The 922746-nt window shown below is 74.9% G+C and carries 834 protein-coding genes and 10 pseudogenes (1 of these 844 running past the window's edge); 376 read left to right on the top strand and 468 right to left on the bottom strand.

Annotated elements, in window-relative coordinates; genetic code table 11:
• The 6 genes from HOP40_RS25015 to HOP40_RS24990 all read right to left on the bottom strand — a co-directional run.
• On the bottom strand, positions 1-1090 hold the 5' portion of the coding sequence (locus HOP40_RS25015; protein WP_172169107.1) for a DEAD/DEAH box helicase. The gene continues 1691 nt to the left of window position 1, outside the view; the window shows 1090 of its 2781 coding nt (coding positions 1-1090); the start codon lies at positions 1088-1090; its stop codon lies beyond the left edge, outside the window.
• A gap of 70 nt (positions 1091-1160) precedes the next feature.
• Positions 1161-2204: a twin-arginine translocase subunit TatC gene (gene tatC, locus HOP40_RS25010; RefSeq protein WP_240157259.1), complete on the bottom strand. Its 1044-nt coding sequence runs from the start codon at positions 2202-2204 to the stop codon at positions 1161-1163.
• A 9-nt stretch (positions 2205-2213) separates the two neighbouring features.
• Entirely contained in the window at positions 2214-2522 is a 309-nt protein-coding gene (tatA, locus tag HOP40_RS25005; RefSeq protein WP_172162605.1) for a Sec-independent protein translocase subunit TatA, read from the bottom strand.
• 97 nt (positions 2523-2619) lie between these two features.
• Positions 2620-2796, bottom strand: coding sequence for a hypothetical protein (locus HOP40_RS25000; protein ID WP_172162602.1), 177 nt, complete (start codon positions 2794-2796; stop codon positions 2620-2622).
• Between the two features lie 2 nt (positions 2797-2798).
• A complete protein-coding gene (locus tag HOP40_RS24995; protein WP_172162599.1) occupies positions 2799-3758 on the bottom strand; it encodes a helix-turn-helix transcriptional regulator in 960 nt (319 codons plus the stop codon).
• Positions 3755-4735, bottom strand: coding sequence for a helix-turn-helix transcriptional regulator (locus tag HOP40_RS24990; protein ID WP_172162596.1), 981 nt, complete (start codon positions 4733-4735; stop codon positions 3755-3757). The genes HOP40_RS24995 and HOP40_RS24990 overlap by 4 nt, the downstream gene beginning before the upstream one ends.
• A gap of 86 nt (positions 4736-4821) precedes the next feature.
• Between HOP40_RS24990 and HOP40_RS24985 the strand changes: the two genes are divergently transcribed.
• Positions 4822-5055: a hypothetical protein gene (locus HOP40_RS24985; RefSeq protein ID WP_172162593.1), complete on the top strand. Its 234-nt coding sequence runs from the start codon at positions 4822-4824 to the stop codon at positions 5053-5055.
• A 650-nt stretch (positions 5056-5705) separates the two neighbouring features.
• Here the strand turns inward: HOP40_RS24985 and pafA are convergent.
• Positions 5706-7067 (bottom strand): Pup--protein ligase, encoded by a 1362-nt coding sequence (pafA, locus tag HOP40_RS24980; RefSeq protein WP_172162590.1) that lies wholly within the window; start codon positions 7065-7067, stop codon positions 5706-5708.
• A gap of 255 nt (positions 7068-7322) precedes the next feature.
• Here pafA and HOP40_RS24975 point away from each other — a divergent pair, with 255 nt between their 5' ends.
• Genes HOP40_RS24975 through HOP40_RS24965 form a run of 3 tightly spaced genes read left to right on the top strand, consistent with a single transcriptional unit; the run spans position 7323 to position 10728 of the window.
• Complete coding sequence (locus HOP40_RS24975; protein WP_172162587.1) at positions 7323-8756, top strand: bifunctional phosphatase PAP2/diacylglycerol kinase family protein; 1434 nt, start codon at positions 7323-7325, stop codon at positions 8754-8756.
• Between the two features lie 32 nt (positions 8757-8788).
• A complete protein-coding gene (locus HOP40_RS24970; protein WP_172162584.1) occupies positions 8789-10033 on the top strand; it encodes an alpha/beta fold hydrolase in 1245 nt (414 codons plus the stop codon).
• The gene (locus tag HOP40_RS24965) at positions 10030-10728 is read left to right on the top strand and encodes an RraA family protein (RefSeq protein ID WP_172162581.1); all 699 of its coding nucleotides are present in this window, start codon (positions 10030-10032) and stop codon (positions 10726-10728) included. The genes HOP40_RS24970 and HOP40_RS24965 overlap by 4 nt, the downstream gene beginning before the upstream one ends.
• A gap of 39 nt (positions 10729-10767) precedes the next feature.
• Here HOP40_RS24965 and prcA read toward each other — a convergent pair whose 3' ends face one another.
• From prcA to dop, 4 genes are all read right to left on the bottom strand, one after another.
• Positions 10768-11565: a proteasome subunit alpha gene (gene prcA, locus HOP40_RS24960; protein ID WP_172162578.1), complete on the bottom strand. Its 798-nt coding sequence runs from the start codon at positions 11563-11565 to the stop codon at positions 10768-10770.
• Between the two features lie 4 nt (positions 11566-11569).
• Positions 11570-12421, bottom strand: a complete 852-nt coding sequence (gene prcB / locus HOP40_RS24955; protein ID WP_172162576.1) for a proteasome subunit beta — start codon at positions 12419-12421, stop codon at positions 11570-11572.
• 83 nt (positions 12422-12504) lie between these two features.
• Complete coding sequence (locus HOP40_RS24950; RefSeq protein ID WP_172162574.1) at positions 12505-12702, bottom strand: ubiquitin-like protein Pup; 198 nt, start codon at positions 12700-12702, stop codon at positions 12505-12507.
• Positions 12703-12809: 107 nt separating this feature from the next.
• Positions 12810-14309 carry a depupylase/deamidase Dop gene (gene dop, locus HOP40_RS24945; protein ID WP_172169101.1) on the bottom strand — a complete coding sequence of 500 codons (1500 nt, stop codon included), beginning with the start codon at positions 14307-14309 and terminating at the stop codon, positions 12810-12812.
• Between the two features lie 171 nt (positions 14310-14480).
• Between dop and HOP40_RS24940 the strand changes: the two genes are divergently transcribed.
• Positions 14481-15548 (top strand): NAD(P)-dependent alcohol dehydrogenase, encoded by a 1068-nt coding sequence (locus tag HOP40_RS24940; RefSeq protein WP_172162572.1) that lies wholly within the window; start codon positions 14481-14483, stop codon positions 15546-15548.
• 54 nt (positions 15549-15602) lie between these two features.
• Here the strand turns inward: HOP40_RS24940 and HOP40_RS24935 are convergent, their stop codons facing one another.
• The gene (locus tag HOP40_RS24935; protein ID WP_172162570.1) at positions 15603-16127 is read right to left on the bottom strand and encodes a MarR family winged helix-turn-helix transcriptional regulator; all 525 of its coding nucleotides are present in this window, start codon (positions 16125-16127) and stop codon (positions 15603-15605) included.
• Positions 16128-16212: 85 nt separating this feature from the next.
• On the opposite strand from HOP40_RS24935, the gene HOP40_RS24930 reads away from it, so the two are divergent.
• A complete protein-coding gene (locus tag HOP40_RS24930) occupies positions 16213-16773 on the top strand; it encodes a YceI family protein (RefSeq protein ID WP_172162568.1) in 561 nt (186 codons plus the stop codon).
• 80 nt (positions 16774-16853) lie between these two features.
• A complete protein-coding gene (locus HOP40_RS24925) occupies positions 16854-17540 on the top strand; it encodes a helix-turn-helix domain-containing protein (RefSeq protein ID WP_172162566.1) in 687 nt (228 codons plus the stop codon).
• On the opposite strand, the gene HOP40_RS24920 is transcribed toward HOP40_RS24925, so the two are convergent.
• Positions 17525-17929 (bottom strand): VOC family protein, encoded by a 405-nt coding sequence (locus tag HOP40_RS24920; protein ID WP_205346902.1) that lies wholly within the window; start codon positions 17927-17929, stop codon positions 17525-17527. The two genes, HOP40_RS24925 and HOP40_RS24920, sit on opposite strands and share 16 nt — an antisense overlap.
• A 58-nt stretch (positions 17930-17987) precedes the next feature.
• A complete protein-coding gene (locus tag HOP40_RS24915) occupies positions 17988-18344 on the bottom strand; it encodes a YchJ family protein (RefSeq protein WP_240157258.1) in 357 nt (118 codons plus the stop codon).
• Between the two features lie 44 nt (positions 18345-18388).
• Between HOP40_RS24915 and HOP40_RS24910 the strand changes: the two genes are divergently transcribed.
• On the top strand, positions 18389-18844 hold the full coding sequence (locus HOP40_RS24910; protein ID WP_240157257.1) for a protein-tyrosine phosphatase family protein: 456 nt from the start codon (positions 18389-18391) through the stop codon (positions 18842-18844).
• A gap of 93 nt (positions 18845-18937) precedes the next feature.
• Here the strand turns inward: HOP40_RS24910 and arc are convergent, their stop codons facing one another.
• From arc to HOP40_RS24895, 3 genes are all read right to left on the bottom strand, one after another.
• Positions 18938-20698, bottom strand: a complete 1761-nt coding sequence (arc, locus tag HOP40_RS24905) for a proteasome ATPase (protein WP_240157256.1) — start codon at positions 20696-20698, stop codon at positions 18938-18940.
• A 217-nt stretch (positions 20699-20915) separates the two neighbouring features.
• Complete coding sequence (locus tag HOP40_RS24900; RefSeq protein WP_172169092.1) at positions 20916-21782, bottom strand: tRNA (adenine-N1)-methyltransferase; 867 nt, start codon at positions 21780-21782, stop codon at positions 20916-20918.
• Positions 21783-21838: 56 nt separating this feature from the next.
• Entirely contained in the window at positions 21839-22357 is a 519-nt protein-coding gene (locus HOP40_RS24895) for a hypothetical protein (protein WP_172162559.1), read from the bottom strand.
• Positions 22358-22423: 66 nt separating this feature from the next.
• Here HOP40_RS24895 and HOP40_RS24890 point away from each other — a divergent pair, with 66 nt between their 5' ends.
• A complete protein-coding gene (locus HOP40_RS24890) occupies positions 22424-23269 on the top strand; it encodes a RecB family exonuclease (protein WP_172162556.1) in 846 nt (281 codons plus the stop codon).
• 23 nt (positions 23270-23292) lie between these two features.
• Positions 23293-24087: a thioesterase family protein gene (locus tag HOP40_RS24885; RefSeq protein WP_172162553.1), complete on the top strand. Its 795-nt coding sequence runs from the start codon at positions 23293-23295 to the stop codon at positions 24085-24087.
• 599 nt (positions 24088-24686) lie between these two features.
• Here the strand turns inward: HOP40_RS24885 and hisG are convergent.
• From hisG to metH, 4 genes are all read right to left on the bottom strand, one after another.
• A complete protein-coding gene (gene hisG / locus HOP40_RS24880) occupies positions 24687-25571 on the bottom strand; it encodes an ATP phosphoribosyltransferase (RefSeq protein WP_172162550.1) in 885 nt (294 codons plus the stop codon).
• Positions 25572-25597: 26 nt separating this feature from the next.
• Entirely contained in the window at positions 25598-25861 is a 264-nt protein-coding gene (locus HOP40_RS24875; RefSeq protein WP_172162547.1) for a phosphoribosyl-ATP diphosphatase, read from the bottom strand.
• Positions 25862-25984: 123 nt separating this feature from the next.
• Positions 25985-26707, bottom strand: a complete 723-nt coding sequence (locus HOP40_RS24870) for an HAD family hydrolase (protein WP_275691312.1) — start codon at positions 26705-26707, stop codon at positions 25985-25987.
• Between the two features lie 16 nt (positions 26708-26723).
• Positions 26724-30260 carry a methionine synthase gene (gene metH / locus HOP40_RS24865; RefSeq protein ID WP_172169089.1) on the bottom strand — a complete coding sequence of 1179 codons (3537 nt, stop codon included), beginning with the start codon at positions 30258-30260 and terminating at the stop codon, positions 26724-26726.
• Positions 30261-30374: 114 nt separating this feature from the next.
• On the opposite strand from metH, the gene HOP40_RS24860 reads away from it, so the two are divergent.
• Together HOP40_RS24860 and HOP40_RS24855 are read left to right on the top strand one after the other, a co-directional pair.
• Positions 30375-31250 carry a PAC2 family protein gene (locus HOP40_RS24860; protein WP_172162544.1) on the top strand — a complete coding sequence of 292 codons (876 nt, stop codon included), beginning with the start codon at positions 30375-30377 and terminating at the stop codon, positions 31248-31250.
• Entirely contained in the window at positions 31247-32416 is a 1170-nt protein-coding gene (locus HOP40_RS24855; RefSeq protein WP_205347373.1) for an MFS transporter, read from the top strand. The genes HOP40_RS24860 and HOP40_RS24855 overlap by 4 nt, the downstream gene beginning before the upstream one ends.
• On the opposite strand, the gene HOP40_RS24850 is transcribed toward HOP40_RS24855, so the two are convergent.
• Entirely contained in the window at positions 32394-32786 is a 393-nt protein-coding gene (locus HOP40_RS24850; protein WP_172162542.1) for a pilus assembly protein CpaE, read from the bottom strand. The genes HOP40_RS24855 and HOP40_RS24850 overlap by 23 nt on opposite strands.
• Complete coding sequence (locus HOP40_RS24845; RefSeq protein WP_172162540.1) at positions 32783-33142, bottom strand: DUF2237 family protein; 360 nt, start codon at positions 33140-33142, stop codon at positions 32783-32785. The genes HOP40_RS24850 and HOP40_RS24845 overlap by 4 nt, the downstream gene beginning before the upstream one ends.
• A 34-nt stretch (positions 33143-33176) precedes the next feature.
• Here HOP40_RS24845 and HOP40_RS24840 point away from each other — a divergent pair, with 34 nt between their 5' ends.
• Positions 33177-33374, top strand: a complete 198-nt coding sequence (locus tag HOP40_RS24840; RefSeq protein WP_172162538.1) for a hypothetical protein — start codon at positions 33177-33179, stop codon at positions 33372-33374.
• Positions 33375-33380: 6 nt separating this feature from the next.
• Here HOP40_RS24840 and mshC read toward each other — a convergent pair whose 3' ends face one another.
• The 3 genes from mshC to HOP40_RS24825 are packed head-to-tail and all read right to left on the bottom strand — an operon-like array spanning position 33381 to position 35039.
• The gene (mshC, locus tag HOP40_RS24835) at positions 33381-34634 is read right to left on the bottom strand and encodes a cysteine--1-D-myo-inosityl 2-amino-2-deoxy-alpha-D-glucopyranoside ligase (protein ID WP_172162536.1); all 1254 of its coding nucleotides are present in this window, start codon (positions 34632-34634) and stop codon (positions 33381-33383) included.
• A gap of 21 nt (positions 34635-34655) precedes the next feature.
• Entirely contained in the window at positions 34656-34811 is a 156-nt protein-coding gene (locus HOP40_RS24830; RefSeq protein ID WP_172162534.1) for a hypothetical protein, read from the bottom strand.
• A gap of 24 nt (positions 34812-34835) precedes the next feature.
• Positions 34836-35039: a hypothetical protein gene (locus HOP40_RS24825; RefSeq protein ID WP_172162532.1), complete on the bottom strand. Its 204-nt coding sequence runs from the start codon at positions 35037-35039 to the stop codon at positions 34836-34838.
• A gap of 62 nt (positions 35040-35101) precedes the next feature.
• On the opposite strand from HOP40_RS24825, the gene HOP40_RS24820 reads away from it, so the two are divergent.
• Together HOP40_RS24820 and HOP40_RS24815 are read left to right on the top strand one after the other, a co-directional pair.
• Entirely contained in the window at positions 35102-35578 is a 477-nt protein-coding gene (locus HOP40_RS24820) for a helix-turn-helix transcriptional regulator (RefSeq protein WP_172162529.1), read from the top strand.
• A complete protein-coding gene (locus HOP40_RS24815; RefSeq protein ID WP_172162527.1) occupies positions 35575-36003 on the top strand; it encodes a VOC family protein in 429 nt (142 codons plus the stop codon). The genes HOP40_RS24820 and HOP40_RS24815 overlap by 4 nt, the downstream gene beginning before the upstream one ends.
• A gap of 16 nt (positions 36004-36019) precedes the next feature.
• Here the strand turns inward: HOP40_RS24815 and HOP40_RS24810 are convergent, their stop codons facing one another.
• The 3 genes from HOP40_RS24810 to HOP40_RS24800 are packed head-to-tail and all read right to left on the bottom strand — an operon-like array spanning position 36020 to position 39432.
• Positions 36020-37966, bottom strand: coding sequence for a vWA domain-containing protein (locus HOP40_RS24810; protein ID WP_172162525.1), 1947 nt, complete (start codon positions 37964-37966; stop codon positions 36020-36022).
• A 9-nt stretch (positions 37967-37975) separates the two neighbouring features.
• A complete protein-coding gene (locus tag HOP40_RS24805) occupies positions 37976-38875 on the bottom strand; it encodes an alpha/beta fold hydrolase (RefSeq protein ID WP_172162523.1) in 900 nt (299 codons plus the stop codon).
• Positions 38872-39432: a TetR/AcrR family transcriptional regulator gene (locus HOP40_RS24800; RefSeq protein WP_172162521.1), complete on the bottom strand. Its 561-nt coding sequence runs from the start codon at positions 39430-39432 to the stop codon at positions 38872-38874. Before HOP40_RS24800 ends, HOP40_RS24805 begins: the two co-directional genes overlap by 4 nt.
• Positions 39433-39528: 96 nt before the next feature.
• On the opposite strand from HOP40_RS24800, the gene HOP40_RS24795 reads away from it, so the two are divergent.
• Together HOP40_RS24795 and HOP40_RS24790 are read left to right on the top strand one after the other, a co-directional pair.
• Complete coding sequence (locus HOP40_RS24795; protein ID WP_172162519.1) at positions 39529-40449, top strand: LLM class flavin-dependent oxidoreductase; 921 nt, start codon at positions 39529-39531, stop codon at positions 40447-40449.
• Between the two features lie 257 nt (positions 40450-40706).
• Positions 40707-41378 carry a pentapeptide repeat-containing protein gene (locus tag HOP40_RS24790; protein ID WP_172162517.1) on the top strand — a complete coding sequence of 224 codons (672 nt, stop codon included), beginning with the start codon at positions 40707-40709 and terminating at the stop codon, positions 41376-41378.
• 74 nt (positions 41379-41452) lie between these two features.
• Here the strand turns inward: HOP40_RS24790 and HOP40_RS24785 are convergent, their stop codons facing one another.
• Positions 41453-42868, bottom strand: coding sequence for an ATP-binding protein (locus HOP40_RS24785; RefSeq protein ID WP_172162515.1), 1416 nt, complete (start codon positions 42866-42868; stop codon positions 41453-41455).
• A 182-nt stretch (positions 42869-43050) separates the two neighbouring features.
• Between HOP40_RS24785 and HOP40_RS24780 the strand changes: the two genes are divergently transcribed.
• The 3 genes from HOP40_RS24780 (at position 43051) to HOP40_RS24770 (ending at position 46537) form a co-directional block, all read left to right on the top strand.
• Complete coding sequence (locus HOP40_RS24780; RefSeq protein WP_172162512.1) at positions 43051-44019, top strand: zinc-binding dehydrogenase; 969 nt, start codon at positions 43051-43053, stop codon at positions 44017-44019.
• A gap of 47 nt (positions 44020-44066) precedes the next feature.
• A complete protein-coding gene (locus HOP40_RS24775) occupies positions 44067-45401 on the top strand; it encodes an MFS transporter (RefSeq protein WP_172162509.1) in 1335 nt (444 codons plus the stop codon).
• A 95-nt stretch (positions 45402-45496) separates the two neighbouring features.
• Positions 45497-46537 (top strand): acyl-CoA desaturase, encoded by a 1041-nt coding sequence (locus HOP40_RS24770; protein WP_172162506.1) that lies wholly within the window; start codon positions 45497-45499, stop codon positions 46535-46537.
• Here the strand turns inward: HOP40_RS24770 and HOP40_RS24765 are convergent.
• The 5 genes from HOP40_RS24765 to HOP40_RS24745 form a co-directional block, all read right to left on the bottom strand.
• The gene (locus HOP40_RS24765) at positions 46534-47424 is read right to left on the bottom strand and encodes a M56 family metallopeptidase (protein WP_172169084.1); all 891 of its coding nucleotides are present in this window, start codon (positions 47422-47424) and stop codon (positions 46534-46536) included. The two genes, HOP40_RS24770 and HOP40_RS24765, sit on opposite strands and share 4 nt — an antisense overlap.
• A 44-nt stretch (positions 47425-47468) precedes the next feature.
• Positions 47469-47810 carry a BlaI/MecI/CopY family transcriptional regulator gene (locus tag HOP40_RS24760; protein WP_172162503.1) on the bottom strand — a complete coding sequence of 114 codons (342 nt, stop codon included), beginning with the start codon at positions 47808-47810 and terminating at the stop codon, positions 47469-47471.
• A gap of 32 nt (positions 47811-47842) precedes the next feature.
• The gene (locus HOP40_RS24755; RefSeq protein WP_172162500.1) at positions 47843-48547 is read right to left on the bottom strand and encodes a L,D-transpeptidase; all 705 of its coding nucleotides are present in this window, start codon (positions 48545-48547) and stop codon (positions 47843-47845) included.
• Between the two features lie 77 nt (positions 48548-48624).
• Positions 48625-49350, bottom strand: a complete 726-nt coding sequence (locus tag HOP40_RS24750) for an enoyl-CoA hydratase (protein ID WP_172162497.1) — start codon at positions 49348-49350, stop codon at positions 48625-48627.
• A gap of 10 nt (positions 49351-49360) precedes the next feature.
• A complete protein-coding gene (locus tag HOP40_RS24745; protein WP_172162494.1) occupies positions 49361-49705 on the bottom strand; it encodes a hypothetical protein in 345 nt (114 codons plus the stop codon).
• 34 nt (positions 49706-49739) lie between these two features.
• Between HOP40_RS24745 and HOP40_RS24740 the strand changes: the two genes are divergently transcribed.
• Positions 49740-51212, top strand: coding sequence for an MFS transporter (locus HOP40_RS24740; protein WP_172162491.1), 1473 nt, complete (start codon positions 49740-49742; stop codon positions 51210-51212).
• Positions 51213-51222: 10 nt separating this feature from the next.
• Here the strand turns inward: HOP40_RS24740 and HOP40_RS24735 are convergent, their stop codons facing one another.
• Positions 51223-52062, bottom strand: a complete 840-nt coding sequence (locus HOP40_RS24735) for an LLM class F420-dependent oxidoreductase (protein WP_172162488.1) — start codon at positions 52060-52062, stop codon at positions 51223-51225.
• 119 nt (positions 52063-52181) lie between these two features.
• Between HOP40_RS24735 and HOP40_RS24730 the strand changes: the two genes are divergently transcribed.
• Together HOP40_RS24730 and HOP40_RS24725 are read left to right on the top strand one after the other, a co-directional pair.
• Positions 52182-53711 carry an FAD-dependent oxidoreductase gene (locus tag HOP40_RS24730; RefSeq protein WP_172162486.1) on the top strand — a complete coding sequence of 510 codons (1530 nt, stop codon included), beginning with the start codon at positions 52182-52184 and terminating at the stop codon, positions 53709-53711.
• 31 nt (positions 53712-53742) lie between these two features.
• A complete protein-coding gene (locus HOP40_RS24725) occupies positions 53743-55332 on the top strand; it encodes a bifunctional 3'-5' exonuclease/DNA polymerase (RefSeq protein ID WP_172162483.1) in 1590 nt (529 codons plus the stop codon).
• Positions 55333-55352: 20 nt separating this feature from the next.
• On the opposite strand, the gene HOP40_RS24720 is transcribed toward HOP40_RS24725, so the two are convergent.
• Positions 55353-56264: an SGNH/GDSL hydrolase family protein gene (locus HOP40_RS24720; protein WP_172162480.1), complete on the bottom strand. Its 912-nt coding sequence runs from the start codon at positions 56262-56264 to the stop codon at positions 55353-55355.
• A 101-nt stretch (positions 56265-56365) separates the two neighbouring features.
• Here HOP40_RS24720 and HOP40_RS24715 point away from each other — a divergent pair, with 101 nt between their 5' ends.
• Positions 56366-57523: a cobalamin-independent methionine synthase II family protein gene (locus HOP40_RS24715; protein ID WP_172162477.1), complete on the top strand. Its 1158-nt coding sequence runs from the start codon at positions 56366-56368 to the stop codon at positions 57521-57523.
• A gap of 44 nt (positions 57524-57567) precedes the next feature.
• On the top strand, positions 57568-58035 hold the full coding sequence (locus HOP40_RS24710; protein ID WP_172162474.1) for a cupin domain-containing protein: 468 nt from the start codon (positions 57568-57570) through the stop codon (positions 58033-58035).
• A gap of 17 nt (positions 58036-58052) precedes the next feature.
• Here the strand turns inward: HOP40_RS24710 and HOP40_RS24705 are convergent, their stop codons facing one another.
• The gene (locus HOP40_RS24705; protein WP_172162471.1) at positions 58053-59279 is read right to left on the bottom strand and encodes an alpha/beta fold hydrolase; all 1227 of its coding nucleotides are present in this window, start codon (positions 59277-59279) and stop codon (positions 58053-58055) included.
• A 31-nt stretch (positions 59280-59310) separates the two neighbouring features.
• Here HOP40_RS24705 and HOP40_RS24700 point away from each other — a divergent pair, with 31 nt between their 5' ends.
• From HOP40_RS24700 to HOP40_RS24690, 3 genes are all read left to right on the top strand, one after another.
• Entirely contained in the window at positions 59311-59766 is a 456-nt protein-coding gene (locus tag HOP40_RS24700; protein ID WP_172162468.1) for a pyridoxamine 5'-phosphate oxidase family protein, read from the top strand.
• A 16-nt stretch (positions 59767-59782) separates the two neighbouring features.
• Positions 59783-60685, top strand: coding sequence for a beta-keto acid cleavage family enzyme (locus HOP40_RS24695; RefSeq protein WP_172162465.1), 903 nt, complete (start codon positions 59783-59785; stop codon positions 60683-60685).
• A 717-nt stretch (positions 60686-61402) separates the two neighbouring features.
• On the top strand, positions 61403-61789 hold the full coding sequence (locus tag HOP40_RS24690; RefSeq protein ID WP_172162462.1) for a cupin domain-containing protein: 387 nt from the start codon (positions 61403-61405) through the stop codon (positions 61787-61789).
• 26 nt (positions 61790-61815) lie between these two features.
• Here the strand turns inward: HOP40_RS24690 and HOP40_RS24685 are convergent, their stop codons facing one another.
• Genes HOP40_RS24685 through HOP40_RS24670 form a run of 4 tightly spaced genes read right to left on the bottom strand, consistent with a single transcriptional unit; the run spans position 61816 to position 64935 of the window.
• The gene (locus HOP40_RS24685; protein ID WP_172162459.1) at positions 61816-62391 is read right to left on the bottom strand and encodes a Fic/DOC family protein; all 576 of its coding nucleotides are present in this window, start codon (positions 62389-62391) and stop codon (positions 61816-61818) included.
• Entirely contained in the window at positions 62388-62711 is a 324-nt protein-coding gene (locus tag HOP40_RS24680) for an antitoxin VbhA family protein (RefSeq protein ID WP_172162456.1), read from the bottom strand. The genes HOP40_RS24685 and HOP40_RS24680 overlap by 4 nt, the downstream gene beginning before the upstream one ends.
• A gap of 47 nt (positions 62712-62758) precedes the next feature.
• Positions 62759-63766 carry an acyl-CoA dehydrogenase family protein gene (locus tag HOP40_RS24675; protein WP_172162453.1) on the bottom strand — a complete coding sequence of 336 codons (1008 nt, stop codon included), beginning with the start codon at positions 63764-63766 and terminating at the stop codon, positions 62759-62761.
• The gene (locus HOP40_RS24670; RefSeq protein WP_240157252.1) at positions 63766-64935 is read right to left on the bottom strand and encodes an acyl-CoA dehydrogenase family protein; all 1170 of its coding nucleotides are present in this window, start codon (positions 64933-64935) and stop codon (positions 63766-63768) included. Before HOP40_RS24670 ends, HOP40_RS24675 begins: the two co-directional genes overlap by 1 nt.
• A gap of 85 nt (positions 64936-65020) precedes the next feature.
• On the opposite strand from HOP40_RS24670, the gene HOP40_RS24665 reads away from it, so the two are divergent.
• The 6 genes from HOP40_RS24665 to HOP40_RS24640 are packed head-to-tail and all read left to right on the top strand — an operon-like array spanning position 65021 to position 69588.
• Positions 65021-66493: an NAD-dependent succinate-semialdehyde dehydrogenase gene (locus HOP40_RS24665; RefSeq protein ID WP_172162447.1), complete on the top strand. Its 1473-nt coding sequence runs from the start codon at positions 65021-65023 to the stop codon at positions 66491-66493.
• A 59-nt stretch (positions 66494-66552) separates the two neighbouring features.
• Entirely contained in the window at positions 66553-66912 is a 360-nt protein-coding gene (locus HOP40_RS24660; RefSeq protein WP_172162444.1) for a VOC family protein, read from the top strand.
• Between the two features lie 54 nt (positions 66913-66966).
• Positions 66967-67719 carry an energy-coupling factor ABC transporter permease gene (locus HOP40_RS24655; protein ID WP_205346901.1) on the top strand — a complete coding sequence of 251 codons (753 nt, stop codon included), beginning with the start codon at positions 66967-66969 and terminating at the stop codon, positions 67717-67719.
• Positions 67716-68057 carry a PDGLE domain-containing protein gene (locus HOP40_RS24650; protein WP_172162441.1) on the top strand — a complete coding sequence of 114 codons (342 nt, stop codon included), beginning with the start codon at positions 67716-67718 and terminating at the stop codon, positions 68055-68057. Before HOP40_RS24655 ends, HOP40_RS24650 begins: the two co-directional genes overlap by 4 nt.
• Complete coding sequence (gene cbiQ / locus HOP40_RS24645) at positions 68057-68821, top strand: cobalt ECF transporter T component CbiQ (RefSeq protein WP_172162438.1); 765 nt, start codon at positions 68057-68059, stop codon at positions 68819-68821. Before HOP40_RS24650 ends, cbiQ begins: the two co-directional genes overlap by 1 nt.
• Complete coding sequence (locus HOP40_RS24640; RefSeq protein ID WP_240157251.1) at positions 68818-69588, top strand: energy-coupling factor ABC transporter ATP-binding protein; 771 nt, start codon at positions 68818-68820, stop codon at positions 69586-69588. Before cbiQ ends, HOP40_RS24640 begins: the two co-directional genes overlap by 4 nt.
• Here the strand turns inward: HOP40_RS24640 and HOP40_RS24635 are convergent.
• From HOP40_RS24635 to HOP40_RS24620, 4 genes are read right to left on the bottom strand one after another with little or no spacing between them, the layout of a single operon-like run.
• Complete coding sequence (locus HOP40_RS24635) at positions 69551-70252, bottom strand: class I SAM-dependent methyltransferase (RefSeq protein WP_172162435.1); 702 nt, start codon at positions 70250-70252, stop codon at positions 69551-69553. The genes HOP40_RS24640 and HOP40_RS24635 overlap by 38 nt on opposite strands.
• Positions 70249-71613 (bottom strand): SPFH domain-containing protein, encoded by a 1365-nt coding sequence (locus tag HOP40_RS24630; RefSeq protein ID WP_172162432.1) that lies wholly within the window; start codon positions 71611-71613, stop codon positions 70249-70251. Before HOP40_RS24630 ends, HOP40_RS24635 begins: the two co-directional genes overlap by 4 nt.
• Positions 71614-71646: 33 nt before the next feature.
• Positions 71647-72081 (bottom strand): NfeD family protein, encoded by a 435-nt coding sequence (locus tag HOP40_RS24625; protein ID WP_172162429.1) that lies wholly within the window; start codon positions 72079-72081, stop codon positions 71647-71649.
• A 44-nt stretch (positions 72082-72125) separates the two neighbouring features.
• Positions 72126-72935, bottom strand: a complete 810-nt coding sequence (locus HOP40_RS24620; RefSeq protein WP_172162427.1) for a DUF3097 family protein — start codon at positions 72933-72935, stop codon at positions 72126-72128.
• A gap of 141 nt (positions 72936-73076) precedes the next feature.
• Here HOP40_RS24620 and HOP40_RS24615 point away from each other — a divergent pair, with 141 nt between their 5' ends.
• The 3 genes from HOP40_RS24615 (at position 73077) to HOP40_RS24605 (ending at position 76591) form a co-directional block, all read left to right on the top strand.
• Complete coding sequence (locus HOP40_RS24615; protein WP_172162425.1) at positions 73077-73874, top strand: hypothetical protein; 798 nt, start codon at positions 73077-73079, stop codon at positions 73872-73874.
• A gap of 945 nt (positions 73875-74819) precedes the next feature.
• Entirely contained in the window at positions 74820-75794 is a 975-nt protein-coding gene (locus HOP40_RS24610; RefSeq protein ID WP_172162423.1) for an RNA polymerase subunit sigma-70, read from the top strand.
• A gap of 2 nt (positions 75795-75796) precedes the next feature.
• The gene (locus HOP40_RS24605; protein WP_172162421.1) at positions 75797-76591 is read left to right on the top strand and encodes a GyrI-like domain-containing protein; all 795 of its coding nucleotides are present in this window, start codon (positions 75797-75799) and stop codon (positions 76589-76591) included.
• 42 nt (positions 76592-76633) lie between these two features.
• Here HOP40_RS24605 and HOP40_RS24600 read toward each other — a convergent pair whose 3' ends face one another.
• On the bottom strand, positions 76634-77704 hold the full coding sequence (locus HOP40_RS24600) for a coiled-coil domain-containing protein (RefSeq protein ID WP_172162419.1): 1071 nt from the start codon (positions 77702-77704) through the stop codon (positions 76634-76636).
• 111 nt (positions 77705-77815) lie between these two features.
• Between HOP40_RS24600 and HOP40_RS24595 the strand changes: the two genes are divergently transcribed.
• A complete protein-coding gene (locus HOP40_RS24595) occupies positions 77816-78994 on the top strand; it encodes a tyrosine-type recombinase/integrase (protein ID WP_240157250.1) in 1179 nt (392 codons plus the stop codon).
• 10 nt (positions 78995-79004) lie between these two features.
• Positions 79005-79415, top strand: coding sequence for a tRNA (N6-threonylcarbamoyladenosine(37)-N6)-methyltransferase TrmO (gene tsaA / locus HOP40_RS24590; RefSeq protein WP_172162415.1), 411 nt, complete (start codon positions 79005-79007; stop codon positions 79413-79415).
• A gap of 10 nt (positions 79416-79425) precedes the next feature.
• On the opposite strand, the gene HOP40_RS24585 is transcribed toward tsaA, so the two are convergent.
• Together HOP40_RS24585 and HOP40_RS24580 are read right to left on the bottom strand one after the other, a co-directional pair.
• Entirely contained in the window at positions 79426-79854 is a 429-nt protein-coding gene (locus HOP40_RS24585; RefSeq protein ID WP_205346900.1) for an anthrone oxygenase family protein, read from the bottom strand.
• Positions 79851-80693, bottom strand: a complete 843-nt coding sequence (locus HOP40_RS24580) for an NAD(P)H-binding protein (protein WP_172162411.1) — start codon at positions 80691-80693, stop codon at positions 79851-79853. Before HOP40_RS24580 ends, HOP40_RS24585 begins: the two co-directional genes overlap by 4 nt.
• 135 nt (positions 80694-80828) lie before the next feature.
• Here HOP40_RS24580 and HOP40_RS36495 point away from each other — a divergent pair, with 135 nt between their 5' ends.
• Complete coding sequence (locus HOP40_RS36495) at positions 80829-81785, top strand: AraC family transcriptional regulator (RefSeq protein WP_275691311.1); 957 nt, start codon at positions 80829-80831, stop codon at positions 81783-81785.
• Here the strand turns inward: HOP40_RS36495 and HOP40_RS24570 are convergent.
• On the bottom strand, positions 81772-83784 hold the full coding sequence (locus HOP40_RS24570) for a SpoIIE family protein phosphatase (protein WP_172162407.1): 2013 nt from the start codon (positions 83782-83784) through the stop codon (positions 81772-81774). The two genes, HOP40_RS36495 and HOP40_RS24570, sit on opposite strands and share 14 nt — an antisense overlap.
• Before the next feature lie 160 nt (positions 83785-83944).
• Here HOP40_RS24570 and HOP40_RS24565 point away from each other — a divergent pair, with 160 nt between their 5' ends.
• Both HOP40_RS24565 and HOP40_RS24560 read left to right on the top strand, forming a co-directional pair.
• A complete protein-coding gene (locus HOP40_RS24565; RefSeq protein WP_172162405.1) occupies positions 83945-84283 on the top strand; it encodes an ArsR/SmtB family transcription factor in 339 nt (112 codons plus the stop codon).
• On the top strand, positions 84280-84900 hold the full coding sequence (locus HOP40_RS24560; protein ID WP_172162403.1) for an SRPBCC family protein: 621 nt from the start codon (positions 84280-84282) through the stop codon (positions 84898-84900). The genes HOP40_RS24565 and HOP40_RS24560 overlap by 4 nt, the downstream gene beginning before the upstream one ends.
• Here HOP40_RS24560 and HOP40_RS24555 read toward each other — a convergent pair.
• Positions 84888-85937, bottom strand: coding sequence for a ferrochelatase (locus tag HOP40_RS24555; protein ID WP_172162401.1), 1050 nt, complete (start codon positions 85935-85937; stop codon positions 84888-84890). The two genes, HOP40_RS24560 and HOP40_RS24555, sit on opposite strands and share 13 nt — an antisense overlap.
• Before the next feature lie 38 nt (positions 85938-85975).
• Here HOP40_RS24555 and HOP40_RS24550 point away from each other — a divergent pair, with 38 nt between their 5' ends.
• Positions 85976-86398, top strand: coding sequence for an MmcQ/YjbR family DNA-binding protein (locus HOP40_RS24550; RefSeq protein ID WP_172162399.1), 423 nt, complete (start codon positions 85976-85978; stop codon positions 86396-86398).
• A 7-nt stretch (positions 86399-86405) separates the two neighbouring features.
• On the opposite strand, the gene fabI is transcribed toward HOP40_RS24550, so the two are convergent.
• From fabI to HOP40_RS24535, 3 genes are read right to left on the bottom strand one after another with little or no spacing between them, the layout of a single operon-like run.
• Positions 86406-87173: an enoyl-ACP reductase FabI gene (gene fabI / locus HOP40_RS24545; protein WP_172162397.1), complete on the bottom strand. Its 768-nt coding sequence runs from the start codon at positions 87171-87173 to the stop codon at positions 86406-86408.
• Positions 87174-87183: 10 nt separating this feature from the next.
• Entirely contained in the window at positions 87184-87894 is a 711-nt protein-coding gene (fabG, locus tag HOP40_RS24540) for a 3-oxoacyl-ACP reductase FabG (protein WP_172162395.1), read from the bottom strand.
• A gap of 10 nt (positions 87895-87904) precedes the next feature.
• Positions 87905-88771, bottom strand: a complete 867-nt coding sequence (locus tag HOP40_RS24535; RefSeq protein ID WP_172162393.1) for an alpha/beta fold hydrolase — start codon at positions 88769-88771, stop codon at positions 87905-87907.
• A 69-nt stretch (positions 88772-88840) separates the two neighbouring features.
• Between HOP40_RS24535 and HOP40_RS24530 the strand changes: the two genes are divergently transcribed.
• Entirely contained in the window at positions 88841-89449 is a 609-nt protein-coding gene (locus tag HOP40_RS24530) for a winged helix-turn-helix transcriptional regulator (protein WP_205346899.1), read from the top strand.
• 4 nt (positions 89450-89453) lie between these two features.
• Here HOP40_RS24530 and HOP40_RS24525 read toward each other — a convergent pair whose 3' ends face one another.
• From HOP40_RS24525 to HOP40_RS24515, 3 genes are read right to left on the bottom strand one after another with little or no spacing between them, the layout of a single operon-like run.
• Entirely contained in the window at positions 89454-90446 is a 993-nt protein-coding gene (locus HOP40_RS24525) for a VWA domain-containing protein (RefSeq protein WP_172162391.1), read from the bottom strand.
• Positions 90447-91328, bottom strand: coding sequence for a DUF58 domain-containing protein (locus HOP40_RS24520; RefSeq protein ID WP_172169072.1), 882 nt, complete (start codon positions 91326-91328; stop codon positions 90447-90449).
• Between the two features lie 59 nt (positions 91329-91387).
• Positions 91388-92410 carry an AAA family ATPase gene (locus tag HOP40_RS24515; RefSeq protein ID WP_172162389.1) on the bottom strand — a complete coding sequence of 341 codons (1023 nt, stop codon included), beginning with the start codon at positions 92408-92410 and terminating at the stop codon, positions 91388-91390.
• A gap of 138 nt (positions 92411-92548) precedes the next feature.
• Between HOP40_RS24515 and HOP40_RS24510 the strand changes: the two genes are divergently transcribed.
• Positions 92549-93346 carry a sugar phosphate nucleotidyltransferase gene (locus tag HOP40_RS24510; protein WP_172162387.1) on the top strand — a complete coding sequence of 266 codons (798 nt, stop codon included), beginning with the start codon at positions 92549-92551 and terminating at the stop codon, positions 93344-93346.
• 21 nt (positions 93347-93367) lie between these two features.
• On the opposite strand, the gene HOP40_RS24505 is transcribed toward HOP40_RS24510, so the two are convergent.
• Positions 93368-94660 (bottom strand): C40 family peptidase, encoded by a 1293-nt coding sequence (locus HOP40_RS24505; RefSeq protein ID WP_172162385.1) that lies wholly within the window; start codon positions 94658-94660, stop codon positions 93368-93370.
• A gap of 238 nt (positions 94661-94898) precedes the next feature.
• On the opposite strand from HOP40_RS24505, the gene HOP40_RS24500 reads away from it, so the two are divergent.
• A complete protein-coding gene (locus HOP40_RS24500) occupies positions 94899-97733 on the top strand; it encodes an aconitate hydratase (RefSeq protein ID WP_172162383.1) in 2835 nt (944 codons plus the stop codon).
• Between the two features lie 266 nt (positions 97734-97999).
• Positions 98000-98710 (top strand): sulfite exporter TauE/SafE family protein, encoded by a 711-nt coding sequence (locus tag HOP40_RS24495; protein ID WP_172162381.1) that lies wholly within the window; start codon positions 98000-98002, stop codon positions 98708-98710.
• Between the two features lie 19 nt (positions 98711-98729).
• Here HOP40_RS24495 and HOP40_RS24490 read toward each other — a convergent pair whose 3' ends face one another.
• Positions 98730-99728, bottom strand: coding sequence for a TetR/AcrR family transcriptional regulator C-terminal domain-containing protein (locus HOP40_RS24490; RefSeq protein ID WP_172162379.1), 999 nt, complete (start codon positions 99726-99728; stop codon positions 98730-98732).
• A gap of 113 nt (positions 99729-99841) precedes the next feature.
• Here HOP40_RS24490 and HOP40_RS24485 point away from each other — a divergent pair, with 113 nt between their 5' ends.
• Positions 99842-101041, top strand: coding sequence for an FAD-dependent monooxygenase (locus HOP40_RS24485; protein ID WP_172162377.1), 1200 nt, complete (start codon positions 99842-99844; stop codon positions 101039-101041).
• On the opposite strand, the gene HOP40_RS24480 is transcribed toward HOP40_RS24485, so the two are convergent.
• The 5 genes from HOP40_RS24480 to egtA are packed head-to-tail and all read right to left on the bottom strand — an operon-like array spanning position 101034 to position 106011.
• Entirely contained in the window at positions 101034-101504 is a 471-nt protein-coding gene (locus tag HOP40_RS24480) for a cupin domain-containing protein (protein ID WP_240157249.1), read from the bottom strand. The genes HOP40_RS24485 and HOP40_RS24480 overlap by 8 nt on opposite strands.
• A gap of 34 nt (positions 101505-101538) precedes the next feature.
• Positions 101539-102513 carry an L-histidine N(alpha)-methyltransferase gene (gene egtD, locus HOP40_RS24475; RefSeq protein WP_172162375.1) on the bottom strand — a complete coding sequence of 325 codons (975 nt, stop codon included), beginning with the start codon at positions 102511-102513 and terminating at the stop codon, positions 101539-101541.
• Positions 102510-103283 (bottom strand): ergothioneine biosynthesis protein EgtC, encoded by a 774-nt coding sequence (gene egtC / locus HOP40_RS24470; protein WP_172162373.1) that lies wholly within the window; start codon positions 103281-103283, stop codon positions 102510-102512. The genes egtD and egtC overlap by 4 nt, the downstream gene beginning before the upstream one ends.
• A 2-nt stretch (positions 103284-103285) precedes the next feature.
• Complete coding sequence (gene egtB / locus HOP40_RS24465) at positions 103286-104659, bottom strand: ergothioneine biosynthesis protein EgtB (protein ID WP_172162371.1); 1374 nt, start codon at positions 104657-104659, stop codon at positions 103286-103288.
• Positions 104656-106011, bottom strand: a complete 1356-nt coding sequence (gene egtA, locus HOP40_RS24460) for an ergothioneine biosynthesis glutamate--cysteine ligase EgtA (RefSeq protein WP_172162369.1) — start codon at positions 106009-106011, stop codon at positions 104656-104658. The genes egtB and egtA overlap by 4 nt, the downstream gene beginning before the upstream one ends.
• A gap of 123 nt (positions 106012-106134) precedes the next feature.
• Here egtA and HOP40_RS24455 point away from each other — a divergent pair, with 123 nt between their 5' ends.
• Positions 106135-106710: a TetR/AcrR family transcriptional regulator gene (locus HOP40_RS24455; protein ID WP_172162367.1), complete on the top strand. Its 576-nt coding sequence runs from the start codon at positions 106135-106137 to the stop codon at positions 106708-106710.
• A 7-nt stretch (positions 106711-106717) separates the two neighbouring features.
• On the opposite strand, the gene HOP40_RS24450 is transcribed toward HOP40_RS24455, so the two are convergent.
• The 4 genes from HOP40_RS24450 to HOP40_RS24435 all read right to left on the bottom strand — a co-directional run bounded on the left by HOP40_RS24450 (position 106718) and on the right by HOP40_RS24435 (position 111869).
• A complete protein-coding gene (locus HOP40_RS24450) occupies positions 106718-108655 on the bottom strand; it encodes an ABC transporter ATP-binding protein (RefSeq protein ID WP_420821827.1) in 1938 nt (645 codons plus the stop codon).
• 275 nt (positions 108656-108930) lie between these two features.
• Positions 108931-109722, bottom strand: a complete 792-nt coding sequence (locus tag HOP40_RS24445; RefSeq protein WP_172162365.1) for an enoyl-CoA hydratase/isomerase family protein — start codon at positions 109720-109722, stop codon at positions 108931-108933.
• A gap of 25 nt (positions 109723-109747) precedes the next feature.
• A complete protein-coding gene (locus HOP40_RS36645) occupies positions 109748-109957 on the bottom strand; it encodes a helix-turn-helix domain-containing protein (protein ID WP_141276274.1) in 210 nt (69 codons plus the stop codon).
• A gap of 289 nt (positions 109958-110246) precedes the next feature.
• Positions 110247-111869 (bottom strand): ABC-F family ATP-binding cassette domain-containing protein, encoded by a 1623-nt coding sequence (locus tag HOP40_RS24435; protein WP_172162363.1) that lies wholly within the window; start codon positions 111867-111869, stop codon positions 110247-110249.
• A gap of 124 nt (positions 111870-111993) precedes the next feature.
• On the opposite strand from HOP40_RS24435, the gene HOP40_RS24430 reads away from it, so the two are divergent.
• Positions 111994-112773 carry an SDR family oxidoreductase gene (locus HOP40_RS24430; protein WP_172162361.1) on the top strand — a complete coding sequence of 260 codons (780 nt, stop codon included), beginning with the start codon at positions 111994-111996 and terminating at the stop codon, positions 112771-112773.
• 6 nt (positions 112774-112779) lie between these two features.
• Here HOP40_RS24430 and HOP40_RS24425 read toward each other — a convergent pair whose 3' ends face one another.
• A complete protein-coding gene (locus HOP40_RS24425; RefSeq protein ID WP_205346898.1) occupies positions 112780-114189 on the bottom strand; it encodes a deoxyguanosinetriphosphate triphosphohydrolase family protein in 1410 nt (469 codons plus the stop codon).
• 56 nt (positions 114190-114245) lie between these two features.
• Between HOP40_RS24425 and HOP40_RS24420 the strand changes: the two genes are divergently transcribed.
• The 17 genes from HOP40_RS24420 (at position 114246) to HOP40_RS24340 (ending at position 136989) form a co-directional block, all read left to right on the top strand.
• The gene (locus tag HOP40_RS24420; RefSeq protein ID WP_172162359.1) at positions 114246-115475 is read left to right on the top strand and encodes a lycopene cyclase family protein; all 1230 of its coding nucleotides are present in this window, start codon (positions 114246-114248) and stop codon (positions 115473-115475) included.
• An 84-nt stretch (positions 115476-115559) separates the two neighbouring features.
• The gene (locus HOP40_RS24415) at positions 115560-116009 is read left to right on the top strand and encodes a universal stress protein (RefSeq protein WP_172162357.1); all 450 of its coding nucleotides are present in this window, start codon (positions 115560-115562) and stop codon (positions 116007-116009) included.
• 3 nt (positions 116010-116012) lie between these two features.
• Positions 116013-117065, top strand: a complete 1053-nt coding sequence (locus HOP40_RS24410; RefSeq protein ID WP_240157248.1) for an adenylate/guanylate cyclase domain-containing protein — start codon at positions 116013-116015, stop codon at positions 117063-117065.
• Between the two features lie 50 nt (positions 117066-117115).
• The gene (locus HOP40_RS24405; RefSeq protein ID WP_172162355.1) at positions 117116-117943 is read left to right on the top strand and encodes an arylamine N-acetyltransferase family protein; all 828 of its coding nucleotides are present in this window, start codon (positions 117116-117118) and stop codon (positions 117941-117943) included.
• A gap of 189 nt (positions 117944-118132) precedes the next feature.
• Positions 118133-119566: an MFS transporter gene (locus HOP40_RS24400; RefSeq protein WP_205346897.1), complete on the top strand. Its 1434-nt coding sequence runs from the start codon at positions 118133-118135 to the stop codon at positions 119564-119566.
• Positions 119567-119656: 90 nt separating this feature from the next.
• A complete protein-coding gene (locus tag HOP40_RS24395; RefSeq protein WP_172162353.1) occupies positions 119657-120508 on the top strand; it encodes an NTP transferase domain-containing protein in 852 nt (283 codons plus the stop codon).
• A 19-nt stretch (positions 120509-120527) separates the two neighbouring features.
• The gene (locus HOP40_RS24390) at positions 120528-122342 is read left to right on the top strand and encodes an aldehyde ferredoxin oxidoreductase family protein (RefSeq protein WP_172162351.1); all 1815 of its coding nucleotides are present in this window, start codon (positions 120528-120530) and stop codon (positions 122340-122342) included.
• 73 nt (positions 122343-122415) lie between these two features.
• Positions 122416-125352 carry a formate dehydrogenase subunit alpha gene (gene fdhF / locus HOP40_RS24385; RefSeq protein WP_172162350.1) on the top strand — a complete coding sequence of 979 codons (2937 nt, stop codon included), beginning with the start codon at positions 122416-122418 and terminating at the stop codon, positions 125350-125352.
• Positions 125353-127089, top strand: coding sequence for an NAD(P)H-dependent oxidoreductase subunit E (locus tag HOP40_RS24380; protein ID WP_205346896.1), 1737 nt, complete (start codon positions 125353-125355; stop codon positions 127087-127089).
• 13 nt (positions 127090-127102) lie between these two features.
• A complete protein-coding gene (locus HOP40_RS24375) occupies positions 127103-128338 on the top strand; it encodes a molybdopterin molybdotransferase MoeA (protein ID WP_205346895.1) in 1236 nt (411 codons plus the stop codon).
• Positions 128339-128373: 35 nt separating this feature from the next.
• A complete protein-coding gene (locus tag HOP40_RS24370) occupies positions 128374-130287 on the top strand; it encodes a molybdopterin biosynthesis protein (protein ID WP_172162348.1) in 1914 nt (637 codons plus the stop codon).
• Entirely contained in the window at positions 130287-131108 is an 822-nt protein-coding gene (gene fdhD, locus HOP40_RS24365; protein ID WP_172162346.1) for a formate dehydrogenase accessory sulfurtransferase FdhD, read from the top strand. Before HOP40_RS24370 ends, fdhD begins: the two co-directional genes overlap by 1 nt.
• Positions 131109-131182: 74 nt before the next feature.
• Positions 131183-132214 (top strand): LacI family DNA-binding transcriptional regulator, encoded by a 1032-nt coding sequence (locus HOP40_RS24360; protein ID WP_172162344.1) that lies wholly within the window; start codon positions 131183-131185, stop codon positions 132212-132214.
• A 146-nt stretch (positions 132215-132360) separates the two neighbouring features.
• Positions 132361-133683 (top strand): ABC transporter substrate-binding protein, encoded by a 1323-nt coding sequence (locus tag HOP40_RS24355; protein WP_172162342.1) that lies wholly within the window; start codon positions 132361-132363, stop codon positions 133681-133683.
• 5 nt (positions 133684-133688) lie between these two features.
• Positions 133689-134657: a carbohydrate ABC transporter permease gene (locus HOP40_RS24350; RefSeq protein ID WP_240157247.1), complete on the top strand. Its 969-nt coding sequence runs from the start codon at positions 133689-133691 to the stop codon at positions 134655-134657.
• On the top strand, positions 134654-135541 hold the full coding sequence (locus tag HOP40_RS24345; RefSeq protein WP_240157246.1) for a carbohydrate ABC transporter permease: 888 nt from the start codon (positions 134654-134656) through the stop codon (positions 135539-135541). Before HOP40_RS24350 ends, HOP40_RS24345 begins: the two co-directional genes overlap by 4 nt.
• Entirely contained in the window at positions 135538-136989 is a 1452-nt protein-coding gene (locus HOP40_RS24340) for a GH1 family beta-glucosidase (RefSeq protein ID WP_172162340.1), read from the top strand. The genes HOP40_RS24345 and HOP40_RS24340 overlap by 4 nt, the downstream gene beginning before the upstream one ends.
• Positions 136990-138030: 1041 nt before the next feature.
• Here the strand turns inward: HOP40_RS24340 and HOP40_RS24335 are convergent.
• The 8 genes from HOP40_RS24335 to HOP40_RS24300 form a co-directional block, all read right to left on the bottom strand.
• Positions 138031-138981: an LLM class flavin-dependent oxidoreductase gene (locus HOP40_RS24335; protein WP_240157244.1), complete on the bottom strand. Its 951-nt coding sequence runs from the start codon at positions 138979-138981 to the stop codon at positions 138031-138033.
• 15 nt (positions 138982-138996) lie between these two features.
• Positions 138997-139344: a metal-sulfur cluster assembly factor gene (locus tag HOP40_RS24330; protein WP_172169042.1), complete on the bottom strand. Its 348-nt coding sequence runs from the start codon at positions 139342-139344 to the stop codon at positions 138997-138999.
• Positions 139345-139382: 38 nt separating this feature from the next.
• On the bottom strand, positions 139383-139826 hold the full coding sequence (gene sufU / locus HOP40_RS24325) for a Fe-S cluster assembly sulfur transfer protein SufU (RefSeq protein WP_172162338.1): 444 nt from the start codon (positions 139824-139826) through the stop codon (positions 139383-139385).
• A gap of 1 nt (position 139827) precedes the next feature.
• Positions 139828-141090 carry a cysteine desulfurase gene (locus tag HOP40_RS24320; protein WP_172162336.1) on the bottom strand — a complete coding sequence of 421 codons (1263 nt, stop codon included), beginning with the start codon at positions 141088-141090 and terminating at the stop codon, positions 139828-139830.
• Between the two features lie 14 nt (positions 141091-141104).
• Positions 141105-141866, bottom strand: a complete 762-nt coding sequence (gene sufC, locus HOP40_RS24315; protein ID WP_172162334.1) for a Fe-S cluster assembly ATPase SufC — start codon at positions 141864-141866, stop codon at positions 141105-141107.
• 25 nt (positions 141867-141891) lie between these two features.
• Entirely contained in the window at positions 141892-143004 is a 1113-nt protein-coding gene (gene sufD, locus HOP40_RS24310; RefSeq protein ID WP_240157828.1) for a Fe-S cluster assembly protein SufD, read from the bottom strand.
• A 65-nt stretch (positions 143005-143069) separates the two neighbouring features.
• The gene (sufB, locus tag HOP40_RS24305; RefSeq protein WP_172162330.1) at positions 143070-144497 is read right to left on the bottom strand and encodes a Fe-S cluster assembly protein SufB; all 1428 of its coding nucleotides are present in this window, start codon (positions 144495-144497) and stop codon (positions 143070-143072) included.
• Positions 144494-145246: a helix-turn-helix transcriptional regulator gene (locus tag HOP40_RS24300; RefSeq protein ID WP_420821767.1), complete on the bottom strand. Its 753-nt coding sequence runs from the start codon at positions 145244-145246 to the stop codon at positions 144494-144496. Before HOP40_RS24300 ends, sufB begins: the two co-directional genes overlap by 4 nt.
• A 94-nt stretch (positions 145247-145340) precedes the next feature.
• On the opposite strand from HOP40_RS24300, the gene mptB reads away from it, so the two are divergent.
• The 7 genes from mptB to HOP40_RS24265 all read left to right on the top strand — a co-directional run bounded on the left by mptB (position 145341) and on the right by HOP40_RS24265 (position 153765).
• Complete coding sequence (gene mptB, locus HOP40_RS24295) at positions 145341-146942, top strand: polyprenol phosphomannose-dependent alpha 1,6 mannosyltransferase MptB (protein ID WP_172162328.1); 1602 nt, start codon at positions 145341-145343, stop codon at positions 146940-146942.
• A gap of 9 nt (positions 146943-146951) precedes the next feature.
• The gene (locus HOP40_RS24290; protein WP_172162327.1) at positions 146952-147875 is read left to right on the top strand and encodes an ABC transporter ATP-binding protein; all 924 of its coding nucleotides are present in this window, start codon (positions 146952-146954) and stop codon (positions 147873-147875) included.
• The gene (locus HOP40_RS24285; protein WP_172162325.1) at positions 147872-148675 is read left to right on the top strand and encodes an ABC transporter permease; all 804 of its coding nucleotides are present in this window, start codon (positions 147872-147874) and stop codon (positions 148673-148675) included. The genes HOP40_RS24290 and HOP40_RS24285 overlap by 4 nt, the downstream gene beginning before the upstream one ends.
• Before the next feature lie 145 nt (positions 148676-148820).
• Positions 148821-149735 carry a type IV toxin-antitoxin system AbiEi family antitoxin domain-containing protein gene (locus HOP40_RS24280; RefSeq protein ID WP_172162323.1) on the top strand — a complete coding sequence of 305 codons (915 nt, stop codon included), beginning with the start codon at positions 148821-148823 and terminating at the stop codon, positions 149733-149735.
• A gap of 112 nt (positions 149736-149847) precedes the next feature.
• Positions 149848-150798, top strand: coding sequence for a COX15/CtaA family protein (locus tag HOP40_RS24275; RefSeq protein ID WP_338053032.1), 951 nt, complete (start codon positions 149848-149850; stop codon positions 150796-150798).
• 7 nt (positions 150799-150805) lie between these two features.
• Positions 150806-151777, top strand: a complete 972-nt coding sequence (locus HOP40_RS24270) for a quinone oxidoreductase family protein (protein ID WP_172162321.1) — start codon at positions 150806-150808, stop codon at positions 151775-151777.
• A complete protein-coding gene (locus tag HOP40_RS24265) occupies positions 151774-153765 on the top strand; it encodes a S9 family peptidase (protein WP_172162319.1) in 1992 nt (663 codons plus the stop codon). The genes HOP40_RS24270 and HOP40_RS24265 overlap by 4 nt, the downstream gene beginning before the upstream one ends.
• Here the strand turns inward: HOP40_RS24265 and HOP40_RS24260 are convergent.
• Positions 153754-154368, bottom strand: coding sequence for a DUF305 domain-containing protein (locus HOP40_RS24260; protein WP_172162317.1), 615 nt, complete (start codon positions 154366-154368; stop codon positions 153754-153756). The genes HOP40_RS24265 and HOP40_RS24260 overlap by 12 nt on opposite strands.
• A gap of 124 nt (positions 154369-154492) precedes the next feature.
• Here HOP40_RS24260 and HOP40_RS24255 point away from each other — a divergent pair, with 124 nt between their 5' ends.
• From HOP40_RS24255 to HOP40_RS24240, 4 genes are all read left to right on the top strand, one after another.
• A complete protein-coding gene (locus HOP40_RS24255; RefSeq protein ID WP_172162315.1) occupies positions 154493-155905 on the top strand; it encodes an LVIVD repeat-containing protein in 1413 nt (470 codons plus the stop codon).
• Between the two features lie 61 nt (positions 155906-155966).
• Complete coding sequence (fdhA, locus tag HOP40_RS24250) at positions 155967-157184, top strand: formaldehyde dehydrogenase, glutathione-independent (RefSeq protein WP_172162313.1); 1218 nt, start codon at positions 155967-155969, stop codon at positions 157182-157184.
• A gap of 154 nt (positions 157185-157338) precedes the next feature.
• Positions 157339-158064, top strand: coding sequence for a hypothetical protein (locus tag HOP40_RS24245; protein WP_172162311.1), 726 nt, complete (start codon positions 157339-157341; stop codon positions 158062-158064).
• Complete coding sequence (locus HOP40_RS24240; RefSeq protein WP_172162309.1) at positions 158061-158234, top strand: hypothetical protein; 174 nt, start codon at positions 158061-158063, stop codon at positions 158232-158234. Before HOP40_RS24245 ends, HOP40_RS24240 begins: the two co-directional genes overlap by 4 nt.
• 82 nt (positions 158235-158316) lie before the next feature.
• Here HOP40_RS24240 and HOP40_RS24235 read toward each other — a convergent pair whose 3' ends face one another.
• Positions 158317-159207 carry a heme o synthase gene (locus HOP40_RS24235; protein ID WP_172162307.1) on the bottom strand — a complete coding sequence of 297 codons (891 nt, stop codon included), beginning with the start codon at positions 159205-159207 and terminating at the stop codon, positions 158317-158319.
• Positions 159208-159482: 275 nt separating this feature from the next.
• On the opposite strand from HOP40_RS24235, the gene tkt reads away from it, so the two are divergent.
• Genes tkt through HOP40_RS24200 form a run of 7 tightly spaced genes read left to right on the top strand, consistent with a single transcriptional unit; the run spans position 159483 to position 167808 of the window.
• A complete protein-coding gene (gene tkt / locus HOP40_RS24230) occupies positions 159483-161588 on the top strand; it encodes a transketolase (RefSeq protein ID WP_172162305.1) in 2106 nt (701 codons plus the stop codon).
• A 9-nt stretch (positions 161589-161597) separates the two neighbouring features.
• Positions 161598-162710, top strand: coding sequence for a transaldolase (gene tal / locus HOP40_RS24225; protein WP_172162303.1), 1113 nt, complete (start codon positions 161598-161600; stop codon positions 162708-162710).
• Positions 162711-162721: 11 nt separating this feature from the next.
• Positions 162722-164023 carry a hypothetical protein gene (locus tag HOP40_RS24220; protein ID WP_172162301.1) on the top strand — a complete coding sequence of 434 codons (1302 nt, stop codon included), beginning with the start codon at positions 162722-162724 and terminating at the stop codon, positions 164021-164023.
• A gap of 39 nt (positions 164024-164062) precedes the next feature.
• A complete protein-coding gene (zwf, locus tag HOP40_RS24215) occupies positions 164063-165610 on the top strand; it encodes a glucose-6-phosphate dehydrogenase (RefSeq protein WP_172162299.1) in 1548 nt (515 codons plus the stop codon).
• Between the two features lie 16 nt (positions 165611-165626).
• Positions 165627-166589: a glucose-6-phosphate dehydrogenase assembly protein OpcA gene (gene opcA, locus HOP40_RS24210; protein ID WP_172162297.1), complete on the top strand. Its 963-nt coding sequence runs from the start codon at positions 165627-165629 to the stop codon at positions 166587-166589.
• The gene (gene pgl, locus HOP40_RS24205) at positions 166586-167365 is read left to right on the top strand and encodes a 6-phosphogluconolactonase (RefSeq protein WP_172169033.1); all 780 of its coding nucleotides are present in this window, start codon (positions 166586-166588) and stop codon (positions 167363-167365) included. Before opcA ends, pgl begins: the two co-directional genes overlap by 4 nt.
• Positions 167362-167808, top strand: a complete 447-nt coding sequence (locus HOP40_RS24200; protein WP_172162295.1) for a hypothetical protein — start codon at positions 167362-167364, stop codon at positions 167806-167808. Before pgl ends, HOP40_RS24200 begins: the two co-directional genes overlap by 4 nt.
• Here the strand turns inward: HOP40_RS24200 and HOP40_RS24195 are convergent.
• Together HOP40_RS24195 and HOP40_RS24190 are read right to left on the bottom strand one after the other, a co-directional pair.
• On the bottom strand, positions 167769-168446 hold the full coding sequence (locus HOP40_RS24195; RefSeq protein WP_172162293.1) for a response regulator transcription factor: 678 nt from the start codon (positions 168444-168446) through the stop codon (positions 167769-167771). The genes HOP40_RS24200 and HOP40_RS24195 overlap by 40 nt on opposite strands.
• Complete coding sequence (locus HOP40_RS24190; protein WP_172162291.1) at positions 168443-169597, bottom strand: sensor histidine kinase; 1155 nt, start codon at positions 169595-169597, stop codon at positions 168443-168445. The genes HOP40_RS24195 and HOP40_RS24190 overlap by 4 nt, the downstream gene beginning before the upstream one ends.
• A gap of 195 nt (positions 169598-169792) precedes the next feature.
• Between HOP40_RS24190 and HOP40_RS24185 the strand changes: the two genes are divergently transcribed.
• Complete coding sequence (locus HOP40_RS24185) at positions 169793-170248, top strand: DUF1707 SHOCT-like domain-containing protein (protein WP_172162289.1); 456 nt, start codon at positions 169793-169795, stop codon at positions 170246-170248.
• A gap of 19 nt (positions 170249-170267) precedes the next feature.
• On the opposite strand, the gene HOP40_RS24180 is transcribed toward HOP40_RS24185, so the two are convergent.
• The gene (locus HOP40_RS24180) at positions 170268-170765 is read right to left on the bottom strand and encodes an Lrp/AsnC family transcriptional regulator (protein WP_172162287.1); all 498 of its coding nucleotides are present in this window, start codon (positions 170763-170765) and stop codon (positions 170268-170270) included.
• A gap of 62 nt (positions 170766-170827) precedes the next feature.
• Between HOP40_RS24180 and HOP40_RS24175 the strand changes: the two genes are divergently transcribed.
• Complete coding sequence (locus HOP40_RS24175) at positions 170828-171220, top strand: rhodanese-like domain-containing protein (RefSeq protein ID WP_172162285.1); 393 nt, start codon at positions 170828-170830, stop codon at positions 171218-171220.
• Between the two features lie 11 nt (positions 171221-171231).
• On the opposite strand, the gene HOP40_RS24170 is transcribed toward HOP40_RS24175, so the two are convergent.
• Positions 171232-172491, bottom strand: coding sequence for a TrpB-like pyridoxal phosphate-dependent enzyme (locus HOP40_RS24170; RefSeq protein WP_172162283.1), 1260 nt, complete (start codon positions 172489-172491; stop codon positions 171232-171234).
• Between the two features lie 34 nt (positions 172492-172525).
• Here HOP40_RS24170 and HOP40_RS24165 point away from each other — a divergent pair, with 34 nt between their 5' ends.
• Together HOP40_RS24165 and HOP40_RS24160 are read left to right on the top strand one after the other, a co-directional pair.
• Positions 172526-173023, top strand: a complete 498-nt coding sequence (locus HOP40_RS24165; RefSeq protein WP_275691309.1) for a glutathione peroxidase — start codon at positions 172526-172528, stop codon at positions 173021-173023.
• On the top strand, positions 173020-173520 hold the full coding sequence (locus tag HOP40_RS24160; RefSeq protein WP_172162281.1) for a hypothetical protein: 501 nt from the start codon (positions 173020-173022) through the stop codon (positions 173518-173520). The genes HOP40_RS24165 and HOP40_RS24160 overlap by 4 nt, the downstream gene beginning before the upstream one ends.
• A gap of 21 nt (positions 173521-173541) precedes the next feature.
• On the opposite strand, the gene HOP40_RS24155 is transcribed toward HOP40_RS24160, so the two are convergent.
• The 5 genes from HOP40_RS24155 to gap form a co-directional block, all read right to left on the bottom strand.
• A complete protein-coding gene (locus HOP40_RS24155) occupies positions 173542-173883 on the bottom strand; it encodes an RNA polymerase-binding protein RbpA (RefSeq protein WP_172162279.1) in 342 nt (113 codons plus the stop codon).
• 10 nt (positions 173884-173893) lie between these two features.
• Positions 173894-174130, bottom strand: a complete 237-nt coding sequence (gene secG / locus HOP40_RS24150) for a preprotein translocase subunit SecG (protein WP_172162277.1) — start codon at positions 174128-174130, stop codon at positions 173894-173896.
• A 94-nt stretch (positions 174131-174224) separates the two neighbouring features.
• Positions 174225-175010: a triose-phosphate isomerase gene (tpiA, locus tag HOP40_RS24145; protein ID WP_172162275.1), complete on the bottom strand. Its 786-nt coding sequence runs from the start codon at positions 175008-175010 to the stop codon at positions 174225-174227.
• Positions 175011-175012: 2 nt separating this feature from the next.
• Positions 175013-176203, bottom strand: a complete 1191-nt coding sequence (locus HOP40_RS24140) for a phosphoglycerate kinase (RefSeq protein WP_172162273.1) — start codon at positions 176201-176203, stop codon at positions 175013-175015.
• Complete coding sequence (gene gap / locus HOP40_RS24135) at positions 176200-177213, bottom strand: type I glyceraldehyde-3-phosphate dehydrogenase (protein WP_172162271.1); 1014 nt, start codon at positions 177211-177213, stop codon at positions 176200-176202. Before gap ends, HOP40_RS24140 begins: the two co-directional genes overlap by 4 nt.
• 184 nt (positions 177214-177397) lie before the next feature.
• Between gap and ppdK the strand changes: the two genes are divergently transcribed.
• Positions 177398-180214: a pyruvate, phosphate dikinase gene (gene ppdK, locus HOP40_RS24130; RefSeq protein ID WP_172162261.1), complete on the top strand. Its 2817-nt coding sequence runs from the start codon at positions 177398-177400 to the stop codon at positions 180212-180214.
• A 629-nt stretch (positions 180215-180843) separates the two neighbouring features.
• Here the strand turns inward: ppdK and whiA are convergent.
• From whiA to uvrC, 4 genes are read right to left on the bottom strand one after another with little or no spacing between them, the layout of a single operon-like run.
• A complete protein-coding gene (whiA, locus tag HOP40_RS24125) occupies positions 180844-181827 on the bottom strand; it encodes a DNA-binding protein WhiA (protein ID WP_172162259.1) in 984 nt (327 codons plus the stop codon).
• 1 nt (position 181828) lies between these two features.
• The gene (locus HOP40_RS24120; protein WP_172169027.1) at positions 181829-182809 is read right to left on the bottom strand and encodes a gluconeogenesis factor YvcK family protein; all 981 of its coding nucleotides are present in this window, start codon (positions 182807-182809) and stop codon (positions 181829-181831) included.
• Positions 182810-182829: 20 nt separating this feature from the next.
• Positions 182830-183726, bottom strand: coding sequence for an RNase adapter RapZ (rapZ, locus tag HOP40_RS24115; protein WP_172162257.1), 897 nt, complete (start codon positions 183724-183726; stop codon positions 182830-182832).
• Positions 183723-185723 (bottom strand): excinuclease ABC subunit UvrC, encoded by a 2001-nt coding sequence (gene uvrC, locus HOP40_RS24110; RefSeq protein WP_172162255.1) that lies wholly within the window; start codon positions 185721-185723, stop codon positions 183723-183725. The genes rapZ and uvrC overlap by 4 nt, the downstream gene beginning before the upstream one ends.
• Positions 185724-185879: 156 nt before the next feature.
• On the opposite strand from uvrC, the gene HOP40_RS24105 reads away from it, so the two are divergent.
• A complete protein-coding gene (locus HOP40_RS24105) occupies positions 185880-187196 on the top strand; it encodes a proprotein convertase P-domain-containing protein (protein ID WP_172162253.1) in 1317 nt (438 codons plus the stop codon).
• A 70-nt stretch (positions 187197-187266) separates the two neighbouring features.
• Positions 187267-187992, top strand: a complete 726-nt coding sequence (locus tag HOP40_RS24100; protein ID WP_172162251.1) for a DUF2786 domain-containing protein — start codon at positions 187267-187269, stop codon at positions 187990-187992.
• Positions 187993-188005: 13 nt separating this feature from the next.
• On the opposite strand, the gene HOP40_RS36065 is transcribed toward HOP40_RS24100, so the two are convergent.
• The 13 genes and pseudogenes from HOP40_RS36065 to HOP40_RS24035 form a co-directional block, all read right to left on the bottom strand.
• Positions 188006-188377: an HAD family hydrolase gene (locus HOP40_RS36065; RefSeq protein ID WP_172162249.1), complete on the bottom strand. Its 372-nt coding sequence runs from the start codon at positions 188375-188377 to the stop codon at positions 188006-188008.
• A 396-nt stretch (positions 188378-188773) separates the two neighbouring features.
• Positions 188774-189790, bottom strand: a complete 1017-nt coding sequence (locus HOP40_RS24090) for a beta/alpha barrel domain-containing protein (RefSeq protein WP_172162247.1) — start codon at positions 189788-189790, stop codon at positions 188774-188776.
• Between the two features lie 74 nt (positions 189791-189864).
• Entirely contained in the window at positions 189865-190734 is an 870-nt protein-coding gene (locus HOP40_RS24085) for a crotonase/enoyl-CoA hydratase family protein (protein ID WP_172162245.1), read from the bottom strand.
• Between the two features lie 13 nt (positions 190735-190747).
• Complete coding sequence (locus HOP40_RS24080; protein WP_172162243.1) at positions 190748-191197, bottom strand: PH domain-containing protein; 450 nt, start codon at positions 191195-191197, stop codon at positions 190748-190750.
• Positions 191194-191676 carry a 6,7-dimethyl-8-ribityllumazine synthase gene (gene ribH, locus HOP40_RS24075; protein ID WP_172162241.1) on the bottom strand — a complete coding sequence of 161 codons (483 nt, stop codon included), beginning with the start codon at positions 191674-191676 and terminating at the stop codon, positions 191194-191196. Before ribH ends, HOP40_RS24080 begins: the two co-directional genes overlap by 4 nt.
• Positions 191673-192911 carry a bifunctional 3,4-dihydroxy-2-butanone-4-phosphate synthase/GTP cyclohydrolase II gene (locus HOP40_RS24070; protein WP_240157825.1) on the bottom strand — a complete coding sequence of 413 codons (1239 nt, stop codon included), beginning with the start codon at positions 192909-192911 and terminating at the stop codon, positions 191673-191675. Before HOP40_RS24070 ends, ribH begins: the two co-directional genes overlap by 4 nt.
• 62 nt (positions 192912-192973) lie before the next feature.
• Positions 192974-193591 carry a riboflavin synthase gene (locus HOP40_RS24065; protein ID WP_172162237.1) on the bottom strand — a complete coding sequence of 206 codons (618 nt, stop codon included), beginning with the start codon at positions 193589-193591 and terminating at the stop codon, positions 192974-192976.
• 77 nt (positions 193592-193668) lie between these two features.
• The gene (rpe, locus tag HOP40_RS24060) at positions 193669-194352 is read right to left on the bottom strand and encodes a ribulose-phosphate 3-epimerase (RefSeq protein ID WP_172169024.1); all 684 of its coding nucleotides are present in this window, start codon (positions 194350-194352) and stop codon (positions 193669-193671) included.
• A gap of 44 nt (positions 194353-194396) precedes the next feature.
• Positions 194397-194954, bottom strand: a pseudogene (locus HOP40_RS24055) (alpha/beta fold hydrolase); the annotation flags it as partial.
• Between the two features lie 33 nt (positions 194955-194987).
• The gene (locus HOP40_RS24050) at positions 194988-196412 is read right to left on the bottom strand and encodes an RsmB/NOP family class I SAM-dependent RNA methyltransferase (protein WP_172162232.1); all 1425 of its coding nucleotides are present in this window, start codon (positions 196410-196412) and stop codon (positions 194988-194990) included.
• 73 nt (positions 196413-196485) lie between these two features.
• On the bottom strand, positions 196486-197412 hold the full coding sequence (fmt, locus tag HOP40_RS24045; protein ID WP_172169021.1) for a methionyl-tRNA formyltransferase: 927 nt from the start codon (positions 197410-197412) through the stop codon (positions 196486-196488).
• Positions 197413-197417: 5 nt separating this feature from the next.
• Complete coding sequence (def, locus tag HOP40_RS24040; protein ID WP_172162230.1) at positions 197418-197966, bottom strand: peptide deformylase; 549 nt, start codon at positions 197964-197966, stop codon at positions 197418-197420.
• 49 nt (positions 197967-198015) lie between these two features.
• Positions 198016-200058, bottom strand: coding sequence for a primosomal protein N' (locus HOP40_RS24035; RefSeq protein WP_172162228.1), 2043 nt, complete (start codon positions 200056-200058; stop codon positions 198016-198018).
• Between the two features lie 1348 nt (positions 200059-201406).
• Between HOP40_RS24035 and eat the strand changes: the two genes are divergently transcribed.
• The 3 genes from eat to eutC are packed head-to-tail and all read left to right on the top strand — an operon-like array spanning position 201407 to position 204923.
• Complete coding sequence (gene eat / locus HOP40_RS24030) at positions 201407-202831, top strand: ethanolamine permease (RefSeq protein WP_172162226.1); 1425 nt, start codon at positions 201407-201409, stop codon at positions 202829-202831.
• Positions 202828-204201 (top strand): ethanolamine ammonia-lyase subunit EutB, encoded by a 1374-nt coding sequence (locus tag HOP40_RS24025; RefSeq protein WP_172162224.1) that lies wholly within the window; start codon positions 202828-202830, stop codon positions 204199-204201. Before eat ends, HOP40_RS24025 begins: the two co-directional genes overlap by 4 nt.
• Positions 204198-204923 carry an ethanolamine ammonia-lyase subunit EutC gene (gene eutC / locus HOP40_RS24020; protein WP_172162222.1) on the top strand — a complete coding sequence of 242 codons (726 nt, stop codon included), beginning with the start codon at positions 204198-204200 and terminating at the stop codon, positions 204921-204923. Before HOP40_RS24025 ends, eutC begins: the two co-directional genes overlap by 4 nt.
• 25 nt (positions 204924-204948) lie before the next feature.
• Here the strand turns inward: eutC and metK (HOP40_RS24015) are convergent, their stop codons facing one another.
• On the bottom strand, positions 204949-206148 hold the full coding sequence (gene metK, locus HOP40_RS24015) for a methionine adenosyltransferase (protein WP_172169018.1): 1200 nt from the start codon (positions 206146-206148) through the stop codon (positions 204949-204951).
• Positions 206149-206379: 231 nt separating this feature from the next.
• On the opposite strand from metK (HOP40_RS24015), the gene HOP40_RS24010 reads away from it, so the two are divergent.
• Complete coding sequence (locus HOP40_RS24010; protein ID WP_172162220.1) at positions 206380-206919, top strand: SH3 domain-containing protein; 540 nt, start codon at positions 206380-206382, stop codon at positions 206917-206919.
• A 101-nt stretch (positions 206920-207020) separates the two neighbouring features.
• On the opposite strand, the gene coaBC is transcribed toward HOP40_RS24010, so the two are convergent.
• Genes coaBC through mihF form a run of 4 tightly spaced genes read right to left on the bottom strand, consistent with a single transcriptional unit; the run spans position 207021 to position 209444 of the window.
• Positions 207021-208238, bottom strand: a complete 1218-nt coding sequence (gene coaBC, locus HOP40_RS24005; protein WP_172162218.1) for a bifunctional phosphopantothenoylcysteine decarboxylase/phosphopantothenate--cysteine ligase CoaBC — start codon at positions 208236-208238, stop codon at positions 207021-207023.
• Positions 208238-208513, bottom strand: a complete 276-nt coding sequence (gene rpoZ / locus HOP40_RS24000) for a DNA-directed RNA polymerase subunit omega (RefSeq protein WP_141276300.1) — start codon at positions 208511-208513, stop codon at positions 208238-208240. The genes coaBC and rpoZ overlap by 1 nt, the downstream gene beginning before the upstream one ends.
• Positions 208514-208515: 2 nt before the next feature.
• The gene (gene gmk, locus HOP40_RS23995; RefSeq protein WP_205346893.1) at positions 208516-209127 is read right to left on the bottom strand and encodes a guanylate kinase; all 612 of its coding nucleotides are present in this window, start codon (positions 209125-209127) and stop codon (positions 208516-208518) included.
• A 5-nt stretch (positions 209128-209132) separates the two neighbouring features.
• Positions 209133-209444, bottom strand: a complete 312-nt coding sequence (gene mihF, locus HOP40_RS23990; RefSeq protein WP_172162216.1) for an integration host factor, actinobacterial type — start codon at positions 209442-209444, stop codon at positions 209133-209135.
• Between the two features lie 549 nt (positions 209445-209993).
• Between mihF and HOP40_RS23985 the strand changes: the two genes are divergently transcribed.
• Genes HOP40_RS23985 through HOP40_RS23965 form a run of 5 tightly spaced genes read left to right on the top strand, consistent with a single transcriptional unit; the run spans position 209994 to position 218793 of the window.
• Positions 209994-210743 carry an ABC transporter ATP-binding protein gene (locus HOP40_RS23985; protein ID WP_240157243.1) on the top strand — a complete coding sequence of 250 codons (750 nt, stop codon included), beginning with the start codon at positions 209994-209996 and terminating at the stop codon, positions 210741-210743.
• 3 nt (positions 210744-210746) lie between these two features.
• A complete protein-coding gene (locus HOP40_RS23980) occupies positions 210747-213164 on the top strand; it encodes an ABC transporter permease (RefSeq protein WP_172162214.1) in 2418 nt (805 codons plus the stop codon).
• A gap of 4 nt (positions 213165-213168) precedes the next feature.
• Positions 213169-215556 (top strand): ABC transporter permease, encoded by a 2388-nt coding sequence (locus HOP40_RS23975; protein ID WP_172162212.1) that lies wholly within the window; start codon positions 213169-213171, stop codon positions 215554-215556.
• 13 nt (positions 215557-215569) lie between these two features.
• A complete protein-coding gene (locus HOP40_RS23970; protein WP_172162210.1) occupies positions 215570-217360 on the top strand; it encodes a sensor histidine kinase in 1791 nt (596 codons plus the stop codon).
• Entirely contained in the window at positions 217357-218793 is a 1437-nt protein-coding gene (locus tag HOP40_RS23965) for a phytoene desaturase family protein (protein ID WP_172162208.1), read from the top strand. Before HOP40_RS23970 ends, HOP40_RS23965 begins: the two co-directional genes overlap by 4 nt.
• Here the strand turns inward: HOP40_RS23965 and HOP40_RS23960 are convergent.
• Positions 218780-219154, bottom strand: a complete 375-nt coding sequence (locus tag HOP40_RS23960; protein ID WP_240157242.1) for a response regulator — start codon at positions 219152-219154, stop codon at positions 218780-218782. The genes HOP40_RS23965 and HOP40_RS23960 overlap by 14 nt on opposite strands.
• 53 nt (positions 219155-219207) lie before the next feature.
• The gene (locus HOP40_RS23955; protein ID WP_205347362.1) at positions 219208-219876 is read right to left on the bottom strand and encodes a response regulator transcription factor; all 669 of its coding nucleotides are present in this window, start codon (positions 219874-219876) and stop codon (positions 219208-219210) included.
• Positions 219877-219964: 88 nt separating this feature from the next.
• Between HOP40_RS23955 and HOP40_RS23950 the strand changes: the two genes are divergently transcribed.
• Positions 219965-221191: a serine hydrolase domain-containing protein gene (locus HOP40_RS23950; RefSeq protein ID WP_172162202.1), complete on the top strand. Its 1227-nt coding sequence runs from the start codon at positions 219965-219967 to the stop codon at positions 221189-221191.
• A gap of 4 nt (positions 221192-221195) precedes the next feature.
• On the opposite strand, the gene pyrF is transcribed toward HOP40_RS23950, so the two are convergent.
• The 6 genes from pyrF to pyrR are packed head-to-tail and all read right to left on the bottom strand — an operon-like array spanning position 221196 to position 229293.
• Positions 221196-222005 (bottom strand): orotidine-5'-phosphate decarboxylase, encoded by an 810-nt coding sequence (gene pyrF, locus HOP40_RS23945; RefSeq protein WP_172162200.1) that lies wholly within the window; start codon positions 222003-222005, stop codon positions 221196-221198.
• Positions 222002-225328 (bottom strand): carbamoyl-phosphate synthase large subunit, encoded by a 3327-nt coding sequence (carB, locus tag HOP40_RS23940; RefSeq protein WP_172162198.1) that lies wholly within the window; start codon positions 225326-225328, stop codon positions 222002-222004. The genes pyrF and carB overlap by 4 nt, the downstream gene beginning before the upstream one ends.
• The gene (gene carA, locus HOP40_RS23935) at positions 225328-226437 is read right to left on the bottom strand and encodes a glutamine-hydrolyzing carbamoyl-phosphate synthase small subunit (protein ID WP_172162187.1); all 1110 of its coding nucleotides are present in this window, start codon (positions 226435-226437) and stop codon (positions 225328-225330) included. Before carA ends, carB begins: the two co-directional genes overlap by 1 nt.
• The gene (locus tag HOP40_RS23930) at positions 226434-227726 is read right to left on the bottom strand and encodes a dihydroorotase (RefSeq protein ID WP_172162176.1); all 1293 of its coding nucleotides are present in this window, start codon (positions 227724-227726) and stop codon (positions 226434-226436) included. The genes carA and HOP40_RS23930 overlap by 4 nt, the downstream gene beginning before the upstream one ends.
• Positions 227723-228676, bottom strand: a complete 954-nt coding sequence (locus HOP40_RS23925) for an aspartate carbamoyltransferase catalytic subunit (protein ID WP_172162174.1) — start codon at positions 228674-228676, stop codon at positions 227723-227725. Before HOP40_RS23925 ends, HOP40_RS23930 begins: the two co-directional genes overlap by 4 nt.
• Positions 228673-229293: a bifunctional pyr operon transcriptional regulator/uracil phosphoribosyltransferase PyrR gene (gene pyrR / locus HOP40_RS23920; protein WP_275691307.1), complete on the bottom strand. Its 621-nt coding sequence runs from the start codon at positions 229291-229293 to the stop codon at positions 228673-228675. The genes HOP40_RS23925 and pyrR overlap by 4 nt, the downstream gene beginning before the upstream one ends.
• Positions 229294-229785: 492 nt before the next feature.
• Between pyrR and bldD the strand changes: the two genes are divergently transcribed.
• The gene (bldD, locus tag HOP40_RS23915) at positions 229786-230268 is read left to right on the top strand and encodes a transcriptional regulator BldD (protein ID WP_172162172.1); all 483 of its coding nucleotides are present in this window, start codon (positions 229786-229788) and stop codon (positions 230266-230268) included.
• Positions 230269-230363: 95 nt separating this feature from the next.
• Here bldD and HOP40_RS23910 read toward each other — a convergent pair whose 3' ends face one another.
• From HOP40_RS23910 to HOP40_RS23895, 4 genes are all read right to left on the bottom strand, one after another.
• The gene (locus HOP40_RS23910) at positions 230364-231539 is read right to left on the bottom strand and encodes an MFS transporter (protein ID WP_172162170.1); all 1176 of its coding nucleotides are present in this window, start codon (positions 231537-231539) and stop codon (positions 230364-230366) included.
• A 149-nt stretch (positions 231540-231688) separates the two neighbouring features.
• Positions 231689-232108, bottom strand: a complete 420-nt coding sequence (nusB, locus tag HOP40_RS23905; protein WP_172169004.1) for a transcription antitermination factor NusB — start codon at positions 232106-232108, stop codon at positions 231689-231691.
• 19 nt (positions 232109-232127) lie between these two features.
• On the bottom strand, positions 232128-232691 hold the full coding sequence (gene efp / locus HOP40_RS23900; RefSeq protein ID WP_172162168.1) for an elongation factor P: 564 nt from the start codon (positions 232689-232691) through the stop codon (positions 232128-232130).
• Positions 232692-232808: 117 nt separating this feature from the next.
• Positions 232809-233885: a M24 family metallopeptidase gene (locus tag HOP40_RS23895; protein WP_172162166.1), complete on the bottom strand. Its 1077-nt coding sequence runs from the start codon at positions 233883-233885 to the stop codon at positions 232809-232811.
• 47 nt (positions 233886-233932) lie between these two features.
• Between HOP40_RS23895 and HOP40_RS23890 the strand changes: the two genes are divergently transcribed.
• On the top strand, positions 233933-234154 hold the full coding sequence (locus tag HOP40_RS23890) for a DUF6458 family protein (protein WP_172162164.1): 222 nt from the start codon (positions 233933-233935) through the stop codon (positions 234152-234154).
• A gap of 83 nt (positions 234155-234237) precedes the next feature.
• On the opposite strand, the gene aroQ is transcribed toward HOP40_RS23890, so the two are convergent.
• From aroQ to HOP40_RS23875, 3 genes are read right to left on the bottom strand one after another with little or no spacing between them, the layout of a single operon-like run.
• A complete protein-coding gene (aroQ, locus tag HOP40_RS23885) occupies positions 234238-234669 on the bottom strand; it encodes a type II 3-dehydroquinate dehydratase (protein WP_172162162.1) in 432 nt (143 codons plus the stop codon).
• Positions 234666-235739, bottom strand: coding sequence for a 3-dehydroquinate synthase (aroB, locus tag HOP40_RS23880; protein ID WP_172162160.1), 1074 nt, complete (start codon positions 235737-235739; stop codon positions 234666-234668). Before aroB ends, aroQ begins: the two co-directional genes overlap by 4 nt.
• A gap of 57 nt (positions 235740-235796) precedes the next feature.
• Positions 235797-236429, bottom strand: coding sequence for a shikimate kinase (locus HOP40_RS23875; RefSeq protein ID WP_172162158.1), 633 nt, complete (start codon positions 236427-236429; stop codon positions 235797-235799).
• A gap of 331 nt (positions 236430-236760) precedes the next feature.
• Between HOP40_RS23875 and HOP40_RS23870 the strand changes: the two genes are divergently transcribed.
• Positions 236761-237024, top strand: coding sequence for a hypothetical protein (locus tag HOP40_RS23870; RefSeq protein WP_172162156.1), 264 nt, complete (start codon positions 236761-236763; stop codon positions 237022-237024).
• A gap of 345 nt (positions 237025-237369) precedes the next feature.
• Here HOP40_RS23870 and aroC read toward each other — a convergent pair whose 3' ends face one another.
• Positions 237370-238542: a chorismate synthase gene (gene aroC, locus HOP40_RS23865; protein WP_172162154.1), complete on the bottom strand. Its 1173-nt coding sequence runs from the start codon at positions 238540-238542 to the stop codon at positions 237370-237372.
• Positions 238543-238574: 32 nt separating this feature from the next.
• Positions 238575-239270 (bottom strand): prepilin peptidase, encoded by a 696-nt coding sequence (locus HOP40_RS23860; protein WP_240157241.1) that lies wholly within the window; start codon positions 239268-239270, stop codon positions 238575-238577.
• A gap of 464 nt (positions 239271-239734) precedes the next feature.
• Here HOP40_RS23860 and HOP40_RS23855 point away from each other — a divergent pair, with 464 nt between their 5' ends.
• Entirely contained in the window at positions 239735-240163 is a 429-nt protein-coding gene (locus HOP40_RS23855) for a PPOX class F420-dependent oxidoreductase (RefSeq protein WP_172162146.1), read from the top strand.
• Positions 240148-241017 carry a spermidine synthase gene (locus tag HOP40_RS23850; RefSeq protein ID WP_172168998.1) on the top strand — a complete coding sequence of 290 codons (870 nt, stop codon included), beginning with the start codon at positions 240148-240150 and terminating at the stop codon, positions 241015-241017. Before HOP40_RS23855 ends, HOP40_RS23850 begins: the two co-directional genes overlap by 16 nt.
• A gap of 46 nt (positions 241018-241063) precedes the next feature.
• Here the strand turns inward: HOP40_RS23850 and HOP40_RS23845 are convergent, their stop codons facing one another.
• The 6 genes from HOP40_RS23845 to shbA all read right to left on the bottom strand — a co-directional run bounded on the left by HOP40_RS23845 (position 241064) and on the right by shbA (position 247107).
• On the bottom strand, positions 241064-242305 hold the full coding sequence (locus HOP40_RS23845; RefSeq protein WP_172162144.1) for an endolytic transglycosylase MltG: 1242 nt from the start codon (positions 242303-242305) through the stop codon (positions 241064-241066).
• A gap of 214 nt (positions 242306-242519) precedes the next feature.
• A complete protein-coding gene (gene ruvX / locus HOP40_RS23840) occupies positions 242520-242960 on the bottom strand; it encodes a Holliday junction resolvase RuvX (protein ID WP_172162142.1) in 441 nt (146 codons plus the stop codon).
• Between the two features lie 19 nt (positions 242961-242979).
• Complete coding sequence (gene alaS / locus HOP40_RS23835; RefSeq protein WP_172162140.1) at positions 242980-245625, bottom strand: alanine--tRNA ligase; 2646 nt, start codon at positions 245623-245625, stop codon at positions 242980-242982.
• Positions 245626-245672: 47 nt separating this feature from the next.
• Complete coding sequence (locus HOP40_RS23830; RefSeq protein WP_172162138.1) at positions 245673-245984, bottom strand: hypothetical protein; 312 nt, start codon at positions 245982-245984, stop codon at positions 245673-245675.
• Positions 245981-246391, bottom strand: coding sequence for a DUF948 domain-containing protein (locus HOP40_RS23825; RefSeq protein ID WP_172162136.1), 411 nt, complete (start codon positions 246389-246391; stop codon positions 245981-245983). The genes HOP40_RS23830 and HOP40_RS23825 overlap by 4 nt, the downstream gene beginning before the upstream one ends.
• A gap of 134 nt (positions 246392-246525) precedes the next feature.
• Positions 246526-247107, bottom strand: a complete 582-nt coding sequence (gene shbA, locus HOP40_RS23820; RefSeq protein WP_240157823.1) for an RNA polymerase sigma factor ShbA — start codon at positions 247105-247107, stop codon at positions 246526-246528.
• Positions 247108-247498: 391 nt separating this feature from the next.
• On the opposite strand from shbA, the gene HOP40_RS23815 reads away from it, so the two are divergent.
• The 4 genes from HOP40_RS23815 (at position 247499) to HOP40_RS23800 (ending at position 251703) form a co-directional block, all read left to right on the top strand.
• Positions 247499-248191 carry a TetR/AcrR family transcriptional regulator gene (locus HOP40_RS23815; protein ID WP_172162132.1) on the top strand — a complete coding sequence of 231 codons (693 nt, stop codon included), beginning with the start codon at positions 247499-247501 and terminating at the stop codon, positions 248189-248191.
• Between the two features lie 133 nt (positions 248192-248324).
• Positions 248325-249419 (top strand): DNRLRE domain-containing protein, encoded by a 1095-nt coding sequence (locus HOP40_RS23810; protein ID WP_172162129.1) that lies wholly within the window; start codon positions 248325-248327, stop codon positions 249417-249419.
• A 47-nt stretch (positions 249420-249466) separates the two neighbouring features.
• Positions 249467-250687, top strand: a complete 1221-nt coding sequence (locus HOP40_RS23805) for an arginine deiminase (protein ID WP_172162127.1) — start codon at positions 249467-249469, stop codon at positions 250685-250687.
• Positions 250684-251703 carry a DUF4185 domain-containing protein gene (locus HOP40_RS23800; RefSeq protein WP_172162125.1) on the top strand — a complete coding sequence of 340 codons (1020 nt, stop codon included), beginning with the start codon at positions 250684-250686 and terminating at the stop codon, positions 251701-251703. The genes HOP40_RS23805 and HOP40_RS23800 overlap by 4 nt, the downstream gene beginning before the upstream one ends.
• 15 nt (positions 251704-251718) lie before the next feature.
• Here the strand turns inward: HOP40_RS23800 and HOP40_RS23795 are convergent, their stop codons facing one another.
• Positions 251719-252144, bottom strand: coding sequence for a MarR family winged helix-turn-helix transcriptional regulator (locus HOP40_RS23795; RefSeq protein WP_172162123.1), 426 nt, complete (start codon positions 252142-252144; stop codon positions 251719-251721).
• A gap of 51 nt (positions 252145-252195) precedes the next feature.
• Here HOP40_RS23795 and HOP40_RS23790 point away from each other — a divergent pair, with 51 nt between their 5' ends.
• Positions 252196-252789 carry a TIGR03086 family metal-binding protein gene (locus HOP40_RS23790; protein WP_172162121.1) on the top strand — a complete coding sequence of 198 codons (594 nt, stop codon included), beginning with the start codon at positions 252196-252198 and terminating at the stop codon, positions 252787-252789.
• On the opposite strand, the gene HOP40_RS23785 is transcribed toward HOP40_RS23790, so the two are convergent.
• Complete coding sequence (locus tag HOP40_RS23785) at positions 252770-254092, bottom strand: replication-associated recombination protein A (protein WP_240157822.1); 1323 nt, start codon at positions 254090-254092, stop codon at positions 252770-252772. The genes HOP40_RS23790 and HOP40_RS23785 overlap by 20 nt on opposite strands.
• A gap of 1260 nt (positions 254093-255352) precedes the next feature.
• Here HOP40_RS23785 and HOP40_RS23780 point away from each other — a divergent pair.
• The 4 genes from HOP40_RS23780 to HOP40_RS23765 all read left to right on the top strand — a co-directional run bounded on the left by HOP40_RS23780 (position 255353) and on the right by HOP40_RS23765 (position 258419).
• On the top strand, positions 255353-256501 hold the full coding sequence (locus HOP40_RS23780) for an aminotransferase-like domain-containing protein (protein WP_205346891.1): 1149 nt from the start codon (positions 255353-255355) through the stop codon (positions 256499-256501).
• 9 nt (positions 256502-256510) lie between these two features.
• On the top strand, positions 256511-257002 hold the full coding sequence (locus tag HOP40_RS23775; RefSeq protein ID WP_172162119.1) for an Lrp/AsnC family transcriptional regulator: 492 nt from the start codon (positions 256511-256513) through the stop codon (positions 257000-257002).
• Positions 256999-258153, top strand: a complete 1155-nt coding sequence (locus HOP40_RS23770; protein ID WP_172162117.1) for an aminotransferase class I/II-fold pyridoxal phosphate-dependent enzyme — start codon at positions 256999-257001, stop codon at positions 258151-258153. Before HOP40_RS23775 ends, HOP40_RS23770 begins: the two co-directional genes overlap by 4 nt.
• A gap of 74 nt (positions 258154-258227) precedes the next feature.
• The gene (locus HOP40_RS23765) at positions 258228-258419 is read left to right on the top strand and encodes a hypothetical protein (RefSeq protein WP_172162115.1); all 192 of its coding nucleotides are present in this window, start codon (positions 258228-258230) and stop codon (positions 258417-258419) included.
• A gap of 57 nt (positions 258420-258476) precedes the next feature.
• Here the strand turns inward: HOP40_RS23765 and HOP40_RS23760 are convergent, their stop codons facing one another.
• Positions 258477-259481 carry a LacI family DNA-binding transcriptional regulator gene (locus HOP40_RS23760; protein ID WP_172162113.1) on the bottom strand — a complete coding sequence of 335 codons (1005 nt, stop codon included), beginning with the start codon at positions 259479-259481 and terminating at the stop codon, positions 258477-258479.
• A 357-nt stretch (positions 259482-259838) separates the two neighbouring features.
• Between HOP40_RS23760 and HOP40_RS23755 the strand changes: the two genes are divergently transcribed.
• The 4 genes from HOP40_RS23755 to HOP40_RS23740 are packed head-to-tail and all read left to right on the top strand — an operon-like array spanning position 259839 to position 264180.
• The gene (locus HOP40_RS23755; protein WP_172162111.1) at positions 259839-261134 is read left to right on the top strand and encodes an extracellular solute-binding protein; all 1296 of its coding nucleotides are present in this window, start codon (positions 259839-259841) and stop codon (positions 261132-261134) included.
• The gene (locus HOP40_RS23750; protein ID WP_275691306.1) at positions 261131-262096 is read left to right on the top strand and encodes a carbohydrate ABC transporter permease; all 966 of its coding nucleotides are present in this window, start codon (positions 261131-261133) and stop codon (positions 262094-262096) included. Before HOP40_RS23755 ends, HOP40_RS23750 begins: the two co-directional genes overlap by 4 nt.
• On the top strand, positions 262097-262930 hold the full coding sequence (locus tag HOP40_RS23745) for a carbohydrate ABC transporter permease (protein WP_172162101.1): 834 nt from the start codon (positions 262097-262099) through the stop codon (positions 262928-262930). It begins immediately after the preceding gene.
• Between the two features lie 8 nt (positions 262931-262938).
• Entirely contained in the window at positions 262939-264180 is a 1242-nt protein-coding gene (locus tag HOP40_RS23740; protein WP_172162099.1) for an ABC transporter ATP-binding protein, read from the top strand.
• A gap of 81 nt (positions 264181-264261) precedes the next feature.
• On the opposite strand, the gene HOP40_RS23735 is transcribed toward HOP40_RS23740, so the two are convergent.
• The 4 genes from HOP40_RS23735 to HOP40_RS23720 form a co-directional block, all read right to left on the bottom strand.
• On the bottom strand, positions 264262-265455 hold the full coding sequence (locus tag HOP40_RS23735; RefSeq protein WP_240157240.1) for a protein kinase family protein: 1194 nt from the start codon (positions 265453-265455) through the stop codon (positions 264262-264264).
• A gap of 10 nt (positions 265456-265465) precedes the next feature.
• The gene (locus HOP40_RS23730) at positions 265466-266410 is read right to left on the bottom strand and encodes a DUF389 domain-containing protein (protein WP_172162097.1); all 945 of its coding nucleotides are present in this window, start codon (positions 266408-266410) and stop codon (positions 265466-265468) included.
• Positions 266411-266414: 4 nt separating this feature from the next.
• A complete protein-coding gene (gene aspS, locus HOP40_RS23725) occupies positions 266415-268205 on the bottom strand; it encodes an aspartate--tRNA ligase (RefSeq protein WP_172162095.1) in 1791 nt (596 codons plus the stop codon).
• 1328 nt (positions 268206-269533) lie between these two features.
• Positions 269534-271546 carry an intein-containing Rv2578c family radical SAM protein gene (locus HOP40_RS23720; RefSeq protein ID WP_172162093.1) on the bottom strand — a complete coding sequence of 671 codons (2013 nt, stop codon included), beginning with the start codon at positions 271544-271546 and terminating at the stop codon, positions 269534-269536.
• Between the two features lie 95 nt (positions 271547-271641).
• Between HOP40_RS23720 and HOP40_RS23715 the strand changes: the two genes are divergently transcribed.
• The 3 genes from HOP40_RS23715 to HOP40_RS23705 are packed head-to-tail and all read left to right on the top strand — an operon-like array spanning position 271642 to position 275086.
• Positions 271642-272175, top strand: a complete 534-nt coding sequence (locus tag HOP40_RS23715; protein ID WP_172162091.1) for a gluconokinase — start codon at positions 271642-271644, stop codon at positions 272173-272175.
• Positions 272175-273584 carry a GntP family permease gene (locus HOP40_RS23710; RefSeq protein ID WP_172162089.1) on the top strand — a complete coding sequence of 470 codons (1410 nt, stop codon included), beginning with the start codon at positions 272175-272177 and terminating at the stop codon, positions 273582-273584. Before HOP40_RS23715 ends, HOP40_RS23710 begins: the two co-directional genes overlap by 1 nt.
• Positions 273585-273634: 50 nt before the next feature.
• Positions 273635-275086 (top strand): YibE/F family protein, encoded by a 1452-nt coding sequence (locus tag HOP40_RS23705; RefSeq protein ID WP_172162087.1) that lies wholly within the window; start codon positions 273635-273637, stop codon positions 275084-275086.
• Here HOP40_RS23705 and HOP40_RS23700 read toward each other — a convergent pair.
• The 3 genes from HOP40_RS23700 to HOP40_RS23690 are packed head-to-tail and all read right to left on the bottom strand — an operon-like array spanning position 275083 to position 277611.
• Entirely contained in the window at positions 275083-275655 is a 573-nt protein-coding gene (locus HOP40_RS23700) for a class I SAM-dependent methyltransferase (protein ID WP_240157239.1), read from the bottom strand. The genes HOP40_RS23705 and HOP40_RS23700 overlap by 4 nt on opposite strands.
• Positions 275648-276913 carry a histidine--tRNA ligase gene (gene hisS, locus HOP40_RS23695; RefSeq protein ID WP_172162085.1) on the bottom strand — a complete coding sequence of 422 codons (1266 nt, stop codon included), beginning with the start codon at positions 276911-276913 and terminating at the stop codon, positions 275648-275650. The genes HOP40_RS23700 and hisS overlap by 8 nt, the downstream gene beginning before the upstream one ends.
• Positions 276910-277611 (bottom strand): MBL fold metallo-hydrolase, encoded by a 702-nt coding sequence (locus HOP40_RS23690; protein WP_172162083.1) that lies wholly within the window; start codon positions 277609-277611, stop codon positions 276910-276912. Before HOP40_RS23690 ends, hisS begins: the two co-directional genes overlap by 4 nt.
• 67 nt (positions 277612-277678) lie before the next feature.
• Here HOP40_RS23690 and HOP40_RS23685 point away from each other — a divergent pair, with 67 nt between their 5' ends.
• Together HOP40_RS23685 and HOP40_RS23680 are read left to right on the top strand one after the other, a co-directional pair.
• Positions 277679-278500: a peptidylprolyl isomerase gene (locus tag HOP40_RS23685; protein ID WP_172162074.1), complete on the top strand. Its 822-nt coding sequence runs from the start codon at positions 277679-277681 to the stop codon at positions 278498-278500.
• A gap of 43 nt (positions 278501-278543) precedes the next feature.
• Complete coding sequence (locus tag HOP40_RS23680) at positions 278544-280127, top strand: carboxylesterase/lipase family protein (protein WP_172162072.1); 1584 nt, start codon at positions 278544-278546, stop codon at positions 280125-280127.
• A gap of 16 nt (positions 280128-280143) precedes the next feature.
• Here HOP40_RS23680 and HOP40_RS23675 read toward each other — a convergent pair whose 3' ends face one another.
• The 8 genes from HOP40_RS23675 to ruvC all read right to left on the bottom strand — a co-directional run bounded on the left by HOP40_RS23675 (position 280144) and on the right by ruvC (position 288913).
• Entirely contained in the window at positions 280144-282459 is a 2316-nt protein-coding gene (locus HOP40_RS23675) for a RelA/SpoT family protein (RefSeq protein WP_240157238.1), read from the bottom strand.
• Positions 282460-282485: 26 nt separating this feature from the next.
• Positions 282486-283034, bottom strand: coding sequence for an adenine phosphoribosyltransferase (locus tag HOP40_RS23670; RefSeq protein WP_240157237.1), 549 nt, complete (start codon positions 283032-283034; stop codon positions 282486-282488).
• Entirely contained in the window at positions 283031-284233 is a 1203-nt protein-coding gene (gene secF / locus HOP40_RS23665) for a protein translocase subunit SecF (RefSeq protein ID WP_172162070.1), read from the bottom strand. The genes HOP40_RS23670 and secF overlap by 4 nt, the downstream gene beginning before the upstream one ends.
• Position 284234: 1 nt before the next feature.
• A complete protein-coding gene (gene secD / locus HOP40_RS23660; protein WP_172162068.1) occupies positions 284235-286031 on the bottom strand; it encodes a protein translocase subunit SecD in 1797 nt (598 codons plus the stop codon).
• Between the two features lie 64 nt (positions 286032-286095).
• A complete protein-coding gene (gene yajC / locus HOP40_RS23655) occupies positions 286096-286512 on the bottom strand; it encodes a preprotein translocase subunit YajC (protein ID WP_172162065.1) in 417 nt (138 codons plus the stop codon).
• 54 nt (positions 286513-286566) lie between these two features.
• Complete coding sequence (gene ruvB / locus HOP40_RS23650; RefSeq protein ID WP_172162063.1) at positions 286567-287592, bottom strand: Holliday junction branch migration DNA helicase RuvB; 1026 nt, start codon at positions 287590-287592, stop codon at positions 286567-286569.
• Complete coding sequence (gene ruvA, locus HOP40_RS23645) at positions 287585-288184, bottom strand: Holliday junction branch migration protein RuvA (RefSeq protein ID WP_172162061.1); 600 nt, start codon at positions 288182-288184, stop codon at positions 287585-287587. Before ruvA ends, ruvB begins: the two co-directional genes overlap by 8 nt.
• Positions 288185-288346: 162 nt before the next feature.
• A complete protein-coding gene (gene ruvC, locus HOP40_RS23640) occupies positions 288347-288913 on the bottom strand; it encodes a crossover junction endodeoxyribonuclease RuvC (protein ID WP_172162059.1) in 567 nt (188 codons plus the stop codon).
• A 158-nt stretch (positions 288914-289071) separates the two neighbouring features.
• Between ruvC and HOP40_RS23635 the strand changes: the two genes are divergently transcribed.
• Together HOP40_RS23635 and HOP40_RS23630 are read left to right on the top strand one after the other, a co-directional pair.
• Positions 289072-290100, top strand: a complete 1029-nt coding sequence (locus HOP40_RS23635; protein WP_172162057.1) for an NAD(P)-dependent alcohol dehydrogenase — start codon at positions 289072-289074, stop codon at positions 290098-290100.
• Between the two features lie 55 nt (positions 290101-290155).
• The gene (locus HOP40_RS23630; protein WP_172162055.1) at positions 290156-293584 is read left to right on the top strand and encodes an ATP-binding protein; all 3429 of its coding nucleotides are present in this window, start codon (positions 290156-290158) and stop codon (positions 293582-293584) included.
• A 40-nt stretch (positions 293585-293624) separates the two neighbouring features.
• Here HOP40_RS23630 and HOP40_RS35555 read toward each other — a convergent pair whose 3' ends face one another.
• Positions 293625-293846, bottom strand: coding sequence for a hypothetical protein (locus HOP40_RS35555; protein WP_205346890.1), 222 nt, complete (start codon positions 293844-293846; stop codon positions 293625-293627).
• A gap of 159 nt (positions 293847-294005) precedes the next feature.
• Between HOP40_RS35555 and HOP40_RS23620 the strand changes: the two genes are divergently transcribed.
• Positions 294006-294575, top strand: a complete 570-nt coding sequence (locus HOP40_RS23620; RefSeq protein WP_240157236.1) for a class I SAM-dependent methyltransferase — start codon at positions 294006-294008, stop codon at positions 294573-294575.
• On the opposite strand, the gene HOP40_RS23615 is transcribed toward HOP40_RS23620, so the two are convergent.
• Entirely contained in the window at positions 294572-295156 is a 585-nt protein-coding gene (locus HOP40_RS23615; RefSeq protein WP_172162053.1) for a P-loop NTPase family protein, read from the bottom strand. The two genes, HOP40_RS23620 and HOP40_RS23615, sit on opposite strands and share 4 nt — an antisense overlap.
• Before the next feature lie 19 nt (positions 295157-295175).
• Between HOP40_RS23615 and HOP40_RS23610 the strand changes: the two genes are divergently transcribed.
• Complete coding sequence (locus HOP40_RS23610) at positions 295176-295715, top strand: MOSC domain-containing protein (protein WP_240157235.1); 540 nt, start codon at positions 295176-295178, stop codon at positions 295713-295715.
• On the opposite strand, the gene HOP40_RS23605 is transcribed toward HOP40_RS23610, so the two are convergent.
• The gene (locus HOP40_RS23605) at positions 295683-297203 is read right to left on the bottom strand and encodes a helix-turn-helix transcriptional regulator (protein ID WP_172162049.1); all 1521 of its coding nucleotides are present in this window, start codon (positions 297201-297203) and stop codon (positions 295683-295685) included. The two genes, HOP40_RS23610 and HOP40_RS23605, sit on opposite strands and share 33 nt — an antisense overlap.
• Positions 297173-298462, bottom strand: coding sequence for an AAA family ATPase (locus tag HOP40_RS23600; RefSeq protein WP_172162047.1), 1290 nt, complete (start codon positions 298460-298462; stop codon positions 297173-297175). The genes HOP40_RS23605 and HOP40_RS23600 overlap by 31 nt, the downstream gene beginning before the upstream one ends.
• Positions 298463-298605: 143 nt before the next feature.
• Between HOP40_RS23600 and HOP40_RS23595 the strand changes: the two genes are divergently transcribed.
• From HOP40_RS23595 to HOP40_RS23570, 6 genes are all read left to right on the top strand, one after another.
• A complete protein-coding gene (locus HOP40_RS23595; protein ID WP_172162045.1) occupies positions 298606-299520 on the top strand; it encodes an SCO6745 family protein in 915 nt (304 codons plus the stop codon).
• A gap of 70 nt (positions 299521-299590) precedes the next feature.
• Entirely contained in the window at positions 299591-300619 is a 1029-nt protein-coding gene (locus HOP40_RS23590; protein ID WP_172162043.1) for a trypsin-like serine peptidase, read from the top strand.
• A gap of 4 nt (positions 300620-300623) precedes the next feature.
• Positions 300624-300893, top strand: a complete 270-nt coding sequence (locus HOP40_RS23585; RefSeq protein ID WP_172162041.1) for a hypothetical protein — start codon at positions 300624-300626, stop codon at positions 300891-300893.
• A gap of 30 nt (positions 300894-300923) precedes the next feature.
• Positions 300924-301778 (top strand): hypothetical protein, encoded by an 855-nt coding sequence (locus HOP40_RS23580; RefSeq protein WP_172162039.1) that lies wholly within the window; start codon positions 300924-300926, stop codon positions 301776-301778.
• A 128-nt stretch (positions 301779-301906) separates the two neighbouring features.
• On the top strand, positions 301907-302341 hold the full coding sequence (locus HOP40_RS23575) for an ester cyclase (RefSeq protein ID WP_172162037.1): 435 nt from the start codon (positions 301907-301909) through the stop codon (positions 302339-302341).
• A gap of 1 nt (position 302342) precedes the next feature.
• Positions 302343-302822 (top strand): hypothetical protein, encoded by a 480-nt coding sequence (locus HOP40_RS23570; RefSeq protein WP_172162035.1) that lies wholly within the window; start codon positions 302343-302345, stop codon positions 302820-302822.
• A 44-nt stretch (positions 302823-302866) separates the two neighbouring features.
• Here the strand turns inward: HOP40_RS23570 and polA are convergent, their stop codons facing one another.
• The 3 genes from polA to HOP40_RS23555 form a co-directional block, all read right to left on the bottom strand.
• Complete coding sequence (gene polA / locus HOP40_RS23565; RefSeq protein WP_172162034.1) at positions 302867-305644, bottom strand: DNA polymerase I; 2778 nt, start codon at positions 305642-305644, stop codon at positions 302867-302869.
• A gap of 66 nt (positions 305645-305710) precedes the next feature.
• A complete protein-coding gene (locus HOP40_RS23560; RefSeq protein ID WP_172162033.1) occupies positions 305711-306538 on the bottom strand; it encodes a hypothetical protein in 828 nt (275 codons plus the stop codon).
• 75 nt (positions 306539-306613) lie between these two features.
• Positions 306614-307180 (bottom strand): GNAT family N-acetyltransferase, encoded by a 567-nt coding sequence (locus tag HOP40_RS23555; RefSeq protein ID WP_172162032.1) that lies wholly within the window; start codon positions 307178-307180, stop codon positions 306614-306616.
• A gap of 158 nt (positions 307181-307338) precedes the next feature.
• On the opposite strand from HOP40_RS23555, the gene HOP40_RS23550 reads away from it, so the two are divergent.
• The 7 genes from HOP40_RS23550 to HOP40_RS23520 all read left to right on the top strand — a co-directional run bounded on the left by HOP40_RS23550 (position 307339) and on the right by HOP40_RS23520 (position 313692).
• Complete coding sequence (locus HOP40_RS23550) at positions 307339-307914, top strand: TerD family protein (RefSeq protein ID WP_172162031.1); 576 nt, start codon at positions 307339-307341, stop codon at positions 307912-307914.
• 16 nt (positions 307915-307930) lie between these two features.
• On the top strand, positions 307931-308632 hold the full coding sequence (locus tag HOP40_RS23545; RefSeq protein WP_172162030.1) for a TerD family protein: 702 nt from the start codon (positions 307931-307933) through the stop codon (positions 308630-308632).
• A gap of 63 nt (positions 308633-308695) precedes the next feature.
• Positions 308696-309859, top strand: coding sequence for an HpcH/HpaI aldolase/citrate lyase family protein (locus tag HOP40_RS23540; RefSeq protein WP_172162029.1), 1164 nt, complete (start codon positions 308696-308698; stop codon positions 309857-309859).
• A 43-nt stretch (positions 309860-309902) separates the two neighbouring features.
• The gene (locus HOP40_RS23535; RefSeq protein WP_172162028.1) at positions 309903-311216 is read left to right on the top strand and encodes a phosphoribosyltransferase family protein; all 1314 of its coding nucleotides are present in this window, start codon (positions 309903-309905) and stop codon (positions 311214-311216) included.
• Positions 311213-312355: a cysteine protease StiP family protein gene (locus HOP40_RS23530; RefSeq protein WP_172162027.1), complete on the top strand. Its 1143-nt coding sequence runs from the start codon at positions 311213-311215 to the stop codon at positions 312353-312355. Before HOP40_RS23535 ends, HOP40_RS23530 begins: the two co-directional genes overlap by 4 nt.
• A complete protein-coding gene (locus HOP40_RS23525) occupies positions 312352-313206 on the top strand; it encodes an HAD family hydrolase (protein ID WP_172162026.1) in 855 nt (284 codons plus the stop codon). Before HOP40_RS23530 ends, HOP40_RS23525 begins: the two co-directional genes overlap by 4 nt.
• 30 nt (positions 313207-313236) lie before the next feature.
• Positions 313237-313692, top strand: a complete 456-nt coding sequence (locus HOP40_RS23520) for a tellurite resistance TerB family protein (protein WP_172162025.1) — start codon at positions 313237-313239, stop codon at positions 313690-313692.
• Positions 313693-313753: 61 nt separating this feature from the next.
• Here HOP40_RS23520 and HOP40_RS23515 read toward each other — a convergent pair whose 3' ends face one another.
• From HOP40_RS23515 to HOP40_RS23500, 4 genes are all read right to left on the bottom strand, one after another.
• Positions 313754-314332 carry a TerD family protein gene (locus HOP40_RS23515; protein ID WP_172162023.1) on the bottom strand — a complete coding sequence of 193 codons (579 nt, stop codon included), beginning with the start codon at positions 314330-314332 and terminating at the stop codon, positions 313754-313756.
• Complete coding sequence (locus HOP40_RS23510) at positions 314329-315480, bottom strand: DUF475 domain-containing protein (protein ID WP_172162021.1); 1152 nt, start codon at positions 315478-315480, stop codon at positions 314329-314331. The genes HOP40_RS23515 and HOP40_RS23510 overlap by 4 nt, the downstream gene beginning before the upstream one ends.
• A 153-nt stretch (positions 315481-315633) precedes the next feature.
• Positions 315634-317646: an Ig-like domain repeat protein gene (locus HOP40_RS23505; protein WP_172162019.1), complete on the bottom strand. Its 2013-nt coding sequence runs from the start codon at positions 317644-317646 to the stop codon at positions 315634-315636.
• A complete protein-coding gene (locus HOP40_RS23500; protein WP_172162017.1) occupies positions 317643-319325 on the bottom strand; it encodes an Hsp70 family protein in 1683 nt (560 codons plus the stop codon). The genes HOP40_RS23505 and HOP40_RS23500 overlap by 4 nt, the downstream gene beginning before the upstream one ends.
• 29 nt (positions 319326-319354) lie before the next feature.
• Here HOP40_RS23500 and HOP40_RS23495 point away from each other — a divergent pair, with 29 nt between their 5' ends.
• Positions 319355-319801, top strand: coding sequence for a nucleotide exchange factor GrpE (locus HOP40_RS23495; RefSeq protein WP_172162015.1), 447 nt, complete (start codon positions 319355-319357; stop codon positions 319799-319801).
• Between the two features lie 60 nt (positions 319802-319861).
• On the opposite strand, the gene HOP40_RS23490 is transcribed toward HOP40_RS23495, so the two are convergent.
• From HOP40_RS23490 to HOP40_RS23465, 6 genes are read right to left on the bottom strand one after another with little or no spacing between them, the layout of a single operon-like run.
• On the bottom strand, positions 319862-320614 hold the full coding sequence (locus HOP40_RS23490; RefSeq protein ID WP_172162013.1) for a YebC/PmpR family DNA-binding transcriptional regulator: 753 nt from the start codon (positions 320612-320614) through the stop codon (positions 319862-319864).
• 31 nt (positions 320615-320645) lie between these two features.
• On the bottom strand, positions 320646-321770 hold the full coding sequence (locus HOP40_RS23485) for an MSMEG_0565 family glycosyltransferase (protein WP_172162011.1): 1125 nt from the start codon (positions 321768-321770) through the stop codon (positions 320646-320648).
• Positions 321757-322575, bottom strand: a complete 819-nt coding sequence (locus HOP40_RS23480) for a carbon-nitrogen hydrolase family protein (RefSeq protein ID WP_172168971.1) — start codon at positions 322573-322575, stop codon at positions 321757-321759. The genes HOP40_RS23485 and HOP40_RS23480 overlap by 14 nt, the downstream gene beginning before the upstream one ends.
• Positions 322576-322591: 16 nt before the next feature.
• A complete protein-coding gene (locus tag HOP40_RS23475; protein WP_172162009.1) occupies positions 322592-324025 on the bottom strand; it encodes an MSMEG_0567/sll0787 family protein in 1434 nt (477 codons plus the stop codon).
• Positions 324022-325095, bottom strand: coding sequence for an MSMEG_0568 family radical SAM protein (locus tag HOP40_RS23470; RefSeq protein WP_240157234.1), 1074 nt, complete (start codon positions 325093-325095; stop codon positions 324022-324024). Before HOP40_RS23470 ends, HOP40_RS23475 begins: the two co-directional genes overlap by 4 nt.
• 10 nt (positions 325096-325105) lie before the next feature.
• Positions 325106-325627, bottom strand: a complete 522-nt coding sequence (locus HOP40_RS23465) for an MSMEG_0572/Sll0783 family nitrogen starvation response protein (protein ID WP_172162007.1) — start codon at positions 325625-325627, stop codon at positions 325106-325108.
• A gap of 571 nt (positions 325628-326198) precedes the next feature.
• Between HOP40_RS23465 and HOP40_RS23460 the strand changes: the two genes are divergently transcribed.
• Entirely contained in the window at positions 326199-327161 is a 963-nt protein-coding gene (locus tag HOP40_RS23460; RefSeq protein ID WP_172162005.1) for a hypothetical protein, read from the top strand.
• Positions 327162-327657: 496 nt separating this feature from the next.
• Here HOP40_RS23460 and pdxT read toward each other — a convergent pair whose 3' ends face one another.
• Positions 327658-328302 carry a pyridoxal 5'-phosphate synthase glutaminase subunit PdxT gene (pdxT, locus tag HOP40_RS23455; protein WP_172168965.1) on the bottom strand — a complete coding sequence of 215 codons (645 nt, stop codon included), beginning with the start codon at positions 328300-328302 and terminating at the stop codon, positions 327658-327660.
• Positions 328303-328350: 48 nt separating this feature from the next.
• Positions 328351-329745: an NAD-dependent malic enzyme gene (locus tag HOP40_RS23450; protein ID WP_172162003.1), complete on the bottom strand. Its 1395-nt coding sequence runs from the start codon at positions 329743-329745 to the stop codon at positions 328351-328353.
• Between the two features lie 132 nt (positions 329746-329877).
• Here HOP40_RS23450 and HOP40_RS23445 point away from each other — a divergent pair, with 132 nt between their 5' ends.
• Together HOP40_RS23445 and HOP40_RS23440 are read left to right on the top strand one after the other, a co-directional pair.
• Positions 329878-331983 (top strand): elongation factor G-like protein EF-G2, encoded by a 2106-nt coding sequence (locus HOP40_RS23445; RefSeq protein WP_172162001.1) that lies wholly within the window; start codon positions 329878-329880, stop codon positions 331981-331983.
• A gap of 61 nt (positions 331984-332044) precedes the next feature.
• Complete coding sequence (locus HOP40_RS23440) at positions 332045-333229, top strand: MFS transporter (protein ID WP_205346889.1); 1185 nt, start codon at positions 332045-332047, stop codon at positions 333227-333229.
• Here HOP40_RS23440 and HOP40_RS23435 read toward each other — a convergent pair.
• From HOP40_RS23435 to HOP40_RS23425, 3 genes are read right to left on the bottom strand one after another with little or no spacing between them, the layout of a single operon-like run.
• Positions 333198-334598 carry an SDR family oxidoreductase gene (locus tag HOP40_RS23435; RefSeq protein WP_240157232.1) on the bottom strand — a complete coding sequence of 467 codons (1401 nt, stop codon included), beginning with the start codon at positions 334596-334598 and terminating at the stop codon, positions 333198-333200. The genes HOP40_RS23440 and HOP40_RS23435 overlap by 32 nt on opposite strands.
• A 26-nt stretch (positions 334599-334624) precedes the next feature.
• On the bottom strand, positions 334625-334933 hold the full coding sequence (locus tag HOP40_RS23430) for an AzlD domain-containing protein (RefSeq protein ID WP_172161997.1): 309 nt from the start codon (positions 334931-334933) through the stop codon (positions 334625-334627).
• Positions 334934-334946: 13 nt separating this feature from the next.
• Entirely contained in the window at positions 334947-335630 is a 684-nt protein-coding gene (locus HOP40_RS23425; protein ID WP_172161996.1) for an AzlC family ABC transporter permease, read from the bottom strand.
• Between the two features lie 53 nt (positions 335631-335683).
• Between HOP40_RS23425 and HOP40_RS23420 the strand changes: the two genes are divergently transcribed.
• Positions 335684-336238 (top strand): helix-turn-helix domain-containing protein, encoded by a 555-nt coding sequence (locus tag HOP40_RS23420; protein ID WP_172161994.1) that lies wholly within the window; start codon positions 335684-335686, stop codon positions 336236-336238.
• Positions 336239-337185: 947 nt separating this feature from the next.
• Here HOP40_RS23420 and HOP40_RS36485 read toward each other — a convergent pair.
• The 12 genes from HOP40_RS36485 to HOP40_RS23360 all read right to left on the bottom strand — a co-directional run bounded on the left by HOP40_RS36485 (position 337186) and on the right by HOP40_RS23360 (position 349718).
• Positions 337186-338844, bottom strand: a complete 1659-nt coding sequence (locus HOP40_RS36485; protein ID WP_172161992.1) for a glycoside hydrolase family 16 protein — start codon at positions 338842-338844, stop codon at positions 337186-337188.
• A 130-nt stretch (positions 338845-338974) separates the two neighbouring features.
• Positions 338975-339907 (bottom strand): pyridoxal 5'-phosphate synthase lyase subunit PdxS, encoded by a 933-nt coding sequence (gene pdxS, locus HOP40_RS23410; protein ID WP_275691305.1) that lies wholly within the window; start codon positions 339905-339907, stop codon positions 338975-338977.
• Positions 339908-339931: 24 nt separating this feature from the next.
• The gene (locus HOP40_RS23405; RefSeq protein ID WP_240157231.1) at positions 339932-340459 is read right to left on the bottom strand and encodes an NUDIX hydrolase; all 528 of its coding nucleotides are present in this window, start codon (positions 340457-340459) and stop codon (positions 339932-339934) included.
• 46 nt (positions 340460-340505) lie between these two features.
• Positions 340506-341612, bottom strand: coding sequence for a glycosyltransferase family 4 protein (locus tag HOP40_RS23400; protein WP_172168956.1), 1107 nt, complete (start codon positions 341610-341612; stop codon positions 340506-340508).
• Between the two features lie 5 nt (positions 341613-341617).
• Complete coding sequence (locus HOP40_RS23395; protein WP_172161991.1) at positions 341618-342508, bottom strand: phosphatidylinositol mannoside acyltransferase; 891 nt, start codon at positions 342506-342508, stop codon at positions 341618-341620.
• Complete coding sequence (gene pgsA / locus HOP40_RS23390; protein WP_172161990.1) at positions 342505-343128, bottom strand: phosphatidylinositol phosphate synthase; 624 nt, start codon at positions 343126-343128, stop codon at positions 342505-342507. Before pgsA ends, HOP40_RS23395 begins: the two co-directional genes overlap by 4 nt.
• A gap of 36 nt (positions 343129-343164) precedes the next feature.
• Entirely contained in the window at positions 343165-343737 is a 573-nt protein-coding gene (locus HOP40_RS23385; protein WP_172161989.1) for an HIT family protein, read from the bottom strand.
• 11 nt (positions 343738-343748) lie between these two features.
• Positions 343749-345827 carry a threonine--tRNA ligase gene (thrS, locus tag HOP40_RS23380; RefSeq protein WP_172161988.1) on the bottom strand — a complete coding sequence of 693 codons (2079 nt, stop codon included), beginning with the start codon at positions 345825-345827 and terminating at the stop codon, positions 343749-343751.
• A gap of 104 nt (positions 345828-345931) precedes the next feature.
• Positions 345932-347323, bottom strand: coding sequence for a hypothetical protein (locus HOP40_RS23375; protein WP_172161987.1), 1392 nt, complete (start codon positions 347321-347323; stop codon positions 345932-345934).
• Between the two features lie 140 nt (positions 347324-347463).
• Entirely contained in the window at positions 347464-348378 is a 915-nt protein-coding gene (locus HOP40_RS23370; protein WP_205346888.1) for a roadblock/LC7 domain-containing protein, read from the bottom strand.
• 40 nt (positions 348379-348418) lie between these two features.
• On the bottom strand, positions 348419-348859 hold the full coding sequence (locus HOP40_RS23365) for a hypothetical protein (RefSeq protein ID WP_172161985.1): 441 nt from the start codon (positions 348857-348859) through the stop codon (positions 348419-348421).
• 148 nt (positions 348860-349007) lie between these two features.
• Positions 349008-349718, bottom strand: coding sequence for a hypothetical protein (locus HOP40_RS23360; protein WP_172161984.1), 711 nt, complete (start codon positions 349716-349718; stop codon positions 349008-349010).
• 259 nt (positions 349719-349977) lie between these two features.
• Here HOP40_RS23360 and HOP40_RS23355 point away from each other — a divergent pair, with 259 nt between their 5' ends.
• Positions 349978-350988, top strand: coding sequence for an LLM class flavin-dependent oxidoreductase (locus tag HOP40_RS23355; RefSeq protein ID WP_240157230.1), 1011 nt, complete (start codon positions 349978-349980; stop codon positions 350986-350988).
• Positions 350985-351356: a nuclear transport factor 2 family protein gene (locus HOP40_RS23350; RefSeq protein ID WP_172161983.1), complete on the top strand. Its 372-nt coding sequence runs from the start codon at positions 350985-350987 to the stop codon at positions 351354-351356. The genes HOP40_RS23355 and HOP40_RS23350 overlap by 4 nt, the downstream gene beginning before the upstream one ends.
• 7 nt (positions 351357-351363) lie before the next feature.
• Here HOP40_RS23350 and HOP40_RS23345 read toward each other — a convergent pair whose 3' ends face one another.
• Positions 351364-351612, bottom strand: a complete 249-nt coding sequence (locus HOP40_RS23345) for a hypothetical protein (protein ID WP_172161982.1) — start codon at positions 351610-351612, stop codon at positions 351364-351366.
• 53 nt (positions 351613-351665) lie between these two features.
• Positions 351666-352880: an alpha/beta hydrolase gene (locus HOP40_RS23340; protein ID WP_172161981.1), complete on the bottom strand. Its 1215-nt coding sequence runs from the start codon at positions 352878-352880 to the stop codon at positions 351666-351668.
• A 263-nt stretch (positions 352881-353143) separates the two neighbouring features.
• Here HOP40_RS23340 and HOP40_RS23335 point away from each other — a divergent pair, with 263 nt between their 5' ends.
• From HOP40_RS23335 to HOP40_RS23325, 3 genes are all read left to right on the top strand, one after another.
• On the top strand, positions 353144-355477 hold the full coding sequence (locus HOP40_RS23335; protein WP_240157229.1) for a transglycosylase domain-containing protein: 2334 nt from the start codon (positions 353144-353146) through the stop codon (positions 355475-355477).
• 1327 nt (positions 355478-356804) lie between these two features.
• Positions 356805-357017: a hypothetical protein gene (locus HOP40_RS23330; RefSeq protein WP_172161979.1), complete on the top strand. Its 213-nt coding sequence runs from the start codon at positions 356805-356807 to the stop codon at positions 357015-357017.
• Positions 357018-357045: 28 nt separating this feature from the next.
• On the top strand, positions 357046-358191 hold the full coding sequence (locus HOP40_RS23325; protein WP_172161977.1) for a DUF3500 domain-containing protein: 1146 nt from the start codon (positions 357046-357048) through the stop codon (positions 358189-358191).
• On the opposite strand, the gene HOP40_RS23320 is transcribed toward HOP40_RS23325, so the two are convergent.
• Together HOP40_RS23320 and HOP40_RS23315 are read right to left on the bottom strand one after the other, a co-directional pair.
• Positions 358188-358829, bottom strand: a complete 642-nt coding sequence (locus HOP40_RS23320) for a nucleoside/nucleotide kinase family protein (protein WP_172161975.1) — start codon at positions 358827-358829, stop codon at positions 358188-358190. The two genes, HOP40_RS23325 and HOP40_RS23320, sit on opposite strands and share 4 nt — an antisense overlap.
• The gene (locus HOP40_RS23315) at positions 358826-361177 is read right to left on the bottom strand and encodes a SpoIIE family protein phosphatase (protein ID WP_172161973.1); all 2352 of its coding nucleotides are present in this window, start codon (positions 361175-361177) and stop codon (positions 358826-358828) included. The genes HOP40_RS23320 and HOP40_RS23315 overlap by 4 nt, the downstream gene beginning before the upstream one ends.
• A 36-nt stretch (positions 361178-361213) precedes the next feature.
• On the opposite strand from HOP40_RS23315, the gene HOP40_RS23310 reads away from it, so the two are divergent.
• Positions 361214-361615, top strand: coding sequence for an MmcQ/YjbR family DNA-binding protein (locus HOP40_RS23310; protein WP_172161971.1), 402 nt, complete (start codon positions 361214-361216; stop codon positions 361613-361615).
• A 24-nt stretch (positions 361616-361639) separates the two neighbouring features.
• Positions 361640-362401 (top strand): alpha/beta fold hydrolase, encoded by a 762-nt coding sequence (locus HOP40_RS23305; protein ID WP_172161969.1) that lies wholly within the window; start codon positions 361640-361642, stop codon positions 362399-362401.
• Positions 362402-362406: 5 nt separating this feature from the next.
• Here the strand turns inward: HOP40_RS23305 and HOP40_RS23300 are convergent, their stop codons facing one another.
• The 3 genes from HOP40_RS23300 to HOP40_RS23290 are packed head-to-tail and all read right to left on the bottom strand — an operon-like array spanning position 362407 to position 364802.
• On the bottom strand, positions 362407-362841 hold the full coding sequence (locus HOP40_RS23300; RefSeq protein WP_172161967.1) for a TIGR03668 family PPOX class F420-dependent oxidoreductase: 435 nt from the start codon (positions 362839-362841) through the stop codon (positions 362407-362409).
• Complete coding sequence (locus tag HOP40_RS23295; RefSeq protein WP_172161965.1) at positions 362842-363723, bottom strand: SMP-30/gluconolactonase/LRE family protein; 882 nt, start codon at positions 363721-363723, stop codon at positions 362842-362844.
• Positions 363720-364802: a dipeptidase gene (locus HOP40_RS23290; RefSeq protein ID WP_172161963.1), complete on the bottom strand. Its 1083-nt coding sequence runs from the start codon at positions 364800-364802 to the stop codon at positions 363720-363722. The genes HOP40_RS23295 and HOP40_RS23290 overlap by 4 nt, the downstream gene beginning before the upstream one ends.
• 73 nt (positions 364803-364875) lie before the next feature.
• Between HOP40_RS23290 and HOP40_RS23285 the strand changes: the two genes are divergently transcribed.
• From HOP40_RS23285 to HOP40_RS23270, 4 genes are read left to right on the top strand one after another with little or no spacing between them, the layout of a single operon-like run.
• Positions 364876-365853, top strand: a complete 978-nt coding sequence (locus tag HOP40_RS23285; RefSeq protein ID WP_172161961.1) for a pirin family protein — start codon at positions 364876-364878, stop codon at positions 365851-365853.
• Positions 365846-366178: a GNAT family N-acetyltransferase gene (locus tag HOP40_RS23280; protein ID WP_172161959.1), complete on the top strand. Its 333-nt coding sequence runs from the start codon at positions 365846-365848 to the stop codon at positions 366176-366178. The genes HOP40_RS23285 and HOP40_RS23280 overlap by 8 nt, the downstream gene beginning before the upstream one ends.
• Before the next feature lie 37 nt (positions 366179-366215).
• Positions 366216-369284: a DEAD/DEAH box helicase gene (locus tag HOP40_RS23275; protein ID WP_172161957.1), complete on the top strand. Its 3069-nt coding sequence runs from the start codon at positions 366216-366218 to the stop codon at positions 369282-369284.
• Positions 369277-370107 carry an SWIM zinc finger family protein gene (locus HOP40_RS23270; protein WP_172161955.1) on the top strand — a complete coding sequence of 277 codons (831 nt, stop codon included), beginning with the start codon at positions 369277-369279 and terminating at the stop codon, positions 370105-370107. Before HOP40_RS23275 ends, HOP40_RS23270 begins: the two co-directional genes overlap by 8 nt.
• Here the strand turns inward: HOP40_RS23270 and HOP40_RS23265 are convergent.
• Positions 370074-370397: a DUF3817 domain-containing protein gene (locus HOP40_RS23265; RefSeq protein ID WP_240157227.1), complete on the bottom strand. Its 324-nt coding sequence runs from the start codon at positions 370395-370397 to the stop codon at positions 370074-370076. The two genes, HOP40_RS23270 and HOP40_RS23265, sit on opposite strands and share 34 nt — an antisense overlap.
• A gap of 460 nt (positions 370398-370857) precedes the next feature.
• Between HOP40_RS23265 and HOP40_RS23260 the strand changes: the two genes are divergently transcribed.
• The 3 genes from HOP40_RS23260 to HOP40_RS23250 all read left to right on the top strand — a co-directional run bounded on the left by HOP40_RS23260 (position 370858) and on the right by HOP40_RS23250 (position 373369).
• Entirely contained in the window at positions 370858-371058 is a 201-nt protein-coding gene (locus HOP40_RS23260; protein WP_172161951.1) for a hypothetical protein, read from the top strand.
• A 227-nt stretch (positions 371059-371285) separates the two neighbouring features.
• Positions 371286-372191, top strand: coding sequence for a TIGR03854 family LLM class F420-dependent oxidoreductase (locus HOP40_RS23255; protein ID WP_172161949.1), 906 nt, complete (start codon positions 371286-371288; stop codon positions 372189-372191).
• Complete coding sequence (locus HOP40_RS23250) at positions 372188-373369, top strand: trans-sulfuration enzyme family protein (RefSeq protein ID WP_172161947.1); 1182 nt, start codon at positions 372188-372190, stop codon at positions 373367-373369. The genes HOP40_RS23255 and HOP40_RS23250 overlap by 4 nt, the downstream gene beginning before the upstream one ends.
• On the opposite strand, the gene HOP40_RS23245 is transcribed toward HOP40_RS23250, so the two are convergent.
• Positions 373362-374906, bottom strand: a complete 1545-nt coding sequence (locus HOP40_RS23245; RefSeq protein WP_172168947.1) for an acyl--CoA ligase family protein — start codon at positions 374904-374906, stop codon at positions 373362-373364. The genes HOP40_RS23250 and HOP40_RS23245 overlap by 8 nt on opposite strands.
• A gap of 105 nt (positions 374907-375011) precedes the next feature.
• Here HOP40_RS23245 and HOP40_RS23240 point away from each other — a divergent pair, with 105 nt between their 5' ends.
• Together HOP40_RS23240 and HOP40_RS23235 are read left to right on the top strand one after the other, a co-directional pair.
• A complete protein-coding gene (locus tag HOP40_RS23240) occupies positions 375012-375665 on the top strand; it encodes a maleylpyruvate isomerase family mycothiol-dependent enzyme (RefSeq protein WP_172168944.1) in 654 nt (217 codons plus the stop codon).
• A gap of 22 nt (positions 375666-375687) precedes the next feature.
• A complete protein-coding gene (locus HOP40_RS23235) occupies positions 375688-376974 on the top strand; it encodes an acyl-CoA dehydrogenase family protein (RefSeq protein ID WP_172161945.1) in 1287 nt (428 codons plus the stop codon).
• An 83-nt stretch (positions 376975-377057) separates the two neighbouring features.
• On the opposite strand, the gene HOP40_RS23230 is transcribed toward HOP40_RS23235, so the two are convergent.
• Positions 377058-377228, bottom strand: coding sequence for a hypothetical protein (locus HOP40_RS23230; RefSeq protein WP_172161943.1), 171 nt, complete (start codon positions 377226-377228; stop codon positions 377058-377060).
• 17 nt (positions 377229-377245) lie between these two features.
• Between HOP40_RS23230 and HOP40_RS23225 the strand changes: the two genes are divergently transcribed.
• Entirely contained in the window at positions 377246-378004 is a 759-nt protein-coding gene (locus HOP40_RS23225) for a hypothetical protein (protein WP_240157226.1), read from the top strand.
• Here HOP40_RS23225 and HOP40_RS23220 read toward each other — a convergent pair.
• Positions 377985-378452, bottom strand: coding sequence for a MarR family winged helix-turn-helix transcriptional regulator (locus HOP40_RS23220; RefSeq protein WP_240157225.1), 468 nt, complete (start codon positions 378450-378452; stop codon positions 377985-377987). The genes HOP40_RS23225 and HOP40_RS23220 overlap by 20 nt on opposite strands.
• Positions 378453-378597: 145 nt before the next feature.
• Here HOP40_RS23220 and HOP40_RS23215 point away from each other — a divergent pair, with 145 nt between their 5' ends.
• Entirely contained in the window at positions 378598-378939 is a 342-nt protein-coding gene (locus HOP40_RS23215) for a histone-like nucleoid-structuring protein Lsr2 (protein WP_172161939.1), read from the top strand.
• Positions 378940-378948: 9 nt separating this feature from the next.
• Here HOP40_RS23215 and HOP40_RS23210 read toward each other — a convergent pair whose 3' ends face one another.
• Genes HOP40_RS23210 through HOP40_RS23200 form a run of 3 tightly spaced genes read right to left on the bottom strand, consistent with a single transcriptional unit; the run spans position 378949 to position 381997 of the window.
• Positions 378949-379488: a GNAT family N-acetyltransferase gene (locus tag HOP40_RS23210; RefSeq protein ID WP_240157224.1), complete on the bottom strand. Its 540-nt coding sequence runs from the start codon at positions 379486-379488 to the stop codon at positions 378949-378951.
• Positions 379489-379526: 38 nt separating this feature from the next.
• The gene (locus HOP40_RS23205) at positions 379527-380825 is read right to left on the bottom strand and encodes a hypothetical protein (RefSeq protein ID WP_172161937.1); all 1299 of its coding nucleotides are present in this window, start codon (positions 380823-380825) and stop codon (positions 379527-379529) included.
• A gap of 17 nt (positions 380826-380842) precedes the next feature.
• Complete coding sequence (locus tag HOP40_RS23200) at positions 380843-381997, bottom strand: MFS transporter (RefSeq protein ID WP_172161935.1); 1155 nt, start codon at positions 381995-381997, stop codon at positions 380843-380845.
• 99 nt (positions 381998-382096) lie between these two features.
• On the opposite strand from HOP40_RS23200, the gene HOP40_RS23195 reads away from it, so the two are divergent.
• Both HOP40_RS23195 and HOP40_RS23190 read left to right on the top strand, forming a co-directional pair.
• Positions 382097-383650, top strand: coding sequence for a long-chain-fatty-acid--CoA ligase (locus HOP40_RS23195; RefSeq protein WP_240157223.1), 1554 nt, complete (start codon positions 382097-382099; stop codon positions 383648-383650).
• Between the two features lie 18 nt (positions 383651-383668).
• Positions 383669-385090 (top strand): pyridoxal-dependent decarboxylase, encoded by a 1422-nt coding sequence (locus HOP40_RS23190; protein ID WP_172161933.1) that lies wholly within the window; start codon positions 383669-383671, stop codon positions 385088-385090.
• Here the strand turns inward: HOP40_RS23190 and HOP40_RS23185 are convergent.
• The 7 genes from HOP40_RS23185 to HOP40_RS23155 all read right to left on the bottom strand — a co-directional run bounded on the left by HOP40_RS23185 (position 385077) and on the right by HOP40_RS23155 (position 392287).
• Positions 385077-386036 carry an esterase/lipase family protein gene (locus tag HOP40_RS23185; RefSeq protein ID WP_172161931.1) on the bottom strand — a complete coding sequence of 320 codons (960 nt, stop codon included), beginning with the start codon at positions 386034-386036 and terminating at the stop codon, positions 385077-385079. The two genes, HOP40_RS23190 and HOP40_RS23185, sit on opposite strands and share 14 nt — an antisense overlap.
• Before the next feature lie 42 nt (positions 386037-386078).
• On the bottom strand, positions 386079-386510 hold the full coding sequence (locus tag HOP40_RS23180; RefSeq protein WP_172161929.1) for an ATP-binding protein: 432 nt from the start codon (positions 386508-386510) through the stop codon (positions 386079-386081).
• Positions 386511-386583: 73 nt separating this feature from the next.
• Positions 386584-387465 carry an NAD-dependent epimerase/dehydratase family protein gene (locus HOP40_RS23175; protein WP_172161927.1) on the bottom strand — a complete coding sequence of 294 codons (882 nt, stop codon included), beginning with the start codon at positions 387463-387465 and terminating at the stop codon, positions 386584-386586.
• Entirely contained in the window at positions 387465-389009 is a 1545-nt protein-coding gene (locus HOP40_RS23170) for a class I adenylate-forming enzyme family protein (protein ID WP_240157222.1), read from the bottom strand. The genes HOP40_RS23175 and HOP40_RS23170 overlap by 1 nt, the downstream gene beginning before the upstream one ends.
• A 340-nt stretch (positions 389010-389349) precedes the next feature.
• Complete coding sequence (locus tag HOP40_RS23165; protein WP_240157221.1) at positions 389350-390459, bottom strand: cytochrome P450; 1110 nt, start codon at positions 390457-390459, stop codon at positions 389350-389352.
• A gap of 101 nt (positions 390460-390560) precedes the next feature.
• Positions 390561-391292 (bottom strand): glycosyltransferase, encoded by a 732-nt coding sequence (locus tag HOP40_RS23160; protein ID WP_172161925.1) that lies wholly within the window; start codon positions 391290-391292, stop codon positions 390561-390563.
• Positions 391289-392287 carry a 3-oxoacyl-ACP synthase III family protein gene (locus HOP40_RS23155; protein ID WP_172161923.1) on the bottom strand — a complete coding sequence of 333 codons (999 nt, stop codon included), beginning with the start codon at positions 392285-392287 and terminating at the stop codon, positions 391289-391291. The genes HOP40_RS23160 and HOP40_RS23155 overlap by 4 nt, the downstream gene beginning before the upstream one ends.
• A gap of 155 nt (positions 392288-392442) precedes the next feature.
• Between HOP40_RS23155 and HOP40_RS23150 the strand changes: the two genes are divergently transcribed.
• Genes HOP40_RS23150 through HOP40_RS23135 form a run of 4 tightly spaced genes read left to right on the top strand, consistent with a single transcriptional unit; the run spans position 392443 to position 395495 of the window.
• Positions 392443-393405, top strand: a complete 963-nt coding sequence (locus tag HOP40_RS23150; RefSeq protein WP_172161921.1) for an iron-siderophore ABC transporter substrate-binding protein — start codon at positions 392443-392445, stop codon at positions 393403-393405.
• Between the two features lie 49 nt (positions 393406-393454).
• Positions 393455-394078 (top strand): AIM24 family protein, encoded by a 624-nt coding sequence (locus HOP40_RS23145; protein WP_205346887.1) that lies wholly within the window; start codon positions 393455-393457, stop codon positions 394076-394078.
• Positions 394079-394089: 11 nt separating this feature from the next.
• The gene (locus HOP40_RS23140) at positions 394090-394737 is read left to right on the top strand and encodes an AIM24 family protein (RefSeq protein ID WP_172161919.1); all 648 of its coding nucleotides are present in this window, start codon (positions 394090-394092) and stop codon (positions 394735-394737) included.
• Positions 394734-395495 carry an AIM24 family protein gene (locus HOP40_RS23135; RefSeq protein WP_205346886.1) on the top strand — a complete coding sequence of 254 codons (762 nt, stop codon included), beginning with the start codon at positions 394734-394736 and terminating at the stop codon, positions 395493-395495. Before HOP40_RS23140 ends, HOP40_RS23135 begins: the two co-directional genes overlap by 4 nt.
• A gap of 19 nt (positions 395496-395514) precedes the next feature.
• On the opposite strand, the gene HOP40_RS23130 is transcribed toward HOP40_RS23135, so the two are convergent.
• Both HOP40_RS23130 and HOP40_RS23125 read right to left on the bottom strand, forming a co-directional pair.
• Complete coding sequence (locus HOP40_RS23130; RefSeq protein ID WP_205346885.1) at positions 395515-397485, bottom strand: alpha-amylase family protein; 1971 nt, start codon at positions 397483-397485, stop codon at positions 395515-395517.
• A gap of 45 nt (positions 397486-397530) precedes the next feature.
• The gene (locus HOP40_RS23125) at positions 397531-398340 is read right to left on the bottom strand and encodes an intradiol ring-cleavage dioxygenase (RefSeq protein ID WP_172161915.1); all 810 of its coding nucleotides are present in this window, start codon (positions 398338-398340) and stop codon (positions 397531-397533) included.
• Between the two features lie 86 nt (positions 398341-398426).
• On the opposite strand from HOP40_RS23125, the gene HOP40_RS23120 reads away from it, so the two are divergent.
• Together HOP40_RS23120 and HOP40_RS23115 are read left to right on the top strand one after the other, a co-directional pair.
• On the top strand, positions 398427-399323 hold the full coding sequence (locus tag HOP40_RS23120; protein ID WP_172161913.1) for a hypothetical protein: 897 nt from the start codon (positions 398427-398429) through the stop codon (positions 399321-399323).
• A gap of 70 nt (positions 399324-399393) precedes the next feature.
• Positions 399394-400368 (top strand): DUF892 family protein, encoded by a 975-nt coding sequence (locus HOP40_RS23115; RefSeq protein ID WP_172161911.1) that lies wholly within the window; start codon positions 399394-399396, stop codon positions 400366-400368.
• A gap of 79 nt (positions 400369-400447) precedes the next feature.
• Here the strand turns inward: HOP40_RS23115 and HOP40_RS23110 are convergent, their stop codons facing one another.
• Entirely contained in the window at positions 400448-400810 is a 363-nt protein-coding gene (locus HOP40_RS23110; protein ID WP_172161909.1) for a hypothetical protein, read from the bottom strand.
• Positions 400811-400862: 52 nt separating this feature from the next.
• On the opposite strand from HOP40_RS23110, the gene hrpB reads away from it, so the two are divergent.
• The 3 genes from hrpB to HOP40_RS23095 all read left to right on the top strand — a co-directional run bounded on the left by hrpB (position 400863) and on the right by HOP40_RS23095 (position 405323).
• A complete protein-coding gene (hrpB, locus tag HOP40_RS23105) occupies positions 400863-403361 on the top strand; it encodes an ATP-dependent helicase HrpB (RefSeq protein ID WP_172161907.1) in 2499 nt (832 codons plus the stop codon).
• A gap of 118 nt (positions 403362-403479) precedes the next feature.
• On the top strand, positions 403480-403884 hold the full coding sequence (locus HOP40_RS23100) for a DUF6319 family protein (RefSeq protein ID WP_172161905.1): 405 nt from the start codon (positions 403480-403482) through the stop codon (positions 403882-403884).
• Positions 403885-403895: 11 nt separating this feature from the next.
• Complete coding sequence (locus HOP40_RS23095; protein ID WP_172161903.1) at positions 403896-405323, top strand: SDR family NAD(P)-dependent oxidoreductase; 1428 nt, start codon at positions 403896-403898, stop codon at positions 405321-405323.
• 18 nt (positions 405324-405341) lie between these two features.
• Here the strand turns inward: HOP40_RS23095 and glgX are convergent, their stop codons facing one another.
• From glgX to HOP40_RS23080, 3 genes are all read right to left on the bottom strand, one after another.
• Positions 405342-407450 carry a glycogen debranching protein GlgX gene (gene glgX / locus HOP40_RS23090; protein WP_172161901.1) on the bottom strand — a complete coding sequence of 703 codons (2109 nt, stop codon included), beginning with the start codon at positions 407448-407450 and terminating at the stop codon, positions 405342-405344.
• A 37-nt stretch (positions 407451-407487) separates the two neighbouring features.
• The gene (locus HOP40_RS23085; RefSeq protein ID WP_172161899.1) at positions 407488-407799 is read right to left on the bottom strand and encodes a Rieske (2Fe-2S) protein; all 312 of its coding nucleotides are present in this window, start codon (positions 407797-407799) and stop codon (positions 407488-407490) included.
• Between the two features lie 65 nt (positions 407800-407864).
• Positions 407865-408593 carry a DUF4333 domain-containing protein gene (locus HOP40_RS23080; protein ID WP_172161897.1) on the bottom strand — a complete coding sequence of 243 codons (729 nt, stop codon included), beginning with the start codon at positions 408591-408593 and terminating at the stop codon, positions 407865-407867.
• 125 nt (positions 408594-408718) lie between these two features.
• Here HOP40_RS23080 and HOP40_RS23075 point away from each other — a divergent pair, with 125 nt between their 5' ends.
• Positions 408719-409525 (top strand): metallophosphoesterase, encoded by an 807-nt coding sequence (locus tag HOP40_RS23075; protein ID WP_172161895.1) that lies wholly within the window; start codon positions 408719-408721, stop codon positions 409523-409525.
• Here HOP40_RS23075 and HOP40_RS23070 read toward each other — a convergent pair whose 3' ends face one another.
• Positions 409526-410659, bottom strand: coding sequence for a CaiB/BaiF CoA transferase family protein (locus tag HOP40_RS23070; RefSeq protein ID WP_172161893.1), 1134 nt, complete (start codon positions 410657-410659; stop codon positions 409526-409528). It lies immediately after the preceding gene.
• Positions 410660-410731: 72 nt separating this feature from the next.
• Between HOP40_RS23070 and HOP40_RS23065 the strand changes: the two genes are divergently transcribed.
• Both HOP40_RS23065 and HOP40_RS23060 read left to right on the top strand, forming a co-directional pair.
• Complete coding sequence (locus tag HOP40_RS23065; protein WP_172161891.1) at positions 410732-411580, top strand: (2Fe-2S)-binding protein; 849 nt, start codon at positions 410732-410734, stop codon at positions 411578-411580.
• Positions 411581-411770: 190 nt separating this feature from the next.
• Positions 411771-412568: a siderophore-interacting protein gene (locus HOP40_RS23060; protein WP_172161889.1), complete on the top strand. Its 798-nt coding sequence runs from the start codon at positions 411771-411773 to the stop codon at positions 412566-412568.
• A 3-nt stretch (positions 412569-412571) separates the two neighbouring features.
• Here the strand turns inward: HOP40_RS23060 and HOP40_RS23055 are convergent, their stop codons facing one another.
• Positions 412572-415406, bottom strand: coding sequence for an HAD-IB family hydrolase (locus HOP40_RS23055; protein WP_172161887.1), 2835 nt, complete (start codon positions 415404-415406; stop codon positions 412572-412574).
• Complete coding sequence (locus HOP40_RS23050; protein ID WP_172161885.1) at positions 415393-417696, bottom strand: glycerol-3-phosphate 1-O-acyltransferase; 2304 nt, start codon at positions 417694-417696, stop codon at positions 415393-415395. The genes HOP40_RS23055 and HOP40_RS23050 overlap by 14 nt, the downstream gene beginning before the upstream one ends.
• Positions 417697-418006: 310 nt before the next feature.
• Between HOP40_RS23050 and HOP40_RS23045 the strand changes: the two genes are divergently transcribed.
• From HOP40_RS23045 to HOP40_RS23005, 9 genes are all read left to right on the top strand, one after another.
• Positions 418007-419704, top strand: coding sequence for an HNH endonuclease signature motif containing protein (locus HOP40_RS23045; RefSeq protein ID WP_172161883.1), 1698 nt, complete (start codon positions 418007-418009; stop codon positions 419702-419704).
• Positions 419705-419980: 276 nt separating this feature from the next.
• Positions 419981-421087: a glycosyltransferase gene (locus HOP40_RS23040; RefSeq protein ID WP_172161881.1), complete on the top strand. Its 1107-nt coding sequence runs from the start codon at positions 419981-419983 to the stop codon at positions 421085-421087.
• On the top strand, positions 421084-422463 hold the full coding sequence (locus HOP40_RS23035) for a GNAT family N-acetyltransferase (RefSeq protein WP_172161879.1): 1380 nt from the start codon (positions 421084-421086) through the stop codon (positions 422461-422463). The genes HOP40_RS23040 and HOP40_RS23035 overlap by 4 nt, the downstream gene beginning before the upstream one ends.
• 63 nt (positions 422464-422526) lie before the next feature.
• Positions 422527-423381 (top strand): tryptophan 2,3-dioxygenase, encoded by an 855-nt coding sequence (locus HOP40_RS23030; protein ID WP_172161877.1) that lies wholly within the window; start codon positions 422527-422529, stop codon positions 423379-423381.
• Positions 423378-424607, top strand: coding sequence for a kynureninase (kynU, locus tag HOP40_RS23025; protein ID WP_172161875.1), 1230 nt, complete (start codon positions 423378-423380; stop codon positions 424605-424607). Before HOP40_RS23030 ends, kynU begins: the two co-directional genes overlap by 4 nt.
• Before the next feature lie 37 nt (positions 424608-424644).
• Positions 424645-425610, top strand: a complete 966-nt coding sequence (locus HOP40_RS23020; protein WP_172161873.1) for a TIGR03885 family FMN-dependent LLM class oxidoreductase — start codon at positions 424645-424647, stop codon at positions 425608-425610.
• Positions 425607-427304, top strand: coding sequence for an alpha-amylase family protein (locus HOP40_RS23015; protein ID WP_240157219.1), 1698 nt, complete (start codon positions 425607-425609; stop codon positions 427302-427304). Before HOP40_RS23020 ends, HOP40_RS23015 begins: the two co-directional genes overlap by 4 nt.
• Positions 427305-427336: 32 nt before the next feature.
• A complete protein-coding gene (locus HOP40_RS23010) occupies positions 427337-428137 on the top strand; it encodes an SDR family NAD(P)-dependent oxidoreductase (protein WP_172161871.1) in 801 nt (266 codons plus the stop codon).
• Positions 428134-428907, top strand: a complete 774-nt coding sequence (locus HOP40_RS23005; RefSeq protein ID WP_240157218.1) for a 5-formyltetrahydrofolate cyclo-ligase — start codon at positions 428134-428136, stop codon at positions 428905-428907. The genes HOP40_RS23010 and HOP40_RS23005 overlap by 4 nt, the downstream gene beginning before the upstream one ends.
• A 10-nt stretch (positions 428908-428917) precedes the next feature.
• Here HOP40_RS23005 and HOP40_RS23000 read toward each other — a convergent pair whose 3' ends face one another.
• Positions 428918-429703 carry a DUF3152 domain-containing protein gene (locus HOP40_RS23000; protein WP_240157217.1) on the bottom strand — a complete coding sequence of 262 codons (786 nt, stop codon included), beginning with the start codon at positions 429701-429703 and terminating at the stop codon, positions 428918-428920.
• A 106-nt stretch (positions 429704-429809) separates the two neighbouring features.
• Here HOP40_RS23000 and HOP40_RS22995 point away from each other — a divergent pair, with 106 nt between their 5' ends.
• Positions 429810-430442: a TVP38/TMEM64 family protein gene (locus tag HOP40_RS22995; RefSeq protein WP_172161869.1), complete on the top strand. Its 633-nt coding sequence runs from the start codon at positions 429810-429812 to the stop codon at positions 430440-430442.
• 20 nt (positions 430443-430462) lie between these two features.
• On the opposite strand, the gene HOP40_RS22990 is transcribed toward HOP40_RS22995, so the two are convergent.
• Positions 430463-430666 (bottom strand): hypothetical protein, encoded by a 204-nt coding sequence (locus HOP40_RS22990; protein ID WP_172161867.1) that lies wholly within the window; start codon positions 430664-430666, stop codon positions 430463-430465.
• Positions 430667-430683: 17 nt separating this feature from the next.
• On the opposite strand from HOP40_RS22990, the gene HOP40_RS22985 reads away from it, so the two are divergent.
• Complete coding sequence (locus HOP40_RS22985; protein WP_172161865.1) at positions 430684-430923, top strand: hypothetical protein; 240 nt, start codon at positions 430684-430686, stop codon at positions 430921-430923.
• Positions 430924-430927: 4 nt separating this feature from the next.
• On the opposite strand, the gene HOP40_RS22980 is transcribed toward HOP40_RS22985, so the two are convergent.
• The 3 genes from HOP40_RS22980 to HOP40_RS36055 all read right to left on the bottom strand — a co-directional run bounded on the left by HOP40_RS22980 (position 430928) and on the right by HOP40_RS36055 (position 435258).
• Positions 430928-431266 (bottom strand): hypothetical protein, encoded by a 339-nt coding sequence (locus HOP40_RS22980; RefSeq protein ID WP_172161863.1) that lies wholly within the window; start codon positions 431264-431266, stop codon positions 430928-430930.
• 23 nt (positions 431267-431289) lie between these two features.
• Positions 431290-432696: a MocR-like pyridoxine biosynthesis transcription factor PdxR gene (pdxR, locus tag HOP40_RS22975; protein WP_240157216.1), complete on the bottom strand. Its 1407-nt coding sequence runs from the start codon at positions 432694-432696 to the stop codon at positions 431290-431292.
• Between the two features lie 900 nt (positions 432697-433596).
• The gene (locus HOP40_RS36055) at positions 433597-435258 is read right to left on the bottom strand and encodes a glycoside hydrolase family 13 protein (RefSeq protein WP_172161861.1); all 1662 of its coding nucleotides are present in this window, start codon (positions 435256-435258) and stop codon (positions 433597-433599) included.
• Positions 435259-435357: 99 nt separating this feature from the next.
• Here HOP40_RS36055 and HOP40_RS22960 point away from each other — a divergent pair, with 99 nt between their 5' ends.
• Positions 435358-436497: an ROK family transcriptional regulator gene (locus HOP40_RS22960; RefSeq protein WP_172161859.1), complete on the top strand. Its 1140-nt coding sequence runs from the start codon at positions 435358-435360 to the stop codon at positions 436495-436497.
• A gap of 11 nt (positions 436498-436508) precedes the next feature.
• Here the strand turns inward: HOP40_RS22960 and HOP40_RS22955 are convergent, their stop codons facing one another.
• The gene (locus HOP40_RS22955; protein ID WP_172161857.1) at positions 436509-437879 is read right to left on the bottom strand and encodes a tetratricopeptide repeat protein; all 1371 of its coding nucleotides are present in this window, start codon (positions 437877-437879) and stop codon (positions 436509-436511) included.
• An 83-nt stretch (positions 437880-437962) separates the two neighbouring features.
• A complete protein-coding gene (locus tag HOP40_RS36050; RefSeq protein ID WP_240157215.1) occupies positions 437963-438298 on the bottom strand; it encodes a hypothetical protein in 336 nt (111 codons plus the stop codon).
• Between the two features lie 106 nt (positions 438299-438404).
• Here HOP40_RS36050 and HOP40_RS36045 point away from each other — a divergent pair, with 106 nt between their 5' ends.
• The 5 genes from HOP40_RS36045 (at position 438405) to HOP40_RS22930 (ending at position 443569) form a co-directional block, all read left to right on the top strand.
• Positions 438405-438614 carry a DUF397 domain-containing protein gene (locus tag HOP40_RS36045; protein WP_226370405.1) on the top strand — a complete coding sequence of 70 codons (210 nt, stop codon included), beginning with the start codon at positions 438405-438407 and terminating at the stop codon, positions 438612-438614.
• A gap of 21 nt (positions 438615-438635) precedes the next feature.
• Positions 438636-439517, top strand: a complete 882-nt coding sequence (locus tag HOP40_RS22945; RefSeq protein WP_205346883.1) for a helix-turn-helix domain-containing protein — start codon at positions 438636-438638, stop codon at positions 439515-439517.
• A gap of 2 nt (positions 439518-439519) precedes the next feature.
• The gene (locus HOP40_RS22940) at positions 439520-440440 is read left to right on the top strand and encodes an RluA family pseudouridine synthase (RefSeq protein ID WP_172168914.1); all 921 of its coding nucleotides are present in this window, start codon (positions 439520-439522) and stop codon (positions 440438-440440) included.
• Positions 440437-441027, top strand: coding sequence for an LURP-one-related family protein (locus HOP40_RS22935; RefSeq protein WP_172161851.1), 591 nt, complete (start codon positions 440437-440439; stop codon positions 441025-441027). The genes HOP40_RS22940 and HOP40_RS22935 overlap by 4 nt, the downstream gene beginning before the upstream one ends.
• Before the next feature lie 184 nt (positions 441028-441211).
• Positions 441212-443569, top strand: a complete 2358-nt coding sequence (locus HOP40_RS22930) for a putative bifunctional diguanylate cyclase/phosphodiesterase (RefSeq protein WP_172161849.1) — start codon at positions 441212-441214, stop codon at positions 443567-443569.
• Positions 443570-443576: 7 nt separating this feature from the next.
• Here HOP40_RS22930 and HOP40_RS22925 read toward each other — a convergent pair whose 3' ends face one another.
• From HOP40_RS22925 to HOP40_RS22915, 3 genes are read right to left on the bottom strand one after another with little or no spacing between them, the layout of a single operon-like run.
• Entirely contained in the window at positions 443577-444197 is a 621-nt protein-coding gene (locus HOP40_RS22925) for an L-threonylcarbamoyladenylate synthase (protein WP_172161847.1), read from the bottom strand.
• 9 nt (positions 444198-444206) lie between these two features.
• Entirely contained in the window at positions 444207-444830 is a 624-nt protein-coding gene (locus tag HOP40_RS22920; protein ID WP_240157214.1) for an alpha/beta hydrolase, read from the bottom strand.
• Positions 444827-445771, bottom strand: coding sequence for a ring-cleaving dioxygenase (locus HOP40_RS22915; RefSeq protein ID WP_172161845.1), 945 nt, complete (start codon positions 445769-445771; stop codon positions 444827-444829). Before HOP40_RS22915 ends, HOP40_RS22920 begins: the two co-directional genes overlap by 4 nt.
• Before the next feature lie 84 nt (positions 445772-445855).
• Between HOP40_RS22915 and HOP40_RS22910 the strand changes: the two genes are divergently transcribed.
• Positions 445856-446515: a M50 family metallopeptidase gene (locus HOP40_RS22910; RefSeq protein ID WP_172161843.1), complete on the top strand. Its 660-nt coding sequence runs from the start codon at positions 445856-445858 to the stop codon at positions 446513-446515.
• A gap of 9 nt (positions 446516-446524) precedes the next feature.
• Here the strand turns inward: HOP40_RS22910 and HOP40_RS22905 are convergent, their stop codons facing one another.
• From HOP40_RS22905 to HOP40_RS22885, 5 genes are all read right to left on the bottom strand, one after another.
• Positions 446525-447529, bottom strand: coding sequence for a sugar phosphate isomerase/epimerase family protein (locus HOP40_RS22905; protein ID WP_172161841.1), 1005 nt, complete (start codon positions 447527-447529; stop codon positions 446525-446527).
• Positions 447529-448683, bottom strand: coding sequence for a Gfo/Idh/MocA family protein (locus HOP40_RS22900; protein ID WP_172161839.1), 1155 nt, complete (start codon positions 448681-448683; stop codon positions 447529-447531). The genes HOP40_RS22905 and HOP40_RS22900 overlap by 1 nt, the downstream gene beginning before the upstream one ends.
• Positions 448680-449735 (bottom strand): substrate-binding domain-containing protein, encoded by a 1056-nt coding sequence (locus tag HOP40_RS22895; RefSeq protein ID WP_172161837.1) that lies wholly within the window; start codon positions 449733-449735, stop codon positions 448680-448682. The genes HOP40_RS22900 and HOP40_RS22895 overlap by 4 nt, the downstream gene beginning before the upstream one ends.
• A 91-nt stretch (positions 449736-449826) precedes the next feature.
• Positions 449827-450864: an ABC transporter permease gene (locus HOP40_RS22890; RefSeq protein WP_172161835.1), complete on the bottom strand. Its 1038-nt coding sequence runs from the start codon at positions 450862-450864 to the stop codon at positions 449827-449829.
• Positions 450857-452356, bottom strand: a complete 1500-nt coding sequence (locus tag HOP40_RS22885; RefSeq protein ID WP_172168908.1) for a sugar ABC transporter ATP-binding protein — start codon at positions 452354-452356, stop codon at positions 450857-450859. Before HOP40_RS22885 ends, HOP40_RS22890 begins: the two co-directional genes overlap by 8 nt.
• A 98-nt stretch (positions 452357-452454) precedes the next feature.
• On the opposite strand from HOP40_RS22885, the gene HOP40_RS22880 reads away from it, so the two are divergent.
• On the top strand, positions 452455-453678 hold the full coding sequence (locus HOP40_RS22880) for an ROK family protein (RefSeq protein ID WP_172161833.1): 1224 nt from the start codon (positions 452455-452457) through the stop codon (positions 453676-453678).
• A 55-nt stretch (positions 453679-453733) separates the two neighbouring features.
• Here the strand turns inward: HOP40_RS22880 and HOP40_RS22875 are convergent, their stop codons facing one another.
• From HOP40_RS22875 to HOP40_RS22855, 5 genes are all read right to left on the bottom strand, one after another.
• Positions 453734-454753 carry a Pecanex-like protein 1 gene (locus HOP40_RS22875; protein WP_172161831.1) on the bottom strand — a complete coding sequence of 340 codons (1020 nt, stop codon included), beginning with the start codon at positions 454751-454753 and terminating at the stop codon, positions 453734-453736.
• 108 nt (positions 454754-454861) lie between these two features.
• The gene (locus tag HOP40_RS22870) at positions 454862-455866 is read right to left on the bottom strand and encodes a DUF4142 domain-containing protein (protein WP_172161829.1); all 1005 of its coding nucleotides are present in this window, start codon (positions 455864-455866) and stop codon (positions 454862-454864) included.
• A 62-nt stretch (positions 455867-455928) separates the two neighbouring features.
• Positions 455929-457257, bottom strand: coding sequence for a ferredoxin reductase family protein (locus tag HOP40_RS22865; RefSeq protein ID WP_172161827.1), 1329 nt, complete (start codon positions 457255-457257; stop codon positions 455929-455931).
• A gap of 277 nt (positions 457258-457534) precedes the next feature.
• Positions 457535-458818: an MFS transporter gene (locus HOP40_RS22860; RefSeq protein WP_172161825.1), complete on the bottom strand. Its 1284-nt coding sequence runs from the start codon at positions 458816-458818 to the stop codon at positions 457535-457537.
• A gap of 59 nt (positions 458819-458877) precedes the next feature.
• Positions 458878-459579 (bottom strand): dienelactone hydrolase family protein, encoded by a 702-nt coding sequence (locus HOP40_RS22855; protein WP_172161823.1) that lies wholly within the window; start codon positions 459577-459579, stop codon positions 458878-458880.
• A gap of 251 nt (positions 459580-459830) precedes the next feature.
• Here HOP40_RS22855 and HOP40_RS22850 point away from each other — a divergent pair, with 251 nt between their 5' ends.
• From HOP40_RS22850 to HOP40_RS22840, 3 genes are read left to right on the top strand one after another with little or no spacing between them, the layout of a single operon-like run.
• Positions 459831-460577 carry a hypothetical protein gene (locus HOP40_RS22850; protein ID WP_172161821.1) on the top strand — a complete coding sequence of 249 codons (747 nt, stop codon included), beginning with the start codon at positions 459831-459833 and terminating at the stop codon, positions 460575-460577.
• Positions 460578-460637: 60 nt separating this feature from the next.
• Entirely contained in the window at positions 460638-462173 is a 1536-nt protein-coding gene (locus HOP40_RS22845) for a glycosyltransferase (RefSeq protein ID WP_240157213.1), read from the top strand.
• Complete coding sequence (locus tag HOP40_RS22840) at positions 462170-463819, top strand: phospholipid carrier-dependent glycosyltransferase (RefSeq protein ID WP_172161819.1); 1650 nt, start codon at positions 462170-462172, stop codon at positions 463817-463819. The genes HOP40_RS22845 and HOP40_RS22840 overlap by 4 nt, the downstream gene beginning before the upstream one ends.
• Before the next feature lie 22 nt (positions 463820-463841).
• Here HOP40_RS22840 and HOP40_RS22835 read toward each other — a convergent pair whose 3' ends face one another.
• The 8 genes from HOP40_RS22835 to HOP40_RS22800 all read right to left on the bottom strand — a co-directional run bounded on the left by HOP40_RS22835 (position 463842) and on the right by HOP40_RS22800 (position 474726).
• Positions 463842-464585 (bottom strand): SDR family oxidoreductase, encoded by a 744-nt coding sequence (locus tag HOP40_RS22835; protein WP_172161817.1) that lies wholly within the window; start codon positions 464583-464585, stop codon positions 463842-463844.
• 66 nt (positions 464586-464651) lie between these two features.
• Positions 464652-466043, bottom strand: coding sequence for an MFS transporter (locus HOP40_RS22830; RefSeq protein WP_172161815.1), 1392 nt, complete (start codon positions 466041-466043; stop codon positions 464652-464654).
• A 331-nt stretch (positions 466044-466374) separates the two neighbouring features.
• Positions 466375-466839: a DIP1984 family protein gene (locus tag HOP40_RS22825; protein WP_172161813.1), complete on the bottom strand. Its 465-nt coding sequence runs from the start codon at positions 466837-466839 to the stop codon at positions 466375-466377.
• Between the two features lie 45 nt (positions 466840-466884).
• Positions 466885-468849 (bottom strand): ATP-dependent Clp protease ATP-binding subunit, encoded by a 1965-nt coding sequence (locus HOP40_RS22820; RefSeq protein ID WP_172161811.1) that lies wholly within the window; start codon positions 468847-468849, stop codon positions 466885-466887.
• 1078 nt (positions 468850-469927) lie between these two features.
• Positions 469928-470335 (bottom strand): VOC family protein, encoded by a 408-nt coding sequence (locus HOP40_RS22815; RefSeq protein WP_172161809.1) that lies wholly within the window; start codon positions 470333-470335, stop codon positions 469928-469930.
• Between the two features lie 13 nt (positions 470336-470348).
• Complete coding sequence (locus HOP40_RS22810) at positions 470349-472376, bottom strand: ABC transporter ATP-binding protein (protein WP_172161806.1); 2028 nt, start codon at positions 472374-472376, stop codon at positions 470349-470351.
• Complete coding sequence (locus tag HOP40_RS22805) at positions 472373-474106, bottom strand: ABC transporter ATP-binding protein (protein ID WP_172161804.1); 1734 nt, start codon at positions 474104-474106, stop codon at positions 472373-472375. The genes HOP40_RS22810 and HOP40_RS22805 overlap by 4 nt, the downstream gene beginning before the upstream one ends.
• Positions 474100-474726, bottom strand: a complete 627-nt coding sequence (locus tag HOP40_RS22800; RefSeq protein WP_172161802.1) for a TetR/AcrR family transcriptional regulator — start codon at positions 474724-474726, stop codon at positions 474100-474102. The genes HOP40_RS22805 and HOP40_RS22800 overlap by 7 nt, the downstream gene beginning before the upstream one ends.
• A 171-nt stretch (positions 474727-474897) precedes the next feature.
• Here HOP40_RS22800 and HOP40_RS22795 point away from each other — a divergent pair, with 171 nt between their 5' ends.
• The 6 genes from HOP40_RS22795 (at position 474898) to HOP40_RS22770 (ending at position 480919) form a co-directional block, all read left to right on the top strand.
• Complete coding sequence (locus HOP40_RS22795) at positions 474898-476223, top strand: MFS transporter (RefSeq protein WP_172161800.1); 1326 nt, start codon at positions 474898-474900, stop codon at positions 476221-476223.
• A complete protein-coding gene (locus HOP40_RS22790; RefSeq protein ID WP_172161799.1) occupies positions 476220-477263 on the top strand; it encodes an aromatic ring-hydroxylating oxygenase subunit alpha in 1044 nt (347 codons plus the stop codon). The genes HOP40_RS22795 and HOP40_RS22790 overlap by 4 nt, the downstream gene beginning before the upstream one ends.
• Positions 477263-477445: a hypothetical protein gene (locus HOP40_RS22785; protein WP_172161797.1), complete on the top strand. Its 183-nt coding sequence runs from the start codon at positions 477263-477265 to the stop codon at positions 477443-477445. The genes HOP40_RS22790 and HOP40_RS22785 overlap by 1 nt, the downstream gene beginning before the upstream one ends.
• On the top strand, positions 477442-478350 hold the full coding sequence (locus HOP40_RS22780) for a PDR/VanB family oxidoreductase (protein WP_172161795.1): 909 nt from the start codon (positions 477442-477444) through the stop codon (positions 478348-478350). Before HOP40_RS22785 ends, HOP40_RS22780 begins: the two co-directional genes overlap by 4 nt.
• 27 nt (positions 478351-478377) lie before the next feature.
• On the top strand, positions 478378-479115 hold the full coding sequence (locus HOP40_RS22775; RefSeq protein ID WP_240157212.1) for an IclR family transcriptional regulator: 738 nt from the start codon (positions 478378-478380) through the stop codon (positions 479113-479115).
• Between the two features lie 277 nt (positions 479116-479392).
• The gene (locus HOP40_RS22770; protein ID WP_172161793.1) at positions 479393-480919 is read left to right on the top strand and encodes a hypothetical protein; all 1527 of its coding nucleotides are present in this window, start codon (positions 479393-479395) and stop codon (positions 480917-480919) included.
• A 50-nt stretch (positions 480920-480969) separates the two neighbouring features.
• Here HOP40_RS22770 and HOP40_RS22765 read toward each other — a convergent pair whose 3' ends face one another.
• Positions 480970-482724, bottom strand: a complete 1755-nt coding sequence (locus HOP40_RS22765) for an acyclic terpene utilization AtuA family protein (RefSeq protein WP_205346882.1) — start codon at positions 482722-482724, stop codon at positions 480970-480972.
• On the opposite strand from HOP40_RS22765, the gene dinB reads away from it, so the two are divergent.
• Positions 482725-483942 carry a DNA polymerase IV gene (gene dinB, locus HOP40_RS22760; RefSeq protein ID WP_172168899.1) on the top strand — a complete coding sequence of 406 codons (1218 nt, stop codon included), beginning with the start codon at positions 482725-482727 and terminating at the stop codon, positions 483940-483942.
• 150 nt (positions 483943-484092) lie between these two features.
• Here the strand turns inward: dinB and HOP40_RS22755 are convergent, their stop codons facing one another.
• Positions 484093-484503 carry a PaaI family thioesterase gene (locus tag HOP40_RS22755; RefSeq protein WP_172161789.1) on the bottom strand — a complete coding sequence of 137 codons (411 nt, stop codon included), beginning with the start codon at positions 484501-484503 and terminating at the stop codon, positions 484093-484095.
• A gap of 1359 nt (positions 484504-485862) precedes the next feature.
• Here HOP40_RS22755 and treS point away from each other — a divergent pair.
• From treS to HOP40_RS22735, 5 genes and pseudogenes are all read left to right on the top strand, one after another.
• The gene (gene treS, locus HOP40_RS22750; protein WP_172161787.1) at positions 485863-488085 is read left to right on the top strand and encodes a maltose alpha-D-glucosyltransferase; all 2223 of its coding nucleotides are present in this window, start codon (positions 485863-485865) and stop codon (positions 488083-488085) included.
• 27 nt (positions 488086-488112) lie between these two features.
• Positions 488113-489372: an MFS transporter gene (locus HOP40_RS22745; RefSeq protein ID WP_205346880.1), complete on the top strand. Its 1260-nt coding sequence runs from the start codon at positions 488113-488115 to the stop codon at positions 489370-489372.
• Between the two features lie 44 nt (positions 489373-489416).
• Positions 489417-494342, top strand: coding sequence for a SpoIIE family protein phosphatase (locus tag HOP40_RS22740; RefSeq protein WP_172161783.1), 4926 nt, complete (start codon positions 489417-489419; stop codon positions 494340-494342).
• Between the two features lie 43 nt (positions 494343-494385).
• A pseudogene (locus HOP40_RS36845) lies at positions 494386-494538 on the top strand (alpha/beta hydrolase); the annotation flags it as partial.
• A gap of 113 nt (positions 494539-494651) precedes the next feature.
• A pseudogene (locus HOP40_RS22735) lies at positions 494652-495266 on the top strand (alpha/beta fold hydrolase); the annotation flags it as partial.
• A gap of 3 nt (positions 495267-495269) precedes the next feature.
• On the opposite strand, the gene HOP40_RS22730 reads toward HOP40_RS22735, so the two are convergent.
• From HOP40_RS22730 to HOP40_RS22705, 6 genes are all read right to left on the bottom strand, one after another.
• Positions 495270-496034, bottom strand: coding sequence for a crotonase/enoyl-CoA hydratase family protein (locus tag HOP40_RS22730; RefSeq protein WP_172161781.1), 765 nt, complete (start codon positions 496032-496034; stop codon positions 495270-495272).
• 1314 nt (positions 496035-497348) lie between these two features.
• On the bottom strand, positions 497349-498110 hold the full coding sequence (locus tag HOP40_RS22725; RefSeq protein ID WP_172161779.1) for a 3-hydroxyacyl-CoA dehydrogenase: 762 nt from the start codon (positions 498108-498110) through the stop codon (positions 497349-497351).
• A 67-nt stretch (positions 498111-498177) separates the two neighbouring features.
• Positions 498178-500145, bottom strand: a complete 1968-nt coding sequence (locus HOP40_RS22720; RefSeq protein ID WP_172168880.1) for an ATP-binding protein — start codon at positions 500143-500145, stop codon at positions 498178-498180.
• A gap of 23 nt (positions 500146-500168) precedes the next feature.
• A complete protein-coding gene (locus HOP40_RS22715; protein WP_172161777.1) occupies positions 500169-501767 on the bottom strand; it encodes an acyl-CoA carboxylase subunit beta in 1599 nt (532 codons plus the stop codon).
• A 2-nt stretch (positions 501768-501769) separates the two neighbouring features.
• Complete coding sequence (locus HOP40_RS22710) at positions 501770-503377, bottom strand: AMP-binding protein (protein ID WP_172161775.1); 1608 nt, start codon at positions 503375-503377, stop codon at positions 501770-501772.
• Positions 503378-503388: 11 nt separating this feature from the next.
• On the bottom strand, positions 503389-504540 hold the full coding sequence (locus HOP40_RS22705) for an acyl-CoA dehydrogenase family protein (protein ID WP_172161773.1): 1152 nt from the start codon (positions 504538-504540) through the stop codon (positions 503389-503391).
• 72 nt (positions 504541-504612) lie between these two features.
• Between HOP40_RS22705 and HOP40_RS22700 the strand changes: the two genes are divergently transcribed.
• The 4 genes from HOP40_RS22700 to HOP40_RS22685 all read left to right on the top strand — a co-directional run bounded on the left by HOP40_RS22700 (position 504613) and on the right by HOP40_RS22685 (position 510117).
• Complete coding sequence (locus tag HOP40_RS22700; RefSeq protein ID WP_172161771.1) at positions 504613-505215, top strand: TetR/AcrR family transcriptional regulator; 603 nt, start codon at positions 504613-504615, stop codon at positions 505213-505215.
• Between the two features lie 74 nt (positions 505216-505289).
• Positions 505290-506834, top strand: a complete 1545-nt coding sequence (locus HOP40_RS22695) for an acyl-CoA synthetase (RefSeq protein ID WP_172161769.1) — start codon at positions 505290-505292, stop codon at positions 506832-506834.
• 5 nt (positions 506835-506839) lie between these two features.
• Entirely contained in the window at positions 506840-507853 is a 1014-nt protein-coding gene (locus tag HOP40_RS22690) for a TIGR03617 family F420-dependent LLM class oxidoreductase (RefSeq protein WP_240157211.1), read from the top strand.
• Between the two features lie 71 nt (positions 507854-507924).
• The gene (locus HOP40_RS22685; protein ID WP_172161767.1) at positions 507925-510117 is read left to right on the top strand and encodes a glycoside hydrolase family 3 C-terminal domain-containing protein; all 2193 of its coding nucleotides are present in this window, start codon (positions 507925-507927) and stop codon (positions 510115-510117) included.
• Here the strand turns inward: HOP40_RS22685 and HOP40_RS22680 are convergent.
• Complete coding sequence (locus HOP40_RS22680) at positions 510098-510586, bottom strand: SRPBCC family protein (RefSeq protein WP_172161765.1); 489 nt, start codon at positions 510584-510586, stop codon at positions 510098-510100. The genes HOP40_RS22685 and HOP40_RS22680 overlap by 20 nt on opposite strands.
• 25 nt (positions 510587-510611) lie before the next feature.
• On the opposite strand from HOP40_RS22680, the gene HOP40_RS22675 reads away from it, so the two are divergent.
• The 3 genes from HOP40_RS22675 to HOP40_RS22665 all read left to right on the top strand — a co-directional run bounded on the left by HOP40_RS22675 (position 510612) and on the right by HOP40_RS22665 (position 512667).
• Positions 510612-511412, top strand: coding sequence for an IclR family transcriptional regulator (locus tag HOP40_RS22675; RefSeq protein ID WP_338053031.1), 801 nt, complete (start codon positions 510612-510614; stop codon positions 511410-511412).
• A 65-nt stretch (positions 511413-511477) separates the two neighbouring features.
• The gene (locus HOP40_RS22670; RefSeq protein ID WP_172161763.1) at positions 511478-512056 is read left to right on the top strand and encodes an MSMEG_1061 family FMN-dependent PPOX-type flavoprotein; all 579 of its coding nucleotides are present in this window, start codon (positions 511478-511480) and stop codon (positions 512054-512056) included.
• 47 nt (positions 512057-512103) lie between these two features.
• Positions 512104-512667, top strand: coding sequence for a hypothetical protein (locus tag HOP40_RS22665; protein ID WP_172161761.1), 564 nt, complete (start codon positions 512104-512106; stop codon positions 512665-512667).
• 23 nt (positions 512668-512690) lie between these two features.
• On the opposite strand, the gene HOP40_RS22660 is transcribed toward HOP40_RS22665, so the two are convergent.
• A complete protein-coding gene (locus HOP40_RS22660; protein WP_172161759.1) occupies positions 512691-513113 on the bottom strand; it encodes a pyridoxamine 5'-phosphate oxidase family protein in 423 nt (140 codons plus the stop codon).
• An 80-nt stretch (positions 513114-513193) separates the two neighbouring features.
• On the opposite strand from HOP40_RS22660, the gene HOP40_RS22655 reads away from it, so the two are divergent.
• On the top strand, positions 513194-514123 hold the full coding sequence (locus HOP40_RS22655; RefSeq protein ID WP_172161757.1) for an AraC family transcriptional regulator: 930 nt from the start codon (positions 513194-513196) through the stop codon (positions 514121-514123).
• Positions 514124-514127: 4 nt separating this feature from the next.
• Here the strand turns inward: HOP40_RS22655 and HOP40_RS22650 are convergent, their stop codons facing one another.
• Positions 514128-515774: an AMP-binding protein gene (locus HOP40_RS22650; protein ID WP_172161755.1), complete on the bottom strand. Its 1647-nt coding sequence runs from the start codon at positions 515772-515774 to the stop codon at positions 514128-514130.
• A gap of 144 nt (positions 515775-515918) precedes the next feature.
• Between HOP40_RS22650 and HOP40_RS22645 the strand changes: the two genes are divergently transcribed.
• Positions 515919-516719 carry an enoyl-CoA hydratase-related protein gene (locus tag HOP40_RS22645; protein ID WP_205346878.1) on the top strand — a complete coding sequence of 267 codons (801 nt, stop codon included), beginning with the start codon at positions 515919-515921 and terminating at the stop codon, positions 516717-516719.
• 8 nt (positions 516720-516727) lie between these two features.
• Here HOP40_RS22645 and HOP40_RS22640 read toward each other — a convergent pair whose 3' ends face one another.
• Genes HOP40_RS22640 through HOP40_RS22605 form a run of 8 tightly spaced genes read right to left on the bottom strand, consistent with a single transcriptional unit; the run spans position 516728 to position 524391 of the window.
• Positions 516728-517549: an enoyl-CoA hydratase/isomerase family protein gene (locus HOP40_RS22640; RefSeq protein ID WP_172161753.1), complete on the bottom strand. Its 822-nt coding sequence runs from the start codon at positions 517547-517549 to the stop codon at positions 516728-516730.
• Positions 517531-518622 (bottom strand): LLM class flavin-dependent oxidoreductase, encoded by a 1092-nt coding sequence (locus tag HOP40_RS22635; RefSeq protein WP_205346877.1) that lies wholly within the window; start codon positions 518620-518622, stop codon positions 517531-517533. Before HOP40_RS22635 ends, HOP40_RS22640 begins: the two co-directional genes overlap by 19 nt.
• Entirely contained in the window at positions 518619-519389 is a 771-nt protein-coding gene (locus tag HOP40_RS22630; RefSeq protein WP_172161751.1) for an enoyl-CoA hydratase-related protein, read from the bottom strand. The genes HOP40_RS22635 and HOP40_RS22630 overlap by 4 nt, the downstream gene beginning before the upstream one ends.
• Entirely contained in the window at positions 519386-520138 is a 753-nt protein-coding gene (locus HOP40_RS22625; protein ID WP_172161749.1) for an SDR family NAD(P)-dependent oxidoreductase, read from the bottom strand. The genes HOP40_RS22630 and HOP40_RS22625 overlap by 4 nt, the downstream gene beginning before the upstream one ends.
• Positions 520135-521352: an acetyl-CoA hydrolase/transferase family protein gene (locus HOP40_RS22620; RefSeq protein WP_172161747.1), complete on the bottom strand. Its 1218-nt coding sequence runs from the start codon at positions 521350-521352 to the stop codon at positions 520135-520137. The genes HOP40_RS22625 and HOP40_RS22620 overlap by 4 nt, the downstream gene beginning before the upstream one ends.
• A gap of 36 nt (positions 521353-521388) precedes the next feature.
• Complete coding sequence (locus HOP40_RS22615; protein WP_172161745.1) at positions 521389-522156, bottom strand: SDR family NAD(P)-dependent oxidoreductase; 768 nt, start codon at positions 522154-522156, stop codon at positions 521389-521391.
• Positions 522156-523322, bottom strand: a complete 1167-nt coding sequence (locus HOP40_RS22610; RefSeq protein ID WP_172161743.1) for an acyl-CoA dehydrogenase family protein — start codon at positions 523320-523322, stop codon at positions 522156-522158. The genes HOP40_RS22615 and HOP40_RS22610 overlap by 1 nt, the downstream gene beginning before the upstream one ends.
• A gap of 28 nt (positions 523323-523350) precedes the next feature.
• Positions 523351-524391: an acyl-CoA dehydrogenase family protein gene (locus HOP40_RS22605; RefSeq protein WP_172161741.1), complete on the bottom strand. Its 1041-nt coding sequence runs from the start codon at positions 524389-524391 to the stop codon at positions 523351-523353.
• Between the two features lie 72 nt (positions 524392-524463).
• Here HOP40_RS22605 and HOP40_RS22600 point away from each other — a divergent pair, with 72 nt between their 5' ends.
• Positions 524464-525222 (top strand): FadR/GntR family transcriptional regulator, encoded by a 759-nt coding sequence (locus HOP40_RS22600; RefSeq protein WP_205346876.1) that lies wholly within the window; start codon positions 524464-524466, stop codon positions 525220-525222.
• A 20-nt stretch (positions 525223-525242) separates the two neighbouring features.
• Here the strand turns inward: HOP40_RS22600 and HOP40_RS22595 are convergent, their stop codons facing one another.
• Positions 525243-526433: an acyl-CoA dehydrogenase family protein gene (locus HOP40_RS22595; RefSeq protein WP_172161739.1), complete on the bottom strand. Its 1191-nt coding sequence runs from the start codon at positions 526431-526433 to the stop codon at positions 525243-525245.
• A gap of 370 nt (positions 526434-526803) precedes the next feature.
• Here HOP40_RS22595 and HOP40_RS22590 point away from each other — a divergent pair, with 370 nt between their 5' ends.
• Positions 526804-527004 carry a DUF7455 domain-containing protein gene (locus tag HOP40_RS22590; RefSeq protein WP_172161737.1) on the top strand — a complete coding sequence of 67 codons (201 nt, stop codon included), beginning with the start codon at positions 526804-526806 and terminating at the stop codon, positions 527002-527004.
• A gap of 56 nt (positions 527005-527060) precedes the next feature.
• Positions 527061-527288, top strand: a complete 228-nt coding sequence (locus tag HOP40_RS22585) for a hypothetical protein (protein ID WP_172161735.1) — start codon at positions 527061-527063, stop codon at positions 527286-527288.
• A gap of 34 nt (positions 527289-527322) precedes the next feature.
• On the opposite strand, the gene HOP40_RS22580 is transcribed toward HOP40_RS22585, so the two are convergent.
• Entirely contained in the window at positions 527323-528549 is a 1227-nt protein-coding gene (locus HOP40_RS22580; RefSeq protein WP_172161733.1) for an AI-2E family transporter, read from the bottom strand.
• Positions 528550-528738: 189 nt separating this feature from the next.
• On the opposite strand from HOP40_RS22580, the gene HOP40_RS22575 reads away from it, so the two are divergent.
• Together HOP40_RS22575 and HOP40_RS22570 are read left to right on the top strand one after the other, a co-directional pair.
• Entirely contained in the window at positions 528739-529179 is a 441-nt protein-coding gene (locus HOP40_RS22575) for an STAS domain-containing protein (protein WP_172161731.1), read from the top strand.
• A gap of 45 nt (positions 529180-529224) precedes the next feature.
• Positions 529225-529710: an ATP-binding protein gene (locus HOP40_RS22570; protein WP_172161729.1), complete on the top strand. Its 486-nt coding sequence runs from the start codon at positions 529225-529227 to the stop codon at positions 529708-529710.
• A 19-nt stretch (positions 529711-529729) separates the two neighbouring features.
• On the opposite strand, the gene HOP40_RS22565 is transcribed toward HOP40_RS22570, so the two are convergent.
• The 4 genes from HOP40_RS22565 to HOP40_RS22550 all read right to left on the bottom strand — a co-directional run bounded on the left by HOP40_RS22565 (position 529730) and on the right by HOP40_RS22550 (position 532041).
• Positions 529730-530677: a TIGR03557 family F420-dependent LLM class oxidoreductase gene (locus tag HOP40_RS22565; protein WP_172161727.1), complete on the bottom strand. Its 948-nt coding sequence runs from the start codon at positions 530675-530677 to the stop codon at positions 529730-529732.
• Between the two features lie 41 nt (positions 530678-530718).
• Positions 530719-531252: an STAS domain-containing protein gene (locus HOP40_RS22560; RefSeq protein WP_172161725.1), complete on the bottom strand. Its 534-nt coding sequence runs from the start codon at positions 531250-531252 to the stop codon at positions 530719-530721.
• Positions 531253-531346: 94 nt separating this feature from the next.
• Positions 531347-531628: a DUF3618 domain-containing protein gene (locus HOP40_RS22555; RefSeq protein WP_172161723.1), complete on the bottom strand. Its 282-nt coding sequence runs from the start codon at positions 531626-531628 to the stop codon at positions 531347-531349.
• Positions 531625-532041: a phage holin family protein gene (locus HOP40_RS22550; protein WP_172161721.1), complete on the bottom strand. Its 417-nt coding sequence runs from the start codon at positions 532039-532041 to the stop codon at positions 531625-531627. The genes HOP40_RS22555 and HOP40_RS22550 overlap by 4 nt, the downstream gene beginning before the upstream one ends.
• Positions 532042-532219: 178 nt before the next feature.
• On the opposite strand from HOP40_RS22550, the gene HOP40_RS22545 reads away from it, so the two are divergent.
• From HOP40_RS22545 to HOP40_RS22460, 19 genes are all read left to right on the top strand, one after another.
• Positions 532220-533755 carry a GMC family oxidoreductase gene (locus tag HOP40_RS22545; RefSeq protein ID WP_172161719.1) on the top strand — a complete coding sequence of 512 codons (1536 nt, stop codon included), beginning with the start codon at positions 532220-532222 and terminating at the stop codon, positions 533753-533755.
• 130 nt (positions 533756-533885) lie between these two features.
• Positions 533886-534827: a PDR/VanB family oxidoreductase gene (locus tag HOP40_RS22540; RefSeq protein ID WP_172161717.1), complete on the top strand. Its 942-nt coding sequence runs from the start codon at positions 533886-533888 to the stop codon at positions 534825-534827.
• Positions 534828-534844: 17 nt separating this feature from the next.
• Positions 534845-536056, top strand: coding sequence for a Rieske 2Fe-2S domain-containing protein (locus tag HOP40_RS22535; RefSeq protein ID WP_205346875.1), 1212 nt, complete (start codon positions 534845-534847; stop codon positions 536054-536056).
• Positions 536056-536850: an alpha/beta fold hydrolase gene (locus tag HOP40_RS22530; protein ID WP_172161715.1), complete on the top strand. Its 795-nt coding sequence runs from the start codon at positions 536056-536058 to the stop codon at positions 536848-536850. The genes HOP40_RS22535 and HOP40_RS22530 overlap by 1 nt, the downstream gene beginning before the upstream one ends.
• Positions 536851-536853: 3 nt before the next feature.
• Positions 536854-536976 (top strand): hypothetical protein, encoded by a 123-nt coding sequence (locus HOP40_RS36480; protein ID WP_275691303.1) that lies wholly within the window; start codon positions 536854-536856, stop codon positions 536974-536976.
• The gene (locus HOP40_RS22525) at positions 536973-538298 is read left to right on the top strand and encodes a M20 family metallopeptidase (RefSeq protein ID WP_172161713.1); all 1326 of its coding nucleotides are present in this window, start codon (positions 536973-536975) and stop codon (positions 538296-538298) included. Before HOP40_RS36480 ends, HOP40_RS22525 begins: the two co-directional genes overlap by 4 nt.
• Positions 538298-539269, top strand: a complete 972-nt coding sequence (locus tag HOP40_RS22520; RefSeq protein ID WP_172161711.1) for a DODA-type extradiol aromatic ring-opening family dioxygenase — start codon at positions 538298-538300, stop codon at positions 539267-539269. Before HOP40_RS22525 ends, HOP40_RS22520 begins: the two co-directional genes overlap by 1 nt.
• The gene (locus HOP40_RS22515; protein ID WP_172161709.1) at positions 539266-540108 is read left to right on the top strand and encodes an alpha/beta fold hydrolase; all 843 of its coding nucleotides are present in this window, start codon (positions 539266-539268) and stop codon (positions 540106-540108) included. The genes HOP40_RS22520 and HOP40_RS22515 overlap by 4 nt, the downstream gene beginning before the upstream one ends.
• Positions 540109-540119: 11 nt before the next feature.
• On the top strand, positions 540120-541124 hold the full coding sequence (locus tag HOP40_RS22510; RefSeq protein WP_172161707.1) for an LLM class flavin-dependent oxidoreductase: 1005 nt from the start codon (positions 540120-540122) through the stop codon (positions 541122-541124).
• A gap of 4 nt (positions 541125-541128) precedes the next feature.
• Complete coding sequence (locus HOP40_RS22505; protein ID WP_172161705.1) at positions 541129-542508, top strand: MmgE/PrpD family protein; 1380 nt, start codon at positions 541129-541131, stop codon at positions 542506-542508.
• The gene (locus tag HOP40_RS22500; RefSeq protein WP_172161703.1) at positions 542472-543164 is read left to right on the top strand and encodes a TetR/AcrR family transcriptional regulator; all 693 of its coding nucleotides are present in this window, start codon (positions 542472-542474) and stop codon (positions 543162-543164) included. Before HOP40_RS22505 ends, HOP40_RS22500 begins: the two co-directional genes overlap by 37 nt.
• 46 nt (positions 543165-543210) lie before the next feature.
• Complete coding sequence (locus HOP40_RS22495) at positions 543211-543684, top strand: (2Fe-2S)-binding protein (RefSeq protein WP_172161701.1); 474 nt, start codon at positions 543211-543213, stop codon at positions 543682-543684.
• Positions 543681-547106 carry a molybdopterin cofactor-binding domain-containing protein gene (locus HOP40_RS22490; RefSeq protein WP_172161699.1) on the top strand — a complete coding sequence of 1142 codons (3426 nt, stop codon included), beginning with the start codon at positions 543681-543683 and terminating at the stop codon, positions 547104-547106. Before HOP40_RS22495 ends, HOP40_RS22490 begins: the two co-directional genes overlap by 4 nt.
• 117 nt (positions 547107-547223) lie before the next feature.
• Positions 547224-548057 carry an ABC transporter ATP-binding protein gene (locus HOP40_RS22485; protein ID WP_172161697.1) on the top strand — a complete coding sequence of 278 codons (834 nt, stop codon included), beginning with the start codon at positions 547224-547226 and terminating at the stop codon, positions 548055-548057.
• A 32-nt stretch (positions 548058-548089) separates the two neighbouring features.
• Positions 548090-549079: an ABC transporter substrate-binding protein gene (locus HOP40_RS22480; protein WP_172161695.1), complete on the top strand. Its 990-nt coding sequence runs from the start codon at positions 548090-548092 to the stop codon at positions 549077-549079.
• A complete protein-coding gene (locus HOP40_RS22475; protein ID WP_172161694.1) occupies positions 549076-549885 on the top strand; it encodes an ABC transporter permease in 810 nt (269 codons plus the stop codon). The genes HOP40_RS22480 and HOP40_RS22475 overlap by 4 nt, the downstream gene beginning before the upstream one ends.
• On the top strand, positions 549885-550670 hold the full coding sequence (locus HOP40_RS22470) for an ABC transporter permease (protein WP_172161692.1): 786 nt from the start codon (positions 549885-549887) through the stop codon (positions 550668-550670). The genes HOP40_RS22475 and HOP40_RS22470 overlap by 1 nt, the downstream gene beginning before the upstream one ends.
• Before the next feature lie 1379 nt (positions 550671-552049).
• Positions 552050-554191, top strand: coding sequence for a molybdopterin-containing oxidoreductase family protein (locus HOP40_RS22465; protein ID WP_172161690.1), 2142 nt, complete (start codon positions 552050-552052; stop codon positions 554189-554191).
• Between the two features lie 5 nt (positions 554192-554196).
• Positions 554197-555432 carry a molybdopterin molybdotransferase MoeA gene (locus HOP40_RS22460; protein WP_240157210.1) on the top strand — a complete coding sequence of 412 codons (1236 nt, stop codon included), beginning with the start codon at positions 554197-554199 and terminating at the stop codon, positions 555430-555432.
• A gap of 22 nt (positions 555433-555454) precedes the next feature.
• Here HOP40_RS22460 and HOP40_RS22455 read toward each other — a convergent pair whose 3' ends face one another.
• Entirely contained in the window at positions 555455-556396 is a 942-nt protein-coding gene (locus tag HOP40_RS22455) for an AraC-like ligand-binding domain-containing protein (RefSeq protein ID WP_172161688.1), read from the bottom strand.
• A gap of 78 nt (positions 556397-556474) precedes the next feature.
• Between HOP40_RS22455 and HOP40_RS22450 the strand changes: the two genes are divergently transcribed.
• A complete protein-coding gene (locus tag HOP40_RS22450) occupies positions 556475-557248 on the top strand; it encodes an enoyl-CoA hydratase-related protein (RefSeq protein ID WP_172161686.1) in 774 nt (257 codons plus the stop codon).
• On the opposite strand, the gene HOP40_RS22445 is transcribed toward HOP40_RS22450, so the two are convergent.
• The 3 genes from HOP40_RS22445 to HOP40_RS22435 all read right to left on the bottom strand — a co-directional run bounded on the left by HOP40_RS22445 (position 557245) and on the right by HOP40_RS22435 (position 561695).
• Positions 557245-558219 carry an NADPH:quinone oxidoreductase family protein gene (locus tag HOP40_RS22445; protein WP_172161684.1) on the bottom strand — a complete coding sequence of 325 codons (975 nt, stop codon included), beginning with the start codon at positions 558217-558219 and terminating at the stop codon, positions 557245-557247. The two genes, HOP40_RS22450 and HOP40_RS22445, sit on opposite strands and share 4 nt — an antisense overlap.
• Before the next feature lie 102 nt (positions 558220-558321).
• Complete coding sequence (locus HOP40_RS22440) at positions 558322-559995, bottom strand: GTPase (protein ID WP_172161682.1); 1674 nt, start codon at positions 559993-559995, stop codon at positions 558322-558324.
• Positions 559992-561695, bottom strand: a complete 1704-nt coding sequence (locus tag HOP40_RS22435; RefSeq protein WP_172161680.1) for a dynamin family protein — start codon at positions 561693-561695, stop codon at positions 559992-559994. The genes HOP40_RS22440 and HOP40_RS22435 overlap by 4 nt, the downstream gene beginning before the upstream one ends.
• 975 nt (positions 561696-562670) lie before the next feature.
• Here HOP40_RS22435 and HOP40_RS22430 point away from each other — a divergent pair.
• From HOP40_RS22430 to HOP40_RS22380, 11 genes are all read left to right on the top strand, one after another.
• On the top strand, positions 562671-563687 hold the full coding sequence (locus HOP40_RS22430; RefSeq protein WP_205346874.1) for a LacI family DNA-binding transcriptional regulator: 1017 nt from the start codon (positions 562671-562673) through the stop codon (positions 563685-563687).
• Between the two features lie 532 nt (positions 563688-564219).
• Positions 564220-565920, top strand: coding sequence for a ribulokinase (araB, locus tag HOP40_RS22425; RefSeq protein WP_172161678.1), 1701 nt, complete (start codon positions 564220-564222; stop codon positions 565918-565920).
• Positions 565917-566630: an L-ribulose-5-phosphate 4-epimerase gene (locus HOP40_RS22420; protein WP_205346873.1), complete on the top strand. Its 714-nt coding sequence runs from the start codon at positions 565917-565919 to the stop codon at positions 566628-566630. The genes araB and HOP40_RS22420 overlap by 4 nt, the downstream gene beginning before the upstream one ends.
• The gene (gene araA, locus HOP40_RS22415; protein WP_172161676.1) at positions 566627-568117 is read left to right on the top strand and encodes an L-arabinose isomerase; all 1491 of its coding nucleotides are present in this window, start codon (positions 566627-566629) and stop codon (positions 568115-568117) included. Before HOP40_RS22420 ends, araA begins: the two co-directional genes overlap by 4 nt.
• 175 nt (positions 568118-568292) lie before the next feature.
• The gene (locus HOP40_RS22410; RefSeq protein WP_172161674.1) at positions 568293-569303 is read left to right on the top strand and encodes an ABC transporter substrate-binding protein; all 1011 of its coding nucleotides are present in this window, start codon (positions 568293-568295) and stop codon (positions 569301-569303) included.
• Positions 569304-569374: 71 nt separating this feature from the next.
• A complete protein-coding gene (locus HOP40_RS22405) occupies positions 569375-570913 on the top strand; it encodes a sugar ABC transporter ATP-binding protein (protein WP_172161672.1) in 1539 nt (512 codons plus the stop codon).
• 28 nt (positions 570914-570941) lie between these two features.
• On the top strand, positions 570942-572009 hold the full coding sequence (locus HOP40_RS22400) for an ABC transporter permease (protein WP_172168843.1): 1068 nt from the start codon (positions 570942-570944) through the stop codon (positions 572007-572009).
• 65 nt (positions 572010-572074) lie between these two features.
• Positions 572075-573025, top strand: coding sequence for a galactofuranose ABC transporter, permease protein YjfF (gene yjfF, locus HOP40_RS22395; protein ID WP_240157817.1), 951 nt, complete (start codon positions 572075-572077; stop codon positions 573023-573025).
• The gene (locus tag HOP40_RS22390; RefSeq protein WP_205346872.1) at positions 573022-574038 is read left to right on the top strand and encodes a LacI family DNA-binding transcriptional regulator; all 1017 of its coding nucleotides are present in this window, start codon (positions 573022-573024) and stop codon (positions 574036-574038) included. The genes yjfF and HOP40_RS22390 overlap by 4 nt, the downstream gene beginning before the upstream one ends.
• Entirely contained in the window at positions 574035-575036 is a 1002-nt protein-coding gene (locus HOP40_RS22385) for an aldose epimerase family protein (RefSeq protein WP_172161668.1), read from the top strand. The genes HOP40_RS22390 and HOP40_RS22385 overlap by 4 nt, the downstream gene beginning before the upstream one ends.
• Positions 575037-575124: 88 nt before the next feature.
• The gene (locus tag HOP40_RS22380) at positions 575125-576207 is read left to right on the top strand and encodes an NAD-dependent epimerase/dehydratase family protein (RefSeq protein WP_172161666.1); all 1083 of its coding nucleotides are present in this window, start codon (positions 575125-575127) and stop codon (positions 576205-576207) included.
• Positions 576208-576211: 4 nt separating this feature from the next.
• On the opposite strand, the gene HOP40_RS22375 is transcribed toward HOP40_RS22380, so the two are convergent.
• Together HOP40_RS22375 and HOP40_RS22370 are read right to left on the bottom strand one after the other, a co-directional pair.
• Positions 576212-577255 carry a type III polyketide synthase gene (locus tag HOP40_RS22375; RefSeq protein ID WP_172161664.1) on the bottom strand — a complete coding sequence of 348 codons (1044 nt, stop codon included), beginning with the start codon at positions 577253-577255 and terminating at the stop codon, positions 576212-576214.
• Positions 577252-577986, bottom strand: coding sequence for a methyltransferase domain-containing protein (locus HOP40_RS22370; protein ID WP_240157209.1), 735 nt, complete (start codon positions 577984-577986; stop codon positions 577252-577254). Before HOP40_RS22370 ends, HOP40_RS22375 begins: the two co-directional genes overlap by 4 nt.
• A 26-nt stretch (positions 577987-578012) precedes the next feature.
• Here HOP40_RS22370 and HOP40_RS22365 point away from each other — a divergent pair, with 26 nt between their 5' ends.
• Positions 578013-578867 (top strand): UbiA family prenyltransferase, encoded by an 855-nt coding sequence (locus HOP40_RS22365; RefSeq protein WP_172161663.1) that lies wholly within the window; start codon positions 578013-578015, stop codon positions 578865-578867.
• Position 578868: 1 nt separating this feature from the next.
• On the opposite strand, the gene HOP40_RS22360 is transcribed toward HOP40_RS22365, so the two are convergent.
• On the bottom strand, positions 578869-579996 hold the full coding sequence (locus HOP40_RS22360; RefSeq protein ID WP_205346871.1) for a geranylgeranyl reductase family protein: 1128 nt from the start codon (positions 579994-579996) through the stop codon (positions 578869-578871).
• An 85-nt stretch (positions 579997-580081) separates the two neighbouring features.
• Between HOP40_RS22360 and HOP40_RS22355 the strand changes: the two genes are divergently transcribed.
• Both HOP40_RS22355 and HOP40_RS22350 read left to right on the top strand, forming a co-directional pair.
• Positions 580082-581521 (top strand): bifunctional 3-(3-hydroxy-phenyl)propionate/3-hydroxycinnamic acid hydroxylase, encoded by a 1440-nt coding sequence (locus HOP40_RS22355; RefSeq protein WP_172161661.1) that lies wholly within the window; start codon positions 580082-580084, stop codon positions 581519-581521.
• A 47-nt stretch (positions 581522-581568) separates the two neighbouring features.
• Positions 581569-582240, top strand: coding sequence for an HAD family hydrolase (locus HOP40_RS22350; protein WP_205346869.1), 672 nt, complete (start codon positions 581569-581571; stop codon positions 582238-582240).
• A gap of 1 nt (position 582241) precedes the next feature.
• On the opposite strand, the gene HOP40_RS22345 is transcribed toward HOP40_RS22350, so the two are convergent.
• Entirely contained in the window at positions 582242-582451 is a 210-nt protein-coding gene (locus HOP40_RS22345; RefSeq protein WP_172161659.1) for a hypothetical protein, read from the bottom strand.
• A 60-nt stretch (positions 582452-582511) separates the two neighbouring features.
• Between HOP40_RS22345 and HOP40_RS22340 the strand changes: the two genes are divergently transcribed.
• From HOP40_RS22340 to HOP40_RS22330, 3 genes are all read left to right on the top strand, one after another.
• Complete coding sequence (locus HOP40_RS22340) at positions 582512-583408, top strand: PfkB family carbohydrate kinase (RefSeq protein ID WP_172161657.1); 897 nt, start codon at positions 582512-582514, stop codon at positions 583406-583408.
• 465 nt (positions 583409-583873) lie between these two features.
• Positions 583874-584731: a thermonuclease family protein gene (locus HOP40_RS22335; RefSeq protein ID WP_172161655.1), complete on the top strand. Its 858-nt coding sequence runs from the start codon at positions 583874-583876 to the stop codon at positions 584729-584731.
• A 92-nt stretch (positions 584732-584823) separates the two neighbouring features.
• Positions 584824-585336 (top strand): hypothetical protein, encoded by a 513-nt coding sequence (locus tag HOP40_RS22330; RefSeq protein WP_172161653.1) that lies wholly within the window; start codon positions 584824-584826, stop codon positions 585334-585336.
• A gap of 256 nt (positions 585337-585592) precedes the next feature.
• Here HOP40_RS22330 and HOP40_RS22325 read toward each other — a convergent pair whose 3' ends face one another.
• On the bottom strand, positions 585593-587932 hold the full coding sequence (locus HOP40_RS22325) for a molybdopterin-dependent oxidoreductase (RefSeq protein ID WP_240157208.1): 2340 nt from the start codon (positions 587930-587932) through the stop codon (positions 585593-585595).
• Between the two features lie 59 nt (positions 587933-587991).
• Between HOP40_RS22325 and HOP40_RS22320 the strand changes: the two genes are divergently transcribed.
• Positions 587992-588597, top strand: coding sequence for a class I SAM-dependent methyltransferase (locus HOP40_RS22320; RefSeq protein WP_172161651.1), 606 nt, complete (start codon positions 587992-587994; stop codon positions 588595-588597).
• Between the two features lie 5 nt (positions 588598-588602).
• Here the strand turns inward: HOP40_RS22320 and HOP40_RS22315 are convergent, their stop codons facing one another.
• From HOP40_RS22315 to HOP40_RS22290, 6 genes are all read right to left on the bottom strand, one after another.
• Positions 588603-589193, bottom strand: coding sequence for a TetR/AcrR family transcriptional regulator (locus HOP40_RS22315; RefSeq protein WP_172161649.1), 591 nt, complete (start codon positions 589191-589193; stop codon positions 588603-588605).
• Positions 589190-590755 (bottom strand): class I adenylate-forming enzyme family protein, encoded by a 1566-nt coding sequence (locus HOP40_RS22310; protein WP_172161647.1) that lies wholly within the window; start codon positions 590753-590755, stop codon positions 589190-589192. The genes HOP40_RS22315 and HOP40_RS22310 overlap by 4 nt, the downstream gene beginning before the upstream one ends.
• A gap of 69 nt (positions 590756-590824) precedes the next feature.
• Positions 590825-591895 (bottom strand): C45 family autoproteolytic acyltransferase/hydrolase, encoded by a 1071-nt coding sequence (locus HOP40_RS22305; protein WP_172161645.1) that lies wholly within the window; start codon positions 591893-591895, stop codon positions 590825-590827.
• A 1-nt stretch (position 591896) separates the two neighbouring features.
• Entirely contained in the window at positions 591897-593096 is a 1200-nt protein-coding gene (locus tag HOP40_RS22300) for a cupin domain-containing protein (protein WP_240157207.1), read from the bottom strand.
• 59 nt (positions 593097-593155) lie between these two features.
• Positions 593156-594154, bottom strand: coding sequence for a nuclear transport factor 2 family protein (locus HOP40_RS22295; protein ID WP_172161643.1), 999 nt, complete (start codon positions 594152-594154; stop codon positions 593156-593158).
• A 72-nt stretch (positions 594155-594226) separates the two neighbouring features.
• Entirely contained in the window at positions 594227-595222 is a 996-nt protein-coding gene (locus HOP40_RS22290; protein WP_172161641.1) for a LacI family DNA-binding transcriptional regulator, read from the bottom strand.
• 122 nt (positions 595223-595344) lie between these two features.
• Here HOP40_RS22290 and HOP40_RS22285 point away from each other — a divergent pair, with 122 nt between their 5' ends.
• Entirely contained in the window at positions 595345-596100 is a 756-nt protein-coding gene (locus HOP40_RS22285) for an SDR family NAD(P)-dependent oxidoreductase (RefSeq protein ID WP_172161639.1), read from the top strand.
• A complete protein-coding gene (locus HOP40_RS22280) occupies positions 596097-596846 on the top strand; it encodes an HpcH/HpaI aldolase family protein (protein WP_205346868.1) in 750 nt (249 codons plus the stop codon). The genes HOP40_RS22285 and HOP40_RS22280 overlap by 4 nt, the downstream gene beginning before the upstream one ends.
• Here the strand turns inward: HOP40_RS22280 and HOP40_RS22275 are convergent.
• From HOP40_RS22275 to HOP40_RS22170, 22 genes are all read right to left on the bottom strand, one after another.
• On the bottom strand, positions 596803-597525 hold the full coding sequence (locus tag HOP40_RS22275) for an alpha/beta fold hydrolase (protein WP_172161637.1): 723 nt from the start codon (positions 597523-597525) through the stop codon (positions 596803-596805). The genes HOP40_RS22280 and HOP40_RS22275 overlap by 44 nt on opposite strands.
• A 2-nt stretch (positions 597526-597527) precedes the next feature.
• Positions 597528-598418, bottom strand: coding sequence for a carbohydrate ABC transporter permease (locus HOP40_RS22270; RefSeq protein WP_172161635.1), 891 nt, complete (start codon positions 598416-598418; stop codon positions 597528-597530).
• Positions 598415-599284, bottom strand: a complete 870-nt coding sequence (locus HOP40_RS22265) for a carbohydrate ABC transporter permease (protein WP_172161633.1) — start codon at positions 599282-599284, stop codon at positions 598415-598417. The genes HOP40_RS22270 and HOP40_RS22265 overlap by 4 nt, the downstream gene beginning before the upstream one ends.
• A 63-nt stretch (positions 599285-599347) precedes the next feature.
• A complete protein-coding gene (locus HOP40_RS22260) occupies positions 599348-600661 on the bottom strand; it encodes an ABC transporter substrate-binding protein (RefSeq protein ID WP_172161631.1) in 1314 nt (437 codons plus the stop codon).
• A 43-nt stretch (positions 600662-600704) separates the two neighbouring features.
• Positions 600705-602033 (bottom strand): histidinol dehydrogenase, encoded by a 1329-nt coding sequence (gene hisD / locus HOP40_RS22255; protein ID WP_172161629.1) that lies wholly within the window; start codon positions 602031-602033, stop codon positions 600705-600707.
• A gap of 52 nt (positions 602034-602085) precedes the next feature.
• Entirely contained in the window at positions 602086-603282 is a 1197-nt protein-coding gene (locus tag HOP40_RS22250; RefSeq protein WP_172161627.1) for a cytochrome P450, read from the bottom strand.
• Positions 603279-604235: a 4-hydroxy-tetrahydrodipicolinate synthase gene (gene dapA / locus HOP40_RS22245; RefSeq protein ID WP_172161625.1), complete on the bottom strand. Its 957-nt coding sequence runs from the start codon at positions 604233-604235 to the stop codon at positions 603279-603281. The genes HOP40_RS22250 and dapA overlap by 4 nt, the downstream gene beginning before the upstream one ends.
• Positions 604232-605164, bottom strand: a complete 933-nt coding sequence (locus HOP40_RS22240; RefSeq protein ID WP_172161623.1) for an ornithine cyclodeaminase family protein — start codon at positions 605162-605164, stop codon at positions 604232-604234. The genes dapA and HOP40_RS22240 overlap by 4 nt, the downstream gene beginning before the upstream one ends.
• Before the next feature lie 5 nt (positions 605165-605169).
• The gene (locus tag HOP40_RS22235) at positions 605170-606030 is read right to left on the bottom strand and encodes a fumarylacetoacetate hydrolase family protein (RefSeq protein WP_172161621.1); all 861 of its coding nucleotides are present in this window, start codon (positions 606028-606030) and stop codon (positions 605170-605172) included.
• Entirely contained in the window at positions 606027-607157 is a 1131-nt protein-coding gene (locus HOP40_RS22230; protein WP_172161619.1) for an LLM class flavin-dependent oxidoreductase, read from the bottom strand. Before HOP40_RS22230 ends, HOP40_RS22235 begins: the two co-directional genes overlap by 4 nt.
• 203 nt (positions 607158-607360) lie before the next feature.
• Entirely contained in the window at positions 607361-607735 is a 375-nt protein-coding gene (locus HOP40_RS22225) for a hypothetical protein (protein ID WP_172161617.1), read from the bottom strand.
• Between the two features lie 86 nt (positions 607736-607821).
• Complete coding sequence (locus HOP40_RS22220) at positions 607822-608919, bottom strand: glycerate kinase (RefSeq protein WP_172161615.1); 1098 nt, start codon at positions 608917-608919, stop codon at positions 607822-607824.
• Positions 608916-610703 carry a glyoxylate carboligase gene (gene gcl / locus HOP40_RS22215; protein WP_172161613.1) on the bottom strand — a complete coding sequence of 596 codons (1788 nt, stop codon included), beginning with the start codon at positions 610701-610703 and terminating at the stop codon, positions 608916-608918. The genes HOP40_RS22220 and gcl overlap by 4 nt, the downstream gene beginning before the upstream one ends.
• Positions 610700-611575, bottom strand: coding sequence for a 2-hydroxy-3-oxopropionate reductase (locus tag HOP40_RS22210; RefSeq protein WP_172161611.1), 876 nt, complete (start codon positions 611573-611575; stop codon positions 610700-610702). Before HOP40_RS22210 ends, gcl begins: the two co-directional genes overlap by 4 nt.
• Entirely contained in the window at positions 611572-612372 is an 801-nt protein-coding gene (locus HOP40_RS22205) for a hydroxypyruvate isomerase family protein (RefSeq protein WP_172161609.1), read from the bottom strand. Before HOP40_RS22205 ends, HOP40_RS22210 begins: the two co-directional genes overlap by 4 nt.
• A gap of 104 nt (positions 612373-612476) precedes the next feature.
• Positions 612477-613481, bottom strand: a complete 1005-nt coding sequence (alc, locus tag HOP40_RS22200) for an allantoicase (protein WP_172161607.1) — start codon at positions 613479-613481, stop codon at positions 612477-612479.
• Positions 613478-614791, bottom strand: a complete 1314-nt coding sequence (gene allB / locus HOP40_RS22195; protein ID WP_172161605.1) for an allantoinase AllB — start codon at positions 614789-614791, stop codon at positions 613478-613480. The genes alc and allB overlap by 4 nt, the downstream gene beginning before the upstream one ends.
• A gap of 72 nt (positions 614792-614863) precedes the next feature.
• Positions 614864-615241 (bottom strand): allophanate hydrolase-related protein, encoded by a 378-nt coding sequence (locus HOP40_RS22190; RefSeq protein ID WP_172161603.1) that lies wholly within the window; start codon positions 615239-615241, stop codon positions 614864-614866.
• A gap of 2 nt (positions 615242-615243) precedes the next feature.
• The gene (pucD, locus tag HOP40_RS22185) at positions 615244-617559 is read right to left on the bottom strand and encodes a xanthine dehydrogenase subunit D (RefSeq protein WP_172161601.1); all 2316 of its coding nucleotides are present in this window, start codon (positions 617557-617559) and stop codon (positions 615244-615246) included.
• On the bottom strand, positions 617556-618935 hold the full coding sequence (locus tag HOP40_RS22180) for an 8-oxoguanine deaminase (protein ID WP_240157206.1): 1380 nt from the start codon (positions 618933-618935) through the stop codon (positions 617556-617558). Before HOP40_RS22180 ends, pucD begins: the two co-directional genes overlap by 4 nt.
• Complete coding sequence (locus HOP40_RS22175) at positions 618932-619396, bottom strand: (2Fe-2S)-binding protein (protein WP_172161599.1); 465 nt, start codon at positions 619394-619396, stop codon at positions 618932-618934. The genes HOP40_RS22180 and HOP40_RS22175 overlap by 4 nt, the downstream gene beginning before the upstream one ends.
• Positions 619393-620262 (bottom strand): FAD binding domain-containing protein, encoded by an 870-nt coding sequence (locus HOP40_RS22170; RefSeq protein ID WP_172161597.1) that lies wholly within the window; start codon positions 620260-620262, stop codon positions 619393-619395. The genes HOP40_RS22175 and HOP40_RS22170 overlap by 4 nt, the downstream gene beginning before the upstream one ends.
• 93 nt (positions 620263-620355) lie before the next feature.
• Here HOP40_RS22170 and HOP40_RS22165 point away from each other — a divergent pair, with 93 nt between their 5' ends.
• A complete protein-coding gene (locus tag HOP40_RS22165) occupies positions 620356-621885 on the top strand; it encodes a PucR family transcriptional regulator (RefSeq protein ID WP_172161595.1) in 1530 nt (509 codons plus the stop codon).
• Between the two features lie 35 nt (positions 621886-621920).
• Here the strand turns inward: HOP40_RS22165 and HOP40_RS22160 are convergent, their stop codons facing one another.
• From HOP40_RS22160 to uraD (HOP40_RS22130), 8 genes are all read right to left on the bottom strand, one after another.
• Positions 621921-622781 (bottom strand): SDR family oxidoreductase, encoded by an 861-nt coding sequence (locus HOP40_RS22160; protein ID WP_172161593.1) that lies wholly within the window; start codon positions 622779-622781, stop codon positions 621921-621923.
• Complete coding sequence (locus HOP40_RS36640) at positions 622778-623437, bottom strand: BBE domain-containing protein (RefSeq protein ID WP_338053030.1); 660 nt, start codon at positions 623435-623437, stop codon at positions 622778-622780. Before HOP40_RS36640 ends, HOP40_RS22160 begins: the two co-directional genes overlap by 4 nt.
• Positions 623437-624021 (bottom strand): FAD-binding oxidoreductase, encoded by a 585-nt coding sequence (locus HOP40_RS36635; protein ID WP_338053029.1) that lies wholly within the window; start codon positions 624019-624021, stop codon positions 623437-623439. The genes HOP40_RS36640 and HOP40_RS36635 overlap by 1 nt, the downstream gene beginning before the upstream one ends.
• Positions 624022-624092: 71 nt before the next feature.
• Positions 624093-627062: an ATP-binding protein gene (locus HOP40_RS22150; protein WP_172161592.1), complete on the bottom strand. Its 2970-nt coding sequence runs from the start codon at positions 627060-627062 to the stop codon at positions 624093-624095.
• Between the two features lie 136 nt (positions 627063-627198).
• Positions 627199-628044, bottom strand: coding sequence for a factor-independent urate hydroxylase (gene pucL / locus HOP40_RS22145; protein ID WP_172161590.1), 846 nt, complete (start codon positions 628042-628044; stop codon positions 627199-627201).
• Positions 628045-628048: 4 nt separating this feature from the next.
• Complete coding sequence (uraH, locus tag HOP40_RS22140; RefSeq protein ID WP_172161588.1) at positions 628049-628366, bottom strand: hydroxyisourate hydrolase; 318 nt, start codon at positions 628364-628366, stop codon at positions 628049-628051.
• Positions 628363-628857 (bottom strand): 2-oxo-4-hydroxy-4-carboxy-5-ureidoimidazoline decarboxylase, encoded by a 495-nt coding sequence (gene uraD, locus HOP40_RS22135; protein ID WP_172161586.1) that lies wholly within the window; start codon positions 628855-628857, stop codon positions 628363-628365. Before uraD (HOP40_RS22135) ends, uraH begins: the two co-directional genes overlap by 4 nt.
• Complete coding sequence (uraD, locus tag HOP40_RS22130) at positions 628854-630785, bottom strand: 2-oxo-4-hydroxy-4-carboxy-5-ureidoimidazoline decarboxylase (RefSeq protein WP_240157205.1); 1932 nt, start codon at positions 630783-630785, stop codon at positions 628854-628856. The genes uraD (HOP40_RS22135) and uraD (HOP40_RS22130) overlap by 4 nt, the downstream gene beginning before the upstream one ends.
• A gap of 73 nt (positions 630786-630858) precedes the next feature.
• Between uraD (HOP40_RS22130) and HOP40_RS36840 the strand changes: the two are divergent.
• From HOP40_RS36840 to HOP40_RS22110, 5 genes and pseudogenes are all read left to right on the top strand, one after another.
• Positions 630859-631512: pseudogene (locus HOP40_RS36840) on the top strand (MEDS domain-containing protein); the annotation flags it as partial.
• A gap of 424 nt (positions 631513-631936) precedes the next feature.
• Positions 631937-632725: a hypothetical protein gene (locus HOP40_RS36040; protein ID WP_240157204.1), complete on the top strand. Its 789-nt coding sequence runs from the start codon at positions 631937-631939 to the stop codon at positions 632723-632725.
• Between the two features lie 44 nt (positions 632726-632769).
• Positions 632770-633144, top strand: a complete 375-nt coding sequence (locus HOP40_RS22120) for a VOC family protein (protein ID WP_172161584.1) — start codon at positions 632770-632772, stop codon at positions 633142-633144.
• A gap of 79 nt (positions 633145-633223) precedes the next feature.
• The gene (locus HOP40_RS22115) at positions 633224-633922 is read left to right on the top strand and encodes a CHRD domain-containing protein (RefSeq protein WP_172161582.1); all 699 of its coding nucleotides are present in this window, start codon (positions 633224-633226) and stop codon (positions 633920-633922) included.
• Positions 633923-633953: 31 nt separating this feature from the next.
• A complete protein-coding gene (locus HOP40_RS22110) occupies positions 633954-634502 on the top strand; it encodes a class F sortase (RefSeq protein ID WP_240157203.1) in 549 nt (182 codons plus the stop codon).
• Here HOP40_RS22110 and HOP40_RS22105 read toward each other — a convergent pair.
• Both HOP40_RS22105 and HOP40_RS22100 read right to left on the bottom strand, forming a co-directional pair.
• Complete coding sequence (locus HOP40_RS22105; RefSeq protein WP_172161578.1) at positions 634499-635161, bottom strand: anti-sigma factor family protein; 663 nt, start codon at positions 635159-635161, stop codon at positions 634499-634501. The two genes, HOP40_RS22110 and HOP40_RS22105, sit on opposite strands and share 4 nt — an antisense overlap.
• Complete coding sequence (locus HOP40_RS22100) at positions 635158-635694, bottom strand: sigma-70 family RNA polymerase sigma factor (RefSeq protein ID WP_172161576.1); 537 nt, start codon at positions 635692-635694, stop codon at positions 635158-635160. Before HOP40_RS22100 ends, HOP40_RS22105 begins: the two co-directional genes overlap by 4 nt.
• 161 nt (positions 635695-635855) lie before the next feature.
• Between HOP40_RS22100 and HOP40_RS22095 the strand changes: the two are divergent.
• Together HOP40_RS22095 and HOP40_RS22090 are read left to right on the top strand one after the other, a co-directional pair.
• Positions 635856-636269: pseudogene (locus tag HOP40_RS22095) on the top strand (VOC family protein).
• 953 nt (positions 636270-637222) lie between these two features.
• Positions 637223-638437 carry an HNH endonuclease gene (locus tag HOP40_RS22090; RefSeq protein WP_172161574.1) on the top strand — a complete coding sequence of 405 codons (1215 nt, stop codon included), beginning with the start codon at positions 637223-637225 and terminating at the stop codon, positions 638435-638437.
• A 753-nt stretch (positions 638438-639190) separates the two neighbouring features.
• Here HOP40_RS22090 and HOP40_RS22085 read toward each other — a convergent pair.
• Positions 639191-639541, bottom strand: coding sequence for a PRC-barrel domain-containing protein (locus tag HOP40_RS22085; RefSeq protein WP_172161572.1), 351 nt, complete (start codon positions 639539-639541; stop codon positions 639191-639193).
• Between the two features lie 152 nt (positions 639542-639693).
• Here HOP40_RS22085 and HOP40_RS22080 point away from each other — a divergent pair, with 152 nt between their 5' ends.
• Complete coding sequence (locus HOP40_RS22080) at positions 639694-640065, top strand: STAS domain-containing protein (RefSeq protein ID WP_172161570.1); 372 nt, start codon at positions 639694-639696, stop codon at positions 640063-640065.
• Between the two features lie 6 nt (positions 640066-640071).
• Here the strand turns inward: HOP40_RS22080 and HOP40_RS22075 are convergent, their stop codons facing one another.
• Genes HOP40_RS22075 through HOP40_RS22035 form a run of 9 tightly spaced genes read right to left on the bottom strand, consistent with a single transcriptional unit; the run spans position 640072 to position 649417 of the window.
• Positions 640072-640515: a hypothetical protein gene (locus tag HOP40_RS22075; protein WP_172161568.1), complete on the bottom strand. Its 444-nt coding sequence runs from the start codon at positions 640513-640515 to the stop codon at positions 640072-640074.
• Positions 640516-640552: 37 nt separating this feature from the next.
• Positions 640553-642073 (bottom strand): AMP-binding protein, encoded by a 1521-nt coding sequence (locus HOP40_RS22070; RefSeq protein ID WP_172161566.1) that lies wholly within the window; start codon positions 642071-642073, stop codon positions 640553-640555.
• Positions 642074-643003, bottom strand: a complete 930-nt coding sequence (locus HOP40_RS22065; RefSeq protein WP_172161564.1) for a fumarylacetoacetate hydrolase family protein — start codon at positions 643001-643003, stop codon at positions 642074-642076. It abuts the gene before it with no gap.
• Entirely contained in the window at positions 643003-643986 is a 984-nt protein-coding gene (locus HOP40_RS22060; protein WP_240157202.1) for an MBL fold metallo-hydrolase, read from the bottom strand. The genes HOP40_RS22065 and HOP40_RS22060 overlap by 1 nt, the downstream gene beginning before the upstream one ends.
• Positions 643983-644999 (bottom strand): ABC transporter ATP-binding protein, encoded by a 1017-nt coding sequence (locus HOP40_RS22055; protein ID WP_172161562.1) that lies wholly within the window; start codon positions 644997-644999, stop codon positions 643983-643985. The genes HOP40_RS22060 and HOP40_RS22055 overlap by 4 nt, the downstream gene beginning before the upstream one ends.
• Positions 644996-645982, bottom strand: a complete 987-nt coding sequence (locus tag HOP40_RS22050) for an ABC transporter ATP-binding protein (RefSeq protein ID WP_172161560.1) — start codon at positions 645980-645982, stop codon at positions 644996-644998. Before HOP40_RS22050 ends, HOP40_RS22055 begins: the two co-directional genes overlap by 4 nt.
• Positions 645979-646866 (bottom strand): ABC transporter permease, encoded by an 888-nt coding sequence (locus HOP40_RS22045; RefSeq protein WP_172161558.1) that lies wholly within the window; start codon positions 646864-646866, stop codon positions 645979-645981. The genes HOP40_RS22050 and HOP40_RS22045 overlap by 4 nt, the downstream gene beginning before the upstream one ends.
• A complete protein-coding gene (locus HOP40_RS22040) occupies positions 646863-647810 on the bottom strand; it encodes an ABC transporter permease (protein ID WP_172161556.1) in 948 nt (315 codons plus the stop codon). Before HOP40_RS22040 ends, HOP40_RS22045 begins: the two co-directional genes overlap by 4 nt.
• 2 nt (positions 647811-647812) lie before the next feature.
• Positions 647813-649417: an ABC transporter substrate-binding protein gene (locus tag HOP40_RS22035; RefSeq protein ID WP_172161554.1), complete on the bottom strand. Its 1605-nt coding sequence runs from the start codon at positions 649415-649417 to the stop codon at positions 647813-647815.
• 178 nt (positions 649418-649595) lie between these two features.
• Here HOP40_RS22035 and HOP40_RS22030 point away from each other — a divergent pair, with 178 nt between their 5' ends.
• From HOP40_RS22030 to HOP40_RS22020, 3 genes are read left to right on the top strand one after another with little or no spacing between them, the layout of a single operon-like run.
• Positions 649596-650582: an AsnC family transcriptional regulator gene (locus tag HOP40_RS22030; RefSeq protein ID WP_205346867.1), complete on the top strand. Its 987-nt coding sequence runs from the start codon at positions 649596-649598 to the stop codon at positions 650580-650582.
• A gap of 17 nt (positions 650583-650599) precedes the next feature.
• Positions 650600-651658, top strand: coding sequence for a DUF2855 family protein (locus tag HOP40_RS22025; protein WP_172161550.1), 1059 nt, complete (start codon positions 650600-650602; stop codon positions 651656-651658).
• 45 nt (positions 651659-651703) lie between these two features.
• Positions 651704-652723, top strand: coding sequence for an LLM class flavin-dependent oxidoreductase (locus tag HOP40_RS22020; protein WP_172161548.1), 1020 nt, complete (start codon positions 651704-651706; stop codon positions 652721-652723).
• On the opposite strand, the gene HOP40_RS22015 is transcribed toward HOP40_RS22020, so the two are convergent.
• Entirely contained in the window at positions 652689-653654 is a 966-nt protein-coding gene (locus HOP40_RS22015; RefSeq protein ID WP_172161546.1) for a ketopantoate reductase family protein, read from the bottom strand. The genes HOP40_RS22020 and HOP40_RS22015 overlap by 35 nt on opposite strands.
• Before the next feature lie 146 nt (positions 653655-653800).
• Between HOP40_RS22015 and HOP40_RS22010 the strand changes: the two genes are divergently transcribed.
• Genes HOP40_RS22010 through HOP40_RS22000 form a run of 3 tightly spaced genes read left to right on the top strand, consistent with a single transcriptional unit; the run spans position 653801 to position 656024 of the window.
• Positions 653801-654496, top strand: coding sequence for a ThuA domain-containing protein (locus HOP40_RS22010; RefSeq protein WP_172161544.1), 696 nt, complete (start codon positions 653801-653803; stop codon positions 654494-654496).
• A 3-nt stretch (positions 654497-654499) separates the two neighbouring features.
• Entirely contained in the window at positions 654500-655264 is a 765-nt protein-coding gene (locus HOP40_RS22005) for a sugar phosphate isomerase/epimerase family protein (RefSeq protein WP_172161542.1), read from the top strand.
• A 1-nt stretch (position 655265) separates the two neighbouring features.
• A complete protein-coding gene (locus HOP40_RS22000; RefSeq protein WP_240157201.1) occupies positions 655266-656024 on the top strand; it encodes an SDR family NAD(P)-dependent oxidoreductase in 759 nt (252 codons plus the stop codon).
• A 30-nt stretch (positions 656025-656054) separates the two neighbouring features.
• Here the strand turns inward: HOP40_RS22000 and HOP40_RS21995 are convergent, their stop codons facing one another.
• Both HOP40_RS21995 and HOP40_RS21990 read right to left on the bottom strand, forming a co-directional pair.
• Entirely contained in the window at positions 656055-656945 is an 891-nt protein-coding gene (locus tag HOP40_RS21995) for a TrmB family transcriptional regulator (RefSeq protein WP_172161540.1), read from the bottom strand.
• 20 nt (positions 656946-656965) lie between these two features.
• Positions 656966-657778, bottom strand: coding sequence for an SDR family NAD(P)-dependent oxidoreductase (locus HOP40_RS21990; protein ID WP_205346866.1), 813 nt, complete (start codon positions 657776-657778; stop codon positions 656966-656968).
• A 173-nt stretch (positions 657779-657951) separates the two neighbouring features.
• On the opposite strand from HOP40_RS21990, the gene HOP40_RS21985 reads away from it, so the two are divergent.
• Entirely contained in the window at positions 657952-659307 is a 1356-nt protein-coding gene (locus HOP40_RS21985; RefSeq protein ID WP_172161538.1) for a metal-dependent hydrolase family protein, read from the top strand.
• Positions 659300-660310 (top strand): amidohydrolase family protein, encoded by a 1011-nt coding sequence (locus tag HOP40_RS21980; protein WP_172161536.1) that lies wholly within the window; start codon positions 659300-659302, stop codon positions 660308-660310. The genes HOP40_RS21985 and HOP40_RS21980 overlap by 8 nt, the downstream gene beginning before the upstream one ends.
• A gap of 4 nt (positions 660311-660314) precedes the next feature.
• On the opposite strand, the gene HOP40_RS21975 is transcribed toward HOP40_RS21980, so the two are convergent.
• The 5 genes from HOP40_RS21975 to HOP40_RS21955 all read right to left on the bottom strand — a co-directional run bounded on the left by HOP40_RS21975 (position 660315) and on the right by HOP40_RS21955 (position 665304).
• On the bottom strand, positions 660315-660539 hold the full coding sequence (locus tag HOP40_RS21975) for a ferredoxin (protein WP_172161535.1): 225 nt from the start codon (positions 660537-660539) through the stop codon (positions 660315-660317).
• Positions 660536-661732 (bottom strand): cytochrome P450, encoded by a 1197-nt coding sequence (locus HOP40_RS21970; RefSeq protein WP_172161533.1) that lies wholly within the window; start codon positions 661730-661732, stop codon positions 660536-660538. Before HOP40_RS21970 ends, HOP40_RS21975 begins: the two co-directional genes overlap by 4 nt.
• Before the next feature lie 77 nt (positions 661733-661809).
• The gene (locus tag HOP40_RS21965) at positions 661810-662826 is read right to left on the bottom strand and encodes a Gfo/Idh/MocA family protein (protein ID WP_172161531.1); all 1017 of its coding nucleotides are present in this window, start codon (positions 662824-662826) and stop codon (positions 661810-661812) included.
• On the bottom strand, positions 662823-663839 hold the full coding sequence (locus HOP40_RS21960; protein ID WP_172161529.1) for an LLM class flavin-dependent oxidoreductase: 1017 nt from the start codon (positions 663837-663839) through the stop codon (positions 662823-662825). The genes HOP40_RS21965 and HOP40_RS21960 overlap by 4 nt, the downstream gene beginning before the upstream one ends.
• Before the next feature lie 10 nt (positions 663840-663849).
• Positions 663850-665304, bottom strand: a complete 1455-nt coding sequence (locus tag HOP40_RS21955) for an FAD-dependent oxidoreductase (protein ID WP_240157200.1) — start codon at positions 665302-665304, stop codon at positions 663850-663852.
• 174 nt (positions 665305-665478) lie between these two features.
• On the opposite strand from HOP40_RS21955, the gene HOP40_RS21950 reads away from it, so the two are divergent.
• The 4 genes from HOP40_RS21950 to HOP40_RS21935 all read left to right on the top strand — a co-directional run bounded on the left by HOP40_RS21950 (position 665479) and on the right by HOP40_RS21935 (position 670518).
• Positions 665479-666690 (top strand): cytochrome P450, encoded by a 1212-nt coding sequence (locus HOP40_RS21950; RefSeq protein ID WP_172161527.1) that lies wholly within the window; start codon positions 665479-665481, stop codon positions 666688-666690.
• Positions 666691-666811: 121 nt separating this feature from the next.
• A complete protein-coding gene (locus HOP40_RS21945) occupies positions 666812-669151 on the top strand; it encodes a xanthine dehydrogenase family protein molybdopterin-binding subunit (RefSeq protein ID WP_240157199.1) in 2340 nt (779 codons plus the stop codon).
• Between the two features lie 7 nt (positions 669152-669158).
• On the top strand, positions 669159-669674 hold the full coding sequence (locus tag HOP40_RS21940; RefSeq protein ID WP_172161523.1) for a (2Fe-2S)-binding protein: 516 nt from the start codon (positions 669159-669161) through the stop codon (positions 669672-669674).
• Position 669675: 1 nt separating this feature from the next.
• Entirely contained in the window at positions 669676-670518 is an 843-nt protein-coding gene (locus HOP40_RS21935; RefSeq protein WP_172161521.1) for an SDR family NAD(P)-dependent oxidoreductase, read from the top strand.
• A 19-nt stretch (positions 670519-670537) separates the two neighbouring features.
• Here the strand turns inward: HOP40_RS21935 and HOP40_RS21930 are convergent, their stop codons facing one another.
• Complete coding sequence (locus HOP40_RS21930; RefSeq protein ID WP_240157198.1) at positions 670538-671266, bottom strand: SDR family oxidoreductase; 729 nt, start codon at positions 671264-671266, stop codon at positions 670538-670540.
• 153 nt (positions 671267-671419) lie between these two features.
• Between HOP40_RS21930 and HOP40_RS21925 the strand changes: the two genes are divergently transcribed.
• Both HOP40_RS21925 and HOP40_RS21920 read left to right on the top strand, forming a co-directional pair.
• Positions 671420-672403 (top strand): AraC-like ligand-binding domain-containing protein, encoded by a 984-nt coding sequence (locus HOP40_RS21925; protein ID WP_172161517.1) that lies wholly within the window; start codon positions 671420-671422, stop codon positions 672401-672403.
• Positions 672404-672462: 59 nt separating this feature from the next.
• Positions 672463-673182 (top strand): SDR family NAD(P)-dependent oxidoreductase, encoded by a 720-nt coding sequence (locus HOP40_RS21920; protein WP_172161515.1) that lies wholly within the window; start codon positions 672463-672465, stop codon positions 673180-673182.
• A gap of 24 nt (positions 673183-673206) precedes the next feature.
• On the opposite strand, the gene HOP40_RS21915 is transcribed toward HOP40_RS21920, so the two are convergent.
• Both HOP40_RS21915 and HOP40_RS21910 read right to left on the bottom strand, forming a co-directional pair.
• Positions 673207-674304, bottom strand: coding sequence for a sensor histidine kinase (locus tag HOP40_RS21915; RefSeq protein WP_172161513.1), 1098 nt, complete (start codon positions 674302-674304; stop codon positions 673207-673209).
• Positions 674283-674987 carry a response regulator transcription factor gene (locus HOP40_RS21910; RefSeq protein WP_172161511.1) on the bottom strand — a complete coding sequence of 235 codons (705 nt, stop codon included), beginning with the start codon at positions 674985-674987 and terminating at the stop codon, positions 674283-674285. The genes HOP40_RS21915 and HOP40_RS21910 overlap by 22 nt, the downstream gene beginning before the upstream one ends.
• 111 nt (positions 674988-675098) lie before the next feature.
• Here HOP40_RS21910 and HOP40_RS21905 point away from each other — a divergent pair, with 111 nt between their 5' ends.
• Positions 675099-675767 (top strand): VanZ family protein, encoded by a 669-nt coding sequence (locus HOP40_RS21905; RefSeq protein WP_172161509.1) that lies wholly within the window; start codon positions 675099-675101, stop codon positions 675765-675767.
• Here HOP40_RS21905 and HOP40_RS21900 read toward each other — a convergent pair.
• The 4 genes from HOP40_RS21900 to HOP40_RS21885 are packed head-to-tail and all read right to left on the bottom strand — an operon-like array spanning position 675743 to position 680759.
• Positions 675743-676690 carry a MarR family winged helix-turn-helix transcriptional regulator gene (locus HOP40_RS21900; RefSeq protein ID WP_172161507.1) on the bottom strand — a complete coding sequence of 316 codons (948 nt, stop codon included), beginning with the start codon at positions 676688-676690 and terminating at the stop codon, positions 675743-675745. The two genes, HOP40_RS21905 and HOP40_RS21900, sit on opposite strands and share 25 nt — an antisense overlap.
• Positions 676691-676744: 54 nt before the next feature.
• Positions 676745-677695, bottom strand: coding sequence for an NADP-dependent oxidoreductase (locus HOP40_RS21895; RefSeq protein ID WP_172161505.1), 951 nt, complete (start codon positions 677693-677695; stop codon positions 676745-676747).
• Positions 677695-679335: a CocE/NonD family hydrolase gene (locus HOP40_RS21890; protein ID WP_172161503.1), complete on the bottom strand. Its 1641-nt coding sequence runs from the start codon at positions 679333-679335 to the stop codon at positions 677695-677697. Before HOP40_RS21890 ends, HOP40_RS21895 begins: the two co-directional genes overlap by 1 nt.
• Positions 679336-679388: 53 nt before the next feature.
• A complete protein-coding gene (locus HOP40_RS21885; RefSeq protein ID WP_172161501.1) occupies positions 679389-680759 on the bottom strand; it encodes an MFS transporter in 1371 nt (456 codons plus the stop codon).
• Between the two features lie 279 nt (positions 680760-681038).
• Between HOP40_RS21885 and HOP40_RS21880 the strand changes: the two genes are divergently transcribed.
• The 8 genes from HOP40_RS21880 to HOP40_RS21845 are packed head-to-tail and all read left to right on the top strand — an operon-like array spanning position 681039 to position 689024.
• Positions 681039-682256 (top strand): cytochrome P450, encoded by a 1218-nt coding sequence (locus HOP40_RS21880; RefSeq protein ID WP_172161499.1) that lies wholly within the window; start codon positions 681039-681041, stop codon positions 682254-682256.
• A 34-nt stretch (positions 682257-682290) separates the two neighbouring features.
• Positions 682291-682485 (top strand): ferredoxin, encoded by a 195-nt coding sequence (locus tag HOP40_RS21875; protein ID WP_172161497.1) that lies wholly within the window; start codon positions 682291-682293, stop codon positions 682483-682485.
• 1 nt (position 682486) lies between these two features.
• On the top strand, positions 682487-683677 hold the full coding sequence (locus tag HOP40_RS21870; protein ID WP_172161495.1) for an NAD(P)/FAD-dependent oxidoreductase: 1191 nt from the start codon (positions 682487-682489) through the stop codon (positions 683675-683677).
• A gap of 27 nt (positions 683678-683704) precedes the next feature.
• Complete coding sequence (locus HOP40_RS21865; protein ID WP_172161493.1) at positions 683705-684748, top strand: cupin domain-containing protein; 1044 nt, start codon at positions 683705-683707, stop codon at positions 684746-684748.
• Positions 684745-685953 carry an FAD-dependent monooxygenase gene (locus HOP40_RS21860; protein WP_172161491.1) on the top strand — a complete coding sequence of 403 codons (1209 nt, stop codon included), beginning with the start codon at positions 684745-684747 and terminating at the stop codon, positions 685951-685953. Before HOP40_RS21865 ends, HOP40_RS21860 begins: the two co-directional genes overlap by 4 nt.
• A gap of 13 nt (positions 685954-685966) precedes the next feature.
• On the top strand, positions 685967-686884 hold the full coding sequence (locus tag HOP40_RS21855; protein ID WP_240157197.1) for a fumarylacetoacetate hydrolase family protein: 918 nt from the start codon (positions 685967-685969) through the stop codon (positions 686882-686884).
• Positions 686881-688074: a CaiB/BaiF CoA transferase family protein gene (locus tag HOP40_RS21850; protein ID WP_172161489.1), complete on the top strand. Its 1194-nt coding sequence runs from the start codon at positions 686881-686883 to the stop codon at positions 688072-688074. The genes HOP40_RS21855 and HOP40_RS21850 overlap by 4 nt, the downstream gene beginning before the upstream one ends.
• Complete coding sequence (locus HOP40_RS21845; RefSeq protein ID WP_172161487.1) at positions 688071-689024, top strand: beta/alpha barrel domain-containing protein; 954 nt, start codon at positions 688071-688073, stop codon at positions 689022-689024. Before HOP40_RS21850 ends, HOP40_RS21845 begins: the two co-directional genes overlap by 4 nt.
• A 758-nt stretch (positions 689025-689782) precedes the next feature.
• Here HOP40_RS21845 and HOP40_RS21840 read toward each other — a convergent pair.
• The 11 genes from HOP40_RS21840 to HOP40_RS21790 all read right to left on the bottom strand — a co-directional run bounded on the left by HOP40_RS21840 (position 689783) and on the right by HOP40_RS21790 (position 700038).
• Positions 689783-690553 carry an alpha/beta hydrolase gene (locus tag HOP40_RS21840; RefSeq protein ID WP_172161485.1) on the bottom strand — a complete coding sequence of 257 codons (771 nt, stop codon included), beginning with the start codon at positions 690551-690553 and terminating at the stop codon, positions 689783-689785.
• Between the two features lie 77 nt (positions 690554-690630).
• Positions 690631-691239: a TetR/AcrR family transcriptional regulator gene (locus HOP40_RS21835; RefSeq protein WP_172161483.1), complete on the bottom strand. Its 609-nt coding sequence runs from the start codon at positions 691237-691239 to the stop codon at positions 690631-690633.
• 93 nt (positions 691240-691332) lie between these two features.
• Positions 691333-691788: a universal stress protein gene (locus tag HOP40_RS21830; RefSeq protein WP_172161481.1), complete on the bottom strand. Its 456-nt coding sequence runs from the start codon at positions 691786-691788 to the stop codon at positions 691333-691335.
• A 3-nt stretch (positions 691789-691791) separates the two neighbouring features.
• Positions 691792-693246: an APC family permease gene (locus HOP40_RS21825; protein ID WP_172161479.1), complete on the bottom strand. Its 1455-nt coding sequence runs from the start codon at positions 693244-693246 to the stop codon at positions 691792-691794.
• A gap of 115 nt (positions 693247-693361) precedes the next feature.
• Positions 693362-694486, bottom strand: a complete 1125-nt coding sequence (locus HOP40_RS21820; protein WP_205346865.1) for an alpha/beta hydrolase family protein — start codon at positions 694484-694486, stop codon at positions 693362-693364.
• Positions 694479-695657 carry a homogentisate 1,2-dioxygenase gene (locus HOP40_RS21815; RefSeq protein ID WP_172161477.1) on the bottom strand — a complete coding sequence of 393 codons (1179 nt, stop codon included), beginning with the start codon at positions 695655-695657 and terminating at the stop codon, positions 694479-694481. The genes HOP40_RS21820 and HOP40_RS21815 overlap by 8 nt, the downstream gene beginning before the upstream one ends.
• A 1-nt stretch (position 695658) precedes the next feature.
• Positions 695659-696195, bottom strand: coding sequence for a cupin domain-containing protein (locus tag HOP40_RS21810; RefSeq protein ID WP_172161475.1), 537 nt, complete (start codon positions 696193-696195; stop codon positions 695659-695661).
• Positions 696188-697249, bottom strand: a complete 1062-nt coding sequence (locus tag HOP40_RS21805) for an LLM class flavin-dependent oxidoreductase (RefSeq protein WP_172161473.1) — start codon at positions 697247-697249, stop codon at positions 696188-696190. The genes HOP40_RS21810 and HOP40_RS21805 overlap by 8 nt, the downstream gene beginning before the upstream one ends.
• Positions 697250-697308: 59 nt before the next feature.
• A complete protein-coding gene (locus HOP40_RS21800) occupies positions 697309-698544 on the bottom strand; it encodes an NAD(P)/FAD-dependent oxidoreductase (protein WP_172161471.1) in 1236 nt (411 codons plus the stop codon).
• Positions 698541-698858: a 2Fe-2S iron-sulfur cluster-binding protein gene (locus HOP40_RS21795; protein WP_172161469.1), complete on the bottom strand. Its 318-nt coding sequence runs from the start codon at positions 698856-698858 to the stop codon at positions 698541-698543. Before HOP40_RS21795 ends, HOP40_RS21800 begins: the two co-directional genes overlap by 4 nt.
• A 1-nt stretch (position 698859) precedes the next feature.
• The gene (locus HOP40_RS21790) at positions 698860-700038 is read right to left on the bottom strand and encodes a cytochrome P450 (RefSeq protein ID WP_172161467.1); all 1179 of its coding nucleotides are present in this window, start codon (positions 700036-700038) and stop codon (positions 698860-698862) included.
• 70 nt (positions 700039-700108) lie between these two features.
• Between HOP40_RS21790 and HOP40_RS21785 the strand changes: the two genes are divergently transcribed.
• Positions 700109-701011: a LysR substrate-binding domain-containing protein gene (locus HOP40_RS21785; protein ID WP_172161465.1), complete on the top strand. Its 903-nt coding sequence runs from the start codon at positions 700109-700111 to the stop codon at positions 701009-701011.
• A 10-nt stretch (positions 701012-701021) separates the two neighbouring features.
• Here the strand turns inward: HOP40_RS21785 and HOP40_RS21780 are convergent, their stop codons facing one another.
• From HOP40_RS21780 to HOP40_RS21700, 17 genes are all read right to left on the bottom strand, one after another.
• On the bottom strand, positions 701022-701612 hold the full coding sequence (locus HOP40_RS21780) for a carboxymuconolactone decarboxylase family protein (RefSeq protein ID WP_172161463.1): 591 nt from the start codon (positions 701610-701612) through the stop codon (positions 701022-701024).
• Positions 701609-702598, bottom strand: coding sequence for an MBL fold metallo-hydrolase (locus HOP40_RS21775; RefSeq protein WP_172161461.1), 990 nt, complete (start codon positions 702596-702598; stop codon positions 701609-701611). The genes HOP40_RS21780 and HOP40_RS21775 overlap by 4 nt, the downstream gene beginning before the upstream one ends.
• Positions 702595-704040 (bottom strand): flavin-containing monooxygenase, encoded by a 1446-nt coding sequence (locus tag HOP40_RS21770; protein WP_172161459.1) that lies wholly within the window; start codon positions 704038-704040, stop codon positions 702595-702597. Before HOP40_RS21770 ends, HOP40_RS21775 begins: the two co-directional genes overlap by 4 nt.
• A 54-nt stretch (positions 704041-704094) precedes the next feature.
• Positions 704095-704520 carry a carboxymuconolactone decarboxylase family protein gene (locus HOP40_RS21765; protein WP_240157196.1) on the bottom strand — a complete coding sequence of 142 codons (426 nt, stop codon included), beginning with the start codon at positions 704518-704520 and terminating at the stop codon, positions 704095-704097.
• A 3-nt stretch (positions 704521-704523) separates the two neighbouring features.
• Complete coding sequence (locus tag HOP40_RS21760) at positions 704524-705621, bottom strand: ABC transporter ATP-binding protein (protein ID WP_172161457.1); 1098 nt, start codon at positions 705619-705621, stop codon at positions 704524-704526.
• A complete protein-coding gene (locus HOP40_RS21755) occupies positions 705618-706514 on the bottom strand; it encodes an ABC transporter permease (RefSeq protein WP_172161455.1) in 897 nt (298 codons plus the stop codon). Before HOP40_RS21755 ends, HOP40_RS21760 begins: the two co-directional genes overlap by 4 nt.
• On the bottom strand, positions 706511-707458 hold the full coding sequence (locus HOP40_RS21750; protein WP_172161453.1) for an ABC transporter permease: 948 nt from the start codon (positions 707456-707458) through the stop codon (positions 706511-706513). The genes HOP40_RS21755 and HOP40_RS21750 overlap by 4 nt, the downstream gene beginning before the upstream one ends.
• A gap of 28 nt (positions 707459-707486) precedes the next feature.
• Positions 707487-709013: an ABC transporter substrate-binding protein gene (locus HOP40_RS21745; protein WP_172161451.1), complete on the bottom strand. Its 1527-nt coding sequence runs from the start codon at positions 709011-709013 to the stop codon at positions 707487-707489.
• Between the two features lie 95 nt (positions 709014-709108).
• Complete coding sequence (locus HOP40_RS21740; RefSeq protein ID WP_172161449.1) at positions 709109-710164, bottom strand: ABC transporter ATP-binding protein; 1056 nt, start codon at positions 710162-710164, stop codon at positions 709109-709111.
• 178 nt (positions 710165-710342) lie between these two features.
• Positions 710343-711203 (bottom strand): formyltetrahydrofolate deformylase, encoded by an 861-nt coding sequence (purU, locus tag HOP40_RS21735; protein ID WP_172161447.1) that lies wholly within the window; start codon positions 711201-711203, stop codon positions 710343-710345.
• Positions 711200-712129 carry a bifunctional 5,10-methylenetetrahydrofolate dehydrogenase/5,10-methenyltetrahydrofolate cyclohydrolase gene (locus HOP40_RS21730; RefSeq protein WP_172161445.1) on the bottom strand — a complete coding sequence of 310 codons (930 nt, stop codon included), beginning with the start codon at positions 712127-712129 and terminating at the stop codon, positions 711200-711202. The genes purU and HOP40_RS21730 overlap by 4 nt, the downstream gene beginning before the upstream one ends.
• Positions 712129-713004, bottom strand: coding sequence for a methylenetetrahydrofolate reductase (locus HOP40_RS21725; RefSeq protein ID WP_172161443.1), 876 nt, complete (start codon positions 713002-713004; stop codon positions 712129-712131). The genes HOP40_RS21730 and HOP40_RS21725 overlap by 1 nt, the downstream gene beginning before the upstream one ends.
• Positions 713001-713951: a carbohydrate kinase family protein gene (locus HOP40_RS21720; RefSeq protein ID WP_172168793.1), complete on the bottom strand. Its 951-nt coding sequence runs from the start codon at positions 713949-713951 to the stop codon at positions 713001-713003. The genes HOP40_RS21725 and HOP40_RS21720 overlap by 4 nt, the downstream gene beginning before the upstream one ends.
• A gap of 89 nt (positions 713952-714040) precedes the next feature.
• Positions 714041-715276, bottom strand: coding sequence for a methionine adenosyltransferase (gene metK, locus HOP40_RS21715; protein ID WP_172161442.1), 1236 nt, complete (start codon positions 715274-715276; stop codon positions 714041-714043).
• Positions 715273-716382, bottom strand: a complete 1110-nt coding sequence (locus tag HOP40_RS21710; protein ID WP_172161440.1) for a hypothetical protein — start codon at positions 716380-716382, stop codon at positions 715273-715275. Before HOP40_RS21710 ends, metK (HOP40_RS21715) begins: the two co-directional genes overlap by 4 nt.
• A 1-nt stretch (position 716383) precedes the next feature.
• Positions 716384-717904 carry a hypothetical protein gene (locus HOP40_RS21705; RefSeq protein ID WP_172161438.1) on the bottom strand — a complete coding sequence of 507 codons (1521 nt, stop codon included), beginning with the start codon at positions 717902-717904 and terminating at the stop codon, positions 716384-716386.
• Positions 717905-718043: 139 nt separating this feature from the next.
• Positions 718044-718979 carry a LysR substrate-binding domain-containing protein gene (locus HOP40_RS21700; RefSeq protein ID WP_172161436.1) on the bottom strand — a complete coding sequence of 312 codons (936 nt, stop codon included), beginning with the start codon at positions 718977-718979 and terminating at the stop codon, positions 718044-718046.
• 191 nt (positions 718980-719170) lie between these two features.
• On the opposite strand from HOP40_RS21700, the gene HOP40_RS21695 reads away from it, so the two are divergent.
• The 6 genes from HOP40_RS21695 to HOP40_RS21670 are packed head-to-tail and all read left to right on the top strand — an operon-like array spanning position 719171 to position 726649.
• The gene (locus HOP40_RS21695; RefSeq protein ID WP_172161434.1) at positions 719171-721450 is read left to right on the top strand and encodes a CaiB/BaiF CoA-transferase family protein; all 2280 of its coding nucleotides are present in this window, start codon (positions 719171-719173) and stop codon (positions 721448-721450) included.
• Positions 721451-721497: 47 nt separating this feature from the next.
• Positions 721498-722763 (top strand): amidohydrolase family protein, encoded by a 1266-nt coding sequence (locus HOP40_RS21690; RefSeq protein WP_172161432.1) that lies wholly within the window; start codon positions 721498-721500, stop codon positions 722761-722763.
• Positions 722760-723779, top strand: a complete 1020-nt coding sequence (locus tag HOP40_RS21685; RefSeq protein WP_172161430.1) for a peptidyl-alpha-hydroxyglycine alpha-amidating lyase family protein — start codon at positions 722760-722762, stop codon at positions 723777-723779. The genes HOP40_RS21690 and HOP40_RS21685 overlap by 4 nt, the downstream gene beginning before the upstream one ends.
• Before the next feature lie 36 nt (positions 723780-723815).
• Entirely contained in the window at positions 723816-725033 is a 1218-nt protein-coding gene (locus HOP40_RS21680) for an epoxyalkane--coenzyme M transferase (RefSeq protein ID WP_172161428.1), read from the top strand.
• A gap of 8 nt (positions 725034-725041) precedes the next feature.
• Positions 725042-725773, top strand: coding sequence for an SDR family NAD(P)-dependent oxidoreductase (locus HOP40_RS21675; protein ID WP_205346864.1), 732 nt, complete (start codon positions 725042-725044; stop codon positions 725771-725773).
• A gap of 12 nt (positions 725774-725785) precedes the next feature.
• Positions 725786-726649: a bifunctional 5,10-methylenetetrahydrofolate dehydrogenase/5,10-methenyltetrahydrofolate cyclohydrolase gene (locus HOP40_RS21670; RefSeq protein WP_172161426.1), complete on the top strand. Its 864-nt coding sequence runs from the start codon at positions 725786-725788 to the stop codon at positions 726647-726649.
• Between the two features lie 40 nt (positions 726650-726689).
• Here HOP40_RS21670 and HOP40_RS36035 read toward each other — a convergent pair whose 3' ends face one another.
• The 8 genes from HOP40_RS36035 to HOP40_RS21630 are packed head-to-tail and all read right to left on the bottom strand — an operon-like array spanning position 726690 to position 732577.
• The gene (locus HOP40_RS36035) at positions 726690-727484 is read right to left on the bottom strand and encodes a carboxymuconolactone decarboxylase family protein (protein WP_172161424.1); all 795 of its coding nucleotides are present in this window, start codon (positions 727482-727484) and stop codon (positions 726690-726692) included.
• A 36-nt stretch (positions 727485-727520) separates the two neighbouring features.
• Positions 727521-728228, bottom strand: coding sequence for a GntR family transcriptional regulator (locus tag HOP40_RS21660; protein WP_240157195.1), 708 nt, complete (start codon positions 728226-728228; stop codon positions 727521-727523).
• Positions 728229-728230: 2 nt separating this feature from the next.
• On the bottom strand, positions 728231-729127 hold the full coding sequence (locus tag HOP40_RS21655) for an NAD(P)-dependent oxidoreductase (RefSeq protein ID WP_172161420.1): 897 nt from the start codon (positions 729125-729127) through the stop codon (positions 728231-728233).
• Positions 729120-729551: a carboxymuconolactone decarboxylase family protein gene (locus HOP40_RS21650; protein WP_172161418.1), complete on the bottom strand. Its 432-nt coding sequence runs from the start codon at positions 729549-729551 to the stop codon at positions 729120-729122. Before HOP40_RS21650 ends, HOP40_RS21655 begins: the two co-directional genes overlap by 8 nt.
• On the bottom strand, positions 729548-729976 hold the full coding sequence (locus HOP40_RS21645) for a cupin domain-containing protein (RefSeq protein WP_172161416.1): 429 nt from the start codon (positions 729974-729976) through the stop codon (positions 729548-729550). The genes HOP40_RS21650 and HOP40_RS21645 overlap by 4 nt, the downstream gene beginning before the upstream one ends.
• Positions 729973-730890 carry an NAD(P)-dependent oxidoreductase gene (locus HOP40_RS21640; RefSeq protein WP_172161414.1) on the bottom strand — a complete coding sequence of 306 codons (918 nt, stop codon included), beginning with the start codon at positions 730888-730890 and terminating at the stop codon, positions 729973-729975. The genes HOP40_RS21645 and HOP40_RS21640 overlap by 4 nt, the downstream gene beginning before the upstream one ends.
• On the bottom strand, positions 730887-731741 hold the full coding sequence (locus HOP40_RS21635; RefSeq protein WP_172161412.1) for an SDR family NAD(P)-dependent oxidoreductase: 855 nt from the start codon (positions 731739-731741) through the stop codon (positions 730887-730889). Before HOP40_RS21635 ends, HOP40_RS21640 begins: the two co-directional genes overlap by 4 nt.
• Positions 731738-732577: an N-acyl homoserine lactonase family protein gene (locus HOP40_RS21630; RefSeq protein WP_172161410.1), complete on the bottom strand. Its 840-nt coding sequence runs from the start codon at positions 732575-732577 to the stop codon at positions 731738-731740. The genes HOP40_RS21635 and HOP40_RS21630 overlap by 4 nt, the downstream gene beginning before the upstream one ends.
• 167 nt (positions 732578-732744) lie before the next feature.
• Between HOP40_RS21630 and HOP40_RS21625 the strand changes: the two genes are divergently transcribed.
• The 3 genes from HOP40_RS21625 (at position 732745) to HOP40_RS21615 (ending at position 735405) form a co-directional block, all read left to right on the top strand.
• Positions 732745-733632 (top strand): HTD2 family dehydratase, encoded by an 888-nt coding sequence (locus HOP40_RS21625; RefSeq protein WP_172161408.1) that lies wholly within the window; start codon positions 732745-732747, stop codon positions 733630-733632.
• Complete coding sequence (locus tag HOP40_RS21620) at positions 733629-734447, top strand: HpcH/HpaI aldolase/citrate lyase family protein (RefSeq protein WP_240157194.1); 819 nt, start codon at positions 733629-733631, stop codon at positions 734445-734447. Before HOP40_RS21625 ends, HOP40_RS21620 begins: the two co-directional genes overlap by 4 nt.
• Before the next feature lie 64 nt (positions 734448-734511).
• Entirely contained in the window at positions 734512-735405 is an 894-nt protein-coding gene (locus HOP40_RS21615) for a LysR family transcriptional regulator (RefSeq protein ID WP_172168787.1), read from the top strand.
• Between the two features lie 445 nt (positions 735406-735850).
• Here HOP40_RS21615 and HOP40_RS21610 read toward each other — a convergent pair whose 3' ends face one another.
• A complete protein-coding gene (locus tag HOP40_RS21610) occupies positions 735851-736621 on the bottom strand; it encodes an SDR family oxidoreductase (protein ID WP_172161404.1) in 771 nt (256 codons plus the stop codon).
• A 101-nt stretch (positions 736622-736722) separates the two neighbouring features.
• Between HOP40_RS21610 and HOP40_RS21605 the strand changes: the two genes are divergently transcribed.
• Entirely contained in the window at positions 736723-737553 is an 831-nt protein-coding gene (locus tag HOP40_RS21605) for a helix-turn-helix transcriptional regulator (protein ID WP_172161402.1), read from the top strand.
• A gap of 408 nt (positions 737554-737961) precedes the next feature.
• On the opposite strand, the gene HOP40_RS21600 is transcribed toward HOP40_RS21605, so the two are convergent.
• Genes HOP40_RS21600 through HOP40_RS21560 form a run of 9 tightly spaced genes read right to left on the bottom strand, consistent with a single transcriptional unit; the run spans position 737962 to position 749203 of the window.
• Complete coding sequence (locus tag HOP40_RS21600; RefSeq protein ID WP_172161400.1) at positions 737962-738276, bottom strand: hypothetical protein; 315 nt, start codon at positions 738274-738276, stop codon at positions 737962-737964.
• The gene (locus HOP40_RS21595) at positions 738273-740273 is read right to left on the bottom strand and encodes a hydantoinase B/oxoprolinase family protein (protein ID WP_172161398.1); all 2001 of its coding nucleotides are present in this window, start codon (positions 740271-740273) and stop codon (positions 738273-738275) included. Before HOP40_RS21595 ends, HOP40_RS21600 begins: the two co-directional genes overlap by 4 nt.
• Positions 740274-740275: 2 nt before the next feature.
• Positions 740276-742375 carry a hydantoinase/oxoprolinase family protein gene (locus tag HOP40_RS21590; protein WP_172161396.1) on the bottom strand — a complete coding sequence of 700 codons (2100 nt, stop codon included), beginning with the start codon at positions 742373-742375 and terminating at the stop codon, positions 740276-740278.
• 34 nt (positions 742376-742409) lie between these two features.
• Complete coding sequence (locus HOP40_RS21585) at positions 742410-743222, bottom strand: SDR family NAD(P)-dependent oxidoreductase (RefSeq protein ID WP_240157193.1); 813 nt, start codon at positions 743220-743222, stop codon at positions 742410-742412.
• Between the two features lie 20 nt (positions 743223-743242).
• Positions 743243-744235 (bottom strand): TIGR03617 family F420-dependent LLM class oxidoreductase, encoded by a 993-nt coding sequence (locus HOP40_RS21580; RefSeq protein WP_172161392.1) that lies wholly within the window; start codon positions 744233-744235, stop codon positions 743243-743245.
• Positions 744236-744245: 10 nt separating this feature from the next.
• Entirely contained in the window at positions 744246-745823 is a 1578-nt protein-coding gene (locus HOP40_RS21575; RefSeq protein WP_172161390.1) for an AMP-binding protein, read from the bottom strand.
• On the bottom strand, positions 745820-747166 hold the full coding sequence (locus HOP40_RS21570) for an MFS transporter (RefSeq protein ID WP_172161388.1): 1347 nt from the start codon (positions 747164-747166) through the stop codon (positions 745820-745822). The genes HOP40_RS21575 and HOP40_RS21570 overlap by 4 nt, the downstream gene beginning before the upstream one ends.
• Before the next feature lie 28 nt (positions 747167-747194).
• The gene (locus HOP40_RS21565; RefSeq protein ID WP_205346862.1) at positions 747195-748013 is read right to left on the bottom strand and encodes an enoyl-CoA hydratase/isomerase family protein; all 819 of its coding nucleotides are present in this window, start codon (positions 748011-748013) and stop codon (positions 747195-747197) included.
• Complete coding sequence (locus HOP40_RS21560) at positions 748010-749203, bottom strand: thiolase family protein (protein WP_172161386.1); 1194 nt, start codon at positions 749201-749203, stop codon at positions 748010-748012. The genes HOP40_RS21565 and HOP40_RS21560 overlap by 4 nt, the downstream gene beginning before the upstream one ends.
• 199 nt (positions 749204-749402) lie before the next feature.
• Between HOP40_RS21560 and HOP40_RS21555 the strand changes: the two genes are divergently transcribed.
• Complete coding sequence (locus HOP40_RS21555) at positions 749403-750074, top strand: TetR/AcrR family transcriptional regulator (RefSeq protein ID WP_172161384.1); 672 nt, start codon at positions 749403-749405, stop codon at positions 750072-750074.
• Between the two features lie 11 nt (positions 750075-750085).
• Here the strand turns inward: HOP40_RS21555 and HOP40_RS21550 are convergent, their stop codons facing one another.
• The 10 genes and pseudogenes from HOP40_RS21550 to HOP40_RS21505 form a co-directional block, all read right to left on the bottom strand.
• A complete protein-coding gene (locus tag HOP40_RS21550; RefSeq protein ID WP_172161382.1) occupies positions 750086-750877 on the bottom strand; it encodes a crotonase/enoyl-CoA hydratase family protein in 792 nt (263 codons plus the stop codon).
• Positions 750867-752021, bottom strand: coding sequence for an acetyl-CoA C-acyltransferase (locus HOP40_RS21545; RefSeq protein WP_205346861.1), 1155 nt, complete (start codon positions 752019-752021; stop codon positions 750867-750869). The genes HOP40_RS21550 and HOP40_RS21545 overlap by 11 nt, the downstream gene beginning before the upstream one ends.
• Positions 752018-752775, bottom strand: a pseudogene (gene fabG, locus HOP40_RS21540) (3-oxoacyl-ACP reductase FabG). The gene HOP40_RS21545 and the pseudogene fabG (HOP40_RS21540) overlap by 4 nt, the downstream one beginning before the upstream one ends.
• A gap of 55 nt (positions 752776-752830) precedes the next feature.
• Positions 752831-753868, bottom strand: coding sequence for a phosphotransferase family protein (locus tag HOP40_RS21535; protein WP_172161380.1), 1038 nt, complete (start codon positions 753866-753868; stop codon positions 752831-752833).
• Positions 753861-754667 carry an SDR family oxidoreductase gene (locus HOP40_RS21530; RefSeq protein ID WP_172161378.1) on the bottom strand — a complete coding sequence of 269 codons (807 nt, stop codon included), beginning with the start codon at positions 754665-754667 and terminating at the stop codon, positions 753861-753863. The genes HOP40_RS21535 and HOP40_RS21530 overlap by 8 nt, the downstream gene beginning before the upstream one ends.
• A 1-nt stretch (position 754668) precedes the next feature.
• Complete coding sequence (locus tag HOP40_RS21525; protein ID WP_172161376.1) at positions 754669-755886, bottom strand: acyl-CoA dehydrogenase family protein; 1218 nt, start codon at positions 755884-755886, stop codon at positions 754669-754671.
• 14 nt (positions 755887-755900) lie between these two features.
• Positions 755901-759752, bottom strand: coding sequence for an aldehyde dehydrogenase family protein (locus HOP40_RS36630; RefSeq protein ID WP_338053028.1), 3852 nt, complete (start codon positions 759750-759752; stop codon positions 755901-755903).
• 129 nt (positions 759753-759881) lie between these two features.
• Entirely contained in the window at positions 759882-760166 is a 285-nt protein-coding gene (locus HOP40_RS35540; RefSeq protein WP_205346858.1) for an AMP-binding enzyme, read from the bottom strand.
• A 223-nt stretch (positions 760167-760389) separates the two neighbouring features.
• A pseudogene (locus HOP40_RS36835) lies at positions 760390-761406 on the bottom strand (AMP-binding protein); the annotation flags it as partial.
• Complete coding sequence (locus HOP40_RS21505; RefSeq protein ID WP_172161374.1) at positions 761403-762398, bottom strand: acrylyl-CoA reductase family protein; 996 nt, start codon at positions 762396-762398, stop codon at positions 761403-761405. The pseudogene HOP40_RS36835 and the gene HOP40_RS21505, both read right to left, overlap by 4 nt.
• Before the next feature lie 133 nt (positions 762399-762531).
• Between HOP40_RS21505 and HOP40_RS21500 the strand changes: the two genes are divergently transcribed.
• Together HOP40_RS21500 and HOP40_RS21495 are read left to right on the top strand one after the other, a co-directional pair.
• The gene (locus HOP40_RS21500) at positions 762532-763428 is read left to right on the top strand and encodes an SDR family NAD(P)-dependent oxidoreductase (RefSeq protein WP_172161372.1); all 897 of its coding nucleotides are present in this window, start codon (positions 762532-762534) and stop codon (positions 763426-763428) included.
• Positions 763429-763437: 9 nt separating this feature from the next.
• On the top strand, positions 763438-764178 hold the full coding sequence (locus HOP40_RS21495) for an alpha/beta fold hydrolase (RefSeq protein ID WP_172161370.1): 741 nt from the start codon (positions 763438-763440) through the stop codon (positions 764176-764178).
• A 7-nt stretch (positions 764179-764185) separates the two neighbouring features.
• On the opposite strand, the gene HOP40_RS36015 is transcribed toward HOP40_RS21495, so the two are convergent.
• From HOP40_RS36015 to HOP40_RS21475, 4 genes are all read right to left on the bottom strand, one after another.
• Positions 764186-764923 carry a helix-turn-helix transcriptional regulator gene (locus HOP40_RS36015; RefSeq protein ID WP_172161368.1) on the bottom strand — a complete coding sequence of 246 codons (738 nt, stop codon included), beginning with the start codon at positions 764921-764923 and terminating at the stop codon, positions 764186-764188.
• A 100-nt stretch (positions 764924-765023) separates the two neighbouring features.
• Positions 765024-765833 (bottom strand): enoyl-CoA hydratase-related protein, encoded by an 810-nt coding sequence (locus HOP40_RS21485; protein ID WP_172161366.1) that lies wholly within the window; start codon positions 765831-765833, stop codon positions 765024-765026.
• Between the two features lie 15 nt (positions 765834-765848).
• Positions 765849-766685 carry a class II aldolase/adducin family protein gene (locus tag HOP40_RS21480; RefSeq protein ID WP_240157191.1) on the bottom strand — a complete coding sequence of 279 codons (837 nt, stop codon included), beginning with the start codon at positions 766683-766685 and terminating at the stop codon, positions 765849-765851.
• A 27-nt stretch (positions 766686-766712) separates the two neighbouring features.
• Positions 766713-767801: a sugar ABC transporter substrate-binding protein gene (locus HOP40_RS21475; RefSeq protein ID WP_172161364.1), complete on the bottom strand. Its 1089-nt coding sequence runs from the start codon at positions 767799-767801 to the stop codon at positions 766713-766715.
• An 878-nt stretch (positions 767802-768679) separates the two neighbouring features.
• On the opposite strand from HOP40_RS21475, the pseudogene HOP40_RS36830 reads away from it, so the two are divergent.
• The 5 genes and pseudogenes from HOP40_RS36830 to HOP40_RS21460 all read left to right on the top strand — a co-directional run.
• Positions 768680-768781, top strand: a pseudogene (locus tag HOP40_RS36830) (ABC transporter permease subunit); the annotation flags it as partial.
• Between the two features lie 4 nt (positions 768782-768785).
• Positions 768786-769067, top strand: a complete 282-nt coding sequence (locus HOP40_RS36005; RefSeq protein ID WP_240157189.1) for an ABC transporter permease — start codon at positions 768786-768788, stop codon at positions 769065-769067.
• Positions 769064-770590: a sugar ABC transporter ATP-binding protein gene (locus HOP40_RS21470; protein ID WP_240157188.1), complete on the top strand. Its 1527-nt coding sequence runs from the start codon at positions 769064-769066 to the stop codon at positions 770588-770590. Before HOP40_RS36005 ends, HOP40_RS21470 begins: the two co-directional genes overlap by 4 nt.
• A gap of 152 nt (positions 770591-770742) precedes the next feature.
• Positions 770743-772392 carry a flavin-containing monooxygenase gene (locus HOP40_RS21465; protein ID WP_172161354.1) on the top strand — a complete coding sequence of 550 codons (1650 nt, stop codon included), beginning with the start codon at positions 770743-770745 and terminating at the stop codon, positions 772390-772392.
• Positions 772393-772633: 241 nt separating this feature from the next.
• On the top strand, positions 772634-774877 hold the full coding sequence (locus tag HOP40_RS21460) for an ATP-binding protein (RefSeq protein WP_172161352.1): 2244 nt from the start codon (positions 772634-772636) through the stop codon (positions 774875-774877).
• 93 nt (positions 774878-774970) lie between these two features.
• On the opposite strand, the gene HOP40_RS21455 is transcribed toward HOP40_RS21460, so the two are convergent.
• From HOP40_RS21455 to HOP40_RS21430, 6 genes are all read right to left on the bottom strand, one after another.
• Entirely contained in the window at positions 774971-775372 is a 402-nt protein-coding gene (locus HOP40_RS21455; RefSeq protein WP_172161350.1) for a nuclear transport factor 2 family protein, read from the bottom strand.
• A 269-nt stretch (positions 775373-775641) separates the two neighbouring features.
• Positions 775642-776091: a DUF6640 family protein gene (locus tag HOP40_RS21450; RefSeq protein WP_172161337.1), complete on the bottom strand. Its 450-nt coding sequence runs from the start codon at positions 776089-776091 to the stop codon at positions 775642-775644.
• Positions 776088-776696, bottom strand: coding sequence for a TetR family transcriptional regulator (locus HOP40_RS21445; protein WP_172161335.1), 609 nt, complete (start codon positions 776694-776696; stop codon positions 776088-776090). Before HOP40_RS21445 ends, HOP40_RS21450 begins: the two co-directional genes overlap by 4 nt.
• Before the next feature lie 44 nt (positions 776697-776740).
• Positions 776741-777661 (bottom strand): NADP-dependent oxidoreductase, encoded by a 921-nt coding sequence (locus HOP40_RS21440; protein ID WP_172161333.1) that lies wholly within the window; start codon positions 777659-777661, stop codon positions 776741-776743.
• The gene (locus tag HOP40_RS21435; protein WP_172161331.1) at positions 777658-778056 is read right to left on the bottom strand and encodes a nuclear transport factor 2 family protein; all 399 of its coding nucleotides are present in this window, start codon (positions 778054-778056) and stop codon (positions 777658-777660) included. Before HOP40_RS21435 ends, HOP40_RS21440 begins: the two co-directional genes overlap by 4 nt.
• 242 nt (positions 778057-778298) lie before the next feature.
• Positions 778299-779087: a helix-turn-helix domain-containing protein gene (locus tag HOP40_RS21430; protein ID WP_205346857.1), complete on the bottom strand. Its 789-nt coding sequence runs from the start codon at positions 779085-779087 to the stop codon at positions 778299-778301.
• Positions 779088-779248: 161 nt separating this feature from the next.
• On the opposite strand from HOP40_RS21430, the gene HOP40_RS21425 reads away from it, so the two are divergent.
• A complete protein-coding gene (locus HOP40_RS21425) occupies positions 779249-780004 on the top strand; it encodes an SDR family NAD(P)-dependent oxidoreductase (protein ID WP_172161329.1) in 756 nt (251 codons plus the stop codon).
• Positions 780005-780326: 322 nt separating this feature from the next.
• Positions 780327-780503 (top strand): hypothetical protein, encoded by a 177-nt coding sequence (locus tag HOP40_RS36000; RefSeq protein ID WP_240157187.1) that lies wholly within the window; start codon positions 780327-780329, stop codon positions 780501-780503.
• Between the two features lie 39 nt (positions 780504-780542).
• On the opposite strand, the gene HOP40_RS21415 is transcribed toward HOP40_RS36000, so the two are convergent.
• The gene (locus tag HOP40_RS21415) at positions 780543-781688 is read right to left on the bottom strand and encodes a thiolase C-terminal domain-containing protein (protein WP_172168768.1); all 1146 of its coding nucleotides are present in this window, start codon (positions 781686-781688) and stop codon (positions 780543-780545) included.
• A gap of 2 nt (positions 781689-781690) precedes the next feature.
• Positions 781691-782101: a Zn-ribbon domain-containing OB-fold protein gene (locus tag HOP40_RS21410; RefSeq protein WP_172161327.1), complete on the bottom strand. Its 411-nt coding sequence runs from the start codon at positions 782099-782101 to the stop codon at positions 781691-781693.
• 195 nt (positions 782102-782296) lie between these two features.
• On the opposite strand from HOP40_RS21410, the gene HOP40_RS21405 reads away from it, so the two are divergent.
• The 10 genes from HOP40_RS21405 (at position 782297) to HOP40_RS21360 (ending at position 794576) form a co-directional block, all read left to right on the top strand.
• Entirely contained in the window at positions 782297-783229 is a 933-nt protein-coding gene (locus HOP40_RS21405) for an SDR family NAD(P)-dependent oxidoreductase (protein ID WP_172161318.1), read from the top strand.
• A gap of 9 nt (positions 783230-783238) precedes the next feature.
• Complete coding sequence (locus HOP40_RS21400) at positions 783239-783442, top strand: ferredoxin (protein WP_172161315.1); 204 nt, start codon at positions 783239-783241, stop codon at positions 783440-783442.
• 2 nt (positions 783443-783444) lie between these two features.
• Positions 783445-784284, top strand: coding sequence for a MaoC family dehydratase (locus tag HOP40_RS21395; RefSeq protein WP_172161313.1), 840 nt, complete (start codon positions 783445-783447; stop codon positions 784282-784284).
• Entirely contained in the window at positions 784281-786575 is a 2295-nt protein-coding gene (locus HOP40_RS21390; RefSeq protein WP_172161311.1) for a CaiB/BaiF CoA-transferase family protein, read from the top strand. The genes HOP40_RS21395 and HOP40_RS21390 overlap by 4 nt, the downstream gene beginning before the upstream one ends.
• 67 nt (positions 786576-786642) lie before the next feature.
• The gene (locus HOP40_RS21385; protein WP_240157186.1) at positions 786643-787872 is read left to right on the top strand and encodes an NAD(P)/FAD-dependent oxidoreductase; all 1230 of its coding nucleotides are present in this window, start codon (positions 786643-786645) and stop codon (positions 787870-787872) included.
• Positions 787873-787906: 34 nt separating this feature from the next.
• Positions 787907-789121 (top strand): MFS transporter, encoded by a 1215-nt coding sequence (locus HOP40_RS21380; protein WP_172161307.1) that lies wholly within the window; start codon positions 787907-787909, stop codon positions 789119-789121.
• Between the two features lie 157 nt (positions 789122-789278).
• On the top strand, positions 789279-790568 hold the full coding sequence (locus HOP40_RS21375; RefSeq protein ID WP_172161305.1) for a cytochrome P450: 1290 nt from the start codon (positions 789279-789281) through the stop codon (positions 790566-790568).
• Positions 790568-791653 (top strand): NAD(P)-dependent alcohol dehydrogenase, encoded by a 1086-nt coding sequence (locus HOP40_RS21370; protein WP_172161303.1) that lies wholly within the window; start codon positions 790568-790570, stop codon positions 791651-791653. Before HOP40_RS21375 ends, HOP40_RS21370 begins: the two co-directional genes overlap by 1 nt.
• 16 nt (positions 791654-791669) lie before the next feature.
• A complete protein-coding gene (locus tag HOP40_RS21365) occupies positions 791670-793106 on the top strand; it encodes an aldehyde dehydrogenase family protein (RefSeq protein WP_172161301.1) in 1437 nt (478 codons plus the stop codon).
• Between the two features lie 93 nt (positions 793107-793199).
• Positions 793200-794576 carry an MFS transporter gene (locus HOP40_RS21360; RefSeq protein ID WP_172161299.1) on the top strand — a complete coding sequence of 459 codons (1377 nt, stop codon included), beginning with the start codon at positions 793200-793202 and terminating at the stop codon, positions 794574-794576.
• Positions 794577-794598: 22 nt separating this feature from the next.
• On the opposite strand, the gene HOP40_RS21355 is transcribed toward HOP40_RS21360, so the two are convergent.
• On the bottom strand, positions 794599-795258 hold the full coding sequence (locus tag HOP40_RS21355; RefSeq protein ID WP_172161297.1) for a GntR family transcriptional regulator: 660 nt from the start codon (positions 795256-795258) through the stop codon (positions 794599-794601).
• A gap of 111 nt (positions 795259-795369) precedes the next feature.
• Between HOP40_RS21355 and HOP40_RS21350 the strand changes: the two genes are divergently transcribed.
• Together HOP40_RS21350 and HOP40_RS21345 are read left to right on the top strand one after the other, a co-directional pair.
• Positions 795370-795939, top strand: coding sequence for a TetR/AcrR family transcriptional regulator (locus tag HOP40_RS21350; protein WP_172161295.1), 570 nt, complete (start codon positions 795370-795372; stop codon positions 795937-795939).
• A 297-nt stretch (positions 795940-796236) separates the two neighbouring features.
• On the top strand, positions 796237-796896 hold the full coding sequence (locus HOP40_RS21345) for a peroxiredoxin (RefSeq protein ID WP_172161293.1): 660 nt from the start codon (positions 796237-796239) through the stop codon (positions 796894-796896).
• 56 nt (positions 796897-796952) lie between these two features.
• Here HOP40_RS21345 and HOP40_RS21340 read toward each other — a convergent pair whose 3' ends face one another.
• The 10 genes from HOP40_RS21340 to HOP40_RS21295 all read right to left on the bottom strand — a co-directional run bounded on the left by HOP40_RS21340 (position 796953) and on the right by HOP40_RS21295 (position 806025).
• Entirely contained in the window at positions 796953-797537 is a 585-nt protein-coding gene (locus HOP40_RS21340; protein WP_172161291.1) for an NADPH-dependent FMN reductase, read from the bottom strand.
• Between the two features lie 21 nt (positions 797538-797558).
• The gene (locus tag HOP40_RS21335; RefSeq protein WP_172161289.1) at positions 797559-798875 is read right to left on the bottom strand and encodes an MFS transporter; all 1317 of its coding nucleotides are present in this window, start codon (positions 798873-798875) and stop codon (positions 797559-797561) included.
• 26 nt (positions 798876-798901) lie between these two features.
• Complete coding sequence (locus tag HOP40_RS21330) at positions 798902-799927, bottom strand: amidohydrolase family protein (protein ID WP_172161287.1); 1026 nt, start codon at positions 799925-799927, stop codon at positions 798902-798904.
• An 82-nt stretch (positions 799928-800009) separates the two neighbouring features.
• Positions 800010-800504, bottom strand: a complete 495-nt coding sequence (locus HOP40_RS21325; protein WP_172161285.1) for a nuclear transport factor 2 family protein — start codon at positions 800502-800504, stop codon at positions 800010-800012.
• Between the two features lie 11 nt (positions 800505-800515).
• A complete protein-coding gene (locus HOP40_RS21320) occupies positions 800516-801346 on the bottom strand; it encodes a beta-keto acid cleavage family enzyme (protein ID WP_172161283.1) in 831 nt (276 codons plus the stop codon).
• The gene (locus HOP40_RS21315; RefSeq protein ID WP_172161281.1) at positions 801343-802377 is read right to left on the bottom strand and encodes a homogentisate 1,2-dioxygenase; all 1035 of its coding nucleotides are present in this window, start codon (positions 802375-802377) and stop codon (positions 801343-801345) included. Before HOP40_RS21315 ends, HOP40_RS21320 begins: the two co-directional genes overlap by 4 nt.
• A gap of 35 nt (positions 802378-802412) precedes the next feature.
• The gene (locus HOP40_RS21310) at positions 802413-803657 is read right to left on the bottom strand and encodes a cytochrome P450 (RefSeq protein WP_172161279.1); all 1245 of its coding nucleotides are present in this window, start codon (positions 803655-803657) and stop codon (positions 802413-802415) included.
• Between the two features lie 196 nt (positions 803658-803853).
• On the bottom strand, positions 803854-804264 hold the full coding sequence (locus HOP40_RS21305; protein ID WP_172161269.1) for a nuclear transport factor 2 family protein: 411 nt from the start codon (positions 804262-804264) through the stop codon (positions 803854-803856).
• A 160-nt stretch (positions 804265-804424) separates the two neighbouring features.
• The gene (locus tag HOP40_RS21300) at positions 804425-805087 is read right to left on the bottom strand and encodes an MBL fold metallo-hydrolase (protein ID WP_172161267.1); all 663 of its coding nucleotides are present in this window, start codon (positions 805085-805087) and stop codon (positions 804425-804427) included.
• An 8-nt stretch (positions 805088-805095) separates the two neighbouring features.
• Positions 805096-806025 carry an NAD-dependent epimerase/dehydratase family protein gene (locus HOP40_RS21295; RefSeq protein WP_172161265.1) on the bottom strand — a complete coding sequence of 310 codons (930 nt, stop codon included), beginning with the start codon at positions 806023-806025 and terminating at the stop codon, positions 805096-805098.
• A gap of 85 nt (positions 806026-806110) precedes the next feature.
• Between HOP40_RS21295 and HOP40_RS21290 the strand changes: the two genes are divergently transcribed.
• The 5 genes from HOP40_RS21290 to HOP40_RS21270 all read left to right on the top strand — a co-directional run bounded on the left by HOP40_RS21290 (position 806111) and on the right by HOP40_RS21270 (position 812378).
• Positions 806111-806734, top strand: coding sequence for a TetR/AcrR family transcriptional regulator (locus HOP40_RS21290; RefSeq protein WP_172161263.1), 624 nt, complete (start codon positions 806111-806113; stop codon positions 806732-806734).
• 79 nt (positions 806735-806813) lie between these two features.
• Entirely contained in the window at positions 806814-807368 is a 555-nt protein-coding gene (locus tag HOP40_RS21285; RefSeq protein ID WP_420821766.1) for a 2Fe-2S iron-sulfur cluster-binding protein, read from the top strand.
• Entirely contained in the window at positions 807365-808351 is a 987-nt protein-coding gene (locus HOP40_RS21280) for an FAD binding domain-containing protein (RefSeq protein WP_172161258.1), read from the top strand. The genes HOP40_RS21285 and HOP40_RS21280 overlap by 4 nt, the downstream gene beginning before the upstream one ends.
• Positions 808348-810636 (top strand): xanthine dehydrogenase family protein molybdopterin-binding subunit, encoded by a 2289-nt coding sequence (locus tag HOP40_RS21275; RefSeq protein WP_172161256.1) that lies wholly within the window; start codon positions 808348-808350, stop codon positions 810634-810636. Before HOP40_RS21280 ends, HOP40_RS21275 begins: the two co-directional genes overlap by 4 nt.
• 56 nt (positions 810637-810692) lie before the next feature.
• Positions 810693-812378, top strand: a complete 1686-nt coding sequence (locus HOP40_RS21270; RefSeq protein ID WP_172161254.1) for a CocE/NonD family hydrolase — start codon at positions 810693-810695, stop codon at positions 812376-812378.
• Here HOP40_RS21270 and HOP40_RS21265 read toward each other — a convergent pair.
• The 5 genes from HOP40_RS21265 to HOP40_RS21245 form a co-directional block, all read right to left on the bottom strand.
• On the bottom strand, positions 812365-812862 hold the full coding sequence (locus HOP40_RS21265; protein ID WP_240157185.1) for a MarR family winged helix-turn-helix transcriptional regulator: 498 nt from the start codon (positions 812860-812862) through the stop codon (positions 812365-812367). The two genes, HOP40_RS21270 and HOP40_RS21265, sit on opposite strands and share 14 nt — an antisense overlap.
• Entirely contained in the window at positions 812859-813806 is a 948-nt protein-coding gene (locus tag HOP40_RS21260) for a LysR family transcriptional regulator (protein ID WP_172161252.1), read from the bottom strand. Before HOP40_RS21260 ends, HOP40_RS21265 begins: the two co-directional genes overlap by 4 nt.
• Before the next feature lie 149 nt (positions 813807-813955).
• Complete coding sequence (locus HOP40_RS21255) at positions 813956-815314, bottom strand: MFS transporter (protein WP_172161250.1); 1359 nt, start codon at positions 815312-815314, stop codon at positions 813956-813958.
• Positions 815311-816237 carry an NAD(P)-dependent oxidoreductase gene (locus tag HOP40_RS21250; RefSeq protein WP_172161248.1) on the bottom strand — a complete coding sequence of 309 codons (927 nt, stop codon included), beginning with the start codon at positions 816235-816237 and terminating at the stop codon, positions 815311-815313. Before HOP40_RS21250 ends, HOP40_RS21255 begins: the two co-directional genes overlap by 4 nt.
• Positions 816238-816382: 145 nt before the next feature.
• Positions 816383-817294, bottom strand: coding sequence for a LysR family transcriptional regulator (locus HOP40_RS21245; RefSeq protein WP_172161246.1), 912 nt, complete (start codon positions 817292-817294; stop codon positions 816383-816385).
• A 132-nt stretch (positions 817295-817426) separates the two neighbouring features.
• Here HOP40_RS21245 and HOP40_RS21240 point away from each other — a divergent pair, with 132 nt between their 5' ends.
• Both HOP40_RS21240 and HOP40_RS21235 read left to right on the top strand, forming a co-directional pair.
• A complete protein-coding gene (locus tag HOP40_RS21240) occupies positions 817427-818650 on the top strand; it encodes a CaiB/BaiF CoA transferase family protein (RefSeq protein ID WP_172161244.1) in 1224 nt (407 codons plus the stop codon).
• Positions 818647-820149: an aldehyde dehydrogenase family protein gene (locus HOP40_RS21235; protein WP_172161242.1), complete on the top strand. Its 1503-nt coding sequence runs from the start codon at positions 818647-818649 to the stop codon at positions 820147-820149. The genes HOP40_RS21240 and HOP40_RS21235 overlap by 4 nt, the downstream gene beginning before the upstream one ends.
• Positions 820150-820212: 63 nt before the next feature.
• Here the strand turns inward: HOP40_RS21235 and HOP40_RS21230 are convergent, their stop codons facing one another.
• From HOP40_RS21230 to HOP40_RS21220, 3 genes are read right to left on the bottom strand one after another with little or no spacing between them, the layout of a single operon-like run.
• A complete protein-coding gene (locus HOP40_RS21230; protein ID WP_172161240.1) occupies positions 820213-821223 on the bottom strand; it encodes a VOC family protein in 1011 nt (336 codons plus the stop codon).
• Between the two features lie 13 nt (positions 821224-821236).
• On the bottom strand, positions 821237-822439 hold the full coding sequence (locus tag HOP40_RS21225; RefSeq protein ID WP_240157184.1) for an FAD-dependent monooxygenase: 1203 nt from the start codon (positions 822437-822439) through the stop codon (positions 821237-821239).
• Complete coding sequence (locus tag HOP40_RS21220; RefSeq protein WP_172161238.1) at positions 822436-823776, bottom strand: MFS transporter; 1341 nt, start codon at positions 823774-823776, stop codon at positions 822436-822438. The genes HOP40_RS21225 and HOP40_RS21220 overlap by 4 nt, the downstream gene beginning before the upstream one ends.
• Before the next feature lie 152 nt (positions 823777-823928).
• Between HOP40_RS21220 and HOP40_RS21215 the strand changes: the two genes are divergently transcribed.
• A complete protein-coding gene (locus tag HOP40_RS21215) occupies positions 823929-824705 on the top strand; it encodes an IclR family transcriptional regulator (protein WP_172161236.1) in 777 nt (258 codons plus the stop codon).
• A gap of 146 nt (positions 824706-824851) precedes the next feature.
• A complete protein-coding gene (locus HOP40_RS21210) occupies positions 824852-825571 on the top strand; it encodes an IclR family transcriptional regulator (RefSeq protein WP_240157183.1) in 720 nt (239 codons plus the stop codon).
• Positions 825572-825611: 40 nt separating this feature from the next.
• On the opposite strand, the pseudogene HOP40_RS21205 reads toward HOP40_RS21210, so the two are convergent.
• The 3 genes and pseudogenes from HOP40_RS21205 to HOP40_RS21195 all read right to left on the bottom strand — a co-directional run.
• Positions 825612-826280: pseudogene (locus HOP40_RS21205) on the bottom strand (dihydrolipoamide acetyltransferase family protein); the annotation flags it as partial.
• Positions 826281-826471: 191 nt separating this feature from the next.
• Positions 826472-827257, bottom strand: coding sequence for an SDR family oxidoreductase (locus HOP40_RS21200; RefSeq protein WP_172161232.1), 786 nt, complete (start codon positions 827255-827257; stop codon positions 826472-826474).
• Positions 827258-827259: 2 nt separating this feature from the next.
• A complete protein-coding gene (locus HOP40_RS21195; protein ID WP_172161230.1) occupies positions 827260-827619 on the bottom strand; it encodes a nuclear transport factor 2 family protein in 360 nt (119 codons plus the stop codon).
• A 78-nt stretch (positions 827620-827697) separates the two neighbouring features.
• On the opposite strand from HOP40_RS21195, the gene HOP40_RS21190 reads away from it, so the two are divergent.
• Positions 827698-828492, top strand: a complete 795-nt coding sequence (locus HOP40_RS21190; protein WP_172161228.1) for a MerR family transcriptional regulator — start codon at positions 827698-827700, stop codon at positions 828490-828492.
• Between the two features lie 53 nt (positions 828493-828545).
• Here HOP40_RS21190 and HOP40_RS21185 read toward each other — a convergent pair whose 3' ends face one another.
• Complete coding sequence (locus HOP40_RS21185) at positions 828546-829148, bottom strand: TetR/AcrR family transcriptional regulator (protein WP_172161226.1); 603 nt, start codon at positions 829146-829148, stop codon at positions 828546-828548.
• Between the two features lie 234 nt (positions 829149-829382).
• Between HOP40_RS21185 and HOP40_RS21180 the strand changes: the two genes are divergently transcribed.
• The 8 genes from HOP40_RS21180 to HOP40_RS21145 all read left to right on the top strand — a co-directional run bounded on the left by HOP40_RS21180 (position 829383) and on the right by HOP40_RS21145 (position 836196).
• Positions 829383-830831, top strand: coding sequence for an APC family permease (locus HOP40_RS21180; protein WP_172161224.1), 1449 nt, complete (start codon positions 829383-829385; stop codon positions 830829-830831).
• A 39-nt stretch (positions 830832-830870) separates the two neighbouring features.
• Positions 830871-832205: a flavin monoamine oxidase family protein gene (locus HOP40_RS21175; protein ID WP_172161222.1), complete on the top strand. Its 1335-nt coding sequence runs from the start codon at positions 830871-830873 to the stop codon at positions 832203-832205.
• A 14-nt stretch (positions 832206-832219) separates the two neighbouring features.
• Positions 832220-832525, top strand: a complete 306-nt coding sequence (locus tag HOP40_RS21170) for a hypothetical protein (protein WP_172161220.1) — start codon at positions 832220-832222, stop codon at positions 832523-832525.
• Positions 832526-832761: 236 nt separating this feature from the next.
• Positions 832762-834219, top strand: coding sequence for an MFS transporter (locus HOP40_RS21165; RefSeq protein ID WP_240157182.1), 1458 nt, complete (start codon positions 832762-832764; stop codon positions 834217-834219).
• Positions 834220-834325: 106 nt separating this feature from the next.
• Complete coding sequence (locus HOP40_RS21160) at positions 834326-835219, top strand: helix-turn-helix domain-containing protein (protein WP_172161216.1); 894 nt, start codon at positions 834326-834328, stop codon at positions 835217-835219.
• Between the two features lie 97 nt (positions 835220-835316).
• A complete protein-coding gene (locus HOP40_RS21155) occupies positions 835317-835490 on the top strand; it encodes a hypothetical protein (protein ID WP_420821765.1) in 174 nt (57 codons plus the stop codon).
• 88 nt (positions 835491-835578) lie between these two features.
• A complete protein-coding gene (locus HOP40_RS21150) occupies positions 835579-835752 on the top strand; it encodes a hypothetical protein (RefSeq protein WP_172161214.1) in 174 nt (57 codons plus the stop codon).
• Between the two features lie 234 nt (positions 835753-835986).
• Positions 835987-836196 (top strand): dodecin family protein, encoded by a 210-nt coding sequence (locus HOP40_RS21145; RefSeq protein ID WP_172168760.1) that lies wholly within the window; start codon positions 835987-835989, stop codon positions 836194-836196.
• Positions 836197-836351: 155 nt separating this feature from the next.
• Here HOP40_RS21145 and HOP40_RS21140 read toward each other — a convergent pair whose 3' ends face one another.
• A complete protein-coding gene (locus HOP40_RS21140) occupies positions 836352-837023 on the bottom strand; it encodes a haloacid dehalogenase type II (RefSeq protein ID WP_172161212.1) in 672 nt (223 codons plus the stop codon).
• Positions 837024-837461: 438 nt separating this feature from the next.
• Here HOP40_RS21140 and HOP40_RS21135 point away from each other — a divergent pair, with 438 nt between their 5' ends.
• Positions 837462-839189, top strand: coding sequence for a flavin-containing monooxygenase (locus tag HOP40_RS21135; RefSeq protein WP_172161210.1), 1728 nt, complete (start codon positions 837462-837464; stop codon positions 839187-839189).
• Positions 839190-839394: 205 nt separating this feature from the next.
• Positions 839395-840330 (top strand): alpha/beta hydrolase, encoded by a 936-nt coding sequence (locus HOP40_RS21130; RefSeq protein ID WP_172161208.1) that lies wholly within the window; start codon positions 839395-839397, stop codon positions 840328-840330.
• A 96-nt stretch (positions 840331-840426) separates the two neighbouring features.
• On the opposite strand, the gene HOP40_RS21125 is transcribed toward HOP40_RS21130, so the two are convergent.
• From HOP40_RS21125 to HOP40_RS21115, 3 genes and pseudogenes are all read right to left on the bottom strand, one after another.
• Positions 840427-841368: a PDR/VanB family oxidoreductase gene (locus tag HOP40_RS21125; protein WP_172161206.1), complete on the bottom strand. Its 942-nt coding sequence runs from the start codon at positions 841366-841368 to the stop codon at positions 840427-840429.
• 4 nt (positions 841369-841372) lie between these two features.
• Complete coding sequence (locus HOP40_RS21120; protein WP_240157181.1) at positions 841373-841858, bottom strand: MOSC domain-containing protein; 486 nt, start codon at positions 841856-841858, stop codon at positions 841373-841375.
• 235 nt (positions 841859-842093) lie between these two features.
• A pseudogene (locus HOP40_RS21115) lies at positions 842094-844469 on the bottom strand (arylsulfatase).
• A gap of 199 nt (positions 844470-844668) precedes the next feature.
• Between HOP40_RS21115 and HOP40_RS21110 the strand changes: the two are divergent.
• Positions 844669-845601: an HAD family hydrolase gene (locus tag HOP40_RS21110; RefSeq protein WP_172161204.1), complete on the top strand. Its 933-nt coding sequence runs from the start codon at positions 844669-844671 to the stop codon at positions 845599-845601.
• 39 nt (positions 845602-845640) lie between these two features.
• Here HOP40_RS21110 and HOP40_RS21105 read toward each other — a convergent pair whose 3' ends face one another.
• Positions 845641-846504, bottom strand: coding sequence for an MIP/aquaporin family protein (locus tag HOP40_RS21105; protein ID WP_172161202.1), 864 nt, complete (start codon positions 846502-846504; stop codon positions 845641-845643).
• A gap of 172 nt (positions 846505-846676) precedes the next feature.
• On the opposite strand from HOP40_RS21105, the gene HOP40_RS21100 reads away from it, so the two are divergent.
• Both HOP40_RS21100 and HOP40_RS21095 read left to right on the top strand, forming a co-directional pair.
• Positions 846677-846856 carry a hypothetical protein gene (locus HOP40_RS21100; protein WP_172161200.1) on the top strand — a complete coding sequence of 60 codons (180 nt, stop codon included), beginning with the start codon at positions 846677-846679 and terminating at the stop codon, positions 846854-846856.
• A gap of 88 nt (positions 846857-846944) precedes the next feature.
• Positions 846945-849296: an arylsulfatase gene (locus HOP40_RS21095; protein ID WP_172161198.1), complete on the top strand. Its 2352-nt coding sequence runs from the start codon at positions 846945-846947 to the stop codon at positions 849294-849296.
• Positions 849297-849308: 12 nt separating this feature from the next.
• On the opposite strand, the gene HOP40_RS21090 is transcribed toward HOP40_RS21095, so the two are convergent.
• Positions 849309-849671 carry a hypothetical protein gene (locus HOP40_RS21090; RefSeq protein WP_172161196.1) on the bottom strand — a complete coding sequence of 121 codons (363 nt, stop codon included), beginning with the start codon at positions 849669-849671 and terminating at the stop codon, positions 849309-849311.
• A gap of 410 nt (positions 849672-850081) precedes the next feature.
• Here HOP40_RS21090 and HOP40_RS21085 point away from each other — a divergent pair, with 410 nt between their 5' ends.
• The 5 genes from HOP40_RS21085 to HOP40_RS21065 are packed head-to-tail and all read left to right on the top strand — an operon-like array spanning position 850082 to position 855757.
• Entirely contained in the window at positions 850082-851776 is a 1695-nt protein-coding gene (locus HOP40_RS21085; RefSeq protein ID WP_172161194.1) for a SulP family inorganic anion transporter, read from the top strand.
• Between the two features lie 34 nt (positions 851777-851810).
• Positions 851811-852767: a formylglycine-generating enzyme family protein gene (locus HOP40_RS21080; protein ID WP_172161192.1), complete on the top strand. Its 957-nt coding sequence runs from the start codon at positions 851811-851813 to the stop codon at positions 852765-852767.
• The gene (locus HOP40_RS21075; protein ID WP_172161190.1) at positions 852764-853201 is read left to right on the top strand and encodes a hypothetical protein; all 438 of its coding nucleotides are present in this window, start codon (positions 852764-852766) and stop codon (positions 853199-853201) included. The genes HOP40_RS21080 and HOP40_RS21075 overlap by 4 nt, the downstream gene beginning before the upstream one ends.
• A gap of 13 nt (positions 853202-853214) precedes the next feature.
• A complete protein-coding gene (locus HOP40_RS21070; RefSeq protein ID WP_240157180.1) occupies positions 853215-854438 on the top strand; it encodes a cation:proton antiporter domain-containing protein in 1224 nt (407 codons plus the stop codon).
• Entirely contained in the window at positions 854438-855757 is a 1320-nt protein-coding gene (locus tag HOP40_RS21065; protein ID WP_172161186.1) for a DUF2254 domain-containing protein, read from the top strand. The genes HOP40_RS21070 and HOP40_RS21065 overlap by 1 nt, the downstream gene beginning before the upstream one ends.
• A 112-nt stretch (positions 855758-855869) precedes the next feature.
• Here HOP40_RS21065 and HOP40_RS21060 read toward each other — a convergent pair whose 3' ends face one another.
• The gene (locus tag HOP40_RS21060) at positions 855870-856316 is read right to left on the bottom strand and encodes a DUF7144 family membrane protein (protein WP_205346855.1); all 447 of its coding nucleotides are present in this window, start codon (positions 856314-856316) and stop codon (positions 855870-855872) included.
• A 52-nt stretch (positions 856317-856368) separates the two neighbouring features.
• Positions 856369-857550, bottom strand: coding sequence for an AI-2E family transporter (locus tag HOP40_RS21055; protein WP_240157179.1), 1182 nt, complete (start codon positions 857548-857550; stop codon positions 856369-856371).
• 180 nt (positions 857551-857730) lie between these two features.
• On the opposite strand from HOP40_RS21055, the gene HOP40_RS21050 reads away from it, so the two are divergent.
• Entirely contained in the window at positions 857731-858012 is a 282-nt protein-coding gene (locus tag HOP40_RS21050; RefSeq protein ID WP_172161184.1) for a hypothetical protein, read from the top strand.
• A 9-nt stretch (positions 858013-858021) separates the two neighbouring features.
• Here HOP40_RS21050 and HOP40_RS21045 read toward each other — a convergent pair whose 3' ends face one another.
• The gene (locus HOP40_RS21045; protein ID WP_172161182.1) at positions 858022-860532 is read right to left on the bottom strand and encodes a MalT transcriptional regulator family protein; all 2511 of its coding nucleotides are present in this window, start codon (positions 860530-860532) and stop codon (positions 858022-858024) included.
• A 169-nt stretch (positions 860533-860701) separates the two neighbouring features.
• Entirely contained in the window at positions 860702-863329 is a 2628-nt protein-coding gene (locus HOP40_RS36475; protein WP_172161180.1) for a winged helix-turn-helix domain-containing protein, read from the bottom strand.
• Positions 863330-863424: 95 nt separating this feature from the next.
• Between HOP40_RS36475 and HOP40_RS21035 the strand changes: the two genes are divergently transcribed.
• The 4 genes from HOP40_RS21035 (at position 863425) to HOP40_RS21020 (ending at position 867671) form a co-directional block, all read left to right on the top strand.
• Positions 863425-863673 carry a hypothetical protein gene (locus tag HOP40_RS21035; RefSeq protein ID WP_172161178.1) on the top strand — a complete coding sequence of 83 codons (249 nt, stop codon included), beginning with the start codon at positions 863425-863427 and terminating at the stop codon, positions 863671-863673.
• Between the two features lie 582 nt (positions 863674-864255).
• Entirely contained in the window at positions 864256-864417 is a 162-nt protein-coding gene (locus tag HOP40_RS21030) for a hypothetical protein (RefSeq protein ID WP_172161176.1), read from the top strand.
• A gap of 58 nt (positions 864418-864475) precedes the next feature.
• Entirely contained in the window at positions 864476-864736 is a 261-nt protein-coding gene (locus HOP40_RS21025; protein ID WP_172161174.1) for a hypothetical protein, read from the top strand.
• Between the two features lie 340 nt (positions 864737-865076).
• On the top strand, positions 865077-867671 hold the full coding sequence (locus HOP40_RS21020; RefSeq protein WP_172161172.1) for a winged helix-turn-helix domain-containing protein: 2595 nt from the start codon (positions 865077-865079) through the stop codon (positions 867669-867671).
• A gap of 157 nt (positions 867672-867828) precedes the next feature.
• Here HOP40_RS21020 and HOP40_RS21015 read toward each other — a convergent pair whose 3' ends face one another.
• Positions 867829-868146 (bottom strand): amphi-Trp domain-containing protein, encoded by a 318-nt coding sequence (locus HOP40_RS21015; RefSeq protein WP_172161170.1) that lies wholly within the window; start codon positions 868144-868146, stop codon positions 867829-867831.
• A gap of 502 nt (positions 868147-868648) precedes the next feature.
• On the opposite strand from HOP40_RS21015, the gene HOP40_RS21010 reads away from it, so the two are divergent.
• Together HOP40_RS21010 and HOP40_RS21005 are read left to right on the top strand one after the other, a co-directional pair.
• Positions 868649-869191: a hypothetical protein gene (locus HOP40_RS21010; RefSeq protein WP_172161168.1), complete on the top strand. Its 543-nt coding sequence runs from the start codon at positions 868649-868651 to the stop codon at positions 869189-869191.
• A 279-nt stretch (positions 869192-869470) separates the two neighbouring features.
• Positions 869471-871054 (top strand): phospholipase D family protein, encoded by a 1584-nt coding sequence (locus HOP40_RS21005; protein ID WP_172161166.1) that lies wholly within the window; start codon positions 869471-869473, stop codon positions 871052-871054.
• 67 nt (positions 871055-871121) lie between these two features.
• Here the strand turns inward: HOP40_RS21005 and HOP40_RS21000 are convergent, their stop codons facing one another.
• The 3 genes from HOP40_RS21000 to HOP40_RS36470 all read right to left on the bottom strand — a co-directional run bounded on the left by HOP40_RS21000 (position 871122) and on the right by HOP40_RS36470 (position 873545).
• Positions 871122-871325, bottom strand: a complete 204-nt coding sequence (locus tag HOP40_RS21000; protein WP_172161165.1) for a BAR domain-containing protein — start codon at positions 871323-871325, stop codon at positions 871122-871124.
• A 583-nt stretch (positions 871326-871908) separates the two neighbouring features.
• The gene (locus HOP40_RS20995) at positions 871909-873255 is read right to left on the bottom strand and encodes a hypothetical protein (RefSeq protein WP_172161163.1); all 1347 of its coding nucleotides are present in this window, start codon (positions 873253-873255) and stop codon (positions 871909-871911) included.
• A 161-nt stretch (positions 873256-873416) separates the two neighbouring features.
• The gene (locus tag HOP40_RS36470) at positions 873417-873545 is read right to left on the bottom strand and encodes a hypothetical protein (RefSeq protein ID WP_275691302.1); all 129 of its coding nucleotides are present in this window, start codon (positions 873543-873545) and stop codon (positions 873417-873419) included.
• A 97-nt stretch (positions 873546-873642) separates the two neighbouring features.
• Here HOP40_RS36470 and HOP40_RS20990 point away from each other — a divergent pair, with 97 nt between their 5' ends.
• Together HOP40_RS20990 and HOP40_RS20985 are read left to right on the top strand one after the other, a co-directional pair.
• Positions 873643-875067, top strand: a complete 1425-nt coding sequence (locus tag HOP40_RS20990; RefSeq protein ID WP_172161161.1) for a diacylglycerol/lipid kinase family protein — start codon at positions 873643-873645, stop codon at positions 875065-875067.
• A gap of 10 nt (positions 875068-875077) precedes the next feature.
• Positions 875078-875635 (top strand): potassium channel family protein, encoded by a 558-nt coding sequence (locus HOP40_RS20985; RefSeq protein ID WP_172161159.1) that lies wholly within the window; start codon positions 875078-875080, stop codon positions 875633-875635.
• A 392-nt stretch (positions 875636-876027) separates the two neighbouring features.
• Here HOP40_RS20985 and HOP40_RS20980 read toward each other — a convergent pair whose 3' ends face one another.
• Positions 876028-876486, bottom strand: coding sequence for a DUF7144 family membrane protein (locus HOP40_RS20980; protein ID WP_205346854.1), 459 nt, complete (start codon positions 876484-876486; stop codon positions 876028-876030).
• A 288-nt stretch (positions 876487-876774) separates the two neighbouring features.
• On the opposite strand from HOP40_RS20980, the gene HOP40_RS20975 reads away from it, so the two are divergent.
• Both HOP40_RS20975 and HOP40_RS20970 read left to right on the top strand, forming a co-directional pair.
• The gene (locus HOP40_RS20975) at positions 876775-877074 is read left to right on the top strand and encodes a DUF3040 domain-containing protein (RefSeq protein ID WP_172161157.1); all 300 of its coding nucleotides are present in this window, start codon (positions 876775-876777) and stop codon (positions 877072-877074) included.
• Between the two features lie 551 nt (positions 877075-877625).
• Positions 877626-878201, top strand: a complete 576-nt coding sequence (locus tag HOP40_RS20970) for a class I SAM-dependent methyltransferase (RefSeq protein ID WP_172161155.1) — start codon at positions 877626-877628, stop codon at positions 878199-878201.
• Positions 878202-878381: 180 nt separating this feature from the next.
• Here the strand turns inward: HOP40_RS20970 and HOP40_RS20965 are convergent, their stop codons facing one another.
• The 21 genes from HOP40_RS20965 to HOP40_RS20865 form a co-directional block, all read right to left on the bottom strand.
• Positions 878382-881204: a DUF6519 domain-containing protein gene (locus tag HOP40_RS20965; RefSeq protein ID WP_172161153.1), complete on the bottom strand. Its 2823-nt coding sequence runs from the start codon at positions 881202-881204 to the stop codon at positions 878382-878384.
• 15 nt (positions 881205-881219) lie between these two features.
• Positions 881220-883727, bottom strand: coding sequence for a hypothetical protein (locus HOP40_RS20960; RefSeq protein ID WP_172161151.1), 2508 nt, complete (start codon positions 883725-883727; stop codon positions 881220-881222).
• On the bottom strand, positions 883724-886417 hold the full coding sequence (locus HOP40_RS20955) for a baseplate J/gp47 family protein (RefSeq protein ID WP_172161149.1): 2694 nt from the start codon (positions 886415-886417) through the stop codon (positions 883724-883726). Before HOP40_RS20955 ends, HOP40_RS20960 begins: the two co-directional genes overlap by 4 nt.
• Positions 886414-888846: a baseplate J/gp47 family protein gene (locus HOP40_RS20950; RefSeq protein ID WP_172161147.1), complete on the bottom strand. Its 2433-nt coding sequence runs from the start codon at positions 888844-888846 to the stop codon at positions 886414-886416. The genes HOP40_RS20955 and HOP40_RS20950 overlap by 4 nt, the downstream gene beginning before the upstream one ends.
• Positions 888843-889232 carry a GPW/gp25 family protein gene (locus HOP40_RS20945; RefSeq protein ID WP_205346853.1) on the bottom strand — a complete coding sequence of 130 codons (390 nt, stop codon included), beginning with the start codon at positions 889230-889232 and terminating at the stop codon, positions 888843-888845. The genes HOP40_RS20950 and HOP40_RS20945 overlap by 4 nt, the downstream gene beginning before the upstream one ends.
• Positions 889229-889567 carry a hypothetical protein gene (locus tag HOP40_RS20940; RefSeq protein WP_172161145.1) on the bottom strand — a complete coding sequence of 113 codons (339 nt, stop codon included), beginning with the start codon at positions 889565-889567 and terminating at the stop codon, positions 889229-889231. Before HOP40_RS20940 ends, HOP40_RS20945 begins: the two co-directional genes overlap by 4 nt.
• Complete coding sequence (locus HOP40_RS20935; RefSeq protein WP_172161143.1) at positions 889564-890091, bottom strand: phage baseplate assembly protein V; 528 nt, start codon at positions 890089-890091, stop codon at positions 889564-889566. The genes HOP40_RS20940 and HOP40_RS20935 overlap by 4 nt, the downstream gene beginning before the upstream one ends.
• On the bottom strand, positions 890088-891212 hold the full coding sequence (locus tag HOP40_RS20930) for a hypothetical protein (protein WP_172161141.1): 1125 nt from the start codon (positions 891210-891212) through the stop codon (positions 890088-890090). The genes HOP40_RS20935 and HOP40_RS20930 overlap by 4 nt, the downstream gene beginning before the upstream one ends.
• Positions 891209-891565, bottom strand: a complete 357-nt coding sequence (locus HOP40_RS20925; protein WP_240157178.1) for a LysM peptidoglycan-binding domain-containing protein — start codon at positions 891563-891565, stop codon at positions 891209-891211. The genes HOP40_RS20930 and HOP40_RS20925 overlap by 4 nt, the downstream gene beginning before the upstream one ends.
• A complete protein-coding gene (locus tag HOP40_RS20920; protein WP_172161139.1) occupies positions 891562-892221 on the bottom strand; it encodes a hypothetical protein in 660 nt (219 codons plus the stop codon). Before HOP40_RS20920 ends, HOP40_RS20925 begins: the two co-directional genes overlap by 4 nt.
• Positions 892218-897479, bottom strand: coding sequence for an eCIS core domain-containing protein (locus tag HOP40_RS20915; RefSeq protein ID WP_172161137.1), 5262 nt, complete (start codon positions 897477-897479; stop codon positions 892218-892220). Before HOP40_RS20915 ends, HOP40_RS20920 begins: the two co-directional genes overlap by 4 nt.
• On the bottom strand, positions 897476-898384 hold the full coding sequence (locus HOP40_RS20910) for an eCIS core domain-containing protein (RefSeq protein ID WP_172161135.1): 909 nt from the start codon (positions 898382-898384) through the stop codon (positions 897476-897478). Before HOP40_RS20910 ends, HOP40_RS20915 begins: the two co-directional genes overlap by 4 nt.
• A complete protein-coding gene (locus tag HOP40_RS20905) occupies positions 898381-898596 on the bottom strand; it encodes a hypothetical protein (RefSeq protein ID WP_172161133.1) in 216 nt (71 codons plus the stop codon). Before HOP40_RS20905 ends, HOP40_RS20910 begins: the two co-directional genes overlap by 4 nt.
• Positions 898593-900473 carry an ATP-binding protein gene (locus HOP40_RS20900; protein WP_172161131.1) on the bottom strand — a complete coding sequence of 627 codons (1881 nt, stop codon included), beginning with the start codon at positions 900471-900473 and terminating at the stop codon, positions 898593-898595. The genes HOP40_RS20905 and HOP40_RS20900 overlap by 4 nt, the downstream gene beginning before the upstream one ends.
• Positions 900473-901657: a Pvc16 family protein gene (locus HOP40_RS20895; protein ID WP_172161129.1), complete on the bottom strand. Its 1185-nt coding sequence runs from the start codon at positions 901655-901657 to the stop codon at positions 900473-900475. Before HOP40_RS20895 ends, HOP40_RS20900 begins: the two co-directional genes overlap by 1 nt.
• Positions 901658-902330: 673 nt before the next feature.
• Positions 902331-903083: a hypothetical protein gene (locus HOP40_RS20890; RefSeq protein WP_172161127.1), complete on the bottom strand. Its 753-nt coding sequence runs from the start codon at positions 903081-903083 to the stop codon at positions 902331-902333.
• A gap of 4 nt (positions 903084-903087) precedes the next feature.
• The gene (locus tag HOP40_RS20885; protein WP_172161125.1) at positions 903088-903612 is read right to left on the bottom strand and encodes a phage tail protein; all 525 of its coding nucleotides are present in this window, start codon (positions 903610-903612) and stop codon (positions 903088-903090) included.
• 1 nt (position 903613) lies between these two features.
• Positions 903614-905251, bottom strand: a complete 1638-nt coding sequence (locus HOP40_RS20880; protein ID WP_205346852.1) for a phage tail sheath family protein — start codon at positions 905249-905251, stop codon at positions 903614-903616.
• A gap of 88 nt (positions 905252-905339) precedes the next feature.
• The gene (locus tag HOP40_RS20875; RefSeq protein WP_172161121.1) at positions 905340-907418 is read right to left on the bottom strand and encodes a glycosyltransferase family 4 protein; all 2079 of its coding nucleotides are present in this window, start codon (positions 907416-907418) and stop codon (positions 905340-905342) included.
• A 139-nt stretch (positions 907419-907557) separates the two neighbouring features.
• On the bottom strand, positions 907558-908169 hold the full coding sequence (locus HOP40_RS20870) for a hypothetical protein (protein WP_172161119.1): 612 nt from the start codon (positions 908167-908169) through the stop codon (positions 907558-907560).
• Positions 908170-908180: 11 nt separating this feature from the next.
• Positions 908181-908840: a class I SAM-dependent methyltransferase gene (locus tag HOP40_RS20865; RefSeq protein WP_172161117.1), complete on the bottom strand. Its 660-nt coding sequence runs from the start codon at positions 908838-908840 to the stop codon at positions 908181-908183.
• Positions 908841-909122: 282 nt separating this feature from the next.
• Between HOP40_RS20865 and HOP40_RS20860 the strand changes: the two genes are divergently transcribed.
• The 4 genes from HOP40_RS20860 to HOP40_RS20845 are packed head-to-tail and all read left to right on the top strand — an operon-like array spanning position 909123 to position 918197.
• Positions 909123-909875: a hypothetical protein gene (locus HOP40_RS20860; RefSeq protein ID WP_172161115.1), complete on the top strand. Its 753-nt coding sequence runs from the start codon at positions 909123-909125 to the stop codon at positions 909873-909875.
• Positions 909872-911959 (top strand): CHAT domain-containing protein, encoded by a 2088-nt coding sequence (locus tag HOP40_RS20855; protein WP_172161113.1) that lies wholly within the window; start codon positions 909872-909874, stop codon positions 911957-911959. The genes HOP40_RS20860 and HOP40_RS20855 overlap by 4 nt, the downstream gene beginning before the upstream one ends.
• Positions 911956-916974 carry a hypothetical protein gene (locus HOP40_RS20850; protein ID WP_172161111.1) on the top strand — a complete coding sequence of 1673 codons (5019 nt, stop codon included), beginning with the start codon at positions 911956-911958 and terminating at the stop codon, positions 916972-916974. Before HOP40_RS20855 ends, HOP40_RS20850 begins: the two co-directional genes overlap by 4 nt.
• The gene (locus HOP40_RS20845; RefSeq protein ID WP_172161109.1) at positions 916971-918197 is read left to right on the top strand and encodes a hypothetical protein; all 1227 of its coding nucleotides are present in this window, start codon (positions 916971-916973) and stop codon (positions 918195-918197) included. Before HOP40_RS20850 ends, HOP40_RS20845 begins: the two co-directional genes overlap by 4 nt.
• 100 nt (positions 918198-918297) lie before the next feature.
• Here HOP40_RS20845 and HOP40_RS20840 read toward each other — a convergent pair whose 3' ends face one another.
• The gene (locus HOP40_RS20840; protein WP_205346851.1) at positions 918298-918825 is read right to left on the bottom strand and encodes a helix-turn-helix domain-containing protein; all 528 of its coding nucleotides are present in this window, start codon (positions 918823-918825) and stop codon (positions 918298-918300) included.
• A 1193-nt stretch (positions 918826-920018) separates the two neighbouring features.
• Here HOP40_RS20840 and HOP40_RS20835 point away from each other — a divergent pair.
• Positions 920019-921184 (top strand): IS3 family transposase gene (locus tag HOP40_RS20835; RefSeq protein WP_172168739.1). Its coding sequence is split into 2 segments (ribosomal slippage): positions 920019-920295 and positions 920295-921184, totalling 1167 coding nucleotides; the frame shifts between segments, so codons are not numbered across the junction.
• Positions 921185-922746: the final 1562 nt, after the last annotated feature.

The raw sequence follows: 922746 nt of genomic DNA, 5'->3' as shown, positions 1-922746 counted from the left end.
GCGCCTCGCGCCACTCCCAGTAGCCCAGCACGGCCAGGTCGGCCTGGGGCAGCTCGGAGGTGTGCTCGTCGACGATGCGGCGGATCTCGGCGACGTCGTCGTCGGTGGTGAGGCGCAGGCCCGAGCGCAGGCACTGCCCGACGGCGGCGTCGCAGCCCGCGCGGCTGAAGACGAAGGTGATGGCCGGGAGCAGGCCGTCGCGGTCGAGGCGGTCGATCACCGTCGTGCGCGACGGCGGCCGGAACCGGCTCTGCGAGCGGCCCCCGCCCCCGCCCGGGCCGCGGGGCGAGCGGCCGCGCCCGCGGTCCCACACCGCGCTGGAGCGCTCCAGGTCGCGGGTGTGGCGCACGAGGTCGGGATCGACCTGCAGCTCGCCGGACTCGTCCTCGCCCGCGAACAGGTCGAGCAGCCGGTTGCCCACCATCATGTGCTGCCACAGCGGGACCGGGCGGTGCTCGTCGACGACGACGGTGGTGTCGCCGCGGACGGTCACCAGCCAGTCGCCGAACTCCTCGGCGTTGCTGACCGTCGCCGACAGCGACACCAGCGCGACGTGCTCGGGGAGCTGGAGGATGACCTCCTCCCACACGGCGCCGCGGAAGCGGTCGGCCAGGTAGTGCACCTCGTCCATGACGACGTAGCCGAGGTGCTCGAGCTGCCGGCTGCCCGCGTAGATCATGTTGCGGAGCACCTCGGTGGTCATGACGACCACCTGCGCATCGCCGTTGATCACGGTGTCGCCGGTGAGCAGGCCGACGGCGTCGGCGCCGTGGCGGGCGACGAGGTCGGCGTACTTCTGGTTGCTCAGCGCCTTGATCGGCGTGGTGTAGAAGCACTTCTGCCCGCGGGCGAGCGCGAGGTGGACGGCGAACTCGCCCACGACGGTCTTCCCCGCGCCGGTGGGCGCGCAGACGAGCACGCCGTGCCCGTCCTCCAGCGCCGAGCAGGCGCTGCGCTGGAACCCGTCCAGCTCGAAGGGAAGACCTGAGACGAACTCCGTCAGGTTCGGACGTGCGGCCCGGCTCCGGGCGGCGGCGTAGGCCTCCGCGGGAGCAGGCGTGCTGCTGGCCACCGCTCCACACTCGCACATCCGGCGGCGGATCACCGGACGCACCCCCGCCGGCGTCCCGCCCGCCCCCGTGGACGGGCGGGACGCGCGGTCAGGTCACGTCGTCGAGGCTCCGGGAGGACTCGACCCGGGAGGGCTCGATGCGGGAGGGCTCGATCCGGGCCGGTGCGGTGATCGTGCCGGGCCCCTCGATGGCGCTGGGGGCCTCGGCCCCGCCCGACGCCCCGACCGGGCTGGGCCGGGTGTCGATCGGGCTCGGCGAGGTGTCGATCGGCGAGGGCGCGTCGGGGTCCCAGTCGTCCCAGCCCTCGGCCGCGCGCCGCTTGGCCTTGCGCCGGTCGTTGATGCGGGCGACCTGGATGGCGACCTCGAACAGGATCACCAGCCCGAGGGACAGCGAGATCATCGAGATCGGGTCCTGGCCCGGCGTGGCGATCGCGGCGAACACGAACAGGCCGAACACCAGCCCGCGCCGCGAGGACGCCAGCTTCTCGTAGGTGATGACGCCCGCGAAGTTGAGCATCACGACCAGCAGCGGGATCTCGAAGCTCACCCCGAAGATCAGCAGCAGCCCGATGACGAAGTTGAAGTACTGCTCGCCCGACAGCGCGGTGGTCTGCACCCCGTCGGCGATCGCGAGCAGGAAGCTCAGGCCCTGCGCGACGACGTAGTACGCCAGCACCGCACCGCCGACGAACAGCACCGCGGCGACCGCGACGAAGGTCAGCGCGTAGCGGCGCTCCTTGACGTACAGGCCGGGGGTGATGAAGCCCCACAGCTGGTAGAGCCACACCGGGCAGGCCAGGACGACGCCGGCGGTGATGCCGACGCGCAGGCGCAGGTTGAACTGGTCGAACGGCCCGGTGGCCAGCAGCGTGCAGGTACCGTCCTGGGTGAACTCGGCGCGCTGGCCCGCGGGGATGGAGCAGTACGGGTCGGTGAGGAGCTCACCCAGGCTCGGGAAGCCGAAGAACGCGACCCCGAACCAGATGTAGCCGAAGACCGTGGTCACGGCGATCGCGACCAGCGAGATCGTCAGCCGGTTGCGCAGCTCGTAGAGGTGCTCGACGAGCGACATCGTGCCGTCGGCGTTGCGGGGCTTGCGCCCCGTCCGACGCAGGGAGAACCTGGCCACCGGCGTGGGCTACTGGCCGGGGCTGGAGTGGCCCTGCCCGGCGGCCGGCGTCGTCTCCTGCTGCTGCTGCGGAGCCGGCGCGGGCGGGGCGGCCGCGGTGGGCGGCAGCGGCGCGGGGGGCGGCGTGGCCGCGGGCGGAGCGGGCTGGGCGGGGGCGTCCTTCGACGCGCCGTCGTCCTTGAGGCCCTTCATCTCACCCTTGAACACGCGCGCGGACTGTCCGATCGAGCGGGCCATGTCCGGGAGTCGCTTGGCGCCGAAGAGCAGCACCAGAACGCCGATCAGGATCACGAATTCCCAGCCGCCGAGGCTCGGCATGGAGTCGTCCTTCCGCCGTGGTCAGTACGTGACGCAGTCTACGCCGGTCGGGGGAACGGCCCGGGAGCGGACCGCCGCTGCGCCGCAGAACGCACGGTCAGGACCGCTTCGCGGCGCCCCGGCCGACGGCGGGGAGCGCGGCGCGGCCGCGCGCGATCCCGGTGCTCAGCTCGTCGACCGCGCGGGAGAACCGGCGCACGCGCGGCAGCACCGCCAGGAGCACCGCGGCCAGCAGGACCAGCCCGATCCCCGCCACCACCCAGGCCACCACCATGGTCACTCCCCGATCCCGTCCAGGTCCAGCGCCTCCCGGGCCCGCCGCGCGACCGCGTCGGCGAGCTCCGGCGGGTCGAGGACCCGGGCCCCGCCACCCAACCCCAGCACCAGCCGCACGAGCCAGGCGGGGTCGGCGTAGCGCAGCACGACCCGCAGCCGCCCGCCCTCGACCTCCCGCGCCTCCTCCACCGGGTAGTACTCCGAGACCCACAGCGCGCCCGGCTCGAGCAGCAGCACCGCGGCCGGGTGGTCGGGCCGGGCCCGGAACGCGCCCTCGGACACGTCGGACGGCTCGGCGTCCGGAGGCGGCTCCGCGGGCTCGTCGAGCACCGCGACGTCCTCGACGCGGTCGAGCCGGAACAGCCGTACGCCCTCGGCGCGGCGGCACCACGCCTCGAGGTAGCCGCGGCCCTCGACGATCAGCAGCCGCATCGGGTCGACCACGCGCTGCGACACCGCGTCGCGCCCCGCGGTGTAGTAGACGATCTGCAGCGCCCGCCCGCCCTCCAGGGCCTGTCGCACGGCGGCGGTGGTGGTCTCCTCCTCGTGCGACAGGTCGACGGCGACCGATGCGAGCCCGGCGTCACCGACGGCCCGCTCGATCTTCGCGGTCGCCCGGCGCACCGCTCCCGTGTCGACGACGCCGGGTTGCTCTCCCAGCGTCCGCAGCGCCACGAGCAGGGCCGTCGCCTCGGCCGTGGTGAGGCGCAGCGGGCGGCGCATGCCGGCGTCCTCGGTGACGGTGACGGTGTCGCCGGCGAACGAGAGGTCGACCAGGTCGCCGGGGCCGTAGCCGGGCAGCCCGCACATCCACAGCAGCTCCAGGTCGCGGCGCAGCTGCCGCTCGGTGACGCCGAAGTCGGCCGCCACCTCGCTGACCAGCACGCCCGGCCGCGCCAGCAGGTAGGGCACGAGCGAGAGCAGCCGCGGCAGCCGCTCGGTGACCCCTCCGGTACTCACGGCGTGCTCACCGGATCGGCCGCGGCCGCCCACGTCGCCCGCACCCGCTCGGCGAGGTCGGGCGGGTCCAGGACGGCGATGTCGGGGCCGTGCCCGGCCAGCCAGCGCGCCACCATCGCCGGGTCGCGCAGGTCGAGCTCCAGCTCGTCGCCGGGGCGCCCGCGGTGCGTGCGCGGGCCGAGCACCCGGGCCAGCCGGCGCAGGCCCTGCGCCCGCCCCGCGGCCACCCAGACCCGCGCGACGCCCGTGACCGGCGGCAGGTCGGTGCCGCGCCGGACCAGCGCCGTCAGGTCGACGCCCTCGGGGGCCCGGACCGCACCGGCCGGCCCGGTGGCCGTGACCGTGCCGCTGATCCGCGACACCCGGAACGAGCGGACGTCGTCGCGGTCGCGGTCGTGGCCGACCAGGTACCAGCGGCCCCGCCAGGACACCACGCCCCACGGCTCGACGTGCCGGCGCACGACCTCGCCGCCGGGGCCGCCGCGGCGGTGGTCGAACGTGACCGCCCGCCCGGCCTGCACAGCCGCCAGCAGCGGCGCGAACGCCGGGTCCCCGGCCCGCACCCGCGGCTGGATCCGCCCGGAGTCCTCGTCGACCTCCACGCCCGCCGCCCGCAGCTTCACCAGCGCGCCCCGCGCGGCCCCGGCCAGCTGCGGGGAGTCCCACAGCCGGGCGGCCAGCGCGACGGCCGCGGCCTCGTCGGGCTCGAGGTCGATCTCGCCCAGCTCGTAGTCCTGGCGGGCGATGCGGTAGCCGTCGGCGGTGTCGAACGTGGAGCGCCGCCCGGTCTCCAGCGGCACCCCCAGCTCGCGCAGCTCGGCCTTGTCGCGCTCGAACATCCGGAAGAACGCGTCGTCGCCGGGCGCGTCGGCGTAGCCCGGCACGATCGCCCGGATCCGCTCCGCCGTCAGGAACTGGCGGGTGGACAGCAGGCACAGCACGAGGTTGACCAGCCGCTCGGCCCGCGAGGAGGACACGCGCGCCATCGTAGGACCTGTCTCATCCTGCGACAGCCGAACGGCCGGTCTTGACCTCGTCCGTGCGGACGCGGAAGCTCGCCGCCATGAGCGAGCCGGAGACGTTCAACCCGTGGACGATCGTCAACCTGGTCTTCACCCACCTCGCCGAGGCCGGCCTGCACCCGGTGCTGGGCGAGGCGGGCGATCCGGCCATCCCGGCCACGGCGCTGCTGCGGGCCCTGGGCATCGAGCCGGGGCGCAACGACGAGACCGTCGCCTCGGCCTCGGTGCAGGACGAGCTGGCCCAGATCCGGGAGCGGATGTTCGGCGAGGCCTGAGGCCTCCCCGGCGCGGCCCGGGCGCCGTGCGGCCCGGGCGCCGTGCGGGCGCCACCGGCGAGCAGCCGGGTGATCACCGAGACCGCACCACCACGGTCCCGCGGACGACCCTCAGGTCACATTCCCGGTGATCACCACCGGCGAGCGGCCGGTGATCACCAAGGCTGCACCACCACGGTCTCGCCAACGACCCTCGCGTCACACTCCCGACGATCACCGGCCGAGCAGACCGGCGCCTGCCCCACGCCCTGTGATCGCCGAGACCGCGCCACCACGGTCCCGGGGACGACCCTCAGGTCACATTCCCGGTGATGCCACCGGTGAACAGCCGGGTGATCACCAGGACCGCACCACCACGGTCCCACGGACGACCCTGGCGTCGCACTCCCGACGATCACCAGCCGAGCGGATCGACGCCCGCCCCCACGACCCGTGATCACCGAGACCGCACCACCACGGTCCCGCCGACGACCCTCAGGTCACATCCCCGCTGATCACCACCGGCGAGCAGCCAGCGTGATCACCAGGACCGCACCACCACGGTCCCCCGGGCGACCCTGGCGTCACACTCCCGACGATCACCAGGCGCGCAGCTGCCTCAGCGCGGACTCCCGATCGCGCCGCCAGGGCGGAAGCGCCGGAGCGAGCTGCTAGAGCGACGCGATCAGGCGGTCCACCCGCTCGTCGACGCTGCGGAACGGGTCCTTGCACAGCACGGTGCGCTGCGCCTGGTCGTTGAGCTTGAGGTGCACCCAGTCGACGGTGAAGTCGCGGCCCGCGGCCTGCGCGGCGGCGATGAAGTCACCGCGCAGCTTCGCCCGCGTGGTCTGCGGCGGGGTGTCCTTGGCCGCCTCGATCTCCCCGTCGTCGGTGACGCGCTCGACCATCCCCTTGCGCTGCAGCAGGTCGAACAGCCCGCGCCCGCGCCGGATGTCGTGGTAGGCGAGGTCGAGCTGGGCGACGCGGGCGCTGGCCATGTCGAGGTCGTTGCGCTCGCGGTAGCGCTCGACGAGGCGGTGCTTGATGGCCCAGTCGATCTCGCGGTCGATCAGCGAGAGGTTCTGGCTCTCCACGGCGTCCAGCGTGCGACCCCACAGCTCGACGACGCGCGTCATGGCCGGGTCCTCGCTGCCGCGCGCGGCCAGGTGCTCGACGGCCCGGGCGTGGTACTCGCGCTGGATGTCCAGGGCGCTGGCCTCGCGGCCCCCGGCCAGGCGCACGGTGCGCCGCCCGGTGAGGTCGTGGCTGATCTCGCGGATGGCCCGGATCGGGTTGTCCAGGGTGAAGTCGCGGAACTGGACGCCCGCCTCGATCATCTCCAGCACCAGCGTGGCCGAGCCGACCTTGAGCATCGTGGTGGTCTCGGACATGTTCGAGTCGCCGACGATCACGTGCAGGCGGCGGTAGCGCTCGGCGTCGGCGTGCGGCTCGTCGCGGGTGTTGATGATCGGGCGCGAGCGGGTGGTGGCGCTGGAGACGCCCTCCCAGATGTGCTCGGCGCGCTGGGAGAGGCAGTAGACGGCCCCGCGCGGGGTCTGCAGCACCTTGCCCGCGCCGCAGATCAGCTGGCGCGTGACGAGGAAGGGCAGCAGGACGTCGGCGATGCGGGAGAACTCCCCCGCCCGCGCGACGAGGTAGTTCTCGTGGCAGCCGTAGGAGTTGCCCGCGGAGTCGGTGTTGTTCTTGAACAGGTAGATGTCGCCGCCGATGCCCTCGTCGACCAGCCGGCGCTCGGCGTCGACGAGCAGGTCCTCGAGGATCCGCTCCCCCGCCTTGTCGTGGCTGACGAGCTGGGCGAGCGAGTCGCACTCGGCCGTGGCGTACTCGGGGTGGGACCCGACGTCGAGGTAGAGCCGCGCGCCGTTGCGCAGGAAGACGTTCGACGAGCGCCCCCACGAGACGACGCGGCGGAACAGGTAGCGCGCCACCTCGTCCGGGGAGAGACGTCGCTGGCCGTGGAAGGTGCAGGTGACCCCGAACTCGGTCTCCACACCGTAGATCCGCCGCTGCATCCCCCCAGCGTAGGCGGAAGAGGGCCCCTCCTGTCACGCCTGTGACGCACGGGTTCCCGGCGTGGCGCCCGCCCCGGCGGCCGCACCGCCGGTGACCTGCGACGCGTGGCGCCGCGCGGCGGCGCACTCCCGCCCCGCCGTAGGGTCGGGCCGGTGAGAAGTCGGGTACGGCGCAGCAGGGGCCGAGTCAGCGACCTGGACCGCGCGATCTCCCGCGCCGTGTCGGGGCTGCCGCCCAGCCCCGTCGACGATGCGATGAAGACCGCTTCGCTCGCCGCGAACCACAGCCTGCTGTGGTTCGCCGTGGCCGGGCTGCTGGCCGCGCGCCGCGGGTCGAGCCGCAAGGCCGCGCTGCGCGGGGTGTTCGCGATCGCCGCGGCGAGCAGCACGGCCAACGCCGTGCTCAAGCCGCTGCTGCCGCGCCGCCGCCCGGCCGCCTCCGAGCTCCCGGCGTACCAGACGCTCGACGATCCCCCCACGTCGTCGTCGTTCCCGTCCGGGCACGCCGCGTCCGCCGCCGCGTTCGCCACGGCCGTCGCGATGGAGAGCCCCCGGCTGGGGCTGGCGGTCGCGCCGCTGGCCGCGACCGTCGCGTACTCCCGGGTGCACGTGGGCGTCCATTGGGCCTCCGACGTCGTGTCGGGCGCCGCGCTGGGCGCGGGCCTCGCGCTGCTGTCGCGGCGCTGGTGGCCGGTGCGGCTCACCGACGAGGCCCGCGCCCGCCCGCTCGACACCGTGCCGGTGCTGCGCGACGGCGAGGGCCTGGTGATGGTGTCCAACCAGCGCTCGGGCGACCCCGAGCACGACCCGGCCGACGACCTGGAGGCCGCGTTCCCGAAGGCCGTCGTCGTGCGCGCGCGGCCCGACCGCGACCTCGACGAGCAGCTCGACGAGGCCGTGGAGGTCGCCGGCAGCTCCGTGCGGGCCGTCGGCGCTGCCGGGGGCGACGGCACCGTCGCGGCCGCGGCGGCCGTGGCCGGGCGGCGGCACCTGCCGTTCGTCGTCGTCCCGACCGGCACGCTCAACCACTTCGCCCGCGACGTCGGCGTCTACGACCTGCAGGAGGCCGTCGACGCCACCGCGGCGGGCGAGGCCGTGGCCGTCGACCTCGCCCTGGTCGAGGTGCATCCCGGCGCCACCTCAGACGCCGTGATCCGCACCCGCTGCTTCCTCAACACCGCGAGCCTGGGTTCCTACCCCGACCTGGTGCGCCTGCGCGAGGCGTGGCAGCCGCGGTGGGGCAAGTGGCCGGCGTTCGCCGCGGCGCTGGTGGTCGTGCTGCGCCGCGCCGAGCCGGTGGCCGTGCGGATCGAGGGCCGCTGGACGAAGGTCTGGTTCTTGTTCGTCGGCAACGGCCCGTACCACCCGCGCGGAATGGTCCCGGCCTGGCGCCCGACGCTCGACTCGGGCCTGCTCGACGTCCGCTGGCTGCGCGCCGACATCCGGTTCTCCCGGCTGCGCGCGGTGGCCGCCCTGCTGTTCGGGGCGCTGGGGCACAGCCGCGTCTACGGGCAGCGCGAGGTCGCCGAGTTCGACGTCGAGCTGTCGGTGCCGGGGATGCTGGCCACCGACGGCGAGGTCGTCGAGGAGTCGGGGCGCTACACGTTCCGCGTGGCGCCGCAGCCGATCGAGGTCTACCGGCGGCGCGAGGAGAACTGGACGGGCCGCGACCGCCCGTTCCTCCCGTAGCCCGCACGGGCCCGGCCCGGTAGACACGGGGCATGCGCGTCACCGGACTGGACCACCTCGTGCTCGTCTCCCCCGACCCCGAGCGGCTGATCGCCTGGTACGTCGGCGTCCTCGGGCTCGTCCCGGTCCGCCTGGAGCAGTGGCGCGCGGGCGAGGTGCCGTTCGCCTCGCTGCGGGTGGACGCCTCGACGATCATCGACGTGCAGGCCGGCGAGCGCAGCGGCACCAACGTCGACCACCTGGCCCTGGTGGTCGACGCCGACCTCGACGCGCTCGCGGCCGAGCACGGCGCCCCCGCCCCGCGCAGCCTGTTCGGCGCCCGCGGGCAGGGCCGCGGGATCTACCTGCGCGACCCCGACGGCACCGGCGTCGAGCTGCGCACCTACGCGCCCGCGGCCGCCCCGGCGACGTTCGCCGCCCCCGTCGACGGGTTCCGCACCGCCTACGACGACCACACCGGCCCCGGCCCGGTCGTCGTCCTGCTGCACGGCTGGCCCGGCGACCGCCACGACTTCCGAGAGGTGGTCCCGCGGCTCACCGGGTCCTGCCGCGTCGTGGTGCCCGACCTGCGCGGGTTCGGCGCCACCGAGCGCCCCGACGGCGCCGGACCGGACGCCTACGCCGCCGCCGCGCAGGCCCGCAGCGTCGCCGCGCTCGTCGAGGAGCTCGGGGCCGGGCCGGTCGTCCTCGGCGGGTACGACGTCGGGTCGCGCGCCGCGCAGGAGCTGGCCCGGGCCCGCCCCGACCTGGTGCGGGCCCTGGTGGTCTCCCCGCCCGTGCCGGGCGCGGGGGCGCGGGTGCTCTCCCCCGAGGCGCAGCGCGAGTTCTGGTACCAGCACCTGCACCGGCTCCCGCTGGTCGAGGAGCTGCTCGACGGGAACCCGGCCGCCGTCCGCGGCTACCTCGGCCACATCTGGTCGCACTGGTCGGGCCCCGCGTTCACCCCGGACGCCGCCGAGCTCGACCGGCTCGCCGACGCCTACGGGCGGCCGGGGGCGTTCGTCGCCTCGGTGAACTGGTACCGGGCCGGTGGGGGCACGGTCGCGCGGTCGCTGGCCGAGCAGGCCCCCTCCCCCGGCGACCGTCTCGCCGTCCCGACGACCGTCCTGTGGCCCGAGCACGACCCGCTGTTCCCGCGGGAGTGGTCCGACCGCCTCGGCGAGTTCTTCGCCGACGTCGACCTGCGCCCGCTCGACGGCGTCGGCCACTTCACCCCGCTGGAGGCCGCGCCGGCGTTCGCTGCGGCCCTCCTCGAGCGCGTGCGGGAGTCGGCGTGAGCAGGTCGCACCCGCAGCAGTGGGCCGTGAACCCGTCCGGGGAGCGGCCCGACCCCGCCGACGTCGCCGCCCTGCGGGAGTTCGCCACCACCCAGATCGCCGACTGCGGCGGCCCGGTCGGGGTCGTCGGGCCCCCGCTGCGCCGGCTCGCGGGTGGCCCGGAGGTCTGCGGCACCGCCGTGACGGTCTGGACGAAGCCCGGCGACATCCTGTTCGTGCTCAAGGCACCCGACCTGATCGGTGCGGGCGACGTGCTCGTCATCGACGGCGGCGGCCGCGAGGACGCCGCCGTGATCGGCGACATCGTGGGCCGCACGGTCCACGACCTGGGCTGCAGCGGGCTGGTCGTCGACGGGGCGGTGCGCGACGTCGACGGCCTCGACGAGATCGGCCTGCCGGTCTTCGCCCGCGGCGTCCACCCCGCCACCGGCTCCAACCAGGGCCCGGGCGCGATCAACGTGCCCGTCCAGTGCGGCGGCGTGGCCGTGCACCCCGGCGACGTCGTGCGGGCCGACTCCAGCGGGATCGTGGTCGTGCCCCGCGCCGAGCTGGCCGCGGTGCTGGAGCTGACGCGCGCCGTGGCCGCCCGCGAGGAGGCCTGGCGGGCCGCCGTGGCGGGCGGGCAGACGCTGGCCGCGGCCACCGGGATCGACGCGCTGATCGCCCGGCGCGGCGCGGAGCCGCCCCTGCCCTGACGGTCAGGCCGGGTCAGGTCAGGGGCGCGGCGGGGCGGATCAGGAGCCGCCGCCCTCGGGGACCACCGGGTTCTCGTCGCCGCCCACGTCGTCGGAGTCGGCGGGCGCGGCGTCGACGGTGCGGTTGGCCTCGGGCAGCAGCTCGCGCAGCGCGGAGCCCGTGATGCGGCGGAACGAGCGGCGCGGGCGGCCGCGGTCGAGGACCGCCACCTCCAGCGCGCGGACGCTGAGCACCGTGGGCTGCGCGGTGCCGTTGGCCGCGGTGGAGCTGCTGGTCTGCAGCGCCTCCACGGCGCAGCCGATCGCCTCGGTGACGGCCAGGCCCGCCTGGTAGGTCTCCTTGAGCTTCGCGCTGATCGGCTCGGTGGTGCCGCCCATGACCACGAACTGCGGCTCGTCGGTGATCGAGCCGTCGTAGGTGATGCGGTAGAGCTGGTCGGCGTCGGGCGTGGCGCCGACCTCGGCCAGGCACAGCTCCACCTCGTAGGGCTTCTGCTGCTCGACGAACGAGGTGCCCAGGATCTGCGCGTAGGTGTTGGCCAGCATGCGGCCGGTGACGTCGCGGCGGTCGTAGGTGTAGCCGCGGACATCGGCCATCCGGACGCCGGCGTTGCGCAGCGTCTCGAACTCGTTGTAGCGCCCGACCGCGGCGAACCCGATGCGGTCGTAGATCTCGGAGACCTTGTGCAGGGCGGTGGACCGGTTCTCCGCGACGAACAGCACGCCGTCGGTGAAGGTGAGCACGACGACGCTGCGGCCGCGGGCGATGCCCTTGCGGGCGAGCTCCGAGCGGTCGCGCAGGAGCTGGTCGACCGACGAGTAGAACGGCATGGTCATGGCGTCAGCCTCCGGGGTTCTCGGTGCGGCCGGCGACGACCTGGGCGACGACCTCGGCGATCTCGGCCTCCGGGCGGCGGATCGCGCCCTCCGGGCCGGTGATCGACACGACGATCGGGTAGAGCCTGCGGGTGAGGTCGGGGCCTCCGGTGGCCGAGTCGTCGTCGGCGGCGTCGTAGAGCGCCTCGATCGCCGTGCGGACGGTGGTGGGGAGGTCGGCGTCGACGCGGTGGCGCTTCTTGAGCGCCGACTTCGCGAACACCGAGCCCGAGCCGACGGCGTGGTAGCCCAGCAGCTCGTCGTAGCGGCCGCCGGTGGCGTCGTAGGTGACGATCCGCCCGGCCTTCGACGGGTCGGGCGCCTCGATGTCGTAGCCCGCGAACAGCGGCACGACGACGAAGCCCTGCATCGCCGCGCCGAGGTTGGCGCGGACCATCGCGGCGAGCTTGTTGGCCTTGCCGTCGAGGGAGAGCGTGGTGCCCTCGATCTTCTCGTAGTGCTCGAGCTCGACGGTGAACAGCCGCACCATCTCCAGCGCGATGCCCGCGGAGCCGGCGATGCCGACCGCGGAGTGCGCGTCGGTGACGAAGACCTTCTCGATGTCGCGCTGGGCGATCACGTTGCCCTGGGTGGCGCGGCGGTCACCGGCGATCACGACGCCGCCGTCGAACACCAGCGCGACGATCGTGGTGCCGTGCGGGACCTCCAGCGCGCCGGGCGCACCGTGCGCCGGCACCGCGGAGGGGAGCAGGTGCGGGGCGTGGGCGGTGACGAAGTCGGTGAACGAGGACGGGCCGGGCGCGAGGTACGCGTCCAGCCCGACAGGGGCGCGACGCCCCGGATCGGGGAACGACATGGTCAGGTCTGCGCCTCTCCTCGTGCGGGGTACTGCTCGTGCGGTGTTTCAGGTGCGGTGTGGGAGGGAGAGCGCCGGAGCGACTACTCCCCGCCCTTCTGGACGTAGGCGCGGACGAAGTCCTCCGCGTTCTCCTCCAGCACGTCGTCGATCTCGTCGAGGATGGTGTCGACGTCCTCGCCGAGCTTCTCGCGACGCTCCTGGCCCGCCGCGGCGCCGTCGGCACCCTCGTCGTCGTCCCCGCCCCCGCCGCCCTGACGCTTCGTCTGCTCCTGCGACATGACGCCTCCTGTCGATAGGTCGTGCTGGATCAACCCTAACCCAGCGGACCGACGAAAGTCCGTGACCGACGCCGTGACGATCTCCCGCCCGGGCCGCGGCGGTGCGGTCAGCCCCGGGTGAGCGCCTCGACGAGCTCCTCGGCGGTCCGCGAGTTGTCGATCAGCTCGCCGACGTGGCTGCGGGTGCCGCGCAGCGGCTCCAGCGTCGGGATGCGCACCAGCGACTCCCGGCCCAGGTCGAAGATGACCGAGTCCCACGACGCCGCGGCGACCTCGGCCGGGTAGCGCTCCAGGCAGCGGCCCCGGAAGTAGGCGCGGGTGTCCTCGGGCGGCGCGGTCATCGCCGCGGTGACGTCGTCCTCGGACACCAGGCGCTTGATCGAGCCGCGCGTCGCGAGCCGGTTGTAGAGGCCCTTCGCCATCCGGACGTCGGTGTACTGCAGGTCGACCAGGTGCAGGCGCGGGGCGTCCCAGGTGAGGCCGTCGCGCTCGCGGTAGCCCTCCAGCAGGCGCAGCTTGGCCGTCCAGTCCAGGCGGTCGGCGGTGCTCATCGGGTCGCGCGAGAGGTCGTCGAGGACCTCGCCCCAGATCTGCATGACCTCGGCCGTGGCGTCGTCGAGGTCGTCGCCCAGCGTCGTCTCGAGGTGCTTGCGCGCCTTCTCGTGGTAGGCGTGCTGGACGTCGAGACCGGTCATCTTCCGGCCGTCGGCGAGGTCGACCGTGGTCTTCAGCGACGGGTCGTGGCTGATCCGGTGCACCGAGCGGACGGGCTCGGCCAGGCGCAGCTCGTCGAACCGGACGCCCTTCTCGATCATGTCGAGCACGATCGCGGCGGTGCCGACCTTGAGCAGCGTGGAGTACTCGCTCATGTTGGCGTCGCCGATGATGACGTGCAGGCGGCGGTACTTGTCGGCGTCGGCGTGCGGCTCGTCGCGTGTGTTGATGATGCCGCGCTTGAGCGTGGTCTCCAGGCCGACCTCGACCTCGATGTAGTCGCTGCGCTGCGCGAGCTGGTAGCCCGCCTCGTCGCCCGAGGCGCCCCGGCCCACCCGGCCGGCGCCGCACACGACTTGGCGCGTCACGAAGAACGGCGTCAGGCCCGACACGATCGACGGGAACGTCGTGGAGCGCGCCATCAGGTAGTTCTCGTGGGCGCCGTAGCTCGCGCCCTTGCCGTCGACGTTGTTCTTGTAGAGCTGGATGCGCGGGGCGCCGGGCACGGTGGCGGCGCGCATCGCGGCCTCCTCCATCACCCGCTCCCCCGCCTTGTCCCACACCACGACGTCGCGCGGGGTGGTGACCTCCGGCGTCGAGAACTCGGGGTGGGCGTGGTCGACGTAGAGGCGCGCGCCGTTGGTCAGGATGACGTTGGCGGCGCCGAGGTCGTCGAGCTCGGAGTCGACCGGGCTGTGCATCGTGGGCGCGGAGAGGTCGAACCCGCGGGCGTCGCGCAGCGGCGACTCGACCTCGTAGTCCCAGCGGGCGCGGCGCGAGCGCGGGATGTCGGCGGCCGCGGCGTAGGCCAGCACCACCTGCGTGGAGGTGATCACGGGGTTCGCCGTGGGGTCGCCGGGGACCGAGATGCCGTACTCGATCTCGGTGCCCATGATCCGTCGGGCCGTCACGGGCGGGCCTGCAGCGCACTCATGCTCCGAGCCTAACCGGCGGGCCGCCCCCGGGCCCTCCGTCCCCGGTCCGGCACCGTCTCACGATGAGACCGGCGTCACATCGTGATGCGTGCATGATCGGCGTTCCGCGACCTGGAAGGTGCAGCCACGATGCCGGAGACGATGAAGTCCTTCGTGATCAAGCGAGTCGGGGAGACGGAGGTCGTCGAGAAGCCGATCCCCGAGCCGGGTCCGGAGGAGGCCATCGTCCGCACCACCGCGGCGCTGATCTGCACCTCCGACGTCCACACCGTCAAGGGCGCGCTGCCCGTGCCGGACGGCCGCACGCTCGGCCACGAGTCCGTCGGCGTCATCCACAAGCTGGGCTCGGCCGTCACCGGCTTCGAGGAGGGCCAGCGCGTCGTCGTCTGCGCCGTCACCCCCTGCTACCGCTGTTCGGCGTGCCAGCGCGGCTTCACCAGCCAGTGCGGCGGGGCGCTGGGCGGCTACAAGTACACCGTCCAGATGGACGGCAACATGGCCGAGTACTTCGTCGTCCCGGCGGCGGCGGCCAACCTCACGCCGATCCCCGAGGCGATCAGCGACGAGCAGGCCGCCTACTGCTGCGACATGCTCACCACCGGCTTCATGGGCGTCGAGCACTGCTACCTGCAGTTCGGCGAGACCGTGGCGATCTTCGCGCAGGGCCCGGTCGGGCTGTCGGCCACGATCGGCGCGCAGCTGATGGGCGCCGGCCGGATCATCGCCGTGGAGTCCCGCGCCGACCGGCAGGCGCTGGCCAAGCGCTTCGGCGCCACCGACATCGTCGACTTCACCAAGGGCGACCCGGTCGAGCAGATCATGGACCTCACCGGCGGCGAGGGCACCGACGCCGCCATCGAGGCGTTCGGCTTCCCGGACACCTTCGAGGCGTGCCTGCGCGTCACCAAGGCGGGCGGCCGGGTGTCCAACATCGGCTACCACGGCGAGAACCCCAACCCGCTGCAGCTCCCGCTCGACGCGTTCGGCCTCGGCATGAACGACAAGGCCGTGCACACCGGCCTGTGCCCGGGCGGCAGCGAGCGGATGAAGCGCCTGCTGCGCCTGCTGGAGTCCGGCCGCATCGACCCGACGCCGATGACGACGCACACGTTCGGCTTCGACCGCATCTCCGAGGCCTTCGAGATGATGACGACGAAGGCCGACGGCATCGTGAAGCCGCTGATCACCTTCTCCTGACCGCTCCCACCACCCCGCGACCGGTGCCGCTGCTGCGGCGCCGGTCGCGGTGCGTCAGGGGCCGGTCGCGGGGTCGTCGGTGCCCGCGTCCGTCGCGCGGTCCCCCACCGCGGGCCACAGCGGCCCCTCGGCCAGGTGCGCCGCGAGCCGCTCGCTGATCGTGCGCAGGGTGGCCTGCTCCTCGGGGCTGAGCAGGTCGAACAGCGCCGACCGCACCTCCTCGACGTGCCCCGGCGCCGCGGCCCGCAGCCGCTCCCACCCGGCCTCGGTGAGCTCCGCGAGCTGCCCGCGCTTGTCGGTCGGGTGCGGGCGCCTGCGGACGAGCCCGGCCTCCTCCATCCGCGTGACGGCGTGCGAGAGCCGGCTGCGCGACGACGTCGACGACGTGGCGAGCGTGCTCATCCGCAGCACGCCGTCGGGTGCCTCGGACAGCCGCACGAGGATCTCGTAGTAGGCGTGGGGCAGGCCGGTGCCCTGCTGGAGCTGCCGCTCGATGCGGTCCCACAGCAGGCGGCTCGCGGTCAGGAAGCTGCGCCAGGTGCGCTGCTCGTCCTCGGTGAGCCAACGGGTGTCGTCCATCACACTCCCGGAATAGTTGAACCCTCAACACCCTTCCGCTAGTGTCCCTCTCAACACCTGAGCGTTCAACTAACGGAGGATCCCGATGACCACCACGCAGACCCAGATCCCGAACTACATCGCGGGCACCTGGGACATCGACCCCGTGCACTCCGACGTCTCGTTCACGGTCCGCCACATGATGGTGAGCAAGGTACGCGGGCGCTTCGGCGGGTTCTCCGGCGAGATCGTGACGGGCCCGGACGTCACCGGATCGAGCGTGCGCGCCGAGATCGACGCGACCTCCATCGACACCGGCAACGACCAGCGCGACGGCCACATCCGCTCGGCCGACTTCTTCGCCGTCGAGAACCACCCCACCTGGACCTTCGTCTCCACCGCCGTCCGCCCCGACGGTGACGACCTGGCCGTCGACGGCGAGCTGACCATCAAGGGCGTCACCCGCCCGGTCACCCTGTCGCTCGAGGTCAACGGCTTCGGCCCGGACGCCTACGGCGGCACGCGCGCCGGCTTCACCGGCACGACCACCATCAACCGCAGCGACTTCGGCGTCGACATCTCGATGCCGCTCGACGGCGGCGGCGTCGTCGTCAGCGAGAAGGTGCAGATCACCCTGGAGATCCAGGGCGTGCTGCGCACCGCCTGATCCGACTCCCCCCGCGGACGGCCCCCGGCACCTCGCCGGGGGCCGTCGCGCGTCCGGGGTCCGCGTGGCACGGTGGCCGGGTGGGATACCGCGAGTTCCCGGTGCCGCTGGGCGGGCTGGCCGAGTGCGGCTGGTCGGCGTCGTCCGGGCCGGCGCCGGCGGTGCACGCCGTGCTCCCCGACGGCGCCATGGACTTCGTGTGGACCGGCGCCGACCTGCTCGTCGCGGGTCCGGACACCGCCCCGCACCCCGCCGGCCGCGAGCCGGGCGCCGTCGCCACCGGCCTGCGGTTCCGCCCCGGCGCGCTGCCCGCGCTGCTCGGGGTGCCGGCCGACGCGCTGCTCGACCGGCGCGTCCCGCTGGCCGATCTGCTCCCCCGCCCCGCCGGGCGCGCGGTGGCCCGGATCGAGGCCGGGGAGCCCGTCCTCGACGCCCTGCTCGGGATCGTCGCCGACCTGCCCGGCGCGCCGCCGGACCGCGCGCTGGGCGTGGTCGTGCGCCACGCGGCCGCGGGGGCGGGCGCCGCGGCCACCGCCGAGGCGCTGGGGTGGACCCCCCGGACGCTGCACCGGCGCGCGCTCGCCGCGTTCGGCTACGGCCCCGCCGTGCTGCGCCGCGTCCTGCGCTTCCGCCGCGCGGTCGACCTGCTGCACGCGGGCGTCGCACCCGCGGAGGTCGCGGTGCGCGCCGGGTACGCCGACCAGCCGCACCTGAGCCGGGAGGTGCGGGCGCTCGCGGGCCGCTCCCCCGGTCAGTTCGGCGCGTAGAGGTCCACGGTGGTGCCGTCCGGGTCCCGCAGGCTCGCGTAGCGCTGCCCCCACGGGGCGTCGAACGGCTCCAGCTCGCCGGCGTGGCCCGCCGCGACCATCTCGGCGTGCAGGGCGTCGACCGAGGCCGGGTCCGGGAGCCGGAACGCCAGGCCGACGCGTCCGCCGCCGGTGGGCGGCGTCCAGTCCGGGTCGAGCGAGCGCGCGACGTCCTCGGTGTCGAACATCAGCCGCATCCCGCCGCCCAGCTCGGCCTCCACGTGCGGCCCGCCCTCCGTGCCGTCGGGCACGGCGACGCCCAGCCCGCGGTAGAACGCGAGCGTGGCGGCCATGTCGGACACGACGATCCCGATGGCGTCCATCCGGGCCGTGATCTGCACCTTCTCCATGGGCGCCGACGCTAGCGCCGCCCGCTCCGGCCCGTCGTGAACGGATCGGACACAGCCGTCACGCGGGCCCGACGTAGAGCCAGCGGCCGCCGGCGCGCCGGAACCGGCTGTCCTCGGCCACGACCCCGCCGTCGTGGTGGGCGCGGAAGCGCACGGTGCCCGTCGACTCCAGCAGCCCGCCGCCGGTGCGGTCGAGGACCTCCAAGTGCGTCCAGCGCGTCGCCGGGTCCACGTCGACGCGACGCGGGCGGGTGGCCGGGTCCCAGGTCTCGCGCAGGTAGGCGGCGTCGCCGACGGCGAAGGCGCTGAACCGCGAGCGCATCAGCGCCTCGGCCGTGGGCGCGGCCGCACCGGCGTGGTAGCGCCCGCAGCACGCGGGGTAGGTCGCCGGGAGTCCGCAGGGGCAGGGCTGCACGGGCCCAGTCTCTCCCGCGTGCGCCGGGGTGCAGGATGCCGGGCGTGCCCGTACCCCCGACGCCCCCGCTCCCCGGTGTGGTCGTGCTCCCCGACGGGACGCGCGTGCGCGGCCGCGGCCGCCGCGAGCTGCCCGGCGACCCGCCGCCGGACTTCGGCCTCTACCTGCACCGCCGCCGCACCCTGCTCGGCCGCGAGCGGTGGACGCCGGACTGGCCCGCGGAGTGGGTCGACTGGCCCGACTTCCGCGTGCCGCGCGACCCCGGTCGCGCCGCCGCCGCGATCGAGCACGCCCTCGGACTCGCCCGCGCGGGGCGCCGCGTCGAGGTGGCGTGCGGCGGCGGCACCGGCCGCACGGGCACCGTGCTGGCCTGCATGGCGGTGCTGGCCGGGCACCCGGTCGCCGACGCCGTGGCGTGGACGCGCGCGCACTACCGGCCGCGCGCGGTCGAGACGGCGGCGCAGCGGCGCTGGGTGGAGTGGTTCGCCGCGCGGCGCTGACCCTCCCGGTGGCCCCGGGAACGCCGACGGGGCCGGTCGACGTGCGACCGGCCCCGCCTCCGTGGCGTGCCCCTTACAGGTACTGAGCCTCTCCTACAGGTACTGGCCGGTGTTCGACGCCGTGTCGATCGCGCGGCTGCTCGCGTCGTTCTTGCCGGTGACGAGCGTGCGGATGTAGACGATCCGCTCGCCCTTCTTGCCCGAGATCCGCGCCCAGTCGTCCGGGTTGGTCGTGTTGGGCAGGTCCTCGTTCTCGGCGAACTCGTCGACGATCGCGTCGAGCAGGTGCTGGACCCGCAGGCCCTGCTGCCCCGACTCGAGCACCGCCTTGATGGCCGACTTCTTCGACCGGTCGACGATGTTCTGGATCATGGCGCCGGAGTTGAAGTCCTTGAAGTACAGGGTCTCCTTGTCACCGTTGGCGTAGGTGACCTCCAGGAACCGGTTCTCCTCCGTCTCGTCGTACATCCGCTCGACGATCCGCTCGATCATCGCGTCGATGCACGCCTTGCGGTTGCCGCCGAACTCCGCGATGTCGTCGGGGTGGATCGGCAGCGTGTCGGTGAGGTACTTGGAGAAGATGTCCTGGGCCGCCTCGGCGTCCGGACGCTCGATCTTGATCTTCACGTCGAGCCGGCCCGGCCGCAGGATCGCCGGGTCGATCATGTCCTCGCGGTTGGAGGCGCCGATGACGATGACGTTCTCCAGGCCCTCGACGCCGTCGATCTCGGCGAGGAGCTGGGGCACGATCGTCGTCTCGACGTCGGAGGACACGCCCGACCCGCGGGTGCGGAAGATGGAGTCCATCTCGTCGAAGAACACGATCACCGGGGTGCCGGCGCTCGCCTTCTCCCGGGCGCGCTGGAAGATCAGCCGGATGTGCCTCTCGGTCTCGCCGACGAACTTGTTGAGCAGCTCCGGGCCCTTGATGTTGAGGAAGAACGCGCGGCCCTCGTTGGGGTCGTCGCCGCGCTGGGCCGCGATCTTCTTGGCCAGCGAGTTGGCGACGGCCTTCGCGATGAGGGTCTTGCCGCAGCCGGGAGGCCCGTAGAGCAGCACGCCCTTGGGCGGGCGCAGCTCGTACTGGGTGAACAGCTCGGCGTGCAGGAACGGCAGCTCGACGGCGTCGCGGATCTGCTCGATCTGCCGGAACAGGCCACCGATGTCGGAGTAGTCGACGTCGGGCACCTCCTCCAGGACGAGGTCCTCGACCTCGGCCTTCGGCACGCGCTCGTAGGCGTACCCGGCCTTGGTGTCGACGAGCAGGGAGTCGCCCGGCTTGAGGTGCACGAAGTCGGGGACCGACTCGTCGAACAGGGGCGCGGCGAGCCACACCACCCGCTCCTCGTCGGCGTGCCCGACCACCAGCGCGCGGCCGGCGAGGCCGTCGGCGGTGGGCTCGGCGAGCACCTCGCGCAGGCCGCAGACCTCGCCGATGCGCTCGAAGTCGCCCGCCTCGACGACGGTGAGCGCCTCGTTGAGGCGCACGGTCTGGCCGCTCTTCAGCTCCTCGGTGCTGACCGCCGGGGACACCGCGACGCGCATCCGGCGCCCCGAGGTGAACACGTCGACGGTCTCGTCCGGGAAGCGAGCCAGGAAGACGCCGTAGCCGCTCGGCGGCTGCGCGAGCCGGTCGACCTCCTCGCGGAGGGCGATCAGCTGGCCCCGGGCCTCCTTGAGCGTCTCGGTCAGCTTCTCGTTGCGGGCGGAGAGCTGCGAGAGCCGGCTGGCCGACTCGGCGAGCCGCTGCTCCAGGACGCGGGCCTGGCGGGGCGACTCGGTGAGCTTGCGCCGGAGTAGGGCGACCTCTTCTTCGAGGAAGCGGATCTGGGCAGTGGCCTCGTCAGGACTCATGTCCCCGTGGTCACCTGGGTTGTGTCTGCCGGTTCCGTCGTAGGGGTTCACGGCATCCTCCCTCCGTGTTCCGTTTCCATACGATACCTGGCCACTCTGACACACGCGGTGCGGCGAATCGGTGATCCATCACTCACGCGGACGGCACCTTGACGGTGACGGCTCGTCCGGGCTCCGTGACGACGCTGCCGCCACCCGGCCCAGCGCAGGCGACCGGTCAGCGGGTGGAGGTGGGGCGGCGCTGCGGCCGGGGTGGCGCGACGCCGTCGGCCAGTCGACGGGCCGTGACCAGGAACGCGGTGTGGCCCTGCATCCGGTGCTCGGGGCGCACCGCCAGCCCGACGACGTGCCAGGCCCTGACCAGGGTCTCCCAGGCCTCGGGCTCGGTCCAGCACTGCTGCTCGCGCAGCGCCTCGGTGAGCCGGGAGAGCTGGGTGGTGGTGGCGACGTAGCCGACGAGCACGCCGCCGGGCACCAGCGCCCGCGCGACGGTGTCGAGGTGCTCCCAGGGGGCGAGCATGTCGAGCACGACGCGGTCGACCTCCCCGTCCTCGACGGCGGCGTGGGCCGCGAGGTCGGCCACCGTCAAGGACCAATGGGGTGGGATGCCGCCGAAGAAGCGCCGCACGTTGCGCTCGGCGTGCTCGGCGTGGTCCTCGCGGATCTCGTAGGACACCACCTTTCCGGTGGGGCCCACGGCCTGCAGCAGGGAGCAGGTGAGCGCGCCGGAGCCCGCGCCGGCCTCCAGGACCCGCGCCCCGGGGAACACGTCGCCCCACATGAGGATCTGCGCGGCGTCCTTCGGGTAGATGACCTGCGCGCCGCGCGGCATCGAGAGCACGTAGTCGGCCAGGCGCGGGCGCAGGGCGAGGTACGGGGTGCCGACCGGGGAGAGGACGAGGCTGCCCTCGGGGTGGCCGATGAGGTCGTCGTGGGCGATCCCGCCGCGGTGCGTGTGGTACTGCGCGCCCGCCTCCAGCGTGATCGTGTAGTGGCGGCCCTTGGGGTCGGTGAGCTGGACGCGGTCGCCCGCGCGGAACGGGCCGCCGCGGGTGGGGAGGTGCTGCTCGCCCGCCCCGTTCACGGGCGCGACGGGGGCCGGGGCCTGCTCGGCGGGGGCGGGGGCCTGCTGCTCGGTGCTCACGCGGTGCCGGCCAGGCGCCACTGGCCGTCGATGAACTGGAGGGCGGCGCCGTCGGTGCGCTCCTGGCCCTGCCGCTCGGAGGTCCAGCGGATGGTGGCGTTCAGGCCGGTGATGGTGACGTCCTGGACCCTCGTGCTGGTCACCGCCTCGATCGCCGTGTCGGCCGCGCCGGGCTGGCCGAACACGGCGGCGAGGGCCTCCTCGCACGTGACGACCTGTCCCCCGCCGCCCTGCACGGCCGCGACGAGCTGCACGGAGGTCTCCGGGGCGGTGAGCGAGCAGGCGGTCGGCCAGTCCTGCGTGGCCAGCGCCGTCTGGTAGGCGCCCAGGGCGGCTGCGACGGCCGCCTCCTCGGGCCCGACCGCGCCCGGGGCGGGTGTCGTCGTCGGGGCTCCGGTGGCCGCCGTGGGGGCGGCCGACGTCGGCGACGCGGGGGCCCCGGTGCCGCCCGCGGTGCACGCGGCCAGCGCGGCCACGAGGACGGCGGCGGCCGCGGCGGTTCGGATGGTCTTCATCGCGGCTCAACCTACGGGTGGGCGACCCCGGGGGACTGTCGGGGTCCTCGCCTACCCTCGGCAGCCGTGACCCGCCGTCCCGCCCTCTCCCCGTCCCGGGCGGGCGACTTCAAGCAGTGCCCGCTGCTCTACCGCTTCCGCGCGATCGACCGGCTCCCCGAGCGGCCCACGCGGGCGCAGGTCCGGGGCACGCTGGTGCACGTCGTGCTGGAGCGGCTGTTCGACCTGCCCGCGGCCGAGCGGGTCCCCTCGGCCGCTCACGCCCTGGTCGCCCCGTGCTGGGCGCAGCTGCAGGTCGAGGACCCGGAGCTGGTCGGCGCCCTGTTCGACGGCGGCGGGGACGACCCCGAGCTCGCCGGCTGGCTGGCGTCCGCCGGGCCCCTGCTCGACGCCTACTTCCGGCTGGAGGACCCGCGGCGCCTCGAGCCGCAGGCGCGGGAGCTGCTGGTCGAGACGGAGGTGGCGTCGGGCCTGCTGCTGCGCGGCTACCTCGACCGGCTCGACGTCGCCCCCGGCGGGGAGCTGCGCGTCGTCGACTACAAGACCGGCGCCGCGCCGCACCCGGTCGCCGAGGCGCGGGCGCTGTTCCAGATGAAGTTCTACGCCCTCGCGCTGCTGCACCTGCGCGGCGTCGTCCCCACCCAGCTGCGGCTGCTCTACCTGGCCGACGGCGAGTCGCTCACCTACGAGCCCGACGAGGAGGAGCTGCGCCGCTTCGAGCGCACCCTCGACGCCCTCTGGGACGCGGTGCTCACCGCGGGCGAGAGCGGCGACTTCCGCCCCAACCCCGGCCGGATGTGCGACTGGTGCAGCCACCGCGCACTGTGCCCGGCCTGGGACGGCACTCCCCCGCCCTACCCCGGCTGGCCGTCCGAGCCCGTCGAGGAGACCCTCCTCGACCGGACCGACTGAGTCCGTCGGGCAGGATCCGGGGCGTGCCCGACCTCGAACCCTTCTACCGCCCCCTCGACGGCCCCGACGGCGAGCGGTTTCACGCGACCTCCTCCACCACCGGCCCGTGGTTCGCCGACGCCCAGCACGGCGGGCCGCCCTCGGCGCTGCTGATCCGGGCGTTCGAGCGGTGCGAGCCGCGCCCGGGGACGCAGCTCGCGCGCGTCACCGTCGAGGTGCTGGGGAGGATCCCGGCGGGCGACGTCGAGGTGCGGGCCGCGGTGGAGCGGCCCGGGCGCGCCATCGAGATGCTGTCGGCCGAGATGACCGCGGGTGGGCGGCCCGTGCTCAAGGCCCGGGCCTGGCGCCTCGCGGTGGGCGACACCGGCGCGGTCGAGTCGGGCGCCGAGCCGCCGCTCCCGACGCCCGACGCGGTCCCGACCCTGCCCGGGCGGGCCGACGGCTGGCTGCCCGGCTACGTCGACGCCGTCGAGTGGCGCTGGGTGTCGAGCGGCTGGGCGCTGCAGGGACCGGGCGAGGTGTGGGGCCGGCTACGGGTGCCGCTCGTCGAGGGCGAGGAGTCGTCGCCGCTGCAGCGCGTGGCCGTGGTCGGCGACAGCTCCAACGGCATCGGCTCGCCGCTGGACATGCGCCGCTGGCTCTACGTCAACACCGAGCTGACCATCCACGTCCACCGCACGCCCGTCGGTGGGTGGACCGGGGTGCGGGCGAGCTCGGTGATCGGCCCCACCGGCCTGGGCACGGCCACGGGCATGATCTTCGACGCCACCGGGCACGTCGGCCGCACGACCCAGAACCTGGTCGTCCGGCCGCGCTGACGCCGGCCGCCCAGGCGCCCACCTGCGTTCCGCGGAACGCACGAACCGTGCACCGACCGACCTCCCGCGCACGTCCGGACGGGCGCACGTGGTCAGTGGGTGCGTAGTTGGGGGCCGGGCGCGTCGGCACGGCATCCACTCCCCCGGCAACCCGAGCGAGCTGGTGCGTTCCGCGGAGCGCAGGAGGTCGAGCGGGCCCGGACCCTGGTCCGAGGGTGGGCCGGCCCGCAGGCCACCGACGCGCTCGGCCGAGGACTCGCCGCGTTCCGCGGAGGAACGCACGAACCGCGCACCCATCGGCTTCTCGAGCACGTCCGGCGATGCGCGGGTGGCCGGCAGGTGCGCAGTTCGGGGGCCGGGCCCGTCAGCAGCAGGTCTTCCGCAACCGGCGCCACGTGCGCGTTCCGCGGAACGCACCTGGTCGAGCTGGGCCGACCCCCAGGCACCATCCGCTCGGCGGAGGACCCGCCGCGTTCCGCGGAACGCACGGGCCAGCCCCCCGCGCACGTGCGGCGGGCGGTGCGCGTGAAGCCAGTAGGTGCGCGGTTCGGGGTCGATCCGCGTTCCGCGGAACGCAGGCGGCGCAGTGAGCGGGTGCCTCAGCCGCGCCCGTCGATCGCCCGGCAGGAGCGGATCTCGGAGGCCAGGATGGCGCGGGCGCCGAGCTGGGCGAGCTGGTCCATCACCCGGTTCACCTCGCGCTTGGTCACCATCGACCGCACCGCCGACCAGCCCTTGTCCGTCAGCGGGGAGACGGTCGGGGCCTGGAGCCCGGGGCTGATCTTCTTGGCGCGGTCGAGCAGCTCGTCGCGGCAGTCGTAGTCGAGCATCAGGTACTGGCGGGCGTAGACGACGCCGCGCAGCCGCTCGATGAACACGATCTTCTCGGCCTTGACGTCGACCGACTCCTCGCGGTCGGGCCGCGGCTCGCGCTCGATCAGCGTGGCCTCGGACTGCGCGATGGCGTCGCCGATGACCTGCAGGTTGTGCTGGCGCAGGGTGCGCCCGGAGGACACGACGTCGGCGATGGCGTCGGCCAGGCCGAGCTGCACCGAGATCTCCACCGCGCCGTCGAGCTTGACGATCTCCGACCGCACCCGGTTGCGGGCCAGGTGCGAGCGCACCAGCCGCGGGTAGGACGTGGCGATCGTCTTGCCCTCGAGGTCGGAGAGCTGGTGGATGTCGCCGTCGACGGGGGCGGCGTAGCGGAACTTCGACTGGCCGAAGCCCAGCTGCAGCACGGTCTGCACCTGGCTGCCGGACTCCTCCATGAGGTCGGCACCGGTGACGCCCAGGTGCAGGTCGCCGGACCCGACGTAGGTGGCGATGTCCTTCGGGCGCAGGTAGAAGAACTCGATCTCGTTCTCGTCGTCCTGCATCGACAGGTCGCGGGAGTCCGAGCGCTGGCGGTAGCCGGCCTCGCGCATCATCGTGGCGGCGGGCTCGGCCAGGGTGCCCTTGTTCGGGAGTGCGACGCGGAGCATGAGCGGGGTCCTTACGGATATCGGCCTTACAGGAACTTGTAGACGTCTTCGAGCGTGATGCCGCGGCCGATCATGAGCACCTGCACGCGGTAGAGCAGCTGGGAGATCTCCTCGGCGAGGGCGTCGTCGGCCTCGTGCTCGGCGGCCAGCCACACCTCGCCCGCCTCCTCCAGCACCTTCTTGCCCTGGGCGTGGACCCCGGCCGCGAGCGCCTCCACCGTGCCCGATCCCTCGGGCCTGGTCGTGGCCTTCTCCGTCAGCTCGGCGTAGAGCTCGTCGAAGGTCTTCACCGGGTTCCACCTCTCACGTAACCAGTGTCATGTGTCGTGCACGACGGGATGCGGTCCCCTCGGGTCACTGCTGCGCCCGGCCGTTCCCGTGCGCCGGGCGGCTGCCCGGCCGGGGCTACGGTCTCACGCGGCGTTCCTGGCCCGTACCCGGGTGTAGTCGGCGCGCAGCCCCTCGGCGGTGAGCCCGACGAGCGTGTCGCGCTGCACGCGCGACGGTCCCGCCGGCACGGGCACCTCGCACGGCACGACCAGCACCGCGGCCCCGGCGCGCTCGGCGGCCAGCGCGCCGGTCGGCGAGTCCTCGACGGCGAGGCAGTCGGCGGCGTCGACCCCGAGCAGGGAGGCGGCCCGCAGGTACGGGTCGGGATCGGGCTTGCCGCGCGGCACCTCGTCGCCGCACACCGACACGTCGAAGTGCTCGCGGCCGATGCCCTCCAGCGCGAGCTCGGTGAGCTCGCGCCCGGTGTTGGTGACGAGCGCGGTCGGCCAGCCGGCCGCGCGGACGGTGCGCAGCGCCTCCTGCGCCCCCGGCCGCCACTCCAGGCCCTCGCGGAACAGCTCGGCGGTGCGGCGCAGGATCATCCGCTCGGCCTCGGCCATCCGCGCGGGGTCGTGCGGCAGGCCGAGGTCGTCGAACACGAGCACCAGGGTCCGGGCCATGTTCGAGCCGATGATCGCCGTGCGGGCGGCGGCGCTGAGCTCCCCGCCCAGGGCCCGGGCGGTGTCGGCGAGCGAGACCGTCCAGACCTTCTCGGAGTCGACGAGCGTGCCGTCCATGTCCCACAGGACGGCGGCCGGCGCCGGTCGTGAGCGGGAACCGTGGCCCTGGCCACGATCGCCGCTCACGGGCGGCGGAGCCGCACTACCCGGCATTGAAGTACTTCGCCTCCGGGTGGTGGGCCACCATCGCGTCCGTCGACTGCTCGGGGTGCAGCTGCAGCTCCTCCGACAGCTCCACGCCGATCCGGCCGGGCTGCAGCAGGTCGACGAGCTTGGTGCGGTCCTCGAGGTTGGGGCACGCGCCGTAGCCCAGTGAGTAGCGGGCGCCGCGGAAGCCGAGCTTGAAGAACTCCTCGACGTCCTCGGGGTCCTCCGCCGCCACGGCCTCACCGGACGGGAACGTCAGCTCCTCGCGGATGCGCCGGTGCCACAGCTCGGCGAGGGCCTCGGTGAGCTGCACGCCCAGGCCGTGGACCTCCAGGTAGTCGCGGTAGGCGTCCTTCGCGAACAGCTCGTTGGCGTAGTCGGCGATCGGCTGCCCCATGGTGACCAGGTGCAGCGGCAGCACGTCGACCTCGCCGCGCTCGACGGCGAGCGAGCGCGGCCGCCAGAAGTCGGCCAGGCACAGGTGCCGGTCGCGGCGCTGGCGCGGGAACTCCAGCCGGTAGCGCTCCGGCGCGTCCGGCCGCGCGTCGGTCAGGACCACCAGCGCGTCGCCCTCCGACACCGCCGGGAAGTACCCGTAGACGACGGCGGCGTGCGCGAGCACGCCCTCCGTGGCGAGCCGGTCGAGCCAGTACCGCATCCGCGGCCGGCCCTCGGTCTCCACGAGCTCCTCGTAGCTGGGCCCGTCGCCCTTCTTGGAGCCGCGCAGCCCCCACTGCCCCAGGAACAGGGCGCGCTCGTCGACCATCCCGGAGTACTCGGCCAGCGAGATGCCCTTGACGACCCGCGTGCCCCAGAACGGCGGCGTCGGGATCGCGTTGTCGACCGTGACGTTCGAGCGGTCGGGCACCGGCCCCGCCACGGCGGCCTCGGCGGCCCGGCGCTTGGCCGCGACCCGCTGCGACTTCTCGTGCCGCGCCTTGCGCTCGGCCTTCGCGGCCTCCTCCTCCGGCGTGGTCTCGGGGACCTCGCCGCGGCGGCGCGCCATCGTGGCGTCCATCAGGCGCAGGCCCTCGAAGGCGTCGCGGGCGTAGGAGACCCGGCCCTCGTAGACCTCCTGCAGGTCGTTCTCCACGTAGGAGCGGGTGAGCGCGGCGCCGCCGAGCAGCACCGGCAGCTTCGCCGCGGCCCCGCGGGAGTTCATCTCCTGCAGGTTCTCCTTCATGATCACCGTGGACTTCACGAGCAGCCCCGACATCCCGACGGCGTCGGCGCGGTGCTCCTCGGCGGCGCTCAGGATCGTCGAGATGGGCTGCTTGATGCCCAGGTTGACCACGGTGTAGCCGTTGTTGGTGAGGATGATGTCGACGAGGTTCTTGCCGATGTCGTGGACGTCGCCCTTGACGGTGGCGAGCACGATCGTGCCCTTGCCGGTGTCGTCCTCGGCCTTCTCCATGTGCGGCTCGAGGAACGCCACCGCCGTCTTCATCACCTCGGCGCTGGCCAGCACGAACGGCAGCTGCATCTGGCCGGAGCCGAACAGCTCGCCGACGGTCTTCATGCCCGACAGCAGGGTGTCGTTGATGATCTCCAGGGCCGGCCGGGACTCCAGCGCCTCGGTGAGGTCGGCGTCGAGGCCCTCGCGCTCGCCGTCGACGATGCGCCGCTCCAGGCGCTCGAACAGCGGCAGCCCGGCCAGCTCCTCCGCGCGGCTGGCCCGGGCCGAGGACGCCGAGACGCCCTCGAACAGCTCCATGAAGCGGTTGAGCGGGTCGTAGCCCTCGCGGCGCCGGTCGTAGACGAGGTCGAGCGCGACGGACCGCTGCTCGTCGTCGATCTTGGCCATCGGCAGGATCTTGGCCGCCGACACGATCGCGGTGTCGAGCCCGGCGTTGACGCACTCGTGCAGGAACACCGAGTTCAGGACCTGGCGGGCGGCGGCGTTGAGGCCGAAGGAGACGTTCGAGACGCCCAGGGTGGTCTGCACGTCGGGCCAGCGCCGCTTGAGCTCGCGGATGGCCTCGATGGTCTCGAGCGCGTCGCGGCGCACCTCCTCCTGCCCGGTGGTGATCGGGAAGGTGAGCGTGTCGACGACGATGTCCTGCACGTGCATGCCGTGGTGGGTGGTGAGGTCGCGGATGAGCCGGTCGGCCACCCGGACCTTCCACTCCGCGGTGCGCGCCTGGCCCTCCTCGTCGATGCACAGCGCGACGACCGCCGCACCGTGCTCCCGGACGAGCTCCATCGCCTTCTGGAAGCGGGACTCCGGGCCGTCGCCGTCCTCGTAGTTGACCGAGTTGATGATCGAGCGCCCGCCCAGGCGCTCCAGGCCGGCCCGGAGGACGTCGGGCTCGGTGGAGTCGAGCATCACCGGCAGCGTCGACGCCGTGGCCAGCCGCCCGGCCAGCTCCGACATGTCGGCGACGCCGTCGCGGCCGACGTAGTCGATGCACAGGTCGATCATGTGCGCGCCCTCGCGGGTCTGGTCGCGCGCGATCCCGACGCAGGTCTCCCAGTCCTCCTCGAGCATGGCCTCGCGGAACTTCTTGGAGCCGTTGGCGTTGGTCCGCTCGCCGATCATCAGCACCGAGGTGTCCTGGCGGAACGGCACCGAGGCGTAGAGCGAGCTCAGGCCGGGCTCGGGGCGCGGGTTGCGGGTGGGCGGGGTGAGGTCGCGGACGGCGTCGGCGAACGCCGTGACGTGCGCCGGGGTGGTGCCGCAGCAGCCGCCGACGAGCTGCAGCCCGTAGTCGCGGACGAACGTGGCGAGGGCCTCGGCGAGCCCGTCGGGGTCGAGCGGGTACTCCGCGCCGTTCGGGCCGAGCACCGGCAGGCCGGCGTTGGGCATGACCGACAGCGGGATGCGCGAGTGCTTCGACAGCGTGCGCAGGTGCTCGCTCATCTCGGCCGGGCCGGTGGAGCAGTTGAGGCCGATGAGGTCGATGCCCAGCGGCTCGAGCGCGGTGAGCGCGGCCCCGATCTCCGAGCCCAGCAGCATCGTGCCGGTGGTCTCCATGGCGACCTGGGTGACGATCGGGATGCGGCGGCCCTCGGCCGCCATCGCCCGCTTCATGCCCAGCACGGCCGCCTTGACCTGCAGCAGGTCCTGGCAGGTCTCGATGACGATCGCGTCGGCGCCGCCCTCGAGCATGCCGCGACCGCACTCGGTGTAGGCGTCGCGCAGGCTCGCGAACGTGGCGTGGCCCAGCGTCGGCAGCTTGGTGCCCGGGCCCACCGAGCCCAGGACGAAGCGCGGGCGGTCGGGCGTGGCCGTCTCGTCGGCGACCTCGCGCGCGAGCCGCGTGCCCTTCAGCGCGAGCTCGTGGATGCGGTCGGCGATGTCGTAGTCGGCCAGGTTGGGCAGGTTGGCCCCGAACGTGTTCGTCTCGACGGCGTCGGCGCCGGCCTCGAAGTAGGCGCGGTGGATGTGCCGCACGACGTCGGGGCGGGTGTCGTTGAGGATCTCGTTGCACCCCTCGAGGCCCGCGAAGTCGTCGAGGGTCAGGTCGGCGGCCTGCAGCATGGTGCCCATGGCGCCGTCGGCGACGACGACGCGCTGGTCGAGCACGTCCATCAGGGTGGTGTCGAACGGCGACTGGTTCACTGCGGGGGACTCGGGCGGCACGGGTACCACGTTAACCGTCGTGGGGGTGGCGTACCGAGGGGCGCTCGGCCGTACGCTGGGGCGATGACCGATCCCGACCCGGCATCCGACCTGCCCCGCCTCGTCGACCCGGTGATGATCGCCGCGTTCGAGGGCTGGAACGACGCGGGTGAGGCCGCGAGCACCGCCCTCGAGCACCTCGAGCTCAGCTGGGACGCCACGCCGCTGGCCTCGATCGACCCCGAGGACTACTACGACTTCCAGGTCACGCGCCCGCACGTCCGCTACACCGACGGCGTCACGCGCAAGATCGAGTGGATGACCACCCGGCTCTCGGTGGCCACGCTGCCCGGCACCGAGCGGCACGTCGTCCTCGTCAACGGCATCGAGCCGAACCTGCGCTGGCGGTCGTTCTGCTCCGAGCTGCTCGGCCACGTCGAGCGCCTGGGCGTGACCAAGGTCATCACCCTGGGCGCGCTGCTCACCGACATCCCGCACACCCGGCCCACCACCGTGAGCGGCATCTCCTACGACGTCGACTCGGCGAAGCGGATGCAGGTCGAGCAGTCCACCTACCAGGGCGCCACCGGCATCGTGGGCGTGTTCCAGAACGCCTGCGTGGAGGCCGGCGTGCCGGCCATGTCGTTCTGGGCCGCCGTGCCGCACTACGTCTCGCAGGCCCGCGTGCCCAAGGCGGCCGTGGCGCTGCTGCACCGCATCGAGGAGGTCCTCGACGTCGAGGTGCCCCTCGGGGGGCTGCCCGAGCAGGCCGAGGAGTGGGAGCGCACCGTCTCGGAGATGGCCGAGGCCGACGACGAGGTGCGCGAGTACGTCCGCCAGCTCGAGGAGCAGGCCGAGGCCGAGGACACCGACGTGCTGCCCGAGGCCGACGGCGACGCCATCGCCGCCGACTTCGAGCGCTACCTGCGTCGCCGTGGCAGCGGGGGCGCGGGCAGCTGAACACCGCAGGGGCCCGGACCGGGCTGGCCCGGTCCGGTCTCTACGCGGGCGCGTTCCTCGGGCCCTTCGGCGGCGGTGTCACCGTCGCGATGCTCCCCGAGCTGGGTGCGGCGTTCGGCGTCAGCGCGGCCACCGCGGCCTCGTCGGTCACGGCCTACCTGCTGCCCTTCGCCGCGGCGATGCTGTTCTCGGGCACGCTCGGCGAGCGCTGGGGGCGGCGGCGCACGGTCGTGGTCGCCTACGCGGCGTACGTCGTCGCCTCGCTGGCCTGCGTGCTCGCCCCGACCTGGGAGCTGTTCCTCGCCGGACGGGTGCTGCAGGGGCTCGCGAACGCGTTCACCACTCCCCTGCTGCTGGCGGCGCTCGCCGGGTCGGCCGCCCCGGAGCGGCTGGGCCGCGCGCTGGGGTGGTTCGGGTCGCTGCAGGCCGCGGGCCAGACCTCGGCGCCGCTGCTGGGCGGGATCGCCGCCGAGCTCGACTGGCGGCTGGCCTTCGGCGGCGTCGCCGCCGTCGCGGTGCTGCTGGGACTGGCCGGGATCCCGCCGTCGGAGCGCCGGGCCGGGGCGCGCCCCGCGCTGCGCGCGGCGTGGCGGCCCGCCGTGCTGCGGGCGGGGCTCGTGGCGGCCGTCGGGTGGGGCTGCCTGGCCGGGCTGAACTTCCTGGTCGCGCTGCGCCTGGAGGAGGCGTTCGGGCTGGGGTCGGGCCCGCGCGGGCTGGTGCTGACCGGGCTCGGCGTGGCCGGGCTGCTCACGGCGCGGATCGTGGGCGGGGCGGTCGACCGCATCGGCCCGCGGCGCGCGGTCCTGGCCGGCGCGGCGACCGGCGTCGTCGTCGTCGTCGGGGTGGGCACGGCGCCCGCCGTGTGGATGGTCGCGGCGGTGTGGGCGCTGGGCGGGGTGGCCACGCAGCTCGTGCTCGTCGGCGTCAACGCGCTGGTGCTGCGCGATACGGGCGGCAACGCGGGCGGCTCGATGTCCGTGGTGCAGGCGCTGCGGTTCGGCGGCGGTGCGCTGGCCCCGCCCGCCCTCACCCCGCTCTACGCCGCCGACCCGCTCACGGCGTTCCTGCTGCCGGCGGCGCTGCTGGCGGCGGTGGTGCCGGTGGCGCTCCCCCGGTCCCGCGAGGCTCCGCCCGGGGACGGGCCTACGCCCCGAGCAGGCGCGTGAGCAGGGCGCGGGCGTAGGCGCGCTCGGCGTCGACGTCGACCTCCCGGTGGCCGTCGGCCAGCTGCACCGCCCAGCCGTCGCCGACCGGCTCCAGCCGCGCGAACGCCCGCCCCAGCGCCGCCCGGAGCTGCCCCTCGTGCGGCAGCCAGACCACGTCGTCGGCCTCGACGCTGTCCAGCGCCCACTCGGTCGTGCCGTTGAAGCGCAGGACGCGGCCGCCGGGGCCCTCGTGCACGTCGATGGTGAGCTCGCTGACGACGAACACGTGCTCGTCCATGTCGCGGCCGTCGATGACGAACCGGTCGCCCGACGCCGGCGACCACGGCAGCCCGGCGGCCCGCAGCCGCTGCGCCAGCTCGAGGGTGATCACGGCGCCGCGTGCCTCTTCAGGTCGGCGAGGTCGATCCACTCCAGCGTGCGGGCGTGCGTGGCCTCCAGCACGACCGGGGGCGCCGCGCCCGCCTCCAGCGCCTCGGCCCAGCGCGACGCGCACAGGCACCAGCGGTCGCCGGGACGCAGGCCGGCGAACCCGTGCTCGGGTCGGGGCGTCGACAGGTCGTTGCCCGCGGCGGCGCTGAACGCCAGGAACTCCGCGGTGACCTGCGCGCAGACGGTGTGGACGCCGGAGTCCTCGCCGCCGGTGTCGCAGCAGCCCGTGCGGTAGAAGCCGGTCATCGGGTCGGTGCCGCAGACCGCGAGGTCGCCGCCGAGCACGTTGTGGGCCATGTGCGACATGCAACCAGAACGGGTAGGCCCCGGCATGACCGACGATCGCCGAGACGAGCCGACCGACGACCAGGGCCACGACCGGGGCCCCGACCCCGACGCCCCCCTCGACCCGAACACGCCGGACCTCGACCTGGACGTCCCGGTGCCGGCCTCCCCCGCGGAGACCACTCCGGAGACCACCCCGGAGAACGAGGACGCCGACTCCGACGCTCCGGAGCCGCCGGACTGACACCGCCTACAGGCGCACCCCGAGGAGCGCGTCGAGAGCATCGCGGACCAGGGCGGGCGCGTCGCCGTCGGTGCCGCGCCGCTCCAGCGCCCGGGCCGCCCACGCGTCGACGGCGGCCAGGGCGCGGGGCGTGTCGAGGTCGTCGGCCAGGTGCGTGCGCAGCTGCGTGAGCAGCTCGTCGGCGGGCGGGCCCGCGGGCAGGGCGGCCGCCTCGCGCCAGCGGGCCAGCCGCGCGTTCGCCTCGTCGAGCAGCCCGGCGGTCCAGGCCCGGTCGGTGCGGTAGTGCCCGGCCAGCAGGGCGATCCGGATCGCGTTCGGGTCGACGTTCTCGGCGCGCAGCTTGGAGACGAAGACCAGGTTGCCGCGCGACTTCGACATCTTCTCGCCGTCGAGGCCGATCATCCCGGTGTGCGTGTAGTGCCGGGCGAACGGGTGCACGCCGGTGAACGCCTCGGCGTGGGCGGCACCGCACTCGTGGTGCGGGAAGATCAGGTCCGAGCCGCCGCCGTTGAGGTCGATCTGCGGGCCGAGGCGGTTGAGCGCGATCGCGGCGCACTCGACGTGCCAGCCCGGGCGCCCGGGGCCCAGGTCCCCGCCTCCATTGTCACTGGCCCAGGACGGCTCGCCCTCGCGGGCCATCCGCCACAGCAGGGGGTCGAGCGGGCTGCGCTTGCCGGGCCGCTCCGGGTCGCCGCCGCGCTCGGCGGAGAACCGCAGCATCGTCTCCTCGTCGTAGTTCGACTCGTAGCCGAAGTGCCCGGTGACCGCGGAGTCGAAGTAGACGTCGGGGAACTCGGCGTCCGGGACGCGGTAGGCCGCGCCCGACGCGAGCAGCTTCCCGACGAGCTCGGAGATCTCGCCCATCGCCTCGACCGCGCCGATGTAGTGCCGCGGCGGGAGGACGCGCAGCGCCTCCATGTCCTCGCGGAACAGCGCCGTCTCGCGCATGCCGAGGACGACCCAGTCGTCCTGGTCGCGGGCCGCGCGCTCGAGCAGCGGGTCGTCGATGTCGGTGACGTTCTGGACGTAGTGCACGTCGTGCCCGAGGTCGCGCCACAGGCGGTTGACCAGGTCGAACGCCAGGTAGGTGGCGGCGTGCCCGAGGTGCGTGGCGTCGTAGGGGGTGATGCCGCAGACGTACATCAGCGCCTCGCGCCCGGGGGCGGTGGGCCGCACGCGCCCGGTGGACGTGTCGTACAGGCGCAGGGGCGGGCCCTCACCGGGCAGGCGCGGGACGTCGACGGAGGCCCAGGTGTGCATGACAGACAACCTACGCGGGGCTCACCACCACTCGGGTGCGAGCTTCGCCTCGATGTCCCGGACGTGGCTGCGGGTGCACGGCGGGCAGAGCCAGCGCGTGCGCCCGCCGTCGTGCTCGCAGGACCAGGTGGGGTCCTCGCCCTCGCGCACGGCGCCGCACAGGTCGCACGTCGGCACGGGTCCTCCTCGGGCTGGTCGCGATCAGTTGTCGGGTGCGCTCGACGTGCTGGTGGCCGGCGCCTCGTTCGTCGACCCCTCCTCGGGGTCGCTGTCGCCGCCCGAGCCGCCCTGCTCGCTCGTGCCGCCACCCGCACCGCCGGGCGCACACGATCCCGCACCGGTCAGCACCAGCGCCATCCCGGCCGCTCCCGCGACCAGCACCCTCTTCCACCGCGCGATCTCCATGCCGGCCGCGTACCCGCCGGCGGGGGCTCCATGCGGGCGGGCGGCCGTCGTACCCTCGCGCCATGGTGGCTCGCACGGTCGCGGTGGACCTGCTCCCGCACCTGCGCCGGGCCCACGACCACATCGACCGGCACTCCGCGGCCCCGCTGGACCTCACCCGGCTGGCGGCCGTCGCCGGTGTGTCGAAGTTCCACTTCGTGCGCTGCTTCGAGGCCACCTACGGCGAGACGCCGATGCGGTACCTCTCCCGCCGGCGCATCGAGCGCGCCCAGGACCTGCTGCGCACGGCCAACCTCACCGTCACCGAGGTGTGCATGGCCGTGGGGTTCAGCAGCCTCGGGTCGTTCTCGGCGCGGTTCCGCGCGGTCGTCGGCGAGACCCCGACGGCGTACCGCGACCGGTGGGCGGCGCGCGGCGTCGGCCGGGTCCCGGGCTGCTGGCTGTTCATGCGCGGCGTGCTGGACCCGCGCGGCACGACGGAGCCGAGCAATCCCGGAGAAGCGTCCGGCACCGCCCCGGTCCTACCGTCGTCCCCATGATCACCAACGTCTCCCTGGTCACCGTCTACTGCCTCGACCAGCAGGAGGCCCACGACTTCTACGTCGACCTCCTCGGGTTCGAGACCCGCACGGACGTCACGATGGGCGAGGGCTTCCGCTGGCTGACCATCGGCCACCCCGCGCAGCCCGAGCTCGAGGTCACGCTGATGACGCCCGGCCCGCCGCTCGACGACACCGCCGCCGCCCTGGTCCGCTCCCAGCTCGCCAAGGGCGGGATCGGCGGGCTCGGCCTCCACGTCGACGACTGCCGCAAGACCTACGAGGATCTCAGCGCGCGGGGCGTGACGTTCCTGCAGGAACCCGCGGACCGCCCCTACGGCGTGGAGGCGGTCATGCGGGACAACAGCGGCAACTGGCTGGTGCTGGTCGAGCCGAAGGCGTTCACGCCCGAGGACTTCGCCTGACCGGGGCGCGCCCCGGTCAGCGGCGGGTCCGCAGGTAGTCGGCCACCACCTCGGCGCCCAGGCCGTCGAGGGTCGGCGCGACCACGCGTCCGCCGCACCGCTTCGCGACGCCGTCGAGGAACGCGGCGAGCCGCGGGTCGTCGCCCAGGACGAAGAACGTGAACGCCGCCCGCAGGCCGGTGAGCCGGTCGACCTCGGCGATGGTGGCGCGCAGGGTCTCCGGGCTCGTCGGGTAGTCGAAGGCGGCGTGGCCGCCGGGCTCCAGGTGCGCGGTCGGCTCCCCGTCGGTGACGACGAGGACGACGGGCTGCGCGTCGGGGTTGCGGCGCAGGTGCTGCCCGGCCAGGAGCAGCGCGTGGTGCAGGTTCGTGCCCTGCTCGTACGCGCCGTCGAGCCCGACCAGCTCGCCGAGCTCCACCGACCGCGCGTGCCGCCCGAACGTGATCAGCTTGAGGTCGTCGCCGCGGAACCGGGTGGAGATGAGCTGGTGCAGGGCCAGCGCGGTGCGCTTCATCGGCACCCAGCGCCCGTCCTGCACCATCGACCAGGACGTGTCGACGCACAGCGCCACGCACGCGCGGGTCTTCTGCTCGGTCTCGACGATCTCCACGTCGGTGACGTCGAGGCTCCTCGGGTCGCCGCCGGCGCGTCGGAGCTGGGCGTTGAGCAGCGTCCGCGGCACGTTCCACGCCTCGGTGTCGCCGAACGCCCACGGACGCGTGGCGCCGGTGGCCTCCCCCGCGGCGCCGGAGCGGTGGGTGTCGCGCTCGCCGCGGCGGGCGCCGATCCGGTCGACGACCTCGCGCAGGGCCGACTCCCCCAGCCGCCGCAGCGCCTTGGGCGAGAGCTGCAGCGAGCCGTCGGCGGCGCGCTCGAACAGGCCCTGGCGCTGCAGCTCGCGCTCCAGGTCGGCCAGCGCGCGGGCGTCGACGCGGGCCTCGTCGCCGAGGTGGCGCCCGAGCGACTCGAGGTCGATGTCCTCCAGCCGGGCACCCGGGTAGCTCTGCGACAGCTGCTCGGCCAGGGCGTCGAGCTGCCCGAGCTCCTCCATCGCGCGGGTGGCCTCGCCCATGCCCATCGGGTTGTCGCCGCGGAAGCGGCCCTGCCCGTCCCAGTCCTCGCCGGGGCGCAGGCCCTGCAGCTGGGCGTCGAGCTGGGCCATCGCCTGCGCGAGCCGCGGGTCGCCGAACGCCTGCTGCGAGAGCTCCATCAGCTCGGCCCGCTGCTCGGCGGTCATCGAGTTGAGCATCCGCTGGGCGGCCGCCGCGCGCTGCGCGAGCGTGTCGATCAGCTCCTCGGTGGTCTGCGGGTCCTCCGGGAAGAAATCGCCGTGCTGCTCCATGAACTGCCGGAACTGCTCGGTGGTGTCCTGGCCGGCGGCGTGGTTCGCGAGCAGGTCGTTGAGGGCGTCGAGCATCTCCCGGATGCGCTCGACGTCCTGCGGCGTCGCGTTCTCCATCGCCTGCTTCATGCCCTGGAAGCGCTGGTCGAGCATCTCGCGCCCGAGCAGGTCGCGGATCTCCTCGTAGGCCTCGCGCGCGTCGGGGCTCTGCCAGTCGTACTCGGCGAGCTCGCGGACGGCGCCGCCGGTGTCGGACGGGAGCGCGTCGAGCTGCATCTCGCGGAACCGGGCGTCGTCGGAGTCCTGGCGGCCCAGCGAGTCGCGCTCGGCGTCGAGGGCGCGCTGCAGCAGCTCGCGGACCTCCTGCAGCGTGCCGTCGAGGCGGTTCTCGCGCTGCAGGCGGCTGCGGCGCTGCCAGATCTCGCGGGTCAGCTCGTCGAGGCCGCGGCGGTTGTCCGCGCCGCGGCGCAGCAGCTCCTGCAGGGCCGTGCGCGGGGAGGATCCCTCCATCACGTCGCGGCCGATCTCGTCCATCGCCGCGCGGAGGTCGAACGGCGGGGCCAGGGGGTCGGGGCCGTCGACGTAGGGGCCGTACTGGTAACCGGGGCGGCGTCGTGTCACCCCTCCACGCTACGTCCGCGGAGCCCGGTCCTGCTCGTCGTCGGGACCGAGGAAGCGCTCGACCTCCTCCAGGAACCGCTCGGGCCGCTCGACCTGCACCCAGTGGCCGCAGTCGTCGAGCAGGACGGCCCGGGCGTGCGGCATCGCGGCGGCGGCGCGGAGCGAGTCGGCGGGGGCGACGAGCCGGTCGTCGCGGCCGTGCAGGAACAGCGCGGGCGCCGTGATCTCCCCGACGCGCGCGCTCAGGTCGTCGCGCATCCGCCACCGCCCGACCGTGGCCTGGTTGTAGCGCAGGTACCCCAGGCCACCGCGGCGGGCCTCCCGCGCCATCTCCTCGACGACCGCGGGCGGCAGCCGCGCGGGGTCGTGCACCATCGCGCGCACGGCGGCGCGGGTGAAGCGGCCGGCGAGCCGCGCGGCCGGGAGCAGCACGGCGTCGGGCAGGCGGCAGGCGAGCCACGCCAGCGGGTGCAGGAACCGGCCGCCGGCGTGGGCGGCGAGCCCGCCGGGGGCAACGAGGACGAGCCCGGCGACGGCGGCGGGGTGGCGCAGGGCGACGTGGAGCACGACGTGGCCGCCCATCGACACCCCGAACCACACCGCCGGCCCCTCTCCCCCGACGGCCGCGACGACAGCGGCGGCGAGGTCGGCCATCGCGGCGGGCGACCCGTCGACCGGGATGCCCTCGGTGCGGCCGGAGCCGGGCAGGTCGAGGGCCAGGACCGGGCGGGTGCGGGCCAGCGCGTCGAACACGCCATGCCAGGAGATCCCGGCGTTGTCGGGCCCGCCGCCGTGCACCAGGACCAGAGGGACGCCGCTGTCGGGACCGCCCCGCAGCAACCGGACCCGCCCGCCGGCGTGCGCGACGTGCTCCACCCGCGCGCCCGGGGGCACGAGCGGGCCGGTCATGCGGGGAGCCGCAGCCCGCTGAGGAGCAGGTCGATCATCCGGCGGGCCCGGTAGTCGGGCAGGGACTCGACGCCGATGCAGAGGTTGCCGATGCCCAGCATCAGGTCGTAGGCGCGCACGTCGTCGCGGGTGTGACCGGCGGCGGAGGAGGCGGCGAGCAGGCGGTCGAGCACGGGCATCAGGCGCTCGACGAACTCGGCGTGCAGGCTCTCGAACCCCGCCTGGTCGGAGTGCAGCGCCGCGGCCAGGCCGTGCTTGGTGATGAGGAAGTCGGCGAACCGGTCGACCCAGGCCCGCAGCACGTCGTAGGGCGTGCCGACGGTGGGCGGGTCCTCGGCGGCGAGCCCGTCGAGCTGGTGGCGGAAGACGGCGACGACGAGGTCGGCCCGCGTCGGGAAGTGCCGGTAGACGGTGCCCATGCCCAGCCCGGCCTCGGCGGCGATCTCCCGCACCGGCGCGTCGACGCCCGCGCGGACGAACACTGCGGCGGCCGCGTCGAGCAGCACCTGCTCGTTGCGGCGCACGTCGGAGCGCCGCGCGCGGCCGGCAGCGGTCATCGGGCCCCCCTCGTGGCGAAACGGAACAACGCTCCGTACGCTGATGCGGAACGCTGCTCCGCATCGCGATCGTGTCACCGGGAAGGTACCCACACCATGAGCGCTCCGACGGCCCGCCGCCCCGCCTTCGGGATCATGACCCCGCCGTCGCAGGTCTCCTACGACGACCTCCTGCGCGTCTGGCGCGAGGCCGACGCCCTCCCGCAGATCGAGCACGCCTGGCTCTACGACCACCTCATGCCGCTGGGCGGCGACCCGCTCGGGCCCACGCTCGAGGGCTGGACGCTGCTCTCCGCGCTCGCCGCGCAGACCGAGCGGCTGCGCCTGGGGCTGCTGGTCACGAGCAACCGGTTCCGGCCCCCGGCGGTGCTCGCGAAGATCGCCGCGACCGTCGACGTCGTCTCGGGCGGGCGTCTGGAATTCGGCATCGGCGCGGGCTCGCGGCCCGACGTGCCGATGGCCCGGCGCGAGTACGCGGCGCACGGGCTGCCCTTCCACGACGCCGCGCAGGCCGTCGCGAGCCTGGCCGAGGCGTGCACGATCGTCCGCCGGCTGTGGACGGAGACCGAACCGTTCGACTTCGCGGGCGAGCACCACCGGCTGACCGGGGCCTTCTGCAGCCCCAAGCCCGTGCAGCGGCCGGGCCCGCCGATCATGATCGGCGGACGGGCCACCCCGACGCTGCGCGTGGTCGCCGAGCACGCCGACGCCTGGAACATGCCCGGGGGCACGGTCGCCGAGGCGGTCGAGCGCAGTGCCCGGCTCGACCGGCTGTGCGCCGACATCGGCCGCGACCCGGCGGAGGTCCGGCGGTCGTTCGTCCTGTTCCCCGCCCCCGACGACCGGCCGGCGGGCACCCGCGACACCGTCCGCGCGGCGATCGAGGGCGGCTTCGACCACATCGTGCTCGGGCTGCACGCCCCCTACCCGGACGCGGTCGTGCGCCGGCTCGTCGACGACGTCGTGGAGCCGGTGCTGTCTGCGGCGGGACCCGGGCGCGTGGTTCCGGTGCCGTGAGGTGCGGCGGTCGGCGATCATGCCGGTGCGGGCGCGAGGGTGGTGATCGTCGGGAGTGCGACGCCACGGTCGCGCGGAGGACCGCAGCGGTGCGGTTCCGCTGATCACGCCGTGGTGATCAGCAGGAGTGTGCCGTCAGCGTCCTCGCGACGACTGCAGCGGTGCGGTCTCGGCGATCACGGGCTGGTGGCGGGTGCCGGCGGCGCCGGGACCGGCATCCGCCCGGGTGGGTCGGGCCCTCGGTAGGGTCGGGCACCATGGCGCGGACGAGGCGGGCACGACCGGTGAAGCTCGTCCCGGACCCGCCGGAGACGCCGACGCGCTTCGATCCGGCGCCTGCGGTCGTCGAGCACGAGACGGTGTGGGACGGCATCGACGCGGGCGCGGACGTCGAGGTGCCGGCGCACGTCGCCGACCTCGACCTGCGCGAGTGCCGCTGGACCGGCGCCGACCTCCGCGGCCGCGAGTTCACCGGGCTGCGCGCCCGCGACACCCGGTTCGTGCACTGCGATCTCTCGGGCGCCGTCCTCGACGACGCCGTCCTGCGCCGCGTCACGTTCACCGACTGCCGGCTCACCGGGGCGTCCTTCGCCGGCGCCCAGCTCGACGACGTGCGGATCACCGACTGCAGCGCCGACCTCACCGCGTTCCGGATGGCCCGGGCCACGGCCGTGCTGGTGGAGGGCACCTCGCTGCACGGCGCCGACCTCTACTCGCTGACGGCCGTCGACTGCGCGTTCCTGCGCTGCGACCTCGGCGAGGCGTCGTTCCACGAGGCCCGGATGGCCGGCACGCGGCTGCACGGCTCGACGCTCGACGACGTCCGCGGGGCGATGTCGCTGGCCGGCACGCGGATCAGCGCCGACCAGCTCGTCCCGCTCGGGGTGGCGCTGCTCGGGGTGCTGGGCGTCGAGGTGACCGACGGCTAGATGCAGCTCCGCTGCTCGTGAGTGGCGATCGTGGTCAGGGCCACGATCGCCGCTCACAGGCGGCGCCAGCCGCACTACCGGTAGCTCACCGAGTCGTCGTCGGCGGTGTCCTTGGCCAGGCGGCGGGTCAGGAACAGCAGCTCCAGCGCCAGCTCCGCCGCGCTCGCCATCGGGCCGGGCTGCTCGGTGCCGCCCGCGTCGAGGCGCTTGGCGATCTCGGTGAGCGCGTCCACGTCCGGCAGGGCGGCCACGACCTCGGCCGCGGGCACCCGCTCCCCCGTGCGGACCGGGGAGGAGGCGACGGCCTCGGCCAGCGGGTTGAGGTCGATGCCCCGCAGGCGGGCGCGGGCGGTGTCGGCCGTGGCCCGGCGCAGCAGGTGCTCCAGGTGCTCGGTCTCCCGGCCCTCCTCGCCCGAGGCGAACTCGAGCTTGCCGCGCAGCACGGCGGGCACCGACTCCAGGTCGACCGGACGCGCGACGGCGTCGGCCTCGCCGGTGATCGCGGCCCGGCGCAGCGCAGCGGCCGCGACGGTCTCGGCGGCGGCCACGGAGAACCGCGCCGACACCCCGGAGCCCTGGTCGACCGCGCTCGACTCGCGCAGCGCGCGCGTGAACCGGGCGACGACCTCCAGCAGGTGCCGGGGCACGTCCGCGACGAGGTGCGCCTCCTGCTCCACCAGCGTGATCTCGTCGGTGAGCTCGAGGGGGTAGTGCGTGCGGACCTCGGCCCCGAAGCGGTCCTTGAGCGGGGTGATGATCCGCCCGCGGTTGGTGTAGTCCTCGGGGTTGGCGCTCGCGACCAGCAGGATGTCGAGCGGCAGGCGCAGCGTGTAGCCGCGCACCTGGATGTCGCGCTCCTCCATCACGTTGAGCAGCGACACCTGGATCCGCTCGGCCAGGTCGGGCAGCTCGTTGATCGTGACGACGCCGCGGTGCGCGCGGGGCACGAGCCCGTAGTGGATGGTCTCGGGGTCGCCCAGCGAGCGGCCCTCCGACACCTTGACGGGGTCGATGTCGCCGATCAGGTCGGCCACCGCGGTGTCGGGCGTGGCCAGCTTCTCGGTGTAGCGCTCGGACCGGTGGCGCCAGGTGACGGGCAGGTCGTCGCCGAGCTCGGCGGCGCGGCGGATCGACGCCGGCGTGATCGGGTCGTAGGGGTGCTCGCCCAGCTCGGAGCCCTCGAGGACCGGGGTCCACTCGTCGAGGAGGTTCGTGATCGAGCGGAGCAGGCGCGTCTTGCCCTGCCCGCGCTCGCCCAGCAGGACGACGTCGTGACCGGCGATCAGCGCGCGCTCCAGCTGCGGGAGCACCGTCGACTCGAACCCGACGATGCCGGGCCACGGGTCGCGGCCCGCGCGCAGGGCGGCGACCAGGTTGGCGCGGATCTCGTCCTTGACGCCGCGCAGCTCGTGGCCCGACGCCCGCAGGGCGCCGAGGGTGCGGGGAAGATCCGTGGGGGGAAGATCCGTGGGGGGAAGATCATGGGGCACGTCTCCACGCTACGCCCGCGGCTGCGAACCGGCGCGCGCTCCGCCGAACGCGAGCGGGCCTTGGCCGAGCCCCGGCAGGACGTACCGGGGCGGCGCCTCCCGCCGACGAGCGGCGCGCTTGACCTCGACCGCGGTCGAGGTCCTAGCGTCGTTCCCGCAGGTCGACGGCAGGAGGCGGCACCATGAAGGCGATCCGGCAGCACGCGTTCGGCGACGCGGACGTGCTCGTGTGGGAGGAGGTGCCCGACCCCGTGCCGGGTCGGGGGCAGGTGCTGGTGCGGGTGGCCGCGGCGGGCGTGCACCTGCTCGACACGACGATCCGGTCCGGCGCGGGCGGCGGGCCGTTCCCCGTGCCCGACCTGCCGATGACGCCGGGGCGGGAGGTGGCGGGCACGGTCGTGGACGTCGGCCCGGACGTCGGCGACGCGTGGCGGGGACGGTCGGTCGTCGCGCACCTGGGGATGGCGAGCGGCGGCTACGCGGAGCTGGCGCTCGCACCGGCGGCCGCGCTGCACGACGTACCCGACGGGCTGGCGCCCGAGGCGGCCGTCGCCCTGATCGGCACCGGCCGGACTGCGGTCGGGGTGCTCGCGCTGGCCGCGGTCACCGAGGACGACGTCGTGCTGGTCCCGGCCGCGGCGGGCGGGCTCGGCGCGCTGCTCGTACAGGCCGCCCGGCACGCCGGGGCGACGGTGGTCGGGATGGCAGGCGGCCCCGCGAAGGTCGAGCGGGTGCGGGCGCTGGGCGCCGACGTCGCGCTGGACTACCGGGAGCCGGGCTGGGCCGACCTCGTGCCGCGGCGTCCCACCCTGGTCCTCGACGGCGTCGGCGGCGAGGTCGGGCGCACCGCGCTGGAGCTGCTCGACGTGGGCGGGCGGCTGGTGATGTTCGGGTACTCGGCGGGCAGCCCGACGGCGTTCACGAGCGCCGACGTCGTGTCGCGCGGGCTCACCGTCTCGTGGGTGACGGGCCCGCGGATGCTGCGCACGTACGGCGGGCTGCGCGGCCTGGAGACGCGGTCGCTGGCCGAGGGCGCCGCCGGGCGGCTCGTGCCGCTGGTGCACCCGCCCTTCGCGCTGGCCGACGCGGCGGGGGCGCACCGGGCGCTGGAGGCGCGGGCCACCGCCGGGAAGGTGGTCCTCGTGCCCTGAGGCGCACGGCCGGGAATGCCCGGGCTGGAGGATCGTTGGCATAGGACATGCACTCACCCGGGCGCACCGCCGTCCTGCTCGGCCTGCTGTTCGGGCTCGCCGGCACCTCGACGTCCGCCGTGACCGTCGCGCTGCCGCAGCTCTCGGCGGAGCTGGGGGTCACCGCGGCCACGGCCGCCTGGATCGTCAGCGGCTACACCGTCGCCCTCGCCGTCGCGACGCCGATGCACGGCCGCCTCGCGGACATGGCCGGCATCCGGCTCCCGCTGGTCATCGGAGTGGCGCTGATGAGCGTCGGCGCCGTGGGCGCCGCGCTCGCGCCGAACTTCGGGATCCTCATGGTGGCCCGCGTCCTGCAGGGCGCCGGGGCCGCGTCGGTCGCGGTGCTGGGCACGGCGCTGATCAGCGCCCGGTGGAGCGGCGAGGCGCGGGGGGCCGCGCTCGGGCGCGTCGCCGGGGTCGCGGGCACGCTCAGTGCGCTGGGCCCGCTGCTGGGCGGGGCGCTGGAGGCGCTGGGCGGGTGGCGCTGGTCGGTGGCGCTGCCGGTCGTCGGGCTGCTGGCGATCCCGGCGCTGTGGCGCGGGGCGCCCACGGGCGGCAGCGGCGAGTCGGTCGACAAGATCGGGGCGCTGCTCGTCGCGCTGGCCGCGTCCGGGCTGGTCCTGCTCATCCAGTCGCCGTCGGCCGGGGTCGTCGCCGGCACGGTGGGCGCGGTGCTGCTCGCGATCGGAGCGCCCGCCGTCGTGTGGTGGGTCCGCCGGCGCCCCGACGGGTTCCTCCCCCGCGCCATCGTCACCAACGTCACGGTGCTGCGCAGCGCGTTCGCCGCGGCCGCGGTGCCCGCCAGCTGGTTCGCGCTGCTGCTCGGGGTGCCGCTCGCCGCCGCCTCGTGGGGCTGGACCCCCCTGGCCACGGGCACCCTGCTGCTCCCCGCGGCCGTCGTCGGGTTCTTCTCCCCGCCGGTGGCCCGCCGCCTGCTCTCCCGGCTCGGCGGGCGCCGCACGATCGCGCTGGCCTGCCCCACCGCGGTGGTCGCGCTGCTGGTCGCGGCCCTGGGCGGGGTGCTGGAGTCGCCGTGGCTGCTCGCGCTGGCCGTCGTGCTGGTGACGGTCGCGTTCGGCATCGGGCAGCCGGCGATGATCTCCTCGGTCGGTGCGGCCGTCCCGGGCGCGCAGCGGGGCGTCGCACTGGGCATCGCCACCCTGGTCTTCCTCACCGGGGCCAGCGTCGGCGCTGCCCTGGTCGGCGGGCTGAGCACCGTCCTCGGCGTGCCGGCGGCGTTCCTGCTGCTGGTGGCCCTGCCGCTGCTCGGGATCGGGGCCCTGCTCGTGGGCGGCCCGGACCGGGTGGAGCCGGTGGAGGCGGTGCCGGCGGGGCGGTGATCACCGGAACCGCAGCAGCGGGTGGGGTTGTCCCCCGCTCGGCGGACGGGTGAGCCGGATGGCGTGCCCGGTCCGGGGGCCCCAGGCTCGGGGACATGACCACCGACGAGCCGGCGCGAGCCGGTACGCGCACCGCCAGCGACTTCGCCCTGCTGTCGAGGCGGATCAGCGCCGCGGGCCTGCTCGACCCCGCGCCCACCCACTACGTCGGGCGCGCGCTCGTCCTGGCCTCCGTGGCCGCCGCCACCGTCACGGCGTTCGTGCTGCTCGGCAGCTCCTGGTGGCAGCTGGCCGTCGCGGCCGTGGCCGCCGCCGTCTACGGCCAGATCGCGCTGCTCGCCCACGACATCGCCCACCGCCAGGTCTTCCGCTCGCGCACGGTGTCGGCGTGGGCGGGGCGGCTGGTCGGCAACCTCGGCATCGGCATGGCCTACGGCTGGTGGATGCAGAAGCACACCCGCCACCACGCCGACCCCAACCACATCGGCCGCGACCCCGACGTCGCGCCGGGCTCGCTCGCCTTCACCACCGACCAGGCGCGCGCCAGCCACGGCCCGGCCCGGTTCCTCGTCCGCCACCAGGACGCGCTCTTCTTCCCCGTGCTGACCCTGTCCGGGCTCGACCTGCGCCGTGCCGGGATCGCCGGCCTGCTGCGGGGCCGGATGCCCCTGCGCCGCACCGAGCTCGCCCTGGTCGCGACGCACATCACCGCCTACCTGACGGCGCTGTTCGTCCTGCTGCCGCCCGGGCTCGCCGTCGCGTTCCTCGCCGTCCACCAGTGCCTGTTCGGGGTGTACCTCGGCTCGATCTTCGCCCCCAACCACAAGGGCATGGAGATGCCGACCGAGCGGATGGACTTCCTGCGCAAGCAGGTCCTGACCTCGCGCAACGTCCGGGGCGGCCGGCTGACCGACGGCCTGCTGCACGTCGCGATGGGCGGGCTCAACCACCAGATCGAGCACCACCTGTTCCCCTCGATGCCGACCCCGCACCAGCGGCGGGCCCGGGTCGTCGTGCGGGAGTTCTGCGCCGAGGTCGGCGTGCCCTACCACGAGACGACCCTGCTGGGCTCCTGGGCGGAGATGCTCGCGGCGCTGCGGGCGGCGGCCGCCCCCCTGCGCCGCGTGCCGGCCTAACCGAGCAGCAGCAGGGCCGTGGGCACCGCGACGAGCGCGACGGCGGCCAGCCGCACGAGCACCTGCACGGCCAGCGGCAGCGGCGGGGGCGGGTCGGTGATCCGCCGCAGCCGCCGGTCCAGCGCGGTGGTGAACGAGCTCAGCGCGGCCGCGGGGGCCGCCCCGCCCATCGTCCGCAGCGCTCCGACCAGCTCGCCCGACCGCTTCCCCGACGCCGCGACGTCGTCGGCCCGCATCTCGATGAGCGCCGCCACCGCGATCTGCGCGCACACCATCCCCCGCACGAACGGCGCCGTCGCCCCCCAGGCGACGAACGGCAGCACGACGAGGTCGTGGCGCTCGCGCAGGTGGGCGCGCTCGTGGGCGAGGACGGCGCGGACGCCGGCGGGGTCGAGGGCGTCGAGGACGCCGACCGAGAGCACCAGCCGCGACCGCAGCCCGGGCAGGCAGTAGGCGACGGGCACGGGGTGGTCGAGCACGCGGGCGCCGGGCGCGGCGGGCCACGGGGTGCCCAGCACGTCGAGCAGGTCGCGGTGGCGGCGCCGGGCCCGCAGCGTGCGCACGGTGATCGCGGCGAGCACACCCAGCAGGCGCAGCACGAGCAGGAGCGCGAGGACCAGGGCCAGCAGGTGGGGGACCCCGAGCCGCGACCAGGCCGACCCGTCCAGCGCGCGGACCGCCGCGGGCAGCGTGGGGCCGAGCGGCGCCAGCCCGTAGACGACGCCCGCGCCGATCAGCGACAGACCGCCCGCGAGCCCGACGGACTGCCACAGCAGGAGCGCGCCGACGGGGTCGCGCACGGGCCAGTGCGCGCGGGACAGCGACCGGCTGACGGGCTCGGCGAGCAGGACGCCCAGGGCGAGCAGCGCGAGCGCGGTCAGCTCCATCACCGGAGCAGTCTCCCAGGGGTGCCCGGCCGGGGCGATCGGACTCAGTCGAGCAGGTCGCGGAGGGCGGCCCGCTCGTCCTCCGGGATGGACCCGAGGAAGCGGGCGAGGACGGCGCCGCGGTCGGGCGCGGCGTCGAGCGCGTCGCGCATGAGCTCGGCGACGTGGTCCTCGCGGCTGGCGACGGCGTGGTAGCGGTGGGCCCGGCCCTCCCGCTCGCGGGTGACGAGCCCCTTGCGCTCCAGCCGCCCCAGGACGGTGAGGACCGTGGTGGTGGCGAGGTCGCGGGCGGCGAGCGCGTCCTGGACGTCACGGGCCGTGAGCGGCGCCGCCGCCGCCCAGAGGGTCTCCATCACGGCACGTTCCAGCTCACCCAAACTCGGCACACCACCATTCTACCCCCGGTAGAAGGCATCCCCTAACGGATCTGGACCTGGTCCCCGACCTGCAGGTAGTCGAACCAGGCCACGGCGTTCTCGTGGCTGAGCTTCACGCAGCCCGCGGAGCTCGTGTCCTGCGCGCCCTCGTGGAACGCGATGCCGCCCTCGGCGAAGAACACCGCGTACGGCATCTGCGTGAGGTACTCGCGGCTCGTCCACTGCTCGGCCTTCCACTCCACCGCGAACGTCCCGCGCGGGGTGGGGTCGATCTCGTCGCCGATCATCACCGGGACCGGGCCGCGGGCGATCACCCCGTCCCTGATCAGCCAGGACGTGCGGCCGGCGAGGTCGACGCAGGCCCGGGCGGTCACCGTGCACGGCGTGCCGGGCACGAGCGCGGCCGGCGCGGGAGCGCGGACGGGCATCGAGGCGTGCACGGCCTCGCGCTCCCGGGACGGCGCCGTCGTCGGTGCCGGTTCCTCGGTCGGGGTCGGCTCGGGCGTCGCGACCGGCGTGGTCGCGCCGGCCGTGGGCTGCGCGGGCTCCTCGCGCGCGGCCCGGGGGGCGGGCTCGGCCGGCAGGGCGGGCACGGCGCGCGGCGCCGCCTGCGACAGCGGGACGGCCACCGGGCTCTCGTCGGCCGTGCCGACGCCGAGACCGACACCGACCAGCACCGTGCTCAGGACAGCCGCCAGCACCGCCCCGATCGCCACGCGACGGGCGCTCTGCGGTTGTGCAGCCACGTTCCCCTGCCCCTTCCGGACATGCTTCTCACATCAACGACCGCATCCCCTGTAGGTGACGACGAGTGGCGCAGCACTCACCGTCCGTGGAAGACCGCCGGTCGCTTCTCCAGGCGGGCGGCCTGCCCCTCGCGCCGGTCGTCGCTGCTCCAGCACGCTTCGAAGGCCGCGACGAGCTCGGCGTCGTCGTCGGCGAGGTCCGCCCGGTCGAGTGCCAGCAGGTTGTAGCGCAGCGTGAGCGGGGCCAGGGTCGCCATCTCCGCGGCCCAGGCCAGCGCCTCGGCGCGGTCGCCGAGGCGGTCGACGAGCCCGCGGGCGTGCGCGAGGTCGGCGCCGACGGTGTCGCAGGCGACCAGGATCGCGCGCGCGGTGCCACCGCCGCCGAGGCGGGCCAGGCGGCGGACCGTCCACGGGTCGACGGCCAGGCCGATCCGGGCCGTCGGCACGCCGAACACCGCGCCGGGGGCGGCGATGCGCAGGTCGCAGGCGATGGCGAGCTGCGTCCCCGCCCCGATCGCCGGGCCGTTGACGGCGGCCACCACCGGGACCGGCGCCTCGTCGACCGTGCGCAGGGCGGCGTGCAGGGCGTCGCGGAAGCCGTCGGTGTAGACCTCGCCGAAGTCGGCGCCCGAGCAGAAGCTGCTGCCCGACCCGGTGACGACGATCGCGCGCACGCCGTCGGCGAGCAGGCCGCCGACGGCCTCGACGATCCGGTGGCACTGGGCGACGTCCAGGGCGTTGCGCCGGTCGGGTCGGTCCAGCTCGAGCAGGCCCACGGCGTCCGCGGTCGACACGTTGATCACGACCGCGAGGTTACGGGTAGCCCCGGGTCGGCTCGGGCCCGAGTGCGGCGCACAGCGCGCGGGCGCGCGCGGGCAGGAAGTCGGCCGGGCGGTCCGGGCCCAGTGCGGCCGCCTCGGCGACGAGCGCGCGCAGCTCCGTGTACTGCTGCGTGGACAGGCCCCGCTGCTGGTAGTCGTCGAAGCCCTGGTCCGGGGCCTCGCCGAGGTCCTGCGGGGCCCAGTAGAGCAGCGCCGACGCGCACTGCTCGACCGGGTCCGGCGGCGGCGGCGCGGGAGCCGGGGCGGGCGGCGCGGCGCAGGACACCGCGAGCAGCAGGAGCGGGGCGGCCCGGGCCACGGCGGGGTTGATCGTCATGACCGGACCAGGCTAGCCGCCGTAGGCTCCGGAGATGACCACCGCGGGCGGGCTCCGGATGGGTACGACGGCCGGGCGCTGGGTGCTGTTCACCACCGTCCTGGGCTCGGGGCTGGCGCTCATCGACGGCACCGTCGTCAACGTGGCGCTGGAGTCGATCGGCTCCGAGTTCGACGCGCAGTTCACCGCGCTGCAGTGGACCGTCAACGCCTACACCCTCACCCTCGCCGCGCTGATCCTGCTCGGCGGGTCGCTGGGCGACCGGTTCGGGCGGCGGCGGGTGTTCCTGGTCGGCGTGGTGTGGTTCGCGCTGGCCTCGCTGCTGTGCGGGCTGGCGCCCGACGTCGGCACGCTGATCGCGGCCCGCGCGCTGCAGGGCGTCGGCGGGGCCCTGCTGACGCCGGGCAGCCTCGCCCTGATCTCGGCGTCGTTCCACGGGCCGGACCGGGCCGCGGCCGTCGGCGCCTGGTCCGGGCTGGGCGGGATCGCCGGCGCGATCGGGCCGTTCCTGGGCGGCTGGCTCGTCGAGTGGTCGTGGCGGGCGGTGTTCCTCATCAACCTGCCGCTGGCCGCGCTGATCGTCGTCGTCGCGCTCAAGCACGTGCCGGAGAGCCGTGACCCGGAGTCCGCGCCCGGGCTCGACGTGTCCGGCACGGTGCTCGCCGTGCTCGCGCTCGGGGCGCTCACGTACTCGCTGACCGGGCTCGGGGAGTCCGGGCCGACGCCCGTTCTCGTCACCGGGCTCGTGGTGGGCGTGCTGGCGCTGGCCGCGTTCGTCGTGGTGGAACGGCGGTCGAAGCACCCGCTGGTGCCGCCGACGCTGTTCGCGAACCGGACCTTCAGCGCCGCCAACGCCGTGACGCTGCTGATCTACGGCGCGCTGGGCGTGGTGTTCCTGCTGCTCGTCCTGCAGCTGCAGACCGTCGCCGGGTTCACCCCGCTCGCGGCGGGCACGTCGCTGCTGCCGGTCACCGCCGTCATGCTGGTGTTCTCCGCCCGCGCGGGCGCGCTGGCCGGGCGGATCGGGCCACGGCTGCCGCTCACGGTCGGCCCCCTGGTCAGCGCGTGCGGGCTGCTGCTCATGCTGCGGGTCGGCGCCGACGCCACCTGGCTGCTGCACGTGCTGCCCGCCGTGCTGGTGTTCGGTGCCGGCCTGGCGCTCACCGTCGCCCCGCTGACGGCGACGGTCCTCGACGCCGCGCCCGACCGCTACGCGGGCTCCGCGTCGGGGGTCAACAACGCGGTCGCGCGCGCGGCCGGGCTGCTGTCGGTCGCCGTCGTGCCGGGACTGGCCGGGATCTCCGGCGCCGACTACACCGACCCCGCGGCCTTCGACTCCGGTTTCCGCACCGCGATGACGATCGGCGCCGGGCTGCTCGCCCTCGCCTCGGTCACGGCGTTCGCGCTGGTCCGGCGGTCGGCACCGGCGGAGCCCGTCGAGCGGGTGCGGATCGAGGAGTGCGCGCACTGCGGCGTCACCGGGCCGCAGGTGCACCCGACCCGGTGACGCCCGGGCGTCAGGAGAGCTCCAACGCCTCCGCGAGGGCCCGCATCGGGGGCAGCGGCTCGGCGAAGCCCTCGGTGAGGACCTGCGCGCACACGTGGTCGGCGCCGGCGTCGACGTGCTCGGCCAGCCGGGCCGCGACCGCACCGGCGTCGCCGTGCGCGACGAGGGCGTCGATGAGGCGGTCGCTGCCGCCGTCGGCGATGTCGTCCTCGGTCCAGCCCAGGCGCAGCAGGTTCGAGGTGTAGTTGCGCAGGCCCAGGTAGGGCTTGTGGACGAACGGGCGGCCGGTGGCGCGGGCGCGCTGCGGGTCGGTGTCGACGACGACCTTGTGCTCGGGGGCGAGCAGCACGCCCGCACCGAGGATCTCCCGCGCCTCGCGGGTGTGCTCGGGCGTCGTCAGGTACGGGTGGGCGCCCGCGGTCCGCTCGGCGGAGAGCTTCAGCACCTTCGGGCCCAGCGCGGCGAGCGCGCGGCCCTGCACCGGCACGTCGGCGGTGTCGAGGGCGTCGAGGTAGTCGACGATCGTGGCGTAGGGGCGGGTGTAGTCGCTGGTGGCCTCGGGGTGGCCGATGCCGACGCCGAGCAGGAAGCGGCCGGGGTGGCGGGCCTCGATGCGGTGGTAGGACGCCGCCACCTCCTCGGCCGGGGTCTTCCACATGTTCACGATGCCGGTGGCCACGGCGATGCCGTCGGTGGCGTCGAGCAGCGACTCGGCCAGCGCGAGGTCCCCGAGCGGGGACCCGCCGATCCAGATCGCACCGAAGCCGAGGGCCTCGATCTCCCGTGCCAGGTCGGGGGTGAGCCCGCCCGCGTGCCGCCAGATGCCGTACGTACCGAGTGCGACCGTCATGCTCGGCGCAACCCGGCCCGCGCGCCCCGCATTCCGCCCCGGCGCCGCCTGCCGTCGTGAGGACGTCGTGGGGACGTCGTCCGCGGGCGGCTGTCGGGGGCCCCGCATAGGGTCGGGGGGTGAACGAACTGCTCTCCCGCGCCGCCCCCCTGCGCATGCGTCCCCGCGTCCTGGTGCCGGCCGACCCGCGCCGTCCCCGCGGGGCCCCGGTGGGCACGGAGGCCGTCGTCGTCGGCGGCGGGATCGCCGGGATCAGCGCCGCCGTCGTGCTCGCCGAGCGGGGCGTCGCCGTCACGCTGGTGGAGGCGGCCGACACCCTGGGCGGGCGCCTGGGCGCCTGGCCGCACACGCTGCCCGACGGCACCGAGCAGGTCGTCGAGCACGGGTTCCACGCCTTCTTCCGGCACTACTACACCTGGCGCGCGATGCTGCGCCGCATCGACCCGGAGCTGTCGTTCCTGCGCCCGGTCGGCGGCTACCCGGTGATCTCGCGCGAGTGGCCCGCGGAGGACCTCACGGGCCTGCCCGGCTCGCCGCCACTCAACCTCGTCGCGCTGTTCGCCCGCTCCCCCAGCCTCGGCCTGCGCGACCTGCTGAGCTCGAACCAGTCGCTGGCCGCGCAGCTGCTGGCCTACGACCGCGCCCGCACCACCGCCCGGTTCGACGAGATGCCGGCGGCGGAGTTCCTCGCGTCGCTGGGGATGTCCGACCGCGCGCAGGCGATGCTGTTCGAGGCGTTCGCCCGCTCGTTCTTCGCCGACCCGGGCGCGCTCTCGGCCGCCGAGCTGATCGCGATGTTCCACTACTACTTCCTCGGCAACCCCGAGGGCATCGGCTTCGACGCCCCCGACACCGACCACCTCACCTGCATCTGGGCCCCGTTCCGGACCTACCTGGAGTCGCTGGGCGCCGAGGTCCTCACCGGCAGCCGGGTCAGCGCGATCACCCCCGTCGACCGGCACCTCTGGCAGGTCGAGATCGACGCCGCGCCCTCGCTGCGCACCCGCCACCTCGTGCTGGCCACCGACCCGGGCGCGCTGCGCGACCTGGTCGCCGGCTCCCCCGACACGCGCGTCGCCGCGCCGAAGCTGGCCCGCAAGGCCGCGGCCATCGAGGTCGCGCCGCCGTTCGCGGTCACGCGGCTGTGGCTCGACCGCGACGTCGCCGCGGAGCGGGCCACGTTCAACGCCGTCAGCCGCGAGCCCACGCTCGACTCCGTCACGATCTACTCGCGGCTCGAGCGCCCGTCGGCGGAGTGGGCGGCGCGCACCGGCGGGTCGGTCGTCGAGCTGCACTCCTACGCCTGCGACGCCCCCGACGTCGACGCCGCCACCGCCCGCATGCGCGCCGAGCTGGCCGCGCTGTGGCCGGAGACGGCCGCGGCGGAGGTCGTGCACGTGGCGCAGCGCATGGAGGCCACCGCGCCCACGTGGCCGCCGGGCGGCGCGGGCACCCGGCCCGCCGTCACCGGCGACGCGCGGGGCGTCCGGATCGCGGGCGACCACGTCGACTCGCCGTTCCTCACCGGCCTCATGGAGCGCGCGTCGCTCACCGGGGTGCTCGCGGCCAACGACATCCTCGACGAGGTCGGCGCCGGGCCGGAGGAGATCCTCGGGGTCCCGCAGCGCGGGTTGCTGGCGCGGCGATGACCTCCCCCAGGACGGCGATGACCTCCCCGGGATGAGGATCGCGCTCGACCCCGGCCCGCGCGACGGCCCGGTGCGGGTGCGGCGCCTGACCGACGACGGCACCCCGCTGGCCGGGGCCAAGGTGCTGCCCGGCCTCGCCGCCGTCGCCGACCTGGAACGGGAGCACGCCCCGCGCTGGGTGCTGGCCCGCCCGCGCACCTACCGGCGGCTGCTCGCGGCGGGCGTGCGGGTCGGGCGGGCGCACGACGTCGAGCTGGTGGAGGGGCTGCTGGTGGCGGCGGCCGGGCGGTACGGGGAGCCGCACGGGCTCGCTGCGGCCGCGGCCCGTCTGGCCGGGCGGGCACCCGATCCCGACCCTCCGCTCGACGCCGACGGGGACGAGGTCTCCCCCGGGCTGTTCGACACCGGGCCCGCCCGCGACGAGCTCGCCGACGTCGTCGCCGTGCACGCGGCGCAGGTCCGGGCGCTCACCGACCCGCGGATGCGCCTGCTGGCCGCCGCGGAGTCGGCCGGCGCGCTGGTCGCCGAGGAGATGACGGCGCACGGGCTGCCGTGGAGCGCGGCCGCGCACGACGCCCTGCTCACCGAGCTGCTGGGCCCGCGCCCGGTCCTCGGCGGCCGCCCGCCGGCGCTGGCCGCGCTCGCCGCGGAGGTCGACGCCGCGTTCGGGCGCCCGGTCAACTCCGACTCCCCTGCCGAGCTGCTGCGCGCCTTCGCCCGCGCCGGCCACGAGCTGACCACCACCCGCGCGTGGGAGCTGCGCCGCGTCGCGCACCCGGCCGTCGCGCCGCTGCTGGCCTACAAGGAGCTCGCGCGGCTGCACGCCGCGCACGGCTGGAGCTGGCTGGCCACCTGGGTGCGCGACGGGCGGTTCCGGCCCGAGTACGTCGTCGGCGGGGTCGTCACGGGGCGCTGGGCCACCCGCGGCGGCGGGGCGCTGCAGATCCCCCGGACGCTGCGCGGCGCGGTGCGGGCCGACCCGGGGTGGCGGCTCGTCGTCGCCGACGCGGCGCAGCTGGAGCCCCGCGTGCTCGCGGCCCTGTCGGGCGACCACGCCCTGGCCCCCGACGCCGACGACCTCTACGCCGCGCTGGCCGCCCGCGAGTTCGGCGGCGACCGCGGCCAGGCCAAGCTCGCGCTGCTCTCGGCGATGTACGGGGCGAGCGCCGGGCAGGCGGGCGAGCTCGTCGCGCGGCTGCGGCGCCGCTACCCGGCCGCGATGGCCTACGTCGACGGCGCCGCACGCGACGGGGAGGCGGGCCGGCTCGTGCGCTCGCACCTCGGCCGCACCTGCCCGCCGGCCCGCCCCGGCGACGAGGAGCCCGCCCGGGCCCGCGCCCGCGGCCGCTTCACCCGCAACTTCGTCGTGCAGGCCACCGCGGCGGAGTGGGCGCTCGTGCTGCTCGCCGAGCTGCGCCTGCTGCTGCGCGGCGGCCCGGCCGAGCTGGTGTTCTTCCAGCACGACGAGGTCCTGCTGCACTGCCCCGCCGAGGTCGCGACCGACGTCGTCGACGCGATCGCCACGGCCGCCGACACCGCCCGGCGCCGCCTGTTCGGCGACACCCCCGTCCGCTTCCCGCTGCAGTCGCGGGTGGTGGGCAGCTACGACGAACCGGCGTGAGCGCTCAGTGCTGGGCGGGTTCAGTCCTGGGCGGCGGTCAGCACGTCCTGGGCCATCGACAGCATGCCCAGGGCGTTGGGGTGCACCGGCGCGGCGGGGGCCGTCGGGACGAGACCCTCGATCCACTTCGTGCCCGGAGGGGTGCACACGTCGTGGCCGACGAAGCGGTCGTAGGTGTCGACGTAGGCGACCCCGGCCGCGTCGGCCTGCTCGGCCAGCATGGCGTTGAGCGCCTTCTCCGTCTCGCGCAGGTAGGCCACGTCGCCCGGGCTGAACGGCACGACGGGGAAGCAGCCGGGGCCCTCGTCGGGCAGGATCGCCGGGTAGCCGACGACGAACACGTCAGCGGCCGGGGCGCGCTCGGCGATCGCCGCGAGCGCGGCGGCCACGTCGGGCGCGGTCTCCTCGATCCGCTCCTGCAGCTGGTCCTCGCCGTCGGGACCGGTGAAGAAGTCGCGGCAGGCCGCGCCCAGCGGCTCGCGGGGCGAGCGCACCGCGCACTCGGAGATGATCGTGGCGAACCCGATGTCGTTGCCGCCGATGGAGAGCGTGACGCCCGTGGTGCCCGCGACCAGCGCGTCGAGCTGCGCCGGGTTCGTGCCCGCCGACGTGGCCTGCGGGGCGAAGAGGTCCTCGGTGGTGGCGCCGCTGCAGCTGACGTCGCGGAAGTCCGGGACGCGCCCGGTCGCGGCCACGACCGACGGGTAGTTGCGGGTGGAGCGCAGGCAGCCCGGCGGGGTGCCCTTCTGCTGCGGGATGAGCGGCCCGGCGGCGTAGGAGTCGCCCAGCGCCACGTAGGAGTCGAACAGCGGGGCCGACGCGAACGGGCTCTCGGCCGGGGCGGCGCCCGCCGGCGTCGCCAGGACGACGCCGAGCGCGAGGACCGTGCCCGGCAGCAGGAGCTTGGCGATCCGGACGGGACTCAGGCGCATCACAACCGGTCGAACGACCGGCGACCGTCCCGGTTACGCGTTCCCCCCTCACGAACGCGGCCCTGTCCCCGCGGCCGCCGCGCTCCTAGCGTCCCGGGACCATGCAGCGCAGCAGCGACCGGATCCTCACCACCCACGTCGGCAGCCTCGCCCGGCCCCGTGACCTGCTCGAGGTCATGCGGGAGAAGGAGCACGGCCGCCCCTACGACGCCGACGGCTACACCAAGCGCGTCACGACCGCCGTCGCGGAGGTGGTGGACCGGCAGGTCGACGCCGGCATCGACGTCGTCACCGACGGGGAGATGGGCAAGGTCAGCTTCCTGACCTACGTCAAGGACCGGCTCTCCGGGTTCGCCGCCGACTCCGGCGAGAAGCTGATGCCGCCGTCGTGGCAGGTCGAGATCGACGCGTTCCCCGAGTACTACGCCGGCTACCTCGGCAAGTACACCGAGCAGGTCAGCCCGATGACGACGATGGTCTGCACCGGCCCGGTCACCTACGTCGGCCAGGAGCAGCTGCAGACCGACATCGCCAACCTGCGCGCCGCCGTCGAGGGGCAGCAGGTGGTCGAGGCGTTCCTGCCCTCCACGAGCCCGAGCGGCTTCGGCCGCAACGAGCACTACGGCTCGCACGGGGAGTACCTGGAGGCCGTCGCCGAGGCGCTGCGCGAGGAGTACCTCGGGATCGTCGACGCCGGGTTCCTGCTGCAGGTCGACGACCCGTGGCTGATCGAGTACCTGTCGGAGAACCCGGAGACGACGCCCGAGCAGCGCCGCGCCGACGCCGAGCAGCACGTCGAGATCCTCTCCCACGCCCTGCGCGGCATCCCGCGCGAGAAGATCCGGCTGCACACCTGCTACGGCCTCAACCACGGGCCGCGCGTGCACGACATCGACCTGCGCGACGTCGCGCCGCTGATGCTGAGGATCCCGGCCGGGGCGTACTCGTTCGAGGTCGCGAACCCCCGCCACCAGCACGAGTGGAAGATCTGGCGCGACATCCCGCTGGAGGACGGCCAGATCCTCATCCCCGGCCTGCTCGGGCACGCCACCAACTACGTCGAGCACCCGGAGCTGATCGCCGACCAGATCGAGCAGTACGCCGGGATCGTCGGGCGCGAGAACGTCATCGCCGGGGCCGACTGCGGCTTCTCCTCCCGCGCCAGCTTCTCCCCCGAGGTGCACCCGACCGTCGTGTGGGAGAAGTTCCGGGCGCTGGCGGAGGGGGCGCGGATCGCGTCGGCGCGCCTCTGGTCGTGACGTCCTGCCCGTAACGGAGCCGTCACCGCGGGCGAGTCCCCCGCATGACCGATCTGCAGCCGGTGGTCGTCGGGCCGGACGAGGGCGACACCGTGTTCCTGGTCGGTGACGCGTACACGACGCTGCTCACCGGCGCGCAGACCGGCGGGGCCTTCACGATGCTGGAGGCGGTGGTCAACCCCGACGCGGGGCCGCCGCCGCACGCCCACCTCGACGAGGAGGAGACGTTCCTCCTCCTCGACGGGACGATGACCTTCACCGTCGACGGCGTCACCCACGACGCGCGGCCGGGCACCGTCGTGCTCGTGCCGCGCGGGGTGGTGCACAGCTACCGCAACGTCGGCGACGGCCCCGCCCGCATGCTGTTCCTCTACAGCCCGCCCGGCATGGAGGCGATGTTCCCCGAGATCGGGCGCGCCGCCGTCCGCGGTGCGGCGCCGCCACCGCTCGACCCGGCCGACCTCACCGCGATGGCCCGGGTGGCGGCGAAGTACCGGTTCATCTTCGCCTGAGCCCGGGCCGGCCCCCGTCAGCGGCGGCCGCGGACCAGGTCGAGCAGGTGGTCCAGGACCGCTCCGCCGTCGGCGCGCAGGGCGTTGTGCTCGTACTCGCTGGTGACCCACGGGCGCAGGCCGCGGACCTGCGCGGCGGTCTCCAGCGAGAACGCGCTCTCGACGTAGAGGTCCTCGACGTAGACCGCGGCGGCCGCGGGCACCTCGTTGCCGGCGAGCACCGCGGCGTCGTAGAGGCGGGGCCAGGGGTGCGCGGCGAGCAGCTCCGCCACCTCGGCGAACGGGCGGAGCGCGCCGAGCTCGTCGAACATCCACGGGTAGACGTGCTCGCCGGTGAGCAGCGCCCGGTCCTCGGCGTACTCCGGCGGCATCGTGCGCTGCGCCGACCAGTCCGTGACGTGGCCGTCGGAGTAGCTCGACTCGTGCAGCACCGCGTAGATCGGGTTGCGCGCGAAGCCGATGGTCTCGGCGTCGTGGGCGAAGGCCGGCGACTGCGGGTCGAGCTCGAGGAGCGCGTGCAGGAGCTCGGGGCCCTCGCTGCGGCCCAGCAGGTTGCCGGCCTGGCGCAGGCGGGCGAGCGAGAGGCGGTCGCCCGAGGCCAGCACCGGGGCGGCGTCGACGGCGGCGAGGAACCGGTCGTGGTCCTCGGGGTAGCGCGCCCAGTAGCGGCGGTTGCGCTCCAGCACCCGGGCGTAGGTGGCGGCGTACACCTCGTCGGGATGGCGGCCGATCGGCGGCAGACCGCCGGTGAACAGCGCATCGCGCAGCCCCTCGGGCCGCTGCGAGAGGTAGGCGAGCGTGCAGAACCCGCCGAAGCTCTGCCCGAGCACCGTCCACGGCGGGCTGCCCAGGTGCGCACGCAGGGCCTCGGCGTCGGCGACGATCGCGTCGGCGCGGAAGTGGACGAGGTGCGCGGCCTGCTCGGCGGGGGTGCGCCCGACGAGGGTGGCCGGGCCGACGGGCGTCGAGCGGCCGGTGCCGCGCTGGTCGAGCATGAGGACGCGGAAGTCGGCCAGCGCGCGGTCGAGCCACGCCGGGGCCGACGGGCGCCGCGTCGGGCGGGGCGCCTCGAACCCGGGCCCGCCCTGCAGGAACACCAGGTAGGGGCGGTCCTGGCCGTCGGGGTCGGCGACCTCGCGGGCGAACACGGTGATCTGCTCGCCGTCGGGCGCGGCGTGGTCCAGCGGCACGCGGATCTCGTGCTCGGTCACGACCAGTCCGGGGCTCCGCCTCACGATCGACATGCCCCGATGATGGCAGCTAGCGTCACCGATCATGAAGGAGCAGAAGCGGTCCCGGAAGATCGCCATGACGCCCGAGGAGGTCGACGCCTTCCTCGCCGAGCAGCGCACGGTCCGCGTCGCCACCAACGGCACGAACGGCCCGCACGCCACCCCGCTCTGGTACGTCTGGCACGGCGGCGCGATGTGGCTGACCTCGCTCTCGCGCAGCCAGCGCTGGGCCGACCTGCAGTCCGACCCGCGGATCGCCGCCGTCGTCGACGCCGGGGAGGAGTACCTGAAGCTGCGCGGCGTGGAGATCCGCGGCCGGGTCGAGGTCGTGGGCGAGGTGCCGCGCACCGGGGAGCCGGTGCCCGAGCTGGAAGGCCCGGAGCAGGCGTTCGCCGACCGCTACTCCGGCGGCACGATGCACCACGACGGCCGCCACGCCTGGCTCAAGCTCGTGCCCGAGAAGATCACGAGCTGGGACTTCCGCAAGATCGGCGGCTGAGGTGCCCTCGCCCGCCGTGCCCTCGCCCGTCGTGCCCTCGCCCGTCGTCATCGAGCTGGCGGTCAACGGGTCGACGCCGCGCAGCGCCAACCCGCACGTCCCGCGCACGCCGGGCGAGATCACCGCGGACGCGCTGCACGGTCTGGGGCACGGCGCGGCGATCGTGCACAACCACAACGACGAGCCGATGTTCACCGCCGACGGCGTGCACGCGGTGGAGCCCTACCTGCAGGCGTGGGAGCCGGTGCTCGCCCGGCACCCCGACGCGCTGCTCTACCCGACGATGTCGGCCGGCGCCCGCGGCATCCCGATCGAGCGGCGGTGGGCGCACTGCGCGGAGCTGGCCCGCCGCGGCTGGGGCGGGTTCGCACTCGTCGACCCGGGCTCGGTGAACGTCGGGATGACCGCCGACGGCGCCTTCCCGGCCGGCGCCGCCGACGGGGCGTACCAGAACACCTACGCCGACACGGTCACGATGTTCGACCTGTGCGCCCGCTACCGGGCCGCGCCGAGCATCTCGGTGTTCGAGCCGGGCTTCCTGCGGACCGCCCTGGCGCTGCACCGCGCGGGCCGGGTGCCGCCCGGGGCGCTGGTGAAGCTGTACTTCGGCGGCGACCTGCAGTTCGGCCTGCCGCCCACCGAGACCGGCCTCGCCGCCTACCTGGAGCTGCTGGAGCCGTCCGGGCTGCCGTGGTCGGTGGCGGTGCTCGGGGGCGACGTCGTCGGCTGCGGGCTCGCGGAGCGCGCGATCCGCCTGGGCGGGCACGTCCGCGTGGGGCTGGAGGACCACGCCGGCCCCCGCCGCCCGACCAACGCCGAACTGCTGGCCGAGGTGGTGGAGCTGGTCGAGGGGTTGGGTCGGCGGCCGGCGGACAGTGCGGAGGCCCGCACGCTGCTCGGCATCCCGCCGCGCGCCTGACCCCGCATTCGGCGGAACGCGATCGCGAGCGACCGGCCGAGCCCGGGCCGCACGTGTGGTGCGCCGGCTTCCCACGCAAGGCGGCCGGTTCCCGCGCGCGGAACCAGTTCCCGCGAGCCGAACCTGCTCCCGCGCGGCGAACCTGCTCCCGCGCGGCGAACCTGCTCCCGCGCGGCCCCGGGGGCGCGCGGGAGCTCGGAACGCGCGCGGCAACCGGGAACGCGCGCAGGAACCGAGGGCGACGAGGCCGGCGGCCGCGTTCCGCGGAACGCGGCCGTCATGACGTGTCAGGGGGGTGCGTTCCGCGGAACGCGCTCGCCGTGCCGCGCTGTGCGGTGCACGGCGGAGGGCGCACGCGCCGCCGCGGTCGCCGTCCCGACGTTCCCGCGCGCCCAAGCAGCTCCCGCGCGGCCCCGGGAGCGCGCGGGAGCTCGGAACGCGCGCGGCAACCGGGAACGCGCGCGGGAACCGCCGCCCACCGCTGCCCACGGCCCCTGCCCGCCCAACCCCGACGCGCCGCCGGGCCCCGCGACGCGCCCCGCGACGCCGCGCGCCGCGCCGCCGCGCCGCCGCACCCCGCACCCCGCATCCCGCGCCCCGCGCCCCGCGCCGCGCCGGCGCCGCTGCGCCCGCCCCGCTGCGCCCGCCCGCCCCGCTCCGCCCGCCGCAACCGCCCGCCCCGCGGTTCGCCCGCCCACCGCCGGGCATCCGAGACCCATGCACCACCGCCCGATCGTGCTGCACCAGGACGACATCGCTCCGGAGTCCTGGGACGACCCCGTCCGCGGCACGCTCTCCTTCCGCACCCTGCTCGGCGGCGCGGCCACCCCGACCGGGCAGTTCACCGCGGGTGTCGCCGACCTGCCGCCGGGTGGGTGGCTGGGCGCGCACGCCCACGACCAGGCGGAGGTCTACTTCGTGCTGGAGGGAGAGCTGCTGCTCCGGCTCGACGACACCGACCACCGGCTCCGGGCCGGCTCGACGGTGTTCCTGCCGGGCGGGGCGACGCACGGCGTCACGAACACCGGTGACGCCGTGGCCCGGGTGTTCTACGTGCTGGCGGCCGGCTCGTTCGAGGAGGTCGGGTACCGGTTCGGGACGTGAGTGGACGTAAGTGGACGTGAGTGCGCTCAGCGGTCGACGAGACCGTCGAGCATCGCGCGCAGGGGGGCGGTGTCGCCGTCGACGTGCGCGGCCCGGGAGGCCGCCACGTTCTCGGCCGGGTCCATCGCCACCCAGCGGACCGGGTGCCCGGCGGTGCGGGCGAGCTGGCCGAGGAAGGCGCGCTGGGTGCGGCCGTTGCCCTCCCGGAACGGGTGCAGGCCGTTGATCGCGCCCAGCAGCCAGGCCAGGGCGTCGACGAAGGTGTCGCGGTCGAGGCCCTGCAGGCAGCGGTGGCGGGCGAGCTGCACGAACAGCCGCTCCCCCGCCGACGGCAGGTCCTGCGGCGAGCAGAACGCGGCGCCCTTGCCGATCGCGACCGTGCGCAGCTCGCCGGCCCAGTCGTAGACGTCGCCGAAGACGTGGCGGTGGAAGGCGCGCAGGTGGACGAGGTCGTAGTGGCCGGGGAGGTCGGTCGACGCCAGGTCGACGAGGCGCGTGCCCGAGAGCTCGGCCTCGACCTGGGCCAGTTCGGTCCGGTCGGTGATGCCGAGGCGGTTGCGCAGGACTCCGGAGTCGAGATCGAGGTAGGGGTCCCAGGTCACGGGCGGTAGCGGGCGAGGATCTGCTCGCGCATCTCGTCGGTGGTGAGCGTGCCCGCGGCGACCGCGGCAAACAGGCGCAGACCGTCGGCGCTGGGCTCCGCCCCCTCCGCCCGCACCGACGCCAGCGCCTCGGCCACGGCCTCGCGCCGCTCCGCGCGGTCGCGCAGGTGCTGGTAGTGCGACACCGACATGACGACGGCCTCGGGCTTGCGGTGCGCCCCCACGAACACGGGCTCCGCGTCGGGCTCCTGCACGCGCTTCAGCGTGGCCGCCAGCCCGGCGCGGAACTCGCGGAACGACAGCACCTGGGGCAGCAGCATGGCCGGAGCGTACCCGGATGCGTACGCATTTCCCTAGAGCCCGGTCGTCAGGGGGTGCCGGTCACCATCGGCCACAGCGCGTCGGCACCCGCCGCGAGGACCGTGGCCCCGAGCTCGGCCTGCCACTGCGCGTCGGAGCCGTCCTCGTCGCGCCACGCCCACAGCCGCGTGGTGAGCAGCCGCAGGTCGTGCTCGCGGGTGAAGCCGATGGCCCCGTGCACCTGGTGGGCGACGCGCGCGACCTCCCCCGCGGCCTCCCCGGTGCGGGCCTTCGCGGCCGCCACGGCGAACGCGGTGGCCGGGTCGCCGAACCCGGCGCGGTCGACCTCGGCCGCCGCCGCGGACGCGGCCGCACCGGCCGCCGCCACCTCCGCCGCGGCCAGCGCGAGCTGCTGCTGCACGGCCTGGAACCTGCCGATCGGCCGCCCGAACTGCACCCTCTCCCCCGCGTACTGCACCGTCCGCGCCACCGCACCGCGCGCGGCCCCGGCGAGCAGCTGCGCCCGCCCCAGGGCGGCGCGCAGCCGCAGCTCGGCCGCCGCACCCGCCACGACGGGGGCGAGGGTCGCGTCCGCGACGTCGACGACGACCCGGTCGCGCGGCTCCTCCGCGAGGTTCGTGCCCTCGGTGACCGTGAGGCCGTCGACGGGCAGCAGCACCACGTGCGTCGGCGTGAGCACGACGACCGCGCCCGCCCCGCGCGCCCACGGGACGCGCACCAGCTCGCCGCGCACGGCCGTGCCGTCGACCGCGAGGTCACCGGCCACCGCGGTGAGCGGGCCGTCGGGCACCGCGAGGCCGTGGGCGTGCAGCAGCCACCCGGCCAGCAGGTCGGTCTCGACGAGCGGCACGCGCGCGGCGTGCGCCCCCGCGGCCTGCAGCACCTCGGCGGAGTCGGCGAAGGACGCCTCGCTGCCCCCGGCGGCCTCGGGCAGCGTGAGCCGGGCGAGGCCGGTCTCGTCGAGGGCCTTCCAGAGTGCGGTGTCGAGTCCGGTGCCGCTGGTCGCGCTCCCGACCAGGACGGACTCGGCCAGCTCCAGGATCTCCGATGGCATCAGCGCAGCCCCATCCCGCGCGCGACGATGCCGCGCAGCACCTCGTTGGTCCCGCCCCGCAGCGTGAAGCCGGGGGCGTGCAGCACGGCGTCGGCCAGCAGCCGGGCGAACCCGGACTCCGCGCCCGGGTCGGGCGGCACCGCCACCAGCGTGCGCGCCGCGTCGACGATCTCGTTCTCGAACCGCGTGCCCAGGTCCTTGACGACGGCGGCCGCCAGCTCCGGCGCCTCCCCCGACTCCAGCGACCCGGCCACCGCCAGCGACATCCGCCGCAGCGTCCACAGCCGCGCGACGATCCGGCCCACCTCGCGCTCGGTGCCCGACGTACCGGCCAGCTCGCCGAGCATCGCCGTGAGCAGCGGGAACGTCGAGAGGAACCGCTCGGGGCCGCTGCGCTCGAACGCCAGCTCCCCGGTGACCTGCGCCCAGCCGCCGCCCAGCTCACCGAGCACCTGGCTGTCAGGGATGAACACGCGGTCGAACACCACCTCGTTGAAGTGGTGCGCGCCGGTGAGCAGCGGGATCGGGCGGATCTGCACGCCGGGCGAGTCGAGGTCGACGATGAACTGCGAGAGCCCGGCGTGCCGGTTCTCCTCCTCGCGCGGTGCCGAGCGGGCCAGCGCGAAGAACGCGTGCGCGTGGTGCGCGCCCGAGGTCCAGACCTTGGTGCCGGTGAGCTCCCAGCCGCCGTCGACCTGCACGGCCTTCGTGCGCACCGCGGCCAGGTCGGACCCCGCGTCGGGCTCGCTCATCCCGATGCCGAAGTAGCACTCCCCCGCCGCGATCCGCGGCAGGTAGCGCTGCCGCTGCTCCTCGGTGCCGAAGCGCAGGAGCGTCGGACCGATCTGGCGGTCGGCGACCCAGTGCGCGGCCACCGGCGCGCCCGCGGCGAGCAGCTCCTCGGTGACGACGTACCGGTCGAGCGCGGTGGCGCCGTGGCCGCCGTACTCGACGGGGATCGTCATCCCCAGCCAGCCGCGCCGGCCCAGCTCCTTCGTGAAGCGCTCGTCCCAGCCCGAGAGCCAGACGTCGGCGCGCGGGGTCCAGGCGCCCGCGGCGCGCTCCTCGGCCAGGAACTCCCGCACCTGCGCCCGCAGCGCGGCGACGCGGGGTGGCAGCTCGGTGGGCGGTGGGACCAGCGCCGGCAACCGGTTCAACGTGGACGTCACGGCCCCATCCTGCGCCATGGGTCGACGCGACGGCACCCGGAACCGGGGGCTGCGTCCGCAGAACCCGGGTGGCAGCATCGCGACCATGACGAATCCGACCGACGAAGCCCGGGTCCTCGACGCCGTCCCCACCGGACTGTTCATCGGCGGGTCCTGGCGGCCGGCCGCGTCCGGCGCCACCCTCCCCGTCGACGACCCCGCCACCGGCAAGACGCTGGTCGAGGTCGCCGACGCCGGTCCGGAGGACGGCATGGAGGCCCTCGCCGCCGCGGCCGCGGCCCAGTCGTCGTTCGCCGCGATGGCGCCGCGGGCGCGCGGGGAGATCCTGCACCGCGCCTACCAGCTGCTCATGGAGCGGATCGACGACCTCGCGCTGCTGATGACCATGGAGATGGGCAAGCCGCTGGCCGAGTCCAAGGGCGAGATCACCTACGCCGCGGAGTTCTTCCGCTGGTTCTCCGAGGAGGCCGTGCGGATCGACGGCGGCTACGCGGTCGCCCCGGCCGGCACCAGCCGGTTCATGGTCATGAAGCAGCCGGTCGGCGTCTGCCTGCTGATCACGCCCTGGAACTTCCCGATGGCCATGGGCACCCGCAAGATCGGCCCGGCGATCGCCGCCGGCTGCGCCATGGTGATCAAGCCCTCGGAGCTGACGCCGCTGTCGATGCACGCGCTCGCCGCGATCCTGGTCGAGGCCGGACTGCCCGACGGCGTGCTCAACGTCATCACCACCTCGAACGCCGGCGCGGTCATGGAGCCGCTGATCCGCGACGGTCGTGCGCGCAAGCTGTCGTTCACCGGGTCGACGCCGGTGGGCAAGAAGCTGCTCGAGCAGGCCTCGGACAAGGTCCTGCGCACCTCGATGGAGCTCGGCGGCAACGCCCCCCTGATCGTGTTCGACGACGCCGACCTGGACAAGGCGGTCGAGGGCGCGATGGCGGCGAAGATGCGCAACATGGGCGAGGCCTGCACCGCGGCCAACCGGTTCCTGGTGCACCGCACCGTCGCCGACGCGTTCGCCGACAAGCTCGCCGCGCGGATGGGCGCGCTGGTCGTCGGCCGCGGCACCGAGGACGGCGTGCAGGTGGGCCCGCTGGTGAACGCGAAGAGCCGCGAGAAGGTCGTCACGCTCGTGCAGGACGCCCTCGACAAGGGCGCCTCGGTCAAGGTCGGGGCCGAGCCGGGCGACGGTCCGGGGCACTTCTACCCGCCGACCGTGCTCACCGGCGTGCCGCTCGAGGCCCGCCTGAGCCACGAGGAGATCTTCGGCCCGGTCGCGGCGATCACCGTGTTCGACGAGGAGGACGAAGCCGTCGCGGCGGCCAACGACACCGAGTTCGGGCTGGTCAGCTACCTGTTCACGGAGAACCTGACGCGCGCGCTGCGGGTCAGCGAGCGGCTGGAGGCGGGCATGATCGGCCTCAACACCGGGCTGGTGTCCAACCCGGCGGCGCCGTTCGGCGGGATCAAGGAGTCGGGTCTGGGCCGCGAGGGCGGCAGCGTCGGCATCGACGAGTTCCTGGAGACCAAGTACGTGGGCATCGCGTTCGGGGGCTGATGCCCGGCCTGCTCGAACGGCACCGATGACTTACCGGGGCCCGGCCGGTCGGAACTCCCATGAGCATCGACCACGTCCTGTCCGTCCTGCCGGTCTCCGACATCGACGTCTCCCGCGCCTGGTACGAGCGGCTGTTCGGCCGCGCGCCCGACAACACCCCCATGCCGCCGCTCGCGGAGTGGCGCCTCACCGAGGGCGGCTGGGTGCAGGTCTGGGTCGACGCCGAGCGCGCCGGGCGCGGGCTGCTCAACCTCGCCGTCGACGACCTCCCGGCCCACGTCGAGGGCCTGCGCGCGGCCGGGCTGGAGCCCGGGGAGGTCCAGGAGGTGACGAACGGCGTCACGCTCTCGGCCCTCACCGACCCGGACGGCAACACGCTCACGTTCATCGGGTCGTTCCACGTCGACTACCCGGCCTGACCATTAGTCGCACATCTTTTGCGGCTGCGCACACCTCGCGCTTAGTGTGACCGGATGGTTCTCGCCATGCACATGAGCGACGGGCTGGTCAGCCCGCCCACGGCCCTGCTGTTCGGGGTCGTCGCGGCGGTCGGGCTCGCCGTCGCCGCCACCCGGGCCCGCCGCGACCTCGACGACCGCACCGCGCCGATGGCCGGCCTGGTCACCGCGTTCGTGTTCGCCGTCCAGATGATCAACTTCCCGATCCTGCCCGGGGCCTCGGGCCACCTGCTCGGCGGCGCGCTGGTCGCGATCCTGGTCGGGCCGTGGGTCGGGTCGATGTGCATCGCGATCGTGCTCGTCGTGCAGGCGGTCCTGTTCGCCGACGGCGGCCTCACCGCGCTGGGCACCAACATCACCAACATGGCCCTGGTCGGCGTGTTCGTCGGCTACGGCGTCGCGGTGGCGCTGCGCCGGTTCGCCGCCCGGGGCCGTGGCGGGCTGGTGGCCGTCTCCTTCGTCGCGGCGCTGGTCAACACCGTCGTCGCGTCGCTGGCGTTCGTGCTGCAGTACGCCCTGGGCGGCGCCGGTGGTGCGTCGCTGGGCACCGTCCTCGGGCTGATGGTGGGGCTGCACGTGCTGATCGGCATCGGCGAGGGCGTGATCACCGCGGCCACCGTCGGCGCGGTCGCCTCGGTCCGGCCCGACCTCGTGCACCTGCTCCGGACCTCCCGCCCGGCGCCGGCCGTGCGCGTCCGGAGCGCCGGGACGCGCAGCGCCGACACCCGCACCGCCGACACCCGCACCGCCGAGGGGACGCCGTCGTGACCGCCCCGTCCCGCGGCGCCACGCGCTTCTACCTCGGCTTCCTCCTCATCGCGATCCTCGTCGCCGGCGGCCTGTCCTACCTCGCGAGCCCCGACCCCGACGGCCTCGACACCGTCACGCTCTCGGGCTGCACCCTCGACGACGCCGGCGAGCCGGCCGCGGGCACCTGCATCGCGCAGAACGCCGACGAGCACCGGCTGGCGGACAGCCCGTTGGCCGACTACGCGGTCGGCGGCGGGGAGGGCACCGTCGGGCTGGCCGGGATCGTCGGCGTGATCGTCACCCTCGTCGTCGCGGGCGGGCTGTTCTGGCTGCTGCGCACGCGCAGTTCCCCGTAGTGGGGGCCGGGCACTCCCACCCGCTGTACCTGGCCCGCTCGTCGCCGGTGCACCGGCTGCCGGCGGAGGTCAAGATCGTCGCCGCGTTCCTGGGCGTCGTCTGCGTGGTGATCACCCCGCGCGAGGCCTTCGCGGTGTTCGGCGGGTACCTCGTGCTGCTGGCCGCGGTGTGGGCCGTCGCGCGGATCCCGGCGGGCTGGATCGCGGTGCGCTCGCTGATCGAGGCGCCGTTCCTGGTGCTCGCCGTGCTGCTGCCGTTCACCGAGGCCGGCCCGTTCGTCGAGGTCCTCGGGCTGACGCTGTCGGAGCCGGGACTGCTCGGCGCGTGGAACATCGTCGTCAAGGGGACGCTGGGCGTGCTGACGTCGCTGACGCTCGCGGCCACCACCCCGCTGCGCGACCTGCTGCTCGGGCTCCAGCGGTTGCGCGCGCCGTCGCTGGTCGTCACGATCGCGACCCTCATGCTCCGCTACGTCGACGTCATCGCCGGGGAGGCCCGCCGGATGCGCCTGGCCCGCATCTCCCGCGGCCACGACCCCCGCTTCCTGTGGCAGGCCGGCGCCACCGCGCGCGGGGTCGGCGCCCTGTTCATCCGCTCCTACGAGCGCGGCGAGCGGGTGCACCTGGCGATGCTGTCGCGCGGCTGGGCGGGCGAGATGCCCCGCCTCACCGACGCGGTGACGACCCGGCGGCACTGGCTGCTGGGCCTGTCCCCCGTCGTCGTCGCCGCCGCGCTGGCCACCACCGGGCTGCTGACGGCGTGACGACCTCCACCGTGACGACGTCGCTGGCCGTCTCCGCCCTCGCCTTCGCCTACCCCGACGGCCACCAGGCCCTGCACGGCGTCGACCTGCGGATCGAGCGCGGCGAGCGGGTCGCGCTGCTCGGCCCCAACGGCGCCGGCAAGACCACGCTCGTGCTGCACCTCAACGGCATCCTCACCCCGGGGCACGGCACCGTCGCCGTGGGCGGGCTGCCCGTCGTCAAGGAGAACCTGCGGGAGGTCCGGCGCCGCGTCGGCATCGTCTTCCAGGACCCCGACGACCAGCTGTTCATGCCGACGGTCGCCGAGGACGTCGCCTTCGGCCCGGCCAACTTCGGCGTCACCGGCGCCGCGCTGGCCGCCCGGGTGCGCACCGCCCTGGAGCGCGTCGGGATGGCCGAGCACGCCGACCGCTCCCCGCTGCACCTGTCGGGCGGGCAGCGCCGGCGCGTCGCGCTGGCCACCGTGCTGGCCTGCGAGCCCGAGATCCTGGTGCTCGACGAACCGTCGTCCAACCTGGACCCGACGGCCCGCCGCGAGCTGGCCGAGGTGCTGCTCGACCTCGACGTCACCATGCTGATGGTCACCCACGACCTGCCCTACGCCCTGCAGCTGTGCCCGCGCAGCGTGGTGCTCGACGACGGCGAGGTCGTGGCCGACGGGCCCACCCGCGAGCTGCTCGCCGACACCGAGATGCTCGGGCGCCACCGGCTCGAGCTGCCGTTCGGGTTCAGCCCGGCGTTACGCGGGTGGCGAGCAGGGCATTGAGGAACTCCTCGCCGAACCGGCCCGGCACTCCGGCGCGCAGTGGCCGCAGCTCGTCGACGACGAACCCGTCGGACCACAGCGCCCGCAGCTGATCCTCCGAGTAGCCCAGGCCGCCGCCCAGCGTGCGCCGCTCGTAGACCTCGCGGTCGGTGAGCCCGCTGCCGCCCTCCGGCGAGAAGCAGACCAGCCCGAACCGCCCGCCCGGGGCCAGCGCGCGGCGCACCACGTCGACGAACTGCGGGCGGCGGTGCGGGGCCACGTGGTGGAAGCAGCCGGAGTCGTAGACGAGGTCGTAGCCGCCCTCGTCGGGCCGCAGGTCGAGGACCGAGCCGTGGTGGAGGGTGACGTCGACGCCCGCGGCAGCGGCGGACTCCCGGGCGCGGTCCAGCGCGGTGGCGGAGAAGTCGACGGCGTCGACGCGCCAGCCGTGCCGGGCCAGGTGCACGGCGTTGCGGCCGTGCCCGCAGCCCAGCTCGAGGGCGCGGCCGGGTGCCAGCACGCCCTGCTCGACCCACCCGGCGAGGTTCTCGTCGGGCAGGTCGACCAGGAACGGGCAGGGGCGCGCGCGGTCGGCGAAGAACGCGTCCCAGCGCGCGCCGTCCTGCCCGGTGAGCAGGTCGTCGAGCAGGGTGAGCAGGTCCGCGGGGGTGCGGACGAACGTCACGCCGGCGGCGGCGAGGGGTAGCCCGGCTTCTCCACCACCGGGACGCCGCGGGGCGGCGTGGGCACCGAGCTCTCGTGCTCCCCGCTGTGCGAACCCCTGGGCGAACCGCTGGGCGAGCCGCTGTGCGAGCCGCCGTTGGTCGTCGGCGCCGACGGGGAGATCTGGGCGGGCGGGGGCAGGTGCGGCGGGATCTCCCGCTGCTCGGCCGGGCGCGGCACGGCCATCGGCGCCGGGCTCGGGGAGACGGAGCCCAGGGCGGGCACCTCGCGGCGCGCCTCGGCCTCCGCGTCGGCGACGACCTTGGCGATCTCCGGGTTCGTCGAGGTGTCGAACCAGTGCTTCATCGACTCCTCGTCGTCCTGCGGGCGCCCCGCCCGCGCGGTGTCGTCCACCTCGGACGGGGTGAACCGGAAGACGCCGTCCTCGCCGGGCGCGCCCAGCATCCGGGTGAAGCCCTCCAGGGCCTTGCCGAAGTCGGTGGGCACCATCCAGACCTTGTTGGCCCCGCCCTGCGCCATCTCCGGCAGCGTCTCCAGGTACTTGTAGGCGAGCAGCTCCGGCGTCGGGCGCCCGGCCTTGATCGCGGCGAACACCTTCTCGATCGCCGCCGCCTCGCCCTGCGCCTCCAGGTACCGCGCGGCCCGCTCGCCCTGCGCCCGCAGGATCGCCGACTGGCGCTCCGCCTCGGCCTCCATGATCGCGGCCTGCTTGGCGCCCTCGGCCATGAGGATCTGGCTCTGCTTCTGGCCCTCCGCGCTGCGGATCGCCGACTCCCGCTGGCCCTCGGCCGTGAGGATCATCGCCCGCTTCTCGCGGTCGGCCTTCATCTGCCGCTCCATCGACTCCTGGATGGACGCGGGCGGGTCGATCGCCTTGATCTCCACGCGGCCGACGCGGATGCCCCAGCGGCCGGTGGCGTCGTCGAGCTCGCCGCGCAGCACCGTGTTGATCTCGTCGCGCGAGGTCAGCGTGCCCTCGAGGCTCATGCCGCCGACGACGTTGCGCAGCGTGGTGGTGGTGATCTGCTCGACGCCGAGGATGTAGTCGGAGATCTCGTACACCGCGGCCTTGGGGTCGGTGACGGTGTAGTAGACGACGGTGTCGATGTTGACCGTCAGGTTGTCCTGCGTGATCACGGGCTGCGGCGGGAACGAGACGACCTGCTCGCGGAGGTCGATGCGCTCGCGCACCTTGTCGACGAAGGGCACCAGGAACACGAGCCCGGGGTCGGCCGTGCCCTTGAAGCGCCCGAGGCGCTCGATGACCGCGGCCGTGGCCTGCGGGATGATCTGCACCGCCTTGATGATTGACACGACGACGAGTGCCAGGAACAGCAGCCCGACGATCAACAGGGGATCCATGTCCGCCCTCTCATCGCCCCGGCGAGGGGCGGTTCAGTCTCGCGCTACCACCACTGCGGTAGCGCCGGTGATCTCGACGACCAGCACCGAGCGGCCCTCGTCGATCACGTCGTCCTCGTGCACCGGCCGGGCCGACCACACCTCGCCGCCGATCTTGACGCGGCCCCCGTCGCCGTCGACGCGGGCGACGACCACGGCCTCGCGGCCCTCGAGCGCGCGGTGGTGCATCCGCGAGTCCTCGATCTGGTCCTCCAGCCGGCGCCGCAGCGCCGGGCGCACCGCGAAGACGAGCAGCGGGGCCACGACCACGAACGCGACGATGCCCGCGACCGGGCCGCCGACCAGGAACGTCACGCCGGCCGCGGCGAGCGCGCCGCCGCCCAGCATCAGCAGCACGAACTCCCCGGACAGCACCTCGGCCGCGATCAGCGCAAGGCCCACGACGAGCCAGATCAGGGCCGGGGTCATGCCGTTCATCCTGCCAGAACGGACCCCACGGTGATGATCCGTGATCAGGCCGTCACGAAATCGATGAGCTCCTCGACGGCCCCGATGAGCGGGGTCTCCAGGTCGCGGAAGTCCCGGACCGCACCCAGCACGCGGCGGGCGCCGTCGGCCGGCTCGCCCCAGCGCAGGGCGTCGCACACACCGGTCTTCCAGTCGGTCCCACGCGGCACCTTCGGCCACGCGCGGATGCCGACGACCGAGGGCTTCACGGCCTCCCACACGTCGACGTAGGGGTGGCCGGTGACGAGCACGTGCGGGCCGGCGACGGCGTGCGCCGCGCGCGTCTCCTTCGACCCCGTGACGAGGTGGTCGACCAGGATGCCCAGGCGCCGCTGCGGGCCCGGGGCGAAGTCGGCGACGGCGGCGGCGAGGTCGTCCATGCCGTGCATCGGCTCGACGACCACGCCCTCGACGCGCAGGTCGTGCCCCCACACCGTCTCGACGAGCGCCGCGTCGTGGATGCCCTCCACCCAGATGCGCGCCGCCCGCGCGGTCCGCGCCCGGTGGTTCGTCACCGCGACCGACCCTGACGCCGAGCGCCGCGGCGCCGCGGGGGCGGCCTTCGGCACGACGAGCGTCGCCGTCACGCCCTCCACGAGGAACGCGGCCGGCCGCAGCGGGAACACCCGGCGCCGGCCGTGGCGGTCCTCCAGCGTCACCTCGCGGACGTTCACGCTGACCACGGCCCCGCAGAAGCCGGCATGGTCCTCGACGACGAGCCCCGGCTCGGCGGGGACGTCGGGGACCGCGCGCCGGACGACGGTGCGCGTGCCGTCGGAGCCGAACGCGCCGCGGTAGTCGTGGCTTCGCGTCATGGCCGCCAGTTGTACCGGCGCGGCGCGGCGCACCGGCGTTCCGACACGCGCCCGTCCGGTGACCTGCAGTGACCGAACGTGGTGACGGTCACCCGTGCGGCGGGCGTGCGGCGCGACCGGGTGGCTCGCTAGCCTGGCCCCGTGCCCAGTCCCTCCGCGACCTTCACCGTGTGGACGTCGGCCTGGCTGGCCGGCGCCGCGGCGCCCGACGACGTGCTCGACGCGCTCGGGCCGTGGGCGCTCGCGCACGACGTGCAGGCCGCCGACGAGGCCACCGCCGCCGTCACCGCGCTGCCCCCGCCCGGCTCCCCCGTCTCGTCGCTGGCGTTCCTGCTCGCCACGCTGCGCCGCACCTCCCCCCGCGGCCCGGCCCGGCTCGTGCTGCCCGCCCCCGGCGACGTGCGCGGGCTGCCCGGCCCCGGCCTGTTCAGCCGCGAGGCCACCGCCGCCGGCGAGGGCGTGCTGTTCGCCGACGCCGGGCTGGGCGTCGTGCCCACGACCGTCGCCGAGAACGTGCTGCGCTGGACCGTCTACACCGTCCCCGAGCCCGGCCCGCCCGTCGAGTACGTGGCCCTCAACCAGGCCGAGCGCGACCTGCGCGAGCAGGTCCGGCAGTCGGCCTCCGTCCTGACCTCGCTCGGCGTGGCCCGCCACCGCCCCGGCGTGCGCGAGGAGATCGCCGCCGCCCTGCGCGCCCGCCCCGAGACCCTGTGGCCCGTGGGCATGCCCGGCCAGGCCCTGCGCGTGCTGCAGCACGCCGACGAGGTGGAGGCGATCCTCGCGGCCGCCCAGGTCGACGAGCCCGGCGGCGCCCTGTCCGCCTCGGCCGCCACGGCCCGGCGGGAGGCGCTGCGGCCGATCGAGACCGCCGTCCGCGTGGCCCGGCGGGCGGCCGTGGCGGAGGCGGTGCGGGTGCTGGCGGCGAGTCCGCTGGTCTGAGCGGGTTCTCTCGCGGTGATCGTCAGGACCGCACCATCACGGCCCTCCGCACGACCCTCACGTCGCACTCTCGGCGATCACGGCCCTGTTCGACCCGGCGGCTCACCGCACCTCACGGTCGTGGGGCAGCGTTGAGGTGCGGCGGGTAGGGATCATGGGCGCGGTGATCGTCAGGACCGCACCGCTACGGCCCCCGCACGACCGTGGTGTCGCACTCTCGGCGATCACGGGCGTTTCGGCGGCCCTGGGCTGCGGTCGGCGGGCCGGGGGATCTGATGATCGTCGAGACCGCACCACCATGGCCCCTCGCGCGACCCTGACGTCACACTTCCGGTGATCACGACCCAGCTCGCCCGGTGAACGCGGTGCGGCCGGTGATCGCCGTCCACCGCACCTCGCGGCCGTAAGGGCAGCGCTGAGGTGCGGCGGGTAGAGATCATGGGCGCGGTGATCGTCAGGACCGCACCGCTACGGCCCCCGCACGACCGTGGTGTCGCACTCTCGGCGATCACGGTTGCTCCCGCGGCCCCGGGCTGCGGTCGACAGGATCCGTGGACGTGATGATCGTCGGGACCGCACCAACACTGCCGTCCGCAGGACCCTGACGTTGCACTTCCGGCGATCACGACTCTGCTCAAGCCGGCCGCTGATCGCCGCCAGCCGCACCCCACGGTCGTCCGGGCAGCGCTGAGGTGCGGCGCGTGGAGATCATGGGCGTGGTGATCACCGGGACCGCACCACCACGGCCCTGCGCACGACCCTGACGTCGCACTTCTGGCGATCACGGGCGTTTCGGCGGCCCTGGGCTGCGGTCGGCGAGTCAGGGGACCTGATGTCGTCGGGACCACACCGCTACGGCCCTCCGCACGACCGTGATGTCGCAGCGGGTGGTCACCGGAACGACCGGACCGATGACTTTCCGCTCCCCCGCACGTCGTAGCAGTCATGGACGACGAGGGGCAGTACACCGCGCTCGTCGAACGCCACCGCCGGGAGCTGCAGGTGCACTGCTACCGGATGCTGGGGTCGTTCGACGAGTCGCAGGACGCGGTGCAGGAGACGTTCCTGCGCGCCTGGCGGTCGCGGGCCACCGCGCGGGACGAGGAGGACGGGGGCCACCGCCGCGCCTGGCTCTACCGCATCGCCACCACCACCTGCCTCGACATGATCGGGAAGCGGCGGGCGGGCGGGGCGGGCGGCACGGCGGAGGTCGCGTGGCTCCAGCCCTACCCCGACGCGCTGCTGGACCTCCCCGACCCCGGCGACGGGCCCGACGCCGTCACCGTCGCCCGGGAGACGATCGAGCTGGCGTTCCTGGCCGCCGTCCAGCACCTGCCCCCGCGGCAGCGGGCCGTGCTCCTGCTGCGCGACGTCCTGGGCTGGCGGGCCGCCGAGACCGCGCACCTGCTCGACGTGTCGGTCGCCGCCGCCAACAGCGCCCTGCAGCGCGCCCGCGCGACGATGCGCGAGCAGCTGCCCGAGCGCCGCGCGGAGTGGCCCGCGCCCTCCGACGACGAGCGGGCGCTGCTGAAGCGGTGGATCGACGCCAGCGAGCGCAGCGACCTCGACACCCTCGTCGCGCTGCTCGCCGAGCACGCCCGGCAGACGATGCCGCCGCTGCCGGTCGTGAACGAGGGCCGCGACACCATCAGCGAGACCTGGTCCGACGTCCTGACCGGCCCGGAGGCGTGGGGCGAGTGGCGGTGCGTGCCGGTGGAGGTCAACCGGCAGATCGCGCTGGCCTGCTACCTGCGCCCGACCCGGGAGAGGGAGCTGGTCGACGGCGTGCGCGTCGTCCCCGGCCCGCACTTCGACGCCTGCGCGCTCGACGTCCTGCGCGTCGAGGACGGGCTCGTCACCGAGGTCACCACGTTCGGCCGCGAGGTGTTCGCCTCGCTCGGCCTGCCCGCGCGGCTCTGACCGTGGACCTGCCCTTCCTGCGCGGCCCGCTGCCCGCGGCGTTCCGGCGGCGCACCGTGGTCGTCGGCCCCGGGGACTCCCGCCCCTACGACGGCGACGAGTGGCGCGACGAGCTCGTCGTCGTCGAGCAGGGGCGCCTGGACCTCGAGTGCCACGCCGGCGGGGTCCGCAGCTTCCCGACCGGCGCGATCGTGTGCCTGGACCACCTCGCCCTGCGCACCTTGCACAACCGGGGCCCCGACCCCACCATCCTGGTCGCCGTGTCCCGACGACCCGACCACCGGAGGAGAACGATGGAACCTCGCATCGTCGAACAGCCCGAGCGGCCCTACCTCGGCATCACGCGGCGCTGCACCCTGACCACGATGAACGAGATCGCCGACCGCATCCCGGTGGTCATCGGGCACCTGCTGTCGCGGGGCGGGGAGGTGACCGGCGCGCCGTTCCTGCGCTACCTCGTGATCGACACGACGGCGCCCGACGGCACCGTGGCGCTGGAGGTGGAGGCCTGCGTGCCGACCGACGACGTCGGCCTCGTCGACGACGAGGTCGCCGCGGGCGCGCTCCCGGCCGGCCGCTACGTCGTGCTGCTGCACCGCGGGCACCCCGACGGGCTGCTGGAGGGCACCGAGCGCACCCTCGCCTGGGGTGACGCCCAGGGCCTGGCCTGGGACCGGACGGTCGACGGCGGCGTCGAGCACTGGAACGCCCGCACCGAGCACTTCCTCACCGACCCGCGCGAGCAGCCCGACCCGGACCGGTGGGAGACCGAGCTGGCGATCCGCCTGGCCGACTGACGCCCGCCCGACCGACGCCCGGCCGACGGACGCCGTCGACGCTCAGGCGCGCGCGGCCAGCGTCGCGTGCAGCCGCTCCGCCTCGGCCTCGGCGCGGGCGCGCAGGGCGTCGGCGGTGCGGGCGGCGGCCGCGGCCCCGGCCGCCTCGCGCCGCGCGTCGGCGGCGTCCCGCCGGGCCGCGGCGAGCTCGTCGGCGACGCGGCGCTCCGCCTGCTCCTGCGCGCCCGCGCGGGCGGTGTCGGCGGCCGCGGCGGCGCGGCGGGCCTCGTCGCGCTCGGCGGCCACGGCCTCGGCCCGCGCCCGGAGCTCGGCGCTGCGGGCCCGCTCCGCGTCGCGCTCGGCCCGCGCGCGCTCCGCGGTGACGGCGGCGGCCGCCGCGGCGCGCTCGGCGGCGCCGGTCCGCTCCTCGGCCGCGCGCAGCGCCTCGGCCGACTGCCCGGCGCGGGCCTCCGCGCGCTCGATGCGCTCGCGCGCCTGCTCCTCGGCCCGGTCGACGGCCTCCCGCGCCGCCCCCTCGGCCCGCCGCACCCGCTCGCTCGCCTGAGCCTCCAGCGCGGCCCGCGCGGCCACCGCCTCCTCGGCCTGCTGACGCGCGGCGCCCAGCGCCTCGGTCGCCTCCAGCGCCTGCCGCGCCGCCGCGGCCGCCCGCTCCCCCGCCTCGGCCCGCTCCCGGCCCGCCCGCTCGGCCGCCTCCGCGCTGCGCCGCGCCCGCGCGACCGCCTCGTCGCGCGCCTGCTCCGCCGCCACCCGCCGCGCCTCCGCGTCGGCGACCCGCCGGTTCGCGGCCTCCACCGAGGCGACCGCGTCGCGCTGCACCTCGTCGAGCCGGTCGGTGACCGCGTCGAGCGCGACGGCCAGCTCCCCCACCGGCCCGCGGACGGCCTCGACGTGCTCGCGCAGCCGGTCGGCGTCGAGGCCGAAGGCGGCGCGGCCGGAGTCGAGGCCGAGCGCGCCCAGGGCGTCGCGCTCGGCGCGGGCCATCTGGGCGCAGGTGCGCCCGCCCTCCCAGCGCGTGTCGCGGCAGAACGAGCGGCGCCGGCCGCCCTGCGGACCCGGGGCGGGCAGCTCGGTGCGGCAGCGGCTGTAGCCGCAGCGTGCGGCGTCGTCGATCACCGGCGGACCGTACCAGTTCGTAGATCGTGAACCGCAGAACCGGCAACCGGTATGTGCTAACTGAACTGTTCACCAGCGAAACGGATGTTTTGCGGGGAGTACCGTCGCTGCGTGACCACCGACGCCCTCGCCGTCCTCGAATCCGCGGAGCCGGGCGGCGGATCCGCGGACCCCGGCGGTCCGGCGACCGTCGACTGGCCCGGCGTCGACGACCCCGACGCCCTGCGCGCGCAGCTGATGAGCTGGCTGGGCCAGTACGCCAACGCCGGCACCCGCCGCACCTACGCGTACGCGCTCGGGCTGCCCGTCGCCTGGGTCGATCCGCCGTCGCCCACGAGCACGAGCACGCCCACGAGCACGAGGCGCCCTCCTCCGGCCGCCCGCGGCCCCCTGCACGACGTCGCCTGGTTCCGCTGGTGCGCCCGCCGCGGGCTCGACCCCCGCCGCGCCACCACCCGGGACGTGACCGCCTGGCTGCACGCCCTCGACGCCGCCGGGGCGCAGCGGCGCACCCGGCAGCGGATGCTGTCGACGGTGGCCGCGTTCTGCGGGCACCTCGCCGAGACCGGCGTCATCGCGGCCAACCCCGCCGCCGTCAACCGCTCGCGCCTGGGCCTGTCCACCGGCGCCCGCGACGCCTCCCCGACCGTCCGCCTCACCGCCGCCCAGGTCCGCGCCCTGCTCGCCTCCGCCGCCCGGCTGCACCACGGCCGCGACCCGCGCGCGGAGCTGTACTCGCGGCGCGCCGTCGCGTTCGTCGCCCTCCTGACGCTGGGCCTGCGCATCTCCGAGCTCGTCGGGCTCGACCGCGGCGACCTCTACCGCACCGGTGGCGACGAGGTGCTGCGCGTGCGCGGCAAGGGCGGGCTGCACCGTGAGGTCTACCTGACCGCCCCGGTCCGGGAGGCGCTCGTCGCCTACCTCGCCGAGCGCGACCGCCTCGGCGGCGGCCCCCTCCCCGCCCGCCGCGGCCACGCCGGCGCGCCGCCGACCCCGATGATCGCCACCCGCGACGGCGGGCGCTGCTCCCGCGTCGACCTCGCGCAGCTCCTCCGCAGGATCGCCACCACCGCGGGACCCGAGCTCGACGGCGTGGCCGACCGCGTCCACCCGCACGCCCTGCGCCACGCCTACGTCACGATCGCGCTGGAGAACGGCGCCCCGATCCAGCACGTGCAGGCCGACGTCGGGCACGCCTCGATCGCCACCACCCAGCACTACGACCGCGGCCTGCGCACCCGCGACAGCAGCGCCGCCGACATCGTGGCCGCAGCGACCGCCGCTCCCTAGGCTGCGCACCGTGGACCACTACGAGCTCCGCCCGATCGGCCGGGTCGAGTCACCCCTCAGCGACCGGGCGAGCGCCCCGAAGCAGGGCCACGAGGGCTCCCCCGACGCGTGGATCGTGCTCGACGACGACGTCGCCGACGCCGCCCGCGACCTCGCCGTCGGCGCCGACGCCATCGTGCTGACCTGGCTCGACCGCGCCGACCGGACGGTCCAGACCACCCGCCCCCGCGACGACCCCGCCCGCCCGCCGACCGGCGTGTTCTCCACCCGCTCCCCGGACCGGCCGAACCCGATCGGGCTGCACCGCGTCCGGATCCGCTCGATCGAGGGCTCCCGGATCGGCGTGCGCGACCTGGAGGCGCTCGACGGCACGCCGGTGGTCGACGTCAAGGCCGTCCTGGACCTGCCCGGCGAGCACTGAGCGCGCGGTCTCACGCCACCAGCAGCAGCCCGAGCGCCGCGGTCGCGGCACCGGCCCGCACGTGATTCCACCGCGTCCAGCGCACGAGGTAGAGCTCCCACGGGACGCGCTCGGCGGCCAGCGCGTCGTTGAGCGGCACGCTCACCGCCGCCGTCACCCCGAGGACGCCGACGACGTACAGCACCGCCGCGCCGACGACCGCCGGCGCGCCGCCCGACGCGACCGCGGTCGCCACCGCCGCGACGCCCGCCCCGCCGAACACGCCCAGGAACAGCGGGTTGAGCACCGCGGCGTTGACCGACCGCATCGCCGCGGCGCCGCGCCCGGCGGGCAGGTTCCGCAGCGCCGTCATCACCCCGGCGGAGAACGCGAACAGCAGCCCGGCGACGAGCCCGCACCCCACCCCGGCGACGACCCGCAGCGCCTCGGTCACGGTCACGCCACCCACTCCCCCACCAGGTCCTCGATCCCGGTCGGGGTCGTGCTCTCCGCCGTCCGCCGCGCCGAGATGCGCCCCTCGTTGAGGGCCCGCGTCATGCCCAGGTGCCGCGCGGCGGCGTCGGGCGAGAACCCCGCGCCGACCAGCGCGTGCGCCATCTCCTCGTCGGCCAGCCGCACGTAGGGCAGGCCGGGCCGGCCCAGCGCGGCGCCGAGGACGGCGGCCACCTCGACCTGGGTGAGGTCGCGCGGCCCCAGCAGCTCGACGACGCCGGTCCGGTCGCGGGCCCTCAGCGCGCGGGCCGCCGCCGCGGCGACGTCACGGGTGGCGACCATCGGCACCGGGAGCTCCGGGTCGAGCGAGTCGGCCAGGCAGCCCAGCTCCTCGACCACCGGCAGCGCCTCGGCCGCGTTCTCCAGGAACCAGCCCGGGCGCAGCAGCAGGACCCGCGCGCCGGTCGCGGCCAGGCGCTCCTCCAGCACGCGCAGGCCGTCGATGAAGCCGGTGCCCGAGGTGACGTCGGCGCCCAGGCTGCTCAGCGCGACGACGTGCGGCACACCGGCGTCGCGCACCGCGGCCGCGACCGCGTCGGCCTTCGCCTCCTGCGCGCCGCGCTGGTCGGGCTCGTGGGCGTCGACCGGGAGCATGACGAAGGCGGCGTCCGTCCCGCGGAACGCCGCAGTCAGGAACGCGGGATCGGCGGCGTCGCCCGGGCACGGTGTCGCGTCCAGCGCGGCCAGCCGGTCGGCGGAGCGGCCGATCGCCCGGACCTCCTCGCCCACCAGCGCGGCCACCACCTGGCGGCCCACCCGGCCCGTCGCGCCCATCACGGTGATCATGGTGTGTCCTCTCGTCGGCGTTGCTGCTGTGCGTCCAGGCTGGGGCCTCCCGATCGGACGATCCATGCCTGTGCGTCGATGTTCCGTGCTCGATCGTCCGGACCGATCGGACGTCCGGGGTGCCAGACTGGGCGGGTGGAGACACCCTGGTCCGTCGCACCGCCCGACGCGCTCGGCGAGGCGCTGCACCACCTGCGGCTCGCCGGCACCTTCTACTGCCGCTCGGAGCTCACGGCGCCGTGGGGGCTCACGGTGCCGCCGCTGCCGGGCCACCTCTGGCTGCACGTCGTCACCGCCGGCGGGTGCCGCCTGGAGACCGACGGAGCCGATCCCGTGCAGCTCCGGGCGGGCGACGTCGCGCTGGTCCCGCACGGCGCCGGCCACCGCCTGCGCAGCGCGCCCGGCACGATCGCGCCGTCGGTGATGGACCTGCCGCAGACCTTCGCGAACGACCGGTACTCCCTGCTGCGCCACGGCTCCGGCGGCGAGCCGACGACGCTGGTCTGCGCCGCGGTGCAGGTCGACACCCCGGGCGCCCGCGATCTCGTGGAGCTCCTGCCGCCGCTGCTGCACGTCGGCGCGTCGCCGCGCACCGAGTGGATGCAGGCGACGCTGCGCCTCGTCGCGACCGAGGCGGAGGAGCTGCGCCCGGGAGGCGAGGCCGTGCTGACGCGCCTGGCCGACGTCCTGGTGATCCAGGTCGTGCGCTCGTGGCTGGAGACCGACCCGGCCGCGCGCACCGGCTGGCTCGGCGCGCTGGCCGACCCCCGCATCGGCCGGGCGATCACGCTGATCCACCGGGAGCCGGCGCGCGCGTGGACCGTCGCGTCGCTGGCCGCGGAGATCCCGATGTCGCGCTCGGCGTTCGCGGCCCGGTTCACCGCGCTGGTCGGCGAGCCCGCGCTGGCCTACGTCACGCGGCGGCGGATGCACCTCGCCCTCGACCGCCTGCGCGCCGGTGACGCGGGCGTCGCCGAGGTCGCGGGCGCGCTGGGCTACCGGTCGGAGGCCGCGTTCAGCCGCGCCTTCACCCGCGTGATCGGGACGACCCCCGGGGCCGCCCGCCGGGCGGGCGCGCTCACACCTCGGTGACGGCGACGATCCGGTCGAGGTCGCTGAGCACGATCGCGTGCCGGGCCGGCGAGCCCGGCGGCACGACGAAGCGCAGCGCGCGGCCGTCGGCGGTCATGTCCTCGACGAAGTCGTAGAGCACCTGGATGCCCGCACTGCCCAGGTGCGTGACCGCCCCGAGGTCGACGACCAGCGGCAGCGCGCCGCCGCGGCTGGCCGACCACAGCTCGCGGCGCAGGTCGTCGGCGGTGCTGAGGTCGATCGGGCCGCCCAGCGCGATCCGCGGCTCCGCCGTCGTCGTGAGCGTCACGCTCATCGCCGACGGGCGCGGCGTCGCGCTCCCGCCGGCCACCGTCGCCGGGCTGACGACGGGCTCGCGGCGCAGGCGGCGGTCGAGCAGCAGCGTGGTGCCGTCGGCGGTGTCGTCGATCTCGACGGTGTCCATGCAGCCACGCATCATCAGCAGCCCGCGCCCGCGGTGGCCGGGGTCGGCCGGGGCGTTGCGCCAGGTGCCGCGGTCGGAGATCGTCATGCAGATCCGGCCCTGGCCGTCGAGCTGGCCCTCGACGCGGACCGTGCCGCCGCCGTCGGGGTAGGCGTGCTCGACGCTGTTGGTGGCCGCCTCGACCACCGCGATCTCGATGGAGGCGATGTCGGCGTCGCCGACGCCGAGCTCGGTGAGCCAGGCCTCCAGGTCGCGGCGCAGCGTCGAGAGGCGCCGGGGCTCCGCGGGGATCTCGGTGGCGAAGTCGGGGACGACCCGGCCGGTCAGCCGCAGCGCCAGCACCGTGACGTCGTCGTGGTAGCCCTGGCGGGTCATCCGCTCCACGGTCAGCTCGGCCACGCGGTCGGTGGCGTCGGCCGACATCGTCGACGCCGGGCCGCGCCGCATCGCCGCCGACGCCACCTCGGCCAGCTCCGTCATGCCGACCGTGAGGTCCTGCGACGGGCGTTCGACCAGGCCGTCGGAGTAGCACAGCAGCAGGTCGCCGGGGGCGAGCACCGCGGTGCCGACGGTCGCGGCCGGGCCCGCCACGCCGAGCGGGCCGCCGCCGGGGGCGGGCAGGTAGCGCGCCGCGCCGTCGATCGAGACGACCAGCGGCGGCGGGTGGCCCGCGCAGACGTAGCGGACCGCGCCGTCGGGCCGGACGAGCGCGACACAGACGGTGGCGCCGCGCGCGCCGGGCACGCGGCCGGCGAAGGCGTCGAGGCGGGCGAGGACCGTGTCGAGGTCGTCGCCGTCGAGGAGGAACTCGACGAGGACCGCACGCAGCTGCGCCATCACCGCGGCGGCCGCGGACCCGTGGCCGACGACGTCGCCGACCATGACGGCCGCGGTGCCGTCCAGCGCGACCGCCTCGAACCAGTCGCCGCCCGCCGCCTGCTCGGCGCCCGCGACGAGGTAGTGCGCGGCGATCCGCAGGCCGGGCAGCACCGGGATCCCGTCGGGCAGCAGGCTGCGCTGCAGGGTGAGGACGACGTCCTGCGCGGCCTCGTAGCGCTCGCGCAGCTCGGCGGTGTCGGCCTCCAGCGAGCGGCGGTGCCGCACGGCCGCGGTGACGTCGCGGAACTGCATCGCCACCCCGCTGACGGAACCGACCGCGTCGTGCAGCGGGACGATGTCGAAGTCGACGAGCCGGTCGTCGCCGTCGACGTGGCCGTCGACCTCGATGCGCCACTCCCGGGCCGCGAACGGCTCCCCGGTGACCAGGACGCGGTCGAGGCGGCCCAGCAGGTTCTGCCCGGCGATCTCGGGGAAGACCTCGCGCAGCGGCCGGCCGAGGATGCCGGGACGGTCGCCCAGGAACGTGCGGGCGGCCCGGTTGGCGCCGACGACCCGGTGGTCGCGGCCCTCGTGCACGAGCACGCCGTGCGGGAGCTCCTCGAGCGCGCGGGCGAGGACGAGCGGGTCGGCGTACCCCGGATCGCCGAGGGCGCCGCCGTCGAGTGCCGGGGCGTCGCGAGCCGCGCCGTCGAGCGCTGCGTGGTCCCACGCTGCCTCGACGTGACGATCCGGCATCGGCCCGCTCCTGGAAGTCTGGTGAGCCGGAGAGTACCGAGCGGCCGCGCGGTACTCCGAACGCCCCGTCCTCCGCGCCGAATGCCACAGCGCAGGAGGCACGACGAGCGACCGAAGAACGGTCTGGACTTATATAAGCTGCAACCGTTAAAGTCGTCCCGTGCACGCGTTCGACGTCCTCGGTGATCCGGTCCGCCGCCGGATCCTGGAGCTGCTCGCCGGCGGCGAGCAGAGCTCCGGCGCGGTCACGGAGACGATCCGCGCGGAGTTCGGGATCTCCCAGCCCGCGGTGTCGCAGCACCTGAAGGTGCTGCGGGACAACGGGTTCGCCACCGTGCGCCCCGAGGGCACGCGACGGCTCTACGCCGTGCGCGCAGAACCGCTGCGGGAGGTCGACGCCTGGCTCGACCACTTCCGACGCACCTGGACCCCCCGTCTCGACGCCCTGGCCACCGAGGTGGCCCGCGGGCGTCGCACCCACCGGCAGGAGCCCCCATGACCGACGTGACCCACGAGATCAGCACCGTCGCCCGCAGCGTCGGACGGCGCACGCTGGAGGCCGGCGAGGCCCGCGTCCTCACGATCAGCCGCACCTACCCGACCGACCAGGCCGACCTCTGGGACGCCTGCACCAGCGCCGAGCGGATCGCCCGCTGGTTCCTGCCCGTCACCGGCGAGCTCCGCCCGGGCGGGCGCTACCAGCTCGAGGGCAACGCGGGCGGTGTCGTCGAGCGCTGCGAGGCCCCGCACGGCTTCGCCGCGACCTGGGAGATGGGCGACGAGGTCAGCTGGATCACCGTGCGCCTGGAGCCCGAGGGCGACGAGCGCACCCGGTTCACCCTGGAGCACCTCGCCCACGTCGACGACGTGCGCTGGGCCGAGTTCGGCCCGGCCGCCGCCGGCATCGGCTGGGACCTGGGGCTGCTCGGGCTGGAGCGCCACCTCGCCGACCCGTCCTCCATGGTCGACGAGGCCGCGTTCACCGCCACCGACGAGGGCCGCGCGTTTATGGCGGAGTCCGGGCGGGCGTGGGGCGAGGCCGCCGTCGCGGCCGGGGAGGACCCCGCGGCCGCGCGTGCGGCCGCGGAGCGGACGGTCGGGTTCTACTCGGGCTGACCCGGCTCCGGTCGCGACGGCCGCCGCGGCGGCTCGCAGCAGGCAGGAGCGCACAGCGTCCCGTCGACCCCGCACCCCGCGCGCGGCACGTCACCCAGCGCGCGGGGCGCGCGGTCGTGGCGGTGCTCGTCGACCAGCTCGACGACCATGTCGGCGAACCGCGGGTCCGGCCCGGCCGTGGCGGCCCGGGCGAACCCCATGCCGAGCTCGGCGGCCCGCTCCGCGGCCTCGGTGTCGAGGTCCCAGATCACCTCGACGTGGTCGGAGACGAAACCGATCGGCGCGACCACCACGCCCGGGACGCCCGCCGCGTGCAGCGCGTCGAGGTGGTCGACGATGTCGGGCTCCAGCCACGGGATCCGCGGCGGGCCCGAGCGCGACTGCCACACGACGTCGAACTCCGCCTCTCCCAGCTCCGCGGCGACGAGCCGCGCGGCCTCGGTGACCTGCTTCGAGTAGCGGTGGCCGCCCTCTTCGGGCGGGCCCGCCGACGCGTCGGCCGACGCGGGCACCGAGTGCGCGGTGAACACCAGCCGCGCGCCCTCCCCCGCGCGCTCGCGGACCGCGCGGACGGCGTCGGCGTTGGCGGCGACGAACTCGGGGTGGTCGAAGAAGTGCCGCAGCTTCACCAGCTCCGGGGCGACCTCCCCCACCGCTTTGCGGGCCCGGGCGATGTCCTCGTGGTACTGCCGGCAGGCCGAGTAGCCGCCGTAGGCGCTGGTGGCGAACACGAGCGCGCGCCGCACCCCGTCGCGGGCCATCCCGGCGACGGTGTCCTCGACCATCGGGTGCCAGTTGCGGTTGCCGAAGTACACCGGCAGGTCGGTGCGCGAGCGGACGGCGTCGATCAGCTCGCGGTTGCGGGCGTTGATCGGGGAGACGCCGCCGAAGTGCTGGTAGTGCTCCTCGACCGCGTCGAGCCGCTCCGGCGGGATGCCGCGCCCGCGCGTCACGTTCTCCAGGAACGGGCGGACCTCGTCGGGGCCCTCGGGGCCGCCGAAGGACAGGACGAGCAGGGCGTCGACACATCCGGGCACCCGGCGATCGTGCCACCGCACCGGGCACACTGCGCGTCATGGTGGCGGCGACGGAGCAGGACGTGCACGACCTCGCCGCGGCGATGCCGCACGTCACGGTGGTCCGCGGACCGAGCGGCAACCCCGTCTACCAGGTGGGAGGCAAGTCGTTCGTGTTCTTCCGCACGCCGCGCCCGGACGCCGTCGACGGGACGACCGGCGAGCGCCTCACCGACGTCATCGTCCTGTGGGTGCCGGGCGAGGAGGACAAGCGGGCGCTGGTGCAGGACCCGGGCACCCCGTTCTTCACCACCCCGCACTTCGACGGCCACCCGTCGGTGCTGGTGCGGGCGAGCCGCCTCGGCGAGCTCGACCGGGCCGAGCTCGCCGAGATCGTGCAGGACGCCTGGCTGTCGCAGGCCTCGGCCCGCCGCGCGGCCCGGTGGCTGGCGGACCAGGAGCAGGCGCAGCAGCGCGAGTAGCGCGGCCTCAGACGCCGATCGCGTGGAACCCGCCGTCGGCCATCACCATCGAGCCGGTGGTGACCGGCAGCCAGTCGCTCAGCACCGCGCACACCGTCTTGGCGACCGGCACCGGGTCGGTGACGTCCCAGCCCAGCGGCGCGCGGCCGTCCCAGGCGTCCTCGAACGCGGCGAAGCCGGGGATGGACTTGGCGGCCATCGTCTTCACCGGGCCGGCGGCGACCAGGTTGACGCGGATGCCCTGCGGGCCCAGGTCGCGGGCGAGGTAGCGGGTGACCGACTCGAGCGTCGACTTCGCCACGCCCATCCAGTCGTAGGCGGGCCACGCCTGGCGGTTGTCGAAGTCCATGCCCACGATCGAGCCGCCCGGGCCCATCAGCGGCAGCGCCGCGACGGCGAGGGACTTGAACGAGTACGCGCTGACCTGGATCGTCGTGGCGACGTCCTCCCACGGGGCCTTGAGGAACGCGCCCTCGCCCAGGCAGGAGGCGGGGGCGAAGCCGATCGAGTGCAGGACGCCGTCGAGCCGGTCGGTGTGCTCGGCGAGGCGGTCGACCAGGGAGTCGAGCTGCGACTGGTCGGACACGTCGAGCTCGACCACCGGCGCCGGCTTCGGCAGCCGCTGCGCGATCCGCTCGACGAGCCGCATCCGGCCGAACCCGGTGAGGACGACGTCGGCCCCCTGCTCCTGGGCCACCTTGGCGGCGTGGAACGCGAGCGAGGCGTCGGTGATCACGCCGGTGACGAGCAGCTTCTTGCCCTCGAGGAGACCCATGCTCATCACGCTAGTGCCCCATCCCCAGTCCGCCGTCGACCGGGATGACGGCGCCGGTCACGTACGCGGCCCCCGGCGACCCGAGCCAGGTGACGACCGACGCCACCTCCTCGACGCTCGCGTACCGCCCCAGCGGCACCTGGCCGAGGATCTCGGTGCGGCGGGCGTCGGGCAGGGCGCGGGTCATGTCGGTGTCGACGAACCCCGGCGCGACGACGTTGGCGGTGATCCCGCGCGAGCCCAGCTCCCGGGCCACCGAGCGGGCCAGCCCGACCAGCCCGGACTTCGACGCCGCGTAGTTCACCTGCCCGGCCGACCCCGTCAGCCCGACGACGCTGGAGACGAAGACCATCCGCCCGGCGCGGGCCTTGAGCATCGCGCGCGTGGCGCGCTTGGCGACGCGGTAGGCCGCGGTGAGGTTGGCGTCGACGACCTTGGTGAAGGAGTCCTCGCTCATCCGCATCAGCAGGCCGTCGTCGGTGATGCCGGCGTTGGACACCAGCACCTCGACGGGCCCGAGCTCGGCCTCCACCGCGGTGAACGCGGCGTCGACGGCCGCGGCGTCGGTGACGTCGCACTGCACGGGGAACAGGCCCTCGGGCAGGCCGTCGACCGGACTGCGGTGCGTCACCGCCACCCGGTCGCCCTGCTCGACGAACGCCTGCGCGATCGCCAGCCCGATCCCGCGGTTTCCTCCGGTCACCAGCACTGTTCTCGACACGGGCGACACCCTAACGGGACGTGTGCCCCAGGATCTCGGTGATCACCACGTCCCACACCGCCGGCGGGGGCATCTGGTGCCCGACGCCGGGCAGCTCGACGAGCCGCGCACCGGGGATCTCCGCGGCCAGCGCCCGGCCGTGCGCCGGCGGGAACAGCGGGTCCTCGGTGCCGTGCAGCACCAGCGTCGGCACGGTGATCGCCGCGACGCCGGTCCGGCGCGGCTCGCCCTGGTCGACGATCCAGTGGTTGGTCATGGTCGCGGCGACGTCCGGGGTGCGGGCGACGACCCGGGTCGCGATCGCGCGGACGCGCTCCTCGTCGAACGGCAGCGTGCCGCGGAACAGGCGCTCGCCCGCGACGAAGGCCGCGACGGCGGCGTCGGGGTCGGACCAGTCCGGGTCGGGCGGGGGCTCGGCGAAGGACCGCGCCACGTCCGCGCGCATCGGCGGGGGCGCGGGGCGCTCGGGTGGCGCCGGGCCGACCGGGGTGGTCGAGAGCAGCGTGAGGGTGGCGACCCGGTCGGCGTGGTCGAGCGCGAGCTCCTGGCCGATCCCCCCGCCCATGGAGATGCCGACGACGTGCGCCCGCGCGATGCCCAGCCCGTCCAGCACGGCGAGCGCGTCGGCGCAGAGGTCGGCGCCGGTGTAGCCGGGCTCCCCCGCGGGCCACTGCGTCGACCCGCCGGTGTCGCGGTGGTCGTAGCGCACGACGTACCGCCCGCCCGCGACGAGCCGGGCGCAGAACGCGTCCTCCCACCAGTCCATCGACGACGCCGCACCGGCGATCAGCAGCACGGCCGGGTCGTCGGGCGACCCCGTGGCCTGCACGCACAGCTCGGCGCCCGCGGCCCGGACCCGGGTCTCGGTGATCGGCATGTCGCACCCCTCCTCCGTCGACTACGATGACCGTAGCAGTCACTACGAATTTCGTACAAGGAGCACGGCGTGCGCACCTACGGTCAGGCCTGTCCCGTCGCCCACGCCCTCGACGCCGTCGGCGACCGGTGGTCGCTGCTCGTCGTGCGCGAACTGCGGCTGGGCCCGCGCCGCTACAGCGACCTCGCCGCCGCGCTGCCCGGGATCGGTCCGAGCGTGCTGTCGCAGCGGCTGCGCGACCTGGTCGGCGCGGGGGTCCTGGAGCAGCGGGGCCCCGCCTACGCCCTCACGCCGTGGGGCGCGGGGCTCGAACCCGTGTTCCGCGCGCTGGCCGCCTGGGGCATGGCCTCGCCCACGCCGCGCACGGGCCCGGTCAGCGCCGACTCGGTGCTGCTCGGCCTGCGCACCTTCTTCGCCCGCACGCCCGGGTGGGACGCCGTGGTGGAGGTGCGCACGGCGCGCGAGGCCTACCGCGTGGTGGTTGTCGACGGGGAGCTGCGGGAGCTCGCGCGGGGCGCGGCGGCGCAGGCGCCGGACGCGGTGGTGACGGGTGACGACCTCGACGGCCTCACCGACGGCCCCGACGCGTTCGACGCGGCGGTGGCGGCCGGGGCGCTGGAGGTCAGCGGGGACGTCGAGGCGGTGCGGCGGCTGGTGGCCTCGGCCGCCCGACCCTGAGCCCTCAGGGAAGCCTGCGCCCCAGCGCGAGCCCCGCGCCGACTCCGACGACCAGCAGCAGCACCCCGCCGGCCAACCACGGGCGGCTGGTGTCGACCCGGCGCACCTCGTACCCGATCTGCTCGCCCAGCTCGTCGTAGACCTGGCGGAGCTCCTCCTCGCTGGCCGCGGTGAAGAACTGGCCGCCCGAGAGCTCGGCGATCGTGCGCATCGAGGCGTCGTCGACGGCCACCGACGTCTTCTCCCCCGGCTCCAGCTCGATCGTGCCGAAGCGGGTGCCGAAGGAGATGCCGGAGACCGGGATGCCCGCCTCGGCCGCGGCGCGGGCGGCGGTGAACGAGCCGCGCGGCTCCTCCTCGGGCGGGCCGTTCCCCGAGTCGGGCACGGTCTGCTTGCCGTCGCTCATCAGCACGATCCGCGCCGGCGGCGGACCCTCCTCGCCCGTGCCCGCGATGGCCTGCGAGAACGTCTCCACCGACTGCATCGCCGCGAAGATTGCCTCGCCCGTGGCCGTGGACTCCGAGAGCCGCAGGCCCTCGATCGCCCGCTTCACCGGGTCGCGCTCGACGGTCGGCGAGACGAGCACGGCCGCGGTGCCGGCGAACGCCACCAGCCCGAGGTTGACGCCCGGCGTCAGCTGGTCGGCGAAGTCCTTCGCCGCCGACTGGGCGGCCGCGAGCCGGCTCGGCTCGACGTCGGTGGCCTGCATCGACAGCGACACGTCGATCACCAGCACGACCGTGGCCCGGTTGCGCGGCACCCGCGCCTCGGCCTGGGGCCCGGCCAGCGCGATCGTCAGCACGGCCAGCGCGGTGATCAGCGCCGCGGCGGGCAGGTGCCGGTACCAGCCCGGGCGGTGCGGGGCGACGCGGTCGAGCAGCTCCAGGTTGGTGAAGCGCACGACGTCGCGGCGGCGGCGGCGCAGCAGGACGACGTAGCCGGCGGCGAGCACGGCGACGACGACGAGCAGCAGCAGCCACCACGGAGCGGAGAACATCTACCGACCCCCGCCGGACCAGGCCCGCTTGCGGGCGAGGGCGAACCGGACGACGTCGGCGATCCAGTCGGAATCGGTGCGCAGCGTCAGGTGCGCGGCGCCGCAGCGGCGCAGGGTGGCGGCCACGGTGTCGCGGTGCGCGGCGGCCGCGGCGGCGAACTCCCGGCACAGCAGCGGCGTGGTCGTGATCTCGCGCTGCCGACCGGTCTCGGGGTCCGCCAGCACGACCGTGCCGACGTCGGGCAGCTCCAGCTCGCGCGGGTCGAGCACCTCGACGGCGAGCAGGTCGTGCCGCGTCGACAGGGCCCGCAGAGCGCGCTCCCAGTCGGGCTCGCCGAGGAAGTCGGAGATGACGACGGCCAGGCCGCGCCGCCGCGGCGGCCGCCGGAGCTGCTCGATCGCCGCCGCCAGGTCGCCGCGCGTGCCCTCGGCCGTGGGCGGGATCTCCGCGATCCGGCGCAGCATCCCGCGGGCGTGCGTGACGCCGCCGCGGGCCGGGATGCGCACGACCGACTCGCCGGTGGCGGCCAGCACCCCGATCCGGTTGCCGCCGCCGCGCGTGAGGTGCGTGACGGCGGCCAGCGCGGCGATCGCGAGGTCGCGCTTCTCGCACGCCGCGGTGCCGAAGTCGAGGCTGGGCGAGAGGTCGAGCACGACCCAGGTCTCCAGCTCCCGGTCGGCGACGGTCTCGCGCACGTGCGGCTGCGTCGTGCGGGCGGTGACGGCCCAGTCCATGCGGCGCACGTCGTCGCCGGGCTGGTAGGTGCGCGCCTCCCCCGGCTCGCTGCCCGGCCCGGGCACCAGCCCGAGGTGGTTGCCCTGCAGCAGCCCGTCCAGGCGCCCGCGCACGGCGAGCTCGAGCTGGCGCAGCGACGCCTCCATCCGCCCGTCCCGGAACGAGGGAGGGGCGGTGGGGACGCGGCGCGCGGCGGCCGGAGGCGTCACGCGGGCGTGTACTGCTGGGCCGGGCGCGCGCTGACCTGCGGCAGCGGCACCGTGGCCAGCACGCGCGAGATGATGTGGTCCATCGGCACCTGGTCGGCGACGGCGTCGTAGGACAGGACGAGCCGGTGGCGCAGCACGTCGGGGGCGACGTCGAGGACGTCCTGCGGCAGCACGTAGTCGCGCCCGCGCAGCAGCGCCAGCGCCCGCGCGGCGGCGACGATGCCCAGCGTGGCGCGCGGCGAGGCCCCGTAGGACACCCAGCCGGCGATGTCGGACAGGCCGTGCTCGGCGGGCGTGCGCGTGGCGACGACGAGCCGCACGACGTAGTCGACGAGCGCGTGGTGCACGAACACCTGCGTGGCGACCTTCTGCAGCCGCACCAGCTCGGCCGGGTCGATGATCTGCTGCGCGACCGGGGGCTCGGCGCCCATCCGGTAGACGATCTCGCGCTCCTCCTCGACGCCCGGGTACTCCACGATCAGCTTGAACAGGAAGCGGTCGCGCTGGGCCTCGGGCAGCGGGTAGACGCCCTCGTTCTCGATCGGGTTCTGCGTGGCGAGCACCAGGAACGGGTCGGGCATCGGGAACGTGCGGCCGCCGATCGACAGGTGCCGCTCGGCCATCACCTCGAGCATCGCCGACTGCACCTTGGCCGGCGCGCGGTTGATCTCGTCGGCGAGCACGAAGTTGGCGACGACCGGCCCGAGCTCGACGTCGAACTCCTCCCGGCCCTGGCGGTAGATCCGGGTGCCGAGGATGTCGGCGGGCACCAGGTCGGGGGTGAACTGCAGCCGGGAGAACGTGCCCCCGACGACCCTCGCGACGGTCTCGACCGCGAGGGTCTTCGCGACGCCGGGCACGCCCTCGAGCAGCAGGTGCCCCTTGGCCAGCAGCCCGACGAGCATCCGCTCGACGAGCCGGTCCTGCCCGACGATCACCCGCTTGATCTCGAGGACGACGCGCTCGAGGCGCTCGCCCTCGTGCGCGGGGCTGGCGGGGGCGGAGTCGGCGACGGTCACCCCGCCATCTCACCGCACAGTCCGTGAGCGGGCCGTGAACCCCCCTTCCCGTAGCCACCCGCACACGGGCCGTCACCTACACGGGTGGCGCCTCGTTGCGGGAACAGGAGATACCGACATCAACAGGAGGTTCCCCGGATGAAGGTCGTCCTCTTCTGCGGCGGGTACGGGATGCGCATGCGCGACGGCGTGTCCGACCTGCCCAAGCCGATGCACCGCGTCGGTCCGCGCCCCCTGATCTGGCACGTCATGCGCTACTACGCGCACTTCGGCCACACCGAGTTCGTGCTGTGCATGGGCTACGGCGCCGAGCACATCAAGGACTACTTCCTGCACTACTCCGAGACGGCGTCCAACGACTTCGTGCTGCACGGCGGCCGGGTCGAGCTGCTCGGGTCCGACATCCAGGACTGGACGATCACGTTCGCCCACACGGGGCTGGACTCCCCGATCGGGGAGCGCCTGCGCCGGGTCCGCGAGCACGTCGAGGGCGAGGAGATGTTCCTGGCCAACTACGCCGACGTCCTCACCGACCTCGACCTGGACGCGATGGTCGACGACTTCGCCGCCTCCGACGCCGTCGGCCGGCTGCTCGCCGTGCCGCCGCAGCCCGCGTTCCACTGCGTCGGGATCGGCGAGGACGACCGCATCACCGCGATCAGCCCGCTGCAGGAGATGCCGCTCTGGGAGAACGGCGGCTACTTCGTGCTGCGCCCGGAGATCTTCGACTACCTGCCCGAGGGCGGGGACCTCATCGCCGACGCCTGCACGCCGCTCGCGCGGGAGGGCCGGATGACCGCCCACCGCCACCGCGGGTTCTGGCAGTCCGCCGACACGGCCAAGGAGCGCAGCATGCTGGACGCGGCCTACCAGGCCGGGCGGCGTCCGTGGATGCTCTGGGAGAACCCGCGGATCCCGGTGCCGGCCCAGTCCTGACCTGCCCCTCCCTGGAAGCCCCTAGAGGACCCGCGTCGCCTGCGGCACCAGGTCCTTGCGGCGCAGCGGCACGACCCGGACGTCCGCCCCGGTGTAGGGCGCCTCGATCATCCGGTTGTCGCCGATGTACATGGCGACGTGGTGGATCGGCGCGCCGCCCTTGCGGTAGAAGACCATGTCACCGGGCTGCAGGTCGGTGATCGGGACCTTCCGGCCGGCGTTGAACTGGTTGCGGCTCACCCGCGGTAGCGACACCCCGGCGCCGTTGAAGGCGTAGAGCATGAGCCCGGAGCAGTCGAAGCCGACGCGGTCGCCGGGGTCGCCCGCGGGTCCGGGGATGCCGGTGGTGGCACCGCGGCCGTTGCCCCCGCCCCAGACGTACTGCACGCCGAGCTGGGACATCGCCCGGTCGATGACGCGCTGCGCGCTGCCGGCCCCGGCCCGCGGCGCCGGCCCGACGGCGGCGTCCCGCGCCGAGGCGGCGTCGCGCTCGGCGCGCTGGCGGGAGGCCTCCTGCTCGGCGAGGACGCGCTGCCAGTCGTCGTAGCGGGCGCGCTGGTCGCGCAGGCCGGCGTCGGAGGCCTCGGCGGCGTCGAGCCGGCCCTGCACCTGGTCGCGCTCGGCCTGCACGGCGGCCAGCTGCTCGACCTGGGCGCGGGCGGCGGCGTCGGCCGCGGCGAACGCGGCGTCGGCGCTGTCCTTGGCCCGGGCCGCGTCGGCCTCGCGGGCCTGCGCCTCCTCGAGCAGGGCGCGGGCGGTGGAGTCGGCGTTGGCCTTGTCGACGCGGGCGCGCTCGAGCCCGTCCTGCGCGGCGAGCTGGGCGCGGGCGAGCAGGTCGGTGAACTCGGCGCGGGCGACGAGCTCCTCGGGCGTCTGCGCCGAGGTCAGCAGCCCGAGCGGGCCCGTGTCGAGGCCCTCCTGGTAGGTGGCGGTGACGAAGTCGTCGAGCCGGGCCCGGGCCTGGTCGATGGCGACGGTGGCCGCGTCGGTGGCGATCCGGGCGGCCTCGGCGCGCTCCCCCGCCTCGGCGGCGGCGCCCTGCGCGGCCTCCAGGTCGACGAGCGCGGCCTCGGCGTTCTCGCGCTGGCCGGCCAGCTCGGCCTGCAGGTCGTCGGTGAGGGCGTCGAGCTCGGCGAGGCGGTTGGTGAGCGACCCGACCTCCCCGGCCCGGTCGCGCACCTCCTGGCGGCTCTGGCTCAGCTGGTCGTCACTGGGGTTGGGGGGCGGCGGGGGCTCCTGCGCGTACGCCGTCGACGTGCCCCCCAGCAGGGCCACGAGCAGCAGCAGCACGACCACCCGCACGGATCTGCGCACCCGCCAGCCCTTCCTTGATCACCCGGGACGAACGGCGCGACTCTGCCACCGCCGGTGCGCGACGGCGGGGCGCCACGCGCGGGCGTGGCCCGATCTCCACCGAAGGAGGGCCCCCTCACGCTGACGTTTTAACAGGACAAGCGTACTGTTTAGCGGTGAGAGGGGTCTCGCCCGGGGCCGTCAGCGCCGTAGGCGAGACTCCGAGGAACCCGCGCCCACCACCGCAGGAGGACACCACGTGGCCACGACCGACAGCTTCGGAGCGAGAGGGACCATCCAGGCCGGCGGGGCCGAGCACGAGATCTTCCGGCTCTCGGCCGTCGAGGGCGCCGAGCGCCTCCCGTTCAGCCTGAAGGTGCTGCTGGAGAACCTGCTCCGCACCGAGGACGGCGCGAACGTCACCGCCGACCACATCCGCGCGCTCGCCGGATGGGACCCGTCCGCGGAGCCCGACACCGAGATCCAGTTCACGCCCGCCCGCGTGATCATGCAGGACTTCACCGGCGTGCCCTGCGTCGTCGACCTCGCCACCATGCGCGAGGCCGTCACCGAGCTGGGCGGCGACCCGGCGAAGGTCAACCCGCTGGCACCCGCCGAGCTGGTCATCGACCACTCGGTGATCATCGACGTCTTCGGCTCCGCCGACGCCTTCGAGCGCAACGTCGACTACGAGTACGCCCGCAACAAGGAGCGCTACCAGTTCCTGCGCTGGGGCCAGGGCGCCTTCGACGAGTTCAAGGTCGTCCCCCCGGGCACCGGGATCGTGCACCAGGTCAACATCGAGCACCTGGCGCGCGTCGTGATGACCCGCAACGGGCAGGCCTACCCCGACACCCTCGTCGGCACCGACTCGCACACCACCATGGTCAACGGCCTGGGCGTGCTGGGCTGGGGCGTCGGCGGCATCGAGGCCGAGGCGGCCATGCTCGGCCAGCCCGTCTCGATGCTCATCCCGAAGGTCGTGGGCTTCAAGCTCACCGGCGAGATCCCGGCCGGCGCCACCGCCACCGACGTCGTGCTGACGATCACCGAGATGCTGCGGCGCCGCGGCGTCGTCGGCAAGTTCGTGGAGTTCTACGGCGAGGGCGTCGGCGCCGTGCCGCTGGCCAACCGCGCCACCATCGGCAACATGAGCCCGGAGTTCGGCTCCACCGCCGCGATCTTCCCGATCGACGACGAGACCATCCGGTACATGAAGCTGACCGGCCGCCCGGCCGCGCAGCTCGAGCTCACCGAGGCCTACGCCCGCGAGCAGGGCCTGTGGCACGACCCGTCGCGCGAGCCGGTGTTCTCCGAGACCCTCGAGCTCGACCTGTCGACGGTCGTCCCGTCGATCGCCGGCCCGAAGCGCCCGCAGGACCGCATCGCGCTCTCGCAGTCCAAGGAGGCGTTCCGCTCCGTGCTCGGCGACTACGCCGGCGCCCCGGACCAGGACGACCCCGACGACGCCGCGAGCTCCGGCTCCAGCGTCGACGAGTCGGTGGAGGAGACCTTCCCCGCCAGCGACCCGGCGAGCCCGTCCGCGCACGGCAACGGCGACTCCGGCAAGCCCCGCGACCCGATCTCCGCCGCCTCCGGCGCGCACGGCCGGGTCAGCAGGCCCACCACCGTGACGACCGCGAGCGGCGCCTCGTTCGAGATCGACCACGGCGCCGTCGTGATCGCCTCGATCACCTCGTGCACCAACACCTCCAACCCGTCGGTGATGCTCGGCGCGGCGCTGCTCGCGAAGAACGCCGTCGACCGGGGCCTGGCCGTCAAGCCGTGGGTCAAGACGTCGATGGCGCCGGGCTCCAAGGTCGTCACCGACTACTACGAGAAGGCCGGCCTCTGGCCCTACCTGGAGAAGCTGGGCTACCACCTCGTCGGCTACGGCTGCACGACCTGCATCGGCAACTCCGGCCCGCTGTCCGACGAGATCTCGGCCGCAGTCAACGAGGCCGACCTCGCCGTCGCCTCGGTGCTCTCGGGCAACCGCAACTTCGAGGGCCGCATCAACCCCGACGTGAAGATGAACTACCTGGCCTCGCCGCCGCTGGTCATCGCGTACGCGCTCGCGGGCACGATGGACTTCGACTTCGAGACCCAGCCCCTGGGCACGGCCACCGACGGCACCGAGGTGTTCCTGCGCGACATCTGGCCCTCGGCCACGGACGTGCAGAACACGATCGACTCCTCGATCAGCCAGGAGATGTTCACCAAGGACTACGCCGACGTCTTCGCGGGCGACGAGCGCTGGAAGGGCCTGCCCACGCCGGAGGGCGACACCTTCGACTGGGACCCGCAGTCGACCTACGTGCGCAAGCCCCCGTACTTCGAGCGCATGTCGCCCGACCCGTCGCCGGTCTCGGACATCTCCGGGGCGCGGGTGCTGGCCCTGCTGGGCGACTCGGTCACGACCGACCACATCTCCCCCGCCGGCGCGATCAAGCCCGGCACGCCGGCCGCCGAGTACCTCACCGGCCACGGCGTCGAGAAGAAGGACTTCAACTCCTTCGGCTCCCGCCGCGGCAACCACGAGGTGATGATCCGCGGCACGTTCGCGAACATCCGGCTGAAGAACCAGCTGCTCGACGACGTCAGCGGCGGCTACACGCGCGACTTCACGCAGGAGGGCGCCCCGCAGGCGTTCATCTACGACGCCGCGCAGAACTACGCCGCCGCCGGCACGCCGCTCGTGGTCCTGGGCGGCAAGGAGTACGGCTCGGGCAGCTCGCGCGACTGGGCGGCCAAGGGCACCGCGCTCCTGGGCGTCAAGGCCGTCATCGTCGAGTCGTTCGAGCGCATCCACCGGTCGAACCTGATCGGCATGGGCGTCGTCCCGCTGCAGTTCCCGCAGGGCGAGTCGGCGTCGTCGCTGGGCCTGGACGGCACGGAGACCTTCGACATCGCGGGCATCACCGCGCTGAACGACGGCTCCACGCCGCGCACGGTCGCCGTCACCGCGACGAAGGGCGACGGCTCGACCATCGAGTTCGACGCCGTGGTCCGGATCGACACCCCCGGTGAGGCGGACTACTACCGCAACGGCGGGATCCTGCAGTACGTGCTGCGGGGGATGCTGCGCAGCTAGCGCCCCCTCCCCCACCCGGTTGCAGGAAGGCCACCTCGTAGACGGTTCTCGTCATCGAGGTGGCCTTCCTGCAACTCGAGGGCCCCCACCCCGGGCCCCCTGACGGCCGCCGCTCCTCCGGGAGCGGCGGCCGTTGCGCTTCCGCGGCGAGGGCCGCACGCTCCGCCGCCCCGGCGGCGGTGCGGTGTCGTCGTTTCATTGCCGTTTCGAAGGCGTCAACGTTTCATTGACCTCAGAGAGGGAGCGGCGGCGTCTACGGTCGGCGGGTGCTGATCGTCGTGGCGGGGCTGGTGGTGGCCGTGGGGGCGCTGGTGCAGGGGACGGTGGGCTTCGGCCTCGCCCTGGTCGCCGCTCCCCTGCTCGCGATCCTGGACCCCGCGCTGGTGCCCGTGCCGCTGCTGATGATCACCGCGGTGCACGCCCTGCTGACCCTGCGCCGCGAGTACGGCGACACCGACTGGCGCGGGGTCGGCTGGGCGCTGCTGGGGCGCCTGCCCGGCATCGGGCTGGGGGTGCTCGCGGTGTCGACGTTCCCGCCGCGGCTGTTCGTCGCGGCCGTCGGGCTGACGGTGCTGGTGTGCGCGGCGCTGTCGGTCGTCCGCTGGCGGCCCCGGCCGACGGTGCCCGCGCTGCTGGTCGCCGGGCTGGTGTCCGGGGCGGGCGGCACGGCCTCGTCGATCGGCGGTCCGCCGGTGGCGCTGCTCTACCAGGGCGACACGGGCCCGCGCGTCCGCTCGACGCTGGCCGCCTACTTCACCGCGGGCACGCTGCTCTCGATCGCCGCGCTGGCGCTGGGCGGGCAGGTCGACGGCGCCGACGTGCTGGCCGGCGGCCTGCTCGTCGTGCCGATGCTCGCCGGCTTCGCGCTGTCCGGGCCGGCGCGCCCGCTGCTCGACCGCGGCTGGACCCGCCCCGCGGTCGTCGCCCTGGCCGCCGCCGGCGCGGTGGCGCTGCTGGTGCAGGCCGCGGTCGGCTAGGCCGTCCGACCAGGAGGGATCAGCGCGCCCACGGCGGCGCCGCCGTCCGCGACGCGTCGGCGATCCGGTCGAACTGCACCGCCAGCCCGTCGAGCAGCAGGAGCAGGCCGCGCTCGAACAGGGCGTCGACGTCGAGGTCGTACTCGGTCGACACCATCCGCTGGAGCAGCGGGAAGCGCCCCGAGCCCACCAGTGCGACCAGTCCGGGCTCCTGCTCGGCCAGCCAGGCGTCGTTGTCCAGCCCGCTGGCCGCCTCGGCGTCGCGCTCGGGCTCCAGCACCGCCGCCGCGCCCCGCACGTAGTTGATCAGCGTGAGGTGGATGTCGAACGCCTCGACCGGCTCCACGCCCTGCGCGTCCAGCGTCGCGAGCACCCACTCCGAGTACGCCATGCCCGCCGGGATCGCCTGCGGCCGCGTCACCGACAGCGCCTGCGCCATCCACGGGTGCCGCCGGAACGCCGCCCACAGCGAGCGCACGGCCCCGTCCAGGCGCGGGCGCCAGCCGCCCGCGGCGTCGACGGGCGCGCGCCACTCCCGCATCCCGGCGTCGAGCATCCGCACGACGAGGTCGTCCTTGTCGCTGACGTGGCGGTACAGCGCCATCGGGGCCACGCCCAGCGCCGTCGCGATCCGGCGCATCGACAGCCCGGCGAGCCCCTCGGCGTCGGCGACGTCCACCGCCGCGGCGATGATCCGGTCCGGTCCGAGCGCCTCCTCGGCGGCCGCCCGCGGGGGCGGCGGCCGGCGCGGCCCGGCCGCAGGGGGCACGGGGGGCGCCGGCTCGGGCACCCGCCCGGCCGGCTCGGCCACGACCGTCCCCACCCCGGGCACCACCCGCACCAGACCCTCGGCGCGCAGCGCGGCCAGCGCCCGGGACGCCGTGGCGATCGCGACGCCCCACTCGCGCGTGATCGCCCGCGTCGAGGGCACCCGCTCCCCCGGCGCCAGCTCCCCGGCCACGATCCGCCGCCGCAGGTCACCGGCCACCCGGGCCGACCCGCCCACCGCCTCCGCCACCCCCGTACTAGTACACCAGTCGGCCCGACGGAGCCAGCGCACTAGTACGGTCAACGGCCTGAGCTGCTGTTATGCACTTGTGTGGCGCGCGTGTACGCCGTACGTTATGCCGCATGCAGACCACCGACATCCTCGTCTCCGGCGCCGGCATCGCCGGCCCGGCACTGGCCCGGCAGCTCCGCGCGCAGGGCCACACCGTCACCGTCGTCGAGCGCGCCGCCGCCCCGCGCGGCGGCGGCCAGGCCGTCGACCTCCGCGGTGCCGCCCGCACCGTCGTCGCCCGGATGGGGCTGGCCGACCGCGTGCGGGAGGTCCTGCTCGACCAGAAGGGCATCGCCTGGGTCGACGGCCGCGGCCGCACCACCGCCCGGATGCCGGTCGACGCGTTCGGCGGGGAGGGCATCGTCTCGGAGTTCGAGATCCTGCGCGGCGACCTCGCCGCGGTCCTGCGCGAGGCGTGCACCGGCGTCGAGTTCGTCCACGGCGACACCGTCACCGCTCTCGACGAGGACGCCGACGGCGTCACCGTCACCTTCGAGAACGCGCCGCCGCGGCGCTTCGGGCTCGTGGTCGGCGCCGACGGGGTGCACTCCGCCGTCCGCTCCCTGGCCTTCGGCGACGCCGGCCTGCGCCCGCTGGGGTGCCACACCGCCTGGTTCACCGCTCCGGCCGCGCCCGACCTCGACGGCTGGTACCTCATGCACAACGCCCCCGGCGGGCTCGTGGCGTCGCTGCGCCCCGGGCGCCTGCCGGACGAGACGAAGGCCGCGCTGAGCTTCCGCTCCGGCCCCGGCGACGCCGTGCGCCGCGATCCCGCCGCCTGGGCCGAGGTGTTCGCGGCGCGGTTCGCCGGCGTCGGGTGGAAGGCGGCGTGGCTGGTCGAGGCGATGCGTGCGGCGCCCGACCTCGCCGTCGAGGACATGGCGCAGGTGGGGCTCCCCCGCTGGTCGCGCGGGCGCGTGGTCCTGCTCGGCGACGCCGGGTACTGCCCGAGCCCGCTCACCGGGCTGGGCACCAGCCTGGCGCTGGTCGGCGCGCACGTGCTGGCCGGCGAGCTCGCCGCGGCGGAGGACCACCGCACCGCGTTCGACCGCTACGAGACGGTGGTGCGGCCCTACGTCGACCGGGCCCAGCAGCTGCCGCCCGGCGGCGTCGACGGGTTCGCGCCCCGCGGGCGCGCGGCGATCGCCCTGGGCGCGTTCACGATGCGGGCGGCCACCCGCTGGCCCGTGCGGCCGCTGCTGGAGCGCCAGTTCGCGAAGTCCGACGGGATCGAGCTGCCCGACTACGCGGCGCCGGCGCCCGTCAGCTGACGGCCGGGGGCGCCGGGTGCCCGGGGTCGACCCAGGGCACGTGCTCCGGGTCGGCCACGCCCTCGACGTCGAGGTTCACCACGACGGGGTCCTGCCCGCTGCGGGTCAGGACGCACTCGAGCGGCTCGTCGTCGAGGGCGTTGATCTCCTGGTGCGGCACCCACGGCGGCACGAAGATGAACCCGCCCGGCCCCGCCTCGGCCACGAACTCCAGCCGCTCGCCCCAGCGCATCCGCGCCCGGCCGCGCACCACGTAGATGACGCTCTCGAGCTCGCCGTGGTGGTGCGCGCCGGTGCGGGCGCCGGGGTGGATGGTGACGGTGCCGGCCCACAGCTTCTCCGCGCCGGCCCGGGCGTGCGTCACGGCGGCGGCCCGGTGCATGCCGGGGGTCTGCGGGGTGTTCGCGTCCAGGGCGTCGGGCGGGATGACCCGGACGCCGTCGTCGCGCCAGTCGGTGCTCACCGTCCCGATCCTGCCCCGTCCGATCCTGCCCGGTCTAGCAGGCGGTGCCCAGGGTGAGGGAGAACCGGTCGTCCGGGTCGGTCCAGGTCTGCGCCACCCGGAAGCCGCACTCCTCCAGCGCCTCGGCGACGCCGTCGGGCCGGAACTTCGTGGAGATCTCGGTGCGCATCTCCTCCCCCGCGGCGAACTCGACGGTGAGGTCGAGCTCCGCGACGTGCACGGTCATCGCCCGCTGCGCCACGAGCCGCATCTCGATCCAGCTGTTCTCCGCGTCCCACAGCGCGCGGTGGGCGAACGCCTCGACGTCGAAGTCGGCCCGCAGCTCCCGGTTGAGCACGTGCAGGACGTTGCGGTTGAACTCCGCGGTGACCCCGGCGGCGTCGTCGTAGGCCGGCACCATCACCGACTCGTCGACGACCAGGCCGGTGCCCAGCAGCAGCTGCTCGCCGGGCTCGAGCACCCCGCGGAGCTGGCGCAGGAACGCGTAGCGCTCGTCGCGGGTGAGGTTGCCGATCGTGCCGCCCAGGAACGCCACCATCCGCCGGCCCTCGCGCGGCAGCCGGTCGAGGTGCATCGTGAAGTCGCCGACGACGCCGTGCAGCTCCAGGTCGGGGTACTCGACGGCGAGGGCGTCCATCGCGAGCCGCAGCGCCGACTCGCTGACGTCCTGGGGCACGTACCGCCGCAGCGTCCCGGTCCGCCCGAACGCGTCGAGCAGCAGCCGCGTCTTCGACGACGACCCCGACCCCAGCTCCACCAGCGTCTCGGCGCCCGACGCCACCGCGATCTCGTCGACGCTGCGCGCCAGCAGCGCCGCCTCCGTCCGCGTCGGGTAGTACTCGGGCAGGGCGGTGATCTCCTCGAACAGGGCGCTGCCCCGCGCGTCGTAGAACCACTTCGGCGGCAGCGTCTTCGGCTCGGCCGTGAGGCCGGTCCGCACGTCGGAGCGCAGGGCTCGGTCGGCGTCTCCTTCGGTGAGGTGGATGTCGAGCAGGGCGTGCGGGCTCATCGGACTCCCGTTGTCGTCAGAAGCGGTTCCGTGCGGTGGTGACCCGGGCGGGCCACCACCAGGTGCCGGTCGGGCACCTCGGTCCAGGAGGGGTGCTCGTCGACGGGCTCGGAGGCGACGAGCGCCGCCTCCCCGTCGACGCGCAGCGACAGCGCGTGCGACCAGGCGGTGGCCCAGATCGTCGCACCGTCGGTGAGCAGGAGGTTCAGCCGCGACTCGGGCGCGACCTCGGCCACCGCCCGCACGACCTCGGCCAGCACCGCGGCCGGGTCGTCGCCCGCGCGCAGCCGCCGGCGCACCAGCGCCCAGAGCAGCGCGGCGTCGGTGGGGGCGTCGAGGGTGAGCAGGTCGGTCACGGGCAGCCCGCCCGCCAGCCCGGCCACGGTGTCGGGCCAGCCGGACACGCGCCCGTTGTGGCTGAACAGCCACGGCCCGTCGACGAAGGGCGCGTTGGCGCTGGGCGTCACCGGCATGCCCGTGGTGGCCGAGCGGACGGCCGCGAGCAGCGCGGGCGTGCGGACCGTGGCGGCCAGCGCGGCGAAGGAGTCGTCCGACCAGATCGGCGACGCCGTGCGGTAGCGCAGGGCGTCACCGGGACCCGAGCCGTCGCCGTCCGGGTACCAGCCCGCCCCGAAGCCGTCGACGTTGACCGTGCCCCCGCCGCGCATGTCGGTCGGGGCGTAGGACTGGCGGCGCAGCGAGTGCGGCGCGTCGAGCACCAGCGACGACAGCGTCACGGGTGGCCCGACGTAGGCCAGGTGGCGGCACACCCCTAAGCGTCCCGGGAGTCGGAGTCACGGGAGTCGGTGTCACGGGCGTCGGCGTCACGGGCGCACCGGAAGCCGGCGAAGATCTGCCGGCGGATCGGGTGGTCCCAGTTGCGGAACGTCGCGCGCAGCGCCGACGGGTCGGTGCCGAAGGAGCCCCCGCGCAGCATCCGGTAGTCGCCGCCGAAGAACACCTCGGAGTACTCCGGGTACGGGAACGTCTCGTAGCCCGGGTAGGGGTGGAAGCCGGTGTCGAGCCACTCCCACACGTCGCCGACGAGCTGGTGCACCCCCAGCGGCGACGCCCCCTTCGGGTACGCGCCGACCGGGGCCGGCTGCAGGTGGCGCTGGCCGAGGTTGGCGTGCTCGGGCGTCGGCTCGTCGTCGCCCCAGGGGTAGCGCCGCGACCGGCCGGTGGCCGGGTCGTACCGGGCGGCCTTCTCCCACTCCGCCTCGGTGGGCAGGCGCCGGCCCGCCCAGGTGGCGTAGGCCTGCGCCTCGTGGAAGCAGACGTGCACCACCGGCTCGTCGTCGACGAGCGGGGTGAGCACGCCGAAGCGGCGGCGGTACCAGGTGCCCGAGCCGTCGCGCTCCCAGAACTGCGGCGCGACCAGCCCGGCGTCGACGCGGTGGCGCCAGCCCGCCCCGCTCCACCACCGCGGGTCGTCGTAGCCACCGGCGTCGACGAACGCGGCGTAGGCGGCGTTGGTGACCGGCGCGGTGTCGATGACGAACGCCGGGACGTCGACGGTGTGCGCGGGGCGCTCGTTGTCCAGCGCCCACGGCTCCACCGAGGTGCCCATCTCGAACGGGCCGCCGGGCACGAGGACCTCGGTGACGGGCAGCGGCGCGCCGGGCGGCGGCGGCGGCGCGTGCAGGACGGGCGCCCCGGCGCGGAGCTGGTGGGTGGCCAGCATCGTCTCGTCGTGCTGCTGCTCGTGCTGCACGATCATCCCGAACGCGAACCCGTGCTCCTCCAGGCGCCGCCCGCGCAGCGGGCTGCGGCCCAGCGCGTCGAGGGCCTTGTCGCGCACCTGCGCCACGTACGCGCGGGCCTCGGCGGGCGAGAGCAGCGGCAGCGCGACCCGGCTGGACCGCGAGTGCTGGAAGGCGTCGTACAGGCCGTCGATCTCGGGGCGCAGCGGCTCGCGGCCGCCGACGTCGCGGACCAGCCAGAGCTCCTCCTGGCTGCCGATGTGCGCGAGGTCCCAGACCAGCGGCGACATGAGCGGGGAGTGCTGGGCGACGAGGTCGGCCTCGTCGACGGCCTCGGTGAGCGCGGTGCTCCGCGCCCGGGACGCCGCGAGCAGGTCGGCCACGCGGGTGCGCAGGGCCTCGGGGCTCTCGGGCCCGGTCGTGCCGGGGACGGTCGTGGTCATGCGAGCTCTCCTTCCGGGATCGCCGGTTCGAGGTGCGGGGCGGTGACGGCGCCGTGGTCGCCGGGCGCCGGGTCGTCGGCGGGGCAGCGGCCGCGCAGCACCTGGCGCGCGGTCATGTCGGCGAGGGCGTCGCGGACCCAGGCGGGAGCGCCGAGGCCGGGCAGGCGGTCGGCGGCGAGGGCGAAGACGGCCGCGGCGGCGCGGGCCAGCACGCGGTCCTCCAGGCCGTGCCGGGCACCGGAGACCCAGCGGCCGCGCGCAGGGGCGCAGACCTCCAACACGCGGTCGACGGCGGCCTCGTCGGACAGCACGGCGGCGAGCACCGCCGTCGGCAGCGCCCAGCCGTCGCCGGCCTGGGCGTCGACGTAGCGGATCTCCAGGAACCCGTGCGCCCGCACCGGCGGGAACAGCGTGGAGACGTGGTAGTCGAGGTCGGCCGTGGTGGGGCGGGTCGGCAGCGCGCCGGCCACCCAGTCGGCGAACGTGACGCCGCGGGGCACCGTCCAGCGGCTGCCCTCGCCGCGCACGCACAGCAGCGGCGTGTGCAGGACCCGCCGCGCCCAGGCCGGGGCCGGGTCGACGTCGGGGTCGGTGTCGCGCAGCGGCGGCGGCGCGGTGCGGGCGGGGTCGCAGGCCAGCCACGCGGCCCACCGCGAGGACTTCCAGCCGGTGCGGCGCCCGTGCAGCACCGGGGAGTTGGCGAACGCGGCCAGCAGGACCGGGCCGACGGCGTGCACGGCGGCCCAGCGGCGGGCGACGGCGGCGCCCTCGCCGGTGTCGACGCAGACCTGCACGGCGGCCGTGGAGCACATGGCGCTGCGGCCGTAGGGGCCGGTGCGGTCGAACGACTCCTCCATCGCGCGGTAGCGCGGGAGCTGCAGCAGCCGCCGGGGCGGGCGCAGGGGGTCGGCGGCGCGGGGGTGCGGGAGGACGCCGTGGGCGGCGAGGCGGCCCAGGAGCTCGGCGCCGTCGGAGCGGACCGCCTCGAGCAGCTGCCCGAGGTCCGCGAACGGCGGGCTGGCCAGCTCGGCCTGGCCGCCGGGTTCGACGGTGATCGTGGACCCGGCCGGGAGCGGCCGGGCGGGGGTGGTGGGATCGAGGGTGGTGGGAGCGTGCGGGCCGAGTGCGGCGGCCAGCGTGGCGAGGTCGACCGGGGCGTCGGGGACGGTCGTCCGCTGCACCAGCCATTCGAGCTCGACGCCGATCAGCCGCGGTGGCCCGTGCTTGAAGCAGACCGACGCGACGTAGGCCTGGGCGTCGGCGCAGTCGTGCAGCACCGAGGGCCCGGCGTCCGGCGCGGCCCGCTCGGGGTCGGCCGCCCCGTCGATGCCGGAGGACACGCTCTGAGTCACGCCGCCCGACGCTACCCCGCAGTCACCCGCTCCGCAGCCGGCTACGCGGAACGTCCTGATGACGTCCGATGACCGGATCGCGGTTCCCAAGCCGTACGTACGTCCTGTGTATATCCTGGCGCGATGCCCCGCGTCAGCACCGACCAGCTCGCGGCGCGGCGCCAGGAGATCCTCGACGGGGCCCGCACCTGCTTCGCCCGGCACGGGTACGAGGGGGCCACGGTGCGGCGGCTCGAGCAGTCCACGGGCCTGTCCCGGGGCGCGATCTTCCACTACTTCCGCGACAAGGACGCCCTGTTCCTGGCCCTGGCCGAGCAGGACGCCGAGCGGATGGCCGACGTCGTGGCGGCCGACGGGCTGGTGCAGGTCATGCGCAACCTGCTGCACGACCCCGTCGACGAGCGGAGCTGGCTGGGCACCCGCCTGGAGGTCTCGCGGCGGCTGCGCACCGAGCCGGAGTTCCGCGAGCGCTGGAGCGCCCACTCCGCGGCGCTGACGCGCGCCACCCGCGCCCGGCTGGAGCGCCTGGCCCGGGCGGGCTCGGTGCGCGACGACGTGCCGGTGCCGGTGCTCGCCCAGTACCTGGAGCTGGTGATGGAGGGCCTGGTCTCGCACCTGGCGATGGGGCTCTCGGCCGACGACCTGGAGCCGGTGCTGGACCTGGTCGAGGCGGCGGTGCGCCGGCCCCGGCCCGCGTAGGAGCCGCTCAGCCGACGTAGTGCTCCTCGCTGTGCCGCACGGTGCAGCCGTCGATGCCGCACTCGACGCCGTCGGTCACGAAGACGCCGTCGGACCCGCGGTCCTGGGCGAACTGCGTGCGGTGCAGCACGGCGTAGCGCCCGCCCGCGGCGATCAGCTCGTCGTGCGTGCCGCTCTCCACGATCCGCCCGTGCTCGACCACCGCGATGCGGTCGGCCCGCCGGACCGTCGAGAGCCGGTGTGCGATGACGATCGCGGTGCGCCCGGCCAGCGCCTCGACCAGCGCCTCCTGCACCGCCGACTCCGACTCCGAGTCCAGGTGCGCCGTCGCCTCGTCCAGGATCACCACGCGCGGGCGGGCCAGGAGCAGCCGGGCGATCGTCAGGCGCTGGCGCTCGCCGCCCGACAGCCGGTAGCCGCGCTCCCCCACCACGGTGTCGAGGCCGTCGGGCAGGGCGTCGAGGACCTCGCCCAGGCGCGCGCGGCGCATCGCGTCGACGATCTCGGCGTCGGTCGCGTCCGGCTTCGCGTAGCGCAGGTTGGCGCCGATCGTGTCGTGGAACAGGTGCCCGTCCTGCGTGACGACGCCGACCGCAGCGCGCAGGTCGGCGAAGCTGAGGTCGCGCACGTCGACGCCCGACAGCGTCACCGCTCCGGAGTCGACGTCGTAGAGGCGCGGCACGAGCGACGCGATCGTCGACTTCCCCGCGCCCGAGGACCCGACGAGCGCCAGCAGCTGCCCGCCGCCCACCTCCAGGTCGACGCCGTGCAGCACCTCCTCGCTCGGGCGCCGGTCGAGCACGGCGACCTCCTCCAGCGACGCGAGCGACACCCGGTCCGCGCCCGGGTAGCCGAAGCGCACGTCGCGCAGCGCCACCGTGACCGGCCCGGCGGGCAGCGGCACGGGGTCGGGCCGCTCGCGGATCATCGGCTGCAGGTCGAGCACCTCGAAGACCCGCTCGAACGACACGAGCGCGGTCATGACGTCGACGCGGGCGTTGGCCAGCGCCGTCATCGGCGTGTAGAGCCGCGTGAGCAGCAGGGCGAGGGTGACGACCGTGCCGGGCTCGATCTGCCCGGTGACCGCCAGGTAGCCGCCCAGGCCGTAGACCAGCGCCTGCGCGAGCGCCGAGACCAGCGAGAGCGCGGTGACGAAGATCCGCGACACCATCGCGGTGCGCACCCCGATGTCCCGGACGCGCTCGGCGGTGGCGCCGAACTCCGCGGCCTCCTCGTCGGGCCGCCCGAACAGCTTGACGAGCGTGGCGCCGGGCGCGGAGAACCGCTCGGTCATCTGCGTGCTCATGCCGGCGTTGAGGTCGGCCGACTCGCGGCGCAGGTCGGCGATCGTGCGGCCCATCCGGCGCGCGGGCAGCACGAAGATCGGCAGCAGGAGCAGGGCCAGCAGGGTCACCTGCCAGGCCAGCGTGATCATGACGCCGAGGGCGAGCAGGAGCTGGATCGAGTTCGACAGCACCGTCGCGAGCGTCGACGTGATCGCCGACTGCGCGCCGATCACGTCGTTGTTGAGCCGGCTGACCAGCGCGCCGGTGCGGGTGCGCGTGAAGAACGCGACCGGCATCTTCTGGACGTGGGTGAACACGGCCTTGCGGAGGTCGACGATCAGGCCCTCGCCGATGCGGGAGGAGAACCAGCGCGACACCAGCCCGGTGACGGCCTCCAGGATCGCCAGCGCCGCGATCCCCGCCGCCAGCCCGACGACGGTGGCCGCGGCGGCCGACGCGGTGCCGTCCCCGACGATGGCGTTGACGACCTGCCCGGCCAGCACCGGCGTCGCGACGCCGATGGTGGCCATCACGACGGTGAGCGCCAGGAACGCGAGCAGCCAGCGCCGGTAGGGCGCGGCGAACCGCCAGATGCGCGGGATCGTGCCCTTCGCGACCGACCGCGGCGCGTCCACCCCGGCGGCCACCTTGCTCATCATCCCCACGGGCCGGTCCACGGCCACCTCCTGACGTACGTGCTGCGGGGGCCTCGACGCGGAGCGGCCTCGCTGTACTCCTACCTCCCCCGCTCCGCCCCCGCGACCCGGCCGGCGCGTGCCGGTCCCGGGGGTCCTTTGCTCTGCTTACCCGTACGCACCGGGGGTCCGGGGTGGTGCGTGGGCGTAAGCAGAGCAAAGGGCCTCGCAGAGCGTCCGGTGCGCCGCAGGTGCTGAAGCCTGTGCGCGAGACCGGGGAGCGTGCGCGGGGCGTGCGCTCAGCCGGTGCCGGCCGCCAGCGACCGGAGCCTGCGGATCTGGGCCGCCCGCTCGGCCGCGAGGGCCGCGGCCGGGTCGAGGCCGTCGGCCACGCCCGAGAGCAGGGCGAGGGTCTCCGCGGCGGCCTTCGGCGGGGCCGAGACGAGGGCGGTGGCCAGCTCGTCGACGGCGGCGTCGAGCTCGGCCGCGGGCACCGCGCGCAGGGCGAGGCCCAGCTGCACGGCCTCGGCCGCGCCGACGCGACGGCCGGTCAGGCAGATCTCCACGGCGCGGGCGTACCCCACGGCGCGCACGAGCGGGAAGGTGCCGCCGAGGTCGGGGACGATGCCCAGCGCCGGCTCGGCCATGCAGAACTGCACGTCGTCGGCCACGACCCGCAGGTCGCAGGCCAGCGCGAGCTGGAAGCCGCCGCCGATGGCGTGGCCCTGCACGGCGGCGACGGTGACCCGGGCCGGGTCGCGCAGCCACGAGAAGCCGGCCTGGTAGCCCGCGATGGTCAGGTCGGCCGCGTCCTCGGGCATCGTGCCCAGCGCCGCGATGCCCGGGCGGTCGGGCGAGGGCGTGAACAGGCTGCGGTCCAGCCCCGCCGAGAACGCCCGGCCCTCGCCGCGGACGACGACGACCCGCACCCCCTCGCCCAGGGACTCCCCGATCGCCGCCAGCGCCGCCCACGTGTCGGGCGTCTGCGCGTTGAGCGAGTCGGGACGGGACAGCGTGATGGTGGCCCTGGCGCCGTCGACGTCCAGGGCCAGCCCGCCGCGCTGCAGGAGATCGGGTTCCGCGAGGGTCATGCCCGGAGGCTACCCCCGAGTACGGCTACTTCTTCTTGGTCCGCGTCGCGCCCCCGCGCCCGCGCAGCGTAACCCCGGTCTCGGACAGGACGCGGTGCACGAAGCCGTAGGAACGGCCCGTCGACTCGGCGAGGGCGCGGATGCTCGCCCCCTTCTCGTACTTCTTCTTGAGGTCGCCTGCGAGCTTGTCGCGCTGGGTGCCCGTGATGCGGGCGCCCTTCTTCAGGTCGGGCATGACGTCGCTCCTCCTCGTTGACCACCCGCGGGGCCTCCCGCGGGAGGTTCGTCCGGCCCCCCGGCAAGGCAATGATCGACCAGGTCGGAGGCGCGCGACAGGAGATCCACTGCATGATCGGTGAGCGGTTCGCCCGAATGGATCACGCGTACGGGTGATCATCTCCGGGCTCCGGACACCCGTCCTTCACCCCGTCGCCATCTTCTGATCACCCGGACGTCGGCTCCGGCGGGAGAGACCCACGTCACAGTGCCGAACGGGTGGCACCGCGGACCTCAACCTCGTCCGATCAGGCCAACTGCACGAGCTCCAGGTACTCCGCCGACCAGAGGTCCTCGGTGCCGTCGGGCAGCACGATGACCTTGTCGGGGTGCAGCGCCTCGACGGCGCCGGGGTCGTGCGAGACCAGCACGACGGCCCCGGTGAACCGGCGCAGGGCGTCGAGGACCTGCGCGCGGCTGGCCGGGTCGAGGTTGTTGGTGGGCTCGTCGAGCAGCAGCACGTTGGCGGCGCTGGAGACCAGGCCGGCCAGCGCGAGACGGGTCTTCTCCCCGCCCGAGAGCGTGCCCGCGGGCTGCTGGAGCTGCTCCCCGGAGAACATGAACGTGCCGAGCACCGTGCGCAGCTGCTGCTCACCCGTGTCGGGCGAGGCGTGCCGGATGTTCTCCCACACCGTGGCGTCCGGGTCGAGCGTCTCGTGCTCCTGCGCGAAGTAGCCCACGCGCAGCCCGTGGCCGGGGCGCACGTCCCCCGCGTCGGCCCGCTCGGTGCCCGCGAGGAGGCGCAGCAGCGTGGTCTTGCCCGCGCCGTTGAGCCCGAGGACGACGACCTTGGCACCGCGGTCGACCGCGAGGTCGACGCCGGTGAACACCTCCAGCGAGCCGAACGCCTTGCTCAGCCCCTCCGCGGTGAGCGGAGTCTTGCCGCACGGTGCCGGGTCCGGGAAGCGGATCTTGGCGACGCGGTCCTTCTGCTGCTCGGGCTCGAGGTTGGCCAGCAGCTCGTCGGCGCGGCGCGCCATGTTCTTCGCGGCCACCGCCTTCGTGGCCTTCGCGCCCATCTTCAGCGCCTGGGTGTGCAGCACCGACGCCTTCTTCTCGGCGTTCGCGCGCTCGCGGCGGCGGCGCTTCTCGTCGGTGGCGCGCGCCTCCTGGTACCGCTTCCAGTTCATGTTGTAGACGTCGACCTCGCCGCGCGTGGCGTCGAGGAACCAGACCTTGTTGACGACGTCGGCCAGCAGGTCGGTGTCGTGGCTGATCACGACGAGCCCGCCGTCGTGGTTCTGCAGGAACGAGCGCAGCCACGTGATCGAGTCGGCGTCGAGGTGGTTGGTCGGTTCGTCGAGCAGCAGCGTGGTGTTGCTCGACGCGCCGCCGTCGGTGGCGGAGAACAGGATCCGGGCCAGCTCGACGCGGCGGCGCTGACCGCCCGACAGCGTGGCGATCTGCTGGTTCAGGATCCGGTCGGGCAGCCCGAGGTGCGCGCAGATCCGCGCCGCGTCGCTCTCCGCCGCGTAGCCGCCCAGTGCCGAGAAGCGCTCCTCGATGCGGCCGTAGTCGCGCACCGCCTTGTCGTTGGCGGCGCCGTCGACGAGCTCGGCCATCGCGTTCTGCGCCTTCTCCATCTCGCGCAGCATCACGTCGAGGCCCTTGGCCGACAGGACGCGGTCCTTCGCGGTGACGCGCAGGTCGCCCTCGCGGGGGTCCTGCGGGAGGTAGCCCACCGGGCTGTTCGCGTGGACGCCGCCGCCGTAGGGCTCACCCTCGCCCGCGAGCACGCGCATGGACGTGGTCTTGCCGGCGCCGTTGCGCCCGACGAGCCCGATGCGGTCGCCGGGCTGCACGCGCAGCGTGGCGCCGGAGAGCAGGATCCGGGACCCGGCGCGCAGTTCGAGGTCGGTGGCGGTGATCACGAGGAAGACTCCAGAAAGGATCCGGGGGCGGGCGGCTGGCAGGCGGCGGGCCCGCTACGCGATCCGGATCACGGCGTCCAGAGTACCGGCCGGGGCACCCCGATTCCCGACGTAGGGTCGCCGCATGACTGATCTCACCGGCCGCACGGCCCTCGTCACCGGCGCCAGCCGCGGAATCGGCTACGCCATCGCCGCCGAGCTGCTCTCCCGGGGGGCGTCGGTCGCGGTCACCGCCCGCAAGCCCGACGTGCTGGAGGAGGCGGCCGCCTCGCTCGCCGCCGACCACGCGGGCGGCGACACCGGCCGCGTGCTGGCGATCGCGGCCAACGCGAGCTCCGCGGAGTCGCGCGAGCAGTCGGTGACGCAGACGGTCGAGCGGTTCGGCAGCCTCGACATCCTGGTCAACAACACCGGCATCAACCCCACCTACGGCTTCCTCATGGACGCCGACCTGGGCGCGGTGAGCAAGACGTTCGACACCAACGTCGTCGCCACCCTGGGCTACGTGCAGCTCGCCTACCGCGCCTGGATGGGCGAGCACGGCGGCAACGTCGTCAACATCGCGTCGGTCGCCGGCCTGCGTTCGACGGGCGTGATCGCGGCGTACGGCGCGTCGAAGGCGGCGCTGATCCGGCTCACCGAGGAGCTGGCCTGGCAGCTCGGCCCATCGATCCGGGTCAACGCGGTGGCGCCCGCCGTCGTCAAGACGAGGTTCGCGACGGCGCTCTACGCCGAGGGCGAGGAGAAGACGGCCGCGGCCTACCCGCTCAAGCGCCTGGGCGAGCCCGAGGACGTCGCGCGGGTGGTCGGCTTCCTGGTCTCCGACGCCGCGGCCTGGATGACGGGCGAGACCGTGCGCGTCGACGGCGGCGTGCTCTCGACCGGCACGCTGGGTGCGGTCTAGGGAGGGCTACAGAACGGCCGCGTCGGTCCAGAGCCGCCCGCTGCGCCCGGTGAGGACGTCGAGCAGCGCGGTGGCCTGGCCGTCGGTGAGGCTCGCGGTGTAGTCGACGACTGCCCGCCCGCGGGCCTGCGCGAGCGGGAGGCCCTGGCCGCGCGCCAGCTCGGCGAGGTCGTGCAGCCGCGGGGGCAGGCGCGGGGCGTCGTCGTCGGTGAGCCAGGACGCGAGCGAGCCCACCAGCGAGCGCAGCACCGTGGCCTGCCCGCGCTGGTGCGACGCCAGGTCGGCGCGCTGCAGCACGAACCGCTGGTGCACGAACTTCAGCACCGCCACCTCGTGCCACTGCGCGACGGCCAGCGCCACCGGCCCGGAGCGCACCGGCGGGTCGTGGTCGACGACGACGCCGCCCGCGAGCCGGGCCGTCCAGCGCGCGGAGAACTCGGCGACCGCGCGCTCGGCGGCCATGGAGCCGTCGAACGCCGTGGCGAGCAGGCCGTCGACGAGCTCGTCACGGACGCGGTCGACGGCGGCGGTGAACGCGTCGTCGTCGTAGGCCCAGCCGTCCTTGTCGGCCAGGCGCCGCCGCAGCGCCTCCAGGCCGGCCCCGGGCCCCGCGGTGTCGGCATTGCGCCGCCACCCGGCGAGCTCGGCGGCGACCCCGGCCTGCTGCAGCACCCCGACGCGGTGGAAGTCCTCGAGGTCGTGGATGGCGTAGGCGATGTCGTCGGCGGTGTCCATGACGGCGGCCTCGACGGTCTGGCGCCACGGCCCGGTGCCCGGGAAGGCCGCGCGGGCGGAGAGCAGGTCGTCGAGCTCGGTCTCATAGCAGGAGAACTTGGCCGACCCGGACTCCGGCTCGCCGGGCAGCGGGCCACCGCCGCGGGGCGGCAGCGCGGCGCGGCTGGGGTGCGGGTCGGGGTGCCCGCGGCGGGTCCAGGGGTACTTGAGGACGGCCGCGCGGACGGCCGCGGTGAGATCGAGGCCGACGCCGCCGGGCCCGTGCAGGTCGATGGTGGTGACGATGCGGAAGCTCTGGGCGTTGCCCTCGAACCCGTCGGGCAGGCCGAGCTCCTCGCGGGCGACCCGGTCGAGGACCTGCTCGCCGAGGTGGCCGAACGGCGGGTGGCCGAGGTCGTGGGCGAGCGCGGCGGCCTCGACGACGTCGGGATCGCACAGGCCCCCTCCCACCCGTTCGCCGATCGCGCGGGCCACCTGCGCCACCTGCAGCGAGTGCGTGAGCCGGTTGTGCACCAGCAGGCCCGAGCCGACCGGGCTCACGACCTGCGTGACGCCCGCGAGGCGCGCGAAGAACGGCGAGGCGACGATCCGGTCGCGGTCGACGCGGAACGGGCTGCGCGCGAGGCCCGCGCCGGACTCGCCCGGCCCGGAGCGCCGGGCGGAGCGGGCGGCGGTGATCACGGCGCCACGCTAGCGCCGCCGGACGGGCCGGGTGGGCGTCCGGGTACAACTTCCGTGTGAGCACCTCCCCCGCCGGCCCCGGTGGGCACGACCGTGGTGCCGACGACGTGCTGGTGGTCGGCGGCGGCCCCGCGGGGCGCGCGCTCGCCGCGGCCTGCGGGGAGCGCGGGCTGCGCACGACCCTGCTCGACCCCGCGCCCGGCCGCGCCTGGCCCGCCACCTACGGCGCCTGGGCCGACGAGCTCCCCGACCTGCCCGCCGGCGTCGTCGCCGCGCGGGCCGCCGGGCGGGCGGTGGCGCTCACCGCGCACCGCCTCGACCGGGAGTACGTCGTGCTCGACGTCCCCGCCCTGCGCGCCCACCTCGACGACGGCATGGACCGCGGCGGGGTGCGGGTGCGCGCCGGCCGGGCCGTCGGGTCGCCGGCGCCGGGCGCCGTCGCGCTCGCCGACGGCTCCGTGCTGCGTGCGCGCCTGGTCGTCGACGCGGGCGGGCGCGCGCAGCCCCTCGACCGCCGGGCGGCGCGCCGGGTGCCCACCGAGCAGACGGCGTACGGCGTCACCGTCGACGCCGCGGTGGCCGCGCCCGTCGTCGCCGGGGGCGAGGCGCTGTTCATGGACTGGCGCCCCGACCACGGCGAGCCCGGCTGGCCGACGTTCCTCTACGCGATCCCCCTGGGCGGGGGCCGGGTGCTGCTGGAGGAGACCTCCCTGGCCCGGCGCCCCGGCCTGCCGCTGCCGGTCCTGCGCCGCCGCCTGCACGCGCGGCTGCGCCACCACGGCATCGCCGTGCCCGCGGACGCCCCCGTCGAGAAGGTGTCGTTCCCGCTGGACCGCCCGCGCCACCGCGCGCCGCACGTGCTCGGGTTCGGCGCGGCCGCGCCGCTCGTGCACCCGGCCACCGGCTTCAGCCTCGCGTCCGCGCTCGCGCTGGCCCCCGGGGTGGCCCGGGCCGCCGCGGGCGACCACCCGCTGGCCGACGCCCGGGCCACCGTCTGGCCGCCCGCCGCCCGGGTGGTGCACCGCGTCCGGGGGGTCGGGCTGGAGGCGCTGCTGCGGATGCCCGCGGCGGAGGTCCCGGGCTTCTTCGAGGTGTTCTTCGGCCTGCCCGAGCGGCACCGCCGCGCCTACCTCTCCGGGCGCGACGACCTGCGCGGGACGCTCGTGACGATGACCGCGCTCTTCGGATCGGCCGACGCGCGGCTGCGGCGCCGGCTCGTCGGACCGGCGCTGCTCCCGCGCCTGCGCGACAACGGCGAGGAGCGGGAGGCTGCCCCGATCGGGTGACCAGGGCGGTCCGGCGACCCAGGGCGGTGCGGCAAGCGGGTGCTACCCCGGGTAACCTCGGCGTCCCCGAGACGGAGGCTCCCCATGTCCGCGTACCGCACCATCGTCGTCGGCACCGACGGTTCCGACACCTCGCTCGCCGCCGTCGACCGCGCCGCCGCCGTGGCCGCCGACAGCGCCGCAGAGCTGGTCATCGTCTGCGCCTACACCCCTGCGGGCCGCGACGACACCGCGGGCGCCGAGGACGCGCTGAAGGACGAGGCCTACCTCGTCGTCGGCTGGACGCCGGCCGAGGAGACGCTGCGCACGGCGGAGGAGCGCGCCGCGAAGGCGGGCGCCGGGAACATCCGCACCGTCGCCGCCGACGGCGACCCCGTCGAGGTGCTGCGCACCGCCGCCCGCGACGCGGGGGCCGACCTGCTCGTCGTCGGCAACCGGGGCCTCAACACGCTCTCGGGCCGCATCCTGGGCTCGGTGCCGTCCGACGTCGCGCGCCGCTCGGGCGTCGACGTGCTGACCGTCCACACCACCTGATCCTTGGCCGCGATCAGGCGCGGGTCCCGGTTCCTCGCCGGCGTCGGCCGGCTGTTCTCCGGCGCCGTGGTCCGGCACGTCGCCGGGGACGGGCCGCTCGACGAGGCCGTCGAGGAGATCGTGCTGGGCGCGCCCCGCCGCTACACCCGCGCCGGGCTGGCCGAGGCCACCGACCTCGACGTCGACGAGGGCCGCCGGCTGTGGCGCTCGCTCGGGTTCGCCGAGGTCGGCGACGACGAGGTGCTGTTCACCGACCAGGACGTCGCCGCCGTCCGCCTGATGGCCGGGCTCACCGAGGCCGGCGTCCTGGAGCCCGAGGTGCGCGAGGCCGTCGCCCGGGCGGTGGCGCAGTCGATGTCGCGGCTCGCGGAGTGGCAGGTCGGGATGCTGCGCCGGCTGCTGGAGGGCCACGGGCAGGACCTCACGCCGGTGGAGTCGCTGCAGGTCGCCGCGGCCGTCATCCCCGCGCTGGAGCAGCTGCAGAGCTACGTCTGGCGCCGCCACCTCGCCGCCACCGTGCACCGGATGATGGCCACGGCCGCCGGCCCGGGCGACGGCACCGACACCTGGCCGCTCGTCGTCGGGTTCGCCGACATGGTCGGCTTCACGCGCACCACGCGGAAGCGCTCGGCCGACGAGCTGTCGGAGATGATCGAGCGGTTCGGCTCGACCACCACCGAGGTGATCGCCGACGGCCGGGGGCGCATCGTCAAGACCGTCGGCGACGAGGTGCTGTTCGTCGCCGACGACGCCCCCGCCGCCGCGTCGATCGCGCTGGGGCTGCAGGAGCGCGTCCGCGCCGAGGACGCCCTGCCCCAGCTGCGGATCGGGCTCGCCGCCGGCCCCGTCCTCACGCGCTACGGCGACGTCTACGGCGAGGTCGTCAACATCGCCTCCCGGCTGACGACCCACGCGCGGCCCGACACCGTGCTCATCGACGACGTGGTGGCCGCCGCCCTCGCCGACGACGGGCGGTTCCGCGTCCGCGCCCTGCGCCCGGTGTCGGTGCGCGGCTACCGGAGCCTGCACCCGTGGCTGCTGGAACCTCGCTCGTGACCTGAGCGCGCTCTTGACCCGGATGCGGGTGCACCGGGCACGCTGCCCCCATGAGCGACCGCTACTTCGCCCGGATCGGCCTCCCCGCCCCGGCCGTCCCCGACCTCGCGGCGCTGCGCGACGTCGTGGCCGCCCACACCCGGACCATCCCGTTCGAGAACCTCGACCCGCTGACCGGCCGCGACGTCGACATCTCCCCCGCCGCCGTCACGGCCAAGCTCGTCGACGGCGGCCGCGGCGGCTACTGCTTCGAGCAGAACACACTGCTGCGGTCGGTGCTCGACGGTCTCGGCTACCGCGTCACCGGACTCGCCGCGCGGGTCGTGTGGGGCGTCCCGCCCGGTGCCGCCCCGACCGCGCTGAGCCACATGCTGCTGCGCGTCGAGCTCCCCGAGGGGCCGCACCTGGTCGACGTCGGGTTCGGCGGGCAGACCCTGACCGGCGTGCTCGCGCTCGTCCCGGACGTCACGCAGGAGACGCCGCACGAGCCGTTCCGGGTGCACCTCGACCCGGCCTCGGACGGCGTCCACGAGATGCAGGCCCGCATCGGCGACGGGTGGCGGCCGATGTACCGGTTCGACCTGCGGCCCGCACCGGAGATCGACTACGAGGTCGGCAACTGGTACGTCTCGCGCCACCCCCGCTCCGGCTTCGTCACCGGGCTGCGGGCCGGACGGGCGGCACCGGACCGGCGGTTCGCGCTGGGCGGGATGCTCGGGGGCGGGGGCGCCGCCCTGTCGGTGCACCACCTCGGCGGGCCCAGCGAGCGCCGGGACCTGCGCTCGGCGGCCGAGCTCCGCAAGGTCCTGGAGCGCGACCTGCTGATCGACACCTCCGGCCTGCCCGACCTCGACGAGCACCTGGCCCGGTTCTTCTGAGGAGTCTTTTCTGAATCGATCGTGAGGACACTCACCAGCGTGTAGCTTGCGCCGACGGGGTGGGGGCGCCGCACCATGGAGCCCGGCGCACGCGGTCGTGCGTCTCCTCCCGACCGCCCCGCGACACCGCCGGGCCCCCGCGACGGCAACCGACGCCGCGCGGTGGGCGCCCGGCACCGAGGTCCCCCGATGCACGTCCTCCCCGCGCGCCCGCGCGGCGCACCCCGCACCCTGTCCCCCACCGGCGCCGTCGGCGCCGTGTTCGCCCTCGACGGCCTGCTGTTCGGCAGCTGGGCCGCCCGCATCCCCGACGTCACCGCGCAGGTGGGCGCGACCCACGCCACCCTGGGCGTCGCGCTGCTGTGCCTGTCGGTCGGCGCGCTCGCCGGGATGCAGCCCGCCGGCGCGCTGTGCGCCCGGTTCGGCGCGGGCCGGGTCACCACCGGCGCCGCCGTGCTCGCCTCGCTCGCCGTCCTGCTGCCCGGCCCCACCGGGTCCGTGCCCGCCCTGAGCGCGGCGCTGTGCGTGTTCGGCGCCGCGACGGGGCTGCTCAACGTGGCCGTGAACAGCGCGGGCGTGGAGGTGGAGGCCCGCGCGGCCCGGCCGCTGCTGCCCGCCCTGCACGCCGCGTTCAGCCTCGGCGGGCTGGCCGGGGCCGCGGTCGGCGGGCTGGTGTCCGGCCTGCTCGCCCCCGCCGCGCACCTCGCCGCCGTCGGCGCGCTCGGGCTCGCGGTGGCCGCCGCCACCGCCCCGGACCTGCGGCGCCTCGCCGCCGCACCCGCCGTCGACGGGGCCCCGGCCGGGCGCCCGGCCGGCCGCACCCGCGGGCTCGTCGTGCTGCTCGGCGTGATCGCGGGCTGCACGGCGTTCGGGGAGGGCGCGCTCACCGACTGGGGCGCGCTGCACCTCGCCGAGACCCTCGGCGCGTCGGCCGGCCTGGCCGCCGCCGGGTACGCCGGGTTCTCCCTGGCCATGGCCGCCGGGCGGCTCGCCGGCGGGCGCCTGCTCGGCCGGTTCGGCGAGACGCGCCTGCTCGGCGGCGGCGCGCTGCTCGCCGCGGCCGGGATGGCGCTGGCCCTGCTCACGCCGTCGGCGCCCGTCGCGCTGGCCGGGTTCGTGCTGGTCGGGCTGGGGTTCGCGAACCTGTTCCCGGTGACGATCGCGCGCGCCGGGGCGCTGGGCGGGTTCGGCGGCGTCGCCCTGGCCTCGACCGTCGGCTACAGCGGCCTGCTCGGCGGCCCGCCGGTGATCGGGTTCCTGGCCGAGCACGCCGGGCTACCGGTCGCACTCGCCACGGTGCCGGTGCTCGCGGTGCTGGCCGCGGCGCTCGCGGTGGTGGTGGCGGCGGAGCGTCCGCGCGTCGCGCTGCCCGCGCGCATCCCCCTGGCGCGCCTCTCCGTCGCCGCCGCGCGCACGGTCGCCCCGTCCGGCCCGCTGCGGGTCCTGCCCCGCGGCTTCGCCGCCACCGCCCGCCCGGCCGTGCTGCGGGGCGCGGCAGCCGTGCGGCGCCACGGCGGCGACCTGCCCGCCCTGACGGCCACGACCACCCGCACCCCCGTCGCGGACGCGGCCGCCCGCACCCGCATCCGCCCCTACCCCGGCCTGGAGATGCTCACGGCCTGATGGCTCGCACGCAGGCCACGGGGCTCGCACACAGGGCCGGACCTGTGTGCCGGCCCCGGAACCCGTGTGCGGGCCGCCTACGATCCCGGCATGGGCGCGGAGGGCACGGCCGGGGTCGTCCTCTCCGGGGGCCGCTCGTCGCGCATGGGCAGGGCGAAGGCGGCGCTGGAGTGGCACGGCTCCACGCTGCTGCACCGCACGGCGGCGCTGCTCGCCCGCACCGTCGACGGCCCGGTCCTCGTCGTCGCCTCCCCGGGCCAGGAGCTGCCCGCGCTGCCCGCGGGCGTCGAGGTGGTGGAGGACCCGGTCGAGGGCGTCGGCCCGATGCAGGGCATCGCCACCGGCCTGACCGCGCTGCGCGACCGGGCGGGCACCGCGTTCGTCTGCTCCACCGACATGCCGTTCCTGCACCCGGCGTTCGTCCGGCGCGTGCTGCGCGCGTCCGGGCCGGGCGTCGACGTGGCGCTGCCGTTCGCCCGCGGCTTCCGCCAGCCCCTCGCCGCGGCCTACCGCACCGGGCTCGCCGAGCTGGTCACCTCGCTGATCGCGCAGGGGCGCAGCCGACCCGGGATGCTCTACGAGCACTGCTCGGTCGCCCGCCTCGACGACGCCGACCTGCTCGCCGACCCCGCCGTCGCCCGCCTCGACCCGGACCTCGACTCGGTGCTCAACGTCAACGAGCCCGCCGACTACACCGCCGCCCGGGCCCGCCCGCCCGCCGACGTCGTCGTCCAGTGCTTCGGCGCGCTCGCGGGCGGGGGCCGGCGCGGGCAGCGGACCGTCGCCGCCGCCACGCTGGGTGCCGCGGCGCAGGCGCTCGGGCTGGAGCTCGACCGGCACGTCGTCGCCGCGCTGAACGGTGACCGCATCACCCGCGACCCCCTGCTCCCCCTGGTCGCCGGCGACTCCGTGGCGTTCCTGTCGGCGGACGCCGGGGGCTGAGGCGCGTACGGTCGCCGGTGTGACGGCGGGCGGGTACTTCGGACGGGCGCTGGTCGTCGACGTCGACGGCAGCACCGCCACCGGCACCGCACTGCCCCTGTCCGACGAGGTGCTCCGCGCCTACCTCGGCGGGGTCGGGCTCGGCACCTGGCTGCTGCACCGCCTCGCGCCGGCCGGGGTCGACCCGCTCGCGCCGGAGGCGCCGCTGGCGTTCGTGTTCTCCCCGCTGGTCGGCACCCCGCTGACGACGAGCGCGAAGTTCGCCGTCGTCGCGAAGTCACCGCTGACGGGGCTGCTGACCGACGCGCTGGCGTCCAGCCGGTTCGCCATCGCCGGGAAGCTGACCGGCCACGACGCCATCGTGCTGCGCGGCCGGGCCGCGGAGCTCTCGGTGGTCGTCGTCGACGGCGACGGCGCCCGTCTCGAGCCCGCTCCCGAGCTGGCGGGCCTGCCCGCCGCCGAGGCCGAGACCGCGGTCCGCGAGCGCTTCGGGCGCGGCTGGAGCACCGCCGCGATCGGTCCGGCGGGCGAGGCGGGCGTCCGCTACGCCACGGTCAGCCACGACGGCCGGCACGCCGGGCGCGGCGGGCTCGGGGCCGTGCTGGGGGCGAAGAACGTCAAGGCGGTGCTGGTGCGGGCCGCCACGCGCGCCGAGGTCGCCGACCCCGCCGCGGTGCTGGCCGCCGCGAAGGACCTGCGCGAGCGCAGCTTCGGCCCGGCCACGAGCAAGTACCGCGAGCTGGGCACGCTCGCCAACCTGCTCGCGTTCAACGCCGTCTCGACGCTGCCGACCCGCAACTTCACCGCCGCCACCTTCGACGGAGCGCACCGCCTCGCCGCCGAGGAGCTCCACGAGCTGCGCGGCGTGGCCCGCAACAGCTGCGCGTCCTGCTCGATCGGCTGCGAGCACATCTACTCGCGCAAGGGCGGCGGCAGCCAGCGCATGGAGTACGAGAACGTGTTCGCGCTCGGGCCGATGTGCGGGGTGTCCGACCCCGACGACGTGTTCGCCGCCTCCGCCCGCTGCGACGAGCTGGGCCTGGACACCATCTCGGCGGGCGGCACGGTCGCGTGGGCGATGGAGTGCGCCGAGCGCGGGCTGCTCGGGATCGCCGACGTCGCGCCGTGGCTGCGCTTCGGCGACGGCGCCGCCCTGCTGCGGGCGCTGGACCTCATCGGGCGTCGCGAACCCGGGCTGGGCGAGCTGCTCGCGCTGGGCTCGCGGGCGGCGGCGCACGTCGTCGGGCAGGGGTCGATCGACTTCGCGCCGCAGGTCAAGGGCCTGGAGCTGCCCGGGTACGAGCCCCGGACGCTGCAGGCGATGGCGCTCGGCCTCGCCGTCAACTCCCGCGGTGCCGACCACAACCGCTCCGGCGCCTACGAGGCCGACCTCTCCGGCGAGCACGACCGGCTCGACGGCGGCGCCGCGCACGTGGCCGCGGCCGTCGGCACCGAGGACCGGGCCGCGGTGATGGACTCCATGATCCTCTGCAAGTTCCTCCGCGGGGTGTTCACCGAGCCCTTCGACGAGTGGGCCGCGCTGCTGGCGCCCGTCACCGGCTGGGACGTCGACGCCGCCGAGCTGCGCGCGGTCGCGCGGCGGATCGTCGCCGCCAAGCGCGCGTTCAACGCCCGCGAGGGCGCGACGGCCGCCGACGACACCCTCCCGGCCCGGATGCTGCAGACGCCGCTGGAGCTGGCGTCCGGCCGCACGGCGACCCTCACGGCCGACCGGCTCGCGACGATGGTCGCCGGGTACTACGCCGCCCGCGGTCTCGACGCGACCGGCCGCCCCGGCCCGGACGCCGCCGCGGACCTCCTGCTCGACGGGTGAGACGGGGAGCGGTGGACGGCCGTCCGTTCCTCTAGTGTCGGGTGGCCGCCATCACCGCCGACCGGGGGACGACATGACGACGCTGCAGGAACCGCCGGCGCCCACCTCGGCCCCGACCGTGACCGCCACGATCGACGGCCGCGAGGTCACCGTCGCCGAGGGCACGACCATCTACGACGCCGCGAGGCGGGCCGGGGTCGACATCCCGGTGCTGTGCCACGACGAGCGCTACGACCCCGTCGGCGTCTGCCGGATGTGCGTGGTCGACACCGGGGGGCGGGTGTTCGCGGCGGCCTGCGTGCGGCCGTGCGAGGACGGCATGGAGGTCGTCACCACCTCCGAGGAGCTCGACCGCAGCCGCGCCGTGCTGACCGAGCTGCTGGTCGCCGACCAGCCGCCGATCGCCGAGGACCCGAAGCAGACCACCACCGGCGACAACCTGCTGCTCGCGCTGGAGCAGGGCCTCGGCGTCGAGCGGGGGGCGCTGCCGTGCGGCTCGGGCCGGGGCCACGACTCGTCGAACCCCGTCATCGACGTCGACCACGACGCCTGCATCCTCTGCGACCGCTGCGTCCGCGCGTGCGACGACATCCAGGGCAACGACGTCATCGGCCGCACCGGCAAGGGCTACGCCACCCGGATCGCCTTCGACCTCGACGACCCGATGGGGGCGTCCTCCTGCGTCACCTGCGGGGAGTGCGTGCAGGCGTGCCCGACCGGCGCGCTGACGAACAAGTCGATCCGCGACATCGCGATCCGCCCCCGCGAGGAGCTCGACGCCGTCGAGTCCGTCTGCCCCTACTGCGGCGTCGGCTGCGCCATCACCTACCGCGTCGACCGCGAGCAGAACGCGATCTCCTTCGCCGAGGGCCGCGACCAGCCCGGATCGCAGAGCCGGCTGTGCGTCAAGGGCCGCTACGGCTGGGACTACGCCGCGTCGCCGCAGCGCCTGACGGTCCCGCTGATCCGGGTCGACGCCGCCTACCCGAAGGGCGCGCTGTCGGCCGACGTCCGCGGCGAGGGCACGGGCGACCGGGCCACCGGACGGGGAGGCGGCGACAACGACCGCGGCCGCGGCGGGGGCGGCGGGGACCGCAGCCGCAAGCCCGGCGACAAGCGCGGCGGCCACCGCAAGCCCGGCGGGCTCGTCGACTACGACGAGGTGCTGCCGCACTTCCGCGAGGCCACCTGGGAGGAGGCGCTCGACCTCGTCGCGCGCCGCCTGCGCGAGATCCACGCCGAGGGCGGGCCGGAGTCGATCGCCGGGTTCGGCTCGGCGAAGTGCTCCAACGAGGAGGCCTACCTCTTCCAGAAGCTGATCCGCACCGGCTTCGGCACCAACAACGTCGACCACTGCACGCGGCTGTGCCACGCGTCGTCGGTGGCGGCGCTGTTCGAGGGCGTCGGCTCGGGGGCGGTGTCCACCACCTACGGCGACGTCGTCAACGCCGACGTCGTGATCATCACCGGCTCCAACCCGACGGCGAACCACCCCGTCGCGTCGAGCTTCTTCAAGCAGGCCCGCCGGCGCGGCACGAAGATCATCTACGTCGACCCGAGGGCGTCGACCGTCGCCGAGCACGCCGACATCCACATCCAGCTCAAGCCGGGCACCGACGTGGCGTTCTACAACGCGGTCATGCACGAGGTCATCCGGCTGGGGCTGATCGACCGGGAGTTCATCGCGTCCCGCACGTCGAACTACGACGAGCTCGCCCGCACCGTCGCCGACTACCCGCCCGACCGCGCCGCGCAGATCACCGGGGTCGACGCCGACTCCATCCGGGAGGTCGCGCGCACCTGGGGCGAGGCGGGCGCCGGGGTCGTCTACTGGGGCATGGGGATCTCCCAGCACACCACCGGCACCGACAACGCCCGCTGCCTGATCGCGCTGTGCTCGATCACCGGCAACGTCGGGCGCCCGGGCACCGGGCTGCACCCGCTGCGCGGCCAGAACAACGTGCAGGGCGCCTCCGACGCCGGGCTGATCCCGATGTTCTACCCCGACTACCAGGGCGTCGACCGCGAGGCGACGCAGGCGCGGTTCGAGGAGGCCTGGGGCACCCCGCTCAACCCGCAGCGCGGGCTGACCGTCACGGAGATCATCTCCAGCGCGCTGCAGCCCGACGGCGGGGTGCGTGGCATGTACATGCTGGGCGAGAACCCGTTCCTGTCCGACCCCAACATCAACAAGGTGCGCAAGGCGCTGTCGGCGCTGGACTTCCTGGTGGTGCAGGACATCTTCCTCACCGAGACCGCCGAGTTCGCCGACGTGATCCTCCCGGCCACCTCGTACCTGGAGAAGGACGGCACGTACACCAACACCGACCGGCGGGTGCAGCTCGGCCGCAAGGTCCTCGACGCGCCCGGGCAGGCCCGGCCCGACTGGGAGATCGTGCAGGACATCGCGCAGCGCGTCGGCCTGGACTGGGCGTACGGGTCGCCGAGCGAGGTGTTCGACGAGATGGTCGCGCTGATGCCGTCCTACGCCAACCTCGCGCACGGCAACCTCGGCTCGTCGGGGAAGCTCTACCCGAACTCCGACCCCGAGCACACCGACGGCACGGTGGTGATGTTCGTCGAGCGCTTCAACACCGACGACGGCCTCGCGCACCTGGTGCCCGCCCAGTGGCTGCCGCCCAAGGAGCTGCCCGACGGCGAGTACCCGCTGGTGCTCAACACCGGGCGCCTGCTCGAGCACTGGCACACCGGCTCGATGACCCGGCGGTCCTACGCCCTCGACGCGATCTCGCCGGTCGCCGAGGTCTACATGCACCCCAAGGACGCGGCCGAGCGCGGGATGGCGCACGGGCAGCGGGTGCGGGCGCGGTCGCGGCGCGGGGAGATCGAGCTGCAGGTGCGGATCAGCCACCGCGAGCAGCTGGGCAACGTCTTCATCCCGTTCCACTTCCGCGAGGCCGCGGCCAACCTGCTGACGATCGACGAGGTCGACCCGTTCGGCAAGATCCCCGAGTTCAAGTTCTGCGCCGTGCAGGTGGAGGTTCTCTGAATGACCGACGTCACGGAGCGCGCCGGCGAGGTGCGGGCCCGGCGGGTGCCCGGGGTCGAGGCGCGGGCGGGGAAGTTCCCCGGCCCGTCGCTGATCCCCGCGCTCAACGCGATCCAGGCCCGCCTGGGCTGGCTGCCGCGCGAGGAGCTGGAGGAGCTGGCGCGCGAGGCCCGCCGTCCCCGGTACGAGATCGAGGGGCTCGTCTCGTTCTACCCGCACTTCCGCACGTCGCCGCCGCCCGCGGTGGCGCTGCACGCCTGCCACGACCTGCCCTGCTTCCTGCGCGGCGGCGAGGAGCGGATCGCGGAGCTGCGCGAGCGGTTCGGCGAGGGCGGCCGCGACAACCCGGGCGACGTCGAGCTCGTCGAGGTGTCCTGCCTGGGCCGCTGCGACGTGGCCCCCGCGGTGGCCGTCAACGAGCGGCCCGCCGCGCTGTCCGACGTCGACGACCTCGTGGCCGCGGCGCGCGCCGGCGGTGTCGGCGACGCCCCCGCGCGGGAGCGCGACGAGCCGTGGCCCAACGACCCGTACCCGGCCGGCACCGGCGTCGCGCAGCGCTACGCCACCCTGCGCGCCCTGCGTGACGGGGAAGTCGACGCCGCCACGGTGATCGCGACCCTGAAGGACTCCGGCCTGCGCGGGATGGGCGGCGCCGGGTTCCCGACCGGGCAGAAGTGGGACCTGGTCCGCGGCGCGCAGCCCGGCTCCACGAAGTACGTCATCTGCAACGCCGACGAGTCCGAGCCCGGCACGTTCAAGGACCGCCAGATCCTCGCCACCCAGCCGCACCTCGTGCTGGAGGGGCTGCTCGTCGCGATGGAGGTCGTCGACGCGCAGGAGGGCTGGGTCTTCATCCGGCACGAGTACGGGCCCGAGGAGCACGTGCTGCGCGCGGAGATCGACGCGCTGCGCGCGGCCGGGCTCGTCGGCCCCGGGCGGCAGGTGGACGTGTTCGTCTCCCCCGGCGGCTACATCCTGGGCGAGGAGACCGCGCTGCTGGAGTGCATGGAGGGCCACCGCGGCGAGCCCCGCAACAAGCCCCCGTTCCCCGGCAACTACGGCCTGCACGGGCGCCCGACCCTCATCAACTCGGTGGAGACCTTCGCCGACGTGCCGGTGATCGTGCAGCGCGGCGCGCAGTGGTGGGCCGACCAGGGTCTCGGCGACTCGGTGGGGTGGAAGTTCTTCGCCGTGTCCGGGCACGTCGAGCGCCCCGACGTCTACTGCGTGCCGATGGGCACCACCGTCGGTGCGCTGATCGAGCTGGCCGGGGGCGTCTCGGAGGGCCGCGCGCTCGGGGCCGTCCAGCCCGGCGGCGCCTCGTCGAACTTCATCGGGCCCGAGCGCCTCGGCACGGCGCTCGACTTCGGCAGCGCCGCGGAGGCGGGCACGATGCTCGGCTCGGGCGCGCTCGTGGTGCTGGCCGAGGGCAGCGACCTGCTCGCCGCGTCGACGAACGTGCTGCGCTTCTTCCGCAACGAGTCGTGCGGCAAGTGCGTGCCCTGCCGGGTGGGGTCGACGAAGGCGCACGAGCTGCTGGCCGGGCGCTCGGAGCTCGACGACGACGAGCGCGCGCAGATCCTGCGGCTGGAGGAGGCGATGCGCAAGACCAGCATCTGCGGCCTCGGCCAGGTCGCGCTCGGCCCGGTGGTCAGCGTGCTCGGGCTGGACAAGGGCGGCGCCGCGGCCCGCGACCACCCGAAGCCCGGTGGCGAGCCCGCGCAGCCCGACCGATGACCGGTCCCGCGTCGTGCCCACCGGGGACGGGGTGAGCGGGCGGGAGTTCTTCACCGCCCGCACCGTCGCCGAGGCGCTGGCCGGGTTCACCCCGGCCCGTCGCACCGCCGTGGAGACGGTTGCGGCGGCCGACGCCCGCCACCGCGTCCCGGCCGAGCCCGTGCGCGCGGCCGCCGCCCTGCCCGGGTTCGCGAAGTCCACCGTCGACGGCTTCGCGGTGCGCGCCGCCGACACCTACGGCGCCTCGGAGGGCCTGCCCTCCTACCTCGACCTGGCCGGTGCGGTGCGGATGGGCCGCGCACCGACCGTCGCCGTGCCGCCGGGCGGCGCCGTCGCGATCCCCACCGGCGGGGTGCTGCCCGAGGGTGCCGACGCCGTCGTGATGGTGGAGCACACCGCGGAGACGATGCCCGGCACGATCGAGGTGACGCGCCCGGTCGCGCCCGGGGCGGGCCTGGTCCGCGCCGACGAGGACGTCGCCGCGGGCGGGGTGCTGGTGCGCGCCGGTCGGCCCCTGCGCGCCCCCGACCTCGGGCTGCTCGCCGCGGCGGGCGTCACGGAGATCGCCGTGCACGCGCGGCCCCGGGTCGTGATCCTGTCCACCGGCGACGAGGTCGTGCCCCCGTCGACGCGCGAGCCGGCGCCCGGCCAGGTCCGCGACGCCACCGCGTCGGCGCTGGCCGCGCTCGTGGCCGACGCGGGGGGCGTGCCGGAGCTCGCCGGGATCGTGGGCGACGAGCCGGGCGCGCTCACCGCGGCGCTGCGCGGGGTGCTGCCCCGCGCCGACCTGGTGGTGGTGTCCGCGGGCAGCTCGGTCGGCACCCGCGACGAGACGGCCGGCGCGATCGCCGCGCTGGGCGAGGTGTGGTGCCACGGCCTCGCGATCCGGCCCGGGAAGCCGACGCTGCTCGCGGAGTGCGGCGGCGTCCCGGTGGTCGGGCTGCCCGGCAACCCGCTGTCGGCGCTGGTGGTGTTCGGGCTCGTCGGCGTGCCGCTGGTGTGGCGCCTCGCCGGGGCCGGCGCGCCGCCGCAGCCCGCCACCCGGGCGCGCCTGGCCCGGGACGTCGCGTCCGCGGCGGGCCGGCTCGACGTCGTGCAGGTCGAGCTGCGCGACGGGGAGGCGCACCCGGTGTTCGGGCCGTCGGCGCTGCTGTCGGTGCTCACCCGCGCCGACGGGTACGTCGTGGTGCCCGAGCCCGCGACCGGTCTCGCGGCGGGCACCGAGGTGATCGTCACCCTGCACCGGTGACCGGCGGCGGCCCCGGCGCGGTTACCGTCGGTGCGGTGACCCGCTCCGGCCCCTTCGTCTCCGACGTCCCCACCGCCGAGGCGACGGCGGCGTGGCGGGCGGCGTGCGCGGCGGCCGGGTGCCCGGAGCGGACGGGCACCGAGCACGTACCGGTGGCCGGGGCCGTCGGGCGCGTCCTCGCCGAGCCGGTGTGGGCGGTGCGCTCCTCGCCCGCCTTCGACTCGGCCGCGATGGACGGGATCGCGGTGCGCGCGGCCGAGACCGTCGGCGCCGCCGACACCACACCGGTGCTGCTCGCCGACTTCGCCGTGGTCGACACCGGCGACCCGATGCCCGTGGGCTACGACGCCGTGGTGATGCGCGAGCACGTCCACCACACCGCCGACGGGCGGGCCGAGCTGCGCGCCGCCGTGCCGCCCTACGAGCACGTCCGCTCGATCGGCGAGGACATCAGCGCCACCGAGCTGCTGCTCCCGGCCGGGCACCGGATGCGGCCCGTCGACGTCGCGGCGGCCGCGGCGGCGGGGGCCGTCGCCCCGGCGGTGCACCGCAGGCCGCACGTGGTCGTGATCCCGACCGGCGACGAGATCCGCCCGGTCGGCACCGAGCCCGGCCCGGGCGAGATCCTCGACACCAACTCGATCATGCTGGTCGCGCAGGCCCGGGAGGCCGGGTGCACGGCCGCGGCGACGGAGATCGTCCCCGACGACCCGGAGCGGATCACCGCGGCGCTGCGCGCGGCGGCGGCCGGGGCCGACCTCGTCGTGCTGATCGCCGGGTCGAGCGCCGGGCGCGACGACCACACCGCCGGGGTCGTCGCCGGGGCCGGGACGCTGGCCGTGCACGGGGTGGCGGTGCGCCCGGGGCACCCGGTCGTCCTGGGCGTGGTCGAGGGCGGCACGCCGGTCCTGGGAGCGCCCGGCTACCCCGTGTCGGCCGCGCTGACCTTCGAGATCTTCGCCCTCCCGCTGCTCGCCGCGCTGGAGGGCGCCGCCCCGCGCGAGCGCCCGTCGACGACCGCCCGCCTGGCCCGCAAGCTGGCCTCGGTGATCGGGTCCGACGACTGGGTCCGCGTGCGGCTGGGCCGCGTCGGCGGCGAGGTCGTCGCCACCCCGCTGCCCCGCGGCGCCGGGGTGCTCACCTCGCTGGTGCGCGCCGACGGGCTGCTCGTCGTGCCGGCCGGGGTGGAGGGCCACCACGCGGGCGAGCGGGTGCGGGTGGAGCTGCTGCGCGGCCTCGCGGAGATCGCGCGGACGATCGTCGCCATCGGCTCGCACGACCTGGTCCTCGACATGGCCGCCTCCGCGCTGCGCTCCGCCGACCCGCTGCTCACGCTCGCCTCGTCCAACGTCGGGTCGCTCGGCGGGCTGGTCGCACTGCGCGACGGGCTGTGCCACCTCGCCGGGTCGCACCTGCTCGACCCGGCGACCGGCGCGTACACGCTGCCCTACGTCGACCGCCTGCTGGGCGACCTCGACGTCGCCGTCGTCCGCCTCGTGCACCGCGACCAGGGCCTGATCGTCGCGCCGGGCAACCCGCTGGGGCTGACCGGCATCGACGACCTGGTCCGGCCCGGGCTGCGCTACGTCAACCGCCAGCGCGGCGCCGGCACCCGCGCCCTGCTCGACCACGAGCTGGGCGCGCGCGGCGTCGACCCGTCGGCGGTGCCGGGGTACGCCCGCGAGGAGCACACGCACCTCGCGGTGGCCGCCGCGGTCGCCGCCGGGCGCGCCGACGCGGGCATGGGCATCCTCGCCGCCGCCCGCGCGTTCGGCCTGGACTTCGTGCCGGTCGCGCAGGAGCCCTACGACCTGGTGGTCCGCGCCGACGCGCTGGACGACCCGCTGCTCGCGCCGCTGTGGGCGCTGCTCGACGACCCGGCGTTCCGGGGTGGGATCGAGGCCCTCGGTGGGTACTCGTGCGCGGAGACGGGGAGAAGGGTGCGCTGATGGGGCGACTGAGCGTCCGCAGGCCGGTCGTGCGGATCGGGCCGGACGGTCGACGGCGCACGCTCGACACCCTCGCCGCCGAGGAGCCCCTCGAGCTGCGCGTCGACGGGAAGCCGCTGTCGGTCACGATGCGCACGCCCGGGCACGACGTCGAGCTCGCGCACGGGTTCCTGCTCACCGAGGGCGTGCTCGGCTCGGCGTCCGACGTGCTCACCGCGCGCTACTGCGACTCCTTCGACGACGACGGCCGCAACACCTACAACGTCCTCGACATCGCACTGGCCGCGGGCGTCGAGCCGCCGGACGCGAGCCTGGAGCGCAACTTCTACACGACGTCGTCGTGCGGGGTCTGCGGCAAGGCGAGCCTCGACGCGGTGCGGCTCAAGACCCGCTTCTCCCCCGCCGCCGACCCGCTGGTGGTCACGCCCGCCGTGCTCAGCGCCCTCCCCGACGCCCTGCGCGGCGCGCAGAAGCTGTTCGACTCCACCGGCGGCCTGCACGGCGCCGGCCTGTTCACCGCCGACGGGGAGCTGCTCGTGGCGCGCGAGGACGTCGGCCGGCACAACGCCGTCGACAAGGTGCTCGGCTGGGCGCTGCTCCAGGACCGCGTCCCCGCCGCCGGCACGGTGCTCATGGTGTCGGGGCGGGCGTCGTTCGAGCTGGTGCAGAAGGCCGTGATGGCCGGGGTGCCGCTGCTCAGCGCGGTGTCGGCGCCCAGCTCGCTCGCCGTCGAGCTGGCCCAGGACGCGGGTGTCACGCTCGTCGGGTTCCTGCGCGGGGAGACGATGAACGTCTACAGCCACGACGCCCGCGTGACCTGAGCCCGGGTCCGGGACCGCACCTGCGACGATGAGCCCGGCGGTGCCGGGCGGCACCTGTGTGGACCGGAGGGCGGATGTCGGGGCGGGACGGGCGCGGGGCGCCCACGCTGGAGTCGGTGGCCGCGCTGGCCGGGGTGTCGCGGGCGACCGCGGGCCGGGTGCTGTCGGGTTCCACCAAGGTGGGTCCGCGGGCGCGTGACGCCGTGCTGGCCGCCGCCGCCGAGCTGCACTACGTCACCAACCGCGCCGCCCGCTCGCTCATGACGCGGCGCAGCGACTCGATCGCGTTCGTCGTCGCGGAGTCCGAAGACCGGTTCTTCGCCGACCCCTACTTCTCGCAGGTCCTGCACGGCGCGCACGGTGTGGTCGCCCGCCACGACATGCAGCTCGTGTTCGCCGTCGTCAGCGGCGACGACACCGAGCGCCAGCGCTTCGAGCGCTTCGCGCTGGGCGGTCACCTCGACGGCGCGATCCTGGTCTCCCTGCACGGCGACGACCCGCTCCCCCGCCGCCTGCAGGACGCCGGCGTGCCCGTGGTGCTCTCCGGGCGCCCGTTCGCCCACCAGGCCCGCACGCCGCTCACCTACGTCGACGCCGACAACGTGGGCGGGGCGATGGCGGCCGTCCGGCTGCTGGCCCAGCAGGGCCGCAGGCGGATCGCGACGATCACCGGCCCGCTCGACATGGCCGCCTCGGTCGACCGCGTCGACGGGTTCCGGGCCGAGCTCGCCGCCCACGACGTCGTCGACGCGGGCAGCGCCGACGGCGACTTCAGCATCGTCGGGGGCCGCCGCGCGATGGCCGACCTGCTCGCCGCCGACCCCCTGATCGACGCCGTGTTCGCCGCGAACGACCTGATGGCGGTGGGTGCGCTGCAGGCGGTGCGGGAGGCGGGCAGGCGCGTGCCCGAGGACGTCGCCGTGGTCGGCTTCGACGACTCCGCGATCGCCGTGTCCGCGCAGCCCCCGCTCACGACGGTGCGCCAGCCGATGGTCGAGATGGGCCGCACGCTGGCCACGCTGCTGCTCGACCAGATCACCCACGGCGGCGAGCCGCAGGCGCCGGTGATCCTGCCGACGGAGATCGTCCGGCGCGCCTCCGCGTGAGCCCGGCCCTTCCCCGTCCACCACCTCGTGAGAGCGCTCTCTTGACATCTCACCGCGAGGGGGCCACTCTCCTCCTCACGGTGTGAGCGCGCTCTCACAGAGACGCCCCTATCGCCGACGACGACGCCGGGCCTGGAGGACATCGCATGACCACGACCCCCCGCACCACCCCGAGGACCACTCGGGTGCGGACCGCACGCACGACCCTCGCCGCCGCGGTGGCCGGCACGCTGCTCCTCGCCGCCTGCGGCGGGGGCGGTGGCGCGGCCGCCGACGACGGCACCACCGAGCTGACCGTCAGCCTCTTCGGCACGTTCGGCTACGAGGAGCTCGGCCTGTTCGACCGCTACGAGGCCGAGCACCCCGGCGTCACCATCACCTACGAGTCCACGCAGGGCGAGGACAAGTACTGGCCCGCGCTGCAGACGCGCCTCGCCTCGGGCAGCGGCGTCGCCGACATCCAGGGCATCGAGGTCGCGCGCATCGCCGACGTCGTCGCCAACCAGGCCGAGCTGTGGACGGACCTGCGCAACACGCCGGCCGCCGGCTCGATCGGCAACTACGTCGAGTGGAAGGAGCCGGCGGCCACCACCCCCGACGGCGCCGTCCTGGGCCTCGGCACCGACATCGGCCCGATGGGCATCTGCTACCGCAGCGACCTGCTCGCCCAGGCCGGCCTGCCCACCGAGCCCGCGGCCCTGTCGGCCCGGATGACGAGCTGGGAGGACTACGTGGCCCTGGGCCGCGAGTACCAGGCGGCCGCTCCCGCGGGCAGCGCGTGGATGGACTCCGCGGGCGGGTTCTACAACGCGATCGTCTCCACCGAGCAGACGATCTACTACGACCAGGCGGGCACCCTGGTGCACGACTCCAACCCCGCCGTCCGCGCCGCGTTCGACACCGCAGCGGCGGCCGGCCAGGCCGGGCTCACCGCACGCCTGGAGCAGTTCGTCGACCCGGGCTGGGACGCGGGCTTCGCCTCCGGCAGCTTCGCCACCATCGCCTGCCCCTCGTGGATGATCGGCTACATCAAGGGCAAGGCCGGCGACGCCGGCTCGGGCCTGTGGAACGTCACGACGCTGCCCGGCGGTGCCGGCGGCAACTGGGGCGGCGCCTACCTGGGCATCCCCGCCTCCAGCGAGAACGTCGAGGAGGCCGCCGAGCTGATCGCCTGGCTCACCGCCCCGGAGCGCCAGGCCGAGGTCTTCGCCTCCGCCGGCAACTTCCCGTCGACGACCGGCGGCATCGAGATGGTCGCCGACGCGACCGACCCGTGGTTCAACGGCGCCCCGATCGGCCAGATCTTCTCCACCTCGACCGCCAACGCCCCGGTGCAGATCCTCGGCCCGGAGGACGGCGTCATCAAGAGCGCCATGGTGGAGGCCCTGCTGTCGGTGGAGGCCAACGGCGTCGCGCCGGCCGACGCCTGGAACTCCGCGCTGAGCACCGTCTCGAACCAGGTGAGCTGACCTCCGTGTCGATCTCCACCCCCGCACGCCCGGTCCCCGGGGAGCGCACGCCGCCCCCGGGGTCCGGGACCCCACGCCGCTCCTGGCGCACCCGGCTCTTCCAGGCCGAGGAGCGCACCGCGCCCTACGTCTACGTGGCCCCGTTCTTCCTGCTCTTCGCCGCGTTCGGTCTGTTCCCGCTGGTCCAGACCGCCTGGATCAGCCTGCACTCCTACAAGCTCGGCTCCGAGATGAAGTGGCTCGGACTGGAGAACTACGTCTGGCTGTTCTCCAACCCCGACTTCTACAACTCGCTGTGGAAGACGTTCACCATCGGCGTCCTCTCGACGGTGCCGCAGCTCATGATCGCCCTGGGCCTCGCGCACCTGCTGAACTACCGCATGCGCGGCCGCACGTTCTTCCGCGTCGCGATGATCATGCCGTACGCCACCTCGGTGGCGGCCGCGGCGCTGGTCTTCGCGCAGCTGTTCGGGCGCGACGCCGGTGCCGTCAACTGGCTGCTCGGCGTCGTCGGGGTCGACGCGGTCGACTGGCGCAACGGCGACTGGACCGCGCAGCTCGCCATCTCGATCATCGTCATCTGGCGCTGGACGGGCTACAACGCGCTGATCTACCTGGCCGGCATGCAGTCGATCAGCCAGGACCTCTACGAGGCCGCCGCGCTCGACGGCGCCAGCCGCTGGCAGCAGTTCCGCCACGTCACGCTGCCCGGGCTCCGGCCGACGATCCTGTTCACCGCCGTCGTCTCGACGATCGGCGCGAGCCAGCTCTTCGGCGAGCCGCTGATCTTCGGCGGCGGCCAGCCCGACGGCGGCGCGCTGGGCCAGTACCAGACGCTCGGCCTGTTCATGTACCAGCAGGGCTGGACCTACGGCAGCCTCGGCCGCGCCGCCACCGTCGCCTGGGTGACGTTCCTGCTGATCATCGTGCTGGTGCTGGTCAACACCGCGATCACGAGGCGGAGGCAGCCGTGACGGCCACCCTGGAACGCCCGCCGGTGACGGTCGTCGCGGCGTCGTCGTCGCGGAAGCGGCTGCGGCGCAACGACTCCGCGGGCTGGCTCGCCTACGTCCTGCTGGCGCTCACCGCGTTCGTCTTCCTCGTCCCCTTCTACTACATGATCGTCGCGGCCAGCCGGCCGATGGCGGAGATGAACCAGACCCCGCCGCCGCTGCTGCCGGGGCCGGACCTGTGGTCCAACATCGTCAAGGCGGTCGAGTCCCAGGACATCGGGCTCGCCCTGATGAACTCCATGATCGTCTCCGGTGTGATCACCGTCAGCACGGTGCTGCTGTGCACGCTGGCCGGGTTCGCGTTCGCCAAGATGCGCTTCCGCGGGCGCAACGTCCTGTTCGGGATCGCGCTGGGCACGATGATGATCCCGCCGAGCCTCGGCGTCGTCCCGCTCTACGCGCTCATGGCGACCCTCGGCCTGGCCGGCGACCTCAGCTCGGTGATCCTGCCGTCGCTGGTGCAGTGCTTCGGGGTGTTCTTCATGCGCCAGTACCTGATCCAGACGCTGCCCGACGAGCTCCTGGACGCGGCCAAGGTCGACGGCGCCACGTCGCTGCGGACCTTCTGGTCGATCGTCCTGCCGATCGCCCGCCCGGGCATGGCGGTGCTCGCGATGCTCACGTTCATGACGGCCTGGAACGACTTCTTCTGGCCCGTCATCACGCTCAACTCCTCCAACCCCACCGTGCAGGTGGCCCTCAACAACCTCGGCAGCGGGTACGTCCCGGACACCTCGGTGATCATGGCGGGCACGCTCGTCGGGACGCTGCCGGTGATCGTGGTCTTCCTCCTGCTGGGCCGTCAGATCGTCGGCGGCATCATCGCCGGCGCCGTGAAGGGATGACCGGTGTGACCACCACGCAAGCCCAGCCGACGACCCTGCCGCTCACGTTCCCTCCCGGGTTCCTCTGGGGCTCGGCCACCGCGGCGTACCAGATCGAGGGCGCCGTCGCGGAGGGCGGGCGCACCCCGTCGATCTGGGACACCTACGCCCACACGCCCGGCCGGATCGCGGGCGGCGACACCGGGGACGTCGCCGACGACCACTACCACCGCTTCCGCGACGACGTCGCGCTCATGAAACGGCTCGGGCTCACCTCCTACCGGTTCTCGGTGTCCTGGTCGCGGATCACGCCGCAGGTCACCGCCGACGGGCTGGGGCCGGTCAACGCCGAGGGCGTCGCGTTCTACTCCGGCTTGGTCGACGCGCTGCTGGCCGCGGGCATCACCCCGGCCGTCACGCTCTACCACTGGGACCTGCCGCAGGCCCTGGAGGACGCGGGCGGCTGGGCGTCGCGGAGCACGGCGGAGCGGTTCGGCGAGTACGCCGGGGTCGTCGCCGCCGCGCTGGGCGACCGGGTGCGGCTGTTCATCACGCTCAACGAGCCGTGGTGCACCGCCTACCTCGGCTACGCCAGCGGGGTCCACGCCCCGGGCCGCACCGAGGACGCCGCCGCGCTCGCCGCGGTGCACCACCTCAACCTGGCCCACGGCCTCGGCGCGGCCGCGGTCCGCCGCGCCGTCCCGGACGCCCGGGTGTCGATCAGCCTCAACCTCGTGTGGGTGCGACCGGAGACCCCGTCGGCCCGTGACGTCGACGCCGCCCGCCGCGTCGACGGCCTGCAGAACCGGGTCTTCCTCGACCCGCTGCTGCACGGGACCTACCCCTCCGACGTCCTCGTCGACACCGCGTCCGTCACCGACTGGGGCTTCGTCCGGCCCGGTGACCTCGACGTCATCGCGGCGGGGGGCGTCGACGTGCTCGGCGTCAACTACTACTCCCCCACCGTCGTGCGGCACTGGACGCGCGAGCGGCCCAAGGAGTACGCCGACGGCCACGGCGACGGGGCCGCGAGCCCCTGGATCGCGTGCGAGGACGTCGAGTTCCCGCGCCGCCCGGGCCGCAAGACCGACATGGGCTGGGGCATCGACCCCCGCGGCATGACCGAGCTGCTGGTCCGGATGGCGCGCGAGCACCCGGGCCTGGAGCTGATGGTCACCGAGAACGGGGCCGCGTTCCCCGACGTCGTGGGGGCGGACGGCCGGGTCGCCGACCCCGACCGCCGCGAGTACCTGCGCACCCACATCGCCGCCGTGCACGCCGCGATCGCCGCGGGGGCGCCGGTGATCGGGTACTGCGTGTGGTCGCTGCTCGACAACTTCGAGTGGGCCTGGGGGTACGGGAAGCGCTTCGGGATCGTGCACGTCGACTACGACACGCAGGAGCGCACGGTCAAGGACAGCGCCCTGTTCTACGCCGACGTGATCCGGGCGAACGCGGTCCAGCCCTGACGGCACCGCGCCGGTGACCCCTGGTGGGTGGGCCACCGGTGCGGTGCGTTCCGCGGAACGCAGCCGTGCCCGCGGCGACTCCGGCCGGTGCGCGTTCCGCGGAACGCGCGCCGGCCGGTGTCCGGGGTGGCACCGCGGTTCCGTGCGTTCCGCGGAACGCTGTCCGCCTGCCGCTCCGCACGCCCGCACACGCAGTACCCGCGCCGACCGCGTTCCGCGGAACGCGCACCGGGTCTCCGGGGTGGCACCGCGGGTTGGTGATCGCCGCCGTCCGCACCTGACGGTCCGCGGCACGGCCGTGAGGTGCGGCGGACGGCGATCACCCGCTGCTGCAGCGGTGGTGATCGCCGCGTACCGCACGCCATGGCCGGCTCGATGACCGTGAGGTGCGGCCGGCAGTGAGACCGAGCCTGCGCGTTCCGCGGAACGCTCCCGTGCCCGCGCCGCCTCGGCCAGCTGCGTTCCGCGGAACGCGCACCGGTCCAGCGCTGCACCGACGGCCGGCGATCGCTGCCGACCGCACCTGACGGTCCGCGGCACGACCGTGAGGTGCGGCGGACGGGCAATCACCCCCTGCTATGGCAGCGGTGATCGCCGCGTCCCGCACGCCACGGCCGGCTCGACGACCGTGAGGTACGGCTGGCGGTGATCACCCGCCTGCGCGTTCCGCGGAACACTTCGGAGCGCTGCTCGCCCCTCGGGCTGAGTACCGGTGCCAGCGGCCGGCGCTCCGGTCGCGTTCCGCGGAGCGCACGAGCGCCCGGCGCGCGGTAACTCGAACCCCGCGAACCGCGCGTTCCGCGGAACGCAGGAACGCCAGGCAGCGCCGGGTACCAGCCCCGGCGAGCAGAGTTCCGCGGAACGCACGACCGCCCGGTCGCGCCGGGTACCGGCCCCGCCGAGGAGCGTTCCGCGGAACGCACGACCACCCGGCAGCACCGGCGGAACCGAACGCGGCAAGCCGCGTTCCGCGGAACACGAGAGCGCTCAGCGGCCGCCACCCATCGGACTCAGCGGACCGCAAGAACCGGAGTACCGGCCTCAGCTCAACACGGACCGCAGGGCACCCAGCTCCGCGAGCGCATCGTCCGGGTCCTCCGCCGCCGGGATCAGCACGACCGAATCAGCGCCGGCCTCCACCAGTGCCGCGAGAGACCCCCGGGCCCCGTCACCCGACACCGTCAACGCGTCGAGCCAGGCGTCGGGCAGGTCCCCCGACCCGCCGGCCTCGCGCCAGGACGCGATCGGGTCGGCCAGCTCCCCCCACTGCCCCGCCCCCCCGCCGCCGCGCAGGCCGTCGGCGACGAGCGGGAGCAGGGCCGCGCGGTCGGGCGCCGCGTAGGCGTAGACGGTGAGGTGGTGGGGGTCGGTGCGGCCGGCCTCGGCGCGGCCCTCGTCGATCCGCTCCCGCGCCCACCGGACGTAGGACGGCACGGACAGCTCGGTCAGGACCGTGCCGTCGGCGACCCGCCCCGACACCCGCAGCGACCGCGGCCCGCGCACGCCGGTGGCCACCGGCGGCACGACCGGCGGCGGGAACTCCAGGACCACGTCGTCGAGGTGCACGTGCCGCCCGTCGACGGTGACCCGCTCCCCGCGCAGCAGCGCCCGCAGCGCCGACGTGGTCTCCTCCAGCGCCGCGAGCTGCGACGACGGGAACGCGCCGATCTGCCGCATCCACCCCGTGACGCCGTGGCCCAGCCCGGGCCGCAGCCGCCCGGGGAACATGCGGGCCAGGGCGGCCACCTCGAGCGCGGTGGCGGCCGGGTTGCGGAACACGGCTGGCAGGACCCCGAGGCCGACCTCGATCCGCTCGGTGGCCGCGAGCGCGACCGCGCCCGCGGCGACCGCGCCGGCGTAGAAGCAGTCCTCGACGAGCCACAGCTCGTCGAAGCCCAGCGCCTCGACGCCCCGCGCGTACGCGACCGTGTGCTCCGGCGGGACCTCCCGCCGGAGCATCGCCCCCAGCCGCACGCCGGACGCCGGGGTCACCTCAGCCGACGCGGATCAGACGCGGAAGCCGAGGGCGCGCAGCTGCTCGCGGCCGTCCTCGGTGATCTTGTCCGGGCCCCACGGCGGCATCCAGACCCAGTTGATCTTGATGTCGTCGACCAGGCCGCCCTGGCCGCCACCGGTCAGCGCGGAGCGGGTCTGCTCCTCGATGACGTCGGTCAGCGGGCAGGCCGCGCTCGTCAGCGTCATGTCGATCGTGGCCACGCCGTCGACGGCCTGGATCCCGTACACCAGGCCCAGGTCGACGACGTTGATGCCGAGCTCGGGGTCGACCACGTCGCGCATGGCCTCCTCGAGGTCGTCGATCGACGGGCCCGCGGCGGGCGCGGGCGGCTCGGGCATGCCGGCGGCACCCCGGACGACGGTCTCGTCGGTCTCGCTCACGCTTTCTCCCCTTCCGTGCGGACGACGGCGTCCTTGAACGCCATCCAGCCCAGCAGCGCGCACTTGACGCGCGCCGGGTACTTCGCGACGCCGGCGAACGCGACGCCGTCACCGAGCACGTCCTCGTCGGGCTCGACCTTGCCGCGCCCCTGCGTCATCTCCTGGAACGCCTGCAGGATCTTCATCGAGTCGCCCACCGACCGCCCGACGACGAGGTCGGTGAGCACCGACGCCGACGCCTGGCTGATCGAGCACCCCAGCGTGTCGTGCGAGACCTCCGCGACCGTGTCGCCGTCGAGCTTCACGCGCAGCGTGATCTCGTCGCCGCAGGTCGGGTTGATCTGGAACGACTCGGCGTCGAACGGCTCGCGCAGTCCGGCGCCGTGCGGCGTGCGGTAGTGGTCCAGGATGATCTCCTGGTACATCTGCTCCAGCTGCATCTCAGGCCACTCCGAAGAACTCCCGGGCGGCCCGCACGCCGTCGACCAGCGCGGTGACCTCCTCGGGGGTGTTGTAGACGTGGAACGACGCGCGGGCCGTGGCGGCCACGCCGAAGCGGCGGTGCAGCGGCCACGCGCAGTGGTGGCCGACGCGGATCGCGACGCCGCGGTCGTCGAGGACCTGGCCGACGTCGTGCGCGTGCACGCCGTCGACGACGAACGCGACGGCCCCGCCGCGGTCGTCGGTGGTGGCCGGGCCGATCACCCGGACGCCGGGGACCGACGACAGCCCCTCGATCGCCAGCGCGGTGAGCTCCTGCTCGTGCGCGTGCACCGCGTCCATGCCGATCTCGGTGAGGTAGTCGACGGCCGCCGCCAGGCCCACGGCCTGCGACGTCATCGGCACCCCGGCCTCGAAGCGCTGCGGCGGCGGGGCGTAGGTCGACCCCTCCATCCGCACCATCTCGATCATCGACCCGCCGGTCAGGAACGGGGGCATCGCGGCGAGGAGCTCCGCGCGGCCGTAGAGCACGCCGACCCCGGACGGACCGAGCATCTTGTGCCCGGAGAACACGGCGAAGTCGACGTCGAGCTCGGTGAGGTTGACCGGCATGTGCGGCACCGACTGGCACGCGTCGAGCAGGACCAGCGCGCCGACCGCCCGCGCGCGGCGCGACAGCTCCGCCACCGGCAGGATCGTGCCGAGCACGTTGGACTGGTGCGCGAACGCGACGATCTTCGTGCGCTCGGTGATCGGGTCCCCACCGTCGGAACCACTGCCGAGGTCGAGCCGGCCGTCGTCACCCACCTGGAACCACTTGAGCACGGCACCGGTGCGCCGGCACAGCTCCTGCCAGGGCACGAGGTTGGCGTGGTGCTCGAGGTCGGTGACGACGATCTCGTCGCCCGGGCCGATCTCGAAGCGCTCCGCGCCGGGGAAGCCCGCGGCGTTGCCCATCGCGTACGCCACGAGGTTGATGCCCTCGGTGGCGTTCTTGACGAAGACGACCTCGCCCGGGTCGGCGCCGACGAACGCGGCGATCCGCGCGCGGGCCGACTCGTAGGCGTCGGTGGCCTCCTCGGCGAGCTGGTGCGCACCGCGGTGCACCGCCGCGTTGTGCTGCTCCAGGAAGCTGCGCTCGGCGTCGAGCACCTGGCGCGGGCGCTGCGCGGTGGCCCCCGAGTCGAGGTAGACCAGCGGCCGACCCCCGCGCACGGTGCGCGCGAGGATCGGGAAGTCCGCCCGGATCTTCGTGACGTCCATCAGACCGTCGCCCGTCAGACCGACGCCGGCTGGGTGAAGCGCACGTACCCGTTCTTCTCCAGCTCGTCGGCGAGCTCGGGGCCGCCGGACTCGACGACCTTGCCGCCGGCGAAGACGTGGACGACGTCGGGGTGGATGTGCTGCAGGATCCGCGTGTAGTGCGTGATCAGCAGGACGCCGGTCTCGCCGCCCTCGCGGTAGCGGTTGACGCCCGCGGAGACGACGCGCAGGGCGTCGACGTCGAGGCCGGAGTCGGTCTCGTCGAGCACCGCGAACTTCGGCTTGAGCAGCGAGAGCTGGAGCACCTCCTGGCGCTTCTTCTCACCGCCCGAGAAGCCCTCGTTGACGTTGCGCTCGGCGAAGGCCGCGTCGATCTCGAGGTCGGCCATGGCGGTCTTGACCTCCTTGACCCAGGTGCGCAGCTTCGGCGCCTCGCCGCGGACCGCGGTGGCCGCGGAGCGCAGAAAGTTGGCCGTGGACACGCCGGGGACCTCGACCGGGTACTGCATCGCGAGGAACAGGCCCGCGCGGGCGCGCTCGTCGACGGTCATCGCCAGCACGTCGGCGCCGTCGAGCAGGATCTCGCCCGAGGTGACCTCGTACTTGGGGTGGCCGGCGATCGCGTACGCGAGCGTCGACTTGCCCGAGCCGTTGGGGCCCATGATCGCGTGGGTCTCGCCCGCGTTGATCGTCAGGTCGACCCCCGTGAGGATCTCCTTGGTGCCGCCGTCGACCGCGATCGAGACGTGCAGGTCCTTGATCTCCAAGGTGGACATGTGAGTGTGCTCCGTGGTGGTGGTGTCAGACGCCGGTGACGGCGAGCTCGGCCTCGACGAGGGCTTCGAGCCGCTCACGCAGGTCCGGGAGGGTGATCTTGGACAGGATCTCGCCGAAGAAGCCGCGGACGACGAGCCGGCGGGCCGCGTCCTCGGGGATGCCGCGGCTCTGCAGGTAGAACAGCTGCTCGTCGTCGAAGCGGCCCGTGGCGCTGGCGTGGCCGGCGCTGACGATCTCGCCGGTCTCGATCTCCAGGTTCGGCACCGAGTCGGCGCGGGCGCCGGGGGTGAGCACGAGGTTGCGGTTGAACTCGAACGTCTCGGTGCTCTCGGCGGCCGCGCGGATCAGCACGTCGCCGATCCAGACGGTGTGCGCGCCCGTGCCCTGCAGCGCGTTCTTGTAGAGCACGTTGCTGCGGCAGTGGGAGACGCCGTGGTCGACGAGCAGGCGCTGCTCGAGGTGCTGCTCGGCGTCGGCGTAGCCCAGGCCCAGCAGCTCGGCGTCGCCGCCGGGGCCGCGGTAGTTGACCGTGGACACGATGCGCACCAGGTCACCGCCCAGCTGCACCGCGACGGCGCGCAGGGTGGCGTCGCGGCCGACCGAGAAGTGGTGGGCGCCCGCGTGCACGGCGTCGTCGGCCCACTCCTCGGTGACCACCAGGTGCAGCGTCGACCCGTCGGCGACGACGACCTCGAGGTTGTCGGCCAGCGTGCCCGAGCCCCGGTTGACCACGACGACCGTGGCGACGGTGTGCGGGGTGGTGCGGATCTGCACGTGACCGGCGGCCACGACGCCCTCCCCGGGCCCGGTCACCGTGACGGTGACCGGCTCGGGGGTGCCGTCGAGCGTGACGACGGTGGCGCGGTCGAAGCCCGACCAGGCCGCCGCGGCGATGCGGTCGGCGGGGATGCCGCCCTCGCCGATGCGCGCGTCGTCGCGGCCGACGGTCTCGACCGAGGCGCCGTCGCTGACGACGACCTCGGGCGCGGCCGAGAACTCCGTGGTCTCCCACAGCCCGCGCAGGCGGCGCTTCGGCGTGAACCGCCAGTTCTCCTCACGACCGCTGGGGACCTCGAAGGCCGCCACGTCGTAGGAGGTGAAGCGCTCGCTCGCGCTGGCCAGGGGCTTGGAGCCCATGCCCTTCTTGGCGCCGGCCAGCTCGGGGGCGAGGCCGGCAATCGTTTCAGTCATCCGACCCTCGCTCATCCAACACTGCCCTCCATCTGCAGCTCGATGAGCCGGTTGAGTTCCAGTGCGTACTCCATGGGCAGCTCGCGGGCGATGGGCTCGACGAACCCGCGCACGACCATGGCCATGGCCTCGTCCTCGGTGAGCCCGCGGCTCATCAGGTAGAACAGCTGGTCCTCGCTGACCTTCGAGACCGTGGCCTCGTGCCCCATCGAGACGTCGTCGTTGCGGACGTCGACGTAGGGGTAGGTGTCGGACCGGCTGATCGTGTCGACGAGCAGCGCGTCGCACTTCACGGTGGACCGCGAGTGGTGCGCGTTCGGGTTGACCCGGACGAGCCCGCGGTAGGAGGTGCGTCCGCCACCGCGCGCGACCGACTTCGAGATGATCGTCGACGACGTGTGCGGCGCCAGGTGCGTCATCTTCGCGCCGGCGTCCTGGTGCTGGCCCTCGCCCGCGAACGCGATCGAGAGGACCTCGCCCTTGGCGTACTCGCCCATCAGCATGACGGCCGGGTACTTCATGGTGACCTTGGAGCCCAGGTTGCCGTCGACCCACTCCATGGTGGCGCCGGCCTCGGCCTTGGCCCGCTTGGTGACCAGGTTGTAGACGTTGTTCGACCAGTTCTGGATCGTCGTGTAGCGGCAGCGGCCGCCCTTCTTCACGATGATCTCGACGACCGCGGAGTGCAGCGAGTCGGAGCTGTAGATCGGCGCCGTGCAGCCCTCGACGTAGTGCACGTAGGCACCCTCGTCGACGATGATCAGCGTGCGCTCGAACTGGCCCATGTTCTCGGTGTTGATCCGGAAGTAGGCCTGCAGCGGGATGTCGACGTGCACGCCCGGCGGGACGTAGATGAACGAGCCGCCCGACCACACCGCGGAGTTCAGCGCGGAGAACTTGTTGTCACCCGACGGGATCACCGAGCCGAAGTACTCCCGGAACATCTCCGGGTGCTCCTTCAGCGCCGTGTCGGTGTCGAGGAAGATGACGCCCTGCTCCTCGAGGTCCTCGCGGATCGAGTGGTAGACGACCTCGGACTCGTACTGCGCCGCGACACCGGACACCAGGCGGGCCTTCTCGGCCTCCGGGATGCCCAGCTTGTCGTAGGTGTTCTTGATGTCGGCGGGCAGGTCGTCCCAGGTGGCGGCCTGCTTCTCCGACGAGCGCACGAAGTACTTGATGTTGTCGAAGTCGATGCCCGAGAGGTCGGAGCCCCAGCGCGGCATCGGCTTCTTCTCGAACATGTCGAGGGCCTTGAGGCGGAAGTCGAGCATCCACTGCGGCTCGGACTTGAGCGCGGAGATGTCGGCGACGACGTCCGCGGACAGACCGCGACGGGCCGTGGCGCCGGCGGCGTCCGGATCGGCCCAGCCGAAGTCGTAGCGGCCGAGCGTCGCGAGCGTCTCCTCCTGGGTGAGTGCTTCAGGAGCGGTCGTCATTCGGACTGCCTCCCTCTCGGGATCGTTGCCCCGGGGCGCGGCCCCGGAGTCGTGGTGGTGTTCATCCGCCGGACCTCGGGAAGGTCCAGCGGGATGTGCGTGGTGCACGCGGAGTCACCGCGGGCGATGGTGGCGAGCCGCTGCACGTGCGTGCCCAGCAGCTCCGCGAAGGCGTGGGTCTCCGCCTCGCACAGCGCCGGGAACTCGGCCGCCACGTGGGCGACCGGGCAGTGGTGCTGGCACAGCTGCACGCCGTGCCCGCCGTCGCGGGCCTGTGCGGCGTAGCCCCGTGCGGTGAGCACGTCGGCCAGCGCCTGGACCCGCGCGCCGGAGCCGTGTGCCGCCTCGACCTTCGCGACGCCGTCGCCGAGCAGCTGCTCGACGCGGCTCTGCGCGAAGCCCTCGACGGCGTCGGGACCACCGTGCTCGACCAGGTAGCGCAGCGCGGCGACCGCGAGGTCGTCGTAGCCGTGCCCGAACCGGGCCCGGCCGGAGTCGGTGAGCAGGTACTCCCGCGCCGGACGGCCGCGGCCGCGCGGGCCCCGGCGGGGGGCGTCGCGGACCTCGGCCTCGCCGTCGGCGATCAGCGCGTCGAGGTGCCGGCGCACCGCCGGGGAGGACAGGCCCAGACGAGCCGCGACGTCCGCCGCGACGATCGGGCCCTGCTCCATCAGCAGGCGCGCGACGGACTCCCGGGTTCGCCCGTCTGCGGGCAGGTGCCCGTCGAGGGGCGTTCCGGTGCTTTTCACAACACCAGTGTTGCGTATATGCCCGGAGACGGCAAAGGCACCCCCTCCACGGGTGAGGCGCTTCACTCCCGGACCCCCTCGATACGCTCCGGCCATGACCGCACCGGGGGTGGACACCACGACCGCACCCGGCGGTCCGCCTCCCGCCCCCGCGCGCGACCCCAGCCGCACCGCCCGGCTGTTCGGTCTGGTCGGCTCGCTGCTCATGGCGGGCGGGGCGCTCGGGTCCGGCGCGCTGCCCGTCCCGAACCCCCTGTTCGGCATCCGGGTGCTCAGCCTGCCCAGCCGCAACGCCACGGTCGCCATCGCCGTCACCTACGCCGGGATCGGCATGGTCGTGCTGGCGTGGCTGTGGATCGGCAAGATGCTGCGCGCGAACGGCGCGGTGGCCCCGGCGCCGGACCGCACCCAGCTGGCGCGCACCGCCGTGCTGTGGGCCATCCCGCTGGCCCTGGCCCCGCCGCTGTTCTCCCGCGACGTCTACAGCTACCTCGCCCAGAGCGCGACGCTGGCCCGCGGTCTCGACCCCTACACGCTCGGCCCGGCCGAGGCGTTCGGCGTCGACGACCCGCTGGTGCGCTCCATCCCCACGATCTGGCGCGACACCGGCGCCCCCTACGGCCCGTTCTTCCTGGTCCTCGGCCGCGGCATCACCGCCCTCACCGGCAACGACATCGTCGCCGGGGTGTTCGCGCACCGGGCGCTGGCGCTGCTCGGCGTCGCCATGATCGTCTGGGTGCTGCCCAAGCTGGCGCGGCGCTGCGGGCTCGACGTCGGCCTGGCGATGTGGCTCGGCGCGGCCAACCCCCTCGTGCTGTTCCACCTCGTCAGCGGCATGCACAACGAGTCGCTCATGGTCGGGCTGATGCTCGTCGGGTTCGAGGTCGGCCTGCGCGCCGGCGACCGCTGGTGGGACCCCCACCTGCTGGCCGGCGGGGTGCTGATCGTGCTGGCCTCGGCGGTCAAGCTCCCGGCGCTGCTCGCGCTGGGCTTCCTGGGCATCGAGTGGGCGCGCCGGCGCGGCGGGCGGGTGCGCGACGTCGCCGTCGCCACCGCCCTCTACACCGGCATCGCCGTCCTGGTCTACGCCGCGTTCGGGATCGGCACCGGCCTCGGGCTGGCCTGGCTCGACGCCCTCGACGCGCCCAGCCTGATCCGCAGCTGGCTGTCGATCTCCACCGACTTCGGGCTGCTGGGCGGGCAGGTCGGCATCATCCTCGGCGGCCTGGGCGACCACACCGACGCCGTGCTCGGGCTGACCCGGACGGCCGGGCTCGTCCTCGCGGCGCTGCTCGCCGGGTGGCTGATGCTCGCCGTGCTGCGCGGGCGGCTCGACGCGATCACCGGGATGGCGGCCGGGATGGCCGCCGTCGTCGTGCTCAGCCCGATCGTGCACCCCTGGTACCTGCTCTGGGCCGTGATCCCGCTGGCCGCGACGAAGGCGATGCCCAAGGCCCGCCGGGCGATGCTGATCATCTCCGGCATCCTCGCGATCGTCGTGCCGCCCACGGGCGCCGACTTCAACTTCCGCGCCTACCAGCTCCCGATGTCCATCGTCGCCGGGCTGCTGGTGATCGCGCTGACCCTGCTCGTGGTGCGGCGCAGCCTCGTCGGGCGCACCGGCGTCGACGTCGACGCCTGGCCCGGGCACGTCCCGGCGGGTCGCCCGAAGGAGGACCGGGGGGCACCTCTCTAGACTCACCGTGTGAGCTCGCAACCCGCCGTGTCCGTGCGTGGCCTGGTCAAGCGCTACGGGCGGAGCACCGCGGTCGACGGGCTCGACCTCGAGCTGGCACCGTCGTCCGTGCTCGCCCTGCTGGGGCCCAACGGGGCGGGCAAGACCACCACCGTCGAAGTGTGCACGGGGTTCGCCCGGGCCGACGCGGGCGAGGTCCGCGTGCTGGGCGTCGACCCCGCCGGCGCGCCCGACGCCCTGCGCGCCCGGATCGGCGTCATGCCGCAGGGCGGCGGCGCGTACCCGGGGGTGCACGCCGGGGAGATGCTGCGGGTCGTCGCGGCCTGCGCGGCGCACCCGCTCGACGTCGGCTGGCTCTCCGGGGTGCTGGGCCTCGACGCCTGCGGCCGCACCCCCTACAAGCGCCTGTCCGGCGGGCAGCAGCAGCGCCTCGCGCTGGCCTGCGCCGTCGTCGGACGCCCGGAGCTGGTGTTCCTCGACGAGCCGACCGCCGGCATGGACCCCCAGGGCCGCCGCCTGGTCTGGGACCTCATCTCCGCGCTGCGGCGCGACGGCGTCGCCGTGCTGCTCACCACGCACCTCATGGAGGAGGCGGAGGCGCTGGCCGACGACGTCGTGATCGTCGACCACGGCCGCGTCGTCGCCCACGGCACGCCCGCCGCGCTCACCGCCGGCGAGCAGCAGGAGCTGCGGTTCCGGGCCCGCCCCGGGATGGACCTCGCCGGCCTGCGCACCGCGCTGCCCGACGGCTACGGCGCCGCCGAGCCCATCGCCGGGCGCTACCTGGTGCAGGGCCGGATCAACCCCACTGTCCTGTCCGTGATCACCTCGTGGTGCGCCGAGCAGGGCGCGCTGGCCGACGACGTGCAGGTGGCGCGCCGCAGCCTGGAGGACGTGTTCCTCGAACTGACCGGCCGGGAGCTGCGCGCATGACCTCGTCGATGTACTCCTCGCCGCAGGGCGCCTTCGTGCCCGGCACGTTCACCCCGCGCCCCGGCGCCGGCTCGCCCGGGCGGATGCTCGCCGCGCAGGCCGGCACCGAGCTGCGCCTCGCGCTGCGCAACGGCGAGCAGGTGCTGCTGACGCTGCTCATCCCCGTCGTGCTGCTGGTCGGGCTGACGCTGCTGGCGCTCGTGCCGCTGCCCGAGCCGCGCGTCGACGCCGTGACACCGGGGGTGCTGGCGCTCGCGGTGATGTCGACGGCGTTCACCGGGCAGGCGATCGCGTTCGGCTTCGACCGCCGCTACGGCGTCATCCGCCGCCTCGCCGCCACCGCGCTCCCCCGCTGGCTGCTGGTCGCGGGCCGGCTCGTCGCCGTGCTGGGGGTGGTCGTGCTCCAGATGCTGGTGCTCGGCGCCCTCGCCGCGGTCCTGGGCTGGCGGCCCGCCGCGGCCGGCCTGGCCTGGGGCGCGCTGCTCGTGCTGCTCGGGTCGGCCGCGTTCGGCGCGCTGGGCATCCTGCTGGGCGGCACGCTGCGGGCCGAGGTGACCCTCGCCGTCGCCAACGTCGTGTGGTTCGTGCTGCTGCTCGCGGGCGGCATCGTGATCCCGCTCTCCCAGCTCCCCGGCCCGCTCGCCGCCGTGGCCTCGGTGCTGCCGTCCGGTGCGCTGGCCGAGGGGCTGCGGACGGTGCTGACCACGGGCGCACCCCCGGCCCTGCTCCCGGTCCTGGTGCTGGTGGCGTGGGCGGGGGGTGCGGGCCTGCTGGCGACGCGCGTGGTGAAGCTGCGCTGAGGCCCGGCGGTCGTCGCACGGCTGGTGGCTCGTCGCAGGGGCTGCAGCACCTGCGAGCGCCCGGAACCTGTGCGACGGCACGCGGGTTGTCCACAACCTGCCCCGTTCGCCTCCGGCGCCGCCTCCTTCCGCCCATCGTCGTCGCATGGACATCGACGACGCGCGGCTGCTCACCCGGCGCGAGCTCCTCGCCCACGGGTTCGACGACACCGAGATCCGGGCCCGGCGCCGGCGCGGGGAGCTGTGCAGCGTCCGCCGCGGCGCCTACGCCCGGCCGGGGGTGCTGCCGAGTCGCCCGGAGGCGCGCCACGCCGTGCAGGTGCGGGCCGCGGTCGGGCAGGTGTCGCCGGACGCCGTCGTCAGCCACCTGTCCGCGGCCGTGCTGCACGGCCTCCCGGTGTGGGGCGACCCCCTGCGCCGCGTGCAGCTGACCCGCGGTCGCCGCTCGGGAGCCCGGCGCACCGGTGACCTGCACGTCCACGCCGCGCCGCTGGAGCCGTGGGAGACCACCTCGGTCGACGGTGTCGCCGTCACGTCGCTGCCCCGCACGCTCGCCGACGTGGGACGCCACCTCGGGTTCGAGCAGGCCGTGGTCGTGGCCGACGCGGCGCTGTGGCGGAAGCTCGTGACGCGGGCCGAGCTCGACGAGGCGCTCGACGCGGCCCGCGGACGCCCGGGCGTGCCCGCCGCCCGCCGGGCGCTGGCGTTCGCCCGGTGGGGCGCCGAGAGCGTCGGGGAGTCGCGCAGCCGGGTCGCGATGCTGCGTGCGGGCCTTCCCGAGCCGGTGTTGCAGTGGGTGGTCCGGTCGGCGACGGGGGTCGCGCTGGGTCGCGCCGACTTCGGGTGGCCGGAGCTCCGCACCTTCGGTGAGTTCGACGGGCGGGAGAAGTACGGGCGGCTCGTGCCCACGGGGCGGACGGCGGGCGACGTCGTGTACGCGGAGAAGCTGCGCGAGGACGCGATGCGCGGCGAGGGCCTGGGCGCGGTGCGCTGGAGCTGGGCCGATCTCGACCCGTTCGACGCGACGGCCGCACGCCTGAGGCGGACGTTCCGCCGCTGAGCCCGCCGTCGCACAGGTTCCGGGCCGTCGCAGGTCGTGCAGCCTGAGCGACGCGCCACGGCCTGTGCGACCGCGACGGGTGGGCACGAGCCCCCGCGCCTACGATCAGGGAGTGAGCGTTCTCGACCGCCTCCCCGTCACCTCCCCCACCACGATGCGCCGCCTCGCCGTGGCGAACCTGGTGGCGCAGGTCGGGATCATGGTGACCGGGGTGACCGTGCGGGTCACCGGCTCCGGGCTGGGCTGCCCGGGCTGGCCGGAGTGCTTCCCCGGCAGCATGGTGCCGGTCTCGCACGCCGACGTGGCCCCGCTGCACCAGTGGGTCGAGTTCGGCAACCGGATGCTGACGTTCGTGCTGGTGGTCATCGCCGCGCTGGTGCTGCTCGCCGCGCTCGGCACCCGCCCGCGGCGCCGCCGGCTGACGCTGCTGGCCGCGGTGATGCCGGCCGGGATCGTCGCGCAGGCCGTGATCGGCGGGATCACCGTGCTCACCGATCTGGCCTGGGGCGGGGTGTCGCTGCACTTCATGGTGTCGGCGGTGCTCGTGTGGCTCTCCGCCGGGCTGGTGCGGGCCGCGGGCGAGGGCGACGGGCCCGCGCTGCCGCTCGTGCCGGGGGCGATCCGCGGGCTGGTCGCCGTCAGCTCGGGCGTGCTCGCGGCTCTGCTCGTGGCCGGGACGCTGGTCACGGCGGCCGGGCCGCACGCGGGCGACTCCGCGACACCGCGGCTGGGCCTGGGAGTCGAGGCCACGGCGCAGCTGCACGCGGAGCTCCTGTTCGGCTACCTCGGCCTGCTCGTCGGGCTCGGGTTCGCGCTGCACGCCGTCGGGGCGCCCGCCGCGGTCGTGCGCCGCTTCCGCGTGCTGCTCGCGGTCGTGCTCGCGCAGGGCGCGCTCGGCGGGATCCAGTACGCGATCGGCGTGCCCGAGGTGCTGGTCGTGCTGCACGTCCTCGGGGCCGGGCTGGTCACCGCGGCCGCGGCGGCCCTGTGGTTCGCCACCGTCGAGCGCAGCACCGCCGCCGTCGCCACCCGGGATGCGGAGCCGGTGCTCACCGGGCCATGATCGGGCCGTGCGCGCCATCCAGATCACCGAGGCCGGTGGGCCCGACGTCCTGACCCCGACCGAGCTCGACGACCCGGTCGCCGGGCCCGGCGAGCTCCTCGTCGAGGTCGCGGCCGCGGGCGTCAACTTCATCGACACCTACCAGCGCGAGGGCGTCTACCCGATGGCGCTGCCCTACGTGCCCGGCATGGAGGGCGCCGGGCGGGTGCGGAGCCTGGGCGAAGGCGTGGAGGGGTTCGCGGTCGGTGACCGCGTCGCGTGGTGCGAGCAGCTCGGCAGCTACGCCGAGCTCGTCGCGGTGGAGGCGGCGAAGGCCGTGCCGGTGCCCGACGGCGTCGACGACGACGTGGCGGTCGGCGCGCTCCTGCAGGGCATGACGGCGCACTTCCTGGTGAACGACACCTACCCCGTCCAGCCCGGCGACGACGTGCTGGTGCACGCCGCGGCGGGCGGGGTCGGGCTGCTGCTCACCCAGCTCGCCACCGCGCGCGGCGCCCGGGTGATCGCGACGGTCTCGACGCCGGAGAAGGCGGAGCTGGCCCGCGGGGCGGGAGCGGCCGACGTGATCGACTACACGGCGGAGGACGACCTGGCCGGCGCGGTCCGCGCGCTCACCGGCGGCACCGGCGTGGCCGTCGCCTACGACAGCGTCGGCCGGACGACCTTCGACGCCAGCCTCGACTCCCTGCGCGTGCGCGGGATGCTCGTGCTCTTCGGCGCAGCCAGTGGCCCCGTGCCGCCGGTCGACCCCCAGCGGCTCAACCGCGGCGGCTCGCTCTACCTCACCCGCCCGACGCTGTTCCACCACGTCGCCACGCCCGAGGCGCTGCGGACGCGGGCCGCCGCCGTCTACCACGCCGTCGCCGACGGCAGCCTCGACGTCCGCATCGGCCACCGCTACCCCCTCGCGGAGGCGCGCAGCGCGCACGAGGACCTGCACGCCCGCCGGACGACCGGGAAGGTGCTGCTGCAGCCATGAGCCGGTTCGACGACGTCCAGGACTACCTCGACCTGCCGCGCCTGTCGGGCCTCGCGCTGTCCCCCGACGGCACTCGCCTCGTCGTGTCGGCCGCGACGCCCGGCCCCGACCGCACGCGGTTCGTCACGGCGCTGTGGGAGGTCGACCCGGCCGGGGAGCGGCCCGCGCGGCGCCTGACGCGCAGCGCGAAGGGCGAGGGCGGCGCGGTCTTCACCCCCGGCGGCGACGTCCTGTTCACCTCCGCCCGCCCCGACCCCGGCGCCGCCGAGCAGCCGCCGGACTCCCCCGCCGCGCTGTGGCGGCTGCCCGCGTCGGGCGAGGCCGAGGTCGTCGGCACCCGGCCCGGCGGCGTCGACGGAGTGGTGGTGGCGCGCGAGGCCGGCACCGTCGTCGTCACGTCGATGACGCTGCCCGGCTCCACCTCCGGCGAGGACGACGAGGCCCGCCGCAAGGCACGCCGGGAGAAGAAGGTCAGCGGCGTGCTGCACGCCGCGCACCCCGTCCGGTTCTGGGACCACGACCTCGGCCCGGACGCCCCGCGCCTGCTCGCCGCGCCGGAGCCGGGCGGCGAGTGGACCGACCTCACCCCGGAGCCCGGGGCCGCGCTCGTCGAGGGCGGGCACGACGTCACCCCGGACGGGCGGCACGTCGTCAGCACGTGGGCGGTGCCGCTGCGCGGCGGCGGCACCCGCTCCACGCTGGTCGTGATCGAGGTGGCCACCGGCGAGCGGCGCGTGCTGGCCGACGATCCCGACCACGAGTTCTCCGCGCCCGTCGTCAGCCCGGACGGCACGCGCGTCGCCTGCGTCCGGGAGAGCTTCTCCACCCCCGACACCCCCACCGACATGCGGCTGGTGGTGGTGCCGCTGGCCGGCGGTGAGCCCGTCGACGTCGCGCCGGACTGGGACCGGTGGGCCGGCGGCGCGCAGTGGACGCCGGACGGCGCCGCGCTCGTCGTCACCGCCGACGACGGGGGCCGTGCGCCGGTCTTCCGCGTCGAGGACGGCACCGTCACCCGGCTCACCGGGGACCACGGCGCCTACACCGACGTGCGGGTGTCGCCGGACGGTGCCCACGTCTACGCCCTGCGCAGCGCGGTCGACGCCCCGCCGGCGCCGGTCCGCCTCGACGCGCGCACCCCGGACCAGCAGCCGATCCTGCTCCCGGCGCCGGAGCCCGCGCCGGAGGTGCCCGGCACCCTCACCGAGGTGCACGCCACCGCCGCCGACGGCACGCCGCTGCGCGCATGGCTGGTCCTGCCCGACGCCGAGGGGCCGGCACCGCTCGTCCTGTGGGTCCACGGCGGCCCCCTGGGCAGCTGGAACGCCTGGCAGTGGCGCTGGAACCCGTGGCTGATGGCCGCGCGCGGGTACGCCGTGCTGCTGCCCGACCCGGCGCTGTCCACCGGCTACGGGCTCGACTTCGTCGCCCGCGGCTGGGGCGAGTGGGGTGGAGCGCCGTACACCGACCTGATGGCGCTCACCGACGCCGCCGTCGCCCGCGACGACGTCGACGCCGAGCGGACCGCCGCGATGGGCGGGAGCTTCGGCGGCTACATGGCGAACTGGATCGCCGGCCACACCGACCGCTTCGCCGCGATCGTCACCCACGCGAGCCTGTGGGCGCTCGACCAGTTCGGCCCCACGACCGACGCGCCCTGGTACTGGCGACGCGAGATGACCCCGGAGATGGCGCAGGCCCACAGCCCGCACCGGTTCGCCGACGCGATCTCCACGCCGATGCTGGTGATCCACGGCGACCGCGACTACCGCGTGCCCGTCGGGGAGGCGCTGCGGCTGTGGTGGGACCTCGTCAGCCGCCACGACGGCGACCCCGACGACCTGCCCCACCGTTTCCTGCTGTTCCCCGACGAGAACCACTGGATCCTCACGCCGCAGAACGCCGCGGTCTGGTACGAGACCGTCACCGCATTCCTGGACCACCACGTGCTCGGGAAGGACTGGGCGACGCCGGAGCTACTGCGGTAGACCACCCGGGGGCAGGCCGCGCAGGCGGTCGATGTCGGCGCTCTGCGTGGCCACGACGTCGTCGGCGAACCCGGCGACGAACAGGTCGGTGCCCGACGCCCGGACCTGCGCGGCCATCGCCAGCGCGCCCTCGTGGTGGGTGATCATCGTCGCGACGAAGAGCCGGTCGAACGCCGGCCCGGACGCCGCGGCGAGCTCGGCGAGCCGCTCCGGCGCCACCATCCCGGGCATGGCGGCGTGCGCCGGGTGGCCCGGGTGGCCGGACGCGTGGCGGTCCAGCCACGCCCGCAGCACCGCCACCTCGGGCCCCTGCACGGCCGCGATCCGTTCGGCCATCGCAAGCACGCCGGGGTCGGCCGCGCGGCCGGGCGCCAGCGCCGCCAGGGCGAGGGCCTGCTCGTGGTGCGGGACCATCGCGGCGACGAACTCCACGTCGGCGGGCGACACCGGCACCGGGGCCCGCCGCTGCGCGGCCTCGGCGCCGTCCATCACGCGGGCCGGCTCCCCCGGTGCGCCCGGCACGACGGTCCGCGGGCCCGGTTCGGCCGCCCCGCACCCGGCGAGCGCGCCCACCAGTGCGGCGAGGACGACCAGGCGGCGCATGGCCCGACGCTAGCGCGCGGCTGCACCGGTCGGGTGGAACCCGGGCGCGGGAGCACCGGGATGTCGGGGCCGCCCGGCACAGTGGTCCCGGGGCGAGCGGCGCACGGCGAGGGGGAGCACGACGGTGGGACGACGGGTGCGGGCGTGCGGGGTGGCCGTGGCGGCGGTGGTGCTGGCGCTGCTGGCGCCGGTGCCCGCGTCGGCGGAGGTGCCGCCCGTGCCGCCCGGGCCGCCCGGGCCGCTCGGGCCGCTCGGGCCGGGCGTCGGCGAAGTCGTGACCAGCCCGAACGTCACGCCGATCGCGCACCTGCCGAAGCAGGCCCCGTTCGACGGCGAGCAGTCCCACGGCACCGACATGGCCTTCGCGGGCGGTTACGCCTACGTCGGCAACTACGACGGGTTCGTCGTCTACGACGTCCGCGAGCCCGCGGCGCCGAGGGTCGTCAGCCAGGTGCTCTGCCCCGGCTCGCAGAACGACGTGTCGGTCTCGCACGGGCTGCTGTTCCTGTCGACCGACTCCCGCTGGAGCGACGACACCTGCTCCGCGGTGCCGCAGCGGGCCGGGCTCCCCTACTGGGAGGGCATCAAGGTCTTCGACGTGCGCGACCCGGCCAACCCCGCCTACGTCACGTCGATGGCCACGGCCTGCGGCTCGCACACCCACACGCTCGTCCCCGACACGGCCGGCGAGTCGGTCTACCTCTACGTCTCGTCCTACGCCCCCTCCCCCGACCTGCCGGGCTGCCTGCCCCCGCACGACCGGATCTCGATCGTCGAGGTGCCGCTGGCCGACCCGGCCGCCGCGGCCGTCGTCGCCGAGCCGGTGCTGTTCCCCGACGGCGGCAACCCCGGCCCGGGCAGCGACACCACCACCGGCTGCCACGACATCACCGCCTACCCCTCGCGCAACCTCGCGGCGGGCGCCTGCATGGGCGACGGCGTGCTGCTGGACATCACCGACCGCGAGGCCCCCCGCGTGATCGAGCGGGTGCGCGACGACGCGAACTTCGCTTTCTGGCACAGCGCCACGTTCAACGACGCGGGCACGAAGGTCGTCTTCACCGACGAGCTCGGCGGCGGCAGCGCGGCCACCTGCACGGCGGCGGTCGGCCCGGTGCGCGGCGCCGACGGCGTCTACGACATCGTCGACGGGCAGCTGGAGTTCCGCAGCTACTACAAGATCCCCCGGCTGCAGGGCGAGACCGAGAACTGCGTCGCCCACAACGGCTCGCTCGTCCCCGTGCCGGGCCGCGACGTCATGGTGCAGGCCTGGTACCAGGGCGGGGTCTCGGTGTGGGACTTCACCGACTCCGCGCACCCCGTCGAGATCGGCTTCTTCGACCGCGGACCGGTGTCGGCCACCGAGCTCGTGCTGGGCGGGTCGTGGTCGGCCTACTGGTACGACGGCCACGTCTTCTCCTCCGACATCCGCGAGGGGCTCGACGTCCTCGCCGTCGACGACCCGCTGATCGCGGGCGCGCAGGGCGTCGACTTCGACGTGCTCAACCCGCAGACCCAGGAGCGCCGCGTCGGCTGACGGCGTTTCCGCCCGCGGCGGCCGTGGGTAGCCACCTCTCCCGACACACCAGGAGGCACGCATGGGTGGCAACAGGATCGTCGTCTACAAGGAGCCGGGCGTCGTCGCGGTGGAGGACCACGACGCGCCGAAGCTCGAGGTGCCGGCCGAGGTCGCGCAGGCCAAGGGGCTGACCCGCAAGGCCGAGCACGGGGTCATCCTGCGCACGGTCTCGACGAACATCTGCGGCTCCGACCAGCACATGGTCCGCGGCCGGACCACCGCACCCCCGGGGCAGACACTGGGCCACGAGATCACCGGCGAGGTCGTCGAGAAGGGCAGCGACGTCCAGTTCGTCGACATCGGCGACATCTGCTCGGTGCCGTTCAACATCGCGTGCGGCCGCTGCCGCAACTGCCGCGAGGGCCAGACGGGCATCTGCGAGAACGTGAACCCCGGCCGCGCCGGCTCCGCGTACGGCTACGTCGACATGGGCGGCTGGGAGGGCGGCCAGGCGGAGTACGTCATGGTGCCCTTCGCCGACTTCAACCTGCTGAAGTTCCCCGACCGCGACCAGGCGCTGGAGAAGATCCTCGACCTGACGATGCTGTCGGACATCTTCCCGACCGGCTACCACGGCGCCTACACCGCCGGGGTGACGACCGGCTCGACCGTCTACGTCGCCGGTGCCGGACCGGTCGGCCTGGCCGCCGCGTACTCGGCGAACCTGCTGGGCGCGGCCGTGGTCATCGTCGGCGACCTCAACCCCGACCGGCTCGCCCAGGCGCGCTCGTTCGGCTGCGAGACCGTCGACATCTCCGCGGACGCCACCCTGGAGGACCAGATCGCGCAGATCCTCGGGACGAACGAGGTCGACTGCGCCGTCGACGCCGTCGGGTTCGAGGCCACCGGCCACGGCAGCGGCGCCGGCGAGGCCCCCGCCGCGGTGCTCAACTCGATCATGTCGCTGACCCGCGCGGGCGGCAGCCTCGGCATCCCCGGCCTCTACGTCACCGGCGACCCGGGCGCGCCCGACGAGGACGCCAAGGAGGGCACGCTCAAGGTGCGCCTCGGGCTCGGCTGGGCGAAGAGCCACTCGCTGTACACCGGCCAGTGCCCGGTGCTGAAGTACAACCGCGGCCTGATGATGAGCATCCTGCACGACAAGGCCCACATCGCCGACGCGGTCGGCGCCACGGTCCTGCCGCTGGAGGACGCCCCGCGCGGCTACCAGGAGTTCGACCGGGGGGCGGCGAAGAAGTACGTGCTGAACCCCAACGGCCTCATCCCGGCGGCCTGACGCCGCAGCCTGACGGGCACCTCGCACACCGAGCGGGCACCTCGCACAGGGTCGGCGGTGTGCGAGGTGCTCAGCCGGTGTGTGATGTGCCGGCGACGGCGGCGAGTTCGCCCGAACGCCCACGGCGGCCCGCCCCGCGCGGCACCCTCCCCGGATGACCTCCGCGTTCCACCGCCGCCCCGACCTGCTCGCCGCCGGGGTGCGCGAGCACGAGCTGCGGCGCCGCCTGCGCACGGGCGAGCTGGTCCGCCTCCGCCGCGGGCACTACCTCGCCGAGCGGCCTACCGGGCCCGAGCAGTGGCACCGCGCGCGGGCGCTGGCCGCGGCCCCCGACCTCGCCCCGGACGCCGTGCTCAGCCACGTGACGGCCGCGGTGCTGCACGGCCTGCCGGTGTGGGACCTGCCGCTCGACCGCGTCCACAGCACGCGTCCGCGCCGCTCGGGCGCCCGCGTGGGCCGGTTCGCGCACGTGCACGCCGCGCAGCTCGACCCCGACGAGGTGGTGGAGGTCGACGGCGCCCGCGTCACCTCGGTCGCGCGCACCCTGGCCGACGTCGGCCGGTCGGCACCGTTCGAGCAGGCCGTCGTCGTCGCCGACGCCGCGCTGCACCGGCACCTCGTCAGCCGCGAGGAGCTCGACGCCGCCCTCGCTCGGGGCACCCGCCGGCCCGGCACCCCGGCGGCCGACCGGGCGCTGCGCTTCGCGGCCGCGGGCAGCATGAGCGTCGGCGAGTCCCGCAGCCGGGTCGCGATGCACCTCGCCGGCCTGCCCGCCCCGGTGCTGCAGTGGCCGGTCGTGACGGCGGCGGCGTGGTGGTGGGCGAGGTCGACTTCGGATGGCCGCGGCAGCGCTGCGTCGGCGAGTTCGACGGGCGCGTGAAGTACGGGCGCCTGCTGCGGCCCGGGCAGGACGCCGGCGAGGTGCTGTTCGCCGAGAAGCGCCGCGAGGACGCGATCCGCGACGAGGGCCTGCACATGACGCGCTGGACGTGGGCGGACCTCGCCGACTTCGCGCCCGTCGCGGCTCGCATCGCCCACCGGCTCGGCTAACCTCGCACACCGAGCACCCACCTCGCACACCGTCGACCGTGTGCGAGGTCACCACCCGCTGTGCGAGGTGGCCCCGACGACGCTAGAAGGGCAGGCCGAGAACCGGCAGCCCCAGCGCCGCGTCGACCGCGATCGCGGCGAACAGCAGGCACAGGTAGGCGTTGGAGAGGTGGAACAGCTTCATCGGGGTGGGGTCCTCCCCCGACGCCACCGCCCCGTGCAGCCGGTGGGCCGAGAAGATGAACCACGCCCCGCCCAGGACCGCGGCGGCCGCGTAGACCCACGACGTGACCGGGAGCAGCAGCAGCGTGACCGCGCCCATCACCCACGAGTAGGCGACGATCCGGCGCGACACCTGCACCGGCGTGGCGACGACGGGCAGCATCGGCACGCCCGCGGCCGCGTAGTCCTCGCGGTAGCGCATGGCCAGCGCCCAGAAGTGCGGCGGCGTCCAGAAGAAGATGATCGCGAACATCACCAGCGCCGGCCACTCCACGGTGCCGGTGACCGCCGCCCAGCCGATGACGACCGGCATGCAGCCCGCCGCGCCTCCCCACACGATGTTCTGCGAGGTCCGGCGCTTGAGCAGCAGCGTGTAGACCAGCACGTAGAACGCGATGGCGGCCACCGAGAGCGCGGCGGCGAGCCAGTTGGTGGTGAGGCCGAGCCACACCGAGCTGAGCACGCCGAGGACCAGGCCGAAGACCAGCGCGTTGCGCGGCGGCACCTGCCCCTTGGCCAGCGGGCGGCGCGCGGTGCGCTTCATGACCTTGTCGATGTCGGCGTCGACGACGCAGTTGAGCGCGTGCGCGCTCGCCGCGGCCAGCGCGCCGCCCAGGAGCGTCGCGACGATCAGCCAGACGCTGGGGATGCCGCGCTGCGCCAGGAACATCGCCGGCACGGTGACGACCAGCAGCTGCTCGATGATGCGCGTCTTCGTCAGGCCCAGGTAGGCCCCGACGGTGGTGCGCATCCGTGCCCGGAATCCGACGGGCGTCGGTGCCACGTGGGCCACGGGCACACTCACCGGCACTACCTCGATCCGCGATGTGGTGGGGCGGTTCTTCTACAGCGCGTCGATCCTAGCCCGGCGCATGGCGGGGCGGCCTGTCGGGTAACCGGGGCTCGCACCGCGCGGAGACGGGGCCCCACACGCCCGCCCCGCGTGGATAGGCTGCCGGGGACGCGCCGTGGCGTTCCGACCACGTGACCAGACACTCCGCAGTGGACCGAGAGCAGGGAGCCTCCGTGCCCGTGACCGAAGAGGACATCGCCCGTCTGACGCAGGCGTCGGTGCCCGCCGACTGGACCGACCTCGACAGGCGCGCCGTCGACACGGTGCGCGTCCTGGCCGCCGACGCCGTGCAGAAGGCGGGATCGGGCCACCCCGGCACCGCGATGAGCCTCGCCCCGCTGGCGTACAGCCTGTTCCAGAAGGTGATGCGCCACGACCCCACCGACGCCGACTGGATCGGTCGCGACCGCTTCGTCCTGTCCTGCGGCCACTCGAGCCTGACGCTGTACCTGCAGCTGTTCCTCGGCGGGTGGGGCCTGGAGCTCTCCGACATCGAGAACCTGCGCCAGTGGGGCTCGGCCACCCCCGGCCACCCCGAGCACCGGCACACCCCGGGCGTCGAGATCACGACCGGCCCGCTGGGCCAGGGCCTCGCCTCCGCCGTCGGCATGGCGATGGCCGCCCGCCGCGAGCGCGGCCTGTTCGACCCGGACGCCGCCCCCGGCGAGAGCCCGTTCGACCACCAGATCTTCGTCATCGCCTCCGACGGCGACATCGAGGAGGGCATCACGGCCGAGGCGTCGTCGCTCGCCGGGCACCAGCAGTTGGGCAACCTCACGGTCGTCTACGACGACAACAAGATCTCCATCGAGGACGACACCGACATCGCGCTGTCCGAGGACACCGCGAAGCGCTACGAGGCCTACGGCTGGCACGTGCAGGTCGTCGAGGGCGGCGAGAACGTCACCGGCATCCTCGACGCGCTGGCGGCGGCGAAGGCCGAGACCTCGCGCCCGTCGTTCATCCTGCTGCGCACGATCATCGGGTTCCCCGCGCCGACGAAGATGAACACCGGCAAGGCGCACGGCTCGGCGCTGGGCGACGAGGAGATCGCCGCGGTCAAGAAGATCGTGGGGATGGACCCGGACACGACGTTCCAGGTCGACGCCGACGTCCTCGAGCACACGCGCGCGCTGCGCGAGACCGGCCGCGCCGCCCACGAGGAGTGGACGGCCACGTACGACGCGTGGGCCGAGCGCGAGCCCGACCGCAAGGCGCTGCTGGACCGCATGCTCGGCCGCACCCTGCCCGAGGGCTGGGAGAAGGCGCTGCCGAGCTGGGACGTCGACCCCAAGGGCCTCGCCACGCGCAAGGCGTCCGGCGAGGTGCTCAAGGCCCTGGCCGACGTGCTGCCCGAGCTGTGGGGCGGCTCGGCCGACCTCGCCGAGAGCAACAACACGACGATGGAGGGCGCCGACTCGTTCGGGCCGACCTCGATCGCCACGAAGATGTGGAAGGCGCAGCCCTACGGCCGCACGCTGCACTTCGGCGTCCGCGAGCACGCCATGGGCGCGATCCTCAACGGCATCGCGCTGCACGGGCCGACCCGCCCCTACGGCGGCACGTTCCTCATCTTCTCCGACTACATGCGCCCCGCCGTCCGGCTCGGCGCGGTCATGAAGTGCGCCGGCATCTACGTCTGGACGCACGACTCGATCGGCCTGGGCGGCGACGGCCCGACCCACCAGCCGATCGAGCAGCTCTCCGCGCTGCGCGCCATCCCCGGCCTGTCCGTGGTGCGCCCGGCCGACGCCAACGAGACCGCGTCGGCGTGGAAGGCGATCCTGGAGCGGCCCGAGGGCCCGTGCGGGCTCGCGCTGTCGCGCCAGAACCTGCCGACGCTCGAGGGCACGTCCGTCGAGGGCGTCGCCCGGGGCGGCTACGTCCTGGCCGAGGCGTCCTCGGGCACCCCGCAGCTGGTGATCATCGCCACCGGCTCGGAGGTCGCCCTGGCCGTCGACGCGCGGAAGGTCCTGGAGGACCGCGGCGTTCCCACGCGAGTGGTGTCGATGCCGTGCGTCGAGTGGTTCGACGAGCAGGACGGGGCCTACCGCGAGTCGGTGGTCCCGAAGGCCGTGAAGGCGCGCGTCGTCGTGGAGGCCGGTGTCGCCCAGTCGTGGTACCGCTTCGCCGGTGACGCGGGCGAGATCGTCTCCATCGAGCACTACGGCGCGAGCGCCGAGGCCGACGTCCTGTTCCGGGAGTTCGGCTTCACCACCGAGGCGGTCGTGGCGGCCGCCGACCGCAGCCTCGCGGCCATCGCCGACGACGCAGTCTGAGGAGAACCCATGAGCAACGACCGTCTCCAGGCGCTGGCCGACGCCGGCGTCTCCATCTGGCTCGACGACCTGTCCCGCGAGCGCCTGCAGAGCGGCAACCTGCGGGAGCTGATCACGGAGTCGCACGTCGTCGGCGTCACCACCAACCCGACGATCTTCGCGGGCGCCCTGGCCAAGGGCGAGGCCTACGACCAGCAGGTCCGCGACCTGGCCGGGCGCGGCGCGTCGGTCGAGGACGCCGTCCGCGAGATCACCGTCGCCGACGTGCAGCAGGCCTGCGACGTCTTCAGCGGCACCTGGGAGGCCACCGGCGGCGTCGACGGGCGCGTCTCGCTCGAGGTCGACCCGGGCCTGGCCCGCGACACCGAGGGCACCGTCGCGCAGGCGATCGACCTGTGGAAGGCCGTGGACCGGCCCAACCTGCTGGTCAAGATCCCGGCCACCGAGGCCGGCCTGCCGGCGATCACCCGCGCGCTGGCCGAGGGCATCTCGGTCAACGTCACGCTGATCTTCTCCGTCGAGCGCTACCGCGCCGTCATGGGCGCCTACCTCGACGGCCTGGAGCAGGCCGCCGCCAACGGGCAGACCCTCGCCGGCATCGCCTCGGTGGCGAGCTTCTTCGTCTCGCGCGTCGACTCCGAGATCGACAAGCGGCTGGAGGCGATCGGCACCGACGAGGCGCTCGCGCTGCGCGGCAAGGCGGGCGTCGCGAACTCGCGGCTGGCCTACGCCGCGTTCCAGGACGTGTTCTCCGGCGAGCGCTGGGAGAAGCTCGCGGCGCAGGGCGCGAAGGCGCAGCGGCCGTTGTGGGCGTCGACCGGGGTCAAGAACCCCGACTACTCCGACACGCTCTACGTCACCGAGCTCGTCGTCGCCGACACCGTGAACACGATGCCGGAGAAGACGATGCAGGCCTTCGCCGACCACGGCGAGGTCCAGGGCGACCGGGTCACCGGCACCGCGGCCGAGGCGCAGGAGGTCTTCGACGCCCTGGAGCGCGTGGGCGTCGACCTGACCGACGTGTTCCTCGCGCTGGAGGACGAGGGCGTCGAGAAGTTCGAGAAGTCCTGGGCCGAGCTCGGCGAGACCGTGCAGGGCCAGCTCGACGGCGCGAAGGCCTGACCGGACCCGTGGTGACCACCGCCGTCCACCCGCCCGCCGACGTCCTCGGCCGGCTGGTGGACGGCGCCGTCGCGTCCGCGGTCGGCGACGGCCCGCGCGCGGCCTGCGTGCGGGCGGCGCGCCCGCTCGTCGGGGAGGTCACGGCGCTGCGCGACACGCTGCACGCCGCGGGCCTGGCCAAGGTCCTGCTGGTGACGACGCCCGCCACCGGCGCGGTCGCCGAGGTGCTCGCCGGTGACGGCGCCCGGCTGCTCGTCCTCGACTCCCCCGACCCCGTGCGCGTCGCCGACGCCCTGGACGGCGACCTCGAGGCCACCGTGCTCGTCGTCGCCGTCCCGCCGGGCGCCGACCGCTCCGGGCCCGACGCCGTCGTCGCCGCGGTGCGGGCCGGCTTCGAGGCCGAGGGGTTCGACGCCGACGCCCAGACCGTCGTCGTCGCCGGACCCGGTGAGGCGGTGACCGACAGCGCCCGCGTGGTCGCGGGCGGGGCCGACGGCGCGTTCTCGGCGTACGCGCTGGTCCCGGCCGGGCTGGCCGGCGCCGACGTCGAGCGGGTCGTCGCCGACGCGGTGGCCGCGCGCGAGCGGTACGTCGTCGACGACCCGGACAACCCCGCGCTGGTGCTGGGCGCGCTGCTGGCCGGGCACCCGTCGGTCGTGCTCGACGTGCGGTGGCCCGCCGCGCTGATCGACGCCGTGCTGCCCGACGCCCAGCCGGTCCCGGTCGTCGTCGACGACGGGCCCGCCGGGCCGGGCCTCGCCGAGGCGCTCACCGTCCGCCCGGGCGGGGCGGTCGAGCTGGACGGGCCGGTCGCGGCCCGGGTGCTGCTGTGGGAGCACGCGGCGGCGGTCGCGGCGCACCTGCGCGCCCCGGAGGGCACCGCCGCGCCGGACGGGCCGCCGTCGGCGGTGTTCGTCGACGGCGACGTCACCGTCTCGGCCGGGCCCTGGCTGCCCGAGGGCACCACCACCGCCGTCGACGCCCTGCGCGCGCTGGCCGCCGCGGGCGGCACGCACCTGGCCCTGCACGCGCACCTCGACCGCGAGTCCGACGCCTCGGTCGCGGTGCTGCGCGGCGAGCTCGCCCGGCGCACGGGCGCCACCGTCACCTTCGACTGGGGCCCGGCCCGGCGTCCGGGGGCGGCGGTGTGCCTGCTCACCGGCGTGGGCGACGGCCGCGCCGACCTCGGCGCCGCCCAGGAGGCGGTCGTCGTCGCCGACGCCGCGGCCCAGACCGGCCCGGTGCTGCGGCTGCACATGCACGACCGCCTCGCCGGCCTGGTGGCCGTCGTGCGGGCCGTGCAGGACCTGTAGGACGATCACGACCGTGCTGGCACGAGACTGGAGACACCGATGACGGCCAAGCCGGGAGCGGACTGGAGCAACCCGCTCCGCGACGCCCGCGACAAGCGGCTCCCCCGCATCGCGGGACCCTGCGGGCTGGTGATCTTCGGGGTCACCGGCGACCTGTCGCGCAAGAAGCTCATGCCCGCCATCTACGACCTCGCCAACCGCGGGCTGCTCCCCCCGGGCTTCGCGCTCACCGGGTTCGCCCGGCGCGACTGGGAGGCCCAGGACTTCGGCCAGGTCGTCTACGAGGCCGTGAAGGCGCACGCGCGCACCCCGTTCCGGCAGACGGTCTGGGACCGCCTCGCCGAGGGCTTCCGGTTCGTCCAGGGCAGCTTCGACGACGACGACGCGTTCGACCGCCTCGAGGACACCGTCCGCGAGCTCGACCGGGAGCGCGGCACCGGCGGCAACCACGCCTTCTACCTGTCGATCCCGCCGTCGGCGTTCCCGGTGGTGTGCAAGCAGCTCTCGCGGTCCGGCCTCGCCGACCAGGAGGGCCTGGAGCAGTGGCGCCGGGTCGTCATCGAGAAGCCGTTCGGGCACGACCTGGCCTCGGCCAAGGAGCTCAACGGCATCGTCAACGACGTCTTCCCCGAGGACTCGGTGTTCCGCATCGACCACTACCTCGGCAAGGAGACCGTCCAGAACATCCTCGCGCTGCGGTTCGCCAACCAGCTGTTCGAGCCGATCTGGAACTCCCACTACGTCGACCACGTGCAGATCACCATGGCCGAGGACATCGGCCTGGGCGGGCGCGCGGGCTACTACGACGGGATCGGCGCCGCGCGCGACGTCATCCAGAACCACCTGCTGCAGCTGCTCGCGTTCATCGCGATGGAGGAGCCGACGTCGTTCTCCTCCGACGAGCTGCGCGCGGAGAAGACCAAGGTCCTCAAGGCCACCCGGCTGGCCGGCCCGCTGAGCGAGACCACCGCCCGCGGGCAGTACACCGGCGGCTGGCAGGGCGGCGAGCTCGTGCCCGGGCTCAAGGAGGAGGAGGGGTTCAACCCCGACTCCGGCACCGAGACCTATGCGGCCATCACCGTCGAGGTCGACACCCGCCGCTGGGCGGGCGTCCCGTTCTACCTGCGCACCGGCAAGCGCCTGGGCCGCCGCGTCACCGAGATCGCGGTGATCTTCAAGCGCGCGCCGCACCTGCCGTTCGACGCGACGATGACCGAGGAGCTCGGCCAGAACGCGTTCGTGGTGCGGGTGCAGCCCGACGAGGGCGTCACCATGCGGTTCGGGTCGAAGGTGCCGGGCAGCCAGATGGAGGTCCGCGACGTCACGATGGACTTCGGCTACGGCACCGCGTTCACCGAGGCCTCCCCCGAGGCCTACGAGCGCCTCATCCTCGACGTCCTGCTCGGCGAGCCCAGCCTGTTCCCGGTGAACGAGGAGGTCGAGCGCTCCTGGGAGATCCTCGACCCCGTCATCGAGCACTGGCACCAGGAGAAGACCGGGCCCGACCCGTACGCCGCGGGCTCCTGGGGCCCCGAGTCCGCCGACGCCATGCTCGCCCGCACCGGCCGCACCTGGCGGCGACCGTGACGAAGGAGCTCCGCCCGTGATCGTCGACCTGCCGTCGAGCAACACCTCCGCCGTCAACAAGAAGATCGTCGAGCTGCGGGAGAGCGGCGGTGTGCTGGCCCTGGGCCGGGTGCTGACGCTCGTCATCGTCACCGACGACGGCACCACCATCGAGGCCGCGATCGAGGCCGCCAACGCGGCCAGCCGCGAGCACCCGTGCCGGGTCATCGTGCTCGCCCGGGGGCAGCGCAAGGCCGCGCCGCGGCTCGACGCGCAGATCCGGGTCGGCGGCGACGCCGGGGCCAGCGAGGTCATCGTGCTGCGCGGCTACGGCCCGCTCGCGGCCGACGACGCCGGCGCCGGCATGGTGATGCCGCTGCTGCTGCCCGACGCGCCCGTCGTCGCGTGGTGGCCGGGCGAGGCCCCGGCCGTGCCGTCGCAGGACGCGGTCGGCGTGCTCGCGCAGCGCCGCATCACCGACGCGCTGGCGTCGAAGAACCCGCTCAAGGCGTTCGAGCAGCGCCGGGCCCGGCACGTCGCGGGCGACACCGACCTCACCTGGACCCGCCTGACGTCCTGGCGCGCGCTGCTGGCCACCGCGCTCGACGCGCCGCCGCACGAGGACGTCACCGGCGCCGTCGTGGCCGGGGAGGTCGTCTCGCCGTCCACCGACCTGATGGCCGGGTGGCTCGCGACGCGGCTGGGCGTCAAGGTCAAGCGCTCGCCCGCGGAGAACGGGCAGGGCCTGGTCTCGGTGCGGCTCGACCGCCCGTCCGGGCCCGTCGAGCTGGTGCGCCCGGACAGCAAGGTCGGCAGCCTGCGCCAGCCCGGGCAGCCCGACCGGCTCGTCGCCCTCGCCCGCCGGGAGGTGCGCGACTGCCTCGCCGAGGAGCTGCGCAGGCTCGATCCGGACGAGATCTACGGGGCGGCGCTCGCCGGCGTCTCCCAGGTGACCCGCGGCCGCACGCCGGTCAAGGTCCCCGCCGTGGTGGGTGCCTGATGGCCGCCGACATCACCGTCCACGCCAACCCGGACGTCCTCGCCGCGGCCGCGGCCGCCCGGCTGCTCACGCGGCTGGTCGACCTGCAGGCCGCCGGCACCGCCCCGAAGCTGGTGCTCACCGGCGGCGGGGTGGGCATCGCGATGCTCGAGCACATCCGGCAGACCCCGGCGCGCGACGCCGTCGACTGGGGGCAGGTCGAGTTCTGGTGGGGCGACGAGCGGTTCCTGCCGCCCGGCCACCCCGAGCGCAACGAGACCCAGGCCCGCGAGGCGCTGCTCGACCACGTCCGCGTCGACCCGGCGAAGATCTTCCCGATGGGCGCCGACACCGGCACCGGCCCGTCCGGCGCCGAGGCGGCGGCCGAGGCCTACGCGGAGCTGCTGGCGAGGGCGGCGCGGCCCGAGGACCACGGCCCCGTGCCCTCGTTCGACGTGTTCCTGCTCGGCATGGGCGGGGAGGGCCACACGGCGTCGGTGTTCCCGCACTCGCCCGCGGTGTACGAGACCGAGCGCACGGTCGTCGCCGTGCACGGCTGCCCCAAGCCCCCGCCCACCCGCGTCTCGCTCACGTTGCCGGCCATCCGCAGCGCGGCCGAGGTGTGGATCGTGACGACGGGCGAGGCGAAGGCCGCGGCGGTGTCGATGGCGCTGAGCGGGGCCGGGGAGGTCGCGCTGCCCGTCGCCGGGGCGCGGGGCCGGCGCCGCACGCGGTGGCTGCTCGACCGCGCCGCGGCGTCGAAGCTCCCCCGCGACCTGGTGCCCGCGATCGGGTGACCGGTCTCCGGCACCTGGTCGTCGACGGCGCCAACGTCGTCGGCTCCCGGCCCGACGGCTGGTGGCGCGACCGGGCCGGGGCGGCGCGACGCCTGGCCGCCCGGCTCGCGGGGGCGCTCGACGCCGGCCCCGCCCCCCTCGACCTGGCCGACGACGGGCTGGTCCACCTGGTGCTGGAGGGCGCCGCCCGCGCGGCCGACCCCGACCCGCACCCCCGCCTTCGGGTGGTGCGGGCGGCGGCCGACGGCGACGGGGCCATCGTCGACGTCGTCCGCGCCCTGGGGGCGGGCGTGCTCGTGGTGACGGCCGACCGCGGGCTGGCCGCCCGCGTCGCGGCGGAGGGGGCGCGGACGGTCGGCCCGTCGGCGCTGCTCGACGCGCTGGGGAATCAGCCCAGCCCCGATCAGCCCAGCCACCCCGGCCGCACCAGCCCCGACTCGTAGCCGATCACCACCAGCTGCGCGCGGTCGCGCACCCCGAGCTTCACCATCGCCCGGCTGACGTGCGTCTTCGCCGTCGCCGGGCTCACGACGAGCCGGGCGGCGATCTCGTCGTTGGACAGCCCGGTCGCCACCAGCGCGACGACCTCGCGCTCGCGGTCGGTGAGCCGCGCGAGCAGCACGCCGGGCTCGCGCCCGGGTTCCGGCGGCTTGGCGCGCGCGGCGAACTCCTCGATCAGCCGGCGCGTCACCGCCGGGGAGAGCAGCGCGTCCCCGCCGTGCACGACGCGGACGGCGGTGAGGAGGTCGGCGGGCTCGATGTCCTTCACCAGGAACCCGCTGGCCCCGGCGCGGATGGCGTCGAAGATGTAGGCGTCCTCGGCGAACGTCGTCAGCATGACGACCCGCACGGCGGACAGCCGCGGGTCGGCGACGATCTGCCGGGCGGCCTCCAGCCCGTCGGTGCCGGGCATCCGGATGTCCATGAGGACGACGTCGGGCGTCGTGTCGCGGGCCAGCCGCACCGCCGCGTGGCCGTCCTCGGCCTCGGCGACGACGGTGATGTCGGCCGTCGAGGAGAGCAGCGCGCGGAACCCGGCGCGGACCAGGGCCTGGTCGTCGGCGAGCAGGACCCGGATCACGGCGCCGCCCCGTCGCGGACGGTCGGCAGGTGCGCGCGCACCCGGAAGCCGCCGTCCGGGCCGGGGCCCGCGGCGAACGAGCCGCCCAGCGCGACCGCGCGCTCCCGCATGCCGGGCAGGCCGTCGCCGCCCGCGCCTCCCGCGGCCGCGGGGCCGCGCCCGTCGTCGGTGACCTCGATGGTCAGCCCCTCCTCGTCGTAGTCCAGCAGCACGGTCGCGGCGCTCGCCGCGGCGTGGCGGCGGGTGTTGGTCAGCGCCTCCTGCACGATCCGGTAGGCGGCGAGGTCGACGCCGGGTGGCAGGTCGCGGGCGGTGCCGCGGGTCCGCGTCGTCACGGGCAGGCCGGCGAGGTCGTTCTCGGCGACGAGCGCCCCGAGGCGGGCGAGCCCGGCCACCGGCTCCCGGGACGGCTCGTCGACCCCGCGCAGCACGCCCAGGGTCGCCCGCATCTCGCGCAGCAGGTCCCGGCTCGACGTCTTGATCGTCGCCAGCGCGCGGCGGGCCTGCTCCGGGTCGTCGTCCATGAGGTAGAGCGCCACCCCGGCCTGGACGTTGATCAGCGACAGGTGGTGCCCGAGCGCGTCGTGCAGCTCGCGCGCCATCTCCAGGCGCTCCTCCCCCGCCCGACGGCGCTCGGCCTCGCGCTCGGCCGCCGCCGCCTGCTCGCGGCGCTCCCGGCGTGCCCGGCGCAGCTCGCACCCGGCGACGAACGCGACGAGCGAGGCGACCCAGCCGCCGACCGCGGGCAGCGGCACCGGCGCGCGCGTCAGGGTGTGGATCGTGACGGCGGCGGTGAACGCGACCGCGGTGACGCCGTACGCCACGACCCGCCGCCCCGCCGCCACGGCCTCGGCCAGCGCGAACAGCGACGCGACGAACACCGGCCCGGTCGGGTAGCCGAGCGCGAGGTAGCCCACCAGCACGGCGGCCGTGAGCACGAGGACCGGTCCGGGCCACGCCCGGCGCACCACGAGCAGCGCCGGACCGGCCAGCAGCAGCACGACCGCGAGCGCGTCGACGGGCCGCGCCGCGGGCTGGCCCCACCGCGACCACTGCGTGCCGGCGAGGGTGAACCCGGCGACCAGCAGCGGCAGGACGACCGTCGGCCACACCCCGCCCCACCAGGGGCGCAGGGCGGGGTTCGGCGGCACGGGCCCACGGTAGCCAGGTCCGGCGCCGGCCGGATCTCCCGGCCGGAGGTCGCGCGCCTGCTCCCCCGGGCGTACGCCGGGCGGGCCACCTGCGCCGCGGGGCGCAGGCGCGGAGCCCCCGCGGGCACGACGACCGACGGCCTCCGCGCGGCCACGCTGGACGGACCCGCCCCTCCCGAACCGCAGGAGCACCCGATGACCGACCAGCCCCTCACCGACCGGACCCCCACCGACCGGACCCTCGCCACCGCCGTCCGCGTGTCCGACGCCGAGCGCGAGGCCGTCGCGGAGCGGCTGCGCACCGCCGCCGCCGACGGCCGCCTCACCCTCGCCGAGGCCGACGAGCGCCAGGCGCTGGCCTACGCCGCGCGGTTCCACGACGAGCTGGCGCCGCTGACCGCCGACCTGCCCGGGCCCGAGCCGGAGGTCGTCGTGCCCGTCGCGGGCTGGAGGGGGCTGGACGCGGGGGCCCGGCGGCGCCTCGCCGTGCACGCCGCCGTGGGCCTCGCCGTCGCGGTGCTGCTGCTGGTGCGGTGGATCGGCGGCCCCGTCGACCTCGACGGGCCCCGCCCGTGGCCGGTGTGGCCGATCTTCTGGATCGCGGTGAGCGTGGCGTTCCACTACCGGCGGGCGCTGCGCCGGGCCCGATGACCCGGACGCTGCGAGCGGCTCAGGTGCGGCGGCGGGACGTGCTCGCCGCCGCGCCGGACGCCCCGACCGCGCTGGCCACCACCGGGCGGCGCGGCAGCGGGCTGGAGTACACGACGCTGGTGGTGACGGCCCCGAGCCCGGAGATCCGGCCCGTCACCTCCTCGAGGTGGCGCATCGTGCGGGCGCGGACCGTCAGCACGAAGCAGTCCTCGCCGGTGACGTGGTGGGCCTCGCCGATCTCGGGCGTCGTGGCCAGGAGGTCGCGGAAGGGCTTGTAGTTGCCGTGCGGGTAGCGCAGCCGCACCATCGCGGTGATGGCGAGCCCGAGCTTCTCCGGGTCGACCTCCGCCCCGTAGCCGGTGATCACGCCCGTCTCCTCGAGCCGGCGCACCCGCTCGGTGACCGCGCTCGGCGAGAGCCCGACCGTGCGGCCGAGGTCGGCATAGCTCGCCCGGCCGTCGGACTGCAGGGCTTCCAGCAGGCGCCAGTCGATGTCGTCCAACGATTCCACGGCCATGGCGCGAAACTACCGTGGATCGCACCTGTGGGACGACCCGCGCGGGACCTAGCGTCGCAGCCATGACCGACGCCGTCGCCTTCTTCACCGCCCGCCTGACGCACCTCACCGACGTCTCCGACGTCCACGCCGGTCTGCCCGGCGGCGGGTTCGTGCTCGTCGACACCCGCAGCCGCGCCGCCTGGGACCAGGGGCACGTCCCGGGTGCGGTGCACCTGCCCACCGCGGACGTGCCGGGCCCGCTCGACCCGGCCACGCCCGTCGTCACCTACTGCTGGGGCCCCGGATGCAACGGCGCCACCCGCGCCGCGCTGGCGTTCGCGCAGCGCGGGTTCGCCGTGCGGGAGATGCAGGGCGGCATCGAGTACTGGATCCGGGAGGGGTTCGCGGTGGAGACGGCGGCCGGGCGCGTGGAGCACGCGCCCGACCCCCTCACGGCGCCCTGCGGATGTTGACGGGGCGGCTGCTAGCCCTGCTCCTCGGGCAGCCGGCCGTGGTTGTACTCGTCGTACGCGGCGAGGTCGAGGAAGCCGTGCCCGCAGTAGTTGAACAGGATGACCTTCTCCTCCCCGGTCTCCTTGGCGGCCAGCGCCTCGTCGATGGCGGCGCGGATGCCGTGCGCGCACTCCGGCGCCGGGATCCTGCCCTCGGTGCGCGCGAACTGGACCGCGGCCTCGAAGACCTTGCCCTGCGGGTACGCGACCGCCTCCATCCGGCCGTCGCGGACGAGCTGGGAGATCAGCGGGGAGTCGCCGTGGTAGCGCAGCCCGCCCGCGTGGATCGACGGCGGGATGAACCCGCGCCCCAGGCTGTACATCGGCAGCAGCGGGGTGAGGCCCTCCACGTCGCCGAAGTCGTAGCCGAACTCGCCCTGCGTCAGGGTCGGGCACGACATCGGCTCGACGGCGAGGAGCCGCACGCCGGCGTCGGGCACGAACGGGAACGCGATGCCGCCGAGGTTGGAGCCGCCGCCGCACGGCGCGATGACGACGTCGGGCAGCCGCTCCCCCGCCAGCTCCAGCTGCTCCTTGGCCTCGATGCCGATGACGGTCTGGTGCAGCAGCACGTGGTTGAGGACCGAGCCCAGGGAGTAGTGGGTGTCCTCCCGGCCGGCGCAGTCGCGGACGGCGTCGGAGATGGCGCTGCCCAGCGAGCCGGGGTGGCTCGGGTCGCCGACCGGCGACGGGACGACCTCGCCGCCCCAGGTCTCGATCGCGATGCGCCGGTAGGGCTTCTGGTCGAACGAGGCGCGGACCATGTAGACCTTGAGGTCCATGTCGAACTGCGCGGTCGCGAACGCCAGCGCGGTGCCCCACTGGCCCGCACCCGTCTCGGTCGTCAGGCGGGTGATGCCCTCCTGGGCGTTGTAGAACGCCTGCGGCACCGCCGTGTTGGTCTTGTGGCTGCCCGAGGGCGAGATCGACTCGTCCTTGAAGTAGATCCGCGCCGGCGTCCCGAGCTCCCGCTCCAGCCGCGTCGCGCGCACCAGCGGGGTGGGCCGCCAGAGCCGGAGGATGTCCAGCACCTCGCCGGGGACGTCGATCCAGGGCTCGGCGCTGACCTCCTGCCCGATGAGCGCCATCGGGAACAGCGGGGCCAGGTCGTCGGGGCCGACGGGCTCGCGCGTGCCGGGGTGCAGCGGCGGCTGCGGTGGCGTGGCCAGGTGCGGGACCACGTTGAACCAGGCCGTGGGGATCTTGTCCGGGGGGAGCGTCCACCGCGTCATCGGCGGAGGGTAGCGCGGTCGTAGGGTGCACGACATGGCCCAGCACGTCCCCCCACTGTCCGACATGCCGCTCACCGCCCTCGACGGCTCCCCGCTCCCCGCGCTCGACGGGTGCGCGGTCCTCGTCGTCAACGTCGCCTCGAAGTGCGGTCTCACGCCGCAGTACACGGCGCTGGAGCAGCTGCAGGAGCGCTACGCCGACCGCGGGTTCACCGTGCTCGGCGTGCCCTGCAACCAGTTCGGCGGGCAGGAGCCGGGCACCGCGGAGGAGATCGCCACGTTCTGCTCGGCGACCTACGGGGTGAGCTTCCCGCTCACCGAGAAGGTCGACGTCAACGGCCCCGGCCGGCACCCGCTCTACGCCGCGCTCACCGCCGTCGCCGACGACACCGGGGCCGACGGCGACGTGCAGTGGAACTTCGAGAAGTTCCTCGTGGGCGCCGACGGCACCGTGCTGCGCCGCTTCCGCCCGCGGACCGAGCCCGGCTCCGACGAGGTCGTCGCGGCGGTCGAGGCGGCCCTGCCCCGATGAGGCCCGTCCTGGCCGGCGCGGTGCTGGCCGGGCTGGTCGGGCTGGGCGGGCCGGCCGTCGCGGGCTGCACGGCCGCGCCCGTGCCGGACGCACCCCCGGTGACGACCGAGCCGCCCGCTCCCCCGGCGGCCTGCCTGCTCGACACGGGCGCGCTGGAGGCGGCCACCGGCCTGGCCTGGACCGCGGACGCGACGACGGCGGGCGACGCCCGCTGCGTCTACGACCCGGCGGGCGGCACGGGCGCGGAGTTCGCGGCCGTCGACGTCGGCCCGCGGCCCTCGGGCACGCTCGACGACATCGCGGCGCTGTGCGCCGCCGGCAGCCGCACACCCGCGGCGACCGGGTTCGTGTGCCGGCTCGAGGGCGGCGGCGTGTTCGCCGCGGCCGACCGCGGGAGCGACCTCGTGACGCTCGCGGTCGCCACCGTGCCCGACGGCACCACCGCCGCGAAGCTCACCGCCGCGCTGGCCGAGCAGCTCGCGCTGCTCGGCCGGTAGGCGCGGTCGGGCCGGGTCGGGCTACAGCTCGCGCGAGGCGCGCAGCCGGCCCAGGGCCTCGTCGAGGATGGCGGCGCCGTCGGCGTCGGAGCGCCGCTCCTTCACGTACGCCAGGTGCGTCTTGTACGGCTCGGTGCGCGGCGCCGCGGGCGGATTCTGCCCGTCGCGCCCGGCGGGGAGCCCGCAGCGCGGGCAGTCCCACGAGTCGGGGATCTCGGCCTCGGACGCGAACGACGGCGTCGTCACGTGCCCGTTGGCGCAGTAGTAGGGGATGTGCTCGCGCGGCGCGGTCTCGCCGCGCTCGGACTCGCCCATCGGACCGGCACCCACGCGGGTGCCCCTGATCGCGTTGCCACCGGACATCGCCATCTCCTCAGACCCCGACCTTCACCAGCAGCCCGACGCCGACGATGGCGATCACCCAGATCAGCCCCGTGAACAGCGTGATGCGCTGGATGTTCTTGTCCGCCATGGTCGAGCCGGACAGGCTCGACTGGACGCCGCCACCGAAGAGGCTGGACAGGCCACCGCCCTTGCCCCTCTGGAACAGGATGAACGTCACCAGCAGAACGCTGGTGACGATCAGCACGATCTGGAGAGCGATCCTCATCCCATCCTCTTCACGTCGCGAACAGCCGCGATCGAGACTACCCGGATGGCCACGGGCCCCGGATGCAGGGCCCGTGGTCCGTGACCGGAACGGCCTAGGGCAGCGGGCCGCCCGCGGCGATCGCGCAGAGCTGGGCGAACTCGTCGGCATCGAGGCTCGCGCCGCCGACCAGGGCCCCGTCGACGTCGACCTCGGCCACGATCTCGCCGACGTTCTTCGCCTTGACCGACCCGCCGTAGAGCACGCGGATCCCCGCGGCGACCTCCGCGCCGTACCTCTCCGCGAGCGCCGCCCGCAGCGCGGCGCAGACCTCCTGCGCGTCGGCCGCGCTCGCCACGCGGCCGGTGCCGATGGCCCACACCGGCTCGTAGGCGACGACCAGCGCAGCCGCCTGCTCGGCGTCGACCTTCTCCAGGCCCGCGAGGAGCTGGCCCGTCGTGTGCGCGACGTGCTCGCCCGCCTCGCGCACCGGCAGGCCCTCGCCGACGCACAGGATCGGGACGATGCCGTGCTTGAGGGCCTGGCGGACCTTGGCGTTCACCACTCCGTCGTCCTCGCCGTGGATCTCGCGGCGCTCGGAGTGCCCGACGGTGACGTAGCGGCAGCCGAGCTTCGCGAGCATGAGCGCGGAGACGTCGCCGGTGTAGGCGCCCGAGTCGTGCGGCGACAGGTCCTGCGCGCCGTGCACGAGCTTGAGCTTGTCGCCGTCGATCAGCGTCTGCACCGAGCGGATGTCGGTGAACGGCGGCAGCACCACCACCTCGACGCGGTCGTAGTACTTCTCCGGCAGCGCGAACGCCACCTTCTGCACCAGCGCCAGCGCCTCGAGGTGGTTGAGGTTCATCTTCCAGTTGCCGGCGATCAGCGGCTTGCGCGCCATCTCTACTGCTCCAGGACCGCGATGCCGGGGAGGGTCTTGCCCTCCAGGTACTCCAGCGACGCGCCGCCGCCGGTCGAGATGTGGCTGAACCCGTCCTCGGGCAGGCCCAGCGCGCGCACCGCGGCGGCCGAGTCGCCGCCGCCGACGACGCTGAACGCACCCGAACCGACGATCGCCTGCGCGACCCCGCGGGTGCCCTCGGCGAACGGAGCGAGCTCGAACACGCCCATCGGGCCGTTCCAGAACACGGTGGCCGCCCCGGAGAGCACCTCCGCGAACGCCGTGACGGACTCGGGCCCGATGTCGAGGCCCTTCCACCCGTCGGGGATGGCGTCGACGGCGACGACCCGGGTCTGCGCCTCGGCCGAGAAGTCGTCGGCCACCACCACGTCGGTCGGCAGGACGATCTTGCCCGACTCCAGCAGCGAGCGGCAGGAGCCGATCTGCTCGCGCTCGAGCAGCGAGTCGCCGACGGCGTAGCCCTGGGCGGCGAGGAACGTGAAGCACATGCCCCCGCCCACGAGCAGCGCGTCGACCCGGGGCAGCAGCGCCTCGATCACCGCGAGCTTGTCGGAGACCTTCGACCCGCCCAGCACGACCGCGTAGGGCCGGGCGGGCGACTCGGTGAGGGTGCGGAGCACCTCGACCTCGGACAGCACGAGCCCGCCGGCGTAGGCCGGGAGGTCCTGCGCGACGTCGTAGACCGACGCCTGCTTGCGGTGCACGACGCCGAAGCCGTCGGAGACGAACGCGCCGTCGTCGCCGGTCAGCGCCACGAGCTCGTCGGCCAGTGCCGCGCGCTCGTCGTCGTTCTTCGAGGTCTCGCGCGGGTCGAACCGGATGTTCTCGAGCATGACGACGTCGCCCGCGGCCATGCCGAGGTCGCCCTTGCCCGCGTCCCAGTGCTTCGCGCTGATCAGCCGCACGGGCGCGCCCAGCAGCTCGCCGAGGCGGGCGGCGGCGGGGGCCAGCGACAGCGCCGGGTCGGCGCCGCCCTTCGGCCGCCCGAGGTGCGCCACGATGATGACCATCGCCCCGGCCCCGGACAGCTCCGAGACCGTCGGCACCGAGGCCCGGATGCGGCCGTCGTCGGTGATCTCGCCGCTGTCGTCGAGCGGGACGTTGAGGTCGGAGCGCACGAGGACCGTGCGGCCCTCGACGCCCTCGTCGATGAGGTCGTCCAGAGTCCTCACAGCTTCGAGGCCACCAGCGCCGTGATGTCGACGAGGCGGTTGGAGTAGCCCCACTCGTTGTCGTACCAGCCGACGATCTTGACCTGGTTGCCGATGACCTTGGTCAGGCCCGCGTCGAAGATGCAGGAGTGCGGGTCGGTGACGATGTCGGAGGAGACGATCGGGTCCTCGGTGTAGAGCAGGATCCCCTTGAGCGGGCCCTCGGCCGCGGCCTTCATCGCGGCGTTGACCTCCTCGGCGGTGGTCTCGCGGCCGACGGTGGCGGTGAGGTCGGTGGCCGAGCCCGTGGGGATCGGCACCCGCAGCGCGTAGCCGTCGAGCTTGCCCTTGAGGTGCGGCAGCACCAGCGAGATCGCCTTCGCGGCGCCGGTGGAGGTCGGCACGATGTTCAGCGCGGCGGCGCGGGCGCGGCGCAGGTCCTTGTGCGGCCCGTCCTGCAGGTTCTGGTCCTGGGTGTAGGCGTGGATCGTGGTCATCAGACCCTTCTCGATGCCCACCAGGTCGTCGAGCACCTTCGCCATCGGCGCCAGGCAGTTGGTGGTGCACGAGGCGTTGGAGACGATGGTCTGGCTGCCGTCGTAGTCGCCGTCGTTGACGCCCTTGACGACCGTGAGGTCCTCGCCGGTGGCCGGCGCGGAGATGACGACCTTCTTGGCGCCCGCGTCGAGGTGCTTCGCGGCGGCCTCGCGCTTGGTGAACAGGCCGGTGGACTCGACCACGACGTCGACGCCGAGGTCCTTCCAGGGCAGCTCGGCGGGGTCGCGGACGGCCAGGCCCTTGAAGCCCTTGCCGTCGACCACGATCTCGTCGTCGGAGGACGAGACGCTGTAGGGCAGGCGCCCCAGGATCGAGTCGTACTTGAGCAGGTGGGCGAGCGTGGCGTTGTCGGTGATGTCGTTCACCGCCACGATCTCGATCTCGCTGGTGCCGGCCTTGCGCTGGGCGTCCACCGCACGCCAGAAGTTGCGCCCGATCCGCCCGAACCCGTTCACGCCTACGCGCACCGTCACGCCGTGCCTCCTCGACTCGTCAGTTCTACCCACGACGACCCTAGCGTCCGCGGAGCTGCGCGGACACGCGCGGTTCGGAATCGATACACCTGCATCCGGCCTGCCCCGATGCGCGCGCGGCGGTGTGTGACCGGTCCGTCCGGACCATTGATCACCGACGCAGGTCACACGTACCGTCGTCCGGATGTGCGCTGGGTCACCGCCCGGCGTCGACCTGCGGGAGGCGTCAGTGACGGTGCAGCGACCGGGGACCATCGGGGCGGGACGGGTGCGGCCCGAGCGGGCCCAGCTCGTCTTCGACTTCGCGGAGGGCGACCGCACGCAGGTCGACCTGCTCGGCGGCAAGGGCGCCAACCTCGCCGAGATGACGAAGCTGGGCCTGCCCGTGCCGCCCGGGTTCACCGTCACCACCGAGGCCTGCCGCTACTACCTGGAGCGCGGCGAGGAGCCGCAGTCGCTGCGCGTGCAGATCACGATGGCGCTGCGCCGGCTGGAGAACGACCTGGGCCGGCGCCTGGGCGACGTCGTCGACCCGCTGCTGGTGTCGGTGCGCTCGGGCGCCAAGCACTCGATGCCCGGGATGATGGAGACCGTCCTCAACGTCGGGCTCAACGACTACTCGGTCAAGGGGCTGGCCGAGGCCGCGCAGGACGAGCGGTTCGCGTGGGACTCCTACCGCCGGCTGATCCAGATGTTCGGGCGCACCGTCCTCGACATCCCCGCCGAGCGCTTCGAGCACGAGCTCGACGCCACCAAGGCGCGCGCGGGCGTGGCCACCGACGTCGAGATCCCGGTGTCCGCGCTGGTCGAGCTGGTGGAGGAGTTCAAGAACATCGTCCAGGACGCCACCGGCCGCGAGTTCCCGCAGGACCCGCGCGAGCAGCTCGACCTCGCCATGCGCGCGGTCTTCAACTCCTGGAACACCGACCGCGCGCGGCTCTACCGCCGCCGCGAGCGCATCCAGCACGACCTGGGCACCGCGGTGAACATCTGCGCGATGGTCTTCGGCAACCTGGGCGAGACCTCGGGCACCGGCGTCTGCTTCACCCGCGACCCGGCCAGCGGCCAGCCCGGCGTGTACGGCGACTACCTGTCCAACGCGCAGGGCGAGGACGTCGTCGCCGGCATCCGCAACACGCTGACGCTCGAGGACTTCGCCGCGCTCGACCCGGCCTCGCACGCCGAGCTGACCCGGATCATGCGGCGGCTGGAGACCCACTACCGCGACCTGTGTGACATCGAGTTCACCGTCGAGCGCGGCAAGCTGTGGATGCTGCAGACGCGCGTCGGCAAGCGCACCGCGGCCGCGGCGTTCCGGATCGCCACGCAGCTCGTCGACGAGCGCCTGATCACCCGGGACGAGGCGCTGGCCCGCGTCACCGGCCACCAGCTCGCGCAGCTGATGTTCCCCCAGTTCGACGTCGACGCCGAGCGCGTGCTGCTCACCCGCGGCATGGCCGCCTCCCCCGGCGCCGCCGTCGGGAAGGTGGTGTTCGACTCCGCCACCGCCGTGGCGTGGGCCGCGCGGGGCGAGCCGGTGGTGCTGGTGCGCCGGGAGACCAACCCCGACGACCTCGAGGGCATGATCGCCGCCACCGGGGTGCTGACCAGCCGCGGTGGGAAGACCTCGCACGCCGCCGTCGTCGCCCGCGGGATGGGGCGCACCTGCGTGTGCGGGGCGGAGGAGATCGAGGTCGACGCGGCGGGGCGCACGCTGAGCGTCAACGGCACGCAGGTCGCCGAGGGCGAGGTGCTCTCCATCGACGGCTCCACCGGGGAGGTGTTCGCCGGCGAGCTGCCCGTCGTCGCGTCGCCGGTGGTGGTCTACCTGGAGCAGGGCCTCGACGCCGCGCTCGCCGTGGCCGACGAGCAGACCGGCGAGCTGGTGCGCAGCGTCGACCGCCTGCTGCGCCACGCCGACCAGGCCCGGGTGCTGCGGGTGCGGGCCAACGCCGACACCGCCGAGGACGCCACCCGCGCCCGCGACATGGGCGCCGAGGGCATCGGGCTGTGCCGCACCGAGCACATGTTCCTGGGCGAGCGGCGGGTGCTGATCGAGCGCCTGATCCTCGCCGACGGGCCGGGCGCCCGCGACGCCGCGCTCGCCGAGCTGCTGCCGCTGCAGCGCGCCGACTTCGTGGCGCTGCTGGAGGCGATGGACGGCCTGCCGACCACGATCCGGCTGCTCGACCCGCCGCTGCACGAGTTCCTGCCCGACCGCACCGAGCTGGCCGTGCGCGTCGCGGTCGCGCAGGCCACCGGGCGCGGCGACGAGCCCGGCGTCGCCGCGGACGTCACCCTGCTGTCCGCGGTCGACCGGCTGCACGAGTCCAACCCGATGCTCGGGCTGCGCGGGGTCCGCCTGGGCCTGAGCGTGCCCGGGCTGTTCGCGATGCAGGTCCGCGCGATCGCCGAGGCCGCCGCGGAGCGGGCCGCGGCGGGCGGGCGCCCCCTGGTCGAGATCATGGTGCCGCTGGTCGGGTCGGTCATGGAGCTGCACCTGATCCGCGACGAGATGGACGGGGTGCTCGCCGAGGTCGCCGCCGCGGCGGGCGGCGCGCCGCACATCCCGATCGGCACGATGATCGAGCTGCCCCGCGCCGCGCTCACCGCCCGGCGGATCGCCGAGGCCGCCGAGTTCTTCTCCTTCGGCACCAACGACCTCACGCAGACGACGTGGGGCTTCTCCCGCGACGACGTCGAGGCCTCGATCTTCGCGACCTACCTCGACAAGGGCGTGTTCACCGTCTCGCCGTTCGAGTCGCTCGACCGCGACGGCGTCGGCGCCCTGATCCGGATGGCCGTGCAGGCCGGGCGGGAGGTCCGGCCCGACATCAAGCTCGGCATCTGCGGCGAGCACGGCGGCGACCCGGAGTCGGTGCACTTCTTCCACGACGCCGGGCTCGACTACGTGTCCTGCTCGGCGTTCCGGGTGCCGGTGGCGCGGCTCGAGGCCGGACGGGCGGCGCTGGCGTCGGACACGGCGGGAGGGCGGCTGTAGTCGGGCGGCAGCCGGTCACCGCGGGAGCCGGGGGTGCGCTCGTGGTGGGATGGCTGCCGGTGGTGGGGTGGCTGCCGGCCGACCGTCGGGTGCGGCCTGCGATCGGACGGTAATCACCGGGATCGCGCCACCAGTGCCCCTCCCGCGACCGTGGCCGTGCGGTCCTGCGGATCGTCGACAGCTCGACCCCGGGTGATCGTCGAGACCTGGCGTCGGGGTCGTCGGGACGTCCGCGGTGTCACGGTCCCGGCGATCACCGAGCGGGAGTGGGACGTGGCCGGGCCGCGGGCCGGCCTCGGGCTGCCGCAGCACCGGCCCGCTCCCCCGAACTGCGCAGCGCGTCCGACGAGGTCCCCGAGACGCGCACCCGCCGGAGGTGTGCGCACCGTCCGGCCGTGCGCAGGACGCCACGGGGTGCGCGAGCCCCCGCGTGATCGCCACCGGCCGCACCGGACGGCTGCCGCGACGACCGTGGTGTGCGGACGGCGGCGACGGCGGTGTGATCACCGGGAGTGCACCCCCAGCGTCCCTCCCGCGACCCTGGCGACGCGATCCTGACGATCTTGTTGCCCCGCGGGACGACGCAGCCGGTAGCCGGGCGTGGGCGGTGAGTGCGCCGGCGGCCGGGCTCAGCTCTCGTCGAGCATGTCCGGGGTGACCGCGGAGTCGGTGTCGGGGATGCCGAGGTCGGCCGCCCGCTTGTCGGCCATGTGCAGCAGCCGCCGGATCCGCCCGGCCACGGCGTCCTTGGTCATCGGCGGGTCGGCGAGCTGGCCGAGCTCCTCCAGCGACGCCTGGGTGTGCTCGGCGCGCAGCCGGCCCGCGGCCAGCAGGTGCTTGGGCACGTCGTCGCCGAGGATCTCCAGGGCCCGGGCGACGCGCGCGGCCGCGGCCACGGCGGCGCGGGCCGAGCGGCGCAGGTTGGCGTCGTCGAAGTTGGCGAGGCGGTTGGCCGTGGCCCGCACCTCGCGGCGCATCCGCCGCTCCTCCCACGCCATGACGCATTCGTGCGCGCCCATGCGCGTGAGCAGCGCGGAGATCGCGTCGCCGTCACGCACGACCACGCGGTCGGCGCCGCGGACCTCCCGCGCCTTCGCCGTGACGCCGAGCCGGCGCGCCGCCCCGACCAGCGCGAGCGCGGCCTCCGGCCCGGGGCAGGTGACCTCCAGCGAGGAGCTGCGGCCCGGCTCGGTGAGCGAGCCGTGCGCGAGGAACGCCCCGCGCCAGGCCGCCTCGGCGTCGCACACCCCGCCGGACACGACGGGCGGCGGCAGGCCGCGGACCGGGCGGCCGCGGGCGTCGAGCAGGCCGGTCTGGCGGGCCAGCCCCTCGCCGTCGCGCACCACCCGCATGACGTAGCGGGCGCCGCGGCGCAGGCCACCGGGCGAGATGACGTGCGCCTCGCAGGTGTGCCCGTACAGCTCGTGGATGTCGCGGCGCAGCCGGCGCGCGACGGAGCCGGTGTCGACCTCCGCCTCGATGACGACGCGCCCGCCGACGATGTGCAGGCCGCCCGCGAAGCGCAGCAGGGCCGCGACCTCGGAGCGCCGGCAGCAGGGCTTGGTGACGACGAGCCTGCTCAGCTCGTCCTTGACCGCTGCGGTCATCGCCATGTCACGGACCTCCGGGGGACGGGAAAGGACTGACCGGCGACACGACCGCACCGAGGGCGTCGGCCAGCGCCACCGGGTCGTGGCGCGGCACGGCAGGGTCGGCCGCGACCGGGGCCAGCTGGACCCGGCCGCCGGGCGACAGCATCTGCGACGCCGCCCGGTGGAGCCGATCGGGCACCGGTACCGCGTCGACGTCGGCGATCACCGCGTCCACCCTGAGTGCCGGTGCGTGCTCGGAGAGTACGGCCAGGTGCCTCTCGGGCGAGAACCCGGCGGTCTCGCCGGGCTCGGGCGCGAGGTTGAGCACCAGGACCCGGCGCGCCGCGCTCTCCAGCACGGCGTCGCACAGACCGGGAACCAGCAGGTGGGGCAGCACGCTGGTGAACCACGAGCCCGGACCGAGGATCAGGACGTCGGCCTCGCGGACGGCGGCGACGGCCTCCGGGCACGCGGTGGGCCGCTCGGGCTGCAGCCAGACGCGGCGGACCCGCCCGGGCGTCGAGGCGACGGCCACCTGCCCGCGGATCCGGTGCGGGCCGCCGGCGCCCAGCCCGCTCACCTCCGCCTCGATGTCGAGCGGCTCGCAGCTCATCGGCAGCACGCGACCGCGCACGCCCAGCAGCGCGCCGAGCTGGTCGAGCGCGGCCACCGGGTCGCCCAGGGTGTCCATGAGCCCGGCGAGCAGCAGGTTGCCCACGGCGTGCCCGGCCAGCGCCCCGGTGCCGCCGAAGCGGTGCTGCACGAGCGCGGTCCAGCGGGCGCCGACGACGTCGTCGGAGGCCAGCGCGGCCATCGCCATCCGCAGGTCCCCCGGCGGCAGCGAGCCCAGCTCGCGGCGCAGCCGGCCCGAGGAACCTCCGTCGTCGGCCACCGTGACCACGGCCGTGACGTGCGGGTCGACGACCCCGCGCCCCGCCAGCACGCGCAGCGCGGTGAGCGTGGCGTGCAGCCCGTGCCCGCCGCCCAGGGCGACGGCCCGCAGCCCGGTCGTCGGCGGCCCGCTCACTCGCGCCCCAGGTCGCGGTGCGCCACGTTGACCGACACGCCCTGGTCACCGGCGAGGCGCCGGGCGATCTCCTCGCTGATGGCGACGCTGCGGTGCTTGCCGCCGGTGCAGCCGACCGAGACCGTGAGGTAGCTCTTGCCCTCGCGCCGGTAGCCCGCGCCGACCAGGCGCAGCAGCTCCAGGTAGCGGTCGATGAACTCCTCGGCGCCCTCCTGGCTCAGCACGTAGTCGCGCACGGTGGCGTCGCGGCCGGTGAACTCGCGCAGCTCCGGGATCCAGAACGGGTTGGGCAGGAACCGGACGTCGACGACGAGGTCGGAGTCCATCGGCAGCCCGTACTTGTAGCCGAACGACACCAGCGTGACGCGCGTGTGCTGCGCGAACTCGGCGCCGAACGTGCGCTCCAGGGTGGCGCGCAGCGCCGGGACCGACACGGTGGAGGTGTCGACGACGAGGTCGGCGGTCTCGCGCAGCGGGCGCAGCAGCGCGCGCTCGGCGGCGATGCCGTCGACGAGCCGGCCCTCGCCCTGCAGCGGGTGGCTGCGGCGGACCTGCTCGAACCGGCGCACCAGCACGGCGTCGGTGGCCTCCAGGAACAGCAGGCGCGGGCGGTAGCCGCGGGCGTCGAGGTCCTTGATGACGGCGCCGAGGTCGGCGGTGAACGCGCGGCTGCGCACGTCCATGACGACGGCGATGCGCGTGATGTCGCCGCGCGCCCGCGCCCCCAGGTCGACCATCGTGGCGATCAGCTCGGGCGGCAGGTTGTCGACGACGAACCAGCCCAGGTCCTCCAGCACCTTGGCCGCGGTGCTGCGACCGGCCCCGGACAGGCCGCTGACCAGCGCGACCTCGATCCCCGAGCCGCTCGGCGGCGGAACCTCGTCGGTGGTCACGCGCCCTCCTTGTGCAGCGCCGCGAGCACGGCCGCGGCCGTGCGCGGCCCGAAACCGGGCAGCGCGGCGATCTCCTCGACGTCGGCGGCCTTCAGCTTGCGCACCGACCCGAAGTGGCGCAGCAGCGCCCCCCGCCGGGCCGGGCCGAGGCCGGGCACGCCGTCGAGCTCCGAGCTCGTCATCCCCTTGGACCTCTTCTGCCGGTGGTAGGCGATCGCGAAGCGGTGCGCCTCGTCGCGGACGCGCTGGAGCAGGTAGAGCCCCTCGGACGTGCGGGACAGGATCACGGGGTCGGGCTCTCCGGGCACCCACACCTCCTCCAGCCGCTTCGCCAGGCCGCACACGGCGACGTCGGTGACGCCCAGGTCCGCGAGGACGTCGGCGGCCGCCTGGGCCTGCGGCGCCGCCCCGTCGACGACGAGGAGGTTGGGCGGGTAGGCGAACCGGCGGGGGCGCCCCGTCTCGGGGTCGATGCCCGGACGGGCCCCGACGTCGGAGGCTTCGCGCGGAGTGCCCGGATCGTTACCGGCGTCGGCGTCGCGGGGACCCGCGGGGGCGGTCTCGGCGAGGTAGCGGCGGAACCGGCGGCGCACGACCTCCGCGATCGAGGCGACGTCGCCCAGCTCGGCGGCGTCCTTGACCTCGAAGCGGCGGTAGTCGGACTTCTTCGCCAGCCCGTCCTCGAACACCACCAGCGAGGCGACGACGTCGGTGCCCTGCACGTGGGAGACGTCGATGCACTCGATGCGCAGCGGCGCCGAGTCCAGGCCGAGACCGTCCTGGATCTCCTGCAGCGCGGCGGAGCGGGCAGTGAGGTCGCCCGCCCGGCGCAGCTTGTGCTGGGTGAACGCCTCGGCGGCGTTGCGGGCGACGGTCTCGGCCAGCGCCCGCTTGTCGCCGCGCTGAGGCACCCGGATGCCGACGCGCGAGCCGCGCAGCCCGGTGAGCCAGTCGGTGAGCGCGTCGACGTCGGCGGGGAGCTCGGGCACGAGGATCTCGCGCGGCACGGGCTGCTGGGCGTCGTCGCTGCCCCCGCCCGGCGTCTCGGCGGCCAGTGCGGCCTGCTCGCCGTAGAACTGGGTGAGGAACCGCTCGACGAGCTGAGGGGTGTCGGTGGGCTCGACCTTGTCGATCACCCAGCCGCGCTGGCCGCGGACCCGCCCGCCGCGCACGTGGAAGACCTGCACCGCGGCCTCGAGCTCGTCGTCGGCGAACGCGACGACGTCGGCGTCGGTGCCGTCGCCCAGCACCACGGCCTGCTTCTCCATGGCCCGCTTGAGCGCGCCGATGTCGTCGCGCAGCCGGGCGGCGCGCTCGAACTCCAGCCCCTCCGACACCTCGGCCATCCGCCGCTCCATCTGGCGGACGAGGTGGTCGGTGCGGCCGGCGAGGAAGTCGCAGAAGTCGTCGACGATGTCGCGGTGCTGCTGCGCGTCGACCCGCCCGACGCACGGCGCGGAGCACTTGTCGATGTAGCCGAGCAGGCAGGGCCGCCCGATCTGGCCGTGCCGCTTGAACACCCCGGCGCTGCAGGTGCGGGCCGGGAAGACGCGCAGCAGCAGGTCGAGCGTCTCGCGGATGGCCCAGGCGTGGGCGTAGGGGCCGAAGTAGCGGACGCCCTTGCGGCGCGGCCCCCGGTAGACGTGCAGCCGCGGGAACTCCTCACCCACCGTGACCGCCAGGACCGGGTAGGTCTTGTCGTCGCGGTAGCGCACGTTGAACCGCGGGTCGAACTCCTTGATCCAGTTGTACTCGAGCTGGAGCGCCTCGACCTCGGTGCCGACCACCGTCCACTGCACGTGGGCCGCCGTCGTGACCATCTGGCGGGTGCGCGGGTGCAGCCCGGAGAGGTCGGCGAAGTAGGAGTTGAGGCGCTGGCGCAGGCTCTTGGCCTTGCCGACGTAGATGACGCGCCCGTGGACGTCGGAGAACCGGTAGACCCCGGGGGCCTCCGGGATCGACCCGGTGGCGGGGCGGTAGCTGGCGGGATCAGGCATGGCCGACCCAGGGTAGGACGGCCCCCCGACAGGTGCGGCGCCCGGGCCGGGACCCGTCCCGGGGGCGCAGGGCATGCTGTCCCCCGTCCGGGTGCACTGCTGACGTGGAGTGACGAGGGATGATCGGTACCGCAGACTCGCCCGGAAGGCTCCCCCATGACCGACCCGAACGGACCATCCCAGCCCGCTTCGAACCAGCCCGGCTGGAACCAGGGCGGTTGGTCGACCGCGCCCCGGGCCGAGGCACCCGAGACGGCGCAGTGGCCCGGGAGCGGGCCCCAGGGTCCGCCGCCCGGCTGGTCGGACCCGCACCAGCCCCAGCAGTACGGCGCCGCGCAGCAGTACGGGAGCCCGCAGCAGTACGGCAGCCCGCAGCAGTACGCGGAGACGGCGCAGCACCCCGGCGCGGCCGCGTACCCGGGGCAGCAGCACCCCGACCAGGGGTACCCGGGGCAGCAGTACGGCCAGCCGTACCCGGGCCAGCAGTACCCGGGCGGCCAGCAGTACCCCGGCGGCCAGCAGTTCGCCGGGCAGCCGGGCGGCTGGAACCCCGCCCACGGCGGCTACGGCCCCCCGCCGGCGTACCCGGGCCGCGGGCGGCGCACCGGGATCGTCGTGGCCGCCGTGGTGGCCTCGGTGGCGATCGTGGCGGCCGTCGTCGTGGTCGTCCTGCTCAACCGCGCCCCCGACCCGAACACCCCCGTGGCCGAGGGCGCGTCGACCGCGCCGCTCGTGATCCCGGACAACGCCGCGGGCGGCGCCACCAGCACGATCACCCTCGACGGGGGCGACGCGAGCGTCGGGCGCCTCGAGGTCGTGCTCGACCTGCAGCACGACTACCCCGCCGAGGTCACCGGCGTCCTCACCTCCCCCGCGGGTCGCCAGGCCGTCGTGTTCCCCCGCCGGTCGACCGGCGGCCGCCTCACGCTCTCCACGACCGACCCCGCGTCGCCGCTGGCGAACCTGCTGGGCGGCCCGGTCGCCGGCGACTGGGCGCTCACCATGTCCGACGAGGTCAGTGCCGACTCCGGCACGCTCCTGAGCTGGCAGGTCACCGCCTACCCCGCGGCGCAGGACGCCCCCGCGCCCACCGCGGTGCCCGCCGCCGCCTCCTCCACGCCGGCCATCGCCATCCCCGACGACGACGTCCTGATCGGCGCCACCGACGTCGTGGAGCTGGGCGGGTACGGCACCGTCGACCGGATCGCCGTCGACGTCGCCATCACCCACGCGATCAGCAGCGACCTGCGGATCGAGCTGCGCTCGCCGCTGGGGCGGACCGTCGTGCTGACCGAGTACGAGGCGGGGCTCGGCCCGGCCATTGCGCTCACCCTCGACTCGGCGACGCCGGGCTCGCCGCTCGCGCCGCTGGTGGGCGAGCCGGTGGCCGGACCCTGGGAGCTCCGCGTCTACGACGGGGTGATCGTCGACGAGGGCACGTTCGACCGGTGGGGCGTCACCGTCAACGGCTGACACCCGTCCTGTCGGGGTGCCGTGCTATCCCTTGTCCTCGACACGAACACGCGTTCGAGGGGGTCCTCCGGTGGGTGCCGACAAGCTCGACACGGTCCGCAAGCTGCTCGCCAAGGCCGAGCGCGCCGCCACCGCGGAGGAGGCGCGCGCCTACACGGCCAAGGCCGTGGAGCTGATGGCCCGGCACGGGATCGACGAGGCCCTGCTGGGCAGCGCGCGGCCCGGTGACGACGAGATCGGCGCCACCCGCGTCGCCGTCGACGACCCGTACAGCGCGGGCAAGGCACGGCTGCTGGGCTGGGTCGGGAGCGCGTTCGGCTGCCGGTGCGTGCTGCACGGCGCCGGCGGGGGCAAGGTCACGGCGGTCACGCTGTTCGGGCACGCGTCCGACCGGGCGCGCACGGAGCTCCTGCACACGTCGCTGCTGCTGCAGGCCACCTCGCAGCTGGTCCGGCTGCGCCCGCCCGACGCCCGGGAGTCCGTGGCCGCCTACCGGCGGTCGTGGCTGCACGGGTTCGCCGTGGAGGTGCACCGCCGGCTCACCGAGGCCCACGAGCGGGCCGAGGCCGACGCCGGGGCCGGGTGGCCCGTCGACGGGCCCTCGGTCGCCCTCGTCCTCGCCGACCGCCGGGAGCGGGTGGAGCGGGCGTGGGCGGAGGCGTTCCCCGACCTGGGGCGCGCGCGGCGGTCGGTGCTGTCGGGCTCGGGCTACGGCGCGGGCGCGCGGGCCGGGTCCCGGGCCGACCTGGGGCGCACCGCGGTGCCCCGCTCCCCCGCGGCCGCGCTGGGCGGGTGAGGGGCAGGAGGGGTCAGGCCGGCAGGGCGAGCAGGCGGTCCACCACGAGGTCGACGCGCGGCGCGCTGACGTGCGGCGGCTCGACCACCGCGGGCACCCGGCCCTCGAGCCGGGTGGCCAGCGCGCCGACCAGGCCGGCGCGGACGGCGCCGTGCACGTCCCAGGAGTGCACCGCCACGAGCGCGGTGCGCTCGGGCGCGGAGTCGACCTCGCCGCACACCCAGTCGTAGACCCGCGGCGGGGGCTTGAACGCGCGGATGGCCTCCGCCGAGTGCACCCCGCGCAGGTAGGTGCGCAGGCCGGCGCGGTCCAGCGCGTCGCAGGCCGTCTTCGGGTTGCCGTGGGTGAAGGCGTAGGTGGGGACCTTCGCCCTGGCCAGCTCCACGAGGGCGGGCTCGACGTCGGGTGCGGCGGGAGGTGGGCGAAGCCGGCGAGCACGTGGTCCAGGGCCTCGTCCGACAGCGTGTGGCCGGTGGTGGTGCGCAGCGCGGCGCGGGCCACGTCCGCGAACGGCGGGGCGGCGCCGGCGAGCGTCAGCGCCATCCCGTCGCGCAGGGTGCGGGTGAAGAACAGCTCCCACTCGTGGGCGGGCCTGCCGACGTCGACGAACCGCACGCCGAGGGCGTCGACCTGCAGCATCGTCTCGAACACGTCGAACAGCACCACCCGCGGGCGCCGGTCGGCCGCCCGGGGCCGGTCGTCACCGCCGGGGGCGTGCCGCGGCTCTCCTGCCATGCCACTACTCCTTCCGGAGCAACATCATCGTGGCGGGGATGGTGGCTCAGGCGGCCGCGACGGCGCGGCGCGGGACCGGCTCCCAGCGCCGAACGGCGTTGAGCACGCGCCGAACGTGCAGCGCGCGCAGCGGCGCCAGGGCGTAGCCGGGGTAGCTGGCCAGCCACACGGCGCTGCCGAGGCTCACCGCGTCGGCGCCGGCCCAGAAGTACTCGCGGCAGTCGTCGGCGGTGCGGATGCCGCCCGTCGCGATGATCGGCAGCGTGATGCCGGCCTCGCGGAGCTCGGAGACGACGCGGAGCCCGATCGGCTTGATCGCCCGTCCGGACAGGCCGCCGTAGCGGTTGGAGAGGAAGGGCTCGCCGGTGCGCGGGTCCAGGCGCAGCGCCTTGACCGTGTTGATCGCCGTGAGCGCCGAGACCCCCGCCTTCGCGGCCTGCCGGGCGTTGCGCAGGTAGTCGTAGTCGGGCGAGAGCTTGAGGATCACCGGGTGGTGGCTGCGCGGCACGGCCTCGTCGAGGACGTCCTGCAGGATCGTCGAGAAGTCGAAGTTGACGTTGTGGCAGCTCACGTTGAGCTCGACGGCCGCGATCTCCCCCGACGGCACGGCGGCGTTCACGCGGTCGATCAGCGTCACGAACTCGGCGGCCGAGAACCCGCCGAGGGAGATGATCGTGCGCTGGGCCCGGGTGCGGGGGTGGTAGTCGCGCAGGTAGGCGTCGATGCCGATGTTGCACCAGCCGAACGCGTTGACCCAGCCGCCGTCGGTGCTGCGCAGGACCCGCCCGTAGCGCTGGAGCAGCCCGGGCAGCTCGCCGAGGGAGTAGTCGTCCCGGGTGCTGAAGTGGCCCTCGCGGGGCTCGACGGTCAGCGTGCGCGTCGTGACCGCCCCGAACTCCTCCAGCGGCACGAACAGCGACACGGGGCTCATCCCGTAGGGCAGGAGCGGCGAGTTGGCCACCCCGTAGCCCAGCAGGCTCGACGACGTCACCAGCCGGTTGCGCAGGACGATGTCGCCCAGCCGCACCTCGCCGTGGTCCTGGTCCCGCTTCGCTCGCAACACGCCCCGATGCTACGTGCGCCCCCCGTGAGTGGATACGAGTGCTGCAGCACTCGTATCCACTCACGGGTGCGGGGTCACGGCTGCAGGGGGCTCCAGGGGCGGTCGGGCCACCAGGGGTAGCCCTCGGGCAGGTCGCCGGTGACGCGGTCGGGGAAGTCGGCGGGTCGCTTGTCCAGGAACGCCTGCACGCCCTCGGCCGCGTCGGCCGACCGGCCGCGCGACACCATCGCCCACGAGTCGACGCGGTGGGCCTCCATCGGGTGGTCGGCGCCCAGCATCCGCCACATCATCTGGCGGGCCATCGCCACCGACACCGGGGCCGTGTTCCCGGCGATCTCCGCGGCGAGCGCGTAGGCGGCGGGCAGCAGGGCGTTGGCGGCGTGGACGGACCGGACCAGGCGGCCGTCCAGCGCCTCGGCGGCGTCGAACACGCGGCCGGTCACCGCCCACTCGACGGCCCGGCTGATGCCGACGACCCGGGGCAGGAACCAGGTCGACGCGGCCTCGGGCACGATGCCGCGCCGCGCGAACACGAACCCGAAGCGGGCGGTGACGGCGGCCAGGCGGACGTCCATCGGCAGCGTCATCGTGGCGCCGACGCCGACCGCCGGGCCGTTGACCGCCCCGATCACCGGCTTCGCGCTCTCGAAGATCCGCAGGGTGAGCAGGCCGCCGCCGTCGCGGTGGGCGTCCGGGTCGTCGTCCCCCGACCCGTCGAGGGCGAAGGTGCCGCCGCCCCCGGCGAGGTCGGCCCCCGCGCAGAAGCCGCGGCCCGCCCCGGTGACGACGACGGCGCGCACGTCGTCGTCGGCGTCGGTGCGGTCGAACGCCTCGCGCAGCTCGTCGCCCATGCGCGCGGTGAAGGCGTTGAGCCGCTCGGGCCGGTGCAGCGTCAGCGTCGCCACGCCGTCGGCGACGCCGTAGGTGATCTGCTCGAACTCCACGTCGCTGCGGCGGTCAGCCGCGCGCGGAGGCGTGCAGCGCGCGGAGCTGGCGCATCGCGTCGACCGCCCGCTGCCCGTCGACGGCCTGCACCGCCATGACCGGCACGTACTCGTAGTCGCGCAGGTCGATCCGGGCCCAGGACGCGCCGTCGGGGAACGCGACGCGCTCCACGTCCGACCAGGCGAAGTGCTTCGTCGCGACCACGTTGCGCACCTCGATGCCCGCGGCGTCGGCCCGCACCCGCGGCCGGGCCATGAGCAGGCAGCCGCCGGCGATGAACAGCCCGATCAGCACGAGCGCGACCTGGTCGGCGAGTCGGAAGAAGACGCCGGTGTCGCTGTTGCGCAGCACGAGCGCGATCGCCGTGAACAGCACGACGATCACCACGGCCGACACCCACGAGATGACGACGGCGCGCAGGGGACGGACCGTCACCCGCTCGCCGGTCGTGGCCACGCTCACGGCTCCTTCCGCAGGTCGCGCAGCAGCACCGCGGTGTGCAGGGCGGCCAGGCACGCCTCGGCGCCCTTGTCCTCCGCCGCGCCGGGGCCGCCGGAGCGGTCGACGGCCTGCCGCACGGTGTCGCAGGTCAGCACGCCGTTGCCGACGGGCGTGCGCTCGTCGAGCGCGACGCGCGTGAGCCCGGCCGTGACGGCGTCGCAGACGTACTCGAAGTGCGGGGTGCCGCCGCGCACGACGGCGCCCAGCGCGACGACCGCGTCGTGGGTGCGCGCGAGCTCCTGGCAGACGACGGGCAGCTCGACGGTGCCCGACACCCGCACGACCGTGGGATCGACGGCCCCGGCCTCCTTCGCGGTGTGCAGGGCGCGCTCCAGCAGCAGGTCGACGATCTCGGCGTGCCAGCTCGTGGCGGCGACCGCCACCCGCAGCGCGGACGCGTCCGGCAGCGTCCCGAGCAGCGGACGCCCCTCGCCGCTCACGACGGGACCTCGAGGTCGGGCAGGTCGTGGCCCATGCGGTCGCGCTTGGTGCGCAGGTACGCGAGGTTCTCGGGCACCGCGCGCACCGGCAGCGGCACGCGGCCGGTGATGGCGAGGCCGTAGCCCTCGAGCCCGGCGCGCTTGTCGGGGTTGTTGGTGAGCAGGCGCATCGACTTCACGCCGAGGTCGGCGAGGATCTGCGCGCCCATGCCGTAGTCGCGGGCGTCGGCGGGCAGGCCCAGCGCGAGGTTGGCGTCGACGGTGTCGGCCCCGGCCTCCTGCAGCTGGTAGGCCTGCAGCTTGTGCAGCAGGCCGATGCCCCGGCCCTCGTGGCCGCGCATGTAGAGCACGATGCCGCGGCCCTCGTGCGCCACCGCCTCCAGCGCGGCGTCGAGCTGCGGGCCGCAGTCGCAGCGCAGCGAGCCCATGACGTCGCCGGTCAGGCACTCGGAGTGCACGCGGACCAGCACGTCCTCGCCGGAGTCGCGCTCGGTGCCGATCTCGCCGCGGACCATCGCGATGTGCTCGATGCCGTCGAGGACGGAGTCGTAGCCGTAGGCGGTGAAGTCGCCGTGGGCGGTCGGGATCCGGGCCTGGGCGACGCGCACGACGTGCTTCTCGAAGCGGCGGCGGTGCGCGATGAGGTCGGCGATCGTGATGAGCGTGAGGTCGTGCTCGTCGGCGAAGATCCGCAGCTCCTCGCCGCGGGCCATCTCGCCCTCGTTCTTCTGCGACACGATCTCGCACAGCGCGCCGGCGGGCGCGAGCCCGGCCAGGCGCGAGAGGTCGACGGCGGCCTCCGTGTGCCCGGGGCGGCGCAGCACGCCGCCCTCGCGGGCCCGCAGCGGCAGCACGTGACCGGGGCGGACCAGGTCGTCGGCGCCCGCGGCCGGGTCGGCCAGCAGCCGGATCGTGTGCGCGCGGTCGGAGGCGGAGATGCCGGTGGTGACGCCCAGGCGCGCGTCGACGGTGACCGTGAACGCCGTGCGGAAGTTGTCGGAGTTCGTGTGGTGCATGGGCGGGAGGTCGAGGCGGTCGCACTCGGTCTCGGTGAGCGCCACGCAGATGTAGCCCGAGGTGTAGCGCACCATGAACGACACGAGCTCCGGCGTCGCCATCTCGGCGGCGAAGATGAGGTCGCCCTCGTTCTCGCGGTCCTCGTCGTCGACGACCACCACGGCCTTGCCGGCCTTGAGGTCGGAGAGCGCCTGCTCGATGGCCTCGACGCCACTCAACCCGCTGCTCGCGCTGCCGGTGCCGTCCGTGCTACCTGCGACCGTGTCCACATCTCCACCGTTCATCGGGCCGCACCGCCGCCGTAGCCGCCGACCAGCCGCTCCACGTACTTCGCGAGGACGTCCACCTCGATGTTGACGGTATCCCCCACAGCCCGCGCGCCGAGTGTGGTGTGCGCCAACGTCGTGGGGATCAGCGCCACGGTGAAGGAGTCGGGCCCGACGGAGGCGACCGTCAGCGACACCCCGTCGACGGTGATGGAGCCCTTCTCGACGACGTAGCGCGCGAGGTCGGGCGGCAGGCTGAACGCGAGCTCGTCGCTGCGCTCGGCCGGGGTGCGCGAGACGAGCGTGGCGACGCCGTCGACGTGGCCCTGCACGATGTGCCCGCCCAGGCGCCCGGACACCGGGACCGCGCGCTCGAGGTTGACGGCGGTGCCCTCGCGGACCGCCCCGAGGCTCGACCGCGCCAGCGTCTCGGGCACCAGCTCGACGCTGAACGTGCCGTCGGTGCTGCCCTGGGGGTCGATCACGGTGAGGCAGACGCCGTTGACGGCGATCGAGTCGCCGTGGCCCGCGTCGCCGGTGACGACCGGCCCGCGCACGGTGAAGACCACCACCTCGGCGCTCTCGCGCACGGCGATGACCTCGCCCATCTCCTCGACGATGCCGGTGAACATCCCCGCCGCCTCCTCGCGTCCTGCCCGTGCCAACGGCCGGGGCCACCCGGATCATCCCCCGCGCAGCGCCCGGTGCGTCAGGCGGTCCAGCCGCGGTGGGGTGACGCCGCGCGCACGCGGTCGCGCAGGGCGGCGACGGCGCGGCCCGGGTCGTCGGCCCCGTACACCGCGGACCCCGCCACGAAGCAGTCGACGCCGGCCTCCGCGGCCTGCTCGACGGTGTCGGCGTTGATGCCGCCGTCGATCTCCACGAGCAGCGTCAGGTGACCGGTGTCGACGAGCCGCCGCGCGGTGCGCACCTTGTCGAGCACCTCGGGCATGAAGCTCTGCCCGCCGAACCCGGGCTCCACGCTCATGACCAGCAGGGTGTCGTAGTGGCGCAGCACCTCGACCCACGGCTCGAGCGGCGTGTCCGGCTTGATCGACAGCCCCGCCCGCGCGCCCGCCGCGCGCAGGTCCTTGGCCAGCGCGACCGGGTCGGCGGCGGCCTCGGCGTGGACGGTGACGTTGTGCGCGCCCGCCTCCGCGTAGCCCGGCGCCCAGCGGTCCGGCTCCTCGATCATGAGGTGGCAGTCCAGCGGCACGGACGTGGCCTTCAGCAGCGACTCGACCACTGGAAGGCCGAGTGTGAGGTTGGGCACGAAGTGGGCGTCCATGACGTCGACGTGCAGCCAGTCGGCGCCGTCGGCCGCGTCGGTGACGGCGGCCATCTCGTCGGCGAGCCGGGCGAAGTCGGCGTTGAGGATGCTGGGCGCGATCAGGGGACGCACGGGCCGAGCGTACGGCCCGCCCGTGCGTCCCGCGGTCACCCCCGCACGAAGTCCGCCACGAGGCGGGCCACCGCCGCCGGGTCCTGCAGCGTCATCCCGTGGCCGACGCCGGGCAGCTCCACCGCGGTCGCGTCGGGGAGCCACCCGGCCAGCATCGCGACGGCCTCGGCGAACATCGGCGTCCGGCTCTCCGCTCCGGCCACCAGCAGGGTCCGGGCCCGGATCCGGGCGGCCGTCACCGCGTCGATGTCCCAGTCGACGGCCGCGGCGCGGATCTCGTCGGCGAAGAAGAAGGCCGCGTCGCGGACGAGCCAGTCCGGGGCGTCCTCGCCGAGCCGGGCCCGCAGCAGCGCCCGGTGGTCGGGGCCGTCCACCCCGCGCAGGAACAGGTCCGCCGCGCCCGCGACGTCGCCGGTCGCGAGCGCGGCCATGACCGGGCCGAGCACGCGGGCGTTCACCTCGTCGGCCGACGGGCCGGCCGGCTTCGGGGCCGGCTCCAGCAGGACGAGACCGGTGATCAGGTCCGGCTCCTCGAGCGCGGCCTGCAGGCCGATGCAGCCGCTCGACGAGTGCCCCACCCACACCGCCTGCTCGGCGCCGAGGGCACCGCGCGAGTATGGCGCGCGTCACGTCCTGCGGAGCACCGACAGGAACATCGCGTCGGTGCCGTGGCGGTGCGGCCAGAGCTGGACGGTGGGGCCGGCGCCGAGGTCCGGCACGCCGGGCAGCAGGTCCCGGGCGTCGAGCAGCTCGGCCTTCTGCCGCCGCGCCACCCCGGTGACGACGCCGACGGTCTCCGACAGGTGCGGCGAGCACGTCACGTAGGCGACGACCCCGCCGGGGCGGACGTGGCGCAGCGCCGCGGTGAGCAGCTCGCGCTGCAGCTTCGCCAGCCCCGGGACGTCCTCGGGCGTGCGGCGCCAGCGCGCCTCGGGACGGCGGCGCAGCGCTCCGAGGCCGGTGCACGGGGCGTCGACGAGGACGCGGTCGAACGCGGCGTCGGGCAGCGGGGCCTCGCGGCCGTCGGCGTGGTGGACGGTGACCGGCAGCCCGTCGACGGCCTTGCGGACGAGCTCGGCGCGGTGCTCCCCCAGCTCGACGGCGTCGACGGTGACCCCGTCCATCACCGCGAGCCCGCCCAGCAGCACGGCCTTGCCGCCGGGGCCGGCGCACAGGTCGAGCCAGCGTCCGGTGTCCTCGCCGCTGGTCGCGGCGCGGGTGAGCGCGAGGGCGACGAGCTGGCTGCCCTCGTCCTGCACGACGGCGAGCCCCTCGGAGACGGCGTCGAGGTCACCGATCGCGCCGGAGCCGGCGTCGAGGTGCACGGCGTAGGGCGAGTACGGGCCCTCGGTGCCGCCGGTGGCCAGGGCCAGCTCCTCGGCGGTGATCTCGCCGGGGCGGGCGAGCAGGTGCACGACCGGGCGGGCGTCGTCGGCGGCCAGCGCGGCGTCGAGCTCGCCGACCCCGCCGAGCGCGTCGGCGAAGGCCTGCGCGATCCAGCGCGGGTGGGCGTGGGCGAAGGCGGCGTGACCGAGGGGATCCTCGGCGGCGTCGGGCGCGAGGCGCGCCACCCAGGCGGCCTCGTCGTGCTCGCCGACCCGGCGCAGGACGGCGTTGACGAACCCGGCCGGGCGCGACCCGGAGTCCTCGCGGACGAGCTCGACGGTGGCGTGCACGGCCGCGTGGGCCGGCACCCGCATCCGCAGCAGCTGGTAGGCGCCCAGGCGCAGCGCGTCGAGCAGCGCGGGCTCGACCTTGACCAGCGGCCGGTCGGTGCAGTGCTCGATCACGGCGTCCAGCAGGCCCTGCGCGCGCAGCGTGCCGTAACCGATCTCGGTGGCCAGCCCGGCGTCGCGGTCGCGCAGCTCGTGGCGTCGCAGGATCGCGGGCAGGGCGAGGTTGGCGTAGGAGTCGCGGACGCGCACGGCCCGCAGCAGCTCCAGCGCGGCGCGGCGGGGCAGGTCGGGCTCCGGCGGGCGCGCCGGGCCCTGACGCCCCCGGGGCGGGCCGGACGCCCGCCGGACGCCGGGCTTGCGGTCCCGAGTGGTCACAGGCACTCCTCGCTGACGCTCGTCGCTTCCGTGCCCACGGGTGCTGCGTCTGATGGTGACCTCGCAGGCTCGGTCACGTGAGCAGCTCCCCCGCCTCGATGCGGACCCCGCGCGCCCAGTCGGCGGCGGGCATCGCGCGCTTCCCGACCGGGCGCACCTCGCCCAGCTCCAGCACGCCGGCGGCCGTGCCCACCAGCACCCGCCTCTTCTCCGGCGCGAGCTCCCCGGGCTTGAGGTCGGCGCCCTCGACGGGCCGCAGCGGGCCGAGCCCGAGGCGCTCGTCGCGGAACGTCGTCCAGGCGCCGGGCTCCGGGGTGACGGCCCGGACCAGCCGGTCGACGACGGCGGCGGCGCGCGTCCAGTCGAGGCGGGCGTCGGCGGTGGTGATCTTCGGGGCGTGCGAGACGCCCTCGGCGGGCTGCGGGCGCGCGTCGAGCGTGCCGTCGGCGAGCCCGTCCATGGTGGCGGTGAGCAGCGCGGCGCCGGAGACGGCGAGGCGGTCGAGCAGGTCGCCCGCGGTGTCGCGGGGCCCGACGGCCTCGGTGACGACGCCGAACACCGGCCCGGTGTCGAGGCCCTCCTCGAGCCGGAACGTGCTGGCGCCGGTGATGTCGTCGCCCGCGCGGACCGCGGCCTGCACGGGTGCGGCGCCGCGCCAGGCCGGGAGCAGCGAGAAGTGCAGGTTGACCCAGCCCAGGCGGGGCACGTCGAGCGCCGCGCGGGGCACGAGCGCGCCGTAGGCGACGACCGGGCAGCAGTCGGGCTCGAGCGCGCGCAGGGCGTCGAGGAACTCCGGCTCGGACGGGCGCGCCGGGGTGAGCACCGGCACGCCGGCCTCGTCGGCGACGGCGCCGACCGCCGAGCGGGCGACCCTGCGGCCGCGGCCGGCGGGCGCGTCGGGACGCGTGACGACGGCGACCACCTCGTGCCGGTCCGACGCCAGCAGCGCGCGCAGCGCCGGGACGGCGGGGGCCGGGGTGCCGGCGAAGACGAGCCGCAGGCCCGTCACCGGACCTTCCCGAACAGGGGGTGCGGGCTCTCGCGCACCACGGGCGCGGGCTCGCCGAACCACTCGGCGGCGCGGATCTCGGCCATCGCGATCTTGCGCGTCTCGGGGTCGAGCCGGTCGACGAACAGGATGCCGTCGAGGTGGTCGGTCTCGTGCTGGATGCAGCGCGCGAGCAGCTCGCTGCCCTCGACCTCCAGCGGCTCGCCGTGCAGGTCCCAGCCCTTCGCCACGACGTGCAGGTGGCGGCGGCACTCCCAGCCCAGGCCCGGGATGGACAGGCAGCCCTCGGGGCCGACCTGCTCCTCGTCGCCGACGACGTCGAACGTCGGGTTCACCAGGTGCCCGGAGAACCCGTCGCAGTCGTAGGTGAACACGCGCAGGCCGACGCCCAGCTGCGGCGCGGCGAGGCCGGCGCCGCCCTCGTCGTGCATGGTGTCGGTGAGGTCGGCGACCAGCTTGCGCAGCTCCGCGTCGAACGTGGTGACGGGCTCGGCGGGCGTGCGGAGCACGGGGTCGCCGAAGAGTCGGACGGGCTGGACGGGCACGGATCTCCTACGCGAGGGGTGACGTCGGGGGCCCCTCGATTCTGCCACCTCACTCGATCGCGACGGGATCCAGCCGCACGCGCACCGGGTCGGGCGCCTTGCGCGCGGCGCGGGCGCCCTGGGCGGCGTGCAGCGCGGCGGCCAGCGCGCGGCCCTGCGCGCGCGGGACGCGGAGCAGGGCCCGCTCGCGCTCCACGCCGTCGCCGGTGCCGTCCCGGGAGGGCTCGATCTCGACCGGCCCCAGCACCTCGACGCCGTCCAGCGCGGCGCACACGTCGTCGACGACCTCGCCCACCGCCACCGGCACGCCCTCCACCGCCGCCATCCGCACGGCGGGCGGGAACCCGACCTCGGCGCGGGCGGCGAGCTCGGCGGCGGCGTGGTGCGCCGGGTCCCAGCGCACGAGGTCCTGCACGACGGGCAGCCCGGCGTCGGCGGTGATGACGACCCGCCCGCCCGCGGTGTGCGGCACGACCAGCGCCGCCGCGGCCAGCCAGCGGCGCAGCGTCTCCTCGGCCACGCGCAGGTCCGGCCGCGACAGCATCGCCCAGCCGTCGAGCAGCAGGGCGGCGCCGTAGCCGCCCTCGGCGGGCGGCTCGGCCCCCGGCGTGGCGACGACGAGCCCCGGGCCCGCGGGCACGCCGGCCAGCACGGGCGCGCCGCCGCCCGACGCCCGCACGGTGACGCCGGGGAACGCCCGGCCCAGCTCCTCGGCGGTGCGCCCGGCCCCGACGACGCCCGCGCGCAGCCGCCGCGAGCCGCAGTTGGGGCAGCGGAACGCCGGGTCGGGGCGCCCGCACCAGCGGCAGTGCGGGAGGGCGGGCGGGTCGGCGGTGTCGGGACCTGCGCTCCGGCGCAGGCCGAGCGGCCCGGCGCAGTGCCGGCAGCGCGCGGTCTCCCGGCACTGCCCGCACGACACCCACGGCACGTAGCCCGAGCGCGGGACCTGCACGAGCACCGGCCGGTCGGCGGCCAGCGCGGCGCGGGCGGCGTCGAAGGCGATGTGGGGCAGGCGCGCGGCGCGGGCGTCGGGGTCGCGGGCGAGCACGGCGCCGTCGCCCTCGGACAGCGCGACCACGCGCGGCATGACGTCGCGGACCACCCCGCGCTCGGCGACGACCTCCCGCGCCCACCCCGTCTCCACCAGCAGCTGGGCCTCGGCCGTGCGGGCGAAGCCGGCGACCAACAGCGCCGCGCCGGCCGCGTGCGCGCGCACCACGAGGACGTCGCGGACGTGGGGGTAGGGCGCGCGGGGCTCGGCGTGCAGGTCGTCGCCGTCGTCCCAGACGGCGAGCAGGCCGGGCTCGGCGATCGGCGCGAACGCCGCCGAGCGGGTGCCGACGACGACCCGCACGTGCCCCCGCCGCACGGTCAGCCAGCGCCGGTAGCGCTCGGCCGGCCCGAGCTCGGCGGTGAGCGCGACGACCCCGTCGGCCCCGAGGCGCTCGACGAGGGCGGCGTGCAGGAGGTCGACGTCGCGCTGGTCGGGCACCACCAGCAGCGCCCCCCGCCCGGCCGACGCGGTGGCCGCGGCCGCCTCGGCCAGCCGCGCCACCCACGACTCCCCCGGCAGCGCCTGCCACACCGCGTGCGCCGCCCGCCCGCCGGCCAGCGCGTCGAGCAGGGCGGCGCCGTGCCGGTAGCGGGCCCACCCGGCCGGGTCGGGCGCCGCCGGCTGCGGGACCGGCCCGGGCTCGCGCACCTCCTTCTCGACGCGCGCGTGGCGGGGCGGGACGGCGAGGCGGACGACGTCGGCGAACACCCCGGCGTAGCGGTCGGCCACCGTGCGGCACAGCGCCGCCACCTCCGGGGTGAGCGCGGGCTCAGGCGAGACCACCTTCTCCACCCACGCCAGCCGGTGCTCGGAGTCGGCCACCCGCTCCAGCAGGAACCCGTCGACCAGCCGCCCCGCGAACCGCACACGCACCCGCACCCCAGGCCGCGCGTCGGCGTCGAACTGCTCGGGGACGCGGTAGTCGAACACCCGGTCCAGGTGGGCCAGCGGCACGTCCACCGCCACCCGCGCCACCGGCCGGTCCGCGGCCGGACGCCACTCCCCCTTGGCCGGGGTGGAGGGACGGGCGGTGGTCATCCCCGCATCGTGCAGGACGGGTCCGACAGGGCGGCACGGGGTCGGGGGGTGCGGGGCGGCGCTGCCTGAAGGGGTCAGGGTGGGGGGTGGGACGGGCGTCGGGTGCGGGCGGGTGGGCGGTCGCCAGGCCGGCTGGGCGGTGGGACGGTCGTCTCGTTGGATGGCCGGGCCGGGAGATCAGATCGGCCGGGCCGGGCGGGGCGGGGCGGGGCGGGGCGGGGCGGGCCGGGCGGGGCGGGCCGGGGTTTTACTGGGTGTCCGGCGGCCCCATGATCACCGTCTCGGCAGGTTTTCCGGCCGTATGTGGCTGCTCTCCTGCCCAGACGGTGATCTTGGACGAGCAGCGGTCGTGTGATCACCGGAAATGTGACGCCACGGTCCCGCCGACGACCGTCACGACACACTCCCGACGATCACCACGCCCGACCCCGCCGGGCGGCGCAGGCCCCCGGTCACTCAGCCGCCAGCCTCGAACCCTCGGCGATCACCCCCCCGACCACCGACCATGATCACCACCTCGGCGCACATGCGGCCACATCCGGCCGACAACGCGCCGAAACGGTGATCATGGACGAGCAACCACGGTGTGATCGCCGGGAGTGCGACACCACGGTCTCACCGACGACCATGACCGCACACTCCCGACGATCACCGCGCCCGACCCGCCGGGCGGAGAGAGGCGAGGCAGGCCGGGCCGGGCCGCATCGGATCACCGCCGGCCCATGATCACCATCTCGGCAGGGTTTCCGAGCGGATGTTGCTGTTCTCCTGCCCAGACGGTGATCATGAACGATCAGCGGGCCTGTGATGACCAGGAGTGTGGCGCCACGCCCGATCCCGCCGAGCGGTGCCAGCTCCGCCCCCGGCCGCCGACCCCCGACCGCCGGCCCCGAACCTCGGCCATGATCACAACCTCGGCGCACTTCCGGCCGCATGTGGCCCGAACGCGCCCAACTGGTGATCATCCACCCCCGAGCAGCCGGTGATCGTCGGGAGTGTGACACCACGGCCGCGCCGACGACCCTGACGGTGCACTCCCGACGATCACCGACCCCGGCCCGGCGACCGCCCGGCGTCGCGCGGCCGGGGTCCGCCCCGAACCCCGGCCCCCGACCTGCGCGCCGCGCCAGCAGCGCAGCGCCACCCCCGGCCGTCCGCCCCTGACGCCCCCCCACCCCGAACCGGTCAACGGATCGCCCGGCCCGACACGCGACCACGAGCCACTGCGCCGGATGGCCGCGCGCCGTCCGGGTGGAATCCGGGCCCGGGGAAACCTGGACGTGAGACGGGAGCAACATCGCCGCCCTACCGTGCGGGCACCGATCGCCGCACCGGAACCGGAGGCCCCGTGAGCACCTCACCGACCAGCCCCTCCTCCACAGCGGGCGCCGCCGACGACTACCTCGCCAAGCGGCAGCTCAAGAAGGGCGCCGCCGGGTGGGTGCTGCTCGCCGGGCTCGGCGTCAGCTACGTCATCTCCGGCGACTACTCCGGCTGGAACTTCGGGCTCGGGCAGGGCGGCTTCGGCGGCCTGCTCATCGCCGGCGTGCTGATCGCCGCGATGTACACCGCGATGGTGCTGGGGATGGCCGAGCTGTCCTCCGCGCTGCCGACGGCGGGCGGCGGCTACACCTTCGCCCGCCGCGCGCTCGGGCCGTGGGGCGGGTTCGCCACGGGCACCGCCATCCTCATCGAGTACGCGATCGCCCCGGCCGCGATCGCCACGTTCATCGGCGCCTACGTCGAGTCGCTGGGCCTGTTCGGCATCACCGACGGCTGGTGGGTCTACCTGGCCGCCTACGTGATCTTCGTCGGCGTGCACCTGATGGGCGCGGGCGAGGCGCTCAAGGTGATGTTCGTGATCACCGCGATCGCCCTCGTCGGCCTGGTCGTGTTCGCCGTCGCCGCCGTGCCGCTGTTCGACGCCGCCAACCTCACCGACATCCCGCCGACCGAGGCCGCCGGCGCGTCGCCGTTCCTGCCCTACGGCTACCTCGGCATCTGGGCCGCCGTGCCGTTCGCGATCTGGTTCTTCCTCGCCATCGAGGGCGTGCCGCTGGGCGCGGAGGAGGCGCGCGACCCGGCCAAGGACGTGCCGCGCGGCATCATCGCCGCGATGGTGGTCCTGCTCGTCACCGGCGCGGCCGTGCTCGTCCTGGCCACCGGCGCGATCGGGGCGTCGGCGCTGTCGGAGTCGGGCAACCCGCTGGTCGAGGCGCTGGGCACGGGCACGATGGCCACGGTCGTCAACTACATCGGGCTCGCCGGGCTCGTCGCCAGCTTCTTCTCGATCATCTACGCCTACTCGCGCCAGACGTTCGCGCTCTCCCGCGCGGGCTACCTGCCCCGCGTGCTGTCTCTGACCAACGGCCGCAAGGCCCCCACGCTGGCGCTCATCGTCCCCGGCGTGATCGGGTTCCTGCTCTCGCTCACCGGCCAGGGCGCGGTGCTGCTCAACATGGCGGTCTTCGGGGCGGCCCTGAGCTACGTGCTGATGATGGTCAGCCACATCGTGCTGCGCCGCCGCGAGCCCGACATGCCGCGCCCGTACCGGACGCCCGGCGGCGTCGCGACCACCGGGTTCGCCCTCGTCGTCGCCGTCATCTCGGTGATCGCGACGTTCCTCGTCGACAGCATCGCCGCGCTCTGCGCGCTCGGGGCGTTCGCGCTGTTCATGGCCTACTTCGCCCTCTACAGCCGCCACCACCTGGTCGCGCGCGCCCCCGACGAGGAGTTCGCCGCGCTGGCCGCGGCGGAGCAGGAGCTGCGGTGATCAGGAGGATCACCACCGGCGGCCACGGCCACGAGTTCGCCGACCTCGCGACGCTGCTCGCCGCGGCCACACCCGCCCGCTCCGGCGACGTCCTCGCGGGCGTCGCCGCGCGGTCGGAGCAGGAGCGGGTGGCCGCGCAGTGCCTGCTCGCCGACCTGCCGCTGGCCACCTTCCTGGAGGAGCTCGTCGTCCCCTACGAGGACGACGAGGTCACGCGGCTGATCGTCGACTCCCACGACCCGCAGGCGTTCGCGCCCGTCGCGTCGATGACCGTCGGCGAGTTCCGCGACCACCTGCTCGACCCCGCCACCGACCCGACGACGCTCGCCGCGGGGCTCACGCCGGAGATGGTGGCGGCCACCTCGAAGCTGATGCGGCTGCAGGACCTGATCGCGGTGGCGCGGCGCACGCCGGTCGTCACGGCGTTCCGCACGACGCTGGGCCGCCCGGGCACCCTGGCCACCCGGCTGCAGCCCAACCACCCCACCGACGACCCGGTCGGCGTCACCGCGAGCATCGTCGACGGCCTGCTCCTGGGCTGCGGCGACGCCGTCATCGGCATCAACCCGGCCACCGACAGCCCCAACCGCACCGTCGACCTGCTCCGCCTCATCGACGACGTCCGGCAGCGCTACGACATCCCGACGCAGAGCTGCGTGCTCGCGCACGTCACGACGTCGATCGAGGTGATGGAGCGCGGGGCCCCGGTCGACCTCGTGTTCCAGTCCGTCGCGGGGACGCAGGCGGCCAACACGGGGTTCGGGGTGACGCTGGACCTGCTGCGCGAGGCCCACGAGGCGGCGCTGTCGCTGGGCCGGGGCACCGTCGGCACCCAGTGCATGTACTTCGAGACCGGCCAGGGCAGCGCGCTGTCGTCGGACGCCCACCACGGCGTCGACCAGCAAACCCTGGAGGTGCGCGCCTACGCCGTCGCCCGGGCGTTCGACCCGCTCCTGGTCAACACCGTCGTCGGGTTCATCGGCCCGGAGTACCTCTTCGACGGCAAGCAGATCGCCCGCGCCGGCCTGGAGGACCACTTCTGCGGCAAGCTGCTGGGCGTGCCGATGGGCGTGGACGTCTGCTACACCAACCACGCCGAGGCCGACGCCGACGACACCGACGCCCTGCTCACGCTGCTCGGCGTGGCCGGTTGCTCCTTCGTGATCTGCGTGCCCGGCGGCGACGACGTGATGCTGCACTACCAGTCGCTGTCCTACCACGACGCGCTCTACGCCCGGCAGGTCCTGGGCCTGTCCCCCGCGCCGGAGTTCGCGGCGTGGCTGGAGCGGATGGAGCTGCTCACGCCCGACGGGCGGGTCCGCGAGCTGGACTCGCCGGCCGTGCGCGCGCTGACGGCGGGGCTGGCGTGAGCGCCCCGGACCCCCTCGCCCGCCTGCGCGACGCCACCCGCGCCCGGGTCGCGCTGGGCCGGGCCGGGGACGCGCTGCCCACCGCGCGGCTGCTGGAGCTGCGGGCCGCGCACGCCGCCGCCCGGGACGCCGTGCACGACCCGCTCGACGTCGACGCGCTCGTGGCCGAACTGGTCGCGGAGACGGGCGCGGAGCCGCTCGTCGCCACCAGCGCGGCCGGCTCCCGCGCGGAGTACCTGCAGCGCCCCGACCTGGGCCGGCGCCTGGACGGCGGCACGGAGCTGCCCGCGGGCGAGCACGACGTGGTCGTGGTGCTCGCCGACGGGCTGTCGCCGCAGGCGGTGCACGCGCACGGCGTGCCGATGCTGCGGGCCCTGACCGAGCGGCTCGACGGCTGGCGGATCGCGCCCGTCGTCGTCGCCACCCAGGCGCGGGTGGCGCTGGGCGACGAGATCGCGGCCGCGCTCGGGGCGCGCAGCGTCGTGGTGCTGGTCGGCGAGCGGCCGGGCATGAGCTCGACCGACAGCCTCGGCATCTACTTCACCTTCGACGCCCGGCGCGGGCGCCGCGACTCCGAGCGCAACTGCCTGTCCAACATCCGTCCCCCGCACGGCACCGGCTACGACGCCGCGGCCACCACCTGCGTGATGCTGATGGCCGAGGCGAAGCGGCTCGGGCTGTCGGGGGTCGCGCTGAAGGCCGACCCGGCGCTCACGGGGTGAGCGCCGGGCGTCCGGCGTCGGGGCGTCAGGAGCCGCAGGCGCTCTTGAGGGCGTCGGCGCGGTCGGTCGACTCCCACGGCAGCTCGATGTCGCGGCGGCCGAAGTGGCCGTACGCGGCGGTCGGCGCGTAGATCGGCCGCAGCAGGTCGAGGTCGCGGATGATCGCGGCCGGGCGCAGGTCGAAGACGTCCTGGATCGCCGCGGCGATCCGGGCCGGGTCGACGTGCTCGGTGCCGAACGTCTCCACGAACAGGCCCACGGGGGCGGCCTTGCCGATGGCGTAGGCGACCTGCACCTCGATGCGGTCGGCCAGGCCCGCGGCGACGGCGTTCTTGGCGACCCAGCGCATCGCGTAGGCGGCCGAGCGGTCGACCTTCGACGGGTCCTTGCCCGAGAACGCGCCGCCGCCGTGGCGGGCGAAGCCGCCGTAGGTGTCGACGATGATCTTGCGGCCGGTGAGGCCCGCGTCGCCCATCGGACCGCCGACGACGAACCGGCCGGTCGGGTTGACCAGCAGGCGGACGTCGGACACGTCGAGGCCGAGCTCGGCGATCTCCGGGCCGACCACGTGCTCGCGGATGTCGGGGGCGAGCAGGGCGTCGAGGTCGATGTCGGCGGCGTGCTGCGTGGACACGACGACGGTGTCGAGGCGGACGGCCTTGTCGCCGTCGTACTCGATGGTGACCTGGGTCTTGCCGTCCGGGCGCAGGTAGGGCAGCACGCCGGACTTGCGGACCTCGGTGAGGCGGCGCGCGAGCCGGTGCGCGAGCGCGATCGGCAGCGGCATGAGCTCGGAGGTGTCGGTGTTGGCGTAGCCGAACATCAGGCCCTGGTCGCCCGCACCCTGCTTCGCGATCTCGTCCTCGGAGAGCTCGACGCGGCTCTCGTAGGCCGAGTCGACGCCCTGGGCGATGTCGGCGCTCTGCGCGCCGATCGCGACGTTGACGCCGCAGGACGCCCCGTCGAAGCCCTTGGACGACGAGTCGTAGCCGATCTCGAGGATCTTGTCCCGGACCAGGGTGGGGATGTCGGCGTAGGTGTTGGTGGTGACCTCACCGGCGACGTGCACCTGGCCCGTGGTCACCATCGTCTCGACGGCCACGCGGCTGCGCGGGTCGTCGGCGAGCAGCGCGTCGAGGATCGTGTCGCTGATCGCGTCGCACATCTTGTCCGGGTGCCCCTCGGTCACCGACTCGCTCGTGAACAACCGCCGACCCACTGCCACCACGCCCTGCTCCGTCCGTTGGTCCAGATCCCACCGACTCCCGACGGGCCTGATCAGAGCCTGCAGAGTAGTCCAGGCCGCCGGGGCCGCGTCGCGACGTGGGCGGTCACCGTGCGTGACGTCACGCGCGACACGCTCACCGCATCCGGTGGTGTCACGCGTGGTAGCGAATCGGTAACGGAAACGCTCGTTGGACCTCGTTGAAGACCCCCGACGAGAAGAGGAACGACGATGATGGCACGACCGGGCCGTACGGCAGCAGTGGTCGGCGCGGTGGTCGCGGTCAGCGCGACCACCCTCATGGGAGTACTGGCCGGCACCGCCTCCGCGGTGTCCCCCGGCCGCTGCGTCGAGAACGTGAACGTGCGCGCGGAGCCGAGCATCGACTCGCGCATCGTCGCGGTGTGCGAGGCCGGCACCGCGGTCGAGACCGGCCGGATCCGCGACGGGTTCGTGCAGCTCACCGACCAGGGCGGCTGGGCGTCGGAGCAGTACGTGTCCGTCGGCGGGGCCGCCCCGGCGACCGGCAGCGCGCCGAGCACCCGTCCCGCGCCGACCTCGTCGGACGACACGACGAGCACCCCGCGGACCACCTCCCCCTCGAGCCCGTCGACGACCGCCGAGTCGCCGTCGGGCCGCTCGGGCTCGGGTTCGGGCACCAGCACCGCGGACGACGACGCCGACACGACGACCGGCAGCGACGCGTCCGAGGAGCCGGAGGAGGCCGACGACGAGGGCGGCAGCGGCCTCGGCGGCGGTCTGCTGGGCTGAGTCCGGCCCCACGGTCCGCCCGCGGGGCGGCGTCGCTCCGGGTGACCCCGATCACCCGTCGAGTGCCCGCCCCGCGGGGTACGGCCGCCGGCCGGTCCCGCTCAGGACAGGCGCGGCGCCACGGCGTCCCAGACGCGCGAGGCCAGCAGCGCCTTCGAGCCGGGCGCCAGCACGGACTCCGACCCGTCGGCGCCGAGCAGCCAGCCCGCGTTGTCGGGCGTCTCGAACGCCTTGCCCTCCCCCACCGCGTTGACGACGAGCAGGTCGCACCCCTTGCGCGCGAGCTTCGCGCGGGCGTGGTGCAGGACGTCGCCCGACGCGTCACCGGTCTCGGCGGCGAAGCCGACGACCAGCTGGCCCGGCTCCCGCTCGCGCACGAGCTCGGCGAGGATGTCGGGGTTGGTGGTGAGCGCCAGCGGGTCCGGGTCCGCGGACCCCTTCTTGATCTTGTGCTCGGCCAGCGCGACCGGTCGGAAGTCGGCCACCGCGGCGGCCATCACGACCGCGTCGGCGCCCTTCACCGCGGCCAGCACCGCCTCGCGCAGCTCGAGCGCGGAGCCCGCGCGGACGACGTCGACCGAGGCCGGGGCGGCCAGGTCGGCGGTGTGCGCGGCGACCAGCGTGACGTGCGCGCCCCGCTGCGCGGCGACCCGCGCGAGCGCGTAGCCCTGCCGGCCCGACGAGCGGTTGCCCAGGAAGCGCACGGGGTCGAGCGCCTCGCGCGTGCCGCCCGCGCTGACGACGACGCGGCGCCCGGCGAGGTCGCGGGGCAGCGCGTCGGGCCGCTCCAGCAGCAGCCGGGCCAGCTCGGCGATCTCGGCGGGGTCGGGCAGCCGGCCGGGGCCGGTGTCCCTGCCGGTGAGCCGACCCGACGCCGGCTCCAGCACGACGACGCCGCGCTCGCGCAGCAGCGCCACGTTGGCGCGCGTGGCCGGGTGCTCCCACATCTCGGTGTGCATCGCCGGCGCGAACAGCACCGGGCAGCGGGCCGTGAGCAGCGCGGCGGTGAGCAGGTCGTCGGCGCGGCCGTGCGCGGCGCGCGCCATGAGGTCGGCGGTGGCGGGGGCGACGACGACGAGGTCGGCCTGCTGGCCCAGCTTCACGTGCGGGACGGACGGGACGTCGGCGAAGACGCCGGTGTGCACGGGGTGGCCCGACAGCGCCTCGAACGTGGCGGCGCCGACGAACTCCAGTGCGGAGGCCGTCGGCAGCACGCGCACGCTGTGGCCGGTCTCGGTGAGCCGGCGCAGCAGTTCGGCGCTCTTGTAGGCGGCGATGCCGCCCGCCACCCCCAGCAGCACCGAGGGCGGCGTGGTCACTACTGCTCGCCCTCGGTGTGCTCCAGCATGTGGGCCTGGATCTCGCGCATGGCGATCGAGAGCGGCTTCTCGCGCGGGCCCGGCTCCACGAGGGGGCCGACGTACTCGAGCAGGCCCTCGCCGAGCTGGGAGTAGTAGTCGTTGATCTGCCGGGCGCGCTTGGCGGCGTAGATGACGAGAGCGTACTTCGAGCTCACCTGGCCCAGCAGGTCGTCGATGGGCGGGTTGGTGATGCCCTCGGGGAGGGCCCCGGCGACGGGGGCGGTCAGCGGCATGCTCACGAAGAGGACTCCTGCTTGTGTAGTGGGTGCGCACCGTGGGGGGTGGCGACCAGCAACTCTACCAACCGGGCGGCGACCGCCCGCGGCTCGTCGCTGATCACGCACACGTCGAACTCCTCGCGGGCGGCCATCTCCTCGCGGGCGGTCTCCAGCCGGCGGGCGAACGTGGCGGCCGTCTCGGTGCCGCGGCCCTGCAGCCGGCGCTCGAGCTCCTCCATCGAGGGCGGCGCGAGGAACACGCTGACGCACTCGGGGATCTCGCGCTTCATGGCGCGGGCACCGGCGAGGTCGACCTCGACGAGCACCGGGCGGCCGGCGGCGAGCGCCTCCTCGACGGGGCGGCGCGGGGTGCCCGAGCGCTGCAGGCCGCCGTGGATCTCGGCCCACTCGAGCAGGTCGCCGCGGGCGATCATCTCGTCGAACCCGGCGGGGCCGACGAAGCGGTAGTGGCGGCCGTCGACCTCGCCGGGGCGCGGGTCGCGCGTGGTGGCCGACACGGAGAAGAACAGGTCGGGCAGCAGCTCGCGCAGCGCGTCCACCACCCGGGACTTGCCCACGCCGGAGGGGCCGGCCAGGACGATCAGCCGACCCCTCCCGCGCGCGGTCACGTCGCTCAGGCGAATTCGCTGAGCAGCGCCTTGCGCTGGCGGTCGCCCAGGCCACGCAGGCGGCGGCTCGGGGCGATCTCCAGGCGCTCCATGATCTGCCCGGCGCGCACCTTGCCGACGCCCGGCATCGCCTCGAGCAGAGCCGAGACCTTCATCTTGCCGAGCACCTCGTCGGTGTCGGCCTCCTTCAGCACCTCGTCCAGGGACGTCCCACCACGCTTGAGACGCTCCTTCCACTCCGCACGGGCCCGGCGCGCCGCAGCCGCCTTCTGCAGCGCGGCGGCACGCTGTTCCTCGGTGAGTTGGGGAAGGGCCACGGTCTCCTCCGTCGTTCGTCGAATCACCGCCCCGCGGGCCTGCCCCCGGGGTCTGTTCCGAACGTACTCACGACACGTCCGGGAAGGGAAACGGGGGGTGCCACCTGTGGGTTCTCTCTCCCGCCACCCGTACGGGTGATACCACGGGGAGGATCGCCCACACCTCCTCGACGCGCCCGTTCGGCGCATCTCGCCGACCGTCCCCTGGATCACGCCCATGACTGGACGTGTGCGGTCGGCGACGCACGGTGCCCGCGCGGCCGGGTCGTCGCCCACTGCGACCGGACGGGACCCCCGCGCACCGGCAACCGGGCGCGCGACTGCTCCGAGAGAGCGGTTCCGCCGTCGCCCGCGCGGGACGGGGCGGGGTCGCGGACGCCCCGCCCGGCCGCGGTGGGCCGCCGTCGGGGTGGTCGGGACCGGCGGCCGCGACGAGGGGGCTCGCGGCTGCGGCGAGCGGTGGCGGCGGGGCGCACCGGGCCCTCGACCAGCGGCGTCGTCGCCGTCATGCTGTGCGCCGGAGCGGGGTCAGCACACCGAGGAGCCAGCGTGAGCACAGCAGCCGACACGACGGGTGCGGCGGACCCGGCGGACGCGGCGGTCCCGGACGCGGGCCCGCCGGCGACGGGCGGGGCGGTGCGCGTGCGGGGCGCGCGGCGCACCTTCGCCGCCGACCTGGCGCCGGTCCGCGCGCTGCGCGGCGTCGACCTCGACGTGGAGCCCGGCGAGTTCGTCGCGCTGATGGGCCCCTCGGGCTGCGGGAAGTCGACCCTGCTCAACGTCGTGGCGGGGCTCGACGCCGTCGACGACGGGACGGTGGAGGTCGCGGGCGAGCGGATCGACGGCCGCGACGAGGACTGGCTGGCCCGGTTCCGCCGCACCCACGTCGGCATCGTCTTCCAGTTCTTCAACCTGCTCGACGGCGTCTCGGCGCTGGACAACATCGTGCTGCCGGCGATGCTGCACGGGCTGCGCCGGCGGGCCGCGGAGTCCCGGGCCCGCGACCTGCTGGACCTGCTGGGGCTGGGCGACCGCACCGAGCAGGTGCCCGCGGTGCTGTCGGGCGGGCAGCGCCAGCGCCTGGCGATCGCCCGGGCGCTGGCCAACGAGCCGACCCTGCTCCTGGCCGACGAGCCGACGGGCGCGCTCGACACCGAGGGCGGGCTGGAGGTGCTGGAGCTGTTCCGGCGGCTGCACGCGGGCGGCCAGACCATCGTGATGGTCACGCACTCCCCCGACGTCGCCGCCGGTGCCTCGCGGGTCGTGCGGATGCGCGACGGCCGGATCGTGCCGGAGTAGGCGGTGGCGCTGATCGGGATGTGGCTGCGGCTGGAGCTGCGGCGGCGCTGGCGCTCCCTGCTGGTGCTGGCGCTGCTCGTCGCGCTGGCCGGGGGCGTGGTCCTGACCGCGGTCGCGGGCGCCCGGCGCGGGGACTCCGCGCTGGACCGGCTGCTCGCCCGGACCCTGCCCGCCACGCTCGCCGTGCTGCCCAACCAGGCCGGCTTCGACTGGGACGCGGTCCGCGCGCTGCCCGGCGTGGCGGCGGTCGCCGAGTTCGCGGTGACCGGGCCCGAGATCGACGGGATCGGTCCGGAGAGCATCGGGTTCCCCTACGGCGCCGGGGTGATGGACACCATCGAGCGCCCGGTGGTGCTGGAGGGCAGGCTGGCCGACCCCGCCCGCGCCGACGAGGCCGTGATCAGCCCCGCCTTCGCCGAGGCGCACGGCCTGGGGATCGGCGACGTCGTCGACGTGCGGCTCTTCGACCCGGCCACCGTCGACGCCACGGCCACGACCGCCACCACCCCGGCGGCCGACGGGCCGGTCGTCCCGACCCGCATCGTCGGGACCGTGCGCTCCTTCTGGTTCAGCGACGCGCCGGGCAGCAGCGGCGGGATCAGCTCGTCCCCCGGCCTGCTGGAGCAGTACCGCGCGAACCTCCTCGGGTACGAGGAGCAGATCACCGTCAACGCGCTGGTGCGCCTCACCGACGGGGCCGCCGGGGTGCCGGCTTTCCAGGCCGAGCTGGCCGCGCTGACCGGGCGCACCGACATCAGCTCCTTCCACCTCGCCGACCAGGCCGAGCGCACCGCCCGCACGACGGCCTTCGAGAGCGGGAGCCTGCTGGCGTTCGGGCTGGCGGCCCTGGCCGCCGCCGTGGTGCTGGTCGGGCAGGCAGTCGCGCGGTACGCCGCCACCGCCGTGGCCGACCTGCAGGTCCTGCAGGCGCTCGGCCTGCCCCGCCGGCACGCGCTCGTGGCCGCGGCCGCGCCGCCCGCCCTGGCCGGGGTCGCCGGGGCGCTGCTCGCCGCGGCGGCCGCCCTCGCCGCGTCGGCGTGGTTCCCCTTCGGCACGGCGGCGATCTTCGAGCCGGAGCCCGGTCCGGACGCGGACGCCCTGGTGATCGGCCTGGGCGCCCCGCTGCTCGCCGTGCTCGTCGCCGCGGGCGCGGCCGGCGCGGCCCGGCTCGCCACCGCGGCCCAGCGTTCCGGTGCCGCCCCGCGCCGCTCGGCGGTGGCGGCCGCGGCGGCCCGGGCGGGGCTGCCGGTGCCCGTGCTCGTCGGCACCCGGTTCGCGCTCGAACCGGGCCGCGGGCGCTCGGCGCTGCCCGTCCGGCCCGCGCTGGTCGGGGCCGTCACCGGGGTGCTCGGGGTCCTCGCGGCCCTGACCTTCTCCGCGGGGGTCGCCGAGGCCGCCCAGAACCCGGCCCGCTTCGGCCAGACGCACGCCTTCTCGCTCTACCTCGGCTTCAACGGCGAGGACTTCGGCATCCCGGCCGGCCCGGTCCTGGAGGCGATCGCGGCCGACCCGGACGCGGCCGCCGCCCTGGACGCCCGCAGCGGCGTGGTCGACGTCCGCGGCGCGCCGGGGTCGGCCGTGACGCCGGTGACGGTCTACAGCTTCGCGCCGGTCGGGCCCGATCCGTACCCGGCGGTGCTGACCGCGGGCCGCCTACCCGAGCGGCCCGACGAGATCGTGCTCGCGCCCGCGACCGCGGAGGCCCTCGGGGCGGAGGTCGGGGACAGGGTGACGGCACCGGACCGCGGCGCCGCGGGGCTGACCGTCGTCGGGACCGGGTTCGTGCCCAACGGCCCCCACAACAACTACGACGAGGGCGGCTTCCTCTCCGACGCCGGGTACGACGAGCTCGTCGACGGCTTCAAGTTCCACCTGGCCTTCGTCGCGCTGCGCCCGGGTGTCGACCCGGCCGCGGTGCAGGAGCGGCTCGCCGCCGCCGGGGCCGCCGCGGCCGGCTCGCCGGACCCGCTGCCGCTGGAACCGGTCGCCCCGCTCACCGAGGCGGCACAGCTGCGCAACGTCGAGGTCCTGCCCGTCGTGCTCGGCCTGTTCCTCGCCCTGCTCGCGGTCGGCGCCGTCGGTCACGCGCTGGCCACGGCGGTGCGCAGGCGCCGCCATGACGTCGCCGTGCTCCGCGCGCTGGGGATGACCCGCGGGCAGTGCCGCGCCGTCGTCGTCACGCAGGCGACGGTGCTGGCCGCCGTGGGGCTGCTGTTCGGCGTGCCGCTGGGCCTCGCGCTGGGCCGCGTGCTGTGGCGGCTCGTCGCCGACATCACCCCGCTGCAGTACGTCGCGCCCGTCGCGCTGCTCGCGCTGCTGCTCGCCGTCCCCGCGGCCGTGCTCGTCGCCAACGCCCTGGCCGCCTGGCCCGGGCACCTCGCGGCCCGGCTGCGCATCGGGCACGTCCTGCGGGCGGAGTAGGCCGGTGGCGGTGGTCGCGGTGTGGCTGCGCCTGGAGCTGCGGCGCCGGTGGCGCTCGCTGCTGGTGCTCACGCTGCTCGTCGCGCTCTCCGCGGGGGTCGTGCTGACCGCCGTCGCCGGGGCGCGGCGCGGCGCCGGCGCGCTCGACCGGCTCCTCGCGCAGACCCTCCCCGCGACGATCGCCGTGCTGCCCAGCACGCCCGGCTTCGACTGGGACGCGGTCCGGGCGCTGCCGGGCGTCACGGCGCTGAGCGAGTTCGGCGTGGCCCCGGCCGAGGTCGACGGCGTCCCGGTCGACCTCCCGTTCGACCTGCGGCCCGGGACCGTCGAGGTGCCGGTCGTGCTGGAGGGGCGGGCCGCCGACCCGGCGCGCGCCGACGAGGCCGTCGTGACGCCGGGGTACGTCGAGGCGTCCGGCCGCGGCGTCGGCGACGTGGTCACCCTGGCCCTGCCCGACCCGTCCGTCGTGGACGCGGCGGGCCTCGCCGACGGCGGGTCCGCGCCCCCGTCCGCCGGTCCGGTGCTCACCGTGCGGATCGTCGGCGTCGTCCGGTCCTTCGTGCTGGCCGACCGCCCCGGCGACGCACCCGTCCCGCACCCGTCCCCCGGCCTACTCGCGCAGTACCGCCCCCACCTGCTGGGCACCTCGGACCAGGCAGCGCTGCAGGCGCTCGTGCGCCTCGACGGGGGCGCCGCGGCGGTGCCCGCGTTCCAGGCGGCGCTCGTCGCGCTGACCGGGCGGACCGACATCGCCTACCTCGACCTGTCGGCGCAGCAGGCGAAGATCGGGCGGACGCTGGCGTTCGAGAGCGCCAGCCTGCTGGCGTTCGGGCTCGCGGCGCTGGCCGCGGCCACGGTGCTCGTGGGGCAGGCCGTGGTGCGCGGTGCCGGCGCGGCGGCGGCCGACCTGCGGGTGCTCCGCGCGCTGGGCATGCCCCGGCGGCTCGCGACGGCGGCCGCCGCGGCCGGGCCGGCGCTGGCCGGGCTCGCCGGCACCGCACTCGGTGCGGGCGCGGCCGCGGCGGCGTCGGCGTGGTTCCCGTTCGGCACCGCCGCCGGGTTCGAGCCCGACCCGGGTCCCGCCGTCGACGCGCCGGTGCTCGGCGCGGGGGGCGCCGCGCTGGTCCTGCTGGTGGTCGCCGGGGCGGTGCTGGCCGGGCGCCCGGCGCCGTCCGGGAGCGCCGCGGGCGGCCCGCAGCGCTCCGCCGTCGCCGCCGCGGCCGCCCGCGCCGGGCTGCCGGTGCCGGTGCTGGTCGGCACCCGGTTCGCCCTGGAGCCCGGGCGCGGCCGGTCGGCGCTGCCGGTGCGCCCGGCGCTCGTCGGGGCCGTCGCCGGGGTGCTCGGGGTCCTCGCCGCGCTGACGTTCTCCGCCGGCGTCTCCGAGGCCGCGGACAACCCGGACCGGTTCGGGCAGACCCACCGCCTCCAGGCCTGGTTCGGGTACTTCGGGGAGGACCTGGGCGGTCCGGCCGGGCCCGTGCTCGACGCGGTGGCCGCCGACCCGGACGTCACCGGCGTGCTCGACGTCCGCGACGGGGTCGTCGACCTGCGCGCGCCCGGCGGCGGCGCCGGCGCGGCCCGGCCGGTCACCGTCTTCACCGGTCCCCCACCCGGCGGGCGGCCGTTCCCGACCGTGCTGACGGCCGGCCGGATGCCCGAGCGCGCCGACGAGGTCGTCCTGGCCCCGGGCACCGCCCGCGACCTGCGCGCCCGGCCCGGCGACGCGCTGGCGGCCGCCGGACCGGCCGGCGCCGCCCCGCTGACCGTCACCGGCATCGGCTTCGTGCCCGCCGGCCCGCACAACTCCTACGACGACGGCGCCTGGCTCAGCCCGGAGGGCCACGCCGCGCTGGCCGGCACCTTCCGCTTCCACGTCGGGCTGGTCGCGCTGCGGCCCGGGGCCGACGCCGCCGCGGTCGCCGGGCGGCTGGCCGGCGTCGTGGGGCTGGAGCCGGTCGCGTCGCCGTACGAGGCGGGGCTGCTGCGCAACGTGGAGGTCCTGCCGCTGGTGCTGGGCGGCTTCCTCGCCCTGCTCGCCGTCGGCGCGGTCGGGCACGCGCTCGCGACGGCCGTGCGCCGGCGCCGCCACGACGTGGCCGTCCTCCGCGTGCTCGGCATGACCCGGCGCCAGTGCCGCGCCGTCGTCGCCACCCAGGCGGCGGTCCTGGCCGCCGTGGGGCTGCTGTTCGGCGTGCCCCTGGGCCTCGCACTGGGCCGCGTGCTGTGGCGGCTCGTCGCCGACATCACGCCGCTGCAGTACGCCCCGCCCGTCGCGCTGCTCGCCCTGCTGCTCGTCGTCCCGGTCGCGGTGCTCGTCGCCGGCGCGCTGGCCGCCCGGCCCGGGCACCTCGCGGCCCGGCTGCGCATCGGCCACGTCCTGCGGGCCGAGTGAGGGGGGCACGAGGTTGACCGGGCTCGTCGTCGCGGCGCTGGTCGTCGGGGCCGCGTGGGCGGTGGCGGCCGGGGCGGCCCGGCGCACCCGCTCCCCCGCGCTGGCCCTCGGGTGCGCCGGGCTCGCCGCCGCCCACGCGGCGGCGACGGCCTGGCCCGCGCTGGTGCCGCTCGTCCTCGCCGGGTGGGCGGCGTTCGGCGGCGCGGCGCTCGCCGCGGCCCTGCGGTGGCGCCGGGCCGCGCCGGCCGCGCGCCGGGTGCTGCAGTGGGTCGTGGCCGCGGCCGTGCTCGCCGGGGCCGTCGTCGCCGTGCTCGCCGCGCTGCACCTGATGCTCGGCGCGCCGGGCGACCTCGCCGCCTGGGGCACCGCGGCGGCCGCGCTCGTGCCACTGGGACTGGCCTGCGGGCTGCTGCCGGCCACGGCCCCCGCGGCGCCGGCCGCGCTCGTCGAGGCCGTCGTGGTGACCGGCCTGGCGGTGCTGGTCGTCGGCGTCTACCTGGTCGTGGTCGTCGGGCTGGGGCGGGTGCCGGTGGGCGGGGAGCGAGAGGTGCTGGTCTCCGGGATCGTCGCGGCGATCGTGGCGGCGGTGCTGGTCGTGCCGGTCCGGACCCGGTTGGTCGCGCTGGCCGAGGCCCTGGTCGGGCGCCGCGGCGGCCAGGCGGGTGCGATGACGTCGTTCGGGGCGCGGATGACGCGCGCCGTCCCCCTGGACGAGCTGCTGCTGCAGCTCGCGGAGTCGCTGCGCGCGTCGCTGGCCCCGGCCGGGGCCGAGGTGTGGGTCGGCGCCGAGGGGGTGCTCGACCGGGCCGTCGCCGTGCCGGACCGGCCGGCCGGCCGCGTCGTCCTGGGCCCCGAGGAGCGGGTCGTCGTCGGGCGCGCCCGCTCCGGCGGGGCCCGCTGGATGTCGGTGTGGCTGCCCGGCCTGCTCGACGACCACACCGCCCGGCACGGGGCGGACGCCCCGGTGCGCGCCGTGCCGGTGGCCCACCTCGGCGCGCTGCTCGGGCTGCTCGTCGTGCACCGCCCGGCCGGCGCCGACCCCTTCTCCGACGACGACGACCACGCGCTGGTCGAGCTCGCCCGGCAGCTGGGTCTCGCGCTGCACAACGTGACGCTGGACTCCGCGCTGCAGGCCTCGCTCGAGGAGCTGCGCACCCGCAACGCCGAGCTGCAGGCCTCCCGCGCCCGCATCGTCACCGCCGCCGACGAGTCGCGCCGCGGCATCGAGCGCGACCTGCACGACGGCGCGCAGCAGCACCTCGTCGCGCTCGCCGTGCGGATCGGGCTCGCCCGGACGGTCCTCGACGCGGACCCGGCGGCGGTCCCCGCCCTGCTCGACCAGCTGCGCACCGACGCGCAGGCCGCGATCGGCGCCGTCCGCGAGCTCGCCCACGGCATCTACCCGCCGCTGCTGCGCGAGCGCGGGCTCGGCGAGGCGCTGCGGACGGCGGCGGCCCGCTCGCCGCTGCGCTGCGCGGTGGAGGTGCAGGCGACCGGGCGCTTCGGGCAGGACGTCGAGTCGTGCGTCTACTTCTGCTGCCTCGAGGCGATCCAGAACGCCGGCAAGCACGCCGGGGCGGGATCGGAGATCCTCGTGTCCGTGACCCACACCGACGGCGTCCTGCGCTTCCGCGTCTCCGACGACGGGGCCGGGTTCGACCCGGACGCGGCCGGGACGGGGCACGGCTTCGTCAACATGCGCGACCGCCTGGGCGCCGTCGGCGGCACCCTCGAGATCGTCGCGGCGCCCGGTGCGGGTGCGGCCGTCGTCGGGTCGGTCCCGATGACGGCGAGGACCCCGTGACCGACGGGTTCGACGCCGTCGTCGTCGGGTCCGGGCCCAACGGGCTCGTCGGGGCGCTGCGGCTGGCGCGGGCGGGCCGGCGCGTGCTGCTCGTCGAGGCCGCCGGCACCGTCGGGGGCGGGCTGCGCACCGAGGAGCTGACGCTGCCCGGCTTCCGCCACGACGTCTGCGCCACCGTGGTGCCGCTCGCGCTGGCCTCCCCCGCGTTCCGCGCGCTCGGCGTCGACGTCGCCTACGACCACCCGCCGGTGCCCGCCGCGCACCCCCTGGACGGGGCGCCGGCCGCCCTGGTGCAGCGCAGCGAGGGCGCGACGGCGGCGGGCCTGGGCCGCGACGGGCCCGCCTGGCGCGCCTCGGTGGGCGCGACGGCGCGCGCCGGGTTCCCGCTGGTCGACACGCTGCTGTCCCCGCTGCACCTGCCCCCGGCCGCGCCGCTGGCCGCGGTCCGCTACGGCGCGCTCGGGGCGCTGCCCGCCACCGCCGCCGCCCGGGTGTTCCGCGATCCCGCCGCCCGCGCCGCGCTGGCCGGGATGGCGGCGCACTCGATGCTCGACCTGGCCCGGCCGCTGACCGCGGGCTACGGCCTGCTGCTGGCCGCGCTCGCGCACTCCGTCGGCTGGCCGGTGGTGCGCGGCGGCACGCAGTCGCTCGCCGATGCGCTGGTGCGGGAGCTGCAGGCGCTCGGCGGGGAAGTCGTCACCGGGTGGCGGGTGCGCGACCTCGACGAGCTGCCGCCCGTGCCCGTGACCCTGCTCGACACCTCGACCCGCGCCCTGCTCGAGATCGCCGGCGACCGGCTGCCCGCGGCGTACCGGCGACGGGTGGAGCGGTTCCGGCCCGGCCCGGGCGTCTTCAAGATCGACTACGCGCTGGACGCGCCCGTGCCGTGGACCGATCCCGCCGTCGCCGGGGCGGGCACGGTGCACCTCGGCGGCACGCTCCCCGAGATCGCCGACGCCGAGCGCACCGTGGTGCGGGGCGGGCACCCGGAGCGGCCGTTCGTGCTCGGCGTCCAGGCCTGCGTGGCCGACCCCTCCCGCGCGCCGCAGGGCAAGCACACGTTCTGGGCCTACTGCCACGTGCCGAACGGCTCCGACGTCGACATGACGGCGGCGCTCGAGGGGCAGGTCGAGCGGTTCGCCCCCGGCTTCCGCGACCGCGTGCTCGCCCGGCACGTCAGGGGACCCGCGGCGCTGGAGTCGCACAACCCCAACGAGGTGGGCGGCGACATCAACGGCGGGTCGGGCGACTGGCGCCAGTTCGTCTCCCGCCCCGTCCTCGCCCGCTCCCCCTGGCGCACCCCCGTCCCCGGGCTGTTCCTGTGCTCGGCCAGCACCCCGCCGGGCGGCGGTGTGCACGGCATGGGCGGCTGGGAGGCGGCCGGCCTCGCCCTGGCCGACCCGGTGGGGGCCCCGGCCGTCAGGTCGCGGTGAGCGCCCGCAGCGCCGCCGGGGTGAGGTCCTCCTTGTGCAGGTACGCCACCGCCCCGCAGTCGGCGGCGTCGGCCGGGAGGTCGGCCGCGGCGTAGGTGCTCATCAGCACCACCGTCGTCGACGGCGCGGCGGCCAGCAGCCGGCGCGTCGCCTCGATTCCGCTGATGCCGGGCAGGGTGATGTCCATCAGCACCACCCCCGGCCGGGTGTCGGCCGCGAGGCGCACCGCCTCCTCGCCCGTCTCGGCCTCCGCCGTCACGGTCCACCCGCCGACCAGGCCGACGACCGCCCGGGCCACCGACCGGAACGGCGGCTGGTCGTCCACGATGAGCACGTCCACCACCGCTGACCTCCCCGTCACGGTGCCCATGGTGCTCGCGGGAACGGGCGACGGGCAGGGTGCTACCACCCGGGTCAGCCGGGGTCGACCCCGTCGGCGAGGTGCATCAGCACGGCCTTGACGCGCCGGTTCGTGTCCGGCTCCGCCGCCAGGCCGAGCTTGGTGAACAGCGTGTTGATGTGCTTCTCCACCGCCCGCTCCGACAGGAACAGCGCGGCGGCGACCCCGGCGTTGCTCTTGCCCTGCGCGATCTCGGCGAGCACGTCGCGCTCGCGGGAGGTCAGATCGGCCAGCGGTGAGACCCGCGTCCGCCCGTTCGCCGACACCAGCACCTCGACGACGGCCGGGTCGATCACCGAGCCGCCGCGGGCCACCTCGCGCACCGCGGCGACGAGCTGGCCGGGGTTGCTCACGCGCTCCTTGAGCAGGTACGCCCGCGACGCGCTGCCGCCCGCGAGCAGCGCGGTGGCGTAGCCGGTCTCGGCGTACTGGGACAGCACCACGACCCCGACGCCGGGGTGCGTGGTCCGCAGCCGGCCGGCCGCGCGGACGCCCTCGTCGGTGGACGTCGGCGGCATCCGGACGTCGGTGACGACCACGTCGGGCGCGTGCTCGGCGACGGCGGCCAGGAGCGCGGGCAGGTCGCCGACGCCCGCGACCACCTCGATGTCCCCGGGCTGGCGGAGCACGGCGGTGACCCCCTCGCGCACGAGCAGGGAGTCCTCCGCGATCACGACGCGCAGCGGCACGGAGGGGAACCTACCCGGCAACCGCTTGTCCGGCCCCCGGCGGTGGCCCATAGTTCCTCCGACGAGCAGCGGGGAGGCCACCATGACGAGCACCGGACCGCGTCACAGGACGCTCCTCGCCGTGGCGGTCGCCGCCCTCCTGTGGGCCACCGGCTGCGGCGCCCCCGTGGCCGCCGCACCCGCCGCCGCACCCGCCGCCGACCCGCCCGTCCCGGCGTACGCCGCCGACCTGGCGCCCCGGCTGGAGGCCCTCGCGCAGGAGATGCTGGTGACCGGCGCCGTCGTCCTGGTCCGCTCGCCCGAGCTCGGCGACTGGAGCACCACCATCGGCACCCGGGAGCACCGGGGCACCGAGCCTGTGCAGCTCGGCGACCACGTGCGGGTGGGCAGCAACACGAAGACCTGGACCGGCACCGTCGTCCTGCAGCTCGTCGACGAGGGCCGGCTGGGCCTGGACGACCCGATCTCGACCTACGTGCCCGACGTCCCGAACGGGGACGCGATCACCCTCGCCCACCTGCTCTCCATGCGCAGCGGGCTGGACAACTACACCGAGGCGCTCGAGCTGAACGAGGCGATGGACGCGGACCCGGCACGGTCGTACGCGCCGCAGGAGCTGCTGGACATGGCCTTCCGGCGGCCGCCGCTCTACCCGCCCGGCGAGGGCTACAACTACTCGAACACCAACACGGTGCTCCTCGGGCTGGTCATCGAGCAGGTCACCGGCAACCCGGTGGCCGAGGAGTTCCGCACGCGTCTGTTCGCACCGCTCGGCATGGACGGGTCCGCGTTCCCCGACCGGGACTCGGCCGCCCTCGCCGACCCGCACCCGCGGGGCTACACCTTCGGCGGCAACGTCGAGACGATCGACAGCCTGGTGCTGCCCGACGACGTGCAGGCGCGGGCGCGGGCGGGCACGCTCGCCCCGACCGACGTCACCGACGCCAACCCGTCCTGGGGCTGGACCGCGGGGGCGGGCATCTCCACCGCGGAGGACCTCGCCGACTACGTCCGCGCCCTCGCCGGAGGCGGCCTGCTCGGCCCCGAGCTCCAGCAGCAGCGGCTCGACAGCGTCCGGCCCGTCGACCCGGCCGACCCCGCGAGCCCCGGCTACGGGCTCGGGCTCGCCCGGTTCGGCACCCTCTACGGGCACTCGGGCGAGCTGCCGGGCTTCAACTCGTTCATGGGGCACGACCCCGAGCGCGACATCACCGTCGTCACCTGGACCTCCCTCGCCCCGAGCGTCGACGGCCGCGGACCGGCCGTCGAGCTGGCGAAGGCGGTGATCGGGGCGCTGTACGCGCCGTAGCCGCTCAGGCGAGCTCGTCGCGCAGCGCCTCCGCCGCGCCGCGCACCCCGGCCGCGTCCGGGCCCGCCGCCAGCACCGACCGCGACGCCGCCGGCAGGACCACCCCGCGCACCCCGGCGAACCGGGCGGCGATGTCGGCCGGGCCCGCCCCCTGCGCCCCGAGGCCCGGCGCCAGCACCGGGCCGTTCAGCGCGCCGAGGTCCAGGCCGTGCTCCGTCGTCGCCCCGACGACCACCCCGACCGCGCCCAGCGGGTCGGCGCCGGCGTTGCGCTCCGCCGCGCCGTCGACCATCCCCTGGGCCACGCTGCGCCCGTCGAGCGTGGCGAGCTGCACGGGCGCGCCCTCCGGGTTGGAGGTGCGCGCGAGCACGAACACCCCGCGCCCGGCCGCGTCGGCCGCGGCCAGGGCCGGGTCGAGGGAGCCGAAGCCGAGGTAGGGCGAGAGCGTCACGGCGTCGGCGCCGAGCGGGGCGCCCGGGGCGAGGTAGGCGTCGGCGTAGCCGCCCATCGTGGAGCCGATGTCGCCGCGCTTGACGTCGAGGACCGTCAGCGTCCCGGTCCCGGCGAACGCGGCCAGCACCCGCTCCAGCACCGCGACGCCGCGCGAGCCGTGCCGCTCGAAGAACGCCGACTGCGGCTTGACCGCCGCCACCCTCCCCGCGAGGGCCTCGACGCAGACCGCCGCGAAGCGCTCCAGGCCGTCGGCGTCGTCGGCCAGGCCCCACTGCGCCAGCAGCGGGGCGTGCGGGTCGATCCCGACGCAGAGCGGGCCGTGCTCGGCGACCGCGGCGGTCAGCCGCGCGCCGAAGCTCACGTCCGCGCCTTGAGCAGCGCCGCGTGCGCCTCCTGCAGCGACCGCACGCCGATCCGGCCCGCCCGCATCGCCTCGACGCCCTGCACCGCCGCCCCCGCGCCCTGCACCGTCGTGATGCACGGGACGCCGCGGCCGACCGCGGCCGCGCGGATCTCGTAGCCGTCGACGCGGGGCCCGGAGTTGCCGTAGGGCGTGTTGATGATCATGTCGACCTCGCCGGCGAGGATCAGGTCGACGATCGTCCGGATCTCCTCGGTGCCCTCGAAGTGCTTGCGCACCACCGTGGTCGCGATGCCGTGGCGGCGCAGCACGTCGGCGGTGCCGCTGGTGGCCAGGATCTCGAAGCCGAGGTCGGCCAGGCGCCGGATCGGGAAGACCATGGCCCGCTTGTCGCGGTCGGCGACCGAGACGAACACCTTCCCCGCCGTCGGCAGCGAGCCGTAGGCGGCGGCCTGCGACTTCGCGAACGCCGGGCCGAACGAGGCGTCGATGCCCATGACCTCGCCGGTCGACTTCATCTCCGGGCCCAGCAGCGGGTCGACCCCGCGCCCGTCCTTGGTGCGGAACCGGTTGAACGGCAGCACCGCCTCCTTGACGGCGACGGGCGCGTCCGGCGGCAGCACCCCGCCGTCGCCCTCGGCGGGCAGCAGGCCCTCGGCGCGCAGGTCGGCGATGGTGGCGCCGAGCATGATCCGCGCGGCGGCCTTGGCCAGCGGCACCGCCGTGGCCTTGGAGACGAACGGCACCGTCCGCGACGCGCGGGGGTTGGCCTCGAGCACGTAGAGCGTCTCGCCGTGCAGCGCGTACTGGACGTTGAGCAGCCCCCGCACCCCGACGCCGTGCGCGATCGCCTCGGTCGAGCGGCGCACCTCGTCGAGCACGCTGCGCCCCAGCGTCACCGGCGGCAGGGTGCAGGAGGAGTCGCCGGAGTGCACGCCGGCCTCCTCGATGTGCTCCATGACCCCGCCGATGAACACGTCGGTGCCGTCGCACAGCGCGTCGACGTCGATCTCGATCGCGTCGTCGAGGAAGCGGTCGACCAGGACGGGCCGGGCGTCGCTGATCGTCGTGGCGCGGGAGATGTAGCCCTCCAGCGTCGCGTCGTCGTAGACGATCTCCATGCCGCGCCCGCCCAGCACGTAGGACGGCCGGACCAGCACCGGGTAGCCGATGCGGGCGGCGATCTCGCGCGCCGAGTCGTAGGTGGTGGCCATGCCGAACGCGGGCGCGGGCAGCCCGGCGCGGCGCAGCACCTCGCCGAACGCCCCGCGGTCCTCGGCGAGGTCGATCGCCGCCGCGCTGGTGCCGACGACCGGCACCCCGGCCTCGGTGAGCCGGTCGGCCAGCCCGAGCGGGGTCTGCCCGCCGAGCTGCACGATCACGCCCACGACGGTGCCGCTGGCCTGCTCGGCGTGCACGACCTCCAGCACGTCCTCGAACGTCAGCGGCTCGAAGTAGAGGCGGTCGGCCGTGTCGTAGTCGGTCGACACGGTCTCGGGGTTGCAGTTGACCATCACGGTCTCGAACCCGCCAGAGGGAATGGGCGCAGCGCGCAGCGCCATCACCGCGTGCACGCAGGAGTAGTCGAACTCGATGCCCTGCCCGATGCGGTTGGGGCCCGAGCCGAGGATGAGCACCTTCGGCCGGTCGGTCTGGCGCGCGATCTCCGACTCCGCGGCGGGGTCGGTCTCGTAGGCGCTGTAGTGGTACGGGGTGAGCGCGCGGAACTCCGCGGCGCAGGTGTCGACGGTCTTGTAGACCGGCCGCACGCCGAGGCGGTGGCGCAGCGTGCGCACCCCCGCCTCGCCCGCGAGCTCGGGGCGCAGCGCGGCGATCTGGCGGTCCGACACCCCGGCGCGCTTGGCGCGGCGCAGCACCGCCGCGTCGAGCACGGGCACGTCGAGGATCTCGGTGCGCAGCTCGGTGAGCGCGAGGATCTGGTCGAGGAACCAGGGGTCGATGCCCGTCTCGGCGGCCACCTCGGCCACGCTCGCGCCGCCGCGCAGCGCGCGCTCGACCTCGTAGATGCGGCCGTCGACGGGCACGCGGATCTCCGGCTCGCCGTCGGGGTCGGGCGTGGTCCAGAAGCCCGCCGCGGTGGTCTCCATCGACCGCAGCGCCTTGCCCAGCGCCTCGGGGAACGACCGGCCCAGCGCCATCGCCTCGCCGACGCTCTTCATCGTCGTGGTCAGCTCGGGGTCGGCCCCGGGGAACTTCTCGAACGCGAACCGCGGGATCTTCACGGCCACGTAGTCGAGCGTGGGCTCGAACGCGGCGAGGGTCTCGCCGGTGATGTCGTTGCGGATCTCGTCGAGGGTGTAGCCGACGGCCAGCCGCGCGGCGATCTTCGCGATCGGGAACCCGGTCGCCTTCGACGCCAGCGCCGAGGACCGCGAGACGCGCGGGTTCATCTCGATGACGACGAGCCGCCCGGTCTCGGGCTGGATCGCGAACTGGATGTTGCAGCCGCCGGTGTCGACGCCCACCGCGCGCAGCACCTCGATGCCCACGTCGCGCATGTGCTGGTACTCGCGGTCGGTCAGCGTCATCGCCGGGGCGACGGTGATCGAGTCGCCGGTGTGCACGCCCATCGGGTCGATGTTCTCGATGGAGCAGATGACGACCACGTTGTCGTGGTGGTCGCGCATGAGCTCGAGCTCGTACTCCTTCCACCCGAGCACCGACTCCTCGATGAGCACCTCGGTGACCGGCGAGGCCGCGAGGCCGCCGCCCGCCAGGCGCTCGAGGTCCTCGTCGGTGTGGGCCATGCCCGACCCGAGCCCGCCCATCGTGAACGAGGGCCGGATGACGACCGGCAGCCCCAGCTCGGCGACGGCGGCGCGCACCTCGTCCATCGAGTGGCACACCGCGGAGCGCGGGACGTCACCGCCGACGGACTGCACGATCTCCTTGAACTTCAGGCGGTCCTCGCCGCGCTGGATGGAGTCGAAGTCGGCGCCGATCAGCTCGATGCCGTGCCGCTCCAGCGCGCCGTTCTCGTGCAGCGCGACCGCGGTGTTGAGCGCGGTCTGCCCGCCGAGGGTCGCCAGGATCGCGGTGATCGGGTAGCCGGCGTCGCGCTCGGCCTCGATCACCTTCTCCACGAACTCGGGCGTGATCGGCTCGATGTAGGTGGCGTCGGCGAACTCGGGGTCGGTCATGATCGTCGCCGGGTTGGAGTTCACCAGCGAGACGCGGATGCCCTCCTCGCGCAGCACGCGGCACGCCTGCGTCCCGGAGTAGTCGAACTCGCACGCCTGGCCGATCACGATCGGCCCGGAGCCGATCACCATGACGTGCCGGATGTCCTCGCGGCGGGGCATCAGTCTTCTCCTGCCATGAGCGAGACGAAGCGGTCGAAGAGGTCGGCGGCGTCGTGCGGGCCGGCCGCGGCCTCGGGGTGGTACTGCACGCTGAACGCGGGGACCTCCAGCGCGGCGAGCCCCTCGACGCAGCCGTCGTTGGGGCAGGTGTGCGTGACGCGCGCGCGGCCGACGGGGGTGTCGAACTCCTCCCCCGCCTCGCCCTCGACGGCGAACCCGTGGTTCTGCGAGGTGATCGCCACGCGGCCGGTGGCGTGCTCGATCACCGGGATGTTGATGCCGCGGTGGCCGTAGGGCAGCTTGTAGGTGCCCCGCCCCAGCGCGCGGCCGAGGATCTGGTTGCCGAAGCAGATGCCGAACAGCGGGATCCGCCGCTCCAGCACCGCCCGCGTGAGCGCGACGGGGCCGTCGGCCGTGGCCGGGTCGCCGGGGCCGTTGGACAGGAAGAACCCGTCCGGCGCGAGCGCCTCGATCTCCTCGATCGACGTCGACGCGGGCAGCACGTGGGTCTCGATCCCCCGCTGCGCCAGCATCCGCGGGGTGTTCGACTTGATGCCGACGTCCAGTGCGGCCACCCGGAACCGGGTCGGCCCCGACGCCGGCACGACGTAGGGCTCGCGCGTGGTGACGGCGCCGTAGAGGTCGGAGCCCTCCATGCGCGGGCTGTCGAGCACGCGGCGCACCAGCACGTCGTCGTCGGCCAGGTCGGGCCCGGAGAACACGCCCGCGCGCATCGCCCCGCGCTCGCGCAGGTGGCGCACCAGCGCGCGGGTGTCGACGCCCGCGACCGACACGATCCCCTGCTCCCGCAGGGCGTCGCCGAGCGAGCCGGTGGAGCGCCAGTTCGACGCCGACCGCGACGGGTCGCGCACCACGTACCCGGCGACCTGGATCCCGGCCGACTCGTCGTCCTCGTCGTTCCAGCCGGTGTTGCCGACGTGCGGCGCGGTCTGGACGACGATCTGGCGGTGGTAGGAGGGGTCGGTCAGCGTCTCCTGGTAGCCGGTCATCCCGGTCGTGAACACCGCCTCGCCGAGCCCGGTCCCGAGCGCCCCGAAGGCCTCGCCCCGGAAGATCCGCCCGTCCTCGAGCACCAGTACCGCTGTCATGGAGAAACCTTCCCGTCCTGCGCCGTGATCCGTCCTCTGAGGACGGTGGCGACCACCGCACCGGGCAGCCGCATCCCCTCGTACGGGGTGTTCGACGCCCGGCTGGCGAGCGCGGCCCCGCGCACCGTCCACTGGGCGTCCGGGTCGACCAGCGCGAACGTCGCCGGCTCACCCGCCGCGATCGGGCGCCCGTGGTCGGACAGCCCGCCGATCTCCGCCGGCCGCTCCGACAGCACGCGGGCCACGCCGCGCCAGTCGAGCAGGCCGGGCTCCACCATGGTGTGCACCAGCACCGACAACGCCGTCTGCAGCCCCAGCATGCCCGGACGTGCGGCCTGCCACTCCGTGTCCTTGTACTGCGACGCGTGCGGGGCGTGGTCGGTGGCGACGACGTCGATGACGCCCTCGGCCAGCGCCGCGCGCATCGCCTTCGTGTCCTCCGCGGTGCGCAGCGGCGGGTTGACCTTGTTGACGGGGTCGTAGCCGCTGAGGCGCGAGTCGGTGAGCAGCAGGTGGTGCGGGGTGACCTCGGCGCTCACCCGCACCCCGGCCGCCTTGGCCGCGCGCAGCACGTCGACGGTGCGGGCCGAGGAGATGTGGCAGACGTGCAGCGCCGCACCGGCCTCGCGGGCCAGCGCGCAGTCGCGGGCGACGATCGTCTCCTCCGCGGTGGCCGGCCAGCCGGCCAGCCCCAGCCGCGACGCGACGACGCCCTCGTGGGCCTGCGCGCCCCCGGTGAGGCGGTGGTCCTCGGCGTGCTGGGCGATCACGGCACCGAGCGCGGAGGCGTACTCCAGGGCGCGACGCATGATCAGCGGGTCGTTGACGCACTTCCCGTCGTCGCTGAACATCCGCACCTGCGCGCGGCTGGCGGCCATCGTCCCGAGCTCGGCCATCTGCTGCCCGGCCAGGCCGACGGTGACGGCGCCGACCGGGTGGACGTCGACCAGGCCGACCTCCTGCCCGCGCCGCCACACGTGCTCGACGACGACGTCGGAGTCGGCGACGGGATCGGTGTTGGGCATCGCGAACACGGCGGTGAACCCGCCCAGCGCGGCCGCGGCCGACCCGGTGGCGACGTCCTCGGACTCCTCGCCGCCGGGCTCGCGCAGGTGGACGTGCAGGTCGACGAAGCCGGGCAGCAGCACGTGCCCGCCGCCGTCCAGCGTGGCCACGTCCTCGGGCGCGGTGAGCCCCGGGCCGATCTCGGCGACGACCCCGTCGCGGACGAGGACGTCGACGGCGTCACCGCCGTAGGGGCGGACGTCGGTGATGAGCAGGTCGGTCATTCGGGTGCTCCCGCGAGGAGGTGGTAGAGCACGGCCATGCGGACGTGGACGCCGTTGGCGACCTGCGCCAGCACGGCCGAGGAGGGCCCGTCGGCGACCGCGGGCGCGATCTCCATGCCGCGCACCATCGGACCCGGGTGCAGCACCGGGGCGTGCTCGGGCAGCAGGGCCGCACGCGCCTCGGACAGGCCGTAGCCGACGGCGTACTCGCGCGCCGACGGGAAGAACGCGCCGTGCATCCGCTCGGCCTGCACGCGCAGCATCATCACCGCGTCCAGGGCGGGCAGCTCGGCGTCGAGAGAGGAGCTGACGCGGCAGGGCCACTGCTCGACGCCCACCGGCAGCAGCGTCGGCGGCGCGATGAGCACGACGTCGGCGCCGAGGGTGGCCAGCAGCAGCACGTTGGACCGCGCGACGCGGCTGTGCAGCACGTCGCCGACGATCCCGATGCGGCGCCCGGCGATGGTGCCCGACCCCCGGGCGCGGAAGTGGTCCCGCAGCGTGGCCGCGTCGAGCAGCGCCTGGGTGGGGTGCTCGTGCGTGCCGTCGCCGGCGTTGACGATCGAGGTGTGGCCGCCGCCGATCTCGGAGTCCATCCAGCCCGCGAGCCGGTGCGCCGAGCCCGACGCCGGGTGCCGCACGACGACGCAGTCGGCGCCCATGGCCGAGAGCGTCAACGCGGTGTCGCGCAACGACTCCCCCTTCGACACCGACGAGCCGGACGCGCTCACGTTGACCGTGTCGGCGCTCATCCACTTGCCCGCGATCTCGAACGACACCCGGGTGCGCGTCGAGTTCTCGTAGAACATCGTGATCACGGTGCGGCCGCGCAGCGTGGGGAGCTTGCGGACCTCGCGGCCCAGCAGGGCCTGCTTGAGGCGGTCGGCGGTGTCGAGCAGGCCGGTGGCCGCGGCGGCGTCGAGGTCGGCGACCGAGAGCAGGTGCCTCACGCCGGACCCTCCCGGTCGGGCTCGCCCGGCGCGTCGTCGGCACCGGCGGCGCCGCGGCGCAGCCGGACCCCGTCGACGTCGTCGGTCTCGGTCAGCAGCACCAGGATCTGCTCCTCCCGGCTGGTGGGGACGTTCTTGCCGACGTAGTCGGCGCGGATGGGGAGCTCGCGGTGGCCGCGGTCGACGAGGACCGCGAGCTGCACCGCGCGCGGGCGGCCGTGGTCGGCCAGCGCGTCGAGCGCGGCGCGGACCGTGCGGCCCGACATCAGCACGTCGTCGACGAGCACGACGAGCCGTCCGTCGAGACCGCCCTCGGGGACGTCGGTGTCCTCCAGGGCGCGGGTCGGGCGCAGGCGCAGGTCGTCGCGGTAGAGCGTCGCGTCGACCGAACCCACGCCGGGGACCGTGCCGGAGAACTCCCCGATGGCCGCGGCCAGGCGGCGCGCCAGCACGGCGCCGCGGGTGGGGATGCCGATGAGGACGACGCCGTCGTCGCCCGCCGTCTTCTCGATGATCTGGTGCGCGATGCGCGCGACGGTGCGGGTGACGTCCGCGGCGGACAGCAGCTCCCGGTCACCCGGTGCGCCCGCGACGTCCCCGCGGCGATCGATCGCCACGAGTGACTCTCCTTCCCCGCCTCACGGGACGGGCCTTAAAGGAACGGTGTGGTCGCGACCGTACCAGCGGGTCACCGGACGGCCCGCCTCCGAGCGCCCGGGCATCGGGAGCATCACACCTGCTCCGGATGCGACCCCGTTTGCCACCCTCCGGAGTCCCATGCGTCACACGTCGATCACGCTCCGGTCACGAACTACCGGTGGCGGGGCGGGTACCCCGCCGACGAAAGCCCTGGCGGCGGCGTGTCGATCAGCCATTAGGGTGGAACCGGGGCGTAACGGGCCGGGGACGGGTCCGACAACTTGACCAGACGGCGGCGGCGAGCGCATGATTACTCTCCGTATTGATCGACTGTTTCTCGGGCGGCCGCGGCCGCGGGGGGCACCACCCGAGACGACCCTCGGCGTTCCCGAGCGCCGACTCCCCGAGAACCTCAGTTCCTCCGACGCCGGCCCGCGAGGGTCGGCGCCAGTCACGAAAGGGGTCGCCGCATGGGCGACTACGCCAAGGCGCTCGGCGGGAAGCTCCGCGCCATCCGGCAGCAGCAGGGCCTCTCGCTGCACGGCGTCGAGCAGAAGTCGGGCGGGCGGTGGAAGGCCGTCGTCGTGGGTTCCTACGAGCGCGGTGACCGTGCGGTCACCGTCCAGAAGCTGGCCGAGCTGGCCGACTTCTACGGCGTGCCGGTGGCCGAGCTGCTGCCCGAGGGCCGCGTGCCGTCCGGCTCCGAGCCCGCCACCAAGATCGTCATCAACCTGGAGCGGCTCCAGCAGCTCCCGGCGGACAAGGTGGGCCCGCTGGCCCGCTACGCCGCCGCCATCCAGAGCCAGCGCGGCGACTACAACGGCAAGGTGCTCAGCATCCGCGCCGAGGACCTCCGCTCGCTCGCGATCATCTACGACAAGAGCCCGGGCGAGCTGACCGACCAGCTCATCGACTGGGGCGTGCTGCCCCCGGAGGCCCGGCCCGCGACGTGACGGTCGGGTGCCTGGGGAAGGGCACCCGCACGCACGGCGAACGGCCCTCCCGCCCACCTCGAGTGGGCGGGAGGGCCGTTCGCACATCCGGGGGGCTACGGCGCGACGGCGACGGGTGCGGCCCGGCGGCGCCGGGCGTACCGGATCGCCGCGACGGCCGGCACGATCCCCAGCGCGGCGAGCAGGGCCCCGGCGGCGGGCGGCGCGGCCAGGCCCAGCCCGGCGGTGAGCACGAGCCCGCCCGCGGCCGCGCCGATGGCGTTGGCGAGGTTGAACGCCGACTGGATCGACGCCGACGCGAGCGCCGGGGCCTCCCCCGCCGCGTCCAGCACGACCGACTGCACGGCCGGCACGATCGCGAGACCGGCCGCGCCGACCGCGAAGACGACGACGGGCGCGAGCACCGGCGAGCGCAGCGCGGGCACGGCGACCACCAGCACCACCGTCTGCACGGCGAGCATGGCGACGACGACCCGGCGCGGGTCGAACCGGTCGGCCAGGCGCCCGCCCGCGACCGTGCCGACCGTCATGCCCAGGCCGAACGCCGCCAGCAGCAGCGGGACGGCCGCGGGCGCGAAGCCGGTGAGGTCGGTCATCATCGGGGCGATGTAGGTGTAGAAGGCGAAGAGCCCGCCGCCGCCGACGACCACGGTGCTCAGCGCCAGCAGCACGACGGGCCGGCGCAGCGCCGCGAACTCGGCGCCGATGCTGGGGCGGGACGTGACGGCATCGCGCGGGAGCGTCAGCACCATCCCCGTGACGCACAGCAGCGCCAGCGCGGTGATGAGGGCGAACGCGAGGCGCCACCCGGCGATCCCGCCGAGCGCGGTGGCCGCGGGCACGCCGACGAGGTTGGCGACGGTCAGCCCCAGCACCATCGACGCCACCGCCGACGCCCGCCGCCCCGGCGGCACCAGCGAGGCCGCCACCAGCGCCCCGACGCCGAAGAACGCGCCGTGCGGGAGCCCGGAGAGGAACCGGGCGACGACGAGCAGCCCGAACGTCGGCGCCACGGCCGCGAGCGCGTTGCCGGCGGCGAACAGGCCCATGAACAGCAGCAGCGCGGTGCGCCGGCGCAGCCGCACGGCCGCGGCCGTGAGCAGCGGCGCCCCGACGACGACGCCGACGGCGTAGGCCGTGACGAGGTTGCCGCCGACGGGCAGGGAGACGGACAGGTCGCCGACGATGCGGGGAAGCAGGCCCATCACGGCGAACTCGGTGAGCCCGATGGCGAACGTCCCCAGCGCCATCACGACGATCGCGATCGGCACGGCGCGGCCCCCCGGCGGTCGGCGGATGTGACAGCGGCCGACGCTACGCCGGGGATCGAATCGATTCGATGGCGTGGGACCCAGAACACACCCGTGAGTGGCGACCGTGGCCAGGGCCACGATCGCCACTCACGAGCGCGGAGCGCAGATCAGCGCGCGGCGCGCAGCTGCTCGCCGATGTCGGCGATGCGGCCCAGGACGCCGTTGAGGAAGCGCGGGCTGTCGTCGGTGGACAGCGTGCGGGCCAGCTCGACGGCCTCGGTGATCGCCACCGGGTCGTCGATCTCGTCGACCCACAGCAGCTCGAACACGCCGATCCGCAGCAGCGCGCGGTCGACCGCGGGCATGCGGGCCACGGTCCAGCCCTCGGCGTGCTCGGCGAGGAGCTGGTCGATGCGTTCGCGGTGCGCGACGACGCCCTCGACGAGCATCGCCGCGTACTCGGAGACGGGCGGCGCGTCGTCGGTCTCCCTGCGCTGCACCAGCACCGCGAGCGGGTCATCGCCGCGGGCCTCGGACTCGAACAGGATGTCCAGTGCCCGCTTCCGGGCCTTGGTGCGGGCTCTCAGCATGTCGGAGCTCGGGCGATCAGGAGGAGATGCGGCCGAGGTAGCGCCCGTCGCGGGTGTCCACCTTGACCTTCTCGCCGGTGGTGACGAACAGCGGCACCTGGATCTCCGCGCCGGTCTCCAGCGTGGCGGGCTTGGTGCCGCCGGTGGAGCGGTCGCCCTGCAGGCCGGGGTCGGTGTGGCTGATGACGAGCTCGACCGACGTCGGGAGCTCGACGAACAGCGGCACCGACTCGTGCAGCGCGACCATCGCGACCTGGTTCTCCAGCAGGTAGCCGGCCGCGGAGCCGACGGTGCCCTCCGGGATCGGGATCTGGTCGAACGTGTCGCCGTCCATGAAGACGAAGTCGGCGCCGTCGCGGTAGAGGAAGGTCATGTCGCGGCGGTCGACCGTGGCGGTCTCGACCTTGGTGCCGGCGTTGAAGGTCTTGTCGACGACCTTCCCGGTCATCACGTTCTTCAGCGTCGTGCGCACGAAGGCGCCGCCCTTGCCGGGCTTGACGTGCTGGAACGCCGTGACCGCCCAGAGCTGGCCGTCCAGGTTGAGCACCAGGCCGTTCTTCAGGTCGTTCGTGGTGGCCACGTGAGCGGGTCTCCTGCATCGGTTCGGGGCGCGCGGCTGCCGTGAGGAGGCGCGCCGGGTGTGTCTCGCGGACGGCACCGTCCCGGCGCCGTCGTCCGCACGTCAGGGTACCCGCCCCTACAGGTGCAGCAGTTCCCTGGTGGTCGCGGTGAGGACCTCGGGCCCGCCGTCGCGGACGACGACGGTGTCCTCGATCCGGACGCCGCCGCGGCCCTCCAGGTACACCCCGGGCTCGACGGTGACCGCCATCCCGGCGGCCAGGACGCCGACGCCGGTGCGCGCCAGCAGCGGCGCCTCGTGGATCTGCAGCCCGACGCCGTGGCCGAGCCCGTGCAGGAACTCCCGACCGCGCCCGGCCTCCTCGCAGACCGAGCGGGCGGCCGCGTCGACGGCGACGACGTCGGCGCCGGGCGCCAGCGCGTCGCGCCCGGCCCGCTGGGCGGCGGCGACGAGGTCGTGCAGCTCGCGCTGCCAGTCGGCCGGCGGGCCCAGGACGACCGTGCGGGTCGTGTCGGAGTGGTAGCCGCCGACGAGCGCCCCGAAGTCGATCTTGACGAGGTCGCCGCGTCGCAGCACGGCGTCGGTGGGGCGGTGGTGGGGCACGGCGGAGTGCGGCCCGGCCGCGACGATCGTCTCGAACGCCGGGCCCTGCGCGCCGTGGCGGCGCATCCGGTCCTCGAGGTCGAGCGCCACCTCCCGTTCGGTGCGTCCCGGGGCGATCCCGCCGGCGTCGACGAGGTCGGTGAGCGCGGCGTCGGCGGCGGCGCACGCGGCGCGCAGGGCGTCGATCTCGGACTCGTCCTTCACCGTTCGCAGGCGCTGCACGAGGCCCGGCACGCGGTGCAGCGCCGTGTCCCCGGCGACGTCGACGAGCGCGGCGTGGGCGTCGACGGTGACGGCGTCGGACTCGAACCCCAGCCGCCCCACCGCCGCCCCGGCCACCAGGGTGCGGGCGCAGGCGCGGTCCTCGACGCGCTCCAGGTCGGGCACCTGCGCCGCCGACTGCGAGCGGTAGCGGGCGTCGGTGCAGAAGCGGCTGCTCCCGTCGCCGTCGACGTGGACCAGCAGCGCGGCGTTGGAGCCGGTGAAGCCGGTGAGGTAGCGGATGTTGACCAGGTCGGTGACCAGGAGCGCGTCGACCTCGCGGGCCGGGAGCAGGGCGCGCAGGGCGGCGCGGCGGGCGGAGGGCGTCACCCGGAGCAGCCTAGGTTGGTGACGGGGCCGAGCGGGTACAGAGCGCCATGAGAATCGGATCGAGCATCGCCCTGATCGCGATCGGCCTGATCCTGGCGCTGGCCGTGAACATCGACGTCGACGGGATCGACCTCGATCTCATCGGCTGGATCCTGGCCGTCGTCGGGGTCATCGGCCTGGTCGCCAGCCTCGCGATGGCCCGCCGGGCGCGCCCGGTGGTGGCACCGCGCGCCGACGTCTACCCGCCGGAGCGCGACCCGCGCTACTGACGCCCGTGCCGGCGGTGCCGGCGGTGCCGGGGCTCGCTCCGGCGCCGTCGCGGCCGTCCCGGCTCTGTCGGGCCGCTCCGGCCCTAGCGGGGCCGCTCCGCGAGCCAGCGCAGCGCGAGGGTGTAGCCGGCGACGCCGAGCCCCACGATCACCCCGTCGGCGACCGCCGAGACGTAGGAGTGGTGCCGGAACTCCTCCCGCTTGTGCACGTTCGAGATGTGCACCTCGACCAGGGGCGCGGTGAGCTGGGCGCAGGCGTCGCGGACCGCGACCGAGGTGTGCGTCCAGGCCGCCGCGTTGAGCACGACGGGCGTGCCGGCGTCGGCGGCGGCGTGCAGCCAGCCGAGCATCTCGCCCTCGTGGTCGGTCTGCCGGACCTCGACGGCCAGGCCCAGCTCCTCCCCCGTGCGCACGCACAGCGCCACGAGGTCGGCGTGGGTGGTGGCGCCGTAGACGTCGGGCTCGCGGGTGCCGAGGCGGCCGAGGTTGGGGCCGTTGAGGACGAGGACGTTCATGAGCTGATCTTCTCGTAGGCCGCCTCGAGCAGCGACGGGTCGGGGCCCTCCAGCCGTCCGGGCTTCGCGAGGCCGTCGAGCACGACGAACCGCAGCATGCCCGAGCGCGACTTCTTGTCGCCGCGCATCGTCTCCACCAGCTCCGGGAGCACGCCGGGTTCGTAGCGGACGGGCAGGCCGACGGACTCGAGGACCGTGCGGTGGCGGTCGGCGGTGGCGTCGTCGAGGCGCCCGGCGGCGCGGGCCAGCTCGGCGGCGAACACCAGCCCGACGCTGACGGCGCTGCCGTGGCGCCACCGGTAGTCCTCGCGGCGCTCGACGGCGTGACCCAGCGTGTGGCCGTAGTTGAGGATCTCCCGCAGGTGCGACTCGCGCAGGTCGGCCGCGACGACGTCGGCCTTGACCTGGATGGAGCGGCGGACGAGCTCGGGCAGGACGTCGCCGGTGGGGTCGAGCGCCGCCCCCGGGTCGCGCTCCACGAGGTCGAGGATCACCGGGTCGGCGATGAAGCCGGTCTTGAGGATCTCCGCGCTGCCGGCGACGAGCTCGTCGGCGGGCAGCGTCTCCAGCGTGGCCAGGTCGACCAGCACCGCCGACGGCTCGTGGAAGGCGCCGACGAGGTTCTTGCCGGCCGCGGTGTTGATGCCGGTCTTGCCGCCGACGGCCGCGTCGACCATCGCGAGCAGCGTGGTCGGCACGTGCACGACCCGCACGCCGCGCATCCAGGCCGAGGCGACGAACCCGGCCAGGTCGGTGACGGCGCCGCCGCCCAGCGACACCACGACGTCGCCGCGCGTCAGCCCGACCGAGCCGCAGACCTCCCAGCAGAACCCGGCGACGGCGAGGGTCTTGCCGTCCTCCGCGTCGGGGACCTCCACGCGGTGCGCGTCGACGCCCGCCGCGACGAGCGACGCCCGCAGCTCCTCGGCCTGGTCGGCCAGGGGCGGCTGGTGCACGACCACGGCCTTGGTGGCGCCGAGCCCGGTGACGGTGGCCGCGACCTCGGCCCGCGCCCCCCGTCCGACGAGCACGGGGTAGGGCGCGGCGGTGGCGACGTCGATCCGGATCACGGGGGCAGCCTAGTGCGGGCGCCTCTCGGTCCCGGGCCCTGTCGGTTCCGGGCCCCGTCAGCTCCGGGCGGTGTCGGGGAGCGCGGGGTTCGGGAGCAGGGTGCTCTCGTGGGGGGTCGGGACGTCGAGGGGGTCCGAGGGGTCGGCGGGCGACTCGGGGGCGTCCGCCGGGATCTCGCCCAGCGCCAGCAGCACCGCGCGCGCGACCTGGTTGGCGCTGCGGCGCGCCGTGTCGATCTCCACCGTCGCGACCTCCCGGTAGAGCGGCGCGCGGGCGTCGAGCAGCGCCTTGAACGTGGCCCGCGGGTTGACCCCGGCGAGCAGCGGGCGCGCCGACGACATCCCGGTGCGGCGCAGCCCGTCGGCGAGGGAGACCGTGAGGTGCACGACCCGGTGCCCGCGCAGCGCTACCCGCGTCTCCTCGGCGAGCACGGAACCGCCGCCCAGGGCGAGCACGCCGTCGACGCCCGTCAGCGCCTCGGCGACGACCTCGCGCTCCAGCGCGCGGAACGCGGCCTCCCCGTCCTGCAGGAACATGTCCGCGATCGGCTTCCCGGCCCGCTCGACGATCAGCGTGTCCACGTCGGTGAAGCCGACGCCGAGGCGTCGGGCCAGCACCTTGCCGACGGTCGACTTGCCGGCGCCGGGCGGCCCGACGAGCACCAGCACCGGGCGGAGGGGGGCGGTCATCCGTCCGAGGGTAGTGACCGCGTGGGGGCGCGCGCCCGGCCGCACCGGCCGGTGACCGTCCGCGTCCGGCCCGGGCCCGCGTGGATCACCCGACCCGGTGGCGCGATAGCCTGCGGGCGCACCGGTGCGGCGCACGGTGACGAGTCCGGCCCCGTTGCGCGGGGTGATCGCACGATCGGAGAAGCGGCGTGAACGACGGCGAGCGCGGCATCCCCCGCGTCCCGGTGGCCCGCCACGCGAGCGAGCCCCGCACCCCCGCCCGGCACACCCGTGTTCCTGCGCCCCGGCGCGCGGCCTCCCCGGGCCCGGTCCCGCGCCCCCGGACCGCCTCGTGAGCGCCGACGGGCCGGACCACCGGCTCCCCCCGCGCCGCGAGCAGCTCCCGCTCCCGAGGCGCGACGGCCAGACCCACCTCGAGCCCCAGCTCCGCGAGCGCGACGGGGCGGGCTCGGGCACGCCGTTCGAGGCGTTCGACGACGAGCACGTGCGCGCCGCCGACCCCACCCCCTCGTCGCCCGCCTCCGCCCCGCCCTCCGGCAGCCGGGCCGCGACCTTCCGTGCGGCGGTCCGGAAGGCCACGGGCCGCCCGAGCTGACCATGTGCTGAACTGCACACCTCGTGGCGGTTCGCGCACGGCGGGAGGTGCGCGGGGGCCGGTGGGTGCGCGGTTCGCCTCCGCGGACGTGCGCGAGCCCACGAGTTGGTAGTTTCCGTGCGGGTCGCGGCTGCGCACCCGCGAGGGCGAGACGAGCGCATCCCTTCTCCGCCGCCGAGTCCCACGCGCACCCCGTCCCGCGCCTTCCCGGGTCCCGCGCACGTTCCAGGCTCCCGCGCGCCGCCGGGGCCGCGCGGGAGCGCGAAAGGCGCGCGGGAAACCAGAACGCGCGCGGGAACGGCGGTCGGGCCCCGGACCGGCTGCGGTCGGCGCCAGACGGCGGGGTCAGGCGCTCGCGGACCGGTAGGCCTCGACGTTGCGGCGGGTCTCGGCCAGGGAGTCGCCGCCGAACTTCTCCAGCACGGCGTCGGCCAGCACCAGCGCCACCATCGACTCGGCCACCACCCCGGCGCGGGGCACGGCGCAGGCGTCGGAGCGCTGGTGGATCGCGGTGGCCTCCTCGCCGGTGGCGGTGTCGATCGTGCGCAGCGCCCGGGGCACGGTGGAGATCGGCTTCATCGCCACGCGCACCCGCACCGGCTCGCCGTTGGTCATGCCGCCCTCGATGCCACCGGCGCGGTTGGACAGCCGCTTCACCGGGTCGCCGGGGATCATCTCGTCGTGCGCGGCGCTGCCGCGGCGGTGCGCGGTGCGGAAGCCGTCGCCGATCTCGACGCCCTTCATCGCCTGGATGCTCATCAGCGCGCCGGCGAGGCGGCCGTCGAGGCGGCGGTCGGACTGGACGTAGGAGCCCACCCCCACCGGCATGCCGTAGGCGATGACCTCGATGACGCCACCGAGGGTGTCGGCGTCCTCGTGGGCGGCGTCGATCTCGGCCATCATCCGCGCCGAGGTCTCCGGGGAGAGCGCGCGGACCGGGCTGGCGTCGACCCGCTCCAGGTCACCCGGGCCGGGCACCGGGTCGCCGTCGGGGGCGTCGACGGCACCGATGGCGACGACGTGCGACACGACGGCCACCCCGAGCGCCTGGGCGAGGAACGCCTTGGCCACGGTGCCCATCACGACCTTCGCCGCCGTCTCGCGGGCGCTCGCCCGCTCCAGGACCGGGCGGGCGTCGTCGAAGCCGAACTTGGTCATGCCGGCGAGGTCGGCGTGGCCGGGACGCGGCCGGGTGAGCGGGGCGTTGCGGGCGCGCCCGGCGATGAGCTCGGGATCGACCGGGTCGGCCGCCATGACGGTCTCCCACTTGGGCCACTCGGTGTTGGCGATCCGGACCGCCACCGGGCCGCCCTGGGTCAGGCCGTGCCGCAGGCCGCCGATCACCTCGAGCTCGTCGGCCTCGAACGCCATGCGCGGGCTGCGCCCGTGGCCGAGCTTGCGGCGCTCGAGCTCCGCAGCCAGCTCCTTGGTCGTGATCCCGACACCGGCGACCATGCCCTCCAGCACGGCGACCAGCGCAGGACCGTGGGACTCCCCGGCAGTGATCCAACGCAGCACGTCACCATCCTCTCACCAGGCAGGCCCCCACCTCACCACCCCACCGCCCCGGCGGCGACCACCACCAGGGTGGCCAGCAGCATCGACGGACCGTGCGGCACCGGCGCCCGCAGGCGACCGGGCGGCGGACCCGGCACCGCGACCGTTCCGACCGCCGGGGCGAGGACCGCCGGGGACGGGACCGCCCGGGACAGGACCGCCGTGACGACGGTCAGCAGCGACGCCAGCACCGCCGCCGACGGCAGCCCCGCCCACGACACCGCGGCGAGCACCGCCCCCAGCGAGGCGGCCAGCTTGACGTCCCCCGCCCCGAGCGAGCGCGGCGACGCCAGGTGCACCGCGGCGTGCACCCCGCACGCCAGCGCCGCTCCGGCCGCGGCCCGCCCGAGCGCCGCCACGCCCAGCGGGGCCACCAGCAGCAGCGCCACGGGCACGGCGGGAAGGGTCAGCGCGTCGGGCAGCCTGCGGTGCCGCAGGTCCACCACCCCCGCCGCCACGGCGAACCAGGACAGCGCGAGCAGCAGCACCGCCCAGGTGCCGGTCCACCTCCCGGCCGCCCACCCCGCGCCGACACCGGCCCAGGCCACCGCGACGGCGACCTCGCACGCCGGCGCCCGCACCCGCGCCCCGCGCCGCAACCGGCCGAGCAGCACCCGGGCCACCGCCCCGGCGCCCGCGCCGAGCACGCCTCCGAGCACTCCCGCCACGACCGTCACCACCTCCACCACGCCCTCCGCCTCAGCCGCTCCTCGCCACCACCCACGAACCCGTAGGCCCCGCCGCTGCCCCTTCCGCGCCGTCCCCCGCCACAGCCGCAGCACGCCCCCACCCGCGCACCGCGCCCTGCGGCCTCCCGCCTCCCGCCTCCCGCCTCCCGCCCCGAGGCCCGTCGCACCGCACGCTCAACGCCCGTCTCCTCCCCGGCCCGACGCCGGTCCCCACCCGGCCGAAGCCCGTCGCCCCCCGATCGCTCACGCCCCGGCCGAGCCCGAGTCGCACCACCGGACCCACCCCCTGACGCCCCCCGACCCTCCCGCCCCACCACGCCCCGGTCGAGAGGCTCCCGATTCCTGTGGACGGACGAACGCCGATGTGGACAACCCCGCCCGTCACCCGCCCGACCACCGCCCCGCGGCGGTCCGGTGTGGTACTCCGGAACGGACACATCGATCACCGTCCGACCGGAGCACCCATGGCCCTGGACCCGCAGCTGCTCGCCCTGTTCACCGAGATCGGGGGCGGCACGCTGATCACGCTCAAGCGCGACGGGCGTCCGCAGTCGTCGGTGGTCTCCCACGCGTTCGACCCCGGCACCCGCCGGCTGCGGATCTCGGTCACCGACGACCGCGCCAAGACCCGCAACCTCCGCCGCGACCCGCGCCTGTCCTACCAGGTCACGCGCCCCGACCTGGGTGGCTACGCGGTCGCCGAGGCCACCGCCGAGCTGACGCCGGTGGCCGCCGACCCGCACGACGCCACCGTCGAGGCGCTCGTCGACCTCTACCGCGACCTGCGCGGCGAGCACCCCGACTGGGACGAGTACCGCACCGCGATGGTCGCCGACGGCCGCGTGCTGCTCAGCGCCACCGTCGACCACGTCTACGGCTGGGCCGGACTCTGAGGCCCGCGCGCGGCGGGCGCACGGCCCGCGCCTCGGTCCGCGCCGAGGTCGACCACGGCGTCGCGGAGCTGCTCGGCGATCCGGACCGGTCGCAGGCCTGGACGCTGCTCGTCGACGGCACGGCGCAGTCGCACGTCGACCTCGACGATCCGACGCACCTGGAGTTCGAGTACGTGCGCCGCACGGCCCACGTCGTCGACCTCGTCGCCGACCCCGGGTCGCCGCTGCGCGCGCTGCACCTGGGCGGTGGCGCGTGGACGCTGCCGCGCTACGTCGCGGTCACCCGGCCCGGCTCGCGGCAGCGGGTCGTCGAGATCGACGGCGGGCTGGTCGACCTGGTGTCGACGTGGCTGCCCGCCGACGGGCTCGACCTCGACGTCGTCGTCGGCGACGCCCGCGCCGCGCTGGCCCGGGCCGCCGCGGCGTCGGTCGACCTGCTGGTGCTCGACGTGTTCGCCGGCGCCCGCACCCCGGCCCACCTGACGAGCACGGAGTTCGTCGCCGACGCCGCGCGCGTGCTGGCCCCGGGCGGCACCTACGTGGCCAACGTCGCCGACGGGGAGGGCCTGGCGTTCGCGCGCACGCAGTTCGCGGCGGCGGCCGGCGTGTTCGCGCACCTCGCGGCCCTCGTCGCCCCGGCGGTGCTCGACGGGCGGCGCTTCGGCAACGTCGTGCTCGTCGGTTCCGACCGCGAGCTCCCCCTCGACGGCCTGGTCCGCGCGGCCGCGGCCGACCCGTTCCCGGCCCGCGTCCTCGACGACGCGAGGGTGCGCGCGATGGCGAGCACCGCACCGTCCGACCGCGCGGCCGTCCCGTCCCCGGTGCCGCCTTCGGGCTTCTTCGGGCGGCCGTGACGGCCGCCGTGAGGGCGAGGGAGGGCGGCGTCCGAGGAGCGAGCTCCTAGAACGCGCCGTTCTCCCGCGCCAGCGCGACGTTCGCGGTGTGCTCGGCGAACGTCTCCGCGAAGCACGAGGTGCCGTCGGTCTGGCAGCGCACGAAGAAGAACCACGGCCCCGGCTCCGGGGCGAGCGCGGCGGCGATGGCCTCCCGGCCGGGCGCGGCGATCGGCGTCGGCGGCAGTCCGGCGGTGGCGTAGCTGTTGTACGGGCCGGGCGCGGCGCGGTCCTCGGCCGTGGTGCGCAAGGCCTGCAGGTCGAGCGGGTAGTTGACGGTGGAGTCGAGCTCCAGGCGCTGCCCGGCGCCGAGGCGGTTGTAGACCACGCGCGCGACCTTGGGCATGTCCGGCGTGATGCCCTCCTTCTCCACCAGCGAGGAGATCACCAGCACCTCGTAGGGCGAGGAGCCCATCGCCGCGGCGCCGGAGACGATGCCGCTCGCCTCCAGCTGCGCCGTGGACGTGGCCAGCAGCGCCTGCAGCACCTCGACGGCCGAGCGCCCGGGCTCCACCTCGTAGACGCCGGGCACGAGCAGGCCCTCCAGCCGGCGCACCGGGTCGGCCGCGGCCACCGCGTCCAGGGCCCACGAGGGCACCCCGAGCTCGGCCGGGTCGGTCTCGGCCATCGCCGCGCGCAGCTCGTCGACCGACACGCAGGACTCCGCGCCGTCGAGCCGGGCGCAGCTGGCGCGCGAGACGAGGCTGAGCACGCCGGGCGCGACGGTGCCGTCGGGGGCGCTGGTGTCGTCGAGCTGCACGCCGCCGCGGATCTCCAGCTGCCCGACGCGGGCCTCCGGGTCGAGCAGGCGCTCCACCGCCGCGGCGGCCGACATCCGCGCCCGCATCTGGTACGAGCCGGGCTGCACGCCGAGGATGCGGTCGTCCTGCCGGGCCGCCTCGAGGAACGCCGCCACGCTCGCGACGACCCCGCTGCTCTCCAGCGTGCGGCCGATGGCGGCGGTGGAGTCGCCGTCGGCGACCTGCACGACGACGTCGCCCTCCCCCGCGCCCTCGAAGTCGGGCGCCGCGGTCAGCGACCGGAACAGGTAGTAGGCGCCGCCCAGCACGCCGGCCAGCAGGACGGCGACGGCCAGCAGCAGGACCCCGCGGCGCTGCCCCCGCCCCGGCGACCGACGGGCCGGAGCGGCCCGGCGCCGGGCGCGCGGGGCGTCGTCGTCGGAACCGGGGACGGAGTCGGAGCCGGCCGACGCGGCCGTGGGCTCGTGGCGGACCGGCGCGGCCCGCACGACGCGGATCGGCGCGGTCTCGGCGTCGCTTCCCCCATCCGGGACTCCCCCGGATCGGTGGTCGCCACCCGATTCGGTGACACTGCGCAACCGCGTCGTCGGGCCGTCGATGTCCACAGGGCCGGAGGGTAACGATCGCGCACGATCGGCGCTGGGAGGGGGTTCGGACGCCGACCCGTCCGGGTCGCCCGGTTCGTGCCCGGGTGTCCGTTCTTCAGCGATGGCTGTCCAGCCAGCCCTGCAGGATGCCGACGGCCGCGACCTGGTCGACGACCGCCCGCTGCTTCCGCCCCTTGCGCCCGCTCTCGCGGAGCTGGCGGGTGGCGACGACCGTGGTCAGGCGCTCGTCGGACAGCTCGACCGGCACCGTCAGCGCCGGCTCCAGCGCGGCGACGAACACCCGCGCCGCCTCCGCGGCCGGGCCCTCGCGCCCGGCGAGCGTGCGCGGCAGCCCGACGACCACGCCGACGGCCTCGTGCTCGGCCACCAGCGCGGCCACCGCGACGACGTCGGTGCCGCCCGCGACGTCGCGCGGCACGGTGACCAGGGGCGTCGCGATCAGCCCGTCCGGGTCCGACAGCGCGACGCCGACCCGGACCGAGCCGACGTCGATGCCGATCCGCCGCCCGCGCCGCGACGGCCGGTCAGCGGGCACCTGCTCAGCGCCCACCTGCTCAGCGGGCACGCAGGTGCGCCCGCAGCGCGTCGACCGCGGCCGGGACGCCGGACGGGTCGGTGCCCCCGCCCTGCGCGAGGTCCGGCTTGCCGCCGCCCCGCCCGCCCACGGCGCCCGCGAAGGCCGGGATCAGCTTCCCGGCGGCGAGCCCCGCGTCGCGCGCGGCCGCCGTCGTCGCGACGACGAAGGCCACCTTCTCCCCGTCGGAGGAGAACAGCGCGACGACGCCCGGGCGCGAGCCCAGCCGGCCCCGCACGTCGGCGGCCAGTGCGCGCAGGTCGTTGCCGCCGACGCCGTCGGGCGCGGCGACGGCCACGAGCGCGACCCCTCCGACGTCCTCGGCGCCCTCGGCGAGCGCGCCCGCCGACGACAGCACGGCGTCGGCGCGGACCTTGTCGAGGTCGCGCTCGGCGGTGCGCAGGCGCTCCACCAGGGAGTTGATGCGCTCCGGGATGTCCTCGGGCCGGGCCTTGAGCTGCTCGGCGAGGTTCGAGACCAGCAGGTGCTCGCGCGAGAGGAAGCGGAAGGCGTCGAGCCCGACGAGCGCGTCGACGCGGCGCACCCCGGAGCCGATCGAGGCCTCCGACAGCACCTTGACCATGCCGATCTCGCCGGTGCGCCCGACGTGCGTGCCGCCGCACAGCTCGCGGGAGTACTCCCCCATGTCGACGACGCGCACGCGGTCGCCGTACTTCTCGCCGAACAGCATCATCGCGCCGAGCCGCCGCGCCTCGTCCATGGAGGTCTCGTAGGCCTCCACCTCGCGGTTCTCCTGCAGGACGGTGTTGACCTCGTCCTCGATCTCGGCCAGTGCGGCCGGGGCGACCGCGCCGCCGGGCGAGGTGAAGTCGAACCGCATCCGGCCGGGGGCGTTGAGCGAGCCCGCCTGTGCGGCCGACGGGCCCAGCGCGCCCCGGACGCCCGCGTGCACCAGGTGGGTCGCGGTGTGGGCGCGGGAGATCGCGAGGCGGCGGCTGCGGTCGACCTCGGCGACGACGGCCGCGTCGAGCGACACCTCGCCCGCCGTGACGGTGCCGCGGTGCACCCGCAGCCCGGCGACGGGCGCCTGCACGTCATCGACGCGGACGGTGAACGACGCGCCGCGCAGCTCGCCGGTGTCGGCCTGCTGCCCGCCCGCCTCGGCGTAGAAGGGGGTGCGGTCGAGCACGACCTCGACCGCGTCGCCCTCGCGCGCGGCCGGCGCCGGGACGCCGTCGACGAGCAGCCCGATGACGGTGGCCTCGGCGACGAGCTCGGTGTAGCCGAGGAAGTCGACGGCGCCGTGGGTGTCGAGCAGCGCGCGGTAGACCGAGCCGTCGCCGCCGTGGCCCACCTTGTGCTTGGCCGCGTCGGCCTTGGCCCGGGTGCGCTGCTCCTGCATGAGCGCGGTGAACCGCTCGCGGTCGACGTCCAGACCCGCCTCGGACGCCATCTCCAGCGTGAGGTCGATCGGGAATCCGTACGTGTCGTGCAGCTGGAACGCGCGGTCGCCGGGCAGCACGGTCGCGCCGGCCGACTTCGTCTCCGCGACGGCGGTGTCGAAGATCCGCGAGCCCGCCGTCAGCGTCTGCAGGAAGGCCTCCTCCTCGGCGCGCACGACCGCGGAGATCCGCTCGAAGTCGGTGACCAGCTCCGGGTAGGTGGGGCTCATCGCGTCGCGGACGACCTCGGCGAACGACCCGAGCACCGGCTCGTGCACGCCGAGCAGGCGCGCGGAGCGCACGATGCGGCGCAGCAGGCGGCGCAGGACGTAGCCGCGGCCCTCGTTGGACGGCGTCACGCCGTCACCGATGATCATGACGCCGGAGCGCGCGTGGTCGGCGATCACGCGGAAGCGGACGTCGTCCTCGGTGCTCGCCCCGTAGCGGCGGCCGGAGAACTCCTCGGCGCGGGCGATCACCGGGCGGACGAGGTCGGTCTCGTAGACGTTCTCGACGCCCTGCAGCAGCGTCGCGACGCGCTCGACGCCCATGCCGGTGTCGATGTTGGGCCGGGGCAGGCGGCCGATCGGCGGGTGCCCCAGCTTCGGGGACAGCTCACCGCGGACGTCCTGCATGAAGACCAGGTTCCAGATCTCCAGGTAGCGGTCCTCGTCGGCCTCGGGCCCGCCGTCGCGGCCGTGCTCGGGGCCGCGGTCGTAGTAGATCTCCGAGCACGGGCCGCCGGGGCCGGGCACGCCCATGTCCCAGTAGTTGTCCTTGCCGCTGCGGCGCTGGATGCGCTCCGCGGGCAGGTACCGCCGCCACAGCTGCTCGGCCTCGTCGTCGTCGAGGTAGACCGTGGCCCAGAGGCGCTCGGGGTCGAAGCCGAACGAGTCGGTGATCAACGTCCAGGCGTGCTCGATCGCGCCGGCCTTGAAGTAGTCGCCGAAGGAGAAGTTGCCGGCCATCTGGAAGAACGTGTTGTGGCGCGTGGTGCGGCCGACCTCGTCGATGTCGCCGGTGCGCACGCACTTCTGGATCGACGTGGCGGTCGGGTACGGCGCCGGCACCTCCCCGAGGAAGTACGGCTTGAACTGCACCATCCCGGCGTTGACGAACAGCAGGTTCGGGTCGTCGAGGATGAGCGACGCGCTGGGCACGCGGGTGTGGCCGGCGGCCGTGAAGTGGTCGGTGAAGCGGCGGACGATCTCGTGGGTCTGCACGGCGGTGCTCTCTGCCAGAAGGGGTCGGGGCGCGCGGAGCGGCGGGGTTAGTTCCCCGCCCGCGGCGCTCGGTCCCGGGGGTCGAGGACGGGGGCCGGCTCGGCCACCGCCTCGGAGAAGGTCGGCACGTGGCCACCGGTGCGGCGCTCGACCAGCTCCGTGAGCTCGCGCTCGCGCGCGGTCATCCCGGCGCGGACCTCCGCGCCGAACGCGCCGAGGCCGGCCCCGAGCTCGCGGAGTCCGTCGGCGATGTTCTCGCCGATGCCGGCCGGGGTGACGGCCTGGGCCGCGCGCGAGGCGCGGCGGGTGACGTAGGAGCCGGCGGCCGCGCCGACCCCGAGCCAGAACAGCCTCTTCACTTCTTCCTCCGGAGACGGCCCGGGCGGGTCCGCAGCGAGTGCGCCCCGGCGTCGCGGCCGGCGCGACGGGCCTTGACGGCCTTGTTCAGGCCGTAGGAGAAGGCGGCGGCACGGACCAGCGGGCCACCGAGCGTGGCGGTGAACAGCGAGGTGAGCACCGAGATGTTGCTGGTGACGGTGCGGGCGCTGGAGGTGATGCCGTCGACGCGCTCCAGCTGCGTGTTGACCTGGTGCAGCGTCGTCTGCGCGTTGTCGAGCAGCGGCGTGCTGCCCTCGTGCGCCTTGCGGATGGCCACCGTCGCCTCGTCGAGGGTGCGACCCAGCTTGAGCAGCGGGACCGCCAGCAGCAGCACGAGGACGACGAACGCCCCCGCGGCGATCAGCGCGGCGATCTGACCAGCCGACACGAAGCCTCCTCGAACCGTTCCGACACAGGGTGTGATCGGCGGTCAGGCTACCGCGCGGGGTACGGCCCGCCACCCGGGGTCACGGCCGCCGCGCCGGACCGGTGACGATCACCGGCCCGGCGCGGGGACGGCGGTCAGCGGGCGTCGAGCGGCAGGCGCGGCACCGGCAGGACGAGGTCCCCACCGGTGGTCTCGAGCGAGGCCCGCAGGCGGTTGAGCGCGCGGTGCTGGGTAACGCGGACGGCCCCGGGCGTGGACCGGACGGCGGCGGCGGTCTCCTCGGCGCTGAGCCCGACGGCGATGCGCAGGACGAGCACCTCGCGCTGGCGCGGGGTGAGCACGTCGAGGAGGCCGCCGAGGCGCTCGTTCAGCTCGTGGGCCAGCAGGCGGTGCTCGGGGCCGTCGTCGGCGACGGGGACGTCGGGCAGGTCGGCGACGGGCTCCGTGCGGTTGCGCCCGATCGCCCGGAACGCGTCGGTGACCTTGTGCGCCGCGATGCCGTAGACGAAGGCGCGGAACGACAGCCCGCGCATCGTGTACGAGGGCAGCGCGCTCACGACCGCGAGGCAGACCTCCTGCGCGACGTCGTCGGCCGAACCCGAGACGCTCTCCTGCCGACCGAGCCGCGCACGGCAGTAGCGCAACACGAACGGGTGAATCGTGCTGAGAAGTCGCTCACGCGCCCCGATCTCGTCGGCGACCGCGGCGGCGACCATGGACTCGACGGCGGACGTGACGGCCACGGGGGTCGACACCTCGGCGGCGGCTCCGTCACGGGCGGCCTCGAGGGCCCGCTCCAGGACGGTGGCGGCGGTCATCGGACGTACTCGTTCATCGCGGGTTCCCCTCCTGGGGCCGGCGCGTGACGTCGGCCTCGTGCGGTCTGCCGCCCGGACCCGGGGTCCGGCAGCGGCGGTCGAGCGACCTTGCGACGGAGGTCCGCGGGATGCCCGAGCGTCCCCCGACGCATCCGGTCCCGACACCCTCCCGAGCCGCCCCGCTGTGCCCGTCGGAGCGAACTCGTTCATCGTTCAAGTACGCATTTTGGGTGACACGCCAAGTTGGAGTCAAGAGCAGTTCGACCGCAAGTTGGTTACTCTGCGCTCAATGTCCTCCGCCGACCCACCCCGACCGGCCGATCCACGGGCCCGGGCCGCCCAGACGAAGCGCGACCGAACACGGCGCGCACTGCTGGACGCCGCCGACGCCACGTTCGGATCGCGCGGCTGGGCGCGCACGCGCATCGAGGACATCGCGGCCGCCGCCGGCGTCAGCGCCGCCACCGCCTACAACCACTTCCCGTCCAAGCACACGCTGATCGGGCACGTCTTCGCGCCGCTGGTGCACCCGCTGTTCGTCCAGGCCGAGCGCGACATCGCGGCGGACCGGCCCGTCGTCGCCGCACTGGAGGACCAGGTCAGGGCCCTGGCCCGGACCACCTCCCGGCACCGCGAGCTCGCCACGTCGTTCTTCGCCGCCGTGCAGGACTACACGATCCGCGTCGACGGTCCCGCCGACCCGACCGACGAGATCGACCCCCGGCTGCTCGCGCCGGTGCCCGACGCGATCCGGATCGTCATCGAGCACGGCCAGCGCACGGGCGAACTGCGGCCCTACCCCGCGGCGGGCGACCTGGCCACGATGGTCGTCAACACGATGCTGACCCGCACCATGAACCGCCCCGACGAGCCCGCCGAGGCCCGGGCGGAGCTGTTGCTCACGGTGCTGTTCGGCGCGCTCCGCCCCGAGCTGCTGCTGAACGACGCAGTGGGTGGGCGGCCGTTCCGCCGCCGCTCCTGACGCCGAACGGCCGTACCGTCCGGCGATCCGCCGGTGACGCCGTCCCCGATCGGATGGACGCCGTCACCGTTGTGGGTGCGATGCGGCGGTGGATCTTGTCGGCCCCGCGTGACCACCCCTACTCCTTACGATCATGAGAACCCACGCGGCACGCACCGCGGTGATCCTGGGTGCCGCGCTCGCACTGGCCCTGCCCGGCACCGCGCACGCGGACGAACCCGACGGTCCCGAGCGACGCACCGAGACCAGCACGAGCACCGCGCGCGTCGACGGGTCGCGCGCCGTCACCCTCTTCGCCGGACCCGTCCAGCTGCGGCGCGGCGCCGAGTGGGTGCCCGTCGACCTGACGCTCGTGACCTCGCCGGACGGCGTCGTGCGGCCGGCGGCGTCGGAGCACGACCTCGCGCTCACCCCGGCCGGGCCGGTCGTGCACTGGGCGGGCGGCGGGTCCGCCGCGCTCGCCCCCGTCGCCCCGGGCCCCCTGCCCGCACCGGAGCTGGCCGGGCACCGGGCGACCTACCCGCAGGTCGTGCCCGGCTACGACCTCGTCGTCGAGGCGACCCGGTCGGGCTTCGCCGCGTCGATCCGGCGGGCGGGCACCGCGGTCGGGCCGACGCCGGTGCTGGCGCTGGCCACGACCGCCGCGGGCGCCGAGCGCGTCGTCGAGGGCACGGCCACGGAGTCCGCCGTCAGCCGGGTCGTCGCGTCGGCGCCGGTCACCGGCACCGCGCCCGCCCCGTTCGACACCACCGTGCAGTCGACGATCCTGCGCAGCGACGCCTCCGGCGACCCCGACCTGCGCCTGGGCAGCTACGACGGCACCGCCGTGGCGCGCAGCTTCCTGACCTTCGACCTCGCCGAGGTCACCGGACGGCCGATCACCACGGCGACGCTGCGGGTGCACCAGGAGTGGTCGTCGTCGTGCCGGCCCGCGTCGTGGGAGGTGTGGTCCTCCCCCGCCGTCGGTCCCGCGACGCGCTTCGCGAACCAGCCCGTGGCCGAGCGCGTCTGGGCGACGAGCACCGAGACGCGCGGCAACTCCGCCGCCTGCGCCGCGGGCTGGACGCAGGTCGACGTCACCGAGCTGGTCCGGGCCTGGTCGGCCGCGGGCGTCCCGACCGGGACGGTGCTGCTGCGCGCCACCGACGAGGTCGACCCGCTCGGCTGGAAGCGGTTCGGGTCGGCGGAGAGCCCGCAGGTGCCGAACCTGGAGATCGGCCTCGGCTGAGGCGCTCGCCGACCGGGGTGGGGTCGGGGCGGTGCAGGATGGCAGGCATGTACCGCGTCGACTCCGAGGTCGGACAGCTCCGCCAGGTGATCCTGCACCGCCCCGGCCTGGAGCTGAAGCGCCTCACGCCCGGCAACAAGGACCGGCTCCTGTTCGACGACGTGCTGTGGGTGCAGCGCGCGCAGGAGGAGCACGACCGGTTCGCCGAGGTGCTCGCGCAGCGCGGCGTCACCGTGCACCTGTTCGGCGAGCTGCTCAGGACGACCGTCGAGATCCCGGAGGCCCAGGCCTACGTCCTGGACCGGATCTTCGACGAGCGCGTCTACGGCCCGCTCGCGATCGACGCCCTGCGCAACTGCTTCGACGCCATGGACCTCGACACGCTCACCGAGCACCTCGTCGGCGGGATCACCAAGCGCGAGGTGCTCGACCGGATCCCCGAGCCGCGCTCGATCGCCTTCCACGTCCTGGACCCCGACGACTTCGTCCTCGAGCCGCTGCCCAACCACCTCTACACGCGCGACACGTCGGCGTGGATCGGCGGCGGGGTCTCGATCAACAGCATGCGCAAGCAGGCGCGGGTGCGGGAGACGGTGCACTACGAGGCCGTCTACCGGTGGCACCCGCTCTTCGCGGACGCCGCGTTCCGCACCTGGTCGGCCGGCTCGGAGAACGGCGTCGCCACCACCGAGGGCGGCGACATGCTGGTGCTCGGAGGCGGCGCGGTCCTGATCGGGATGAGCGAGCGGACGACGGCGGCGGGCGTCGAGCGGCTGGCGCGGACGCTGTTCGCGGGCGGCGACGTCGACCGGATCGTCGCGCTGCGCATGCCCGAGACGCGCGCGCTGATGCACCTCGACACCGTGATGACGATGGTCGATCCCGAGACGTTCACGAAGTACGCGGGCCTGGGGATGCTGCCCGCCTACACCGTGCGCCCCGGCGACAACGAGAAGGAGCTGCACGTCACCGACCACGCCCCGGACGGCATGCACGCCGCCATCGCCGAGGTCCTGGGCCTGCCGGAGATCCGCGTGCTCACCGCGGAGCAGGACGTGCACGCCGCCGAGCGCGAGCAGTGGGACGACGGCTGCAACACCCTGGCCGTCGCGCCCGGGGTGGTCGTCACCTACGAGCGCAACGTCACGACCAACACCTTCCTGCGCCGCCACGGCATCGAGGTCCTCGACATCCCCGGCGGCGAGCTCGGCCGCGGGCGGGGCGGGCCGCGCTGCATGAGCTGCCCGATCGAGCGGGACGCGGTGTGACGACGACGTCCAAGGTCGCCGACCTCACCGGCCCCGGCCACACCGACGCGTTCGGCATCGGCGGGACCGACCTCGGCACCACGACGACGGCCCCGGACGGCCGGCTGGTGTCGGTCTTCGGCGACACGTTCGCGTCCCCGCGCGCGGGCGGGCGCGGCTGGCGCTCGCCGGTCGTGCTGTTCGGCGACCCGGCGTCGGTGCCGACCGGGGTGCGCTGGACGGGCAGCGGCGGCCGCGGTCCGCGCGCGCGGCAGGTCGTCCGCTACCTCCACCAGATGCCGCGCTGGTTCGCCCGCCGCCCCCGCCGCGTGACGACGGTGCTGCCGACCGACGTCATCACCCTCGGCGACATCATGTACCTGCACGTCATGGTGTGCCGCGAGCTGGGGCACGTGCACTGGACGGAGATCCACTCCTCGCGCGACCAGGGCGTCACGTGGCGGCCGACCGGCGTGCGCTGGCCGGGCGGGCACCTCGGCGGGATGTTCCAGATGCTCACCTGGGAGCTCGGCGACGACGGCTTCGTCTACGCCTTCACCACCGGGTTCCAGCGCGCCCACGGCCTGGTGCTGCACCGCGTGCCCGCCGAGCGGCTGACGAACCCGGGTTCCTGGGAGAGCTGGGGCTTCACCCCCGACGACGGGTGGGCGTGGGGTCGCCCGCCCACCGTCGCCCTGCCGGGGGCGTTCGGCGAGCTCAGCCTGCGCCGGGTCCCCGAGCCCGGCGGCGCCGACCGCTGGCTGCTGTCGGCGTTCGACGCCGGGAACTACCGCATCGACGTGCTGGACCTCGCCTCCCCGCTCGACGACCTGCACCGCGCCCGCCGCACGACCGTCCTGCACGGCTGCGCGTGGGAGGACGAGGACCACGCCACCGGCCGCGTCGCCCAGCTCTACGGCGGCTACGTGCTGCCCGGCTCGACGCGCGCGGATCTGCACCTGGTGGTCAGCCAGTGGAACACCGCGCTGAACTGGCCGTACCGGGCGATGCAGTTCCGGACGACGCTCCCCGGGTAGCCCGTCCTCCGCCGCTCAGCCCAGTCCGCCCGCGTCCGCCGCCAGCGCGTCGAGCACGCGGACGAAGGCGGCGCGGTCGGCGGGGTCGACGCCGGCGAGCAGGTCCCGCTCGACCTCCCGGACACCGCGGCGGCACGACCGGACGAGGTCGCGACCCTGCGGGGTGAGGGCGACGATGCGGTTGCGCCGGTCGGCCGGGTCGGGCGTGCGGCGCAGCAGGGCGCGCGCCTCGAGAGCGTCGAGGATCGGGATGAGCCGGGTCTTGTCCCGGCGCACCGTCGCGGCCAGCTCGGCCTGGGTGGGCGCGTCGCCGTGGTCGAGGGCGGCGAGCACGACGTACTCCCACATGCCGACCTCGTGCGCGCGCAGGACCGGCTCCTCCGCGGTCATCAGCGCGCGGGCCAGTGCGGCGAACGCCGCGCCGAGATCGTGGCGCTGCATGCGGCGACGATAGCGCTTGACCGATCGTCTGCATCGGTAGACGATCGGCGTATGCACATCATCGAGCTGCACGCCCGCGCCGCCGACGCCGTCCGGCCGGTCCTCGCCTCCGTCACCGCCGCCGACCTCACCCGGCTCACGCCCTGCGCCGGGTGGGACCTCGCGACCCTGCTGGCCCACATGGCCGGGCAGGACCACGGCTTCGCCGCCGCCGTCTCCGCCACGTCCGACGCCGTCGCCGACGTCGGGGCGTTCGCCCCGCGGGCGGGCGCCGAGGGCCTCGGCTCCTGCCACCTCGACGACGTCGTGGCCGCCTTCGCCCGCGCCGACCCGGACCGGGAGGTGCACCTCGCCGAGTTCGGGGTGTCGCTCCCGCTGCCGGTGGTGGTGGGGTTCCACCTCGTCGACACCCTCGTGCACAGCTGGGACGTCGCCGCGTCGCTCGGACGGGAGGTCCGCTACGCCGACGACCTGGTCGCCGCCGCGCTCGCGGTCGCCGAGGGCGTGCCGGACGGCGAGGCCCGCACCGCCCCCGGCGCCCCGTTCGGTCCGGCGCTGCCGGGCGGCACCGACCCGTGGTCGCGCACGCTCGCGCTGCTGGGCCGCGACCCCGCCTGGGCGCCGGTCAGCGCAGCCCGCGGATGACCCGGCGCAGCTTGTCGAGCCGGTCGCGCAGCGTGCGCTCCGAGCCGTGCGGGGTGGGCCGGTAGTAGTCGCGGCCGACCAGCGCGTCCGGGGGGTACTGCTGGGCCAGCACGCCGTCGGGGCTGTCGTGCGGGTAGCGGTAGCCCACCGCGTTGCCCAGCTTCTCCGCGCCGGCGTAGTGACCGTCGCGCAGGTGCGGGGGCACGGCGCCGGCCGCGCCGCCGCGGACGTCGGCCATCGCCTCGTCGATGCCGACGATCACCGCGTTCGACTTCGGCGCCGTGGCCAGGTGCAGCGTCGCCTGCGCGAGCGCGATCCGGCACTCGGGCAGCCCGACGAGCTGGACGACCTGCGCGGCGGCGGTGGCGGCCTGCAGCGCAGTGGGGTCGGCGAGGCCGATGTCCTCGCTGGCGTGCACCATCAGCCGCCGCGCGATGAACCGCGGGTCCTCCCCCGCCACGAGCATCCGGGCCAGGTAGTGCAGCGCGGCGTCGGCGTCGGAGCCGCGGATGGACTTGATGAAGGCGCTGATGACGTCGTAGTGCTGGTCGCCCTGGCGGTCGTAGCGCACCGTCGCCTCGGTGACGGCGCGCTCGACGGCGGCGACGTCGAGCGTCGTGGCGCCGGTGCCGACCACCCCGTCGGCCGCGGCCTCCAGCGCCGTCAGCGCGCGGCGGGCGTCGCCGCCGGAGAGGCGGACGATCGCGTCCTCGGCCCCGGCGTCGAGCTCGACCGCGTTGTTGAGCCCGCGCCCGTCGGCCACGGCCCGGCGCAGCAGCGCGCGGACGTCGTCGTCGGTGAGCGAGCGCAGCTGCAGGACCAGCGACCGCGAGAGCAGCGGGGAGACCACCGAGAACGAGGGGTTCTCCGTGGTCGCCGCGACGAGCAGCACGAGCCGGTCCTCCACGGCCCCGAGCAGCGCGTCCTGCTGGGTCTTGGAGAAGCGGTGCACCTCGTCGATGAACAGGACGGTCTGCTGGTCGTGGTGGTCGCGGCGGCGGCGGGCGTCGTCGATGACCTGGCGCAGCTCCTTCACCCCCGACGACAGCGCCGACAGCGCGACGAAGTGCCGCGACCCCGCCTGCGAGAGCAGCCGCGCGATCGTGGTCTTGCCGGTGCCGGGCGGGCCGTAGAGCAGCACCGACGCCGCCGCCCCTCCCTCCACGAGCCGGCGGAGCGGGGCGCCGGGCGCGAGCAGGTGCGCCTGGCCGACGACCTCGTCGAGCGCCCGGGGGCGCATGCGGACGGCGAGGGGCGCCGTCGCCCGGGGCACGTCGACGGGGGTGGGGGCCTGCTCCTGCAGGTCGAAGAGGCCGTCGGCGTCGGAGGTCACGGAGACACCCTGCCACCCGGCCCTGACAGTCGGGGGGAGGTGGGGTGGGGGGGCGGGGCAAGGGTGGGTGGGCCAAGTGGGTGGAGCAGGCGCCACCAGATCGGGGGCGGCGGCGGGCGGCGCGGCGGCGGGCGGCTGCGAGCGGCGGCTGCAGGCGGCGCCCGCGGACAGTGGCGGGCGCTACCAGATCGGGAGCGCGGCGCGCGGGCGGGCGAAGAGCGGCGCTACGGACAGTGGGCGGCGGCAGCGGCGGCGGCAGCGGCGGGGGGCAGCGGCGGCGGGCAGCGGGCGGCGGGCGGCAGCGGGCGGACGCGGAGGACTGTGGACTGCAGGGGTGGTGCCGGGACGCGGGTGATCGCCGAGAGTGCGTCACCACGGTCCTCGTGACGACCCTGAGGTCACGCTCCTGACGATCACCACCTGCAAGACCGCCTTGATCACCGGAACCGCACGACCACGGCCCTCGCGACGACCGTGACGTCGCACTCCTGATGATCAATCGGCGGCTCCCCGCCTTCCGCCCCCCGACCGTCCCGTCGCCGGTCCCGATCCCGCCCGTCGTCCGGCCACTGGCCCGGCGTCCACCCGCGTTCCGCGGAACGCGCTGCACCCCGCGCGGCGACCACTTCCGGCCGGTGTCGCGCGGAACCCGCCGGCGTCCGTTCGGCACACCGTTCGCTCGTCCCGGCTACGCGGTGACCGGGCTCACCGCGGCTCGTCCCGACATGTCCCGATCCATTCTGGTCGTTCCGACATGTCCCGGCTCGGTCCGCCTCGTTGCGATCGTCCCCGCTGGTCCCTGCGTCCCGGCTCGTATCCGCTCGTCCCGGCTCGCTGTACCAGCTCGCGCGTTCCGGAACGCCCCACAACTCGGCACGCCCAGGCCGGCCCGCCCCCGAGCCGCGCGTTTTGCGGAACGCAGCCCCCACGCCCGGGGAGCGTTCCGCGGATCGCAGCGCAGAACCCGAGCCCCGCGTCCCGCGGAACGCAGCACCACAGGACCCGCGCACCCCCCAACCACCGACGCACGTCCCGACATCCGCCGACGACCAGCAGATGCGCAGCTCAAGGACGCGATCCACCCCCGACGCGCTTCCCAAGATGCGGGAAGACATTCCGAACAACGGGATCCGTCCGGCACCATGGACCCCACGGGCACACCGGCCCCCGCACCACCCGCCCTGTCGACCCAGGACGCTCCGCCCGTCCGATCGACCGTGAGGCGACCCCGTGCACCTCTCCACCGCCACCCGCTCCGTCCGCGGCTCGGCCATCCGCGACCTGCTCGCCCTCACCGCCCGCCCGGAGGTGATCAGTCTGGCCGGGGGGCTGCCCGCGGCCGAGCTCATGCCCCGCGCCCGCATCGCGGAAGCGGCGGCGAAGGCGCTCACCGACCCGAGGTCGGTCCAGTACGGCGAGACGGCCGGCCTCCCGGCCCTGCGCGCGGTGCTCGCCGCGCACGAGACCGGACGGTGCGGGCGGGAGGTCGCGGACGTCGTCGTCACCACCGGCTCGCAGCAGGCGCTCGACCTCGTCGCCCGCGCCCTGCTCGACGCCGGCGACGACGTGGTCGTCGAGGAGCCCGCCTACGTCGGGGCGCTGCAGGTGTTCCAGGCCGCCGGCGCGCGGCTGCATCCCGTGGGACTCGACGCCGACGGCATGCGCGTCGACGACCTCGAGCGCCACCTGCGCGACGGCCTGCGCCCGCGGCTCGTCCACACCGTCGCGAGCTTCCACAACCCGCGCGGGGTGACCCTGTCCGCGCCCCGGCGGGTGCGGCTCGCGGAGCTGGCCGAGCGGTACGGGTTCGTCGTCGTCGAGGACGACCCCTACGGCCTGCTCGCCTTCGACGGCGCGCCGCCCGTGCCCGTCGCCGCGCACTCCGACCGGGTCGTGCGCCTGGGCAGCGCGTCGAAGGTGCTGGCCCCGGCGCTGCGGGTGGGCTGGCTGTCCGGGCCGCCCGAGGTGCTCGCCGCCGTGGAGCTGCTCAAGCAGTGCACGGACCTGTGCACGTCGTCGCTGACGCAGGCGGTCGCGGCCGAGCTCGTCGCCGACGCCGCCTGGTTCGACGCCCACCTCGCCGGCGTCCGCGACGCCACCGCCGCCCGGGCGCGCGCGTTCACCGCCGCCGTGGCGGAGCACCTGCCCGGCGCGCGCTGCTCCGTGCCGACGGGCGGGATGTTCTGCTGGCTCGACCTGCCCGGCGTCGACACCACCGCGCTGCTGCCCCGCGCCCTCGAGGCCGGTGTCGGGTTCGTGCCCGGCAGCGCGTTCGCGGTCGCGGAGCCGGCGCCGTCGAGCCTGCGCTGCTGCTACGCCTCGCATCCCGAAGGGGTGGTCGACGAGGCGGTGCGCCGGCTCGCGCGCGCCGCGACGTAGGGTCGGCCCGTGCGGCAGATCCTCGAACTCCTGGAGCGCGACGCCCAGCTCTCCCACGACACGATCGCCACGATGACGGGCATCCCCGTCGCGGAGGTGAGCGCCGCCGTCGCGGCCTGGGAGGCCTCCGGCGCGATCCGCCGCTACAAGGCCGTCGTCGACTGGGACGCCGTCACCGACGACCCCACCGCCGAGACCGTCACCGCCTTCATCGACGTCTCGCTGGCCCCGGCCCGCGGGGTCGGCTTCGACGACGTCGCCGAGCGCATCGCCCGCTTCCCCGAGGTCCGCAGCGTCTACCTGGTCTCGGGCAGCCAGGACCTGCGCTGCACCGTCGACGGCCGGACGATCCGCGCGGTCTCGGACTTCGTGTCGCAGAAGCTGTCCACGATCGACCGCGTCCGCGCCACCGCCACGCACTTCGTGCTCAAGACCTACAAGCGCGACGGCGACTCGTTCAGCGCGCCCGAGCCCGACCACCGGCTGCCGGTCACGCCGTGAAGCCGCTCAACACCGTCATCGCGGCCTGCCCCCCGTCGGGCATCCGGCGGTTCTTCGACATCGCCGCCGAGATGGACGACGTCATCTCCCTGGGCGTCGGCGAGCCCGACTTCGTCACGCCCTGGCGCATCCGCGAGGCCGGGATCTACGCCCTGGAGCACGGGTTCACCACCTACACCTCCAACGCGGGCCTGCCGAGGCTGCGCGAGCTCATCTGCGACGACCTCGCCTCCCGCTACGGCGCGCGCTACGACCCGCGCGAGGAGTGCCTCATCACCACGGGCGTCTCCGAGGGCCTCGACCTCGTGCTGCGCGTGCTGCTCAACCCCGACGACGAGGTGATCGTCCCGGAGCCCTGCTACGTCGCCTACGAGCCGTGCGTCGGCTTCGCCGGGGGCACGCCGGTGCGGGTGCCGACGCGCTGGGAGGACGACTTCGCGATCGACGCCGACGTGGTCGCCGCCGCGATCACGCCGCGCACGAAGGCGATCCTCATCGGCTCCCCCGCCAACCCGACCGGCGCCGTGCAGCCCCGGGAGGCCCTCGAGCGGCTCGTCCGCCTCGCGGAGGAGCACGACCTCTACCTCATCTCCGACGAGATCTACGACCGCCTCACGTACACCGGCGCGCACACCTGCCTGGGCACGCTGCCCGGTGCCCGCGAGCGCACCGTGCTGCTCGGCGGGTTCTCCAAGGCGCACGCGATGACGGGCTGGCGGGTCGGCTGGATCTGCGCGCCGCAGGCGGTGGCCGAGCTGTGCGTGCGCGTGCACCAGTACACGATGCTGTGCGCACCGCACGTCTCGCAGCTCGCTGCCGTCGAGGCGCTGTCGGGGCCCGACGACGACGTCGACGCGATGGTCGCCGACTACGACCGGCGCCGGCGCGTGTTCGTCAAGGGACTGCGCGAGATCGGGCTCGACTGCCCGGAGCCCGGCGGCGCCTTCTACGCCTTTCCCTCGATCCGCTCGTCGGGGCTCGACTCCGAGACGTTCGCGGAGCGGCTGCTGCACGCCGAGAGCGTCGCCGTCGTACCGGGCGACGTGTTCGGGCCCTCCGGCGAGGGCCACATCCGCTGCTCCTACGCGACGGCGCTGCCGCAGCTGGAGGAGGCGCTCGTGCGCATCGAGCGGTTCCTCCACTCGCTGTAGTAGGACGTCCACGCACCGTGGTGTTAGCGCTCGGTTCACAGCACGGCAAAGCGCGTAGGACAGGCTCCACGGGCATGGACACCTGCCCGCTCTGCGCCCTCCCCCACACGCCCGGCGACCTCGCCTGGAGCAGCCAGCACGAACCGGACGGCGGCGTCTTCTGGATCTGCCCGACCTGCACGCGGGCGCAGCTCTGGCTCATCGAGGCGGGCATGACGATCGCGACGCGGCACGCGCCGGCGCCGCCGCTCCCCCGCGCCGCCTGACCCCGAGCGCCTGACCCCAATCGCCCGGCCCCAATCGCCCGGCCCGCCCCGCCCGACTCAGGCGCTCCGCGGCGGCGCCGTGCTCCCCCGCACCACCAGCCGCGAGGGCAGGACGACCGACGGCGGCACGGCTCCGTCCACCAGCGCCGCGAGCACCATCCGCGCCGCCTCCGCGCCCTGCTCGCGCACCGGCCGGCACACCGTGGTGAGGTCGGCCGCCTCGGCCAGCGGGTGGTCGCCGAGCCCGACCACCGACACGTCGTCGGGCACGCGCAGCCGCGCCCGACCCAGCGTCCGCACGACCCCCAGCGCGACCTCGTCACTGGACGCGACCACCGCCGTCGGCGGCTCGCGCAGCCCGAGCAGGCGCCCCGCGCCCTCGGCCGCGCCGGACGCACCCCGCCCCACCCGCACGAGCAGGTCCTCGTGCGGGAAGCCCGCACCGCGCAGCGCCTCCCGGTGGGCGGCCGCGAACGCCTCGAGCGCCCCGTCGAGCACACCGTCGAGCGGCCCGGCCGCGGCGACCGCCCCGATCCGCCGGTGGCCCAGGTGCAGCAGGTGGTCGACGGCGTGCCGCGCGGCGGCGTGCTCGTCGACGTGGACGCCCGGCTGCCGGCCCGTCGCGGCCGCCGCCACGACCGGCACGGCCATCAGTTCGAGGCGGCCCCGCTCGTGCTCGTCGAGCGCCGTGCCGAGCACGACCAGCGCGTCGACGCGGCGCCGCGCGGGCAGGTCGGCGAAGAACGCGGTGCGCGCCGCGGCGTCGCCGACGCCGTAGAGCAGCACGTCGACACCGGCCCCGCGCAGCACCGGCTCGAGCCCCTCCAGCACGGCGCCGCACGACCACTGCGCGAGGTGCGGCACCACGACGCCGACCCGCCCGCCCGACCCGCCCGCCAGGCGCGACGCCTCCGGTGAGACGACGAACTGGAGCTCGTCGGCCGCCCGGTGCACCCGCAACCGGGTGGCCGGCGCGACGTGCGGGCGTCCGCCGAGCGCGCGCGACGCGGTCGCCGGAGACACACCGGCCCGCCGCGCGACGTCGGCCAGGGTGACGCTCATCGCACCATCGTAGGCCTACCGGAAGCGCTTTCATAACGTTTCTGCAGCCTTGACAGGGTATACGACGGTCGGTCACAGTCAGGACTGGAAGCGCTTTCGGGAGAGGTGGGTGATCGATCCGTCCGGACCGCCCCTGTTCCGCTCCAGTGAGCTGCGTCACCCCGGACGTGAGTTATACCGCCGTCCCCGCGCCGACGCATCCGCTGACCGGTGGCACCGAGGGCCGCGACATCCACCCGTTCACGACTCGCCGAAGCCGCCCGCCGGGTCCAGGCTGCTCCCGGGCAGCCCGCGTCGACCGGTCGGCCCAGCGCCGAGCACCACCCCATGATCGACGGTTCGAATCGGAGGAGCAGCATGCGTCAACGACGACGGCGGCGCCTGGGCACCGTGGCGGCGGCCGCGCTCGTCCTGTGCGGCCTGGCCGGGTGCGGCACGGACGACACCGGCCCACCCACCCTGACCTGGTACATCAACCCCGACTCCGGCGGCCAGGCCTCGATCGCCGCCGCCTGCACCGCCGAGGCGGGCGGCGCCTACGACATCGCCGTGTCGACGCTGCCGCGCGAATCGTCCGAGCAGCGCCAGCAGCTCGTCCGACGCCTCGCCGCCGGCGACTCCTCGATCGACATCATGAGCCTCGACCCGCCCTACATCCCGGAGTTCGCACAGGCGGGGTTCCTCGCTCCGGTGCCGCCGGACATCGCCACCGAGGCCACCCAGGGCGTCGCCCAGAGCGCCATCGACGGGGCCACCTGGAACGACCAGCTCGTCACCATCCCGTTCTGGGCCAACACGCAGCTGCTCTGGTACAAGAAGTCGATCGCGCAGGCCGCCGGCCTCGACATGACGCAGCCCGTCACGTGGGACCAGCTCGTCACCGCCGCGCAGGGCCAGCAGACCCAGGTCGCCGCGCAGGGCCGCCGCGCCGAGTCGCTGGTCGTGTGGTTCAACGCGCTGATCCAGTCCGCGGGTGGTGCGGTCATCACGCAGACCGCCGACAAGCCCGAGGACATCCAGCTCGGGCTCGACACCCCGCAGAGCCAGCGTGCGGCCGAGGTCATGAGCGGGGTCGCCAACAGCGGTGTCGTCGGTCCGGCGTTCACCACCGCGGGCGAGGACGAGAGCGTGGCGTCCTTCGAGAGCGGCGACGCCGGGTTCATGGTCAACTGGCCGTTCGTCTGGGGGCGCGCGAAGAGCGGCGTCGAGGAGGGCACGCTCGAGCAGTCCGTCGTCGACGACTACGGCTGGGCCGTCTACCCCGAGGTCGACGCGGGCACGCCGAGCGCTCCGCCCTACGGCGGGATCAACCTGGGTGTCGGCGCGTCCAGCCTCCACCCGGACCTCGCCTACCAGGCCGTCCAGTGCATCACCTCCGACGAGAACCAGAAGGCCTACTTCATCTCCGACGGCAACCCGGCGGCCAGCCTCGCCGTGTTCGAGGACCCGGAGGTCATCGCCGAGTTCCCGATGGCCCCGGTCATCGCCCAGTCGCTCCAGCAGGCCAAGCCCCGACCGCAGACCGCGTACTACAGCGAGGTCTCGGGCAGCCTGCAGCGCGAGTACCACCCGCCGACCGCGGTGTCCCCCGCGACCGGTCCCGACGCCGCCGCCCTGATCCAAGCCGTCCTGTCCGGGGAGGAACTCCTGTGACCACCACCGTTCCTCCGGGCGTGGGGTCGTCGGTCGAGCAACCGGCCGCCCGCCCGACCGGGCTGTCCGACCGGATCCGCGCCGAGCGGCGCCTGGGCTGGATGCTCGCCGGCCCGGCGTTCGCCGTGATGCTGCTCGTCACCGCCTACCCGATCTTCCAGGCGGTCTACGACTCGCTGTTCTCCTACCGCCTCACCGACCCGGGCAACCGCTCGTTCGTCGGCCTGCACAACTACTGGGTCGTCCTCACCGACGCCCTGTGGTGGCAGGCGTTCGGCGTCACCGCGTTCATCACGATCGTCACCGTCGCCGTCGAGCTGGTGCTCGGCTTCGCGCTCGCGCTGGTGATGCTCAAGGCGCTCAAGGGCCTGCGCCCGATCCTGCGGGCGGCGATCCTGCTGCCCTACGCGATCATCACGGTCGTCTCGGCGTTCGCCTGGCAGTTCGCGTTCGACCTGACGTCCGGGTTCGTCAACAGCTGGTTCGCCTGGCTCCCGGGCATCTCGGCCGACACCGACTGGTTCGGCCAGACCGGCACCTCGCTGCTGGTCATCTGCCTCGCGGAGATCTGGAAGACCACGCCGTTCATCTCGCTGCTGCTGCTCGCGGGTCTGGCCCAGGTGCCCGACGTGCTGCAGGAGGCCGCGCAGGTCGACGGCGCCACGTGGTGGCAGCGGATGCGCAAGGTCACCATCCCGAACATGAAGGCCGCGATCATGGTGGCCCTGCTGTTCCGCACGCTCGACGCGTTCCGCGTGTTCGACAGCGTCTTCATCATGACGGCGGGCGCCAACGGCACCGAGACGGTGTCGTTCCTGGCCTACCGCCAGACCATCGCCCGCCTCGAGATCGGGCTCGGCTCGGCGGTGTCGGTGCTGCTGTTCCTGTCGGTCGTGCTCATCGCGTTCGGGTTCATCAAGGGGTTCAAGGTCGATCTGTCGCAGGCCCGGGGGGAGAAGTAGATGTCCACACGTGAACGCACCTGGTGGATCGTCGCCGGTATCGGGATCATCCTCTACGCCCTGTTCCCGATCGCCTGGATCGTGTCGCTGTCGTTCAAGTCGGCGTCCGACATCTCGAACGGGCAGTTCCTGCCGACGGTCTTCACCTGGGAGAACTACGCGCTGATCCTCACCGGGGACGCGAGCGAGCTGTTCCTGCCCGCCCTGCTCAACTCCTTCGGCATCTGCCTGATCGCCACGGCGCTGTCGTGCCTGCTCGCGATGTTCGCGGCGTACGCGATCGCCCGGCTCGACTTCCCCGGCAAGCGGATCATCCTGTCCACCGCGCTGGCCGTGGCGATCTTCCCGGTGATCTCGATCGTCACGCCGCTGTTCAACCTGTGGCGCCAGATCGGGCTGTACGACACCTGGCCCGGCCTGATCATCCCCTACCTCTCGCTGACGCTGCCGATCTCGATCTGGACGATGTCGGCGTTCTTCCGGGAGATCCCCTGGGAGATGGAGCAGGCCGCGCAGGTCGACGGGGCGACCACCTGGCAGGCGTTCCGCAAGGTGATCGTGCCGCTGGCCGCGCCGGGCGTCTTCACCACGGCGATCATCGCGTTCTTCCTGGCCTGGAACGACTTCGTCTACGGGATCTCGCTGACCTCGACCAGTGCGGCGCGTCCCGTGCCCGCCGCGCTCGGCCTGTTCTCCGGCGCGTCCCAGTTCGAGGACCCGACGGGCGGCATCGCCGCGGCGGCCGTGGTCGTCACGATCCCGGTCATCGTCCTCGTCCTGTTCTTCCAACGGCGCATCGTCGCCGGTCTCACCAACGGCGCGGTCAAGGGTTAGGAGAAGTCATGGCTTCGATCGAGATGCGCAACATCGTCAAGAAGTACGGCGACGGCTTCCCGGCCGTCAACGACGTCAGCCTGGACATCGCCGACGGCGAGTTCATGATCCTCGTCGGCCCGTCCGGCTGCGGGAAGTCCACGCTGCTGCGGATGATCGTCGGCCTGGAGGACATCACCAGCGGCGACATGGTCATCGGCGGCACGCGCGTCAACGACAAGGCGCCGCGCGACCGCAACCTGTCGATGGTGTTCCAGAACTACGCGCTCTACCCGCACCTGTCGGTGTACGAGAACATCGCGTTCCCGCTGCGCCTGCAGAACACCCCCGACGACGAGGTGCGCAGGCGCGTCACCGAGGCCGCCGACGTCCTGGAGCTCCACGAGCACCTGGAGCGCAAGCCGGCGAACCTCTCGGGCGGGCAGCGCCAGCGCGTCGCCATGGGCCGGGCGATCGTCCGGTCCGCCGACGCGTTCCTGTTCGACGAGCCGCTGTCCAACCTCGACGCCAAGCTCCGCGGGCAGATGCGCACGGAGATCGCGCGGCTGCAGCGGCGCCTGGGCATCACCACGGTCTACGTCACGCACGACCAGACCGAGGCGATGACGCTGGGCGACCGGGTCTGCGTGCTGCGCAAGGGCCTCATCCAGCAGGTCGCGTCGCCGCGCGAGCTCTACGAGCAGCCCGTCAACCTGTTCGTGGCCGGGTTCATCGGCTCGCCGCCGATGAACTTCCTGCCCGCGACGGTCTCGGGCGGCGGCCTGGACACCCCGTTCGGGCGGATCGAGCTCGACGAGCGGCGCGCGAAGGCCGTCGAGGGCAAGGACCTGCTGCTCGTCGGCATCCGCCCGGAGTACTTCGAGGACGCCTCGCTGGTCGACGAGGCGAAGCGCCCGCTGGGGTCGGTGTTCACCGCGCGCGTCGACGTCACCGAGTGGCTCGGCGACTCGCAGTACGCCTACATCCCCTACGACGCGCCCGAGGAGGTCAACCTCAAGCTCAAGGAGCTCTCGCGCGAGCTCGACTCCGACCAGCTGCGGACGCAGGCCATCGTGTCGATCGACGCGACCAGCCGCATCCGGGAGGGCCGCGACGCCCAGTTCTGGCTCGACAGCCGCAAGGTGCACGTCTTCGACCCGGAGACCGGGGAGAACCTCACCCGTGACGCCGACGCGGGTGCGGAGCTGACCCGCATGGCCACCGAGGACCGCGTGGAGCAGGTCGAGCAGGCGCGCCACTCGGCGAACTGACGACCTGACTGCCTGACGACCGACGGCCGACGACGCGGCGGGTGCCTCCGGGCGCCCGCCGCGTCCACTTTCCTGGGGTTCTCAGGCCACGGAGCGGAACGCCGGGTACACCGGCAGCGACGGCGGGGCATCGACGTGGCGGTCGCGCAGCACGTCGGCGACCGCGATCCCCAGGTCGGCGCTGGCCCGCAGGCCCAGTGCCTCGGCCGACCCGGCCATCTCCCGCCAGTAGTGCGCGAGCACGGTGCTGATCCGGGGCGTGCGGGTCGGGTCGGCGCCCAGCGGGCCGTCGCGCTCGGTGATGCGCGGCAGCAGCCACCACGTGCACAGCCACACCCACAGCAGCTGCGCGTCGAGCAGGCGGCGCTCCAGCAGCTCGACGTCGTCGAGGTCGGGCCACACACCGGCGATCTCGCTGCGCCAGGCGTCGAGCATCGTCGCGGCCATCCCGTGGGGCAGCGCGAAGCTCGCCTCGCAGGCCGGGAACGGCACGCGGAAGTAGGCGGCGTCGAGGACGACGTCGCGGAAGCAGCCCCACTCGAAGTCGACGAACCGGACCCCGCGGCTGGTGACGAGGTTGTTGTCCGGGCAGGTGTCGGACGGGCTGAACGCGCGGTAGCGGGTGCCGCCGAGCAGGCGCGCGGTGTCCTGCGCCTCGTGCCGGGCCGCCTCGGGCACGCGGATCCCCAGCTGCTCCTCGAGCAGCTCGGACACCCCGGCCAGCGCGGCGCGGGCGTCGTCGGCGACCGGGTCGCGCCAGGCCCGCTCCCCCTGGCGGCGCAGCAGGGCGCCGAAGTCGTTCTCCCGGCCCGCGGTGGCCGCCTGCATGCGGCCCAGCGCCCGCGCCCAGCTCAGCAGGCACCGCTTCGCGTGCGCCGGGTCGGGGCCGAACAGGGCGTCGGCGAGGGTGGAGCTGCGCCCGAGGTCCTCCAGCACGAGCAGCCGCGCGACGGGGTCGTGGGCGATCAGCACGGGGCTCGGCCGGGCCTCGGTGGGCAGCGCGGTGAACAGCTGGCAGCTCGCGACCTCGTGGTGGAACGGGTCGGGCAGGCCCGGGTCGGGGTCGGCCAGGTAGTGCTTGACGACGAGCGTGCGCGGCAGCGCGAACGGGTTGCGCGCCACCCGCGCCCGCGCGACGACCGAGCGGTCGCTGCCCCCCAGGTCCTCCGGATCGGCCAGGACGACGCTCGCGCCCGCCCGCCGGGTGAGGAGCCGCTCGGCCGCGGCCAGCGCGGCGAGCACCGGCCTGGGGAAAGCACCCAGGTCGCCGTTCACCGGGCCGACCCTACCCGGTGGACAGCCGCCGCAGGCCGCCCCGACGCGCGCCGGCCGTGCGCCGGGAGGCGACCAGCACCGCCACCGCGGCCAGCACGATCCCGACCACGTTGACGACCAGCTGCAGCACCGACCCCGCCGCCTCGGCGAAGCGCCCCTCCACGAGCGCGACAGAGGCGAACGCCGCCGCGGGCACGGTGGTGACCGAGATGAACACCCCGACCAGCGACGCCGACTTGGCCGACGTGAGCGCCAGCATCCCGGCCGCCCCGGCGAGCAGCGCGACGATGAAGGAGAACCAGCCGACCTGGTAGATGAAGTCGACCTGGTCGAGCGAGTCGAGCGACGTCGCGTCGAGCAGGCCGACGGCGTCGAACAGCAGGGTGGCCGCGGCCGTCACGACCATGGCGAGCGGGAACCCGACGGCCAGCGCGACGGCGCCGCGGCGGACGAGGTCACCGCGGCGCAGCGCGATGCCGACCGCGACCGCGGCCAGCGGCCCGAACTCCGGACCGAGCACCATCGCGCCGACGACCGTGACCGGGGAGTTGGTGATCGCGCCGATCGCGGCGAGCAGGCACGCGACCGTGAGGAAGGTCTGGAAGCTGATCGAGAGCCGGGAGTCCTCCCCGGTGCGCGCCACGACCTCGTCCCAGATCACCGCGTCCTGCGGGTCGCCGGGCACCGCCTCCTCCGCCCGGTCGGCGGCGTCGGACAGCGTCGTGTCGATCGTCTCCAGCGTCACGCCGCCGGTGCCGTCGATGCCGAGCCCGCACAGCCCGTCGAGGACGCGGTCGACGGCCTCGCGGGTGACGTCCGCCTCGACGACGTCCCCCACCGGCTGCAGCGCCACCCCCGCCAGCACGGTGACGTGCGTGGCGCCGGGCTCGGCGAGCAGGAGGTCGCGGACCTCGGCGGTGACCGCCTCCGGGGAGACGACGCGCAGGTGCTGCACCCCGTCAGCGCGCCTCGGTGGGCGCGGGCTTCTTCGGCGGCGCGGCGTCGACGCCGGCCTCCCTGCGCTGCTCCGGGGTGATCGGGGCGGGCGCGGCCGTCAGCGGGTCGTAGCCGCCGCCGGTCTTGGGGAAGGCGATGACCTCGCGGATGGAGTCGACGCCGGCCAGCAGCGCGGTGATCCGGTCCCAGCCGAACGCGATGCCGCCGTGCGGGGGCGGGCCGAAGGCGAAGGCGTCGAGCAGGAAGCCGAACTTCTCCTGCGCCTCCTCCTCCCCCAGCCCCATCAGCTCGAACACGCGCTTCTGCACGTCGGCGCGGTGGATACGGATGGATCCGCCGCCGATCTCGTTGCCGTTGCAGACGATGTCGTAGGCGTAGGCCAGCGCGTTGCCCGGGTCGGTCTCGAACTTGTCGATCCACTCCGTGTTCGGCGAGGTGAACGCGTGGTGCAGCGCGGTCCACTGCCCGCTGCCGACGGCGACGTCGTCGGTCTCCGCGGCGGACTCGAACATCGGGGCGTCGACGATCCACACGAACGACCACGCCGACTCGTCGAGCTGCCCGGTGCGCCGCGCGATCTCTCCGCGGGCCGCGCCCAGCAGCGCGCGGGCGTCCTTCGGGGTGCCGGCGGCGAAGAAGATGCAGTCGCCCGGCTGCGCGCCGACGGCGGCGGCGAGGCCCTCGCGCTCGGTCTCCGACAGGTTCTTGACGACGGGACCGCGCTCGTCGACGGTGCCGTCCTCGCCGATCAGCACGTACGCGAGGCCGCGGGCGCCGCGCTGCTTGGCCCACTCCTGCCAGGCGTCGAGCGCGCGACGGGCCTGCGAGGCGCCACCGGGCATGACGACGGCGCCGACGTAGGGGTTCTGGAACACGCGGAACTGCGTGTCCGAGAAGTACTCCGTCATGTCGGTGAGCTCGATGTCGAAGCGCAGGTCGGGCTTGTCGGAGCCGTAGCGGCTCATCGCCTCGGCGTAGGTCATCCGCCGGATCGGGCGCGGGATCTCGTGGCCGATCAGCTCCCACAGCGCGACGAGGATCGCCTCGGCGAGCTCGATGACGTCGTCCTGCTCGACGAAGCTCATCTCGATGTCGAGCTGGGTGAACTCCGGCTGCCGGTCGGCGCGGAAGTCCTCGTCCCGGTAGCAGCGCGCGATCTGGTAGTACCGCTCCAGCCCGCCGACCATCAGCAGCTGCTTGAACAGCTGCGGGCTCTGCGGCAGCGCGTACCAGCTGCCGGGGCGCAGGCGCGCGGGCACGAGGAAGTCGCGGGCGCCCTCGGGCGTCGACCGCGTCAGGGTCGGGGTCTCGACCTCCACGAAGTCGCGCGCGTCGAGCACCTTCCGGGCGGCCTTGTTGACGGCGCTGCGCAGGCGCATGGCCGACGCCGGCCCGCCGCGGCGCAGGTCGAGGTAGCGGTACTTGAGCCGCACCTCCTCGCCCACCTCGGAGTGCTCGTCGACGGGGAACGGCAGCGGCGCCGACTCCGAGAGCACGGTGAACGACGTGACCGTCACCTCGACCGCGCCGGTCGGCAGGTCGGGGTTCTCGTTGCCCTCGGGACGGGCGACGACCTCACCGGTGAGCTGCACGCAGAACTCCGAGCGCAGCCGGTGCGCCCGCTCGGCCATCTCGCCCTCGCGGAACACGACCTGCGCCGACCCGGAGGCGTCGCGGAGGTCGACGAAGATCACTCCGCCGTGGTCGCGGCGGCGCGCCACCCACCCGGCGAGGGTCACGGACTGTCCGGCGTGCTCGGCACGCAACGTGCCGGCGGGGTGGGATCGCATCACGCGACGAGGCTATCCGGCAGGCCCCGGCGCCCGGCCAGCAGGTTTCCCTACCTCCGCGGCTGCGCGCCGCCGGGTCTGCGGGAGCGGCGGCCCGCGTTCCGCGGAACGCGGGGTGTCGGGCTGCGCACGCCGGCGCCCGCCGTCCGTCGCCCGTGGCGGTCGGCGGGGTGACGGTGTACGGGGTGACGGTGGTGTGCGGCGCGCGGTGGTCCCCCCGGGAGCGCGTTCCGCGGAACGCGGCGGCGGGGTGGGGCCGACCCCGGCTCGCTCCGGCCGCGTTCCGCGGAACGCGCATGCGGTGGCGGGGCCGGGTGGGGCCGGCCCCGGCTCGATTCGACCGCGTTCCGTCGCGTTCCGCGGAACGCGGTGCGGCGCACGTTCCGGCTTCCCGCGCGCGTTTCCTGCTCCCGCGCGCTCCCGGGGCCGCGCGGAAGCCTGATCGGTGCGCGGGAACCTGATCGGCGCGCGGGAACCGCTCACCTGCGCGTTCCGTCACCCCGTCTCGCCGCTCGGCCCTGCGCGTTCCGCGGAACGCGGGTGGCGCGCACCGCGCACCTCTCGGCACTGTCCGTGCGTCCAGCGCTGCGCGGGCTGCCCTGCCCAGAAGGGGCGGCCACCTCGTCCTCGCGCCCGACGTCATCCGCCGGGCCCCGCCGGCCACTTCCCGCGCGCGTTTCCTGCTCCCGCGCGCCCCCGAGACCGCGCGGGAACGTGTTCAGCGCGCGGGAACCTGATTCGCGCGCGGGAACCGCCCACCTGCGCGTTCCGCGGAACGCGGTGTGCCGCGCACCGCCCCCCTTCGGTCTCGCGCCTGCGTTCAGCCGACTGTGAGCGCCGGAGATGCGCCGAACGGGGCGGCCACCAGGTCCTCGCGCCCCGACGTCATCCGCCGGGCCCCGCCGGCCGCTTCCCGCGCGCGTTTCCTGCTCCCGCGCGCCTCCGGGACCGCGCGGGAACGTGTTCAGCGCGCGGGAACCTGATTCGCGCGCGGGAACCGCCGTCGTGGCGGCGCAGGGCGGCGAAGACGGCGGCGCCCACCTGCGTGTTCCGCGGAACGCGGTGTGCGCGCACCGCCCCCCTTCGCGTCGCGCCTGCGTCCAGCCGATCATGAGCTGCCCGGAGATGCGCAGAAGGGGCGGCCACCACGCCCTCGCGCCCCCGACGTCATCCGTGGACCCCCGCCGGCCGCTCCCGCGCGCGTTTCCTGCTCCCGCGCGCCCCCGGGACCGCGCGGGAACGTGTTCAGCGCGCGGGAACCGGGATCGCGCGCGGGAACCGCCCACGCGCGACTTCCCGCCGCCCCGCCCCGCCGCCGCCTGCCCCGCGACTCAGAGGAGGGTCAGCTGCTCGGGCACCTGGAAGGCGGCGCGGGCCAGGTCGGCCGCCCCGCGCACCACCCCCACCTCCGACGCCAGGCCGTGGCGGCGGAGCAGGGGGCCGACGCGGGCGGAGAGGGCGCGGCGGTACTCCGCGTCGACGTAGGAGCCGCGGCGGTAGAGGCGGGCGTAGCGGTCGACCAGGCGGGGGTGCTCGCGGGCGAGCCAGGCCAGGAACCACTCCCGCGTGCCGGGGCGCAGGTGCAGGGCCATGACGCTCGCGCCGGTGGCGCCGGCCGCGCGGATGCGGGCGAGGAGGGCGTCGAGCGCCTCCTCCGAGTCGGTGAGGAGCGGCAGGACCGGCGCCACCATGACGCCGCAGCTCAGGCCGGCGTCGGTGATGCGGCGGACCAGGTCGAGCCGGGCCTCGGGCGAGGGCGTGCCGGGTTCGAGGCGGGCCTGCAGCGGGCGATCGAGCAGGGCGATCGACACGCCCAGCCCGACCGGGACGTCGCGGGCGGCCGCGGCGAGGCGGGGCAGGTCGCGCGTGAGGACGGTGCCCTTCGTCAGCAGGGAGAACGGGGTGCCCGAGCGGGCGAGGGCGTCGATGACGCCGGGCATGAGCCGGTAGCGGCCCTCGGCGCGCTGGTAGGGGTCGGTGTTGGTGCCCATCGCGACCGGCTCGCGCTCCCAGCGCGGGCGGCGCAGCTCGCGGTCGAGCACGCGGGCGACGTTGACCTTGACGACGATCTGGCTGTCGAAGTCGGCCCCGGTGTCGAGGTCGAGGTAGGAGTGGGTGCCGCGGGCGAAGCAGTTGTGGCTGACGACGCCCTCGGCCACGAAGTCGCCGGTGCCGGTGGTGATGTCGTACATCGCCTCGACGCGCCCGGTCGGCTCGACGGCGACGACCTCGGCCGCCACCTCGACCGGCGCCCCCGTGAGGTCGCGGCGGCGGCCCACCGCGGGCCCGGCGACCTGCAGGAACCGCACGAACGCCGCCGGCCCCCCGGTGAGCCGGACGACCCGCTCGCCGCGCTCGGCGCCCTCCATCGCGAAGCCGAACCCGAGCCGGTGCAGCGCCCCGGCGACGCGCCCGACGACCTCCTCGTCGGCGTGGCGGACCCGCAGCTCGCCGTGCGCGACCGCACCCCGCGCGTCGACGACGCCGGCCAGGAACCCGGCGCACCAGTCGTCGCCCGGGTGCTCGGGCCAGCGCACGACCTCCGCGACCGGCGCGATCCCGGCCCGCGGCACGGGCGGCGCGATGCGGCCGTCGACCACTCCCCCGACAGCGGCCAGCACCGGCGCCTCCCGCGCCGCCTCGGCGAGGTAGTGGTGGGCGCGCCCGAGCGCCTCGAGCTCCAGGTGGGCCGAGGGGAAGCAGCGGTCGGGCTCCGCGGGCGTGGGGCCGTCGGCGCGGACCAGCCCGGACAGGTAGCCGCGCCGGTACCCGGGCGTCGGCGAGGCCGCTCGCGCCGCGAACGCCCCCGGCCCCAGCAGCGCGCTGCCGGGACGCAGGCGCGGGCGGCGGCCCGAGCGGCACCAGCCGCCGGTGACGTGGCGCCAGCCCGAGTCGGTGAGGAAGCGGTGCTCGCCGCTCGCGACGATCTCGGTGCCGCCCGACAGGCGCAGCCGGACGGCGGGCTTGGCCGTGGACCAGTGCGCGTGGACGGTGGTGCGCACGTAGCGGCGACGCCCGTCGACCCGCTCGGTGCCCACGACGGCGTCGCCGACGCGCAGCTCCGCGATCGGGCGGGTGGACCCGTCGGCCATCAGCACGCGGGTGGGCCCGGCCAGGCAGTAGACGCAGGCGTGCGAGCACCCGCGGTACGGGTTGACCGTCCACCGGAACGGCACCGGCGACGTGCCGGGCACGCGGTTGAGCGCCGAGCGCGCCTCCACCTCGTGGAACACCGTGCCGGCGAACTCCGGCGTGCGGACCGAGCGCAGCAACCCGCGCAACCCGGGCAGCGCCGCCTCCGCGCCGACCCCGTCGTCCTGGACCTGCTGCCCGCTCCACCGCATGGACCTAGTCGAACACACGTTCGAACGGTTCGGCAAGTGCCGCTTCCGACGGGTCTCGATCAGCGACTGTCGGTGTCGTGCGCCACTCTGCTCCCATGGACCGACGAACGCTGGTGGTGATGGGCGTCTCGGGCGTCGGGAAGACGTCGGTGGCGCAGGAGCTGGTGCGGAGCACGGGGTGGGTGTTCGCCGAGGGCGACGACCTGCACACGGAGGCGAACCGGCAGAAGATGGCGGCGGGGCACCCCCTCGACGACGACGACCGGTGGCCGTGGCTGCGCCGGATCGCCGACTGGATCGGCGAGCACGAGCAGGCGGGCACCGGTGCCGTCATCACCTGCTCCGCGCTCAAGCGCCGCTACCGCGACCTGCTGCGCGACGGGCACCCCTCGGTGTTCTTCGTGCACCTGCTCGCCCCGCCGGACCTGATCGAGCAGCGGATCACCGCGCGGCGCGGGCACTACATGCCGCCCTCCCTGCTGAGCAGCCAGCTCGCCACGCTGGAGCCGTTGGAGCCCGACGAGCCGGGCGTCGGCGTCGAGACCACCGGCGAGCCCTCGGAGGTGGCCGAGCGCGCGCTCGCCGCGCTGGACGCCCCGGTGGCGGCGAGTGCGGAGGAGGAGCGCTGATGGAGGACTTCGTCCCGGTGCACAGCACCGGCGTCCTGCTGCTGATCGCGGTGGCGGCGGTGGCGCTGCTGCTCGTCCTGATCATGGCGCTGCGGCTGCACGCCTTCATCGCCCTGATCCTGGTCAGCCTGCTGACGGCGCTTGTCGCCGGCATCCCGGTCGACGAGGTCGTCCCGGCACTGCTCGACGGTTTCGGCACGACGCTGGCCAGCGTCGCGCTGCTCGTCGGCCTGGGTGCGATGATCGGCAAGCTGCTGGAGGTCACCGGCGGTGCGCAGACGCTCGCCGACACCCTCGTCGCCCGGTTCGGCGAGCAGCGGGCACCCCTCGCCCTGGGCGTCGCGTCGCTGCTCTTCGGCTTCCCGATCTTCTTCGACGCCGGCTTCGTCGTGTTCCTGCCGATCATCTTCAGCGTCGCGCGCCGGTTCGGGGGCTCCGTCCTCACCTACGCGCTGCCCTCGGCCGGCGCGTTCGCCGTCATGCACGCGTTCGTGCCGCCGCACCCCGGTCCGGTCGGCGCCGCCGGGATCCTGGCCGCCGACATCGGCCTGGTGCTCGTGGTCGGGCTGGTCATCGGCCTGCCCACCTGGTACGTCGCGTCGTACTTGTTCGGTCTGTGGAGCGGCCGCCGGTTCGACGTGCCGGTGCCCGACGTCCTCACGGCCGACGCCGACGGCGGGTCGGGCGGCACCCGGACCGACGTCCGGTCCGACACCCGCACGGCGCCGCCGCGGTTCAGCACCGTCCTGCTGCTCCTGCTGCTCCCGCTGGTCCTCATCCTGCTCAACACCGGGTTGAACACGCTCGCGACCGCGGGCGTCATCGACGGCGACACCACGACGGTCGGTGCGCTGCGGCTCCTCGGGCAGACCCCGGTGGCCCTGCTGATCACGGTGCTGGTGGCGCTGTTCGTGCTGAGCCGGGAGCGCTTCACCCGGGCCGAGGCCGAGGAGATCGTCAACTCCTCGCTCGGCCCGGTCTGCGCGATCATCCTCATCACCGGTGCGGGTGGCGCGTTCGGCGGGATCCTGCGCACCAGCGGCATCGGCGACGCGCTCGCCGAGAGCCTGGGCGCCATCGGCCTCCCGGTCATCGTCGCGGCGTTCGTGATCGCCACCGCGCTGCGCGTCGCGCAGGGTTCGGCGACCGTGGCCCTGACGACGACCGCGGGCCTCATCGCGCCCGTCGTCGCCGCCGAGGGGCTCTCCCGGATCGACGTGGCGCTGGTCGTCATCGCGATCGCGGGCGGGTCGACGGTGCTGTCGCACGTCAACGACTCCGGGTTCTGGCTGGTCGGACGCTTCCTCAACATGGACGTGCGCACGACCCTGCAGACCTGGACGGTGATGGAGACCCTCATCGGCGTGGTCGGGTTCGCGCTGGCGTTCGTCGCGAGCCTGATCCTGTAGGCGCGGCGGCCCGGTGGTCCGGGCACGCGCGGCGCGGGGAGGATGGGCCCGTGCCCGGACCCGAGCAGCCCGAACCCGACGCCCCCACCGGGCCGATCCGGGTCGCGACCGGCACGTCCACCGGCGGGCGCCGCCGGCGGTCCGTCGCCGGTCCCGCCCCCGGGACCGCCGCCGGTCCCGTCGCCGGTGCCGTCGCCGGTGCCGTTGCCGGTCCCGCCGCCGGTTCCGTCGCCGGTCCCGCCGCGGAGCCGGCGCCGCCGGTCAACAGTGGGCGGCGCCGCCGCCGGGCGGCGCCCGCCGCGGTCGCGGAGCACGGCCACGCCCCCGCCGCGGGGCACGGCCACGGACACGGACCCGCCGCCCCCGCCGGGCGCCGCGTCCGGATCCTCATCGCCGCCCTGCTCGTGCCCTGCGCCCTGGCCACGCTGGTCGGGGTGGTCCTGCTGTGGCCGGGCACTGCGCCCGTGCCCGCGGCGGCCGCCGCCCAGCAGCCGGTGCAGGGCGAGATCACCGCGGCGCAGGCCACCGACTGCTCCCCCGGCAGCGGCGAGGGCGGGTGCGTCGGGATCGTCGTCCGGATGGCCGACGGGCCGCTCCCGGGCCGCGACCTCGTGCAGATCGTGCCCGTCGAGCCCAGCACCCCGACCTTCGGCGTCGGCGACGACATCGTGCTCGGCTACTCCGGCGGCGACCCCGCCGATCCCGGCTCCTACCAGGTCGTCGACTTCCAGCGCGGCGGAGCGCTCGTCTGGCTCACCGTGCTGTTCGCCGCCGCGGTCCTGGTGCTGGCGCGCTGGCGCGGCCTCGCCGCCCTCGGCGCGCTGGCGCTGACCTTCGTCGTGCTGCTGGCGTTCGTGCTGCCCGCGATCCTCGACGGGCGCGACCCGCTCGCCGTCGCCGTCGTCGGCTCGTGCCTGATCATGTTCGCGGTCCTCTACCTGACCCACGGCCCGTCCGCCCGCACCTCGACGGCGGTGCTCGGCACGCTCGCCTCGCTCGCGCTGATCGGCGTGCTGGGCGCGCTGTTCTCCGCGGCCGCGCGGCTCACCGGGCTCGACGACCAGACGGCCACCCTCATCGCCTCGCTCGGCTCCGGCGTCGACGCCCGCGGGCTGCTGCTCGCCGGTGTCGTCATCGGCGCGCTCGGCGTGCTCGACGACGTCACCGTCACCCAGACCAGCGCCGTCTGGGAGCTCCGCCGGGCCGACCCCGGCATGGCGGCGCCCGCGCTGTTCACCGCGGCCATGCGGATCGGGCGCGACCACGTGGCCTCGGCGGTCAACACGCTGGTGCTGGCCTACGCGGGCGCCTCGCTGCCGCTGCTGCTGCTGTTCTCGCTGTCCGGCCAGGGGCTGGGTGACGTCGCCACGTCCCAGGCGGTGGCCACCGAGATCGTGCGGACGCTCGTCGGCAGCATCGGCCTGGTCGCCTCGGTGCCGATCACGACCGCGTTGGCGGCGGTGGTGGCGAGCCGGGAGAGCCGGGAGGCGCTGGAGGTCTAGGGAGCGAGCGCCACGAGCGACGCCTCCCCGTTCCCCTCCTCCGACGCGAGCACCCTCAGGTGCCCGAACGCCGCCTCCAGCTCCCCGGGCGGGGCCCGGAACGGCCCACCCGAGTCGCCCACCTCCGCCAGCACCGTGACCACGAGCAGGCCGCCGGGCGCCAGGACCTCGACCAGCGCCGGGTAGAGCGCCGGGTCGCGGTAGCGCTGGCAGACCACGACGTCGTAGGGCCCGGAGACCGGCAGCCCGAGGGTGAGGTCGTGCGCGATCCACGTGACGCCGGGGGCGAGCGCCGCGCCCGCCGCCAGCCCGACCGGCGAGACGTCCACCGCGTCGACGGCGAACCCGCGGCCCGCGAGCCACGCCGCCACCGCCCCCCGCCCGCAGGCCACGTCGAGGGCGCGGCCGCCGGCGGGCAGCAGGTGCTCGCGCCCGCGCAGGGCCCCCGGCGGCATCGACGCGCCCGGACCCGCGACGGCGTGCCGGGCGTCCCAGCGGGCGGCGTCGGAGGCCCCGGAGGACCCCGCGGCCCCGGCGGCCCCGGAGGACGAGGGCGGCGTCTCAGCCACCGAGCAGCGACACGAGCTCGTCGACGACGGCGTCGAGCGCCACCGGCCGCTGCTCCCCCGACACCAGGTCCTTGACGCCGACGGTGCCGGCCTCGAGGTCTCGGTCGCCGAGGACGAGCGCGTAGCGCGCGCCGGAGCGGTCGGCCGACTTCATCGCGCCCTTGAGTCCGCGCCCGCCGTAGGAGACGTCGACGCGGACCCCGGCGCGGCGCAGCGCCCCGGCCAGCACGACGAGCCGGCTCTTCGCGGCGTCGCCCAGCGGCACCCCGAACACCTCGACGCGCGCCTCCGACCACGGCGAGACGCCCTCGGCGCGGCAAGCGAGCAGTGTGCGGTCGACGCCGATCCCGAAGCCGACGCCCGACAGCGGCTGCCCGCCGAGCGTCGCCATCAGCCCGTCGTAGCGCCCGCCGCCGCCGATGCCCGACTGCGCGCCCAGCCCGTCGTGGACGAACTCGAACGTGGTCTTCGTGTAGTAGTCGAGCCCGCGCACCATCCGCGGGTTCTCGACGTAGGCGACGCCGAGGTCGTCGAGGTGCGCCTTGACCGCGTCGTGGTGGTCCTTCGCGGCCGCCGAGAGGTGGTGCAGCAGCAGCGGCGCGTCGGCCGTGAGCGCGCGGACCTCGGGGCGCTTGTCGTCGAGCACGCGCAGCGGGTTGACCCGCGCCCGCTCGCGGGTGGCCTCGTCGAGGTCGAGCCGGGACAGGAAGTCGGTGAGCAGCGTGCGGTAGGCGGGGCGGCTCTCCTCGTCGCCCAGCGAGGTGAGCTCCAGGCGGTAGCCGCGCAGTCCCAGCGCCCGGAAGCCCTCGTCGGCGACGGCGATGACCTCGGCGTCCAGGGCGGGGTCGTCGACGCCGATCGCCTCGATCCCCACCTGCTGCAGCTGCCGGTAGCGCCCGGCCTGCGGGCGCTCGTACCGGAAGAACGGGCCCGCGTAGTAGAGCTTGACCGGCAGCCCGGCGCGGTCGAGGCCGTGCTCGATCACGGAGCGGACGACGCCCGCGGTGCCCTCGGGGCGCAGCGTCACCGAGCGCTCGCCGCGGTCGGCGAAGGTGTACATCTCCTTGCTGACGACGTCGGTCGACTCGCCGACACCGCGGGCGTAGAGCCCGGTGTCCTCGAAGACCGGCAGCTCCAGCAGCCCGTACCCGGCGCGCCCGGCCGCCCCGACGAGCGTGTCGCGGACGTGCGCGAACGCGGCGGAGTCGGGCGGGGTGTACTCGGGGATCCCCTTCGGCGCGGCGAACGGGGTCGTCACAGCCCACGCCCCGGCGCCGGCGTGTCGAGGCCCTGCAGGAACGGGTTCGACGCCCGCTCCCGGCCGATCGTCGTGGTGGCGCCGTGCCCGGGCAGGACCAGTGCCTCGTCGGAGCGGGTGAGCAGCTTGTCGCGCAGGCTCACCAGCATCTGCTGGTGGTCGCCGCCGGGCAGGTCGGTGCGCCCGATCGAGCCGGCGAACAGCGTGTCGCCCGCGATGATCACCTCGGCGCCCGCGCCGGCGTCGGCCCCAGACGTCGGGGTGAAGATGACTGAACCGCGGGTGTGGCCGGGGGTGTGGTCGACGCGCAGCGTGAGCCCGGCGAGGTCGAGCGTCGCGCCGTCGGTCATCTCCTCGACCGAGCGCGGCTCGCGCATCTCCAGGCGCCCGCCGAAGAACGCGGCCGACTCCCGGGACAGCCCCTTCATCGGGTCGGCGAGCATCTCCCGGTCCTCCGGGTGGATCCAGGCGGCGATGTCGTGGCCGTCGCAGACCGGGGTGACGCTGAACGTGTGGTCGAAGTGCCCGTGGGTGAGCAGCACGGCGACCGGGGTCAGCCGGTGCTCCGCGAGGAGCGCGTCGAGCTGCTCCACGGCGTCCTGGCCGGGGTCGACGACGACGCACGCCTCCCCCGGACCGGGGGCCACGACGTAGCAGTTGGTCTGGAAGGAACCTGCGGGGAATCCGGCGACGAGCACCCGACCAGCGTAGAGGCCGGTGCCGATCGCTATCGTGTCGGCCGATCGGCGGACACGGAGGAGCACGGTGGCGACCAACCAGATGCGGCGCGAGGCGGCCAAGCGCAAGCTCGAGCGCCAGCAGGAGCGGCGGGCCCAGCAGGCGCAGCGCCGCAGGCGGGTCGCGGTGATCACTTCGGTGGCCGTCGTGGTCGTGGTCGTCGTCGGGATCGTGCTGCTCACGACGCTCACCGGCGGCAGCGACGACACCGCCGCCGCGCCGACGACCGACCCCGCCGCGCCCGCCGAGATCGTCCCGCTCCCGGTGCGTTCGACGCCCCTGCCGAACCCGACCGACTGCGCCTACGTCGCGGGCGGCGAGGCCGCGAAGCCCGCCACGCTCCCGCCCGCCACCGGCGTGTCCGCCGAGGGCACCGTCGGCGTCACGCTGACGACGAGCGCGGGCACCGTGCCGCTGACGCTGGACCGCGCGCTGGCGCCGTGCACCGTCAACAGCTTCGTGAGCCTCGCGCAGCAGGGCTACTACGACGGCACGCCGTGCCACCGCCTCACCACCGCTCCGGGCCTGCAGGTGCTGCAGTGCGGCGACCCGACCGGCACCGGCACCGGCGGCCCCGGCTACACCATCCCCGACGAGGTGTTCCCCGAGCTGACCTACGGCCGCGGCATCCTCGCCATGGCCAAGACGGCGGCGCCGGACAGCGGTGGCAGCCAGTTCTTCATGGTCTTCGGCGACGCCGGGCTGCCGCCGGAGTACACGGCGTTCGGCTCGATCGCGCCCGAGGGCCTCGCCGTGATCGACGGGGTCGCCGCGGCCGGCTCGACGCCCGAGGGCGACGGCCAGCCCACCACCCCCGTCACGATCGACTCGGCCGTCGTCGCCGGCTGACCACCGGCCGCGGTCACCGACCGTGCTCGGGCACGATCGGTGCGTGCTCCCCCGCCCGGTCGTGTGCGCGCTGCTCGCGCTGGCCGTGCTCGCGGTGGCCGGGTGCGGCGGGCCCGCTCCGCTCGACGAGACCGTCCGCGTCGAGCAGGGCGAGCTCCGGGGGCTGCTCGACGGTGACGTCCTGCGCTTCGGCGACGTCCCCTACGCCGCCCCGACCCCGCGCTGGGTGCCGCCGCGCCCGCCCGAGCCCTGGAGCGGCGTCCGCGACGCGACCGGCCCGGGCTCGCGCTGCCCGCAGACCGCCGCGGCGCCCGGCGTCCCGCACGCCACCGCCGCCAGCGCCGACGAGGACTGCCTGACCCTCGACGTCACCGTCCCCGCGGGCACCACCGCCGGCGCCCGCCTGCCGGTGCTGGTGTGGCTGCACGGCGGCGGATTCTCCGCGGGCGCGGGCGCCGACTACGACCCGCGCCGGCTCGCGCGCGCCGGGCTCGTCGTCGTCACCGTCAACTACCGGCTGGGCCCGCTGGGCTTCCTCGCCCTGCCGGAGCTGTCCGGGTCGGGCGCGTTCGGCATCCAGGACCAGCAGGCCGCGCTGGTCTGGGTGGCGCGCAACGCCGCCGCGTTCGGCGGCGACCCGGAGCTGGTCACCCTCGCCGGGGAGTCGGCGGGGGCCGACGGCGTGTGCGCGCAGCTCGCCTCCCCCGCCGCGGGCGGGCTGTTCGCGCGGGCGGTGATGCAGAGCGGCGGCTGCGGCACCGCCAACGTCGTCGACGTCATCGGGCCCGGCACCGGCCCCGTGGGCGACACCTGGAAGGCGCTGCCCGTCGCCGAGGACATGGGCGAGGCGACGGCCGACGCCCTGGGCTGCGACGACGGGCGGCGGGACGACGGGCGGCGGGACGACGGGCGGCGGGACGACGACCGGCTCGCCTGCCTGCGCGCGCTGCCCGTCGAGCGCCTCGTCGGCGTGCCCGGCTACTGGAGCCCCGCGGTCGGCACGCCCACGCTGCCGCGCCGCCCGTCGGACGTGCTGGCGCAGGCGCCGCCGGTGCCGGTGCTCGCGGGCACCGTCCGCGACGAGGGCGTCCTGTTCACCCACGCCTTCCTCCCGACGCTCGACGCGTCGACGTTCCGGACGCTGCTGGCCCGGGCCGCGGGCGACCGGGCGCGGGAGGTCGGCCGCGCCTACGCCCCCGGCGACCGCAGCCCGTCGCGCGCCTGGGCCGACGTCGTCACCGACCGGGCCTACGCCTGCCCCGCGCTCGCGACCTACGACCGCCTCGCCGGCCGCGGCCCCGTGTTCGCCTACGAGTTCGCCGACACCCGCGCGCCCTCGCCGTTCGCCGCGCCCGCCCCCGACCTGGCCGACGGCGTGGTGCACGGCGCCGAGGTCCCCTACCTGTTCGACCTGCGGCCCGGTCCTCCGCTGACCGCCGCGCAGCAGGGCACCGCGACCGACCTGGTGGCGGCGTGGGCGCGGTTCGCCCGCACCGGCGACCCCGGCTGGCCGGCCTGGGGCGCCGGCGGACCGGTCCGGACGATCACCGCGGGCGCGACGAGCGACGTCCCGGCCGCGGAGTTCGCGGCGGCGCACCACTGCGACCTGTGGACCGGCGCGCCCTGAGGGTGGCCCGGCCGCGTCAGGACGCGCTGGTCACCCGGTACACGTCGTAGACGCCCTCGACGTTGCGCACCGCCCGCAGCACGTGCCCCAGGTGCTTGGGGTCGCCCATCTCGAAGCTGAACCGCGACACCGCGACGCGGTCGCGCGACGTCGTGACCGACGCCGACAGGATGTTGACCTTCTCGTCGGCGAGGACCTTGGTGATGTCGGAGAGCAGGCGGTGCCGGTCGAGCGCCTCGGCCTGGATCGCGACGAGGAACACCGACCCCGCCGACACCGACCAGGCGACGTCGACGAGCCGCTCCGCGCGGTTCTGCAGCTCGGTGGCGTTGGTGCAGTCGGTGCGGTGCACGGAGATGCCACCGCCGCGGGTGACGAAGCCGAGGATGTCGTCGCCGGGCACGGGCGTGCAGCAGCGGGCGAGCTTCGTGTAGAGGTCGGCGAGGTCGGCCGACTCCCCCTTGACGACGACGCCCGCGTCGCCGGTGGCGCGGCGGGTCCGGATCGTCGACGGGGTGGACCGCTCGGCGAGCTCCTCCTCCGCGTCCTCCATCCCGCCCAGCAGTGCGACGAGGCGCTGCACGACGTGCCGGGCGCTGACGTGGCCCTCCCCCACCGCAGCGTAGAGCCCGGACAGGTCGGGGAAGTGCAGCTCGCGCGACAGCGCGGCCATCGAGTCGGCCGACACCAGGCGCTGCAGAGGCATGCCGGTGCGGCGGGCCTCGCGGGTGATGGCCTCCTTGCCGCCCTCGATCGCCTCCTCGCGGCGCTCCTTGGCGAACCACTGCTTGATCTTGGTGCGGGCGCGCGGGGACGCGGCGAAGGCGAGCCAGTCGCGGCTGGGCCCCGCGCCCTCGGCCTTGGAGGTGAAGATCTCGACGACGTCGCCGGACTCGAGCTTGCGCTCCAGCGCCACCAGCCGGCCGTTGACGCGGCTGCCGATGCAGCGGTTGCCGACCTCGGTGTGCACCGCGTAGGCCAGGTCGACCGGGGTGGAGCCCTGCGGCAGCGTGATGACGTCGCCCTTGGGCGTGAAGACGAAGATCTCCTTGGTGCCCAGGTCGAAGCGCAGCGACTCCAGGAAGTCGCCGGGGTCGGCCGCCTCCCGCTGCCAGTCGAGCAGCTGGCGCATCCACGACATGTCGTCGACGTCGACGGTGCTGCCGGTGTGCGAGCCCTTGGTCTCCTTGTAGCGCCAGTGCGCCGCGATGCCGTACTCCGCGGTGTGGTGCATCTCGCGGGTGCGGATCTGGCACTCCAGCGGCTTGCCGTCCGGCCCGATGACGGTCGTGTGCAGCGACTGGTAGACCCCGAACCGCGGCTGGGCGATGTAGTCCTTGAAGCGCCCCGGCATCGGCTGCCACAGCGCGTGCACCATGCCCATGGCCGCGTAGCAGTCGCGCACCTCGTCGACCATCACCCGCACGCCGACCAGGTCGTGGATGTCGTCGAAGTCGCGCCCCTTGACGATCATCTTGCGGTAGATCGACCAGTAGTGCTTGGGCCGGCCCTCGACGGTGGCGGCGATCCGGGCGGCGTCGAGCTGCTGGGTGACCTCGTCGATGACCTGCTTGAGGTAGGTGTCGCGCGAGGGCGCGCGGGTGGCGACCAGCCGCACGATCTCGGAGTACTTCTTGGGGTGCAGGATCGCGAAGGACAGGTCCTCCAGCTCCCACTTGACCGTGGCCATCCCGAGCCGGTGCGCGAGCGGGGCGAAGACCTCCAGCGTCTCGCGCGCCTTCTTCGCCTGCTTCTCCGGCGGCAGGAAGCGCATGGTCCGCATGTTGTGCAGCCGGTCGGACAGCTTGATCACCAGCACGCGCGGGTCGCGGGCCATCGCGACGATCATCTTGCGGATCGTCTCGGCCTCGGCCGCGTTGCCGAACTCGACCTTGTCGAGCTTCGTGACGCCGTCGACGAGGTGCGCCACTTCGTCGCCGAACTCGGTGCGCAGGTCGTCGAGGGAGTACCCGGTGTCCTCGACGGTGTCGTGCAGCAGCGCCGCCACCAGCGTCGTCGTGTCCATGCCCAGCTCGGCCAGGATCGTCGCGACGGCGAGCGGGTGGGTGATGTAGGGGTCGCCGGACTTGCGCTTCTGGCCCTCGTGCTTGACGTCGGCGACGTCGAACGCGCGCTGCAGCAGCGCGAGGTCGGCCTTGGGGTGCAGCGTCCGGTGGATGCTCGCCAGCGGCTCCAGCACCGGGGCGACGACGGCCACCCGCTGCGGGGTCATGCGGCGCGCGATCCGGGCGCGGACGCGCCGGGTGGCCGAGGGCTTGGCGGGCCCGTCCGGCGTGGGGACCGGGGGCGCCACCGGCTGGACATCGGTCACGGCTCGAGGATAGTCGCCCCGGCGGCTCAGGCGTGCAGCAGCGCGTGCACCGGGACCGGCGCCAGCACCGAGCGGCCGGCCAGGGCCGTGAGCTCCAGCAGGACGCCGAACCCGACGACCTCGGCGCCGGCGTCGGTGAGCAGCGCCGCCGCGGCCGCGGCGGTGCCGCCCGTGGCCAGCACGTCGTCGACGACGAACACGCGCGCGCCCGGCGGCACGGTGCCCGCCGGGAGCTCCAGGGTGGCCGTGCCGTACTCCAGGTCGTAGGTGCGCGACCCGGCGACGCGGGGCAGCTTGCCCGCCTTGCGCACCGGCACCACCCCGGTCCCCGCGACGAGCGCCACCGCGGCCCCGAGCAGGAACCCGCGGGCCTCGATCCCGGCGACGAGGTCGGCCTCCCCCACCCGTGCGGCCAGCTCGGTGGCGACCGTCGTGAACGCGCGGGCGTCGGCGAACACCGGCGTCAGGTCCTTGAACAGGATCCCGGGGCGGGGGTGGTCGGGGACGTCGTGGACCAGGCCCAGGACGTGGGTGAGCGAGCCGTCCTCGTCGAGGTCGGGGTCGGCGACCGTCACGCGCGCCGCCGTCCGGTGGGCCGGTTGGCGGCCGGCTTCCGGTCGCGCGACGACCCCGCGGGGCGCCCGGCGCGCGCGGGCACGCCCGATGCGGCCGAGAGCGCCTTCTCCTTGCGCAGCTCGGTGGCGAGCACGTCGTCGTCGGAGGTGTCGGGGTCGGCGCCCTCGGTCCCGGTGGCCCCGGCGAGGGCCGCGCTCGCCCGCGCCCGGCGCATCCGGACCCGCTCGGCCTGCTCGCGGACCTTCGGGTCGCGCATCTTGAGGTCGACGAGCAGCGGCGTGGCCAGCAGCAGCGACGACACCGCGCCGGCGATGATGCCGACCATCTGCACCAGCGCGAGGTCGGCCAGCGTGCCGACGCCGAGCAGCCCGACTCCGATCACCAGCAGGCCCAGCACCGGCAGCACCGCGATGAGCGAGGTGTTGATCGAGCGCATGAGCGTCTGGTTGAGCGCGAGGTTGGCCGCCTCGGCGTAGGTGCGCCGCGAGAGCCCGAGCAGCCCGCGGGTGTTCTCCTTGACCTTGTCGAACACGACGACGGTGTCGTAGAGGGAGAACCCGAGGATCGTCAGCAGGCCGATGACCGTGGACGGCGTGACCTCGAACCCGATCAGCGAGTAGATCCCCGCGGTGACGACGACGTCGTGCACCAGCGCCACCAGCGCCGCCACGGCCATCGCGCGCTCGAAGTAGAACGCCAGGAACAGCGTGACCAGCACGAGGAACACCACGAGCGCGATCAGCGCCTGCCGCGTGATCTGGTCGCCCCAGCTGCCGCTGACGGCGCTGTCGCTGATCGCGGACGGGTTCGGCGCGCCGTCGGCGCCCAGCGGCGCGAACTCGTCGAACAGCGCCTGCTTGAGCGCGACGAGCTGGGCGGCGTCGAGCGTCTCGGACCGGATCTGCACCGACTGCGCGGCACCGGTGCCGGCGATCTGCACGGCCGCGGGCTCCTCGCCGATCGCGCGCTCGTACACCGCGCGCACGTCCTCGACCTGGACCTCCTGGCTCGTGCCGGAGGTCGGGAACTGGATCTGGGTGCCACCGGTGAAGTCGATGCCCAGGTTGAACCCGCGGAGCACGATCGACAGCAGGCAGACCAGCAGGAGCACCCCGAAGCCGAGGTACCACGTGCGGCGGCGCCCGACGATGTCGAACGCACCGGTGCCGGTGTAGAGGCGGGCGAAGACGCTGGCCATGTCAGGCCCCCTTCGTGGTCGACGCCGAGCCCGTGGACACGGGCCGCGCGGACGCGGCGGCGGCCTTCTTGCGCTCGGCCCCCATCCTCGCGACGGACCCGAGCCCGGAGTACTTCGAGCTGCCGAACACCTTGTTGTTGGACGCGAGCGCCACCAGCGGGTGCGTCACCAGGAACACGACCACGAGGTCGAGCACCGTGGACAGGCCGAGGGTGAACGCGAAGCCCTTCACCTGGCCGACGGCGAGGACGTAGAGCACGACCGAGGCCAGGAAGCTGACGGCGTCGGCGGCGAGGATCGTGCGCCGCGCCCGCACCCAGGCCCGCGGGACGGCCGAGCGGAACGTGCGGCCCTCCCGCATCTCGTCCTTGAGCCGTTCGAAGAAGATCACGAACGAGTCGGCGGTGATGCCGATGGCGACGATGAACCCGGCGACGCCCGCGAGGTCGAGGGTGAACCCGATCCAGCGCCCGAGCAGGACCAGCACCGCGTAGACGACGGCACCGGACAGGACCAGCGACAGGATCGTCAACACGCCCAGGACGCGGTAGTAGATCAGGCAGTAGACGAACACCAGCAGCAGGCCGATGCCGCCCGCGATCAGCCCGGCCTGCAGCGAGGCCAGCCCGAGCGTCGCCGAGACGGTCTGCGCCTCCGACGCGGTGAACGACAGCGGCAGCGAGCCGTAGCGCAGGATGCCCGCGAGGTCCTGGGCCTCCTCCGGCGTGAACTGCCCCTCGATCTGGGTGTCGCCGTAGATCGGCTGGTTGACCGTGGGCGCGGAGACGACCTCGCCGTCGAGCACGAACGCGGCGTTCTTGCCGACGTTGGCCGAGGTGTAGGCGCCCCACGTGGCCGCGCCGGAACTGGTGAACTGGACGCTCACCACGGTGCCGATGCCGCCCTGCGCGGGCTGGGCCTGCGCGCCGGCGATCTCGGTGCCCTCGAGCAGGATCGGCGCGAGGACGTACTTGGCCGTGCCGTCGACGTCGCAGGCGACCAGCGGCAGCGACGGGTCGTCGTAGCCGCGCAGCGGGTCGTTCGCGGCGCAGTCGAGCGCGAGGAGCGCCTGCTCCTGGACGGCCGGGTCGGTGCTCTGGCGCTGCGCGCGGGCCGCGTCGATGGCGGCGGCGAGCTCGGGGTCGGCCGGGGCGTCGGGGACGGTGGCGGCCGGGGCGTCGGGCGTCGGCTCGGGCTCGGGCGTCGGCTCGGGAGTGGGAGCCGTCAGGGGTGTGGTCTGCGCGATCGGCGCCACGTCGGTCTCGACGACCGGCGGGCCCGCGCCCTGCGGCGCGTCCGTCGGAGCGGCGGGGTCGGCCCCGGCCGGGTCGGCGGGAGCGGCCGGGTCGGCGGGGGCCGCCGGGTCGGGGGCGCCGGGCACGGCCGCCGGGTCCGTCGGCGCCGGAGCCGCCGTGGCCGCGATCGGGCCGCCGATGACCTCGCGGATGCGCAGCTGCGCGGTCTGGCCCAGCGACCGGGCCTGCTCGCCGTCGTCACCGGGGACGGTGATCGTCAGGTTGTTGCCGTCGAGCACCACCTCGGAGCCGCCGACGCCGAGCCCGTCGACGCGCTGCTGGATGATCGCCTGCGCCTGGAGCAGCTGGTCGCGCGGCGCCTGCGCACCGGTCTCGGTGCGGGCCTCCAGCGTGACGCGGGTGCCGCCCTGCAGGTCGATGCCGAGCTTGGGCGTGATCCCGCCGCCGCCGGTGAAGAACACCAGCGAGTACAGGACGGCGATGACGCCGACGAACGACGCGAGGTAGCGCCAGGGGCGGATCTGCCCCGGGGTGGTGGCCACGGTGTCTCTTCCTGACTGCGCACCGCGGCGGGTGCCGCGGCGGGGGGTTCGGCGGGCTCCGGCGTCAGTTCTGGCCGGGGCCGCGCGACTCGGTGTCCCGGACGAGCGACGGGTCCTCGACGCGCGACGTGTCCTTCGTCAACGACGGGGGGGCGTCGTCGGTGCCGGTCGTGAGGGTCCCGTCCTCGGCCGGGGCGGTGCTCGCCGGGGTCTCCTCGGTGGCCACGACCTTCTCGCGGACCGCGGCGCGCACCCACGTGGTGACGACGTCGTCGGCGATCTCGAGGTCGACGGTCTCCTCGTAGGAGACGTCGACGACGGTGGCGCGCAGCCCCGACGTGGTGACGACGATGTCACCGACCTGCAGGTCGGACTGCAGCTGCTGCATCTCCTGCATCTGCCGGCGCTGCTTGCGCCCCGACAGGAAGATCGGGATGAACAGCAGCAGGATGAACAGGGGGAACAGCAGTGAGAGGTCCATGGTCTCCGCATCTCCGCACGTCGTCGGCCGGTCGCTGAGTCTGCCAGCCCGGCCTCAGAACAGCGGCGGAGGGCCACCCGGGACGACGTCGGGCGGGGCGGTCAGGCCCAGGTGGGCCCACGCCGTCGCCGTGGCGACCCGGCCCCTCGGCGTGCGCGCGAGCATCCCGGCGCGCACGAGGTAGGGCTCGCAGACCTCCTCGACGGTACCCGGCTCCTCCCCCACTGCGACCGCCAGCGTCGACACCCCGACCGGCCCGCCGCCGAACGACCGGACCAGCGCGCCGAGCACCGCGCGGTCGAGGCGGTCCAGGCCCAGCTCGTCGACGTCGTAGACGGCCAGGGCGTCGCGGGCGACCGTGCGCGTGACGGTGCCGTCCGCGCGGACCTCGGCGAAGTCGCGGACGCGGCGCAGCAGCCGGTTGGCGATGCGGGGGGTGCCGCGGGAGCGCCCGGCGATCTCGGCGGCGCCGTCGGGGTGCAGGTCGACGCCGAGGATGACCGCGGCGCGCCGCAGCACGAGCTCCAGCTCGGCGGGCTCGTAGAACTCCATGTGCGCGGTGAAGCCGAAGCGGTCGCGCAGCGGGCCGGTGAGCGCCCCGGACCGGGTGGTCGCGCCGACGAGGGTGAACGGGGCGATGTCGAGCGGGATGCTCGTGGCGCCGGGGCCCTTGCCGACGACGACGTCGACGCGGAAGTCCTCCATCGCGAGGTAGAGCATCTCCTCGGCCGGGCGGGCGATGCGGTGGATCTCGTCGATGAACAGGACGTCGCCGGGCGCGAGGTTGGACAGCATCGCGGCGAGGTCGCCCGCCCGCTCCAGCGCGGGCCCGGAGGTGAGGCGGATGGCCGCGCCGAGCTCCTCGGCGACGATCAGCGCGAGGCTCGTCTTGCCCAGGCCGGGCGGGCCGGACAGCAGGATGTGGTCGGGCGGGCTGCCGCGGCGCTGCGCGCCCTGCAGCACCAGCGACAGCTGCTCGCGCACCCGCGGCTGCCCCACGAACTCGGTGAGGTTGCGCGGGCGCAGCGTGGCGTCGACGAGGACGTCCTCCTCGTCCGCGGCGGGCGTCAGCTCACCCACGACGACCCAGGCGGGTCAGTGCGCTGCGCAGCAGCGTCGCGGCGTCGGCGTCGGCGTTCTCGACGGCCGCCGCGGCCACCGCCTCCTCGGCGGGGCGCGGGGTGAAGCCCAGGCCGACCAGGGCCTCCACCACCTCGTCGCGGCGGGTGCCCCCCGCCGCCGGGAGCGTCAGCGCGCTCGCCGTGGCGGGCACGGCCACCACCTTGTCCTTGAGCTCGAGCACCATCCGCTGCGCCACCTTCGGCCCGATGCCGGGCACCCGCGTCAGCACCTTCGTGTCGCCGTCGAGCAGCGCGCGGGTGACGTCGTCGGGGCTCAGCACGGCCAGGGTGGCCAGCGCCAGCCGCGGCCCGATCCCGGCGACGGACTGCAGCAGCCCGAACAGCTCGCGCTGCTCGGCGTCGGCGAACCCGAACAGCGTGAGCGAGTCCTCCCGCACCACCAGCGTGGTCGACAGCCGCGCCTGCTCGCCGCGGCGCAGCCCGGCGAGGGTGTTGGGGGCCGCGACGACGGCCAGCCCCACCCCGCCGACCTCGACGACCGCGTGGTCGAGCGCGATCTCCAGCACCTCACCCCGCACGGACGAGATCACGCACAACCCCTCTCGACGACGAACAACAGTTCGACACGCTACCGACCCCCGGCGGCCGCCCGCGGGAGGCTCGCACACACCGTCCGGTGGTGGCACACAGGTCCGGCCCTGTGTGCGGGCCCCGCGGCCTGTGTGCGAGCCGCCCGGTGGGCCACCGCGGCGCTACCGCGCTGCTCGCGCCGCCGCCGCCAGCCGGGCTCGGTGGGCCTTCGCCAGCTCGTCGCTGCGCACCTTGGCCTGCGCCATCCGGTCGAGCATCGGGGCGCGCCAGCAGTGGCAGATCGCGAGCGCCAGGGCGTCGGCCGCGTCGGCGGGGCGGGGCGCCTCGGCCAGCCCGAGCACCTTCGTCACCATGGTCGTCACCTGCTCCTTGCCCGCCCGCCCCTCGCCGGTGACGGCGGCCTTCACCTCGCTCGGGGTGTGGAACGCGACCGGCAGCCCGGCGCGGGCGGCGAGCAGCGCCACCACCCCGCTGGCCTGCGCGGTGCCCATCACCGTGCGCACGTTGTGCTGGCTGAACACCCGCTCGATCGCCACGACGTCGGGCCCGTAAAGCGCGATCCACCGCTCCACCTCGGCGCCGACGGCGAGCAGCCGCCGCTCCAGCGGCAGGTCCGGCGCGGTGCGCACCACGTCCACGGCGACGGCGCGGACGGACCGCCCGCTCGACCCGTCCACGACGCCCAGGCCGCACCGCGTCAACCCCGGGTCGACCCCCAGCACGCGCACCCGAGCTCCCCTCCGCGAACACCCGTTCGACGCGGAGGCTACCGGCGGACGGGCCCGGGGCCTCGGGGGCACGCCGGGCGCGACCGGACCGCGACCGGTGCGCGACCGGTCGGGGACACGCTCGGCGCGCCCCGCTCCCGACACCGGAGGTCCCGACCATGAAGGCCGTCCGCCTGCACGCCTACTCCGAGTCCCCGCGGCTCGACGAGGTGCCCGAGCCCACCGCGACCGGACCGCACGACGTGGTCGTCCGCGTCGGCGGTGCCGGCCTGTGCCGCACCGACCTGCACATCCGGGACGGCTGGTTCGCGCCGGCCGTGCCCACCGACCTGCCGCTCGTCCTCGGCCACGAGACCACCGGCTGGGTGCACGAGGTCGGTACCGCGGTGGAGAACGTCGCGGTCGGCGACGCCGTCATCTGCCACCCGCAGTCGTCCTGCGGGACGTGCCCGGCCTGCCGCACCGGCGACGACATGCGCTGCGCGCGCGGGCTCGACTTCACCGGCCTCACCCGCGCGGGCGGCTTCGCGGAGCTGATGCGCACGACCGACCGCGCGGTGCTGGCGCTGCCCGCCGGCCTGGAACCGGCGGCCGTCGCCCCGCACGCCGACGCCGGCCTCACCGTGATGCACGCCGTCCGCAAGGCCGTGCCGCTGCTCGGGCCGGGGGCCCGCGTGGTGGTGGTCGGGATCGGCGGGCTCGGGCACATCGCCGTGCAGTGCCTGCGCGCCCTCACCGCCGCCGAGGTGATCGCGGTCGACCCCGATCCGGAGTCGCTGAAGCTGGCCACCGACTGCGGCGCGCACCACGCCGTGCCCGCCGACGGGCGCCACGGCGACCGGGTCGCCGAGCTCACCGGCGGCGCGGGCGCCGAGGCCGTGCTCGACTTCGTCGGCGAGGGGGACGCGGTCGCCTCGTCGCTGGCGATGGTGCGGCCCCGCGGTACCTACTTCGTCGTCGGGTACGGCGGCGAGCTCCGGGTGCCGACCTTCACCCTGGTGCTGCCCGAGATCAGCGTCGTCGGCAACGCCGTCGGCACGCACGACGACCTGCGCGAGCTCGTCGCGCTGGCCGCGGCCGGCGGCGTCGGCATCCGGACCCGCACCTACCCGCTGGAGGCGTTCGCCGACGCGTTCGCCGACCTCGAGCACGGCCGGGTGCACGGCCGCGCGGTGCTGGTGCCGTAGCGCCCGCACGAAACGGCTCCTGGACAGCGGGCGGGGCGGCGCGGACCCTGTGCGGATGCCGGCGGTGGCGCTGCGACTCCTCGGACCGGTCGAGGTGCTCGGCCGGGACGGCGCGGTCCGCCCCGTCGGGCCCAAGGAGCGCTGCCTGCTGGCGGTGCTGGCCGTGCACCACGGCGAGGTCGTCGCCGAGGACCGTCTGGTCGAGGCGCTCTGGGACGGCGCGCCGCCGCGCACGGCGGCGAAGACGCTGCAGAACTACGTGCTGCGCCTGCGCCGGGCGCTCGACGGCGGCGGCGTCACGATCCGCACCCGCGCCCCCGGCTACCTTCTCGAGGTCCCGATCACCGGCGACCGCGGCACCGGCGACCCGGACGCCGACGTCCCCGGCATCGACGCGGCACTCGCCGAGGCGCGGGTCGCGGCCGGACGCCGGGCCCTCGCGCGCGGCGACCACGCGGGCGCGCTCGACGCGCTCGACGGGGCGCTGGCGCTGTGGCGCGGGCCGGGGCTCGAGGAGTTCGCCGACCGGGCGTTCGCGCGCACGGCCGCAGCCCGCCTCGCGGAGCTGCGCGCGTCCGCGGCGGAGGACCGCGCCGCGGCGGTGCTCGCGCTGGGGCGCCACCGCGAGGCGGTGGCCGCGCTGGAGACGATGGTCGCCGACCACCCGCTGCGCGAGCGGGGGTGGGCGCAGCTGATGCTGGCGCTCTACCGCGACGGGCGGCAGGCCGAGGCCCTGGAGACCCACCGCAGGCTGCGCGCCGTGCTGGCCGGGGAGCTCGGTGTCGAGCCCGGTCCCGAGGTGCGCGCGCTGCACGCGGCGGTGCTGGCCCACGACCCGGCGCTGGCTCACTCCCCGGCGCCGGCCCACGACCCCGCGCCTGCGGCGGCGCCCGCGCTGGGCGGCCGCGGGACGTTCGTCGGACGGGAGCGCGAGCTCGGCGCGCTGCGGGCGCACGTGGCCGACGCCGCGGCGGGCCGGGGCGGGGTCGTGCTGCTCCGCGGCGAGCCGGGCATCGGGAAGACGCGGCTGCTCGCCGAGCTCGCGTCCGCCGCGGAGGCCGGGGGCGCGTGCGTGCTGACGGGCCGCTGCCCGGAGGGCGGGGCGCTGCCGTTCCACCCTTTCGCCGAGGCGCTGGGCCGGCACGGCACGGACGACCCGGCCGTCGCCGCGCTCGTCTCCGCCGGCGGACCCGAGGGGGCGGCGGAGGCCCTGCGCCCCGACGAGCTGCGCACCCGGCTGCTCGACGCCGTCGCCCGCCGGGTCTCCGCGATGGCCGCGGCGGCGCCGCTGGTGCTGCTGCTCGACGACCTGCACTGGGCCGACAGCGGCACGGTGGCGATGCTCCGGCACACCGCGCGGGTGACGGCGCGCGACCCGGTGCTCGTCGTCGTCGCCTACCGGGGCGAGGAGGTCGACGCCCGGCACCCCCTCACCGACGCGCTCGGCGCCCTGCGCAGCGAGGCCGAGTGCCGCGAGCTGCGCCTCGGCGGCATCGGCGGCGCCGCCCTCGCCCGCCTCCTCCGCGACACCGCCGGCGCGCCGGTCGCGGAGGAGCTGGTCTCGGCCGTGCGCGCCGAGACCGACGGCAACCCCTTCCTGGCCCGGGAGATCGTGCGGCACCTGCACGACGACGGGGTGCTGCGCCCGGACGGCGAGGGGCGGCTGGGGACCGACCTGCCGCTGGCCGCGGTGCCCGAGGGCGTCCGGCAGGTCGTCGCACGGCGCCGGGCGCGGCTGCCCGCACGGGCCGGCCGGCTGCTCGACGCCGCCGCGGGCATCGAGGGCCCGTTCCCGTTCGAGCCGGTCCGCGCGGTCGCCGGGCTCGACGACGCCGAGGCGCTCGCCGCGCTCGACGACGTGCTCGGCGCCGGGCTGGTCGTCCCCGACACCCGGCCCGACCGCTACGACTTCACCCACGCGCTCATCCGGCACGCGGTGCACGGCGAGCTCAACCCGTCGCGCAGGCTCCGCCTGCACCGCGACCTCGCCGTCGCGCTGGACGCCGCCCGGGCGGCCGGGGTGCGCGTCGCGGCGGCCGAGGTGGCGGCGCAGTACCACCGCGCCGCCGGGCTGCCGGGCGCGGAGGCCGGGGTCGCACCGGCGCTGGAGGCGGCCGAGCAGGCCCGCCGCACCGGCGCCCACGACGAGCACGCGGCGTTCCTGCGGGCCGCGCTCGACCTGCTCCCCGGCAGCGACGAGCGGGAGCCGGACCTGCGCGCGCGCCTGGCGGTGGCGCTGGCCTGGGCGCTGCGGTTCGACGAGGCCGTCGACGCCGCCCGGGTCAGCGGCCTGCCCGCCGTGGCCGCGGAGGTCGCCTCGGTGCTGGCGCAGGCGGGCAGCAACCGGCACGCCTGGTCGCTCGCCCCCGCCGCGCTCGGCGCCGTGACCGGCCCGGACGGGCCCGACGCCGTCACGTGGGCCTCGCTGACGCTGCTCGACCTCGACCGGCGGGAGGCCGCCGACCCCGGCCACCCGGGCATCCCGCTCGACCTCCCCGGCCGCCGCGACGCCCTGCGGGTGCTGCTCCGGTCGGGGCGCCTTGCCGGGCGCGGCGACCTGGCCCGCTACGCCGTCGCCGCCGTGCACGGCAGTCGGGCCGCGATCCCCGCGCAGGCCGCCGACGACCCGACGGTCGCGGCGTTCCTGGTCGGCGACTACGCCGCCGCGGTGCCGCTGTTCGAGCGCGACGCGGCCGTCGCGGAGGCGGCCGGGCAGCTGGCCCTGGAGGTGTACTGCCGCGCCGGCGCCGCGCGCTGCCGGGTGGCCCTGGGCGACCTCGACGGCGGCGCGGAGGTGATCGACCACGTCCACGGGCTCGTCGCGCGGCTGCCCGGACTCGGACCGGGCTGGCAGCTGCTGCACCACGAGGGCGCCCAGGACGCGCTCGCGATGGCCCGCGACGACCACTGGCCCCGGCGGATGGCCGCCTTCGCCCGCTGGCGGGAGCCGGCGCCCGACCGGCACTGGGGCAGCGCCGCCATCGACGCGATCAGCGCCCGCGGCGAGGCGCGGATGGGGCGCGCCGCTGCCGCGCTGGGGCTGCTCGGCCGCCCGGTCCGGGCGCTGCGCGACGGCCCCGCCTGGGCCCCGAACTACGCGCGCACGGCCTGTGAGGTCGCCGAGGTGCTCTGGCTGCTGGGCCGGCGCGACCACCTCGCGGTCGTCGAGCGCGCCCTGCGCGAGCGGGTGCTGCCGGCCGACTTCCGGTTCCCGATGACCGACGCCCGGCAGGCGGTGGCCCGGCTGTGCGCCCTCGACGGCCGCCACGACGAGGCCCGGCGGTGGTTCGACGCCGCCCGCACCGTCCTCGACGGGCAGGGCGCGCTCCCCCTGCGCGCGGTCGTCGACCACGACGAGGGGCTGATGCACGCCAGGACGGGCGACGACGGCCGCGCCGCGCCGCTGCTCGACGACGCCGCGGCCGCCTTCTCCCGGCTCGGCATGCCCGGCTGGGCGCGGCGCACGGCGGCGGCCCGTCGCTAGACCCTCGCCCGTTCACCCGCGACCGGCGCCGGGCCCGGGGTCACCCGGCGTCGACACCGAGGGACGCGACGAGCTGTGCGGTCGCGGTCCACAGCCGGGCCCGCGCGGCAGGGTCGTCGGCCGGAGCCCCCGGTCGGATCTCGCGGTGGCCGCGGGCGGTGACGTACAGCCCGGTCCGCGCGGCGTACCGAGGTGCAAGGGCAAGGGCCACGATGAGGGCTGCCCCGCGTCGGGGGTCGCCGATGCGCAGCGCGGTGAGCACCCGTCGGAGGGGAACGGCGAAGCTCAGCTCGCGCCCGAGGCCGGTGACGTTGAACCCGGGGTCGACGCAGTTCGCGCAGGGGTGACGGACGCCGGGGGTGCGGATCGGCTTGCGTCGAGGTTCGCCGTCCGTTCACCCGCGCCCCCTACCGTCCGGCCCGTGTCCGACTCCCGCCCCCTGCTCCGCGAGTTCCTGCGCGCGCCCACGAGCGTCGCCACCCTCACCGCCAGCTCCGACGCCCTCGTGGCGGCGATGCTGGCCCCGCTGGAGCTCGACGGCGACCCGGTCGTCGTCGAGCTCGGCGCCGGCACCGGGCGGGTCACCGACGCGCTCGCCCGCGCGCTGGGCGGGCGCGGGCGGCACGTCGCCGTCGAGCTGAACCCCGCCCTGGCCGCGCGGCTGGCGGCCCGGCACCCGGGCGTCACCGTCGTGCCGGGGGACGCGGGCGATCTCCCGGCGCTGCTGCGCGGGCTGGGGATCGAGCGCGTCGACGCCGTGTCGAGCCTGCTGCCCTGGGTGGCGTGGGCGGCGGCCCCGATCGCGCGGCGGGCGGGTGCGGTGCTGGCGCCCGGCGGGACGTTCACCCAGGTCTCGCTGCTGCCGACGGCATGGATGCCGCCGGCCCGGCGCCAGCTCGCCGCGCTGCGGGCGGAGTTCGGCGCCGTGACCGTCGGCGGGCCGGTGTGGGGCAACCTGCCGCCGGCCCGGGTGCTGGTGGCGCGCCGCTAGCGACCGGCCGCGTCGCGCAGCGGGCCGTCGAGCCAGGCCCGGACCTCGCGGCGGTCGCGCAGCCGGACCACGACCGGCGCCCCCGGCTCCGCGAGCACCGCGGCGACGCGCTCGGCGGTGCGCGGAAACGTGCGCCAGCCCCAGCGGAACAGGTGGTCGGGGTCGGTGAGCGCCGTCCACAGCGGCGGCTCGACGTTGCCGTTCCACAGCTCGACGCGCCGCAGCCGGCGGCGCAGCGTCCGCGGCACGAGCTGGCGGGCGACCTGGAGGCGGGTGAGGTCGAGCCAGACCAGCAGGTCGGCGCGGGCGAGCAGCAGCGGGCGCACCGCCGAGTACTGCCACTCCGCGACCCAGTGCTCGGTGGCGGCGAAGGCGGCGACGTCGCCGGCGAACTCCGGGCGCGGCGTCCAGCCCGGGCCGTGGAACAGCGCGTCGAGCTCGTGGTGCGGCGCCCCGAGCACGTCGGCGACCGACCGGACGAGCGTCGTCTTGCCCGACCCGGTGCAGCCCGTGACGAGCACCCGGCGGGGCCGGGCGGGCAGCGGATCGGTGGCGGCAAGCGGTGTCGTCGCGGTCGCCATGGTCGGTAGCGTCGCACCCGTGGGTCACGCAAGTACCGTCGAGGTCGTCGCCCTGCACACCTCACCGCTGCACGCCTACGAGGGCCGCCCCGGTGACGGCCCGCTCCCCGACCCCGACGGCGGGTCGCGCGAGCGCATCGAGATCCGCGCCGGGCTCGGCGTCGTCGGCGACCGCTACTTCGGCCGACCCGCGCACCGCACCGCCTCGGTCACCCTGCTCGCTGTCGAGTCGCTGCAGCACGTGGCCGCCGAGCTGGGGCTGCCCGCGGTGCCCGACCCCCTGCTCACCCGTCGCAACGTCGTGCTGCGCGGCTTCGCCGTCGACGACCTGCCCCGTGACACCGAGTTCACCCTCGACTCCGGGGACGGCGCGGTGCGGTTCCGGGCCCACCGCCCGGCGAACCCGTGCTCCTGGATGGACGTGGTGCTCGCGCCCGGCGCGCTCCGGGCCCTGCGCCGCCGCGGCGGGGTGCGCTGCGAACCGCTGTCCAACGGATTCCTGCAGGTCGGACCGGCCGAGCTGGTGCTAGCCGAGGGCGGCGCCGAGCTGGGTGCGTGAGCTGATGTCCAGCTTGCGGTAGGCGTGGCCGAGGTGGGTCTCGATCGTCTTCTCGGAGACGAACAGCGCCTGGGCCACCTCGCGGTTCGTCAGCCCCTGGGCCGCCATTCCCGCCACCCGGCGCTCGGTGGCGGTCAGCCCCTGTGCACCGGTCGTCCGCAGCCGGCGCGGCCGGGCCCCGGTGGCCAGCAGCTCCTCCTGCGTGGGTCCGGCGACGGCGGCGGCCCCGCGTGCGAGCGCGAGGTCCAGCGCCGCGCTCAGCGGGGCGCGCGCGGCGACCCGTTCGCCGCTGCGGCGCAGCCGCGCACCCAGCGCCGTCAGCGCACGGGCCCGCTGCAGCGGTGCGTCGGAGGCGACGGCGACCGCCTCACGCAGCAGGGCGGCACCCGCCTCGCCGTCGGTCACCAGACCGGCCACCCGCAGCGCCTCGGACAGCGGGAACGGTGCACCCCACGCGCGGGCCCGGCGCAGCGCCTCCGCCGCGAGCTCCGCGGCCCGGTCCCGCTCGCCGCGTCCGAGCAGCGCCAGCGCCAGGTGCGTCCGCCAGGTGAAGACCCCGGGGCCCGACGCCTTCCACAGCGACGCCCGGCGGCCGCACTCCTGCAGGTCGGCGACGGCATCGTCGAGCCGGCCCTGGGCCAGGCGCAGCTGCCCCCGTGCGGTGAGCAGGTAGTTGACGTTGAGCAGCGGGCCCGCGCCGAACCGGGGCGCCATCGCGGTGATCTCGTGCTCGGCCGCGGCGAGGTCGCCGGCGTCGATCAGCGGGGGGAGCAGCCACCCGACGGCGAACCCCTCGATGGTCCACAGCCCCGCGTCGCCGCGGGCCAGCTCGAGTGCCGCCCGGAGGTCGGCGACCGCCGCGTCCAGCTCCCCGAGGTGGAACGCCGCGAACCCACGAGCCGCCGAGGCCCGGACGAACCCGCGGACGTTCCCCCGCCTGCGCTGGTCGGCGACGACGCCGTCCCAGAGCTCGATCGACCGGCGCTCCTGCCCGGACAGCGTCAGGCTGAGCAGAGCGGCCGGCAACGTGATCTCGCCGCTCTCGCCGAGCAGGTGGCCGTCGGTGAGCGCCGCGGTCGCCAGCGCGGTGGCCCTCGTCCGGGATCCGCAGGTCAGCACCTCGATGAGGGCCATGTTCGCCAGCAGCATGCAGCCGGTCCGATCGGTCGGTTCCGGATCGACGGTGCGTAGTTCGTGCCAGCGGATCGCGACCGGCAGCGTGGTCAGGTCCTGGATCGCGGCCGAGAGCAGCTCGGCCTCCAGCTCGCGGCCGAGCTCGGGATGCCGCTCGTCGAGCTCCCCGACCATCTCCTGGCACATCCGGACGGCCTCGGCGGTGCGGCCCGCCTCGAACATCACCCTGCCCAGCAGCAGGGTGGCCCGGCCGCGACCGGCGGAGTCGGGCGCCTCCACGAGCGCCGCCGTGGCGTGCTCGAGGGATCGTGGGTGGCCCGCCGTCATGGCCGCCCGACCGAGCTCCAGCAGCACCCGGTGGCGCAGGGCGGGGGTGGCGGTTCGGCCATCGCCCGCTCCAGGTACCGCACGGCCGCGTCGGGCGCCCCGCGGGCGGTCGCGCGGCGGGCCGCGTCGCGCAGGACGTCGACGACCCATCCGTCGCCGGTCGCGACCGCGCCGAGCAAGTGCGGCACGAGCAGGTCCCCGCCCTCGCCCTCCTCGGCGAGCAGCACCGCCGCCCGCCGGTGGGCCGCGGCCAGCGCCGCCGGGCCCAGCGTCGAGGCCACCGCGGCCCGCAGCAGCGGGTGCACGAAGGTCAGCGCGAGCTCGGGCCCGACCAGCCGGGCCGCGACCAGTGCGTCCACCGCGCCCCCGACCTCGCCCTCGCCCACCCCGACCAGGCGCGCCGCGCGGCGGGCCTCGGCGCCGTCGCCCAGGACGGCCGCGGCCCGGGCGAGCTCCGCCGCCGCCGTCGGCAGCGAGGCGAGCCGGGCGTGGACGGCCCGCTGCACACCGCGGGGCACCACGGCGGCGATGCGGTCGACGTCCTTCCCGCGGGCGGTGACCCCGGCCGCGGCCAGCTCCGCGAGCAGCTCGGTCACCAGGAACGGGTTCCCACCGGTGGCCGACAGGCAGGCTGCGACGAACGCCGCGTCCGAGGGTCCGAGCGCAGCCTCGACCAGCGTCCGCAGCCCGTCGACGCCGAGCGGTCGCGGCCGGACCGTGGTGGCGACGGGTTCGGAGGCCAGCAGGTCGAGCAGCGCCCGCTGCGGGGGCAGCGGCGCCGGCCGGGTCGCGACCAGCAGGCCGGCCGCCACGCCGTCGAGGCGCCGGGCCAGGTAGGCGAGGAACCGCAGCGAGGGCTCGTCGCACCAGTGCCCGTCGTCGACGACCAGCAGCAGCGGCCGGTCCGCGGCGAGGTCGGCGACGAGCCAGTACAGCCCGTGCAGGACCGAGAACAGCTCGGCGCGCCGGGCGTCGGCCGGTTCCCGACCCAGCACCGGTGCGGCCAGGGCGGCTGCCCCGTCGCGAACGCCGTCGGCCCGCACGGCGGGCCCCAGCAGCTCGCGCACCATCCCGAACGCCAGGTCGCGCTCCAGCTCCGCCCCGCGCGCCCGGAGCACCAGCATCCCCAGCCCCTCGGCCGAGGTCGCCGCGGCACGGACGAGCCCGGTCTTGCCGATGCCGGCGTCGCCCTCGACCAGGAGCAGACCACCCGAGCCGGAGACCGCGGCGGCGAGCAGCCGGTGCACACAGGCGATCTCCCGCTCCCGTTCCAGAAGCGTGCGCATCACGTCTCCTCGGGGTGTTCTTCGGGGGGTCGTCCCGACGCCCTCCCGGACCGGCCACTCCTAGGTTCGCCCCGACGGCGCCGGACGTTTCGACGACTCCCCGTCACCCCCCGGACGCCGACAGCCGAGCACTGGAGCATCCGATGGACTACGTGACCATGCGCGGGCTGTTCTTCGCCCCGCCCGAGCACCCCCGCCCGCCCTCACCGGCCTCGGCCCACCGCAGCCCCGCCCGGCGTCTGCGCGACGCGATCGAGCCGCTGGCGTGCCAGTCGATCTGGTCCCCGGAGGCCGCCGCGGAGTACGCGGACCTGGGGCTCGACGACTACTTCGCCGCGTACGTGTGGCAGCGCACGGCCGCGCTGGGCACCCCGCCCACTCCGCTGGCCGTCGTCGCTCTCGGCGTCTTCGACCCGGACCTCATCGGGCCGGTCTACGAGAAGGGCGTCGCCGCGCTGCGCCGCGACGACGTCGTGCGGGTGCGGCTGGACGCCCCCGGCCGCACGGTCAGGCGGGAGCTGGGCCCGATCGACGCCGACGCGGCCCGGGCCGTCACGGCCCTGCGCCGCGGGATCGACGCCGCGGACCCGCTGGCGCGCCCGCTGTTCACCGGGCTCGCCGACGACCCCTGGCCCGACGACCCGCTCGCGGCCCTCGTGCACGCCTGCCACCTGCTGCGCGAGCACCGCGGCGACTCCCACCTGGCCGCCTGCGCCGCCGCCGGCCTGGACCCCGTGCAGAGCAACGTGCTCACCGAGCTCTGGTGCGGCTTCGACCTGCTCACCTACACGCCCTCCCGCGGCTGGTCGGGCGAGCGGATGGACGCCGCGGTGGCCTCACTGCGCGCCCGCGGCCTGGTCGAGGGCGACGGCCTGAGCGGCGAGGGCCTGCGCTTCCGCGGGGAGCTGGAGGCGACGACCGACGCCATGCAGCAGACCGTGGTCGACGCGATCGGACCCGATCTCGACGCCCTGACCAAGCAGCTCGGCGAGTGGTCCGACGCCCTCGTCGCGGCCGGCGCCGCACCCCCCGACCCGGCCAAGCGCCAGGCCGGCTGACCCCCCACCGGAGGCGCGACATGACTGCCAGCGACATGCCCACCGATCCGACACGACCCGGAGGCGAGAGATGACCCGGACCGCCGATCCGACCGCGCTGCAACGGCTCGGTGCAGCGATAGCCGACCTCGTCCGGTCCGACGCCGCGGAGGACCGGACACCGCACGTCGTCGTGCGTCCGCCGCATCCCGGTGCCGTGGCGCAACCGGAGCCGCCCGACGATCCGGGGCGCCGGGTCAGCAACGGAGGGGCCGAGACCTCCCTCGACTACCTGCCCGTGCTCGTCCCGGGCTCACCGGGCGACGGCCCCACCTCGGACCGGCTCGTGCGTCGGCTCCTCCGCATCGAGGACGGATCGGCCGGACCCATCAGGACGGCCGAGTCCGTCATCGGCTCCGACGACCGCGTCCGGATCTACGACACCGAGAACCACCCCTGGCGGATGGTCGTCCAACTGGAGATCTCGACCGCTCGGACGGGCGAAGTCGCGCTGGGATCGGGGTTCCTCGTCGGTCCGCGCCTCATCCTGACCGCCGGTCACTGCGTCCACGACGCCACGACGGGCGGCTGGGCGACGGAGATCGCGGTGCGTCCGGGCAGGGCCGGTGCAGCGGCGCCGTTCGGCGTGCACGTGTCCCGACGGTTCGCGACGGCGGGCGAGTGGTTCGGGGACAGCGACATCGACTTCGACTACGGCGTGATCCAGCTCGACGAGCCGGTGGGCGACGACACGGGCTGGTTCGGACTGGAGGTGCTCACGGCACCCGAGCTGCAGGGCCGCGAGGTCAACGTCTGCGGATATCCGGGCGACCTGATGGGCGGCACCCACCTCTACCACTCGACGGACAGGTTGTCCGGGCTCGACGACCACCGCGTGTACTACCGGACGGATACCGCCGGGGGTGCCAGCGGTTGCCCGGCGTGGATCAGCCGCTCCGGGCCCGACGGTCCGGACGCCCTCACCCACACCGTCATCGCCGTCCACACCAACGGCACCGGAGCTCCCTCCGCTCCCGCGCTGGGCGAGGCCAACTCCGGCACGAGGTTGACACCGCGCATCGTCGAGGACGTCCGGTTCTGGAACGAGAACGGGGTCTAGGGCCGTGCGCATCCGAGTACTGCTCGCCGACGGCACTCCGGCGGCCGGGGGCACGGTGATCGTGACCCGCGCTCACCCGTCCGGGCACGACCTCGCCTACCGGACCACGGGCGAGATCGACGCCGAGGGCTGGACCACGGTCCACATCACCGCCCCGGAGTCCGCCGTCTCCGTCCGCTCACCGAGCGGCGAGACGCACGCGATCGACCTGCCCGCGGGACTGCGCGGCGCAGACGAACAGACCAGGCAGCTCCTCATCCGGCTGCACCGATGACAGGCACACCGACCACATGTGGAGGACGACATGAGTGAGCAGCAGCTGCAGGACCTGGGTGAACGGCTCGGCGACTACGTCAGGTCCCTGCTGAGCGAGGACGGACCGGCAGCGAACGGTGTCGCGGCGGTCCTGCTCGACGACCACCGCGAGGCGGAGTCGTTCGAGTCGCTCGACCCCGACGCCGACGAACTCCTGATCAGCCGGGAGGTGGCCGCTCAGACCGGGATGCGCAGCAAGAAGTTCAACCACCGCGGTAAAGAGTGGTGGGATCCGTTCACGTCGAGGGACGGGGTCGACCGGTTCGAGTTCAAAATTCCTCCCGGTCGCGTCTTCAGCCACTACGAGCTGAGGCCCATCACCACGACCTTCCCCCACGAGCTCGAGGTCAAGAAGGCGCCCGGAGCCGGAGCGACCGGAGCCCAGCACATCGACGTGCACTGGAAGCTGTGGGGAGGGGGCCAGGTCGCCTACGAGGTGCGCGGCGTGTACCACCGGGAGCAGGACGAGCCGCCGCCGCTGCGGGTGGTCGTCGGCTCGGAGGGCTGGGACCGGCTCGGCTTCCAGCTCGTCGAGCAGCGCAGGAACTTCTCGCTCGTGGTCGTCGGCCCGGACGCCAAGCGGATCTGGAACGACATCCGCAGGTTCGCCGGCGGCTCCCCGAACGAGGTCGCCGGCATCGACGACGCGTTCGTCGCCCTCACCGCCGTCGTGCTTGCCGGGGTGATCGGGACGATCCTCGTCGCGGGCGGTCTCCTGGTGCTGAACAACATCCTCGGCGCCGCGGTGAAGGCGGGGTGCAACGCGAAGGCCACGTTCACGAAGGGCGAGGCCCTCGCCGCCGGGGAGCTGAGCTTCGACATCAACTGCTTCGGCAGGAGCTGACCGGGGAGGGCGCTCGGGCACCTGTCCGCCCCCGCACCGAGCGCCTGACCGAGCCCCCGCGACCGCGGCGCGACCGCACCGCGACCGCGCCCACCCACGCTGCACGCCCACGACGACCCGGAGGAACCATGACCGACCTGAGGCAGCGCGCCGTCGACTCGGTGGAGCTGTTCAACGCGGCCGACTACGACGGGATGCGGGCCCTGCTCGGACCCGGCTTCCGCTACTCCGAGACCGGCACCGGCCTGTCGGTCGACACCGCCGACGCGTTCCTCGACGCCCTGCGGGCGTGGAGGACGTCGTCCCCGGACGCGGCCGGGGAGGTCACCGCGTCGGCGGTGGAGGGCGACACCGCCGTCCTGGAGGTCCTGTGGACGGGCACCCAGACGGGGCCGCTGGCCACGCCGAGCGGGGTGCTGCCCCCGAGCGGGCGGCGCTTCGCCTTCCGCGCCACCCTGTGGCAGCGGTGGGAGGGCGAGCGGATCGTCGAGGAGCGCCACCACCTCGACGCCATGACGATGCTCGTCCAGCTCGGCGCGCTACCGACACCGGCGGGGGTGTGAGGTGCGGGCCGGCGGGCGCGTCCTGACCGCCCTGCTCGCCGCCGCGGCGCTCGGCGTCGTCGCGCCCGGGGTGGCGCAGGCGGACGAGGAGTGCCACGTGATCGACGGTCGGGGCGCCGGGTACGAGACCGGCCCGGGCACGACCGTGGCGACCATCCGCGGGGCCGGGTTGCTGACCGGGACCACCACCGGAGAGTTCACGGCCGTCCCGAACGCGGACGGGAGCCTTCACCTCACGGGCACCGTCGCGTTCACGGTGAACCGGGCGACCCTCGCCGTCGACGTGGCCGGCACCCTCGTCGTGACGAGCGCGAACAACGACATCGAGTTCGATGTGGCGTCGACCGGCTTCACCGGCACCGGGAAGCTCGCAGGGGTCAGCGCGGGCACCAGCGACCTGCGACTGGCGGGCGTGGGTGTCCTGGGCGGCGCCTTCACCGAGACCGTGACCGGCACGATCTGCGTGGACCTCGCGCCCTGACCCGGGAGGGGCGGGCAGGGGGAGGACGGGACGGCGCGGCCCGCTCAGTGGGCCGCGTCGTCCCAGCTCCGGCCGTACCCGACCGACACCTCCAGCGGCACGGACAGCTCGGCGGCGGCGGCCATCTCCCGGCGCACGAGCTCCTCGAGCTGCTCCTTCTCGCCCTCGGCCACCTCGAGCACGAGCTCGTCGTGGACCTGCAGCAGCATCCGGCTGCGCAGGCCCTCGGCGGCCAGCGCGCGGTGCACGCCGAGCATGGCGACCTTGATGATGTCGGCCGCGCTGCCCTGGATGGGGGCGTTGAGCGCCATCCGCTCGGCCATCTCGCGGCGCTGGCGGTTGTCGCTGGTGAGGTCGGGCAGGTAGCGGCGACGGTCCATGATCGTGGCCGTGAAGCCGTCCTTGCGGGCCTGGTCGACGACCCCGGCGAGGTAGTCGCGCACCCCGCCGAACCCGGCGAAGTAGTCCTCCATCAGGCCGCGGGCCTCCTCGGTGGAGATCCGCAGCTGGTTGGACAGTCCGAACGCCGACAGCCCGTAGGCCAGGCCGTAGTTCATCGCCTTGATCTTGGCGCGCTGGGCGGGCGTGACCTCGGTGGGCTCGACGCCGAACACCCGGGCCGCGGTCTCGGCGTGGAAGTCGTGGCGCGACCGGAACGCCTCGATCAGCGCGGCGTCCTCCGAGAGGTGCGCCATGATCCGCATCTCGATCTGGCTGTAGTCGGCCGTCATGAGCTCGGAGTAGCCGTCACCGACGACGAAGGTCTCCCGGATCCGGCGCCCGGCCGCGGTGCGGATCGGCACGTTCTGCAGGTTGGGCTCGGTGGAGCTCAGGCGCCCGGTGGCCGCGATCGTCTGGCTGTAGGTGGTGTGGATGCGGCCGTCGTCGGCGACGGACTTGAGCAGCCCGTCGACGGTGACCTTGAGCCGCGTCGCGTCGCGGTGCAGCAGCAGGTGCTGCAGGAACTCGTTGCCGGTCTGCTCGTAGAGCGTCTGCAGCGCGTCGGCGTCGGTGGTGTAGCCGGTCTTGGTGCGCTTGGTCTTCGGCATGTCGAGCTCGTCGAACAGCACCACCTGGAGCTGCTTGGGCGAGCCCAGGTTGATCTCCTTGCCGATCACGGCGTAGGCGTCCTGCGCGGCCTGCTTCACCTGCCCGGCGAAGTCGGCCTCCAGCGCGGCGAGCGCCTCCCCGTCGACGGCGATGCCCGCCGTCTCCAGGTCGGCCAGCACGTACTCCAGCGGCAGCTCCAGGCCGGTGAGCAGCGACGTGGCCGCCTTCTCGGCCAGCTCGACGTCGAGCGCGCCGGCCAGCTCGGCCACCGCGGACGCCGCCACCATCTGCCCGTTGGCGCGCTCGGCGTCGGCCTCCTCCTCGCCGCCGAGCAGCGAGAGCTGGCCGCTCTCCTCCGCCCCGTCGACGCGCAGCTCGCGGCGCAGGTGGCGCAGCGCGAGGTCGGCGAGGTCGAAGCTGCGCTGGCCGGGCCGGGTGAGGTAGGCGGCGAGCGCGGTGTCGCTGGTGAGCCCGGCCAGGGCCCAGCCGCGCCCGCGCAGCGCGTGCAGCGCCGACTTCGCGTCGTGCGCGGCCTTGGGCACCGACGCGTCGGCCAGCCACTCGCCCAGCGCGGCCTCGTCGTCGGGCGTGAGCGCGGTGACCTCGAGGTAGGCGGCCTGCGGCACGCCCGCGTCGGCCCCGTCGGCCCGGGCCTCGACCGAGGGCTCCCCCGCGGCCAGCGCGATGCCCGACAGGTCGCCCGAGACGGCGCCGCCGGTGATGCCGTGGAACGCGAGGCCGACGCGGCGCCCGTCGCGGGCGTGGGCGTCGAGCCAGGCCCGGACCGCGCCCGGCGCGAGCGCCGCGCCCTGCACCTCGATGCCGCCCTCGGCCTCGGGCTCGGCGGAGACGAGCGTGGAGAACAGCCGCTCGCGCAGCACCCGGAACTCCAGCTCGTCGAACAGCCGGTGCACGGCGTCGCGGTCCCACGGCCGCACCTCGAGGTCGGCGGGCACGGCGTCGAGCGGCACGTCGCGGATGAGCTCGGTGAGCTGGCGGTTGAGCAGCACGTTGGCCAGGTTGGCGCGCAGCGCGTCGCCCGCCTTGCCCTTGACCTCGTCGACGCGGTCGGTGAGCTCGGCCAGCGAGCCGAACTCGCGCACCCACTTGGCCGCCGTCTTCTCCCCGACGCCGGGGATGTTGGGCAGGTTGTCGCTGGGGTCGCCGCGCAGCGCCGCGAAGTCGGGGTACTGGGCGGGCGTGAGGCCGTAGCGCTCCATGACCGCCGCCGGGTCGATGCGGCCCAGCTCCGACACCCCGCGCGTCGGGTAGAGCACCATCACGCTGTCGCTGACGAGCTGGAACGCGTCGCGGTCGCCCGTGGTGATCGCGACCTGGAACCCGTCGGCCTCAGCCTGCGTGGCGAGCGTGGCGATGACGTCGTCGGCCTCGAAGTTGTCGACCGCGAAGAACGGGATCGACAGCGCGCGCAGGACCTCCTTGATGAGGTCGACCTGGCCCCGGAAGTCGTCCGGCGTGGCCGACCGGTTGGCCTTGTACTCGGTGAACTTCTCCGAGCGGAACGTCTTGCGCGAGACGTCGAACGCCACCGCGAGGTGCGTGGGCGCCTCGTCGCGCAGCAGGTTGATGAGCATCGAGGTGAACCCGTAGACCGCGTTGGTGGTCTGCCCCGTGCCCGTGCGGAAGTTCTCCGCGGGCAGCGCGAAGAACGCGCGGTAGGCCAGGGAGTGCCCGTCGAGCAGCAGCAGGCGCCTGCCGGTCGACGGTGGCGCGGCGGGCGGGGCGGCGGACGTGCGGGCTGCGGGGCTCATCGCTGGCCGAGTCTAGGGGCGACCCCCGACAGAACCGGCCCCGCACCTGCCCCTCAGCGCACCCCCTCAGCGCACCTGGGCCGCCAGCGCCACCGCCCGGTCGCAGTTGGCGTCGTCGGTGCCGAACCGGATCGCGTCCGACGGGCCGCCGGCCTGGTCGAACTCGATGTCCGGGATGGCGCCCGCGCCGGCGCCCGCGGCGTTGGTGGAGACGTAGACCAGCAGGTCACCGGTGCGCACGAGGACGCCTGCCGACGCCGAGAAGTCGCCGGTGGTGCAGAACGCCTCGTCGCCCGCCTGGACGTCCTTGTTGAAGTACGCCGAGGTCGACACGCTGATCCCGCCGCCCTGGTCCTGCGTGGTGCCCATCGCCGCCGTCCGCTCGGCCGCGAACCGCTCGGCGGCGTCGGAGCCCGAGTACCGCGCGATGCGCGCCAGCCGGCCGCCCTCGCCCGACTCGACCGCCCAGCAGGACGTCCCGTCGGCCAGCACCCGGGAGTCGAGCACGGGCGAGGCGATCTCGGTCAGCCCGCCGAGCTGCACGACCTCGTAGGTGCCGCCCAGCGCGCCGTCGACGGCCTCGGTGCTCACGGCGTCGCAGCCGGTGCCGCCGGCCAGCCCGCCGACGCTCTCCCCGATCCCGGTGACGAGCCGGTTGAGCGCGATCGCCCCGAGAACGACGAGCACCACCACCACGGCACCGACGACGAGCAGCGCCCGGCCGGGCCCTCGGCGCTTCGGCGCGGGAGGCGGGGCGGCCGCGTACTGCGGACCGCCGGGAGGGGGTCCGTACTGCGGGGGCCCGTACCCGTACTGCTGCTGGGTCGGCGGCGGGTACCAGCGGCCGTCCGCGGCCCGGTACCAGCCCGGCGGCGGGCCCGAGGAGGTGCTCATGCTCCGGCACTCCGATCCGCCGGCCCCGCTGGCCGGCCTGGCGCGACGAACGACGTCCCCGACGGAACGGCAGTGTCATCCCCCCGCCGGGCCTCCAGCAGAACCGTGACCACACCGTGCTGATACGTCCCGGGCCGAGCCGTCCCGGACCGGGCGGTCCTGCTCCGCCGAGTCCTCCCGCCCGCGCTCCATCCGCACCAGCCCGACGCCCGCCGCGTCGACCACCGAGCCGGCGTCGACGTAGCCCGCCGCGGCGTACAGGCGCCGGTTGTCGTCGCTCCGCGCGCCCGTGACCAGCCAGAAGCGCTCCACCGGCGCCGGCGCGGCCGCGTGGACGGCCGCCAGCAGCGCCCGCCCCAGCCCGCGGCCCTGCTGGTCCGGGGCGACGGTGAGGCGCGCGATCTCCATCCGCCCCCCGTCGACGCGCCCGCGGACCGACCCGACCAGGCGCGGCCCGAGCCACGCCGCGACCGCGGGGACGTCGCCCGCGAGGTCGGCGCGCACCTCGTCGAGCGTCTCGACCAACGGCGGGATGTGCGGCGCGTCGTAGCGCTGCGCCTCGGTGACGTAGGCGGCGCGCTGCACCGTCAGCAGCTCACCGGCGTGCTCCGGGCCCGGCCGCGCCAGGCGGAACTGGTCCATGTCGGGCACGGTAGGCGGGAACTGCGCCCGGGTGCTCACCGTTTGCACCTTGACAGCCGGTCCGGTCCGTCCCGATATGCTCGGCCCGGATCCACTCGGCTGTTGCAGAGCGAGAACTGGGGGGAACGAGCCCCCCACGACAGATTCGGAGCAGGTACGTGGGAGTCAGCCTCACCAAGGGTGGAAACGTCAGCCTGACCAAGGAGGCCCCGGGGCTCACCGACGTCATCGTCGGCCTCGGATGGGACGTCCGCACCACCACGGGCACCGAGTTCGACCTCGACGCCTCCGCCATCGTGCTCAACGCGGAGGGCAAGGCCGTCTCCGACAAGCACTTCGTCTTCTTCAACAACCTCACCACGCCCGACGGCACCGTCGAGCACACCGGCGACAACCTCACCGGTGAGGGCGAGGGCGACGACGAGCAGGTCAAGGTCAACCTGGCCGGCCTGCCCGCCGAGGTCGACAAGGTCGTCTTCCCGGTCAGCATCTACGACGCCGACACGCGCTCGCAAAGCTTCGGCCAGGTGCGCAACGCGTTCATCCGCGTCGTCAACCAGGCCGGCGGCGCCGAGATCGCCCGCTACGACCTCACCGAGGACGCCTCCACCGAGACCGCGATGGTCTTCGGCGAGCTCTACCGCAACGGCGCCGACTGGAAGTTCCGCGCGGTCGGCCAGGGCTACGCGTCGGGTCTCGCGGGCATCGCCCGCGACTTCGGCGTCAACGTCTGACCGGCCGGCTACCGGCATGGCCATCGACTACAACAAGCGTCCCTCCAAGCCCGAGCAGCCGCCCGCAGCGACCCCGCCCGCAGGCGGTGGCGGGGTGTCGCTGTCGAAGGTCACCCTGACGAAGTCGGCGCCGAGCGTCTCGCTCACCAAGGGCGGCGGCGCGTCCGGTCAGCTGCGGGTCAACCTGCAGTGGAGCACCGGCGCGGCGCCGCAGAAGAAGGGCCTGTTCGGCCGGCTCACGGGCGGCGGCGGGGGCGTCGACCTCGACCTCGCCTGCCTCTGGGAGTTCACCGACGGCAGCAAGGGCGTGGTCCAGGCCCTGGGCAACGCGTTCCAGGCGCCGTACCAGGGCGCGCCGATCATCCGGCTCGACGGCGACGACCGCTCGGGGTCGAACGTCGGCGGCGAGAACATGTTCATCGACCTGTCCCGGATCAACGAGATCCGGCGCATCCTGGTGTTCACGTTCATCTACGAAGGTACGCCCAACTGGGCGAGCGCCGACGGCGTCGTCACGCTGTTCCCGGCCGGGGGCCCCGAGATCGAGGTCCGCCTCGACGAGTCCGACCCGGGCTCACCGACGTGCGTGATCGCGATGCTGGAGAACCGCGGCGGCGAACTGGTCGTGAACCGCGAGGTCCGCTACATCCGCGGCGGGCAGGCCGACGTCGACCGCGCGTACGGCTGGGGCATGGACTGGGCCCGCGGCCGGAAGTGACCCGCTAGACCGGCCACAGCGCGGTGGCTCCGTCCTGAGACACACGGCGATGGGGGTACGGCGTTGAGGCACTTCGGTTACCTGTCCGCATCCGAGCAGGACGAGCTGTTCGAGCGTCCACCGGAGCACTTCACCCGCGACAGCGGGCTGGACCTGCTGTCGGTGGCGCTCGGCGCCACGCTGTACATGCCGGCCGACCGCCCCGCACTGGTCGCCGACATCACCAAGCAGGCGGCCGCCGGCGTCACGTCGGTGGTCGTCTGCCTGGAGGACTCCATCGCCGACGAGCAGGTGGAGCACGCCGAGGAGAACCTCGTGCGCGCGTTCACCGAGCTGCACGCCGATGCGGGCGCCGAGCTGCCGCTGCTGTTCGTGCGGGTGCGCGAGCCGCGGCAGATGCCCGCGCTGGTGGCGCGCCTGGGGCGGGCCGTGCGGGTCCTCGACGGCTTCGTGCTGCCCAAGTTCACCGCCGCGTCGGGCACCGAGTACCTGCACGCCCTCGACGACGCCGACCGCCTCGGCGGACGCCGGCTGCTCGCCATGCCGGTGATCGAGTCCGGCGCGGTCCTCTACGCCGAGACCCGCGTCGACGAGCTGACCCGGCTGCGCGCGCTGCTGCACCGCGACCGCCGCCGCATCCTCGCCGTCCGCCTCGGCGCCACCGACCTCTGCGCCCTCTACGGGCTGCGCCGCTCCCCCGACCTGACGATCTACGACGTCAAGGTCGTGAGCAACCTGATCGCCGACGTCGTCAACGTGCTGGGGCGCGCCGACGGCACCGGCTTCACCGTCACCGGCCCGGTCTGGGAGTACTACTCCGCGGCCGAGCGGCTGTTCAAGCCGCAGCTGCGCACCACGCCGTTCGACGAGCACGACGAGCCGGAGCTGCGCAGCCGCCTGGTGTCGAGGGCGATCGACGGCCTGATCCGCGAGGTCGGCATGGACAAGGCCAACGGGCTGCACGGCAAGACCGCGATCCACCCGAGCCACGTGTCGGTCGTCAACGCGCTGTCGGTGGTGTCGAGCGAGGAGTACCGCGACGCCAGCGCCGTCCTCGGGGCCGGGCGCGCCAGCGGCGTCATGGCGTCGGGGCACGGCAACAAGATGAACGAGATCCGCCCGCACATGGCCTGGGCCCGGCTCACCGCGCTGCAGTCGCGGGTGTTCGGGGTCGCGCGCGAGGGCGTGTCCTTCGTCGACCTCCTGGCCGCCAGCCTGCCGCGGTGACCCGAGCCGATCCCGTGCCGATCCCGTGCCGGACACTGCGCCGGTGACCCTCTCCACGTCCTCGGTCGCCGACCGGCTCGGTGTGCACGTCCGCGCCGCCGGTCCCGGCGCCGACCCCGCGGTGCTGCTCGGCCTCGCGCTGCGCCGCAACCCGCGCCGCGCCCAGCTCCTCGTCTCCCGCGTGCTCGGCAAGCACGTCCCGACCGACCCGCGGCTGGTGCGGGCGGGCGGGCTGCTGCTGGGCGGGCTGGCCGCCGACGTGCTCGACGGGCGGGAGCCGCGGGCGCTGCCGGTCGACCTGCTGCACGCCGCCGTCCGGGGGGAGCCGGGCGCGGCGATCACGCTCGGGCTCACCGCCGGGGCGTCCCGGTCGGCGCTCGACGCGCTGGTCCTGGGCTACGCCGAGACCGCCACCGCGCTCGGGCACACCGTCGCGGAGGCGCTGACCGCCGACTACCTGCACTCCACGCGGCGTCCGGTGCCCGGCATCGCGTCGGCGGGCGGCTTCAGCGAGGAGCACTCGCACGCCACCGACCACCTCCTGCTGCCCGCCGACCCCGCCCTGCTGCGCGGCGGGCGCCCCCTGGTCCTGGTCGACGACGAGCTGAGCACCGGCCGCACGGTCCTCAACACGATCACCGCCCTGCACGCCGTCGCCCCGCGGGAGCGGTACGTCGTGGCGACGCTGGTCGACGCGCGGCCGGCGGGGTCGTCGCTGGTCGCCGAGGTGGCGGCGCTCGGGGCGCGGCTCGACGTGGTCGCGCTGTGCCGGGCCGCGGTCGACCTGCCCGACGACGTGCTGGCGCGCGCCGACGCCGTCCGCGCCGGGGTGGCGCCCGAGCCGCCCACCCCGACACGCGCGCCACGAGAGCCCGACTCGCGGGTGGTGCTCGACCTGCCCGACGGCCTCCCCGACGGCGGCCGCCACGGCTTCCTCGCCGCCCACCACGCCGCCCTCGACGCCGCCCTGCCCGCGCTGGCCCGCTCGCTGGGCGTGCGGCCCGGGGAGCGGACGCTGGTGCTGGGCACCGAGGAGCTGATGGCGCTGCCGCTGCGGCTCGCGCAGACCCTCGCCGACGCCGGCTGCACCGTCCTGTTCTCCACCACCAGCCGCTCCCCCGCCGTCGTCGTCGACGAGCCGGGCTACGCCCTGCGCACCGGGATCACCTTCCCGGCGCACGACGACCCCGCCGACGGGCCGGGCCCGCGCTTCGCCTACAACCTCGGCGGACCCGGCTCCTTCGACCACGTCGTCGTGGTCGTCGACCCGCCCGCCGACACCCCCGCCCTGCGCGCGGGCCTGCTCCCCGCACTGGCCCCGCTGACCCGGAGGACCACCCTGGTGATCACCCCATGACGAGCACGCCCGAGCCCCTGCGCGGCCCCGCGTTCGGCAGCTACGCCGCCGACGAGGTGGGCTGGCTGCTCACCGACCTCTCCGGCGTCGAGCTGGAGGCGCCCACGGAGGAGCGCGAGGAGGCCGTGCAGAGCGGCGGGGCGCACTACGCCGAGTCGCTGCCCGTGGAGTTCCAGCCCGACGAGGCCTACCTCGCCGTGTACCGCTCCGCGCTCGACGCCACCGCGACGCGGCTGGCGCGGGCCGTCGGCACCGTCACCGAGCTCGTCCTGCGCGAGCGCGGCCCGGGCGTCGTGCTGGCGTCGCTGGCGCGGGCGGGCACCCCGGTCGGCATCCTGCTGCGGCGCTGGGCGCAGGCCCGCCACGGCGTCGACCTGCCGCACTACGCCGTCTCGATCGTGCGCGGCCGCGGCATCGACACCCTCGCGCTCGCCCACCTCGCCGAGCACCACGACCCCGCGCGCGTCGTGTTCGTCGACGGCTGGACGGGCAAGGGCGCGATCAACCGCGAGCTGGCCGCGGCGCTGGCGGGCACCCCGTTCGACCCCGACCTCGCCGTACTCGCCGACCCCGGCCGCTGTGCCCGCACGTTCGGCACCCGCGAGGACTGGCTGATCGCGTCGGCCTGCCTCAACTCGACGGTGTCCGGGCTCGTCTCGCGCACCGTGCTCAACGACCGGCTGATCGGCCCCGGGCAGTACCACGGCGCGAAGTTCTACCGGGAGCTCGCGGGCGCCGACGTCTCCAACGCGTTCCTCGACGCCGTCACCGCCGCGTTCCCGCTGGTCGACGACACGAGCGAGCCCGCCGACCGCGAGCCCGACCACGCCGGCTGGGCCGCGGTCGAGCGGATCGTCGACGAGCACGGCATCGGTGACGTCAACCTGGTCAAGCCCGGCGTCGGCGAGACCACCCGCGTGCTGCTGCGCCGCGTGCCGTGGAAGGTGCTGGTGCGCGCCGGTGCGCCCGAGGCCGACCTCGCGCACGTGCGGCTGCTGGCCGCGCAGCGCGGCGTGCCGGTGGAGGAGGTCGGCGACCTGCCCTACAGCTGCGTCGGGCTGATCCACCCGCGCTACACGCGGGGCGCCACCGGGGCCGACGGGCGGGCCGTGCCGGCCGAGGGCGCGGCGTCGCGGTGATCGTCGCCTGCCTCGACCTCGACCGCACCGTCATCTACTCCGCCGCGGCGCTGGACCTGCGGGTGCCCGACCACGAGGCCCCGCGGCTGCTGTGCGTCGAGGTCTACCGCGGCGTGCCGCTGTCGTTCCTCACCGAGGACGGGGTGGCGGCGTTCACGGCGCTGCGCGAGGTCGCCGAGGTCGTCCCGACCACGACCCGCACGCGCGAGCAGCTCGCCCGCGTCCACCTGCCCGGGCCACCCCCGCGGTACGCGATCGCGGCCAACGGCGGGCACCTGCTCGTCGACGGCGTCCCCGATCCCGACTGGGCCGCGGACGTCCGCGGGCGCCTGGCCGGGTGCGCGCCGCTGGCCGAGGTCGAGTCGCACCTCGCCGCCGTCAGCGGGACGTTCGTGCTCAACCGGCGCACGGCCGACGACCTGTTCGCCTACGCCGTCGTGGACCGCCCCACCCTCCCCGACGGCTGGGTCGACGCCCTGGGCGCCTGGTGCGCCGAGCGCGGCTGGACGGTGTCGCTGCAGGGCCGCAAGGTCTACGCGGTGCCGCGGGCGCTGACGAAGTCGGCCGCCGCGCGGGAGGTCTGCGAGCGCGTCGGCGCCGGCACGCTGCTCGCGGCGGGCGACTCGCTGCTCGACGCCGACCTGCTCACCGCCGCCGACCGCGCCGTCCGCCCCGCGCACGGCGAGCTGCACGACACCGGCTTCGCGCTCGACACCCTCACCGTCACCTCCGCGAGCGGTGGTGCCGCCGGTGCGGAACTCCTGGGCACCCTGCGGGAGTTGGCAGTGCAGTTGTCGACAGTGCAGATGTCGGCGGTGCAGAGCCGCCTGCCGGCGCATGGCAGGGTGTGAACCCTCCGACGAGAGGACGATTGCGACACCATGGGCTTCTTCGACCAGCTCAAGACCCGCATGGCCGGCCTGCAGGCCACGGCGACCACCGAGGTCGCCAAGTTCAAGTCCAAGGACTTCGCGAAGGCGAGCATGGCGATGTGCGCGCTCATCGCCGCCGCCGACGGCACGATCAGCGCCGAGGAGCGTCGCAAGACCGCCGGCTTCATCGGCAGCAACGAGGCGCTGAAGGTCTTTCCGCCCAGCGAGCTGCAGGACCACTTCACGTTCTACGCGTCGAAGCTGGAGTCGGACTACGAGTTCGGCAAGGTCGAGGCCATCGCCACGATCGGCAAGCTGAAGAAGGACCCGCCCGCGGCGCGCGCCGTGATCCAGGTCGGGATCATCGTCGGCGGGGCCGACGGCGACTTCGACAAGGACGAGCAGCAGGCCGTCCGCGAGGCCTGCCTGGCGGTGGGCATCTCGCCGTCGGAGTTCGACCTCTAGAACGACCGTGAGCGGCAACCGTGGCCCTGGCCACGGTTGCCGCTCACGAGGTGTTCCCGGGCTAGAGGTGCGCGGCCGTCGCCGGCAGCAGGTCCTGGAACGTCCGGCCCGACGCGATCGCGCCGATCGCCGTCATGCTCCAGCCGCCCTGGCCGTCGCGGCTCACCTTCGCCATGATCTGCGCGTTGTGCTTCCCCGAGCCCGACAGCTCGTAGCGGGCCAGCTCCTCGTCGGTCGTCTCGTCGACGAGCCGGCAGAACGCGTTCTCGATCTGCGAGAAGTCCTGTCCGGTGAACGAGTTCACCGTGAACACGATCTGCGTGACGGCGGGTGAGAGCCGTCCGAGGTCGACGACGACCGACTCGTCGTCGCCCTCGCCCGCGCCGGTCAGGTTGTCGCCGGTGTGCTGGACGGAGCCGTCCTTGCTGCGCAGCTGGCGGAACCAGACGGCGTCGACGAGAGCGCCGGAGGCGTCGAACAGCAGCGCCGAGGCGTCGAGGTCGATCGACTGGCTGCGCGAGCCGAACAGGCCGCGCTTCTTCACCGCGTCCCAGCCCAGGCCCATCCGCACGACCGACAGCGAGCCGCCGCCGCGCTTGGCCAGCGAGACGCGCTGGCCCTTCTGCAGGGAGACGGTCACCGCGGCGCCTCCGCCTTCGCCTCGGCGGCGAGCTCGTCGGCCGTCTTGTGGGTGTTGACGCCCTGCGCCTCGAGCTTGCGGTTGCGCCGCACGCTGGAGAAGAACGCGGCGCCGATGAACACGACGCCGATGAGGCCGGTGACGATCTCGTCGACGTGGAACGGACCGATGCCGATGAGCAGGATGACCGCGAGCGCGCCGATCGCCCAGTGCGCGCCGTGCTCCAGGTAGACGTAGTCGGCCAGCGTGCCCTTGCGCACCAGGAACACCGTCAGCGACCGGACGAACATCGCGCCGATGAGGCCGAGGCCCAGGGCGATGATGATCGGGTCCGGGGTGATGGCGAACGCGCCGATGACGCCGTCGAAGGAGAACGCCGCGTCGAGGACCTCGAGGTAGAGGAACAGGAAGAAGCCGGCCCTGCCCGTCGCCTTCACGAGCTGGGTCGGGCCGCCCTGACCGTTGCGGCCGGGGGCGTCGCCCTCCTCGACGTCCTCCATCTGCGCCTGGCCGACGGACTCGAAGTACTGCCCGAGGCCCTGCACGCCGAGGTAGGTGACGAGGCCGAGCGCGCCGGCGAGCAGCACGACGGCGGGGTCCTCCGCGAGCACCTGGGAGAGAAGCACCAGCGCGACCACGGCGATGACGACGGAGATCCGCTCGATCTGCCCGATGCGGGCGAGGAACTTCTCGATCGGGCGGAGCCACTTGATGTCGCGGTCCTCGAACATCCAGTCCAGGAACAGCATGAACAGGAACATGCCGCCGAACGCGGCGATCTGCGGGTAGGCCTCGTTGAGCAGGTACGCGTAGCTCGTGGGGTCGTCCTCGGGACGCCGCTCCAGGGCCAGCGTGACCGCCTCGATCGGGTTCAGGTTCGCCGTGATGCCGACGATGAGCAGCGGGAACACCAGCCGCATGCCGAACACGGCGATGAAGATGCCGATCGTCAGGAAGATGCGCTGCCAGAACTCGCTCATCCGCTCGAGGATCGTGGCGTTGACGACCGCGTTGTCGAAGGACAGCGACACCTCGAGGACGCCGAGGATGGCGCACAGGATGAGCGCCTGCCAGCTGCCGTAGAGGAAGGCGACGACGAGCGACACGACCGTCACCGCGTACGACCAGCCGAAGATGCGAAGGTTCATGTCCTGATGGTCCTGTTCCCCTGTGGCCTCGATGTCCGCAACCGATGTCCGATTGGCACGGATGCGACGCCACGGTAGCCGGTGCGGATCTCCACGCTCGTGTCGCGCCCGCCCCAGTGTGCCCGGAATCGCGGCGGGCAGTCCCGTGGGCTCTCAGGTCGTGGGCACCTCGGCGGAGCGCTCGCCGCCGACCGACGCGCTGACGGTGTAGCCCGGCAGCGGCCCGTCCGGGGCGCCGCCGTCCTCGATCTCGTGCTCGCGGGTGCGCCCGACGACGCGCCACCGGCCGCCGGGCATCGCGCAGCGCACGCGGTACTCGGCGCCGGGCGGACCGGTCCAGCGGACGACGACCGACCCGGTGGGGCCGCGCTCGGCGCGGACGGCGCTCGGCCCGGCGACCCCGGACACCGGGGCCTCGACCGGCGGCGGCGTGCTCGGGGGCGTCCGCTCGTCCGACCGGACCGCCGCGGAGCTGCGCCCGGCCTGCACGGCCTCCACGGCGTACACCGGGGCCTCCACCGCGGGCGGGGCGCCGCCGTCGAGCACGGAGGTGTCGGTGACGCGGCCGACGACCTGCCACGACCCGTCGGGGCGCCGGCGCGAGACCTTGTAGCGGACCTGCGGCGTCGGCGAGGCCTCCCAGACGACGAGGACGTCGCCGCGGCCGTCGCGGGCGGCCCGCACCCAGGACGGGGGCTCCACCGGGATCGCGGCCAGCGCGGCCTCGGCGCCGGGGTGGCCGGGGCAGGTGCCGAGCACGGCGAGCAGGGCCGCGGCCCGGTCGGCCGCGGGTCCGGCGAGGGCGGCGGCGACCGCGGCGTCGGCGCGGGCGACGTCGCGGCGCACCCGGGCGAGGAGGTCGTCCAGGTCGGCACCGCGGGGGTCGGGGACGTCGCGCGCGGTGCGGTCGAGGTGCTCCAGGTGCTCGGCGGCCTCGGTGGAGCGGCGGGCGTCCACGGCGGCCGACGCCGCGGTCCAGCGCCGCGCCGCCTCGTCGAGGACCCCGGCGATCTCGTCGGCCACCGCCCGCACCGGCGTGGCCCCCTCCGGACCCGCGAGCCGGCGGGCGGCCTCGACGAGCCGGCGGGCCTCACCCGGCCGGGCGGCGCGCAGGGCGGCGCGGGCGGCCCGGAGCGGGGCCTCCCAGCCGCGCTCGCGCGGTGGCGCGGGTGGCGGGGTGGGCGGCGGCGGGGCGGCCGGCACCGGGTCCGTCTCGATCGGCGCCCCGAGCTCCCGCGCGACCGCGGCCAGCACCGCGCGCGCCCGGGCGTCGTCCAGGCCCAGGGCGCGGGCCTCGTCGAGCAGGTGGGCGTGGTCCTCGGCGACGAGCCGGTCCTCCACCAGCACGGCGGCGCGGATGCGGGGCCGCAGGTGCTCGGTGACGTCGGCGGCGACGGCGTCGAGGTAGGCGGCCACGGCGGCGGCGCCCGGCTCCAGCAGCTCCGCGACGTGCACGAGCAGCTCGTCGACGACGGTCCGCAGCCGGTTCGGCGGCAGCTCCCGGGCCCGCGAGCGCCACGCCCCGGCCCCGGCGCGCACCTGCGGCCCGGTCGCCGACGCGTCGAGCCCGAGCAGGGCGAGCAGCGTCGGCGGGGCGGGGGCGTCGGTGAGGCGCCCGAACTCGTCGAGCAGGGCGCGCACCTGCCGGCGGCGCTCGACGGGGACGCCCGACGGCCGCTCCTGCTCCCCCGCGGCGACCCGGCGGTGCCGGCGCAGCCGCGCGGTGACCTCCTCGGGGGTGAGACCGGCCAGCGCGCCGACCTCGTGCAGCCCCTCGACCTTGTCGGCCGGGATCCCGCGGTGGCGGTCGACGAGCCGGGCGACGGCGGCGTCGAGCAGGGCGTAGCGCTGGGCGTCGCGCTGCTCGCGCTGGGCCCGCACCCGCGCGGCGGCGGTGCGGCGGCGGCCGGCGTCGAGGAGCTCGGCGCTGCGGGCCTCGTGCCCGGCCACGAGCTCGGCGGCGAGCACGCGGTACTTGGGGTGGTCGCGCTGGCGCTGCCAGAAGCCCCACACGGCCGCGACGCGCTCGGCGACCGCGGCGTCGTCGAGGTCGTCGTCGACGGGGAGGTCGTAGAGCTCGAACGGGTCGGAGCTCTCCGGGCCGCCGCGCTTGAGCACCGCGGCCAGCACGCGCCGGCGGTAGTCGGCGGGGTCGAACCCGTTCACTCCCGCCGCCGCTGCCTGCCGAGCCGGTCGCGCTCGCGGGCGACCTCGGCCTGCGAGAGCGTGGCGCCGGTCGTCACGGTGAGGGTCAGCGGCAGCCCGGCGTCGACGTGGAACGCGGTGACGTGCAGGACGCCGTCGAAGCCCATCTCGAAGCTCACGCGCACCTCGCTGCCCTCGTCGTAGCCGGGCGGGATGCCGGTGATCTCGCCGACGACCAGCACCTTCGCGTCCTCCGCCCGCGAGGACTCGGCCTGCCCCTGCTGCTCGACGACGGTCAGCGCGATCACCGCCTGGTCGGCGCGCACCGTGCCGAAGCTGCGGCTGGTGCGGATCGGGAGGCGGTCGTTGCGGTGCACCAGCCAGGTCGGTTCGAGCCGGCCCGCCGAGGAGTTGAGGGCGAGCACGCCGAACCCGCGCGAGACGACGGTGTCGACGCGGACCTCCACCGCGCGGCGCACCTGCGCCAGCGGCACGGCGTAGGCGTCGGCGACGCGGCGGGCGGCGTCGTCGAGGTCGGCGGGGGCGGCGTCCTCCAGCGGCGCGCCGTCGCGCAGGCGTCCGCGGGTGCGCAGGTCGGCCGCGACCATCCGCTCGAGCTCCTTCTTCTCCCCGTACAGCGCGGCGCCGCGGGCGACGGCGAGGTCGGGATCGTGCAGCTTCGCGTCGAGGTCGAGCTCGGTGAGCAGGGCGTCGGCGACGGCGGGCATGCGCGAGGAACCGCCGACGAGCAGCACCCGGTCGACGCGCGGCACCCCGCGGCGGGCGGCTTCGGCCAGGCAGGAGCGGGTGAGGTCGACGGTGCGCCGCAGCAGCGACGCCGTCATCGACTCCAGCTCGGCGCGGGTGAGCGTGACCGCCGCGCGGGCGCCGTCGTGGGTGACGACGACGTCGGTGCTCGTCGACTCCGACAGCACGTGCTTCGCCCGCTCCGCGGCCAGGACCAGCGCCTGCGTGCCCGCGGCGTCGTCCATCGGGTCCTCGGCATCGGGGTTCTGCTCGCAGAAGCGGCGGGCGAGGTGCAGGGCGATGCGCTCGTCCCAGTCGGCGCCGCCGAGCTGGTGGTCGCCCTCCACGGCGAGCACCGAGATGCGGCGGTCGGCGAGCTCGATGACGGTGGCGTCGAACGTGCCGCCGCCGAGGTCGTAGACCAGGACGGTCTCGTGGGCCGCGCCCTTCACCATCTCCGGCGAGCCGTCGAGGCGGGCGAAGCCGTAGGCCAGGGCGGCGGCGATGGGCTCGGACAGGACGTCGACGACGTCGAGGCCCGCGTAGGTCCCGGCGAGCACGGTGGCGCGCCGCTCCTCGTCGCCGAACCAGGCCGGGACGGTGATCACGGCGGCGGTCGGCGTCTCACCGGTGGCGAACGCGGCGTCGGCCACCAGCGACTTCAGGATCAGCGACGACACCGCCGGCGCCGACCAGCCCGTGCCGTGCGCGACGAACCGCCACTCCGCGTCGCCCATCCGCCGCTTGACCAGCGTGCAGACGTGCTCCGGGTCGAGCCGGGCCTCGCGCCGCGCGCCCTCCCCCACGACGTGCTCGGTGCCGGAGGCGAACAGCACCACCGACGGCGTCGTCGGGGCACCGGACATGCCGGCGAGCACCTGCGGCCGCCCGTCGGGGCCGGTCCGGGCGACGGCGGAGTTCGTGGTGCCGAGATCGATACCGTGGACGGCCACGAGCGGCACCCTAGCGATAGCGTCGGAGCGTGCCCACGGCCCCGGAACCCTCCGCCCGGGACCTCGCCGACAAGATCGACGACGTCACCCGGCTGCTCACCCGCCAGTCCGCCGCGCTGGCCGCCCTGGCCGACGCCCCCGCCTCCGCCGGGCCCGACGTGGCGCTGCTGGTCGACCTGCACGCGCTCTACACGGACGCGAGCGCCTGCGCCGCCACCGCCCGCTCCCGCCGCGAGCGGGCCGCCTTCACCGCCGTCGCGGGCGGGCTGGAGCGGCTGATCGTCGGGCGCGGGGGCGCGGTGGTGGCCCCGGCGCCCGGTTCCGCGTTCCGCGGAACGCAGATGGAGGCGGCGGAGGTGGTGGCGACCGACGACCCGGCCGCCGACCGCACGGTGGCGGCGCTGCTCGAACCGGGCCTGGACGCGGGCGGTCGGTCGGTCCGGGCGGCGCGGGTGGCGGTGTTCCGGACGCGCTGACGCACCGCCCACCGCGACTCGCGCGCAACGAGAGCGCGACTCGCGGGGGGCCGGGTGGGCTCAGCCCACCTCGGCCATCACCTCGTCGCTCACGTCGAAGTTCGCGTAGACGTTCTGCACCTCGTCGCTGTCCTCCAGCGCCTCGATGAGGCGGAAGACCTTGCGGGCGCCCTCGGCGTCGAGCGGGATGGTCATCGACGGGACGAAGGTGGGGTCGGCCGAGTCGTACTCGATGCCCGCCTCCACCAGCGCCGTGCGCACCGCGATGAGGTCGGTGGCCTCGGAGACGACCTCGAAGCTGTCGCCCAGGTCGTTGACCTCCTCCGCTCCCGCGTCGAGCACCGCGAGGAGCAGGTCGTCCTCCGTCAGCTCGCCGGCCTTCGGCACGATCACGACGCCCTTGCGCGTGAACAGGTACGCCACGGAGCCGGGGTCGGCCATCGCGCCGCCGTTGCGGGTCATCGCGACGCGGACCTCGGTGGCGGCGCGGTTGCGGTTGTCGCTGAGGCACTCGATGAGCAGCGCGACGCCGTTGGGCCCGTAGCCCTCGTAGGTGATCGACTGGTAGTCGGCGCCGCCCGCGTCGGCCCCGGAGCCGCGCTTGACGGCGCGGTCGATGTTGTCGTTGGGGACCGAGCTCTTCTTCGCCTTCTGCACGGCGTCGAACAGCGTCGGGTTGCCGTCGAGGTCACCGCCGCCGGTGCGCGCGGCGACCTCGATGTTCTTGATCAGCTTCGCGAACATCTTGCCGCGGCGGGCGTCGATGACGGCCTTCTTGTGCTTGGTGGTAGCCCACTTGGAGTGGCCGCTCATGTGAATCCCTTCCGCAAGTGCTCGGACGAGACTACCGGTGACCTCCCGGCGGCAACGAACGGTAGAAGTCCAGGTGCCGGTCGGCGGCCCCGGACCACGTGCACCGGGCGGCCAGCGCCCGCCCCGCGGCGCGCCGGGCGGGGTCGGGCGCGGTGAGGGCGCGGCCCAGCGCGGCGGCCAGCGCGGGCGGGTCGGCGGCGAACTCGGCGGCCCCGGTGAACGTCTCGCGCAGCACCGGCAGGTCCGACACCACCAGCGGCACCCCGGCCGCCAGCGCCTCCATCGCGGCCAGCCCGAACCCCTCCTTCGTCGACGGGAACGCGAACGCGGAGGCCGCGGCGACGAGCGCGGGCAGCAGGGCGTCGTCGACGGGACCGAGCACCACCGGCGCGACGCCGAGCGCGGCGGCCCGGGCCTCCCACTCCGCGCGGTAGGCGCGGTGGTCGAAGACCGTCTCCCCGCCCGCGACGACCAGCGCCACGTCCGGGTGCTCGCGCCGCAGCAGCGCGTACGCCTCCAGCAGCGCGAGGCTGCCCTTGCGCGGCTCGATCCCGCCGACGGCCAGGACGTAGCGCCCCAGTCGCGCCGACCAGGCCGCGCGCCCGGACGCCCCGGCCGGCCCCGCGGCCGCGGCGAACCGCGCCGCGTCCACGCCGTTGCCGATCACCGTCGCCGTGATCCCCCAGCCCGCGCGCAGCTCGGCGGCGACCGCGGCCGACACCGTGACGTGCGCGGACGGCTCGCGGATCGCGCGCTCGTGGCAGCGGGCGAGCTCGGGGGTCGTGAAGTGGTCGATGTGGTGGACGGTCCGGACGACGCCCGTGCGCCCGGCCGCGGCCGCCGCGTTCGCGGTGATGCAGTCCTGGGCGTGCACGACGTCGTAGGTGCCCTCCAGTGCGGCCCCGAGCACCGCGATCGAGCGCACCACGCGCTCTCCCACCGACTCGCCGTCGATCTCGGGCAGCGGCACGAGCCGCACCGCGACCCGCGGGTCGACGGGACGGAAGAACGCGCTGTCGCCGCCGCGCCCGAGGCTCCACACCGTGACGTCGACGCCCCGGTCGGCGAGCGCCTCGGCCAGCGCCAGGGTGTGCACGACGCCCCCGCGCGGATTCGTCGAGTACGTCAGCAGGGCGACGCGCTCAGCGGTAGGCACCGGGCCGCCGCTCGTCCAGGTGGTGCAGGACGCGGCGGGCCGACCCGACCTCGCCGTCGACGTCCACGTCCGCCGCGGCGATCCCGGCCTTCGCCCACGTGCGGGCCAGCACGTCCCCGCCCGGCCCGACGACCTTGGCCTGCCCGAGGAAGCGCATCCCGCCGAGCGTCCCGGTCTGGTTCGACGACACCAGCACGACCTGGTTCTCCGCGGCGCGGGCGCGGTCGTAGAGGTCGAACAGCCGCGACTGGCGGTCCTGGCTCATCCGCGACGCCCGGTTGGTGACGTTCGTCGGCCACGCCGAGAGGCACGCGAGCACCTGCGCGCCGTCCAGGGCCAGCGCGCGGGCCGACTCGGGGAAGGTCTTGTCGTAGTCGATCAGCATGCCCAGGCGCCCGACCGGGGTGTCGAACGCCGTGAACACCTCACCCGCCGCGTAGACGCCCGACTCCCCCGGCGGCTGGTGCACCTTCCGGTGCGTGCCCAGCACGCCGTCGCCGTGCAGGCAGACGGCGGTGTTGTAGCAGCGGCCGCGGTCGGCCTCCCGGTAGCCGACGCACACGACCATGTCGCCGGCGAGCGCGCGCACCGCGAGCAGCGCCGGGTGGTCGGGCTCCAGCGCGGGCGGCGGCTCGGCGCCGGGCCCGAGCCGGGTGAGGTAGCCGCCGAGGGCGGCGTCGGGCAGGACGAGCAGGTCGACGCCGTCGCGGCGCGCGTGCCCGACGAGGGTGGCGACGCGCTCGACGGCGTGGTCGAGGTCGCGGCCGAACGCGGCGGCGACGGCCGCGAGCCGGGGCACCCTCAGGTCCCGCGGACGGCGGTCACGCCCGCCCCATGCCGGTGACCGCGGCCGGGACGGCGTCGGTCAGCTCGCCGTCGGGCCAGCGCAGCGCCACGCCGCCGCCGGGCACGAGCTCGCCGCACTCCGCGCCCGTGGCCGGTCCGGCGTCGAGGCCGGGGCGCCCGGCGTCGTCGGCGGTGAGGACGGCGAAGCCGGGGAAGCAGGTGAGCCAGTCGCCCGCGGTGGCACCGGCCGGGCGCGGGACGGCGGCGACGTCGAGCACGGCCCCGCAGCCGCCCGCCTCGGCCAGCATCCCGAGCGTGCCCGCGACGCCGGCCATCGAGACGTCCTTGGCGGCGGCCGGACGCGCGGCGCCGACCGCCCCGAGCATCGCCCGCAGCTCCGCCGTGCGGCGGGTGCTCGTGGAGTCCCACTGGCGCCCGGAGTAGCCGGGGCGCCAGCCGCCGCCGAGGTCGGCGGTGAGCCGGACGCGCTGCCCGGGTCGCCCGCCCCCACCGGGGACGGGCGCGTCCGTGCGGCCCAGCGCCGTGACCGACAGGGCCGCGGGCACACCGACCTGCGTGTGGCCGCCCAGGACCGGCACGTCGTACGCGCGGGCGGCGTCGCGCAGGCCGGCCAGCACGCGGCCGACGAACGCGGTGTCCCGCCCGGCCACGGAGTCGAGCAGGCCGAGCGGGGCGGCGCCCATCGCGGCCAGGTCGTTGAGGTTGACGAGCACGCCGCACCAGCCGGCCCACTCCGGGTCGCGCTCCACCATCGACGGCAGGATCGCGTCGCAGGCGGCGATCACGTCCGTGCCGGGGACGGGGGCGCCGTCGTCGCCGACGAAGCCCGCGCCGCCCAGGTGGAAGCCGTCGAGCAGGCCACCGAGGGGCTGCTTGCTCGCGGCGGCCGCGGCGAGGCGGCCGATCGGGGCGCGCATGAGGACGTGCGGGCGCCCGGCGACGGTGACGTCGCGGACGCGGCTCCAGCCCAGGCGGGCGAAGTAGCGCTCGTTGGCCGCCTGCACCTCGGCGTCGAAGCGCAGGGCGCCGGCCGCCTCGGCGTGCGCGCGGGCCGCGCGGACCAGCGCCGCCCCGACCCCGCGCAGCCTTCGCCCGGCGCGGGTGACGGCGAGCCGCCCGCCGAACCACCAGCCGATGTCGTGGTCGGTGACCGGCCCGAGCCGGACGCCGCCGAGGAACGTGCCGTCGCGGTCGTGGGCGGCGAGGACGACCAGGCGGGGGTCGTCGTCGCGGTCGTCGCGGTCGGTGCCGTCGCTCCCGGGCCCGCCGAACAGCCCCTGCTCCTCGACGAACACCTCCCGGCGCAGCACGTGGTAGGCCGCGAGGTCACCGGTGGGCTCGATCGTGAAGGCCGGACGGGCGGGCGCGGCCCCGGTGAGGACCTCGCCGAGCCCGAGACCGCCGGTGTCGATGCCGCCTCCGCGGGAGGGAGCGCGTCGGAGGGTCATCCTCCGGCCGCCGGCAGCGCGCTGCACGCCCCGCAGGCGGCGCACCCGGCGCCCTGGTCGGCGCCCGACATCCCGGCCTCGCGCAGCAGGCGGGCCACGCGCGACGTCACGTCGGCCACGACCTCCGCGGTCGGCCCGGTGGCGCCGTCGCGCACCGCGAGGGTGCCCGGCAGCGGCCGGAACGGCACGACGAAGGGGTACACGCCGCGCTCGACGAGCGACGCGGCCCCGGCCACGAGCTCGTCCGGGTCCTCCCCCAGCCCGATGAGCAGGTAGGTCGAGACGCGGTTGCGGCCGAACACGGCGACGGCGCGGTCCCACGCGGCCTCGTACTCGGCCATCGGCACCGACCCCTTGCCCGGCATCCAGGCGCGGCGCACGGCGTCGTCGGTCGACTCCACGTGGATGCCGATGGACGTGGCGCCCGCGGCCTTGAGCTCGTCGATGGTGTCGAGGTCGCCGGGGGGCTCGATCTGCACCTGCACCGGCAGCCCGGGGACGGCGTCGAGCACGGCCCGCACGCAGCGGACGAGGTGCTTCGCGCCGCGGTCGGGCCCGGCGGTGGTGCCCGTCGTCAGCACCATCTGCCGGACGCCGTCGAGCCGCACCGCCGCCTCCGCGACCTCGGCGAGCTGCGCCGGGGTCTTGGCGGCGACGGTGCTGCCCGCGCGCAGCGACTCCTCGATCGCGCAGAACCGGCAGCGCTCCGCCTCGGCGTAGCGGATGCAGGTCTGCACGACGGTGCTGGCCAGGACGTCGGCGCCGTGGAGCAGGGCGATCTGCTCGTAGCGGACGCCGTCGGCCGTGGTCAGGTCGTAGAAGGCGGGCCGGCGCACCGGTGCCGCGGCGACGCCCAGGTCGAGCTCGCCGTCGTAGATGCGGCCGTCCCGCACGACGTAGGGGCTGCCGGGGTCGATGGGGAGCGTGACGTTCGCACCGTCGATCACGAGGTGCCCGTCGTCGCTCGGCCCGGCGCCCGGCCCGCGGCGGACCGCGGTGGGGGTCCGCACCCCCCGTACAGCCAGTGCCGACCTCGTCGTCAGCGGGATCCCGAGATCAACGATGCTCACGTCGTGCCTCTCAGAACATGTAGGTGGAGTTGATGATCGCGCCCTTGCGGGCGTAGTGGATCAACGCGTCCTGGACGTCGAGGGGGTGCGTCGGGATGACGCCCTCGATGAGGTCCTCCTCGCGGGCGCCGTGCAGCGACAGGCCGAAGCGGCAGCAGTAGACCTTGCCGCCCTCGTCGATGAACGTCTTGAGCGAGCTGTTGATGTTGTGCTCGCCGGGGAACGCGGAGTTGCCGGTGGTCGGGAACCCGCGGGTGGCCAGGCAGTTCAGCGAGCCGGGGCCGTAGAAGTAGATCGCCGACTCGAAGCCCTTCCGCTGCGCGCGGGTGGCCTGCAGGATCGCGACGAAGCTGACCGACGACTCGTGCGCGATGCCGTGGACGAGGGTGAAGTAGGTCTCGCCGTTCTCGGCCTGGTAGTCCGGGAAGACCTTGGTGCCGCCGTAGATCGACGAGCCCTCCGGCAGCGACGGGTGCGCGATCTCCTCGAGGCTCTGCTTCTCGGTCTCGGTCAGTCCGACGGTCGTGGTCATGGTGGTGCCCTTCTGGTGGGGGTCCTGCGGAGGGGTCGGCCGCGTCCGTCCCGGTCGTCATCGCCCTGGGACGTCGTGATCGCGTGGGACAAGGACACAGCCGACGTGTGGCAGGCGCGTTTCCCCCGGAACAGCGTCGGGTTACGCGAGGGGGTGGGAGGTGACGAGCAGGAAAACCCGCGGCGGGCGGGACACAGGAAGGGGCGCTGGTGCGTTCGGCGGAACGGCGGGGGCCGAGCGCGCGCCGTCACGCTCCACCCCGTCCCGCGCGCCACCGCCCCCTCCGCCTCCCGTCACCCGCCACCGCCCCGCTGCCCCTGCCGCCGCCCCCCGCCCTCCCCGCCGCCGCGCCCGCCGCCCCCTCCGCTCACCCCGCCGCCGCGCCCTGCCGCCCCCTCCCGATGACAGTGGAGTGGCTTTACTGTCACTGGGCGGCAGTAGAGCCACTTCACTGTCACGTGGTGGGGGGCGGCGCGCGGCGGTGCGGCGGAGGGCCGCTGCGGCGTCGGCGCGGGTGCCGGTTGTGCCGTTCCGCCACGGCCGGGGGCGGTCGGCACTCATCCTCCCCTGCATGAGACGAGGGTCCGAGCCCGATCGGGCGACGCTGTGGGCGGCGTCGCAGGGTGGTGTCATCGCGGCGCGGGTGCTGATCGAAATGGGGCTGTCGGAGTCGACGGTGTACCGGCGGTGCCGCGACGGCGGCCCGTGGCAGCGCCTCGCCCCCGGCATCCTCCTGCTGTGCACGGGCGAGCCGACCGACGACCAGCTCGTCACGGCCGCGCTCCTGCACGGCGGTCCGCGAGCGGTGCTGACAGGGCTCAGCGCCTGCCTGAGGCAGGGCGTCCGCCGTACGCCGACACCCGGGCGGAAGCTGCAGCTGCTCGTGCCGGACGACCGCCAGCTGCGGCACACGTGGTTCGTGCGGGTGGACCGGAGCCGGAATATGCCGGTCCCCGTGCGCCGGGGCGGGGTTCCGCTGGCGCCGCTGCCCCGGGCGCTCGCCGACGGGTCACGGACGCTGCGCGACGAGCGCGAGATCGCCGAGCTCTTCTCCGACGCGGTGCAGCGACGCCTGTGCACTGTCGCGGAGATCGCCGCCGAGCTCGACGCGAACGGCCAGCACGGGTCGGCCACCCCGCGGCGGGTGCTGCGCGCCGTTCGCGACGGCATACGGTCGGCGGCCGAACTCGACGCGAAGAAGCTGTGGGCACGGTCCGGGCTCCCGGAGCCGCTGTGGAACGTCGCGGTGCACGACGGGTCCGGCCGCTTCCTGGGCGTCGCCGACGCGTGGTGGGACGACGTCGCACTCGCCTGGGAGATCAACTCCATCGCCTGGCACCTGACGCCCACGGACTACGCCCGCGAGCAGGCCAAGTCCGCCCGTTTCGCGGCCGCGGGGGTGGCGGTCCTGCCGACCGTCGCCCGACGGCTGCGCGGCGACGCACCGGAGGTGCTGCGGGAGCTGACGGCGGCCCACCGGGCCGCGACCGGCCGTCCCCGCCCTCCCGGCCTGCACTGGACCGAGCGGCGCTGAGCGCGAGCTCCGCCGCAGCCCTCCCACATCGCCCTCCCACACCGCCCCTCCCACACCGCCCTCCCGTGACAGTGGAGTGGCTTTACTGTCACTGGGCGGCAGTAAAGCCACTCCACTGTCACTGCCGGGGGGCGTCCGGGGGGCCGCGGGGGGGCGGGGCACGGCGGGCGCGGGGGGCGCGGGGGGCGCGGGGCGTCGGCGGGCGCTGAGCGCGGCGTGCGTGAGGCGCGGCGTGCGGCGGAGGCGGCGTGCGTGAGGCGCGGCGGGCGGCGGGGGGCGGCGGAGGCGGGCGGTGCGGATGCGCGCGCCGCGAGGCCGGGCGCGGGGGGGCGCGGGCAGGGCGCGGGGCCGGGGCTGTGCGGGACGGGCGGCGGGGCGGGGGGCGGGGGGCGGGGGCGGGCCGCCTCCGCGCTGGCCCGGTGACAGTGGAGTGGCTTTACTGCCACTGGACGCCAGTAAAGCCACTCCACTGTCACGCAGCGGGGCGGGCCGGCCCTCAGACCGCCGCCGTACTCGCCGTCACCATCTTGCAGAACGCCGCGTGCACCCGGTGGTCGCCGGTCAGCTCCGGGTGGAAGGCCGTCGCCAGCACCGACCCCTGCCGCACCGCCACGACCCGGCCGGCGGCGTCGCCGGTGCCCCGGCCTGCGACCGTCCGCTCGGGCACCGTGGCCAGCACCTCGACCCCGTCGCCCGCCGACTCCACCCACGGCGCCCGGATGAACACCGCGCGGACCGGGGCGCCGGGGACGCCGTCGACGTCGAGGTCGATCTCGAACGAGTCGACCTGGCGGCCGAAGGCGTTGCGGCGCACGACGACGTCGAGGCCGCCGAGCTGCTCCTGGTCGGGGCGGCCGTCGAGGACGTCGCGTGCCAGCAGGATCATGCCGGCGCACGAGCCGTAGGTCGGCATCCCCGACGCGATGCGCTTCCGCAGCGGGTCGAGGAGCTCGAACGTCGTCAGCAGCCGGCTCATCGTGGTCGACTCGCCGCCGGGCAGAACGATGGCGTCGACGGCGTCGAGCTCCGACGGGCGGCGCACCGCCACCGCCCGCGCACCGCACGCCGTCACGGCGGCCAGGTGCTCGCGGACGTCACCCTGCAGGGCCAGCACTCCGATCACGGGAACCACGCCGACCAGGGTAATCGCCGTCCCACCGGACCCCGGGCCCGCGACCGGGGACCGTCGTCACACCGGCGCGACGTCCTTCTTCGCCGTCGCCGCCCGCACGGCCTCCGCGACGGCCGGCGCCACCGACGCGTCGAACACGCTGGGCACGATGAAGCTCGCGTTGGGCTCGGTGACCACGTCGGCGATCGCCGCCGACGCGGCGAGCAGCATGGCGTCGGTGATGTCGCGGGCCTGGGCGTCGAGCAGGCCGCGGAACACCCCGGGGAACGCGAGCACGTTGTTGATCTGGTTCGGGTAGTCCGACCGCCCCGTCGCGACGACCGCCGCGTGCTGCAGCGCGACCGCCGGGTCGACCTCGGGGTCGGGGTTGGCCAGCGCGAACACCACGGCGTCGGGCGCCATCGTCGCGAGCTCGTCGGCGCCGAACAGGTTGGGCGCCGAGACGCCGATGAACACGTCGGCCCCGACCAGGGCGTCGGCGAGGGTGCCGGAGGTGCCCGAGCGGTTCGTCATCGAGGCGATGGACGACAGGTTGTCGTCGAGGCCGGGGCGGTCGGCGTGCACGATCCCGTCGATGTCGACGGCGAGCACGTCGCCGGGCGAGCCCGACTGCAGCAGCCGGATGATCGCCGACCCCGCCGCGCCGACGCCGCACACCACGACCCTGCAGTCGGTCAGCTTCTTGTCGACGACGCGCAGCGCGTTGCGCAGCGCCCCGAGGACGACGACGGCGGTGCCGTGCTGGTCGTCGTGGAAGACGGGGATGTCGAGCATCTCGCGCAGCCGCGCCTCGATCTCGAAGCAGCGCGGCGCGGCGATGTCCTCGAGGTTGATGCCGCCGTAGGCCGGGGCGAGGATCTGGACGGTCCGGATGATCTCCTCGGTGTCCTGGGTGTCCAGGCAGACCGGCCACGCGTCCACGCCCGCGAAGCGCTTGAACAGCGCCGCCTTGCCCTCCATCACCGGCATCGCGGCGGCCGCGCCGAGGTTGCCCAGGCCGAGCACCGCCGACCCGTCGGTGACGACGGCGACGGTGTTGCGCTTGATCGTCAGCCGCCGCGCGTCGGCCGGGTTGGCCGCGATCGCCTGGCAGATCCGGGCGACGCCGGGGGTGTAGGCGCGGGAGAGGTCGTCGCGGTTGCGCAGACTGACCTTCGACTGCACCTCGAGCTTGCCGCCCAGGTGCAGCAGGAACGTCCGGTCGGAGACCTTGCGGACGTGCACGCCGGGCAGCGCCTCCAGCGCCGCGGTGATCTCCTGCGCGTGCGCCTCGTTCAGCGCGTTGCACGAGATGTCGACGACGAGCGTGGAGGTGGCCGCCTCGACCACGTCGAACGCGGTGACGACACCCCCCACACGCCCGACGGCCATCGTGAGGTCGCCTGCCGCGCTCGCGGACGACGGGACCTCGACGCGGGCGGTGATCGCATAACCGGGACCGGGGACTGCCACGGGCCGCACCCTACCGCCGTCCCCGGGACCCTCCGGGTTCTGTCCGTTGTGGTCCCGCCGCCGGAGCCCTTGTCCCGCGACGGGCGACGGGTGTGAGATGGAGCACACGTCGACGGGGACGAGGTGGTCACCATGGCCGGCAGAGCATCGGGCGCACGGACGCGGACGGTGACGGCACCCGTCTCCCCCGCGCAGATCCGCAACGTGGTCCTGGTCGGGCCCTCCGGGTCGGGGAAGACGACGCTGGTCGAGGCGCTGCTCGCGCACACCGGCACGGTCCCGCGGGCGGGTTCGGTCGCCGACGGCACGACGGTCTGCGACCACGACCCCGCCGCGGTCCGCCAGCAGCGCTCGGTCGCGCTGTCCGTGGCGCCGGTCGTCCACGACGGCATCAAGATCAACCTGATCGACACCCCCGGTTACGGCGACTTCGTCGGCGAGCTCCGCGCGGGGCTGCGCGCCGCCGACGCCGCGCTGTTCGTCGTCGCCGCCGACGAGGGGCGCGAGGGCCGCATCGACCCCGCGACGGTCGCGCAGTGGGAGGAGTGCGCGGCGGTCGGGATGCCGCGGGCCGTGGTCGTCGCCCGGTGCGACGGGCCCCGCGCCGACCTGGAGGCCACCATCGCCGCCTGCCAGGCGTCCTTCGGCGACGGCGTCGCGCCGCTCTACCTCCCGATCCGCATCGGTGAGCGGCTCACCGGCATCTACGGCCTGCTCTCCCGCACCCCGGCCGGGCAGGCGCCGCCCGGCTCGCGCGAGGCGCGGGCGTCGCTGATCGAGGGGATCATCGAGCAGTCCGAGGACGAGTCGCTGATGGAGCGCTACCTCGGCGGCGAGGACATCGAGTTCGCGACGCTGGTCGACGACCTGGAGACGGCGGTCGCGCGCGGTGCCTTCCACCCCGTCGTCCCGGTGTGCGCGGCGGGCGGGATCGGGCTGGACGCGCTGCTGGAGGTGCTCGCGGGCGGGTTCCCGTCGCCGCTCGAGCACCCGCTGCCGGCCGTGTCCGGCGTCGACGGCAGCCCGCACGAGCCGCTGACGGCCGACCCCGACGGCCCGCTCGCCGCGGAGGTCGTGCGGACCGCGGCCGACGCGTACGTCGGGCGGGTGTCGCTGGTCCGCGTGTTCTCCGGGACGCTGCGGCCCGACACCGTCGTGCACGTGAGCGGCCACACCGCGGTGCCCCGCCAGCGCGGCGGCGAGCACGACCACGACGACGACGAGCGGCTCGCGCACGTCCACGTCCCGCTCGGGGCCGCGCTCCACGAGGTCGACGCCGTGGTGGCCGGCGACATCGCGGCGCTGACGAAGCTGGGGTCGGCCGAGACCGGCGACACGGTCTCCGACGCCGCCCACCCGCTGCTGCTGTCGTGCTGGAACCTGCCCGAGCCGCTGCTGCCCGTGGCCGTCGTCCCGCGGACCCGCGGCGACGAGGACGCGCTGGTGCGCACGCTGGGCCGGATCGTCGCCGCCGACCCGACGCTCGTGCTCGAGCGCAACCCCGAGACCCACCAGACCGTGCTGTGGTGCATGGGCGAGGCGCACGCCGACGTGGTGCTGTCGCGGCTGCGCGCGGGCGGCGCGGGCGGTTCCGGGATCGGCGTCGACACCGAGCCGGTGCGGGTGCCGATGCGCGTCACGCTCGCCGGGTCCGCGCGCGTCACCGGGCGGCACGTCAAGCAGAGCGGCGGGCACGGGCAGTACGCGGTGTGCCACGTCGAGTTCGAGCCGCTGCCGCGCGGTGCGGGGTTCGAGTTCCGGTCCGCCGTCGTCGGCGGGTCGGTGCCGACGCAGTTCGTGCCCAGCGTCGAGAAGGGCATCCGCGCCCAGCTCGAGCGGGGTCTGGACGACGAGCGCCACCCCGTCGTCGACGTCCGCGCGACGCTCGTCGACGGCAAGGCCCACTCCGTCGACTCCTCGGACGCGGCGTTCCAGACCGCGGGCGCGCTGGCGCTGCGCGAGGCCGCGGCGGCGTGCGGCACGGTGCTGCTGGAGCCGTTCGACGAGGTCGTCGTCCGCATCCCCGACGAGCACCTGGGCGCGGTGCTCGGTGACCTCTCGGCCCGGCGCGGGCGCGTCCTCGGCACCGAGGTCGCCGGGCCGGGCCGCAGCGTCGTGCGCGCGGAGGTGCCGTGCACCGAGCTCCTGCGCTACGCCGTCGACCTGCGCGCGACGACGTCGGGCACCGCCACCTTCACCCGCGGGTTCGCGCGGTACGACGTGGCCACCGACCCGTGAGTGGTTAGGAGTGCTGCAGCACTCGTATCCACTCACGGGGGTGATGGCGCATGATGGCCCGGTGCGACGGAGCGCGGTGCTGAGGCTGTGGACGGCCGTGTTCGTGGTGGCCTTCGGGACGAACGTGCCCACACCGCTGCTGCTGGTCTACCGCGACCTGCTCGGCCTGTCCTCCGACGCCCTGACCGGCGCGTTCGGCGTCTACGCGGCCGGGCTCGTGCCCGCTCTGCTGCTCGCCGGCCCGGCGTCGGACCGCTTCGGGCGGCGCCCGGTCGTCGTGCCGTTCGTGGTGCTGTCGATCGTCACCTCGCTGCTGTTCCTGGGGGCGTCGGGGTCGGTCGTGCTGCTGTTCGTCGGGCGGTTCCTGCAGGGTGCGGTGTCGGGCGTGGTGTTCAGCGTCGGCACGGCGTGGCTCGGCGAGCTCATCGGCGAGTCCGCCCGCGCCGCCCGCCTCACCACCGCGGCGCTCGGCGGCGGCTGGGCGATCGGGCCGCTCGTGTCGGGGCTGATGGCGCAGTGGCTGCCGCTGCCGACGGTGCTGCCCTACCTCGTGCACGTGGTGCTGATGGTCGTCGGGCTGGTGCTGCTGCCGAGCGTCCCGGAGACGCTCGCACCCGCCGACCGCCGCCGCGGGAAGATCGTCGACCTCGGCGTCCCGCCCGGCGCGCGCACGGCGTTCGCGCTGGTCGTGCTGCCCGTCGCGATCGGGGTGTTCACGTTCCCGTCCACCGCCGTCACGGTCCTGCCACTGCTGCTCACGCCGTCGATGCCCGAGATCGCGGTGGCGATCACCGGGCTCGTGGCCGGGGTGACGCTGCTGACGGGGGTGTTCGCGCAGCCGCTGGGGCGCCGCATCGGCTACGTCGCCGCCGGGCCCACAGGCCTGGCCATCGGCGCCGTCGGGTTCGGACTGGCGCTGGTCGGGGTGGGCACCGGGGCGTGGCCGCTGCTGGTGCCGGTGGCGCTGCTGCTCGGCGTCGGCTACGGGCTGTGCCTGGCCGCCGGGCTGACGATGGTCGGCGAGCTCGCCTCCCCCACCGCCCGCGGCGCCCTCACCGGCACCTTCTACGCCTGCGCCTACCTCGGTTTCGGGGTGCCGCTGCTGCTCTCGGTGGCCGGTGGGGCCGGCGGCTTCACGCGCCCGCTCGCCGTGCTGACGGTGATCGTCGCCGTGGCCGCGGCGCTGCTGGCGCTGCCCGCGGCCCGGCGGCTGGTCAGGCCGGCCGTGCCCGTCGACGCGCGGTAGTACCGGCCACCCCGGCGATCGTCCGGGCCATCACGCCGAACACGAACTCGTGCGCGGGGAGCTGGGCGTACCAGTAGGCGCGGCCGGCGAGGCCGTCGGGCAGGAAGCGCACGGTCTGGACGTAGCGGCTGCTCACGGCGTCGACGGGCTCGGCGCGCAGCTCCAGGAACACCGTCCCGGGCAGCTTGGTCTCCGCGCGCAGCGTGAGCGAGCGGCCCTCGTCGACGTCCTCGACGCGCCACCAGTCCAGCGCCGCCCCCTTCTCCAGCCGCGCCGGGGTCGTGCGCCGGGCGCCGACGCCGCCGAGCAGCCGGTCGATCCCGCCGCGCAGCGCCCACACGCCGGGCACCGTGTACCAGCCGTTGTCGCCGCCGATGCCGCGGACGACGTCCCACAGCACGCCCGCGGGAGCGTCGACGGACTCGACGTGCGCGCTGTCGAGCTCGGGCTCGGGCGGGTCGGTGGCGACACGACCGGCGGCGCCCTCCTCGGCCAGCGCGCGGCGGACGGCCTCGGCGTAGGGGGTGGGGCCACCGGGCGGCGGACCGTTCGGCGGGTCGTCCCGGACGATCAGGTCGTGGGCCATCGACTCCAGCAGCGGGCCGGCCAGGTGCCGGTCGACGGGGGTCAGCGCCTGCACCGCGCGGGCGAGCAGCCGCGGCGCGCTGACCGGCACCGGCAGTGCCACCGGCCGCAGCCGACCCGCCACCGTGGCGAAGCCGGTCATCAGCTCGCGGAAGGACAGGACCTCCGCGCCGCCGATGTCGAAGGTGCGGTTGACGTCGTCGGGGAGCTCCAGGCAGGCGGTGAGGTGGTAGAGCACGTCGTCGATGCCGATGGGCTGCACGGCGTTCCACGCGCGGTCGGGCAGGGGCAGGACCGGCGAGAGCGTGGCGAGGTGGCGGATCATCTCGAAGCTCGCCGACCCCGCGCCGACGACGATCCCGGCCTGCAGGACCGCGGCCGGCACCGGACCGGCCAGCAGCGCCTCGCCGGTCTCGCGGCGGGAGGCGAGGTGCTCGGAGTTGGCGTCACCGGCCGGTTGGAGCCCGCCGAGGTAGACGACGCGCCGCACGCCCGCGGCCCCCGCGGCGGCGGCGAGCTGCTCGGCGGCGCGGCGGTCGCGGTCGGCGTAGCCCGGGCCGTCCATGGAGTGCACGAGGTAGAACACGGCGTCGATGCCGCGGCAGGCGCGGTCGGCCGCCGACGAGACGTCGCCGACGACGCGGTCGACGTCGTCGGCCCACGGCAGCCGGTCGAGCTTGGCCTCGTCGCGCACCAGCACCCGCACGGCGTGGCCGGCGGTGCGCAGGTGGGGCACGAGCCGGGCGCCGACGTAGCCGGTCGCCCCGATCACCAGACAGTGCACCCGCCGAGCCTCCCCTACGGGAGCGGTCACGGCACCCCGAGGAGGCGCAGGCCCGCGGTCGTGGCGGCGGCCAGCACCACGACCAGCACGAACGGCACCCGCCGCCACGCCGCGACCGCCCCGACGGCCACGCCGCCGGTGCGCGCCCAGCCGGCGAACCCGCCGTCCTGGGTCAGGGCGGCCGTGGCCAGGAGGGCGACGAGCAGGGCGGTGGCGCCGAGGTCGAGCAGGCGCTCGGTGCGCGGCGAGAGCGGCATCCGCTCGCGCAGCACGAGCCCGGCCAGGCGCAGCAGGTAGGTGCCGGCGGCGAGCACGAGGACGGCGGTCCAGGTCATCGGGGCCTCCCGCTCATCGGGGCCTCCCGGCGGCGGCGGGCGCCGTCGGGGCCCTCCCCGCGGCGGCCAGGCCGAGGAGCCCGACCAGCACCGGCAGGCCCGGGGGCAGGAACGGCGTGGCGACCAGCGCGACCGCGGCGGCGGCCAGCCCGACCCGCCGCGCGTCGGCCTCGCGCAGCGCCGGGACCAGCAGCGCGAGCAGCGCGGCCGGGAAGGCGGCGTCGATGCCGAACGCGTCGGTGTCGGGCACCGCCGCCCCGGCCAGCACGCCGACCACCGTCCCGACGTTCCAGAAGACGAACAGCGCGGCCCCGCACATCCAGAACGCGCGGCGGGCGCCGTCGCCGCGGGACCGGGCGAAGGCGACCGACTCGTCGATCAGGACGTGCGCACCGACCAGCCGCGCGGGCCACGAGGTGCCGACCACCGGGGCCATCGCCAGCCCGAACGGCAGGTGCCGGGCGTTGATCAGCAGCCCGGCGACGACCGCGGCCACCGGGCTCCCGCCCGCCGCGACCACGCTCACGACCAGGAACTGCGAGCCGCCGGCGAACACGAGCAGCGACATCCCCGACGCCAGCGCGAGCGGGATCCCCGCCGCGGCGGCGAGCGCGCCGAACGACGCCCCGACCACCCCGACGGCGGAGGCGAGCGCGAGCACGTCGCGCAGACCGTCCGTTCGATTCAGCGAACGCATGTCGCTTATGCTGAACACCCAACCGGTGTTCGTCAACCCGAACGTGGAGACCGATGGAACGAACAGCTCCCCTGGCCGCCATCGCCGCCGCGCTGCGCCGCGAGCGCGAGCGGATGGGCCTGTCGCTGACCGAGCTCGCGCGGCGGGCCGGGATCGCGAAGTCGACGCTCTCACAGCTGGAGTCCGGCACCGGCAACCCGAGCGTCGAGACGCTGTGGGCGATCGCCGTAGTGCTCGACGTGCCGTTCAGCCGGCTGGTCGACCCGGTCGAGTCGCCGGTCCGGGTGATCCGCGCGGGCGAGGGCCTCGCCCTCCCGTCCGAGCACGCCCCGTTCACCGGCACCCTGCTCGCCGCCTGCCCTCCCGGGGCGCGGCGCGATCTGCACGTCATCACCGCGGAGCCCGGCGCGGCGCGCGAGGCGCACGCCCACATCCGCGGGACGACCGAGCACCTGCTCGTCACGGCGGGTCGGTGGCGGGCGGGGCCGACGGGTGGGGAGGTGGAGCTGGGGGTGGGCGACTACGCCCGCTTCCCCGGCGACCGCCCGCACCTCTACCAGGCACTGGTCCCCGGGTCGGGGGCGGTGCTGGTGATGGAGTACGTGTGATGGTGGCACTGGGGGGCTGACGTCGCACTCCCGGTGATCGCCGCGGAGTTCGCGGGGCGGGCAGCGGATGCAGGTGGCGGTGGTGGGAACGGGGTGTGGACGTCCGGGGGTGCGGTCACCGTGAGCCGCGAGTGGTGGCCGAGCCACATCGGGCCGGGCTGGCGCACGCCCGGCCATCACCGACACCCCATCGACCTTGATCGCGGTTCGCCGCACACCACGGTCGCCTCACAGACGCTCAGGTGCGGTGGACGGCGATCACGGCGGCGGTGATCATCGAAATCGCACCGCCACGGGCGGTCGGACGACCGCTGTGGCGCACTTCCGGCGATCACCGGGCGTCCGCCGTCGCACACCGGGTGCGTGCTCCGCACACCGGTTGCAGGTGATGTGGCGGTGGCAGGACCGGTGTGTGGACCGTCCGGCGGCCGGGTCCGCCCACCGCGAGCCGCCAGTGGTGGCCGAGCCAATCGGGCCGGGCTGACGCACGCCCGGTGGTCAGCCACCGACACCGCACCCATCGGCCTTGATCGCGGTCCGCCGCACACCACGGTCGCCTCCCGGACGCTCAGGTGCGGTGGACGGCGATCACAGCGGCGGTGATCGTCGAAACCGCACCGCCACGGTCGGTCGGACGACCACCACGGCGCACTTCCGGCGATCACCGCGGCGTCCGCGCCTCGCACACCGGTTCCGTACCCCGCACACCCGCTGCAGTCGGTGTGCCGGGGACGGGACTGGTGTGTGGACGGTCGGCTTCTCGGCCGCCGCGTGTCCGGAGGGCGCCGGCCTGACCCGCCGGTTGCCCGGGCCGCCGGCCCCCGGACGACGTCGAGCCCCGATCGCCGGTTCGGGCGGCGATCGGGGCTCGCGCACCGGTTCCGTCCACCGCACCGGTTGCTGTCGGTGTGGAGATCGGAATCGGTGTGTAGGCGCAGGGTAGGCGATCAGCCGCGGGGTGCGGCGACCGCGTGGCCGACGATGCCGGGGCGGGCGGGGAGGTCGGGGGCGCCCTCGGCGAGGCGGACCCCCTCGGTCCTGGTCATGCCCTCGGTCGCCGCGGGGGTGTCTGCGGGTGCCGTCGGGTCCGCGGGTGCCGTCGCGTCGGCGGGTGCCGTCGCGTCGGTGAGTGCCGTCGGGTCGGCGGGGACAGCGGCAGGGGTGATCGCGTCGGACGGGGTGGTCGCATCGGACGGGGTGGTCGCATCGGCCGGGGTGGTCGCATCGGCCGGGGCGGTCGCATCGGCCGGGGCGGTCGTGTCGGCGGGAGGGGTGGCGTCAGCGGGGGTGCCGGGGGCGGCGGAGGTGCCGGGGGCGGACGGGGCCGCTGCGTCGGCCGGGGGCGCAGGGTCCGTCGTCGCCGGGGTGGTCGGGAGGGCGTACTGGCGGACCCAGTCGACCTGCATCGAGGACTCCTGGACGGTCTCGCCGCCGGTGGGGAACCAGTCGAGCTGGACGCACAGGTGCATGGGGCCCGAGGGCAGGAGGGTGGGGTCGTCGAGGCGCCACCACTCGGTGCCGTCGACGTAGGTGGTGACGGAGGTGGGGGTCCACTCGACGGCCCAGGTGTGCCAGGCGGTGCCGTCGACCGCGACCTCAGCGGTCTCCGCCGCCGACCCGCCGCCGGGGTGGACGAAGGCGTTGGCGGTCTGGCGGGTGGGGTCGAGGACCTCGAGGAAGTCGATCTCCTGACCGGCGGCGGCCGGGTCGTCGGGCCAGAGCAGCAGGACCGGGTTGTACGACGGGTCGCCGGCGGGGGTGCGCACCCGCGCCTCCCACCGCCCGTACTCCTGGCCCGTGCTCCACGCCATGCCGCCGGTGTTGCCGGCGGCGTCCCCGGTGATCGTGAGGACGCCGTCGGAGACGCTCAGGGCGTCGGCGGTCCGGGTGCCCTGACCGTCGAAACCGGTGCCGGAGTAGACGCGCCAGTCGCCGCCGAGGGCGCCGTCGAACTCGTCGGCCAGCGCGGGGGCGCCCCAGCCGAGCGCCTCGGCCGCGGTGGGCGTGGCGCAGGCGGCGCCGGCCGAGGCGGCGGCATCCGCCGGAGCAGTCGCGTCCGCGGGGGCGGCGGTGTCGGCCGGTGCCTCGTCGGTGGCGTCGTCGGAGGGGGTGTCGTCGGAGGAGGTGTTGTCGTCGGCCTGGTCGTCACCCGAGGCGTCGTCACCCGAGGCGTCGTCACCCGAGGCGTCGTCACCCGAGGCGTCGTCACCCGAGGCGTCGTCACCCGAGGCGTCGTCACCCGAGGCGTCGTCACCCGAGGCGTCGTCGTCGGAGCTGTCGGCGGGGTCCTCGTCGGCGGGGTCATCCTCCGAGGCGGAGTCGTCGGCCGGGTCCTCGTCAGCCGAGTCGTCGGAAGGCGCTTCGTCGTCCGAGTCCCCCGAGTCGTCGTCCGAGCCCGAGTCGTCGTCGGCCGGCTCCTCGTCGCCCGAGTCGTCGGAGGAGTCCCCCGGGTCGGCGGAGTCGTCCGGCTCGTCCGACGCCCCACCCTCCACTCCCCCGGCCACGCACTCCCCCGCCGGAGGGGCGGGCTGGGCGGCCTGCGCCACCACGGACCCGCTCAGCAGCGCGAGGGCCACCAGGCCACCCACCGTCACCTGTCGCCTCATGCGTCTCTCCGTCCCCATCAGTCACATCGACGGGGCCGACGTTAGGCGCAGTGCGTGACTCCGGACGGCCGCGTCACACCATCGGGCCGGGTCCTCACTCGGTCCGGGGCACGCAGCGTGAGAGAACGGGTTACCAGCCGCGGCCGGCGTAGCGCTGCTCGGGCGGGAGCTGGTCGATGTTGATGCCGACCATCGCCTCGCCGAGACCGCGCGAGACCTTCGCGATGACGTCGGGGTCGTCGAAGAAGGTGGTCGCCTTGACGATCGCCTCGGCGCGCTGGGCCGGGTCGCCCGACTTGAAGATGCCCGAGCCGACGAACACGCCCTCGGCGCCGAGCTGCATCATCATCGCGGCGTCGGCGGGGGTGGCGATGCCGCCCGCGGTGAACAGGACGACGGGCAGCTTGCCGGCCGCCGCGACCTCGCGGACCAGCTCGACCGGCGCCCGCAGCTCCTTGGCCGCGACCCACAGCTCGGCCTCGTCGAGTGCGGCGAGCTTGCGGATCTCGCCGCGGATCGACCGCATGTGCCGCGTGGCCTCGACGACGTTGCCGGTGCCGGCCTCGCCCTTCGAGCGGATCATCGCCGCGCCCTCGGAGATGCGACGCAGGGCCTCACCGAGGTTGGTGGCGCCGCAGACGAAGGGCACCGTGTACGCCCACTTGTCGATGTGGTGCGCCTCGTCGGCGGGGGTGAGGACCTCGGACTCGTCGACGTAGTCGACGCCGAGCGACTGCAGCACCTGCGCCTCGACGAAGTGCCCGATGCGGGCCTTGGCCATGACCGGGATCGAGACGGCGTCGACGATGCCCTGGATCATGTCGGGGTCGCTCATGCGGGCGACCCCGCCCTGCGCGCGGATGTCGGCGGGCACGCGCTCCAGCGCCATGACGGCGACGGCGCCGGCGTCCTCCGCGATCTTCGCCTGCGTGGCGTCGACCACGTCCATGATCACGCCGCCCTTGAGCATCTCGGCCATCCCGCGCTTCACGCGCGCGGTGCCCAGCTCGGGGGCGCCGGTGCTGGCGGACTGCGCGGCTGCGGACTGCTCGGGCGACGACACGGTGGTACCTCTCGACGTGCGGTTTCAGGCGGGACGGTGCTCCGATCCTACGTCAGGCCCCGGAGCGGCGCGTCGGGCCGCGGCGGAGGTCACGGCGATGTCGAGGTAGGCCGGCAGCGGGGCCGTACCGGCCAGTCGGAGCCACCGGACGAGCCGCCGCGAGCGCAGGTCGAGGGTGTCGCGCACGGCGTCGTGGTAGACGCTGCGCCCGAGCTCGACGAACCGCTCGGCCTCGGCGAGCTCCGTGCGCAGCGGTGCGGGGAGGGCGGCGCGGTCCAGCACGGCGAGGTGCCGGCCCAGCTCGTTCTCGACGGCCTCCCGCTCCCCGTCGACGCCCGACGCGCGGGCCGCGGCGAACGCCGCGTCCCCCAGCGCACCCCCCGTACACGCGCGCGCAGCCGCCTCCGCCCGCCTCCGCAGCGCCGCGTCCAGCCCGGCGCGGGCGGCGTCCACCCGGACGTGCAGGCGGTGCAGTCGCCGTACCCGCGCGGCCGCCAGCGCGACGACGCACGCGAGCGCCGCCAGCGCGAGCAGGACCAGGAGCGTCGTCACGGCACCCCGACACGGTCGCAGCGGCACCCCGACTCGCGGGGGCTGCTCATCCCGCCCGCCGCCCCGGGTCGGCCGCCAGCGCCGCCCGGTACACGCGCACCACGTCGGCCGCGACGACCCCCCAGTCGTAGGCCGCCACCCGCTCCCGCCCGAGCGCCGAGAGCGCGGCGCGGCGGGGGGCGTCGTCGAGCAGAGCGGCCAGCGCCCGGGCGAGCGCCCCGGCGTCCCCGGCCGGGAACAGCACGCCCGCGGGCCCGAGGACGGCGCGGAACGCGTCGAGGTCGGCGGCCACCACCGGCGTCCCGGCGGCCATCGCCTCGGTGAGCACGATCCCGAAGCTCTCCCCGCCGCGGTGCGGCGCGCACAGCACCCGGACCGAGCGCAGCGCCGCGGCCTTGACGTCGTCGTCGACGGCGCCGAGGACGTCGAGTCGCCCGGCCCACGGGGCCGCCGCACGGCGCAGGGCGTCCGGGTCGCCGCGCCCGACGACGAGCAGCCGCAGGTCGGGGCGGTCGGGTGCGAGCATCGCCAGGGCGTCGAGCAGCACCGGCATGCCCTTGCGCGGCTCGTCGAACCGCCCGACGAACCCGACGGCCTCCCCCGCCACCGGCAGCACCGGACCGTCGGCGAACCGGGCGACGTCGACGCCGTTGGGGATCTCGACCGCGTCCCCGCCGAGGTGGCGCACCTGCACCGCGCGGGCCGTCGGCGACACCGCGATCCGCGCCGTGACCTTCTCCATCAGCGGCCGCAGCACCCCGCCGAACGCGCTGAGGACGCGCGAGCGGTCGGTGGCGGTGTGGAACGTGGCGACGATCGGGCCCTGCGCCGCCAGCAGCGTCAGCACCGACAGGCTGACGGTCGTGGGCTCGTGCAGGTGCAGGACGTCGAACGCGTGCTCGCCCAACCACCGCCGGACCCGCCCGTAGGACACCGGCCCGAACCGCACGCGCGCGACGGACCCGTTGTAGGGCACCGACAGCGCCCGCCCGGCGCGGGTGACGAACGGCGGCACGGGCGTGCCCGGGGACGCGGGGGCCAGCACGTCGACCTCGTGGCCGGCGGCGACGAGCGCGCGCGCGAGGTCGAGGACGTGCGCCTGCACCCCGCCGGCGACGTCGAGCGAGTAGGGGCAGACCATCCCGACCCGGATGCCGTTCACGGCCGGTCCGCGGTCCAGATCGGTTGCAGCATGTGCCAGTCGGCAGGCACGCGCGCCAGCATCGCCCCCAGCGCGTCGGCGACGCCCTGGGTCGCCTTGGCAACGGCGGCGCGGTCGGGCACGGGCACCGGGGCGGCGAACTCCAGCGCCCACCCGTCGGGGGTGAACGAGGGCACCGCGGGCAGCAGCAGGGCGCCGGTGGCCGCGGCGAGGCGCGCGGCGCCCGCGGGCACGCGGGCGGGCTCCCCGCACAGCTCGACGTCGACCCCGGAGCGGCTCATGTCCAGGTCGGAGACCAGGCAGACGACCCCGCCGCCGCGCAGCCGCCGGTGCAGCGCCCGGTAGGCGTGGGCGCCGTCCTGCGCCGCGACGACCTCGAACCCGAGCGACTCCCGGTACGCCACGAACCGCCGGTACAACGACTCCGGCTCCAGCTTCGCCGCGACCGTGGTGAACGCGGGCTCGCGGCCCAGAGCACGCAGCGTCTCGACGAGCCAGACCCCGGCGGCGTCCCAGTTGCCGCTGTGGGTCAGCGCGAACACGACGCCGCGCCCGTTCGCCTGCGCCTCCAGGAACGGCCCGGCGCCGCGGACGTGCGGGTCGGTGCGCCGGTGCACGCCGGCGAGGTCCATCGCGGGCAGCCGGAACACCTCGCACCAGTAGCGGGCGTAGCTGCGCATGGCGTCGCGGACCAGCGCGTCGAGGTCGGCTCCCGGGGCGAGCCGGGCCAGGTTGGCGCGCAGCTGCCGGACGCCGGGCCCGTCGCCGCGGACGGCGCGGTCGGCGCCGAGCCGGAACAGCCGCTGCGCGAGCGGCCCGGGCACCCGGCGCACGCCCGCCCAGCCGGCCGCGTAGCCGGCGTCGACCAGGCGCGGCCGGGCGCTCACGCCTGCCCGGCCGGGGTGGCCTGCTGCGCGCTGCGGTACACCGCGACGATCCGCTGCCCGAACGTCCACACCGACGCCACCGCGAGCAGCCACAGCGCCACGGCCAGCGCGTAGGGGACGCCGAGACCCTCCAGCCCGCTGCCGACGAGGCCGAGGATCAGCCGTTCCGGGCGCTCGACGAGCCCGCCGTCGGCCGACAGCCCGGCCCCCTCGGCCCGCGCCTTGACGTAGGACACCAGCGAGCCGGCGATCAGGCAGATCAGCGCCGCGATCCCGACGAGCCGCTGCTGCCCGATCCCCAGCGCCCACCAGGCCAGCGCGGCGAACAGCGCGCCGTCGGCCAGGCGGTCGCACGTGGAGTCGAGCACCGCCCCGAACGGGCTGTTGCGGCCGCGGGCGCGCGCCATCGCGCCGTCGATCATGTCGAACATCACGAAGAACCAGATGACGAGGGTGCCCACGAAGAGCTCGCCGCGCGGCAGGAACCAGAGCGCCGCCGCGACCGTGCCGACCGTCCCGATCACGGTGACCGCGTTCGGGGTGACCCCGCGCGCGACCAGCCAGCGTCCGAGGGGCTGGACGACGCGGTTGACGTGCACGCGAGCGAAGACGTTGAGCATCGTGCTCCTGCTGCTGGGCCGGGTGGCCACACCAGACTATCGGCGCGGCTCCCAGGCGGAGGCCAGCAGGTCACGGGTCTCGCTGAGCAGCTGCGGGATGACCTTGGTCTGGCCCACCACGGCGATGAAGTTGGCGTCGCCGCCCCACCGCGGGACGACGTGCTGGTGCAGGTGGTCGGCGAGCGACCCGCCCGCGACCGTGCCCAGGTTCAGGCCGACGTTGAACGCGTGCGGCGCCGCCACCCGCTTCATGGTGCGGACGGCCTCCTGCGTGAAGGCCATCAGCTCCCCCGCCTCGTCGTCGGTGAGGTCCTCGAGCTCCGCGACGTGCCGGTAGGGCAGCGCCATGAGGTGGCCCGGGTTGTAGGGGTGCAGGTTGAGCACGGCGTAGACGTGCTCGCCCCGCGCGACGACGAGGCCCTCGCTGTCGGACAGCGACGGGATGCGGCAGAACGGGCAGCCCGTGCCCCCGGCGTCCTTGATGTAGGCCATCCGGTGCGGGGTCCACAGTCGGCGGAACCCGTCGGGCGTGCCGATGCCGTCGCGCGGCTCGAGGTCCGGACCGCCCGCCGGGCCGTCGTCCGCCACCCGGTCCGCACCCTCGCCCATGAGGGCCGATCCTAGGCGCGGCCGGCGGTACCGGCGGCGGTCAGGGCGTCGGCGGTGGGGTTGGCGTTGTTCCGCGCCGCGATCCAGCCCGCGACCATCTCGACGGCGTCGGCCACCGGCACGCCGTTGACCTGCGTGCCGTCGCGGAACCGAAAGCTGACGGCGCCGGCCTCGACGTCGCGCGCACCGGCCAGCAGCATGAACGGCACCTTGGCCAGCGTGTGGGTGCGGATCTTCTTCTGCATCCGGTCGTCGCCCGCGTCGACCTCGACGCGCACGCCCCGCGCCCGCAGCGCCGCGGCGATCTCGCGCACCGCGGGGACCTGTTCGTCGGTGACCGGGATCGCGGCCACCTGCACCGGCGCCAGCCACGCCGGGAACGCCCCGGCGTAGTGCTCGAGCAGCACGCCGAAGAAGCGCTCGATCGAGCCGAACAGCGCGCGGTGGATCATGACGGGCTGCTGGCGGGTGCCGTCGCCGGAGGTGTACTCCAGGTCGAACAGGCCGGGCTCCATGAGGTCGACCTGGATCGTCGAGAGCTGCCAGGTGCGGCCGATCGCGTCCTTGGCCTGGACGCTGATCTTCGGGGCGTAGAACGCGGCGCCGCCCGGGTCGAGGACGAGCTCCAGCCCGCTGGCCTCGGCGGCCTCGCGCAGCGCGTCGGTCGCCATCTCCCAGTCCTCGTCACTGCCGATGGACTTCTCCGGGTCGCGCGTGGAGAGCTCCAGGTAGAAGTCGTCGAGGCCGTAGTCGCGCAGCAGGTCGAGGACGAACTGCAGCAGCGAGCGGATCTCGTCGCCCATCTGCTCACGGCTGCAGTAGATGTGGGCGTCGTCCTGGGTGAAGCCGCGGGCGCGGGTGAGGCCGTGGACGACGCCGGACTTCTCGTAGCGGTACACCGAGCCGAACTCGAACAGCCGCAGCGGCAGCTCGCGGTAGGACCGCCCGCGCGCCCGGTAGATCAGGTTGTGCATCGGGCAGTTCATCGGCTTGAGGTAGTAGTCCTGGCCGGGCTTGCGCACCGCGCCGTCGGCGCCGATCTCGGCGTCGATCTGCATGGGCGGGTACATGCCGTCGGCGTACCAGGCCAGGTGGCCGGAGGTCTCGAACAGCTGCCCCTTGGTGATGTGCGGGGTGTTGACGAACTCGTAGCCCGCCTCCTCGTGGCGGCGGCGCGCGTAGTCCTCCATCTCGCGGCGGATGATCCCGCCCTTGGGGTGGAAGACCGGGAGGCCGGAGCCGATCTCGTCGGGGAACGAGAAGAGGTCGAGCTCGGAGCCCAGGCGGCGGTGGTCGCGCTTCTCGGCCTCGAGCAGCCGGTCGAGGTGCAGGTCGAGCGCCTCGGTCGACTCCCACGCGGTGCCGTAGATGCGCTGCAGCATCGGGTTCTTCTCGCTGCCGCGCCAGTACGCGGCGGCGCTGCGCATGAGCTTGAACGCCGGGATGAACTTGGTGGTGGGCACGTGCGGGCCGCGGCAGAGGTCCGACCAGACGGTCTCGCCGGTGTGGGCGTGCACGTTGTCGTAAGCGGTGAGCTCGGCGCCGCCGACCTCCATGACCTCGCTCGTGTCGACGCCCTTGAGCTCGATCAGCTCCAGCTTGTACGGCTCGTCGGCGAGCTCCTTGCGGGCGTCGTCGAGGGAGTCGTAGCGGCGGCGGGAGAAGCGCTGCCCGGCCTTGATGATCTTCTTCATCGCCGACTCGAGCTTCGTCAGGTCCTCGGGGGTGAAGGGCACCTCGACGTCGAAGTCGTAGTAGAAGCCGTCGACGACGGGCGGCCCGATCCCCAGCTTGGCGTCGGGGCGCAGCTGCTGTACGGCCTGGGCGAGCACGTGCGCCGCGGAGTGGCGGATGACCGAGCGGCCGTCGTCGGTGTCGGCGGCGACCGCCTCGACCTGGGTGTCGGTGTCGGGGGCCCAGGCGAGGTCGCGCAGCTGACCCTCGCCGTCTCCGTCGGGCAGGGTGCGGACGACGACGATCGCGGTCGGCCCGGACGTCGGCAGGCCCGCCTCGCGGACGGCGGCGCCCGCCGTGGTCCCGGCCGGCACCCGGACGGGAGCGGGGGCGGGACGGGGTGCGGGCGCGGACACGGAGGGCCTCCAGGGGGTGGTGCGGACGTCGTCCCGATGCTAGAGGTGCGCCGCCAACGGGTTCCCGCCGCGGCCCCGGTCGGCCCCGGCTCGCCCGGCCCCGGTCAGCTCAGGCGGCGCAGGCCGTCGGCCAGGCGGCGGAGGGTGTCGAGGTCCTTCGCCCACGCGCGGTCGGGCAGGCCGCTGGTGGAGCCGCCGGAGCGGGGGGCGGGCACCGAGCGGACGGTCCCGGTGGCGCGGCGGCGCGGCAGGACCACCGGCGGGGCGTCGGGGCGGCTCAGCTCGGCCAGCGCGACGGCGGCGCGGGCCCCGGCGCCGGAACGGGCCCGGTCGGAGGCGAGCACGGTGAGGGCCGGTTGCTGGCCCGGCGTCGCGGGGCGGGTGCGGCGGGCGGTGGGCGCCGGGTGTGCGGCGTCGGCCTCGGGAGCGTCGGCCTCGGGAGCGTCGGCGTCGGGAGCGCCGGCGTCGGCGGGGCGCGGTAGGGGCAGGGGTCCGGGTCCGGGTCCGGGTCCGGCGGCGTCGGGTCCGGGGGCGCCGGGTCCGGTCGCGCCGGGTCCGGCCAGGGCGGGCTCGGTGGCCGGGTCGGTCCAGGCGGTCGCCGCTGCGTGTGCGGGTGCTGCGGGGCCGGGTGCTGCGGGGGCTGGTCCGGCCGGGGCTGGTCCGGCGGGGGCCGCTCCGGCGGGGGCGGGTCCGGCCGGGGCCTCGGGATGGGCCGGCGTGACCGGCGCGAACAGGCCTCCACCGCCCGTTGGGGCTGGACCCACCATCCGCCGAGGGGGCGCGGTCGGGGGCGACCCTGCGGGCCGTCGCCCGGTCGGGGGCGGGACGGACGGCGGGCCGGCCGCGGGCACGACCGGCACCGCGGTGGTGGGCACGCCGTCGTCCGACGGCGGGTCGACGGGCTCGGCGAGGACCGGACCGTCCTCCCCCACCGCCGGTCCCACAGCCGACCCCACCGCCGACGGGGGCACCCGCGCGGGCAGGACCGGGGCCGGGCCGAACGTGGCGGCGACCGCGGACGGAGCCGGCGGCGGGGCGGCGGGCGAGGTGGCCGACGAGGTGGCGAGCGAGGTGGCGGGAGCGGGACCGGGGACGATCCTGAGCGGCGTGGTCAGGTCCGGGACCGGGTCGGCCGTCACCGCCCGCCGCACCGCGTCCTGCAGGGCCGGGTCGGCCAGGGCCCGGCGCGCGCGGACCGGGTCGGCCCCGAGGTCGAGCCGCAGGTGCACGAACACCCCGGCGACCGGGGCCGGGCGCAGCACGTGCAGCGAGCGGTCGGTGGTGACGAGGACGTCGTCGAGCCCGCCCTCGCCCAGCGCCACGGCCTCGCGCAGCAGGCCGGCCACCGCGGCGGGATCGTCCGGGCCCGACGCCGCGTCGCCCGCCTCGGCGACCACGGAGCCCGCGCGCCCGTCGACGACGCGGACGGTGCGCGCACCGGCGCGGGCCAGCAGCGTCGCCAGGTCGGCGTCGAGGCGGGTCGCGGGAACGGCCATCGCAGCAGCCTCCCGCACGATGCAGGGCCGGGCCATCACCGCCCGTCGGGCACGGCGCGTGGTGCGCCGAACGGCTCGGAGGGGTGACGGAGGAGGGGTCGCAGCCCTCGGCCGGGCGCCGGGCGGTCGGGGGCCGGCGCTCACCGCTCCCCGGCGGGCTCCTCCCGGCGCGGGCCCGGGGCCAGCGCGGACAGCGGTGCGGGGGGCCGGTCGGGGCCCGCGCCGACGGCGGACACGACGGACGCGGGCGACGGCCGGGGCATCGGGGCGGGCCGTGGGGGCGGGGACGGCGGCCCGAGCGGCGCCCGGGGGGCCGGGGGCACCGGCGGCCGCGCGGGCGCCGACGGGACCGCCGACACGAACAGCGCCCCGGGCGCGGGCGGCGGCACCGCCCGCAGGACGGGCGGACCGGGGCGCAGCGCGGCCGGTTCCGGCGCCGGGCGGGCACCGTCGCGCGGGAACCCGCCGAGCGACAGCAGGGCCGCGTCGGCCCGTACAACGTCGACCCGTCCGCCGTCGGCCCGTCTGCCGTCCACCGGTTGCGCCCAGGCGGGACGGGGCACCGGAGCGACCGGGACCGGCGGGGGAACGGGTGCGGGGCCCACCGGCATCGACCACCCGGCCGCGTCCGGGCGTCGCGTGACCGACGGCCCGGCCGTGAGCGCCGGGGCCGAGACGACCCCGAGGCGGCGGCGCGCCCGCTCCACGGCCAGCCGTCCGCCCGACACGACGACCGCCAGTGCGAGGCGGTCGCCGTGCGGGTCGGGCACGGTGCGCAGGACGTGGTGGCGGCCGTCGCCGTGGGTGAGGACCAGTTCGCAGCCCGGCCCCGACCCGTCCGCACCACCGAGCGCGGCGCGGACGAGGTCGGCGTGGCCGGCGGCGAGGACCTCGAGGTCCGGGCGCTCCAGGTCCGCGGAGCACCCGTCCAGCAGCATGCCGCTGTCGACGTCGACGAGCACGGCACTGCGCACCCGCCGGTCCCGCAGCAGCGGACCCAGCACGGCCCGCAGGCCGTCGGTGCGGACGTTCACGATGTGGCGGTGCCGGGCCATCAGCACGTCTCCGGACCGCACCACATCCCGTTCGGAGTGCTCAGCGCCCGGCGTTGGCCGGGAAGAACGCCTGGTCGCCCGGGCTCGGGCGGCCGGCCTTCACGCCGGGGGCGGCCATGTAGAACTGCTGCTCGATGACGCGCAGGTCGCGGCGCGCCATGGCCAGGTTGGCCTGGGCGCGGTTGAGCACGAGGTAGAAGAACAGCTTCTCCTCGTTGTTGCCGTGGATCGGGCGGATGAGGTGGTACTGCGTGTCGAGGGTGATGAGGATGTCCTCGATGCCCTCGCGCAGGCCCAGCTTCTCCATGACCTCGAGCTTGGTGCGGACGACCTCGCTGTTGCCCGGCGCGGCGACGTCCAGGTCGAACTCGGGACTGCCGCCGCGCGAGCCGAGGGTCATGCCGCTGTCGTAGTCGACGATGGCGGCGGCGAAGGCGCCCTTGATGTTCGCCACCATGTCGAGCGAGTGTTCGATGTTCATTGCCGAGCCTCCAGGAAACCAGAATCCGGTCGACACGGGGGTTTGCGACCGTTACCCGTCAGGGTCCTCCGACCGTAGCGCCCCGCCATTCCCGGGCGCACCGCGGACCCCCTTTCCGCGGTTCCCGGAAATGATCCGTGACGGACCGTCACCGCAGGGATCGCAGGCCCGCCAGGAGGCGGCGCATCGTGCCGACGTCGTCGGCCCAGCGGGGCGCCGGCGCGGCGGACGGCCCCACCTCGGACGGGGCCGGCGGCTCGGGCCGGGCCGGGAGGCCCGCCCGGGGCGCGGGGAGGACGGCGCCCCCGCGCGGCTGCGGCACGGCCGCCCGCGCGGCGGGCACGGAGAGCGACGACGCACCGGGCGACGCCAGCGCGGGCCAGCGCGTCCGCACCTGCGGCACCCGTGACGGCGCCGGCGGGATGGCCGACGGCACGCGACGCGGCAGCGGCGCCCACGCCGCCGGTGGCGCGGGATCGGGCATCGACGCAGGTGGGAGGGCCTGTTCGGGGGCGACGTCGTCGAGGCGGACCCGCGCGAGCTCGCGCCGGCCCACGGCCAGGTTGGCCCGCGCGCGGTCCAGGCACAGGACCAGCAGCAGCGGGCCGCTCCCCGGGGCGTCGACCGGCCGGACGAGCCGGTAGGACCGGCGGGAGCTGACCATCAGGTCGTCCAGCTCGTCGTCGGCGTTGGCGAGGAAGTCGGCGGCCGACCGCGCCCAGCGCACGACGACGGCCGGGTCGACGGGCTCGGCGCCCGCCTCGGCGAGCAGCTCGCCGCCCGACCGCGCGGCGGCGCAGGCGTACGTCGCACCGGGGATCTGGAGCAGTTCCCGGAGGACCGTGTGGATCGTTGTCAAACGGGTTCCCTTCCGCGGTCGGGAATTGTTCCACGCCATTCCGGGAGCCGGTGCACCGCACGCATCACCGCTCCGGTTGTAGACCGTTCACACCAGAGGTCGTCCGGCCGGTCGGTCGTACCTTTCCCGGAATCGGTGTAGACCGTTCGCGATCAGTGCTGCTCACAGCCGGTGTCCGGACGCACACGGTGCGACCACGGCCCACTCGCCCGAACGGCCCTGCGGGAAGAAGGTCCGGGCCCCGCGGGTTGATCCGTGCGTGGTGCCTCTCTCCGTGCTCGACCTCGTCCCCGTCGGCTCCGGCTCGACCCCCACCGCCGCGCTGCGCGCCAGTACCGCACTGGTGCGGCGCGTCGAGGAGCTCGGCTTCCTCCGCTACTGGGTGGCCGAGCACCACGGCATGCCGGGCATCGCCAGCTCGTCACCCGCGGTGCTCATCGCCCACCTCGCCGCGGCGTCCTCGACGATCCGCGTGGGCTCGGGCGGGGTGATGCTGCCCAACCACCAGCCGCTGGTGGTCGCCGAGCAGTTCGGCACGCTGGAGGCCCTGCACCCCGGGCGCATCGACCTCGGCATCGGCCGTGCCCCGGGCACCGACCAGCGCACCGCGCGGGCGCTGCGCCGCGGCACCGGTGCGCTCGGCGCCGACGACTTCCCCGAGGCGCTCAGCGAGCTCGCCTCCTACTTCCGCGGCGAGGGCCCCGTCGTGGCCGTGCCCGCCCACGGGCAGCAGCCGGCGATGTGGCTGCTGGGCTCCAGCGGCTACAGCGCGCAGGTCGCGGGCCTGCTCGGGCTGCCCTTCGCCTTCGCCCACCACTTCAGCGGCGAGAACACCGACGCCGCCCTCGCGCTCTACCGCGACACGTTCCGCCCCGGCGTCCTCGAGCAGCCCTACGCGCTGATCGCCGCCTCCGTCCTGGCCGCCGAGACCGACGCCGAGGCCCACCGGCTCGCGATGCCGGGCGCGCTGCAGTTCCTGCGGCTGCGCCAGGGCAACCCCGGGCTCGTGCCGACGCCGGAGGAGGCCGCCGCCTACCCGTACTCCGACCAGGAGCAGGCGTTCGTCGAGGACCGGCTCGCCGGCCAGATCATCGGGGCGCCCGACACCGTGCGCGACGGCGTGCGCGCGCTGGTCGAGCGCACCGGCGTCGACGAGCTCATGGTCGTCACCGGCGCCCACGACGGCGCCGACCGCCTGCGCTCCTACGAGCTGCTGGCCGGGGCGCTGGCTCCCGAGATGTCGGGGGCACCGGGCACGATGGCCGGATGAGCGATCCCGTCTCGGCCTTCCGCGACGCCGTCCACTCCGGTGACGTCGACGCGGCGGTGGCGCTGTTCGCGCCCGACGCCGTCTTCCACTCCCCCGTCGTCCACAAGCCCTACGAGGGGCGGGAGGCGTTGCGGGTGATCCTGCGCGCCGTCGTCACGGTGTTCGAGGACTTCCGCTACACCGGCGCCTACGCCGACGGCGACGACGGCGGTGTGCTCGTCTTCACCGCGCGCGTGGGCGACCGCGCGCTGGAGGGCGTCGACATCCTGCGCGCCGTCGACGGCGTGCTCACCGAGCTGACGGTGATGGTGCGGCCCTACTCCGCGGCCACCGCGCTGCGCGAGCGGATGGCGGCGCTGCTGACCTGAGCGGGCGTCAGGCCACCGAGTGCAGGGGGCAGTCGCAGACCGGCGTGAGCGTGCGCGGCGCCTGCGCCGGCACGCGCATCCGGGCGACGTCGACGGCCGGGTCCTCGTGGTCGGCGCGGGAGATCACCGCGCCGAGCACCGCCGCGACGAGCACCGCCGCGGCCGTCCACAGGGCCACCGCGCCCAGCACCCACACCAGCACGCCGTACCCCCGACCCCGACCGGCGCGACCAGCCCCGGGCCGCGCGACCAGCATGCGTGGTGGACGTCCCCGGCGCCATAGTCCATTGCGCGCAATCCTCTCGCGCTCTACCGCCCGCCCGAGGCCGCGCCGACGTGCTCCGGCGCGGGCCGGCGGGCGTGCACGGCCGCGAGGAACCGGTGCACGGCGCGCACGTGGTGGGCGGTGCGCGCGGTCGGGAAGCCGTCGAACCCGTGCTGGGCGTGCGGCAGCTCGGCGTAGTGCACCTCGTTGCCGAGCTTGCGGCTGCGGGCCACGAACCGCCGCGACTGGTGCACCGAGACGATCGTGTCGGCGCTGCCGTGCACGACCAGGAACGGCGGCGCCCCCGGCCCGACGCGGTGCAGCGGGGAGGCGCTCAGCCAGCGGGCGGTGTCGTCGGCGAAGCGGGTGCCGGTGATCGCGCGCTCGACGGTGCCGTGCAGCCCGTGCTCGTCGACCGACAGGTCGTGCACGCCGTAGACCGGCACGGCCGCGACGACGGAGGTGTCGGCGTCCTCGAAGCCCGGCTGCAGCGCCGGGTCGTCCGCGGTGACCGCCACCAGCGACGCGAGGTGCCCGCCCGCCGAGCCGCCGCTGATCGCGACCGACGCCGGGTCGCCCCCGTGCTCGGCGATGTGCGCGTGCACCCAGGCGAGCGCGCGCTTGACGTCGACGCCCATCCCGGGCCAGCCCGCCGTGAGCCCCAGCCGGTAGTCGACCGTGACGCAGACCCAGCCGTGCGCGACGAGGTGGGCCAGCAGCGGCGACGCCGAGAGCGCCTTGTCGCCGCCGGTCCAGCCGCCGCCGTGCACCTGGACCAGCACCGGCGCGCCGGTGACGGGCTCCTCGGGACCCCACACGTCGAGGCGGTGGGCGGAGTCGTCGCCGTAGGGCACGTCGGCCGCGCGCAGGTAGCGGCGCCGCGCCGGGCGCCCGGCGACGGTCCGCCCGGCCGGTGCGGGACCGTCGGCGACGGGCGGCAGCCCGGCCAGTGCGGCGTCGTACGCGGCGGCGGACCGGGCGGCGTCGCCGCGCAGGTCGTGCAGCGCCGCGACCGCGAGCCCGTTCAGCCCGGCCGCGGCCCAGCCGAGCGGGCCGCCCGCGAGCGCCGCGGCGCCGCCCGCCGCCGCGTGCAGCAGCGACACGGCCCCGGGCACCTCCGACGCCGGCAGGCAGGGTGCGGCCTGCAGCACCGACAGCGGCCAGCGCCGGACCACCGGTCGCCGCGCCCCCGCCGCCGCGAGCAGCCCGCCGGCCCCCAGCACCGCACCCGCACCCGCCACGACCCGCCGCCGCACCACGATCGACCCTCCCGGGCGACCGGTCCCGGCCGTTCCCGGGCCTGACGCTACGCGCACGACCACTGGGCCGGACGGCGCAACGCGGTCACGCACGGTCGCCGGGACGCGGGGCGTCACCGGTACGGGGCGCGACGCGCGTCCCCTCATCGGGTGATCTCCCCGCGCCGACCACACCGCGCGCGGGAGGTGACCCGTTGGAGGGATGGACCCTCCGGCGCACCGGAGCGGCGGCATGCGAGCGCGATGGCGAGCGGAGGTGACCGGTGTCGGGAGCGCACACCGTCGTCTCCTCCCGGCGGCGGCCGGGCGGGCGCCGCCGGGCCGCCGGCACCGAGGTCGGCTGGTGGCAGCCCCCGACCCGGCGCCGGGCCGCCGCGCAGGACCCCACCCGCGCCGAGGGCCCCGGCCGCCGCCGCGCCGCCCCGGGCCGCGCGGAGGCGCTGCTCGCCCGGCTGACGCGCCGCGGGGGCGGCTCGCAGCACCGCAGGCCCGCCACCCCGCAGGAGCGCCGCGCGCAGCGGCTGCGCCTGGTCCGGCGCACCGCGCTGGCCGGGCTCGCCGCCGTGCTGCTCGGCCCGCTGCTGGTGTTCGGGCTCGGCTGGGTGTTCTTCTCGGTGCCCAGCCCGGCCGACGCCGTGACCAACCAGGTCGCGCTGGTGTCGTACTCCGACGGCAGCCGGCTCACGCGCCTGGTGCCCGAGGAGGGCAACCGGATCGCGGTGCCGGTGGAGGACGTGCCGCAGCACGTCCGCGACGCCGTGCTCGCCGCCGAGGACCGCACCTTCTACTCCAACCCCGGCTTCGACCTCACCGGCATCCTGCGCGCCGTCTGGAACCAGGTCCAGGGCGGCTCGGGCGGCGGGTCGACGATCACGCAGCAGTACGTGAAGAACGCGCTGGTCGGGGACGAGTACTCGCTGTGGCGCAAGTACAAGGAGGTCGTGCTCGCCGTCAAGATCTCCCAGGAGCGCACCAAGGACGAGATCCTCGGCGACTACCTCAACGCGATCTACTTCGGCCGCGGCGCCTACGGCATCCAGTCGGCGAGCCAGGCCTACTTCGGCAAGCCCGTGCAACTGCTCGACGCGAGCGAAGGCGCGCTGCTGGCGGGGGTCATCCAGTCGCCGTCCCGGTGGGACCCGGCGCGCAACCCCGAGCGGGCCGTCGAGCGCTGGGACTTCGTCCTCGACGGGATGGTGGCGCAGGGCTGGCTGACCCCGCAGGAGCGGGCCGACGCCCGGTTCCCTGCGACGATCGAGCCGCGCCGCGGGCAGGCCGGGGTCCCGGCCGACGCCAACGGGCACGTCGTCACCGCCGTCACCGCGGAGCTCGACGCACTGGGCATCACCTCCGAGGACCTCGCCCAGGAGGGCCTGCGGATCACCACGACGATCGACCCGGAGCGCCAGCAGCAGGCCGTCGACGCCGCGCACGCCGCGCTGGAGGGGCAGCCGGAGAACCTGCGCAGCGCGATGGTCGCGGTCGACCCGCAGACCGGCGGGATCCTCGCCTACTACGGCGGCGACAACGGCCTGGGCCTGGACTACGCCCGGGTGCGGCGCCTGGCCGGCTCGACGTTCAAGCCGTTCGTCGTGCTCGCCGGGCTGCAGCAGGACCCGCCGGTCGGGCTCGGGGAGACCTTCGACGGCGAGGAGGTGCCCGGGCTGCGCAACGCCGAGGGCGCCGACTGCGACCGCTGCGACCTCAAGCAGGCCATGACCGTCTCCAACAACGTGGTGTTCAACAGCCTCGCGAAGCAGGTGGGGCCGGAGAACGTCGCCGCGGCCGCGCGCGCCGCCGGGATCACCGCGCCGCTCGACGACCCCAACGAGGGCATCGCGCTGGGCAACAAGGAGATCAGCGCGCTGGAGCTCGCGTCGGCCTACGCGACGATCGCCGGCGGCGGGGTCTGGCACCAGCCGCACCTGGTCCGCGAGGTCGTCACGGCCGACGGGCGCGTGCTGTTCTCCGCGGCGACCGAGGGCGAGCGCCGGTTCCCCGAGCGGGTCGCGCGCAACGTCGTCGAGTCGATGCTGGAGGTCGCCGACCAGGACGGGCTGACGCTGCCCGACGGGCGCCCGGTGGCGGCGAAGACCGGCACCGTCCAGTCGCGCTTCGACGGGGAGAACAACGACGCCTGGATGGCCGGGTTCACGCCGTCGCTGTCGACGTCGGTGTGGGTCGGCACCGACATGAACACCCCGATCCGGACGGCGGGCGGCGAGCCGATCAGCGGGAAGACGCTGCCCGGCGAGGTGTGGCAGGAGTTCATGGGCGAGGCGCTGGAGGCGGCCCCCGTCGAGACCTTCCCGCCCTACCGCCCGATCGGCGAGGCCGCGTCCGACGCGCCCCCCGGCGTCGACCCCGAGGCGACGCCCACCCCGACGCCCACGCCCGAGCCGACGGTGGAGCCCACCCCGGAGGTCCCCCCGCCCGCCGAGCCGCCCGCGGACCCGCGCGCGGCGCAGCCGGGCGACCCGGCCACCACGCGGGAGCCCGAGCAGGGCGACGGGGGCGGCCTGCTGTTCGGCGACGACGACGAGCCCGCCCCTCCCCCGACGACATCGCAGGACTGCAGCATCACTCCGTGCGGCTGACGCGCCGCGTTGCGCGGAACGCGGGGCGTGGGGCCGGTGGGGGTTTCTGCGCGTTTCCGGCTCCTGCGCGGGAACAGGTTCGGTGCGCGGAAGCCGATTCGGCGCGCAGGGCCCGGTCGGTGCGCGGGCCCGGTCGGTGCGCGGCCCGGTCGGTGCGCCGGAGCCGGTTCGGCGCGCGGGAGCCGGTTCGGCGCGCGGGAGCCGGTTCGGCGTGCGGAAGGCCGCTCAGCGCGGCGGATCCAGCCGGCACGCAGAACTTCGACCGGCGCACAGGAATCCAGCCGGCGCGGTGGCGATCCCACGCGCATCACCACCTCCACCGCCGGTACCGCGTTCCGCGTTCCGCGCTCGCCCTCCCACCCCGGCGTCCCGCGCGCGTTCCCAACTCCCGCGCGCTCCCGGGGGCGCGCGGGAGTTGGTTCGGCGCGCGGGAACCCGGACGGCGCGCGGGATCGTCGGCACGGAGGGGCGCTGGCCACCGCGCGCGAGGCCGAGCCGTCACGGCACGCGCACCAGCACCACCCACCACCGCAACCGCGTTCCGCGGAACGCACACACCGGCCATCCGGCGGTTCCCGCGCACCGAACCGGCTCCCGCGCGCTCCCGGGACCGCGCGGGAACAGGTTCGGCGCGCGGGAAGCCGCTCGGCGCGACGGAACTTGGCTGGGGCGGCCGCGGCGCTGGGTCCTCGGCCGAGCGCCGTCGCGACCGCACGAGAGGGTCGGCGGGCAGTGCGGCCCCGCGCGGACCAGCACCTCGAACACCCGCAACCGCGTTCCGCGGAACGCACCCACCCGTCCACCCGCCAGTCTCCGCTCGCGTTCATGGCTCCCGCGCGCGTTCCCAGCTCCCGCGCGCGTTCCCAGCTCCCGCGCGCGTTTCCAGCTTCCGCGCGGTCCCGGGGGCGCGCGGGAGCCGGTTCGGTGCGCGGGAGCCCGCTCGGCGCGCGGGAACGTCGGCGGGGACGGCGATCGGGGTGCGGGTCGCGGCCGCACGCGGACCCAGCGGTCGGTGCGGCCCCGCGCGGACCAGCACCTCGAGCGCCCGCCTCGCGCACCCGCATCCGCGTTCCGCGGAACGCACTCGCCCGCCCCCCCCGGCGGTCCCGCGCACGTTCCCGCGCGCCCCCGGGGCCCCGCCGGAACCGGTTCGACGCGCGGGAACCGGTTCGGCCCGCGGGAACCGGTTCAGCGCGCGGAAACCGGCTCGGCGCGCGGGAACCGGGTCAGCGCGCGGGAACCGGGTCGGCCCGCGGGAACAGGGTCGACGCGCGGCCCGCCACCACAGACGGATGTCCCGGCGCGCACGCCGGGCTACCGTTGCCCTGTGGACGCCGCGCCGCCCGTACGCACCTTCGAGGTCCTGGCCTGGCCGTCGGACCGGCGGATCGTGCTCTACGTCCCGGAGATCGAGGCGGCCACCACCGTCCTGACGATGACCGGCGCCGAGGACGCCGCCCGCTCCCTGATCGCCGACCTCACCGGCCTGGCACCGGAGGAGATCGGCTGCCGCATCGGAGCGGGCCGCCCCCGACCCTGACGCCGGCGATCCGACGTAGGGTCGCCCCGTGGTCACCGCCGATCCCGCCCGTGAGGTCGCCGAGCGGTCCGCCGCGGCCGCCGCCGCCTGGCTCGACGGCCTCGACCCGGGGCAGCGGGCCGTCGCCACCGGCGCCGTACCGGGTCCGGGGCCGGAGGACGCCGAGCGGCTGCGCTGGTTCTACACCCCCACCGACCACGGCGGCCTGACGATCCACGAGCAGCGCCCCGCCCAGCAGCGCCGCGCGATGGCGCTGCTGGCGAGCGGGCTGTCCGAGGCCGCCTACACCACCCTCGCCGTGGTGATGGGGCTGGAGAACGTGCTCGACCGCACGGAGGGCTTCGCCGCCACCTTCTCCCGCGAGCGCGGCCGCGACCCGGGCATGTACTACCTGCGCGTGTTCGGCGAGCCCGGCGCTACGGCGCCGTGGGGGTGGCGGTTCGGCGGGCACCACGTGTCGGTCAACGTGCTCGTCGTCGACGGGCGGGTGGTCGCCACGACCCCGCTGTTCCTGGGCGCCGATCCGGCCACGTCCCCGCTTCTCGGGGGCGCGTCGCTGCGCCCGCTCGGCGCCGTCGAGGACCTCGGCCGCGACCTCGTCCGCTCGCTGCCCGCCGACCTCGCCGTCCGCGCGGTGCTGCTGCCGCGCGCGCCGTCCGACATCGTCGGCGCCAACCGCACCCGCGTCGCTCCGGGCGACCGGGTCGTGCCGCTGGCCGGGATCTGGCGCGGCCGGTTCCCCGACCCGGCGGAACAGGCCCGGCTGCAGGCCATGAGCGACGGCATCGACGACGCCGCCGGCCTCGGCGACGCCGACCACGACGCCGTCGCGCTCACCGCCGAGCCGAAGGGCGTGCCCGCGGCGGAGTTCGACGCCGGGCAGCGGGAGGTGCTGCGCCTGCTGCTGTCGAGCTACCTCGACCGCGTGCCCGAGGGCCTGTCCCCGCTCCCCCGCTACGCCGACGACGCCGCGCTCGACGCGGTGCACCTCGCCTGGGCCGGGAGCACCGCGCCCGGCGAGCCGCACTACTACCGGCTGCAGGGCCCGCGGCTGCTGCTGGAGTGGGACAACACCCAGCGCGGCGCCAACCACGCCCACTCGGTGTGGCGCGACCCCGAGGCCGACTTCGGCCTGGACGTCCTCGGCGGGCACCGGGCCGCGCACCACACCTAACCGACCGGCACCACCAGGTCCGCCCGCCCCCGCGACGCCTCCACCAGCGCCGTGTTCGGGTCGTCGACGGCCGCCACCCACGCCGCCGCCGCCTCGGGCGACTTGCCGAACGCGACGTGCCGGGCGAGGAGCCGGGCCCGGCGGACGGTGTCGTCGGCGGCGCAGAACCACACCTCGTCCAGCTCCGCGGGCACGTCGCGCCAGACGGGGGCGTCGAGGAGCAGGTAGTTGCCCTCGGTCAGCACCAGGCGCGCCGCGCGGGGCACCGGGATCGCCCCGGCGACGGGCTGCTCCAGGTCGCGCTCGAACTGCGGCGCGTAGACGACGTCCTCGGTGCGCGCCCGGATCCGGCGCAGCAGCGCGAGGTAGCCGCCGGCGTCGAAGGTGTCGGGGGCGCCCTTGCGGCCCGAGCGGCCCAGCCGGGCGAGCTCGACGTCGGCGAGGTGGAACCCGTCCATCGGGACGTGCGCGACGGCGTCGGCGCCGAGCTCGGCCCGCAGCGCGGCGAGCAGGGCCGCCACCAGCGTCGACTTGCCCGCGCCCGGGCTCCCGGCCACCCCGAGGACCGCGCGCCCGCCGGCGGGGACGAGCGCGGCGGCCCGCGCGACGAGGGCCGCGGACACGGGTGCCGGGCTCACGAGACCCGCACCGCGAGCACGACGATGTCGTCGTCGGTGTCGGCGGCGGTGTCGCGGACCAGGTGGTCGCAGAACTCGCCGAGCGGGCGGTGGGCGTGCGTGCGGACCAGTGCGAGCAGGTCGGCGCCCGCGCGGTCGTCGGGGTCGCGGCGGCGCTCGACGAGGCCGTCGGTGTAGAGCAGCAGGGTGGCGCCGGGCGGGAGCACCACCTCGGAGTCGCCGCGCGGCGCGTCGGGGGCGACGCCCAGCACGATCCCGACGTCGCCGGACAGGAACGCGGGCTCGCCGTCCGCGGGCACCAGCACCGGCTGCGGGTGCCCGGCGTTGGACCAGCGGAACACCGCGCCGCCGTCGGCACGGGGGGCGACGTGCCCGTGCACGAGCGTCGTGAAGCGGGTGACGCCGAGGCGGGTCGCCACCCGGTCGAGCGCCGCCACCGCCGCCGACGGCGGGTGCGCGCCGTCGGCGAGCGCACGCAGCATCGACCGCAGCTGACCCATGGTCGCCGCGGCCGGGAGGTCGTGGCCCTCGACGTCGCCGACGCCGACTGCGAGGCCGCCCCCGGGCAGGTCGAACGCGTCGTACCAGTCGCCGCCGACGGCGAGGTTCACGGCGGCCGGGAGGTAGCGCGCCCGGATCTCGAGACCCGGCACCTCGGGCGGCTCGGTGAGCATCGCGCTCTGCAGCGCCACCGCGACCTGCCGGCTCTGCTGGTACTCCGTCGCCTTCTCCACGGCCGCCGAGGCGCGCGCCCCGATCTCGGTGACCAGCGCGAGGTCGTCGCCGGTGTAGCGGGGGCGGTCGCCGGCCCCGAGGAACAGCAGGGCGGCGACGACGACCCCGCGCGCGTGCACCGGCGCCACCAGCACCGAGTGCGCACGGGCGCCGTCCGCCCAGCGCTCCACCTCCGGCGCGGCCGCGAGGGCGGCCGGCACGTCCTCGAGCACCGCGGCGGCGTCGCGCACGCACCGGGCGACCGGGTGGCGGGCGTCGAACAGGAACCGGGCGTCGGCCGCCGGCGACTCCGGCAGGCCCGGCGCGGTGCGGGACAGGGCGCGCCGCCCCGTGACGCCGCGCGCGCCCGGCCGCTGCGGGTCGACGAGGTACACCCGGCAGACGTCGGCGAACTCGGGCACGAGGACGTCGGCCAGTGCGACGAGCTCGCCGTCGGGCTCGGTGGCGGTGCCCAGGGCCAGCGTGGCGCGGGCCAGCAGGTCGAGGCGGTCGCGGGCCCGCACGGCGTCGTCGATGTCGGTCTCCGTGCCCACCCACTGCACGACCCGGCCCTCGCTGCGCACCGGCGCCGCCCGGGTGCGGAACCAGCGGTGGTCGCCCGCGGCCGTCCGCAGCCGGTGGACGTGGGTGAACAGCACGGCGGGCTCGGCGGCGACGGCACTGGTCCAGGCCGCGCGCGAGGCGTCGCGGTGGTCGGGGTGCACGGCGTCGAGGAAGCCCCAGCCGCGCATCTGCAGGACGGTCTGGCCGGTGATCGCGCGCAGGGCCGGGGCGTCGCGCTGGGCGGAGCCGTCGACCTCCCGGACCCAGACGGCGGCGCTCGTGGCCTCGACCAGGCTCTGGTAGCGGTTGAGCGCGAGCTCGCGCTGCGCGGCGACCCGGGCCAGCTCGCGGCGGTCCCGCTCCGCCGCGGTGACGTCGACGATCACGACCCCGCAGCCCGTCAGCTCGCCGTCGGGCGCGTGCACCGGGTACATGCTCATCCGCCACTCCTGCGGCGGCCCGGCCCCGTGCCACAGACGCCCCCGGACGGGCACCGACGGACGCGGCCGCCCGTCGGCCAGGACCGCGCGCAGGCCGTCGGCGATGGTGGCCCCGACCGCGCCGTGCACCTCCTCGAGGGTGTGCCCGAGCCGCTGGTCGGCGGTGCCGCCGTCGATGTCGAGCACGGCCCCGTTGACGCGGCGGTAGCGCAGCGCGGTGTCGAAGTAGGCCAGGCCCACCGGAGCGCTCTCCCACAGGGCGTCGAGCAGCGCGAACGCCTCGTCGCCCGCCCGGCTGTCGACGACGTCCTGCAGCACGCCGACCACCGCGGCGTCCGGCCCGGCGCCGGGCACGACCCGAAAGTAGAGCGTGGGTCCGGCGGCGTCCAGGGCCGGGAAGCGGCCGGTGAACGGGCGGCCTCCGCGCAGCTCGTCGACGACGCGGGCGATCGTCGGGCCGTCGAGCGGGGCGTCGGCGAGCCGGGTGCCCAGCACGCGCTGGGCCGACCAGCCGGTGAGCAGCGCGGCGCGGCGGTTCCAGACGCGCACGACGTCGTCGGCGTCGAGCGCGAACACCCCGACGGGCAGGTGGTCCACGACCTCGGCGCAGAGATCGACCGGGCGCTCCACGCGCCGCATCGTAGGTGCCGCGGCGGAGGCGGTGCGATGCTGGGCGCCGTGAGCGACCCCCTGGACCGCGTGCGCGCGCTGTGCACCGCCCTGCCCGAGGTGGGCGAGAAGGTGAGCCACGGCGAGCCGACGTGGTTCGTCCCGGCGACGTCCCGCGGGCGCACCTTCGTCTCCTACGCCGACCACCACCACGACGACCGCGTCGCGTTCTGGTGCGCCGCGCCGCCCGGCGCGCAGGAGGAGCTGGTGGCGGCGGCGCCGCAGCGCTACTTCCGCCCGCCCTACGTCGGCGGGCGCGGCTGGGTCGGAGTGTGGCTCGACGGCGGGCCCGGCACCGCGGCCGCACCCGACTGGGACGAGATCGCCGAGATCGTCATCGACGCCTACCGGGCCGTCGCCCCGGCCCGCCTGGCCGCGGACGTCGCACCGCCGGGCTGACGGGCCCTCGGCTACGTTCGGGCGGTGTCCGACCTCCCCACCGTCGCCGTGCCCGGCGGGCGCGTCGAGTACGACGACGTCCCCGGTTCCGACGCCCTCGCGCCCCTGCTGTTCCTGCACGAGGGCCTCGGCTCGGTCGCGCTGTGGCGCGGCTGGCACCGGCGCGTCGCCGGGGCCAGCGGCCGGCGGACCGTCGCCTACTCCCGGCTCGGGCACGGCTGGTCGGACCCGCCGCCCGCCCCGCGCGAGGTCGGGTTCATGCACGACGAGGCCGCCGTCGTGGTGCCCGCGCTGCGGGAGGCCCTGGACCTGGCGGACCCGGTGCTGGTCGGGCACAGCGACGGGGCGTCGATCGCGCTGCTGCACGCCGCGTCCGCGCCCGTCGGCGGGCTCGTGGTGCTCGCGCCGCACGTGGTCGCCGAGGAGTCCGGGCTCGCCGAGATCCGGACGACGCGCGACGCGTTCCACGGCGGCGACCTGCGCGCCCGGCTGGCGCGGCGCCACCGCGACCCCGACGTCGCCTTCCGCAACTGGAGCGAGGTGTGGCTCAGCGACGGCTTCCGCGACTGGGACCTGCGCCCGGCGCTGCCCGGGATCACCTGCCCGGTGCTGGCCGTCCAGGGCACCGCCGACCCGTACGGCACGCTCGCGCACGTGGAGGCCGTGCGCGACCTGGCGACCGGGCCGGTGGAGATGGTGCTGCTGGACTGCGCGCACTCCCCGCACCTGGAGGCGCCCGACGCCACGACCGACGCGGTGCTGCGCTACCTCGCGACCCGTCCCTAGGCCCGTCAGCCGCCCTCGGACTGCGCCGCCCACCCCGCCCACCGCGTCGGGGTGATCACCAGCACCGGCCCGTCGGGCGGGGCCGCGGCGTACTGCGGGTACTTCGCACACAGCACGGCCAGCGCCTCGGCGCGCAGCGGGCCGTCGTCGTGCACCGCGGCCGTGCCGTCGACCCGGACCCACCAGAGCTGCGACCAGTCGTCGGCGTAGTGGTCGGCCACGACGGCGACGCGCGGGTCGCGCCGCACGTCGTCGAGGCGGGCCAGGCGGGTGCTGCGCTTGGGCTTCACGTCGTCGACGGCCGAGCAGATCAGGTCGCCCACCACCGCGAACGTGAACGGGACGAGCCGCGGGGTGCCGTCGGCGCGCAGCGTCGCGAGCCGGGCCACGGGGGCCGCGGCCAGGCGGGTGCGCCGCTGCGCGTCGTCGAGGACCGGCACCTACGGGGCGGGGACGTCGACCCGGACCGCCAGCAGGGCCGCCTCCCGGGTGTCGCGCCGCTCGTGCTCGGCGAACCCGGGCGCGGTGCACAGGAACAGGGTCCGGCCGTCGGCGCCGCCCAGGGCGCAGGCGTAGACGCCGGTGCCCACGTCGACCGACTCGACGATCTCACCGCGCGGGCGGACCCGCACCGCCCGGTTGCCCAGTGCGTCGGCCGCCCAGACCGCGCCCTCGGCGTCGGCGCACATCCCGTCGGGCGCCACCGCGAGCGCGCCGAGCACCTCCGGCACCTCCGTGGAGCTCGGGTGCGGGCCGAACGACGCCCAGTCGCGGCGGGCGCCCAGCGAGCCGTCGGCGTCGACGGGGAACCCGCTGATCCGGTTGCCCAGGGTCTCGGCGACGACGAGCTCGCCGTCGATGAACGCGGCGCCGTTGGGGAAGCTGAGGTCGGTCGCCGCCACGGTGGTGGTGCCGTCCGCGTCGACCCGCACCAGCGACGCCGTCCGCACCGGGGCGCCGGACATGAGGTCGAACCCGAAGTTGCCGACGTACGCGCGCCCGTCGGCGTCGACGACCATGTCGTTGAGGTGGCCGGTGGCGTACCCGGACAGGTCGGCGTGGGTGACCAGCTCGCCCAAGGCCTCCCGGCGCAGCACCCGCTGGTCGCGCATCGACACGACGAGCAGCCGCCCGTCGGGCAGCCAGCCCAGGCCGGAGGGCTGGTTCGGCACCTCCGCCTCGACGCGCACGTCGGAGCCGTCCTCGCGGGCGGACAGGACGCGGTGGGTGTAGAAGTCCGACACCCAGATCCGGTCCTCGCGCCAGCGCGGGCCCTCCAGGAACGAGTACTTCTCGAGCACGACGGTGTGCGGGGTGGTCATGGCGGCAGTCTGCCCGCGTCGTCGGCCGCGCGCAGCACCCTGAGCGCGTTCTCCCCCGCCAGCTTCGCGCGGTCGGCCGCGCTCCAGCCGCGGTCGGCGAGCGCGTCGAACAGGGCCGGGTAGCAGGAGACGTCCTCCAGCCCCGCGGGCAGCTCGGGGCAGCCGTCGTAGTCGCCGCCGATGCCGACGTGGTCGACGCCCGCCGCCTCGCGGGCGTGGTCGAGGTGGGCGAGGACGTCGTCCATCGTGGCGCGCGGGGGCGGGGGGCCGCCCCAGGCCGCGGCGAAGGCGTCGCGGGCGCGCAGGTCGCGGTGGTCGAGGCCGGCGGCGGCCATGGCCTCGGCGAGGCGCTCGTCCCACGAGGCCACCGCCGTCGAGACGAACCGCGGCACGAACGTCACCATCGCGACGCCGCCGTTGGCGCGCAGGGCGCCGAGGACGTCGTCGGGGACGTTGCGGGGGTGGTCGGTGACCGCGCGGCACGAGGAGTGGGTGAACAGGACGGGCGCGGTCGTCGTCGCCAGCGCGTCGCGCATGGTGGTCTCGGCGACGTGGGACAGGTCGACGACCATCCCGATCCGGTTCATCTCGGCCACGACCTCGCGGCCGAACGGCGACAGGCCGCCGCAGCCGGGCTCGTCGGTGGCCGAGTCGGCCCAGTCGACGTTGAGGTTGTGGGTCAGCGTGAGGTAGCGGACGCCCAGGCGCCGCAGCATCCGCAGCACGCCGAGCGAGCCGCCGATGCAGTGCCCGCCCTCGGCGCCGAGCAGGGACGCGACCCGGCCCGAGGCCATCGCGGCGGCCACGTCGTCGGCGGTGGTGGCCGCGGCGAGGTGGTCGGGGTACCGCGCGACGAGCCGGTGCACCAGGTCGACCTGCTCGAGGACCGCGGTGACGGCGGCGTCGCCGGTGTAGGAGCAGGGCACGTAGACCGACCAGAACTGCGCCCCCACCTGCCCGGCGCGCAGCCGCGGGAGGTCGGTGTGCAGGTGCGGCCGGGGCTCGGAGACGTCGACCTCTCCCGTTCTCCTCAGCGCCCAGGGGAGGTCGTTGTGCCCGTCGACGATCCGCAGTGCCATGGGGCCAGTATCGGGAACACGGGCCCCACGCCTAGTGTTTGCACGAGCAACAACCGCACCACCGGAGGTCCCGATGCCCGCCGTCACCGTCCCCGACATCACCGTCCTGCCGCGCGTCACCGAGCCGGACGCCACGGCCGTCGACCGGCCGGTCCGGTCGGTCACCACCGCACCCTCCGGGTTCGAGGGCGAGGGCTTCCCGGTGCGGCGCGCGTTCGCGGGCATCGAGCTCCGCGACCTCGACCCGTTCCTGATGATGGACCAGATGGGCGAGGTCGAGTACGCGCCGGGCGAGCCCAAGGGCACCTCGTGGCACCCGCACCGCGGCTTCGAGACCGTCACCTACATCATGGACGGCGAGTTCGAGCACCAGGACAGCCACGGCGGCGGCGGGTCGATCACCAACGGCGACACGCAGTGGATGACGGCGGGCGGGGGCCTGCTGCACATCGAGCGCCCGCCGGAGGCCCTCGTCGCCAGTGGCGGCCTGTTCCACGGGCTGCAGCTGTGGGTGAACCTCCCGAAGGCCGACAAGTGGCTGGAGCCGAAGTACCAGGACCTGCGCGGGAGCGAGTCGGCGCTGGTCAGCACGGCCGACGGCGGGGCGCTGCTGCGCGTCATCGCGGGTGACGTCGACGGCCACGCCGGCCCCGGCTCGACCTACACGCCGATGGCGATGCTGCACGCGACCCTCTCCCCCGGCGCGCAGGTCCGCCTGCCGTGGCGGCGCGACTTCAACGCCCTGGTCTACGTCCTCTCCGGCCGGGGCACGGTCGGCGCCGACCGCCGCCCGGTCCGCACCGGACAGGCCGCGCTGTACGGCCCCGGCGACGTGATCACGGTGGGCGCGGACGCGACGCAGGAGTCGCGGCTGGCCGGGATGGACGTCGTGGTGCTGGGCGGCGCGCCGATCCGCGAGCCCGTCGCCTGGGCCGGCCCGTTCGTGATGAACACCAAGGCCGAGGTGCTGGCCGCGTTCGAGGACTACCAGAAGGGCAAGCTGGGGGTCGTGCCCGCGACCTACATCCCGCACGGAGGTGCCCGTGGCTGACGCCGCCCCCGCTCCCGCCGAGCCCACCGTCCTCGACGTCGCCGAGTGGTCCCGCTTCGAGATCCACACCGGCGGCAAGCTGGCCGGGTTCGCGGCGTACCGCACCCGTCCCGGCGTGATCACCTTCACCCACACCGAGATCGACACGGCCTTCGAGGGCCAGGGGCTCGGCGGGCGGCTCGTGCGGGCGGCGCTGGACGCCGCCCGCGCCCGCGGCCTGGCGGTGCACCCGGCCTGCCCGTTCGTCCGGAGCTGGATCGCGAAGCACCCGGAGTACGCCGACCTCGTCCCGTCCGAGGAGCACGCGCGGTACGGCCTGGCCTGAGGCCCGGACTGTCGGGGGGCCGTCGTAGCGTGGTCGGGTGCTCGCCGTCCACGCCCTCTGGTCCCCCGGCCGCGGGGTCGTCCTGTGGGGCGAGGACGGCGACCGCCCGGCCACGGCCACCAGCCGCTCGCTGCGCTCGGCCCGGCCGCACCCGTTCGCGATGCCGTCGGCGGCGCTCGCGGCGCTGCACCCGGGCAAGGCCACCGCGCTCACGCTGCTGCTGCCCTCGCGCCCCGGCGGGCCGCTGGCCTCGCCGGAGCTGGTGCGCTCGGGCGGGCGCGATGCTCCCCCGCGATCGGGGCCGGTGCTGCGGCCGTGGTCGGTGCCCGCGCTGGTCGTCGACGTCGCGGAGCTCGACGACCCGGTCGACGACGTGCGCTACGGCGCCTCGGTCGCCCACCTGCGCGAGCTGGCGGCGCTGGCCGCCGACCTGACCGTGCGCGGCCGCGTCCTGCCGACCCTGGCCGACGACGGCACCGCGCGCTGGCGCCCGGTCGTGCAGGGCCTCGACGCGGTCGCGCTCGACTCCCTCGTCCGCGCGCTGCCCCCGGTCGCCCGGGCCGAGCAGCACCGGCCCGACGCCGAGGCGCTCGTGCTCGACGCCCTCGACGCACTGGTCGACGCCGCCGTGCGCGACCGGCTGGCCCGCTCCGCCGAGCCCATCGCCCTGGCCCCCGCCCGGCCCGCGGCCGACCCGCCCGTCACCGAGGTGTGGCTGGCCGCCCTGCTCGCGCCCGACCCCCGCGTCGACGCCGACACCCGCCCGCTCGCCGAGGCGCTGCAGGAGTGGGACGCCTTCGGCACCGCCCCCACCGGCGACGGCACGGCGATCTTCCGGCTCGCCGAGGTCTCCACGCTGCACGACCCCGCCGACCCGGGCGAGGACCCCGACGACCAGACCGGCGACGGCACGCGCTGGATCCTGGAGTTCCTGCTGCAGTCCACGGCCGACCCGAGCCTGCTCGTCCCGGCCACGGCGGTGTGGGACGGCGCGGCCGACCGGCTGCTGGCCGGGCCGCAGGAGCTGCTGCTGGCCGAGCTGGGGCGCGCGGCGCAGGTGGTGCCGGCGCTGGCCCCGGCGCTGCGCGGGCCCCGGCCCTCGGCGCTCGACCTCGACCTCGACGGCGCCCACCGCTTCCTCACCGCCGACGCCGCGCTGCTGGTCGCGGCCGGGTTCGGGGTGCAGCTGCCCCGCGGCTGGGACGGCACGCGCACGGTCGGGCTGGCGCTCTCGGCGCGGTCCACGCCCACCGACCGGGTCGTCACCCGCGGCGGGCTGGGCCGGGAGCAGCTGGCGAACTTCGCGTGGTCGCTCGCGGTGGGCGACCAGGAGCTGTCCGAGGACGAGATCGCCGACCTCGTCGCCGCGAAGGCGCCGCTGGTGCGGCTGCGGGGCCGGTGGGTGAGCGTCGACGCCGAGCGGCTCACCGCGGGGCTGAGGTTCCTGGAGAAGGCGCGCACGCGGCGCGGGGGCACCGCGCCCACGGCCGCCGAGGTGCTGGCCCTGGCCCAGCGCCATCCCGGCGACGACGACTGGGACACCCCGATCCCCGTCACGGCCATCCACACCGACGGCTGGATCGGCGACCTGCTGTCCGGGCAGGCCGAGCGCGCGCTCACCCCGGTCCCGACGCCGCCCGGGTTCACCGCGACGCTGCGCCCGTACCAGGAGCGGGGCGTCGCGTGGCTGGCGTTCCTGTCGTCGCTGGGGCTGGGCGCGTGCCTGGCCGACGACATGGGGCTGGGCAAGACGGTGCAGGTCCTGGCGTTGGAGGCGCACGAGCGCTCCGGCGGGAGCCCGGGGCCGACACTGCTGCTGTGCCCGATGTCGCTGGTCGGCACGTGGCAGCGCGAGGCCGCCCGGTTCGCCCCCGACCTGCGGGTGCACGCCCACCACGGCGCCGGGCGTCGCCACGGCGAGGCGCTGGCGGCGGCCGTCGCGGGTGCCGACCTGGTCGTCACCACCTACGCCACCGCCGCCCGCGACGTCGAGGAGCTGAGCGCCCTGGCCTGGCACCGCCTGGTGCTCGACGAGGCGCAGCAGGTGAAGAACAGCCGCTCCACGCAGGCGCGGGCGGTGCGCCGGATCACCGCCGGGCACCGGGTCGCGCTCACCGGCACGCCGGTGGAGAACCGGCTCTCGGAGCTGTGGTCGGTGATGGACGTGCTCAACCCGGGCCTGCTCGGCACGGCCGACCGCTTCCGCGCGCGCTACGCCATCCCCGTCGAGCGCCACGGCAGCACCGAGGCGGCCGAGCTGCTGCGCCGCGTCACCCGGCCCTACCTGCTGCGCCGGGTCAAGACCGACCCGACGATCATCGACGACCTGCCCGAGAAGATCGAGATCACCCAGCACTACCGGCTCACCCGCGAGCAGGCCTCGCTCTACCGCACGGTCGTCGACGACATGATGGAGAAGATCGAGGGCTCCGACGGCATCGAGCGCCGCGGCAACGTCCTCGCCGCGATGGCCAAGCTCAAGCAGGTGTGCAACCACCCCGCGCAGCTCCTGCACGACGGGTCGCCGGTCGGGCGGCGCTCGGGCAAGGTCGCGCGGCTGGAGGAGATCCTCGCCGAGATCCTCGACGAGGGCGACCGCGTGCTGTGCTTCACCCAGTTCACCGAGTTCGGGCACATGCTGGTGCCGCATCTGTCGGCCCGCTTCGACACCGACGTCGCCTTCCTGCACGGCGGCACCCCGAAGCAGCGACGTGACGAGATGGTGGCGCGGTTCCAGAGCGGCGAGGGGCCCTCGATCCTGCTGCTCTCGCTCAAGGCGGGCGGCACCGGGCTCACGCTCACCGCGGCCAACCACGTCGTGCACCTGGACCGCTGGTGGAACCCGGCGGTGGAGAACCAGGCCACCGACCGCGCGTTCCGGATCGGGCAGAAGCGCAACGTCCAGGTGCGGAAGTTCCTGTGCCCGGGCACCGTCGAGGAGCGGATCGACGAGATGATCACGAAGAAGCGGGCGCTGTCGGACATGGTCGTCGGCGACGGGGAGGGATGGCTCACCGAGCTGTCCACCGACTCGCTGCGCTCGCTGTTCGCGCTCGGCGCCGAGGCGCTCGACGAGGTCGCCGACGAGGTGGCCGAGGATGCCTGACGCCCCCGACCCGTACTGGTGGCGCGACGCCGAGCCCGCCCGGCCGCGCCGCGTCGAGGGCGGCATCCAGATCAACAGCGCGCGCGGGAAGGTGGCGCGCACGTGGTGGTCGGGGCGGTTCCTCGCGGTGCTGGAGGAGGTCGTCGTCGGCGGGCGCCTGGCGCGCGGGAAGACCTACGCCCGGGCCGGCCAGATCCTGTCCCTCGACGTCGACGCGGGCGGCGCCGTCGCGCAGGTGCAGGGCAGCCGGCCCAAGCCGTACGCGGTGCGGGTCGGGATCCCGGCGTACGGCAAGGCGGAGTGGGCCGAGATCACCGGCTACCTGGCCGAGGACGCCTCCTACGCCGCCGCGCTGCTGGGCGGGGAGATGCCGCGCGGCATCGAGGACGTGTTCGCGCGCGCCGGGCTCGCGCTGTTCCCCGCCGGGCCGCGCGACCTGGTCATGGACTGCACCTGCCCCGACGTCGCGGTGCCCTGCAAGCACCTCGCCGCGGTGTTCTACGTGCTGGCCGAGCGGTTCGACGCCGACCCGTTCCAGATGCTCGCGCTGCGCGGGCGCGACCGCGAGACGCTGCTCGACGAGCTGCGGGAGCGCCGCGCGGCCGCCGCCCCCGCGGCCCCCGGCGCGGGGTCGCTGGAGGACGTGATGGACGCCTACTTCACCGCCGGCCCCGGCCTCGGGCAGCGCCTCGCCGGCCCGCCGACCCCGTCGGACGCGCTGCTCGACCAGCTGCCGGAGTTCCCGGTCGCGGTGCGCGGCGCGCCGCTCACCGAGGTCCTGCGCCCGGCCTACCGCGCGCTGGGCACCGGCTCCGAGAGCTGACCGCGGCTGCGGGCGCGGCGCTCGAACCACAGCGTCGCCAGGGGCGGGATGCTCGCCGCCAGCGCAAGCAGGGTGGTCGGGAGCGACCAGCGCAGCACCCGCGCCGCCAGCAGCGTCACCACGAGGTAGGCCACGAACAGCGCGCCGTGGATCGGGCCGAACACGGTCACGCCGATCTCGTCGCCCACCACCACGTACTTGAAGAACATGCCGATCAGCAGCCCGGCCCACGAGCAGGCCTCGGCGACGGCGACGATCCGGAACAGGCGGGCGGCGACGGGAGCGGTCACGGCCGACACCCTACCTTCTACAGAGCGTCGAACACGCAGCGCGGGCGCGGGGCGCGGCGCGGCCACGCGGCGCGGGCGAGCGGTGCGGGCGGGCGGTGCGGGCGGGCGGTGCGGGCGTGGGCACGCGGTGCGGGCGCGCGTTGTCGTGTCCCGCGCGCGTTTCCGGTTCCCGCGCACGTTCCCAGCTCCCGCGCGTCCCCGGGAGCGCGCGGGAACCTGTTCAGTGCGCGGGAGGTGTCGTGGGGCGGCGGCCGGCGCGGGCACGCGGTGCGGGCAGCCGGCGCAGGCACGCGGAGCGGGCACGCGGTCACGTGTCCCGCGCGCCCGCGGTCCCGCGCGCGTTCCCGGTTCTCGCGCACGTTCCCAGCTCCCGCGCGCCCCCGGGAGCGCGCGGGAGCCTGTTCAGTGCGCGGGAGGTGTCGTGGGGCCGGAAGCGGGAAGGGCGGGCATGATCGTCGGCATGACCCGTGTCGCGTCCACCGTCCTCGGCGTGCTGCTCCTGCTGATCGGGGTGGTCTGGACGCTGCAGGGGGCCAACGTGCTGCCCGGCAGCTTCATGACCGGCTCCCGCTTCTGGCTGGGCATGGGCATCCTCTGCCTGGTGGGGGGCGGCCTGCTGCTCTGGTGGGTCGTGCGCGGCCGCCGCACCCCCCGCCCGTGACCCCACCCCGACCCTCGGCTCCTCCCCGGGCGGCAGCCTCCAGCCCGGCGGCCGCCGGCCCGGCAGCGGCTGCCAGCCCGGAACCGGGGCGGAGGCAGCCGGAACCGCAGGCGGAGGCGCGGCCGGAACCCCGGGCGGAGGCGCACGCGGCCCCGACCGGACGTGTTCCCGATCTCCTGGTCCGCGGAGGACCGGGCCCGCCCCCGCCCGCCGGATACCGTGGCGGCATGAGTGTGCGCATCGGCCTGGGCTCCGTCCGTACCGGTTCGGCCGCCCCCGGGCCTGAGCTCGCGGAGTTCGTCGACGCGTGCGAGGAGCACGGCGTCGACTCCGTGTGGCTGGCCGACCAGGCCTCGGCCCCGTCGATCGACCCGGTCGTCGGGCTGGCCTACGCCGCCGGCCGGACCCGGAAGCTCAAGCTCGGCACCGGGGTGATCGTGCTGCCGGGGCGCAACCCGATGCTGGTGGCCGCGCAGCTCGCGTCGCTGGTCGCGCTCGCGCCGAAGCGGATCCTGCCGAGCTTCGGCCTCCGACCGGCCAGCCCGGCCGAGCGCACGCTGTTCCCGGTGCCCGAGGGGCAGCGCGCCGCCGTGTTCGACGAGGCGCTGACGGTGCTGCGCCGGCTGCTCACAGAGCCCGTCGTCACCCACCACGGCACGTTCTTCCACCTCGACGACGCGCGCGTCGGCCCGCTCCCGGGGCGCCCGCTCGACCTGTGGCTCGGCGGGCAGGCCCCGGCCGCCCTGCGCCGCATCGGGCGCCTGGCCGACGGCTGGCTGGGCGCGTTCCTCACGCCCGGCGAGGCCGCCGCCTGCCGCGCCGGGATCGAGGCGGCCGCGGCCGAGGTCGGCCGCGCGATCGAGGACGACCACTACGGCACCAACCTCGCCGTGCTCCCGTCCGACGTCTCCGAGGCCGAGCGCGACGACGCGCTGGCCGCCGCCGCGAAGCGCCGCCCCGACCTCGACCCCCGCCTGCTCGTCGCCGACGGCTGGGCCGCCGCCCGCGAGCACGTGCGCGCGTTCGTCGACGTCGGCGTCACGAAGTTCGTGGTGCACCCGGGCGTGGCCGTGGCGTCGTGGTGGGGCTTCGTCGACGCCTTCGCCGCCGAGCTGCTGCCGGAGCAGACGTGAGCGACGGGCCCCGGCACCTGGCCACCCGCGCGGTCCACGCCGGCAACGCCGTCGACCCGGGCACCGGCGCGATCCGCCGCCCGCTCGTCACCGCCAACTCCTACGCCCTGCCCGACGACCCGTCGGAGCTGTCGTGGTCGGGCACCGGCACCCCGCTCTACACCCGTAACGGCGGCGCCAACCAGGGCTGGCTGGAGGAGAAGCTCGCTGCCCTCGACGGCGGGGAGTCGGCGCTCGCGCTGGCCACGGGCGTCGCGGCGCTGCACGCGGTGTTCTTCACGCTGCTGCGCACCGGCGACCACGTCGTCTGCTCCGACGTGACCTACGCCGCCACGCACCAGCTGCTCACGGCGCTGCTGCCCGACAAGTACGGCATCGAGACCACGCTCGTCGACTCCGCGGACCCCGACGCCGTGCGCGCGGCGATGCGCCCGACGACCCGGCTGGTGCACGTCGAGACCCCGGCCAACCCGACCACGAAGATCACCGACGTGGCCGCGGTCGCCGAGGTCGCGCACGCGGGCGGCGCGCTGCTCTCGGTCGACGCCACCTTCGCGACGCCCGTTCTGCAGCGCCCGCTGGAGCTCGGCGCCGACCTCGTCGTCCACTCCCTGACCAAGTACGTCAACGGCCACGGCGACGCCATGGGCGGCGCGGTGATCGGCTCGGCCGAGCTCGTCGAGCGGATCCGGCTGGAGGCGGGCGTCAACGCCGGCGCCACGATCAGCCCGTTCAACGCCTGGCTGATCATGCGCGGGGCGGTGACGCTGCCGATGCGGATGCGGGCGCACTGCGCGGGCGCGCAGGTCGTCGCGGAGTTCCTGGCACAGGACCCCCGCGTCGCCTACGTCGCCTACCCGGGCCTGCCCGACCACCCGCAGCACGCGCTCGCCGCCCGCACGCTCGACGGCGGGTTCGGCGGGATGCTCGCCTTCGCCGTGCGCGGCGACCCGGCCACGCAGAACCGGTTCGTCGCCGCGCTGGAGCTGATCACGTCGGCGGTGTCGCTCGGGCACGACGAGTCGCTGGTCGTGCACGTCGGCACCGACGGCCCGCGGGCCGCGCACTGGCCCGCGGAGTTCCGCCGGTGGGGGCACCTGCGCCTGTCGGTCGGGCTGGAGGACCCGCGCGACCTGGTGGCCGACATCGAGCAGGCGCTTGCGCGCACCCTCAGCTGATCCTCGGCGCGTCCCCCCACGCCGCGTCCCGCAGCACGAACTTCTGGATCTTGCCCGTCGACGTCTTGGGCAGCTCGCCGAACGTCACCGACTTCGGCGCCTTGAACCGCGCGAGCCGCTCCCGCACGTGCTCGATGATCTCCGCCTCGGTCGCGCTCGCCCCCTCCTTCAGCGTGACGTAGGCCGCGGCGACCTCGCCCCACCGCTCGTCGGGCACGGCGATGACGGCCGCCTCCAGCACGGCCGGGTGGTCGGCGATCGCCTGCTCCACCTCGACCGACGCGATGTTCTCCCCACCCGAGATGATCACGTCCTTGCTGCGGTCGCGCAGCTCCACGTAGCCGTCGGGGTGCAGGACGCCCAGGTCACCGGTGCGGAACCAGCCGTCGGGCACCGCCTCCGCCGTCGCCTCGGCGTCGATCCCGCCGTCGGCGGCGAGGTAGCCGAGCATGACGTTGTTGCCGCGCAGCGCGATCTCCCCGACCGTCTCGCCGTCGCTCGGGACGTCGGTGCCGTCCTCGGTGACGACGCGGACCGCGCAGGAGATCATGTTGCCGACGCCCTGGCGCGCCTTGCGCCGCGCCTGCTCGGCCGCGTCGAGGGCGTTCCACTCGGGGCGCCAGTCGCAGATCATCACGGGCCCGAACGTCTCGGTGAGCCCGTAGAGGTGCGTGACGTCGAACCCGAGCTCGCTCATCCGGCGCAGGATCGCGGGGCTCGGCGGCGCGCCGCCCGTGGCGATCTTCACCGGCGGACCGTCGAGCGGCGCGGCCTCCTGCGCGTAGGCCAGCATCGAGAGCACCGTCGGGGCGCCGTTGAGGTGCGTCACGCCCTCCTCCCGGATCAGGCGCCACACCTCCGGCGGGTCGACCTTGGGCAGGCAGACGTGCGTGCCGCCGGCCGCGGTGACGGCCCAGGGGAAGCACCAGCCGTTGCAGTGGAACATGGGCAGGGTCCACAGGTGCACGGCGCTCGGCGTCAGCCCGGTGTGCCCGACCATGGCCAGGGCCTGCAGGTAGGCGCCCCGGTGGTGGTACATCACGCCCTTGGGGCGGCCGGTCGTGCCGGAGGTGTAGTTGATCGAGAGCAGGCCGCGCTCGTCGTCGACGGCCACCGCCGACGGGGTGGCGCCGGCCAGCAGCGCCTCGTACTCCTCGCCCGCGCGGATCCGCCGCGGCGGCGCGTCGACGCGGCCGAGGGCGTCGTCGACGAGGTCGTCGAACGACGGGTCGTGCACCAGCACCGACGCCCGCGAGTGCTCCAGGATGTAGGCGACCTCGCCCGCCGAGAGCCGCGTGTTCACCGCGACGAGCGGGACGCCGGCCCACGGCACGCCGAAGTTGGCCTCGAGCAGCACGTGGGTGTTGGGCGCGAGGACCGCGACCGGCCGCCCGTCGGCGATCGCCGCCAGCCCGCCCGCGAGGCGCCGGCAGCGCTCGTGCAGCTCAGTGTAGGTCCAGCGCCGGTCACCGTCGACGACGGCGGTGCGGTCGCCGTGGGCCGCGGCGGCGCGGTCGAGGAAGGACACCGGGGTCATCGGTTCGAAGGAGTGCTCCACACCGTCGAACCTAGGCGATGAGTCGGGCGCGGTCAGCGGGTCTGATGTGCGTCACGACGGCGAGCGGGAACGGTGGTGGACCGGATGGTCGAGCAGGTGCTGGGGAGCGGGGAGATCACGGCGGCGGTGGGGCGGGAGCGGCGCGAGTTCGCCGACTGGCTCGAGGAGCTGGGCGACGCCGACTGGGACGCGCGGTCGCTGTGCACGGCGTGGACGGTGCGCGAGGTCGTCGCGCACCTGACCTGGACGACGCGGGCGAGCATCCCGGTCCTGGTGCGCGCCGCGGTCCGGGCGCGGGGCAGCTTCGACCGCATGGAGGTGGACCTCGCGCGCGACCGCGCGGCCCGGTTCACCCCCGCCGAGCTGGTCGGGCAGCTGCGCGAGAGCGCCGAGTCCTCGCGCCGGTTCCCCGGCAGCACGCCGATGGACCCGCTGATGGACCTGGTGATCCACGGCCAGGACGTCGCCCGGCCGCTGCGCCGCCCCCGCGAGGTGCGGACGGAGGTGGCGCTGCCCTCGCTCGTCTACGTCGCCGCGAACCGCTTCATGGGCGGGCCGAAGCGGGTGGCGGGCCTGGAGCTGGTCGCGTCGGACGCGGAGTGGTCGAGCGGAGAGGGCCCGGCGGTGCGCGGGACCGTCGCCGACCTGCTGCTGGCAGTGAGCGGGCGGCCCGCCGCCCTGCCGCACCTGTCCGGGCCCGGCGTGGACGTGCTCGCCGGGAGGCTCGCGACCGCCTGAGCGGTGTGGCAGCGTGCAGGGCATGGCATGGGACTTCTCCACCGAACCGGAGTTCGAGGCGCAGCTGGAGTGGATGCGGGGGTTCGTCCGCGACGAGATCATCCCGCTGGAGGTGCTCGACCTCGACCGGCCCGCGTACGACCGCATCACCGCCCCCCTCAAGGAGCGGGTGAAGGAGCGCGGGCTGTGGGCCGCCCACCTGCCGCCGGAGCTGGGCGGCGGCGGGTTCGGGCAGGTCCGGCTGGGCCTGATGCACGAGATCCTGGGGCAGTGCCGCTACGCGCCGGGGATCTTCGGCAACCAGGCGCCCGACTCCGGCAACGCCGAGCTGCTCGCGATCGGCGGCTCGCCCGAGCAGAAGGAGCGGTGGATGTTCCCGCTGCTGCGCGGCGAGCTGCGCAGCTGCTTCTCGATGACGGAGCCGGGCGCGGGCGCCGACCCGACGCTGCTGTCCACGCGGGCGGTCCTCGACGGCGACGACTACGTCATCGACGGCCACAAGTGGTTCAGCTCCAACGCCTCGCAGGCCGACTTCCTCATCGTCATGTGCGTGACGGACCCGGACGTCTCGCCGTACCAGGGCTCGTCGATGATCATCGTGCCGACCGACACCCCCGGGGTGACGATCGTCCGCGACATCCCGGTCATGGACCACCCCACGCACTCCCCCGCGCTCTACGGCGGGCACGCCGAGGTGCTCTACGAGGGCGTGCGCGTGCCGAAGGAGAACCTCGTCGGCAACCCCGGCGACGGCTTCCGCCTCGCCCAGCAGCGCCTGGGCCCGGGCCGCATCCACCACGCGATGCGCTGGCTCGGGCAGTCCCGCCGGGCGTTCGACATGCTGTGCGAGCGCGCCGTCAGCCGCCACACCCACGGCTCGGTGCTGGCCGACAAGCAGATGGTGCAGGACTGGGTCGCCACCAGCGCCGCGGAGATGCAGGCCGCGCGGCTGATGACGCTGCACGCGGCGTGGACGATGGACCAGGTCGGGGCGTCGAACGCCCGCCTGGAGATCGGAATGATCAAGTACTGGGGCGCGAAGGTGCTCCACGACGTGATCGACCGCGCCATCCAGGTCCACGGCTCACTCGGCTTCTCCGGCGACCTCCCGCTCGAGGAGATGTACCGCGCCGCGCGCGCCGCCCGCATCTACGACGGCCCCGACGAGGTGCACAAGGCGACGGTCGCCAAGCGCATCCTGCGCGGCTACACCCCGACCGACGTGCCGACCGAGCACGTGCCGACGCGCGCGAAGGCCGCGCGGGAGCGGTTCGCGGAGCACCTGGACGCGGTGACGGCGAACCTCTGACGCGCGGTTCCGACGCGAGCGAACGGCACTTTCACCCGACCTCGTTGAGCGAGAGTGCCGTTCGCGCGGGAACCAAAGGGCTGCTAGCGGGCCGGCGCGCCCGTCGCCCCCGCCTGCGCGGCCTTCTCGTGCAGCCGGGTGCGGATCTCGTCGGGGGTGTAGGCCCGCCGCTGCCGCTCGGCCCGGGCCGTGACCACGCCCGTCGCCGCGACGCCCGCCAGCCCGGCGAGCCCGATCACCTTCCACCAGCGCATCTCGCTACCGTACCGGCGTGCCGCCACCTCGATCGGGCAAGACGGTCATCACCCTCGACCGGGCCTGCGAGCTGGCCCGCACCGGGGACATCTGGGTCTTCCGCGGCAGCAGCGGGGCCGACCGCGCGATCCGCGGGCTGACGAACTCGCCGGTCAACCACGTCGGCATGGCGGTGGTGGTCGACGACCTGCCGCCGATGATGTGGCACGCCGAGCTGGGGCGCTCGCTGCTCGACCTGTGGACGGGCACCCACCAGCGCGGCGTGCAGCTGCACGACATGCGCGACGCCGTGCTGCAGTGGGGCCACCGCTACGGGCAGCGCGCGTGGCTGCGCCAGCTGGAGGGGCCGGTCGGGCCGGCCGAGGAGGACGGCGCGCTGCGGGCCGTCGCCCGCCTGGACGGCACCCCGTTCCCCTCGACGGCCCGGCTCACCGGGCGCTGGCTGTGGGGGCGGACGCCGCAGCTGCCGTGGCGCGACGGCGGCACCCGCGAGGGGGCCGAGCCGGTGGGCCTGGAGACCGCCTACTGCGCCGAGGTCGTCGCCCTCACCTACGAGGAGATGGACCTGCTGCCGCGCCACCGCCGGCCGAACTGGTACGACCCCGGCCGCTTCTGGAGCGGCGACGACCTGGAGCTGCGCGCGGGTTTCCGGCTCGGCGGCGAGATAGAGGTGGCCCTGCCGCCCGCACCCGGGGCCGTCCCGGCGCCGCTGGAGACCGCACCCCGGCCGGCCTGGCGCCGGGCGCTCGACAGGGTCAGACCGGGTCGCCGGTGACCGCCTGCCGGTAGTCCCGCACCATCTCCGTGGCGTCGCCGAGGAACCGGCGGGCCGCGGCGAGCTCCGCGGCGTCGTACCCGGCGAGCACCTCCTCCATCCGGGCCCCCAGCGGCCCGAAGAACGCCGACGCGACCTGGTCGGCCGCGGCGCCGTAGTGCAGCGTGATGCGGCGGCGGTCGCGGTCGTCACGGGCGCGGCGGACGTGGTCGGCCCGCTCCAGCCGGTCGACGACGGCCGTGGTCGCGCCCGAGGACAGGCCCAGGTGCCGCCCGAGCCGGCCCGGCGTCAGGGGGTCGCCCGCGCGGTCGGCCTGCATGACGGCGAGCAGCGCCGCGAGGTCGGTGGCGTGCAGGGCGTGCCGCTCCGCGAAGACCTGCGAGAGCCGTTCGGCCTCCCCCGCGTACGCCTGCAGCAGGCGCACCAACTCGTCCCGATCGGCGTTCACCCCTCGACGATAGCAGCCATCTCGACGGTCAAGAGAACATTGATTCCGGCTCCCGGACCAGAATGGGGACCCGGATCGACAATGCCACCGCACATCGTTTATCGTGACCGCAGAACAATTGAGCACCCCCGAGAAAGGCACGTGCGTGGCGAAGCACACCACCGTTACCCTGGTCGACGACATCGACGGTTCCGAGGCCGACGAGTCGGTCGAGTTCGCGATCGACGGGAAGTCCTACGAGATCGACCTCTCCACCGCCAATAGCTCCCGTTTGCGTGACGCGCTCGCCCCGTTCGTGTCCGCCGCCCGCCGGGCCGGCGGCCGTCGCAGTTCCGGGGGATCCGCCACGTCGGCGCCCTCGCGGCCGAGCACCGACCGCGAGCAGAACCAGGCGATTCGCGAATGGGCCGTCGCGCAGGGCATGAAGATCTCCGAGCGCGGGCGCATCCCGTCCAACGTGCTCGAGGCCTACCACCAGAACCACTGATCGGTCCGTTCAGGGGGCCGTTCGGCGCCACACCACGTCCTCGCCCGCCTCGGCGGAGGTGCGTTCCTCCTGGGGCGGGCGGCGGGCCACCTCGGTGAATCCGAGCCGCCGCGGAACCGCGCCACTGCGCGCATTCGCCACGTCGTGCACGATCTCGACCCGGTCCGCGCCGATCCGGAACGCCTCGGCGGTGAGCGCGGCCGCCGCGGCGGTCACGTATCCGTTCCCCGTGTGCGCGGGGTGCAACCAGTAACCGATCTCCATACCGCCCGGACCGATCCGGTCGGTCATTCCGCACGCGCCGACCAGGGTGCCGTCGGCCAGCCGGATCGCGTAGCCGTAGCCCCGGCGCTCCGCCCAGTCCGCGTGCACCTGCTCGATGTGGTGGCGGGCGTCGGCGTCGGAGTAGCCGTGCGCGGCCCACGCCATCCACGGCGCCAGGTGCGTCAGCGAGTCGGCGGCGGTCCGGTACAGCTCGTCGACCTCGTCGAGGGCCCACCGGCGCAGCATCACCGGTCCGGCGGGCAGCTCCTCGCGCGCGACGTCCACGCGGCCATGGTGCACCCTGCTGTCGGTGCAGTGGACCCTCACCAGACCGTCAGGAGCAGGTGGTTGACCGCGAGCGCGAGCGCGGCCTGCGCGGCGAGCCAGGCCCGCGCGTGCGGCAGCCGCGCGCACGCGACCACCAGCCACACCGCGAACGGCAGCCAGATCCGCTCGACCTCGGCCTTGCTCAGCCCGGACAGGTCGGCCAGCAGGACCGCCGCCGCGGCCGCGACCACGAGCCAGACGGCGGGGCGCGGGAGGTCGAGCCGGCGGAGGCCCGCCACCACGGCGGGGCCGAGCGCGAGCGCCAGCGCGGCGAGGTTCGCCCACACGAAGTAGGAGTAGGGCCGGGTGGCCGCCACGCTCAGGGCGTAGATCACCTGCACGCGCGCGAAGCCGTCGAACCACCAGAACCCGGCGAGCGTGAACGCGGCGACGACGAGCGCCACCCCGGCCGCGGCGGCGAGCCCCGCGCGCCACGACCGCGTCACGCCGAGCACCGCCAGCGGCACCAGCCCGCCGAGCACGAGCCCGTAGGACAGGTAGAGGCAGGACCCGAGCAGGACCCCACCGGCCACGGACGGCAGCACCCGCTCCCCCGCCGCCCCGAACGCCAGCAGCGCCACCCCCCACGCCAGCACGGCGGCGAACATCCCGTCGGCCGACACGCCCACCCACACCGCGCCGGGGAACAGCACCCCGAACGGCAGCGCTGCCCGGGCCGTCTCCTCGGCCCCCAGCGCCCGCAGGGCGACCGCCACCGCCACGCACGCCGACGCCCCGACCAGCATCGTCACCACGCCCGAGGCCCCGCCGCCGCCCAGCCCGACGCGGTCGAGCAGGACGTAGAGCAGCAGGACGCCGGGCGGGTGCGCGCCGACGTGGGTGACCCAGGTGTCCGCCCCGGGAAGGATGAAATCGGTGAACGTGCGCAGCGTCGCCGGCACGTCGGTGACGCGCGGGACGTCCCACAGGTACTCCTGGTCGCTGGTCAGCCGCTCGACGACCCCGCGCGTCCAGCCGTCGACCAGGGCCAGCGACACCGTCCACAGCGCCGACGCCGCGTACGCCGCGAGCAGCAGCGGGCGCCACGCCAGGCGCCGCGCGAGGTCGGGGCCCCGCACCACCACCGCCACGGCGACGACGAGCGCCACCGGCGTCCCCGGGCCGGCGTGCGGCAGGTGCACGGCGAGCAGCGGCGGCAGGCCGAGGAAGATGTCGGTGCCGCCGGCCTTGAGGACCTCCCCGACGACGTGCGCCGCGACGACCAGCCCCGCGACCGCGGCGACGGCCAGCAGGTCCCACCGGGTGCCGCGCCGGACCGGCGTCGTGACGTCCACCGGCCCATGATCGCGGGTCACGTCCGCGCGTACGCCCGCCGCCCCACCGTCGACAGGACCGCCACCGGCACCGCGGCCGCCACCGCCAGCCCGAAGACCAGCGGGTACGAGCCCGCCTCGGCCAGCGGGGCGAACAGCGCCGTGCCCGCCGCGCTGCCCAGGAACAGCGAGGCCGCGAACAGCGCCACCGCCGACGCCCGCTCGGCGGGGACGACCTCGGTGACCCAGGTCTGCAGCGTCGAGTGCAGGAAGGCCCACGCGCCGCCGACCAGCACGCCCGCGACCGTGATCGTCACCAGGTTCACCGCCACCCACGGCACGATCCAGGCGGCGACGAGGAACGTGCCCCCGATCGCCGCCAGCCCGGCCGGGGGCACCCGCCCGACGAGCCGGCGCACCAGCCGCGACCAGGCCAGTGCCCCCACCCCGTAGCCGGCCGCGACCAGGCCGGCGACGGTCGCGCTCGTGCCCAGGGACTGCGCGGCGGGCGCGAGGAAGGTCAGGACGCCGAGGACGACGACCCCCTCGGCGAACGCCAGCGCCAGCACCGCGAGCGCCCACGGCGTCCGCACCACCCCGCGCAGCGACTGCCACGGGTTGCCGGCCGTGAGCTCGCGGTCGGGCTCGGGCAGCCGGGCCAGCGCGAACCACAGCACCACCGCGGCCGCCGCCGTCGCCGCGGGCACGGCGCGCCAGCCGACGAGGTCGGCGAGCAGGCCCGCGCCGGCGGTCGCCGCGGCCACGCCGAGCGAGGACGCGGCCAGCACGTCCGACAGCGGGCGCTGGCGCACCGCCACCGGCCAGGCGTCGCCGACGTAGACCAGCGTCGACGGGATGAGCGCGGCGAAGCTGCCCCCGGCCACCGCACGCGTGATGCCCAGCGTCAGCAGGTCCGGGGCCAGGACCGAGCCGACGCCGCCCAGCGCCGCCCCGACCAGCGCGATCCGCATGACCCGCACCCGCCCGATCCGGTCGCTGACCAGCCCCCACACCGGCTGCATGAGGCCGTAGGCGAGGAAGTAGACGCTGGCGACCGTGGCGACGGCGGCCAGCGACGCCCCCAGGTCCAGCGAGATGACGACGAGCAGCGGGGCGATCGCGAACCGGTCGCAGGTGCTGGTGAGGGCGGCGGCCTGGAGCAGGCGCAGCCGTCGGTCGAGGCCCGTGGTCACCGCCCGACCCTCCTCCCCGGTGGCCTGCGCCGCCCGCCCGGGCCCCGTGACGGACGCCACCCCCTTGCCGCCCGGGCGGGCCGGGGCCAGTGTGAGGGCGTGGACACCGCAGTCTCCGGCCCGCTGATGAGCGGGATGACGATGAGCGACCTCGTCGCCCGCTTCGCCCGCACCACGCCCGACCGGGTGGCGCTGCGCGACGGCGACCTGACGCTGACCTGGGCGCAGACCCACGAGCGCGTCTCGCGGATGGCCTCGGCGCTGACGCGCGCGGGGGTCGTCCCGGGCGACCGCGTGGCGGTGCTGGCGCTCAACTCCGTGCCGCACCTCGAGGCGATGGCCGCGGTCCTGCGGGTCGGCGCGATCTGCGTGCCGGTGAACTTCCGGCTGGTCGCGGCCGAGGTCGCCTACGTCCTGGGCGACTCCGGGGCCTCGGTCGTCATCGCCGACGACACCTTCGCGCCGCTCGCGCAGGCGGCGGGCGCGAGCACGGTCGTCACGATCGGCGCCGGGTACGAGGACCTGCTCGCCGCGGGCTCGCCCGAGCACGCTGAGCTCGCCGTCGACGACCGCGCGCCCGCGTTCATCATGTACACCTCCGGCACGACCGGCCGCCCCAAGGGCGCGGTGCTCTCGCACCGCAACCTCTACCTGCACGCGTTCAGCAACCTCGTGCACGCCGGGGTGAGCGGGCCGGGGGTCGGGATGTCGGGGGCGCCGCTGTTCCACATCGCGGGCACGTCGGGCTACTACAACACCCTCGTCGCGGGCGGCACCACCGTGCTGACGCCCTCGGGCGGGTTCGACCCCGCCGGCATGGTCGACCTGCTCGAGCGCGAGCGCGTCACCTCGGTGTTCTTCGTGCCGGCGCAGTGGGCGGCGATCGTCGCGCTGCCCGGGATCGCCGAGCGCGACCTGTCGGCGCTGCAGCGCGCCATCTGGGGCGCCGCGCCGGCGTCGACGACGCTGCTGCGCACCATGATCGCGACGTTCCCGCAGGCCGAGGTCGTCACGGCGTTCGGGCAGACCGAGTGCAGCCCGGTCACGTGCATGCTCGGCGGCGAGGACTCCATCCGCAAGATCGGCTCGATCGGGAAGCCGATCCTCAACGTCGAGGTCCGGGTCGTCGACGAGGACATGCGCGACGTGGCACCGGGCGAGGTCGGCGAGATCGTCTACCGCGGCCCGACCGTCATGAGTGGCTACTGGAACAAGCCCGAGGAGACGGCCGAGGCGTTCCGCGGCGGCTGGTTCCACTCGGGCGACCTGGTCCGCGCCGACGACGAGGGCTACCTCTACGTCGTCGACCGCAAGAAGGACATGATCATCTCCGGCGGGGAGAACATCTACTGCGCCGAGGTCGAGAACACCCTGGCCGCGCACCCCAAGGTGGCCGAGGTGGCGATCATCGGCGTGGCCGACGAGCGCTACGGCGAGGCGCCGCTCGCGGTGATCGCCCCGCGCGACCCGGCCGACCCGCCCACCGCCGCCGACATCGAGGCGTTCTCCCGCGAGCACCTCGCCGCCTACAAGCGCCCGCGCGACGTCGTGATCGTCGACGCGCTGCCGCGCAACCCCAGCGGCAAGGTCCTCAAGACCGCATTGCGCACGCAGTACGGGGCGACGGCGGTGGTGTCCGCGCCCGCCGTCTGAGCGCCTACCGTTCGGCCCATGAGTGATCTCGATCCCGAGGAGTTCCGCCGCCTCGGACACGCCGTCGTCGACTGGGTCGCCGGGTACCGCGCCGGCATCGGCGAGCACCCGGTGCGGGCGCAGGTGGAGCCGGGCTGGGTGCGGGAGCGGATGCCGGCGCTGCCCGAGCAGCCCCAGCCGTTCGACGCCCTGCTGGCCGAGCTCGACCGCGTCGTCGTCCCGGCCACCACGCACTGGCAGGCCCCGGGCTTCTTCGGCTACTTCCCCGCCAACGCCTCGCTGCACTCCGTGCTCGGTGACCTCCTGTCGGGCGGGCTGGGCGTGCAGGGCATGTTGTGGTCGACCTCGCCCGCGGCCACCGAGGTGGAGCAGGTCCTGCTCGACGGGCTCGCCGACGCGCTCGGCCTCGACCCGGCCTACACCTGGGCGGGCGGCGGGGGCGGCACGATCGCCGACTCCGCGTCCTCCGCCGCGCTCGTCGCGCTGCTGGCCGCGCTGCACCGGACGTCGGGCGGGGCGTGGCGGGAGCGGGGCGTCGACGGGACCGAGCGCGTCTACGTCACCGCGGAGACGCACTCGTCGCTGGCCAAGGCGGTGCGGGTGGCCGGGCTGGGTGCCGCGGCGCTGCGGATCGTGCCGCCGTCACCCGGGTCACTGGCGATGTCGGCGCAGGCGTTCGCGGAGATGGCGGCCGAGGACGTCGCCGCGGGGCTGCGGCCCGTGCTGGTCTGCCCGACGATCGGCACGACCGGCACCGGCGCCGTCGACCCGGTGCGGGAGATCGCGCTGGCGGCGCGCGAGCACGGCACCCCGGGCCGCGAGATCTGGGTGCACGTCGACGCGGCCTGGGCCGGCGTCGCGGCGCTGTGCCCCGAGCACCGGGACGTGATCGACGGCGTCGAGCTCGCCGACTCCTTCTGCACCGACGCGCACAAGTGGCTGCTCACGGCGTTCGACGCGTCGCTGCTGTGGGTGCGCGACGCGGCGGCCCTGCCCGCGGCGCTGTCGATCACGCCCGAGTACCTGCGCAACAGCGCGACCGACTCTGGCGAGGTCGTCGACTACCGCGACTGGCAGGTGCCGCTGGGCCGCCGGTTCCGGGCGCTCAAGCTGTGGTCGGTGCTGCACGGGTTCGGGCTGGAGGGGGTGCGCGCGCACCTGCGCGGGCACGTGGCTCTGGCCGCGGAGCTGGAGTCGTGGATCGTCGCGGAGCCCGGTTTCGAGCTGGCGGTGCCGCGGTCGCTGTCGCTGGTGTGCCTGCGGCTCTCGGCCGGCGATGAGGCGACCAGGGCCCTGCTGGAGCGCGTGAACGCCACCGGCCGGGTGCTGCTCACCCACACCGTCGTCGACGGCCGCTACGTCATCCGCGTGGCGATCGGGTCGGTCGCCACGGAGCGCGAGCACGTCGAGGAGCTGTGGGGTTTGCTCACTTCACGCTGATCAACTCGTTGCCCAGCAGCGGGGCGACCGGGCGGCAGGGCAGGTCCTGCGCGTCCTCCGGGTCGAGCGCGTTGAGGATGATCTGCCCGGTGCGCTCGGAGAAGATGATCGACAGGTGGTCGGAGAAGTCGATCTCGCAGCCGTCCTGCACGACGATGTTGGTGGCGCCCTCGAGCACGCCGCTGGTGTAGGGGACGACGAGCTGGTCGTAGCGCGTCATGACGGTCGTGTAGTCGATCCCCTCGACGCGGGTGCCCGCGGCGGCCATCCGGTCCAGGTAGTCCGAGCCGGAGACGAACTGGGGGCAGGAGCCGCAGGCCAGGGCGACCGGGGCGCCGGCGGCGTCGCGCACGCCGAGGGCGTCGACCAGCGCGTCGACCGGCAGCGGGTCGGCGAGCGTGCCGTCGTAGAGCGGGGTGACGGCCACGTAGTCGTCGACGACCTCGTTCCCGCCGAGGAACTGCAGCCAGTACTGCGGCATCAGGGTGCCCTCGGAGTGCCCGACGAGGTCGACGCGCTCCGCCCCGGTCGCGGCCAGCACGCCGTCGACGAAGGCGGCGAGCTCCTCGGCGCTCTGCTCCATCGGCCGCAGGCCGCCGACCTGCTCGCCCGCGAGCGCGGTGCCGTAGGTGAGCGCGAAGACGCAGTAGCCCTCGTTGGCCAGCAGCGGCGACATCGTCTGCCAGTTGACCGTGCGGTTCGCGCCCAGGCCGTGCACGAGGACGACGGGGTCGGGGTGCTCGGCGGTGGGCTCGCAGTCGTCGTCGTTCGAACCGGGCGGGCTGGAGCCGGGCGCCGCCGCCTCGGCCGCGAGTGTGGCCAGCGCCCCGTAGGGCACCGGCAGGTCGGCCTCCTGCGCGGACGCCGGGACCACCGCCAGCCCCGCCACCAGCGCCGCGACGAGCGCGGCACCTCCGACCCACCGCGCGCGCTGTCCCCGACCCATACCTCGGGAACGAGCGGGGTTACCGCAGGTTACGGGCGATCGTCACGCAGCGTCGGGGATGCGGTGGCGGAGCAGGACCCGGCTTCCCCGTTCGTCATAGTGGATGAGGACCGATTCGGACATCGTGCTCATCAGCGGGATGCCGCGGCCACCCTCGGTGGGCTGGTCGACGGGCGGCTGCCAGTGGCCGTGGTCGACGACCTCGATGCAGAGGGTCGCGGGGCCCTCGGCGTCGGCCGCCTCGGTCCACAGGGTGAGCTCGACGGCACCGGACTCGTCCGGGCCGTAGGCGTGGCGGACGGCGTTCGCGGCGGCCTCGTCGACCGCGAGGACGACGTCGGCCGTCTCGTCGTCGGTGAGGGACAGCGGCGCGAGCCACCCCGCGAGCTCGTGGCGGATGACGGTCAGTTGGGCGGGATCGGCGGGCCAGCTGCGGTGCACGAACTCGACGTGCCCGGGGACGGGGGACGACATGATCGTGTTTGCCCCGGCGCTCGCCGCGACAAACTCCGCCCGTCGCGCACGGGGTGCCGCTGGGCGGGTCGGGCTACCACTCGTCGGCGCCGCTGAACGACGTGGGCGGTGGGTCGAGGCCGAGCAGGGTGCGGGCGGCGGTGAGGTCGAGGGTGCGCTCGACGCCGAGCTGGCTCACGGCGAAGCGGGTCAGGCGCGGGGGCGCGGGCCGGCGCAGCGCCCGGAAGGCCCCCTCCGCCGCGCCGGCCAGCGCCCACGCGAGGCCGACGGGCACGTGCCGGACGGTGACGTCGAGACCGCGGGCGTGCAGCAGCGCGGTGAGGGCGGCGTCGAGGGTGACGGGTGCGGCGTCGCCGACGTTGTAGGTGCCGGGCGGGCCGGTGCAGCCGAGCAGGCAGGCCTGGGCGAGCGTGGCGACGGCGGTGAGGGTGTGCCGCGCTCCCCCGTCGCCGGCGACGACGAGCGTGCGGCCGCGGACGGCGCCGAGGATCCGCGGCAGGAGCGTCGGGTCGCCGGGGCCGTAGACGGCGTGCGGGCGCAGGACGACGGTGTCGGGCCGCCCGGCGAGCAGGCGCTCGGCGGCGGCCTTCGAGGCGCCGTAGGGGGTGAGGTGGCGGGCGGCGGGTCCGGCGGACTCGGGGGCGTCGACGGTCGGGACGAACGGGTCGTAGACGCTGGCGGTGGAGACGTGCACCAGGCGCGCGCCCGGGAAGGTGCCGGCCACGTGCCGCGTGCCGTGCAGGTTGGCGGCCCAGACCGGGGCGGGGTCGCCCCAGTCGGTGACGGCGGCCGCGGCGTGCACCACGGCGTCGACGGGGGGCGGGTGCGGCATCGGGCCGGTGGTGACGTCCCACTCGCGGCGGGTCAGGGCGTGGACCTCCCAGCCGCGGGCGCGGGCCGCGGCGACGACCGCGGAGCCGACGAACCCGGCCGCCCCGGTCACGGCGAGGCGCATCACCGCTCCTGCAGCAGTCGGACCAGCGCGGCCCGGTTGGGCTTGCGGGTGCGCCCGGCCACCGGCACGGCGTCGACGAGGACGACCTCGTCGGGCAGGGCGGCGGCGTCGATCAGCGCCGGCAGCGCGGCGCGCACCCGGCGGTCCAGCCCGGGCGGGGTACCGGGGGCGGCGACGAGGGTGAGCACGACGCGGTCGTCGCCGATGGCGTCGGGCACGCCGACGAGCAGGGCCTGGGCGACGCCGGGCAGCCCCGTGATCGCCGGCTCGTGGAGGCCCGGGTAGATGTTGGTGCGGCCGCGGATGATCATGTCGGTGGCGCGGCCGTGCAGGACGATCGCGCCGCCGCCGTCGTCCTTGTCGTCGATGCGGGCGAGGTCGCCGGTGGTGTGCTCGGTGCGCCGGGGCTCGCCCAGGTAGTGGCCGAGGTTCGCGCCGCCGACGACGAGCCGCCCCTCGTCGTCGACGCGGGCGCGGACGCCGGACAGGGGCGCTCCGACGAGGTCGCCGGGGCCGGGGTGGGCGAGCTTCTCCTCCGCGGTGGCGATCGCGACGGGCAGGATCTCGGTCATCCCGTAGACGGCCAGGAACTCGACGCCGGGCAGCGCGGCGCGGGCGCGGCGCAGCAGCGGCGGCAGGACGGGGGCGGCGCCGAGCAGCACCTGCCGCAGCGAGCCGGGCAGGGCGACCTGCCCGCGCTCGACCGCGTCGAGCACCGCCGCGAGATCGGCCGGCACGAGGAACGTGTGGGTGGCGCGCTGCCCGCCGACCTCCGCGGCCAGCCCGCGGGCCAGCTCGTCCGGGCGGGCGGCAGGCGCGAAGCCGTAGGGCGGCATCGACCAGTGCCCGCCGCCGACGAGTGCCGGGAGGCCGAGCAGGAACTGGTCGGTGTGCACGCGGGTGCCGGGGCCCAGCGCGCAGCGGGTGGAGAGGACGTCGAGCGCGGCGCCCAGGGAACCGCGGGTGTGGACGACGGCCTTGGGTGCGGCGGTGGTGCCGGCGGTGAAGACGACGACGGCGTCCTGGTCCGGGGCGCTCTCGCACCTGGCCCCGACCTCGGCTCTCCCCTCGGGCCCGGTCTCGGGGTCCGGACGGAGCAGCGCCGCCAGCGGGATCGCGTTCCGCGGAACACCGGGCAGCCACCGGCCCGCCCGGATGTGGCGCACCGGCAGGCCCGCGTAGTCGGGCAGGAGCACGCCGCGTCGCCGGGCCAGGGCGCGCAGCGGCCGCCGCCCCACGGCGTAGAGCACCGACTCCGCCGCGGCCCAGCCCGGCGCGGCCAGCTCGGTGCGGGCGGCGAACAGAGCGGGCCCGACGCCCGGGTCGATGAACACGACCGTCCCGCCGGCCGCGACGACCCCCAGCGCGAGCACCACCGAGTCCGGGGAGGGGCGGACGGAGAACAGCATCCGCTCCCCCGGCGTGAAGCCGGCCCTGGTGAGGTGGGTGGCGACGGCGCGGATCCGCTCGCCGAGCTGGGAGTAGGTGAGCGTTCCGCGGAACGCGGTGGTGCGCTCCGGCCGCGTTCCGCGGAACGCGGGCACGTGCTCAGCCAGCGTTCCGCGGAACGCGTTCTGGCCCTGCGCGAGCGTTCCGCGGAACGCGAACCGGCCCCGTGTGAGCGTTTCGCGGAACCCGGGGAGGCGGTCGTCAAGCGTTCCGCGGAACGCAGCTCGGCGGTCTGCCAGCGTTCCGCGGAACGCGTTCCCACGTCCCGAGCGCGTTCCGCGGAACACGGTCAGCCGGTCGGCGAGCGTTCCGCGGAACGCACTCCCCCGCGGCGGCGGGCCGGTCAGGGCGGGAGCGTCGCCGTACCGGTCCGCCGCGGCGAGGACCGCCACCAGCAGGTCCGGCAGGTCGGTCCCGGGAGGGTGGACGGGCGTGTCAGCCACCCCGCACCACCATCTCCCGGTAGGCCGGGATCAGCACCCGCCGCGCCACCCGCCTCCGCACGAGCCCCAGCGGCCGCTCCCCGTGCGCGTCCAGAACGGCGTCGAGCACGAGACGGACCTGCGCCGTCGCCAGCGGCATCCCGAGGCAGAAGTGCGGGCCCGCCCCGAACCACAGGCGGCGGACCGCGGGCGGGTGCGGCCGATCCGGGTCGAAGCCGCCGTAGGCCCGCGCCGCCGACACCGTCGCGATCACGACCCGGTCGCCCGGCACGACCTCGACCGTCCCGATCCGGGCCGGGGCCGCGACCCGGCGCAGCATCACCGGCGAGGGGACGGTGACCCGCAGGGCCTCCTCGACGCACGCGTCGACGCGCCCGCGGTCGGCCGCCAGCGCATCGAGCAGGCGGGCGTCGTGCAGCAGCGCCACCAGCCGCGGCAGGAACGACACGACGGTCTCGGTTCCCGTCAGCGCGAACGCCGCGACCGCCCCCAGCGCCTCGCGCTCGGTCAGCCCGAGCTCGCGCATCCGGCCGGGGACGGTGGCGGGGTCGCCGTCGCGATAGGCGTCGGCGGCGGGCGCGGTGATCCCGGCCAACGCGGCCCGGCCCCGCGCGACCTGCCGCGCCGTCAGCTCCGGACGGGCTAGCCGCACCATTCCGGTCACGGCGGTGGCCGCGGCGAACGCCGGCCCGGCGGCGTCGCGGGCGTCCAGCCCGACCAGCCCCGCGATCACCGCACCCGCCGCCTGCTGCGCCACCGGCACCAGGTCGACGGCCTCCCCCGTGACGAGCCGGTCGCGCAGCTCCGCGCACGGCCCGGCCAGCACCCGCGCGCACAGCGCCGCCACCGCCGACGGCGTGAACAGGTCGGCCAGCGCCCGCCGCAGCGCCGCGTGCTCGGCGCCCTCCATGTTCAGCAGCACCGACGGCCCGACGACCGGCGTCCAGAGCGCCGCCGGCGAGCCCGGCCCGGTCTTGGCGAACGAGGCGGTGTCGGTGAGCACGGCCCGGGCGAGCGCGGCGTCGCTCACGACCACCCCGACCCGCGGCACCCGCACCACCGGCCCGATCCGCGCCAGCGCCCGGACCAGCGGGTACGCCACCGGGTGCGCCCCCAGCTGGACCCGCCGCTCCCACGTCCCGGTCGTGAGTGGCGATCGTGCCTGGAGCCACGATCGCCGCTCACGGGCGGCGGAGCCGCAGATCAACGGATGTCCACGTGAGCGGGGCGGTAGCGGTGGTCGGCGTACCAGCCCAGCGTCCGGACCAGCCCCCACGCCCGCACCCGCCGGCTCGACCCCCGCACGACGACGTCGCGCCGCGCGCCGTAGCGGGTGGTCAGCGGGCGGACCGCGTTGACCAGCGCCCGGTCCTCGTGCACGTCCTGGATCCGCGTGCGCGGGAAGCCGCCCGCCCGCTCGTACAGCTCGGCCGTGATCGCCATGTTGCACCCCGCCGACATCACGTAGGGCCCGAGCGCGCCGGCCACGCGGTTGCCCGGGCGGAACCGGCCGAACGTCCCCGCCACCCCGACCGCCCCGACGAGCACCCCGCGCTGCCACGCCGGCAGCCCCTCGTCGCGGCGCGGGAGCAGCCGTCCGGCGACGAGGTCGAGGTCGGCGAACGCCACCTTCACGCGCGCGGTCCAGTCGGGCGCGGGCAGGCAGTCGGCGTCGGTGCGGGCGAGGTGCGTCGCGCCCGCGGTGATCGCCCACCTCATCCCGGTGTCCGCCGCCGCGCCCGTCCCGCGCTGCGGCTCGACCACGATCTCGGCCGGCAGACCGTGCGCGCGCACCACCTCGGCGGTGCCGTCGGTCGAGGCGTTGTCGACGACGACGAGCCGGAAGTCGCGGTCTCGCTGCGCCGCCAGCGCGTCGAGGGTCGCGCCGATGCCGGCCGCCTCGTCGAACGCGGGGACGACCACCCAGAGGTTCACAGGCGGACCACCGTGATCCCCAGGCTCACGCCGCCCGCCAGCCCGACGAGAGCGACGAGGTCGCCCGGCCCGCACCGCCCGAGCTCGCGCGCGGTGACCAGCTGCAGCGGCAGGCTCGCCGAGGCGACGTTGCCGTGCTCGGCGACCGTGACCACCAGCTTGTCGGCGGGCACCCCGGCCCCGCGCGCGAACACCTCGAGGTAGGGCAGCGACACCTGGTGCACCGCGACGACCGCCATGTCGTCCCAGGTCAGGTCCAGCCGCGCGAGCGTGTCGTCGAGGATCCCGGTGCCGACGGCCAGGAACGCCGCCTTGAGCCGGGCGGAGTCCATCGCGAAGTAGGTGTGCTCGACGTCGCGCGGGTGCAGCGACCCGCCCGCCGCGAGCGTGCCCGCCTCCCAGTGCCGCGAGTCGGCGGTGAACCCCGAGCCCAGGATCCCGCTGTCCGCGTCGCCCGGGACGAGCAGCACGGCGGCGCCCGCGTCCGACAGCGTGTAGCCGGGGAAGGCGCGCAGGAAGCCGCGGATGCCCTCGACGTCCCAGCGCACGGCCCGCGACGGCGTCTCCCCGCTCACCACGAGCACGCGGCCGTAGCGCCCGGTCGCGATGAGGGCGTCGGCGACCTCCATGCCGTTGAGCACGCTGTTGCAGGCGTTCTTGACGTCCATCACCGGGCACGACAGCTCCAGCTTGGCCGCCACGATGTGCGCCGTCGCGGGCTCGACCATGTCCTGGCTGGCCGAGGCGAAGAGCAGCAGGTCGACGTCCTCGGCCGCGGTCCCGGTGGCCGCCAGCAGCTTGCGCGCCGCGGCGACGGCCAGGTCGGAGGCCTGCTCGTGGTCCCCCGCGACGTGCCGGGCGGTGATCCCGGTGAGCCGGTGCACCATCCCCGCCGGCGGCGACCAGCCCGAGGCCCCGATCCGCGCCTCGACCTCCGCGGTGCCGACCCGGTGCCCGGGGAGGTGCACCTCCACGCCCGCGATCCGCGCGCCCACGTCCACCACCTCCACCGGCCCCGACGACCGGGACGAGCAGAACCCTAGAAGGCGCCGGGGCGGCGCCACGACCGTGCGACTACGGATCACGTTCGGCGTCTCAGATTCGGTGAGGCTAACCTCGCCTCGACCCTGACCCCGCTCGAAGGACGCCCATGTCCCACCGCTCCCTGCTCACCCGCGCCGCCGCGGCCCTCGCCGTCGGCGCGGCGGTCCTCGCCGGTTGCGCCTCCCCGGCGGAGACCCCCGCCACTCCCGCTGCCCCCGCCGCGGACGGCGCCTACCCCGTCACGATCCCGAACGCCTACGGCGAGACGACGATCCCGGCCGAGCCGACGCGCGTCGTCGCCGTCGGGTTCAACGAGGCCGACTTCCTGCTCGCGCTGGGCGTCGTCCCGGTCGGCGTGCGCGACTTCATCGGCGAGTACGACGAGACGGCCCGGCCCTGGGCGCAGGAGGCGCTGGCCGGCGCGCAGCCCGCCGACGTCGGCGGCACCGAGATCAACGTGGAGGCGATCGCCGCGCTGGAACCCGATCTGATCATGGGCGTCTACTCGTTCATGGACCGGGCGACGTACGACGCCCTCAGCGCGATCGCCCCCACCGTCGGCCCGGTGTCGGCCGACGGCACCGTCGGGTGGGAGGAGCAGACGCGCATCACCGGCACCGCGCTCGGGCGCGAGGAGCAGGCCGCCGACGCGATCGCCACCGTCGAGCAGGCGTTCGCCGACGCCCGCGCCGCCCACCCCGGGTTCGCCGGGCGCGAGGTCACCATCGACCTGCCCGTCAACGGGGTGGCCTACCTGCTGGGCGCCGACGACCTGCGCTCCTCGGTGTTCACCGGCGTCGGCCTGACCGTCCCCGAGGCGACCACCGAGCTGGGCCCGGAGACCATCGGGCAGCTGGACAGCGACGCGCTCGTCGTCCTGGGCGCCACCGCCGAGGACATGGCGGGCGACCCGCTGTTCCAGAGCCTGCCCGTGGTCCAGGAGGGCCGGACGATCTTCACCGGCGGCTACGAGGAGGACTTCAACGGCGCGATCGGCTTCGGCAGCCCGCTGAGCCTCCCGTACGCGGTCGAGCTCATCACCCCGCAGCTCGCGGCCGTCCTGGGCTGAGCCCCGACCGTGACCCACGGCCCGGGGGTCGTGTGCCAAGATCCCCGCCGTGCAGGGATTCCGACTCAACGGGTCGCGGGTGCTCGAGATCGACCTGGCGGGCGACGCCGTGCGCGCGTCCACCGGCTCGATGATCGCCTACACCGGTGATGTGACGTTCAAGAACGCCGGCATGGGCGGCGGCGACGGCCTGATGGCGGGCCTCAAGCGCCGCGCCGCCGGCGAGTCCGTCGCGCTGATGCACTGCACGGGCCACGGCACCGTGTGGTTCGCCAAGGACGCGATGGAGGTGCTGATCGTCGAGCTGAACGGCGACACGCTGCGCGTCGAGTCCGAGCAGCTGCTCGCGCTGTCGGACAAGCTCAAGACCGACGTCGCATTCGCCGGGGTGCGCGGCGCGTCGTCCGGGCAGGGGCTGTTCACCACCACCGTCACCGGCTACGGGACGGTCGCGCTGCTGTCGGCGGGCGGGCCCCCGATCGCGCTGGAGGTGTCGCCGCAGTTCCCGCTGGTCGTCGACCCGGACGCGTTCGTCGCGAGCCAGGGCCAGCTCAACCAGTCGTTCGTCACCGACGTGTCGTGGCGCAACCTCGTCGGCGAGAGCTCCGGGGAGGCGTTCTCCCTGCGCTTCGACGGCAGCGGCGTCGTGTACATCCAGCCCGAAGAGCGCTGAGGAGGACGGCCGTGCCCTTCGAGCAGGTCAACAGCAAGGTCATCTCGGTCGGCGTCACGCACGGCCGGGAGGTGCTCGCCCGCAAGGGCGCGATGCTCGCCTACACCGGCGACGTCCACTTCTCCCCGGTGCACATGGGCCCGGGCGGCGCGGGCGGGATGGTCGGGCGGATGGTGTCCGGCGAGCAGGTCGCGATGATGGTCGCGCAGGGCAACGGGACCGTGCACTACGGCTACCGCGGCCTCTACGTCACGATCATCGAGCTCGACGGCTCCGGCCCGCTCTCGGTCGAGGCCGACCGGCTGGTCGCGCACGACGCGGCCCTGCAGTCGACGGTCGTGTTCCTCGGCTCGCAGGGCGGCATCCGCGGCGCGGTGCGCGGTGCCGTCTCGGGCCAGGGCCTGTTCACGACGCAGCTGCACGGCTACGGCACCGCGGCGGTCCTGAGCCACGGCGGCACGATCGCGATCCCCGTCGGCGGGCGCCCGGTCGCCGTCGACCCGCAGGCCTACGTCGCCCACATCGGCCAGGTGAACGTCGACATCGCCGCGTCGGTCGGCTGGCGCGACGCCGTCGGCCGCGGCTCGGGCGAGGCCGTGCAGCTCAAGTGCACGGGTCAGGGCACCGTCTACGTCCAGGCATCGGAGCAGAAGCTGTGATCCCCCTCAACCCCGCCACGCTGCCCGACAACGACAACATCCCCGGCAACCACTACGCCTACTGCGTGCGCCTGGACGGGCAGCTGTTCATGCAGACCGGGCGGATGATCGCCTACTACCCCGCCCCGCACAGCCAGGGCATCCGCTTCGAGCCGCTCACGGGCGCGAGCGTCGGCGGGATGGTCGCCACCCGGTTCTCCGCCCCGCTCTACACCCGCGACTGGGTCGTGGCGACCGGCGCCGGGCACCTGATCCTGGGCGACCGCGGCTACGACATCAACAGCTACGACCTCGACGACGGCAACCTCACGCTGCGCGCGGCCAACCTGCTCGCCTTCGACTCGACGCTGGAGCTCAAGCAGTCGATCGTCCCCGGGTTCCTGACGCTCATCGGCACCGGCAAGTTCCTCGCGTCCAGCTCCGGGCCGGTGATCTTCGCCGAGCCGCCGATCCGGGTCGACCCCGAGGCGCTCGTCGGCTGGGCCGACTGCCCCTCCCCCAGCCACCACTACGACGCCGGCTGGATGAGCGGGTTCCTGCAGGGCGCGATGGGGATGCTCGGCGTGCAGTCCGGCGAGGAGCGCCAGTTCGACTTCACCGGCGCCGGCACCGTCCTCATCCAGTCCAGCGAGAACACCATGGGCGACCCCCACCAACTGCGCCAGCTCGAGGGCCAGGTCGGCACGCTCGGGGTATCGGGCCTGCAGCGGATGCAGCAGGTGGTGGCGCAGCGGCTGGCGGCCGAGCAGCAGCGGTAGCGGGGATCGGGAGCAGCGACTAGGGCTCGGCCAGCCAGACGAACCCGAGACCCGGGACGACGAGCCGCCCGTCCTGCACCAGCAGCGGGCCGTCCGAGGACAGCACGGTCTCCAGGGGGCCGAGGCCGTCGAGGACGTGGGCGTCGACGGTCACGGGGTGCTCGGCCATGTTCGCCATCCCCACGAAGTTCCCGCTGCGCGGGTGGCGGCGCCACCAGGCCAGCACGTGCGGCGAGTCGACCTCCAGCACCGCCGACCCCGCCGCCGCGTGCAGCGCCTGCTGCGACGCCCGGGCCTGGGCCAGCGCCCGCATCCACCCGAACACGCGCCCCTCGACGGTGGCCGGGTCGTGGCGGTGCGCGGCCGCGGCGTCGTCGAAGTACGGGCGGTGCATCCAGCGGTTGTCGGCCGCGAGCGCCGGGTCGTCGACGTAGGAGGTGTCGTTGCCCTGCGCCAGCTCGTCGCCCATGTACAGCAGCGGCACCCCGCCCCAGGCGAACGCGACGGCGTGCAGCAGCACCAGGCGCCGCACGCCCAGCTCGAGGGCGTGCGCGTCGCCCCGCTCCCGCGCGTCGCTGATCCCGCACAGCGCCGCGGCCGTGCCGGAGATGCGGGCGTCCCCGGTCTCGGGGTTCTCGCCGAAGCGCGCGCCGCGGGCGAAGGACAGCGGGAACTCGCCGGCGTAGAAGGCGTTGAGGAAGTCGCGGTGGGCGAACGGGTCGTAGCCCACCGCCCGCGCGTCGACGTCGCCGACGGCCCAGCCGATGTCGTCGTGGCAGCGCACGTAGGTGGCCCAGGACGTCTCGCCGGGGATCGGGCGCAGCCGCCGCAGCGACTGCACCGCGAGCCGGGCGTCCTTCGTGGCCAGGCTCGACCACAGCACCACCATGAGCTGGTTGTGGTAGGCCAGCTCGCACTCGGGGCGGTACCGCTCGTGCGCGCCGAGGTAGGCCACCAGCTCGTCGGGCGCGACGATCGCCTCGGCCTTGAACACCGTGGCCGGCGCCGCCAGCTTCACCGCCGCGTGCATCGCCTGCACGATGTCGTGCACCTCGGGCTGGTTGATGCACGGCGTGCCCACGCGCTTGCCCATGAACGGGACGGCGTCCATCCGGAAGATCTCGACGCCGCGGTTGGCCAGCCACAGGATCGTGTCGGTCATCGCGGTGAGCACGGCGGGGTTGGCGTAGTCGAGGTCCCACTGGTAGTCGAAGAACGTCGTCCAGACCCAGCCCGTGCCCGGGACGTGGGTGAAGGAGCCGGGCGCCTGGTCGGGGAAGACGTCGACGACGGTCTCCTCGAACGCGTCGGGCAGCGTGCGGTCGGGGAAGGCGAGGTAGAAGCCGTCGTACGCGGGGTCGCCCGCGAGCCAGCCCTGCGCCCACGGGTGCTCGCGCGCGGTGTGGTTGAGCACCAGGTCGACGCACAGGCTCATGTCCCGTGCGCGCAGCGCGGCGGCGAGGGCGGAGAGGTCGTCCATCGTGCCCAGGCGGGGGTCGACGGCGCGGTAGTCGGCCACGGCGTAGCCGCCGTCGTTGGCGCCCTCGCGGGGCCGGAGCAGCGGCATGAGGTGCAGGTAGGTGACGCCCAGCTCGGCGAGGTGGTCGAGGCGGCCGGGCAGCGCGGCGAGCGTGCCGGCGAACCGGTCGGTGTAGGCGACGTACCCGACCATCCGCTGGTGCTGGAACCAGCGCGGGTCGATCTCACGGCGACGGTCGACGGCGCGCAGGTCGGCCGGGCGCTGCGCCGCGGACCGCAGTGCGAGGAGCACCAGCCGCTCCGCCAGGGCTTCGGCGTCGGGGTAGAGCGCGGCCAGCGGGGCGTGCAGGTCGGCGAACCACAGGTCGAGGCGGGCGACGAACCCCACGGCGTCCGACGGCTCCAGCACGCGCCCGGCCTCGTCGACGACACCGGGCCGCAGCCGCGCCAGCGCCGCCGCGGCGTCACGGGCCCGTTCGGCGTCGGACCGGGCGGGCGGGGTCGCGATCACCGGCCACATCCTGCCGCACCCGGTTCCGCGACGCCGGGCCCGCCGTCAGGCGTCGACGCCCACCGTGAGGGTCGCCGCGAGGCCGGTCGTGACGTCGCCGGTGACGGTCGCGAGCTGCGAGGCGTAGCCGTCGGAGAAGACCGTGTCGCGCTCCAGCGAGGTGCGGGCCAGGTTGCGGACGCTGGAGGCGTAGCCGTCGGTGGCGTACACGGCCTCGCAGACGTCCTGGGGCAGCGCGAGCTGGGAGGTGACGGTCGCGTTGTCGGGCGTCGTGGCCGCGGCGAGGTCGGGGTAGATCTCGAAGTGGGCGTGCGGCCAGCGCCCCGAGTAGGCCGCGGGGAAGACCGTCGTGAACGTCATGCGCCCGTTCGCGTCAGCCTCCTGGACCCCGCGCAGGTAGTTCTGGTCGGCGACGTCGTAGAGCGAGTACCTCCCGTCGCGGTCGCAGTGCCAGAGGTAGACGGTGCCGCCGGGCAGCGCGGCGCCGGACGCGGCGTCGACCAGCGCCAGGGTGATCGTCAGCGGCACGCCCGGCGCGGTGCCCGACAGGGAGCCGAAGCTCGACCGGATGTCGCTGCGCACGACGCCGCTCTCGGTGAGGACGTTCGGGCCGTTGGAGCCGTCGCCCGGGAAGGGGCCGGCGGTCTCCTCGGGGATCTCGCCGGTCGCGGCCCCCGTCGTCGAGGCGGTGGTGCCGGTCGCGGCCGCGGCGCACCCGGCCAGCGTCAGTGCGCCCGCGCCGGCGAGCAGCCCGAGGAGTCGGCGACGGCCCACCAGGCGGGGCAGGTCGTGGGCGAGGCCGAGATCGTGGTCGCCGTCGTGGTGGTCGTCGTCGTGATCGTCGTGGTCGCTCATGGGACCCACCCTGTCGGCCGTTCCTGTGCGTGGGCTGTGCGCCGCCTGTGCTGACTCCCTGGATGCCCGCGTCCTAGGGTGCGCCCGTGGACATCGACGAGCTGGCCGACGCGCTGTACTCGGCGCCGCCCGCCGACTTCGTCGCCACCCGCGACGAGGCCGTGAAGGCCGCCCGCGAGCGCGGCGACAAGGAGTTCGCGACGGCGGCCGCGCGGCTGCGGCGGCCCACCCGGGCGGCGTGGCTCGCGAACCTGCTGGCCCGCCACCGGCGCGAGCAGCTCGACGGGCTGCTCGGCCTGGCCGGGAGCCTCGCCGACGCCCAGCGGACCCTCGACGGTCCGGCCCTGCGGACCCTGTCGACGCGGCGCCGCCAGCTCGTCGCGGCGATGGCGCGGGAGGCGGGGCGGCTCGCGCGGGAGGCGCACGAGTCCGTCAACGACTCCCTGCTGCGCGAGCTCGGCGACATCCTGGAGGCGGCGCTGGCCGATCCCGTGGTCGCCGACGAGGTCCGCTCCGGGCGCCTGACGCGCACGATCAGCTACTCCGGCTTCGGGCCCGAGTCCGATCCCGACGCGGTGGCGGCGCGGGTCGCCGCGGCCCCGGCGCCCGCCCCGTCCCCCGCCGAGCAGGACGCGCCCGCGGAGGAGCCCGCCGAGGACCCGGCGGAGGTCGCCCGGCGCGAGCGCGAGCGGGAGGAGCGCCGCCGCGACCTCGCCGACGCCGAGGAGCTCGAGGCCGCCGCCCGTGAGCGGCGCGACGCGGCCGAGGCCGAGCACGAGCGGGCGGCGCAGGAGCACGAGCAGGCCCGGGAGCGGGTCGCGACGCTCACCGCGGAGCTGGAGGCCGCCCAGCGCCACGAGCGCGAGTCCGCCGTCCGCAACCGGGAGGCCGCCCAGCACGCCCGGGCCGCCGCCCGCGAGGCCGGCACGGCCGCGACCCGCACGGCCCGCGCGCGGGCGCGGCTCGACGACGCGGAGCCGTGAGCTGATCAGTGAGTACGGACACACGGTCCGTGACGGATGAGCCCCCGACGGGCGTGGGTACCCGGCTGTCATGGACACCGGAACGGTCACCCCGACCCTGATCACCCAGCTCCGCGCCCTCCACCAGCTCACCCGCACGGAGGCGCAGATCGCCCGCGTCCGGACCGCACAGGCCCGCACCGACGCCGTCCGCCGCGAGCTCGAGGAGAACGCGGCGAACGCCGACCGGCGCTCGACCCGCATCGCCCGCGAGCTCTCCGCCGTCGGCGGCGTGCCGGACGTGATCACGCCCGCCATCGGCCGCGTGCTGGCGTTCGTCAAGGCCACCGTCGAGCAGGGCCAGCCCCTCGACGAGGCGCTCCTCGGCGACCTCACCCTCGAGCACCAGCTCCGCGACCGCGCCGTGTACGTGCGCACGCTCGCCCGCCGCGCCGGCCGCACCTCGACCGAGCAGCTCGCCGACGACCTCGTCACCGCGCACGAGGCCACCGTGGAGTGGCTGACGACCGTGCTCGCGGAGGAGGCCATCGGCGGCGTCGCGGCCCTAGAGCCCACTCCGCTGCAGCGCGTCGCCGGGGGCGTCACCCGCGTCGTCGGGCTCCCCACGCGGTTCGCGATCGAGCGCTTCAACCAGGCCGTGGCCGCCGTGCAGCGCACCGGCGAGCAGGCCAAGGAGACCGCCGGCGACGTCGTCGGCGCCGTGACCCGCCTGGGTTCCGACGCCGGTGAGGTCGTCACCGCCGGCCGCGATGCGGCGCTGAACCGCGCCGAGAGGGTCGCGCGCCGCGAGGGCTCGGACGGCACCGCCGCGGTCGTGCACGAGACCCGGCGCAACCTGGGCTCGCTCAAGGCCTCGGAGCTGCCGATCCAGCACTACGAGGAGATGACGGCGCAGGACGCGATCGCCGCGATCCGCAAGCTCACCGACGTCGATGACGTGACCGCCGTCGTGGCGTTCGAGGAGAGCCACAAGAACCGCTCGGGCGTCGTGTCGGCCGCGCAGACGCACGTCGCGTCGCTGGCCAAGGACGTCGCCGGGGTCTGACCCCGAGACATCCCCCGAGGGACCTGACGCACGGAGACGGGCCCGCCGACGAGGTCGGCGGGCCCGTCGTGCGTCCGGATCAGCGGCGCGCGGCCAGCAGCCCGACGACGTTGAGCGCGCCCCACCCCAGCCCGACGCCGATGGCCTTCTTCCGGGCTGCGGGGTCCTCGTTCGGCGAGAGGGCGAAGGTGAGCGCGTCGCCCAGGTCGCCCGCGATCCGGGCGGCCACGGCGAGCTGCAGGGCCGCGCCCGCGGGGGCGGCGGCCATGGCGATGCCGTTGGCGAGGTCGCGCACGCCGACCGCGCGGACGAGGATGCCGATCGGCGCGGGCGGCTCGGCGCCCGACAGCCCGGCGGGCTTCGCGAAGATCGCGGGTCGGACCAGCGTGGACAGGCCGTAGGCGGCGGTCAGCACGCCGAGTGTGCGGGGGAGCCAGGTCATCGGTCGATCCTCGCAGCACCCCCGCACCGGCGCTCGGGGAGACTGTCCGGTGATGGACCTGCCCGATCTCCCCGTGCGCGCCGCGCTCGACGAGATCACCGCGACGCTCGCCGGCCGCGGCGCGGCGGTGCTGGTGGCGCCGCCCGGCACCGGCAAGACGACGCTGGTCCCCCTGGCGCTGCTCGCGCTCGACGGGCGCGTGGTCGTCGCCGAGCCCCGCCGCCTCGCCGCACGGGCCGCGGCGGCGCGGATGGCGTCGCTGCTCGGGGAGCCGGTCGGCGAGACGGTCGGCTACTCGGTGCGCGGCGACTCCCGGACCTCGGCGCGCACCCGCGTCGAGGTCGTCACGTCCGGTCTGCTGCTGCGCCGCCTGGCCGCCGACCCGGAGCTCGCGGGCGTCGGCACCGTCCTGCTCGACGAGTGCCACGAGCGCCACCTCGACGCCGACCTGCTGCTCGCCCTGCTCCTCGACGCCCGCGACGGCCTGCGCCCCGACCTGCGGCTGCTCGCCACCTCGGCCACCGTCGCCACGGGCCGGCTCGCCGAGCTGCTCGGGTCGGACGCCGACGGGGACGCGCCCGTGCTGCGCGTCGAGGCCCGCACGTTCCCGGTGGCCGTGCGCCACGACCCGCCGGTGCGCGGGGAGCGGATCGAGGCCACCGTCGCGCGGGCGGTGCGGGCCGCCCTGGACGGCGGTGACGGTGACGTGCTCGCGTTCCTGCCCGGCGTCGCGGAGATCCGGCGGACGGCGGCCGCGCTGTCGGGCCTCGACGCCGACGTCCTGCCGCTGCACGGGCGGCTGCCGGCGGCCGAGCAGGACGCGGCGCTGCAGATCGGACAGCGGCGCCGCGTCGTCCTCGCGACCGCGGTGGCCGAGTCGAGCCTGACGGTGCCCGGCGTCCGCGCCGTCGTCGACGCCGGGCTGGCCCGCACGCCGCGCGTCGACCACCGCCGCGGGATGGCCGGGCTCGTCACCGTCCGCGTGTCCGACGCCGTCGCGCAGCAGCGGGCCGGGCGCGCGGGCCGCGAGGCGCCCGGCCGGGTGCACCGCTGCTGGCCCGAGGGTGAGCTCCTCCCCCGCTACCCCGAGCCGGAGATCCGCACCGCCGACCTCACCCGCCTCGCGCTCGACCTCGCCTGCTGGGGGACGCCGGACGGCGGCGGTCTGCGCTGGTGGGACGCACCGCCGGAGGGGCCGCTGCGCGCCGGGCACCAGGTGCTCCGCGCGCTGGGCGCTCTTGACGCGACCGGCGCCACCACCGCCCGCGGGCGCCGGATGGCCGGCCTCGGCCTGCACCCGCGGCTGGCGCGCGCCCTGCTCGACGGGGCGGCGCTCGTCGGGGCGCGGGCGGCCGCCGAGGTCGTCGCCCTGCTCGACGACGACACGCTCGGCGCCGGGTCCGACGCCGACGCCGAGCTGGCGAAGCTCCGCGCGGGAACCGCCCCGGGCAGCGGCCGCTGGCGCACCGAGGCCGCGCGGCTGCGGCGGCTCGTGGGGGCCGGCAGCGACAAGGGGAACCGCGGCAGGGTGGAGGGTGGCGCGGCGCTGGTCGTGGCGCTGGCCCACCCCGAGCGGCTGGCGCGGCGCCGCCGGACGGGCGCGGCCGTCGAGGACGCCCCCCACGGCCGTGCGCGCGGCGAGCTGTACCTCATGGCGGGCGGCACGGCCGTCGCCCTGCCGCCCGGCAGCCCGCAGGCCGCCGCGGAGTGGCTCGCGGTGGCGGTTGCGGACCGGGCGCCGGGCGCGGAGAACGGCACCGTGCGCCTGGCCGCGGCCGCCGACCGGGAGCTGGCCGAGCTCGCCGCGCCCGCACTGCTCGCCGAGGCCGACGAGGTGGCCTGGTCGTCGCAGGGCCAGGGCGGCGGTGACGTCGTCGCCCGGCACGTCCGGCGCCTCGGCGCGATCGTGCTCGAGGAGCGCCGCCTCGACCGCCCCGACCCCGCGCTCCTGCGCGCCGCCCTGCTCGAGGGCCTGCGCAGCGAGGGTCTGGGCCTGCTGCGCTGGACCGACGGCGCCCGGCGGCTGCGCGACCGGCTCGCCGCCCTGCACCGGGTCCTCGGCGAGCCGTGGCCGGACGTGGGTGACACCGCGCTGCTCGCCGATCCCGACCCGTGGTGGACCGGACCCTTCACCCGCGCCCGCTCCCGCGCCGACCTCGGGCGGATCGACGCCGGGCCGGTCCTGCGGTCGCGGCTGGACTGGCGCCACACCAGCGTCCTCGACGAGCTCGCGCCGGAGCGGATCACCGTGCCGACCGGGTCGTCGATCACGCTCGACTGGTCCGGCGACCAGCCCGTCCTCGCCGTCCGCGTGCAGGAGTGCTTCGGCTGGACCGACACCCCGACCGTCGCGGGCGGGCGGCTCCCGGTGGTGCTGCACCTGCTCTCCCCCGCCGGGCGCCCGGCGGCCGTCACCGCCGACCTGGCCTCGTTCTGGACCACCGGCTACCCGCAGGTGCGCGCCGAGCTGCGCGGGCGCTACCCGAAGCACCCCTGGCCCGAGGACCCGCTCACCGCCGCGCCGACGCGCCGGGCCGGGCGGCGCCGCTGACCGGACGCGCAGCGTCACCGCTGGTGCCACGGACGTCACGCCCCGGAGCCGGATCGGTCGAACACCTGTTCTACGATCACCATGGATCCGCACCGCCACGAGAGGGAACCGCCGCGAGATGAGCACCGCCGAACCGACCCCCGAGGCCCCGGCCCCCACCCCCGTCGAGGCCCCGGCCGAGCCCGAGAAGCGCCGCCGCGGCCGACCCAAGGGCACCTCCACGGCCCGCACCACGCGCATGGTCGAGCTGACGCTCACCGTCAGCGGCACCGCCGACGGCGAGTGGCAGGCCGAGCTGAAGCAGGGCACGTCCTGGCTCACACGCGGGCTGCCCGTCACCGCGGCGGCCGTGTCGCGCGCGGCGCAGGAGCTCAGCGCCGAGCTGTCCGGCCCGATCGACGCCATGATCGGCGCCGCCCGCGAGCAGCGCGCCGCCCGCGTGGCCGCCCTGGAGGCCGAGCTGGAGCAGGCGCGCAAGGCCCTGGCCGAGATGGACGACGAGGGGCCGGACCGGGCGCCGTAGGCTCCTGGTCCGTGTCCACGATCCCGCCCGACGACCTCGCGGCGTTCCTGCGCGTGCTCGACGTCGTCACCGACCTGCCGCCCGAGCACCCCGACGCCGTGCGGGTCAGACGGGCCACCGCGGGGATCTGGAAGTCGGTGAAGGTCGCCCGGCGCCACGCCAAGCGCGACGCGGTCGCCGCGGCCGACGGGGCCGTGACCGCGGCCACGGCCACCGGCGCCCCGGGCCGGATCGACGACGAGACGGCCGGGCTGCCGCTGGTCTCGACCACGGCCGGGGCGTCCGCGGGCACGCTGCTGCGCTCGCGCGCCTGCTACACCTGCAAGCGCCGCTTCCACGTCGTCGACGCCTTCTACCACCAGCTCTGCCCGCCGTGCGCCGCGCAGAACCGCAGCCGCCGCGACGCCCGCACCGACCTCACCGGCCGCCGCGCCCTGCTCACCGGCGGCCGGGCCAAGATCGGCATGTACATCGCGCTGCGGCTGCTGCGCGACGGCGCCCACACCACGATCACCACGCGGTTCCCGCACGACGCCGTGCGCCGGTTCTCCGCGATGGAGGACAGCGCCGACTGGCTGCACCGCCTGCGCGTCGTCGGGATCGACCTGCGCGACCCGGCCCAGGTCGTCGCGCTCGCCGACTCGGTCGCCGCCCAGGGCCCGCTGGACGTCCTGGTCAACAACGCGGCCCAGACCGTGCGCCGCTCCCCCGGCTCCTACTCCGCGCTGGTCGAGGCCGAGCGCACCCCGCTGCCGCCGACGCCGGTGGAGGTGGTCACGTTCGACCACGTCAGCGACGCCCACCCCGCGGCGCTGGCCGGGAGCCTGCAGGAGCAGAGCCCGCACGCCGCCGGCGCCGTCACCGGGCTCGCCCTGGCCGCCCGCTCGGCGTCACCGGAGCGGATCGCCGCCGGCACGGCCATCGACGCGGGCGGGCTGCTGCCCGACACGGCGCCGGTGAACAGCTGGACCCAGCACGTCGACGAGATCGACCCGCTGGAGCTGCTCGAGGTCCAGCTGTGCAACCAGACGGCGCCGTTCATCCTCATCAGCCGCCTGCGCCCGGCCCTGGCGGCCTCGCCCGCGCGGCGCACGTACGTCGTCAACGTGAGCGCGATGGAGGGCCAGTTCAGCCGCGCGTACAAGGGGCCGGGCCACCCGCACACGAACATGGCGAAGGCCGCGCTGAACATGCTGACGCGCACCAGCGCCGCGGAGATGCTGGCCACCGACGGCATCCTGATGACCGCCGTCGACACCGGCTGGATCACCGACGAGCGCCCGCACCCCACGAAGCTGCGCCTGGCCGAGGAGGGCTTCCACGCCCCCCTCGACCTGGTCGACGGCGCCGCCCGCGTCTACGACCCGATCGTCCGGGGCGAGGCGGGCGAGGACCTGCACGGCTGCTTCCTCAAGGACTACGAACCGACCGCCTGGTGAGCTGGTACCTGCACCGCGCTAGTAACGGCACTGGAGCACCTGCATCGCCCGCGCCGGGATCCGGACGCGCGCGCCCGGGGCCGGGTTGCGGCGGCGGGCGTTGGCCAGCAGCGGGTCGGCCGTGTCGATCACGACCTGCCACGCCCGTCCGTAGGACTCGTCGGGCAGCGTGAACGACACCTGCTGGTGGTGGGCGTTGACGAGCAGCAGGAACGAGTCGTCGACGATCTGCTCGCCGAGGTCGTCGCGCTCGGGGATGCCCTTGCCGTTGAGGTAGACCCCGATGCTGCGGATGCCCGAGCTCCAGTCGCCGTCCGACATCTGCTGCCCGTCGGGGCGCAGCCACGCGATGTCCTCGATGTTGGAGCCGGTGATCGCGCGGCCCTGGAAGAACCGCCGGCGCCGGAACACCGGGTGCTCGGCCCGCAGGCGCGCCAGCGCGCCCGTGAACTCGGTGAGCACCTCGTGCTCGCGGGCGTTCTCCCAGTCGATCCAGCTGATCTCCCCGTCCTGGCAGTAGACGTTGTTGTTGCCGTCCTGCGTGCGGGAGAGCTCGTCGCCGTGGGAGATCATCGGGACGCCCTGGCTGAGCAGCAGGGTCGCGAGGAAGTTGCGCTTCTGCCGCTCGCGCAGGACGTTGACCTCGGCCTGCTCGGTCGGGCCCTCCACACCGCAGTTCCAGGAGCGGTTGTGGCTCTCGCCGTCGTTGTTGTCTTCGCCGTTGGCCTCGTTGTGCTTCTCGTTGTAGGAGACGAGGTCGTTGAGCGTGAAGCCGTCGTGCGCGGTGACGAAGTTGATCGAGGCGATGGGCCGGCGGTTGTCGGCCTCGTAGAGGTCGCTGCTGCCGGTGAAGCGCGCGGCGAACTCGCCGAGGCTCGCGGGCTCGCCGCGCCAGAAGTCGCGGACGGTGTCGCGGTACTTGCCGTTCCACTCCGTCCACAGCGGCGGGAACCCGCCGACCTGGTACCCGCCGTCGCCGACGTCCCACGGCTCGGCGATCAGCTTGACCTGGCTGACCACCGGGTCCTGGTTGACGAGGTCGAAGAACGCCGAGAGGCGGTCGACGGAGTGGAACTCCCGCGCCAGCGACGAGGCGAGGTCGAACCGGAAGCCGTCGACGTGCATCTCGGTGACCCAGTACCGCAGCGAGTCCATGATCAGCCGCAGCGACTCGTGGTGGCGGACGTTGAGGCTGTTCCCGGTGCCGGTGGTGTCGTAGTAGTACTTCTCGTCGCCGTCGACGAGCCGGTAGTAGGCCCGGTTGTCGACGCCGCGGAACGACAGCGTCGGGCCCAGGTGGTTGCCCTCGGCGGTGTGGTTGTAGACGACGTCGAGGATGACCTCGATGCCCGCGCGGTGCAGCGCGCGCACCATCGTCTTGAACTCCTGCACCTGCTCGCCGCGGGTGCCGAAGCAGGCGTAGTCGTTGTGCGGGGCGAAGAAGCCGATCGTGTTGTAGCCCCAGTAGTTGCGCAGGCCCTTGTCCGCGAGCGTGGAGTCGTGGACGAACTGGTGCACCGGCATGAGCTCCAGCGCGGTCACGCCCAGCGACCGCAGGTGCTTGATCATCGCCGGGTGCGCGAGGCCCGCGTAGGTGCCGCGGACGTCGTCGGGGACGTCCGGGTGGCGCATCGTCATGCCCTTGACGTGGGCCTCGTAGATCACGGTCTCGTGGTACGGGATGCGCAGCGGGCGGTCGTCGGCCCAGTCGAAGTAGGGGTTCACGACGACCGAGGTGGCGGCGTAGGGCGCGGAGTCGGTGTCGTTGTAGGAGTCGGGCTCGCCGAAGCGGTAGCCGAACAGCGCCTCGTCCCAGCGGTTCTCCCCGTCGACGGCCTTGGCGTACGGGTCGAGCAGCAGCTTCGCCGGGTTGCAGCGCAGCCCCGCCGACGGCTCGTGCGGGCCGTGCACCCGGTAGCCGTAGCGCTGGCCGGGGCCGCAGCGCGGGAGGTAGCCGTGCCAGACGAGGCCGTCGCGCTCGGGGAGGGACAGCCGGGTCTCGGAGCCGTCGTCGTCGATCAGGCACAGCTCGATGTGGTGGGCCACCTCGGAGAAGATGGCGAAGTTGGTACCGCCACCGTCGTAGGTGGCGCCGAGGGGATAGGGGCGACCGGGCCAGATGTGCACAGGTCGTCCTACCACCGCGGCGGGCGGCCCGCAGGGGTCACGGACCGCCGACCAGGTAAACCGTGCCGCTGGTCACGACGATCTCCCGCCGGGGCAGTGGCGACGGGGCCGGGCCGCCCGCCACCGACCCGTCGGCGACCCGGAACCGGCTGCCGTGGCAGAAGCAGCTGATCGTCCCCGCGGCGACGGAGCGGACCGTGCAGCCGAGGTGGGTGCAGGTGGCCTCGAACGCGGCGAACTCGCCCTCGACGGGCTGGGTGACGACGACGTTCAGGGCCGCCACGACCACTCCCCCGCCGACGGGCACGGCGGCGGTCTCGACGGCGGCGACGGCGGGTGGCCCGGTCATCCCCGCAGCGTCGCACGCCCGGCCGCTTCGCGGGAGCGACCGGGCGTGCGGTGTGGCGGCGGTGGTCAGAGGACCTCGTAGGCGACGGTGCCGGCCTCGTCGACGGTGACGGTCAGGGCGGCGGTCAGGGTGGGGTCGGCGACGTTGGCCGCGCCGCAGGACATCGGCGCACCGGGCGCGTTGACCAGCACCGTCTGCCCCTCGGCGCCGCAGGCGACGACGACCTCCTCGCCGACCTCGGCGCTGAGCAGCGCGGAGGTGGTGGCGTCGACCTCGGCGACGAGCAGGGTGCGGTCGTGGGTGATCGTCAGGTTGCCCTGGTCGTCGTCCTGGCGGACGCCGTAGGTGAGCGCCTGGCCGTCGAGGGTCGCGGTGCAGGTCGTCGTGGAGCCGGCGGCAACCTCGATCGACCCGGGGCAGCGGACGTCGACCGGGGCGACGCCCACCTCCTCCTGGGTGACGCGGACGATCTCGCTCTGCACGTCGGCGGTGCTGAGCTGGCGGGGCGCGAGCAACAGCACCGCGGCGGCGGCGAGCGCGCCGAGCAGCGCGAGGACGCCGACCACGACGCCGACGATCAGGCCGGTGCGCCGGCGGGGCGGCGGTGCCGGCTGTTCCCAACCACGCGCCTGCTGGTCGTAGCGGCCGTCGGCGAACAGCGGGTCGCGGAACCCGGGCGCGGCCGGGGCCGGGCCGAGCCGGGTCGCGGCGTACGGGTCGTACTGCCCCCACGCCTGCTGCTGGGGGACCTGCGGGCCCCGGTAGGTCGGGACGACGGCGGTGGGCTCGATCATGACGCTCTCCTCGTGGGGTGTTCTGCGCTCATCACAACCCTTGTCGCCGGGAGGGCTCCCGACGACGGTGTCTGCAGGCCGCCCGGGCTCGTGCCAGCACCACCCTCCGCGGGGAGGATGGGCGGGTGCACACGCTGATACAGATCACCGACCTGCACCTGGTGCCCGAGGGATCGCTGCTCCAGGGGCGGGTCGACACGGCGGCGCCGTTCGCGCGGGCGCTGGCCGCCGTCACGGCCTCGGGGGTGCGCCCGGCGGCGCTGCTGCTCACCGGCGACCTCGCCGACGCGGGCGACGGCCCGACCTACGCCCGCCTGCGGGAGCTCGTCGCGCCGCTCGGGGTGCCGGTGGTCGCCGTCGCGGGCAACCACGACGACCGCGCGGCCCTGCGCGAGCACCTGCTGGGCGAGCCCGCCGACGACGCCCCGCTCGACCACGTGGTGCGCCTGGGCGGGCTGCGGGTCGTCGTGCTGGACACGTCGGTGCCCGGCCACGGGCACGGCGAGCTGCGCCCGGCCCAGCTCGAGTGGCTGGCCGCCGAGCTGGCCGAGCCCGTCCCCGACGGCACGGTGCTGGCCCTGCACCACCCGCCGCTGCCGACGGCGAACCGGCTGTCGCGACGCATCGAGCTGCGCGGGCGGAATGCATTGGCGCCCGTCCTCGCCGGGTCGGACGTGCGGATCGTGCTGGCCGGACACACCCACGTCGTCAGCGCGGGCGCGATCGGCGGCGTACCGGTGTGGACCGGCGGGGCGACCTCCTACGGCTCGGACGGCCTCGCCCCCGACCGCGGCGAGCGCGTGCTGATCGCGCCGACGGTGAGCCGGATCGACCTGTTCGACGACGGGGTGGTCGTCACGGCGGTGCCGGTGGACCCGGAGGTGGCGCTGGCGCTGTCGGGGGCGCAGGTCGACGCGCTGGAGGCGCGGTAGCTAGTCGGCGTCGAGCCAGGCCCGGATCGCGTCGGTGTGCTCGCCGACCGCGGGCACGGGCCCGAGCCGCGGCGGGCGCCCGGGCAGCGAGATCGGCGGGAGCAGGGTGCGGACCGGCCCGCCGGGGGTGTCGACGACAGCCCAGCGGTCGCGCGCGGCGAGCTGCGGGTGCTCCAGGACCTCGGCAACCTCGCGGCGGCGGCCGTACGCGATCCGGGCGCGCCCGAGCCGCTCGACGAGCTCCGCGCCGGTGAGCGCGCCGAGCACGGAGTCGATCTCGGTGTGCAGCGCGGGCCGGTGCGCGACGCGGCGGGCGCCGGTGTCGAAGCGGGGGTCGGTCGCGAGCTCCGGACGCTCCAGCACGCCCGCGCAGAACGCGACCCACTCGCGCTCGTTCTGGATGCCCAGGACGACCTCGACGCCGTCGCCCGCGCGGAACGTGCCGTAGGGGGCGATGGCGGCGTGGCTGGTGCCGGTGCGCGGCGGCGGCGCCCCGCTGCCCGCGGTGTACTGCAGCGGGAAGCCCATCCACTCGACCAGTGCGTCGAACAGGCTGATCTCGACGTGCGTGCCCGCGCCGGTGCGCTCGCGGTCGTAGAGCGCGGCGAGGATGCCGGAGAAGGCGTACATGCCGGCGCCGATGTCGGCCGCGGGGATCCCGGCCTTCGCGGGCTCCTCCGGACTGCCGGTAACCGACACGAGCCCGGCCTCGGACTGGATGAGCAGGTCGTAGGCCTTCGCGTCGCGGTAGGGCCCGCTCGGGCCGTAGCCGGAGATGGAGCAGGTGATCAGCCGCGGGTGGCGGGCGCGCAGGTCGTCGGCGCCGAGGCCGAGCCGCTCCGCCGCGCCGGGGGCGAAGTTCTGGACGAACACGTCGGCGCGCTCGAGCAGGCGGTGCACGGTGGCGGCGTCGGACTTGAGGTCGACGGCCATCGACTCCTTCGACCGGTTGAGCCACACGAAGTGGCTGGACTGGCCGTGGACGGTGGTGTCGTAGGCGCGCGCGAAGTCGCCCTCGCCCGGCCGCTCGATCTTGATGACGCGGGCGCCGAGCTCGGCGAGCTGGCGGGTGGCGAACGGGGCGGCCACGGCCTGCTCGCAGGAGACGACCACGATTCCGTCGAGGGGGAGCACGGGGCCAGTCTCCCCCGGCGTCCCCGGCTCCGTCGTCGACACCCCGGGACAGCGGAGGCTAGCCTCACCAACATGACGCGGGCACTGGCGACTCGGGCACTGGTGGCGGGACCCCTGCACTCCTCCGTCGAGCGCCTCGACGCGGCGATCGGGTGGCTCGCGGTCCGGGTGGGGCTGCCCGAGGAGGCGGCCGACGGGCCGGCCTGGGTCCGCTGCACCGACGTCGACGCCGCCTTCCTCGCCGGGTGGGAGGAGCGGATGGCCGGCACGGTCACCCGCACCTGCGGCCGGACCCACCCCATGACCGTCAGCGGGTTCTGCCTCGACGGCTACGCCGGACTGCCCGGGCAGGTCGGGGGCGCGCTGTTCCGGCTGGCCCGGCGGGTGCCGCGCGTCGACCGCGCGTCGCTGGCGTTCCGCTGCGACCCCGAGGAGCACCACCCCGACGGCATCGCGCTGCTCGACCCGCGCTTCTGGTGCCTGCCCGGCGACCCCGACGCCGACCACCCGGCGGCCACCGTCGTCGCCGACGAGGCGGAGCTCGCCGCGGTCCTGCGCACGCAGGTGCGGGCGCACGCCGACGAGTTCCTCGCGGGCTACCGCGGCGGCGCCCGGCTCCCCCGCCGCGGGCTGCTCGGCGCGTTCTACGACGGGCTCGACACCGGTGTCTGGTTCGGCGGCGACCCCGAGGACGTCGCGTCCGTCGCGGAGGCGGCCGCCGTGCTGCCCGGCGGCACGGTCGAGTTCGCGGCCCCGTCGTCGCTCTACCGCTTCGTCGACGTGCAGGACCGCGAGCACATCAGCAGGCGCCGGGTCGGGTGCTGCTACTACTTCAAGGTCGCCGACGACGGCCTGGCCTGCTCCACGTGCCCGCGCGTCGACGACGCGGAGCGGGTGCAGCGCTACTCGCAGCTGCCGTAGGAGCGTCCCGATCGCGTTCCGCGGAACGCGCTCCGCCTGCCACCGGGTGTTCCGCGGAACGCGCTCCGCCTGCCACCGAGTGTTCCGCGGAACGCTCGCCGCCTCCCCCAGAGTGTTCCGCGGAACGCTCGCCGCGCCGTCGCGCCGCTCAGGAGTAAGGTCGGCCTTACTTCCTTCCGGCGACGAGGAGATGCCCGTGTACGGCCGTGTCGAGCACGTCCAGCAGCTGACCCCGCACCTGGTGCGCGTGGTCCTCGGCGGTGAGGGGCTCGACGGGTTCGCCGCGGGCGACTTCACCGACCACTACGTCAAGCTCGCCTTCCCCCCGCCCGGCGCGCCGTACGAGGTGCCGTTCGACCCCGCCGAGGTCCGGGCGACGCTGCCGCGCGAGCAGTGGCCGGTCCTGCGCACCTACACCGTCCGGTCCTGGGAGGACGGGAAGCTGGCGATCGACTTCGTGGTGCACGGCGACACCGGCGTCGCGGGGCCGTGGGCGCAGGCCGCGAAGCCCGGCGACCTGCTCGTCCTGCGCGGCCCGGGCGGCGCCTTCCGGCCCGATCCCGAGGCCGACTGGCACCTGATGGCCGGCGACGAGAGCGCCGTGCCCGCGATCGCGGTGTCGCTCGCGCGCGTCCCCGAGGGGGTGCCGGTGCACGTGTTCCTGGAGGTCGACGGGCCGGCCGACGAGATGGAGCTCACCTCCCCCGGCGCGCTGTCGATCAGCTGGCTGCACCGCGACGCCGACCCCGGCGCGCCCGACCTCCTGCTGCGCGCCGTCGAGAAGCTCGAGTTCCCGGCCGGGCGGGTGTGCGCGTTCGTGCACGGCGAGGCGGTCGCCACGCGCGCGCTGCGCAAGCACCTGCTGGGCGAGCGGGCCGTGCCGCGGGCCGACCTGTCGGTGTCGGGCTACTGGCGCCGCACGTTCACCGAGGACGGCTGGCAGTCGAGCAAGGCCGACTGGAACCGCGAGGTGGAGGCCGACGTCTGAGCCCTACTCCGGGACGTCCCGACCCAGGGCGACCACCTCGGCCAGCCCGGCCCGCACACCCTCGACGAACACGTCCGGCTCCGTGACGGCCGCGTCGTCGAGCACGATCCCGACGCACGCAGTGCCGTCGTGGGCCACCATCGTCACCGTCGCGGCGCACCCGGCCAGCGGGCCGAGCGGGTAGAGCCGCGTGATGCGGGAGCCCGCGAACCACACCGGGTGCCCGATCCCGGGCACCGACGCCACCTGCACGTCGGCGCCGGCCCCGAGCGGCCCGGACGGCCCGGTCGAGAGCACCAGCTCGCGCACCGCTCGGACGCGGTCGGCCGGGTCGGCGACGGTGAGCGGCGCGCGCACCACGGCCCCGGCGAGCCGCCCGCCCGCGCCGTCCTGCGCGCCGAGCCCGACGGGCAGGCCCAGGGAGACGGTGGTCCCGCCGTCCTCCAGGGGGTCCCCGTCGATGCCGTCGATGCCGTCGACGCCGCCCCCGTCCACGTCCACCCCGCAGTGCCGGTGGTACTCGCGCAGCGCGCCGAGCACGGCGGCGAGGAACCCGTCGGTCGGCGACCCGCCCGCGGCGGCGGCACCGGCGCGCAGATCGGCGAGCGGCACCTCCAGCACCTCGACGCGACGGATCCCGCCCCGCCCGGCCAGCAGCGGCGCGCGCCGACCCGCGGAGTCGGCGGGCGGCGCCAGGACGCGGGCGGCGGAGCGGACGAGGCCGGTGACGGTGCCGACCGGGTGCGTCACGACCCCCGCGCCGAGCCGCGCCAGCGCCCCCACCGCCGACGGCGCGGCGAGCACGGGCGGCACCGGCGGCTCGGGGCGCTCCGGGTCGTGCTCGGCGGTGCGGCTGTGCAGCATGCCCATCAGCCGGACGGCGCCGACGCCGTCGGTGACGCTGTGGTGGATCTTCACCGCGTACCCGGCCGAGCCGTCCTGCAGGCCCTCCACCAGCAGCGCGGCCCACAGCGGACGGCTGCGGTCGAGCGGGGCGGCGGCGAACTGCGCGACGGCGTCGAGGAGCTGGCGGTGCGAGCCGGGGGCGGGCAGGGTCACGCGCGTGACGTGGTGCTCCAGGTCGACGTCCTCGACACCGGCCCACACCGGCGCCCCGGCCCCGAGCGCGGGCTCGGCGACGATCTGGCGCATCCGCGGCACCATCCGGGACGCCCACTCATGCGCGGCGGCGAGCCGCTCGGGGTCGGGCGCGGGGTCGAGCAGCTCCAGCAGGGTGAGCGTCGAGCGGGCGGAGCCGGTGCGCCAGACCGCGGCCGCGTCGGCGTCCATCTCCGCGGTCGTGCCCCACTCCAGCGGCACGTGCACCGGCCCCGTCGGTCCGGTCGTCACCTCGACGCTGCCGCGGGGCGCGCCGACCTCTCGCTGGTCGAGCGCGGCGAGGTAGGCGTCGCGGACCTCGGCGACGCGGGCGTCGAGCTCGTCGGTGCGCCAGTCCGCGGTGTCGACGGGCGGCAGCACGGTGACCTGCACCGTGCCCTCGCGGATCGTCGACGCGCCGCGCCACATCAGCTCGCCGGCGTTGTGGATCACGACCGGCACGATCGGCACGCCGGCCTGCATCGCGACGTGGAAGGCGCCCTTCTTGAACGGGCCGAGCGCCGGGGTGACGCTGCGCGTGCCCTCCGGCGCGATGACCAGGGAGATCCCCTCGCGCAGCCGCTCAACGGCCGGTTCGAGCGCGGCTTTCGCGGCGGTGGTGTTGCCGCGGTCGACGAACGCGACGTCGGCCAGCCGGAACGCCGCGCCGAACCCGGGGATGCTCGCCGCCTCCTTCTTGGCGACCGCGGTGAACCCGCCGCGCAGCAGCTTCGCGAGCACGATGACGTCGAGCTGGCTCTGGTGGTTGAACAGGAACACCGCGGGGCGGTGCGAGACGAGGTGCTCGGCGCCGCGCACGTCGAGGGAGACCCCGGCCAGCGCGGTGCCGAGGTCGCCGGCCAGGCCGAGGCCGAGGTCGACGGCGTCGCGGCGGCTGCCCTGGCCCAGGAGCTGGTTGACCGCGCCGAGCGCCAGGCCGGCGCCGAACCCGCCGAGCGTGCCGCCGACCGCCCCGAGCGCGCGGGCCATCTCCCGCGGCCCGCCCCGCCCGCGCGAGCGGAACCGCGCGACCGGCCAGCCCTGCTCCGCGGCCTCGCGGGCCAGGGCGTCGCCGGGGTTGAGGGCGCGGGGGCGCCCGACGGTGCGCAGGAACGGCACGTCCTCGTCGCCGTTGGAGTAGGCGTAGCTGCGGCCGAGGTCGACGCCGTGCGACGGCGCGAACTCGCGCACCGCGGCGGCCTTCCCGGCCCGCCACAGCGGCGGCCCGCCCGGCCGTCCGGTGCACAGCCCGTCGGCGAACTCGACCGGCGTGACCAGCACGTGCTCCACGCCCATCGCCCGCGCCGCCGGCTCCACCTGGAAGCGGGTGGCGCTGGAGGCGAGCACGACGGTGTGCCCGGCGCGGCGGTGCGCGGCGACCAGGCGCCAGGCCTCCGGGTAGAGCGAGCCGGCGACGCCCTGGCGCCACAGCCGCTCCCCCAGCTCCGTCAGCTCGTCCTCGCTGCGCCCCGCCCAGGCGCGCATGCCGAGGACGAAGAACCGCTCGAAGTCCTCCTCGGTCGTGAGCCCGCGCATGCCGATGAGCAGCATCCGGCCCAGGTCGACCGGCACGACGTGGCCGGAGCGGACGTGGTGCCGCGCGAAGGCGCCGAGGGAGAAGCCGTCGATCAGGGTGCCGTCGAAGTCGAAGAAGGCGCCGATCTCGGGGCCCTGCGGCCCGTCGTCGACGTCGGCGATCAGGTCGGCCTCGGTCCAGGCCGCGCGGTCAGGGTGCGACACCGACGACCTCCTGCCGCGACGCCGCGTCCAGCTCGTCGATCGTGATCACGCGTCCCACCACGGCGCGCAGTCTGCTCGCCAGGTCAGCACGGCGCAGGGCCAGCTCCTCGCGACCCGGGTCGAGGAGGTCGAGGTTGCCGGCCAGGCGCAGGGCGCTCGCGAACAGCTCGCGCGAGAGCGACTCGGGCCCGTGCAGACGGCCCTGCAGCAGCATCTGCTGCCCGACGCCGCCGCACTCGTCGAGGAACTCCTTCTCGACGATCGCGTTCCGCGGAACGCGCGCGGCGAGCCGTTCGGCCACGACGAGCTGGGCGTCGACGAACGAGCGGAGCACCCGGTGCGCCATCAGGAACGGTGCGCGAGCCAGGACCGCGCGCCCGTCCTCGGCGGTCTCCCAGCCCGGGTCGAGGCGCTCGAGCTCGGCGGTGAGTCGGGCGCGGTAGGTGTCGCGGTCGGGGAAGAAGAACTCGAACTTCAGCAGGTCGCGCAGCGCGAACGCCTCCTCCCAGCGCTCGTCGGGCGGGCTGAGCAGCACGAGCTCGGCCAGCGCGCGGTCGACGAAGTGGTGGATGGCGCTGTTGCGGTAGAACGCGGCGACGAGGTGCTGCCCGCGCTCGATGGCGTAGACCGGCTCCTCGCCGCCCGCGTACGTCGTCACCACGTTGGACGCGGCCAGCGCGGCGAGCACGCCCCGGACGCCGGCGTCGGTGTCGAGACGGTCACCGCCGGGCCGGTCACCGCCCGGCCGGACCTCCCCGTGCGGCAGGCCGCGCTCCAGGACGTAGTCGCGGACGGGGGCGAGCACGCTGCGCACCTGGCCGAGGGTCAGGGCGCGGTCGCGGACGCCGAGCAGCGCGAGCGTGACCAGCGCCGTCGCCGTGATCGGGGTGACCCGGTTGATCCCGACGGCCACCTCGAACGCCGCCTTCTGCAGGGCCAGCCGCCGGTCCGGGCTGCTCGCGAGGGCGGCGCGCAGCGAGATCGGCTCGGCGAACCGCACCTGCGCGGTGCCGATCTGGCTGAGCTGGGCCTTCGCGTAGCGCGCGAGCCAGGCGAGCCCCTCGCCCTTCTTCGCCGCGCCGGCCTGCTCGGCCGCCATCGCGGCGACCTCGCGGAGCTGGTCGTAGGTGATCGAGACGGGGACGAGGTGGACGTCGGACACGCGGTCGCGCTCGACGGCCTCCGCGACGTTGGCCAGCAGTCCGAACTTCGGCGAGCGCAGCTTGCCCGTGCGCGAGCGGCCGCCCTCCATGTACCACTCCAGGTTGAACCGCTTGGAGAGCAGGAACCCGAAGTACTCGCGCACCGCGAGCTTGTAGATCTCGTCGTCGCCGAAGCTGCGGCGGATGAACACGACCCCCGCGCGCTTGGCGACCGGCCCCACCGGCCAGAAGCGCAGGTTCTCCCCGCCCAGCACGTGGTTGCGCGGGAAGTCGTGCTCGGCGAGGACGTCGGCGAGCAGCAGCGGGTCGGCGTAGGAGCGGTGGCTGGGCAGGAACACCAGGGCGTCGTGGCGGTTGAGCTCGCGCAGCCGCTCCAGGCCCGCCGTGTCGACCTGCACGTCCCACGCCCGGGCGTGCAGCGGTCGCAGGGCGCCGGTGAGCAGGTCGACGGCCATCGGGCTCATCGACGCGACGAGGCCCTCCAGGTCGGTGCGCGCCTTCGCCGCCACCTCGGCCTCGGGCAGCTCGAGGCGCTCGGCCAGCGCGCGGACCTCCTCGCGGAACGCCGCGGTGTCCTCGATCATCTCGACGATGTGCTTGGGCACCTTGTAGCGGTCGCCGACCAGGGCGCGTTCGGCGCGTTCGAGCGCGAGCGTGGCCTGTCCCGCGACGAACCGGCCCAGGTCACCGTCGCCGGAGCCGGCGCCGCCGTGGCGAGTCCGTAGGTCGGCGACGGTGGCGGGCTCGGCGACGACGACGGGCGCCCGGTCGGGCTCGCGGCGGGCGATGCGGGCGTGCAGCCGCGAGGGCGGGCGACGGGGGTCGGTGAACGAGGCGAGGTCCGCCCAGCGGACGCGGCGCACGCCGTTGCGCTCGCGCGGCAGCCAGGCCACCCGGGCGGCGGTCACGACCGTGGCGCCGTCGGCCTCGGCCAGCGGGCGCGTCAGCGCCGGGGCGTGCAGCGGCAGCACCTGCGCCGGCTCGAGGCCGCTCTCCCGCGCCCACTGCGCGATCAGCGTCCGCTCGACCTCGCTCGTCGCCTCCACCAGCAGGATCGTCGACGCGCCGGAGCCCTCCGCCGCACCGACCGTCCCCTGCGTCGGCCCGGCCTCCGTCGCGATACCCATCCGCGCTCCTTCCGTCCTGCCTCTACCGACCGCTACCCGCGCAGATGGCTGCCTGCTCCCGGCGATCCACACCATCCTGTCTCATCCGGTGACGGCGGTCACCCGTCGGTGATCACGGTGCGCGTTCCGCGGAACGCTTCCGGCTGATGACGCGGTCGGCGCGGGTGCCGGCGCGGGGCCCGCGAGCGTGCCGGCACCGCGTTCCGCGGAACGCGACGGAACCCAACCGGTGGCGGCCGGAGCGGCGGAACTGTCGGTGGGTCGTGCCACTGTACGAACATCTGTTCGAACTCGCCTGTGGAGGACCCCCATGACCTCGTCCGTCCTGACCCCGCCCGTCGCCCCCGCTCCGGCGCTGTCCCTTCCTCAGCTCGAACAGGAACTGCTCGGCCTCGCGGGGCGCCTGGCCGCGGCGCAGTCACGGTTCCTGACGCTGCTGGCCGAGTTCGACGACCGCGCCGGCTGGGCGGGCCCGGGCCTGAAATCGTGTGCGCACTGGTTGAGCTGGCGGATCGGGATGAGCCTGCGCACCGCGCACGAGCACGTCCGGGTCGCCCACGCCCTGCGCCGGCTGCCGCTGGTGGCCGAGGCGTTCGCGGCAGGCCGGCTCTCCTACTCCAAGGTGCGGGCGATCACGCGCGTCACGGTGCCGCCGCCCGGCCCTCCGCCCGAAGCGGCTCCACCGGATGCGGATGCCGGTCCCGCCCCCGATCACCGGTCTGCGCCTTCCGGCACTGGGCAGAGCTATTCGCCGGGGAACGGCACCGCTGTCGCCGATGCCGGCGCCGATCCTTCGGACCCCCTCATCCCTGCCGCCCACGCGGTCACTCCACCGACCGGACCGCCTCCGGCGACCGCACCCGACGCCGAGCGGACCCTCCTCGCGCTCGCCCTCGCCGGCACCGCCAGCCACGTGGAGACCGTCGTCCGGGCCACCAGGCGGCAGCAGGCCGACCCGGCGAGGCAGGCGGAGCGGCGCTCGCTGGCCTGGCGGTGGGCCGACGACGGCTCGCTGGTCGTGTCCGTGCGGCTCGCCCCGGCCGAGGGGGCCGCCCTGATCGCCGCGATCGACGCGGCCGCCGGGCCCGCGCCGGCGCCGGTGCGCCACCCCGTGCCGCCCTCGCCGCCGGGTTGGCGGGAGCGGGCCGAGTCGGAGTACCCCGGCAGGGCCGTCGACCGGCTCGCCGCCCGCCGCGCCGACGCGCTCCTGTCGCTGGTCACGACCCCGGCGCTGCACGCGGACGCCGAGTCCGGTGCCGGAACGGACCGGTCGTCCGCCCGATCCGCCGTCCTGCGCGGGCGCGCTGACGTGGTCGTGCACATCGACGTCGCCGACGGCACCGCTGCCATCGTGGGCGGACCGGAGATCGCCGCGGCGACGGCGGAGCGGCTGGCCTGCGACGCCCGGGCCCAGGTGCTGCTGCGCGACACCCGCCACAACCGCCTCTACCTGGGCCGCCGGCGCCGCCTGGCCTCCCCGGCGCAGATCGCCGCGCTCACGGTGCGCGACGGGGGGCGGTGCCGCTTCGCCGGCTGCGCCCAGGACCGGCACCTGCACGCCCATCACGTCGTGCACTGGCTGCGGGCGGGCCGCACCGACCTCGACAACCTCGTCCTGCTCTGCGGGTTCCACCACACGCTCGTCCACGAGCGCGGCTTCGGCATCCGCTGGTCCGGGGAGGCCTGGGAGTCGCTGAGGCCCGACGGCACCCCCGTCCCCGCCGCAGGCGAGCCGCTGGTGGGCAACGTCGAGAGCCTCATCGAGATGCAGACCCGCGCCGAGCTCCGGATCGATCCGAGAGGCCTCACGCCGTCGTGGGGAGGCGAGCGGCTCGACCGCGACGCCGTGCTGCAGCTGCTGCTCCCCGGCGCCGGAGCCGGCGTCGGCGCCGCAGGCACGGGCGACGGGTACGGGGACGACGAGGACGACGAGGACGGCGGCGGTGATCGACGAGGTGACGACCGGCCCGAATACGACCGGCGCAGCGACGATCGGGACGTGGCATGAGGTGCGGCGGCCGCGGGCAGCCGGCTCGGCCGCGACCGGGCGGCGGGAACAGGACGGGCCGCGTTCCGCGGAACGCCGCGGCGCTCCCGACACCGGCACGACGACGGCCACCCAGCCGACCGTGCGGGGTCCGCGGGCCGTGATGCAGCAGCGGCGGCGGGCGGACAGCGGACGGTGACGGAGCACGAGCGGGGCGGCGCCGTCGGGTGATCAGCCGGGTAGGGTCGGCGCCCGTCATCGCCCCCGTGGGGCGCCGCCGGACACCCCGGAGAGCCCGTGAAGGTCGCGCACCTCGTCCCCACCCTGCACCCCGGAGGTCCGGAGACGGGCCTCGTGGACCTGGCCGCCGCGGCGCCCCAGGCCGGGCTCGAGCTGATGGTCGTCGCGCTGGCCACGACCTCGGACACCACGCAGGTGAGCGCGTTGCGGCGGCTCGGGGTCCCGGTGGCGGAGCTGGGACTCGCGCCCTACGACCCCCGGGCGGCGGGGCGGGTGGCGCGGGCGCTGCGGGAGCGCGGCGCGCAGATCGTGCACACCCACCTGCCGCAGGCCGACGTGGTGGGCGCCGCGGCGGCGATCCGGATGCGCGTGCCGGCCGTGTCGACCCTGCACCGCATCGAGAACGAGCCCGCGGACCGCCTCGACCGGCTCCGCCGCACCGCCCGGATCCTCGCGCGGCAGCGGTTCATGGCGCGCACCATCGCGATCTCCCGGACCCAGCGCGAGTGGTACCGCGGCATCGCGGGCCCCACCGGCGACATCGTGGTGCTGCCCGACGGCGTCGTCGACCCCGGCCCGGTCGACCCGGCCGAGCGCGAGCGGATCCGCACGACGCTGCAGGTCGGCGCCGGCGGGTCGTTGGCGCTCTCGGCGGCTCCGATGCGCCGCGACGCCGGCCACGAGCTGCTGCTCGACGCTGTGGAGCTGGTGCCTGCGGCCACCCCGCTGACGGTCGCCCTCGCCGGCGACGGGCCGCTGCGCCCGTGGCTGGAGTCGCGCGTCGCGGCCACCGACTCCCTGCGCGACCGCGTCCGGTTCGTGCACCGCGGCCAGGACCCGGCGACGCTGCTGGCCTCGGCCGATCTCGTGCTGCACACCAGCGCGTCGGGCGCCCTCCCCACCACACTGCTGCGGGCGATGGCTGCCGGCGTGCCCGCGGTCGCCACCCGCGTCGGCGGGGTCCCGGAGATCGTCGGCCCCGAGACGGGTGTGCTCGTGCCGCTGCAGCCCGCCCCCATCGCCGACGCGATCGTCGCGCTGGCCGCCGATCCCACCCGCCGCGAGCACCTCGGCATCGCCGCCCGCCGCCGCTACCTGGCCGAGTTCGAGGCCGTCGGCTGGGCCCAGCGCCTGCGCACGCTCTACGACGGCGTGCTCGCATGACCCCGAGCCCGACCCCCGGCCCGAGCCCGACCCCGACCCCGACCCCGAGCCCGAGAGGAGCTGCGCTCCCGCCCCACGTCACCCTGACCCGCGCCACCGCCGAGGACGTGCCGGCGATGGCCGTCGCCGACGGACGCGCCTTCGGGTTCCACTACGAAGACCAGGACGTCGCCGACCTCCGCCCGATCGTCGAGCCCGAGCGCTTCGTCCTCGCCCGCGACAGCTCGGCCCGCGACAGCTCGGCCCACAACAGCTCGACCCACGACAGCCCGGCCCACGACAGCTCGGACCAGGGCGGCATCGTCGGCATCGCCGGCTCCTTCGACTTCACCGTCACCCTGCCCGGCGGGACGCCGCTCCCGGCCGCGGGCGTCACCTGGGTCTCCGTGGCCGCCACCCATCGCCGCCGCGGCATCCTGCGGGCGATGCTCAACGACCTGCACCACGGGTACGCGGCCGCCGGCACCCCGCTGGCCGTGCTCAACGCCAGCGAAGGCGGGATCTACGGCCGCTTCGGCTACGGCGTCGCCACCACCGAGCGCGCGGTGGAGATCGACCGCCGCCGCGCGGTGTTCCGGCCCGACGTCCCGGATCCGGGCGGGGTCCGCTACGCCGGGGTCGAGGAGGCCGGACGGTGCGCGCCCGACATCCATCGCCGCTGGTGCGCCGTCCAGCCCGGCGCGGTCTCGCGCAGCGACGACTGGTGGTCCTACACCCTGCTCGACCGCCCCCACCAGCGCCGCGGCGCCTCCGCCCGCTTCCACCTCCTCCACGACGACGGGTACGCCGCGTACCGCACGGACAGGAGCACCTGCCGGGTCGTCGAGTTCTTCGCCGCCACCGAGCAGGCCCACCTCGCCCTGTGGCGCGTGCTCATCGCGCTCGACCTCGTCACCACCGTCGCCCTCGACGACCTCCCCACCGACGACCCGCTCCCCTGGCTCCTCACCGACCCCCGGGCCGTGTCCACGACCGGGATGTCGGACGCCCTGTGGGCCCGCGTCCTCGACCCCGCCGCGGTGCTGGCCGCCCGCCGCTACGCCGTCGAGACCGACGCGGTGCTCCAGGTGCACGACCCCGACGGCCTCGCCGACGGCCGGTTCCGGCTGCGCGGCGGCCCGGACGGGGCCGAGTGCACGCGCACCGACGACACCCCTGACCTGCACCTCGACGTCCCCGCCCTCGGCGCCCTCGCGTTCAGCGGAACGCGGCTGCGCACGCTGGTCCGGGCCGGACGGGCCGAGCTCCCGACCGGCGCCGGAGCAGCGACCGGAGCCGGAGCAGCGACCGGAGCCGGAGCCGGGCCCACCGACGAGAGCGTGCTCGACGCCGCCTTCCACCCCGAGCGCGAACCGACCGCCGGAACCCGGTTCTGACCCGTCCCGACGACCCGACCCGACCCCACCCACCCGGGCGACGAGACCTGCGAGAGTGGACCCGTGGACGACGACACCGGCACCCGCCCGCTCGAGGAGGGCCTGGTCTCCGACTTCGGCCGGAACCTCTCCTACGGCGCCTACCTGCACCTGCCCGAGCTGCTCTCGGCCCAGCACCCGGTCAGCCGGCCCGAGCACCACGACGAGCTGCTGTTCATCGTCCAGCACCAGACCTCCGAGCTGTGGCTCAAGCTCGTCCTGCACGAGCTGCGCGCGGTCTGCGCCCGCCTCGCCGCCGACCAGCTGCGGCCCGCGCTCAAGGGGCTCGCGCGCGTCAAGCACATCCAGCGCCAGCTCACCGACCAGTGGTCGGTGCTCGCCACCCTCACGCCCTCGGAGTACGCGGAGTTCCGCAGCTTCCTCGGCACGTCGTCGGGGTTCCAGTCCTTCCAGTACCGCGCCGTCGAGTTCGCGCTGGGCAACAAGGACGCGGCGATGCTCCAGTTCTTCGGCGACGACGACGACGCCCGCGCCCTGCTCGCCGACCAGCTCGCCCGCCCCAGCCTCTACGACGAGTTCCTGCGCCACCTCGCCCGCCACGGCCACGACGTGCCGACGGCGCTGCTGGAGCGCGACGTCACCCGGGCCCACGTCTTCACTCCCGACCTCGTGCCGGTGTTCCGCCGCGTCTATGAGCACGCCGACGAGTTCTGGGAGGCCTACGAGGCCTGCGAGGAGCTCGTCGACCTGGAGGACAACGTGCAGCAGTGGCGCTTCCGCCACCTCAAGACCGTCGAGCGCGTGATCGGGTTCAAGCGCGGCACCGGCGGCTCCAGCGGCGTCGGCTTCCTCCGCAAGGCCCTCGACCTCACGTTCTTCCCCGAGCTGTACGCCGTGCGCACGGAGATCGGCCGATGAGCCGGGACCAGGCGACAAGCCGGGAGCAGGCCGACGCGCTCGACGCCGCCGACCCCCTCGCCCCCTTCCGCGACCGCTTCCTCCCCGCCCCCGGCGTCGTCGCCTACCTCGACGGCAACTCGCTGGGCCGCCCGCCCGCCGTCACCGCCGAGCGCCTCGACGCCTTCGTCCGCGAGGAGTGGGCGGGACGGCTGATCCGGGGCTGGACCGAGCCGGAGGCCGAGGGCGGCTGGATGGGCTGGCCCGAGCGGGTCGGCGACCGCATCGCCGCCGCCGCGCTGGGCGCCGGCCCCGGGAGCACCGTGCTCGCCGACTCCACCACCGTGCTGCTCTACAAGCTCGTCCGCGCCGCCGTCGACCTCGACCCGTCCCGCCGCGAGATCGTGCTCGACACCGACAACTTTCCCACCGACCGCTACGTCGCCGAGGGCATCGCCGCCGAGCGCGGCGCCCGGCTGCGCTGGATCGAGACCGACCCCGCCGCCGGGATCACGCCGGATCAGGTCGCCGCGGCCGTCGGCCCGGACACCGCGCTGGTGCTGCTCAGCCACGTCGCCTACCGCTCGGGCTGGATCGCCGACGCCGCCGCGATCACCGCGATCGCCCACGACGCCGGCGCGCTCGTGCTGTGGGACCTCTCCCACTCGGTCGGCTCGGTCGAGCTGGAGCTCGACGCGTGGGGCGTCGACCTGGCCGTGGGCTGCACCTACAAGTACCTCAACGGCGGGCCCGGCTCCCCCGCGTTCGCCTACGTCCGCCTCGGCCTGCACGACCGGATCCGCCAGCCGGTGCAGGGCTGGATGGGTCGCCACGACCCGTTCGAGATGGGCCCGGGCTACACCCCGGCCGCCGGGATCCGCGGCATCGTCAGCGGCACGCCCCCGATCCTCGCCGCCGTGCCCCTGCTGGCCGGGCTGGAGATGCTCGAGGAGGCCGGGATCGCCGCGGTCCGGGCCAAGTCGCGCGCGCTCACGGCCTACGCGCTCGACCTCGTCGACGCCTGGCTGCCCGGGGTCGAGCTGGTCTCGCCGCGCGACCCGGAGCGCCGCGGCGGGCACCTCACGATCCGCCGCACCGGCTTCCGCGAGGTCCTCGACGCCCTGTGGGAGCGCGGCGTCATCCCGGACTACCGCGAGCCCGACGGCATCCGGATCGGCCTCGCGCCGCTGTCGACCTCCTTCCGCGAGGTGCACGACGGGCTGGCCGTGCTGCGGGAGCTCGCCTGAGGATTGCCACGGTCACCCGAACGGGTAGGGAAAGCCCATGACCGCCTACGGCTTCCACGCCTCCCACGAACAGGTTCCGCCCGACGTCCTCCTCGCCGCCGTGCAGCACGCCGAGCAGGCGGGCTTCGGCGCCGCGATGTCCTCGGACCACCTGTCGCCGTGGAGCGCGCGCCAGGGCCAGTCGGCGTTCGCGTGGTCCTGGCTCGGGGCGGCGCTGCAGGCCACCTCGCTGCCGTTCGGCGTCGTGAACGCCCCCGGCCAGCGCTACCACCCGGTGATCATCGCGCAGGCCATCGGCACGCTCGGGGCGATGTACCCCGGCCGGTTCTGGGCCGCGCTCGGCACCGGCGAGGCCAGCAACGAGCACATCACCGGCGACGCCTGGCCCCGCAAGGACGTGCGCAACGCGCGGCTGCGCGAGTGCGTCGACATCATCCGGGCGCTGCTGCGCGGCGAGGAGGTCAGCCACGACGGGCTGGTCACCGTCGACCGGGCCCGGGTCTGGACGCGGCCGCCGGAGCCGCCGCCGCTGGTCGGCGCCGCCGTCAGCGTGGAGACGGCCGGCTGGTGCGGGGAGTGGGCCGACGGGCTGATCACGGTCAACGCGCCCGTCGAGCACCTGCGGCAGATGATCGACGCCTACCGCGGCGCCGGGGGCACGGGCCGGCTGCACCTGCAGGTCCACCTCAGCTGGGCGCCCGAGCAGGCCGAGGCCGAGGCGATCGCGCACGAGCAGTGGCGCAGCAACGTGTTCCCGCCGCCGGTCTGCTGGGACGTCGACAGCGCGGAGACCTTCGACGCGATCAGCGAGGACGTCACCGTCGAGCGCGTCGCGCAGACGGTGCACGTGTCGTCCGACCTGGGCCGGCACACCGAGATCCTCGCGGAGTACGCCGCACTGGGCTTCGACGAGATCGCGCTGCACCACGTCGGCCAGGAGCAGGAGCGCTTCATCGACGCCTTCGGCGCGAACGTCCTGCCCCAGCTCAAGGACGCCGGGTGAGCCGCCCCGGGGTGAACCTGAGCCGCGCCGCGGACCTGTGGTGGAAGAACGCGGTCGTCTACTGCCTCGACGTCGAGACCTTCGCCGACGGCAACGGCGACGGCTGCGGCGACCTGCGCGGCCTCATCCAGCACATCGACCACCTCGACCGGCTCGGCGTCACGTGCCTGTGGCTGATGCCCTTCTACCCGAGCCCGGACCGCGACGACGGCTACGACATCACCGACTTCTACGGCGTCGACCCGCGCCTGGGCACCTCGGGCGACCTCGTCGAGCTCGTCCGCACCGCCCGCGACCGCGGCATGCGCGTGATCGCCGACCTCGTCGTCAACCACACCTCGGCGCAGCACCCCTGGTTCCTCGACGCCCGCTCCAGCCGCGACTCCCGCTACCGCGACTGGTACGTCTGGCGCGACGAGCCGCCGGCCGATGCCGCCGAGGGCGTGGTGTTCCCCGACCAGGAGTCGAGCCTCTGGGAGTACGACAAGAAGACCAAGCAGTACTACCTGCACCAGTTCTACAAGCACCAGCCCGACCTCAACGTCGCGAACCCCGAGGTCCGCGACGAGATCGCGCGGATCATCGGCTACTGGACTCAGCTGGGCCTGTCCGGCTTCCGCGTCGACGCCGTGCCGTTCCTGCTGGAGACCGAGCGCGTGCAGGACACCGTCGCGCTGCCCGACCCGCACGACTACCTCGCCGACCTCTCGGCCTTCCTGCGCCGGCGCAACGGCGAGGCCGTGCTGCTCGGCGAGGTCAACCTCCCCTACCCCGACACCATGGCGTTCTTCGGCGCGCGGGACGGCGGCGGCAGCACCGACGAGCTGACGATGTGCTTCGACTTCATCGGCATGCAGCAGATGTACCTGTCGCTGGCCCGTGCCGACGCCGAGCCGCTGGCCGACGCCCTGCGGCAGCGCCCCGACCCGCCCGAGGACGGGCACTGGGCGACGTTCGTGCGCAACCACGACGAGCTGACGCTGGACAAGCTCACCGACGCCCAGCGCGCCGAGGTCTTCGCCGCGTTCGGCCCCGACGAGGACATGCAGGTCTACGGCCGCGGACTGCGCCGGCGGCTGCCGCCGATGCTCGACGGCGACGCCCGGCGCATCCGGATGGTCTACAGCCTGCTGTTCGCCCTGCCCGGCACCCCGGTCGTGTTCTACGGCGAGGAGATCGGCATGGGCGAGAACCTCGCGCTCGACGGGCGCTTCGCCGTCCGCACGCCGATGCAGTGGAGCCCGGAGCCGGGGGCGGGGTTCTCCACGGCCGACCCGTCGACGTTCCCGGGGCCGGTCGTCGAGGGCGCGTACGGGCCCGAGCACGTCAACGTGCGCGACCAGGTGCGCGACCACGACTCCCTGCTGTCGTGGTTCCGGCTGCTCGTCGACAGCTACCGCGCCTGCCCCGAGCTGGCCTGGGGCGCCTACACGGTCCTCGACCCCGGGCCCGACGCCCGCGCGGTGCTGGCCCACCGCTGCGACAGCGGCGAGCCCGGCGTCGGGTGCACGCTGATCGCGCTGCACCACTTCGCCGACGCCGACGTCGAGGCCGCCCCCGTGCTGCCCGAGCTCGCCGGCGTCACGCTGACCGACGTCCTCGACCCCGCGGCCGAGCCCGTGGTCGTCGGCGACGACGGCCGGCTCACCGTGCCGCTGGGCCCGTACGGCTGCCGGTGGCTGCGCGCGAGCTGACCGCGCCGGGGCTACTGGCAGAGTGATCTCCCATGACGGGGACGAGCAGCACGGTGGCAGTGGTGACGGGCGCGGCCCGCGGCTTCGGGCGCGAGATCGCGCGGCGGCTGGTGGCGCGCGGCCACCGGGTGGTGATCACCGACATCGACGCCGCGGCCGTCTCCGCCACGGCCGCCGAGCTGGGCGCCACCGGCCTCACCGCCGACGCCCGGCTCGCGGCCGACCACCGGCGGGTCGGCGCGGCGGCGGCCGAGCTCGGCACCGTGGGCGTCTGGGTCAACAACGCCGGCGTGCTGCGCGCGGGCAAGGTGTGGGAGCAGTCCGACGAGGACATCGCCCTCATGATCGACGCCAACCTGTACGGCGTCGTGCACGGCTCGCGCGTGGCCGTCGGCCTCATGCGCGAGCGCGGCGGGCACCTGCTCAACATCGCCTCGATGTCGGCGCACGGGCCGGTGCCCGGCCTCGCGGTCTACGCGGCGTCGAAGTCGGCCGTGCTCAACTTCACCACCAGCCTGCAGGGCGACCTCGACCTCGACCGCATCCCGGTCCGCGCCCACGCCCTGTGCCCCGACGCCGCCGACACCGCGCTGGTCCGGGCCGAGCAGGGCCACGCCGACACCGCGATCCTGCACTCGCAGAAGACGCTGCTCACGCCGGAGACCGTCGCGGACGCCGCGCTGGAGCTCCTCGACGGGAAGCGGGTGGTGCGCTCGCTGCCGCTGCGCCGCGCGGTGATGGCCCGTACCGGGTCGGTGGTGCCCCGCATCGCGCTGCCGGTGCTCGCGCGGATGCGGGCGCAGGGCGAGCGGCGGCGCGTCGCCGGCTCGTGACCCGCACCCCCGGCCGCCACGACCGCGACGCCGGCGGCGACCCCGCCCTGCTCGCCGCCAAGGCCGCGCTGCGCGAGGAGGTCTGGACCTCGCTCGTCGACGGGAAGGTCGCGCGCTTCCCCGGCGCACGGAACCGCATCTCCAACTTCACCGGCGCCGAGGCCGCGGCGCAGCGCCTGCGCGGGACCGACGCCTGGGCCGCGGCGCGCACCCTCAAGGCCAACCCCGACTCCGCGCAGCTGCCGGTCCGGCAGCGGGCGCTGGAGGACGGGCGCACCGTCTACATGGCCGTGCCCCGCCTGGCCGAGCCCGAGCCGTTCTTCCTGCTCGATCCCGCCCACCTCGCCGACCCCCCGCGCCGCGCCGCCTCGATCGCCGGAGCCACGCGCTCGGCCCGGCGGGTGGCGGTCGCCGAGCTCGAGCCGGTCGACCTCGTGGTCACCGGCTGCGTGGCCGTCGGCGAGGACGGGGCCCGGCTGGGCAAGGGCGGCGGGTTCGCCGACCTCGAGTTCGCCCTCGCCGCGGCCGCCGGGCTCATCGGGCCGCGCACGCTCGTCGTGACCACGGTGCACGAGCTGCAGGTCCGCCCGGCCGGGGTGGTCCCGACGGCCGGGCACGACGCGCCCGTCGACCTGGTCGTCACGCCGGACCGGGTGATCGACTGCCGCCCGCTCCGGGGCGACCGGCCGACCGGCGGCATCGCGTGGGCCGAGCTCACCGAGGAGAAGATCGCGGCGATCCCGCTGCTGGGCCGGCTGCGGCCGCGGTGAGCGCCGGACGTCAGCCGTCGGGGTAGGGCCACGAGTTCGGCGTGCAGCCGAGCAGGCCCTTGGTCTGCTGCTGCATCACCGGTGCCCGCTCGCCCGGCCCGGGGCAGGCCTCGTGGCCGTGGCCCAGGACGTGGCCGACCTCGTGGTTGACGAGGTACCGCCGGTAGCCGGTGCGGTCGTCGCCGTAGTCGGGGTGCGCGCCGACCCAGCGGAACAGCGTGAGCACGGCCCGCGAGCCGCTGCGGCACGACAGCCGCCCGTAGGTGACGAGCGGGCGGCACAGCGCGGCGGAGGTGTCGGGACTGGCCAGCACCACCACGACGTCGGCGTCGCCGTCGGTGCGCGCGAAGCTCATCGCGCCGCCGCGGCCCCAGCTGCGCGGGTCGTTCAGGGTGGCGAGCGCGAACTCGGCGAACCGCGCCCCGTCGACCGGCAGCCCGTCCTCGACCTCGACCCGGACCGTCCGCACCTCCCCCGGGCCCGGCGCGGGCACCGACCCGGCGACGACCGACAGCGCGCCCGTCCCGGACTGCGGCACCGTCATCTCGAGGATGCCGGCCGCGGCGTCGGCGGCGGGCGGGCCCACGGCGCCTGCGGCGACCGCAGCGGCGGCCACGACCGGAGCGACGGCCACGACCGGGGCGACGGGCGGGGACCCCGGTCCGGTCCCGACGGACACCTCGCCGACCGCCGCCGGCGCCTCGTCGTCGGGGAGCAGGCCCGGCACGGCCAGCAGCCCCACCCCCAGCGCGACCGCCGTGACCACGACGGCGACGCGCGACTCCGGCGCCCGCACCCGATCAGGGTCGCACGCACCGCGGCGGTTCGGCACGACGAACGCCCGGTCGGCGCCTACCGTGGAAGGTGACACACCGGGGGGCGGTGGTCAGGGGGTGGGCGCGGTGCGGACGTGGTGGCGGCCCGCCCTGCTCGTGGCCCTGGTGCTCGCCGCCGTCGTCGTGGCGCTCACCGTCGGCGTGCCCCCGCTGCCGGAGATCCGTGCGGCCGTCGCCGGCGCCGGGTGGGCCGGACCGGTGCTGTTCGCCGCGCTCTACGCCGGCCTGTCGCTGACGCCCGTACCGGCCACCGTCCTCAGCGTCGCCGCCGGGGTGCTGTTCGGGTGGGGCGTCGGCGTACCCGTCGTCATGGCGGGGGCGTTCACCGGGGCGGCGATCGGGTTCCTGCTGGCGCGCCACCTCGGCCGCGGCGTGCTCGACGGCGTCGGCGGCGAGCGGCTCGCCCGCCTCGACGCCCTGCTGCGCCGCCGCGGCCTCCTGGCCGTGCTCGTCGTGCGGATGGTGCCGGTCCTGCCGTTCGCCGTGATCAACATGGCGTGCGGGCTGTCGGCGCTGCGCACGCGCGACTACCTCGTCGGGTCGTTCCTGGGCATGCTGCCGGCCGTCACCGCGTTCGTCGGCATCGGCGCCTACGGCAGCGAGCCCGGCTCGCTGCCGTTCCTGGTCAGCGCGGGCGGGCTCGCCGTGCTGCTGGTGGGCGGCGCCGTGCTCGCGCGCCGGCGCCGCGCCCTCCGGTAGCGGTCGGTCGGACCCGGACCTCAGTCGTCCTCGTCGTCCTTGTCGCCGCCGCCCCACTCGCGGTCGGCCCGGTCGTTGGCCTCGGTGCGCTCGCGCGCGATCTCCAGCGCCCGCGCGGCCGTCTCCCTGTCGGGATAGGGCCCGAGGCGGTCGACCGCCCGCACCTCCTCGGCCTTGACGACCCGGCCGTCCTTGAGGCTGTAGTACCACTCCTCGTCGCTCATCGGTGCAGAATGCACCAATGGCGACGGCAGTGCTGATGGGCGGGCCGTGGGACGGGCACACCGAGGAGGTGGCGCTCGACGGGGAGGGGCGGCCGCCGCGGCTGCTCCCCCGCTTCCGGGACACGACGATCTACACCGAGGACACCGGACACATGCCGGTCCGCATCCCCGAGCGCGCCTACCGCCGGCGCGGGCCGCACCCGTCGGAGGCCGGCACCTGGGTCTACGAGCCGGACGTCGACGACCCGCTGGCCTGAGCGCCTACTGGGCGCCCGGGCGGACCAGCACGACGACCTCAGTGTCGGTCACCGACTGCACCCCGACGGCGAACCCCTGCACCTGGGTCTCCCCGCCGACGGGCACGGTCACGGTCTGCCCGGCCACCTGGATGGTCGCGGCGCCCGCGTCGACGCCGATCAGCTGCGCGGTGACGCCCAGCACCGACACCGACGCGTCGCCGCTGCGCGGGAAGGTGACGGTGCAGCCGTTCAGGCCGCAGTCGGTGTTCGAGCCGCCCGCGCCACAGCCGGTGGCGGTGAGCAGGACGACGAGGACGGCGAGGACGCCCCGGGCGATCGGGGACGTTCGGGTTCGGGACACCCCCGGAGGGTAGGACCCGGCGATCACCGGGCCGCGGCCAGGCGGGCGATCCCGTCGTGGATGCGGTCGGGCGTCTGCGCGGCGTAGCCCAGGACCAGGCCGGGCGGGCCGGGGGCGACGCGGTGGCGCGAGAGCGGGTGCACCACCACCCCGGCCGCGCGGGCGCGGTCGGCGAGCTCCCGGTCGTCGACGTCGCCGGGCAGGGTGACCAGCAGGTGCATCCCGGCGGCGACGCCGTGCACGCGCGCGTCGGGGAGGTGGCGGGCCAGCGCGGCGAGCATCGCGTCGCGCCGCGCCCGCTGGCGGGGCCGCACCCGCCGTACGTGGCGCTCCAGCTCCCCCGTCGCGACGAGCCGGGCCAGCACGAGCTGCGGCAGCACGGCGTTGCCCAGGTCGGAGTGGTACTTGAGCAGCGCGACCGGCTCCCGCAGCGGCTCGGGCAGGACCACCCAGCCCAGCCGCATGCCCGGCGCGAGCGTCTTCGACGTGCTCCCCACGTGCACGACCCGCGACGGCGCCAGCCCCTGCAGCGCGGGCACCGGGGCGCGGTCGTAGCGGTGCTCGGCGTCGTAGTCGTCCTCGACCACCAGCCCGCCGTCGGCCGCCCAGTCGAGCAGCGCGCGGCGCCGGTCGGGCGCCAGGACGACGCCGGTCGGGAAGTGGTGCGCCGGGGTGAGCAGGGCGACGGGCGCGCCGCTCGCGCGCAGCGCCGCCACGTCGACGCCGTGCCCGTCGACGGGCACCGGCACCGGCTCCACGCCCCAGAACGCGACCTCCTCGCGCGCCCCGACCGAGCCCGGGTCCTCGACGGCGATGGCGCGCACGCCCTGCCCGACCAGTGCCCGGGTGACGAGCGCGAGCGCCTGCGCGACGCCCGCGACGACCACGACGTCGTCGGGCGCGGCGCGCACCCCGCGGGTCCGGGCGAGCCATCCGGCGAGCTCGCGGCGCAGGACGGGATGGCCGCGGGGGTCGCCGTAGCCGAGGTCGGCGTTGTCCAGGTCGGCGAGCACGGCCCGCTCGGCGCGCAGCCAGGCCGCGCGCGGGAAGGCGGCGAGGTCGGGGACGCCGGGGGTGAGGTCGACGCGGTCGGCGGCGGCGGGCGGCGCCCCGGCCCGGTCCGGCACCGGCGACGGCCGCGCCGCGACCCGCGTGCCCGACGCCCCGGCGCCGTGCACCACCCCGGAGTCGACGAGCCGCTGGTAGGCGGCCACGACGACGCCGCGGGAGACGCCCAGGTCCTGCGCCAGCACGCGGCTGGCGGGCAGCCGCGCCCCGACCGGCAGCCGCCCGTCGGCCACCGCCGTGTGCACCTCGCCGGCGAGCCAGCCGGCGAGGTCACCGGGCGGCGCGAGCGCGCGGTCGAGCTGGAGGAAGTCGGCGCCGGGCATCTCGGTCCTCTCGATCAGGCCGTTCTTGGCCCTGTGCACCGGACCATACGGGCTGCAGGCTCGTCCCGTGAACGATCTCCGCGCCCTCGCACTCGGGGCCGTCGCCATGACCGCCGTCGGCAGCAGCGTCGCCGTCTCCGGTCTCCTGGTCGACGCGCCGTTCTGGACCGCCCAGGCCCTGCGCTACGCCCTCGCCACGCTCCTGCTCGTGCTGGCCGCGCGCCCGCTGGGGGTCCGCCTGCACCGGCCGCGCGGCGCGGAGTGGGCCTGGCTCGGCGGCGTCGCCGGCACCGGGCTCGTGCTGTTCAACCTCGGTCTCGTCCGGGGCGCCGAGCACGCCGAACCCGCCGTGCTGGGCGTCGCCGTCGCCTGCGTGCCGGTGGTGCTGGCCGTGCTCCGGGGCGGCGACCGGACCGCACCGCCCAGGCCGGTGCTGCTCGCCGGGGCCGTCGTCGTCGCGCTGGGCGCGGTGCTGGTGCAGGGCGGGGGCCGCACCGACGCCGCCGGCGTCGGCTGGGCCGTGCTCGTGCTGGCCTGCGAGGTCGGGTTCACCCTGCTCGCGGTCCCGGTGCTGGCCAGGCACGGCGCGGTCGGGGTGTCGGTGCACACCTGCGCGATCGCGGCGGTGGCGTTCGGCGGGATCGGCCTGGTCACCGAGGGTCCGGGCGCCGCGGTGGCGCTGCGCCCGGAGCACCTGGCCGCGTCGCTGCACCTCGCGCTCGTGGTCACCGCGCTGGCGTTCGTGCTCTGGTACACCTGCGTCGGCCGGGTCGGCGCCGGGCGCGCGGGCCTGCTGTGCGGGGTCGCGCCGGTGGCGGCCGCGGCCGGCGGCGTCGCCCTCGGCGGTCCGCTGCCGGGACCCCTGGTGTGGGTCGGGGTCGCGACGGTGGCCGCCGGGCTGGCGATCGGACTGCGCGGTCCGGCGGGGGCCGGCGCGGGTCAGTCGACCGTCAGCCACACCGCCGCGTCGACGGGGAGGACGTCGAGCAGCGCCTCGGTGGCCAGCAGGACCCGGCTGCCCGAGGGCAGCGGCACCGGCGAGGCCGACAGGTTGACCAGGCAGGTGAACCCGTCGCCGCGGGAGAACGCCAGCACGCCCGGCTCGGACGGCAGCCACTCCAGCGTGCCGTCGCCCAGCGCCGGGTGCTCGCGGCGCAGGGCCAGGGCCGCGCGGTAGAGCGTCAGCATCGACGCCGGGTCGCCGTCCTGCGCCTCGACGGTGACGGCGGCGAACCCCGCGGGCTGCGGCAGCCACGGCGCGGCGGTCGCACCCTCGGGGCTGAACCCGAACGGCGACGCCGTGCCCGACCACGGGATCGGCACCCGGCAGCCGTCGCGGCCGCGCTCGGTGTGCCCGGAGCGCTCCCACGTCGGGTCCTGCAGCACCTCGTCGGGCAGGTCCTCGACCTCCCACAGGCCCAGCTCGTCGCCCTGGTAGACGTACGCGCCCCCGGGCAGGGCGAGCATCAGCAGCGCCGCGGCGCGGGCGCGGCGGCGCCCCAGCGCGATGTCGAGCTCCTCGACGGGCGCGAGGTCGCCCAGCGCGTGACCCGTCGCCGGCGGGCGGCCCAGCCGCGAGACGTGCCGGACGACGTCGTGGTTGGACAGCACCCAGGTGGCCGGGGCGCCGACCCCGCCCATCGTCGCGAGCGAGTTGTCGATCACCTTGCGCAGCGCGTCGGCGTCCCAGGGGGCGCCCAGGTAGTCGAAGTTGAACGCGGTGTGCAGCTCGTCGGGGCGCAGGTAGCGCGACAGGCGCTCGGGCGTGGCCACCCACGCCTCCGCCACGAAGATCTTCGGGTCGGCGTAGGACTCGGCGACCCGGCGCCACCCCCGGTACACCTCGTGCACGCCGTCGAGGTCCCAGAACGGGTGCCCGCCGTCGCCGATGGTGTCCATCTGCCGGTCCGGGCCGACGTCGGGCAGCTCCTGGTCCTTGACCAGCGAGTGCGCCACGTCGATGCGGAAGCCGTCGACGCCGCGGTCGAACCAGAAGCGCAGGATCGACTCGAACTCCGTGCGCACCTCGGGGTGCTCCCAGTTCAGGTCGGGCTGCTTGACGTCGAACAGGTGCAGGTACCACTCCCCGTCGGGGGTCTGCTCCCACGCCGGGCCGCCGAAGACGCTGCGCCAGTCGTTGGGCGGAGCCTGGGTGCCGTCCGGACCGACGCGTCCGGGGCGGAACACGTACCGCTGCCGCTCGGGCGAGCCGGGGCCGGCGGCCAGTGCGGCGCGGAACCACTCGTGCTCGTCGGACGTGTGGTTGGGGACGATGTCGAGGATGACGCGCAGGCCCAGCGCGTGCGCCTCCTCGACGAGCGCGGCGGCGTCCTCGGCCGTGCCGAACGCGGGCTCGACGGCGCGGTAGTCGGCGACGTCGTAGCCGGCGTCGGCCATCGGCGAGGGGTACCAGGGGTTGATCCACAGCGCGTCGACCCCGAGGCCGTGCAGGTAGCCCAGCTTCGCGCGGATGCCGGCGATGTCGCCGAGGCCGTCGCCGGTGCCGTCGGCGAAGCTGCGGATGTAGAGCTGGTAGACCACGGCGTCGCGCCACCACGTGCGCGCCTCCGTCGTGGTGGCCGCCGTCGTCGCCGTGCTCATCGCGCTCCTCCGAACAGATCGTCCCGCGAGAGATCGTCCCGCGGATATATTCACCACCTTGCGATATTGTGCCGGAGCGCGTCAAGAGAGGTGGAGGCGGTGTCGGGGACCGACGTGGTGCGGCGGCTCAACACGCAGGCGGTGCTCGACGCGGTGCTCGACGCCGGGGCCTGCAGCGGCGCCGACCTGATGGCCCGCACGGGCCTGTCGCGCCCCACCGTGCACGCCGTGTGCGACGACCTGATCGGCCGCGGCTGGCTGGTCGAGCCCCCGCGCGGCGACGACGGCCCCGGGCGTCCCGGACGACCGGCCCGCCGCTACGCCCCCCGCCCCGGCGCCGGGTCCGTGCTCGCCGTCGACATGGGCGCGACGTCGGTGCGGGCCGTGGTCGCCGACCTCTCCGGCGCGCCGGTGGGCGAGGCCGGGGCCGCGTTCGCGCACCCGCACGTCGGCGCGGCCGAGCGACTCGACCTGACGCGCGCCACCTGCGCCCGCGCGCTCGACGCCGCCGGGGCCGCGGGCGGGCGGGTGCTCGGCACCGTCCTCGGGGTGCCCGCCCCCGTCGACGCCGACGGCCGCGCGTCCGCCGACGAGGCCTACCTCCCCGGGCTCGCCGCGCTCGACCTGCCCGCCGCGCTCGCGCCCGTCGTCGGGCGCGCCCGCGTGGAGAACGACGCCAACCTCGCGGTCGCCGGCGAGCGCTGGCGCGGCGTGGCCCGGGGCGTCGACGACGTCGTGCTCGTCCTCGCGGGCGAGCGCCTGGGCGCCGGGGTGTGCCTGGGCGGGCGGATCGTGCGCGGGCACCGCGGCGGCGTCGGCGAGATGGGGTTCCTCGACCTCGTCGACGGCGTCGGCGGCACCGCCGCGATCGGCAGCCTGGCCCGGCGCTGGGGCTCGGCCGAGCTCGGGCGGACGGTGCGGGCCGAGCAGGTCGTCGCGGCCGCCGGCGCGGGCGACGAGACCGCCCGGGGCGTCGTCGACGCCGTCGCGCGCCGGATCGCGCGGGCGCTGGCCGTGCTGGCCACGCTGCTCGACCCCGAGTTGCTCGTCGTCGGCGGGGCGGTGGCCGCGGCGGGCGAGGTCCTGCTGGCGCCGCTGCGCCGCGAGGTCGCGGGCCTCACCGAGCGTCCCGTGCGGCTGTCGGCGTCCGTGCTCGCCGACCGCGGGGTCGTGCTGGGCGCCGTCCGCACCGCCCTGGACGAGGTGCGGCCGCGGCTGCTCGACCTGCAGCCGGCCTGACCCCGCCCGTCTCAGCCGGTCAGCGCGTCGCGCAGGGCCTCGGTGTCGGGGTGGGCCGGGCCGAGCGCCGACTCGGCGTCGCGGGCGGCCCGGTCGAACTCCGACCGCGCCTCGACCGGGCGGCCCGCCGACTCCAGGCACTCGGCCAGCGCCCCGCGCAGGGCCACGGTGACCGGGTGCGCCGGGCCGCAGCCCTCCACCGCGTCGCGCAGCGCGGAGCCGAGCTCGGCGACGGCCGCGCGGGCGTCGCCGTCGTCGGCGTGGCTCAGGCCGGCGCCCAACCGCGAGGTGAGCGTGTGGGGGTGCGCGGCGCCGAGGACGCGGGTGCGGTGGGCGACCACGAGCGCGTAGTGCGCCAGCGCCTCGGCCGGGCGGCCCGCCGTGCGGTGGACCGCGGCGAGGACGTCGCGGGCGGTGAGCGCGACCGGGTGGTCCGGGCCCAGGGTGCGCTCGCGGTCCTCGAGCGTGTCGACCAGCAGCGGGATCCCGACCTCCGGGCGCCCGGCGGCCAGGTAGGCGACGGCGAGGTTGCCCTCGGCCACGAGCGCGTCCGGGTCGACCGGCCCCAGGCCGTGCACCGCCTCGGCGACGGCCTGCTCCAGCACCGGCACCGCCTCGTCCGCACGCCCGGCCGCGACCAGCGCCGCCCCGGCGTCGTGCCGCTCGCGCAGGTGCCGGCGGTCGGTCCACGCGGTCGGGTCGGCGGCGCGGCGGCGCAGCACCGCGCTCTCCACGAGCAGCCGCGAGCCGGTGAAGCGGCCGCCACCGGGCATCGGCAGGACCGGGGTGCGGGCCAGCGCGGTGACGACGGCGCCGACGTCGGGCGGCAGCTCCGCCACCAGCTCGTCGACCAGGCCGGATCCGGTGACCAGCACGTCGTCGACGCCCGCGGCGAGCAGGCAGGCGACGGCCACCGCACCGGGCAGGTCGAACGAGCGGGGGTCGGCGGCCATCTGGTCGAGCTCCATCCGGGCGCGCCCGGCGCGCAGCGGGTCGGCCGCGGGCCAGCGCGGGGTCGGGCGCAGCCGCCGGGGCGCCTCGCGCCGGACCACCCCGGCCTCGACGAGCTCCTCGGCGACCCGGTCGTGGACGACGCCGCCCAGCGCCGAGGACCAGGAGCGCAGGTCGCGCGCCGCCCGCGCGTGGGCGACGGCCTCGACGACGAGGTCGCCGGTGGGGTCCCCGGCGCCGGGGCGCGGGGGGCGCCGCGCGGTGACGGCGAGGCCGTCGCCGTCGAGCGCGAGCCGGCCGGCGACCACGAGCGCGCACACCTGCGCGGAGAACAGCGCCCCGCACACGACGGCGTGCGGGGCCGCGGGCCGGCCCGTGACCGGCTCGTGCAGCACCGTGAACAGGTTGGGGACGAGGTCGGTGTGCTTCATGCGCTCGGGGGAACCTACGCCGGGCCGGTCACGCGACGGACACGGCGGCCGGCGTCCGGAGGGGAGGCGCCGGCCGCCGGTGCTCAGGCGCCCTGCGCGCGGCCGTGGCGACGGCGGGCGAGCTCGGCAATGCCGTGCAGGGCGCACGGCCAGTGGGTGCCGGGCAGCCCCGTGCCGCCCTGCGTGCACGTGCGACACCGACCTGTCCGATCGGGGAGGTGCAGCGCCAGCAGGCGCTCCCACACCTGGACCATCGGGGCCAGCTCGTCGGCGAGGCCGAAGTGCTGGGGGCTGGTGAGAGCGGCCGCGGCGGGGTCGACCAGACCCGGCAGCGGCGTGACGGTGGCCCCGGCCTCCGACGGGGCGGCGGCCTGCCGCGGTCGTCCGACCGGCGGATCCGCACCCCATGACCTGTTCATCGCCGTCTCCCCCGTCTGGCGCAGTGCCGCCGTGCTGTGTCGAACGCAACCTGATCGTGTCGGAACGAGCTTGCATCTGCAAGTGCTGGTGCGTGAACATCTGCACGTGCATCTGCAAGAGATACTCGCCTGGCGCAAGAGCTCCGCGAGCAACCCCTCCGGCAACTGCGTCGAGCTGGCGGCCATGGCCGACGGTGGCGTCGCGGTGCGCAACTCGCGCCATCCCGCGGGTCCGACGCTGGTCTACACTCGCGCCGAGATCGCGGCGTTCCTCGACGGCGTCCGCGCCGGGGAGTTCGACGACCTCGCCCACTAGGCGGTCCACCGGGGAGTGCGGGTGCACGACGACGCTCCACCCGCCGGCTCCGGACCCCCCGACTCCGGGCCCCCCGCGCTGCGCATCGCCCTCGGCGGGCAGCTGCGCCGCCTCCGCGAGGCCGCGGGCATCAGCCGCGAGGCCGCGGCCGGCACCCTGCGCACCTCCCCCGCCCGCATCGACGGCCTGGAGCTCGGCCGCGAGCTCGGCCGGGGCGGCTTCACCACCCGCGACGTCGACGACCTGCTGACCCGCTACGGCGTCGCGGACGACCGCTACCGGGCGCTGGCGCGCCGGGCCACCGAGCCGGACTGGTGGCAGAGCTACCACGACCTGCTGCCCGGCTGGGCCGAGACGTACGTCGGGCTGGAGCAGGCCGCGAGCCGCATCCGCACCTACGAGGTGCAGTTCGTGCCGGGCCTGCTGCAGACCGCCGACCACGCCCGCGCGGTCATCCGCCTGGTCTACGACCACGCCCCCGAGGTCGAGCGCCGCGTCGAGCTCCGGATGCGCCGCCAGGCGCTGCTCACCGCCCCCGGCGCGCCCGCGCTGCACGCCGTCGTCGACGAGGGGGCGCTGCGGCGCACGGTCGGCGGGCCCGCCGTGGCCCGCGCCCAGCTCGACCACCTCCTCGCGCTGTCGGAGCTCCCGCACGTGCGCCTGCAGGTGGCGCCGTTCCACTTCGGCGGGCACGCGGCGGCCGGCGGGCCGTTCACGATCCTCGGGTTCACCGAGCCCGACCTGGCCGACCTCGTCTACCTGGAGCAGCTCACCAGCGCGCTCTACCTCGACGCGCCGTCCGACGTCGCCCACTACGAGCGCGTCATGGACCGCCTCTGCACCCAGGTGGAGCCGGTCGGGCGAACGGGCGCGATCCTCGCCTCGATCCGGGCGGAGCTGTAGCCCTGCGCAGGCGTCCGGCGTCCCCGCTCCCCCAGCGGCTGGGTCTCGACCCGGTCCGCCTCCGCACGCCCGAGGACGGGCGCTGGGCGACGATGCGCGACCACCTCGTCGAGCGGCTGCCCCGCGTGCCCGCCGAGCGGGTCGACGCGATGCTGGCCGAGCGCCGCGTCGTCGACGCCGACGGCCCGCTCGGCCCCGACTCCCCCTTCCGCCCCGGCACCTACCTGTGGTTCCACCGCGACCTGCCCGAGGAGGTCCCCGTGCCGTTCGGCATCGGGATCGTGCACCGCGACGACGACCTGCTCGTCGTCGACAAGCCGCACTTCCTCGCCACCATCCCGCGCGGGCGCCACGTCGCCGAGACCGCGCTGGTGCGGCTGCGCCGCGACCTCGACATGCCCGAGCTCAGCCCCGCGCACCGCCTCGACCGCGTGACCGCCGGGCTGGTGATGTTCGTGGTCCGCCGCGAGCGCCGCGGGGCCTACCAGACGCTGTTCCGGGACCGGCGCGTCCACAAGGTCTACGAGGCGGTGGCCCCGCACGACCCGGAGCTGCGGCTGCCGCTGACCGTCCGCAGCCGGATCGTCAAGGAGCGCGGGGAGGTGCAGGCGCGGGAGGTCGACGGCCCGCCCAACGCCGAGACGCTCGTGGAGCGGGTGGAGGTCCGCGGCGGCCTCGCGCGCTACCGGCTCACCCCGCGCACCGGGCGCACGCACCAGCTGCGGCTGCACATGTCCGGCCTCGGCGTGCCGATCCTGCACGACGACTTCTACCCCGAGGTGCACGAGCAGGCCCTCGACGACTTCAGCCGCCCGCTGCAGCTGCTCGCGGCCGAGCTCTGCTTCACCGACCCGATCACCGGACGGGAGCGGCGGTTCACCAGCGGGCTGCGCTTGCGGGACCTGCCAGACTCCGCCCCATGACGATGCAGGTCCCGCGGTTCTTCGTCCGCCAGAAGGTCACGATGATGGTCAACCGCTACCTCGTGTTCGCGGCGAACCCGGACGGCACCGAGGGGCAGCTCATGGCCTTCGCCGAGCAGAAGCGGATGAAGCTGAAGGAGGAGGTCGTCTTCTTCACGGACGAGTCGAAGCAGCGCCGCGTGTTCTCCTTCAAGGCCCGCCAGCGGATGGACGTGCGGGCCGAGCACGACGTGCTCGACGAGGCCGGCCGCCCGCTGGGGTGGTTCAAGAAGGAGTTCGCGGCCAGCCTGCTGCGCTCCACGTGGGCGCTCGGCGCCCCCGGGCTCGACGCGCGCGGCCGGGAGCGCCGGCCCGTGATCGCGGTGCTGCGCCGGGTGTGGACGGTGATCCCGTACGTGGGCGACGTGTGGGTGCCCTTCGTCTTCCACTTCGACTTCGTCGACTCCACCACGGGCGCACCCGTGCTCACGAGCGAGCGGCAGCGCGCGATCCGCGACCACTACGCGGTCACCGTGCACGACTCCCGCCTGGACTTCCGGGTGGCGGCGTCGATGGCCGTGGCGCTGGACGCGCTGCAGAGCCGCTGAGCACCCCCGCGCCCACCGGCCGTCCACCCGTGCCGAGCGGCCCGCAGCCGTCCCCCACCACCCTTTCGGGTGATCGTGGGGGCCGCCGGACTCACCACCGGCGCCGCGCGCCGCAGGGTGGGTCCGATGACGTCAACCGAACGGGCCCCCCGAGCGAAGTCCACAGCATGACGAAGTACCGGCCATGACCGCCTCGCCGCACCCCGCCGTGCACGCGCTGCGCTCCGCCGTGCCCGCATCCGGGGTCGCGGCCGTCACCGCCTTCCTCCTCCTGGTCGGCCTGACGACGGCGCTCGACGGCGAGGCGCAGCAGTACGCGGGCAACCTCGGCGTGCTGCTGTTCGCGGGGGCGGCCGTGGCGGGCTGCGCCCGGGCCTCGCGACGCTCGCGCGGGCGCACCCGGCAGGGGTGGGCGGCCCTGGCCGTCGCGGCGGCCTCCTGGGGCCTCGGGCAGGTCGTCTGGACCGTCCTGGAAGCGCTCGGGATCACCACGCCCTTCCCGTCGTGGGCCGACATCGGCTACCTCGGCTTCCCGACCGCGGCGCTGGTCGGGTTCGCGCTGCTCTCGCCCAACTCCGGCGGCCTCGCGACCTCCCGGCGCGTGCTCGACGCGCTGACGATCGGCTGCGGCCTCGGGCTCGTCGCCTGGTTCACCGTCGTCACCTCGGTCGCGGAGAACCGCCCCCTCGCCGACACCGCCGTCGCGCTGGCCTACCCGATCGCCGACGTCGTGCTGTGCACCGTCACCGTCCTGACCCTCGCCCAGACCCGCGAGAAGCCGCTGCTCTGGACGCTGCTCGGGCTGTCGATGGCCGGGATGACCACGTCGGACGTGATGTTCTCCTACGCCACGGCCGACGGCACCTACCTCACCGGCTCGCCCGTCGACTGGGGCTGGTGGGCGGCGTTCCTGCTCCTCGGCACGGCCGGGTCGCTCATCACCGGGGCGCGCCAGACGCCGCGGCCGCCGGTGCGCCCGACCGTCGCGCGGGCCGGGCTGCTCCCCTACCTCCCGCTGGGCGCCGCGGTCGTCGTCGCCTCCGCCCAGTCGGCGTCGGGCCGCACGCTCGGGCCGTTCGCGGTCGGGCTGATCTCGGCGCTGGTCGCGCTCGTCCTGATCCGCCAGTACGCCACCATCCGCGACAACGAGGCGCTGGCCCGGACCGTCCAGGAGCGCGAGAACGAGCTCCACGACCTGGCGTTCCACGACGGGCTCACCGGCCTGGCCAACCGGGCGCTGTTCCTGGACCGCCTCGGCCACGCCCTCGACCTCTCGGCCCGCGACCAGCGGCCCGTGTCGGTGGTGTTCCTCGACCTCGACGGCTTCAAGTCCGTCAACGACAGCCTGGGCCACGCCATGGGCGACGCGCTGCTCGTGCGGGTCGCCGAGCGCCTGCGCGGGCGGGTGCGCGCCGCCGACACCCTCGCGCGCCTGGGCGGCGACGAGTTCGCGGTGCTGGTGGAGCAGGGCCCGCTCGACGGGCACGACGCCACCACCGTCGCGCGGTCGCTGCTCGAGGCGTTCGCCGCGCCGTTCCAGATCGACGGGCGCACGGTCACGGTGTCGGCGAGCATCGGCGTCGCGACCGAGGAGCCCGGCGCCGACCCGCCCGGTCCCGAGCAGGCCGCCACGCTGCTGCACCGCGCCGACGTGGCGATGTACGCGGTCAAGGACGCCGGCCGCGGCGGCGGGGTCCTCGTGCACTCGCCGTCGCTGGGCCGGGGGAACCGCCGGGACGGCCACGCGCTGCACCGGGCCTTCGCCGACGCGCTCGACCAGGGTCTGGTGCGCCCGGTGTTCCAGCCGGTCGTCGATCCGGCCACGGGGCGCATCGGGGCGCTGGAGGCGCTCGCCCGGTGGACGCACGAGGGCGTCGAGGTCCCGCCCACGACGTTCGTGCCGCTCGCCGCGCGCGCCGGGCTGTCCGAGCACCTCACGCGGCTGATGCTGGAGCAGTCCTGCGCGCAGCTCGCGCAGTGGAGCCGGGCGCTCGGGCACCGCAGGCTGCGGGTGGCCGTCAACGTCGACCCGACGGAGCTGACCGACGCCGCGATGCCCGCCCGCGTCGCCGAGCTGTTCGCCCGCCACGACCTCGCCCCGGGCCAGCTCGCGCTGGAGATCACCGAGAGCACGATGACCTACCGCCCGGAGACGGCGCTGGACGTGCTCAACGACCTGCGCGCCGTCGGCGTCCGCCTCGCCCTCGACGACTTCGGCACCGGCTACTCGACGCTCGCGCGCCTGTCCAGCACGCCCGTCGACACCGTGAAGATCGACCGCTACTTCGTCGCCGACATCGACCACGACGCGCAGCGCAAGCGCTTCCTCGTGGGGCTGTTCGAGCTCACCCGCCACCTCGGGCTGCGCACCGTCGCCGAGGGCGTCGAACGACCCGGGCAGCTCCAGGAGCTGTGCCGCGTGGGCTGCGACCTGGTGCAGGGCCACCTGATCGGGCGCCCGGCGTCCGCCGAGGAGCTGACGCCGGTGGTGCTCGCCGAGCAGCCCGTCATCGACACGGACCTGCTCGGTCGCGTGGGGTGACCGGCCGCTACTCGAACCGGGACGGGTCGCCCGCTCCCACGCGGACGATCTCCGGCTCGGAGCCGGACAGGTCGACGACCGTGGTCGGCTCGGTGCCGCACTCCCCCGAGTCGATGACGGCGTCGACGGCGTGGTCGAGCCGCTCCTTGATGTCCCAGCCCTGCGTCATCGGCTCCTCCTGGTCGGGGAGCAGCAGGGTGGACGACAGCAGCGGCTCGCCCAGCTCGGCCAGCAGCGCCTGGGTGACGACGTGGTCGGGGATGCGCACGCCGACGGTCTTCTTCTTCGGGTGCAGCAGCCGGCGCGGCACCTCCTTGGTGGCCGGCAGGATGAACGTGTACTGGCCCGGCGTCGCCGCCTTCACCGACCGGAACACGGCGTTGCTGATCTGCACGAACTGGCCCAGCTGCGCGAAGTCGGCGCAGACCAGCGTGAAGTGGTGGCGGTCGTCGAGCTGGCGGATCTCGCGGATCCGGTCGAGCCCCTTGGCGTTGCCGAGCTGGCACCCCAGCGCGAAGCAAGAGTCGGTGGGGTAGGCGATCAGGCCGCCGTCGCGCACGACGTCGGCCACCTGGGTGATCGCCCGCCGCTGCGGGTCGACGGGGTGCACATCGAAGTAGCGGGCCATCCGGGCAGGCTAGCGCCCCAGGAACGCCCGCACGTGCGGCAACACGTCCGCATCGATCCCGTGACCGCCGCCGTGCGGGAACTCCTCGACGGTCGCGCCGCAGCCGCGCAGCTGCGCCACCAGCGTCGCCGTCTCCGCGGCGGACACCAGCGGGTCGTGGCGTCCGTTGGAGACCGCGACGCGCTTGCCGGAGAGGTCGACCGGGCCACCGCTCCGGGAGGCGGGCCCGTCGCGGAACGGCACCATCGCCGCCAGCAGGACCGCGCCCGACAGCACCTCGGGCCGCCGGAACAGCAGCGCCGACGCCGTGTTGGCGCCGTTGGAGAACCCGGCCGCGACCCACGGGCCGGGATCGACGCCGACGACGAAGTCGGCCAGCTCGTCGACGCGCAGCCGCAGGTCGTCCTCGTCGAGCACGCCCTCGGCCAGGCGCCGGAAGAAGCGGTTCATGCCGTTCTCCCGCACCCGCCCGCGCGGGGCGAGCACCGGTGCGCCCGGCGCCAGGTGCTCCCGCAGCGGCAGCAGGTCGTGCTCGGTGCCGCCGGTGCCGTGCAGGAGCAGCAGCGGTGCGCCCTCGCCGGGGAGCCGGACGTGCTCGAAGGCGCTCACCGGGCCGGACGCCGGGCCGCTCACGAGGGCACCCGCAGCGGCGGCAGGGAGGCCTCGATCTGCTCGCGCGTCGGCTCGAGCCACGGCGGCAGCTTGAGCGAGCGGCCCAGCTCCAGCAGCGGCTCGTCGACGGCGAAGCCCGGCTCGTCGGTGGCGATCTCGAACAGCACGCCCCCGGGTTCGTGGAAGTAGATCGAGGTGAAGTACTGCCGGTCGAGGATCTCGGTGACGTGCAGCCCGGCCTCGACGAGCTCGGAGCGCCAGAGCGCCTGCGTGGCCCGGTCGGCCACCCGGAACGCCACGTGGTGCACGGTGCCGCCGGCCTGGAGGCCCTTGGCGCGCCCGTCGGCGGCGACGTCGAGCACCGCCCCCGCGCCGCCGCCCGCCATGGCGAAGCGGGCGCGGTCGCCGTCCTCGCCGGCCGCGGTCATCCCGAGCAGACCGGTGAGCAGCTCGACGGTCGGGTCGGGCAGGCGCTCCGACAGCGTCACCGCGTGCAGCCCGCGCACGGCGTGCTCGGCGGGCACGTCGGCGACGCCGTCCCAGCCCGAGCGCGCGTCGCCCGGCGCGGCAACGAGGTCGATCACCAACCCGTCCGGGTCGCGGAAGGTCAGAACCTCCTCGCCGTCGCGGGTGCGCGGGCCCTCGTGCTCGACGCCCATCCCCGCGATCCGGTTCTGCCACCAGCCCAGCGACTCCGGCGGCACGCTGAACGCCGTCGCCGTGGTGAGCCCGCTGCCCTGCCGCCCGGCGGGGACGCCCCGCCAGGGGAAGAACGTGAGGATCGTCGACGGCGACCCCGCCGCGTCGCCGTAGTAGAGGTGGTAGGTGTCGGGCGCGTCGAAGTTGACGGTCTGCTTGACCAGCCGCAGCCCGAGCGCGCGGGTGTAGAAGTCGACGTTGGCCTGCGGGTCCGAGGCGACGGCCGTGACGTGGTGCAGCCCGTGGGGCGCGATGTCCGTCATGGCGTCCACACTAGTTGCCCGCGCAAGTACTGGCCCGTTAACGCCGGCAGCCCGGGGTGCGAAGTCGAGGGCATGGTCAGCGACGTGATCGGCTCCGTCACCCCGGGGGCGCCCGTCGTGCACATCGCGGGGTTCATCGCCCTGCTGCTCGTCACGTTCACGGGCCAGTGGGCGGGGTCGCTGGTGACCATCGTCCACGAGGGCGGGCACGTGGTCATGGGGGTGCTCAGCGGCCGGACCGTCACCGGCTTCCACGTGACCGAGGGCGACGCGAACGGGGGCGCGACGGACATCCCCGGCGGGTGGTACGTGTCGAACCTGTTCATCGGCGTGATCGGCTACATGACCGCGCCGCTGCTGGGCCTGGCCGGGGCGAACCTGGTGCTCGACGGCAAGGCGTGGTCGCTCCTCTGGGCGTCGGTGCTCCTGCTCGTCTTCGCCCTGCTGCACGCGCGCGGGTTCTTCACCAACCTCCTCGTCGTCGGCTACGGCGTCCTGATCGGCTGGGTCGCGGTGGCGGGCAGCCCGGACCTCCAGGCGACCGTCGGCGTGCTGCTGGTCTGGTGGATGCTCATCGGCGAGTTCGCCGGGCTGGTGGTGCTCGGCGTCGGCGGCAAGGGCCGGGGCGACCCAGCGCTGCTGTCGCGGGACTTCCTGGTCCCGGGCTTCGTCTGGGTCGCCTGGTGGTGGTTCGTCGCCGTCGTCTGCCTGTGGGTGGGCGGACGACGGCTGCTCGGCCTCTAGCGGAACGGCCTAGCGGGACGAGAAGGCCGCGTCGAACGCCGCCGACGGCGGGTCGAAGGCCTGGCGGCGCACGAACTCCAGCGCCTCGGGCGCACCGACGAGCCGGTCCATCCCCGCGTCCTCCCACTCCACGGAGATCGGGCCGTCGTAGCCTATCGTGTTGAGCATCCGGAAGCACGCCTCCCACGGCACGTCCCCGTGCCCGGTGGAGACGAAGTCCCAGCCGCGGCGCGGGTCGGCCCACGCCAGGTGCGAGCCCATCCGCCCGTTGCGGCCGTTGCCGACCTGGCGCTTCGCGTCCTTGCAGTCGACGTGGTAGATCCGGTCCCGGAAGTCCCACAGGAACCCGACCGGGTCGAGGTCCTGCCACACGAAGTGGCTGGGGTCCCAGTTCAGGCCGAACGCCGGGCGGTGCTCCACCGCCTCCAGGGCCGCGACCGTCGTCCAGTAGTCGTAGGCGATCTCGCTGGGGTGGACCTCGTGGGCGAACCGCACACCGACCTCGTCGAACACGTCGAGGATCGGGTTCCAGCGGTCGGCGAAGTCGCGGTAGCCGGCGTCGACCATCGACTGCGGCACCGGCGGGAACATCGCCACGGTCTTCCAGATGCTCGACCCGGTGAACCCGACGACCGTGTCGACGCCGAGCTTCGCCGCGGCGCGCGCCGTCGTCTTCATCGCCTCGGCCGCCCGCTGCCGGACGCCCTCCGCGTCGCCGTCGCCCCAGACCCGCGGCGACAGGATGGCCTCGTGCCGGGCGTCGATCGGGTCGTCGCAGACGGCCTGCCCGGTGAGGTGGTTGGAGATCGCGTGCACCTGGAGGCCGTACTTGTCCAGGATGTCGCGGCGGCCCTGGACGTAGGTGTCGTCCTCGACCGCGGCCCAGACGTTGAGGTGGTCGCCCCAGCAGGCGATCTCCAGGCCGTCGTAGCCCCACTCCCCCGCCAGGCGCGCCACCTCCTCGAAGGGCAGGTCGGCCCATTGGCCGGTGAACAGGGTGACCGGGCGTGCCATCAGCTCTCCTCCACTGCCTGCCAGCCGCTGCCCGCGGCGGCGGATCGGACCACGGCGTCGAGCACGAGCTGCACCTGCAGCCCGTCGGCGAACGACGGGACGGGGTCGCTGCCCGCCGCCACGTCGCGCACCAGGTCGACGACCTCGTGGGTGAACGTGTGCTCGTAGCCGAGCCCGTGGCCGGGCGGCCACCAGGCTCCCGCGTACGGGTGCCCCGGTTCGGTGACGAGGATGCGCCGGAACCCGGCGACGTCCGGGTCCTCGGTGCCGTCGAAGAACTGGAGCTCGTTCATCTGCTCGAAGTCGAACGCGAGCGAGCCCGCGCTGCCGTTGACCTCGAGGCGGATCTGGTTCTTGCGCCCGGTCGCGAAGCGGGTCGCCTCGAAGCTCGCGAGCGCGCCGCCGGCGAACCGGCCGACGAACAGCGCCGCGTCGTCGACGGTGACCGGTCCCCGGCCCTCCCCCGACGGCAGCGGGCGCTCGCGGACGAAGGTCTCGGTGAGCCCGCTGACGCCGGAGAGGCGGTCGCCGGTGACGAACTGCGCCAGGTCGACGACGTGCGCGCCGATGTCGCCGAGTGCCCCCGACCCGGCGCGTTCGGCCTGCAGCCGCCACACCAGCGGCGCCTCGGGATCGACGATCCAGTCCTGCAGGTAGCTGGCGCGCACGTGGCGGACCTCGCCGATGCGCCCCTGCTCCACCAGCCGCCGCGCCAGCGAGACCGCGGGCACCCGCCGGTAGTTGAAGCCGACCATGCTCCGCACGCCCGACGCCTGCGCCCGCTGCGCCGCGGCCACCATCGCCCGGGCCTCGTCGACGGTGTTGGCCAGCGGCTTCTCGCACAGCACGTGCTTGCCCGCGTCCAGCGCCGCGATCGCGATCGCCGCGTGCGTGTCGCCGGGGGTGCAGACGTCGACGAGCTGCACGTCGTCGCGGGTCAGGAGCTCCTTCCAGTCCGTCTCGACGTCGCGCCACCCGAGCCGGTCGGCCGCGGCGCGGGCCGTGTCGGCGTTGCGCCCGCACAGCACGGCCATGTCGGGGGTGAGCGGGAGGTCGAAGAACCGGCCCGCCGTGCGCCACGCCTGGGAGTGGGCGGCCCCCATGAAGGCGTGGCCGACCATGCCGACGCCCAGACCGGGCCGTGCCTGGGTCATGATTCGAAGCCCAGGGGCAGGTAGGTGTCCACGTTCTCCTTGGTGATCGTGGCCGAGGCCAGCGTGATCGAGGTCGGCACCTCCTTCTCGACCAGGTCACCCATGCCGCGGTTCTGTGCGACCAGGCGGGCCAGCGCCATCGCCGAGGACGCCATCGTCGGGCTGTAGGTGACGGTGGCCTTGAGCACCGAGGTGTCGGCCTTGATCTCCCGCATGGCGTTGGCCGAGCCCGCGCCGCCGACCATGAAGAACTCGCTGCGCCCGGCCTGGGTGATCGCCGCCAGGACGCCGATGCCCTGGTCGTCGTCGTGGTTCCACACCGCGTCCAGCTGCGGAGCGGCCTGCAGCAGGTTCGCGGTCACCCGCTGCCCGCCCTGGGCGGTGAAGTCCGCGGCCTGCCGCGGCCCGACGGCGAACCCGAACGAGGCCAGCGCATCGGAGAACCCCTGGCTCCGCGCCTGGGTCAGCGGCAGGTTGTCGATCCCGGCGATCTCCCCGATGATCGGGTTCGCCACCCCGGCCTCACGCAGCCGGGTCCCGATGTAGGTGCCCGCCGACACGCCCATGCCGTAGTTGTCCCCACCGATCCAGGTCCGGTAGGCCAGCGGCGAGTCGAAGATCCGGTCCAGGTTGATCACCGGGATACCCGCGTCCATCGCCCGACGGCCCAGCGAGGTGAGCTGGCTGCCGTCGTTGGGCAGGATCACCAGCGCATCCACACCCTGGTTGATCAGCGTCTCGACCGCGGCGATCTGCTGGGTGATGTCGTTGGTCGGGTTCACCGCCTCCAACGTCACATCCGGGTACTGCCCGGCCTGCGCCTGCGCGTTCGCCGCGATCGCGGCGATCCAGCCGTGGTCCGCGGCCGGGGCCGAGAACCCGATCGTGACCGGGGTGCCGGGCTCGGCGTTGTCCCCCGCGGCTGGGGCGGTGTTGGTACCGGCCGCGGTCGGGGCGGCGGCGTTGCTGGTGCACGCCGTGGTCAGCGCGGCACCCACACCGAGGGCGCCGACGAGGAAACCGCGGCGCGCGAGAGCGGACGAGTCGGACATGAGAAGGGCACTCCTTCGTGCAAAGGGGGACGTGCGGGGGCCGAGAAGAGGGGAACCGGGAAGAGGGGGAACCGGGAAGAGGGGGAACGGGTCAGGTGGAGGTGCGCTGGGCGCGGGTCTGGATCAGGACCGCGACCACGATGATCACGCCCTTGGCGATGTTCTGGACCTCGGTCGCCAGGTTGTTGAGCACGAACAGGTTCGTGATCGTGGTGAACACCAGCACCCCGAGGATCGAACCGATCAGGGTGCCGCGACCACCGGTCAACAGCGTGCCGCCGATGATCACCGCGGCGATCGCGTCGAGCTCGTAGAGCGTGCCGTGGGTGCTCGACCCCGTCGTGGTCAACGAGGCGATCATGATCGCGGCGATGCCGCAGCACAGCCCGGACAGCACGTAGAGCGCGATCGTGTGCCGCTTCACGTCCAGCCCGGCCAGGCGGGCGGCCTCGGGGTTGCCGCCGATCGCGAACGTGCGCCGTCCGAACGTGGTCCGGTTGAGCAGCACCCAGCCCAGCGCCACCACCGCGGCGAAGATGTAGACCAGCAGCGGGATCCCCAACAGCCGGGTGTTGGCGATCCCGGCGATCACCGGGTCGACCACGATCTGGCTGCGCCGCCCGGAGATCCGCTCCGCCAACCCCTGCGCGGTGATGAGCATCGCCAGCGTCACGATGAACGGCACGATCCGGCCGTAGGCGATGAGCAGGCCGTTGACCAGGCCCGCCCCCGCGCCGACGGCGAGCGCGCAGAAGATCATGACCCAGGGCCCGTAGGACTGGGTCGCGACGGTGGTCGCCCAGACCGAGGCCAGGGCCATCACCTTGCCCACCGACAGGTCGATACCCCCGCCGATGATCACGAACGTGACCCCGACGGTGATCACGCCGATGATCGACGCGGAGGTCAGGATCGTCAGCAGGTTCGACGTCGTGGCGAACGTGTCGGCGGTCGACACCCCCACCACGCACAGCAGCACCAGCACCGCGACCAGACCCAGGTTGCGCCCGGCCCCGCTGTCGAGCAGCCGCGCCGCACGCGACGGGCCCCGGCCCGCGGCCGAGGCGGCCTTCTCGACCCGTCCGCTCTCGTCGGCGGCCGGCGCCGTGACCAGCTCCTGGTCAGGCATGGGTGTGTCCCTTCACGTCGTGGGTCTCCATCACCAGGTCGAGGACCCGGCTCTCGTCGAGCTCGTCGCTCGGCGCCTCGTGCACGACCGCGCCCTCGCGGACGACCAGCACCCGGTCGGCGAGACCGAGCACCTCCGGCACCTCGCTGGACACCAGGACCACGGCCACTCCGCTCGCGGCGAGGCTGCGGACCAGGGCGTAGATCTCGCTGCGGGCGCCGACGTCGACGCCCCGGGTGGGCTCGTCGAGCAGCAGCACCCGGCAGCCGCGCAGCAGCCAGCGGGCCAGCACGACCTTCTGCTGGTTGCCGCCCGAGAGCGTGCGGACCACGCGCATCGGGTCGGCCGGGCGCACGTCGAGCTGCTCGGTGACCTCGCGGGCGGCGGCCACCTCGGCGTTCTCCCGGACGAACCCGCCGCGGGCGAAGCGGCCCAGCGCGGGCAGCGACACGTTGCGGTACACCGGTTCGCCGAGCAGCAGGCCCTGGCTCTTGCGCTCCTCCGGGCACAGCCCGACGCCCGACCGCACCGCGGCGGGGACCGAGCCCCGGCGCAGCGTGCGCCCGTCGACGCGGACGGTGCCCGCGGTCGAGCGGCGCGCGCCGTAGACGGTCTCGAGGATCTCCGAGCGCCCGGAGCCGACCAGCCCGGCCAGCCCGACGACCTCGCCGGCGCGCACGGTGAAGGAGACGTCGGCGAACTCCCCCGCGCGGGAGAGCCCCTCGACCTCCAGGACGACGTCGCCGGGGGCGTCGCCGGTCCGCGGCGGGAACACGTGCTCGGTGGTGCGGCCGGTCATCAGCGTGATGACGTCGGCGGTCGGGGTGGTGCGGGCCGGCAGGTCGCGGGCGACGGTGCGGCCGTCCTTGAGGACGGTGACGCGGTCGCCGATCTCGCGGATCTCGGCGAGCCGGTGGGAGATGTAGACGACGGCGACACCCTCCGCGGTGAGCTCGCGGATGACCCGGAACAGGTTCTCGACCTCGTGCGGGTCGAGCACCGCCGACGGCTCGTCCATGACGATCAGGCGCGCGTCGCGGGCCAGCGCCCGCGCCATGCTGACGACCTGCTGCCCGGCGGCCGGCAGCCGCCCGAGCTCGCGGCCGGGCGGGATCTCGGGGTGGCCCAGCCGCTGCAGCAGCGCGCGGGCGGTGCCCTCGGCGTCGCGGGGGCGGGTGAAGCCCAGCCGCGACGGCTCGTGGCCCAGCACGATGTTCTCCGCGACGCTCAGCCCGGGGACGAGGTCGAGCTCCTGGTGGATGGTCGCGATCCCGGCGGCGTCGGCGGCCTGCGGCGAGCCGAAGACGACGGGCTCACCCGCCCAGCGCAGCTCGCCCTCGTCGGGCAGGTGGGCGCCGGCGAGCACCTTGATCAGCGTCGACTTGCCCGCGCCGTTCTGCCCGAGGAGGCAGTGCACCTCCCCCTCGGCGACGTCGAGGTCGACGCCGTCGAGCGCCCGGACGCCCGGGAAGTCCTTGACGATGCCCCGCATCTCCAGCAACACGGGGGAAACCTAGGAGGGTTGACCAGTGTCCTACAACGGCAGAATAATGTCTGTTCAAGCTATTTTTCTGACGAAATCTGGCCGTGATGTCCGCACCCTCCTGGGCCCTGCCGGCCCTGCGCCTCGACACGCCCCCGCTGTCGGGCCGGGTCGACGCCGACGTCACCCTGAGCACCGTCGCGCGCCTGGTCGCGTCGGGCACGGCGGTGAGCAAGGCCGACCTCGTGCCGGCCGCCGGGCTGGCCCGCACCACCGTCAGCGCGGCCGTGGACGAGCTCCTCTCCCGGGGCGTCCTGCAGCCCGACGGGCTCCGGCCGACAGCCGGTCGCGGGCGCCCCGCCGACCGGCTGGCGCTCTCGCCCCGCTCCGGCGCGGTGCTGCTGGCCGACGTCGGCGCGCGCGGGGCGCACGTCGCCGTGGTCGACCTGCGCCAGCAGGTGCTGGGCCACGAGCACGTCGACGTCGACGTGCGGGAGGGGCCCGACGCGGTGCTGAGCCGGGTCGAGGTCGCGCTCGACCGGCTGCGCGTCCGCTCGCCCGCCCCGGTGCGCGCGGTCGTCATCGGCCTGCCGGGGCCGGTCGACGGCCACCTCGGCGTCCCGGTGCGCCCGCCGATCATGCCGGGCTGGCACGCCTACCCGGTGTCGGCGCGCCTGCAGAAGACCTACGGCTGCCCGGTGGTGCTGGAGAACGACGTCAACCTGCGGGCGCTGGGCGAGGCCCGCGCGCTCCCCGCCGAGCAGTCGCCGCTGCTGTTCGTCAAGGTCGGCACCGGCATCGGCGGCGGGCTCGTCACGCGCGAGGGGGTGCTGCACCACGGCGCCGACGGCGCGGCGGGCGACATCGGGCACGTCCGGGTGCGCGGGGCCCCCGACACGGTGTGCGTGTGCGGCAACATCGGCTGCATCGAGGCCGTCGCCTCGGTCTCGGCGATCGGGCAGCGGCTGGGCGCGGCCACCGGCGGGGAGGCGGTCAGCGCGGCCGAGGTGCGCGCGCTGGTCGCCCGCGCCGACCCGGCGACGATGGCGCTGGTGCGGGAGGCGGCCGGGCTCATCGGCGAGGTCGTCGCGATGCTCGTGCACTTCTACAACCCGGCGCGCGTGACGCTGGGCGGGTCGGTCACCTCGGCGAGCGACGAGCTGCTCGCCGGGGTCCGCAGCGTCGTGTACCAGCGGGCGCTGCCGCTGGCCACGCGCAACCTGGTGCTCGCGACCAGCGTGCTCGGGGAGCACGCCGGTCTGGGCGGGGCGTCGGTGCTCGGGGTCGAGCGGGTGCTCTCCCCCGAGCACATCGGTCTGCTCGGCAAGTAGGGGCCTGCTCGGCAAGTAGGGGCCTGCTCGGCAGGTAGGGGCCTGCTCGGGAGGACTACTCGACGACGATCCGCACGACGTCCATGGCGGGCGTCTGGTTGGCGCGCTGCATCATCGGGATGCGGTGCGACCCGTCACCGGCCCACACGGCGCACTGCGCGGTGCCGGGGCCGGGCATCGGGTTCACCGGCACCGTGACGACGTCGGGCTCGGCGCCGCCGCCGTTGTCCTGCGTGGCGAGGAAGAACGCGGGGGCGGGCTCGGCGTCGGGGGCGACGTCGACGGAGTCGAGCATCCGGCACGCGGTGTGGAAGTGGCCGCGCTGGATGCCCTCCTCGGTGAGGAAGGAGCTCTCGCGGTAGTAGCCGCCCGCCGCGGCGCCGAGGAACCGGTCGCGGACGAGGTTGCGGGTGCTGACCTCGAGGGTGAACGCCTCCCCCGCCGCCACGGTCTGCGGCGCGTCGGTGATCAGCAGCGACGGGCTTTGCGCGGCCGCGGCCACCTCGCCGAACGCGATCGCGACGCAGCGCGGGGCGTCCTGGAAGCCGGTGTGGGGCGCGAGCTCGCTGGTGGTGCAGTCGTCGCCGAGGATCTCCAGCCCGCCCGCGGCGGGCGGGGCGGGCGCGGGGGCCGACGAGTCCGTCGTGGTCGTGGCCTCCGCCGCGTCCGTGGTCTCCTGCGCCGCGGTCGTCTCCTCCGCGGACGTGGTCTCCTCGGCCGCGGTCGTCTCCTGCGCCGACGTGGTCTCCTCGGCCGGCGCCTCCTCCGCGGAGGTCGTCGGCTCCAGCTCCTGGGTGTTGCCGGCCGGTACCGTCTGGATGGTGCTGGTGGAGCCGCCGGCGTGGCCGGAGTGGCCGCCCGCGCCCTGGCCCGCGCCCTGGCCGTAGCCCCCACCGCCCGTGGTCGGGGTGGCGATGGCGTAGTCGCAGGCCGTGGGCAGGAGCACGACGGCCGCGGCTGCCATGATCGTCAGCACGGCGCGGCGGGCGCGGGCCGACGGGCTGTTCTCCGGGAGGGTCGGATCGGGGAGCACGGTGTCGGACGTCTCGGGGTCGGAGGTCTCGGGGTGACGCATCGGGGGTGCCTCTCTGGGGACGGGGAGCGGGTGCGCCGGGAGCGGGGAGCGGCGGCGCGGAGCTGTGGGGGGCGGATCTGCGGGGAGCGGAGCTGCGGGGGGCGGGGGTCAGCGCTTGACGGAGTGGCGCGGGCCGGTCTGGGAGACGCGGTGCGCGCCGGTGGCGCCGGGCGCCACGTCGTCGCCGGTGACGCGCCCCGGCCAGATCCGGGACTGGGGGCCGGTCTGGGAGATGCCGGGCTGGTAGGTGTCGGGGTCCGGGAGCCGGGGGTGGGACCCGGTGATGTGGGACTCCGGGTAGCGCGAGTGCGGCGGGACCTCGCCGCGGTCGCGCCGGGGCGCCGCGATGGCCGCGATCGCCCGGGCGGTGGCGTCGGGCACCGGTCCGCCGACCGGCACCGCGACCGACCGCCTCCGCATCGCGGTGAACAGGGCGAACGCGGCGAGCAGGGCGGCCAGGACGACGAGGCCGGGCACGATGAGGTCGACCGGGCCGCGCCCCGAGGACAGCAGGCCGGGCGACGGGGCCTCGGGCAGCGCCGAGTAGTCGACGAGCCCGGTGCTCTCCAGGTAGCCGATGTGGCGCGTCACGTACTCGTCGGCCTGCGCGGCGAACTGGCGGACCAGCTCGTTGCGGGTGCCGACGCGCACCTGCGCGATGACCGGCAGGACGGTGCCGTGCGCGGCGCGCAGGCGCTGGACGAAGACCCGGTCGTAGTCGGTGCCGGTGAGCGCGGACATCTCGTTCATCCAGCTCAGCTGCTCGGCGGAGGGCCGGCTGGGCACGAGGACGCCGAGCTGGTCGGCGGTCTCCATCACGAGCCGGTCGAGCTCGACGTGCTCGTGGTGGATGTTCGTGCCGACGGTCTGCACCTCGGCGCGGCTGGCCTGCTGCTCGGCCTGCTGCCCGGTGGGGGCCTCCCACAGGCCGGCGAGGCGGACCTTGACCAGCAGGTCGCGGTCGGCCGGGCCGAGCGGGCCCCAGGCGGTCTGGGTGTAGCCGGCGGTGCCGGGTGTGCCGGACGCCCAGGACTGGGCGATCGAGGCGCTGACGGCGAGCAGCACCACGACGATCACGGCCGTGCGCAGGGCGCGGGGAACACGGCGGAGCATGTGGAGGGAGCCTTTCGGGTCTTGCACGGGACGGGTCTGGGGAGGAACCGGTCCGGGCGGGGTCAGGCCATGTCGAACTGCTCGGTGCGGACGTGGTCCGGGGGAACACCGAGCAGGGCGAGCGAGGTGAACGCGGTCTCGACGAGGGTCGGCGAGCCGCAGACGAAGTAGTCCAGGGAGCCGGGGTCGGGGACGCCGGCGAGCGCGGTGGTCAGCGGGGCGGTCGCGTTGCGGTGGGGGCCGCGCAGCACCTCGGTGACGTGCAGGTACAGGTGGTCGGCGAGCGCGGCGAGCTCCTCGCGGAACAGCACGTCCTCGCGGCGGGCCACGACGAGGACCAGGTGGAACCGGCGGGCGTCGCCGCGGTCGGCCGCCGTGCGCAGCATGCTCATCATCGGCGTCACGCCGACACCGCCGGCGATCATGACGACGCCGGTGGCCGAGCGGGAGTCGTCGACGGTGAACGCGCCGTGCGGGCCGTCGACCCAGACCGGCTGCCCGGGACGCAGGCCGGCCACGGCCGCGGTGAACGTGCCGGCGTGGCGGATCGTGAACTCGACGGAGTCGGGGTCGTGCGCCGAGGACGCGATCGTGAAGGGGTGCTCCTCGGCGTGCGTCGAGCGGGCCAGGCGCAGCCAGGCGAACTGGCCGGGTGCGAAGGTCCAGTCGACGGCGTCCGAGCCGTGGCGGGCGCGGCGGCGGTCGAGCACCAGCGTGCTGATCGTCGGCGTCTCCGACCGGACCTCGCGGACCAGGAACTCCGCGGACGGGTCGAACACCGCGCGCAGCAGCCAGCGGTGCAGCAGCACGGCGACCAGTGCGACGGTGAGCAGCGCGAGCACCGCGCTCATCACGGCGTCGGCGACGAGCTGCTGCAGGTACCAGACGTGCAGCGCCGAGCCGGTGACCGCGACGGCCGCGAGCCCGACGTGCGACCAGCGCCAGAGCTCGTAGGGCAGGTGCCGGTAGCGCGAGCGCGTCACGGCCAGCACGACGACCAGCGCCAGCGCGACGGTGGCGGCGACCGCCCACCGCGACGCCGGGGTGGCCCGTCCCGGGGCCAGCAGCGCCACGTTGGCCGGATCGGCCGCCACCACGCAGGCCAGGTGGAGCAGCACCAGCCCGGCGGCCATCCCGCCGAGGCTGCGGTGCACCTCGAGGATGCCCTCGATCCCGAACGCCCGGGTCAGCGACCGGACCCGCGACGGCAGCACCGCCGCGCACACCATCGCCGACAGCGCGAGCAGGCCCGTCGTCGTCGAGAGCTGCGTCCACAGTGGAGCCGCCGGTGCCGTGACCAGGCGGATCAGCACCGGGCCCACCAGCACGGTGCCCAGCCCGGCGATCCACGCGGCACGCACGGTGCTCGCGGGATAGGTGCCGTCGGTCATGGCGGCGACGTTAGAAGGGGGGCGAGGGTGGAGGTTGCGAGCCTGAGAGCCCCTCGGGCCGACCGTCGTGCCGGGTGCGACGAGCGGGGCCCGGTTCGGCCGTTCGGACCAGGAGTTGGGCCGAGTGCGCGGTAACGGTCTCAGGGAAGCTGACGATGCCGTGACCCGGCGACCGCTCGCCGCTCCCGCTGCGGCGCGTACCCGCCCGACTCCCGTGAGCGACAGCTCGGCGTGCGCCCGGCGGTGCGCCGGGTCGCGCTCGGCGCCCGGGACGGCCCTACCGCAGAACCTCCCCGCGCGTCTCGCGCATCCGCCAGACGGTGACGAACGAGATCACCGCGCCCACGGCGACGTAGACGAAGAACAGGTCCGCCGCGCCCGCCTGCCGCAGCGCCGTGATGATCAGCGGCGCCGTGCCGCCGAACACCGCGACCGTCAGGTTGTACCAGGCCCCGATGCCCAGGCCGCGCAGCTCGGTGGGGAACAGCTCGCTCATCACGGCGGGGGCGATCGACGTCATCGCGGTGTAGAGGGCCAGCCCGACGCAGAACACGACGAGCAGGCCGCCCAGGCCCGGACCGATCAGCCACGACAGCGGGACGATGAGCACCGCGGTGGCTGCCGACCAGACCAGCAGCTGCGGGCGCCGCCCGACCCGGTCCGACAGCGCGCCCATCGGGTACTGCAGCGCCACGAACAGCGCCGTCGCGATCGACAGCGCCACGAACACGTCGCCCGCGGCCGCGCCCTCCTGCACCGCGAACGGGGTGAGCGCGGAGAAGAACGTGTAGTAGCAGAGCGTCGAGAGCAGCGTGAAGCCGACGAGCTGGGCGACCGCCTTCGGGTGCTCGCGCAGCGTCGTCCGCAGCGGGTTCTTCAGCGCCTGCGCCTTCTCCTTGTTCTCGGCGAACTGGTCGGTCTCGGGCATCGCCCGGCGCAGCCACAGCCCGATCAGGCCGAGCACGCCGCCGATGAGGAACGGGATGCGCCAGCCGTAGGAGGCGAGCTGGTCCTCGGTGAGCACGGCGGTGAGCAGTGCGCCGAGCAGCGAGGCCAGCAGCACCGCGCTGCCCGTGGAGATGTAGAAGAACGACGAGTAGCGCCCGCGGCGCTCGGGCGGCGCGATCTCGGCCAGGTAGGCCGACGCGTTCGACACCTCCCCGCCCAGCGACATGCCCTGCGCGATCCGGGCGAGCAGCAGCAGGATCGGCGCGAGCCAGCCGACGGCCTCGTAGGTGGGGAGCACCCCGATGACGAACGACCCCCCGGCCATCAGCAGGATCGTCAGGAGCATCGCGGTGCGCCGCCCGCGCAGGTCGGCGAAGCGCCCGAGCAGCAGGCCGCCGAGCGGGCGGAAGAAGAACGCCAGCGCGTACGTCGCCAGTGCGCCGATCAGGGCGAGCGCCGGGTCGTCCGGCGAGAAGATCTGCGTCGCGAAGTAGATGCTGAACGTCGCGTAGATCGTCCAGTCGTACCACTCGATGGCGTTGCCGACGGACGCGGCGAGCAGGGTCCGGACAGGTAGGCGGTGTGCCGCGGCCGCGGCCGTTCGCTCCGACATGACGACCGACGGTAAGCGACGCGCCCGCTCCCGTCACCCGCTGGTGGGGATCTCGCGGGTCAGGACCGCAGGTGCGTCGCGAAGAAGCCGAGGATGCGCTCCCACGCCCGGTCCGCCGACGGCTGGTGCGGGCCCATCCCCATCACCTTCATCAGCGACGCGGCCGGACCCGTGGCCGTGCTGAGGAACGAGTGCCCGGCCCCCGGGTACTCCTCCACGTCGTGCACGACGTCGAGCTCGGTGAGCAGCGACTCCAACTTCCCCGCCGCCCCGCGCAGCGTGCGGTCGGATCCGCCGTAGCTGGCCACGATCGGACACGCGCCCACGAGGACCTCCCGCGCGTTGCGGGGCAGGCGCCCGTAGTTGGGCGCGGCGGCGTCGAACCCGCGCGAGGCCGTGGCCAGCGCGAACCCGCCGCCCAGGCAGAAGCCGATGATCCCGACCCGCCCGGTGCAGTCGGGCTGCGCGAGCAGCCAGGTGCGCGTGGCGTCGATGTCGCCGAACGCCGGGCCCTCCCCGGCGAGCATCGCCGAGAACGTGGAGCGCAGGCAGCGCACGCCGCCCGCGGTGAACAGGTTCGGCGCGACGGCGAGGTAGCCGGCCGCGGCGAGCCGGTCGGCCTGGGCGCGGGTGTCGGCGTTGAGGCCGAACGCCTCGTGGATCACGACGACGCCGGGCCGGGGACCCTCGCCGGGCGGCACCGCGAGGTACGCCTCCAGGGAGCTGACGGTGGTGGCTCCGGGGACCGTGATCGCAGGCACGCGGGGACCCTACCCGCGTCCGCACCGTCCTCGTTCCGACCGCGGTCGGCGTTACCTCCATCGGCGCAGTGTTACCGATCAGTACCTCACAGTGAGTTGTGTCGTGGACGACGTAACGAAAGGCGAAATGTCGCGATCCTTCCCACGTGAACGCACTGGAGCTGCCGGTCGACGGGTCGTCGACGCCATCCGTCCCCGCCCGCCGCGCCCGTCACGCACGGAGCAGCGCCTCGCCGTTCCCATCACTGCGCGTGACCGGTCCGCTCGGCCTCATCGCCGCGGCGTCCGTGCTCGCGGCGGTCGCCGTGCCCGTCGCCGGGGCGCCCGCCGTGCTCCTGCTCCTGCCCGTCGCCGCGGTGCTGCTGACCGCGCTGCGCCTGGCCGAGCCGACCGGCGGGCCCGCCATCCACGACCGCCAGCTCGACCTCATCGTCGCCTCGGGCGCCGGCGCGGCGGCGGTCGTCCTGCTCGCCGCCGACCTCGGCGGCGCGACGCACGACCTGGGCCTGCTGGCCGCGGTCCCCGCCGCCGTCGCGGTCCTGGCGCTGGTCGCCGGCACCCGCCGGCTGTGGCACGCCCGCGCGGTCCCCGGGCTGCTGCTGCTCGCCTGGCCCGCGCCCTGGGCCGCCGCCACGGCGGGCGAGGGCCCGGTCACGGCGTCGGTGCTGGCCGGGGTGGCCGCCGGCCTCGCGCTCGGCGTCGCCGTCCGCACCCGGGCCGTGCTCCGCCTGGGCCTCGCCGCGGCCGCCACCGCGGCGGGCGCGCTCGCCGGGGTGGCCGCCGTCCCCGGCCCGGTGCTCGCCGCGGTGGCCGCGCTGGCCCTGGTCGTGGTCGCCGCCCTGGTCGCGGTCCGCGCCCGGGTCACGGCCCGCCGGGTCGCGCCCGGCACCCCCGCCCCCGGCACCCCCGCGCCCGGCTCCCCCGCCCTGGACCTCCCGGTCCGGCTCGACCGCCGCTCCACGCCCGCGGTGCCCCTGCGCGCCGCGGCCGCCGCCTGACCCGCGCCGCCCTCCTGACCCGCCCCACCCCGACCCGCCCGACGCCGACCCGGAGGACCCGTGTCCCGCCGCCCCGTCCTGCTCCCGGTGCCGGCCCTGCCCGCCGCACTCGCGCACGCCCGCTCCGGACCGGAGCTCGACCTGCGGGTCCGGCTCGCCACCGACGGCCTCGCCGACCTCGACCCCGAGCTGTCCACCCGGGCCCGTCCCGGCCGGCGCCGGGCGCGGGTCGTCACGGCGGTCGCGGCGGCGCTGCTGCTGGTCGCGCTGGTCCTCGCGCCGCGCACCACCGGCGCCTGGGTCGTCGGGGTGCTCGTCGTGCTCTACGCGGCGGCCACGGTGCACCGGCTGCTGCTCGTCCGCCGGGCCGTCGTCGACGACCCGACCGTGCTCGTCACCGACGCCGACGCCCGCGCCGTGCCCGACCACCTGCTGCCCGTCTACACGGTCCTGGTGCCCGCCTACCGGGAGCCCGGCGTGGTCGGCAGGCTCGTCGGCGGCCTCGCCGCGCTGGAGTACCCGGCCGACCGGCTCGACATCATGCTGCTGCTGGAGCAGGACGACGAGGAGACGATCGCCGCGGCACGGGCCGTGTGCGGCGGCACGCCGGTGCGGATCGTGCTGGTCCCGCCGTCGGAGCCGCGGACCAAGCCCAAGGCCTGCAACTTCGGGCTCACCGAGGCGCGCGGGGAGTTCGTCACGATCTTCGACGCCGAGGACCGGCCCGAGCCGCTGCAGCTGCGCCGCGCGGTCGTCGCCTTCCGCCGCGGCGGCCACGACCTGGCCTGCCTGCAGGCCCGGCTGAGCTACCACAACGCCGAGCAGAACCTGCTCACGCGCTGGTTCACCCTCGAGTACGACGTGTGGTTCCGCTGGCTGCTCCCCGGGCTGATGGCCACCGGCGCGCCGATCCCGCTGGGCGGCACGTCCAACCACATCCGCCGCGACGTGCTGGTCGGCATGGGCGCGTGGGACGCCTGGAACGTCACCGAGGACGCCGACCTCGGCATCCGCCTGGCCCGCCACGGCTGGCGCACCGCGATGCTCGGCAGCACCACCGCCGAGGAGGCCAACAGCGACGCGATCAACTGGATCAAGCAGCGCTCGCGCTGGTACAAGGGCTACCTGCAGAGCTTCCTCGTCGCCCTGCGCCGCCCCCGCGCCCTCTACCGCGACATCGGCCTCCGCGGCGTCACCGGGCTCGTCCTGTTCGTCTTCGCGACGCCCGTGCTGGCCCTGCTCAACCCGCTGTTCTGGGGGCTCACCGCGCTGTGGTGGCTGGCCACGCCGGCGTTCGTCGCGGCGCTGTTCCCGCCCGTCACCTACTACCTGGGCATGGCCTGCTGGATGCTCGGCGGCCTCTCGGCGATCTACACCCACGTGACCATCGCGCGGGTCGCCGGCAAGCCGCACCTGGCCCCGGCCGGGCTCGTCGTCCCGCTGTACTGGGTGCTGATGTCGCTGGCCGCCGTGAAGGCCGTGGTCCAGCTCGTCCGCCAGCCCTCGTACTGGGAGAAGACGACGCACGGCCTCGACACCCCCGCCACCGCCCCGCCCGCCGATAACCGGGTCAGCCCCGCCGGGAGCCCCGCATGACCGCGCTGCTCGACCGTCCCCGCCCGGCGCGCCACGACGCACCGCCCGCCCCGCGCCCCGTCGCGCGGTTCGTGCTCCCCGTGGCGCTGGCCCTCTACGCCACCGCCGCGGCGGTGCTCGTCCTCGGCTTCGACTCGATCATGGAGGACGCGCTGTCGCGGCTGTCCGCGGCGAGCTCGGTGTGGTCGGCGCTCGACCCCAAGCTCGCAGCCGTCGGCTTCGTCTGGACGCCGCTGCCGGCGCTGCTGATGGTGCCGTTCACGCCGCTGCGGGTGCTCTGGCCCGAGCTCGTCTCGACGGGCCTGCTGGCCGCGCTGCTCTCGGCCGTCGCCATGGCGGGGGCGGTCGCGGCGCTGCACGGGCTGCTCGGCGACCTGCGCGTGCGTCCGGCCGCGCGCTGGACCCTGACCGTCCTGTTCGCACTGCACCCGCTGGTGCTGGTCTACAGCGCCAACGGCATGACCGAGGCCCTGCTGCTGCTGTTCCTGCTGCTCGCCACCCGGCGCCTGCTCGTGTGGATGCGCGACGGCGAGCGCGCCGACGCCACGCACCTCGTCGCGGCCGGGCTGTTCCTGGGCCTGGGCTACCTCGCGCGGTACGAGGCGATCGTCGCGGCCGCCGCCGTCACCGTCCTGGTCGCGGCCACCACCGCGCTGCGCACCCGCCGCGGGCCGGACCGGGTGCCGAACGTGCTGGTGGACGCCCTGCTCGTCGGCCTGCCCGCCGCGGCGGCGTTCGTGCTGTGGGCGGTGGTCAGCTGGGCGGTCGTCGGCTCGCCGTTCGAGCAGTTCACCTCGGTGTACGGCAACTCCGCGCTCGTCGCCGGGGGCACCGGCGGCGCGGCCGGGACGGCGGACGTCGGGCGGCAGCTGCTGTGGCTGGTGCCGCTCGCGCCGCTCGTGCTGGTGGCCGCCGCGGTGCGGGCCGTGCGGCGCCGCGACCCGGTCGTGCTGGTGCCGGTCGTGCTGTTCGGGTCGGTGCTCGCGTTCGAGTGGGTGCTGCACCTGGCGGGCTCCCTGTTCGGGTTCCTGCGCTACCAGATCGCGCTGGTGCCGCTGGTCGCCGTGCTGCTGGGGGTGCTGCTGTCCCGGGGCGCGCTCGCGGCCGGCGCGCGCCGCGGTCCGTCGTGGCGGACCGCCGGGGCCGTCGGGCTCGTCGCGGTGGTGCTCGGCTCGGCGCTGGCGTCGTCGGCGGTACTGGTGCTGACCCGCCCGGAGCTGGCGAGCCAGGAGCACCTGCGCGTCGCGCCGGTGGTGGCGGCGCTCGCGGGCGAGGCCGATCCCGACCCCGGTGCCAACGGCATGTGGGCCGACGACCGCGCGCTCGCCGCGCGCCTCGACGCCCTGGACCTGCCCGCGGGCAGCGTGCTCGCCGACTCCGGCTCGGCGTTCGCGGTGGTCGCGGCCAGCCGCAACCCGCGGCAGTTCGTCATCACCTCCGACGACGGGTTCTCCGCCGCGCTGGCCGACCCGCCCGCGCACGTGCGCTACCTGCTGCGCAACGAGCGGGGCGGCGTCGACACCGTCCGCGCGACCTGGCCCGACCTCGGCGCGGCCGGCGGCCCGTCCTGGGCCCGGCTCGTCGCCGAGCACCCGGGCGCCGGGCGGTGGTCCTACGCGTGGACGCTGTGGGAGGTCGGGGCCTGAGCCGCGCGCTCGACCCCACCGCTCAGCGGGTCGTCGCGATCCCGCCGTCGACGGGCAGGACCACCCCGGTGACCCACGCCCCGGCGCGCGAGGACAGGTAGACCGCGGCGCCCGCCATGTCCTCGGCCCGGCCGATGCGGCCCAGCGGGGACGAGGCGGCGATCGCCTCGCCCTCGACGTCCAGCACCGCGGCCAGCATCTTCGTCGGGAACGGCCCCGGCGCGATCGCGTTCACCGTGATCCGGCGGGGCCCGAGCTGCGCGGCGAGCACCCGCGTGAGCTGGTGGACGCCGGCCTTGCTCGCGCTGTAGCTGTAGTTCTCGAACGCCGGCACGCGCAGCCCGTCGATGCTCCCGATGTTGATCACCCGCGCCGGGTCGTCGTCGGTGGCGGCGGCCTCCAGCAGCGGCTGGAACGCGCGGGTCAGGAAGAACGGGGCCTTGAGGTTGAGGTCGAGGACCTTGTCCCACCCCGACTCCGGGAACTCCGCCATCGGCGCGCCCCAGGTGGCACCGGCGTTGTTGACGAGGACGTGCACGCCCCCGGGCTCGCGCTCGGTGAGCTCGGCGGCGACCCGGACGCACTCCTCCTCGTGGGAGAGGTCGGCGGTCATCGCGATCATCCCGTCGACGGCCTCGACCCGCCGCGAGGTGACGTAGACGCGCGCCCCGGCGTCGAGCAGGCCGCGGGCGATCATCTCGCCGATGCCGCGGCCGCCGCCGGTGACGACGGCGACCTTGCCGGTGAGGTCGAACAGGTCGGTCACGGATCCTCCTCGTCGACGCCGGAGGGCTCCGGCGGCGACCGACGCCCATCCTGCCCGTCCCCGTGCTCAGCCGGCAGCGGCCGGGGCCTCCCCCTCCACCGCACGGGCGCCCGCCAGCGCGTAGCGCTCCGACAGGTTGCGGTACTGCCGCGTCCGCAGCGCCGCGAGCGTCACGGCCAGCCCGACCAGGCCCGTCAGCACGAACACCAGCGCCAGGCCGCGGTCGGAGCCGGTGCCGAACCAGCCGCCGATGAGGTCGACGCCCGCGCCCGTCGTCATGAACGGGATGAACACGAACTGCGCGACCGGGCTGATGAGGAACGCCGTCAGCGGCGATGCGGCCTGCTCGACGCTCTGCGCGAACCCGAACACCCGGCCCTGGCGCTCGAAGGGCACGACCTTCTGCAGCACCGTCTGCTCGGACGCCTCGATCCACGGGATCAGGCTCATGTAGAGGTACATGCCGATCGCGAACAGGACCACCGACCGGTGCAGCGTGAACGTCGTCGCGATCACCCAGAGGCCCACGTTCGCGAGCAGCAGCGACCGCAGCGGGTTGGCGCCGAGCCCGCGCCGCGCGATCACCAGGCCGCCGAGGATGAAGCCGGTGGACAGCACCCCGAACAGCAGCCCCCACGCCTGCACCGACATGAGCGAGAGGCCATAGGCGTCGAGCAGCGCCATGTAGACGCCGCCGAGGAAGTTGTTGATCGTGCTGAACGCGATCAGGGCGACGAGCCCGGGCAGCGCGGTGACGACGAGCAGCGTGCCGCGCAGGTCGATGCGCCCGCCGTCGGACCCGTCGGCGGCGACGCGGTCGCCCGGGATCCGCAGGAGCAGCAGGTGCACCGCCGACCCGCCGACGACGACGAGCGCCAGCACGAGCACGTGGAACATGCCGGACAGACCCACGAGCAGGCCGCTGATCACGGACGTGACCAGGAACGACACGCCCGACGCGGTGCCGACCAGACCGTTGGCCCGGTCGCGGCGCTCGGCGGGCACCAGCAGCGTCACCGCCGTCGACAGCGCGATCGCCCGCAGGTTGCCCACGATCACGCCGCTCATCACGAGCAGCACGAGCCCCCAGAGCACGGGCGAGGTCGGGTCGGTGAGGGCGGCGTCGCCCACGACGAGGTACAGCACGAACGCGGCGGCGTAGAGCACCAGCGACACGGCGTTCGACATGACCATCACCGTGCGCTTGCGGTGGTGGTCGACGAGGCTGCCGAACCAGATGCCCGACAGCGAGGTCATCACCAGGAACAGCCCGGCGATGACGCCTGTCGCCACGACCGACCGCGTCTGCAGGTAGACGTAGAAGGTGATCGCGAACCACGCCGTGAAGTGGGTGACCGACACCAGCAGGGTGTCGGCCAGCAGGTGCCGGAAGATCCGGTCGGTGCCGGTGCTCCCGGTGCTCGCGGTCGCGGTGCTCGGGGTGGTCGCGGTGGTCATGGTGGTGGGACGGTCCGCGCCGCCGGAAGTCATCGGTGCTCCCCTCTCGTCGTCGTGCCGGTCGTCGTTCGTCCCGGTTGTCGTCCCGGGCGCGGGGTGCCCCGTCCCCACCCTCGCCCGCGGGGGCCGGCACGCGGTGGTGCGTCGTGCGCGGTGCACGGATCACCTGTGCGACGTGCGGGGCTGCACCGTGATCGGGAGAGTCGAACTCCCTGCGCTGCCCCTCGCGCACCCAGGTGGGCCGGATGAGCCGCCGGCCCGCGGCGTGTGCCCGCTCCCCCGCGGGCTACCTGCTCCCGCGTCCCCGCCCCCGTCTCCGTCCGGGGGTCGTTCAGTCGAGCAGGTCGACCTCCCAGTTGGCGCGCTGGATGCGGGTGTCGAGCTCGCGGACGTCCCGGGCGACGCGGTCGGCGCGCGACCGCAGCTCGGCCACCGGCAGCGCCGAGAGCCGGCGCAGCTCCGAGCGCAGCTGGCGGTAGCCGTGCCCGCCGCCCGACGCCGCGTCGGCGGCGTCGCCCAGCAGGGCGTGGCGCAGGCGCAGGACGTCGCGGCGGGCGAGGGCGTCGGTCATGGTGCCGTCCTCGCCCAGGTCGGCGGCGGCGTTCGTGCGGTTGACGCGCCGGATCATCGACTGCAGCTCGTCGAGCGCCGCCTCGGCCTCGACCAGCAGCGCGGCGGCGTCCTCGGCGGGCTCCTCGCCCTCCTGGTACTGCGCGCTCGCGGCGATCCGCGCGCGCATCTGCTCGACGCGGCGCCGCGCGTCGGCGCGCAGCGCGAGTCCCTCGGCCAGCTTCACGGCCGTCAGGGTGCCAGCCGGGGACACCGCCGCGCGCGGTGTTTCTCAGTCCTTCGTGAGGCGGCCCGTCGAGAGCAGCAGGGCCGCGCCGTCGTCGTCGGGGGCGTCGACGCGCACGGTGCTGCCGGGCGGCACCCGCCCGGCCAGCAGCAGCCGGGACAGCGGGCGGTCGAGCTCGCGGGCGATGGTGCGGCGCAGCGGGCGGGCGCCGTGCTCGGGACGGTGCCCGCGCGCGGCCAGCCAGGCGACCGCCGCGTCGGAGACGGCCAGCTCCAGTCCCTGCTCGGCCAGGCGGTCGCGGGTGGCGCCCAGCAGCAGCCCGGTGATCCGCGCGAGGTCGGCGGGGGTGAGCGCGGCGAAGGGCACGACCTCGTCGACGCGCCCGACCAGCTCGGGCGCCAGCCGCAGCCGGGCCTCGGCCAGCACCTCCTCGCGCACGTCGTCGACGGGGCGCCCGGACAGCAGCGTCGCCGCGCCGAGGTTGCTGGTCAGCACGACGACCGCGTGGCTGGCGTCGGCGACGCGGCCGTGCGAGTCGGTGAGGCGCCCGGCGTCGAGCAGCTGGAGCAGGACGGCCAGCACGTCCGGGTGCGCCTTCTCGACCTCGTCGAACAGCAGCACCGTGTACGGGTGGCGGCGCAGGGCCTCGGTGAGCTGCCCGGCGTCGTCGTAGCCGACGTGCCCGGGCGGGGCGCCGAGCAGGCGGGTGAGGCCGGAGCGGTCGCCGTACTCGCTCATGTCCAGGCGCACCATCCGGTCCTCGGTGCCGAACAGCGCCTCGGCCAGCGCGCGGGCCAGCTCGGTCTTGCCGACGCCGGTCGGGCCCAGGAACAGGAACGACCCCACCGGCCGCTCCGGCGACGCCAGCCCGGCGCGACTGCGGCGCACCGCATCGGCCACGGCGGCGACCGCCTCGGCCTGGCCGACGACCCGGCGCGCGAGGCGCTCGTCGAGGTCGAGCAGCTCCGCGGCCTCGCCGTCGCGCAGGCGGGCGCTGGGGATGCCGGTGCTGCGGGCCACGGCGTCGGCGATCGCGTCGGCGGTGAGCTCCCGCCCCGTCCCCTCTCCCGCCGCACCGCGCAGGCTCAGCCGCGCGGCGGACCGGTCGACCAGGTCGATGGACTTGTCGGGCTGGAAGCGGTCGGGGACGTAGCGCGCCGACAGCCGCACGGCGGCCTCCAGCGCCCCGTCGGTGATGGTGACGCCGTGGTGGCGCTCGTAGCGGGCGCGCAGCCCGCGCAGGATCTCCAGGGTCTGGGCGGGGGTCGGCTCGGCGACGTGGACGGGCTCGAACCGGCGCTCCAGTGCGGCGTCCCGGGCGATGTGGCGGCGGTGGTCCTCGGCGGTGGTGGCGCCGATGAGCTGCAGCTCGCCGCGGGCCAGCGCCGGCTTGAGGATCGTGGCGGCGTCCAGCGCCCCGCCCTCGGCCGAGCCCGCGCCGACGACGGCGTGCACCTCGTCGACGAACAGCACGACCGACCGCCGCGCCGCCACCACCTCGTTGACGACGGCGGTGACGCGCTGCTCGAAGTCGCCGCGGTAGCGGGTGCCCGCGACCATCCCGGCCAGGTCCAGCGCGACGACCCGCACGCCGCGCAGCGCCGGCGGCACCTCCCCGTCGGCGACGCGCTGCGCGATGCCCTCGACGATCGCGGTCTTGCCGACGCCGGGGTCCCCGACGAGCACCGGGTTGTTCTTGGTGCGCCGCCCCAGCACCTCGAGCACCTGGTCGACCTCGTCCTCCCGCCCGATCACCGGGTCGAGCAGGCCGCGGCGGGCGGCGTCGGTGAGGTCGCGGCCGTGGCGGTCGAGCTGCGGGGTGCGGGCGCGGGGCCGCTCGCTCGTCCCCGTCCGGGGAGCGTCCTCGCGCGGCACGCCGAACGGGCTGCTGCGCTCCTCGTCGGGCCGGTCGTCGCGCAGGCCGTCGGACAGCTGCTCCTCCAGGCTGCGCAGCAGCCCCCCGACCAGGCCCTCCAGCGGGCCGAGCCCGCCCCCGAACGGCTGCGACATGTGCGGTACCCCCGATGTGCGGCCCCGCAGATCGGGACCTCCCCTCCATGGTGCCCGTCCGCGGGGCGGGGGGCCGGACGCGGCGGTGCGGGGGCGGTGCGGGGGCGGTGGGGAGCGTTCCGCGGAACGCAGTGCGCACCGCTGTCCTGGTGGCGGTGGCGGTGGGGTGCTCGCCGGAGCGGCGGTGGGATGCGTGGAGTTGGGCAGGTGGGCCGGCGCAGCGTTCCGCGGAACGCGATGTGGCGACCGGCGGCGTCCGGCTCGGTGTTCCGCGGGACGCGGTGCAGCCGGCGGAGCGCTGGATCCGCGTTCCGCGGAACGCGGTGCACACGGCTGGACGTCGGATCTGCGTTCCGCGGAACGCGGTTCCCGCACCGATCTCGCGGCTCAGTGCCGCCAGGCGGGGCGGGATGGCGCTGGGCGTGCGGCGCACTCCACGAACTGCAGACCCAGCAGTCGTTCGCGCTCGGCGGGACGCGCGCACGAGGCCGGCCGGTGCGCGGGTCGCGCGACGGTGCGCGAACCACTCCGCGGACCCGCGGCGCTCCGCGGAACGCGAGACCGCGGTGGCGCCCCGGCCCGGCTCCCATCGCACCGTCCTTCGCCCCGACCTCACCGTCGTCCCGAAACCGGTAGCCGCCCGACCGGCCCACCCAGAAGCGTTCCGCGGAACGCAACGGCCGCTCCGCAGCCCGAGCCCCGGCAGCACCCCGACGGTGCGCCCGGGCGGCGGCCTCCCGCGGCACAGCCCCCGCTCGCACACACCTTTCGGGCTCGCACACAGGCCCCGGCCTGTGTGCCGCCACCGCAACCTGTGCGCGAGCGCCCGCGTTCCGCGGAACGCGATCCGCCGGGCCGCCCGCACCGCCACCTCGCCCCGGCAGGACACCGCCACGGGCGCCTGGTCGGCGACCTCCCGCGGTTCCGACCGGCCCCGCCCCGCTCGCACACACCTCCCGCAGCTCGCACACAGGGCCGGCCCTGTGTGCGACCACCGCACCCTGTGTGCGAGCCGGCCGCGTTCCGCGGTACGCGACCCCCGGCCCCGGCCCCCGGCCCGATCCCACACCGAGCGCGGCTACCCCTTCGGCAGCAGCACCTCCCCCTCCAACCCGTCGGGATCGCGGAAGAACAGGCTCAGCGCCCCACCGAAGTCGTTGACGTGCCCGTCGCTCGCCCCGGCCTCCACCAACCGGTGCCGGATCGTCTCGAACGCCTCCGCCGTCGCCGCCCCGAGCCCCACGTGGTCGATCCGACCCCGCCCCCACATCGGGGTCTGCCGGTCGGGCTCCGTGCTGCCCTCGATCGTCACGATGTTCAGCTCGGTGCGCGGGCCGATGCGGATCGTCGTCATCGTCTCGCCCGGCTCCTCGCCGTGCGGGCGGGTCGGGCCCACCTCCGCGTCGAACACCTGGGCGTAGAAGCGGCCCAGCCTCGCCACGTCCTTGGAGATCCAGGCGATGTGGTTCACACCGTCGAGCAGCATGCGGGTCCTCCCGTCACAGGTCCGCCGCCGCCGCGGCGAACTGGGCGTTGTAGAGCGCGCAGTACGCGCCGCGGGCGGCGAGCAGCTGCTCGTGCGTGCCCTGCTCGACGATCCGGCCCGCCTCCATCACGAGGATGAGGTCGGCGTCGCGGATCGTGGAGAGGCGATGGGCGATGACGAAGCTCGTGCGGGCGCTGTCCGAACCCGAGCCGCGCAGCGCCGCCATCGCCCGCTGCACCAGCACCTCGGTGCGGGTGTCGACCGAGCTGGTCGCCTCGTCGAGGATGAGCAGCGAGGGGTCGGCGAGGAACGCCCGCGCGATCGTGATGAGCTGCTTCTCCCCCGCCGAGACGTTGGAGCCCTCCTCGTCGATCACGGTGTCGTAGCCGTCGGGCAGGCTGCGGACGAACCGGTCGACGTAGGTGGCGCGCGCCGCGTCGAGCACCTGCTCCGGCGTCGCCGACGGGTTGCCGTAGGCGATGTTGTCGCGGATCGTCCCGCCGAACAGCCACGTGTCCTGCAGGACCATCCCGATCCCGGAGCGCAGGTCGGCCCGCGCCATCGTGGCGATGTCGACGCCGTCGAGCGTGATCCGTCCGGCGTCGAGCTCGTAGAACCGCAGGACGAGGTTGACCAGCGTCGTCTTCCCCGCCCCGGTCGGACCGACGATGGCGACGGTCTGGCCCGGCTCGGCGACCAGCGACAGGTCCTCGATCAGCGGGGTGTCGGGCAGGTAGCGGAAGTCGACGTGCTCGAACGCCACCCGCCCGCGGCGCTCGCTACGCGTGGACGGCACCGCCGGGTCGGGCGACTGCTCGGGTGCGTCGAGCAGCTCGAACACCCGCTCCGCCGATGCCACCCCGGACTGCAGCACGTTCGCCATCGACGCCGCCTGCGTCAGCGGCTGCGTGAACTGCCGCGAGTACTGGATGAAGGCCTGCACGTCGCCCAGGCTCATCGTCCCCGACGCCACCCGCAGCCCCCCGATGACGGCGACGACGACGTAGTTCAGGTTCCCGACGAACATCATCGCCGGCATGATGATCCCGCTGATGAACTGGGCGCGGAAGCTGGCGCCGAACAGGTCGTCGTTGCGCTCGGCGAACTGCCGCTCCACCTCCGCGGTCCGGCCGAACACCCGCACGAGCTCGTGGCCGGTGAAGGCCTCCTCGATCAGCCCGTTGAGCCGGCCGGTGTGGCGCCACTGGGCCACGAACTGCGGCTGCGAGCGCTGCGTGATCGCCTTCGTCAGCCACAGCGAGACCGGGATCGTCACCAGGGCGACGAGGGTGAGCAGCGGCGACACCACGAACATCATCACCACCACCCCGATGACGGTGAGCAGCGACGTCAGCAGCTGGCTCAGCGTCTGCTGCAGGCTCGTGGAGACGTTGTCGATGTCGTTGGTGGCGCGGCTGAGCACCTCGCCGCGCTGCTGGGAGTCGACGTAGCGCAGCGGCAGACGGTGGATCTTGTCCTCGACCTCGCGGCGCAGCTGGTAGATCGTGCGCTGGACGATGCCGTTGAGCAGGTAGCCCTGCGCGTAGCCGAACACCGACGCCGCCAGGTACAGCGCGATGACGCCGAGCAGCACCATCGACAGCGCGGTGAAGTCGATCCCGGCGCCGGGCACGATGTCCTGGGCCGCGATGAGGTTCGCCGTGGTCGTGTCGCCCGCGGCGCGCGCGCCCTCGGCCGCCTGCTCCGCGCTGATGCCCGCGGGCAGCGTGCGCCCGATGACGCCCGCGAAGATGACGTCGGTGGCCCGACCGAGCAGCAACGGCCCGATCACGTTGAGCGCGACGCTGACGACGCACAGCACCAGCACCGCGACGACGCCCGTCCGCTCGGGCGAGAGCCGCCGCGCGAGCCGCTTCAGCGACGGCAGGAAGTCCGACGGCTTCTCCCCCGGCTGCCCGACCGCGCCCCACGGCGGGCCGCCGCCCCGGCGCTGCGCGGCCATCCCGCGCGCCGCCTCGGCCGTCTCCACGTCCTGCTTGGGCCTGTCCTGCTCGGCACTGTCCTTCGCCGGCGCGCTCATGCCACGGCCTCCACGCTCAGCTGGGACTGCACGATCTCGACGTAGGTGGGACAGGTCTCGAGCAGCTCCTCATGCCGCCCGACCCCGACCACCGCACCGTCCTCGAGGACGACGATCCGGTCGGCGTCGGCGATCGTCGACACGCGCTGCGCGACGATCACCACCGTCGCCGCCGCGGTGACCGGCTTGAGCGCGGCGCGCAGGCGGGCGTCGGTGGCGAGGTCGAGCGCGGAGAACGAGTCGTCGAACAGGTAGATCTCCGGGCGCCGGACCAGCGCGCGGGCGATCGCGAGCCGCTGGCGCTGCCCGCCGGAGACGTTGGTGCCGCCCTGCGAGATCGGCGCGTCGAGCCCGCCCTCCATCCCCCGGACGAAGTCGGCGCCCTGCGCGATCTCCAGCGCGGACCACAGGTCGTCGTCGGTGGCGTCGGGCTCGCCGTAGCGCAGGTTGCTCGCGACGGTGCCGGTGAACAGGTAGGGCCGCTGCGGCACCAGCCCGATCCGCGACCAGAGGACCTCCGGGTCCATCTCGCGGACGTCGACGCCGTCGACGGTGACCGCGCCCGCGGTGACGTCGAACAGCCGCGGCACCAGCGACAGCAGCGTCGTCTTGCCGGCGCCGGTGCTGCCGATCACCGCCGTCGTCTGCCCCGGCAGCGCCGTGACCGAGACGTCGGACAGCACCGGCGCGGCGGCGCCGGGGTACCGGAAGCCGGCCCCGACGAACTCGACGACGCCGTCGGTGCGCTCCGGGACCACGGCCTTGCGCGGCGGCCCGACGGAGGAGTCGGTGTCGAGCACCTCGCCGATGCGGTCGGCGCACACGGCGGCGCGCGGGATCATGATCGCCATGAAGGTGGCCATCATGACGGCCATCAGGATCTGCAGGAGGTACTGCAGGAACGCGGTGAGCGCCCCGATCTGCATCTGCCCGGCGTCGATCCGCTCGGCGCCGAACCACAGCACCGCGACGCTCGACACGTTGAGCACCAGCATGACGACGGGGAAGATCAGCGCCTGCAGCCGTCCGGCGCTGGTGGCGACGTCGGTCAGGTCGTGGTTGGCGCGCGCGAACCGCTCGGTCTCGACCGGCTCGCGGACGAACGCGCGCACCACGCGGATGCCGGTGATCTGCTCGCGCAGCACGCGGTTGACCGCGTCGATCCGGACCTGCATGACGCGGAACCGCGGCACCATCCGCACGATGATCAGCCCGATGGCGACGACGAGCACCGGCACGCAGACCGCCACCAGCCAGGACAGGCCGACGTCCTCGCGCAGCGCCATGAACACCCCGCCCACGCACATGATCGGCGCGGTGACGAGCATCGTGCAGGACAGCAGCACGAGCATCTGCACCTGCTGCACGTCGTTCGTGGTGCGGGTGATCAGCGACGGGGCGCCGAAGCGGTTGACCTCGCGGGCGGAGAAGCCGCCGACGCGGTGGAACAGCGCGGCGCGGACGTCGGCGCCGAAGCCCATCCCGGTGCGCGCGCCGTACCAGACGGCGGCGACCGAGCAGACGATCTGCACGAGCGTCACCAGCAGCATCCAGCCGCCGGTGGTGACGATGTAGCCGGTGTCGCCCCGGGCGATGCCCTGGTCGATGATCGCGGCGTTGAGGCTGGGCAGGTAGAGCGCCGCCATCGTCCCCACGAACTGGAGGACGACGACCGCCACCAGCGGGCGGCGGTAGGGCCGCAGGTACTCCCGCAGGAGCCGGATCAGCATGACGTGTCCTCGGTGGTGGTAGGGGCGGCGGCGAGGCCGTCGAGGAGGGTGCCGACGATCTCGTCGGCGGTGAGCGGCTGCCCGTCGCACAGGCGCGGGTGGGTGCCGGAGAGGGTGAGCAGGCGCAGCACGCGCGCGAACTCGGGCACGGGGACGCGCAGGGCGCCGCCGTCGGGGCCGACGACCTCGGCGAGGGCGTCGGCGAACGCCGCGTTGAGCGCGCGGGGGTCGTGCGGCCCGGGCCCGGAGCCGGGCGGGCAGTGCTCGGGGTTGGCGGCGTGCAGGGCGTCGACGAGGCGGAAGACCTCCTCGAAGCGCTGCTGCAGGACGGTGACGGCGGCGACGAGCCGGGCGCGCAGGGGCACCGAGCGGTCGACGTCGGCCAGCGCGCGCAGGGTCGGCGCCGGGTCGAGCGCCGCGGCGAACGTCGCCCGCAGCAGGGCGTCCTTGTCCGGGAACGCCCGGAAGATGGTGCCCTCGGCGACGCCCGCGGCCTCCGCGATCTGCCGCGTGCTCACGGCGAGGCCGTGCTCGCGGACGAGCGGGAGCGTGGCGTCGACCAGTGCCCGCCTGCGGTCCTCGGGCGCGAGCCTGCGGGCGCGGGAACGGGCGGCGGTCACCCCGCCAGCGTAACTGAGCGCGCACTCACCAACCACTCGATATCCGACGAGGAGTCCGAGGAGGAGCGGTTCGTCTTCCGGCATCCGGAAAGACCGTTCGTCCCGCGCGCGGCCGCCGTCACGCTCGGTCCACACAACGACGACACGACCCACGACACGACGGAGTGCCGCATGAGCGTGCGAGAAGCCCTCGACGACGGACCGATGACCCGCTTCCGCTGGGGCGTCGTGGCCGTCTGCGTCCTGCTCAACATGATCGACGGGTTCGACGTGCTGGTCATGGCGTTCACCGCCGCGTCGGTCACGGCGGAGTGGGGTCTGACCGGGGCGCAGACCGGGCTGCTGCTCTCGGCCGGGCTGGTCGGGATGGCGCTCGGGTCGCTGCTCGTGGCGCCCTGGGCCGACCGGATCGGGCGCCGGCCGGTCATCCTCGGCTGCCTCGCCGTGGCGAGCGCGGCGATGCTGCTGTCGTCGGCCGCGCAGGGCCCGCTGCAGCTCGGACTGCTGCGGGTCGTCACCGGCGTCGGCATCGGCGGCATCCTGGCCAGCAGCAACGTCATCGCCTCGGAGTACGCCAACCGGCGCTGGCGCGGGTTCGCCGTCAGCCTCAACTCCACCGGCTACGCGCTCGGCGCCACCCTCGGCGGCGTCGTCGCGGCCGTGCTCATCGGCGGTCAGGGCTGGCGGGCGGTGTTCCTGTTCGGCGGCGTGGTCACGCTGGTCGCGATCCCGCTGGTGTTCTGGCGCCTGCCCGAGTCGCTCGACTTCCTGCTCAGCCGCCGCCCGGCCGGCGCGCTCGACCGCGTCAACGCCCTCGCCGCCCGGATGGGCCTGCCCGTCCAGGACCGCCTGCCCGACGCCACCGGCGCGCCCGGCGGGGTCGGCGCCGGGTTCCGCGCGCTGCTCTCCCCCGCGCTGCGGCGCACCACGCTCGTGCTGTGGGCCGTGTTCTTCGGCGTCATGGCCGGCTTCTACTTCGTGACGAGCTGGACGCCCACGCTGCTCGTCGAGGCCGGGCTGACGCCGGGCCAGGGCATCGCGGGCGGCACGCTGCTCAACGTCGGCGGCATCTTCGGCGCCGCGCTGCTGGGCCTGCTCGCCACCCGCTTCGCGCTGCGGTCGGTGCTGATCGGCTACCTGCTCGTCACCGCCGCCCTGCTCGCGGTGTTCATCGCCTCGACGTCCTCGCTCGCCGTCGCGCTGGCGCTGGGCGCGCTGATCGGCCTGTTCGTCAACGGCTGCGTCGCCGGCATCTACGCCCTGACCCCTGGGGTCTACGACGCCGGCGTCCGCACCACCGGCGTCGGCACGGCGCTGGGCATCGGGCGCGCCGGCGCGATCCTCGCCCCCGCGCTCGCCGGGATCTTCCTCGACGCCGGCGCGACCCCGCAGAACCTCTACCTGGTCGTCGGCGCGGTCTTCGTGGCCGTCGCCGCCGTCCTCACCCTGCTGCCGGCCGCCGCGCCGGTCGCCACCCCCGCGAAGGAGCTGACGTGATCGTCCAGGACCAGTGGTACGTGGCCGCCTACGGCCGCGAGATCCGGCACGAGCTGTTCTCCCGCACCGTCTGCGGCGAGTCGATCCTGTTCTGGCGGACGGAGGCGGGCGAGGTCACCGCGATGTCCGACCGCTGCGTGCACCGCCGCTTCCCGCTGTCGCAGGCGCCGACGCGGCTCGTGGGCGACCAGGTCGTCTGCGGCTACCACGGCTTCACCTACGGGGCCGACGGCAGTTGCGTCGCGGTGCCCGGCCAGACCCGGGTGCCGCGGACGGCCCGCCTGCGCTCCTACCCCGTCGTCGAGCAGGACTCCTTCGTCTGGGTGTTCATCGGCGACCCCGACCGCGCCGCCACCACCCGCATCCCGCGCGCGCCCTGGCTCGCCGACCCGGAGTGGACGACGGTCTCGGGCATGGAGCCCCTCGCCGCCCGCGCCGGGCTGCTCGTGGACAACCTGCTCGACCTCTCCCACGAGACCTACCTGCACGGCGGCTACATCGGCACGCCCGAGGTGGCCGGCACGCCGATCACCACCGAGGTCGACGACGAGGCCGGCGTCGTCCGCGTCACCCGCCACATGGACGACGCCGAGTGCCCGCCGTTCTACTCCCGCTCCACCGGCCTGACCGGGCGGATCGCGCGCTGGCAGGACATCGAGTACACGCCGCCGTGCCTGTACCTGCTGCACAGCCGGATCGCGCCCGTCGGGTCGGTGCCCCGACCGGACGGGAGTGACCCCGACGCGTTCCACGTCGAGGTCGTCTACGCGATCACGCCGGAGACCGAGAACTCCACGCACGACTTCTGGGCCGTCGCGCGCGACTTCGCCCGCGACGATCAGGAGGTCTCGGACTTCCTCGCCGAGCAGAACCGGACGGTCGTCCTGCAGGACGTCGAGGCGCTCGACGTCCTGGAGCGCGTGATCGCGACCGAGCCCGCGGGCTACCAGGAGCTGTCGATCAACATCGACACCGGCGGTCTCGCCGCCCGGCGGATGCTGGAGAGGCTGGCCGGGGCCGCCACCGGGGTGCGCGCCTGATGGCGGGCGTGGTCCGGGTCGTGTGGGTGCCCGGCAGCGACCGCCTGCGCGGGGTCTGCCACTGCGGCGCCGAGCACGTCGCCGAGGGGCCGGTGCAGGTGTGGGAGTGGTTGCTCGCGCACCCGGTCGGCCACGGCGGCGACGTGCCGGCGGAGCCCGAGCTGGTGGGGGCGAGGGCGTGATCGAGCTCGTCGTCGACGACCGGTCCGAGGTGGCCGACGGGGTGGTCGCGCTGCGGCTGCGCGACCCGTCCGGCGCCGACCTCCCCGCGTGGGAGCCCGGCGCGCACGTCGACCTGGTGCTCGAGGACGACCTGGTGCGGCAGTACTCGCTGTGCGGGGACCCCGCCGACCGCACGTCGTGGCGGGTGGCCGTGCTGCGCGAGCCCGACGGCCGGGGTGGCTCGTCGTTCGTCCACGACACCCTGCGGGCGGGCGACACCGTGCGGGTCGACGGCCCGCGCAACCACTTCGCGCTCGAACCGGCGGAGCGCTACGTCTTCGTCGCCGGGGGCATCGGGATCACGCCGATCCTGCCGATGCTCGACGCCGCCACGGCCGCGGGCGCGCAGTGGCGGCTGCTCTACGGCGGGCGCACGGCCGCCTCGATGGCCTTCGCCGACGACCTGCGCGCCGCGCACGGCGACCGCGTCGAGCTCCGCCCGCAGGACGAGCACGGCCTGCTCGACCTCGACGGGCTCGACGCCGAGGGGACCCTCGTCTACTGCTGCGGACCCCCTCCCCTGCTCGCGGCCGTCGAGGAGCGGTGCGCGGCGGCGCGGGTGGAGCGGTTCGCCGCCGTCGCCGTCGACGGGCCGGTCGGGGCGTTCGAGGTGGAGCTCGCGAGCTCGGGGACGACGCTGGCCGTGCCCGCCGACCGGTCGGTGCTCGAGGTGCTGGAGGACGCCGGGGTCGGGATCCTGTCGTCGTGCCGCGAGGGCACCTGCGGCACCTGCGAGACCGGCGTGCTCTCCGGCGAGGTCGACCACCGCGACGCCCTGCTCACCGCCGACGAGCGGGCGGCCCACGACACGATGTTCGTGTGCGTGTCGCGGGCCGCGTGCGCGAGACTCGTGCTCGATCTCTGAGGCGCGTCGGAGCGGGAGGTGGGGCCGGTGACCCGTCCGGGGCCGGTGCTCGCCCGCGGGCTGCGGCTGCTCGGCGCGTTCTCCGCCGAGCACCCCGCGCAGACGCTCTCGGAGCTGGCCCGGCGCGCCGACCTGCCCGTCTCCACGGCGCACCGGCTGGCGGGCGAGCTCGTCGACTGGGGCGCGCTGGAGCGCGGTGACGACGGGCGGTTCCGCGTCGGGCTGCGGCTCTGGGAGGTGGCGGCGCTGGCCCCGCGCGGGTCGGCGCTGCGCGAGCGGGCCCTGCCGTTCCTGGAGGACCTCAGCCAGATCACGCGCGAGAACGTGCAGCTCGCGGTGCGCGAGGGCGGCGAGGTCGTGTTCGTCGAGCGGATCGCCGGGTCCGGCGCGGTGCCGGTGCTGACGCGGGTCGGCGGGCGGTTCGCCCCCACCGCCACCGGCGTCGGGCTGGTGCTGCTCGCGCACGCGCCGCCGGACGTGCAGGAGGAGGCGCTGGCCGGGCCGGTCGAGCGCTACACCCCGTACACCGTCACCGATCCGCGGGCGCTGCGCGGCATGCTCGCCGACGTCCGGAGCAGCGGGTTCGCGGTGAGCGACCGCCAGGTCACCGACGACGCGCTGTCGGTCGCGGCCCCGGTGCACGACGGGCGCGGCCAGGTGGTGGCGGCGGTGTCGCTGGTCGTGCGCCACGGCAGCGCGTCACCGCTCGCGCTGGCCCCGCTGGTCCGCACGAGCGCCCGGGCGATCGGGCGGGCGCTGGGCTGAGCCCCCGGCACTCCACAGTGGCCACGCGGTCGTGCCGCGCACGACCTTCTCGACCACTACCATTCGCCCACACCGGACAGCCGCACTCGGCCGGACACCGTAACCGGATGTGTCACCCGGACGAGTGGTGCGACTAGCGGTCCACTGTGAGCGATCAACGGCAATGCGCTGAAAGAGTGACTCTCGGTGAACGGTCGAGCAACATCTAGCGACAACGGAGGAGTAGGTCCACGATCGGGTCTCCCCAGCTGCACCACCCCTCGGAAGGCCCCCGACCGTGGATCCGCTCGCTTCCCCCCGACGCCCGTCCCGCCCGGCGCACGCGATCTCCGTCGCCGACCTGCTGTGCCGGTACTCCCCGCCGCCTGGCACCGCTCCCCGCCCCGCGGCCCCGCCCGGCGAGCCCGTCGCGGTCTCGGCGCTGCTGCGCCGCGAGGGCCGCGCCCGCCGCGCGCTCGACCGCCCGCTGGTGCCCCGCGGCCACTCCCGGCCCGCGCCCCCACCCGCCTCCGAGGTGCAGCCGGTCCGCGCGGTCCGCAAGGTCTCCGCGGCCGCGGGCGCGATGTTCGTCGTCGGCGCGCTGTTCGGTGCGACCTCGCTGGAGGAGGCGCTGCTGCTGCCCTCCCCCGAGGCCGACGCCGAGGAGGCGGAGGGCACCACGGGCGCGTCGGACACCGGTTCGGAGACCGCCCGGTCCGGCCTGCTCGAGCCCGGGATCGCGCTCGCCGCCGCGGACCTGCCCGCCGCGCTGTCCGCTCTCGACACCGAGCCGGTCAGCGGCGCCGACATCGGCCGCTCCGCACTGCTGCCCTCCGCGTCCGGCGGCCTCCCCGTCGCCGGTCCCGCCGTGCCGGGCGCCCCGGCCGGGCCCGGTGCGCCCGGGGGCCCCGCCGCTCCGGGCGTCCCCACCTCCCCGACGGCCCCCGGTGCCGTCGACCCGGGCACGGCCGTCCCCGGCCCCACCGGCCCGGGCGCGGTCGACCCGGGGACCGGCGGTCCCGGGGTCGTCGACCCGGGTGTCGTCGATCCGGGCACGGGCGGTCCGGGTGTCGTCGAGCCGGGTACGGGCGGTCCGGGCACGGGCGGTCCGGGTGCCGGTCCGGGCACCCCCACCGACCCCGGCACGCCCACCGCGCCGGTCGTCACCGTCCCGCTGCCCGACCTCGGGACCCCCGAGGTCGAGGTCCCCGGGATCACGCTGCCGCCCACGCCGGTCGGCCCGGTCACGACCCCGCCGGTCACCGTCGGCGAGGTGGAGGTCGTCACGCCCGACGTCGGTGTCGTCGTCGACGAGCAGGGTGTCGGCGTCGGCACCACCGACACCGTCGTCGACCTCCCGGACGCCGCGGTCGGGCAGGTCGACGTCGGCCCGGTCGGGGTCGGCAGCACGTCGGCGACGCTGCCGAGCCTCACCGTCGAGGGTGCCGAGGTGCTGCGGCTCGGGCCGGAGCCCGAGGTCACGCTGCCGTCGCTGGGGCTGTCGGCCACCACGATCGAGACGCCCGCCCTGGAGCTCGGCGGCACGGAGGTCCTCGACCTGCCCGACGTCGAGCTGCCGGCGGTCTCGACCGCGGAGGTGCCGGTGCTGGGCACCGTCACCGGGCTGCTGGGCGGCGGGTCCGGATCGTCCTCGGAGGACGACTCCGGATCGGACTCGTCCTCCGACTCGGGCTCCGGGTCCGATGGGGACTCGGGGTCCGGTGCGGACTCCGGGTCCAGTGACTCGGGGTCCGGGGACTCCGGGTCCGGGGACTCCGGCGGCCTCCTCGAGGCCGTGCCGGTCGTCGGCGGCCTGCTGGGCTGACGGCGCGGCGCGCTGCCGGGTCGTGCGGACCCGGCAGCGCGTCGCGGCGTTCAGGGCAGCAGGGCCACCGGGACGTCCACGATGCGGCTGCGCAGGTACTCCCCCAGGCCCTTGGCCTGCGGGTCCGGGCGCGCGGTCGACGCCACGCCCGCCCCGAGCAGGCCGTGCACGACGACGTTGACCGCGCGCAGGGTGGGCAGCTCGTAGCGCTCGATGCGCAGGTCGGCGGCCTCCGGGCCGAGCAGCTCGCGCAGGCGCTCGACGGTGAGGTGGGCGCGCAGCCAGGCGTGGCCGGCGTCGTCGCGGGCCCACAGGCCGACGTTGGCGTTGCCGCCCTTGTCGCCCGAGCGCGCCCCGCACACCGCGCCCAGCGGCGCGCGGACGGTCGGACCGGCGGGGACGGCCGCGGCGGGGTGCTCCGGCGGTGCGGGCGCCGGGCCGGTGGGCGGGTCGGCCACGATGCTGCGCGTGCCGTCGGGCAGGACGACGACCTGCTCGACGGCCGAGCGCGGCACCGCGGCCGGCCGGTAGATCCCGTAGGCCGACTCCGAGGTCGGCGGCGTCGTCGTGTGGAACCCCGCGTAGCCGGCCAGCGCCAGCTCCATCGCGGCGCCGGAGAAGGCCCGGCCGACGACGCGCGGGTCCGGATCCATGACGGTGACCTTGAGGTGGGCGGTGGCGAGCGCGTTCTCGGGGGCGTCCGGGGTGTCGTAGCGCAGCAGCCGGACGTCGGTGGTGGCGAAGCGCCCGCGCCCGCCCAGCAGGTCGAACAGCATCGCCTCGCAGCGCGCGGCCTTGACCTCGATGTCGAGGCCGGTGAGCACGAACGTCATGGTGTTGCGGAAGCCGCCGGCGTCGTTGAGCGCCACCTTCAGCGTCGCGGGCGGCGCGCTGCCCCGCACGCCCGAGATCGTGACGCGGTGCTCGCCGTCCTGGGTGAGCACGGCGGTGTCCATGTGCGTGGTGACGTCCGGGCCGAGGTAGGCGGGCTCGGCGATCTCGTAGAGGAGCTGCGCGGTGACGGTGCCGACCGACACCAGCCCGCCCGTGTCCGGGTGCTTCGTGATCACCGACGACCCGTCGGCGGCGACCTCCGCGATCGGGAAGCCGGGGTAGCGCAGGTCGGTGATCTCGTCGAGGAAGGGGTAGTTGCCGCCCGTCGCCTGCGGGCCGCACTCGATGACGTGGCCCGCCGCGACGGCACCGGCGAGGCGGTCCCAGTCCTCGCGGCCCCAGCCGTGCCACCAGGCCGCGGGCCCGACCACCAGCGAGGCATCGGTGACGCGCCCGGTGACGACGACGTCGGCGCCCGCCCCGAGCGCCTCCGCGATGCCCCAGCCGCCGAGGTAGGCGTTGGCCGACACCGGCTTCCCCACGACCGGCGGCGTGATCGCCGAGAGGTCACCGCGCAGGTCGTCACCCTCGACGTGGGCGACGGCGACGGTCAGTCCGAGGCGCTCGGCGACGGCCCGGATCGCGTCGGCGAGGCCCGCGGCGTTGAGGCCCCCGGCGTTGGCGACGATCTTGATCCCGCACTCCAGGCAGGTGCCGAGCACGTCCTCGACCTGCGTGAGGAACGTCTTCGCGTAGCCGACCGACGGGTCCTTGGCCTGCGCCTTCGCGAGGATGAGCATCGTCAGCTCGGCGAGGTAGTCGCCGCACAGGACGTCGATCGGCCCTCCGTCGACCATCTCGCGCGCGGCCGCGATGCGGTCGCCGTAGAACCCCGAGCAGTTGCCGATGATCACCGGTCGCGTCACCGTCGCACCGTATGCGATGACATTGTCGGGGGTCGATGCGAACATCTGTTCGTGCCCGAACCGCCGCCCGAGGACGCCGCCACCGTGCTGCACGCCGACCTCGACGCGTTCTACGCGTCGGTCGAGCAGCGCGACGACCGGCGGCTGCGCGGGCGGCCGGTGATCGTCGGCGGCGGGGTGGTGCTGGCCTGCAGCTACGAGGCGAAGGCCCGGGGCGTGCGCACGGCGATGAACGGGCGGCAGGCGCGCGCGCTGTGCCCGCAGGCGATCGTGGTGCCGCCGCGGATGGCGGCGTACTCGCAGGCCAGCAAGGACGTGTTCGCGGTGTTCCGCGACACCACGCCGCTGGTCGAGGGCATCTCGATCGACGAGGCCTTCCTCGAGGTCGGCGGGCTGCGGCGGATCGCGGGGGCGCCCGTCGACATCGCGGCGCGGCTGCGCGAGCGCGTCGCGCGCGAGGTGGGGCTGCCGATCACGGTCGGCGTCGCGCGCACGAAGTTCCTGGCCAAGGTGGCCAGCGGCGTGGCCAAGCCCGACGGGCTGCTGCGCGTCGCGCCCGAGGGCGAGCTCGCGTTCCTGCACCCGCTGCCGGTGCGGCGGCTGTGGGGCGTCGGCGCGGTCACCACGGAGAAGCTGCACGCGATGGGGATCCGCACGGTCGGCGAGGTGGCGGCCGTCGGGGAGGCCGCGCTGGTGTCGATGCTCGGCCCGGCCGGCGGCCGGCACCTGCACGCGCTGGCCCACAACCGCGACCCGCGCCCGGTGCGCCCCGCCCAGCGCAGGCGGTCCATCGGCTCCCAGCAGGCCCTGGGTCGTCGTCCCCGCACCGACGAGGAGCTCGACGCCCTGCTCGCCGGCACGCTCGACCGCCTGGCCCGGCGCCTGCGCGGTGGCCGTCGCGTGAGCCGCACGGTCGTGCTGCGGCTGCGCTTCGGCGACTTCTCCCGCGCCACCCGCTCGCACACCCTCCCCGAGGCCACCGCCCACACCGCCACGCTGCTCTCGGCCGCCCGCGAGCTCCTGGTCGCCGCGCTGCCGATGATCCGCGAACGCGGCCTCACCCTCCTCGGCGTCTCACTGGGCAACCTCGCCGACGACGACGCCGTCCAGCTCGCCCTGCCCTTCGACCGTGCGGCGGGCGCGGCGCTGGACTCCACCCTCGACGACCTGCGCGCCCGCTTCGGCGCCCGCTCCGTCACCCGCGGCACCCTCCTGCACACCCGTGCGCCGTTGGAGGTGCCGCTGCTGCCGGACGAACCCTGAGCACCCGCCCTCCGTCGACCGCCGGCTCGAGGCACGCGACCTGCGCACCGGCTGCGGCCGGGCCGACGGCTCGGGGCCGGCGGTCCCGGACCGGCCGACGTCCGGGACCGCGGTCCCGGACCGGTGGACGTCGGGCCCGCCGAGCCCGGCTCAGCGGATCTCGATCACCGACTTCGTGATCTGGGAGCGGGCGACGAGCCGGTTGCCGGCCACGGCGGTGGCGGTGACGAACCCGAGCCGGCGGGTGCGGCGCTCGACCGCGGCCGTCACGTGCACCTCCTCGCCCTGGCGCCCGGGGCTGAGGATCTGGGTGGAGATGTGGTGGGTCACGGCGTGCTCGGCCGGGTCGAGGAGCGGGAGCAGGGCCAGGAACCCGGTGAGCTCCATGATCGCGCCCAGCGCCCCGGCGTGCAGCGTGCCGCCCGGGTTGATGGCCAGCCCCAGCACCGGGAACACCACCCCGGCCGTCGGGTCGGCCGGGTCCGCCGCGCGCGCCTCGAGCGCCACCTGCAGCGGGATGGCGAGCGCGGCCGCGGCCCGCTCGGCGAGGGAGTCGGTCACCCCCGCACCCTCCCACGGCCCACCCCACCTGCCGGCGCACCTCCCGCCCAGCCGCACCCCCCACCGTGCACCCAACCCACCGCACACCCCCGGCCCGGCGCGCACCTCCTGGTCATCCGCGCACCTCCCGGCCGGCCGCGCGCCTCCGGCCAGCCGCGCAGCTCGCGGCGCCGCGGGGCCGCGGCGGTGATCACCGCAACCGCGCCACCACAGCCCTCACCACGACCCTGCCGTCACACTCTCGACCGTCACCCCGCCCGACCCGCCGGTGATCACCAGAACCGCACCACCACGGCCCCCACGACGACCCTGCCGTCACACTTCTGAAGATCACCCGCCCCACCACGCCGGTGATCACCGAAACCGCATCACCACAGCCCGCGCGACGACCCCCGCGTCACACTCCCGACGATCACCGCCGCTTCCGCACCCACCCCGCGCCACCGGCCTCCGCGCTCACGCACCCCGGCCCGAACTGCGCACCTCCTGGTCATCCGCGCACGTCCGGACATCCGCCAGAAGCAAGCGGGTGCGCAACTCGCTGCACCGCGGGCAGTGATCACCGAAACCGCACCACCACCGCCCCCACGACGACCTTGCCGTCACACTCCTGACGATCACCCCGCCGACCCCGTCGGTGATCGCCAGAACCGCACCACCACGGCCCTCGGCCCGACCACCACGTCACACTCTCGACGATCACCACCGGCGCCCGCACCCACACCCGGTCACCGGCCTCCGCGCGCACGCACCCCCGCCCGAACTGCGCATCCCCTCGTCATCCGCGCTGTCCGGACGCGCGCCGGAAGCAAGCGGGTGCGCAACTCGCGACCCCGCGGGCAGTGATCACCGAAACCGGCACCACCACGGCCCCCACGACGACCTGGCCGTCACACTCCCGACGATCACCCCGCCCCACCCGCCGGTGATCACCGAAACCGCACCACCACGGCCCTCGGCCCGACCACCACGTCACACTCCCGACGATCACCCAGACCCAGCGTCCCGGGCCGCGGCACGCGCCGCCCGATCCCCCGGCGCGGCCCGAGAGCCGCACCCCGCGACCCGGCGAGTCCCGAGGACCACGAACCCGGCGCAACCAAGACCCGCACCACCGCCATCCCGCCGCCCGCCGTGCCCCCCCCAGACCCCCGACCCCCCCGACCCCCGACCCCCAACCCCCCGACACACCGCCGCCACCGGACACGGGGTGTGACGAGCGGAGTTCGTCCGTCCGGCCGCACACCCCGAACGGGGCGGCGTTCGTTCCCCCCAGCGGGGGCGTGGCCACCCCCGCCCCCGCGCCCGGCCTCCACTACCGTCGGGCCGCACGAGCGCCGCGATCCGCACGGAGAACCGATGTCAGACGAGCACCCCCACGAGCCGAGCGAGATCACCTACGCGGAGCACTTCCATCCGGCCCGGCCGCGCAGCCTGCGGCACCGGGCCAAGGTGAAGGCGCCGTTCGCGCGGCGGTCGGTGGCCAAGGACGGGAAGCCCACGGGCACGAACCCGGCGTACCTGTCGTGGCTGCTGAGCCAGTCGATGCTCGCCGACGCCAACGAGATCAGCCGGCAGTTCTCGGGCCAGGGCTCGATGTGGCAGAACCCGTTCGCGAACCCCGGGCCCCGCCAGGCGGTGGAGACGGCGTCGGTGTGGTTCACCGCGTACCCGATCTCGTTCATCACCCGCCCGGGCGAGTCGTTCCTGGGCGCGCTGGCCGACGAGGCCCTGTGGGACGCGTTCGCGACGATCGGCATCGAGGCCGTGCACACCGGGCCGGTCAAGCGGGCGGGTGGGCTGTCGGGCTGGCAGGCGACCCCGAGCGTCGACGGGCACTTCGACCGGATGAGCACCGAGATCGACCCCGCCTTCGGCACCGAGGCGGAGTTCCGCGCGATGTGCGGCATGGCCACCTGGTCGGGGGGCACGATCATCGACGACATCGTGCCCGGCCACACCGGCAAGGGCGCGGACTTCCGGCTCGCCGAGATGAAGTACGCCGACTACCCCGGCATCTACCACATGATCGAGATCGAGCCGGAGGACTGGGCGATCCTGCCCGACGTCCCGCACGGCCGGGACTCGGTGAACATCGACGCGGCCACCGAGGAGCAGCTCGAGAAGGCCGGCTACATCATCGGGCGGCTGCAGCGCGTCATCTTCTACGCCGAGGGCGTGAAGGAGACGAACTGGAGCGCGACGAAGGCGGTCGAGGGCGTCGACGGCGTCGAGCGGCGCTGGGTCTACCTGCACTACTTCAAGGAGGGCCAGCCCTCGATCAACTGGCTCGACCCCAGCTTCGCGGGCATGCGCCTGGTCATCGGCGACGCCCTGCACTCGCTCACCGACCTCGGCGCGGGCGCGCTGCGTCTGGACGCCAACGGGTTCCTCGGCGTCGAGAAGTCGACGGAGGGGCTGCCGGCGTGGTCGGAGGGCCACCCGCTGTCGGCCGCCGCCAACCACCTCATCGGCTCGATGGTGCGCAAGCTCGGCGGGTTCACCTTCCAGGAGCTGAACCTGACGATCGACGACATCCGCGCCACCTCCGAGGCCGGCGCCGACCTGTCCTACGACTTCGTCAACCGCCCCGCCTACCACCACGCGCTGGCCACCGGCGACACCGAGTTCCTGCGCCTGACGCTGCGCACCTCGCTGGAGCTGGGCGTCGACCCGGCCGGGCTGGTGCACGCCCTGCAGAACCACGACGAGCTCACCTACGAGCTCGTGCACTGGGCCACCGGCCACCGCGACGACCTCTACACCTACCGGGGCGCCGAGATCACCGGTGCCGACCTGGCCGAGAGCGTCCGCCGCGACCTCTGCGACCGCCTCACCGGACCGGACGCCCCCTACAACCTGATCTTCACGACCAACGGCATCGCCTGCACGACGGCCACGGTGATCGCGGCGACGCTGGGGATCACCGACCTCGACACCATCGAGGAGGTCGAGACCGCGCGGATCATGCGCGTGCACCTGCTGCTGGCGATGTTCAACGCCCTGCAGCCCGGGGTGTTCGCGCTGTCGGGCTGGGACCTCGGCGGCATGCTCACCCTGCACCCCGACCAGGTCGCGGAGCTGCTGGAGAGCGGCGACACCCGCTGGATCCACCGCGCCGGGCACGACCTGATGGGCGCGAACCCGGGGGCGCGCAGCTCGTCGTCGGGGCTGCCCCGCGGGCGCAGCCTCTACGGCACCATCCCCGACCAGCTCGACGACGAGGCCAGCTTCGTCCGCCAGCTCCAGGCGATCCTCGCCGTCCGCACCCGCTACGGCATCGCCACCGCCGAGCAGGTCGACGTGCCCGACGTCTCGCACCGCGGCCTGCTGGTGCTGGTGCACCGCCTCGCCGGGCCGGGGCAGCTGCACCTCACGGTGCTCAACTTCTCGGGCGAGCCGGTCACCGGCACCGTCCGGTCCGAGCACCTGGTGCCGGGCGCGGTGGTCACCGACATGTTCACCGACCGCACCGTCGGCACCGTCGACGACCTGCACGCGTTCTCCGTGGAGATGGAGCCGCACCAGGGGCACTCCCTGCTGGTGCAGGCCGGTGGGGGTGCTCACGACGACGTGACCTGAGCGCCGGGCGCGAGGACCATGGAGACAGTGACGTCCACGGCCCCGCCCCCCACCCGCTCCGCCCCCGGCACCAGCACGGCCCTGCTGGTGCTCGCGATCGTCGTGGTCGCGCTCAACCTGCGCGGCCCGATCGTCGCCATCTCCCCCGTGCTCGACGCGATCCGCGCCGATCTGGGCATCGGCGCGGGCACCGCGGGGCTGCTCACCAGCCTCCCGGTGCTGTGCTTCGCCCTGGCGACGCCGCTGGCCTCGCTGCTGCTCGCCCGCGCCGGGCTGGAGCGCGGGGTGCTGATCGCGCTGGGCGCGCTGCTCGCGGGCACCGTCCTGCGGTCGGCGGACGGGTCGGGCCCCGACGGGCTGTGGGCGGTCGTCGCCGGCACGCTCGTCATCGGCGCCGCGATCACGGTGGGGAACGTCGCGGTGCCGGTGGTGGTCGGTCGAGACGTCCCCGCGCGCCGGGCCGGGATCGTGCTCGGCGGCTACACCGCGGCGCTCAACGTCGGCTCGATGATCATGCTGTCGTTCACGGTGCCGCTGACGGCCGGGCTGGGCTGGCGGGCCGCGCTGGCCGCGTGGGGCGCGGTCGCCGTGCTGGCCGCCGGGATCTGGTGGCTGGGCACGCGCGGCAACGCCCGCCGCGCCGCCGAGGCGGCCGCGGTCGACGAGGGCGACGCCGGCGGCCCGGTGTGGTGGCGGCGCCCGATCGTCTGGATGCTGACGATCGCGTTCGGCGGCCAGGCGTTCTCCTACTACGGCGTCACGGCCTGGCTGCCGCTGCTGCTGCACGACCGGCTCGGCATGGACCCGGCCGCGGCGGGCGTCAGCGCGTCGGTGTTCCAGGTCGCGGCGGTCGCCGGGGCGTTCGGGGTGCCGGTGCTGCTGCGGCGCGGGGCCGGGCCGCTGCCCGCGCTGCTCGCGGTGTGCGCGGCCTGGGCGGCGCTGCCGCTGGGCCTGCTGCTCGCCCCGCACCTGTGGCTCGTGTGGTGCGCGCTCGGCGGGGTCGCGCAGGGCGGCGGGTTCACCGTCATCTTCTCGATCGTCGTGCGGGCCGCGCGTGGCCCGGCGGAGAGCCGCCGCATGTCGGCGCTCGTGCAGGGCGGCGGGTACCTCGTGGCCGCCACCGGGCCGGCCGTCGTCGGGGCCGTGCACGAGGCCACGGGCACCTGGGCGGTGCCGCTGCTGGTCGTGCTCGGCGCCATCGCGGTGCTGACGGCCGCGGGTGCGGCGGCCGCACGGGCGTCGGTCCACCGGCACGAGCACGGGAGCGCCGTCCCACGCCCGGTGTAGGCCTCGATGGCGGGTTCGGCGGGGGTCGGCCAGACTGGCCGACGATGGCCACCGATCCGTCCCCCGACACCAACCCCCTCTTCTCCGGAGGCGGGGAGCTCGGCCGCGTCATGGCGGCCCACGACTGGGCCGCCACGCCGGTCGGTCCGCCGGAGACGTGGCCCGCCGAGCTGCGCAGCGTCGTCCGCATCCTGCTGACGTCGCGCTTCTCGATGTGGATGGGCTGGGGCCCCGAGCTCGCGTTCTTCTACAACGACGCCTACCAGCGCGACACGCTGCGCGCGAAGCACCCGTGGGCGCTGGGCCGCCCCGCGCACGAGGTGTGGGCGGAGATCTGGGACGACATCGGCCCGCGGGTGCGCCAGGTCGTCGAGACCGGCGAGGCGACGTGGGACGAGGCCCTGCTGCTCGTCCTGGAGCGGGCGGGCTACCCCGAGGAGACCTACCACACATTCTCCTACAGCCCGCTCGACGACGCCGGGGGCCGCATCGACGGCATGCTCTGCGTCGTCAGCGAGGACACCGAGCGCGTGCTCAGCGAGCGCCGCCTGCGCGTGCTCAGCGAGCTCGGGGAGATCTCCGCGGCCACCGCTCCGACCGTCGACGAGGCCTGCCGGGCGACGCTGGCGGCGCTGGAGCACGGCCGCACCGACGTCCCGTTCGCGTCGGTCTACCTGCTCGACGGCACCGGCGCGGTCCACCGCACCGCCGCCTTCGGCATGACCGACGACCCGCGCATCCTCCCCGACGTGCTCGACGCCGACTCGCCGCTGTGGCCGGTGCTGCAGACCGGCGCCCCGCAGGTCCTCACCGGGCTCGCCGAGGAGTTCAAGGGCCTGTTCCTGCCCACCGGCCACATCGACGACGCCGTCGAGCCCGACGCGGCCGTGTGCGTCCCGCTCGTCGGTGGCGGGACCGGCAGCCCGCTCGGCGTGCTGACCACCGGCGTGAGCCCGTTCCGCGCGCTCGACACCGAGTACCGGCGGTTCCTGGACCTGGTCGCCGGGCAGGTCAACCGGGCCATCGCCGACGCCCAGGCCTACCAGGCGCAGCGCAGCCGGGCCGACGAGCTCGCCGAGCTCGACCGCGCCAAGACCGAGTTCTTCACCGGCGTCAGCCACGAGCTGCGCACCCCGCTGACGCTCATCGCCGGCCCCACCGAGGACGCCCTCGCCGACCGCGACCACCCGCTCGCGCCCCCGCACCGGGCGCGGCTGGAGGTCGTGCGGCGCAACAGCGGGCGGCTGCGACGGCTCGTCGACACGCTGCTCGACTTCGCCCGCCTGGAGGGCGGGCGGCTGGTGCCGCAGCGCACCGCCGTCGACCTCGCCGGGCTCACCCGCGGCATCGCCGAGTCCTTCGCCCCCGCCGTCACCCGCGCGGGGCTCGGCTTCGTGGTCGAGTGCCCCGCGCTGCCGTCCACCGTCGCCGTCGACGTGGACATGTGGGAGAAGATCGTCCTCAATCTGCTGTCCAACGCGGTGAAGTACACGCTGGCGGGCGGGGTCACCGTCGCGCTGCGGCCCACCGACGACGACGGTGTCCGCCTCGACGTCACCGACACCGGCATCGGGGTCCCCGAGGACGACCTGCCCCTGCTGTTCCAGCGCTTCCACCGCGTGCAGCACGCCTCGGGCCGCAGCCGCGAGGGCACCGGCATCGGGCTGGCGCTGGTCGCCGAGCTGGCGGCGCTGCACGGCGGCACCGTCGGCGTCACGAGCGTCCTGGACGAGGGCTCGACGTTCTCGGTGCTGCTGCCGCCGTCCGCCTCGACCGGCGCCCCGCCCACGAGCGCCCGCGTGTCGGCGGCGGCCCAGCGCTACCGCGAGGAGGCCCTGCAGTGGGCCTCCTCCGACGACGACCTCGACCCGATCGTCGCCCTCGACGCCGGGTCGACGGCCGGGGCCAGCGTGCTCGTCGCCGAGGACAACAGCGACCTGCGCCGGTTCCTCTACGGCCTGCTGACCCCGCACTACCGCGTGCTCGTCGTGGCCGACGGGCACGAGGCCCTCGCCGTGGCCCGGGCCGAGAAGCCCGACCTGGTCCTGACCGACGTGATGATGCCGGGGATCGACGGGTTCGCGCTGCTCGCGGCCCTGCGCGCCGACCCGGCCACGGCCACGACCCCGGTCGTGATGCTCTCGGCCCGCGCGGGTGAGGACGCCGCGATCGAGGGCCTCGCCGCCGGCGCCGACGACTACCTCGTCAAGCCGTTCTCCTCGGCCGACCTGCTCGCCCGCGTGCGGTCGAACCTGCAGCTCGCCCGCGTGCGCAACCACGAGTCGGCCTGGCGCAACGCGCTGATCAACGCCATGCAGGACGGGCTGTTCGTGATCGGCCGCGAGTGGGCGGTCGAGGAGGTCAACGACGCCTTCGCGGCCATCCTCGGGTACGGGCCCGAGGGGCTGCCCTACACGCTGCCGCACCCCTGGTGGCCGGGGCAGGACGACGACGCCGACCACGTCGCGGCGATCGACGCGGCCTTCGCGACCGTGCGCGCGGAGGGCGGCGGCAGCTTCGTGCTGCCCGCGCGGCACCGCGACGGACGGCTGCTGTGGATCGAGGTGGTCATCGCCCAGGCGCCCGACCGCGAGGGCGGCGAGCGCCTGGTCCTGGTGGGCACGCTGCGCGACGTCACCGGGCGCAGGCGGATCACCGAGCGCGACCGCCTGCTCGCCGACACCGGGCGCCTGCTCGGCCGCCCCGGCGACCTCGCCGACCGGCTCGACGACCTCGTCGCCGCGGCGTCGCCCCTGCTCGGCGACCTGGCGATCGTCTTCCTGGCCCGCCCCGACGGCACCCAGGCCGTCGCCGCCGTGCACCACCGCGACCCCGCCGTGGCCGACGCCGTCCGCGCGCTCCCGCCGCGCCGGCCCGTCCTCGACCTGCACGGCGGGCGGGCGTTCGCGATCGACGAGATGCCGCCCGGCTCGCCGCTCGAGGGCGGCGGGGTGGTGTTCCGCGGGGCGCTGGTCGTGCCGCTCGTCGTCGCGGGACGCCTGCTCGGGGCGCTGGTGTTCGTCAGCACCGGGGCGCCGCGCGTGCACGACGACACCGACGTCGACACCGCCGAGGAGCTGGGCCGCCGCGTCGCGCTGATGATCGAGACCGACCGGCTGGCCACCCGCGAGCGCCAGCTCCACGAGGTCACCGCGGCGCTCGCCGCCGCCGGCACCGTCGACGACGCCGCGCACGTGCTCGCCACCGGGATCGTCGAGGCGACCGGCGCGGTGTCGGTCTCGGTCACCCTCCCCGGGCCCGGCGGCCCGCACGCGGTGCACCAGATCGGCGACCCGCGCGGCGTGCCGTCCGTCGTCGACGCGATGCGGACCGGCGTGCCCACCTGGCGCGCCGACGGCGACGACGCCGGCGCCGCGCTGCCGCTGACGGTCGGCGAGCGCGTGGTGGGCGCCCTGGCCGTCGGGTTCCGCGGCACCCGCGCCTTCGACGACGACGAGCGCGCGTTCCTGCACACCCTCGCCAGCGACGCCGGGCTGGCGTTCGAGCGCGCGGCGCTGGCCGACACCCGCCGCGAGCTCGCCGACACGCTGCAGCGCAGCCTGCTGCCGCCCGCGCTGCCCGACCACGACCGCGTCACGCTCGCCGCCCGCTACCTGCCCGCGTCCTCGGGCAGCCGCACCGGCGGCGACTGGTACGACGTGCTGCCGCTGGACGACAACCTCGTCGCGATCGTCGTCGGCGACGTCGTCGGGCAGGGGCCGCGCGCCGCCGCCGTCATGGGGCAGCTGCGCAGCGCCCTCTCGGCCTACCTGCTGCAGACCCACTCCCCCGCCGAGGCGCTGACCTGGCTCAACCGCTGGTCGCACCGCGTCCCGGGCGCCCGCGCCAGCACCGCGATCGGCGTCGTCCTCGACACCCGCACCGGCGACCTGCGCTGGGCCCGCGCCGGGCACCCGCCGCCGCTCGTGCTGGGCCCCGACGGCTCGGCGACCTACCTGGAGGACGCCCAGGGCGCGGTCCTCGGCGTGCGCGGCGGCCCGCCGTTCACCGAGGGAGCCACCACCCTGGCGCCGGGGTCGACGGTGATCCTCTACACCGACGGGCTGGTCGAGCGGCGGACCGAGATCGTCGACGTCGGGTTCGCCCGGCTCGCCTCCGCGGGCGCGGACCACGCGACCAGCCCCGTCGAGGAGCTCGTGCCCGCGATCCTGCATGCCGCGCTGGACGGGTCCGGCCCCGCCGACGACGTCGCCCTGATCGTCGCCCGGCTGCGCCCGCCGGTCCTGGCCGGGCGCGGGCCCGCGCGCCCCGACCAGCTCGCGGTGGTGCGCCGCGACGTCGCCGCGTGGATCACCGCCGCCGCGCTGCCGGAGGAGGTCGGCGACGACCTGCAGCTCGCGCTGGGCGAGGCGCTCGCCAACTCCGTCGAGCACGCCTACCGCGACCGCGCCCCCGGCGAGTACCGCTACCGGCTCGACCAGCGGGCCGACGGCTCCGTGGAGGCCGAGGTCACCGACGAGGGCGACTGGCGACCGCCGCCCGCCGACCCCGGCTACCGCGGTCGCGGCCTGATGGTGATCGATCGGCTGGCGCAGGACGTCGTCGTCGAGCACTCCGGGGAGGGCACGCGGATCGCGTTCACGATGAGCCCGATGGTCGACGGGCCGCCGCGGGTCCCCGGCGCGCCCGAGCCGGGGGTGCCGGGCACCGAGGTGCGCGCCGGGCTGCAGGTGCACGACGGGCCGCGCCTGGTGCTGGCGGGCGAGCTCGACGTCGCCACCGTGCCCGGCCTGCGCGACCGCGTGCTGGCGGCCGTCGCGGACGCCCCGGGCGAGGTCGTCGTCGACGTCACCGGGGTGACGCACCTGGCCAGCGCCGGCATCGGGCTGCTGCTGGAGATCGCCGCGACGGTGCCGCACGGCGTCCGCGTCCGGGTCGTGCCGGGCAGTCCGACGGCCCGGATCCTGCAGCTCACCGAGCTGGAGGACGCGCTGCGCGTCGAGCCCTGACCGGCCCCTGGCCCGCCGGGACGCGCCGTCGTAGCGTGCGCGGATGACCTCCACCACCACGCCCGTGCGCTTCACGGTCACCGGCCGCGACGGCACGCCGGTCACCGCCTACCGCTGGGACCCCGCGGGCCCGCCGCGCGCCGTCGTCCAGCTCACGCACGGGATGGGCGAGCACGTGCTGCGCTACGGCCCGTTCGCGGAGGCGCTGGTGGCCGCGGGCTTCGCGGTGCAGGGCCAGGACCACCGCGGCACGGCGCCACCGCGGGCTCCGACGACGCGCTCGGCGCGGTCGGGACCGACGGCTGGAACGGCCTCGTCGACGACATCGGCGTGCTGGTCGAGCACGGGCGCGCCGAGCACCCGGGCGTCCCGGTCGTGCTGTTCGCGCACAGCATGGGCTCGTTCGCCGCGCAGCAGTGGGTCCTCGACCACGGCGACCGCATCGACGGCCTCGTCCTCTCCGGCACCGCGGCCATCGACCTCCTGGAGCCGGCGCTGGACCTCGACCAGCCGATGGACCTGGCCGCGTTCAACGCCCCGTTCGCCTCCGCCCGCACCGACTACGACTGGCTCTCCCGTGACGAGGCCCAGGTCGACGCGTACGTCGCCGACCCGCACTGCGGCTTCGGGGTCGACGTCGACGGGGTGAAGGCGATGTTCGGCCGCGCGCACGACGTCGCCGACCCGGCCCGGCTCGCGGAGATCCGCAAGGACCTGCCCGTGCTCGTCGCCGTCGGGGAGGACGACCCGGTCAACGGGCAGCTCGCCCTGGTGCACGCCCTGGTCGGGCGGCTCACCGAGGCCGGCCTCACCGACGTCACGCTGAGGACCTGGCCGGGTGCGCGGCACGAGATCCTCAACGAGACCAACCGGGACGAGGTGGTGGCCGACGTGCTCGCGTGGATCGAGCGGGTCGTCGGCTGACGCCTACCGGCCCTTCCACACCGGCGCCCGCTTCTCGGCGAACGCCGTCGCCCCCTCGCGGGCGTCGTCGGAGGAGAACACCGGCGCGATGATCTCGCCCTGCGTCGTCCAGCCCTCGTCGAGCGACCAGTCGGCGCTCGACCGGGCGATGCGCTTGGTGGCGGCCACCGCGAGCGGGGCGTTCGCCGCGATGGTCGACGCCAGCGCGACGGCCTCCTCGAGGGCGCCGCCCTCGTCGGTGACCCGGTTGACCAGGCCGATCGCGGCGGCCCGCTCGGCGTCGATCGGGTCGCCGGTCAGGAGCATCTCCATCGCGACGGCGGTCGGCACGCGCCGGGTGAGCAGCAGCGCGCCCCCCGCCGCGGCCACGAGCGACCGCTTCACCTCCGGCACCCCGAACCGGGCCGTGCGGGAGGCGACGACGAGGTCGCAGGCCAGCAGCAGCTCGAACCCGCCCGCCAGCGCCCACCCCTCGGCCGCCCCGATCAGCGGCTTGCGCGGCGGGGCCTGGGTGATCCCGCAGAGCCCGCGGCCCTCGATGAACGGCCGCTCGCCCGTGAGGAACGCCTTGAGGTCCATGCCCGCGGAGAACGTCCCGCCCGCCCCGGTCAGCACGCCGGCCCACAGCTCGTCGGAGGCGTCCAGCTCGTCGACGGCGGCGGCGATGCCGTCGGACACCGCCTTGTTCAGGGCGTTCTTCGCCTGCGGCCGGTTGATGGTGATCACCAGCACCGCCCCGCGGCGCTCGACCAGGACCTCGTCGGACACGTTGCCTCCTCCGCGCGGAGGGTCCGCGCCCTGGTCGGAACCTACCCCGGCGGCTGGGTGGTGCCGACGATCACCGGTCCGGGATGCAGTGGCCGAGAGAGGCCGGACCCCCGACCTCACGGTTCTCCCGACGACCGCGGTGTCACGTTCTCGACGATCAAGGGCGATGGGTTCCGTGGAGATCGCCGGGGATGTGCCATGACGGTCGTCGCGAGGGGCGTGGTGGTGCACTCCCGACGATCACCGCTGCGGACGCGGGGTGGGTCAGGAACGGCGGGGCGGGCGGGGCGGGCGGGGCGGGCGGGCGGGCGGGGCGGGCGGGCGGGGCGGCCATGATCGCCGAGACTGTCACCTCACGACCCTGCGCAGGGCCGCCACGTCGCACTCCCGACGATCTCCAGCTCCGCCAGCCCGAAGATCACCGGAACCGCACCACCACGGTCGTCGGGGGGGGCCGTGACGGCACGTTCCCGACGATCACCGGCTCGGACGCCGGCGGTTGAGTCGGGAGCGACGGGCAGGGCGGGGTGGGCAGGGCGGGGCGGGCAGGGCAGGGCGGGCAGGGCGGGGCGGGGCGGGCAGGGCGGGTAGGGCAGGGCGGCCATGATCGCCGAGACCGTCACCTCACGGTCCCCCGGACGACCGCCGCGTCACCTTCTCGACGATCAAGGGCAGCGGGTTCGCGCAGATCGCCGAGAGCGTGACACCAGGGTCGGCCGGAGGGCCGTGGTGGTGCACTCCCGACGATCACCGACTCGGACGCCGGCGGGTCGGGAGCGGCGTGGCCGAAGGGCCATGATCGCCGGGACCGTCACCTCACGGCCCTCCGCCGCAGGGCCGCCACGTCGCACTTCCGACGATCACCAGCTCCGGCGGCCCGAAGATCACCGGAACCGCACCACCGCGGTCGTCGCGGGGGCCGTGGTGGTGCGGTCCCGACGATCACCGGCTCGGTGGCCGGCGGTTGGGTCGGGAGCGGCGGGGAGCGGCGGGGCGGGGCGGGGCGGGGCGGGGCGGGGGCGGGGCGGGGCAGGGCGGGGTGGGCAGGGCGCGGTGGGCGGGGCGGGGCGGGGCGGGGCGGGGACCATGATCGCCGAGACCGTCACCTCACGGCCCCCCGAACGACCACCGCGTCACCATCTCGACGATCAAGGCAACGGGTTCGCGGAGATCACCGGAACCGCACCACCACGGTCGTCGCGAGGGCCGTCACGGCACACTCCCGACGATCACCGGCCCGGACGCCGGGCCGGGCGGGAACGGCGATGGGTAACCGCAGCACCGAGCCGGCCAAGATCGCCGGGAGTCGCAGCCTTACCGCGGCCCCATCCGGATCGCACCGTCCAGCCGGATGACCTCACCGTTGAGCATCTGGTTCTCCACGATGTGCGTGACCAGCGCCCCGAACTCGGCGGGCTGTCCCAGGCGGGAGGGGTGGGGCACCTGCTGGCCCAGGGACACCCGCGCCTCCTCGGGCAGGGACGCGAGGAGCGGGGTGTCGAACAGGCCCGGGGCGATGGTGACGACGCGGATCATCGCGCCGGCGAGGTCGCGGGCGATCGGCAGCGTCATGCCCACCACCCCGCCCTTCGACGCCGAGTAGGCGGCCTGGCCGATCTGGCCGTCGAACGCGGCCACCGAGGCGGTGTTGACGATGACGCCGCGCTCGCCGTCGACGATCTCGGTGGCGGCCATGCGCTCGGCCGCGAGCCGCAGGACGTTGAACGTGCCGATGAGGTTGATCGAGACGATGCGGGCGAACTTGTCGAGCGGGTAGACGCCCTTCTTGCCGAGCACGCGGATCGCGTCGCCGGTGCCGGCGCAGTTGACGGCCACGCGCAGCGGGCCCAGCTCGGCGGCGACGTCGAGGGCGGCGGAGACGCCGGCCTCGTCGGTGACGTCGGCGGGCGCGAACCGCACGCGGTCGCCCAGCTTCTCGGCGACGTCGGGCCCGGCGGAGGACGGCAGGTCCAGGATGACGACCGACGCACCGGCGTCGAGCAGCTTCTCCGTGGTGGCCAGGCCGAGCCCGGAGGCCCCACCCGTCACGACCGCGACGGCTCCGTTGATGTCCACTGGCTCTCCTCGTACGACCTCGTGCGACGTTGCGACTGGCCCGGAGGCTAGCAGTCAGTATTGACCGTTAGGCCGTGTCGCCGGTCACCACGGCGAGCACCTGGCCCGTCGAGACCTGGTCACCCGCCACGACGTGCAGCTCCGTCAGCTCGCCGTCGGCCGGCGCCGCGACCGTGTGCTCCATCTTCATCGCCTCGAGCACGACCAGCGCCTGACCGGCGGTGACGGTGGCGCCCGGCTCGGCCAGCACCCGCAGCACCGCGCCCGGCATCGGCGCGAGCAGCGACCCGGGCTGCTGCGCCTCCGACGGGTCGACGAACCGCGGCACCCCGACGAGCGTGGTGGAGCCGAGCGGGCCGTCGACGTAGGACGTGCCGTCGACGGTGTGCACCGACAGCGTCCGGCGCACCCCGCCGACGGTCAGCTCCACCGACGACGGGGCGGCCGCGTGCAGCACCACGTCGAGCGGCACCCCGTCGACGGCCACCTCGACGCCGTCGCGGCGGAACCGGTACGCGACCTCGATGGTGCGCTCCCCCGCCGTGAACGACACCCGCTGCGGCTGCCCGGCGACGTTGCGCCACCCCGACGGCATCCCGCCGAGCACCCGCGCCTGCGCCCGGTGCGCGGCCTGGCGGGCCAGCGCGGCGGCCACGGCGTGCAGCGCGACCCGGTCGCGGGCGGCGTCGTCCTCGGGCGGGTCGAGCAGGTCGGGATGGCGGTCGAGGTAGCCGGTGTCGGTGCGTCCGGCGAGGAAGTCGGGCTCGCGCAGGACGCCGACGAGAAGGTCGCGGTTCGTGACGACGCCGTGCACGCGCGCCCCCTGCAGCGCGGCGGCCAGGGCCCGGGCGGCGGCGGTGCGCGTGGGGCCGTGCGCGATGACCTTGGCCAGCATCGGGTCGTAGTGCGGGCCGACGACCGACCCGTCCGCGACGCCGGTGTCGACGCGGACGCCGCCCGGCACCGAGAACGCGTGCAGCGTGCCGGTCGCCGGCAGGAACCCCGCCGGCACGTCCTCGGCGTAGAGCCGCGCCTCGATCGCGTGCCCGGTGATCCGGGCGTCGTGCACCTCGGCGGGCAGCGGCTCCCCCTCCGCGACGCGCAGCTGCAGCGCGACCAGGTCGAGCCCGGTGACCAGCTCGGTGACCGGGTGCTCCACCTGCAGGCGCGTGTTGACCTCCAGGAAGTGGAAGGCCCCGTCGGCGTCGAGCACGAACTCGACGGTGCCCGCGCCCACGTAGGACAGCGCCTTGCCCGCCGCGATCGCGGCCGCGCCCAGCTCGGCGCGCAGCGCGTCGTCGACGGCCGGCGACGGCGCCTCCTCGACGATCTTCTGGTAGCGCCGCTGGATCGAGCACTCCCGCTCGAACAGCGCGACCACCGACCCGTGGGCGTCGCCCAGGATCTGCACCTCGACGTGGCGGGGGTCGACGACGAACCGCTCCAGGAACACCGTGCCGTCGCCGAACGCCGACGCGGCCTCGCGCCGGGCGCTCATGACCGCGTCGGCCAGCTCCGCCGAGGAGCGAACCACCCGCATCCCGCGCCCGCCGCCGCCGAACGCGGCCTTGACCAGCAGCGGGTAGCCGACGCGCGCGCCCTCGGCCGCGAGGTCGGAGCCCTCGGTGACGGTGGCGCCGGGCAGCACCGGCACCCCGGCCGCCCCCATCAGCGCCTTGGCCTCGATCTTGGAGCCCATCGCGGCGATCGCCTCCGGCGAGGGCCCGACGAACGTGACGCCCGCCGCGGCGCACTCGCGCGCGAAGCCGGCGTTCTCCGAGAGGAACCCGTAGCCGGGGTGGACCGCATCGGCGCCGGTGGCGCGCGCGGCGGCGAGCACCAGGTCGCCGCGGAGGTAGGTGTCGGCGGGCGCGGCGCCGGGCAGGCGCACGGCCTCGTCGGCGGCGGCCACGAACGGCGCGCCCTCGTCGGGGTCGGAGTGCACGGCGACGGTGGCGATCCCGAGCGCCCGCGCGGTGCGGAACACCCGGACGGCGATCTCGCCGCGGTTGGCGACCAGCAACTTCTGGATCACGGGCTTCTGGATCACGGCGGCGCTCACATCCGGAAGACGCCGAAGCCGCGACGGCCCTCGACGGTGGTGTTGTGGGTGGCCGACAGCGACATCCCGAGCACCGTGCGGGTGTCGCGCGGGTCGATGAGGCCGTCGTCGTAGAGCCGGGCGGAGACGAAGAACGCGTGCGACTCGGCCTCGATCTGGGCCTCGATCGCCGCCGTGCGCTGCCTGTCGGCGTCCTCGTCGTAGGGCCGCCCCGACGACGCCGCGCTCGCGCGCCCGACGATCGAGAGCACGCCGGCGAGCTGGGTCGCCCCCATGACGGCGAGCTTGGCGCCGGGCCAGGCGAACATGAACCGCGGGTCGTAGGACCGCCCGGACATGCCGTAGTTGCCCGCCCCGAACGACGACGCCATGTTGACCGTCAGGTGCGGCACGGTGCTGTTGGCGACGGCGTTGATCATCTTGGCGCCGTCCTTGACGATGCCGCCCTGCTCGTAGCTCGTGCCGACCATGTAGCCGGTGGTGTTCTGCAGGAAGACCAGCGGGGTGTCGGTCTGGTTGGCGAGCAGGATGAACTCCGTGGCCTTCTTCGCCTCCTCGCTGAACAGCACGCCGCGGTGGTTGGCGAGCACACCGACCGGCTGCCCGTGGATGTCCGCCCACCCGGTGACCAGCGACGACCCGTAGAGCGGCTTGTACTCGTCGAACTCCGAGCCGTCGACGGTGCGGGCCAGGACCTCGCGCGGGTCGAAGGGCACCTTCGTGTCGGCGGAGACGATGCCGAGGATCTCCTCGGGGTCGTAGCGCGGGGGCGCCGCGTGCGGGGACGGGGCCGGGCCGCGCTTGCGCCAGTTGATCCGCGAGAGGATGTCGCGCCCGATCCGGATGGCGTCGCGCTCGTCGGCGGCGAAGTGGTCCGAGAGCCCGGAGACGCGCGAGTGCATGTCGGCCCCGCCGAGCGCCTCGTCGTCGGCGTCCTCGCCGGTGGCCATCTTCACCAGCGGCGGGCCGCCGAGGAACACCTTGGCCTGCTTGTCGACGAGGACCGCGTGGTCGCACATGCCGGGCACGTACGCGCCGCCCGCGGTCGAGTTGCCGAAGACCAGCGCGACCGTCGGCACGCCGGCCGCCGAGAGCGCCGTGAGCTCGTGGAAGATCCGCCCGGCCGGGACGAACAGGTCGGCCTGGGTGGGCAGGTCGGCCCCGCCGGACTCGACGAGGTTGACCACCGGCAGCCGGTTGACCCGCGCGATCTCCAGCGCCCGCAGCGTCTTCTTCAGCGAGTACGGGTTCATCGCGCCACCGCGCACGGTGGGGTCGTGGCCGATCACGACGCACTCGACGCCCGACACCACCCCGATCCCGGTGACGATCGACGCGCCGACGGTGAACTCGGTGCCCCACGCCGCCAGCGCGGAGAGCTCCAGGAACGGCGAGTCGGGGTCGAGCAGCAGCTCGACCCGCTCGCGCACCGGCAGCCTGCCCCGGTCGCGGTGGCGCGCGGTGTAGCGCTCCCCGCCCCCGGCCGCGGCCAGCGCGAGCTGCTCCTCCAGCTGGGCCAGCACGGCGAGCTGGTTCTCGCGGTTGTGCCGGTAGCCCTCCGACGACGTGTCGAGGGACGAGCGCAGGACCCCCACCGTCACCCCTTCCCGTGCGTCTGGGCGTCGTAGTGCGCGGCGTGGGTCTCCCGCACCTTGTTCTTCTGGATCTTGCCGGTGCTGGTCCGGGGCAGCTCGTCGACGACGATCACGGACTTGGGCACCTTGTAGCCGTCGAGGTGCCCCTTGAGCGCGGCCAGCAGCTCCGCACCGTCGACGGCCTCGCCCGGGCGCGGCACGACCACCGCGGTGATCGCCTCGCTCCAGCGCTCGTGCGGCAGCCCGACGACGACGACCTCGGCCACGCGCTCGTCGGCCGCGTACACCGCCTTCTCCACCTCGATCGACGCCACGTTCTCGCCGCCGGTCTTGATGACGTCCTTGAACCGGTCGGCGAACCACAGCACGCCGTCCTCGCCGAAGCGCCCGACGTCGCCGGAGTGGAACCAGCCGTGCGCGAACGCCGCCGCGGTGGCCCCGGGGTTGTCGAGGTAGCCGTTCATCGTCGACGGGCCGCGGTAGACGATCTCCCCCTGCTCGCCCGGCGGGAGCAGCCGCCCGTCCTCGGCCATGATCGCGACCTGCACGCCGGTGATCGGCGTGCCGACCGCGCCGATGTGGGAGAGCTGGTGCTCGGGCCGGAACAGCGTGGTCACCGGGCTCATCTCGGTCTGCCCGAACAGCAGCGCGAAGTCGCAGCCGAACCCGTCGAGGCAGGCGCGGATGAGCGCGTCGGGCATCGGGGCCATCGCGTAGACGGCGCGGCGCAGCGAGGAGAGGTCGCGCCCGCCGAACGACGGGTGCTCCAGCGCCGCGCGGAACATCATCGGCAGCCCGAAGACCTGCGTGATGCCCTCGCGCTCGACGGCGTCGAGGAACGCGCCCGGCTCGAACCCGCGCTGCACGTGGATCGTGGCGCCCACCAGGACCGCGGGCGTGCAGAACGCGTTGAGCTGGGCGGTGTGGAACATCGGCATCATCGCGACGAACCGGTCGCTCGCGTTCCAGCCCGCCTCCAGCGCCCCGGACATCGAGCCGAGGTAGACCGCCTTGTGGCTGCCGACGACGCCCTTGGGGAACGACGTGGTGCCCGAGGTGTAGAGGTAGGACAGCGCGTCGGCGTCCTCGACGAGCACCTCCGGCTCGGAGTCGTCGTCGGCGAGCACCTCCTCGAGCGTGCTCCACCGCCGGTCGGCGGGCTCCGCCGCGTACCCGCCGCCGGTGCCGGGCGCCACGATCACGTCCGCCACGGCGTCGACCTGCGCGACCGCGTCCGCGACGGCCCCCACGAGCTGGGCCTCGACGACGATCCCGCGCGAGCGCGAGTGGCCCAGGACGTAGGCCGTCTCGTCGGGGCGCCACCCCAGGTTCACCGGGACGCAGACGACGCCGAGCTTGGCGCAGGCGTAGTAGACGGCGAGGAACTCGGCGCTGTTGGCCGAGGCCAGCCCGAGCGCGTCGCCCCGGCCGTAGCCGCGGGCGGCGAGGCCGTGGGCGAGCCGGTTGACCCACGCGTTCAGCTCCGCGTACGTCCACCTCCGGTCGCCGTCGACGAGCGCGGGCTGCGCAGGGCGCAGGGCCGCGGTGCGCGTCAGCGAGTCGCCGACGTTGATCCGCTGGACGAGGTTGGTGCCGATCGGGTGCGACATGGCCGGCCGTCCTAGTAGGAGCGCGGGAGGCCCAGGCTGTGCTGGGCCACGTAGTTGAGGATCATCTCGCGGTTCACCGGCGCGATCCGCAGCAGGCGGGCCAGCCCCCAGTACGGGACGAGCCCGTACTCGCTGGCGAGCCCGTTGCCCCCGTGCGCCTGGATCGCGGCGTCGACGGCGCCGAGCGCCGCCTCGGCCGCGGCGTACTTCGCCATGTTCGACGCCTCGCCCGCCGGCAGCCCGCGGTCGTGCAGCCAGGCGGCCTTGCGCGTCATCAGCGCGGCGAGCTCGGTCTCGATCTTGGCCTTGGCCAGCGGGTGCGCGACGCCCTGGTGCGCGCCGATCGGCGTCGACCAGACCTGGCGCGTGGTGGCGTAGGAGGCGGCCTGGTCGAGCGCGTGCCGGGCGATGCCGACGCACAGCGCCGCCCCGGTGATCCGCTCCGGGTTGAGGCCGCGGAAGACCTGCCGGAACCCCGCGCCCTCCTCCCCCACCAGCGCATCGGGGCCGACGCGGACCCCGTCGAAGTGCAGCGTGAACTGCTTCTCCGGGAGCATCGCGTCGACGGGCAGCGGCACCGCCTCCAGACCCGGGGCGTCGGTCGGCACGACGAACAGCGACATCAGCGGGCCGCCCGACTCGTCGCGCCCGGTCCGCGCGACGACGAGCAGCGCCTCCGCCTCGTCGACGCCGGAGATGTAGTACTTGGTGCCGGTGATCAGCCAGTCCTCGCCGTCACGCACGGCCGACGTGGAGATCCTGTGCGTGTTGGAGCCCGCGTCGGGCTCGGTGACCGCGAAGACGACCTTCACCGTGCCGTCGGCCAGGCCCGGCAGCCAGCGCGCCTTCTGCTCGTCGCTGCCGAACTCCCCGATCACCTCGGCCGAGATCGCCGCCGAGACCAGCAGCAGGAGCAGCGGGGTGCCGCGGGCGGCGATCTCCTCGCAGACGATCGCGAGCTCGACGAGCCCGCCCCCGCCCCCGCCGTGCTCCTCGGCGACGTTGACGCCGACGAAGCCCGACTCCCCCAGCGCCGACCACAGCTCGTGGCACGGCTTCCCGGCGGCCGCGCGCTCCGCGTAGTAGGTCGGCCCGAACCGGCTCGCGACGGCACCGACCGCGTCGCGCAGATCGCGGTGCTCGTCGGTCTCGGTGAAGTCCACGACGACCCCTGTCCCTCGGATGTGAATTCGGGTGCACTAGGAACGTAGCGCGTCCGGTGCCACACTGGCCAGATGTCGCAGACCGACACCGGCCGCAGGCGCGATCCGGACCGGCGTTCCCGGATCCTCGACGCCGCCGCCGAGCTCACGGCCCGGCGTGGCTTCCACTCGGTGGGGATGGCCGAGATCGGCGCGCAGGCCGGCATCGTCGGGTCCGGCATCTACCGGCACTTCGACAGCAAGATCGCCGTGCTGGTGGCCGTGCTCGACCAGGGGATGGACCGCCTCGCCGACCGCGCCGCGGCGATCGTCTCCACGGCCGCCGACGACCGCAGCGCCCTGTCCGCGCTGGTCCGCGACCACATCCAGGTCGCCATCACCGAGCGACACATGCTCGCGATCTACCACCGCGAGGTGCACAACCTGCCCGAGGACGACCGCAGGCGGCTGCGCAGGCGGCAGCGCCACTACCTCGAGGACTGGGTGCACGTGCTGGCCCCGCTGCGCCGCGACCTGTCGGACCCCGAGCTGCGCGTGGCGGTGCACGCCGCCATCGGCGCCATCCAGTCGACGCTGTTCTTCAGCAGCGGGCTGCCCGACGACCGGCTCGCCGCGCTGCTCGACGCGATGGCCCACCAGTGCCTCGGGGTCGAGCCGCTGGACGAGCCCCAGTGAACGGCGGATGACCAAGCCTTGATCGGTGCCCGCGCCGCTGCCATCCTGCCCTGACCACTCACCGAGGAGCGCCCGTGTACCCAGGCAAGTTCGCCGCGACCATCCCGGACAAGGCCGCCGTCGTCATGTCCGACACCGGTGCCGTGCTCACCTACGCCGAGCTGGACGAGCGCTCGATCCGGCTCTCCCGGGCCCTGCACGACGCCGGCCTGCGCCCCGGTGACGCCGTCGCGCTGATCACGGAGAACTCGCTGCGCAACTACGAGGTGTTCTGGGCCGCGATGCGCAGCGGCCTCTACCTCACCGCCGTCAACCAGAACCTGACGCCGTCCGAGGTGTCCTACATCGTGCGCGACTGCGGCGCGAAGGCCGTGGTCGCCTCCTCCCGGTACGCCGCCACCGCCACCGCGATCCTCGCCGACACGCCCGGCGTCGACCTGCGCCTGTCCTTCGGCGACACCGCGGTCGAGGGCCACGACGACTACGCGGCCGCGCTCGCCGCCGCCTCGCCCGAGCCGCTGCCCGAGCAGCCCCGCGGCCGCGACATGCTCTACTCCTCCGGCACCACCGGCGTGCCCAAGGGCATCAGGGCCCCGCTGCCCGGCGTGTCCGTCGTCGAGGGCGGCGACCCGCTGATCGGCCTGTTCGGCCCGCTCTACGGCTTCGGCGACGACACCGTCTACCTCTCCCCCGCCCCGCTCTACCACGCCGCGCCGCTGCGCTTCGGCGGCATGATCCACCAGGTCGGCGGCACCGTCGTCGTCATGCCGAAGTTCGAGCCGGCCGCGGCGCTGGCCGCGATCGAGCGCTACTCCGTCACGCACAGCCAGTGGGTGCCGACGATGTTCGTCCGCATGCTCAAGCTGCCCGAGGACGTGCGCACCGCCCACGACCTGTCCTCGCACCGCGTCGCCGTGCACGCCGCGGCCCCGTGCCCGGTCGAGGTGAAGCAGCGGATGATCGAGTGGTGGGGCCCGATCCTGCAGGAGTACTACGCGGCGACCGAGGCCATCGGCGTCACCGTGATCGACTCCCCGACGTGGCTGCAGCACCCCGGCTCGGTCGGGAAGGCGCTGCTGGGCGTCCTGCACATCTGCGCCGACGACGGCTCCGAGCTGCCGACCGGCGAGGTCGGGCTCGTCTACTTCGAGCGCGAGGTCCTGCCGTTCGCCTACCACAACGACCCCGACAAGACCCGCGGCGCGCAGCACCCCGAGCACCCGAACTGGGGCACGACCGGCGACGTCGGCTACCTCGACGAGGAGGGCTTCCTGCACCTCACCGACCGCAAGGCCTTCATGATCATCTCGGGTGGGGTGAACATCTACCCGCAGGAGATCGAGAACGCGCTGACGCTGCACCCGGCGGTGTTCGACCTCGCCGTCATCGGCATCCCCGACGAGGAGATGGGCGAGCAGGTCAAGGCGTTCGTGCAGCCCGCGCCCGGCGTCACCGGCTCCCCCGAGCTGGAGGCCGAGCTGCTCGCCTTCCTGCGCACGACGCTGGCCGGGTACAAGGTGCCGCGCAGCATCGAGTTCGTCGACACCCTGCCGCGCACCGAGACCGGCAAGCTGCAGAAGCACAAGCTGCGCGACCGCCACCCGGCGCCGACGGCGTGACCGCGGTGAGCCGCCCGCTGCTGGTCGACGCCGTCGTCGACTTCACCGCCGACCCGCTCGCCTGCGAGGCCGCCGCCGTGCGCGCCGAGGCCGAGGGCTACGACGGCGTCTCGATCCCCGAGACCTCGCACGACCCGTTCGTCGCGCTCACCCTGGCCGCGCGGGCGACCAGCCGCATCACGCTGCAGAGCGGGATCGCGGTCGCCTTCGCCCGCAACCCGATGACCACCGCGATGGTGGCCAACGACGTGCAGCTCGTGTCCGGGGGCCGGTTCGAGCTGGGCCTGGGCTCGCAGGTCCGCGCGCACATCGAGCGGCGCTTCGGCATGCCGTGGGGCCGCCCGGCCGCACGCATGGAGGAGTACGTCGGCACGCTGCGCGCGATCTGGGAGCGGTTCGCCACCGGCGGGCGGCTGCACGTCGAGGGCGAGTTCTACCGCCACACCCTGATGACGGAGTTCTTCGACCCCGGCCCCAACCCGCACGGCCCGCCGCCGGTGCTGCTGGCCGCGGTCGGCGAGCGGATGACCGAGGTCGCGGGCCGGGTCGCCGACGGCATCCTCTGCCACAGCCTCACCACCGTCCGCTACCTCACCGAGGTCACGGTGCCCGCGCTCGCGCAGGGCCGCGGCGGCTCCCTCGACGGGTTCACCGTCTCCCTCGCGGTGTTCGCCGTGCTCGGCGACACCCCGGAGCAGCGGGCCGCGGCCGAGGCGGGCGTCCGGCGCCAGATCGCCTTCTACGCCTCGACGCCGGCCTACCGCCCCGTCCTGGAGCTGCACGGGTGGGGCGAGCTGGCCGACCGGCTCAACCGGCTCTCCCGGCAGCAGGCGTGGGCCGAGATGGCCACGGCGGTCGACGACGACGTGCTCGACGCGTTCGCCGTGGCCGGGGACGCCCCGGCGGTGGCCGCGCAGATCCGGGAGCGCTTCGGCGGCGTCGCCGGGCGCCTGTCGCTCAACACGCCCTACGCCGCCGACCACGACCAGGTGCTGGAGGTGACGGCCCTGCTCCGGTAGGCCCTGCTGCGGTAGGCACTGCTCCGGTAGGCACTCCTGCGGGCCTGCGCCCGACCCGACATGATCGGGGCATGGAGCCCCTCACCGTCGAGCAGAAGGCGGCGCTGTCCATCGGCGCCGACTTCTGGCACACCAGCGCCGTCCCGGGCGTCCCGTCGATCCTCGTGTCCGACGGCCCGCACGGCCTGCGCGTGCAGCCGGGCGCGGGCGACCACGTCGGCCTCGGCGGCAGCCTGCCCGCCACCTGCTTCCCGACGGCGGCCGCGCTCGCGTCGACGTGGGACCCGGCGCTGCTGCGCGAGGTCGGCGAGGCTCTGGGCACCGAGGCGCGGGCGCAGGGCGTCGGCGTCGTCCTCGGCCCGGGGGTCAACATCAAGCGCTCGCCGCTGTGCGGGCGCAACTTCGAGTACTTCTCCGAGGACCCGCACCTCACCGGCGTGCTGGCCGCCGCGCTGGTCGAGGGCGTGCAGAGCCGGGGTGTGGGCACCTCGCTCAAGCACTTCGCCGCGAACAACCAGGAGACCGACCGGCTGCGCGTGAGCGCCGAGGTCGACGAGCGCACGCTGCGCGAGATCTACCTGCCCGCCTTCGAGCACGTCGTCACCACGGCGCGGCCGTGGACGGTCATGTGCGCCTACAACAGGGTCAACGGCACCTACGCCTCGGAGCACGCATGGCTGCTCACCACGGTGCTGCGCGACGAGTGGGGCTTCGACGGCGTCGTCGTGTCCGACTGGGGCGCGGTGGCCGACCGGGTCGCCGCGCTGGCCGCGGGGCTCGACCTGGAGATGCCGCCGAACACCGGGGTGAGCGACCGCGCGATCGTCGACGCCGTGGCCGACGGCAGCCTCGACGAGGCCGTGCTCGACCGCGCCGTCGACCGGATGCGGCGGCTCGTCGAGCGCGCCGGCCCGGCAGGACGCGGCGAGTTCGACCACGACGCCCACCACGCGCTGGCCCGCCGCGCCGCCGCCGACGCGATCGTGCTGCTGCGCAACGAGGGGCCCGACGAGCACAGCGGAACGCTGCCGCTGCGCGACTCCCCCGCGCTCACCGTCGCCGTCGTCGGCGAGCTCGCCCGCACCCCGCGCTACCAGGGCGCGGGCAGCTCGCAGGTCAACCCGACGCGCGTCGACGTGCCGCTCGAGGAGATCCGGGCGGCGCTGCCGTCGTCGACGGTCGGGTTCGCGCCCGGCTACGCCCTCGACGGGCCCGCCGACCGCGCGCTCGCCGACGAGGCCGTCGCGCTCGCGTCCGGGGCCGACGTGGTCGTGGCGGTGCTGGGCCTGCCGCCGGCCGAGGAGTCGGAGGGCTTCGACCGCACCCACATCGACCTGCCCGTCGCCCAGACCGCGCTGCTCGCGCGGCTGTCGGCCACCGGCGTGCCGGTCGTCGTGGCGCTGGCGCACGGCGGGGTCGTGCGCACCGACCCGTGGGAGCAGCGGGTGGCGGCGGTCGTCACGTGCTGGCTCGGCGGGCAGGCGGGCGGGGGCGCGCTCGCCGACGTCCTGACCGGCGCCACCGACCCCGGCGGGCGCCTCGCCGAGACGGTCCCGCTGCGCCTGGCCGACACCCCCTCCCACCTCAACTTCCCCGGCGAGGAGGGCCGTGTCCGCTACGGCGAGGGCGTGTTCGTGGGCTACCGCGGGTTCGACGCGCTCGACCGGCCCGTCGCCCACCCGTTCGGCCACGGCCTGTCGTACACGACGTTCGGCTACTCCGGGCTGACCGTCGACGTCGACGGCACCGACCTCACCGTCGGCGCCACCGTCACCAACACCGGCGAGCGGGCCGGGCGGGAGGTCGTGCAGCTCTACGTGGGCGACCCGCAGGCCTCGGTCGCGCGGCCGCCCGCCGAGCTGCGGGGGTTCACCAAGATCGCGCTGGAGCCCGGCGAGTCGCGCACGGTCACGTTCGACCTGCACGCCCGCGACCTGTCGTTCTGGTCGGTCGCGCACGGCGGCTGGGTGGTGGAGCCGGGCGAGTTCGAGATCGCCGTCGGATCGTCGTCGCGCGACCTGCGGCTGTGCCGGACCGTCACCGTCGACGTCGAGCGGCCGCGCCCGGTCCTCACCGCCGACTCGACCCTGCAGGAGTGGCTGGCCGACCCCGAGGGCGGGCCGGCGCTGCGGGCGGCCGCCGGGCCCGGGATCCTCGACGACGCCGAGCTGCAGAAGGTGATCGGCAACTTCCCGCTCGCGCGGCTCGCCGCGTTCCCGGGCATCGGGATCACGCGGGAGACGCTCACCCGGCTCGGCGCCTGACCGTCCGCTCCAGGATCCCCAGCGTGGCCTTCAGGGCCTGGGCGGAGATGATCGGGAAGATGTCGCGCTCGCGCCACTCCGGGTGGATCTGCGACCAGTCGCAGTAGGAGGTGACGAGCGTGCCGCCCTCGACGGGGGCGAGCGTGTAGCCGTAGACGTGGCCGATCGGTGGGCGGACCCGGCCCAGGATCGTCCAGGAGATCGCCTCGTCGGGCACGAGCTCGCGGATGGTGACGGTGACGTCGTAGCGGCTCATCGGCACGTCGCCGAGCGCCTCGCGGTCCATGTGCACGACGAACTCGTCGCCCGCGGCGGACACGGGCTCGCCGGTGGCGTCCTGCAGCATCCCGGAGCTGTCGATGTCGACGTGGCCCTGCGGGTCCCGCAGCACGGCGAACACCGCCACGGGGGGTGCGGGGATGGTGCGCGTGACCTCGATGCGCTCGGCCTGCGGGGTGTCGTCGATCATGGCCGCATCCTGCCAGGATGGGGGCGTGAGCGCGGCCGGGAGCGAGGGCGGGCACGGGGCCGCGGGCGTCCCGAACTCCGTGCTGGGCCGCACGATGACGCTGCTCGGCGCCTTCCGCCCGGGCGACGCCGAGCTGACGCTGGCCGAGCTGTGCCGGCGCACCGGCATCCCCAAGGGCACCGCGCACCGCCTGCTCGCCGAGCTCGTCGAGTGGCAGATCGTGGAGCGCACCGAGCGCGGGGTGCGCCTGGGCATGCGGCTGTTCGAGCTCGGCCAGCTCGCGCCGCTGCAGCGGGGCCTGCGCGAGGCCGCCGCCCCGTTCCTCGCCGACCTGTTCGAGGCCACCCGCGAGACGGTGCACCTGGCCGTGCTCGACGGCGTCGAGGTCGTCTACGTGCACAAGCTGACCGGCACCCGCGGGCCCGAGGTGCCCTCGCGCCTGGGCGGGCGGATGCCCGCGCACTGCACCGGCGTGGGCAAGGCGCTGCTCGCGTTCGCCCCGCCCGACCGGCTCGCCGCCGTGGTCGCGGCCGGGCTGGAGCGCCGCACGCCGCGCACCGTGATCGCCCCCGGGCTGCTCGACGCCGAGCTCGCGCGGATCCGTGAGCGCGGGGTGGCCGTCGAGCACGAGGAGTCGACGGTGGGCATCGCCTGCGTCGCGGCCCCGGTGCTGGACGGCGACGGGACCGCGGTCGCCGCGATCTCGATCACCGGCTGGGCCCACCGCCTCGACACCGCCCGCGTGGCCCCGGCCGTGCGCACCGCCGCACTGGGCCTGTCCCGCGCCCTGGGCCCCTCGTTGCTCAGGCGAGCCTCCCCTACATAGGGTGCAGGCACGTCCCCGAGCCGGCGCCCCGGGCGGCCCCGGCTCCCCTGATCGAGAGCAGGCACATGACCGGCTTCGCCACGAGCGTCACCAGTCCCGAGCAGCTCGCGGAGCTCTACCGCCCGCCGAACGAGCTGGTGGCCCGCAAGAAGATCGACCACGTCGACGCCGGCGCGGCCGCCCTGATCGCGGCGTCGCCGTTCGTGCTGGTCTCCACGTCCGGCGCCGACGGTCGCTGCACGGTCTCCCCCCGCGGCGGCGAGCCGGGCTTCGTGCAGGTGCTCGACCCGGGCCGGATCGCGGTGCCCGACTTCGCGGGCAACAACCTGCTCGACTCGATGCGCCACCTGCTCGGCAACCCGCACGTGGGCCTGCTGTTCCTGCTGCCCGGGCGGCCGGAGGTCCTGCGCGTCGAGGGCTCCGCGGTGGTCACCGTCGACGAGGACGTGCTGGAGCGCGCCGTCGACCACGGCAAGCGCCCGGTCGCGGCCATCGGCGTCACGGTGGAGTCGGTGTTCGTGCACTGCTCGGCCTCGCTGCGCCGCGGCGGGCTGTGGGAGCCCGACTCCTGGGGCCGCGTCGAGGCTCCGACCACCAGCGAGGTCGTGCGCGGCCACCTCGCGCTCACCGAGGCGCCCGCCTGACCCTGGCATGCTCGGCGGCTCCACCGACGCACGTCCCGGGAGCCTCCGTGTCCGATCACCCCGCCGTGTCCGATCCCGCCCTGCAGGAGGCGCACGGCGTCGCCGACGCCCTGTTCGCCGAGCACGCCTCCGTCTTCGGCTCCGAGCTGCCGGTCTACCGCGGGCACGTGCACCGGGTGATCGGCACCGTCGGGCTGCAGGTGCCGGTGCCGCCCGACCGCGCCCGCGCGCTGGGCGTCGCCGCGTTCTTCCACGACGCCGGCATCTGGTTCGACGGCACGTGGGACTACCTGCCGCCCTCCTCGCGCCGCGCGGTCGCCGCGCTCACCGGCGACGACGCCACGCACGCCGGGCTCGTCGCGGCCATGGTCGACGAGCACCACCGGATCCGGCGCGCCCGCCACGGCGACCCGCTGGTCGAGGCGTTCCGGCGCGCCGACCTCGCCGACATCTCCCGCGGGCTGCTCGGCGCCCCCGGCGTGCCCCGCCCGGCGTTCCGGGACCTGGTCGGGCGCTACCCCGACCGCGGCTTCCGGCCGATGCTCGCCCGGGCCTTCGGCCGCGGGCTGCGGGAGGCGCCGTGGCGGCCCGCACCGATGGTCAGGCTCTGAGCCGTTCACGCTCTGGGACCGGCTCAGAACGCCATGCGCCGCACCCGCTCCGGGTGCAGGACCGCGCGGACCTGCTCGCCGTCCAGGATGGCGGCGAGGTCGGCGGCGCGGGTCGGGTCGTCGAGGTCCCAGTAGCGGGCGGCCAGGCGCGCGGCCAGGTCGTGGGCCCCCTCGGTCTCGATGCTCACGCGGCCGTCCACGGACACCCAGCGCTCCCGCTCCCCCACCGGGGCGGCGACGATGAGCGAGGCGCGCGGGTCGTCGCGCAGGCGGCGCAGCTTGGGCGCGTCGGGCTCGCTGAAGAACTGGACCGTGCCGTCGTCGGTGGCCTCGAACCAGATCGGGCGGGGCTGCGGCGGCTGGGTCGTGCCGGCCACGGTGAGGAAGCCGTGCAGGGGGCGGGCGAGGAACGCGAGGTCCTCGGCGGTGAAGGTGCTGGTGCTCATGTCCCGATTCCACACCCCCGCGCCGGACGCATCCATGGGTGAGGAGCCGGATCCCCTGTGCGAGCGTCTAACCTCGTGGGGTGGATCCCTTCGCCGACCTGTTCCGCGGGGTGCGCGCCCAGGGCTCGCTGTTCGGCAGCACGACCCTGACCGCGCCCTGGTCGCTGCGCTTCGTCGACGGCGCCCCGCTGACGCTGTGCACCGTGCTCGAGGGGGCCGGGTGGATCGTTCCCCGCGGCCGCCCGCCCGAGCACCTGGCCCCCGGGGAGACGCTGGTCGTGCGCGGGCCCGCGCCGTTCGACTTCGTCGACGAGGTCGGCACCGCCGCCGAGCCGGTCGAGTGCGGCGAGGACTGCGCGACGCCCGACCAGGGCGGCACCGTGCACCGCCTGGGCTGGCACGACCCCGGGCCCGCCGGCGCGGGCGGCGCGACGACGCTGGTCGTGGGCGCGTACCCGGTGCGGGGCGAGATCGGGCGGCGGCTGCTCGACGCGCTGCCCGACGTCCTGCGGGTCGCTCCCGGCGGCACCGCGGGTGCGGTGCGCGACCTGCTGGCCGCCGAGGTCGCCGTCGACGCCCCGGGCCAGCAGGTCGTGCTCGACCGCCTGCTCGACTGGATGCTCGTGTGCGCGCTGCGGGAGTGGTTCGACCGGCCCGGCGGCGAGCCGCCCGCCTGGTACGCCGCGCACCGCGACCCGGTGGTCGGACACGCGCTGCGCCTGCTGCACGCCGAGCCGGCGGCGCCGTGGACGGTCGCCGCGCTGGCCGACCGGACCGGGGTGTCGCGCGCGACGCTGGCCAAGCGGTTCGCCGACCTCGTCGGCGAACCGCCCCTGACCTACCTGACGCGCTGGCGCATGACGCTGGCCGCCGACCTGCTGACCGGACGCGGCACGGCGACGATCGCCGAGGTCGCCCGCGCCGTGGGCTACTCCGACGCCTTCGGCTTCAGCGCGGCCTTCAAGCGCGTCCGCGGCGTCACCCCGAGCGGGTTCCGGCGCACCGGCTGAACGCTCACCCCTCCTGGCGCGCCAGCTCGCGGAGCCGGAACTTCTGGACCTTGCCCGTCGCGGTCATCGGCAGGGCGTCGACGACGACGAGCCGCTCCGGCAGCTTGTGCGGGGCGATCCGGCGCTCGGTGCGCAGGAACGCGGTCAGCTCCTCCAGCGTCGGGGCGGCGCCCGCCGCCGGGACGACGACCGCGGCGGCCCGCTCCCCCATCCGCTCGTCCGGGTACGCGACGACGGCCACGGCGGCGACCGACGGGTGCGCGGCGAGGTGCCCCTCCACCTCGCCGGCGCTGATGTTGGTGCCGCCTCGGATGATGATGTCCTTGAGCCGGCCGGTCACGCGCACGTAGCCGTCGGCGTCGGCACGGCCGAGGTCGCCCATGTGGTGCCAGCCCTCGCCGTCGATCACCGCGGCGCTGCGCTCGGGCTCGCGCCAGTAGCCGAGGATCGCGCCCGGGCCCCGGTAGCAGATCTCGCCCTCCTCGCCGGGGGCCGCCTCGTCACCGTCCGGGCCGATGATCTTGATGTGGACGCCGTCGAGGGCGGGCGTGCCGTCGGAGCTCGACATCCGCTCCAGGGAGTCCTCCAGGTGGCAGCAGGTGGCCGCCATGACCTCGGACGCCCCGTAGAGCGGCACGAGCCGCCCGCCGGTGAACACGCCGCCGAACTCGCGCGCGAGCGCCTCCGGGATGGGCGCGCCCGCGCACAGCCAGAACCGCATCGACGACACGTCGGGGTGCTCGCCCTTCGCCGCGTCCAGCGCCATCCGCACGAACGGCGTGGCCGTCGCGGTGGCCGTGCAGCGGTACTCCGCGATCCGGCGCAGGCCCTCGTGCGGCTCCCACACGTCGAGCAGGTGGGTCTGCGCGCCGACGGCGAGCGGCACGAGCAGGCCGACCACCAGACCCGTGGCGTGCGCGACCGGCGACGGCATGAAGACCACGTCGTCGGGCGTGGTGTGGAAGACGTCGCGCGCCAGGCCGCGACCGGAGAAGTCCAGGGTGTTCCAGGTGTGGACGCAGCCCTTGGCCGTCGACTCGGTGCCCGAGGTGTAGACGATCAGGTGCGGCGCGTCGGGGTCGGGCTGCGGGCCCAGCTCGGGCACCTCCGTGCCGGCGCAGGCGTCGTCGAAGGCCAGCTCGCCGTCCTGCGCGGGGGCCCGGGCGATGACGAGCGTGGCCAGCTCGGGGGCCCCGGCGCGCAGCGACCGGAACATCGCGGCGTGGTCGAAGCCGCGGAACTCGCCGGTCGTCACGGCCGCGACCGCGCCGGAGTTGCGCAGCACGTGCGCCACCTCGGTCTCGCGGTACACCGTCATGATCGGCACCATCACCGCGCCGATGCGGGCGATCGCCAGGTAGGACACGGCGAACTCGGCCCAGTTGGGCAGCTGCACGGCCACCCGGTCGCCGGTGCCGACGCCGGCCGCCCGCAGCGTCGCGCCCAGGCGGTAGGCCCGCCCGCGCAGCGTCGCGTAGTCGAGCTCGGTGGTGCCGTCGGAGACGAACCGGCGATCGGGCCGCTCGGCGGCCCAGCGGTCGAGCAGTGCGCCCGCCGACCCGTCCTGCCACCAGCCGCGCTCGCGGAACTCCTCGACCGCGTTCCCGAACCGTCCCTGCACCGTCAGTTCCCGGGTGTCCGTCACGACCATCGCCAGCCTCCGCCGCACTGCGAGTTGTGGCCTGTAATTTATGAAGGTCAGACCAAAACGTCAAGAGCCGGACGTTGCCTTCGCCCGGTCGCCGGTCGTAGGTTCCCTATGGTCAGACCGAAACGAGAGTGAGGACGGCCGCCCGTGCGCATCGACGAGTTCACCGACGTCATCTACGAGGTCGAGAACGGCCTGGCCTGGATCACGATCAACCGGCCCGAGCGCTACAACGCGTTCCGCGCCCGCACCGTCGACGAGCTCGTGCTGGCGTTCAAGCGCGCCTGGGCCGACGACGCGGTCGGGACCGTCTGCCTCACCGGCGCCGGGGAGAAGGCGTTCTGCACCGGCGGCGACCAGAAGCAGCGCATGGAGACCGGCGACTACGGCCCGTCGGAGAGCGGGCTGTTCGAGGTCGAGGCCCTGCACCGCGTCATCCGCGACGTGCCCAAGCCGGTCATCGCGGCCGTGCAGGGCTTCGCCGTCGGCGGCGGCCACGTCCTGCACCTGCTGTGCGACCTGACGCTCTCGGCCGACACCGCGGTCTACGGCCAGAACGGGCCGCGCGTCGGCTCCTTCGACGCCGGCTTCGGCACCGGGCTGATGGCCCGCGCCATCGGGGAGAAGCGCGCGCGGGAGATCTGGTTCCTGTGCCGCAAGTACTCCGCGCAGCAGGCGCTGGACTGGGGCCTGGTCAACAAGGTCGTCCCCGCCGCCGAGCTGCACGACGAGGTCCGCGCCTGGGCCGCGGAGATCATGCAGCTCTCCCCCACCGCGCTCAAGGTCCTCAAGCAGTCGTTCAACACCGACACCGAGCACTTCGCGGGCATCGGGCAGATGGCGTTCTCGGCGCTCAAGCTGTTCGGCGAGACCCCCGAGGCGCAGGAGGGCATCACCGCGTTCAACGAGAAGCGGGCACCCGACTTCCGGGCGCACCAGAAGCACTAGGGACGCCGCTACCTCCCGGTCCAGACCGGCGGGCGCCCCTCGCGGAACGCGGCGAGCGCCTCGGGGAAGTCGGCGGCCCGGGTGAGCAGCGCCTGGCCGCGGTTCTCCAGCTCCATCGCCGCGGCGTAGGAGCCGACCTCCATGCCGGCCTGCAGCGCCCGCTTCGACAGGCGGACGCCACCGGGCGAGTTCCGCGCGACGGCCGCGGCGACGGCGTGCGCCTCGGCCACCGGGTCGTCGACGACGCGGTTGACCAGCCCGATCCGGGCGGCCTCCGCGGCCTCGACCGTGCGCCCGGTGAAAGCGAGCTCCGCGGCGATGCCCGGCCCGACCAGGCGCGAGAGCGTCCACGACGTGCCCAGCTCGCCGATCGACAGCCCCACCTTGACGAACGACAGCGCGAACTTCGCCGACGGCGCCGCGAGGCGGATGTCGGCGGCCAGCGCCAGCGACATGCCGCCGCCCGCGGCCGGGCCGTGCACCGCGGCGATCACCGGGAACGGCAGCGCGCGCAGCGCCGCGATCCCGTTCGCCGCGAGCTCCTGGAACGCGAGGAACTCCAGCGGCCCCATCTCCCGGAGGACGTCGATCTCGGCGAGGTCGAACCCCGTGCAGAACGCCCGCTCCCCCGCCCCGCGGACGACGAGCGCGCGGGCGCCGGAGTCGCGCAGGGCCAGGGCGGCCTCGCCGAACTCGTGGAACATCGTCACGGTCTGGGAGTTGGCGCGGTCGGGCCGGTTCACCGTGAGCACGGCGACGCCGTCGTCCCCGACGTCGAGCAGCAGCGTCCGCAGCTCGGTCCGGGGCGTCGTCAGCTGGGGCTCGGGCATGCGTCCTCCGGGTGGGCTGCAGGTGTGACGGGCTCGGTCGTGAGCGCGGCGAGGATCTCCCGGGTCGCGGCCTCGGACTCCTCCGGCGACAGGCCCCAGGCCGGGGCCACGAGGTCGAGGTGGCCGAAGTCGGCCTCGTGCGCGGCGACCCGGGCGTCGAGGTCGGCGGGGCGGCAGGCGATGCCGATGGCGTCGATCATGTCGTCGGGCACGGCCGCGGCCATCGCGGCGCCGTCGCGCTCGCGCGCCGCGGCGCGGATCCGCTCCTGGTGCCCGGTCCAGCCGTGCACCGCCATCAGCCGGTCGTAGGGGCGGGCCAGCACGTACTGGGCGATGGCGAACGCGAGGCGCCGCCGGGCGGCCTCCTCGTCGTCGTCCAGCGCGCACATCCGGATGCCCATGACGGTGAAGGCGTCGAGGTCGCGTCCGACCTCGGCGGCGCCGCGCGCGAGCTCGGGGCGCACGACCTCGTCGAGGTAGGCGGTGGTCGTCATCGGGTGCGCGACGAGCCCGTCGGCGACCCGTCCCGCCACCCGCACCATCCCCGCGTTGACGCCCGCGGTCCAGATCGGCAGCCGCTCCCGGAACGGGGCGGGCGTCTCGGCGGTGGGCGCGAGGTGCAGGCGGTAGAAGCGACCGTCGTGGTGGACCGGGCCCTCGTGCAGGAGCCAGAGCGCGCGCAGGACCTCGACCAGCTCGGTCATCCGCGCGGCCGGGGCCTCCCCGGAGACCGAGAGCCAGTTCTCCAGCATCCCGCGGGTGCCGTTGCCCAGGCCGAGCACGAGCCGGCCCTCGGACAGCTCGTCGAGGTCGCGGGCCTCGGCCGCGAGGATCAGCGGCGAGCGCCCGGCCCCGTAGGCGATGTTCGACCCGATCCGCACGCGCGAGGTGGCGGCCGCGAGCACCGCCAGCGGGACGGTCGCGGACCGGTTGTACAGCTCGGTCGTCCACACCGCGTCGAACCCCGCCGCCTCGGCCTGCGCGGCGATCTCCCCCGCCCGCCGGAAGCGCTCGGCACCCCGGCCGGCGGTGAAGATCGTCAGCCCGCGCCCGGCGTTGCCGCGCGCGCTCACGGGGCGAACCGCGGCGCGCGCTTCTCCAGGAACGCGGCCAGGCCCTCGCGCGCCTCGCCGCGCGCGAACAGCTCCTGCACGGCCGCGGCCTCGTGGCGCGCTCCCGCGGCGAGGTCGACATCGCCCGCGGCGTCGACGCAGCCGACCACCGCGGCCAGCGCGGGCCGCGACATCGGGGCGAGCTCGGCGGCCAGGGCGAGCGCGGCGCCGCGCGCCCCGCCCTCGTCGACGAGCCGGTCGACCAGCCCGATCGTCGCGGCCTCCGCGGCCGGGACCTGCCGGGCGCTGAGCATGATCTCCAGCGCGCGCCCGCGCCCGACCAGGCGCGGGAGGCGCTGCGTGCCCCCTGCGCCGGGGATGAGCCCCAGGCGCACCTCGGGCAGCCCGAACGCCGCCCGGGCCCCCGCGACGCGCAGCGTGCACGCCATCGCGAGCTCCATCCCGCCGCCGAGCGCGCGTCCCTCGACCGCCGCGACCGTGACGCGCCCGGGCGCGGCGAGCCGGTCGAGCAGCGCGCGCAGGCGGTCGCCGTAGGCGGCGAACCCGGCGTCGTCGATCGTGGCCATGTGCGCGATGTCGGCGCCCGCGGCGAAGAACCCCGGCACCGACGAGGCGACGACGACGGTGCGGGCGTCCCGGGCGTCGGCCTCGTCGAGCGCGGCGGACAGCCCGTCGAGGACGGCGGCGCCCAGCGGGTTGACCGGCGCGAGGCCCATCGTGGCGACGAGGACCCCGGCGCCCGCGTCCTCCCAGGTGACCGCGCTCATGCCATCGTCAGCCCGCCGCTGACCGACAGCGTCTGGCCGGTGATGTAGCCGGCGGCGTCGGAGGCGAAGAACGCGACCGCGACCGCGACGTCGGCGGGCTGGGCGAGGCGCTTCATCGGGACGCCGCGCGTCATCCCGGCCAGCACCTTCGCGCCGTCAGGCGAGCTGTCGGCGTAGGCGCGCAGCATCGGGGTGTCGGTCGGGCCGGGGCACACGGTGTTGGCGGTGAGCCCGGCGGAGGCGATCTCGCGCGCGAGGGTCTTGGTGAACGCGATCGTGCCGCCCTTGGCGCCGGAGTACACGGCCTCGAGCGACGAGCCGACGCGACCGGCGTCGGACCCGATGTTGACGATCCGGCCGAACCCGCGCTCCAGCATCCCCGGCACGACGGTGTGGCAGACCCGCAGCATGCCCTTGAAGTTGATGTCGAGGACCTTGTCCCAGAACTCCTCGGTGGTGTCGACGAAGTTCATGAAGTCGTCCCAGCCGGCGTTGTTCACCGCGATCTCGACGGGCCCGAGCTCGGCGGTGACCGCCTTGACCGCGTCCTGCACGGAGCCGGTGTCGGTGACGTCGGCGTGCACCGCGATCGCCGTGCCGCCCGCCTCGGTGATCGCCGCGGCGGTGGCCTGCGCGGGCTCGAGGTTGCGGTCGACGACGGCGACCCGGAACCCCTGGGCGGCCAGCGTCGTCGAGATGCCCTGGCCGATGCCCTGGGCGCCGCCGGTGACGAGTGCGGTTCTGCTCATCGGAGTCCTTTCGAGGATGCGGCGCGCAGCAGCGCGTCGCGGTGCCGGGGGTCGGCGATCGCCGCGAGGCGGCGGGGACGGTCGGGCAGCGGGCAGCCGCGCAGGTGCGCCACCCCGTGCTCGGTGACGACGACGTCGACGTCGGCGCGGGCGGTGGTGACGGGGCCGTCCAGCGCGGTCACGACGGTCGACGACTCCCCCGCGCACGAGCGCAGCGCGATGACCGAGCGCGCGCCGGTGCGGGCCGCGGCGCCGGAGAAGTCGGCCTGGCCGCCCACGCCGCCGAGGTAGCGCCCGCCGACGGTCTCCGACCCGACCTGCCCGGTGAGGTCGACCTGCAGCGCCGCGTTGATCGAGACCAGCCGCCCCAGCCGGGCGAGCACCGCGGCGCCGTGGGTGTAGCCGGCCGGGCGGAACTCGACGGGCATCCCGGGCAGCGACGCGTAGAGCTCCGGGCTGCACAGCGCCATCCCGGTGACGACGACGCCGGGGTCGATCTCCTTGCGGCTCCCGGTGACCACCCCCTCCTCCACCAGCCGCAGCACGCCGTCGGTGACCATCCCGGAGTGCACGCCGAGGTCGCGGTGCCCGGCCAGGCCGTCGAGGATCGCGTTCGGCAGGGCACCCACACCGATCTGGATCGTGTCGCCGTCCTCGACCAGCCCCGCGACGTGAGCGGCAATGGCGGCGTCGACCTCGTCGGGCGCGCGGTCGGGCAGCGCGGGCAGCGGCCGGTCGGTCTCCAGGACCGCGGCGAAGCGGTCGAGCGGGATCCCGGGCTCGCCGCGGGTCACCGGCATGCGGTGGTTGACCTCGGCCACCAGCGTGCGGGAGTGCCGGGCGGCGTCGGCGGAGTAGTCGACGCCGATCCCCAGCGAGCAGGTGCCGTCGGGGCCGGGCGGCGCCACCTGGACCAGCCCGACGTCGCCGGGGAGCAGGCGCTGCGCGAACAGCCGGGGCAGCGTCGAGTAGTGCCCGGGCACGACCTCCAGGCGCTCGCGCAGCGACCGCAGCTGCCCCATTGCACCGTAGGAGACGACGGTGAGGCCATCGGGCGGGGTGCGGCGGTGCGGGGAGATGCCGCAGAACGCCCGGACGTCGCCGATGCCGGCGAGCTGCTCGTGCAGGGCGTCGACCAGCGGGGTGGCCTCGGCCGCGGCCTGCCCCCACCACACCCCGTCGCCGGCGCGGACGTGGACGCGGAGATCGATCACCCGGACCACCGTAGTGACGTGGGAGCACCGGACACGTCAGATGACCGTTCCGCCGTCGACGGGCAGCACCTGGCCGGTGACGTAGGAGGCGGCGTCGGAGGCGAGGAACACGAAGCTCGCGGCGATCTCGGCGGGCTCGGCCCAGCGCCCGAGCGGGATGCGCTCCAGCGTCTTCGCCGCGAGCTTCTCGTTCGCGCGGATGCCCTCGGTCATAGGCGTGGCAGCGAGCGGGGCGAGCGCGTTGACGGTGACCTGCCGGCGCGCGAGCTCCTTCGCCAGGGACTTGGTCAGCCCGACGATCCCGGCCTTCGCCGCGCCGTAGTTGGCCTGGCCGATCGTGCCGACCAGCCCGGCGGCGGAGGTGACGTTGAGGATCCGTCCGGTGCCGTCGTCGGGCAGGAACGGGAGCACCGCCTGCGAGCAGGAGAACGCGCCCATGAGGTGGATCTCCACGATCTGCCGGAACGCGTCCTCCTCCAGCTTCCCGAACAGGGCCGGCGCGATCGCGCCGGCGTTGTTGACGAGGACGTGCACCACGCCGTCGCCGCCGAGCCCGGCGGCGCGGGCCGCGGCGGCGTCGGCGGCGGCGCGGTCGCGCACGTCGAGCAGGTGGTGGGCGGCCGTGCCGCCAGCGTCGGTGATCCGGGCCGCGACCGCCTCGGCGGCCGCCCCGTCGACGTCGGTGACGAGCACGGCGGCGCCGGCGGCGGCGAACGCCTCCGCGACGGCGGCGCCGATGCCGCTGCCCGCGCCGGTGACCAGCGCGGTGCGCCCGGCCAGGGAGAAGACGTCGAGGTAGGCCATCAGTAGCTCCGCGGCAGCCCGAGCACGTGCGACCCCAGGTAGTTGAGCACCATCTCCTGGCTCAGCGGCGCGATCTTGAGCAGCCGCGCCTCCCGGAAGTACCGGGCCACGTGGTACTCCTCGGAGTACCCCATCCCGCCGTGGGTCTGGACCGCCCGGTCCGCCGCCTCGAACCCCGCGTCCGCGCACAGGTACTTCGCCGTGTTCGCCTCCCGCCCGCACGGCAGGCCCTGGTCGTAGAGCCAGGTCGCCTTGCGCAGCACCAGTTCCGCGGCGTCCAGGCGGGCCAGCGAGTCGGCCAGCGGGAACTGCAGGCCCTGGTTCATCCCGATCGGGCGCCCGAACACCTCCCGCTCGTTGCCGTAGCGCACCGCGGTGTCCAGCGCGACCCGCCCGATGCCCAGCGCCTCGGCCGCGATCAGCATCCGCTCGGGGTTGAGCCCGTCGAGGATGTAGCGGAAACCCTGCCCCTCCTCCCCGACCCGGTCCTCCACCGGCACCCGCAGGTCGTCGATGAACAGCTCGTTCGAGCTGACGGCGTTGCGGCCCATCTTCTTGATCGGGCGGATGTCGACGTGCGCCCGGTCCAGATCGGTCAGGAACAGCGTCATCCCGTCGGTCTTGCGCGCGCAGTCCTCGAACTTCGTCGTCCGCGTCAGCAGCAGGACCTTCTCCGACTCCTGCGCCTTGGAGATCCACACCTTCCGGCCGTTGACGACGTAGTCGTCGCCATCGCGCTTCGCGAAGGTGGTGATCTTGGTGGTGTCCAGGCCCGCGCCGGGCTCGGTGACCCCGAAGCAGACGTGCAGCGAGCCGTCCACGATCCGGGGCAGCGTGCGGGCCTTGAGCTCCGCGGAGCCGTGCAGGATCACCGGGTGCATCCCGAAGATCGACAGGTGGATCGCGCTCGCGGCGTTCATGCCCCCGCCCGACCGCGCGACCTCCTCCAGGATGATCGACGCCTCGGTGATCCCCAGCCCGTGCCCGCCGTACTCCTCCGGCGTCGTGACCCCGAGCCAGCCCCCCGACGCCAGCGTGTCGTAGAACGCGGTCGGGAACTCGTGCGCCGCGTCGCGCTCGGACCAGTACCGGTCGTCGAACTCCCCGGCGATCTCCCGCACCGCCCTGCGGATGGTCGACTGGTCGTCGGTCAGCTCGAAGTCCACGGTGCACCTTAACAAAGGACAGACCAAATCACACGGGTGCGGGCACGAGCTCCAGGGCCGCCGCGATGCGCTCGTTCCACGCCTTCGGAGCCCCGAACAGGACCCGGTCGAGCTTGGCGCGCTTGTAGGACAGCTGCAGGTCGTGCTCCCACGTGTAGCCGATCGCGCCGTGCAGCGTGAGCGCCGTGTCGGCCAGCACGGCGGCGCCGGCGGTGACCTGGGCCTTGGCCGCGGCGGCGTGCATCCCGGCGTCGGGGTGGCCGGACCCCACGGAGGCGGCCGCCAGGTAGACGATCGAGCGCGCCGACTCCACCTGCACGAGCATCTGCGCCGCCGCGTGCTGGACGGCCTGGAACGAGCCGATCGGCACGCCGAACTGGCGCCGCTCCAGCGCGTACGCGACCGACATCTCGAGCATCCGCTCGGCCGCGCCGAGGGCGTCGGCCGACACCAGCACCGCGGCGCGCAGGGCCACCGCGCCCAGCACGGCGTCGACGTCACCGGGGACGTCGACCGCCGCGCGCGGCGCCCCGACGTCGGCGACCGAGCGCGTGCCGTCGGTCAGGGCCCGCGCCACCACGTCGGCGTCGTCGGGTCCGACCAGCAGGAACGCGCCGTCGCGCCCCGGCACCAGCAGCCGGGCGCCGCGGTCGCCGCCGAGCACCGAGCGCACCGGCCCCGGGCCTCGGGCGTGCCGCGGCCCGGGCACGGCGTCGGACGGGACGGCGAGCACGACCGGCTCCCCGGCGAACAGCCCGGCCGCGGCGTCGGGCGCGCCGGCCAGCGCCGGGGCGGCGAGCACCGACCCGGTCCACAGCGCCGAGGGCGCCACGGCCCGCCCCAGCTCCTCGGCCACGATCGCCTGCTCGACGAGCCCGCCGCCCTGCCCGCCCAGCTCCTCGGGCGTGCCGACGCCGGCCCAGCCGTCGGCGGCGAAGCGCCGCTCGAAGGGGCCCGCGTCGCGGGCGTCGGCCCACGTGCGGACGTCGGCGGTGGTGCAGTGCTCGCGCAGCCAGGCGCGCAGGACCGTCCGCAGGTCGGCCTGCTCGGCCGACAGTTCCCATCGCATGCGGCGCTCCTCGTCGGGTGGTCGGGCGGTGGATGCTAGTTTGGGTCAGACCTTTGGACCAGAAGGAGACCCATGGCAGCCGAGAACGCGCGGTCGACCATCCGCCTGTCGCCCATGGAGGTCCCGAAGGCCTCGGACGTGCTGGCCAACGAGCTGCGCGAGCGGATCCTGTCCGGGGAGTACCCCGAGGGCACGCCGCTGCCGCCCGAGCGCGAGCTCGTCGTGCAGACGCGGATGAGCCGCACCACCGTCCGCGAAGCGCTGCGGGTGCTGGAGGTGCAGGGCCTGGTGCGGATCAAGGCGGGCCGCGCGGGCGGCGCCTTCGTGCAGAGCCCGGGCCAGGAGTCCGTCGCCACCACGCTCGACCTGCTCATCCGCGGCCGCCGGATCCGGCTGGCCTCGGTGCACGAGACGCGCGAGGCGATCGAGCCCTCGTGCGCGCGCCTGGCCGCGCTGCACCGCACCACCGGCGACCTGCAGCGCCTCGACGCGGCCAACGAGGCCATCGCCGCCGGGGGCAGCCTGGAGTCGTTCCTGCAGGCCAACGTCGACTGGCACGTCGGCGTGGCGACCGCCGGGCACAACGAGATCCTGACCGGCATCATGATCGCCCTGTCGCGCGCGATCTACACTGTCACGCACAACGCCGGCTTCGTCGACGACGAGGTCCGCGACATCACCGTCCGCGCCCACCGCTCCGTGACCCGCGCGATCCGGGACCGCGACCCGGACGCCGCCGTGCGCCGGATGAGCCGGCACGTGCACGCCTACGCCGCCGCGGCCCTGGAGGTCGAGGAGCGCACCGCGATCACGGTGCCCGCCACCGACTGAGGCGTGCGCGAGGGGCGCGTTCACGAGCGGACGGGCTTCGAGCGGGGCATCCCGAGCATCCGCTCGGCCACGATGGTGCGCTGGATGAACGTCGAGCCGCCCGCGATCGCGGTGCCGCGCGCCTGGTAGGCCAGGCGCTGCCAGCGGGCGTCGAGCGCGTCCTGCTCGTCGGGGGCGAGCTGGCCGCCCAGCGGGGCCAGCGAGAGCCGGAAGTCGGCGAGGTCCTCGACCAGCGGGCAGAAGTAGAGCTTGCCGATCGACGTCACGGGCCCGGGCGCCCCGTCGTCCGCGGCGATCGTGAGCACCCGCCGCCCGATCGCGTGGTGCACCAGCGCCCGCCCGTAGAGGTCGGCGACCTGCTGGCGCACGAGCGGGTCGGCGCCCAGCGGGCGCCCGTCCTCGTCGGTGAGGCGGCGGACGTCGGCCACCAGGTCCTCGACGGCGCGGGTCGTGTTCACCCGGCCGGTCGCGATCCCCACCCGCTCGAAGCCCAGCATCGCCATCGCGACGCGCCAGCCGCCGTCGACCTCGCCGAGGACGCGGTCGTCGGGCACGAACACGTCGTCGAGGAAGACCTCGTTGAACTCCGCCTCGCCGAGCATGTGCACCAGCGGCCGGACCGTGACGCCCGGGCCGTCCATCGGCAGCAGGAAGCAGGTGATGCCGCGGTGGCGCTCACCGCCGCCGGTGCGGGCCAGCAGGATCGCGTGCGCGGCCAGGTGCGCGCGACTCGTCCAGGTCTTCTGCCCGTCGATCCGCCAGCCACCCTCGACGCGGGTGGCACGGGTGCGCAGCGACGCGAGGTCGGACCCGGAGTCGGGCTCGGAGAACAGCTGGCACCACAGCTCGTCGCCGGTGAGGATCGGGCGCAGGAACCGCTCCTTCTGCGCCTCGGTGCCGAACGCGACGATCGTCGGCCCGGCGAAGTCCTCCCCCACCGTGTTGAGCCGCTCCGGGGCGCCCGCGCGGTCGGCCTCCTCGGTGAACACCGCGCGCAGTGCCGCGTCGACGCCCTGCCCGCCGTACTCGCGCGGCCACGACAGCCCGGCGAACCCGGCCTCGGCGAGCATCCGCTGCCACGCGCGCCAGAACGGCAGCTTCGCGGTGAGGCCGGGGGGTTCGGGCCAGGGCAGCCGCGGCAGCGCGTCGGCCAGCCAGCCCCGCACGCGCTCGCGGAACGCGGCCTCCTCCGGCGAGTCGGCGAGATCCACTGCTCCTCCTGCCCGGGGCCGGCCCGAGAACGGTCGACCGCAAGAATGGTCTGGCCGAATGATGGGCAGCCCCGGACCGCGGTGTCAAGGCGGGGGCGGATCCCCTGCCCCACCCCCGGCACGCCGGGGCGGATCCCCGGACCCCGCCCCCACGGGCCGGGTCGCGACCGGATCCGCGCGGGCCGCCGCGCCCCTAGCGTCGTACGCAGCCGGATCGGCCCGGCGACGACCTCCCGGGCCGATCCGCCGCCCACTCCCGAAACCTCCGCACCTCCCGAGGCGTCCACACCAGTACCGAGACCTCCGCACCACCACGAGACCTCGCACCACCACCGAGACCTCCGCACCACCACCGAGACCGGAGCCCGCCATGTCGACCGCGCCGCCCTGCCCCGCCCCCGCCACCACCGCCCCGCTCACGGCGGCCGACCGCTGCGACCGCTGCTCGGCCGCGGCCTGGGTCCGCGTCCACCTCGCCGCGGGCGACCTGCTGTTCTGCGGCCACCACCACCGCGCCCACCGCGAGGGCCTCGCCCGCGCCGGCGCGGTCGTCACGGCGTCGGTCCGGTGAGCGCGCCGGAACCCGCCGGGGGTGTCGCCGGCGGCCGTGCGGGTACACCGGTCGTCATGAACGACGCACTGACCTCGCGGGACAGAGCCGTGCTGCGGGCGGTACACGCCGGCCGCTGCCGGCTGGCGGGGACCGGAGCAGTGGTGCTGGTGGTCGACGGTGTCGCGTGCTGCGACCAGTTCGCCGCCGCACGGCTCGTCCGCGACGGGCTCATCACCGCACCCGCGGACGGCGCCCCGGCGCGCCTGACCGCGGCCGGGCGCGCACTGCTCGCGGCGGCCTGACCCCGCCGGGCCCGGTTCCCCACCGGGCCTCGCCTCAGCGCGGCACGGCCTGCGCCGGCACCTCGACCCCGGGCGGGCTCGTGTCGCCGCTGACCCCGGGCGGGCTCGTGTCGCCGCTGGTGTCCGGGTGGCGGTCGTGCCCGGGCTCGGGCGGACCGCTCTCCTCCGGCTCGCTGCTGCGCACCTCGGCGGGGTCGACGTACTCGTCCGACGGGCTGCGCAGCGACCGGATCGCGGAGTTGAGGACGGCGAGCAGCGGCACGGCGAACAGCGCCCCGGCGATGCCCGCGACGACCAGGCCCGTGGCCACCGCCAGCACGACGGCGAGCGGGTGCAGCCGCACGGCCCGGCCCAGCAGCAGCGGCTGCAGCACGTGGCCCTCCAGCTGCATCACCGCGATGATGATCGCCAGCACGATCAGCGCCGACACCGGCCCGTTGGCCACGAGCGCGACCAGCACCGCCGCCCCGCCCCCGACGAGCGCCCCGATGATCGGCACGAACGCGCCGAGGAACACCAGCGCCGCGAGCGGCACGGCCAGCGGCACCCCGAGCACGCCCAGGCCGATGCCGATCGCGACGGCGTCGACGACGGCCACAGCCGCCGTGGCGCGGGTGTAGCTGACCAGCGCGGCGAGGCTGCGGCGCCCGGCGACGTCCACCCGCGAGCGCACGTCCGACGGCACCCCCAGCAGCAGGAACTGCCAGATCTGCGGCCCGCCCAGCAGGAAGAAGATCAGGGTGAACACGACCAGCAGCATCTCGGCCAGCGTCTCGCCGATGGTGGCCGCCGTCGTGATGGCGCCGGTCGTCAGCGACCCCTGGTTCTCCCCGATGACCGCGAGCACCTCCTGCTGCGCGTCGGTGAGCTGCTGGTTGCTGATGTGCAGCGGGCCGTCGCGCAGCCACGTCACGAGCGCGTCGACGCCCGCCGTCAGCTGCAGGGCCAGGTCCGGCACGCCGTTGACGAAAGCCATGACGACGAACGTGAGCACGCCCGTCAGGAGGGCGAGGCCGCCGACCATGACGACGGTCGTGGCCACTCCCCGCGGCACCCGGTGCTCGACGAGCCAGCGGACCGCCGGCGTCAGCAGGGCGGCGAGCAGCAGCGCGATGGCCACCGGCACGACCACGGACGCGAGCGTCGCCAGCACCTGCCCGATCACGTAGAGGGCCGCCACGACGACCAGCGCGCGCCACCCGACCGCCGCCGCGACGCGCAGGGAGCGCGGCACGCCGGTGCGCGCGTCGTCGACCGTCATGCGTCCACCACCCCGTCCGGGCCCGCACCGGGCCCGCCGGCCCCGGCGTACCCCGTCGCCGGCCCGCCGCACCGGTAGGCGGCCGAAGTTGGGCCGTTCGGCCCAGCTGCCCGGTCGGCCGGTGGATCACCGGGGGCCGCGGTCGCGGACCCGGTCCCGGACCGGGGGGGTCGCGTAGGGTGTGGCGCCATGGTCCAGGAGGAAGGCCGGTCGCCGGCCGGGGGCGGGCGGGAGCCGGGGGCGGAGGGATCCGCGGCCACGCGGGTCCCGGCGCGCGAGCAGCTCATGACCGTCACCGTCGACGAGCGTGACGAGGCGGTGGTGCTCACCGTCACCGGCGAGGTCGACGGCCTCACCGCGCCACGCCTGCAGGACGCCATCTGCGGCGTCTTCGACCGCCTCGACGGGCGGGTGCTCGTCGTCGACCTCACCTCTGTCGGGTTCTTCGGCTCCCCCGGGCTGCACACGTTGACGGTGAGCGCGCGGGAGGCCGTGGAGCAGCGCGGGCACCGGCCGCTGCGCATCGTCGTGGACGACACCCGGCCGGTGGTCCGGCCGATCCGGCACAGCGGTCTCGACGCGCTGCTGGCGCTCTACCACGACGTCCCGACCGCCCTGCGGGACCGCTGACCAGGCCATGGGTTGCGCGGTGGCCGGGAAGGGTATCCGCCGCTGATGGCGCCTCCCAGTGATCGCGGTGAGCCGACCGCCGGCCGGTCGCGGTCGACGGCGTCGCACGGCGCCCTGCGGATGCGCCTGCTCGCCGAGTGGGTGACGCCGTCACTGGCGCGCGACCGCACCGCGGAGTGGCTGCGCCGGCACCGCTGGCCCCAGGAGCAGCTCGACGACCTCGTGTTCGCCGTGTCCGAGGCCGTCAGCAACAGCGTCGAGCACGGCTACGGGATCTCGGCCCGCGATCCCGCCCGGCCGGGCCGCGGGCAGGTCGAGGTCGACGGCCACGTCCGCGGCACGCCCGACGGCCGGCGGCAGGCCGTGGTGACCGTCCGCGACGCCGGCACCTGGCGGCGCCCGGCGCGGGCCACGGGCGCCGACCGGGGGCGGGGCCTGGACCTCATGGCGTCCTTCATGGCCCACCTGCAGGTCGACGGCACCGCCTCCGGCACCACGGTCGTGATCACGTCGCCGCCGGTGCCCGCCTGACGCGACGCGCGCCGGGACGTCACGACAGGGCCGGCAGCACCTCGTCGGTCCAGAACCGGAAGAACTTCTCGTGGTTCCCGCCGACCTGCTGGACGTACAGCTCGTCGAACCCCGCGTCGACGAACGCCTGCGCGGCCTCGACGTAGGGCTGCGGGTCCGGCCCGCACGGCATCTGCACCGCCTCGCGCGGCACGAGCGTCACGGCGTCGGCGAAGTCCTGCGGCCGCGGGAGCGTCTGCGGGAGCTGGCCGGGCAGCATGTCGTTGGCCCACAGGCGGTGCGCGGTCTCGCGCCCGGCCTCCTCGGTCTCGGCCCAGCAGACCTTGATGCCGCCCTGCACGGGCTTGTCGCCGCCGCCGGCCTCGCGGAAGGTGCGCACGAGGTCGGCGTCGGGCGCGACGGTGCAGAAGCCGTCGCCGATGCGGCCGGCGAGCTCGGTGGCCTGCGGGCCGAACCCGGACACGTAGATCGGCACGGGCTGCTCGGGGAGCGTGTAGATGCGGGCGTCCTGCACCTCGTAGTGCTCGCCGTGGAAGCTGATCTGCTCACCCTCGTGCAGCAGCCGGATCAGCCCGACCGCCTCCTCCAGCATCGCGAGCCGCACCCCGACCGAGGGCCACGGGTCGCCCAGGATGTGCTCGTTGAGCGCCTCGCCGCTGCCGACGCCGAGCACGAACCGGCCCTCCAGCTGCACGGCGGCGGTGGCCGCGGCCTGGGCGATCACGGCGGGGTGGATGCGCATCGTCGGGCAGGTGACCGCGGTCGTGACCGGCACCGAGACCGTCTCCGACAGCGCGCCGATGACCGACCAGACGAACGGGCTCTGGCCCTGCTCGTCGGTCCACGGGTGGAAGTGGTCGGAGATCCACAGCCGGTCGAAGCCCGACTGCTCCGCGGCACGGGCCTGCGCCACCAGCTCGCGGGGGCCGTACTCCTCGCAGGACAGGAAGTAGCCGAAGCTCGTCATGGGCGCCGGATACCCGGTGCCCCACCACGCAATCGCGGGCGTCAGCCCGGCGCCGGCGTCCGCCCGCGGTGCTCGCCCGGGTCGGTGCGGAAGAGCTCGGGGCGCAGCCCGCTGATCTCCCGCAGGCCGGGCACGCCCACCTCGACCGCGGGTGGCCCCGGCTGCGCGGGCAGCACGACCTCCGTCGTCGCCTCGGGGGCGACCGGCCGCAGGTCCCGCAGCGCCGACTCGACGGTGGGGTAGGCGGAGAACCGGGCGAGGGCCTGGCGGACGCGCAGGGGCAGCACGAGCAGCCGGCTCGAGCAGCCCGTCAGGTACAGCTCGACGCCCGCCGCGCGGCTCGCCGGGGACAGGCAGCGCAGGAGGTCCAGCGCCGCGGGGTCGAACCCGGCGACCCCCGACAGGTCGACCAGCAGGAACCGCGTGTCGCGCAGGCCCGAGGTGACGAGGAGCAGCTGCGACTCCACGACCCGCACCAGCCGCGCCGCGCCCGCCACGTCCAGGTACCCGTTGACCCACAGGACCCGGACGGCCGGATCCGGCACGTCCACCGACAGCTGCACTGTTGCGCGCACGTCCACCTCCCAGGGTGGCGACGGTGCCACCGCGCCGAGGGTTCCCCCTCCACGGCGGCTCACACCCCCCAGGGCACCCCGATCGGCCGACTGCTCAGCCGGAGCGGCGACGGGCCACGAGCACGGCCGCGGTGACCGTCGCGACGGCCGCCGCGGCGACGATGCCCGGCTGCTCGCGGACGGTGGCCGCGACGGCCGGGGCGCGGTCGTCGAGGGTGGCGCGGGCGCGCGCGAGCTGCGTGCGGGCGAGCGCGGTGGCCTCGTCGCGGCGGGCGCGGACGCGGGCGGGCACGTCGGCGCGACCGGCGAGCTCCTCCACGGTCTCGCCGAGGTCGGCGCGCAGGGCGTCGAGCTCGGCGCGGGCGTCGTCGCTCATCGCCGCACCGCCGCCTTCACGGTCTCGACGTCGCGCCCGATGCCGGCCGCCGCCTGCTCCGGCACCGGCGGCACGGCGTCGCGGACGCGGTTGCGCCCGGCCAGCGCCAGCACCCCGGCCACCACGAACAGCACCGCGGCGACGACGAGCGCGGCGAGCCACACCGACAGGACGGTGGCGAGCCCGGCGACGGCGGCCGCGACGAGCGCACCCACCCCGTAGACGGCGAGCAGGCCGCCGGCCCCGGCCATCCCCGCGCCGACCCCGGCGCGCTTGCCCTTCTCCGAGAGCTCGGCCTTCGCGAGCGCCAGCTCGCCCCGCACCAGCTCCCCCACCTGCGCGGACAGCCGGGTCACCAGCTCCCCGGTGGACAGGTCGGCCGGCTCGGCCGGACGTTCGACGTCAACAGTCATGAGGCCGCGTACCCGGCCGGTCGCGCCGGCACGCCCCTGTCACCCGGTGGGGTGGCGGTCTCCTCCCCTTGACGCGCCCCCACCCTCCCGTGCATCGTCCCGTACACAGTACGACCCGATACAGGGCCGGCGTCCGGGAGTCGCGCGGGCGCCCGCCCGCGCCGTGAGGGAGACCGCCATGACCCCGTCCGACCCGGGTACCGCCGACTACGTCGTGGTGGGTGGGGGCACCGCGGGCTGCGTGCTCGCGCGGCGCCTGCTGGAGCGCACCGACGGCACCGTCCTGCTGCTGGAGGCGGGGGGTGACCCCGACGGCATCGGCTCCGTGACGACGCCGCACCGCTGGGTCGAGAACATCGGCGCCGCCCACGACTGGGGCTACACCTACGCCCCCACCGAGCACGTGGCCGGCCGGACGCTGTTCCTGTCGCGGGGGAAGGTGCTCGGGGGGTCGGGCAGCACGAACGCGCTGGTGTGGGTGCGCGGGCACCGCGCCGACTACGACGGGTGGGCCGCGGCCGGCGCCCAGGGGTGGGACCACGCGTCCGTGCTCCCCCACTTCCGCGACTGCGAGGACTGGGAGGACGGGGCGTCGGAGCAGCGCGGCGCGGGCGGGCCGGTGCGGATCGAGCGGCCCCGCGACCTGCACCCGGTGGCCGCGGCGCTCGTCGAGGCCGGGGTCTCCTACGGCATGCCCTACCTCGACGACGTCAACGTCGCCGAGCCGTGCGGCGTCGGCCCGATCAACACCGACGCCTCCGCGGGCGTCCGCACCAGCACCTGGACCGGGCACCTGCGCCCGGTGCTCGACCACGAGCGGCTCACCGTCGTCACCGGCGCGCGGGCGACCCGGCTGGTGATCGCCGGCGGGCGCTGCACGGGCGTCGAGTACGTCCGCGACGGGCAGCCCGCGGCGGTGTCGGCGAGCCGCGAGGTCGTGCTCGCGGCCGGCGCGATCGACAGCCCGAAGCTGCTGCTGCTCTCCGGCGTCGGCCCGGCGGCGCAGCTGCGCGCGGTCGGCGTCGACCCGGTCCTGGACCTGCCCGGCGTCGGGCGGAACCTGCAGGAGCACCCGATCCTGGGCGGGGTGTGCTTCGCCGCCCGCGAGGCGCTGCCGCCGCCGAACAACAACCTCGAGGGCACCACGGCGTTCTGGCGCAGCGACCCCGCCCTCGCCGTGCCGGACCTGCAGTTCGTCGCCGTGCAGATCCCCTACGTCTCGCCCGAGGTGGCCGCGCGGTTCCCGGTGCCGGAGAACGCGTTCGTCATCGCCCCGGGACTGATGACGGTGGCCAGCCGCGGCTTCCTGGAGCTCACCGGGCCCGACGGCGGGCTGCACGTCCAGCCGAACATGCTCGCCGAGCAGGCCGACGTGGACGCGCTGGTGACCAGCGTCGAGATCGCGCTGGACCTGGCCGCGCAGCCGGCGTTCGCGAAGCTCGTCGAGCGGCGCGCCGCGCCCGGTGACGACACGAGCCGGGCCGCGCTCGTCGACTTCGTGCGCCAGGCCGCGATGCCCTACTTCCACCCCGTCGGCACCTGCGCGATGGGCGTGCACGACGCGGCTGTCGTCGACCCGCAGCTGCGGGTGCGCGGCATCGACGGGCTGCGCGTCGCCGACGCGTCGGTCATGCCCACGATCACCTCGGCCAACACCAACGCCCCGACGGCGATGATCGCCGAGCGGGCCGCCGCGCTCGTCGCGGCCGGCTGACCGCCGTCCGACCGAGCAGGCCCGGCCCCCGCGGCCCCGTCCCGCGCCGGGGCGGGGCCGCACCCGTCCACCCCCTCCCCAGGGGGCCGGACGTCCTGTACCGTACTAAGTACCAAACGAAGGAGGGGCGATGCCGGAGACCGACGACGGGGTGCTCGACCTGGAGGTCGTGGGCCTGCGCCGCGAGTCCGACGGCGTGCTGTCGGTCGAGCTCGCCGACCCGCAGCGCCGCCTGCTCCCCCGCTGGGAGCCCGGGGCGCACATCGACCTGGGCCTGCCCGGGCACGTGCGGCAGTACTCGCTGTGCGGCGACCCCGCCGACCGGCGCCGCTACCGCATCGCGGTGCTGCAGGAGCCGCGCTCGGCGGGCGGCTCGCGGTTCGTCCACGAGCGGCTGCGGCCCGGCGACGTCGTCGAGGTGGCAGGGCCGCGCAACCACTTCCCGCTCGTCGACGCCCCGCGCCACCTGCTCGTCGCGGGCGGCATCGGGATCACCCCGCTGCTCGCGATGGCCGCGGCGCTGCACGGGCGCGGCGCCGACTGGCGCCTGGTCTACGGCGGGCGCCGGCGGGCGTCGATGGCGTTCCTCGGCGAGCTGGCCCGCTACGGCGCGGCCGTCGACGTCGTGCCCGAGGACGAGCGCGGCCGCCTCGACCTCGACGGCCTGCTCGGCACGCCCCAGGAGGGCACCGCGGTGTACTGCTGCGGGCCCGAGGCGCTGCTCGGCGCCGTCGAGCAGCGCTGCCTGGCCTGGCCCGCGGGGTCGCTGCACGTCGAGCGGTTCGCCGCGAAGGCCCGCGACGACACCGACCTGCGCGCCTTCGACGTCGTGCTCCGCCGCTCCGGGATGCGCCTGGCCGTCGGCCCGGCCGACTCGGCGCTCGACGTCCTCGACGCCGCCGGCGTCGTCGTCCCCAACGCCTGTCGCGACGGGGTGTGCGGCAGCTGCGTCACCCGCGTGCTGTCCGGCGTGCCCGAGCACCGCGACTCGCTCACCGACCCCGACCGCACCGACGTCCTGCTGCCGTGCGTCTCCCGCGCGCGCGGCCGCGAGCTGGTGCTGGACCTGTGAACCCCCTGGAGGCAGCCGTGACCGCAGCGCCCGACGCCGAGACCCCGAGGCGCCCGCGCCGCGCCCGGCCCGAGGTGCCCGCCGAGCCCGGACCGCCGGTGCAGGAGGGCGCCGACTGGCACACCTGGCCGACCTACGACGCCGCCGAGCTCGGCTTCCGCGACCACTGGTACCCCACGATCTGGGCGCACCAGGTCGGCGAGAAGCCGGTGCCGGTGACGGTGTGCGGCGAGAAGATCGTGCTGGTGCGCGACGGCGACGTCGTCCGCGGGCTGCACGACCGGTGCCCGCACCGCGGCGTGCCGCTGTCGCTGGGCCGCCGCCAGTTCCCGGGCACGATCAGCTGCCCGTACCACGGCTGGACCTACGGCCTGTCCGACGGCGCGCTGCGCGCCGTCATCACCGACGGCCCCGACTCCCCCATCTGCGGGCGCGTCTCGGTGGCGACCTACCCCGTCGTCGAGCGGATGGGCCTGCTGTTCGTCTGGATCGGCACCCTGGCCGAGGGCGAGGAGCCCCCGCCGGTGGAGCGCGACATCCCGGCCGAGCTCAACGACAACGCCTTCGTCCTGGGCGGACGCACCGAGATCCGCAAGGGCAACTGGCGCTTCGCCGCCGAGAACGGGTTCGACGAGGGCCACGCCAAGTACCTGCACAACACGGCGCTGTGGCGGCTGTTCAAGGTCATGCCGACGTGGAACCTCACCCGGATCGTCGAGCGCGACGGCTGGCTCATCCGCGTGCAGGACGAGGTGCACTGGGACGCCGAGTTCCCCGGCGTCGGCCGGTTCACGAACAAGCGGTGGTGGAAGCGGGCGCCGCTGCCCGACCGCCCGGGCAAGAACGGCGACGCCAACCCCGTGATCGCCGCGCTCGACCTGCCCGGCTTCGTCTCGATCCGGCTGCCCGGCATCCTGCGCGTCGCCTACCCGCAGTTCATCCACTACGAGTGGTACGTGCCGGTCGACGCCGACCACGTCCGGTACGTGCAGCTCATGGTGCGCTTCGAGACCGGGGCGAAGGCGCTGGCGTTCAAGGCGCGCTACCTCGCCGCGATCCGCTGGCTGTTCCACGGCCAGTTCACCGCGCAGGACGCCTGGATGGTCGACGTCATGGACTCCCCGCCGGAGCGGCTCTACCGCCCGGACCTGTCCCTGACGGCGTGGCGGCGGCACGTGGAGAAGTCCGACCTCGTCGTCCAGCCCACCGCGCCGCGGCGCGGGCACTGATGGCCGCACCCGCCGTCGCGCACGCCCTCACCGGACCGCCCGACGGACCGGTCACGCTCGTCCTGCACGGCGGCGGGCCCGGCTGCCACTCGGCGTCGGACTTCGCGGGGGTGCTGGCCCTGCGCCGCGACCGGCGCCACCTCGTCGTCGACCTCCCCCGCTACGGCGCCTCCGGCGCGCTCGACGACGACGGGCCGGCGTTCACCGGGTACGCGGGCGTCCTCGCGGGGCTGCTCGACCGGCTCGGCGTCGGCGAGGTCGACGTGCTCGCGCAGTCCCTCGGCGGATCGGTGGCGCTGCGCCTGGCCGCCGACGAGCCCCACCGGGTGCGGCGGATGCTGGTCATCGGCAGCGCACCCGTGCCGGGCGCCGACGCCGGGCTGGGCGCCCGGGTCCGCGCCGACTACTACGGCGGCACCGGCCCCGACCCGGAGAAGATGCGCCGGCTCATCGCCGACCTCGAGTGGCACGACGGCGACGCGGTCCCCGAGGCCACCGTGCAGGCGCGGTACCGGGCCAGCACGACCCCGGTCGCGCTGGCCACGGCGACGGGCGGGCGCGGCGCCCCCGAGGACCTCACCGACGCGCTCCCCCGCGTCGCCGCCCCGACGCTCGTCGTCCGGGGCCGCCACGACCCGTTCGCCCCCACCTCCTACGCCGCCGCGCTGGTCGACGCGCTGCCCGCGGGCGACCTCGCCGTGCTCGGCCGCACCGCCCACCACCCCCAGGCCGAGCGGCCCGACGCCGTCGCCCGGCTCGCCGCCTCCTTCCTCGACCCCGACCCCAGGAGCTGATCCGTGTCCCGCCCCGCCCTCGCCGCCGTCGCCGCCGCGCTCGCGCTCGCCGTCGCCGCGCGCACCGGCCAGCTCGCCCGCCTCGGGCGCGGCACCACCGTCCGCACCGTGCGGCCGCGCCCGTGAGCGCGCCCGTCCGCGCGTCCCGGCTCCCCGCGGAGCAGCGCGCGTGGGTCGAGGCCGCCTGGGAGCGGATCACGCCGGAGCGGCTCACCGAGCTCGTCGTCGGGATGGTCGACATCCCCAGCCCCACCGGCGAGGAGGCCCCGCTCGCCCGCTGGCTCACCGGGCGGCTCGCCGACGCCGGGCTGGAGGCGGCCTACCAGGAGATCGACGACCGCCAGGGCAACGCCGTCGGACGGCTGCGCGGCACCGGCGGCGGCGAGGACGTGCTGCTCTACGCCCCGATCGACACCCTCACCGTCGGCGACGCCGACGAGGACGTGCCGTGGATCGGCCCGGAGCTGCGCGCGGACATGGTGCCGGCCGCGCAGGTCCACGGCGACCACGTCCTCGGCCTCGGCGCGAGCAACCCGAAGGGCCACGGCGCCGCGGTCGTCGCGGCGGCCGAGGCGATCGCGGCCGCCGGGATCCCGCTGCGCGGCGACCTGCTCGTCGGCCTGGGCGCCGGCGGGATGCCCACCAACGGGCGCAGGGCCCGCGGGCTCACCCGCCGCAACACCGGTCAGGGCGTCGGCTGCTCGTTCCTGCTGGAGCAGGGCGTGTGGGCCGACCACGCGGTGATCGCCAAGCCGGGCTGGGCCGTCGCGTGGGAGGAGGTGGGGCTGTGCTGGTTCGAGGTGCGCGTGCGCGGCAGCTTCTCCTACGTCGGCAGCCGCCACCGGATGCCCTACCGCAACCCGATCGCCCACGCCGCGACCGTGATCACCGCGCTGGAGCGCTGGTTCCCCGAGTACAGCGCCCGGCACACCGACGGGCTCGTGGCGCCGCAGGGCATCGTCGCCGCGGTCGAGGGCGGGTGGCCGCGGATGGCGTCGGTGACCCCGGCGCTGTGCCGGTTCCACGTCGACCTGCGCACCAGCCCGCGTTCGACGCCCGCCGAGGTGCGCCGGGAGTTCGGGGCCGCCCTGGACGCGATCACCGCCGCGCACCCGGAGATCGAGCTGCACTGGGACATGGTGCTGGCGATCCCCGGCACGCACACGCCGCCGGACGCCCCGGTCGTCCGGGCCGCGACCGACGCGTGGGAGGAGCTGACCGGGCGCCCGCACGAGCCGATCGTGGCCAACAGCGGCGCCACCGACGCCAACATCCTGCGTGCCCGCGGGCTGCCCACCGCCCGGATCGGGATGGACCGGATCGGCCCGGACGCCCCGCTGCCGCTGGACTTCCCGTCCGGCATGAACGTCGTCGACGTCCGGGAGGCCGTCCGGCTGACCCGCCACCTCGTCCGCACGGCCGTCGCGCTGTGCTCCCGGGAGAGCTGATGAGCGAGATCGTGATCGGCGTCGGGGCGTCGCACAGCACCCTGATGAACACCCACTGGGCCGAGGTCGACCACCTGCCGGCCGCCCACGCCTTCCGCGACGGCCTCGCCGCCGCCCGCGACGCCCTGGCCGCCGCCCGGCCCGACGCCGTGGTCGTGCTGGGCTCCAACCACTTCCGCGGCATGTTCCTCGACCTCATGCCGGCGTTCACCGTCGGCGTCGGGGAGGTGCTGGGCGCGGGCGAGGCCGGGACGCCCGCGGGGCCGCTGCCCGTCGACACCGCGCTGGCCCGCACCGTCGTCGACGGGCTGGTCGGCGCCGGGTTCGACCCGGCGTTCTCGCTGCGGCTCACCGTCGACCACGGCGTGACGCACGCCCTGCAGCACCTGGTGCCCGCGCTCGACGTGCCGGTGGTCCCGGTCGTGATGAACATGTTCGCGCCGCCGCTGCCCCCGCTGCGCCGCTGCCACGACCTGGGCACCGCGCTCGGCGCCGCGCTGCGCGCCGACGGCACCGACCGGCGGATCGCGGTGATCGCCTCGGGCGGGCTGTCGCACCGGCTGCCGTGGCCGAAGTGGTTCGCCGCGCTCTCCGACGACGACCGGTTCCTCGTCGAGGCCTGGCTGGAGGGCCGCGGCTCGTGGGGCGACTACGAGGTCCGGCGTCGTGAGATCATCCGCGCAGCGAAGCCGGACATCAACCCCGCCTTCGACGCCTGGTTCCTCGGCCTGCTCGAGACCGGCGACCTGACGGCGGTCCTGGACCGCACCAGCGACGAGATCGACGACGAGGCCGGCAACGGCGCGCAGGAGATCCGCGCCTGGGTCGCGATGGCCGCCGCCCTGACCGGCGCGGGCGGCCCGCCCACCGGCACCACCCTCGCCTACGCCGAGATCCCCCAGTGGCTCACCGGCATGGGCGTGTCCCTGCTCCGCCCGACCCCCCTGGCCCCCCTGGAGACCGCGTCATGACGATCTGGACCGACCTCGCCGGCACCGACTTCGAGGTGTCGCACGCCCCCGTCGGCGGCACCCCCACCCGCGTCCTGCGCGCCGGCACCGAGGGCGAGCACGTCGTCCTGCTGCACGGCACGAGCGGGCACCTGGAGGCGTTCGTCCGCAACATCCCGGCGCTGTCGGCGAAGTTCCGGCTGCACGCCCTCGACATGCTCGGCCACGGCTACACCGACAACCCCGGCGGCGACCTGCGCATCCCCCGCTACGTCGACCACGTGCTCGCCTACCTGGACAGCCGGGGCATCGAGCGGGCGAGCTTCATCGGGGAGTCGCTGGGCGGCTGGGTGGCCGGGCGCCTGGCCGCCGACCACCCCGAGCGGGTGGGCCGCCTCGTCCTCGTCGCGCCGGGCGGCACCGTCGCCAACCCCGAGGTGATGGACCGGATCCGCACCAGCACCCGCACCGCCGTCCGCACCGACGACCGCGCACTGACCCGCCGCCGCCTCGAGCTGCTCATGCACGACCCGGCGAACGTGAGCGAGGAGCTCGTCGACGTCCGGCACGCGATCTACCACCGCCCGCAGTTCGTGGCGGGCATCGACGAGCTGCTGTGCCTGCAGCAGATGGACAACCGCACCGAGGACCTGCTCAGCCCCGAGCAGATGGCGCGGATCGCCGCGCCCACGCTCATCGTGTGGGGCGCGCAGAACCCGTTCGGCGACGTGCCCGAGGCGCACCGGATGCAGCAGAGCATCCCCGGCGCGGAGCTGGAGATCCTCCCGGAGTGCGGGCACTGGCCCCAGCACGAGCACAGCGCCCGGTTCGACGAGCTCGCCACGGCGTTCCTGGCATGAGCGGGGCCGGCATGAGGATCGGCCTGCGCGTCCCGCCGTGCGCGCCCGTGCCCGCGCTGGCCGCCTTCGCCGCCGACGCCGAGCGCCGCGGGGTCGACGAGGTGTGGTTCCCGGACTCGCAGCTGCTGTGGCGCGACGTGTTCGCCGTGGCGTCCGCCGCGGTCGCGGCCACCTCGCGGATCACCGTCGGCACGGCGGTCTCGAACGTCACCACCCGGCACCCGGCCGTCGTCGCGTCGGCGGCGCGGACGGTCGCCGAGCAGGCGCCGGGCCGGTTCGTGCTCGGCCTGGGCGTCGGCAACAGCTCGGTGCTGCCGGTCGGGCTGCCGCCGAGCACCGGCGCGGAGCTGCGCACCGGGATCGGGGTGGTCCGCGCGCTGCTGGCGGGCGACGAGGTCGACTTCGGCGGCGTCTCCTCGCGGCTGCGCGACCCCGTCGAGGTGCCGGTGCACGTGGCCGCGAGCGGGCCGCGGAACCTGCGGCTGGCCGGGGAGGTCGCCGACGGGGCGATCCTGCTCTCCGGCGTCGCCCCGGCCCCGCTCGCCGCGGCGACCGCGCGCGTGCAGGAGGGCGCCGCGGCCGCCGGGCGCCCGCCCGTGCCGATGACGGTGTCGGCGTTCTGCCGCGTCACCGACGACGTCGAGCGCGACGCCCGCGAGCTCAAGCCGATCTGCGCCGGCATCGCCCAGAACGGCGGCGCGCAGTTCCTCGCGCTGGCCGGGGTGCACGTCGACGTCCCGGCGCACGTGCCGGGCGTCTACCCCGACCTGGTGCACGCCGAGGACTGGGACGCGGCGGTCCGCGCGTGCGACCCCTACGTCTCCGACGCCGCGGTGGCCGCGTTCGCGCGCGAGTTCTGCCTGTTCGGCACGGCGAAGGAGATCGTCGCGCGGATCGGGGAGGCGGCCGACGCGGGCGCCGACGCGGTGTTCCTGCAGCACGTCGGCTCCTACGACCTGCCGCACGCGCTGCTCGACGGCCTGGCCGCGCAGGTGCTGCCGCTGCTGCGCTCATGATCCCGTGACCCTCCTCACCGACTTGTCGGCCCGCGCCCGGGCCGCCGCCCGCGACGCCGACGCCCTGGTGCTCGCGGAGGCGGCGCGGCACGTGCTCGACACGGCCGCGTGCGTCGCGTCCGGGTCGACCCATCCCCTGGCCGCGCGCTGGGTGCCGTTGCTGCCCACCGCGCCCGACGGCGTCGCGGCGCTGGGCGCGCCCGGGGCGTGGGCGGTGGAGACGGCCGTCGAGATCGACGCGACCCTGGCCCACGTCGACGAGTTCGACCCGCTGCACGGGCCGGCGGCCGTCGCGCCCGGGGCGGTCGTGGTGCCCGCGGCGCTGCACGTCGGGCGCGCGCTCGGCGCGAGCGGGCCGGACGTGCTGCGCGCGGTCGTCGCGGGGTACGAGGCCGTCGCCGAGGCGTCGCTGCGCTTCGGCGGACCCGCCCTCTACCGCGCGGGCTGGTGGCCGACGGCGCTGTTCGGCGCGCTCGGCGCGGCCGCCGCGACGGCGCTGCTGCTGGACCTCGACGGTCCGGCCACCACCACCGCGCTCGCCCTGGCCTCGGCCCCGCTGGGCGGCCTGCTCAGCGCCGACGACCTGGGCGACGCCCACTACCTGCTGTGCGGGCGCGCCGCCGCGCACGGCGTCCGGTCCGCGCGCGGCGCGGCCGCGGGCCTCACCGGGAGCGCGACGCTGCTCGACGCCGGGCCGCCGGGCCCGCCCGGGCCACCCTCGCCGCCCGGTCCCCCGCACCTGGTGGGCACCGCGCTGAAGTCCTGGCCGTGCGCCCGCCCGCTGCACACCGCGCTGGCGGCGCTCGAGGAGCTCGGGGCCGACGGGGCGGACGGACCCGTGCGGATCGCGCTGCCTACCGCCGCGCTGCGGTTCGTCACCGGCGAGCGCCAGCCGTCCGGGCCGGCCGAGGCCGCGGCGAGCGCCGCCGTGGCCGTCGCCGGGGCGCGGGCCGGGCGGGCGCGCGACCCGGGCTGGTACCGCGACCCGGGCGCCGCCGCCGACGTCGTGCTGGACACCGATCCCGACCTCGACGCCGCGTTCCCGGCCCGCTGGGGCGCGGTCGTCACGGTCGGCGGGGTGAGCCGTCGCGTGCTGGTCGCCCCCGGCGACCCGGACCGCCCGCTGTCGGCCGGTGCGTTGCGCGCCAAGGCCTCGCGGCTGCTGGGCACCGCACGCGACGACCCGCGGACCACCGCCGTGCTCGGGCTCGCCGGCGCACCGCTCGTCGCACCGGTCCTGGACGGGCTGCTCGCCGCGGCGGGCCCCGCTCGGCCGGCTGCGGACGGACGTGGAACGCTCGTACGGGACGATGTACCCCCGACGACGGGGCCGGACGAGGAGGCACGATGGCGCGCACGGCCGGGGGGCGCAGCACGCCCCTGACCCCGGAGCGGATCATCGACGCCGCCCTGCGCATCTCCGACGCCGAGTCCGACCTCGACCGGCTGACGGTGCGGCGCCTCGCGGCCGAGCTCGGCGTCGGCACGATGACGCTCTACAGCTACTTCCGCAGCAAGGACGAGATCCTCGACGCGATGGCCGACCACGTCCTCGGCGGGATGCGGCTGCCCGCCGAGCCCGCGGCCGGGCCGGCCGAGGCGCTGCGCACGGTGGCCGACGCGTTCCTCGCGATGATGCGCGAGCACCCCAGCGTCGTGCGCCTGCTCGCCACGCGCATCACCAACAGCCGCACGGCGCTGCGCGGCGCGATGGAGTCGGTGCTCGGGCACCTCGTGGCGTCCGGCATCCCCGGCCCGACGGCCGTGCGCTGCTACGGCTTCCTCATCACCTACGCCATCGGCTTCGTCAGCTACCAGACCCCGCGGCCGTGGGGGCACCAGGACGCCGAGGAGTCCGCGGAGGTGCGCCGCCAGCGCCGCCACTTCTACGCCGGGCTGCCGCTCGAGGAGTTCCCGCAGATGGTGGGCCTGGCCGAGCACCTCGTCGACCTGCCCGGCGACGAGCAGTTCCACGCCGGCGTCGACGCCTTCGTGGAGTCGGTCGTGCGCGGGCTGGACCGGTCCGCCACCGGGACGTGACGCGGCTCCCTTGACCGCCCGCCTGCTCGTCGTACAAAGTACGGAGATGACGCGCACCCACCTCGTGGTCAACGGGTCGGCCGTGGAGGTCGACGCCCCCGGGCTGCGGTCCCTCGCCGACGTCCTGCGCACCGACCTCGGGCTCACCGCCGCCAAGCTCGCCTGCGGGCGCGGCGAGTGCGGAGCCTGCACGGTGCTCGTCGACGGGCTCCCCCGCACCTCGTGCACGACGCCGGCGGCGCTGGTCCGCGGCGAGGTGTGGACCAGCGAGGGGTTGGCGGGCGAGAACGCCGACCTGCGCGCCCGCTTCGCCGACACCGGCGCCTTCCAGTGCGGCTTCTGCACGCCCGGGCAGGTCGTGCACGCCACCGCGCTGCTGCGCGAGGGCCTGCACGCGCTGCCGCCCGACGAGCGGCGGGAACGGGTGCGGACGGCGCTGTCGGGCAACGTCTGCCGCTGCACCGGCTACCAGGCGATCGTGGAGTCCGTCTGCGGGATCGCCGAGGAGCGCGGAGCATGAGCGTCGGCGACCGCGTCCGCCCGATCGACTGGGACGCCCGCAGCACCGGCCTCGTGGCGTTCACGGCGGACCTGCCGGGCAATCACCTCCACGGCGCGATCCTCCGTTCCCCCCACCCGCACGCCGCGATCACCGCGCTCGACACGAGCGCCGCGCGGGCCCTGCCCGGCGTGCACGCCGTGATCACCGCCGCCGACTTCGCCCCCGGGATCCGCTACCTGCACCGCGGCGGCCCGCTGTCGGACCGCCCGCCGCTCGCCGACGGCGTGGTGCGCCACGTCGGGCAGGAGGTGGCCGCCGTCGCCGCGGAGACCCCGGAGCAGGCCGCGGCGGCACTGCGCGCGATCCGGGTCCGCTACCGGCGCCTGCGCGCGCCACTGACCGTCGCGGCGTCCCGGGCGCCCGGCGCGCCCCGGCTGCACGAGCGCACGACCGCCGAGCCCAACGTGTCGATGCTGCTGCGCACCGACTGGGGCGACCCGGACGCCGGGCTGGCCGCCGCGGCCCTCACCGTCACGGGGCGGTTCGTGCACCCGAGCGTCGCCCACGCGTGCATGGAGCCCAGCACGACGCTGGCCGCGTGGGACGCCGAGCGCGGGATCGTCGAGCTGTGGACCTCCACGCAGGCGCCCTGGTTCATCGCCAAGGAGGTCTCCCACCTGCTCGGGCTGGAGCACGACCAGGTGGTGTGCCGCGAGGTGGCCGTCGGGGGCGGGTTCGGGCAGAAGTCGAAGGCGTCCGAGCACGAGGTGCTGGCCGCCGCCCTGTCCCGCGCGGCCGGGCGGCCGGTGCTCGTGGAGCTCAGCCGCGAGGAGGAGTTCGCCGCCAACAAGCCGCGCCACCGGTTCGAGACCGTGCTGCGCACCTCCGCCGACGCCGACGGCCTGCTGCGCGCGCTGGAGGCCGACGTCGTCGTCGACAACGGCTCCTACAACCACATGGGCACCTCGGTGATGCGGGTCGGCGTGATCACGCTGGGCTCGATGTACCGGCCCGACGGGGTGCGGTTCGCGGCGCGGCTGGTCGACACGGCCACGCAGCCGGGCGGGCAGTTCCGGGGCTACGGGACGCCGCAGGTGTCGCTGGCGATGGAGCAGCAGGTCGACGAGGTGGCCGCACGGCTCGGGATCGACCCGATCGACCTGCGGCTGCGCAACCTCGCCCCCGCGCACGCGACGGCGCTGTGCGGCTACGAGGTCACCACCTCGCGGCTGGGCGACTGCCTGGTCGCCGTGCGCGAGGGCCTCGACTGGGAGCGCGCCCGGGCCGCCCGCCCGGCCGGCCCCGTCGCGCGCGGGTGGGGCGTCGCGGCCGGCACCCACGGCAGCGGGGCCTACGCCTACGAGCACGCCGACCGCAGCGACGCCGCCGTCGACCTGTTCGCCGACGGCCGCGCCCGCGTCCGCTACGGCGGCACCGACGCCGGCACCGGGCAGAGCACGATCCTCGCCCAGATCGCCGCGCACGAGCTCGGCCTCGACCTGGCCGACGTCGGGGTCCTGTCCACCGACTCCGAGCGCACCCCGTTCGAGCTGGGCGCGTGGTCCTCGCGGGGCACGCACATGACCGGGTCGTCGGTCGGGCTCGCCGCCCGCGAGCTGGCCGAGCGGCTGCGCGCGCTCGCCGCGGCGAAGTTCGGCGTCGACGTGGACGCGGTGCGGCTGGAGGGCGGCCGCGCGGTGACCGGGGACGACGCCGTCGACCTGGGCGACCTCGTCGCGCTCGCCGACGACGCCGTCGACGGCGTGCTCAGCCACGAGAGCAGCTACCGCGTCGAGGGCACCGAGATGCTCACGCCCGACCGCGACACCGCCAACCTCTCCCCCACCTACGCCTTCGCCGCGCACGGCGCGGTGGTCGAGGTCGACCGGCGCACCGGCAAGGTCCGCGTCGTCGACTACCTGGCCGCGCACGACGTCGGGCGGGCGCTCAACCCGACGGCCGTCGAGGGGCAGATCGTCGGCGGTGCCGCGATGGGGCTGGGCGCGGCGCTGGGTGAGGAGCTGGTCCGCGAGGGCGGGCGGGTCGTCACGTCCTCCTACCTGCACTACGCCATGCCGCGCAGCGCCGACCTGCCCTCGATCCGCGCCGTCGTCGTCGACGGGCACGACGAGGCCGGGCCGTACGGGGCGAAGAGCGTCGGCGAGATGTCGATCATCCCGCCGGGGGCGGCCGTCGCCAACGCCGTGTTCGACGCCGTCGGCGTGCGGATCCGCGAGCTGCCGATCACCCCGGACAAGGTGCTGACCGCACTGGCCGAGCAGGAGGGGCGCACCCGCGACCACCGCATCCGGTTCCGGCCGGGCCGGTGGTGGGTCGCGGCCGTCCGCTGGCTCTACCCCCGCGGCCTGCACCACGTCCTCGACGCGTACGGCACCCGGCTCGGGCGCGCCCACCGGGCCCGGTCGCGCCCGCCCGCCCCGGAGCCGGTGCTGCACGCGCCCACCGGGCTCGACGAGGCCCTCGCCCTGCTCGCGACGCCCGGCGCCGCCCCGCTGGGCGGGGCCACCGACGCACCCGTGGAGCGGCGGCGCGAGACCCGCCCGGCGCCCGTCCTCGTCTCAGTGGCGGCGGTGACCGGGCTGCGGCCCATCACGCGCACGCCCGGGGGGCTGCGCATCGGGGCCGCGGCCACGCTGGCCGAGCTGGCCGCGCACCCGGACGCCCCGCCCGCGCTCGCCGCGGCGGTGGCGACGATCGCGTCCCCGCAGGTCCGCGCCGCGGCCACCGTCGGCGGCAACCTGGTGCAGGCCAAGCGCTGCTGGTTCTTCCGCAACGGGTTCGACTGCTACAAGCGCAGCGGCGCCACCAGCCCCTGCTACGCCGTGCTGGGCGACCACCGGTTCCAGCACGCGGTGGTCGACGGCCACCGCTGCCAGGCCGTCACGCCGTCGGACCTCGCGACCGTGCTCGTCGCCCTGGACGCGACCGTCGAGATCGACGGGAGCCGCACGGTCCCCGTCGCCGGGTTCTTCACCGGGCCGGGCGAGACGGTGCTGCGCGCCGGCGAGCTCGTCACGGCCGTGACGGTGCCGGAGGCGGCCCTGCGGCGGCACACGGCGTTCATCAAGCTCGCGCTCTACACCGGCGACTTCGCGACGGCGTCGGTCGCGCTGGCCGTCGACCGGGAGCCGGACGACACCTGGCACGACGCCCGGGTCGTGCTCGGCGCGATGGCCCCGGTGCCGCTGCGGATGGTCGCGGCCGAGGCGGAGGTCCGCGCCGCGGGCGCCGTCACCCCCGACCTGCTGCGCCGGGCCGTCGACCGCGAGCTGGAGCGCACGGCGCACCCGCTGCCGGGCAACGCGTGGAAGATCGACGCCGCGGCGGGGCTCGCCGAGCAGGCCGCCGAGCAGCTCGTAGCCCCTCGGACCCTTGACGCCGTGCGGCGTGCCGTACATAGTACGACCACCACGGCGTAGGACACACGAACGTCACCGCAGGGACACCTGCACGCGGCATCGTACTTAGTACGGTCAGGATCACCGACGGGAGCCGGAGTGACCAGGAGCCCCGTTCCCCCGAGCAGTGAGGACCCCATGACGACGCTCTCCCGGCCCACCGAGCAGGCCACCGGGACCACGGCGCAGCCGCCCCTGCTCGCCATCCGCGACCTGGCCAAGCAGTACTCCACGGGCGGCCCCCACGTGTGCCGCGACCTGTCGTTCGAGGTGCACCGCGGCGACTTCCTGGCCATCGTCGGCCCGTCCGGCTGCGGCAAGTCCACGCTGCTGCGGATGATCAACGGGCTGCTCGAGCCCACCACCGGCGAGGTGCTGCTCGACGGCGTGCCCGTCACCGCTCCCCCGCCGGAGATGGCGCTGGTCTTCCAGGACTACACCCGCTCGCTGTTCCCGTGGCTCACCGTCGCGGGCAACGTCGGGTTCCCGCTCGTCAAGCGCGCCGACCTCGACGCCGCCACGAAGCAGGTCCGCGTCGACGAGGCGATCGCCGCCGTCGGGCTCGCCGGCTTCGAGGACTACCACCCCTACCAGCTCTCCGGCGGCATGCAGCAGCGCGTCGCCATCGCCAGGGCCCTGGCCTTCCGGCCGGAGATCCTGCTGCTCGACGAGCCGTTCGCCTCGGTCGACGCCCTGACCAAGGAGAGCCTGGAGGACCTGCTGCTGGTCATCCAGGAGCGCTTCGGCACCACGATGCTGCTCGTCACCCACGACATCGACGAGGCGGTCTACCTGGCCGACCGGGTCGAGGTGCTCAGCCCGCCGCCGTGCCGGGTCGTCCGCGACCTGACGATCGACCTGGCCCGGCCGCGCAACCAGATCCGGACGCGCGGCGAGGCCCCGTTCCTCGCCGCCCGCGCCGCCATCCACGAGCTCGTCGGGCTCGACCAGCAGCGCGCCGCCGGCGCCTGACCCGCGCTCCCGCCACCCCCGGAGGACCCACCATGACCGCCCGCACCCACCACGTCGCCCTCACGGCGACCGCCCTGCTCGGCACCGCGCTGCTCACCGCCTGCGGAGGCGGCGCCGCCCCGGTCACGGGCGAGGACGGCCGCACCACCCTGACCATGGCCACCGTCGCGTCCGACTCCTGCGCGCAGGGCTTCTTCGGCGTCGACCAGGGCATCTTCGCCCGCCACGGCATCGATGTGACGCTCGACGTCGTCGCCGGGGTGCCCGAGCTCGCCGCCGCCGTCACCTCCGGCCAGGCCGACGTGGCGTGCAGCGCCCCGACCGCCATCGCCAGCGGCGTCAGCCAGGGCCTGCCGTTCACGATGATCGCGCCCGGCATCGCGTACACGAAGGACAACCCGGGCTCCAACCTCGTCGTCCCCGCCGGCAGCCCGATCACCGGCGTGGCCGACCTGCCGGGCACGACCGTCGCGGTCAACGCGCTCAACACCCTGCCCCACCTCGCGAGCCGCGCGATGCTCGAGGACTCCGGCGTCGACCCGGAGAGCGTGACGTTCGTGAACCTCGCCTTCCCCAACATCGCCCAGGCGATGGAGACCGGGCAGGTGCAGAGCGGCGTGCTGCAGTCGCCGTTCACCGAGAACGAGGAGGCCGCGGGCGGGCGGACGATCGGCAGCCCGTACGACTACGTCAACGGCGGGCAGCCCTTCGTCTACACGGTGTGGTTCGGCACGACCGAGTTCGCCGGCCAGAACCCCGAGGTCGTCACGAAGCTCCGCGAGGCCATGGCCGAGGTGAGCGAGTGGGCCAACGACCCCGCCAACGCCGACGCCCGCCGCGCCAGCCTGGCCGCGGCCACCGGTCAGACCGCCGCGACGGCGAGCACCTCCCGGCTGTCGAACTACGGCACCGAGCTCACCCCGGAGTCCATCCAGAGCCAGCTCGACCTGCAGGTGCGCTTCGGCACGCTGCCCGAGCCCGTCGACGCGGCCACGCTGATCGCCGCGGGTTCCACGTCGTGACCGTCGCCCCGGTGGCGGCCCGCCCGGGGGCCTCGGCTCCCGGGCGGCGGCGCCGCGGTGTGAACCTGCGCGGCGCGGCGTTCGTCGTCGCGCTGGTGCTGGCCCTGGAGGTCGGCACCGCGGTCCTCGGCTCGAGGTTCTTCCCGCCGCCGAGCCGGATCGCGGTGGCGCTGGTGGAGCAGCTCGCCGACGGGCGGCTGGCGTCGGCGCTGCTGGAGACGGTCCTGAGCGTCGCCGGCGGGCTGGCCGCGGCGTCCGTCGTCGGGGTGCTGGTGGGGCTGCTGCTCGGCAGCTCCGACCGCCTCTACGCGGTTCTCCGCTGGGTCATCGAGTTCCTGCGGCCGCTGCCGTCGGTGTCGCTGGTGCCGTTCGCGATCCTGCTGCTCGGCGTCGGCCCGACCACCACGATCGCCGCGGCGGCCTACGCGGCGCTGTGGCCGGTGCTGTTCAACACCTACTACGGCGTCCGCGACGTCAACCCCGTCGCGATCGACAGCGCCCGCACCTTCGGGCTGACGCGCGCGGAGGTGCTGCGCCGCGTCGTCCTGCCGCTGGCGCTGCCCGGGATCCTCACCGGCATCCGCGTGGCGTCGGCGATCGCGCTCGTGCTGGTGATCACCGTCGAGCTGCTGACGGCGGCCGGGGGCGTGGGCTACTTCATCTCGTTCATGCAGTCCGCGATCCGGGTGCCGGAGATGTACGCCGGCGTGCTCGTCGTCGGCGTGCTGGGCTACCTGATCGCGCTGGGCGTGCAGGCGCTGGAGCGCAGGCTGCTGTTCTGGAACCGCCCCGGAGGCGACCGCTGATGACCACCACCCTGCCCGCCCGCGCCTCGCGCAGCGGCACCGCGCTCCCCCGCTGGGTCTCCGCCGTCCTGCCCGTCCTGCTGCTCGCGCTGTGGGAGCTGGCCGGGCGCGTCGGCGGCAGCGTCTACCTGCCGCCGCTGTCGAAGGTGCTGGGCCGCTTCGCGCGCGACTGGTTCCCCGACGTGATCGTGCACGACCTGCTGCCCAGCCTCGCCCGGTTCGCGGTCGGCTTCCTCGGCGCGGCGGTGATCGGGATCGTGCTCGGACTGGCGATCGGGATGTCCCGCACGCTCGACGACTACCTCCGCCCGACGCTGGAGTTCCTCCGCGCCCTGCCCGCCGTCGCGATCCTGCCGGTGGCCGTGTTCGTCCTCGGCCTCGGCAACGCCATGCGGATCGCGGTGATCGTGTTCGGCGTGGTGTTCCCGGTGCTGGTGAACGCGACGGCCGGGGCCCGCGCGGTCCGTCCCGAGCGCGTCGACGCCGCCCGCATGTTCGGGCTGTCGCGCGTCGACATCGCCCGGCGCGTCGTCCTGCCCTCGGCCCTGCCCATGATCTCCGCCGGCCTGCGCGTGGCCCTGCCGATCGCGCTGATCATGACGGTGGTGTCGGAGCTCGTAGGCGGCCAGAACGGCCTGGGCTTCTACCTGACCTCCCACCAGCAGATGTTCGACATCCCCGCCATGTTCACCGCCGTCCTGGTGCTCGGGGTGCTGGGCAACCTCCTCAACGCCGGCTACTCGGCCGTCGAGGACCGGGTGCTGCACTGGGCGAAGCACGCCTGAGCCGCCGCCCACACTCCCGCGCGCCGAACCGGCTCCTGCGAGCCCCCGGCGGCGCGCGGGAGCGGGGAACGCGCGCGGCAGACGGGAACGCGCGCGGGAGTCGGGAAGGCGCGCGGGACGGCCGGGCCGCTGCGCCAACCGGCCTTGATCGGCGAGAGTGCGCCTGCACGGTCCTCGGCAGGGCCGCCACGTCTCACTCCCGACGATCACCGCACCCGGCCGTCCCGCCCACCGGCCTTGATCGGCGGGAGTGCGACACCACGGTCGTCGGCAGGACCACCACGTCACACTCCCGACGATCACGTGGCCGTCGCCGCCACGAGCCCCCCACCGTGTGCGCGGCGGCCTCCCCACCCCCTCCCGCGCACTGAACCGGCTCCCGCGCACTGAACCGGCTCCCGCGCGCCCCCGGGGCCGCGCGGGAGCTCGGAACGCGCGCGGCAAACGTGAACTCGCGCGGGACGGCCGCCTGCCTACCATCGGCGGTCAACGCGGGGCACCGGCTGCGACGAGCCCCGGTCATCACCCTGCCCGGCCGCCCGCCCACCGCCCTTGATCGGCAGGAGTGCACCACCACGGTCGCCGACAGGGCCTCCACGTCACACTCCCGACGATCACCGCGCCCGGTCGGCCGCCCATCGCCCTTGATCGGCGAGAGTGCACCACCACGGTCGCCGGCAGGACCGCCACGCCACACTCCCGACGATCACTCCGCCCCGGCCGCCGCGGCAGCGCCACCCTCGGCAGCCCCGCCGCGTCCCGCGCGCCGAACCAGCTCCCGCGCGCCGAACCAGCTCCCGCGCGCCGAACCGGCTCCCGGGACGCGCGCGGCAGACGGGAACGCGCGCGGGAAGGCCGCCGGCGCGCCTGCCTACCGCCGGCGGTCAACGCGGGGCACCGGCTGCGACGAGCCCTGGTCATCACCCTGCCCGGCCGCCCGCCCACCGCCCTTGATCGGCAAGAGTTCACCACCACGGTCGCCAGCAGGGCCTGCACGTCACACTCCCGACGATCACCGCGCCCGGCAGTCCGGCCATCCGCCCTTGATCAGCGAGAGTGCACCACCACGGTCGCCGGCAGGGCCGCCACGTCACACTCCCGACGATCACCGGCGCCCGGCCACCGCCTCGAGCCCCTCACCGTGTGCGCGGCCTCCCACCTTCCCGCGCACCCAACCGGCTCCCGCGCGCCCCCGGCGCCGCGCGGCAGACGAGAAGGTGCGCGGCAGACGCGAGCGTGCGCGCCAGACGCGAACGCGCGCGCGATGGTGCGACTGGGGCCGGGGCGTCAACGACTCTGCCCGCAGAGCCAAGCCCCGGACCCACCACCACGACGAGGCTCCCGGCGAACCCCACGGACCCACCACGCCGGAGGACCCCATGACCGCGGTGATCGAGCCGACCACCACGACCGTCCGCGCCGCCTGTCCGCACGACTGCCCGGACACCTGCGCGATGCTCGTGACCGTCGAGGACGGGAAGGCGGTGCGCGTCCAGGGCGACCCCGAGCACCCGTACACGCGCGGCGGACTGTGCGTGAAGGTCAACAACTACCTCGACCGCGTGTACGACCCGGGCCGCGTCCTGTTCCCGCTGCGCCGCACCGGCCCGAAGGGCAGCGGCAAGTTCGAGCGGATCACCTGGGAGGCGGCGATCCAGGAGATCGTCACGAAGTTCCGGGCCGCGGCCGACGAGTTCGGCCCCGAGTCGATCATGCCGGTGAGCTACCTCGGCACCCAGGGCATCCTCAACGGCCTCAACGTCGGCGACCCGTTCTTCGCGAAGCTCGGGGCGACGGTCTCCGAGCGCACCTACTGCGACGCCGGCTCCTGCACCGCCTACGCCATGACGATCGGCGACACCGCGGGCGTGGACCCCGAGAGCCTCGTGCACTCGAAGTTCATCCTCGTCTGGGCCTGCAACATCATGAGCACCAACCTGCACCTGTGGCCCTACATCGCCGAGGCCCGCAAGCGCGGCGCCAAGGTCGTCGTCGTGGACCCGGTCCGCACCCGCACCGCGGCCGCCGCCGACCAGCACATCGCGCTGCGCCCCGGCACCGACGGCGCCCTCGCGCTCGCGATGGCCAACGTCATCATCTCCGAGGGCCTCACCGACGCCGACTACGTCGAGAACTTCACCGTCGGCTACCCGGAGTTCGCCGACCGCGTCGAGCAGTACACCCCCGAGTGGGCCGAGACCGAGACCGGCGTGCCCGCGGAGACGATCCGCACGCTGGCCCGCGAGTACGCCGGCGCGCAGCCGTCGGTCATCCGGATCGGCGTCGCCGTCGAGCGGCACGCGGGCGGCGGCCAGGCCGTGCGCGCGCTGTCGTGCCTGCCCGGCCTGGTCGGCGCGTGGCGCAAGCCCGGCGGCGGCATCCTGCAGCTGCCGCTGTGGGCGTTCCCCGTCAACTGGGGCGCGTTCATGCACCCCGAGATGCTGACGCCCGGCACGCGCGTCGTGAACCAGTACCGCCTCGGTGCCGCGCTGGCCGGCGACCTGCCCGACGGCCCGCCGATCAAGGCGATCATGGTCTACAACTCCAACCCCGTCGTCGTCTGCCCCGACCAGGACCGGCTCATCGCGGGGCTGCAGCGCGAGGACCTGTTCACGGTCGTCTCTGAGCAATTCATGACCGACACCGCCGACTACGCCGACATCGTGCTGCCCGCGACGACGCAGCTCGAGCAGGACGACATCATGTTCTCCTGGGGCCACCTGTTCGTGACCTACAACCACCAGTCGATCGCGCCGATCGGCGAGGCGGTGCCCAACACCGAGATGTTCCGGCGCCTGGCCGCGGCCATGGGCTTCGACGACCCGGTGTTCCGGCGGACCGACCAGGAGATGATCGCCGAGGCGTTCGACTGGTCGCACCCGCACATGGAGGGCATCACCGTCGAGTCGCTCAAGGAGAAGGGCTGGCAGCGGCTCAACGTCGCCTCGCCCGACGAGTACAGCCCGCACGCCGAGGGCAACTTCCCGACCGCGTCGGGCAAGGTGGAGTTCGTCGCCTCCGCGGCGGCGGGCGGGAACTTCGTCGTCCCGCTGTTCCGGCAGGGCTCCAACGACCACCAGCCCGGCCAGCCCGTCGACGCCCTGCCGCACTACATCCCGCCGCGCGAGGCCGCGCACACCAACCCGGAGCTCGCGGCCCGGTTCCCGCTGAACCTGCTGACGCCGAAGTCGCACGCCTACATCAACTCCAGCTTCGGCAGCCAGGCGTTCCACCGGCAGGCGCAGAAGGAGCCGAACGTGATCATCCACCCGGACGACGCCGCGGCCCGCGGCATCGCCGACGGCGCCCCGGTGCGGATCTTCAACGAGCGCGGTGAGTTCGTCGTCCTCGCGAAGATCGACGACAGCGTGCTGCCGGGCGTGGTCGTGTCGAGCATGGGCGGCTGGCGCAAGCACTCGAAGGCCGGGCAGACGCTGGCGTCGGTCAACCCCACCGAGTTCGCCGACCTCGGCAACGCGCCGACGTTCTCGGACACGCTCGTCGAGGTCGAGAGCGCCTGACCGCCGTGTCCGTCGACGTCCACGCCCACCTCGCCGCCCCGCCGCCGCACCGGTGCGGCGGCGGGGCGGGGCCCCTGCGCGACGTCGCCGGGCACGCCGCCCGCGCCGCCGCTCTCCTCGCGCCGGTCGGGACCGAGACGCTGCCCCTCGCCCGGTGCGCGGGGCGGCGGCTCGCCGACGACGTGCACGCCGTCGACGACCTGCCGGCCTTCGACAACTCCGCGATGGACGGCTACGCCCTGCGCATCGGCGACCTCGGTCCCGACGGGCTGCCGGTCACCGCGCACGTCCCCGCGGGCTCGGTCCCCGCAGCGCTGACGCCCGGCACGGCGCAGCGCGTGATGACCGGGGCGCCGCTGCCGGAGGGGGCCGACACGATCGTCCCGGTCGAGCTCACCGACGACGGACGCGAGCACGTGCGCGTGCTCGCCCCCGTCACGGCGGGTCGCCACATCCGCCGCCGGGGCGACGACATCCGCACCGGTGACGTCGTGCTGCGCGCGGGCACCGCGCTCGGGCCGGCACAGCTCGCGGCCGCGGCCGGGTGCGGGCTGGCGGCGCTGCCGGTGCACCGGCGGCTGCGGGTGGCCGTGCTGTCGGCGGGCTCGGAACTCGTCGGCGCGGGCGGGCGGCGCGGCGCGGGGCAGACCCACGACAGCAACGGGGTGCTGCTCGTCGCCGCGCTGCATGCCGCCGGGGCCGACGCGGAGCAGCTCCCGATCGTGCCCGACTCCCCCGCCGAGCTCGCCGCGCTGCTGGAGCGGCACCTCGACGGGATCGACCTGCTCGTCACCTCCGGCGGGATCAGCGCGGGCGACCACGAGGTCGTCCGCGACACCCTGGGCCCGGCGGGCGTCGAGTTCGGGCCGGTCGCGCTGCGGCCCGGCGGGGCGCAGGGCCTGGGCACCTACCGCGGCGTCCCGGTGATCACGCTGCCCGGCAACCCCGTGGCCTGCTGGGTCGGCTTCGAGCTGTTCGTGCGGCCCGCGGTGCGGGCGGCGTCGCGGCTGCCGCAGGACCGGGTGCGCCGCTCCGCCCGCGCGGCCGTCGCGTTCCGGGCGTCCCCGGGCCGGCACACCGTGGTGCCGGCGGTGCTCGACGAGCTGACCGGCGAGGTCGCGCCGGTGCCGTCGGCGGGCTCCCACTCGCTCCGCGCCCTGGCCGGGGCGAACTGCCTGGTGGAGCTGGACGGAACAGGAGCAGGAGCAGGAGAACAGGTGAGGGTCCTCCCGACGTCGTGACGTCCCCCAACGCCCGCAGGTTCTAGTGGGCCCCGGACCTGTGGGTGCTCGGGCTGACTCCGAACCTTGCCCGGAAGGCTCTGCTCAGGTGCGCCGGGTCGGGGAGGCCCCAGCGCGCGCCGATCGCCGCGACCGTCAGTCCGGCGAGCTCCGGGCGGGCCAGGTCGCGCCAGCAGCCCTGCAGCCGCTCCTCGCGGATGTGGGCGGTGACGGTGGTGCCCGTGGCGCTGAACAGCTTGTGCAGGTAGCTCACCGAGATCGCGCAGGCCGCGGCCACCGAGGCGGGGTCGAGGTCGCGGTCGGCGAGGTGCTCCCGGATGTGCGCGCGGGCCCGGGACAGGTGCACGCCGTCGGGCGCGGCCGAGTCGATCTCGCTGCGGATCACGGTCGTGTAGAGGTCGCCGATGGTGCGGTGCATCGCCTCGCGGGCGGCGGGCACGAGGTCGTCGTCGTCGAGGCGCTGCAGGGCGGCGAGGAACGGCGGGATCATCGCCCCGACGCCCCGGCGCCCGTCGATCCGGACGGCTGTGGCCTCGCGCAGCTCCACCTCCGACAGCGGGATCAGCCGCTTCGGGAACAGGCAGACCGAGTAGGCGAAGTCGCCGGCCGTGACGAAGGTGAAGGGCCGGCTGCTGTCGTAGAGGACGAAGTCGCCGGGCTCGATGACGGCCTCACGCCCGTCCTGCGCCACGAGCGTGCTGCCGTGGCGGGCCAGCGCGATCTGGTAGTAGTCCTCGTCGGCGCCGCGGACCTGCCCGGGAGTGCGGTCGAAGCGGTGCGGCCCGGCCTGGATCGTGCGCAGCTGGATGTCGCCCACCGCCGCCGCGGTGACGCTCCCGCGCACGGCGGGACCGGCGCCGGGGCGCACGTCGAGCGTGACGAACTGGTCGCACACGGTGGACCGCCAGAAGTCCAGGCGGTCGCGCTCGGCCACCGACGACGTGTCGATGGTGGTGAGGGGCATGGCTCATCGTGACAAGAAGAGGTCACATCCGCATCACGGGCCCGTTACCGTGCCCCTCGAGGATCATCGAGGAGGAGCATGTCCAGCACCACCGACGCCGCCGACGGGCCGGTCCGCACCGAGGTGCGCGGCCGCGTCCTGGTCGTCACGATCGACCGCCCCGCGCGCCGCAACGCGATCGACCGCGCCACCGCCGACGGGCTCAGCGCCGCGCTCGACCGCCTCGACGACGACCCCGACCTGTGGTGCGGCGTCCTCACCGGAGCGGGCGGGTACTTCTGCGCGGGCAGCGACCTGACCGCCGGCTACGACTACGTGACGCCCCGCGGCGGCGAGTACGGCGTGGTGCGCCGGGAGCGCCGCACGCCGCTGGTGGCCGCGGTGGAGGGCTTCGCGCTGGGCGGCGGGATGGAGATCGCGCTGGCCTGCGACCTCGTCGTCGCGGCGTCCGACGCCCGGTTCGGGCTGCCCGAGGTGCGGATCGGCCTGCTGCCGACGTGCGGGGCGCTGTTCCGCGGGCCGCGGGCGCTGCCGGTCAACGTCGCCCGCGAGCTCGTCCTCACCGGCGAGCCGATGGCGGCGACCCGCGCCCACGACCTGGGCTTCGTCAACGTCGTGACCGACCCGGGCGGCGCGCTCGACGGCGCACTGGCCCTCGCCGAGCGGATCTGCGCCAACGCCCCGCTCGCCGTGCAGGCCTGCGTCGCCGCGATCGACGACGCGCTGGGCGGCGACACCCTCGGCTGGGCCGCCACCGAGGCCGCGAAGGGCGCCGTCCTGCGCACCGCCGACGCGCAGGAGGGCGTCGCGGCGTTCCTGGGCAAGCGCCCGCCGACCTGGACGGGCCGCTAGGGCACGAGCACGTACTTTCCGGTGACGCGGCGCTCGGCGTAGGCGGTCAGCACGGCGCCCGCCTCGTCGAGCGGGGCGGTGGCGGGCGCCGGCGGGTGCAGCTCGCCCCGCCCGACCCGGCCCAGCACGTCGCCGAGCAGCGCGGCGTTGGCGGCCGGGCCGGCGGTCTCCCGCGACCAGTCGCCCCAGTCGACTCCGATCACCGTGCGGTTGCGCAGCAGGACGACGTTCGCGGGCAGGCGCGGGATCTCCCCCGAGGCGAACCCGACGACGCAGAACCGGCCGCCGGCCCGCAGCGCGCGCAGCGCCGACTCGGCCGCCGCGCCGCCCACCGGGTCGATCACGACGTCGGCACCGCCCTCGGTGGCCGTGCGGATGCCGTCCTTGAGGTCGTCGTAGCCGATCACGGCCTCGGCGCCGGCCGCGGTGGCCGCCGCCCGCTTCTCCTGCGACGACGCCACGCCGACGACCCGCGCGCCCAGGCTGTGGGCCACGTCGACGGCCGCGAGCCCGATCCCGCCGCCCGCCCCGAGCACGACGACCCGCTCCCCCGCGGCGATCGCCACGCGGTGCGTCACCGCGTAGACCATCGTGCAGTAGCTCTCCATCGTCGACGCCGCGACGGCCGCCTCGACGCCGTCGGGCACCGCGACCACCTCGGCGGCCGGCACGAGCACGTGCGAGGCGAACCCGCCGAAGCCCATCACGGCGGCCGCGACCGGCGTGCCGACCGCCGGACCCTCGACACCGGGCCCGAGCGCGGCGACCCGGCCCGCCACCGCCGAACCCGGGACGAACGGCAGCGGCGGCCGGATCTGGTAGCGGCCCGCGACGATCAGCCCGTCGACGAAGCTGACGCCCGCCGCCTCCACCGCGACGAGCACCTCGCCGGGACCGGGATCCGGGTCGGGCCCCTCCTGCGTCGTCAACCGCTCCGGACCGCCGAACTCGGTGCACACCACGCGTCGCATCCGGTCACGCTAACGCAGCGCCTCAGCGGATCCCGCTGCGCGAGAACCCGGCCGTCGGCCCCGACCCGGCGATCACCGCGCGTCGACCGTTCCGGGGCGGGCCTACCCGCGTCGACGACCCCGCGGGGCCGGCGCGAGCCCGGCGACGGCATCGCGCAGCGCCCCGTAGGCGCGCAGCTCGGCGGTGACGGGCACGAGCACGAGGTCGTCGGCCACCTCGGCGACGGCGGCGTCGAGCCGCTCCTGCACGCGCGCCCGGCGGCGGCGGGCGCCGATCCCGGCGACCAGCCGCGCGAGCAGCGCGAGCAGCAGCCCGACCAGCAGACCGCCGAGCAGCAGGGCCGTGGGCAGCGGGACGGCGAACCCCGGCCACGGCTCGACCGTCGGCGTCGGCGGCTCGGGCAGGCGCAGCAGCGTGAGCAGGTACAGGCCCGCGAGCCACACGCCGCCGGCCAGCGCGAGCACGGCGAGCAGCGTCTGCAGGAACCCGGCGGCCCGCCACCAGCGCGGCGGGTGCGCCAGGCCCAGGTCGGTGCCCGCGACGGCGCGGTCGAGCGCGTCGGGCAGGTCGTCCTCGCGGGAGCGGGCGGCGGCGCGGACGGCGTGCGGCCACGGCTCGGGCAGGTCGTCGGCGGCGGTGGCGGCCAGGGCGCGCAGGGCGATGTCGACGCGGGAGCGCTCGACGGCCGAGGCCTCGGGCAGCGAGGTGCGGGCGACGGCGCTCTCCTCCTCGGGGGCGGCCGTCCCGCGGTCGAGGTGCAGGCGGCGCAGCGGGTCGGGGCGCAGGCGGCGCACCCAGCGCGTCCAGGGCCAGCCGGTGGCGGCCGCGGCCCGGTGCACCGACGCCCGCTCGACGGCCGCACCCACGGCGGGCACGCCCGCCGCGGCGCTCAGCGCGGAGTCCAGCGCCTCCACGGCGGCGGCGTCGAGCTCGCGGCGCGGCGGCCCCGCGACGACGTCGGAGAGCCCGGCGGCCACGGCGTCGAGGTCGGCCGAGACCCGCCGCAGCGCGGCCCGGTGCGCGGCGACGGCGCCGGTCAGGACGGCGCGGAGCTCGTCGCGGCCACCGGGGGCCACGGCCGACACCCCGAGAACCGGGACGCCGTCGAGCCCGTCGTCGGCGAGCAGCCTGCGGACGTCGCCCAGCGCGTCGGCGACCTGCGCCGGCGGGAGGCGGTCGACCTGGTTGAGGACGACCACCATCACCTCGCCGTGGCGGGCCAGCGGCGTGAGGTAGCGGTCGTGGATCGCGGCGTCGGCGTACTTCTGGGGGTCGAGGACCCAGACCAGCACGTCGACGAGCGCGACGAGCCGGTCGACCTCCAGGCGGTGGGCCATCTCGGTGGAGTCGTGGTCGGGCAGGTCGAGCAGCACGAGCCCGGGCAGCTCACCGTCGGGAGCCTCGACCAGGTGGCGGCGCGGGATCTCCAGCCAGTCGAGCAGCGGCCCGGCCCCGTCGGCGCCCCAGACCGCGGCGTGCGCGACGCCGGTGGTCGGGCGGCGCACCCCGACCGTCGACACGTCGGCGCCGGTCAGGGCGTTGAACAGCGACGACTTGCCGCTGCCGGTCGCCCCCGCCAGCGCGACGACGGTGTGCGCCCCGGACAGCCGCAGCCGTTCCCCCGAGCGCTGCGCCAGCCGCCGCGCCGGTTCGAGGCGCTCCTCGTCGAGGCGGCCGGCGCCGGCCACGAGGAGGTCGTCCAGGGCCCGCAGCCGTGCCGCGATCCCCGCCTCGGCCGCGCTGCGCTCCTTCTCCACCGCTCGCGTGGAGCTCATCGCGCCCGCTCCACGGCCGAGGCCGCCCGCTCCAGCGCGGCGGCGTCGTCGGGGTGGGTGGCGTGACGGTGCAGCAGTGCGGCGAAGCGGTCCTCCTCGCGCCCGAGGAGGGCGGCGACGCGGTCGAGCAGGTCGGCGCGGGCGCGGTCGGCCAGCGCGCGCACCGCCTGGTCGCCGAACACCGCCTCCAGCACCTTCTGCGAGAGGACGGTCGTGCCGCCGGCCACGGCCACCTCGATCGGCGGCGCGAGCACCGACGTCGTCGCGAAGACGGCGATCATGACCAGCAGCCCCGTCGCGTTGACGCCGTACGCGGCGGCGCGCGCGGTGGTCCGGCGGTCGCCGCCCTCGCGGCGGACGAGGTCGAGCACGGCGCCCTGCCAGTCGCGGACGGTGCGCTCGGCGTCGTCGCGGAAGCCCGGGGAGACGCGGTCGAGCCGCTGGTCCGACGCCCGCAGCAGCCCGGTGCCCGCGGCGCCCGAGCGCCACGACACGGCGGCGCGCTCGGCCGCCCGCTCCGCGGCGCTGTGCACGAGCAGCGCGACGCCCGACTCCAGCGCCACGGTGAGGTCGCCCCCGGGCTGCGGGCGGCCGGTGAACGCGGCGGTCAGCTGGTCGCGCCAGCGCCCGACCCGGTCCTGCAGCGCGCGCAGCAGCTCGCCGGTGCCGACGAACTCCTGCCAGCGCGCGAGCACCTCGCCGCGCAGCAGGGCCCCGTCGCGCATGCCGTCGTCGACCTCGTCCAGGGCCGCGGCGTAGGCGGTGCGGACGTCGGTGCGCAGCCGCGAGGCCACATCGGACTGCGCGCGGGCGTGCAGGGCGAGCGCGGCGGCGCGCGGGCGGAGGCTGTCGAGCGCGCCGTCGAGCGTGCGGCGGATGACCGCGGCGCGGCCGGCGGCGTCGCGGGCGAGGTCGTCGAACCAGCGGCGCAGGGGCGTGACCACCGGATCCGGCAGCAGCCCGTCCTCCAGCGCCGTCTCGGGCACGACGAACAGCGGCGCCGCCCCGAGCCCGTGCGCGACGAGCATCTCGTGCAGGTGAGCGGCGACGTCGCGCTCGGCGCCGGGCGGCACGCGGTCGAGCAGGACGGCCAGTGCGGTGCCGCGCGAGGCGGCGGTCTCCAGCACGTCCCACGGCACGGCGTCGGCGTAGCGGGCGGCGGTCGTGACGAACAGCCAGAGGTCGGCCGCCGCGAGGAGCTGGCCGGCGAGGCGGCGGTTGGCGGCGACGACGGAGTCGATGTCGGGGGCGTCGAGGAACGCCAGCCCCGGCGCGAGCGCGTTCGAGGGCACGAGCTGCAGCGTCGCGTGGTCGGCGCCGGCGCCGCTGGTGCGGGTGAGCTCGGGCAGGACGCGGGTGTCGGAGAACCACGGCAGGTCGTCGGGGTGGCAGACGAGCACCGGGGAGCGGGTGGTCGGACGGAGCACGCCCGACGGCGTCACGGCGGCGCGGACGAGGCTGTTGACGACCGTCGACTTGCCGGCGCCGGTCGACCCGCCCACCACCGTGAGCAGCGGGGCGTCGAGTCGGGCGAGGCGCGGGAGGACGTAGTCGTCGAGCTGGTGGACGAGCTCGGCCCGCTCGTACCTGGCCCGCTCGACACCGGGGACGTCGAGGGAGAAACCGACCCCCTCGGCGGTGTCGCGGAGGGTGCGGAGGGCGGCGGCGAGGGTCGTCGTGGCGCCTCCATCGGCGTGCATGTCCTGTCGCCCCCTGTGCGTGCCGGTGTGGCTCGGGGAGCGTACTTGCCCGGGCAGGGACGTGCTGTGTGCCGCGTTGCGGTCCGTCGTTGGTGGGTCTGGTGATCGTCGGGGAGGTGGTGTGGGGGTTGTGGTGGTGCGGTTCCGGCGATCAGCGGTGGGGTGTTCGCCGAATCCTGCAGCCGCAGGGTGCCGCCCCGCACTCACCCCGTCGCGGGTCACCGGCACCGTGACGCGGCGGGCCCTCGACAGTGCCGCGGCCGTCCCGCGCGCGTTCCCGGCTGCCGCGCGCGTTCCCAGCTCCCGCGCGCCGCCGGGAGCGCGCGGGAGCCTGTTCGGTGCGCGGGAAGCTGTGCGATGCGGTCCCGATGATCACCGGTGGGTGCGCCGCCTCCGCGGCCGCCAGTGCCGCCGGTGCCGCCCGCATCGACTCCGGTCGCCACCATGATCACCGGAACCGTGACGTCGCGGCCCTCGGCGGGGCCGTGAAGGCGCGGTCTCGACGATCACCGGGCTCCCCGGTACCGGTGATCACCAGGACCGTGTCCTGACGGCCCTCGACGGGGCCGTGGTGGTGCGGTCTCGACGATCACCGGCGGGTGTCCGCCGCGGCGCCCGGCACCGCCCCCGTCGCCATCATGGTCACCGGAGCCCCTGGCCCTGCAGCCCTCGACGGGACAGCAGCACCGCCCTCCCGCGCGCGTTCCTGTCTGCCGCGCGCGTTCCCAGGTCCCGCGCGCCGCCGGGGGCGCGCGGGACCCTGTTCAACGCGCGGGAACCTGTTCAGTGCGCGGGAAGGCTGTGGGGCCCGATCCCGCCGCGACCCGACTCCTGACACCCGTGATCACCGGAACCGTGACGGGATGGCCCTCGACACCGCTGCGACGTTGCGGTCCCGATCGTCGACCGCCCCCGCACGGCAGGATCCGGCGGGGTGGCGCACGGCCGATAGCCTGATCACCGGAGGGCGGGTAGATGGCGAGGCCGAAGCAGGACCGAGAACCGTCGATGTTCGACGTCGCGCGGGTGGCGGGCGTCTCGCACCAGACCGTCTCGCGGGTGCTCAACGAGCACCCCAACGTGCGGGCGGAGACGCGCGCGCGGGTGCAGGCCGCGATCGGCGAGCTGGGCTACCGGCGCAACGACGCCGCCCGGGCGCTGGCGACCGGGCGGTCGCGGGTGCTGGGGGTGGTGGCGCCGCGGTCGACGCTGTTCGGGCCGGTGTCGATGCTGGCCGCGTTCGACGAGCGGGCGGCCGCGGCGGGGTTCAGCGTCAACATCGGGCAGGTCCGCGCGCTCGACCGGCCGGCGATCGACGAGGCCGTGCAGCGCCACCTCGACCAGCGCGTGGCCGGGCTCGTCGTGCTGGCCCCGGTGACGGCGCTCGACGGAGCACTGGACCACCTGCCCACCGACGTGCCGCACGTCCTCGTCAACGGCGACCCGGCCCGCGGCGGCGCGTCGGTGCGCATCGACCAGGTCGCCGGGGCCCGCCTGGCGACCCGGCACCTGCTCGACGCGGGCCACCGGACCGTGTGGCACGTGGGCGGGCCGGCCGACTGGTTCGACGCGGTGGGTCGCCTGGCGGGCTGGGAGGCCGAGCTGCGGGCGGCCGGGATCGCGCCGCCCCCGCCGGTCGCGGGCGACTGGACCGCGGCCTCGGGCTACCGGGCGGGCGAGCTGCTCGGGCGGATGCCGGAGGTCAGTGCGGTGTTCGCGGCGAACGACGCCATGGCGATGGGCGTGCTGCGCGCGCTGTCGGAGCTGGGTCGGGACGTGCCGGGCGACGTCAGCGTGGTCGGGTTCGACGACGCCCCGGAGTCGGGCTACCTGATCCCCCCGCTGACGACGGTCCGCCAGGACTTCGACGCCGTCGCGCACGAGGCGCTGGGCCTGCTGCTCGAGCAGCTCGAGGGCCGCGGCGCCCCGAGGCGCGTCGAGGTGCCGCCGGCGCTGGTGGAGCGCGCGAGCGTGGCTCCCCCGCCGAGCTGACACCGGTCTCCCCGGGCTGGTGCAGCCGGCGGCGCCTCGGCTGATCGCGCGCCGGCGGTGCAGTGCGCGGGCGGGGCTGGGCGGGGGCGGAGCAGGGGCCGGGCGGAGCGCTGGGCGACTCGCGACCCGGCGAGCGACGCGGATGGCGGCGCGGATGGCGGCGCGGATGGCGGCGCGGATGGCGGCGGGGTGCGGGCGAGCAGACAACGCGGGCAGGCAACGCGGGCAGGCAACCCGGGCAGGCAACCCGGCCAGGCGACGAGGCCAGGCGGCGCGGCCAGGCGGCGCGGCCAGGCGGCGGGGCCAGGCGGCGGGGCCAGGCGGCGGGGTGGGCCGGCGGGCGCGGGCGAGCAGGCAACGCGGGCAGGCAACGCGGGCAGGCAACGCGGGCAGGCGACGCGGCAATACGACACGACCAGACGACGCGGGGGCAGGCTGGGCGCCGACGCCCCCACACCCCTTGACAATCCCCGTTAACGCTCACATTGTTAGCGCTCACACAGACGACGTCGTCGAACCGGGGGCAGCATCCATGACCGCAGGACCATCGGCACCGGTCGCGCCGGAGCACGCGCTCGTCGTCGGCGTCGACTTCGGCACGCTGTCGGGCCGGGCGCTCGTCGTGCGGGCGCACGACGGCGCCGAGCTCGGGTCGGCGGTGCACGCCTACCCGCACGGCTCGGTCCAGCGGACGCTGCCCGCGACCGGGCAGGTGCTGCCGCCGGACTGGGCGCTGCAGGTGCCGGCCGACTGGGTCGAGGTGCTGCGGACCGCGGTGCCCGCCGCGCTGGCGGCCGCCGGGGCCGACCCGGCCGACGTCGTCGGGATCGCCACCGACTTCACCGCCTGCACCGTCCTCCCCGCCCTGGCCGACGGCACGCCGCTGTGCGAGCTGCCGGACCTGACCGGGGTCCCGCACGCCTACCCCAAGCTCTGGAAGCACCACGCTGCGCAGCCGCACGCCGACCGGATCAACCGGGTCGCGGCCGAGCGCGGCGAGAAGTGGCTCGCCCGGTACGGCGGGAAGATCTCCAGCGAGTGGGAGTTCGCGAAGGCGCTGCAGGTGCTGGAGGAGGCCCCCGAGGTCTACGCCCGGACCGAGCGCTGGGTCGAGGCCGCCGACTGGATCGTGTGGCGGCTGTGCGGCACCTACCTGCGCAACACCTGCACCGCGGGCTACAAGGGCATCCTCCAGGACGGCTCCTACCCCGGCTCCGACTTCCTCGCCGCGCTGCACCCGGGGTTCGCGGGCTTCGTGACCGACAAGCTCGAGCACCCGCTGGGCGAGCTCGGGGCACGCGCCGGCGGGCTCACCGCCGAGGCCGCGGCGTGGACGGGGCTGCCGGAGGGGATCGCGGTCGCGGTCGGCAACGTCGACGCGCACGTCACGGCGCCCGCGGCGCAGGCCGTCGAGCCCGGGCAGATGGTCGCGATCATGGGCACCTCGACCTGCCACGTCATGGTGTCCGACCGGCTCGGCGAGGTGCCGGGCATGTGCGGCGTCGTCGACGGCGGGATCGTCGCGGGGCTGTGGGGCTACGAGGCCGGGCAGTCGGGCGTCGGGGACGTCTTCGGCTGGTTCGTCGACACGGCTGTCCCCCCGGCCTACCACGAGCAGGCGGCCGCGCGGGGCACCGGCGTGCACGAGCTGCTCACCGAGCTGGCCGCCGACCTCGCCGTCGGCGAGCACGGCCTCGTCGCGCTCGACTGGCACCTGGGCAACCGGTCGGTCCTCGTCGACCACGACCTGTCCGGGCTGGTCGTCGGCCAGACGCTGGCGACCCGGCCGGAGCACACCTACCGCGCGCTGCTGGAGGCGACGGCGTTCGGCACGCGCACGATCGTCGAGGCGTTCGAGCGGGCGGGGGTGCCGGTCGTCGAGCTCGTCGTCGCGGGCGGCCTGCTGCGCAACCGGCTGCTCATGCAGATCTACGCCGACGTCTGCCGGCGCCCGCTGTCGGTCATCGACTCCGACCAGGGCCCCGCGCTCGGCTCGGCCATCCACGCCGGCGTGGCGGCGGGCGTCCACCCCGACGTGCCCGCCGCCGCCGCCGCGATGGGCCGCGTCCGCCGCGCGGTGCACGTCCCCGACGAGGCCGCCGCCGCGGTCTACGACGAGCTCTACGCGGAGTACACCGCGCTGCACGACCACTTCGGCCGCGGCGGCTCCGACGTCATGCACCGCCTGCGCGCGCTGCGGGCGCGCACCCTGCAGCAGAAGGAGATCCGTTGAGCAGCCTGGTCACCGCCGTCGACGCGCAGCGCGAGGCGGTGTGCGCCCTGCACGCCGAGCTCGTCCGCTACGGACTGGTCGTCTGGACCGCGGGCAACGTCTCGGGCCGCGTGCCCGGGCACGACCTGTTCGTCGTCAAGCCCAGCGGCGTCTCCTACGACGTGCTGACGCCCGACTCCCTCGTCGTCTGCGACCTCGACGGCGACCTCGTCGACGGGCCCTGGGCGGGCGGCGACCTGCGCCCCTCCAGCGACACCGCCGCGCACGCCCACGTCTACCGGCACATGCCCCACGTCGGCGGCGTCGTGCACACCCACTCCACCTACGCGAGCGCGTGGGCCGCGGCCGGGCTCCCCGTGCCGTGCGCGCTCACCGCGATGGCCGACGAGTTCGGCGGGGAGATCCCGCTCGGCCCCTTCGCCCGCATCGGCGACGACAGCATCGGCCGCGCGGTCGTCGCGACGCTGGACGGGCACCGCTCCCCCGCGGTGATCCTGCGCAACCACGGCGTCTTCTCGATCGGCCGCGACGCCGCCTCGGCGGTCAAGGCCGCCGTGATGTGCGAGGACGTCGCCCGCACCACCCACCTCGCGACGGCGCTGGGCCCGGTGGCCCCGCTGCCGCAGGACGACGTCGACGCGCTGTTCGACCGGTACCAGAACGTCTACGGCCAGCAGCCCGCGCACCAGGACCAGGGAGCCTCCGCATGAAGACCGTCCGCTTCCTGACCGGCAGCCAGGGCCTCTACGGCGAGGACACCCTCGCCCAGGTGGCGGCGCAGAGCCAGGAGATCGTCAAGCTGCTCGACGCCGCCGGGACGGTCCCGGCGACCGTCACCTGGCAGCCCGTGCTCACCGACTCCGCGGGCATCGCACGCGCCATGTCCGACGCCGACACCGACCCCGACTGCATCGGCGTGATCGCCTGGATGCACACCTTCTCCCCCGCGCGCATGTGGATCCACGGGCTCGACGCCCTGCGCAAGCCGCTGCTGCACCTGCACACCCAGGCCAACGAGTCGCTGCCGTGGGCGTCCATCGACATGGACTTCATGAACCTCAACCAGGCCGCGCACGGCGACCGCGAGTTCGGCTACGTCACCGCGCGGATGAACGTCGCGCGCACCGTCGTGGCCGGGCACGCGAGCGACCCGATCGTGCAGTCGCGGGTCGGGTCGTGGGCGCGGGCCGCGCGCGGCTGGCACGAGGTGCGGACGCTGCGCCTGGCCCGCTTCGGCGACACCATGCGCGACGTCGCCGTGACCGAGGGGGACCGCACGGAGGCGCAGTGGCGCTGGGGCGTCACCGTCAACGGCTACGCGGTGACCGACCTCGCCGAGGCGGTGCACGCGAGCGCCGACAGCGAGGTGGACCGGCTCGTCGCGGAGTACGAGGACCGCTACGACGTGGCGCCCGAGCTGCGCCGCGGGGCGGGGCGGCACGAGTCGCTGCGCTACTCCGCGCGCATCGAGCTCGGCCTGCGCGCGAAGCTCGACGAGTGCGGCGCGAAGGCGTTCACGACGAACTTCGAGGACCTCGGAGCGCTGCGCCAGCTGCCCGGCCTCGCCGTCCAGCGCCTCATGGAGGACGGCTACGGCTTCGCGGGCGAGGGCGACTGGAAGACCGCGATGCTGCTGCGCACGCTCAAGACGGCGGCACAGGGGCTGCCCGGCGGCACGTCGTTCATGGAGGACTACACCTACCACCTGGGCCCGGGCACGCCGCGCGTGCTGGGCGCGCACATGCTCGAGGTCTGCCCGACCCTGACGACGTCCACGCCGCGCATCGAGATCCACCCGCTGGGCATCGGCGGGCGCGAGGACCCGGTGCGGATGGTGTTCGACGCCGACCCGGGCCCCGGGGTGGTGGTCGGCATGTCCGACGTCGGCGACCGCTTCCGCATGGTGCTCAACGAGGTCGACCTCGTGGCCCCCGACGAGCCGCTGCCGAACCTGCCCGTGGCCCGGGCGGTGTGGGAGCCGCAGCCGGACCTGCGCACGTCGGCGGAGACCTGGATCCTCGCCGGCGCGCCGCACCACACGGTGCTCTCCACGGCCCTGTCGACGTCGGAGGTGGCCGAGCTGACCGAGATGGCCCGCACCGAGCTGCTCGTCATCGACGAGGACACCACGCCCCGCCGCTTCGTCCGCGAGATGCGCTGGAACGCCGCCTACCACCGCCTCGCGCTCGGCTTCTGAGCCGTCCGAAGATCGACGTTGCCGAGTTGTGATGTTAACGCTCACATCAGTGACCGGAACCCATTGACCGCCCACCTTTGTTCGCGCTAACAATGTGACGGCGACAACACCGGCTCCATTCCACGCCCGCCCGTCCGCACACTTCCGCCCGCCCCACACCCCGTAGAGGACCCCGATGTCGACGACGACCTCCTCCCGGCGCCTCACCCGCCGGTCCACCCTCCTCCGCTCCGCGGCCGCCCTGGCCCTGACCCTCGGCCTCGCCGCGTGCGGGTCCGCCCCGTCCGGCGGCGGGGAGGCGGCGGCCGGCGAGGACACCATCACGCTCGGCTTCTCCCAGGTCGGCGCGGAGAGCGGCTGGCGCTCGGCCAACACCCAGTCGATCCAGGACTCGGCCGCCGAGGCGGGCATCGAGCTCCAGTTCTCCGACGCCCAGCAGAAGCAGGAGAACCAGATCCGCGCGATCCGGTCCTTCATCCAGCAGCGCGTCGACGTCATCGCCTTCTCCCCCGTCGTCGAGACCGGCTGGGACACGGTGCTGCAGGAGGCCAAGCGCGCGCAGATCCCGGTCGTGCTCACCGACCGCTCGGTGGACTCCGCCGACACCTCGCTCTACGCCACCTTCCTCGGCTCGGACTTCATCGAGGAGGGCCGCAAGGCCGGGCAGTGGCTGGTCGACCAGGGCGACACCGGCCCGGTGAACGTCGTCGAGCTGCAGGGCACCACCGGCGCCGCGCCGGCGATCGACCGCAAGGAGGGCTTCGCGGAGGTCATCGCGGGCGCGCCGAACATCCAGGTCGTCGCCTCGCAGACCGGTGACTTCACCCGCTCCGGCGGCCGCCAGGTCATGGAGGCGTTCCTCGTCTCCCAGCCCGACATCGACGTCGTCTACGCCCACAACGACGACATGGCCCTCGGCGCCATCGAGGCCATCGAGGCCGCCGGCCGCGTGCCCGGCCAGGACATCCGCATCATCTCCGTGGACGCGGTCAAGGACGGCATGCAGGCCCTGGCCGACGGGAAGATCAACTTCATCGTCGAGTGCAACCCGCTGCTCGGCGCACAGCTGATGGACCTCGTGGAGGCCGTCCACGCCGGCGAGCAGGTGCCGGCCCGCGTCGTCACCGAGGAGACCGTGTTCGACCAGCAGGCCGCCATCGCCGCGCTGCCGACGCGCCTGTACTGACCGCACGACCGACTCCCCCGGGGGCCGGGCCCACCGCCCGGCCCCGGGGCCGTTCCGCAGGAGGGACAGCGATGTCCGAGCAAGCAGGCCGGCCCGGCCCCGTGGTCGAGGTGCGCGGCGTCTCGGTCGTGTTCCCCGGGGTCAAGGCGCTCGACGGCGTCGACCTGACCCTGCGCCCCGGCGAGGTGCACGCCCTGATGGGCGAGAACGGCGCCGGGAAGTCGACGCTCATCAAGGCGCTCACCGGCGTCTACGGCACCGACGCCGGCACCATCACCGTCCGCGGCCGCGCGCAGGAGTTCGCCGGGCCCGCCGAGGCCCAGGCCGCCGGCATCGCGACGGTGTACCAGGAGGTCAATCTCTGCCCCAACCTCTCGGTCGGGGAGAACATGCTGCTGGGCCGCGAGCCGCGCCGGTTCGGCCGGATCGACCGCCGGGCCGTGCGCCGCCGCGCCACCGAGCTGCTCGCCCGCCTGGGCCTGGACGTCGACCCCGGCTCGCTGCTGGGCGGCCACCCGCTCGCGGTGCAGCAGCTCGTCGCCATCGCCCGCTCCGTCGACACCGACCCCGCCGTGCTCGTCCTCGACGAGCCCACCTCCAGCCTCGACGCCGACGAGGTGCGCGAGCTGTTCCGCGTGGTCCGCGAGCTGCGCGACTCCGGCGTCGCGGTCCTGTTCGTCTCGCACTTCCTCGACCAGGTCTACGAGATCGCCGACCGCGCCACGATCCTGCGGAACGGCCGCCTCGTCGGCGAGTACCGGATAGCCGAGCTGCCCCGCGTGCAGATGGTCGCGAAGATGATCGGCCGCGAGCTCGCGGTGCTCGAGGACATCGAGCAGACCGCCGCGGCGTCGACCCCTTCCGCCGCCCGCCCGGTGCTCGAGGCCACCGGCCTGGGGCGCACCGGCGCGATCGCCCCCGCCGACCTCACCGTCCGCGAGGGCGAGGTCGTCGGGCTGGCCGGGCTCCTGGGCTCCGGCCGGACCGAGCTCACCCGCCTGCTGTTCGGCGCCGACCGCGCCGACTCCGGCTCCGTCGCCGTCGACGGCGTGCCGGTCGTGCTGCGCACCCCACTCGCCGCCATCGGCGCGGGCATCGCGCTGTGCTCGGAGGACCGCAAGGGCGAGGGGATCGTCGGCGACCTGTCGGTGCGCGACAACCTGCTGCTCGCCCTGCAGGCCCGCCGAGGCTGGGCCCGCCCGGTCCCCCGCGCCACGGCCGACGAGCTGGTCGCGCGCTGGATCGGCGCGCTCGACATCCGGCCCGCGAACCCCGACGCGCTGATCCGCAACCTCTCGGGGGGCAACCAGCAGAAGGTGCTGCTCGCCCGCTGGCTGATCACCGAGCCCCGGCTGCTGCTGCTCGACGAACCCACCCGCGGCATCGACGTCGGCGCCAAGGCCCAGATCCAGAAGCTCGTGGCCGAGCTCGCCGCCGACGGGATGGCCGTGCTGTTCGTCTCCGCCGAGCTGGAGGAGGTGCTGCGGCTCTCCGACCGGGTCGCCGTGCTGCGCGACCGGCACAAGGTCGCCGAGCTGCCCCGCGACGAGGCCGACATCGACCGCGTCATGGACCTCATCGCCCGCGGAGGGACCCACCGTGCCGTCTGAGAAGCCGTCCGAGAACGCCCTCTCGCCGCTGCGCCGCGCCACCGGCTCGCCCCTGCTGTGGCCGCTGCTCGCCCTGGCCGGGCTGCTGCTCTACAACCTGCTGGTCACCCCCGCGTTCTTCGCGCTGCGCGTCCAGGACGGGCACCTGTTCGGCAGCATGGTCGACGTCCTGCGCAACGGGGCGCCCACCGCGCTCATCGCGCTGGCCATGACGCTGGTGATCGCCACCCGCGGCATCGACCTGTCCGTCGGCGCCTCGGCCGCCATCGCCGGCGCCGTGGCCTGCACCTGGATCGCGGGCTCGCCCGACCCGGCCGCGCCCGGCACCGCCGTCGTCGCGATCGCGCTGGCCGTCGGGCTGTGCCTGGTGCTCGGCGCGTTCAACGGGATGCTCGTCTCCGCGTTCGGCATCCAGCCGATCATCGCCACCCTCGTCCTCATGACGGCCGGGCGCGGGCTGGCCCAGCTGATCACCGACGGGCAGATCGTCACCGTCTCCAACCCGGTGTTCTCCGGCGTCGGCGGCGGGTTCCTGCTCGGCCTGCCGATCCCGGTGCTGCTCACCGGGGCCGCGTTCGCCGCCGTCGCCCTCCTGACGCGCCGCACCGCGCTCGGCCTGCTCGTGGAGTCCGTCGGGATCAACCCGACGGCCAGCCGCCTGGCCGGCATCCGCTCGCGCGGCATCGTCTGGGGCGTCTACGTCCTCGCCGCGGTCTGCGCGGGCGTGGCCGGGCTGATGATCAGCTCGACGGTCAACGCGGCCGACGCCAACAACGCCGGGCTCTGGATCGAGCTCGACGCCATCCTCGCCGTCGTCATCGGCGGCACGCTGCTGACCGGCGGGCGCTACTCGCTGACCGGCACGCTGGTCGGCGCGCTCGTCCTGCAGACGCTCACCACCACCGTCTACACCACCGGCATCCGCCCCGAGGTGACGCTCGTGTTCAAGGCGCTGGTGATCATCGCGGTGTGCCTGCTGCAGTCGCCGAAGCTGCGCCGCCCCTCGACCCGGCGGCGCCGAGGGGAACCCCCCGCGGCGCCGCCGGCACCAGAGCCCGTCGCCCCCGCCACGCCGACCCCTGCGAGCGCCCGATGACCACCGCACCCACCGACGCCCGCCCCGCCGCGGCCCCGCCGGCGCCGCGCCGTCGCCGACCGGCGATGCCCTCCGGGCAGACCCTGCCGGTCCTCGTCACGTTCGTGCTGTTCGTGGCCCTGTTCTCGGCCGGCTCGCTGCGCTACGAGTCGTTCTTCTCCGCCCAGGTGCTGCTCAACCTGTTCACCGACAACGCCTTCCTCGTCGTGCTGGCCGTCGGGATGACGTTCGTGATCCTCACCGGCGGCATCGACCTGTCGGTCGGCTCGGTCGTCGCGCTGTCGGGCGTGCTCGCCGCGCGGCTGCTGGCCGCGGGGTGGGCGCCGGTGCCGGTGATGGTCACCGTGCTGCTGGTCGGGCTGGCGCTGGGCACCGCGATGGGGCTGGTGATCCACCACCTCGAGCTGCAGCCGTTCGTCGTCACCCTCGCCGGGATGTTCCTGGCCCGCGGCATGTGCTTCGTGATCAGCGTCGAGTCCATCCCGATCCGCGACCCGCTGTTCACCGGCGTCGCGCAGGCCGCGATCACGCTGCCCGGCGACACGTTCGTCAGCCCGTCGGCGGTGCTCGCGCTGCTCGTCGTCGCCGTCGCGGCCTACGTCCTGCACTCCACCCGGTTCGGCCGCGGCGTGTACGCCGTCGGCGGCAACGAGCACTCGGCGATGCTGATGGGGCTGCCGGTGGCGCGCACGAAGGTCGCGGTCTACGCCATCAGCGGCACGTGCTCGGCCCTGGCCGGGCTGCTGTTCGGCTTCTACTCGCTCTCGGGCTACAGCCTGGCCGCGGTCGGCACCGAGCTCGACGCGATCGCGGCCGTGGTCATCGGCGGCACGCTGCTCTCCGGCGGGGTCGGGCTGGTGGTCGGCTCGCTGCTGGGCGTGCTGGTGCTGGGGATCATCCAGACGGTCATCTCCTTCGAGGGCACGTTGAGCTCGTGGTGGACCCGCATCGTCATCGGCGTGCTGCTGCTGGTGTTCGTCGTGCTCCAGCGCCTGCTCGTGCGCCGGCCCGCATGAGGCAGCCGCCGGTCATGGCCGACGTCGCCCGGCTCGCCGGGGTGTCGCACCAGACGGTCTCGCGGGTCGTCAACGGGCACCCGCACATCCGGCCCGCCACCCGGACCCGCGTGGAGGACGCCATCGCCGCGCTGGGCTACCGGCCCAACGGCGTCGCCCGCGCGCTGGCGGTGCGGCGCTCGGGCACGATCGGCGTCGTCAGCACCGACACCGCGCTGCACGGGCCGGCCACGGTGCAGCGCTCGGTCGAGGAGGCCGCGGCCCGCGCGGGGTACGTCGCCACGACCGTGACGATCCGCGAGGCCACCACCGACGAGCTCGGGCGGGCGCTGGACCGGCTGGTCCGGGCCACCGTCGAGGGGATCGTGCTGGTCGCGGGGTCCGACGCGGCGCTGACGCTGGCCCGCGGCGCCGACTTCCCGGTGCCGCTGGTCGTGGCCCAGGGCGACCTCACCGCCACCGGCTCGGCCGTCGGCGTCGACCAGCTCCAGGGCGCCCGGGCCGCCGCCCGGCACCTCGTCGAGCTCGGCCACACCCGGATCGCGCACGTGTCCGGCCCGCTGGGCTGGCCCGAGGCGCGCGCCCGCCGCGAGGGCTGGCTCGGCGAGCTGGCCGCCGCCGGGCTGGACGCCGGCCCGGAGATCGAGGGCGACTGGACGCCCGCGAGCGGGTACGCCGCCGGGCTCGCGCTGGCGCCCGCCGACGTCACCGCCGTGTTCGTCGCCAACGACCACATGGCCGTCGGGCTGGTGCGGGCGCTCGTCGAGGCGGGCCGGGACGTGCCGCGCAACGTCAGCGTCGTCGGGTTCGACGACATCCCCGAGGCGGCGTACCTGCTCCCCCCGCTCACGACCGTGCGCCAGGACTTCGCGACGGTGGGGCGGCGCGCCATCGAGGTGCTGCACGGCATGCTGACCGGCGTGCCCGATCCCGGACCCCGCCTGACCACGCCCGTCCTCGTCCCCCGCTCCAGCACCGCCGCGCCCTCGACCGCCGTGCGGGTGGCGTCGTGATCACGCTGCGCAGCGCCGAGCTGACCGTCGGGATCGCCCCGCACGGCGCCCGCCTCGCCCGGCTGAGCGCCCCGGACCGCGACGGCACCACGGGCGAGGTCGTGCTCGGCCTGGCCGAGGAGGACTACCCGGCCGACCGCGCCTACCTCGGCGCCACCGTCGGCCGCTACGCCAACCGCATCGCGGGCGGCCGGTTCGTCCTCGACGGCCGCGCGTACGAGGTCCCCGCCAACGAGGGCACGTCCGCGCTGCACGGCGGGCCGGTCGGGCTCGACCACGCGGCGTTCGCCGCGGGCGGGGTGCGCGAGGTGCCGGGCGGGCAGGCCGTGACGCTGCGCCACACCAGCCCCGACGGCGAGAGCGGCTTCCCCGGCACCCTCGCCGTGACCGTCACCTACACCGTGCGCGGCCCGGAGCTGCACATCACGATCGCGGCCACGACCGACCGCCCCACGGTCGTCAACCTCACCAACCACGCCTACTTCCACCTCGGCGGCGGCGGTCCGGTCGGCGGCCACGAGGTGCGGCTGCACGCCGACCGCTACCTGCCCGTCGACGACGCGCTGATCCCGACCGGCGAGCTCGCGCCGGTCGAGGGCACCCCGTTCGACCTGCGTGTCCCCACCGCCGTCGACGCCGGGCTGGCCGCCGGGCACCCGCAGCTCGACGTGGCGGGCGGCTACGACCACACGTTCGTCGTCGACGACTCGGGGCCCCGCGCGGGCGAGCTGCGCGCCGCCGCGCACGTCCGCGAGCCGGTGAGCGGCCGCACGCTGACGGTGCTCACCGACCAGCCGGGCGTGCAGTTCTACTCGGGCAACATGCTCGACGGCTCGGTCGTCCTGCACGACGGGCGCCGCGCCGGGCGCCGGGAGGCGTTCTGCCTGGAGCCCCAGCACTTCCCGGACTCGCCGAACCGCCCGGAGTTCCCGTCGACGGTGCTGCGCCCCGGGGAGGAGCACCGGACCCGGATCCTGCTGCGGCTGGGGACCGACTGACGTCTCCCGGGCCGGGGGTTTCGCCGGTCCCGGGCCCGGGCACGCCCGACGCGGGTGCGGTCCTCCTCCGCACCGGGACGGAGCGGACGTGCGGATCGTCATCACCGGAGCGAGCGGCAACGTCGGGACGGCGCTGCTGCGCCGCCTCCTCGCCGACCCCGAGGAGCACGAGCTGGTCGGGGTCTGCCGCCGCCCGCCCGCGATCGGCGCCCCCTACGACAGCGCGGCCTGGACCTCGCTGGACCTCGCCGCGCCGGGCGTCGAGCTGCCGCTGCGGACGGTGTTCACCGGCGCCGACGCCGTCGTGCACCTGGCGTGGGGGTTCCAGCCCGCCCGCGACGTCGGCTACCTGCGCCGGCTGGGCGTCGGCGGCACCGCGGCCGTGCTCGCCGCCGCCCGCGACGCCGGCGTGCCGCACGTCGTCCACATGTCCTCGGTGGGGGCCTACTCCCCCTGGCACGGCGACCCGCTCGGCGCGGGCGTCACCGAGGAGTGGCCGACGCACGGCATCTCCTCGCTCGCCTACAGCGTGCACAAGGCCGAGGCCGAGCGCCTGATCGACGAGCACGAGCGCAGCCACCCCGAGGGGCCGACCGTCGCGCGGATGCGGCCCGGGCTCGTCGTGCAGCGCGACGCGGGCAGCGCCCTGCTCCGCTACGGGATGCCCGCCTACGTCCCCGCGGCCGTGCTGCGGCACCTGCCGCTGCTGCCGGTGGACCGCGAGCTCGTCGTGCCGATCGTGCACACCGACGACCTGGCCGACGCCGTCGCGCGGGTGGTGCGCGAGCGCACGGGCGGCGCGTTCAACGTGGCCGCCGACCCGCCCGTCACCCGCGACCTCATCGCCGAGGTGCTCGGGGCGCGGCCGCTGCACGTGCCCCGGCCGGTGCTGCGGGCCGCCGCCACGCTGGCCTGGCAGCTGCGGCTGCTGCCGCTGGACCCGGGCTGGCTCGACCTGGCGTTCGCGGTGCCGCTGCTCGCGACCGGGAAGATCCGCCGCGAGCTGGGCTGGGAGCCGTCGGTCGACGCGCGGACGGCGCTGGCCGAGGTCGTCGACGGGATGGCGGCGGCCGCGGCGACCACGAGCCCGGTGCTGCGGCCCCGGTCGGTGCCGGGCGAGCTGGCCGCGCTGGTGCGGCGGGGGCCGATCGGGCGGCGGCCCCTGCCGTAGTCGGTCAGCCCTCCAACAGCGCCGCGTAGAGCGTCAGCCCGGGGCCGAAGGCCAGCACCACGGCCGGGCGCCCCGGGCCCGGCCGGCCCTGGGCCCGCAGCTCGTCGAGGACGAGCAGCACCGTGGCCGACGAGCAGTTGCCGCGCGTGTCGAGCACCCGGCGGGAGGCGTCGAGCGCGTCGGCGGGCAGGGCGAGCTGCTCGACGACGGTGTCGAGGATCCGCGGCCCGCCCGGGTGCACCGCCCAGCCGTCCACGTCGGGCACCTCCAGCCCGTGCCGGGCCAGCAGCTCGGTGACCATCGGGGCCACGTGCTTCGCCAGCACGGCCGGGACCTGCGGCGACAGGCCCATCCGGAAGCCGTGGTCGGTGACGTCCCACGTCATGTGGTCGAGCGTGCCCGGATCGGTCAGGGCGGCGACGTCGACGACGCGCGGGCCCCGCCCGGCGCCCGGCGCCACCACGACGGCCGCGGCCGCGTCGCCGAACAGCGCGTGCGAGACGACCTGGCCCATGTCGCCGGTCGGCGGCTGCACGTGCAGCGACGTCAGCTCCAGGCACAGGAGCACCGCGGGCCGCCCGCGCGCCTCCACGTAGTCGGTGACGGTGCCGAGCCCGGGCACCGCGGCGTAGCAGCCCATGTGCCCGACGACGAGCCGCCGCACGTCCGCGGCCATGCCCAGCGCGGCGGCCACGCGGATGTCGGTGCCCGGCGTGGCGTAGCCGGTGCAGGAGGCCACCACGAACAGCCCGACCTCGTCGGCCGCGATCCCGGCGTCGGCGAGCGCGGCGGCCACGGCCTCGGTGCCCAGCGGCAGCGACTCGTGGGCGTAGCGCCGCATCCGCTCGCCCGTCGACCAGGCGGAGACGTCCTCGGTCAGCGGGTCGACCACCAGGTGGCGCCGCGAGACGCCGGCGCCGCGGAACACCCGCTCCAGCGCCCGGCCCCCGCCGGAGTGCCGCGCGAAGAAGCCGTCCCAGACCTCGCCCTGCCCGACCCCGTCCCCGGGCAGCGCGGCGCCGCTGCCGGCCAGGTGCGCCCCGGTCACCGGCGCCGCCCGACGGCCTGGAACAGCACGGCGGTGGTCGGCACCGGCACCATCCGCACCGCCGGACGGCGTCCGGCCAGGAAGGCGACGAGGTCGGTGACGCGCGGGCGCAGCCCCCGCAGCTCCAGCGCGACGCCGTGGCGCGCGCACTCGCGCACCAGCGCGGCGCGGTCGACGAACAGGGCCGGGTCGTGGATGCCCGGTGGCGGGCCGCCCGGCACCCGCTCGGCGAGCGTGACGGCCACGACGCGGGCCAGGCGGGTCGCCGCGATGGTGTCGACGACGAGCAGCCCGCCCGGGCGCAGCAGCCGGCACGCGTGCGCGAGGACCGCCGGCAGGTCGGTCACGTGCTCGAGGATCTCCCCCGCCGCGACGACGTCGGCGCACCCGTCGGCCAGCGGCACGGCCGCGACGTCCCCGCGGACGGGCGCGACGCCGTGCCCGGCCGCCTGGGCCAGCGCGGACGCGGTGAGGTCGAGGCCGACGTGCCGGTAGCCCTTGCCGGCGAGGTGGGGCGCGAGCAGGCCGGCGCCGCAGCCGAGGTCGACGAGCACGGCGCCGGGGCGGTCGGCGGGCGGGACCAGCGCGGCGCGCGCGGCGGCGAGCCAGTGCAGCATCGCGAACTCGCCGGACGGGTCCCACCAGCGGTCGGCGAGGTCGTCGTACTGGCGGGGGTCGTTCGGCGGGCGCGCGGGGCGGGGTCCGGCGACGGCCGTACGGGAGGTCGGCACGTGCCGAGGCTGCCATGCTGGGCGGCATGCGGCCCGTCGTGAGCGGGGCTCTGGCCCTCGCCCGCTCCTGTCACCCGGAGCCGACGGTGGCGGTGACGCTGCTGGTCACCGCGCTGGCGATCACCACGGGCCGGGATCTCAGCGGTGTGCTGATCGTCACCGCCGCCGTGCTGACGGGCCAGCTGTCGATCGGCTGGCTCAACGACCACCTCGACGCCGCCCGCGACCGCGCCGTCGGCCGCACCGACAAGCCGGTCGTCAGCGGGGCGGTGTCGGAGCGGACGGTCGGCGTCGCGGCGGCCGTCGCGGCGGTGGCGTGCGTGCCGCTGTCGCTGGCGTCGGGGTGGCTCGCGGGGTCGCTGCACCTCGTGGCCGTCGGGGCCGGGCTGGTCTACGACCTCGGGGTGAAGTCGACGCGCTGGTCGGTGTTGCCCTACGTCGTGTGCTTCGGGCTGCTGCCGGTGTTCGTGGTGCTCGGCGCGCCCGGCTCCCCCGCGCCGCCGTGGTGGCTGCCGGTCGGCGGGGCGCTGCTCGGGGCGGGCGCGCACTTCGCGAACGTCCTGCCCGACCTCGACGACGACCTGGTCACCGGCGTCCGCGGGCTGCCGCACCGGCTCGGGGCCGGCGGGAGCCGCCTGGCGGCGGCCGGGCTGCTGCTCACGGCGTCGGTCGTCCTCGTGGCGGGGGTGCTCTCCGCGGGCGCCGCGGTGCCCGTGCCGCTCGCGCTCGCCGCGCCGGTGGTGGCGGCCGGGGTGCTCGCCGCCGGGTTCGCGGCGGGGCGCCGGCCGGGTTCGCGGGCGCCGTTCCGGGCCGTGATGGTGGTGGCGCTGATCGACGTGGCGCTGCTCGTGGCGGCCGGTCCGGTGCTGGTCGGGCCGTGACTCACCGCAGCAGCCGCAGGTAGTCGGCCGCGATCGACGCCAGCACGCGCGGCGACGCCGTGCCGCGCTCCAGCCCGACCTCGACGATGGCGTCGAAGACGCGGCGGTCGCGCCCCGCGGCGACCACCGCGGCGTCGACGAAGCGGGCGTGCGGCACGGCGCGGGCCAGCGCGCCGACGTGGCGGTGGTGGCGCCCGAGACTGCGCCGCAGCGCCGCCCGGAGCGCGGCGCCGGCCCCCGCGCCGAGCAGGGCGGCCCGTGCGGCCAGCGCGCCGGACGCGACGCCGTAGAAGATCCCCTCGCCGGTGACCGGGTTGACCAGCGCGGCCGCGTCGCCGACCAGCAGCACCCGCCCGTCGGGCTGGAACCGCGGACCGGTGGAGAGCGGCAGGTGGTGTCCTCGCACCGTCGCGGGGTCGAGGTCGAGGCCGGGCAGCTCGGCGTCGAGCCGGTCCAGCAGCTCGCGCTTGCTCGCGCGCGGGGCGCCGAACACGCCGTAGCCGACGTTCGCGCGGCCGCCGGGCAGCGGGAAGGACCAGGCGTAGGCGGGCGGGGCGGCGCGGGCGAACGCGATCACCAGGGCGTCGGGGTCGCCGTTCGTGCGCGCGTAGCCGCGGACGGCCATCGCGGTGGCCCCGTCGGGCGCGGGCGGGGCGCCGAGCGCGCGGCGGACGACCGAGTGCGCGCCGTCGGCCCCGACGACGACGCGGGCGTGCACCTCGCCGTCGAGGACGACCCGGTCGGGGCGCACCTCCACGCGGCGCACGCGGTGGCGGCGCAGCACCGCGCCCCGGGCGACGGCGGCGTCGACGAGCGCGGCGTCGAACACCTCCCGCGGCACGACCCGGCTCGGGCGCGCGCAGTCGGCGACGACCGAGCGCCCGCCCGGCGAGTGCACGCGCAGGCCCGACACCGGCGGGCCCAGGGCGTCGAGGCCGGGTGCGCCGAGCGCGTCGAGCAGGTCGAACACGGGGGCGGCGATGCCGTCGCCGCAGACCTTGTCGCGGGGGAACGCGGCGGCGTCGAGCAGCAGGACCCGGGCGCCCGGGCACAGCTGCAGGACGCGGAGCGCGGTCGCGGCCCCGGCCGGGCCCGCGCCGACGACCGCGACGTCGGCGACCTCGTCCATGCGTTCCTCCGGTGTCGTCCGACGTCCTCCCGGGTCATCATCGACGGGAGCCGCCGCCCGCGCCGGGCGACGAACGGGGAGGGTCGTGCCGCACGTCGTCGTCGTCGGGGCCGGGCCGACCGGCGTCGTCGTGGCGGGGCTGCTCGCCCGCCTCGGCGTCACCAGCACCGTCGTGGACCGCCACGCCCAGCCGTACCCGCGCCCGCGGGCGGTGCACCTCGACGGCGAGGCCGTGCGCGTGCTGCAGCGGTTCGGGGTGGCCGACGGGTTCGCCGCGATCAGCCGTCCCGCGTCCGGGCTGCGGCTGCTCGACGCCCGGCTGCGGCCGTTCGCGGAGTTCCGCCGCTCGTCGGCCGCGGGCCACCACGGCCACCCCGACGCGTCGCTGTTCGACCAGCCCGACCTCGAGGCGCTGCTGCGGGCGGCGCTCCCGGCGGGCGCGGTGCTGCGCGGGGGCACCGAGGTCACGGGCGTACCGGAGGCGGGCTCCGTCGACCTGCGCGACCTCGCCACCGGCCGGACCGAGCGGCTGCGCGCCGACGCCGTCCTGGGCTGCGACGGCGCCGACAGCACCGTCCGCCCCGCGATCGACGCCGGGCTGCGCGACCTGCGCTTCGACCAGCGCTGGCTGGTCGTCGACGTGCGCAGCCGCACGCCGCTGCCGGGCTGGGGCGGCGTCGACCAGGTCTGCGACCCCCGCCGGGCCGCCACCGCCATGCACCTCACCGGCGAGCGCTACCGGCTGGAGTTCCGGATGCGGCCCGGCGAGACGCGCGACGGCCTCGTCGCCCGGCTCGGCGAGCTGACCGCGCCCTGGCTCGGGCACCTGCCCCGCGACGACTGGGAGGTGCTGCGCAGCGCCGCGTACACGTTCCGGGCGCGCACGGCCGACCGCTGGCGGCGCGGGCGGGTGCTGCTGCTCGGCGACGCCGCGCACCTGATGCCGCCGTTCATCGGGCAGGGCCTGGGCTGCGGCCTCGGCGACGCCCACAACCTCGCGTGGAAGCTCGCCGCGGTGCTGCACGGGCGCGCCGGGGACGACCTGCTCGACACCTACCAGGCCGAGCGGCAGCGCCACGTCGTCGCGGTGACGCGGGCGGCGGTGCGGGTCGGCACCGCCATGACCGGCGGGCGCGGTGTGGCGGCGGCCGTCCGGCGTCCCGTCGCCGCGGCGCTGCTGCGGGTGCCCGGCGCGCAGGCCCGCGCGCTGGCCGGCATCACCACGCGGTACCCGCCCAGCGCGTGGGCCGACCGGCGATCTCGCCGCAGCCCGCTGCCCGGGACGGTGTGCCCGCAGCCCGTCGTCGAGGCCGGCGGGCGCCGCGTGCTGCTCGACGAGGTGCTGGGCGACGGCTTCGCGCTGGTGTCGGCCGGGCCCGTCGACGCCGGGCTGCGCCGCCGGGCCGACGCGCTGGACGCCGTGGAGGTCCGCGTCGACGCGCTCGCCGGCTGGCTGCGCGCCGGCCGGGCGTCGGCGGCGCTGCTGCGGCCCGACCGCGTGGTGCTCGGCGTCACCCCGGCCTGACCCGTTCCCGCCCGGCGCACCGGCGCCGCCTCCGCGACCATGGCGCGGTGGCCGAGCACCCCGACGACCTGCGTCCCGGCGTCCTGTTCGACGTCGACGGCACGCTGCTGGACACCAACTACCTGCACGTCCTCGCGTGGTGGCAGGCCTTCCGCGACACCGGGCACCCCGACGTGACCATGGCCGCGGTGCACCGGGCCATCGGCATCCCCAGCGCGGCGCTGGTGCAGCACCTGCTCGGCACCGACGACGAGGACGCCGTCGACGCCCACAGCGCGCGCTACGAGCCGTTGCGCGACCAGGTCGTCGCGTTCCCGGGGGCCGGGGACCTGCTGCGGGCGTGCGCCGACCGCGGCGCGGCCGTCGTGCTCGCCACCAGCGGCGCGGCGGGCGACCTCGACTGGATGCTGCCCGCGATCGGCGAGCGCGACGCGGTGGAGGGCGCCACCACCTCGGCCGACGTCGACGAGGGCAAGCCCGCGCCGGACCTGCTGGCCACGGCCGTGCGCGACCACCGGCTCGACCCCGCCCGGTGCGTGGTCGTCGGCGACACCGTGTGGGACGTGGAGTCCGCGCGGCGCGCCGACCTGCCGTGCGTCGGGCTGACCTGCGGCGGGATCGGCGAGGCGGAGCTGCGCGACGCCGGGGCGGTGGCGGTGTACGCCGACCCGGCCGACCTGCTGGCGCGGCTCGACGACTCCCCGCTGGCCGGTCTCTGACTCAGTCCGGGGCGGGCGTGTCGTCCTGGGCCGCGCGGTCCACGCCGGGGCGCTCCTCGGCGGTGGTGCCGACGACGTCGGCGCCGCCGTCGTCGCGCAGGTTCTCCAGCACGGCGCGCTCCTCGGGGTCCAGCGGGCCGCCGACGACCCCCGGCTCCCCCACGTCGTTGCCGGTGGCCATGCCCGTCTCGGGTGCGTTCGGATCCGTCATGCGGCCCGCGTACCCGGCGGAGGGGGCGTGAACCCGCACGGCCCGGGTACGCGAGCGGCTGTGGATGTCGTGGTCGTCGGACAGCTCGCACGGGACCTGCTGCTGCGCGTGGACGAGGTGCCGCCGCAGGGCTCGGCGACCGACGTCCGCGAGCGGAAGGAGACCCTCGGCGGGAAGGGCGCGAACTGCGCGGTGGGCCTGGCGCAGCTCGGCGTGCCGGTCGGGCTGGTCGCCGTCGCGGGGTCCGACAGCACGGGCGACCGACTGCTCGCGCGGGCCGAGGCCGACGGCGTCGACGTCGAGCACGTGGTGCGCCGCGCCGGCACCCCCACCGGCCTGATCGTCGAGATCCTCGACCCCGCCCACGGCTGGCGCTACCTGCAGCACCTCCCCGGCCCGACGCTGCTCACGGCCGACGACGTCGCCGGGGCCGCCGCGGACCTGCGCGCCGCGCGGGCGGTCGTCCTGCAGGCCCAGCAGCCCGCGGACGCGCTGACCGCCTGCGCCCGCCACGCCCGCGACGGCTCCGCGCTCGTCGTGCTCGACGGCGCCCCCGACCCCGCCGCGCGCACCGAGCTGCTGAAATCCGCCGACGTGGTGCGCGCCGACCCCGCCGAGACCGACGAGCTCGTCGACGGCGAGCTGGGCCGGCTGTGCGTCGAGGACGTCGACGCGATGACCGCGGCGGCCCGCCACCTCCTCGCCCACGGCCCCCGGGTCGTCGTCGTGGGGGTGGAGGGCGCGGGCAACGTGGCGGTGTGGGAGGACGGGGAGCTGTTCGTGTCGTTCGGGGACGTCGAGGTCGTCGACACCACCGGCGGCGGCGACTCCCTCACCGCCGGCCTCACCGCCGCACTCCTCGCCGGCGCCGACCCCGCCACGGCCCTGCGGCGGGCGGTGGAGGCCGCGGGGAGCACGGTGGGACGTGCCGGGGGGCGGCCGGCGCTCGACGGCTGACGTCGCACAGTCAGTGACGACCTCGCACGGGGTCGGGGGTGTGTGAGGTGCGTGGTCGGTGTGCGGGGTGCGGCTGCGTGTGCGAGGTGGCGTAGGCAGAGCGCTCAGTGTGCGAGGTTCGGCGGGGCGATGACCCTGAGGCGCGCCCACCGGCGATCAAGGGCTGATGGCGCGGCGCGGCGCGCGGCGTCGCGGGGCGCGGGCGTCGCGGGGCGCGGGCGTCGCGGGGCGCGGGCGTCGCGGGGCGCGGTTGCGACGCGGCGGCGGCGCCACCGGCATCGTGCGCTCGCCCGAGCACCCTCGCCCCACCTCGCACACCGGATGTCGACCTCGCACACGGTCGACGGTGTGCGAGGTGCCCACCCGGTGTGCGAGGTCGCCGGGCGAACCCGTTCGGGCAGTCGTGCAACACATCGGCCTCCGTTCGCGACAGTGAATCGTCCGGGTCGTTCACTGTGAGGTGTCGTGGGTCTGCGTGCGGTAGTGATGGGGGCCCTCGGGGTCCTGCTCCTCGTCGGCGGGTGCGGGGGTGCGGAGGGTCGGGAGGCCGAACGCGCCGCGCTCGGCTCGGTGCCGGCGGCGGAGGAGGCCGAGGTCCGGCCGGCGGCCGCCCCGGCCTCCGACGTCGTCCGGGTCGTGACCGTCCTCGACGGCGACACGTTCACCGTCTCCGACGGCCGCACCGTGCGGGTCCTCGGCATCGACTCGTGCGAGCTCGACACCGGTGCCGGCCGCGAGGCCCGCGCCAACGCGCAGGCGCTGCTGCCGGTGGGGCGGTCGGTGACGCTGCGCGCCGAGCCCGGCGTCGACCGCGACCCCTACTCGCGCCACCTGCGCTACGTCACGACACCCGCGGGCTCCGACCTCGGCACCGCGATGATCGGCGAGCCGCACACCGGCGTGTACGAGGGCGGGGACGCCGCTCCGGCCTACGTCGCCGGCCTGCGCCGCGCCGACGACGGCCCGCGCGTCTGCGACACCCCGACCGCGGCGCCGACCACGACCCCGGCCCCCGCCACGACGGCGCCCCGGACAGCCGCTCCTCGAACGGCCGCCCCCGCGACCACCCGCCCCGCGCCCGCCCCGCAGCCGCTCGCCCAGCCCGCGCCGCGGCCGGCGCCGGCCCCCGAGCCGGAACCCGAGCCCGAGCCCGAGCCGCAGCGGGAGAGCTCCGGCTGCCACCCGAGCTACACGCCCTGCGTCCCGGACGGCCCCGACCTCGACTGCCCGCAGATCGGGTTCGCGGTCACCGTGACCGGCCCCGATGAGTTCCGCCTCGACGGCTCCGACAACGACGGCAAGGGCTGCGAGAGCTACGGCTGAGAAATCAGTGGGACCGGCTGTGTAACCCTGGGGCCCCCACGGGCGTCTTCTCCGGTGAGAGCAACACCCACCGAGCCCCCGAGGTGCCCATCATGTCCGAGTCCTTCGTCCCCGAGCCCTACTCCGCCGAGTTCGTCGACACCGACGGCGACGGCTACCAGGAGACCACCCTGCTCGACAGCGACGGCGACGCCGTGGTCGACACCGCGCTCGTCGACGTCGACGGCGACGGCACCGACGACTTGGCTGCGTTCGACAACCGCGCCGACGGCGAGTTCGTGCCCGACGTCGTCGCGGTGGACCTGGACGGCGACGGCTACGCCGACCACGTCGCCGACGACACCGACTTCGACGGCGTCTTCGACTCGTTCACCCAGCCCGAGGGCGTCGGTCTCGCCGAGGCCAACCCCTACGGCGGCGGCGGTCACGACGCGGAGCCGTACGGCGCCGACGTCGTCGCCGACAGCACGACGAGCGGCGGCGGCACCGAGGAGGGCACGGTCATCGCCGGCGAGGGCGGCGACGCGCTGTACGTCGACCCGGACGGCTCGGTCACGTTCTCCGGCTCCGACGTCGCGGGCACCGACTACTCCTACGGCAGCTGACGCACGCACTCCCGCCGAACCGCGTTCCGCGGAACGCGGTTCGGCCCGGCTCCGCTCCACGACCACCGCCACCAGGCCGGGCCCGGCCCGGCCCGGCCCGGCCCGGCAGAGCGTTCCGCGGAACGCGGTCCACCACCCGTTCCGCCCGACGCCCGGTCCCCGGAACGGGACACGATCGCGTTCCGCGGAACGCGAACACCCGATCGCGTCCCGCCCCGATCCCGGAGCGGGACGCGATCGCGTTCCGCGGAAGCCCCTACTCCCCCGCCCGCTCCACGAACTCCGGCGGCCGGTGCGCCTGCACCGGCGGCGGCTCGCCCTCGTACCGCTCCACCTGCACGAGGGCGTGCTGGCCGCTGGTGCCCTGCCCGAGGCGGGAGGTGCCGTGGTCGCGCGTCAGGACGTTGGGGTTGCCGTGGGCGCAGAGCCCGGTGTCGCCGACCGGGTCGAACCAGGCGCCCGTGGGCAGCTGCACCACCCCGCGGCGGACGCCGTCGTCGAGGCGGGCGCCGGCCAGGCAGGCGCCGCGGTCGTTGAACAGGCGCACCACGTCGCCGTGGGCGATGCCGCGCTCGGCGGCGTCGTCGGGGTGCATCGTCATGGCCTCCCGGCCGGCGACCTTGTGGCGCCGGCTCTCCGCGCCGGCGTCGAGCTGGCTGTGCAGGCGCCCGCGGGGCTGGTTGGCGATCAGGTGCAGCGGCCACCGCGCGGCGAGCGGGGAGCCGAGCCACTCCTGCGGTTCGAGCCAGGTCGGGTGGCCGGGGCAGTCGTCGTAGCCGAAGCCGGCGATCGTGGCCGAGTACAGCTCGATGCGCCCGCTCGGGGTCTGCAGGGGGTGGGCGTCGGGGTCGGCGCGGAAGCGGTCGAGGAAGGTGCGGTCGGCCGGCGGCGCGGGCAGCGTGAGCAGCGGGGAGGCGAGGAAGTCGTCGAACGCGGGCAGCTCGACGCCCAGGCGCTCGCCGACCGGCCCGGTCCAGGTGTCGTAGAGGTGCCGGACCCACTCGTCCGCGGTGCGCCCCTCCGTGAACTGCTCCCCCACCCCCAGGACGCCGGCCAGCTCGGCCAGCACGGCGTGGTCGTCGCGCGCCTGCCCGACCGGCTCGACGACGCGGTGCATCGGGACCAGGTGGCGGTCGGTGCGCGAGGCGCCGATGTCGAGGCGCTCCAGCGGCGTCGTCACCGGCACGACGATGTCGGCGTGCCTGGCCATGGCCGTCCAGAACGGCTCGTGCACCACCAGCGTGTCGACGGTCGCCAGCGCGCGCCGCAGCCGGTTGAGGTCCTGGTGGTGGTGGAACGGGTTGCCGCCCGCCCAGTAGACGAGGCCGACGTCGGGGTAGCGCAGCGCCTGCCCGTTGAACTCGAACGGCGCACCGGGGTTCAGCAGCATGTCGGCGACGCGCGCGACGGGGATGAACTCCGACACCGGGTTGACGCCCTGCGGCAGCGTCGGGACGCGCACCCCCGCCCCCGGCACGCCGACGTCGGCCATCGACCCGTAGCCGTGGCCGAACCCGCGCCCGGGCAGCCCGATCTGGCCCAGCACCGCGGCCAGAGCCAGCCCCGCCCAGGGCGCCTGCTCCCCGTGCTCGGTGCGCTGCAGCGACCAGGTGACCGTGACGAGCGTGCGCGAGGCCGCCATCCGCCGCGCGAGCGCCCGGATCTCCGCGGCGGGCACGTCGCAGCGCTGCGCTGCCCACTCCGCCGACTTCGCGACGCCGTCGGAGCGGCCCGTCACGTAGGCGGTGAGCTCGTGACCGCCGACGCAGTAGCGCGCCAGGAACGCGGGGTCGTGCCGGTCCTCGCTGATCAGCGTGTGCATCAGCCCGAGCATCATCGCGACGTCGGACGCCGGGCGGACCGGCAGCCACGTCGTGCCCGGGGAGTCGCTGCGCAGCGGGCTGACGGTGACGACGTCGACGCCCTCCTCGACGGCCGCGCGCAGGTGCTCGCCCGCGGTGTGGCGGACCACGCCGCCCGGGTTGACGCCGGTGTTCTTGCGCGGGATGCCGCCGAACGCGACGACGAGCTCGGTGTGCTCGCGGATGACGGGCCAGTCGGTGAGCCCCGACGTCACGTCGACGCCCCGCCCGACGACGTGCGGCATGATCACCGCGGTGGCGCCGTAGCTGTAGTTGCCGACCGCGGAGACGTAGCCGCCCAGGCACGTGAGGAAGCGCTTGAGCTGGCTCTGCGCGTGGTGGAAGCGCCCGGCGCTGGCCCAGCCGTAGGAGCCGCCGAACACCCCGCGCGGGCCGCGCTCGGCGTAGACCCGGCGCAGCTCGCCGGCCAGCAGCGCGATCAGCTCGTCCCACTCGACCTCGACGTAGGGCTCGCGCCCCCGCCCCTCCGACGGCCCCGGCCCGTCGCGCAGCCACCCTTCGCGGACCGCGGGCCGCAGGATCCGCACCTGCGGGTCGACGGCGGACGCGACGTTGCCCAGGATCGGCGACGGGTCGGGGTCGGCCGGGTGCGGCCGCACCTCCAGCCCGCCGTCGACGGTGCGGGCCTCGAAGGCGCCCCAGTGCGAGCTGCTGGTGAGGTACGGGGTCGTGGCGATGTCCGTACTATGTACGGCCGCCCCGAGTCCGGTCAAGGCTTGCCGGAACGGCAACGGACCGTGACGCCGGGCGGCCGGGGCGCGATGCTGGCGACATGAACACGGGTGTCGACTGGGACGAGCGCTACGCCGAGGCGCAGCGGGTGTGGAGCGGGCAGCCGAACGGGGCGCTGGTCGACGAGGTGGGCGGGCTGGCGCCGGGCCGGGTGCTGGACGTGGGCTGCGGCGAGGGCGCGGACGCGGTGTGGCTCGCCGCGCGGGGCTGGGAGGTGACCGCGCTCGACGTCTCGCGGGTCGCGCTCGACCGCGCCGCGCAGCACGCCCGGGAGGCCGGCGTCGACGTGCACTGGCTGCACGCGGGCCTGCTCGACGCCGACCTCCCGCCCGGCGGGTTCGATCTCGTCTCCGCGCAGTACCCGGCGCTGCTGCACACCCCGGGCGACGACCCGGAGCGCGCGCTCCTCGCCGCGGTCGCCCCCGGCGGGACGCTGCTCGTCGTCCACCACGCCGACGTCGACACCGAGCACGCCCGCGCCGCCGGCTTCGACCCCGCCGACTACGTCAGCCCCGCCGACGTCGCCCGGTTCCTCGACGACGGCTGGGCGGTCGAGGTCGACGAGCGCCGCGAGCGGCGCATCGAGGGCGGTGCCGGGGCGCACCACCACGCCGACGTGGTGCTGCGGGCCCGCCGGCTGGGGTAGGGGCCTCAGCGCCGCAGCCCGGTCATGAGCGCGTCGATCGTCGTCGCGTAGCGCTCGGCGCGGTCGGCCACGGGGGCGTGCGCGGTCAGCTCGAGGACGACCATCCCGTGGCCCGTGGCCCACAGGCCGTACGCCGCGGACGCCGGGTCGGTGCGCAGCGGGGAGCGCTCGTGCCAGCGGCGCACGACGTCGACGAACGCGGCGTAGTTCTCGCGCGCGATCGAGCGCACCTCGCCGTGCGGCCGGGACAGCCCGGGCGGGGTGTCGGCGAACATGATCCGGAAGTAGTCCGGGTGCGCGAGCGCCATCTCCCGGTACGCCAGGCACGTGCCACGGACGTCGGCCTCGGGATCGCCGGTCTCCCGGCGGACGCTCTGGGCGGCCCGCAGCCGGTCGTGGCCCTCGGACTGTACGGCGTCGAGCAGACCCTGCTTGTCGCCGAAGTAGTGGTAGACCGACATGGTCGAGCAGCCCGCCTCCGCCGCGATGCGGCGCACGGCGAGCCCGCCGGGGCCCTCGCGGGCGAGCAGCCGGGCCGCGGCGTCGAGGGTGGCCCGCCGCAGGTCCGCGGGCCGCGTCTGGGGCTCCGCGCTCACCCGCCCACCAGGTCGCGCAGCGCGAACTTCTGGATCTTGCCCGATGCCGTCTGAGGGAACGAGTCGACGAACCGCCAGGTCCGCGGCGTCTTGAACGACGCGAGGTGCTGCCGGCAGAACCGCTCGAGCTCCACGCCGTCGACGCTCGCGCCCTCCCGCAGCTGCACGACGGCGGCGACGGTCTCGCCCCACTCCGGGTCCGGCGCGCCCAGCACCGCGGCCCCGGCGACGGCGGGGTGGCTGTGCAGCACGTCCTCGACCTCTCGGGGGTACACGTTCTCGCCGCCGCGGATGATCATGTCCTTGAGCCGGCCCTGGATGCGCAGGTAGCCGTCGGCGTCGAGGCTGCCCAGGTCGCCGGTGCGCAGCCAGCCGTCCTCGAGCGCCGCGCGGGTGGCCTCGGGGGCGTCGAAGTAGCCCGCCATGACGCAGATGCCGCGGGTGCGGATCTCGCCGACCTCGCCGGGCGGCAGCGGGGCGCCCGACGCCGGGTCGGTGATCCGCACCTCGACGTGCGGCAGCGGCCGGCCCACCGTGTGCGCCCACCGCGGGTTCGGGTCGTCGGGGAGGGTGTGGGTGATGTAGGGCGAGGCCTCGGTCTGGCCGTAGCCGATGGTCACCGCCACCCCGAGCGCCTTCTCGGCCCGCGCCACCAGGTCGGGCGCGACGGGCGCGCCGCCGAGGGCGATCAGGCGCCACGCGGAGAGGTCGCGCGCGGCGAGCGACGGGTCGTCGAGCAGGCGAACCAGCATCGTCGGGACGCACAGGACCACCGACCCGCGCCGGGACTCGAACAGGTCGAGGACGTTCTCCGGCTCGAACGCGGGCGGCACGACGTGCGTGCCGCCGGTCTGCAGGGCGCCCAGGGTGGTCAGGCCGCAGCCCGCTGTGTGGAACAGCGGCATCGGGTTGATCCACACGTCGGACTCCCCCGCGCCGAGCGCCTCGGCGAAGACCCGGCCGTTGAGCGCGAGCCCCCGGTGGGTGAGCAGCGTGCCCTTGGGCGAGCCGGTGGTGCCCGACGTGTACTGGACCTGCGCGATGTCGGTCGGCGCGACCGCGGGCAACGCGACGTCCGGGTCACCCGAGTCCAGGAACGCCGCCCAGTCGCCGAGCGACACGACCTCGCGCAGCGCGTCCAGACGCGGGCGCACCTCGTCGACGACGGCCAGGAGGTCGCGCCCGCGGAACTCCGGCTCCACGACGACGCCGCTCGCCCGGGACTGCCCGAGCACGAACCCGACCTCCGGCGCCAGGTAGGCGGGGTTGACCGTCACCAGCGTGAGCCCGGCCAGCGCCGCCCCGAACTCCACGAGCACCCACTCCGGGCTGTTGGACGCCCAGACCGCGACCTTCTCCCCCGGCGCGAACCGCCGCAGCAGCGCCCGGGCCACGCGCTCGGAGTCGGCCAGGACCTCGGCGAAGGTCCACGCGCGGTCCGCGCCCGGGGCGCCGTCGACCAGCGCCGTGCGCTCCGGCCACCGGGCGGCCGCCGTGCGCAGCACCTCGCCGACCGTGTGCTCGGGCGGCGCCTCCGCGGTCGTGCCGGTGTCCTGCTCCATCACGCGTCCTCCGTCGTCCGCCTACCTATAACGCATCGTTATAGACGGGGGGACGACGCAGGGCAAGGGTCAGGCGGACGCCAGCACCGCGTGCGCGTACGGCACCTCGCTCGGCGGTCCCGGGCTGACCCACGACTCGACCGGCGCGTCCGGGCGCAGGGCCGAGACCATCGAGCCGGTCGTGTAGTCGGACGGGCCGGCGCCGCGGACCCGGCAGATCGGGTGCGCGGGGTCGTCGGACGAGGCCAGCGCAGCCTGCAGGTCGGCCAGCGCCGGGCTCCCCGTGCCCACGCGCGCGGCGAGGGCGTCGAGGCGGGCCCGCGAGTCGTGCTCGGCGCCGGGCGGGGCCGGCGTGCCCGCCACCGGGCCGAGCGGGTGGTTGGTGTGCAGTACCCGCGCCGGGTCGGCCGGACGGTGCTCGGCGACGCCGTCGGGCCGCGCCTCGAACGACCGCACCTCCCTCGGCCCGGCGAGCAGGTAGTGCTGGCTCGTCGCGTGCGGCAGGTCGTGGACCAGCCGCACCGCCTCGGCGAGCGTGCGCGCCTGCAGCAGGCGGCGGATCACGAAGGCGACCGGCAGCCCGTCGGGCGCGGCGGGCAGTTGGGGCACGGCGTTGACGCACACGCCGACGCCCGCGGCGTTCACCCCCAGCAGCGCGACGACCCCGGCGACGCTGAACACCAGCGCCGCGGGGACGTCACCGCGCGGGACGACCCGCAGCAGCACCTGGTGGCCGCGGGTGTGCGCGCCCAGGTCCATGTTCTGGCCGATCCACGTCGGGCCGCCCGGCAGCGCGAGCCCGAACCCGGTGCACTTGGCGAGCGTGGCGGCCCTGCCCCGCTGCGCGGGCTCCTCGTCGATCAGCTGCAGCGCGAGCAGCAGGTCGGGATCGACGCCCGCCCCGGCCGCGACGCCCCGGACCTCCTCGGCGAGGTCGGGCACGAGCTCCTCGACCGCCGACCGGAACCCGGTGGCGCCCAGCAGCGCGCGCAGGTGGGCGGGCGGGTCGGCGACGCCCTCGGCGACGAGCACCTGCAGCCACGCGTCGAGGTGGGCCGCGACGCGCGGGGCGAGCGCGGCCCCGTGCGCGACCGGGTCGTCGAGGTCGGTCGGGGCGAACGCGGTCGCGGGCGCGGCCACGTCAGTCGTCGTCCGTGGCGGTCACCAGCACCTCGGCGGGGGCGACGTAGCCGTTGGCGTCGAGGACGTGCCCGGCGGCGCGGGCCGCCGCGACGACCTCGGGTGCCCACTCCAGGCGCGTGCGGCCGTCGCCCTCGTTGACGACGAGCAGCTCGCCCAGGCCCGGGTCGGCGGCCCGGCCCGGCGCGGCGTCGAGCAGCGTGAACGACCGCCAGGCGCCCGCGGGCACCGACAGCGTGTCCAGCGGCCCGAGCTCGACGACCTGCTCGTCGGCCCCGGTGTTGAGGCGCACCGCCCAGCGCCCGGCCTTGGCCGTGAGCACCTGCGTGCCCGGGTGCCGGTGGGTGAGCACGCCCTCGCCGACGCGGGCGCGGAGCCAGGCGAGGTCGAAGCCGTGCGGGTCGTGCAGCCGCGGGGTCGCGCGCCGGTCCTCGCTCATCCCGTAGCCGATCACGAGGCTGAGCTCGGCGCCGCCGCCGGGCAGCCCGGAGCACAGGAACGGCGCGGCGACCCACACGCGGTCGCCCGCGTGCGTGACGCGCGCCCGGAACGCGTCGGCGTCGAGGCGGTCGAGCCGGTCGATCTCGTCCTGCGGCATCGGCGTGACCAGGGCGACGCCGTCGGGCACCCGCTCCCCGCGGACGGTGTCGACGAGCCGGTTGTCGGCGGTGAGGTGCAGCCCGTGCCCGGCCGCCTCGCGCAGCACCGACGGGCCCCAGATGATGCCGCCGGTGTCGTCGCCGCCCAGGACGGTGAGCAGGACGCCCTCGTCGTCGCCGACGTTGGTGAAGCCGCGGAAGATCCACGTGGGCACCGAGACGACGTCGCCGTCGACGCTGCGGTACTCCCCCTGCGTGCCGTCGGCGCCCCAGCGCAGCTGGTAGTCGCCGTCGAAGTTGACGAACACCTCGGCGGTGAAGTGCAGGTGCAGGCTGTTGGTCGTGCCGTGGGGCATGCCGGCCGCACCGAGCTGGAAGCCGTGCGGCTCGCGCAGGTTGACGTACTGGTCGGCGCTCTGCGAGACGCCGGGCCCGATGAACGAGTAGTTGTCCTTGCGGTCCGAGCCCGGGGTGCGGCAGTCGATGAACGCCGCCTTGCACGGGACCCAGTCGGTGCGCCGGATGGTGCGGCGCGCGACCTCACCGGGCGGGACCACGGTCCCGCTGCCGGTCCCGCTGTCGATCGTGGCCGTGTCGGTCACGGCGTCCTCCGCTGCTGTCGGTACTGCCAGTTGGTGGTGCTGCCCGGGGAACGGGCTGCTCAGTAGATGTTGGTGTCGGTGAACACGCCGTCGCCGCGCGCGGCGTTGATCTGCGCGCGCAGGGCGATCTCGTCGTAGACGCGCATCTCGCGGACGATCCGGCCGCGCTGCACGAGGAACTGGGACACGCCCAGCAGCTCCACGGGGCGCCCGGTGAGCGGGCCGAACGCGGGGGTGCCGTGGTAGGTGCCGTTCAGGGTCCACAGCAGGGCGATCCGCAGGCCGGCGTAGCGCTCGTCGACATTGGTCTGCACGTCGCGCACGGCGAACCGGCCGTCCGGGAACGGGGCGACGAGCGAGAGCAGGTCGCGCTGGTAGCCGTCGGGCCGCACGACCGTGGTGTCGCCGACGGTGTGCAGGAACAGGTCGCGCTCCATGAACTCCGGCACCCGGTGCAGGCGCCGCTGGTTCCACACCTCGTCGACGAACTCCAGCACCATCTCGCACTCGGCGCGGTGGTCGTCGGGGCGCGGCCCGCTGTCGCCGACGGCGAGCACGTCGGCGGGCGGGGGCTGCGTCATCGAGCCGCTGTAGCCGCGGAAGAGCTGGCCGCGGGCGACCTCGTCGGGGTCGAGCCCGCGCTGCAGGACGTCGGCGAGCTCGTCGCGGACGACCCACTCCTCGACCATGCGCCCGCGCCGGTAGAGGCAGTTGGCGACGGTGCGCTTGCGGATGCGCCGGCTGCGCCCGTCGATGACGTGCTCGTCGCTGGAGAACACCAGGTGCGAGCTGAGGAACGCGTCGTCGCCCCGGGCCTCCCACACGACGTCCTCGGCCTGCCCGACGTGCTGGGGCGTGCCCGCGATGCGCATCAGGCTGCCCTCGATGACGCCGTCGCGGCCGACGACCGTGCCCAGCCCGCCGTGGACGATCGAGTCGGGCTCGTAGTTGTCGACGATGTAGGAGACGTCGCGCTGCACCCAGATCCGGTCCGTCACTTCCCGGATGAAGTCGTCGGGGTCCGTGTACGGCTTGTACGCGACCGGGTCGAGCGGCATCGCTTGTCCTCTCCTCGCTGACGTGACGAGTCGATTGTATGCGTATGCACTGATGCTCACAAGGCCGCGCGGTCAGGTCCGGGGGGCACCGACCGTGTCGCGGGCCACGTACCGCGTCGGGTACACCGCGTGCACCGGCTCGGCGTCGGGCCGCTCGACCCGGCCGACGAGCAGCCGCGCGGCCTCGCGCGACATCTCGGCGAGGTCGTAGGCGACCGTGCTCAGCCGCACCAGCGCCCAGGCCGAGGTCGGCAGGTCGTCGAAGCCGGCGATCGAGACGTCGCCGGGGACGGCGGCGCCGATCTCCTTGGCCGCGTTGAGCGCCCCCAGCGCGACGACGTCGTTGCCGCACAGCACCAGCGTCGGCGGGTCGTCGCGGTCGAGCAGGGTGCGCATCCCGTCGTGGCCGGTGCGGAAGTCGAACGGGCCGTGCAGCACGTCGCGGTGGGCGAGGCCGATGCCGTTCTCGTCGAGCACCGCCCGCACGACCTGCTCGCGCTGCTCGCCGGTGCTGGTGTTGCGCGGCCCGAACACGGCGCCGATCCGCCGGTGACCGCGGCCGATGACGTCGGCGAGCAGCTCACGGACGCCCTGCTCGGGGTCGACGGTCACCGAGTCGGCCGCGACGCTCGGCGCCGTGCGGTTGAAGTAGACGAACGGCACGCCGCGGTCGCGCAGGCGCGCCGGCAGGATCGAGTCGACGGTGGTGGTCGCGAGCACCACCCCGCACAGTCCGTGCGCCACCACGTGCTCGGCGACCGGGCCGCTGTCGGAGGACTCGGTGATGAGCACCAGCTCGTGGCCCAGGCGCTCCAGCTCGTGGTGCAGCGGCGCGATGACGTGGGCGTAGAACTGGTTGTCGAGGTCGGTGACGACGAGCCCCACCCGGGTGGAGCGACCCACCGACAGCGCGCGGCCGATGGCGCTGGGCGAGTAGCCCAGCGCGCTGGCGGCGTCGCGCACGCGCTGCTTGGTGGCCTCCGAGACCTTCGGGTCGTCGCGCAGCGCGCGGGAGACCGTCGGCTGGGAGACGCCCGCGAGCCTCGCGACGTCCCGACTGGTGATCATCCCGTGCCTCCGATGCCCGCTTGACAGTACCCGCACCGCCCAGCTTCACTCACCAGCATACGTATGCCGACAAGCGATGTGGAGGCCACGGTGGACCGACGTCCGACAGCGGGGTGGGCCGCATGAGCGCGGCCGGGCGCACCGCGGTGGTGACCGGCGGCGGCAACGGCCTGGGCGCGGCGATCGCCGCGCACCTCGTGGCCGACGGGGCCCGCGTCGTGCTGGTCGGGCGCCGCGCCGGGCCGCTGGAGGCCACGGCGCGGCACCTGGGCGACGCCGCCCGCGCCGAGGTCTGCGACGTCGCCGACCCGGACGCCGTGGCGGCGCTGGCGCAGCGGCTGGCCGGCGAGGAGGTCTCGGTCCTGGTCAACAACGCCGGGATCGCCGGTCCGGTCGCCCCGCTCACCGAGATCGCCCCCGACGAGTGGGACGAGGTGTTCGCGGTGAACGTCCGCGGCGTCTTCCTCATGTGCCGGGCGTTCCTGCCGGGCATGGTCGCGCGCGGCGCGGGCGACGTCGTCAACATCGCCTCGGTGTCGGGCAAGCGGCCGCTGGTCCGGCGCACGCCGTACTGCGCGTCGAAGATGGCCGTGATCGGCCTGACCTCCACGCTCGCCTTCGAGGTCGGCGAGGCCGGCGTGCGGGTGAACGCGGTCTCCCCCGGCCCCGTCGAGGGCGACCGGATGGACCGCAACTTCCGGCTGGAGGCCGAGCGCACCGGCGGCACCAGCGAGGACGCGCGCGCGGCGTTCGTCGGGCGAGCGGCGCTGGGCCGGATGGTCACCGCCGACGAGGTCGGCCGGGCCGTGCTCGCCGTGCTCGGGATGCCCGGGCTCACCGGCGCCGACCTCGACCTGTCCGGCGGGATGGTCGCGTGAGCACCCCGCCGTCCCCGGCCCGGCCCTCGCTGCGGGCGCGGCTGCGCGCCGGCGAGCGGGTGTCCGGCGCGCTCGTGCGGATGCCGTGCGAGGAGGTCGTCGAGATGCTGGCCGTCGCCGGGCTGGACTTCGTGCTGGTCGACTGCGAGCACGGCCCCGCCGACGTCCTGGCGCTGCGCCACCACCTCGCCCTGGCCGACGCGCACGGGATGGCGGTACTCGTGCGCCCCGGCGAGGGCGAGCACGTCCTCGCGCAGCGCGCTCTCGACCAGGGCGCGCAGGGCGTCGTCGCCCCGCACGTCGAGTCGGCCGCCGACGCCGAGGCGCTGGTGCGCGCGCTGCGCTACCCGCCGCGTGGCGCCCGCGGGTTCGCCACCTACTCCCGCGCGGGCCGGTTCGGCACCGTCACGGCGGACGCGCACCGCGCCGCGGCCGACGAGCGCACGCTGGTGATCGCCATGCTGGAGTCGCCCGCGGCGATCCGCGACGCCGGCGCGATCCTGGCCGTCGACGGGATCGACGGCTACCTCGTGGGCGTCGCCGACCTCGGCGCCTCCCGCTCCCCCGACGACCCCTCTGTCGCCGAGCTCCTCGCCGCGGTGCGCACCGACCCGGCCACGGCCGGCGCGGTGCGCTGCGACCTGGCGCTCGGCGACACCGCCGCGGCGCTGGCCGACGGGGCGCAGGTCGTGGTGCACAACCTCACCCACGTGATGATGCAGGCGTTCCGGGGGCTGCGGGCCTGACGCCCGGCTCCCCCGCCCACCACCGCTCCAGCGCGGAGGCCACCCGGTCGGGCGCCTCCAGCGGCGAGAGGTGCCCGACGCCGTCGAGCACCTCCAGCCGCGCCCCCGGCACCAGCGCCGCGATCTCCTCGTGCCGGTCGAGCGGGCAGAGCCGGTCCTGCCGCGCGGCGAGCACCAGCGTCGGCACCGCCACCCGGGCCAGCGCCGGGCGCTCGTCGACGCGCGTGGCCTGGGCGGCGAGCTGGTGGTCGAGCACCTGCGCACCGACGTCGTCGGCCATCGCCAGCGCGGGCCCGGCGCACGACGGGTCGTGCAGCAGCACCGGCAGCAGCTCGGCCTGCAGGTCGCGCGCGGTGGCGCCGCCGGCCAGCGCCGCCCGCTGCGCGGCCCAGGCGGCGCGCTGCGCGGGCAGCGGGGGCCGGGCGTTCGTCGAGAGCAGCGCCAGGCGCACGACCCGCTCCGGGGCGCGCCGCACGAGCGCCATCGCCACGATGCCGCCGAGGCTCAGCCCGGAGAGGGCGAACCGCGGCGGCAGGGCGTCGAGGAGGGCGTCGACGCACCCGTCGATCGTCGGCCGGTCCGGCGTCGCGTCGAGGACGGGGCCGGGACCGAGCCGGTCCCGCACGCCCGCCCACAGCCGCGGCGAGCACCCCATCCCGCCCAGGAGCACCAGGGGCACGCTCACCCCTTGACCGACCCCGCGTTCAGCCCGGCCACGAGGTAGCGCTGGGCGATGAAGGCGAACGCGACGACCGGCAGCGTCAGCAGCATCGCGGCGGCGCCGGCCTGCTGCAGCATCGGCAGGGTCTGCCCCAGCTGCGTGGCGATGAAGACCGGGACCGTGCGGGCCGAGACGTCGGTGAGGATGTTGGCCGTCAGGTACTCCTGGAACGCGAACAGGAAGATGAAGATCCCCGCCGTCAGGATGCCCGGCCCCATCAGCGGCACCATCACGCGGCGCAGCGTCTGGAAGCGGGTGCAGCCGTCGAGCATCGCGGCCTCGTCGAGCTCCTTGGGGATCTCGGCGAAGAAGTTGCGCAGCAGCCAGATGCTGAACGGCTGGTTGATCGCCACGAGGGCCGCCGCCACGGCGAACGTCGTGTCGTAGACGCCCAGCGCGCGGGAGATGTCGTACATCGGCAGCACGACGGAGAACCGCGGCAGGGCCCGGAACACCAGCGCCGCGATGAGCAGCACCGCGCTGATCCAGCCGGGGTAGCGCGACAGCGCGTAGGCCGCGGGGATCCCGATCACCAGCGCCGCGATCGTGCTCAGCACGGCGACGACGAGGGTGTTGATCAGGTACTTGTAGAACTGGGTGGTCTGCCAGAGGTCGACGAACGAGGTCAGCGTCGGCTCGTAGAAGAACTGCGGCGGGTTGAGGAAGGCGACGTCGGTCGGCTTGGTGACGGTCGCCGCGGTCCACAGCACCGGGCTGAGCATCGCCAGGCAGATCAGCACCAGGGCGCCGCCGACGAGCAGGGAGGCGCGGCCGTACTTGCGCGGCCGCCGGGACGGGGTGACGGGCTCCGGACGGACCGTGCCGCTCTCGGACTTCTCGAGGATGCTCATGCCTGCCGGGCCTCCCGGGCGACGTCGCGGATGAAGGGGAACAGCAGCAGGCCGATGAGCAGGATCAGCAGGACGTTGACCGCGCTGCCGAGCCCGAGCTGCTGCCCGCCGTCCTGGAAGGCGATGTTGTAGATGTAGAGCATGATCGACTCGTTGCCGATCTGGACCGCCTGCGGCGAGAGCGGGATGAGCTGGTCGAACGTCCGCAGGATGTCCATGATCGAGATGATCGCGACGAACCCGAGCACGCCGCGGATGTTCGGGATGATCACGCTCCAGTGCGTGCGCACCGGCCCCGCGCCGTCGATCTTCGCCGCCTCGATGACCTCCGTGGACACGCCCTGCAGGCCGGCGATGATCACGAGCATGGAGAACGGCAGCATGAACCAGATCGTGTTCAGCCAGACCATCACCCGGTTCGGCCAGGGGTCGGTGAACCAGAGCACCTCCCGGCCGGTCACGAGCGTGACGACCTGGTTGACGACGCCGCCGAAGTTCGCGTCGAACAGCCAGGAGAACATCGTCGCGCCCACCACGTGCGGCACCACGTAGGAGACCAGCAGGATGCCGAGCACCCATGGCTTGGCCCGGCCGAGCCGGTTGACCATCACGGCGAGCAGGTAGCCGCCCACCAGCAGCGCGGCGACGACGGCCGCGGTGAGCCCGAGGGTGAACAGCACCGCCTGCCCCAGCCGCGGGTCGGTGAGCGCCTCACCGTAGTTGTCCAGCCCGACGAACTCGCCGGGCTCGCCGTAGTCGACGCGCTCGAAGCTCCACTCGACGGTGCGGTAGAGGGGCAGCAGGAGCAGCCCACCCATCACCAGCACGCTGGGGGCCACGAACGCCAGGAACTCTCGCCGTCGCACTGCTCACCTCGCTGACCGGTCGGGGCGGCCGCCCGGGTTCCCCCGGGCGGCCGCGGGGTGTCACTACTGGGCGGGGTACTCGGCCAGGATCTCGGTGGCGATCTGCTGCATCTGCGCGAGGCCGTCGGGCACGGGCGTGTTGCCCAGGACGACGTCGGCCACCACGGTGCGGGTGTCGTTGGCGATCCGCGAGGTCCACGGGAACGGCTCGGCGGGCGGGGCCTGGCCGATCGACTCCAGCGCGGCGGCCGCGTACGGGCTGCTGTCCGCGGTGACGATGCCCTCGCGGGCCGGGAACGCCGCGGGCACCGAGGCGCGGGACGCGTCCTCGCCCACCGCGGAGGCGATCATCTCGAACAGCAGCGCGGGGTCGGCGGCGGCGTTGGCCGGGATCGACCAGCCGTCGACGGACAGCGAGTTGTAGAGCACGTCCCCCCCGCCCACCGAGGGCGGCGGAGCGAAGGCGAACTGCTCGGCGAACCGGCTGTTCGTCGGCTGCGACAGGTCGTTCATCCGTCCGGAGAACATGATCGCCATGGCGGCCGAGCCGTTGTACATCTGCTGCTGGACGCGCGGCTGGTCGAACGTGGTGACCTGCGGGTCCATGAACGGGACGAGCGAGCGGAGCTCCTCGAACGCGGTGGCCGCCTCGGGCTTGTCGAAGTTCGGGGTGCGCGTCTCCGCGTTCACGTAGTCGACGCCCAGCGAGCCGAGCGCGGCGTCGTAGGCGGTGGAGATGTCGGCGCTCGCGAGGAGCGGCAGCGCGATCGGGTAGGGGATCTCCCCGGCCTGCTGGATCGCGGTGGCGGCGTCGCGCATCTCGGCGAACGTGGTCGGGGGCTGCAGTCCGAGGCCGTCGAAGACGTCCTTGCGGTAGGCCATCACGTACATCTGCGCCTGCATCGGCAGCCCGTAGAGCTTGCCGTCGTAGGACATCGCCTGGCGCATCGCCGGGTCGAGGCCGTCGAGCCCGTACTCCTGGCCGAACTGGGCGACGAAGTCGTCGAGCGGCGCGAGCTTGTCCTCCGCGGCCAGCGTCGGGAGGATGAACCCGTAGGTCTCGACGATGTCGTAGGTGCCGGTCTCGCCGGCGAGCGTGGCGGTGGTCTTCTGCACCTGGCCCGCGAAGTCGATCGGCTCGTGGTTGACCGTGATCTGGTCGGTGGTGCAGCTCGCGACCATCGTGTTGGTGAAGGGGTCGATGGCCGAGGAGTTGTAGGCCAGCACGTTGACCGTGACCGGCTGGGGCGGCGCGGGGACGTCGCACGCGACCTCGGTCGCGGTCGAGGCCGCGGTGCGCGACCCCGCCCCGCAGGCGGACAGCGCTACGGCGGCGGTCATCGCGACGGCGAGGACCTGCCAACGGGATCTGGGCATCACGGCTCCTGCTGGGTGTGGTGGACGGACATATACGTATGCATCACTGGGAGCGGGGGGCGACCGCATCGAGGCGGAGCTGCGCGCTGTCGCGGTGGCCGACGAGGCCCTCCGCGTCCGAGACGACGACCGTCGGGCCGGCCTGCGAGACCGTCGACTCCCGCGTCGCGCGCTGGTGCGTGAGCTGCTTGAGGAAGCCCGCGACCGACAGACCCCCGGTGTACCGGGCGCCGCGGACGGTGGGCAGGACGTGGTTGGTGCCGGACATGCCCTTGTCGGCGTAGGCGACCGTCGACCAGGTGCCGAGGAACAGCGAGCCGTAGTTGCGCAGCGCGCCGAGCCACCAGTCGAGGTCGTCGGCGAGCACCTCGAGGTGCTCGGGGGCGAGCAGGTTCATCACCTCGGCCGCGGCGGCGCGGTCGGGCACGACGTAGACCGACCCGTGGTCGCGCCACGCGGCGCCCGCGATCTCCGCGGTGGCCAGCCCGGCCAGCTGCTTCTCCACCTGGCGCACGACCTCGTGGGCGAGCCGCTCGGACGTGGTGACCAGGCTCGCGGGCGAGGTGGGGCCGTGCTCGGCCTGGGCCAGCAGGTCGGCGGCGACGATCGCGGCGTCGGCGGTGTCGTCGGCGATGACCGCGACCTCGGACGGGCCGGCGAGCACGTCGATGCCGACGCGGCCGAACAGCTGCCGCTTGGCCTCGGCGACGTAGGCGTTGCCCGCGCCGACGACCATGTCGGCGGGCCGCCCGTCGAGCAGGCCGAACGCCATCGCGGCCAGCGCCTGCACCCCGCCGACGGCGTAGACGGCGTCGGCGCCGGTGATGTGCGCGGAGTACAGGACCGCCGGGTGCGCGCGCCCCTCGAACGACGGCGGGGTGGCCGCCACGACGTGCGGGACGCCGGCGGCCTTCGCCACGCCGACCGTCATGAACGCCCCGGCCAGCAGCGGGAAGCGGCCGGCGGGCAGGTAGGCGCCCACGGCGTCGACCGGGACGAAGCGCTGCCCGCAGACGACGCCGGGCACGACCTCCTCCTCGAAGTCGACGAGGCGCTCGCGCTGCATCACCGCGAACCGGCGTGAGCGGTCGGCGCCGGTGTCGAGCGCCTCGCGCAGGTCGGCGGGCAGGCCGTCCCCGGCGCGGGCGAGCTCGGCGGCGGACACCTCGAGCGAGCTGCCGGTGAACCCGTCGAGCTCGCGGGCGTAGTGCAGGACCGCGTCCACGCCCTCGCGCTCGATGCGCGAGAGCATGGACGACACCGTCGCGGTGACCGCCTCGTCGCGCCTCGCGGACCCGTCCGCCCCGGTCGGCTCCTTGACGACGGTCAGGGCGTCGCCGAAGCCGTTCTTCTCGGCAGGAGTGAGATGCATACGCATACATTAGGAGGCGCGCGCCGGTCTGACAAGGGTCGAGGTGCGACGGTCACGCCCCGGGGTCCGCGAAGCGCACCGGGAGCGACGTCGGCCCGAGGTGGCTCCCGCCGCGCAGGCCGCTCCAGGTCGGCGGGCCGTCCGCGCGCAGCGGCGGGTGCTCGCGCAGCACCTCCAGCAGGACCGTCAGCTCGGCCCGGGCCAGCGCCGCCCCGGGGCACAGGTGGATGCCCCAGCCGAACGCCAGGTGCCCGCGCAGGTCGCGGTCCGGGTCGAAGCGGTCCGGGTCGGGGAACCGCTGCGGGTCGCGGTTCGCCGCCGCGATGGCCAGCAGCACCGTCTCGCCCTCGTCGAGCGCCGTGCCGGCGAGGTCGACCGGGCAGGTGGTGCGCCGGGCCGCGCCCTGCGCCGGGCTGCGCAGCCGCAGCACCTCCTCGACGCACCGCGGTGCGAGCGCCGGGTCGGCGCGCAGCCGGTCCTGCAGGTCCGGGTGCTCGACCAGCACGTGGACCAGCGCGCCCGCGGAGTTCATCGTCGTCTCGTGCCCGGCGACGGCGAACGTCGCGAGGATCCCGGCCTGCTCGTCCGGCCGGATCGGACGGCCGTCGACCTCGGCGTCGAGCAGCGCGGTGACGACGTCGTCGGCCCGGTGCGCGCGGTGCTCCGCGATCTCCTGGTGCATGAGGTCGTAGACGCGCCGCTCCATCGCGGGGAAGTCGACGGTCGCGCCGCCGGTGGCGAGGCCCGTCCACATCTCCTCGGTGAGCTCGCGGAACTGCCGGACCGTCTCCGCCGAGAACCCGACGACCTCGGTGAGCACCTGCAGCGGGAGCGGCAGCGCGACCTCGCGGACGAGGTCGCCGCCACCGCGCGCCGCGAACGGACCGACGAGGTCGCGGACGGTCCGCTCGAGGAACGGCCGGAGCCTGCGGACGGCGGCGGGCGAGAGCGCCTCGGTCATCAGCTTCCGGTACGCGGTGTGCAGGGGCGGGTCGACGTCGATCGGGATGGCCCGCTGGGTCCCGTTGGTCGGCACGCGGTGGCCGTGCGCCGAGGAGTAGGTCCCGGCGTCGCGCAGGGCAGCGCGGACGTCGTCGAAGCCCGTGACCAGCCAGAAGCCGCCCCGGTGCTCGGACCGGACGACCGGCCCGGCGGCGCGGGCGGCGGCGTAGGCGTCCCACACCGAGGGCTCGGTCAGCGCGGGGTCGTAGGGGTCGAAGTCGATCCCGCCGCCCACGGTGTCGCTCACGGTGTCGCTCCCGGTGTCGCTCCTTGCGCGGAGGGGGCCGGGTCGAGCAGCGCCGCTCCGGCGTCGAGCAGCGCGCGCACGCGCGGGACGCCGTCGGCGGAGAGCGGGAGCAGCGGGGGCCGCACCGCCGCGGAGGCCAGCCGGCCGCGACCGTGCAGCACCCACTTCGCCGGGGCCGGGTTGGTCTCGACGAACAGCAGGTCGACGAGCGGGTGCAGGGCGTAGTGCAGCTCCCGGGCCGTCTCGTGGTCGCCGGCCTCCCACGCCTCGTACATCCGGGCGACGGCCCGGGGCGCGAGGTTGGTGACCGCGCTGACGAACCCGGCCCCGCCCAGCGCGAGCAGGGGTAGCCCGAGCAGCTCGATCCCCGACCACACCAGCAGGTCGCGCCCGCACAGGTGCAGCACCCGTGAGAAGTGCTCGAAGTCCTTCGTCGTCTCCTTGATCCCGACGATGTTGTCGTGCTCGCGGAACAGCCGCGCCACGGTCTCCGGCTCGACGTCCACGGCGGTGCGCGACGGCACGTTGTAGATCACGATCGGCAGGTCCGGGAACTCCCGGGCGATCGTGCCGTACCAGGTGCGCAGCGCCTCCTGCGTGGGCCGCGCGTAGTACGGCGTGATCACCAGGGCGGCGTCGGCACCGGCGTCGCGCGCCGCCGCGGTCAGCTCGAGCGTCTCGTCGAGCTTCGCCGAGCCGGTCCCGGGCACGAACGGCACGGCGTCGTCGACCTCGGCGGCGACCGCACGCATCGCCGCGATCCGCTCCGCCACCGTCTGCGAGGAGGGCTCCCCCGTCGAGCCGCCGATCGAGATCCCGTGCGACCCCGACGCCAGCTGCCACCGGACCAGGCCGCGCAGCGACTCCAGGTCGAGGGCGCCGTCGTCGGCGAACGGGGTGATCACCGGGGCGATCGAGCCGCGGATCCTGGCCGGGTCGCTGCGGAACTTCACGACGCACCTCCTACGAGGAGACGGGCGACGGCAAGGTCCGACAGACCCATCCCCATCCCCTTGAACACGGTGCAGCGGGGGCGGTCGGGACGGACCGCCTTCCCCGCGACGAGGTCGGCGAGCGTGCGGACCGCTCCCCAGTCGTCACCGGGCGGCACGCCGAAGTGCTCGCGCAGCTCCCGCGAGCCCCGGCGGGCGTTCGGCTCGCTGTCGACGACGGTGAGCGCGGCCTCGTCGAGCAGCGCCGGGTCGAACTCCGCCTGGTGGGGCAGGATCGCGCCGACGGCGTTGAGGTGCGCGCCCGGGGCCAGGTGCCCGATCCGGAGGAAGGGCTCGTCGGCCCGCGTGACCAGGGTGACGATCGGCGCGTCGCGGGTGGCGTCGGCCACCGTCGGCGCGACGACGGCCTCCAGGTGCAGCGCGTCGCGCACCTGCGCGGTCAGCTCGTGCGCCCGGTCGGCGGTGCGGTTCCACAGCCGCACGCGCCGCAGGGGCCGCACCGCCGCGACGGCCTCCACCTGCCGCAGCGCCTGGCGCCCGGCGCCGAGCACCGCGAGCTCGTCGGCGCCGGGGTCGGCCAGCAGGCGGGTCGCGACGCCCGACGCGGCGGCCGTGCGCAGCGCCCCGGCCGCGCCGGCCTCGGCGACGCCGAGCGACGCGCCGTCGGACGCGGTGAACAGCGTCATCAGCGCGCTCGCCCCCGCCGGCGTGTTCACCCAGGTCTTGAACACGGCGAGGTCGGACTCCCGGTCGACGGCGCCGAGCGCGTGGGCGCTGCCCCGGGCCGGGCCGACCGGCCAGGCCGTCATGGTCTTGTCGAGGTTCCACGCGGCCCCGGCGGCCTCGTGCGCGAGCACCCGCTCCAGGGAGTCGATCACCTGCGGCAGCGCGACCGTCGAGCGGACGTCGGCGTCGGTCCAGGTCCTCATCGTCGTCATCGGAGCGACCCCGCCGTCCGTGCCAGCGCGGGGACGACCTCGTCCACCACGCCATGGCGCAGCACGCCCACACCGGACACCTCGACCTCGAGGTCGTCGCCCGGCCTCAGGAACCGCGGCGGTTCCATCCGGAACCCGATGCCCCGCGGGGTGCCGGTGGCGATGAGGTCGCCCGGGCGCAGCGGGGTGAAGGTGCTGACGTAGGCGACGAGCTCGGCGAACGGGAAGGTCAGCCGGTCGGTCGTGTCGTCCTGCACCACCGCGCCGTTGAGCCGGGTGGTGACGCGCAGCGAACCGGTGCCGAGCTCGTCGAGCGTCGTCACCCAGGGGCCGGCCGCGCCGCTGGCGGGCCAGTTCTTCCCCGCGGTGGCCTGGTTCGAGTGCAGCTGCCACGAGCGGACGCTGTTCTCGGCCAGGCAGGTGACGCCGGTGACGTGCGCCAGGGCGTCGCCCGCGGGGATCCGCCGGCCCGCGCGGCCGACGACCAGCGCGGCCTCGCCCTCCCAGTCCAGCGAGTCCTCCCCCGCGGGCCGCACGACCGCGCCGCCCGCACCGACGAGCGTGTCGCCGAAGCGGGTGAACAGCGTCGGGTGGGTGGGGGCGTCGGGTGCGCGGTCGGACTCCGTGGCGTGCGCGGGGTAGTTGAAGCCCACGCACACGATCTTCGGGTGGTCGCCCAGCGGCGGCAGCCACTCCAGGTCCGCGGTCGGGACGCGCGGGTCGTCGTCGCGCGGGGACACGGGCGCGGCGAGCACCTGCTCGAAGGACGCGACGCGGTGGTCGAGGCGCGCGACCCGGTCCCCCTCGACCACGCCGAACCCCGTGCCGCCCGCCGTGCGGAAGCGCGCGAGCCTCATGCCGTCACCAGCGCCGCGGGGGCCGCGACGGGCGCGCGCAGTCCGGCGCGCTCCAGGCGGGGCAGCACGTCGCGGGTGAAGTCGGCGATCCCGGCGTCGTAGTCGACCCAGGTCAGCAGCGCCCCGTCGACGCCTGTGGAGCTGAGCATCTCCAGGCGCCCGGCGATGGTCTCCGGGGTGCCCACGAGCGGGAAGCCGCCGGCACCCGCGGCGAACCGCTGCCGCATCGCCCGGGCGACGTCGGGCGGCATCAGCTGCGCGTTCGCCCCCTGCAGGCGCATCCAGGCGTCGACGCTCTCGGTGTCCTCGTGCTCCACCGAGAAGCGGTGCAGGTAGGCGTCCGCCTCGGCCTGCGTGTCCCGCTGCACGACGACCGTGTGGGTCCAGACCGCGATCTCGCGCCCGAACTCCTCGCGCGCCATCCGCTTGTAGCCCTGCACCTGCTCGCGCACCGCCGACTCCTCCTCGGAGTGCACGATCAGGAAGCAGAGGTCGGCGTGCTCGGCGGCGAAGCGCATGCCGCGCGGCGACCCGCCGGCGTTCATGATCGGGATGCGGCGCTGCACCGGCTTGGGCTGGGAGACCCCGCCGACGACGTCGAAGAAGCGGCCGTGGAAGTCGAACTCGTCGGTCTCGGTCCAGAGCCTGCGGATCACCTGCAGCCACTCGTCGAGGTGGTCGTAGCGCTCGTCGTGCTCGCGCAGCGGGGCGCCGAACATCTCCAGCTCCGGCCGGTTCCAGCCGCCCACCACGTTGAGGGCGAACCGTCCGCCGGAGATGTGGTCGACCGTCGCCGCCTGCTTGGCCGCGACGATCGGGTGCAGCGTGGGCGCGTGCGAGGTGGCGAAGACGCCGATCCGCTCGGTCGCGGCGGCGATGCCGGCGGCCCAGGTGAACGGGTCCATCACGCAGCCGGTCTTGTGGTCGGCCCGGTTCTCCGGGTAGCCCTTCCAGCGGGCGAACGGCACGACGGCCTCGAACCCCGCGCGGTCCGCAGCGCGCGCGGTCCGCAGGGAGAGGTCCCAGGACGTCTCGGGGGCCTCCGGGACCAGGGTCTGCGACGCGCCCGGGCCGTTGGTGCAGAACAGTCCGAGCTTCAGCGGGTTGTCGCCTGCCAGGGGATTCATCGCCAGACCTCCTCGTCCGTGGTGGTGGCACAGACGCTAGGGAGGGTCAGCCCATAAGACCAGTACGAGTACCGAGATGAACCGATCAGACGTTTGCTATGGAACCGGTCGGCGCGCGAGGGGCGCGGACACGACTCCGCCACCGCCGGAAGCCGGCGGTGGCGGAGGAGGGGCGGTCCGGTCGAGCCGGGGCGGTGCGGGGCTCACAGCTGCCGGTAGACCTCGTTGACCGTCTCCTGCAGATCCGGGCCGTACGGGTTGGCGTCGCCCAGCCAGGCGTTGCCGCCGGTCGTCACGCGGTCGTGGTCGCCGTCGAAGTCCAGGTCGTCGTACACCCGGTCGACGCGGCCGTCGGAGTTCGTGTCGACCGCGGTGACGTCCGCCGTGAAGTCGTCGTCGCCGGGGCTGTTGTCGAAGTAGGCCTGGTCGTCGCGGGTGTCGCCGTCGGTGTCGATCAGCCACGCGTCGGTCTCGCCGTCGCGGTTCTCGTCGACGAGGGTGGTCTCCTCGTAGCCGTCGCCGTCGTGGTCCTCGAGGGTGACGATGCTGCCGTCGCTGGTGTAGTAGATGTCCGACATCGGAGTGCTCCTTCAGGTGTGGGGATGCTGCCTTCCTGTCCTGTAGGAGTCCCGGCGGCGGCGTCGGGTTACACCGGACGCGCAGGTCAGGCGGCCGTAGCGATCCGCCGCGCCAGGGCCCGCAGCGGCGGGCCGGGGTCGGCCAGGCAGCGCGCGAGGTCGGGCTCGACGTCGCTGAGCACGTGCACCGACCCCAGGCCGGCGGCCCGCGCCCGGTCCGGGGCGAGGGAGGACCGGCCGCAGACCGCGACCACCGGGACCCCGGCCGCGCGGGCGGCCCGCGCCACCCCGGCCGGGGCCTTTCCGTGCAGGGTCTGCTCGTCCAGCGCGCCCTCGCCCGTGATCACCAGCGCCGCCCCGGCGAGCAGCGGGCCGAACCCGACGAGCTCCAGGACGACCTCGATGCCCGGGCGCCGCTCCGCCCCGAGGACGGCCAGGGCGGCGAAGCCGACGCCGCCGGCGGCGCCCGACCCGGGACGGCGGGCCGCGTCCGGTCCGACGACCGACGCCCACCGCGCCAGCGCCGCCTCCAGCGCGGCGACCTCGCCGGGCCGCGCGCCCTTCTGCGGCCCGTAGACCGCAGCGGCCCCGGTCGGCCCGAGCAGCGGGTTGTCGACGTCGCAGGCCAGCACGACCCGGGTGGCGGCCAGGCGCCGGTCGAGCCCGGTGAGGTCGACGCGGGCCAGCCGCGCGAGCGCCGCGCCGCCGTCGGGCAGCGGTGCGCCGTCGGCGTCGAGCAGGCGGGCGCCCAGCGCGGCGAGCATCCCCGCCCCGCCGTCGGTGCACGCGCTGCCCCCGACCCCGAGCACGACGGTGCCGGCCCCGGCGTCCAGCGCCGCCGTGACGAGCTCCCCGGTGCCGCGGCTGCTCGCGCGCAGCGGGTCCGGGCCCGCGGGCAGCTGCGCGAGGCCCGACGCCGCCGCCAGCTCGACGACCGCCGTGCCGTGCCGCACCGCGATCCCGGCCCGCACCGGGCGTCCGGTGGGCCCGGACACCGTGACCGCCACCGGGCGGAACCCGGCCGCGACCGCCGCGTCGCGCGTCCCCTCTCCGCCGTCGGCGACGGGCAGCTCGACGGCGTGCCGCCCCGCGGCCCGGACGCCGGCGGCGAGGTGGGCCGCCACCTGCGCCGCCGTCGCCGAGCCCTTGAACTTGTCGGGCGCGACGAGGACGTGCCCGGTCACGCCCCTCCACCCAGCGGCGTCGTCGCCGTCGGGGCGTGCGCCGCGGTCGTCGCCAGCTCCTCGAACTCGGTGACGGCGTCGATCTCGGTGCCCATGCTGATGTTGGTGACCTGCTCCAGCACGACCTCGACGACCACCGGGACGCGGTGGACCGCCATCAGCTCGCGGGCGCGGGCGAACGCGGCGGCGAGGTCGCGCGGGTCGGTGACCCGCAGCGCCTTGCAGCCCAGGCCCTCGGCGACCTTGACGTGGTCGACGCCGTACTTGCCCAGCTCCGGGGAGTTGACGTTGTCGAATCCGAGCTGCACGCAGTAGTCCATCCCGAACCCGCGCTGCGCCTGCCGGATCAGCCCGAGGTAGGAGTTGTTCACGACGACGTGCAGGTAGGGCAGGTTGAACTGCGCGCCGACCGCCAGCTCCTCGATCATGAACTGGAAGTCGTAGTCGCCCGACAGCGCCACGACCAGGCCGTCGGGCTCGGCGACGCACACGCCGAGCGCGGCGGGCGCGGTCCAGCCCAGCGGCCCGGCCTGCCCGCAGTTGACCCAGTGCCGCGGACGCTGCACGTGCAGGAACTGGGCGCCGGCGATCTGCGAGAGCCCGATCGTGGAGACGTAGCGGGTGTCGGGGCCGAACGCGCGGTTCATCTCCTCGTACACCCGCTGCGGCTTCACCGGGATGTCGTCGAAGTGGGTGCGGCGCTGCATCGTGCCCTTGCGCTCGGCGCACTCGCGCACCCAGGCGTCGCGCGCCGGGAGGGCGCGGTCCCGGGCGGCGGCCAGGAGCTGGCGCAGGAACGCGCCCGCGTCGGAGACGACGCCGTAGTCGGGGGCGAACACGCGCCCGATCTGCGTGGGCTCGATGTCGACGTGGACGAACGTGCGGCCGGCCCGGTAGACGTCGAGGCCGCCGGTGTGGCGGTTGGCCCAGCGGTTGCCGATGCCGAGCACGAGGTCCGACGCCAGCAGCGTCGCGTTGCCGTAGCGGTGCGAGGTCTGCAGCCCGGCCATGCCCGCCATCAGCGGGTGGTCGTCGGGGATCGCGCCCCAGCCCATGAGCGTCGGGACGACGGGGACGTCGAGCAGCTCGGCGAGCTCGACGAGCTCCGCGCACGCGTCGGCGTTGACGATGCCGCCGCCCGCGACGATCAGCGGGCGCTCCGCCGCCGCGAGCAGGTCCAGCACCTTCTCCGCCTGGGCGCGCGTGGCGGCGGGCCGGTGCACGGGCAGCGGCTCGTAGGTGTCGACGTCGAAGTCGATCTCGGCGAGCTGGACGTCGATCGGCAGGTCGAGCAGGACCGGGCCGGGCCTCCCCGAGCGCATCAGGTGGAACGCCTGGGCGAACGCGCCCGGGACCTGGCCGGGCTCGCGGACCGTCATCGCCAGCTTCGTGACCGGCGCGGCGATCGCGGCGATGTCGACGGCCTGGAAGTCCTCCTTGTGCAGCCGCGCGACCGGCGCCTGCCCGGTGATCGCCAGGATCGGGATGGAGTCGGCCGAGGCCGAGTACAGCCCGGTGATCATGTCGGTGCCCGCGGGGCCGGAGGTGCCGACGCAGACGCCGATGTTGCCGGCCCTCGCCCGGGTGTAGCCCTCGGCCATGTGCGAGGCGCCCTCGACGTGGCGGGCGAGGACGTGCGTCAGGCCGTCACCGGTGGCGACGGCGTCCTGCCGCATCGCGTCGTAGAACGGGTTGATCGCGGCGCCGGGCAGGCCGAAGACGTGCGTCACGCCCTCCTTGCGCAGGATGGCGACGGCGGCGTCGATGGCGCGCATGCGGGTCATGAGGGGTTCCTTCCGGACAGGGACTCGACCTGCAGCAGCAGCGCGCTGTGGTCGAGGCCGCCGTGGCCCTGGGCGCGCAGGGACGCGACCAGCTGGGCGACGTGCGCCCCGAGCGGGATGGCGACGCCGGCCTCGCGGGCGGCGGCGGTGACGATGCCGAGGTCCTTGTGGTGCAGGTCGATCCGGAAGCCGGGCGCGAAGGTGCGGGCCCGCATCCCGGCGGCCTTGCGGTCGAGCACGGTGCTCCCGGCGAGGCCTCCCGCGAGCACCTCGACAGCGGCGCCCGTGTCGACGCCGTGCGCCTCCAGGAACACCAGCGCCTCGGCGACGAGCTGGATGTTGCCGGCGACGATCAGCTGGTTCGCGGCCTTGACCGTCTGACCCGCCCCGGCCGGGCCGACGTGCACGACGGTGCCGCCGACGACGTCGAGGTAGGGGCGGGCGGCCTCGACGTCGGCCGCGTCGCCGCCGACCATGATCGAGAGCGTGCCCTCGACCGCGCCGGCCTCGCCGCCGCTGACCGGGGCGTCGACGACGCGGACGCCGTGCTCGGCGCCGGCGGCGGCGACCCGGCGGGCGACGTCGGGCCGGATGGTGGAGCAGTCGATGTGCAGGGTGCCGGGCTTGACGTTCGGGTAGACCTCGGCGACCAGCGCCTCGACGTCCGGGCTGTCCGGGACCATCGTGATCACGACCTCGGCGTCGCGCACGGCGTCGGCGGTGTCGGTGGCGGCCCGGCCGCCCGCGGCGACGAGCCGGTCGACGGCGGGCCGCGAGAGGTTGTGGCCGACGACGTCGTGGCCCGCGGCGACGAGGTGGGCCGCCATCGGGCCCCCCATGATGCCGAGGCCGATGAACGCGATGGTGGTCATGAGGTGAGCTCCCTGGTGTGCGAGGGCGCCAGCCAGTCGAACGCGGCGGCGCTGGTCGTGGTGGGCGCGTACTCCAGCCCGACGTGGCCGGTGTAGCCGGCGTCGGTGAGGGCGTCGAGGTGGCGGCGCAGGTCGAGCGAGCCGGTGCCGGGCTCGTGGCGGCCGGGGGCGTCGGCGATCTGGACGTGGCCGATCCGGGCGGCGAGCGCGGGCAGGGCGTCGAGGTCCTCACCGTTCACCGCGAGGTGGTAGAGGTCGGCGAGCAGGGCGAGGTTCGGCTCCCCCACCCGGTCGGCCACGGCCAGCGCGTCGGCGGCGGTGCGCAGCGGGTAGCGCTCGGCGCCCGACAGCGGCTCCAGCACCACGGTGGCGCCGATCCGCGCCGCCGCTCCCGCGGCGTGGGCGAGGTTGGCGTCGGCGACGTCGTCCTGGCCGGCGGCGCCCTCGACCCGGTTGCCGTAGAGGGCGTTGAACACGCGGGTGCCCAGGCGCTCGCCGAGGCCGACGGCCACGGCGACGGAGTCGCGGAACCCGGCCTCCCGGCCGGGCCACGACACGAGGCCGCGGTCGCCGGCGGGCATGTCGCCTGCGGCGAAGTTGAGGCCGGTGAGCCGCACCCCCGCGTCCTCGACGGCGGAGGCGAACTCGTCGACCTCGGCGTCGGTGGGTGCGGTGGTCGGGAAGGGCCACCAGAACTCGACGGCGTCGAAGCCGGCGGCGGCGGCCGCGGCGGGGCGCTGCAGCAGGGGCAGCTCGGTGAACAGGATGGAGCAGTTGACGGCGTAGTGGATCGCCATGGGGGCCTCCAGGGGCGTGCGGGAGTTGCAGGAAAGCCACGTTGCTGCCATCAGAGGGCGGGAAAGTGGCTTTCCTGCAATGAGGGGGATGGGACGGCGGCGGGCTAGCGCGCGGCGGTCCAGCGGCGCTCGAGCTCCGCCCGGCCCGCGGTGGTGGGCGTGCCGTGCAGCCGCAGGCGGGCCATGCCGCCGTCGGGGAAGACGTCCAGCCGTACCCGGTCGACGGGCGGCGGGTCGGCGAGCACGAAGCGGTGGCGGGTGTCGGGCCGCAACGGCGTGCGCGGCAGGAGGTCGACCCACTCCCCCTCGCCCGCCCGGCCCCGCAGGCTCGCCCAGCCCGGGGCGTTGTGCAGGAACCAGCTCGTGTCCAGCTCCGCCACGGCGACGGCGCCCTCCGCGGCCAGCGCGACCTCCACGAAGTCGTTGCCGTCGTCGCGGCGCCGTGCGGTCTCCCAGCCCTCGCCCATCGAGCGGGCCGGGCCGGGCAGCAGCAGGTTGTTCGGCGAGCTGTAGAAGAGGTTGGAGCAGCCGGTGACGACGCCGCCGTGCTCCAGCGCCGCGAGGTCGACGGTGCCGAGCGCGTCGAGCAGCGCCGGGTCGGGCAGCGCCTGGCCGTGCACGCGCAGTCGGGCGACGCCCCCGTCGGGGTGGATCCGCAGCCGGACGTGCGTGACCCGGCGGGTGCTGCGCACGGCGAAGTCGTTCTCGGTGTCGCCCTTGACCGCGGTGCGCCCCACGAGGGTGTGCCAGCCGTCGGCGGCGAGCAGCTCCCCGACCGACGGGTGGCCGTCCAGCGCGATCCCCTCGACCGACACCTCCGGCGGGTAGTTGCCGGTGAACCACGACGTGTCGACGACGACACCCCGCACGATCCCGGGCGCGCCGAGCCGCACGACCGCCTCGTCGTGGCCGGGCTCGCGGCGGCGGCGGGTCTCCCAGCCGTCGTAGACCTTGCCCTTGGGGCCGAACGTGCTCGGGTCGAACACGGCCGGGCCCGGCGTGATCAGGTTCTCGCGGACGGCGAACGCCTCGTCGTTGGCGTGCACGACGGCGCCGCCGAGGTTCCGGACGGCCAGGTCGGGCAGCGCCCGGAAGTCGATGTCGATCATGGTCCTTGCTCTCCTCGGGTCAGCAGCCGGCCACGGGGATCGTCCCCGTCGACCGGGTGGCCGCGCAGCCAGGTGGCGCGCACGACCCCGTGCAGCTCGCGCCCGGCGTAGGGGGTGAGCGGGCTGCGGTGGTGCAGCTCCCCCACCGTGAACGTCCCGTCCGGGGCGAGCACGGCCAGGTCGGCGTCGCAGCCGGCGGCGATGCGGCCCTTGCGGCCCAGCCCCACCAGCGCGGCCGGGCGCTCGGCCATCCACCGCACCACCTCGGCCAGGGAGTGGCCGCGGCGGCGCGCCTCGGTCCACACCACGGGCAGCCCCAGCTGCAGCGACGCGATGCCGCCCCACGCCTGCCCGAAGTCGCCCGTCTCCAGGCTCTTCAGGTCGGGCGTGCACGGCGAGTGGTCGCTCACGACCATGTCGATCGTGCCGTCGGCCAGGCCGGCCCACAGCGCGTCGCGGTTGTCCTCGCCGCGCACGGGCGGGCAGCACTTGAAGCGCGTGTCGCCGTCGGGCACCTCCTCGGCGGTGAGCGCGAGGTAGTGCGGGCAGGTCTCGACGCTCACCCGCACCCCGGCGGCCCGCGCCGCCGCGAGCTCGGGCAGCGCGCCCGCCGAGGACAGGTGCACCACGTGCACCCGCGCCCCGGTCGCCGCGGCCGCGCGAAGCAGTCCCGCGATCGCCGAGTCCTCCGACGCGGCCGGGCGGGAGGCCACGAAGTCGGCGTAGCGCCGCCCGTGCGCCGCCGTCACCAGGTCCCCGTCCTCCGCGTGCGCGATGAGCAGCCCGTCGAACGACGCGACCTCCCGCAGCGCGGGTTCCGGGTCGAGCAGCGGCGGGAACTCCGGGACGCCGCTGTCGATGAGGAAGCACTTGACGCCGAACACGCCGGCCTCGTGCAGCGCGCGCAGCCCGCCCGCGTTGCCCGGCACCGCGCCGCCCCAGAACCCGACGTCGACGCTGCACTGCCCGTCGGCGGCCTTGCGCTTGACCTCCAGCGCGGCCACGTCGACGGTCGGCGGCAGCGAGTTCAGCGGCATGTCGACGATCGTGGTGACGCCGCCCGCCGCGGCCGCGCGGGTCGCGGTGGCGAAGCCCTCCCACTCGGTGCGGCCGGGCTCGTTGACGTGGACGTGCGTGTCGACCAGCCCCGGGAGCAGCACCTCGTCGGCGCCGAGCAGCACGTCGCGGGCGCCGCCCACGTCGGTCTCCTTCGGCAGGACGGCGACGATCCGCTCCCCCTCGACGACGACCGCCGCGGGCCGCTCCGCCCCGTCGACGACGACGCGGTCGGCGCGGAACACGGTGATCATGTCGCCACCGCGGGAGGAAGCACGTCGGCGGTGATCACGACGCCTCCGCGGGAGGAAGCACGTCGGCGGTGATCACGACGCCTCCCGGTACGCCCGCCAGCTCGCCAGTGCCGAGATGTCGGTCAGCTGCGGGAGCCCGGCGCACTCCCGCCGCAGCACCATCGCCAGCGACCCGGACCCGTCGGCCAGCTCGACCACGCCGAGCTCCAGGCCGTCGGGCTCGCCGGGCAGCAGCACCTCGCGCAGCTGCGCGTAGGACAGCTCGTAGACCTCGCCCTCGACCGCCGCCCCGCCGGACCCCACGTCCTCCAGGGCCGGGTAGCGCCCGCCGACGGCGTGGAAGCGGTAGCGCGGCGCGGTCGTCGTGGCCGCGACCAGCGGCGCCCCGCCGACGAGGTGGTGCTCGGCCCCGCCGGCCATGGCGGTGCCGTTGAGGAACATGCGCGGCATCCTCACGCACCTCCCTCGGCGTCGTCCGGTCCGTCGACGATGTGCTCCGGCCGCACCGGCACGCGGCGCAGCGCCTTGCCCGTCGCCGCGCGGATCGCCGCCGCGACGGCCGGGCCCGAGCTGATCGTCGGGGGCTCGCCGACGCCGCGGACGCCGTAGGGCGCGTGCGGGTCGGCGTACTCGAGCACCGCGACCTGCATCGGCGGCATGTCCAGGATCGTCGGGATCAGGTAGTCGGTGAACGACGGGTTGCGGACCTTCCCGTCGGTCACGACGATCTCCTCCATCAGCGCCAGGCCCATGCCCTGGGCGCTGCCGCCCTGGATCTGGCCGATCACGGCGTCGGGGTTGATCGCCCGGCCCACGTCCTGCGCGGTGTCCAGCGCGACGACCTTCACCAGCCCCAGCTCCACGTCGACGTCGACGACGGCGCGGTGCGCCGAGAACGCGTACTGCACGTGCGCGTCGCCCTGGCCGGTCTCCGGGTCGATCTCCTGGGTGGGCCGGTGGCGCCACTCCACGGTCTCCTCCACGGCCCCGTCGCCGAGCACCTCGGCCAGCGACACGACCACCTCGCCGTGCGCGGAGACGATCTTGTCGCCCTCCAGTCGGCAGTCCGGGACGCCGACGCGGGCCAGCACCGACGCGCGCACGGCCTCACAGGCCGCCTTGACCGCCCCGCCGGTGACGTAGGTCTGCCGCGACGCCGACGTCGAGCCGCCGGAGCCGACGGTCGTGTCCGCCGGTGTCACGACGACCCGGTCGACGCCCAGCTCCGTGCGGCAGATCTGCTGCTCGACGGTGATCAGGCCCTGCCCGACCTCGGCCGCCGCCGTGTGCACGGTGACGACCGGCTCCCCGCCGGTCATCTCCAGGCGCACGCGCGCGGTCGAGTAGTCGTCGAAGCCCTCGGAGAACCCGACGTTCTTGTAGGTGACGGCGTACCCGACGCCGCGCACGACGCCCTCACCGTGCGTGGTGTTGGAGACACCGCCGGGCAGCTCGCGGATGTCGGCGCCGTCCTCGCGCGGGGCCGGCAGCGGCATGTCCCGCACGATCCGGATGAGCTCGGCCACCGGAGCCGCGGAGTCGATCAGCTGCCCGGTGATGTTGTGGTCGCCCTCGCGCATCCCGTTCAGCGCGCGGATCTCGACGCGGTCGACGCCCACGCGGTCGGCGAGCTCGTCCATCAGCGCCTCGTGCGCGAACGCGGCCTGCACGCAGCCGAAGCCGCGCATCGCCCCGCACGGCGGGTTGTTCGTGTAGACCCCGCGGGCGTCGACGCGCACGCTCGGGATCCGGTACGGGCCCAGGCCCAGCGTGCCACCGTTGCCGACGACCGCACCCGTCGAGGACGCGTACGCGCCACCGTCGAACAGGATGTCGGCGCTGGCGTAGACGAGCGTGCCGTCGGTCTCGGCGCCGAACTCGTAGCGCAGCCACGCGGGGTGGCGGTGGACGTGGCCGTAGAACGACTCGTCGCGGGCGTAGCTCATCTTCACCGGCTTGCCGGTGCGCAGCGCGAGCAGGCAGGCGTGGACGTGGATCGAGAGGTCCTCGCGCCCGCCGAACGCCCCGCCGACGCCGGCCAGGGTCAGCCGCACCTTCTCCGGCGGCAGCCCGAGCACGCGGCAGATCTGGCCCTGGTCGACGTGCAGCCACTGGGTGGCCACGAACAGGTCGACGCCGCCGTCGGCCGCGGGCACGGCGAGCCCGGACTCCGGACCCAGGAACGCCTGGTCCTGCATGCCGACCTCGAAGTCCAGCGCGACCACGACGGGCGCGGTCGGGGCCGGGTCGCCGCGGCGGATCTGCATCTTGCGGACGAGGTTGCCGCCCTCGTGCCCCTCGTGGACGACCGGTGCGTCGTCGTCGAGCGCGCGCCGGGGGTCGGTGACGGCGGGCAGGACCTCGTAGTCGACGACGATCCGCTTCGCGGCGCGCCGGGCGGTCTCGGGGTGGTCGGCCGCGACCAGCGCCACCGGCTCGCCCTCGTAGCGGACCACGTCCGTGGCCAGCGCGGGGGTGTCGAGGTGCTCGAGCCCGACGGCGTTGTGGCCGGGCACGTCATCGGCGGTGAGCACGGCGGACACGCCGGGCACGGCGAGCGCCGCGGTCACGTCGATGCCCAGGATGCGTGCGTGCGGGTGCGGGCTGCGCAGCGTCACGCCCCACACCATGTCGTCGTGCCACAGGTCCGAGGCGTAGGCGAACTCGCCGGTGACCTTGAGGGTCGCGTCGGGGCGCAGCGGGCTGTCGCCGATGCGGCCGGTGCCCGCGGTGGTCGTCTGCGTGGTCGTCCTCTGGCTGGTCGTCATGACGCCTTCTCCAACAGGGTGCGGTGGACGCGCAGGCACTCGCGGGCGAGCGCGTCGGTGTCGACGGTCCGGACGCGGCCGCGCTCGACGACCGGGCGGCCGTCCACGAGCAGCAGCTCCAGGGGCGGCGGCGAGCCGAGGACCAGCGCGGCGACGGGGTCGGCGACGTCGACGTGGCCGAGGCCGTCGAGGCGCCAGAGGGCGAGGTCGGCGAGTTTGCCGACCTCGATCGAGCCGATGTCGTCGGCGCGGCCGAGCACCGCGGCGCCGCCCATCGTGCCGAGCTCCAGGGCGTCGCGGACGGTCAGCGCGGTCGGGCCGCCCACCGCGCGGGCGAACAGCACGGCGTGCCGCAGCTCCTCGAGCAGGCTGCCGGCCTCGTTGCTGGCGGCGCCGTCGACGCCGAGCCCGACGCGGGCGCCGGCGTCGCGCAGGTCGCGGGTGCGGGCGATCCCGGCGCCGAGCCGGGCGTTGGACGAGGGGCAGTGCGCCACGCCGGTGGCGGTGTCGCCGATCCGCTTCACGGCGGCGTCGTCGAGGTGGATCGCGTGGGCGAACCACACGTCGTCGCCGGTCCAGCCCAGCCCCTCGACGTACTCCAGGGGCGAGCAGCCGAAGCGCTCGCGGCAGAAGTCCTCCTCGTCGAGGGTCTCGGCGAGGTGGGTGTGCATCGCGACGCCGAGCTCGCGGGCCAGCACCGCCGACTCGCGCATGAGGTCGCCGGTCACCGAGAACGGCGAGCACGGGGCGAGCGCGACGCGCAGCATCGAGCCCGGCGACGGGTCGTGCCAGCGCGCGACGGCGTCGGCCGACGCGGCCAGGATCGCCTCCGTCGACTCGACGACGTGGTCGGGCGGCAGGCCGCCGTCGCGCTGCCCGAGGTCCATCGAGCCGCGGGTCGTGTGGAAGCGCAGCCCGACCTCCTGCGCCGCGCGGATCTCGGCGCCCAGGACGTCGCCGCCCTCGCGGGGGAAGACGTAGTGGTGGTCGCTGCTGGTGGTGCAGCCGGTGAGCGCGAGCTGGGCCAGCGCGCCGCTCGCGCCGACGTGGACCGCGTCCTCGTCGATGCCCGCCCACACCGGGTAGAGGGTGGTGAGCCACTCGAAGAGCGTGGAGTCGACGGCCAGGCCGCGGGTGACCCACTGGTAGAGGTGGTTGTGGGTGTTGACGAAGCCGGGGGTGAGCAGGCAGCCGCGGCCGTCCACCCGTGCGTGCGAACCGTGGCCCTGGCCACGATCGCCGCTCACGAGGGGGGCCGGGCCGGGGCCGACCGCGGTGATCCGGTTGCCCTCCACCACCACGTGCCCGTCGGGGAACTCCTCGCCGGTCACCGTGACGACGTGGGCGCCTTCGATGCTCACTCCGTCGGTGGTCACTGCTCCGTCCTCTCCGAGGCCAGGCGCACCGCGTCCAGGATCTTCTCGTAGCCCGTGCAGCGGCAGAGGTTGCCGGCCAGGGCCTCGCGGATCTCCGGGTCGCTCGGCGCGGGGTTGCGCTCCAGCAGGTCGTGGGTGGAGACGATCAGGCCGGGCGTGCAGAAGCCGCACTGCACCGCGCCGCACTCGACGAAGGCCTGCTGCACCGGGTGCAGCTCCTCGTCGGCGAGGCCCTCGACCGTCGTGACCTCGCGGCCCTGCGCCTGGCCGGCCGCGACCAGGCACGAGCAGACCGGAGTGCCGTCGAGGTAGACGGTGCAGGAGCCGCACTCCCCCTGCTCGCAGGCGTTCTTCGAGCCGGGCAGGCCCATCCGCTCGCGCAGCGCGTAGAGCAGGCTCTCGCCCTCCCACACGTCGTCGACGTCGTGCCGGTTCCCGTTGACGGTCAGCGAGATCCTCATGCGGCGCTCCTGTAGTCGGTCCAGGCCCACGTGGCCGCGCGTCGCGCCATCACGGACAGGGTGTGCAGGCGGTACGCGGCGGTGCCGCGCACGTCGTCGATCGGGGCGGCGGCGTCGCGCACCCGGCGGCCGAACTCGACGGCGAGGCCCTCGGGCAGCTCGCCGCGCGACTCCCACAGCCCGCCGGCCTCCAGCTCGCCCGCCAGGAACTCCGCGGCCGCGGTGGCGCGGCGCGGGGTCGGGGCGGCGCTGCCGATGCCGGTGCCGACCGCGCGGCGGTCGGGGTGCAGCGCGATGCCGAACGCCGACACCGCGATCACCATCGCGTTGCGGGTGCCGATCTTGCAGAACTGCTGCGGGCCCGCCGGCGGCGTGATGCGCACGGCGGCGATGAGCTCGTCGGGCGCGAGCGCGTTGCGCTTGACGCCGGTGAAGAACTCCGCGACCGGGATCGTCCGCGTGCCGCGCACCGACGCCACCTCGACGTCGGCGTCGGCGGCCAGCAGCGCCGGGTGGCTGTCGCCGGCGGGCGAGGCGGCGCCGAGGTTGCCCCCGACGGTGCCGCGGTTGCGGATCTGCGGGGACCCGACCGTCCGCGCCGCCATCGCCAGGCCGGGCAGCGTCGCACCGAGCTCGGTGATGACCCGGGAGTAGGTGACGCCCGCGCCCAGCCGGATGCGGCCGCCGTCGGGCGCCCACTCCCGCAGCTCGGGGACGCGGGTGAGGTCGAGGAGGGCGGGCGGCCTGCGGTGGTCGAAGTTGATCTCGACCATGACGTCGGTGCCGCCCGCGACGGGCAGCGCGTCGGGGTGCTCCGCCTTGGCCGCGAGGGCCTCGGCCCAGGTGGTGGGCGCCAGGAAGTCCATGGGTAGCAGTACAGCGCCGTGCGGTCTCGGCGAGAAGTCGCCGCCGTGACGAAACAGCGACCGCACAGCCTCCCGGAGTTGTACGTTCCTCCAATGCTGCTGCGGGAACTCGTCGCGCACCCCGCCCTGGGCCTGCGCCTGCTGCACGGCGACGCCGCGTCGCTGGAGCGCCCGGTGCGCTGGGTCTACACGACGGACCTCATCGACCCGGGCCGCTACCTGTCGGGCGGCGAGCTGGTGATCAGCGGCCTGGTGTGGCGGCGCGACCCGGCCGACAGCGAGCGGTTCGTCGCCGCGCTCGCCGCCTCGGGCACGGCCGCGCTCGCCGCCGGCGCCGCGGTGTTCGGCGGCATCCCCGACGACGTCCTCGACGCCTGCCGCCGCCACGACGTGCCGCTGATCGAGGTGCCCGAGGAGACGTCGTTCTCGGCCGTCACCGAGCTCGTCGTCGGCGCGCTGTCGGCCGCGCGGGGCGAGCGCCTCGCGCACACGGTCGGGCGCCAGCGGCGGCTGCTGTCGGCCGTGGCGGGCGGGATGGGGCTCGACGAGCTGGTGGCGCAGGTCGGCGCGGCCACCGGGCTCGTGTGCCGGGTGCTCAGCGCCACCGGGCGCGGCATCGTCGCCGGCCCGCACCCGCTGCCCGACGCCGAGCTCGACCGCATCGCCGCGGCGTTCCTCACCGCCGCGCGGCTGCCCGCGGTGGTGCCCGGCGGCGCGCACTCGGTGTTCCCGGTGGGGCCGGCGTCCGAGCAGCGGGCGACGTCGTGGTTCGTGGCCGTCGAGGGGGCGTTCCCGGGCTGGGACGCCGAGTCCGCCGACGCCGTCGACGAGCTCGTCGCCATCGCCGCGCTCGACCGGGCCCGGCGCAGCGAGGGCCTGCGGGTGGCCCGCGACATCGCCGAGGACGCGATCGCGCTGGTCGCGGGCGGGGCCGGCAACCGCCCGGAGACCGCCACGCGGCTCCGCCAGGCCGGGCTGGACCCCGCCGCGCCGCTGACCGTCGCCGTCGCCGGGTTCGTCGACCGCCCCGACCGCCTCGAGATCGCGCGGGCCGTGCTCGTCGACGCGGCGTCGCACGGCATCGGGCACGGGACGCCCGCCGTGGGCGTGCACGACGGGCTGGCCGTCGCGCTGCTGCCCGGCGACCCCGACGCCCTGCGCACCGCCCTGGCGCGGCTCGAACCGGGGCTCGGGCCGGAGCGGCTGACGGTCGGGGTGAGCCGGCCCTCGACGCTCGAGGCGCTGGCCGGCGCGCTGCAGGAGGCGCGGCACGCCCGCGACCTCGCCGAGCACCGGCCGGGCGTGCTGCACGTCGTCACCGGTGCCGACGTCACGACGCACGTCGCCCTGCTGGCCACCGTGCCCGACGAGGTCCGCCGGGCGTTCGCGGCGCGCGTCCTGGACCCGGTGCTGGCCTACGACGCCCGCAACGACGCGGGGCTGCGGGAGACCCTGGAGGCGTTCCTGGACTGCTCGGGCTCGTGGAGCCGGGCGGCGGAGCGGCTGCACCTGCACGTCAACACGGTGCGCTACCGGATCGGGCGGGTGGAGGAGCTGACGGGACGCGACCTGGGGGTGTTCGGGGACCGGGTGGACGTGTTCCTGGCGCTGAGGTGCCGCTGACGCCCGCCGAGGGGGCGGGTCCCGGAGATGACGGCTCAGGGCCGGAAGGCCGCCGCGTGGTCGCGGAGGAACCGGAGCGTGGTCCGCGGCTCCCGCCCGGTGAGCACCCGCACCACATCGGTCGTGGTGGCCATCGCGCCCCGGCGCAGCTCGCCCCAGAGGATCACCAGCTGGTCGGCCGTCCAGTCGGGGACGCCGGCCCGGACCATCTCCGCCCGGGCGGCCTCGTCCGGCACGTCGACGTACTCCACCTCCCGCCCCGTCACGGCGGAGAGCTCCTGCGCCACCTGGTGGTGGGTCACGGCCTCGGGCCCGGTGAGCGTGTAGGTCCGTCCCTCGTGGCCCCCCTCGGTGAGCACCACCGCGGCCACGGCCGCGACGTCACGCGGGTCGATCAGCGTGACCTTCGCGCCCCCCGCGGGCGCGAACAGCGTCCCCGTCCGCGCGACCGCGTCCGCCGCGGCGAGCAGGTTGGAGGTGTAGCTGCTGGGCCGCAGGACGACGGCCGGCACGCCCGACCGCCGCAGGTGCGCCTCGATGCGGCCGTGCGCGTCCCAGAACGCGAGCGGCGAGCCGATCTGCGCGCCGCACGCCCCGATCTTGACCAGTCGCCGGACACCGGCCCGGGCCGCCGCGTCGATCACGTTCGTCTCGTGCTCCACCTGCTGAGGGTGGTTGGGGGTGCAGAGGAGCACGCGCTCGACGCCGTCGAGCGCGGCGCGGATCGACGCCGGGTCGGTGACGTCGCCGTCGACCGGCTCGGCCCGGCGGTCGAGGACGGCGGCCGCCCGCGCCCGGTCCCGGACGAACGCCCGCACCGCCAGACCGCGGCCGAGCAGCTCGTCCACCACGTGGGAGCCGACGGTGCCGGTCGCGCCGATCACCAGGGTCGTCATCGCGCACCGCCCGGCCTGATGTTCGCGTTGCGGTGCAGCACGTTGCCCGGGTCGTACTCCGCCTTGACCGCGGCGAGCCGGTCGTACTTCGCCGGGCCGTAGGCGGCCCGGACGCGGTCCTCCTCGTAGTCGGTCATGAAGTTCACGTAGCTGCCCGAGCCGGCGGCGAAGGGGCGCAGCGCCTCCCACAGCGCGCGGACCCACTCCCGGTCGGCCGCCAGGGTGGCCGGGTCGAGGGCGATGGCGTCCATGTTGACGACGAACCGGGCCGCGCGGCTGCCACCGAACGCGGTCGCGTCGTCGTCGACGTCGGCGAAGGCCCCGCCGAGCGGGAAGATCGGGAGCAGGCTCATCGGCGAGGCCTTGCCCGGCAGCCGGTCCACGATGACGTCGACGGCCTCGTCGGTGAGCTCGTCGAGGGAGAGCGACTTGTTGTAGGCGTGCACGATCCCGTAGGGCGCGCTCTCGTCGAGCATCTGCTGCAGCGCGACGTAGGGCATCCCGTTGCCGAACTCGAACAGCGGCGGCAACGACTCCCGCGCCGGCGCCAGGAGCGCAGCGTGCTCGTCGGGGGACGAGAAGCCGACCACCACCAGGCCGACGCCGAGGGCGGAGTGGTGCTGCTCGGGGATGAACGGCGCGGGCGGCGCGTTCATCACCACGATCCCACACCGAAGTTGCCCCCGCCGCCCGTGAGCGCCCACAGCAGATCGGGGTGCTCGTCGGCGGCGGCCCGCACGCAGCGCCCGTCCGGCAGCACGACCTCGGCCGACACCAGGTTGTCGACGGCCAGCCCGCACGCGCGCGTCAGCCACCCCATGCCGCCGCCGAGGGTGAGCCCGCCGACCCCGGTGTGGCTGATGGTCCCGCCGGTCACCGCGAGCCCGTGCTCCTGAGCGGCCGCGTCGAGCTGGGCCTGGGTCGCGCCGCCGCCGCAGCGCGCGCGCCGTCCCGCCGGGTCGACGGTGACCTGGTCGAGCCCGGTCAGGTCGATCATCAGGCCGCCCTCGGGCACGGCGGCGCCGCCGTAGTTGTGCCCGCCGCCGCGCACGCCCACCTCCAGCCCGTTCCGCTGCGCGTGCGCCAGCGCCCACGCCACGTCGGCGGGTGACAGGCAGCGCGCGATCAGCGCCGGGCGCCGGTCGATCCCGGCGTTCCAGACCGATCGCGCGGCGTCGTAGCCGTCGTCACCGGGCTGCAGCAGCACGCCCTGGAAGTCCTTGCTCATGGTCGCGGTCATGGGGTCCTCCTCCGAGCCGGGTTGCTCGGACGCCACGGTGCGGCACCCGCCGTTCCACGAGCGTTCCTCCGCTACGCCGGCCCGGTGCCCCGTGCGAGGTCCGTCCGCACGCGGCGGGCGTGCGGCGCCCAGAGCCGGGCGGTGCCCCCCGTCGCGAGCAGCCGGTCGGCGACGTCGAGCGCGGCGACGGTGTCGCGGGCGGCGAGGTGCGCCGCGAGCAGGAGCCGCAGCATGATGGCGTGCTGCCCGGGCGCGCCCCCGCCGCCGCGGGTGTGCTCGACGGCAGCCCTGATCGCGGCCCTGCCGTCGTCGGTGTCACCGTCGAGGACCGCCACGTACCCGGTGAACGCCGTGGCGACGTGCCGGGTCACCGCCTCGTGACCGACGACCGACAGCTCGGCGACGTGCTCGCGGAGCTCCCGCTCGTCCCCCATGTCCAGCGCGAGCAGCGCGCCGAAGGTCAGCGCGATGGTCCGGCTGAACCGGTGCCCGACCGCGGTGGCCCAGTCGAGCGCCGCGGCCCTCGCCGTGCGGGCGTCGTCGGGCAGGCCGAGGAACCAGAGGGTGTTGGCGAGCCTGCTCAGGCAGACCACCTTCGGGTCGTGGGCGTAGCGGATGACGTGGGTCGTGTGGTCCCGCGCCCGGTACCGCTCGACGGCGAGCTCGAACTGCGGGCGCGCCGTCTCCAGGTCGGCCTGCCAGAACGCCGCGATGCCCGTGACGTAGGCGGCCTCGACGACGAGGACGTCGTCGCCGTCGCGGTCGGCCGCCCTGCGCAGTCGCCGGCCGAAGTCCTCGGCCTGCGCGAACTCCGACCGGGTCAGCGCGCTCACGGCCAGCGAGCGCAGCAGCGGGGGCGCCGGCTCGACCCCGAGCACCCGCGCGAGGGTGAGGGCGCGGTGCTGGTTCTCCGACATCGCGGACGAGGCGTAGGTCCCGACCGACACCAGCGGCGCGAGCAGCGCGGTGCGGACGTCGAGCTCGCGCGCATCCCGGTCCGGCGACCCGGGCAGGTCGAGCAGCAGCTCCAGGCCCCGGTCCAGCAACCGCACGGCCTGGGCACCGGCGTGCAGCAGCTGGGCCGCCCGGGCGGCGCGGCAGTACCACTCCACGGCGGGCGCAACCGCGCCGGACCGGTCGAGGTGCACGGCGATCTGCACGCTCACCGGACCCGGGTCGCTCAGGTGGGTCCGCTCCAGCGCCGCCGCGATCCGCGCGTGCAGGCGGCGCCGTCGTGCCGGGCTGACGTGCAGGTAGGCGACCTGGCGGATCTTGTCGTGGCTGAAGTCGTACGTCCCCCCGGCCGCGCCCTCGCTGCGCTCGCGGACGATCTGCCGCCGCCACAGCTCGTCCAGGCCGCCCACCACGGTGTCCTCGTCGGCATCGGCGGCCGCGGCCAGCACGTCGGCGCTGAACTCGCGCCCGATCGCCGCCGCCAGCCCGGCCAGGTCCCTGGCCGGCACGCTGAGCTGCGCCAGGCGCGCGTCGATCACCGACTGCACGCGCGGGCTCAGCGAGCTGTCCGGCGTCCAGCCCGCCCGCAGGGCCTCGACGACGAACAGCGGGTTGCCCTCCGTCTCGTCGTAGAGGTGCTGGACGTCGGAGCGGGAGAGGCGGGCGCCGAGGGCCCGTTCGGCGAGCACCGCGGTCTCGTCGCGCCCCAGCCGGCCCAGTGCGATCTCCGCGAGGCACTCCCGGGCGCGGGCGCCGGCGAGCAGCTCGTGCACCGGCTGGTCGGCCTCGACGTCCTCGCGGCGCGCGGTCGCCACCACGAGCAGGCGCGCGTCGGGCTGCACCCGCAGCAGGTAGTGCAGGAGCCGGCAGGTCTCCCGGTCGACGTGCTGGAGATCGTCCACGACCAGCAGCAACGGCCCACCGCCGGCGAGGACGACCGCGGCGACGGCGTCGAACAGCCGACGCCGCTGGTCGCCCTCGGGCAGCGGAGCGGGAGGCGGGACGTCGGGAACCTCGACCAGCAGCTCGGGCACGAGACGGGCGAGCTCGGTGAGCCGCCCCGTGTCGAGGCGCGGCAGCCGCGTCCGGAGCGCCGCGGAGCGCAGCCAGGTGACCACGGGGGCGTAGGCGAGCGATCCCTCCGCGGGGTAGCAGCGGGCATCGGCGACCGCGGCGCCGCGACGCCGGCACCAGGCGCGGAACTCCTCGACCAGACGGGACTTCCCCACCCCGGCCTCACCGCTCACCAGCACCAGCCGGACCTGCCCCGCGTCGGTGGAGCGCCACGCCGCGGCGAGCTGCGCCTGCTCGTGGGCGCGTCCGACGAGCGGTGGCCCCGCCCTCGCCGCCGGTGCCGGCTCGAGCGGGTGGCGCACCAGCCTCCGGTAGACCGCGTCCGTCTCGGCCGACGGCCGCACACCCAGCTCGCGCTCCAGCGTGGAGCAGCAGACGTGGTAGGCCCGCACCGCCCGGGCCCGGTCGCCGCGCGCCTCGTGGCAGCGCATCAGCTGCCGGTGGGTCTCCTCGCGCAGCGGGTCGCCGCGCAGCAGCCGCTCGGCGTGGCCGACCGCGTCGTCCAGGTCGCCGCGCGCCTCGCACGCGGTGGCGAGCTCCCCGAGCGCGCCGAGCTGCCGCTGCCGCAGCCGTTCGCGCTCGTCGTGCAACCAGTCGTCGTAGCAGCCCTCCAGCAGGTCCCCGGTGTAGAGCGCGACGGCGTCGCGCACCGCCTCCGGCCTGCCGTCACCGCGTGCGTCGAGCAGGTCCTCGAAGGCGGAGACGTCGAGCCAGCACGGGGCGTCGGCCCGCCAGCCGACGGTCCGGGACGTGACCTCGAGGTAGCGGTCGGCGTCGGGGAGGCGGTGGCGGAGCGTGTGCAGGAGGTGTCGCAGGTTGGTGCGGGCCTGCGCCTCCGTCGAGTCCGGCCACAGCACGAACGCCAGGTGCTGGCGCGGCGTGGCGGTGCCCCGGTGCAGCAGCAGGAACGCGAGCAGCGACTCGGCGCGGGCGGACTCCAGCGGCGGCACCCGCACGCCGCCCAGGCTGAGGTCGAACCGGCCGAGCACCCGGATCCTCGCGATCGGCTGCACCCGGACAGTGTCACGGTCGACGGGGGTGCCGTCACCCCGCCGGTCCCGGCGCCCCCGCGTTGCGCCCCCCGCGAGTTGCAGGAAAGCCACGTTCACGCAACGGGGCTGCGTGAACGTGGCTTTCCTGCAAGGCCGGTCAGTCCCGCCCCACCGTCGCCTCGATCAGCCCGTACGGCCGGTCGGCCGCGTAGAACACCTCGTTGCGGTTCTCCAGCCCGAACGGCGCGAGGTCCACGACGAAGTGGTGCCGGTTGGGCGCCGACAGGCTCACCTCCGCGATCTCCGGATGCTCCTCCAGCACCGCCTTCCCCATTTCCCACAGCGTCTGCTGCAGCGCGAGGGAGTGCACGCAGGCGAAGCGCTCCAGCAGGATCCGCCGCACGTCGGCCCAGGTCTTGTCCCAGCTCACCTCGGTGCCCGTGTAGGTCCAGGTCGCCACCAGCGACGTCGACATGATCCGGTCGTGGGTGGGCGCCAGCGTCGTGTACCCGTCCACCAGGAAGCCCGCGAACTCCGAGCCCGTCGACTTGAGCAGCACCAGGTCGCGCAGCCCGGACACCACCTGCGCGCCGTCGTCGTCGACGGTCACCACGGTGGTCCGCACCTCCGACCCGCTGCGCACGAACGCGTGGTCGTGGCCGGTCCCGCCCACCGGCACCCGCTCCCAGGCGAACTCGTCGACGGCGATGCGCGCGCCCCGCACCGGCGCGACGTCGTCGACGAAGTGCCGGGCCAGCGCGAGCGCGTAGTCCTCGATCTCGCCCAGCCCGTGCGACTTCGCGAAGGCGTAGCAGGTGTTCTTCTGCGTGTCGGTCGGCAGGACGTCGGACTGGTCGCCGTGGCGGTGCGCCGCGGTGAAGTCCCCGCGCAGTGCCGTGGAGACGGTGACGTCGCGGATCTCGTGGCGGTCGGTCTCGCGGTGGATCCGGACGACCCGGTTCTCCGCCTTCCCGTACTGGTTGGTCCCCAGGACGATTCCCATCAGTTCAGCTCCCGCGGTAGGTCGAGTGGGCGAAGGGGGACAGCAGCAGCGGCACGTGGTGGTGCTCCCCCGGGTCGGTGACGGTGAAGGTGACGGCGACCTCGGGGTAGAACCCCGTCTGGCCGGTGGCGGCGAAGTAGCCGCCGGTGTCGAACGTGAGCGTGTGGGCGCCGGCGGCGAGGTCGGCGGCCAGGCGCCCGACGCGCCCGTCGGCGTCGGTGACGTCCTCGGCCAGCAGCGCGCTCCCCCGCGTCAGCCGGACGGCGACGCCGGCGGCCGGGCGGCCCAGCGCCGCGTCGAGGACGTGGGTCGAGAGGCTCACGCCGCCTCCTCCGACAGCAGCTGCCGCAGCCGGATCCGGTTGATCGCCGCCAGCTCGGCCAGCGCCACGGCCCGCTCGGTGGCGGGGTCGTGGCGCAGGCGCGCGTGCAGCGTCGCGAGCAGGTCCTCGGCGCTGCGACCGGTGGCGCACACCAGGTAGACGTGGCCGAACCGCTCCTCGTAGGCGCGGTTGCCCGCGGCCAGCGCGTCGAGGACGTCGGTGCCGGCGGCGGTCACCGCGCCCTGCTCGCGCCGCGACCGTCCACCCGCGGTGCGGTCGCCGATGCGCGGGTGCCCGGCCATGGCGGCGTCGAGGTCGGCGTCGGTCAGGGCGCGGTCGGCGGCGTCGAGCAGGGCGTCGAGCGTGCCGTAGGGCCGCCCGGCCGCGACCTCGCGCGCCCAGCGGGGCGCCGCGCAGAGCGCGAGGAGGTCGCGCTCGGCGGTCGGCGAGGTGTCGAAGGACGCGGTGGTGCAGGAGGACGCGGTGCTCACCGCGCCTCCCGCCCGAACGCCCTGGCCCGGGCGCTGGCGATCGGGTTCGCGTCGGCGACGAGGTCGGCGAACCGGTGCCCCGCGACCTTCGCGATCTCGATCAGGGCGGCGGCGTGCTCCTGCGCCGGGGAGTTGTCCAGGCGCTGCCAGCCGGCGCGCAGGATCTGCTCGCGCGTGGCGGCGTCGCGGACGCACACGATCAGCGGGATGCCGAAGCGCTCGCGGTAGGCGGCGGCCAGCGCGGCGAACTCCTCGCGGTCGGTCTCGGTGAGCCGGGTCAGGCCCGCGGCCGACTGGTCGCGCGTGGAGTCCTCGCCCTCGTCGCCGTCGGCGACGCGGTCGCCGCCGAGATCGGGGTAGTGCGCCATCAGCGCTTGCTGCTCCTCGCGCGGCGCCGAGAACAGCGCCTCCTGGAACGCGCTGCGCAGCGCGGACGTGTCGGCGAAGGGCCTGCGGTCGTAGGCGCGGCCCACCACCTCGCCCGAGCCCTGGAACAGCCGGCCGAAGGTCGCGACGAACTCCGCGCGGCTCATCTTGTTCACCTCGGCCAGGCGCACCACGGCCCCGGGCGTGCCGGCGACGGCCGGGCCGCGGTTGCGCCCGACGTGGTGGAACACGACGTTGAGCACGATCGCGGTGATGCTGCCCAGCGTGATGCCGGAGCCGAAGACGATCTGCGCCCACTGCGGCACGGCGGTGGCGACGTCGGGCTGCGCGGTCACGAACATCGCGAGCCCCACGCTGGAGCCGACGATGACGACGTTGCGGTGGTCGTGGAAGTCGACGCGCGCGAGCGTCTGGATGCCGACCACCGCGACCGTCGCGAACATCGCCAGCGCCGCCCCGCCCAGCACCGGGTGCGGGATGCCGGCGACGATCGCCCCGGCCTTCGGGATCAGCCCGATCAGGATCATGATCACGCCCGCGGCGGCCACGACGTAGCGGCTCTTGACCCGCGTCAGCCGGACGAGCCCGACGTTCTCGGCGAAGCACGTGTAGGGGAAGGAGTTGAGGACGCCGCCGATCGTCGTGGCGAGGCCGTCGGCGCGCAGGGCGCGGGCGACGTCCTCCTTGCCGACGCGCTTGTCGACGATCTCGCCGGTCGCGAACACGTCCCCGGTGGTCTCGACGGCCGTGATCAGCATGACGACGATCATCGAGACGATCGCGGCGGCGCTGAACTGCGGCCAGCCGAAGTAGAACGGCGTCGTCACCCCGATCCAGGACGACTCGCCGACCGCGCTGAACGTGGCGTCGCCCAGGCCCCAGGCCACGAGCGTGCCGAGCACCAGCCCGACGAGCACCGCGACCGTCGCCATGAACCCGCGGAAGATCCGCTGGATCGCGACGATGACGAGCAGCGTGCCGAGCGCGTAGGCGAGGTTGCGCGGGTCGCCCGGCTGCGGGTCGGTGCCGCCGCCGACGGCGTCGAGCGCGGCCACCGGCAGCAGCGCGAGCCCGATGATGAGGATGACCGACCCCGTGACGACGGGCGGGAAGAAGCGGATCAGGCGCGAGAAGAACGGGGCGATGAAGAACGTCGCGAGCCCGGCGACGATCACGGCGCCGTAGATGACCAGCAGGCCGTCCGTGCCGCCACCCGCCGCGAGCCCGATGGCGATCATCGGCGACACCGCCGTGAACGTGACGCCCTGCAGCAGCGGCAGCCGCACCCCGACCTTCCAGAACCCGACGGACTGGATGATCGAGGCGATGCCGCAGGTGAACAGGTCGGCGTTGATCAGGTGGATCAGCTCGCGCTCGGAGAGCCCGATCGCCCCGGCCAGCAGGATGGGGACGATCACCGCCCCCGCGTAGAACGCGAGCACGTGCTGGAAGCCGTAGACGGCGAGCTGCCCCGCCGGGAGCACCTCGTCGACCGGGTGGGGCCGGCGACCGGACCGGGGTGGGCGTTTCGTTCCGCGCACGGGGACACCTCGCAAAAGGGGCTGGGGGCAGAGAGGGGGGCTGAGCAGGACGGGCTGTGAGATCCGACTCACGATGACGGCCGGGCGCCCGGCCCGGCCACCCACCGAAACGACGAAGCGCGGCCGTCACGGCGCCCGCCGGTTGTGCGATCCGACGAGCCCGCAGCGCCGCGGACGGCGGAGCCCGACCCGGCGACGGGCCGCGATCGTGCCTAGCATCGCCATGACGCGAGCGGCGGGCGACGACCCGCCGCGCGCACACCGTGGAGGTCCGCTGATGGCTGCGCCCGCACCGTTCGTGCACCGCGCCGTGCTGTACGGCGACGAGGCCGAGGGGGCGCAGGTGGTGGTGGCGCGGCTGCACGAGTCGGTGGGTCGGGGCGAGTCGGCGGTCGCCGTGCTCGGCCCGCGGCTGCGCCGCACCGTCGAGGACCTGCTCGGCGCCGACGCCCCGGCGGTGCACTTCCGCGACCTGCGGGACGTGCACGCGGAGTCGGTCGACGCGATGATCGCCAACTACCTGGGCATGGTCGACGGGCTGCGGCAGCGCGGCGGCCGGCTCAGCAGCGTCGTCGAGTACGACCCCGGGCACCCGCACGACGGGACCGGGGACTTCTGCTACCGGTTGGAGCGCGAGGTGGGCATCGCCGCGGCGGAGCGGCCCGCCGACAACACCTGCCTGTACGACCTGCGGGCGGTCTCCGGCGAGGAGGTGGCGGCCGCGCGGCGGACCCACCCGCTGCTGGTCGTCGGCGGGGTGGAGGGGCCCAACCCCGACCTCGGCGACGGCTCGGCGCCGGCGCTCGTGGTGATCGGCCGCGCCGCGCTGGGCGCGCTGCGCCACTGGGTGCGCGAGCGCGCCGCGGACCTCCCGCCGGGCGTGCTCGCCGAGCTCGTGCTCGTCGCGACCGAGGCGGTCACGGCGGTGGTCGAGACCGGCACCGGGGTGTGGGTGGGCCTGGACCGGGCGCGCGGCGGGTACGCGCTGCGCGTCTCGTGGCCCGCGCGGCTCCCCCGCCCCGACGAGGCGGTCCTGCGCACGGCGGTGCCGCCCGACGACCCGCTGCACGGACTGTCCCTGGCCGTCCGCTCCGCCCCCGCGGTGTCGGTCGGGTGGGGCCCGGCGGGGTGCTCGAGATCGCGGTGCCGCGGTGACGGCCCGTGCGAGCACCGCCGGGACCGGTCACCAGCTCGACCTCGCCCCGACCGGGTCCGACGACCCCGGCCTGGCCCGGTGGGCCCGGCACGGCGTCGACAACGCCGAGGCCATGATCTACGTCGGCGGCGTCGGGGTGCCCGACGTCGACGCGCTCGTGGCGCTGCTCGCCGCCAACGGGGTCGACGCGCTCGCCGACGCGCAGGACGGCCGGGTGTCCGTCGTCGAGCCCGACCGGTTCTACGGCGGCGGGTACGACGAGCTGGTCGAGGCGGCGTCGGAGGGCCGGCGGCTGGCGGTGCGGACCTTCGGCGGGCCCGCGGCCGCCCGCCAGGTGCTCACCGCGGAGGGGTTCGCGGCGTTCGAGGGCGTGCTCGCGCGGTCCTGGCAGGAGCACGGCGTCACGGCCGTGTGCCGCTACGACGACGTGACCGGCCCCGGCGAGCTGGCGCAGGCGTTCGCCCGGCACGGTTCCGCCTGGGGGAAGTCGCTGCTGCACGTGCACCGCCCGCGGCCCGGGCTGCTGGTCCTCGAGGGGGAGGCCGACCTGTCCAACGCGCACGTCCTGGGCGCCGCCGTCACCGAGGCGATGGGTGACGGCGAGCCGCTGCTCGTCGTCGACTGCACGCTCCTGCGCTTCGGCGCGGTCGCCGCGTGGCGCGCCGTCGTGCAGGCCCAGGAGCGGAGCGGGCGCCCGGTGCGGCTGGTCGGGGCGTCGGACCTCGACCGCCGGCTGCTCGGCATGCTGGGTCTGCACCGCGCGTTCGAGGTCGTCGACGGCTGACGCGACCCCTGCACGTCCCGCCGCGCCGCCCTACCGTCGCGGGGATGACGAGCCGACCGATCGCCCTCGCCCTGGACTGCGTCGACGTCGACCGCTGCGCCGCCTTCTGGACCGCGGCGCTCGGGACGTCGGTCGAGCGGCGCTGGGACGACGCGCACGGGGTGGGGTACGTGGAGATCGGCACGGGCGGGGGCCCCGTCCTCCTGCTGCAGCCGGTGCCCGACCCCAAGCGCGTCAAGAACCGGATGCACCTCGACCTCGCACCCGTCGACGGGACGCAGGAGCAGGAGGTCCAGCGCCTGGTCGGGCTGGGCGCCACCCGCGTCGACGACGCCCCCGGCCAGCGCTGGGTCGTGCTGGCCGACCCGGAGGGCAACGAGTTCTGCGTCCTGCCGCCGCGGCGGGCCGGGGAGGGGTGAGGCGCCGGCGCCGTGAACGCCGGGCGGGCGGGGCGCGTACCCACCGGGGAACCGCACGATCCCCCGCACGAGGAGAACCATGCGCCGCACCGTCCGCCGGGTCGCGATCCTGACCGCCCTGACCACCTCCGCCGTCGCCCTGTCGGCCGGCGTCGCGTCCGCGCAGGACGCCGAGGTGCCCGAGCCGAGCAGCTTCACCAGCATGATCACCGCCATGGCGACGCCCGACGCGGTCGTCAACCCCGACGGCGTCGTGACGCCCGGCGAGCCCGGCGCGACCGGGACGTTCGACTACCGGATCAACAGCGAGCTCGAGATCATCTGCTACGACATCACGCTGCGCGGCGTCACCCCGCCGTACATGAGCCCGGCCCGCACGGCCACGCACATCCACCAGGCCGCCGAGGGCGCCGCCGGCCCGCCGCGCATCGCGTTCCCGGACCCGCAGGACGCGGGCGACGGCATCCTGCGCAGCGAGGGCTGCCTGCAGGGACCGTTCACCACGGGGATCATGGCGAACGGCGCCGACACCGGCGAGGGCTTCTCGCTCGCCGCGATCGAGGCCGACCCGTCGGCCTTCTCCACCGACACCCACACCGCCACCTTCACGGCGGGCGCGGTGCGCGGGCAGCTGACGAGCGTGCCGATGGGCGGGGTCGCCACCGGTGCCGGGGGCACGGCCGGCGGCGGGTCGTGGGCGCCGGCCGCGCTCGGCGCGGCGGCGCTGGTCGGCGCGGCGGGCACGGTACTGGTCCGGCGGCGTGCGCAGCAGGACTGATGCGGGACGCGGTGGGGCCACGCTCCTCCTGGTGGCGGGCCTGTTGACGACGGGGTGCGCGGCCGGTGCACCCGCGCCCGCCGCCGCACCCGCGCCGGTCGCTGCGGCCGCCGCCCCGGCACCGGCTCCGGCCGCGGTGCTCGCCGAGCCCGCCGCCGTCGCCATCCCGGCGATCGGGGTCCGCTCCGACCTGCTCTCCCTGGGCCTCACCGCCGAGGGCGCCGCCGAGGTGCCGCAGGACTTCGACCGCGCGGGCTGGTTCCGCGGCGGCGGGCGCCCGGGCGGGCGCGGGCCGACCGTCCTGCTCGGCCACGTCGACTCTGCCGACGGCCCCGCCGTCTTCCACCGCCTGCGCGACCTGCGCCCCGGCGACGTCGTCGAGGTGACCGCCGCGGACGGGACGCCGGCGCGCTACGCCGTCGAGCGGACCGAGCAGGTCGACAAGGACGCCTTCCCCACGTTCGCCGTGTTCGGCGCGACCCCCGACGACGTGCTGCGGCTGGTCACGTGCGCGGGCGGGTTCGACCGCGGCGCGCGCAGCTACACCGACAACCTGGTCGTGCACGCCACCAGGATCTAGAGCTCCCCGTGCACGACGACCCGCCCGGCCGCGTCGACGACGTCGAACCCGGCGGCGTCGGCGCGCAGCACCGACGAGTTGAGGTTGCACAGCATCGGGTTCGCGCCGGTGCCGACGAACTCCCCCGCGCCCACCGCGCGGCCGCCGTCGTCGATGACGACGACGCGGTAGACCGCGCCCGGCCGGAAGCCGTCGGCGGCCAGCGTGATCTCGACGCCCCACGTGTGCGGGACGACCGTCGCGCTGGCCTCGACGGCGGGGTCGGCGGTGCGCAGGGCGACGGGCTCGCGCGGCACGGCGGGATCGGTGCCCGTGCCGAGCGCGTAGCCCCCGGCCCCGGCGAGGCCCGCGAGCACCACCGCGGCGGCCGCCAGCAGGAGCCGCCCGCCCCGGCCCGGGCGCGACGGGACCCGCTCCGCGGCGGCGCGGGCGACGATCCGGTCGCCCAGCCACGCGGGCGGTGCCGGGGGGACGTCGAGGTGCGCGGGGTCGACGCGCCCGAGAGCACCGACGACCGGGGCGATCTCGGCCAGCTCGGCCGAGCAGGACGCGCAGCCGTCGAGGTGCGCGCGCAGCGCCGTCGCCTCACCGGGCGGCAGCTGCCCCAGGGCGTAGACGCCCAGCGACTCGCGCAGCGTGCGGTGCTCGTCGGCGTTCACGGTTCCACCCCCATCTCGTCCATCGCCAGCCGCAGGGCCTTGAGCCCGTAGAAGATCCGGCTGCGCAGTGTGCCGACCGGCACGCCCAGCTCGGCGGCGACCTCGGCGTGCGGGCGGCCCAGCAGGTGCGTCTGCACGACCGCCTCCCGGTGCTCGGGCCGGATCCGGCGCAGCGCCTCCTCGACCAGCCAGCCGTCCAGCACCGCCTGCTCGGTCGCGTCGACCGCGGTGCCCGGCGGTTCCGGCGGCTCCCCGGTCAGGGTGCGGCGCCAGGGTCGCACGGCTACGCGGCGGACCTCGTCGACGACCGCGTTGCGGGCGATCGCGAACAGCCAGACCCGCAGGCTCGCCACCGACGGATCGAAGCTGCCCGCCCGGCGCCAGGCCCGCAGGAACACCTCCTGCACGACCTCCTGCGCCGTCCCCTCGTCGCGCAGCTGGCGCACGGCGTAGCGGTAGAGCTCGGGGCCGTGCGCGTCGTAGGCCGCCCTCAGCTCGGCCTCGCTGCCCAGCCCGGGCGCGGTCGGGGGCACCCGCCACCCCGTGTCCGGTCCCCGCACCGCACCGCCCCCGCCCGTCGTCAGGGGTGCATACGCACGGGAGGCCGTCGGTGTTCAGCCCGGCGCCGACGGGTCTAGCATTCGCGCCCCGGTTCGCGCGCCGCGGCCGGTCGAGCCAGCACCGGAGGACGACGATGGCCATCTCGCTCAACCCGTACCTCAACTTCCGCACCGGCACCCGCGAGGTCATGGAGCACTACGCGTCGGTGTTCGGCGGCACCCCCACCGTCAGCACGTTCGCCGAGTCCGGCGGCATGGGCCTGGACGACTCCGAGCAGGACAAGGTCATGCACGCCCAGCTCGTCACCGACAACGGCCTGACCCTGATGGCCGCCGACGTGCCCGACTCGATGGAGATCGGCACCAACGGCACCATCTCGCTCAGCGGCGACGACGAGACCACCCTGCGCGGCTACTGGGAGGGACTGGCCGACGGCGGCAGCGTCACCGTCCCGCTGGAGAAGGCGCCGTAGGGCGACACCTTCGGCATGTGCACCGACCGGTTCGGCGTGGACTGGATGGTCAACATCCTCGGCGACCAGGGCTGAGGCCCGACGACCGGAACGCCGGGGACGAGCGCCGGCGGTCGCCTGCTCGCCTCGCCCCGCTCCCGCCTCGGGTGCCCCGCGTCCCGGTCAGGGCGCCTGCAACGGGGTCGGCCCGTGCCTGTGGGGCCGCGGACCTCCCCACCGTTGCCGCCACCTCGACGCTGACCGGCCTCCCGCTCGGTTCTGCACCCGGCCGCGGGGAGGACGTGCGACGGACGTGCGCGCGTCCGCGTTCGGGCTGCTGGTGCTCGACGGCGTGGCATGGGCCTGTATGCGCGGCGCGGGCGGGGTCCCCGCGGGGTGCCGGCTGTTCAGGGCGCCCGCAACGGGCCTCCAAGGCGCGGGTCGGCCCGCGCCCCTGCGTCCGCGGACTTCCCCATCGCTGCCGTCATCTCCACGCTGATCGACCTCGCGCTCGGTTTCGGGTCCCGGCAGCGGGAAGGACGTGCGACGGACCTGCGCGAATCTGCGGTCGGGTAGCTGGTGCTCGACGGCGTGGCCGCGTGCATGCGCGGCTCGCGGTCGGGATGCCCGCGGCCGTGCCGGCCGTCGTCGTCGACGCGTCCTGGCGGCTGGGAGCAGTCGGCGGCTGGGAGCAGCCGCCGCGTGGGAGCAGCCGCCGCGTGGGAGCAGCCGCCGCGTGGGAGCAGCCGCCGCGTGGGAGCAGCCGCCGCGTGGGAGCAGCCGCCGCGTGGGAGCAGCCGCCGCGTGGGAGCAGCCGCCGCGTGGGAGCAGCCGCCGCGTGGGAGCGGCGGGCGGGTGGAGCGGCGGGCGGGTGGAGCGGCGGGCGGGTGGAGCGGCGGGCGGGTGGAGCGGCGGGCGGGTGGAGCGGGCGGCAACGGCTGTACGTCGACCTCGGTTTCCAGTCGGCATGAGTTCTCAAGAGCGCTGGGACCGTTCACGATCGAACACATGTTCGTCCATTGTGGCCATATTGCTGCTAGACTTCCGCCATGCCGTCGATCAGTTCCGAGTCGCCTTCCGAGGCCTCGCTGATCGAGCGGATCGCGATATTGGAGCAGCGGAAAGCGGCGATCGCGGCCGAGCAGAGCGAGGCCGTTCTCGCCTTCGCCCGCGCCCACGCGGAATCACAGGCAGCGGCCGGAACCGTCGAGCCCGACGCGCTGGAACGCAGCATCGCCGCCCAGGTCGGGCTGGCCTGCCGGGTCTCGCCCACCGAGGGCCGACGCCGCGTCCGGATGGCCCGCGACCTCCACGCTGGGCACGACCGGGTACGGGCCCTGTTCGCCGCCGGGCGGCTGTGCGAGTACCGCACCGCCACCATCGTCGCCGCCACCGCCCACCTCTCCCCGACCGAACGGGCCCAGGTCGACCAGGCCCTCGCCGACCAGCACGTCGACACCCTCGGGGTGCGCCGGATCCACGACCTCACCCGCACTCTGGCCGCGCAGGTCGCGCCCGGGAAGTTCCTCACCCGCTGCCGCGCCGCCCGCTCGGGCCGGCGGGTGTCGGTCCGCCCCGCCGCCGACGGGATGGCCGACCTCACCGCCCACCTCCCCGTCGGCGAGGCCGTGGCCTGCTACGCAGCACTCGCGGCCGCGGTCAACGAGGCCGCGGTCAGCCCCGAGCCGCTCACCCGCAGCCGCGGTCAGGTCATGGCCGACACCCTCGTCGAACGCCTCACCGGACAGACCACCGCCGGGGACGTGAACGTCGAGATCCAGGTCCTGGTCCCGGTCGAGGCCCTCGTCGACCCCACCAGTCCGCTGCCCGCGCAGATTCCCGGCCACGGACCCGTCCCGATCGACCTGCTCACCACCGGCGCCGCCCGCACGACCTGGCGACGACTGATCACGAGCGAGGGCGTGGTGATCGGCGGCGACTCCCGCAGTCGCCTGTTCACCGGCCGGCTCGCAGCACTGATCCGCGCCCGCGACGGCGGCCGATGCCGGGAGTCCTACTGCGACGCCCCGATCCGCCACCTCGACCACATCCACCGCTGGGCCGACGGCGGCACCACGGAGTTCGACAACGGACGCGGGTTGTGCGCATTCCACAACCAGGTCCGCGAAACGCCCGGATGGAAAGCAGAAGTGACGGCGAGGGGAATCGTCACGACCACACCCACCGGTGCCGAGTACGTCACCACTGCCATACCGGTGAATCGATCGGTATCGGAGAATGCGAACCGGAGCTGCGTCGCGTGAAAGTCGTGGTGTCCGTGCCGGCTGCGGTCGTTGATCTTGGCCGGGTGGTAGGACGTGGCGAGCTGACCGACAAAGCCTGGCCCGGATCGGGCCCTTGCTGCCACCGCCTGGCAACGCCTCCTGGACGAGGCGGTGATCAAGGACGATTCCCTAGGCAGTCTGGCTGCTGGATCAGATCTAGGGCCGTCGAGACGGCTCTGGCCGGCCACGCAAACGACCCGAGCGCGTGCTCCTACTCCAACCCCTCGACCCGCACCCGAGCTGCGGCGCCGCGGGATCGCGTTCACCAGTCGAGAAAAGACCGACCAGATCGCGCGGCGTCTAGTCAAGGGCTCACGTGGCGGTCCCCCATATGTCTTCGACCCCGCCGTAGACGCCGACGGCAACGTCGACGAGCGCTTCTTCAACCGGCTCAACAGTGTCGCGACCTGGCTACCCGCGACGCCCGACGCGCCGCCTGCGTCCGCAGCGAACTCCTCGTCGTCTCGATCGTGGTGTGGCTGCGCACAGGCTTGCAGGACACGCCCCAGCAGCTCCGGCGACGACCCCGACCCGTCTTTCCGCCACGCGGGCGACCAGCCCGCCGCCTCACGGCGTCGAAGTGACGCCCGAGGTTGCCGTCGGCCAGGTGCCGCTCGTCGCGGATCGCCGAGAGATCGAGGGCGACACCGGTGCGCAGCAGGGCGAGGCCGACCCGCAGCGGCGCCTGGGCCAGGCGCCTGGCGAACCCCCCGGAACGAACGCCCCGGACGGTCAGCGCCGGGCGAGCCGGCGCCCCGTCCCCGGGCCGTAGTCCACGCCGTAGTGCGCGAACACCTCGGGCTCCTGCGCCGCCGTCAGCTCGCCGTCGGTGTCGATCGAGGGGGCGTCCTTCACCAGCGACTTCGCGTACCGCACGCGCACGGCCGAGGGCGACACCGTCGCCCCCGTCACGGGGACGAGCGCGAGGCGGTGGCGGCCGATGAAGCCGACCCGGACGGTCACGAAGCTCGGCTCGTCGGTCGCGGTGTCGACGTAGACGGCCTCCATCGGGCCGATCTTGTCGTCGTCGGGGTCGACGACGTCGTGGCCCACCCAGTCACGGAGGTTCTCTGCAGGGAACATGGCAGGTTGTACCCACCGGCGGCCGCGCCGAAGCGTCCGGATGGCCTCGCACGGGCCCGACATACGTGTTGTGCACGACCTTCTTGGACGCTCTCGGCTTTCCTCGCTAGTCTCACGACGTCGACCGCACCACCCCTCCAGGAGCACCAGCCGTGGACCCACTCCCCCGCCCGGGACCGCCGCTGTCCCCGCTCGCCCTGAGCGCGCAGCGCGCGGGCGAGGCGCTGGTCGTGTCGGTCGCCGGAGAGCTGGACTCGGCCACCACCCCCGAGCTGGAGGCCCTGCTCGACCGGCACCGGCTCCCGGCGCCGCGGCACCTGGTCCTCGATCTCGCCGGGATCACCTTCGTGTCCTCGGCCGGGGTCAACCTGCTCGTCGAGATGGCCGACGTGCCGGCGCACGGGCCGGCCCTGCACCTCGCGGGCACGCAGAACCGGGTCGTGTCGCGCCTGCTCGAGATCACCGGCCTGACCGGCGTCTTCTGCCTGCACCCCACCGTCGAGGACGCGCTCGCCGAGATCTAGCGGCGATCACCCGGCGCCGGACAGCGCCCCGACCCCCAGCGCCACCAGCAGCCCGACCTTGACCACCTCCGCCGCGACGTACACGAGGTGCTCGCGGGAGCGGGGCAGGTCCTCCCCCGCGAGCACCCGGTCGCTGCGGCGGTTGAGCCGGGGCCGCAGCACCAGCAGCTGGGCGGCGAGCAGGACGGCCAGGGCGACGACGGGCACCAGCACCGGCCCGGGCGCGCCCGCGCCCGACACCGACACCGCCACCGACACCGCCGCGGCCACCAGCAGCAGCACCTCCGCGACGTTCAGCGCGCGGAACACGATCCGGCCGATGCGCAGGCCCAGCCGCACCGTGACGCCGGGGGCGCGGAACTTCAGCGGCGCCTCGAGGAAGGAGATGGCCAGCACCATCCCGAGCCAGACGAACGCCGCCGCGGCGGTGACGGAGGAGGAGGTCGACACGCCCCGATCCTCCCAGCCGCACGCGGTGGCGCGGCGCTCACCAGCCGGGCCGGCCGGAGCGCAGCGCCTTCTTGTCGACCTTGCCGAACGCGGTGACCGGCAGCTCCGGAAGGACGCGGAAGGCCTTGGGCCGCTTGTACGCCGCGAGCTGCGCGCGGCACACGTCCGCCGCGGCGGCCTCGTCGAACCCCGCACCCGGCACGACGAAGGCGACGACCGCCTCGCCCCAGTCGGGGTGCGGGACGCCGGCGACCGCCACCTGCACCACGCCCGGCACCGCCTGCACGACGTTCTCGACCTCGGTGGAGTACACGTTCATCCCCCCACTGATGATCATGTCGTTCCGGCGGTCCAGCAGGTGCAGGTAGCCCTCGGCGTCGACGCGGCCGACGTCGCCGGTGTGCAGCCAGCCCCCGCGCAGGGTCTCGGCCGACTTCTCCGGCAGGCCGAGGTAGCCCTCCATGACGTAGGGCGCCCGCGCGCACACCTCCCCCGCCCCGCCGACCGGGACCGGCGCGCCGTCGTCGTCGAGGATCGCGATCTCGACCAGCGCCGCCGCCCGCCCGCAGCTCGACAGGCGCTCGGGTGCGGCGGGGTCGTGGTCCTCGCGGGTGAGCCGGGTGAGGAAGTTGGGCGCCTCGGTCTGGCCGTAGAGCTGCATGAACACCGGCCCGAACCGGCGCAGCCCCTGCTCGAGCCGGTCGAGCGTGATCGGCGCCGCGCCGTAGAGGATCGTCCGCAGCGACGACAGGTCGACCTCCCGCTCCTCCGCGCGGTCGAGCACCCGGTAGATCATCGTCGGCACCATGAAGAGGACCGTCGCGCGGTCGCGCTCGATCCGGTCGAGCACGAGGTCGGGATCGAACCGGCGCTCCACGAGGTGCAGCGCCCCCTTCAGCAGGCCGGCCTGGGTCAGGTAGCCCGCCGAGTGCGGCAGCGGCGAGGTGAGCAGCAGGCGCTCGTCGTCGAGCAGGCCCGTCTCGACGACGTGCGCCAGGACGTTCAGCGCCAGCCCCCGCTGGGTGTGCACGACCCCCTTCTGGCGGCCGGTGGTCCCTCCCGTGTACGCGATCAGCGCGACGTCGGAGCCGCGGACGCGCACGTCGGGCGGCCCGGTGTCGGGCGCCTGCGCCAGGACCTCGTCCCAGTCGAGCGCCCCCTCCACCGGTCCCCCGACGACGATCACCGTCCGCAGCGACGGCGAGCCCGCACCCAGTGCGGCGGCCGCCATGCCCTCGTCGGCCAGCGCGACGACGGCAGCCGAGTCGCGCAGCACGAACTCGATCTCCGGGCGCGACTGCATGTCGTTGACCGGCACCTTCGCACCGCCCGCGCGCAGCACGGCCTGGTCGGCCACCACCCACTCGGCCCGGTTGGACATCATGATCGCCACCGGGGTGCCGGGGCCGACCCCGGCGGCGACCAGGGCGTGGGCGAGGCGGTCGGCGTCGCGCACCAGCTCCGCGTAGCTCCAGGTGCGGCCGTCGGCGACGAGGGCGGGGCGCCCGCCGAACCGGGCGAGCGCCCCGGTGAGGAGCCCGCGCAGCGTCAGGTCCACTCAGTACCCCGAGCTCAGCGGCTCCGGCTCCACCCCGGCGACCACGCGGTGGCGGATCTCGCCGAGCTGCTCGATGACGAGCCGCACCTCGTCGCCGGGTTGCAGCCAGCCGCGGAAGCCGTCGGGGTCGAGCGCGAAGTGCTCGAACAGGCAGCCCGAGGGCACCGTGCCCGAGCCGATGACGTCACCGGGCCGCAGGTGCGTGCCCCGCGAGGTGTAGGTGATCATGTCGGGGAAGCCCCAGTCGACGGTGTCCCAGCGACCCTCGCTGACGAGCTCGCCGTTGACGTAGCCGGTCATGCCGAGGTCGAAGGCGTTGCGGCTGCGGAAGGACTCGATCTCGTCGGGCGTCACGAGCATCGGGCCCAGCGTGTTGGCCCCGTCCTTGCCCTTGGCCGGGCCCAGGCGCAGCGCCATCTCGTTGATCTGCAGGTCCCGCGCGCTCCAGTCGCAGAGCAGCATGTAGCCGGCGATGTGCTCCTCGGCGCGGTCGAGCGCGATGGTCGAGCCGGGCCGCCCGATGACGGCGCAGACCTCGAGCTCGTAGTCGAAGCGCTCGCTCCCGGGTGAGATCGGCACGTCGTCGTGCGGGCCGACCACGGCGGAGGGGTTGGAGAAGTAGAACGCCGGGAACCGGTCGTGCCGCTCGTCGACGGGGATGTCGGCCGCGCCCTGGCAGTTGCGCAGGTGCTGGAGGAAGCCGGTGCAGTCGCGGATGGAGCGCGGCTGCAGCGGCGCGCGCAGGGTGAGGCCGGCCAGGTCCACGGTCTCGCTCGGCGACGCCGCGGCGCGCTCGCCCGCGGCCTGCAGGCCGTCGGCGTCGAGCACGTCGAGGAGGGTGGTGCCGGGCTCGAGGCCGTGGACGACGTCGCCGTCCACCAGCCCGACCCGGTCGTCGCCGGCGGCGGAGGCGTAGGTGACGAAGCGCATCAGAGGGTCCCCTCGGCGGCAGGAGCAGTGGTGGCGGGGGCGGCGAAGCCCTCCAGCGCGGCGATCCGCTCCAGCACCGTGAGCCGGTCCGGGCGGGGCAGGCTGGGGTCGAGCTGCTGGTAGACGTTGAGGACGTTCTGCGCGAGCCGCCCGTGCTCGGGCACCTGCGCCCAGGCGCCGAGGTCGATCGTCGCGATGGCGTCGTCGACCGAGAGCCCCTGCTCGAAGCGCTTGCGCGCCTCCTCCTCGACGAACACGAGGTACTCCCGCATCACGCCGACGCCGGACTTGTCGGTGACCGGGCCGTGGCCGGGCACGATCCGGTCGATCTCCATGTCGAGGATGCGGTCGCAGGCGGCGATCCACCGGTCGATCGGGCCGGCCCAGGCGATCGGGGTGCCGCCGATGAAGAGGATGTCGCCCGCGTAGAGCAGCCGCGCGTCCGGGACGAGCACGAGCGTGTCGCCCGGGGTGTGCGCCGGCCCGACCTGGATGAGCTGCACCTCCCGGCCGCCGACGTCGAGGCTGAGCTCGCCCTCGAACGTGCGGGTCGGGCCGGTGGCGGTGATGCCCTCGAACTCGAACGGGCCGAAGATCGAGCGGGCGAAGTCGCCCAGCACGTCCTCGCGCCGCTTGAGCGAGGCCAGCGACTCGACCGCCTCCTGGGTCATGAGCTCGGCGGTCGCGGCGGAGGCGATGATCTCGACGTCCCGCTCGGCGACGAGCTCGTTGCCGAAGACGTGGTCGCCGTCGGAGTGCGTGTTGACCAGCGTCGCCAGCGGGTGGGCGTCGGTGACGGGCGCGATCCCGGCGAGCATCTCCCGGGTGAGGGCGAGGTCGAACAGGGTGTCGACCATGAGCGACGTGCCCGAGCCGGTGATCAGCCCGGAGTTGCTCCAGCCCCAGCTGCCGTCGGGCAGCATCCAGGCGTGGCACCCGTCGCCCAGGTCGTGCAGGCCCTTGCGGTAGTCCAGTGTGCTCACGAGGTCCCCTTCAGTACGGACTCCCCCGACAGCGCGGCCGCGCGGTCGGTGTGGTGGCAGGCGGCGAGGTGCCCGTCGGCGACGGGGACCTCGGGCGGTTCGGTGGTGCGGCAGACCTCGGTGGCCAGCGGGCAGCGGGTGTGGAACGCGCAGCCGGTCGGCACGTCCAGCGCGCTGGGCACCTCGCCGCGGACGGGCGGGCGCACCCGCGCCCGCTGCACGACCGGGTCCGGCACGGGTGCCGCCGCGATCAGCGCCTGCGTGTAGGGGTGCGCCGGCCGCGCGTAGACGTCCTCGGTCGGCCCGCTCTCGACGACCCGCCCCAGGTACATCACGGCGAGGTCGTGGCTGACCACGCGCACGAGCGCGAGGTCGTGGGAGATGAACAGGTAGGCGACGCCGAGGCGGTCCTGCAGGTCCTGCAGCAGCCCGATGATCCCGGCGCGGGTGGAGACGTCCAGCGCGGCCACGGCCTCGTCGAGGACGACGAGGTCGGGCTCGCAGGCCAGCGCCCTGGCCAGCGCGATGCGCTGGCGCTGGCCGCCCGAGAGCTCGTGCGGGTAGCGCCGGACGTAGGCGGGCGCGAGGCCGACCATCTCCACCAGCTCCTCGGCGCGGGCGCCCAGCACCGCGCGGTCGCGCTCGCCGGTGAGCCGCAGGGGCTCGGTGACGATGTCGCGCACCACCCAGGTCGGGTCCAGCGAGGAGTACGGGTCCTGGAACACCATCGGCATCCGCCGGCGCAGGGTGTGCAGCCGGTCGCCGCGGGCGGAGAGGACGTCGACGTCCCCGAGCCGGACGGTCCCGGCGTCGGCGGGCACCAGGCCCAGCAGCAGCCGGGCCGCCGTCGACTTGCCGGAACCGGACTCCCCGACCACGCCGAGGGTCCGGCCGCGGTCGATCGTGAACGACACGTCCCGGACGGCCCGCACGAAGGCGCGCGGGCGGCCGAAGCCCCCGCGGCGCGCCGGGAAGGACTTGGCGAGCCCCTCCACCTCCAGCAGCGGCCTCACCGGCCCACCTCCGCGAGCTCGTCGAGCCGGACGCAGCGCGCCCGGTGGGTGCGGTCCACGGCCTCCAGCGCCACCGGACCCGCCGAGCACCGCGGTGCGGCGTGGGCGCAGCGCGGCGCGAACCGGCAGCCTGGGGGCAGTGCGTCGAACGCCGGCACGGTGCCGGGGATCGTCGCGAGCCGGGTGCCGGTGACGCCGGGCACGCAGCGCAGCAGCGCGTCGGTGTAGGGCTGGCGGGGCGAGGCGAAGAGGTCGTGCACGGGCGCGGTCTCCACGATCTGGCCCGCGTACATCACCGCGACGCGGTCGCAGATGTCGGCGATCACCCCGAGGTCGTGGGAGATGAACAGCAGCGCCAGCCCCGACTCGTCGCGCAGCCCGGCCAGCAGCGTGAGGATCTGCTCCTGCACGGTGACGTCGAGCGCGGTGGTCGGCTCGTCGGCGAGCAGCACGACGGGGTCGCACGACAGCGCCATCGCGATCACCACGCGCTGGCGCATCCCGCCGGAGAAGTGGTGCGGGTAGTCGCGCGCCCGGCGGTCCGGCGACGGGATGCCGACGCGGTCGAGCAGCGCGACCGCCCGCTTCCACGCCTCGCCGCGGCTCACGCGCCGGTGCCGGCGCACGGTCTCCGCGACCTGCTCGCCGACGGTGTAGGCCGGGTCGAGCGCGGTCATCGGCTCCTGGAACACCATGCCGATCCGGCCGCCGCGCACCTCGCGCATGCGGCGGTCGTCGAGCCGGGTCAGGTCGGTGCCCTCCAGCAGCACCTGGCCGGCCGCGATGCGGGCGGTGGCCCCCAGCAGCCGCATGATCGCCAGCGCCGTGAGCGTCTTCCCCGACCCGGACTCCCCGACGACGCCGAGGGTCTCCCCCGCGGCGACCGACAGGCTCACCCCGTCGACGACGACGGTCGAGCCGCTCGCCGTGCCCACCTCCACCACCAGGTCCCGCACGTCGAGCACGGGGTCGACGCCGCTCACACCAGCCTCCGGTTCTCGCGGCCGACGGAGTCGCGCACGGCGTCGCCGACGGTGTTCAGGGCCAGAACGGTCACGAGGATCGCCAGCCCGGGCAGCAGGACCAGCCACGGCGCCTCGCCCGCGAACTGCGTGGAGCGCTGCAGCATCGAGCCCCAGGACGCGTCCGGCGGCTGCACGCCGAGGCCGAGGAACGACAGGCTCGCCTCGAACAGGATCGCGAACCCCATGGTGATCGAGGTCTGCACGATCAGCGGGGACGCCATGTTGGGCAGCACGTGGGTGCGCACGATCCTCCCGGTGGGGCAGCCGATGGACCGGGCCGCCTCGATGTAGGTCTCCTCGCGGATCACGAGCGCGACGCCGCGCGCCATGCGGAAGAACCGCGGCGCCGTCACCACCCCGATCGCGATCATCGCGTTGGTGACGCCGCGGCCGAGGACGGCGACGATCGCCATCGCGAACAGCAGCGGCGGGATGGCCATGAGCGCGTCGGCGACGCGGCTGAGGACCGCGTCGGTCCAGCCGCGCAGGTAGCCCGAGAGCAGCCCGAAGGGCAGCCCGATCGCCATGCTGACGACGGTGGCCAGCGCGCCCGCGTAGATCGTCACGCGGGTGGCGACGACGAGCCGCGACGCCACGTCCCGGCCCAGGTCGTCGGCGCCGAGCCAGTGGTCGGGGCCGGGCGCGTCGAGCCGGTCGAGCAGCGTCTGCGCGTTGGGGTCCTGCGGGGTGATCCACGGCGCGAGCACCGCGACCACGACGAGCACCCCCAGCACCCCGGCCATGACGACCGCGAGCCGCTGTCGGGCGAAGCGCCGCCGGAACGCACCCCACGCCGTCTCGGGCGGCGCGGCCGGTGCAGCCTTGTCCAGGACAGCCGTCATGAGGTCAGCGCCGCCTTCGGGTTGAGCCAGCCGTAGGACAGGTCGACCAGCAGGTTCACGGTGACGACCACGACGGTCGCCAGCAGGACGGTGCCCTGCACCATCGGGATGTCGCGGTCGAACACCGACTGCACCATCAGCGAGCCGATGCCCGGCAGCGCGAACACCGCCTCCACCAGCACGGAGAGCCCGAACAGCCGGCTCACCTGCAGGCCGATCACGGTGACCACCGGGATCAGCGCCGTGCGCAGGGCGTGCTTGCCGACCACGCTGAGCGGGCCGAGGCCCTTGGCGTGCAGCGTGCGGACGAAGTCGAGCTGCAGGGTGTCGACGACGCCGGCCCGGGTCTGGCGCGCGACCTCCGCCGCCCCGCCCGCCGCCAGCGTGACGACGGGCAGCGCGAGGTGCGCGGCCCAGCCCGCCGGGTCGGCGCCGAGGTCGACGTAGCCGCTGGTCGGGAACAGCCCCAGCTCCGCGCCGAGGAACGTGACGAGCAGCAGCCCGAGCCAGAAGTTCGGCATGGCGATCCCGACCGAGCTGCCCAGCAGGGCGATGCGGTCGAACAGCCCGCCCTGCCGGACGGCCGCCAGCACGCCGATGGCCAGCCCGACCACCACCGACACCAGCAGCGAGAGCGCCACCAGCGACACGGTGATCCCGATCCGGTCGGTGATCGCCTGCGTGACCGGGTAGCTGGTGAGCATCGAGGTGCCGAGGTCGCCCTGCACCGCTCCGGCGAGCCAGTCGCCGTACCGGACGTGGACCGGGTCGTCCAGGCCGAGGCTCGCGCGGAGCGTCGCGACCTGCTCGGGGGTGGCGTTGTCGCCCAGCAGGGTGCTGGTCGGGTCGCCGGGGATCAGCAGGACGAGGGCGAACACCGCGATCGAGACGACCCAGACCAGCAGCACCAGCGTGGCGACGCGGCCCGCGACCATGCGCAGCATGCTCAGCCCGCCACCATCTCGACGGCGCGCAGGTCGGGCGCGCCCGCGATCGTGGTGCTCAGCCCGCGCACGTTCGGCGAGGCCATCAGCAGCACCGGCGAGCTGCAGATCGGCAGGTGCAGGTGCTGGTCCACGGCCCGCGCCGCGATCTGCCGGTAGACCTCCGACCGGGCGTCGCCCTCGGGCGTGGCCAGTCCCTCCGCGGCCAGCCGGGCGATCTCCTCGTCCTGCGTGCCGCCGGGGTTGAAGGTGCCGCCGCTGAGGAACAGCGAGCCGACGGTCCGGGCCGGGTCGACGGCGCCCGGCCACTGCGAGACGTAGGAGTCGACGGTCTTCTGCCCGGTGAACCCGGAGATCACCTGCGCCGGCTCCGCGATCTGCAGGTCGACGCTCACCCCGATCTGGCCGAACTGCGCGGCGACCGCCTCGGCCACCGTCGAGTACGGCGCCACGTTGATCACGGTCATCGACATCGAGAAGCCGTCGGGGTAGCCGGCGTCGGCGAGCGCCTGGCGGGCCGCGGTCGCGTCGAAGGTGGACGCGGCGGGGCCGAGATCGGTGGCCGCGGCCCAGTAGCCGTCCGGGAAGATCTGCGGCGACGCCGTGCACTGGCCGCCGAGGATCGCCTGCGAGATGCCGGCCCGGTCGACGGCCATCGACAGCGCCGCGCGCACCGCGGGGTCGGCGAGGGCGGGGTTGCTCGCCATGTTCAGGTAGACGAGGAACGCACCGGTGCCGGGCTGCACGAGCACCTGCCCGCCGGCGCCCGTGGCGGCCGCGTACTGGTCGAGGTTGACGACGGTGGCGTCCGCCTCGCCCGCCTGGACCGAGCGCAGGCGCGTCTCGGGGTTGAGCTGGATCTGCACCTCGATCCGGCGGGCGGCGCCCGCCGTCGCCCCGGCGTTCCAGTAGTCGTCGAAGCGCTCGTAGACGACGAGGGCGCCGGGCTGGTTCTCCACGACCCGGTAGGGGCCGGCGCCGACCGGCCGCAGGTCGAGGTCGGGGTTGGCCAGCGCCTGCGGGGAGACCATCATCCCGGCGCGGTCGGCGAGCAGGGCGGGCAGCGACGCCGACGGCGCCGAGAGCCGCAGCGCCACCGTCCGCGGGTCGAGGACGTCCACCGCGGTGATCACGGCCAGGTCGGGTTTGAGGCTCGAGCGCTCGGCGGTCCGGCCCCGTTCGATGTTCGCCGCGACCGCCGCCGCGTCGAACGGCGCCCCGTCGTGGAAGACGACGCCCTCGCGCAGCGTCAGCGTCAGCGTGCGGCCGCCGTCGCCCACCTCGGAGCTCTCGGCGAGCATCGGCACCACGGCGCCCTGCGCGTCGATGTCGAAGAGCCGGTCGTAGGCGGGGAGCAGGAACGCGTTGACGAACTGGTTGGCCGCCGTCGCGGGGTCGTAGTTCTTGCTCGCGTCGGTGGCGTAGACGAAGCGCAGCGTCGCCTCCGGGTCGGCCGGGCCGGCCAGTGCGGAGCCGACCGACGCCCCCGGCCCGGTCGGGGCCGGGTCCGCCGACCCGCCCCCTCCGCAGCCGGCCAGTAGGACGGCGAGCGCCGCCGCGGCGCTCACCGCGGCCGTCCTGCGGCGCGTTCCGATGACGACGGACATCCGGCCTCCATGCGCTTCGTTGCGGACCGCCCCGGTCCGGCTGGGCTCGGGGGCGAGGGAGTGATAGAGTCGAAATTCGGCGTCAATTGCTTCTTTCATGCCGATTTCGGGAGTTTCAGCCACGCGAGGGGTGGGTGTCAAGGTGCCGGGACGAGAACGACGCCGAGAACTGGACGACGTGGACCGCGCCCTGGTCGCCGCCCTGAAGCAGGACGGGCGCGCCGCGAACGTCGAGCTCGCCAAGATCGTCGGGGTGTCCGAGAAGACCGTGCGGAGCCGGATCGCGCGCCTGGTCAGCGACCACGGGCTCACCGTCACCGCGGATCTGGCCGAACCGACCCAGCGCAGCCGGATGGTCTACCTGCTCCACACGGAGGCCGGTCGACGCTTCCAGGTGGCCGAGTTCCTGGCCGCCCGGTCGGAGGTGGACCGGGTGCACCTCATCACCGGGTCGGCCGACGTGCTCGTCGCCGCCTCCTTCCCCGACGACGCCGCGGCGCTGCGCTTCCAGGTGCAGACTGTCGAGAGCCACCCCGACGTCCGGGACGCGCAGTCCTGCCACCTCATCGGCGAGGTCGGGGGGCCGGCGCGGGCGGGCGGGCCGCCGGGGCCGCGCGTCGACACCGAGGCGCTCGCCGCGCTCATGATCGGCCCGCCGCGCTACGGCAACTTCGACGAGCTGACCGACGCGATCTGCGACGCCGTCATCACCGGGCTGGGGGCCGACCGCGCGCTGATCGGCACGAGCAAGCCGGGGAACGGCCGCCGGGGCACCAGCATCGCGAAGCGGCGCGGGATCTCGCTGCGCTACCTCGACGCCCTCGTCGCGCGGATCGAGGACGGCCGCACGGACGGCGTCATCAAGCGGGTGTGGGACACGCGCCTGCACATCGTGGTGGCCGACGCCCGCACCGACCCCCTGATGGCCGCGGCCCACGACCTCGTGGTCGCCGAGGGCTACGTCACCCTGCTGACGCTGCCGATGCTCTACGGCGACTCGCTGGTGGCGACGATCAGCATGTACTACGACCGCCTGACCACGCTCGACGAGGAGTACGTGGCCACCGCGCAGGGCGTGGCCGACCACTTCGCCGTCGCCGTGGCCCGGACGCTCGGCCTGGCGCCGGCGCCGCTGGTGGCGGAGTCGGTGTCCGGCACGGCGTAGCCGACACCCGGACCCGCGTGTTCGAGGCCCGCCGTGACGACCCCCTGCACGCCGTGCGCGTCGTCGACGACGTCGTGGAGCCACCGGGCCCCGGCGAGGTGCTGCTCGCCGTCGAGCGGTTCGGGCTCTCCGCCAACAACCTCACCTACGCCCTGCTCGGGGACGCGCTGGGCCACTGGGCGCCGTTCCCCGCCTCCTCCCCCGACTGGGGCCGGGTGCCCGCGTGGGGTCACGCCGTGGTGGTCGACGGCGACCCCGGGCTCGCCGCGCCCGGCAGCCGCTGGTCGGGCTACCTGCCGATGGCCGGCCACTTCTCCGTCCGGGCGGAGCGGCACGACCACCGGCTGCGGGCCGTCGCGCCCGAGCGCGCGGGGCTCCTGCCGCTCTACCGCGACCTGTCACCGCTGCCTGCCCGCGGCGGGGAGTCCCGCGAGGACGTCGCCGTGGCGGTGCTGACGACGAGCGCCGCCGCCCTGCTCGACGACGCGGTCGCCGAGCTCGGGCCGGCGCGCGTCGTGCTCTCCAGCGCGACGAGCAGGACCGCCCTCACCGTCGCCCTGCTGCTGCGACGGCGCGGCGTCGCCGTCGCCGGCATCACCTCCCCGGCGCACGTCGGGGCCGCGGAGCGGGCGGAGGTCTACGACGAGGTCGTCGACCACGACGGCGTCGACGCCCTCGGGCCCGTCCGCGGCACCGTCTACCTCGACGTCGCCGGGCGGGCCGCGACCACCGCCGCGGTGCACGCGCACCTCGGCCCGGCGCTGCTCCGGAGCATCGCCGTCGGCGGCAGCCACCGGGCCGCGCAGGCGGGCGCCCCGCCGCCACCGGCGCCGCCGGGCCCGCCGGTCGAGCGCTTCACCACCGCAGGACGGCGCGTCGAGCTCGTCGACCGCACGGGCGAGGACGCGGTCACCGCGCTCGAGGAGCGGGCCCGGTCGGCGATCGAGGACTGGGCGTCGACGCACGTCCGCGTCACGACGACGACGGGGGTCGACGGCGTGCCGGAGGTCTGGGAGCGGCTGGTCCGCGGGCGCGTCGAGCCGCTCACCGCGGAGGTGGTGGTCCCGGGCACCTGAGCGGGTGCGTGGAATGCCGTCCACCTCCGCCGAGTTGGTTGAGAGGTGAAGAAGATTGGCTTCCTGTCCTTCGGGCACTGGTCGGACTCGCCGCACTCGATGGTGCGGTCCGGCGCCGACTCCCTGCTGCAGTCGATCGAGCTCGCCGTCGCCGCGGAGGAGCTCGGGGCCGACGGGGCGTACTTCCGGGTGCACCACTTCGCGCAGCAGCTGGCGTCGCCGTTCCCGCTGCTCGCCGCGGCCGGCGCCCGGACCAGCCGGATCGAGCTGGGCACCGGCGTCATCGACATGCGATACGAGAACCCCCTCTACATGGCCGAGGACGCCGCCGCGGCCGACCTGATCTCCGGGAGCCGGCTGCAGCTCGGCATCAGCCGCGGATCGCCCGAGCAGGTCGTCGACGGGTTCCGCTACTTCGGGCACGAGCCCGCCGAGGGCTCGACCGACGCCGACATGGCCCGCGAGCACACCGCCGCGTTCCTCGAGGCGATCCGGGGCGAGGGGTTCGCCCGGCCCAACCCGCGCCCGATGTTCCCCAACCCCCCGGGCCTGCTGCGCATCGAGCCGCACTCCCCCGGCCTGCGCGACCGGATCTGGTGGGGCGCCGGCTCGCGCGCGACGGCCGACTGGACGGCGCGCCAGGGCATGAACCTCATGAGCTCGACGCTGCTCACCGAGGACACCGGCGTGCCCTTCCACCAGCTGCAGGCCGAGCAGATCCGGATCTTCCGCGATGCCTGGGCGGAGGCCGGCCACGACCGCGAGCCACGCGTGTCGGTGAGCCGCAGCATCTTCCCGATCGTCAGCGACCTCGACAAGCAGCTGTTCTGGCGCGAGCGCCACAGCACCGACCAGGTCGGCCACCTCGACGGCGGCGACGCGCGCTTCGGCCGCACCTACGCCGGGGAGCCGGACAAGCTGATCGACGAGCTGGCCGAGGACGAGGCGATCGCCGCCGCCGACACCCTGCTGCTCACGGTGCCGACGCAGCTGGGCGTGGACTACAACGCCCACGTCGTGGAGTCCGTCCTCACCCACCTGGCGCCGGAGCTGGGCTGGCGCTGAGGCTCGCGCCTCGGCCCGCGGCGGCCTCGTGCACGCGCAGGCGCACGGCGGCCGCCGCGAGCAGCGGCACCGGCACGCCCAGGTCGTCGGCCCGGCGCACCATGTCGCCGACGACCGGCTCGGCCTCGGTGCGCATCCCGTCGGCGAAGTCGCGGTAGAGCGACGTCGTGAACGGTGACGACGGCGTGAGCAGCGCGCCGCGGGCGCGCGCGAGCGCCTCGTCCCGGACCGGGAAGCCCGCGGCGGCCAGCATGGCCGAGGCCTCGGCGAGGATCGCGGTGACCGCGTCGGCCCCGCCCTCGACCGCGGTGATCCCGCCCGCCGGGCCGCCGAGCAGCACGCCGGTGGCCCCCGCCGCGGCCATGAAGTGCCACTTCTCCCACATGTCGTGCTCGATCGTCGCCGACACGGACGTCGCGAAGCCGGCAGGCGCGAACGCCGTGGCGATGTCGTCGAGCCGCGCGGTCGCGCCGCCGTCGAGCTCGCCGAACCGCAGCGACCCCCCGGGCGCCAGGTGCCGGACGGTGCCGTCGGGCGCGAGGCGCGTGGCCACCAGGCAGAGCCCGCCCAGCACCGCGGCAGGGCCGAACCGGTCGACCAGCAGCGGCACGTGGCCGACGCCGTTGAGCAGCGGGAGCACCGCCGTCGACGGGCCGACCGCCCGCGCGGCGTCGTCCATCGCCTTCTCGATGCCGGTGCCCTTCACCGCGAGCAGGACCAGGTCGGCGGGGTCGGTGAGCTCGTCGACCGTGACCGCCCGGACCTCGACGACGCTCCGCTCCCCCTCCGGGTCGACGAGCGCGAGCCCGTCGGCACGCAGCCGCGCGGCGCGCTCGCTCCGCACCAGGAACGTGACGTCGACGCCCGCGCGCACGAGCGCGGCCCCGAACCAGCCGCCCACGGCCCCCGCGCCGACCACCAGCACCCGCACCGACCACCACCCCGCCCCACGTCCGCACCCGCGCTGCCGGACGCGGCAGCTCACCGCAGGCTAGCGCCCGCGCCCCGGTCGTCCGTAGGATCCGCCGTAGTCGTCAGTCGCATCACTACGGAAGTCGCATCACTACGGAGGTGACCGTGCGCGCCGTCGTCCTCTCCGGGGGCCTCACCCACGACTTCCCGGCCACCACCGCGCGGCTGGCCGCCGTGCTGGAGGCCGAGGGGCTCGACGTCGACGTGCACACCGGCGTGGCGGGCGTCGAGTCGGCGCTGCGCGCGCTGCCCGGGGCCGCCCTCCTGGTCGTGAACGCCCTGCGCTGGTCGATGACGGGCGAGGGCACCCCGCCGCGCTACCGCGAGCAGGCCGCCGCGGAGGGCGCCAGCCCGTCGGCGGCGGCCCGGGACGCGCTCGACGCGCACCTCGCCGCGGGCGGGGGCGTGCTCGGGATGCACACCGCGAGCATCTGCTTCGACGACTGGCCCGGCTGGGGTGCGACGCTGGGCGGCGCCTGGGAGTGGGGCCGCTCGCAGCACCCGCCGCTGGGGCCCGAGGTCACGGTGTCCGTCGCGGCCGAGCACCCGCTGGTCAGCGGGCTCGACCCGTTCACCCTGGTCGACGAGGTCTACGGCGACCTCCGGTACTCCCCCGACGTCACCGGCCTGCTGACGGCGCCGCAGCCCGGGAGCGGCGCCGTGCAGCCGCTGCTGTGGGCTCGCGAGCACGGCGGCGGCCGGGTCGTCTACGACGCGCTGGGCCACCACCCGCCCTCCTACGACGTGCCCGAGCACGCCGAGGTCGTCCGGCGGGCCGTCCGCTGGACGACGGCGGGCTGAGGCGTGCTCTCGCTCGCGGCCGGCACGGTGCTCGACCTCTCCCCCGGCGACGCCGTCGAGTGCGCCGCCGCCGCCGGCTTCCCGCTGGCCGGGGTCCGGATCGCCGACCCGCGCACGCAGGCCCGCGGCGTCGAAGAAGCGCTGCGCCGCACCGGGACCGGCCTGCTCGACGTCGAGGTCGTCCGCCTGGCGGGGCCGCTGACCGACGCCCAGCGCGAGCTGGCCGAGACCGCGGCCGGGCTCGGTGCGCGCTTCCTGCTCACCGTCAGCGAGGATCCCGACGAGTCCGCGACCGTCGACCGGCTCGCCGAGCTCGCCGACCTGCTGGGCGGGCGGACCCGCCTCGCGCTGGAGTGCATGGCGTTCACCGCCGTCCGCACCCGCGCCGCCGCGGAGCGGATCGCCCGGGCGGTGCCGGGCGCCGTCGTCCTGCTCGACCCGCTGCACCTGCACCGCGCGGGCGACCGGCTCGACGACCCGGCCGACCCGGCCCTGACCGGGTACGCCCAGCTCTGCGACGTCGCCGACCCCGCGCGGGTGCCGGCCGACCTCGCGCACGAGGCCCGCCACGAGCGGCTGCCACCGGGTCGCGGCGGGCTCCCGCTCGCCGCGTTCGTGGCCGGGCTGCCGGCGGGCCTGCCGCTGTCGGTCGAGGTCCAGTCCGACGTGCTGGCGGAGCTGGCCCCCCGGGACCGGGCCGTACTGGTGCGCACCGCGGCCGAGGCCGTGCTGCGCCCGGCCCGCGACGACCTGACAGGGAGGAACTGACGTGGGACGCGCCATCGAGGGGATGTCGGTGCTGGTCACCGGCGGCGGGTCGGGCATCGGCGAGGCGGTGGTGCACCGGCTGGCCGCGGCGGGCGCGCGGGTGGTGCTGTCGGGCCGGCGCGCCGGGAAGGTCGAGGCCGTCGCCGCGGCGGCCGGCGCGCGGGGCGTCGTCGGCGACGTGACGTCGGCGGCCGACCGGCAGGCGATGGTCGACGCCGCGGTGGAGCACGGCGGCGGGATCGACGCGGTCGTGCACGGCGCCGGCAACATGTACCGCGGCGCTCTGGAGGAGCTCACCGAGCAGGGACTGCACGACGTGTTCGCCTCCAACACGATCGGCCCGCTGCTGCTCAGCGCCCTCGCGCTGCCCCACCTGCGGGAGCGCCGCGGCGCGGTCGTGTTCTTCGGGTCGGTGCACACCCAGCGCGCGTTCCCCGGCGCGTCCCCCTACGCGGCCACGAAGGGGGCGCTGGAGACGCTGACCGGGGTGCTCGCCGCCGAGCTGGGCCCGCAGGGCGTCCGCGTCAGCTGCGTGCGCCCCGGCGGCGTCCTCACCGAGATCAACCAGCGCGCCGGGATCTTCGACGACGCCACCGCGGCCGCCCGCATGGAGTCGCTCGGCCCGGCGCACGCGCTGGGCCGCCCCGGCACCGTCGACGAGGTGGCGGAGGCCGTGGAGTACCTGCTCACCGCGGAGTGGGCCACCGGCGCCGTCCTCACGATCGACGGCGGGCTCGGCCTCGGGGTGACGAACGCCTGACCGACCGCCCGGCTCAGGAGCCGCTGCAGCTCAGGAACCGCTGCGGCGCGCGCGCCGCGGCGGCGCGCTCGCCCCGGCCGGCCCCCGCCGCAGCAGCGCCGCGGGGATGCCGTGGTCGGCGCGCAGCCGGCGCAGGTCGGGGTCGGAGGTCCAGAAGCTCTCGAAGTCGTCGGGGGCGAAGCGCTGCGCGATGAGGTGCATCGCGATGTCGTGCCGGACGTACTCGACGGCGACCAGCACGACCGCCGGGTCATCGGTGTAGACGCCCCACGCGTCGCCGTTGACGACCCCGCCGATCACGGCCTGCTCGCGGTCGGCGGACACGACCAGCAGGCGGCAGCCGAGGTTCTCCAGCACCACCTCGGGTGTGGAGAAGCGGTGCGGGGTGGTGTTGCCGACCGGGTCGTCGTCCTCGCCGAACGACACCACCGACACGTCGACGCCCTCGGCCTCGGCCCGGCGCACCACGGGCTTGAGCGGCTCGATCTCGGCGGGCCAGCCCGACAGGAACAGGTCGTTGCGGGCGGCGGCCACCACGTCCTCGGCCCGGGCCAGCAGCGACGCCCGGTCGGTGAGGTTGTGGACCAGGCGCACCTGCGCCGGGGAGGCGACGGCGGGCAGCGCGTCGCGCAGGGTGTCGATCGAGGCGTCGAACTCGCGGCGCATCCGGTCGAGCAGCGCCGAGGGCGGCAGCGAGATGTAGCCGACGCTCGCCTCGCCCGCCCGCACCTCGTACGCGGCGCCCCTGCTGACCAGCTTGCCGAGCGTCTCGTAGACGGTGCTGCGCGGGACGCCCGACCGCTTCGCGACCTCGTAGCCGTTGAGCGGGGTGCCGGCGGCGATCAGCGCGACGTAGGCCTTCGCCTCGTACCCGGACATCCCCAGGCGCTGCAGCTCCGCGATCACGCTCTCCTGGGACATGGCGTCATCGTCCCACCCGGTCAGCCGGGGCCGCCGTCGCCCACCGGGTCGGTGCCGGGAGCGACACCCACCGAGTCCACGCTCTGCGGCCGCGGCATCGCGTTCAGCGCGCTGCGGGTGATGCCGCCGTCGACGGCCAGGGTCTGGCCGGTGACGTAGCCGGCCTTCGCGGAGGCGAGGAACAGCACCGCGTCGGCGACGTCGGCGGCCGACCCGAGCCGGTTCATCGGCACGCGGGCCGAGCGCAGCCGCCGGACCTCCGGGTCGGCGTAGATCGCGTCGGACATGCCGGCGTCGATCAGCCCGGGCGCCACGGCGTTGACCCGCACCCCGCCCGCCGCCCACTCCAGCGCCATCTGCTCGGTGAGCATGATGATCCCGGCCTTCGACGCCGTGTAGGCGCCGGCGTTCGGGGCGGCGGCGAGGCCGTTGACCGAGGCGATGTTGACGATCGAGCCGCCCCCGGCGGCGATCATCCGCTCGGCCACGGCGCGGGCGACGAGGAACGTGCCGGTGAGGTTGACGTCGACGGCGAGGCGCCAGTCGGCGGCCGGCAGCTCGAGCAGCGGCCCGAAGCGCACCACCCCGGCGTTGTTGACGAGCAGCGCGGGCGGCTGCGGCAGCGCGTCGACCGCGGCCCGCACCGACTCCTCGTCGGCGACGTCGACGCGCACCGGCACGCAGGCGTCGCCGACGTCCTGCGCGACGGCGCGGGCGGCGTCCTCGTCGACGTCCCACGCCGCGACCCGGTACCCCTCCTTCACCGCGTGCTTCACGATGACGGCCCCGATGCCGTTGCCGGCCCCGGTGACCACGGCCCACTCGCCCGTCACGGATGTCCCCCGTCGTCGCTGGTCGCCTTGCGGCGTTGGCACGGTAACGACGCTACTGCCCCACCTCCGGCCCCGTCCAGCCTCTCGCACGTGCGGCACTGACGTGCCAGACTGACGAGCGGACCGACTAGTCGTCAGTGCGCTGACGCACACACCGAGCGGAGGAGCGCGTCGTGGCCGACGGGATCCTGATCAGCGGCGGCACGGTCGTCGACGGCACCGGCGCCGCGGCGCGCCCCGGCGAGGCCGTGCTGCTGCGCGGCGGGCGGATCGTCGCGCTCGGCGCCGCCGCGCTGGCGCAGGCCGCCCCGGACGAGACGCGGATCGACGCCACCGGGAAGACCGTCATGCCCGGGCTGATCGACGCCCACACCCACCTGACGTTCGGCGAGCCGACCGGCAACGACGAGCTGTTCCACCACCGCACCGAGGCCTACAGCTCGATGCTCTCGGCCTACAACGCCCGCAAGGTGCTGCGCGCCGGCGTCACGAGCGTGCTCGACGCCGACTGCCTGTGGAACATCGGCTGCGAGCTGCGCGACGCGATCGAGTCCGGCATCGTCGAGGGCCCGCGGATGCGTGCGGGCGGCCAGGCGCTGATGACGATGCTCGGCGGCACGGCCGGCCGGATGATCGCCGACGAGGGCACCACCGCCTACGCCACGGTCGTCAAGGGCCGCGACATGATGGTCAACGAGATCCGCAGGCAGATCAAGTACGGCGTCGACTGGATCAAGATCATGGTCACCGGCCTGATCCCGTCGATGAAGGGCCCCGAGGTCAAGGTCTGGAACTTCGACGAGCTGCGCACCGTCTGCGACACCGCGCACGACCTCAACACCAAGGTCGTCGCGCACTGCCGCAACTCCGCGAGCACCCGCGACGCCGCCCGAGCGGGCGTCGACCTGATCTACCACGCCTCCTACATGGACGACGAGGCCCTCGAGGCCGTGCTCGAGGCCGGCAGCGCGCTGTGCCCCACGTTCACGCTGCTGGGCAACCTCGCCGACTACGGCGCCAAGGTCGGCAGCTCGCCCGAGCTGCTGGAGGTGTTCCGGGCCGAGATCGCGGTGACGGCCAAGCAGATGGCGAAGGCCCACGCGGCCGGCGTCCCGTTCCTCACCGGCTCCGAGACCGGGTTCGCCGTCACCCCGGTCGGCGAGTGGCACGCCCGCGAGCTGGAGATGTTCGTCGAGTACATGGACTTCTCGCCGATGGACGCCATCGTGGCGGCCACCCGCAACGGCGCCTTCGCGATGCGGATGGAGGGTGAGGTGGGCACGCTGGAGGAGGGCCGCATCGCCGACGTCCTCGTCGTCGACGGCGACCCGCTGGCCGACGTGACGATCCTCCAGGACAAGACCGCGATCGCCGAGGTGATCAAGGACGGGAAGCGGATCGACCTCACGACCCCGATCCCCGAGCAGAAGCTCCGCTCGTCGGACCAGGTGCGCTTCCTCGCCTCCTGCCCGCTGACGCGCTCGCTGGCGTTCACCGAGGAGCAGCTCGAGAAGCTCTCGCATGTCTGAGCCCATCAGGAGCACCGCCCCCGCCGGCACGATCGACGTCCACGCCCACGCCGTCCTCGCCTCCTCGGAGGGCGCCGCGGGCGCCGCCGGGCCCGAGCTCGGCACCTCGGAGGACGGGCGCCCGTTCTACCGCGTCGGCGACTACGTGCTGCACGGCGTGCGCTACGCCGGCAGCCCGTTCATGGACGTCGACGTGCGGCTCGCCGCGATGGACGACGCCGGGATCGCCCGCCAGCTGCTCTCCCCCAACCCGCTGACCTACTTCGGGTCGCTGCCGGTCGCCGACGCCGTCGCGTTCGCGCGGTCGCACAACGACGGGCTGGCGGCCCTGGCCGCGAAGCACCCCGACCGGCTGCTCGCCAGCGCCCAGCTGCCGGTGCAGGACGTCGCGGAGTCCGTCGCCGAGGCCCGCCGGGCCGTGCGCGAGCTGGGCATGGCCGGGGTCTACCTCGACACCGACCCGGCCGGCCGCACGCTCGACGACCCCGCGCTCGACCCGCTCTACGAGGCGGTCGTCGAGCTGGACGTGCCGCTGTTCGTCCACCCGTCACCGCTGGGGCCGGACGGGCCGCCCGCCGACGCCCGCCTGCGCCGCTTCGACCTCGACCTGCTCCTGGGCTTCGCCTACGACGAGACCCTCGCCGTCGCCGCGCTCGTCTTCGGCGGCGTGCTGGAGCGCCACCCCGGCCTCGACGTCTGCGTCTCCCACGGCGGCGGCACGGCGGCGTTCCTGTCCGGGCGCTTCGCCGCCGCCGTCGAGAAGCGGCCGTGGGCGTCGCAGGCGCTGCGCGACCACGGGTTCGAGCACTACTACCGGCGCATCTGGTTCGACACCCACGTGCACGACGAGCAGTCGCTCGACCTGCTCGTCGCGCACGCGGGCGTCGACCGCCTGGTGTTCGGCACCAACTTCGCCGGCTGGGACTCCGGCGCCCACGACGCCCCGACGGGCGACCTCGGCGCCGCCCTCACCGCCAACGCCACCCGCCTGCTGCGGCTGTAGGGCCTCAGAAGACGTCGACCTCGTCGCCGGTCTCCGCGTCGTGCACCCGCAGCGCCCCGGACGGGCACGTGCGGGCGAGCTCGACCTGCACGGCGTCGGCGGGCTGCGGGGCGCCCGGGACGAGCACCGCGAGGTCGTCGTCGTCGAAGTCGAACAGGTCCGGGGCCTCGGCGACGCACTTGCCCGAGCTGATGCAGACGTCCCGGTCGACGGAGATGCGGTAGCTCACCGCGCACCCCCCAGCAGCACCGGGTAGGTGCCCCAGTAGGGGCGGGCGGTGGCGGCGTCGCGCTGCGGCGGGTGCTCCGGGTCGCGCCGCACACCGGCGGCGAACATCTGCCCGACCGCCCCGGTGACCAGGCCGAACAGGTGCGCGTCGGGATCGGTGTCCGGCCGCGCGACGACGCCCGCGGCGAGGTCCTGCCCGATGCAGACGTGCATCCCCGCGGCGAAGCTCAGCCCGAACGGCGCGACGCCCGGCGGCGGCACGCGGTCGGGGTCGAACGCGGCGGCGTCGGGCCCGAACAGCTCGACGTCCCGGTTGACCGCCATGAGGTCGATGACGACGGTGGCGCCCTCCGCGATCTCGACGCCCGAGCGCAGCCGCACCGGTGCCAGCGCGCGGCGGCGGCCGGTGGGGCTCGACGGGTTGAGGCGCACGGTCTCGTGGATGCAGCGCTGCACGAACAGCGGGTCGCCGGCGCGGTCGCGCTGCTCGGGGTGGGCGTCGAACCAGCCGAGCATGTGGTCGATCGCCCGCACGAACGCGGTGGCGCTGGTGTGCCCGCCCGCGAGCAGGTAGAACGCGACCTCGCGGCGGACGACGTGGGGCGGCAGGTCCAGCTCGTCCTGGTGCTGCAGCAGCGTCGAGAGCACGTCGCGGGGCTGCTCCTCGGGCGGCAGCGCCCGGCGGCGGGCGATCGAAGGCGCGAGGAACTCCGCGTCCCAGTCCTCCAGCGCCTGCGCGATCGCCACGGCCTGCGCCGCCTTGTCGCCGGTGGAGTGCGCGAGGGTGGCGCCCTCGATGAACCGCATCATGTAGTCGTAGAGCCGGCCGGTCTCCTCGGCGGTGCCCTGCGGCCGGTCGACGCCGGCGGTCACGGCCGCGAGGTTGAGCATCAGCTCGTGGCCCAGGTGCACGAGGTCGACCCCGCCCGCCTCGATGTAGGGCGCGAGCGTGCGCTCGGTGACCTCGGGGAACAGGTCGCGCTCGTAGCGCTCGAAGACGTCGCGGCGGAACAGCCGGTTCTCGACGCGGCGGCGGTCGCGGTGCTCGGCGCCGTGCAGGTTGACCAGGACGTCGGCCATCACGACCTCGCCCTCGTCGTAGAGCGACTGGCGCAGGTCCTTGTTGCGGTAGGCGTCCTTCGCGTCGGCGAACGACGTCAGGACGACGACCTCGGGGACGACGGCTGCGGTCATGGTTCTCTCCTCGGCGCCGGTGCCTCGTGCTCCACCAGGACGGTAGTCGTTAGTGCCCTCACGTCAACCGGTCGCCGTCATCGGGCAGTCTCGACGGCCCCGGCGATCCGCAGGGCGGCGAGCCCGTCGGCGAACGTCGGGACGTCGGCGGCGTCGCCCGTCGCGAGGGCCCGCACGAGCCGCGTGAACGGCTCGACCGGGGACCCCGACGCCGCCACCAGCTCGCGCGGCGCGTCGTCCCCGACCCGGGCGCCCGAGAGCCGCACCGGGAAGTGCCCGGTGTGCCCGGCCGCCTCGGCCAGCAGCATCCCCTCGGAGCCGTGGACGACGAGCCGGAAGCCGGCGCCGAACCGCGCGATCCACGACGAGTGCACCGAGCAGACCGCCCCGTCGGGCGTGCGCGCCGTCCACGCCGCGGAGTCGACGCTGTCGGCCGGCACCCGCCCGTCCCACAGCGGCTCGCGGCGGGCCGCGCTCCCCCGCACGTCGGTGAGGTCGCCGAAGACGAACCGCAGCAGGTCGGCGGTGTGCAGGCCGTGCACCCGCAGCGAGCTCGCGCCGTGCGCGGCGTCGGCGCACCAGCCCGACGAGGCGATCGCCCGCTCCGTGGTGAACGTCGGGTAGAGCGCGGTGGCGGCGACGTTGTCGACCCGCCCGACGTACCCGTCGGCCACCAGCCTGCGCAGCTCGGTGACCCCCGGCCAGAACCGCGACTGCATGTCGACGAACCCGCGGTCGCCCGCCGCCCCGAGCATCGCCTCCCCGTCCGCGACGGTCGGCGCGAGCGGGGCCTCGCACAGCACCCGCTTGCCCGCGGCCAGCGCCGCCTCGACCATGGGCCGGTGGCGGCTGGGCCGGGTGGCGACGTCGACGAGGTCGACGTCCGGGTCGGCGCACAGCGCCTGGAACCCGACGTGGGCCCGCGGGATGCCGTGCTCCTGCGCCGCCGCCTCGGCCGTGTCGCGGTGCGCGGTCGCCACGGCGACCAGCTCCACCAGCCCCTCGGCCGCCAGCGCCGCGTAGGCCGGCAGGTGCGTGCCCTCGGCGTAGGCGACGCCGACGATCCCGACGCGCAGCGGGGAGCGCGCCGTCACGCCGGCACCGCGGGCCGCTCCAGCGCGGGCAGCACCTCGGTCCCGAACAGCTCCATCGCCTGCAGCACCGCGGCGTTGTCGGGCCCGGTCGGGTAGCGGAAGATCATCAGGAAGTCGTCGACGCCGGCCTCGTCGCGGAAGCGCCCGATCGTCTCGACGCACTCCTGCGGCGTGCCGAACACGAAGCGGTCCTTGACGAACTCCTCGAGCGTGATCTCCGACGACGACGTGACGCCGGGCAGGTCGGTGATCGCGCCGTAGTCGAACAGCGTGCGGGCCATGGCCAGCGCCGTGTCCCCGAACTCCTCCAGCGCCGCCTCCCGTGAGGTGTAGGGCCAGCAGAACCGGATCGACGTGACGTGCGGCGTGCGACCCTGCGCCTCGGCGGCGGCGCGGTAGTCCGCGGCCATCGCCGACATCGTCGGCAGCGACATGAGCGCGTTGGTGATCCAGCCGTCGGCGAGGCGGCCGGCGCGGCGCAGGCCGCCGGGCGTCCACGCCGCGAGGTGCAGGGGCACGCCCCCGGCCTGCACGGGCTTCGGGATGACCGACACGTCGTCGAAGGAGTAGATCTCGTCGGCGAAGGAGAACCGGTCCCGGGTGTGCGCGGCCCGCAGGATGCGCACGGTCTCGTCGAAGCGCTGGGCGCGGTCGTCCCAGCTCACGCCGACCGTCGAGTAGTCGACGGGCATGTAGCCCGCGCCCAGTCCGAGCCAGGCGCGGCCGCCGGAGAGCTGGTCGAGCATGGCGGCGTCCTGCGCGAGCTCCACCGGGTTGTAGAGCGGCGCGATCGCGATGGCCGTGCCGACCTTCACCCGGCGCGTGCGCGCCGCGATCGCGAAGGCCAGGTGCAGCGGCGAGCCGAAGTACTCCTCGGAGTACTTGTGCTCGGTGGTCAGCGCGGCGGAGAAGCCGAGCCGGTCGGCGGCCTCGGCCTGCTCGAGGATCTCCCCCAGCACGGTGTGCGGGTCTCCGGTGACCAGGCCTTGCGTGAACAGGACTCCGACGGACATCGGTGACTCCTCAGGAACGGGGGGTGTCGAGGTGGACCAGCGCGATCTTCGTGTCGAGCATCGAGGGCATCCCCGCGTGCAGGACGGTGCCGTGGTGCGCGCGGTCGTCGACGCCGCGGGCCGCGGCGCGCCCGGCCAGGCGCCCGAGGGTGAGGCCGCCGCAGATGTGGACGCCGCCGAGGTCGGAGACGGGGTTGAGGCCGCCGACGCAGTCGCCGGCGGCGAACAGCCCGCTGATCGGCGTGCCGAACACGTCGACGACCTGCAGGTCGGTGGTGACGCGGAACCCGCCGCAGCAGAAGTTGACGCCCTCCACCATCGGCACGGCCGTGAACGGCGCGGTGGCGCAGCGGCGCCGGCGCGGCGGCAGCACGACGCGGCCGAACTCCGGGTCCTGCTCGGCATCGGTGGCGAGGAACGCGTTCCAGCCCTCGACCGTGCGGGTCAGCGCGGCGGCGGGGACCCCGATGGCGTCGGCCAGGGCGTCGAGGGTGTCGGCCTGCACGGGCGGCTCGGGCATCTGCCCGATCAGGCCGGCCTTCTCGCGCGCCACCTCCTCGTCGACGACGTACCAGGCGCGGCGCCCGGGCTGCTCGTGCAGCCGTTCGACGCGCTCCTCGTAGGGGCCCGCCTCGTCGTGGAACCGCTCCCCCGCCGCGTTGACCGCGATCGCGTCCTCCACCACCGACGACGACACGATCACCAGCGGCGGCACGAACGTCATGTTGACGAGGTCGCCGCCGACGGCCTGGCCCATCAGGTGCCCGTCGCCGCGGCAGGTGTCGACGCCCAGGTAGGGGGCCCGGGCGACGAACTCCGGCTGGTAGCGGCGGCGCAGCTCGGGGTTGGACTGGTAGCCACCGGTGGCCAGCACGACCCCGCGCCGGGCGTGCAGCGCGTACCGCTGCCCGTCGGCCAGGCCGTGCGCGAGCACGCCGGTGACCCGGCCGTCCTCGGTGACGAGCCGGTCGGCGACCGTCTCGAACAGCGTGGTGACGGCGGGCAGGTCGAAGTCCGGCCGGAACGCCCGGCCCAGCATCCAGCTGTCCTCGACGGCGGCCATCCGGTCGACGGTGTGCTGGCGCGGCCGCGGGATGAACCGCGAGAAGCGCACGCCGCGCCCGGTGAGGATGCGGTAGGTCTCCGCGCTCTCGCGGGCGAACAGCCGCACCAGCTCCTCGTCCCACTCGACGCCGAACCGGTCGCGCGCCTCCTCGACCATCGCCCGGGCGTCGGCGACGAAGGTCTCCACGTCGTCGGTGATGCCCTGCTCGCGCTGCATCTCCGAGTCGACGAAGGCCAGGTAGCCGGTGGACCAGACCGCGTTGCCGCCGATGTGCTCCATCGCCTCGACGGCGACCACCTCCGCCCCCTCCGCGGCCGCCTCGGCGACGGCGGCCATGCCGGCGGGGCCGGTGCCGAGCACGACGACGTCGGCGGTGAGGGTCCGGACGGGTTCGGCCACGCTGTCCTCCGAGTGTCCTCCGAGTGGGCTGGGTCACCGAGACTCCCGCAGCGCCGGAGCGTCGTCAAGGGACTGACGACGCACGCCTGCGCTCTGGACGTCGGCGACCCGCCGTTGCTAGCGTCGCTAGGGACAGCACGCCGCATTCCGGCGCCGGACGCAGCGAGGCGGGCCATGCAGACGATCACGCTCGACGGGTACGCGGACGTCCGCGAGGCCTACCGCCAGCACGACCTGAAGCAGGCGCTCTACGACGCCGGCGGGGTCGTGATGGCCGACAGCCTGCTCGTGCTGCACGGCGGCGAGCACCGGCGCCGGCGCCGCGTCGAGAACCGCCTGTTCCGCCGCGGCACGTTCCGGTACTGGGAGAAGGCGTTCCTGCGCGACGTCGTGCACGACACGCTCGCGCCGTTCCGCGCCGCCGGCCGCGCCGACCTCCTGGAGATCGGCTACCGCACGATCATGAACCTGACGGCGATGGTGGCCGGGATCGACCAGCCGACCGGCAGCCCCGAGGAGACCGACGAGCTCTACCGGTTCGCCAAGAAGTTCTCCGAGGGCGCGACGATGGTGCACACCACCCGCGACCCCGAGGTCGTGCGGGCCGAGGTGCAGGCCGCGCTCGACGACTTCGACCGCGTCTTCCTGCAGCCCTCGATCACCCGGCGCCGCGCGCTGCTGGAGCGGTTCGCCGCCGGGGAGGTCACCGAGGACGACCTGCCCCGCGACGTCCTCACCGCGCTGCTGCGCAACTGGGACGAGCTCGGCATCGACGAGGACGTCCTGCGCCGCGAGTGCGCCTTCTACCTGCAGGCCGGCTCGCACAGCACGGCCGACGCGTTCAGCCACGCCGCCGACGACTGGTTCACCTGGGCGCAGCGCGACCCGGAGGCGGCCGACCGCGCCCGCCGCGACCCGGCGCTGCTGCAGCGCTGCGTCTACGAGACGCTGCGGCTGCACCCGGCGAGCCCGGTGGCCCAGCGCCGCGCCCTCGCGCCCATCACGCTGCGCGGCGGCACCGAGATCCCCGAGGGGTCGTTCGTGGTGCTCGACATCGCGGGCGCCAACCGCGACGCGCGGGTGTTCGAGCGGCCCGAGGAGTACGACCCGATGCGGGAGGTCCCCGCCGACGTCCCGCGCTGGGGCCACGCCTTCGGCGGCGGCATGCACGCCTGCATCGGCACCGAGCTCGCCGGCGGCGTGCCGTCGCCCGAGCAGCCCACCCCGGAGCAGGCCCACGAGCAGGTGCTCGGCACCGTCACGCTCATGCTCGACGCCCTGCTCACCGCCGGTGCCCGGCCCGATCCCGCCGACCCGCCCCGGCGCGACCCGCACTCGGCGCGCGACCACTTCGCCGCCTACCCGGTGGTCTTCGACGCCCCGTGATCGTCCGGTGGCCCATGGTGATCCTTGCCCTCGGTCAGCCTCGACGTTAGGTTCCTAACGCCGGAGTCCGTGACTGCGGGCACAGGTCGCTGGAGACGAGGAGGTCCGCAGCATGGGATCCATGGTCGGTGCATCGGTGGTCCGCAAGGAGGACCCCGCCCTGCTCACCGGACGCGGCACGTTCGTCGACGACATCCGGCTCCCCGGCACCGTCCACATGGTCTTCGTGCGCAGCTACCTCGCCCACGCGCGGATCGTGTCGATCGACACCGCCGAGGCGGCGCGGCTGCCCGGCGTGCTCGGGGTGTGGACCCACGCCGACCTGGAGGGCCTGCCCGCCACCCGCTCCGTCCCCGGCATGGAGCGCCCGTGCCTGGCCACGGGCAAGGTCCACTTCGTCGGCGAGCCGGTGGCCGTCGTCGTCGCCACCGACCGCTACCTCGCCGCCGACGCCGCCGAGGCCGTCGTCGTGGAGTACGAGGAGCTGCCGGTCATGGCCTCGATCGCCGCGGCCACGGCCGAGGGCGCGACGCCGATCCTCGACGGGCTGCCCTCGAACGTGGTCCTGGAGCAGCAGCTCTCGGCCACCGACGCCGAGGCCGAGCTCGCCGCCGCCCCGCACCGGCTCGCGTTCGCGCTGGTCAACCAGCGCTGCGCCGCCGTGCCGATGGAGCCGACCGTCTGCCTGTCCGACTGGCAGTCCTCGGGCCTGACGATCTGGGGCACCAGCCAGACCCCGCACCACATGCGCAACGAGATCGCGCAGATGTTCGGGCTGTCCCAGCAGGAGGTGCGGTTCGTCGCGCCCGACGTGGGCGGCGGCTTCGGCGCGAAGGCCTCGTTCTACCCGGAGTTCCTGCTCACCGCGGAGCTCTCCCGCCGGCTGCGCCGCCCCGTCAAGTACGTGGAGACGCGCAGCGAGAACATGACGTCGATGGTCCACGGGCGGGCCCAGCAGCACGACGTCGAGGTCGGCTTCGACGACGAGGGCCGCCTGCTCGCCCTGCGCGTCCGCATCACGCAGGACTGCGGCGGCTGGCCCGACGCCACCGGCATCGGCCTGCCCACGCTCACCTCGTTCATGTCCGGCGGCTGCTACCGGATCCCGACGATCGCGCCCAGCTTCCGCTCGGTCGTCACCAACACCACCCCGGTCGGCTCCTACCGCGGCGCCGGGCGCCCCGAGGCCTCGTACATGATCGAGCGGGTCGTCGACCACGTCGCCGCCGAGCTGGGCATGGACCCCCTCGAGGTCCGGCGCGCCAACTTCGTCCAGCCCGGCGAGATGCCCTACGCGACGCAGTTCGAGGGCATCGTCTACGACGAGGCCGACTTCCCGGGCTGCCTGGACAAGCTCCTCGAGCACGTCGACTACGAGGCGCTGCGGACGGAGCAGGCCGCGCTGCGCAACGACCCGGAGGCGCCGCTGCTGGGCATCGGGTTCTCGACGTTCGTCGAGATGGGCGGCTTCGGCCCGACCCCGCTGTTCGAGCAGTTCGGCTACGTCGGCGGCTGGGAGTCGGCCAACGTCCGGCTCAACGTCGACGGCTCCGCCGTGATCAAGGTCGGCACGAGCCCGCACGGGCAGGGCCACCAGACCGCGTTCGCGCAGATCGTGGCCGACCAGCTGTCGGTGCCGTTCGAGCGGATCACGCTGATCCACGGCGACACCGCCACCGTGCAGGAGGGCATCGGCACGATGGGCAGCCGCGGCGTGCCGGTCGGCGGCTCGGCGGTGTTCAAGGCGGCCAACAAGGTGCGCGACAAGGCCATCCGGATCGCGGCGCACATGCTGGAGGCCGACGAGTCCGACATCGAGCTCGCCGACGGCCGCTTCTCCGTGCGCGGCGCGCCCCAGCAGGGCGTCGACATGGCCGAGGTCGCGGTGCGCGCGTTCAAGCCGCACCTGCTGCCCGACGGCTTCGACCTCGGCCTGGACGAGACCGCGTTCCACGAGCCGAGCAACCTGTCCTACCCCTCGGGCGCGCACTGCTGCGTCGTCGAGATCGACCGCGGCACCGGCAAGGTGCGCATCCGCCGCTACGTCGCCGTCGACGACTGCGGCACGGTGATCAACCCGCTGATGGCGAAGGGCCAGATCCACGGCGGCGTCGCGCAGGGGATCGCGCAGGCGCTGATCGAGGAGGTCACCTACGGCGCCGACGGGCAGCCCGGCGCGGGCACGCTCGTCGACTACACGCTGCCCTCCTCCAAGGACCTCCCCCGCTACGAGACCGACCACGTCGTCACGCCGACGAGCTTCAACCCGCTGGGCGCCAAGGGCCTCGGCGAGTCCGGCGCCACCGCGGCCCCGCAGGCCGTCGTCAACGCCGTCGTCGACGCGATGGGCCACCTCGGGGTCCGCACGATCGACATGCCCTGCACCCCGCAGAAGGTCTGGCGGACGTTGAACGCCGCGCTGGCCTCGCAGTCCGAGTCCGCCCACCAGAACGGGAGCTGATTCCTCCATGTCCCACCACAAGGTCCGGATCACCGTCAACGGCACGGCGGGCGAGGACGAGGTCGAGGCCCGCCAGCTGCTCGTGCACTACCTGCGCGAGACCCGCGCGCTCACCGGCACCCACGTCGGCTGCGACACCTCCAACTGCGGCGCCTGCACCGTGATGGTCGACGGGCGGACCGTGAAGTCGTGCACGGTCCTCACCGTCACCGCCGACGGCACCGACGTCCTGACCGTCGAGGGCCTCGACGAGGAGGGCGAGATGTCGCCGGTGCAGAAGGGCTTCCAGGCCTGCCACGGGCTGCAGTGCGGGTACTGCACGCCGGGCATGGTCATGTCCGCCACCGGGCTGCTGCTCGAGCAGCCCGACCCCGACGACGACGCCATCCGCGAGGGCATCGAGGGCAACCTCTGCCGCTGCACCGGCTACGACATGATCGTCGACTCCGTCCGATGGGCCGCCGCCCACGGTGGCGCGGGCACCGCCGCCACCGCCCACGCCGCACACGCCGAGGGGAGCTGACGTGGCCGCCGTGCTCCGCGGGCTCGAGGGGAAGAACGTCCTGATCACCGGGGCGGCGAAGGGGCAGGGCTTCAGCCACGCCAAGGCCTTCGCCGATGCGGGCGCCGACATCGCCGCGCTCGACATCACCGAGCCGATCGCCGACATCTACCCGCTCGCCACCGCCGCGATGCTGGACGACACCGTCGCCGCCATCGAGGACCTCGACCGCCGGGTCATCCCGCTGCCCTGCGACATCCGCGACGAGAGCCAGGTGGAGTCCTCGGTCGCGAAGGCGCTCGACTTCTTCGACGGCCGCATCGACATCCTGGTGTGCAACGCCGGCGTCGCCGCGCTCGACACGATCCAGGGCATGCGCAGCCACGTCCTCGACGCGGTGTTCGACACGATCGTCAAGGGCCACGTGTACGTCGCCAAGTACGTCGTGCCGAACATGATCGGACGGCGGTCGGGCAAGATCGTCAACATCTCGTCGGGCGTGACCGGGTCCGGGCACGCCCAGCTCTCGCACTACGTCGCGGCCAAGCACGCCATCCAGGGCCTCACGTCGGCGTGGGCGTTCGAGCTCGCGGAGTTCGACATCAACGTCAACTGCGTCGCCCCGGCGACCATCCGCCCCGGCGAGGGCCAGGGGTCCGGGATGGTGCTCGGGCTGGCCGGCGAGGTCGGCATGACCGCCGACGACGCCTACGAGATGTTCTCCTCCGCCGGCAACATGCCGGGGCCGAAGTGGCGGACGGAGATGCACAACATCACCGACGCCGTGCTGTTCCTCGCCTCCGACAACGCCGACCAGATCACCGGTCACGTCCTGCGCGTCGACGCGGGGCAGGGGGCCCGCTAGCGGGCGGGGTCCGCCGCGCTCAGAGCAGCGCGCGGTGGGCCCCGCCGTCCACCGGCACCGCCGTCCCCGTGAGGAACCCGGCCTGCCGCGAGCACAGGAACGCGACCACCGCGCCGAAGTCGTCGGCGCTGCCGACCGGGACGTCGGGCAGGCCGCCGTCGTTCATGCTGCGCAGCCGCGCCGTGTCGTGGAAGCCCGGGAGCACCGAGTTGACGGTGACGCCGTCGGCGGCCGACTCCGTGGCGAGCGTCTTGAGGAAGCCGGTGACCCCGGCCCGTGCGGTGTTGGACAGCACGAGGTTCGGGTAGGGCTGGCGCACGCCCAGCGACGTGATCGCGACGATCCGCCCCCACCCGGACGCGCGCATCGCAGGCATGGCGGCCAGGCACATGTGCACGACCGCGAGCAGGCTGCGCTCCAGCGCCGCCGGGTAGGCCTCGGCGGGCGTCTCCAGCGCCGTGCCGGGGGCCGGACCGGGGCCGTTGGTGACGAGGATGTCGACGCCCCCCATCAGCCGGCCCGCCTCCTCGACGAACCGCGTGCCCTCCTCGGGCCGGGTCAGGTCGGCCACGACGAACGCGGCCCCGATCCGCTCGGCGGCGTCCATCGCGCGCGCCTCGTCGGAGCCGCAGATCGTGACCCGCGCCCCCTCCGCCGCGAGCGCCGCGGCGCACGCGAAGCCCAACCCACCGCTGGCCGCGGCCACCGCCGCCCGACGTCCCGAGATCCCGAGGTCCACGCCGCCCATCGGACCAGGTGCGGCGGCGTGGATCAAGGCGGGGCGGGGGCGGGTGCACGAACTGGCGCGATCCGGTGCCCGCAGTGGTGCCTGCGGGGGCCCGCGTCCCCCTACTGTCCCGGGCAGCGGGGCCGACGAGCCCCGCTGAGCGGGAGGTGGAGCATGGGTCCGCAGCGTCCGTCGGCGGCGGTGGCACCGGTGCGGCACCTCGTCGCGGCGGCCGAGACCGGTGACGGGGCGCGGTTCGCGACCCTGCTGGCCGAGTCGTCCGCCCCGGTCCGCGTGCGGCCCCTGACCGACGGCGTCTTCCACAGCGCCGTGCGCAGCGCCGCCGCCGGCGACGTCCGCGTCTCGGTGGTGAGCGGCAGCCCGTGCACCGTGACGCGCGGGCTCGACCTGATCGGCAGCGGCGACCCCGGGGTGCTGGTCGTGGCCCTGCCGCGGACCGGGCGGGCCGAGGTCGAGCAGGACGGGCGCCGCTGCCTCGTCGAGCCCGGGGGCCTGGTCAACTACGTCACCTCGCGGCCCTACGAGGTGACGTTCCGCGAGGCCTACGAGATGGTCGTCGTCTCGATCCCGCTGACGGCGCTGGGCGCGCACGCCGACACCCTCGCCGGGCGCACGGCCGTCGCGGTCGCCACCGACACGGGCCCCCGCGACGTCGTGGCGACGCTGTTCGGCACGCTCGCCGCGAAGATCGACGGCTGCACCGCGGGCGAGGCGAGCTGCAGCACCGAGTACCTCGCGGACGCGATCGTCTCGCTGGCCATCGCGGAGCTGGTCGACATCCCGCCGCACGGGGCGGGCGACGACCTCGCCGACCGCGTGCTCGCCCACTGCCTCGCGCACCTGTCCGACCCCGGCCTCACCGTCGAGTCCGTCGCGCGCGCCCACGCGGTGTCGGTGCGCTACCTGCACAAGGTCCTCGCCCCGCGCGACATCACGCTCTCGGCCTGGATCCGCACGCAGCGCCTGGAGCGCATCTGCCGCGACCTCGCCGACGAGTCGCTGCGCGGGCGCACCGCGTCCGCCGTGGCCGCGCGCTGGGGGCTGACCGACGCGCGGCACCTGAGCCGCGCGCTGCGGGCCGAGTTCGGCACGACCGCGACCGAGATCCGCCGGTCCGGGCGCCGCGCGGCCGGCTGACCCACCCGTCCGCCGACCCGGCGGACGGCCGCACCAGCAGAGTCCACTGTGGAGGAAGCATGTCCGTCGTCACGAGCGAGCAGAGGGTCGCGATCGTCACCGGGGCGTCGCGCGGCATCGGCGCCGGCGTCGTGGAGGGCTACCGCAAGCACGGGTACGCCGTGGTCGCGACGTCGCGGTCGATCGCCGCGTCCGACGACCCGCAGGTGCTCGCGGTCGCCGGCGACCTCGCCGACCCCGCGACCGCGGCCCGCGTCGTCGACGCGGCGCTGGAGCGGTTCGGCCGGGTCGACACGCTGGTCAACAACGCCGGCGTCTTCATCGCCAAGCCGTTCACCGCGTGCACCGACGACGACCTCGCCACCGCGGTCGGGCTCAACCTCGCCGGCTTCTTCCGCATCACGCAGCGGGCGGTCGCGGCCATGCTCGAGCGCGGGTCGGGGCACGTCGTCACCGTCACGACCTCGCTCGTCGACCACGCTCTGAGCGTGGTGCCCTCGGTGCTCGCCTCGCTCACCAAGGGCGGGCTGGACGCCGCGACGCGGTCGCTGGCGATCGAGCTCGCCGGCTCGGGGGTGCGGGTGAACGCCCTGTCGCCGGGCATCATCAAGACGCCGATGCACCCCGTCGAGGCCCACGGCGCCTACGCCGGGCTGCACCCGCTCGGGCGGATGGGCGAGATCGAGGAGATCGTCCACGGCGTGCTCTACCTCGAGACGGCGTCGTTCGTGACGGGCGAGACGCTGCACGTCGACGGCGGCCAGAGCGCGGGGCATTGAGCGACGCCGCCACTCCGCCCGACGTCAGCGGCGCGCCTGCGGCAGCTCCACCACGACGCGCAGCCCGCCGCCGTCGCGCGGGGCGAGCGTGAGGGTGCCGCCGTGCGCCCGGGCGATGCTGGCGACGATGGCCAGGCCGAGGCCGGCCCCCGCGTGGTGGGTGCGGGTGCGCTCGGCGCCGCGCTGGAACGGCTCGACCAGCGTGGCGACGACCTGCGGCGCCAGCACCGCGCCGGTGTTCTCGACGGTGAGCACCACGCCGCCGGGGCCGGTGCCGGTGCCGACCTCCACGGTGCCCCGCTCCGCGTTGTGGACGATCGCGTTGTGGACCAGGTTCGTGGTCATCTGCAGCAGGAGTGCGGGCGAGCCGGTGGTGGGGGCGGCGTCGCCCGTGGTCTCGACGGTCACCCCGCGCTCCTCCGCGAACGGCAGCAGCGTCTCGGTCGCCTCCTCCGCCAGCAGCGACAGGTCCACCTCCTCCCGGCCGAACGACCCCTGGTCGGCGCGGCTGAGCAGGAGCAGGGCCTCGGTGAGCTCGATCGCCCGGGCGTTGACGACGTGCAGGCGCTCGACGAGCTCGCCGGTGTCGCGGGCGGGGTCCTCGCGGGCGACGTCCAGCAGCGCCTGCGTGATCGCCAGCGGGGTGCGCAGCTCGTGGGAGGCGTTCGCCGCGAACCGCTGCTGCTCGGCGACGTGCGCCTCCAGCCGGGCGAGCATGGCGTCGAAGGAGTCGGCGAGCCGGCGGAACTCGTCGTCGCGGCCCTCCAGCCGGATCCGGTGCGCCAGCGAGCCCTCGGCGGCCCGGCGCGTGGCGTCGGTGATCCGGGTCAGCGGCGCGAGCATGCGCCCGGCGAGGACCCACCCGCCGAGCAGGCCGAACACCAGCAGGAAGCCCAGCACGGCCGCGGCCCGCGGGGCGAAGGCGCGCTGCAGGTCCGAGCGCGACGGGATGAACAGGCCCGGCGCCCCGGACGGCGGCACCGGGGAGACGATCACCTCGGGCACGTAGCGCAGCAGGAACACCCACACCACGGCGAGCAGCAGGGCCCCGGCGACCATGAGGAACCCGGCGTAGCTCAGGGTCAGCTTGAGGCGGACGCTCAGCCCGGGCGCCCGGTCCACGTCCCCTCCTCCCCGCGCGGGCCGTCGACGTCGATGCGGTAGCCGACGCCGGGCACCGTGGCGATGACCCCGGGCTCGCCGAGCCGCTTGCGCAGGGCCGAGACGGTGATGCGCACGGCGTTGGTGAACGGGTCGGCGTTCTCGTCCCACGCCCGCTCCAGCAGCTCCTCGGCGCTGACGACCCCGCCCCCGGCCGCGACGAGGACCTCGAGCACGGCGAACTGCTTGCGCGTGAGCGCGATGGGGTGGCCGTCGCGGCGGACCTCGCGGCGGAACGAGTCGACGCGCAGGCCCGCGAGCTCCAGCACCGGCGGCCGGTTGTGCGCGCGCCGGCGGTCGAGCGCGCGGAGCCGCAGGACGAGCTCGCGGAGGTCGAAGGGCTTGGTGAGGTAGTCGTCGGCGCCGAGGCCGAAGCCGGACGCCTTGTCGTCGAGCCGGTCGGCCGCCGTGAGCATCAGGATCGGCAGGCCGCTGCCGGAGGCGACGATCCGTGCGGCGACCTCGTCGCCCGACGGCCCGGGGATGTCGCGGTCGAGGACGGCGATGTCGTAGGCGTGGACGTCGAGCAGCTCCAGCGCGGTGTCGCCGTCACCGGCGATGTCGGCCGCGATGGCCTCCAGGCGCAGGCCGTCGCGGATGGCCTCGGCCAGGTAGGGCTCGTCCTCGACGATCAGCACGCGCATGAGGGTCCCGATGCTAGGGGCCGGGACCTGTCGTCGGCGTATCGAGAAGCGCGATCACCGCCCGCGGGAACGGATACGTTCTCGCAACACCGCCCCGGGTGGGATGGCCGCATGACCCTGTCCGCTCCGCCCCGCCGCACGCCGATCGTGCTCCTCGCCCTGGCGGTCCTCGCCGTGGCCGCCCTCGCGCACGTCCTGCGCCGCCCGCTCCTGATGGCCGCCCCGACCTGCCTGGCCGGCCGGTGGAACGGCTGCGGCGACACCGTCAACGGCGTGGCGCTGATGACGCTGGTCGCCCTGCCGCCCGCCGTGCTGGTGGTGGGGGTCCTGGCGCGCCGGCGCCGGGCCGCCGGCGCCGCCGGGGCGTGGCGGCTGTCGACGGCCGAGGTGGGGCTGGTCCTCGGGACGGTGCCGCTGGTGTGGATGACGCTGGTGCCGGGGTCGGGGGCCGGCGTCGTCCCGGGCCGGGTGAGCCTGGTCCCGCTGCAGGACCTGGTCACGATGGGGACGCTCGGGATCGTCGGCAACCTCCTGCTCTTCGCGGCCCTGGGGTTCTTCGCCCCGGTGCGGTTCGCCGCCCTGGCGTCGGTGCCGCGGGTCCTGGCGCTCGCGGCGGCGTGCTCGCTGCTGGTGGAGACGGCGCAGTACGTCCTGCAGCTGGACCGGGTGTCGTCGGTGGACGACGTGCTGCTCAACGCCCTCGGCGCCGTGCCCGCCGCGTGCGCGTCGCGGCGGTGGTGGCGGACCGCCGTGCGTCAGGCGGAGCCGGTCGGCCCGTAGCAGATGGTGTGCAGCCGGCCGATCAGCCGCCGCTGCTCGTCGTCGTCCAGCGGCGCGAGCAGCTCGCGCTGCACGGCGAGGACCTGCGGGGTGACCTCGTCGAACATCGCGACCGCGACCGCGGAGAGGGACAGCCGCTTGCGCCGCCCGTCGGACGCGTCGGGCTCGACCAGGAGCCACCCGCGGCGGGCCAGGCGCCGCACGACACCGGCGACGCTGGTCTTGTCGAGGGACGCGATGTCCCCGGCCGTCGACTGGTCCACGCCGTCGTTGGCGGCGATCGCGCAGAGCACCGCGTACTGCGGCGGGGTGATCACCCCGTCGATCCGCGCCGCCCACAGGGCCCCGTGCACCTGCTCCGAGCGGCGAACGAGGTGGCCCGGCGCCGTGCTGACGCTGACCACCTGCGCGTCCGGACGCGGCATCGGCGGCGGATCACCGGCGTACGCGACGCGGGCCAGCAGCCGCACGAAGTCGTCGCGCTCGTCGGGCCGCAGCGGTTCGAGCAGACGGCGCTGCACGTTCTGCACGCGCGGCGTCACACCGTTGAGCGCCGCGCCGGCGATCTTGGTCAGCTGCAGCGTCTTGCGCCGGCCGTCGAGGGGGTCCTGCACGCGGTGCACCCACCCGTCGCGCTCCAGCCGCGCCACGACGTCGGCGGCCGTCGACTTGTCCAGCGAGGCGGTGGCCCCCGCGGTCCGCTGGTCGAGGCCCGGGGTGTTCCGCAGCGCGCTGACGAGCGCGTACTGCGGGCTCGTGAGGTGCCCGTCGAGCTCCTCGGACCAGATCGCGGTGTGCACCTGCTGCGCCCGGCGGACCAGGTGCCCCGCGGTGGCGTCCAGCTGCGGGATCGTGGACGGAGCAACTCCCCCACTCGACCGCACACCCGCGAGCGCCGCGGCAGCTCCGGGTGCTTCCGCCATGACCACCCCGCTCGTGACGTGTACGTAGGAAGCCACGGTAGCCCACGGCCGCGGTCAGTCGATCCGGAGGACGGTCTTGCCGCGGTTGTCCCCGGCGTCGATCGCCTCGTGCGCCGCGGCGGCGTCGGCGAGCGCGAACTCCCGGGTGATCCGCGGGCGGACCCGGCCGGCCGCGAGGTGCGCGTCCAACCGGGTCATCCGCTCCGGCGTGGCCTCGAGGAACTCGTAGAGGACCGTCTGGTCGCGGGCGGCGAACACCCCGCTCGCCGCCGGGTGCACGCACGAGGCGATCCGTCCGCCCGTGCGCACGAGGTCGGCCAGCGACTCCTGCGCCGGACCGCCGACCGGGTCGACGGCCGCGTCCGCGCCGCCCGGCACGAGCTCCGCGATCGCGGCGCGCACGTCGTCGGTCCGGTGGTCGACGACCGCGTGCGCCCCGATCTCCCGCACGAGGTCGTGGTTCGACGACCGCGCGAGGCCGATGACGCGGGCGCCCGCGGCCACGGCGAGCTGCACGGCGAGGTGCCCGACCCCGCCGGACGCGCCCAGGACGACGACCGTGTCCCCCGGCCCGACGCCGAGCAGCTCCTCGACCAGGACCAGCGCGGTCGCGCCGGCACACGCCACCGCGGCGGCGTCGCGCATCAGGACGCCCTCGGGAACCGCCACCAGGTGCCGCGACCGCGCCGGCGCGAGCTCCGCGTAGGTCCCGTCTCCCATGTAGTCGTGCATGAACATCCCGTAGACGGCCTGCCCCGGCTCGAACCGGGAGCCCGAGATGCCGACGTCCTCGACGGTCCCGGCTCCCTCGAGCCCGAGCACGAGCGGGAACACGTGCCGTCCCTTCGGCGCGAACTGGCCCTGCCGGATCCGCGAGTCGCCGGGGTTGACCCCGGCGTAGGCGAGCCGGACCAGCACGCTGTTCGGGCCGACCGGGGGACGGTCCAGCTCGCGCTCCCGCAGCTGCTCGGGGCCCCCGAACGCGTCGCAGGCGACCGCCCGCATCACGCGGTTCCCGCGGCGTCGCCGATCACCGGCAGCAGCAGGTGGGAGTCGTGGCGCCCGCCCACGTGCAGCACGTGGGTGCCGGCGTTGCGGGTGTCGTCGTGGCGCTGCGAGGTGAACTGCTCGTGGCTGCGCAGGTCGTGCCCCTGCACGATCAGCCGCAGCGTGCTGCCCCGCTCGAACAGCGTGGAGGACGCCCAGACCTCGATGTCGACCGGGACGACCTCCCCCGCGGCCAGCCGCTGCTCACGGGTGTGCGGGTGGACGGGCTGGAACGGCGTGGACCGCTCCGGGTCCAGCTCGCGGTGCGACGCGCGCAGCCAGCCCAGCGCGACGTCGCCGTCGTCGAACTTCGCGAAGAACGGGAAGTCGACCTTGGCACCGGACGCGTCGAGCTTGCGCACCCCCACGAACAGGTCCATGTCGTCGGACCCGCGGGCCTCCACCCACAGGCGCAGCGCCATGTACCCGGTGACCTCGGTGTCCTCGTCGAACACCAGGTCGAACCCCGCCGACCCGGTGGCGGCGTCGTAGCCGACCTCGTCCTCCTGCTGCACAGGATCCCGGGAGAGCCGTCCGCCTGACGCCAGGTGCAGCGGCTCGTACCGCGTGCGCGCGGGCGGCCACTCCGACTCCGCCCGGGTGTCGCCCACGTAGGCCCTCTCGCGGACCTCGATCTCGACCTCCGGCCAGTCCTCGGTCCGGCTCGGCCCGCCCTTGAGGTGGGTGCAGAAGAACGCCTCCTGCCGCAGGAGCGAGCGCTCGTCGTAGTAGTGCGCCCACTTCTTGCGGCCGTGCACCTCGAGGAACTTCTCCCGCGACGCGATGCGGCGGAAGCCCTCCAGCGTGCCCCGGGTGTGCAGCCCGTGATCGCTCCACGAGGCCACGACGTAGGCCGGGACCTCGATCGCCGAGAGGTCGGGGGTCTTGGACAGCGCCCACCCGTCGAGCAGCGGGTGCGCCCGGATCGACGCCGCGAAGTCCTCGACCCGGCCCCGGGACGCGCGCAGCATCCGCTGCCACTGGCCCATGAACGCGGTCTCCGGGATCCCGCCGTGCAGGAAGAGCTCGCGGTAGGGGTCGGAGACGCCCTCCCACGGGTTGATGGCGTGCAGGTGCTCCGGCCGCTGTGCCGCGACGAGCCACTGGATGATCGAGAAGTAGGAGACCCCGGACATCCCGACGCGCCCGTTGCTCCACTCCTGCCGGCCCAGCCAGCCGATCACGTCGCAGGCGTCCGACACCTCCTGCGGCCCGAACGGGACGTTGTCGCCCGGGGAGTTCCACGACCCCCGCGGGTCCGGCAGCGCGACGGCGTACCCGCGCGAGGTCCACCACACGGGGTCCGGCGCCTCGAACCGCGTGTGCGCGGACAACGCGCCGACGTCCACGCCGTGGGCGCCGAACTGCTCGAACCGGAGCCCTCCGTGCTTGCCGTAGGAGCTCCACGCCAGCAGGACCGGCACCGGGTCGGCGCTCGCGGCCGGCCGGTACACGTCGGCGTAGAGGTGCGCCCCGTCGCGCAGGCCGATCGTCACGTCGCGCTCGACCAGCATGCCGTCCACGGTGGACGTGCCGGGCGCGAAGCCCGGGTAGCCCGCGTCCTCGGGACGGACACCGTCGACCCAGAACGTCGTCATGCCGTTCTCCTCCCTCTCCCGGACCACTGGGGTCGGGTCGTTCCCGGTGACGGTCACGCCGACACCGGCGCGTCGACGCCCGGCTCCAGCACGCGCTGCCGGGTGTCCGCGACGAACTGCAGGGCGCCGAGCGAGATCAGCGTGCCGCACACGATGAACCCGGCCACGAACGCGTACTGCATCGAGCCCTCCGCACCGAAGACGTTCTGGCCGAGTCCCCACAGCGCCGTGCTGACGATCGGGGTGAAGCCGGCCAGTACGGCACCGATCTGGTAGGTCAGACCCGCGCCGGTGTAGCGGACCGAGGTCTCGAACTGCTCGGAGATGAACGCCGCGAGCGGCCCGTACAGCGCCGCCTGCGTCAGCCCGGTCAGCACGAAGGCGACGAGGACGCCCGCCCAGTTCCCGCTGGTCAGCAGCAGGACGTAGGGAACGGCCATGACCAGGCTGATCCCGCACCCGATGAGCAGGACCGGCCTGCGCCCGATCCGGTCGGACAGGCGGGCGAAGAAGATCACACCGAAGATCATGACGAAGCCGGCCGCCGCGCTGGTCACCAGGACGAGTGCAGCCCCGGTCCCCGACGTACGGGCGGCCGAGAGGGCGAAGGTCGAGTAGAACGACGAGTGGACGAACGCCGCGAAGCTGACCAGCGCGGTGAGCAGCACCGCCCTGCGGTAGCGCGTGAGCACCACCATGATCGGCGCCCGGCGCTCCTTCGACTGCGCCTCCGCCCGGGCCTGCGCAGCGACGAACATCGGGCTCTCGGCGATGCGCAGCCGGACGAACAGCGCGATCCCGAGCAGCACGGCCGAGAGCAGGAAGGGGACGCGCCATCCCCACGACAGGAACTGGTCCTCGGGGAGCGCCGCGAAGGCGCCGAACGTCAGCGCCGCGGTCATGCTGCCGGCCGGGGAACCCATCGTCACGGCGGAGGCGCCGAAGCCGCGCTCGCCGGGGGGCGCGCTCTCCAGCCCCATCAGCGCGCCGCCGCCCCACTCACCACCGACGGCCAGGCCCTGCACGATGCGCAGGAGCAGCAGCAGCACCGGCGCCAGCGCCCCGATCTGGGCGCTGGTGGGCAGCAGGCCCATGAGGGTCGACGCCACTCCCATGATGCTCATCGTGAGCACCAGGGTGGACTTGCGGCCGACCCGGTCGCCGAGGTGTCCGAAGATCACGCTGCCGAGCGGGCGCGCCAGGTAGCCGACCGCGAACGTCGCGAACGACAGGATCAGCGCCGTGGCCGGCGACTGCCCGGCGAAGAACAGCGGCCCGAACACGAGCGCGGCGGCCGCGCCGTAGAGGACGAAGTCGTAGTACTCGACGGCGGTGCCGAGGAAGCTCGACGCGAGGATGCGCCGGTACTCCCGGCGGTCGAAGGAGGCGGGCGGGACGGGCACGGCCTCGGTGCGTTCGGACATGGGGATCTCCTCATCGAGAAACGGTGCGAGGTTCGGGGCGCGCGCCGTGATCGAGCCGGCCGGGTTGGTACTTGCGCCACCTGGAGTAGGAAGTACTCCGTGCACTTCCTATCGACGGAAGAGTTGCAGCCGCCTCCCGGGGTGTCAAGCAGCAGAATCCGCCTGGGCTGCACCGATCACGAGGCGACCGGCGCCTTGACTTGCCGTTCGACACCTCTTACCGTTCGGTCATATCGTCCGTACAGGTTCTTGTTCGCCAGCGAGAGAGAAGAGGGAGCGATGACCGAGGTAGCCGAGGTCGCGGAGAGCCCGATCTACCCGTTCTCACGGGACATGCGCTGCCCGTTCGCGCCGCCGTCCGCCATGAGCGGGCTGCGCCGGGACGACCCGATCAGCCGCGTCCGACTCTGGGACGGCACCCCCGCCTGGCTGGTCACGCGCTACGACGACGTGCGGACCCTGCTCGCCGACCCGCGGCTGAGCTCGGACGTGTCGAAGCCCGGCTACCCCCACCTCGGGGCGGGCGTGGGCGCCGCGCAGAAGACCTTCCGCACGTTCCTCAACATGGACGACCCCGAGCACGCCCGGCACCGCCGCATGCTCACCCGGGCCTTCATGGTCAAGCGGATCGAGGCCCTGCGCCCCCGCATCCAGGAGCACGCCGACGCCGCCGTCGAGGAGCTCGCCTCCCGGCCGCAGCCCGCCGACCTGGTCGCCGCCGTCGCGCTGCCCGTGACCAGCAACATGATCGCGGAGCTGCTCGGCGTCCCCTACGAGGACCACGAGTTCTTCCAGGAGCGCACCGTGGTGCTGGGGTCGGGCTCCGCCGACGTCGAGGAGTCGCTGCGCGCGTCCGAGGAGGTCCAGGACTTCTTCCGGACCCTCGTCGAGCACAAGCGCACGCACCCCGGCCCGGACGTGATCTCGCACCTGAACTCGCTGCAGGACGACGGCGAGATCACGCTGACCGAGACCCTGAACACGCTCCGGCTGCTGCTCGCCGCCGGGCACGACACGACCGCCAGCATGATCGCGCTGGGCACCCTGGCCCTGCTGCAGCACCCCGACCAGCTCGCGTGGCTGATGGCCGATCCCGGCGCGCGCGCGGCCGGAGCCGTCGAGGAGCTGCTGCGCTACCTCACGATCTCCCACTTCGGACGGCGCCGGATCGCCACCGCGGACATCGAGATCGCCGGCCGGGTGATCAGGGCGGGCGAGGGCGTGATCGCGGCCAACGACTCCGCGAACCGCGACGCCGACGCCTTCCCCGACCCCGACGTGCTCGACCTGGGCCGCGACGCGCGGCACCACCTCACGTTCGGCTTCGGCACGCACCAGTGCCTGGGCCAGCCGCTCGCGCGCGTCGAGCTCCAGGTCGTCTACCCGACGCTGTTCCGCCGGTTCCCGGACCTGCGGGCGGCCGAGCCGCTCGACGCGCTGCGGTTCAAGCAGACCTCGGTCTTCTACGGCCTGCACGACCTCCCGGTCACCTGGTGACCCACTCCTCCCGACGACGACGCGAAGGACGATGATGAAGATCGAGATCGAGCCGGAGAAGTGCATCGCCTCCGGGCAGTGCGTGGTCGTCGCCGAGCAGGTGTTCGACCAGGACGACGACGGCATCGTCGTCCTGCACGACGCCGAACCCGGGGACGCCGCGGTCGTGGAGGCCGCCCGCAACGCGGCCCGCATCTGCCCCGCCCGCGCCATCCACACGCACGACTGACATGGCCCCCCTCGATCGCATCGTGGTCGTCGGCGCGGGTGCCGCCGGTCTGACGGCACTGGAGACGCTGCGCGAGGCCGGGTTCCGCGGTCACGTCACCCTCCTCGGGGCCGAACCGCACCCGCCCTACGACCGTCCGCCGCTGTCCAAGCGGGTGCTCCTCGGCGAGCAGGGACCGGACGACGTGCACCTGCGGCCGCCGGCGCGGTTCGACGACCTGCAGGCCGACGTGGTGCTGGCCGACCCGGCCGTCGGGCTCGACCGGGCCCGCCGTGAGGTCGTCGGCGCCTCGGGCCGCGTCCTGCCCTTCGACGGGCTCGTCGTCGCGACGGGGGTCGACGCGCGCCGCGTCCCGGGCCCCGCGCCGGTCCACCACCTGCGCACCCTCGACGACGCGCTCGCCCTGCGGGAGCAGCTCCGGCACCGCCCGCGCACCGTCGTCGTCGGGGCCGGGCCGCTCGGGCTGGAGGTCGCCGCGGCCGCGCGGCAGCGGGGCTGCGAGGTCACCGTCGTCGATCCCGGGGACGCCCCGATGCGGCGCCAGCTCGGGGCCGTCGTCGGGCGCCTCCTGCGGGCCCGGCACGAACGGGCCGGCATCGTGTTCCGGACGGGGGCGGGGACCGGGGTCGTCGGCGTCGAGCCGCGCGGACCGGGTCTGGCCGCCGTGCGGCTGACCGACGGGACCGTGCTCGACGCCGGACTCGTCGTCGGGGCCATCGGGGCGGAGCCCGCACACGGCTGGCTCGCCGGCACCGGCCTGACCCACCCGGTCGGCGTGCCGTGCGACCGCCGGTGCCTGGCCGCCGACGGCATCGCCGTCGCCGGGGACGTCGCCGCGCAGCGGGACCCGCTGTCCCCGCACGGGTTCCGCCGGGTCGAGCACCGGCTCAACGCCTCCGAGCAGGGGCGGTGCGCGGCGCTGAACCTGCTGGGCCACGGCGAGGACCTGGTGTCGTCGGGCTACTCCTGGAGCGACCAGGGCGACCTGCGGCTGCAGGCGGTCGGGGTGTTCCCCGAGCACGGCCGCACGGTGGTGGTCGAGGGGGACCCGGCGCAGGACCGCTTCGTGGCGGTCGGCGTCGCGGACCGGACCGTCGTCGGCGTGGTCGCCTGGAACAGCGCCCGCAGCTTCACCCGGTGGCGCGGCCGGACCGGCCTGCCCGCCGAGGACGTGCTCGCCGTCGCGAGCTGACCGCACGGCCGAGCGAGAGGAAGACCCATGAGCACGACGAAGTTCTCCGCCGACGAACCGGCGCTGGACCGGTTCTACGCCGACCTGGCCGAGGCGGACCTCCAACCGCTGTGGACCCAGCACGGGCTGCTGACCCCGGAGCCGGTGCCCCGGACCCTGCCGTACCGCTGGCGCGCCGCCGAGCTGAAGGCGCTGGGCGAACGGGCCGGAGCGCTGGTCCCCGTCGACCGCGGTGGCGACCGCCGGGTACTGGCCTGCGCCAACCCCGGCCTGGGCGGGGCCCCCTACGTGAGCTCGACGCTCTGGGCCGCGGTGCAGTACCTGGGCCCGCACGAGGTCGCCCCCGCCCACCGCCACACCCCGGCGGCACTGCGGTTCGTCCTGGAGGGCGAGGGCGTGTGGACCCTCGTCGACGGCGACCCGATCGCGATGTCCGCGGGCGACCTCGTCCTCACCCCGAGCTGGACCTTCCACGAGCACCACAACCCCGGTGACGCGTCCATGATGTGGCTCGACGTCCTCGACCTGCCGGTGGTCCACGCCCTGGAGGCGGTGTTCTTCGAGATCGGGCCGTCGGCGACCGCCGACCGGCGCACGGACGCGGTCTCGGAGTCCGAGCGCCGGTTCGGCAGCGGGCCCGGTCTGCGCCCGACGCTGCTCGACGGGCCGCTGCCCGACCACTCCCCCCTGCTCGCCTACCGGTGGGCCGACACCGACCGCGGCCTGCGCTCCGCGCTCGAGGTGTCGAAGACCGGTGCGGCCGAGCTGCGCTACACCGATCCCGTCCGCGGGCGGGACGTGCTCCCCACGATGCGCTGCGAGATCACGCGCGTGGCGGAGGGGGCCGCCACCGACAGCAGCCGGCAGACCGGCTCGCGGGTCCTGACCGTGCTGCACGGGCGCGGCCGCATCGAGATCGGCGACCGGCTCTTCGACGTCGAGCCCGGGGACATCGCGGTCGTCCCGTCCTGGTCCCCGTGGCGGATCCACGCCGACCGCGAGCTCGACGTGTTCACCACCAGCGACGCCCCGGTGCTCGAGGCGCTCGGACTCTTCCGGAGGAGCTCATGACGACCACCCACCGACCCGGCGAGGTGCTGGTGCTCGGCGGCGGCATCGGCGGGCTCGCCACCGCCCTGTCGATCGCCCGCGGGGGCGGCACGGTCCGCGTGCTCGAGCAGGCGCCGGAGTTCGTCGAGATCGGCGCGGGCCTGCAGGTCGGCGCGAACGCCACCCGCGTGCTGGGTGCGCTGGGCGTGCTCGACGCCGTCGAGGCCCTGGCCGTGCACCCGCAGCACGGCGTCCTGCTCGACGCCCGGACCGGGCAGCGGCTGACCGCCCTCACCCTCGGCGACGCCTTCCGCCGGCGGTACGGCTACCCCTACATCGTCGTGCACCGCAGCGACCTGCTGGCGATCCTGCTCGACGCCTGCCGGGCCGAGCCGGGCGTCACCCTGGAGAACGACCGCGCCGTCGTCGACGTGGTCAACGACCCCGACGGGCTCACCGCCGTCGCCTCCTGCGCCGACGGCGCGCGGTACCGGGCCGACGTCGTCATCGGCGCCGACGGGCTCCGGTCCCGGGCGCGGCGGCTGCTCGACACCGGTGAGCCGGTCTTCAGCGGCTACGCCGCCTACCGCGGCACGGTCCCCGTCGACACCGTGGCCGGGGAGACGTCCGCGGACGACGTCCTGATCTGGATCGGACCCGGCCGCCACCTCGTCCAGTACCCCGTGCGCCGCGGCGAGCTCTACAACCAGGTCGCCGTGTTCGACGTCGGGTCCGACGACCCGGCCGACGGCACACCCGCGGTCCTGCGGTCCCGGTTCGCGGACAGCTGCCCCGCCGTGCTCGACGCGCTGGAGCTGCTCAACCTGGACCGGTCGTGGCCGATGTTCGACCGCGAGCCGATCCCGACCTGGGTCGCGGGCCGGGTCGCCCTGCTCGGCGACGCCGCACACCCGATGCTCCAGTACCTCGCCCAGGGCGCCGGCCAGGCCCTGGAGGACGCCGACCAGCTCGCCCGCGCCCTCGCCGCCCACCGCGACGACCTGCCGGCGGCGTTGAAGGCGTACGAGGAGCGCCGCCTGGCCCGGGCCGGCCGCTGCCAGCGCGTGGCCCGGCCGTGGGGCCGGATCTGGCACACCGACGACGACGTCACCGCGGCGCTGCGCGACCGCGTGCTGCGCGGGCGCGCCTTCGACGACTACAGCGAGGTCGACTGGCTCTACGCCGACCCCTACCCCGACGTCCCCGCCGCGACGACCGCGGCGTGAGCAGGAGAGAACCGTGCGACTCGTGAGCTTCCTCGACCGCGCCGGCACGCCCTCCGTCGGCGTCGTCGACGGGGACGTGATCAGCGACCTGGGCGCGCTGCTCGGTCCCGCACCCGCCGCGGGCACCGGGCTCAGCCCGATGCGGCGGCTGCTCGCCCGCACCGGCGGCGACCTGTCCTCCGTGCGGGAGCACGTCGCGGCGGCCCCGCGGCTCGCCCGGTCGGAGGTCACCCTGCAGCCACCGGTCCCCGACCCGACGAAGATCGTCGCCGCGCCGGTCAACTACACCGACCACCAGCACGAGATGAACGAGGCCGTCCACGTGAGCGGGCTGGGGGTGTTCCTCAAGGCGCCGTCGTCACTGGTCCCGTCGGGCGGGACCGTGCGGCTGCCCTACCACGACCGCCGGTTCGACCAGGAGGGCGAGCTCGGGGTGGTGATCGGCCGGAGGGCCAGGAACGTCCGCGCCGCCGACGCGCTCGACGTCGTCGCGGGGTACACCAACGTCCTCGACATGACCCTGCGCGGTGGGGAGGACCGCTCGGTGCGCAAGTCCTTCGACACCTTCACCCCGTGCGGCCCCCACCTCGTCACGCCCGACGAGGTCGGGCCGCTCGACCGGCTGGAGCTGCGCTGCGCGGTCAACGGGGTGCTGCGCCAGCACGCCGACGTCGCCGACCTCATCTGGGACGTCCCCCGCCTGGTCGAGTACGTGTCGTCGGTGATGACCCTGGAACCGGGCGACGTCCTCACCACCGGCACGCCCGCCGGCGTCGGCGAGGTGCGCGACGGCGACGAGATCAGCACCGAGGTCACGCACCTCGGCCGGCTGACCGTCGGCGTGTCCGGCCGCGGCGCCACCGCGTGCCCCACCTCCGGGGCGGGCCGCGGCCCGGTTCCCCCCGCCGAGCTCACCCCGCTGCGCCGGTGACCGCCGGGACGAGCGCCCGGCCGCTCCCTCTCGCCGGTGTCCGGGTGGTCGAGCTGGGCAACTACATCGCCGCGCCCACCGCCGGGCGCCTGCTCGCCGACTTCGGCGCGGAGGTGGTCAAGATCGAGCGCCCGCACACCGGCGACGAGCTGCGCACCTGGCGCCTCTACGCCGGCGGCACCTCGATGCTGCACCGGACGATCAACCGCAACAAGAAGTCGGTGGTGCTCGACCTGCGGACGCCCGAGGGCCGGGACGCCGTCCTGGCCCTGGTCGCCCGCAGCGACGCCGTGCTGGAGAACTTCCGTCCCGGCACCCTCGAGCGGTGGGGGCTCGGACCGGCCGAGCTGGAGGCCGCGCGCCCGGGCGTCGTGATCGCGCGGATCTCCGCGTTCGGCCAGACCGGGCCGCTCGCGGAGCGCCCGGGGTTCGCCGCGGTCGCCGAGGCCGTGGGCGGGCTGCGCGCGCTGGTCGGCGAGCCGGACCGGCCGCCGTCGCGCACCGGGGTGTCGATCGGCGACACCCTCGCCGGGCTGTACGCCGCCTTCGGCGTGCTCATGGGTCTCTACCGGCGGGAGGCGGGCGCGCCGACCCCACTCGCCGACCGGATCCTCGACGTCGCGCTCAGCGAGGCCGTGCTGTCCGTGACGGAGTCGCTGGTGCCCGACCACCTGGCCCACGGCATCACACGGGAGCGGGTCGGCGGGCGCATGGAGGGCATCGCACCCTCGAACGCCTACCCCTGCGCCACCGGCGGGAGCGTGGTGATCGCCGGCAACGGCGACGGGATCTACCGCCGCCTGATGACCGCGGCCGGCCGGCCGGACCTCGCCGACGACCCCGAGCTGGCCAGCAACGCCGGGCGGTGGGCCCGCCGCGACGAGCTCGACGACGCCCTCGCCGCCTGGACCGGTGCGCGCACGCGCGACGACGTGCTCGCGGTGCTCGAGGCGGCCGGCGTGCCGTCGGGCCCGATCTTCACCGCGGCCGACATCTGCGCCGACCCGCAGTACGCGGCCCGCGACATGATCCAGTACTTCGACGTCGACACCGGCGAGGGACCGCGCCGGGTCGGCTTCCCGGGCATCGTCCCGGTGCTGGGCGGCGCGTCGTTGCCGGTCCGCAGCCTCGGTCCGGACCTGGGCGAGCACACGGACGAGGTCCTCGCCGAGCTGGGGCTCCTCCCGTGACGGTCCTGCGGGACGCGACCCTGCGCGACGGCCTGCAGCTGACCCGCGGGCCGCTGCCGACCCGGCGCAAGGTCGAGCTGGTCCGGGAGCTGCTGGCGCTGGGCGTTCCCGAGCTGGAGATCGGCTCGCTGGCCCGGCCCGACCTCGTCCCGCCGCTGGCCGACACCCTCGCCGTCGTCGACGCGCTGGAACCGCACGAGCTCGAGCGGTGCTGGGTGTGGGTCGCCACGCCGCGCCACGTCGAGCGGGCGGTGGCGGCCGGCGCGCGCAACGTCCAGTACTGCCTGTCGGTCTCCGACGCCCACAACCGCGCCAACGTCGGCCGCGACTCCGGCACGAGCCTCGCCGGACTGCCCGCGGCCGTCGGCACGGCGCTCGCCGCGGGCGGGCGGATCCAGCTCTGCCTCGCCACGGCGTTCACCTGCCCGTTCGACGGTCCGGTCGACCCGGCGGCCGTGCTGCGGATCGTCGAGGACCCGCGCACGGACGGCACCTGCGACGTCGTCCTGTGCGACACGCTCGGCCAGGCGGTCGCGGGTGAGGTCGCCGCGCTCGTCTCGGCCGCCCGGGAGCGGGCCTCCGGCCGACGGATCGTCTTCCACGGCCACGACACCTGGGGGCAGGGCGTGGCCAACGGGCTGGCGGCCGTCGCGGCGGGCGCCGACGCGCTCGACGGGACCCTCGGCGGCCTCGGCGGCTGCCCCTTCGCGCCCGGAGCCAGCGGCAACACCGCCACCGAGGACCTCCTGTTCGCGCTGCGCCCGGGCTGGCTGACCCCCGAGCGGCTCGGCCGGCTCGTCACGCTCGGCGAGGACCTGCTCGCCGACCTCGGCGAGCCGAACCGGTCGAGGGCGGCGCAGGGGGTGCGGTCGCGGGCGGCGGCGTTCCCGTGGACGGTCGGCGCCGCCGCGGGCGGCACGGGCGCCGACCGTTCCCTGCGGCCGGGGTAGGGCTCGGCGCCGTTCCCAGGTATGGGGGGCGCCGGCGGCGAGCAGCTGCCGAGCCGCCGTCACTCCGGACTGTCGAGGGCGGCGGACGGCCGTCGGTGGGGGGTGCGGGGCGGTGCGCGGGCGGGGCGCGGTCGGGGCGCGGTCGGGGCGCGGTCGGGGCGCGGTCGGGGCGCGGTCGGGGCGCGGTCGGGGCGGATGCGTTCCGCGGAACGCGCACGCACTCGCTTCCCGCGCACCCAACTGGCTCCCGCGCGCTCCCGGGGGCGCGCGGGAGGCCGAGAGGTGCGCGGGAACCACCGGATCGCGTTCCGCGGAACGCGATCCGCCGCCCGTCAACGGCGCCGAGCCGCCCATCACCCCGGACCTGTGGCTCGGGAGCGAGCCGTCGTCCACGAAAGTTGCGCGGAGGAGCGCGTTCCGCGGAACGCGGCTGCGGTACGGCCGGAGCACGCCCGCGCATCCGGCGCCTGCCCCTGAGTCTTTCGCGCACCCAGCCGGGTCTCGCGCGCACCCAATCGGCACCCACGCACCGGATCAGCTCCCGCGCACCCGGTCGGTTCCCGCGCACCCAGTCGGCTCGCGCGCACTCAACTGGCTCCCGCGCACCCAGCAAGCTCCCGCGCGCCCCCGGGACCGCGCGGGAGCCGGAAACGCGCGCGGGAACCACCCGCGCGCGTTCCGCGGAACGCGCTCCGCGGATCGCGTTCCGCGGAACGCACCCCCGCCCGTCCTCGGACGAGAAGCAGCCCCGCACCCCTTCACGCCCCGTCGAGCCGACCCCAGAACTCCGCGAGGGCGGCAGCGACCGGGCGGGGGTCGTTCACCGGCCACCAGTGCCCGACGCCGGCCAGCTCGGCGATCTCCGCTCCGGCGGCCTCCGCAGCGGCACGGTGCTGGTCGATGGTGCCGCTGGCGGCGTCGACGTCGCTCATCGCGATCAGGGCCAGGCCGGGGCGCTTGCCGGCGTCCGCGAGCCCGCGGCCCAGCTCGGCCATCACCGGCTGCGCGGCCGAGCGGAGCAGGGCCAGCACGGCGCGGCCCATGCCGTCGTCGATGCCGGCCGCGACGCGCTCGGCCACCGGGCCGGCCATCCCGATCCGCTCGACGACGGCGAGCCGCTGCTCCAGCGGGCCGCCGAACAGCTCCTTCACCGACTCCTCCCCCGCACCCTCCTGCTGCCACACCTGGGCCCTCGCGTGCCAGACGTAGTCGGGCGCGTAGAGGCCGAGGGCGTCGGAGGCCCAGCTGCGGACCAGGTCGGGGCGCCGCATCGCCACGTGCACGACGTGGGCGCCGCCCCAGTCGTGGCCGACGAGGTCGACGGGGCGCCCGAACTGCTCGAGACGGGCGATCAGCCAGTCGCGGTAGCCCTCGACGGTCGTCGCGAAGCCCTCCGGCGCGGGTGCGCCGAAACCGGGCGGGGACAGGGTGAACGCGTCGGTCCGGCCCAGCTCCGCGAGGAGCGGCCCCCACACGAGGGCGTTCTCGGGGTTGCCGTGGACGAGGACCAGCGGGGACTGCGGGGACATGGCGCTCCTGTCGCTTACTTGCGTGCGTGTATGCAAGTAACACTAGCGCGACGGAGGCCGGGATGCCACGAGGAGCGTCAGGAGGTGGCGGCGAACGCGGTGCGCACCGTGCGCACCGCCTCCCGGATGAGGGCGGGGGCGTCGGCGACGGGAGGCGTCGCCACGAACTGCAGGCCGGCCCCGCGCAGCAGCGCCATGAGCACGGACCCGGCGGCATCGGGGTCCGCGTCGGACCGCACGGTCCCGTCGGCCACTCCCCTGCGGACCGCGTCGTGGAGGAACCGGCGGAACTCCTCGTCGCGCCGGGCGAACAGCGGGGCGACCACCGGGTCGGCCGCGACCGCCTCCATCCACAGCTGCAGGAACGCGAGGGTGGAGACCGAGCCGCCGGACACCGCCCGCAGGTAGGACTCCACGATCCCCACGAGGTGCTCGAGCCCGTCGCCCGCGTACTCGGGCAGGTCCAGCTGCTGGGCCCGGTCCAGGACCGCCTCGACGAGGCGCTCGCGGCTGCCGAACTGGTGGTAGACGATGCCGCGGCTGTACCCCGCCGCCTCCCCCACCTGCGCCAGCGTGACCGAGCGCGACCCGGTGCGGGCGATGAGCTCGGTCGCCGCGTCGAGCACCCGGCGGGCGGTCTCGGCCCGCCGCTGCTCCTGGGTCCGGCGAGTGGGGGTGTCGGTCACGTGTCGCGCTCTCCGGCCCGTCGGTCGCCGCCGGGGGACCTGCGCCACGGCGTGGGCGATGAGCCTACGCGCCGCGCCGGCGGGACGACCGGCTCACGTCCCCGCCGGCCGCATCGGCCGGCAGACCAGGACGGGGCAGGGCGCCGAGTGCTGCACGCGCGAGGCGGTGCTGCCCAGCAGGATCGTCGAGGTGAGCCCGCGCCCGCCGGCCGCCAACGAGATGAGCGATGCGGCCGCCTCCTCGGCCGCCCGCACGATCTCCGAGGCGGGCGAGCCGCTGCGCACCTGCCTGTGGATCGTCGGACCCCAGCCGTCGAACACCGCGGCCACCACGTCGACCGCGGCCTCGGCCTCCTGCTGGAAGCTGAAGTCGGTCGGCTCGGTGTTGCGCCGCGGCGTGAGCTCGTTGGCGAACGGCACCGCGGCGTACGGGCTGACCACGGCCACCACGGTGACGTCGGTGATCTCGCGGGAGTCCGCGATCCACTGGAACTGCTTCGCCCCGGCCAGGGAGGCGTGGGACCCGTCGGTCGCGACGATCACGTGCATGGCTCAGAGTCCCTTGTCGGTCGTCGGTGCGTCGGCGGCGGGGCTGTCGTGCCCGGTGCCCGGCGGGCGGGTCCGCCTGCCGGTGGTGAAGCGCTGCGCGAGGAAGAGGAGCAGGCCGACGGCGAGCAGTCCGGCCACCCACAGCAGCGAGCCCGGGTCGTCGACGACGGTGTAGACCAGCACCACCAGGTTGCCGACGATGCCCAGCACCAGCAGCGGGGTGTTGGCCCGGTAGGTGTCGGGCGTCTCGTCCTGGCCACGCAGCTTCAGGCAGGCGACGATCACCAGCGCGTAGATGAACAGCAGGAACACCACGGTGATGGTGGCCAGCCGGTCGACGATGTCGAGGTCGGAGCCGCTCAGCTGGATCAGCGCGCCGATCAGCAGCAGCAGGCCGACGATCCCGGCGCCGAACAGCAGCGCCACGTAGGGGCTGCGACGGGTGGGGTGGACCTTGGCGAACACCGCGGGCACCACGTCCTCGCGGGCCATCCCGTACAGGATCCGGGACTGGGCGACGACGGTGACGAGCGTGGTGTTGCTGATCGCGATCATGGCGACGATGCCGAACACGACGAGCATCACGCCCACCGAGATGGGCAGGATGCCGGCGCGGATCACCTCGAGCAGCGTGTTGCCGGCCAGCGTGTCGATCGGCACGGCCAGCGCGGAGGCCAGGGAGACCAGCACGTAGACGACGCCCGCCGTCAGCATGCCGCCGATCAGCGCCCGCGGGAACGCCCGCGACGGGTCGATCGTCTCCTCGGCCACGTTGGCCGCGTTCTCGAACCCGGTCATCGCGAAGAAGGCGAGCGAGACGCCGGACACGACCGCGATCACCTGGCTGCCCGCGCCGCCGTCGGCGTTGAACTGCGTGAGCACGCCCGGGTCGGCGATGCCGGAGAACAGCGCGATCAGCCCGATGACCATGATGATGACCAGGCCGCTGAGCTCGATGAACGTCATCACCACGTTCACCACCACCGACTCGCTGATCCCGATCAGGTTGATCAGCGTGATGAGGGCGACGAACACCAGCGCGATGATCAGCGTCGGGACGACCGCGTCCTCGGACAGCCCGACGACCCCGGCGAAGTAGCGGACGAAGCCCGACGCCAGCGACCCGACGGCCGCCATGTTGGCCGACAGCATGCAGATGGTGATGAAGAAGGTGAGGACGGGCGACCGGAACGCCTTGTTCACGTAGAGCGAGGCGCCGGCGGCCTGCGGGTACTTGGTGACCAGCTCGGCGTAGGCGAGGCCGGTGATCGTGGCCACCGCGACGCCGGCCAGGAACGCGATCCAGAACGCGCCGCCGACGGCCGCGGCCACCAGGCCGATGAGGACGTAGATCCCCGACCCGAGCACGTCGCCGACGACGTAGAAGTAGAGCTGCTTGGCGGTGATGGAGCGCTTGAGCTCGTGGTGCTCGAGGGTCGCCTCGGCGGGGTCCGGCATGGGGGTGGACCGTACGTGGCGAACGTTTCGATCGTGTACCACCGGACGGACGGCGCGCCGACGGAGAGCCTCGGAACGCGTGCAGGCGCTCACATGAGCGCGCCGGCCGCCCGGATCAGCCCAGCCAGTCGACCACCGCGGCCAGGCAGTCGGTGAGCAGGTGGTCGGGGCCCTCGAAGTAGTGCCCCGCCCCCGGGACCGGCAGCAGCCGCTTCCCGGGGTGCGGCGCGGCGTCGTGCAGCGCGGTGGCCATCGAGGGGAAGCAGCCCTTGTCCCCCGTGCCGTAGGCCACCAGCACCGGCACCGAGACGCCGGCGAGGCACGTCGGGCCGTCGGCGTTCGTGTCGGCGACGCTCCACTGCGAGAGCCACGACCGCAGGGTGGTGAGGCTGCCGAGCGTGACCGGCCGCAGGTTGGCCGAGCGCGGGTCGCCCCACAGCGTGCCCGGCTCCCGGTCGGACGGGTCCAGCGTGGTGTCCAGGAAGCGCGGGTCGGCGCACGTCCCGTGCACCCGGAACGGCAGGTCGGGCACGGCGTCGCCGTGGCGGTCGCCGAGCTCGCGCAGCTGCCCGTGCACCCAGGCGGTGATCCGCTCCATCCGCGCGGCCTGGGCGGCGCGGTAGGCGTCGACCCACCCGCGGTCCAGCGGCAGGGCCCGGTCGGCGAACAGGTCGAGGTCGGCGTCGCGGGTGAAGGGGTCGTCCTCGTCGACGACGGCCGGGTCGAGCCAGCCCTGCAGGAGGTCGGCGCGCCCGGCGTGGGCGTTGAGCATGACCAGGGCGTCGGCGGGCGGGAGGTCGGCGCGGGTCAGGTCGGTGCCGCCGCCGCCGGGCGCGTCGGTGACCGTCGGCTTCTCCGCCTGCGACTGGTAGAACGCCGCCAGCCCCCCGCCCCCGGAGTTGCCGACGAGCACGACGCGCCGGTAGCCCTCGACGTCGCGCAGGTGGCGGATCATCGAGCCGAGGTCGGCCACGCAGTTCTCCAGCACGACCTGGGTGTCGTTGCCCGCGTAGCGGGTGACGGCGCCGATCGCGTCGACGCCCAGCGCGGCGGTGGCGTCGAGCGCGTAGTGGCCGACGAAGTTCGAGCTCGGGTGGCAGTACAGCACCGCGGTGTCGGCGTTGCGGCCCTCGCGGGTGCGCTCCCGCCCGCACCACAGCCGGCCCGACGCCCGGGCGATGCCGGAGTAGACGTCGCCGCCCATCTGGTCCTGCATCGCCACGGGCATCAGCTCACGCACCGGCGCTCCCCTCCAGCCGGGCCCAGGTGAAGGGGTAGTCCGCGTCGGCGCACCGCCGGGCCGCCGCGCCGACGAGCAGCGGACGGTGGGTGTCGACCATGACCTGGTACTCGTCGGCGCGCTCCTGGCCCAGCGCGCGCTCGACGTTGCCGGGGTGCGGGCCGTGGATGAAGCCGGCGGGGTGCACGGTGATCGACCCGACGCCGACGCCGGTGCCGCGCCGGGTGGTGGCGGAGCCCTTGGCGTAGAACAGCACCTCGTCGCTGTCGACGTTGGAGTGGAACGGCGGGATCGGGACCGCGTCGGGGTGGTAGTCGAGCAGCCGGGGCACGAAGTTGCACACCACGAACCCCGGGGCCTCGAGGATCTGGTGCGCGGGCGGCGGCTGGTGCAGCCGCCCGGTGACCGGCTCGAAGTCGGCGATGTTGAACGACCACGGGTACATCCCGCCGTGCCACCCGACGACGTCGAAGGGGTGGTGGCGGTGGACGTGGCGGGTCAGGCCGGTGCGGGTGCGCACGACGACCCCGACGTCGGTGCCCTCGCCCGTGACCAGCTCGGTGGGCCGGCGGACGTCGAGCTCGCAGTAGGGGGTGCCCTCGAGGAACTGGCCGCGGGCCGAGAGGTAGCGCGCCGGCGGGTCGATGTGCCCGACGGCCGAGACGACCAGCATCCGCAGCTCGTCGCCCTCGGCGACGGTCCAGCGGTGGATCGTCGAGGTCGGCACGACGACGTAGTCTCCCTCGGCCACCTCCAGCCGCCCGAACGTCGACTCGAAGACGCCCTGCCCGCTCTCGACGTAGACCAGCTCGTCGCCGACGCTGTTCTTGTGGAGGGTGCTGTCGGTGGTCGCGACGGCGTAGCTGATGAGCAGGTCGTCGTTGCCCAGCAGCAGGACGCGGTCGAGCACGGCGTCGCCCTTGAGGGGCAGCTCGTGCAGGGCCAGGTGCAGGGGCGCCATGGGGTCGTTGGGCACGAGCGTCTCGTCGGGCCCCTGCACCGCCTCGATCGCCGTCAGCGCCGACGGCGGGTGGCGGTGGTAGAGCAGCGAGGTGTCGCCGACGAACCCGTCCTCGCCGACGAGCTCCTCCCGGTAGAGGGAGCCGTCGGGCTGGCGGAAGACCGTGTGGCGCTTGCGCGGCACCTCACCGACGCGGGTGAAGTGGGGCACGTCAGACCTCCTGTCCGGTGTGCGCGCCGAGGAGGACGGCGGCGAGGGTGACGGGGCGGTCGGAGCGGTTGCGCCAGCCGTGGCGCGTGGCGTTCTGCACCACGACGTCGCCGGCCCGCAGGTGGGTCAGCTCACCGTCGTCGAGCTCGAGCCACACCTCGCCGTCGAGGACGATCGTGTAGTCGACGGTCGGGGTCGTGTGCATGCCGGTGGCCTCGAACGTCTCGGCCAGCCCCGGTGACTGCGCGAGCTGCTCCGCGCCGTAGGCGGCGCCGTCGAACTCCGGCGAGCCCATCGTCGCGTCGGGCGGCAGGGTGAGCACGATCAGCCGGCTGCCCCCGGGGCGGGGCAGGTAGCTCTCCACCTTCCCGGTGGGGTCCTCGCCGTCGCGGGCGGCCCGCGCGTCGGGCTCGGTGGCCCACACCAGCGACGAGCGGAACCCCGGGAACGAGGCGAAGTCGTGGGTGCGGGGCGGGGTGCCGTCCTCGACGACGACCGCGCGGCCGGTGGAATCGTGACCTGTGACGACCCTACGCATGCTGGACCTCCGGGACGGTTGCGGTGACGGGCGTGGCGGTGACGGGCGTGGCGGTGACGGGACCGGCGGGAGCGGTGGTGCGGAACGCCTCGGCGACCTCGCGGAAGGCCGCGAGCTCCCGGGGGATGTCGGGCCCGGCGGGCTGGTAGAGCACGGCGTTCGCGCCGGCGTCGGACAGGCGCTGCAGCGACGCGGCGATCTCGTCGCGGGTGCCGGTCAGGGTGCCGCGCCGGATGACGTCGGGGGTGAGGAAGCGGCGGTCGAGCCCGCTGGGCTCCATGAGGTGCCCGCGGAAGAGCTCCAGGTGGCGGCGGCGCTCGTCGACCTCGGCGATGGCGTCGGCGTAGCCCTGCGCCTCGGGCGTGCCCGCCAGTGGTCCCCACTGCCCCAAGTGCAGGGCGAGCCCGGCGCCGGGCCCCGCGGCCTCGACGACCCGCGGGGAGTCCAGCGCCTCGCCGTCCTCGAGCACGGTGCCGTAGTAGGTGAGCTGGCAGTCGCCGTCGAAGGGGACGGGCTGGTCGCCGTGGGTCGGGTTGGTGACCACGCCGGCGCCCAGCCGGGCGGCGGTGGCGAAGCCCTTGGGCCCGTGCGCGGCGACCCAGAAGTCGACGTCCACCGGCAGGCTGATGCCCGAGGCCGGCATGTGCATGAGGCTCAGGACGGTGCCGTCGCGCTCGATCTCGCCGCCCGCGAGCAGGGTCCGCAGGTCCTCGACGTAGGTCTCGACGTCGGCCCACTTCGAGCCCTGCCGGCCGAGGTAGGTGGAACTGGTGAACCCGGCGCCGACGCCGGCGTCGAACCGGCCCGGAGCGAGCGTCGCCAGGTGGGCGATGAGCCCGGCGTTGGCCGTGATGTGGCGCAGGTGCTCGGTGAACACCGAGACGCCGAGCCGGATCGTCGACGTGCGGACGGCGGCCAGACCGAGGGTGACCCCGGTGTCGGCGTAGGACACCGGCACGTCGTAGACCCACGCGCGCCGGTAGCCGAGCTGCTCGGCGAGCACGATGTGGTCCGGTGTGTCCAGTGCGGGCGCGAAGACGCAGTTGATCTCCATGGGGCTCCTCGTCGAGCGGTCGGTGCGGGGTGTACGGGACGGTTCGGGACGGGACGGCGTCAGGGCGCGACGGCGGCCAGGGCCTTGAGGTCGACGGCGGGGTCGGCCGCCTGGTCGGGGGTGGGCCCGGCGCCCGCGGCGAGCAGGCGGCGGGCGGCGACGTGGTCGGCGGGACGGCCGACAGACTCGACGGTGGCGAGCCGGCCGTCGCGGAAGCCGAAGACGGAGAACCGGCCCTGCGCGGGGTCGCCGCGGACCACCTCGCGGTCGAGGTCCCCGCCCAGGCCGGCGATCTGCAGCTTGAGCGGCCCCTGGTGGGTCCAGAACCAGGGCACCGCGGCGTAGGGCTCGGGCCGTCCGGCGAGGCGGGCCGCGACGCAGCGGGCGTGGTCGGTGGCGGCCTGCACCGACTCCAGCCGGGCGGACCGCCCGCTGACGGGTTCGGGGAAGCGGGCGCAGTCCCCCACCGCCGAGATCGCGGGGTCGGAGGTCCGCAGGTGCGCGTCGACGACGACCCCGTCGTCGGTGCGCAGCCCGGCCGCCCGGGCGAGCGCGGTGTCCGGGACGACCCCGACCGCGACGACGACCAGGTCGGCCTGGATCTCGGCGCCGTCGGTGGTGACGGCCGAGGTCACGAGCCCGTGCCGGCCGCGCAGCGCGCCGACCCCGGTCCGCAGGCGCAGGTCGGTGCCCTGCGCGCGGTGCGCGTCGGCGAAGAAGCGGCTGGTCGTGGACGTGACCGCCCGTTCCATGACCCGGGAGGCGACGTCGAGGACCACCGGCCGGACGCCGCGCTGGTGCGCCGCCGCGGCGACCTCCAGCCCGATGAAGCCGGCCCCGACCGCCAGCACCGTGCGGGCGCGGTCGAGGTGGCGGCGCAGGAGCCGGGCGTCGTCGAGGCCGCGCAGGACCACGACGCCGTCGAGGTCGCCGCCCTCGATCGGCAGGGTGCGGGCGCGGGTGCCGGTGGCCAGGACGAGGTGGTCGTAGGGCAGCCGGTCCCCGGAGCCGAGCACCACGACCGCGGCCGTGCGGTCGATCTCCCGGACCTCCTCGCCGAGCCGCAGGACGATGCCGCGGTCGGCGTACCAGCCCCCGGCCCGCAGGCCCAGGTGCCGCTCGTCGACCGGGGTCGCGCCGAGGTAGGACTTCGACAGCGGCGGGCGCTCGTAGGGCGCGTGCTCCTCCCGCCCGACGACGGTGACGCGGCCGGCGAACCCCTGCTCGCGCAGCGCGGCCGCGACGCCGATCCCGGCCTGCCCGGCACCGACGACGACCACGTCCGCGACGGTCACGGCCCCTCCCCCGCGACCAGCACGGTCAGCCCGTCCATGTCCTCGTCGACGACGAGCTGGCAGCTGAGCCGGCTGTGCCCGGTCCGCGGCGCGGAGGCGCAGTCGAGCATCTCGTCCTCCTCGTCGGAGACGGGCGGCAGCGCTCGGTCGTCGGTGACGTAGACGTGGCAGGTGGCGCACATCGCCTGGCCGCCGCACTCGGCGAGGATCCCGGGGACGTCCGCGCCGACCGCCGACTTCATGACGCTCGTGCCGACCGGGGCGTCGACCCGCAGCTCGGCGCCGTCGGGCTGCCGGAAGGTGATCGTCGGCATCTCAGCTGCTCCAGGTGGTGTCGAGGGCGAGCGGCCCGCGGAAGACCCAGCCGGCCATCCGGACCGCGTCGGGGTCGGTGAGCTCCAGACCGGGCAGCCGGCCGAACAGCGCGGGCAGGGCGATCCCGGCGATCGACGCCCGGGCCACCCAGGTCCCGAGGCAGAAGTGCGGGCCGCCGCCGAAGGCGAGGTGCGGGCCGGCGGGCCGGCGGACGTCGAACGCGTCGGGGTCGTCGAAGACGCGCTCGTCGCGGTTGGCCGAGGAGACGACGACGCCGATCCGGTCGCCCGCCGACAGGCGCCGCCCGGCGAGCTCGGTGTCGCGGACGACCTGCCGCGGGTACATCCCGATCGGCGCGACCCAGCGCACGGCCTCCTCGAACACCGCCTTCCACGGCGTCCGGCCGGAGAGCACGTCGACGCGCTGGTCGGGGTGGGTGAGCAGCCCGTAGGCCGCGACGCTGATCGCGTCGCGCGGCTCGTTCACCCCGCCGCCGAGGAAGATCCGGACGTTGGTGCGGATCTCCTCGTCGGTCAGCGGGTCCGCGGCGTGCAGCATCGAGGAGACGACGCTGTCGTCGGGGTGCTCGCGCAGGAACGGGATGGCGTCGTCGACGGCCTCGTCGACGGTGCGGACCGCGTCCGCGCAGCGCTGCCAGACCTCCGGGTCGTCGGCGTAGTTGCCGCAGCCGTCGATGAAGGCCTGCGACCAGCTCTGGACGTCGGCGGGCGTGGCCGCGGGCAGGCCGAGCAGCGCGCCGAGGTTGGCGGCGGCCAGCGGTCCGGCGAAGTCGGCGACCAGGTCGGCGCGGCCGCGCTCGACGAGGCCGTCGACCAGCGCGTCCGCGTTCCGCCGGAACCGGGGCAGCCACCGCTCCTTGACCGCGCGCGGCCGGACCGGGCCCTCGGCCGCGGCCCGCAGCCGCCGGTGCGCGTCGCCGTCCTGGCGCAGCAGGGTCGGGCCGATGGCCCGGTTCATCAGCGAGCCCTCCTCGACCGAGCTGAACGTGCGCTGGTCGCGCTCGACGGCCAGCACGTCCTCGTGGCGCGTCACCAGGAAGCGCCCGGCCGCGGGCACCCAGGCCACCGGGTCCTCGGCGCGCAGCCGCCGGAAGACCGGGTAGGGGTCCGCGTCCAGGGCGTCGAGCGTGATGTCGGCCGTGGCCGGTGCCGTCGTCATGGACCCATCCTGGGGACGACCACTACGCTTGAAAATACAAAGTTGTCGAAGCGCTTCATAGGGATCTCTTATGACCGTGCGGTTCTCGCTGCGCCAGCTGGAGTTCTTCGTGGCGGTCGCCGACGCCGGCTCGATCAGCGGCGGCGCCGAGCGCTGCGGCGCCTCGCAGGCCGGCGTGTCCCTCGCGATCCGCGACCTGGAGCGCCACCTGGGCGTCCAGCTCCTCGTGCGGCGGAGGGCCAAGGGAGCGGTGCTCACCGAGGCCGGCCACGGCCTGCTGCTCGACGCCCGCCGGCTGCTCGGGAGCGCCGACGAGCTGCAGGCGCTCGCCTCCGCGACCGGCGGCCAGGTCAGCGGGACGCTGGCGGTGGGCTGCTACGTCACGCTCGCGCCGTTCCTCATCCCGCCGGTCCTCGACGAGTTCGCCGGCCGCCACCCGGCCCTGGACGTGCAGGTCACCGAGGGCGCCGCCGACGACCTGCGCGAGGCGCTGCTCGACGGCCGGTGCGAGCTCGCGTTCCTCTACGACGTCGACGAGGGCTCGGGCCTGTCGACCGTGCCGATCCGCACGACCCGTCCCTACCTCATCCTGGCGGCCGACCACCCCCTCGCCGAGCAGGAGAGCATCGCGCTCGCCGAGATCGCCGCCGAGCCCCTGATCATGTTCGACGTCCCCAGCGCGCGGAACGCCGCCCGGATGCTGGCCGACGCCGGGCTGGTCCCCCGCCTGCGCCACCTCAGCTCGAACATCGAGGTCGTGCGCTGCCTCGTCGCGCGCGGCGTGGGCTACTCGATCCTGGTGCAGCGCTGGCCGACCGACGTCAGCTTCGAGGGCCTGCCCATCGCCTCGCGCGCCATCTCCGACCCGACGCAGGAGCGCCGGGCCGTCCTCGCCTGGCCCACCCGGACGCGGCTGACCCGCCGGGCCCAGGCGCTCATCGACTTCTGCGTGTCCCGCGACGGCGGGTCGTGACGGTCCCGGGCTACCCGGCCGCCGACCCCGCCTCCGGCGGCGGCTGCACCCGGAACACCGCCAGCTGCGTGGCGACCAGGTCGTAGTACCCCAGGAGCGTGAGCAGCTCGAACAGCCTGCGCTCCCCCAGCTCCGCGACGGCCGCGGCGTACTCGGCGTCGTCGAGGTCGCGCCGGTCGAGGACCGCCTGCGTCGTGAGGAACACCAGGCGCTCCTCGGCGGACCGGAACTCCGGCGCGGTGCGCGAGGCGAGTCCCTCGATCTCGGCGTCCGTGAGGCCCGACGCGAGGCCCGCCCGCCGGTGCGCGTACAGCTCGAAGGGGCTGTTCCGGTGGAAGGCGTGGAGCAGGATCGCGATCTCCCGGGACCGGTCGGAGAGGGCGAGCTCGAAGCGCAGGACCCACCCGATCCGCTCGAGCACCCGCCCCAGCGGCGGGCTGCGCAGCCAGGCGTCCGGGGGGCCGACGAGGCCGCCGTCGGGGTGCAGCAGGGAGAAGGCGGAGCGGGGGTCGGCCCGCCTGCCGCCGGTGAAGCAGGCGTAGATGCCGGCCTGCTCCTCGCTCATGTCCTCGGGCCGCAGGCGGGTCAGGCGCTCGGTCATCGTTCCTCCTCGTCGCGGTGGCTCCCGGTGGCGGTGGCGGTCGCGGTGGCGGTCGGGGGTCGCACCGGCTCCCCCTCGACCACCTCGTACCGGTAGCCCCCGGCCGGGTCGGTGACGACCCGGCCCGGGGCCGAGTCGGGGAAGTGGGCCGGGAACAGCAGGACGTCGCGGTCGGCGATGTCGCGCAGCAGCCGCTGCCTCGCCTCGCCCGCGTCGGCGGCGTGGACGCAGAAGTCCGTGCTCCTCCACGGGAAGGCCAGCTGGAGGGCGTGGTGGACCATGTCGCCGGCGAAGACGGCCTGCTGCCCGCCGGACTCCACCTCGACGCACACGTTGCCGGGGGTGTGCCCCGCGGCCGGGAGCAGCCGGAGCTCGTCGCAGATCCGCAGGTCCGGCTCCACCAGGTCGAGCACGCCCGCGGCCCGCAGCGGCAGCACGCTGTCGTCGACGTAGCCGCCGAGCACGTCGCGGAACCCCCCGGCCGAGGCGCCCGTCCAGTAGTCCAGCTCGGCGGCGGTGGTGAGGTACCGCGCGGAGGGGAACGCCGGCACCCACGCCGAGCCGTCGGAGCGCGTCGCGAAGCCGACGTGGTCGACGTGCAGGTGGGTGAACACGACGGTGTCGACCTCGTCGGCCGTCGCGCCCGCCCGTTCCAGCGCCCCGAACCAGTCGTCGTCGCGGTGGTCGAAGCAGGGGTTGGGCCGCGTCTTGCCGTTCCCGACGCCGACGTCGACGAGGACGGTCCGCGTCGGGGTGCGGACCAGGAACCCGCCCATGTCGATGACGAGGAACCCGTCGTCGCAGTAGGGCGGCTGCCGGTACCAGGCGCCCGGGTCGAGCGACGCGGGATCGAGGTCGCCGAAGAAGCGCCGCGGGTGGACGCGGTAGTGGAACTGGACCAGCGGCGTCACCGTCACGTCGCCGACGCGGAACCGCCGCTCGGGCGTGCCGGCGCCGCGGCCGTGGGCCCGGACCGGGTGCGTCATCGCGGCACCGCGAACGAGCGGATGCCCCACCGGTCCAGCAAGCGCGTCACCACCAGGTACTTCAGGTGCGAACCCGGCCACTGGGTCACGTTGGCCCCTCCCGGGGAGTGGTAGTAGTTGCGGCAGCCCGACTCCATCGCCGAGGCCTTGCGGGCGATCTGGTCGTCGATCCAGGCGACGTAGCGCCGCTGGGCCCGCTCGTCGGTGTCGACGTAGTCCGTGCCGAGCTCGAGCCGGCGCACGGCCCGGGCGGCGACCTCGGCCTGCCGCTCGAGCTGGGCGATGATCGAGAACCCGCCGTTGGTGTTGGGCCCGTAGAGGACGAAGAAGTTCGGGAAACCGGCCACCGTGACGCCGAGGAACGCCGACGCCCGCTCCTTCCAGGCGTCGTGGATGCTGCGCTTGTCGATGCCCCGGACGTCGAGCCCCGCCAGGAACCGGGTCGGCTGGAACCCGGTGCTCAGGACGAGGACGTCGACGTCGTGGTGCACGCCCCGCGCGTCGACCAGGCCCGTCCCGGTCGCCGACGTCACGGGGTGCGGGACCAGGTCGACGTGCGGGAGGTTCAGGGCCTCGTAGAACGTCGAGGCCAGCACCGGGCGCTTGCACCCCCACGGGTAGTCCGGCGTCACGGCCTCGCGGGTGGCGGGATCGTGCACGGTCCGCCGGATGTAGTCGAGGCAGCGGCTGCGCATCGTGTCCTGCATCCGGCTCGTGGCGTCGTAGGCCTTGACGCGGGCGAGGGAGCGCCCGAACAGCACCGCGCGGTGCAGCCGCTGCGCGCCCGGCACGTGCCGGTAGACCCACCGCTCGCGGGCGGTGAAGGCCCGCTCCTGCTTGGGCTCGACCCAGCCGGGCTCGCGCTGGAACACCACCAGGGACCGGACGGCGTCGGCGATGCCGGGCACGATCTGCGCGGCGGTCGAGCCCGTGCCGACCACGGCCACCCGCTTGTCCCGCAGGTCGACGTCCTCGCGCCACCGCGAGGTGTGGAAGGCGGGACCGGCGAAGTCCTCGAGCCCGGGCCAGTCCGGGTCGTTGGGCACGCTCAGCAGTCCGAGCGCGGAGATCACGACGTCGAACACGTGGCTCTCGCCGTCGGCGGTGCGGACCTCGTGGTGCAGCTCGTTCTCGTCCCAGAGGACCTCGGTGACCCTGGTGCCCAGCCGGATGTGCGGGCGGAGCCCGTAGGTGTCGACGACCTCGTTGGCGTAGGCGAGCAGCTCGGGCTGGCGCGCGTGGGTCCGCGTCCAGTCGTGGTGGTGGAAGGAGAAGCTGTAGGCGTGCGAGGGGATGTCGACCTCGCAGCCGGGGTAGCGGTTGTCGTACCAGGTGCCACCCACGTCCCCGGACTGCTCGAAGATCGTGAACGTGGCCGAGGTCCGCTGCCGGAGCTTGATCGCGGCGGCGATGCCGCCGAAACCGGCTCCGATGATCCCCACCCTGATCGTCCGTCGGGGCACCCTGCGCCGGTTGCGCACGATGTGGTCCTCCGTTCAGCTCGTGGCGGATCCGGGCGCGCCCCGGTCCGGTTCGGTCAGCGCCCGCTCCGACAGCACCCGCTCGGCCTGCCGGAACGCCTGCAGCGCCGCGGGGGCGCCGCAGTAGGGCGCGGTGTGCAGGAGCAGCTCCTGGATGTCGGCGACGGTGCAGCCGTTGGTCACCGCCGCGCGGACGTGCGACTCGAACTCGGTGGGGCGGTTGAGGGCGGTGAGCATCGCCAGCGTCACGAGGCTGCGGGTCCGCCGGTCCAGGCCGTCGCGCGTCCACACGTCCGCCCAGACCGCTCCGGCGATCCAGTCCTGGGCCGGGCGGCCGAACGCCGAGGCGCGCGTGTAGTTCTGGTCGACCAGCTCGGTCCCGAACACCTCCCGGCGCACGGCCAGTCCCTCGGCCACGCCCTCGTCCTGCGCGTCGCGCACCGGTCAGCCCTCCGTTCGCGGGGACGGGGCCCCGGCCGGCGTGCCGGGTTCGCTGTGCAGCAGGCAGGCCACCCGGTGCCCGGTGCCGACCGTCTCCAGCTGCGGGTCGACCTCCGCGCAGGACGGCATGGCGTAGGCGCAGCGGGTGCGGAACCGGCACCCCGACGGCGGGTCCGCCGGGTTCGGCGCGTCGCCGTGCAGCAGGATGCGCCGGCGGCCGCGCTGGACCTGCGGGTCGGGCACGGGCACCGCGGACAGCAGCGCCTTCGTGTACGGGTGCAGCGGCTCCCGCACCACGTCGAGGGTGGGCCCCTCCTCGACGATGCGCCCCAGGTACATCACCGCGACCCGGTGGGCCAGGTGCTGGACGGTCGCGAAGTCGTGCGAGACCAGCAGGACGGACAGGCCGGTCTCCTGCTGCAGCGTGAGGAGCAGGTTGAGGATCTCCGACCGGGTCGAGAGGTCCAGCGCCGAGGTCGGCTCGTCCGCGACCAGCAGCCACGGGTCGAGCGCGAGCGCCCTGGCGATGCAGACCCGCTGGCGCTGGCCGCCGGAGAGCTGTTCGGGGTACCGGCGGGCGAGCCCGGCGTCGAGCCCGACGCGCGCGAGCAGCTCCTCCGCGGCCGCCGTGGTGCCCCAGCGCCGGACCCTGCCGTGCACGAGCAGGGGCTCGGCGACCGCGTGGGCGATCGTCTTGGTCGGGTCGAGGGACCCGAACGGGTCCTGGAACACGACCTGCAGGCTGCGGCGCACCTCCGACAGCTCCCGCCCGCGCAGGCGGGCCGTGTCGCGGCCGTCGAGCACGACGGTCCCGGAGTCCGGCCGGTCCAGCAGCGAGGCCAGGCGGCCGAGGGTGGACTTGCCCGAGCCGGACTCGCCCACCACCCCGACCGTCATGCCCGCGGTCACCTCGAGGTCGACCCCGTCGACGGCCCGGACCCGGCTGGTCGGGCGGCCGAACACGTTGCGGGCCAGGGGGTAGGTCTTGACCAGGCCCCGCGCGCTGAGCCCGCGCGTCCCGGCTGGGTGGTGCCCGTTCGTGCCGGGCGCCCCGGTGGTGGCGTGCGCGGTGCCGGTCGTCCCTGTCCCCGTGCCGGTCATCGCTGCCCCCGGGCCGACATGGCGTCGCGGATGGCGTCGCCGATGGTGTTGAACGCGAGCACGGTCAGGACGACGGCGATGCCGGGCGGGAGCACCGCCAGGGGCGCCTCGAACTGGTTCTCGTAGGCGGTCCGCAGCATGGAGCCCCAGCTCGACTCCGGCGGCTGGACGCCCAGCCCGAGGAAGCTCAGGCCCGCCTCGGACAGGAGCGCGAGCCCCATCAGGATCGTGGCCTGCACCAGCAGCGGGGCGGCGACGTTCGGCAGCACGTGCACCCGCAGGATGCGGGAGGTCGAGCAGCCGATGGACCGCGCGGCGTCGATGAACGGCTCCTGCGCGACGGCCATCGCCGCGCCCCGGATGACCCGGAACAGCGTCGGCGCGAACACCACGCCCAGCGCGACCATCACGTTGGTCAGGCCCGGGCCCACGACCGCGATGATCGCCAGCGCGAACGCGAGGCCCGGCAGGCTGAGCAGGGCGTCGGCGATCCGGCTCAGCACGGCGTCGACGGAGCCGCGGGACAGCCCGGCCCACAGGCCCGCCGGGACGCCGAGGACGAGCGCCACCCCGACCGAGATCAGCGGGGAGAGCAGGGCGAGCCGGATCGCGTGCAGCAGCCGGGAGGCGACGTCGCGGCCCAGGTCGTCGGTGCCCAGCAGGTGCTCGGCCGACCAGGGCGCGAACGCGTTCTCGAGGTCCTGGGCGAAGGGGTCGTAGGGCGAGACCCACGGCGCCAGCGCGGCCAGCGCCGCCAGGAGCAGCACGAACCCGAGCGCCACGACGGTCGAGGGCCGGCGCAGCAGCAGCCGCACGGTGCGCCGGCGCGGCGAGACGGGTGCGGCCGGCACCTCCCGGCCCGTCACCGGTGCGGGGATCGATGTGGTGGTCATGACGTGCGCACCTTCGGGTTGAGCCAGCTGTACACGCCGTCGACGACCAGGTTGATCACGACGACGATGGCGGCGGCGAGCAGGACGTAGCCCTGCAGGATCGGGAAGTCGCGCTGCAGGATCGCGTTGATCGCGAGCGTGCCGAGCCCGTCGATGCCGCACACCATCTCGATGACGATCGAGCCGCCGAGCAGGCGTCCGGCCTGCAGGCCGAGCACGGTCACCACCGGGATGGCGGCGTTGCGCAGGACGTGGTGGCGCACCAGCCACACCGGGTGCGCCCCGCGGGCCCGTGCCGTGCGGATGTAGGGCCGCTCGAGCACGTCCGACACGCACCCCCTGGCGTGCCGGGCGAGCTCGGCCGCGGTGGCCAGGCCGAGCGCCGTCGACGGGATGATGACGTGGGAGAGCCACTCCCCCACCCCGTCGCCGATCGGCGAGTAGCCCGTGGCCGGGAGCCAGGAGAAGCCGAGCGCGAGGACCAGCACCAGGAGCATCGCGACCCAGAAGCCCGGCATCGCGATGCCGATGGTGGCCAGCAGGGACACCGTCCGGTCCACCCAGCTGCCCTGCCGCAGCCCCGCGACGACCCCCGCGGGGACGCCGACGACGACCGCGATGAGCAGCGCCACCACGGTGATCGACAGGGTGGCCGGTGCGGCGCGCACGATCGCGTCGGTCACCGGGTCACCGGTGAAGATCGACGTCCCCAGGTCGCCCTGCACGATCCCGCCCAGCCAGGTCGCGTACTGGGCCGGCAGCGGCCGGTCGAGGCCGAGCTCGGTGCGGATCTGCAGGACGCGCTCCGGCGACGCGCTGTCGCCGGCGATCAGCTCGGCGGGGTCGCCGGGCACGAGCTGCAGCAGCGAGAAGGTCAGCAGCGAGACCAGCCACAGCACGATCAGCCCGCCGCCGATCCGGGTGAGCACCGCGGCGGGCCTCACCGGGACCACCCGCGCCGTCCCCGCGCCCTCATGAGGACGCGACGGCGACGTCGGTGAACTTGGTCTCCAGCGTCATGTCGAGGTCCTGGACGTAGGGCTGGTACGCCGCGAGCCGCGGGGCCACGCAGATGGGCATGATCGGCGGGCCGTCGTTCAGCACGTTGGTCATCAGCTCGTGCATGGCCGGGGCCCGGCCCTCCGGCTCGAGGCTGGAGGAGGACTCGGCGAGCAGCTCCGCGGTGCCGGGGAGGTCGTAGCCCCCGGGGTTGAAGATCCCGCCGGGCAGGTAGAAGTTGCGGACGACCGCGCTCTGGTCGGGCCGGGCGTTGAGGTAGACCGAGACGGTGCCGTCGAAGTCGCCCTGGCGGCGGGCGGTGACGAACTGGACGTTCTCCATCGGCCGGACGTTGACGCGGATCCCGATCTCGCCCCACTGCGCCTGCAGGATCTGGCCGATCTGGGTGTAGTTCTGGGCCGTGCCGACCTGCAGCTCGAAGTCGAAGCCGCCGCTCAGGCCGGCCTGCGCCATGAGCTGGCGCGCCCGCGCCGGGTCGTACTGCGCGGCGGGCAGCGCGTCGAGCTCGTCGGAGTGCGCCCAGTCGTTCGGGTCGAAGGGCTGGGCGCTCGGGGTGCAGCCGTCCTCGCCGAACACGGCACGGGCGATCGCGGTGCGGTCGAGCGCGAGCATCATCGCCTGCCGGACGAGGGGGTCGCCGAACTCGCGGCGGCCGGTGTTGACCAGCACCCCCCAGAAGGACTCGGCCGTGTCGGGGCGGGCCACCTGCAGATCGGTCGACTCCACCTCGCGCACCTGCGCCGGGATGATGAACGCGGTGTCCAGCTGGCCCGAGCGCAGGGCCCGCAGGCGCGCGCTGTCGTCGATGAACACGTCGAGGTCCACGCCGCCGACCCGCACGGCGGAGGCGTTCCAGTAGCCGTCCCAGGCCGTGAACTGCAGGCGCTGGCCCTCGAAGCGGTCGAGGGTGTACGGCCCCGCGCCCGCGGACCGCTGGGACAGGTCCTCGCCCAGCGACGCCGGGCTGATGATCATCCCCGCCTCGCCGGCCAGCACCCCGAGAAGCGGCGCGGCGGAGTCCGTCAGCCGGATCCGGACCTGCCGCTCGTCGACGGCCTCCACCGACTCGATGTTGGTGAGCTGACCGGAGAAGTTCGTGCCCCCGGCCCGCGAGGCGTCGAGGTTGGCCTTGACGGCCGCGGCGTCGAAGGGCGCGCCGTCCTGGAAGGTGACGCCGGGGCGCAGCGTGAGGTCGAGGGTGCGCGCGTCCTCGGACAGCGTCCAGCTCTCGGCGAGCGCCGGGGTGAAGGTGCCGTCCGGGGCCCGCTGGACCAGCGTGTCGTAGAGCATCCCGATCCACTGCGCCTCGTACGGGGCGGACCTGCGCGGGTCGAGCGACGACGGCACCGCGGCGGCGCCGATCGTCAGCCTGCTCCTCTCGTCGGAGCCGGACCCCGTCTCCGACGAGCCGCACGCGGCCAGCGATGCGGTCAGTGCGGAGATCGCGAGGATCGCGAGCAGCCTGGACAGCTTTCTCATGGCGTTCCTTACTGGTCGGGGGGCGTCGTCGGCCCGGAACCGGGGTGCGGGAGGTGCGCAGGCGCCGCGGCCGGTGCGCCGCGGGCGGGGTGCGGTCAGGGCGCGGCGGTCAGCCCGCGCGCGCCGGGCACGGCGACGGCGTCGCCGTCGGCGCCGCGGGCGCAGCGGATGGTCCGCCGCGCCGCCACCGCGGTCTCGTGCTGCGGGGCGAGGCAGCGCGGGTCGCCCCCGTGGGCGCAGCGGGGCTCGAACCGGCACCCGCCGGGGAAGCGGCCCGCGGCGGGGACGCGTCCGGGGATCACCGGCAGGATCGTGCGCGGGTCACCGGCCTGCGGGACGGCGTCGAGCAGGGCGCGGGTGTAGGGGTGCCGCGGGTCGGCGAAGAGCTCGTCGACGCCGGCCCGCTCGACGACCGTTCCGGCGTACATCGCCACGACGCGGTCGCAGAAGTCGGCGACCACGCCGAGGTCGTGGGTCACCAGCAGCACCGCGATCCCCTGCTCGCGGCGCAGCTCGCGCAGCAGCTCGAGGATCTCGGCCTGGATGGTCACGTCGAGCGCCGTGGTCGGCTCGTCGGCCAGCACCAGTGCGGGGTCGCAGGCGATGGCGGAGGCGATCATGGCGCGCTGCTGCATCCCGCCGCTGAGCTCGTGCGGGTAGCTGTGCAGGCGCCGGGCGGCGTTGGCGATCCCGACGCGGTCGAGCAGCTCGACGGCCCGCGCGAGCGCCGTCCTCCGGCTCTCGCCCAGGTGCAGCCGCCGGGCCTCGGCGATCTGGTCGCCGACGCGCATCGTCGGGTCCAGGCTGCTCATCGGCTCCTGGAACACCGCCCCGATGGACCGGCCGCGCACCGCGCGCAGCTGCCGCTGGCTGCTCGTGAGCAGGTCGCGGCCGTCGAGCCGGATCTGGCCCGCGGCCACGGTGAACCCGCGGGGCAGCAGCCCGAGCACGGCCATCGCCGTCATCGTCTTGCCGCAGCCGGACTCCCCGATCAGGGCGACCGACTCACCGTGCGCGACGGTGAACGAGACGTCCGCGAGGATGCCGCGCTGCGCGACCTCGCCCGCCAGGTCGATGGTCAGCCCGTCGACGACGAGCAGGGGCTCGGCCGTCGCGGTGGGGTCTGCGTCGAGCCCGGTGTCACTGCTCATTGAACTCGCTCCGTCGCGTCAACGATTCGTGTCCGAACGGCACCGCTCCCGGTGCCCTGCACTGGCGGTGGACCGCACGTGATCAGGACCACAGCATCGTACGACGCTGCGATCACCCTCCCGGGCGACGAGAAGGCCGCCCGCTGTTGACCCCAGGTCAACGGTCCGGGCCTCCCGCTCAGGGGAACACCACGGTGCGGTTGCCGTGGACCGCGATCCGGTTCTCCGCGTGCCAGCGCACCGCGCGGGCCAGCGCACGGCTCTCGACCTCGCGGCCCCGCGCGGCGAGCTGCCCGGGATCCAGGGTGTGGTCGACGCGGATGAGGTCCTGCTCGATGATCGGTCCCTCGTCGAGGTCGGCGGTCGCGTAGTGCGCCGTCGCCCCGATGAACTTGACCCCGCGCACGTGCGCCTGCTGGTAGGGCCGCGCGCCCTTGAAGCTGGGCAGCATCGAGTGGTGGATGTTGATGGCGCGGCCCTCGAGGTGCTTGCAGGCATCGTCGGAGAGGATCTGCATGTAGCGCGCCAGCACCACCAGGTCCACGCGTTCCCGGTCGACCAGGTCGAGCAGCTCCGCCTCGGCCCGGCCCTTGGTCTCGCCGGTGACCGGCACGTGCCGGAACGGGACCCCGTGGCTGTCGGCCAGCCGGCCGGCGTCGGGGTGGTTGGACACCACAGCGACGACGTCGAGGTTGAGCTCGCCGATCGAGTTGCGGAACAGCAGGTCGTTGAGGCAGTGCAGGAACCGGCTCACCATCAGCACGACCCGCAGGGGCCGCGTCGGGTCGACCAGCCGCCAGGTCATCCCGAACCGGTCGGCGAGCTCCGCCGTGCGCGCCCGCAGGACCGGCAGGTCCACGGGCGACCCGTCCGGGCGGGCGAACTCGACCCGCATGAAGAACGTCCCGCCGTCCAGGGCGCTGCCGAACTGCTGGCTCGACAGGATCGTGCAGCCCTCCTGCACGAGCACGCCCGAGACCGCGTGGACGATCCCGGGCGCGTCCGGGCACGAGAGCAGCAGCACGCCGCGCGTGGTCATGGCACCTCCAGCAGGGTCCGGCCGGTGTCGGGTTCGAGGCGCCGGGCCGCGGCGCGGACGGTGCTGCGCAGCAGCCAGACGTCCGTGACCGGCCCGACGCCCCCGGGCACCGGGGTGAGCGCGCGGGCCCGGGGCGCGACGGACGCCGCGTCGACGTCGCCGACGGTCCGCGTGCGGCCGTCGGGTCCCGTGACCGCGTTGATCCCGACGTCGACGACGATCGCCCCGGGCGCGACGTGCTCGGCCCGGATGAGCCCGGGCCGCCCTGCCGCCACCACGAGGACGTCGGCCCACCGGGTGTGGCGGCCGAGGCCGCCCGTGCGGTCGGCCCACACGTCGACGGACCCGACGGACGCCTCGCGCGCACACCCCAGGGCCACGGCGGGCTTCCCGACGGTGTTGGAGCGGCCGACCACGACGATCCGCGAGCGGTGGTAGAAGTCGGCCCGGTCCTCCCCCGCCGCGTCGAGCCAGGTGTCGAGCAGGTGGAACACGGCGGCCGGCGTCGACGGGACGAACCGCGGCACCCCCAGCGCCAGCAGGCCGGCGTTCTCCGGGTGCACGGACTCCACGTCCTTGTCCGGCGAGAGCGCCCGGAACACGGCCGCCTCGTCGACGTGCGGCGGCAGCGGCCGCAGGACGAGGATCCCGGAGACCGCGGGGTCCTCGTTGAGCCGGGCGACCACCCCGAGCACGTCCGCCTGCGTGGCGCCGGCCGGGAGCGGGCGGGCGACGTGCCCGATCCCGAGCTCGCCGGCGAGCCGCCGCAGCCGGCGCCCGTAGACCGTGGCGCCGTGGTCGGAGCCGGCCGAGACGACCGCCAGCGCGGCCCGGCCGCCCCGGTCGGCCAGCCGGCGCACCTCGTCGGCCAGGCCGACCGCCAGCGCGCGGGCGCACTCGCGCCCGTCCATCACCGCGGCGGCCATCAGGCCGCCTCGGCGAGCCGGGCGAGCCAGCGCTGCCGCCACGCCTCGGTGGAGGCCAGCTCGTTGAAGGTGTAGACGTGCAGCCCCGCCAGCACCCCGTCCGGCTGCGCGAGCGTCGGGGCGAGCCTGCGGACCAGGCGGTCCGGCCGGTACCCGCCGGGCAGCAGGAAGCGCCCGACCAGGTTCTGCTGCTTGGCGAGGAAGCGCGCCGACTGGCCCAGGCCCAGTCCCGCGGCGATCCGCACCAGCTTGGTCCGGGCCACGGGGCCGGGCACGCCGACGCGGACCGGCAGCGCCACGCCGTCCTCGCGGATCCGCCGGGCCCACCGGACCGTGGCGGCGGCGTCGAAGCACAGCTGCGTGACGACGTGCGTCGCGTGCGGCGCCTTCGCCACGAGCGCCCGCTCGATCAGCGCCTCCTCGATCCGGCCGTGGCCCTCCGGGTAGCCGCCGATCCCGACCGACCCGAACGGCCCGCCCTCGTGGTCGAGCGCCTCCAGCAGGCTCAGCGCGTCGGGGAACGGCCCCGCCGGCGCCGGGCCGTCGCCGCCGATCACGAAGACGCCGTCGACGCGCGCCTCCCGCAGGCGGCGCAGCACGTCATGCAGGTGGGCGGCGTCGCGGAACATCCGGGCCGCCAGGTGCGGCGCCGCCCGGTACCCCGCGGCGGTGAGCCGCACGGCCAGGTCGAGGGTGGGCTCCAGCCCCCGCGCCTCCGTGGTGGTGACGGTCAGGGGCACCTCGCGCGGGACGCTGCCCAGCACGCGGTCCTCGGCGCCGCGCAGCGGCAGCACCTCGTAGGACGCCTCGCGCAGGGCCGCCGCGAGCGCGGCGCGCACGGCCACCGGCTCCGCGCCGGTCGTCGCGGGCCTCACCGGGCCACCCGGGCCGGGGCGGCCCGCAGCAGCGGCTGCAGGTCCGCGGCCGCGGCAGGGCCGTAGGCGTCGGTGAGCCGGGCCAGGTCGCGCTCCGGGTCGAGGCTCCACTCCTGGGCACCGGCGCTCTCCAGGACCGAGGTGGCGACGAGCGCGCCGAGCTGCGCGGCCCGCTCCGCGCCCAGGCCGTGCCCGACCGCGGCGAGGAACCCGGCGCGGAACCCGTCGCCCCCGCCCGTCGGGTCGACGACCTCGTCGGCGGGCACCGCCTTCACGTGCCGCTCCACCCCGCCCTCGACGACCAGGACGCCGTCGCCGCCGAGCGTCGTCACGCGGGTGCCGGTCCGGTGCGCGACCGCGTCGGCGGCCCACCCGGTCCGCCTGCCGAGCAGCTCCCACTCGTAGGCGTTGGTGAACAGGTAGCGGGCGCCGTCGACGAGCGCGCGGCACTGCTCCCCGTCGAGCCTCGGGAGCTGCTGGGACGGGTCCGCGGCGAACGGGACGCCGAGCGCCCGCGCCTCGGCGGTGTGGGCGAGCATCGCCTCGGGGTCGTCCGCGCCGACCAGGACGAGCCGCGCCCCGTGGCGCTCGAGGAGCGGCGCGAGCCGGATCTCCCGGGCCTCGCTCATCGCGCCGGGGTAGAAGGACGCGAGCTGGCACTGGTCGTCGTCGGTGGTGCAGGTGAACCGGGCGGTGTGCGCGGTCGGCGAGACCCGCACCCCGCCGCAGTCGACCCCGTGGGCCTCCAGCCACGCGCGGTACTCCCCGAAGTCGTGGCCGACCGCCGCGACCAGCACGGGGGCGGCGCCGAGGAGCCCGAGCCCGTAGGCGATGTTGGCGGCCACGCCGCCGCGGCGGACCTCGAGATCGTCCACCAGGAAGCTCAGCGAGAGCCGGTCGAGGTGCTCCGCGACGACGTGCTCGGCGAACCGGCCGGGGAAGTGCATCAGGTGGTCGGTCGCCACCGAGCCCGCCACCAGCACCGGCTCGGCGCGCCCGGTCGCGGCCGTCGGGAGCGCGGTGGCCGCCGCGGTGCTCACCGGGCCACCGCGTCGGCGACCGACAGGCCCGCGGCCTCGCGCAGTGCCTCGGCGCGGTCGGTGCGCTCCCACGGCAGGTCGACGTCGGTGCGCCCGAAGTGCCCGTAGGCCGACGTCGGGGAGTAGATCGGCCGGTGCAGGTCGAGGTCGCGGCGGAACGCGGCCGGGCGCAGGTCGAAGTGCTCGGTGACGAGCTTGTGGACGAGCCGGGGCTCGACCCGCTCCGTGCCGAAGGTCTCGATCATGAGCGAGACCGGCCGGGCCACCCCGATGGCGTAGGCCACCTGCACCTCCGCCCGGCGGGCCAGGCCCGCGGCGACGACGTTCTTGGCGACGTGGCGCGCCGCGTAGGCGGCGGAGCGGTCGACCTTCGACGGGTCCTTCCCCGAGAACGCGCCGCCGCCGTGGCGGGCGAACCCGCCGTAGGTGTCGACGATGATCTTGCGGCCGGTCAGTCCCGCGTCGCCGACCGGGCCGCCGATGACGAACCGGCCGGTGGGGTTGACCAGCAGGTCGGCGCGCAGCGCGTCGGCGTCGTAGAGCTCGTCGGGCAGCACGGCCGTGATCACGTGCTCCCACAGCTCCCCCGTCAGCTGCTCCCGCGTGACGCCCTCGGCGTGCTGGGTGGAGACCAGCACGCGCTCGATCGCCACCGGCGCCCCGTCGACGTAGCGCACCGAGACCTGCGTCTTCCCGTCCGGGCGGAGGTGGGCGAGGGTGCCGTCGCGGCGGACCTCGGCGAGCCGGCGCGCGAGCCGGTGCGCCAGCGCGATCGGGGTCGGCATGAGCTCGGGGGTCTCGTCGGTGGCGTAGCCGAACATCATCCCCTGGTCGCCCGCCCCGGACAGGTCGAGCTCGTCCGCGGAGCCCTGGTCGCGGTGCTCCCGGGCCTGGTCGACGCCTCGGGCGATGTCGGGCGACTGCCCGTCGACCGCGACCAGGACCGCGCAGGTGTGGCCGTCGAAGCCGTAGTCGCCGTTGTCGTAGCCGATGCGGTTGACGGTGTCGCGGACGATGCCGGTGTAGTCGAGCGGGCTCGGGGTGGTGATCTCGCCGGCGAGCACGACCATCCCGGTGGTGATCAGCGTCTCGCAGGCCACGCGGGCGGTCGGGTCGTCGGTCAGGGCGGCGTCGAGGACGGCGTCGGAGATCGCGTCGGCGATCTTGTCGGGGTGCCCCTCGGTGACCGACTCCGAGGTGAACAGCATGTCGTGCGGGGCGGACTGGGTCATGTGACTGCTCCTTGCGAGAGGGCCGGTTCCGGGGCGGGTGCGGGCGGGGCGGACGGATGCGGGGCGGGTGCCGGCTGGGCGGGGCCGAGAGAGGCGCGGACGAGGTCGGCGCCGGCCACCATCGCGGCGAGCTTGGCGCGGGCGACGTCGCCGGACAGGTGGCGCAGCCCGCAGTCGGGGTTGACGACGAGCCGCTCGGCGGGGACGAACTCCAGCGCCCGGCGGATCCGGGACGCCACCAGCTCCGGGGTCTCGACGCGCGGGCTCTTCACGTCGATCACGCCGACGCCCACGCCGCGGTCCCAGCCGTAGCGGGCGACGACCGGCAGGTCGTCGAAGCCCTTGCGGGCGAACTCGAGCACCAGGTGGTCGACGGCGGCCTCGAGGACCGCGGGGAACAGGAAGTCGTAGTGCCCCTCCCAGGACGGGCGGGCGTAGCGGTTGCCGTAGCAGACGTGCAGCCCCCACGACACGTCCACGCCCTCGGTGACGAGGTTGATCGCCTCGACGGCGACGTCGACCTCACCGGGGTGTCCGGCGAGGAACGGCTCGTCGAGCTGCAGGCGGGTGGCCCCCCGCGCCGCGAGGGCCCGGGCCTCCGCGTTGAGCTGGCGCGCGACCGCCAGCACCAGCTCGCGGCGCTCCCCGTACCCGTTGCCGCGGATGCGGTGCGCCAGCGAGAACGGGCCCGTCAGGGAGAAGGTGATCGGCCGGTCGGTCTGGGCGGCGGTGAACGCCCAGTCGTCGGCGAGCCCGAGCGGGCCGGGCCCGGCGGGTTCCGGGAGCGGGGCGGTGACCTGCGGCGCGTAGTAGTCGAAGTAGAAGTCCTTGGCGGTGTGCGCGATCTCCACGCCGGGCATCCGCGCGAGCACGTAGTCGACGTCGTTGTCCCGGCGCAGCTCGCCGTCGGACACGAGGTCGATGCCGCACTGCTCCTGGTCGCGCAGCGCGGCCTTGATCGCCGTCTCGTGCACGTCCTGCATCTGCCGGTGGCTGATCCGGCCGCGGAACCAGTCCGTCTTGAGCCGGGCCAGCCACTCCGGCACGGGCCACGACCCGATCACGGTGGTGGCGAGCGGTCGCAGCAGCTCGGTCGGGGCGCCCACCTCAGTCACCCACCTGGGCGGACATCGTGACGATGTTGCCGCCGGAGCGGTGCCGGAACCGCTCGTAGCGGATGTCGAAGCCGTGCCGGCGTCCGACGTGCGCGAGCAGCGGCCCGTTGACCCAGTTGACGACCGAGCCGTCGTACTTGCCGGGCCCGCGGAAGTGCGTGCGGTAGCCCTCGACCTCGGTCACGAACAGGTCGTGGCACACGAGGGTGCCGTAGGGGTGCAGCAGCTTCAGGCTCTCGACGAAGCTGGTCACGGCCCCGTTGCTGACGTGCATCCGCAGGTCCGCGCCCGACTGCAGCAGCGGGCCCAGCAGCTCACCGCCCAGCGACGTCTCCGCGGCGTCCCCGTTCCGGACCGTCGGGTCCGACAGCGCGTAGGTGTCGAGGCCCGCGAGCGGCACGTAGCGCTCCTCGAGGCGCAGCGCCTCCCAGGTCCGGCGCCAGAACGCGACGGCGCGGTCGACATCGGGCACGTGCTGCGGCACCGCCTCGGGCAGCAGGCCCGGGCCGAGCCGCAGCAGCTTGTGCACCAGCCCCGGCAGCTCGTCGACGCCGGCCGACAGCTCGGCGGCCAGCTCGGCGGCGGCCTCGGCCGGCAGGTAGGCGCGGGTCTCGACGCAGTAGGTGCGGCCCCCGAGGTGGGCGACCTCGTCGGTGGGGAGGTTGTCGTACACGTTGGACACGTAGACGAGGAACACCTTGAACTGCAGGAACCCCAGGGCCGTCAGCGGGCGCACGGCGTCGAGCGCGAACGCGCTGACGTGGTCCAGGTGCTCGGACACGGTCTCGCGGGCGAGGTCCAGGACGTGCTGGGAGTAGTCGCACATCAGGTAGTGCAGGCGCCGGTAGTAGCCGGTGCCGCGGTCGCGGTCGCGCTCCCGGAAGGTGTCGAGGAAGACCTTGGCCTGCCCGCCGTTGCCCACGCCCAGCTCGACGACGTACAGCTCCTCGGGCAGCGCCCGCGCCTCGGCCAGCCGGTCCCACACCGCGAACAGCTCGTCGACGAGCTCGCGCGCGGCGTCGGTGTTGCGGGCGTCGCTCTCGCCCCCGGGCAGCGCCTGCTCGTAGCCCTGGCCGCTGGCCTTCTCCCACAGCTCCAGCGCCGACCAGTAGAGGGCGTTGAAGTCCCAGATGCAGCTCTCGCTGCCGCGGCCCCAGTCCTCCAGCACGACGTGGTCGGAGCGCTCGCGCAGCCGCTCGGCGGCCAGCTCCCGCAGCGGCACGTCGGCGCTGCGCCGGACGTCGACCGCGATCTCCAGGTCGTCCTCGCGCGTCCCCATCGGCACCGGCACGGTCCCGGCGGGCCCGCGCGCCGCGGGGACGTGCAGGATCGGCCGGAGGTCGACGACCCCGCGGAAGTTCTCCCGGTACTGCACCCAGTCGGCGACCACGCGCACCTTCCCGAGGTCGACCGGCGAGTCGCTCAGGGCCTCCAGGACCGGGACGACCGTGGCCCCGATGTCCACCGGCCTGGAGCCCCGCAGGCGGGTGTGTGGCCGGAAGTCGACGAGCATGACATCCCCTCTCGGGCGCTGGCGGGTGCTGCGGAACGTCCGGGACGAGCTCCACGGACTGCGTCGCACACCGACCGTATGACCGGGATCGGGGCCTGAGCAGGACAGTTAGTGCGGGGAAGCGTGAGCGGAAGTCAACTCACGCCTCGGCGGCGGCCGCCGCTCGTCCCTCGGCCAGGAGCCAGCGGCGGAAGGCGGTGAACGCCTTGCGGTGCGGCTGGTCGCCCGGGTAGACGAGGTAGAACTGCATGGCCGGACGCGGCACGTCCGGGAAGGGCGCGACGAGCCGGCCCGCGGCCAGGTCGGGCTCGACGAAGGGCATCGGGGCGAGCATGACGCCGTGGCCCGCCGCCGCGGCCTGGTAGGCGAGCGTGGAGTCGCCGAACATCGGCCCGCGGGTGACGTCGGCGCCGTCGACGCCCACGGCCTCGAACCACATCCGCCACAGCTGCGGCGACGCCGCGGAGCGCAGGAACCCGTCGCCGGGCAGCCGTCGCAGGTCCCCTGGCTCGCGCAGCCGGTACTCCTCGACGTAGCCGGGGCTGCAGACCAGCACCAGGTCGGCGTCGACGACGAGGTCGGCCTCCAGGCCGGGCCACGGCCCCGACGCACCGGGCCGGATCTCGGCGTCGACGTCGCGGTTGCCGAAGTCCGAGGGGCTGCTCGAGGTCACGAGCTCGATCTCGATCCAGGGCTGGCTGCGCCGGAAGCGGGTCAGCCGCGGGATCAGCCAGGTGCTGGCGAGCAGCGTGTAGGACCGGATGCGCAGCGCCTCCTCGGCGCGGCCGCGACCGGTCGCCCGGTCAGTGGCCGCCGCGATCCCGGTGAGGTGCTCGGTGACCGAGCGCAGGTAGCGCGCCCCGGTGCCGGTGAGCTGGATCGTCCGGCCGTCGTGGCGGAACAGCTCCACGCCGAGCCAGGACTCCAGCACCCGGACCTGGCGGCTGACGGCGCCGGGGGTCACGTAGAGCTCGGCCGCCGCGGCCCGGATGCTGCCCAACCGGCCGGCCGCCTCGAAGCTGCGCAGCGCGTTCAGCGGTGGCAGGTGCATCCCCCCGCCACCGTCCGCGTTCACGGGGCCGAGTCTCGGTGACCCGTCCGGGTGGCGTCAACCGGGCTCCGACCGTTGCGCTCAGCTCAACAGCGGGCGGAGTTCCCGTCGCCGTCCGGGGCGCTCCCCCGCCCCTACGCTCCGATGACGGGGACGCTCCCGACACCGGGCGACCCGCCCGCCGCCACGGTCGACGACGCCAGGGGGAACACGGCATGCCGGACCCGGACCTGCTCGAGGGCATCAGGGTCGTCGACCTCGGCGGGCACGTCGCCGGACCGCTCGCCTCGCTGCTGCTCGCCGACCAGGGGGCCGACGTCGTGCACGTCGACCGCCCCGGCGCCCCCGACGCCGACGCCGCGTCCGACGCCTTCTACCTCCGCGGCAAGCGGCGCCTCACGCTCGACCTCACCGACGACGCCGACCTCGACGTCGCCCGGCGGCTGGCGGAGCGGGCCGACGTGGTGGTGGACAACCTCCGCCCGGGCGTCCTGTCCCGGTTCGGGCTCGGCTACGAGCAGCTGCGCGACCGCGCCCCGCGGCTGGTCCACCTCTCGCTGCCGGCCTTCGCACCGGACGACCCGCGGCACGACCTGCCCGGGTGGGAGTGCGTCGTCGACGCGGCCACCGCGAACTGCCGCCTGCGGGCCGGCGAGCAGCCGCCCGGGTGGGACCCGGCCCGGCCCACCTACTCGGCGGTCCCGGTCGCCTCGAACGTCGCCGCGTTCCTCGGTGCGGTCGGCGTCGTCGCCGCGCTCGTCGAGCGGCGCCGGTCGGGCCGCGGGCAGCAGGTGACCGCCCCCCTCTTCGACGCCGTCTTCGAGACGATCGCCGACGCGGGCGCCCACCCGACCGCGCGCGGCGTCCCCGTCCAGCTCCCGCTGCGGGCCAACGGCAGCGGCACCTACGCCTGCGCCGACGGCCGCCACGTCCAGTACAACCCGATCGGCGCCGACCGGCGGTTCCTCACCTGGTTCCTCGACGCCGCCGGCCGTCCGGAGTGGACGTCGACCACCGACGACGCGCTGCTGCGCACCCGCCTGACCGGCCTGTTCGCCACGCGGCCCGCCGCCGAGTGGGAGGCGCTCGGCGCCCGTGCCGGCGTGCCGCTGGCCCTGGTGCGGACGGCGCAGGAGTGGCTGCGGACCCCGCACGCCCTGGAGTCCGGCACCGTCGTGCTCCTCGACGACCCGGTGCTGGGCCCCGTCCCGGTGCCCGGCGCGGCGGTCGAGGTCGTCGGGCCCGGCGCGCGGCCGGCCCGCCTGCGTCCCCGGCACCTGCCCGACGCCGACCGCGACGACGTCCTGCGCGAGCTCGCCTCCACCCGCCCGCGGACCGCGCCCGGCCCGTCGCGGGAACGGATCCGGCCGCTTGCCGGGCTGCGGGTGCTCGACCTGACCCAGATCCTGGCCGGCCCGACCAGCGCGCGCCTGCTCGGCGAGCTGGGCGCCACGGTCACCAAGATCAACGCGCCGCAGCGCCGGGTCGGCGCGCACGGCGTCGTCAACCGGGGCAAGGACTCCCTGCTCCTCGACGTCCGGCGCCCGGCCGGCCAGGACCTCTTCTGGACGCTCGCCTCGCGGGCCGACGTGGTCCTGCAGAACTTCACCCCCGGCACCGCGGAGCGCTACGGCATCGGCGCCGCGCACGTGCTCGCCCGGCACCCGCAGGTCGTGCACGTGTCGATCAGCTGCTACGGGACCACCGGGCCGTGGGCGACCGGGCGCGGCTACGAGACCCAGGCCCAGGCCGTCACCGGGATCATGGACCGGGCCGGGGGCGACGGCCCGCCCGCCGTGCTCGGCCCCTACAACCTGCTCGACTACGGCACCGGGGTGCTCGGCGCCTACGCCGCCGTGCTGGGGGTGCTGCGGCGCGATACGACCGGTGCGGGCCTCGCGCTGGCCACCTCCCTGGCCCGCACCGCGGGCCACCACCAGGCGCGGCTGCTCGTCGGCGGCGACGACGGGCCGCGGGGCCCCCGGGCGCTCGGCGAGCACCCCCTGCACGGCTTCCACCGCGCCGCCGACGGCTGGTTCGCGCTGGCCGCCGAGCCCGCCGACCTGCCGCGCCTCGCCGCGGTGCCGGGCCTGCACGACCTCGCAGGCCTCGACCCGCTCGGACCCGGGCTCGCCCCGGTCCTGGCGGACCTCCTGACCCGCCGCGGGGTCGTCGACTGGGTGTCCGACCTCGCGGCCGCGGGCTTCGGCGCCCACCCCGTCCTCGGCCTCGCCGACGTGATGGCCGACCCGTCCGCGCGGGCGCGCGGCGTGGTCGTCACGCAGGAGTCGGAGGAGGTGGGCGAGGTGACCGCGCCCGGCGTCACCCTCGGCCTGTCGGCCACCCCGCTGCGCGTGGGCGCGCCGGCGCGGCGCCCCGGCTCCGACGCCGAGAAGGTCCTCGCCGACGCCGGGCTCGCCGCCGCACTGCCCGCCCTCGCACGGGCGTGGGCCCTGCAGACCGAGGACCTGCCCCCCGGCTGGCCCCCGGCCTGATCCCGTCCCCGCGTCCCCCTCCGACCGCAACCCGAACGGGAGCGACCGTGCCCGAACGACCCCCCGGAACCCCCTCCTACGACCTGCTGATCCGCGGCGGGCACGTCCTCGACCCCGGCTCCGGCCTCGACGGCCGGATGGACGTCGCCGTCACCGGCGGGCGCATCGTCGAGATCGGACCGGGGCTCGACCCGGCCCGCGCCCGCCGGGTCGTCGAGATCCGGGGTGCCGACCGCTACGTCGTCCCGGGGCTCGTCGACATCCACACCCACGTCGCCCACGGCGCCACCACGCCCGGGGTCGGCATGGCCTGCTGCGACCCCGACGACGTCGGCGTCCGGTCCGGCGTGACGACGGTGGTGGACTGCGGCTCCGTCGGGGTCGCCAACATCGGCGTCTTCCCCGCCCACATCCTGCCGGCGGCGGCCACCCGCGTCGTCGTGTTCGCCAACATCGGCAGCTTCGCGCACACCATGCCCGGCTGGGCCGACCTCGGGAGCCTCGACGACATCGACGACCGCGCCATCGCGGCCTGCGTCGAGCACAACCCGGGTCTCGTCGCGGGAATCAAGCTGCGCCTCGTCGGCGACATCGTCACCGAGCGGGGCGAGGAGATCGTCGACCGGTCGAAGAAGGTCGCGCGGGAGCACCACGTGCCCCTGATGGTCCACATCGGCGACCTGCGGGCGGCCGACCGCCCCCGGCCCGAGCGGATGGGCGAGGTCACCCGCCACCTCATCGACGCCCTCGAGCCCGGCGACGTGCTCACCCACCTCTGCACGCCCAACGCGGGCGGCGTCATGGACGACGTCGACGCCACGTTCCCGATGCTCGCCGAGGCACGCGCCCGCGGGGTGGTCCTCGACCCGGCGCCCGGCATGGGGAACTTCGGGTACGCGGTCGCCCGCGAGCAGGCCGAGCGCGGCCTGCACCCGGACACGATCTCCAGCGACGTCACGCTCGTCGGGCAGGGCTTCCACAGCCTCGTCGAGTGCATGGCGAAGTTCATGGCCGTCGGCTACTCCTTCCGCGAGGTCGTCGCCATGACGACCGGGCGCGCCGCCGCGGCGATCGGGCTGCAGGACGAGATCGGGGCCATCGCCGTCGGGCGGGAGGCCGACCTCACCGTCCTCGACCTGGTCGGCGGCGACTTCACGTTCCTCGACACCACGAAGGCCCGGTTCTCCGGCGACCACGGCATCGCACCGGTGCTGACGCTGCGGGCCGGTGAGCCGGTCGCCCCCGGCTGGGGCACCCACCCGTGGGGGTTCCTGCCCGCCGACGCCGCGTCCGTGGCCGGAGGTGCGCGATGACGCTCGCCCCGACCCGTCCCGGCCTCCGGTACACCGTCGACGACCGGTGGGGCCGGCTGCCCGCGCGGCTCGCCCACACCGACGTGGCGGCCGTCGACGTCGACGCGGACGACCTCGTCTACCTCTTCACCCGCGACCGCGACGGGGTGGTCGTCCTCGACCCCGACGGCACGGTCCGGGCGGCGTGGGGCGACGGCCTGTTCACGACCCCGCACGGCCTCACCGTCGCACCCGACGGCACCGTGTACTGCGTCGACTGCGGCGACCACACGATCCGCCGGTTCACCCCGGACGGCCGGCTGCTGCAGACCATCGGCACCCCCGGGTCGCCGTCCGACACCGGGTACGGGCGCCGCGGGCCCACCGTGGTCCACCTCAACGAGACGGTCAAGCGTCCGGCGGGCCCCTTCAACGGGTGCACCAACCTCACGGTCGCGCCCACCGGGGACCTCTACGTCGCCGACGGCTACGGCAACTGCCGCGTCCACCGCCTCTCCCCCGACGGCGAGCTCCTCGGGTCGTTCGGCGGCATCGGGATCGGCCCCGGCGAGTTCCACCTCCCGCACGCGATCTGCGCGACCCCGGACGGTCTGCTGCTCGTCGGCGACCGGGAGAACGAGCGCATCCAGGTCTTCGACCTCGACGGCGGCTACCGCACCGAGTGGACCGACGTGCAGCGCCCGTCCGACATCGCCGTCGACGCGGCCGGGCTCGTCTACGTCGCCGAGCTGTGGCGGCCCGCCGGCAGCGCGTCGTTCACCGGCGGCGCGTCCACCACCGACCGGCCCGGGCGGGTCTCGGTCTACGACCGCGACGGGCGGGTGGTCGCGCGCTGGGGCGCCTCGACCGTCATGCGGGACGCGCCCGGCAACTTCGTCGCCCCGCACGGCATCGCCGTCGACTCCACCGGGGCCGTCTACGTCGCCGAGGTCACCGGCACCTTCGGCGTCGCGACGGGCCGCGTGCCTGCCGACATGGCCGACCACCAGCTCCAGAAGTTCACCCCGATCAGCTGAGCCGATCGGTCCACGTTCCACCAGGAGGGACCCACGATGAAGCGCAACGACGGTCGGATCCGGACCTCGCACGGCGGCAACCTGCCCCTGCCCCCCGATCTCGACGCCCTGCTCGCCTCCCCCGACCGCGACGAGGCGGCCGTCCAGACGCGGCTGCCCACCGCGGTCCAGGAGGTCGTCGACCAGCAGATCGCCAGCGGGATCGACACGATCAACGACGGCGAGTACGTGAAGGCGGGGGCGGCCGGGGCCTACGCCGGCTACATCCACGCCCGCGTCACGGGCTGGGAGGTGCGCGAGCCCGGGACGGTGCCGCCGAAGCGCGGGGGCGTCGCCGAGCGCGACCGTGCCCTGTTCCCCGGCGTGTACGCCTCGGGCCTGTGGATGGCGGGGTCGGGCGGCTCGGTCCGGCCCGGGTTCTCGACGCCGGGCGCGCCGGTGCCGCCGTCGCGGCCGCGGGTCTGCGTCGAGCCCGTGCGCTACGTCGGCCACGCGGCGATCGAGTCCGACATCACCGCGCTGCAGCACGCCCTCAAGGCCCGCGACGACCAGGGCGCGGGCGTCGACGCCGAGGGCTTCATCGCCGCGCTCGGCCCCCTCAGCCTCGGCGCCGGCGCGGTGAACGAGTACTACGCGTCGGAGGAGGAGTACCTGATGTCGGTGGCCGAGGTGATGCGCGAGGAGTACCGCGCGATCACCGACGCCGGGCTGGTGGTGCAGGTCGACGAGCCGGAGTTCCTCACCACGTGGACCTTCCACCCGGAGTGGAGCGTCGCGGACCTGCGCCGCTACCTCGGGCTCGCCGTGCAGGTGATCAACCACGCCGTCGAGGGGCTCCCGACCGAGCAGGTGCGCTTCCACTGCTGCTGGGGCAGCGGGCACCGGCCCCACACCACCGACATCGAGTTCCGGCACGTCGTCGACCTGCTCGTGCAGATCGACGCCCACTGCTACGCGTTCGAGGCGGGCAACGTCCGGCACGCCCACGAGTGGCGGGTGTGGGAGGACGTCACCCTGCCCGAGGGCAAGATCGTCATGCCCGGCGTGGTGTCCCACGCGACCGACCTCGTGGAGCACCCGGAGCTGGTCGCCGAGCGCATCACCAACTTCGCGCGCGTGCTGGGCCGCGAGAACGTGCAGGCCGGCACCGACTGCGGCATCGGTTCCCGGGTGGGCCACGAGGAGATCGTGTGGGCCAAGCTCCGGGCGCTCGGCGAGGGCGCCCGGATCGCCGGCTCCCGGCTCTGGGCGTAGGGCGCGCGGTGGACCGGGTCGCCCTGGTCACCGGCGCGGCGGGCGGGGTCGGCTCGGCCCTCGTCGGGCTCCTCGTGGAGCACGGGTACGGGGTCGTCGCGACCGACCTGTCCCCCGCGGTCGCCGAGCTCGGCGGGCGCGACGAGGTGCGGGCCCTGGTCGGCGACGTCGCGGACAGCGCGTCCGCGGCGCGCGCCGTGGCCGCCGCCGAGAGCGGGTTCGGCCGGTTGGACCTGCTGGTCAACAACGCCGCGCGGTTCCTGCGCAGGCCGGTGGAGGACTCGACCGACGCCGACTTCGACCTGCTGTTCGCGACGAACGTCCGGGGCGCGTTCGTGCACTCCCGGGCGGCCGTCGCACCGCTGGCGCGGACGCGGGGGTCGATCGTGAACGTCACGTCGATCTCCGGTCTGGTGGGCATGCGCGACCAGTCCCTCTACGCGATGACGAAGGGGGCGCTCGTGCAGCTGACCCGTCAGCTCGCGGTCGAGCTGGCGCCGCGGGGGGTGCGGGTCAACGCCGTCGCCCCGGGGGCGATCGACACCGACTTCATCGCCGGGGCGAGTGCGGCGGACCCGGACCCGGCGGCGACCGCGGCCGCCGTGCTGTCCCGCCACCCCCTCGGCCGGATCTCCACGCCGACCGACGTCGCCGAGGCCATCGGCTTCCTCGCCTCGCCCGCGGCCGGCGGGATCACCGGGGCGGTCCTGAGCGTCGACGGCGGGTACGTCGCCCAGTAGCAGGAGGGATCCATGACCGCACGACTCCTCCCGGGCGGGCCCGTCGCCGAACGGGTCCTGGCCGACGTCACCGCCCGCGTCGCCGCACTGCGCAGCCGGGGCGTGGTCCCGGGCCTGGCCACGATCCTGGTCGGTGACGACGAGGCCTCCGCCGGCTACATCCGCATCAAGCAGCGGCAGGCCGCCGGGCTGGGCATCGCGTCCCCGCACGCGCACCTGCCCGCCGGTGCCACGCAGGAGCAGCTGGTCTCCGCGGTCCGCGGCTTCAGCGTGGACCCGGCGGTGCACGGCCTGCTGGTCCAGCACCCGGTCCCCGGGCACCTCGACCACGACGCCGCGCTGGCCGGGCTCGACCCGGACAAGGACGTCGACGGCATGCACCCGGTGAACACCGGACGCCTCGCCGCCGGGCTGCCCGGCCCGCTGCCCTGCACGCCCGCGGGCATCGAGGAGCTGCTCGCCTTCCACGGGATCCCCGTGGCCGGCCGCGAGGTGGTGATCCTCGGCCGCGGCCCCACGCTCGGCCGGCCGCTCGCGCTGCTGCTGTCCCAGAAGCGGCCCACCGCCGACGCCGCCGTCACCGTCGTGCACACCGGGGTCCCGGACTGGGGGCGGTACACGCGGCGCGCCGAGATCCTCGTCGCCGCGGCGGGGGTGCCGGGGATCGTCCGGCCCGAGCACGTCCGGCCGGGCGCGACGGTCGTCGGCGGCGGCGTCCGGTACGAGGGCAGGCGCCTGCTGCCCGACGTCGACGAGTCCTGCGCCGAGGTCGCGGGCGCCATCACCCCGCGGGTCGGCGGGGTCGGCCCGACCACCGTCGCCATGCTCTTCCGCAACCTCGTCGACGCCGCCGCGCGGGCCGCGCCGCCGGACTGACGGCAGCGCGGCCGCGCTGCCGCGCTGCCGTCAGGAGTGCTCAGGACGCCGCGGACCGCGCCCGCTCCGCCGCGATCTCCGCGAGGACGGGCACCGCGGTGGTGGCGGCGTGGATGCCGATCACGCTGACGATCGCGAGCACCTCCATGACCTCGCCGGCCGTGGCCCCCAGGCGCACGGCGTTCTGCATGTGCAGCTTGAGGCCCGGCACGTAGAGGTGGGTCGCCGAGGCGTCGAAGGCGATGTAGACGAGCTCCTTGACCTTCGGCGGCAGCGGCCCCGTCTTCCACGGCACCGACGAGAACTCGATGTAGGCCTCGAAGAGGTCGGGGTCGAGCTCGAGGAGCCCGTCCCAGAACCCGTGCCAGTAGCCGCGGTTCGCGGTGAACTCCGCCTTGAGCCGCTCCCGTCGCTCGTCGAGGGGGGCCGGGCCGTCGCGCAGGCCCTCCTCCTCCAGCACCTCCAGCAGCAGGGGCACACCGATGTTGCTCGCGTGGATGCCGAGGGTGGAGGTCAGCTCGAGCACCTCCATGATCTCCTCGGTCGTCGCGCCGTGGTCGAACGCGGCGGCGACGTGCTGCCGGATGCCGGGCGCGTAGAGGTGGGTGGCGGCCGCGTCGGCGGCGATGTAGACGAACTCCTTGACCTTCGGCTCCAGGTGCGTGGTGCCGGTCCAGGGGACCGCGGAGAAGTGCAGGTAGGCGCGGACGAAGGCCGGGTCGAGCTCCAGCATCCGCTCCCACGGCTCGCCCCAGGTGCCGCGCACCCGGACGAACTCGTCCTTGATCTCCTGCTGCTCGGGGGTCAGTCGTGCCTGGTCGTGCGTCGTGGACATGGTTCTCCTGTCGCAGGGGCGGCGGGGAGGGACGGGTCAGCTGTCGGTGCGCAGGCGCGCGAGCGCCGTGCGGGCCGCGTTCTGGATGTGCTGCACGCAGGCGGCCGCCGCGCGCGCGGCGTCGCCGGCCTCGACGGCGTCGACGACGGCCCGCAGCTCCGCGGCGGCCTCCCGCGGACGGCCGGGCTCGGACAGCGAGGTCGCCCGCAGCAGGCGGACCCTCGCCTGCAGCCCGGCGACGGTCTGCTGCAGCGGCTCGCTGCCGGACCCGCGGAAGAGCACCTCGTAGAAGCGGTCCTTGGCCCGGAGCTGGGCCTGCGGGTCGGCCGCCTCCGCCGTGCGCTCGATCTCGGTGACCGCCGCGCGCAGGTCGGCCACGTGCTCGGGGGCGGCCCGCTGCACGAAGCGCTGCACGGCGAGCGCCTCGAGCGGGGCGCGCATCTCGTAGAGGTCGGCGGCGTCGTCCGGGGACAGCGCGGTGACGATCGCCCCCCGCTGGGGCACGACGGTCACGAGGCCCTCCGCGGCGAGCTGGCGCAGGACCTCGCGCACCGTGGCCCGGGAGACGCCCAGCTGCTCCACCAGCTCCCGCTCGACGAGGCGCTGGCCGGGCTGCAGGCGGAACCCGAGGATCGCGTCGCGGACCAGGTCGACGACCTGCTCGCGCAGCGGCGCGGCCACCCGCCCGACCTGGTCGGCCGTCCACGTCGGCCCGGGCGCGGACGACGACGGGCTGCTCGCCACGCTCATCCTCCCCCCGGGTCCCTGCGCCGCAACCATCGCACGATCTCCGTGTGGTCCGCACCGGGACCCAGCCCGGCCGCGGCCTGCGCCCACACCTCGACGGTCCGCGCGGCGTGCGCGTGCGGCGCCCCGGTGGCCTCGGCGAGGCCGAGCCCGATCCGGATGTCCTTGAGCATCAGGCCCAGCGCGAACCCCGAGTCGTAGGTGCCCGGGAGCACGAACTTCGGCCACTTGTCCTCGGTGGAGCCGCTGCGCCCGCTGGAGCCGTTCACCGCGTCGAGCATCACGGCCGGGTCCAGGCCGAACCGCTCGCCGGCCAGCAGGGCCTCCGAGCTCGCCAGCAGGTGCGCGGCCGACATCAGGTTGTTGAGCGCCTTGAGCGCGTGCCCCGCGCCGACCGGCCCCACGTGGCGGACCCGGCCGAGCAGGGCGAGCAGCGGCGTGAGCGCCGCGACCTCGTCGTCCGGCCCGCCCACCATGATCGTCAACGTGCCCGCCGTGGCGCCGGAGACGCCGCCGGACACGGGCGCGTCGACCAGCACGGCACTGCGGGCGGCCACCTCGTCGGCCAGGGCCCGGGTGCGCAGGGGTTCGGAGGAGCCCATGTCGACCAGCACGGTGCCGGGGGCGAGGGCGTCGAGCAGGCCCCCGCCGCGCACCACGGCGTCGACGGCGTCGGAGTCGGGCAGCATGAGCACCACGACGGCGACGCCCTCGGCGATCTGCCGCGCCTCGTCCACCAGCGTCACGACGTCCGCGAGCCCGGCCCGCGGCGCGCTGTCGTGCCCGCGGACCGCGACGCCGGCGTCCGCGAGCCGGCGCACCATCGGCTCGCCCATCCGCCCGAGCCCGACGAAGCCGACGGCGGGGGGCGGCCCGGCCGTGACCGGCTCAGCCACCGCCGCCCTCCGCCGCGAGCTCGCCGAGGACGCGCTCGGCCACGCGGAACGACTCCAGGGCGGCCGGCACGCCGCAGTAGATGCCCGCCTGCAGCAGCGCCTCCTGGATCTCCTGCTCGGTGCAGCCGTTGGTGATCGCGCCCTTCACGTGCACGCCGAGCTCGTGGTTGCGGCCCAGCGCCGTGAGCATCACGAGGTTGAGCAGGCTGCGGGTGCGCCGGTCGAGCCCGGGGCGCCCCCAGATGTCGCCCCAGCACGCCCCGGTCACGAACTCCTGCACCGGCCGAGAGAACTCGCTCACCGCCGCGAGCGAGCGCTCGACGTGGGCCTCCCCCAGCACCTGCTTGCGGATCGCCAGGCCGCGCTCGTACCGCTCGTCCGTCCGGTCGCCGTCGGTCTGCACCGCACCGTTCCCTTCGCTCATCGGTCGGTCTCCTCCACCGCGGCGGACAGCGCCGCGCGGTACTCGTCCTCGTCCACCTCGTCGAGCCACACCGTGGGCCCGAGCGAGACGGCGAGGTGGGTCATCACCGTGTCGGCGGTGCCGCCGTGCCAGTGCCGCTCCCCCGGCGGCGTCCACACGACGTCGCCGGCGCGGAGGGTCTGCGGGGTGCCGCCGTGGGCGCACACCCAGCCGCGGCCCGCCGTCACCACGAGGATCTGGCCGTGGGTGTGGTGGTGCCAGTAGGTCCGCGCCCCCGGGGTGAAGGTCACGGAGTTGATCGTGTTGCCCTCGACCGTCGTGGGCAGCACGGGATCGCCCCACACCGTCCCCGTGAAGGTCTCGGTGCGGGACTGGGTCGGGGTGGTGTCGGGGGCCCGTCCCCGGACGATCTGCACAGCGCTCATCCCTCCGTCTGGTCGTGCACGCGGACACCGCCGGCGACGTCGCCGATGGCGTCGACGACCCGGTTGCTGATCTGGTCGCCGTAGCCGAGGTTCTCGGCGAGCCCGAAGCTCGCGAGCGGTCCGGCGGCGTTGAGGCTGGGCACGCCGAGCCGGCCGACGAGGTCGACGTAGAGGCCGACGTCCTTCGTCATCAGCCGGCCCGTCAGCCCGCCCTCGAGGTAGTCGCCCCGGACGATGTGCGGGAACCGGTTCTGCGTCGCGAAGTTGACGCCGCTGCTGGTGTTGAGGACCTCGAGCAGCTGCACGAGGTCCAGCCCCGCCCGGCGCCCGGCGACCATCACCTCGGCCGTGGCGGCCAGGCTCACCGCGTTGAGGAAGTTGTTGAGCAGCTTGGCGGTGTGCCCGGCGCCGGAGGCGCCCATGTGGTGGACGTGCGCGGCGATCGGCGCCAGCACCCAGCCGATCCCGGCCAGCGCCTCGGCGCTGCCGCCGACCATGATCGTCAGCGTGCCCTTCTCGGCCGCCGCCGCGCCGCCGGAGATGCCGGCGTCGAGGTACTCGACGCCCCTCTCCGCGGCCTCGGCGTGCAGCACCGTGGTCGACGAGGGCGCGGCCGTGGACAGGTCGACGATCGTCGCGCCCGCGTCCGCGCCGGCCAGCAGCCCGTCCGCGCCGCGGACGACCGGCTCGACCACGTGGCTGTCGGGCAGCGACAGCAGCAGGACGCGGGCCCGCCGCGCCACCTCGGCCGGGTCGGCGGCCGGCGTCGCCCCGACCGACTCCGCGGCGCCCGGCCGGGGGTCGAACCCGACCACCTCGATCCCGGCGTCGACCAGCCGGCGCGCCATCCGCCCGCCCATGTTGCCCAGGCCGACGAACCCGACGGTGCGCCGTTCCTGCTCCTGTCCGGTCATGCCGTGCTCTCCCTCGTGTGCTCGAGCTCCGGGTGCATCCGCACGTCGCCGGGGCGCGGGTCCCACGCCCCGGCCCCTCCGGAGGGCCGCACGGTGCTGACCGCGGCCGCGCCGCCGTCCACCGAGACCGTCTCCCCGGTCATGTAGGCCGCGCCCTCGCCCAGCAGGAAGGCGACGACGGAGGCGATCTCGTCGCCCGTACCGGGCCGGCGCAGCGGGGTGGTGGCGGCGCGGCGCGCCATGTCGTCGCCACCGCCCGGGCCGTCCCCCGCCCCGGCGAACAGCGCCGTCGGGACGATGCCGGGCGCCACCGCGTTGACCCGCACCCCGATCGGTCCGCCGTAGAGCGCGGCGCCCTTGAGCAGGCCCAGCACGCCGTGCTTCGAGGCGTGGTAGGCGAGCAGGTCGTCGCTGGCGCGCAGGGACGCGATCGAGGCGGTCAGCACGATCGCACCGCCGCTGCGCTGCACCTCGTACTGCCGGAACGCCGCGCGCACCCCGAGGAACGCGCCGCGCAGGTTGATGCCCAGCACCCGGTCCCAGTCGGCGACGGACAGCTCCGGCAGCCGGACCAGCGGGCCGGGCACGCCGGCGTTGAGGTGGTGCAGGTCGATGCGCCCGAAGGCGGCGACGCCCGCGGCCACCGCCGCGTCGACGTCCGCCTCCACGGACACGTCGCCCGCGTGCACGACCGTCTCGACCGGCAGGTCCTCCGCCAGCGCCGCCAGGCGCCCGCCGTCGACGTCGGTGAGGACGAGCCGGACCCCGTCGGCGGCGAGCCGTCGCGCGGTCGCCGAGCCGAGCCCCCCGGCCGCGCCGGTGATCAGGCAGACCTTCCCGGCCAGGCTCACGACGCCTCCCCGCGGCCGGACAGGTCGACGACCAGGTCGGCCAGGTCGGCGGGCAGCCCGGGCAGCCGGGCGCGGAACCGCGTGCCGACCTCGGCGTCGTGACCGGCCACCAGGAGCCGGCCGGCGTCCTCGGTCATCTCGCGCAGCAGGTCGAAGCCGCGGTACATCTCGACCAGGTCCGAGACCACGAAGAACGGCCGGTCGCGCTCCAGCTCCTCGTAGAAGTGCAGGGCGTCGGCGGCGAGCACCACCGTCGACGGCCCGGCCGCCACCTGCACCACCAGCTGGCCGGGTGTGTGGCCGCCGACGACGACCAGCTCGATCCCGGGTGCGAGGTCGAGCGCGTCCTCGACCAGCCGGAGCCGGCCCTGCGCGCGCAGCGCCGCCAGGTGCGCCAGCTCGTCCGCCTCGGTGGAGTGGGCGAACTGGATCCGGTGCGCGTAGGGCCCGGTCCAGAACTCGTACTCGCGGCGGGCGAGGACGACCTCGGCGCGGGGGAAGCGGTGCAGGTTGCCGATGTGGTCGTAGTGGGCGTGGGTGACCACGACCTGGTCGACGGCGTCCGGCTCGACCCCCAGCGCCGACAGCGCGGCCACGGGGTCGACGAGCGTCGTGCGCCCGCGGCGGCGGCCCGCCTCCGCGCCGAAGCCGCAGTCGACCAGCACCGTGCGCCCGGGCCCGCGGACCAGCCAGAAGAAGTAGTCCATCGCGAACGACTCGTCCGGCTCGCCGTAGACGTGGTGGTTGAGGTAGGTCTCGGCCTTGGTCGCGGTCCGCGTCCCGTAGCGGACGGCGAGGACCTCGTACCCGCCGCGCACCTGGACTGCCTCGTGCATCGTCGCACCCTCCGGTCATCGTCTGACCGTCAGGTTGTCAGACAATCCGGCGACCGGCAAGGCTCCACGAAAGGCCATGCGTGCCGTGCATCGCTCCGTTCGCCGATCGTCATTTCACGGATCGGTGCCGGGCGCCCGATGCTGGACCTCCTACCGAGGAGGAACCCGTGCCCGACACGACCACCGGCGCCCTGGCCGACCACCTCGCCCACTGGTCGCCGCCCGTGGTCGAGACCGCGCGCCGCGTGGACCCCTGGTCCTCCGCCGCGTTCGCCGCCCTGATCGACGCCGCCCCGCCCGCGCTCGACGAGGGCACGCCCCTGCCGCCGATGTGGCACTGGTTCACCCTCCTCGACCACCCCGCCACCGCCGAGATCGGCGAGGACGGGCACCCCGCGCACGGGCCGTTCCTGCCGCCGGTCCCCGGACGGCGCCGGATGTTCGCCGGCGGGCGCCTGCACCTCGCCGGGGAGATCGCGCACGGGTCGGTGCTGCACGCCCGGTCCTCGGTCACCGCCGTCACCACGAAGACCGGCCGCACCGGGGAGATGGCGTTCGTGACCGTGCGCCACGAGCTGTCGGCCGACGGCGCGCCCGCCGCCGTCGAGGAGCAGGACGTCGTCTACCGCTCCGAGCCCGACGGCGCCCCGCGCCGCACGACGCCCCGCCCCGCCGGCGGCGAGCCCGAGCCCGCCGGCGACTGGCGCCGCACCCTGCCCACCGGGCCGGTGCTGCTCTCCCGCTTCAGCGCGCTGACCTACAACGGCCACCGCATCCACTACGACACCCCCTACGCCACGGGCGTCGAGGGCTACCCCGACCTGGTGATCCACGGGCCGCTGCTCGCTCTGCTCGCCCTGGAGCTGCCCCGCGTGCACTCCCCCGGCTCCCGCGTCGCGGAGTTCTCCTACCGCCTGGTCCGGCCCGCGTTCAGCCCGGCCACGGTCGTCGCGGCCGGGTCGCCGGCCGGCGACGGCGCCGAGATCGCGGTGGCCGCACAGGGCGCCGCGCCCTCGCTGACCGCCACCGTGCGCCTCGAGGGGACGCGGTGGTGAGGGGTCCGGCGCTGCTGTTCTGCCCCGGGGACCGGCCCGACCGCTACGCCAAGGCCGCTGCGGCGGCGGACGCGGTGGTCCTGGACCTGGAGGATGCCGTCGCCCCGGACGCCAAGGACGCGGCCCGCGACGCCGTGGTGCGCGGCCTCGCCGGACTCGACCACGCCGATCTCGATCCCGCCGCCGTCGTCGTCCGCGTCAACGCCGCCGGCACCCCGTGGCACACCGCCGACGTCGCCGCGCTGGCCGCGTTCCCCGACGTGGCGGTGATGCTGCCGATGGCGCAGCGCCCCGAGGACGTCGAGGCGCTGGCCCCGCACCCGGTCCTCGCGCTGTGCGAGACCGCCCGCGGCGTGCTGGAGGCGCCGCGGATCGCCTCGGCGTCGACCTGCGTCGGGCTCATGTGGGGCAGCGAGGACCTGCTCGCCGACCTCGGCGGGCGGTCCGGCCGCGCCGTCGACGGCTCCTACCGGCCCGCGCTCGCCGAGGCCCGCACCCGCATCCTCTACGCCGCCCGCGCGGCCGGCGTCACGCCCGTCGACACGGTGCTGGTCGACATCGACGACCTCGACCTGCTCGCCGCCGACAGCGCGGACGCCGCCGCGGCCGGCTACGCGGCCAAGGCCTGCATCCACCCCCGGCAGGTCGACGTCGTGCGCGCCGCCTTCCGGCCCGGCGACGACGAGGTCGCGCGGGCCCACGAGGTGCTCGCGGCCGCCGTCGGACGGCCCGGGGTGTTCCGGTTCCGCGGCCGCATGGTCGACGCGCCTGTGCTCGCCCACGCCCGGGAGGTCCTGCGCCGCGCCGGCGGATGATGCACGACCGTCGCCGGGTTGGACGGGCCGATGCTCCCCACGCATGATGGCGCCCGTGCCGACGATGGACGAGCTGGAGTGGTTCGTGGCGCTCGCCGAGACCGGGCACATGACCCGCGCCGCCGAGCGGCTCTCGATCGCCCAGCCCACGCTGTCCCGCGCGCTGGGCCGGCTCGAGCGCCAGGTCGGCGCGCCGCTGTTCGACCGCGGGCACCGCCGGATGACGCTCAACCCCAGCGGCGAGATCCTGCTGGAGCACGCCCGCCGCAGCCTCGCCGAGCTGGCCGCGGCGCGCGAGCGCATCACGACCCTGCGCGACCCGGAGCACGGCACGGTCCGGCTCGCGTTCCTGCACTCGATCGCCGCGTCGCTGACCCCGGAGATCCTGCGCGGGTTCCGCGCCCACGCGCCCGGCGTCACCGTCGACCTCACCCAGGCGGCGGGTCACGAGATCCTCGACCACCTGCGGTCCGGGCGCGTCGACATCGGCCTCACCGCTCCCCGCCCGGACGACGACGCGATGGCCTGGACGCCGCTGCGCCGCGAGCAGCTCCGCCTCGCCGTGCCCGCCGAACACCCGCTCGCCGTGCGCGGGGCCGTCGACCTGGCCGACGCGCGCGACGAACCGTTCGTCACCCTGCGCGAGCCCATCGGCCTGCGCCGGCTCACCGACGACCTCTGCGCCCGGGCCGGCATCACGCCGCGGATCGCCTTCGAGAGCACCGAGATCGCCACCCTGGAGGGCCTCGTCGCCGCCGGGCTGGGCGTGGCCGTCGTCCCGGCACCCCGGCCGCACCGCGCCGAGCCGGGCGTCACCTACCTGCCGCTGACCGACGAGGCGGCGCACCGCACGATCGGGCTGGCCTGGCTGCGCACCCGCCCGCGACCGCCCGTCGTCGCCCGCTTCGCGGCGTTCGTCGCGGCCCGGTTCCCCCTCGACACGCGGGCGGACGGGTAGAGACCGTTCCCGCTGGGCCCGACCTGGTGCCCCTACCCCCGACCGTCCGTGGAGCCGGCCGTCCAGGCGGGTGGCCCTGGTAGTCACCGATGACGCCTCGGTCGCCGCCGGCCCACCACGCCGACGACGTCGAGTCCCGGTGGCGCGCAGCAGGCTCCCGCGCACGTAGTTGCCTCCCGCGCACCTGGTGGGCTCCCGCGCACCGCCGGGGGCGCGCGGGAGCCGGAAACGCGCGCGGCAGCGCCGACCCGCGTTCCGCGGAACGCACCTCCCGATTCCACTCGCGTTCCGCGGAACGCATAGACGAGTTGCGCACCTCGCGGCGCTCCGCGCACGTCCCGCCGTGCGCGGAGGACCAGCACGTGCGCGGTTCGGCGGATCACCGCCCGCTGCGCGTTCCGCGGAACGCACTCGCCGTGCACGCCGCCGGACCCGACCCTCGGGTTCAGCGCTGCCGGGCCGGCCGGACGATGATCTCGTTGACGTCGACGCCCGCCGGCTGGTCGATCGCGAAGCTGACGGCCCGGGCGATCGCGTCCGGCTCGATCGCGTTCGCGCGGTAGGTGCGCATCGCCTCGGCCGCGCCGGGGTCGGTGATGGTGTCGGCGAGCTCGGAGGCGACGACGCCCGGGCTGATCGTGGTGACCCGGATCGACGGGTCGGACTCCTGGCGCAGGCCCTCCGTGATCGCCCACGCCGCGTACTTGGAGGCCGAGTACACCGCGGACGTCGGCACGACCTGGTGGGCGCCGATGCTCGCGATCGTGACGAAGTGACCGGACCCCTGGTCCGCGAAGACCGGGAGGGTCGCCGCGATCCCGTGCAGCAGGCCCCGGACGTTCACGTCGATCATCCGGTCCCACTCGTCGACCAGCAGGGAGTCCAGCCGCGACAGCGGCATGACCCCGGCGTTGTTGACGAAGACGTCGACCCTCCCCGCCCGGCGGCGGGCCTCGCCCACGAACGCCGCGACGCCCGCCCGGTCGGTGACGTCGACCTCGACGGGGTGCAGGCTGCCGCCCGACCGCTCCGCGGCCGCGGCCGTGCGGTCGGCCAGCGCCCGCAGGTGACCGGTGCGCCGCGCCCCGGCGACCACGTGGTGGCCCTCCTCGACCAGCCGGGTGGCGATCCCCTCGCCGATCCCGCTGCTGGCGCCGGTCACGAGCACGACCTTCCGGTCGGCCGGGTCGCTCTCGCTCTTCTGGTTCGGATGCATGACCGCGATGCTCGTCGCGGCGGCGGGGACGTGGCAGGTCGCGGTCTTCCGGGGAGCGCTGCACCCACCCTGACGGCTCCCGTGCCGCCTAACCTGGACCCGTGCCCCCGTCCGAGCTCGGCGCCTACCTGAGCGCCCGCCGCGCACAGGTGGGGCCGCAGGACGTCAACCTGCCGAGCGCGGGCCACCGCAGGGTGGCGGGCCTGCGCCGCGAGGAGGTGGCCCTGCTGGCCGGCGTCAGCGTCGACTACTACGCGCGCCTGGAGCAGGGCCGGGAGCGGTTCCCGTCGGCGCAGGTGGTCGACGCGCTCGCCGTCGCGCTGCGGCTCGACGACGACGGCCGCAGCCACCTGTTCCGCCTGGCCGGGCAGAGCCCGCGGGCGCGGACCGCCGCCGTCAGCGAGCACGTCGACCCGAGCCTGCTGCAGCTCATGGACGCCTGGCCGAGCAACCCGGCCGTCGTCTACAACCGGGCGTACGACGTGCTCGCGTCGAACGCCATCGCCGACGCGCTCTTCCACTCCTGGTCGCACTCGCGCAACCTCATGCACGTCGTCTTCACCGACCCGGCCGCCCGCACCTTCTACCAGGACTGGCACGAGGTCGCGCGGAACTCGGTCGCCGGGTTCCGGCTCGCCCACGGCGAGGCCCCCGACGACCCGCGGACCCGCCACGTGCTGGCGGAGATGTTCGCCGACAGTCCGGAGTTCGCGCGGCTGTGGACCGCCCACGACGCCCGCGGCAAGTCCGTCGAGCGCAAGCGCTTCCGCCACGCCGAGGTCGGGCCGCTGACCCTGACCATGCAGACCTTCGACGTCCGGTCGAGCCCGGGCCAGGAGCTCGTCGTCTACCACGCCGAGCCCGGCTCCCCGAGCAGCGAGGCGCTGGCCCTGCTGGGCTCACTGAGCGCGCAGCCCCACCTCGACGCCTGACCCAGGTGCCGCGGGGGGTGCGTGGCCGGCGCCGCGCTACCGGTGGTCGCCGCCGGTGATCACCGGGCCCGCACCATCACGGTCCCTCGCGCGACCCCCACGTCACACTCCCGGCGATCACTCCGGCGTGCCGCCGAGCGGCCTTGATCGCCGTCGGCCGCACCTCACGGTCGGCGTCACAGCCGTGAAGTGCGGCGGGCGACGATCACGGCGGCCTTGATCGCCGGAACCGCACCACCACAGCCCCTCCGACGATCCTCGCGGCACACTCCCGGCGATCAAGGCCGGGTCGTGCGGGCGGGGCGGTCCCGGCCGCGACCGCCCCGCCGGGTCCACGGCCCGCGGGCCGGGGGCGGTGATCACCGGAACCGGGCCACCACGGCGAGCTCCTCCGGGGCAGGCGCCTGATCAGGACCCGCGCCGCACCGGGGCCCCCCTCCCGGGCACCGTCGCGGTCCGGGTGTCCCGGTCAGCGGCGGCGACGACCTCGGTCAGCAGCGCCGTGCCGCAGGAGGGGCAGAGCAGCTGCCGGAACTCGACCCGCTCGTTCACCACCGGCGGGTCGGCGGCCCGGACGTGGGGCCCCGCCAGCGACACCTCCCCGGTCCGCAGCAGCGCGCGGTGCAGGTGCCGCTCCCCCGCGGCGGCGAGCACGGCCGCGCAGCGGGCGCAGGTGAGCTGCCCGTCGTCGCCGCAGCGGACGTTGTCGTCGAGCATGCTCATCGTGCGCTCTCCTCGGGCCGGGGGGTGGCCGCCGCGAGCCGGCCGGAGCGGAGGTCGCGGCGCCTGCGGTCGGTGCCGTCGTCGTCGACCGCGCCGTCGTCGGGCCGGGTGACCACCCCGTAGACGTCGGCGGCCGCGGTGGCGGTGACCTTGCCCGCGCGCAGGTCCGCCTCGACCAGCGCCGGGTCGCGGTGCAGGGGGTCGCCGTACCCGCCGCCGCCCTGCCAGGCCATGTAGTAGACGTCGCGCTCCCCCAGCACCGTCTCCAGGTGCGGGGGCATCACCTCGCGCCGGCCGGTGATCTCCTCGAGCGTCGTCGCGATCCGGCCCGCCGCGAGCTGGGCGCGGACGTCGGCGTCCCGGATCGCCATGTCCAGCTGGGTGTTCGCGGGGTACCCGCCGGAGATCCCCGACGACTGCGGGATCGCCTTGCCGCCACCGGAGACCACCAGGTGCAGGGCGGGCGCCGCGCTGCGGTGCATGACGAAGCACGACGAGCCGCCCACGCCGCCGCGGAAGCGGCCGGGACCGCCGGAGTCGGGCTCCTCCCGGCGCCACAGGTAGAGCATCGGGTAGCTGAACTCGGTCATCTCGACGTCGGGGATGCGGCCCATCGGCGCCCCCGCCATGCCGCCGGTGTCGACGCCGTCCTGGTCCGAGCGGGCGCCGAAGCCCCCGGCCATGGCGTCGCCGACCATGCTGACGAACGGCGCGCCGCGCTGGTCCAGCCCCGCGAGCAGGGCGAGGTCCCACGACCCGAGGCACACCCCGGTGACGTTCGGACGGCTCTCCTCGTGGGTGTCGAGCATCGCGCCCAGGCACTCGGTGACGACGTTGAGGGTCGCCCACGCCGACGCGACGGAACCCTTGCTGACCCCCGCGGGGAAGGTGCAGTCGTTGATGGTGCCGGGCTCGCTGGTGATCTCGATGCACCGGAACACCCCCGCAGGCGCCCACGGGACGTCGCCGCACAGCGCGGTGAGGACGGCGGGCGTGATCCCGCCCCGCACCCCGGCGTGCGTGCAGTTGATCAGCCCGTCGGCCTGCGGGTCGGTGCCGGTGAAGTCGAAGTGCAGCCCCTCGCCCTGCTTGCGCAGCGTGCAGACGATCCGGTACAGCGCGTCGTCGCCCTCGCGGGCGGAGTCCTGGTACGCGACGGCCGACCACTCGCCGTCGGCGATGCCGGCGAGCTTGGCGCGCACGCGCTGCTCGGCGCTGTCGAGGATGCGGCGCATGACCGCCTTGACGGTGCCGGCCCCGTAGCGGTCGACCAGCTCGGTGAGCCGCTCCTGCGCCATGTGGTTCGCGCCGATCTTGGCCCGCAGGTCCAGGCCCACCAGCGCGGGCACCCGGCTGCGCCGGAGCCAGACGTCCTCGATGTCGCTGCGCAGCACGCCGCCCTCGACGATCTTGACCGGCGGCGTGGGCAGGGACTCCCAGAACACGTCGGTGGACCGCACCGACCAGCTGCCCGGCGAGACGCCGCCGAGGTCGATCTGGTGGGCGACGGCGCCGGTCCAGGCGAAGAGCTCGTCGCCGACGAACAGGGGCGCGAACAGCGCGGTGTCGTTCTGGTGCAGGCCACCGCCGACCCACGGGTCGTTGCACAGGAACATGTCGCCGGGCCGGATGCCCGGGTTGGCCCCGCGGTGCTCGAGGGTCCACTTCACGGCCATGTCGATGGCGGCGCAGAGGGCGGTGTTGTAGAGGCCGATCTCGACCTCGTCGCCGATCTCGTCCATGATCGCGAAGTTGAAGTCGTTGCAGTCGGTGACGATCACCGACCCGGACATCCGCTTGATCGCCTCACCCATCTCGTAGGTGATCGACTCCAGCCGGTGCCGCACGACCTCGTAGGTGAGCGGGTCGACGGACGCGACCTCCTCGGCGGTGACGTCGTGCAGCCGGATGTGCTCCCCGGCGATCTCGCGCAGCCGCGGGGCGGGGGTGGGCCGGTAGGCGAACTTCTCCGACCCGGGGACGGGGGTGACGGGCATGATCAGGCCTTCCCGCTGGTGAGGACGATGTTGCCGAGGTGGTCGACGGCGGCGTCGGTGCCCTGCGGCACCGCGAGGGTGGTGGTGTCGGCCTCGACGACGGCGGGGCCGCTGAACGCGTGCCCGGCACGCAGGTCCGCGTAGTGGTAGACGTCGACGTCCTGCCAGCCCTGCTCGTGGGCGAGGAACGCGCGCCGCCGCCCGTGCGGACGGGGGCCCCCGCTCCCGGTCGGCGCCTGCGGCAGCTCGGAGCGCACGGGCAGGGTGCCCGTGGCGTAGCTGCGGTAGGTGATGAGCTGGTGGCCCGCGGCGCGGAACCCGGCCTCGGCGCCGTAGAGCCGCGCGTAGAGGGCGTCGAAGTCGTCGGCGACGGCGGCCACCGCGGCCTCGTCGATCCGGCCGGCGGACACGGGGGTGGCCACCTCGGAGAGCTGCATGCTGTAGCGGACGTCGACCTCGCGGTCGACCTGGATGCTCGCGAAGGGCAGCCGCTGGGCGCTCATCCGCTCGCGCAGGTCGGCCTCCAGGCCGTCGAAGGCGCGCTGCATCGACTCCGCCGGGACCGGGAAGTTCGCCGGGTCCGAGAGCTCCCCGGCCAGGACGACGTCGCTGGTCGCGAGGCCGTAGGCGGAGAACGTCGCCGCGGTCGCGCCCAGCGGCACGACGACGGCCTTCGCCCCCAGGTCCCGGGAGTAGTTGACGCAGTGCACCGGGCCGGCGCCGCCGAAGGAGTAGACGACGAAGTCGCGCGGGTCGTATCCGGCGTTGACCACGACGTTGCGCACGAGGTCGGCGGCCTGCGCGTTCTGAATCGCGTAGACGGCCGCCGCGGCGTCCTCGACGTCGAGGCCCAGGGGGTCGCCGATCCGTTCGCGGAGGGCCTTCTCCGCGAGCCCGCGGTCGAGCGTGCGCCGCCCGCCGAGGAAGTTGTCCGGGTTGACGATGCCCAGCACCAGGTCGGCGTCGGTGACCGTCGGTTCGACCCCGCCGGCGCCGTAGCAGGCCGGGCCCGGGCGGGCGCCCGCGCTGCGCGGCCCGACCCGCAGGTTCCCACCGGCGTCGAGCCAGGCGATCGCGCCGCCGCCGCTGCCGATGGTGCTCACCTTCACCGTCGGCGTGCTGATCGTGTACTGGTTGAGGACCGTGGTCGTCGACTTGACGGGCTCGCCGTCGACCACCATCCCGACCAGGAACGTCGTCCCCCCGATGTCGGTGGAGATGATGTTGTCGTGGCCGAGCTGGCGCCCCAGGTTCCGGCAGCCGATCAGCCCGCCGGTGAGCACCGACCCGATCGTCGTGATCGCGCGGGCGGGGGCGTCCTCGGCGGTGATCGCCCCGCCCGACCCCTGCATGACCAGCAGCGACCCGTCGAAGCCGCGCGCGTCGAGCTGGGCCCGCAGCGGGACGAGGTAGTCGCGCAGCCGCGGGCCGACCTGCGTGCTCATGATCGTGGTGACGTTGCGCGGGTACTCGCGGATCCGCGGGCTGAGCTCGCTGGACAGGCCCACGTAGGCGTCGGGCGCCTGCTCGTGGACGAGCTCGCGCAGCCTGCGCTCGTGCCGCGGGTTCGAGAACGACCAGAGCAGGGAGACCGCGAACGCCTCGACGCCGTCGGCGATCAGCTCGGCGATCGCCGTGCGCGCGCCGTCCTCGTCGAGCGGCACGACGACCTCGCCGCCGCTGTCGACGCGCTCGGTGATCTCGCGGATCCGGCTGCGCGGCACGAGCGGCGCGGGCTTGGTGTGGCGGGTCATGTTCTTCACGTAGTCGGAGTCGCGGCCGGCGTAGCGGCCCTCCAGGTTCATGATCATGATCGAGTCGGCGTGCCCGGTGGTCGTGAGGAACCCGACCCGGGCGACGTCGCCGGTGACCAGCGCGTTCAGCGTGGCGGTGGTGCCGTGGCAGATGTGGGAGGTGTCGCGGAGCAGGGACGCGGTGTCCAGGCCGGCCGCCGCGGCGAGCTCGTCGACGGCGTTGAGCACGCCCTGCTCGAAGTCGGGAGGGGTCGACGGCGACTTGGCCGAGTGGACGCGGCCCTGCTCGTCGGTGGCGAACGCGTCGGTGAAGGTGCCGCCGACGTCGATGCCGATCACGTAGGTCATGGAGGGGTTCCTCTCACGGGTCGGGGTGCCGTCGTCAGACGGCGAAGGAGTAGCCGCCGTTGACCGGGTAGGTCTGGCCGGTGATCCACGAGGCGGACCCGGAGGCGAGGAACAGGACCATCCCGGCGACGTCGTCGGGCCGGCCGATGCGCCGGATCACGTACCGGCCGAGGCTCTTGCGGACCACCTCCGGGTCGGCGTTGAGCGCCGCGACGCCCGGGGTGTCGATCGAACCCAGGGAGACGCAGTTCACGGTGATCCCGTGACGGCCGACGGCCTTCGCGAGGCCACGGGAGAACCCGGCGGCGCCCGCCTTCGCCCCGCCGTAGACGGCCAGGTTGGGCTCGCCGACCCGGCCGGCGTCGGAGATCGTGGTGATCACCCGGCCCCAGCCGCGCGCCACCATCCCGGGCAGCGCCGCGCGGGTCGCGTGCAGGACGCCGAAGAAGTTGGTGCCCAGCCACGGGTCCCACTCCTGCGGACCGGTCTCCCAGAACGGCGGCGCGGGGACCGTGCCGTCGACGACGGGCCCGGCGTTGCCGGCGTTGTTGACCAGCACGTCGACGCCGCCCACCGCGTCCTCCACGCGGGCGACCATGGCGAGGACGTCGTCGAACACGGTGACGTCGCAGGTCTCGGGGAGCGCGGCGCCACCGCCGTCGGTGATCTCGGCGGCCACGGACGCGGCCCGGTCGGCGTGGTAGTCGTTGACCACGACCGTGGCGCCGTGCGCGGCGCAGTAGAGCGCCACCTCGCGGCCGACGCCCTGCCCGGCGCCGGTGACGAGCACGGTGCGCCCGGTCAGGTCGAGGAGGCCGGTCGACGCCGGCGGGGATGCGGTCTGCACGTCTGCTCCAGGGGTGGGGGTCATCGCTTCAGCTCGGCGATCAGGCCGGCGTAGCGGCCGGGCGGGGGCACGTCACCGGGGACGTAGAAGTTCAGGCGGTCCGCGACCCCGGTGAACCGCGTCCGGAGACCCGTGGCGATCTCGGCGTCGGACCCCGTCACGGTCATCGCGCGGACCACCTCGTCGGGCACCAGCGGCGTCATCTCGCCCCAGCGGCCCTGCTTGGACAGCGGGTGCAGCTCGTCCTGCAGCGCCCCCCAGCCGTGCAGGTCGAGCACCGGCCGGTAGGCGAGCGTGGAGGCGTAGAAGGCGATCTGGGCGCGGGCCGCCTCGAACTCGGCCTCGTCCGTGGCGATCAGCGACGACACGGCGATCTCCACCGCGTCGTCGGGCCGGCCCGCGGCGCGCTGGCCCTCGCGCACGGTCGGCACGATGACCTCGCGCAGGTAGCGCTCGGTCACGAAGGCGTGCGGGAAGAGTCCGTCGGCCACCTCGCCGGTGACGCGCAGCATCTGCGGGCCGACGGCCGCCAGGAAGACCTTGGGCGGCCCGGACCCGTTGCGCGTCGGCGACATCATCGGCGCCATCAGCGTGTGCGTGTAGAACTCGCCGCGGAAGTCCAGCGGCTCACCGGTGTCCCAGGTGCGCCAGATGGCGTGCAGGGCGGAGACGAACTCCTTCATCCGCGCCGCCGGCCTGCTCCACGGCATCCCGTAGCGGCGCTCGACGTGCGGGCGGATCTGGCTGCCCAGGCCGAGGACGAACCGGCCCCGGGAGAAGCGCTGCAGGTGGTAGGCGGGGTAGGCGACGGTCATGGGGGTGCGGGCGAACGCGACGGCGACGGCGGGCCCGAAGGCCACCCGCTCCGTCCGCGCCGCGGCGAGCGCCAGTCCCGGGAAGGGGTCCTCCTCGATCTCGGCGTTGAGGACGCCGTCGACCCCCAGCTCCTCCGCCAGCCGGGCGTCGTCGCCGATGAACTCGAGCGGGTTGCGCACGCGCACGTCGATCTGCATCGGTGTCTCCTCAGTTGACCTGGCGTGCGTGGCCGGCCCAGTACGGGGCGCGGAGGGCCTTCTTGTCGATCTTGCCGACGGGCGTGGTCGGCAGGGCGTCGACGACCTCGACCGCCTTCGGGGCGTAGTGCGGCCCCTTGCGCCTGCGGACCAGGGCCTTCAGCTCGTCGCCCAGCGCGGCGGGGTCGACGGTCGTGCCCGGCCGGAGCGTGACCACGGCCCGCACCGCCTCGCCCCACCGCGGGTCCGGCGTGCCGATCACCGCGGCCGCCGCGAGCGCCGGGTGCTCCATGAGGACGTCCTCGACCTCGCGGGGGTACACGTTGAACCCGCCGGTGATGATCATGTCCTTGGAGCGGTCGACGAGGTAGAGGTAGCCCTGGTCGTCACGCCGGCCCATGTCGCCGGTGTAGAGCCACCCGTGCCGCAGCACCTGCGCGCTCAGGTCCGGCCGGCGCCAGTAGCCCGCCATGACACCGGGTGCGCGCACGCAGATCTCGCCGACCTCCCCGTCGGGCACGGGATGGCCGTCCGGGTCGAGGATCGCCGTGCGGACGCCGATCGCGGTGCGCCCGCAGGAGTCCAGCAGCTCCGGCCGCGCACCCGCGGGGTCGTGGTCGTCCGGCTCGAGCACGGCGATCGGCCCGCCGGCCTCCGAGCAGGCGTAGCCCTGCCGCAGCACCGGCCCGATCCGCTCCCACGCCTCGGCGATCCGCGTCCGGGACATCGGCGCGGCCCCGTAGAGCAGCGTGCGCATCGAGGACAGGTCGTGGCGGCCCGGCTGCAGCGCGTCGAGGACGGCGGAGACCATCGTGGGGACCATCAGGGCGATGTCGATGCGCTCGGCGGCCACCGTGGCCAGCCACGCCTCCGGGTCGAAGCCCCGGTGCAGCACGACGGTGCCGCCGCGCAGGAACGTCGGCAGGATCGTCAGCAGGGCGGCGTGCGTGATCGGCGACGACGCGAGGTAGCGCGCCCGGTCCGGCACGCCGTAGGAGCTCAGCCAGATCTGCGCCTGGGCCGCGCACGCCCGCTGGGTGTTGGGCACGCCCTTGGGCTCGCCCGTCGTGCCCCCGGTGAACTGCAGCCAGGCGACGTCGTCGAGGCCGGCCGGGCCGGCGTCGAGCCGGATGGACGGCATCGCGTCGGCCAGGACCAGCAGGTCCTTCCCCAGCTCCGACCCGCCGAGGCCGAGCACGTGCTCGACGCCGGGCGAGCGGGCGGCGACGGCGGCCGCGGTCTCCGCGTGGTCGGGGTGCACGACGAGCACCCGGACGTCCGCGTCCGCGCACAGCCGCACGTGGTCGTCGACCGAGCCGAGCGGGTGCAGGCCGCTGTAGCGCCCGCCCAGCAGGTAGGTCGCCGCCTGCACCATCCACGCCTCGGGCAGGTTGGGGCTCAGCGTGCCGACCCCGGTGCCCGGCCCGATCCCGTGCTCGGCCAGCACCTGCTGGATCCGGCCGGTGAGGTCCGCGGTCTGCCCGTAGGTCAGGCGCCGGTCGCCCTGGACGAACGCCTCCCGCTCGGGCCGCGCCGTCAGCGCGTCCACGATCAGCCGGCTGTAGGTGACGTCGACGGCGGCGCTCATCCGATCGCCCCTTCCGCCGCGACCGGGCGGTCCGCCGGCGCCCGGTGCGGCGACTCGGAGACGTCCGCGAGGGCGTCGCGGGCCGTCTCCCGCCACAGGAAGGCGACCGACACCGACACCGCCGCCGTGGCCATGATGAACCAGCCGGGAGCCAGGGGGTCGCCCGTGCGCTGCAGCAGGAACGTGACGATCAGCGGGGTCGTCCCGCCGAACACCGACGTCGCGACGCTGTAGCTCAGGGACAGGCCGCTGTAGCGCACGTCGGTCGGGAACAGCTCCGTCACCGCCGCGGTGATGGGCCCCGCGTAGGACCCGACCGCCGCCCCCAGCAGCACCTGCCCCACGACCAGGCCAGCCGGTCCCTGTCCCATCAGCAGGAAGAGCGGGACCACCAGGACGAGCAGCGCGACCCCCGACCAGCGCAGGAGGGGCACGCGGCCGTAGCGGTCCGACAGCTGCGAGGTCACGGCGATCATCACGACGCACGCCGCCAGCGCGGCGACGTCGACCGCCAGTGCCGTGATCAGGTCGTACCGCAGGATCTGCACCGAGTAGCTGATCAGGAACCCGAGCAGGTAGGTGCCCGAGGTGACCAGCACCGCGATGCCGACGACGCGCAGCATCGCCCGCCAGTGCACCCGCAGCGCCTGGACCAGCGGCGCCTGCTGCACGTGGGAGGACTCGGCGACCTCGCGGAAGCGGGGCGACTCCTCCAGCTTGAGCCGCAGGTAGAGACCGACCGCGCCGAGCGGCAGGGCGAGCAGGAACGGGATGCGCCAGCCCCACGACGCCAGCGCGTCGGCGGGCATGAACAGCGTCAGCAGCGTCGCGCAGACGGCGCCGGCCAGGATGCCCAGCATGAGCGTGCCCATCATCAGCCCGCCGTAGGCCCCCCGCCGGTGCGGCGGTGCGTGCTCGGCCAGGAACGAGGCGGCCCCACCCCACTCCCCGCCGACCGAGAAGCCCTGCAGCGCCCGGGCGAGCGCGAGGACGACGGGCGCGGCGATGCCGATGGACGCGTAGTTCGGCGTGAGGCCGATCATCGCGGTCGAGAGCGCCATGAGGACCATGACGACCGCCAGGACGTCGCGGCGGCCGACCCGGTCGCCGAAGTGGCCGAACACGATCGCGCCGAAGGGACGGGCGACGTAGGCGACGCCGAAGACGGCGAAGGTGGCCAGCAGCGAGGCCAGGGGGTCCTCGGCCGGGAAGAACTGCTGGGCGATGATCGTGGCGAAGACGGCGTAGACGCCGAAGTCGAACCACTCGACGAAGTTGCCGATGCAGATGGCGGCGACCGCGCGGCGACGTGCGCGCGACGGTGCCGGAACAGCGTTGTCCATGCCGAGCCCTTCTGGTGCGGACCGCAGCTCAGCGGTCGCCGAAACGGGGGGAACGCTTGGCGAAGAAGGCGGAGAGGCCCTCCTCGAAGTCGGGCGACCGCTCGTGGGCCGCGGACTGCTGCAGCTCCATCCGCAGGCCCACGGACTGCGGGACCTCCAGGCCGTCGGCCACGAGCTCCTTCATCCGGCGCAGGCCGCTGGGGCTCTTCCGGGCGATCTTCTCGACGATCCGGTCGACGGCGGCGACCAGCTCGGCGTCCGGCACGACGGCCGTGACCAGGTCCGTGTCGAGGAACTCGCGCGCCGGCCGGACGTCGCCGGTGAACAGCAGGTAGCGGGCCCGGGCGGGACCCACGCGGCGGGGCAGCCGGATGGAGCCGCCACCGCCCGGCAGCAGTCCGTAGTTGGCGTGCGCGTCACCGATGCGGGCCGACTCGGCCGCGACGACGAGGTCCGCGCAGAGCAGCAGCTCGAGCCCGCCGGCCAGCGCGAGGCCCTGCACCGCGGCGATGACCGGGAGCGGGAACTCCTCGATCCGGCACAGCACCCGGCCGGCCTCGCGCAGGAAGGCCTGGTGCCCGCCCGACTCCGCGACGAGCCGCCGCACGTGCGCCAGGTCGGCGCCGGCGCAGAACGCCGCCCCGGTGGAGGCGAGGACGACCGCCCGGACGCCCGGCGTCCGCTCCGCCCGGTCCAGCCCCGCCTCCAGTCCGGCGAGGACCTCCGGCGAGATCCCGTTCATCCGGTCCGGCCGGTCGATCCGCAGCCAGAGCGCGCTCCCCCGCTGCTCGACGACGACGGCGGGACCGTCGGTCCGCAGCTCGCCGGGATCGGTGGCGGTGCTCACGCCGTCTCCCGGCTCAGGACGGTGACCACGCAGACGCCGGGGTCGGGGTGCACGTAGCCACCGGAGTTCTCGGCGAGCGCGATCCGGGCGCCGTGGACCTGGCGCTCCCCCGCACGGCCGCGCAGCTGGGTGACGAGCTCGAAGAGCTGCGCGCATCCCGTGGCACCGACCGGGTGCCCGCGGGAGACGAGACCGCCGCTGGGGTTCACCGGCACCCGCCCGCCGATCGCCGTCGCGCCCGAGGCCAGCAGCTTCGCCCCGTCGCCGGGCGCGCACAGGCCCAGCTTCTCGTACATGATCACTTCCTTCGACGACGCCGCGTCGTGGCACTCGACGACGTCGAGGTCGGCGGGCCCGATGCCGGTGATCTCGTACGCCGCGCGCGACGCCTCCACCTCCGGGGAGAGCGCGGCGCCGCCCGGGACGCCGGACCGCAGCACCGACGCGCGCACGCGCACCGCGTCCGGACGGGCGGGCGCCGCGTCCGCGGCCTCGATCACGACCGCCGCGGCGCCGTCGGCGACCGGCGCGCACATCACGACCGTCAGCGGGTCGGCGATCACCCGGCCGGCGAGCACCTGCTCCCGGGTCAGGGCGGTGCGGTACTGGGCGTAGGGGTTCAGCGCCGCGGCCGCGGAGTTCTTGACCGCGACGTCCGCGAAGTCCTCGCGGGTGGCGCCCGAGCGCTCCATGTACTGCCGGGTCACCCAGGAGTACATGGCCATGTAGAAGGACTCGGGAGCCTCGTCGGTGCCGGTGAACTCCCGGCCGATGGCCCCCACGCGGTCGAGGTCGGTGCCCGACAGCATCGCGTCCAGCACGTCGCGGGTCGAGCTGCCGGTCAGCCGCTCCGAGCCGACGACGAGCGCCCGGTCGTACTGCCCGGAGCGGACGAGCCCGAGCGCCACGTGCAGCCCCGTCGACGACGAGGCGCACGCGTTCTCGACGTTGATGACGGGGATCGCGCCGTAGTCCGGCCCGCCCAGCGCGACCTGGCCGCGCATGGAGTGCTGGCCGCCGAGGGCGCCCTGCAGGGAGTTCGCGTGGACGACCACCCCGACGTCCGACGGCGCGAGGCCCGCGTCGGCGAGCGCGGCCGCCGCCGCCTCCCGGCCCAGGCCGCCGACGGTGGCGTCGGCGAACCTGCCGAACGGGGTCATGCCGACCCCGACGATGTTCACCTCGCGCATAGGACCCTCCCGTTAAAAACGTCCGTCCGGTCAGTCGGAAAAAACCGACTGGTCGGACAGTAGCAGCGACGTCGTGAGACCGTCAACGGCCGATCTAGCTGCTGATCCGCGACATTCTCCGACCATCTGGTCGGACAATTCTCGTCCGTCACATGTCGCCGGTACGCCATTGGTCGGCACCGGCTGCTACCCTCCGGACATGGTCGAACGACGTGCCACGCGCACCGCGAAGCCCAAGGAGTTCCCCGCCGGGGGGAAGGGCGACCGGCGACGGCGCGAGATCCTGGACGCCGCCGCGAAGGTGATCAACAAGGTCGGCTACGCGAACGCCTCGCTGGAGGACATCGCCGCGGCCAACAAGATCAGCAAGTCGGCGCTCTACCACTACTTCCGCAGCCGCGACGAGATCCTCTTCGCGATGCACGAGGTGCTGACCAACGACTTCCTCGACCACGCCGCAATGGTGCGCGAGTCAGGCGGGTCGGCCACGGAGATGCTGCGGGCCGCGATCAGCAAGATGGTGCTGGCCAACGAGTCCATCCCGGGCTACGTCCAGGCCTTCTTCGAGCACTACCACGACCTGTCCCCCGCGTACCGGCGCACGGCGCACGCCCGCAGCGTCGAGTACACCCGGTTCGTCGAGTCCATCCTGGAGAAGGGCATCGCCGACGGGGAGTTCCGGCCGATGCCGGTGCACGCGACGACGCTGGCGATCTTCGGCATGTGCAACTGGGTCAACAAGTGGTTCCGCCCGAGCGGCGAGCTGACGGGGGCCGCGATCGCCGAGATCTGGACCGACCTCGTCCTGGGCGGCCTGCAGCTGGGCGGGACGACGGCGCCGGCCGGCCCGTCAGACGGCGCCGGTGCCTGACGGCGCGGCCGTCACCGCCCCGTCCACACCGGCGCCCTGCGCTCCGCGAACGCCCGGGCTCCCTCCTGGGCGTCCTGCGAGGCGATGATCGGGTCCGCGATCTCCTGCTGCCGTGACCAGCCGTCGGACAGGCCCCAGTCGGCGGCGCCGCTCAGGACGGCCTTGGACCCGTTCACGGCGAGAGGCGCGCCGCGGACGATCGTCGCCGCGAGGTCGAGCGCGACCGGGAGCGCCCGGCCGGGCGCGACCAGGCGGTTGAGCAGACCCACCTCGTGGAGCCGGCGGGCGCTCACGGGCTCGCCGGTCAGCGCGATCTCGGCAGCGACGTGGTACGGGATCCGCTGGGCGAGCCGCAGCAGGCCGCCGCCGGCCGCCACCAGGCCCCGCCGCACCTCCGGCAGCCCGAGCCGCGCGTCCTCGGCGGCGACGATGAGGTCGCACGCCAGCGCCATCTCCAGCCCGCCGGCCAGGGCGTAGCCCTCGACCGCGGCGACGACCGGCTTGCGCGGGGGCGACTGGGCGAACCCGCCGAAGCCCCGCTGCCCGACGAACGGCAGGTCGCCCTCCGCGAAGGCCCGCAGGTCCATCCCCGCGCTGAAGCCGCCCCCGGCGCCGGTGAGCACGGCCGCACCGAGGGCCGGGTCCGCGTCGAGGCGGTCGAAGGCGGCGGCCAGCGCGCGGGCCGTCGCGCCGTCGACGGCGTTGCGGACCCGCGGACGGTCGATCGTCACCACGAGGACGCGGCCGTCGACCCGGAGGCGGACGCCCTCCTCGCCGCCGGGCACGCACGGGTCAGCGGACATCGAACAACCCGGCCGCACCCATGCCGCCACCGACGCACATGGTGACGACGACGTACCGGACGCCGCGCCGCCGTCCCTCGATCAGCGCGTGGGCGACCATCCGGGCGCCCGACATCCCGTACGGGTGCCCCATCGCGATCGCCCCGCCGTCGACGTTGAGCAGGTCGGGGTCGATGCCCAGCCGGTCCCGGCAGTGGACGGCCTGCGACGCGAAGGCCTCGTTGAGCTCCCACAGCCCGATGTCGTCGACGCCGAGCCCGTGCCGCTCGAGCAGCCGCGGGACCGCGACGACGGGGCCGACCCCCATCTCGGCGGGCGCGCAGCCCGCGACGGCCAGCCCGAGGTAGCTGCCGAGGGGCTCGAGACCGCGCCGCTGCGCCTCCCCCGCCTCCATGAGGACCGACGCCGACGCGCCGTCCGAGAGCTGGGACGCGTTGCCGGCGGTCACCGTCGCGCCGGGACGCGAGGCCCGCCGCACCGGCTCGAGGCCGGCCAGGGCCTCGAGCGTGGTCGAGGGCCGGTTGCCCTCGTCGCGGGTCAGGCGGACCGTCGTCATCGGCACGATCTCGTCGTCGAACCGGCCGGCCTCCTGGGCCGCCGCGGTGCGCTGCTGCGAGAGCAGCGCGAACGCGTCCTGGCGCTCCCGGTCGACGTCGTACCGCTCGGCCACGACCTCGGCGGTGTCGAGCATCGGCAGGTAGAGGTCCGGGACGCGGTCGCGGAGCCACGGGTCCTGCGCCCGGTGGGTGTTCTGGTGCTCGTTCTGCACCAGCGAGACGGACTCGACGCCACCGCCGATCACGACCTGCATCCCGTCGACGACGATCTGCTTGGCCGCCGTCGCGATCGCCATGAGGCCGGACGCGCACTGGCGGTCGACGGACATCCCGGCGACCGAGTCGGGCAGGCCGGCGCGGAGGGCGGCCTGCCGGGCCACGTTGAACCCCGTGCTCCCCTGCTGCAGCGCGGCGCCGAGCACCACGTCCTCGATCTCGCGACCGTCCAGCCCTGCGCGGGCGACGGCGTGCCCGACGACGTGCCCCGCCAGATCCTGGGCCGAGGTGTCGTGGAAGGCACCGCGGTGGGCCCTGCCGATCGGGGTCCGGGCCGTCGACACGACCACGGCCCGGCGCGCGGTGCTCACGTCCGCTCCCCGCCCGCGACGTACAGCACCTGTCCCGAGACGAAGCCCGCGTCGGGGCGCACGAAGAACTCCGCGGCGGCGGCCACGTCCTCCGGCGTGCCGGCCCGGCCGACGGGGATCTGCGCGACGAGCGCGGCCCGGAACTCCTCGAAGTCGAGCTGCAGCCGGTCCGCGGTCGCCCTGGTCATGTCGGTCTCGATGAACCCGGGTGCGATCGCGTTGGCGGTGATGCCGAACCTGCCGAGCTCCACGGCCAGCGTCCGGGTGAGGCCCTGCAGCCCGCCTTGGCCGCCGAGTAGTTGGCCTGGCCGCGGTTGCCCAGCGCCGACACGCTCGACAGGGTCACGATGCGGCCGAAGCCCGCGCTGACCATGTGCCCCTGCACCGCCCGGCACAGGAGGAAGGCCCCGCGCAGGTGCACGCCCATGACGTCGTCCCAGTCGCTCGTCGTCATCCGGAACAGCAGGTTGTCGCGCAGGATGCCGGCGTTGTTGACCAGGACCGTCGGCGCGCCGAGCTGCTCGGTGACCGAGGCGACGGCGGCCTCGACGGCGCGTTCGTCCGCCACGTCGGCCGCCACGGCGACCGCGGTGCCGCCGTCGGCCCGGATCTTCTCGACGACCTCGGCGCAGCGGTCGGCGTCGAGGTCCAGGACCGCCACGGCGTGGCCTGTGGCGGCGAGGCGGACGGCCACGGCGGCCCCGATGCCCCTCGCCGCGCCGGTGACGATCGCAGTGCGCTCGGTCGGTGTCACGTGCTGACTCCTCACAACGAGCCGGCCCGTGCCGGCGGGTGGATGGTGGTCCGGGCTAGAGGCCGGCGGTGTCCGCCACGGCGTGCGCCCGGTCGACGAGCCGGGCGATGCCCGCCCCCGTCGGCGTTCCTTCGGAGGCCCTGTTGCGCGGGTCGTCCTGCGCGCGGCGCAGCACGCCCTGCGCGATGACCGCCAGCTTCCAGAGGCCCAGCGCGTGCCAGTACCCGATCGCGGACGTGTCGCGCCCGCTCGCCCCGGCGTACTCCTCGACCAGCACCGTGCGCGACGGGAAGCCGGGCAGCGTCGACGGGACGAAGTCGTCGAGCCCCTCCTCCCCCGGCTCGACCCAGTAGGCCAGGAGCGAGCCGAGGTCGGCCAGCGGGTGCCCGAGCGTGCTCAGCTCCCAGTCGAGGACGGCGACGACCTCTCCCGAGCCCGGCGCGACGATCATGTTGCGGAGGTGGAAGTCGCCGTGCACGAGCGTGGTCTCGTGCTGCTCGGGAGCGGCCCCGGTCAGCCGCCGGGTCAGCGCGTCGAGCGCCGGCAGGTCCGCGGTCCGCGACCGTTCCCACTGCGCCGACCAGCGCCGGAGCTGCCGCGCCGCGTACGGCGTGCGGCCGGCCAGGCCGGCGAGCCCCGCGGCGTCGAGGTCGACGCGGTGCACCGCGGCCAGGGTGCGCGCCAGGGACAGCGCGACCGACCGCCGGTACCCGGGGGCCAGCTCCTCGGCCAGGGGCATCCGGTCCACGACCGCCCCGTCGACCCACGACATGACGAACGCCGGTGCGTCGTCGTCGCCCACCTCGCCCGGCTCCACGACCCCGTGCACCACCGGCACGGGGACGTCCGTGTCCCGCAGTGCGGTGAGGATCCGCGCCTCGCGCAGCACGTCGTGGGCCGAGTCGAGCAGCCGGCCCAGCGGCGGCCGGCGCAGCACCCAGACCTGGCCGCGCTCGTCGGCGACCCGGTAGGTGAGGTTCGACTGGCCGAGCCCGACCCGCCGCAGGCTCAGCCCGCCCGCCGGTGCGTGCCCGTGGCGGGTCAACCACCGACGCACCGCGGCCCCGTCCACCCCGGGCGTGTGGTCAGCCAACGCGGGCCTCCTCGGCGGGCACGCGGGTGGAGGCGTCGCCGAGCAGTGCGCCGCCGTCGACCACCAGGGTCTGTCCCGTGATCCACGACGCGGCGTCGGAGGCGAGGAACGCGACCGCCTCGGCGACGTCGTGCGGCTCGCCGATCCGGCCCAGCGGGATGCTCGCGCGGAGCGACTGCTCGTGCTCGGTCCACAGCAGCTCGGCGAGCCGGGTCCGGACGACCCCCGGCGCGACCGCGTTGACGCGGACCCGGGGAGCCAGCTCGAACGCCTGCTGGCGGGTGAGGTGGATCAGCGCGGCCTTCGTGGCGTTGTAGATCCCCAGGTCGGGCTCGACGGTGAGCCCGCCGATCGACGCCGTGTGGACCACCGCTCCGCCGTGCGCGCCCATCCACGCCTGCGCCACCAGCGCGGTCCAGGCGAGCGGCGCCCACACGTTGACGTCGAACGTCTTGGCGAACCGGGCGTGGTCCTGCCCCGCCAGGGGGCCGTGGGCCGGGTTCGTCCCGGCGTTGTTGACCAGGACGTCGATGCTGCCGAACCGCTCCAGCGCCTGCTCGACGCACCTGCGGGCCGCGCCCTCGTCGGTCGCGTGCGCGCCGATGCCGACCGCCTCGCCCCACCCGGGCTGCGCCGCCGCGTTCAGCCGGCCGGCGGCGTCCCGTGCCGACTCCTCGCGGCGCGCGGTGAGGACCACGTCCGCACCGCGGGCGCGGAGCGCGGCGGCCGCCGCCAGCCCGATGCCCCGGGAGGCGCCGGTGACGATCGCCGTCCGTCCGCGCAGCTCCGGCTCGGCCACGTCAGCCCGTCCCGGCATACTTGCGCAGCTCGTGGCGCGCGATCGTGCGCTTGTGCACCTCGTCCGGTCCGTCGGCGAGGCGCAGCGTGCGCAGGTGCGCCCAGAAGCCGGCCAGCGGGAGGTCGTCGGTGACGCCGGCCGCCCCGTGCACCTGGATCGCCCGGTCGACGACCCGCAGTGCCATCGCCGGGGCGTCGACCTTGATCGCCGCGATCTCTGTGCGCGCCGCCCGGTTGCCGACCTCGTCCATCATCCAGGCCGCCTTGAGGGTGAGCAGCCGGCTCTTCTCGATGTCGATCCGCGACTCGGCGATCCAGTCCTGGATGTTCGCGCGCTCGGAGAGGGGCGCACCGAACGTCGAGCGGGACAGGGCGCGACGGCACAGGAGCTCGAGCGCGCGCTCGGCCATGCCGATCGTCCGCATGCAGTGGTGGATGCGGCCGGGCCCGAGGCGGGCCTGGCCGATGGCGAAGCCCTCGCCCTCACCCGCGAGCACGTCGCCGGCCGGCACGCGGACGTCCTCGAAGAGGATCTCGCCGTGGCCCTCCCGGTCCTGGTAGCCGAACACCGGGAGACCCCGCACGAGCGTGACGCCCGGCGCGTCGATCGGCACGACCACCATCGACTGCTGGCGGTGCGGCACCGCGTCGGGATCGGTCTTGCCCATGACGACGAGCACCCGGCAGTGCGGGTGCAGCGCGTTCGAGGCGAACCACTTGCGGCCGTTCAGCACGTACCCGTCGCCGTCGCGCCGGATCCGCAGCGCGATGTTGGTGGCGTCGGAGCTGGCGACCTCCGGTTCGGTCATGGCGAACGCCGAGCGGATCGTGCCGGCCAGCAGCGGTTCCAGGTACTTCTCGTGGTGCTCGGCGGTGCCGAAGAGCGTCAGCACCTCCATGTTCCCCGTGTCCGGCGCGGAGCAGTTCATGGACTCCGGCGCCAGGTGCGGGCTGCGGCCCATGACCTCGCACATCGGCGCGTACTCGGAGTTCGTCAGCCCCGGGCCCCACTGCGGGTGGGGGTGGAAGAGGTTCCACAGGCCCCGGCGCCGCGCCTCGGCCTTGAGCTCCTCGAGCACCGGCGGGTGGTGGTGCGGGTCGCCCGACGCCCGCATCTGCTCCTCGTACACGGGCTCCGCGGGGTAGATCCGCGCGTCCATGAAGTCGAGCAGCTCCTCGTGCAACCGCTTGGCGCGGTCGGACACCTCGAACAGCGACATGACGCCCTCTCGTCTCAGGCGAAGCCGAGGATCGACTTCGTCTCCAGGTACTCCGCGAACCCGGCAGCCCCGAACTCGCGGCCGTTGCCCGACCTCCGGTAGCCGCCGTACGGCGCGCTGAAGTCGGTGTCCGCGCCGTTGACGTGGACCTCGCCGCTGCGGATGCGGCGGGCCACCGCGCGCGCCCGGCCGGGCTCCCCCGACACCCACGCGGACAGGCCGTACTCGGAGTCGTCGGCGATCCGGACGGCGTCGTCCTCGTCCTCGTAGCCGATGAGGACGAGCACCGGGCCGAAGACCTCCTCGCGGGCGATCGACATGGCGTTGTCGACGTGGGAGAAGACGGTCGGGCGCACGTAGAACCCGGCGTCGAGCCCCTCGGGCCGCCCGGGCCCGCCCGCGACCAGCCGGGCGCCCTCGGCCACGCCGCGCTCGATGCAGCCGGTCACCTTCGCCAGCTGCGCGGCGGAGGCGAGCGGGCCCATCGTCGTCCCCGGCGCGTCGGGGTGCCCCACGACGACCGCCGCGGCGGCCGCGGCGGCCAGCTCCGCCGCCTCGTCCATGCGCGCGGCCGGCACGAGCAGCCGGGACGGCGCGTTGCAGGACTGGCCGGTGTTCGTGCACAGCACGCCGACGTCCCGGGTGACGACCGCGGCCAGGTCTGCGTCGTCGAGGACGATGTTGGCCGACTTGCCGCCGAGCTCCTGCGTGACCCGCTTGACCGTCGGGGCCGCGGTGCGCGCGACCTCGATCCCCGCCGCGGTCGAGCCGGTGAACGAGACCATGTCCACGTCCGGGTGCGCGGCGAGCGCCGCGCCGACGGTCGGCCCGTCGCCGTTCACCAGGTTGAACACGCCGGGGGGCACCCCGGCCTCGTCGAGCACCTCGGCCAGCAGCACGGCGTTGAGCGGCGCGACCTCCGACGGCTTGAGCACCACGGTGCAGCCGGTGGCCAGCGCGGCGGACACCTTCGGCACGATCTGGTGGATCGGCCAGTTCCACGGCGTGATGAGCGCGCAGACGCCGATCGGCTCGTGCACGACCAGCGTGCTGCCCTGGCGGCGCTCGAAGTCGAACTCCGCCAGCACCTTCCGCGCCGTCTCGAGGTGGATGCCCCCCACCGCGGCCTGGACGTCGACGGCCAGCGGGCGCGGCGCCCCGATCTCGCGGCTGATCATCTCCCCGATCTCCCGGGCGCGCTCCGCGTAGACGTCGCCGACGCGTTCCAGCACCCGGAGGCGGTCCTCCACGCTGCTGCGCGACCACGACGCGAACGCTGTCCGGGCCGCGGCGACCGCGGCGTCGACGTCGGCGGCCTCGCCGAGCGCGACCGCCGCGATCTCCTGCTCGGTGGCGGGGTCGACGACCGGCAGCGTCCGCGTGCCGGTCGGGTCGACCCAGCGGCCTCCGATGTAGAACTGTCGCGCGTGCTCCACGGGTGCTCCTCGGTCGTGCGGACGGGTGTCGAGGCACTCGTGCAGCGCCCCGGCCATGCGGTCGCGGATCCGGTCCCCCGAGCGGAGGTCGACGATCGGCAGTGACGCGTGGACGTGGCCGCGGGCCTCGATCGTGGTGGTGGGGACCCCCGCGGCGGCCAGTGCGTCCGCGTGCGCGGCGCCCCGCTCCCGCACCGGGTCCAGCTCCGCGAGGACGACGACGGCCGGCGGCAGGCCGGCGAGGTCGGGAGCGTCACCGAGCGGCGCGGCGTCGGGGTTCACCAGCAGCTGGGCCGCCGGGGCCGCCCGGTGGCCGCGCAGGGCGTGGGCGACACGGGCCGCGAGCGCCGCCCCGGCGCTCCAGCCGGCGACGGCGACCTGCCCGGGGACCCCGCCGAGCTCGACGGCGTGCTCGGTCGCCCACCGCACGGCGGCACAGCCGTCCGCCACCGTGCCGGCGACCGAGAGCACGACCGCGTCCACGCGGCGGGCGAGGTCGTGGCAGAACGCGTCCGCGCCCGGGAGCGACCACCCGTCGCCCACCAGGTGGACGACGACCGGGCGCGGCCCGGACGGGTCCGGCCGGTAGAGGCGGTACGGGGTGCCGGGCGGGAGCACGCCGTCGCGCACGTCGACCCGGGGCCCGCGCCGCCTCCCGCGGACGGCGGCCGCGAGCGCGGCGCGCGCGTCGTCGGCCCCGAGCAGCGGCAGTGCGGCCAGGTCCGGGGCGCCCGACTCGGCCAGCTCGCGCAGCAGGGCCGCCACGTCGGGCTGCAGGCGGTTGACGACGCCGTCGTGGCGCTGCTCCCCCGCGGGTCCGGTCAACCGGAACCCGAGGTAGCCGCGGTCGCGCACGGTGTCGCAGGTCTGCTTGTAGACCCCGACGCCGCCGACGTAGGGCATGAACACCCGCGCCTTGCCGGGCACGTTCGCGCCGAGGTACCAGGAGTCGGCGGCGGGGAACAGCGTCAGGGCGGCGCAGTCGTTCACGTGCCGCACCCAGCCCTCCTCGGCGGTGCGGGTCGGGTCGATCGTCGCGAAGCCCGCTTCCCGCAGGTCCGCGAGGCACCGGGCGACCCACGTGACGTGCTGCTCGATGGCCACCAGCATGTTCGACAGCACCGAGGGGCTGCCCGGTCCGGTGATCATGAACAGGTTCGGGAAGCCGGCCGACATGAGTCCGAGGTAGGTCTCGGGCCCGCCCGCCCACTTGTCGCGCAGCGTCGCACCGCCGCGGCCGGTGATGTCGACGGCGAGCAACGCGCCGGTCAGGGCGTCGTAGCCGGTGGCGAGGACGATGGTGTCGAGCTCGACCACGCCCTCTACCGTCTCGACGCCCCGCTCGACGACCCGCGTCATCGGGTTCGTGCGCAGGTCGACGAGGCGGACGTGCGGGAGGTTGAACGTCTCGTAGTAGCCGGTGTCGAGGCAGGGCCGCTTCGCCATGAACGGGTAGCCCTCGGGGCACAGGGCCGCCGCCGTCGCCGGGTCCTGCACCGTCGACCGGATCTTCTCGCGCAGGAAGTCGGCGAGGACGTCGTTCGCGGCCCGGTCGGTGAGGTGGTCGGTGACGACCTCGTTGAGGGCCGCGATCTCCCCCGCCTGCCAGGCGGCCTCGCAGCGCTCCCGCCGCTGCTCGGGGGTGAGGTCCTCGGCCCGGTCCGTCGGGACCCGCAGCGGCACCCCGCCGGAGGACAGCTGCGCCGCCCGCCGGTACGCCGCCCGGTCCTCGGCGAGCATCCGGACGCGGTGCGCCGGCGGCGCGCCGTTGCGCGCCGGCACGGAGAACGCCGGCGTGCGCTGGAACACCGTCAGCTCCGCGGCCTCTCGGGCCAGTTCCGGGACCACCTGGACCCCCGACGAGCCGGTGCCGATCACCCCGACCCGTCGCCCGCGCACGTCGAGCCCGTCCTCGGGCCAGTCGACGGTGGACACGACCTCGCCCGCGAAGCGGTCCAGCCCGGCGATGTCGATGTGCTTGGGCACCGACAGCGCACCGGTGGCCATGACGACGTGCCGGGCGACGAGGAGGTCGCCGGCCCCGGTCTCGACGCGCCAGACCGAGGCGGCCTCGTCCCAGCACGCCCGGACGACGGGGGTGCCGAACCGGATGTCGCGCCGCAGGTCGTGCCGCTCGGCCACGTGCCGCAGGTAGCGCAGGATCTCGGGCTGGGTCGCGTACTTCTCCGACCACTGCCACTCGGCCTCGAGCTCGGGGTCCCAGCTGTAGGCGTAGTCGGTGGTCGGGATGTCGCACCGCAGACCCGGGTACCGGTTGCGGTACCAGGTGCCGCCGACGTCCTCGCCCGCCTCCAGGCCCAGCACCGTGAACCCGAGCTGGCGCAGCCGGGCGAGCGCGAAGAGCCCCGCGGGACCCGCGCCGACGACGATCACCTCGACGTCGGGGGACAGCCGCTCCGCTGTGTCCACGGACCGTTCCTGCACCATCGGGCAACTCCTCGGGGATGGCGGTGGGGGCGTGCCGGCGGATGTCCCGGACGCGTGGTCCACGCTAGGAACGGGGCCGGGCGCGGCACAGTGCACCAAGGTGCACACCGGTCAGCGGAGCCTGCGGGTGCGCACGCCGAGACGGCGCACGTCGGCGCGGTCGATGGCGCGCTTGAGGATCTTCCCCGTGCTGCCCTTCGGGAGGGCGTCCACGACGTGGTAGATCCGCGGCACCTTGTAGTCGGCCAGCCGCACCGCGATCCAGTCGCGCAGCGCGTCGGCGTCGATCCCGGCTCCCGGGCGCGGTGCGACGACCGCCGCCACCTCCTCGCCGAGGCGCTCGTCGGGGAGGCCGATCACCGCGGCCTCGCGCACGGCCGGGTGCTCGTACAGCACCTCCTCGACCTCGCGGGGGTAGACGTTGTAGCCGCCCCGGATGACGAGGTCCTTCTTCCGGTCGACGACCCACAGGTGCCCGTCGGCGTCCAGGAGGCCGAGGTCGCCGGTCAGCAGCCGGCCCTCCCGCAGGGACCTCCGCGGTCGCCTCCGGGCGGCCCCGGTAGCCGCGCATCACCACCGGCCCGCGGATCGCGATCTCGCCCACGGTGCCGACGGGCACGGGAGCTCCGTCGGGACCCCGGACGGTGACCTCCACCCCCCGCAGGGCGCGGCCCACGCTGCCGGGCCGGCGCTCCTCGTCCGGCCGGCACAGCGTGGCGACGCCCGTCGCCTCGCTGAGCCCGTAGCCCTCGAGCAGGACGGCCCCGAAGCGCTCCCGCACCGCCCGCGCCACCTCCGTCGGCAGCGGCGCGCCGCCCGACAGCGCGATCCGCAGCCCTGGCGGTCCGGCACCCGGGTCCGCGTGCAGCATGTCGGTCCACATCGTCGGCACGCCCGCCACGACCCCGAGCCGGTGCTCGACGGCGAGCCGCAGCAGGCGGCCCGGGTCGAACGGCCGCAGCAGGGAGAGCGTCCCGCCGCAGCGGAACGCCGAGCCCATGACCACGACCTGGCCGTAGACGTGGAACAGCGGGAGGGCCGTGCCGAGGCGTTCGCCCTCCCCCAGCCCGAGCGCGTCGACGACGCAGGCGGTCGCGGCCGCGATGCCGCCGCGGGTGAGCTCGGCACCCTTCGGTCGACCGGTCGTCCCGGACGTGTACAGCAGGACCGCGACGTCGTCCTGTGCGCGGGGCACCACCTCGGCCGCGGGACCCCCGGGCTCCAGCACCGCCTCGTCGAGCAGCCAGACCGGCACGCCGTGGTCCCGGCCCGCGGCCAGCACCGGGCCCGCCGTCCCCGTCCAGCCGATCGCGAAGCAGCAGTCGGCGTCGAGGAGGAAGTGGGCGAGCTCCGGCTCGGTGCACAGCGTGTTCACGGTCACGGCGACGCCGCCGGCGGCGAGGATGCCGTGGTACGCGACCACGAACTCCGCCGAGGTCGGCGCGACCAGCAGCACCCGGCCCCCCGGCGGGACCCCGGCGTCGACCAGCCGCCGGGCCGCGGCGGCGGCGAGCCGGGCCAGCTCGGCGTAGGTCCACGTGCGCTCGCCGACCCGCAGTGCACAGCGGTCGGGGGCCCGTCGGGCCCACCCGAACAGCCCGGCGTCCGCGGACGCGGCGGCGGCCGGGTCCGTCACGCGCGCACGTCGACGACGAGCCGACCGCGCACGGTTCCTGCCATGACCGCCCGGGACCGCTCGGCCGCCTGCTCCAGTGGCACGACCTCCGTGATCCCGCGCAGCGCGGCCAGGTCCAGGTGGTCCGCCAGCAGCTGCCAGGCGTCCCGCCGCAGCTCGGGCGGGGCGTGCACCGAGTCGATCCCGGCCAGCGTGACGGCGCGGGAGATGAACGGCACCACCGACGTCGGGAGGTCCACACCCATCGCCATCCCCATCGCGGCGACGGTGCCGCCGTAGCGCGTCCGGGCCAGCACCGTGGCCAGCGCCCGGCTGCCGAGCGTGTCGATCGCGCCCGCCCAGCTCGCCCGCCCGAGCTCGCCGTCGCCGAGCAGCTCGAGCCGGTCGACCACCGAGCTGGCCCCCAGCCGCAGCAGCGACTCCTCCTCCATGCGGCGCCGGCCGGTCGACGCCACCACCTCGTGGCCGAGCGCCGCCAGCAGGAGCACCGCGATCGACCCGGCTCCCCCGGCGGCGCCGGTCACCAGCACCGGTCCGCTGCCGGGCTCGACGCCGTTGCCCCGCAGGGCCAGGACGGCGAGGGCGGCGGTGTAGCCGGCGGTCCCGATCGCGGCCGCGGACAGCGCGTCGATCGGCTCCGGGACCGGCGTCACCCACGCGTGCGGGACCCGTGCCCGCTCGGCGAGGCCCCCGGGGTGGTCGGTGCCGAGCCCGTTCCCGTTCACCGTCACGAGCCGGCCCACCGGCACCTCCGCGACGCCCGACTCGACCACGGTCCCGACGAGGTCGATCCCCGCGGTCATGGGGAACCGGCGGACCAGCCCGAACCGGCCCGACATGATCAGCCCGTCCTTGTAGTTGAGGTCCGACCAGCGCACGTCGACGACGACGTCGCCGTCGGGGAGGTCGGCGTCGAGGCGCTCGACCAGGCGGACCGCGTACCCGTCCCCGTCCTCGTCGACCTCCAGGGCCCTGAAACTCCGCACGGACATCTCCCTTCGCGAGGAGCCCCAAGGTAGGAAGGCCGCGACGGCGCCGGACAGTGCACGAAGGTGCACTGTCCGGTCCACCCGCTCCGTTCCTACGGTCGGACCGCGCGGGACACGCCGGGCGGGAGGAGGACCGATGGACACGTTCACGGGGAAGCTCGCGGTCATCACGGGCGGCGGCGCCGGCATGGGGTCGGACCTGGCGAGGATGCTCGCGGCGGAGGGGTGCGGTGTCGCCCTCTGCGACGTGTCGGAGGCCAACCTCGAGGAGACCCTGGAGCGCTGCCGCACCGACGCGGCGCCGGGCACCCGCGTGACGTCCTGCGTCGCGGACGTCTCGTCCGAGGCGGACCTCCGGGCCTTCCGCGCCCACGTCGAGCAGGCGCACGAGACCGACCACGTCGACCTGCTGTTCAACAACGCCGGCATCGGGGGCGGGGGGTACAGCTTCGTCTCCGAACCGCGCGAGCAGTGGGAACGCGTCTTCGACGTCAACTGGCGCGGTGTCTACCTCGGGGTCCGGGTCTTCCTGCCGCTGCTGATGCGGAGCGAGCGGGCCCGGATCGTCAACACCAGCAGCGTCAACGGCTTCTGGGCGGGGCTCAGCCCCACCGAGTCGCTGGTCGCCTACAGCACCGCGAAGTTCGCCGTGCGCGGCTTCAGCGAGGCGCTGATCAGCGATCTCCGGCTGCGGGCCCCGCACGTCGGCGTGTCCGTGGTGATGCCGGGGTACGTCGGGACCTCACTGGTCCGCAACTCGATGACCTACCTCGGCGACGCCGGCGACGGGACCGGCGCGATCGACCGGAGCTTCCGCGCCAACGCCCCCACGACCTCGGAGTCGGCGGCCGGGGAGATCCTCGACGGCGTGCGCGCGGGCGAGTGGCGGATCCTCGTCGGTGACGACGCCAGGATCCTGGACGAGGCGGTCCGCGCCGACCCGCTGGCGGTGTACGAGCCGGACTTCTTCGAGCGGATGCGGGCGCGCGGGGTGTTCGCCACGATGCCGGAGCCCCCGGCGGGATCTCTCTAGGGGACTGCCATGCCGATCGTCTTCGTCCACGGGAACCCCGAGACGACCTCCGTGTGGAGGCCGCTCCTGACCGAGCTGGAGGTCCGCGGCGTCACCGACGCGGTGCTGCTGTCCCCTCCGGGGTTCGGCGCGCCCGTGCCGGCCGGCTTCGGCTGCACGGCGCCGGAGTACCGGACGTGGCTCGTCGGTGAGCTCGAACGGATCGGGGAGCCGGTCGACCTCGTCGGGCACGACTGGGGCGCCGGCCACCTGTACGCGGTGGCGGCGACGCGCCCGGACCTGCTGCGCTCCTGGGTCGCCGACTGCTCCGGCATCATCCATCCCGACTACCGCTGGCACCCGGCCGCCCGGACCTGGCAGACGCCCGGGGACGGCGATGAGCTCGTCGCGCAGATGGTCGCGATGACCGGCGACGACCTCGTCGCCAGCGACGACGTGCCGGCGGGCCTGGCACCGAGCATCGCGGAGCACTTCGACGAGACGATGGGTCGCTCGATCCTCGCGGTCTACCGGTCGGCCGTGCAGCCCTACATGCGCGAGCTCGGGGACCGGCTCGCGGCCGCGCCGCGGACCCGCTCGCTGGTCGTGCACACGCCCGCGGACCCGTACACGATGCCCGAGCTCGCGCCGGCGGTGGTCGAGCGCCTCGGCAGCGAGGTGTGCACGCTGCACGGCTGCGGGCACTGGTGGATGTGGGAGCGGCCGGCCGAGGCCGCCGAGGCGATGGTCGACTTCTGGGCGCGCGGCTGAGCGCCGGCTACGACACGGCCGGGCGGCGGTAGCGCGCCACGTACTCCGCACGCGAGCGGCACCCGGTCGTCGCGAGGATCCGGCTGACGTACTTCTTCACCGTGTCGAGGCTCAGGTACAGCGTCGCGGCGATCTCCTTGTTGGACCGCCCCTCGCAGACGAGGGCCGCGACCTCCTGCAGCCGCCCGCTGAGCGCCGGCGGCGCGGGCTCCTCCGCGACCGGCATCCTCCTGCTGATGGCCGACAGCTGCCGCGAGAGCATCCGCAGCGCGGCCGCGTCCACGTCGTCGACCAGGCCCGGCTCCGGGTCGGTGATCCCCACCAGGGCGTGCCCTCCCTGCGGGAACTGCAGGTGCATCACCGCGGAGGAGCGGTAGCCCCAGCGGCGCATGTGGCCGTCGATGTACCGGCGTCCCCAGTCCGGCATCGACGTGAGCCGGTCGATGTCGCTGAAGCCGTCACGGTCCAGCGCCCGGCACGACTCGTCGGAGGAGAGCACGTCGATCTTGTGCCAGCGGTCGCGGTACCCCGGCCAGCTGACGGCGCACGACCCGCGCAGCGCGGGCGACCGGTCGGCGAACACGTCCTGGATGGTCGGGCCGGCGAAGCAGGTGAGGTGGCGGTAGGAGAAGGCGGAGCCGAGCGAGTCGAGGACGACCTCCTTGAAGTCCTGGACCGTGCGGGCCGCGTCGCAGCGCTCGAGCACGGTGAAGATCCGCTCGTACTGCTCGGAGGGTAGCTGCACGCCCGTCGCCTCCGATGCCTCCATTGGCACTGCCTCTCGCCGTCACGCGCGCCGGCCCGTCCAAGTCAAGAGGAGCTCGCGCGGGATTTCAAGGGCCCGATCAGCGCAGGGCCAGCCCGGTGAACGCCGGCGGCCGCTTCTCCCGGTAGCTGGTCACGCCCTCCGCGAAGTCGGGATGGCCGAACGACTGCAGCATCCGCCGGTCCGCCTCGTCGACCGCCTCGGGGAACGTGCTCACGGCCGCGGCCGCGAGCTGCGCCTTCACCGCCGCCACGGCCGCGGGTGAGCAGTGGTCCGCCAGGTCCTGCCCGTAGGCGACCGCGGTGTCGAGCAGCTCGCCGGGGTCGACGACCCGGTCGACGAGGCCCATGGCCAGGGCCTCCTGACCCGGCACGACCCGGGCGGAGAGCAGCAGGTCGGCGGCGCGGCTGTGACCGACGAGCCGCGGCAGCAACCACGCCGCGCCGTACTCGGCGATCAGTCCCCGGCGGGTGAAGGACGACGTGAACTTGGCGGTGGGCGTGGTGAAGCGCAGGTCGCAGTACAGCGCCTGGACGAACCCCAGGCCGGCGGCCGCCCCGTTGACCGCCGCGATCAGCGGTTTGCGCATCAGCAGCGGACGGTGGCAGGGGACGGTGCGCACGGGTGCCGCCGCCTCGCCCGCGCCCGTGAGCACGTCGAGCTCGTCCATGTCGGCACCGGCGCAGAAGCCGCGCCCGGCGCCCGTCACGACGACGACCCGGACGTCCGGGTCGGCCTCCGCCTCGTCGAGCAACGAGAAGTACCGGCGCTCCAGGCCGGCGTTCCACGCGTTGAGGCGCTCGGGGCGGTTCAGCGTCAGGACGAGCACCCCGCCCCGCCGCTCGGTCAGCACCGTGTCGGTGTCCGGCTGGGTGGCTGTGTCGCTCACGGGAGGTCTCCTCGCTCAGTCGAACAGGTCGGGATCGGTGTGGCGGACCTCGTCCCACAACGGCTGGAAGTTGAACCAGCCGGCCCACGGGGTGCCGTTCTGCTGCGCGGTGTACGCCGCCCACTCGTGCCGGATGGGCAGGGGCTCCCCCGCCGCCATCGCCATGAGCTGGGCCTGGCAGGAGCGCTCCAGGGAGAGGAACCAGAACACCGCTTCGTCGAGGGTGCGCCCGACGGTGAACAGGCCGTGGTTCTGGTGGATCGCGGCCTTGCACGACCCGAGGCCCGCCGCGACCTGGCGCCCCGCCTCGATCTCGAGGACGACGGCACCCCCCTGCTCGGTGACGACGGCGTGGTCCCCGTAGAAGGTGCACGCGTCCTGCGTCAGCGGGTCGAGCGGGATCCCCAGGGAGCTGAACGACTTGCCGTACGGCGAGTGCGCGTGGGCCGCGGCCACCACGTCCGGACGCGCCTGGTGGATCGCGGAGTGCAGCACGAACGCGGCGCGGTTGACCTGCCGGGACCCGTGCACGACGTCGCCGTCGTGGTCGACGAGGACGAGGTCGCTGACCCGCATGTGCCGGAAGCCGACGCCGAAGGGGTTGACCCAGAAGTGGTCGGGCCACTCCGGGTCGCGCACGGTGATGTGGCCGGCCACGCCCTCGCCGAAACCGAGGCGGCCGAAGATCCGCAGCGCGCCGGCGAGCTTCTGCCGGCGGTGCAGCCGTTCCTCCTCGACGGTTCCGGACGTCGGCGGTCCGGGGAGCGGCGGGAGCTCCTGCCGCGTGAGGGGGACACCGTCGAGGTACCTCACGGCCCCCGCGGTCCGTGCGCCGTCCGTCTCCGTCGTCACGATCGATCCTCTCGTCGGTGTCACGGCTCAGCCCGCGTAGAACGGCGTGAGGCCGGTCCCCTGCGGGACCCCGCCGGCCGGGACGTTCGCCGAGGTGATCAGCGGGGCGTCCACGTAGAGCTGCGCGTTCTGCGGCGGGGCGGCCCCGCCGATGATCTTCCCGAGCTGCGTCAGCACCACGTTGGACACGGCCACCATGTCGTTCACGACCGTGGCGCCCTGCGGGCCGCCCTGCCGGATCGAGTCCAGGTTGGCCTCCTCGCCGTCGATGGAGACGACGAAGACGTCGTCCCGGCCCGCCGACTCGATCGCCGAGACGGCGGCGAACCCGCCCTGGTCCCAGCCCACGAAGACGGCCCCCAGCTCACCGCCCTGCGGGTACTTCGTCAGCAGGTTGGCGGTCGTGTTCTGCACGTCGGGGACCGAGGAGTCGGCGTTCACCTCGTGGCGCAGCAGGATCGGCGTCCCGAAGTAGTCGGCCTGGGTCGTCACGCACAGCTCACGCTCGCGGAGGTTGGCGAGCGGGGTGTAGCCGAAGATCGCGATCCCCTTGCCCCCGCCGGTCGCGGCGAGGCGCTGCTGGATGTAGGTGGCGCACCGGTTGCCCGAGATGAACTCGTTGGCGCCCACGTCGAACGCGAGCCCGGGAGCGACCCCGCAGTAGAAGCCGCCCACCGGGACACCGGCCCGGTTCGCCGCCGCCAGTCCCTCGGTGATGTTCGCCGCCTCGGTGTTCGCGACGACGATCGCGTCGAACCCGGTGTCGGCCCACACCCGCATCGTGTCGTTGGTGCGCGCCAGGTCGAACGCCGTGCTCACCGACTGCAGCGCGAACCCGTGCTCGGCGGACAGCTCCGTCATGATCTGCACGCTGCGGGCCACGGTCGGTCCCTGCAGGTTGATGCCCACCACCCCGATCTGCTTGCCCTTCAGGCTCGCGAAGTCGGCGGCGGTGAAGGAGGCACCCGTCGCGGTGCTCGCCGCTCCGGGGGCGGCCGCGGTGCTCGCGGCGGTGCCGCCGCTGGTGCTGCAGGCGGTCAGCGCCAGACCCGCGCCCACCCCGGCCGTGCCGGCGAAGAACGAACGCCGGGAGAGCGGGTTGCCGTCTCGTGTCATCGTGTGGTTCTCCCTCGGGCAGTGAAGTCCTCCGCGACCGCTCGGCCTGCGCTGGCGGAACGGTACGACCGGCCCCGGGGGCCGGACAGTGCACCAAAGTGCACGCGTGCGGGCGCGCCACCTCATGCACTTTGGTGGACTGTCAGCGGCCCCCACCAGCTCCTACGTTCGGGTTCCCGCACGACCGCCGCCGTTGTCGGCCGACCCTGGAGCCGCCTGATGAACGCCTCGACCGGTGCACCGCTGACCACGACGACGAGCGGCGGGAAGCAGGGAACCGGTGGTGCACCTCCGGGCACCGCCCCGCCGACGGGGCCCGCCCGAGGACGGGAACTGCTGCTGCTGCTCTCCCGCTACGGGACGCTGGTCGGGCTGGTGCTCATGCTGGCGGTGTTCTCCTGGACCGCCGACTCGTTCCTGTCCGGCAGCAACGTCGCCAACGTGCTCAAGGCGTCGGCGGCGATGGGCGTCGTGTCGATCGGGCTCACCATCGTGCTGGTCCTGGGCGACTTCGACCTCTCCATCGGCTACACCGCCACCGCGGCCGGGATGCTCGCCGCCGGCACGGCGCAGACCTACGGGATGGCCGGCGGCACCGCTGCAGCGCTCGGGTTCGGCCTCGCCGTCGGGGTCGTCAACGGGCTCGTCGTGACCCGGCTGGGCGTCTCGGCCTTCATCACCACGCTCGGCGTCGGGCAGATCATCGCGGGCTGGTTGCTCGCCTACCGCGACGGGGTCCAGGTGTCCGGCGACCTCCCGCCGGACTTCACCACGCTGGGCCGGGGCGGGGTCGGGCCGGTCCCCTACCTCGTGATCCTCGGTTCGTGGTGGCCGTGGCGGCGTACCTCCTGCTGGAGCGCACGGTGGTCGGCCGCCGGATGTACGCCGTCGGCGGCAACCCGGTCGCGGCCCGGCTGTCCGGCATCGACAACAAGCGCGCCCGGCTGATCGCCTTCGCCGTCAGCGGGCTGCTGGCGGGCCTGGGTGGGCTCATGCTCACCTCGAGCCTCGGCGTGGGCAAACCCGACGTCCGCCCTGAGCTACCTGCTGCCGGCGTTCGCCGCCAGCTTCATCGGCGCGGCGACGCTGCGGGACGGGCAGTTCCACGTCGGCGGGACGATCGTCGGCGTCCTCATGCTCAGCTTCCTCGCCAACGGGCTGGTCGTCGCCGGGGTCGAGCGGGCGTGGACGACGGCGGCGCAGGGGATCGTGCTCGTCGCCGCCGTCACGATCAGCACCTTCGCCCGTCGGGTGGCCGCACGATGACCGGGCCGCAGGTGCCGTTCCGCGTCCGCGGGGTGGGCAAGAGCTTCATGGGGGTGCGGGCCCTCTCCGACGTCGACCTCGACATCCGCGCGGGCGAGGTGCACGGGCTGATCGGCCAGAACGGCGCCGGCAAGTCGACGCTGATCAAGATCCTCGCCGGGGTGCACCGACCGGACGCGGGCACGATCGAGGTCGACGGCGTCGAGGTCGCGTTCGCCGACGCGGCGGCGTCCACCGCGGCCGGTATCGCGGTGCTGCACCAGGAGCCGCAGGTCGTCGCGGAGATGGCGGTGTACGAGAACGTGTACCTCGGCCTGCGGCCGCCCACCGTCGGGCCGCTGATCCGCCGGTCGGAGATGCGCCGCAGGTGCGCCGAGATCCTGGCCAGGCTCGGCGTCGAGCTCGACGTCGACCAGCGCATCTCGGCCCTGTCGGCGGCGCAGACCCAGATGGTCGGCCTGGGGCGCTGCCTGCTGCTGGGCGCGCGCCTCATCATCATGGACGAGCCGACCGCGTCCCTCGGGGCGCACGAGGTCGAGCAGGTGTACCGGGTCGTCGAGCGGCTGCGCGCCGACGGGCTGAGCGTCGTCTACGTCTCGCACCGGCTCGACGAGATCGCCGCGCTCTGCGACCGGGCCACGGTGCTGCGCGACGGCGAGCTGGTCGGACGGCTGGAGCACGACGACCTCCAGGACCGGCACCGGCTGGTGCAGCTCATCCTCGGCGTCGAGCCGTCCGAGCTCGTCCGGGCGGCTCCCCACGAGCGCGGCGCGGTCGCGCTCACGACGCACGGGCTGTGCTGGAAGAACCGCGTCGTGGACGTCGACATGACCCTCCACCGCGGCGAGGTGACGGGCCTCGCCGGCTTCGTCGGTGCCGGCCGCTCCGAGCTGGCGCACCTGCTGTTCGGAGCGGTGCGGCCCGACGCCGGCCGGATCGAGATCGGCGGGAAGGTCCTCAGGGCGACGTCCCCGGCGCAGGCGATCCGTCGCGGGGTCGCCCTGATGCCGGAGGACCGCAGGCACCAGGCCTCGGTCCCCGAGTGGACGGTGCGCGAGAACCTCACCCTGGCCGCGCTGTCCTCGTTCGCCTCGGCGGGCTTCATCCGCCGGAAGAGGGAACGCCGGCGCTACGACGCCGACCGCGACCGGTTCGGCATCAAGGCGGTCGGCTCGGAGAGCCGGTTCGGCCACCTCTCCGGCGGCAACCAGCAGAAGGTGGTGATCGCCAAGTGGCTCGCGACCGACGCCGACATCCTCATCTTCGACGAACCCACCCAGGGCGTCGACGTCGGCGCGCAGACCGAGATCCACCGCCTCGTGCGCGAGACCGCCCGCGAGGGCCGCGCGGTCCTGTTCATCTCCAGCGACCTCGAGGAGACCCTGCGGGTCAGCGACCGGCTCCTGGTCATGCGCGAGGGACGGCTGGTGGCGGACGTGCCGTCGAGGGACACGACGCTGCAGCAGGTCCTCTCCCACTGCTTCGGCGGCGTGCAGGACCCGCTGCAGGGGGTTGCGGGCTGATGCGGGAGCCGTACCTGCCCGAGTGCACCGGGTAGTGGATGCCGTAGTTCTGCCCTCGCCCGGTGCCCCCGGCGGGACGAGCGTGACCTGCGTCTGCGGTCCTCGCAGGAGGACGGGCAGCAACACCTGGTCACCACGGGAAGGACACGTGCATGACGGTCAAGACCGATCACGACTGCATCATCATCGGCGCCGGCTTCGCGGGACTGCGCGCACTGATCGAGACGCGGCGGCGGGGGCTCACCGCTCGGCTCATCGAGGCGGGCTCCGACGTCGGCGGCACGTGGCACTGGAACCGCTACCCCGGCGCTCGCACGGACTCCGAGAGCTGGGTGTACTGCTTCAGCTTCGACGAGGACCTGCTGCAGGACTGGGTCTGGCCACAGCGCTACCCCGACCAGCCGGTCATGCAGAGCTACCTGTCCCACGTGGCCGACCGCTTCGACCTGCGACGTGACATCGACCTCGGCACGCGGGTCGAGCGCGCACGGCGCGACGACGCCACGAACACCTGGACGGTGGAGACCGACGCCGGGAACACGCTGCGCTGCACCTACCTGATCCCCGCGGTCGGCCCGTTGTCGGCGGCGTACGAACCGCCGTTCCCGGGGATCGAGTCGTTCCGCGGGGAGCGGTACCTGACCGCCCGCTGGCCGGTGGAGGAGGTCGACTTCAGTGGGAAGCGCGTCGCGGTCATCGGCACCGGCGCCACCGGCGTGCAGCTGATCCCCCAGGTCGCGCAGAGGGCCTCGCACCTCACGGTCCTCCAACGCACGCCCAACTACGTCATGCCGGCCCGCAACGGCCCGATCGACGCCGACCAGCAGAAGGCGATCAAGGCCGACTACCCGGCGATCTGGGAGCAGGTGCGGGGCCAGGTCTTCGGCTTCCCCATGAACCCCGCCGGTCGCGTGTTCTCCGACGTCGACGACGACGAGGCCCGGCGCGTCCTCGAGCACGGCTGGGAGATCGGCGGCTTCCGGTTCCTGTTCGAGACCTTCGACGACCTCCTGGTCGACCAGCGCTGCAACGACGTGGCGTCCGAGTTCGTGCGCGACAAGATCCGCGCCATCGTCCACGACCGCGAGACCGCCGAGCTGCTCGCCCCGAAGAACCACCCCCTCGGCTCCAAGCGCCCCCCGCTGGGCCACCACTACTACGAGACCTACAACCGGGACAACGTCTCACTGGTCGACATCAGCGCCAACTCGATCGAGGCGATCACCGAGACCGGGCTGCGACTGGCCGACGGCAGCACTCACGACGCCGACATCCTGATCTTCGCCACCGGGTTCGACGCCGCGACCGGCGCGCTGACCGCGATCGACATCCGCGGTAGCGACGGCCGCTCGCTGGGCGAGGTCTGGGCGGACGGCGCGCGGACCCACCTCGGGATCGCGGTCACCGGTTTCCCGAACATGTTCGTGCTCGGCGGTCCCGGATTCCCCTTCGGCAACTTCCCGCCGACCACCGAGTTCGCGGTGGAGTGGACCGCCGACGCCATCGACCACCTCCGGACGAACGGGCACGACGTCATGCAGGCCGACCCCGACGCCATGGACGCCTGGAGCCGCAAGCTGCAGGAGATCGTCGACGCCACGGTGCTGGGCCAGGGCGAAGCGGTGCACACCTGGTTCCTCGGAGCGAACGTGCCGGGCAAGGCCCACGTCCCGCTGTTCTACCTCGGGGGCATCCCGGGCTACTTCGCCGAGCTGAGGGAGTCCGCCGACAACGGCTACTCCGGCTTCACGTTCTCCCGGGTGGCCGGGGCGGATCCGGAGGAGGTCGCCCTGCGGGTCTGACCCCGTCGTCGGCGTCCGCTACCTGGTCTGCGGACCCAGGTAGTGAGGCGCTGGCCCGGGGTGCCCCGATCTGCTTCCATGGCGGGGGTCGGTGGCCCCTTGGGACCTCCGCCGACCGGGCACCGCGATGGGGCGGGAGGGTGATGGGATGGGCGCCGGCCCGGGCAGCAGAGCGACCCTCCCTGCGGACCTCACGAGCTTCGTCGGCCGTCGTACGGAGATCACGGCGGCTCGCCGGCTGATGCGGTCGCACCGGCTGGTCACGCTGTGCGGGATCGGTGGTGTCGGCAAGACCCGGCTTGCGCTGCAGTGCGCGGAGGGCGGGGCCGGCCGCTTCCGGGACGGTGTCGTCCTGATCGAGCTCGCGCCGGTCCGGCAGCCGGAGCTGGTGCCCACGGTCGCCGCGGAGGCCCTGGGGTTGGCGGACTCCTCGTCGCGGCAGCGGATCGAGGTGGTCGTGGACCACCTGAGGGACAAGCAGGCGCTGCTGGTGGTCGACAACTGCGAGCACGTCCTGGAGGCCACCGCGGCGCTGCTCCAGGCGGTGCTCCGGGCCGCACCCGATGTGCAGGTGGTGGCCACCAGCCGTCAGCAGCTGGGGGTGCCCGGCGAGGTCGTGCTGCCGGTGGACCCGCTGCCGCTCCCCGCCGAGGGCGTCGTCGTCCACCGCGACTCGATCGAGGCCCACCCGGCGCTCGACCTGTTCGTCCGACGGGCGGAGTCGTCGGTGCCCGGCTTCGACCTGGACGCGGTCGACGGGACCGACCTCATCGCCATCTGCCACCGGCTGGAGGGCATCCCGCTGGCGCTCGAGCTGGCCGCCGTGCGCCTGAAGGTGCTGTCGGCGAGCCAGCTCCGGGAGCGGCTGCACAAGCGCCTGCCGGTGCTCACGCACGGGATGACCACCAGCCCACCCCGCCAGCACACGCTCCGGGCCACCATCGACTGGACCTACGAGCTCTGCGATCCGGCCGAGCAGCAGCTGTGGCGGACGGCGTCAGCGTTCCCGGGTGGGTTCACGCTGACCTCGATCGAAGCCGTCACCGGCGTGACGGGGGCGGACGAGCACGCGCTGCTGGAGGCGCTCACCGGCCTCGTCGACCGGTCCGTGCTGCTGCGTTCGGACGAGCGCGGTGTCGTGCGGTTCCGGATGCTGGAGACGATCCGCGAGTACGGCCTGGAACTGCTCGACGAGACCGGGGAGAGCGCCGGCGTGCGCGAGCGCTTCCTCGACTGGTGCCAGGGCCTCGTGGCGGACTTCTCGGCCAACTGGTTCACGCCGCGGGCCCGCACCTGGTTCCGGAGGCTGCGCGACGAGCACCTCAACCTGCGGGCGGCGCTGGAGCTGTGGTCGACCGACGAGGACCAGGTCGCGGTGGCGCAGCGGGTCGCCGCCGACCTGTGGTCCTACTGGATCGCCTCGTCACTGCCCGAGGGCAGGCTGTGGCTCGCCCGGGTCGTGGCGCAGCCGGGTGACCCGGTCCAGTGGCGACGGGCGATGACGACCTACGGCTTCGTGGCGGCGCTGCAGGGCGAGCAGGCCGAGGCCGGCGGCATCCTCGGCACGAGCCTCGCCTCCGCCCGCGAGGCGGACGACCGGGCGGGCGTGGCCGTCGCGACGCACCTCCTGGGCGTCAGCGCCTTCTTCGCCGGCGACCAGGAGCTCGCCCACACACTGCTGAGCGAGGCCGGGGACCGCTACGCCCAGGTGGAGGTGCACCCGGGTTGGCTGGTGTCCCTGCACGTGCACACCGGTCTGATGATGGTGTTCGACGGCGCGTCGGACGGCGCCGCGGCGCAGTTCGAGCAGGGCCTCGCCCTGTGCCGCGAGGCCGGGGACCGCTGGCTGCGCGGGTACGTGCTCTTCGGCCTCGCGTTCGTGGCGTTCGAGCGGCACGACCGCCCGGAGGCCCTCCGCCTGCTGCGCGAGTGCCTCGACGACCGCGAGGAGGGTGACCTGCTCGGCTCCGCCCTGGCGCTCGACCTGGTCGCCTGGACCTTGGCGGCGGACGGCGACGGCGAGCGCTCGGCCACCGTGCTCGGCGTCGCCTCCCGGTTGTGGGGCACCTTCGGCCAGGACCTCTACGGCTCCGCGGGCTGGATCGAGCGGCGCCGCACGTGCGAGCACCGGGCGCGCCGGGCGGTAGGAGACCGCCGCTTCGAGGCCGCCTACGCGAGGGGCGTCGCCCTCTCCCGCTCCGGGGGGTTCGTCAGCTTCCTGGACGGGGACGCACGACCGGCCCGGCACGGGGACCGGATGGAACGGGCGGCTCGACTCACCCGCCGTGAGGGACAGGTCGCCCGACTCGTCGCCTCGGGCCTGTCGAACCGGGACATCGCCGCGCGGCTCACGCTGTCGACCCGGACCGTCGAGGGTCACGTGCAGCAGGTCCTGGTGAAGATGGCCTTCACCTCCCGGACCCAGATCGCGGCCTGGCTGGCCGGTGGGGCCGAGCCCGCGCCGGACCCCGTCGCCACGCGCTGACCCTCCCGGTCGGCGCGTGACGAAGTCCGAGGCCGGACCGAGCCGGGAACGCGATCACCCCGGCGATGCCCGTGGCACTCCCACGTCCGGTCCTCAGCCGTACTCGTGGTATTCGACGACCTTGTCGTCCGGCCCGAACCGGTAGACGGTGCAGAACTCGAGGGTGAAGGTCTCGCCCGCCGCCGCGATGCCCGGCACGTCCGCAACGGCGGTGCCACCCCACTCCTGCTCCCGCACCACCAGGTTGCCGGCTTGGAAGATCCGGGTGGCGGGACGCAGCCGCCGGTCCGGGATGAGGTCCGCCGCGAAGCCCTTCAGGGTCTGGATGAAGGCGTCCCGGTCGGTGAACCCGAACCCGCGGTTGTGGTGCACGAACCGCAGGTCCGGGGCGAAGAACTCCTGGTAGGCGTCGAAGTCCTGGGCGTTGTAGGCCTCGATCGCCTTCTCGACGACCGCGGTCAGATCACGCCCGCTCGTCTCGTGGTGGCTGCGCAAGGTGGTGCCTCCCCTGTCGAGGACGGATGGGACCTGCCGGTGTCCGGCATCGCGTCCACCGTGCGCCACGCCCGGTACCCCCACCAGCGCGGTCGTACGCGGTCGACTACCTGCGGTCCACGGGCAGGTAGCGCCCCGCTCGTACGGGCCGACCGGAACCGGGCCGGGCGGCAGCGCCGCGTCAGGGACGCATCCCGGCGGGCGCCACCCTCACCCCCGGTCCTCGACGCCGCGGTCGGGCGGCGGCCGGACCTCGCGGCGCAGCGCCCCTAGCCGGCGCGGTTCGCGCGGCGCCCCAGCGCGAGCGAGGCCCCCAGCAGGGACAGGCAGACCGACCCCACGAGGATGTTGACCTCGACGCCCAGGACGGTGTTGGCCGGCGAGTCGCGGAACTCCTCGTCGACCAGCGCGGTGCCCGGGAACGCGGCCGCGCCGTACATCCCCACCCAGGGGGCGGACAGCATCGCCGTCGCCGTGAGCAGGTTGTGGTCCGGGTCGCCGTGGGGGGTGGTCACCAGCCGCAGACCGACGACGCCGAGCACCGCGCTCATGACGATGTACTGGGCGTTGTGGAACTTCGCGTGCCCGGGCCAGCGGGGGTTGCGCAGGTGCTGGCGGGCCGTCACGGGCAGCAGGGCGTCGACGACGAGCGGCCCGACGGTCGTCCCCACCGCGATCAGGCCGACCAGTGCGCGCGACGCCCTCCTCGCCGCGCTCACGAGGACCCTCCGGTTCGGGTGGGGCTCGCCACCGAGCCGGCCCGACCGGGAGGCACGAGGGCCCCGAGCACGGCCATCGCGGCGGCGACGAGCTCGGCCAGGTCCGCCTCGCCGTCGCCCTCGACCCACCGGGCGTAGGCGACGGAGAACACCTGGGTCCCCACGCGCGCGGCGAGACGGGCCTCGCCCTCCTCCACCCCGCGGCGCTGCAGGGCGTCGACGAACCCCGTCGCGATGGCGTGCTGCTTGACCAGGTCGCGTTCCAGCAGTCCCGGGTTGGCCGCGATCACGGCCTGGCGCCGGCGCAGCACCTCCGTGCCGGGGGCGCCCCAGTCGAAACCGGCCAGGACCGCGGTCACGGCGCGCAGCGGCTGCGAGACGTCGGGGGCGTCGAGGACCTCCTGCACGAGCGCGGCGCGGATCCGCTCCGACTCGGCGAACAGCACCTCGGCCTTGTCCGAGAAGTACCGGAAGAACGTGCGGGTCGTGACCCGCGCGCGGTCGGCGATCTCGACGACGCTCGTGCTCTCGAAACCGCGTTCCTCGAACAGCTCCAGTGCGGCCCTCGTCAGCCGGTCCGCACTGCCCTCTTCCCAGCGGGGCATGCCGTGCACCCTACGGGGCAGCACGATCGCGCCGGCTCCGCCGCTCACGGCGCGCCCGCCTCCCCCGCGACGACGACGACGGTCCGTCCCGCGGCGTGCCCGGCGTCGTTGTGCGCCTGCGCCGCCGCGGCGTCGGCCAGGAGGAACGTCGACCCGACCGGCATGCGCAGCACCCCGTCGACGTGCAGCGCGGCGGCGGCCCGCAGCGCGGCGGGGACGTCGGCGGGTGCGAAGGAGACCTGCGCCCCGAGCTGCGGAGCGGTGAAGTCGGCGATGGACACGACCCGGGACGGGTCGCCCGTGAGCGCGATGCACTCCGCGATGACCCCCGACCCGGACACGTCCAGCGCGGCGTCGACCCCGTCCGGTGCCAGCGCGCGGACCCGGTCGACGAGCCCGTCGCCGTACGTCGTGGGCAGGGCACCCAGCCCGCGGAGGTAGTCCTGGTTGGCCGGGCTCGCGGTGCTGACGACGGTGATCCCCCGCTGCCGGGCGATCTGGACGACGGCCGTGCCGACGCCACCCGAGGCGCCGCTCACCAGCAGCGTGCGACCGGGCTCGAGGCCGACCAGGTCGAGGACGCGGAACGCCGTCTCGACCGGGACCGGGTACCCGGCGGCCTCCTCGAACGCCAGGCTGTCCGGCTTGACCGCCCACGCGTCGAGCACCGCGTGCTCGGCGAGGACTCCGGTGCCGACGCCGAACACCGCGTCGCCGACCTGGACGCCGGACACCCCGTCGCCGACCTGGTCGACCACGCCGGAGGCGTCCGAGCCGGTACCGCTGGGCAGTGCGACGTCGAACACCCCGGCCATGCGGCCCGAGCGGATCTTCCCGTCCAGGCCGTTGATCCCGACCGCGCGCACCGCGATGCGGACCTGACCCGGCCCGGCGTGCGGCTCGTCGACGTCGACGAGGGCGAGGACGTCCGGGGGGCCGAACCGCTCGAACCGGATCGCCTTCACGCCGCCCTCCCGGTGGCCAGTGACGTGACGACCCGGTGCGCGATCCGCCAGCGGCCGTCGTGCCGGCGCACCGCGTCGACGTGGTCCACGCTGAGGATCGAGCCGTCGGCCATGATCATCAGGCCCTTGGAGCGCACCGCCACCTCGTCCGGGCCCACCGGCGCGAGGACGACGTTCGTCACGTGGTGCGCCAGCGGGGCCCGGGCGCCGAGCGCGGTGAACGCGGCCCGGACGGCCTCGATGCCCTCGAAGACCCCCACTCCGGCATCGGCGAGGTCGTAGACGACGTCCGGGGTGACGACCTCCCCCAGGCGGTCCAGGTGCGCCCCGTCGACGATCTGTCCGAGGAGGGACAGGACCTCGGTGATCTGCAGGCGGTCGTCGGTGCTCGGCATCGGAGCCTTCCGTTCCCGTGGGGCCCACCGCGGTGATGTTCCCGCCCCACGCTGTTGTCGCGGCGTGACATCAACTTAGCACCGATGTCGCGCCGCGACATCACCTCTGCGTCGACGGTCGAGACTCCTGTGCGCGAACGGCCGGCGATGCCGAGGCCGCTCCTCGGTGGACGTCCTGGGTGGACCCCACCGAGGATCGGGGTCTGCCGGACCGGTAGCCACGGCCCACCGGTCCGAGGATGTCAGCCGGCGGGCGCGTAGATCACGATCCAGTGGTCCCGCTCGGTGTCATGCAGCATCTCGCTCTGGAAGGTCAGCCACCCCCGTAACGGGTGGTGCAGGTGCTTCTCGGCGGACCGCCCCGTCGCGACCTCACCCCGGGTCCAGAGGTCCCGGAACCCCGCGCTCGACGCCGAGAGGTCGGCGACCAGGGACCGCAAGCGCTCGTCGTCGGGGTACCGGCCCAGCGCCGAACGGAGCTCGGCGGTGGCCCACCGCGCGTAGCGGTCGGCCCCCTCCTCCCCGAGGACGTGGCGGGCCGCGGCCGTGAACCCGTGGTGGACGATGTTGCGCCGGTACTCGCCCGCGCCGGGCAGCGGCCCGAGGAGCTCGGCGGCGGCGGCGTTGCGGGCCAGCACGTCCAGCCGTCCGTCGTGCACGGTGACGGGGACGGTCTCGTCGAGCCCGCGGAGGAGCCTGAGGAGTCCGGGTCGGATCTCGCTGTCCGGGGCGAGCGGCTCGGGGGGCAGCTCGCCCGCGAGCCGGAACACGTGGTCCCGGGCGCCGGGTGCGAGGCCGAAGGCCCGGGCCAGCGCAGTGAGGACCTCCCGCGACGGGCGCGGCGCCCTGCCCTGCTCCAGGCGCGTGTAGTACTCGACGGAGATCCCCGCGGCCTCGGCCAGCTCCTGGCGTCGCAGGCCCGGCACCCGCCGCCGTGACACGCGCCCGGCGGCGGGCCGGTCGGGCGGCGCCATCGCCGTCCGGCGGTGACGCAGGTACTCCCCGAGGTCTGCCCTGATCCGCGCCGGCACGACTCCCATCATGCCCCCGGCCGTCCGGTGGGTGGCCCTGCCGGTACCAGCCTCGACGGGGTCTTCCCGTCGGCCCGGCGGGCTCGGACAGTCGTCGAGGAGAGCGGCCGGCGTCCGGTTCGCACTCGTCCCGCAGCAGCACCAGGAGATGGAGGATCCCCGTGAGCACGACCCGCACCGCTCTCGTCACCGGAGCCAACCAGGGCATGGGCAGGCAGGTGGCGACGGAGCTGGTCGCCGACGGCGTCGCCGTGTTCGTCGGCTCCCGCGACCTCGCCCGCGGGGAGGCGGCGGCCGCCGAGATCGGCGAGGGGGCCACCGCGCTCCAGCTCGACGTGACCGATGCAGCGTCGATCGCCGCGGCCGTCGGGCGGATCCGGCGGGAGGCCGGCCGTCTCGACCTCCTCGTGAACAACGCCGCCGTCTCGACCACCCGCGCCGCCACCGGAGGTCTCGCCGAGCTCCGCGCCCTGTCGACGGCGAGCATCGCCCCGCTCGACGACCTGCGGGCCGTCTGGGAGGTCAACGTCTTCGGCGTCCTCGCGGTCTACCAGGCCGTGCTGCCGCTGCTGCGCGAGTCCTCGGACGCGCGCATCGTGAACGTGACGAGCGCGCTGGGCTCGCTGACGACCGCCGCCGACCCGGCCTCCCCGCTGCGCTCGGCCTTCGAACCGGTCTACTCCGCGTCGAAGGCCGCGCTCAACGCGGTGACGCTGTCCATGATGATCGAGCTGGAACCCACCGACATCAAGGTCAACCTCGTCTCGCCGGGGTTCGCGAACACCGCACTGGTCAACTTCGAGGGCACGGAGTCGGTCGAGGACGCCTCCCGCGAGGTGGTGCGCGTCGCCCGCCTGGGGCCGGACGGGCCGACCGGCACCTTCACGCTCTGGCCGGGCGTCGACATCCCCTGGTGAGGCGCCGGGCGCCCGGGCGACGACGAGCGGCCGCGGATCGGCGAGCCACGGATCGGCGGGCCGTGGATGTCGCGCCCGACGGCCCGGAGAGTCGGTGCAGCACACCCATCGACAGCAGGAGCGACGACGTGCCGCGCACCCCGACCACCCTCTCCGTCCCCGACCTCTCCGGCCGGCGCGCCGTCGTCACCGGGGCGAGCGACGGCGTCGGCCTCGGCATCGCCGCCCGGCTCGCCGCCGCCGGGGCCGAGGTCGTCATGCCCGTCCGCAACCCGGCCACTTCGCCCTCGTCGGGCGCCTGCTCCCGCTGCTGCCCGCCCTGGTGGCCGCGACCGCCCAGGACTCCCGCGGCGGCCAGCTCTACGGGCCGCGGGGGTTCGGGAACCTCGGCGGCCCGCCCGCGGAGCAGAGGCTGTACCCCACCCTGACGAGCGCCGAGGAGGCCCGGCGGGTCTGGCAGGTCTCCGAGCGGCTGACGGCGGTGTCCGTCACGGCATGAGGAGCACGCGGCCGGTGACGACGACGCAGCGGACGACCCTCAGGTCCGGTTGCCGAGCACGAGCGCCCCGGCCGCGCCGAACATCATCCCCACCCCCTGGACGACGCTGACCTCGACGCCCGGCACCTGCCGGAACGCCTCCCCGCGCAGCTGGCGGACCGCCTCCTGGATGGCGAACATGCCGTACTTGCCGGTGTGGGTGTAGGACAGCCCTCCGCCGTTGGTGTTCATGGGCAGGGCCCCGCCGGGCCGCGTGCCGCCGTCGGCGACGAACGCGCCGGACTCGCCCCGGCCGACGAACCCGGAGTCCTCCAGCATGTACAGGGGCAGGTGCGCGAACGCGTCGTAGAACATCACGTGGTCGACGTCGGCGTGGGTGATGCCGGCCGTCCGCAGGGCCTCACCGCAGGCGGTGCGGAAGGCACCGAACGATCCGAGGTCGTCCATCTGCGAGACGATCGGGGTGCCGCCGGCCTCCCCGGACCCCAGGAGGTGGACCGCGCGGTCGGCGCTCGGCAGGTCCCGGGCCCGTTCCGCGGAGGTCATGACCAGAGCGCCTCCCCCGTCGGTCACCACGCAGCACATGTCCCGGGTGAAGGGGTAGGCGATCTCGCGCGCCGCGAGCACGTCGTCGGCGGAGATCCTCCGGTTGCGCGCGGCCCGGGGGTTCCCGTCCGACCACTCCCGCTGGGCCGCGACGACCTCGGCGAGGTCGCGCCGTGTCATCCCCCGCTCCTCGAGGAAGGCGAGCACCGGGGTGGTGAAGGTCGCGAAGGGGGCCCCGGCCCCGAAGGGCTGCTCGAACTGTCCCGACAGGGAGGCGGGATCGGGGGCCCACGGCCGGGTGCCCACCCCGGACCGGCCGGACTCCCCGTGGGTGATCAGGACGACGTTCGCGGCGCCCGCCGCGATCGCCGCGGCGGCGTGCCGGACGTGCAGCATGAAGCTGCACCCCCCGACCGAGGTCCCGTCGATCCACCGGGGACGGATGCCGAGGTAGTGCGACACGTCGAACGGCGGCATCCCGTCGTTGGCGATGCCGTCGACGTCGTCCGGCCCGAGACCGGCGTCGGACAGCGCGCGCATCGCCGCTTCGGTGTGGAGCTGCAGGACCGACCGGTCCGGGAGCGTGCCGAGGTCCCGGGTCTCCGCCGCGCCGACGATGGCGACGTTCCCTCCGTGCATGCTCACGCGGCGACCTCCGCCGGCGCGAACAGGGGCAGGACCTGGTCGCCCCGCTCGCTGTACCGCACCCGGAGGGGCATCCCGAGGCGCAACGAGACGGGGTCGGTCTCGACCTCGACGAGGTTGGTCATCATCCGGGGCCCCTCGGCGAGCCGGACCAGCGCGATGATCTGGGACGCGCCCTCGAACGCCGGCCCGGGGCGACGGTTGATCACGTAGGACGCGAGCGTGGCCCGGCCCGAGACCTCCCGCCACTCGAGCTCGGCGGAGTGGCAGAACGGGCAGTAGCTGCGCGGGTAGAAGTGCGGCCGGCCGCAGGGGGTGCAGTGGGGAAGGCGCATGGCGCGGGCGCGCGTGCTCTCCCAGAACGGTGCGGTCTCGGGTGTGGGGCTCGGAACCGGTCCGGAGCTCATCTCGCCTCCCTCGGTCGTGCTCGGGCGCAGCCGGGAGCGGCGCCGACACCAAGCACGTCGAGGCGCAGCGTATACCCAACACGGGCGCCGGCGGCACAGATCGGCGCGGGATCAGGGGTTGTCGCCGACCGGTGCGCGTGTTTGTATACCGAACGGAACAGCAGCCGGAGTGGCTGCCGACACGGAGGAGTGTTCGTGGGAGTGCTCGACGGCCGCGTGGCCATCATCACCGGGGCGGGACGCGGGATCGGCGCGTCGATCGCCCGGCTCTACGTGAAGCAGGGCGCGAAGGTCGTGGTCAACGACCTCGGCTCGGCGGGGGACGGCACGGGCGCCGACAGCGGGCCGGCCCAGACCGTCGCGGAGCAGCTCAACGAGGAGGCGGGAGCGACCGTCGCGGTCGCCGACGGCGGCGACATCGCCGAGGTGGAGACCGGCGACCGCCTCCTCCAGACGGCCCTCGACCACTTCGGGAAGCTCGACGTCCTGGTGAACGCGGCCGGCATCCTCCGGGACCGGATGATCTTCAACCTGGCCCCCGCCGACTGGGACGCCGTCATCCGGGTCCACCTCCGCGGTCACTACTCCACGATCCGACCGGCATCCGCCCACTGGCGGGCGCAGCGCAACCCGGACGGGCACTACCGGATCATCAACTTCACGTCCGACTCGGGCCTGCACGGCTCCCCCGGCCAGCCCAACTACGCCGCCGCGAAGATGGGCGTCGTCGGCCTCACCCAGTCGCTGGCCAACGGCCTCGCGCGCTACGGCGTGACGGCCAACGCGATCGCCCCGGGAGCGGCGACCCGGCTGACGGCCGCCATCCCGGACGACAAGAGGGTCGCCGTCCGGGAGGACGGCCCGGAGGAGGACGCGCGCCGCTCCCCGGACAACATCGCCGCCGTCGTGGCCCACATCGGGAGCGAGCAGACCGACTGGCTGTCGGGACGGACCATCTCGAGCTCGGGCTTCCACGTCGGTCTCTACAACGTCCCGGAGGAGATCGCCTCCTTCGACGGCCGGTCGCCGTGGGAGGTCGAGGACCTCGGGGCCGCGTTCGAGAGCACGTTCCGGGCACTCGCCGACGGCCTCGCGCCGACGCCGTTCGCCATCCAGACCGCCAGGTAGAGGTGCGTCATGAAGGTCGTCGTCAACAGGGGTCGCTGCACCGGGATCGGCATCTGCGAGTCCGTCTCGCCCGACTACTTCGAGGTGGGCGACGACGGTGCGCTGAGGCAGTTCCGCGAGTTCGTCGACGCCGAGCACCGGGACGAGGTCGAGGAGGCGGTGCGGTCCTGTCCGGCCGCCGCACTGACGATCGTCGACCGGCTCGAGGAGTGAGGATGTCCATCGATCCGAGCTACGTCGGACGGACGGGCGAGCCGTCCGACCGCGCGTGGGAGTCCCGGGACGCGCTGCTGTACGCGATCGCCGTGGGTGCCGGGCAGGGCGACCCCGGCCGGGAGCTCGAGTTCACCACCGAGAACTCGGGGCTCCCGCAGCGCGTGCTCCCCTCTTTCGTCTGCGTCGCGGCCGGCGCGCCGCTCCCCACCGGCTTCTCGGTCGACATGACCAGGATGCTGCACGCCGAGATGAGCTTCGAGCTCCTCGGTGACCTCCTCCCGCAGGGCCGGGTCACCTCGGTGGCGCGGATCGACGCCATCCACGACAAGGGCACGGGTGCACTCGTCTCGACCTCCACGGAGGTGGTCGACCGGGACACGGGCGCGCCGCTCGCGCGGCTCGGCTCCGGCCTGTTCGTCCGGGGAGCAGGCGGGTTCGGGGGTGACCGCGGACCACGGGACGGCTGGACCCTGCCCGACCGGCGTCCCGATGCCGTGACGGTCTGCGCCACGCGGCCCGAACAGGCGCTGCTCTACCGCCTGACGGGCGACCGCAACCCGCTGCACACCGATCCCGCCTTCGCGCGGCGAGCCGGGTTCGACGCCCCGATCCTGCACGGCATGTGCACCTACGGGTTCACGGCGCGCGCACTCCTGCACGAGGTGGCCGGTTCGGACCCCCGGTCGTTCGGCTCGATGTCCGCGCGGTTCAGCCGGACGGTCCCGCTCGGCGAGCGGCTGACCGTCGAGGTCTGGCGGACCGGCTCCGGAGCCGTCTTCCGCACCCTCGACAGCTCCGGTGAGGTCGTGCTCGACCGCGGCCGCATGGGGCTCCGATGAGCGCCCTCGCCGGTCTCCGCGTCCTGGACCTGAGCACCGGCATCGCCGGGCCGCTCGTGGGGATGGTCTTCGGCGACTTCGGCGCCGACGTCGTCAAGATCGACGCACCCGTCCCCGACCCGGCGTGGGGCCGCCCGGGCTACGCGGTGTGGAACCGGAACAAGCGCAGCGTGCTCGTCGATCCCGGACGACCGGCCGACCTGGAGTGGCTCGCCGCGGCGGCCCGCGGCGCGGACGTCTGCATCCTGGGCCACGGCTCGCGGCTGGCCGACTGGGGCCCGTCGGTCGAGGCGGCCGCGCTGGCGAACGCCGGGCTCGTCGTCGTCCACCTCCCCGCCTACCTGCCGGGCTCCACCCCGTGGAGCGGCGGGGAGTCGAACGGGCTGCTCGCCGCGGCCGGTGGGCAGTCCGCCCGTCAGGCGTCCGTCACCGGGGGCCCGGTCGAGTCGATCTCGCCCCACCTGCTCTACATCCACGGCATCTGGGCGGCGGCCTGCGCCGTGTCCGCCCTGGTGGAGCGCACGGTGTCCGGCCGGGGCCAGGTCGTCACGGTCTCCGGGGTCCAGGCGGTGCTCGAGGCGACCGTCAACGCCCTGAGCGCCGACCCGTCGCTGCCGGACACGCCGACGACCGTGGGCCCCGCCGGACGTCACCCCACCTACCGGCTCTTCGAGTGCGCCGACGGCGCCTGGATCTCGGTCGGGGCGCTCGGTCCGAAGTTCGAGGGCAACCTCCTGCGCGCGCTCGGCCTCGACGCGGTCCTGACCGACCCCCGCATCGACGGGGTCACGGCGCGCATGTCCCTCCCCGACAACCTGCCGTGGTGCAACGCCCTGATCGAGGCGGCCTTCGCGGCGCGACCACGAGCCGAACTGGTGGAGCTCATCACCGGACTCGGCATCCCGTGCGGGCCGGTCAGCAGCAGGGACGAGTGGTTCGACAGCGAGCAGGTCCGGGCGATCGGGATGCACCTGGAGATCGAGGACCCGCTGCGGGGCAGGGTCGAGATGCCCGGGGTGCCGATCGTCCTGACGGCGTCGCCCGGATCCGTGACCCGCCCCGCCCCCCGCCCCGGGGAGCACGACGGGATCGAGCCGTGGCCCGCGAGGCCGACCGCCGACCCGGAGCGGCCGCCCCGCTACGTACCCGGGCCGCTGGCCGGGTTCCGGGTCGTCAACATGGGCACCTTCGTGGCCTCGCCCTACGCGGGTCTGCTGCTCAGCGAGCTGGGTGCGGACGTCATCAAGGTCGAGCCGTGCACCGGCGACCCCTTCCGCGTGTCCGGCTACACGTTCAACCGGGGCATGCGCAGCGTCGCCGTGGACCTGTCGTCCCCGGACGGGCGGTCGGTGCTGCACCGCATCGCCGCGACCTGCGACGTCGTCATGGACGCGATGCGGCCCGGGGTCGCGGCCAAGCTGGGCTTCGACTACGACAGCCTCGTCCTCCACCGGCCCGACATCATCACCCTGAGCCTCTCGGCGTACGGCGAGGGCGGCCCCGTCTCCGCCCGCCCGGGCGTCGACATGGTCATCCAGGCCGAGAGCGGGATGATGTCGTGCTGGGGTGGCGACGACACCCCGATCGCCAACACCATCGCGATCAACGACGTCGCCACGGCGGCCCTCAGCGTCCTCGCCTGCGTGACGGCCCTCCACCACCGCCAGGTCACGGGGGTCGGCCAGCGCACCTGGGACTCGCTCGCGGCGACGTCGGTGCTCCTCCAGATGGAGGACGTGGTGCGGTACCCGGGCCGCGAGCCCGCCCCCGTGGGCCGCCAGGACCTCCGCGGGTTGCACCCGCTCCGGTGCCACTACGAGGCCCTGGACGGCTGGATCTACGTGGACGTGCCCCGGGACGACCACCGAGCGGTCGACCGGATGCGCGACGTCGGCCTGCTCGGGGTGGCGGACGGTCCGGACGCGCTCCGGGACGCGGTCGCCGGCTCGTCCGTCGACGCCGCGCTCGCCCTCCTCGCGCGGGCGGGCGTGCCCGCGACGCGCGTCCGGCCGGTGAGCGAGGTGCTGCGCGATCCGCGCCTGCTCGAGGCGGAGGCCTTCCACATCCGCCGCTCCGACGACGGCCGCCCGTTCATGATGACCGGCCGCTACGCGGACTTCAGCCGCACGCAGCGCCGAGGGCCGATGGTGCCGCCGGGCACCGGCGAGCACAGCCGTGCGGTCCTGGCCGAGGCGGGCCTCGACGAGACCGAGATCGATGCCGTGCTCGCGGACGGGGTCGTCCTCCAGGGGACCACGATCCGCCACGAGCTCCCCATCTCCTACCGCTAGGAGCACCCATGTGGATCAACGTCGACCGCGCAGGACGCACCGCCGCCACCGGGTCCGGGCGTGCGCGGTGACCGGCCGACTCGTCGTCGTCGGCGCCTCGCTGGCCGGCCTGCGCGCCGTCCAGTCGGCCCGCCGCGCCGGGCACGAGGGGCCGATCACCCTGCTCGGGGCCGAGCGGCACCTGCCCTACGACCGGCCGCCCCTCTCGAAGGCCTACCTCGGGACCGGGGGCGAGCCCGACTTCTTCGTCACCGCGCAGGAGCTGGACGAGCTCGGCGTGGAGGTGCTCCTGTCGACGCCGGCCGAGGCGCTGGACCCCGTACGGCGGGTCGTCGCGGCCGGTGACGACCGGATCGCCTACGACGCGGTCGTCATCGCGACGGGCGCGGCCCCGCGGCGCCTCCCCGACCTCCCCGAGCTCGACGGGATCGTCACCCTCCGCACCCTCGACGACGCGGCTGCGATCCGGGACCGGCTCGGGCCGGACCTCGACGTGGTCGTCGTGGGCGCCGGGTTCATCGGGTCCGAGATCGCGTCGTCGGCCAGCGCGGTCGGGGGCCGCGTCACCCTGGTCGAGGCCGCTGCCGTCCCGCTCGTGCGCGCCGTGGGCGAGGTCGTCGGCGCAGCCGTCTCGACCCTGCACGGGCGCAACGGGGTCCGGCTCGTCTGCGACGCCCGGATCGCCCGGGTGCACGCCGCGTCCGGACGGGTGGCAGCGGTCGAGCTCGCCTCCGGCGAGGTCATCCCGGCCGACCTCGTCGTGGTCGGCATCGGTGCCGCGCCCGCCACGCAGTGGCTGGCGCAGTCGGGTGCCGCCCTCCACCCGGCCGACGGTGGGCTGGTGTGCGACGAGTACCTCGAGACGTCCCTGCCGGACGTGTACGCGGCGGGGGACGTCACGTACTGGCCCAACGCCGTGCTGGACGCGACCATGCGCCTCGAGAACTGGACCAACGCCGCCGAGCAGGGCGGCCGCGCCGGCGCCAACGCCGTCCTGCCCCGGCCCTCCCGGACCCCCTACGAGACCGTGCCCTACTTCTGGAGCGACTGGTACGACAACCGGATCCAGTTCGTGGGCGGCACGGCCGCGGACGGCGTCGACTTCGCCGAGGGCGGCCCGGGGACCGAGCGGTTCGTCGCCCTCTACCGCAGCGGCGACCGGCTGGTCGGCGCGGCCACGCTCAACGAGCCACGGAAGATCATGAAGCTCCGCCGCCTCATCGGCGGGCGTGCAGGGACCGGCGAGGCGATCGCCCTGCTCGCGTCGATGGCCCGACCCGCGGCACCCGGCCCGTGACCCGACCGTCGTGCCGGGTGCGGGGTGCGGCCCGGTGAGACTGCCCGTCGAGGTCTGGATCCTCTCCCTCATCTCCTTCCTGTCCGCCGCGGGAATGGGCCTGGTCGCCCCGGCGCTGCCCGCACTGGCTCGCGAGTACGACGTCGGGATCACGGCGATGAGCGTGGCGATCAGCGGGTTCGCCGCAGCCCGGCTCCTGGCGAACGTCGGGCTCATCCCGGCACTCAGGCACGTCCGGCTCCGGCCGGTGCTCGCCGCCGGACTCGGGTTCCAGGCGACGACCACGTTCGCCTCCGGGCTCGCCACCGACTACACGTGGTTCGTCGTCTTCCGCTGCCTCAGCGGGATCGGCAGCGCGGCGTTCACCATCGCGTCCACCGCCCTGCTGGTGGCCCTCGCTCCCGCCGACCGCCGCGGCCGGGCGATGAGCGTCTTCGGCGGGTCGTCCGGCATCGGCATCGTGGCCGGGCCCGCCATCGGGGGTGCTCTCGCGCTCGCCCAGCCGCACCTCCCCCTCCTCGTCTACGGGGCGGCGCTCGGCCTCGGTGGCGTGATCGCCGTCGTCCTCCTCCGGAGGGCCCGGGACGTCCGCACCGTCGAAGCGGCCCCACCACCCGCGGAGACCGACACCGCCGCCGTCCACACCGACGGCATGATCGGGCGGACGCGGAGCCCGGGGGCCCTCGCACAGCTGTTCCGCGACCCCCTCTTCCGGACCGTCATCGCCTGCCAGTTCGTGCACGGCTGGGTCAACTACGGGCTCCGGATGGCGATCCTGCCCACCTACCTGGAGTCGGTCGGCCACGGGTTGGCGTTCGTCGGGATCGGCCTGACCGTGGCGGCGGCCACCCAGCTGGTCACCACGACGGTCAGCGGCGGGGTGTCGGACCGGCTCGGGCGCAGGCCCGTGCTGCTCACGTCGTTCGTCCTCGCGCTCGGGGCGATCGCGCTCTTCGGGTTCCCCGCCGCGCCGTGGATCGTCATCGCCGCCTTCTTCGCCTTCGGGCTGGCGGGCGGGGCCCAGGCCTCCGCGTCCTCCGCGATGCTGGCCGACTCCCGGGCAGGCCGGACCGCCGCGGCGGCGGGCGTGTTCTGGATGACCTTCGACATCGCGGCCATCGTCGGACCGCTGCTGACGGGGGTCACCGTCGAGGTCGCCGGATACCCCTGGGCGCTCGGGGTGGCGGCACTGGTGGTCGCGGTGGCCGCGGGCGTCACCGTGCGCATGCCCCGCACGCGACCGTCCTAGGTATACGCAGCAGCAGTTCTACCCGCCCTCTGGTGCTCTCTAGCCATCTTCGGTATACATAAACGCACTCCCGGCGATCAGGCCGGAGATCATGACGGAGTGACGGGTCCTCGGGACGTGTCGTCCGGTGAGATCGCGAAACGGAGTCCGACCCGCCATGACCACCACCGACAGCCCGACGCCCTTCTCGCGACCGCATCCGGTCTCGACGTCGGAGGACCTCAGCTCCGACGCCTTCTGGCACCGGTCGTTCGAGGAGCGGGACGCGACGTTCGCCCGGCTGCGCCGGGACGCGCCGGTCAGCTGGCACCTGGCCCGGCACGTGCCCGAGATCCCCGCCGACCAGGTCGACGCCGGGTTCTGGGCGATCACGCGACGCGACGACATCACCAGGATCAGCCAGGACCACGAGACCTTCAGCTCAGACCGGCACCGGGGCGGCGTCTCCTTCCGCTCGACCGACCGGGCGGCTGCCGGCCCGCCGACGTTCCTCGAGATGGACCCCCCGTCCCACACCCGGTACCGGCAGATCATGAGCGCCGCCTTCACCCCGAAGGCCGTCGCCCGCCTGAGCGACAAGATCGGCGCCCGGGCCGAGCAGATCGTCGACCGGGTCGTGGGCGGCGGCGCGTTCGACTTCGTCCGCGAGGTGGCGGCCAAGCTCCCGATGCTGACCGTCGCCGACCTGGTCGGGGTGCCCGAGAGCCTCGTCCAGGACTTCGCGCGAGCGGGCGACGAGTTCGTCGGCGGCGGGGATCCGGACTTCCTCGAGCCCGGCGCCGACCGCGCCGCCCACTCCCTCGAACAGATCGGGATCCTCCGGCAGATCGGGGTCGACCTCGTCGACCACCGACGCAGGCACCCCGCCGACGACGTCGCGACGGCACTCGCCGCGTTCGAGATCGACGGGCGGCCGCTGACGTCGGACGACATCGCCTCGGTCATGCTCCTGCTCAGCGTCGCGGGCAACGACACCACCAAGCAGACCACCTCCCGCACCGTGGTCAGCCTGTGGCGCCACCCGGACCAGCGGGCCTGGCTCACCGGGGACTACCCCGGCCGCATCGCGGGGTCGGTCGAGGAGTTCGTCCGGCACGCCTCCCCCGTGATCCAGTTCGCCCGTTCCGTCGTCCGGGACGTCGAGATCGGCGGGCAGCGGCTCGAGGCGGGCGACAAGGTCGTCCTCTTCTACTGCTCGGGGAACCGGGACGAGGACGTCTGGCCCGACGCCCACGCCTTCGACCTCAGCCGGGAGCGCCGGCCGCACGTCGGGTTCGGCGGCGGTGGCGTCCACTACTGCCTCGGCAACGGCGTCGCCAAGGCGCAGCTCCGGGCGCTGTTCGGCCAGATCCTCAGCAAGCTCCCGGCCATGCAGGTCGGCGAGCCGGAGTACCTCCGCAGCGACTTCATCAACGGCGTCAAGCGGCTCCCCGTGGTCGTGCCCTGATGCGCGCCGCCGTCCTGCGGGGCCGCGACGGCCCGTACCTCATCGAGGAGGTCACCCTCGACGCGCCGCGAGCGGGCGAGGTGCTGGTCGAGATCGTCGGGGCCGGGATGTGCCACACGGACCTGCTTCTCCGCGATCCCGCGGTGGCGGCCCGCTCCGGCCCCGTCATCCTCGGGCACGAGGGCTCCGGGATCGTCCGCGAGGTCGGTCCCGGGGTCACCCGGCTCCGGGTCGGCGACCACGTGCTCGTCAGCTTCGACTCGTGCGGGTGGTGCACCTCCTGCCTCGGGGGTGCTCCCGCCCACTGCACCGAGTTCGAGCTGAGGAACATGACGGGACGGCGTCCCGACGGGAGCGTCGGCGCGCGGGACGGCGGCGGGTCCGAGGTCGCGAACCGCTGGTTCGGCCAGTCCTGCTTCGCCGAGTACGCCCTCGCTACCGAGCGCAACACCGTCGTCGTCGACGAGGCGCTGCCGCTCGAGCTGCTCGCGCCGCTCGGCTGCGGCCTGCAGACCGGCGCCGGGTCGGTGTTCAACGAGATGCGCCTCGCCGCGGGCCAGTCGCTCGCCGTCTTCGGAGCGGGAGCCGTCGGCCTGGCGGCCGTGATGGCGGCCCGGATCGCCGGGGCCGGTGACATCGTGGTCGTCGACCTCCTCGACTCACGGCTGGAGGCGGCGCTCGACCTGGGCGCCACCCGGGTCGTCCGCGGCGGGACCGACGACCTCACCGACCAGGTGCGTCGCGGAGCCGGTGTGGACTTCTCGCTCGAGACCACCGCGGTGACCTCGGTCATCGCCGCGTCGGTCGCGGTGCTCGCGCGCCCCGGGAAGGCCGTGCTGGTCGGCGCGGGTGCCGGGGAGCTCCGGCTGGCACCGGGTCAGCTCGCCGGCCGGACCGTCACCTTCGCGCTGGAGGGCAGCTCGGTCCCGCAGATCCTGCTGCCGCAGCTCATCGGCCACTGGCAGGCCGGCCGCTTCCCGATCGAACGGCTGGTCACGACCTACGGCCTGGACGACATCAACCTCGCCGAGGCCGACTCGATCGCGGGGACGACCATCAAGCCGGTCATCGGCTTCGCAGTCTGACAGGAGAGTGACTGCCATGCCGGTCGCACCCGGAACCCGCGTGCCCGCGCCCACCGTCGGCGGCGCGGACCTGCCCACCCGCTCCCGCTTCGACGTCGTCAACCCGGCGACCGGGCGGGTGTTCGCCCAGGCCCCCTCGGTCTCACCCGACCAGCTGGACGAGGTGTTCGAGTCCGCCCGGCACGCGTTCGGGACCTGGCGGCTCGACGACGCCCACCGCAGGGAGGTGCTGCGCTCCGCAGCCGACGTGCTCGACGCCCGGGCCGACGACCTCGCCCCGGTCCTCACCGCGGAGCAGGGCAAACCGCTCCGGGAGGCGGCGGCCGAGTTCCGCACCGCCGCCGCGTGGCTGCGCTACTACGCGGAGATCGAGGTGGCGCGCGAGGTCGTCAAGGACGACCACACGGGGTTCGAGGAGATCGTCCGGCGCCCGCTGGGGGTCGTCAGCGCGATCACCCCGTGGAACTTCCCGATCACGCTGGCGATGTGGAAGATCGCGCCCGCACTCCGGGCGGGCAACACGATCGTCGTCAAGCCGTCGCCCTACACCCCGCTGGCCACCCTCGCGCTCGGCGAGGTGCTGCGCGGTGTCGTTCCCGACGGCGTGCTCAACGTCGTCACCGGGCCCGACCCGCTCGGCGCGACGATGGTGTCCCACCCGATCCCGCGGAAGGTGAGCTTCACGGGTTCCACCGCGGTGGGCAGGAAGGTCGCGATGGGCGCCGCGAGCGACCTCAAGCGGGTCACGCTGGAGCTCGGCGGCAACGATCCCGCCATCGTCCTGGGTGACGTCGACGTCGCGGAGATCGCGCCGAGGCTCTTCTGGGGCGCGTTCGGGAACAACGGCCAGATCTGCCTCGCGGTGAAGCGCGTGTACGCGCACGAGAGCATCCAGCCGCGACTGGTGGAGGCGCTCGCCGAGATCGCGCGGAACGTCCGGGTGGGCGACGGGACGGACCCGGACGTCCGGCTCGGACCGGTCAACAACCGCCCGCAGTTCGACCGGGTCCGCGACCTCGTGACCGACGCGGTCGGCCACGGCGCCCGGGTCGCCGCCGGCGGCAGCGCGCTCGACCGGGACGGCTACTTCTACCGCCCGACCATCCTGGACCGGGTGTCCGACGGCGTCCGGGTCGTCGACGAGGAGCAGTTCGGACCGGTGCTGCCGGTGATCGCGTTCACCGACGAGGCCGACGCGGTCACGAGCGCCAACCGCAGCGAGTACGGGCTCACCGCATCGGTGTGGTCCGCGGACGTCGACCACGCCGCCGCACTGGCCGAGCAGCTCGACACGGGCCAGGTCGCGATCAACCAGCACGGCCGCGGTGTGCAGGTGCACCTCCCGTTCGGCGGCCGCAAGTGGAGCGGCATCGGGGTGGAGAACGGGCCGTGGGGCCTGCACGGCTTCACCGACCTGCACGTGATCGCCGGCCCGCCGCGCTCGGTGGCGTAGCCGACACGGCCTCGTCCGCACGCACGCGGAGAGGCCGGCACGGATGTCCTGCACGTTCCGCAGCACGCCGGCTCGAAGAGGAGTTCGCCCGACATGAGTCCCACCCCAGCCACCCCGGCACGACAGCAGCGCAGCCCATGGTGGGTGGCGGCAGGCGGCGGCATCGCCGGCACCGTCGGCCCCGGCCCCCTCGTGCTCTCGACGCTCGGCGTCTTCGTCCTCCCGATCACCGAGGAGACCGGCTTCGGCCGGACCACCGTCACCGGCGCCTACTCGGTCGCCGCCGTCGGGATGGCCATCGGGCTGATCATCGTCGGCCGCCTCCTGGACCGGTTCGCGGTGCGCCACATCCTGGTGCCGTCGTTCGTCCTGTTCGGGGCGTCCACGGCCCTGGTGGCGCTCATGCCGCCGTTCGCGCCGGCGTTCCTCGTCCCGTTCTTCCTCCTCGGCTTCTTCGGTGCGGGGACCGCGATCCCGTTCACGAAGGCGCTCATCAGCTGGTTCGACAACAAGCGCGCGCTCGCGATCGGCATCACCGCCGGCATCAGCGGCCTCGGTGCGTCGATCACGCCGATCCTCGCCGGCCACCTCATCTCCACCTTCGGCTGGCGCCCGGCGTACGGCGTGCTGGGCGTGCTCGCGATCGCCCTGTCGGTCACGATGATCCTGCTGTTCGTGCGCTCCCGCGCGGAGCGCCACGTCCGCGGCCGGCTCGTCGAGGAGACCGTGGAGGACGGCCGCGAGGTCCGCCTGGAGCTCCCGGGTCTCACGTTCGCCGAAGCGCTCCGGACCCGCCACTTCTGGCTGATCACGTTCGGGCTGGGCCTCGTCGGGATCGTCGTCGTGGGGCTCCAGGTGCACCTCGTCCCGATGATGAGCGACCGCGGGCTGGTCCCGGCGCAGGCCGCGCTGCTGCTCACGGTGTTCGGCCTCGCATCACTGGTCGGCCGCGTCCTCGGTGGCTTCATCATCGACCGCGTGCACGGCACCGTCATCGGGCCCCTCGTGATCCTCGCCCCGATCGCGGGCATCCTCTTCCTCCAGCCGCCCTTCGGCTCGGCGGCCGCGGCGGTCGCGTTCATCGGGCTGGCCTTCGGGATCGAGTGGGACCTCCTGGCCCTGTTCATCACCCGCTACCTCGGCACCAGGGCGTTCGGTCAGCTCATCGGCCTGGTCAACTCGGTCTTCCTGCTCGGCACCGCGTTCGGGCCGCTGCTGCTCGGGATCGGGTACGACACCTTCGGCTCCTACGAGCCGGTCCTCCCCTTCCTGATCGGCACCCTGGTCCTCTGCGCCGTCCTGATCGCGCTGCTGGGCCCGTACCGGTACCCGGCGGTCGAGGGCTTCGACCAGGTCGCGGCGCAGGACGAGCTGGCCGCGGCCGAGCTCCTCAGCGAGATCGCCGGGAACGAGGACGTGCCCGCCCACGAGGAGGAGACGGGGGCGTCCGACTCCGCCACCGTGCGCTAGGAACCCGGGGCCGGCTCGCCGATCAGGACCGGGGGCCGGCCCCCGCGTCCGCGGAGGCCTGGGGCAGGAACTCCAGGATGCTGACGAGACTGTTGTGGACGTGGACCGCGGTCGCGTGCACCGCGAGGGTCTCGTCGCCCGCCAGGATGGCCTCGATGATCAGGATCTGCTCCTCGCCGGCGCGCCGGAGCCGGGTCGCACTCGCCTGGGAGTGGTTGCGCACCCGCGCCATCTGGCCGCGCAGGTCGTCGAGCTCGGCGCGGATGTAGCGGCTGCCCGCCGCCTCGTCGATCGCCTCGTCCAGCGCGCCGGCCAGCAGGAACGCCCGCTGCGGATCCGGCTCGCCGTCGTCCGGGTCCACCCGGAAGCGGTCGAGGAGGGCCTGGAACCGCGCCGGGTCCCGGCGCCGCGCTGCGAACTTCGCGGCCGAGGTCTCCAGGGCCTCGCGGAGCTCGTAGAGCTCGATGATGCGTTCCCGCGACAGCGGCGCGACCCGCGCCGTGCGCCCGATGCTCGCGACGAGGCCTTCCGCGGTGAGCCGGGCCAGTGCCTCTCGGACCGGGGTGCGGGACACCCCGATCCGCTCCGCCGTCTCGATCTCGTTGAGCGGCGTACCGGGCTCCAGGACCCAGTCGATGATCTCTGCGCGGAGGTGCTCGTACGCGATGTCGCTGGCCCGCACGACGGACAGCATAGGTGCGCACCGGGCGCGCGAGGCACAGGGATCCGCGTGAGGAGGGGACGTCGACGGTGCCCGACCCCGTAAACTCCGCCCATGGGTAGCCACGAGGTTGTGAGCCGACTCCGGGCCGCGGCCCTCGAACTCGCCGCGCTGCACCCCTCGACAGAACTCACGGTCAGCGCCATCACCCATCGGGCGGGCGTCGGCCGGGAGGAGTTCCACCGGCACGTCTCGAGCCCCGTGCAGTTGCTCGCCGAGGCTCTCGGGGACGAGCTGCTCAGCGAGTTCGACGCCATCAAGGGCACTCCGGCCGACGCGATGCCGCGCACCAAGGCGCGGCTCTCGCTGGAGCACATCTCGAAGTGGATCGACGTCTACCGCGGGCCCATCCGCGTCGAGCTGATGACGGCACTGCGCCAGACCCTGGCCCCGGCCTTCCGCATGATCAACGAGGAGCACCTCCGGAGCCACCCCGAGCGACTGCCCGCCGGGATCTCCGTCGACGACGACTGGGCGATCGAGTTCTTCGCCGCGTACGTCACCGGGGGTGGGATGGCCGCGATCGAGAGCTGGGTCGACGGGCCCGACCTCGACGTGGAGCGGGGCCTGACGCTGCTGGCGACGGCGGCGCCCAGCTTCTGGCACGCCCGGCCCGAGGCCTCCCGGACCACCTCGTCCTGACGGCGGTGTCCGCGGCGGCGTGAGGAGCGGCCGATTGCGCGCGGGGACGCTCGTCGGACAGACTCGCCCCATGGTGCGCACCTCGCTCGAGGCCTTCTGGCCCAGCCGCCGCATCACGCACTTCGACGAGCTCTGTCGCCCGGCCGCGTAGCGCGACCGCCCCACCCCGTCCCGGTCGTCGCGCGGCCGCGGCGCGCGCGTGACCTCCTGCACCGGATCGACGGCCAGGACGTCACGGGTCCGCCGCGGGCGACGACCCGGCGTCCCCCCACGTCACACCACCAAGGAGACAGGTCCATGACCCTTCAGATCGGCGACACCGCCCCCGACTTCGAGGTGGACACCACCGAGGGCACCATCCGGTTCCACGAGTGGATCGGGGACTCCTGGGCCGTCCTGTTCTCGCACCCGCGGGACTTCACGCCCGTCTGCACCACCGAGCTGGGCTACCTCGCCAACAACAAGGCGGAGTTCGACCGGCGCGGCGTCAAGCTCATCGGCCTGTCGGTCGACCCGCTCGACAACCACGAGAAGTGGGCCGCCGACATCGCCGAGACCCAGGGCACAGCGCCGAACTACCCGCTGATCGGCGACTCCGAGTTCGTCGTGTCCAAGCTGTACGGGATGCTCCCGGCCGAGGTGGCCGGCGACCCGACGCAGCGCACCGCCGCGCAGAACGCCACCGTGCGCAACGTGTTCGTCGTCGGCCCGGACAGGAAGATCAAGCTCGTCCTCGTCTACCCGATGACGACCGGCCGCAACTTCGACGAGGTGCTGCGGGTCATCGACTCGCTGCAGCTCACCGCGAAGCACCGGGTCGCCACCCCGGCGAACTGGAAGCAGGGCGAGGACGTCATCATCGCCGGCTCGGTCTCCGACGACGAGGCGAAGACGATCTGGCCGGACGGCTGGAAGTCCCCGCGCCCCTACATCCGGATCGTGCCCCAGCCCAGTTGATGCAGCCCAGCTGATCTTCGCCCACGGAGCGGGACCTCCTCGTGGAGGAGGTCCCGCTACCGGCCGGACGCACGGGCGACGGTGCGCAGCGGCGACAGCGCCTCGTGGAAGGTACCCAGCTCGGAGCACATCGCGTCCGCGGCCCGCTCCATCGAGTCGCTCGCGACGAACAGGCCCCGCTCGTCGAACCGCTCGGCCACGAACGGGATCCGGACCGCCGTCGGAGCCGGCACCATCTGCAGCGCGGCCACCACCTGCTGGAGCTGCTGCACCGCGCGGGTCCCGGCCGCGACGCCGCCGTAGGAGACGAACCCCACGGGCTTGTGCCGCCACTCGTGGAAGAGGTAGTCGAGGGCGTTCTTCAGGCCCGCGGGATAGCCGTGGTTGTACTCGGGGGTGACGATCACGATCGCGTCCGCGGCGTCGACCACCGCGCTCCACGCACGGGTGTGCTCCTTCGTGTACCGCCCGAGCACCGCCGGCACGGGCTCGTCCAGCATCGGCAGTGCCCGCTGCGCGAGATCGACGAGGTGCACGGTGAACCGCCCGTCCGCGACCACGCGGGCGGCGAACCAGTCGGCCACGGACGGCCCGACCCGGCCGGGCCGCGTGCTTCCGATCAGCACCAGGAGCGTCGGCATGCGGGATCCCCTCCTCTCGGTCTAGGCCCGGCTGCGGGCGGGTGCCGCGGTGACGTCCGCCGGTGCGCCCAGGTCCGTGCCGGTCGTCTCGTCGAGCAGCAGGACGCACCCGACCGTGAGCGCGCACCCGGCGGCGACGATCGTCGACAGGAGGAGGGTGCTCCCCCCACCCGCCCGGATCGCGGCGAACGCCACGGGCGCGGCGCCACCGGCGACCCCGGCGAGCTGGTAGGCCAGCGAGGCCCCGGTGTAGCGGACGCGCGTCGGGAACAGCTCGGAGAAGAAGGCGGCCAGCGGCCCCGTCGCGCACGCGCAGACGACGCCGAGCCCGACGACGATCGCGACCGTCAGCAGCGCGGGCGACCCGGTGTCGATGAGCGGGAAGAGCACGAACAGCCACACCGCCAGCCCGATCGCGCCGGCGATCACGAGCGGGCGCCGGCCGTACCGGTCCGACAGCGCGGAGAAGCCGACGATGCCGACCACCGCCACGACCGACGCGGCCGTCAGCGCGTTGAGCACGGTCTGGCGCGGGAACCCGGCCTGGACCGCGTACGTGAGGACGTAGGTCGTCAGCGTGGTCTGGGCGACGAACAGACCGACCGCGACGCCGATGGCCAGCAGCAGGCGCACCCGGTGGTCCCGCAGCACCTCGAGCAGCGGCGCCACGTCCGTCGGGGCGGACCCGGCGAACACCGGGGTCTCCTCGACCCGCGCCCGGACGACCAGCCCGACGACGAGCAGGACCACGCTGGCCAGGAACGGGATCCGCCAGGCCCAGGCCAGGAACTCCTGCTCCCCGAACGCGCCCGCGGACAGGGTGATCATCAGCGTGGCCACGACCAGGCCGCTCGGCGCGCCGGCGTTGGTGAAGCTGGCCCACAGACCGCGCCGCGTGACGGCGTGCTCGGCGCTCATGAGGACGGCCCCGCCCCACTCGCCGCCGACGGCCACGCCCTGCAGCACGCGCAGCAGGACGAGCAGGACGGGCGCCCAGGTGCCGATCTGCGCCGACGTCGGCAGGAGCCCAATGAGGGTGCTGCTCACGCCCATCAGGATCATGCTCGTCACGAGCATCCGCTTGCGGCCGATCCGGTCACCGAAGTGACCGAAGAGGATCCCGCCGAGCGGGCGGGCGAGGTACCCGGTCGCCAGGGTGCCGAGGCTGGCGATCGTGCCGGTCAGCGGGTCCAGGTCGGTGAAGAAGACCTGGCTGAACACGACCGCGGAGGCCGCGGCGTAGAGCGTGAAGTCGTAGTACTCGATCAGACTGCCGAAGTAGCTCGACAGCACGGCGCGACGCAGTTGGGGGGAAGGGGCCGTACTCGGTGCCGTCATCGGCGTCCTCGTCTACTGGTGGGTGGTCAGGGGCGGGCGGTGAGCCGCTCCCAGTTGCCGTGCGCGATCAGGTGCCGCTCCTGCTCGGTCAGCAGGTCCGTCTTCTCCAGGAAGTCCCGGGAGGCCCCTCCCCCGACGTCGGGCAGGTACGGGTGGTCGGTCGAGAACATGAGCCGCTCGGCGCCGACGAGGTCGAGCGCCCACGCCAGGTACCGCGGCGAGTACATGCCGCTGGGCGTGTAGAACACGTTCTGCCGCAGGTACTCCGGGAGCGAGCGGTCCAGCGCGGGCCGCATCGCGCCGTCGAGCAGCTGCACCCGCTCGGCGTAGAACAGCACGACCTCGCCCCAGTGCCCGACCACGACCTGCAGGTCCGGGTGGCGGTCGAAGACGCGGCCGTAGACCAGCCGCAGCAGTTGGACGCCGGCCTCGTAGTGCCAGCCGAGGGCACCGGCCGAGAACGCGAAGTCGGCCGCCGGGTCGCCGAGGCCGCCGTAGTAGGCGTCGCGGACCGCCTGCGGGGGCTGGGCCGGGTGCAGGTAGACGGGGACGCGCAGCTCGGCGGCCGTCGCCCACAGCTCGTCGAAGGCGGGGTGGTCGACGTTGCGGTCCCCGACGCGGCCGAACAGGAAGCCCGCGCGGAACCCGAGCTCCTCGACACCGCGGCGGAGCTCGGCCGCGGCACCGGCCGGGTCCGGCGTCGGGAGGGTGACGAAGCCCTGCAGCCGGTCGGGGTGCGCCGCCACGGCGGCCGCGATGCGGTCGTTGGCGTCGCGGGCGAGCGCGACCGCGTCGGCCGCGGGGAGCTGCTCGAGCCCCGGTCCCGACACCGAGAGCACGTGGACGTCGACGCCCGCGTCGTCCATGGCGGCCAACCGGCCCTCGCCCAGGTCCGCCAGCTGGTCGAGCAGCGGCCCGCGGCCGAACGGCAGGGAGTGCGCGGTCCACGCCTCCACCAGTGCAGGGGTGGACACGTGCTCCTCGAGGCAGACGATCCGCAGGCGGTCGTCGGGGCCCGTGGGCGGTGGCGGGGTCGTGCCCGTCGCGGTCATGGTGGTTCCCTCTCGGTCGGTGCCGGCGCACGGAGCGCAGCAGCGTGTGCGGCGGTCCGCGCCGCCGGGACGTGCGTCGTCCTCAGGCGGGCCTGCTGCCGATGGCCGTGATGCCGGCCGCGGGGCGCACGGTGCGCCGGGCGATCAGCCACGCGTCGCCGACGTCCCGGAACTCGTCCACGGAGTGGCCGACCGCGACGTAGTCGGCGGGCCGGAGGTCACCGCGGTGCGCGTCGGCCACGAACCACTGCCACACCGTGACGTAGGTGATGAGGCGCGGGGTCCCGCCGTCCCAGACGAAGCGGTGCTGCCCGACCACGTGCGCGACCATCTCCTGCGCCGCCGTCGCGCCCGCGAGGAAGTCCGCGTACTCGGCGCGACCGGTGAACTCCAGGGCGCCGCCCTTCATGCCGTACGTGATCGTGGCGTCCTCGGTGAAGCACGCGCACGCCTCGAGGACGGGTCGCTTCTCGTCCAGGACCTCGAAGTAGGCGAGGTAGGTGTCCCAGCAAGCGCGTTCGGCCGCCAGCGTGCGGAGGGCCGCCTCCGGGTCCGACAGGTCACCGAGCACGGTCATCGCTCCTCTTGTCATGTCCGGCTCAGCGCCGGTCGGGTCAGCTGCAGGTCGTGTTCCGCCTGCGCCACGTCGGCCACCGTCCGGCCCACGGCGCCCACCAGGGCGATCGCGCGCTCCACGAGCGGGAGGTTGCCCGCGGCGAGCTCGCCCCGGGCGATGTGGAGGGTGTCCTCGAGACCGGCACGGGCGTTGCCGCCCAGCGCCAGCCCGATGGCGGTGAGCTGGAGGTTCGCGCGGCCGATCGCGATGACCTGCCACACGCTGCCGGCCGGGAGCCTGCGCACCGTGGCGAGCAGGTTGTCGGGGGTGGCCGCCATGCCGCCGCGCACGCCCAGCACGATGCTGAACTGCAGCGGCTCCTCGAGCAGCCCGTCGTCGCGCAGCCGCAGGCAGGCGTCGAGGTGCCCGGTGTCGTAGATCTCCAGCTCGGGCCGGACGCCGAGCTCGCGCATGCGGGCGGCGAGGCGGCGCACGTCCCGGGGAGGGTTGCGGAACTCCCCCTCCCCGAAGCTCATGCTGCACGGGTTGAGCGTCGCCATGCGCGGCCGCAGCTCGACGAGCCGTTCCCGCTCCTCGAACGGCACGTCGAGGCCCACCCCGGTGGACAGCTGCACGAGGATCGGGCACCGCTCCGCGATGAGGTCGATCGTCCGCCGGGCGATGTCGGGGTCGGCGGTCGGGCGGTCGTGCTCGTCGCGCAGGTGCAGGTGCGCGACCGCGGCCCCGGCCCGGTACGCCTCGGCCACCGCGTCGGCGATCTCGTGCGGCTGGGTCGGCAGGTCCGGGTTGTCGGCCTTCGTCGCGAGCGGTCCGGTCGGCGCGACCGTGACGACGGCGCTCACGCGACGCCGCCGGGGGCGGGCACCAGCGGGTGGAACAGGCTCGTCTCCATCAGCTCGGCGGCGGCGAGCCCTTCTGCGGTCAGCCGGATCGTGCCGCCGCTCTCGAGGAGCCAGGCCAGGTACCCGCCCTCGGGGTCCTCCCTCGGGCCCCAGTGGGCGACGGCCTTCGGGATCCAGATCCCGGTGCCGGGTGCGTCGAGCCCGCCGTAGGGAGCGGGCCCGCGGAAGTAGAAGACCAGCTCGTCGTAGTCGGCGTTGTGGTGCTGGGGCGGGCGCCCGCCCGGCCGGGAGCTCAGCGTGTAGAGCAGGAGGTCCTTGGTCGGCGTCTCCGCGAAGTGCGACGGCGGGCCGCCGGCCGGGAGGTAGGCCACCGGCTGGATGTCGGCCAGGTTGACCGTCCACACCGGTGCCCGGCCGTAGACGATCTCCGTCATCGCCAGCGGGTCGTTCGTCATCGTGAACCGCGTGATGCCGTCGGTGGTCCGGATGAGCAGCGTCGTCGGACCGCTCTCCTGCGAGACCCGCGCCGGGTCCGGACGGCGGACCGCGCGCGCCGCGTTGATCATCCCCGGCTGCGCCTGCGGGTTCATCGCGACCGCCTCGGGGGTCTCGATGATCACCCGGAGCGTGGTCGGGGTCGTCGGCACCACCCGGTAGGACACCGCGCGCGGCAGGAACACGAAGTCACCGGGCCGCACCGCGAGCGTGCCCCAGTCGGTCACGTACTCCAGCTCGCCCTCCTGGACGAGGTGCACCTCGTCGTACTCGGCGTTGCGCCAGACGAACGGGGTCGGCTCGGACCGGGCCGACACCGAGAGCACCAGGTCGTTGCGGGAGCGGGCGAACGCGGTGGGCAGCTCGGCGGGGTCCGTCGCGTCGACCGCCTTGACGGCGGTCAGGTCGATGCGGTGCGGTGCGTGCGGGCCGGCCACCTCGGTGTACTCGTTGATGGGATGCGGCCGCAGCGCCACGACGAAGTCGCCGAGGAAGCCCTCCCGGCTCCAGTTGTGCGGGTAGACGTTCTCGTTCATCTGTCCTCACTCCTTCCGAACGTCGGGCGGGCGCGTCAGCGCAGCCGCAGTGCCGCGACCGGGCACACCTGCACGGCCCGGGTGGCCGCGCCCACGAGGTGCGCCGGCACGTCGACCCGGTCGATCACGAGCACGCCGTCGTCGTCGAGGTGCACGAGCTCCGAGGCCTCGCTCTCGCACAGCCCGTGGCCCTCGCAGCGGTCCGGGTCGACCTCGAGCAGCACCGGTCGGGACTCCGTGGCCGCGGGCGGGTCGAGGTCGACGACCAGGCTGCGGAGCAGGCGCATCTGCGCGACGGGCAGGTAGTCGGGCGCGTGGTCGGGCGCCAGGCGCAGCCGGGGGAAGCGCTCGGTGAGCACCTCGATCGTCACGCGGGCCTCGATGCGGGCGATCGGGGCGCCGAGGCAGGTGTGGATCCCGGAACCGAACGAGAGGTGCGCAGCCGCCCGCGGGCGGTCGAGGTCGAACTCGAGCGCGGAGTCGCCCCAGACCTGCTCGTCCCAGTTCGCCGACTGCAGGCTCAGCACGATCCGGTCCTTGGGCTCCACCGGGCAGCCGCCGAGCTCGGTCCCGGCGACCGCGGTGCGCAGGGTGAACGGCAGGGGCGAGTCCCGCCGGAGCGACTCCTCGACCGCCGCGGCCGCCCGCCCCGGGTCGGCCACGACGCGGTCCCACCGGCTCGGCTCCTGCAGCAGGCGCAGCAGCAGGTTGCCGATGAGGCTCGTGGTGGTGTCCGCGCCGGCGACGAGCAGCTGCAGGAGGTGTCCGGCGGCGACCTCGTCGTCGAACACGAGGTCCCCGTCCGGGTGGACGAGCCCGTCGATGACGTCGTCACGGCGCTCCCCCGACGCGCGACGGTCCTGGATCACCTCGACGAAGACTTGCCGGATCCGGGCGATCAGGTCGGGGCTCGGCGCGGGCAGGTTCGCGTTCAGCTCGTCTGAGGACGCCTGCAGTCGGTCCCGGTCGGAGGTCGGGATCCCGATGATCGCGTAGACGGTGCGGGCGGGGATCACCCTGCCCAGGTGGCCGATCAGGTCGACCCGGCCGCTCGTCGGGAGCTCCGCGACCACCGCCTCGACGATCTCGCGGACGTGCGGTTCGAACCTGCGCAGCCGCGCCGGCTCGAACCAGCGGCGCAGGAACCTCCTGATCGCGCTGTGGTACGGCGGATCCGACCGCGCGATGATCGTGTTCATCGGGTCGTGCAGATCGGGCGCCGGTCCGCGTTCGAGATCGAAGTTGAAGGCGTTGGAGAACGTCTCGGGATCGGTCAGCACGGCACGGACGCCGGCATTCCCGGCCACGACCGCCACGCCCGGGTACGGACACGTCACACCGCCGCCCGCGCGGGCCTTCGCCAGCACTTCCTCGGCATTCAGCTGATCGGCCGGACTGAAGGGGTCGAAAAGGGGGTCGGACATGGTGCTCCTCTGCAGGATGCGAACCGCGGTGTGCCAGCGCCGGGCCGGCGGGTCAGGCGGTGGCGCTCGTCGCGGCCTCGGACGGCGCGAACACCGGTGCCATGTCGACGTAGATGCGCTGCTCGAGGAAGCACCGGTCGCCGACCCGGCAGACCGCGGCACCCGGTACGACCACGTGCCGGCCGTCGTGGCGGTCGAACGCCACGTCCATCTCGAAGACGACGAGATCACCGGGGAGGACCCACAGGTGGTGCAGGGTGTGCGTCTCCTTGATCCAGCTGTGGACGATCTGGGCCAGCGCCTCGTGAATCGCGTCGCGCCCGATCACGGTGTCGAAATTGGCGAAGGTGAGCTTTCCGTCGGGCGCCCAGAACTCCATGGCGCCGGCGATGTCCTTCGCCCCGCAGAGCTGGTAGTAGCGCCTGATCCAGGTTTCCGCACCGGATTCCGGTGAGACCGTCATGATGACTCCATCCTCGTCGATGTGCCGCGACTTCCGCCGGAATCGTAAGGCGGTTCCGGCACCGCCCGGAAATACGATTCCGGCGCGGAGTCATCGGCGACCGGCGATGGCGGAGGGCGCGCCGATCCGCGCCCGGACGGCGATCGCCCGGGCGCGGTCGTCAGCTCCGCCCGCCGGCGCGGACGCGGGCGATCACCGCGTCGATGCGCGCCCGGGCCTGCCGCCGGTCGGTCCACCCGGTGGCCGGGGCGCCGGCGACGGCGCCCCACGGCACGAGGACGTCGAAGTCCAGGTCCCGCAGCACGGCGAGGCTCTCCAGGTAGGCGGCGCGGTCGCTTCCGCCGAGCACGACGGCCGACCACCGGCCGTGGTCGTCCCAGAGGGTGTCGCCGGTGAACAGGTAGCGGTGCGCACCGCTGTCGAACAGGACGGCGGTGGCGCCCGGGGTGTGGCCCGGGGTCGGGACGATCTCGACGTCGCCGTCGAGGGTGTGCCGGTGCGCGAAGGTGCCGTCCACCGGCATCGACCGGGCGGTCTCCGCCTCGTCGCGCTCGTGGACGTGGAGCGGTGCGCTGATCCGCTGCGGGCCGAACATCGCCTCGTGGCCGTGGCCGAGGATCTGGCGGACCGCGCCGCCGAGCCGGTCGACGTCCTCGGCGGCCGCCGTCAGCCCCGGGGCGTTGTAGATCACCAGGTTGCCCGCCGGGCGCTGCAGCACGAACGCCCGGACCTGCAGGTCCTGCCCGTAGGGCAGCGGGGCCGGCGGCGTGGCGAACACGCCGTCGCCGACCGGCTGGAGGGTCGGGTGGTCGGACGTCGGCATCCCGGGTGTCACGGTCGCGCGACGGCGGGCGCGCCGGCCGGAAGGGCGTAGTGCGCCGGGTCGTCGAGGTCGTCGAGCAGGCCCGGTCCGCCCGGCGTCCAGTCGAGCGCGGCCCGCGTGGACCGGCTGGACGTCGGGTTGTCCGCACCGACGAACATCGCCAGGTGGCCGAAGTGCCGCCGGGCGGCGTCCGCGTCGAGGGGCGCGACGGGCACGCCGAGCCGACGGCCGATCACCTCGGAGACGGCGCGCACGCCGACGCCCTCCTCGGCCACGGCGTGCAACCGGGACCCGGCGGGCGCCGACTCGAGCGCCCGCCGGTAGAGGCCGCCCACATCGCCGATGTGCACCGACGGCCAGCGCTGGGCGCCGTCGCCCAGGTAGTGCGCGACGCCGGTGGCCCTGGCGACCGCGATGAGCCCCGAGGCGAACCCCAGACGGCTGCCGCCGTGCACGTTGGGCAGGCGCACGACCGCCGACCGCACTCCGCGCCCGGCGAGGGCGACCACGGCGTTCTCCGCGTCGACGCGCATGCCGGCCGGGCGGGTGTCGTGCTCGGTGAGCTCGCCCCGGAACCCGGCGAGGGCCAGCGACAGCGTCGCACCGGTGGTGACGAGGGGCTTGCCCGTCCCCGTCAGCGCCGCGCCCAGCGCGTCCACCGCGCGCAGGTCGGCGGCGACGGCCGCGGCGAGATCGCCCCAGCCCGGGTCGTCGCGGGCGAACCCGAGGTGCACGACGCCGTCGGCCTCGCGGGCCGCGGCGGCGAGGCCGGGCAGGTCGGCGAGGTCGCCCCGGCGGGCCGTCGCGCCCAGCGCCGCGACGGCCGCGGCGGCACGGTCCGAGCGGGCCAGCCCGGTGACGGTGTGACCTGCGGCGATCAGCTCGGGGACGACGGCGGAGCCGATGTACCCCGAGGCGCCCGTGACGAACACGTGCATAGCTGTGTCTCCCTCGCGCTGACTGCAGTCTGTGAAATCAACGTACACGGACGATTGCATCCTGTGCAGTCGCTAGGCTCGGGGCATGCCGCGATGGGAGCCGGACGGGGCCGAGCGGCTCGAGACGGCCGCGTTCGACCTCTTCGCCGAGCAGGGGTTCGACCGCACGACGGTCGCCGAGGTCGCCGAGCGGGCCGGGCTCACCCCGCGGACGTTCTTCAACCACTTCGCCGACAAGCGCGAGGTCCTGTTCGGCCTGAGCGCGGAGTTCCGGCAGCGGGTCGTCCGCGGGATCGCCGAGTGCCCGGCCGCGGTGCCGCCGCTCGACGCGGCCGTGCACGCCCTGCAGGGTGCGCTCGACACGATGTTCGAGCACCGCCGGGCCGCGGTGGCGCGCCGGTTCGCGATCGTCGAGGCCACCCCCGAGCTCCGGGAGCGCGAGCTCGGCAAGAACGCCGATCTCGCCGACGCCGTCGAGGCCGCGCTGCGCGCGCGCGGGCACGATCCCGACACCGCGCGCTTCGCCGCCGACGCCGCCTCCGCCGTCCAGCGGCGCGCGATGCAGGAGTGGACCGGTACCGCCGACGGGCCGCCGCTGCGGGAGCTGGTCGTCGCCGGGCTCCACGCGCTGCGCGCCGCCGTCGCGGGCGGCGCGGACGCCGCCCGGCCGGACACCGCGGCGGAGCGCGGCCCGACCGCGGCGCGGTAGCGGCCATCGCCGCCGGCCGATGGCGACGGGGCCAGGACGTATTGGCCCCCGGCCCGATCCCGGACCTAGCGTCGGGCGGGTGAAGGTCGAACCCGCGTCCCCGGCCGGTCACCGGTCGTGCACAGGCACCTCCGGCCCGGACCTCGTCGTCAACGGCGTGCCCGCACCGCCGCCCGCCGATCCCCGCGTCTCCCTGCTCGACTTCCTCCGCGAGCACCTCGGGCTCCACGGCACCAAGAAGGGGTGCGACCAGGGCGCGTGCGGAGCGTGCACCGTGCTCGTCGACGGCGAGCGGATCGTGTCCTGCCTGGCGCTGGCGGTCCAGTGCGCCGGCCGCGAGGTGACCACCGTCGAGGGGCTCGGCGGCAGGCACCCGCTGCAGGAGGCGTTCGTGCGCCACGACGGGCTGCAGTGCGGCTACTGCACCCCCGGGCAGATCTGCTCGGCCATCGGGATGGCGGAGGAGGTGGCGCGCGGCGTCCCCAGCCACGTCACGGCGGACCTGACGGCCGACGGCATCGCGCTCACCCCGGCCGAGCTGCGGGAGCGGATGAGCGGGAACCTCTGCCGCTGCGGCGCCCACAACGGGATCGTGGCGGCGATCGCCGAGGTGCACGGGAGCGCGGACGCGTGATCGAGTTCGAGTACGCCCGCGCCACCGACGTCGCCGACGCGGTCCGGCTCGCCCGCGGCGGGCGGGCGCGCTACCTGGGCGGCGGGACGAACCTCGTCGACCTGATGCGCCAGGGCGTGGAGGCGCCGACGCGGCTGGTCGACGTGAGCGGGCTCCCCGGCGGCATCGACGAGGCACCCGACGGCCGGCTGCTGATCGGCGCGGCGGTCCGGAACACCGCCCTGGCCACCCACCGCACGGTGCGGCAGCGCTACCCCGTGCTCACCCGCGCGATCGTCGCGGGCGCGTCGGGACAGGTCCGCAACATGGCGACCGTGGGCGGCAACCTGCTGCAGCGCACCCGCTGCCCCTACTTCTCCGACCCCGACGGCTCGCCCTGCAACAGGCGGTCGCCGGGGCAGGGCTGCGCCGCGATCGGCGGCCACACCCGCGACCTCGCGATCCTCGGCGCGTCCCCGAGCTGCGCGGCCACCCACCCGTCGGACATGGCGGTCGCGCTGGTCGCGCTGGACGCCGTCGTGCACGTGACCGGCGCGGCCGGGGAGCGCCGCGTCCCCCTGGCCGACCTCCACCGGCTGCCCGGGGACCGGCCCGACGTCGAGACCGTGCTCGAGCCCGGCGAGCTCGTCACCGCGGTGGAGCTGCCGCCCGGCGGGAGCGCCGTGCGGTCGACCTACCGCAAGGTGCGCGACCGCGCCGGCTTCGCGTTCGCGCTGGTCTCGGTGGCCGCCGCGATCGAGCTCGACGGCGGGACGGTCGTCGGGGCCCGGCTCGCGCTCGGCGGGGTCGCGCCGAAGCCGTGGCGGGCCGCGCGCGCCGAGGCCGTGCTGGCGGGCGGGCCGGCGACCACCGCCGCCTTCCGCGCCGCGGCGGACGCCGAGCTCGCCGATGCCCGCCCGCTCGCGGGGAACGCGTTCAAGGTGGAGCTCGCCCGCCGCACCATCGTCGCCGTGCTGGAGCAGCTCACCGGAGGCCCGGCGTGACCGGCGCACCGGGCCGGCGCCCCGTCGCCGTCGTGCCCGACGGCTGGACACCGCGCACCGGGACCGATCCGGTGCTGGAGGTCGAGCACGGGCTCGTCGGCACTCCCCTACCGCGCCTGGACGGCCCGGCGAAGGTGCGCGGCGAGGCGCGCTACGCCGCCGAGCACGTGCTGGAGGGCATGCTCCACGGGGCCCTGCGCTGCAGCACGATCGCGAGCGGCCGCATCACACGGCTGGACACGTCGGCGGCCGAGGCCGCGCCCGGCGTCCGGCTCGTGATGACCCACCGCACCGCGCCCCGCATGCGGCCGCTCCGGCCGATCTTCACCGCTCCGCGGGCGTTCGGCGGCACGGACCTGCCGGTGATGCAGGACGACAGCATCCACTGGAACGGCGAGCCGGTCGCGCTCGTGCTGGCAGACACCCGCGAACAGGCCGACCACGCGGCGTCGCTCGTCGAGGTCGAGTACGCGGCCTCGGCGCCGCGCACCTCCGCCGGGGCGGCCGCCGACCCGCGCCGGCCCGACCACCTGTTCTTCCAGCCGGTCGAGGTGGCCGTCGGTGACGCGGAGGCCGCGCTGGCCGCCGCACAGCACGCGGTCGACCACGTCTACCGGACCCCGGGCCACAACCACAACGCGATCGAGCCGCACGCGGTGACCGTGGGCTGGGTCGGCGACGACCTCGTCGTCCACGACGCCAGCCAGTCCGTCGCCGGTCACGCGTGGACGATCGCGCACGCGCTCGGCGTCGCCGAGCACCGGGTCCACGTGACGTCACCGCACGTGGGCGGCGGCTTCGGCGGCAAGACGGTGTGGTCGCACCACGTGCTGGCGGCCGCGGCGGCGAGGCTGGCCGGGCGGCCCGTGCGCCTGGCGCTCTCCCGCGCGGACGTCTACCGCGTCGTCGGCGGGCGGACGAACACCGAGCAGCGCGTCGCGATCGGCGCCGACGAGGACGGCCGCTTCATCGCGCTGATCCACACCGGCACCTCGTCGATCACGCCCTGGAACCACGTCGTCGAGCCGTTCACCTTCCCCGCGCGCCACATGTACGCGACCGGGGCGCTGCGGACCGACCAGCACGTCGTCGACGTCGACATGATCGCGAACTCGTTCATGCGCGCCCCCGGCGAGGCGGTCGGCACGTTCGCGCTGGAGTCGGCGGTCGACGAGCTCGCCGAGCAGCTCGACGTGGACCCGGTGGAGCTGCGCCTGCGCAACGAACCGGACTCCGATCCCGCGTCGGGCGCGCCGTTCTCGGCGCGCCACCTGGCGCAGGCGTGGCGCGCGGGCGCGAAGCGCTTCGGCTGGACGCGCCCGGCGGCGCCCCGCAGCAGGCGCGACGGCGAGTGGTGGATCGGCACCGGGTGCGCCGCCGCGACCTACCCCCACCAGCGCTTCCCCGGTGGCGCCGCGCGCCTCACGCTCACCGCGGACGGGCGCGCGACGGTCGCCGTGGCCGCGAACGACATGGGGATGGGCACGACGACGGCCCAGGCGGTCGTCACCGCCGAGCGCCTGGGCCTCCCGGTGGAGCGGGTCACCGTCGAGTACGGCGACTCGACGCTGCCCGGCGCGTTCCAGGCGGGCGCCTCCGCCCAGACGGTCGGCGTCGCGGCGGCGGTGATCGCCGCGCACCGCGCGCTCGTCGCGGAGCTGCTGGCACTGGTGCCGCCCGGAACGCCGCTGGCGGGCCTGACCGTCGACGAGGTCGGCTCGGTGGACGCCGGCCTGGGCGCGCTCGCCGACCGGGACCGGTGGGAGGGCTACGCGCAGATCCTGCGCCGCGCGGGCCGCCACGAGGTCACCGCGGTGGCCGACGCGGCCGACCGCGACGAGCTGCAGGCCTGGTCCATGCACTCCTTCGGCGCGGTGTTCTGCCAGGTCAGGGTCAGCTCCGTCACCGGGGAGACCCGGGTCGACCGGGTCGTCGGGTCCTACGACTGCGGGCGGATCATCAACCCTGTCACCGCCGCGAGCCAGCTCCGCGGCGGCATCGTCATGGGCATCGGGCTGGCGCTGATGGAGCGGACCGTCGTCGACGGGCGGACCGGCCGCATCGTGAACGCCAACCTCACCGACTACCACGTCCCGGTGCACGCCGACGTGCCCGAGATCGACGTCCTGTGGACCGACGTCCCCGACCCGCGGGCTCCCGTCGGCGCCCGCGGCGTCGGCGAGATCGGCATCACGGGCGTCGCCGCCGCGATCGCCAACGCGGTGCACGACGCGACCGGACGGCGCGTGCGCGACCTGCCGATCACCCTCGACGCGCTGCTCTGAGCACGCCGCGACCCGCAGTCCCCCTCCCCCCCTCCTGCGACCGGAGTCCCCCAGCCATGAGCACCCCCTCGCGATCCCCGCGCCCCGCGGAGCGCGTCCTGCCGGAGATGATCTGGATGCCCGGGCTCGACCCGGCCACCGGCGGGCACCCGGGCCTGCGCACGGGCGAGGTCGTCGAGGAGGACGGCGTCCGCATCGAGCGCGACGTCCCCGTCGTCCTGCGCGACGGGGTCACCGTCTACGTCGACGTCTTCCGGCCCGCCGCGGCCACCGCGCCCGTCCCGGCGATCCTGACGCTGAGTCCCTACGGCAAGCACGCGCCGAAGGGCTTCCACCTCTTCCCGGGTGCCGAGGTGCCGGCGGACGCGATCTCCCGGCACACGGTGTGGGAGGGGCCCGACCCGATGTGGTGGGCGCAGCGCGGGTACGCCGTCGTCAACGCCGACTCGCGCGGGTCCTGGATGTCGGAGGGCGACCTGGTCGTCCTCAGCGAGCAGGAGGGCGAGGACGGCCACGACGTCGTCGAGTGGACGGCGGCGCAGCCGTGGTGCACGGGCAGGGTCGGGATGAGCGGGGTCTCGTACCTGGCGGTCGTCCAGTGGCGCGTCGCCGCGACGCGGCCCCCGCACCTGGCCGCCATCAACCCGTGGGAGGGCTGGAGCGACTGCTACCGCGACTACTTCTTCCACGGCGGCATCCCCGAGACCAAGTTCGTCACGTTCACGCAGTGGTCCTGCCGGTGCGGGCCGGGGCGGGTCGAGGACCTGCCGGCGATGCACGCGGCCCATCCCCTGCTCGACGACTACAACCGCAGCAAGTCGGTGCCCGACCTGTCCGTGATCGACGTCCCGGCCTACTGCGTGACCGACTGGGGCGACCACGGGCTGCACACGCGCGGGACGATCGAGGCGTGGCGCGAGGTGGGCTCCCCGCACAAGTGGCTCGAGGTGCACGGCCGCAAGAAGTGGCAGTACTACTACCGGCCGGAGAGCCTGCGCCGGCTCCGCGCCTTCTTCGACCACTTCCTCATGGGGACCGACGACGAGGTGCGGACCTGGCCGCCGGTGCGGATCGAGGTCCGCGAGCGCTACGCCGTGGGAGTCGAGCGCGCGGAACGGGAGTGGCCGCCGGCCCGCACCGACCACCGGCCCTTCGCCCTCGACGCCACCGCCGGCACCCTGGTCGCCGGGCAGCCGGCCGCCGCGGCGGCCGTCGAGTACGACCCGGCGGCCGAGGACGGGCGCGCGGTCTTCGACCTCCGGTTCGACGCCCGCACCGAGATCACCGGGTACGCGAAGCTGCGCCTGTGGGTCGAGATCGACGAGGGCGACGACATGGACCTCTTCGTGGGCCTGCAGAAGCTCGACCGCTCCGGCCGGCAGGTGCACTTCCCCTACTGGTCGATGATGGACGACGGTCAGGTCGCGCTGGGCTGGCTGCGGGCGAGCCACCGCGAGCTCGACGACGAGCGCTCCACGCCGTGGCAGCCGCGCCTGCGCCACGAGCGGCAGCTGCCGCTGCGCCCCGGCGAGCCCACGCCCGTCGAGATCGAGATCTGGCCGTCGTCGACGCTGTTCGCGGCCGGCGAGTCGCTGCGGCTGGTCGTGCAGGGCCGGGACCTGCACCGCTACGACATCGGCCCGGCCCAGGCCCACGAGCAGTCGGTCAACCGCGGACGGCACCGCATCCGCACCGGCGGCGCGTTCGACAGCCACCTCCTGCTGCCGGTCATCCCGGCCTGAGCGGGTGACCGGGGCCGAGCCGCGCGGCGTCGTGGGCGTCCAGCACCCGCGTGAGCAGCCCGACCAGCTGGTCCAGCTCGGCCGGGGACAGCGCGGCGAACAGGGCGGGCTGGAGGTCGCGCGCCGCCTCGGTGACCCGGCGCTCGGCGGCGGCGCCCGCGTCGGTCAGCGCGACCAGGGTGCGCCGGCGGTCGCGCGGATCGCGGCTGCGGGTGACGAAGCCGTGGCGCTCGAGGGCGTCGACGAAGCCGACGACCTGGCTGCGGTCGAGGTCGAGCCGATCGGCGATCTCGGCCTGGGCCAGCGGCCCGAAGTCGTGGAGGGCGACCAGCACGGCGTGCTGGCTCAGCCGCAGGCCGTGCTCGGCGAGGCTGCGCCACAGCGTGCGCATCGCCGCGCGTGCGACGTTGCCCGCCAGGTAGGACGCGATGCCGAGCAGGGTCGGGGGGCGCACGCCGGCCGCGCCCTCACCGCTGTCGCTCACCGCGCCGCCAGGTACACCCGGGTGCGCTCGACGAGCTGCGTGGACCGGGCCGACAGCTGCCGGTCGGCGCGCACGATGCTGAGCACGGGCAGCGTCAGGTCGGCGTCCAGGATCGGGATCTCGCGCAGGCTCCCGTCGGCCAGCTCGTCCTGGACGCAGGCGCGGAACAGCAGGCACGCGGCCGCGCCGCGGCGGATGACGCGCTTCATCGCCTCCGGGTGCCCCAGCTCCATCGTCACGTTCTGCGGTGCGGCACCGAGCTCCACGAGGTAGCGGTCGATGGCGTCGCGCGCCCGTGCCCCGGCCGCCGGGGCGACGACGGGGATCGAGCGCAGGTCGGCCAGCGCCAGCCCGTCGATCCCCGGCAGGCTGTCGGTGCCGGCGACGAGGGTGATCTCCTCGCGGCCGATCTCCGTGGACCGCACGTGCGGGTGGTCGTACTCGGTGCCCGCGATGACGATGCCCAGGTCGCACTCGCCGGAGGCGACCGCGTCGAAGGCCGCCTCGGGCTCGGAGACGTTCATGGAGATGACCGCCCCCGGCCGCTCCCGGCCGAACTCGGCGAGCACCGGCGGGAGGAGGTAGCTGCCGACGGTCTGGCTCGTCGCCAGCAGGATCCGCTCGTTCTCGACGGTGTTCAGCTCGTCGAGGTGCCGCATGAGCTCGCGGGTCTCGGCGAGGGTCGTGCACGCCCACCGGTACACCTGCTCGCCGGCCGGCGTCAGCTTCATCTTCTGGCCGTCGCGGTAGAGCATGCGGACCCCGAGCCGCTCCTGCAGCGACCGCAGGTGCCCCGACACCACCGACTGCGCGACCCAGAGGTGCTCCGCGGCGCGCGAGACCCCGCCGAGCTCCACCACCGAGCACAGGACCTCCAGCTTCTGGAGGGTGATCCGGTTGTCGTAGCGCAGCGGGACGCGGGACTCCGGGGACGCGATGCTCATCTGGGGACCCTCATCACCGTTGAGACCCACAATCATTGTGTTCCTCAATGATTTAACCGCGCGCGTCCCGGCGGCGCAACAGCCGGGCACGCACGCGGGCGGCCCGGCCCACGGCGTGCTGCCGTGACCGGACCGCCCGGGGTGCCTCGTCAGGAGACCGGCCGGCCCGCCACGGACGGGACGTCGGCCCCGTGCCCGGTCCTGCGGTCGAGCTCGGCGTAGTCGAGCCCGCGCGTCTCGCGGGAGTGGTACAGCGCCACCGCACTGATCGACGCGGCCACCACGAGGTAGGCCGCGATGCCGAACCAGTTGCCGTACACCGCCAGCAGGATCCCGGCGAGGATCGGGGCGAGCGCACCGGCCAGGATCGAGGCGACCTGGTGCCCGACGGAGATGCCCGTGTAGCGCATGCGGGTCGGGAACATCTCGGACAGGAACGCCGCCTGCGGGCCGTACATGCAGGCGTGGGCGAGGAGCCCGCCGACCAGCACCACGGTGATGGCGAGCCGCTGGTTCGTCTCGAACACCTGCCACGCGACGACGCCCCAGACGGCCGCGAGACCGATGCCGAACCCGATCACCGGCTTGCGGCCGACCCGGTCGGACAGGAACCCGGCGAACGGCACCGCGAACAGGTGGACGACGTGGGCGACCAGCAGCAGCCCCAGGATCTGTCCCGACGGCACGCCGACCACCACGGTCAGGTAGGTGATCGAGAACGAGACGACCATGTAGTACTGCGTGTTCTCCGAGATCCGCAGGCCCATCGCCACGAGCAGCTGGCGCGGGTACTCGCGCAGGACCTCGCGCAGCGGGGCGTGCTCCTGCTCCTCGGCGGCCACCTTCGCGATGGTCTCCCGGAAGACCGGGGCGTCCTCGATGCGGGTGCGGATGACGTAGCCGATGACGACCAGGACCGCCGAGGCCAGGAAGGCGATGCGCCAGCCCCAGGACAGGAAGGCCTCCTGGGTCAGCGTCACCGACAGCAGCGCCAGCACGCCCGTGGCCAGGATGTTGCCCGCGGGAACGGCGGCCTGCGGGAAGCTGGCCCACAGGCCCCGGCTCTCCCGGCTGCCGTGCTCGCTGACCAGCAGCACCGCGCCGCCCCACTCGCCGCCGAGCGCGAAGCCCTGCGCGAACCGGAGCACCACCAGCAGGATCGGCGCCCAGACCCCGACCTGCCCGTAGGTCGGGAGCAGGCCGATGAGGAAGGTCGCCACACCGATGATCAGCAGGCTGATCTGCAGCAGCTGCTTGCGGCCCAGCTTGTCCCCGTAGTGCCCGAAGACGATCCCGCCGACCGGCCGGGCGACGAAGCCGACCGCGTAGGTGCCCAGGGCGGCGAGGATGCCGGCGAGCTGCGAGCCCGCCTGGGGGAAGAACAGCGCGGGGAAGACCAGCGTCGCCGCGGTGGCGTAGATGAAGAAGTCGTACCACTCGACGACGGTGCCCGCGGTGCTCGCGGCCACCACCTTTGTCGGCGGCCGGTTCCGGGCGGGGGCGCTCACGCGGCGCCGCCCTGCTCCGGGACGGTCTGCGGGTCGACCTGCGCGCCGAGGTGCAGCGCGAGGGCGGTGCAGTCGCGCTGCCCCGCACCGGCCGCGGAGGCGTCGGCGAACAGCTTCTCCGCCGAGGCGGCGGTGTCCATCCGCACGTCGAACTCCGCGCCGAGGGCGGTCGCCAGGCCGAGGTCCTTCTTCAGCAGGTCGATCATGAAGCCGGCCTCGTAGCCGTGCGAGCTCGGCGAGGTCGGGACGACGCCCGGGAGCGGGAACCAGGTGCGGAAGGCCCAGTTGTCCCCGGAGGAGCGGGTGACGACGTCGAAGAAGGCCTGCGGGTCGAGACCGAGCCGCTGCGCGAGGACCGACGCCTCGCAGGCCGTCGCCATGCCGACGCCGAGCATCGCGTTGTTGACGACCTTCATCGCCTGCCCGTCACCGCTCACGCCGATGTGCGCGATGTAGGAGCCGACCGACTTCAGGAACGGTTCGGCGGTGGCGACGTGGTCCAGGTCGCCGCCCAGCATCAGGGTGAGAGTCCCCTGTTCCGCGCCCTGCACGCCGCCGGACACCGGGGCGTCGACGAAACCGACGCCGTTCTCCCTGGCCAGCTCGGCCAGCGTCCGGGCCGTGTCGATGCCGGTGGTGGAGCAGTCGACGGCCACCGCGCCGCGGGGCATGTGCGCGAACGCACCGTCCGGTCCGGTGAGGACCTCGGTGACCTCCCGGCCCGACTGCAGCATCGTGAAGACCACGTCGGCGTCCCGGACGGCCTCGGCGACCGTCGCGACCACCTCGACGCCCTTCGCCCGCGCGGCCTCGCGGGCCGGCTCGACGATGTCGACCCCGCGGACGGTGTGGCCGGCCTCCACCAGGTTCGCGGACATGGGGACCCCCATGTGTCCGAGACCGATCCAGGCGACGTTGCTCATGTTCACTCCTCGTGGGCCCGGCCGCTGCACCGGGCGTCGTGACGACTGCGGTGCACACAGCGTGCGAGCGGTCGGAGGAGCGGCCAATGCCCATCGGTACAGAGCGCCTGTGCACGAACGCAGACGCCGGAGCTGTGCCGTGTGCTCAGAGGAGCTCGTCCCGGCGCAGCCGGACCTCCTCGTGGAGCGCGCCCCGCACGGCCCGCACGGCCGGGCGCGAGGTGCTGTCGCGGCGCACCGCGAGCGTGAACGCCAGCATCAGCGGGGGCACCCCGACGTCGACGACCCGCAGCTCGGGGGCGCGCAGGGCGAGGAACTGCGGGACGAGGGCGATCCCCGCGCCGACCCGGGCCGCCTCCAGCTGGGCGAAGATGTTCGTCGAGGCGAACCGCGCGGTCACGCCGGGCAGGTGGTGGTCGAGGTCGAGGTCGCCGACCTGCAGCAGCGAGTCGACGTAGAACGCCACGGTGTGGCGCGCGAGGTCGCCCACCGTCTGCGGCGTCCCGTGCCGCTCGAGGTACTCCTCGCTCGCGTACAGCCGCAGCGCGTAGTCGGCGAGCTTCTCGGCGAACAACCGGCCGGTGGCGGGCTTCCCGACCGCGACGGCCAGGTCGAAGCCGGACTGGTGCAGGATCAGGTTCCGCGTCGCGGTGATCAGCTCGATGGTGAGGTTGGGGTGCGTGTCGCGCAGGCGCTTGAGCGCCGGCACGGCGAACACGGTGCCGAACCCGTCGGGCGCGGTGAGCCGGAAGTTGCCGGACACGGCGTCCTCCCGCATTCCGGACGCCGCCAGGGCCGCGCGCTCCACCGCCTCCTGGATCGGCCGGGCGGGCTCCGCCACCGCGCGGCCGATCTCGGTCAGCTCCCACCCGTCGGCGCCGCGCTCGAGCAGGCGCACCTGCAGGATCTTCTCGAGCGCCTTGATTCGCCGGGACACCGTGGTGTGGTCGACGCCGAGCGCGTCCGCCGCCGCCACCAGCCGGCCCGTGCTCGCCACCGCCAGCAGGTACCGGAGGTCGTCGGCCCGCAGCCGGCGGACGTCCACGTCTGAGCTCATCCGGCATCCTCCGTCGGCGGCGCGCACCGCTGCGCGAACTGCTGCGGGAGACTACTGACATCTGCGATTCTGCACATCCTGTCTGTGCAGCCGGTGCTTGTACGCAGGCCGGGGGTCCCGCAGCCTCGGCTCATGGCAGAGCGCAGCGCAGGACCGGACCGGACGGGTCCGCTCGACGGCACCGTGGTCGTCGACCTCTCCCGGGCCCTCGCCGGACCGCACGCGACGATGGTGCTGGCCGACCTGGGGGCCCGGGTCGTCAAGGTGGAGGGGCCCGGCGGCGGCGACGAGACCCGCTCCTGGGGCCCGCCGTTCGTCGGGCCGGCGGATGCTCCCGAGTCGACCTACTTCATGGCGGCCAACCGCAACAAGGAGTCGATCCAGCTCGACCTCAAGCAGGCGGCCGACCTCGACGTCCTGAAGGACCTCCTGCGGCGGGCCGACGTCCTCGTGGAGAACTTCCGCCCCGGCGTCCTCGACCGGCTCGGGCTCCCCGTGGCGGAGCTGCGGCGGCTCAACCCGGCCCTGGTCCTGCTGTCCATCACCGGGTTCGGCCACGACGGGCCCGAGGGCGGGCGCGCCGGCTACGACCAGATCGCGCAGGGCGAGGCCGGGCTCATGAGCCTGACCGGCCCCTCGGCCGACCGGCCGACCCGCGTCGGCCTGCCGATCGGGGACGTCCTGGCCGGACTGAACGGGGCGATCGGCGTCCTGGCCGCGCTCGCGGAGCGGAGCCGCACCGGCGAGGGCGCCGTCGTCCGCACCTCGCTGCTGGCGGGGCTGGTCGGCGCCCACGCCTTCCAGGGCACCCGGTGGACCGTCGCGCACGAGGTCCCCCAGCCCAGCGGCAACCACCACCCGCAGATCGCGCCGTACGGCACCTTCCGCTGCGCCGACGGCACCCTGCAGCTGGCCGTCGGCAACGAGGCCATCTGGGCCCGCTTCGCCCCGGTCGTCGGGATCGACCCCCGGGAGCCGCGGTTCGCCGACAACGCGTCCCGGTTCGCCCACCGCGACGACCTGGTCGAGCTCGTCGAGAAGGCCTTCGCCGACCGCAGCCGCGACCGCTGCCTCGCGGAACTCGCCGACGCGGGAGTGCCCGCGGGCGCCATCCGCACCCTCGACGAGGTCTACGACTGGGAGCAGACCCGCAGCCAGGGCCTGGTCGTCGAGGTGGACCACCCCGTCGTCGGGACGGTGGAGCTGCCCGGACCGGCGCTGCGCCTCGAGGGGCTCGACGGCTCGCCCCGCGGCCGGTCGCACCACACCGCTCCCCCGACGCTCGACCAGCACGCCGACGGGGTCCGCGCGTGGATCACCGGGACCGCACGCCCCACGGGAAGGACCGTCGCATGACCGCCCTGCACACCCCCGCCCACGCCGGGATCCCCGCCGGCGACGTCCCGACCTGGACGATGCTCGTCGACGGGGCCTGGACGCCGGCCGCGTCCGGCGCGCTGGACGACGTCGTCACCCCCGCGCACCGCGGACGGGTGATCGCCCGCGTCGCCCGGGCCGGCCGCGAGGACGTCGACCGCGCCGTCCGGGCCGCCCGCGCCGCCTTCGGCCCCTGGAGCGGCGAGCACTTCACGGTCCGCCAGCGCGCGCTCGCACGGATCGCCGACGCCGTCGAGGCCCGCTCCGAGGAGCTCGCCCGCCTCACCGCCGCCGACACCGGCAACGCCCTGCGGACCCAGGCCCGTCCCGAGGTGGCCACGCTGGTCGACCTGTTCCGCTACTTCGCCGGGGTCGCCGGCGAGGTCAAGGGCACCACGCTCCCCGCGGGCGACGGCCAGCTGCAGTACACCCGCCTCGAGCCGCTCGGCGTCGTCGGGGCGATCCTGCCCTGGAACTCCCCCCTGATGATCGCCGGGTTCAAGGTGCCCGCCGCGCTCGCGGCCGGGAACACGGTGGTGCTCAAGGCCGCCGAGGACGCACCGCTGTCCGTGCTGCTGCTCGCGGAGATCTGCGCCGGGTTCCTGCCCCCGGGCGTGCTCAACGCGTTCTCCGGACTGGGCCGCGAGGCCGGAGCCGCCCTCGTCGAGCACCCCGGCGTCGACAAGCTGTCCTTCACCGGCTCCACCGAGGTCGGGCGCGGGGTGGCCCGGCACGCCGGCGAGCGCCTCGTGCCCGCCTCCCTCGAGCTCGGCGGCAAGAACCCGAGCATCGTGTTCCCCGACGCCGTCGGCGACGACCTGGTCCCCGGCCTGCTCGCGTCCTCCCGCTTCGCCCGCCAGGGCCAGAGCTGCACCGCCGGCTCGCGCCTGTTCCTGCACGAGGACGTCCACGACGAGGTCCTCGACCGGCTCGTCACCGCGATGGGCGCCCTGACCGTCGGCGACCCGCTCGACGAGGCCAGCGACATCGGCGCGGTGATCAACGCGAAGCAGTTCGGCGCGATCGACGACTACCTGCGCGCCGGCCGCGAGGACCCGGCCATGTCCACCGCCCTCGGCGGCACCGCCCCGGTCGACGGACCCCTGACCGAGGGCTACTACCACCTCCCCACCGTCTTCAGCGGTGCCCGCAACGAGTTCCGGCTCGCCCGCGAGGAGATCTTCGGGCCGGTGCTCGTCGTCATCCCGTGGCGGGAGGTCGACGACGTCGTGCGGATGGCCAACGACAGCCACTACGGCCTGGCCGCCTACGTCTGGGGCCGCGACCTCGACCGGACCCTGACCACCGCCCACCGGCTCCAGGCCGGCTGGATCCAGGTCAACCAGGGCGGGGGGCAGGTCGTCGGCCAGTCCTACGGCGGGTACAAGGACAGCGGGATGGGCCGCGAGGTGTCGCTGGAGGGGATGCTCGCGGGCTTCACCCAGACCAAGCAGGTCAACGTCCGGCTGCGCGGCTGAGCCCGACCGCGTTCCCGACCCTGGGGCGGTCAGGCCCACGCCGGAGCGGTGGACGTCGCCCGATCACCGACCGGCCGCACCCGGCACGAGCAGCTTCTCCTGCCCCGCGTTCGCGGGGGTCCCGTAGACGAAGTAGGTCTCGGCCGGCAGCGTCGCCCCGCCGATGGCGAGGCCCGTGTCGAAGTCGCTGATGTCCCAGGTCACCATCTCGTGGTCGGGCTCGAACTGCAGGATCCCGGAGTTGCCGAACAGCTCGATGCGGTTGCCCCCGGGTTCGAAGACGTAAAGGAACGCGCCCTGGGTGATGCCGTGGACGTCGGGGCCGGCCTCGATCTGGATGCCGTACTCGCGGCACAGCTCGGCGGCGTCGGTGTTGTGCTGGGGCACCCCGTACCAGAACGCGAGGTGGTGCAGGCGTCCTCGGGAGCCGGTCTGGTCCAGCATGACCGCCATCTCGTGGCCGAGGTTGTTGACGCTGAGCCAGGCCCCGATCTCGGTGTCGCCGTTCGCCGCGTCGATCACGCGCTCGCGCGTGCCGAAGCCGAGGGCCCGCTCGAACACCTCCTTCTGCGCGGTGACGTCGGAGGCCATCAGGTTGACGTGGTCCAGCCGCCGTGGGGGCATGCCCTGCAGCGGTCGCTTGGACCGGCGCGTCAGGATCGGGCTCCGCAGCTCGGCGGGTGCGCTGTACTTCTCGACGTCCCACACGAGCTCCATCGCGTGTCCGTCGGGGCTCTGGAAGGCGAAGGTGCGTCCGACGCCGATGTCGCCCGTGGTCCAGCCCGTGCCCAGGCCCTCCGCGTCGAGAGCCGCCGCCCGGCGCTCCAGGGCATCGGCCGAGGTGGTTCGCCAGCCCAGCAGGCCCAGTCCCGCGTGCTCGGCCGCGGTGAGCTTGAGGCTGTGGTGGTAGGGGTCCTCGTAGCAGCGCAGGTAGATCGAGTCCTCGTGCCGGGCGGTCACGCGCATGCCGAGCAGCTCCGTGAAGAACCACAGGCTGCCCGCCAGGTCCGGGGTGAGCAGTTCGGCGTGGGCGAGGTGTGCGATCTCGTACCTCGGCGGGACGGTGGTGGTCATGCGCAGATCTCCTTCAGTGGTGGGCATCGGCGAGTGGAAGAGCGATCGCCCGGTCGGGGTCGTGGCCGTGGATCCAGCCCAGCCACCCGTCGAGGCCGCGCAGGCGCTCGTCACGGACGTCGGCGGCGGGCCCGTCCGGGAGGTGGAGGACCGGTGAGGTGTCCCAGGACGCGCGCTGGACGGCGCGGGTGCGGGACCGACGCAGCCGCTCGTAGCGGCCGAACGCCGACTCGTACCCCTCCGGGCCCGCGTCGGCGATGCAGCGGGCGAGCACGGCTGCGTCCTCGATGGTCTGGTTCGCGCCCTGGCCGTGGTGCGGCAGCATCGCGTGGGCGGCGTCGCCCAGCAGGACGGAACGGCCGCGGCTCCACCGCAGAGGCGAGGGCAGCGTGAACAACCCCCACCGCGGGCTCTGCGGCACGGCCTCGAGCATGTCCCGGACTGCGCCGTGCCATCCGGCGAAGGCGCCGATCAGCTCACCCGGTCCGGCGTCGGTGAGGCCGGCCTGGTGGGGCCATCGCCGCGGGCCGTCCAGCACCGCGAGGTAGTTGACGCTCTCACCGACCTGGTAGTGCAGTACGTGCCCGCCGGGCCCCATCCAGAACTGGACGGCGGAGGGCGACGGCAGGGACGGGAGCGCCTCGATCGGCGCCATCCCGCGGAACCCGCTCGTGCCCGAGTAGACCGGGGCGGAGTCGTCGACGTGCCGTCGCACCCGCGAGTGCACGCCGTCGGCACCGACCACCGTGCGGGCGTGCACCGTCCGGCCGTCGCGGAAAGTGAGGACCACGCCGTCTGCGCGGTCGCTCACCCCGACCAGGCACCGGCCGAGGTGCAGCCGCTCCACGCCCCAGGCTTCGCTGAGGGTCCGCTGGAGCGACGCGCGGTGGATGCCCCAGAACGGTGCGCCGAAGCGCCGCGCGTACGCCTCACCGACGGGATGCTCGGCGACGACGGCACCGCTGCGCCAGTGCCGGTACTGCAGTGAGGTCGGCACCACGGAGGCGGCGGCGAGCTCGTCACCGAGGCCCAGCCGCTGCAGGATCCGGGAGCCGTTCGCGGCGATCGCGACCGCCGCTCCGACCTCGCGCAGGGCATCGGCCTGCTCGAACACCTCGGCTTCGAGCCCGCGCTGTCGCAGCGCGAGTGCGAGGGTCAGCCCGCCGATACCGCCGCCGATCACCGCGATGTCGACGTCCGTGGTCGCCATCGTCATGCCCCGATCGAGGGTCGGGTGCCGGCGGTGCGCGGAGCCGCCGTGCGGTTCCGGATCAGTCCCAGTGCTGCGGCGGCGATGATCCCGGGAACAGCGAAAGCCAGGAAGTTCACGTGGAGCGGAACGCCGGCCGACAGCAGGACGCCCCCCAGCAACGGTCCGATGATCGCCCCGATCCGACCTATCCCGAGAGCCCAACCGATTCCCGCCGACCGGGCGGACGACGGGTAGAACTGGGCGGCGTAGGCGTTGGCGAAGATCTGCGCGGCGAAGGTGGCGCCGCCACCCAGTGCGACCGATGCGTAGACCCACAGGAGCGAGCTGTCGCCGAGGAACCCGAGGGCGGCGACGAAGACCGCGGCGACGAGATAGCTCACGATCAGCACCGGCCGGGTCCCGTAGCGGTCGGAGAGGTACCCGCCGACCCAGGTGATGACGATGCCTGCGAGGAAGAGCGTCATCAGGAACGACAGGCTCGAGCCCAACGGGTACCCGGCCTCGATCATGAGTTGTGGCAGCCAGGTGAGCAGCCCGTAGATCATCAGCAGCACCATGAAGAACGCGATCCACAGCATCGCTGTGTTCACGCCGTTGCCGTTGCGGAACAGGCTCGCGACCGGCGACCGGCCGGCCGGCTCCGCCCCCGCCGTCACCCGGAGATCGCCGTGCGGGGGCAGGCCGGGGTCGAGGGCGCGCAGGGTCGCGGCGAGCTCGTCAGCGCGTCCGCGGCGCAGCAGGAAGGCCGGAGCTTCGGGAAGGTACTTCACGAGCAGGGGCACGGCGAGGAGCGGGAGCGCGCCCAGCAGGAACAACGACCGCCATCCGTAGGCGGGGATGAGCGCCACTCCGAGCAGGGCCGCGGCGATCCCGCCGACCATGTAACCGCTGAACATGACGCTGACCATCGTGCTGCGGAGCCGGGTCGGTGCGTACTCGGTGACCAGTGCGACGGCGTTGGGCATCACGCCGCCCAGTCCCAGGCCCGCGAGGAAGCGGTAGACGCCCACCTCCCACGGGGTGGCCGCGAGGAACACCGCGCCGGTGAACACCGTGTACAGCACGACGCACGCGATGATCGGCCTGCGTCGCCCGACCTTGTCGGCGAGAGCGCCGAACGCCATCGCCCCGATCATCATCCCGACGAGCGCACCGCTGCCGATCAGGCCGGCGGTCGCCGGGCTGATGCCGAACTCGACGATCATCCGAGGCACCGCGGCCCCGTAGATCGTCAGGTCGTAGCCGTCGAAGAGGATCACCAGCCCGGCGAGCAGGACGATCCGCACGTGCAGCGGACCGAACCGACTGCGACCGATGACCTCGTCGAGATCTGCATCCATGACAACCACCTCTTCGTCGGAACCGGGGCGAACCCTGGCACCCGTGCCGAACGCGTCCCACAGATCCGTTCCAGTGGTTGGAATGCCGGTCCGACGAGTCGTCCGGCATGATGTGCCGGCCGCGTCCCCCGTCCCGAGGAGCCCGATCACCGGTGACGACGCCACATCAGCAGCAGGGCATCCAGTCCGTCGAGATCGGTATGCGCGTGCTGGCGGCGCTCGAGGAGGGCGGGGGCCCGATGCCGCTGTCCAAGATCGCCGCCGGCAGCGGACTGCTACCGGGCAAGACCCACCGCTACCTGGTGAGCCTCCTGCGCAGCGGGTTCGTCACGCAGGAGATGGACACCGGGCTCTACAACCTCGGCCCGGCGGCCCGGCGGCTCGGCGTCGAGGCACTGCGCCGGGTCGACGAGGTGGGCACGGCGTCGCGCCATGCCAGCGTCCTGCGCGATCGCACCGGGCACACCGTGTACCTCGCGCTGTGGACCGACGCCGGCCCGAGCCTGGTGCGCCAGGACCACGGGTGGTACCCACTGCCGATCGTGGTCAGGATCGGCTCGATCCTGCCGATCGTGGATTCGTCGATCGGACGGGCGTTCCTCGCACACCTCCCGGAACCCCTCACCGCCCCGATCCTCGCTGCCCAGCAACGACGCAAGGAGACCTCGCAGCTCCCGCCCGAGCACCTCGCCGAGGTTCTCGACGAGGTGCGCAGGACCGGTCTCGCCACCGCCACCGGCAGCGTCATCGCCGGCCTGAACGTCATCTCGGCACCGGTCTTCGGACCGGACGGGCACATCGAGGTGGTGATCGGCGTCGCAATGCCCGCCCGCTTCGACGACGACCGCGACGTCCGCTCCATCCGCGCCGACCTGCTCACCACCGCGAGAGCCATCTCGGCCGAACTGGGGTGCCCCGCCCGGGACTGACCCGGCGTTCCAAAATATGCATTGCGTTACTCGATGCGTAATCGTAGGGTCATGGCCTCAGCCGGCGTCCGAACGGCGCCGTAGATCTCGAGGTCGAGAGCGGGCATCGCATGAGTGCGAACGAGTTGCACGGTGGCCCCTCCAAGTTGGGCCGTGCCCTGTGTCTGCTCGCGGCGTTCCGACCCGGCGACGCCGAGCTCACCCTCGCCGAACTGGCCCGCCGCACGAAGCTCCCCAAGCCGACAGCCCATCGCCTCCTCGGCGAGCTGGCCGAGTGGGAGCTGGTCGAACGCACCGAGAACGGGCACCGCCTCGGTGTCCGTCTCTTCGAGCTCGGCGCGCTCGCACCCCTGCAGCACCGGCTCCGAGAGGCGGCGGGACCGTTCCTCGCGGATCTGTTCGAGACCACGCGCAGCACCGTGCATCTGGCCGTGCTCGACGGCTCGGACGTCGTCTACGTCCACAAGCTCGGCAGCCGCCACGGACCGACGCTGCAGTCGCGGCTCGGCGGGCGGATGCCTGCGTACTGCACGGGGGTGGGCAAGGCGCTGCTCGCCCACGCCCCGCAGGCGGTCCAGCAGGAGGTGATCGGCCACCCGCTGCAGCGCCGCACGCCACGCACGATCGTGGCGCCCGGGCTCGTGCTGCGCGAGATCCGCGCTGTGCAGGGGCGCGGGTTCGCCGCCGAGCACGAGGAGTCCGCGAAGGGCATCGCCTGCGTCGCGGCGCCGGTGCTGGGCACCGATCGACGGGCGATGGCCGCGGTCTCCGTGACCAGATGGGCGCACCAGATCGACGTCGATCGCCTCGCGCCCGCCGTGCACGCCGCGGCAGTGGGGATCGCCGGAGTCCTCCGTTCCGGGTGAGTCACCCGGTCCCGTCACTCACCCCGGACCGGAGCCCGGCTCACAGGTCGGCCATCGCGGACACCGGGGCCTCCATCGCGTCGGCGACGAAGCGCAGGAACCCGCCGGCGGTGCCGCCGTCGCAGACCCGGTGGTCTAACACGAGCGAGAGCTGCACGATCTGCCGCGCGACGATCTCACCGTCCACGACCCAGGGCCGCGGGATGATGCGGCCCATCCCGAGGATCGCGACCTCGGGGTGGTTGATGATCGCGGCGCTGCCGTCGACGCCGAGGACGCCGTAGTTGTTCAGCGTGAACGAGCCGGAACCGAGCTCGGCCGCGGTGGCGGTGCCCTCGCGGGCCGCGGCCGTGAGGCGCCGGATCTCCGCGTCCAGGCCACGCATGCCGAGCCGCTGCGCGTCGCGGATCGACGGGACGACGAGGCCGCGCCCGGTCTGGGCGGCCAGGCCGAGGTTGACCCCGTCGAGGTGGGTGATCTCGCCGGCCCCGGTGTCGACCCTCGCGTTCAGCTCGGGGAACCGGGCGAGCCCGGCGACGACGAAGCGGGCGACCATGGCGAGGATGCCCGGCGCGGCACCGCTCTCTCCCAGCCGGGCGCGCAGGTCGAGCAGCGCCGTCGCGTCGACGTCCACCCACGTGGTCGCCTCGGGTATCTCCGAGCGGCTGCGGCTCAGAACCTCGGCGACGGCCCTGCACACCTCGGTCAGGGCGCGGCCGCCAGATCGCTGCGACGTTCCCGCTGAACTCCTCAACCTGCTGAAGGGCCGCCAGGCAATGCTTCGCCCGTCCGGGCAGATCCCTCCCGCTCCGCACTCCCTCACTCAGTTCTCCTTCTGAAGGGGGATCCTGCAGTTGAGTCGAGCTGCTCACGAGCGGCTGCTCGGAGCCGGTGCCCGGCTCAGACGGTCGGAACGGTGCCACCGTCGATCACGTACTCGGCCCCCACGATCGCCGAGGCGCGGTCCGAGACCAGGAAGCCCACCAGGTCCGCGATCTCCTCGGTGTTCGCGAACCGCCCCAGGGGCACTCCTCCGAGGGAGTCGAAGATGGTCTGCTCGGCTGCCTCACGTGTGAGTCCGTTTCCCTCGGCGATCCGGTCCACGAACCTCTCGTAGGCCTCGGTCTCGATCCCGCCGGGGCTGACCGCGTTGACCCGGATGCCGCGCGGCGCGAGCTCGTTGGCGAGTCCCTTGCTGTAGGTGCGCAGCGCGGCCTTCGCCGCGGCGTAGGCCAGGGACGCGTCGTACAGGGGCAGCTCTCGCTGGATCGAGGTGAAGTGCAGCACCACCCCCGACCCCGACTCGATCATCGCCGGGAGGAGCGCTCGATCCAGCCGCACCGCTCCGAGGAGGTTGAGGTTCAGCTCGACGAGCCACTGGTCGTCGGTGATGGCGGCGAATCCACCGGGCGGCGTCGACGCCCCTCCGACGACGTGCACCAGGATGTCGAGTGCTCCGGTCTCAGCGATCCGAGCGGCCACGGCGTCGGCGCCGTCCACCGTCGAGGTGTCCGCTTCGATGAACCGGTCAGGGTGCTCGTACCCGTCGGGCATCGTCCGCGCCGTCACGAACACGTCGGCACCCATCTCCCGCAGTCGTTCGACCACGGCCCTGCCCGAGCCCTTCGAGCCGCCCGTGACCAGCGCCCGGCGACCGTCGAGGCGATCGCGATCCGAACCGGACACGGTCAGGCCGCGTGGTTGGCGATGACGAGCTCGGCGACGAGGTCGTCCCGCAGCGTGAACCGGTAGTCGAGCTCGGCGACGCCACCCGGGAAGGTGCCCTCGAGCCGCACGGTCACCACCCAGTGGGCGTCGTCGACGCGGCGAGCGCCGATCTGCTCGGTCGTGAACTCGAACTCGGACCCGGCGTCCCGCAGGAACGCGTGGGCCTCTCGGCCGCGGAAGGTCTCGCCCTGGTCGACGACCACCGCGTCCTCGGTCAGGAACGACGAGGCGGTGCCGCCGTCGCGGACGATCTGGGCGGCCATGAACGCACGCACGGTGGTCGGGAGCAGATCGGACGGGAGGTCGGTGTGCTGTGTCATGAGCCCACCGTGGGACCTCACGGCGCGGGAGGGTCAAGCCGTGGACCCTCCCCCGGGGAGAGCGTTCAGGATGAGGGGGTGCTGACCATCGGGGAGTTCTCCCGCCTGACCCACCTGAGCGTGCGGACCCTGCGCCGGTACCACGACGCGGCCCTGCTGGAACCCGCCGTGGTGGACGAGGCCACCAGCTACCGCTACTACGGCGTCGACCAGATCCCGACCGCGCAGGTCATCCACCGGCTCCGCGAGCTCGACGTCCCTCTCAGCGACGTGCAGCGGATCCTGCGGACCCCCGACCCCGGCGTCCGGGCGGCTCTGGTCGCGGAACACCTGCAACGCCTCGAGGACGTTCTCGACCGCACGCGGGCCACGGTCGTGTCGCTGCGCCGCCTGCTCCGGCCCGACCCCACGCCGATCGACGTCGAGCTGCGCGCGGAGCCCGCCCGGACGGTCGCGGCGGTGGAGGCCGTGGTCGGGCATCGCGACGTCTCGATCTGGTACGCCGGCGCGATGGCCGAACTGGAGGCGGCCGTCGGCGCCGCCGTGACCGGACCGCCGGGCGGCAGCTACGACAACGCTCTCTTCGAGCACGAGCGGGGTCACGCGCTCGTCTACCTGCCGACCGCTTCACCACCTCGCTCCGGACGCGTGCACCCCGTGCGCCTGCCGGCCGCGGAACTGGCCGTCACCACCCACGTCGGCGAGCACGACGGCGTCGAGGTCACCTACGGCGAACTCGGGACCTGGGTGGTGGAGAACGCGATGTCGGTGGCCGGGCCGGTGCGGGAGGTCTACCTCGTCGGCCCTCGTGACACGAGCGATCCCGCTGCGTGGCGCACCGAGATCGGCTGGCCGGTCTTCCGTCTGACCTGAGGCGGCCCCCGGTGCCCGGCGCACATCCACCTCGGGGGCCGTCTCGCCCACCCTCAACGAGAGTCAGGTGTCCATCCCTGCCGCGCGAGCAGCCCGAGAAGCTCTCGCAGGCGACCGAGTGCGGCGTGGGCCCGCGCCGGATCGTCCTCGGAGTAGACCCCGAACACCAGGCCGTCCAGGGCTGCGTAGACGAGGTCGGCGAGCGGTTGGTCGTCCGGCAGGCCGAGCTCGACCAGCGCCGTGCGGGCGTTGCGCCGGTAGGTCTCCAGCAGTGAGCGCACGTGCGGGCGGAGCTCCGGGTTGCGTCGCGCTTCGAGGATCAGCTCGTACTGGAAGGCCTGGGCGTCGGCGTCCGTCACGGCCATGTCCACGAGGTTGGCCGCGAAGTCCTCGAGCCGGTCGCTCCCCGGAACCAGCCGGCTGGCGTCGATGCTGCGTTGCACGGCGAGCTCGAGCGCGGCGGTGATCAACGCGTCCCGGGAGCCGAAGTGGTGGGCGACCAGGCCGTGCGTCACCCCTGCGCGCTGGGCCACTGCCCGCCAGGTCAGCTTCCGCAGCCCACCGTCGGCGACGACGGCGATGGCGGCGTCCAGCAGGGCGAGCTTGCCCTCCCCGTAGGCCACACCGCTCGGATGCCCGGAGGCACTGGACGTCATGGGATCGATCCTCCCAAATCCGCCTCGCCCACCGGCCCTGCGCCTCCTCGATCCACGATCTCCCTCCCTTGACCAGTCAAACTAACCACTTGACAAGTCTATCCATCTGGTTAATTCTTCTCGCGTCGACAGCGACTCCAGCCGTCGGCGATGGCGCCGGCACGACCGAGGCGCAGGAACTCCTCCGCGCAGTCCTTCCCGCAAGGCACTTCTGACGCAAGCTGGAGCTGTCCCATGGCCACTTCCGACGTCGCCGGCGCCCGCACCGCGTCCGGCGCCCGCTCGTCCCGCCTCCGTCCGAACTCCGTGGGCGTTCTCGGGATCCTCTTCTTCGTCCTGTCCGCGCAGGCCCCGCTGACCGGCATCGCCGGCGCAACCCCGCTGACCGTCGCCCTGGGCAACGGGGCGGGCGCACCGGGCGCCTATCTGCTGGTCGGCCTGATGATCATCATCTTCGCGGTCGGCTTCATCGCGATGAGCCGCTACGTCACCGACGCCGGCGCCTTCTACGCCTACGTCGGCCGCGGCCTGGGCCGCCCGACCGGCACCGGGTCCGCGTTGACCGCGCTGTGGTCCTACGCGACCGTGCAGGCCTGCATGTACGGCCTCTACGGCGCCGTGGTCAGCAGCCTGGTCGGCACCTACGGGGGCGTCTCGGTGCCGTGGTGGGTCTGCGCGGTCGTGACGATGATCGTGATCCAGGTCGTCGGCGCGCTGGGCATCGACACCGGCGCCCGCGTGCTGGGCGTGCTGGTCGCCCTGGAGATGTCGATCCTGATCGCGTTCGCGCTCGGGGTCCTCTTCCAGGGCGGCGGGCCGGAGGGCCTCGCCCCCGCCGCCAGCTTCGCGCCCAGCGCCGTCTTCGCCGGCGCGCCCGGTGTGGCGATCATGTTCGCGGTCGCGTCGATGTTCGGGTTCGAGTCCACCGCGATCTACTCCGAGGAGGCCAAGGATCCGGAGCGGACCGTCCCCAGGGCCACCTACCTGTCGGTCACGCTGATCGCGGTCTTCTTCGCCTTCGTGACCTGGATGCTGGTGTCCTTCTACGGCCCCGCCGACGCCGCGGCCGCAGCGGGCGCCGCACTCGACTCCGGCGACTCGACCTCGTTCCTGACCGGGGCCATCGGCACCGTCCTGGGCGGCTGGACCGGCGACGTCGTCGGCTTCCTGCTGGCGTCGTCGCTGCTCGCCGGCATCCTCGCCTTCCACAACGCGATCAACCGCTACCTGTACTCGCTGGGCCGCCACGGTTCACTGCCCCAGGCGCTGACCCGGGTCAACGGTCGCGGCGCCCCCGCCGTCGCCGGCACCGTGCAGACCGCGATCGCGCTGGTCCTCGTCGTGCCCTTCGCGGTCCTCGGCCTCGATCCCGTCCTGACCCTGTTCTCCTGGCTCAGCGGCGTCGCCGTGCTCGCCCTGATGCTGCTGTACTTCCTGACCTCGGTGTCGGTCGTGGTGTTCTTCCGCCGACGGGGCGCCACCGACGCCGGGCTGTGGCGCACGTTCCTCGCCCCCACGGTCTCCGCGCTGCTCACCCTGGGAACCGGGGTGCTCATCGTCGCCAACTTCACCACCCTCATCGGCGGTGAGGCCGGCACGGCGCTGTGGCTGATGGCGACCGTCCCGCTCGTCTTCGTGGTCGGCGTCGTGCTCGACGCCGCCACCCGCCGCAACGCCGGCTGAGCCCACGCCTCCCGACGACCGACACCCCACGGAGATCCCATGAGCGACTCCTCCCCCGTCATCGTGGTCGGCGCCGGCTTCGCCGGCGTCACCGCGGCCCGCGAGCTCACCCGCCGCGGCCGGCAGGTCGTGCTCCTCGAAGCACGCGACCGCATCGGCGGCCGCACCTACTACGCCGAGAAGCTCGGCCGCCGGCTCGAACTCGGCGGCACCTGGGTCCACTGGTTCCAGCCCCACGTCTGGGCCGAGATCAGCCGCTACGGAGCCGAGCTCAGCCGGAGCCCCGTCCCGGAGAAGGGTTACTGGATCACCGGCGGCCGCCGCCACGAGGGCAGCGCCGAGGAGCTGCTCGGCCTGCTCGATCCCGGCGCGACCGCCCTCGGCGAGGACAGCCTGCGGCTGATCCCCCGCCCCTACGCGCCCCACGAGGTCGAACCCGGCACCGCCGCGGAGGCCGAGCTGATCGCCGCCGACAAGCTCACCGTAGCGGACAAGATCGCCCAGCTCGACCTCACCGACGACCAGCGCGAGCTGCTCGACGCCTTCTGGACCCTCAACTTCAGCGGGCCCACCCACACCGGCGGGTACCTGCAGGCGCTGCGCTGGCACGCCCTGTGCGGTGGCGACTGGAACCTGATGTTCGAAGCGTGCGCCACGTACCGGCTCAAGAACGGCACCGCGTCCCTGCTGCAGGCCATCCTCGACGACAGCGACGCCCACCTCCGGCTCGACGCCGAGGTCACCGGGATCGACCACGACGACGCCGGGGTCCGCGTCCGCCTCGCCGACGGCAGCGTCGTCGACGGTGCGGCGGTCGTCGTCACCCTCCCGCTCAACGCGCTCGACTCGATCGCCGTCACCCCCACCCTCCACGACGTCAAGCAGGCCGCCGCCCAGGAGGGCCAGACCTCGCAGGGGGTGAAGGTCTGGGCACGCGTCCGCGGACCCGTCACGCCGTTCGCCGCGCTCGCCCCCGCCGACCACCCGCTGCAGCTCGCCCAGCTCGAGTACACCGTCGACGGCGACAGCCTCATCGTCTGCCTCGGCGGGGACTCCACCGCCCTCGACTTCACCGATCGCGGCGCCGTCCAGGACGTCCTCCGTGCCTGGATCCCGGACCTGGAGGTCGTCGACGTCGCCGGCCACGACTGGGTCGCCGACCCCTACGCCCGCGAGACCTGGCCCATGCAGCGCGCCGGCCAGCTCACGGGCGCGCTCGCCGAACTGCGCCGCCCCGAGGGCCGCTTCTTCCTCGCCGGCTCCGACTACGCCCGCGGCTGGGCCGGCTTCATCGACGGCGCCATCGAGAGCGGACTCGACGTCGCCCGCGCCGTCGACGAGCACCTCACCTCCCGACCGACCACCACCACCTGAGAGAAGGCAGTCCCATGGCTCACTTCACCGAGTTCGTCCGCCTGCGCGTCCAGCCCGGTCGCGAGGAGGAGTTCCTCGCCCACCGGCCCGGCGCGATCGCCGCCATCGCCGAGCAGATCCCCGGCTTCGTCGCCGCCCCGCTCACCGCCCGCGTCGGCGACCACGAGTGGATCGACGTGTGGGTCTACGCCACGCAGACCGATGCCGAGAGCGCCAACGCCCGGGCCGAGGACATCCCCGGCTTCATGGCCTACGCCTCCCTCGCCGAGATCGTGAACATCGAGGTCGGCAGCACCCCGGTCCCGACCGCCACCGTCTGATCACGAGCACGCGCATCGCGGAGGGGTGGGTGCAGCGCACCCTCCCGGTCCGGCGGTCCACCCTGCGAGTCTTGGCCCCGGAGCTGATGGCTGAGAACGACCGACTCGCGGCCGGAACGGCCTGCGAATGCGCCCCAGGACGGAAGCATCACGATGAACACGAGTGTGGCCGCGACCGTGGTCCGCAGCGCGCCGGACGCGACCACGTCCTCGGTCGGAACGGTGGGGGCGGCGACGTGAACGGCGACGAGTCCGGCTCGTCGCGGCGCACGTGGCTCGGGGTCGCCACCCTGCTGGTGGGCACGCTCCTGCCCCCGCTGGACTTCTTCATCGTCAACCTCGCCATCCCGTCCATCCAGGACGAGCTCGGCGGTGGGGACCTGCTGGGCCAGCAGGTCGTGGCCGCCTACGCGGCCACCTACGCCGTCACCCTGATCCTGGGCGGCCGGGTCGGCGACCTCCACGGTCGCCAGCGCGTGTTCCTCGTCGGCCTGATCGGGTTCGCGCTGGCCTCTCTCCTGTGCGGCATCGCGCCCGCACCCGCCGTGCTCGTCGTGGGGCGCATCCTGCAGGGCATCACGGCGGCGTTGATGGCGCCGCAGTCGCTGGCGCTGATCCGGGCCAGTCTCACCGGACGGCAGCAGAGCATCGCCCTCGGCTTCCACGGCGCCGTGTTCGGCCTCGCCGCCGTGCTCGGCCAGTCCCTGGGTGGGCTGCTGGTCGCCGCCGACGTGTTCGGCCTCGGCTGGCGCACCATCTTCCTGATCAACCTGCCCTTCGCGGCGATCGCGGTCGTGGGGAGCCTGGTGCTCCGCGCGCCGCGGCCGGAACGCACCGAGCTGCTCGACGTCACCGGCGCGGTCCTGCTGTTCGTCGGCCTCGCCGGGATCGTGGTTCCGCTGGTGGAGGCGGAGTCCCTGGGCTGGCCGTGGTGGTGCTGGGTCGTCCTCGTCGCCGGTGCGGTGACGCTGGTCGGGTTCTGGCGCCGCCAGCACCGCCTCGCGCTCGACACCGTCGACGCCCCCGCCCTGCGGGTGAGGCCGCTGGTTGCCCCGGCCTCGATCACCGCTCCGGGGGTTCGCGGCGGGCTCGTGGCGCTGCTGCTGTTCTACTCGATCGCGGCGTTCTTCCTCACCTTCTCGACCTACCAGCAGGCGGCGGGCCGGAGTCCCTTCCAGGCCGGTCTGGACATCCTCCCGCTGGGCGTCGGCTTCCTCATCGGCCCACTGACCGTCCACCGCCTGACCGGCCTGCTCCCCCGAGGCGTCGCTCCGCTCGGCCTGGGCCTGGAAGCCGCGGGGTTCGTGACCTTCGCCGCCCTGACCGTCGCCCTCGGCCAGACGGCGTGGACCGCGGTGCCGCTGGCGGTCATCGGCTTCGGGCAGGGGCTGGCCTTCCCGTCGCTGATCCGTCTCACGGTCGCCCGCGTTCCCGGCCGCTTCGCCGGTCTCGCCAGCGGCCTGGTCAGCGCCACCCTCCAGATCAGCGCGGCCCTCTCGGTGGCGATCATCGGGACGATCCACTTCGCCGTCGCAGGCGTGGGCGGCCAGACCGTCGCGATCACTACCACGGCTCTGATCATCGCGGCGCTGCTGCTCTCCGCGGCGGTGCTGGCGCGTTCGGTCGCGGCCGTCCCCGCCGTGGACAGCAGCGTGCGCGCCGGCACGCCGGCCACCGTGGTGCCCGAGCGATGATGCTCACCCTGAACACCTCCTTCGACGCGCCCGACCCGGCTCCGCCGGCCGGACAGGGAGTGGCACACCCTCCCCGGCGGCAGGCCGGCGGGGATACCGTCGAGGCATGAACCGGGGTGCGGAGCGGGGCGCTGTCCGGGGCACCGCACTGGGTGAGTTCCTGGCCGCGCGCCGGGCCCTCGTGTCCCCGGCGACCGTCGGGCTCCCGGACGACGGCGCCCGGCGGGTGCCGGGACTGCGCCGTGAGGAGGTCGCCCTCCTCGCCGGCGTCAGCACCGACTACTACATCCGCCTCGAGCAGGGCCGCGAACGGCACCCCTCACGTCAGGTGCTCGGAGCCCTGGCCGGCGCGCTGCGCCTGGACGAGGACGCGGCCCGTCACCTCTACCGGATCGGCCTGCCCGCCGTGCCGGCCCTCGCCACGGAGACGACCACCACGGTCGCCGCACCGTTGCAGCAGTTGCTCGACCAGATGCACACGGTGCCCGCGTTCGTCGTCGGCCCGGGCCAGGACGTCCTCGCCGCCAACGCCCTCGCGGAGGTTCTCTACCGCGGGTTCGCCCGCTTCGACAACCTCCTGCGCATGATCTTCCTCGACCCCCACGCCCGCGAGTTCTACGCCGACTGGGACAGCTGCGCGAGCGTCGCGGTGCGCGACCTGCGCGCCACCACCGCGGTACCCGACCAGCGCACCGAACAGGTCATCGGCGCTCTCACCGTGCGCAGCCCCGCCTTCGCCGCCCTCTGGGCCCGCTACGAGGTCGGTCCACGCATCCAGGAGGACAAGCACTTCCACCACCCCGACGTCGGCGAGATCCGGCTGCACTTCGAGAAGCTCACCATCGACAGCGCGCCCGGCCAGCACCTCTCGGTCTACACCGCCGAACCCGGCACCGCCGCCGCCGACGGTCTCGCCCTGCTCACCAGCCTGGCCGCCGACCGGGCCACGGTGGACCGGCGAGAGGGTCAGAAGAAGGGTGCAACCGGTCGGGATGACTAGCTACTGACACGGGAGGCACCAGCCACGAGCCACCGGCAACGCCGGAGATCATTCGGTCGTCGCCGTCGGCCGCCGTACGCTCGGCGGACAGTGGCCGATGGTCTTCAGCGGTGCCATCTCCGTCCTCGCCGGCGCCTCGTTCTTCCTGATGGCCGGTCAGCCGACTTCCTCGCTGGCGAGCATCGCCGGCTACGCCACCCTCGGCGGCATCTTCTTCCTCGTCTCGGCGCTGCGTCTCGGCCGCGCCACTCGCCCCACCGCGGAGCACTGACACGAGGATCGTCCGCGGCGGCGAGGAACTGCGGGACGAGCGGCGGTCGCACACCACAGTGGTGGACGCCGCTGTAGCGTCGTCGGGCATGGTTGACCAGAGTCTCGACGAGCAGGCCCGTGATGCCGTCCTCAAGGCGATCATCAAGTCGGCTCCCACGGTCGGTAACAGCCCGGCTGGAGTCCGTGATCTCGCGGAGGCGTACGCCCTCCTGGAGCGGGACCTGGTTCCTGATGCTGGGGTAGCGAAGAACAGCACGTGACGACTGCGCTGCGCGGTCAGGCGATCGGTCGAGTCACGGAGGCCACGGCCCGCCGTGAGTTCTGACGTGCCGTGGCGGTGCTCGTCGCCCTGGTGCAGACAGCGGTCGTGCCGACGACCCGGCCGAGCGCCGGTGAGCGCAGGCCTCGTCGCACCCGGGCTCCAACACGTCAGACACCGCTAGCGTGGCCGCAGGTCCGGACGCCGGACCGGTCAACAGGGAGGCGTGAGCGAGATGAGTGTTTACCGCGTCACTGAAGTCATCGGTACGAGCACCGAGTCCTGGGAAGCAGCAGCGCGCACCGCTGTCGAGACCGCGGCCGCGACCGTGCGTGAGATCCGCGTGGCCGAGGTCGTCCGGCAGGACGTGACGATCGAGAACGGCAGCGTCACCAGCTACCGGGTTCGGCTGGCGATCTCGTTCAAGTACGAATCGGAGAGCTGATCGGACGGCGGGGGCCTGACCGCGTCGGCCCCCGCCGCCGGGCGGCCGCCGGTTCCCCCCGGCCGACGGCCAGAAGACCCGGATCGACTCCGAAGACGCCGTGAACCGGTGACCTCGACGACGACCTGCCCCGCACGCGGAAGGTGACCGGGCCGTCAGTCCGCGAGGGCACCGGCGAGCGCCCCGACCGAGGTCACGACGTGGTCGGGCCTCCTCAGGTGGGCGGGATACGGCCGGGCGGTGCGGTCCAGGTAGGCGGAGCCGCATCCGGCGCGGGCGGCACCGTCGACGTCCCACGGGTGCACGGCCACCAGCACCAGCTCGGACCGATCGACGCCCAGCTCGCGCGCGGCGTAGGCGTAGGACCCGGGCGCCGGCTTCCAGACCCCGGCGTCCTCGACCGACAGCACCCGGTCGAAGTGCTCGCGGATGCCGGCCCGCGACAGCAGCGTCTCGGCGACCTCCGTCGCACCGTTCGACAGCGTCGCGAGCCTGAACCCGGCGGCGCGCAGAGCGCGCACCCCGTCGACCACGTCGGCGTGCACGTCGAGCGCCGCGAAGCCCTCCAGCACGTGCGCGACCGCCGCATCGGGGTCCCGGTCGACCGCGACGTCGTGCAGCACCGTCCGCACCTGTGCGTCGGCGATCACCGCGAACCTCTCGGAGGCACCCGCCGCGGTGAGGGCGAACGCGTCGCGCAGCACCGAGGCGAACCACAGCGGGGCGAGGTGCGCCGGCGCGCCCAGGTCGGTGAAGCGTCGAGCCAGCGGCGCCATGTCGGACAGGGTCTCGTTGACGTCGAAGACGATCACCGGTGGAGGGGTCACCGCCGCAGCCTCGCACCGCGCGCGTCCCGGCGCCGAACCAGGAACCTCTTCGGTGTGAACGCCGCGACCACCGAGCGCACCGGCCCCGGCCGAGCAACGTCGAGGGCGCGGAAGAGGTGCGCTGACGTCCGGCGCGACGATCGGCCCGTCGTGGAGGCATTGAATCGCAGGCGACGCCCGTGCAGAATCGAACCGACGTGCCACGGCGAGGTTGGGCTCCGGCTGGAGGTCGCAGCAGTATGGCGAACACGAGACGGTCAGCCACCACCTCCCGCAGAACTGGAGCTCTCAGCAGCGCCGGTCGCCGCGCAACGGGTGCTGCCCTTCCGCACGCCTTCCGAGGACCAGCCGCGGGTGCCTTCGGCATCTGACGCCGCCGTCAGGGATCGACGGCGCCATCTCTTGTGTCAACGAAGACCAACAGATGAAGGAGAGCCCATGACCAGCGAGCAACAGGATCAGCGGGACGCGCCCTCGAGGTCGGCCGGCGAGTTCGACGCGGTCGTCATCGGCGCCGGCTTCTCCGGGCTGTACATGCTGCACCGCCTGAGGGACACACTCGGCCTCTCCGCGCGGGTGTTCGAGGCGGCTGACGACGTCGGCGGCACCTGGTACTGGAACCGGTACCCCGGCGCCCGGTGCGACTCGGAGAGCTACTTCTACAGCTTCTCCGATCGGCTGTCGGAGGACCTGCTCCAGGAGTGGACCTGGAGCGAGCGCTTCGCCGCCCAGCCGGAGCTCCTCAGCTACCTGCGACACGTCGCCGACCGGTACGACCTGCGCAAGGACATCCAGTTCAGCACGAAGGTCGTCGCGGCGGAGTACGACGACGCGAGCGGCCGGTGGACGGTCCGCACCGATGACGGCGGACAGTTCACGGCGACGTACCTGATCACCGCCGTCGGGTGCCTGTCCACGACCAACCTGCCCGACTTCCCGGGCCGGGACAGCTTCCGCGGCGACTCGTACCACACCGGTGCCTGGCCGCACGAGGGCGTGGACTTCACCGGCAAGCGGGTCGTCGTCATCGGTACCGGGGCGACGGCGGTGCAGGCCATCCCGGAGATCGCGGAGCAGGCGGCGCACGTCTACGTGCTGCAGCGCACCGCGAACTACGACATCGCCGGCGGGAACCGGCCGATGGACGCCGAGGACGGACGGAAGATCAAGGACAACTACCGGGAGATCTGGCAGACGACGCGGGAGACGGGCTTCGGCTTCCCGTACCACATCGCCAACCGCACCGCCCTGTCGGTCACGGACGAGGAGCGGCAGCAGATCTTCGAGGAGGCCTGGGAGCGCGGCGGGTTCCGGCTCGGCACGACGTTCAACGACCTGCTCTTCGACGAGGAGGCGAACGAGACGGCCGCGGAGTTCCTCCGGGCCCGGATCCGGGAGCGGGTGAGCGATCCGGAGATCGCCGAGCTGCTCACGCCGCGGGACCACCCGTTCTTCACCAAGCGCCCGCCGCTGGAGAACGGCTACTACGAGACGTTCAACCGGGACAACGTGACCCTGGTGGACCTGCGGCCGGCGCCGATCCAGGAGATCACCCCCACCGGGGTCCGTACCGCGGACGCGGAGTACGAGGCGGACATCATCGTCTACGCCACCGGTTTCGACGCGATGACCGGAACCCTGTTCAAGCTCGGCATCCGCGGACGGAACGGGCTCGGTCTGCAGGAGAAGTGGGCGGAGGGGCCGCTGAGCTACCTCGGCATCGCCACCCACGGGTTCCCGAACCTGTTCATGATCACCGGACCGCAGAGCCCGTCGGTGCTGAGCAACATGCCGGTGTCCATCGAGCAGCACGTGGACTGGATCACCGACTGCCTGCGTCACCTCCGGGAGAACGGCCTCGACACGATCGAGCCGCTGCCCGAGGCGGAGCGGGACTGGGTGGACCACCACAACGAGGTCACCCAGATGACGCTGCTGCCGAGGGCCAACTCCTGGTGGGTCGGCGCCAACATCCCGGGCAAGCCGCGCAACCTCTATCCGTACGTGGGCGGGGTCGGTACCTACCGGTTGATCTGTGACGAGGTCGCCGCCCGCGACTACGACGGGTTCGCGCGGGGCACCGGCGGCGCGGCCACGGCCGGCGAGTTCACCGGGGTCGCGCGGGCGAAGTTCGTCGACGTCGTCTCGGCGGCAGCGGCGTCGTGACCGGCTGACCGCTCCCGGGCGGCAGCTGCCGTCCGCCCCGCGCGCCCCCGTCAAGGGTCACGGTGGTGCGCGGGGACAGCCCCCACCGGTCCCGGTCCGGACTCCGGCCGGGGCCGTCCTGCACCAGGTTCAGCGCGCCGAGTGCTTCCTGGTGTGTGGCCCTTCCGCGACGTTCGTGCCCAGCCCCTCTCAGATCGGAGATGCCATGCCCGTCCACCCCGAAGCCCAGCAGTTGCTCGCCGCGCTCGCTGCGGCGGGAATGCCGCCGTTCGAGCACATGACCGTTCCGCAAGCCCGCGAGGCCGCCAAGGGCTTCATCGACCTGCAGGGCGAGCCCGAGGACATCGCGACCGAGGACCGGACGATCCCCGGCCCTGCCGGGGACATCCCCGTCCGCGTCTACACCCCCGCCGGCGACGGGCCCAAGCCCATGATCGTGTACTTCCACGGCGGCGGCTGGGTGATCGGCGACCTCGACGTCTGCGACAACCCGGTCCGGCGGATCGCCAACCGGACCGGCGCGGTCGTCGTCTCGGTCGACTACCGACTCGCGCCCGAGCACGTCTACCCCGCCGCCTTCGACGACAGCTACGCCGCGACCGCCTGGGTCGCCGAGCACGCCGCCGAGCTGGGCGGTGACCCCGGGCGCATCGCGACCTGCGGCGACAGCGCCGGCGCGAACCTCGCCGCCGCCGTCGCGATCGCCGCCCGCGACCGCCAGGGCCCCCGCCTCGCCGCGCAGCTGCTGCTCTACCCGGTGACCGACTTCAACTTCACGACCGAGTCCTACGAGCAGAACGGCGAGGGCTACCTGCTCACCAAGGGCTCCATGCAGTGGTTCTGGGCGCACTACCTCGGTGCCCAGGAACTCGGCAAGGAACCGTTCGCCTGCCCGGCCCGCGCCGACGACCTCGTCGGCCTGCCCCCGGCCTTCGTCGCCACCGCCGAGTTCGACCCGCTGCGCGACGAAGGCGAGGCCTACGCCGCCAACCTGCGCACCGCGGGCGTCGACGTCAGCGCGAAGCGCTACGACGGCATGCTGCACGGCTTCGCATGGACCCTCGGCGCCACGCCCAGCGGCGCCGTGCTGATCGACGACCTCGCCACCGCTCTCCACGCCGTTCTGGAAGGGGCCCGATAACCACTGCTGCTGCCGGTGTCACCTCGCGCACGCTGCCCTCGGGCAGCACCTCGAGGTCAGGTCGGGGGCAGGAAGCCGGTGATGACGACCGGGTCCCTACAGCAGCAGCCGCAGCAGCCCCCGGCCGCGTGACACGCACGCGGTCAGTGCGCCCTGGCGTTCCTGTTCGGACAGGCACGTGTCACGGTGGATCGCCTCGCCCTCCACGATGTCGACGACACACGTGCGGCAGATCCCGCCTTCGCAGGAGGCGTCCACCGGAACGCCGACCTCCCGCAGGACGTCGAGGAGCGTCTGATCCGCAGGTACCCCCAGGCGGCGTTGCGTCAGAGTGAGGTCGACCTCGAAGGGCTCGCCCTGCCGGGCCCGCTCGCTGCTCAAGCCGGTGAAGGATTCGATGTGCACGGTGCCGGGCGGCCGGCCGGCCGTGCTCGCGCGCACGGCACTGATCAACCTCTGCGGGCCACAGCAGTAGACGGACGTTCCCGGCGCTGTCACGCCCAGCAGCGCCGCGACGTCGAGTCGGCGGCCCTCGTCGGCGACGTGGAGATGGACGTCGACCGGGAGCGCGGCGAGGCGCTCGAGGAAGGCGGCCCGGGAGCGCGACCGGACGCAGTAGTGCAGCTCCGCCGTCGACTGCGGCGGTAGGTCGCACACCATCGACAGAAGTGGTGTGATCCCGATGCCCCCGGCCACGAGGATGTGGCGTCGGGCCTCAGGATCCAGTCCGAACGCGTCCTGGGGATAGGACAGGTACAGGTGGTCCCCGACCTGCACCTCGTCGTGCAACCGTCGGGACGCACCCCGTCCGTCGGGTTCGCGCAGCACGGCGATCTGATAGGTCGAGGTGTCGTGCGGATCGCCGCACAGCGAGTAGCTCCGACGGGTACCGTCGGCCAGCTGCAGGATCGTGTGCGCACCTCCGGGGAAGGAGGGGAACCTCGGGCGGTGCACCGGGACGAAGCGCAGGGAGCGCACGTCGTCGGCTTCCCGTACCGCCTCGACCACCCGAGCTGCGATCAGCAGTCGGGGTGCCACCCCCTCACCCCGCCTCCATCGCATCACCGGGCCGGACCCAGGCCCCGACGAGGACCTGGCAGTTCAGACCTGACCTGTTGATGAGCGGTTCCATGACGGGCTTGTCGATCAACCGCTCGAGGTACCTGCACGGCACGTTCAGCCGACCGCCGTACAGCAGCGCCTCACCCACCCGGAACCGACGACCGACCAGATGGTTGAGCGGTACCCCGCGAGTGACCAGGTTGCGGCGGGTCTCGGCCGGGGCGAGGTCGATCCGGTGATCGCGTGCCAAGGCTTCGAGCGTCTCGATCTCGATCAGCGTCACCTGCCGATCCTCGTGCGGTCGGTGCGAGTAGTACCCGATGCCGTTGGCGTAGCGGTCGCCCTCCACGCCCCGTCCTTCGACGAGCCGCACCCCGGCGCACTCGAGCATCTCCACGCCGGCAGCCTCGGCGAGGAAGGTGTGCAGGAGCTCCCCCCGCCACCACCGCTCAGGCCTGTCGGTCACCGGGTCTCCCTCCCCACCCTTCAACGTACTCGCTGACCAGCCGCCTCCCGCCGCACCGGAGTCCGTCGTCAGCAGGTCCCGACCGACCTCCTCGGAACAACACCCGATCGGCCGGACCGGCACCGATGCTGCAGTCGACGGTCTCGACTCGCTCTCGACGCTCTTCCCGAAGGCGCCCGCACCGGCAGCCCGGCGAGGGTGGGTTCCCTCGCCGGGCTGGGCAGCACCGGGTCGTCTACTCCCGGGCCATCATGGCCTGGGCCTCACGCTCCAGGTCCACGTACGGGTCGCCGCTGACGTCGACGACGACGCGCGTGATCGTCCCGCCGGTGAACGCGTACGGGTGCTCCCCGGGGTAGTCCGAGGTCACCGGCTCGCCGCTGTCGCGCCCGACGCACAGGCCCTCACCGGCCAGGCTGAACAGGCCGGGCTGGGTCCTGATGCGACCCTCGCCGACCTTCTGGTCGGCGTGGTACAGCGACAGGATCCCCGTGGCGACGCCCTGGGGCTCCTCGCCGTCCTTGTCGAACGAGGCCGAGAGCACCAGGTCCTCACCCGTGGGCAGGTCGACGGTGCCGTCGACCTTCTGCTCCACGAGGCCGACGAAGCTGTTGACGTAGTGGAGCCGACCGTCCTTCACGTACAGGGCGTGCCCGCCGAACCGGGCGCCGTGGGCGAACAGCACGCCCTGGGCACCGGCCTCCGGGATGACGACCTGGGCGCCGATCGTGAAGGAGCGGTTGCGGACGTTGACCGCCTGCTGCTCGGGCACCTCGGCCGTGCCGGGGTAGTAGGTGTACCGGTCGCGGTGCGCCGCGATCTGCGGTCGCGGCGTCAGGATGATCTCCAGGGCCGACCGGTCGTCGAGGGGGAAGGCGCCGTTGTCGCCGGCCTCGGCGTACCACAGGTTGACCAGCTCCCGGAGCTTGTCGGGCTGCTCGGCCGCCAGATCGTGCATCTCCGAACGGTCGGTGTCGGTGTGGTAGAGCTCCCAGGTGTCGCTGTTGAAGTTGCTCCAGCCGCTGATCGTGGGGTGGGTCGTGACGGCCTTCCAGCCGTCGTGCCAGATGCCGCGGGAGCCGAGCATCGAGTAGAACTGCGTCTGCCGCGCCGACGGCGCCGACGGGTCGGTGATGGCGTAGCGCATGCTGACGCCGTCGATCCGGCTCTGCACGTGGCCCTTGATCGTCTCCGGGGGCTCCACCCCGAGCGTGTCGAGGATGGTCGGCACGAGGTCGATGGCGTGGTGGTACTGGTGGCGCAGCTGGCCGTTGCCGGACGAGTCGGCCGCGTCGCCGGCCGCGGGCCAGGAGACGATGCACGGGTCCGAGGTGCCGCCGTTGAACTCGTAGCGCTTCCACATCTTGAACGGCGTGTTGAACGCCATCGCCCACCCGTTGGGGTAGTGGCTGTAGGTCTTGGTGCCGCCGAGCTCGTCGAGCATCGCCAGGTTCGACTCCAGGTCGTCGGGGATGCCGTTGAAGAACTTGTTCTCGTTGACCGAGCCGTCGGGACCACCCTCGCCGCTGGCCCCGTTGTCGGAGACGACGATGACGAGCGTGTTGTCCCGCTGCCCCGACTCCTCGAGGTGGTCCAGCAGCCGCCCGATGTGGTGGTCGGCGTGGCCCAGGAAACCCGCGTACACCTCGGCCATCCTCGCGAACAGCCGCTTCTCGTCGTCGTTGAGCGAGTCCCACGGCCGGGTGACGTCCAGCGGCGGGAACGGCTGGCCGTCGGGTCCGGTGCGGGTCTCGGGGGTGCCGATCGGGTTGATCGGCGGCAGTTCGGTGTCCGCGGGCACGATGCCCATCTGCTTCTGCCGGGCGAGGGTCTGCTCGCGCATGGCCTCGTAGCCCATGTCGAACTGGCCCCGGAACTTCTCGATCCACTCCTTCGGCGCGTGGTGCGGCGCGTGGGCCGCGCCGGGCGCGTATTACAGGAAGAACGGCTTGTCCGGGGCGATGGTCTTGGCGTCGGTGATGAACTCGATCGCCTTGTCGGTGAGGTCCTTGCTGAGGTGGTAGCCCTCCTCGGGCGACGCGGGCTGCTCCACGGGGTGGTTGTCGTAGACGAGGTCGGGGAACCACTGGTTCGTCTCCGCCCCGAGGAACCCGTACCACCGCTCGAACCCCCGGCCCGACGGCCAGTTCCGGCGGGTGGCGGCCAGGTTCATCTCGACGGTCGGGCACAGGTGCCACTTGCCGACCATGTAGGTGTTCCAGCCGCGCTCGCCCAGGATCTCCGGCAGCATCCCGTTCTCGGGCGGGATCGTCCCGCTCGCGTTGGGGAACCCCGACGCCGCCTCGGTGATGCAGGCCATCGAGTTGCGCGTGTGGTTGCGTCCGGTCAGCAGGCACGACCGCGTCGGTGAGCACAGGGCCGTCGTGTGCCACTGCGTGAAGCGGACGCCCTCCGCGGCGATGCGGTCGATGTTCGGCGTCGCGATCGGGCCGCCGTAGCAGGACAGGGCCGAGAAGCCGACGTCGTCGAGCACGATGTACACGACGTTGAGCGCGCCGTCGGGTGCCCTGGGCGGCTCGAACGGAGCCCAGTCCGGCGTCGAGTCACGGATGTCGACGTTGATCACGCCGCGGAACGCTCGGGATGCCATGTCAGGATCTCCTGTGGTCGCCTCGTCACCTGACCTCCGAGCCTGCAGTGGCCGCGGAGCCTGCGGACCACCCGCCGGGGGTGATCGCCGACCGGTGCTCCCGCGGCCGTCCGGCGCTCACGCGTGGCGGGTGAGGACAGACCTCCCGCGTTCCGGTTCGTTCGTCGGGACCGGATGTCCGACCGCGGAGGGACGCACCATGGCCGAGGAGCAGTTGTTGACGAGCTGGCGGGACGCCCCGGCCAAGCAGGCGATCGTCGCCTTCGTCCGGCGCGTCGTCGGCGAGGACGGGACCGCGGCGGTGCCGGTCGAGGACCGCGTCGCGGTCTTCGACAACGACGGGACGCTCTGGTGCGAGAAGCCGATGCCGATCCAGCTCGACTTCGTCATCCGCCGGCTGGCCGAGATGGCCGCGGCGACGCCGGAGCTGCGCGACCAGCAGCCGTGGAAGGCGGTCTCGGCGAACGACCTCGCCTGGTTCGGGACGCTCATGACCGACCACTACGCCGGTGACGACACCCGCGTGCGCGAGCTGCTGCGCGGCATCCTCGCCGCGTACGACGGGATCAGCGTGGAGGAGTTCGAGCAGCGGTCGAACTCGTTCATCCGCGGGACGCGGCATCCCAGCCTCGGCCGTTCCTACGTCGAGTGCGCCTACGCCCCGATGGTCGAGCTCCTCGACTACCTGGGCGCCAACGGGTTCACCACCTACATCGTCTCCGGCGGGGGTCGCGACTTCATGCGCCCGATCAGCCGGGACATGTACGGCATCCCGCGGGAACGGGTGATCGGCAGCAGCAGCACGTTCACCTACACGAGCGACGGCCACCACGGGACGATCACCCACCAGCCGGCCGCCGACTACGTCGACGACGGTCCGGAGAAGCCGGTCCGGATCTGGAACCGGACCGGTCGGCGCCCGATCCTGGCCGGTGGCAACTCCAACGGTGACGTCGCGATGCTGGAGTTCACGCAGCATCCGGACACGCCGACCCTGCGGCTGCTCGTGCTGCACGACGACGCCGACCGCGAGTTCGCCTACACCAGCGGGGCCGAGCAGGCCCTCGTCCGCGCCGACAAGGACGACTGGACCGTCGCGAGCATGAAGGACGACTGGACCACCGTGTTCTGATCCGCGACCGCGCCGGTCGGGTCGCGGTGCCGCGGTCGGTCACCCGGCCGTCGCGTCGCGGCCCGTCCGGCCGCGCGCCGCCGCCCGGCCGCCGGAGTCCCCGCCGGGGCCGCGCAGCACGCGGGCGATCCCGACCGCGATCAGCGCGCCGGCGAGCGGCCCGGCCAGGTACACCCAGTACTGCGAGAAGTCGCCGGTGACCAGCGCGGGGCCGAAGGAGCGCGCAGGGTTCATCGAGGCGCCGCTGATCGGACTCGACCACAGCCCGGCCAGGATGATGTAGCCCCCGACGCCGATGGCCGACATCGCCCCGACGTTCTGCGCCGTCGAGGCCGTGCCGAGGATCGTGCTCACCAGCCCGACCGTCAGCAGCAGCTCGATCACGGCCGCCTGCAGGCCGGTGACCCCCGCGCCCGGCGACGTGGTCCCCAGCTCGCCGACCCGGCCGAACACCGCGGCCAGGACCAGGCAGGCGAGCGCCGCCCCGACCAGCTGCGTGAGGATGTAGCCGGGTACCCGCCGCCACGGGAAGTCGCCGCGCAGCGCGAACGCGATGCTCACCACGGGGTTCAGGTGGGCGCCGCTGATGGCCCCCATGAACAGGATGATCGCGAGCACGGTCAGGCCGGGCGCGGTCACCGCCGCGGTCCGGCTGATCTGCCCGTCGCTGACGGCCCCGACGACGGCGCCGCCGGCCCCGACGAGCACCAGCAGGAACGTGCCGAGCAGCTCGCTGAACAGGCGCAGCCGCTCGTGGCGGGGATCGTCGAAGGAGCGCTCCCCCACCGGGATCTCCAGCTCCTGCAGCCAGACGGGAACGGACGACCGCCCCGGGGCCGCAGGGGCGGGAGCGGTAGGGGCCGCGCCGGTGACCGGCCGCGCGTTCTGTTCGTCGGCATCCATGACCCGTCCTGTGCAGCAGCGTGATCGGAGGTCTCGGCCCGGGCGGGCGGTCGATGACCGCACCCTGACGACGAGACCGCGGCCGGGCACCACCCGATCGGGGCGAGCACGCCCGGGCGGCCGGCGACCTCCACACCCGGGGCGACCGCCCCGGCGTCGGACGCGCCGGGTCGTGATCCGCAACGGGACCGGCCGCGAGATGGCCGACCTGCTGCTCGACGGTGCCGTCATCGGCGGCAGCCGTCGACGCCGACGGCTTCCACGCGATCGTTCCGTCTGCTTCCCGGTCGTCGGCGTGCTGACGCTCCGGATGGTCCGCGGCGGAGCTGGTGGCGTGCCCCTGACCACCTGATGCAGGTGAGGACCGCGTCCCCGCGGCGGTGTTCGCTCCTCACCTGGAGTGGGGCCGATCATCGGCTTCTCGGACAGGAAGGCCGGACATGGCGTTGAGCGAGTACCAGCCGGGCACGACGTTCCCCGGCCGGATCGGACGGACCACGGACGAGTCGGCCCCGGCCTGGCCCCAGCCGGTACGTGCGCTGCCGGGGTCCCCGAACGTGCTGATCATCGTCCTGGACGACGTCGGGTTCGGGCAGTTCGGCTGCTACGGGAGCCCGATCGCCACCCCGCACCTGGACTCGCTCGCGGACTCGGGACTGCGCTACAACCGCATGCACACCACGGCGCTGTGCTCGCCATCGCGCTCCTGCGTGGTCACCGGCCGCAACCACCACTCCAACGGGATGGCCGCGATCACCGAGCTCTCCACCGGCTTCCCCGGCTACGACGGCAACACGCCGTTCGAGAACGGCTTCCTGTCGGAGATGCTCAAGCAGCACGGCTACAACACGTACATGATCGGCAAGTGGCACCTGATGCCGTCCGAGCAGGAGTCCGCCGCCGGGCCGTACGACCGCTGGCCCCTCGGGCGCGGCTTCGACCGCTTCTACGGCTTCCTGGGCGGGGACACCAGCCAGTGGTATCCCGACCTCGTCCACGACAACCACCAGGTGGAGCCGCCGCGCAGCCCGGAGGAGGGCTACCACCTGACCGAGGACCTCACCGACCACGCGATCTCGTTCATCGCCGACGCGAAGCAGGTGGCCCCGGACAAGCCCTTCTACCTGCACTTCTGCCCGGGCGCGGCGCACGCCCCGCACCACGTCGCGCGGGAGTGGGCCGACCGGTACGCGGGGCGCTTCGACGAGGGCTGGGACGTCTACCGCCAGGAGACGTTCGCCCGGCAGAAGGAGCTCGGCGTGATCCCCCCGGATGCGGAGCTCTCGCGGCACGACCCCGATGTGCCCGAGTGGGAGTCGCTCGCGCCCGAGGCCCGCACGCTCGCGGCCCGGCTGATGGAGGTGTTCGCCGGATTCCTGTCGCACACCGACGAGCAGATCGGCCGGCTGCTGGACTTCCTGCGCGGCACGGGCGAGCTCGACAACACCCTGATCATGGTCGTGTCCGACAACGGCGCGAGCGCCGAGGGGGGCGTCGCCGGCACCACGAACGAGACCCAGTTCTTCAACAACGCACCGGAACCGCTCGAGGACAGCCTGGCCAAGCTCGACGAGATCGGCGGACCCACCACGTTCAACCACTACCCGTGGGGATGGACCTGGGCCGGCAACACGCCGTTCCGGCGGTGGAAGCGCGAGACCTACCGCGGCGGTGCGAGCGACCCGTTCCTCGTGCACTGGCCCGCCGGGATCACCGCCCGCGGGGAGGTCCGCCAGCAGTACGCGCACATCATCGACATGGTCCCGACCGTGCTGGACGTGCTGGGGATCGAGCCGCCCACCACGATCCGCGGCGTCACCCAGGCACCGCTCCACGGAGTGAGCTTCGCGCAGACGTTCGACGAGGCGGAGGCGCCGACGCGCCACTACACGCAGTACTTCGAGATGTTCGGCCACCGGGCGATCGACCACAACGGCTGGCGGGCGGTCTGCCCCTGGCCGGGCCCGTCGTTCGCCGAGGCCGAGGTGCCGTTCGGCACCGCGATCAGCGCCGAGACGCTGGCGGTGCTCGACGCCGAGCGCTGGGAGCTCTACAACTCGGCCGAGGACTTCGCGGAGAACTACGACGTCGCCGCGGAGAACCGCAGCAAGGTCGTCGAGCTCATCGCCCAGTGGTACGTCGAGGCGGGCCGCTACGGCGTCCTCCCCATCGACGGCACCGCGGTGCTCCGGCTGATGACCGAGCGACCGCAGCTCACCCAGGAGCGCACGAGCTACACGTTCTGGCCGGACACCGCGATCGTGCCCGGCGCCGTCGCTCCGCGGGTGCTCAACCGCCCGCACAGCATCGTCGCCGACGTCGGGATCCCCGCCGGCGGTGCCGAGGGCGTGTTGCTCTGCCAGGGCGCCAACACGGGCGGGTTCGCGTTCTACGTGCAGGACCAGCGGCTGCACTACGCCCACAACTACCTCAGCCGCGCCACGCACCGGGTGTCCTCGGCCGATCCGCTGCCCGAGGGCGACCACCGGCTGCGGTTCGAGTTCGAGCCGACCGGTGAGCCCGACTTCGCCCGGGGTCGGGGGGCGCCGGGGCGGGCCCAGCTCTACGTCGACGACCGGCTCGTCGGGCAGGCCGAGCTCCCGGTGACCGTCCCGATCATGTTCAACCCGGGCGGGTTGTCGTGCGGGGCCAACCCCGGCGCGCCGATCGTCACCGACTACCGCTCACCGTTCCGGTTCACCGGTCTGCTGCGCAGCGTGACCGTCGACCTGAGCGGCGACCTCATCGTCGACAGCGAGGCCGAGATGCGGGCGGCGATGTCGCGGCAGTGAGCGGGCCGCCGGTCAGGCGCCGCCGTCGAGCAACCAGCCGAGCTCGATGTCGACGAGCCGGCGGCGCACCGACCAGCACTCCAGCGCGCTGACGAGCCGGCGGCACAGCGCTTCGCGGGTCAGCACCCGCCAGCGCAGTGCCGCCAGAGCCTCCACCAGCACGCCCACGCGCTCGTCGCTCCGCACCGCCGGCTCGACGCCGTCCATCCAGCCGGCGGGCCGCGGAACGGGCAGTTCGCCGAGGAGCCAGTGGCGGTCCAGGACCCCGACCGCGCGTCGGGCCAGCATCTCCGGGGTGGCCATGGTCCAGCCGTAGGGCTGCAGGGCCGCCGACAGGGCGACGACGCGCGGGTCGTCGCGAGGGACCATGTCCATCCGCGGCCTCCTCGGCGGGTTCGACGGCACCGTCTCCGCCGATTGTGGGGGACCGCGGAGGTGAGAACAGTACGGGCGGCGGGCCTACCTACCTGCGCGCCGCAGTCCGGACCGAGGAGGACACGATGAACGAACGAGGTGCCCGATGATGTGGATGTTGCCGACGCTCCTGGTCGCGCTGAGCGTCGTGGCGATCCGGTTGCACCGCCGCGCCACGCGCTTGTACGGCCCCCTCCTCGGCCCACGCCACCGGCCCAACCACTCGCTGTGCCCCCACCCGGCACCGTTGCTGAGCCGTCATCGCTAGCGCACCGGACACCGAGCCGGCGTCGCGAGGGCGGCGGCTGCGGCGGCTCCTGCCCGGGGCCGCCGACCTGGCCGGGTACCGGCGGGCGTGGCTGCGCCCCGACGTGCTCGCCGGGCTCGGGGTGTGGGCGGTGCTGGTGCCGCAGGGCCTCGCCTACGGCGAGCTGGCCGGCCTGTCCCCGGTCGCGGGCCTCTACACCGCACTCGGCGCCCTGCTGCTGTACCCGTTGCTGGGCAGCAGCCGCTACGCCAACGTCGGACCCGAGTCGTCGATCGCCATCGTGACCGCGGCCTACGTCGGCGGCCTCGTCGCCGACGCCCCCGAGCGGGCCGCCGGGCTGGCCGCGCTGCTCAGCCTGGTGACGGCGGGCTTCCTGCTCCTGGGGGCGCTGCTGCGTCTCGGCGTGGTGGCCCGGTTGCTGTCCACGCCGGTGCTGGCCGGCTACCTCGCCGGGTCGGCCGTCGTGATCGGCTCAGGCCAGCTCGGCAAGATCTTCGCGGTCCCCACGCCGGCCGAGCAGTGGTGGCGCAAGCTGGGTGAGCTGGTCGCCGCACTCCCGACGACGAACACGCGGGCGCTGCTCATCGGCGTCGCGACGGTGCTCGTCGTGGTCGCCGTGATCCGCTGGGCCCCGGGCGTGCCCGGCATCCTGCTCGCGGTCACGTCGGCCACCGCCCTCGTGGCCCTCGTCGGGTGGCAGGACGAGGTGCCGGTGATCGGCGAGGTCGACTCCGGCATCCCGGTCCCGTCGCTCCCCGACACGGCGCCCGGCGACGTGCTCGACCTGCTCGGCGCCGGAGCGAGCGTCGCCCTCCTGATCTTCGCGAGCAGCATGCTGACGGCCGGCGCCCTGGCCCGTCGTGACCGAGACCGGGTGTCGGGCCGCCGGGAGTTCCTCGGCCTGGCCGCCGCGTCCGTCGGTTCGGGCCTGCTGCAGGGGTTCCCCGCGAACGCGAGCGACTCGCGCAGCTTCATGGTCGCCGACGCCCGCGCCCGGTCGCAGGGGGCGAACCTCGTGGCGGCGGCGCTCACCGCGGTGACGCTGCTGGTGCTGACGCCGGTCTTCCGGTACCTGCCGCAGGCGGCGCTCGGCGCGGTCGTGCTCGTGGCCTCGGCCCGGATGGTCGACCTCGACGGGCTGCGCCTGCTGTGGCGGGTCCGGCGCAGCGACTTCGTGCTCGCGGCCGTCACGGCGGGCGGCGTGTTGGTCGTCGGCGTGCTGCCGGGCATCGGTGTGGGGGTGGCGGTGTCGCTGCTGGAGGTGCTGCGGCGAGCCGTGCTGCCGCCCACGGCGGTGCTGGGCCGGGTCGCGGGCCGAACCGCGTGGCGGACCGCGGCCAACCACGACGGCTCCCGGATGGTGCCCGGACTGCTCGTCTACCGCTTCGACGCGCCGCTGTTCTTCGCGAACGCGGCCGTGCTGCGCGAGGAGGTGATCGACCTCGTCGACGCGTCGGACCCGCCGGTGCGCGAGGTCGTCATCGACGCCGAGGGCATCGTCGACATGGACGTGACGGGCGCCGAGGCGCTCGACGAGCTGATGGACCAGCTCGAGGAGAGGTCCGTGCGGTTGGTGCTGGTCAGCGTGCGCACGACGCTGCGCACCACCTTGCAGCGGCTGGGTCTCGAGGACCGCATCGGGGCGCACGGGTTCCCGCTCCGCGTCCGCGACGCCGTCGTCGAGTTCCGGCGCCGCACGCAGACGGAGCGGGCCGCCCGGGAGGCCGCCGACCCGGAGTCGGCCGAGCCGGCGGACCCCACGGCCGGCGGGACCGGGCGGGTCATCCGCGACGGGTGATGCCGCCGCCGAGCGCGGTGGGGATCGTCGGCGCATGCCGGTGTCGGATGCGACGGACAGCTCGTGCTGCGGTGGGGTGTCCCGCAGCGGGACGGATGCGGGGGTGCGGGCGGAGGGCCGCACCGGCGGGACGCCGACCACGCCGACGACGCAGCCCCACACGGCACTGCTCGCGCTGCCCGGTGGCGTGTTCAGGATGGGTTCCGACGAGCAGCGCTACCCCGGCGACGGCGAGGGGCCGGCGCGGGACGTCCGGGTCGGGGCGTTCCGGATCGCCCCGCACGCGGTCAGCAACGACGACTTCGCCGCCTTCGCCGCGGCGACCGGGTACGTCACGACGGCGGAGTGGGTGGGGACGTCCTTCGTGTTCGGGGGCCTGCTGCCCGACGACTTCCCGCCGACGCGGGCGGTCGCGGCCGCGCCCTGGTGGCGGGAGGTGCCAGGTGCCTCGTGGCGCAGGCCGGAGGGCGGCGCCTCGGACGTCGACGGCCGGGGGGACCACCCGGTCGTCCACGTGTCGTGGTTGGACGCGCGCGAGTACTGCCGGTGGGCGGGCGGGCGGCTGCCCGCCGAGGCGGAGTGGGAGTACGCGGCGCGCGGCGGGCTCGACGGGGTCCGGTACCCCTGGGGCGACGAGCTGACCCCCGGCGGCGAGCACCGGATGAACGTGTTCCAGGGCCGGTTCCCGGGCCGCGACACCGGCGAGGACGGCTTCGCCGGCACCGCGCCCGTCGACGCCTACCCGGCGAACGGGTACGGCCTGCACAACACGACGGGGAACGTCTGGGAGTGGTGCGCCGACCGGTTCGGTCCGGCGCGGCCCGGCCGGCGGAACATGCGGGGTGGCTCCTACCTCTGCCACGAGTCCTACTGCTGGCGCTACCGGTGCGCCGCGCGCAGCGCGAACACCCCGGACAGCAGCGCCGGGAACATCGGCTTCCGCATGGCGGCGGCCGTCCACCCGGCCGGCGGGATCGAGGACGACCGATGATCTTCGCGCTGCTCGCCGCGTACCTCACCAAGCGTCCGCCGCCGATCCAGGCGCTCGTCGTCGGTCTGTGCACCGGCCTGTTCGTCGCCACGGCGGCCGAGGCGAACCAGCGGGACCCGGTGATCGCCTCCGTCGTGCTCCTCGTCCTCACCGTGGGCGCCGTCGCGGGCGGAGCCTTCCTGCTGGCGCTGAAGACCCAGGTCCGGCGCGGCTGGACGGTCGGTACGACCCCGCCCCGGTGGGTCGCCCTCGCCTACTCCGCGGTGTGGGTCCTGTCGCTGGTCGCCGCCGTCACGGCCCTGTTCGGCGCGGGCGGTCTCCCGGTGGCGGTGCTGGCGGTCGTGCCGATCGTGCTCCTGGCCCCGCCCGCGCTCCTCGGGATCCGGACCCTGCTCGGGCGGTCACCGGCCCCCGACGTCGACGCACGCGGGTGAGGCGGCCGTGCACGTGACGACGGCGCTCCTGGTGGTCACCGGGGCGATCTTCGCGTGGGGGCTGGTCTCCGCGCGGTTCGAGCGGGCGGACCTGACGGCCCCCATCGTCTTCGTGGTCGTCGGCGCGGTCCTGGCGGCGCTGGGTGCGGCCGACCCGTCGTCGGCCTCGGAGGGCCTCGAACCGCTGGTGGAGCTCACCCTCGTCTGGGTGCTCTTCGGTGACGCCGCGCGGGTGCGGGTCGCCGAGCTCCGGGGCGACCTGGGCCGCTACGTGCGCCTGCTCGGGGTGGGCCTGCCCCTCACGGTCGTCCTCGGGTGGCTGCTGGCGCTCTGGCTGGCGCCCGGGCTCGGCGTGTGGCTCGCGCTGCTCGTCGCCGCGGCCCTGGCGCCCACCGACGCGGCGCTGGGCGTGCCGGTCGTGACGAACCCGGCGGTGCCGTCCCCGATCCGCCGGCTCCTCACCGTGGAGAGCGGGCTGAACGACGGCATCGCCACGCCGGTCGTCATGCTCGCGATCGCCGGCGCCGCCTCCGCCGAGGGACTCGCCGAGGGGCGCGGCGTCGGCGCGGCGCTGGTCGAGCTGGCCGTGGGCGTGGGCGTGGGCGTGGCGGCCGGCGTCGGCGGGGGCGCCCTGCTGCGGTGGGCCCGGCACCGGGGGTGGTCCGCCGAGGAGTTCGCGGGCATCGCCGTCCTCGCGCTCGCCCTCGCCTGCTACCTGGCCGCGGTCGCGGTCGGCGGGAACGGCTTCGTCGCCGCGTTCTGCGGCGGGCTGGCCTTCGGCGCGGCGGCCGGTCGACGCGGGCCGGCGGAGGTCGTGTTCCTGGAGCAGGCGAGCGGCCTGGTCTCCCTGCTCGTGTGGATCGCCTTCGGCCTGATCGCGGTACCGCTGGTGCTCGCCGGGCTGGACGTGGTCACCGTGGTGTACGCCGTCCTGAGCCTCACCGTCGTGCGGATGCTGCCCGTCGCGCTCGCCCTGGTCGGCTCGGGCCTCGACCGGCGGACCGTCGCGTTCGTCGGCTGGTTCGGGCCGCGCGGGCTGGCGTCCCTGGTCTTCGCCCTGCTCGCCGTGGAGGAGCTCGGGCCGCAGGCCGACCCGGCCGTCGTCGTCATCGCCGTGACGGTGCTGCTGAGCGTGGTCGTCCACGGGTTGAGCGCCGCACCCCTCGCCGCCCGGTACGGCCGGTCGGTCGGGGCGCGCCCGCCCGGGGCCGACGCGGCCGGCCGGGTGCCGCCGTGATGCCCTGGTCCGTCCGGTTCGAGCTCCGCCAGTACCTCAAGGGCAGCCTGTGGGTGCTGCCGGTGCTCGGTCTGCTCCTCGGGGTCGTCCTCGCCCAGGTCGCCCTCGCCGTGGACGACGCCGTGCGCCTGCCGACCGGCTGGACCTACTCGGCGGCGACGGCCAGCGGGGTCCTCACCGCGATCGTCGGGGCGATGGTGGCCCTCCTCGGGTTCGTCGTGACGGTCGGCGTGCTCGTCGTGCAGCAGGCGACGAGCACGCTCTCGCCGCGGTACATGCGGCTGTGGTACCGCGACCGGTTGCAGAAGGTGGTGCTGGCGACCTTCGCCGGCACCCTGACCTTCGCGTTCGCGCTGCTGCGCCGGATCGGCGAGGACACCGTGCCGGACGTCGGCGTCACGACGGCGGGCGTCGCCGTGGCGGCGAGCCTCGGCCTGCTGATGGTCTACCTCGACCGCTTCACCCACGACCTGCGGCCGGTGGCCGTGGCGGCGCTCGTGAGCCGGTCCGGGCAGGAGGTGCTCGCCCGCTGGACCGCCGAGATGTGCGCGGACGGGAGCGCCCCACGGGACGGCGCGGCCGCCGCCCCGGTCCCGGGTCCGACCTGGAGCCTCGTGGCCCAGCGGACCGGTGTCGTGCAGGCCGTCAACCTCGCCGCCCTCGTGTCCGCCGCCGAGGAGCACGACTGCACGATCGTGCTCGACCGGACCGTCGGGGACTTCGTGACCACGGGCACCGTGCTGGCGCAGGTGCACGGCGCAGGCCCCCCGCCCGCCGACCACCTGCGCCACCAGTTCGCGTTCGGCCGCGAGCGCACGATCGAGCAGGACCCGGCCTTCGCGATGCGCGTCCTGGTCGACATCGCGACGAGGGCGGTCTCCCCCGCGATCAACGATCCGACGACCGCGGTGCAGGTCCTGGACTACGTCGAGGACTTCCTGGAGGTCCTGGCGCGCACGGACCTGCGCTCGAGGTGCACCCTCGGCCGCGGCGGGGCCACGAGGCTCGTGATCCCCGGGCCGGGGTGGGAGGAGTACCTCGAGCTGGCGGTGACCGAGGTGCGCGACTACGGCGTCACGTCGGTCCAGGTGTGCCGGCGCCTGCGAGCCGTCCTCGACCGGATCCTCGTGGTCGTGCCGGACGAGCGGCGCGCCGCGGTCCGGGAGGAGCTCCGGCGCTTGGACGCCGCGGTGGCGACGGCGTTCCCCGAGCCGGGCGGCCGCGAGCCGGCCGCCGTCGGCGACCGGCACGGGATCGGGGGGCGGGTGGACCGGCCGGCCGGTCCGGCGGTCGCTCGGATCGCCGCCGCCCGGCAGTAGCCGCCGGATCGAAGCCTCCGTCGCGCACGGCTGACGGCGGGCGGGCCGGCCGGCGGGGAACTCCCCCACCGACCGGCCCGCGGACCGACCGGGCAGGTGCTGCGACACCCGCTCAGGTGTTCTCGGGGGCGCTCCTGTCGTAGGCGCACAGCGCCCAGATGGTGAAGACGTTGAGCGCGACGAGAAGCAGGGACCACACGGGGTAGTAGGGCACGAAGAGGAAGTTGCCGATCATGCACAGCGCCGTGATCGCGATGCCCACGATGCGACCCCAGATCCGGCCGGCGAGGACGCCGAACCCGGCGACGGCGACGGCGAGGCCGATGAGGAGGTGGATCCAGCCCCACGTGGTGAGGTCGAAGGCGAAGACGTAGCGGGGGGTGGTCAGGTAGACCTCGTTCTCGAACAGCGCCACGAGTCCCTGGACGACGTTGAACACGCCGGCCATGATCATCAGGACGCCGGCGAGGAGGCTCAGTCCCACGACCCAGCCCGCGGGCTGATCGTCGACGCTGTACGACCGGTAGCTCTGGTCGGGGTGTGCTTCGGGTGTGGACATCGGCCCTCCTGGGGCGGCGCGGGTACGAGCGGGCGAGGGGAGGATCGCGCCGTCAGGGAGCGGTCCCGTCATCCCGTGGAGGTGAGTCGGGCGCAGGTGGTGCCGAGGGCCGTGCGGCCGCCGGCGCGGGTTCCGTCGCCGACGCCCGCAGGAGCGCGTCGGCCCACCGGGCCTGCGGGTCGACGTCGACCAGCACGGACTTGGCCAGCAGCGTGAGCGGGATGGCCAGGATCGCGCCCAGCGGACCGAGCAGCCAGGCCCAGAACACCAGGGCCACGAAGGTGACGGTGACGGACAGGCCGACCGCGTCGCCGATGAACCGCGGCTGCACGATCGACTGGATCACGAAGTTGAGCACGCAGTAGACGAGGATGACGATCAGCATGAGCGACGGGCCGCCCGTGAGGAGCCCGAGCAGCGCCGGTGGCACGACACCGACGACGAACCCGATGTTGGGGATGTAGTTGGTGATGAAGGCGAGCAGACCCCAGGTGACGGCCAGCGGGATGCCCAGCAGCGCCAGCGCGACGGTGTCCAGCACCGCCACGATCAGACCGAACACCGTGGTCACGATCAGGTACTGGCGGGTGCCCCAGGCGAACTGGCCCAGCGCGTCGGTGATGGCCGGCCGGTCGCGCGCGATGAGGGCGAGGCGGTCCCCCGCGCCGCCGGCCTCGACGCTGAGGAACAGCAGCAGCGCCAGCAGGAACACGAAGTTCGTCGCCAGCCCGGCGACGCTGCTCAGCAGCGCGCTCAGCACCCCGGTGACCCGGCCCAGGTCCAGCGATCCCGCCGCCTGCCGGAGCTGCTCCGGACCGATCCCCCAGGCGGCCAACCGCCCCGTCGCGGACTCCACCAGGCCCTGCGCCTCGGCGGCGTAGGCCGGCAGCTCGGTGGCCAGCCGGGCGATCGAGACGACGATGCCCAGCGCGAGACCCAGCAGGATCGCGTAGACCAGGACGAGGACGACAAGACCGGTCGCCCACCCCGGCCAGCCGCGACGGCGCAGCCGGGTCTGCACCGGCGCCACCGCGATCACCACGACCAGCGCCATGAACACCGGCCCGATCAGCCACGCGGTGGCCTGCACGCCGGCGAGCACCACCACGATGGCCGCGGCGACCACCAGGATCACCAGCGCGCGGGGCACGGCCCGGCGCCCGATCGCCACCCCGTCGACGAGGTGTGCCCGGACGACGGTCGGAGCAGCGGCAGTGGGGTCGGGAGGGGTCACGCCACGACGCTAGGGCGGGCCGCACGGACCGGTGTCACCCGCGCCGGGCGAACCGGCCGCACCGCTCGTGCCGCTCGGCCCCGCAGTCGTGATCCACCGGAATGAGTCCCGCCCATGACGGGTAGCCTCGGCCGCACACCCCGGATCGCACCGGGGCCGGGTCCCCAGGAGAGGACCGTCGTGACCGACGACCGAGCGGGTTCCGGTGGGTCCGTCGAGCTCTACGCCCGCGCGCGGGCGTACGACGCCGTGCGGGCGGTGCTGTCGGACGACCACTGCCACGAGCGCGGAGTCGCCGCGGCCCGCGAGGTCGCGGAGGCGGTGCTGGCGGAGTCCGGCGTCACGGGACTCACGGACATGACCGTCGAGCTCTCGCTCAAGCTCGCATCGGCGCTCGAGCGCATCGCCACCGACCAGGGGGTCGCCGCCGTCGACCTGGCCGACGTGTGGTTCGTGGACTGACCGCCCCGGTCAGCGCAGCAGGCCGCGTTCCCGGGCCGCCCACACGGCGGTGCGGCGGCTGCTCGCCCCCAGCTTCCGGTAGAGCGTCCGGAGGCGAGCACGCGCATCGCCGGCCGCGATGCGCTGCACCCGGGAGATCTCCTCCACCGACAGGGCGGAGGGCAGCAGCGCCAGCAGCAGCACCTCGTCGTCGTCGAGGTCGCGGGGGCCGCGGCCGCGCGGCGGACCGGCGCCGAGGGCCCGCACCGCGAACGGCTCCGGGGTGCCGGAGCGGACGACGTGGTCGGCCAGCAGCTCCCGCGTCTGCCCCCCGGCCGTCGCGAACGGCCGCACGACGTCGAGGCACGCCCCGGAGGACAGGGCGTCGCGGAGGGCCCGACGTGCCGCGGGGACGTCACCCTCGACCACACGGGCGCCCGCCTCCACCAGCAGCGCCTCCACGGCGGTGTGCGGCAGGACCGGGGTGGCGACGCCGTCGAGCACCGGCTCGACCAGGGCCGTGGCCGCCCGGTCCCGGCCCGCCGCCTGTGCCGCCCACGCCCGCATCACGAGGACCTCGGCGCGGGCGCCGATGCGGTCCGCGAGCCACGTGAGGACCTCGTCGGCGGCTGCCGGGAGGTCGAGCGCGACGGCGGCGCTGTGCTCCAGCACGGCCAGGACGGCGGTCTGCTCGTCGCTCAGGCGGACCTCGCCGAGCGCGGCCCTGGCCGCCTGCATCTCCCGGAGGCCGCGGTGCCGCTGCCCGGCGTCGAACGCCGCCGCACCGCGCACCGCCCGCAGTGCGTGGACGTAGCGGGGGTGCAGCGCGCTCCCGCCCCGCTGCAGCGCCCGACCGGCGAGCCGGTGCGCCTCGACCGGCTCCGACCTCAGCAGGGCCCCGTAGGCGAGCATCCACCGGGACGCGGCCGTCGACGGTGACGACTCCCACCCGCCCGCGGTGGCCGCCTCGTCGGCGCCCGCCGCCCGGACCACCATCGACCGGTGGTCGCCCTCGATGCCCGCGACGCCGGCGAGCAGCCCGAGGCACTGCATCCCGAGGTGCCCGAATCCGTGGGCGCGCGCCAGCTCCGCCGCCTCCTCGAGCGCGGCGGTGGCCCTGGCCGTGTCGCGGTGGACGAGCAGCGCCCGCCCACCCGCGCCCACGAGGGCGAGGGCGGTCCACTCCGGCGAGTCGCTCCGGCTCAGCGCCACGTCGACCGGGCCCGGGGCCCCACCGAGATCGCCGGTGGCGAGCGCGGCGAACACCGCCGCGGCCGCTTCGAGGACGGCGAGCCTGGCCGCCCTCGCGGACGGTGCCGGGACCCCGCCCGCCGCGGACCCCGGCCGGTCGCTCGGCACCAGTGGACTCCCGGCCTCGGTGCGGACCAGCGCCGCGCAGGCGCTCAGCCAGGCGTCGGCGGCGACCGCGCGCTCACCGATGCGGGACAGGGCCTCGCCGAGGACGGCGTGGTCGCCCGTCACCAGCAGCACGCCGGCGGACCGGTGCACCAGTTCCGCGAGCACGACCGGATCGCCGCCCCGGAGGGCGTCGTCGAGCGCCGAACGGGGATCCCCGTGCCCGGTCGTCCGGGGGCCGCGGGCACCGCTGCCGCCGCTGCCACGACCCGGGCGGGGAGCCACGAGTGCGAGCACGCGGTAGGCACCGCCGGGCTCCCGCCCGACGAGCCGGCTCTCGCGGGCCAGCCGGTCCAGGGCCTCACCGGCATCACGGCGGCCGCTGCGGACGACGAGGTCGTCCACGCTGGCCGGCTCGGGGCCGACGGCGACGAGCAGGTCGCGGTCCGGGGCCGGCAGGCCGGCCAGCACCTCCCCGACGAGGAAGTCGCCCACCGACCGGTCCGTGGCGGCGAGGCGCTCCAGGAACGGGGCCGCATCTGCGCCGCCGCGCAGGGCGGCCCCGACGAGCCGGACACCCAGGGGCCATCCGCCGGTCCGGGCGCGGACGTCGCGCACCTGGCCCGCGGTGAGGTGCAGGTCCAGGCGCCGCAGCAGGTCGTGGGTCTCGTCGGTCGAGAAGCGCAGCAGGTCCGCCCGGACCTCGCCGAGCAGCCCCGCGGACCGGAGCGACGACAGCGCCCCCGGGGTGTCCGACTGGCTGCAGAGGACGAGGCGGATCCCGGCCGGGCGCGCGGCGACCAGCGCGTCGAGATCGGCGAGCCCGGCGGGTCCGAGCCCGTGGACGTCGTGCAGGACGAGCGTGACGCGGACCGGCAGGACGTCCAGCGCGCGCACGACGTCCGCGGCGGGGGCCGACCGCGCCGCGGTCGCGCCGCCGGCGAGCGCGTGGACCGCGCTCCCGGCCGGCACCGCGGGGCAGGAGGACAGCGCGGCGAGGACCACCGGCCAGAGTGGCCCGTCCCGAGCGGGGGAAGCATCGGCCCAGGCGGTCGGGGTGGCCGGGGTGGCGGTACGCACCCAGTCCACGAGCAGCGAGGTCTTGCCGAACCCGGGGGGCGCGCAGACCAGGACCGTCCGCTCCGCGGCGTCCGCGAGCGCGGCGAGCAACCGGGGTCGCGGCACGGACGCGTCCTCGGCCCCGGCCACCGTGTTCCCCGCTGCTGGAACCGGCATGGCGTCACTGCCCCTCGCTCGTGGACGTGCTGCGAACGGCCGCACGATCCCGCCGGACGGGATGACCCCGGCTCACTCCGCCGGGATGAGCGCAGTTCCCCCGTCGTGACCGCCCGTTTCACAAGAGGCGCAGTTCCTTCGCCCGTCGCACGGCATCCCGCCGCCCGCCCGCCGCGAGCTTGCGGTAGACCATCCGCTGGTGCGTCTTCACCGTGTTGACCGACAGGTAGAGCTCGGAGGCGATCTCGGTGTTCGAGAGCGTGCTCGCGAGATAGCGGAGGACGTGCTGCTCCCGCGCGGTCAGCGGCTCGACCAGGGTCGCCGGCGGTCCACCGCCTCCACCGGACATCCTACGCAGGAGGTCAACGGCGAAGGCGGACGCGGAGCTGCCGGCCTCGATCCTGGCGCCGAGCGCGTCGCGCAGGAGCGACGCCTGGACCAGGAAGGGCCGTCGCACGGCCAACGGGGCGGCGGCGCGCAGTGCGCGCTCCAGCCGGGCGAGCGCGGCCTCCGGCTCGTCCGGCCAGGCGACCAGGCTCCGCAGGACGCCGCCCTCCACCAGCCCGCGCACCGTCGCGTCGTCGTCGGGGAACCGGTCGAGCACCTGCGCGGCAGCAACGCGGTCCCCCGTCGCGAGCCTCAGTCGGGCGAGTGCGTGTGCGTGTGCGGCCGTCGGTGGGCCGCGCAGCCCGGCCAGCACCTCCTCCGCACCCCGCAGGTCCCCGAGACCGCGCAGCAGGTCCGCCTCCACCCGACCCAGCCCGGCGGCGAGCGCGGGGGGTGCGCGGCCGGCCAGGTCGGCCGTCGCCGAGCGCAGCCCGGACAGCGCCCCGGCCGGATCCCCGGTGTCCGCCCGGCGGAGCGCGGCCAGCGCGGCCGCGGCCAGCCGGACGTGGGCCTCGGGGATGACCGCCTCGACCTCGGCCACCTGGCCGAGCCAGCGGTCGGTCCCGGCCCGGTCGTCCCGGTCCAGCGCCACCCGGGCCAGCGTCAGGTAGGCCGCGACGACCTGCACCGAGACCGCCCAGCCGGCGGTGGTCGCCCGGTCGACCACCGACCGCGCCCCGTCCTCCGCGGCGACGAGGTCGCCCTGCTCGCAGCGCAGGAGCGCGAGGTGGGCGGCTGCGTTGAGGTGCGGCCGCAGGACGCCACCGGACCGGTCCAGGTCGTCGGCCTCCCGCAGGTGCGCCTCCGCCTCGACGAGGTCCCCGGTCCAGTACTCCGCCGTGCCGGCGTTGGAGGCGGCCAGCATCGGTACGAGGTCCCAACCGGCGAGGCCGCTGGCCGCGAGCACGGCCGGGTCCCGGGGGATCCGGCGGCAGGCGGCCGCCACGGCGGTGAGGTCGCCGTCCGCGCGGCGGGCGGCGATGTCGATCAGTTCCAGCACCAGCCGCAGCCTGGTCGCACGACGTGGCGGCAGCGAGTCGACGCCGGCCCGGGCGGCAGCGGCCATCTCCCGGGCGTCGTGGGGTGAGGCGTGGTACGAGCGCACCCCGGCCAGGGCCGCGGCGAGCTCCGGGTGGCCGAGGAGGACCTCTCGGGGCACCGCGGAGAGGAGGGTGTCGATCTCCTGCGGATCGTCCCGGACGACGAGGGGCAGGAGGTGGACGCCGAGGACCTCCGCGGCGAGCGGCCACAGGCGCCCGCGCAGCGCGTAGCGGACGGCCTCGAGGGGCATCGCGTGGTGGAGGTACCACTCGGCGGCCCGGCGGTGGAGGTCGCGGGAGGTGCGGGGCCGGGTGATCCGGGTGCGGAGGACGTCGGCGATCAGCCGGTGCAGCCGGTACCACCGGCCTCCGCTGCCCACGGCGTGCACGAACAGGTGGGACGCGGCCAGCTCCGCGAGCGTCGACGCACCGGTGCGGCCGCCGGTCATCGCGTCGGCGAGATCGGCGGACACGACGTCGAGGATGCTGACCCGGACGAGGAAGTCGAGCACGTCCGGGGCCAGCCGGTCGATCACCTCGTCCAGGAGGTACGCCGCCACGGCGTGGTCGTCGCCCGAGAACGCGTCGACGAAGCCGGCGGGATCCACGCCTCCCTGCATCTCCAGTGCAGCGAGCCGCAGTCCGGCCGCCCACCCCTCGGTCCGTCCCACCAGCCGCCCGACGTGGACGTCGTCGAGGTCGATGCCGAGCCCGTCGAGCAGGGCGCGCGCCTCCCCCGGTCCGAAGGCGAGGTCGGCGGCCCGGATCTCGGTCAGGACGCCGGCGAGGCGCAGGCGGTTCAGCGGCCAGGGCGGGTCGCGGCGGGTGGTGACGACGAGGCGGAGGCCGGGCGGAGGCCGCTGGACCAGCCGGAGCAGGCTCTCGTGCACGGCGAGGGCGGTGATCTCGTGCAGGTTGTCGAGCACGAGGACGACGGAGGGCTCGACGGCAGCCGTCGCTGCGGCCACCCCGGCGGGCAGGTGGTCCAGGTCGCCGGCGGCGACGGCGCTGCGCAGCTCGGCCGTGGCCCGCTCGCCGACCGCCGGGGCCAGGGCGTCGACGACGGCCGCCCAGAAACCCGGCAGGTCGTCGTCGCGCGAGCCGAGCGAGACCCACGCGTCACGGCCCGCCGTGCCGCCGGCGCCGCGCCCCGCACCGCCGAGCCACGAACCCACGAGCAGCGTCTTGCCCCAGCCGGCCGGGGCCGCGATCAGTACGCAGGACCCCGCCACCCCCTCCGTCAGCCGTTCGTGCAGGCGCGGGCGGACGACGACGTTCGTGGCGACGGGAGCGGCGAACCGGGGGTCGGCGTCCCTCATGCTGCGAGGAGGAGACGCGGTCACCCCGCTGCTCCCACGATGGTGCGGGGGGCGCCGCCACCGGTGGCGGCGCCCCTCCCCGAGGGGAGGACGAGGTGGACGCCGAGTACAGCTTCCGGGTCACCGGCCGGCTGAGGCCGGTCCTGCTCGAGGCGCTCGAACCGCTCACCGCCGCGGAGTCGGCGACGGGCACGCTGCTCGTCGGGCGCGCGGCCGACCGGGCCGCCCTGCACGGCTTCATCGCGCGGATCGAGGCGCTCGGGCTGGAGCTCGTCGAACTGCGGCGGCTCCCCGCCGCGACCGGGATCTGCCCGCAGTGCGGCAGCGGGGGCATCGACGGCTGAGCGGACGTGCGCGTCACGGCGCGCGAGCGCAGGCACCGACGTGCTCGACCGCCGCGGGCGAGCGCGCTCCACCTCCATCGCCACCGGCCCCCCTGCTCCGTCGGCGGTCGACCGCCGCAGGCCCGAGTCAACTCCGACCGCGCCGGGGAGTACAGCGCCGTCCGGCGCGTCCGCGGCCCGGCCGAACGGCGCAGGGCCCGGTGAACCGCCTCCGTCGCCCCCTCGCTCGCGACGCGGCCGGGTCACGCCCCGAGCCGGGTGGGCGACGGCGGCGACCGCCACCGCGACCACGTGCGCCGTGCCGCCCGGAGACCCACGACGACGCCGCACCGAGTGCCGCCGCCGCGGGGAGCGTGACGGCCGGTCGGGGGCGGGCCACGCCATCGCCATCACACGCCGAGGTTCCGGCCGCCGGGCGCGAGGGGCCCCATCCCCGACGGGTGAACCCGCCGCGGAGCGCGCTCACCGAGGTGGCCGGCCGCGCTCCTCCGGCCCGAGGTGCGGCTCCTGGTCCTCGGCAACGTCCGGACTGCCCGCCCACCGGTCGGTGCGACGTCGAGCAGCGTCGTCTCCAGCCGTTCCATGACCAGCAGGAACACCCCGGCGAGCACGGGCACCAGCAGGGCGGTCCACATGGTCGACACGCTCGTCGAGGCGCCCGGGGGACGCATCGCCCGCAGCGGAGGAGCCCGGGCGGGCCGGCACCTGCTCCCGCCGCAGCGCCACGAAGAGTGGGAGGGCTAGTGTCACGTCGCGCCCCGGCTCCTCCGCAGGCGGCGTCGCGTGGCCCCGAGGAGCACGAGTGAGCGGCGAACCCGACGACCACGCGCAGCGGGCGGTCCTGCTGGCCATGCGGGCTCTGCTGTCGGACGACCACAACTACGAACGCGGGGTCGCCGCGCTCGACGAGCTGGTGGACCGGACCGTCCGGGAGCGCGGCCCGGCCGCGCTGCGCGACGTCGCCGTGGCGCTCAGCCTGGCGCTGGCCACGGCCGTCGAGCGGATCGCCCAGGACCAGGGCCTGGCCGCCGAGGACCTGGTGGAGGTGTGGTTCGCGGAGTGACCGGACCACGACCCACCGCCCGGTCCCGGGTCACCTCGACGGGTGGTGCACGGTGGCGCGGGCCGTCGCGACACTGCCGGGATGACCGTGCGGCGCCCATGGCGACCGCCTCCCTCCCGACTCGGGTACGACGACGACCGCGCCCACCCTGCGCCCGCCGCAGCGGCCCGGCGTCGCCCGCCGGAGATGAGCCGGGCCGGGCTCCACCGGGCTCACGCTCATGGACACGGCTGGGTGGCAGCCCTATCGTCATCTCCGCACGTGCCACCGGACGATGTCGATCCGAGCCGCCGGTCAGTCGTCCACCCCGGTGCGGACCGGCCAGGGGAACGGATCGCACATGGTGCTCGTCCCGCAGGCCAAGATCGCCGTGCCGCGACTCCCGCCGGGGTTCGTGGAGCGCGCCGCACTGCGCGCCGACCTCGACCCCGCAGCACCCGCGGACGTCGTCCTGGTCTGCGCACCGGCCGGGTACGGGAAGACGCTGCTGCTCGCCGACTGGGCGAGGTCGAGCACGCTGACGGACACCGCGTGGGTCACCGTGGACCGCGACGACAACGACCCCGGGCGGCTCTGGGCCGCCGTGGTGGCGGCGCTCGCGACCTGCCCGTCGGTGCCGTCCGCCGGCGAGCCGCACATCGGGGCGGACCAGCGGCGGGCCCCCGACCCCGACCAGCTCGCCGAGTCCCTCCTCGCCCTCCCGCGCCCCGTCCACCTCGTCCTCGACGACGTCCACGAGCTGGTCGAGCCGCAGGTCCTGCGGGCACTCGCGAGGTTCCTCACGATCATGCCCAGCACCGTCCGCCTGGTGCTCGCGAGCCGGCTCGACCCGCCGCTGTCCCTGCCGAGGCTGCGGCTCGCCGGGCGGTTGAGGGAGCTGCGCGCGGCGCAGATGGCGTTCACCCCCGACCAGGCCGGGGCGCTCCTGGCGGGAGCGGGGCTGGAGCTGTCGCGACCGCAGGTCGACGTGCTGCACCGCCGCACCGGGGGGTGGCCCGCAGGCTTGCGGCTCGCGGCCCTCGGTCTGGCGGAGTCGGCCGACCGGGAGGCGTTCCTGACCCAGTTCTCCGGGGACGACCGGTCGGTGGCCGACTACCTCATCGGGGAGATCCTCTCCGACCTGCCCGCCGACGTGCAGGAGTTCCTGCGGGTGATCAGCATCAGCGATCCGGTACCCGTCGGGCTCGCCGCCGAGCTCACGGGCCGGGACGCCGCGGGCGGCGTCCTCGACGCCCTGGAGCGCCAGACGTCGCTGGTCACCGCGACGGGCCCCGGGCGCGACGCCTACCAGGTCCAGGAGCTCCTCCGCACCCACCTGCTCGCCGAGCTCCGGCGGCTGGGCGTGCGTCGCACCGCCGACCTGCACGGTGCGGCCGCCCGGTGGTGGGCCGCGCAGGACCAGCCGGTGGACGCCCTGGAGCACGCCACCCGCAGCGGCGACACCCCGCTGGTCGCCGAGCTGCTGCACCGGTTCGCGGTGCGGCTCGTCCTGGCGGGGGACCACGGCCCGCTGCGACGCGCGATGACGACGATCGGCGCGCCCGCCACGACCTCCGACCCGACGCTGGCCCTGGCCTCGGCGCTGACGCACCTGGAGGCCGGCGAGCTGTCGGCCGCGCAGAGCGACCTGCGGCGCGGGCGACGGTCGTCGCCCGCGGACGGCGGTGCCGACCTCGCCGTGCTCCGCGCCGTCGCCGACCAACTGGCCGCGGTCCCGTCCGGACCGGTGCCCGCGACCGTCGCCGAGCTCGAGGTGCTGTCGGCGGAACCGGAGCTGGAGGCCCTGGCCCGCCTGACCCGCGGCAGCAGCCAGCTCGGCCACCACGACCTGGTCGGTGCCGGCACGGAGCTCCGGGCGGCGCTGGCGCTGAGCCGCCGCCACGCGTTCGACTACCTGGCGATGCAGTGCCTCGCGCTGCTCGGCGTCGTCGCCGGGACCACCGGTGACATGCGGGCCATGCGGACGGCGAGCGGACAGGCCCTCGACATCGCCGCCGACCACGGCTGGGAGAGCACCCAGTGGTCCGGGGCCGCCAGCGCGATGACGAGCTACACCGCGCTGCTGCGCGCCGATCCCACCGTCGCCGAGCACCGCAGCGCCGAGGCCCTGCTCGGGGGGACGGTCGCCTGGTCACCCGCGCTCCGGTACGTCCTGCGCGCGGTGCACGGCGCGGCGGTCTTCGACCTCGGGGACCGCGCCGCCGGGCTGGCCGAGCTGCAGCAGGCGCGGTCGGAGTTCGGCGACCACGACGGGAGCGAGGAGCAGTGCGCTGCAGCGGCGATGCTGGAGTTCCGCGCCGCCCAGCTGCTCGGCCACTCCGTCGCGACCCGCACCGTGCTCACCTGGCTCGCCGAACACCTGGGGGACGTCGGCGAGGCCGCGGTGATGCGAGCCTGGACGGACGCCGCAGCGGGCCGCCACGAGCACGCCCGCGCCCTGCTGCGCCCCGTGCTCGACGGCCCGGTGGCCACCGTGCTGCCGCACACGGTCGTCGACGCCTGGCTGATCGAGACCTCCATCGCCCTCACGGCCGGCGAGCGGCCGGCGGCCCGCCGGGCACTGCTCAGCGCCCTGACCGCCGCCGAGCTGATCGACGCCGTGCGCCCGTTCGCGCACGCCGGACCGGGCGTCCGGGAGATGCTGGTGCACCAGCGCGGGAGCTTCGGCGCGTCCGACGCGTTCGTCGACCGGGCCCTGGCGGCCGGCGCCGGACGCGGGCACGAGGAGGCGCTTCTGAGCGAGCGGGAGCTGACGGTGCTCGAGCTCCTGCCCTCGCTGCTCTCGCTCGACGAGATCGCCGCCGACATCATCGTGTCGGTCAACACCGTCAAGAGCCACGTGCGGTCGATCTACAGCAAGCTCGGCGTGAGCAGCCGGCGGCTCGCGGTGCTCACCGCCCGCGAGCGGGGGCTCCTGGGCAGCAGCGTCCACTGACCGCCGCCGCGACGATCGTGGCCGGCGGGGCCGCCGCGTCGTGGACGGGGACCCGGCACACCGGACGGGCGCTCGACCAGGTGGTGCGCGTGCCGCTCACGACGTGATCCTCGTGAGGCGACGGGCCGGCAGCACCCTCCGCCCGGCGTGGATGCGATCACCCCGCGGCCCGGGCGCGGCGGCGCGGCTTGGCCTTGGCCTCGACCTCGGCCTCCGACGGCGGCTCCGCGGGCTCCTCCTGCCGGGCCGGTGCCGTCGACCACTTCAGCTCCACCTCGAGCTCGACCTCCGCCCCGTCCACCTCGACCTCCACCTCGCACCGGACGTGGTCGGGGACGCGCAGCGTGACCACGCTGGATCCCAGGGCCAGCTCCACCTCGCCACCGTCGGACAGTGCGGCGGCCAGCGCGGCGAGCCGCCGGGCGGCCTCGTGACGGGTGAGGGACTCGGTCCGGCTGACTTCGACATCCGACACGGCGGGCTCCGTTCGTGAGGAGTGGGGGGAACCGCCGCAGTGTCGGCGCGACACCGGCCCGGGTCGTCACCTCCTCCGGGTGGCCCGGCCGGCGGCCCGCGCGGACGGCGGCGCGGACGGGCGAGTCGCCCTCCGCGGGTGATGCCCGTCGCGGACGACCGGGCAACGGTGAGCCCCATCAACGCTCCTGTCCGCGTGGTTCGGGTCTCTCGTCCACCTCATCGCGCGCGGTCGCAGGATGAACGAGCGCACGGCGGCCCAGGAGCAGAGCAGCCGCGAGGCGTTCGACCGGGTGCTCTGGCAGGTCGTGGTCGCCGCCGTCGGGACCCTGCTCGTCCACTCGTGGGAACGGAGCAGCCGTGAGCAGTGGATCCACCGGTGGGGCCGCCGTCCACCCGCACCGGATGAGGCGTCGCCCGCCCGTGGGGCGGCAGGCTCACGCGAACGGCCCGCGGGTCGCATGCGGAACCGCGGACCGCTGGTGGCGACGAGAGGACACGACATGGCGATCGGACCGGTTCAGCTCATCGTGCTCGGATTCCGGGACCCGGACTTCCACGGCGAGATCATCAGCGAGCTCGAGCGGCTGAGGGAGAGCGACACCGTCCGGGTGATCGACGCGCTCGCGGTGTACAAGGACGCCGGCGGGGAGGTCGAGGTGATGCACCTCAGCAACCTCTCGACCGACGAGGCCGTCGAGGTGGGCAGCAAGGTCGGCGCCCTGATCGGCCTGGGGCTCGAGGGGGAGCCCGGGATGGAGGCGGGGGCGCAGGCCGGCGCCGCAGCCGCGGCGGACGGCATCGCCGTCTTCTCCGACGAGGACGCGTGGGACGTGCTCGCCGAGATCCCGGACGACTCGGCGGCGGCACTCGTCCTGCTGGAGCACCACTGGGCGGTCCCGCTCAGGGACGCGGTGTTCCGGGCGGGCGGCTTCCGCATCAACGACGGCTTCATCAGCCCGCTGGACCTGATCGGGCTCGGCCTGCTGTCCGCCGAGGAGGCCGCGCAGCTGCACGGCCTGGAGACCGCCACCGTGTCGACGTGACGCGGGGACGGGCGCTACCGAGAGCAGAGGAGGTGACCATGTTCGGATCACGTAGGGTCGCGCGGCGCACAGCGAGGCGGACGGCCCGCAGGCGCGACCGTCGCGACTGAGCCCGTGGGGACGGAACGACCCCGCCGACGGCAGCCCCTGCCGTCGGCGGGGCCGCCTGTGCCGATGTCGTCGCGAGGGGCGACGACGTCGGCACAGCGGTCGAGGAGCTCACGGACGGCCGACGGCATCCCGGCTGGGCTACCCTCGCACGCCGGAGCGAGGAGGCCCATGGAGGTCGGCACGTGGTTCCTGACCGCGCACGAGCGCGGGAACCCCGCCTGCCGGCTCCCGGCCTGGTCCGCGGGCAACGCGGTGCGGGCCCTGGTGAACGGAGCGGTCTACTTCGCCCGGCTCGCCGAGGAGGTGGAGGCGCTGCAGGCCGGCGATCACCTCTTCTTCACCGACTGGCGGGGTGACGCCGACCAGCGGATGGGCCCCACCGGTCCCACGATCGGCGACCTGTTCGGCGCGGCCGCCCGGCGCGGGGTCGTGGTGAAGGGCCTCATGTGGCGCTCCCACTCCGACGCGCTGTCCTACAGCGGGCGGGAGAACCGCCAGCTCGGGGAGGAGGTCCACGCCGCGGGCGGCGAGGTGCTGCTCGACCAGCGGGTCCGCCGGGCCGGATCGCACCACCAGAAGCTGGTGGTGCTGCGCCACCCCGACGACCCCGACCGCGACGTCGCGTTCGCCGGCGGCATCGACCTGTGCCACTCCCGACGCGACGACGCCGCACACCACGGCGATCCCCAGAGCCTGCCCTTGCACCCGGCGTACGGCGACCGCCCCCCGTGGCACGACGTGCAGCTGGAGGTGCGGGGACCGGCCGTCGGGATGCTCGACGCGGTGTTCCGCGAGCGGTGGGACGACCCCCACGCGCTGGACCGGCACGCTCCGATCGCCCGCGTCCACGACCTGCTCACCCACACCGACGTCGTCGCCGACCCGCTCCCCGACCGGCCCGGCGACCCGGCGCCCGCCGGGTCCGCGACGGTCCAGGTGCTGCGCACCTACCCCTCGATCCGGCCCGGCTACCCCTTCGCCCCCGACGGTGAGCGCTCGGTCGCCCGGGGCTTCGCCAAGGCGCTCGGCCGGGCGCGGCGCCTGGTGTACCTGCAGGACCAGTACATGTGGTCGCCGCACATCGCCCGGCTGCTCGCCGACGCGCTGGAGCGGAACCCCCGGCTGCACCTCGTGGTCGTCGTGCCGAGGCACCCCGACGTCGACGGCCGGTTCGCGCTGCCGCCCAACCAGGTGGGGCGCCTGTCGGCCCTCGAGGTGTGCTGGAAGGCCGCGGCCGACCGCGTCCACGTCCTCGACCTGGAGAACCGGGCGGGCACTGCCGTCTACGTCCACGCGAAGGTGGCCGTCATCGACGACGTGTGGGCGGCGGTGGGAAGCGCCAACCTGAACCGCCGGTCCTGGAGCCACGACAGCGAGCTGACGGTGTCGGTGCTGGACGACCGGAGCGACGACCGCGAGCCGGTCGATCCTGCGGGCGACGGCGACGGTGCCCGCGTGTTCGCGAGGGACCTGCGGCTCGGGCTGATGCGCGAGCACCTGGACCGCGCGCCGGGCGAGGACGCGGACCTCGTCGACCCGGACGACGCGGTGCGGGCGGTGACCGAGGCCGCCGATGCGCTCGGCGACTGGCACCGGGACGGACAGCGCGGCCCTCGGCCACCGGGCCGGCTGCGCCACCACGAGCCCGAGTCGCTGCCGCTGCGCACGAGGCTCTGGGCGGAGCCGGTCTACCGGCTGCTCTACGACCCGGACGGGCGAGGGCTGCGGGACAGGTACCGCGGTCGGTGGTGACGCGGGGATCCCCGGTCGGTGTGCGACGGGCCACCGGTGCGCAGGGCGGCGCCGGGCGGCGCGCGCCTCACGGCACGGGGAGCACCGACACGACGGTGATCCCCAGCGCCTGCAACTGGGCGATGATCCCGTGCAGGTGCGACTCGTCGAGCACGTCACCGTCCAGCACGGTCTGCGGTGGCGCCTCGGTGATCTGCATGTCGAGGAACGCGGCCCGCGCCTCGTCGGACAGCCTGCCGTCCACCCGGAACTCGTACCGTCCGGTCGCCATACGGCCCTCATCTCCTGTGGACGCCGCCCCCGGTCCCCTGCCCCGGACCTCGCACGCCCCACAGTGCGCGCGTCGGCCGGGCGGGGCACCGCCCGGGCCGGATGAGAGGCGCCTCCGCCGGGGTGGCGGCAGTGGAGCCCGGCGCTGATCCCGCGATCCCGGAGGTCGACCGTGCGGAGACGGCGTCTCGGTCGTCTCGCTCACGATCGCCCTCGGGGCGCTCCCCACCGCCGTGATGGTCGTCTCGACGCTCTAGACCTGGCTGCCCAGCCACCTGGGCCGGTCCTACGGCCTGTCCCCCGGCCCCGCGTCCGCCCTGACCGCCGCGGTGGTGCTCGCGGGGATGGTCGGCATGATCGCCTTCGCCCACGCGGCCGACCGGGCGGCGGCCCGCGCCCCGCGCGGGCGCGGCCGTGGCAGTTCGCCCTCGTCCTGGCCGGCGCCCTGACCGCGACGGCGGTGCTCCCCGCCGCGTGCGGGGTCGCCGCCCTCGCCTTGTGGGTCGGTTCCCGCCACTACCCCCGCGACCGCGACGCGGTGGCTCCGTCCGCCGCACGGTGCGGGTGCGTGACGGGCTCCCGCGTCAGACGGCCGTCGTCGCCGGCGCGGCGGGCACCTCGGGCGCGCGGCCCGGGCGGGCGAGGAACTCGATCCCGGCGAGCACGACGAGCAGGACGGTCGCGATGACCAGGATCGCAGCGGGGGTCGGCTGCGGGAGGAACACGAACAGCAGCGCGGCGAGCGCGACCGCCCCGATCCGCAGTCCCCGCACGTGGGCGCCGACCCAGGTCCCCACCGGACCGGTGGCGGTCCGCGCGCCGCGGACGCTCCCGAGGGCGCGCCCCGCCCGCGCTCGCAGGGCCGTCGCCGTCGGCGAGGATCCCGCCAGGAACGCGCCCAGGGCCACGACCAGCGCGAGGACCAGCAGCACCCGCCCGGAGGTGCGCAGCGGGGCGACGAGGATGTCGAAGCCGGACGCGGCGGCGGCCGCCCCGGTCACCGGCACCGCGCCGACCAGCAGACCGCGCGCGACGAGCAGGCCGGCAGAGAGCACGACCAGGGCCAGCGCCACCCCGAGGCCGACCGCGACCAGGGCGCGCATCCGCACCCGGGCCAAGTACACGCCCACGGCCAGCAGCAGCACCGTGATCCACGGCAGCACGGTCGCGACCGAGTCGAGCGCGGTGTAGGCGAACTGGGCGCGCACCAGCTGGTCGGCCGGGGCGAGCGCGATGGTCGGGTGGACGTCGGGGATCAGGTCGGCGGCCTTCAACCCCTCGGCGCTCAGCCGTTCCTTCGCCGCCTGGATGAAGGGCGCGAGGTCCAGGTACACGGTCCCGCCCTGGACGACGATCGCCTCGCTGTCCCCCGAGAGCACGGTGACCAGCTGCTGGTGGGAGACCTGCAGGGCCTGCTCCCACGCCGCCGCGAACTGCGGGCTCGCCACCAGCTGGGCGACCTTGTCCCGGACGAAGCCGGTCACCGCCGTCGCAAGGGCCGGGGTGAACGCGCCGACCCGCTCGACGAGCTGCGGCGGCAGTCCCTGGGCCTGCAGGGCCGTGAGCGCCTGGCCGGCCAACCCCTCGACGTCGACGTACTGGAACACCTCGGTGGTCACCCGGTTCGTGAGCGCCTCCTGCACGGCGGGGTCGTCGACCAGCGGTCCCACGGTCTCGACGAACTGCTCGGTGTCCGACACCTCTCCGTTCGTCCAGACGGCGACCAGCGACAGGGGCGCCAGCAGGCAGCCGAGGACGATCAGCACGACGGCGACGACCGACCGCCAGCGGATCCTCCGGCGCGGTGGCCGCGCGCCGGTTGCGCGCAGGGTCGAGTTCTCCCGCCGCAGCCCTTCCAGCTCGGCGCGCTCGTCGACCGTCAGCGCGTCCTCCATCGGGCGGGGCGCGCTTCCGCTCTGCGTCTGGACCATCGGTGTCTCCCGGTTCGTGGGTGCCGTGCAGACTCCCGCCGCTCGCCGCCGGCCGCGTCACCTGCTCCGGATGAGCGCGGCCCGTAAGCCGGGAGCCCGCCGCCAGCAGTCGACGACGAGCGAGCGGACCAGCGCGTCCTGCGGGGACCGGCGCTCCCGGCTCAGCGCCGACCACAGCAGGCCCAGCCGGCCGTCAGGTAGCCGACGGCCAGCAGCGCCCCGAGCAGGACGGACAGCGTCGGCGGCGGTGCCGGCCGGCGGAACGACAGCGGCGACACGAGGAACCCCACGGCCCGGCGGCGGGGTCATCCGGGTCGGGTGAGGACAGGGCGGCGCGGCCCGCCCACGGTGGGCGCACGTCGCCGCACCGAGGGAAGGCGCTCAGCCATGGATGGTTCCGAGGGCACACCGGCCGCGGCCGGCCGCGCGACCCCGTCGGTGCGCCCGGCACCGACGGCCGGGCGCCGGGTCGCAGCCGCGGGCGCGCTGGTCGCGCTCCTGCTCGCGATCACCCTCGCCGTCGTCGGTTTCCTCGACGACCCCGTCCGACTGCTGGTGGCCGTCGTCCTCGTCACCGTCGTCGCCATGGCCGGCTGGACCGCGCTGGTGAACCGCGGCACCCCCCGGGTGATCGCGGCGGTTGCGGCCGGCGCGGCGCTGCTGGGGCTCGTCGTCCTGCTGCTCACCGGCACCCCGCTGCGCGCCGCGGGCCTCATCGGGCTCGTGCTCGTGTCCACCGCCGCCGCCCGCGTGGCGCTCGGGCACGACATGGCCACCGCACCGGCCGGGATGCGCGAGGTCGGGCCGGCGGCCCACGGAGTGCTGATCATGAACCGGTGGTCGGGCGGGGGGAAGGTCGAGCGGTTCGGGCTCGAGGCGGCCGCCCGTGCGCAGGGCGTCACGCCGATCGTGCTGCAGCGCGGCGACGACCTGCGGGAGCTCGCCGAGCGCGCGATCGCCGACGGCGCCGACGTCATCGGCATGGCCGGGGGCGACGGATCCCAGGCGCTGGTCGCCGACGTGGCGCACCGCCGTGGCATCCCCTTCGTCTGCGTCCCCGCCGGCACCCGCAACCACTTCGCGCTCGACCTCGGGCTGGACCGCGCCGACGTCGCCGCCGCGCTCGCGGCCTACGGCCACGCGGTCGAACGGCGCGTCGACCTGGCCCTGATCGGCGACCGGGTGTTCGTCAACAACGCCTCCCTCGGCGTCTACGCCACCGTCGTCCAGTCCGCGGCCTACCGCGACGCGAAGATGGCCACCACCGCGCAGGTCCTGCCCGACCTGCTCGGATCGGGCGCGGCCGGGTTCGACCTGCGCTACGCGGGCCCGGACGGGCAGCTCGCCCACCCGGCGCACGTCGTGCTGGTCTCCAACAACGTCTACCGGCTCGACTCGCTCAACGGCTTCGGCACCCGCGCGCGCACCGACGCCGGGGTGCTGGGCGTGGTGACGGTGACGGTCGACCGCGCCCGCGACCTCCCTGCCCTCATCGCCGCCGAGACCAGCGGGCACATCGAGCGCTTCCGCGGCTACCGCGCGTGGACCACCCCGGAGTTCGTCATCGACTCCGACGACCTGCTGGTCGACGTCGGCGTCGACGGCGAGGCGCTGCAGCTCGCCCCACCGCTGCACTTCCGCTCGCTCCCCGGTGCGCTCCGCGTGCGCACCCCCGTCGACGCGCCGGGCGTCGCTCCCGCCGCGGCCGCTCCCCGCGGGATCGGGCCGGCGGTCACGGCGCTGGTCCGGGTGCTCGCCGGGCGCAGTCCCGCCGACGGCCCGGCCGTCCCCGTGCCGCCGGCGGAGCGCTGACACACCGGTGGTGACCGCGAAGCGGTACCCCGAGCTCCACCGCGCCGATCACCGGCGGAGGGCGGCGTCCGCCGTGCTGGGGTCCACGATCTCGGTCGTCCTCCTGCTCGCCCTGTACTACGCGCTCCCGCTCGACCGGCCCCTCGCACCGGTCGACTGGCTCGTGTTCGGGGCCGGCCTGCTCGTCGTCGCCCTGCTCATCGCGTGGGACGTGCGGGCGATCGCGCGCTCGCACCTGCCGCGGTTGCGCGCCGCCCAGGCGGTCGCGACCGGGCTGACGCTGCTGATCGTGCTCTACGCCGGGACCTACGCCGTCATCGCCGCCGACCAGCCCGAGAGCTTCTCCGAGGAGCTCAGCCGGACCGATGCGCTGTACTTCACCGTGACCGTCTTCGCGACGGTCGGGTTCGGCGACATCGTCCCGCGCACCGACCTGGCCCGGGTCGTCACGACGAGCCAGATGCTGGTCGGGCTCACCGCCCTCGGCGTGATCGCGAAGCTCCTGCTCGGCGCCGTGGAGGTCGCGGTCCGGCGGCGCGCGGCCGACGAGGAGCACCCTCGGAGCTGACCGGGCAGGGTCAAGGTGTGGGCCGGACCCGGGCCGTCGCCGTTCACGGCGGGCGACCCGGTCGCTGCGGGCCGCGCCCTGCGCTCGGCCCGTTCCCGCGCGATCTCGGCCTCGAACAGGGCACGGGTCTCGGCCGTCGGCCCCAACTGCGGGCTGCCAGGGGCGGGTCCGCGGATCGGCGTCGACGAGCACCGCGATCGCCGTCGGCCGGCCACCCACGAGGCGACGCCACGACGTTCCACGGGTCCGTCCCGGCCACCGCCGCCTGCATCTGCGCCTCGCCGATCCCCGGCCCCTGCAGCCGGCGGCCGATGCTCGACCCGATGCGGGCGAACTGCTCGGAGCAGGTCGGCGCGTCTCTCCGTGGTCGGGCCGGACTGCGTGACCGGGCCTCAGACGGCCTGCGCCGCGGCCCTGCTCCAGGAGCACAGGGCGGCGATCACGATGACGTCCAGGACGATGACGACGACGCCCCACACCGGGTAGTACGGGATCCACAGGAAGTTCGAGACCATCGTCAGCGCCGCGACGACGATCCCGACCACCCGGCCCCAGGCCCGTCCGGAGAGCACGGCGACACCGGCTGCGGCGACGAGGACACCGAGGGCGAGGTGCGTCCACCCCCAGGCCGTGAGGTCGACGGCGACGGCGTACCGGGGCGTGCTCAGGTAGATCTCGTTGCCGAACAGCGCGACGACCCCCTGCACGGCGTTCAGGATCCCGGCCAGGATCATGAGGACACCGGCGAAGAGGCTCATGCTCACGACCCAGACCGCCGCCCCTCCTGGTCGTGGGGGCTGGGTCGCCGCGGTGGTGGACGCCGGGCGCGCTGCCTGCCGGGGGACGGACATCGGGAACCTCCTGCTGTGCTGGTGGGGCTCCCGGCGATCGTGGTGCGTGCCGAGAGGCAGCCCCTCATCCCCGACGGGTGAACCGGCCCGGTCGCGGCCACGCGGTCGCGTCATCCGCGCCGGGTGATGTCCGGCGCCGTCCGACGCCAGACGATCACCGGGTGGGTGCGGAGGACGCGCCCGGGACGGCGGGAGCCTGGGATGAGTGCTGCTGCTGCTCGCGGGGCCGCGTCGTCCGACCCCAGCCGGCGCACCCCCGGTGACGAGCCGACGCGGTGGAGGTGAGAGGTGGACCCGAGCAGGTACGAGCGGCGGCGGGTGTGGCTCACCGAGCAGGAGCGGCGCCGCCTGCTCGTCATCGAGGAGGCGCTGAGCGAGGACGACCCGGCGCTGGCGGGACTGCTGGGCGCCGGCGGACCGCGCGCACGGCGGAGCGTGACGAGGACCGCCCTCATCGTCATGTCGACGATCGGGGGGATCGGGCTCGTCCTCGCCGAGATCGTCCTGAAGACGGGCGGGGCCATGCTGCTGCTCGCCGTCCCACCGGCCGTGTGGTGGTTCGCGCGCACGCGGGCCCGGAGGTGGTGACAGCGAGGAGCCGTCGAGAGCCGCGGCGCTCCCCACGGGGATCGGGGCGCCTGGTCGGGGTACCTACCGCTGGGTCATGCCGAAGTAGGAGCAGCCGTAGGCGCCGACGGTGACACCGATGACGAACCCGATGGCCGAGGACCGCGTCCGTCTTCCCCGTGCGTGGCGGGAGTTACTCACCCAGTTGCTCAGGCCGTCCCACAACGAGCGAACGGCCCGGTCCTGAGCTCCGCTAGAAGCTCCTGACCAGGCCGTTCGGCTGTGGGCGATACTGGGATCGAACCAGTGACCTCTTCGGTGTGAACTCCTGAGACCATCCAGCTACCGGCCGCTGACCTCGTCGTAGTCGACCGTGGACGTCATCCGAGAACGTCCTGATCAGCCCACGTTGTTGTCAGAACTGTGTCATCACGCGCTCGACCACGAGACGACCACGCAACAGCGCCCGTCGTAATACCGGGGTGGAGGTGCGCGAATCCGAACCTTGAACCCCTGGCACGATCCGATGGACGCCGCTGGTGCCACAGCCCGCCGGATGCGACCGTAGATTGATGGCGGGCCAACTCTACGACGGCGAGTTCTTCGAGATCGTCACGAGCACGGCGTCGGCGGCAGCGCGGCGGGTCGTCCCCCATCTCCTGAAGTGGCTGGTCCCGTCCAGCGTGGTCGACGTCGGGTGCGGCGAGGGGGCGTGGCTCGCTGCGTTCGCGGCTGCGGGCTGCAGTGTGATCGGGGTGGACGGCGAGTACGTCGACAAGGAGCGGCTGCTCGTACCGCCGGAGGCATTCGTGGTGCACGACTTGGAACAGCCGATTCGCCTGGCGGAGCGGTTCGACCTCGCCGTGAGTCTGGAAGTCGCCGAGCACCTGACTCCCGCCCGCGCCGAGGGCTTCGTCGACGACCTCGTGGGGCTGTCAAGCCGCGTGCTCTTCTCCGCTGCGACACCTGGGCAGGGCGGCTACGGCCACGTGAACGAACAACCCCACACGTACTGGGTGCGCCTGTTCGAGGAACGCGGCTACGCGACGACAACGGTCCTGCAGCGCACGTTCGCCGACGACTCCGACATTGCCTTCTGGTACCGCGACAACATGATGCTGTTCGTCGAGGTCGCTCGGGTCTCGTGAGGAGGGCCGTTGGCGGCCCTCCTCACGAAGGTGACGCGGGGATCGAACCCTACAGAACGCCGGAAAGAACCGAGAACAACGACCCGTGAGCCGGAGACTCGAGACGCCGACGGACTGCACCTACCGCTGGTCTGTGCGCCGGTGTCGACGATACGCGCGTCGTGCACGGGTGGTCCAGGCTCAACCACTGTTGCCGATCAGCTGGACCCGACCATGGGTGGCCGGGCTCGCCGGGTACACGGCGACGACGTTCCTGGGGTTGCCCTCCAGGTAGTTGTCGCGCACGACCCAGCGGCTGCTCGTCCCCTCCTCCGCCGGCGTGGGCGGCCGGTCGACGGGCGCGATCCGGACCCCGGGTGCGGCGCCGGAGAGGTGGTTGTCGCGGACGAGGAGGTATCGACCGAGGACCCCCCACACCTTGATCGCGTCCTTCTGTTCGGTCGGGCGGAGGCTGTCGTCGGTGACCGAGACGCGGTTGTCGGCGACGAGCACGGACAGGCCGTTCCCGAGGAAGATGCCGTGCCGTGTCCGCGCCCCCTCGAGCGGGATCCGTACCGCGACGTCGTTGTCGACGACAGAGATCCGGCGGGCCGCGCCGGTCGACGGCCCGTCGGCAGCGTTGTCGGCGGCGACGGTGATCCCGATCGTCGCATCGACCACCCGGCAGCGGGTGACCCGCACCTCGTCCAGTGCCGTGGACACGACGACGATCCCTTTGGCCATCGACGGCAGGCGGGTCTCGCCCCGGCGGGCGAGGAGTTCTCGGATCCCGTCGAGTTCGGGATGGTCGCCGGAGCGCAGGATCTGGTCGGCCAAGCGCTGGACGTGCGTGCGCAGCTCGCGTCCGGTCCCGCCTGGGGGCGGGGGCCGCATCGCCAGCAGGTTGCGCCATGGCTGGGCCAGGAACCCCGGCGTGCGGAACGACAGCTGCCCCGGGCCGAGGCCGGGGATCACGACGTTCGGGGCGAGCGGACCCGCGAACGGATCGACCACCGGTCCGGGCGGCGCGGGAGCGGGCGCCTCGACGAGCAGTCGCTCGACGAGCATCCGACGGATCTGCGGCCGCAGCTTCCGCGGGAAGTCGGGGAACCGGATCCCGGTGGGCCCGTTCACCGCCGCGACGACCCCGGACACATCGACCTGGGGAAAACCGCGGATGAGCAGTCCAGTCTGGCGGTCGCCGACGTCCAAGGTGCAGTCGCGCACGATGCAGCGGGCCAAGGTGCGAGCCTGCCCCTGCGGACTCGCGGCGGGTCCGGCGACGGTGATGCAGGTGCCGCGCGGGAATCGGCCCGGCTTTATGCGGGCGGTGACGTCGCTGATCCGCACCTGCGGGCAGTCCCGGACCGTGAGCGCCCCGCTGAGGCCGTCGTGAGCGGCGGTCGTCGCCCGGCCTGCGGCGGCGAACTCGATGTCGCGCACGGTGACGCTCCTGCAGCCCTCCAGCACGAGGACGGCCTCGTCGCCGGTCGAGTGGACGACGCTGCCCGGACCCGTGCCCTGGATCACGACGTCGCCCAGCCCGGTCAGCACCACTCGCCCCGCAGTCGGGAAGTCGCCCGGCAGGAAGCAGATCCGCGCGTCGGTGCCCGCCGCGAGCGCCTGCAGCGGCGCCTCCCAGCCGACGCCGGGCTGCACCGCGACCGTGCACGCCCCGCCGCCCCGCTGGACGGCGAGCCGCTCGATGGCCTCCTGGACGGTGTCGGCGTCGAGGTCGGTGACGGTGTTGTCGTAGGAGACGTCGGCGGCGGTGAGGGCGGTCAGCGCCGGGAAGACGCGGCGGCAGTCGCCGTCGGACGGCACGGTCCAGGCCCCGTTCTGGCGGTCGGCCACGGCGAGCGGAGCCCAGCGCTCGTCGGGGCCGTGCGGCGGGAGCGCGTCGAAGAGGCCCGAGGACGCGATCGGCCAGGTGATCCCGCCGGGTGCACCGAGTGAGCTGCGGGCCGGGATCAGCCAGTAGTCACCCGGGCGGAACGAGCCGCTGAGCTCGATCCACAGTCCCAGCTCCAGCTCGAACGGCCCCGACGGGGGGTTGGTGATCCGCCCCGACCAGCGGCGCAGCCGGGGCCGGTCGTTCTCGTCGATGCCGGTCGGGGTGGCGTCGAGCTCCAGCGTGGACGCCGCACGGTCCGGGTTGGAGGTCGTGAACACCGCGGCGCGCGTGCCGGCCTCCTCGCTGCGCCGGTCGGTGAGGGTGACGGTCTGCCCGGCGCCGAACCCGCGCACGGTGTCGGGACCGAAGTCGTCGAGGGTGACGGTGCGGCCGACCTTCTCGACGAGGCTCGCGACGCTCGCGTTGTCCCGGTCCCACAGCAGCGACGTGACGGCTCCGGTGACGGTGTCGACGCTGTCGATCTCGACGCGGTAGAGGCTGTTCTCCAGCCCGGTGAAGCCAGCATCGCCGGGCAGCGCGCAGTCGCCCGTCGGCACGGCCGACGGGGGGAGCACGGGCCGCAGGTCCCCGGAGCGCGGCGGGGGTGCCCAGTCGGTGCAGGTGCCCGTGCCGACCGGGCCGATCCGGGCCAGCAGCACCCGCCAGAACGTCCGGATCCGGACGCTGGTGGACGGCCCGCCGAGGGCGCTCTCGGCGATCGAGGGGTCGTCGAGCACCGAGACCTCGCGCTGCACCGCGTGCAGCACGGCGAGGTACCGGCCGTCGTCGGTAGGACCCCCGAGCTGGCGCCCGTCGACGGTCCGGTTGCCGACCGTCACCTCGGTGCCGGCCGGGGGCTGGTGGTGCAGCGTGAGTCCGCCCACGTGGATGCGGCCCGCCGAGACGACGAGGTCGTCGCCCGCGGCCGTCGCGCTGATCGCGAAGCCACCGCCGTCGCGCGGCACGCCGGCGGGCCCGATGACGTCCGTGGCCGTCGTCTGCGCGCGGTCCCGCACGATGGCGGACTCCTCGTTGAGATCGGCGTCGAGCAGCACCCGCCCCTGCTCCACGACCACGCCGTCGAAGCGCTTGCGCGCATCGAAGGAGACCCTGCTCAGATCCGCCCGCACCGTGCCTCCAGCTTGTTAGTCGACCAGGAAGATCCCGGCCTCGGACGTGAACCTCAGGTACTCGGCCAGCAGCGACCGCAGCGCCGCGAGCCGCTGCGGCTGCTCGACGTCATGGAACGCCCCCAGCTCCGCGCCGTCGGAGGCGCCGGCCGTGACGGACGCCGGACAGCCGGCAGCGAGCTGGCCGAACGCCGCATGGCCATAACGGACGGTGACGAACTCGGGCGGTGGGTCGCCGGAGTCGGGGGTGGTGCTACGGAACCGACGCGGCGTCCGGGCCCCCGCCCCGACGAACGAGTACCGGACGCAGCCGACCTGGCGGCGGGCCGCGGTGGCGGGGCCGGTGACGATGCTGTCGGAGATCTCGACGCTGCGGGCGTGCACCGCGCCGAGGACGGTCACGCGCTCCAGGTCGAGGGCCGGTCCGGGCCGGATCCCGTCGGCCGAGGCGGCGACCGCGGGGGGGTCGGTCTCCCAGCTCAGCGCGCGGGCGGCCGCCGAGTCGGGCACCCGCAGCACGTGCCCCGCGGTGCCCGGGACCGCGAGCAGGCTCGCACCCAGCACCAGCACCGACGCGTCCGGATCGGCCGCGGCCCGGATCGCGTCCTGCAGCGCGGCGGCGGTGGCGGCGGTGCTGACCGGGGCGGCACCCAGCACGACCGGCGTGGCCTCGCCGATCCGCCCGGGCGGACCGACCGTGACGTCGAAGGTGGCCGATGCCGTGAGCGGCGGGTCGGGAACCGCCGCACCGAGCAGTCCCCACGACGGCACACCGGCGGCGAGGCCGAGCTTCGCGGCCGCACCCGGGCCGTCGGTGTCGACGAACCGGATCGATTCGGTGCCGGTGCCGACGACCACGAGCCTGCCCTCGTGCTCGGCGATCTCGACCGGCCCGAGGTCGGGTTGGTGATCGCCGATCGCGGCCCGCAGCGCCGCCGCCGCTTCCGTCGGCCCGGCCACGGGCCCGGTCAGGGTCAGCAGGTGCTCCGCGGACAGCCCGACCCCGAACAGCACCGGATGGGATCCCGCGGGCAGCGCCGGCACGACATCGGGCACGGCACCCGTCCAAACCGCGACGTGCCGGGCCCGGCCGCCGCCGCCCGCGCAGGCGAGGATGCTGTCGCGGACGACCAGCGCGCAGCTGCGGGCGTCGCCGACGATCGGCCCGCTGATGCTGTGGTCGACCTCGACGGTGGTGCTCGCGGCGAGGTCCAGGTCGAGGATCAGCGACAGCCCGTCGGGGACGGCCGGGGCCGCGTCCGGGGCGAGGCGGTGGCCGGGCACGAGGGTGCAGTGCCGCAGGGTGACGCGATCGGGCGCGCCGGTGATCCGCAGCGGCCCGCCGGCGAGGAGCAGACCGTCGAGGACGATCTCGGCGCCGGCGCCCGCGCGGATCACGATCTCGCCGCCGGGCGGCGCGTGCAGCACCGGCCAGGTGCCCGAGCGGGCCCGCAGCGCGAAGGTTCCGCCCGCGGGGACCTCGAACGGCGCGCTGACGGGTCCGCCGGTCACCTCGGGCGAGTCGGGCGAGTCGGGCACTGTCCGGGCGTAGCCCCCGCCGCCGATCGGCATGGGCAGCGCGCGGTGGTAGGTCACGCGCACCGGGCCCGGCGGCGGGGTGGCGAAGGCGAGCCGCCCGCGTTCCGGGTCCACCGCAGCGCGCGTCCCCGGCGGGACGTGCCACCAGCCTCCGCCCGCGTCGTCGCCGAGGTCGCACACCGCCACCTCGTCCGCGGCCAGCGGCCCGGTGCCGTCGTCGACACGCAGCGACGAGCCGTAGTAGCGCCCCCAATGAGTGCGGGCCTCGATGCGTCGCAGCGGCATCACGACGTTCTCGGGCCCGGCGATCCGCTCCACCGACTCCTCGGGCAGGCCGGCGGACCACACCGGTGCGTCGATGCCCAGAGGATGGACGCGATAGCGCAGCGCGTCGAGCGCGACGGGGACCCGCTCGGCCTCCTCGACGGGCGCGAGCCGCCAGAGGAACAGCCCGATGTTGGGCAGGTTGTGCCGGCCGCGCCCGGTGCCGACCAGTCCGATCTCGGCCGTGCGGGCGACCATCTCGAACGGGGTCCCGACATACCGCATCGGGAGCGGGTCGCGCACCGACGCCGTCGCGGCAGCATGCGGACGGGGGTGGGCCACGTGCTGGGTGCTCGCGAGCAGCCCCCAGAACTCGACGGCCCGCGCAGGCCAGCCGGTGGCGTCGGCGGCGAGCTGTTCGAGCACCGACAGCGTGCCCTTGCGCCGCCGCAGCCGGATGACGTCGGCGACGAGCGCCCGCGGGACGCCGCTGCGGCGGGTCTCGCGCAGCCCGACGAGCGCGGCGAAGTGGACGAGCTCGTCCGGGTGCGCAGTCTCGACGAACACGTCGTCGAGCCGGTCCGCGAGCTCGGCCTCCAGCTCGTCGATACCGCCTTCCAGGGCGTCCAGCAGGGCCGCGAGCATCCCGTCGCCGCCGAGCGGATCCGCGTCGCGCACCAGGTAGAACGCGGGCAGCAACTCGCGCAGCGGCCGTCTCACGAAGTCACCGTCAGGATCGGGCCTGCGGGTTCCAGTGTCAGGAGTTCGGTGGGCGGTCCGGCGTGCCGGGCGACACCGCCCACCGGCAGGGCGGCGGGCAGCAGCGGGCTGTAGAGCGTCGCGGGGTCGGCGGCGGTCCCGTCGTGCAGCCGGTGCAGCTGGGAGACGTGCGCGCCGCGTACCCCCGGCACGCCCTGCAGCGCCGCGACGATCTCGGCAGCGCTGACCGGCTGCCCCAGGTCGCGGGTGTCGAACGCGAACGCCGTCGTCAGCGCCGCGGCCGCCGCCGCCAGCACCGTCGCCGCCACGCGTCCCGCGTCCAGGTGCAGCACCCCCACCACGCGGAACGACGTCGGCTGGTAGGCGACGAGCACGACGGGCACCTGCGGGTCGCCCTGCTCCCGCAGCGCGGTGAGGAGCGCGGTGTGTAGCGCCGAGCCTGCCGGGACGTCCCCGCCACCCGCGCCGGCGACCGTCACCAGCACGCCTCGGCGGCGTTTGCCCCGCGTGAACACGGCCCTGGCCTTGGCGATGCCGGGGAACGCCGCAGAGAAGTCGGCGTAGTCGGCCAGCGAGACGACCCGGCCGAGCGCCCGGATCCGGGCAGGCGCGTTGCGCCGGGCGGACGGGACGGTCTCGGGGTCGGCACCCCCGGTGGCCGGCAGAGGGTTGGTCACGCCCGACACCCCTGCGGGGCGTTGCGCGAGCAGGCCGAGCGCTCCCGCGGAGACGGCCGCGCCAGTGCCGACCCCCACCCGGTACACCGCGCGGACGTTGACCTGGCCCGTCGGCAACGGCGATCCGAATTGGACGGTGGCCCGCCCGTTCTCGTCATGGTGGACGACGTAGCCGGGCTCGTCGTCGGCGAGCAGCGCGGGCACCTCGGGTCGGCGCACCCCGTCGACGAACACCTCCAGGCTGCTCGTCGAGCCCGCGCTGCTGCTGAGGTGGGTGAGGGGGCCCGCGGAGAGCGGGAACCGGGGCAGCGGGTCGCGGGCGTCGCCGCTGCCCAGGACCTCGCTGCGGGTCTGGCCGTGCGTGGCGGCGGCCACGTTCGCACTGATGCGCACGGTGTCGCGGACGAGCGCGACCGGCAGCGGCGGGGTGAGCCGGACGGCCGTCGCGCCCGCCCGCGCGAGCCGGTGCCGGACATCGGCGAGCCGGGCGACATGGGCGACCGCCGTGCCGGGTTCGGTGGCCGACATGCCGGTGACGGCGACCTGCTGGCCGTCGTGCAGGCCCTCGACCCAGTCGTCGAGCAGGATCGGGTCGCCCGGTTCCTCGCCGGTCGCCGGCACGACGGGAGGCTCGGACTCCGGTGCGAGCGGCAGCCACTCGGGCGAGACGTACACGGTGGTGCCCCGGATCCCGTAGCTCGCGAGGTCGGATGTGGTCAGCGTCAGCCGCGTAGTGCGGCCCGACACGGTGAACACCGACTTGCTCACCGCAGCGACCTCCCTGGCGAAGAAAACCGCCCACGTGCTGCCGTCGCGCAGCACCACCGGGCCGGGGCCCAGGCCGCGGACCACGACGTCGCAGAAGACGTTGCGCGCGTCCGGCCCCGCGGCCGCGCCGGGGTAGCGCTCCAGCGTGTCGCCCACCCAAGCGAGCTGGATCGAGCTGTCGGGCCGGGTGGAGAAGTACTGGGAGCCGTAGGAGACGTCGTAGAAGAGTTCCTGCAGCTTCTTGTCGCCGAACGTGGCCGGGGGCTTGAGGTCGCCGACGGCCTCGATGAGGTCGACGCGCAGTGACCTGGGCAGGGCGCGCCACTCCGGCGCGGTGCTGGCGAAGATGCCGGTCTGGGCACGGAACACCGCGACCTGGCGGGGGCGGGGCCGCGCGGCGCGCAGCGCGTCGAAGAGCTGGGCCTCGGCGAACCCCTCGGCCCGCGCCCGTTCCTGCAGCTCCGCGAACGGTACGCCGGGCGCGCTGGGATCGGCGACGAGCACCGAGCCGACGAGCGGTCCGGGGGCGGGGTCCGGTTCCGGCTGCGGCAGCCGCCCCGAGGTGGAGACGCCGGCTCCGACGGCGACGAGCCGCACCTCCGTCCAGCCGGGCCTACCGGGCGTGAACGCGGTGGGCAGCTCGTCGGGTTGCACCGTCACCGACGCGACCACGCCGAACCGCGAGCTGTTCCCACCGGGGCCGGGCACCAGTATCCCGTCGCCGGGCAGCACGTTGGTGGAGGTGCCGGCCAGCAGCAGCTCGGTCGGCAGTCGGTCGGGATCGGGTTCCTGGCGGTGGTCCAGGCGCGGCCTCAGCGCGTTCCACGCCGGGCGGGCCTCGATCTCCTCGACCGTCTCGAACGTGACCGGTTCAGCCCCGGGAACCGGGGTGCTCGACACGGCGGTGCCGAGCGGGACGGTGACCGAGGCACCCGGACCGAGGGCCGGGTCGGCTGCGAACGCGAGCGCGACTGCAGCCGCCACTCCCGGGTCGGGCCGGTAGCCGACCAGGCGCGCCAGCTCCGCGACCGAGCGCAGCTCCACGGCGAGGTCGAGGCTGGTCTCCTCGTGCGTCCGCGCGGCGTGGAAACCGAGGATCTCGGCAACGACCGCCCAGCCGTCGAGCAGGGCGACGGCGAAATCGCCGGTCGCGTCCGCAGCCGCGAGTTGCGGGTGGGACCTGGCGAGCCGGGCGTGCAGCGCTGCCCGCATCGAGTGGAAGCCGACGTTCTGGCGGGCGGTCATGTCGCCACCTCCGAGGGAACTACGATGCGCACCGACCCGCGGTCGGGGAAGTTCGGGTCGTTGTCCAGGCGCGCGATCCGGGGTGGCTCCAGCAGGATCCGACCGTTCTCGACGGCGACCGGCTCTCCCGTCCCGAGCCGGGCGATCGCGATCTCCACCCACACCACCCCGGGGACCCGCTGGGCGGCGGCGATCAACGGGCCGGTGAGGACGGGCTCGCCGAACGTGAGGACGTCGGGGTGGAACAGCCCGTGGGAGCCGTCCGCGAGCACGCGTGAGCTGAACAGCCCGGCGAGCCGCGCGCGCAGCGTCGGCCAGTCCGTGCCGCGGTCCGGGCACACCGTCAGCGTCAGCTCCAGCGGCACGAACACGGGATCGACCACGGCGATGTCGTGGCCCGTCATGCGCCGGTCGGCGAGGAAGGCGCGCAGCTCGTCGCGCAGCGGACGGCCCGACCCCGCGGGCTCGGCGACGGTACCGCCACCGAGGCGGTCGACCGAGAGCACCACCGTGTACCAGCTGCCGGTCCAGCGCAGCCGGGCCGCGGCCCGCTGCACCTCCGGGTGCTCGGCGGCGCGGCGGGCGTAGTCGGCCTCGGTGACGCACCGCAGCTGCGTGTGGCTCGTAGCGGGGGCACGCAGCCGGACCCGCTCGACGGGCTCGGGATCGAGCCCGCCACGGGCAGGCACGGGGTTGCCGACTGCGGCGAGGACCGCTCCCAACGCGGCGACCCGGCCGTCGCCGTCGAGCACCAGCCGGGTGATCGTCTCGGGTCCGACGTTCCCGGCCCGGCCGTTGCCGACGGCGTACTCGGCGGTGAAATGCTCGGCCGGGCCCGCTCCGCCCGGTGCCGGGTCGGGCCGGCGACCGTTGACGCCGTCGCCGAATCGCAAGTGGGAGCGGTCCAGATCGTCGGTCTCGACGACCACCGCGCGCGTCAGGGGCCCCGCGCCGAGAAGGTCGGCCCGCACCTGCCAGTCCAGCCCGTCGCGGCGCAGCAACACGGCCGGGCGGGTGTCGCCGACCTCCCACCGGGTCGCGGCGGCGGCCGCCCCGGTCGTGACGACGGGCGGACGCCGGCTGACCGGTCCGTGCCGCAGCCGGGGCCGGTAGCTCGACGGCCGTCCACCGCGCTCCCCCTCGTCCGGCACCGGCGGCAGCGTCTCGGAGCTGATGCGTCCGGCGATGTCGCGCATCCGCTCGCCGTGGTCGGCCAGCGCGAGGTTGCCGAACACGGCCGCCCGCTCCCCCGTGCCGCCAGGGTCCTCGCCGATCGGCAGGTCGAACGGGAGCGCATCGGCGGCGGCCCACGCGATGTCGGTGACGTCGATTCCGGCGACCGGATCGCGGACGGCGACCGCGGTGGTCACCCGGACCGGGTGGCGCAGCGACGAGCCGGGCCGCGGTTCCAGCGCCCCGCCCGGGTGGACGTCGGCCAGCACCACGACCCGGCCGGCCAGGTCGGGATGGGCGCCGTGCACGGTGGCCTGTCGTGCGCCGACCGCCAGCACCGCCCCGCTCGCGCCCCAGGCGTGCAGGCGCAGCGCGCTGTGTGCGGCGACCAACCGGGTGGGGGCGTCCACGATCTCGAACACCTGCGCCCCCGCGCCGCGCAGCGCCCGGTCCTGCTCGCTGCCTGCGACGATCGTGGGTGGTGACGCGGGCGGGCCGGTCAGCAACCGGGTACCGGGCAGCGGGCCGTCCACGTCGGCGGTGACGGCGAACCGGATCCAGGCGCGGGCGGTGCAGCCGTCGTGCATTGCGTAGTCGACGAGCCGGGCGTGACGGCGCACCGAGATCCGCTGCCTGGCCAGACCGAGGAACGCCTCGGTGAAGCCGGCGTCGAGCATGTAGGAGAGCCGGTCGGCGGCGTAGGCCGACATCTCGACGAGCGCCATCCGGACGTCGGTGGGCTCGCGGCCGGTCCACCGCGGCTGGGTCGAGGCCAACCGGTCGAGCAGCACGCGGCGGAACGCGGCGTAGTCCCGCGCCGTGTAGTCGACCGGTGGTGACGGCGGTGGCCCCGGCACACCCGGTTCGGGCGGCCGGCAGTCCTGGCCCGCGTCGCAACCGGGCCGGAAGGTGAACGTGAGCGTCGCGAGTGCCGGGTCGTACCCCTCAGCCGGGCCGGCGAGCAGCCGCAACGTGTAGAGCGAGAGGTCGCCCGCCCGGTCGATCCGCAGTCGCAGCACGTCCGGTTCGAGGGTGGTCTCGACGGCGAGGACCTGCAGTCCGCGGATGCGTTCGCCACCGTCGACCCGCCACAGCCCGGGTCCGGGCAGGACCCCGAACAGCGGGTTCACCAGCTGGACCAGGAGCACCCGATGGGTGGGCACGCCCGTCCCGGTGGCGACGTCGAGGTGATCGAGCCCGTTGATCTCCCCAGCCCGCGCGCGCGCCTGCCTGCGCCGCTGATCGCCCCCGATCACGGTCCCGCCCCGAACGTCGATGTCTGGAACGCCTCAGCGAAACGCTGCCCGGTGCGCCGCTCCGCGTAGACGACCTGCACGGTGACCTGAGCGTCCTCGACGTCGACCTGCACCGATTCGATGTCGATCAGGTGCGACAGCCACTGCTGCAACGACCCCTGCACGAGGAACTGCACGGTCGATGCCAGCTCGGGAGAGGCACCCGCGAACGTCAGCTGCAGCAGCCCGCTGCCCAGTTCCGGCCGGTGCACCCGCTCGCCGGGTGCGGTGAACAGCACCTGCGCGACGAGGTCGCGAAGCCAGCCCGCACGGTCAGTCGCGGCGGTCGCACCGCTCGCGTCGAGGTGCAGCGGATCATCGACGTAAGCTGCCGGGTCGACCGTCACTGGGCCACCACCCTCGGCTGGACCGCGGAGGCGATCGGCGGGCCCTGCGGCAGCTGGTCGGCGGCGAGGCCGAGCCCGCTGCTTCCCTGGGTGATCAGCGGCTGGCCCCCCGCCAGCACCCGGGCCGCCGGCGTGAGCCACTGGATCTTGACGCAGGGGTGCGGTCCGGTGGCCGGCGTCGAGAACGCGCAGCCGGCGATCATGAACGTGTCCGACAGCGTGGCGACGGGCTGGCCGCCGACCAGCACGCGCGGGTTGCCAGGGAGGACGGTGGCCGGCCCGCCGTGCGAGCAGCTCACCCCGGCACCCACGTGGACGACGGGCCCAGTCGTCATGTGATCGTCAGAGCTCCCGCGTTGACGGTGACCGTCGGGCCGGACATGACGATCGTGGCGCCCTTGCCGTTGGAGATCGTGATGCCGGTGTCGTTCACCGAGATCAGCGCGCCCGTGGTGGTCTTGAGCAGGATCCCGCCTGTCGGGCCGGGCACGTCGGAGAGCATCAGCGTGTTCTGCCCGGTCGTCTGCACCACCACCTTCGACACGCTCGCCGGGGCCGCCTGCGCGAGCGCGGGCACCTCCGCGCCCGAGCCCCACCAGCAACCCGTCCAGATCGGGTAGGCGATCTCGCCCTGCTCGAACTCCATCCAGATCCCGGCCCCCATCGGTGGGACCATGAAGGTTCCGCTCTGGATGCCCGCGAACGGCAGGCACGGCATCGCCCACGTCGAGGGCACCAGCCCGAGCACATCGGGGACGGTCGCCATCAGCCGGCCGCGGCGTTCGGGATCCTCGGCATTGACGACCACCCCTCGGTACTTGCCGTAGTAGCGGTTGGCGGGCGCGGACGTCGGGCTCATGGCACCACCGTGGGAGTGATCGGGATCAGGCCGTTGCGGGCGAGCGTGAACGACTGCGTGTACTCGCCACGCTTGATCGAATGGGTGACGCTCTTGACGTAGTACAGGCCGTCGTAGGCCGTCCCGGCGCCGCGGACACCGACCAGCGCCCTGGCCTTGAGCACGCGGCCGTAGCGGGCGACGTCGAGCTGCCCCTGCCCCGTCACGGCGTCCGACGACTCCGACGCCCTGGCCAGCGCCTTCGCGATCGCCGCAGGCACGCCGTCCTTGGCGGAGTCGTCCAGCGCGGCGAACCGCAGTGCCGTGGCAGGCCGCGCCGCCAGCGGGGGGCGCAGCGGGTCGATCCCCGGCACCGGGATCGGGATCGGGATCTTCGTGATCGGCTCCTGGACGAACGCGAACCAGTTGGTGCGCTGCAGCCCGTCGAAGCTGAAGTTGAGCGAGCTGACGTTGGACCGGGCGTCCGCCCCGACCTGCAGCGCGGGTTGCGGCATGCCGATGCGGACCTCCGGTCCCCAGTAGGCGATGTTCATGCCGGGCTTCGGGCCGGGCTCGACGTAGAACACGTAGCCGTTGTCCTTGGCCAGCTTGTTCACGTACTCGAGGTGCGTGCCCTGCACCGGCTCGCCCGGGCTCGCCACCGCCGGGAGCGACGGGAACAGCTCCGGTACCGGGAACGGCACCATGCCCAGCACCCCGTAGAAGCCGATGATCGTCGCGACCCGCGCGAACGCCGGCACCGGTGGCATCCAGATGTTCTTCCACTTGACCAGGTCCATCGCGACGCTGACGTCCTCGCCGGTGACCGTCAGCACCGACTGCCCGATCCCGTCGCTGACCCCCACCTCCTGGCGCGTGATCAACCCGTCGATCACGGGGGTGGGGACGCCGTTGACGGTGACGACGAGGATCACGCGGATCCCCGGGTCGAAGTAGCCCCCCGGGATCATCGACGTCGACAGCGGCGAGCGGCGGCTGAGCGCGAACGTCAGTTGGAACCCGCTGCGCTGCCCCGCCGTGACGGTGACCTGCGCGCCGGTGAACGCGTCCACGACCGATGCGGGCGCCGGCGTGGCGACCACCGGGCCGATCAGGAGGCTCAGGCGCAGCGTGGAGATCACAGGGGCACCCCCGGGAGCCCCTCGGGATGCCCGATGCGGATCCGCGTCCCCGCGGCGAGCAGGTCGTCGGGGTCGACCGCGGCATTGGCGTCGGCGATGCGCCACCACAGCTCGGAGTCGCCGTGGTAGGTGGCAGCGAGGGTGTCGAGCCGGTCGTGCGGGGCGACGGTGTGCTCGCTCATCGTCGCGAACGCCTCGGGCCGGGGGACGATCCGGGCCCGCAAGAACGTCACGGTCCGGCCGTCGGCCAAGGTGCGGGTGACCGTCGGGACGCCTGCGTAGCGGCTGTTGGCCGGGTAGCCCGGTGGCGCGGGGGCCGTCAAGGCAGGGGGTGGGCCCTGGGGTGCGGTCACGGCAACCTCCCGATCCCGAGTGCGGCGAGCTGGCCCGACGTGCTCGCGGCGAGCCGTTCGATCGACTGGTGGTGGGCCATGAACAGCGCCGCGGCCCGGTGCCCCCGCGGGACGTCGTTGGTGCCGAGCACCCGCAGCCCGAGGGTGACCTTGGCCCGGATCGGGTTGAGCGCCGGGTCGAACGCCTCCTCGGTGACCGACAGCTCGGCGACGCGCACCGGCAGGATCCGCCGCGCACCCCACACGAACAGGGTGAGGGCGGCCTCGGCGGGCAGGATCTCCAGCGAGCCCGACGCGGCGAGCGCCTCGTTCGCCAGCACCGTCGCGCTGGCCGGGTAGACGCACGCCTCCAGTGCCGCGATCTGCGGCGCGATCCCCAGCTGCACGGCCTGCGGGTGCGCGTCGGGCTGCTCGAGCTGGTCGCCGGCGTCGAGCTCGGCATCGAGCTTGATCGTCTGAACGGGGGCGCCCTTGAGCCGCAGCACGTCCACGCGGTCGCCGGACTCGGCGCCTGAGCCCTGCACCTGCAGCGTGCGGCTGAGGGTGTCGGGGTTGTACTGCAGCACGACGATCCGCCGCACCGCCGACGTCGCGGGATCGACCAGCACGATCCCGCCGCTGAGGGTCTTGGGAGACCGGGGGAAGCCGGTGGTCATGACTCGCGACCCCCACCCGTCGTGCCGACGATGTGCCAGCGCACCGTGACGCGCGAGCCGAGTCCGGCTCCGCGCGGGGGTGGACCGAGTACCTGGTTCTCCAGGTACTGCTTCGCGTGGTCCGAGGGCGGGCGGGGGCAGATGATGAAGTAGACGATCTTTGCGTTCGGATACCTGGTGGCCAGCGTGTAGATCGTCTCGAACGACTGCTTCTCCTTGTGCGTCGCCAGCCCCTTGCCCTTGCCGACGCACGTCCAGTCGGCATCGAGGGTGATCTCGAACGCGTGGACCTCGGTGGGCTGCGCGCCCTTCCTGCTGGGCGACTCGTCGTAGACCTCCGCGATGGCGTCGGGCACGAGCGGCTGCGTCGATCCCCCGATCCGGCCCTTCTTCAGGCCGCGCTGCTGCTGCACCCGGACGGTGTCGAGGGTCGACCTCTTCTTGCTGCCGACGACGAACTCGACCGCGCGCGGGGAGAGGAGCTTGTCGGTGAGCTTCGTGAGGTATCCGCGGCGCACGGCCTGCTCGTACTTCTGGAAGTCCGCCGCGGCCTTCTCGCCCCTCGGGGTGACCGCGAGCCGCTCCGTACGCCGGGTCTGGACGATCTTGACCTGGTACGAGCCGCTGGTCAGCTTCGTTCCGGGACTCATTGCTCCGTCGACGTCGAACTCCAGCGGACCGGAGCCGGGAACGGCTTTGAGGACCCGCCAGCCGTACTTCCGCTTGAGCCGGAACAGCTCCACCGCCAGCCGCACCCGCCCGACCCCCCGGGCGAGGAGCTCCTCGATGCGCCTGCGGGTCTCCTCCGGCGCCTTGCGCCTGCGCTCCTCCTTCCGGCGTTGCTTCTCCCTCTTGCGCTCCAACGCTCGCTGCCGCCGCCGCTCCCGCCAGTCCTTGACCTTCTTCCAAGCCTCCGCCCCGCGCCTGCGTGCCGATCCCGCCTGCCGGATACTCGACCGGGCGACGGCACCGGCGAGGCGGCGCGGGTTGAGCGCGCTCGCGGTACGGCCCACTCCCCGCCCGACGGCACCCGCAACGCGGCGCACCCCGCCAGCCACCCCTCGTCCGGCCTTGGCCAGGCCCCTGCCGATCCGCCCGGCCATCGCCTTGAGGCCCGCGCCGACGCCGGTCGCGGCACCCTTCAGCCGTCCGACGAGGAAGTTGGAGAGGAAGTCCAGCACCGCCACGGCCGCGGCGGCGACGAGCGCGGCGAAGTCGCCTGCGGCCTGCCCGGTCTTGACCGCCTTGAGGAACGCCATGAACTTCCGGAACGCGGCGAGGATCCGGCTCGCCGCCCCCCAGGCGGCGCGCAACCCGTCGATGATCAGGCTGAGCGCGGCACCCGCCGGGACGATCAGGGCCACCAGCTTCTCGACGATCAGCTGGATCAGGATCCCGGGGATGGCGGCCTTGATCCCCTCCCACACCATGCGGGCGATGTCGGCGAAGCTGAGGCAGCCGCGGATCAGCACGTCGATGATCGCCCGGCCGACGCCGACGACCTCCTCCACCTTGCTGTGGAACCACTCCTTGACCGCGCGCTTGAGCGCCGCCCAGAGGCAGTTGCGCACGCCGTCGTAGGCGGCGGTGCCCATCTTCTTCAGCCAGCCGACGGGGTCGGCGGCGACGTCGGTGATGATGTCGGCCCACTCGGCGAGCTGCTCGATGAACGCCCGCGCGGCGTCGATCGCGCCCTTGACCACCGCGCCGACGGCGTCGACGACCGCGAGGTAGCCGGCCTCTAGGTACTGCAGGGCGCAGTCGAGCGCGCTCGCCAGCGCGTCGAGGGCCTTCTGGACCGCCGCCTGCAACGCGTCGGCCGCCTTGTTGACGGCGGTGACGGCCTTCTCGACGCGATCGCGCACCAGCTTGCGGAACTTGCGGCGAGTCTCGGGGAACGCGGCGAGCAACCCGTCTCCGACGGCGACTATCACCTCCCCGGCCAGCACGATCGCTGCGACGACGGCCTTGCGGGCCAGCTCGATCGCGGCGGTGGCGAGCTTCTTGGCCTTGTCGATCGCGGCGCGCACCGCCCTGCGGGCGAGGTCGAACGCCGCGGAGATGGCGGCCTTGATCCCGTCGAGGAACGCGCTGATCTTGGAGCCGATCCAGCCGAGCAGCCCGCCGCCGCTCTCCTCCTTCTTCGCCTTCTCCCGCTCGGCCCGGGCCTTCTTCTCGGCGTCGGTGCGGGCAGCGGTGATGTCCTTGTTCCCGGCCTGCACGTGGCCCACTGCGGTGACCTCGCCAGCGCGACGCCTGCGGGTGACGTCCTTGTCGGCGGTCCCGACGGCTGCGGTCGCCGTGGTGTCGGCGGTGGTGACGGCGGTGCGCTGTTCGGCGGTCCAGTCGTTGCGCAGGGCGATCGAGTCGGTGACCGCGTCGGCGCGCAGGCCGACCTGCTCGGTGCCGCTGGCGAGCACCTGCTGGTCGATCCCCGCGCGCGCGTCGGTCCGCTCCGTGGCGGCCCGCTCGTCGTGCTCGGTGCGGCAGGCGGCGAAGTCGGAGCCCGCCTTGCCGGTGGCCGCGCGGATCCGCTCACCGCTCTGCTCGGCGGCGATCGCGTCGACGGCCGTATCGGAGCGGCCCTCGGCTCCCCCGGCGGGAGCTCCCCGTTTCGGCATGCCGGGGCAGGTGGCGCCCTCGGCGGGCGGCGCGGCCCGCAGCGTCTGCTCGGGGACGTGCGGGCGGATGTCGGCCTCGCCCAGCGGCCCGGCGGCGTCCTTCGCTCCCTGCGCGGCGGCCCGGGTGGCCTGCTTGTCCAGCGCCGCCTTCTGCCCTGCCACCTGGGCGGGGTCGGCCTGCCCGGTGAGCTCGACGGTCGTCGCCGTGTCGACCGTGACGTCCAGCTCGGGATCGCGGACCGGCATCGCCGCCACGGTGTCGCTGACCTTCGCCAGGTCGGCCTCCGAGAGCTTCGCGTCGCCGGGCAGGCGAGGCTGCGGCACCCCCGCCGTCGCCGACCTGGCCGCGGGGTCGGGCACAGGGGCCGGGACCGGGGGCGCCGGTGGCGGGCCGGCGTTCGAGGCGACGCGGTCGACCTTCCCGGGGGCCGCCGGTGCCGAGTCGGGAACGGCCGGTGGCGGGGCCTTCACGTCGAGCCCGGCCGCGGCGCCCGACGGACGCTGCAGCTCGGGCGGCGCGGCGGCGTTCGCGGCGCGCTGGGTGTCGACGGTGCTCGACGCCGCGGCCCCGACCCGCGGCAACGCGGCGGCCAGAGCGGTCGGCCGGGCCGCGGCGACGGTCGCCATCGCCTGGTCGGGCGGCATCGAGGCCAGGTCCGGCTCGGGCGGCGGGGCAGGCGCCTTTTCCGGTGGGGCGCCGCCGGAGGTGGCACAGCCGGCTGCGGCCTCGTCCGGTTCCGGGGCGGGGGGCGCCGACGCGGCGGCGCCCGGTCCGCAGCCGGCCTGCCCGGGTTCGGCTGCGGGTTCGGCGACGGACCCGTCCGCACCGGTCTCCTCGACGCCGGACTGGTCCGCATCGGCCTCGCCCGGCTCGGCCTCGATCTCGGCAGTCTCGTCCGCTGCGGCGCGGTCCGGTGCCGGGTCGGCGTGGGTCGGCTCGGGCGCGGTGACGGCATCCGCGGTCGCGTCGGACGGGGGTGCCCCGCCGGCACCTGGTTCGACCGATTCCGGTCCGGCCGTTTCCGCCGCCTCCGGCTCCGGCTGAGCGCCCGGCTCCGCCGCGGCTGGCTGGGGCAAGGCCGCTGCCGCCTGGGGCGAGGCGGCGGCAGCTTCCGAGGCGGGCCTGCCCGCGCCGCCCGAGCCGGCACCGTTGTCGACGCTTCCGCCTGCCGGTGCTGCCTCCGGCCCGGCTGGAGCCGATGCCGTCGCTGCGGATTCAGCGGCGGCCGTCCCAGGTCCGGCGCCTCCTCCGGCATCACCCTGATCGGCGGCGCTCTCGCCCGGACCCGCATCGGCACCTGCCGGTGCTGCCTCCGGGCCACCCGAGGTCGCCGCGTCGAGCACAGTCGAGTCGTCGGCCTCGGCGCGCCGCTCGCCCTCGTCGGGCGTGGGCGCAGCGGCCTGGGCTGGCGGCGGTGGCCCGCCCGCGGCGACGGCGGCCCGCGCAGCATCCGGATCCGTGATCCGCGGCGCCTCCGGTCCCTGGTCGGGTGCCACCGCCGGCGGCTCGGGGATCGGTGGTGGCCCGCCCGCGATCGGCGGAACCGGTGCCGGGCGTCCGCCGTCGGGGCTCACGACCGCGGTTGCCGGGTCGCCCGTGGCGGCCCCGGCGGGCGCCTGCGTCGCCGGTCCTGCTCCGCCCGTGCCGGGCGCAGCACCGCTCGCTGCGGTCCGGTCGTCCGCAGGCCCACGCTGCGCCGTTGATCGATCCGGCGCCTCGACCGCCGTTGGGGCGGCACGCGCAACGGTCGGGGTGGTGTCAGGCGCCGCCGTGGTCGGGTCTGGCGTCGCAGTGTCGGCGTCGGGGGTTCTCGGGTCGGCTGCGTCGCCGTCCGCGAGCTCGCCTGCGGCGGGCTCAGCGGGCGCGGCCTCGTCACCGGTCGAACCGGTGGACGGCGCCGCGGGGGTGGACAGCGTCGCGCCTGCGGGGTGTAGGCGCTCCAGTACGGCCTCGAGCCGACCGGACTCCAGCGGGCTCAGCACCGACGCCGCCCGGTCGGCGATCGCCGTGCGCAGGCCCGTGTCGAGCCGGGCGAGCTGGGCCTCGACGCGGCCGGCGCGGTCGTCGGGATCGGTGCGCAGCGTCCGCGCGACGAGCCGCATCAGCAGGTCGACCACCGGGACCGACGCCCGCACCGGAACGGGCACGGCGTCGCGGAAGTGCAGGGCAGGCAACGTCACCGGCTCCTGCCGCGGCACCGCTGCCCGGCCCTCCCCGACGGGCGACGCGAGCAGGTCGGCCTCGGTCTCCCGGCACACCGCGACGGCCGGGTCGGCGCGGTCGCCCGTCTCCTGCTGCAGTACGTGGGTCAGCTCGTGCAGCAGCAGCCGTTGCCCCGCGGGGGTCGCGGGGCTGTAGCGGCCGCGCGCGAAGTAGACGTGCCGGCCGAGCACGAACGCGGCGGCGCCGACGGCCTCGGCCGCGTCCGCGGCGGTGTCGTCGGTGTGGATGCGGACGAGGCCCAGACGATCGACACCGGCGCCGGGCAGCAGCTGCTCGACGTCGGCGCGTACGCAGGGGTCGAGCGATTGCCCCGGCGAGTCGAGCAACTCCACCGCGGCCTGACGCGCCGCGCCCCGGCCCGGCCGCCGCCGCACAGGCGCCGGGGCCTGCCGTTCCGCCGTCGGGGCGCTCACAGCTCATCCCTTCCGAGGCTCGTCGGCCGCGCGGGCGGCGCTGCGCCGGAGGGTGTGCTCGGGAGCTCGCTCCGGTCCAGCGGTGCCGCGGGGGTGAGCGCCATCGCCAGTTGGTCGCTCTCGGCCAGCAGTTCCGTGGCGGCGAGCGGCTCGAGCTCGGCGGTGCGATCGCCCCCGGCTGCGGCCGCCGCGAGCATCCGTGCCAGCGCCTTCGGCAGGTGTCGCAGCGCGACCGGCGCGCGTGCGGGCACCCGCAGGACGAACCCCTCCGGTCTGCGCTCGACCGTCACCGCCCCCGCTGCCCGCGTCGGGAGCCCCGGACCGGTGGCCGCGATCTCCAAGCCCCCGTCCCGGCGGGGGGTCAGGTCGAGGCCCCAGGTCGCCGCGATCGGCGGCACCGGACGCGGCGGCGGGGGCTCGCCCCGGTCCGCGACGGGCCCGTGTGGCGCGGGCCGGCGCGCGATCACGTCGTCGGCGATGCGGCCCGCCTGGTCCTCGGCCGGCGTACGGGCGGGATCGACCCGATCGCCGCGCTCCCCCTCCTGCTGTGCCGCGTGGACGAGCTCGTGCACGAGCACCGTCTCCCGCTCGCGCCCGGCGGGAAGCCGCCGACGGTCGAGCACGACGTCCCCGCCCCGGGTGAACGCCTTCGCTCCCAGCTCGCGGGCGGTCGCGGTGGACCGCTCGCCGTCGTGGACGCGGACCTTGCCGAAGTCGTGCCCCAGCCGCGCCGAGAGGTCCACCTGCAGCCCGGCAGGCAGCGGTGAGCCCGGTTCGCGCAGCGCGTCCTGCACCTGTGCAGGTACCTCGTGTCCGTCGTGGTCGGCGCAGGCGCACGAGATCCGGTCGGCGCAGCGCTGCACCGCGGACCGCGACGGGCGGATCAGGGGCTCGGGACGGGTCACGGCGCCGCCTCGACGATCCGGGCGTGCACCGCGACGGCCGCCTGCCGACCGAGGTCCTCTGCCGAGCCGGCCGTGGGCAGCCGGTCGGCCGGGGTTCCCGCCAGCAGCCGCGCCAGCTCGGCCTGGAACGCCGTCGCCACCCGCTCGCGGTCACGGCCGGCCACGCCTTCCAGCACCAGGCGGCGGACGACGACGCGTCCCGGCGCGCTCACGTCCAGCCCTCGATCTCGGTGTCGGTGAGCGGGCGTTCCAGCTTCGCCAGCTCGCGGCGGGCGGCCTGCAGCAGGAACGCCATGTCGACGGGCTCCCCGGCGTCCGCGGCGAGCACGGCGGCACCGAGGGCGACGTTGCGGATCACCCCGCCCGGCACCGCGAGCCGGGCCAGCAGGTCGGGCCGCAACCCGACGGTGGGCACGGTCGCGGGCAGCACCCGCTCCCAGATCAGCCTGCGCTGCTCGGCGTCGGGGAACGGGAAGTGGACGACGACACTGAGCCTGCGCAGGAACGCGGGATCCAGGTTGTTCTTGTGGTTGGTCGTGAGCACTGCGAGACCGCGGTAGGACTCCATGCGCTGCAGCAGGTAGCTGACCTCGATGTTCGCGTAGCGATCGTGGCTGTCGCGCACCTCGCTGCGCCGCCCGAACAGCGCGTCGGCCTCGTCGAAGAGCAGCACGGCGCCCCCCTGGTCGGCCGCGTCGAACACCTGTCCGAGGTTCTTTTCGGTCTCGCCGATGTACTTGCTGACGACCTGGCTGAGGTCCACGCGGTAGAGGTCCAGGTCGAGGGCCGAGGCGAGGACCTGCGCGCCGAGCGTCTTCCCGGTGCCGCTCGCGCCCTCGAACAGCGCGCTCACACCGGCGGAGCTCCTGCTCCCGAACCCCCATTCCTCGAACACCCGCGCCCGCTGCCGGACGTGGGCGAGCAGGTGCGCCAGCAGGTCCCGCTGCGCAGCCGGAACGACCAGATCGGCCCAGCCGACGCCGGTATCCAGCAACTGGGCGAGCCGGTCGAGACGAGGCCGGGCCGCCGCCCGTGCGACCGTCCACAGTGGTGTCCCGGTCGAGCGCGCGCGGGCCGCCGCGCTGCGGATCTCGCCGATGCCCAGCTGGAACTGCCCGACGACCCGCGCGACGTCGACGGCGTCGGCGTCGGCGTCGAGAACCTCGTGCCAGAGCGCGGCCTGCTCGGCGGACGGCAGCGGCCCGACGTCGACGACCACCGCCCCCGGCACCCCGCTGCCCCCGACGACCGCGGCCGGACCGGTGAGGTCCTGCAGCCAGCGCGCGACCGACGCGGCGGTCGCGGGTTCGCTGCCGGCCGTGTCCAGCAGCAGCGGGCCGCCGCCGAGCAGTCCGTCCCGGTCGACGGCGACCGCCAGCGCCGCCCGTTCCGCGGGTTCACCCGGGACCGCCTCCGCGTGCATCACCCGCAGCCCGGATCCGCCGAGCCCGGCAGCACGGTTCGCGACGGCGATCACCGCCTCGTGGTCGGCTCCGCGCAGCTCGACGGGTTCGCCCCGGACCCAGGTGTCGGCGACCTGCTGCGCGAGCCGCTCATGGCGGGCAGGCAGCACCCCCACCGCCGCGGCGCGCCGGACGAACCCGGCGAGCAGCGGGTCGGGCACGTCGAGTCCGACGATGAAGTGCAGCACCCGCTCGTCGATTCGCAGCGGCGCCCTGGTCAGCGGCACCTCGCGGCCGGGGACGACCAACCGCCAGCGGCGCAGCGGTGCGTCGGGCGTGAGGGCGCTCCAGTGCCCGTCGGGGAGCACCGCGAGCGCGAGCCCGAACGTCGGCTGCGTACGCCCCGCGTCGCCTGCCGCGGCCCCGCAGAGCGCGGGTATCGACCCGTCCACCTCGGCGCCGGCGCAGAGCAACAGCACGTCGACCTCGAACGGGGTGAGCCCGAAGAGGTGCCCCACCAGCCCGAGCCCGGTATCGACGCGTGCGGGCTCCGCCGGTGGCGGCGTCGCGGTGGGAACGGCTGCGCCCGGACCTGCGGCGTGGCGCTGCAGCAGTCCACGGATCCGCGCGAGCCCGTCCTGCAGCACCGCGCGGTTGCTCTCCAACCAGGTCTGCGCCGACGCCATCACGGCACCACCACCGTGAGCGGCTGCGAGGCGGCGCCGTCGACGCGCACCCGCGCCGGGTAGGTCCCGGCGGCGACCGCGATCGGGAAGTCGACCGTGCCGGTGGGCAGCGGGTGGGCCTGGGCCGCGATCGGGTCCGGTACGCCGTCGAGGAGCAGCGCCACCTCCTGCGACGGGGCCACATCGGGGGTGAGCGTCGCCCGGACGACCGGCGATCCGGCGGCGTCGACGACCGGCGCGCTCACCACGACCGGCCGCACCGTCAGCGGCAGCGGGTTCGACCGTTCCATCGGCCGGGTCGTGTCCCCGATGGTGGCAGGTTGGGTGACCCGGACGGTCGACAACCCGGCGGGGACCGCAGCCGGTAGCAGCACCCGGACGTCGGTGGAGGTGCTCCCCGGTTGCGGGTCGCGGCTCGGGCCGCCACCGAACACCACCTGCGAGCCCGGGACGAGCAGCCGCCTGCCGGTCAGGGTCAGCGGGGCGTCGGCGGCGAAGTCGAGCTCGCCGGGGGTCACCGCGTCGAGCACGGCGTGCGGGAGCGGCGCGACGCCCACCCGGGCGGGCTCGGTGACCGGCGGCGCCTGCGGGATCGTCTCATCCGGGCGGATCAGCACGACGGTCGCGACGTACGCGACCGACGTCCGGTACTTCTCCCCGAGCACCGACCACAGCTTGACGAGGTCGTCGACCGACAGCGGTTCCATGCTGATCGTGACCACCTCCTCCTGTTCGGCGAGCCCGCTCTGCGAGATCGGCGACCACAGCGCGTCCTGGATGTCGCCGGGACGCACGCCGGAGAGTGCGCCGGTGACGAACGGCCGGGTGAGCAGCGGCATCCCGTGCAGCGCCGCCATGGCGTGCCCGAGCAACAGCTCTGCCTCCAGCTCCAGTTTTCCGTGCGCGGAGAGCAGGTAGTGCAGGTCCACAGCGAGCGGTGGGAGGGTCCGGCGGCTGCCGTCGGAGCTGCGCGACGGCAGCTCGACATTGCGCCACCCCGGGTTCGGGGTCGTCCGGTAGAGGAACAGGTTGAGCTGGGCCGTCTCGGCGGGGACGACGCGGTCCGGTGGCAGCGCGGTGATCGTGAAGTTGGCGACGGCGGGGGCCAGCGGGCCGTTCATGGCCCCCTGCAGCACGATCCGGATCAGCGCGGTGACGGCGGCGACCGCCGCGCCCGTACTCATCGGTCCTCCTCGCGGCGGGCGAGGTACTCGGACAGCCCGAGCCGGGGCTCGTGTGCGGTGCGGACAGGCGGCTTCGCGGCTGGCGCAGGCGTCACGCGCACCTCGACGCGATCGATCGTCACCTCGACCGGGCGCGGCGGCGGTGAGCGCCGCGCCCGTGGCGGAACGGGCGGGGCGACGGGACGGGCCACCTGACGTGCGGGCGCAGGCGCCGGACGGGCAGCGGAGGCCTCCGACCGATACTGGCGGCCCGCCGGCACCCGCACCGGGACCGCGACGACGGCCGGCACCGGCGGGGCTGCCTGCCGCTCGATGGGCACCGACGGCTCGGATGCCGCAACCGGACGGGGCTCGGACGGTGGCCGGTCCGGGCGGGTCGTCCCACCCCGGGGCTCGGGTCCGGGTCGCTCAACCCCCGATGTCGGCGCCCACGGAAGGGGCGGCTGCGGCATCGTCGGCCCCGGCCGGGGCGGCGCCTGCCACGTCGGAACGGACGGTGCGACCCCGTCTCCACGCCCGGGCACGGCCTGCACCGTCGGCGCGGCGGCGCCCGGGTGCTCAGCAGGTTCGTCGCTACTGGGCGGCCTGCGGTGCAGCCAGGCGTCCGACGAAGGCCGAGCGCGACCCCCCTCGGGGGCGACCGCACGCGCTGCGAGGCGGGCCAGGAAGCCGATCATGACAGGTCCAGGTACGTGCGCCGCCGCAGCGGCGACATCGCCACGATCTCGCGCTCGGCCCAGCCGTAGCGGGCGGCGAGTGCGTCGACCTCCAGCAGCAGGCCCACCGCGGCCGCGGCCAGCTCCACCCACAGGAACTCGGCGACGTCGAGCCCCGCCGACCAGCATGCACCGCACGCCGGGCAGGTGGTGCGCAGCCGCAGGTCCGCGGCCGGGTCGGCCTGCTCCATGCGCGCGGACACCGCCGCCAGGACGTCCGGAGGAGGCTCCTGGGCGCTCGGCACGTCGTTCCTGGTCACCACGCCCAGGCAACGTTGGACGAGCAGCGCGGCGGCCTCCTCGGCATCGGCGCACCGGGCCGCGGCCGCGAGGTCGAGCGTGTCCGCGAGCCGGAACGCGACCCGCCAGCCGTCCACCTCGACCGGGTCCGGCGGCTCCCCCACCGGGTCCGGCGCAGGGAGGGCGGCGAGCAGCGCGGCCCCATCCGCCTCGACCTCGGCGGCCTCGCCGCACGCCGGACAGTCGGCGACGGCGGTGAGAGGCGCCCCGAACGTCCCCACCCGCAGCGCCAGCAGCAGCGTGTCGCGGCACCCGACCGGCAGCCGTTCGGCCGCCACCGGCAGGTCGGGGAGCGCGACCGACAGCACGGCCGCCCCGCGCAGCGCAGGGTCGATCGCCCCCGCACGTTCCCACGCGCGCAGGAGCGCATCGCCGTCGAGCCCGGCCAGCGGCCGGGCGGTCTCCCCCATCCGGTCAGCCGTTCGGCACCGTGAACGACGGCGACTGCGGTTGCGCGACCCCTACGTCGCGCAGCCAGCCCTCGTTCTCCAGCTTGAGGTGCTGGATGGCGACGGCGTTGGCGTTGGCGTCGAGGTCCGAGAGCGCCTGGTACTCCGCGACCCAGCAGTTGTAGACGTTGTAGGCGACGGCGAGCTGACCCGCCTCGTTGTAGAGCTCGATGATGATGTCGCGCTTGTAGTCGGCGAGCGACACCTCCAGGCCGAACCCGCCGCCGTAGTTCCAGACCCGGTTGGCCCACTGGTCGAACTCCGGGTCGTGGGTGACCCCGCGCTCCAGCGTGATCGGTTCGAACTCGGTGCGTCCTGCCGACTTGTGGCTCGTGCTCGCGTCGCCGCCGCTACGGTGCTTCACCACCTCGGTGGTGCGTTTCAGCGCGCTCACCTTGCTCACCCCGGCGACGTACCGGTTGTCCCATTTGACCCGGAACTTGAAGTTCTTGTACGGGTCGTAACGGCCGCTCGCGGCATCGAACTCCACGTCATGCCTCCGGTGGGCGGGTCAGCTGCTGGATCTTGATCACGACGAACTCCGCGGGGATCAACGGCTGGAAACCCACGACGATGTTGACCACCCCGATGCTGACGTCGTCCGCGGTGGTCGTATCGGCGTCGCACTTGACCAGGTAGGCCTCCCGCGCGCTGATGCCCGCGAAGGCGCCGAGCCGGAAGAGGCGCTGCATGAAGCTCCCGACGTTGAGCCGGATCTGGGCCCACAGCGCGTGGTCGTTGGGCTGGAACACCACCCATTGCAGGCCCTGGCGCAGGCTCTCCTCGATGAACAGGGCGGTGCGCCGCACCGGCACGTACTTCCACTGGTCGGCGAGCAGGTCGGCGCCGACCCGCGTCCGCGCGCCCCAGACGACGTCGTTGAAGATTGGGAAAGTCCGCAGCACGTTGACGCCCACCGGGTTGAACTGCTCGCTGACCGACTCGTTCATGGTCAGCACGGTGTTTGCGCCGAGGAGCGTCGCCTCGGTGCCCGCCGGCGCCCGCCACACGCCGTGCCGGCCGTCGAAGCGCGCCCAGATCCCCGCCACCGTGCCGCTCGGGCCAACCCGGCGCTCGCCGCCCAGCGGGTCGGGGATCGTGAGCCGTGGGAAGTAGGCGGCCGTGTTGGGGTGCGGGTCGAGGTTCTCCGCGTAGTCGTTCATGAGGCCGCTCAGCGCGCTGGTGGTGGTCGCGTCGTCGTGCGTCCGCGGCGGGTCGATGAGCAGCATCGCGCGGCGGTCCTGGCAGAAGTCCTGGGCCGCGGCGAGAACCGTGGTGCGGCCGGCATCGGTCAACACCGCCATCGCGGGGACGCAGAGGATGTTGAAGATCTCCGGCGCGATGCTGTCCAGCGCCCACATGCCCGTGCCGAGAGCCGGGTTGCCGACGAGCCGCGTCGCCAGCGCGGCGTCCTCCACGCTGGACGGGACGTCGCCATCTCTGCCGTTGGTGAGCTCGCGGAAGTCGTGCGCGTCCCGGGAGCGCGCCACGTCACTCCCTGTGCCGACGGTCGGGCCGGGTCGGCCGCCGATCCCCTCGTCGATCCGGATCAGCGACGAGCCCCGCTCGATGACGGTGCGGACGTAGCGGCTGTGGTCCTGGTCGACGGTGAGCCCGCGGAACACCTCCAGCACCGCGACCCGTTCCCTGCCCCCGACCGTCACCTTCCGGCCGACCACCAGGTCGAACGCGGGCGGGTTCGAGGCGGCCGGGTGCTGCACCCCGACCATCAGACCGTTCGCCCATTCGCCCTCGTTGCGGGCGTGAGCGGTGAGCCCGGGCGCGCCGCCCGAGGCGCCGCCCCCCGAGGCGCCGGAGGTGCCGCCTGAAGCACCACCGGACGCGCCACCGCCCGAAGCACCCCCGCCCGACGTCGAGCCCGATGTGCCGCCGGTGCCCTCCAGCGGCAGGTCCACTGACGCGGACTGCGCGCCGTCGGGCAGCACCCGGACCACGAACGCCGTGCTGCCGCCGTTGAGGAAGAACTGGTTGATCGCGTAGCTGGCCTCGCTGAACCGGAACGTCCCGCCGAACTCCCGCTCGAAGTCCCCCGGTCCAGCGATCCGGATCGCGCGGTTCGCGTCACCGCGCGCGAAGACGTCGACGAACGCAGCGGTCGACGTGCTCACCCCGACGACCGGACGAACGCCGCTGGGCAGCTCTTCCACGTACACGCCAGGGGCGCGGTAGTTACCCGGCATCGTTCTCCTCGCTAGCTCAGGCCGTCGCGATCGAGTCCCACAGTTCGGTGTGCGCGGTGGCGGGCTCCCCCGTCAGCCGCTCGACCCGCCGGGCGGGCCAGCGGTGGCGCAACGCGGCCACCACCTCGTCGTCGGCGCCGGCCAGCAGGTCGACCGCACACTCCCAGGCCGTCGGCTGCGGCGGGAGCCGGTGGGCGGTGACCAGCACGGCTGTTCCGCGCAGCCGGGCGCCGCGGACGAACCGGTCGAGCGCGGCGTCGTCGAAGCCGTCGGCGTCGTACTGGACGTCGACGAGCCGGAAACCGCTGGCGTCGCCGAGCCCGGAGCGGATCGCCGCACGCGGCACCGCCCGCCGCAGCGCCAGCGCGTAGGCACGGGCCCGCCCGTCGGACTCGGGATGGACGATCGCCTCGGCGAGGCTCAGGCCGTCGGTGCCACCCAGGTGCTCGGCGAGCACGCGCACCATCGCGGGGCCCATCGACCAGACGTCGCGCTCGCGACGCACCCACTCCGACGCACGCTGTCCCATCGCGGCGGCCTCGTCGCGATGGTCGGCGACCCAGCGCAGCGCCGCCGCCACGGAGGGCACGTCCGGCACGGCGCGAAGCCCGCTGCGGTACTGCCCGTCGTCGTAGGGCACCCAGTCGGCCGCGGGCACCCGCAGCACGGCGTCACCCGCGAGCGTGCACGTGTCGGCCTGGCCCTGAGCGTCGAGCGCGACGACCGGCAGCCCGCACGCCATCCCCTCCAGCAGCGGCAGGCCGAACCCCTCACCGCCGAGCGCCAGCAGCACGTCGGCCTGCCGGTAGCGGTGCGCGATACCGGGCGACGCCTCGTTGTCGTCGACCACGGTGATCCGCTCGTCGTCGGGCAGCTGGGCCCGGTTGCCGCCGCCGAACCGAGTTTTGATCATCAAGCGGGCGTCCGGGTCACCGTCGAACGCGAGCTGCCACGCGTCGACCGACTCGCGGAGGTTCTTGCGCGCTGCCCACGCCGCCACGATCAGGGTCGTCAACCCGCGCCCGCGGCGCGGCCCGGAGAAGGGGTAGCGCTGCGGGTCCACCCCCTGGGGCACGACGGCGATCGGGACGCGGACGCCGCTGTCGCGGAACGTGTCGGCCACCCAGCCCGACGGGCAGATCACGGCGGTCGCGGTGTTGAGTCGCTCGACGAACGCCGCGGGCACCACCGTGCTCTCCCACATCGCGTTGACGAACGTGACGGGCGCGCGACCCCAGCCCTCGAGCGCGTGGCCGATCCAGCTCAGCACGAGCACGGGGTCGGCCGGGTCGGGCCGGGAGCGTTCCAGCAGGGCGAGCAAGTCGGGACGCAGCCCCTCGCGGTGCAGCCGCCACGGCACGAGGTTGACCGCGATGCCCGCCTCGGCGAGCGCGAGCGCGAGGTACTCCCCCATGCTCCCGAGCCCGTCGAACACCATCAGCGGCACGGCGAGGGTCAGCCCTGCCCGGCGACGACGCGCCTGCGGACGGGCGGTGCCGGGGCCGGAGCCGGCACGCAGCGCCGCGTAGAACGGGCCGTCGTCACCGATGCGCTCCACGGCGTTGTGGAGCGGGCGTGCGGACCGCCCGGCCGGGCTGCGCCGCGTCTCCATGCACAGGTACCAGCCCGGATCCTCGACCACGACCAGATGCTCGAGCGACGCATCGCGGCGCACCATCGCCGAGGCGGGCACCGTCCCCTCTCCCTGCACGGCGTCGCCGTGGCGGAGCCGGTAGGTGAGCACCGATCGAGCCGCGACGGCGCCGGCGTCCCCGAGGTCGCGGACCTGGGCGGAGATCCGGTCGGGTCCGATCCAGTCGGTCGGACTCCACCACGCCAGCAGCTCACCGCGGGCTTCCGCACGCCCGCGGGCCCACACCGTCCCGGCGTCGTCCAGCTCAGCGGGGTCGACGACCACCACCCGGACGTTCCCGCCGCGCGGCTCGACACCATCCGCGGATCCGGGCGTGACAAGCACGATCAGCTCGCTGGTCGGGTGGTCCTGCCGCAGGAAGTAGTAGATGGCCTGAGCGACGAGACGTCGGTCACCGTGGCCGGGGAGCAGGCAGGTGACGAGCGGCCGCTCATCGCTCACGTGGAGTCATCATGAACTCGGTGCGCCACGATCCCCCCTCTCGACCCCCGGCTGGAGTGTGTGTCCTACGTCACCATTGTCGACCGGTCGGCGAGGAGGGTCAATCGGCCAACCAGCGGGGGCGGCGCGGCACCGGCGATCAGGACGCCAGCCAGGTCGGCGAGTAGTCGATGGCGGTATGCCCCACCCCACCCCAGGTACTGGGCACGGGGACGTGCTGGACGAGCGAAGGTCGGTGGTAGTGGATCGGTCCCGCGGTCGCGGCGAGGCGGGAGATCTTGATGTCCTGGCCGCCGATGACGTCGTACCACCCGTCGATCACGCGGGCGACGGTGGCCCGGGAGAGCAGGAACGCCTGGCTGCCGTAGACGAGGTCCGGATCGGCGACGGCGTAGGACAGCTCGAGGTGCTCCTCGACCGCGCCGATGTCCGGGTTGTAGAGCGACGCCATGAAGTGGGTATCCGGACTCGCCGTGCGCAGCGGCCACCACGACTCGAGGTTGTGCCGCAGGTAGCGGTTGAACTCGAGGTCGTCCTCGAGGAACAGCACGTAGGGTGCACCGTCGGACAGCGCCCGTCGGAGCAGGCGCTCGGCGGTCTCGACCTGGCGGTCCTGCGGGCGCGGAAGCGCAGACCCGTCCAGCACGACGACGGCGTCGGCGGCCCAGTCCGTCGCGGCGAGTCGGGCGAGCGTCCCGGCTCGCACGTCGGCGCGTTCCGAGCAGCTGATCATGTACGCGACGACGTCCATGCTCGCACCGGTCATTCCGGAGCCGTGGGATACGCCCGGTCGGCAACCGGCGGACAGGCCAGGATGTGCGCGACGGTCCCCAGCTCGACGAGGTACAGGCCGTCCCGGACCGGAAAGGCCGCAGCGGGCCTGGTCTCCGCGACGAACTCGTGAATCGCCGGGCCGATGATCCCGCTGTCGTGGAACGCGATCACGCCGGCAGTACCCATCACCTCCCGGCAGAACCGGGCGTCACGCAGGGCGGCACTGTGGGTGTGTTCACCGTCGATGAACGCCAGGTCGGGCCGCCCGACCTCCCACGGGCCGATGTCCTCTGAACTCCGCTCGATCGTCTGCAGCTTGCCGAGTTCCGCACCGGGCACGGCGCCGAGCAACCCCAGCATCCGCTCGGTGCTGTTGCCGTCGTAGTGGAACACGGGTCCGCGGTCGTCGGGCTGGCTCGGCGGCCGCGGGTCGACCGACACAATCGCCGAGCACCGTGGATCGGCGACGAACACCTGCAGCGTTCCGCCGAGGTGCGAGCCGATCTCCAGGTAGGAGAACTGGCCGAGTTCCCGGGCCACGGTGTCGTGCAGGGCGAGGAAGGAGACCCGGTCACCCTCGGACGTCTGGCTCTCGACGTGGTCATAGAGGCTCGTATCGCCGGCCGCTATGCGCTCGGTGAGATTCACCGGGTACGACCGGTACTCTCGATGGATACGAGAGGCACGCCCAGCATCCGCTGAGTCTATGCCGCGATGCCCCCACGGACGGACCTCCATTCGGCCGATGGCGTGCCGGGAGCGGGGACGGAATCATCGTTCGTCCGCCGGTGATGTCTCGGGCGTCGATCGCCCCACGTCGCGGTGGACGAGGGGTGGGGGATGGTCGGATCGTACGACAGCTACGTCACGGCGATGCGGGACCCGTGGAAGGGCTGGTGGCTCGTCTGGCCGCTGTCTCGAGAGGTGCGGGTGGGCGACGTGCTCGACGTGGACGACGCGGCCGGCACCGTGCGGACCGCAGGTGACCTCACCGGGCGGGGAGTCGGGTTCGAGTGTGGACCGCAGACCCCGCCGGGCACCTTCATCTACGACTCGGACGGTTCGGTCACGGTGCGCTTCAAGGTGGCCGGCCAGAGCCCGGCCGGTTTCGCCGGACTCGCCCAGGCAGACGCCGGCGCAATGATCTCCTTCGACCGCGCCTCGTCGGTGTTCGTGGTGTTCAGCGAGGTCACACAGACGGGGATGGCCGACACGCGGTCGGTCGCTGCCGACATCGTGCGGCGCTACTGGGCGGGCTCGTGGGACGACCGGCTGGCCGCCGTGACCGACGTCGTGTCCGCTGCCTCCGCGACCGTACTGGCCGCGAGCAAGGGCGGGGCCTCGGCCGAGCTGCGCGCTGCCGCCTCGGTCGGCGCCGGCCCGCTCGCGCTCGCGGACCTCGCGGGCGGGGTGACGGTCGCGACGTCGAAGTCCGTCGGACTCCAATGGACCGGCTCCGCGGTCACCCCCTTCCACCGGGTCGTCCGCCTCAGCCGAAACTGGATGAACCGGATCGAGGTCCGCTACGGCGCGAAGCAGCCCGGCCGCGGTGCGTCTCCGGTACCCGTCCCGGCAATCGTCGTGGAAGAGGCGCACGACGACCCGGGTAGCGTCCTGGAGCAGGTGCAGGCCGACGCGCAGCTGCCCTTCAATGACGAGCCCACCCCGCGGAAGGGCGCATGACCAGCGGTGATGCGGTTGGTCACCCGGTCGACGCGGTGCTCGCGGTGGCCGGAGATCCGGCGGGCTGCACCGTCTCGCTCACCGTTCGCGGAACGTGCGGGTCGGCCGACCGCTCGGCGTCGGCCCCGCTGGGGCCGGATCTGACCGGCCTCGCCGACGGCAGCACATCGAGCGACGAATTCGTCGCGGTGCTCTCCCGGACGTCGCGGGGCGACGAGCGGGAGAGCGCCGGGAGCCGCCTGTTCGACGGGGTCGTCCGCGGCGCCGTCGCGGACCTGTGGCAGGAGGTGGCGGCGTCCCACATCGCCGGAAGGCGGCTTCGGCTGCGCCTTGACGTCGGCCCGCAGCGCCTGAGGGCGCTCCCGTGGGAGCTTCTCCGCAGCGGCAGCACGTGGCTCGCGCTGCGTCAGAACGTGGTGCTGTGGCGGGGCGCCGACCCCGTGCTGCCCTGCGGTGATGACGACGGGCCGCTGCGGGTGCTGATCGTGATGTGCAACCCGCTGGACCTCGGTCTCATGGGCGACGACGAGCTCACCCGCGTGGCAGGAGCGCTGGCCGGTCAACTCGGCCGGATGCACGTCGAGACCCTCGACGGCCCAGCGGGCGCCCCGATGCTCGCCGAGGCCGTGCACCGATTGCGTCCGCACGTCCTGCACTTCATCGGGCACGGAATGCCCCGGGCGCCGGGCAGCGCCGCCGAGCTGGCCTTCAACTGGGTTCCCGATGGTGTCGCAGAGGATCCGCATCGGGCGACGCCGTGGGAGCTCGCCGGCAGCGACATCGAGTTCCTGTTCACGAACTGGGTCCCCCGGCTGGTCGTCATCAACGCGTGCCGCACGGCGACCGCAGCGCTCGACCAGATCGGCGGCATCGCCGAGGCGTTCCTCGACACGGACGCGCGCGCCGTGGTGTCGATGCAGGCCGACGTGGAGTCGAAGGCCGCCACCCTGTTCTCGGCCGCCCTGTACGAGGGTCTCGCCGACATGGCACCGCTGGATCACATCGTTGCCGAGGCGCGCCGACGGCTGAGGAGGGCCGCGGGCGGCGACAACGGAGAGTGGGCCCTGCCGGTGCTCGCAACGCGCACCGACCCCACGGACGTGTTGCGCATCCGGTTCGTGCCGGACCCCTCGTCCATCTCCCGGCTGTCCGACAGCACCGAGTACCGCCGGTTGCGGTACTTCCTCGGACGGGCGTGCGAGCGCCGGAAGGCCTGGTGGGCGCTGGACCCCCCGCCCCAGCACGATCCCGCCCGGTCGCTGTTGGTCATCGAGGGCCATACGGTTGCCGGATCGGCGTCGACCGGCTCGACCTGGTTGACCCGCTGGTGTCTGTTCACCTACTTCGTGCGCGGGTACCGGGCGACCTACGTCGATCTCGGGACACCGCTGAGGTACGACGAACCCGGGCGGGACCGGCCACGGACAGTGGAACGGAAAGGCTGGCTGGACGTCATCAGGGTGATCCGGGACGCGAGCCTGGACCCACGACAACCCGAGCCATTACCGGCGAACGCCTACTCCAGGTTCAACGCCGCCCTCAACGACCTCACGGTCGGAAGCCGACGCTCCGAACCTGCACCGGCCGAGTTACCCGTGCAGGACAGGTGGCTGCCGTTCGACGACGATGTCGGCCGCGCGGACGACCGAAGGAGGCAGATCTTCTCCGAGTTCCTGACCGACCTGTCCGTCGCATCCGACGGGCGGCCTCATGTGATCGCGCTCGACCATGCCGACAAGATCCTGGACGACGAGTTCGACGAGTTCGTCTACCCGCTGCTGGTCAAGCCGGTTGCGGACGGCCGGCACGCACCCATCCGGCTCGTTCTCGTCGGCCCCAGCACCTGGGCAGGCCGACGGTTGCCGCCATCGGACGAGCGATTGTGGGGGTCGGTCTCGCTCGGGGGCTTCGCACCGGGCGAGTTCGCACGACTCGCTCGGGACTTCTGTGGCCGGCGCGGACTCGACTTCGAGAGCAACCAAATGATCTTCAAGCTGGGGGCGGAGAGATTCCCCGGCGGTGTGCCCGTGACCTGGCTCGACGAAACCGCCAAGCTCTTTGCGATGAAGTCGGTTGGACCATGACGAACGTCGAGGAGCTCGCCCGGCTGGTGGCATCCGGCCAGAGCCTTGACCAGATCCGCCGGGGCCTGCTGCCCGAGTCCTGGAGGCGGGCGCTGCGGGCCTGCGCGGCCGCGGACGCCTTCAGCTACGACCTGTTCGCCGCGGTACTCGGGAGCCATGCCGGCACGCACGCACCGGAGCTCGCCGAGCTGGCCGAACGCGGCCTCGTCGAGCCGATCGACGGAGCCGATGGCGGATGGCGCGTGCCCCGTGCAGACGCGGCAGGCTGGATGCTCGAATGGCAGACCGGGTGGTCCGGCGATGGAGCACCACCCGACCTGGTCGAACTGGAGGCGGAACTCGCTTCCTGGCACGCCGAACGTGGCAACCCGACGGCGCGGGCCCGGCACCTGCTCCTCGCCGACCCGGCCGAGGCGATCCCGCTGTTCGATGGCCTGTTCCGCGAGGCGGACGAGGCGCGAGACTTCGCCCGCTACCAGGACCTGCTCGACCTGCTCGCCGACCCCCACCGGGTCACGTTCGCCGGACCGGAGGTGTCGGAGCTGAGGCTCGACCGGACCGGTCACCTGCGCGCCCGGCTCTACTGGTCGACCGACTACGGCCGGTCGGCACAGTTCCTCCAGCCACCGGGGCTGCGCGAGCGGACCGATCGCCTGCTGTCGGCGTCGGGCCCCCGAGTCTGGCAGCTGTTCGCCCCGAGCGGCCATGGGAAGACCATGCAGCTTCAGTGGCTGGTGGCGCGGCACTGCGTACCGCTCGGCATCCCGTGTGCCCGCATCGACTTCGACGTGGTCGACCCGGTCAACGTTGCGCGGTACCCGTGGCTGATGCTGCTGGAGGTGGCCGAACAACTCGATCGCCGGTGGCCGCGCCGGGTGTTCGAGAAACTCGACCGCTTCGCCTCCTATCGGAGCCTGGCCGGCCGCCAGACCTCCGCGCTCTCGCGCGGCGCCGCGCGGGGCGTCGCACTCACCGACGTCGACGAGGTCGAGCGGGCGATCATCGACGTGTTCGTCCGGCGCTTCAACGCCGCCGCAGGCGACCGTCCAGTCCTGCTCGTCGTCGACACCCTGGAGGAGGTCCTGCTCACCGGCACCGCCCCGCTGGGGCTACTGCTGGGGCTGCTCGCGCATCTCGTCCGGGAATGCCCCGCGCTTCGACTTGTGCTCGCCGGCCGCTACGACCTGCACGTGCGCGTACCGGGCAGGATGGCCGAGTTCGGGTCCGCGGAGCCGGTCGAGCTGGCGGGATTCGCCCCCGATCAGGCCACGATCTACCTGCGTGACATCCGCGGCATCCCCGACCCCGCGCTGCGCGCCGTCGTCGCCCGGAAGACCGACGGATATCCCTTGCTGGTGGCGCTGTTCGCCGACCTCGTCGAGGACGACCCCGAGATCACGTCGGCGGTGCTCGAGCAGTACCGGGAGCCGGCCCTGCTGCTGCTCATCGACCGCGTCATCCGGCGCATCCGCGACCCGCAGGTGCAATGGCTGGTGCGCTACGGGGTCGTGCCCCGGCGGCTGACCTTCGACGACGTGACCACACTGCTCGGGCCGTTCCTGGAGCGTGGTGTCGTCGGGCCGAGCGACCAGGACGATCCACGCGCCGATGCGCACCATCGAGCCGGCAACGCCGACGTCTTCCCGTTCACCGAGGCGCCGGACGGGCCGACGCTGGCCGCGACGTGGGACCGCCTGCTGGCCTACTCCGCGCGAGCATCGTGGGTGTCGCAGCCGCCGGGCGACGTCCGGACGGTGGTCTTCCACCAGATCGTGCGGGCCCCGATGCGCCGCCTGATCTCCGGCTGGCCCGTGTTCCTAGCGCTTCACGAGGCGTTTCGCCGGCGCTTCGACGAGCTCGCCCGGATGGGGCCGTCGGGTCGGGCTGGCTATCTGCGCGAAGCGGTCTACCACCGGTTCCAGATGGCCGATCCCGACGCTGCCGATCACTGGCGCGCCGCTGTCCGCCGGCTTCGCGACGACGGCGACCTCGACGGCATGCAGGCCGTCGCGCGCGACGTGCTGAGCGACGACTACCGCGACATCGACGACCAGCCCGTGGTGCCGGCCGAGGTGATCGCCGAGGCGCACGGGTGGCTGGGCTACGCGGCGGTCGAGCTCGCCCGCGAGCTGTCGGCCGAAGCCTCCGACCCGCTCTGGGCGGAGGCGGACCAGTCGCTCGCCCACCGCGAGGCGGCGCTGCGAGGAACTGCTGACCCGGTGTCGTCCGAGTTGGCGGTGGCCGCAGCGGTGGCGGTGGTCGTCGGTGCGGCGCTGCTGATCAGGAAGGGGAAGCTCGCGGCGGCGGCCGAGCTCGTGCAGGGCGCGCTGCCGCATGCTCCCGCCTCCGAGCGCCCCGACCTGCTCCGAGCCCTGGGTGACGCCCAGGCCGCCGCCGGCTCACCTGCCGCCGATGCCACGTATCGCGATGCACTCGACCAGGCCGGAGCACAGGGGCGCGCTGACCAGCGCAGCGCCATCCTGCTCTCCCTCGCGCGGCTGTCGGAGTCGAACGGCCGCCTGGACCTCGCGACCCAGTGGTGCGGGCTCGCTCCGGCCACATCGGCCGCGGCACGACTCATGCACGCCCGGCTGCTGCTGGCCTGCTACCGACCCGCGGCCGCGATCGGCGTGCTGGCCGACCTGGATCGGGCTGGGCCGGCCGACCTGGCGGCGGCTGCGCGGATGCGGGCGCGGGCACACCTGCAGCAGGGCCGTTCGGGGTCTGCCCTGGCCGAGCTCGCCGCCGCGGCCGCGGCCGCGGCCGACCTCACGGACCCGTCGGCCCGGTCCACGCAGCTGGCCGAGACCCATCAGCTGCGCGGGGTCGTGCTCGCCGAACTGCTGGACGTCGAGGAGGCCGAGGCGAGCTTCGTGACGGCGTCGTCGCTCTGGAGCGAGCTGGGTTTCGCGGCGGGCCACCCCGAATGTGCCTTCCTGTACTACCGGTTTCTCGTGCGCACCGTCGGTGACGTGACGGCCGCCGCACGCGTCGCCCGGCCACCCGCGAGCCGGCTCAGCGAGCTGGAACCATTGTGGAGCGATCTCACCGTCGAGCTACTCGCGGCCCAGGGCGGGTCGACCGAAGAGGATTCGGCAGGGACCGAGGTGGGCCCGCTGCTGGCACCGCGAGCCAGGGCTCAGGCCGTGGCTGCACGCCTGGCCCGATCCTGGTCACGGCACCGGCGTCTACTTCCCGGCCTGCTCGACGCGGTGGCGCGCCTCCAGCCGCCATCAGCCCGTCTCGTCGTGCTGGACGAGCTTCGCCGCGGGGACGACGTGATCCCGGCGGGCGACGTCACCGCTCTGCGCACGCTGTACGACCCGATCTACGCCCCGGACCTCGGCGTCGGCGATTCTGATGCCGCCGTCCAGCGCCAGCTGCTCAGCGAGCTGGATCGTCTGGGGGGCAACCACCGGCGAGCGATCCGCGCGCTCGACGATGCGCTGGCCGATCTCCCGGCGGGGCCGGAAGCGCTCCTCGCCCGGCGACGGTGGTTGCGGGCACGGGTGCGCCTCCCCGGCACGATCGCGGCCGAGCTACTGGACCCACTCCTGGACCCGGACCTCGCACCGCCACTGCTGCGCGCCGAGACCCTGCTGGCCCTCGCCAGGGCAACCTTCTTCGCCGTCGGAAGTCCCCGGGAGCTGCTGGCGACGGCCCGCGACGCGTGCCGCGCCGTCGGCCGCCCCACGCGGTGCGCGGCCGATGTTCTACGGGCCGAGGCGGAGTTGACCGGGCATCCGTCCACCCTGGCCCTGGCCGACGACATGGACGCGCGGCTCGGGATCCGGCGTCCGGAACGACCCCGGTCCGCGGCCGGCCGGGTCCTCGCGGACAGGGCGGGTGAACGCAGCGTCGTGCTCCGCCGACCGGATGCGGCGCCGTCGGATCTCGTCATGCTGCAGTACATGCTGGTCAACGAGTGGCCGCAGCTGGCGGCTGACCTGGGGGACGTCCTCTTCGACGGCGCGAACCGGGACCTCGCCAGGGGGAACGGGCTCGACGCGCTGCGGCTGGAGACCGACGACGTCGCCCTGCAGGGCTTGCCGTGGGAGCTTGCTGTGGCACCGCAGATCGTCGCACCGCCGCTTTCCGACCAGTGGCGGCGGGCAAGCTTCCGGAGCCTCCCTGCCTCGGCCGAACGTCTCGACGTCGCCTGGATCCAGCGCGGGTTGAACGAGATCGGCGTCGCTCTGCCGATCGACGGCGTTCTGGGGGCCGCGACGGCCCGCGGCCTCAGGGAACTCGCCCCCGATGCCGACGTCACGCCACTGTCACCGCGCGTGCGCGAGACTCTTGCGAACGTCCTCGGAGAGCCCCGGTCACGACCTGCGATGGTCGTCGTCGTCCGGCCGAATGCTCTCGTCGAGTCGATGGTCGCCTCCCACGCCGACTCCGGATTCGATGTCACCCACCTCTATGCCCGGCACGGCTTCCGGGCCCGGGTCATCGACCGCGTCGATGATGCCGACACCGACTGGCTGGCGATCCTCGAAACGGCCAGCGTGTTGCACATCACCGCTCGTCTCGACATGCGCAGCGCCGGGCCCTACTTCGACATGTCCTCGGCCGCCGTCTCCGAGCGGCTGCGCTCCAAGGCCCGCCCCGTCGACATCCGGCCGGCGGACGTGGCGCGCTGGCTGCGTGGCTGCATGCCCGGGCGGATACCGCTCGTGGTGCTCGATCCGCCCAGCCCGGGTTCGCCGTTCGACGTGCCGTGGCAATTGGTGCTGCGCAACCAGTTCGCCGCCACCCTGTTCGCTTACGGCGTCCCCGCGATCATCGCCACCGGGCTTCAGATGAGCGGCGCACCATACATCGACGCGATCGCCGCCGGGACGGCCAACGGCTGGCCGCTCGCCCGGATCGCCACCGCGATGCGACCGCCCGAGACGTTCGACGATCGCAGGCGGCTGGCCCGTGGCGACTGGGCTACGGACGCCGACCAGCTCGCCGGCCGCGCCGTCGCCGTCTTCGCGGCACCATCCGCCTTCACCCTGCCCGGCCGATGACCCACGCCGGGTACGCGCAGCGCCGGCGTGCGGAGCTGGGGCATGCCCGGGACAGCCTGCGCGCGGAGTGGGCCTACTGGCAGGCTGCGACCGCACCGGGCGAGGACCTCGAGAAGCACAACACCCAGATCGGCAGCGTCGTCCGGTTGCTCGGGGCCGGGATGGACGGCCTCGACACGACACGGCCCGGCGATCCAGCCGAGGCGATCCTCGACCTGCACCACGTGTGGGACTTCTACCGGGCGAAGCTCGCGCTGCGCTCGGTAGCGCCGGTCCGGCGATTCCTCGACGCGGCCGACGAGCTCGCCTGGACGACCTACCGACCGGCCATCGAGGCGGCAGGCCTGTTCGGGGTGAGGCTGCGCGAGCCACCGCTGGTCTTCCTCGACCGCAGCGCGGTGCCGTTCGCGACTCCGCGAGGCGAGAGCTATCGCGACCTGCTGCCCCGAGACGTGCGGACACGGACCGGCGCCGATGTCGCCCGCTCGCTGCCCTTTCCCGTCATCGGCCTACCGTGGTACCTGAGCAGCCACCTGCCCGGTGCGTTGCTGGTCGCCCACGAGGTGGGGCACCACATCGAGGACGACTGCGGCCTGACGCCGGAACTGACCGCCCGCCTCGTCGCCTCCGCCGTCCCCGAGTCGCGCAAGGCGCAGTGGAAGGTGTGGCTGGGTGAGGCCTTCGCCGACGTCGTGGCTAGCCTGGCCTGCGGCCCGGCATACCTGACGGTCATGCTCGACGGGCTCGCCGCCGCCCCGGAGGGCGGGGCCGGCCAGGAGCGCTACCCGCCCGCAGTCGTCCGCGCCGCGCTCTGCCGGGCGACAGTCGACCGCCGCGCCCGGTGGGACGGCCGGGACACTGCCGACGAGGCCGCTGCGGTCGTCAGCGCACTGCTGGCCGGCCCGTACGACGGTCTCGGAAAGCGGGCTCTCCCGGAGGTGGTGAAGTCGCCTTCGCCGAACACGGACCGCGGAGCCGAGCGGCTGAGGCTTGGTCTGTCCAGCGGTCTGCACGACGTCCGTTCGGTACTCGCCGCTGCAGCTAGGGCGTTCGTCGACGATCCCGCGGCGTACGATGCAAAGGGCGTCGGTCCCCGCGCGATCACTGAGGTACTGGCGCTGCGACCGAAAGGTGTTCGCGGCATGCAGTTGGGCGATCGGACGTCCCGCGAGAAGAGGGATACCGCATTCGGCCAGTGGTTCGTTGAGATACTCGAGAGGTGATCGCCTGAGGGCATTCTCCTGCCCTCGATCCTTCATCCCGGGCTTCTGGCGGCTGATTGCCCAAGGCAAGCGCACCGAGGAGGTGGTGCCCCACAAGGCGCTACGAAGCGTTCAGTTTGGCCTGCACGTAGGTGCGGAGCTCCTCGTTCGCCCGCAGCTTCGGCTGGCGCTCCCGCATCCGACGCTGCACCGACAACCGATGAGCGGTGTGCGGCAGGTAGCCGGCCGCCGAGACGGTGTTGCGCTTCAACTCACGGCTGATCGTCGACGGCGAGCGCTGCATCGCAGCCGCAATCTTGCGGATCGACAGATCGGTCGCCTGCAGGTCCTTGAGGTGTTCACGCTCGAGCAGACTCGGATACCGAGGATGGATGACGTGCTCGACACGGTTCAGGTCGACCGTGCCACCGATGTGGCGGGCGGGGCGGGCGGGCTTCACGCCGGTGATTGTCGGCTCGGGATAGCGCACGACCCGGCCATCGGGATAGACCCGGCCGCGGTGAATGATCGTGATCCCCTTGTCCCAGTCGGTCGCGGAACGGTTGTCCGCGCCGACCGTCCTGGCGGCTTCACGACGGGTCTGCCCCTCGGCCCGCAGCCGCAGGAACTCCTCACGACGCGGGTTCACCTTCCGGGCCTCGCTGGTGAAGATCCCCGCCTTACGTGCCCACGCGTAGGCCGTCGGCCGATGGATACCGGCGTCCCGGGCCGCGGCCGAGATGTTCCCGCGCGCTGCGGCGAGCCGCAGGAACTCGGCCTTTCGGGGAGGTGACCTCAGTTGACTACGCCGCGACGTTCAGCGGCGGGTGCGCAGCCGTCCCGACCAGCCGGGGACACGTCTTGCGGGGAACATGCCCCCGCTGTGGCGATGCGATGGATTTCCTCGTGGTGACCGAGGTCTGGCAGAGCATCACCACTGTTACACCTCCAGCGGAGAGCCCGTCATCCACGCGGGATGAGGTGCCGCTGCTGTGCACATGCAGCGCGCCGCATCCGGGCCGTCCAGCGGACGAGGAGGGGTACGGCGCCTTCTGGAACATCGTTGTGCGCGAGCGTCCGTCATGACGCTCCGGATATCCGCTGGCTCACCGGCCGCTCCTCGCGACCGTCGCGCCGCGCGTGCGACCCGCGAGCTGCTGGCCGATGAGCTCACCCGCGTGCGAGCCGCCGCACTGGCCTGGCGTAACGGTCTCGGAGCGCTACTTGCCGGGCTGGTTGGGTTCGGCTTGATCAAAGGGCGCTCCGACGCAACGCAATTGCAACCAGTGGCGGCTGGGATTGTCGGCGTTCTGCTGGTGCTCGCGTTGGGCTGCGGGTTGTGGCCGCTGTGTTGCTTCTCCGGGCGGCGCACGGCCTCCCACGGAAGGCGAGGGTCGGCGACGTTATCGACCGCGCGGCAGAGGACCCCGCGCTAGCCGGTCGGCTCGCGGAAGCATCCGCTGCCGGCCGATCGCTGCGTTACGGAGTTGCGCTGTTCGCCGCCTGCACCACGCTGCTCTGTGCCGCGGTCGGCCTAACCTGGTATGGCCCTCCGGAGGACGCACCCCGGGTTCAGGTGCTGTTCGCCGGCGGCTCGGCCCATTGTGGTGAGGTCATCTCACTTGACGCCGGGCGGCTGACCCTCAAGACGGCGGCAGGTTCAATTGTGCTCGACCTCGGTCGGGCCGCTGGAATGAGTGCTGTTGAATCCTGCGTTGTCGGACCGCCGTGACTGTTAAGGCAGTAGAATCCGACCCGTTTTAATTCACGCATGGGACTGCTGACGATTCGGTTGACACCTGATCTGTGAGGACTGCTGTCCTCGCTGGAAGGATGTCGAACGTGCCTAGGCCCCATCCCAAGGAGTTCCGCGAGGACGTCGTGGCCGTTGCCCGCCGTGGCGAGGCCCCGGTCGGGCAGATTGCGAAGGACTTCGGGATCAGCGAGTCCTGCCTGCGCAACTGGCTGCGCACCGCCGATGTCGAGGACGGCAACCGGCCCGGCGTGACCGCCGCGGAGTCCGTGGAACTGCGGGAATTGCGCCGGCGCAACCGGCTGCTCGAACAGGAGAACGAAGTCCTGCGCAAGGCCGCCGCCTATCTGTCCCAGGCGGTCCTGCCCGGCCCAAAATGATGTTTCCCCTGGTCCGCCGGTTGGCCGGAACAGGGGTGCCGGTCGCGGTGAGCTGTCGAGTGTTGGGGTTCTCCCGCCAGGCCTACTACGCCTGGCTCACCGACCCGATCAGCGATCTCGACCTGGCCAACGCCTATCTGACCAACGCCGCGATCGACATCCACCGCGACGACCCCGAGTTCGGCTACCGCTTCATCGCCGACGAGCTCGACGCCGCCGGACACGTCGTGTCCGAGCGCCGGGTCTGGCGGCTGTGCTCGGCGGCGGGTCTGTTCTCGGTCCATGCCCGCAGACGTGGCAAGGGACGCAGGCCGGGCCCGCCGGTGCACGACGATCTCGTGCGTCGCGAGTTCACCGCAGTCCGGCCTGACCGGCTGTGGTTGACCGACATCTCCGAGCATCCCACCGACGAGGGCAAGCTCTACCTCTGCGCGATCAAGGACGGCTGCTCGGGGCGGATCGTGGGCTACTCGATGAACGACCACATGACCTCCCAGCTCGCGGTCACCGCCCTGAGCAGCGCCGTCGCCCGCCGCGGCGGAGCCGCGACCGTGGCCGGATGTGTGGTCCACTCCGACAGAGGCAGTCAATTCCGCTCGCACGCCTTCGTCCATGCCCTGCGCGACAACAGGCTGATCGGGTCGATGGGGCGGGTCGGTGCGGCCGGGGACAACGCGGCCATGGAGTCATTCTTCGCATTGCTCCAGAAGAACGTCCTGGACCGGCGACGCTGGTCCAGCCGGGAGGAGTTGCGGCTGGCGATCATCACCTGGATCGAGCGCACCTACCACCGTCGGCGCCGTCAACGCCGCCTCGGCAGACTCACCCCGATCGAGTACGAGACCATTCACTACACGGCCGCTGACGCGGCCTGAACACTCTCACCCCGAGTGTCAAGCAGATCGTCAGCAGTCCCCATAGAGGAACGATGTGGCTGAGTTGTCTGAGTCGTTGACGAACCGCCGCAAAGCGGTGAACGAGATTCTGCAGCGTCTCAAGCTCTTCAACGGTGAGGGCGACCCGGACACGGTGCTGGACGCGGTGATGCCTGTCTGCCGCGCGGCACCCGCCTCGGCGTGTACGCCCTCAAGAGGTCGAGCGGCCGACATCGGGCTGTCCGCTTCGCTGTACGGGCTCCGCACCGACGCGGCGGGCGGGCTGTCGGCGACGAGCGATACGAGATCGACACCGCGCGGACCGTCGACGGGACCGCCTGCGCGTCGGGCGCGGCCGAACGCCAGGTCACCGCGGGCACGGTCGAGTCCGGTCCGGTCAACGTCCAGCTCCGGACGTCGCCGGTCTCGTCCCAAGCCAGCACCCGGGCGGCCCCGGACGCTCCCGTCCAGGCCGTGATGCCACTCGGCGGAGCCTCCGGGTGCGCGATGCGCACCTCTGGAGCGAGGAGGCCTAGGGTCTCGGCGTCGCGCACTGCGGCGCTGCCATCGGACCCGGAGCGGGCGTCCCGACCACGTGGTCTCCGGGGTCTGCAGCGGCACGGCGACGGGAGGTCCGCCTGCCCGCCAGGGCACTGACCACGCCTCGGCGATCGGCCTGCGCCGCAGCCGCTCGGCGAGGTCCGCGTGGCCCGACAGGACCGCGTGGAAGCAGAGGGTCGTGAGGCGCTCCCGAAACACCACTTTCGCGCCGTAGGCCGCCCGGCGGAAGACGAGGGCGGCGTGGAGGTGACGCCCGCCGGTGACCCGACCCCAGCCCGAACGGAAGTGCTCGCGGGAGGTCTCGTGGCGAGGGCGAAGCGCTCGCCGCTGCGGTCTGCGACGAGGTAGGAGCCGAAGCGGCGGACGACGCGGTCGAGCTCGGCTGTCGAGGTGGTGCGACCGCGGAAGCGGGTCGCGGCATCCGCCCAGACGTCCACCGGTAGACCGCCCGTCTCGGCGTGGGCCAGCGGCCGGAGCAGGTCCTGGACCTCAGGGAGCCGGTCTTCGGCCCGTCGTTCTAGGTCGCGTTCCATGCAGGCGTCGACCCGGGCGGGCCAGCCGAGATCCGCGGTCTCGTGATCCTCGTCCTAGTCACGGTCATCGTCGGGTTCTGGACCGTCGCGAAGGTGCTGGCGCCGCGCACTCACGGAGGTCCTCCCCTACCTCCCGCGACCTGCCGTCGGCACAACCAGGTGGCCCGTTGTAGATACCACTCTGAAGCGACCCCAGTGGGCCGGACACGGATCTCGCCTTTGCTACCGGCGCCGAGCCTGTCGTCAGCAGGTCTCCACAAGGCACTCGGCACAACACGCCGTCGGCCGACCGGCACCGATGCGGCACCGATGCGGCAGTTGACGGTCCCAGCTCGCTCTCGACGCTCTTCACCGAGCACTCGACAACAACGTCGGCTCACGAGTCAGAAGCGGTCATCACAGTCGGCGAGAGAGAAAGTCCGCAGGCCGACCAGGCTACGCGGGCGGGTCCTGACCGCCTGCGATGAT

This window comes from Pseudonocardia broussonetiae (assembly GCF_013155125.1).
In the GTDB taxonomy this organism is placed as follows: Bacteria; Actinomycetota; Actinomycetes; order Mycobacteriales; family Pseudonocardiaceae; genus Pseudonocardia; species Pseudonocardia broussonetiae.
Note: the sequence above shows the minus strand (reverse complement) of the source record. Positions and strands in the feature narration are given on the sequence as shown.

What these genes read in the sequence shown, in the direction of transcription:
- HOP40_RS21775 (WP_172161461.1), bottom strand. Translation starts at nt 702,598, where the DNA reads ATGACGCACCCGGTCCGGGCCCACGGCCGCGGCGCCGGCACGCCCGAG.
- HOP40_RS22570 (WP_172161729.1), top strand. Translation starts at nt 529,225, where the DNA reads ATGGCGCCTCCCAGTGATCGCGGTGAGCCGACCGCCGGCCGGTCGCGG.
- HOP40_RS21680 (WP_172161428.1), top strand. Translation starts at nt 723,816, where the DNA reads ATGAAGCGCAACGACGGTCGGATCCGGACCTCGCACGGCGGCAACCTG.
- HOP40_RS23855 (WP_172162146.1), top strand. Translation starts at nt 239,735, where the DNA reads ATGGCCCTGGACCCGCAGCTGCTCGCCCTGTTCACCGAGATCGGGGGC.
- sufD (WP_240157828.1), bottom strand. Translation starts at nt 143,004, where the DNA reads ATGGGCTCCAAGCCCCTGGCCAGCGCGAGCGAGCGCTTCACCTCCTAC.
- HOP40_RS21825 (WP_172161479.1), bottom strand. Translation starts at nt 693,246, where the DNA reads ATGCCGGACCCCGCCGAGGCGACCCTCGAGCACCACGAGCTCAAGCGC.
- HOP40_RS24775 (WP_172162509.1), top strand. Translation starts at nt 44,067, where the DNA reads ATGCACTCACCCGGGCGCACCGCCGTCCTGCTCGGCCTGCTGTTCGGG.
- HOP40_RS23815 (WP_172162132.1), top strand. Translation starts at nt 247,499, where the DNA reads ATGTCCTCCGCCGACCCACCCCGACCGGCCGATCCACGGGCCCGGGCC.
- HOP40_RS36050 (WP_240157215.1), bottom strand. Translation starts at nt 438,298, where the DNA reads ATGAACAGGTCATGGGGTGCGGATCCGCCGGTCGGACGACCGCGGCAG.
- HOP40_RS20970 (WP_172161155.1), top strand. Translation starts at nt 877,626, where the DNA reads ATGGCGGGCCAACTCTACGACGGCGAGTTCTTCGAGATCGTCACGAGC.
- HOP40_RS23745 (WP_172162101.1), top strand. Translation starts at nt 262,097, where the DNA reads ATGTCCACACGTGAACGCACCTGGTGGATCGTCGCCGGTATCGGGATC.
- aroQ (WP_172162162.1), bottom strand. Translation starts at nt 234,669, where the DNA reads ATGAACGTCCTCGTCCTCAACGGCCCCAACCTCGGCCGCCTCGGCACC.
- HOP40_RS24790 (WP_172162517.1), top strand. Translation starts at nt 40,707, where the DNA reads ATGGCGCGGACGAGGCGGGCACGACCGGTGAAGCTCGTCCCGGACCCG.
- HOP40_RS21400 (WP_172161315.1), top strand. Translation starts at nt 783,239, where the DNA reads ATGAAGGTCGTCGTCAACAGGGGTCGCTGCACCGGGATCGGCATCTGC.
- HOP40_RS21095 (WP_172161198.1), top strand. Translation starts at nt 846,945, where the DNA reads ATGGCGTTGAGCGAGTACCAGCCGGGCACGACGTTCCCCGGCCGGATC.
- carA (WP_172162187.1), bottom strand. Translation starts at nt 226,437, where the DNA reads ATGACAGCGGTACTGGTGCTCGAGGACGGGCGGATCTTCCGGGGCGAG.
- araB (WP_172161678.1), top strand. Translation starts at nt 564,220, where the DNA reads ATGACCGCAGGACCATCGGCACCGGTCGCGCCGGAGCACGCGCTCGTC.
- HOP40_RS23185 (WP_172161931.1), bottom strand. Translation starts at nt 386,036, where the DNA reads ATGGGTCGGGGACAGCGCGCGCGGTGGGTCGGAGGTGCCGCGCTCGTC.
- hisG (WP_172162550.1), bottom strand. Translation starts at nt 25,571, where the DNA reads ATGCTCCGCGTCGCACTCCCGAACAAGGGCACCCTGGCCGAGCCCGCC.
- HOP40_RS21860 (WP_172161491.1), top strand. Translation starts at nt 684,745, where the DNA reads ATGACGACCACCCACCGACCCGGCGAGGTGCTGGTGCTCGGCGGCGGC.
- HOP40_RS23875 (WP_172162158.1), bottom strand. Translation starts at nt 236,429, where the DNA reads ATGACCGCCCCCCTCCGCCCGGTGCTGGTGCTCGTCGGGCCGCCCGGC.
- HOP40_RS22640 (WP_172161753.1), bottom strand. Translation starts at nt 517,549, where the DNA reads ATGCCCGAGCCCCAGCTGACGACGCCCCGGACCGAGCTGCGGACGCTG.
- HOP40_RS21090 (WP_172161196.1), bottom strand. Translation starts at nt 849,671, where the DNA reads ATGGACATGGTCCCTCGCGACGACCCGCGCGTCGTCGCCCTGTCGGCG.
- HOP40_RS21560 (WP_172161386.1), bottom strand. Translation starts at nt 749,203, where the DNA reads ATGCGCGAGGTGAACATCGTCGGGGTCGGCATGACCCCGTTCGGCAGG.
- HOP40_RS21330 (WP_172161287.1), bottom strand. Translation starts at nt 799,927, where the DNA reads ATGACCGCGACGGGCACGACCCCGCCACCGCCCACGGGCCCCGACGAC.
- HOP40_RS24895 (WP_172162559.1), bottom strand. Translation starts at nt 22,357, where the DNA reads ATGAAGACCATCCGAACCGCCGCGGCCGCCGCCGTCCTCGTGGCCGCG.
- fdhD (WP_172162346.1), top strand. Translation starts at nt 130,287, where the DNA reads ATGGGGCGACTGAGCGTCCGCAGGCCGGTCGTGCGGATCGGGCCGGAC.
- HOP40_RS24665 (WP_172162447.1), top strand. Translation starts at nt 65,021, where the DNA reads ATGACGAATCCGACCGACGAAGCCCGGGTCCTCGACGCCGTCCCCACC.
- HOP40_RS23235 (WP_172161945.1), top strand. Translation starts at nt 375,688, where the DNA reads ATGGCATGGGACTTCTCCACCGAACCGGAGTTCGAGGCGCAGCTGGAG.
- HOP40_RS23425 (WP_172161996.1), bottom strand. Translation starts at nt 335,630, where the DNA reads ATGCGTTCGCTGAATCGAACGGACGGTCTGCGCGACGTGCTCGCGCTC.
- HOP40_RS24920 (WP_205346902.1), bottom strand. Translation starts at nt 17,929, where the DNA reads ATGGAGAAGGTGCAGATCACGGCCCGGATGGACGCCATCGGGATCGTC.
- HOP40_RS21030 (WP_172161176.1), top strand. Translation starts at nt 864,256, where the DNA reads ATGACCAGCAGGAACACCCCGGCGAGCACGGGCACCAGCAGGGCGGTC.
- HOP40_RS22890 (WP_172161835.1), bottom strand. Translation starts at nt 450,864, where the DNA reads ATGCCTGACCAGGAGCTGGTCACGGCGCCGGCCGCCGACGAGAGCGGA.
- HOP40_RS22045 (WP_172161558.1), bottom strand. Translation starts at nt 646,866, where the DNA reads ATGACGGCTGTCCTGGACAAGGCTGCACCGGCCGCGCCGCCCGAGACG.
- HOP40_RS21415 (WP_172168768.1), bottom strand. Translation starts at nt 781,688, where the DNA reads ATGCACGGAGGGAACGTCGCCATCGTCGGCGCGGCGGAGACCCGGGAC.
- HOP40_RS24455 (WP_172162367.1), top strand. Translation starts at nt 106,135, where the DNA reads ATGCCCCGCGTCAGCACCGACCAGCTCGCGGCGCGGCGCCAGGAGATC.
- HOP40_RS22115 (WP_172161582.1), top strand. Translation starts at nt 633,224, where the DNA reads ATGCGCCGCACCGTCCGCCGGGTCGCGATCCTGACCGCCCTGACCACC.
- HOP40_RS22530 (WP_172161715.1), top strand. Translation starts at nt 536,056, where the DNA reads ATGGCCGCACCCGCCGTCGCGCACGCCCTCACCGGACCGCCCGACGGA.
- HOP40_RS21970 (WP_172161533.1), bottom strand. Translation starts at nt 661,732, where the DNA reads ATGACCGCAGCCGTCGTCCCCGAGGTCGTCGTCCTGACGTCGTTCGCC.
- shbA (WP_240157823.1), bottom strand. Translation starts at nt 247,107, where the DNA reads ATGGTCGCCGCCGCGGTCGCCGACGAGATCGGGGCGCGTGAGCGACTT.
- yjfF (WP_240157817.1), top strand. Translation starts at nt 572,075, where the DNA reads ATGCCCTCCGGGCAGACCCTGCCGGTCCTCGTCACGTTCGTGCTGTTC.
- HOP40_RS22440 (WP_172161682.1), bottom strand. Translation starts at nt 559,995, where the DNA reads ATGAGCTCCACGCGAGCGGTGGAGAAGGAGCGCAGCGCGGCCGAGGCG.
- HOP40_RS24360 (WP_172162344.1), top strand. Translation starts at nt 131,183, where the DNA reads ATGTCGGGGCGGGACGGGCGCGGGGCGCCCACGCTGGAGTCGGTGGCC.
- HOP40_RS23255 (WP_172161949.1), top strand. Translation starts at nt 371,286, where the DNA reads ATGAGTGTGCGCATCGGCCTGGGCTCCGTCCGTACCGGTTCGGCCGCC.
- HOP40_RS22480 (WP_172161695.1), top strand. Translation starts at nt 548,090, where the DNA reads ATGACCGCCCGCACCCACCACGTCGCCCTCACGGCGACCGCCCTGCTC.
- HOP40_RS21300 (WP_172161267.1), bottom strand. Translation starts at nt 805,087, where the DNA reads ATGCCGACGTCCGACCACCCGACCCTCCAGCCGGTCGGCGACGGCGTG.
- egtD (WP_172162375.1), bottom strand. Translation starts at nt 102,513, where the DNA reads ATGAGCCCGCACGCCCTGCTCGACATCCACCTCACCGAAGGAGACGCC.
- HOP40_RS21950 (WP_172161527.1), top strand. Translation starts at nt 665,479, where the DNA reads ATGCAGACGATCACGCTCGACGGGTACGCGGACGTCCGCGAGGCCTAC.
- pgsA (WP_172161990.1), bottom strand. Translation starts at nt 343,128, where the DNA reads ATGCTCAACGTCTTCGCTCGCGTGCACGTCAACCGCGTCGTCCAGCCC.
- HOP40_RS36635 (WP_338053029.1), bottom strand. Translation starts at nt 624,021, where the DNA reads ATGACCGCGACCATGAGCAAGGACTTCCAGGGCGTGCTGCTGCAGCCC.
- HOP40_RS21930 (WP_240157198.1), bottom strand. Translation starts at nt 671,266, where the DNA reads ATGGGCGGCGTGGACCTCGGGATCTCGGGACGTCGGGCGGCGGTGGCC.
- HOP40_RS21940 (WP_172161523.1), top strand. Translation starts at nt 669,159, where the DNA reads ATGTCCCACCACAAGGTCCGGATCACCGTCAACGGCACGGCGGGCGAG.
- HOP40_RS21795 (WP_172161469.1), bottom strand. Translation starts at nt 698,858, where the DNA reads ATGCCGACGATCACCTTCCGGCAGCCCGACGGCGCCGAGCTGCGGGTC.
- HOP40_RS21155 (WP_420821765.1), top strand. Translation starts at nt 835,317, where the DNA reads ATGGTCTTCAGCGGTGCCATCTCCGTCCTCGCCGGCGCCTCGTTCTTC.
- HOP40_RS23740 (WP_172162099.1), top strand. Translation starts at nt 262,939, where the DNA reads ATGGCTTCGATCGAGATGCGCAACATCGTCAAGAAGTACGGCGACGGC.
- whiA (WP_172162259.1), bottom strand. Translation starts at nt 181,827, where the DNA reads ATGGCGATGACCGCAGCGGTCAAGGACGAGCTGAGCAGGCTCGTCGTC.
- tatA (WP_172162605.1), bottom strand. Translation starts at nt 2,522, where the DNA reads ATGCCGAGCCTCGGCGGCTGGGAATTCGTGATCCTGATCGGCGTTCTG.
- fdhF (WP_172162350.1), top strand. Translation starts at nt 122,416, where the DNA reads ATGACGACGCTGCAGGAACCGCCGGCGCCCACCTCGGCCCCGACCGTG.
- HOP40_RS21785 (WP_172161465.1), top strand. Translation starts at nt 700,109, where the DNA reads ATGACCGTGCGGTTCTCGCTGCGCCAGCTGGAGTTCTTCGTGGCGGTC.
- HOP40_RS23285 (WP_172161961.1), top strand. Translation starts at nt 364,876, where the DNA reads ATGCCCGCCGTCACCGTCCCCGACATCACCGTCCTGCCGCGCGTCACC.
- HOP40_RS24175 (WP_172162285.1), top strand. Translation starts at nt 170,828, where the DNA reads ATGACCGACGCCGTCGCCTTCTTCACCGCCCGCCTGACGCACCTCACC.
- HOP40_RS22330 (WP_172161653.1), top strand. Translation starts at nt 584,824, where the DNA reads ATGTCCGAGTCCTTCGTCCCCGAGCCCTACTCCGCCGAGTTCGTCGAC.
- HOP40_RS22405 (WP_172161672.1), top strand. Translation starts at nt 569,375, where the DNA reads ATGTCCGAGCAAGCAGGCCGGCCCGGCCCCGTGGTCGAGGTGCGCGGC.
- HOP40_RS24770 (WP_172162506.1), top strand. Translation starts at nt 45,497, where the DNA reads ATGACCACCGACGAGCCGGCGCGAGCCGGTACGCGCACCGCCAGCGAC.
- HOP40_RS24065 (WP_172162237.1), bottom strand. Translation starts at nt 193,591, where the DNA reads ATGTTCACCGGCATCGTCGAGGAGATGGGCGAGGTCATCGCCGTGCGC.
- HOP40_RS23115 (WP_172161911.1), top strand. Translation starts at nt 399,394, where the DNA reads ATGGACACCGGAACGGTCACCCCGACCCTGATCACCCAGCTCCGCGCC.
- HOP40_RS22210 (WP_172161611.1), bottom strand. Translation starts at nt 611,575, where the DNA reads ATGACCACCATCGCGTTCATCGGCCTCGGCATCATGGGGGGCCCGATG.
- HOP40_RS20995 (WP_172161163.1), bottom strand. Translation starts at nt 873,255, where the DNA reads ATGGTCCAGACGCAGAGCGGAAGCGCGCCCCGCCCGATGGAGGACGCG.
- HOP40_RS22840 (WP_172161819.1), top strand. Translation starts at nt 462,170, where the DNA reads ATGACCGCGCTGCTCGACCGTCCCCGCCCGGCGCGCCACGACGCACCG.
- HOP40_RS21670 (WP_172161426.1), top strand. Translation starts at nt 725,786, where the DNA reads ATGACCGCACGACTCCTCCCGGGCGGGCCCGTCGCCGAACGGGTCCTG.
- HOP40_RS22600 (WP_205346876.1), top strand. Translation starts at nt 524,464, where the DNA reads ATGGCAGCCGAGAACGCGCGGTCGACCATCCGCCTGTCGCCCATGGAG.
- HOP40_RS24285 (WP_172162325.1), top strand. Translation starts at nt 147,872, where the DNA reads ATGACCTCGTCGATGTACTCCTCGCCGCAGGGCGCCTTCGTGCCCGGC.
- HOP40_RS22865 (WP_172161827.1), bottom strand. Translation starts at nt 457,257, where the DNA reads ATGACCGACGGCACCTATCCCGCGAGCACCGTGCGTGCCGCGTGGATC.
- HOP40_RS21250 (WP_172161248.1), bottom strand. Translation starts at nt 816,237, where the DNA reads ATGAGCAACGTCGCCTGGATCGGTCTCGGACACATGGGGGTCCCCATG.
- HOP40_RS22650 (WP_172161755.1), bottom strand. Translation starts at nt 515,774, where the DNA reads ATGGTCGTGACGGACACCCGGGAACTGACGGTGCAGGGACGGTTCGGG.
- HOP40_RS23190 (WP_172161933.1), top strand. Translation starts at nt 383,669, where the DNA reads ATGAGTGATCTCGATCCCGAGGAGTTCCGCCGCCTCGGACACGCCGTC.
- HOP40_RS24405 (WP_172162355.1), top strand. Translation starts at nt 117,116, where the DNA reads ATGAGCGACCGCTACTTCGCCCGGATCGGCCTCCCCGCCCCGGCCGTC.
- HOP40_RS23715 (WP_172162091.1), top strand. Translation starts at nt 271,642, where the DNA reads ATGGACCGACGAACGCTGGTGGTGATGGGCGTCTCGGGCGTCGGGAAG.
- HOP40_RS21705 (WP_172161438.1), bottom strand. Translation starts at nt 717,904, where the DNA reads ATGCTCGTCGACTTCCGGCCACACACCCGCCTGCGGGGCTCCAGGCCG.
- HOP40_RS24660 (WP_172162444.1), top strand. Translation starts at nt 66,553, where the DNA reads ATGAGCATCGACCACGTCCTGTCCGTCCTGCCGGTCTCCGACATCGAC.
- HOP40_RS22680 (WP_172161765.1), bottom strand. Translation starts at nt 510,586, where the DNA reads ATGATCGACGACACCCCGCAGGCCGAGCGCATCGAGGTCACGCGCACC.
- HOP40_RS24340 (WP_172162340.1), top strand. Translation starts at nt 135,538, where the DNA reads ATGACCGGTGTGACCACCACGCAAGCCCAGCCGACGACCCTGCCGCTC.
- HOP40_RS21810 (WP_172161475.1), bottom strand. Translation starts at nt 696,195, where the DNA reads ATGCGTAGGGTCGTCACAGGTCACGATTCCACCGGCCGCGCGGTCGTC.
- HOP40_RS23110 (WP_172161909.1), bottom strand. Translation starts at nt 400,810, where the DNA reads ATGACCTGGCTCCCCCGCACACTCGGCGTGCTGACCGCCGCCTACGGC.
- HOP40_RS22260 (WP_172161631.1), bottom strand. Translation starts at nt 600,661, where the DNA reads ATGCCCAGATCCCGTTGGCAGGTCCTCGCCGTCGCGATGACCGCCGCC.
- HOP40_RS22605 (WP_172161741.1), bottom strand. Translation starts at nt 524,391, where the DNA reads ATGCGATGGGAACTGTCGGCCGAGCAGGCCGACCTGCGGACGGTCCTG.
- HOP40_RS21180 (WP_172161224.1), top strand. Translation starts at nt 829,383, where the DNA reads ATGGCCACTTCCGACGTCGCCGGCGCCCGCACCGCGTCCGGCGCCCGC.
- prcB (WP_172162576.1), bottom strand. Translation starts at nt 12,421, where the DNA reads ATGTCGTTCCCCGATCCGGGGCGTCGCGCCCCTGTCGGGCTGGACGCG.
- HOP40_RS22360 (WP_205346871.1), bottom strand. Translation starts at nt 579,996, where the DNA reads ATGGACGAGGTCGCCGACGTCGCGGTCGTCGGCGCGGGCCCGGCCGGG.
- HOP40_RS24105 (WP_172162253.1), top strand. Translation starts at nt 185,880, where the DNA reads ATGACCGACCCGAACGGACCATCCCAGCCCGCTTCGAACCAGCCCGGC.
- HOP40_RS22120 (WP_172161584.1), top strand. Translation starts at nt 632,770, where the DNA reads ATGACGAGCCGACCGATCGCCCTCGCCCTGGACTGCGTCGACGTCGAC.
- HOP40_RS24165 (WP_275691309.1), top strand. Translation starts at nt 172,526, where the DNA reads ATGGCCCAGCACGTCCCCCCACTGTCCGACATGCCGCTCACCGCCCTC.
- HOP40_RS23510 (WP_172162021.1), bottom strand. Translation starts at nt 315,480, where the DNA reads ATGAACCTTCGCATCTTCGGCTGGTCGTACGCGGTGACGGTCGTGTCG.
- tpiA (WP_172162275.1), bottom strand. Translation starts at nt 175,010, where the DNA reads ATGGCGCGCAAGCCGCTGATCGCCGGCAACTGGAAGATGAACCTCAAC.
- HOP40_RS21000 (WP_172161165.1), bottom strand. Translation starts at nt 871,325, where the DNA reads ATGGCGACCGGACGGTACGAGTTCCGGGTGGACGGCAGGCTGTCCGAC.
- HOP40_RS22435 (WP_172161680.1), bottom strand. Translation starts at nt 561,695, where the DNA reads ATGCACGCCGATGGAGGCGCCACGACGACCCTCGCCGCCGCCCTCCGC.
- HOP40_RS21010 (WP_172161168.1), top strand. Translation starts at nt 868,649, where the DNA reads ATGGCGATCGGACCGGTTCAGCTCATCGTGCTCGGATTCCGGGACCCG.
- HOP40_RS22430 (WP_205346874.1), top strand. Translation starts at nt 562,671, where the DNA reads ATGGCGAGGCCGAAGCAGGACCGAGAACCGTCGATGTTCGACGTCGCG.
- HOP40_RS23555 (WP_172162032.1), bottom strand. Translation starts at nt 307,180, where the DNA reads ATGGACCAGTTCCGCCTGGCGCGGCCGGGCCCGGAGCACGCCGGTGAG.
- HOP40_RS22445 (WP_172161684.1), bottom strand. Translation starts at nt 558,219, where the DNA reads ATGCGACGCGTGGTGTGCACCGAGTTCGGCGGTCCGGAGCGGTTGACG.
- HOP40_RS22295 (WP_172161643.1), bottom strand. Translation starts at nt 594,154, where the DNA reads ATGCCGCTCGACCCGGTCGCGTACAAGCCGTACACGGACCCCGACGAC.
- dop (WP_172169101.1), bottom strand. Translation starts at nt 14,309, where the DNA reads ATGGGCACCGAGATCGAGTACGGCATCTCGGTCCCCGGCGACCCCACG.
- HOP40_RS22515 (WP_172161709.1), top strand. Translation starts at nt 539,266, where the DNA reads ATGACGATCTGGACCGACCTCGCCGGCACCGACTTCGAGGTGTCGCAC.
- HOP40_RS22205 (WP_172161609.1), bottom strand. Translation starts at nt 612,372, where the DNA reads ATGGCGATCCACTACGCCGTCAACTGCTCCATCCTGTTCACCGAGCTG.
- HOP40_RS21345 (WP_172161293.1), top strand. Translation starts at nt 796,237, where the DNA reads ATGACCCTTCAGATCGGCGACACCGCCCCCGACTTCGAGGTGGACACC.
- fdhA (WP_172162313.1), top strand. Translation starts at nt 155,967, where the DNA reads ATGGGTGGCAACAGGATCGTCGTCTACAAGGAGCCGGGCGTCGTCGCG.
- HOP40_RS24330 (WP_172169042.1), bottom strand. Translation starts at nt 139,344, where the DNA reads ATGCCCGAGCCGCCCGCGCCCGCCGCGGGCCCGTCGATCGACGACCTC.
- mshC (WP_172162536.1), bottom strand. Translation starts at nt 34,634, where the DNA reads ATGCACACCTGGGCCTCCGTCGACGTCCCGCGCCTGCCCGGTGAGGGC.
- HOP40_RS21060 (WP_205346855.1), bottom strand. Translation starts at nt 856,316, where the DNA reads ATGTCCACACCCGAAGCACACCCCGACCAGAGCTACCGGTCGTACAGC.
- HOP40_RS23530 (WP_172162027.1), top strand. Translation starts at nt 311,213, where the DNA reads ATGACGAGCACGCCCGAGCCCCTGCGCGGCCCCGCGTTCGGCAGCTAC.
- HOP40_RS21020 (WP_172161172.1), top strand. Translation starts at nt 865,077, where the DNA reads ATGGTGCTCGTCCCGCAGGCCAAGATCGCCGTGCCGCGACTCCCGCCG.
- HOP40_RS21780 (WP_172161463.1), bottom strand. Translation starts at nt 701,612, where the DNA reads ATGACCGAGCGCCTGACCCGCCTGCGGCCCGAGGACATGAGCGAGGAG.
- HOP40_RS23240 (WP_172168944.1), top strand. Translation starts at nt 375,012, where the DNA reads ATGGTCGAGCAGGTGCTGGGGAGCGGGGAGATCACGGCGGCGGTGGGG.
- HOP40_RS21495 (WP_172161370.1), top strand. Translation starts at nt 763,438, where the DNA reads ATGCCGATCGTCTTCGTCCACGGGAACCCCGAGACGACCTCCGTGTGG.
- HOP40_RS22710 (WP_172161775.1), bottom strand. Translation starts at nt 503,377, where the DNA reads ATGTCGCACCCGATCGGCACCAACCTCGTCCAGCGGATCAACGTCGGC.
- HOP40_RS21745 (WP_172161451.1), bottom strand. Translation starts at nt 709,013, where the DNA reads ATGAGAAAGCTGTCCAGGCTGCTCGCGATCCTCGCGATCTCCGCACTG.
- allB (WP_172161605.1), bottom strand. Translation starts at nt 614,791, where the DNA reads ATGATCACCGTGTTCCGCGCCGACCGCGTCGTCGTCGACGGGGCGGAG.
- HOP40_RS24535 (WP_172162393.1), bottom strand. Translation starts at nt 88,771, where the DNA reads ATGCCGATCACCGAGACCCGGGTCCGGGCCGCGGGCGCCGAGCTGTGC.
- HOP40_RS21645 (WP_172161416.1), bottom strand. Translation starts at nt 729,976, where the DNA reads ATGAGCGCTGTGCAGATCGTCCGGGGACGGGCCCCCGACACCACCCCG.
- sufB (WP_172162330.1), bottom strand. Translation starts at nt 144,497, where the DNA reads ATGACGACCGCTCCTGAAGCACTCACCCAGGAGGAGACGCTCGCGACG.
- purU (WP_172161447.1), bottom strand. Translation starts at nt 711,203, where the DNA reads ATGACCACGCGCGGCGTGCTGCTGCTCTCGTGCCCGGACGCGCCCGGG.
- HOP40_RS21910 (WP_172161511.1), bottom strand. Translation starts at nt 674,987, where the DNA reads ATGCGCGTGCTGATCGTCGAGGACGAGCCCTACCTGGCCGAGGCCATC.
- HOP40_RS21160 (WP_172161216.1), top strand. Translation starts at nt 834,326, where the DNA reads ATGAACCGGGGTGCGGAGCGGGGCGCTGTCCGGGGCACCGCACTGGGT.
- HOP40_RS24155 (WP_172162279.1), bottom strand. Translation starts at nt 173,883, where the DNA reads ATGTCCGGTGGCAACGCGATCAGGGGCACCCGCGTGGGTGCCGGTCCG.
- HOP40_RS24745 (WP_172162494.1), bottom strand. Translation starts at nt 49,705, where the DNA reads ATGACGATCAACCCCGCCGTGGCCCGGGCCGCCCCGCTCCTGCTGCTC.
- HOP40_RS22805 (WP_172161804.1), bottom strand. Translation starts at nt 474,106, where the DNA reads ATGCTGATCCGGCTCCTGCGGGAGTACCTGCGGCCCTACCGCCGCCCG.
- HOP40_RS36475 (WP_172161180.1), bottom strand. Translation starts at nt 863,329, where the DNA reads ATGAGGGACGCCGACCCCCGGTTCGCCGCTCCCGTCGCCACGAACGTC.
- HOP40_RS24705 (WP_172162471.1), bottom strand. Translation starts at nt 59,279, where the DNA reads ATGTCGATCGTGAGGCGGAGCCCCGGACTGGTCGTGACCGAGCACGAG.
- HOP40_RS21065 (WP_172161186.1), top strand. Translation starts at nt 854,438, where the DNA reads ATGCCCTGGTCCGTCCGGTTCGAGCTCCGCCAGTACCTCAAGGGCAGC.
- HOP40_RS22895 (WP_172161837.1), bottom strand. Translation starts at nt 449,735, where the DNA reads ATGTCCGACTCGTCCGCTCTCGCGCGCCGCGGTTTCCTCGTCGGCGCC.
- HOP40_RS22885 (WP_172168908.1), bottom strand. Translation starts at nt 452,356, where the DNA reads ATGCGGGGCATCGTCAAGGACTTCCCGGGCGTCCGGGCGCTCGACGGC.
- HOP40_RS24845 (WP_172162540.1), bottom strand. Translation starts at nt 33,142, where the DNA reads ATGGCCCACAACGTGCTCGGCGGCGACCTCGCGGTCTGCGGCACCGAC.
- secG (WP_172162277.1), bottom strand. Translation starts at nt 174,130, where the DNA reads ATGAGGATCGCTCTCCAGATCGTGCTGATCGTCACCAGCGTTCTGCTG.
- HOP40_RS36035 (WP_172161424.1), bottom strand. Translation starts at nt 727,484, where the DNA reads ATGTCCACGACGCACGACCAGGCACGACTGACCCCCGAGCAGCAGGAG.
- HOP40_RS24485 (WP_172162377.1), top strand. Translation starts at nt 99,842, where the DNA reads ATGCAGACCACCGACATCCTCGTCTCCGGCGCCGGCATCGCCGGCCCG.
- HOP40_RS21175 (WP_172161222.1), top strand. Translation starts at nt 830,871, where the DNA reads ATGAGCGACTCCTCCCCCGTCATCGTGGTCGGCGCCGGCTTCGCCGGC.
- gcl (WP_172161613.1), bottom strand. Translation starts at nt 610,703, where the DNA reads ATGACCCGCATGCGCGCCATCGACGCCGCCGTCGCCATCCTGCGCAAG.
- HOP40_RS22085 (WP_172161572.1), bottom strand. Translation starts at nt 639,541, where the DNA reads ATGTTCCCTGCAGAGAACCTCCGTGACTGGGTGGGCCACGACGTCGTC.
- HOP40_RS21890 (WP_172161503.1), bottom strand. Translation starts at nt 679,335, where the DNA reads ATGACGACGTTCTGGGTCGACGGTGTCCGTCCCGAGGACGCGGGCTAC.
- egtB (WP_172162371.1), bottom strand. Translation starts at nt 104,659, where the DNA reads ATGACCACGACCGTCCCCGGCACGACCGGGCCCGAGAGCCCCGAGGCC.
- HOP40_RS21170 (WP_172161220.1), top strand. Translation starts at nt 832,220, where the DNA reads ATGGCTCACTTCACCGAGTTCGTCCGCCTGCGCGTCCAGCCCGGTCGC.
- HOP40_RS22365 (WP_172161663.1), top strand. Translation starts at nt 578,013, where the DNA reads ATGCGGCCCGTCGTGAGCGGGGCTCTGGCCCTCGCCCGCTCCTGTCAC.
- HOP40_RS22490 (WP_172161699.1), top strand. Translation starts at nt 543,681, where the DNA reads ATGAGCGTCGGCGACCGCGTCCGCCCGATCGACTGGGACGCCCGCAGC.
- HOP40_RS22160 (WP_172161593.1), bottom strand. Translation starts at nt 622,781, where the DNA reads ATGACGACCCTGGTGATCGGCGCGACCGGCACCGTCGGCTCCCACGTG.
- HOP40_RS23125 (WP_172161915.1), bottom strand. Translation starts at nt 398,340, where the DNA reads ATGAGCGACCACGACGATCACGACGACGACCACCACGACGGCGACCAC.
- HOP40_RS22990 (WP_172161867.1), bottom strand. Translation starts at nt 430,666, where the DNA reads ATGAGCGACGAGGAGTGGTACTACAGCCTCAAGGACGGCCGGGTCGTC.
- HOP40_RS23755 (WP_172162111.1), top strand. Translation starts at nt 259,839, where the DNA reads ATGCGTCAACGACGACGGCGGCGCCTGGGCACCGTGGCGGCGGCCGCG.
- HOP40_RS24630 (WP_172162432.1), bottom strand. Translation starts at nt 71,613, where the DNA reads ATGGATCCCCTGTTGATCGTCGGGCTGCTGTTCCTGGCACTCGTCGTC.
- HOP40_RS23345 (WP_172161982.1), bottom strand. Translation starts at nt 351,612, where the DNA reads ATGCTGGTCGCGCGGCCCGGGGCTGGTCGCGCCGGTCGGGGTCGGGGG.
- sufU (WP_172162338.1), bottom strand. Translation starts at nt 139,826, where the DNA reads ATGCAGCTGGAGCAGATGTACCAGGAGATCATCCTGGACCACTACCGC.
- araA (WP_172161676.1), top strand. Translation starts at nt 566,627, where the DNA reads ATGAAGACCGTCCGCTTCCTGACCGGCAGCCAGGGCCTCTACGGCGAG.
- HOP40_RS22290 (WP_172161641.1), bottom strand. Translation starts at nt 595,222, where the DNA reads ATGATCACCAGTCGGGACGTCGCGAGGCTCGCGGGCGTCTCCCAGCCG.
- HOP40_RS21925 (WP_172161517.1), top strand. Translation starts at nt 671,420, where the DNA reads ATGGGTCCGCAGCGTCCGTCGGCGGCGGTGGCACCGGTGCGGCACCTC.
- HOP40_RS24820 (WP_172162529.1), top strand. Translation starts at nt 35,102, where the DNA reads ATGGTGGCTCGCACGGTCGCGGTGGACCTGCTCCCGCACCTGCGCCGG.
- HOP40_RS20895 (WP_172161129.1), bottom strand. Translation starts at nt 901,657, where the DNA reads ATGAGTACGGGCGCGGCGGTCGCCGCCGTCACCGCGCTGATCCGGATC.
- HOP40_RS23245 (WP_172168947.1), bottom strand. Translation starts at nt 374,906, where the DNA reads ATGACCCCGGTGTCCTTCCTCGACCGCGCCGCCGCGGCCCACGGCGAC.
- HOP40_RS22065 (WP_172161564.1), bottom strand. Translation starts at nt 643,003, where the DNA reads ATGCGCTTCGTCACCTACGCCTCCGCCGCCGGCGACGACCGGGTCGGG.
- HOP40_RS21460 (WP_172161352.1), top strand. Translation starts at nt 772,634, where the DNA reads ATGCGGTCGCACCGGCTGGTCACGCTGTGCGGGATCGGTGGTGTCGGC.
- HOP40_RS21395 (WP_172161313.1), top strand. Translation starts at nt 783,445, where the DNA reads ATGTCCATCGATCCGAGCTACGTCGGACGGACGGGCGAGCCGTCCGAC.
- pucD (WP_172161601.1), bottom strand. Translation starts at nt 617,559, where the DNA reads ATGACGACCAGCCAGAGGACGACCACGCAGACGACCACCGCGGGCACC.
- HOP40_RS24940 (WP_172162572.1), top strand. Translation starts at nt 14,481, where the DNA reads ATGCCGGAGACGATGAAGTCCTTCGTGATCAAGCGAGTCGGGGAGACG.
- HOP40_RS21185 (WP_172161226.1), bottom strand. Translation starts at nt 829,148, where the DNA reads ATGACGTCCAGTGCCTCCGGGCATCCGAGCGGTGTGGCCTACGGGGAG.
- HOP40_RS21525 (WP_172161376.1), bottom strand. Translation starts at nt 755,886, where the DNA reads ATGTCGCTGTTCGAGGTGTCCGACCGCGCCAAGCGGTTGCACGAGGAG.
- HOP40_RS23010 (WP_172161871.1), top strand. Translation starts at nt 427,337, where the DNA reads ATGACGGGGACGAGCAGCACGGTGGCAGTGGTGACGGGCGCGGCCCGC.
- HOP40_RS22815 (WP_172161809.1), bottom strand. Translation starts at nt 470,335, where the DNA reads ATGCTGCTCGACGGTGTGAACCACATCGCCTGGATCTCCAAGGACGTG.
- HOP40_RS24985 (WP_172162593.1), top strand. Translation starts at nt 4,822, where the DNA reads ATGAGCGAGCCGGAGACGTTCAACCCGTGGACGATCGTCAACCTGGTC.
- HOP40_RS24380 (WP_205346896.1), top strand. Translation starts at nt 125,353, where the DNA reads ATGACCGACGTCACGGAGCGCGCCGGCGAGGTGCGGGCCCGGCGGGTG.
- HOP40_RS21005 (WP_172161166.1), top strand. Translation starts at nt 869,471, where the DNA reads ATGGAGGTCGGCACGTGGTTCCTGACCGCGCACGAGCGCGGGAACCCC.
- hisD (WP_172161629.1), bottom strand. Translation starts at nt 602,033, where the DNA reads ATGCATCTCACTCCTGCCGAGAAGAACGGCTTCGGCGACGCCCTGACC.
- HOP40_RS21945 (WP_240157199.1), top strand. Translation starts at nt 666,812, where the DNA reads ATGGTCGGTGCATCGGTGGTCCGCAAGGAGGACCCCGCCCTGCTCACC.
- HOP40_RS20850 (WP_172161111.1), top strand. Translation starts at nt 911,956, where the DNA reads ATGACGAACGTCGAGGAGCTCGCCCGGCTGGTGGCATCCGGCCAGAGC.
- HOP40_RS22615 (WP_172161745.1), bottom strand. Translation starts at nt 522,156, where the DNA reads ATGGCCTACCTCGACGTCTTCTCCCTGGCCGGGCGCACCGCGCTGGTC.
- HOP40_RS21195 (WP_172161230.1), bottom strand. Translation starts at nt 827,619, where the DNA reads ATGACACAGCACACCGACCTCCCGTCCGATCTGCTCCCGACCACCGTG.
- bldD (WP_172162172.1), top strand. Translation starts at nt 229,786, where the DNA reads ATGGGCGACTACGCCAAGGCGCTCGGCGGGAAGCTCCGCGCCATCCGG.
- HOP40_RS23290 (WP_172161963.1), bottom strand. Translation starts at nt 364,802, where the DNA reads ATGGCACTGCGGATCGTCGACGGGCACAACGACCTCCCCTGGGCGCTG.
- HOP40_RS22915 (WP_172161845.1), bottom strand. Translation starts at nt 445,771, where the DNA reads ATGACGGACATCGCGCCCCACGGGCTGCACCACGTCACGGCCGTCGCC.
- HOP40_RS23365 (WP_172161985.1), bottom strand. Translation starts at nt 348,859, where the DNA reads ATGAACATCGAACACTCGCTCGACATGGTGGCGAACATCAAGGGCGCC.
- HOP40_RS22470 (WP_172161692.1), top strand. Translation starts at nt 549,885, where the DNA reads ATGACCACCACCCTGCCCGCCCGCGCCTCGCGCAGCGGCACCGCGCTC.
- HOP40_RS23595 (WP_172162045.1), top strand. Translation starts at nt 298,606, where the DNA reads ATGGACTACGTGACCATGCGCGGGCTGTTCTTCGCCCCGCCCGAGCAC.
- HOP40_RS24720 (WP_172162480.1), bottom strand. Translation starts at nt 56,264, where the DNA reads ATGCGCCTGAGTCCCGTCCGGATCGCCAAGCTCCTGCTGCCGGGCACG.
- HOP40_RS24860 (WP_172162544.1), top strand. Translation starts at nt 30,375, where the DNA reads ATGACCGATCCCGACCCGGCATCCGACCTGCCCCGCCTCGTCGACCCG.
- HOP40_RS22270 (WP_172161635.1), bottom strand. Translation starts at nt 598,418, where the DNA reads ATGAGCATCCTCGAGAAGTCCGAGAGCGGCACGGTCCGTCCGGAGCCC.
- HOP40_RS23635 (WP_172162057.1), top strand. Translation starts at nt 289,072, where the DNA reads ATGAAGGCCGTCCGCCTGCACGCCTACTCCGAGTCCCCGCGGCTCGAC.
- HOP40_RS21080 (WP_172161192.1), top strand. Translation starts at nt 851,811, where the DNA reads ATGCCGGTGTCGGATGCGACGGACAGCTCGTGCTGCGGTGGGGTGTCC.
- HOP40_RS24185 (WP_172162289.1), top strand. Translation starts at nt 169,793, where the DNA reads ATGACCGACCAGCCCCTCACCGACCGGACCCCCACCGACCGGACCCTC.
- HOP40_RS21470 (WP_240157188.1), top strand. Translation starts at nt 769,064, where the DNA reads ATGACCGGGCCGCAGGTGCCGTTCCGCGTCCGCGGGGTGGGCAAGAGC.
- HOP40_RS23150 (WP_172161921.1), top strand. Translation starts at nt 392,443, where the DNA reads ATGTCCCACCGCTCCCTGCTCACCCGCGCCGCCGCGGCCCTCGCCGTC.
- HOP40_RS22555 (WP_172161723.1), bottom strand. Translation starts at nt 531,628, where the DNA reads ATGAGCGACGACGCCCGCGCCGAGCTCGACGCCCTGCGCGCCGACCTC.
- HOP40_RS21475 (WP_172161364.1), bottom strand. Translation starts at nt 767,801, where the DNA reads ATGACACGAGACGGCAACCCGCTCTCCCGGCGTTCGTTCTTCGCCGGC.
- HOP40_RS23890 (WP_172162164.1), top strand. Translation starts at nt 233,933, where the DNA reads ATGAGAATCGGATCGAGCATCGCCCTGATCGCGATCGGCCTGATCCTG.
- HOP40_RS23710 (WP_172162089.1), top strand. Translation starts at nt 272,175, where the DNA reads ATGGAGGACTTCGTCCCGGTGCACAGCACCGGCGTCCTGCTGCTGATC.
- HOP40_RS22465 (WP_172161690.1), top strand. Translation starts at nt 552,050, where the DNA reads ATGACCGCGGTGATCGAGCCGACCACCACGACCGTCCGCGCCGCCTGT.
- hrpB (WP_172161907.1), top strand. Translation starts at nt 400,863, where the DNA reads ATGGACCTGCCCGATCTCCCCGTGCGCGCCGCGCTCGACGAGATCACC.
- HOP40_RS22900 (WP_172161839.1), bottom strand. Translation starts at nt 448,683, where the DNA reads ATGACCCAGGCACGGCCCGGTCTGGGCGTCGGCATGGTCGGCCACGCC.
- HOP40_RS22345 (WP_172161659.1), bottom strand. Translation starts at nt 582,451, where the DNA reads ATGACGGATCCGAACGCACCCGAGACGGGCATGGCCACCGGCAACGAC.
- HOP40_RS21580 (WP_172161392.1), bottom strand. Translation starts at nt 744,235, where the DNA reads ATGCAGATCGACGTGCGCGTGCGCAACCCGCTCGAGTTCATCGGCGAC.
- HOP40_RS21370 (WP_172161303.1), top strand. Translation starts at nt 790,568, where the DNA reads ATGCGCGCCGCCGTCCTGCGGGGCCGCGACGGCCCGTACCTCATCGAG.
- HOP40_RS21360 (WP_172161299.1), top strand. Translation starts at nt 793,200, where the DNA reads ATGAGTCCCACCCCAGCCACCCCGGCACGACAGCAGCGCAGCCCATGG.
- HOP40_RS24935 (WP_172162570.1), bottom strand. Translation starts at nt 16,127, where the DNA reads ATGGACGACACCCGTTGGCTCACCGAGGACGAGCAGCGCACCTGGCGC.
- HOP40_RS21230 (WP_172161240.1), bottom strand. Translation starts at nt 821,223, where the DNA reads ATGACCACCACCGTCCCGCCGAGGTACGAGATCGCACACCTCGCCCAC.
- HOP40_RS22660 (WP_172161759.1), bottom strand. Translation starts at nt 513,113, where the DNA reads ATGAGCACCAGCACCTTCACCGCCGAGGACCTCGCGTTCCTCGCCCGC.
- HOP40_RS21575 (WP_172161390.1), bottom strand. Translation starts at nt 745,823, where the DNA reads ATGAGCGCCGCCGTCGACGTCACCTACAGCCGGCTGATCGTGGACGCG.
- HOP40_RS22040 (WP_172161556.1), bottom strand. Translation starts at nt 647,810, where the DNA reads ATGCTGCGCATGGTCGCGGGCCGCGTCGCCACGCTGGTGCTGCTGGTC.
- HOP40_RS23295 (WP_172161965.1), bottom strand. Translation starts at nt 363,723, where the DNA reads ATGACCACCCCGCACACCGTCGTGCTCGAGAAGTACTCGTTCCTGGAG.
- HOP40_RS22390 (WP_205346872.1), top strand. Translation starts at nt 573,022, where the DNA reads ATGAGGCAGCCGCCGGTCATGGCCGACGTCGCCCGGCTCGCCGGGGTG.
- HOP40_RS22170 (WP_172161597.1), bottom strand. Translation starts at nt 620,262, where the DNA reads ATGGACTTCCTGGCGCCCACCACCTGGGCCGAGGCCCTCGCGGCCAAG.
- yajC (WP_172162065.1), bottom strand. Translation starts at nt 286,512, where the DNA reads ATGGACCTCTCACTGCTGTTCCCCCTGTTCATCCTGCTGCTGTTCATC.
- HOP40_RS21135 (WP_172161210.1), top strand. Translation starts at nt 837,462, where the DNA reads ATGACCAGCGAGCAACAGGATCAGCGGGACGCGCCCTCGAGGTCGGCC.
- HOP40_RS21340 (WP_172161291.1), bottom strand. Translation starts at nt 797,537, where the DNA reads ATGCCGACGCTCCTGGTGCTGATCGGAAGCACGCGGCCCGGCCGGGTC.
- HOP40_RS20935 (WP_172161143.1), bottom strand. Translation starts at nt 890,091, where the DNA reads ATGAGCCCGACGTCCGCGCCCGCCAACCGCTACTACGGCAAGTACCGA.
- metK (WP_172161442.1), bottom strand. Translation starts at nt 715,276, where the DNA reads ATGACCCAGTCCGCCCCGCACGACATGCTGTTCACCTCGGAGTCGGTC.
- HOP40_RS20855 (WP_172161113.1), top strand. Translation starts at nt 909,872, where the DNA reads ATGACCAGCGGTGATGCGGTTGGTCACCCGGTCGACGCGGTGCTCGCG.
- HOP40_RS21290 (WP_172161263.1), top strand. Translation starts at nt 806,111, where the DNA reads ATGCCGCGATGGGAGCCGGACGGGGCCGAGCGGCTCGAGACGGCCGCG.
- HOP40_RS24580 (WP_172162411.1), bottom strand. Translation starts at nt 80,693, where the DNA reads ATGATCACCGTGATGGGCGCGACGGGCCGGGTGGGCCGCCAGGTGGTG.
- HOP40_RS24400 (WP_205346897.1), top strand. Translation starts at nt 118,133, where the DNA reads ATGCACGTCCTCCCCGCGCGCCCGCGCGGCGCACCCCGCACCCTGTCC.
- HOP40_RS22590 (WP_172161737.1), top strand. Translation starts at nt 526,804, where the DNA reads ATGTCGACCGCGCCGCCCTGCCCCGCCCCCGCCACCACCGCCCCGCTC.
- HOP40_RS22410 (WP_172161674.1), top strand. Translation starts at nt 568,293, where the DNA reads ATGTCGACGACGACCTCCTCCCGGCGCCTCACCCGCCGGTCCACCCTC.
- HOP40_RS24975 (WP_172162587.1), top strand. Translation starts at nt 7,323, where the DNA reads ATGAAGACCGCTTCGCTCGCCGCGAACCACAGCCTGCTGTGGTTCGCC.
- HOP40_RS21235 (WP_172161242.1), top strand. Translation starts at nt 818,647, where the DNA reads ATGACCGCCCTGCACACCCCCGCCCACGCCGGGATCCCCGCCGGCGAC.
- HOP40_RS23475 (WP_172162009.1), bottom strand. Translation starts at nt 324,025, where the DNA reads ATGACCCTCCGACGCGCTCCCTCCCGCGGAGGCGGCATCGACACCGGC.
- metH (WP_172169089.1), bottom strand. Translation starts at nt 30,260, where the DNA reads ATGGACGTGCTCGACCAGCGCGTCGTCGTCGCCGACGGCGCCATGGGC.
- HOP40_RS24620 (WP_172162427.1), bottom strand. Translation starts at nt 72,935, where the DNA reads ATGACGCGAAGCCACGACTACCGCGGCGCGTTCGGCTCCGACGGCACG.
- HOP40_RS21830 (WP_172161481.1), bottom strand. Translation starts at nt 691,788, where the DNA reads ATGCACGTGATCGTCGCGACCGACGGGTCCCACGCCTCCCTGGCCGGG.
- HOP40_RS20890 (WP_172161127.1), bottom strand. Translation starts at nt 903,083, where the DNA reads ATGGGGGAGACCGCCCGGCCGCTGGCCGGGCTCGACGGCGATGCGCTC.
- HOP40_RS21570 (WP_172161388.1), bottom strand. Translation starts at nt 747,166, where the DNA reads ATGGACAACGCTGTTCCGGCACCGTCGCGCGCACGTCGCCGCGCGGTC.
- HOP40_RS36645 (WP_141276274.1), bottom strand. Translation starts at nt 109,957, where the DNA reads ATGCCCGACCTGAAGAAGGGCGCCCGCATCACGGGCACCCAGCGCGAC.
- HOP40_RS21110 (WP_172161204.1), top strand. Translation starts at nt 844,669, where the DNA reads ATGGCCGAGGAGCAGTTGTTGACGAGCTGGCGGGACGCCCCGGCCAAG.
- HOP40_RS22820 (WP_172161811.1), bottom strand. Translation starts at nt 468,849, where the DNA reads ATGTCGCAGCCGTTCGGGGGCGGGCTCGGCCCGCTGGAGGGCCTGGTC.
- HOP40_RS24700 (WP_172162468.1), top strand. Translation starts at nt 59,311, where the DNA reads ATGAAGGAGCAGAAGCGGTCCCGGAAGATCGCCATGACGCCCGAGGAG.
- HOP40_RS23600 (WP_172162047.1), bottom strand. Translation starts at nt 298,462, where the DNA reads ATGCGCACGCTTCTGGAACGGGAGCGGGAGATCGCCTGTGTGCACCGG.
- HOP40_RS21885 (WP_172161501.1), bottom strand. Translation starts at nt 680,759, where the DNA reads ATGTCCGAACGCACCGAGGCCGTGCCCGTCCCGCCCGCCTCCTTCGAC.
- HOP40_RS20845 (WP_172161109.1), top strand. Translation starts at nt 916,971, where the DNA reads ATGACCCACGCCGGGTACGCGCAGCGCCGGCGTGCGGAGCTGGGGCAT.
- HOP40_RS22320 (WP_172161651.1), top strand. Translation starts at nt 587,992, where the DNA reads ATGAACACGGGTGTCGACTGGGACGAGCGCTACGCCGAGGCGCAGCGG.
- HOP40_RS24715 (WP_172162477.1), top strand. Translation starts at nt 56,366, where the DNA reads ATGCAGCGCAGCAGCGACCGGATCCTCACCACCCACGTCGGCAGCCTC.
- HOP40_RS23420 (WP_172161994.1), top strand. Translation starts at nt 335,684, where the DNA reads ATGGAACGAACAGCTCCCCTGGCCGCCATCGCCGCCGCGCTGCGCCGC.
- HOP40_RS21720 (WP_172168793.1), bottom strand. Translation starts at nt 713,951, where the DNA reads ATGCACTTCCCCGGCCGGTTCGCCGAGCACGTCGTCGCGGAGCACCTC.
- HOP40_RS23085 (WP_172161899.1), bottom strand. Translation starts at nt 407,799, where the DNA reads ATGACCGGGCCACCCGCCGTCGCCGCCGTCGAGACCGCCGCCGTGCCC.
- HOP40_RS22785 (WP_172161797.1), top strand. Translation starts at nt 477,263, where the DNA reads ATGGCGGGCGTGGTCCGGGTCGTGTGGGTGCCCGGCAGCGACCGCCTG.
- HOP40_RS22795 (WP_172161800.1), top strand. Translation starts at nt 474,898, where the DNA reads ATGAGCGTGCGAGAAGCCCTCGACGACGGACCGATGACCCGCTTCCGC.
- HOP40_RS20920 (WP_172161139.1), bottom strand. Translation starts at nt 892,221, where the DNA reads ATGACCACCGGCTTCCCCCGGTCTCCCAAGACCCTCAGCGGCGGGATC.
- HOP40_RS23575 (WP_172162037.1), top strand. Translation starts at nt 301,907, where the DNA reads ATGACCGACCTGAGGCAGCGCGCCGTCGACTCGGTGGAGCTGTTCAAC.
- HOP40_RS23375 (WP_172161987.1), bottom strand. Translation starts at nt 347,323, where the DNA reads ATGGCCGTTCCCGCGACCCGCCTCGACGCCGACCTGGCGACGCTGCTG.
- HOP40_RS23950 (WP_172162202.1), top strand. Translation starts at nt 219,965, where the DNA reads ATGACGAGCACCGGACCGCGTCACAGGACGCTCCTCGCCGTGGCGGTC.
- HOP40_RS21465 (WP_172161354.1), top strand. Translation starts at nt 770,743, where the DNA reads ATGACGGTCAAGACCGATCACGACTGCATCATCATCGGCGCCGGCTTC.
- HOP40_RS23370 (WP_205346888.1), bottom strand. Translation starts at nt 348,378, where the DNA reads ATGGCCCGGCACCGCCACATCGTGAACGTCCGCACCGACGGCCTGCGG.
- HOP40_RS22585 (WP_172161735.1), top strand. Translation starts at nt 527,061, where the DNA reads ATGAACGACGCACTGACCTCGCGGGACAGAGCCGTGCTGCGGGCGGTA.
- HOP40_RS24570 (WP_172162407.1), bottom strand. Translation starts at nt 83,784, where the DNA reads ATGCCGGATCGTCACGTCGAGGCAGCGTGGGACCACGCAGCGCTCGAC.
- HOP40_RS36485 (WP_172161992.1), bottom strand. Translation starts at nt 338,844, where the DNA reads ATGAGGCGACAGGTGACGGTGGGTGGCCTGGTGGCCCTCGCGCTGCTG.
- prcA (WP_172162578.1), bottom strand. Translation starts at nt 11,565, where the DNA reads ATGACCATGCCGTTCTACTCGTCGGTCGACCAGCTCCTGCGCGACCGC.
- HOP40_RS23720 (WP_172162093.1), bottom strand. Translation starts at nt 271,546, where the DNA reads ATGCGGTGGAGCGGGCAGCAGGTCCAGGACGACGGGGTCGGCGCGGAG.
- HOP40_RS23460 (WP_172162005.1), top strand. Translation starts at nt 326,199, where the DNA reads ATGAGACGAGGGTCCGAGCCCGATCGGGCGACGCTGTGGGCGGCGTCG.
- HOP40_RS22985 (WP_172161865.1), top strand. Translation starts at nt 430,684, where the DNA reads ATGGCGACGGCAGTGCTGATGGGCGGGCCGTGGGACGGGCACACCGAG.
- HOP40_RS22870 (WP_172161829.1), bottom strand. Translation starts at nt 455,866, where the DNA reads ATGCTCCGCCGTGTTCCCCGCGCCCTGCGCACGGCCGTGATCGTCGTG.
- HOP40_RS23045 (WP_172161883.1), top strand. Translation starts at nt 418,007, where the DNA reads ATGACCTCGTCCGTCCTGACCCCGCCCGTCGCCCCCGCTCCGGCGCTG.
- HOP40_RS21240 (WP_172161244.1), top strand. Translation starts at nt 817,427, where the DNA reads ATGGCAGAGCGCAGCGCAGGACCGGACCGGACGGGTCCGCTCGACGGC.
- HOP40_RS23465 (WP_172162007.1), bottom strand. Translation starts at nt 325,627, where the DNA reads ATGACCACGACCGTCGGACTGACCGAGACCGAGAAGCAGAGCCTCGAG.
- HOP40_RS24680 (WP_172162456.1), bottom strand. Translation starts at nt 62,711, where the DNA reads ATGCTGCTGCCCCAGGTGCTGTCGTTCCGCGAGTTCCGCGCCGGGCTG.
- HOP40_RS21145 (WP_172168760.1), top strand. Translation starts at nt 835,987, where the DNA reads ATGAGTGTTTACCGCGTCACTGAAGTCATCGGTACGAGCACCGAGTCC.
- HOP40_RS21960 (WP_172161529.1), bottom strand. Translation starts at nt 663,839, where the DNA reads ATGTCCGTCGGAGTCCTGTTCACGCAAGGCCTGGTCACCGGAGACCCG.
- mptB (WP_172162328.1), top strand. Translation starts at nt 145,341, where the DNA reads ATGACCGCACCGGGGGTGGACACCACGACCGCACCCGGCGGTCCGCCT.
- HOP40_RS21305 (WP_172161269.1), bottom strand. Translation starts at nt 804,264, where the DNA reads ATGACGGTCTCACCGGAATCCGGTGCGGAAACCTGGATCAGGCGCTAC.
- HOP40_RS23545 (WP_172162030.1), top strand. Translation starts at nt 307,931, where the DNA reads ATGGCCATCGACTACAACAAGCGTCCCTCCAAGCCCGAGCAGCCGCCC.
- HOP40_RS24825 (WP_172162532.1), bottom strand. Translation starts at nt 35,039, where the DNA reads ATGGAGATCGCGCGGTGGAAGAGGGTGCTGGTCGCGGGAGCGGCCGGG.
- HOP40_RS21755 (WP_172161455.1), bottom strand. Translation starts at nt 706,514, where the DNA reads ATGACCACCACATCGATCCCCGCACCGGTGACGGGCCGGGAGGTGCCG.
- HOP40_RS23310 (WP_172161971.1), top strand. Translation starts at nt 361,214, where the DNA reads ATGCTGGGCGCCGTGAGCGACCCCCTGGACCGCGTGCGCGCGCTGTGC.
- HOP40_RS24805 (WP_172162523.1), bottom strand. Translation starts at nt 38,875, where the DNA reads ATGACCGGCCCGCTCGTGCCCCCGGGCGCGCGGGTGGAGCACGTCGCG.
- HOP40_RS22500 (WP_172161703.1), top strand. Translation starts at nt 542,472, where the DNA reads ATGGCGCGCACGGCCGGGGGGCGCAGCACGCCCCTGACCCCGGAGCGG.
- HOP40_RS24445 (WP_172162365.1), bottom strand. Translation starts at nt 109,722, where the DNA reads ATGACCCTCGCGGAACCCGATCTCCTGCAGCGCGGCGGGCTGGCCCTG.
- HOP40_RS21840 (WP_172161485.1), bottom strand. Translation starts at nt 690,553, where the DNA reads ATGTCCCCGCAGTCCCCGCTGGTCCTCGTCCACGGCAACCCCGAGAAC.
- HOP40_RS24800 (WP_172162521.1), bottom strand. Translation starts at nt 39,432, where the DNA reads ATGACCGCTGCCGGCCGCGCGCGGCGCTCCGACGTGCGCCGCAACGAG.
- HOP40_RS22565 (WP_172161727.1), bottom strand. Translation starts at nt 530,677, where the DNA reads ATGACGAGCTTCGGCTACTTCCTGTCCTGCGAGGAGTACGGCCCCCGC.
- HOP40_RS22810 (WP_172161806.1), bottom strand. Translation starts at nt 472,376, where the DNA reads ATGAGCGCGCCGGCGAAGGACAGTGCCGAGCAGGACAGGCCCAAGCAG.
- HOP40_RS24395 (WP_172162353.1), top strand. Translation starts at nt 119,657, where the DNA reads ATGGGCGCGGAGGGCACGGCCGGGGTCGTCCTCTCCGGGGGCCGCTCG.
- HOP40_RS20980 (WP_205346854.1), bottom strand. Translation starts at nt 876,486, where the DNA reads ATGTCCGTCCCCCGGCAGGCAGCGCGCCCGGCGTCCACCACCGCGGCG.
- HOP40_RS22905 (WP_172161841.1), bottom strand. Translation starts at nt 447,529, where the DNA reads ATGGCACGCCCGGTCACCCTGTTCACCGGCCAATGGGCCGACCTGCCC.
- HOP40_RS21905 (WP_172161509.1), top strand. Translation starts at nt 675,099, where the DNA reads ATGACCCTGTCCGCTCCGCCCCGCCGCACGCCGATCGTGCTCCTCGCC.
- HOP40_RS21445 (WP_172161335.1), bottom strand. Translation starts at nt 776,696, where the DNA reads ATGCCCCGCTGGGAAGAGGGCAGTGCGGACCGGCTGACGAGGGCCGCA.
- HOP40_RS23270 (WP_172161955.1), top strand. Translation starts at nt 369,277, where the DNA reads ATGCCTGACGCCCCCGACCCGTACTGGTGGCGCGACGCCGAGCCCGCC.
- HOP40_RS24450 (WP_420821827.1), bottom strand. Translation starts at nt 108,655, where the DNA reads ATGATGAGCAAGGTGGCCGCCGGGGTGGACGCGCCGCGGTCGGTCGCG.
- HOP40_RS22175 (WP_172161599.1), bottom strand. Translation starts at nt 619,396, where the DNA reads ATGAGGATCTCGCTGACCGTCAACGGGAACCGGCACGACGTCGACGAC.
- HOP40_RS23590 (WP_172162043.1), top strand. Translation starts at nt 299,591, where the DNA reads ATGACCCGGACCGCCGATCCGACCGCGCTGCAACGGCTCGGTGCAGCG.
- HOP40_RS22190 (WP_172161603.1), bottom strand. Translation starts at nt 615,241, where the DNA reads ATGCCGCGCATGTTCCTCAACGGCACCGCCATGGCCGGCGGGGCCGAG.
- HOP40_RS36055 (WP_172161861.1), bottom strand. Translation starts at nt 435,258, where the DNA reads ATGAGCACGGCGACGACGGCGGCCACCACGACGGAGGCGCGCACGTGG.
- HOP40_RS22575 (WP_172161731.1), top strand. Translation starts at nt 528,739, where the DNA reads ATGGTCCAGGAGGAAGGCCGGTCGCCGGCCGGGGGCGGGCGGGAGCCG.
- HOP40_RS23810 (WP_172162129.1), top strand. Translation starts at nt 248,325, where the DNA reads ATGAGAACCCACGCGGCACGCACCGCGGTGATCCTGGGTGCCGCGCTC.
- HOP40_RS22540 (WP_172161717.1), top strand. Translation starts at nt 533,886, where the DNA reads ATGCCGGAGACCGACGACGGGGTGCTCGACCTGGAGGTCGTGGGCCTG.
- HOP40_RS22455 (WP_172161688.1), bottom strand. Translation starts at nt 556,396, where the DNA reads ATGCCCCTCACCACCATCGACACGTCGTCGGTGGCCGAGCGCGACCGC.
- HOP40_RS22935 (WP_172161851.1), top strand. Translation starts at nt 440,437, where the DNA reads ATGACGATGCAGGTCCCGCGGTTCTTCGTCCGCCAGAAGGTCACGATG.
- HOP40_RS23385 (WP_172161989.1), bottom strand. Translation starts at nt 343,737, where the DNA reads ATGGGCGAGGGTGCGGACCGGGTGGCGGACGACGGCCCGGCGGGCGGT.
- HOP40_RS24235 (WP_172162307.1), bottom strand. Translation starts at nt 159,207, where the DNA reads ATGCGCACCACCGTCGGGGCCTACCTGGGCCTGACGAAGACGCGCATC.
- HOP40_RS24260 (WP_172162317.1), bottom strand. Translation starts at nt 154,368, where the DNA reads ATGCGCCGCCTGGTCGTCCTCGCCGCACTGGTGGGCGCGCTCGCCGGG.
- HOP40_RS24735 (WP_172162488.1), bottom strand. Translation starts at nt 52,062, where the DNA reads ATGACGGTCGCACTCGGTACGTACGGCATCTGGCGGCACGCGGGCGGG.
- HOP40_RS24510 (WP_172162387.1), top strand. Translation starts at nt 92,549, where the DNA reads ATGAAGGTCGTCCTCTTCTGCGGCGGGTACGGGATGCGCATGCGCGAC.
- HOP40_RS22240 (WP_172161623.1), bottom strand. Translation starts at nt 605,164, where the DNA reads ATGAGGACCTGGACCGACGCCGACGTCCGCTCGACGGTCGCGCTGCCG.
- HOP40_RS21590 (WP_172161396.1), bottom strand. Translation starts at nt 742,375, where the DNA reads ATGACCTACGTGATCGGCATCGACGTCGGCGGCACCTTCACCGACGCG.
- HOP40_RS20955 (WP_172161149.1), bottom strand. Translation starts at nt 886,417, where the DNA reads ATGACCGCCCGCCAGAACGTCGGCTTCCACTCGATGCGGGCAGCGCTG.
- HOP40_RS24520 (WP_172169072.1), bottom strand. Translation starts at nt 91,328, where the DNA reads ATGGAGGCGTCGCTGCGCCAGCTCGAGCTCGCCGTGCGCGGGCGCCTG.
- HOP40_RS25000 (WP_172162602.1), bottom strand. Translation starts at nt 2,796, where the DNA reads ATGGTGGTGGCCTGGGTGGTGGCGGGGATCGGGCTGGTCCTGCTGGCC.
- HOP40_RS21595 (WP_172161398.1), bottom strand. Translation starts at nt 740,273, where the DNA reads ATGCCCGTCACCCCCGTCCCCGGGTCGGAGAAGTTCGCCTACCGGCCC.
- HOP40_RS24780 (WP_172162512.1), top strand. Translation starts at nt 43,051, where the DNA reads ATGAAGGCGATCCGGCAGCACGCGTTCGGCGACGCGGACGTGCTCGTG.
- HOP40_RS23930 (WP_172162176.1), bottom strand. Translation starts at nt 227,726, where the DNA reads ATGACCGACCTGCTCATCACCGACGTCCGCCCCTACGGCGGTGACGCC.
- HOP40_RS23490 (WP_172162013.1), bottom strand. Translation starts at nt 320,614, where the DNA reads ATGAGCGGCCACTCCAAGTGGGCTACCACCAAGCACAAGAAGGCCGTC.
- HOP40_RS21695 (WP_172161434.1), top strand. Translation starts at nt 719,171, where the DNA reads ATGCCGGACCCGGACCTGCTCGAGGGCATCAGGGTCGTCGACCTCGGC.
- HOP40_RS24525 (WP_172162391.1), bottom strand. Translation starts at nt 90,446, where the DNA reads ATGTTCTCCGCTCCGTGGTGGCTGCTGCTGCTCGTCGTCGTCGCCGTG.
- HOP40_RS24265 (WP_172162319.1), top strand. Translation starts at nt 151,774, where the DNA reads ATGAGCCGGTTCGACGACGTCCAGGACTACCTCGACCTGCCGCGCCTG.
- HOP40_RS23060 (WP_172161889.1), top strand. Translation starts at nt 411,771, where the DNA reads ATGCCCGTGTACGGCCGTGTCGAGCACGTCCAGCAGCTGACCCCGCAC.
- HOP40_RS23430 (WP_172161997.1), bottom strand. Translation starts at nt 334,933, where the DNA reads ATGACCTGGACCGCCGTCCTCGTGCTCGCCGCCGGCACCTACCTGCTG.
- HOP40_RS21740 (WP_172161449.1), bottom strand. Translation starts at nt 710,164, where the DNA reads ATGAGCAGTGACACCGGGCTCGACGCAGACCCCACCGCGACGGCCGAG.
- HOP40_RS21555 (WP_172161384.1), top strand. Translation starts at nt 749,403, where the DNA reads ATGGTCGAACGACGTGCCACGCGCACCGCGAAGCCCAAGGAGTTCCCC.
- HOP40_RS23765 (WP_172162115.1), top strand. Translation starts at nt 258,228, where the DNA reads ATGGACACCTGCCCGCTCTGCGCCCTCCCCCACACGCCCGGCGACCTC.
- HOP40_RS24725 (WP_172162483.1), top strand. Translation starts at nt 53,743, where the DNA reads ATGAGGATCGCGCTCGACCCCGGCCCGCGCGACGGCCCGGTGCGGGTG.
- HOP40_RS21650 (WP_172161418.1), bottom strand. Translation starts at nt 729,551, where the DNA reads ATGAGCGAAGGGAACGGTGCGGTGCAGACCGACGGCGACCGGACGGAC.
- HOP40_RS23260 (WP_172161951.1), top strand. Translation starts at nt 370,858, where the DNA reads ATGACCCGTGTCGCGTCCACCGTCCTCGGCGTGCTGCTCCTGCTGATC.
- HOP40_RS21220 (WP_172161238.1), bottom strand. Translation starts at nt 823,776, where the DNA reads ATGGATGCAGATCTCGACGAGGTCATCGGTCGCAGTCGGTTCGGTCCG.
- HOP40_RS22545 (WP_172161719.1), top strand. Translation starts at nt 532,220, where the DNA reads ATGACCCCGTCCGACCCGGGTACCGCCGACTACGTCGTGGTGGGTGGG.
- HOP40_RS24690 (WP_172162462.1), top strand. Translation starts at nt 61,403, where the DNA reads ATGCACCACCGCCCGATCGTGCTGCACCAGGACGACATCGCTCCGGAG.
- HOP40_RS23630 (WP_172162055.1), top strand. Translation starts at nt 290,156, where the DNA reads ATGCCGGCGGTGGCGCTGCGACTCCTCGGACCGGTCGAGGTGCTCGGC.
- HOP40_RS24010 (WP_172162220.1), top strand. Translation starts at nt 206,380, where the DNA reads ATGATGGCACGACCGGGCCGTACGGCAGCAGTGGTCGGCGCGGTGGTC.
- HOP40_RS24795 (WP_172162519.1), top strand. Translation starts at nt 39,529, where the DNA reads ATGAGCGCTCCGACGGCCCGCCGCCCCGCCTTCGGGATCATGACCCCG.
- HOP40_RS23180 (WP_172161929.1), bottom strand. Translation starts at nt 386,510, where the DNA reads ATGTCGTCCCCCGTCCCCGGGCACGTCGAGTTCGTGCACCGCAGCTGG.
- HOP40_RS24355 (WP_172162342.1), top strand. Translation starts at nt 132,361, where the DNA reads ATGACCACGACCCCCCGCACCACCCCGAGGACCACTCGGGTGCGGACC.
- HOP40_RS24950 (WP_172162574.1), bottom strand. Translation starts at nt 12,702, where the DNA reads ATGTCGCAGGAGCAGACGAAGCGTCAGGGCGGCGGGGGCGGGGACGAC.
- HOP40_RS22925 (WP_172161847.1), bottom strand. Translation starts at nt 444,197, where the DNA reads ATGGCCCGCTACTTCGATGTGCACCCCGTCGACCCGCAGCGGCGGGCG.
- HOP40_RS24675 (WP_172162453.1), bottom strand. Translation starts at nt 63,766, where the DNA reads ATGCCATCGGAGATCCTGGAGCTGGCCGAGTCCGTCCTGGTCGGGAGC.
- HOP40_RS23795 (WP_172162123.1), bottom strand. Translation starts at nt 252,144, where the DNA reads ATGCAGCGCCACGATCTCGGCGCGGCGTTCGCCGCACTGGCCCGCGCG.
- HOP40_RS22165 (WP_172161595.1), top strand. Translation starts at nt 620,356, where the DNA reads ATGCTGCTGCGGGAACTCGTCGCGCACCCCGCCCTGGGCCTGCGCCTG.
- secF (WP_172162070.1), bottom strand. Translation starts at nt 284,233, where the DNA reads ATGGCCAGCGTCTTCGCCCGCCTCTACACCGGCACCGGTGCGTTCGAC.
- HOP40_RS22520 (WP_172161711.1), top strand. Translation starts at nt 538,298, where the DNA reads ATGAGCGAGATCGTGATCGGCGTCGGGGCGTCGCACAGCACCCTGATG.
- HOP40_RS22485 (WP_172161697.1), top strand. Translation starts at nt 547,224, where the DNA reads ATGACGACGCTCTCCCGGCCCACCGAGCAGGCCACCGGGACCACGGCG.
- HOP40_RS22580 (WP_172161733.1), bottom strand. Translation starts at nt 528,549, where the DNA reads ATGACGGTCGACGACGCGCGCACCGGCGTGCCGCGCTCCCTGCGCGTC.
- pafA (WP_172162590.1), bottom strand. Translation starts at nt 7,067, where the DNA reads ATGCAGCGGCGGATCTACGGTGTGGAGACCGAGTTCGGGGTCACCTGC.
- HOP40_RS23580 (WP_172162039.1), top strand. Translation starts at nt 300,924, where the DNA reads ATGAGTGAGCAGCAGCTGCAGGACCTGGGTGAACGGCTCGGCGACTAC.
- HOP40_RS24320 (WP_172162336.1), bottom strand. Translation starts at nt 141,090, where the DNA reads ATGGACGTCACGAAGATCCGGGCGGACTTCCCGATCCTCGCGCGCACC.
- HOP40_RS21500 (WP_172161372.1), top strand. Translation starts at nt 762,532, where the DNA reads ATGGACACGTTCACGGGGAAGCTCGCGGTCATCACGGGCGGCGGCGCC.
- HOP40_RS24430 (WP_172162361.1), top strand. Translation starts at nt 111,994, where the DNA reads ATGACTGATCTCACCGGCCGCACGGCCCTCGTCACCGGCGCCAGCCGC.
- HOP40_RS23050 (WP_172161885.1), bottom strand. Translation starts at nt 417,696, where the DNA reads ATGGGTATCGCGACGGAGGCCGGGCCGACGCAGGGGACGGTCGGTGCG.
- HOP40_RS21630 (WP_172161410.1), bottom strand. Translation starts at nt 732,577, where the DNA reads ATGCACGAGGCAGTCCAGGTGCGCGGCGGGTACGAGGTCCTCGCCGTC.
- uvrC (WP_172162255.1), bottom strand. Translation starts at nt 185,723, where the DNA reads ATGCCTGATCCCGCCAGCTACCGCCCCGCCACCGGGTCGATCCCGGAG.
- HOP40_RS20900 (WP_172161131.1), bottom strand. Translation starts at nt 900,473, where the DNA reads ATGGCGTCGGCGCAGACCTGGTTGGAGAGCAACCGCGCGGTGCTGCAG.
- HOP40_RS22495 (WP_172161701.1), top strand. Translation starts at nt 543,211, where the DNA reads ATGACGCGCACCCACCTCGTGGTCAACGGGTCGGCCGTGGAGGTCGAC.
- kynU (WP_172161875.1), top strand. Translation starts at nt 423,378, where the DNA reads ATGAGCCGGGACCAGGCGACAAGCCGGGAGCAGGCCGACGCGCTCGAC.
- HOP40_RS21640 (WP_172161414.1), bottom strand. Translation starts at nt 730,890, where the DNA reads ATGACCGGACAGGAGCAGGAACGGCGCACCGTCGGGTTCGTCGGCCTG.
- HOP40_RS22035 (WP_172161554.1), bottom strand. Translation starts at nt 649,417, where the DNA reads ATGTCCGTCGTCATCGGAACGCGCCGCAGGACGGCCGCGGTGAGCGCC.
- HOP40_RS23560 (WP_172162033.1), bottom strand. Translation starts at nt 306,538, where the DNA reads ATGAGCACCTCCTCGGGCCCGCCGCCGGGCTGGTACCGGGCCGCGGAC.
- HOP40_RS22880 (WP_172161833.1), top strand. Translation starts at nt 452,455, where the DNA reads ATGTCCGCACCCTCCTGGGCCCTGCCGGCCCTGCGCCTCGACACGCCC.
- HOP40_RS24550 (WP_172162399.1), top strand. Translation starts at nt 85,976, where the DNA reads ATGGTGGCGGCGACGGAGCAGGACGTGCACGACCTCGCCGCGGCGATG.
- HOP40_RS23020 (WP_172161873.1), top strand. Translation starts at nt 424,645, where the DNA reads ATGACCGCCTACGGCTTCCACGCCTCCCACGAACAGGTTCCGCCCGAC.
- HOP40_RS24560 (WP_172162403.1), top strand. Translation starts at nt 84,280, where the DNA reads ATGACCGACGTGACCCACGAGATCAGCACCGTCGCCCGCAGCGTCGGA.
- HOP40_RS22700 (WP_172161771.1), top strand. Translation starts at nt 504,613, where the DNA reads ATGTCGCAGACCGACACCGGCCGCAGGCGCGATCCGGACCGGCGTTCC.
- HOP40_RS22740 (WP_172161783.1), top strand. Translation starts at nt 489,417, where the DNA reads ATGGCCACCGATCCGTCCCCCGACACCAACCCCCTCTTCTCCGGAGGC.
- HOP40_RS22670 (WP_172161763.1), top strand. Translation starts at nt 511,478, where the DNA reads ATGACCGGCTTCGCCACGAGCGTCACCAGTCCCGAGCAGCTCGCGGAG.
- HOP40_RS21375 (WP_172161305.1), top strand. Translation starts at nt 789,279, where the DNA reads ATGACCACCACCGACAGCCCGACGCCCTTCTCGCGACCGCATCCGGTC.
- HOP40_RS24655 (WP_205346901.1), top strand. Translation starts at nt 66,967, where the DNA reads ATGGTTCTCGCCATGCACATGAGCGACGGGCTGGTCAGCCCGCCCACG.
- HOP40_RS23100 (WP_172161905.1), top strand. Translation starts at nt 403,480, where the DNA reads ATGAGCACCGCCGAACCGACCCCCGAGGCCCCGGCCCCCACCCCCGTC.
- HOP40_RS24765 (WP_172169084.1), bottom strand. Translation starts at nt 47,424, where the DNA reads ATGGAGCTGACCGCGCTCGCGCTGCTCGCCCTGGGCGTCCTGCTCGCC.
- HOP40_RS21075 (WP_172161190.1), top strand. Translation starts at nt 852,764, where the DNA reads ATGATCTTCGCGCTGCTCGCCGCGTACCTCACCAAGCGTCCGCCGCCG.
- sufC (WP_172162334.1), bottom strand. Translation starts at nt 141,866, where the DNA reads ATGTCCACCTTGGAGATCAAGGACCTGCACGTCTCGATCGCGGTCGAC.
- HOP40_RS21325 (WP_172161285.1), bottom strand. Translation starts at nt 800,504, where the DNA reads ATGACCGTGCTCGGTGACCTGTCGGACCCGGAGGCGGCCCTCCGCACG.
- arc (WP_240157256.1), bottom strand. Translation starts at nt 20,698, where the DNA reads ATGAGTCCTGACGAGGCCACTGCCCAGATCCGCTTCCTCGAAGAAGAG.
- HOP40_RS21760 (WP_172161457.1), bottom strand. Translation starts at nt 705,621, where the DNA reads ATGACCGGCACGGGGACAGGGACGACCGGCACCGCGCACGCCACCACC.
- zwf (WP_172162299.1), top strand. Translation starts at nt 164,063, where the DNA reads ATGACGGCCAAGCCGGGAGCGGACTGGAGCAACCCGCTCCGCGACGCC.
- HOP40_RS23080 (WP_172161897.1), bottom strand. Translation starts at nt 408,593, where the DNA reads ATGATCGAGCCCACCGCCGTCGTCCCGACCTACCGGGGCCCGCAGGTC.
- HOP40_RS24610 (WP_172162423.1), top strand. Translation starts at nt 74,820, where the DNA reads ATGGACGACGAGGGGCAGTACACCGCGCTCGTCGAACGCCACCGCCGG.
- HOP40_RS21920 (WP_172161515.1), top strand. Translation starts at nt 672,463, where the DNA reads ATGTCCGTCGTCACGAGCGAGCAGAGGGTCGCGATCGTCACCGGGGCG.
- HOP40_RS22625 (WP_172161749.1), bottom strand. Translation starts at nt 520,138, where the DNA reads ATGAGCAGAACCGCACTCGTCACCGGCGGCGCCCAGGGCATCGGCCAG.
- HOP40_RS23230 (WP_172161943.1), bottom strand. Translation starts at nt 377,228, where the DNA reads ATGCGCTGGTGGAAGGTGATCGGGCTCGCCGGGCTGGCGGGCGTCGCG.
- HOP40_RS24160 (WP_172162281.1), top strand. Translation starts at nt 173,020, where the DNA reads ATGAGGCCCGTCCTGGCCGGCGCGGTGCTGGCCGGGCTGGTCGGGCTG.
- HOP40_RS23175 (WP_172161927.1), bottom strand. Translation starts at nt 387,465, where the DNA reads ATGCGCCTCGCCGTGACCGGGGCGGCCGGGTTCGTCGGCTCCGCGGTC.
- HOP40_RS21365 (WP_172161301.1), top strand. Translation starts at nt 791,670, where the DNA reads ATGCCGGTCGCACCCGGAACCCGCGTGCCCGCGCCCACCGTCGGCGGC.
- HOP40_RS24710 (WP_172162474.1), top strand. Translation starts at nt 57,568, where the DNA reads ATGACCGATCTGCAGCCGGTGGTCGTCGGGCCGGACGAGGGCGACACC.
- HOP40_RS21260 (WP_172161252.1), bottom strand. Translation starts at nt 813,806, where the DNA reads ATGAGCATCGCGTCCCCGGAGTCCCGCGTCCCGCTGCGCTACGACAAC.
- HOP40_RS22225 (WP_172161617.1), bottom strand. Translation starts at nt 607,735, where the DNA reads ATGTCGGACATCTACTACACCAGCGACGGCAGCATCGTCACCCTCGAG.
- HOP40_RS24625 (WP_172162429.1), bottom strand. Translation starts at nt 72,081, where the DNA reads ATGACCCCGGCCCTGATCTGGCTCGTCGTGGGCCTTGCGCTGATCGCG.
- HOP40_RS21505 (WP_172161374.1), bottom strand. Translation starts at nt 762,398, where the DNA reads ATGTCCGTGCGGAGTTTCAGGGCCCTGGAGGTCGACGAGGACGGGGAC.
- HOP40_RS36640 (WP_338053030.1), bottom strand. Translation starts at nt 623,437, where the DNA reads ATGAACGCGCCGCCCGCGCCGTTCATCCCCGAGCAGCACCACTCCGCC.
- rpoZ (WP_141276300.1), bottom strand. Translation starts at nt 208,513, where the DNA reads ATGCCGCTGACCGCCCCCGTCGCCGGGGCCCTCCCCGAGGGCATCACC.
- HOP40_RS22090 (WP_172161574.1), top strand. Translation starts at nt 637,223, where the DNA reads ATGCCGTCGATCAGTTCCGAGTCGCCTTCCGAGGCCTCGCTGATCGAG.
- HOP40_RS20990 (WP_172161161.1), top strand. Translation starts at nt 873,643, where the DNA reads ATGGATGGTTCCGAGGGCACACCGGCCGCGGCCGGCCGCGCGACCCCG.
- HOP40_RS21685 (WP_172161430.1), top strand. Translation starts at nt 722,760, where the DNA reads ATGACGCTCGCCCCGACCCGTCCCGGCCTCCGGTACACCGTCGACGAC.
- HOP40_RS21615 (WP_172168787.1), top strand. Translation starts at nt 734,512, where the DNA reads ATGGACGAGCTGGAGTGGTTCGTGGCGCTCGCCGAGACCGGGCACATG.
- HOP40_RS20940 (WP_172161145.1), bottom strand. Translation starts at nt 889,567, where the DNA reads ATGACGACTGGGCCCGTCGTCCACGTGGGTGCCGGGGTGAGCTGCTCG.
- HOP40_RS24170 (WP_172162283.1), bottom strand. Translation starts at nt 172,491, where the DNA reads ATGACGCGGTGGACGCTCCCCCCGGACAAGATCCCCACGGCCTGGTTC.
- HOP40_RS21880 (WP_172161499.1), top strand. Translation starts at nt 681,039, where the DNA reads ATGACCGAGGTAGCCGAGGTCGCGGAGAGCCCGATCTACCCGTTCTCA.
- HOP40_RS21435 (WP_172161331.1), bottom strand. Translation starts at nt 778,056, where the DNA reads ATGCCGAGCACCGACGACCGCCTGCAGATCACCGAGGTCCTGTCCCTC.
- HOP40_RS22860 (WP_172161825.1), bottom strand. Translation starts at nt 458,818, where the DNA reads ATGTCGGAGCGAACGGCCGCGGCCGCGGCACACCGCCTACCTGTCCGG.
- HOP40_RS23615 (WP_172162053.1), bottom strand. Translation starts at nt 295,156, where the DNA reads ATGGCGACCGCGACGACACCGCTTGCCGCCACCGATCCGCTGCCCGCC.
- HOP40_RS23035 (WP_172161879.1), top strand. Translation starts at nt 421,084, where the DNA reads ATGACCCCGAGCCCGACCCCCGGCCCGAGCCCGACCCCGACCCCGACC.
- HOP40_RS24970 (WP_172162584.1), top strand. Translation starts at nt 8,789, where the DNA reads ATGCGCGTCACCGGACTGGACCACCTCGTGCTCGTCTCCCCCGACCCC.
- HOP40_RS24280 (WP_172162323.1), top strand. Translation starts at nt 148,821, where the DNA reads ATGGACATCGACGACGCGCGGCTGCTCACCCGGCGCGAGCTCCTCGCC.
- HOP40_RS21335 (WP_172161289.1), bottom strand. Translation starts at nt 798,875, where the DNA reads ATGACGGCACCGAGTACGGCCCCTTCCCCCCAACTGCGTCGCGCCGTG.
- HOP40_RS21895 (WP_172161505.1), bottom strand. Translation starts at nt 677,695, where the DNA reads ATGCGGGCGGTCGCCTGCGACGCGTTCGGGGGCCCCGAGCAGCTGCGG.
- HOP40_RS21105 (WP_172161202.1), bottom strand. Translation starts at nt 846,504, where the DNA reads ATGGATGCCGACGAACAGAACGCGCGGCCGGTCACCGGCGCGGCCCCT.
- HOP40_RS22510 (WP_172161707.1), top strand. Translation starts at nt 540,120, where the DNA reads ATGAGGATCGGCCTGCGCGTCCCGCCGTGCGCGCCCGTGCCCGCGCTG.
- HOP40_RS22765 (WP_205346882.1), bottom strand. Translation starts at nt 482,724, where the DNA reads ATGTTCGCATCGACCCCCGACAATGTCATCGCATACGGTGCGACGGTG.
- HOP40_RS24415 (WP_172162357.1), top strand. Translation starts at nt 115,560, where the DNA reads ATGTCCGCGTACCGCACCATCGTCGTCGGCACCGACGGTTCCGACACC.
- tal (WP_172162303.1), top strand. Translation starts at nt 161,598, where the DNA reads ATGAGCAACGACCGTCTCCAGGCGCTGGCCGACGCCGGCGTCTCCATC.
- alc (WP_172161607.1), bottom strand. Translation starts at nt 613,481, where the DNA reads ATGATCGACATCGACTTCCGGGCGCTGCCCGACCTGGCCGTCCGGAAC.
- HOP40_RS21270 (WP_172161254.1), top strand. Translation starts at nt 810,693, where the DNA reads ATGAGCACCCCCTCGCGATCCCCGCGCCCCGCGGAGCGCGTCCTGCCG.
- HOP40_RS22930 (WP_172161849.1), top strand. Translation starts at nt 441,212, where the DNA reads ATGACCGCCTCGCCGCACCCCGCCGTGCACGCGCTGCGCTCCGCCGTG.
- HOP40_RS22230 (WP_172161619.1), bottom strand. Translation starts at nt 607,157, where the DNA reads ATGAATCCCCTGGCAGGCGACAACCCGCTGAAGCTCGGACTGTTCTGC.
- HOP40_RS21730 (WP_172161445.1), bottom strand. Translation starts at nt 712,129, where the DNA reads ATGGCCGCCGCGGTGATGGACGGGCGCGAGTGCGCCCGCGCGCTGGCG.
- treS (WP_172161787.1), top strand. Translation starts at nt 485,863, where the DNA reads ATGTCAGACGAGCACCCCCACGAGCCGAGCGAGATCACCTACGCGGAG.
- HOP40_RS24180 (WP_172162287.1), bottom strand. Translation starts at nt 170,765, where the DNA reads ATGGCCGTGGAATCGTTGGACGACATCGACTGGCGCCTGCTGGAAGCC.
- HOP40_RS21150 (WP_172161214.1), top strand. Translation starts at nt 835,579, where the DNA reads ATGGTTGACCAGAGTCTCGACGAGCAGGCCCGTGATGCCGTCCTCAAG.
- HOP40_RS23445 (WP_172162001.1), top strand. Translation starts at nt 329,878, where the DNA reads ATGGCCGGCAGAGCATCGGGCGCACGGACGCGGACGGTGACGGCACCC.
- fabI (WP_172162397.1), bottom strand. Translation starts at nt 87,173, where the DNA reads ATGGGTCTCCTCGAGGGCAAGAAGCTGCTCGTCACCGGCGTGATCACC.
- HOP40_RS22550 (WP_172161721.1), bottom strand. Translation starts at nt 532,041, where the DNA reads ATGACTGTTGACGTCGAACGTCCGGCCGAGCCGGCCGACCTGTCCACC.
- HOP40_RS21805 (WP_172161473.1), bottom strand. Translation starts at nt 697,249, where the DNA reads ATGGAGATCAACTGCGTCTTCGCGCCCGCACTGGACACACCGGACCAC.
- HOP40_RS21225 (WP_240157184.1), bottom strand. Translation starts at nt 822,439, where the DNA reads ATGACGATGGCGACCACGGACGTCGACATCGCGGTGATCGGCGGCGGT.
- HOP40_RS24815 (WP_172162527.1), top strand. Translation starts at nt 35,575, where the DNA reads ATGATCACCAACGTCTCCCTGGTCACCGTCTACTGCCTCGACCAGCAG.
- HOP40_RS23520 (WP_172162025.1), top strand. Translation starts at nt 313,237, where the DNA reads ATGGGCTTCTTCGACCAGCTCAAGACCCGCATGGCCGGCCTGCAGGCC.
- HOP40_RS22450 (WP_172161686.1), top strand. Translation starts at nt 556,475, where the DNA reads ATGTCCAGCACCACCGACGCCGCCGACGGGCCGGTCCGCACCGAGGTG.
- HOP40_RS23065 (WP_172161891.1), top strand. Translation starts at nt 410,732, where the DNA reads ATGACGCGGGCACTGGCGACTCGGGCACTGGTGGCGGGACCCCTGCAC.
- HOP40_RS21410 (WP_172161327.1), bottom strand. Translation starts at nt 782,101, where the DNA reads ATGAGCTCCGGACCGGTTCCGAGCCCCACACCCGAGACCGCACCGTTC.
- HOP40_RS22955 (WP_172161857.1), bottom strand. Translation starts at nt 437,879, where the DNA reads ATGAAGCACACCGACCTCGTCCCCAACCTGTTCACGGTGCTGCACGAG.
- HOP40_RS24035 (WP_172162228.1), bottom strand. Translation starts at nt 200,058, where the DNA reads ATGACCACCGCCCGTCCCTCCACCCCGGCCAAGGGGGAGTGGCGTCCG.
- carB (WP_172162198.1), bottom strand. Translation starts at nt 225,328, where the DNA reads ATGCCCCGCCGCGAGGACATCCGGCACGTCATGGTGATCGGCTCCGGG.
- pucL (WP_172161590.1), bottom strand. Translation starts at nt 628,044, where the DNA reads ATGGGAATCGTCCTGGGGACCAACCAGTACGGGAAGGCGGAGAACCGG.
- HOP40_RS21995 (WP_172161540.1), bottom strand. Translation starts at nt 656,945, where the DNA reads ATGTCCCAGGAGAGCGTGATCGCGGAGCTGCAGCGCCTGGGGATGTCC.
- HOP40_RS21245 (WP_172161246.1), bottom strand. Translation starts at nt 817,294, where the DNA reads ATGAGCTCAGACGTGGACGTCCGCCGGCTGCGGGCCGACGACCTCCGG.
- HOP40_RS21870 (WP_172161495.1), top strand. Translation starts at nt 682,487, where the DNA reads ATGGCCCCCCTCGATCGCATCGTGGTCGTCGGCGCGGGTGCCGCCGGT.
- ppdK (WP_172162261.1), top strand. Translation starts at nt 177,398, where the DNA reads ATGTGCGCTGGGTCACCGCCCGGCGTCGACCTGCGGGAGGCGTCAGTG.
- polA (WP_172162034.1), bottom strand. Translation starts at nt 305,644, where the DNA reads ATGAGCCCCGCAGCCCGCACGTCCGCCGCCCCGCCCGCCGCGCCACCG.
- HOP40_RS21610 (WP_172161404.1), bottom strand. Translation starts at nt 736,621, where the DNA reads ATGCATCCGAACCAGAAGAGCGAGAGCGACCCGGCCGACCGGAAGGTC.
- HOP40_RS21315 (WP_172161281.1), bottom strand. Translation starts at nt 802,377, where the DNA reads ATGAACGAGAACGTCTACCCGCACAACTGGAGCCGGGAGGGCTTCCTC.
- HOP40_RS21875 (WP_172161497.1), top strand. Translation starts at nt 682,291, where the DNA reads ATGAAGATCGAGATCGAGCCGGAGAAGTGCATCGCCTCCGGGCAGTGC.
- HOP40_RS22875 (WP_172161831.1), bottom strand. Translation starts at nt 454,753, where the DNA reads ATGCGTCACCCCGAGACCTCCGACCCCGAGACGTCCGACACCGTGCTC.
- HOP40_RS23805 (WP_172162127.1), top strand. Translation starts at nt 249,467, where the DNA reads ATGTACCGCGTCGACTCCGAGGTCGGACAGCTCCGCCAGGTGATCCTG.
- HOP40_RS22830 (WP_172161815.1), bottom strand. Translation starts at nt 466,043, where the DNA reads ATGACCACCGCGACCACCCCGAGCACCGCGACCGCGAGCACCGGGAGC.
- HOP40_RS21865 (WP_172161493.1), top strand. Translation starts at nt 683,705, where the DNA reads ATGAGCACGACGAAGTTCTCCGCCGACGAACCGGCGCTGGACCGGTTC.
- HOP40_RS21900 (WP_172161507.1), bottom strand. Translation starts at nt 676,690, where the DNA reads ATGGCGGAAGCACCCGGAGCTGCCGCGGCGCTCGCGGGTGTGCGGTCG.
- HOP40_RS21130 (WP_172161208.1), top strand. Translation starts at nt 839,395, where the DNA reads ATGCCCGTCCACCCCGAAGCCCAGCAGTTGCTCGCCGCGCTCGCTGCG.
- HOP40_RS21390 (WP_172161311.1), top strand. Translation starts at nt 784,281, where the DNA reads ATGAGCGCCCTCGCCGGTCTCCGCGTCCTGGACCTGAGCACCGGCATC.
- HOP40_RS22685 (WP_172161767.1), top strand. Translation starts at nt 507,925, where the DNA reads ATGGAGCCCCTCACCGTCGAGCAGAAGGCGGCGCTGTCCATCGGCGCC.
- HOP40_RS22630 (WP_172161751.1), bottom strand. Translation starts at nt 519,389, where the DNA reads ATGAGCGCGGTCACCTGGGAGGACGCGGGCGCCGGGGTCCTCGTCGCC.
- HOP40_RS21550 (WP_172161382.1), bottom strand. Translation starts at nt 750,877, where the DNA reads ATGTCCGCTGACCCGTGCGTGCCCGGCGGCGAGGAGGGCGTCCGCCTC.
- HOP40_RS24740 (WP_172162491.1), top strand. Translation starts at nt 49,740, where the DNA reads ATGACCACCGCGGGCGGGCTCCGGATGGGTACGACGGCCGGGCGCTGG.
- HOP40_RS21295 (WP_172161265.1), bottom strand. Translation starts at nt 806,025, where the DNA reads ATGCACGTGTTCGTCACGGGCGCCTCGGGGTACATCGGCTCCGCCGTC.
- HOP40_RS23760 (WP_172162113.1), bottom strand. Translation starts at nt 259,481, where the DNA reads ATGAGCGTCACCCTGGCCGACGTCGCGCGGCGGGCCGGTGTGTCTCCG.
- HOP40_RS21980 (WP_172161536.1), top strand. Translation starts at nt 659,300, where the DNA reads ATGTCTGAGCCCATCAGGAGCACCGCCCCCGCCGGCACGATCGACGTC.
- HOP40_RS21600 (WP_172161400.1), bottom strand. Translation starts at nt 738,276, where the DNA reads ATGAGCATGCTCGACGACAACGTCCGCTGCGGCGACGACGGGCAGCTC.
- HOP40_RS23790 (WP_172162121.1), top strand. Translation starts at nt 252,196, where the DNA reads ATGCACATCATCGAGCTGCACGCCCGCGCCGCCGACGCCGTCCGGCCG.
- HOP40_RS22285 (WP_172161639.1), top strand. Translation starts at nt 595,345, where the DNA reads ATGAGCGCGGCCGGGCGCACCGCGGTGGTGACCGGCGGCGGCAACGGC.
- HOP40_RS21790 (WP_172161467.1), bottom strand. Translation starts at nt 700,038, where the DNA reads ATGACGACGGCACCGGCCACGGCCGACATCACGCTCGACGCCCTGGAC.
- HOP40_RS20870 (WP_172161119.1), bottom strand. Translation starts at nt 908,169, where the DNA reads ATGGACGTCGTCGCGTACATGATCAGCTGCTCGGAACGCGCCGACGTG.
- HOP40_RS22310 (WP_172161647.1), bottom strand. Translation starts at nt 590,755, where the DNA reads ATGGAGCAGGACACCGGCACGACCGCGGAGGCGCCGCCCGAGCACACG.
- HOP40_RS24840 (WP_172162538.1), top strand. Translation starts at nt 33,177, where the DNA reads ATGACCGACGATCGCCGAGACGAGCCGACCGACGACCAGGGCCACGAC.
- HOP40_RS22235 (WP_172161621.1), bottom strand. Translation starts at nt 606,030, where the DNA reads ATGAGGCTCGCGCGCTTCCGCACGGCGGGCGGCACGGGGTTCGGCGTG.
- HOP40_RS23350 (WP_172161983.1), top strand. Translation starts at nt 350,985, where the DNA reads ATGAGCGATCCCGTCTCGGCCTTCCGCGACGCCGTCCACTCCGGTGAC.
- HOP40_RS24245 (WP_172162311.1), top strand. Translation starts at nt 157,339, where the DNA reads ATGACCTCCGCGTTCCACCGCCGCCCCGACCTGCTCGCCGCCGGGGTG.
- HOP40_RS24930 (WP_172162568.1), top strand. Translation starts at nt 16,213, where the DNA reads ATGACCACCACGCAGACCCAGATCCCGAACTACATCGCGGGCACCTGG.